Origin of the sequence: Haloarcula amylolytica, from assembly GCF_049705545.1 — an archaeon.
Lineage (GTDB): Archaea > Halobacteriota > Halobacteria > Halobacteriales > Haloarculaceae > Haloarcula > Haloarcula amylolytica_B.
In genome coordinates this window covers 1,930,688-2,817,393 of the sequence record NZ_JBNAMU010000001.1, presented here as the reverse complement: position 1 = coordinate 2,817,393, position 886,706 = coordinate 1,930,688, and the positions used below count along the sequence as shown (strand labels likewise).

Below are 886,706 nucleotides of genomic sequence, written 5' to 3'. Positions count from 1 at the left end.
GCGCGGCTGCGATGACGACGACGGCGATCATCCCGAACGAGACCGCCTGTCCGCTCCCGTCCGTCACGGGAGCTTCCTCAGACAGCCCTTCCTCCGAGTGGATCGTCGCCTCGGCGAAGTAGAGCCGCTCGACGAGGCGGGCGAAGTACGCGAGCGTCAGCAGGGTACTCGCGAGCAACACGGCCACGACGGGCCAGTTCCCGGCGTTGACCGCGCCGAGGACGATGTACCACTTACCGACGAAACCGACCGCCGGCGGAACCCCGACCATCGCCAGCGAGAGCACGGCGAAGCAAAACGCCGAGAGCGGGACCCGGCTCCCCATCCCGGCGTAGCCGTTCACGGTCGTCGCACCCGTCTTGCGCTCGATGACCCCCGTCGCGGCGAACAGCCCGCCTTTCATCACTGCGTGGCCGAGCAGGTGGACGGTCGCGCCGACGACGGCCAGCGGGGTCGCGATGGCGAATCCGGCGACGACGAGGCCGAACTGCGACACCGAGGAGTAGGCAAGCATCCGCTGGACGCTGTCCTGCGAGACGGCGAGTGCGCTCCCCGCGATGATGCTCACGCAGGCCAGGCCGACCAGTGCCCAGCGAGCGACGGGCACGGCCGTCAGGAACTCGACGGTGAACACCGAAAACAGCAGGCGAGCGAGCGCGTACGCCGAAACCGTCGAGACGAGCGCCGAGATGAACGCGCTCACGGTGTCCGGGGCGTTCGCGTAAGCGTCGGGCTGCCAGGTGTGCAGGGGGAACAGGGCGACCTTCACCGTCAGCCCGCCGACCATCAGCCCGAACGCGGTCAGGACGAGCGTCGAGTCGTAGGCCGCCATCTCCCCGAGCTTGGTCGCCAGGTCGGCCATGTTGAGCGTCCCCGTCGCCGCGAGCAGGTAGCCGACGCCGAGCAGGTACAGCGAGGCCCCGACGGTCCCGATGATGAGGTATTTCAGCGCCGCGACGGCGGCGCTTGCGTCCCGGCCACTCGCCACGAGGCCGTACGCCGCAAGCCCCGTGATCTCGAGGAACACGTAGAGATTGAACACGTCGCCGGTGACTGTCATACCCGTCAGGCCGGCGACTAGCAGCAGGTACAGGCCATAGAAGGCGTTCGAGTGCGGGCCGGCCTGCCGGGCGTACGCGAGCACACCCAGGGACACGACGGCCACAAGCAGAGCGACGGCCCCGGAGAGCCCATCAACGACGAGTTCGATGCCGTACGGGGCGGCGAAACCACCGACCGCGTAGGAAACGGTCCCGCTCGTACTGACGGTCCACGCCAGCAGGCCGGCCAGGCCGCCCTGGCCGATGAGCGTCAGCGTCGCGACGGGCCACCCGGCCCGGTCGCTCACGAGGCTGGCGACCAGCGGCACCGCGCCGCCGATAATCGGCAGGACCACCAGCAACACAGGGAGTTGTTCAATCATAGTAGAGCTGTTTGAGTTTATCTTCGTCCAGCGTCCCGTACTCCGTGTAGATGCGAATGATGAGCGCCAGCGCCACGGCGGTCAGACTCACCCCGACGACGATAGCGGTCAGGATGAGGACGTGCGGAAGCGGGCTGACATAGGGGCCACCGCCCTCCTCGATTATCGGCGGGTTCCCGCCGGCCCGGAACGCGAGCGTGATGAAAAACAGGAAGATGCCCGTCTGGAAAATGTTCATTCCGATGACCTTCTTCACGAGGTTCTGGGACTCGATGAGCATGTATAGGCCGATACCCAGCAGGAGCATCACCGCGAAGTAATTGTAGTGTGAGTTCAGCAGTTCCAGCATTAGCTCTCATCCTCCGGTGCGTCGACGGCGTGGCCGAACCCGGACGCGAGCAGGAAAAAGAGGCCGATGGCGACGCTAGCGACGATGCCACCGATGCCCAGTTCGACGAGTTCGATGCCGTAGGCAGTCGCGTGTGAGATGAACTGTTCGTACAGGTGATACTCGAGGAAGTTCCCGCCCAGGAGAATCGTTCCCAGGCCGATTGCCGCGAACGTGAGCACGCCGCCGGAGGCGAGGGCGGCGACGACGCGGACGTCGAGCCACTCCCGGGCCGCGTCGATGCCGTAGGCGAAGGCGAGCATCATCACGACCGACCCGGCGATGACCCCGCCCTGGAAGCCGCCCCCGGGGGAGTTCGCCCCGTGGAACATCACGAACAGGGCGAAGGTGAGGACGAACGGTGACACGACGCGGACTGTCGTCATGATGATCGTGCTCTCGACGTAGAGCCCGGTTCGCTCGTCGCTACTCATGCGAACACCTCCTGCCTGAGAACGGTCAGCGCCGCGATGCCGGCCGAGAAGACCACGACCGCCTCACCCAGCGTGTCGAACCCGCGGTAGGCTGCGAGTACGGCCGTTACCGCGTTGTGGACCTCCGTGTCCGCGTACGCGTTCTCGATGTAGTACTGCGTTACCTCGCCGCTGACGACGGGGTTTGCCGCGCCCTCCGCTCCGACGGCCGGCAGCGACGGGACCGTCGCGGTCATGACGACGACGAACGCGCCGACCAGGACAACGGTCCGGACGCTGATCGACTCGAACAGTCCGTTCTCCTGTGGCCGAACGGTGTTTGCCAGCGCCAGGATGAACAGGATCGTCATGATGCCGGCCCCGACAGCCGCTTCGGTCAGGCCCACGTCAGGGGCTTCCAACATCACCCAGATAATGGAGATGCCGAGGCTGTAGGCGGCAAACGCCATCAGCGACGCCAGCACGTCACGGAGCACTGCCGCGCCGATAGCACAGCACAGCACGAACACCAGCAACACTCCCTCGATGACCGAGAGCGTCATGACTCGCCCTCCTCATCGCCGGCAGTCCACGGCTCGATACCCTGGTCCTGTGCCGCCCGAGCGATGGCGTGGGCGGCGGTCGGGTTCGTCAAGAACATAAACAACAGCAGGAAGACAGCCTTGATCGTCGCAAGGTCTGTCTGAATCGCGAATGCGGCCGCCCCGATAGCAAGGACGGCCCCCAGCGTATCGCTTTTCGATGCCGCGTGTGTTCGAGTGTACACGTCGGGAAGCCTGACGATGCCGATCGAGGCGACGCCAGCGAAGAACGCACCGGTCAGTGCGAGCGCGACGATACCCCACTCCAGCGGCGTCATAGCACACCCCCGTGTTCGACGTTGAACTTCGAGAACGCTATCGATAGCAGGAAGTTCAGCAGGGCGTACACGAGCGCGATGTCCAGGAACAGCGGCTTATCGAGCGCGCCGGAGACGAGCGCGATAGCGATGACGGTGTTCGTCCCCATCACGTTGACCGCGATGACCCTATCGTGGTCCGTCGGTCCCGCGAACACGCGGTACAGCGCCACGATAGCGAACAGGACGAACGCGCTGGCGATTGCCAGTAGCGCCGCCTCGAACTCAATCATCGTCGGCCACCTCCGGGTCGCCGATATCGCTCTCGAGTGTGCCGTCGTCGTCCCCCTGCCCGCGCTCGCGCGGCGAGGGGATCGCTGCCGCCTCCCGGCCGTAGAAGACGAACCGGACGGCCCGTTCGAGCCCGCCGTCGAACAGATCCTCGCGCGCACTACCGGTGAGCGAGTGGATGTCGAACGCTTGCTCGGAGACGCTAACAGTGAGCGTCCCGGGCGTCAGCGTAATACTGTTTGCGAGAGTCGTCACTGGCCCGTCACCCCAGATGGCCGCCTCCAGTTCGACCATCTCCGGGTCGATCGGCAGCGACGGGTGCAAGACGACGTAGGCGATTTCGAGGTTCGCGACGGCGATCTCCTTGAGGAGGTACGGGACGTAAATCGCCATCCGGGCGAGCTGTCCCGGAACCCGTGTCAGCGACGGCTGGCGACTGAACGCGATGGGTGCAAGCAATGCAGTGACGATGGTCGCGGTTATCGCGCCGGTGAGGAAATCCAGCGGCTTGTATGAACTCAACAGCAGATAAAACAGGTATGACGCCCCGAAAATGGTGAGATACTTCGGGAGCGTCGCGGCGCGAGCGAGCGCGGTCGACCGTGCCGGCCGTTCGACGGGTGCGGTTTCGACTTCGATATCGCCCCGGACGAGTTCGACTTCGAGCGGCCGGAGCATCGGTGCCGTGCCACCCGGGTTGAACTCCGGATCGAGGACGACACGATCGATACTGTGTTCGTCGGCGTAGGCCAGTATCACGTCGGCATAATCGCCGGGACTGAACAGGTAGCGGTCGGCACCGATGACGCCCAACTCCACGTCGAGGTTCGACGGCGGGTCAGCACCCAGATCTTCGTCGAGCCAGACCTCGATGCGGTCGAGCAGGTCCTTCGCCTGGCCGAGTTCAGACTGGGCGTCCGGGTCGACGGCGCGAGTGCTTGCGACGGCGACGAGGTGCAGCGACACCTGTTGCTGCTCCTCTCTGGCCGCCGATTCGGCCTGTTCAACGGCGTAGGCGACGGTGTTCCGGACCGTCACTGAATCGGCTACTGGCACGAGCAGGCGACGGGGTGGTGGTACAGTCACAGTCTCTGTTTAGAAACTCCAAATAGGCGGTTCGTCGGGCAGTACTGTCGTTATCGGACCGGAACAACGGAACACGCAAAACTATTTCGTAATCAGATACCCGCTCAGTCACGACTGGACAGATGGTCACCGAGTTTGTCGGCGACACGAGCGCCGAGTCCCTGCTTGTCCCCGGCGTACTCCGTGGCGGAGTCTGCGCCGACGAGCAGGGCGCGCGTCTCGTCGGCACCCATCACGCTCGCGTCGTTAGCGACCACGAACGCCAGTTCGGCCCGTTCGCGGATCTCGCGGGCGCGCTCGATCAGCGTCTCGTCGTCGCCCTCGGTTTCGACCTTGAAGCCGACGATGGGGAGGTCCGGATGGTCCGACCGGACGGTGTCAATGAGCTTCGGCGTCGGTTCGAGCCTCAGGGTCAGCCCCTCCTGCCCGCTCTTGATCTTTTCGGGTGCTTGTTCAACGGTGTAGTCGGAGATGGCGGCCGCCGAGACCAGCGCGTCGGCCGAACCCGCGATCCGACGGACAGCGTCGGTCATCTCTGCGGCGGATTCGACCGGCTCGACGGTGGCGTACGGCACGTCTGGCCCGTCGTGGACCAGCGTCACGTCGGCCCCGCGGACGTAGCACGCCCGCGCGACTGCCCGTCCGGTCCGCCCCGAGGAGCGGTTCGAGAGCGTCCGCACGGGGTCGACTGATTCCGTGGTCGCGCCCGCGGTCACGACGACGTGCTCGTCGGCCAGCGGCCGGTCGCCCGCGGCCCGTGCGGTCGCCGCGACGATGGCCTCCTCGGTCGCGATCTTGGCCTTTCCCTCTTCGATTCGCGGGTCCACGAACTCGACGCCCCAGGACTCGACGCGGTCGATGGCGTCCAGCACGCCGGGGTGGTCGTACATCGGTTCGTGCATCGCCGGCGCGACGACGACCGGCACGTCGGCACCGAGGGCGGTCGTCGCACACGTCGTCACGGGCGTGTCGTCGATGGCTCCGGCAACCTTCCCGACGGTGTTTGCCGTCGCCGGCGCGAGCAGGAGCACGTCTCCCCAGCCCGACCGTCCGCAGAGGTCGACGTGTTCGACACTGCCCGTGATTTCGGTGACCACCTCGTTGTCTGTCGCGAACTCAAGTGCCCACGGGTGGATGATGCCCGTCGCGCTGTCGGTCATCACGGCCCGAACGGACGCCCCCTGTCGTCGGAGTTCGTGTGCGAGCTCCACCGTCTTGACGGCCGCGATAGACCCTGACACCCCCAGGACGACGTTGACTCCGGTCAGCATACCTGCCGGTTCGCGGTGCGGGGGTAAAAGCCCCTGTCTCTCCGGCGGGGGTTAGTCGCCGTCATTGGCAGGGTCGCTCCGCTTGCCGCTCCTGTCACTGCTTGTGTGTGGTCCCCCGTCGTGTGCGTTCAGTGCGAGGGTGAAGGCGGCTATCGCCAGCAGGACCAGTCCAAGCGCGACCACTGAACTGAACGAGAGCCCGGTCGACGTGGTCGGAACCGCGATCGGGATGAGCACGTACCTGACGAGCATCACGAGCAGGATAGCTCCGGCGAGGACGGCCGCAGTTCCGGTAACGTGGACGAACTCGCTGTCCGTCGTTTCGGCGTCCCGGCCCAACTGGTGGCCGATACTGCTGGCGTGCGCGCCGGCGTCCCAGACCAGCAGTGCCGCCGCGCTTCCGACGAGGACGAGTATCGGTGCGAGTCCGCGCTCCGCGCCGAGCAGCGTCATGACAAACAGGAGCCCGCTTCCGGCCGCGAATCCCGCCACACGCCGGGACAGGAACTCCGCACCGACTAGTTCGGTCAGCACCGTGATGAGTCCGCGAAGGGCGACGACCGAAATCAGGACGCCGAGGAGGAGCACGGTCGCCGAGCCGTAGTGACCGCCTCCAGCGTACGTAGGCGCTACTCGCCGGGTCACGCCAGCGGCTGTAAGGACCAGCGCGCCAAGCAACAGTACGATAGGGGCCACGATACTGCCGGCCTGCCGTGCCAGTGACCGTCCGGGGTCGTCCCCCAGCCACTGGAGCAGCCACTGCCGGAGTTGTTCGATGGCGAGGATACTCAGTAACGCAAGGAGTCCGGCCGCAAGGGGGAGATGGAGCGGGCCGCTAAGGGCAACCCGAAAGGCCGGGCCGAGCACCGGGAGGCTGTCGAGGAAACGGTCGAACAGCCGCTGTGCCGTCGGGACAAACGCCACGAGCAACTGCAGGCCCACGGCGGCTTTGACGTAGGGGTCGATGTCCCACCAGCTCGTCCCCAGCAAGTCCAGCCGCCCGAGCGCCCGCTCGGTCGTCGCTGTGGGTGCCGGAATCCACGACTCCAGCGTCTTCGTGGTTTTGTCCAGCAACAACAGGGCGAGGAGGACTCCGGCCTGTAGCGTCACGAAGCCCACGAGCGGATGGACCGAGAAGCCCCCGCCGACGCGAACGAGCACCCAGGGCAGCCTGACGGCAGCGGCGACGGCACAGACGATTGTGACGCAGATGCCGACCACCAGTACCACGAAACTCTCGTCGAGCATTGCCGAGAGCTCGTCCGTCTCGTCAGTCGGCGGTACCAGCCCGCTACTCGCGTCGATGACCACGAACGTCGCAGCCAGCGGGAACCCGAGCGCCACGACGAGCGACCAGTAGTCAGTCGCCAGCAGCGCGGTTCCACAGAACACGCCCGCGCCGATGACGACGGCGACGCTACCGCCGGCGATGCGGTCGTGGGTATCGCTACGGAGCGCCCAGGTCCCGGCTGCGATACAGAGCCCGCCGCCGAAGCCGGTCAGGACTAGTATCGGGTCCGCGACAGCGACGGCAAGGACGAGCGAGACGAGGACCGCGACCGTCCCGGCCAGCGCCGCGCTCGATGCCGCCGGTCGACTGTCGAGTTCTGTCATGCCCACCGCTCCGTTGCGCGAATGAGGGCTTTAGCGAGCGGCTCCGCGGGCGTCCAGTCGACGACTCTAACTGTCCCTCGAAGGTTGTCGAGGCGGGCCGTTCGGTCGATTCGTTCGACGGTGCTGCCCGGGCTATTCCCGGTCGTCACGTCCGGGCTGACGACCGTGATCGCGTGCCCGTACGCGGCGAGCCGTTTTGCCGCATCGGCCGCCCGGTCGTCGAGCAGGGGCGTACAGAACACGACCTGTGACTCGCCCGGTATCGACCGGTCGAGCGTTGCTACGGCATCGCCGCCGTCGGCGATGCCGTACCGGTCTGCCATCTCGGCCGGTGACTGTATCCGGCGGGTACGGGTGTTAGTGCCGAACAGCCACGAACCGCGGTCGTCCGGCGACCCGTCGGCCGACCCGCCCACGACCGCTTCCAGAAACCCCTCCAATCGCTGTTCCTGTGCCCGGTTGGCCGACGGCTGGAGCGTCTCGCAACTGTCGTAGACGGCGGCCCCCACGCGGTTGTCCATGTCCAGCAACGCCGAACCGACCTGCTGGGCCGAGTAGGCACAGAACTGGACAGCCGTGGGTGTGCCCGCTTCGCCCGCAACGGGATGTCGGGAATCCACGAGCATGATGACGGTGGCCGCTCGCGTCTCCTTGAACTCGACTGTCGCTAGCTCATTCGTCTTCGCGAGGCGGTTCCAGTCGACGCGGCTCATCGGGTCCGAGGACTGGTGCTCGCGGATGGCGTAGAAGGCGAGCCCGTTCCCGCCGGCGTCCGTCGGTACGCGCCCGGACTGGGAGAGTGTCTGGCCCGAAAGCGGGACGGTGTCCACACTGGCACTGCACGAGAGCGTCGTCTCGACGGTGACCTGCTCGGCGAACTCGACGGTCCCGGTCAGGTTCCGGCAGACGACCGCCACGTCGGTAAACGCGTGGTCGCCGCGTCGGGCTTCGACGGTGTAGGTGACCGAATCCGACGCTCCGGCTTCGAGGTGGGTGCCAAAGCGCGGGGAGCCGTCCACGACTTCCAGCCGCTCCGGCACACCGTCGAGGACGCGAACGTCGGGCAGGGTCGCGTCTCCGTCGTTCGTGAGCGTCAGCGTCACTGTTACCTCCGTGCCGGGGAGCGGGTCGGCCGGTTCGACGTGGCGCTCGACCGTGAGCGTCGGCTCGGGGTCACCGATGGCCGCCTGATAGGCCGCGTACACCAGCGCCACCGCCGCGACCATGAACACCGCCGGGTTCCCGGTGACGATGCCGGCCCCGCCGGCCACCAGCGCGGCCGAGACGCCGACGTTTCGCTGTGTGGTCTCGCGCGTACTCACGCACGCTCACCCCGCTGGAGCCGGCGTATCTCGGCCGCCGCAGCCTCGACTTTCCGGTCGAACCCCTCGCCGCTGGCCCAGTCCCGTAGCTGCATCTCGATTGGCGGATCGGGCGCGTCCAGGCCGCCGAGGAAGGCGGCCGTCCGGCGGCTGTCCGTCCACGAGCCAGTGCGGACGTCCCGGGCCGCCGCCTCCGTCGACATCTCTGCCGTTTCGACCAGCACCTGTCGCGCCGCCTCGCGGAGCCTGTCCCTGACTTCCGACGCATAGCTCGCTTCGAGGCCGTTGTAGGGGTCGACACGTCCGTCGATCTTCGCGAGTAGCTCGTCGATATCGTCGCCGACCATATCGCCGGATTTCGCCTGTGTCGCCTCGGGTTCCAGCAGTTCGTCGAGCAGCGCCGCCGACTCATCGTCTGCATCGGTATCATGATACGGGTCACGCGGCTGGCTCCCCTTTACCGGCGGAAGAGCGGAGTCCTGTGTCCGCACGACAGTGTACAGGCCGAAAAGACCGATAACGGCGGCGCTGACGCTTGCACCGAGCCGGAGCCGCTCAGCCGTCACGCCGCTGACGTCCGGCAGCACCGAGGGGAAGGTGACGACGAACACCGCCCCGGCAAGCGCAGCGAGTCCCAGTAGGGTGTACTGGACGAACCTGCCCCCCGGTACCGGGCGTTCGACAGTGACATCGATGGTTGCGCTGGCAGTTTCCCCCTGTTGTGATCCCGCGTCTTTCATCAGTCGTCACCCCCGCCGAACAGTTGTCTGAGGGCGTTACGGGCCGATTCGGTTCGGTCGCTGGTGGCCGCTCTCCCGCCGTATTCGACCTCCCGAAAGAGGACGGTTAGCCGGCGCACGGGCTCGGCCGGCAGCCCGCTGTCGATAGCCCGCCGAGCGTACTCCCCGGGAGTCGCCGTCTCCGGGTCTGGGACGGAGACGCGGTCAGCCAGCAGCGCCCAGGCCTCCCGAACCGACAGCGAACCGATATCCGGTCCATCATCCGTCTCAGCCGTTGATTCGTTGGCCGTTGACTGCCTGGACTCTGCGTCCGACGAACCAAACAGCGACGGGCTGTCGACGCCACTCCGAACTGAGGCGAGGAAGCCGCCGGTCCTACTGAAGCCACTGAGGGCTTTGAGCGGTGCGACCGAGAGCGACCCGAGTGCACTCGGCAGGCCGGCAACCCCCCGCAGTGACATCGCACCGACCGACCCGATTCCCGTCGTCAACCCGGTCAGGATACCGCCGGAGACGGCGCTGATCCCGGCCCCGACCCGCGAGAGAGCCGACGACCCCGAGAGCAACACAGCGGTCGTCACCTTCGGAATCCGGCCGATAGTCCGTCCAACAGCGCCGCTCGAAACCGCCGAGACGACTGTTCCAGCCAATTTGTCGAGGATAGGGTGCAGGAGAAGGCCGGCGTCTGTCGACCCGTCACGCTCCGCGTTCGATGCTGCCCGGATGACACCGACTGCGACGGCGCCGAACCTACCGATCAGCGCCAGCCCGAACAGTTTCACCAGAATGGGGGACCCACTGTCTTCGCCCCCGCTGGCCGCCGGCGTCGCTGTCGCCGTCTCCGTCGGTGTTGGCGTCGCTGTCGCCACCGACTCGTCGCTCGCCCTCGGCGTCGTCTCTGCCCCATCGCTCGTCGCTACCGGCGTCGGCCCACTGTCGACTTCGTCGGGCGCTGTTCCGTCGGGCGTGACCGACTCGCTCGCTCGACTGTCGAGGGGGCCACTCGACTCGAATTCGACGCCGAGCGCGCCGGGAAACAGCGCCGTGCCGAACAGGACAGCGACCGCACAGAGGAGGGCGAGGGCGGCACGTACCAGCTTTGTTGACACTAGGGGACCGTTTCCGGCGGCAGAGTAAATATTTTCCCTCACTACCGGACTGTCGGAGCAGAAAACCTTTCATTCGCTGTGGGTATAGCAGAACTAACCATATGCGGACACTGACCCGCCGTATCCTGTGGACCCTCCTGCTCCTCCTCGCCGTCGACATCGCCGTGGTCGCTACCGCGGCGGTGCTCCTGACGCCCTGGCTTGCGCCGGTGCGGGACGCCGTTGCGTCCTCACTTCCGTTCGGTGGGGCGTCAGCACGTATCGCCTGGTGGGTGGCCATTCTCGTCCCGGCCCTCGTGGCGTTTGTCTGGGCACAACTCCGGTACACCAGAGCCCAGACGATGGCCGAGGTCGACGCTCGCATCGTCGGCCCTGATGAGTACCCCGACCTCCACGAACGGGTGCAGCGGCTCGCGCAACTGGCCGACCTCACGCCGCCGCGAATCGCCGTCGCGGACGCCGACGTGCCGAACAGCTTCGCCATCGGGACGCTCGGCGGCGCGACGGTGGTCGTCAGCGAGGGGCTCCTGTCGACGCTCGGGAATGACGAACTCGACGCGGTGCTGGCCCACGAACTCATGCACGTCGTCAACCGCGACGCGACCGTCATGACGCTGGCCAGTTTCCTCCCGTCGCTGACCAACGGCGAGTACGATCCGCTTGATGACCACCTCCCCGGCGGGAGCGGGAGCCGCTACGCGCTCGGGCTGGTCGCTCTCGGTTTCGCCTACGTGTTCAGCGCCCGGGTGCTCGATGCCCCATTCGGAAGCCTCTCGTTCACGCTTGGGTTCCTGTTCCTTTTGGCGGTGACGGTCCTGTTCGGCGGCGTCGCGCTGGGCGTGTTCACCGCTCCCGTCGTTGTTCTGGGGCGGTCGCTGTCGCGCGCTCGGGAGTTCGCCGCCGACCGGAGCGCGGCGCAGTTGACCGGAGATCCGGCCGCGCTCGTTGAGGCGTTAAAGACACTCGACGGCGGGGGCGACGACCGTCCGGGGACCGACAAACGCCACGCGTACGCGGGCGTTCGCGGACTATGCTTTCTACCATACGGGTTCGATACGGAGGCGTCGAGCGACTCCCTGTCTATCGAAACACGGTCACACCCGCCGACGGCTGAACGGATCGAACGGCTGCAGTCAGTTGCACGCTCGCTCGAAACAGGGTCATAGTGACTGCCGTAAGCCGTTTCGACCGCCGTACGGTCGAACCCGAAAACTGTTACAGCAGTCCCTATCAGTCTGAATCCTGGTCGACACTCGGGTGCATCGTCGGCTCGCCCGGCATCGGCTCCTCGAAGTACCGCTGCATGACCTCCAGTGACTCCTGTTCGCGTTTCTTGCGCTCTTCCTCGTCGATTTCCTCACAGCCCGGCGGAACCGGTCGGTCGCGGCCGGTGAAATATCCCTCCGGCGCGGTCCAGTCGTGATAGAAGTCCACGTCGGAGTCCTCAAGCAGCGTGAGCGCGACCTGTGCGCCGTGGCCCGCGGCGACGATGGCCTGGTGGTGCTGCTCGGCCAGTCGGCCGGCCGCGTACAGCCCCTCGACATCGGTCCGCCCTTGATCGTCGGTCGAGATGAACTGCTTCGAACCGCGGTCGATGAGCGAGATTCCCAGCCCCTCCAGATACGACGGGTCCGACCAGGACGCGGCGATGAGGTACGTCGAGTCGTACGACTCGCCGTCGGCGCAGGTCACATCGAAGCCGCCGTCGATTTGTTCCACCTGCTCGGCCTCGCCGTCGATGAACCAGACGCCCGCGCGCCGTGCCTGCGCCCGCATGAGTTCGAGCAGGAGCCGTGGGTTGATTCCAGCGGGGAATCCGGGGTAGTTCTCCAGGTGCGCGTTACGGTTCAGTATCGACTCGCCGGTCGAGATGATTCGGGTCGACAGACCGGCGCGAGCGGTGTAGATCGCCGCCGAAAGACCGGCGACGCCACCGCCGACGATGATGACTTCCTCGCGTTCGGTTGGCATGGGCAGGTGTTCCTGTCGGGGGCCAACAAACGTGCCGGTTTGAGACCTATGGACGGGAAGCGGCCAGTAACGGACCCCTCAGGGCTTGCGCTGGGCGATACAGCTTCTGAGACTACCCGAAGCCTCATAACGGTACACCTACTAAAGGCGTCGTAATGACCGACACCGTCGATGAGGTCGACATGCCGTACGACGATGACGCGTCTCAGCAACAGAAAATCGAGGCGCTGCAGGAGCGGCTGGAGGTGCTCGAATCCCAGAACGAGGAGATGCGCGACAAGCTGCTGGACGCCAACGCGGAGAACAACAAGTACCAGCAGAAGCTCGAACGGCTCACACACGAGAACAAGAAGCTCAAGCAGTCACCGCTGTTCGTCGCGACCGTCCAGGAACTGTCCAGCGACGGCGTGATTATCAAACAGCACGGCAACAACCAGGAGGCCCTGACAGAGGTCACCGACGAGATGCGCGAGGACCTCGAACCCGACGACCGCGTCGCCGTCAACAACTCGCTCTCTATCGTCAAACAGCTCGACGACGAGACCGACGTTCGCGCCCGCGTGATGCAGGTCGACCAGTCGCCGGACGTCACCTTCGCCGACATCGGCGGCATCGAAGAGCAGATGGAGGAGGTCCGCGAGACCGTCGAGATGCCGCTGAAGAGCCCCGAGATGTTCGAAGACGTCGGCATCGACCCGCCGAGCGGCGTCCTGCTGCACGGTCCGCCCGGCACCGGGAAGACGATGCTGGCGAAGGCTGTCGCCAACGAGACCGATGCGACCTTCATCAAGATGGCCGGCTCCGAGCTGGTCCACAAGTTCATCGGCGAGGGCGCGAAGCTCGTCCGCGACCTGTTCGAGCTGGCCCGCCAGGAAGAGCCCGCCGTCGTCTTCATCGACGAGATCGACGCCATCGCGGCCAAGCGGACGGAGTCGAAGACCTCCGGCGACGCCGAGGTCCAGCGGACGATGATGCAACTGCTCTCGGAGATGGACGGGTTCGACGACCGCGGCGACATCCGCATCATCGCGGCGACGAACCGCTTCGACATGCTCGACCGCGCCATCCTCCGCCCCGGCCGCTTCGACCGCCTCATCGAAGTGCCCAACCCCGATGTCGAGGGCCGCGAGCAGATCTTCAAGATCCACACCCGAAGCATGAACGTCGCCGACGACGTGGAGTTCGAGGCGCTGGCCGAGGAGATAACGGACGCCTCCGGTGCTGACGTGAAGGCTATCTGTACCGAGGCCGGGATGTTCGCCATCCGCGACGACCGCACCGAGGTCACGATGGCCGACTTCCACAACGCCTGGGAGAAGATTCAGCAGGAGGAGACCGACGACGAGGACGTCTCCCGGACCTTCGCCTGATTCCGGCCACGCTTCTATCTGATTTCCCGCTGTTTTCCGAGTCAACAGCCCCTGCTTCGGCTCGCAGTCGCGCCGCCGTTCTCGCCCGTTTCAGAACACAATTACCACTCCGGTCCTGAACAGTTGCTATGGCCGTCGCAGACACACTCCAGTCGCGTGCCCGCGCTCGTCCGCGGCTCGTCACCGCTGTCGTCTCGGTCGTTGGCTACGCGCTCGTGTTCGGCGCGTTCGGCGGCGTGTTGCCGCTGCCGGAGTTCTCGCGGGATACCGTCATCCTACTGGGTGACGCAATCGCCGTCGTCAACAGCATCGCGCTGCTCGCAATCGTCGCCGGCGTCTACTTCATCAAGAACAATAAGGTACAGAAACACCGCGCGGCGATGCTGAGCGCGTTCACCCTCATCATGGCGTTTCTGGCCCTGTACATCCTCAAGGTCGGCGGCGGCTTCGAGAAGGAAATCGTCGCCGAAGGGTTCGTCTGGACGGCGTACATCGTGATGCTTGCCGTCCATATCCTGCTGTCCGCGGTGTCGGTGCCCGTCGTCGTCCACGCGGTCGTTCTCGGGCTGACCCATTCCCCGGCCGAACTCAGGGAGACGGTCCACGCCCGCGTGGGCCGCATCGCCGTCTCGGCCTGGGGGCTGAGCCTCTTTCTCGGACTCGTGACCTACGTCATGCTGAACCACATCTACGGCTGGGTCCCCCGATAAGCGACCGCTCTCTCAGCGCGTGCGGTGGCGAACGATTTTGCCGGCCGCCGTCGTAGGCCCCGGCAATGACCACGATCAAGGACAGCGTTCACGACCACATCGAGATCCAGGGCGTCGCGGCGGCGTTGCTCGACACGCCGCCGGTCCAGCGGCTCCGTCATATCTCACAGCTCGGCACGGTAACGCTCGTCTACCCCTCCGCGAACCACACCAGATTCGAGCACTCGCTGGGCGTCTACCATCTCGCGGACCGGGCGCTGTCACATCTCGGCATCGAGGGCCAGCAGGCCGAACGGGTCCGAGCCGCGGCGCTGCTCCACGACGTGGGACATTCGCCCTACAGCCACAACGTCGAGGCGCTCATCCACCGCCGGACGGGCAAGTACCACGACGACGTGGACGAACTGCTGAGCAACGGTCCGGTCGCGCGGGTCCTCTCGGAGCACGGCCTCAATCCGGATCGCGTGGCCGGCCTGGTCGCCGGGGAGGGCGAACTGGGCCAGCTTGTCTCTGGCGAACTGGACGTTGATCGGATGGATTACCTGGTCCGTGACGCTCATCACACGGGCGTTCCCTACGGGACTATCGACCACGAGCGGCTGGTCCGGGAGCTGTGTTTCGTCGACGGCGAACTCGTCCTGGACGAGGGAAACGTCCAGACGGCCGAGTCGCTCCTGCTCGCGCGGGCGCTGATGAACCCCACCGTCTACCAGCACCACGTCGCCCGCATCGCCAAATCGATGCTCAGGCGCGGGACGGAGGAACTGCTCGCCGCGACTGACACGACGGCCGAGACGCTCCGCCGGTGGGACGACAGCGACCTGCTGGTGGCGCTCCGACAGTGCGACGCGACGGAAGCGTACGCCCGGCGGCTGACCCAGCGGGACCTGTACAAGCGCGCTGTCTGGGCGGAGTGGCAGGCCGTGCCCGACGAGGTTCTGGCGGCCGACCACGACGCAGTCGGCGCGATGGAACAGGCTATCGCCGATGAAGCGAACGTCGACAGCGACGCCGTTGTGCTCGATATCCCGCCCGAACCGTCGATGACCGAGTCGAGCAGCCGCGTTCTCGTCAACGGCGAAGTCCGCCGGCTCGGCGAGCAGTCGACGCTCGTCAATGCCATCCGCGCCGCCCAGCGAGACCAGTGGCGGCTCGGCGTCTACGCGCCGGAGGACGAGAGCGAGCGGGTCGGTTCGGCGGCGATCCGCGAACTCGGACTCGACCTCGACGGGGCCAGGGTCCGGGACGTGCGGACGGGAATTCATGCGACCCTCGATGAGTTTAACTGAGAGAACGGGCGAACAGAGAGTATGATTCTCGAAGGGACGATTCTGGCGGGACGGTCGTTCGAAGCTGTCGAGGGCCGCGTCGTGGTCGAAGACGGGGAGATAGCCGCCGTCGAGGAGACCGCGGTGGACAGCGACGACATCATCGCGCCAGCGTTCGTCAACGCCCACACCCACATCGGCGATTCCATCGCCAAGGAGGCTGGAGAGGGGCTCTCGCTGGAAGAACTGGTCGCGCCACCGGACGGCCTGAAACACCGGTTGCTCCGCGATGCGAGCCGGGACGAACTGGTGGCCGCGATGGAGCGGACGCTGTCGTTCATGCAGCAGTCCGGGACGGGCGCGTTCATGGAGTTCCGGGAGGGCGGCGTGGAGGGCGTCCGCGCGATACGGGACGCGCTAACCGGCGCGAATCTCGACAGTGTTATCCTCGGACGGGAATCGACGGATGCGATGGAGCAGTCCGACGGATTCGGTGCGAGCGGGGCCAACGACAGCGAGTTTGGGACGGAGCGGCGAGCGACACGAGAGGCCGGGAAACTGTTCGGCATCCACGCGGGCGAAGTCGACAGCTCCGACATCAACCCCGCGCTCGACCTCGACCCGGACTTCCTCGTCCACATGGTTCACGCGGAGTCGCTGCATCTCGAACGGGTCACTGACAGCGAAATCCCGGTCGTGGTCTGCCCCCGGTCGAACATCGTGACCGACGTTGGCCGCCCGCCGGTCGAGGAACTGGCCGAGCGGACGACAGTCGCGCTCGGGACGGACAACGTCATGCTCAACAGCCCCTCGATGTTCCGCGAGATGGAGTTCACCGCGAAACTGTACGACCTCACGGCCCGCGAGGTACTGCGGATGGCGACCGTCAACGGGGCCGACATAGCGGGACTGGACGGCGGCGTTATCGAGACCGGACAGCCGGCACGACTACTCGTGCTCGACGGGGACTCGGACAACCTCTCCGGGGCGCGAAACCCAGTTCGCGCTGTCGTTCGCCGGGCGGGGACGGCCGACGTTCGGCGGGTCGTCCATCCCAGGGCGGAATAATTCTTATCACTGCGGGAATAGTACGCACGGCCGATGCCCTCCACCACCGACCGCGCCCTGAGCACACCGGCGAAGATACTCCTGTACGGCCTGTTAGGGCTCGTCTCGCTGATCGCCGTCCTCACCGTCGTGAGTTTCGTGTTCGAACTGCTGTGGGGCCTTATCGGGCTCCTGTTCGGTATCGTTTCCCTGGCTGCCACCATCGGCGTCCTGGCGGCTATCGGCTACGCCGTGTACTGGCTGGCTTCGAGGGTCATCGGTCAGGACGAGGAGCCGGCGTCGACCACCGACTTGTCAGAGGCGCGGGCTACCGACACGGCAGGCGTGACAAGCGCTGACGGGACAGACGCCGTCGAACGACTCTCCGAACGCTACGCCGAGGGGGAGATAACCGAAGCCGAACTGGAACGGCGGCTCGAACAGGTCCTCGACGAACCGTCTCTGGATGCCTCCGGGGCGACAGAGTTGGAACGGGATCGAGAGTTGAATTGAGCAATATACCTAACCGCCTGTCGAATGCTACCTTTTACCAAACTATATCCCTTCAGGCAGCCAATACTACAGCATGTACGACAGGATACTGGTACCGACGGATGGGTCGCCGGGGTCGCGGGACGTGCTCACACACGCTGAGACACTCGCAGCGACCCACGACAGTGAGATTCACGCGCTGTATGTCGTTGATACCGGCCGGTTCTCGACGCTCCCGCACGAACCGACGTGGGAGAGTGTCACTGACTCACTGCACCGCGAGGGCGAGATGGCCCTGGACATGGTGGAGCGTCTCGTTGCCGACGATGTGACTGTCACGCGAGCCACGGCCGAGGGAAGCCCGAGCCGGGAGATCGTCGACTACGCGGGCCAGCACGACTGCGACCTCGTCGTGATGGGGACCCACGGACGCGGCGGCATCGACCGCCTGCTGCTGGGGAGCGTCGCCGAACGGGTCGTCCGGTCAGCCAACGTCCCAGTCGTCACCGTTCCGGTGGAGACGACGATGCAAGATGTTTCGGAGGACGAACAGCCTGCCGGCGTTCCACAGTGACGTGTCCCTGTCGTTGCGCTCACTCCGTAACCGGGCGGAGATGCTCGCAATCCCCCGCTGAAACGATTTCTGTACCGGATTCTGTCTCGATGACGAGCGCCCCCGGAAACTGGATGTCTACGGCTTCGCCCTCGACGGGGCCTCCCGGCGTCTCGACCCGGACCTGTTGTCCCAGCGTCGTCGCGTACTCCCGCCACGCCTCGACGACGTGCTCCGTGTCCTGTCGCAGCGCGTCGAACTCCTCCAGCAGTCGCTGAGTGAACAGCCGTCGGTCGACCGGCTCGCCGCGTTCGGCTGAGAGGCTCGTCGGGTTCGCTTCGTCTGGCAAGTCCGCGGGGTCGACGTTCGCGTTGACGCCGATGCCCACGACGACCCAGGAGACGCGGTCGGCCTCGCCTTCCATCTCGGTGAGGATGCCGACCAGTTTGCGCTCCTCGTCGCCGTGGCGGACGAGCACGTCGTTGGGCCACTTGATGCTGGCATCGACGCCGGCTTCGCGGGCCGCCCGCGTTACCGCGACGGCTGCCGCGAGCGTGAACACCGGCGCGTGGGCCATCGGCACGTCGGGCCGGAACAGCACCGAGAGCCAGGCCCCGCCGCTCGGCGAGTGCCAATCGCGGTCGAGCCGTCCCCGGCCACCGGTCTGTTCGTCGGCCAGCACTACGATGTCCGACGCCCCCTCCGCGGCCAGATCTCGGGCGCGCGCGTTCGTGCTGGGGATGCTGTCGTGGTACTCGACGGAAAACGAGGCGTCCAGCCCGTACTCGACCGCGCTCGCCCCGAACTCCGGCACCGATTCGAGGACGTAGCCCGCGTCGTCGCTACGGATCTCGAACCCCTCGTCACGCAGGGCTTCGACGTGCTTCCAGACCGCGGAGCGGGAGATGTCCAGTTCGTCGGCGAGCGTCGGCCCTGAGACGGGGCCGTCCGCCAGCGCATCGAGTACCCGATGACGTGTTTCGTTCATAGGTGGGGCTTCGACCGGCCGAAATAAAAGGCGTCTGCAGAGCGCGACGGTCAGTCCACCGGCTCACCCGATCACAAAGAGCAAGTCGCCCATGTCGACAGATTCGCCCTCGCTGACGGCAACGTCGTTGATTGTGCCGCCCCGCTCGGCGACGATGTCGTTTTCCATCTTCATCGCTTCCAGCACACAGAGGACGTCGCCGGCCTCGACCTCGTCGCCTTCGTCGACGTTGACCTCCAGAATCGTCCCCTGCATCTCCGCGGCGACTTCCTGACCCTCGGCGGCGGTGGCGCTGCCGCCCCCGCCGTCGGAACTACTGCCGCCACCCTGTGGCCGCTGTGGCTGGCTCCCGCCGTCGGCGTCCACGTCGCCGACGTTGATGGGGGGTGCGCCGCGCTCTTCGAGGTCGACCTGGAAGCGCTTGCCGTTGACCTCCACGGTAAACTCGCGCTCGACGACCTCCTCGTCCTCGTCGCCGTCGGAGTCGGTGACAGTGCCCCATTTCTCCTGTGCTTCCTCGACGCGCGTGCGGTCGAGTTGCTCGTCGAGGTACTTCGTGGTGTGGGTGCCGGTGACGAACTTCTCGTCGGTGAGCATCAGACGGTGGAACGGAATAACGGTCGGAATGCCTTCGATGTCGAAGTCCTTGAGCGCCCGTTTTCCGCGCTCGATACACTCCGCGCGGTCCTCGCCGTAAGTGATGAGTTTCGCGATCATCGAGTCGTAGTCGGTGACGAGGTCGTCGCCCTGCCGGAGCGCGTCGTCGAGGCGGACGCCGATACCGCCAGGCGGGTCGTAGGTATCGAGGCTGCCGCCGGTGGCGGGCGCGAAGTCGTCGGCGGCGTTCTCGGCGTTGATGCGGAACTCCATCGCGTGGCCCTCGATCTCCACGTCGTCCTGGTCGAAGGTGATCTCCTCGTCCATCGCCACCCGCAGTTGCCACTTGACGATATCGATGTCGGTGATCTCCTCGGTGACGCAGTGCTCGACCTGAATACGGGTGTTGACTTCGAGGAAATAGAAGTTCGCGTCTTCCCCGAGCAGTTCACCCTGTTCGCGGTCGGTGTCCTCCTCGACGAGGAACTCGACGGTCCCGGCGTTGTAGTAGTCCGATTCGCGGACGCCGCGGCGGGCGGCGTTGCCGATCTTCTCGCGGAGGGCGTCGTTCAGGGCCGGCGAGGGTCCCTCTTCAATGACCTTCTGGTGGCGGCGCTGGAGCGAACAGTCGCGTTCGCCCAGATGTCGGACGTTGCCGTGATGGTCGGCGATGATCTGGACCTCGATGTGGCGGGGGTTCTCCAGATAACGTTCGAGATACACCGAATCGTTCGAGAAGTACGCCTCACCCTCCCGCTTTGCGCTTTCGAGTTGCTCCTCGGCTTCCTCGGGATCGTGGACGATCTTCATCCCGCGGCCGCCACCGCCGCCCTCGGCCTTGATGGCAATCGGGAAGCCGTTCTCCTCGCCGAACTCGACGACTTCCTCGGGGTCATCGACCGGATCGGTCGTCCCCGGAACGATGGGCACGTCGGCCGATTGCATGATCTTGCGGGCTTTCGTCTTCTCGCCCAGCGCTTCCATCGACTCGCTTTCGGGACCGACCCAGGTGACGCCGTCCGTCTCCTGGACGCGCTCCGCGAAGTCGGCGTTCTCCGCGAGGAAGCCGTACCCCGGGTGGATGGCGTCGGCGTCGGCCTGCTTGGCCGCGTCGATAATCGCTTCCTGGTCGAGATAGGAGTCGGCGGCACGGGCCGGGCCGACGTTGTACGCCTCGTCGGCGTACCGGACGTGGCCGGCGTGCTTGTCGGCGTCAGAGTAGACGGCCACTGTGCCGATGCCCAACTCCTCACATGCGCGCATCACGCGCACCGCTATCTCCCCGCGATTAGCGACGAGCACCTTATCGAACATACGCCCTCATACTGAGAGTCGGCCCATAAAACTATGCGCAGATAGCGGCCAATCTTACACATATAATCATGTTAGTATGGAACATACCCGCAAATCCAGCCAGGGCGTCGCCAATCAACTGATACGGATTGTTGTAGATTATTTCCGGATAGCTCCGATACCGGAGTCGGAGCAGACCGGTACATCGCTCCAACAATCCGTATGACAGAAGAGCTGTCCGCGGTCAGAACCGTTCGGTGCGGCCGGCGGCGCTCCAGGGGTCGGTTGGCGCGTCCGAGCGGACCCGAACGGACCGCTTCTGCGTGGCCTCGACGCGCCCGGAGAACGACCACTGTTTGCCGTCCCAGGAGTCCCCGTCGTCTGCCGCCGCGGCCGCCGCGGCTGCTGCCGCCGCGCGCTGTCGGTCGGTGAGGTGCGCGCCGACAGCGACGGCAATGGCGGCCGCCTCGTCCGTCGAGGCGTCGTCGAGCTGCGCAGCGATCTCCGCGACCAGTTCGGCGTCGACAGCCGAGTCAGTGTCAGCCGCCATCGTTACAGTGGGATGTTGCCGTGCTTGCGGTCGGGCTGGTCCTTGCGTTTCCCCCGGAGCAGGTCCAGATCGTCGATGAGCCGCGGGCGAGTCTCCTGGGGTTCGATGACGTCGTCGACGAACCCGCGCTTGGCTGCGGTGTAGGGGTTCGCGAAGGCGTCGCGGTACTCGTCGATGAGTTGCTGGCGGCGGGCTTCCACGTCGTCGGCGTCCTCCAGTTCGTCGTCGTAGAGGACGTTGACCGCGCCCTGTGGCCCCATCACGGCGATCTCGGCGGTCGGCCAGGCGTAGTTCATGTCCGCGCCGATGTGCTTCGACGCCATCACGTCGTAGGCCCCGCCGTACGCCTTCCGCGTGATGACGGTCACCAGCGGCATGGTGGCCTCGGAGTAGGCATACAGGAGCTTTGCGCCGTGGTTGATGATGGCGTTGGTCTCCTGGTCCTTGCCGGGCATGAACCCGGGCACGTCGACGAACGTCAGAATCGGGATGTTGAACGCGTCACAGAACCGGACGAAGCGCGCGCCCTTCCGCGAGGCGTTGATGTCCAGCGTCCCGGCGTTGACCCGCGGCTGGTTGCCGACGACACCGACGCTGTGGCCGTCCATGCGGGCGAACCCGATGACGATGTTGCGCGCGAAGTCCTCCGCGACCTCGAAAAAGGAGTCCTCGTCGACGATGCGCCCGACGACGTCCGTCATGTCGTAGGGTTTCTGTGGCGCGTCGGGAACAGCCGTCTTCAGCGCCTCGTCCCGGCGCTCGGGGTCGTCCCAGGGCTCGACCCGTGGCGGGTCCTCGACGTTGTTCTGGGGGAGATACGAGAGGAGGTAGCGGATGTCGTCCATCGCCTCTTTCTCGTCAGCGGCCGTGAAGTGGGCCACCCCGGACTCTGAGGCGTGGGTCTTCGCCCCGCCGAGTTCGTCGAAGCCGACCTCCTCGCCGGTCACCGTCTCGATGACGTCCGGTCCGGTGATGAACATGTGGCTGGTCTCCTCGACCATGTAGACGAAGTCCGTAATGGACGGGGAGTACACCGCGCCGCCGGCACACGGCCCCATGATGGCCGAAATCTGCGGGACGACACCGCTGGCTTGCTGATTGCGGTGGAAGATGTCGGCGTAGCCTGCCAGCGAGTCGATACCCTCCTGTATCCGCGCGCCGGCGGAGTCGTTCAGGCCGATGATGGGCGCACCCGTCTCGATGGCCTTGTCCATCACCTTACAGACCTTCTGTGCGAACGCCTCGCCCAGCGACCCCCCGAAGACGGTGAAGTCGTGGGCGAAGACGTAGACACGCCGGCCGTCGACCTGGCCGTAGCCGACGACGACGCCGTCGCCGGGTACCTTCTTGTCGGCCATGTCGAAGTTCGTCGAACGGTGTTCACGGAGCGAGTCGATCTCGACGAAAGTGTTGTCGTCGAGGAAGTAGTCGATGCGCTCACGAGCGGTGAGTTTCCCGCGGTCGTGTTGCGCCTCGATCCGTTCCTCGCCACCGCCCCGCTCGGCCTCGGCTTTTCGTTGTCGAAGGTCCTCGACACGGTCATCGTGGCTCACGCGATATCACTTCTCCCGGACCGGAGCATATCCGACTCCTTGCGGGCATCCGAGAAAAGCGTTATCAAACATAACCATTATTTCTCGTATTCGATAACCGAAACCGGCGGAGTTTTGAGCGACGGCCTGTTGAGTCCGCGCGTGAAGAACGTCACGGCCCGCCAGCACAACCCCTTCGGCTTCGACGCACCGTGCGAGCCGTTCGTGCCGGGGTACGGCGACGCCAACGCCCATTTCCACGTCATCGGCGACCATCCGGGCGTCCACGGTGGCGCGTCGTCCGGCATCCCGTTTACCGACAATGTTGCGGGCGAACGCCTCCAGCGGGCGCTCGTCGAGGCCGGACTCCTGGCCGAAGCCGGCACTCCGCCGACTGTCGAGAAGACGTACCTGTCGTATCTGTACATGTGCGGCGGCGACCCGCCGACAGACGCCGACTACGACGACCTGGAACCGCTGTTCGACACGGAACTCCGGGCCATCACCGCACACGTGCTCCTGCCCGTCGGCGAACGCGCCACGCGACACGTGTTCGCGAACGCGACATCGGAGCCGACCGACTCCATAGACATGGACACGCTGCACGCGAAAGAGGTGCTGGGCAGCGGCTGGCTCGTCTACCCGATCAAAGAGCCCGCGGCGTGGACCGACGACGAGGAGGATGCCCTCGTCGACGCGCTGACTGCGCTGCTGGAGACGGACTACCGCCGCGAGGCGGACCTCGGACGGTTCATGCCGGGCGAGGACCCGTACCTGGTCCGGTAGCCGCGCCTCGACTGATCTTTACAGTGGTAGCGGCTCCGGTGACTCGAAACAACAGCGTTACAGCGACCACTCGTCAGAGAGCGGGTCCGCGGACGCCCAGTAGGTGTCGAACGTCTCGATGGCCCACTCTCTGACGGCTGGCGCAGTCGTATCTATCGACGCCTGCAGGACGCCGCTGTCGTCCCGCAGCAGGAGATGGACCACGTCGTCGGCGATCATCACGGCCAGCGGCACGCCGTCGTTCCGGACCCGGACCGACGCAGCCGGTTCGGCGAGCAGCGACTCGAGCCGGTCCCGGAGCCGGTCGTCCGCCGTCAGCGCGTCTATCGCCCCGGGGGAGAACACGCCCGAGAACTGCTGCTGGCCGGCGCTGACCCGCTCTTGGACGACCCGAATCGTCTGGTCGTTAAACGCATGGGAGAAAGTCCGGACCTCCTCGGCGTCCCGAAGGAGGTCGAGCAACCGCTGGACCGGCGCGTTCGGGCGCGTCTGGCTCGGGACGGTTATCGTGGCGTCGGCCAGGTGTTGCAGGTCGAAGTCCATCGCATCGGTGGGGAGATACTGGACGATATCGCGCAGCTTCCGCTCGGTTTCGAGGCTGTCGAGCAGGTCGGTGAACCCGTCGGCGACGATGCGTCCCGTCGCCGTGGCGACGTACTCGCCGCCCGTTCGGCGAATCCACGACCGTTCCTCGAAGTCAGCGATAATACGCCCGAGCGTCGCCTGCGACGCGCCGGTTTCGGCCGCGAGGTCCCCGCGCGAGTGAGGTTCCGCCGCCAGAAGCCGTAACACCTCGACCCGGTTCGACGAGAGCGCGAGGAACTCGATCTCTTCGAGCGCCGATTCCATACCGCCGCGTTAGGGGTCCCGTGCTAAAGCGCTTTCGCAGTGTGAAATAATTTCACGCCGTGAATATCCGCCACGGGTGTTCGGTCGTTTCGCGTTATGTAAGATTTTCTAAACGGCCCTATAAGCCTCGATCCCGTACTGTAGAGTACGATGACTCAGGTTTCTCCACGCGCTCTCTCTGTCGGCTGTGCAGTCATTTCAGAAATCAAATACGAGGTGGGAAAATGATCTCGCGCCGCACCCTTGCCCTCGCTGCGGTCGCCAGCGTCCTGCTCGGCGGGACCTTCGTCGGTGCGAAGGCCGGACTGTCGTATCTCCCGCCGCTTCTGTTCGTCGCCCTGCGGTTCGACATCGCTGCCGTCGTGCTCCTCGGTTACGTTGTCCTGACGCGGTCCCGGGACGAACTGCTCCCGCGAACCCGTGGCGACGTGCTGGCGATCCTCTCGACGGGCCTGTTCGCGCTCGGCCTCGCGAACGCGCTGATATTCGTGGGCCAGCAGTCCGCCACCAGCGCGGTCGCCGCCATCGTATTCAGTCTCAACCCGATACTGACGCCGGTGTTCGCCGCCATCCTGCTCTCCGACGAACGGCTCTCGGCCCGCGGCGGCCTCGGCATGGTCATCGGCCTGCTCGGCGTCGGCCTCGTCGTCAGCCCCGATCCGGCGATGCTCCTGAGCGGCGGCATCGGCAAGCTGGTTCTGTTCGCTGGTGCGACCAGCGCCGCGCTGGGCAGCGTCCTCATCCGGTGGTCCGGCGGCGGCCTCTCGAGTACCGTCCGGACTGCGTGGGCACTCCCCGTCGCCGCCGCGTTCTCTCACGCGTTGAGCGTCGGCATGGGCGAATCGGCGGCCACGGCGGTCTGGTCTCCGACCGCGATAGCGGCCCTGCTGTACGTCGGTATCTTCGCCGGGGCAATCGCCTACATCGCATACTTCGGTCTGCTCGATGTCACCGGTGCGATCCAGGCCAACCTTATCTTCTACGTGGTCCCCGTCGTGTCGACGCTCGGCGGGTGGGCCTTGCTCGGTGAGAGCATCACCTCGACCGCAGTGGCGGGCTTTCTGACCATCTTCACGGGATTCGCGGTGCTTGGCAGCGAGTCGGTCGATATCCGCGAACTGCTCTCGGACAGCCCGGACGAAGCCGACGTTGCGGCGGAGAGTTTCGGATTCGCAGACGAACCGCGTGGGTTCGAATCCGACTGAGACGGGCTGCTACGGTGTCTTAGACTTGTTGCCGCTCTCAGTTTGAGATGGTCAGCACAGGGAGCCCAGATGTTATCAGGTTGGGACTTGAAATATCAAGTACACAAATGACAAACAGACTGAACGAAGCGATAAAACAGATTCGAATTGTCAAGGAAGAAGTAGACGACCCCGAGGTGGCTGGGGAGTTGGAGCGGGCACTGGAAGCGCTTGAAAACGCGGTAGAGTCACTCGAAAACGACAAATAATTCACATTATCAGGCGATTCTGACTGGATAGGCCATGTTCAACTCGCATACCTACCGTGCAGTCTATTCAGACGATTTTGACTGAATGCAACACTTATGAAGCGTCGTATGACACCCTGACGGACTGCTGTACCTGTTTCCCGCGACGACTGCCCGTCACCAGGTGGTCACTCAAAAATGACGGACAGCCAGTCCGTAGCTGTGGGAGAGGCGGTCTGTACGGTTCTATATCGGCGGGACGATTGCGGGATCCTCAGCGAGGAACAGCGTTTCCAGGCCGAGCGCCAGCGTCAGGATGACACCGAGGATGACCACTGTCCGGACCATCCAGAGCCAGATCGGACCGAAGGCCCGGAGCCCGCCCGTTCCCTGTCGGAGTTCGTCGACCGCCTCCGCCGAGAGGACCCAGCCGACGAACACCAGGATCAGCAGCACCGACAGCGGCAGGAACAGTTTGTACGCGAGCGTGTCGAACCAACCGAACCACCCCAGGTCCCAGGCCGACGGGAGGCCGAGAACGAACAGGGCAACCCCGACCGCTGCTGACAGCGACACCCGCGAGTATGACGTGTTGTCGACGCCGTAGGAGACCACGACCTCGAGCAGGCTGATGGCGGAGGAAACCGCGGCGATGAGGACGACGCCGAAGAACACCACGCCGAGGAGCCGCCCCGCCGGGAGCTGGGGGAACGCCGACGCCATGGCGACGAAGATCGCCGACGGACCGCTGGTGTCGGGACTGACGCCGATGGCGAAGAGAATCGGGAACACGACGAGCCCCGCCAGTACGCCGATGAGCGTGTTCGTCACGACGATGATGCCGCCGTCGGTCGGGAGACTCTCGTCGTCACCGATGTACGAGGAGTAGGTGATCATGGCCGCCATCCCCAGCGAGAGGGTGAAAAACGCCTGTCCAACTGCGAACGGAATCAGGTCGCCGGCGTTCGCCGCCAGCGTCGAGAAGTCCGGCGAGAGGAAGTAGCTGTAGCCAGCCCCGGCACCGTCGAGGGTGGTGACCCAGGCCGCCATCCCGAGCATGAGAATCACGATGCTGGGGACCATCACTTTCGTCGCCTTCTCGATACCGTCCTCGATACCTAACGCGACGATGCCGAGACAGACAAGCAGGAAGAGCGCCTGCCCGGCGACGGCTTCTGGACCGGTCGAGATAGCTCCGAAGTACTCCGCGGGGCTGCCGAAGTACGCGCCCGTCGCACTGCCGAGGATGTACCGCATGACCCACCCCCCGACGACGTTGTAATAGGAGAGAATCCAGAAGCCCGTCACGACACCGAGGGCACCAACCACCCGCCACTGCCTGTGCCCGAGGTCTGTGAACGCGTCGACGGCGTTGCGGTTCGTCCGCCGGCCGATGATGAACTCCGCCAGCATTGCCGGGAAGCCGATGAGCAACACGGCGGCGAGATAGAACACGAGGAACACTGCGCCGCCGTTTGTCGCAGTCTTGAACGGGAACTGCCAGATGTTTCCGAGCCCGACTGCGCTACCGATAGCTGCGAGAATGAACCCGAGCCGTGAGGCCCACGTTTCTCTGTCACTCATTGTGACGCCGCGTATTCTTCTGCCGAATAAAACTGCCCTGATTCCCGCCCGCGGTACCAGTCGGTGGTACCAGGGCAAAACCCCTCTCCAGAAGCCGAACAGTATCAGCCGAGAGAATTGCACTGATACCTTTTTGTCGACCGTTCTCCGACGGAGCGTACAGGTGACTATGAAACGTCTTCTCGGCTGCGGGACGCTCACGCTGACTGGTGGGGGCCTGGGACTGGTGTCCGGCCGGCAACTGCTTGGCGTCACGGGTCGCGTCGAGACGGCTATTGCGGTGTTTGGCCTGCTCATCGGCCTCGGTTTTCTCGCTGGGAGTGGCGTCCTCCTTCGCAGTGAGCTCCGGACGAAACACGTGCTCAGAGTCGCCGGCTGGAACCTCCTCGGGGTCGTCGCAACGTCGGCGGTGCTGGTCCTGATACTGCTTTATCAGCGGTCGAGCGGGGGGACGCTCCTCGCGCCGCTGTTCAGCGGGACGATCATCGTCGGCGTCAGCGCCACCGCACACGTCCTCATCGGCGTGAACGACGTCCGGCGGATACGGGCACGGAACCTCGCGCGCCAGCGGGAGAAGACCACCGTGATGAACCGCCTCATTCGCCACGATCTGAAGCACAGCGCGCAGGTGTTGCTCGGACTCGGGGACGTGCTCGCCGGTACTCCGGACCCTGACGTGGACGACATCGGCGACCGCGTGCGAACAGTCGGGTCCGATCTTGCCGAGATAGACAACCAGGTCGGGACGGTGACTGACCTCATCGAAACGGAGGAGGTTGACCGCGAACCGGTGGCCGTCGGCCCTCTTGTCGAGGAGAGCGTCACGGAGCTTCGCCCCCAGTTCCCCGACGCCACAGTCAGCGTCAGCGCTGACGACAAGGCCCGTGCGCTGGCCGGTGACCCACTCAAAATCGCAGTCAGTGAACTGATAGAGAACGCGCTGGTCCACGGCGGCGACCCGGCCACCGTGGAAATCAGGGTCGCAGCCGAGCGCCGGACGGTCACAGTGTCGATTAGTGACGCCGGCCCCGGCATCCCGGCAACCGAACGCGAACTGGTCAACGGTGAGCAGGAAGTGACCCAACTCACGCACAGCAACGGCTTGGGGCTGTGGCTGTCCAAGTGGGTCGTCGAGGCCTACGGCGGCAGGCTTGAGTTCCAGGAACCCGACGGCGACGGGGCGACGGTCACGCTCCGACTCGACAGAGCGGAGTGAACCGACCACGGAGTCAGACCTCGCCGTACACCGGCACTGCCGCGCCGCTGGTCACGGTGGCGGCGTCCGAACAGAGGAACAACATCACGTCCGCGATGTCTTTCGGATCGACCCACGACTCGAAGTCGGAGTCTGGCATCATCTCGCGGTTCATCGGCGTATCGATGACGCTCGGCATGACGGCGTTGGCACACACGGTCCCGAGGTTCTCTTCCGCGATGGTCTCGGTCAGTAGTCGAACGCCGGCCTTCGACGCCCGGTAGATGCCGTCGCCTTCACCGCCTTCCAGCGACGACCGCGCGGAGACGGAGACGATTGCGCCCTCGGCCTCCCGCAGGTGTGGAAGCGCGTGTTTCGACGCCAGGAACATCGTCTTCAGGTTCACGTCGAACAGGAAATCGAACGTGTCCGCGTCCGTCTCGTGGACCGGTGTGCCGCCACGCCAAGTGCCGGCGATGTTCAGCAGGTAGTCCAGCCGCCCGTGCTCGTCGACGACCGCGTCGATGGTCTCGGCGACGTCGACCTCGTCGCTGAAGTCCGCCTGGTAGAAATCCACGCTGTCGGGGTCGGACAACAGGAAGTCCTCGGTGTTCGGTTCGATGATGTCGCTGCCACAGACGGTCGTTCCGGCCTCGAGGAAGGCGTTTGCGACCGCACTGCCCAGCGCTCCGCCGATGCCCGTGACCAGTGCTACCTCGCCGTCGAAGTTAAATTCGACTGACATGCGTATGCTAACGGCTGGCAGGAGGATAAAGGTCCATTCCCGAGAATCCGGAGTCCGAATCCGAGCACTGACGGTGACCCGCTCGTGCCGACCGGGCTACGGCGTGACGACGAGTTTGCCGAGGAAGCTGTCGTTCAGGACGTCGTCGTGAGCGGCCGGGACTTCCGTGAGGTCGTAGCGGCGGCCGACGACCGGCGTCAGTTCGTCGTCGGCCATGAGCGTCGCCAGTCGGGAAAGCACCGCGCCGAACTCGGGCGTGTTGAACATCGAGACGTGGTGGACGCTGAGGGCCTTGGCCCGGCAGCGCGGGACGTTCTCGAACGTCGCCGCGAGGTTGGTGTTCCCGATGGCGGCGATTCGCGCGCCCTGTGCGGCCACCTCGGCGTCGAACGCGAGGTAGTCGTCGAGCCGGTGGTCGAGAACCACGTCCGGTGCGCCGGCGTCGACCACCGCATCAGCGAGGTCGTCCCGGCTGTAGTCGAACACGTCGTCCGCGCCGAGGTCGGCCAGTTGGTTGTGGTATGCCGGTGACGCCGTGGTGGTCACTTGCGCCCCGTTCGCCGCAGCCAACTGGACCGCAACGTGGCCCACGCCGCCGCTCCCGCCGTGAATCAGCGCCCGTTCGGCCGGCTCCAGCGAGCAGGCGTCGACGAGCGTTTGCCAGGCGGTGACGCCGACGAGCGCGACGGCCGCGCCCGCCTCGGCGGACACCCCGTCGGGGAGTTTCGCCAGATGCGACTCCGGAACGGTGACGTACTCCGCACAGGTCCCCTGGAGCCAGTTGCCCAGCCCAGTCGCGAACGCCCGGTCGCCCTCGGCGACGGTGGCTACGCGCTCACCGGTCGCGGCGACGGTCCCGGCACAGTCGGAGCCGGGTATCCAGGGCAGTTCGCCCGGTTCGTAATCGCCGGTCCGGAAGTACGTATCGACCGGATTGACCGCCGCTGCCTCGACTTCGAGCAGGACCTCGTCCGGACCTGGTGTGGGTCGTTCGATGTCGTCGACGCGGAGCACGTCCGTCCCGCCGTACTCGTGGAATCTTACAGCACGCATTGAGGTACGCGTCAAGTGGTATCGGGAAAACCTTTCCCCACGGAAGCGAGCCAGCCTCCAAATCAGGTACAGGGCACTGCAGTAGGTGAAGCTACAGCCCCGAAAGCAACCGAGTCGGGTCGAGTGTTACATCAGCGACTGCGGGAGTGATCGCCGAGTCAATATGAATATGCAGTGTTAGCCGCTCCGGGGCTATCTATTTCCACAATTAGCTATAGCGTTTATCACACGTGAAAATTGCGTAACAACCCTTTATTAGGGTGTTTCCGTAGCACTGGATGATGGAATCAGATAGGGACTCGCCGCTCCCGAGTTTTATCGCCGGCAGTTACGCCGCCAGGCTCGGGGTGGCGCTTTCGTTCGCGATAATTGTCATTATCGCCGCTGGTGTCCTGACAAGCGTGCAGGCGTCCGCGACCCTGGAGGAAGACGTCGCGGACGACATCACGGCGCTGTCGGAGACACACGCTGCACAGTTAGACGATTGGCTGACAACATCACGGCGTGATGTCCGGTCAACGTCGCGACTCCCCGTGTTCACCGACGGAACGAACACTGAGAAACAGCAACGACTGGAGCAGTTACAGACCAACGAGGAATTACCGCCCGGTGTCGTCGCCGTTCACTACTTCGACACCGAGACCAACGAGATCCGCGCCAGTTCGAACCGGGATTTCATCGGGGTCAACGCTGCCGACCAGGGGGCACCGTTCGCCACGAACCCACCACAGTTCGACAGTCCCGACGGCACACACGTGACGAAACCGTTCTCCGTCCGGGTCGTTGATCACCCGATAATCGCCGTCGTCTCGCCCGTCCCCGGCGACGAGGACAGGGCGCTCGTGTACATGATCGACCTCCGCGAGAAGGCCGACCAGATATCGGACCAGCGCGAGGGGTCGTTTACCACCGTCGTCAGCACTGACGGCGAGTTCGTTTCACACCCGAACCACTCGATGATCGGCACGACGGCACCGATCTCGGAGATGGAGTCGGACCCGCTGGGAACGCTCGAGCCCGGGCAGAGCGCGTTCCACGAAACAGACAGTATGCTGATGGGACTGAGCCGCCTCGAATCACATGAGTGGGTCGTTATGGTCCACTCTGACCGCCAGGTCGCCTACGCCCTGAGCGATCAGATCAACTCCGACCTCATCGGCCTCATTCTGCTTGCCGTCGTCAACCTCGGGCTTATCGGGGTCACCATCGGCGGGAACACGATTGCCTCGCTTCGGCGGCTTTCGGTGAAGGCTGAAGCGATGGCCGAGGGCGATCTCGATGTCGACCTCGATACGTCGCGCGAAGACGAGTTCGGAACGCTGTACACGGCCTTCGACAACATGCGGACGAACCTCCGCACACAGATATCCGAAGCCGAAACCGCTCGGCAGGAAGCCGAGGAGGCGAAAGAGCAGGCACAAGCGGCCCGTGAGGATGTCGAATCCGAACGCAACGAGATGGAGGCGCTGACCGGCCATCTCGAACTCAAGGCACAGCAGTACAGCGACGCGCTTGACGCCGCCGCTAACGGCGACCTCACCGCACGGGTGGACACGGACAGTATGAACGAGGCGATGGCTGAGGTCGGCGAGGACATCAACACGACGCTGGATGCGCTCGAAGACACTATTGCCGACATGAAGGCGTTCGCGGCGAACGTCATCCAGTCCAGCGACCGCGTCAACTCGAACGCGGAACGGGTCGATCAGGCCAGCAAGCAGGTGTCGAAGTCCATCAACGAGATCTTCGAGGGGACGACCGAGCAAAACGAGGGGCTCGAATCGGCGGCCGCCGAGATGCAGAACCTCTCGGCGACTGCACAGCAGGTCGCCTCCTCCGCCCAGCAGGTCGCCGACACGTCCCAGTCGGCCGCCGAAGTCGGTGAGGACGGCCGCGAAGCCGCCCAGGAGGCCATCGCGGAGATGAGCGCCATCGAGGACGAGACCGGCGAGACCGTCGAAGAGATCAACGCGCTCGACGACGAACTCGACGAGATCGGCGAGATCGTCGGCGTCATCACGAGCATCGTCGAGCAGACGAACATGCTCGCGCTGAACGCCTCCATCGAGGCCGCCCACGCCGACGGGGACGGGGAAGGGTTCGCCGTCGTCGCCGACGAGATCAAGGGCCTCGCGGAGGAGACCAAAGAGGCCGCCGCCGATATCGAACAGCGAATCGAAGCGATCCAGGAGCAGGCCGGCGACACCGTCGAGACGATGGAGTCGACCAGCACCCGGATCACGGAGGGTGTCGCCACGGTCGAGGAGACCGTCGACGCGCTGGAGACCATCGTCGAGTACACGGAAGAGGTCGACACCGGCATCCAGGAGATCGACCGGGCGACCGAGGAACAGGCCCGGACCGCACAGGACGTGATGGGAACCATCGACGACTTGACGACCATCAGTCAGCAGACGGCGACGGAGGCGGATACCGTGGCCGGCGCGGCACAGGACCAGTCCGCGTCCATCGAAGAAGTGTCGGACTCCGCGACGGAGCTCCGGCAGCGTGCTGACGACCTCGAATCGCTACTGGACCGCTTCACTGTCGAAAACTCGGCCGGGACGGACACCGACAGCACGGCCGCGGTGGGGGACGACTAACAATGGCAACGATAACGACCTGGTTCACGCTGGGACTACTGGGCGAACTGCTCGGGACGGCCGTGCTGGCCTATGGCTACACGCTCGTCCCCGAAGAGACGCGGAAGCGCTACCTCCTGTTGATAGCGATTCCCGGTATCGCCATCGTCGCCTACGCCCTGATGGCGCTCGGCTTCGGAGCGATTCAGAGCCAGGGCCACGCAGTGTACGTGATTCGCTATATCGACTGGCTGTTGACGACGCCCCTCAACGTCCTGTTCCTGGCGCTCCTTGCCGGCGCGAACCGGGGGGACACGGTGAAGCTCGTCGTCCTGCAGGCGTTGACTATCGTCTTCGGGTTCGCCGGTGCGATCACTCCATCGCCAGTTAGCTACGCGCTGTTCGCGGTCGGCGCGGCGCTGTTCGGCGGCGTCATCTATCTCCTCTACGGGAACATCGCGACGGCCGCGAAGTCGACCCTGTCCGACATCGAGATCAGCCTGTACCGCACGCTCCGGAACTTCGTCGTCGTCCTCTGGTTGGTGTACCCGGTCGTGTGGCTGCTCGGCGCGCCAGGCTTGGGGCTGATGGACGTGGAGACGGCCTCGCTCGTGGTCGTCTACCTCGACGTGGTCACGAAGGTCGGCTTCGGAATCATCGCCCTGCTGGCGATGATGGACCTCGGGTCGGTCAGCGAGACTGACGAGGAGATGACAGCGGTTGCAGGGGACTAGCGAGGGGCGCGACCGTAGGGAGCGCCCCTCGAAGCCGCGAACGGCCCGGCTTTGTGTGTGAGTTACTGCACGTTTATGCGACAACAGCGGTGGCCGGTCAGGACCGGTCCTCACTGACGGTGCCAGTGGTTTCTGCTTCGTCAGTCGCGTCGGCTGTCTCAGTCTCGTCTACGGTATCGAGTGCTTCTGGAAGCTGGTCTCTGATCAGCCAGAGCGTCAGCCGGTAGACGCCGTACCCGAGCACGACGAACAGCAACAGGTCGATGAGATACAGTTCGAGGAACTCGATGAGCGAGATCTCGCTGAGAGCGAGGTCGCCGGACAGGATGAGAAACTCCAGCGTGGCGACGACGAACAGCGCGGGTGCAAAGAGGATCACCAGTCCGATGACGAGAATTGCGAGCCGTTTCTGTGAGGGGGAGACAGGCATATCTACGGTATCGGTGTCAAGACAGATAGTTCTGCGCGCCGCTCGTTACCAATCCTGTAACGACCGCCTGAGTTGTACTGTGGTTGGCAGTACCGTAGAGTGAACGGCTGTCAGCGATGCTAGCCGATAAAAAGGGACGCGCGGCCAGTCAGTGGATGCCCATCGCTTCGATCTGCTCCTGATACCGGTTCCGGATGGTGACTTCTGTCACCTGAGCCACGTCGGCGACTTCGCGCTGGGTCTTCTTCTCGTTGCACAGCAGCGAGGCGGCGTAGATGGCCGCAGCGGCGTAGCCGGTCGGTGATTTCCCCGAGAGCAAGCCCTGCTCGGCGGTGGTGTCGATGATCTCGTTGGCCTTGGACTGGACTTCCTCGGAGAGTTCCAGTTCGGAGGCAAAACGCGGGACGTACTGCTTGGGGTCGACCGGTTCCATCTTCAGTTCGAGTTCCTGGGCGACGTATCGGTACGTCCGCCCGATTTCCTTCTGTTCGACCCGGGAGACGTCCGAGACCTCCTCCAGACTTCGTGGGATACCTTCCTGTCGACAGGCCGCGTACAGGCAGGCCGTGGCGACGCCCTCGATGGAGCGACCGCGGATGAGGTCCTCGTTGAGCGCGCGTCGATAGATGACCGAGGCGACTTCCCGGACCGACCGGGGGACACCGAGCGCGCTCGCCATGCGGTCGATCTCCGACAGCGCGAACTGCAGGTTCCGTTCGCCGGCGTCTTTGGTTCGGATGCGTTCCTGCCATTTCCGAAGGCGGTGCATCTGGCTTCGCTTCTCAGAGGAGAGCGACCGACCGTAGGCGTCCTTGTCCTTCCAGTCGATCTGTGTGGTCAGCCCCTTGTCGTGCATCGTCTGGGTCGTGGGGGCTCCGACGCGTGACTTGGACTGGCGTTCAGAGTGATTGAACGCCCGCCACTCCGGCCCGCGGTCGATGTTCTCGTCCTCGATGACGAGGCCACAGTCCTCGCAGACGAGTTCACCGCCGCCGTCGCTAGATATGGACTCCGACTCACACTCGGGGCAGGTCTGCTGGCCCGTGCTCTCGGACTCCTCCTCGCGTTCCTCCTGGTCAGAATCCCGCTGGCGCGTCGGCCGTTCCATGTGTTCTTTTACGGAGAAAAGCCAATCACGTATAAATGTTTGGGCGGGACCGACAGTTTTGCCTGATTTGGACGCCGGCCGCGAATGCTAGGTGGAATAATCATGTTAAATTTAGCTAGAACTGTCTATGTTTCGAGCGAGCGATGAATGTAACCGGATTGCACACCCGGTTCTCGCTCCGCGACGATGGTGGAGCGCGGACGGATCGTAGCGGTCGACCGGCATATCGCGCTCTTTTAGTCCGGGACTCTCCCACTCTGACGTATGAGCAAGGTCAATATCGGGCTTCGGGGCTGGCGCTTCGACGAGGACGTGCTCGGACCGGACGGACGAGTCCGGCCGCTCAAGACGATGGAGCCGGAAACCCGGCAGCGGCTGCTGGTGCTCGCAGAGCGGGTCGTCGACCCTTGTGACGCCTGTTGGCTGATCCACGGCGACGAGGATATCGAACAGTGCAACGTCGCGGACGCCATCTACGGCGAGCCGATGGGCGAGGTGGTCCTCTGTTCGGACCACGAGACGGACTTCATCTACTGGTTCCGCGAGGCGGGCGGCGAGGCCTACGCCGGCGATACTGACCTGGCCTCGGCCTTCCACGAGTGGTTCCTCGATGGGAACCGCGCCCCCGAGGGGTACGTCGGCCTCGAACACGTCGACGAGGACCCAACGGCGCTTCCGGAAGCACCCGACAGGGACGAAGCGATTCCGGGGCTCGAAGAGGAAGTCGAGCAGATGGACCAGGAGGACCTCGACGCGATTGATATGGACCTCAGCGACCTGGACGTATGATCTCGGTCGCCGTCGTCGACGCGGAGACGCCGGGTAACGTCGGCACCATCGCCCGCTCGATGAAGAACTTCGGCCTGACGGAGCTGTTGCTCGTCGATCCGCCAGAGCTGGACCCCGACGGCGAGGCCTACGGCTTCGCCGGACAGGCCCGGGACGACATCCTGCCCAACGCCCGGACGGTGACGTTCGACGAGATCGTCGAGAACTATCACACCGTCGCCTGCACGGCGACGACGAACGAGGACCCGGCCAACCACGTCCGATATCCGGCGACGACGCCGGCCGACCTAGCCGACTCGCTCCGGGATGTCGAGGGCGATATCTGCGTCGTCTTCGGCCGCGAGCGGGTCGGGCTCTCGAACGACGAACTCGCACGGCTGGACGTCATCTGCTCTATCCCGGCCAGCGCGTCGTATCCGGTGTTGAACCTCGGTCAGGCGGCGACAATCGTTCTCTACGAACTCCGCGACTTGACCGTTTCAGACACCCAACACCCCGAAGAACTACACACCCTCGCCGATACGCCGGCAGTCGAGGGACTACACGAGGAGTTCGACCGGTTCCTGCGGGCTATCGGTCACCCCGAAGAGAAACAGCACAAGGCCCGGCGGCTGTTCCGCCGGGTGCTCGGGCGTGCGAGACCGACCGGCCGGGAGACGAAGACCCTTCGCGGCCTGTTCCGGCAAGCCCGACAGCGAATCGAGCGTGCCGAAGACGAGTGAGGTTCAGCCCAGTTCTTCGAAGTTCGCCTCTGCATCGAACAGCGCCCCGATGACGGCGTCGTGGGCCTTCCGAAGCCGGTAGTGTAACGTCGGCGCGGAGATGTCAAGCGTCGCCGCCAGTTCTTCCGCGGAGCTCTTTCGCGGCCAGTCGTAGTACCCGCGTGCGTAGGCAGTCTTGAGCGCGGCGGCCTGTTTCGGCGTCAGCTGGTCACGTATCCTCGTCTGGAAACCCGTGGCCGTCGAGACCGGCTGGTCGACATACTGCTTGCTCCGTAGTTCTGTCCCGGGCGCTGTCTCTCGGACCGCCTCGACGACGGCGCGGACGTTGACATCCGGCGCCATCTCCGCTGCGAACCGCAGATCACCGTCCGTTGCGATAGCGCGCGTCACGGCTCCGCCGTAGTCCGCGATCGTGTCAAGCGGCGAGGCGGATATCTCGTCGAGCGCGACTTCGAGCAGGGTTTCACGGTTCTCTGCAGCCGCCTCGACGACGGCACAGGACTCGACTGACGGCGTCTCGGTGAGTGCCTGACACACCCGTTCGGTGTCCGCATCGCTGACGCGAACGTAGTGGAGGCAGTTCCCGGAACTGGTCGGGACGCGCCGTTCGAGCGTGAACGAACAGCCGAGTGTGGCTGAGAGCCTGGCAAAGACGTCATCGGAGTCCGGCGTCAGGAACTCCAGTTCGACGGTCGTCGCCGCCAGCAGCGACTGCTGACTGTGGACGCGCTGGATAGACAGCGCGATAAGTCGCCCCAGATCGGCCAGGATACTCGACTCACGACAGCCGATCGTGGCCTCGGCCGGCGCGTACACCATCAATACGCCGTATGTGGTCTCACCGGTTGTTAGGGGGACTGCCGCGACGGCGGAGTGATCTGCAATCAGTGGGCAGTCCGTTCCGGTGTCCGAGTGCGTCGACGCGTCGGCGATATCCTCGACGACCTGTACCTCGCCGGTGTCGATAGCATCCGTGGCGAGACTGTGCTCGGCGGGTGAAATCTTCTCCGGCGTCGCCGTGTCGATCCCAGCGGCGGCGCTCAGTGTTACCGTCGTGGTGCTCCCGCGAGTCCCAGCCCACACGGCCCGGTACAGGTCCGATTCGGTGAGATGCGTACACACTGCCGATTCGATTTCCTCGCGAGTCTGCGTATCCTGTAGCGCCTTCGCGATTTCTCGGCCCAGAACGTTGAGACGTTGTGCCTGTTCGAGTTCGTCACGCTGGCGTTCGAGCTCGGCCTGTCGGTCCTTGTGAGCGGTGATGTCCCGAGCGACGAAGATGACGGTATCGAGGTCGTAGGAGCGGCTTTCGAGCGGAGCGACACGCGCTTCGAACCACCGCTCCCCACCGGGTGTCTCCAGTGTATACTCCACGGACTGGAACGACCCAGTCCGCAGGGCTGCACGAACGGCCGAGAGCAGCGAATCGGCGGTGTCGTCGGAAAGGAACTCGTGTAGCGTCTGGCCGACAAGCGTGTCCGTATCATCTACCTTCACCATCGTCTCGGGGTCGGTCAGACAGTCGAGAAACCGACCTTCCGCATCAATGATGAAACTGGGGTCTGGCAGGGCGGTATTCAACGCATTGCGCTGTTCCGTGTGGCGCTGTCGTTCGAGTTCGTACTCCACCCAGTCAGAGAGCAACCTGACGAAGGTCAGATCCCACTGTGTGAACGCTGTCGCACGCGGTTCCAGCCCGTAGAAGCAGAACGTCCCGTACACGGTCCCGTCGACGACGACGGGCGCGCCGATGTAGCTCGCAATCCCCCACTCCGGGTCAGCGAGGTCCGGCGCTTCCGCCTCGACATCGCTGAGCGCGAGCGGCTTGCGGTGTTCGACGACGTGTCCGCAGTTCGGAAGGTCCTCGATGCTGGCCGTTCTGCCGGCTTCGAGGTCGGCAGTCGCCGGTGCGGTGACCGCCTCGAACACGTACTCGTCGCCATGTACCTGGGATAGCGTCCCAAACGCTGTCCCGAGCGTCTCACGGCCGAGCTCTAACAGAGCGTCGAGTTGCTCCGTGAACGTCCGCTCTACGTCGGTGCAGATGTCGTAGGCCGCTTCGAGCGCGGTCTCCCGTTGTTTCCGCTGTGTGATATCGATGTGTGCGATCGACGCGTACGTCGCTCCATCGATAGTGAACGGGGCGACGTACAACCGGAACCACCGGTCCGTCGACGGGGTATGGCACGGGTATTCGAGTTCGAACGTGGCGCGCTCGCCGGTGAGGACGGCCTTGATTCCGTTGGCTGCCTGTTTCCCGGTCGCGTCGTCTGCCATGTCAGCGACGTCGAGATAATTCACGCCGAGCGTGTTCGGTGTCAACTCCACTCCGTTTGCCCGGCCGAACTCGCCCCATGTCTTGTTCGTCGAGAGGATCACCCCCGATTCATCTACGATAGCAAACATGAGGGGTAGTGTATCGATGGCCGGCCCGTACAGGGCTGGGACATCGTGGCCATCCACGACACTTGGAACCATACGCTCAGTGTGGCGGCAAGCCACTTAACGCTCGGCGTTTGGTTAGAACATTAATATTTAAACAGAGTCCACTGTGGAGACGATCACTACGACGAAAACAGGTTAAGAAGGTGGTAATCCGGGGATACTTAAACTATAACTTGGCAAATCAAGCAGTATGTATATGTATCCTAACCTGTTCCCGACTGGCCCGGATATATCACCCATGGCTCCGGTTCGCACCGATTTATTCTAGGGACCTAGAGAGAGTGCTTAGGAAGGTTACCACTGTAGCGACGCACAGGATACTCACACCTTACCATGGATTCCACTGCCAATCCAGTTCGCGTCGAACTGTTCGTCCGGTCCCTGTGTCCCGAAGACGCAACCCACCAACAGAACTACGTGATTGACCAGTTACAGGCTCTCGAAGACGCGGGCCATATCGAGGAGCTGTCGATACTGATCTGGGGGAGCCGGATCGAACCGCGGCTCGCGGAGCGGACTGCGGAGGGCCGAAAGCTGTTGGAGCGACTTTCCATGTTCGAGCGGTGGGAGCGCGAGTCCGACGCTTCACTGGATGCTTTCGACTGGCAGCACCCGGTGACGAACATGGTCTCCGACGAGTCGGTCAACGTCATCACGCTGCCGACGCTCGCCCTCGCCGAATACGTCGACGGTGACCTCCAGCACGTCGCCCCCTGTACGCGTGACGGGACGGCCTATCGCGTCACTGACCGTATCAGCCGCCTCGCGGATACCGCACACGCGACGGACGAACCGGAGCATGAGCGTACCGTGGTACAGTAGCGTTCGACCCACCCGGAACCCCACGCGCTCGCCGTTCTCACTCAGCACCACACTTGGTGAAAATGAACACGCAACAAACCGAAACCCCGGACTCGCTCCCACTGGACGACCGGCTGTCGCTCCTGTCTTCGCACTACCGGCGGTACCTCCTGTACGGCCTTTCGAAGTACACGACGCCGGTTTCGCTCGCCGTGCTCACGGACACGGTAACCGGACTCGAACACGGGACACCGGTCGAACAGTACCGCGACGAGCGGCTCAGGATTTACACGTCGCTCTATCACAACCACCTCCCGCGGCTGGTCGATGCCGGCGTCGTCCAGTACAATCAGTCGGAAGACACGGTCGATGTCGGGCCGAACGCGCCGGCGCTCGTACCGCTGCTGGAATCGACGATTAAACACGACCTGTCCGCGGACGGTGACGGCCTGTCACGGGACCCCGTCGATGTCGACTCCCTGCGACGCGAGCCGACCAGCTAGGCCCGCTTCTGTATCTCCGAACGCAACACGTCGCTGACCGTATCGCCGTCGGCTTTGCCACGGAGTGCGCCCATGCACTCGCCCATCAGCGCCGAGAACGCCCCCATCCCCTCCTCGGCGACCTGGTCCTCGTGGCGCTCGACGACCTCGACGACGGCGTCCCGGACCTCCGATTCGTCGACACCGCCGAGTCCCTCGCGTTCGACGGCTTCCTCGGCCGTCAGCGACGGATTCTCGGCGAGAGCCGTCAGGAGGTCCTCCATCCCCTCGCGCGGCACGTCTCCGCCGTCGACAAGCAGCATCGCCCCGCGGAGGTGCTCGTCGGTGAGATTCCCGACGGGCACGTCGTCGCGGCGGAGTTCGGTCAGCGTCGACTCCAGCGTGCCGGCGGCCAGCGTCGGGTCGACGCCCTCGCCCTCGACCAGCGCCTCGAACAGCGGCCACCGCTGGCCGTAGGCGACCTGCTCGGCGAGGCCGGAGCCGAGGTCGAACTCTCGCTCGTACCGGTCGACCTTCTCGGTGAGCAGCTCTGGCGTCTCGACCTCGGTTACGTCGGGTTCGACCGGTGGCACGTCCGTCTCGGGGTACATCCGTGCCGCGCCCGGAAGCGGGCGGAGGTACCGCGATGTGGCGTCCTCGTTCGCGTCCCGCGTTTCCTCGGGGACGCCTTCGAGCGCCGTCTCGGCCCGCTCGGCGACGGCGTCGATAGCCAGCTCGGCGGTTTCCGGGTCGTCGGCGACGATGGCGACGGCGTCCTCGGGACCCGCGCCGACGGCGTCCCGCAGCGCCTCGACCTCCGCCTCGGTGACACCGTAGGCGGGGAGCTCGTCGGTGTGGAAGATGCCGCCCGCGCCGTGGCGCTTGGCGTGGTCGGACAGCTCCGTCCCGAGCCGGCGGTTGGGCTGAATCTCGCGGCCGACCAGGCTGTCGAACCCCTCCAGCAGGAGGCCCTGTACCTCGCCGCCCGAGGAGAGCGCGCCCTCGATGACGCCCGAATCCGTGTCCTCGAACACCTCGGTCACGTCCTGTGGCTCGCCGACGGCGGCGTCGCGTCCGGCGAGTTCGTCGGCGATGTCCAGCAGTTCGACCTGCCGGCGGACCTCGTTACGGACGAGGTCGTCGATGTCGTCGAGGCTCTGGACGCCTTTCAGTTCGATCCGTGCGCCCTCGGCGATGGAGACGTTCACGTCCTGTCGGATGGTCCCGAGGCCGCGCTTGACCTTCCCGGTCGAACGGAGGAGCATCCCGATTCGCTCGGCGGCCTCGCGGGCCTGCCCGGGCGAACTGATGTCCGGCTTCGTGCCGATTTCGACCAGCGGGATGCCGAGCCGGTCGAGCGAGAACCGGACACCGTCGGCGGTCTCCTCGACGCGCTGGCAGGACTCCTCCTCCAGGAGCATGTCCTCGATGCCGACCGGGCCGGCGCTCGTCTCGATGGCCCCGTCGTTGGCGACCAGCATCGAGCGCTGGAACCCCGTGGTGTTCGACCCGTCGACGACGATTTTTCGCATGACGTTCACCTGGTCGACGACGGACATGTCCAGTAGCTGGGCGATTTCCAGCGTCGTTTCCATCGCCTCGCGGTCGACGCGGTGGGGCGGCTCGTCGTCCTCCTCGACGAGACAGGTCGTGTCGTAGGCCAGGTACTCGAACTCCCGGTCGACCATGCTCTCCTCCAGCGCCGCCTCGTCGATCTCCCCGAGTTCGCTCTTCGTCGGGTGCAGATAGCGGGTAAAGGAGCGCTCGCTCTCCTCGGGTTCGCGGATCGTCGTCGGACAGTCACAGAACAGCTTCGTCGCGGTGTCGAGTTGCTGGTGGATCTCCAGACCGGCGACGAGCCCCAGCTCCTCGTAGTCGTACTCAGTCATTGTCGAGGTGTCCGGGACCGGGGGCCAAAAAACGCACCCTTCCCGCGCTCGCCGCCGTGCTTTTGGCGCTCTCTCCCTCACTGCCAGTATGCGCTGGCTGTCGACGGTCGCGGTGGTCGTCCTTTTGTCGACAGCCGGCTGTAACGCCTTCGTCGGTGCTGACACCGCCGACCGGGGAACTGTCACGCCAGCTCCGGTCCCGACTGCGGCGGAGCCAGCCACGCCAGCCACGCCGGACCCGCCGCCCGGCGTTACCACAGAGCGCCTCGAAAACGTCGCGCTCCTGTCGGCGGCCCACCGGCAGGCGCTCAACGGCACCAGCTACACGCTGAACGAGCGGTACAACGAGTTCAACACCGGGCGAAACGACACCAGCTCCGTTCGGCGAACCGAGACCGTCGCAGTCGCATCACCGACGCGGTACCGCGACGAGATGGTCCGGATGACCACCGGCGCGAACGGGACCGTCGAGCGGTACGAACAGTCGACCTACGCCGACGGCATCAACTGGTACGAGCGCCGGGATAACGGCACCGTCGAGCGCCAGCGTGGTCGGGTCCGCTTTGGCGGGGACAAGTATGCCTACCGGACGGCGTTCTACCTGAACCGATACGCCGTGGTGAACCAGAGTTACACGACCGTCGTCCACAGAGACGGCAGTCGGCTATACCGGATCCGGGGCTCCGGCGGCGAGATCCCGACCACAGAACGGGTCGGGGAGTTCCGAATCGAACTGCTGGTCGAACCCGATGGCCTCGTCCGTCGATTCGAGGTTCAGTACCGGTCGGCGGACCGCTCTGTCGAGTACAGCTTCTGGTACGAGGACATTGACGAGACGACAGCGGAGCGGCCGGCGTGGCTCAACGAATCAACACCGGCGAACTGAGTAGGGCCAGCACGTGGGGCCGCTCGCCCAGCCGCTACAGGCGGTCCGTTTCGGTTCGAACCTCGTCGGTCCCGGACGTGCTCCCGGCCCGGTCGTCGTAGTACTTCCGGCCGATGAAATCGTCGTCGAGGTTCCCGACGAGGGAGTTGTACAGCCCTTCTGAGGACTGGTACGTGGCTTCGCTGGTCCGAGCCAGCACTTCACTCATCTCTACCGAATCGCCGTTCTGGGCGACCAGCTCAACGTCGCCGAGCTGTTGGACGATAGTGGCGTGGTCCGCGGGAAAATCACAGGCCTGGTCGAACAACTGCAACGTTTCAGAGTAACGCATCTGTGTCGTACATAGCTATTCATAATTAAAAAAGATTATGAATTAGAGCTGTCCGGTAGTCGTTTCAGCCGATCAGACTCGGTTGTCAGAACGGGACCTGACATTTCGGCCCACTTGCGCGGGGAAAACATATCATAGACTGTGACATATGTTTGCATATGACAGTCAGACCGGCAACTTCGGACGATGTGACGGCGATCAATCAGGTGGCGTCGGCGGCCTGGGAGACGGATTACCCCCTCCTCACCCAGGAAACGGTTGAGGACGGCGTCGGGGACTGGTACGCGCCCGAGCAGATCGAATCGGAACTGGTCGAGTCGCAGACGCTCTTGCTTGTCGCCGAGCGCGAGGAGCGCGTCGTCGGGTTCGCACACGCGACGTGGCACGAAACCGACCGCGCGGGGTACATTCTCCGGCTGTACGTCCATCCCGACTACCGGCGGCAGGGAATCGGCCGGTCTCTGCTAGAGCGGACCTGCGAGGAACTGTTCGAGCACGACATCGACCGGATCAACGCGATGGTTCTCTCGGCGAACGAACCGGGAGCCGAGTTCTACGAGCAGTTCGGGTTCGAGTTCGCCGACGAGAGCGAAACCGAAATCGGCGGCGAGCGCTACCCCGAGAGCCGGTACGTCCTTGTGGACGAGTCACAGGTCTAGATCACGGACTCGCTTGCAGCGAAGTCACGGTTTCGGAGGCTTTCGCCTCAAGAGAGGTGCGTAACGAGTTCCGTGACGCGCCCACCGGGGTACTCGACCTCGTCGACCTCTTGCTCGACGACGTCACCGGCGAGACCCGTCACGTTGGAGAGCGGGATAACGCGCTCCCGGCCGTCCCCTTCCGGCACGGCCCAGATGACGTTGCCCATGACCTTGGCCGTCGCACACTCGATGCTGGCGTCGTCGTCCATCGGACTGTCGAGGAACACTGTGGCGCTCATGTGCTATGATTTGTCACGATACGACATAACCGATACGGTCAGATTGGAGTGGCGGCTGATTAGCCGAGCAGAACCGAACAGAAACTACTGAGTCACGGCGGGAATCTCTGCTGTTCGCGGCTCCGTCCGTCGCCGTTCGCAATTTCGAGGGCCGCTCATTGCTCGTGGGTCTTCCACCCTGTGGTCGGTCAGTGATGTCACCCGACTGCCTGCGGGACCGCCGTCCCGCTTCGCTCGCACTAACGAAGGCCGCGCTTCGCGCGCCCCTCGCTGCTCGCGGGTCACTTCGTTCCCCGTTTGCATTTCCGAAGGCTTCGCTCAGCCTTCGCTACTCGTCGCCTAGGATACCGCGCTTCGTCATCTTCTCGGGGTCGAGCACGTCGTCGACCTCGTCCTCGTCGAGGTAGCCCTCTTCGAGGACGACCTCGCGGATGGTCTTCTCCTCGGCGAGCGCCTTCTTCGCGACCTTGCTCGCCTTGTCGTAGCCGATGGCGGGGTTGAGCGCCGTCGCCAGCGCCATGCTCTGCTCGACGCGTTCGGCGCAGTGCTCGGCGTCGGCCTCCAGTTTGGCGACGAACTTCTCGCCGAACACCGCGCTGCTGTTGGCGATGAGCTTGGCCGACTGCAGGAAGTTCGAGGCCAGCACGGGCTTGTAGAGGTTCAGGTCGATCTGGCCCTCGGCAGCGCCGGCCGAGACGGCGGCGTCGTTGCCGACGACCTGCTTGTGGACCTGATTGACCGCCTCGGCGACGACGGGGTTGATCTTCCCGGGCATGATCGAGGAGCCGGGCTGGTTCTCCGGCTGGTCGATCTCGCCGAGACCGTTGCGGGGCCCGGACGCGAGCAGTCGGAGGTCGTTGGCGATCTTGTTCAGCGAGCCGGCGACCGTCCGGAGCGCACCGTGGGCCTCGGACATCGCGTCGTGGGCGGCCTGGGCCTCGAAGTGGTTGTCCGCCTCGCGGAAGTCGAGGTTCGTCTCCTCGCTGATGTACGCCGCGGCTTTTTCGGGGAACTCGGGATGGGTGTTCAGGCCGGTCCCGACCGCGGTTCCGCCGAGCGCGAGTTCGGCGAGGCGACCGTGCGTGTCCTGCACCCGGGAGATTCCCTTCTCGACCTGCGTGCGGTAGCCGCCGAACTCCTGGCCCAGCGTCACCGGCGTCGCGTCCTGCAGATGGGTTCGACCGGTCTTGACGACGTTCTCGAACTCGTCTTCCTTCGCTTCGAGTTCGTCGCGCAGCGTCTTCAGGCCGGGAATGACGTCCTTCTCGACGGCCTCCAGCGAGGCGACGTGCATCGCCGTCGGAATCACGTCGTTGCTGGACTGGCCGAAGTTGACGTGGTCGTTGGGGTGGATCTCGCGGCTCCCGATGTCGCCGCCGTACAGCTCCGTGGCGCGGTTGGAAATGACCTCGTTGGCGTTCATGTTCGATGACGTGCCCGACCCGGTCTGGAACACGTCGACGGGGAACTGGTCGTCGTGTTCGCCGGCGATGACCTCGTCGGCGGCCTCGACGATACAGTCCGCCTTGTCCGCCGGAATCGTTTCGAGGTCGCGGTTCGCCTGCGCGGCCGCTTTCTTGACGACGCCGAGCGCTCGGATGAACCGCCGCCCGAAGGTCACGTCACTGATCGGGAAGTTCTCGACGGCGCGTTGCGTTTGTGCGCCCCAGTACGCGTCGGCTGGCACCTGCATTTCACCGAGACTGTCCTGCTCTGTCCGGTACTCGTCGGTCATACGTCCGGGGGGTGGTCCGCCCGGTCGTAAAACCCACCGGTACGAGTCGGGACACCACTCGGCACAGGACTGTGGCTGCCGTGACAGTCGCCCACTGGGCACCACGAGTCCCTGGGAACAGTAGAGACCGTGGGGCTCAGAACCCGTGACCTGGATGAACGTGTATTATCATTCGGAAATATTAAGTAGAATCTCTCTCCACTTACGATGAGTTCGACGCCACAGAGACGTTCATGACTGATGCCCCCACAGTGCTCGAGGACGGCAGTGTGTTGCTGTCGTCGTCGACTCCTGGGACCCGATGAGACACCGACGGACGTGACACATCGCGAACGCTCGCAGCCGGTGTACCTGCCGCGTTGCAACCGCTCGCCCGCTCGGCACGACGACGGGATGGCACACCCGTCACCCAGCGTTACCACGCTGCCCGCCAGCCTGTGTTGGTGCGACAGGCTCGGTCCGGAGCGCGTGATCGGCGCGCGTGTCGGCCGGCGAGTCAATGTGACTGACGACACATCCGTCGGGACGATGGACGGCGAACTCACGTCGGCGAACGACTGAACAACCATGCGCGAGATACTCAGTAGACTCCTCGCCACCGGAGGGAGGCTCCGGTCGGCGGTATCGAGAGACGAATCGGACGGAGACCAACTGGCAACAGACGGGGGGGCAACGGTGAAAACGACCCGGGGGGACTCACTCCGGAACTCACTGCCGGTCGAGTGGGAACTCATCGAATCCGCCCCGTTCTGGCTCCCGCCAGTCCTGTTTGCGGGCTTTTTCGTCTACGGCGCTATCGCCTGGAACTTCCTCCTGTCGCTGACCGAATACAGCGGCCTGGGTGGCGCACAGTACGAGACCTTCGATTTCAGCATGTACACCCGCCTGCTGAACGACGGGACGTTCTGGCAGGCGGCACAGAACACGGTGGTGTTACTGGTCGTGTTCACTGTCCTCTGCCTGGCGCTTGGCCTATTCGTGGCTATCCTTATCGACCAGCAGATACGCTTTGAGAACACGTTCCGAACGATCTACCTGCTCCCGATGAGCCTCTCGTTCGTCGTCACGGCGACGATGTGGGCGTGGGTGTACAACGCCCGCAACGGTGTGCTCAATCAGCTCCTCCGAGTGTTCAATCTCGAAGGAGCCGTCGTGGGGCTGCTCCGCCCGGCAGGGGTCAACGCCGAGGTGATACAGTGGCTTTCCTGGAACACGACCGCGCTGGCAGCGGTCATCTTCGCGCTTATCTGGCAGTTCAGCGGCTACGCGATGGTCGTCTTCCTCGCCGGCCTCCGGGCAATCCCGACCGAACACTACGAGGCCGCGCGGGTCGACGGCGCGTCGGCGGTTCGTCTGTACGCGCGGGTCATCATCCCGCAACTCCGCGCCTCCGCGGTGTCGGCGTCGGTGGTGCTGATGGTGTTCGCGCTGAAAGCGTTCGACTTCATCTACGCGCTCCGTGGCTCACAGCCGGGGGCGAACATGGACATTCTGGCGACGATGATGTATCGGGTCGCGTTCGATAGCCTCCAGTGGGCGTACGGATCGGCGGTCGCTATTGTGCTGTTTGCCCTCGCACTGTTGGTCATCGGTCCGTATCTCTACAGCGAATACCGACGGGGTGAACTATGAGTATCAGAGACGGCAGTTTCATCGAAGAGCTCCGCAGTACAGAGAACAGTCGCATCGGCCTGTATGCCCTCCTGTTGGCGGGTATCGCTTTCTACCTCTTCCCGGTGGAGACGGCCGTGATGACGATGTTCAAGACCGAGAGCGCGTTCGCCCGGACGCTTCCGTTCGCGCCACCGGGCGCTGACGGCTTCACGCTCGAAGCGCTCAGTACCGCTTGGAACACGCTCCGGCCGGGACTTCTGAACTCGCTGCTGATGGCCGTTCCGGCGACGATTATGTCGGCGCTACTGGGGAGCCTGACCGCGTACGGTCTGACGACGATTAGCTGGCGCGGCCAGGTCGGCGTGGTCGTCCTCATCATCGCGGGCATCTTCATCCCCTACCAGGCCGTGCTGGTCCCGCTGGCACAGTTCTGGTTCCAGGTGCTTCCGGGGCTGCTCAACGGCTTCGTCAACACCGTCTTTGGCTTCATCACGGGCGGCAACTGGCAGTATCCGAGCCGTAACGGGTACGTGCAGTTGCTGCAGCTGTCGATCACCCACGCCGCGTACGGGATTCCGATCTGTACGCTGCTGTTCCGGTCGTATTACCAGAGCATCTCCGACGAGATGATCGAGGCCGCTCGCCTTGACGGCGCGAGCGCGTTCAGTATCTACCGCAACATCATCCTCCCGCTGTCGCTGCCGATGTTCGCGGTGACGCTCATCTACCAGTTCACGCAGGTGTACAACGACCTGCTGTTCGCGCTGGTGCTCGTCAACGAACCGGCTTCGCAGGTGGCGACCCAGCGCCTCGCGGCGCTCACTGGCGGGGTCGTCCAGTCGTTTAACACCACGATGGCAGGTGCCATCGTCGCAGCACTTCCGACGCTGCTCGTCTACATCATGTTCGGTGAACAGTTCGCGAAAGGCGTCGCTGGAGAGTAATTACGGAGGTATTCACAATGGCACAACTCACACTGGACGAGGTAACGAAGACGTTCCAAGACGACGACGGCGAAATCATCGCAGTTGACGAGGTATCGGTCGACATCGAGGACGGCGAGTTCCTCTGTGTCGTCGGTCCATCTGGCTGTGGGAAATCGACGACGTTGCGGATGATAGCCGGGCTCGAAGACATCACGCGCGGCGAAATCCGGCTGGACGGCCAGATCATCAACGACCAGCCGCCGGCCCGTCGGAACGTGGCCATGGTGTTCCAGTCCTACGCCCTGTACCCGCACATGACCGTGCGGGAGAACATGGCGTTCGGGCTGGAGGAGTCGACGGATATGCCCGACGACGAGATCAACGAGCGCGTCGAGAAGGCGTGCAAGGACATGGGCATCTTCGACCTTATCGACCGCAAGCCCGGCGAACTCTCCGGCGGCCAGCAACAGCGCGTGGCGCTGGGCCGCGCTATCGTCCGGGACCCGGAAGTGTTCCTGATGGACGAGCCGCTGGCGAACCTGGACGCGAAGCTCAAAGCCGAGATGCGGACCGAACTCCAGGAGCTCCAGCAGGACCTCGACGTGACGACGGTGTACGTCACCCACGACCAGACGGAGGCGATGACGATGAGCGACCGCATCGCCATTCTCAACGACGGCGTCCTCCAGCAGTGCGCGACGCCCCTGGAGTGCTACCACGAGCCGAACAACCTCTTCGTCGCCGGCTTCATGGGCGAGCCGTCGATGAACTTCTTCCCGACAACCCTGGAGGGGTCGACGCTTCGCGGCGAGTGGTTCGAGTACGAACTCAGCGACGCGACGACCGCCGAAGTCGACGGGACGACCGACATCACGCTGGGCATCAGACCCGAAGACATCGAGTTCGTCCAGGGCGACGGCCCGAACGTGTTCGATTCGACGGTCCACGTCGTCGAGCCGCGCGGGAACGAGAACACGGCGCACCTGCAGTTTGACGAGTCGATGGACGACCAGTTCATCGCAACGGTCGGCGGAATGAAACAGCTCAAGTCCGGGCAGCACGTCAAAGTCCGGTTCCCCGAGAACGCGATCCACCTCTTCGACACGGCTGGCGGGCAGGCCATCCGGAACCGCACGCTTGACGAGATCGAAACGGTCGAATCGGTCGTCTGAGCGTCTGCGCTGATTTTCGCCGGGGCGGTTCTACCTGCCGTTACGAATCGAACAACGCAGCTGACCCGCTACGGAGCTGTCACGCCCAGCGGTCCAGCCCGGTCTGGACGACAGATTCGTCGATACGCTCGAACCCGCGAGCGACTTCGTCGGCGTCGACCTCCCACTGCTCGGTAACGAACGCGCGGGCGGCGTCGATGTCCGGTTCGATGCTGTCCGGAATCTCGTAGTCGTCAGTGACTGCAGGGTCGAGAAACAGGCTCCGGATGCGGTCGGCGTGGTCGATGTGTTCGCCACGGGCTTCGAGGACAGCGTAGAGGTCGCCGTGCTCGTGAAGTTCCTTGACAGCAGTCTTGGGACCGATGCCGGAGATCCCCTCGTTGAAGTCCGTCCCCATCAGGATGGCGGCGTCGACCAGTTGCTCCCAGGTAAGGTCGTGTCGCTCGAGCGTGGCCTCGAAGTCCATCAGCTCGGGGTCGCCCTTCGACGTGATCTGGCGGAGCGTCATCGGCGCACCGAACAGGAGGGCGTCGTAGTCCTCGGTCCCGACGTAGTCCACGTCCCCTCGACGGGCCATCACCGACGCCTGTCCCTCGCCTTCCGCGGGGGCGTCGACGATAGGCACATCCAGTAATTCAAGCAGGTCCCGCGTCGTGTCGACGATTGTGTCGGTCAGCCGCTGGGTCCGGGAGTCGAGCTTGGCGACGCGGGTCGTATCGCCTGCGGCACGCGCCGCCTCCAGCTCGGATTCGTATCTCTCACGCTGCTCGCGACGTTTCTCGACCTCGTCGTCTTTGAGGTCTGTGACCGCGCCGTCGAAGACGAACACCGGCGTGAGGTCGTGCTCGAAGAACTTCGGCAGCCCCTGAACGATACCGATGAGGTTCGCCACCTCCTCGCCCTCGCTGGTGGTGTACTTCGCCTCTCTGGTGAACTTCACCGTCGTCGTCAGATACCGATAGAGCCAGTTGTGGGCGTCCACGGCGACGACGCTCCCGCCGAGGTCACCGAACGACACGTCCGACAGTGCCGCAAGCGACCGTAAATCAGCGTTTCCCATTGGCAGAGTTTGGGTCGACAGCCGTTTGAATCTCCCGGAGATGGCACGGGACTCCGGCGGGATAGTCGACGTGGTCGTCCGATCAGTCTGATCGGGCTGTCCGGCCGGACGGCTGCTCGGCCCAGCCGTCGAGGACCGACGGCGGGTCGGTATCAGCCTTCGACGCGAGGAACGACTCCTCTTCGGGCGAGAGGTCGCGCTCCCGAAATAGGTCCAGACCGGCCTGATACCGTTCGGTACTCCGGTCACCCGGCCAGACGAGATCGAGTTCGGCCATCCCCGACTCCGCGCCGCTGAAACAGAACCCCGCCCGGTAGGCGGCCTGATAGGAAAACGGATTGTTGACGCCGATGGACACGCGTTCGAAGTCCCGCTCCGTCGCACGGTCCCGAACGAACCGGAGGAGGCGAGAGCCGAGCCGGTCGCCCTGCCGGTCCCGCCGAACCGTGATATATCGGACACAGAGGGTGTTCGGGTCTGTCCGGTCGGCATCGAACGCAGCCGCGGCCACGACGCCGTCGTCCCCGATGACGGCTTTTCCGGTCGAAGTCATCACGAACTTACCCGCGTACGCGAACTGCTCGTGGTCCAGCCGGAGCCGGTGGCCGTCCTCGGGCCAGCCGAGCAGCGTGAACTCCATACTCCGACACTGGGGCCGACCAGTGTAATCAGTGATGGTCCCTGCCCCATCGCCAGACGGTCGGTGACCGGGTGGCGACCCAGCCGAACGCTCGGTGTCGTCGAATCCGGGAGAGCGAAGTGTCCGGAGCCGGAACTCCCTGTATGAGCGTTTCGACGGTGGGGAACGGTCGTATCGAACTGTCCGCTCGGACGGCGCTGGTCGCCGTCGGTGACCTGCTGGCGATTGCTTTGTTCGTCGGTATTGGAGAGCTGACCCACGGTATCAATCCGATACTCAACCCGGCTCGGTTCGCCGGGACACTGACGCCGTTTTACGTCGGCTGGCTCCTCGTCGCGGGATTTGGGGGGCTCTACACCGCCGCTGCGACCGGGACGGTTCGAGCGGCTCTCGGTCGCACTATCGTGGGGTGGGTACTAGCAGTCGGAATCGCGCAGGGACTCCGATCGACAGCGATGTTCCCCGGTAATGCGGCAGTGACGTTCGCGCTCGTCTCTGTGCTCGTCGGTGGCACGCTGTTGCTGCTCTGGCGCGGGGGAGTTGCAGTCGCAAAATAGGGCGGCCTGTAGTTGGGGTGCAGCGTCGATGACGGACTACCGCAGGTCGGCGACTTCAAGCGACTTTGTCGACTGAATCCATGCCTGGTGGTTCTCCCGGTCGTAGATTACGAACTCCTCGTCGCCGATGTTCAGTTCGGCGTATCGTCGTTCTTGATCGTCGGTCGCGGCGCCCGTCGTGTTGTCCGTTGCGTTCGTGCTCATTGTCTCGTTTGGAAGTCGGGGTTACCGTTTTTCTCCGACTCAACGTATCCCGGCGTACCTAATAAGCACATGGACCCAGTTATCACCGTAGAAAATAGGATGCATTACCACTCCACGTACCCACCAATCTAATTCTCAAATTCTGAAAATTGGAGGTAGATGAGTTATATACCGATAATCAGACTGCCGATGTCGCAGTTACCAGACCGAGACTAATAGACACTGTTTAACACTGCCCATGGCATATTTAACTTACTAAATTGGTCCGCGGGCCAGCATCAACGGGACAGATCTACCCTTATATTGTCAACGACTCACAGGAATTAGACTATATTAATCTTTCCCCGCTATCCCACTCATAACTTATGAGAGTGTTATACAGCGGGTACGAAGTAAATTTGCAGGGGCCATTGAATGTATAGATCCACATTTTAGGGAAACATTCATATATGCCTCTCTCGTAGAATAATTCATACTTATGACGGGCTACTACGACATCATTCTCGGACTCATTCCGCTCGCCATGGCCGGCATCACCGCTACTCTGTTCGCTGGCGGCTTCGCACTCACCACGGCGATTCCGATGGCTTCTGTCGTGACCGTTGGCCTCATCGGCCACGCGATGTTCGTTCGTGCCCCCGTCGACCCGGTTCCGAACGAAACGCCAGCCCAGAACACCCAGTCGGACCCGCTCCAGACAGCGGACTGAGCGCCGTTCCACCCGTCACCCCTCCTCTTTCTATCGCGACGGCCAGTGGCCGTCTACCCGCGTGGCGAACCGTCGGCCACTGCCGGACAGTATAAGGGCCGGTCGGTCGAACGTCGGGGTATGCCAACGGATGCGACAGCGCTGTTCCTGCAGAGTGACGAGGTGGCTGACCTGGCCGACCCCGCCGAGTACGTCGACGCCGTTCGGGAAGGATATCGCCAGCGCGGCGAGGGTGCCCCGGCGACTCCCAGAACAACGCTGTTCTCGGACGAGCCCGCAGGGATGTTGACCGGCTATCTCGCGATTCTCCCCGACACCGGGGCGATGGGCGGGTATACCTACGCAGCCGGTTTCAGCGGGCGAGACGCCCATTTCACGCTCCCGATCTTCGACTCCGATAGCGGCGACCCGCTCGCTGTCCTTGACGGCGCGAGCATGAACCCTCACAAGACCGGCGCAGCCGGGGCAGTCGGTGTCGACGCATTGGCCCGCCGCGACGCCAGCGACCTCGCAGTCATCGGCAGCGGCGCGCAGGCCCGTGGGCAGGTCCGAGCGACCGCAACCGTCCGTGATTTCGACCGCATCGAAGTGTACTCCCCGACGGCCGACCACCGCGAGTCCTTCGCCGCGGAGATGAACGACGACCTCGACCCGACGGTGGCGGCCGTCGCCTCCCCGGCCGCAGCAATCGAGGGGGCCGATGTCGTTATCACGGCGACCGACGCGAGTGAACCGGTGTTCGACGGCGACCTGCTCGAACCGGGAACCCACGTGACAGCGATGGGCCAATACCACCCCGAAAAGAACGAACTGGACGCGACGACAATCGAACGCGCCACGTACGTTCCGGACCTGCGCGAGCGGGTGACACAGGACGCCGGATCGTTCATCAACGCCCTCGATGCGGGCGTCATCGACGAGGACCACGTCCACGCCGAGCTAGGTGATATCGTTGCCGGCAACGCGCCCGGACGGCAGTCACCCAAGGAGATCACCGTGTTCGACTCCGGCGGCACGGCCATCGAAACCGTCGCTGCGGGCCACATGCTGTACGAGCGGGCGAAGGCCGAGGGCCGCGGCGAGGAGATCGATTTCGCGCCCGCGAGCAAAGCCCTGACCGGTCGATAACAGAAACGGAGCTTAGAGATACGGCCCGAGGCCGAGAGCGTCGACCAGACTGATGCCGGCGGCGAGCGCGCCAATGATGTAGCCGGCGATAGTTCCACCGTTCAACAGCGGGAGACCAGCGTGGGCGCGCCCCTGCAGGACCATCCAGAGCAGTATCGTCAGGCCGACGTAGGACCCGAGCATCGCGGTCAGCGCCGGCAACGGGACGCCGAACACCGACAGGACGTCCGACGAGGCGAAAAAGGCGGCGCTGGCGACGAGTATCGACGGGATGATCGCGTCACCGAGGCCGATGAACAGCGCGTCGCGCTCCAGTGGATCGGCGTGAACGTTGTCACTCTCGTCCGCCTCGTCAGTACTCGTCGCTTCGTCGGGGCGCTCCGTCGGCTGGCTCCCATCTGCAACTGCCGGACCGTCGGCGTCGGCTCCGGATCCCGTGGTCGCCGGCTCTTCTGTCGTCGTATCCTCCGCCGTCGATTCGTCGCCTTCCTCGGATTCCGCCGTTGGGTCCGGCGTCGTCGCGTCGAGATACGAGTACGACAGCGTCATCGGAATCACGAGGACCACGGGGACCTTGAGGTCCATCACGCCGGAGGCCAGCGTGAGCATGTGCTCGGTCCCGTAGACGCTGATGGCGTCGTACACCGCGAGTACGGTCAGGAGGACCAGCGACGGCAAAATCCCGAAACTGATGCCGAACAGGCCGGCCGCGGCGGCCCCCATCACCGCACCGGCGGCGTCGATGACGTACCACTCGGGATAGACCAGCAGCGCCGTCCCCAGGCCCAGTGCCAACAGGACGGCGACGACGTTGAGGCCGGCGTACGTGAGCACCGGCGGCACCAGCACCTGGAACACGTACAGGGAGAGCCAGGCCGCAGAAAAGACGATGAGCCCGCGGATGAGCTGGTCAACGTCGTAGCGAAAGGCGAGCAACATGACGGCCGTCGCGACCAGAATCGCCCCGACGTACATGAGGCTGTTCGTGGGGTCAGAGGGGTCTTCGACGGCCTGGTAGCCAGCCGACTCGAAGGGCTGGACCAGCGCCAGCGCGCCGAGTTGGACGAACAGGAAGATACCAGCGATAAGGCCACAGCCGCCGAGGATTCGCCACCGTCGCTCCATGCACACACGTCCTGCAGGAACCCGTTTGAGCGTTACGAAGCAGGTGTGGACAGGTGCGGGCAGTCGGATGTGGACGGGTGCGGGTGGTCGGAGATCGTTACCGCGCGTACAGGACTTTGCCGACCAGCGCCGGGAGATGGACGTCGTCGTTCGGCGAGACAGCGAGATACGGACGCTCGACCGGACCGAACACGTCGACGACGGAGCCAACCGTCTGGAGCTCCTCGTCCACCACGGCGGTCCCCACGGACGCGTACTCGTCGTCGGGCGCACGGACGATGGCCAGTCCCTGTGCGACCCGCGAGACGGTGCCGATGCGTTTCATTCACGCAGCGCCTGCATGTAGGCCGCTACGGCCCCGAGCAGGTCGCTTTTGGTCGCGTCGTCCGCGTCCTTTACGATGACCCGCCCGCGGGCCTCGTACTCGCGCGGATACGTCTTGTCCCGTTCGATGACCGCGTCGTAACCGACCTGCTGGACGGCTTTGGCGATCTCGTCGACAGTCGGGTCTTCGACGGCCAGATCCAGTGGCACGCGACGCCCGTCGCTGCGCGAGTGGTTGGCGTCGAGCGCCACCGGCCAGATAACGTTCTCGACCATACCGGGAGTGGCCGCCCGTGGCATATATGGGTTATCGTCACCGCCGACGATGGACGAATTGAAAATCAGTTGAAATATATGAAGAATCAAACTTACATACCCCTGTAATCTATCCGTGACAAGTATGGTAAAGAAAGGGCTACTCGCTATCGCAGCCGTGGTGCTCCTGGTGATTCTGGGGACGGGGGTTCTTATCGGAGCACAGTTCGCGGGCGGGACAGCGGATACGCCGACACAGACAACCGATTCACAGAGCGACGACGGCGGCGGTAGTTCAACGGCGACGGCGACAGCGGGCAACAGTACTACGCCGACACCGACGCCGGAGGCAAATGGGACGACGACGCCGACCGAAACAGCGACCCCGCAGCAGGAGTCGATCCCGGCGCGGGAGTTCAACGAACAGAACGTCTCGAACTACGTCCGGCAGTTCCTCAACGAGGAACGCGAGGCTGCAGGCGTCCCGCCGTTCGAATCGGGGCTGCAGACGGAAGCAGACCTCAACGAGATGGCAAAGGGCCACAGCGAGCAGATGGCCATCGAAGGGAAGGCGATTCACAAGATCGACGGCGTCTCCAGCGAGGACCGATACGAAAACGCCGGCCTCTACGACCGGTGTACGTTCAAATCTGCTGAGGGAGATTACATAGAGCAACCGGACCGAAACCGGTTCGAGGCGGTTGAAAAGACGGTCGCCGGACAAACTTACGAGGAGGGCGGCGAGGAGCGATTCCACGCTACCGACAAAGAGGTCGCCAGAAAGATCGTCGATGACTGGATGGCATGGCCGGACTACCGCGAACGGCTCACGCTCCGCAACGCCAACATCGTCGGCATCGGCGTAGAGATAACCGACACCGGCAACGTGTACGTGACCGCCAACATCTGCGGCTAACGGCCAGGCGGGCTGATCGGCACAGCGACTGTTCTGCTGGCCGGGCCGTCTGTGAGCGCTGTCTTGCTGCCACCGTCCCACAACTCTATCTAGGTTCTACGCTTCATCAAATGCGAGCAGTGTCGTCGTTGCCCCGCTTCTTTCTGTGGTGAACCGCTCGTGAACCGCTGGTGGCAGTACTCACTCAGTCTACAGAGTTCCTCGACGTGTTACTACTCTCATAGGTGGCTAAAACAGTGGCTGTTCTCCTATTTCTCACAAGACACTTACACAATCGGTTTTACCAGCTATCATGAATCGACGGCAGTTCCTCTCAATCTCAGCACTTTCCATATCCCTCTCCGGTTGTGTCGAGTGGGGCTCTGATGGCGCGACGGAGAATAACTCCCCAGCACCGGACACGACAGAAACGCCGAGCAACACCGCCACTGAAACCGGACCACCGCCTTCCGAGGTATCGACACCGGAATGTTGGCCGTCGATGTGTGAAGGATCGACGCTCGTGGAAGTCCAAGTCGTAGGCGGTTTTTCGGGCGACGTTGTACTAACTGCCACCTGTCAGAATAAAGATCTTTCAGTCTCACCAGGCGAATCAGTCCGGATCAACCGCGAGGCGGACGCTGAGGTCTGTGGAATCAGTTTATATATCGACGGCAAGCACGTATTCAGTGATAGGGTTAGCAGCCACCAGAGCCTGAATCTGACAGTTGATTCGAACGGCGAAGTAACTGAAAGATGGACCGTTCAGTAACGGACTGGCAGGTCGGCTCAGCCCTCTCTTGCTTCGATTTTGTCGTGGCCCATATTCACCGTCACCGTGCCGGAAATTCGCGGTTTCCCGGATGACCGTGATCTTCCGAAACTCGGCAGCTCTCGGAGTGAAAAAGCCGCTCAATTACCGCGCTACTCGCCGCTACCCTCAGAGCCGTCACCGCCGCTCTTCTGCTCTGCCAGCCAGTCCTCGTACTCGTCCTGCGGGACGACTTCCACAGTCCCGAGCATCTGCGAGTGGCCCGAACCACAGTACTCGGCACAGTAGAGCTGATAGGTGCCGGTGTTGTCAACGCTGGTCCGGAGATTGTTGTACTGGCCGGGGAACGCGTCGGATTTCAGCCCGAGCCCCGGGACGTGGAACGCGTGGAGCCAGTCGGTCGATGTAATTCGCAAGGACACGTCCTGATTGGCTGGTATCTTCAGGTTCGTCGTGGTGGTCACTTCCGCATCGCCGTCCCAGCTTGATTCGTTGTAGTAGAACGTCCAGCCGTATCGCTGAGCTTCGACGGTAATGAGTTCGGTGTCCTGTTCTTGCAGTGCGGCCTGGTCACCGGCCTCGGCAGTGACATACGGGCTAGCCATCACCTGGTAGGAGGCGACGCCGACGAACAGGAGAATGATCGCCGTCGCGATGGTCCAGGTGACTTCGAGTCGGCGGTTCTCCTGCGTGGGAAGCGCCTCCTCCTGATTACGGAATCGCCAGACGGTGTAGATCAGAATCCCCTCGACGAGGACCGTAATCGGGATAGCGACGTACAGGAGGTTCATATTCAGCCCCCAGATGAGGCTCTCCGTCGTCGAGTCCTGAATCTGTGCGGCGGCGGCCGGCTCGACGGCGAGCGCGAGTAACGCAGCACCGAACAGCGCGACCAGACCGGCACGTTTCCGGGTCATGGATGCGGGTTAGGATTTCGGGGATAAATAACTGCTGTCTTCGCCGCAAGCACCCGATTTTCAGCAATAGGACCGCAGAATTTCTCCGGACGGAGACAGCGGAATCGCGGGGTCTAAGTGGCCAGCATCGAAGGATACAATAATGGCAGAGAGCCGGACCTTCACCGGACTGCTCGCCGCGACCGCTGTCGGCGTCTACTTGCTAGTCCTCGCCGGTGCGACGACGACACTCACGGACGCGGCGGCAGCCTGTACTACATGGCCGCTGTGTGACGGACCGGTCGACGTGACGAACACGGCCCTGCTGGTCGCCTGGGGACATCGACTCGTCGCGGCCGCCGTCGGACTCCTTGTGGTGGCTATGACCGTTGTCGGGCTCCGATCCAACTGTCGCGGCCGCGTCAAGGCAGCTATCCTTCTGGGAGCCGCGCTGTACCCGGTCCAGATAGCGCTCGGCGCCGTCGTCGCGACGAGCACGGAGGCGGCACTCCCCGGTGCCCATCTCGCTCTGGGGATGGGCATCTTCGGCTCGTTCGTGCTGGCTCTGGCGTGGCACCTCGAAGCTGAGACGGGCAGTGATGACGAGACCCCCGTGAAGAACCCGACACTCGCACCGGAGCCAGCCGACGACGGTCCGGCACAGTCGCCGACGCTCTCCACCCGCGAGCGCGTCGTCGAGACCGCCTCGGCGTACTTCCGCCTGATGAAGCCCCGGCTGATGTGGCTCCTGTGTCTGGTCGCCGCGGCCGGGATGGCACTCGCCGCCGGGCAGACACTCACCGTTCGGACGGTGCTGCTTACGCTCGGGGGCGGCGTCCTCTCTATCGGCGCGTCGGGGACGTTCAACCACGTCCTCGAACGGGACATCGACAAGCGGATGGACCGGACCTCGGACCGCCCCATCGCGACCCATCAGATTCCGGTCCGGAACGCGCTGGTCTTCGGCCTGCTGCTTTCGTTTGCGTCACTGGGGCTGTTCTGGCAGGTGAACGCGCTCGTGGCGCTGCTCGGGCTGACTGCGATTGTGTTCTACAGCGTCATCTACACGCTCGTATTGAAGCCCAACACCGTCCAGAACACCGTCATCGGCGGGGCCGCCGGCGCGCTGCCGGCGCTCATCGGCTGGGTCGCCGCCGACGGGTCGGTCGGCCTCCCGGGCGTCGTCCTCGCGGTGGTCATCTTCCTCTGGACGCCGGCGCACTTCTATAATCTCGCGCTCGCGTACAAGGACGACTACGAGGCGGGCGGCTTCCCGATGATGCCGGTCGTCCGCGGGGAGACGGAGACGCGAAAGCACATCGTCTACTACCTCGGCGCGACACTCATCGCCTCAGGCGTGCTGGGCGTGCTCACGTCGCTTGGCTGGCTGTACGCCGTCACGTCGGTGCTGCTGGGCGCAGTGTTCCTCTGGGCCGTCGTCCGACTCCACCACGAGCAGACCGAAGCGGCGGCGTTCCGGGCGTTCCACGCGTCGAACGCCTACCTCGGGGCGGTCCTCGTCGCCATCGTTATCGACGCTCTCGCACTATGAGCACCACGACAGCGACCCTCAGAGACGCAATCCCGGACACGCGCTCGCTGGTAACCTGGGCAGCCGTGTTGAACGCGGAGTTCATCCTCATTCTGGGCTACGTCGTCAACACGGCCCAACCCGCGACGGATCCGTTTCTGCTGTTGTTCCCGTTCATCTGGCTCAACGTCGCCGGTCTCGTTGTCCTGCGAGTGCGCCCGGAACTGACCAGTCGCCGGCGGACGCTCGGCAGTGCGGTCGTCGCCCTGGGCTACCTGCTCGTACTGGGATACGTCGGCGGCGTGTACGGCACAGGCGGCCAGGGGACCGGCCTCCGCCTGGTCACGCAGGCCCCGCCTGGATTCTCGCCGACGGTCGTGTTCAGCGGCGCGACCCTCAGCGTGGTGCTCATCCCGTGGAAGGTCGCCGGCTACCTGGCCCTCTCGTATCTGGTGTTCGTGACAGCTATCGACGCGAGTGGCGGCGCGGTGGGCGGCATCGTCGGCCTGTTCTCCTGTGTCTCCTGTGTCCTCCCGATTATCGCGTCGATACTGGGCGGGTTCGTCGGTGTCGGGGCGACGCTGTCCCAAGCGGCCCTCTCCCAGTCGTACGGTCTCTCGACGGTGGTGTTCCTCGTCTCCGTTGGACTGCTCTACGGCGTCCACCGCTTCGACGTGACGGTCATCGGCCGTCTCCGAACGTTAGTCGGTCGGCCATAGAGCTTTCAGGCTGACAGGCGTGAACACCGGTATGAGCACTGTCGAAATCGAATACTGTGTCCCGTGTGGGTTCCGCGAACGGGCATTACACGTTCAGCAGGCGATTCTGTCCGGACTTGAGCAGGAACTCGACAGCGTCCGACTGGTCATGGGTGACCACGGCGTGTTCAGGATTAGCGTGGACGACGAGACGATCTACGACAAAGCCGAGGCCAGCGACGAGTTCGACGTGGACGCTATCGTCCGTGCGGTCCGTTCACACGTCATGTAACGGGGCATCGCGATGCTGTCAGTGGAATCCCGTGCCGACGCTGCCATCGGTTTGAGACGGTATACCGCACAACAAACTATTTATTGTTTTGCTGTGACATCTTCCGTAAATGGCGACGAAAACCGAATTCTGTGACCACTGCGAAGACACTCAGCCAGTTGTCACGGACAAGCCGTGGCTTCCGGCCGTCTGTCTGAGATGTGGCCGCAACGTGTAGGCCGCTGACCGCACGAGAACGGAACTGCTTTCGGCGACCCGACCGGACGAGGGCGCATGGACGAGGTACTGGTCGCGTCGGATGTCGGGCGGCGGTACGGCGATACAGTCGCACTCGACGGCGTTTCGTTGACGGCGACCACCGGAGAGGTGCTCGCGCTGGTCGGTCCCAACGGGGCTGGCAAGACCACGTTGGTACGGGCGTTGACCGGAACGACAGACGCGACCGGCGAGGTTCGGCTGTTCGGCCAGTCGCCCAGAACGGTCGCCCGCGACCGAATCGGTCTGCTGCCACAGTCGTTTTCGCCCCACGAGCGGCTGACGGCGCGGGAGCTGCTGGAATACTACGCCGGCCTGTACGACGACACTCGCGATGTCGAAGCCGTCCTTGACGATGTCGGTCTGACCGACACTGCCAGCACGACATACGAGAACCTCTCGGGCGGCCAGCAGCGACGGGCCTGCGTCGCGACGGCGCTCATCAACGACCCGGACCTACTTGTGCTGGACGAACCGACCACCGGCATCGACCCGGCCGGTCGGCGTGACCTCTGGCGACTGTTGGAGGGGCTTGCCGACCGCGGCGTGACGATACTCGTCACGACCCACTACATGGAGGAGGCCCAGCGGCTCGCGGACCGCGTCGGCCTCCTCGCCGACGGGACACTCATGGCACTCGACTCGCCGGACGCACTCGTGGCCGAGCACGGCGGCGACAGCCAACTCATCGTCGACGGAACCTTCGACGAGGCCGCCGTTTCAGCCATCGACTACCCGGCGGAGACGGCACTCCGGAACGGCCGGCTGGTCGTCTACGGCATCCGCCCGGAGTCCATCGGCAACATCACCGAGCAACTGGGCCAGGCGGGCATCGAGTACGACAGCCTCACCTGGAAACAGCCTGACTTAGAGGACGTGTACCTCGAACTCACCGGAACGGCTGTCGGCCAGCGCGGTGAACCGCGCTGGACAGAGCCGGCGGCAGGTGGTGTCCAATGAGCCGACTGGGGCGACTCGCATCGGAGACGCGCGCGGCGTCGCTGGCTTTCCTCCGGCGACGGACGGCCGTCTTCTTCACGTTCTTTTTCCCGGTCATCATCGTCGTCATCTTCGGTGTGCTGGTCCAGACCCAGCCTGGCGGCGGCGGCCTGTTCACGGAACCGCCGAGCTTCTACGCGCCGGGCTATCTGGCCGTCGTCGTCCTGTTCACTCCACTCTCACGTGTCGGCAGCGAGGTGGCCAGACACCGGGACGGCAACCGCTTCGAGAAACTGGCGACGACGCCGCTGACCCGGACCGAGTGGCTACTGGCACAGACGTTTGTCAACGTCGTCATCATCGGCATCGCCGGCCTCCTCATACTCGGCATGATGGTGTGGCTGACCGGCGCGACGATCCGTCCCTCTGTGCTCCTGCTCCCCTTTGTCGGCCTCGGCGTCGCGCTGTTCTGTGCCGTCGGTGCGATGCTGGGCAGCCTTGCGGACTCACAGGACGGCGTCATCGCGGCGAGCAACGGCCTCGCGCTCCCGCTGCTCTTCCTCTCGGAGACGTTCGTCCCACAGACCCTCCTGCCCGCGTGGCTCCCGACCTGGCTCTCGCCGCTGACGTACTTCTCGCGTGGCGTCCGTGCGGCGACAACCGGAACCGGTGAAGCACTCGCCCCACTCGCCGTTCTCACAGTCTGTGCCGTCGTCGGCTTTGCCGTCGGCGCGCGGCTCCTCCCGCGGACGGACTGAGCAGAATTCTCTTACAAACGTGCGACAGACGATAACAGGTCGGACAGTTCCGCGTCGGTCGCGTTCCCCGACCGGATTGCCTCTTCGGGGTCACGGCCCATCTCCTGTATCGCCTCGATGGCGCGGTCGGGGCCGTAGTCGTAATGATACACCAGCCACGCGGCGAGCACCTGTCCGGTGCGGCCGATGCCGGCCAGGCAATGAACGACGACCCGCTCTTCTGTCTCGCAGGCGTCAACGAGGAACGGCAGAATATCGTCGTGGAGGCGGTCTTTGGGGATGAGCTGGTGGTCGGGAACCGGTACGTGGCGGACTGATGACTCTCCGAAGGCCTCCCGGTAGCGCTGGATGTTGGCTCCAGCGTCGTCGAGTTGTTGCCCGGGAAGCAGACAGCAGACCCGTTCGATGTCGTGTGCCTGCATGTGTGCGATCCAATCATCGAGAGCGTCCTGGTGCGTGGCGGCCGTATGCCAGCCCGGCGCACAGGATCCGTAGACGTACTCTTCGTTGGAGGCTGCAGGCGCGAAGCGGTGTGGATTCACGATGGGCATAGCACCCGTTGTCCTGCCTATCCTACCGACCCCCTTCATTCTACCCACCCAGTTCTCAGCTGTGATTCTCCGAACGGGAGTGGCATCTACGGGGCTGGTTTCCAGGCCCGGCCAGTTTTAGTGGCCACGTTTATACTGTCAGTTCCCCCTACGTCGAGACATGGTGACGTATCTTGCCGGCGGGACGGGAACGCCGAAGCTCCTTGCCGGTGCCGATGACGTATTTTCGCCGGCGGCGACGACAGTCGTCGCCAACACCGGCGACGATATCGAGCTGGGTGGCCACCTCGTGTGCCCGGACCTCGATACCGTCCTGTTTCTGGACGGTGATGTCCTCGACCGGGAGACGTGGTGGGGCATCGCCGACGACACCGCCGAGACACACACCGAACTGACACGGCTCGCCGACGCCGCGGGGCTGGATAGTGGTCCTCGATACCTCCCCGACGACGCACAGACAGCGGGGCGCGACATCGCCCGCTGGCGGCGCTTCTCCGGTGTCGCGGAGTTCATGCACATCGGCGACCGGGACCGCGCAGTCCACGTCACGCGGACCTCGCTGCTCGACGAGGGCCGATCACTGACCGAGGTGACGCGCACGCTCGCCGACGCGTTCGGGTTAGACCGGGCGCTGTTACCGATGAGCGACGACCCGGTCGCTTCCATCATCCACACGCCGAGCGGTCCGATGCACTTCCAGGAGTGGTGGGTGGGCCGCAACGGGGAACCGTCGGTCGAAGACGTAGAGTTCCGAGGCTCTGAGGCGGCCAGCGCGACGGACGCCGTCCTGACCGCACTCGACGATACCGTCGTCATCGGTCCGTCGAACCCCGTTACCTCGCTCGGGCCGATGCTCGCCATCGACGAGATCGAACAGGCACTGCATGAGACAACGGTCGTCGCCGTCTCGCCGTTCATCGAAGACACAGTGTTCTCTGGGCCGGCGGCGGACCTGATGGCCGGCGTCGGGCTGGAGCCCAGCACTGCCGGCGTGGCCGAGGCCTACCCCTTCGCCGACGCGTTCGTGCTTGATGACGACGATTCGACGCCGCTCGACGTGCCGGTCGTCCGAACTGACACGACCCTCGGCGACGAGGCCGACGCTGAACGGGTGAACCGTGCCGTCGAAACAGCTCTCTCGGAGGTGGCCTGATGTTCGAGCCGCGCGTCGCCCTCGCGAGTCTGAGCGGCGAGGCCGACGCGTCGTGGGCCCGCGCGGTCGAGTCCCACGTCGGGTGTGCGTTCCTCGGCGGTATCGCGCTCGACGGCCAGACACGCGACGCTGCCCAAGCGATGACGGACCGCGACCGCTCCGAGTTCCTGCCGGACGATCCGGTCGCGTTCGTTGACGACCAGTTGGCTGCGCTTGCAGATGCACCGCTGCGCCCTGCGTTCAACGTCCGGAGCTCGACACTCGGCCCCGTCGAGCGTGTCGCCGCCGTTTGTCAGCGCCACGACGCCATCATCGAGATCAACGCCCACTGCCGGCAGGACGAGATGTGCGCTGTGGGTGCCGGTGAGTCGCTGCTTCGGGAACCGGACCGCCTGGCCGAGTTCGTGGCGGCCGCAGCGTCGACGGGAGGGACGGTCTCTGTGAAGGGGCGTGCTGAACTCGACGGCGTCTCGCTCCCGGCCGTTGCCCAAACCATCGAAGATGCTGGTGGTGACATGTTCCACGTCGACGCGATGGACTCGGAGTCGGTCATCGCCGACGTGACCGACGCCACCGACCTGTTTGTGGTCGCCAACAACGGCGTTCGCGGGACGGAGACAGCACAGGAGTACCTCTCCTACGGCGCTGACGCCGTCAGCGTCGGTCGAGCTAGCGACAAGCCGGAACTCCTCGATGAGATCCGGGCGACAACAGCGGAGTGGTTCGCCTCGGAGGTGTCACCGTGAGCGAACGGTCGGTTTCACAGAACGCGCAGTTGGCGCTGTTGCTGGAGGTCTCCGGCACGCCGAAACCGGGCAACGTCGACCGCGAGCGGGAGTACGACGACCTCCGGTTCGAGCACTTCGTGGCTGGCGCTGTCGGAGCACGACCAGGACTCGACCGCGCGGCCGCGGGCGACCCCGTTGGTCCCGCGTTCGAGGCCGCCGTCGACGGGATGGCGGACCAGTCCGGCGGCAACACCCAGTTCGGGGCCCTGCTGGTGCTCACGCCGCTTGTCGCCGCAGCAGCTGACGGGCGACTGTCCTCGGCCGGTGTCGACGACGTGGTCCGCGAGACGACCGTTGAGGACGCGGCGGCGTTCTACCGGGCCTTCGAGCACGTCGACGTGGCCGTCGACGACCCGCCGGACGGACTGGAACCGCTCGACGTTCGCCGCGGGAGCGACGCCGTTCCGGATCTCCGGGCGCGCGGGCTGACGCTGTTCGACGTGATGCAGTCCAGCGCCGATGTCGACGGCGTGGCCGCGGAGTGGGTCTCCGGCTTCGAGCGCGTCTTCGAGGTTAGCGAGTGGCTACTGGACGGGTCCGGTCCGGTCGCCGACCGCGCCTCCGACGCCTTCCTCGAACTGCTCGCGGCGGAACCCGACACCTTCATCGTCACACGGCAGGACCGCGAAACCGCTGAGGAGGTCCAGCGACGGGCACAGGCTGTCCTCGACGGCGAGGAGGATGCCACGGACTTGGCCGAGGAGTTCGTCGAGCGGGACATCAACCCCGGAACGACTGCCGACATCGTCGCGGGCGCGCTGTTCGTCGCGCTGGAACGGGGGCTCGAAGTGTGACCCGGGATTCCTCAGAGGGTGGCGGACCGAATTCCAGTTGTTCCAGAACGCAGTGGCCCGTCGCGCTCGCTGGCGTCTCCGAGACTGTCGTGACCACGCTGGGACCGAACGACCGCTGGAACGTGGCTGCGCTGGGTGTCCACGCGCCCGACGGCGATGGACCGGCCACGGCGACGACGTGGGGCCGAACCCGAACCTGGCGGAACTTCCGGGAGCGTGGCGGCGGGTACGTCCAGTTCACTCGCGACCCGCTTGATTTCGCCGAGGCGGCGTTGTCGGTTTGGGAGGAGGACGAGCCGATTCTGGACAGCGCGGACGCGTGGGTCGAAGTTGAGGCGATGCGGCGCGACTCCGGTACGGAAGGCGACACCCAGTGGGTCGAGTGGGCGCTCGAACCAGTCGACAGCGGCGTCGAGCGGCGCGTCGTGCCGACGACGAACCGCGGCCACGCGGCCGTCGTCGAGGCGACCGTCGCGGCCTCGCGGCTGGACGTGCCGAGCTACGACCGCGGGACGCTGCTGGACCGGCTCGCGTACTTCGAGTCCGTTGTCGAGACGGCCGGTAGCGAGCGCGAGCGAGCGGCCTACGAGCGGGTTCGCGAACTCGTTGACGCCGAGTGGTAGCCACACTACTCGGAACTGGGGCGAACAGGCGACACGCCGCAGTCGGTGACAGGCCGTGTCGCGCTCCCGCTATTCCTGCCAAAGCGACGGTCAGCGCACGGTCGCGGGTCGCCCCGCCCCTCCTGATAAACGTTCGCGTGCGTGGTCCGTTCCGAACCCTTTTTGAGTGCGACCAAGCAAGTAGCGCGCATGGCAATCAAACCCGCCTACGTCAAGAAGACCGGGACGCTCCTCATGGAGCGATACCCCGACGCCTTCGGTGCCGACTTCGAACACAACAAGGACGTCGTCGAGGAACTGACCAACATCGAATCCAAGGGTGTCCGTAACCGCATCGCCGGCTACGTCACCCGGAAAATGAACAACCCGGTCGAAGCGTAACTCGGTTCTTTCTCTCTGTTTCCCGCGGCAACTGAGCTATTGCTCTCTTCAGCCGCTGGCCCGCTACTGCTCGGGCTGGGCGGCCCGGCTGTCGCTCTGGCGCTTCCGGTGGATGATGCCCTGCATGTTGGCGGTGCGGGCGGCGATGTCGCGGAACGACTCGCCCACGTCGCTGTCCTCGTCGAGAACGAGGGGCTCCCCGGTCGCACCCCCTTCTCTGACTTCGGGGTCGAGCGGTATCTCGCCGAGGAACGGCATCTCCGTCTCGTCGGCGAACTCGCGGCCGCCGCCGCTGCCGAAGATATCGTGCGTGCCGCCACAGTCCGGGCAGACGAACGACGACATGTTCTCGACGATGCCCAGGACGGGCGTCTCGTGACGGCCGAACATCCGGAGCCCCTTGCGCGCGTCGTCGAGGGCGACCTCCTCGGGCGTCGTGACGATGACGGCCCCGGAGACGGGGACCTGCTGGAGCATGGTCAGTTGCGTGTCGCCGGTCCCCGGCGGCAGGTCCACGACCATGTAGTCGAGTTCGCCCCAGAGCACGTCGTCCCAGAGCTGCGTGAGGACGTTGTCGACCATCGGGCCGCGGAAGATGACCGGGTCGTCCTTGCCGACGAGGAAGTCCATGCTCATCAGCTTCATCCCGTGTTTCTCGACGGGAATGATCTCCTCGTCTTCGGTCGCGCGCGGCTGTTCGTCGGCGTCGAGCATCCGCGGGACGTTCGGCCCGTACACGTCGGCGTCGAACAGGCCGACGCGGGCACCGAGCCGCGAGAGGCCGGCGGCGAGGTTCACCGCGACGGTCGACTTGCCGACGCCGCCCTTCCCCGAGGCGACCGCGATGACGTTCTTGACCTTCGGAAGCGGATCCTCAGCCTCCGGGACGCCGCGGTCGACGCTCGCCGAGAGATCTATCTCGCGATCGATGTCTCCCAGCGCTTCGCGGACCTCGTTCGCGATGCTCGTCTCCGTCGGCGAGTACGGCGCACCGAGCGCCAGATCGATGCTGACCTCGTCGTCAGTCACGTCGATGCTGTTGATCAGCCCGAGTGATACGATGTCGGCTCCGAGGTCCGGATCCTCGACCGTTCGCAGGCGCTCGCGTACGTCGTCTGTATTCATGCACAGGAGTAGGTCCCGGAGGTGCGATAAGGATTGTGACACTGCCGAACACGGCAACAACCAATCGAACTGGGCCAGCGGTGACACTTGCCACATGTACGCGAGTGCACGGAATCTAAGATCCCAGTAGGCTGGGATGGAGGCTTCTCCGGACTCAGGGTCGTCGAAACACGTAGAGGCTCTCTCCGTCCAGGTCGGCGCGCAACTCGCCGCTATCGTGGTCGAACACGAGCCGTTCCGGCGTGCCAGCGAACGAGTGGAGCGGCATGCCGGTGTCTATCGTGCCGTCGGGGGCCACTGCGATGTGGGTTCGGCCGCTGAAGTCGGCCCGGAGCGTGCCGTCGTCCGCCTCGGTAACTGCGTCGGGCCCCGCGAACCGTTCCAGATGGTCACGGACCGCTGTTCGGTCGGTCGGGTCGACGCTGCTGCCACCGTCGGTAACGCGCCGGTGCATACACCGACGTGGGCGCCCAGCGACGAATGTGTTGTGCTGGCACCTGTCAGTTGTGGTGCGGCTTGTTATTGCATGTCTCAGTAGGTATGTCTCGGAGTCACGCGGCCGGGCCCCTTCGTTGCGTTTAAATACAACCCCGGAATAGAATCGGATAGACTCGTGTAGGGGGACCGGCCCCCGAGTCCGCGTGCTGCGGGCGCGAGTGTCATAGAACGTGTGTCGTGGTAGCCAAGCCTGGCCCAAGGCGCAGGGTTGCTAACTCTGTGGCGTACAGCCTCCGGGGTTCGAATCCCCGCCACGACGCTCACCCATCAGTACCTACATATGAGTGCAGAAGACCCCAACGCGGGCGAGGACGCGGATGCCGAAGAGGAGGAGGACATCCGCTATTTCGTCCGTATCGGACAGACAGACCTCGACGGGACGAAATCCGTCGAGCGAGCACTGACAGAACTGAACGGTATCGGCCACCGGGCCGCCCGAATTATCGCCCAGAAGGCGGACGTCGACCGGCGCGCTGTCTTCGGCAAGCTCGACGACGACGTCATCGAGCGCGTCGTCGAGCGCGTCGAGAACTTCGCCGACGATGTGCCCGAATGGATGGCCAACCACCAGAAGGACTACTTCACTGGTGAGACCACCCACGAGACTGGCAACGACCTCCAGCTCACCCGCCGGCAGGACATCAACCGCATGAAGATGATCGACTCCTACCGCGGTGTCCGCCACAAGCGCGGCCAGAAGGTCCGTGGACAGCGTACCAAGTCCACCGGCCGGACGGAGGGGACCATCGGCGTCAACGTCGAGGCGATCAAGGAAGAGCAGGCCGAGGAAGCCGCCGCCGAAGAAGGTGGTGAAGAATAATGGCGCTTGGTTCAAACACGAAGTTCTACGAGACGCCGAACCATCCCTTCCAGGGCGAGCGTATCGCCGACGAGGCCAACCTCATCGGCCGCTACGGCCTGAAGAACAAAGAAGAGCTCTGGCGCGCACAGTCCGAGCTCCGTGGCTACCGCCGCGAGGCCCGGAAGCTGCTGGGCAGCGCCGGCGAGCACGAGACCGAGTCCGAGGAGTTCCTCGCTCGGCTCAAGCGCTACGGCATCCTCAACGAGCAGGACCAGCTCGACGACGTGCTGTCGCTCGACGTGACTGACGTGCTGGAACGCCGCCTGCAGACCGTCGTCTACCGCAAGGGCTACGCGAACACGCCCGAGCAGGCCCGCCAGTTCATCGTCCACGGACACATCGTGCTGGACGACGCTCGCGTCACCCGACCCGGCATGACGGTGGAGACCGCCGTCGAGAGCTCGGTCGGCTTCGACGAGCACAGCTCGCTGTCGGACGAACTCCACCCTGAGCGCGCGGAGGCCCAAGAATGAGCGAAGAAACCGAAGACATCTGGGGTATCGCCCACGTGCACGCATCGTTCAACAACACGATCATCACCATCACCGACCAGACCGGCGCGGAGACGCTCGCAAAGAGCTCCGGCGGAACGGTCGTCAAGCAGAACCGCGATGAGGCGTCGCCGTACGCGGCGATGCAGATGGCCGAGGTCGTTGCGGAGAAAGCCCTCGACCGCGGCGTCGAAGGCGTCGACGTTCGGGTCCGTGGCCCCGGCGGCAACCTCCAGACCTCGCCCGGTCCGGGTGCGCAGGCGACGATTCGCGCACTCGCCCGAGCGGGCCTGGAGATCGGTCGCATCGAGGACGTCACGCCGACCCCGCACGACGGCACTCGTGCACCCAAGAACTCCGGATTCTAACCAATGACACAGGACTACGAGGTTGAGTTCGTCGAACGCGGCGAGCGCGAGGCGCGGATCCTCGTGCGCGGTATCACGCCGGCCTTCGCCAACGGCATCCGGCGAGCGATGATCGCGGACGTGCCGACGTTCAGTATCGACACCGTCCGCGTCATCGAGAACACCAGCGTGATGTTCAACGAGCAGATCGGTCTCCGACTGGGACTGGTCCCGCTGACGACCGACCTCGACGACTTCGAGATCGGCGACGAGGTGACGCTATCGCTGTCCGTCGACGGGCCGAGCACGGCCTACTCCAGCGACCTCGTCTCCTCGGATCCGATGGTCGAGGCGGCCGACGACAACATCCCGATCATCGATCTCAAGGAGGGCCAACGTCTCGAAGTCGAGGCCGACGCCGTCCTCGACACCGGTCGGGAACACGCCAAACATCAGGGCGGCGTGGCCGTCGGCTACCGACACCTCCAGCAGGTGGAGGTCGTCGGCGACCTCGGCGAGTTCGAGGACGACGACCCGAACATCCTGCGTGGCGTCATCGAAGAGCAAGCGGCCGAACACGCCGCCGGCGACGCCACCAACGGCGAGCTCGTCGCGACAGACGAGTTCGACAACGACCTCCGGAACCGCTACCCCGGCAAAGACGTCGAGGTCTCGGACGTGCCGAACGCGTTCGTGTTCCACGTCGAGACGGACGGGTCGTTCACCACCGAGGAACTGGTCCTGCGCGCGGTCGAGACGCTGCGTGACCGCGCGACCGAACTGAAAGACGCAGTCCAACTGTAACGACACAATGCCCCGACACACCCCACCACTACCGATGACCGCCCGCTCCCCGAGCGCGAGGACCGAAAGGGGTTTTACGGGGCACGCAAAACGAACAATCGCGCGCAGGGATAGCCAAGTTTGGCCAACGGCGCAGCGTTCAGGGCGCTGTCCCGTAGGGGTCCGCAGGTTCAAATCCTGCTCCCTGCACTTTTCCCACAACGGAGGAATCATATGAGTAAGACGAACCCGAGACTCAGTAGTCTCATCGCCGACCTGAAGTCAGCCGCCCGCAGTTCGGGCGGTGCTGTCTGGGGCGACGTCGCCGAGCGCTTAGAAAAGCCACGGCGCACACACGCGGAAGTCAACCTCGGCCGTATCGAACGATACGCCCAGGAAGACGAAACCGTCGTTGTGCCCGGCAAGGTGCTTGGCTCCGGTGTCCTGCAGAAGGACGTCACCGTCGCCGCCGTCGACTTCTCCGGAACCGCCGAGACGAAGATCGACCAGGTTGGAGAGGCTGTATCACTCGAACAGGCAATCGAAAACAACCCAGAAGGCTCCCACGTCCGGGTGATCCGATGAGCGTCGCAGAGTTCGACGCGGATGTCATCGTTGACGCCCGCGACTGTATCATGGGCCGCGTCGCATCACAGGTCGCCGAACAGGCACTCGACGGCGAGACGGTCGCTGTTGTCAACGCCGAACGCGCCGTGATTACCGGCCGAGAGGAGCAGATCGTAGAGAAGTACGAGAAACGTGTCGACATCGGTAACGACAACGGGTACTTCTACCCCAAGCGACCGGACGGCATCTTCAAGCGCACCATCCGTGGCATGCTGCCCCACAAGAAGCAGCGCGGCCGCGAGGCGTTCGAGAACGTCCGTGTCTACCTCGGCAACCCGTACGACGAGGACGGCGAGGTCCTAGACGGCACGTCGCTTGACCGACTGTCGAACATCAAGTTCGTCACGCTGGGCGAGATCAGCGAAACGCTTGGAGCGAACAAGACATGGTAACGAACACGTCTGGCAAGAAGAAGACCGCCGTCGCCCGCGCGACCGTTCGCGAGGGCGAGGGCCGCGTGCGTATCGACTCGCAGCCGGTCGAACTCGTCGACCCCGAGCTGGCGCAGCTCAAGATGCTGGAACCGTTCCGCATCGCCGAGGACGACCTCCGCGGCGAGGTCGACGTCGAAGTGTCCGTCGAAGGTGGCGGCGTCATGGGGCAGGCAGACGCCGCCCGAACCGCCATCGCTCGCGGGCTCGTCGACCACACCAACGACGCCGAACTACGTGACGCGTTCATGGAGTTCGACCGCTCGCTACTGGTCAACGACGTTCGCCAGTCCGAACCCAAGAAGTGGGGCGGCCCCGGTGCGCGGGCCCGCTACCAGAAATCGTACCGCTAAGGTGATACAGGTATGATGGTACCGGTTCGGTGTTTCACGTGCGGTAACGTCGTCGGCGAGCACTGGGAAGAGTTCAAAGCACGCACCCGCGAGGCCGAGGAGCCCGAGAACCCGGAGAAGGTCCTCGACGAACTCGGCGTCGAGCGGCACTGCTGTCGCCGGATGCTCGTCTCACATAAAGACCTCGTCGACATCGTCTCACCATACCAATGAACGCACAGGAAAGCCGCTACGAGAAGGCCCGCAAACTCGGCGCACGAGCGCTGCAGTTGGCCCACGGTGCTCCCGTGCTCATCGAGACGGAACACACCCAGCCGATACTCATCGCCGCCGAGGAGTACGACGCTGGCGTCCTACCGTTCACGGTCAACAGGAGTGATTAACGATGACGCTCATCACTGACATCCGACTCCGCCGCGTCCTCGACTCCCGCGGGAACGCGACCGTCGAGGCCGACGTTCTCACTGAGAGTGGGGGCTTCGGTCGTGGCAAGGCACCGAGCGGCGCAAGCACGGGCGAGTACGAGGCCATCGAACTCCCCGCCAACGAGGCCATCGCCAACGCCCGTGAGGAGGCGCTCCCGCGACTCATCGGCGAGGTCCACGCCGGGAACCAGCGCGACGTCGACGCGGCACTCCACGCAGCCGACGGCACCGACGACTTCTCCGGCATCGGGGCCAACAGCGCGGTCGCCATCTCGATGGCGGCCGCAAAGGCCGGTGCCGACGTGCTGGGCGCACCGCTGTACCAGCACCTCGGCGGCACGTTCCGGGGCAACGAGTACCCGACGCCGCTGGGCAACATCATCGGCGGCGGCGAGCACGCCGCAGACGCGACCAACATTCAGGAGTTCCTCGCGGCCCCCGTCGGCGCGCCGAGCGTCGAAGAGGCCGTCTTCGCCAACGCCGCGGTCCACCAGGAGGTCCACGACATCCTGGCCGACCGCGACCTGCCAGCGGGCAAGGGCGACGAAGGGGCCTGGGCTCCCTCGGTCTCGGACGACGAAGCGTTCGAGATCATGGACGAGGCCGTCGAGACCGTCGCCGACGACTTCGGCTTCGCTATCTCGTTCGGCCTCGACGTCGCCGGCGCAGAACTCTACGACGCCGACGAGGACGGCTACGTCTACGATGACGGCGTCAAGTCCACCGAAGAGCAGATAGAGTACATCGCCGGGAAGGTCGAGGAGTACGACCTCGTCTACGTCGAGGACCCACTCGACGAGAACGACTACGAGGCATTCGCCGACCTGACCGCACAGGTCGGTGACCAGACGCTCGTCTGTGGCGACGATCTGTTCGTCACGAACGTCGAGCGCCTGCAGGCCGGTATCAACGCCGACGCCGGGAACTCCATCCTGATCAAGCCGAACCAGATCGGGACGCTCACCGACGCTGTCGACGCCATCGAACTGGCGACGGCAAGCGGCTACGAGTCCGTCGTCTCCCACCGCAGCGGCGAGACGGAAGACACGACGATTGCACACCTCGCTGTCGCCACTGACGCACCGTTCATCAAGACCGGCGCGGTCGGCGGCGAGCGCACAGCCAAGCTGAACGAACTAATCCGTATCGAGGACAACGCAGTATGAGCGGCAACGAAAAAGAAGGTCTCGACGCGTCCGATTCCGACTTCGACCCGTCCGACGAGGACGACGAAGCGGTCGACGCGGAGACCGAAACGGAAGCCGAACAGCCCGCCGACGACGCCGCGGAGGCGACAGAGGCCGAACCAACCGATGCCGACACGGAGGCCGACGAAGCGGCCGAGGCCGACGAGGCCGCCGGCCCACAGCTGGACGAGGACGTCATGCCCGACGAGCAGTCGGAGGCCGACCTCCTCATCCCCGTCGAGGACTACCTCGGCGCCGGTGTCCACATCGGGACCCAGCAGAAGACCCAGGACATGGAGCGGTTCATCCACCGCGTCCGGACCGACGGGCTCTACGTGCTGGACGTCTCGATGACCGACGAGCGCATCCGCACCGCCGCGGACTTCCTGGCCAACTACGAGCCGGAGCAGATCCTGGCCGCATCGTCGCGCCAGTACGGCCGGTTCCCGGCCGAGAAGTTCGCCGAAGCAATCGGGGCGCGCGTCCGCACCGGCCGGTTCATCCCCGGCACGCTGACCAACCCCGACTACGACGGCTACATCGAACCCGACATCGTGGTCGTCACCGACCCGATCGGTGACGCCCAGGCTGTCAAGGAGGCCATCACGGTCGGGATCCCGGTCATCGCGATGTGTGACTCCAACAACACCACGTCGAACGTCGACCTGGTCGTCCCGACGAACAACAAGGGGCGCAAGGCGCTGTCGGTCGTCTACTGGCTGCTGGCCAACGAGACGCTCGACCGCCGCGGTGCCGAGCCGACGTACGGACTCGACGACTTCGAGTCCGACATCTAACGTCGCTGAACTGTTTCGTTTTCTCGCTGTTGAAGTGTGAGTGGCGACGCCGGTATCGCCAACACAAGACCTACCACGAGGCCCGGAGTAGCACCGGGAAAATGGGAGAGGGAGACACCTTTGTCAACGCCGTCATCGGTGCCGTCGCGACTGCCCTACTGAGTGGGTTCGTCCCGCTCGCGCCGCTGCTCGGCGGTTGCATCGCCGGCTATCTCGAAGGTGGCGAGCGAGACGACGGGGTACGCGTCGGGCTGCTGTCCGGCGTCGTCGGGCTGGCGATCTCGCTGGTCTTCTTTGTGGTCGTGTTCGTCTTCCTGGCCGCGTTCCTGGCGTTCGTTCCCGAGGCGCTCGGTGTGTTCGGTGCGATGGGGCTGCTCGTGATCGTCCTGGGAACGATCACGGCGGCCGCGTATTTCCTCGGATTGAGCGCGCTCGGCGGCTGGCTGGGCAACTACGTCAAATACGATACGACTATCGGCGACTGACCGGCCGGCCGCGCTGTCGGTAACTACATCACTGGGGACGCCGCTACTGAGAACGCACATGCGAGAGTCGGTGACCAACGCCGGTATCGGGGCGCTCGTCACGGTTGCGCTGTCGTTCGTTCCGTTCTCGTCGGTGGCCGGCGGTGCAGTAGCCGCGGCGAACCACGGCGGCAGCTACCGGACGGGGCTCTGGCTGGGAACGCTGGCCGGCGTCTGCGCGATGGTTCCCTTGCTCGCCCTGTTCATTCCGGCGCTGTACATCGCCGGCCTCCTCGGGTTCGGGATTCCGCCCGGAGCGCCCGGATATGACCTGTTTCTGGCGCTCGTCTTCGCGTTCTTTCTGCTATACACGGTCGGTCTCAGCGCCCTCGGTGGTCTTGGCGGTGTCTGGGTTTCGGGACACACCGACTGGGACGTAGACGCCGACCGCTGGCTCTGAGCGTGCCTGAACCGTCCTGTGCCCGACATTTGGCATGCCATTCAAGCGTGTTCGACACTAACGTCAATCGATGTCAAAGACGCCGCCCGGACCGAAGGGCGAACCGCTGTTCGGCAGCAGTCGCACGTACGCCCGGGATCCGTTCCGGTTCATTTCAGCGCTGGAGCGGGCCTACGGCGATGTCGCCCGCTTCGACATGGGGCCGATGGACACGGTCATGCTGTGTGATCCGACGGCAATCGAGCGCGTACTGGTCTCGGAGGCCGACCAGTTCCGCAAACCCGACTTCCAGGGCGACGCGCTGGGGGACCTGCTCGGTGACGGGCTGTTGCTGAGCGAGGGTGAAACGTGGGAGCAGCAGCGAAAGCTCGCGAACCCCGCGTTCTCGATGGCGCGGCTGTCGGGGATGGCTGACCGCATCACCGACCACGCGGAGGACCGGATCGCCGACTGGTCCCACGGCGACGTTATCGACGCCGAGCAGTCGATGACCCGGGTCACGCTGGACGTAATTCTGGACCTGATGATGGGCGTCGAACTCTCCGAACAGCGAGTCCGGACCATCGAGGAACAACTGTTGCCGCTTGGCCAGCGGTTCGAGCCGGACCCCATCCGGTTCGCCATGCCGCAGTGGATGCCGATGCCCGACGACGCCGAGTTCAACCGCGCCGTGCGGACGCTGGACGAGGTGCTGGACGACATTATCGCGGTCCGCGAGGACTCGGTGGGGACGGCTGAGGACGGCCCGATGGATTTCCTGTCGGTGCTCCTGCGTGCACGCGACGAGGGGAACCAGTCGCCCGACCAGCTCCGCGACGAGATGATGACGATGCTGCTCGCCGGCCACGACACGACGGCGCTGACGCTGACCTACACCTGGTTCCTGCTGTCTGAACACCCCGAGGTGGAAAAGCGGGTCCACGAGGAACTGGACGACGTCATCGGCGACGACCGGCCGGGGATGGAGCACGTCCGCGAACTGGACTACCTCGAATGGGTGATTCAGGAAGCGATGCGGCTCTACCCCCCAGTGTACACCATCTTCCGGGAGCCGACCGAGGACGTGACGCTGTCGGGCTACGAGGTCGAGGCCGGGACGACACTGATGGTCCCACAGTGGGGCGTCCACCGATCCGAGCGGTTCTACGACGACCCCGAGACGTTCGACCCGGAGCGCTGGAAGCCCGAACGAGCGGGCGAGCGCCCGCGGTTCGCCTACTTCCCGTTCGGTGGTGGCCCGCGCCACTGTATCGGGAAGCATCTCGCTATGCTCGAAGCGCAACTCATCACCGCGACCACGGCCAGTCAGTACCGACTGGAGTTCCAGGGGGAGACGCCCCTGGAGTTGTTGCCGTCGCTGACCGCCCATCCTCGGCAGAAAATGTCGATGCGTGTTCAGAAACGGTAGCACGGATTCCGATGTGACCACTCCGGCGTCGCCGTCGCCCCCACGGTGCGGGCTCGACGTGACAGCGACTCGGTCATCAGCTATTTACTGCAGAACCCCGTGTAAGCGTGCAAGAACAGCGGACCTGAACGTCTCCCGATGACCGATTTCAGCCACGGTCACTGTGGGAGGTCCCCGTTCACAGCCGACTACTTGACCATCATGACACTGCTGCAGAAAACCACTGGCGGCAATCGTCCCGCGCCGTTTGCAGCTGTCCTGCGACCGGACCTGTCCCGAGACAGTTCCCAGAGCCGCATCGCACCGGTTACTCTTGATCAGTGGAGCGACATCTATCCCGGCGCAACGTCCGGACGCGAACGGGATACCGAATGACGTCTGAGACCGCTGTCAAAAGAGATGACAGGGTGCAGATCCTCTGCGTAGGCACCGATTCGGACAATACCGAGATGCTGTCGGCGGCTCTCGAACACGAGTGCGACCGTTTCACGGTCGAAACGGCGCGTACCGTCGACGAAGCCGTGGCAAGGCTGGCTGACGATATCGTAGACTGTCTCGTCTCCGACTACGACTTGCCCGAGGGGACCGGTATCGAGCTTCTGGAAACGGTCCGTGACGAGCACCCGACCCTCCCGTTTATTATCTACACCGCACAGGGGAGCGAAGCGGTCGCCAGCGAGGCGATTTCGGCCGGTGTCACGGACTACCTCAGGAAAGAGCCGGGCACCGAACAGCAGGTGGGGTTGGCGAACCGAATCATAGACGCCGTCGACCACTCCCGATCACAGCAGGCAGTCAGCGAGCGGAACCGAGCGCTCCAGAGCTATGAGCGGATGGTCAACTCCATGCAGGAGGCAGCCTGTATTTACGATGCCGAGGGCCGGTTCGAAACCGTCAACGAGGCGCTGGCGGAGTGGTACGACGCGACATGTACTGAGCTCGAAGGCCAGACCAGCCGACTCGTTCCGCGGATTCGAGCGCAAGGTGAGAGAGACCGCTACCAGGAACTGCTCGACGGAACGCGGGAGAAACTTAGCGGCGAAATCGAAACGGAATTCCCCGGCCACGGACACGCGGTGGTCGCGTACCAGCTAACGCCGCTGGTCGTCGATGGTGTTATCGACGGCATCGTCGGCGTCGCTCGGGATGTCACCGACCGGAAAGAGAGCGAACAGGAACTACTCCGGAACAAACGCGCGATAGACGAGGCTCCAGTCGGCGTCACCATCACTGATCCCGACCAGCCGGACAATCCACTGATTTACGCCAACGACCACTACCGCGACCTGACCGGCTACTCGCTCTCGGAGTTGCTCGGAAAGAACTGCCGGATGCTCCAGGGCGAGAACACCGATCCGGAGCCTGTCGCCACGATGCGGGACGCCATCGACGCGGAGGAGCGGGTGACGGTCGAACTCCGGAACTACCGGAAGGACGGGACCGAATTCTGGAACCGGGTGCGGATCGCGCCGGTTCGCGATGACGAAGGGGCAGTCGTCAACTACGTCGGGTTCCAGCAGGATATCACGGAGCGGAAGCGCCGCGAGAAACGGTTAGAGGAAACGTCGACACGGCTCGAAGCCCTCTTCGAGAACTCACCGGACATGATCGACGTGCTTGACGCCGACGGAACGATTTGCGACGTGAACCAGCGGTTCTGTGCGGAGCTGGGGTACGACGAAAGCGAGGTTCTCGGGCGGTCGATCTGGGAGTTCGACCGGAAGTTCGACGCCGAGGACGTGCAGACACAGCTTTCGGGGTTCAGTGTCAACGAGCGCCGCAAGTTCGAGGGCCTGTACGAACGCCGCGACGGGTCGACGATGCCGGTCGAAGTACATCTGCTCCGACTCAATCTCGACGGCGAGGACCGGTTCCTGGCGATCAGCCGTGATATTACGGAGCGCAAGGAGCGCGAGCAGGAACTCGAACAGCAAAACGAACAGCTCGAACAGTTCGCCAGCGTCGTCAGCCACGACCTCCGGAACCCGCTGACTGTCGCTCGCGGCCAACTCGAACTCCTGCGAGAGGAATCCGATAGCGAGCATATCGACGCCATCGACGGCGCACACCAGCGGATGGATACGCTCATCGACGACCTGCTCACGCTCGCACGCGACGGCGCGTCACCCGCTTCGCCCGTCGTGGTTGACCTCGAACAGTTTGTCCAGACGTGCTGGCAAAACGTCGATACGAAAGCCGCGACGCTCCGCACTGACATAGACCGGCCCATCCGCGCCGACGAGAGCCGCCTCAGACAACTGTTCGAGAATCTCGTCCGCAACGCGGTTGAGCACGGCGGTGACGGCGTGACCGTGACCGTCGGCGAACTGGCCGACGGCTTCTACGTCGAGGACGACGGTCCCGGCATCCCTGAACCTGCTCGTGGAGACGTGTTCGATGCCGGCTACTCGACGGCGGTCGAAGGGACCGGCTTCGGCCTGAGCATCGTGAAACAGGTCGCTGACGCCCACGGCTGGGCGGTCCGCGTCGGCAGCGGCAGCGACGGCGGCGCCCGCTTCGAGTTCACCGATGTCGACACCGTCTCTGAGTAGTATCCCGAGGGTCGTCCTGACCGTCGACTCCGAAAACGCCTAACGCCCTGGGTGCACACGGGCGGGTATGGTCACGTCGAGCGCTCCCGGGAAGGTGTACCTGTTCGGGGAGCACGCGGTCGTCTACGGTGAGCCGGCGGTGCCCTGCGCCATCGAGCGGCGAGTGCACGTGACGGCAACCGAGATCGACGAGGGGTTGCGCATCCACGCGAACGACTTGCAACTGGACGGCTTTACCGTCGAGTACTCCGGCGACGGGGAGAGCCATCCGGACGTGGATGTCGCCGAATCGCTCGTCGAGGCCGGCATGGGATACGTCAACGAGGCGGTTGCCCAGGCCCGTGACGCGGCCGACGCGCCGGAGGCGGGCTTCGAGATCTCTGTCGAGGGCGACATCCCGCTCGGGGCGGGGTTGGGGTCGTCGGCCGCGCTCGTCGTCGCGGCGATAGACGCGGCGACCAGGGAACTCGGCGTCGAACTGCCGGCGAGCGAGATCGCCGACCGCGCCTATCAGGTCGAACACGAGGTACAGGACGGGCAGGCCTCGCGCGCGGACACGTTCTGCTCGGCGATGGGCGGGGCGGTTCGCGTGGAGGGCGACGATTGCCGACGGCTGGACGGCATCGACACCCTCCCCTTCGTCATTGGCTACGACGGCGGGGCCGGTGATACCGGGGCGCTGGTCGCCGGCGTCCGGGACCTCCGTGAGGAGTACGACTTCGCCGCCGACACCGTCACAGCAATCGGTGATGTCGTCCGCGAAGGCGAGGCGGTGCTCGGTACAGGCGACTACGAGACGCTGGGGGAACTGATGGACTTCAACCACGGACTGCTCTCGGCGCTGGGCGTCTCCTCGCGGTCGCTGGACTCGATGGTGTGGGCGGCCCGCGACGCCGACGCCCACGGCGCGAAACTCACCGGGGCCGGTGGCGGCGGCTGTATCGTCGCCCTGGACGAGACGGACGACGCGCTCACGGCGTTGAAGTACACGCCGGGGTGCGAGGACGTCTTCCGGGCCGAACTGGACACCGACGGGGTCCGGCGGGAATGACGGTCGTCCTCAAACTCGGCGGGAGCGTCATCACCGAGAAAGACGAACCCGAGACGGTCGACCAGGCCGCCCTGTCGGCCGCGGTGTCGGCCATCGCTGAATCGGCGGTCGGTGAGGATATCGTCGTCGTTCACGGCGGCGGGAGCTTCGGCCACCACCACGCCGCCGACTACGGCGTCAGCACGACCGCAGGGACCCACGACGTGGACGGCGTACAGGCCATCCACGGCGCGATGTGTCGGCTCAACGCCGCCGTCGTTGATGAACTCACTGCGCAGGGAGTCCCGGCTGTCCCGGTCCACCCGTTCTCGGCGGCCGCCCGCGATGTCGATGGCACTCTCTCGCTGCCGACGGCGCAGGTCACGACGCTGCTTGCGGAAGGGTTCGTCCCGGTCCTCCACGGCGACCTCGTCGCACACGCCGGCGCGGGCGCGACGGTCCTGAGCGGCGACGAACTGGTCGTCGAACTCGCGCCCGCCGTCGACGCGGACCGCGTCGGCGTCTGCTCGACCGTCCCCGGCGTCCTCGACGAGGACGGGACTGTCATCGACCGTATCGCGGTGTTCGAGGCCGTAGAATCGGCACTGGGCGGGAGCGACGCGACGGACGTGTCGGGCGGGATGACGGGCAAGGTCCGCGCCTTGCTCGCACTCTCGGCTCCCGCCGTCGTGTTCGGCCCCGACGCGCTCCCCGCGTTTCTCGCCGGTGAGAGTCCGGGAACCACTATCGATGGTGATGACGGCGACTGACAGGACCTGTGATACCAGTCGCTACTGGTCGTCTGCCTCCGAACGCTATTCGGGCTGAAATGGGCCGAAACCGGCCGAAATCACGACATCGTTGGTCACTGTTCTCGAACAAGTAAATTAAATATCACTTCTTCACCCGTCGTAACATATTTGTCCTCTGTTATCAATTATGCGACTATGTCTGCAGTAGGTCTGACCGACGTCTATCGATACGGAACGAGGTTTCTCGGTACATTGCTTGTCGTCGCCGGCGTCGGTGGCGGCCTCATCGCTGCAGGGTACGTTCTGATACAGAACGGCTCGCTCGGCTCGCTTTCGGGGAACGCGGGCTATCGTGCGGTGCTCGGCATCGTCGTCGGCGCGCTCGGCGGACTCCTGTTGCTCTCCGGCCTGTTCGGCCTGACCCACAAACTCATCGCCGACGCGACGATGGCGGGAACGCTCGCGGCGCGGACGGCACAGCGTGAGGCGAGCGATGTGGCAGCCGCCGGTCCCCCGGCGAGTGATCAAACCGCAACTGAATCAACCGATGACAGTGCTGCGCCCGCTGCCGAACCGGCTGCGGGCTCCGACGAACAGCCGCCAGAGCCGGCCGAGCCTGAGCCAGCGGTTTCCCAGGAGACAGAGGCGGCTGACGACCCGGCGGCTGTCGAGCCGGCAACGGCCGAACCTGAGGTATCGGAACCGACCGCTGACTCCGAATCGGATGCTGACCCCTCCGGTGAACCGGGAATCCGCGCGTCCGCACAGCAACACCCCGACCCACCCGACGCGGCGGAGCCGACTGCTGCGTCCGACACTGCGCCGGCTGAGGTTGACGACGCTCCGGTGACGGCGGCTGACGATGATCCGCTAGCAGATGCTGACCCAGCGACGGATGACGGTCCGGTGGCGGAGGCAGGCTCGGCGACGGATGCTGACCCCCTGGGAGCCGACGACGCGCCGGAGACAGCATCGGCCGACGATACGTCGGCCTCGGCGACAGACGAAGACGCGATGGAGGCAGCCGCAGCGAATCAGGAGGAGCAGACGCCGACCCAACGGCCGGCCGAAAACGCTGCCGGGTCGGAACCTGAGACGGCGGACGAGACTTCGACTTCGGAGGCCTCCCCATCGGATTTCCCCGCTGACTCGGAAACGGCGGACCCGCAGTCCGAACCCAGCGAACAGTCAGACCGCGACCTGCTCGCGGAGGACCCCGTTGAGGAACCGGAGACAAGCACGGAGCCACAGGAATGGACCCCGCCGGACCCCGCGGAGTTCGACACACAGAGCGAGGAACCCGCGGCCGATGACTGGGAAGCCGACGAATCAGCGCCAGCCGACGACTGGTCGAGCGGAGCGGAAGCCGACACCGAGCCCACTGGCGTCGGCAGCCTGGATGCTGACGGGGCGGACCAGCACGACGCCGTGACCGAGGACACCCGACTACTCGACGAATCCGATGGGGCAGACACGTCCAGTGGCCCGCGGACGACGGAGGACCTGTTCGGCGGCGGCACTGATGACGAGCAATCCGACACCGGGGCCGACGAGAGCGTGCAGGGCGAGGCGGAGTCTCAGGACGCGGACACGACTGACGACGAGGACTCGACGCTCGCCGACGAAGGTATCACTGGCTTCGACGTCTCCAGTGACGACGACCCGCTCTCGGACCCCTTAGACGACGAGTAGTGACGAACCCACACCGTTTTAAGAAGCGCCGTTGTAGTCCGGAGTAACCGAGCGCACGGCCGCTCGCGGACTGCGGATCGGCGGCCGGCAGACGGCGGATGTAAGTTGCGGGACGGAAGTCCCTCCCACTGCGGTTGCACAGGCTACGGGCGTACCCGACTGGCCTGGAGCGCCGACGCGGATGAAGTCGCCTACATTGCAGATACCGTCGTTGCCGTGCCCCACCGGATGTCCGCGGCCGGCTTTCCACTCGGAGCTACAACCATGGAAGTCGAAATTGCGACAATTGGCGGTTACGAGGCTGTAGGCCGACAGATGACGGCCGTCCGTGCAGGGGACGACGTCGTCATCTTCGACATGGGCCTGAACCTCTCGAAGGTACTGATTCACGACAACGTCGAGACGGAACGGATGCACTCGCTGGACCTCATCGACATGGGTGCCATTCCGGACGACCGGGTCATGTCCGACCTGGAGGGCGACGTGAAGGCTATCGTGCCGACACACGGTCACCTCGACCACATCGGCGCGATTTCCAAGCTCGCCCACCGCTACGACGCACCGATCGTTGCGACACCGTTCACCATCGAACTCGTCAAACAGCAGATCAAGAGCGAGGAGAAGTTCGGGGTCCAGAACGACCTCGTCAAGATGGAGGCCGGCGAGACGATGTCCATCGGCGAGCGCAACGAGCTGGAGTTCGTCAACGTCACGCACTCCATCATCGACGCTATCAACCCCGTGCTTCACACGCCGGAAGGCGCAGTGGTCTACGGGCTTGACAAGCGGATGGACCACACGCCGGTCATCGGCGACCCCATTGACATGAAGCGGTTCCGCGAGATCGGCCGCGAGGGTGAGGGCGTCCTCTGTTACATCGAGGACTGTACGAACGCGGGCAAGAAAGGCCGCACGCCCTCCGAGTCCGTCGCGCGTCGCCACCTCAAAGACGTGATGGACAGCGTCGCCGACTACGACGGCGGGATCGTCGCGACGACGTTCTCAAGCCACATCGCTCGCGTCAAGAGCCTCGTTGAGTTCGCCGACGACATCGGCCGTCAGCCGGTGCTGCTCGGCCGCTCGATGGAGAAGTACTCCGGCACCGCCGAACGGCTCGACTTCGTGGACTTCCCGGAGGACCTGGGCATGTACGGCCACCGCAAGTCCGTCGACCGGACGTTCAAGCGGATCATGAACGAGGGCAAGGAGAACTTCCTCCCCATCGTCACCGGCCATCAGGGCGAGCCGCGCGCGATGCTCACCCGGATGGGCCGCGGCGAGACGCCCTACGAGCTAGACGACGGCGACAAGGTCATCTTCTCGGCCCGGGTCATCCCGGAGCCGACCAACGAGGGCCAGCGCTACCAGTCCGAGAAGCTCCTGGGCATGCAGGGTGCGCGCATCTACGACGACATCCACGTGTCGGGCCACCTCCGCGAGGAGGGCCACTACGAGATGCTCGACGCGCTCCAGCCGAAGAACGTCATCCCGGCCCACCAGAGCCTCGAAGGGTTCGCGCCGTACGTCGACCTCGCAGAAGACATGGGCTACAAAGCCGGACGGGACCTCCACATCACCCGTAACGGCAACATGATCAAGCTCACCGAGTAAATCGATGTCCGAACGCCATCAGCAGGTCGAAGACGCGATTGTCGCCCGACGGGACCGGGTCAACGACGCCCTTCCCGAGGACCTTCCGGTCCAGAAGCCGGACCACCTCTACGAGGCGTCGCGATACCTGCTGGACGCGGGCGGGAAACGGCTCCGCCCGACGGTCCTGCTGCTGGTCGCGGAGTCGTTGCTCGATGTCGACCCGCTGACGGCAGACTACCGTGATTTCCCGACACTCGACGGCGGGCAGGCGGATATGATGTCGGCCGCCCTCGCCATCGAGGTCATCCAGACGTTCACGCTCATCCACGACGACATCATGGACGACGACGCGCTCCGTCGCGGGGTGCCCGCCGTCCACAAGGAGTACGACCTCTCGACGGCGATTCTCGCCGGCGACACGTTGTACTCGAAAGCGTTCGAGTTCCTGCTCGATACGGGTGCGGCCCCCGAGCGAACCGTCGACGCGAACAAGCGACTCGCGACGACGTGTACCCGCATCTGCGAGGGCCAGTCGCTCGACATCGAGTTCGAGCAACGCGACGTCGTCACGCCCGAGGAGTACCTGGAGATGGTCGAACTCAAGACGGCCGTACTGTACGGCGCGGCCGCCTCGATTCCGGCCACGCTGCTCGGGGCCGACGAGGAAACAGTCGACGCCCTGTACAACTACGGGCTCGACGTGGGTCGCGCGTTCCAGATTCAGGACGACCTGCTGGACCTGACGACCCCGTCGGAGAAACTGGGCAAGCAGCGGGGCTCCGACCTCGTCGAGAACAAGCAGACGCTGGTGACGCTGCACGCCCGCCAGCAGGGCGTCGACGTCGGCGACCTGATCGACACGGACTCCGTCGAGGCTGTCTCGGAGGCCGAAATCGACGCCGCCGTCGAGCGCCTGCGTGAGGTGGGCTCAATCGAGTACGCCCGCCAGACCGGCCAGGACCTCATCGCAAGCGGCAAGCAGAACCTCGAAGTCCTGCCGGACAACGAGTCCCGGTATCTGCTTGAGGGCATCGCGAACTACCTCGTTGAACGCGACTACTGAGCGCACTCCGGAGGCCCGTCTTTCGCCGTCTTTTCGGCCCTGAATGGTGCTGGTCAGCAACTAAGACCTGTCAGACCATAGCCAGTCGTGTGACTCGGTACCTCCTCTACGGCGGCAAGGGCGGCGTCGGCAAGACCACGGTGGCGGCGGCGACCGGCCACCGCCTCGCAACAGCGGGCCACGAGACGTTGGTGGTCTCCACCGACCCCGCACACTCGCTGGCCGATGCCGTCGAGACTGAGGTCGGCGGCGACCCGACAGAGATTTACTCTGGGCTGTGGGGCGTCGAGATCGACCCACAGGCCGGCATCGACCGCTACCGGTCGCTGTTCGAGGCGCTGGCGTCGGAGTTCAACGACGCCGGCATTCGGATGGACGAAGACGAAATCGCCGATCTGTTCACCACCGGCGTGATGCCCGGCAGCGACGAACTGGCGGCCATCGAGGGCATGGCGACGTACATCGAGAGCGACCGCTGGGACCGCGTGGTGTTCGACACCGCGCCGACCGGCCACACGCTCCGCCTGCTCGACCTCCCGTCGGTGATGGATCGCGGCGTCGCGACGGCGATGGACCTCCGGGACCAGGTCCGTCGGAAAGTCAATACCGCCCGGACCATGATGTTCGGCCCGATGGCGAGCCGGCGCGACGACGGCCCGGACGACTTCACCGCGATGCGCGAACGGATGGAGCGGGTCGGGACGGTCCTCCGTGACCCCGAACAGACGGCGTTCCGGGTCGTCACCATCCCGGAGACGATGGCCGTCCGCGAGACGGAGCGCTTGGTCGGGAAGCTCCGGGAGTTCGAGGTGCCGGTGACGACGCTGGTCGTGAACAAGGTCATCGAGGACGCCGGCGACTGCCAGCGCTGCCAGGGCAAGCAGGCGGTGCAGGAGGAGGCGATAGCACAACTCCGGGAGTCGCTGCCCGAACTGGATATCTGGTCGGTCCCGGACCAGCCCGGCGAGGTGACTGGGCTGGAGTCGCTGGAGAAGGTAGGGACGCATCTCGGTGGGTGAGCGTACCGACGTTGAGAGGCGAGCATCCGGCGGCGAAGCCGCCGGTTCCCCGGAAGCGCCGCATTGCGGCGCTTCCGGTCTTTTTCGCCCACGTTTTTCAAGTCGAGCGGGACCGAAGGTCCCGCTGACCATGCGAACGGGCACTTCACGCCCGTGAGCAGAGAGCCGTCCCGCAGCGAGCACAGCGAGCGAGGAACGGCGACGATGAAAAAGGTGGTCCGACGGCGTTTTGACCCTCCCAGTCGCAGGTCCCGGTAATGGACGACGAGCTGCGAGACCGAATCACGGAGGCGGCGGAGACGAACGCGCTCCTCAACGCGGTCAAACACGACAGCGAGGCACAGGTCGGGGCGATCATGGGGCCGCTCATGGGCGAGAACCCGGAGTTCCGCGAGCACGGCGACGAGATCCCGGGCGTCATCGCGCCGGTTGTCGAGCGGGTCAACGGCATGGACGCCGAGGAACGCCGTGAGCGGCTGGCGGAGTTAGCGCCGGACAAACTCGAAGAGCTAGAGAGCGAGGACGAGGGGGAGGACCACCCGCTGCCGGACCTTCCCAACGCCGACGACTACGACACCGTCCGGATGCGGGTCGCGCCCAACCCCAACGGCCCGTGGCACATCGGCCACGCGCGGATGGCTGCCGTCGTGGGGACGTACAAGGAGCGCTACAACGGGGAGTTCATCTGCCGTTTCGACGACACCGACCCCGAGACCAAGCGGCCGGATCTGGACGCCTATGACGCGATTCTTGACGCTATCGACTATCTGGGCTTCGAGCCGGACGAGGTCGTCAACGCCAGCGACCGGGTCGAGACGTACTACGAGTACGCCCGCGAACTCATCGACAAAGGCGGGGCCTACACCTGCTCGTGCCCGCAGGGTGAGTTCTCCGATCTCAAGAACAGCGGCGAGGCCTGTCCCCACCGCGAGAAGGACCCCGAGACCACTCGCGAGGAGTTCGAGGCGATGGTCGACGGCGAGTACGAAAGCGGCGAGATGGTGCTGCGGGTCCGGACCGACATCACGCACAAGAACCCCGCGCTGCGGGACTTCGTCGCCTTCCGGATGGTCGACACGCCCCACCCGCGCGAGGCGGCCGAAGAGTACCGCTGCTGGCCGATGCTGGACTTCCAGAGCGGGCTGGACGACCACCTGCTTGGCGTCACGCACATCATCCGCGGCATCGACCTGCAGGATTCCGCGAAACGCCAGCAGTTCGTCTACGACTACTTCGGCTGGGAGTACCCCGAGGTCATCCACTGGGGCCACGTCCAGGTCGACGAGTACGACGTGCCGCTGTCCACGTCGAGCATCGCCGAACTCATCGCGGACGGCGAACTCGCGGGCTGGGACGACCCCCGCGCGCCGACCGTCGCCAGCCTCGAACGCCGGGGCATCCGCGGCGCGGCCGTCGTCGACGCGATGATTCAACTGGGCACGTCCACGTCTAACGTCGACCTGGCGATGTCCTCGATCTACTCGAACAACCGCGACCTCGTCGACGACGAGTCGGACCGGGCGTTCTTCGTCCGGGACAGCGACGACCACGGCGGCCTCGTCGAGCGCCAGGTCGTTGGCGGTCCGGACGCCGGCGAACCGCCCCTGCATCCGGACTTCGAGGAGCGTGGCCGCCGCGAGATTCCGGTGACCGGCGGCGTCGCCGTCGAGGGCGACGACCTGCCGGGCCACGGCGAGCGGGTCTGGCTCAAGGGATACGGCTGCGTGCGCCACACCCGCGACGCCTTCGAGTACACCGGCGACGACATCGACGCCGTCCGCGAGGAGGGCGTCGACGTGATTCACTGGGCTCCCACCGACGGGCCACGCCTCCGGCTGCGGACGATGGACGGGGACGTGTCAGGCGTTGCCGAACCCGGGCTACTCGACTACGACGCCGACGAGGTGGTTCAGTTCGAACGCATCGGGTTTGCCCGCCTCGACAAGGTTGCGGACGACCCGGACACGGAGTCCGTCGCGTACTTCACACATCCCTGAAGCCGCCGTCACGACGACTCAGCCGTCGGTTCTTCGACTTGAGTTCCAGTCTCGACGCCGCTGAACTCGAACCGGGCGCCGCCGTCTTCGCTGTCGGTAATTCTCAGTTCCCAGCCGTGGGCTTCGGCAATCGTCTCGACTATCGATAGGCCGAACCCAGTGCCGTCGTCGTCCGTACTGTAGCCCGATTCGAGGACGGCGTCGCGCTGGTCCGGCGGAATCCCCGGACCGTCGTCGGCGACGTAGAAGCCGTCCGGCGTGGCTCCGAGCGTGATGGTGACCGCCCCTGTGCCGTCGGCCGCCGGCCCCGCTTCGGGAGTGGCACCGTCTCCGCCGTGCTCCACGGCGTTTTGCACGAGATTCTGGAACAGTTCGACGAGGCGGTCGGGGTCGGCCAGTACGCGCTCCGGTGGGTCCTTAACTCGGCGCTCGGCCGCGCTCGTGGGCGCGGCGTCCCACGCCCGAGCGAACGTGTCCCGGAGCGATACCGGCTCGGGGTCGCTGATATCACGCCCCTCGCGGGCAAGCGTCAGGGTGTGGTCGATGAGCGTCTCCATCCGGTCCAGAGCGTCCGTTGCGGCCGTTATCGAATCTCGGACGTCTTCCTGGGCGTCCTGTGTGGCAAGCTCCAGGTGGCCGCTGGCGACATGTAGCGGGTTCCGGAGGTCGTGGGAGACGAGGCTGGCGAACTCGTCCAGCCGCTCGTTCTGGTGTTTGAGCTGGCGCTCCCGCCGTTTCTGGTCGGTGATGTCCGTGATGACGGAGACGCTACCGACCACAGAACCACTGAGGCCGCGAATCGGGGCGGCGGCAAGACTCACGTCGACACGGCTCCCGTCTTTTCGCTGGAGTTCCGTTTCGTGGCCCGCCAGACGCTCGCCCTCGAGTACCTGCGCGTGAAGTTCGGCGGTCCGCCGTCGGTTCTCGGCCGGGATGACGGGGACTGTTTCGCCCAGAACCTCGTCGGCATCCCAGCCGAACAGCTCCGTTGCGGCGGGGTTCCAGACCTCGACGACCCCGTCGGTATCCGTCGCAATAATCGCGAGCGGGGCAGCCTCGACGAGCGTCTCCAGGCGTTCGGTCGTCACTGCGAGTTCGGACTCGATCTCCTTTCGCTGTGAGATGTCACGGACGATACCGACTCGGCCGGACTCACCGCTGGCCAGTTCGATGTCCGCCGCGTCGACTTCACAGGGGACCTGTTCGCCGGACGCAGTCCGGATCAGGAACTCCCCCGACCCGTCGTCCATCGGTTCGGTTTCCATCTGCCCCAGTACCGTCTCGAAGCGTTCGCCGACCAGACTGTCATCGACGGTACCCACCAGTTCGGCGAACGGATCGTTGTACGTGACGAACCGGTCGTGCTCGTCAAGGACGTAAACGGGTTCGCTGACACCCTCGAAAATCGTCTTGTACTGCGCCAGCCGCTGCTCGCGTCGCTTCCGCTCTGTGACATCCCGGAGGACAACGAGCCGGCCGACGAGCCCGTCGAACCGGTCGGTAAACGGTGACACTTCTAGTTCGACGAACCGCTGCTGGCCGTCCACGGAGAGCGCGAGTTCCGACCAGTCTGACTGCCCACTGTCGTCGACCGCGACTTTGTCCCAGGTTGGGATGACGGCATCCACTGGCTGGCCAATGAGCGTTTCTTCGGGTCCAGCGAGGAGATCTTCGGCCGCCGGATTCGCGTGGCCGATACAGCCGTCGACGTCCAAGACGAGCGTCCCGTCGCCCATCTGCTCGACGATGGTCTCCTGAGCGGCTGGCACCGGGTCCAGCGTCTTGAACGTGTAGAGCCCGGTCGTCATCGCTATCCCAGAGATGCCCCAGGCGAAAATCGTGGCGTCCTCGGGGATTTGAAGGAAGTACTGCTGGGTCAGCGCAATGGTCCAGGGAGCCAGCGCCGCGATGAGGACCGCTGCGGCCTGTGTTCGGTACAGGTGTCGCGACCGGACGAACAACTGGATGAGAACGACTGTCCCAGCAAGCGCCGCTACCAGAATCGTCGCCATGTGGGCGACGAACACCGCAGTGAGGCCAGTCCCGGGAGCTACCACCAGCGACCCCACGGAGCCGCTGGGTGGGAGGTCAAACAGTGATACGCCCGGAAATACGAACATGCCCACCAGCAACAGTGGGTCAAGCGACAGTAGCCCGATGGCTCGGCGCGTCACTGACCGGTCGAAGTCGGCGTACTGTAACGCAGCGTACAGCCAGGAGATGGCAACCGTGCCCTGCGCGATGGTCGCTACTTGTCGGGCGAGTAACTGGGTCGACAGCGCCGTCACGGTGATGTCGACGGCGTAGCTGGCCGCACCAACCGATAGAGCGAGGTGAAACACCACCATCGGCGTCCCGCCAGGGTCCTCGCGCTTGCGCCACGCGAGCAGTGAAAACACCGTGGAAAGGCCTGTCAGAATCCACAGGGCCGTCACGAAGCGGCCGTACATCGTTCCAGTAACGATACTCCTATTCCCACTTTATTTTATCGATAAATATGAATTGTTAGTAAAAGAATGTTGACCCCAAGGTCCGTTCCCCATCACCCGAACTCGCTGTCTGATTCGGCTACGACCCTGCTTGCAGTGATTATTTTGACCCCGTGGCGGACTCAGCGTACTGTTTGCTACTTTGTACCAAGATCAGCAAATTTTTTTACGAACCGCAACACTAGTGTCAAGTGGATACGAGGTGATGGCCAATGGCGCTGCCAACAACCACACCGAGTTCCTGGATGCGCGGTCTTGACCTCCCGTCCCGCCTACTCGAAACCGGTAGCGACGACTACGAACTATATGAAGAGGACGACGAGTTCGTCCTCAACGTCGAGCTCCCGGGCTTTGACGTCGAGGACATCGACGTCTCCTGGGACGACGGCATGTTGAACATCGCCGCCGAACGTGAGGACGAACAGCGCGGCGAGCGTCGGACCTACCACCGACGCTTCCGATTCCCGAAGCGCGTCGACGATGAGGGAATCGCCGCGAACTACACGAACGGTATCCTCGAGGTGCGCCTGCCCGTCGAGACGGGCGCGACGGCCCGCGGCAAGCAGATCGAGGTCGAAGGCTGACCGTCGGGCCGCAGGTGTACCGCCCGATAACCGACTTTTTCGATTCGGTTAGAACGATGCAACTGACTGTCAAGCCACTCAAGAACAGAGAGCCGGGGAGTGGGATGGCAGTCATCGACCGGCAGGTACTGGAGGACAGCGAGCTCAGCAGCGGTGACTTCGTTCGCCTGCAGGAACGCAGCAGTGACCAGTCGGCTATCGCGAACGTGTGGCCCAGCGACTGTGATGGCACTGGTCGGGGCTGTGGCGTCGCTGGATGCCCGCAATGCCAGCGCCTCGCTCGACTCCGGCGTCGAGAGCGAATAGCGTCGGGCTTAAGCCCGTGACGGCCCGACCGTTGTCCGTGACAGATACCGCTCCCGAGTCGGTAACCGTCCAGCGGGATATCCCGTTCCACGAGATGGACGGCGTGACGCTGACGCTCGACCTGTACGACTCGCCAGCGGCCAGCGGCCCGAAACCGGTCGCCGTGCTCGTCCGCGGCGGCGCGTTCACGTCCGGCGACAAGGGCGAGTTCGCCCGGCACGCGCTCGACCTCGCTGCGGACGGCTTTCTGGTCATCGAGCCCCAGTACCGCCTCGCGCCGGAGTGGACGTTCCCGGCGGCGCTGGTCGACGTGAAGGCCGCTATCGAGTGGGCCAGAACGGAGGGAGAGGGCTACGGCGCGGACACCGACCGTATCGTCGGCGTCGGCCACTCAGCGGGCGCGAACCTCGTTGTCCTGGCCGCGCTGACGGCGGACGAACCCGGATTCGAACCCGAACTGTATCCCGGCGCGTCCTCTGCGCTGTCGACCGCCGTCGGCTACGCCGGCGTCTACGACTTCCACGCGCTCGACGCCGCCACCGACGTCGAGGCGGGCGAGGGCCACCGCGCGTACCTCGGCGGCGGGCCCGACGACGAACCCGCGGCCTACGACCTCGCCTCGTCGGTCGGACAGGTGAATACCGACGCCCCGCCGACGCTGTTGCTCCACGGCACTGCGGACGACGTCGTGCCGCCCGCTCAGTCCGAGCTGCTGGCCGACGCGCTCGGACCGATGACCGACGTAGTCCACGAGACGGTGCCGGCCGACCACAGTTTCCCGTTCCACGGGGCGCACTACGACGACGTGTACGAGCGGACCGTCGAGTTCATCCGGCGAGTCGGAGTCGGCGGCCCGGATACCGGTGACGCGGCCGGTGCAGGCGAGAGAACCGGCTTGCCCGGCGGCGACCTACCGGGACCGACCGACCGCACCGACGACCTCGGGCCGGGAGATATTCGGAGCCCGGACCGCCGCGACGGCCCCGGATTCTGACGGCCAGGTCGAAAAGTTAAGTAGCTCGCAAAAGTGAGATAAGATACCAATGGCCATAGACCCGGAGTTCGAGGAGAACCGCGACGTTGTCGAACAGCACGACGGGCACGACGTCTGGGGTCCGGTCGACGAGCCCGAGGAACTGGGCATCCACGGGACACACGTCGCCGTCGACTTCGACATCTGCATCGCCGACGGCGCGTGCCTGGAGGACTGTCCCGTCGACGTCTTCGAGTGGGTCGACACGCCGGACCACCCGGAGAGCGAGATCAAGGCCGACCCCGCCCACGAGGAGCAGTGCATCGACTGCATGCTCTGTGTCGACGTGTGCCCGGTCGACGCCATCGACGTGGACCCGGGCCGCGCTGGCCGTATCTGAGCTATCGGACCCCCCTGTTTCCGCGGGATTGCAGCATTTCACACCCTAAATATAAACGCCCTACAGCTGTCAGGCTGTCGTCATACAGCGTGTTACCTGGATTCTACAACCCCTGGGACAGATACGCCTACCTGTCATACAGATTTGTAAACATACATTTATTATAGATTCTTGTGTGAGATACACTCACGAGGGTCGTGATACCATGCACACAGTCGTTATGACGAAAGGCGTTCCGGACTTCCGCGAGGGACAGGTGTCGTTCGACGAGGACGGCCATCTCGAACGGGGGAAGACACCGACGGTGATGAACCCTAACGACAAGCACGCGCTTCGGGCGGCGTTCCAGACGAAAGTCCGCAACGGCGGGCACGTCTCGCTGATGAGCATGGGGCCGCCGGGGTACAAAGAGGTCCTGCAGGAGGGGATGCGAGACGTGTACGCTGACGACCTGTACCTCCTCTCGGACCGCGAGATGGGGGCCGCGGACACCTGGGCCACGGCGATGACCGTCGCCACCGGCCTGCAGAAACTAGCGGAGCAGCCCGACCTGGTGTTTGCCGGGTTCAAGACGGCCGACGGCGAGACCGGCCACACCGGGCCACAGACCTGCTGGTGCCTGGACTGGCCGATAATCACGCACGTCCTCTCGCTCGATATCGACGAGGACGCCGGCACCGTCCGGGCGAAGCGGCTGGTCGACGGCGATATCTCCGAGATCGAGACGGTCGAAGCGCCGATGCCGTGTTTCATCGTCGCCGACCCCGAGTTCGAACCGACCTATCGGAAGGCGAGCCACCGGCTGAACCACAAGGACCTCCGAGAAGAGACCCAGCAGCGGGCCGAGGAGTACGAGGACCATCTCACGGTCTGGGACCACGAAGACCTCAACCTCGACCCGGACTACATCGGTCTGGACGGCTCGCCGACCATCGTCTCCGGGGTCGACCCGATTCCGAAGGCTCCCTCCGAGCGGGAGGCGACGATGATCGAGGCCGACGAGCGCGAGGCGCTGGAGCCGGTACTGGACGAACTGACGCCGTACGCGGCAGGTGACTGACAATGCCCGAGATCGATCCAACAGAACACGAAATCGCCGAGTTAGGCCCGAAAATCAAAGACGTCGACGACGCCGACGAACTGCGGGCGATGCTGGAGCTAGAGAAAGACGGCGAGGACCGCATCCCCGTCAAGACGCTCATCGAGGACCGGATCGAGAAAGTCGAAAGCGAAGACGACGGCGAACTCGATCCGGAAACCGTCGAACTCTCCGATCTCACCGTCGCCGACGTGGCGAACATGGTTCGAGACGTCGACGACGCCGATGTCCTCCGGGATCTGCTCGAACGCGAGAAAGCGGGCCAGGACCGCAAGACTGCGAAGTCACAGATAGAGAGCCGTATCGAGTCTGTCGAAGGGACCGAGGAAGCTGAGGGTGAGGAGACGGCGGAAGTCGAGTACGTCCCACCGGAAGAGAAGTACCCGGACCTCGACCACCCGACCAACGACAAGCAGTGGGTCGAGGGCACCGTCGGCGCGGAGTACCGCGACATGTGGGTCTACTGCGAGACCCAGGCCGGCGAACTCGTCGACGTCTCGAAGGAGATGCTCGGGAAGGCACGCGAACTGATGGACGCGTACAACGAGGAGTACGACGAAAGCGAGCGCGTCGTCGCCGTCCTCATCGGAGCCGACGCCAGCGATCACGTCGAGGACGTCATCGCCTACGGCGCGGACCTCGTGGTCTACCACGAGGACCCCCGTTTAGAGCGGTTCCGCCACCAGCCGTACACCGAAATCTTCTGTGACATGGCTCGGGCCGGTGGGGAATTAGCTGCGGTGGGCCGCGAGGATGTGGAGTGGAAGGAGTACCACGAACCCCGTTACACCGTCTTCCCGGCGACGAACAACGGCCGGGACCTCTCGGCGCTCGTCCAGGGCGAACTCGACTCCGGACTCGCGTCGGACTGTTCGGGGCTGTACATCGAGAACGCGATGATATCCAACCCCGCGAAAGTAGGTACCGCCGGCGACAAGAAGGAGTTCGAGCGCGTCCTTCACATGAAGCGCCCGGACTTCTCGGGCTTCGAGTATTCGACGATCCTCTGTATCGACAAGCCCAACCGGGACTTCCATCCGCAGGGCGCCTCCGTAATTCCGGGGAGTTTCGAGATGCCCGACCCTGACTACGAGCGCGAGGGCGAGGTCGTCGACTACGAGATGGACCTCGACGACGACTGGTTCAAAGTTGAGGTCGAGGAGTACGACCGCCTCTCGGGCGGTGTCGACCTCACCGGCAACGACGTCATCGTCGCCGTGGGTCGGGGCATCGGCGACGACCCGACGCGGGGCATCGAGCAGGCGCTGGACCTCGTGGACGCCTTCGAGGACGCCGACCTGGGGCTCTCGCGGGGCGTCATCACCTCGTCGTACTCCTTCGACGGTCACGTCGAGCAGTACGTCACCGAGGAGCGCCAGATCGGCGAGTCCGGACAGGAGGTCGAACCCGACGTGTACATCGCGGCGGGCATCTCCGGCGCGATCCAGCACAAGGTGGGCTGTGACGAGTCCGATACGATAATCGCCGTCAACACCGATCCGGATGCCGACATCCGGGACTTCTCGGACTACCTCATCGAGGGCGACCTGTTCGAGGTGCTCCCGCGCTTGACCGAGGCCGTCGAAGCCGGTGAACTCGGCGCGATGATGGAGGCCAGCGATGACTGACGCCTACGAGGAGTACGAGGCGGTCGTCGTCGGTTGCGGACCGGGCGGAGCGGCCGCGGCGGCGACCCTCGCGCGGAACGGCGTGGAGACGCTGGTGCTCGAACGCGGCGTCGACGCCGGCTCGAAGAACGTCTCGGGCGGGCTCATCTACGCCGAGGAGTCGGCCCCCTACACTATCGACGGGCTGTTCCCGGACTTCCGCGAGGAAGCGACGGAGCGGCCGGTGACGGAGAACCTCATCCACAATATCGCCGGCGACAGGGTGAAATCCTTCGACATCGGCGATCTGCATCACCACGACACGGCGTGGGCCGACGCGGTGTTGCGCCGGAAGATGGACTCCTGGCTCGCCCAGCAGGTCCACGAGCGCACCCGGGAGACCGGCGGCGGCCTGCTGACCGAGGTCCACGTCACCGGCTTGCTCCGCGAACGGGGCAAAATCGTCGGTGTGACGACCGAGGAACTGGACCCGATCAAGGCCGACATCGTCGTGGCGGCTGACGGCGTCAACTCCGAACTCGCCCGCGACGCCGGGCTGATGGACTGGGAAGAGCCCGAGGAGTGGTTCCAGGGCGTGAAGGCAGTCGTCGACATGGAGCCCGAGGTCATCAACGACCGGTTCGACGTGGCTCCCGACGACGGCGCGGCCCACCTGTTCTCGGGCGACCTGTTCGACGGCGTCCGGGGCGGCGGCTTCCTCTACACCAACGAGTCCTCGCTGTCTATCGGCACCGTGTTCCACCTCGATTCCATCGCCGAGGAGCGGGCCGAGCCCCACGAACTGCTCGACAGCCTGCTCACGCATCCGCTCATGGCCCAGTGGCTCGGCGACGAGTACGACGAGCGCGAGTACAGTGCGAAACTGGTTCCGGACTCGAAGAAGGCGGCCCACCCCTCCCCGCACAAGGACCGCCTCGTGCTGGTCGGCGACGCCGCCGGTCAGATGCAGGCTCAGGGCCCCATCATCAAGGGGATGAACCACGCGGTCACCGCCGGAGCGCTGGCCGCCGAGGCGTTCGCCGACGCCCGGGCACGCGGGGACCCGTCTCAGGCCGGCGAGCTGTACGAGAAGAAACTCCACGACGAGGGGGTGATGGACAAACTCCGGCCGACCGGGTACAGGGTGTTCGGACAGCTCGGCGAACTCGGTCCCGTCGACGACCTCTCGAACGCTATCGCCGACTCTGCCGTCGGCCGGTTCGGGGTCCGGGCGGCGGCTGGGCTGCTCGAACGGGCCTACTCGTCGCCCCGCATGGTGTCGATGATCCCAGACACTAAACTGCCCTACGTGACGCTCCCGACGATTATCGCCGAGGAACTGGGCGAGCCCGTGACCGACGAGAACACCGTCTCGCCGCCCGATCTGGCCGACCGTATCGGCGACCTGACCTACGACGTGGGCGACCCGCACATCGAACTGGTCGACAAGTCCTTCGAGGCCTCGGGCGCCGCCGTCACGGCCTGTCCGGTCAGCGCCGAGGACTTCGGCGGCGGCTGTTACCGCGACGAGATGGTCAAGACCAACGGGAGCCAGGAACACCTCGTGAGCCTCGACACCCAGCCCTGCGTCGAGTGTGGCACCTGCGCCATCGTCGCCGACACCGAGTGGGAACACCCCGCTGGCGGGAAAGGCGTGGAGTTCAACGAGGGCTGACCGGGTCTGCGATGTCCCAACCGTATCACGACCGCATTCGGACGCTCTCACGTCGGGCCGAGCAGGCCCGCGAGTCGCTGGACCCCGACCCGCCGGACGAGGAGCGGGCGATGGCGATTCTCCGTGAGGGGTTCGGCCCCACCGTCGCGCTGTACTGTGAAACCCGGACCGGCGGGTCACTGGTCCGGTTCTCAGACGCGGAGTTCGAGCGACTGGAGCGGGCGATGAACGACTGGCTGGACTGCTACGGTGCCTGCTACGGCGTGGCATTAGACGGCACCTACTCGATCAGAGCGGCCGCAGAACTGCTCGTCGATACGCACAACGCCCATGACGCTGCGGCGGTCCTGACCGGCGTTCCGGAGCAGTAGCTGCCGTTTACCGGGAAGTACATGGTTTTTGATAAAAGATTAAGTACTGTCTCGTGGTAGCAGATACCATGGAGCTAACAGAGCCACTGCAGTTCGACCACGAGGACCGACGGGACATCTACGAGTACGTCGAATCACACGGGTCCGTCGAACCGAGAGCCGCCCGGTCGGCGCTGCAGATGGACCCGCGGCCGTTCGGCCATCACGTCGCGATACTCAAACGCGACGGCGTACTGGAGGAGATCGACGGGGAACTCCGCGTTGCCTACAATGACACCGTCGAAGAAGAGTTCGAGGCCGACGACATCGAGTTCACCATCCGCCAGGCGCGACAGGAGGACCTGACCGGCCTCGTCGGAGCCATCCGAGCCGCCATCGGCGGCGGCGAGTACGTCGACGCGGAGACCGTCGCCGACGTGGTGGACAGCGAGGGCGTGCTGCTCCGACACAACGAGCTGGAGTCGCGCATCTTTTTCGTCGCCTGCATCAACGACGACGTGGTCGGCTGGGTCCATCTCAAACATCCCGAAGTCGAGAAGCTCAGCCACACGGCGGAGCTGACGCTTGGCGTCCTCGAACAGTATCGAGGCCACGGCATCGGGTCCCATCTGCTCGCCCGGGGCACCGAGTGGGCGGCGTCGAACGGCTACGAGAAGCTATACAACTCTGTCCCATCGACGAACGAGGACGCGATCGAGTTCCTCAATGCCCACGGTTGGGACACTGAAGCCGTCCGCGAAGACCACTACAAGTTCGGCGACGAATACGCCGACGAGGTGATGATGGAGATCGACCTGTAACGCGCTACGTCTGCCCCAGCGCCCGAATCGTCTTTCGAGCCAGCTCCCCGTCGACCTGCTGTGGCACAGTTAGCAGAAGCCGGTCGAGGACAGCCCTGTCCGCAATCGCGTCCCGTTTCTCCCGCGCCCGTTCCGGCGTCCCGGCGATGCCGAGGTCAGCCGTCATTTCGTCGGTGACGAGCTCCGTCGCCTCCCCGCGGTCACCCGCCTGCCAGGCGTCGGCGATGCGCTCCGCCCGGTCCGGATACGTCTCCGCGACAGCCCGGCGATACCCCTCGCCGCTGCCGACGTAGTAGGCGATGTGCTGACGGAGTTCCTCGGTCGCCCGCTCGGAATCCTCGTGGACCACCGCCGGCACGTACGGTGCGACGGTAATCTCGCTCGGGTCGCGGTCGGCATCGCGTGCCGTCTCCGCGATGTAGTCGAACGCCGATTCCAGCTCGGAGAACGGAATCATGTGCGGCAGCCAGCCGTCGGCGAGTCTGGCGACGACTCGCCTGTTCGCCGGCCCGAGGGCGGCGTGGTACACCGGCACGTCACGGTCTAACGGCGGAACGCCCCTGACCGACACAACTTCGCCGTCGTAGGTCACCCGCTCGTCGCTCGTCATGAGCTGTTTGACGATGTCGATGGTTTCGTGGGCGCGACGGACCGGTCGCTCGAACTCCATGCTGTGCATGTTCTCGATGGACCGGGCTGTACTCGTTCCCAGGCCCAGCACCGCTCGCCCGTCTGAGACCCTGTCGAGGGTTGTCGCTGTCATCGCCAGCACGGCCGGCGACCGGGAGAACACGTTCAGTATCGCGCTCCCGATTTCGACCTCGTCGGTCCGGGTCGCGATGTCCGTGAGTTCGACGACGGAGCTGGCACCCCACAGTTCGTTCAGCCAGACCGAGTCGTAGCCCCAGTTTTCGGCCTCGACAGCCAGGTCGATTGTGCTGTGGTCCTCGACGCGTGGCACGACGACTCCCAGATGCATGGTGTGACCGACCGCTGGAACCCTAATAAAGAATCGTGTTGATAACTCGAAGCTGTTCTTCTCTACTCCGGCAGGCTCACTCCTGACCGATCATCCGCTCCTGTTCCTGCCAGTATTCCTCGCGGAGTTCGTACTTCTGGATTTTACCGGTCGCCGTTTCAGGGAGCGAGTCCCGGAAGTCGATGCCTGCGGGGATCTTGTAGCTCGCGACGCGTTCCCTGAGGAACTCGAGAATATCCTGTTCGGTCACGTCGCTGTCGGCCGTCGGAACGACAATCGCCATCGGCGTCTCGCCCCAGTCTTCGCTCGGAGCCGGAATGACCGCGGCTTTCAGGACATCGGGGTGATCGTACAGTTCGTCTTCCAGTTCGATAGAGGAGATGTTCTCGCCGCCGGAGATGATGATGTCCTTCCGGCGGTCCATGATCTGTATCATCCCGTCCTCGTCCCACGTCGCGAGGTCGCCGGTGTGGAAGTACCCCTCGACGCGGTCGTTGAACGCCTCCTCGGTAATCTCTGGCTTGTTGAGATAGCGGTCCATCACCTGGTTGCCCTGCACCACGATCTCGCCGATAGTCGCCCCGTCGCGTGGCACGCCGTTGCCGTCCTCGTCGACGACCCTGATGTCGGTACACAGCGCCTCGGACCCCTGCTTGACCTTGAGTTCACGGCCCCGTTCGGCGATGCGCCGCGGGGAGTTGCTGGTCGTGATAATCGGGGCCGTCTCGGTCAGGCCGTAGATGTGGATGATGCGCCAGCCGAACTCGTCTTCGACGCGTTCGATAGTCGCCGTCGCCGGCGCGCTCCCGGCTGTCGCGATCCGCACGTCGCGGTCGCCCTGTGTCACTACGTCGCCGTCGTTAGCCCGGTAGTGCTGGATGAGTTTGTTCAGCACCGTCGGCGCGCCGCACATGAACGACACGTCGTACTCGCGGACCCGGCGGAAGGTGTCCGCGGCGTCGAAGGTCCGCTGACAGACGTGGGTGCCGCCGGTCCCGGTGATGGCGTAGGTGTGGCCCCAGCCGTTGCAGTGGAACATCGGGAGCGTCCAGAGGTACGTGTCGTCGTCGCGTATCTCCATGTGCTGATTGAGCACCAGCGCGTGCCAACTCTCGGTCCGATGGGTTCTGACCACGCCCTTCGGGTCCCCCGTCGTGCCGGACGTGTAGTTGATGCTGGCGTCGTCGTCCTCGGCCATGTCCGGCCGGTCCGGTTCGGCTGTCGGCTGCCCGTCGAGGATACCGCTGTAGGCTTCCCACTCCCCGTCGATACGGTCGGGCTCGTACCCGATGAACGTCTCCGCAGGGATGTCGTCCCGTACTGGCTGGACCTTCTCTGCGAAATCGTAGTCAGCGATTACCGTTGCGGCTTCACAGTCGTTCAGAATATACTCGATTTTCGCGGGATCGAGCCGGTAGTTCAGCGGGACGAACACCGCGCCGAGTTTGTTCGTCGCGTACAGCGTCTCGATGAAGTAGTGTGTGTTCGGCGCGAGGACGGCCACGCGACTCCCCTTCGAGACGCCCCGCTCCGACAGTGCGTGTGCCAGCCGATTGACCCGCTCGTTTACCTCAGCGTACGTGTACTCGGTGCCGTCGTGGGCGACGATACCGGTCACGTCGTCGTAGATGTCCGCTGCACGGTCGATGAAGTCGGTGGTGAGCATCTCGCGTTTCATGATAACACGCCTCACTTGCCGTATTCAATCCCAATTATTATTATATTTTCTTCGTGAACGGTTGACAGCCGCCCGAATCGATACCTTCGTGTGAACTAATATGGCTCTCTGGAGAACAACGGCCTACGGCCACTCGTCCTCGTGGCCGTCCATCGGCGCGGGGACGACGCCGTCCTTCTGCGCCCAGACGCGGGCGTGGTCTGGACACACTTCGCGCTTCGCGTCCCAGGGGATGTGGAGTTCGACCGCGGCCTCGTTCTCGCAGTCGTCCTCGGCACACCGGGTCATAGAAGCGCGGCGGCGATCATGGTGACCAGTATCGATGCCGTCAGCAGGGCCTGGACGACGCCGGAGGCTAGCATCCCGGCGGTCGTCACGAGGGCAGCCTTCGCGCTCCCGCGAGCGTCCTCCTGCCGGTAGAACTCGACGACGAACACCGTGCCGGCGACCCCCAGCAGGATGCCGAGCGGACCGGTGAGGAAAAAGAGGACGAGCGCCACCACTCCGGCGAGGGCCGCCGTCCGGTTCGACGCCCCGCCGACGCGTGCGGCGACGGCCCCGCCCGCGATGTCGACAGCCCACGTCAGCAGGCCGACCAGCGTCAACAGGGCCAGCAGGACCGTCCCGGGTTCGGTCATGCCACTGGCGATCCAGTAGAGATAGACGCCGGCGAGCGAGACGAGCGCACCGGGGACCTGAGGCGTGAGGCTGCCGATGACACCGCCGACTAGCAGGGCGAACGCGAGCACGAACAGCAGCGCTTCGAGGCCGAGCAGGCTCATTGGTGTCTGTCGAGTTCCTCCTGTACCCAACGGTCGCCGTACAGACGCGTCAACCTTTCGACGATTCCGCCGAGCGTGCGCATGCACTCCCGCTCCGAGACGAACGCCAGTTCCTCGGTGACAGCCGACCAGGGACGGGCCTGCAGAACCTTTCGGACGAGGAGGCGTTCCTCCTGCGTCGAAAGCGCGGCTGGATCGGCCGGATCTGAGAGGTGTCGCCGGGTGAGTTCACGGAACGGCTTCGGGTTCGTGTCGAGAACCGACGCCCCGCCGGGGACGCCAGCAACCAGCCGCCATTCCCACTCGGAGAGGGAGGTGGACGGTTCGCTGTCAGTCGCTCGGAGCACGGCCCGAATGACGTCGGGGTCACAGTCGTCGAGTGGGTCCGACAGCACCGCAGCGATTCGGTCCTGGAACCACTCACCGTGACGCGCCGCGAGCGCCGCCCCGTCGTCGGAACAGGGGTCGAGCATCACGACGGAGTACTCGCCGCTGGTCGCGTTCCGCGAGGTGGCGAGGTGCACAGTACGATAGCCGTTGTGGGCCCAGAAACGGACGAGTTCCGGCGTCGCACCGTAGCCGACGCCGAGCCAGTCCACCCGCTCAGCGAACTCCCTCTCGATTTCCGAGAGGAGTTTGGAGCCGAGCCCGCGGGACCGGACCGCGGCGTGGGTCGCGATGCGGAGGACCCGCTGGCCGACCGGAACACCGGCGGCTTCGTCCCGGAGTTGCGTCGACAGTACGTCCGGAAGCATGTTCCCGCGGACTCGCCCGCCCTCGTACATCGTGGCTCGCGTGTCCGCCGAGAGCCCGCCTTCCTGTGCCAGCAGCGTGACCGCGACGACGTGGCCCCCGTGGGTCAGCGCCCGGACGGTGAGATTGGGCGCGTCGAGCAGTCGGGCCAGGTCCGATGGTTCCGTTCGGTAGTGTGCCAGCACGAGCAGGCCGAAGACTTCCCGGAGCAGGTGTTCGTCGGCGAGCAGGTCCGCGGCCGAGAGTCGGCGGTACTCGACGGTCTCCGGCGTCGCTTCGGCGATGAGCTGGTCGACTGGCGGGCGCGCGTCCAGCAACAGCGCCCGGAACACCCACACCTCCACGGGGTCGGCGCTACTGTACCGAATGGGCGTCGTCATCGACACGTCGGTGATCGTGTGGTCGCTTTCCGCCAGCCGGTCACGGAACCGGACGGAGAAGCCCCGGCCTGCACCCTCGTAGCCGTGGACGGTCGTGGTGAAGGCGACTGCCGGAGCATCGAGGAACTGTTCGAGTCGCCGGACCGGCAGGGCCGCGGCCTCGTCGACGATGACCACGTCGGGCTCGTCCGGAAGCGTAGCGCCCTCGGCCGGCGGCGCGTACCGCACGCAACCCGCCCCTGCAACGTCGAGCCGCTGGGGTTCCGACGCCTGGTCGCGCGTGAAATCGACGCCGAGCGTCTCCAGCAGGCGTGCCGCCCGCGTGAACACCTCGCCGGCGCTCCGGTACTGTGGCGCTGTCACCAGCACGTCCCTGCCCTCTAGGGCGAGGTTTCCGGCGGCCAACCCGGCGGCGCTGGATTTCCCCCGGCCCCGGTCGGCCTCGACTACGACCGCCGCGCCGTCGTCCCGCAGGGTCTCGAACGCCCGGACTCCGTCCCGCTGATCGCCGGTGAGACACTGGGCGTAAGTCTCGGAGCGGAACCACGAATCAGCGGGCGGAGTCGGTGCAGGAACCGGGCGGCTCGGTGGCGGGTCCGTCAGGCCGTCCTGCTCTATTGTGTCTGTGTTGGCGTCCACGATGGCGATGCCCCGGTGCGCTCGCAGCGTTTCGACGAACCGCTGGCGGAAGTGGCCGGTCACGTCCTCGACCCTGAACGGCGGGACCGCGAGGGAGGCATCGAACCCGTCCCGCTCCTCGGGCCATCGGTCCAGCGGCGGCGCGAGGAGAACGTAGAGGCCGCCGCCGTCGACCGCGCCGACGGTCCGCCCGACCGCGTCCGGCCGCAGTTCCTCGTGGGCGTCGAGTACGACGGCCGTCCGGGTCCGACCCAGGAGTTCCTCGGCGCGGGACTGTTCGTGGTGTTCGCAATCGAGAAACGGCTCCGGGCCGACGACGGTCGTCTCAGCGCTCGGGATGTCCGCCGCGTCGAGCGCTGCCCTCGCTCGCTCCCGCGTCCGGTCGGGGTCGCCCGCCAGCACGAGCAGCCGCCGCTCGTTTGCGCGGCGGGCTTCCGCTCGGAGCGACCGCGCGATGTCCATACCGGTGGTGGCGGACGCGCCAGTATGGACCTGACGGTCGCAGTGTTCCCGAGGTAGTCTTTTCACCGGACCGGACGCAGTTGTCGGCATGGGTCCCCTCCAGACCGCACTCTGTTCGGAACTCGGTATCGATCACCCAGTCGTGCAGGCACCGGTCGGGAGCGTCTCGACGCCAGCCCTGGCCGCGGCTGTCGCGGACGCGGGCGGCCTCGGGATGCTGGCGATGTCGTGGCGCGAGGCCGACGCGATCCGTGATGCGTACACGGCGGCCGCGAGCGCGACCGACGGCGTGGTCGGTGTCAACGTCGTCCTCGACGAGTCGACGGGCGTGCTCTCGCCGTCTGCGTGTCTCGATGCGTGTCTGGACGCGGGCGCGTCGGTTGTCTCCTTCTCGTTCGGCGACGCCGAACCGTACATCGACCGGGTGCACGAGACGGGCGGTACGGTAATTGTCACGGTCGCGAGCGCGGCCGAGGCTAGGGCGGCCGTCGACGCCGGGGCCGATGTCGTCGTTGCACAAGGCCGGGAAGCTGGCGGCCACGTCCAGAGCGACGTGACGACTCTGGCGTTGCTCCCGCGGGTGGTCGACACGGTTCCGGTGCCAGTCGTCGCAGCCGGCGGGCTCGGCGACGGCCGCGGCCTTGCAGCGGCGTTGACGCTTGGCGCTGACGGCGGCTGGTTCGGCACTCGGTTCGTGGCGACCGAGGAATCGGGCGCGCACGAAACATACCGGGAACGCATCGTCGACGCGCCCGAGACGGCGACGCGGTTCACCGAACTGTTCGACCGGGGCTGGCCGGACCAGCCACACCGGGTCCTCGAAACCGATGAGGTCAGGCAGCAGGCCAGTGCCGATTCGGACGAGGTGGACGACGGCAGCAACGACGAACAGATCGCACAGATGCCCGACGGCAAGCCGATCAGTCGGCTTGCTGATATGCCCCCGCTTGCGGGCATGACCGGCGACATCGAAGCCCTGCCACACTACGCCGGCCAGAGCGCCGGCCTCGCACAGGAGGTTCGGCCCGCCCACGAGGTGGTGGCCCGACTCGTCTCGGACACGGAGGCGGCGCTGGCTGATGCGGTGGCGGCCACGGAATAGACAGACCACCCGACAGCACCCGTGTGCCGGCCTGGCACGCGATTTCGGCTTCGAAAGCGCTTTTAGGGCCGGTGGCACAGATTGGGGTACAGCCTGCGCCGAGTTGATGATGCTCCCAGCCTTTTCAGGATACACACCATCACGGTGTGACGGGCCTCGCGGCCCGGACACGGCGGGGGAGCCTGAGCTCGCGCGCAGGAGGTGAACATACAAATGCCAGTATACGTAGATTTCGACGTTCCCGCGGACCTCGAAGACGACGCCCTCGAGGCGCTCGAGGTCGCCCGGGACACAGGCGCAGTAAAGAAGGGTACAAACGAAACGACCAAGTCCATCGAGCGCGGTTCCGCCGAGCTCGTCTTCGTCGCCGAAGACGTCCAGCCCGAGGAGATCGTCATGCACATTCCGGAACTCGCCGACGAGAAGGGCGTCCCCTTCATCTTCGTCGAGCAGCAGGACGACCTCGGTCACGCCGCCGGGCTCGAAGTCGGCTCGGCCGCCGCAGCCGTCACCGACGCCGGTGAGGCTGAGGCCGACGTCGAGGACATCGCCGACAAGGTCGAGGAGCTTCGGTGAGGTGACCTCGGATGAGCGCTGAGGAATCCGAAAGCAGCGGTTCCACGCCCGCCGAGGTTATCGAAGTCGTGGGCCGGACGGGGATGCACGGCGAGGCCATGCAGGTCAAGTGCCGCATCCGCGAAGGCGAGAACCAGGGGCGCATCATCACGCGCAACGTTCTCGGCCCGGTCCGCGAAGGTGACGTGCTCCAGCTCCGCGAGACGGCTCGCGAGGCCGACACCATCGGAGGGCAGTAACCATGCCCCGATCACGCGAATGTGACTACTGCGGTACGGACATCGAACCCGGTACGGGCACGATGTTCGTCCACAAGGACGGCGCGACCACGCACTTCTGTTCCTCGAAGTGCGAGAACAACGCCGACCTGGGCCGGGAGGCCCGAAACCTCGAATGGACCGACACCGCCCGCGGTGAGGTCGAGGACGAGGCCGAAGAAGTGGAAGCGGACGCTGACGAGGTAGACGCCGAAGAGGTTGCGGACGAGGCTGCCGAGGAAGCAGACGCTGAAGAAGCTGATGCCGACGCCGATGAGGCCGACGCGGATGCTGAAGACGAGGCTGACGAAGAAGCCGAGGAGGCCGAGGCCTGATGTCGGAACACGAGCGCACGTTCGTGATGGTCAAGCCCGACGGCGTCCAGCGCGGCCTCATCGGGGACATCGTCTCCCGCTTCGAGGACCGCGGCCTGAAGATGGTTGGCGGCAAGTTCATGCAGATCGACCAGGAGCTCGCCGAAGAGCACTACGGCGAGCACGAGGACAAGCCGTTCTTCGACGGGCTTGTCGACTTCATCACCTCCGGCCCCGTGTTCGCGATGGTCTGGGAAGGCCAGGACGCGACCCGGCAGGTCCGAAACATGATGGGCGAGACCGATCCCGCCGAATCGGCTCCCGGCACCATCCGTGGTGACTACGGGCTCGACCTCGGTCGGAACGTCATCCACGGCTCCGACCACGAGGACGAGGGCGCAAACGAGCGCGAAATCGAACTGTTCTTCGACGAGGACGAACTCGTCGACTGGGACCAGATCGACGCGCCCTGGCTGTACGAGTAACGCCAGATCGGCTGTCGCGTTTTTTCGAGCACAATCACCTTGAGGGCGGCGTCCGTACCGAACAGTATGAGCCTGACGCTCTACCAGCTCGACGGCTGTCCGTACTGCGAGAAGGTCGCCGACCGACTGGACGAACTCGACATCGATTACGACAGCGTCTGGGTGGAGGCGCTCCACTCGAAACGCGACGAGGTGAAGCGGGTCTCCGGCCAGCGGGGCGTCCCGGTCTTGGTCGACGAAGACCGTGGTGTCACCATGGCCGAGTCCGACCGCATTCTGGAGTTCGTCGAGACGACTTACGCGCCGGAAACGCGGCCGGCATAGAGGTAGCGGGCGGCCGCGCCGAGGCTCGCAAATATCAGCGGGAGGAAAAACATCAGGATAAGGAGCCACAGCACTGCCGGTGCGGCCTGGCCCTCCGCCCCGCTGTCGAACATGACCGTCCGGACAAACACGAAGCTCCCGGCGAATCCCGTTGCGACGTAGCCAAAGCCGATACCGGTCCCGACGAGCGCCGCTTCCTCGAGCAGGCTATTCGACCGGGCGTCACCACGGTAGCGCTCGAACAGCGCGCCGACGACGAGCAGCGAGACGATGGGAATCAGGAAATAGACGATGGGGGGGACGTTTGCCCCCTGGGCACCGTACAGGACGTTCCGCGCGGCCGAGCCGTACACTTCGGCATCTGCCGCGGTCACCAGCGTCGGCACGTGATGGGCGTTGTACAGCACAAACCCGTACTGAATGAGCTGGTCCGACAGCTCCGGCAGGTCGACCGACGACGGGCCGACGAGAAACAGCAGCGCGACGAGCAGATACTCGACCGCCAGCGTCCCGGCGGCGACGCCGGCCGCCCGGAGCCACGGAAACGTTCGGAGACTCTCGGCTAGCAGATGACTCTCCGGCTGTGGCTGCTCGGCGGTGGCGGTCGGCGGCTCGTCGACCAGCGAGTCGTTGACCGGCGTCCCGGTCCCCTCGTCGCTCGCCTCGTCGGTTCCGTGTTCAGTCACGTCTAGCCGTATCAACTTCAATGACGGAAAAAAGGGTTCCGGTGGTCGCTACTCCGACTCGAAGTCCAGCGCCGCGCCGTTGATGCAGTACCGCTTCCCGGTCGGCTCAGGCCCGTCGTCGAACACGTGACCCAGATGGCCACCACACCCGGCACAGACGACTTCTGTTCGCTGCATCCCGTGGCTGTTGTCCGCCTGTGTCTCGACGTTCCCCTCCTGGTACACGTCCCAGAAGCTCGGCCACCCAGTCTCGGAGTCGAACTTCCTGTCGCTGTCGAACAGTTCCGTCCCGCAGCCAGCACAGGTGAACACGCCCTCGTCTTTCACATCGATGAGGTCGCTGCTGAACCGGGGCTCTGTTCCGGACTCGCGGAGGATTCGGTACTCCTCGTCAGAGAGCATCTCGCGCCACTCTTCGTCGTTGTCCGGGAGGTCGCTCTCGGATTCACTCATGCTCCGGTGTAGGTGCCCCAGCGGTAAAAACGTAGAGCCAGGGGTGGGCTATTCTTCGATTACTCGAAGCCAAAAATTTAAAATATATAAATAGAAAGATAGTAGTATGGACGACCCCAAAGAGGGAATAGAGAAGCTTCGCGACCGGATCAAAGATAGCGACGAGATCACCGAGGCTGACGCTTCGGCGTTGCTGGATTTCTCCGATGAACTGTACCTCCGGAAGACCGAAACCGGCTATCACCGGCATGCGAAATTGTTGCGTCATTGTGTGCGGATTGCTGAGAACGTTGGTGGACTGCACGATGCACTGACTGACAAGGACGCGGCCAAGACGATACTCAACTGGATTCACCGGACCTACGACAACGAGGAAACCAACCGTGACTACCGAGTCGCGGTTCGGATGTTCGGACGACGAACGACCGAGGACGGCGGCGATCACCCACCGGAGTCCATCGCTTGGATTCCCTCCGGAACCTCCTCGAGTTACAACCCCAAACCGGACCCGGCCGAGATGCTTGGCTGGGGGGACCACGTCAAGCCGATGATTGATGCGACGCTCAACACCCGGGACGCGGCGATGATTGCGTTGCAGTGGGACGCCGGCCTGCGAGGCGGAGAGTTTCATGAACTCCGTGTGGGTGACCTCGCGGACCACGACTACGGGATGCAAGTCACCGTCGATGGGAAACGCGGCCAGCGGACGGTGACGCTCATTCCCTCGGTGCCTTACGTCCAGAAGTGGCTCGCTGACCATCCTGGTCGTGAGGACCCGACGGCGCCACTGTGGTCGAAGCTCACCACGAATGAGGCCATTTCTAAGCGGACGGTCTACCAGTCGTTCAACAACGCCGCCGAACGGGCCGAAATCAACATCCCTGTCACACTGACGAACTTCCGCAAGTCCTCGGCGTCGTATGCAGCCAGCGAAGGCATGTCCCAAGCCCATCTCGAGGCTCGCTACGGGTGGGTTCGGGGCTCCGATGCGGCCGCCCGCTACGTCGCTGTCTTCGGTGAGGCTGGGGATCGCGAGCTCGCGAAGATTCACGGCAAGGATGTCGAGGACGTCGACGAGGCGTCGGGGCCCGATAGCCCCGTGACCTGTCCCCGGTGTAACAAGGAAACCCCTGGTGACGAGGACTTCTGTGTCTGGTGTGACCAGGCGCTTTCTCGTGGCGCTATCGAGCGTATGGAACAGGACCTCTCTACGGTGCAGCGGGATTTCCTGCAGTTCGCCAAGGACAACCCCGACATCCTCGATGAGGCCGACCGGCGCGAAGAGCTGATTACCGAACTGGCCGACGACGGGGAGTTCCTCGAACGAGCTCAGGAGTTTGTCGACGCCCTGGAGTCTCATTAGGACAATCCTCGCTGCCGTTTGAGGTGTTCGAATTCCTGTTCTAACTGCTCGAACTCCGGGTCCGAGAGGCCACGGTCGAGGATGGTCCAGGCCATTGCCCGCCCCATTGTATCCGAGGAATGCCGGAGAATCTCGATGAGCTCCTCTTTGTTCTCGCGGGCGTACTCTTCGATGGTCTGGTCATCGGGACCGCCAGTAATCACGCTGGCTCACCTCCGACGGTTTCTAAGCGCTCGATACAGACTTCGGAGATTCGCGGTCGGCGCCGGTACTGTTCATAGCGGTTCTCGACGGTGGGGAACGCGGTCGTCCACTCGGTGTAATGTTCGAGGTCACCCACGCGGTAGCGCAAGCGCCAGTAGTTCGTAGCGGTAGTCTGGCCGCTGTGTGGCTCCGTGTGGGCGTCGGCACCTGCCATCACAGGTCACCCCCGTCAGTGACTGGCGGCGCTTCTGTCGGCGACAGGGCCCCAGAAATCGCAGCCAGGTCGACGGCATGTGTCTGGAGTGCCTGCTGGCCGGCGTCGGTCAGCGTGTACGCGTTCGTGCGGTCGTCGACGGCTGATTGCTCGACCAGGTTCCTGTCGGTGAGCTGGTCGAGGTTCTGGTATAGCCGGCTGTGATTTATTGGGTCGGTGTAGCGCTCATCGAGATACTCCTTGATGGCCAGGCCATAGGGGAGGTCGTCACCGTTGGTGATGCTCGCGATAGCCTGGAGGATATCGCGCTGAAAGCCTGTACAGTCGTGCCACGTTGTCATTGGTACCCTCCGTTGGACAGCATATCCGATGGAAGGATACTGGGGTAGGAAAGGCTGCGGCGGGCGGGTAGTCGAAAGTCGGTTCTGACGGGACTGACTTCGGTACTGGGTCGCTGCGTGGTGTTCATGGGTGGTTCAGGCAATGACTGAATGCTAGCCGAAAGTGACCGAAAGGGCCGCTGTCTGGTGGTTTTGGCCGTGACCGAAAGCGGTCGGTAGCGATGCGTCTCTTGAGGGGTGAGGTTACTCATGGGTGTGTGATGACTGGTAGGCGATCTATACTTCGTGGACTGTGGGGTGGTTTCAAGGACCCCGGTATCGAGTGCATTCATGCGGTTTGCTAGCCGACGCGACGCCCGTGCTGGTGACACGGCGTCGCATCCGGTTTTCGGTGAGTGCGACCCCCGAGGAGCGACGCGTCGGCCGTGCTCGGACAGTCATTTGCACAAGTACTTAATATTTGGCACTGTACTATGCCATAATGAAAACTACAATGCCAGAGTGCATGGACTATATCATGGTTGGAGAATCCGGTGACAATAACAGCGGAGGCAACGAATCAGAGGATATGGGTAAGGAGGAGCGAGTGAGACAAGTTCTGGGCCTATTAGTTGAAAGTGGCCTCCACCTCCCGCCAAATGTGATATTCCACAATTGTAAAGAGAGAGGTGCTACCTTCGAAAGGCGGACAGTTAACCGCTATCTCAAAGAACTTCTTCAGGAAGGATACGTGGAAAGAGTTGACGGGACCGATGGATTCTACAGGGCAACTACAAAGGGTCGTGAGTACTATTTTGGAGATGAAAAATGATACTGCCATCTGGCACAGTACTATGACAATCACTAAGTAGTTGCACCTTCTGAGTATAATCTGAGAACGCACACACCACTGGGCAGTTTCTGTTTGAATCAGAAATTGCCCACCCTGTCTCCAGCAGGGTAGGCGTGTGGGTTCTCACGACAACCCATGCAGAAATCAGAAGCCAACCCTCAAGAACGTACCGCACGCGAACTACTCACTCAGGGCCAACCGCTCTTTCTGGGCGTCGACGGCGACGATGCAGCGCACTACTGGGATAGCTATGAGTTCGCCGTGGCTATCATCACGACTGATGGACACGCAGAGAAAGTTGAACTGTCCGAGACCCCCTTCACAACCCTTTCTGAGTGGTGTGAGTACACCCGAGGGGAACGCGGCTGGGACGTCGGCCCTCACGTCGGTGGGTCACTTGTTGGCGATCTCACCCAGGCGGTGAAAGCATGAGTTGTACCGTAGAGGAACGCAAGCAAGTCCGACGAGCCGCTCGGGGAATTCGTGATTGTGTGCCGACGGTCGCCGTCGACGTAGTCGCACCGAACGCAAGCCAGTACGATGCGTGGACGCTCGATGCTGTGTTACCTGATGCAGAGGGTGTGCCGCCGGAGGTCTTGCGTGAACTCGCGTTAGCCGGGTTAACGCTGCAACCGACGCCATCGCAGGCAGAGTATCAGCATGTGACGGCAACGGTATAATTAATTGGTCCGTCCTTTTTATCGACATTCGCCTCGGATAGCAGTGGGTTTGTTTCAGATGTACTCCCAGACGTTTGTAGTGGCCTAAAAATTAATAAAAATATGATATGTACCTCTCGATTTCGATTGTTGGGATCGAAATATAGTCTGTTGGGTTTACTTATTAATTTATACCAAATCCAGAAACACTAAACATGCAACCGGAGCGAGGTTTGCAGTGATGATAGCGAGGTCCCCTTTTCGAATGGTAAGTCCTCGATAGGTGCAAAACAAGTCTTTACGTGCGTATTCTGTCGGCGTTTTTGACTCGAAGTATCTCCGCATCCAAACCCGGAGACCGACAATAGAACATATCGAAACGGCACCCGCGAAAACAACTAATCCACTTACACTCTCTGCTGTGTAGAGTTTAGTTAGGAAGATAACAAATGCCGCAATCGTAGCAATATCGAAGTATCTCATCGATTGCTCGTAATGATAACTGAATAGCGCCGTATACCTAATATTCTCAGCGCTAGCAGGTGAATCGCCGATCACATCGTATTCCGGTTGCTTCTGGAATTCTCCTTCGAATTTTCCCTCACCACCCGCTGTGGCAATTTCAACTACAATAGTAGACAGGAATGGAGTGATTTCAAGAACTAGCCCCGGACTTGGGAAACTCATTTAAATTGGACTTCAGAATGTAGTGTCGGTCCTTTCCTACTATCTTCAGCTGCTTGTTCTGTTTCAATGTTCATCGACAACTGAATGATCCCCATTGTTGAAGTGCCTCCTGACTCTCTCTTAGCCGGAACCTGAAATTGATATTCGTTTACATTTTTTCCTTTTGACGGGGCTACATGTGCTTTTTCGACATACTCGTAGGACTCTTCACTCCCCTGGCTTTCAGTCATTAGAGTTATGTTCTCGTTTAGACTCCGGATCCGCACTTCAACAGTAGATACATGGCTTCGCCAATTAATGATTCCAGTTCGTTGAGTGCCTGTCTCCCCTTTTGAAAGACAGCATACTTGCTCTGTGTCATCCATGCATGTCTTCACTTCGATCATGCCATGCTTGTCCTTATCCGACTCGTAACAAGAACTACCCTCAAGTTTCTGCATTTGCATTATTTTGACGGATTTAGCTTATTGCTAGCTTCGCAGTTTGGCGGAATGATTCACTAATCATATCATCGGTAGCGTCTAATCTACTCACTGAACTTATATCAGAATCTAGTGCAGTTGCAGTCGCATACTGAACCAAAGCTGCTCGTAGTTTTCCGTAATCAGCCTGGTTTTCAGTCATATGGATTGTGATCTCATCACCACTGTCGCCATTCCCAGACTCCCAGGTTACTGTGTATTGGCCGTTTTTAGCCTCCGTTCTAAAGAACAGACACGTATCAGAGTTGACCATATCCAGTAACTCATCACACTTTCCATGAATCCACTCATCCGATTCACGGGTTCGCATTTCACTCGGGGCATCTTCTGGAACTGCTGTATCGTTCTGCACAACCTGTTTGAATGAATCAAATGAAGGCGATGACGATCTCCAGTATATAGACAAGGAATCACCACCGATTCTCTCGAGGATCGCACGAAATTTGGCACCTATCTCTAGAGACTGTCTGGTGAAATCCTTATCAATTCCTGCTACTTTACCCTCTTCCTCACTGATTTTCTTGATCTGATCAAAGGGGCCTACTTGGGATTCGTCTTGTTCTGCAAATTGAGAAGTGGTAGACTCGTCAAATATCCGTTCGATATCAAGTGTAGATTCGTCTGTGTATTCTGAATAATTACCATAGACGTATTTAATTAGATTTGAAAGCCGCTTCTCACCATGTGCTGAGGTTATCTTATTAGCCTCTTCGAACACCTTATTAAAACCGTCCTTCTTTAGAAGGGTTTTTGCAACTTGGATTCCGTCAGGGGTAAGCGAGTAGTCGATTCTGTAATTACCAACCTCATTTCTTGTTCTACTCCTACGGATATGTCCACTATTAATCCAACTCTCAATATCGCGCTCCAACTGATATGAATATGGACCAAATTTGTAGGGAATAAACCGATATCTCTCCGGGAGATCTGACTCCTTTTGACCGAGGAAAACTAACTTTTGGAATCTTATTGAACCGCTAATTCCCTGCGTTCCCGACGTGTGTAGGTACACAATCGGCAGGGGTGAAGTCATAACCTGTACTCAGAGTCAATTCGGACCATACTAAAGTATTGCCAAAATAAAAGACCAAAGAAGATATTCACCACCTCTACACTCTTAATTTCCTCATAGATCAACCTAGCCAGTTCGTCGACGACTTCGTCAATCAGCTTGTTTGACCGTCGGCACATAATTGATCAACCCACCTCGGACCTCATCGACGGATAGTAGCGTCACTTCCGAGGTGTTGCCAGCGTACGAACCAGGAGTAGGCCTGGGCAGCAATCTCTTTCCAACCCCACAACTCCTAACGACTGAGTGAAACAATATCCTCACGGACTGAAGAAAGAGCATAGCAGCTTTTCGCCGAAATAGTCAACTCATATAACACGAAGCCAAGCGTTCTTTTGGCCTCCTGGACATCCTCGTGCATGGGAATTCAGGAGTACGTCGGTAGCGATGAGAAGGTGCTTGCACAAGCAGTCGTCCACAGTGACCCATATGCAGTAGTCTTCTCGGGAAAGGCCGGAGAGATCGCTTGCACACCGAGCCGGCTGATTTACAGCGAACGGAAGAAGACCGTCGACATTCCAGTAAACGAAGTTGGGTCGATGGAGTTCGAAGAACCGCGAATGCCGCGGGCCTATCTTTACACTGGTATCGCTGCACTCCTCTTTGCACTCTTTGGTGGCGACATCTCGCCTGGTCTGCAGTCGTTTTGCTATGTCCTCGCACCAGTCCTTCTGGGGGTCGGGTACATGTATCGGACAAGTGTGCTCAAGGTTTTCACGCCGAGTCGGACCTATGAGTTCAAATCCCGAGACGGATCGTTCCCGGAGGTCGTGTCAGCGTTCCGTGACCGGTCAGACGACAGAGTCAGCGTTGAAGCCTAAGCCCTCCAAGCAAAGGGCATGCCAGAGAATCGACCAGTTTGTGCATTTATTGAAGAGCCGATTTTAGTCGTATCGGTTCCAACATAATCCACATTGTGAATTCCGATAATATTAGATAGGCATACTGGAGACAGTAGGGATATGGCCGACGTAGATATCGAGTACCGGGATGTTGACCACGACGAGTACTTAGATGAGAGCGTAGTTACGGAACGGATGACTTATCTTGCTGATTCGGAAGGTAATGAAGTCGAGCTCACTATGGTGATGTTTAATGGAGAGGACAGGAGAGAGATCCGAACGGTGACGGTAACGGTAGTTGAGCCTGATTTTGAATTAGAGGGGGCTGACAGAAGGAGCGAGAGATTTGTCGGTGAAGCTGGGGACCGACAGTACACTGTTTCTAGACACGGCAAGGTTATGATATATTCCTCAGAAATGGGATCAGAACGCGGGCAACTGTTGGACATGGCTCAGGCGTAGGCCAAAATCGTCGGTGGCAGTAGTATGCGGTTACTATTGTAAAGCAGGCTTGCTATTTGATATCTGCCCTGGTATCCAATTTTCGATATGGGTGGTCTGGAAATATATTGAGTGGTCCGTTAACGCCTTCAAATATAGTTTGTCAACTGTCGTGATTGATTATTTAGTGTTTATTGCCTGCCAGCTCCTGGATTTAGTGTAAAAAATACTATAGTTAACTCTCTAAATCGCTATGCTAGAACGTTATGTATACTTAATGTTAAGCAGGTATACTGATGGCTATTCCGGATCCTTCTAGTGAGACAGAGGAGTTTATTCAGCATGCGACGCAAAAACTTGAGGACTGGTTAGAAGATCGAACATTGGACATTTTCCAAGTTAATGAGTATGATCCTGAAGTCGCATTACAGGTTGTAGACGACATCAGTCAATTGACTTCGATGATATCTGTCCAGATTGAAGCCCAGGGTCTGCGATATTTATCAGATGTTTATGAGGACCACCTTCCGGATCATATGGAATGGGTCCGTAATGACCGGTCCAGCGGCGAAAAATATCCTGACCTGGCTCTCGTGGATCATAATCGTCGTCGGGCAGCAGATTCCGTAGCCAATATCGTTTGGCCAGGGATTGAAATCAAGGCGTGGTGTCCATTAACAACCGAGTTCGGAAGTCGGCATAAAAAGTCACAAACAGCACTCGCAAAGAACCCATCGACACTCCTGCTCGCCTGTTGGCTTCCGGAACACGTGGCCTATGGTGCGCCCAATATCTTCGCAACATGGTCAGACGATGCACTAGCAATTGCGCGTTCACGGGACGAATACTGGATGCAGCCGCCGGAAAGCTTGGTTCGAGAACCAAATGATACCTCTGACCGAACACAGAGCAAGCAGCGTTCTGTAACGAAACGGTATCTCATCGAAAACAGTGAAGATACCGCTGCAGCAGGGGAACTTGCCACAGACTTAGGATTAACAACTAACGAATACAGCCCAACAGCGGAGTTCCGTGAAAAGGTCGATACTATGTTAAATAAATTCAATTACTCTGGGGACTCGGCGAATTGGCGGAAACTTCGCCGACTCCATCATCAGCCACTATTGGATTTCCAGGACCGAGTCGAATCTATGGAGTTTGCTGGGCGAGTTGTTGGTGATTGGCGACGCGATTTCCAGAAGGGTAATGCAACCGAATTTCAACGTCTCCTTCGCGGGAATAAACAAGAATCACTGAGCGATTATTAGAACGACTGGAGGTCTGCTTGCTGATCGTCGTTTTCTACCTTTCGCTGGATCTTCTCTAACTTATCGATCACATCTCCGATGCGTTCGGAGTCTGCCACCTCAGAATCAATTGGCTTTTCATCAACGATGCTTTCCAGCTTATCGACAGCTTTTTCGAATTCGTAAACTGATTCGGCATTCTGGAGCTTTGGTCTGGATTCAGTTGCACCACGCTTAATCTGCATCTCTACTTTTTCAAGCCGTTGGACAGCAGTTTCATAATATTCGTCAACTATCTCTGCGGTCCGACACTTTCGATCCAGTTCCATCGAAGCCGCTGCACCGGTACAAAGTCCGCCAAACGGTTCCCATACCACATCTCCCACGTCAGTTGTTGCTTTGATGATTCGCCGCATAAATTTTAGCGGCTTCTGGTTCAGGTGCGATGCCTTACCACTGTCAGTTATGCGCTCCTCTCCATTCAATTGACCCTTACTCCATACGTTCGTCACACCTGGGGGACAGTCGAACTTCGCGCGCATCTGCTCCCACTTCTCCGCGGTCACCGGTTCGCCATCAACAGTAAAGTAAGGTTTTCCGTCGGGATCACCGTGTTCATTGGCATATTCAACCATCGCTTCCATCCGCTCCGCCGGCGGGTAATACCAGAGGTTTCCTTTTGTAAGATATTTTCTCGATGCTGCATCAGCGACACCACAAGCATCGTTGGCATCCTGTCGAGTAAGACCTGTCCGGTCCCACTCGCTGATGACCCATTCTTGCATATCCATCACTTCACCAGTCTCCTGACTCGTGAATTCAGGCTTCTTCACATACTGAACGCATACTTCAGTAACTTGTGGGAACTTTCGGAGTTTTTTCGTGTTACTATTGCCAGCGATGTGCGACATTCCTTTATCCCAGATGTTGCACCCGCGGTACTCCCAGCCGTGTTTTTTTAAGAGTGGGTGTACCTCTGCCCAACCCTCCTCAGTGTTCCAGAACCAGAGCGTTGTTTCTGGAGTGGCAGACTCACTCCAGGCCTTGATATGCGGTTCATACCATTCCGGAATATTCTCCGCCTCTTCGGGTTCCCCTGGAAATGAACCCGTACCGTAAGCACCATCAGAAACGATTGTAGTAGGAGTCTCCCAGTCCCCATAGAGATCAGATACATCGGAATTATACACCCGAACCTCATCATCGCTGAAGTTCCTGATCTGCGACTGAGGTACGTCTTCTTCACCCATTCTTATACCCTACTTCTGCTGAGTCCTTATTAATGGCTCTGGATTGAATGCAGCGAGTATTTTTCGTGCTATGATTGAGGGTCTGTCTCGTCTCTTCGGAGTGATGTATCGATGTCACAATAAAAACCGGCGAATATTTTAGCATCTTATTGTTAATACTATATAAAATCAGAGTATATACTTATTTGATATAGATTGTAATTGAATATGTAGATACTTATCTGATTACTTGACACCTCAACATCTGGTAATGCAAATAAGGTTTATATACATACCCTCCGACGGATGAGTTCATGCAGGTTCAGATTCATCACGGTTCTCCTGTCCCTGAACTCATTAATAACCAGCTGGAATCTGCCGATCCAAGGCCCAATGAGGATCACTCTCGACTATGCATCGTTGGTGGAGCACTGAGTCGCGAGCGATTAAAAAAACGACTCGCCCGAGATGGCCATCCGCCGACGAACGTAGCCCAATTCACAACAGTTGATGATATTTCCGAGGCCGTTCTTGAAGGAGGTCTTGACCCAACGCCGGTACTCCTGCCAGAGAGCTTCACGCAGCGGTTAATCCAAGAAACACTTCGTCGTGCCCGAGATGGGGAATTTTCATCTCCTGTCCGGCAACTTGCACAGGGCTTACCAAGCGATGAGGACAACGTCGTTGAGACGCTCTATCAGGAACTCAATGAGTACTACCGTTGCACGGATGCCTGTAACGATCACAGAGATCTCAGCGACCTTGCAGCAGACTTAGAGAATACATATGCCTGCGAGAGTGGCCAGCGCCGACTCGAACAATTCGCTGAACTAACTGACGTGTTAGAGACTCTTGCAGCAGAATTGACAGAGGAAGCAATTGATACGAATACAACAGGAGACTCAATTGTTCCATACATTTCTCGGAGCCACTTCGTCAGTGCTGCCCGTGAACATATTCAGCATCAATTTCACGAAGTGTTTGGCGAGGTTTCGTGGGTTGGCATCACGACAATAAGCGTATTCGACAACCCGACACTGCGACTACTACTGGAGATCGGTCGCCATCACGACGATGTAGATCTACATTTCTTTCTGGGGGCTGGAAGTTATGAGCGCCAGCGTAAGCGTCTAACCAATATCTCAACTGTCGACGTACAGGAGGCTGATGATGAACGCAATTTCAGTTCGTCATCCGCAAAATTCCTTTCGGATGCACTGGATGGTGAACACGAGTCTGAGGTCCCTCCCAATTTAGAACTTGTCGAAGCGCCAGAGCGTCGTCGCGAAGTGGAGTTTCTCGCACAAGACGTTCGAGGGAAGCTCAATGAAGGGTATGAACCCCGCGATATTGTTGTTGTAGCCCGCAATATCGAGGCCTATGCAACTCCGATCCAGGATATCTTCGAGTCCAACGGCCTCCCGTATCATCTGGAGACAAAGGCTGCGCTAGCCCATGCACCAAGCTATCGATTCCTTGTTGCTACCTTCGATTTGATTCAGGCAGCGGTTGACAACGAAGAAATCGGGTATGATACACTAGTTGACCCTCTTCGGCTAGGCTTCTGTCATCCTAAGGAGCAGCCGCGGTACTGGCCACTTCAAGATCGGGTTTTTCTCTATCTTGAACAGCGGCTACATGATGCTGAAGAGCGAGATGGAAAACGAACATTTGGCGAGTGGCAACGCACAGTGGCTGATCTTACCGGATGGGATGAGCCACGTGAACGGATGGAAGCGTTCCTTGACTGGATTTCTGATCAACAGGGGTCCCCACCACAGACAGGAGAACAACTCCGGGATATTGTCCGGCGACTCGTGAGCGACTACATCTATCAAATGGTTCCGAATCGCCGGTCACGACCGGACGGGCCAGGGATTGATGCAACCCGTTCACGTTTGACAGATCAACACACGACTGCGGTGGCACAGAATGTGTACAATAGTGCAGCCCAGGTCGGACAGCATTATGAATATCTGCAAGAAGTCTTTGACGACGACGCTGACTGGACAGCTTCGTGGGAAGAAGCCAGCCAGGCATTATTTGATGTTCTGGGCGGTGGGACCATTCGTCAGCAACAGAAAGACGGGAATGCGATCCGGATCGTTGACGCTGGTGATACATTCTTCATGGACGCAGAACACGTCCACCTTCTTGGACTGTCACGCGGTGATTTCCCTGTTGAGCGAGAAGAGGCAACATTCCTCCACGAGAACCTGCGAGAGCGCGTAGCATCTGAAAGCGAAGAGGGGACTCTTCCATACTTCCGGCTAGCTGCTCAGGAGACTCAGTACAAGGTTGATATCGACTACTACGAATTAGCTCTCCAGGTGAGTTCTGAGAGTATCACTGTCAGCCACCAATTTCGAGACACAGAGGCTAATGAAGTGCCTTGGTCGGCATTTTTGGATCTCATCGAGACAGACCCAAGTGAAGACTATGTAACTCGGGTTCGCGCAGACCAATGGCTCCCAGAGCCGGGGACGACAGGTATGGCGGATACCTGGGATGAATTAGGTTCCCAAATCAGTGAACGCGACCGCCAGCGATTGATCCAACATCATGCCAATCGTGCTTGGCCGGGACGAACTGCTCCAGAGATCACAGCGGACAACTTAGAAAGGTTGTCTACATTGACTAATCAGGAAACGTATACACAACAGGTTCGGCCACGGTACGAGCGCTACGTCCAACCTCCAACACAAATAACTGTTTCAGCCGACGAGGCAGCCTTCGATGGATTTTCGTTGCAAGATATTGTCGGTTCCCCGATCAGCGTCCACGAACTTGATCTCTTCAGTCAGTGCCAGTTGAAATTCTACTATTACCAGTTCCTCTTTAATTTCAATGGGACAGATGTTCGCCGACAAGAGATTCCATTCTACATGGGCTCACGACAAAACTACCGGTTTGGTCAACTACCACAGATTATCCAGCATCATTACGCTGGTGAGCAAAGCCGAGAGGCATGGCAATCGATTATCAATCAAAAGTTGCGAGATCGGCGCTCGCTAACAGATCGATTTGATAGCCGGGATGAAGTCCGTGAATGGGTCCAGGAGGAATTCAACTCTTATATCGACCTCCAGATTGGTCCGCAGCTCGCTGATGAGTATACCCTTGTCGAACAGGAGGAAGAGAGTGATGAGACACACCAGCGGCAATGGACGTGGCAGCAGGAGCGGCGCGTCGATGTCGGGAATGAAACGAGGGTCTGGCTCCCTGGACATCGACAAGATATTCTTCCACATGATGACGACTACGTACTGCCAATATACCATGTCCGGCACAGTTCATATGCACAGAAGGCGAGCAAGACGTGCTGGAATGGATCGCGATACCGGGACGAGGGATGTAGTTCACTATGCGAATCCTGTGATGACGTAGACGATTGTAGTTACAATACACGATTTATGCTTGACCACCGAATTCACACACTCCCACATGCAGAAGACAACTACGCAGGGTATTTGTTCCACGACCAGTACGAAAGTGGTTCACACGCCCGTCATGGGCTAATTAAACAGAACCATGCTGCAGCGATTCGTGCTGGCATTAACAACGGTCCAGAAGCGAATCTTGGGCCCGGTAACCAAATTCCGACCGCTGGTTGGTACAGTCGTGAAGGGCAGTGGAATGAGGATCTAAATACTCATCTCGAAAATATTCAGCCAACTGATGGAGAGGTAGAATTTAGCGTCGGCGAAGGGTTCGTTAACAGAGGTGGGTGCGAGTCTTGTGCGTATCGCTCTATGTGTGGCGTCCCGGATGGAGGTGAGTTCTAATGTCTTATCTAACGAATCCAGATGATGCACCGTCAGTGTTCGATGATGATCCGCAAAGTGAAGTCTTCAATGAATACTTTGACGGGAGTGGACGTGTCGTCGTAGGGGCTGGTGCGGGGACCGGAAAGACGACGACTCTAATCGATATCGTTGCTGAAACAGTATTACAGAAGCTTGATACCGAGGCTGGGAATCCCATGGACGACCTGCTGGTGACGACATTCACAAAGGATGCAGCAGGCGAACTGAAGACCGAGCTTAAACAACGACTTCGTCTACACGAATCCGAAACCGGTCAAGAGCTCGACCCTGACATCTGGCGGTGGATAGAGACTGACAGCTACATCGAAACGATTGACTCATTCACCCACCGTCTTCTCGGCGAAGTGGCCGTTGATGCTGGTATTTCTCCGGATCTGGATATCCGTGATGGGCTCGAGGATGAGGATCTCATTGACGAGATTATGGAGGAGCTCCGTGAGAATCCAGAACATGCAGAGCGGTTAAATCGGCTTGAAGATGCCTATCCAAATGAAGACTGGCGTGATTTCCCACCACGCGATGTCCGTACGATGCTGGCTGATGCACATTCAAAAAGCCGCGAGTTCTGCTGGACGCCCGAAGAGATGGGCGAGCAGATACTTGCGACTCATCGTGAGTCACATGCGAATCTCGAGCCAGAGTTCTCAGCAGAAGATATCCGCGATATCACTGAGCACATCACAGGCCAGTATGCTATCATTCCGGGCGATCTGCCAGAACATGCATCACGGGTTTATGAACACAATGAAGGGTTGCTGGAGGATTTCAAAACCCTCCTCGTTGCCTTTGACGAACTCTATGATGCGAAAACCCTGGATTCAGGCGAGCTGTCACATACAGACATCACGTATTTGGTCTGGCGATATCTCAACCAAAACCCAGACAGTGAATGGGCGCAGGGTCTGAGTGAACGGTTTGATCATGTGTTTATCGACGAATTCCAGGACACCAGCTTTGCCCAATGTCGGATTCTCTCCCATTGCTTCCCGGACGCTGACCCGACTGCACCGGAAAGTCCTAACGCTCTCTTCATCGGGGATGTGAAACAATCGATCTACCAGTGGAGATCAGCAGACCCACAAATCTTCTCTGAAATCATTCAAGACGCGCAAGCCGGGCAGGCTGACGAGTATCTGGAAGTTGAAGGGATGGAGTATCGACCTCTGACAACCAACTTCCGGAGCCATCCTGATCTCGTAGAGTCCGCCAACCACATTTTTGATGCTGTCTTCGATGATGAAGCCCGAGGCGATATCGGGCCATTCCCCATTCCGTTCGAAGCAGCAACTGCAGAACGTGCATCAATTGAGCCCGAATGGGCTGAAATGACGGATGTCAACGGTGAGGAAGCCCTATCACGCCTCCATGTCCTGGACTTGGGTAGCCCACAGAACAAAGATGATTGGTGGGATATAGAAGCCCAGCAGATCGCAAGGACTGTGAGTGCAATCACCGGGAGTGATCGGGTTCCCGTACTGGATGGAGAGGCAACTGAATCACTCGATGATCCACAATACCGCCAACCGGAACCCGGAGATATCACTCTACTATTTAATCGACGCCACGTGATGCCTCTGTACGTCCAAGCACTCCGTCAATATGGTGTCGATTGCGCTGTCGATGTCTCTGCTGGCCTCTTCGATGAACCAGAAGTACGATTGCTGGTTGATGTGCTTGACTGGTTCGCAAATCCGCATCAAAAGGATTCACTCATCCGGATTCTACGCTCTCCAGTGACGGCACTTGAAGACCGAACGATACGTTATTTGGTAAGTGAGAATCTCTACCTCTCAACCGCTCTGCAGGATTGGCCGGAAGACTTGCCGGAAGCCGATCGAGACCGATTAGAAGGTTTGCTTGCGCTCCGAAACGATCTCCGTTGGGATCGGGAAAAGAACAAGGCAGAGCTCGTTAGTGAGCTGATTCAACACACGGCATTCGACTCGATTGTATTAGCCGATCCCGATGGCAAACAGAAATTTGCTAATCTCTGGCTCATTACAGAGATTGCTGCCGAGTGGGAAGATGAGGAGCTGATGACGTACCGCGAATTTGTCATCAGGCTCAAACGCCTTCGAGACCGGGCCCAACGCGGTGATGAGGAATATCCAGTGGCAAAAGTATCGGACGAAAACTCCGACACAACTGTTCGGCTGACTACTGTACATCAATCTAAGGGTATGGAGTATCCAATCGTTATTCTTCCCGATCTCCAGTATTCGCCGGTTGGTGGCCTCTTCCCGTGGGATAATCGGATGCTGTTAAGTCGGGACGGTGTCGGGCTTCGGCCTGATATCGGGAATGAGGTCCCAGTTGACTTCGATCAAGGTGGCTCTGATTACTGGTTGACCGATGACTACAATCCATTCGTCTTTGCGGCTGATGGGCTTGGTACTACGTGGCTTCGTGGGAATCGAGGCGACGATGGAACAATGCAAGACAACCACCCACTCGCCGATAATATCGCTGCCAATATTGCGGAGTTTTGGAGGACACTTTATGTAGCGTATACTCGGGCCTCAGACCATCTGATTTTCGGACTTACTGATACCGAACCGTGGCCAGACGAGTATATGTCATGGACTCCCCTCCTACGAGAACGCCTCCAGCCGGATGGGTTAGACGGGTGGCGTGAAGGCGTGTTTCGTCATCAGCTTGACTACGCCGAGGCCAACGGGTCGCCCGAGGTATGTATTGGTATCGACGACCTCGAGACGGGAACGCCAATCGAGGATGAACCGATTGGGATGGATGTCGTTAATGAAGCAATCAATGAGGATCGGCAACATGAGATTGATCCGGTTGCGCCAGACTTCTTCCCAGAAGTTGTCCGACCAAGCTCAATTCAAGAACTGCTTGCCTGTCCACTTCGCTTCCAATATAGTGAACTCGAGGAAATAAGTGGTATTCGTGCTGAAATCCCGCCTGGAAGCACACCACCTGGAGACCTGCAGCGTAGTCAGTGGGGAGACCTTGTCCACCTCTTTTTAGAGCGATACCACGAGGATCCCGCAGATGCTGAGGAGCTTGCGGAGACTTATTCATCTCCAATCCAAACGGAGTTACTTGAGCAGGTACAGGCGAACTTCGAGAATTCTGACCTTGCATCACACTTAGACACCAATGCTAACGAAGTGCTGCCAGAGCATGAAGTTCTTACCTATGCACCAGACCTGAATACGTACGTTCGAGGCCAGATCGACCTCCTCTATGAGGATAGCGATGGCTGGCATATTGTCGACTATAAGACAGGTCGGGTAGCAGAAGGGGAAGAATATTCTGAACAGATGTACCGCCGGCAACTAGCTGCATATCGATGGCTTGTGGATAAAGCATACGACATTGAGATCGCTTCGACTGAGCTGTTCTACATCCACCCGGATATAGAGCGTCACCCAGTGGAAATCACCGCTGATGAGTTTGAAGAGGCGTTGATGGCGGCACGCGAAACATTAGAAGTTATATCTGGACAAGGATTACAAGCGGAGCCGGATCCTGATCCTGACCAGACCGATTCACCCGATGTAAAGACCCGATGCGGCTCATGTCCGTATCGAGGTCTCTGCCCTGAGTGGGCAGATTAGAACGGCACTGTCGATCTACTGTTCAACTTCCGTCTCTAGATTCGTGTTGAACTGAAAGAACGTATATACCGCAAACAGTGACTTCTAAATTTTCAAAAAGCGTTCGCTAAGGTTGTTGCCACTTGTTGTAATAAAAACTATAATAGTTGGTTGTGAATCAATCATCCACCCACTGATAAAACTAACCTGTAATGTTCAGAACTGTTAGCAAAACTCGGATGGATTAATTAACCAGATTCAGTTATAGCTTGTATTTCTGATTCTATTGTGTCCACTATTTGTTGGGCCTGCTCAACAGAGGAACACCCTGTACATACTACTTTTCCAGTTGAAAATACCATAACAACACCATCTTCGAACGTTCGAATCAACCCACCGAACTGTTCTGGTTCGTACTCAACCTTCTCAAAACCAAGTGAGACTGCAATCAATTCAAGGGAAGGGATTGAACCTAATTCTGCGGTTGCAACTATGTTTTTGATGCTCACCTCTGGAGTATCGTCAAATCCAATCATATCCTCCATCGCTGTATTAATGGTATGAACGACTTGTTCAAACGACTCGACAGAATCATGTCCTACAGTAGAACATGTACCATTCTGATAGAACGCTACGTATACACCATCCCACCAACTGTGGATAAGATGGAGTTCTGAGGGATCGTAGTTTATTTTTTGTACTTCATCCCGGTTCTCTAATCCTTTGGCGACAGCTCCGAGGTCAAAGCGTTGCCCGTATTCTATTGTCCCCACGATATTCGTTATGTCGATGTCAGTCATTCACTGACCCAAATGAACGCGTTTCTGACTTCTCGACTACTGATGTGGCCTTCTCTAGCTAGCTCCTTCAGCCGGTGATATGCTAAGTCATAGGAGCAACCAACTTCATCAGCCACATTCTGTGTGCTTGCCACCTTAATAGATTCGACAGCAGAGAGGAAATCCTCATCGGGATACGTCTCGGTATACCGACCAACGTCATCACGGTCGTCACCAGCCATTCAGTTGCGATATTTACCGTCTCACTAATAAACACACCACTCTACCAGCCATTCAATGGATAATTGAATGGCCTTCTTTAATTGCATGTTATCTTCGATACGCTACAGACTGAGCCAGGATTAGCCACTCTAAGATAGGGTGTTTATTTCTGACCTCGATTGGCTGAAGTCTGTCGATACTTAACGTCGTTTATTAACAAACGTATTATAAACACGAATCTGACAAGACGGACGGTTTCAACTACGGAATAGACTATACAATTAGAGTACCTCAAAAATCACCTATCTTCATTTGTGTGTCGTCTCCCGAGTTCTTTAGAAAGCTAATCCACTCCTCAACTCTGATTCCTGCGAGTTCCTTATTCCACATCCTTTCTTTATATTCATCCATAATTCCAGAACGGGCGAGACGACCGTAATTATCACTATCTTCGGCAGGTATATCCTGTATTTTGTCCGACTTTGGATCAGGGTAAGGTTCGGCATTATTAGGTCGATTGATTGTTGTATCTAATGATGTACTCCGGAGCACTTGCCAGTAGTAATCAACATATCTTGAGGCTCGTTTAGCCGAGGTCACATATGGTTCGTACAGCTCTGGTTCGCCAGACAGAACGTTATCGAGTGCCCATGGGAACAGCACAGCGAGATCTTGTGGGGCACAGGCATCAGGAGTGATCTTAAATCTGAAAGATGGTTCTTTCTCTTTGGAAATCAGATACCAGCCCTTTAATTCGATTCCCATTATCGGTTCAGCAATACCTGCTTCTTTGTGTCGAACGAATAAGACATCAGGAAACGTCTGAGCTTGGCGGATGAACGAACAGTCCGCATACTCATCATCCGGATCCCAGACTGACCGCATCTCATTTAATGTTTCAACAACGTTGTCCTCGATAGTCGCGGCGAGAACGCTGTTCAGGGAGAATAGGTCCTCAGCATCTAATCCTTCAATATTGATATCAGAATCATACCGGGATGGAAGAGCGAAGATGGCTGACTTAATGCGGTCGTAGAGTTCTTTGTGTTCCCAATCCTCTGACGGTTCGACCTCTTGGGGTTCTTCCATGGCACTAGCCTATGTATCGAAGATAAAGTGCTGCGGTTACAGGACAAATTGAATGGTACAGATATAAACGAGAATACTACAGTAAAAAATCGGGAACGTTCTTCCTTTCCTATGCAACCACAACCACACACTAACCCAACCGCGTAGTCCCAAAGATCATGTACTGACCTCCAAAAGACTACCCAGAGATGCCACCAGACCGGCTCCGGAGTATCGTCCCGATGTTCGGCGGCGCAACAAGCTACGTCAAAACACTCAATGCAATTCTCGAGTACGTCGCTGACCAACAGCCCACACCCGATGAACTCATCGGCTGGCACCGGGGCCACTTCGAGCGAGTCTCAAGCCGGGACTCAATACAGCGCCGCATCGACTATCTCGAAGATGTCGGCTTTATCGAACAAGACGGCCAACACTGGCGACTCGGTCCCGAGGGAACCACCTACGTCGCGGAGCAAACGACCGAAACGCTCCTGGAAATCATGTGTCGCCGAAATGTCGGCCTCCGGAGCCTCTTGTACTCGCTCGTGCCCGCTCCGATGACAATCGAAGAAATCGGGCACCAGCAACTCAAGACACATGGAAACCTGGGCTGGGACCCAGCTAACACGGACATGGCTAAACAGCGGGCGAACTGGCTCCGGAGTCTCGGACTCGTCCACAAGGACGGACAACAGTACGCACTCACGGATGAAGGCCACCAGTTCGTCGAGACCACCGTCGAGCAGTGGGCTGGGTCTAACCAACAGGCCGACGCGCCGACCACAGATACTCCGACGGCGACGACATACGAAACGACGGTCCAAGCCCGGGCAGTTGATCCGGAGTTCCGGGAGACTGTCCTCGTCCAATATGACGAAACTTGTCCGATATCCGGTGTTGACCACCGCGGGCTGTTGGATGTTGCTCACGTCCTGCCCTGGAGCGACTACCCTCAGCACAGGGCTGATCCTACCAACGTCCTCCCACTCAGCAAGATTCACCACGCAGCCTTCGACCGCGAACTATTCACCATCGACCACAACTACCAGCTACACGTCAATCCCGACTTCGAAACCAACAGCGACCTGCTGAAACAGACAATCATCGACCGGGCTGGTGAGTCTGTCTCTCAACTGGATGGCAACGTTGAGCCGACGTATCTACAGCAGTATAATGATTCAATTGGCTGGGTAACGGCCTAAGCGGAGACGCCACATATAGATATAGACGGCCTTGTAGAGACCCTCTGAGCGTAGCTTTCAGGCAGTTTCTCCTACAACCCATAGCCTCTGTACAAACAGTACGACAAATAAAATGTACAAGAGTGTACATCACTTTCACCGGGCTGGGCGAGTGTTTTTACGCCCTCTCCCTCTATCAAATATTGAGGACAACGCGAGAGGTCCTCTATAGCCGAAACACAGGTAGTAGACGACTATCGCCGAGAGAGACATCACTGTCGCTCGTGAGAGTAGAGCCAGCAAGCGTCATCACTCATACACGGTGACCAATACAAAATAAAACACCCACGGCTACCGAGGTGCCCTGGCCACAGGAGGCAGACAACTCATCGTTGTCGCCTCGTTGCTTGTGGGCAGGAAAATCGGTACCAGCAACAGACACATCTATGAGCAACCACGAATCCACGACTGGCCGTCCGTCTGGAACAGACCCATCAGCAGCCCCACTCGTTTCGTCTGCACAACTGTCAATTGAAGATTATCCCTCCGTTCACATCAACGAGGAGCGCTTCTACACCCTCCAAGAATGGGCACGCTGCATCTCGGAGACGACTACCGGGACAGCAAAGGACCACCTGACTGGGCTCCTCGGCGAAGATGCGCTGGCACAGCAGCTCGGTATTACCGATGATTTGACGACAGAAGTGTATCCAGACGGTGGTGATGGAGGCGTTGACCTACAGTACCATGGTATGACCATTGATGTGAAGACCGTCGGACGACACAACACCGATCCAGCACTCACCGTCGGCGCAAACCGCCAGCTCACCGCCGATTACTACGTGTTAGCCAGCCGGGTCGGACAGTCTGATGTCAGACTAATCGGGTACGCACCACGAGAATTCATAACCGAAGCACCAACGCTAACGCATGAAGGTCGGTCCTATCACCGTGTCACTCAGGAGTGTCTATTTCCCATCCCCGAATTCTAACTACAATTTTTCGTACCACCCATTACTGAGAGTTCAAACGGTCAAGCATAGATATCAAGCAGGCGTCTGTGTTCTTGAGTCAAAGACGACACATCCCAGATGCTACCAGCACCGAAAAAACTAGATATGAGGCACTATATGGTCTGTATATGTCGAGCCAGCTATCCAGGGACATCGTCGACGAGCCAGTGCCAGTTGACGTGCCAGACGAACGCACGTATGAGACCGAAGCCAATGCAGACGTAGATCGGGCACTGGTTGACGCTATCGAGGCCGCTGAACAGGCCGATAATTCGTATTTAGCTGGCCTGCTTGCGAACGAACTCGGGAGTCACTACTACGACACTCGGTGACCGACGCGGCTTGAATAGCTTCCCCTCTTCGCCTGGCGATTTCTTGCTAGATTTTTATGTCTCATGGGGAGAAACTATTGAGACATGTCGGATGATGCCCGAGAGTTAGTTAAAGAATTATTGTTAGACCACCGCGGCGCTGACAATCCGATTTCCTCCCGTGAAATCAGCGAGCACCTCGAAGCACAGGAGGTCGGGTCGTTCCCGAAAACTCGGATGCTGGTCCGGGACATCATGCTGGAAGAGCAAATTCCGATTGCATCGAGTAATAACGGGTACTACGTTATCGAAACTGAGGAAGAACTGCAGGACTACATCGACCAACTTGAAAGCCGAATCCTTGGCATCTCCGAACGGAAATTCGAGGTCCGCCGGGCCGCAAATGAATGGGACGGTGAAATCGAGACCGACGACGATCTCGATTTACTGTAACTATTCGACGGAGTCTGGCGCACTCTCGCTGGATGAACGATTCCCACGCTGGGACCACTCTCATATTCGAACTCTCTCGAGGTCGTACTGACACAGTACGCTACCCACTATAGTATCACATTCGAATACTTGCCACTAACTTACAAGTCACCAGCAGGGCACGCACAACGTATGGCAGCCACCGGCAGCGTCTCCCTCGACCAAGGGACAGACACACTCCACATTGAGTCCCTCGAAATTACTGATGACGAGCTCATTGACTTCCTCGCAGACCATGACGTCGACGAACGCCCGAACGTACTGTCTGAGGCGCTCTCGATTGGGGTGAAAACGATGCAACTGATGGACACCTCCCAAGACGTCGAGTACGTTGAACGACGCCTCGGAGAGTTAGAAGATGAACTCACAGACGAGGTTGAAACGTTCCAGCAGGAACTCAATAACAAGATCGGCGATGACGGGGAACTCCAGGAGACGCTTGATACCCATATCGGAGAGAACGGAACTCTGCAAGACCGTATCGAAGCTGCATTCGATGAGGATGGCCCATTCGTTGACCGCCTGAATGAGGAGCTCGGCGAAAACGGCGAGCGAATCCAATCTGCACTCAACTTAGATAAAGAAGACAGCCCACTCTACCGGCTTGAACAACGACTAACAGATGAGATTGAAGATATCCGAGAGAAGGTGATCGAAGAGGAGACAGCGGACGATATCCGCAGCCGAACGTATCTGAAAGGTGGCGACTTTGAGGACTCAATCCAAGAGATTCTTGGAGAAGTGGTCCGCCAGACGCCAAACAACGTTGAGTTCACGGGAGACACAACAGGCGAGATGGGTCGAGAGGTCGGCGATTTTGTTATCAATTTAGCTGATACCGACCAGGACATCGTTGTTGAGGCCAAAACAGAGAGCTACTCAACACAGAATATCAAGGAGGAAATGCAGGAAGCGATCCAAAACCGGAATGCAGCGTACGGTATCTTTGTCACGGACTCGCTTGAGAACCTACCACGCACCAAAACCGGGTGGTTCCATGAATTCACCGACCAGAACACCGTTGTCGTTGCGATGAGTGAAACAGACGACCAGGATATCGAACCTGGGTACCTCCGCATCGCGTTTGGCTGGGCCCGAATGCGAGCGGTCCAGGCATATGCTGATGTTGGTGCTGAATTCGATCCAGAAGAACTCCAATCCGAACTCACGGAAATTGAAGAAGACATTGGCCGCTTCAAATCAGTCCGAGGCCAGTGCGATGAAATTCGCAAGTCACGCGAAAGCATCGAAGAGACGCTCGATGATATTCAACAGGACATCACGAACCGGCTGGCATCCATTGAAGCTGAATTGATAAAAGCTGAGAAGGAGTGATTGCGCCCGAAACGTAGACATAGATGGTCTCATTGAACCCTCAATTAGTGAAAGGGTTCGACACCAGCGATAGATAATTCGTGTGCAACAATCACGTTCTAAAGAAGTAATTATATGCCTGTTTCACGAACCCTGGGCACAGATGCCGGATCGAATTTACACGGCTACGGCTCGAGAATTGATGACGCCAGATCCGGAAGGCAAACCGATTGATGCATCGGCAGCGGACGTACATGAGTGGATGCAACGCAAGGACTACAACGCAGCGCCGTTGTACGATAAGCAAGGGAAATCGGTTGGATACGTTCGGAAAGATCGTATAGAAGACATCGATAGGCCAATCAGGCGTTATCGCAACAGCTTCGAGTTAGATGTTATACTCTCAACTGGGGCGTCCTTCGATGCGGTCCTGGATGCACTCTGTCAGAACTATTTTTATTTTCTTGGTGGCGCAGATGAACTCGCCGGTATCGTGACAAGGGCAGATCTAAATAAAACACCGGTATATATTCATTTTTATGAGCGCCTCACTCGGTTTGAAGAAAAGCTCAGAGATTATCTTACTAATAGCCTGGATGACTGGACCCAGTTCCTTGATGGCGGACCCGTCGGGCAGATGGAAGCACGGCGAGAGCGCCAATCAGGATTGACTTTGGATTTAATCAACTATGCTAACTTCTCGGACTTAATCACTGTAGTCTACGAAAGTGAAGTATGGAAGGACTTGGAATACGAATCATCTTCTGAAGCGGAGTCAAAACTTGGCAGTGTTATCGATTTGCGTAATGATGTGGCTCATCGTAAGCTGATCTTGTACCGAGACGAGATTGACAAAGAATCAGAAGCACGGGATGTGCTTGACCTCCATACGACGTATCAAGAGCTACTCCAGAGGACTCAAAAACTCAACTGGGCTTCTGGGTCGGTGCAGGAGGACAAGAAGAAATCAGAAACACGGATATTCCGACAGGATTCTGACGCAGTGACGGAGCTGCAGAATATGTATGCAGAAACCTGTCAGGTGTGTGGTGATACCTCAACGACCGAGCTTTGTCACATTCTCCCGATACAGGAAGGGGGGACCACGACAATTGAGAACATGTTAGTTCTGTGTCCGAACCACCATATGGAGTTTGATCGCGGTGAACTTCATATTGATCCTGATACGTTAGAAATCACGGCAGCTCACGAAGACGCATTAGTTGGTACCAAATTGACTGTTTTGGGAAATCACCGACCGAGTGCAGAAAAACTCCAGCAACGATACCGGGAAGAAATATAAAAGGTGAATTGTAAATCGATAGAGACTGAATATTTCTTAGAGTAATTAATTTAATGCATTCTTTCCAGTTCTGTTTTCAGTGAACAATCTGCTGAGCCATTCTTTTATTTTCCGACAGATTAGAGGATTATATTCGTCCAATGGGACTCTGGGTTGCATTAACTCAAGCACAACACCAAAGACACCAGAGAAAAACTGTCATGGCAGGACAGACCGCCGCCCTCTAACAGGTACACAATACTATGGTACGACACTCGGATACCTGGGTTTTCAATATTCACCCTGACAACTGGAACGACTGCGTTAGTGGCCCATCAAATGGAGACGTCCACGGCGAAGCCCACGTCGGGAACCCCTGGCAGGGAGTACGAGCCGACCCCGCCGGTGGGCCTGATCTCCAACCAGGCGATCTCGTCATCGCTCGAGTAACCAGTGCCAACGGTGCAAACCCCGACTTCGGTGTTAAAGGGATCTGGGAGTTCCGAGACGCAGCCCGCGTTACCTCACAGGACGATGTCCCATGGGAAGACGAGGACTATTCGTGGGTCCTGTATTGTGACCCAATCCACCGAGAGTTCGGCAGAATATTTAACGAAGATTTCGGCTCTGAACCATCCTTCTCGAGTAACACACTCCAAGGGGCTGTGAAAAGCCTGGAGCCAGAGGACAAAGTCGAGTATCTTGAAACCATCTTAGACAGGGTTTCACTCAATGAAGACGCCGAAACACGACTACGTGAGGGCATCGACGCCACAGAGCTACAGGATACATTCGAGAGTTTCCGCAGCAGCGACCCGAACGTCTGGATCGAGAAAACCTATCTCGAGGGACGTGACTACAAGCAGTCTGGCGATTACGCGCTTGGCAAGGCGATTTACTCCCCATCACAAAGCCGAGGTGGCCAGGATATTTTCAAAACGATGCGAGAAGCAGAGGTGGGAGATGTCGTTCTCCATTTGCTCCAAGAAGACGGCGAAATCGTGGGAGCCTCTCGTATCGAAAGCGAGCTCGACGATGAGTTTGACGGGTTAGATGCGTTTGGCTGGTCGGACGAACAACAAGAGGAGGGTGGCTATCTGCGATGGCTCAACGAGTACACTGAGTTCGAGACTCCGCTTGACATCTACGACGCCGTCTTCGAGAATGACCAGTATACGGCAGCACTACGAGAGATCCGAGAGTCACATACACACCTGCCTTACGATACGAACCTCGAACTCGCACAAGGAACCTATCTTGCTCGCTGTCCCGACTCCTTAGCAAGCATCCTGGCCGCGGAACACAGCCCACTCAAAACGTATTTAGAGAATGCAGGGCTCAGTCTCCCAGACCCGCCAGAGGGTGGAGACTCATCCGGTGAGGACGTAACTGATTTCGATGGGATAGACGAAGCGACCGAAGTCGTACTCGAACGGTTACGTGATAGCCACCACACGAACATTCTTGCCGACCATATCGACAACACGCAAATCCGCACGTGGTCAGATGCCCTCCGTGGCTTCCAGCCCGATGGATACATTGACCCAGATGGACTCACGGACTTAGAAGACCTGTTAGCCCTACTCGAACGAGTCGAACAACCTCTCCGAGAGATCGCTGCCGATCTCAACATCGGGGCACTGGATTCGGCCGACCCGCACGAAGTCGTTTTCCTGGCGTTGCTCCGTGACCTGCAAGAACAGGCGGATCTCCCATATGGCTTGAATGCAAATCAGACGAAACTCAATGTCTTGCAAAACGGGGCCTACGTCACATTCGACAATCTCGACCATCCGTTGGTCAAGCAAATCCGTGCAGCGGGTACAGACGCGTATGCCCTTACTTCGCCGCCAGCGAACTGGTTGACAGTTCTTCGACACCGTGCATTCGGCCTTCGAGAATCCGCCAAAGACACCTGGGAAGAAATCGAGCCTGGCGATATACTCTTCTTCCATGCTGCTGGTGAATCGAACCACTCCGAATTAGATAGCCAGGCTGGTTTCGTGTTTGGAGCAGCCATCGCTGGGCGGACGGCACAAAAAGACGATGCCTGGTGGTATGACGAAATTGAGGCCGACGCTGACTTCCCATACTTACTCACCTTTGACCAGCTCTTCGTGACTCCCGGCGCCGCGACAATCGGAGACCCGCCTCAAGTCATCGAAGCGACGGATGCAGAGACACTTGAACCAGCACTCGACGCATTGGGACAGGATGCGATTCCGATTAGCGAAATCAATGACCTGTGCCAATCGCTTGTAGGGACACAATTCCCAGTTCATGCAGCTATTGACCCAATTGAGGACAACACGCCATACGGCCGAGCAGCGGGCATTGCGGACCGATTAGCCAACACTGTCAACGAGATCTCACCGGTCGCAATCCATCGTGACTTCACCGGTACGATCCCTGCATCAGTGCTGGATGACCTCCACTTCCCAGCTGATGCTGGTATTGCCTCGGCGGATGACCTCGCTGGGCAAATCACAGCAGCCCTACGTGCCGGCGATCACATTATCTTCACTGGTCCGCCAGGCACCGGAAAGACAGAGGTTGCACAGGCTGTCACCGACTATCTTGAGCGTGCGTATCCGTATCTCTACAGTGGGTCCCAACTCACGACGGCAACAGCCGACTGGTCGACGTTCGATACCGTCGGTGGGTACATGCCTGACCCCGACGTTGCGGGTGACCAGTTGAATTTCCATCCAGGAGTCTTACTCAACCGGCTCAAGAACCCGAAATCAGGCACCCAGACAAACGAGCCCACGATTATTGATGAAATCAACCGGGCGAATATCGACAAGGCGTTTGGACAACTGTTTACGACCTTGTCCGGCCAACGCGTCACGCTTCCGTACCGAATTAACGGCGACAACGATGCCGAAATCGAGGTAGTGCCTGCTGACCAAGCGGCTGACAGCGGGACGTTCCAATCGAATGAGTTCGTTGTTCCAGAGACCTGGCGAATTCTGGGGACGATGAACACCTTCGACAAGACCTCCCTCTATGAGATCAGCTACGCGTTCATGCGCCGGTTCACGTTCATTAGAATCGGGGTCCCGGATATTCCGACGGATGGGACCGACCAGGAAGCGTTCCTGCAAGACTATGCTCGAGCCTGGGGGATGGACCCTTCCCAGGAGATGTGTCATCAGGTGGCCGCAATCTGGCGAGCAACGAATACGGCTATCTCAGAGCGGTCAGTCGGCCCGGCAATCGTACAAGATATCTTAGCTTACGTTACAGCCCATGACGACACATCGGCGTCCCAGCTAACTGATGCGGTCATTAGTTACATTTTCCCGCAGCTGGAAGGCGTTCCTGGTCGCAAGGAGATCGTCAAAAACATCGGGCACGTCGATATCATCGACACAGACAAACTTGAGCGGGCCGCTGCGGACATGCTCGCAGTACAGGACATCGACTGGGATACGAACGACTGACGATGCGTGAATCCGCCCTCGTTGATGCTGTTGCCGATGACCTCTTTACCTACGTTCTGAATGGCGATTTCCCCGCTGATGACATCGCCCCGCTCATCAAGCCAGCGTCGTATCCGGACCAGTACGACGATTTCGACCGACTCGTCGACCTCCATTTCATCCTTGATGAGGCTGTTCAAGAGTTCGTTACTGACCTTGAGCAAGACCTTCGAGGTGTTAAAACAGGGACTGAGCGGGAATCAACTATCCAGAGAGGAGGTATCAACGGTCGCATTGATTGGGGGGCAACATATCAAGAACGCGCGACCACGAGTCCGGGCAATTCCGGACTCTATGTCACCGAGCTCCAATCTGAAGCGTACGATATCTCTGAAAACATCGTTCTCAAGGAAATAATCTCCAGAATATACAGCGCCCTCAAAAACGTCACTCGATATCTCACTGACTCCAGAACATGGGTTGAAAACACCTGGGCAGCTGGAAGCGAACTCCGAGACTCGTTCCAAACCACTGCCGAACAGAACATCCACCTCCGGCGTATCCCCGACCCGAAGCCAACTGAACCAACCGACCGAATGCTAACCCGTGCAGCGAGCTCTCGGACAGAATTGTACCGGGACGCTGCCACCCTTGTTCAGCAACGCCAGCAGTACGATGCGGGAGATCCCGATGCAATCGGGGCCTTACTGCAGGATACACTCATCACACCCAGTGGTCGCCAGACGCTATTCGAACTGTTTGCACTGTTCCGGATTATCGATGCGCTTCGCAATCTGAACGAGCAGGAGATTGGCCGACCAACGTACCATACACTCGAATCCGGTCGCGAGGTCGCAGCCACGTTCGACGGCGCACGAGCCCTGGAAGTCTATTATGACCAAACACCAGACGATATCTCATTTCATCCCTATACAGAGTCCAAGGGGCCACAGTCTCGCTCGGACATGGCACACAAGCAAGCCCGAGAGGTGGCTGATGTATTCTTGACCGAGACGGCAGTCCAACAGCACACCAAACGGCCTGACGTCATCGTTCGTGCCGGGACTTCGGACACCCCATACACTGATTACCTGATTGTCGAAGTCAAAGACTCTACCAAACAAGACCGGATTCGGAGCGGAATCACCGAATTGGCCGAATATCTCCAATTCCTTCGAACGGAATCAGGCTACGAATTCCCAGAAGGGGACTTCGGTAGTGGGCTCAATGGACTGCTTGTCGTACAGGACTTAGACACAACCGATAAAATCACGCCGGCCTCTCTGGCCCAACAGGCTGGCGCTGACATTCCTATCCGAATCGTCCAGGCAAGGCACCTGCAAACAGTCCTTCCCAGCCTGTTGCGGCGAATCTTCTGTTTACAATACTCGTAGCGGCCTATGCTACCGACGGTTCGAAGTTCGTTACCAGATGCTCTCGGGTCTCGTTTGCGGCCCCACTCGTCCCGTTGTTGATGAAATTCTTCTCGTCACGCCCCAAGACATGAAAATCATCCATTCCATCGGGCAGCTCCTGATACGAACACAACCACTGAGCCTCCAACCCGCCTAACACATCGACGAACTCCGCGTGGTCGATATCGCTGGCTGGATAGTACCCTTCGGCCCCAACGTATGGCGGATCAAAGTAGAACACCGTCTCCGCAGCATCGTATTTCTCCACCAGGTCCCGCCAGTGGAGGTTCTCGACCACAACATCATCGAACCGCTCGGCGAACTCACGCAGCCGGTCAATCTTGTTCGCAAAGCTCATTGCTCGACTGGAGACCTTGCTTGTCGCAAAGCCGTTGAACGAGTCATACCCACCGCCCCACTGCGTGTACCGAAGATAGAAGAACTGGCCGGCCCGCTTGATGTCATCCTTCGGCCGGTACCCTCTATAGTAGGCCCGCGCCCAATCGGAATGCACAGCCCGTGAATACGGCACGGCCGACAACCACTCGACGAGGTCGTCGGGCTGTTCCCGTAACACTTCGAAGAAGTGCACAAGGTCCTCATCGAGGTCGTTGTACACCTCCACGGTACTCGATTCTGGATCCTTATTGGCTAACACACCAGCAGCCCCACCGAACACCTCCACGAAACATCGATGGTCGGGGACCTGCTCCAGAATCCAACTCGCCAATTTGCTCTTTCCACCCGGGAACGGAAAGACGGCGTCGGCCATCGTTAGGCGACCTCCCCCACGCCGTTGATAGCGAGCACACCAGCATTCTCGAGGAGCTCTTGCACCCAGTCGGGCACCATTTCTCCGTCACCGGGTGTCGAAAGCACGTCTGCGACACCGACGTCGTCGACGCCAAACTCCCATCGGCCATCGTCGACGATCTCGATGCGACTGGCATACTCCGGGTCCGTCCGGAACACACGAACCTGGACCTCAGAAGCGGCGAACGTCTGTGTAGCGACACGGTCTGGCGCTTTGGCATGCGACATACACCCGGACAACTAGATCCGCTAGTAAAGTGCTGGTGCGTGTGGCTACCCGAAAGCCGATTCTCAACCGCTAATTCTTGCCTGACGGTCTTTCTGTGGCGTTTATCGGGTTCTCAGCCGCTGACCGAAAGGTGGTCGAAAGTAACCGAAAGCACTGCAGTTTGGTGGTTTTCTGTGTGCCTGAATATGGATGACAGCCCGGCCCCCCTCTCAAAACCTCCTCCCAATCATACCCACCCGTCGGGAAGTTCCTCTCTGTGGGTCTGTATGAGTCTGAGTAGGGACTGTATCTTAGCAAATTGGGGCCCTCTACGCACTTCGTATGTCCCCTCGTCCCAAGATATATAGCCTGCTTCCGCAAGTTTTGGCAGGTGTACATGAAAACACGCCTGCCGTAATGCTGTTTTCTTCTGGTCAGTACATTCGATGTCAGCAGGAACTTGAATTGTATCCTCTGGCTCTTGGGAATATAGCTCAATTAAGATCCGTCGACGGGGCCTGGCCGCAAGGCACTGAAACATGGTCTTCCAGAGATCGTGTCCGTCCATTTTTCAGTCCTGCCCCAACGCTGTCGCGACTATCGCACCAACAATCAGGAGTGCAATGGCCCATGCTGTAAGCCACGAAAATCCAGAAGTCGATGCAAAACTAGATTGAATGGAACTTGCTGCGGAGGCCAGCGGGACTGCAATGATCAACAGTACAATGCCTCCCAGGATCTGCTGTGGGGATACCTGGCCGCGTCGGTAGGTTTCCGCGCGTGTCTCTCTTTCAGACGTTCCAGTACCGGCATTTGAGTCGGCCGAAGTGACTTTACCTGACATCAACGGTTGATATGTGAGGTGCCAAGGGTAAAAATAGAAAAGACCGTTTAAGCGGCCTCTACTCCCCGTTCACGGCGATGAATGACCCCCTTCATATTCGTGAACCCCAGGCTCAACATTTTTCTTTGATGGTTGTCTACTCTGAATCAATGCCGAAGGTGCCCGACGACTTCTGTGATGAGTTTGATGCCAAGGGCGAGACGTTCTTTGAAATCGCCGAGGTCCTTTACACTAACCACGACCGGCAGTATACACAGGATGAACTTGCCGAAATGATGGGTCGTTCGAACAAAACTATCAGTAAACACACCGGGGAGATGGTCACTAAGGAATGGCTCAACCGCAACGATGGCCAGACCACATATGCCTGGAACACTGCTGCACACGACCCCGCCGCCACAGAAAACATCACTGCTGCCAGAAGTTTCTACAGTGATCTTTGGACACTTCTCAAAGAGCATACCGACACAGCACCGGGAACTTTCGCAGTTCTGGGATCAGTCCTGTTCATAACTGCAATCGTAGTGTTTGCGTTTTTTATCGGCTTCTCACTCAGTATCACACAGCAGTCGGCTATTCCAACAGTTTTCTATCTCGCGGTTGCGCTCGGGTCCTTCATTACTGGGATTGTCGTTACCCTTCTGTCGCCGTTCCAGGCTATCGTGAATCGGCTTCTCTGGCCCCGATTGCCTGATAGAGTGTTTCAAAATAAAAAGTAGCATTCTTTATCCAATTTTCATTCGATGATAGGTCTGTAGAAAGCTATACACGGAACCTTCACCAACGGGCCAGATACGATGGTACTCCCCGACCCTGAGACGCTCCAAGACGCAGCCCGCCATGCTGAAGACGTGGCTAATCACGGCGTAGATACGAGCCATGCCAAGGCGCTTGCGAAGATGCGGAATGCACTAATCCGTCTGGAGAGCGTTGCTAAAGAAGCGCGTAAGCAGGTGATTGAGCCTGCGTTAGATGATGAGATAGACGTTGGAGACAGCGTGGCCGGTATGCAAAGGCTGGAGCGCGAGCGGACCACCGTGACGGACAACGCGGCCGCCCTTGAGATGCTCGAGAAGGCCGGCACGGATCCAGCGGAGGTAGTGACGATCCACTCCCGACAATTCATCGACGCCGTCGATGGAACCGGGGTCGATCCCTCGGAGGTCATTGACCGCGAGGATGAAACATTTTACCGCCGGGTTGAGTGAGCGAGTAGACCGAGGTAGCCCGGAGTTCCATGAGTATCGCGAGAGAGTACGAAAGAGTACTCCCCTCATAGTTCTCAGCAAGGATTTCAACAAGACAAAATTAGCAGAGCGATTCATCAAGCCAGTCTGGTAGACTGTCTGTAATATCAACGACCATAGAAGCAGAAACAACTCGGCTCCAAACCTAAATTACACCGCGATGTACCGCGTCCCTCGCGTACTCCCATCTCGGTCGATGAGTTCGTACCGACACAGACTCCGAAGATATCGCCGCCGTGTCGATTTAGACTTCGGTGATTGGGCTTGTGCCTCGTAGCGGGCATGCAGTGTCCCACTGTCAATCGAGCCGGCCTCCTCGATAATCCGAAGCAAAAGCCGCTGATGTGTCCCCAGCGAACGTACCCGTCGCTCTCGGATATCGGCCGCTGCATCTTCGACAACAGCATCAACCACTGCTGTCGTCAGTTCCTGCATCTCACGCTCCTCGACATGCATGGCGGCCTGCCGAAGGATGGCAATCCCTTCACGAGCGTTGCCTGCGGCGATATCCGCGATCTGTTCGATGACGCCATCAGCTACGCGCGCACTCACAAGACCGTGCACGACGCGACTGTCGAGAATATCGACCAGTTCGGAGTGACTGTATTTGTGCAGCCGAACCGTTGCCGCACTCTGCATCCGGGATTTCGCTTGTGAGCTGAGTGCGGTGAACCACTCGTCCTCATCAATCGTGATGCAGATAAGCGAGACATTGGGGACCTCCCACAGCGCGATCAGTGTCTCCTCATCAAGGAGAGCCACCTCATCTAATACGAGAAAGAGCCGGTCATCACTGTTGCGCAACCGCTGGATAGCTCGCGACCGGGCCGCTCCTTCTGGTCGGAGGTCTGCCCCCAGCCCCACGTCGCGCACCAACTCGTGTAACACAGCGGCTGGTGTGTTGTCAGCCATACAGTTGACGTAGCCCCATCGGATATCCAGCCGTTCCCGTTCGAGTTGGGCCAACGTGTATTTCGCAATGGTCGTCTTCCCGGCACCACTGGGGCCGAACAAACAGACATCCTCCGAGAGCTCGACCGTCGACGGAGCCAGTACGGACGAGAGATGGTCTATCTGGCCGCCACGGTGGTGGAGATCTTGAGGGACGTACTCGTGTCTGAGTGCTCTGGCATCTGTAATCATGGATGACGGTGTTCTGGTGGTGAGACCAATGGTGTCGTCGCCGCGTCACGGGCGTCGACGAGGTCGTCGTAATGATACGCCTCGGTGCAGGTCTGGCAGTATACTGACGGCCCCTTCTGGTCGCGTAGGTCTCCATGGCCGTTCGGACAGCGCATTCGCCAGCCATCAATAATGCGCTGTTGAATGGCCTCATACTCACTCGTCAGTGGGCGATCTTCATTCGATGCCATGGGTCACCTGTTCGTGAGCGGCGATTGAGTGACAGCGCGGACAGGACACGATGCCAGCCACTGAATCGGTAAAGGAAATCCCACAGGCACGACAGCGGTATCGGATCTGCGTGCCGTCTTGATAGGCCCTACTCATCATCAGCCTCCGCGATTTGCTGGCAGTAGTCTGCCGCTGCATCGGCGGCTGTCTCACCATGGCCTTCGACAGCGACACCGTCTTGGGTGGCGAGCCAGTCACCACCCTCTCGCTGTTCAAGAATAATTGTCGTCCAGTGTTCGCGATGGGTATGCAGCTTGGTCTGTTCGTGCCCCGTCGTCTCGTCGTATGCCAATCCCATATCTGGCTAGTAAATGGTATGTATAAAGGGAGTTAGCCATGGGTGCGGAGTGAAAGTGAAAGTAAAAGTAGCTAAAGTAAGTCAAATAAAGTTCTCTTGTAGTAATAATACTATCATCAAAGTACTTATGATGAATAATTAAGCAACTTATGAGAACATGGATCGACGGCAATATCTTACCGCGACAAGTGGGGCCATCACAACATTCTGTCTGGCTGGGTGTTCCTCTTCAGATGATGGAGTTGATGAAGACAAAGCAGCCCAGCACATGCAAACCGCAGGCGAGGAATTAAAACAAGCAAATACAGCTCTGTCTCAAGAAGGCGACAAGTTCCAGAAAGCAGACATCGAAGGCACCGGTGTCGATGTGCAGACGACCACTGTCGTACCTCATCTGGATGCTGCTGAAGAAGAACTCGATACAGCGGAAACCACAGCAAGCGAAGCCCAACAAACTGAAATTGACGCTGCAAAGGACTGGATTTCGCTTGCTCGTAGCATGATTGAATTCCTTAATATCTTTGCAGAAGGGTATACTGAGGTCACTACCAGTTACACATACTTTGAGTCCGAGCGATATGAGAAGGCTGCAGAAACACTAAAAAAAGCGGGGAACTCTCTGGAAAGTGCCGATGAATCACTGACTGTCGTTCGTGAGCGAAACAGCCGCCTCAGCACTACAGCTGGTGATGTTATTGACCAGGTCAATCTGACTACCTTGGAAGCAGATATTGACACCCTGGCAGAACAACTGGATGCGCTTATTGAATTAGCAGATGGGTATCGTAAAATGTCACTGGGTATGGTAGATTACGAAGCAGCATCCGCTGCTATTGACAATGAGCAATACACCAAGGCCGAATCTGACTTCCAGAAGGCGCAGGAACATTTCACGACCTCAGAATCTGTGTTCACCAATCTTGAGGGATCTGCACCCAATACGGTGAAAAGTTCGGTAATTGAACTGACTTGCTACGCTGGCGCGCTTAAAGAAGCGTCCGCGCACTTCGCCACAGCGGCAGAGGCCTTAGCAGATGGTGATCGGGAGACTGCAAACGAAGAAGCTGAGATGGGGCAAAACGCTCTGGACCAATGTGATTTCAATTGAAAGACGGTATTGGAAATAATTGAAGAAACTTAGGATCTAGTTGTTCAGGTCTGTTCTGAAACCAGAAGTCCTGCAGCACCTATCTGACAGGTAGATACCCCACAGAAACGATTTAGTTGACTCTCGAGCCCGTTACACCAGTAGGTGCTAGTAATCGTAACTAACTGGAGAATAAGGTACATTCAAGTCGGTTCGTAGTTATGCTTGCGTCGTATGAGTAAGGGCGCCAGTACAGATGAACTCCGTACTCGGATGCAGGGTATTGATCCGTATGAATTCGAAGATTTTGTTGGCGAACTTTGGGAAGAAGAGGGCTGGGATACGACGGTGTCACAGGGTTCGAACGATATGGGAGTCGATGTTATTGCGGAAAAGCAGGGGACTATCGGCCAGAAACTCGCGATTCAGGCAAAACGATACAGCGAGGGCAATAAAGTTGGTCGCCCGAAAGTCCAGCAGTACCATTCGTTGAAAGAGCAGGATACGAATGCTGACGCTGCCGTCGTCGTCACGACATCATCTTTTACTGACCAAGCTCAACTCTGGGCCCACGACCACAACGTAAAACTCGTTGATGGGGATGATCTGGTCGATATGGTTCGAAAGCATGGTCGTGAGGACCTCATCGAAGATTACGCCCCTTCAATAGAGGAGATCGAGAGTGAGTCGGGTGATGGTTCCAGTTCGACTACATCGACCAGTTCCTCTACATCACAGACATCGGCTACCTCGTCCTCGAACCGAGACGGTGGCTGGTTCAAAGCAGTCTCGTTGGGGGTCGGACTTCAGATCGCTGGGGCGCTTCTGATGTGGCGGCCAGCTCTTATTCCGATGATTGGCTCTGATGCCGGTCTGTGGATACTCATTGCAGGCTGGTTCTTTGCTCCTGCTGCGGTCTTTCTAGATGCCTGGCATCAGCACAAAATTGGTGCAGAATATCAGCCCAATCGTCTGACATGGCCGACGATGGCGTTCATGATCCCTGTCATTGTTCCAGGGTGGTATTTTGTTCGACGGGTTTAGCTTCATAATCGATAAATACGCAATACGACTTTCCGAAGGTCTTTGTCAGTGCACAAGTCAGCAAGATTTGAGTTGCAGGTTTAGTGAGGGCTCACTTTCCGGCTTAGTAGAGCCAGCAACTCGACATCTGAAGTCTTCACCGGCTACAATACGCAGAAAACCCAGTAGGAAAAAATGACATCCTGGTATAGTCTCGAAACCCGCCATCCTGACATCGGCGCATACCGCTCTACCTGTGCGAGAACAGGAACTGAGCACATGCCTGTGCGTAACGTTTTTATTATAATACGTCGGCCGGGTGTGCATGCTGGCTACCTATTGCCGGGTGAGTACGGAACGACAGTCGTTATCACGCCAGGTTAAACGCACTATTGAGTATGCCACCAATCGACTCGGCGCTAATTTGGATGGTGCTGTCACCCCGACAGAGATTTCTCAGCATGCGAAAGCCGGTTCGCTGGATGTACCGGCTGAGTTTGGAAATGTTCGTATCTACTTAGACAAGTCCACCGGGACTAATACGGACCGACAAGGGTTTCGGGAGATGATGAGTGATGCACGTGACGGCGACCTTGATGCTGTAATCGTTAACAGTGTCTCTCGGCTTGCACGGTCTATTCGCGATCTTGAGGATGTGGCCGATGAACTGGTCGAGGAACGTAGTACCAGCCTTCATATTATTGACGAGGGATTCGCTCTAAAACCCGATGAAGAAGATCCGTACCAGCGTGCTATGTTCCAACTGTTGGGTGTATTTGCAGAACTTGAAGCTGAGATGACCCGTAAGCGTATACAAGAAGGTATCCGTACCCGGATGGAGAACGAAGACTACCATCATGGCCCTGCACCACTCGGATTCAATAAGAACGACGGACATCTTATCGAAGCAGCGAACTTTGATCGCGTTCGGACTACTCTCGAACTTGTCCAAAATGATGAGCTGAGCAAGCGAAAAGCGGCGCGAGAGTTGGACACGTCACGTCGGACAATTAATCGAGCTCTTGACCGGGCCGATCTCTATCGGTTAGAGCGATAAGGCTGAGGAAAAACAAGAACTTGTGGCATACTGAGGCACGAGATACGAGTCCCTCTTTGACCTGTTACTAACGAGTCTCATCTGTGATTACAGTCCGGAGAAACGCAGTCAAAACTGTTGTTAATCGAAAGTGAGGTCAATCTCGATTTCAATCTCGTCGTACAGGAGGACGGGACGCTTTCGTTGCCCTTCCTGTTTGATTCCTACGATACCATATTCTTCTAGCATATTCATGTCTCTATATACTGACTTACTGTCACGTCCGGTTAGCTCAACCAGTTCGTTCTTACTTTCTGGTTGTTCAGACCCAATTGTGTTGAGCAATTGGTATCGTGCTTCACTGAACAACCGCAATACTTTTTCGGGGCTTTCGAACCATAAGGAATCACCGCCCTGATCCTCAGCGAAAGCCTCTGCTGTTTCTTCACTGAACTCTGTCGGCGACCCGACACGGATTTCCAGAGTCCGTTCAGACTTTTCGTTTGGAGTTGATAGTGGCAAGGTTTCTCTTTTCATTTGTGCTACTGCCGTGGCTACACTTGGACCACGGCAGTCATTGCGTACCCGTTCTCGATACCACGACTGACTTTTTGTCGACAGAGCGCGGTTCATCTTTCTTCCCTCAATTCGTTTACTTCCTCGCGAAGTCTGTCGATAAAGGCTTGAATCTGTCTCAATGTTGGTTCGCGCTCTCCGTCTCCGATAAGGGAATCTTCGAGACGGACATCTCCCTCTGCGGTTTCGTAAACCCCGTAGTACGAATAGCGTCCGGGGTTTGAGGCTTGCTTGTTGTTGCACAGTTTCTCTATCCTTAGTTCGGCATCATCATCGTAATGATATCGTCGGTAATCGATGCACTCTTTCGTGGTTTTCGAATCGTTGAGGTTACGTTGTTCGGACATGGTAAAGGTGGCCCTCCGGAGGACACACCTTTATCCGTGCTACTATTTTTCCAGCATTTTATTTTTGTATTAAGTAGCAAGGCTTGAAACCCTCCTAGTGCGCCCTTCCGAAAAGGGTGAAACAGTCGGTTGTGCGGTGCTCCGCGCCTCATCACCCACTATAGTCACATCATTCGGCCGGTGGCCTCCAACGGGGTCCTGCTGCGACAGATCGGTCGGAGAGGGACAACGCTCGCCTCCGCTACTAAACTGCATCTCGTGTTCCGCCCTCGTTTCCGACGTGCTCTCGACTATCCCATGGCCCGCACGGCACGACGAACCGTCGTCCTGATGGAAATTGGCGGCCGTGGCGATCTCGGTCGTATCTGCGCCGGGGACGCCGATGCGACCGAGGATCGAGGTCATGATGTCGTGCTCGGCGAGCGCGGTGGCCCCGACCGAAGCCGACTCGTCAACAACGGACTTCCCGACGTAGACCGTACCGTCCTGCCCGCGGTCCAATATCTCGTTGTACTGGGCAGAGCCGACCGTTTGGCCAATAGCCACACTGGCAATAGCCTGGGTCTCAGCTTCGATCTCCTCGAACGCGAGGATGACCGTCTTGACGAGGGCACTTGCAACGAGACCCTCGACACCGTTCGTGACGAACGAGACCCTTCCACGCGTGTCGTTCAGCGCGGGGCCGAAGTCTCGGTATTCCTGATCCAAGGCCTTGAGCACGGCCTCGAGGTGATCGATATGGGTGCGGTCATATCCGACGCCGATGTCCGTTTCCGGGGTGTCGAGACCGAAATCGAGGACAGTCGTGCTCGGGTCCTCGAGCGACTGGGTCACGTCGTTGTCAACGGCCTGGTTTCCGATGATGACGACGTTGACGAATTCCGGCGTCGAAGAGAGGGGAATGGACTGAGTCTCCAAACGGTCGTTCTCGCACTCGACCGGATCGCCTTCGTCTCGAATTGCGGCCTCGTCGAGCGTCCCGAAGGTGTTCTCCGGGATGGTGTTAGTGCTTCTGCTCTTGGATTCCATTTTGCTTTTTGACATGGTTGCGATAGTAACTGAGTCGTCCCGGTCCGTGAGTGGCGGAATCTGAGACGCCTGATCAAGAAACGGTTCATCAGACGGTTCTGAATCCACCACGTACTTGATACAATAGTGGATATGCCGGGGGTAATCCACTATGGATCGAAACTGTACTATCTCGTCAGGGTTCACGACAGTTTTGACCTCTGGGGGCGCTGTGGACTTCGGCACAATCGACGAGTAGACTTCAGTGGCAGTAGCTCGACGTAATAAAGCGCGCCGTCCAAGCGCCGGCGTTTCGATCGATTGCTCCATTGCTTCACTCCATTCTGTCGACGTAGTCGCGGTTGAGTAACGACTTCGCCAACATGACAAGCTATAATCGTTAAATGTATAAAGGTTTGGCATAGAATGCCAGTGGCATTTGGAGCCAGTCTAAAATAAAAATAGTGTCTGAGTGTCCAACTATAGAAGAAAATACTAACAAACAAACACCTCATTTGCTAATAATGACTCGAATTTAGAATTATAATGAGTATCAATCTGGAAGGAGTTCCTGTCTATCAACCTGATCCAAATATTCATCCAATGACATACCTCCACTTATTGGTGCAACGAGTTCCACAATTTTTTGTGACTCTGAATCAGCAATTGGCGAGGAATAACGCAATAAGAGTCTTAGTTGTAGATCCTGACCGTTATTATCGTCAAATAATTCAGTAGCTTTTGGGAATGCGGCGATATGGGTGAGATTATCGACATTCATTCCTGCAGATGAAAAGAAACGGACGTTCGTTTCCCCTGAATTGATATAGCTGTCATTAGTCGTCCTCCACCCGGACTCCTCGATTTTCGTACGCTTCATACGGTGACTCGTTTTTTTAAGAGATGTTTGTGAATGATTATTGGCTTTGGGTATAATAATAAGCTGGAGATCAGTTGCTGCTGCTTTTCCAACGTTTGAGATCTCAAACTCATACGAATCAGTAAACTCTTCATTTGGAAAACGGCGAAAACGGTCAACTTGGAGATTCGGCTTGTGTTCCATTGTTTGTAGTGTTTCCTGGTTTTCTGTCTGTCGGCGGTAGAGCACAACCAGAGCAAGGGACAGTACAAGTGAACCACCGGCCCCAACAAGTTGAGAGAATTCAGAAAGCAAGAATGGAGGCTTAGTAGTCACAATATTAGTTTCTCCAAGTATTTCTGACGTGAAAATTATGAATATCACTATGAATAATCCGTACACGAGAACTGTTATAAAATAATCACGCGCCTGTTCCCAGCGTTCAGTGCCCTTGCGCATATGGCCACATTCGTCTGTAAATTAGTTGAAACTATCCCCTGCAATATAAGTGGAGAAATTAGCTACCGATTCTTAGTGTATACACTTATTAGAATCTTTAGATTCGCTAGAATAGCTGAACACGCAAATCCCGTCCGGTGCTTTCGAAATAACTCGGCCTGAATCAGTGCCACCAATCACCGCTATTGAAACACATCCTCAGTTAACAACTGCTGAGCGGCCACGCGTTGGATCCCTTCACACTCGGCCAACTCTGGAAGATCACCATCACACATTCGAACGACGTAGACACGCTCATCGAGCCGGTCAATCGCAAGATTCGTACTGTCATCTGGGTCACCATCGGCGTCAAGCAGTCCATCTCGTTCGAGGTCTCCCTTTGGAATCGTTACAACACCTGACCCATCGTGATTCTGGAGTTTTTGCATCGTCACACACCGCGCCCACGGCGTGTATATTAAACGTTACTCACAGTCGCATGCTGGTGACCCACCGTTTGCCTCAGCCGGAGGTATATATTGAAAGCCATGGATGCGGGGTCAACCCGCGGCATGACCGCGGGTCATACCCCTACCCATGCCCGACGAACGGGCCGGCGGCGATGAACCGTCGGATAGCGCGGCTACGTCCGCGCATCGACCGTGGCGTATCGACTACAGGAATCTCGACAAGCGACGACGCGAGCGACATCGACGCGAGGCGGCCGGTGCCAGCCGTGATTTAGATACGTCGCTGCTTGCCGGAGGTGGCGCGTGACGGCTTGGGAGTGTACTGACTGCGACGCTCAGGCAGCAACGGCTACTGCTGAGGCAACAGAGTTGGTCGAACTTGCTCGTGTGTGGCACGAGGAAACAACGGGCCATGAAACCACGGCTAGCGTCCGGAACCGCAAACTGAAACATAACAACTGATGCAACGAATACTGACGCTGTTTCTGACGGTCCTCATGGTCGGATCGATGGTGGCGAGCCCGGCGATGGCCGCCCCGTCGGATGACCTGGACTTCTCAGACGATAAGACTCCTGACCCCTACATCGAGTGGGATACGGTCACGGTAGCAACACACGACGCTGCGAACATGAGCGGCCCCACGTCGTACTATAACGACAACGGGGAACCGGATTCGCTGAATGCCTCACTAAACTCGTCTCTCGACGAGCAAGTGGGCGTCCGTTATGACAAGATTGACGCGACAGCCTACGGCGTGTTCCCACGCGCGGACTCGCAAACGAGCCCGCGTGGTGTATCAGCCGTCGACGACTCTGCCGACTGGACCAAGGATGTCAGTGGCTCGGCCGGTACAGCATCTATCACGGACGCTGACGGATCAACCGCTGGCAGTGTTCCAGCCGTTCGGTTCTCGACGAGCTCGCAAACTTCGGGCGATATCTCGACGTTCACCTACAGCAACTTCACTAGTCTGGACGATGCTGAGAAGCGCGTTCCGCTGGTTGGCATGAACGTCGATAGCCTCGAAAGTGGCGCTGAGGTACAGGTCCGCTTCGAGGAAAGCGACGGCGACTACGTCGTTGCGAACGCCTCGCAGTCGGCTGACGCGACGGCCGACACGACGATTACCACCGGGGCCAACAACGGCCTCATCTGGCAGGAGAAAGTCGAGAACATGCCCGTGCAAGGGACTGGAGACGGGCAGATGGCGTCTGTTGACTCGATTACAGTCGCGATTGTTGACGCCAACGCACAGGTCACTGTCTTCGGGCTGGACACCGCTCGGAAATCGCCTGTTGATCTCGGTGAGACGATGGAAGACACCGATGGCGACGGTGAGCTCGAAGAAACGACGATCCAGGAGACAACCTCCGGCGGTGTCATCGGCTTGACTGAGATGTCGTCACTGCCGTCGATGTTCGACTCGGCGACTATCTACGACCTCGAGGTCTACGGTGTCCAGCATCGGATGTCTGACCTCACTGCCGAGGAGGATTACTCCGTCGAGTTCTCCGATGCGGAGAACTACGCCTACCCGCGCATGCTGGAGTACAACGCGCGGCTGACTCCTCCGAGCGCGATTGACTTGACGTACTCTGGTGGCGAGCTGGAAACCCATCAAGGGCTCATCAGCGACCGATACAAGACAGTTGAGATGGCCGAAGGCGTCTCGGATACGGCCTTCGAGAACATCACCAGCTGGACCGCTGTCTCTGACCAGTACACCAGCGCTAATACGACACACACGCTGGACAACACGATTCAGGTTGGGCAGAGCTACGCCATCCACGCTGTCATCGTCCTGCAGAATGACGATGAGAGCGATATGAAAGCCAAGTCCATCGGGGCTGGTGGTGGCGGTGGCTTCTGGTCTGGCGGCTCGGCTGTCGGGTCATTCGTGAACGGCATCATCGCATCGATTGCCGGCATCGCAGCCACACTAGGAATCATCTCTCGGAAAGGGAGCTAACGGGTGAGCCACGATGTGTGTCTCACTCATCGCCTACACACTGCGACGGTTAGGAGGGCAAGATGAGCGCTGATGACGACATCGATGCCGTCGAAGTAGAGGACTCGCTGTCCTACGTCGACGAGGCTCAGAGCTACGGCTCGAACTTCAGCGAGCGCGTCATGCTCATCCTCAGCGGTGCTGTGGCCTTCATATTCGGAGCAATCACAGCTCCGATTGAGGCACTGGTCAATCTCGTCGTTGGACTCATCGGAGCATTCACCGATGGTGGAGTGGCGTGGATTGGTGCCTTTACGACCGAGCCCGCGCAGTACGTCTCTGAATCGTTTGATGCTGGTGCTGCTGGATTCACGAACACGGCCTTTGCAGAGCTGGGCCCGTTCCTGCCGTGGCTTGGCGTTATCGTCTCGATTGGGGTCGTGTTCATCGTGACCTGGTATCTGGACCGGCGTGACTCCGACGTGGTTGGTCTCGGAGTCGATCTCCCGGTCATCGGCAACGAAGACGACGGAGATGTCTCAGACGAGATAGACTGATGACGCGACGAAACCACCACAAACACGGCTGCTGGCTTCGTGCTGTGGCCCGTCAGCGGCTGTGCTCTCGTCATTCCTTCTCTGGGGGTAACACAGATGAGTGATGACGAGACCAGCACGCTCGAGGCGGGTGCTCAGTACGTTGATGCCAGTGGTGGGATGCCATCCATCAAGTGGGACAACCTGTTGAGTCTCATCGCCAGTTCGCTCATCTTGTTTGTCACCAGTCTCTGGATGGCAGTCGTCGAAAGCGGCCTCAACCTACAGCTGTGGGTAATTCGGCACGGTGGCGGCGCGGTTATCGACTGGTATCGAAGCTTGATGACAGACTCTGCCGGGATCGTCGATGACAGCTGGACCGCGGCTGGCAACTCTATCGAGCCGTTCGGGTTTCTCGCGCCGTGGATAGCGGTTACCGTCGTCGTCTCACTGGTGACGCTCATCGTCATCGGTCGGGAGGTGGTCCTGTGAGCGAAGCACGACCTTGGACTGCTGCCGGTATCATCACGCTGATAGCCAGCTGGCTAATCACGAATCTGGTGTTGCAGCCGTTTGGGTTCGTTATCGCCTACACAGAGTGGGCATACGAGACGGCTTTGAACGGCCTGCAGACTTCATTCACAACGGCGCTCGGCGGCACAGGAAATACCATCTACAACAGTCTCGATGGCGCCCGCCAGTCAATGTTCGATGCGTTCTCGAATATCGCGATGGCTGGCGGATTAGCGAGCCCGATTGTGGTGACAATCCTGTTCGTCACTGTCGGCACTGTCCTTGGGATTGTGACAGTTGCTGTCATCAGGTACGTCGCGGACTACATCCCAGGGGGAAGCTACATCCAATGAGAGACATCGCTGCTGGACTCACTGCAGTTTTCGGCGGAGTCTGGACGCTGTTCGCTGGGATGACCGACTTCGGTTGGCTCCTGGCACACACGGACCTCTGGTATCCAGTGGTTACGACGGTATCGCGGTTTCTTGGGCCGAAACTCGCCCCCGGACTGCCCTGGGAGCTGATTACATTAGCTGCTGGGTTGGTCTTCGTAGTCGCACTACTCACCAGAACCTACAGAAACAGGGATTAGACACTCATGAAACCGAGATTCGACGATAGAGCAAGAACCGAACACGAACGACAGGAGGTGACGGGATGCCCGCTGCAATGCTGATGCAGTACTGGGGCTACGTGCTGGCGGCAATCGTACTGATTGCGGTTGCCTACTGGGTCTACGACGAACGGGACCCAGAGGAGCGCGCAGCCGACACGACGAAGAAAGTCGGCAATCGGGCGGCTCGAGCGACGGGTGGCCTCGTCGGCGTCATCGTCGCTATCCTGCTGGGACTGGCGACGACGATCATGCAAACCGGGATGGAACTCGGCGAGCTCGCGATGCCGCTGCTGGACTTCGTGGGTGCGAACCCAGAGGTCAGCTCGGGAATCGTCGTGGCCGTCCTCGGCTGGATGGGTATCAGCGGCTCGGTCCCGATCTCTGGCGTCCAGTTCTTCGCGATTGCGATTACCCTCATCGGGGCCGCGGTCGCGATTGCAGCGTACACAGACGACAGCACTGAGGTCTGACATCCATGTTTAGAATAGGTCGTATCGTGCTGGTCCTGTTGGCCGTCGCCAGCGTCGTTGCCGTCCCCCCGGCGGCGGCAGACAACACTGATCAGGTCGACTCACGACAGGCAGTCTTAGACACGATTGCAGAGACCGAGCCTGCTAACGCACACCCGGACACGGTTCGGGATATCGCTGGTTGGCTCGAAGCAAACGGCGAAGCGGAGTTGTCACAGGCTGAGTATCTGCGGGTCCGTGGCTGGCTCCAGGAGGCCGTCGACGCACAGTCACTCGGCGTCGACGTGCCAGATAGATCGACCGCGGGAGAAGCGGGCTCGAGCACGACCTCGTCGGACCTCTCGAAGGCGGAGGTCATGCAGACTGTCAAGAACACGCAGCCGGCTGAGGCATCTCCAGCAGAGATTCAGGCGATCGGCCGCTGGCTTTCTTCGGAGGGCTCGGACCAGCTGACGATCAACGAGTATCGCGCGGCGCGGACGTGGGTCCGGCAGGGCATCGGAGCAACGAACGCGGAACTGAACGCGACAATACCATCGGTCGATGAGTTCCGTGATACGGTGACTCAAGAGGCTCCGGAGAAGGACGCCTCCAATCTCACGTACCAGCAGTTGAACCCACGCGGGGACCGGCCCAGCGCGAATGCTCCTGAGGGAGTCAGGGCGGCTGATGCCTACAGCGAGTACGGCCTGCAGACACTCCCGACGGAGCTGTGGGCGCTGCCTTTTGAGGGCGACCAGTCGCCGCTGTGGTCGTTCATGAGCTCCGGTGCGACGGTGAAGCGTAACAAAATCAAGTTCGCGACGAACCGACCGCGAACGACCGAGGATGTCTCCATTGAGGATAAGAACTACACGCTTAAAATCGCGTACTGGCAGCCCAAAACTCGCGTTGTCGAAGAGGGGAACCAGACACGCGAGGTCACGTACGCAACGAACATCTCGACGGTGACTCGGACCTATCGGATGTCCGATGGCCGGGATGAACAGATAGTCCCCCTGCGGCCGCACTACGATGAGAACTACGAGACGACGATTTGCGTCCAGGAGGCCGACGACGAGAAGAGCTGTCTGGCGGATGCAGATGCGAACCGCTGGCGGTTCACCCACGCCTCAAACAATGCCTACGAGGTCCTCCCTGCCACGAGCCAAGGTCGACGGACGGTCTACGCGTTCGGTCTCGTCGGCATCACAGTGCTGGTGACCCTGGTGACGCTCTTTGGCGTCCGGAAGCTCATCGACAAAGCACTCGCGAGTCCGAATATCTCGCTATTGGTATGGGTCATCCTTGGGATGGCGGGCCTCATTGGCCTCGTGCTGATGTGGGACTCTCTCGTCGAGATGTTCGTCTTGCGGCCGTTCCTCATCGCTGTCCCGGTGGGGATATTCCTCGGGATCGTGGTCGCTGAGTGGTTCGGTGACTCGACGTATCTCGCTGCAGCGATTCGTTTCAGCCTGGACGAGGTTCAGGACCCAGGCAAGCAGGTTGACAACGACGAGGTCGAGACCGGAGGCGTCGCTGCTGACGGCGGGGACGAGCTCGAGGACACCGACGCGGTTCCTGGCGGAGCAGAAGACGACAGCGCACAGGGTGTGCTCAAGATGGACATCATCCCGACGCGTATGGTCAGACACGATGAGGGCCGTGCGACGGTCAGCAACGGCGCACGGGCATTCCTTGCACGGGCCCGCGGTGCACGCTCTGATGTGGAATACGACGGCAATCCGCTGACTCGCGTCGAAGTTGACGGCGGGCCCTACGAGGAGGCGTACCTGTTAGACCCCGAGTCCGACCAGCCAATCGAACATCAGCCGGAAGGCCACAGCCTCAACATCCCCGCCCCGATTTCCCGGGAGACAGTGGAGAAAGAGGACGGCGAGACGGTGACTCGCTGGGAAACGAACATCAAGCCCTACGTCATCGGTATCGGGGCTCTCGCAGCTGGTTGGGTTGGCGGCGCGCTGCTGTTCACGAGCGGGCTGCTGGGGCTGGCTGCCAGCGGATTCCTCGTGTTCGCGCTCGGTGTCGCAAAGCCTGACAAAGGGTACATGAAACTGGACCTTGCGCCGTTGCACTACCACACGGCGGTCGGGACGATGCTCCAGCACGCGGCGAAACTGGGTGACGCGAAGTCCTGGCAGACGATGTACGAGGAAATCAAGGCAGAGAAGGGCCGAAACCGGGCTGAGGAAAAGAGCCTCGAGGACCGCGGCGCCCGCTCACAGGCGACTGCCGTCACCGAGGAGTACGTCGGCCCCGAACCGGAGTACCAGCCAGATGACCATGCCGAGAACGCCCGTCAGGAGGTGCCAGCTGACGATGATTGATATTGGCTGGTTGTTTGGAACGTCGGCTGCATTCGTCGACGCTGGCTTCGAGGTGACGGTCAACCACCTGTCCGGGGCAGCCGAAGCCGCTCCGCTCATGCTGTCACTGGTCGCACTCGGAGCCGTCGAAGTCGTCGGGAGGCAGCAGATATGACGGCTACGGACACGCGGCCGGCTGCGGACGCTCCCGAAGACGACCGGCCAGCACTCCGAGCGCTGACGACTCAACAGCGCGACCTCCTGGATGAGCTCCTCGATGACGATCTCGACACGCGGGCGGACATCCTGCGGTGGATGCAGGAACTGTCTGTGCACACGCTGGGACAGCTGGGGGACGGCTGGTTCCGGCATCAGGTGACCGACCCGACTGTCGTCTCGGCGTTCATCGGCCGGCCGTGGGGCCCGCTGCGAAACGAGGGCGTCGACAAGGATTGGCTCCTCGAGTTTCGGCGGGATATCGCGGCCAAGGACATCGTTGGGGCGCTACACGCGTCCGCACGAGAGTTCCGCTGGTCAGCATCGGAGTTTCACGACTACGATGACGACGATGTCGACCTCTCGAATGTCGACCCGGAGGACCAGCACCCTGGGATGCGGCCAAGCCTCGGGACGCTGGCGAATCGGCAGCGAAAGGCGCTGAATGTCCTGTTGGATGGCTTTGAGGACCCAGACCATTTCATCCAGTGGGGACAGAACGCTATCCGGGCCACCTACGCCGAGATCGGGCAGGATGTCATCCGAGCGGCGTACTTCGACGTGCAGATGCGTGAGTGGCTGTGCGGGCCCGCCCACGGCGTCGCACAGTTTCATCGCGAGACGTGGGCTGCGAAGTATCTCTTTCCTGGCTTCAATCGGTCGGCGTCGAAGGTCGCGTCACGTTCGATGGAACAGCCCGAAGAGAGCGAGCAAAGCGGACATATCCCTCACTAAATATGAGTTCTAAACACAACGACGAATCTGAGTACGTGGAAAGCCCCAAAGACAACGGCGGGACTGCCCCTCCCGGAAACGATTGGGGCGAGCGGACGATGCAGAGCTGTCGCAACTATAAGCCACCAGAGCGGTGGGAAACGGATGCCTACGAGATGCGTCGCTGTTTCGGCGTCCCAGAGCTCGATGAAGAGAATGATTATAAGGAGAACCCGCGGGCGCGGATGACGTGGCCGAACCTCCTCATCCACGAACGGAACCCGACCCGGTCGACGAACGACCCGGGCGGAGAGGCTGCAGTGTTCCGCGGAGATCGTGGTTCGGGCAAGTCGACGTTGCTGCGAGAGGCGAATATCCGCATCCTGTCTGAGAACACGGAGATTGTCGACGGCCGCGTGCAGGGCGAGTTCTCTGTCTGGCGTGGGACTCCGGAGCGCTCGGAGTGGTTAGACCTTCGGAAGTGGACCACGCTCTACCTGCCGAAACACGCTTCAATAGACGCTATCTGGATGGATGAGGATGAGGACATCAGCAGCGGCGAGCCGATTTCTGAGGTCGATGACCTCGAGGATATCGTCCGCGACGTGGTCTACTACGAGAGCGTGCTGGACCTGCTGGAAAAGCTCTCGAAAGGTCCTGCAGGGACGTTCAACGTCGTTTATCCAGACCCCTCGTTTCAGGGATGTACCGAACTCTCTCGCGAGACCTCTCGCGGACAGTTCGACGAGCTGCCGTACGTCCCGGCCTGGGAAGCTCGCAATCAAGACGGTGTCCAGCCAACGCCGACCTCGCACTGGTGGTTTATGTTCCTCGTCGCAGCGGTCGACTACTCGGCCTACTACAAGTTCATGACTTTCACATTCGACGAGGGTGGGGACCTGATGCCCCAGCGGGCCCGACAGGACCAGCATCGTCTATACGACAAGGTCGAACTAGCCCGCAGCTGCATCGCTGACTCGCGGCGTGAGGGACTGACGATTCTGATGGGGATTCACCGCAAAGAGAACGTGAAAGCGGCCATCCTCAAAGAGTTCAAGCGCTGGGTCTGGATGCCTCAGGGGACTTCGAACCCGGTCAAGCACCGGGCAAGCACGCATCCACCGGGCTGGTCGTCTGTGTCGATGCCGTTCGACATGATGGGTCATCGCGAAGACCCAAGCGATGCACCAATCGCGTTGTGCTTCACTGAATCTCAAGACACCGAATTCCGCTGGTCTGATGTCTCGACGGGCGAGTACTCTGGAAAAAAGCTCGTCATCCGTCTCGGCGAGCCCGAGGAGAAGCCAACGCCCGACGGCGTCGACGAACCAGAACCCGAACTCGAGTATGACGACTCCGTGTTCGGCGAGTGGGAAAACCAGACTGCCCACCGGCTGTACGTCAAAGACCCCGGTGACGGCTACATCAACCTCAAGGCCGGGGAGATCGGGGAGGAGCTGACCTCCCCAGTGGCGGACTTGAAGTTCGTCGACGGGCTCGTCGACGGAGATCGTCACCGGGAGGTCCGGATGCGAAATGCCGATGGCGAGGAACTGGTTGTCGCTCGGATTCCATCTGATTCGCTTCCAGACACCTCAGGAAGCGGACAGGAGGGGGTGGGGGCGTGAGCCGAGATATCGGCGAACTGGTTAGAAACATGATACCAGTCGCACGCGCGTGTGGCCCGGTACCGGCACCTACACCCCCCGCGATTGGAGGGGGGCCCGGCCGGCGGGCCCTGTCCCTGCTGCTAACAGTTCTAATTGTGACAAGTGCTGTTGCGATGCCGGTGCTTGCTCAGACGAACGACGTGAGCTGGAGCGGTGAAGTTCAATTGAATGGCAACCCTGCAGCCGACGGCACGCAGTACCAGTACGACATAAACGACCTGGACGCGGCCGACAACTACTTTATCAACGTGACTGGGTCCACGAACACCCATACCGAGACGCAAACGTTCGGGAGCGTTGCGTCAGGTGATACCGTTGATTTCGGCATTGCTGGCACCCAGCCGGCCACGAACGCGGAAGTGACGTTCACTGGCCGCGTGCAAACAAGTTCATCAAGCGATTCGGGTAGTGTTTCCGCCGGAGGGAGTGATTCACTATCCGTCGGCGGGAATATCGAACCGACCGGCCCCGGGCCGAACAACGAACCAGAGCTTTCGATTACCGGCTACGGTAAGATGGGCGATTCGCTGTCTATCACTGACGATGCGGGGACAAAAGATTCGTCTAACACCATCGGAGTAGAGTTTTACCCACAAACGGACGCTGGCGGGGTTAGAGGGCGGATAGCGAGCAATACCCAGAATCCAGAAACTGCGTACTTGTATGATTCAGGGGGCAACACCTTAGCAAGCAAAGATGTATCGGGTAAATCTCCTGGTGACACTGTGACTCTCAAAGGCTCACTATCAGCCAATAGCAAATACGCGCTTGTGGTTACCTCGTCAACTTCCGATATTGACACGCTAAAAACAGGCTCTCCATACCCGTCAAATTCTGAAATAGAGGTTACAGGCGGGTACTGGGGTTCTGGTAGCGGCGGATTCGGGCAAAGTTCTGTGTGGAGTTATGACCGACTGACCCTCTTAAAAACGCCCAGTGGTGTTACTGCTGATGCTGACGACGGAACTTCCGTCTCTTTCGGGGATTTTGGAGAGGGGGAGACTAAAATAAAGGAAATTGATATATCTGAGTCGGCGTCGTCTATCACGATAAACTCAGATTTGGGGAGTTTCGATTACACGCTCGACTACACCGAGCGGACCGCGAGTGAGGCCCCCAGTATCGACACCGACGACGACGGGTCCGCCGAGGCGTCGACCACCGAGGTTCTAAATGACGGCCAAACTCACACCGAGACCGTTCCGGACCTAGCTGTCGGGTCGACTGGAACGGTGAGTACGACCGCCGGTGCCGTTGACGTGTCTGTGACAGCCACGGAACGGACGCAGACCGTCGACCCGGCGGTGACGGTCAATGGCAACACGGAATCACACTCTGGAACGCTTGCAGACGGCTCAACAACGGCACTCACAACAGATACGGCGTGGCTTCAGTCGGGCACAAACACGGTAGATATTGCTGTCGGCGATGGGTCGCTGTCAGCTGACGCACCAACACCACAGGTCGGCCTGGACTACAGCCACGATGCAGCCGACCGCATCACGACGAACTACACTGCAGAACAGTGGTCTGAACGCTACAACGTCAGCCATCAATATTCCAGCGACCGGTCGGATGCACAGCTCCGGATACCATTCTCGAAAGGGGTGTACGATGTTACCAACGTCGAAATGCGAGTCAACGGCGGCACCTGGACAGCTGTCTCCAGCAGCGACTACACGCTCGAGCCGCGGAATCTGACAGTTAAGATCGGCTCGGTCACTGCTGGCGATGCGATTGAGATCCGCACGACGGCACGGAAGGTCAAAGTCGCAAACGGCGATATCACTGTCTCAGAACCCAGTGAACCCGGACAAACGCTGGACAGTCACATCCAGATCAACTCCTGGTCTGATTCGGCATACATCGAGGTGCCAGAACACAAGAACTGGCAACAGGTCCACTATACGTACAACGAGAGCTGGAACGCAGAGTCCTACGCTATCGTCGATGACACGGGCTACCAGCGCGTACATATGCCGAACGCGGTCGGTGGCGACCAAGCGCGCGTGTCGACGATTCCGCTCGAGGTGCTGCCGTCGAACGGTGATGTCCAGCTTGAAGTCGTCGACGCGTCGACGACAGAGCCACAGGTCCGTGTGTCCGCTGGTGAGAAAATCGATGACCCAGTCGACTACACGCTCATCGACGCGAAGGATGACACTGACTACATTCTGTGGTCGGTAACTCACGAGACGGTCAAAGACTCGGGGACCGCGAACTCGCCGCTGACGCTGTCTGATGACGACTCTGATGAGGTGCTTGAGTTCCGCATCGACGACAGTGGCGGCGACGGTGGCGGTGGCGGCGGTGGCGGGTTCTGGGCTGACTCACAGCAAACCGTCCAGCAGGTCCAGCCAGCCCTCTCGCCGATGGCGATCTCCGGAATCTTCATCGGGCTGTTGATCCTCGCGGTCGGCTACACGGAATGGCGGAAACGCCGGTTCTCTCAGCCGGTGTATCGACGACCGATTGTGTGGGTAGCAATTGGCGTTGGAGGTTTCCTCAGCATCTTGCTCCTCAACCCAATGGCTATCACGGAGCCAATCCAGACGGCACTGTCGACGACCCTCCCGCTGGCAGGGGTTCTCGGCGTGATCGGCGTGGCGGCGTGGCTCTACATGCGACAGAAGCGAAAGTCTACGGAAGCGTCGACGCCGGACACGGTTGTCGAGATTGCGGGACAGGTCTCGTCGAATGACTCCTCGAACGAATCGTCGGATGACGGCGGAGGTGGGTGGCTGTGAGCCTTACCGGGACTGTCCTCAAAGAGGTCATCAACCTCGTTGGCATCCAGGGCGTCTCGGTTGCGGCTATCGTCGCACTGCTGGCAATCGCAGGCTTCGCAAGTAAACTGGGGACGCTATTCAAACCAGCGAGTAAGGCGGTGAACGCAGGGTCGACGGCGTCGAATGGCCTCGCCCACATCAAGTACGTCGCCATTGCGCTGGCGATGCTGTCGCTGCTGGGCATCACGTCGATTAACCCCGAGGCCGCCCGGCACTACTACGAACTGGTCGCTGGATTCGACTGGTCTCCTCTCGTCGATCTACTCAGGGAGGCAATCTGATGCGGACCGACAGAGCGACTGAGGTCCTGTTTGAGGTTGCCCATGAGGACATCATCGACTTAGCGCAGGCGTATCCAGACCAGCGTGTCCTGGAGATAGACTGGCAGGCGATATCGGATGTCGATGCGGGTCTGGCGGATGACCTACTGTCTCGTCCCGAGCAATCGCTGCCCGACTTCGAGGAGGCGCTGCGGCAGTATGATATCCAAGCGACTGACGTCGACGGCCCCGTGCTCGCCCGCGCCACCGTCCGCCTGGAGAACCTCCCGGACGAGCACACGCACCCGGTCGCGGGCTACTCACCATCCAGCTACATCAACCGTCTCATGGCCTTGGACGGGCAGATTACCAAGCGCACAGAAGTCCAGCCCGCGATTGCCGAGGCGGCCTACAAGTGCGTCTACTGTGGGGCGCTTATCCGGGTTCCACAACCGCCGTTTGGGGGCCGGGAACGACCCGATGAGTGCAGTGCTGAGAAGTGTCCGTCCCACAACCCACAGATGCGGCCCGGATTCTCGCTCGAGACCGGTCGCAGCGAGTGGACGGACTACCAGAAAGTTCGCCTGCAGAAACCGCCAGAGGACGCACACGGCGAGTCTGAGACAATCGATTTTCACGTCAACGGTGACCTCGCTGGCGATGAGGCGATTACCGGCGGCTCGCGGGTGACCCTCGTCGGCCGATTCGTTCCCGTCGACGAGTACGGGACGGTCAACTTCGACCAGACGCTGGTCGCAAACAACGTCATCCCGGAGGGAGATGTCTACGGCGATGTCGAGATCGGCCGCTACCTAGAAGACATCAAAGCCATCGCGAGCGACAACCCGCGGGAGCGACTCCAGAAGGCGTTTGCTCCGGGCGTCGCTGGCTACCCACAGGAGAAGCGAGCGCTGCTACTGCAGATGTTCGGCGGCTGGTCGAAAACGGCACCAGACGGCAATTACCACCGCGGCGACTCTCACATCTACCTCATCGGTGACCCGGGCGTGGGCAAGTCCGTCCTCCTGCGCGCGGTGTACGAGGTCGCGCCACGGGCAGCCCTGACCGATGGCACGGGCTCGTCGGGCGCGGGACTCACCGCAGCGCTGAACAAGGATGATTTCGGCGACGGACAGTGGACGATTGAGGCAGGGACGCTGGTCCGGGCATCGGGAGGTATCGCCGCTATCGACGAACTCGACAAAGGCGACAACTCCGAGCTGCAGGCGATGCACACTGCCCTCGAAGCGCAGAAGGTCCATGTCAGCAAGGCCGGCAAGAACGCGACGCTGCCGGCCAAGACGGCTGTCCTCGCGGCCGGGAACCCGACGGGCGGCCACTTCGATCCAACCAAAGAGTTCGCCGCGCAGGTCGACCTCGAGAGCCCGCTGCTGTCCCGCTTCGACCTGATATTCACTGTTCGCGAGCGCTATAAGGAGGACAAAATCCAGAACGTCGCGAACATCATGGTTGAAGGCCGCGACGCCGCGGCGCGACTCCAGCACGATGAGGACCTCCCCGAGGAGCTCGCGTCGCTCGTCGAACCGAAGTTAGACCCGGACCTGTTCCAGTCCTACATCGCACACGCTCGCCAAGAGTACGAGCCGGTCGCGACAGAGGCGGTGAAACAGCGGATGAAGGACTGGTACACGGAACTGAAAACCACGCTCCCGGACCGCTATACGTCGGCAATGGAGGACGACGGTCGCGACTACGATGGCCCGCCGCTCCCGGTGACTGCTCGAAAACTCGACGCCTGCTACCGGCTGGCTGAGGCATCGGCTCGGATGCGGCTGTCTGATACAGTCGAGATGACTGATATCGAGTTCGTCACGCCGCTTATCGAGCGCTCGTTAGCTGATATCGGCATCGCTCCCCAGAGCAATGCAGCGCTGGGGAGTGTTGACGATCTTGACGCTGGTGAGGTGGGTCTATGAGCTCGGACCAGGACGAACGTGAGATAGCCGGGCCTGTTCGACAGCTACGGGCTGGCCAGCGAAACGCTGTCTCGTTGGCTCATGCCATCAACGAGGTCGATACGTCTGATGATATCGAGGCTGATGGGCTCCTCGAGGTTGCTGGATCTGTTGTCTGGACAGTCTTGGACCTCTTGAAGCGGTTTGGACGGTTGGTGCTCGGTGCTTGGCCGCTGGTTCTGGTGGGCCTCTTGTCGGTTCGGCTATGGTTTGTCTTTGGAATTCGCTACTTTGAGGCCCCAGCTGTCTCCTGGACATCAGCACTGGCGATGTATGGCCTTGCAACAATTCTGTATCTGGTCCACCAGATGTTGTCCCAGTACTGGTCGGTGTACAATAGCCTACGGGTGACTAACCGCTTCTAAGCCACTGAAACCACTGAAGAACTAGCCTACCACAAAATCTGTTTAGTTGTCGTCCGACCGCTCTCGCTCCATACGCGCAGAACGGATGCCGAAGAACGAAAAGAACCGACGCATCCTGTCCGACCCGTTTTTGATCCGCGTCGGATACTCGCCCTCAGTTTCAGACATGTGTCTCAACAAATGTGGCCCTAGCTAATTACTCTTATCCCAACACCGGCTAATACCAATGCGACAAGTAACACTGTCTGCTGGGCCGGTGACGGGCCGTAAGACTGCGAAATTACGGCTGTTGCTGTTCCATATGAGAGTAATAACACGCCGAGCAACAACAGTAGCTGAGCATACTCTAAATACTCAGAGTTCACTTCGATTTCGGGCTCAATCTCAGTGCTGGCTTTATCCAACTGTCCAATCGCACCGTTGATCCATCGGTCTCGCGTTGTGCGGCCAGCCGCCCGGAGGTCACCTTCCCGAACCTCAACTGGATATTCCGTTACGGTATATATCCCGACACTCACGAATGCAGATGCAAAGACGCCCAGTGCTCCTACTCCACCGATTACTACAGCTAACAGTGATAAACCGCTAAGAGCGTCTGACCCCGCTGATGTAAGGCCTGCCGCAATAAATCCAAGAATCAGTACCGATGTCCGAGCTGTCCGCATTGCTTTGTCATCGATAGATTCCAGTTTCGATATCTGCCGATCATAAACGCGTCTAGCGGACTCAAGAGCAGGGTCACGTCCGTCGTCCGAATCATCATCGGACATTGAGTTGCACTCCAGCTGACGTTAACATAATACCATCGGTGTTTTTGTAGTAATAAATATGTTAATGGGATACAACTTTCTCTCCGGTATTATGTAAACGCTATTTCAACCCTTGTAACCGTAGATTCCGACGACACCCTCCCAGTGACAGGCGCGTGTGAGAGCACGCCTGCACAGCCTCTCTTGAAAAGTGATATATTCATGAACTCAACCCCTTCATTTCGGCTGGTTCAACTGGAGTCTGCGGTGTGGGGCGGGGGTGTATTTTTGCGCACCCGTAGGGTGCGTGCCCTTAGGCACACCTCCTAAGGGGTGCCTCCCGCTGACCGGGCATGGCGACGACCCTGAATCCCGCTCAAACCGTCCTGTAAATCACCCAACTACTCCACTCGAAACAGGGGTTACGTAGCTGGGACGTATCTGACTTATAAAAGAAGGCAGCGCTGGACAGTGATGCCTCTCACCTATCGGGCGCTACGGCGGGGTCGCAGTGAAGCGAATTGCGCCCTCAAGTCGCGTTTCGGCATCAACCCAGGCCCCATCGAGTAGCGTCGGATCCCGCCCATCTTTGCGCCAGGCCTGGTACATCTCCGCGATCACAGCATCGGGATGCGGGTTGTCGAACCCACGCAGTTCGGACAACACCGTATCGATACGAATCCGGGGCTGCCCATCATCGTCGGGCCACTCGATCTCTGCCCCGTACTTCTTGCACCACCGGTCGAAGGCACTCGAGGCCGACTGCCGAACGTCCATGTCGACGAGCTGGGCCGTTCGGTCAGCAGCACTCTCGATAGCATGCTCGACGGACTCGACAATCCCACGCACTTCTGACCGCAACTTCTCGCTGACAAACTGTACATGGCCGTTGTCGGACTCAATAACCCCACCAAGCCGCTGGAGGGCCCGATAGATCGTCGACAAACTCGTCTCGGTATCCGCGGCAAGGTCGTGCACATCTCGCCCGCCATCAGTAGCCAGTGACTCAACGATAGCCTCATCGGCGGGCGTCATATCACGCAGACACGTCACCAACAGATGCTCCTGCTTGGCTTCTAACCGCGGCGTCGGGTCTTCATGCAGCGCAACAGGATCATCCGTCGAACTCGCCGCGAAGTGCTCGTCAGTGACGTAGGTCGTCCCGCCAGCCTCGGTCGGAATATCCGCCCAGGACAACACCGACAACAGCCGCTCATCGAGTTCTCGAACAATCGATTGCCGAGCTGCCCAATCAACGGCGCCGGTATCGTGGAGCTTCTGGACGAACTTCGTCCCGACCTTCGGATGATACAGCGGCTCCTCCGGGCCGAAGCTCTCGGGATTTTTCGGCAGGTAGCTCTTGAGTTGCCCGCCCAGGCTGTGGTGTGACACAAGCGTCCGCGCACTCTCTGAGCCATGCCGAATCGTGTGATGGTGCCCTTTCGCCGCCTCGTTGTCGAACCGGTAACGGCCAGCTGTCCCGGCCTGGTCGGTCAACAGCATCGAGAGTCTATCGAGCACACCACCGGTCCCGATGAGCTTCTCGTTCATCGACCGGGTAATCCGAACGTAGCGCTCGAGTGCGGTCACGCGCCCATCGAACGGCCCAGCAAAGTACCCGTGATACACCCCGAGTCCGGCCGCATCAGCTAACTCGAACACGGCCCGCGCCAGCAGTGTCGGCACTTCATCGAGTTCGAGGTTCGAGGACTGGCAGTGAACCGCCAGCCCCTCGTCGGGCTCGGTGTGGTCAAACGCTGTCGTCGTCGGCTCACCGTCGGAGTTTCGCATGTTCGGATACCGCGGTGAAATGTTGTAATCGCACTTGCGCTGGCCACGCCCGGAGACGTTGATATCGAGTTCGTACAGCCGGTCGCTGTCGACGTCATCACTCGGACGCGGCGTAAACCCGGATTTCGAGTAGGTGAACCGAATCGTAACCGGCTCACCCTCAATCTCGGTCTCGAGCTCCTGGTATCCGTCGAACTCGTTGATGAGCAGGTTCGACAGCGTCCAGTACGGCTGCAGCCCATCGTAGTCAGTTAGTTCGCTCCCACCACTCTCGGTAGGCCCGTAGTACAACCAACACTCGGCTTCGTGGGTCACGGGGGTGACCTGGCTCACTGCTGGTCACCCCTCTCAGAAGCGAACTCCCCGAGTGTCGCCGTGGCCGTCGTTGAACTGGTCTGGTCGGTATCGACGCCCTCGTAGGCATGTGTCGCGACCAGCCGCTGAGCCTCTTGGTGGTCACGCGCTCGTAACTCGGCGGGCGTGATGCCATCCTCGTCTGAACAGCATGTACAGGGACGTCGTGGACCTGCGGGTAGCCGCTCGGGCCGTTCGCCGTGGCGTTCCAGCCACGCCTCGCGTGCATCCAACTGTCGGGTGACCGTCTCACGGGGCTCGTGGTCATCGCGGGCGGCTAAGCGCCGTTCGACGGCACGCCAGGCCCGCACCCGCTCGAGTGAGTCCATCCCATCGATGAGGCTGGCGACCATCGCCCGGCGGTCGGGGTGGGATTGCAGGTCCCAGTCAAGCCATCGGGCGGGGTCCTCGCCGAGTCGGTCGGCGATGGTCCCGCAGTGCAACCGCTCGCGACGGTCGCTGGACTGATGCGTCGACGGCATCAGTCATCACCAGCCTCCTCGATGTGCTCTTGCTCGCTGTCCTGTCTCGGGCCGCCTTCGGAAATGCCACCGTCACATCGGCAATCAGGGTCAACGTCCACGGCGAGCTCGACAGCGGCCTCGCCCTGGCGTTTGATTCGGACGCGGTTGGGCGCAAGCTCAGGGTTGTTCGGGTCCGAGAAGGTTGCCGGCTCACCGAAATGCGACTGGTCGATAAGTGGGTAATACGCAGCCAGTGACTGACTCCCGAAGTGCTGTATCGTTGACCGCGGTGTCCGGAACACGACCTGTCCGCTGAACGCCCGAAGGGCTGGCGGGATGAACAGCCCCTCCTCGCCGAGATGGGTGTCTTGGCAGCCGCCATCGGTGCGAGCCCGCCTCCTGCGGTTCGCGACAGCTCGAACGCGGTTGGCCTGTTGGGGCTGGCACGCACAGAACAGTCGCCAGATTAGATTCCACTGCTGAGTGCAGCGGCGACATAGCTCGTAGCGTGACCCATCCGCGAGTCGGGTTGGTGTGGTGTCGTCGGTGGTGCCACAGGACACACACCTGCGTTCCTGGGGCGCCATCTACGCCACCTCCTCGTCGACGTCCCAATCGAACTCGTAGTCGGGCTCGAAGGATGGGTCGGCCAGTTTCGCGGCAATGGTATCCTCGGGAATGCCGGTACAGCCAGCCCGCTGGTCGTTGCTGGTGTCGTGGGAGACACTGAGATGGAGGCGTGTGCCCCGCCCGCGTGATTGCAGACAGTGCGTGATGTCATCGAGATCCGCGAGCCCGGTCGGGAAACACTGTGTACAGAGGTCCGAGTCATCGATGCCCTCAACGGCGATAGTGACGACACGCCAGTCACAGGTACAGGAACACGGTGTCTCCAGTGACAGGGGTGGCGTCACTCCTGTTCACCCCCGTCGGTCGTGATGACTTCCCCATCGGCGTTACTGCGGACGACATACTGTGTTTCGACGCCGGCGGCATCACGCTGCCGGGTCGCTGGGTTCGTACACTCGGGGCAGGCATGGAGCTGGCCGTCGTTGCCGGCCCGCACGCGATAGTACCGCGCTGAGACGTGCGCGCCGCAGTTGTCACACTGCGGGCTCACACCTGAACACCTCCAGAACGGCCGGCGAAAACAGGTGGCTTCAGCTGGGGGTTTTTATAATCCGGCTTTGAATCTAAGAACCTAAGCCAGGGGTGGGATTTGAACCCACGAACTCTCGATTACAAGTCGAGTGCTTGGACCACCCAAGCTCCCCTGGCGCGGTTACATGCCTGGGTTGTGTGGGGACCGTTTAGAGAGTATCGTTTTCCGTCGACTTTTCGAGCTCGATCCGGTGTGGTGTGTAGCCGTGCGCTCGGTAGAACTGTCTGGCGGATTCGTTGTCCGCCATCGCTTCCAGCGCGAGGATATCCGCACCTGCCTGGCGGAGTAGTTCCTCCGCCGAATCGAGCAGTTCGCCTCCGATTTCCTGGTTCCTGTAGGCGGGTTCGACGAAGATATTCTCGATGATGCCTCGTGTCTCGTCTTGTTCGTAGCGGCCGCTGTCAATAGTTACCATGACGAATCCGACGATATGCCGGTCTATCGTGGCGATACGGACGTTCTCGGCGACGACACGCTGCACGACGGTCTCTCGGACCGCAGTCCGGTTCCGGTCCCCGAACAAGTGTGACCCGTGGGCACGCTGGCTCTCTGCCAGTCGGACCCACAGGTCGACGATGGTGTCCACGTCATCCATCGAGGCGGTGACGATTTCCACGGTGTCACTCCGTGTCGTACGGTCAAAACAGTTCGGCTACTCGGCTGTACCCGTCCACCGCGGGGAGGGAGACCGGCTGGAGTGGCTCAGACGTCCCGACAGTCCGCACAGAGGAGCTGCCCGTTGAACGAGGCCAGGTCCCGTGTAAACGTGCTACAGGCGGAGCAGATGCCCTGATTATCGAACGAATCCTCGGCGGCGGACTGCATTCCGTCGGTGGTGGCTTCCTGGCCGGTCGTCGCAACCTGTGGGGTCTGTTCGACGACGTCTGTCGACTCGCTCTCTAGCCGCGCAGTCGAGAGGATGTCGTGCTCGGTCAGCGTCCCGAGCGGCTCACCGTCGTCCGTGATCAAAAGGAACTCGGCGGACCGCGTCGCCATCCGGTCCCGGGCCGCCGGGAGTCCGGCGTCGGGGTCGATTGTCGGAATGGATTCACGCATCACGTCGCCGACGGTGGCAGTCTCCGGGTCGCCGCCGTCGACGATGTAGGCCAGTACGTCTCTGTCCGTCGCGACGCCGACCGGTTCGTTCCCCCGCAACACGAGAATCGGCTGCTGGTCCTCGCGGATCAGCAACTCCGTCGTCTCGAGGAGGTCGTCAGACTCGCTCGCGCCGACGTACTCTCGGTTCATAACCTCCCGCACAGTGACCTCGCCGTTCATGTGTGACATTACCACACGACCGGTCTAAAAGATACCTCCACTACGTTTATATCGCCTGGTTCACAACTTACTCAGTTGTCTCGGTCTCGATGGTGACTGCCTCGCCGGTCGCTCGACAGGTCTCTAACGCGTGCTTGGCGTCCATCCCGGCCGTAGCTGCCGTCCGCCCGCGTCCGACACCGACTTTTAGCTCTACGTCGACCGCATCGCGGACGTGACTGATGGCGTCGTGGTAGTCCGCCTCGTCGAGGTCCGGACAGACCGCGATGACGTTGTCGCCGCCGACGAAGAAGGATAGCGAGTCGTGGGCTTCACGCATGTACTTCATGAGCGCCGCGTACCCCTGTTCGATCTGGATGAACGTGTCGAACTCGTTGAGCTGGTCGGTGTACTTCTCGGTGGCGTCGTCGACGTCGAAATGCGCGAGCTGTACGTCCCTGGGCTTCCGGAACTCCTCATCGATTGTCTGCCCGCGTAGCACTTCTCGACGGCCCTTGTCCTGTGCACTACCGGCTTCCTGTAGCTGCTCCGTCGCCGTTCCAAGCGCCGAGACGGGCGTCGTTCCCGTCGCGACCGAGAGGCTCATCGTCACCGGATAGCGGTTACCGACGGATTCCTGGATGAGCGCGTGTGCGGCCTCGTCCAGCCCGTTCGTGACGGCGATCATGTTGTCGAACCGCGAGAAGAAGATGTAGCCGTCGCGGTTCCCGAACAGTTGGGCGAGATCGGCGTACAACCGGGACTGGAGCGTCTGGAGGTCGACTTCACGGCGGGGTTCAGGTGTCACAGTCCACGGCCCGTAGTTGTCAATCTGTATATGAGTGATCTGGGTGTTGGTCACTGTCCATCGACCGTTTGGAAGCGACGGGTATTGCTCTGTCGAAATTTACCGGCAGAGTGGACTGAGGCCCGGTCCGAACCGGTGTCGGATTCCGGACATCCGGGCCGATTCACCGGCGGTCAGTCGGCACCGCGTCGGGGCGCTGTATCTCGACGGTCCCGACCATCGAATCGTATGTTACGATATCTGTTGCCGTCAGTTTCGGGAGGTGTTCGGTGAACAGCTCCTCGGTGAGTTCGTCCCTGTCAGTGTCGGGAACCGCTGCTGGCTCGATGTCACGCTTGGCTGCCAGAACCGCCGCCGCGAGGTCTGCCACGACCACTGGCTCCCCGCGGTCTGCCAGTATCGAGAGCGCGCGGCGGCGAGTGTCGTCCGACAACAGGTCATCAACAACCTCCTCGGGGAGTCCCTGCCCGGTGCGGTCGCCGCTTGGAGATGATGTCGCCATACGCGAGGCTACACCGGCCTCCCACAAGTATGTGTCGTGCCCGCACACCACACAGTCAGGCCTGTTCGAGTCTGTACGGCCACCAGTCCGCCTCGCGCAGCGCGCGTCCGAGGGACTTGTGGAAGTCCGGGAAGTCTTCGAACTCTTCCTGATCGACGTATTCGAAGATGTCTGCCACGCTGACAACCGTCTCGTAGTCGATCCGAACCGGGTGGTCCCCGTACTGTTCGACGTACTCCTCGGCAGTCAACGGGAAGTCCTCGTCCTCGTCGACTTTCTTCGCCAGCACAGCGTGGCCGTACTTGCGCCGGCCCTCGCTTCCTTCCTCACCGTCCGGATCGTGTGGCCAATCCATACGCGGTTCTCTGGACACTGGCACAAAAAGGGTTTCTCTCCCCGCCTACAGTTCGAAGCCGCTGTCGTTCCGGCTGCCACCCCGACGAAGGAGGGCGATGACAACGCCGAACAGCAGCAACGCACCGAGGAGACCGCCGATGACCAGTATCGTACTGATGCCCATGATTGTGGCCGGGAGCGGTCCGAGTCCGACGCCGTCACCGTCGCCCGCGGGTTCGGTCTGGACCGCTGGCTCCGTTCCCGTCGGATCCGTCCCCGGCTCGGCTCCGCCGTCCTCGTCAGTCTGGAGCTGGCCCTCGGTTATCTGAACCTCGCCCGCGTCGACATCGTTGAAGCCGATCTGGAACTGCCCCGGCGTCGTCATGACCGTCGACAGCGTCACTGTCTGCTCAGTCTCCGCCGGGACAGTCACCGATGTCTGGTTGACGACCTCGCCGTCGACCAGCATCTGTGCGTCGTAGGTACCCGGAGCACTGCCGGCGTTTTCCACAGTCCCCCTGACGCTGACCCGATGGCCGTCCGTCGCCTGTTCGCTGACGACTGACGTTCGTGTGACGGTGAATGACGGCTCGATTCGCCCGATGGCGTAGGCCGACGCACCTTCGGTATCCGCCTCGTAGACGACGCGGTCGGGCTGCTCCGCAACGACAGCCGTTTCGGCGGCTCTCCAGGACCCGTTCACGCGATGATACACCCGGACATCCGACGCGGCGATCCCGGCTGACTGGAGTGTGGAACGGTTCAGCGCGAACTCCATCGACGCCGGTTCGACGCCGTCCGACGACCCAACAGTCACCACACCGAACACCGATGCGTCGTCGCCGGACGGAACCGGGATGTCTGCCGCGCTGGGATCAGTGTACTCGGTCACGTCCTGCGTGAACGCCTGCTGTGACGCGTTGACCGTCCAGGACTGGACGGCGAAAGAGCGGTTCGTCGGCCCAGACACGTTCATCTCGTAGGGTTCGTCCGTCGGGACTGTCCCACCGTGTATCCTGAGCTGTCGCGTGGTCGAGTCCATACGTGTCGTCTCGACAATCGCTGGCTTGACTGTGACCCGTCCGGCCGATGTCCCCGGGCTCTTGACTTTTATACTGTACGTGCCCGGGGTGTCGAACTCCAGCGCCCGCGTCCGCTCGACCGACGAGTCGGCGTCGACGACCACCCGTTCGGTCGCTCTGGTCGTTCCATTTACTCTGTACTCGATAGTCATCGCGCCGCCCGAGTCGCCGGTGTTGTGGACCGTTGCGGTGACGTTTACCGATTCACCGGCCAGTATCGTGTTCGCGTCTTTCGACGCGCCGGATACGAACAGACTCGGTTCAGCAACAGCGGGGCCTGCTGCCGTGGCTGCGAGGAGGAGGGCAACGACACAGACGAGTAGCAGGCCCGGAAGATGCTGTCTTGGGGACCTATCTTCACGTACCATTACACGGATATAACCCGGACCATCGACATAAAACCGCCCGGTTGCTTCGATTCGGTAAACGGCCCCTACGAATCGGAAGGCGGTGAATTCTGTAATACCTTCCCCTGTGGCTCCTTGGACTGCACAGACTGTTGCTGTGGGAGCGATTTGAACCAGAGCAAGACGGTCCTGCTCGCCCGCACACAGCTTCGCCGTTCACGTTCGCCGTTCTCCTTTCGCTCAAACCGCGTTTTCGCTACGCGGGCTGTGACTCGTCGGTTTCTAATCGCCAGTACGTACCGATGGCTCCTCGCGTATTCGCTCGGAGCAATACGGTGGGACTGGGATTTGAACCCAGGAATCCGTGAGGATACCTGCTTTCAAGGCAGGCGCAATAGGCCGCTCTGCCATCCCACCGCAGTCGGGCATACTGCGTGGCCCTTCTAAGACCTGTCGGTCTCTCGGACCACAGTCGGCTCGCCGTCGTCGTCAATGACACGCACGCCGAGGTCATCGAGGAACGCTGTCGTCCGTTTCGGTATGGCCCGACCGGCCCGGTTCCGGGCGCGTAGGAGTGGAACTACGGTCTTGAGATCCGCCTGCGTTTCGAGGACCGGCGTCGACGGGAGAAAGTCCACGTCGAGGCCGGCATCCGCGGCACGCTCGCCGATAGTTTCGACGCTCGGGGTGGCGTAGCTGTCCTCGAAATCTATCGGTTCGCCGAAGCCAGCGTAGTAGACGCGCCCGCCCTCTGCTGGGCCGAGAACGACGCCGCTGGACCGGAGCTTCATCGCTGCGCTGTCGATGAGCTGGCGGTTCAACAGTGCCGCCGTCGGTTCGACGGCGGCGACGGTTGCGACGTCCTCCCGGTTAAGCAGATGCGTAACGGTGTTCCCGACCCGGCCAGCAAACGTCGACCCGACCTGCACCTCGAACCGGGCGTTGTCCGGGGAGTCGAGGGCCTCCGTCACTGGCTCCCGAACCGCGGTCTCGGGGTCTACGCCGTCGGGGACCTGCTCCGAGGGACGGTAGTTCACCAACAACTCGGCACCGCTGATCTCCACCGCACGACAGACGTCGAGTAGCATGGCTTCGTACAGCTTGGCCGCCTCGGCGTCGTCCAAGAGGTCGCCCGCCAGGTCCTGTAACACGAACCCTTCGACTGGTGGATCAGCCAGCACAGTTACCGTAGTCATACTGTTTTCTCGGCCCGACGGTGATTAGTTGCTTGCGTTCCGGCGCAGTTACCGAACAATTATAAGATGTGAGCAGTATTTGATAACTAAGAGAAAATTATATGGAGCAAGCCCAGACCTACAGATGTGACGGATGTGGGTCGGAGTATCGGGTGCTCGGGGAGTCGCAACCGAAAGTCGTGTGCCGCGACTGCGGCCGCGAAGCAACGTTGTCCGGGACTGCGGCGGCACAGCGGGCGTATCACATCGGCTACACGCGGTATCGTGAAGCGCGACGCCAGCTATCAGACGCGCTGGCGACCGTCGAGGACGAGGAGATGGCGCTCGCCCGCAGCGGGTTCGACAGCGCCGCGTCGGATTTCGAGGACAGCGTCGAGGAGTTCACGACGGCTGTGCGCGAAGCGGACGACGACACCCTGACCGAACTGTCGGAACGAGCACGGAAGAAAGCGACCTGCCTCTGGCAGGCCGCTGAATGGCTCAGCGGAATGACCTACGCCAGCGAGCAGGGGGAGACAGCCCAGGCGACCACGTACCGTCAGGACGCCGAGAACCGGTTACAGGCAGCGACAGAGTACGGGACGGTGTCGAGCCCGGAGGAACTGTTGCGGGCCACTGAAGTCGAAGTCCAGTCTGACACCTGACTACCGCCCGCGTCGGCCCTTCGTCTGGCGGTAGTCCTGTCCGAGCGTCTCGCTGAAGTGCTCCAGAAACGCGGTCCGCTCGTCGTCGGTCTGCTCACCGGGCGGAAGCATCGGGAGGATTTCGAACCCGCGGCCGCGGATCGTCGTCGCGTGGCGGTCCTCGATGTCGAGTTCGTCCTCGCTCATCGTCGTGTACTCGAAGGCTAACTCTTCGAGAGGACGCTGGCCGACCGGCAGCAGGATTTCGGGGTTGATCATCCGTATCTCGCTGTTGAGATACGGTTCACAGTTGACGCCCTCTTCGTCGGTCGCCGCTCTGTCGGGATGGCGACAGCGGGTCACGTACGTCAGGAAAGTGTTCTGTAGTTCCGGCCGCTCCGCGTCCGGGTCCGAGCACATGTCCACCGCAGCGAGGATGTCGAGCAGTTCGCGCTCACGGTCGCCGGTGAAGGGGATGCCAGACTCGTCCGCACCGGCCGCGGGCGCGTCGCCGAGAACGATAAACTCGGCGCCCACGTCGCCGTAGCCGTGGACGACGTTCTCGCGCGTCTCACACAGCGCGGGGCAGTTCTGGCACTCCTCGTCCATCCCGAACGGGTTCGACTTGGACTCCTGTTGTGCGTCCATTTTAGTCGTCGTCGATAGTTTTCGCGTGGGTGTCCGCGTCCTCGGGGTCGTTCTGTGGACTGGACGGGTGGTAGTCTGTGTCGTACTCGCCCGGCCGGTCGTCGAGCCGGTCGGGGTTGATGCGGCCGCCGAGCAGCATGAAGTCGAGGACCGTACAGGCCAGCATGGCCTCGACGACCGGGACCGCCCGCGGCGGCAGGACCGGGTCGTGGCGACCGGTGACGGTGATTTCCTTGCCTTCGCCCGTCTCCCAGTCGACCGTCTTCTGGGTCTTGGGAATCGACACCGGCGCGTGCCACGACACCTCGCCGTAGATTGGCTGGCCGGTCGTGATGCCCCCCTGGATGCCGCCGTGGTCGTTGCCGACCGGCGTCGGGTGGCCGTCCTCGTCGAACTCCCAGTTCTCGGTGTACTCGCTGCCGCGGGTCGTCCGGGCCTCGCGGCCGATGCCGTACTCGAAGTCGTTGACCGCCGGGATGGAGTACATCGCCTGGCCGAGCCGGGACGGGAAGCTATCGAACCGTGGCGCGCCGAGGCCGGACGGGACGCCGCGACATTCGAAATAAATCGCGCCGCCGATGGAGTCGCCCTCCTTCTGGTGCTGGTCGGCCACGTCGCGCATCTCCTCGACGGCTTCGGGATCGGCACAGCGGACCTCGTTTTCCTCGCTGTGTTCGAGCATGTCCTCGAAGGTCACCGGACCGGCCTCGACATCGCCGATCTGGCAGACGTGAGCCTTGATCTCGACGTCGTAGTCGGACTGTTCGAGGACCTGCTTGGCGACGCCGCCGGCGGCGACCCAATTGACTGTTTCGCGAGCGGAGGAGCGGCCGCCGCCGCCCCAGTTCCGGGTCCCGAACTTCGCGGAGTATGTGTAGTCCCCGTGGGACGGCCGCGGAGCCGTGATGAAGGGCTCGTACTTGCCAGAGCGGGCGTCCTTGTTCTGGATGACCATCCCGATGGGCGTGCCCGTCGTGTAGCCGTCCTGAATCCCGGAGTTAATCGTCACCTTATCCGGTTCGCCCCGGGAGGTGGTGATCATCGACTGGCCGGGCTTGCGCCGGTCGAGGTCTTTCTGTATCTCTTCCTCTGAGAGTTCGACGCCCGCCGGAACGCCGGAGACGGTACAGCCCATCGCCTCACCGTGGGACTCGCCGTAGGTCGTCATGCGGAACAGACGACCGAACTCGTTGCCGTTCATTACAGTGGTGTCGGGGTTGGGGGCATTTGAACCTTGTAGATGCGCCCGTCAGTCGTCGAGCCACCTGACGCGGTCGAGGAGCTGGACCGTCTCCGCTGCCCTGACCTGTTTCTTGAGGACTGCATCGAACACCTCGGTCGTGCTGTCGTCTTCCCAGGGCTCCCAGGTGTACCGTACCAGCATCGTATCCGGATACTTCGTATGGACCTCACGGGCAAATCTGCTCACTGTCGAGACAGTGCGCCGGCTTCCGACTATCACGCAATCGAACTCGTGGTCGTCCAGCAATGCCATCGCCCGGTCGGTGTTCGGTGTCGTTACTAGTTCGACTGCCTCGCGTTCGTCGGCGATATCGGCCTGCAGATCAAGCAACAACTGATCGTCATCGACGTAGAGGACTGCCGTGGTGTCCGCGGTAGACTCCGCAGAGACGCTTGTTCGATTCACAACGTACGTTGTAAATATTCTTCACTGCGTATAAGCGCACTTATCTATCAAGTACATAATACTCTTTCATTGCAAAACACGGAACGCTGGCGACCCCTGAGCCTTATCGCTGGACGGCAACGCCGAGCGAATCGAGCACGTCGAAGAAGTTCGGGAAGGACACGTCGACGTGTTCCGCGCCGGTCACAGTCGTCTCGCCGTCAGCGACGAGGCCGGCGACGGCCAGCGACATGATGATGCGGTGGTCCGCGCGGCCTTCGACGGTCGTGCCGACGAGGTCGCTGTCCGCGCCGTAGACGAACAGTTCGTCCTGGTGCTCCTCGACCTCAGCGCCCATCTTCGTGAGCTCCTCGGCCATCGCGCTCACGCGGTCGGTCTCCTTGTATCGGACGTGTTCGGCGTCGGTAATCCGTGTGACGCCGTCGGCTGCGGCCCCCAGCGTCGCGATGGTCGGCAGGAGGTCCGGTGTGTCTTCGACACCGACCTCGATGCCGGTCAGATCTGACTGTGAGACGGTGATTTCGCCGTTTTCCTCGTCCCAGTCGAGGTCGGCCCCCATCCGGCCGAGGATGTCGACGATGGCTGCGTCGCCCTGTGCGCTGGGGAACGCCGAGGTGACGCGCAGTCCGTCCTCGGCGGCGAGCGCACCGGCCGCGAGCAGATAGCTCATCGACGAGAAGTCTCCGGGGACGTTGTAGTCGCCGCCCGCTGGCGTGTAGGACTGGCCGCCGTCGACGGTGAACCCGGCATCAGTCTTCTCGGCGTCGACGCCGAACGCCTCCAGTACCTCTAGCGTGATATCGACGTACGGCGACGATTTCAGCTCGGTCGTCAGGTCGATGTCGACGCCGTCCGGCGAGACGGCCCCGGCCATCAGCAGCGCGGTGATGTACTGCGAGGACACGTCGCCGGGGATTTCGACTGCACCGCCGTCGACGCCGCCGCCAACCACGAGTGGGGCCTGTCCGTTCCGGCGAGTCGACTCGGCGTCGCCGTCCAGCTGTTCGATGGCATCGAGCAGCGGCCCCTGGGGGCGCGACCGGAGGGACTCGTCGCCGGTCAGCACCGCGAGGTCGTCCTGCAGCGCGGCCGTGGCGGTGACCAGTCGCATCGTCGTCCCGCTGTTGGCACAGTCGATCACGTCGTCCGGCGTCTCCGGCCGGCCGTCGAAGCCCGTCACTTCGACCGTCGACTCGTCTTCAGCCAGTGAGACGCTGCCGCCGTAGGCCTCGACTGCTCGCATCGTGGCCTTCGTGTCCGCACTCACGAGCGGGTCGCGGACGACCGCGCCGTCAGCGTAGCCCGCAGCCAGCACCGCCCTGTGCGTGTAGCTCTTCGACGGCGGTGCTTGCGCCGTCCCCTCGACCGTCGATTCGGTAATCGTGATGTCCATGCCCGGTCGGTAGCGGGCGTTCGACAAGAGGCTACCGCTCTCTCACCCTACCGATGGTGGGAGCAACGACCTTGTGGCTGGCAGCGGTACCACCGCTATGGTCCCAGGGATGGACGGCGCGACCGCTGTCGTCACGGGCGCGAGCAGAGGCATCGGCGAACAGATAGCCCACGCAGTAGCGGACGCGGGCGCACATACGGTCATCTGTGCCCGCGACGCTGAATCGCTCGATGCGGTCGCAACCGACATCCGAAACGCAGGCGGCTCCATGACCGCGATCCGGGCGGACGTGCGCGACGAGTTTGACGTGGAACGGCTGGTCGAAACTGCCACGCGGGAAGGTGACGGCGCGATACAGTACGTCGTCGCCAACGCCGGCGTCTATCACGGCACCGCCGGCGAGACGCCGCTTACAGAGGAGTCCTACGCCGCCTTCGACGACCACCTCCGGACGAACGCCCGCGGCGTGTTCTCGACGATCCGCGAAGCCGTTCCGCATCTCGGTCCGGACGCCCGCATCGTCGTCCCGACGGGCGTCGTCGCCCGCGAGGGGATGCCCGGCTACGGCTCCTACGCGGTTTCGAAGGCCGCCGCGGAGGCTGTTGCCCGCGGGTTCGCCGCCGATCTCGATATCCCGGTCGGCGCAGTCGATCCCGGACAGGTCGCAACGGATCTCTCCGGCGACGGCGGTCGCGACCCAGCGTCCGTCGCCGAAATGGTGCTATGGGCGCTCCGGAGCGCCGATGCATCGGCGCTGGACGGTGGTGTCCTCGACTGGGGCGACTATCGGTCGGCGACCCGGTGACCGCCACCGATGGGTTTATTAGCAACAGGCCGGTGATTGTAGATAATGTCTATTAACTCAAACTCAGTTTTTAATAACTTCGGGCGGATATCCGCTGCCGGCCTCGCGAGTGTTGTCGGCCTGGTGGTCCTGTCCGGCGTCGCGGTCACCGGCGGAGCGAGAAAGGTCCTGATTATCTCCTGGGTCGCGTTCGTGGCAATGGCACTGGGCGCGTGGCTGGGTGCGCGGGCCGACGAGACGAATCCCTACCGACTGGTCTGGGGCTACGGGCTCGCGAGCGGGGCGATGGTCACGTCGGCGGCCATGTTCCTCGTCCCGCAGGCGATGGGACTGGGCGGCCAGGCCGGCGCAGCGCGTATCGGCGGTGTCGGAATCGCCGCCGGGCTGGTCACCGGCTACGGCACTCACACTATCGGCCACCGGCTAACTCACGTCGAGACTTCCTTCGACATGACGACGCTTGCCATCGCCGCCCACGCGCTCTCGGCCGGACTGGTCATCGGGCTGGTCTACGCCTCGATGCCGGAACTGGGTATCCTGCTCGGCCTCGCTATCGTCTCGCACAAAGGACCGGCCGGCTACGCCGCCGCCCGGCGGCTCGGACGCAGCGGCAAGTCCGCCACCGCGCTGTTGCTCCCCGCGGCCGGCGTCGGCCTGACGGCGATCCCGTCCGCGCTCCTCCCAATTCCGGAGTCCGCTCTTCTCAACGCAGTTATCTTCGGATTCGCCGCCGGCATCTTCCTCCACGTCGCGATGGACTTCCTGCCGAACTGCGAGGCCGGCAGCGAGATCGACGAGGTCTGTGAACTTCACGACCACTCCCACGACCTGCTCGACGAACTCCGAACGCACGCCGTCGCGTCGACGGTGATCGGCGCTGCTGTCATCGTGCTGGCCTGGGTCGCTATCTGACGCTCGTAGTCACCGGACAGGCACAGTCACGGACACGCTCGTCCCGTCAGAATCGGTCTGGATGTCGATATCGCCACCGACGTAGCTGATGAGCCAGTACGCGAACCACAGCCCCAGTCCGGAGCCGTGTTCGAGCGGCTTTTCCTCCGCCGCTTCGATGACCCGCCGCTCCTGGTCCGGGACGCCCGGTCCGTTGTCCGAAATCGTCACTGTCGCTGTCGTGTCGTGGCGCTCCATCCGGATCGTGACTCGCGGTGCTGATGCGTCGGAGTGCTTGATGCCGTTCTCGATGAGTTCCTGCAATGCCGGGACGACTTTCGCGTCTATCGCGGACGACGAGACGGAGTCGCTTTCGACGACGAACTCGGCGTCGGGGTACGCTGCGGCCAGACCGTCCGTGATGTCACTGAGGACCGCTTCAAGATCGCGCTCGACATCGTCGGTAAGCGAGTCCGCGAGCAGTTCCTGCACGTGGTGCGCTTTCTCGCTGATGTCGAGCAGGGACTGCACGTTCGCTTTGATCGTCTCGAGGTGGTCGAGAGCGGCGTCGTCATCGACTAACTCTGACAGAATATCCGCACGTCCGCTGATCGTCGTTCCGTTGTTCCGGAGGTTGTGACGGAGAATCCGGTGAAAGACGGTGAGCTGTTGCTCGCGCAGTCGGCGACCGGTGATTTCGTCCTGCATCCCGACGAACCCCTGTATCGTCCCGTCCGCGTCCTGAATCGGGGCGATGGTCTGGTTGATAATGAACCGCTCGCCGGACTTGCGCTCGTTTACGATCTCGCTCGTCCAGACCTCGCCGCGACAGATCGTGTCCCAGAGCCGTTCGTAGAACTGTTCGCTCTGTTCACCGGACTTGAGTATCCGCGGTGTTCGACCGATCGCCTCTTCGGCGCTGAATCCGGTGAGTTCCTCGAACGCTGGATTAACGTATTCGATGACACCGTAGGTGTTCGTTATCAGAATCGCGTGGCCAGCATGCTCCACGGCGTTTCTGAATCGCCGGAGCTCGCTGTTTTGTTCCCTGAGGTCCTCGACGAGGTCCTCGGTGTGGCTGCGCCGGGCGAGGAGGTTCGCGATAGTTCGAAAGAGCGCCTGCGTGTCCAGCGGCGCTGTCATGATGTCGTCGACGACGAGTGGCTGTTCGGCCGCGTCGATATCGGGCAGGTCAATCCTGACTGACGTCCCCTCGCGACGGACCAGAATCACGGGGCAGAACACCGGGTCTGCCCGGTGTTTGTACTCCTCTATCGATTCTCTGTATCTCGGAAACGACGGCTCGTCGACAATGTGGAGATCGACTTCCCGGAACTCGTCGTCCGTGATCGGTGTGTGGTGTTCGGCTACGATTGAGGCGAGTGCCTCCCGGTTGCCATCGCCGGCCAGCAGTAATTGGATGTCAGCCATCGTGGTTAGCGAGTGAACGAGCGTCCGCTGCTGTCTCCATGTTGTTCAGGGACGCCCTCGAACACGCCGTGCATCCCTGAGACGGGGTCACCGACCTGTAGGCCGTCGGCGGTTATTTCGAACCGGCGGGGGACCGCCTCGAACCCGCCGACGCGCTTTTTCAGCGCGCCGACGACCCGCTGGAGTTCGCCCCCGACCTCGATGTAGTTCTCGAAGACGATGTTGTCGGCGAGGTAACTGACGTTCTCGCTCGTGGGTTCGTGCAGCCCCGTCACGTCCCTACGCTGGTCGATCAGGATCACAGCGGTGTTCCCGCGCGTGAGATGCTGTGTCAGGGCGTGGAGCCGCCGACGCAGTTCCACGTCGTCCTGTCCGTGCTTGATCGCGTTCTTGTAGCCCGCGATGCCGTCGATAACCACGAGTTCGGCCCCGCGCTCCGCGGCCTGTGTCTTCACGCGGTTCGCGAACTCCTCGGGCGACAGCGCCAGCGACTCGATCTCCTCGACGAGAAGTGTCCCCTCGTCACGCAACTGCGAAAGCGGCATCCCGAACGTCTCACAGCGGTGTGTGAACGTGTCGATGGATTCGTCGAACAGGTAGGCGAGCGCCGGGGACCCGTCTGCCGCTGCGGAGGCCAGGAACTCCGTCGCCGTCGTCGACTTGCCGACGCCGGAGGGGCCACTGAGAATCGTCACCGTCCCGCGTTCGAGTCCGCCATCGAGGAGCGAGTCCAGTTCCGGCACGCCGGCGGAGAACTGCGTGGGGTCGAACGACCGCGTCCGTCGTTCCGGTTCGAGTGCCGGATACACTTCGACGCCGGACTCGCGAATCTCCATCCCGTGTGAGCCGTCCTGTTGGCCGATCCCGCGATGCTTGCGCAGTCGAATGCGCCGGCCAGCCTTCTCGTCGCCGTAACTGAGTGAAACGATGCCATCGCTGAGCGATCTGAGCTGGCTGTCCATCTGGTTGCTCGGCGTCTTGGTCGCCAGCACGGTCGTCTCCCTGTCCTGCAGGAAGCGCGCGAAGGAGATGATACGCTTGCGAAACTGGTACTCGGTCGGTTCGAGATACTGGAAGTGTGTGATCGGGTCGATGAGGACGCGGTCCGGGTCGACCCGCTCGATGGCCTCGCGGATATCCGAAATCAGGTGGCCGTCCTCGACGTCTCGCGGCTTGACCACGTCGTACGACTCGGCTTCCATGAAGAACTCCGAGTCCGGTCCGACATCGAGAAACGTCGCGTCGGCGATATCGATGCCGAGTTCGGCAGTGTTCGCCAGCAGGTCGGCGGCCGATTCTTCGGCATGAATGAAAAGCACGTCGTCGCCTGCTTCCAGCCCCGCTTCGAGAAACTGCGTGCCAAGCAGTGTTTTGCCGGTTCCGGGCGGCCCGATGACGAGATAGAGCCGCCCTTCTACAAGTCCGCCTCTGAGAAGCGAATCAAGGCCTGAGATACCGCTGGAAAGCCGCGTGAACTGCCGCGAAGGAGAGGACATAGATGACATACTAGATGGTGGTTAATAAGTATCTCGCGAGGAGTCAGCGCGTGATAACGGGAGACAATCCGCGAAATTTCGGTTACTGCCTCCCGCTCTTTTGACCGCTGTCACCTGTTCTCTGCCTTGTCAAGCAGTTGCCCTGCCAGAATCAGAACGAATAGTTACGATCTACCTTTTTATTGTCTGGTGTGCTCCCTGTGGTCGCACACCGCTCGATAAAAAACGTGGGCGAAAAAGCGACCACTCGCGCCGCTCGTGGTCGTCTTACTCCTCGTCGAGCAACTGCTCGGCCAGAATCGGGACAAAGGTACCGATGTCGGTGACCATCCCGACTGCCTGTGCGGAGCCGCGGTCGAGGAGTTGGGTCACCGTCGCGGGGTTGATGTCGACGCAGACGACCCGCGTTGTCGAGGGGAGGCAGTTCCCGACGGCGACCGAGTGCAGCAGGGTCGAGAGCATCAACACCATGTCGGCCTCGTGGGCCTGCTCCCGGATGGCGTTCTGGGCCTCGACGGCATCAGTGATGGTGTCCGGGAGCGGGCCGTCGTCGCGAATCGAGCCAGCGAGAACGAACGGCCGGTCGTTTTCGATGCACTCGTACATCACGCCGGAGCCGATGGTACCGGACTCGACGGCGTCCTCGATGCCGCCCTCTCGGATGACCTCGCTGATGGCATAGATGTGATGTTTGTGGCCGTGGCGGGGATGGTCAAGGCTCTCTGTGTCCATGCCTAGCGAGGTCCCGTAGATGTCGCGCTCGATGTCGTGGACGGCAAAGCCGTTGCCGGCCGAGAGCATGTCGACGTACCCCTCTCGGACGAGGCGAGCGAGGTCCTCGCGGGCACCGGAGTGGATGAGCGCCGGCCCACAGACCGCCATCACCTTGCCGCCCTCTTTTTTCGTTTCCTTGATCGCGTTCGCGATTTTGCGGATGGTCGACTCTGACGGCCGCTCGGAGGAGACGCCGCCCTGCATGAAGCCGAACGCGCCGCCGGAATCACGGGGTCGCTCCGGGGGCTGGACCTTGATGCCGGTTTCGTCGGTGACGACCATGTCACCCTCCTCGATGGCGTTCAGGACCTTGGTGTAAGCCCGCGGGTAGTCTCCCGGTTCCTCGTCGTCACCGCTCGACTGTTCCGAGGCGCGGTGCGCCTCGCTGTCTTCGACGACCACAGCACAGTCCATCTCCATGTCCTCGACCTCGATCCACTCGCCGTCGTGGCGGATGAAGGTCGGGTGGTTCGTCGTCGAGTAGAAGCCGTGCGGGACGACCTGGTCGTCGGGCGCGGGGACGAGCGTGGCGTCTTTCGGGTCCGAGGGGTTGACGCCGTGCTGGTGGAGTTCGTGGACAATCGACTGCAGTTGGTCTTCGTCTTCAGCCTCGACGAGCATCCGGGCGTAGGACTCCTCGTCTTTGTGGCGGCCGATATCGAACTCCTGGACGGAGAAGGAGCCGCCCAGGTCCATGATGATGCCGAAACAGGACTGCATCATCCCGGAGTCGATAATGTGGCCCTCTAGCTCGACTTCGCGAGAGACGGTCATGGCGGAGACATGGAGGCAGGTGTGTAAGACGGTTTTGGGTCCGCGTCACCCGGCGACCCGGCTACTGCCCGTCGACGTGTCGCTGTACGGCCCACGACACCCCCTCGCTGGTCTCACACAGGCGCTCGAAGAACCGCCGCAGGCCGTCGGATTCCGTGGTCGGCAGGACGTGCAATCGCACCGTCCCGTCGCGGACGGCGACGCGGAACACGTCAGTCGTCTCCTCGTCGCGGACCAGCCACAGCGGCATCGGCAGGTCGTGGAAATCCCCGTATCGGTACGGCCCATCGGCGAGGATGTCGACGACAGTGTCAGCGAGTTCCGGCGTCGCCCGCTCCCGATCCGGGGTGAGCCGGAACTCCGTTCCGCCCTCGTATTCGACCCCGCTCCCGTGCGGGAAGCGCCGCTGTGGGTGTGCGGGGATGCTGAACGAGGGGTCCGTGGTCATCTACGAAGTGGTTGGGCGTGATACAAGTTAAATTCGCGGGCAGCGACCCAGGTGGTGTCCAGGGCCGTTAGCCGCCCAGAAAGAGGTCCACGACGACATCGGCATCAGGCCCGCGATAAAATTCCGTGTAGCCACAGTTCGCGCAGGTGACGGCTGTGAATCGCCGGTTCTGTAGGTCAAAGAACTTCGTGAGTCCAACGCCGGTCGTTGCGATTTCGTCAACTTCGGCCGTTGCGTGGCCGCATTTCGGACAGCCGGCTTCGTCCATATCCAACGTATCGTCCGCGCCGACCTGTTTTAGCCCGTCTTCGGGTGGACGTGCATCGTCCAGCGACGACTGACAGGAGCGACAGTACGACCAAGAGCTGGCAGCCTTTGACCCGCAGGATGCACAGTAGACGAAATCGTGCTCACTCGCCTCGTCCTCCGAGGGACCGTTTGGGGGCATACGCATGTGTTTTTGTAGACATGCCAAATGAGTTACTCACGGCTAGGTGGCGGGACGCTACTGTTGGGTTTATCCGCCAGCGGCTCCTGTACTCGGTTATGTGCGGCCGCTACAGTCTGTTCGCGCCCCGCGAGGAGATCGAGATGCGGTTCGACGCCGAGTTTTCGTTCGCGTTCGAGTCGCGATACAACGCCGCCCCGAGCCAGGACCTGCCGGTCATCACCAGCGAGTCGCCCAGCACCATCCAGCGGATGGAGTGGGGACTGATTCCGTCCTGGGCCGACAACCGAACGGACCACGGGCACATCAACGCCCGCGCCGAGACGCTGGCCGAGAAGCGGTCGTTCGCCGAGGCCTACGAGTCCCGGCGCTGTCTGGTCCCCGCCGATGGGTTCTACGAGTGGGTCGAAACGAGCGGCGGCAAGCAACCGTATCGCGTGGCGCTGCCGGACGACGAACTGTTCGCGATGGCGGGGCTGTACGAGCGGTGGGAGCCGCCACAGCGCCAGTCCGGGCTGGGGGAGTTCGGCGCGAGCGGGGGCGATACAGGCGGCGAAAACGATATCGTCGAGTCGTTCACGATTGTGACGACCGATCCGAACGACGCCGTCGCGGACCTCCATCACCGGATGGCCGTCATCCTCGACCCGTCGGAGGAGTCGACGTGGCTGCGCGGCAGCGCCGATGACGTGTCCGCGCTGCTTGACCCGTACGACGGGCCGATGCGGACCTATCCGGTTTCGTCGGCGGTCAACAGCCCTGCCAACGACTCGCCGGAACTTATCGAACCGGTCGGATAGCGTCAGTTTGGGGAGTGGCGTTACTCGCTGGGGGCGTGCTGTCGTTTGAACTGGTGCAGCATCTTCCAGAGCGTATCTTCGTCGACCTGGTTTTCGGCGGCGGATAGCTGGCGGTACAGACCCTCAGAGACGGTAATCTCGGGCATCACTGGAGACATTGTATCGGGTCGACATAAGCTTCTGGAGACTCGAAACCGAGTGAATGTATTCGACCCGCAGTATTCTGGGTGTGCAGTTAGGGCGGCCAATCGCCTTCCACCGATGTATGCAGTCGTACGCCCAGCGAGACGACGGCACTGTCGCATCCAGCGTGACTGAGCTCATCGGCGACACACCGCTGGTCTGTCTCGACAGCTTTGCGGACAATCTGCTCGGCAAGGTCGAAGCGGCGAACCCCTACTCGGTCAAGGACCGCATCGCGCTGTACATGGTCGAGGCGGCCGCCGAATCCGGGGACCTCCCCGCCGACGGGACGGTCGTCGAAGCCACCAGCGGCAACACCGGCATCGGGCTGGCCGCCGTCTGCGCCGCGAGAGAGTACGACTGCGTGCTGACAATGCCCGAATCGATGAGCGAGGAGCGCCGGCAGTTACTGTCGGGGCTCGGCGCGGACCTCGAACTCACGCCGGCCGATGGCGGGATGAGCGGCGCAATCGAGCGCGCGAACGAACTCGCGGACGCGCCGGGCACTGTCCGCGCCCGGCAGTTCGAGAACGAGGCGAACCCGCGAGCCCACCGCGAGACGACCGGCCCGGAGATCTGGGCCGATACTGACGGCAACGTAGACGCCGTCGTTGCCGGCGTCGGGACCGGTGGCACGATCACCGGGATCTCGGAATATATCGAAGAGGAGGTCGGCGCGGACCTCACTTCGGTCGCCGTCGAGCCTGAACAGTCCAAACTGCTCTCGGCGGATGACCCGGACAGCCACGACATCCAGGGCATCGGTCCCGGATTCGTTCCAGATATCCTCCGGCGTGACCTTGTCGACGAGGTGCGGACCGCGAGCAAGGTGGAATCCGTCGAGGCGACCCACCGACTCGCCAGCGAGGAAGGACTCATGGTCGGCATCTCTTCGGGTGCGGCGCTGCACGCGGCCGCGGAGTACGCCACCGAGAATCCCGACGAGACGGTGGTCGTCGTTCTGCCGGACACCGGCGAACGATACCTTTCAACGGGTCTCTGGGACTAAGCGAGAAACGTAGCTCCGCCGCGGGGAAAACAACCGTTATGCGACCCGGCCGAACGCCAGCGTGCCGCTGATGCTCTCGATGTAGGCTTCGACGACCTGTCCTTCTCGCGCTCCGGAGACGAAGATGGTGTACTTCCCTTTCTCGGCGACGCCGTCGCCCTCGCGGCCCGTGCCGGTGATCTTGACCTCGTAGGTCTCGCCCTCTTCGAGCGTGGGTCGGTCCTGCTGGGTGTTCGAACTCGCGCCCTTGGCGACCGGGCGGAACGCACCACAGGCCTGACAGCGCAGCATGTCGACGCCGTCCTCGTTCTTGAGGACGGTGTCGGGCAGGCCACACTCGGAACAGGTGACGTACTCGGCGACGTACGCGTCGATGGCGGCCTCGAAATCAGCGGTGTCGAACGACCCGTTGTAGCGGGCTTCGCCGCCGTCGAACTGGCCGTTAGTCCCGAACTCGCGCTGGATGGCTCGGTGGAGATGCTGGGCGTCCCGCGAGACGGCGTCAGCGATTGCCTCTAAGTTCGTCAGGCGTGTGAACGCGCCGTCAGTCTGTCCTTCGGGATCCGGAATCGAGAGCCGTTCACCGGCTTCCCGGGGCTGGTCTGGTAGTACGTCGTACGCACGCTGGAGGGCGGACTCGTAGTTCATACATTTTAGACGGTGCTGGCACGTAAATGGATTCCGTCACATCTGTGATTAAATACCGGCCAATGATATTAATACTGAGAGTGGATAACTGGTTGACATGGATCAGCACGAACAGCCTGCGGAGACAGCGGGACTGTCATCCGAGCGACTCGACACTCTAATACGGGCGCTGGCAGCCGAGCCCCGGCGGATGATATACACCTACCTCGCCGAACACGACTCAGCCTCAATTGAGGAACTCACCGACGTGGTCGTGGGATGGTCACGAGCGCGTGGGCGGGACACCGCCACCTGCAACTGGGACGATACCCGCACTGCGCTCCACCATCGCCACCTCCCCGTTCTTGATGACGCTGACGTTATCACCTACGACCTAGATCAGCAGACCGCGACGCTGGCATCGCTGTCGCCGTCCACGGCCGAGGTGCTATCGTCGATAACCGATCTAGATACTGCCGAGACAGACCACGAGGACTGACTGTGGGTCGATGACAGTCCGTACGCTCCTTCGGCGGTTCGAGGGCTCGGACGTCGCGATAACTGTATATGGCCCGCCCGCAACGAAGACCGTGGTCGAGCGACTGACTGCCCAGCGGATCGACGCCACCTGGCGGAAACTCCCGACCGGACACCAGAACGCGTTTGTCGTCATCCATCGGGACGGCGTGTTCGCCGAGACAGTCCCGCTCACAGCGGTGGAGACCTTCCTATGTAAGCCGGAGATAGGTTCCGACGACAGCGGAACCCCTGACAGTGACCCGGGTCGGCAGCTTCTCCGCTCGGCGCTCGCGAACACGCTCTTCTCGTCGCTCACGCCGGCACAGTTGCTCGCAACGTCTCACGAGTTCGAGGACAGGGCCTACCGCGTCGGGGAAGGAACCCTTCGAGTGAGCTTCCAGTCGCTGTCGATTTTCCGCTCTCAGCGCGGCCGATACGAGACGCTTGCCAGCGACACGGACCTCGACATCCACGTTTACGGACAGGCCGACTGGGAGCCGCCGACGATTCCCGGAATCTCGTTCCATCCGCTCACAGACACCGCCCTCGAACAGGTGTGGCTGCTGGCGTTCGACGCCGCCGGTGACGACCAGAACAAGTGTGCGCTCGTCGCCGAAGAAACCGAGGACGGACCGTTTCGGGGCGTCTGGACGTACAACCCACGGCTGGTCGATGAGATCATGACGGCGGTTGTGGCTGTCGACGAGTAGCGGCCGAACCCGCGCCGCCTCGGAAACACACAACGGATGCTATTCCGGACACGACAGCGGGATCCGGAGTCCGAGGCCATCACGCTCGATAGCCGTTCCGAAGGGCCGAGAGCGCTCCCGAAGCGTCTCTCGGAGCCACTTCGCCACCGCTTCGTCGGCGCGTCCGACCTGTACGTACGCGTTCTCGACCGGTGTGAGTTCGAGCGCGGCCAGCCGCCCGTCCTCGATTCGGAGTTCGAACAGGAAGCTCCGGTCGTTGCGGTAGCCGTCCTTGACCGCGTAGTCGTCGACGAAATTACCGGTGTCGTACAAGATGGGGCGACCACGGTACACCTCGATGCCCTGGATGACGTGGGCGCTGTGGCCGTGGACCACGTCGGCCCCGTTGTCCACCAGCCAGCGGGCGAACGCCTGCTGTGTCTCGCCCGGTTCGGTCACCCAGTTCGGCCCCCAGTGGGCGGTGACGACGAGCAGGTCGGGGTCGGCGTCGCGGGCCGCCGCCAGCGCGCCCCCGACGCGGCGGCGAGTCAGCGGGTGGTTCGGGTCCAGCGGCGTGTAGGCCGTGCCGGGGCTGTCGCCGTCGGCGGCGTAGCTGGGTGACTGGTCAGTGACGGCGACGACGGCGATCGAGAGTCCGTCGATTTCGACGAACGCCGGCTCGAACGCTGTCTCTCTATCGACGCCAGCTCCGACTGAGGCGATTCCACCGTCGGCGAGGTGGGCCGGCGTATCCGTGAGTGCCGCCGGTCCGAAATCGAACAGGTGGTTGTTCGCCAGTCCGGCACAGGAGACGCCAGCGCGGTCCAGCGCGGCCACGGCCCAACGGGGAGTCGCTCGGAAGTGGAATGTCCGGCCAGGCCGTGGTTCGCCGCGGTCTGAGAGGCAGCATTCGAGGTTCGCCACCAGGCCATCGAGCGACTGGAGTCGGTTGCGCATCGACCCCCAAACAGCGGTGGCTCCGTCGGGGTCATCGCGCCAGCGCTCGTCGACGCTCCGGCCCAACATCACATCACCGACGAACCCGATGCGCAGCGACGCGTCCGTTGGGACAGACGGCGGACACGACACGTCCGCGTCGTCGTCGGCACCTAGACACCCCGAAACGGCGGTGAGGCTCCCGAGTGCGGGGCCGCCGCTGGCGAGGACGGTTCGGCGGGTCGGTGCCACAGTGCATAAACCATCGACGGGGACCGTCTTGAATTTCGGTGGCATAAAAACCCTCCCAGAGTGTGTCGTATCGAGACACACTCCGGACGGTTACTTTTAGTTATCAACCCTCTATCCAGGTATGTCAAGCGACACCACACGGGACTACGACGGGGAAGAAGAGTGTACGACCACGGAGTCTTTCGCCGACCACGGCCTCGACGACGGCAGCGTCCTCATCAGCCGGACGTACAACCGGATCGCGGCAGACGGCGAACCCATGTTCGAACCGACCCCGGAGTTTTTCGACACGCTGGAGACGGCGTTCATCTGGGCCTACATCGGCACGATTGACGAACCTGGCGTCCCGCCCCATGTCGAAGCAGCTATCGAAGACGCTCGGGAGTTCACGCGCCAGGAGTTCGAAGACGACCCTGACGTGGACCTTCGAACGGACGTGATTCCGACGTTCTACCAGCAGGTCGCCGGCTTCCACTGCGCCTATCGAGATTAAAAGAGCAACCGCAGGCGGACTGTGGGGTGGACCGCTCTATTCGAGGTGGTGATAGTCGAGTTCGTAGCCGACGTCGACCGCCTCGCTGACTTCGTCGCTCGGTTCGGCGACGCCGCGAGTCGTCAGTTCGAGCCCGGTATCGCCGCGGTCTACGAGGATATTCCGCCGCCACTCGGGGTCCACGCTGGGCGCGTCGGTGCGGTAGTGCGCGCCGCGGGACTCGTCGCGCTTGTGTGCGCTCAGCAGCAGGGCCTCGGCGACCGTGAGGCTGAAGAACAGATCGACGGCGAGTTCGAACGACAGGCTGGTCCGGTCGCCGTCAATACCGATGTCCCCAGTCCGTTCACGAAGGGCATTGAGCGCGGCGAGGCCGTCCGACAGTGATTCGCCGTTACGGAGAATACCGGCGTGCTCCCACAGCAGGTCGCCGAGGTCCGCGAGTAGCCCTTCGGGCGTCTCGTCTCCGTCCGACGCCGCCAGTTCCTGCAGCGACCGGAACTCGCGCTCGGCGATGGCACGCTGGCCAGCCGGCAGGGCGTCGTCACGGTCGTCGCCTGTCACCTGCGCCGCGACGTGGTCGCCGACGAGCGCGCCGATGGCGACCGTCTCCGCCAACGAGTTCCCGCCGAGCCGATTCGCGCCGTGGACGCCTGCGACCGTCTCGCCGACAGCGTAGAGCCCACTGACGCCGGTTTCCCCGGTATCGAAGTCGATGTCGACGCCGCCCATCGAGTAGTGGGCGGTCGGCGCGACTTCCATCGGTTCCTCCGTGATGTCGACGCCGAGGTCCATGAACCGCTCGTACATCCGCGGCAGCCGCGATTTGATGTAGTCGTCGTCGCGGTGGGAAATGTCCAGATAGACGCCGCCGTTCTCGGTCCCACGGCCCTCGCGGAGTTCCTGTGCGATGGCACGGGCCACCACGTCGCGCGCGTCGAGTTCCATCTGGTCCGGCGAGTACTCCTCCATGAACCGCTCGCCATCGGCGTTGAGCAGCCGACCGCCCTCGCCGCGGACCGCCTCGGTGACGAGGCGGCCGTCCCAGTCCTCGCCGTAGCGGTCGCCGACCATCCCCGTCGGGTGGAACTGGACGAACTCCATGTCCATCAGCGACGCGCCGGCTTCGAGCGCCAGCGCCGGGCCGTCGCCGTTGTTCTCCTCGTCGCGCGAGGAGTGGCGGTTATACAGCGCGGAGGAGCCACCCGCCGCCAGGACGACGTGGTCCGACTCGAAGAGAATGAACTCGCCGCTCTCCATGTCATAGCCGGCCGCCCCGTAGACGCGGTCGCCGTCCGAGAGCAGCCGCGTGATCATCACGTTGTCGCGGTAGGGAATTTCGAGCGACTGGGCCCTGTCGACGAGCGTATCGAGCATCGCCTCGCCCGTGCGGTCGCCGACGAAGCAGGTCCGGCGGAACGACTGCGCGCCGAAGTACCGCTGATTGATCTTGCCGTCCTCAGTGCGGTCGAACGCCATCCCCCAATCGTCGAGTTCCCGGATGCGGTCGGGCATATGTTTGGCCGTCAGCTCGACCGCTTCCGGGTCGTTGATGAAGTGGCCTTCGTCCAGCGTATCGGCGGCGTGAATCGTCCAGTCGTCCTCGGGGTCGAGCGACCCCAGCGAGGCGTTGATGCCGCCGGCGGCCCACGTCGTGTGTGCGTCGCCGTGATCCCGCTTGCCGATGACCAGCGGCTCGACACCGTTCTCGGCGAGTCCGATAGCGACCCGCGCCCCGGCAGCGCCAGCGCCGACGACCAGCACTGGTACCGACACCGTCTCGTAGTCGACCGCCGGGCCTACGTCGGTCGCCCGACCGTCGGCAGCCTGCTCGCCGTCAGCGGATGGCTTCTGTGGTGTCATCATCTAATGTAGGGGCTGTGGACTTATCAGGGCTTCGCGCGCACGCGCACGCGACCACCGCCAGCGTTCAGCCACGATCACACATTCACGACTGCTGGCAGCACAAGGCGAATCAGTCCTCGCCTGCTGTCACCGACCCGGCACTACCGGACTGTCCGGGTGTGCTTTCGGCGTCGGTTCGGTCGGCATAGACGATCTGCCAGCCGGTGACCCCCATGAACAGAAGCACGAGCGGTGAGAGAAAGCCGAAGAAGTAGTACGGTGCGTACTCCAGTGTCGGGACGCCGAGCGTTCCGGCCATGAACAGCCCGCCGCTGCTCCACGGGATGAGCGCGCTCGTCGTCGTTCCCGACGCTTCGATGGCCCGGGAGAGGTTCTGACTCTTGAGTCCCTGTTCGTTGTAGAGATTCCCGAGCGTCATCCCCGGCACAACGATACTCACGTACTGTTCCGCCGCGAGGATGTTCATCGAGACAGCGGACACAGCGGTCACGCCCGTCAGGCTCGCGACGTTGTGGCAGAGTCGCCCGAGATGGTAGGAGAGCACCGCGAGCACGCCAGCACGTTCGAGCAATCCGCCCAGCGCGAGCGCGGCAATCGCAATCGTCACGATCCACGCGCCGCCGGTCAGCCCCCCGCTCTCTAAGAGTCCGTTCACGAGCTCCATGCCTGTCTCCGGGGCTGTCCCGGACTGTGCTGCCGACCAGGCAGCACCGAATCCGGTTCCCTGCACGAGCATCGAAGTCGCGACGCCCGCGAAGACGCCCGTACCGAGCGTGGGCAGTGCAGGGATGCCACGCAGCGCAAGTCCAAAGGTCACAACGACCGGCAGAAACACGAGCGGCGAGACGACGTACGTGCTCTCGATTGCTGTCTGGATGGACGCAACACGGTCCGCAGGAATAGCTCCAGCGGCCCGCAGACCGAGCCCGGCGTACAGGAGGACTGCAATCGCGAACGCGGCGAGCGTGCCGGCCCGCATCGCGTTGATATGGTCGTACAGGTCCGTGTCTGTCACTGCGGCGGCCAGGTTCGTCGTATCCGAGAGCGGGGACTGCTTGTCTCCCGTGTAGGCCCCGCTGAGGATGGCACCGGCGGTCATCGGTTCCGAAATACCTAGTCCCGAACCGATACCGATGAGCGCCACCCCGAGCGTCCCGGCCGTCGTCCAGGACGAGCCGACGGCGAAAGAGATTATCGCGGAGAGGATGGCCGCCACCGGGAGAAACACTGTCGGCGTGAATAGCTCTAAACCGAAGTACATCAGGCTGGGAATCGTGCCCGCCTGAATCCACGACGCGATGAGCGCATAGACGGTGAACATAATGAGAATTACCCGCATGCCCATGAGCAGGCTGCTGGCAATGCCGTCGTACAGTTCCGCCCACGACAGCCCGAGGTGATACCGTGCGAACAGGCCGGTGAAGGCAATCCCCCAGAACAGGGGGAACTGTGGGTCCAGATCGAAAGCGATGAGACCCACGCTGAGGAACGCGATCATCCCCGCGATTGGCACGAGGGCGGCACCCAGCGACGGCCGCTCAGCCGGATCGATATCGTCGAACAGCCGGGGTTCGAACTCGACCATTACCGCACCCCGTCGCGCCCAGCCGGCCGGACTCCGACACGGCTTTGGTTTGAAACTGGGTATTCCTGCCAGCCCCGTCGACACGCTCCGATACGCCTCTGCCGACCACCTGCGACGGCCCCGCGTGTCATATTTACATCGGCGATAACCACAGGTGGGTTAAAACTGGCTCCATTCCGGCGTGGGCGTGGGGATTGGTAGCTTACGGCCGTCTGTCGACAATGTGTGCGTCCGCCGGGTCGAAGCCGACCGTCACGGTGCCAGTCGGCGGGTCTTCGGCTCGTAACAGGAGTTCTCGGCCCTCCCAGTCGAGATGAACGCGCGTTGTTTCCCCGAGGAACTCCGCGCTCGTGACCGTCGCCGTCAGCGCGTTTCGGTCGGCATCGACAGTAAGCCGCTCCGGCCGCACACAGAACGTGAGCCGGTCTCCGGACGAGACAGCGGACTTCGGGCCGCTGTCGCCGTTCAGGGCCACTGAGACCGTCGTACTGTCGACCGTCACGTCTGCGATGGATTGTCCGCTCTCAGCACCGGAGCCGCCGGAGTCAGCAAGCGACCGTACCGCCGTCACCTCGCCGCTGAGAACGTTGTTGTCACCGACGAAGGTGGCGACGAACGCTGTCGCCGGCTCGCGGTAGATGGTCCGCGGCGGCGCGACCTGTTCCGGCGTCCCGTCGCGCATGACCGCCACGCGGTCCGACACTGCCAGCGCTTCTTCCTGATCGTGGGTGACGTAAATCGTCGTAATGCCCAGTTCCTGCTGAATCTCGCGGACCTGCACACGCAACCGTTCCCGGAGCTTCGCATCGAGGGCGCTCATCGGCTCGTCGAGCAGGAGTACGTCGGGGCCGGGGGCCAGCGCGCGGGCCATCGCCACCCGCTGTTGCTGGCCGCCGGAAAGCGTGTCTGGGTCCCGGTCCTGCATACCGTCGAGGTCCACCAGTTCCAGCAGTTTGCGAACCCGTTCCTCGTCGCTGCCGCCGCCCGGCGGGTCGGTGAACGAGAGGCCGTAGGCGACGTTCTCCCCGACGGTCATGTGCGGGAACAGCGCGTAGTTCTGGAAGACGACGCCCACGTCGCGGTCCTCCGGCGGGACGCCGGTGACGGACTCGCCGCCGAACCGGACTTCGCCCTGCGTGGATTTCTCGAAGCCGGCGACGAGCCGGAGCGTCGTCGTCTTCCCGCAGCCGGAGGGACCGACCAGCGTGAAGAACTCGCCTTCCTGAACGGAGAGCGACAGGTCCTCGACGGCGGTCGTCTCGCCGTAGCGTCTGGTGACGCCGTCGAGTTCGACGGCTGGCGGAGCGGCAGGGTCCGCGTCGGCTCCGGCCGGTGGCGACCGCTCAGAACCCAACGTCGTCACCCCCCAGCCGGTCGATGAGCAGGAAGCTCGCGCTGGTGACCACGAGCAGGACGACGCCCATCGCTGTCGCGGGACCGAGCCGGCGGCCGATGAACCGCTCGATGGCGATGGGCATCGTGAACTGGTTCGTTCCCGAGGCGAGGACAATCGTCGCCGAGAACTCCCCGATAGAGATGGCGAACGCGAAGGCGGCCCCGGCGACGACGGCCGGCCACACGAGCGGAAGTTCGATGTCGAGAAGCGCTCTGGCTCGCGGCGCGCCGAGTGCGCGGGCAGATTCGACGAGCCTGTGGTCGATACCTTCGAGGCCGGGCGCGACCGTCCGAACCACGAACGGGTAGCCCGCGACAGCGTGGGCGGCGATGATGGCGAAGCCGCCGCCGACGGCGATGCGGGAGCCACCCACCTCGACACCGAAGACGAGGCCCCGGAGCAGGCCGAGGCCGACGACGATGCCCGATACGGCGAGCGGGGCCATCGCGACGGCGTCGACGACCTTCCGGCCTCGGTAGTCCCGAGTCGTGAGGACGGCCACGACGACGCCCATCGGCAGCGCGACGGCGAGCGAGGCGACGCCGAACAGCAGCGAGTTCCGGACAGCATCCCACGGCTGGACCTGGAACGACGCGCCGGTCGTCTGGCGGTCGATGAGGAACTGATAGTTCGCCAGCGTCAGTCCCTCCGGCCCGCTGAGGCTGGCGAGAATCATGCTCGCTATCGGCGCGACGAACACCGCCAGCGCGACGACGGCGTAGACGGCGAGCCCCATCCGTGGGAGCAGTTCACGGACCGAGAACGACGGCGGTGTCAGCGGCCGCCGTGGGAGCGGTCGAATCCCCCGCGACCGGACGGTGTGTTTGGCCTCGTACCGGAGATACGCGTACAGCAGCCCCAGCGAGATACCGAGTTCAATCAGCGCGAGGGCGGCCGCCTCGGCGTACTCCAGGTCGCGGATGAGCCGGTAGACGAACACCTCGACGGTCGCCAACTGGAAGCCGCCCAGCGCGAGGACGATGGGGAACGTGCTGAAGGTGAACACGAACGTCAGTGCCGCGCCCATCAGCACCGACGGGTACAGTTGCGGGGCGACCACGTCCCGGAACGCCCGGAAGGGGCTCGCGCCGAGGCTCCGCGCCGTCTCGACCGCGCTGGCGTCGACGGACTCCCAGGCGGCGGTGGTCACCCGTGCCACGAGCGGGGCGTTGTAGAACGCGTGAGCGACGATGACCGCCTCCAGCGTGAACAGGAGATTGACCTGTCCCAGACCGAGCGCGCCGAGCACGGCGTTGAGCGTCCCGTTCCGGCCGAACGTGGCGACGAAACCGACGCCGACCATTATTGACGGGAGAACGAACGGGAGAATCGTCAGCGACCGGAGCGTCCGCCGTCCCGGGAACTCGAACCGGGCCAGCAGATACGCCGCCGGCAGGCCGAGAGCGACGCTGGCGACGGTCGAGAGAGCCGCCTGATACGTCGTGAAGCCGATGACGCCCAGCCGCCGGTCCGGCGACAGTGCGTCCTCGATGACGCTCGCTATGGGTTCGCCGGCGAGCAACCGCGCCGGCTCTCCGAGGTAGAACGGGTCCCGCAGTATCGAGACGAACACCCGGCCCGTCAAGCGGCCGTCGACGAGGACGCTGTCGATGAACACCGTCGCCACCGGGTAGTAGAAGATGCCAAGCAAGAGGGCGATAGTTGCGACCGCGAGCCCGACGATTGCCCGACGCTCGATAGTGTTGCGGACGGTCCGGCCCCGCTCGCGGGACGGACTGTTCGCTGTCCCTGTCGACCCCCCGCCGCCACCATCGGCACCGCCGTCTGAATCTCGGGCCACAGTCGGTCGTCGTTAGTTCGAGGCGAACTGCCGTTCCCAGTCGGAGATCCAGCCCGAGACGGAGCCCTTCAGTTCGTCATAGCCAAAGGTGACCGGCTCCGGGGGCTCCTGAGCCAGTTCGGCGTAGTCCTCTGGAAGTTCGGCGGATTCGGTTGCCGGGAACTGGACGTTCCGGACGGCGATTTCGCCCTGAATCTCCGGGCGCAGCAGGAAGCTCATGAACTCCCGGGCGAGGTCGGGGGTATCCGCTCCGTCGAAGACCGCCATCCCCTCGGGATTGGCGTAGCCCTGGTCGTTCAGGAAGCGAATCTGGTGTTCCTCCAGGTTGGCGTCGTTCTGGTCCGCGAACACCTGATCGGTTGAGTAGGAGACCACCATCGGGGCTTCGCCGCCCGACCAGGCGCTGTAAGCGTCACTCCACGAACCGAGTACCCGAACGTCGTTCTCTTGCAGGTCGCTCCAGTAGTCCAGATAGCCGTCCGGGCCGAACTGCTTGACCGTGTGCAGCAGGAACGCCCGGCCGGTAGCCGAACTGGCGGGGTTCTGCGTGATGAGGTCGCCGGCGTGTTCCTCGGCCAGCAGGCCGTCGAAGGTCTCCGGCGCTGTGGTCTCCGTGCCGTCGAACACCAGACTGATGTAGCCGGTGTCGTAGGGGATCGCCCGGCCGTCGGGGTCGAACTGCAGGCCCGGTTTGATGTCGTCCTGGCCGGCCACGTCACCGACCTCGGCGAACAGCCCGTCGTCGAGGGTCTCGTCGACTCGGACGAGGTGGTCCGTGTTCAGCCCGAGGTACATATCCGCCTCGATGTCGACGCCGGCGTTCCGGCGCTCGATGTAGTGGTTGACCTCGTTGCTCGGCGTCTGCCAGACGAGGCGGGCGTCGAACTCCTCTTCGAAGCGCTGTTTCACCCACGCGCCCGGACTCGTCGATGGTGAGTCGACGAACGCGCTGTAGGTCCCGACGACGAGCGTCTCGTCGGCACCGCCGGTATCGCCGGTACTCGTCCCCGAGGCGGTTGACTCGTCCGTGCTCGACGCCTCGGTGCTCGCCCCGTCGCTGTCGCCCAGCCCGGCACAGCCGGCAAACGAGACGGATACCGTCGCGCCGGCCGCTGTCAGGAAGGAACGTCTATCCATTACTCCGTGGTCACACCCAGTGGTACTTAACCCCGGTGTTCCTGAATCCTACCGCATCAGCGCCTCAAAGCACCGCAACAACCGTTATTACCCCGCGGTACTGCAGGATGGTGACGGAGTTGTAGACAACGACTGCGAGCGTCACCACGGCGAACAGGGCGAGGAATACCGTCGCGTTGCGCTCGGAGAGCAGTCGCCACCCGGCGACCAGCCACAGCATCGCCCCGAACTTCACCAGCCAGAGGCCCGCCAGTCCGAACTCCGCAAGCATCGCGCTGACGACGACGTTCCCTTCCTGCAGGCCGACCGTGATCCCGGTCATCGTCAGGAGGATGTCCCCGACTGTTGCGACGAGGATGACGGTCCAGAGCACCGCATGGGTGGGCGACAGCTGGTGCCCTCGCCAGCGTGTCATCTCACTCTCGTCTGCCTCTGCGCTCGCTTTACCGGGCATCATCGACATGTTGGACGGCAACGGCATGAACACTCGGGCCAGCCGCGTCGGCGAAGGGACTGTTTTATTTTTGCCGTCGTGGAATCTCCCTATAATGAATCTCGTCGGCAAGTGCCCGCCGAGCCCGGCCGAGCTCGACGCCGCGGCCGACCGGGGCTTCGACAGCGTGGAACTCCATCTCCGACCGCCGGACCTCGACGACGTAGCGGCTACAGCGGCGCGAGTCGAACAGTCACCCGTCTCCGCGGCGTCGGTTCACACGCTTCACGCCCGCCCGGACGACCCGGAGCCGTTCCATCAGAGCGAGGCGCTTGCCGAGCGACTCGACGCCTATCTGGTGGTCCACAGCCAGTACGCCCAGCACACGCACACCGCCCTGCTGGACAGCTACGACTTCGCCGCCCCCTGCGGGTACGAGAACAATCCCGGCGCGAGCCAGTTCTCGCTGGCGAATCTGGTGCTCGACCGCGGCCACGACCTGGTGCTCGATACGGCCCACCTGTTCATGTCCGAGCCAGCGTATCTGGATTCGCTGACAACCCTCCTGAGGGACTACGGCGACCAGATTCGGGTCGTTCACTTCACCGACGGCACAGTACTGGCGGACGGGCTGGCGTTCGGCGATGGCGACATCCCGCTCGAACGGACTGCCGACGTTCTCGATACCCACTTCGACGGGGCCGTCGTCCTCGAAGTGATGCCCGACGACCAGGCCGACGCCCGTCGGCGCGTGCTGGAGTGGCTCGACTGAAATCAAAAGGCAGTGTTTAGTGAGTGAATAGAAGTTACGAACAGCCAGAAAGCCCCGGCTGGCTGAACTCGGGGGCCTCGCTGCGCGCTTCACTCACTACGTTCGTTGCAGTGCTTGCGTCGTCCGCCGTCGTTCAGCCAGCCGCCCCTTTCAATCCCACCCGAGCCGGTTGGGAAAGCTATGCTGGGTGGGACTGAAAGGGGTCGCGTTCTCAGCGAACCCCGGCGAAGTAAGCACCCACTGGAGCGCAACGAGCCGCGGGAGCTGAGAACGCGAGGGCTTTCTGGCTCTCTGCAGTCGTCACTGCTAAACTAAACACCACCGACCGAAACTGACACAGCTTTTTGCTCGTTCGCTTCGAGCGTGGTGGTACGACATGTCACATGACGTTCTCAATCGGGCACCCGACGACCGGATTCAGGCGCTCGATTCAGACGGTGAAATCGTCGACCCGGACCTCATCCCGGACCTGTCCGACGAGGCGCTGGTGTCGATGTACCGCGATATGCGCTTTGCGCGGCAGTTCGACGAGCGGATGATAAGTCTCCAGCGCCAGGGTCGGCTCGGGACCTACTCGTCGCTGGCAGGCCAGGAGGGGGCGCAGGTCGGGTCGACGTACGCGCTGGCCGACGAGGACACCATCTTCTATCAGTACCGGGAACACGGCGCGCTCGTCGCCCGCGGGCTCCCCTGGGAGTACGTCCTCTACTGGATGGGCCACGAAGCGGGCAACGCCGCTATCGGCGACGTGAACGTGTTCCCGCTGAACATCTCTATCGGCGCGCACCTCCCCCACGCCGTCGGGTGGTCGTGGGCGGCAAAGCGAAAGGGCGACGACCGGGCGGGCGTCGTCCACTTCGGCGACGGGGCCACCAGCGAGGGGGACTTCCACGAGGCGATGAACTTCGCCGGCGTGTTCGAGACGCCGACGGTGTTCTTCTGTAACAACAACCAGTGGGCCATCTCCGTGCCCCGGGAGCGCCAGACCGCCAGCCAGACGCTGGCGCAGAAGGCCGACGCGTACGGCTTCGACGGCGTCCAGGTCGACGGGATGGACCCGCTGGCGACCTACACCGTCACCGAGGCCGCACGGGAGCGGGCCGTGGGAGCCGACGGCGGGGAGCAGGAGCCCATCTTCGTCGAAGCCGTCCAGTACCGCTTCGGTGCGCACACGACCGCCGACGACCCGGACGTGTACCGGGACGAGGCGGAGGTCGAGCAGTGGCGCGAACGCGACCCGCTGGACCGCATGGAAGCGTTTCTCCGGAACTGTGATCTGCTGGACGACGAGAAGATCGACGTGATGGACGCCACCATCAGCGAGCGCCTCGGTGAGATCATCGACAACGCGGAGGCCCACGCCGCCGACCCGACGGACCTCTTCGCCGACGTGTATGCCGAGTCAACGCAGAACATCGACGAGCAGCGCGAGTACTTCGAGGCACTCCGAGAGCGCCACGGCGACGACGCCTTGCTGGAGTCCGAGTAGCCGACCGAGCCTGTTATTGTCGTCCCGCCGCTTCCGTCCACTGTGACAGAGTGGACACCGGTGGACCCCGCCGACGCAACGGCCGTTGCACAGCAGCGTGACGAACTGGTCGCAGCGGTCCGTGACCACGCCGGACAGGTCGCCTACCAGCTCGCCCGGCTGGAGGGGGGCGACTACGGGCAGGCGGACATCGAGACCGACCGCGGCGAGTGGACCGTCAAGTACGAGGGCGGCGACCTGGAGTACCTCCGGTTCTCGCCGTCGCGCGGTTCGGACACGTACGTCATCTCGACCAAACAGCCGCCGGAGCCGGAGCCACTGGCCGTCGCGCTCGCCGACTACGACGCCTTCGTCGAGGGGTTCAACGACTACGTCGCGTCGCTCGACGGCGTTCTCGACGACGTGTCGACGGAGTTCCCGGAAATCGCGACGACCGACGGCGTCGTTGCCGAGCGCGACCGCGTCCTCGGCCGCATCCGCGAGATCTGTGACCGGATCGCGCGGGAACTCCAGCGCTACGAGGGTGGCGACTACGGGACCTTCACCGAACGAATCGGTGGGACGCGGTGGGAACTGAAATGGGACACTGACGGGGCGTCGTATCTCCGGGTCGGCGGGAGCAACGGGCTCTATCTGCTCTCGCAGTACGAACCACCCTCGGCAGCCGACATCCGCGAGTACGCCCCGCAGTTCGCGGATTTCGTCGACGCGTACAACGACCACGTCGACGAACTGGAATCGGACCTCGGAACCGTCGAGATCTGAGTCGGAGCAGTCTGTCCTGCTCTCGGTAGCGTTCCGCTCGGTGAGCGTGTAGTGTGTCAATTCGGCCAGCGCTGTCATTTTCGCATAATCGCTTTACTGAAGTCGAATTACCGTAGAATACCACCGAACAATATGTCGGCAGGGTTTTCAGGGGGCCTCACCCAAGCCGGAGGTATGAGTTCGACCGAAACCGTCGACAGTTCGGCTGTTAGCAAAGGCACAATCAGTGATTACGTGGAAGCGATGGGGCCGTCCTGGATCGCTGGCGCAATCGCCGCCGGTCCGGCGACGATTGCCAGCCTCGTCACCGCGGGCGGTGCGTTCGGCTACAGCCTCCTGTGGGTCGTCGTCCTCTCCGCGGGGGCGGGGGCGCTGGCCCAGTACCTCGCGATGCGGCTGGGACTGCTGACCGAACGGGGCATCGTCGCCGTCGTCGAGGAGCACCTCGGCGACGCGTGGGCGTGGCTGCTGGTCGGCGACGCGGTGCTTGCGGCCGGCGTCGCACAGCTCGTCATCATGAAGACCGTCGCCACGGTCTCGGCGACGGTGACCGGTATCGACGCGCGCATCTGGGGCGTCGCCTGGGCGCTCATCCTCGCGGCGGGATTGGCGGGCGGCGGCTACCGGTTCCTCGAACTCGCCGCGAAAGTTCTCGTGCTGCTGGTCGTCGTCGCGTTCGTCGCCAGCCTGTTCGTCGTGCCAATAGACGCCGGCGCGGCGGCGACCGGACTGGTCCCGTCCGTCCCGTCCGGGAGCGCGCTGGTCGCGGCTGGCATCCTCGGCGGCGCGGTCCACATCACGCTCATCACGATGCACTCCTACACGATGCGGGCCCGGGGCTGGACCCGCGAGGACTACGACCTCGCGACGGTCGACGTCGGGGCGTCGATGCTGGTGGCGTTTGGCATCTACAGCCTCGCTATCTTCCTGGTGACGGCGAGCGTGCTCACTTCCGGCGACCTCACGACGGTCGGCGCCGCGGAGGCGCTGGGCCCGCTGGTCGGCGACAGCGCCCGCTGGCTGTTCCTGCTCGGCCTCTGGGGCGCGGCCGTGTCGACGCTCGGCGGAAACACCATCGTCCCGCCGTTCCTGCTCGCCGACAAGCTCGGCTGGGGCACTACTATCGAGGACAGCCGCTACCGCGGGCTGCTCGTCGCCGTCGCGCTGCTCTCCGCGCCCGGTGCGTTCATCGGCGGGAACGTGCTCGGCCAGCTCGTCCTCGTGCTCGCGCTCGGCACCGTCGGCACCCCGTTCGTCATCGCTCTCGTCCTCTACCTCCTGAACTCCGACGCGGTTCCGGAGTCGAACTCGACGCTGGCCAACGTCGGCGGGCTGGCGCTCGTCGCTGTCTCGGGCGGGCTCGCCGGGAACTTCGTCGTCGAACAGCTCGGCGGCGGCATCGGGCCGCTCTCCGGGTTCGTGTTGGCGTTCGCCGTCGTCCTCGGCCTCGCTATGGCCGGCCTCGGCGGGAAGTTCCTCCGGGAGGAACTCCTCGCGTGAGTGGCCTCCAGTTCCCCCTCTCGGGGTCGACGCTCGTTACGGGTCCCTCCAACGCCGGCAAGACGCGGACGACCGCTGCCGCCATAGAGGCCTGGCTCGACCGCGAGGGCACCGAGGGCGTCGTCGTGCTCGACTTCGCGCCCGAACTCGAACAGGATGGGACTATCTTGGGCGGTCGCCTTGACCGATTCATCACCGTGCCGGAGGCGGTCTGGGTCGGCCGGATCGACGCCAGTGCGCCGCGCGCTGAAAGCGAGACAGACGATCAGGCGGTCGCGCTTGCCCGGGAAAACGCCCGCCGTGCCGAGCGACAGATTGACGCGCTCCCGGAGAATCCCCGGGCGGTGTTCGTCAACGACGCGACGATTCCGTTCCAGCATGACCCCGCTGCGGTTAGCCTGCTCACTGGATACTGCGACCGGGCGGACGTGGCTGTCCTCAACGCCTTCGACAGCGACGAACTGGGCGTCGATAATCCGGTGTCCCGGGCCGAACGGGACGCGCTCGATAGACTCCGGCGCTGGGCCGACCGGATCGTCGATCTGTCGTAGCGTCCCGTCGAACGGTGACCGGACGCGTCAGCGGCTGGCTACGACCCGCCGCGTTTCCGGAACCAGACGCGCTCGCCGACCGGATCTTCGTCGTCGCCGATGTCCAGCCGACTGACGAACAGGTCGCGAATGGCCATGGTAACGACGAGTTCAGTCGGCTCGCCGGACTCGTTCTCAACAGTGACGGTACAGTGGCCGTCCTTCTCCGCTATCTCAGCGATTGTGCCGACTGTCCATCGGTCGCGGTGGTGTGACGGCTCCTGTGCGTGAATGCGGTCGTGATTCATAGATACTGCTGTGCTCTCGTCTTACCGGTTCCACTCGTAGAACCACCATGCGCCGCCGAGCACCATCAGGCCGACCCCGAGCGTCGAGGTCGCGGGCTCAGGGATGATGAATAGCACGAGCCCGATGAGTACCATCCCGACCGGTTCGAGTTCGTCGAGATACTGGATGATGTCCATACGCGGTGGTTCACCCGCCTGCCGTATAGAGGTTCGTCCGGCTATCGGGGAGTGAGAATGAACCGGGAACAGCAACTGGCTCAGCGGAAGCGGAACGTTTCGAGGTTCTCCGGCGCGAAGGTCCGGATGTTCTGGTCGTGGTACAGCGACGAGGAGAGGTCCTGTGTCGCGGATTCGTCGCCGTGCACACAGAGGACTTTCTCGGGCCGGGGGTTCATCGTCTTCACGAAGTTTTCCAGCCCCTGTCGGTCGGCGTGCCCGGAGAAGCCGTCGACCGTCTCGACGGTCATCTCCAGTGGGACTTTCTCGCTGCGTCCGCTGCCGCCAACGGGTACCTCGTCTATGCCGCGCTGGATGCGATTGCCGAGCGTTCCCTGCGCCTGATAGCCGACGAAGGTGAGCGTCGAATCCGGGTCGGGGCCGAGTTGTTCGAGCCAGGACATGACCGGCCCGCCGGTGAGCATCCCGGAGGTCGAGAGGATGATACAGGAATCGCCGTCGGCGATCTCCTGTCGCTCCTCGTCGCCGCCGTCGATGGGGTTGAACTGGTCGGCCAGGAACGGGTTCTGGTCTTCGTCGAAGATACGGTCCTGCAGACCGTCGCGGAGATACTCGGGGTAGGTCGTGTGAACGGCCGTCGCCTCCCAGATCATCCCGTCGAGGTGGACCGGCATCTCGGGGATGTCGCCGTTCCGCATCGCCTCTTCGAGAACGAGCATGAGCTCCTGTGACCGCCCGACGGCGAAGGTCGGAATGAGGATCTTCCCGTCGCGGTCGTAGGCGTTCTGAACGATCTGCTTGAGTTTTCGCTCCGAGTCTTCCTGGTCGGTCTGGTAGTCGTTGCGGCCGCCGTAGGTTGACTCCAGCACGAGCGTCTCCACCCGCGGGAAGTCGTTGACCGCGCCGTCGAACAGGCGCGTGTCGTCGTAGTGGATGTCGCCGGAGAAGGCGACGTTGTACAGGCCGTCGCCGACGTGGAAGTGACACACCGACGAGCCGAGGATGTGGCCGGCGTTGTGCAGCGTCAGCTTGATATCCGGCGCGATGTCGGTCACGTCGCCGTACTCCAGTGGGATGGTGTGTTTGATCGCCTCGCGGACCATCTCGGAGTCGTACGGCGGGGTCCGGCCGTCGTCCGCCGCAGTGTCAAGATAATCGAGCGTCAGCAGGCCCATCAGGTCCCGAGTCGGCTCGGTACAGTAGATGGGGCCGTCGTAACCGTACTCGAACAGCAGCGGGACCAGCGCGGAGTGGTCCAGATGTGCGTGGGTCAGGACGACGGCGTCGATACCGTTGGTCCCGGCCCCGAACGCCTCCGGAATGTCCAGATACGGCGTTTCGCCGTTCGAGCCGGGCTTGTTGCCACAGTCGATGAGGATTCGGGTGTCCGGCGTCGAGAGGATGAATGCGGCGCGGCCGACCTCTCGGCAGCAGCCCAGCGTCGTGATGCGGACGTACTCGTCGTCGGACATCGGCTCGCGGTGGATCTGCCGGCCGACGCGTTCGAGGATGTCCCGGCGGTCCTCGCGTTCCTGTTTGAGGAAGTTCCGGACGTTCTCGACTGTCGAGGATTCGATGGGGGGCGTTCGAACGACTTCGGGCGTCCACCCGACCTCTTGCGTGATGTCACGAAGGGTCGAGCCGCGCCGTCCGATGACGACGCCGGGCTTCTGGGCCTGGACGACGACTTCGCCGGTGTCAGTGTGGAAGTTCAGGTCCATGACGCCGGCTTCCTCGGGGATGATCTCTCGAATCGCCTCTTCGGCCTCGGCTGGCGGGGCCAGCACGTCCGGGTCCGGGCGGACCGTGATACGTTTGCGGAGTTTCGACGCGAGCCGGCGAACGAGATCGCTGTTCGCGGCGAACTCCTTCGGGTCCCGCGTGTATATGACGAGTTCCGGTCCCTCGTACGTGACATCCGAGACGGAAATACGGCGCGGGACTTCGTCGTCGATCGTTGCCTTCACGTCTTCGAGTTGCTTGTCTACAGTGCTCATAGCTCAAAACGGGGTGTCATCCCGGTAGCGGGGCCGTCCACGGCTGGTGCGGGCCGACCTGGTGCCGCGGGATGTACGCTCTCTAATAAAGTCATCAGTTATCGGTGAGTTGCCTCCGGACGTGGAGAGATGTCCGGAAAACCGTCCTCTATTTCTCAGTATTCCCCTCGTGTTATAAAAGCCTTCGCAATACGGAGGTCAGGGGCCGGACCGCAGTCACGTGCTGTGTGCCCACAAGCGGTAAACGCACTCCGTGTGAGACACCGCCATGCGACTGACGCCGGACACAGTCCGCGAAGAGTACGAATGGGTACTGGACCGTCGTGGCGACGTCGTCCCGCTGGTAAACGAAACGCGAGCCCATCTCGGGTCCCAGTTCGACGTTGACGTCGAGGCGCTCACAGACGACGCCTATACGGCCGCCATCGACGAGGTGTTCGCCGACGGCGACCGTGCGGTCAACGTCGCCGCGCTGGTCCGTCTGCTCCGAGAGTTGGACGTTACAGGCGATTACCCGGGTTTCATCGTCGACGAACTCCTCGGCCGCGAGTTGGCAGCCATGATCGCCGGTGAGCAACCGCTTCGGCTGCTCGCGGAGGCCACCTTCCACGTCGCGGACGTTCGGACCCACGGGGACGATACGGAGTCGGCCGGCGCTGACGACCTCGACGCCGCGCTCGCGGCCGGGGTCCAGACGCGGGCTCCAGGCTGGCCGTGGCAACAGACGGAGAGTCCGTTCGCCGTGGAGTGAGCCGTGGTCCTCTCGCAACCGAACGACTGTCCGAGGCGGTCAACCCCCGGAAAACGAGAACGAGGGCGTTGTCAGGAATGCCGTCTCGTACCCCTCGTGGCGGGACACCTGTGGCGGGGCAACGACTTCGACACCGACAGACGGCTCTTGGGCTGTTGTCTCGACGATTGCGCCGTAATGATACCCGAGTTCGGGATGGACCCCAGCGGTCAGCGCGTCATCGAACACCTGCTCGCTGTCGGCCTCAACGCTCCCGTCGAGGGACATCATCGGGAGGGGAACGCGGTTGTACGGCGTCCGAGCCGAGACGGCCAGATACGACTCACCGTCGGCAAGGAACGCAGCGTCCCGGAGCCACGTGACGGCATACACGCCGTCACTTCCCTTGTCCGTCCCGAGAACTGTCCCGGGCAGAGACGACACTTCGGGGACCTGCGAGGTCGGCATCATGTCCATGTTCATCAGGTCGACCGCCGCGCGTTCGCCCTGTGAGTCCGGGAACTCCTCGAAGGAGAGCTGGTCGCGGGTGCTCTGTGCGAAATCAAATTCGACCGTGGCCTCGCCGGCCTCGCCGAACCGCCCGTCGAAGGCCCCCAGTCGGCGTTCGCCCATTCCGTTGACGCGGACCGAGAGCTGGTAGACGCCGTCCCCGTCGAGGGCGTAGTTGTCGCCGTAGTGAAAGCCCATGTTCTGGGATATCATCGGCCACGGGGACTTGTCGGCGACCGTCTCGCCGTCGCGCTCGATGGTGATCGAGAGGCCGGCAGAAACCGGGAGCACCATCTCGGTCTCGGGGTCCCAGATGGTCGCCATCAGGTGGATGCTGTCCTCGCTCCGGATATCGACCTTCTCGGCTGTCGTCCCGGTTACCGTCCAGAAGCGGTGGGGAAAAGAGTAGCTCAGCCCGATCATATAGTCGCCCGCCTGCGCCATCCCGGCCATCCCCATCTCCTCGGCGTGGGTGGGGCGGTACGTGGCGTCGGGGCGGTTCTCGACCAGCGGGGGTGCGCGCGTCGACTGGGAACTCAGAGAGCCACACCCCGCCAGGACCGTCGTGCCGGCGAGGCCGGCACTGGCGAGGAACTGTCGGCGATTCATGGACCGCCTTTGGAACCTCATCTGAAAGACCGTTCTGGTACGATAGCCGAATGTCGCGGCGAGACCTAAACGGCACAAGAGACTTGCCATCGGCCGGTGCAGTTCCGGCCGTGCCCTCCACAATTGCCCGCATTGCGGTCCTCTGTTTCGTCGTCCTAACCGCAGGCTGTTTCGGTGCGCCGTCGCCGGGGTCACCGGCCCCGGAAGAAGCAGCGACGACCGCTCCGCCCCCAACGGGGACCGTCGAGTTCCGAGACGGTCCGAAGGACCCGCCCGACCGGCCCGCGACACTGAACGAGTCCTCAGTCCGTGAGTTCGTGTTCGAGTACCAGTACCGGAGTGTCTACAACGGTCTGTGGCAGGGCGAACACACCGAGATGACCCTCGGCTGCCGCGTCGACAACGTTACCGAGCGGTCGTGGGGGTACGATGCCGTCGTCACGTGCACGGGGTCTTCGACGACTGACCCGCCGGCCGGCTCAACGGCGACGGAAGGCCCGATATTCGACTACTTCACCCAGTCGTACCGCTACAGCGTCAGCGCTGACGCCCTCGCTCGTGAGTCAGTCGAGAACCGCGACTCGGTGTCCTGACATCCGGATCGACTCAGGCTGGGTCGGCCGGCGGGAGCGCCCGTAGCGAGCGCGGCGGGAGCAGGTAGTTCCCGCGTCGTCTGACCGTCATGTACTGGAGGATGCCGTTGTTCACCCGCTGACCAACGGCGGAGTCCTCGGCCACGTCGGTCCCGTTCATCGCCTGTTTCGTCTCGACGAAGTCGGCGATAGACCGCTGTAGCGAGAGGAAGTGGACGCTCGCCTCGCCGCCGTCGGTCGAGTCGAAATCGCGGCGGAGGAGCAACGGCGAGTCGTCGTCCCTGGCGCGTGAGAGCTTCTGCGAGTGGCCGACGACACCCTCTCGGCGGCCGCTGTCGACCACGTCCTCGGGACACTCGTCGATACCGCTGTCTGTGCCGAGGTTCTCGCCGACTCCCTCGACCTTGTCTTCGGCGGCGTGGGCCGGACAGAACATCTTCGAGACGCGCTGGTCCCGGGAGTCCTGTTCGTACCACTGCTGGAGTTGCAGCCGGATTTTCGAGAGGTGCTGGGTCGCGCCGCCGGCGAACGGCCCCGAGTCGACCGTCACGCGGTCCTCGGACGCCTGATTGCCCTCGAACCCGGATTTGAACCCCATGAACAGCGGGGCCTCCTCGGGGACCGGCTCGGAATCCGGAATCCCGTCCGCATCCTGGTGCTCGGCGGGGAGGCCGGCCCCGACGAATCCCGTCCGGCGCTCCGCCTCGCGCAGGACGCCCTCGAAAGTTGTAGTCATCTCGTGGTCGTTCGCGGCCTCTCGATTGCCTTTCAGCGCTTCTTCGGCCTCGATAACGACCCGCTCGTCGTCGCTGGCGAGGTGCAGCAGGGCGTCGGGCGTGTCGAGCTCGGGGTCCTCGAAGGGAGCGAGCGCCGCCGGGTCGGGCAGCTCGACACCGGCCGGGTCCGACTCGAAGCGGTCGAAGTAGGCCGGGCTGTACCCGAGCGTGAACAGCAGCCCCTCGTTGCTCCACTCGTAGGCCTGTTCGAGGTCTCGAAGCGCCGTCTCGACCTGCTCGCGGTCGGCATCGGTCGGCGTCCCGTCGGCGGTGTAATCCAGCAGCAGAAGGACGTGATGGCGCGACAGGCGGTGGTTCCCCGCGTCGTCAGTCGCCAGCACCTCGTTCCAGGCGTGCTGGCGCTCCGGCAGCGACGAGGGGTCGTCGGTCCCCTCGGGCACCGTCCCCGACCCGCGGTCGAGACAGGCGGCCAGCGCCGCGGTGCCGCCGATGGCGACGGCGCTCTTGGCGAACTCGCGTCGGGAGATCCCGCGTTCAGTCATCACCCGCCCTAGGGACTGCCCGTGCAATTGGGTTGTGGTACGGGACTCGAAAGCGGTGGCTCCGCCGTACGGTCGTCGTGCTACCCGCTCTCGAAAAGCTGATCGAGTAAGCGGGTGAACCGGTCCGATAGTCGGTCCGGGACTGTGGGATCGACCGCCGCGAGCAGTTCGACCGTCAGGTCAGGCCGACAGAGCGCCAGCGTCACCCGTCCCTTGTCTCGGCGTTTTTCGACGATATCGTATTTGACCAGGCCATCGAGGTGGTGTTCGAGCGTGCTCCGGGCGATATCGAGGTGGTCGGTCACCTCGCTGGGGCGGGCCGCCCCGCGCCCTATGAGCGTAACGAGGATATCTCTCGCCGTCTCTCGCCGGAGGAAGGCGATGGCGTGGCGCTCCCAGGGGCCGAACGACGCCGTGTAGTAGTGCGTACGTCCGTTGACCGACTCGCTGGTAATGCGGTCAAGTCGGGCCAGGTGGTACTGCACCTGTCCCGTTGCGAGGTCCAGCGCCCGGGTTAGTTCCCGAAAGTGAACGCCCGGATGGGACTCGATGTGCCGGTAGATGCGGGCTCTGGTGTCGCTCATAGTCCCTCCTCGTCGAGGCGTTTCTCGATCGTCCGGGCGTAGTACACTGCGCCGAGGACGAGGACGACAAAGAGGGTATCGAGCGCGTGTTCGAGGAAATGGTGTGTCGGTGCTGATACCAGTGAGAACCCGGACAGCAGCGCGATGAGTGGCCGGGCGAACAGCGCAGTGAGTGCCAGAGCAATCAACAGATACGGACGCGTCCTGCGCTGTCGGTAGGCGGTTACGGCGAGTCCACACAGGACTGCCACGGCCACGGCAGAGAGGACGACGACGGCGGCGATGTCCCAAGTCTCGCCGCCGAAATAACCACCCACACTGGGTAGTTTCATCACAGTCTCGGTTCGAAGCCAATACCCCTCAGTCGTTCGGTTTTGCGCGACTTTTTTATCGGACCGCTGAGACGTGGCGGTATGGACTGCATCGGCTTCATCTGCGAGCCAGAGCATCCGGTGTTCGGTGCCGTCGCAGAACGGCTCTCCGCTCGGGGGTTCGACGTCCAGTTCCTCCGCCCCGGAAACCCGGTGTCAGAAGCCGATATCGACGACCTGGCCGCGCTCGTCAACACAACGCTCCGGCCGGAATCGTTCAGCGCCCTTCGCTACGCCGACAGAGTCGGGGTCGAAACGTGGAACGGGTTCCTGCCGACGACGGCGCTGTCCTGCCGACTCGTCGCCCTTCACGGGCTGGAACAGGTCGGCTGTCAGGTACCGACCATCTGGTTCGAAAAGCCCGACTGCGACTACATCGCTCGGACCCGCTACTCCTGGGACGGTGTGCCGGCCGACAGCGACGAGGGCGATTTCTACCAGGCCTGTGTTCGGGAGGAGCCGGTCGAGTACAAGTACTTCGCCGTCAACGACGGCCGCGAAACCCATCTACGAGCGATTCAGGTCCGGTCGGAAGTCACCGGACTGGACCACGTCATCAGCGAGGAAACCGTCCAGGTGACGCTTGCGGCCCGCGTCCGGGAGTTGCTGGACCGCTTCGGTGCGCGGGCACTCTGCGTCGAGTTCGTCGAGAGCGAATCGGAGTTCTACGCGCAGGCTGTCGACCCCGCACCGGGATTCACCGGGACGGGGATGGAACGCCGCGTTGCCGACTCCATCGCCTCGCTGACGACCATCGGTGCCTGAGTGTCGGCGTCGCCGAGTGCGTTCGACGACGCTTGCTCTGTTACCAAGGCGCAAGATTATACAGGGTCACCGACGTGGTAGCGACCGGAGCCTTACATGAGCACGTTCGTCCATCTCATCGCGGACTACGGCCCGGCCGACCCGGCCTTTTCAGAGGTCGTCCACCGACTCACCGCCGCAGACCCGACCATCTCCGTTCAGTCGACCGAAGTCCAGCCGTTCTCGACGGTCGCTACCGGGTTCTGGATCGCACAGCTCGGCGTCCACAACCCCCCGTTCGACGACCTGCTGATTTACTCGAACACCGCGCCACGGACCACGGAGTCAACGCCTGAGCGGGCGGACACAGGCGGCCCCCTGTGCTATCTCGAACTGGACAACGGCGTCCCCGTCGTCGCCGTCGACGCGGGCCACAACCTCTCGTTTATCGCCGACCGTGCGACGGTCTTCCGCGAAATCGAGCTCCCGGCGGACACCGGCCAGTTCCGCTCGCGGGACGTGTTCCCGCGTCGGGTCGCCGAGATCGCGAACGGGAACCGCTCGTCGCTCGGTGCGGAGCGGTCCCTCGACGACGTGCCGGCCCCGCCCGACTCCGTGGTCTGTCACGTCGACGGGTACGGGAACGTCAAGACCTCTATCCGGAACTCTGAGTTCGAACCGGGGAGTGACACAGTCGCTGTCGAACTCAACGGTGAGTCCCGTGAGGTCGTTGTCAGGGCTGCTGTATCGGACGTTCCGGAGGGGTCCCTCGCTATCGTCCCGGGGTCGGCAGGTGGCGGCGATCCGTATCAGGAGCTGTTCCTTCGCGGCGGGTCCGCGGCGGCGGCCTTCGGTAATCCGGAGCCCGGCGACGAACTCAGCATTCGAGCGATGCGGGCCTGAGACCGACCGATGGGCCCGGTGCCGTGGAACACGACGCAGAACTTGTCCGATCGGCGCGCCAGTCCCACCACCCTTCGGGGAGTTTATTAGCGCCGTGGGCCACGACACACCTAATGAGTGGCGAGCAGGAACTCGGCATCACCGAGAGCAAGGAGCATTCACCCGGCGAGTGGTACGCCGAGGTCGTCCAGAAGGCCGGCCTCGCGGACTACGCCCCCATGGGCGGGTTCATCGTCACGCGCCCACGTGGCTACGCCATCTGGGAGCGAATCCAGAACAACCTCGACGGCTGGTTCAAGGACACCGGCGTCCAGAACGCCTACTTCCCGCTGTTCATCCCCGAGAGCTATCTGGAGAAGGAGAAAGACGTCGTCGAGGGGTTCGACCCCGAGGTCGCGTGGGTGACCCACGGCGGCCACGAGGAACTCGAAGAGCGCCTCGCCGTCCGGCCCACCAGCGAGTCCATCATCGCGCCGTTCATGGCCCAGTGGACCCGCTCGCACCGGGACCTCCCGATGCGGCTGAACCAGTGGTGTTCGGTCGTCCGGTGGGAGGCCACCGAGACGAAGCCGTTTTTCCGCACCAAGGAGTTCCTCTGGCAGGAGGGCCACACTGCCCACGCAGACGAGGACGGCGCGTGGGAGGAGACGATGACACGTCTCGACCAGTACGCCCGCCTCTACGAGGAGGTCATGGCGATGCCGCCGCTGAAGGGACGGAAGCCGCCCCACGACAAGTTCCCCGGAGCACACACCACGACGACTATCGAGACGCTGATGCCGGACGGCAAGACTGTGCAGGCCGCCACCTCCCACTACCTCGGGACCTCGTTCGGTGAGGCGTTCGACATCACCTATGCCGACGCCGACGAGGAGGAGAACACGGCCCACACGACCTCCTGGGGGCTGTCCTGGCGCGCGATGGGCGCGCTCATCATGACTCACTCCGACGACCAGGGGCTCGTGCTCCCGCCCGCGCTCGCGCCGGATCAGGTCGTGGTCGTCCCCATCTGGCAGGAAGAGAACAAGGACGAGGTCATCGACTACGCTGCTGACCTCGCCGCCGAACTGGACGAGGCCGGTGTCCGCGTCGAACTCGATGACCGCGAACACCGCAATCCCGGCTTCAAGTACAACGAACACGAACTCCACGGCGTTCCCCTCCGGGTCGAAATCGGTCCCCACGAGGTCGAGGACGGCGAGGCGACGCTCGTCCACCGCCCCGACGGCGAGAACGCCACGGTCGACCGCGAGGGCATCGCCGAGACGGTCGAGGAGCACCTCGACACCGTCCACGCCAAACTGTACGCCAGCGCCGAGGAGACGCTGGAGGGCGAAATCCGCGAGGCCGAGTCCCGCGAGGAGATCCTGGGCACCATCGGTCAGCACGGCGGCTACGTGAAGTGTGGCTGGTGTGGCGACGAGGACTGCGAGGAACCGATCAAGGACGCTATCGCGGCCGAGATCGTGATGGTCCCGCTTGACCGCGACGAAGAGCCGATTCACGACGACTGCGCTATCTGTGGCGAGGACGCCGAGGAGACGGCGTACTTCGCGAAGAGCTACTGAGGTCCGCTCCCGGCAATCGGTCCGGAACCGCATCGGCTTCTGTTTGACTTTTTTGTACGACGCTCTTAATGTACGTTCGCCAGACAAGCGACTGGGATAGATGACTACCGACCGAAGGAAGGATGGGGTCGGGGAGCGTGTGACATTTTTCTCCGTGCCCCCGATGAGCACTGCTGTCCCTATGTATATAAATCGCCGTCAGACTACAGTCATACAAACGCCAAACGGCGAACAGATACCGTCGTGGGTACCGTAGTTGTGCCGGACATTCTGGTCATCAGTGCGGGGTCAGCAGTCCTGTCGGCACCGACCAGTTAGAGTTCGCCCCCGGGGAACGGAAGTGAGTCTGACGAGGCGGCGTACATACACCGGCCGAGGAAATATATTAAGACCTTATATATTTCTCTGTCACTGGAATCGATAGATATCCGGAACCAACACGGTTATGTCACGCCCTATGTTATCGACTGGCATGGACGACGTGTTTGTCGGACGAATTATGTCATCGCCTGTAACCACTGTTGCCGCCGACGCGAACGCGAAAGCGGTCGCCAAACGAATGATCGACGAGAACATCAGTTCCGTCGTTGTCGTCGACGCCGACGGGGAGTTGTCGGGGATTCTCACCTCGACTGATTTCGTCGAAATCGCCGCAAAGGGTGGCGATACGACCGGCCTAGACGTTTCCGAATTCATGACGACGGACCTGGTTACAGTGACGGCAAACGACCCCGTCGAGACGGCCGCAACCCTGATGCTGGACCACGGTGTCCACCACCTCCCTGTCGTCGACGAGACGGAAGGTGTGGTCGGAATGTTAACGACTACTGACATGACTGCCTACGTTTCGGGTATCGAGCAGTCGGCTGCGCCGATGCTCGGCTGAACACCATGTGAACCGCCAGCCTGCGGACATCCGCTTATAAACCATGATACAAATCGAACAATCGTTATAAATATATATGCCTTAATGTGGGGTTAAACAACACTAATACCATTAGGATTACCCTCTTATAGTGGCATACCTAGGCGTGAAACACATGGTTGAGCGACAGACAGGTCTCTCTGCAGGCGAAGCCGGGCTTGCAGATCCCACGGACGAGCGGTCGAACTGTGGTGTCGGGGTCGTCATGGACCTCGACGGCCAGAGCGACCACTGGGTTGTATCGGACGGACTCGAACTCCTCGACAATCTCGAACATCGAGGGACGACAGGTGCCGAGCAGGACACGGGCGACGGGGCGGGCATCATGCTCCAGATTCCACACGAGTTTTTCGCCGACGAAGTCGACGCCGACCTGCCGCCCGCCGGCGAGTACGCCGTCGGCACGCTCTTTCTCCCGAAGGACGACGACGAGGTCGCGGAGAGCCTGAAAGATCTCGTCGAGGCGGAACTCGCCGCGGAGGGCCTCGATGTCCTCGACTGGCGCGACGTTCCCACAGACAACAGCGACCTGGGCGCGACGGCGCTGGAATCGGAGCCCGCCATCGTTCAGTTTTTCGTCACCTCCGCGACGGGCAAGACCGGCGACGCCTTCGAGAACCAGCTGTACGTCGGCCGTCGGTCGCTCGAAAACACCGTCGAGGAAGAGAAACCGCCGGGTCACGAGCGCTTCTACGTCGTCTCTCTCGCAACCGATGTGGTGGTGTACAAGGGCCTGCTCAAGGCCGAACAGCTCGAAGACTACTACCCTGACCTCGAAGACGAGCGGATGCAGTCGACGTTCGCGATGGTCCACGCCCGCTTCTCGACGAACACGCTGGGCGCGTGGCACCTCGCTCATCCGTACCGCCGTATCATCCACAACGGCGAGTTCAACACCATCCAGGGCAACATCAACTGGATGCGCGCTCGGGAGACTGACATCCAGAGCGACGAGTTCGAGGGCGACTTGGAGAAGATCAAACCGATCATCGACGACCCCGAGCAGTCAGACACTGCGAGCGTCGACAACGCGCTCGAACTCCTGCTCCAGGGCGGTCGCGACCTCCCCCACGCGCTGCGGATGCTCATTCCAGAAGCCTGGCGCGGCGAGATGAACGACGTGACCGGCGACCGGCGTGACTTCTACGACTACCACGCCTCGCTGGTCGAACCCTGGGACGGCCCGGCGCTCGTCGCAGCCACCGACGGCGACCGCATCGGTGCCGTGCTGGACCGGAACGGCCTCCGCCCGTGCCGTTACGACGTGCTGGAGGACAACACGCTCGTGATGTCCTCGGAAGCCGGCGCGCTGGAACACGACGCCAGCGAGATTCAAGAGCGCGGCCGGCTCCAGCCCGGCCAGTGTTTCCTCGCTGACCCCGAAGAAGGGCGTGTCATCCCTGACGCCGAAGTGTTTGACGACATCACCGACGACAAGTACGGCGAGTGGGTCGCCGAGGAACAGGTCGATCTCGGCGACGTCGCCGACCGCGAGGACAACGCGCCCCGCGACCCCACTGACGCGCTCCGGAGCCATCAGGCCATGTACGGCTACACGTACGACGAGGTCGACCACCTCATCGAGCCGATGGCCGAGAAAGGCAAGGACCCCGTCGGCTCCATGGGCGACGACACGCCGCTGTCGGTACTCTCGCAGTTCAACCGCCCGCTTTTCACCTACTTCAAGCAGCTGTTCGCCCAGGTGACGAACCCCCCGCTCGACTACATTCGCGAGGAGCTCGTCACCTCGCTGGAATCGCGGCTGGGCTTCCAGCGGAACATGCTCGACGAGAGCCAGGACCACGCCCGCCAGCTCGTCCTCGACTCGCCGATCCTCACCGACGAGGAGACGGCGTCGATCAAGGACCTGGACGCGAACGACATGTCAACGAAGGTCCTCGACATCACCTACGAGAAGGGCGGCGACCTCCGCCAGGCTGTCGAGGACGTGCGAGCCGAGGCCGACGCCGCTGCCAAGGAACACGATATCATCGTGCTCTCTGACCGGACAGCGAGCGAGGACCGCGTGCCGATCCCGAGCCTCCTCGCGGTTGGTGGCGTCCACCACCACCTCGTCCGCAACGGCCTCCGCAACCACGTCGGGCTCGTCATCGAGTCCGGCGACCCGCGTGCGGTCCATCACTTCGCGACGCTCATCGGCTACGGGGCCGGCGCGGTCAACCCCTACCTGGCTTACCAGACCATCGAGGACCTGGTCGCCGGACCGGACGGCGCGGACCTGGCCGACGCTATCGACGCCTACATCACCGCCGTCGAGGACGGCCTCCTGAAGACGATGGCCAAGATGGGTATCTCCACGGTCGAATCCTACCAGGGAGCCCAGATCTTCGAGGCCGTCGGCCTCTCCTCGGACTTCGTCGCCGAGTACTTCGAGGGGACGACTTCCCGGACTGAGGGAATCGGCATCGAGGAGATCGAGGACGACCTCACGCAGCGCCACGACATCGCCTGGAGCGAGGAGGAGCCGGAGATGCCCCGCCAGGGCGAGTACGAGTTCCGTTCGAACGGCATCCACCACCAGTGGAACCCCAACACGGTCGGCAAGATCCAGCAGGCTGTCCGGATGGGCGACTACGACACGTACAAGGAGTTCGCCGAACTGATCAACGACCAGAACGAGGAGCTCCAGACGCTGCGCGGCCTGCTGGAGTTCGACTCCGACCGCGAGTCCATCCCCATCGAGGACGTCGAGCCGGTCGAGGACATCGTCGAACGGTTCGAGACCGCGGCGATGTCGCTCGGGTCGCTGTCGCCCGAGATGCACGAGAACAACGCCATCGCGATGAACCGGCTCGGGGCCAACGCCAACACCGGCGAGGGCGGCGAGCCGCCGGAGCGGTTCGACACCGAGAAGGAGTGTCTGACCAAGCAGGTCGCGTCCGGCCGCTTCGGCGTCACTTCCGATTATCTCGCGTCGGCGGACGAGCTACAGATCAAGATGGCGCAGGGCTCGAAACCCGGCGAGGGCGGCCACCTGCCCGGCAAGAAGGTCAACGAGATGATCGCCCACGTCCGGTACGCGACGCCGGGCGTCGGCCTCATCTCGCCGCCGCCGCTGCACGACATCTACTCCATCGAGGACCTCAAGCAGCTCATCCACGACCTCAAGGCCTCGAACCCCGAGGCCGACATCAACGTCAAGCTGGTCTCCGAGGACGGCATCGGGACTATCGCGGCCGGCGTCGCCAAGGCCAACGCCGACGTGGTCCACATCTCGGGCCACGACGGCGGGACCGGCGCGTCGCCGAAGACCTCCATCAAGAACGCCGGCCTCCCCTGGGAGCTCGGTGTTTCGGAGGCCAATCAGATGCTCCGAGCGACCGGCCTGCGGTCGCGCATCAAAGTCACCACCGACGGCGGCATGAAGACCGGCCGCGACGTGGCCGTCGCCGCCCTGCTCGGTGCTGAAGGGTACACCTTCGGGACCGCGTCGCTGGTCACCTCCGGCTGTGTGATGGCCCGGCAGTGCCACGAGAACACCTGCCCGGTCGGCATCGCCACGCAGAACGAGAACCTCCGCGAGCGGTTCCCCGGCGAGCCACAGCACGTTATCAACTACATGACGTTCGTGGCCCAGGAGCTGCGCGAGATCATGGCCGAACTCGGCTTCGAGACCGTCGAGGAGATGGTCGGCCGACCGGGCGTGCTGGCACAGCGCGACGACGTGTCCCAGCCGAAGGCCCAGAAGCTCGACCTCTCGGGGGTCATCGCGGAGCCGGCCGACAACGACGGCCGCTACAAGCAGCGCGAGCAGACCCACGAGGTGGACGAACAGCTCGACTGGGACCTCATCGACGCCGCCGAGGACGCTATTTACCAAGGTGACCCGGTCGCTATCGACACCGAGATCAACAACGTCGACCGCGCGGTCGGGGCGACGCTCTCGAACCGCATCTCCCGCGAGCACGGCGGCGACGGCCTCGCGGACGACACCATCCGGGTCGACTTCGACGGCACGGCCGGCCAGTCCTTCGGCGCGTTCCTCGCACAGGGCGTGACGATGGAGCTGACCGGGACGGCCAACGACTACGTCGGCAAGGGCCTCTCCGGCGGGAAGCTTATCCTGAACACGCCGGACCAGGCCCCGTTCGACCCGACGGAGAACATCGTCATCGGCAACGTCGCGCTGTACGGCGCGACCCAGGGCGAGGCTTACGTCAACGGCATGGCCGGCGAGCGCTTCGCCGTCCGCAACTCCGGGGTCAAAGGCGTCGTCGAGGGCGTCGGCGACCACGGCTGTGAGTACATGACCGGCGGCGCAATCGTCGTGCTGGGCGAGACCGGCAAGAACTTCGCGGCCGGGATGTCCGGCGGCGTCGCCTACGTCTACGACGCTGACGGCACCTTCCACGAGAAGGCAAACACCGGCATGGTATCGCTGTCCGATACCCTCGAAGGGAAGGACCGCCAGATGATCACCCGACTCGTCGAGAACCACGCCGCCTACACCGACTCCGACCGCGCGGCGGACCTGCTCGAAAACTGGGACGCCGAGCTGGAGAACTTCACGAAGGTGATGCCCGACGCCTACGCCGAGGTCATCGCCGACCGCGAGCGCGACGACGTGCGCAACGAGCCGCCGGCCAAGGCCGCTCCGAGCGCCGAAGCCACTGAAGCGGATTTCGCCGCCTCCACTGACGACTGAGACTTCGCTATCGGAGACGGCTAGCTGATTTCGACGTGCCGTTTTTTGATGCCGCCGGACCAGGCATAGCTATGGACAGCGTCCTCGTCATCGGCGGCGGCAGGTTCATCGGCCGACACACGGTCACCGAGTTCCGCGACGCGGGCTACGATGTGACGATGCTCACCCGCGGGCAGCGCCCGAACCCGTTCGCGGACACCGATGTCGCCCACATCGAAGGCGACCGGCGCGAGCGGGAGACACTCGCAACCGCTCGCGCCCAAGTCGATCCCGACGTGGTCGTCGACTGTGTGGCGTACTTTCCGGAAGATGTCAGGGTAGCGACTGACGTGTTTGCCGATGTCGACGCGTACGTGTACGTTTCTAGCGGCGCGGCCTACGGCGTCGAACGGACACCCAAGCGGGAGGGCGAGACGCCGCTTGCAGGCTGTACTGCCGAACAGGCCACAACCGACAGCGCGGAGACCTACGGGCCACGGAAGGCCGAAGGCGACCGCGAGGTGTTCGCCGCCGCAGCGGACGGCGTCCGGGCGATGAGCGTCCGGCCGACCGTCGTGTACGGCCCCCACGACTACACCGAGCGGTTCGCCTACTGGGTGGACCGGGTGGCTGAGTACGACCGAGTCGTCGTTCCCAGCGACGGCCTCAGCCTCTGGCAGATGGCTTACGTCGAGGACGTGGCGAGTGCGCTCCGACTCGTCGCGGAGCGGGGGACGGCCGGCGAGGCCTACAACGTCGGCGACGAGCACGCGCCGACGCTCCGGGAGTGGATCGGTCTGCTCGCCAGGGTCCACGAGACGGACGTCGAGACAATCGGCGTCGGCGAACGTGAACTCGCGGCGGCGGGGCTGGACCCTGACGATTTCCCCATCTACCGCGACTCGCCGCATCTGTTGTCGACGGCGAAGCTCCGTGACCTGGGCTGGTCGTCGACCCCCCACGAGACAGCGCTGGCCGTCACCGTTGCCGAACATCGGGAGAACGACCGAACCGGCCGGGAGTTCGGACCTGACCGGGACACGGAAGCGACGCTCATCGACCGCCTGACCGGGTGATCACTACGCCCGACGGAGCGTCGTGTGCTTGACCTCGTAGTCCTCCAAGAACGCGCCGTATCCGCCGACGGTGATGCGGCCTTGTCCGGTGTCGACGACCAGCGAGTTCTCGAACCCGAAATCGCTGTTGTGTGGTTCGACGAGGTTCTGTCGAACATCGATCACCTCGCCGGATATCACTTCGAAGTCGTCGTCGGAGCCTGTCGGCCGCGCATACAGGTCGGCGACGACGGACTCACCGGCCCGGAGCGCGAGTGTCGTCGTGAACACGACGGGGCGGAACATGTCGTACCGGGCCGGAAGCGATGGGGTCCGCGAAACCAGGACCTCCTCGCCTATCGGCCAGTAATTGCCCAGGTAGGAACCGACTAACACCGCCGCCACCGCCTCCTGCGTGAACGTGATCGCGTTCGTCTCGTCGTGGTCCCAGCTGAGCATCGTCGACGGAGAGACGAACCCGCGCTGCTGGTCGGTCGCAAGCAACGAGGGCGCGCCGTCGAGGCCGAGACGGACGGCGTTGGCGATGCCCTCCAGTTCCAGTTCCGTCGTTGCCGCGTCGTAGCTCGACAGCGTCAGGAGCACGAGGATACCCCGCTCGCGGGCACGGCGGAGCGTGTCGCGGATCTCCGGGAGCCGACGGGCCGGGACCTGGAGCACGACCTCGCATTCGGCGGCTTCGATGTGCTGTTTCAGGCGCTTGATGATGGTCGGTCTGGATTTGACCACCTCGAAGGAGTTGTCGTCGGCCGAGTTGTTCTCGTACCGGGTCTGCACCGCCGTCTCCAGCGTGTCGAGTTCGCGTCTCAGCGTTCCGAAGGCCTTCGACGGGGGCGTGGCACGAATGACTGTCGGCGTCCGGTGGTCGTCGACGGTGACGAAGCCGTTCGCGGCCAGCGACTCACAGATGTCGTACACGTAGCTCTTGGAGACCCCTGCCGTCTCAGCCACTGTTCGAGCCGTCGCCGGTCCCTTTTCGACGACGGCGAGGTACGTTTCGGCCTCTGTCTCGGAGAGGCCGTACTGCTGGAGTCGGTCCCGAACGGTCGCGTTGGGTTGGCGTGTGGAGTCAGGCATGATGAGCGGGTCAGAGCGTGCTGGGTGGCCTCGAATCACGGAGCCGCTGTGCCAGGTAGTATCATCGAAAGTATATAATAATTAGTAAGGGTAGGAGCGGGCCGAAGTGTGTCGGTACGGGGTAGTGGCCCCCGGAACAGAGCTGTCCCCGAAACAGGCGGTGTTAGACCGCGACGACCTTCTCAGGACCGCTGTCGGACCTCATCCAGGAGGTCGACGACGTCTTCCATCGTCGGGTCGCGGTTGCTGCTGTTCCCGTTCCCATTGCCATTGCCGCTGTTTCCGTTGCCGTTATTCCCGTTCCCACTGTTTCCATTGCCCCGTCCGGGGTTGCCGCCAGATCCATCGGGGAGCCCCGGAACGGGGTCCGGATCGGTGATGCTCGCCGTGTTCTGGACGGTCAGCGTGGTCGTCGGGCCGTCTTGGCCGACAGTGAGTTCGTACTCGCCAGATTCGACGACTTTCGGCCCGAGGCCGAGCACGTCACCGGGGACGACTTCCAGCGCCGTCAGGTCGGCCGTCACGTCTACTGTGGTCGACTCGCCGGAGTCCAGTGAGACGCGTTCGTAGCCGAGCAGGCGGCGCATCGGCTGGAGCACCGACCCGTAGGACTGGGTGTTGAACACCTCGACGATGTGTTCGCCGGGCATCTCGCCGGTGTTCGTCACCTCGACGCTGACGGTCACCTCAGATTGATTGGCCGGGTTGCCGACGGTCGGCTGTGTGACCGCGACGCTCCCGTACTCGAAGTCGGTGTACGAGAGGCCGTGACCGTACTCGTATATCGCGGTATTGTCCGTCCCACCCGTCGATGTCGGCTCGTAGCGGTTGTACTGCACGGGCGTGGTACCGACGTTCTCGGGCCAGCTGAACGGGAGTTTCCCGGATGGATTGTACTCGCCGACCAGCGTCTCGGCGATGGCGACTCCGCCGTCGCTGCCGGGCTGACCGGCAAACAGGAGCGCATCGAGCTGGCTGAACGTCTCCGGAGACCCTCGGGGCGCGCCGGCGAGCATGACGCCGATGATCGGCGTCGAATCGTCGGCGGACTCGACGACGGTATCCAGCAGCGCCTGTTGGGACTCGTCGAGCACCAGTTCGTCCCGGTCGCCGAAGCCTTCGTTGTGGGTTCCTTCGCCGATAACGACGACGACGGCGTCGGATTCGGGGGCCGCCGACTCGACCTGTGACCGCTGCTCGTCGGTGAAGTCGAAGTTGCCGTTCTCGTCGCTTTGCTGGTTCTCGCCATCGCCCTCGCCGGCCCACCAGGTGGTGTTCTCGTACGATGTGGGCACGTGCGTGAGACTGCCGACGCGCTCGCTCAGTTCGTCTTCGAGGAGGGTCTGGCGCGGGTACGGACCGCCGGCGCTGGCCCCCTGCCAGCCGAGCGTCCAGCCGCCGTGTTGCATCAGTGCGCGGGTGTTGTTGCTGTCGCCGTCGACGCCGGGCCCAGTCAGTAGGACGCTCTCGTCGCCGGATAACGGGAGTGTGCCCTCGGCGTTTTTCAAGAGGACAAGTGACTCCTTGGCCATCGTCTCGGCGGTCTCCTGTGCGCCGCCGAGCACGTTCCCGATACGGGATTCGTCGACCGTCGGCTGCTCGAACAGGCCGAGATCGCTCTTCAGTTCGAGGATCCGTCGGACCGCTTCGTCGATGCGTTCCATCGGAATCGCGCCGTCCTCGACGAGACCGACCACGGTGTCGATGAACTGGACCGGTCCCGGCGCGTCGCCGCCGTTGCCGATCATGTACATATCGACGCCGGCGTTGATCGCCATCTCGGTCGCCGTTTCGAAGTCGGGCGCGTAGTCGTGGTTCGTGAGCATCCGATTCAGGTCGTCCCAGTCGGAGACGACCATCCCCTCGTAGCCGTAGGTGTCCCGGAGCAGTGTCGTCAACAGCCAGTGGGAGGCGTGGGCCGGAACCCCGTTTATCGAGCCGCTGTTGACCATCACCGTGCCGGGCTCTGATTCCAGTGCCTCCCGGTACGGCGGGAGGATGTTCGTCCGGAGGTCACGTAGCGATGTCGAGGCCGGTGCGCGGTCGTTGCCGTTGTTCGGGACGGAGTAGGCCGCGAAGTGTTTGACACACGCCGTCAGCCGGTCGTCGTCCTCTAGCGCCCGTGCTCGTACCCGTGAGACATCCGCTTCGAGTTTCGGGTCCTCGCTGATGCCCTCGAAGAAGCGGCCCCAGCGGGGGTCCCGCTGGAGATCCGTCGTGGGTGCGAACGTCCAGTGTGCGCCCATCGACGCCGTCGAGTCGCTCGTGTGGCGCTCGGCCTCTGCGATCAGACTCAAGTCTCGCGTCGCACCCATGTTCAGCCGCTGGGGGAACACCGTCGCACCCTCCAGCAGGCCGTTTCCGTGTGTCGCGTCGACGCCGTAGAGGAACGGGATGTCGTGATCGGCGTTCTTCAGGTTGTACTCCTGTAGGGCGTTGATACCCTGGACTACGGCGTTGGCGTCGAAGCTCGGCGGCTCGGCCCCACCCGAGAGGATCGACCCGACGCCGAGTTCGCTGAAGTACTCGCCGACCGTGTCGACCCCGAAGCTGTCGGGGACGTTCGATTCCTCCGGCTCCGCCTCGAAGGAGCTGATCGCGACCTGTGTCATCTGGGCCGCTTTCTGCTCCAGTGTGAGGTCGCCGATGAGCGAATCGACGTCCGGTTGCGCCGCGGCGGTCCCAACACCTGCGCCGGTCGCGGCCGCTGCCGTGGCCACACCGGTCGCTTTCAGGAACGTCCGCCGAGACGCTCGCATGCCGTCGTCAGTCGTGTCATTTGTCATGACAGGCGCACCCAAACAGTGATGTTAATAATTGTTTTTGGAAAACTGGTGTATGATAGTTGTCAAAAGATTTGCTGCCGGGGCGCTTTTGACGCCCTGACTGATACCGCGCACCTAAACTGTTTTCACGCGTGCCCGGAGACAGGCAACCATGTTCGAGAAACGCACCTGGATCCGCCTGCCCCGGAACGTCGTGGTCGGGCACGGCGTCCTCGGCAGGACAATCGAGGCCGTCAGCGAACTCCACCTGACCGGCCGGCCGCTCATCGTCTCCAGTCCGACGCCACACGACGTCGCGGGGAAGCGGGTCGTCGCACAGTTCGAGGACGAGGGGTACGACCCCTCCGAGATCGTCATCGAGGAGGCCAGTTTCGACGCCGTGCAGCAGGTCATCGACCACGCGTCGGAGATCGATGCGGGCTTCCTGCTGGGCGTCGGCGGCGGGAAAGCCATCGACATCACGAAGATGGCGGCCGACGACCTGGGCCTGGGATTCGTCTCGGTGCCGACGGCCGCGAGCCACGACGGCATCGTCTCCGGCCGGGGCTCTGTCCCCGAGGGCGATACGCGCCACAGCGTCGCCGCCGAACCGCCGCTGGCTGTCATCGCTGACACCGAGGTACTAGCGGAGGCTCCCTGGCGGCTGACCACGGCCGGCTGTGCCGACATCATCTCGAACTACACCGCGGTTCGGGACTGGCAGCTCGCTCATCGGCTCAAGAACGTCCCCTACTCCGAGTACGCCGGCGCGCTCTCCCAGATGACCGCCGAGATGCTCGTCGAGAGCGCCGACTCGATAAAGCAGGGCCTGGAGGAGTCCTCGTGGATCGTTGTGAAAGCGCTCGTTTCCTCCGGCGTCGCGATGTCTATCGCCGGTTCCTCGCGCCCGGCAAGCGGCGCGGAACACCTGTTTTCCCACCAGCTGGATCGGCTCGTCCCCAACGGCGCGCTCCACGGCCACCAGGTCGGTGTCGGCTCGATAATGACCGAGTACCTCCACAGCGGCCAGAAAGGCAAGTGGAAGGACGCCAGAGACGCGCTGTCGGCCATCGGCGCGCCGACGACGGCGGATGACCTCGGCATCGACGACGAGACGGTGATCGAAGCGCTGACGACGGCCCATCAGATCCGCGACCGCTACACGGTGCTCGGCGACGGCATGAGTGAAGAAGCGGCCATAGAAGCGGCGACGGTCACCGGCGTCATCTAAACCAGTTCCGCGACTGCGACCTCACCCGGGTCGTCCCATCGAATCGATACATCGGGATCGTCGGCTGTCTCGGCATCACCGTCTTCGAGTGCGGCGCTGTTGATTTCGGCATCGAAAACGATGCTGAGCCGGTACACCGTCTCGTCGTCCGGGTCCGTCTCGTTTCGCACCCCGCAGATAGTGGCCCGCACCGCGTCCCGTATCGTACACGCGACGCCGGCCGTCTCCGAGACGACCCGCTCGACCGCCGTCGCCGGCCGCTCGGCCCCCTGTGTCTGGCCCTGCGGGATCTCCCAGGACCCGTCGGCGTCGCTGAGCAACACGTCGCCCGACTCGTTGTGGACGAACGCGTGGACGTCCACCTGTCCCTCCCGTGAGCGCTCGACGGCACGCTGGTACGCCTCCGCGCCCACCGAAAAGGTGGTCTGGTCCACCGGCGTCGAGCCGAACTCCTGTTCGAGACGGGCGAGGCGCTCCTGCACCCGCGCTCGCGAGCGCTCGGCTATCTCCATACGAAACGCTGCTTCGGCACCATTATAAAGCCGCCTGAACGTTTTCGCCGCTTGAAACACCCCTATAAAAACTCTGTAACGTCGCAGTCTCCGGATTCCCGTCGAGAACGCTCAGACGTGCTCGTCGAGGAACTCGACGACAGCGGTGTAGGCCTCGATGCGGTTCTCCCGCTTGCTGATGCCGTGGCCCTCGTCGTCGAAGACGAGCTTCTCCACCGGAACCCCCTGCTCTGCGGCCTGTTCGGCGATCTGTTCGGCCTCGCCGACCGGGACCCGGGGGTCGTTGGCGCCGTGGAGGACGAACAGCGGCGCGTCGATGCGGTCGACGTTGTTGATCGGGGAGATCGATTCGAGGAACTCGCGGTCCGTATCGAGGGAGCCGTACTCGGCCTCGCGGAGTTCGCGCCGCCAGTCGCCGGTGTTTTCGAGGAACGTGACGAAGTTGGCGATGCCGACCACGTCGACGCCGGCCGCCCAGAGGTCGGGGTACTCCGTCAGCGCCGCCAGCACCATGAAGCCGCCGTAGGACCCGCCCATCGCCACGACTCGGCCGGGGTCGACGGCCGGGTGGTCGTGGAGCCAGTCGACGCCGGCCCGCAGGTCCTTCACCGAGTCCAGCCGCTTTTCCACGTCGTCGAGGTGCGTGTAGGCCTTCCCGTAGCCGGTCGATCCGCGGACGTTGGGCTCGAAGACGGCGTAGCCCCGCGAGAGGAAGTACTGGGTCAGGCCCGAGAACGACGGCCGGCGCTGGCTCTCCGGGCCGCCGTGGATGTCGACGATGACGGGCGTATCGCTGTCGGCAGCAGCCGTCCCGGCGGCGTCCGCCGGCAGCGAGAACAGCGCCGGGATCTCCCGCCCGTCGAAGGAGTCGAACCGGACGACCTCGGGTTCGATGAACGTCTCGCGCGGGATGCCGGCCGTCGAGGCGGCCGTCCACTGTTCGCTCTCGCCGGTTTCGGCCTCGACGACGAACACGTTGGTGTTGACTGTCCGTCCGGTGACGCTAACGGCGAATCGTTCGGCGTCAGGCCCCCAGGAGACGCCGCCAGCCAACCCACCTGGGAGGTCCGGCGTCGGGAACGTCTCGATGGTCGTCGGCCCCGTCAGTTCGCCGACGGTGAGTTCGTTGTAGCCGTCGACGTTGCGCGAGTACGCTAACCGGCCGCTGTCCTTGTCCAGCGCGACGCCGTCGATGTTCCACTGGTCGTCCGAGCGCACGATGTCGAGGTCGCCGTCGACCGAGAGGCGGGCCAGCTCGAGCGTGTCACTCTCGGCGTCGGTGACGAGATACACCGCATCGCCATCCGGTCCCCACGATGCGCTCGTGTACCTGACCTTCCCCTCGTGTGGCGTGAGATGGCTGAGGTCCTCGCTATCGATGTCCAGCACGTAGATGTCCTGGTCGAAACTGGAGTGGGCTTCGCTGACTAGCAGTCGCTCACCGTCGGGCGAAAAGCCGCCGACGGAGAACCAGCCGTCGCCCTTCCAGATTAGTTCCGCATCGTCGCCGGTCGCGTCGCGGTCCTGCACGTAGATGTCGAAGACGGCTTCGTCGCGGCGGTTCGACGCGAACGCGAATCGTTCGCCGTCGGGCGACCAGCCGCCCCAGCGGTGTTTCGCGTCGGGCATCCCGGTGAGTTCGTGGACGCGTCCGTCCGCGTCGAGCCGGTATAGCTGCGCCCGCTCGTTCCCGCCCTCGTCCATGCCGAAGACGAGTTCCTGGCGCTCGGGCGAGTAGTCGACGAAGCTCACGGTGTCGTCGTAAAAGGTCTGTTGCTCGGGCCAGCCCCGCGGTTCCGCCAGCGACCAGAGCTGTGCGACGCCGGTCGTATTCATCAGGAAGGCGAGCGTCCCGTCCGGCGCGAACGAACTGCCGTAGGCGCTGCGGACGTTCAGATAGCGAGAGAGGTCGTACGCGGTCACAACGGGAGGGAGGGTAGCGACCGGCAAAACCCTTTGCGGCGGCCGTGGTCTGATTCAGCGGAACGCGGCGGCTGTTATCCAGAGAGTCGCTTGAGTGGTTCCTCACCCTGCCAGCGGGCGTACGCGTACGAGGCGACGAGGAGGATGCCACCCAGTACGAGGAACGAGAGAGTCCGGGCGAGCGTATCGAGCCCCTGCGTGTCGTAGAGGAACACCTTGGTCGTCACCAGACCGAGGACGACGACGCCCTGAAGACGGCGACTGCGGGCGTCAAACGCGAGGCCGACCCCCACGAACGCGAGCCCCAGGACCGCCCACGCAACCGACAGCCCGGCCCCCGAAAGCTCCAGTCCCAGAAGCACCACCGCGAGCCCGGTCGCCGTCCAAGCGTACGGCGCAGCCACCGAGAGTTCGCGGTCAGTGCTTGGCACCGTCGTCGATGCGCTGCCGAACCTCCGACCGAGCGCGTAGAAGACCGCGATTCCCAGCAGGTATGCGGCTGGTCGCCCCATCGCGGTCGCCAGCGGGTCCGCGAGCGAGAACGCCGGTAATTCGGTCGCGTCCACGGCGAGCAGTTTGGCGACGGTCCCGACAGCGACGAGGTGCCCGCCGAGCCGAACCGCTCTCGCGTCGCGGCGGGACCCGACCGCCAGCGCTCCACAGAGCAGGACGAAAAGCCCGGCAGTCGCAAAGAACGGGTCGGCTGCGAGGACGACGCTGACGGCGAGTAGCACGACGGCAAGCACCCCAGCCGCGCTGTTCTGCTGTCCTAACCGCGCCTCGGTGACGGCGTAGACGCCGCCGAGGGCGAGTCCGACTGCGCCGACAGCCACCCCGTCCGGCGCTGTCGGGAGAAGGCGACGAACGACGCCTTCCAGCAACAACACGGCGAACACGGCGTTGAGCCCGGTCGTCGCCTCCACCAGCCGGCGGTGCCATCGGTCCGTTCGGTCGCTCGCACGGAGCACGTACACACCAGCGGTGTAGACGGCGAACGTCGCGACGAGAACAGCGGTGGCGACTGCCTCTGGCGGCTCCAGCCGCTCCAGCCACGCGAGGTGGAGCACGTAGGCCGGGAGGACGCTGCCGAGGACGAGCCGACTCCACGGCCGGACGGCGGCGATGGTCACCAGCCCGGCCGTGAGAAGAACGACGTAGGCCGGCGAGACGACGAAGGAACCAGAATCAAGCCCGACGTAGGAAGTGACATAACCCAGCAGGAACGCCTCGCCGGCGACGGCCGGCGCGTGGTCCCGCACCGAGACAACCGCTGTGGCGGCCACGAGAGCTGTCAGGACCAGCAGAACCACCCACAGCGGCGCTCCGATGGCGGCTCGATACGAGTCGAAACCGTAGGCCGCGTAGACGCTGAAATACGCGATGGCGAGGCCGGTCCCCGCGACGAGCCGACCCCATCGGTCGTAGCCCTGCCGCTCGGCGGCGTACCGACCGCCCGCGAGCAGTATGAGCCCGCCCGCTGTGCCGGTGAGCACACGCCCGAGCGGGCCGAGGTAGCCCGCTTCGATGGCCAGACGAATGAAGAAGACAACGCCGACCACCAGCGCGAGCCCGCCGACCCCGCCGAGCCACTTCATCCCGATGTCGCGCTCCCAGTTCCGCTGGCCGGGCGGCGCTTCGCTGTCGGCTGTTTCGCCAGTCTCTGGTACTGTCCCCGAATCGGGTGTGGAGTCCGCCCTGGGTGCCGCCGTGTCCGGTTCGACTGCTGGACTTGCAGTTTCGTCTTCGACCGACGGAGGCGGGTCGGTGTCGAGCGCCGATTCCAGGGCGGTGATGCGTGCGTGGAGGGCATCGACCTCCGCGCGGAGGTCCCGTACCTCCGCTTCGAGGTCGCCATCATCGCTCATACACTGACACGTTGCGGAGTCGCTGTAATAAACATCCAGCCGAACGACAGCTTTCTCGATTGGTCTCCAACGGCCGATTCGCCGTCCACTGCCTTCAGACGTGAACGGGTGGATTTTTGAGCGGCCACGTCGTCGCCCCTGTATGCGTGTCGCGGTCGTCGCCATGGAGACGAGTCAGTACCGGGACACAGCGGGCCGGACCCGGCTGGAGCGGGTGGCTACCGAACTCGCCGATGCCGGCCACGACGTGACCGTGTTCTGTTCGCAGTGGTGGACGGGGTTCGACAATCAGCGCGAACGGGACGGCGTCACGTACCGCGCCGTCACCGTCTCGCCGACCGTCCCCTCCTTCTGTGTTCGCCTGCCGGTCATGCTCGCGCGGTTCCGCCCGGATGTCGTCCATGTCCACCCGACGCCGTCGTCGGTCGCACTCGCGGCCAAGACCGGCGCAACACTGTCGCGCGCGCCGCTTCTCACGGAATGGTTCGGGGACGAGGACGTGCCCGAGAGCCGGCGTGCGGCTCTCGCGCTCCGCGCATCCGATTGCCTCATCACACCATCCGAACTCGTCCGCACGCGGGTCCGCGAGCGGGGGGCGACGGCGGACCAGACCGCGATTCTCCCACAGAGCATCGACATGGATCTTGTCCGGGAAGTCGACCCCGACGAGGAGATCGACGTGGTGTACGCCCATCGGCTGGACGGCAGCGCGAACGTCGAGTCGCTACTGCTCGGACTGGCGGAGCTCAGACAGAAGGGCTGGTCGGCGACGATCATCGGCGACGGGCCGGAGCGAGCGTACTACGAACAGGAGGCGGCCGACCTCCGCATCGACGACCGCGTGACCTTCGTCGGCGCGTGTGACATCGAAGAGCGCGTCTCGATTTACAAGGGCGCGCATGTGTTCGTCCAGACGGCGTTCCGGGAATGCTTTGCCACGGATCTCCTCTGGGCGATGGCCTGTGGCTGTATCGGCATCGTGGAGTACCAGGCCGAGTCGTCGGCCCACGAACTCATCGAGCAGCGCGACCGCGCGTTCCGGGTGACGAACCCGCAGGAGATCGCCGATAAAATCGCCGAATCGGCCGCCTTCGAACGCCGGACTGTCGACGAGTCCTGCGCCGAGTTCGACCACGCGCAGGTCCGTGCGGCGTATGAGGACCTGTACGAGTCGCGTATCGAGAACACCGGTCTTTTCTAATCGGAACGCCGCTCAGACGCGCTGACGACGCGGAAAACCGCCACCAGTCAGTACGGGATGACGCGGAATCCTTCGGGGAGCACCAGCCCGAACACGAGGAACAGCACGGCCGCGATACCCGCCGCGATGAGGGCGTAGGGCGCTTGACTCCGGACGTGGACCATGTGGTCGCTCCCGCTCGTCGACGACGCGAGGACGGTCGTGTCGCTGATAGGCGAGGTGTGGTCGCCGAAGATGCCACCGCTGAACACCGCACCGAGGACGAGCGGGAGGTTCGCGCCCGTCGAGAACGCGAGCGGGATAGCGATGGGGAACATGATGCCGTAGGTCGACCACGACGACCCATCGGAGAAGCTGACGAACGAGGTCACGAGGAAGACACCGACCGGGATAATAAACGCCGGCACGCCGCCGAAAACGTTCGTCACGAACGACGAGATGCCCAGTATCGTCACCGCGTTCTGGATGGAACTGGCGAACATCAGGATGACGGCCGCCAGGAGGATGCCCTTGAAGCCGACCATCATCGCATCGGTGGCGTCGTCGTTGGACGGGATATCGCCCTTCCAGCGGTACAGCAGGAAGGCGACGATCAGCGCCGAGAAGGACGCGAGACCCAACTGGACGCCACCGATGTTGAAGGCCCACGGGCCGCTCGGCGGCGCGATGAGCTGCCAACTACCGAGCTGGAGTAGGGTGCTCCCCATCCCCTCCTTCCCTTCGACAAAGATGACAGGACTGGCCCGCCAGAACATCGCGCCGAGGCCGACGACGATCATCGTGAGGATGGGCCAGGCGAAGTTCCGCCAGTCCGGCGTGGCGGTTTCGGACACCTCGTACTCGTCCATTTCCGCTGAAATCATCGGGTCGGCGTCGTCGCCGACGACTTTCCCCTCATCTCTCGCTCGGGACTCCTCCGTCCCCATCCCGTAGATGTTTGGCACGACTTGCCACGCGACGAGTCCCGCGAGGCCGAGCGCGATCCAGGAATAGAAGCCGGTAAACAGCGTGTTGAAAAACAGCGGCCAGACGGCGCCGGTCGCCGCGGTGACCTGGTCACCGCCGGTGTTGACGAAGTTGGTCATGCCCGACGGCAGCGTCCCCTGTTGCTGTGCCTCGACGAGGCCGCCCCCGATGAAGCCGACCATCGCCGCCCCCCACGTCGAGTAGAACGCGAGCCGGGAGGCCGGCGACCCCGCTGAGTCGACGTAATAGGCCAGCTTGGCCCGCGAGACGTCGAACTTGTCGGTCAGCGGCCGCATCATCGAACCGACCACGAGGCAGTTGAAGTAGTCGTCGATGTGGATGGCGATACCGGCCAGGAAAGCGGCCTTCTCGGCGTCTACGGCGGAGTCGGCCCGGGCCACCAGCGCATCCAGCACGCCCTGGATCGCACCGGCTCGGATCATCAGTCCGATCAGCCCGCCGATTGCGAAAATGGCGAGCAGGACGTTCTTCACGTACCACTCCCCGAACAGCGGGGCCGTGGCGATGATCTCCGGAACGAGTTTCAGCCCGAAGATCCCTCCGAGTACGATACCACCGACGCCGACCGTCCAAGGACTCCCGTCTTCTGCCTGTGGCTGGACGGTCGCCACCTCACCGCCAGCGGTGATCAGGTCGGACGGGACCCCGACAGCCTGGGGGTGTAATGCGCCGACCAGCACGCCTGTCATGACGATGCCCACGAACAGCCCGATCAGGGCGTCACGGGTGTACCAGGCGAGACCGATGGCGACGAGCGCAGGTACGATAGACCACGGTCCAGCCGCGATTCCCTCAACCATGCCGGCAGGTCCGGGTGGCGCTATATTAATGTACGTATTCGGACCGGCGGCAGGGATTGCCCAGACGAAACCCGTTTGAGCGTCGACCCCCTCCATTCGGTAGTGACAGCCGAGGAGCCAGCCGACCGAGACGACGACTCGGACCCCGCCACGGAACTCGAACTCGACGCCGTCTACGACGCCATCGACGCCGTCGGCCGCCCACATCTGACGGCGACGGAGTTCTCCCGGAAGACGGACCTGACGCCCGACCAGGCGCGGGCGGCGCTGGAGCGCCTCGCCGACGACGGCGACATCGAGCGCCAGGACGTGTCCGAGGTCGAGTCCGTGTGGTATCCGACCGACATCGCCGAGGTGACCGACCGCGAGCGGGTCGTCCTCTTTCCCGACCGCCGCGAGGTCGTCGTCGAACACCCAGAACAGTTCACGCGGGCACAGCTCTCGCAGTTTGCACGCCTGCAGGACACCAACCGTTCGGGCGGCTACGTGTACGAACTCCGCGAGGAGGACATCTGGGCCGCGCCACACGAGTCCTTAGACGCCCTCCTGACGACGATGCGAGACGTGCTGGGCGAGCGCTCGCCCCACCTCGAAGAGTGGGTGACGAGCCAGTGGGAGCGCGCCCGGAAGTTCCGCCTGAAGACCCACGAGGACGGCTACGTCGTACTCGAAGCCGAGAGCGACGACCTGATGGGCAACGTCGCCCGGCCGAAACTCGACGACGACCACCTCCGGGCTCCGATTTCTGACTCGGAGTCGTGGGTCAACGAGGACGCCACGGCCGAAATCAAACGCACGCTGTACGAGGCGGGCTATCCGGTCCGGGACGACCGCGACCTGGAGACCGGCGACGCCATCGAGATGGACCTCCGCCTGCGCCTTCGGGACTACCAGCAGGACTGGGTCGAGCGGTTCACCGAGCAGGGGTCGGGCGTGTTCGTCGGCCCGCCCGGGTCGGGCAAGACCGTCGCGGCGATGGGCGCGATGGCCGCCGTCGGCGGCGAGACGCTGATTCTCGTCCCCTCCCGCGAACTCGCGACCCAGTGGCACGACGAACTGGTCCGGCACACCTCGCTGACCGACGACGACATCGGCGAGTACCACGGCGGCGAAAAGAACATCAAACCTGTGACCATCGCTACCTACCGCACCGCCGGGATGGACCGCCACCGGAAGCTGTTCGACCAGCGCAAGTGGGGTCTCATCGTCTTCGACGAGGTCCACCACGTGCCGTCGCCCATCCACCGCCGGAGCGCGGACCTCCAGACCAAACACCGGCTGGGCCTGACCGCCACGCCGACGCGGGAGAGCGACGACGAGGAGGAGATATTCACGCTCATCGGCCCGCCCATCGGGACAGATTGGGGCAAACTGTTCGACGAGGGCTACGTCGCCGAACCGGAGGTCGAGATCCGGCTGGTGCCGTGGGGTAACGAGACCGAGCAGTCCGAGTACAGTTCCACGTCGGGCCACGACCGCCGACAGGCCGCCGCCAGCAACACCGGAAAGATTGACGAGATACACTACGCGCTGGCCGAGAACCCCGCCGCGAAGGCGCTTGTGTTCATCGAGTACCTCGACCAGGGCGAGGCCATCAGCGAGGCCATCGACGCGCCGTTCATCAGCGGCGAGACGCCACACGCCCGCCGGGAGAAACTGTTCGACGAGTTCCGCCGGGGCGAACTGAACACGCTGGTCGTCTCCCGCGTCGGTGACGAGGGCATCGACCTCCCCGACGCCGAACTCGCCATCGTCGCTTCTGGACTGGGCGGGTCCCGTCGGCAGGGCGCACAGCGGGCCGGGCGGACGATGCGCCCCGCCGGCGACGCCCGGATGGTCATTCTCGCGACGCGAGGGACCACAGAGGAAGACTTCGTCCGCCGCCAGATGCGCCACCTCGCTTCGAAGGGTATCCGCGTGACCGAGACGGAGGCCGAGGCCGTCGAGCCGCCCGAAGCCGAAGAGTAAGCCAGGGGCGCTGGCTGTGAGTCGCGCTTATTCTGTGTCGGTGTCGAGTCGGCGCGCCGTCTCGGCCACGTCCTGAATCTTCTCCGTCTGCTCTTCGTTCGTCGCCGCGAGGTCGTCGAGCTGTGCCGACATGTCGTCGATGCCGCTCGACAGTTCGTCGATCATGCTGGCGACCTCTTCGGTCGACGCCGCCTGGTCGTCGGTCGCGGCCGACACCTCCTGGATGCCCTGTGACGCCTCGTTGACCGCCGAGACAATCTCTTCGAGTCGGTCGGCCGCTGCCTCTACCTGATCGATTCCCTCCGTTACTTGCTCGGTTACGGTTTCGAGGCTCTCGACGGCGTCGACGGTCTCGTCCTGAATCTCGGTGACGGTGTCCTCGATCCGGTTCGCGTGTTCCTGTGAATCGCCGGCGAGCGTCTTGATTTCGTCGGCGACGACGGCGAACCCGTCGCCGGCCTCACCGGCGCGTGCGGCCTCGATGGACGCGTTCAGCGCGAGCATATTGGTCTGGTCCGCGATATCGTTTATTACCTCGACAATGTCGTCGATCTCGTCTGCCTGCTCCTGGAGGCCGGCGATGTCCGCTGAAACCGTGTCCACGGCGTCATCGACATCGTTCATTACGGTCGCGGCCTGCTGGGCGGCTTCGTTCCCGCGTTCAGCCTTCCGCTCGGCTGACGTGCTGGTGCTCGCGACTTCCTCGGCGGTCGAGGCGATTTCCTCGATGGTCGCACTCATATCCGCGACCTCGCCCGCCACTTCGTCCATCGACTCGGACTGGCTCTCGGCAGCGGCGTTGATCTGCTGGTTCGTCTGGGCGACCTCCTCGGCTGAGGCGCTCAGTTCGTCGATGGGCTGCTGGAGTCCGCTCTCGACCTCCTCCATCAGCGTCTGCTGGTCATCGATTGCCGATTCCAGGCGCTGGCTGTACGAGTCGATGTAGGTGTCCATCGCCACCTGTTGATCGAGGTTGAGGAGCTTGAACACGGAGAGCGCCCGCGCCTGCATCTCTTCGAGTGCCTCGTCCCGGGCGGCGTCGCCCGACTGCAGGTCCTCGACGATTGTCCGCAGGAAGTGTTCGAAGTAGATGCTGTAGGCTCCGAGGTAGATCTTCGGACCGAGGTCGAGCATGTCGTGAATCTTCCCGATACGGGCCCTGTTCTCGAAGTACTGCTTGTCGTAGCTCCCGGCGACGAGGTCGCGGAGGTACTGTGTCTGGGTGTTTTTGAGCTGGTCGACTGACTTGGTGGACCGCCCGAAGATTTCGGCGCTCTCGTCGAACGACTGGAGGTGATCGTAGAAATCGTCGACGACAGATTCGGCCCTGGCGTTTGTCTCGTCCGCCATCGCAGTGAGATTGTCGACGTCCGACTCGTCGAATCCGGTGAACTCCTTCCGCCAGCGTATCTCCCTGGCGTCCAGTCCGATACGGTCGGTAAGTGTCGTGCCGTCAACGCCAGCCCTGTCAGATTCAGTGACCTGTTTCCGAGAGTCCGTACTCTCGCTCTGAAATGCCATGACGAGATTCAAACCACACTGGGGTTATATGTTCGCCCCCAATTCTCACCCTTGAGAAGGATAAGTAGACAACACAAAAATTTGGGGTTGGCGGTCACGTCCGTCGATTTATCGGTTGGCTGTTTGGCTGTCCGGATCAGTCCTCGAACGTCTGTGGATCACGGGTCGCCTCGGCGACGCGAACGGCAGCAACGTTCTCCGGGACGTCGTGGACGCGAACGATGTCGGCTCCTCGCTCGGCCGCCAGCGTCGTCCCGGCGATGGTTGCCTCCAGACAGTCGCCCGCTTCCTGTCCGACCAGCCCGAACAGGGACTTGTGGGAGTGCCCGACCAGGATTGGACAGCCGAGTGCCTCGAACTCCGGGAGGCGGTCGAGCAGTTCGAAGTCCTCCGTGGGTGATTTCCCGAAGCCGATGCCTGGGTCGACGATGATCTGGTCGCGGTCCAGTCCGGCCTTTTCTGCGAGCAGAACGCGCTCTGTCAGCTGGTCGATGCAGTCCTGCACCACGTCGTCGTAGTGGATGTCGCTGTCGGGGTCGACCGGCGTCTCGATGGAGTGCATCACGACCACCGGCACGTCGTACTCGGCGGCAACGAGTCGCATCTCGGGGTCTTCGAGGCCGGACACGTCGTTCAGGATGTCCGCGCCGGCATCGAGTGCTGCCCGCGCGACAGGAGCCTTCCGCGTGTCGACGGAGATGGCGACATCCAGCTCCGAAAGCGCCTCGATGACCGGCACCACGCGGTCGATCTCTTCCTCGGCCGGGACCGGTTCTGCACCGGGGCGGGTCGACTCCCCGCCGATATCTAGGATGTCCGCACCGGCCTCGACCATCCGCTCGGCGCGGGCGACGGCGTCCTCGACGGCGTTGTACTCGCCGCCGTCGTGGAAGGAATCCGGGGTGATATTGCAGATACCCATGACGGCCGTGCCGTCGTCCCAGGGATATGTTGTCGACGCGTCAGGTTCGGGCTGTTGGATGGACAGCGCCGCCCGCAGTTCGTCGGCGAACGACGCGAGCCCGTAGGGCTGGCCGTCCAGTTTCTCCGCGAGGCGCTTGTACTGGGCCATCGTCGCCATCATGACCACGTCGAGGGATTCCTCGTCCTGGTCGCTCAGGCCAGAGACGGCGCACTCCCCGCCCAGGGACAGCAGTTCCTCCTTGAGGTACTGGGCCTGTCGCGGCTGGACGCGGGTACGCAGGACGCGGTGGACACCCTTGCCTCGCATCCGCCAGGCTCCGGTGTCGGTGACGTGGGCACTCTCGATAGTCTCGCGGGCCTCGGCCAGCGAGTCGACCTGTTTGGGGACCAGCGATCGCGACCAGCGCGTGCGGGCCTCCCGGACGGCGTACAGCGACCCCGTCACGAGGACCGCATCTCCGGGTTCTGCGGCGTCGAGCGCGATCCCGAGCGCCCCAGCCACGTCGTGGCGCGTCTCGACCCTGGCGTCGGTCGCGTTCTCAACCGCGGTCGCGACAACCTGGTGGGACTCCGCCCGGTCGACGTCGGGCTGGCAGGCGACGACGTGGTCCGGGTCCGGCAGCGCCGCGGCGATGCGCTCGTGGTCCTTGTCGACCATCGCGCCGACGACGACGTGGAGGTCGTCGTAGTCGAACGAGGCCAGCGTCTCCGCGGTGCGCTCGATGCTTCCTGGGTTGTGTGCCCCATCGAGGACGACCAGCGGCGACTCGTTCATCACCTCGAACCGACCGGACCAGTGGGCGTTGCGCAGGCCGCGTTCGAGGGCCGTCTGTGAGACGTCCGCGACCTGCCGGCACAGCGTGGCCGCGATCCCGGCGTTCTGTGCCTGGTGTGCGCCAAGCAGCGGGAGGTAGGTATCGACGCTCCAGTCGGGACCGTCGACCGAGACCGACCCCTCAAGGCCCTCACGACCGCCGTAGTTCACCGTTACGTCGGCCTCGTTCCCGGACGCCCCCTGAGCTGTCTCGACGGCGTTCCCGACAGTCACCACATCGTCGGCGACCTCGCGGACGGCCGCGAGCGCATCTCCAGTCGTCCCGGTCACCAGCGGATTGCCGTCCGGGGCGACGTGGGCCTTGTCGTGGGCGATTTCCTCGACGGTGTCGCCCAGGATGTGGGTGTGTTCGAGCGTCACGGACGTGACGGCGCTTGCGACCGGGTCGACGACGCTCGTGGCGTCGTACCGGCCGCCGATACCGACTTCCAGAACCGCGACGTCGACGTCCTGGCGGTCGAACTCCCACAGCGCCATCGCGGTCATCGTCTCGAAGAAGGTGGGCGAATCGTTGGCCGCGCCCTGCTCGGTCACGTACGCCCGGACCGATTCGACGAACTCGACGAGGGCGGCTTCGGAGAGCTTCCGGCCGTTGATACGGATTCGCTCGCGCACGTCGTCGAGATGCGGCGAGGTGTACAGTCCGACATCGAGGCCTGCTTCCCGCAGCGTTCGTTCGACCATCCGCGCTGTGGACCCCTTCCCGTTGGACCCCGCAATCTGGACGCAGCGAAGCCCCTCCTGTGGGTCATCGAGCGACGATAACAGGTCCTGCGTGGCATCAGTACCGGGTCGCGAGGCGAACCGGCGCAACTCGAAGAGGAAGTTCGCGGCCTCGTGGAACTCCATGGTCGGGCTATCGGAGCCGCTCGCTTTAGCCTGTCGGACTGTTGCGCGTGTCCGGCGCGAAGACGCCCCGAACAGCCCGCTCACCCAACTGGCCCTCTACTGGCCCGCCGGCGACAATTACGGCTGGTCGGTGCGGTCACGCGTGGCCCACCGACCGAGCGCGCTCGAAAGAACCAGGAACGCGGCACCCACCAGCGGTGCCGGGTCGATCTTCGCCTCCGGTCGTTCGTCCGTGTCCGCCTCATCGTGCTCTTGCTCCAGAGTCTCCGCCGTGGTCTCTGACTTCGCAACGCCAGCCGGCTCGGTATCTCCCACGGTGTCCTGCCGTCGGTACCCAGGCTCAGTCTGTGGCATCTCCGAGGCTAGCGCCGTTTCCTGCGCCTCCGGAGTCAGCGTTTCGTCGGCATCTTCCGCCGGTGCTGTCGGCTCGAAGTCAGTGTCGGTTGGCGATGTCGGTTCAATACCCGGTTCGGCTGGCGGCGGCGTCTCGCCCGGACTTCCTGTAGCCCATTCAGACGCGCCCTCGTCGGTGCTCCCGGCATCGGTTCCGTCAGCGTTGCGGCGTCGGTACCACCAGAGTCCGGCCGTCGCCGCGCCGAGTGCGATGAGGGACAGCCCCGTGCCGAGCAGTCCCCACTGTCGCCACAGCGACTTGAGGCGGTCCGTTAGACCCGGCCCGGAACCGTCGGCTCCGTCCGGGCCCGCTGGTTCCGGTGATGGGACAGCAGTGGCGTCGTCGGCAACGGCGACGCCGGGGATGGCGTCGAGCGCCGAGGCGACGGCGTCCCGCTCCACCTCGACTTCGAGAAACGTGGGTACCTCCATATTCGACCTGTCGTCGGGCGACCATGTAAAACCCGCTCAGTGTTATTCCCGGGCCGGTTCGTACTCGGCGTCGGAAGCAGTGTGCCGCGACGGGCCGGTCTCCATGTCGACGGCGTTCAGCAGTTCGGAACCCGGGTCCTCGGCCTCGCCGAGAAGCGCCTGCAGTTCCCGCTCGTACTCGGCCTCGGAGAGCTCTCCCTCGACGTACCGGCGCGTCAACGCCTCGTGTCGCTCTTCGACTGTCGGCTCCGGCGGTGCGAACACGTCCGAGAGGCCGAGCGACGCGAGCGGCGGGACGACTGATTCGAGGCGTGCAAGCCCACCAGCGACGCGCTGGCTCTTCGGCACCGACGCCCGCCGGGCCAGCGCACGGACCAGCGCGACCGAGAAGACGATGTCGACGCCAACGACCAACAGCGTCCCGAGCAGGAACGCGCCGAAGGTCTGGACGACCGCGCCGCCGCCGAGAAGCGCCCCGACCGTCGCGACGACACCGACGATTCCCAGCCCGACAGCCCCCAGCGTCGTCAGCACGACGGCAGCAAACAGAAGCAGCAGGCGGTTATCTTTCACCCAGTTCACACCAACGATAGCCGGAGGGCGTTGAAATGGTTTGTGTCAGGGCTCTTCTTCTCGCGACTCCGGATCGCTTCGGGGAATCTCGTCGGTCGCCGGCACGTACGAGCGGCCGGAGGCGGACCACCCGCCCCAGATCCACTCCCGGATTGTGAGCTGGCGCTTGGAGCCTTCCTCCCGCGCTGTTTCGAGCCGTCGTTCGGTCGTATGGAAGTAGTTGACCACGGTCACGAGCACGACGCCGCCGACGGAGTTACCGACGAGCACCGGCAGGACGAACTGCCAGAGGCCGACAGACAGCGCCAGCTCGCCGATGAACACCAGGTAGAACATCTCCGTCGCGGAGACGACGACGTGATAGAGGTTCCCAAAGGGGATCGCCAGGAAGGCGATGTAAATCAACACGAGCCGGGAGATGCTGTCCCGCAGCGAGTAGTCGACCCAGACGACGCCGGCGACGATGAGGCCGGCGAACACCGCCTTCGAGAACAGCGTTAGCTGGGAGGTCTCGATGGCTTTCTGGGCGAAGCCGGCGGCGGCCCCCGCCGCGTCGGCCGAGAGGACGTTGGTCGTCGCGAGTGCGAGCGCACCGAGCATCCCGCCGAAGACGTTCGACACCAGCACGACGGTCCAGATACGGAGCAGCGACGGGAGGCTCGCCAGCCGTTCGAGGACGAGCGCCACCGGCGGGAGCGTGTTCTCGGTGTAGAGCTGATAATCCCCGAGAATGATGAAGACGAACCCGAGCGGGTACAGCAGCGCGCTCAGTATCGGGTCGCCGCCGGTTTTCGCGTACAGCGACGCGTACAGCATGAACGTCACCGTGATAGCGAACCCGCCCGCGATGCCGGCGAAGAACAGTTCGCGGGTTCCGACCGTCACCTCCTCGTCGGCCGCGACGATGATACGCTGGAAAATCTCGTCGGCGGAGAACCGGTCCCGGATGACGCTGCCACCCGCCGGTGCGCCGCTCCGAGACACGTCCACGGCGTCGCGGACAGCCTCCTCCCTGTCGTTGTCGTTTGCCATCGGGAGCGGGTTCAGAAGCCTCCGAAAAACCTCTTTCGTTGCAGACAGTCAGCCCGGAGAAGCCTCGGAAAAAGCCCGCTGTCAGTCGTGGCGGAACCACCGATAGACTCGTGCCACTCGTCTATCGAGGTTCAGACACTCTTTCGCTATCGCTCAATCGTGTCTAAACGACCGCTGGCCGGTGAACACCATCGCCATGTCGTGTTCGTCCGCGGCCTCGATGACGCTCTCGTCGTTCTTCGAACCGCCAGGCTGGATGACGGCCTCGATGCCGGCGTCGGCGGCCGCCTCGATGCCGTCCGGGAACGGGAAGAAGGCGTCCGAGGCCATCACGGCCCCCTCCGCGTCCTTCCCCTCGGCGTGTTCGTCGGCCTTCATCGCGGCCAGTCGGACGGCGTCGACCCGGGACACCTGTCCCATCCCGATGCCGACCGTTTCCGTCCCGTCGGCGAAGAGGATACCGTTGGACTTGACGTGTTTGAGCGTGTGCCAGGCGAACAGCATCGACTCGATCTGCTCGTCGGTCGGCTCGCGCTCGGTGACGATTTCAAGGTCGTCGGCCGAGAGGTGCTGGGTGTCCCGTTCCTGGACCAGTCGGCCCCCGACGAGGGGCTTCTCGGTGAGATTGTCGGTGACTTCGAAGTTCTCGTTTACGTCCAGCACCCGGAGATTATCTTTCTCGAAGAGCACGTCCAGGGCAGCGTCGGTGTAGCCGGGCGCGACGACGACTTCCTTGAACGAGTCGATAATCTGCTCGGCGGTGGCGGCGTCGCACTCGCGGTTCAGCGCGACGATGCCGCCGAAGGCGCTCATCGGGTCCGTCGACAGCGCCTTCTCGTAGGCGTCGGCCACGGAGTCGGCGGTCGCACAGCCGGCCGGATTTGTGTGTTTGATGACCGCGGCGGCGGGCTCTTCGAACTCCTTGATGAGGTTCAGCGCGCCGTCGGCGTCGTTGTAGTTGTTGTACGACAGCGCCTTCGCGCCCTCGTTGAGCTGGTCGGCGTGGACGACGCTGGCCTCGGAGACAGTCGTGTCGGTGTATAGCGCGGCGCTCTGGTGGGGGTTCTCCCCGTAGCGCAGGCCGGTGGCGAGGTCGTCAGAGACGATGCGGCGGGCGGGGAAGTCGCCGCCGTCGTCGCCGTTCACCGAGACCGTGCCCTCGTCCCAGTCGACGGTGACGCGGTCCTCCGCGAACCACTCGATGACGCGCGGGTAGGCGGTGAACTCACCCTCGTAGAGCACGCGCTCTTTGAGGCTGTCCTCGTCGTCACCTTCGAAGACGGGGATGGGTTCCTGCGTGACGATTGGGCCGCCGTCGACGCTCTCGTCGACGACGTGGACGGTACAACCGGTGACCTTCACACCGGCGTCGAGGACCTGCTCGTGGGCGTTCGCCCCGGCGAAGTTCGGTAGCAGGCTCGGGTGGATGTTCAACGCGGTCGGTGTCTCGTCCAGGAACGTCTCGCTGAGGACGCGCATGTAGCCGTCCAGCGTGACGAGGTCGAAATCGTACTCCGAGAGGGCGTCGAGGACCCGCTCCTCGTGGGACTGGCGCGACTCGTTCTCGTCGCGCTCGACGACTTCGGTCGGGATCCCGCGCTCGGCGGCTGCTTCGAGTACCGGCGCGTCAGCATCGTTGGTCAGGACGACGGCGAAGGATGCCCCGCCCGGGGCGCGGTCCGCGATGTTCATGAGGTTTCGGCCGCGGTTGCTGGCCATACCGGCGAGTTTCATGTGGAACCGACGGACCGGCCCGTGCAAAGTTGTTGCGAAACCCCCGGCTGGCCTGTTGCGTGCGACCGGGACACACTGTGCGTCCGCGGTGCGGTGCGCATTTGTAGCCCGCCGCCAACTCGCCCGTATGGCGAAGCTACGGTGTCAGCGTGCGGGCGCGGTCGCCGCCGTCGGTGGTGTCGTCTGGATCGGCTGGGCCGTGGCGCTGTCCACGACCGGTCAGAATACCACGAACACGCCCATCCTGGCCGGAATCGTCGTCTCAGCACTCGGTATCGTAGCCGGCCACTACGCCATCGAGGAGTTCTACGGTGCGCGGATGAAACGGCCCGGGACAATCGGTGCGTGGGTCGGCGTAGTCGGCGGCCTCGTCTTCGCGGCCGGACAACTAATTCGCCTCCTCAACGGTGGCGGCGAGGCGGTCATCGGAATCGGTGTACTCGTGCTGGTCAGCGGGTCGATACTGGTCGCGGCCGGCCTCGTCAGGACTCGCATCCAGCCACCCTGGCTGGGCGTGTTGCTGGGATTCGGGACCGTCGCGTTCCTCGGGTTCGAACTCCAGCCAGCGACGGCAACCGTCTACGGCCTCGCGTGGGCCACGCTCGGCCAGGACCTCTACCGCTTCGATCCGCCGGACGGCCGCTTCGGCGACGCCGAGGGCGACTACGGTTGGCTAAACTGAGCGATTGCTCCGCCGGCTCGTTTCTTGCCCATCTCTCCCAGTCGTCGCGGCCAGACGCAGAGCCATCTATCATATGTAGCCTCGTTTATCACTATCGGAACCCAGTAGTTATTTAATAATCAATCTGATATATCATGCAATATTAAAATTTCCCTCTATACTGGGGATACTGAGGGTTTCAGGCCACCACCGTAATATAAACGAGAAATCATAATTTTCATTAGTGAGATATTCTATGTTTCTCCTGTAATGCAAGCAGTACTACTGGAGGAGTTTCAAGAACCGCTGACAGTACAGGACGTCGAACGCCCCGAGCCAGAGCCGGACGGTGCCGTCGCCGAGGTCATCGGCTGCGGTATCTGTCGGTCCGACTGGCACTGCTGGCAGGGGGACTGGGACTGGTTCGGCTACCGGCCTGACCCGCCACACGTCCTCGGCCACGAGCCGACAGGCCGAATCGTCTCTGTCGGCGAGGATGTCGAAAACATCGAGGAAGGACAGGAGGTCGCCATCCCGTTCAACTTCGCCTGTGGGAGCTGTGATCTGTGTCGGAACGGGCGCGAAAACATCTGTGAGAACCACATCGGCCTCGGGTTCATGAATCAGGCCCCCGGCGCGTTCGCCGAGGAGGTCCACATTCCCAACGCCGACCTCAACGCCGTTCCGCTCCCGGACGGTATCGACGCCGAGTCGGCCGCCGGGATGGGCTGTCGGTTCATGACCTCGTTCCACGCGATGGCCCACCGCGCACCGGTCAGTGCCGGCGACGACGTGGTCATCCACGGCTGCGGTGGCATCGGGCTCTCGGCGGTTCACATCGCGAACGCCCTCGGCGGCAACGTCATCGGAGTCGACCTGATGGACGAGAAACTGGAGCGCGCGGAAGACCTCGGCGCTGTCGCCACCGTCAACGCACAGGAGGTCGACGACCCCGCAAAGGAGGTCAGAGACATCACCGACGGCGGGGCCGACGTGTCCGCAGACGCCCTCGGTATCGCGACGACCTGTCAGAACGCGGTGAACTCGCTCCGCAAAGGCGGCACGCACGTCCAGATCGGGCTGACCACCAGCGAGGAGGAGGGGATGGTGTCGCTCCCGACCGACGAGTTCGTCGCCAAAGAAATCGATTTCAAGGGGTCACTCGGCCTCCAGCCGTCGCGGTACAGCGAAATGCTGGACATGGTCGAATCGAGCAAACTCGACCCGACCGCGCTGGTCGAGGAAACGGTCGATATCCACCAGGTGCCCGACGAACTGGCCGCGATGAGCGACTACAACACGGTCGGTATCCCGGTCTGCAACGAGTTCAGCAACTAACGACGCACCCCTTTTTTACCCGAACCCCTGCTCTCCGCCCTTCCTGTCGCCACACCACGCGTCGCAACCCCACCGCGTCGCGGTTGCGGGAGAACGACACGCTTTTTCGCGCCTCCCGCGCACACTCGGGTATGACCGAGAGAGGGCCACTGGCCGCCGTTTCGCCGCTCGACGGCCGATACGCCCGCTACACCGAACCGCTCGTCCCGTACGCCAGCGAGCGGGCGCTGATGCGCGCCCGCGTGGAAGTCGAAGTCGAGTATCTCATCGCGCTTGCCGACCTGGATGCGACGCCGCTGTCAATCGACGACGGCCAGCGCGCGACGCTCCGGGCGCTGTACGAGGAGTTCGACGACGAGGACGCGACCGTCGTCAAACAGCTCGAAACCGAGGGCTACGGCGAGTACGCGGCGACCAACCACGACGTGAAGGCCATCGAGTACTTCATCCGGCTGGGTATGCCCGACGACCTCGACGCCGCCAACTGGATTCACTTCGGCCTGACCAGCGAGGACGTGAACAACCTCGCCCAGCGGCTGCTCGTCAAGCCCGCCGCCGAGGAGGTGCTGGTACCCGAACTCCGCGAGATTCGGGATACGCTGGTGGAGATGGCTCACACCTACGCTGACGTGCCGATGCTCGCGCGCACCCACGGCCAGCCCGCGACGCCGACGACGTTCGGCAAGGAGATGGCCGTCTACGCGTCCCGACTCGGCCAGGCCATCGGCCGCGTGGAGCGTGCCGCAGACGACCTCTCCGGAAAGCTCGCCGGTGCGTCGGGAACCTACGCGGCCCACGTCGCCGCCTACCCCGACGTGGACTGGCCAACGTTCGCCGAATCCTTCGTCGGCGACCTCGGCCTGGAGCACGAACCGCTGACGACGCAGGTCAACCCCTGTGACGACCTCGCGGTCCTGTTCGACGCGCTCCGGGGTGCGAACAACATCCTGCTGGACCTCGACCTCGACGTGTGGCTGTACGTCTCGGACCGCTATCTCGGCCAGGAAGCCGTCGAGGGTGAGACGGGGTCCTCGACGATGCCCCACAAGGTCAACCCCATCGACTTCGAGAACAGCGAGGGGAACCTCTCGAAGGCGAACTCCGATCTCGTGTTCCTCGGCGACTACGTGACGAACTCCCGTCTCCAGCGGGACCTCTCGGACTCGACGGTCAAGCGCAACATCGGGGCCGCTTTCGCCCACTGTCTCATCGGCTACAGCAAGTGCCAGAACGGGCTGGCGAAGGTCGTCCCCAACGAGCAGGTGATGCGCGACGACCTCGCCGCGACGCCCGAAATCATCGGCGAGGCCGTCCAGACGATCCTCCGCCGCGAGGGGTACGCCGACGCCTACGAGCAGGTGAAGAAGGCCACCCGGGGCCGCGAAGTCTCCATCGAGGACTTCCACGACATGTTCGCCGACCTCGACGTGAGCGACGAGGTACGGGCCGAACTGGAAGCTCTGACGCCGACCGATTACACGGGCATCGCGGAGCAGCAGGCCGACGGCATCTGAGGGTCGCTACCCCGACGACGCTGTTTCGGGGTCGGCACGCGCCGCCGCGGCGAACGCAACTATGAGGGGCGTGGCCGCCTTCGTCGGTGGTAGATGGTCCTCGGCACTGACACGCGAGTCCTGACGCTCGCGTTCGCCCGGATGGCGGACGCGCTGGGCAACTCGTTTCTCATCATCGTCCTCCCCCTGTACATCGCCAGCGGGCAGGTGTCGCTGGCCGGTATCGCCGGCCAACAGGTGCTCGGCTTCACGCTCCAGACGGAGACGCTCATCGGCCTGGTGTTGTCCCTGTTCGGCCTCCTCAATAGCTTCGGCCAGCCGTTCACCGGGCGGCTCTCGGACCGGACCGGGCGGCGGCGGATATTCGTCCTCACCGGACTGGTGCTGTTCGCTATCGGGAGTGCGGCCTACCCGTTCCTCTCATCGTACTGGACAGTCCTCGCCGCGCGGGCGTTCCAGGGCCTCGGGGCGGCGTTCACGATCCCGGCGACGGTCGCACTGGTCAACGATTACGCCGCCAGCGACGCCGAGCGGGGCGGGAACTTCGGCGTGTTCAACACCTTCCGGCTCATCGGCTTCGGCTTCGGGCCGATAATCGCCGGCGTCGTCATCACCGGCGGACTCGCCGCGAACGAGGTGGTGACCTACCGGTTCGCTGGCACCGCGATATCCGGCTTCACCGCCGCCTTCGCTATCGCCGTGCTGGGCGCTGTCGTGAGCTTCGTCCTCGTGTGGGCGCTCATCAAGGACCCACCGGTCGATGCCGAGGCGAGCAAGGACCTCTCGATAGCGATTCTGGACCGGGAGGGGGAGGGGCTGGATCCGGTGTTCGTGCTCGGCGTCGGCACGTTCATGATGGCGACCACTATCGCGCTGTTTGCCACGCTCGAAGGACCGATTCGGATGCGGCTGGACGAATCGACGCTGTTCTTCAGCGTCCAGTTCGCCGCCGTCGTCATCGCGAACGTCGTCTTTCAGGTCCCCATCGGGCGAGCGAGCGACCGGTTCGGCCGGCGGCCGTTCATCGTCGCCGGGTTCGTCATCCTCGTCCCGTCGGTGTTCGCACAGGGTGTCGTGACAGGCCCGTGGCTCATGCTTCTAGCGCGGTTCGTCCAGGGCATCGCCGTCGCGCTCGTGTTCGCCCCGTCGCTCGCACTCGCCGGTGACCTCGCCGGCGCGCGCGGGTCCGGGACGACGCTGTCTGTCCTGACAATGGCGTTCGGCCTCGGCGTCGCTATCGGGCCGTTGGCGTCGGGACTGCTGTACAACTTTGGGTCGTTCAGTACGCCCTTCACTGCCGGTGCCGCGCTCGCGTTTGTCGGTCTCGTTCTGACGTATACACAGGTCGAGGAGACGCTGGGCCTCGGGCAGGAGCCGGATCAACCGGTACCGCAGGACTGAACGGAACGTGCGGCAGCCGCTCGTCGGGCGGCCAGCCAGGGACACTACCAATCGGAATGGTTAGGATGCGCGATTCCATATAGTGTCATATGTTCACAGACCGCTCGGACGCGGCGCAACAGCTCGTGGCGGCGCTGCGCCGGCGGGATGCCGTCGGCGACGTCGTCGTCGCGCTCGCACCGAACGGCGTTCCCGTCGGCAACGTGGTCGCCGACGAGACCGGGCTCCCGATGGATGTCATCGTCATACAACGTATACGGGCCCCGAACCACCCGGAGTTGACTATCGGGGCCGTCGCGCCGGGCGGATTTTCGTGGATCAATAGCCCGATGATGCGGTTTCTGGACGTGAACTGGGAGTACGTTCAGGAGGCGAAGACGCACGCGAGCGACACCGTTGAGGCGCGAGCGGTCGACTACGGCGAGACGTGGGGGCCGCTCGACGTGGCCGACAAGCGGGTCCTGCTGGTCGACGACGGGATTCCGACGGGCGCGGCGATGCGCGTCGCCACCCAGCGCCTGCGGAAAGCCGGTGCCGACGAGGTCATCGCCGCCGCCCCCGTCGCGCCGCCGGACGTGCTCGACGAGGTACAGCGGTGGGCCGACGACGTCGTCGTCCCGCTGAAACCGGCGGCGTTCCAGGCCACCGCGGATTATTACGAGGAGTTCGAGACCGTGACGGACGAGGAGGCGACGACGGCGCTCTCTGATCTCGTCCAGCGACGGTCGGCGTAGGTCGTGACTTTCCGACTCAGACCAGCCGTTCGACCGTCTCCCGCACGGCTCGCGCGGCCGTCCGAACCTCCGAGAGACGGACGTACTCGCGTTTCGAGTGGGCGACAGCACCCATCTCGTCGCTCAGGTCGCCGGGACCGAACACCACGGTCGGCCCGTTGCTCGCGAAATACGAAGCTTCCGTCGCGGCCCCGAACTGCCGGACCCCGCCGCCGCTTGCTTCCTGCAACGTGCGGACCAGCTCTGCGTCGGTGTCGGTCGCGAACGCCTCTGGGAACGGCGTATCCGGGCGGATGAGGGCCACGGTGAGACCCATCGACTCCGGGAGCCACTGTTCGAGGTGGGCCTGCAGGTCGGCACAGAAGGACTTGCTGGTCTCCGGCGGGACGCTCCGCCGGTCGAACGTGATAGTGCATTCGGCCGGGACCTGATTGGTCGCCTCGCCGCCCTCTACCATCGACGGGGTGAGGATGGGGTAGCCGAGCGTCTCGTGTTCGCCGGGGCCTTTCTTGTCGTCATACGACTCCATCGCCTGCAGTACCGGCGCGGCGGCCCGGATCGCGTTGTGGCCACTGCCGGGGTCGGCGGCGTGGGCGCTCTCGCCGTGGATTGTGACAGTCCCCTCGAACTGACCGCGGGCGGCCGTACAGACGTCCAGGCCGGTCGGCTCGCCGACGATGTAGCCGTCGGCGTCGATGGTGTCCGCGAGGTGTGCGCCGCCGGTCTGTGTCGTCTCCTCGTCGGTAGAGATCGCCAGCGTGACCCGGCCGTCGTCGGGCGACACGGTGAGGAACGCATCGAGGAGGGCCGCAAGCGGGCCTTTCGCGTCACAGGCCCCGCGGCCACAGACGATGTCGCCGTCCCCATCGCCGCCGGTTCCATCGACAGTCTCGTCCAGCCCCGGCGGATCCGTCCGCCGCTCGTAGGGCAGATGCGGCGGCACGGTGTCTATGTGCGTGTTGAGCAGGATATGGGTCCCGTCGGTATCGCCACGGGACACGACGACGTTACCGAGGTCGTCTATCTCCGGGTACTCGCCGGCGTCTTCGAGCGTGTCGACCAGCAGCGAGCGCATGTCGTCGACGCGCTCGTGTGACGGCGTCTCGACGGCCTGCCGGTGGAACGAGGGGATGTCGAACGCCATTACTGTTCCATGCGGGTCACGTCTGCCAGCGTCTCGCGCTCGCGGACGACCCGCGTCTCGCCGCCCTCGAAGGCGATCTCCGCCGGCCGGGGCTGTGAGTGGAACTGGTTGGCCAGTTCGTAGCCGTACGCGCCGGCGTTGCCGATGGCGAGCAGGTCGGTCCGCTCGGGTCGGGCGACGGGGCGGTCGGTACAGAACACGTCGGCGCTCGTACAGCAGGGGCCACCGACCGACACGGGCTCAGCCGCCCGCTCCGGTGCAGTGACGTTCCGAATCGGGTGGTACGAGCCGAACATCGCCGGTCGGATGAGCGTCGCCAGCGAGGCGTCGACGCCGACGACAGTCGCTGCGGGCGTTTCCTTGATCGTGTTGACCTCAGTCAGAATCAGTTCGGCGTCGGCGACGACGTAGCGACCGGGTTCGAGTTTGACCTGCGCGTCGAGGTCACCGACGGCGTCGCGGACCTTCTCGCCGACGATCTCCATGTCTAACGGTTCGACAGTCTCTCGGTACGGCACGCCGAAGCCGCCGCCGAAATCGACAAAGTCCAGCTCTGCGCCGTCGGCGATGACCGCTCGGCCCATGTCGGCGACCTTGGCGATGGCTCGGCAGTGGTCGTCTAAGTCGTCGTGGAGAACGCCGCTGCCGGCGTGGGCGTGCAGGCCGACGAGATCGAAGCGCTCGCGCACGTCGGCCGCGACTTCGGGCACCTCATCGTAGGGGATGCCGAACTTGGCGTCTTTCCCCGTTGCCACTTTCTCGTGGTGGCCCGTTCCGATGCCGGGATTGATCCGAATGGCGACTCGGCCGTCGTAGCCTCGTTCTTCGAGGCGGTCGAAGGTGTCCCGCGCACCCGCTGTAATCGTCAGGCCGGGGTTCTCGGCGGCCAGTTCGACGGCGTAATCGAGGTCGTGATCAGGCGGGTTGACGGCCGTGTACTGGAGCGTGTCCGGGTCCGCGCCGGCGTCGATGGCTCGCTGGAGTTCTCCCCAGGCCGCACACTCGATGTCGGCTCCCGTCTCCAGTAGCTTCGAGAGGACAGCCTGCCCGGTGTGGGCCTTCGCGGCGTACATCACATGGGCGTCGGGGAACGCCGCGGCGAACCGCTCGTAGTTCTCGGCGACGCGGTCGAGGTCGACGACGTACAGCGGCGTGCCGTGTTCGGCAGCCACCGCCTCCAGGCGCTCGTGGTCCCAGTCCGCGAGGCGGCGGACCGGCGGCGAGTCGTGGCTCATTGGGGAAACCACAGCGTCGGCGGCTAACAAGGGTTCCGCTTCGATACTCACGGTCTGATCACCGTATTCTCAGACCGCCTGTCGGTCACGTCGGACGAAACCCCATACGGGTTTGACGGATCCGAAACGGCCGCTCAGTCCTGTCTATTGCTGTATCAGTACATGTTTATTACACTTCCAACAGTGGAGGGCGTATGGTCACCACAGCCTCACAGGGTGGGCCGCGGTTCGTCGCTTTGCTGGTAGCGTTTGCCGTCGTCCTCTCACTCGGGACCGGCGTCGCCGCTGCGCAGTCGTACCAGGGCGCGGCCGGGACGATTGTCGTTGGCCCTGACGAGACGTACGACAGCATCGAAGGGGTTGCTGGGACGGTAATCGTCCGTGGAACGGTAACCGGTGATATCGCCGCAGTCGCTGGGACAGTCCACGTCACCGAAACCGGTCACATCGGCGGTGATATCGAGGCTGCGGCGGGGACCGTCCGCATCGATGGAACTGTCATCGGTGACGTGAGCGTCGGCGGCGGCACGGTCGAAATCGGCGAAACGGCACAGATCGGCGGGGACCTCGACGTGGGTGCCGGTTACGCAGCTGTCCACGGAACCGTCGACGGTTCTGTCACTGCCGGCGCGGAGGAACTCGTTCTCGGACCGACAGCGTCAGTCGGCGGTGATTTCCGGTACGATGCCGCGTCGTTCACTCGCGACCCCGGAGCTTCCGTCAGCGGAAGCGTCGTCCAAGACGACAGCATTGGTGCCGATACCGGCCCGAACGCCGACCAGTTCACGCTTCCCTCGTGGGTCGGCGTCGTCTACGGCCTGTTCGCGAACTTCCTGCTCGGCGCGCTCCTCCTTGCGGTCTTTCCATCGTTCTCGTCACGCGTCGCCGACCGTATCGCCAAAAGTCCGGCGACAGCCGGCGGTGTCGGCATCCTGACGCTCATCGCGGTACCGTTTGTCCTCGTTATCCTCTTGATTACGATCGTGGGCATTCCGTTGTCGCTCGTCGGTGCTGTCGCGTTCGGGGTTACACTCTGGGTCGCCACCGTGTATGGCCAGTTCGCCGTCGGAGTGTGGGCGCTCTCGCTTGCCGACCGTGACAACCGCTGGCTCGCGCTGGCTGTTGGCCTCATCGGGTTCGCAATCCTCGGTGCGGTCCCGGTTGTCGGATGGGTGTTCGAACTGCTTGCGCTGCTACTTGGCCTCGGCGCGCTGGCGCTTACCCTCAGGGAGTCCTACCAGCGCCGTGGGAACTCCGCAGAGGGGCGACAAACGACACTTGACGAGTCCGGCGGTGACACCACCGCGGTCTGAAAACCGGGCGACACGCCACCGTCGGCTACCCCTCAGTCATAACCAGGTCCGGGACTTGATAGCCCTTGACCGCGGCGTACACTGTCCCAAGTAACAGTCCGTACACCAGATGCGCGACGCCGACCGAGACGATAACGAGGAAGCTCCCGAACATCCCCGGTAGCGGCACCAGTGGCTCCGGGAACGACTGGACGCCGAGGGTATTCATCGAGACCGGCAACAGGAACCCCGTCGAAACCAGGCCGATAGCGGCCGCGTACACGACCCCAGCGGCCACCGTCTCCGCCGTTGAGGTCGTTTGTTCTCGCAGAATCGGCCGAGAGATGACAACCGCGAACAGCAGCCCGGCAAAGACGCTGTTCACCAGGTGGACGACCCACCCGCCGACGACCGTGGGCCACCCGTACAGCGCCCCGATAAAGGGCATGAGGTTCGCGCCCGCATGAAAGACGACTCCCATACCGATACCGGCACCCAGCCCGCTCACTGCTCCGGCGGCCCATCTGAACTGCATCAGGTTCGCAACGCGAGAGCTAGCGTGTTGCTGGCCCATACGAATATACTTGTGCCATGGTACCAAATAACAGCCGATAGTGTAGCGTCGGTAACGTGGCCTTACAGGGTCGCTAGCGTCAATTACCCGTGAGAATCAGGTTTTAGCTCTCCTCGTGCTTCGCGGGTTCCCGTGGTCGCTTCCTCGCTGCTCGCGGGTCACTCCGTTCCCCGCTCGCTTTCGAGGCGCGTAGCGCCTCGCTACTCCACGGCCCCCGCTGGTCGCCGCTCCGTCGAGGAAGCTCCCTACGGTCGATTCCTCGCTACTCCCGAAGCGCGTCTTCCCGCTCCGTCGCTTCCAGCGTCTCCTCCTCGACATCGGTCGCCACCACAGCGGGCTTGTACGCCCCGCCGGGAATCAGGTCGTTCTCGCCGACCGAGGAGTCGACGAAGCGCTGGAACGCGCGCCGTTCCGGCGGCAGTTCGCCGTACAGTGCCTCGTCCTCGACGAGGTCGTAGACGGGGATACGCGGTGTCAGGAGCGTGTTCTCACCCACAATCGAGCCCTCGCCGACGACGAAGCCGCTGGTGACGCGACAGCCGGCGCCCAGCGACACCTCGTCCTCGATGATGACTGGCGCGTTCTCGACTGGTTCGAGGACGCCGCCGATGAGCGTGTTCGCGCCGAGCTTGACGTTCTCGCCGATCTGGGCGCAGGAGCCGACGGTGTCACAGGAGTCCACCAGTGTTCCGTCGCCGACGTACGCCCCGATGTTGACGAAGGAGGGCGACATCATGATGCAGTCCTCGCCGAGGTACGCGCCGCGGCGGATCGTCGTGCCGTCCGGCGTGTTACGGGTCCCGCGGTCGCCGAGATCTGCGGTCTCCCGCAGCGGGAGCACGTCGTGGTAGTCGACGCCGCCGTACTCGCGGGCGACGGTCTCGCGCAGGCCGAAGTTCAGCAGAATACCCTGCTTGACCCAGGCGTTTGCCTCCCACTCGCCGCCGGATTTCTCTGCGGCCCGGACTTCGCCGGCCTCCAGCGCGGCGAGGAACTCCTCGAGTACGGCGAGATGGTCATCGGATGCTTCGGCGGCCGTCAGCCCGTCCTGTTTCCGCTCCCAGAGGGCTTCGACATCTGCTTGCAAACTCATGACCAACCATCTCTCATGGACGCTATTACTTATCGTGGTTTTCGACCGCAGTCCTCGCCCGGCACATCTCTGTCTCTGGGCCGTGCTGGCAGCCGGCAATTTTCGGCACGCTAAACTCGCCGACGGGGGGTGTCAACTGACTCAGAAAAAAGTTTATTATGATTATTGTAAATTTACAACCCGGATGACTGACGGCGATTGGCACGACCGTTCGGTGAATCGACGAGACTTCCTCAGTGGCATCTCAGGGCTGGTAGCGGCAGCAGCCTACTCCATGGAGGTTCCCGAGGAAGTCGCTGCGCAGGTGACCTCCGGCGACAACTCCGACGTTCAGAGCGTGGCGTCTCCGGATGGCGCAATCGAGGTGACCGTCGACGTGTCCACGGGCGTCCCACAGTACGACGTGGCGTTCGGCGGGACGACGTACATCGACCCGTCTCCCATCGGGTTCGAGTTCGCGAACCAGGCGGCGTTTGGCACGGCCGTCAGCGGGTCCGGACCGGACATCACCGTCACGGGCAGCGAGAGCGGCACCAAGACGGAGACGTGGGAGCCCGAATGGGGTGACTTCGAAACGGTATCAGAGGACTACAACTTCCTCCGGCTGGGGCTGGAGGAAACGGCGAGTCCCGGCCGCTCGGCGAACATCGAGGTGCGGGTGTTCAACGACGGGCTTGGCTTCCGGGTCGCATTCGACAGCGACTTCGGCGATTTCACCATTAGCTCCGAGACGACAGAGTTCAACTTCAGCGGCGACTACACGGCCTGGTGGATCGAGAACGAGTACGTGAATCCGCGCTTCGAACAGGAGTACACCGAGAGTTCGCTGAGTGCCATCCCGGCCGGTGACAAGGTCATCGAGACGGACGACGGCACCAGTCCCAACAACAACGTCAAGCGGGCCGGCGCACACACGCCGGTGACGATGCAGGCCGGCGACGGCACGTATCTCAGCGTGCACGAGTCGAACCTCGAGGACTACGCGACGATGGCGCTTGCCGCACAGTCCGACAGCGGGAGCAAAGAGATGGCCGTCGACCTGGCCCCGCTGCCGGACGGCAACAAGGTGTCGGCGTCGGCCCCACACGTCACGCCGTGGCGAACCGTCCAACTCGGGACCTCGCCGAGCGACCTCGTCGAATCACAGCTGGTTCCGCTGCTCGCTGACCCACTGGACGGGAGCGTGTTCCCGACGAACTCCGATGGCACTGTCGATACAAGTTGGCTGGAGAACGGCCGCAAGTACACCGGCATCTGGTGGACGATGATTGCCGGAAGCGCCAACTGGGAGTACAAGAGCGACAGCGAAATCGAGAACAACGGCAACAACCCCGCAGAGTACATCCACGGGGCCCGGACCGAGCGGATGAAACGCTACATGGCCTTCTCCAGTGAACACGGCATAGACAGCGTGCTCGCGGAGGGCTGGAATAAGGGGTGGAGCAGCTACGGGGCCAACAAGGACGGAACCGACCTGGAGATGGGCGTGACCGAGTCCTACCCGGACTTCGACGTGCCCGAGGTCACCAGCTACGGGGCCAGCCTCTCGAACCCCGTCGAGATGACGATGCACGACGAGACGTCGGGGAACCTCGTCAACTACGAGGACGAAATCCAGAACGACGGCATCTTCAGTGGCTACGAGAACGAGGGGATTCGCTCAATCAAGAACGGGTACGTCAACGACCCCGGGCTGTACGGTGATTCGAGCGACTCAACGACGGTGAGCCACAACCAGCACTGCCAGCGTTCTGTCAACCACCACCGACTCGTTATCCAGGAAGCCGCTTCGAACCGGCAGATGCTGGAGATTCACGAGGGTATCAAACCGACCGGGGAAATCAGAACGTACCCCAACGTCGCCGCTCGCGAGGTCGTCAAGGCCCAAGAGTACGACGGGTTCGGTTCGCTGGGGTCGAACGTCGGCCGCGACCACCACGTTCTCCTGCCGTTCACGCGGATGCTCGCCGGGCCGACGAGCTACCAGCCCGGCATCTTCGACATCACGTTCAACGACAGTGAGGGCGACCAGATTCAGACCACGCGCGCCAAACAGCTAGCGATGTACCCGAACTATTTGGGCGGTATCCAGATGGCTGCCGACCGGATGGAAGCTTACGTCGACGAGTCCTTCGAGGTCGGGGAGTTCGTCCAGGCACCGTCGGGCACCCTCAACGGCATGATTACGGCCGACAGATGGCGCAACGCCTTCGGCGCGCACTACGTCCCGGTCGACCCGAACCGGGAGCCCGACGGCGCGACGGTCCGGTTCACGGTAAAAAACGTCCCCAGCGCCGGGACCTACGACCTCCATCTGCGCTACGCGGCCGATCAGGAAGACAACTCGACAGCGGTTCAGGACAACGGCAGTCCCGAGGCGACGCTCGTCGTTAACGGCACAGAACAGACGCTCGCGCCGTCGTTCACGAGCTACTGGGACGCCTGGGATATCCACACAGTGTCTGTTGACCTCGACGCGGGCACGAACCGTATCGGCATCAAGCTCGGGTCGAACGATGTCGGCGGTTTCAACCTCAACACCGTTGGGGTCACCGACCAGGGCGCTGGCGCACCGTTCCCAGCCGCCTACAGCAACTTCAGCGACAGCGTCGCAGCGGCCGAAAACTACGACACCGAGCCGGAGTTCGACTACATCGAGAACGTCCCCGTGAGCTGGGACGAAACGGTCGCCGTCGACGGCCAGATTGGCGATTACATCGTGACGGCGAAACGGAGCGGCGACGAGTGGTACCTCGGGGCGATGACCGACGGCACCGCCCGCGACCTGACTGTCTCACTCGATTTCCTGCCGAGTCAGTCCGACGGCTGGACGGTCACCGAGTACGCCGACGCCGCCGAGGCCGACGTGGACAACAACCCGACCGCAGTCGTTATCAGCGACTACAACGTCTCGGCTGGCGACAGCGTCAGCATCTCCATGGGCGCGGGCGGCGGGACCGCCATGCGCATCCTCCCGTCCGACGGCAGCGACGGAAACGACATCGTCTCCGGTGAGGCGTATGTCCTCCGGAACCGCAACAGCGGCAAGGCGCTGGATGTCGAGTTCGCCTCGACCAGTGACGGCGCGAACGTCCATCAGTACGAGTACAGCGGTGGCGACAATCAGCAGTGGGTCGTCACCGACCTCGGAAACGGCTACTACAAACTGGAAGCGGTCCACAGCGGCAAGGCGCTGGATGTCGATTCCGCCTCGACCAGCGACGGCGCGAACGTCCAGCAGTACGCCTATGCCGGCGGTGAGAACCAGCAGTGGGCTATCGAGGAGAACGCCGACGGAAGCTACCGACTGCTGGCCCGCCACAGCGGCAAAGCGCTGGATGTTGAAGCCGCCTCGACCAGCGACGGCGCGAACGTCCAGCAGTACAGCTACGTCGGCGGCGACAACCAGAAGTGGACCTTCGAGCAACTGTAGGCCACGCAGCGTCACCCTACCGGCAATAATCTTCGCTGCTTGCAGTTTCGTTTCGGTGCGATAGCCCGGAAGACGTGCGGCGAAACCGGGTCGCGGGTGAATTCGTCCGCTTCAGCCAGTATCTTGCCTCTCAGGTCTGTCAACTGCGTGTTGCCTCAGTCTGACCCGTGTCCCGGAATGTAACCACACTCGGGGCATATGCTGATTTGGGGTGCCGCGGCTTCGAAGGAGGCCGCACAGTGGGGACAATCGGACGCGGGGAGTTGGACAGATTGCTTTGTTGCCATACAAATTCGTTGCGCAGAGAGACGTATAAGGCTGATTCTAATATTGGCCGAAGTATACAAGGACGTATAATCAGGTATGTATCTCTCGCGGTTCTACGCGTCGACCACGTCGCCGAACTCGTACCATCCGCTGTCGCGGCCGACGACCCACGTCGCGGCGTCGAGTGCGCCGGCGGCGAACACGCCGCGGTCTTCGGCCCGGTGTGAGAGCGAGAGGACTTCGTCGTTGCCGGCCAGGACGAGTTCGTGCTCGCCACGGATGTCGCCGGCCCGACGGGCGAACACGCCGATTTCGTCGTCGTCGCGTGGGGCATGCCCTTCCCGGCCGTACACCGGCTCGACGTCCCGTTCTTCCTGAATCACGTCGAGGATGCTGTTGGCCGTCCCCGACGGGGCGTCGACTTTGCGGTTGTGGTGGGTCTCCATGAGTTCGAGGTCGTAGTCGTCGAGCGTGGCGACCGCCTCGCTGACGAGTCGCTGGAGGACCTGAATCCCCTGCGAGAAGTTGGTCGCTTTCAGCAGCGGGATCTCCTCGCCGGCGTCCTGCAGGCGAGCCAGTCCGTCCTCGTCGAAGCCGGTGGTCCCGACGACCATCGGGACGCCCGCGTCGACGCAGGCCTCGGCGACGGTCAGCGCGCCCTCGGGGACGGCGAAGTCGACCACGACGTCTACGTCGTACTCCCGGAGTTTTTCGGCGGCATCGGCTGGGTGGGCGACCGGGATGCCATCGACCGTCTCCGCATCGCTGGTTGCGAAGCCGACCACGACCTCGCTATCGGTGGCGGCCTCGATGACGGCGCCACCCATCTGCCCGGTGATGCCGTTGACCGCCACTCGCGTCATCGCTCGGCCTCCGCGTACTCGTCTTCGAGGTCTTCGGTTTCGAGCGTGGCCAGCACGTCACGCAAGTGGTCGAGGTGCTCGTCGGACAATCGGGTCAGCGGCGAGCGGAGGTGTGCCGGGCCGTAGCCCCTGATCCGCATGGCCTCCTTGACCGGGATTGGGTTGGTCTCGACGAACATCGCGCGGAACAGCGGGCCGAGTTCGTGGTGGATCTGGCAGGCGCGCTCGAAGTCGCCCGACAGTCCCGCACCGACCATCGCGCAGGTGCGCTCCGGTTCGATGTTGGCTGCAACGGAGATACACCCGGTCCCGCCGACCGACAGCATCGGCAGCGTCATGCCGTCATCGCCGGACAGCACCGCGAAGTCCTCGTCCCGGGTGCGTTCGATGATCTCGGAAATCTGTCCCATGTCGCCGCTGGCAGCCTTGTAGGCCCGGATGTTCGGATGCTCGGCGAGTTCGACCGCGGTATCCGGTTCGATGTTCTGTCCCGTCCGCGACGGGACGTTGTACACGATCTGTGGCAGGTCGATGGCGTCGGCCAAGGTCGTGTAGTGGTCGATGAACCCCTGCTGTTCGGGCTTGTTGTAGTACGGCGAGATGAGCAACAGGGCGTCAGCGCCGGCCTCGGCGGAGCGCCGGGATAGCTCCAGCGCTTCCTTGGTGTTGTTCGACCCTGAGCCGGCGATAACTGGCACGTCGTCGACGGCATCGATGACCGCCTCGACGACCTCGATGTGTTCATCGTGTGAGAGCGTCGCCGATTCGCCGGTCGAGCCGACGGGGACGAGCCCGTCGACGCCGGCGGCTTCGAGCCGCTGGGCGTCTTCTCGGAGGGTTTCGAAGTCGATACTGCCGTCCTGGTGGAACGGCGTGCACATCGCTGGGAACACGCCGCGGAAGTCGATAGCTGTCATTGCTGAGTGTGTGGTGTCGCTGTGGGTTAGGTTGTCCGGTCTGCCGATACCCGAAAAGGCGGCCCGGGACGGGGTCGCTACGCCCGCAACGAGCCATCAGAAAGACTGTTTGCGCTTTGGTTTCGAGACGACGCGCTGGCTAGCGGTCAGCGGTCCCGGCGAAGTGGCGGCGCGTCGTCGCATATCTATTGGATCAACCGTGAGGGACTTAGCGCTTGCGCTCTCGTCCAACAGCGCGTCCGGCGGAAACGTCGCTTCAGCGACTGATCGAACGTGTGAGCGTAAAGACGAACAGCGCGATGGTGAATCCGCCGATGAACGCTTCGACGGCAATAACGAAGCTCAGTAGCGTCCCAGCCGCCTCGGGGAGCCCAAGGATTATCGAAACGAAACTGACGATACTGAAGATGATGAACCCGAGCGGCTTCGTGTAGGTGATCGGGGCATCGAACGCGCCGTACACTCCCGCAAACAGCATGATGACGGTGAGTGAGAAAAACACGGGTCGAAGTGGCCGTTCGCCGTACCCACAGGAAACCTTGAGGCTGACGTTGGAAATCCACTTGCCGGCGCTTCTGAGCGCTGTCACCGGGCTCGAGGTCTCGACCATCCGCCGCCAGTGGCCGCGACGGACGTAGTCCATCTCTCTGGTAAAAAACTCCGCAGCGGCCCGGTTGTCTCCTATCTCGTTGGCTCCGTTTTTCGCACGGAGATAGAGATTCTCCAGTTGTTCAGGGGACCAGTCGCTCTCGTCGTCGTGTAGTTGCCAGTCGTTGGCCGCGAGTTCCCGCTTGTAGGAACTGAAATCGAACCCTTCGAAGGTCGTGGCGTCGAAGCAGAATATACTAAATTCGGCGTTGTCGACGAGTTCGACCTCACCAACGGCTGCTTCAGTCATATCGTACGTTACCGATTCGGCGTCACCACCGACCACGCCGCTGATAACCGACTTACCGGTGCAGTCGACGACGATGTCGGACCCGTCTGTGGACAACCCACCTGTCCGGAGGTCTCGACCGAGGTCGCTACCGGTAAACGTGATATCTCCGGTCAGTGTGGTATCGGTAAGCCGGAATTCGCGTTCACAGGTCACGCTGTTCATCGACAGTGCAACACCGCCGAGTGTCTCGGCCGTGGAGCGCGGATTGCCACTCGAGGAGTCGAGTTTCACTGCCGGCGCGTCTATCGTCGCTTCGATGAACTGTGCGTTGCTGGTGAAGGTCGAACTGTCGAAGACAGCCCCGGACTCGAACGTCGCCCGGTAAAAGTTGGCCACGTCGTCGAACCGGGTGTTGAGAAAGTCAGCCGCGTCGGTAAACAGCGTATCGACACCGTAGATGCCCCGCCGGAAGCGGGCTACTCTCGCGTAGACGGGGCCGCGAAATTCCGCTCCGCCCAGGTCGAGCCATGACTGAAAATCCGCCATTCGAAACGAGACCCGCCCGGCGAGCGTCGCGCCACCGAAGTCGACACGTCGGGTGAGCACCGAGTCCTCCAAGTCCAGCGTCCCGTGTAGGTGGCTCCCCTGAAGCAGGAGCGGCATCTTAACTGTCGCGTGTCTGAGCGACACGCTCCCGGTGATAGTCGACTCTCGCAAATCCAGTGGCTGGTTCGATGGCCCGTCCAGCACGGCGTAATCGAGGTCCAGTCCACCCAGGCTTGCTCCGATGAGGCGCAACGGTCCAGACCCTTCGTTGATTGCCTGGAGCAACTGGTCACACACTGCTGTCCCATCAACGTGGTCCGGGTTCGCATGGAAAAGACATGGCTCACCGTCCGACAGCGCCTCCCGCGGACAGACCCACCTGTCCCCGTCGATATCATCGAACCGCTCGCCGGAGACGTCGTGGCTGTACCCACACGTAGCCGTCATGGCACACTCACGTCGCTCTGTAATCCGACCATGATAAAAAACACCCGGTGCCATTCACCCATACCACGGTCTGACAGTGGCCTCGCTGCGGCCAGACTGGCTGCCGGTCCGACACGCTCCGGCCGCTCTCCAAACCCCGAAAACCTATCCCAGTCCGGGAGAAAAATCCGGGTATGACTGTCTCACACCCGGGACAACGCGTGGCCGTACTGGCCGACGCGCAAAACCTCTATCACACTGCCCGGAGTCTCTACTCGCGGAACATCGATTACGACGCACTACTGGAAGAAGCCGTCGCTGACCGCGAGTTGACCCGCGCTATCGCATACGTCATCCGAGCGGATTCGCCCGAAGAAGAGACCTTTTTCGAAGCGCTGGTCGACATCGGCTTCGAGACACGAATCAAGGACATCAAAACGTTCCAGGACGGGTCGAAGAAGGCCGACTGGGATGTCGGGATGAGTCTCGATGCCGTCTCGCTGGCGAATCACGTCGATACGGTGGTGCTCTGTACCGGCGACGGGGACTTCGCTCGCGTCTGTCGGTATCTCCGCCACGAGGGCTGTCGCGTCGAAGCGATGGGCTTCGAGGAATCATCCTCGGAGGACCTCAAAGCGGCCGTTGACGGGTTTATCGATATGAGCGACGATTCCGACCGGTTCCTGCTGTAACGGGACCAGTGTTCGGGCGGTCGCTCCACCCCCGTGCCCACCTGCCGGTCTAACCATGGTATCCGGAGCGGCTCTCTGTAGTTCGACGGAATCACACCTAATCGTGTTTTGGTTGCCGTCGAAACAAAAGACTCTCTCGGCGGTTAGACCGGACGACCGTCCTCTGACGTTCCAACGAGGAGGGCTCCGGCGGCCAGCCCCAGCGCTGCCAGCGCTCCGGCAGCGGCCGGGATACCGATGTCGATTGCCCCTGTACCGAGAATGAGTACGGTGCTGATTGCCAGCAGAGCCGCGCCCAGAATCACTTTCCGCGTGTCTGTAGCCATATCACCCCTCACTTGGAAGTCATCCGGTATAAATTTCCCCAAAACCGACGGAGGAAAGTATGGGACAAGGCATCAATGCTCACGTTCTCTCCTGAGATACACCGCCTCTCTAGCCCGGCAGCCCGGTACTTCGGAGCCCACCTGCATCACTGAAGCAGCACATACATCCCCTCGTAGTGCCCTCCACCAGTTGGGTCACAGACGGCGCGTTGTAGCGTGCTGAGGATTGTCGGTACACCCTCGCGGCTGGCCGTCACGGGACAGACGCGAGACGGAGACCCACCGCAGTTCCAGGCATCGTGGTCGGATCTCTGACCGCGGATTGGATACAGAGGCACACGCCCCGCGTGCTCGGGCCGGGGCAACTGACGGAGCGAACCAACGGCATTCCGGTTCGGGGCTCCGTCACCCATAGCGCCGGACCGTTGATTCGGAACGGACCGGGGGAGTGGCATTCGACATCGCCACACGATTTCGGTCGGCCGTGGTTCGGGCAGCCACGGTCGGGCACACTTCTCATTTCATAATGCGCCGGACGGTGACACGGACAGAACCGAAAGGCGGTTTATCGCCCGGCATCGAACACGGGCAATGAGTGACGACGAGTTCCGTGGGCTCCGGCGCGCGGCCGACTATCAGTTCGGCGGCGGTGGCGGGACGGCGCTGTTCGCCGGCGCTGACGCCCTCGACGTAACACACACGAGCTCTGGCCGCCCGCGCCAGATCCACACTGCGGACGGCCGCGTCGCCACGTACGGTGACGACGGGCGCTTTCGGCTCGGGCTCGCTGGCGGAAGCCGACTCCTCGATGCCTTCGACGCGCCGCGACACCGCGTGGTCGTCGGCGACGAGAGCGAGCCGTTCATCCGCGAGGGCCGCAACGCCTTTGCGAAGTTCGTCCAGTCGGCCGACAGCACCCTCCGTCCGGGCGACGAAGCGCTCGTCGTCCACGAGGACGGTTATCTGCTGGCCGTCGGCCGCGCGGAACTGCCCGGTAGCGGCATGGACGACTTCGAGACGGGGATGGCCGTGAAGGTCCGGCAGGGCGCAGAGGACTGACAGAAAGCATTTGCTGCTCCCTTCGAGACGAGCGATATGCGCCGCCGAACGCTCCTCGCCGCGCTCGCGCTCTCCCCGATCACTGGCTGTGCCGCGCCCAGCGGATCTGCCAAGACATCAAGTGAGACGCCAGCAACATCACCGACGATCACAGCGGAATCGTCGCCAACACCGACGGTGACGCCGCCCCCAGACGACTCGATTCTGTTCGTCGTCCACAACCCTACAGAGAGCGACCTGCCCGTCTCCGTCACCCTCACGCACGACGGGACAGCGCTGGTTGATGAGACGGTGGCGCTGGCGGCTGACGAAGCCGTGGAGTATGACCCCGGGATCCACTCATCCGGTGAGTACACGCTAACCGTCGCCGTCGATGGCGGGCCAACGAAGACTCGCGAGCTCACTATCGAGGAATTCGACGTTGGGGCGGGGTCGAACCACTACGTAGAGATATACGCGGACGAGATCCAGATCTTCGCGGAGGAATAGTCACAACACGAGCCCGGACTGCAGCAGCCACACGAGAACCGTCACCGTCACCGCGCTGGCGACGGTCGTCAGGAACACCGTCGCGCTGACGAGTTCGCCCGGGGAGCGGTCCCCGGTCCCGTGGCTGAACGCGCCGACGAGAATGAGCGTCGTCACGCCGGTCGGCGTCGCCAACAGCAGTACGACCACACGCGCGACCGTCTGGTTCTGGAATCCGACGGCAAGCACCGCGGCGAACGCAAGCACCGGAGCCAGCAGGAGTTTCAACGCGCTGGCGATGCCGACTGACCGGAAATCGCTGTTCCCGTCGACGTTCGATAGCTGGATGCCGAGAATGAGCAACATCACCGGAATCGAGGCGTTGCCGAGCAGTTCGAGTGTCTGCATCACCGTCGAGTCTGTGGGCGGCACCGCACCGATCCATCGGAGAGCAAGTGCGACGATAACGGCATAGATGAGCGGCACACCGAACACGCGGCGCATGTCTGCGAGCGGGCTGCCGCTGCTGCCCCGGGCGGCAATGTAGATGCCGACGGTGTAGAGCATCACGCCCTGCAGTGCGGTCACGAGGACGGCCGTACTACGCCCGATCGCGCCGAAAGCGAAATCCGCCAGCGGAATGCCGTAGTTCCCGGTGTTAGGAAAGATAGCGACGAGGACGAACGCACCGAGCAGCGGTTCCGAGTGCCCCGTGAGGCGGCCGACGCCCTCCGCGATGAGAAGCATCGCCGCGGTGAACAGCACGACAGCGAGGACGACACTCAGAATCGTGTCGCCGGCCAGTGCCGATGTGGTCAGGCTATGAAGTACGAGCGCGGGCGCGAGGACGTACACCGTGATGGTGTTGAGCGCGTCGGGGTCGGTGCCTTTCACCCGGCCGAGGGCGAAGCCGGCCGCAGCGACGACGACGACCGGGAGGATGGCCGTGGCGAAGATGGACAGCAGTGACACGGCGGGGATGGACGGCCGAGCCTTAGAACCGTTACGAAGCCGTGGGAGCGTGCCGGTTTCGACCGGTCGACCGACCGGTACCGCGACGAACTCCGGCCCGAGCCCGGGTCGCTACGCTTTTCTGCCCTGCCCCGCCAGTCCTACGTATGTTTGGCGGAGGCGGCGGGATGAACCCGCGCAAGATGAAACAGATGATGGAACAGATGGGCATCGATATGGAGGATATCGATGCGCAGGAAGTAATTATCCGCACCCCGGACGAGGAACTCGTCTTCGACGACGCGGAGGTCCAGCTCATGGAAGCCCAGGGCCAGAAAACGTACCAGGTCGTCGGGGAGCCCGAGAGCCGCGAACTCGGCTCCGGTGAGGGCTCGGCTGCGGCGGCTGAGGGCGATTCGGACGAGAGCGACAGCAGCTCCGGCGTCGACGAGGACGACGTCGAACTCGTCGCCATGCGTGCCGGCGTCGACGAAGACACTGCGCGAGAGGCGCTCGAAGCCAACGACGGCGACCTCGCGGACGCGGTCGACGAACTGGAGTAACGTGGCGTACCTCTTCGTCCACGAAGACCGCGAGTACCTGCTGGACCCCGGCGAGCGCTTCGAGTCCGACCTCGGCATTCTGGAGGTCCCCGAGGACGTGGAACCGGGCGATGTCGTCGAGACGCATCTGGGCACCGGCTTCACCGTCCGTCGGTTGCGCGGCCCGGACCTGTTCACCCACCTCGAACGCACCGGCGCGCCGATGATGCCCCGCGACGTGGGGCTGGTCGTCGGCAAGACCGGCGTCGCCGCGGCGGACCGCGTTCTCGATGCCGGCACCGGGACCGGAATCCTCAGCGCGTACATGGGCCGCATCGGCGCTGACGTGGTGACCTACGAGCAGGACCCCGAGTTCGCCGAGGTAGCGCGACAGAACATGGAGATCGCCGGCGTCGCGGACACTGTCGAGGTCCGAACCGGCGATATCACCGACGATCTCGACGACCTCTCGGGGTTTGACGTGCTGACCCTCGACACCGAGGACGCCCCCACTGTGGTCGAGCGAACGCCCACGCTGCTTGACCGCGGCGGATCGCTGGCGGTGTACTCCCCGTTCGTGGAGAACACGCGCGAAGTCGTCGCAACGGCCACCGAGGTCGGACTCGACGGCGTCGAAACGCTTGACACCATCCAGCGGGAGATGGACTTCGACGACCGCGGCTCCCGTCCCTCGACCGGCGGCGTCGGGCATACCGGATACTTGACGTTCGCGCGGCGACCCTGACGGCTTCTGTCGGTCTGCTAAACCCCTCTTGTTGGGGTCGACTTTAAACATGTAGTAGCACGTACACTGTACCGTATGAGCGAATCAGAGACGCCGATGGAGACGACAACCTGGCCTGACCTTGCGATCGGTCTCTACGACCGCCTGACAGGTCGAAACGCCGAAATAACGTATGATTTTGAGGACATGGAAGTCGATGTCCCGAGCAAGGCCGGTGAGGACGCCGACCACGCTCGCTGGCGAGTCGACGGGACGCTGACCATCACGACACGCGATAACGACTGACAGTGGTCGCCACGGCGAAGACGGTCGGTGATCTGTTCGACCTGATCGAGCGAAAGCCGGACCTCCTCGTCGACGCCGATCTGACCGTCGAGCGGGACGGGGTCGCGTTCACCGTCCGCGGGTACGACGACCTCGTCGCCGTCGACCTGCCGTCTTTCGGGGCGGCGCTCGATCTCTGGCGGGACGGATCCGTCGAGGGAACGGACGCCGCCGCGACGCTGGTTGCTGCCGGGCTGACGGCTGAAATCCGCGTTCGCGGGGCACCCGTCGCCCGCCTCGGCGCGGACGCCGTTCCGAGTCCGCTCGCGAAACGACTCGGTCTCGGGCCGATCCAACTGTTCCTCGACGGCGCGCTCCTGGCGCTTATGCCACGGCGCGGATGAGGTCCAGCAGTTCGGACCGGTAGTCCGATGGCGTTCGCCGGAGCACTTCCGGCGGATTCTCAATCTCAAGCAGCGACGACAGCGACTGGTCCGGATACGCACCGGCGGCGATGCGGAACCCGTCGCTGTGCCACACGCCGACCCAGCCGGTAATCGACAGCGTCGCGTCGACTGCGTCGAGATCGAGTTCGGCGCTGTAGGTCCGGAGCCGCGCCCGGTCGCCGCTGTCCACGCGGACTCGTTCTCTTCGTCCGCGTTCGATGGACTCGAACCCTCTGTCGGCCAGTTCGTCGGCGAAGGCCGACTGGGCCTCCGAGCGGACAGTCGGGAGAATCACCGCCGGTCCGATGCCCGGCGCGAGCGGCGGGGTAAACGACAGCGCGGTCGCGAAAAAGAACCGCCACTGGTGGTCGAGCCCGACCGCATTCCGGACGGCCTCGCGTGTCTCGGCGGCGTCGTACACCTTCGTTGCCCCCTCGACGCGGGCCGTCGGCAACTCGAAGACGGTTTCGACGCTCTCGTCGACGAGCTCCCAGCCGCCGTCGCGCAACTGGGCGGTGGGCACGTCAGGGAACGCGGGGTCAGTGGGCACGGGCTGGCCTCAGTGGTCGTCCTCTCGCCACTTGTGTTCGCACTCGGTACAGGTGAAAAAGCGCGTCTCGGACTCGTCGGCCGCGCGGATCTGCTTCATCTCGTAGAAGGCCCGCTCGTTGCCACACTCGGGACAGCGGGCACCCGTTGTCGGCCCCATGTCCTCGGCATCGACCTCGGAGGTGTCGACGACTTCCGACTCCTCCTGTCCCTGCGTGGTGACGGCCATCTCCTGTTCGGTCTCGGCGTTTCGAGCCTTCTCGTAGCCGCAACTGCCACAGACCCAGCGCTCGTCGTCCGTTTTCATCATCGAACCGCATTCGTCGCAAAACTCCATTGTAGTACCACCGTTTGCCTGCCGACCGTGTTAAATACCCGGTTTCGCTCAGGCCGTTCTGTCGGTCCCCGTCGCTTCGCAGGGTGGAACATCCGGCAAAATCGGGTCGTCGACCGTCTCAGTCGTTGCGAACCCACGCCGAGCAGGGGTCCATGTCGTCCATGACCTCGCCGTGGAACGAACAGTACGGTTCGATATCACCCTCCTGCATCACGTACTCGAAGTGCCGACAGTTCCCGCAGTAGGTGTCCGGTTCGCCCTGATGGACCGCCGTCTCGGTAATCGCGTCGTGCCTTGTCGTCGCCGTGCCGCCGTCGGTCGACGTGGACGCTTCCGGGCCGGCCTCAGCTATCTTCGGGTCGAGCGCGTTCTCGGAGGGGCCGGTTCGGCTCGTCCCACGCGGCGCGCTGTTTCGCTGCCCGGTGTTCGAGCCAGTGGTCGCCCGACGGTCCAGCTGTCGCTCTGTCGCTCTGTCGCTGTCCGACTGTCGCTGGGACCGCGTGCTGCGGTCAGACCGTGTATCAGCTGTCGGCTGCCGACTGCGGCCGTTGGCTGTGCGCGTATTGCCCGAGCGCTGCCCGGTTCCGCCGTCGCTGACAGCGCCCTCGTCACCCGCTCCCGGTCGGTTTGTCTGCGTCTCGACTGTGCCGTCCGGGTCCTGTCCGAAAAACCCGATGCCGCCCAGTCCCGGCAGCGACCGGGCTTCCTCGACGAGGCGAATCGTCCCTTCCTCGGTAACTTCCATGCGTGCCGTCCCACCGGGGTCGTTTCGCGTCTTGAACGTCGCAAGCGATGCAAACAGGCACCAGAACGTCGTCACGATACCGGCGAAGTAGACACAGCCTGTCAGCAGCGCCAACAGCGGGTCGCTGCTGGTCCAGTTGTAGGGGTACAGCGATTGGAACAGCGCGACGCCGACCGTTGCGACGCCCGTGCCACCAAGGGCAGTCAGCCGGATTCGACGACTTGCCGGCAATACCGCGAACACGCCGAGGATGACAGAGGGCAGCCCGAGCCCGGCGATGATGCCAGCGATTCGCCTGGCTGCGTAGGCGTCCAGCCCGTATCTGTTGCCGACGCCGGTCGTTGCGAGCGCGATTGCCCCGACGAGTCCGGCAACACCAACGAGAAACAGGGCCGTCCCGACGAGTTGCTGGCGACGCGATGCGACGCGCCCAACCTCCCCTTCGTACACGTCGGTGAGACTAGTCATGGAGTATACTACTGCTACATCCGATAAAACTACCCGTCAGACAGATGCATGACGCGGGCACGCGCGTACGCAGTCCGGCAGACACGCGAGCCGTTCCGAAAGCACTAATCGGACCCACGGGCACAGTTCGGGTATGAGCGACGACGAAAGCGAGGACGCGGAGGAGCCGGCTGTCGAACTCGGCGACGGACCCGACGTTGCCGGTGCGCCACTCGCCCGCGTCTCGGCGCGGCTCACCTGGGGCATCGAACACAGCACTATCGTCGCCCGCGAAGGGGACACGACGATTCGGACGCCGGACGGCCCGCAGGAACTCGCAACGGTGCTGGAGGAGGTCGACGTGCCGTACTTCGCCGACCGCCAGGAGTTCGAGAGCGCGGTGCGAGACGTCATCGGGACCGGTCCCATCCCGACCGAGTGAGGCGGAGAGCAGACGTCTGAGGTACTAACACGACCCGTCCCAGTTACGTCTGTGTGATCTGTGCGACGTGTGCTAGCACTTTTGACAGCCAAGGTCCGACATCGCGTTGAACCACAGGGTTTGATACCGTCTGTTACGGAGACAGGGTGTGTTCCGTAGTGGTGGGCTGTCCTGGAAAGAGCGGACCGCGTTCGCCATCTGGGGGCTCGGTGTCATCATCGTCCTCCGGTTCCTGTACGACGTACTCGGGGTCGAAGGGCGGGAATTAGCTATCGTGGCTGTTGTCCTGTTCTTTGGCTCGTTTTACGGTGTGTTCATGCCAGTCTGGCGGCGGTTCTCGGCGGAGTGAATTTCAAGAGGAAAAGCCCGTGTAGACACAGCGGCGTCAACGGTCCGAGGAAGTACAGTCCGCTATCGTGGCGTCACAGCACGACTGCTTGCTACCCGTTACCGCATGTTTTCGAGCGCACACACCGTATCGGAGATGATCCATTCCGTCTCACAGTCGGCGTGCTCGATACTGAGCGCGTTGAAGGTCTCTCGTCCGTCGTCGACCGTTATTTCGAACGCCCGGCTACGAAGCGACTCCGGATGGGGACTCGGTGGGGACACACATCACCTTCATAGAGTGGGACCGATAAACGAGTCGATTCGCCGTGACAGGCCTATTACACGCCGATTGACCGCCGTCTGGCGATTGGTTACGACTCGCCTGATTCGCTCACCTCGGCTTTGCCGCGGCGCTTGCCGAACAGGTACGCGGCCACGATGAGTGCGAGGGGAACGACGAGGAACAGCCCCATCATGACGAGGATGACGAGCAGTTCAACCGCTCCGGGCATCCCGGGGAACAGGAGGAGGGCCATACGCCTCGTACATTCGCCCGTCGCAAAAATCCAACTACCTGGGGTCGATATCAAACGGTAGATCCTCAGAGCGGGAATCGCTTTCTGATACCGACATCCCTGCGTTAGACGTGTGGCTTCGGCAGCAGATCCTCGAACGCCTGTGCGTCCAGCCACTCACAGAGCCTGACGAGCTGTTCGGTCGCGGCCTCGAACATCTCCGCGCCCTTCTCGGCCGTGGCGTCGGTCTGGTCGCCCAGGACGCCGTTATCGGTGTTGTCGGCAGCGTCATAGAAGGTCCGCGAGCCGTACTTCTCCGTCTCCGCCGCCTCGACGCTCGGAATCCCGCCGTCCCGTGCGTCCTCGAGGCGGTCGTCGTGAACCAGTTCGGACCGGAGGTGTTGGATCATGGCCGTCTCCTTCGGGCCGCCGTGTGGCCCGTTCTGCTCGAACAGGTCGTCCACGAGGTCCGGGATGCTCTCGTTCCACATCCACTCGATGGCGTACAGTACTTCGTCGTCCCGGAGCCGGCGGCCGACCTCCCGGAGGTGCTCGACGTTCCCGCCGTGAGCGTTCACGTAGATGACCCGGTCGATGCCGTGGTACGCCAGGTTCCGGGTAAACGACTCGACGTAGTCCCGAAACACCGGCGCGTCGACCCACATCGTGCCGTGGAACTGTCTGTGATGGGGGCTTACGCCGACGTTGATCGTCGGGGTACAGAGGTAGCCGGTCCTGTCGGCGGCTTCTCGGGCGAAGGCCTCTCCGATGAGGTGATCCGTCGCCAGCGGGAGATGCGGTCCGTGTTGCTCGGTCGAGCCGAGCGGGACGAGCGCCAGCGACTCCGTCTCGAAATACTCGCTGAGATCCGGCCAGCTCTCGTCGGCAAGGTACATACCACGTGCTGGTGACGGATGCGTCTTCAATCTGTGCTTCGGCAGGGTAGTGGTGTCTAGTTTAATAATAGCGAAGTAGAGAGCCAGAAAGCCCCCGCGTTCTCAGCTCCCGCGACTTGCTGCGCGCGCTCCGCGTGCTTGCTTCGCTGGGGTTCGCTGAGAACGCGGCCCCTTCCAGTCCCACCCAAGATGGCTTACCCAACCGGCTACGGGTGGGACTTTCCGGCTATTCTGGACATCTGTTCCCTAACTAAACACTACTGTCAAGGCCCCCGCGGTGGGATTCAGGCAGTACGAAGGACTCAGTCGAACAGCTCGTGGACGCGAGCCTCGTACGGCGCAAGCGTCACCGTTTCCGGATCCGGGTCGTCGTGGTCGTAATTGCACTCTAGCAGCGTCGCATCAGCGTACTCGACTGGGAGGTCGAAGGTCTCCGTCGCGTCGTCGAAGTGCAGGACGACGAGAACCCGCTCGGTCCCCGAGTCCGTCGACAACGACCGCGTGAAGGCGAAGACGGTCTCGTGGTCGGGGAGCAGGTCGGTGTAGTCCCCGTACACGAGCACGTCTCTGTCGGAGCGTAACTGGATGAGCCGCTGGTAGTAGCTGTAGACGGAATCCGCGTCGGCCTGCTGGTCGGCCGCCTTGATCTCCCTGTAGTTCGAATTGACCTGAATCCAGGGGTCACCGTCGGTGAAGCCGGCGCTTTCCGAGTCGTCCCACTGCATCGGCGTTCGGGCGTTGTCGCGGGTCCGGTAGCCGACAATGTCTTTCACGTCATCGTAGTCCTCGACACCCTCCCAGTCAAGTAGCTCCCGCGCGTGGTTGATGGCGTCCACGTCGCGGAGGTCGTCCATCGTGTCCCAGTCGGCGTTAGTCATCCCGAGTTCCTGACCCTGGTAGATGTAGGGCGTGCCACGGATCGTGAGGATGACCGTCCCGAGCAGTTTCGCGGATTCCCGGCGGTAGTTTTCGGGGTCGCCGTAGCGGGAAACGCTCCGTGGCTGATCGTGGTTCTCCCAGTACAGCGTGTTCCAGCCGTCCGCCGCCAGCCCGTCCTGCCAGCGGTCGATGATACGCTTCAGTTCCGGCAGGCTCCAGTCCCCGACCGACCACCGCTCGCCGTCGTCGTAATCGAGTTTCGTGTGCTGGAAGTGAAACGCCATGTCCAGCGGGCCGTCCGCGCCGGCGTACTCGCGAGCCGACTCGACGGTGAGCTGTGGCATCTCACCGACGGTCATCACGTCGTAGTTCGACAGCACCGCCTCGTCCATCGCGTCGAGATACGACAGCATCTCCGGGCCGTTGATGAAATGTTCGGACCCGACCCACTCGCTGTCCGGGTCGCCGTCGGGGAGCCCCTCGACTTTCGACAGAAGGTTGATGACGTCCATCCGGAAGCCGTCGATGCCCTTCTCCAGCCACCACTCGATGGTGTCGAAGATGTCCTGTCGAACGGCGTCGTTGCGCCAGTTCAGGTCCGGCTGCGAGCTGTCGTACAGGTGGAGGAAGTACTCGCCGCGCTCCTCGTCGTACTCCCAGGCGGAGCCCCCGAAGAAGGATTCCCAGTTGTTCGGTGGCGTGGGCTCGCCGTCCCCGTCTGTCCCGCCTCCACGCCAGATGTAGTAGTCGTCGTACTCCGGGTCGCGCTGGCGGGACTTCCGGAACCACTCGTGTTGGTCCGAGGTGTGATTGACGACGAGATCCATGACGAGCCGCATGTCCCGGTCGTGGACCTCCTCAAGTAGCGCTTCCCAGTCGGCCATCGTCCCGAACTCGTCGTAGATGGCCTGATAATCGCTGATGTCGTAGCCGTTGTCCTTCTGGGGGGAGTCGTACACCGGATTGAGCCAGATGATGTCGACGCCGAGGTCGGCGACGTAGTCCAGGCGCTCGATGATGCCCCGCAAGTCGCCGACGCCATCGCCGTCGCTGTCGTTGAAACTCCGGGGATAGATCTGGTAGACGACTGCTTCTTTCCACCACGTGCGGTCCAGTTCGCTGTCGGATAGCATTTGAGATGTCGTCATTGTACTTGTGAGAGTTCGTAGAGACGCGCTTCGTACGGCTGCAGGTCCAGGTCGGCGACGTCGTGGCCGCCGGATTCGGTCGCTGCGTCCAGTTCATTCCCGAACAGTAGCACCGCCTCGGCCTCGACTGGTACCGAGACGTGCGTGGCCGTCGGCGAGACGTTCAGCACGACGAGCACGTCGTCGACGTCGGCCACCGGGTCCTCAAGCGTTCGCCGGTAGGCGTACACCGTCTCGTGGTCGGGCAACAGCAGTTCGTACTCGCCGTAGACGAGTACGTCCAGGTCGCTCCGCAGGTCGATGAGGTCGCGGTAGTACGACAGGATGCCGTCCTCGGCCGCTTCGGCCGCAGCGACGTTGATGTCCTCGTAGTTCGGGTTGACCTTTATCCAGGGATCGCCGTCGGTGAAGCCGGCGTTTTCCGAGGCGTCCCACTGCATCGGCGTCCGGGCGTTGTCCCGCGAGCGGAACTCGACGACGTCGCGGGCTTCGTCGTACTCGTCGATGTCGCCCGATTCCAGCGCGAGTCTGACGCGGTTCGACGCGTCCGCGTCGCGAAGCTCCTCGGCGGACTCCCACGGGCAGTTCGTCATCCCGATCTCGTCGCCCTGGAACAGGAACGGCGTCCCCTGATGCGTGAGCAGGAACGTCGCCAGCAGTGTCGCCGACTCCTCGCGGTACTCTCCGTCGTCGCCGAAGCGAGAGACGATCCGGGGCTGGTCGTGGTTGCCCAGATAGACGGTGTTCCAGCCGTCGAGGTCGGTCTGCCACTCGGCCATCACCGACTTCAGGTCGGGCAGCGACCAGTCCTCGATAGCCCACCACCCCTCCTGCTTGTCGAGTTGCATGTGCTCGAAGTGAAACACCATGTCCAGCGGCCCGTCGGCGCTGACGTAGTCGCCGGCGGTGTCGACGTCGATGTTGACGCACTCGCCGACCGTCATCGAGTCGTACTCGTCGAACGTCTCCGCGGCCATCTCGTCGAGGAACTCCTGTGTCCGGGGGCCGTCGGCGAAGTGCTCGACGCCGACCCACCCCTCGTCCGGGTCGCCGTCGGGGAGTCCCTCCGGCTTGGAGAGCAGGTTGATGACGTCCATCCGGAAGCCGTCGATGCCCTTCTGTAGCCACCAGTCGATCATCTCGTAGATGTCCGAGCGGACGTCGGGGTTCTCCCAGTTCAGGTCCGGCTGGCGTTCGTGAAACAGATGGAGGTACTGCGCCCCGACGTGTTCGTCGTAGGTCCAGGCCGACCCGCCGAACCCGCTGGTCCAGTTGTTCGGGGGCGTGGGCTCGCCGTCCTCGTCGGTGTCCCCTTCACGCCAGATGTAGTAGTCGCGGTACCCGTCCTCGTCCCGGCGCGAACGCTCGAACCACTCGTGGTCGTCAGAGGTGTGGTTGACCACCAGGTCCATGACGAGTTTCATGTCCCGGGCGTGAATCTCGTCCAGTAGTTCCTCCCAGTCCTCGAGCGTGCCGTACTCGTCGTGGATGGCGCGGTAGTCGCTGATGTCGTAGCCGTTGTCGACCTGTGGCGACTGGTACACCGGGTTGAGCCAGATGACGTCGACGCTGAGGTCGGCGACGTAGTCCAGGCGCTCGATGATGCCCTGTAAGTCGCCGACGCCGTCGCCGTTGCTGTCGTTAAAGCTCTGTGGATAAATCTGGTAGACGACCGCTTCCTTCCACCAGGCGCGCGCTGCGGTCATACACAGGGGTAGCCTGACCCGTTCCTTAAATCCACGGGTTCATACAACACCCGTTGTTAATTTCTCGGTGGAGCCGAATGGGAGGGAGTCCCAGTACCGCTACAGTTCCAGCACCGAGTGTCGTGGGAGTTCGAGATCGTAGCCGACTGCCGAGACCGTCTCGGTCGGCCAGTCGCCGGTCGCAGACAGCAGTTCGATGTCGTCGTCCGAGACGAGATAGGTGTCCTCGCTTTTCGCGCCGTCGATAGTCGGGTTCCAGGCGTACCCCTGTGGTAACGCGACCTCGGACTCGTGGCCGGGCGTGGCGATCCACTCGCGGCCGGCGAAGCCCGCAGCGCCGCCCTGGTGATGGTTCTGCCACTCGCCTTCCCAGCCGACCTCGGCGTAAGCGTCTTGAATGGCGGCGAACACGTCGCCCGCCGTGCCGCCTTCCCGACCGACCGCCTGTGTCGCGGCCAGCGCAGAGGTTTCGACTCGGGTGGCCTTGCGGGTTCGCTCCGCGAGCCACTCCGGCGGGTCGAACGCGACAGCGCGGGTGGTGCTGACGTGCAGGCCGTTCCGCTGGGCGGTCACCGAGATGAGCGCGTAATCGCCGAGCTCCGTGTCGGTCGACGTGTAGTGCCGGTAGGACTGCGCCCGCTCCGCGCTGCCGACGAGCACGACGGGCGTGGCGATGCCGCGGCCTTCGAGTTCTTGCCGAAGCACCGCGGTCACGTCAAGTTCGGTGTGTGAGGGTTCGACTTTCCGCGCGACGGTTTCTACTGCGTCCGCGGTGTCTCGCCCGAGTTCACGGTACTGCTCGACCTGGGAATCGGTCAGTGGCTGCCGGAGGCGTGTGGCGTCGACCGACTCGAATCCGGGGACATCGAAATCCGCCGCTGCCGGTGCCGGACTCGCTTCTGAAACGGCTTCAGCCAGCGCCTGTGCGTGCCAGTCGAACGTCTCGACGGCGACACCGCTGTCGAGTTCCTCGTCGCGAAGCCGCGGCGCTTCGATGTTGTCGGTGACGACCCGTACTTCGTTCCCGTCGTAGCCCGCGGCGGCGACGCCGATATCGCCTTCCCGGTCGACGACGTTGTCGCCGCCCCCGGTGAGCCACGCGAAGGCGTTCGGTCGGGCGAACCATACGGCTTCCAGCCCCGCTGTCTGGAGGTACTGGTCGAGACGGTCTGTGAGCGTCATACCATGGCATGACTCCCGTCCGTAGTAAAATCCAAGGAGAGCATCCCAATGGAATCGCCGTGACAGTGTCACAAAACGAGACATCCGTGGGGTTGTCGGTCGCTGCTGTCGCGTCCGTCTCCCGCCCCGTCTCACTCCGCGATGCCGCTGTCAGGGTCCCGCGACTGGAGCATCGAGTACATGACCGCCTGGAAGTCCTCGCTGTCGACGGACTCCACGATGTGCGTGTTCGGTTCCCCGTCGGTCACGCCGTTGACGTCGACGCTGGTGTACCCGCGGGTGAGCCCCTCGCGGTCGTCTACCGCGACGTGATACGTCGACACCTCATCGCGGAGTTCCGGATACGCCAGCAGCGCGGCGGTGACGCTGTCCGGGAGTGCCGTCCATCCGGGGTCGTCGGGGCCCTCGCCGTTGAACGCCCGGGCCTGTTCTGTTACCGACTCGAAGAACGACGCAAGTTCAGTGTCGAACGTCGATACCGCCTCGAACTCGGGGGTGCCGAACACTGCGTCCCGAAGGCACACGCCCCAGTCGACGAGCGTCACCTCGAATGCGTCGAACACACGCTTGGCTGCGTCCGGGTCGACCCACAGATTGAACTCTGCGGCCGGAGTGATGTTCCCCTCGCAGTTGACGTTCCCGCCCATCACCCACACTTCATCGACGAGGTCTGGCAGGTCTGGCTCGCGGGCGTACGCCAGCGCCAGATTGGTCAGCGGGCCGATACAGAGCAGCGTGATTTCGCCCGGGGCCGCCCGACAGCGGTCGACGATCTCGTCGGGGCCAAACCCCGCCGCCGATTCGATATCCGTCTCGGGAAACAGATCCCCGCCGAGGCCGTCCTCGCCGTGGATGTACGTCGCGTGCTCGAACTCCTTGAGGAGCGGCTGTCTCGCGCCTTCGTAGACGGGTACGTCGAGGGCATCGGCGAGTTCGAGCGTGTACTTCGCGTTCTCGACTTCCCGGTCGAAGGGGACGTTGCCGGCGACGATGGTGAGTGCTCCGACGGTCACCCGGTCAGTGAGACAGGAAAGCAAAATCGCCTGTGTGTCATCGCCCGCGGTGTCCGTATCGATGATGATGCGTCGCATACCTCCTGGTCGGAGGGGGCATACAAATGCTGCCGGGCCACAACCGTGTGCCACACCGATCTGTGCTCCACTCAAAGCGATAGGTGACCGGCCGGGCGAGGTTGTCAGCGACGCCGGGGTTACACCATTTCGAGGCGGTGTCCGCTGTCGTCACCGAGCGATTCGTACACGATGCGTGCGGCAGCGATGTCCTGAATCGCGAGGCCGGTCGAGTCGAAGACGGTAATCCCGGACAGGTCCTCGCGGCCCGGCGCGTTCCCGACGACGATCTCGCCGAGTTCGGCGTCGATATCCGACTCGTCGATATCGCCCTCGCTCCAGGGGACGTTTATCTCGCCGGAGTGGGTCGTCTGCTCGAAGTCGTCGATGACGAGGGTCGCCTCGCGAATGACTTCCGTGTGGAGTTCCTGCTTCCCTTCGGCGTCGGCACCCATGGCGTTGACGTGGGTGTGTTCTCCGAGGTCGTCGAGGGTGACGATGGGGTCTTCGACCGGCGTAACGGTCGAGAGAACATCACAGTGGGCCGCCTCGGGGATCGTCCCGGCTCGCACGTCGAACTCGTCGCCGAAGGCGTCGATGAACCGCTGGACGCGGTCGTCGTCGAGATCGCTGACGACGACGGACTCTATCGGTCGGACCTGCGAGATGGCCTCCAGTTGCGTATAGGACTGGACGCCGGCGCCGATGATGCCGAGCGAGGACGCGTCCTCGACGGCGAGGTGGTCCGTCGCCACGGCGGCGGCCGCACCGGTTCGCTTCATCGTCAGCGTCGTGGCGTCCATCACGGCCAGCGGGAAGCCGCTCTCGGAGTCTGTGTACACGAGCGTGCCCATCACGGTCGGGAGGTCGAACTCGTCGGGGTTGTCGGGGTGAACGTTCACCCACTTGATGCCTGACGCCTCCCAGTCATCCGTTTCGAGGTAGGCCGGCATCGACCGGAAGTCACCGTTGTGCTGTGGCAGGTCGATGTAGGACTTCGGCGGCATCTGTGCCGTCCCGTTTTCGTATGCGGCGAAGGCGGCTTCGATGGCCGGAACGAGATCCGCCATCTCGACGGCCGCCTCGATGTCCGTGCTTGGGACGATAGTCGTCAGGTTGTGCTGCCGTGCTGTCGAATATAGTGAGTTACTCATAGTGCTGCGAATCCGTGATATCGGTTACTCTGATCGCGCTATACGTGCTCAGTATCTCTTTTCGGCTCCCGGTGACAATCCTAGAACGACCCCCGGGAAAGCGTCTTGAGGTGGGTGACACGGCCGCGGTGCTCGGCGTCGTCGAACGATTCGACCTTCGCGAGAACGCGACAGCCGACGATGTCTGTCTCGCCGTTCTCGAAGTGGAGGCGGGTCTCGCCGACCAGTGCGACCAGCTCGCCGGATTCCTCGTCGACCTCCGTGACGTACACCTCTATCTCTTCGCCCGCCTCGAACGTCGGTGTGGTCGTCCTGAAGGACATACCAGTGAGGAATTTGCTGAATATACTCATAGACGGGTCACATCCTTGGATTTGCGGTCAGTAGTGTACTCAAGCCCAAAGCCGGTCAGCGCGGCGAGGAGGAACACGCCGAAGAGGAACCAGCCGTGGAAGACGTACGGCCACACCTGCACGGGGTTGACGACCATCGCACTGGTGAACCACTCGTACTGGTTCGGGAGGCCTTGCAGCGTCGCAAAGCCGATGAGAACGCCGCCGCCCCACGGGAAGATGTAGCCCAGCGCTGAGGTGTTCGCGTCGAGGATGTTCGCCCGACGGTAGCTGTTGATGTTGTACCGCTGGCCGATGCGGGCGATGTACGGCGCAATCGCGATTTCTGCCGCCGTGTTGATCGTGATCATCGAGTTGACGAGGGCCGTACCGACTACCATCGTCGTTTCGGCCCTTCGGACGCCCGTTGCGACGTGTTCTAGGAGCCACTCCTGTATCGCTTCGAAGCCGCCGCCACGGATCATGATCTCAGATCCGGCGACGATGAGCAAGACGAGCACGATCAGCGGGAAGAACCCGGCCGCACCGTTGTAGATCGATCCGGTGACGCCAGCGTTTTGCGGTGCGACAACTTCTGCAATAGGGAGCGATCCGGCCCAGCTTGCGGCCGCCGACGTTTCCGGGACTTTGAACAGCAACACGGCACTCAGCGGTGCGAGACCGAAGACGATATTGAAGGCAACTGCGACGACGAGCCCCCACGAGATCGCCTCGATGATATGTCGGCCCATGACTGCCGTCACAATGACGACGAGCATGGAAATGAGATGCACCAGTCCCGCTGGCTCGCTGTTCTGGACGAACAGGTCCTGTGCCTGCTGGGAGATGTCCAGCCCGGCCATCGCGTTCCCGGCGAAAACGTACGCCACAAGCGCCAGCACTGCAGCGATGATGGCGTACTTGAACCGCGAGGCGACGACGCCGCCGATGTCGGCGTCCTGTGTCACCGCACTCACGATTGTCGTGTCACTGACCGGTGCAAGGTTATCGCCGAAGACAGCCCCGGAGAGAATCGACCCGAACAGCAGTACCGGATTCGCACCGAGCAGGATACCGGCTGGGAAGAACAGCGCCGAGAAGGCGACTGCCGCGCCGTAACCGGTGCCGATACCGGTCGTGAAAAGCGCAGCGAGGATGAAGGTGGCGGCGGGGAACAGGGCGCCCCCGACATCGGCCGCGTTCGCTGCCCAGACGAGGCCGCCGACGAAGCCACCTGCCTGCAGGGTATTCGAGAACATCCCTGCCCAGAGCCACGCGACGACTGCCGTCGCGGCGACCCGCTTCGTCATCCCGTCGAAGATGGTGTTCGCGTAGTTCTTCCAGTCCCCTTTGGCGAAGAACATCCCGACAATGAGCGCCACGAGCATTCCCGCGACGAGCCCCGTCGTATCGCCGATACCGAACAGGCCACTCTGAACAATCGCCCAGAGGATGAACAGCCCTATCGGAAGGACGCTCATCCACCGTCCGCCGTAGAACTCGATTGCTTCGACATCCGGGCCGGAGATCTCCTCAATCTCTGACCCATCGCTGCTATCCGTATCTGACATGCATTCTGTGCCTCGTCAGATACGAACGCAAAAGATTATGATAATACCTCTCTCTCCGGTAACAAATTACACGAGCCGTCTCTGGTGAAGTATCAGCGTGCCCTGCCCCGCTACCGATATATAAAAGTCCTCTTCTCACGGACGATAGAGAGCGTACAAACCCCGCGTACAGGTCGAATCGCGCAAACACGACATAGTTTCTACTTTCCATGATTGGAATATTTTCAGCAGTAATTTCACTTGCAGAAACTATCACGGTATTACATACACTCTATCCGCTCTGTTCCACCATGACCGGACCTTTTTATACTGTTATCCAGTGTGCAGTGGTATGGACAGCCCCGGCGGTCGTCGTCTCCAAACGACCGAAACCTCCCTCGCGATCATCGATGCGATAAACGAGCTGGGGGAGGCCCGAATGAGTGAGCTTGCAGACCGGCTGGACCTATCGACGAGTACCGTTCACGTTCACCTCAAGACACTCATCGATCAGGAGTACCTGGTCAAACGAGGCGAGCAGTACCGGCTCGGTCTGAAGCTGTTCCACCTCGGTGAGGGGGCCAGGACCCGAAACGAATGGTACGAGGTCGCCCGGCGCAAGACACACGAACTCGCCGATAGCTGTGGCGAGGAGGTCACGTTCGCCGTCGAAGAGAACGGGCGCGCGATAACGCTGTTCAACGTCGTCGCCAACGTCCCGTCGAAAGGGTTCCAGGTGGGTCGATACTACTACCTGCACAACTCGGCAGTCGGCAAGGCGATCCTCGCCGCGCTGCCGGAGACCCGGGTCAACGAGATTCTCGACCGGTGGGGACTGCCCGCCGAGACGGAGTATACCGTCACCGACCGCGAAACCCTCATGGAAGACATCGAACGCACGAGCGAGCGCGGCTACTCGGTGAACGACCAGGAAGCGGTTGAGGGGCTTCGCTCGGTCGGCGTGCCGGTCACCGCCCCACACGGCGGTGTCCTCGGCGCACTGGACATCTCCGGCCCGCTGTATCGGTTGCCGCCGAACGAGGAACTCGCCTCGATGCTGCAAGACGTCGTCGAGGAACTGGAAGCAGAAATCGGGGTCCCGTAAGCGTCCGGCCGGACAGAACTGCCGCTCGCGGCGGTAAATACTCCGAGAGGTTACTCCGCGGACTCCGTCGCCTCCCCGATGTCGGGGCCGTCCGCGGAACCGTCGCCGTCTGTCGCCGTCCCGTCTGTGTCCCCGTCGTCGGCCGCCTCACTTTCGGCGGGGTCGTCGGCCGCTGGGCCGCTGTCGCCGGATTCGTCCCGTTCGTTGGCTGGCTCCGTAGTGTCAGTGTCAGCTTCGAGCGATTCGGCCATCTCCGCCATCGCCGCAGCGGACTCGTCCGGTCGGTCCAGCACCGACTCCGTGTGCATCCGCATCTCCTCGCTGGTCCGGATCGTCCCGTCGACCGTCGCGTTCTCGTGGAGTTCGACGGTCGTCCCCGAGATGTCGCCCCAGACCTTCGCTCCCGGGCCGACGCGGACGGTGCCGCTGCGAGTCGTTACGTCCCCTTTGATCTCCGTGCCCCGGCCGACCACGATATCGCCTTTCGCCCGGAGGCTCCCGAAGACGACCGTGTCGCGGCCGACTTCGAGGGACTTCGCGCGGATGTTGCCGTGGAGCCGGCAGTCGTCGCCGACCGTCGCCGGCGTCGAGACGCGCCAGGCGTCGTCCGAGACGCTCGCACCGCGTGGAATCAGCACCGGGTCGTGCTCGTCGCCGCCGTCGTCTAACATTTCGTTGATTACTTCCTCGGCCGCATCTTCCTCGCCGATTCGGAGGAGTTGCGAGAGGTAGACGAACAGGAAGACAATGGTCGGCATCGGGTTCCGGATGACGATCCAACCGTTTGCCTCGAAGCCGTTCTCGATGTCCACGTCGTCGCCGATATCCAGGTCGCCCGCGACCCGGAGCTCGCCGCCGATGTGTACCCGTTCGCCGATGTAGGCGTCCTCACCGACGAGGACGTTGTCCGCGACGTCACACCACATGTCCAGCCGACAGTCACCTTCGGCTTCGATGTGGCCGCCAAAGCGGACCCGCTCGTCAGCGATAACCGTCCGCCCGCGAACGCCGAACTCCACGGTCGACTGGCCGCCGACGATGACGTCACCGTCGGTCACCAGGTCGTGTTCCTCGACAGTAGTCCCGTCGGGAATGTCGAGTTCGGACAGCGGGTCGGAGCCGAGAGGCACGGTTTCTATAGCGGTTTCGTTCATATTAAACCCTCATGACGTGCATGACGGGCGTCTGACGCTGGTCGGACGGGGCCGGCCTGATCCTCGGTTTCGCACGTGGTGGCGTGCAGTCAGTGAGTGTCTGTGCGTAACCCGATGCAGCCAGAACGTGACAGTTGAACGGCCATAACGAACTACTTCGCTGATACAGTGGCTCCGGTATGTTACTCGAACGCCGTCACCTCTCGCTTGCACTCGTGTTGCTACTGACAGCATCCGCCGGCTGTACCGGCCTGCTCGGCTCTGAAACGGGCGGCACGGACGCCGAAGTACCGACGACGGCGGCCGACGCCAACGGCCCTGCACCCGGGTCGGCCGGGTTCGACGCGGCAGCCATCGAACGTGGACACTTCGAGACGCTGTCTGACTCGTCGTTCACCACCTCGCTGTCGTTCCAGCTCTCGACGGTCCGCAACGGCGAGAACCGGTCGGTGTTTATCAACCGGACCGTTGCTATCGACCGCGACAGCGACCGGTCGCTGGCGACGGGCGAACTGGTCCAGGCCAGCGGCGACACGCTGGCGACGACGACCTACACGGCTGACGGGACCACCGCCGAGCGTCGAGTCCTCACCCGCGGTGACGACACGAGGACGGACTACCGCTCGGCATCACCGCCGTACGATGGCCAGGTCCAGCCCGTCAACGAGAGCAGCGTCATCGACCGCTCGCTGCTGCAGTCGCTTGGGTCGGATATCAACTGGACCTACGCCGGTACCGAGACGGTCGACGGTGACAGCGTCTCGCGGTTCGAGGCGACCGGAAGCGACGTCACCGGCTTCGCAGCTGACGACGCTGTCTCGACGAACGTCTCAGCCAACGGGACGGCAGACTCGGCCAGTGCAACTGTCCTCGTTGACGAGGACGGCGTCGTCCGGTCGTTCCAGTACCGCGTGACGACCGAGCGGGACGGCCAACCGGTGACGGTGGCGCTGTCGCTCTCCGTCTCGCAGGTCGACGACACCACCGTCGCAGAGCCGGACTGGCTGTCGAACGCGTAGAGCCGGCAAAAACTACAGCGACTCTCGGGCGCTGAACTGTCTGGCGACCCACTGCGAACTGTCGAGCGTCTCGACGCTGTGCTGGAGACGCGACAGCCGGTCACTGGTTTCAGCTTCGTCCAGTTCCAACGCCCGCTCGATGGCATCTGCAATCGCCTCGATATCGTGCGGATTGACCGTCAGCGCACCGTCGAGATGTGTCGCTGCGCCGGCCAGTTCGCTCAACACGAGCACGCCGTCGGCACAGGCGACCGGGTACTCGTGGGCGACGAGGTTCATCCCGTCGCGGTGTGGCGTCACCACCGCGACCTCGGCAGCCCGGTACAGCCCGGCGAGCGTCTCGTTGTCGAGTTTGGCCTCGGTGTAGACGATCGGCTGCCAGTCGTCGGTCCCGAAGCGGTCGTTGACGCGCTCGACGGCATCGACCACGTCCGCACGGTACCGGCGATAGGCGGCGATACCTTCCCGTGTTCGGCTCGCTTTCTGGACGTACGTGAACTCGCCTTGCAAGTCCGGCCGCCGGTCCCAGAGGTGTGCCAGCGCCTCGATCCGTTCGGGGATGCCCTTCGAGTAGTCGAGCCGTTCGACGCCGAGCGCGAGGCGAACGGACGTGTCCGAGCGGCTGCCGCCAAGCACGGTCTCACGGATACTGGCCACGTCAGCGGCACGCGCTCGGTCCCGAACCCCACCGACATCGATACCCAGCGGGTTCGCGACGACCCGTGTCCTGTCGCCGCCGCGGGTGACTGTCCCGCTATCCGTGTCGACGGTCGCCGCGGGGAGCGCGCTGTCGACGCAGTGCAGGAACTGCTCTGCGTACCCTGCCGTATGAAAGCCGATGACGTCGCAGGCCAGCAATCCATCGAGGAGCGCGTCGCTGTGGGGACAGTGCCGGAACACCGACGGCGCGGGCCAGGGGATATGCCAGAACTGCAACAGCGTCGCATCCGGTCGCCGCTCTCGGACCAGTCTGGGTGCCAGCGCCAGGTGATAGTCCTGGAACCAGACCGGCTGGCCCGCGTCGGCGACCGTATCGACGGCCTCGGCGAACTGCTCGTTAACCGCGCGGTACTGGTCCCAGTAGGCGGGCTCGGCCCACATTCGGCCCGTGTCCTCGTGACAGAGGGGCCAGAGCACCTGGTTGGCATAGCCGTAGTAGTAGCCCTGTACCGCCGCTTCGGAGAGGGGGACGCGTTTCAGGTCGTACCTGGGGTCAGACGGCGGCACTTCGACGATGCCCTCATCGGCGACAGCCATATCCGCGTCGCCGCTACCCCAGGCGACCCAGGTGCCGCCCCGTGACTGCATCACCGGGTCGAGTGCGCTCGTCAGCCCACCCGCCGCGGACTGGACCCGTATCTCGCCGTCGTCGTCCCGCTCGTGGCTATACGGCTCACGGTTCGAGACGACCACCAGCGAATCCGGAACTGCACCGTCCTGCGCGCTTACTGACAGTTCCGGAGCCATTTGCCTTCGGTAAGTGCCGCCCCGCCTTGAGACTGTCGTGGACTACTGACTCGTGTGTCCAGCGTAACAAGTCATCGGGCTTGTGACGCCTGTCCTCCATGTCTGACGGTAAGAGAAAACTTATACCGGAGGCCTCGAAAGAAACGGGTGAAAGCCGGAAGGGCACCCGGGTAGGGGTACACGGACGTGCCATTTCGGCTCAACTCGGTTTATCTGGACACAAATCAGACAGCGACAGCTACACTACGTGGTGGGGGTGTGGGAGCCGCCTGACCGGCGTGGGTGAACAAGACAAAAGCGCGTCCACGGCGTGGGTTCAGACAACAAATGGAGTTTCACACCTGGGAACCGGTGTACGAGGACATCCTCGAGGACTTCGGCTATCCCCGTGACGGTGACGAACGTGCCTGCGACCGATTCGCCGAACTGCTCGGCGACGACAGGACATACGACCCGTCGGGACTCGGACTCGACGGCGCAACGGTCGCCGTCGCCGGGGCCGGCCCGTCCCTCGAGGCTGAGGCTGACCGAGCGGCAGATGCTGACGTGGTCCTGGCGGCGTCGACGGCCGCCGACCGCCTCCAGGCGGAAGGCGTCGCCATCGACTGCATGGTCACGGACCTGGACAAGAACGCCGACACCGGTCGGGAGCTGACCGCCGACGGGACGCCGGTCGTCGCCCACGCCCACGGCGACAACATCCCGACACTCGAGACCTACGTTCCGACCTACGACAGCGAGTTCGTCGTGCCGACGACACAGGCGGCCCCCGTCCCGCCGGTCCGCAACTACGGCGGCTTCACCGACGGCGACCGCGCCGCGTTCCTCGCGGATCACTTCGGTGCTGCCTCGCTGGTGTTCCCCGGCTGGGACTTCGACGACCCGTCCGTGACTGCCGAAAAGCGACAGAAACTCCGCTGGGCCGAACGCCTGCTGCGCTGGCTGGAACAGCGCCGCGGCGAGCGCTTCGACGTGCTCGACGGGCGACGCGACGACATCGAGCCGGTAGATACCGACTGAAAACGAATCCCCGATTCAGGGCGCTAATACGTCGATAGTCGCGTCGATAGTGTCCCGGTCGGCGGCCCGGGGGAACGAGATGTTGATTGCGTCCACCCCGCTGATATCCTCGAACCGTGCCAAACGGTCGCGACACTCCTCGGGCGTGCCGGCAACGGCAATGCTGTCCAGTAGCTCGTCGCCGACGGCGTCAGCGGCAGCCGCTTTGTTGCCCGATCCCCACTGCTCGGCGATCTCGTGGGCGGTGTCCTCGTACCCCTGACGGGCCAGCGCGTCGCGGTAGAACGTCCCCATGCCGCCGATGTAGAACGCCACGTGCTGGCGGGCCAGTTCGCGGGCCTGTTCCCGGTCGTCCATCGCACAGCAGGTCAGCGACAGCGTCACCCGCTGGTCGGCCCGGTCGCGGTCGCCGAGGTCTGCCCCGTGCTCAAAGTCTTCCAGCCGGTCCCGCAAGCCGTCCGCAGTCAGCATCAGCGCGTGCCAGCCGTCTGCGAAGCGGCCAGCGAGTTCGACTGATTTCGGGCCGAGGCCGCCGGCGTCCACAGGCGGCGCGGGTTCGGGCGGCTCACATCGAAGTCGGAACCCCGACAGCGAAAAGATGTCCCCGTCGTACTCGACCGTGTCTCCGGCGAGCACCAGTTTCATGATATCGACCGCCTCCCGCGTGTACTTGAGCGGATTCTCGAAGTCCCGGCCGTGCCAGCCCTCGATGACGATAGGGCCGGAGGGTCCGACACCGGCACGGAAGCGGCCGTCCGAAACCTCCTGCAGCGTCGCTGCGGTCTGGCCCAGCAGCGCTGGCGACCGCGAATACACGTTCAGAATCGAGGAACCGAGGCCGACCGACGAGGTACGCTCGGCGATGCTCGTCAGCGTCGTCACCGCGTCCCGCCCCCACGTCTCCGGGAGCCAGACCCGGTCGTAGCCGCGGTCCTCGGCCTGCTGGCTCATTCCGACCAGCGTGTCGACTGAGGGCTGTGCAGCGACCGGGAGATACACGTCCCGCGCTGTCATCTGTCACCCTCCACCCGTCGAGCGGCGACCGGGCGAACGACTCTCAGAGGCTGAAACGTATGTACCTGGGACATGGCTTGCCGTGGGGCCGCACGGGAGATAAAGCCACGTGCGAGGGGCAGTGCCGCCCGTTGTCTGCGGTTTATTCGTCGCTCGTGGTCGATCATCCTGTCATCCGAGCACCTGATTCGGCGACCGGCTATATGAGGCACCCGGTTCTACGAGTGCCTATGCCGTTCGACCCGGACCGAGTGACGACGATTACATTCGATTCGTACAGCACTATCGTCGATGTCGAAGCGGCGCAAAAGGCCCTCGCCGACCGGGTGGACGACCCCCGGCCGGTGTCCCGGCTCTGGCGCTCCCGCTCGCTGGCGTACACGTTCCTCGCCAACCAGATCGACGCCTACAAGCCGTTCTACGAGATGAACCGCGACGCGCTCCAGTACGCGCTGGACGCCCACGGCGTCGACATCTCGACGGAGGAGCGCGACGAGATTCTCGCGGTCTACCACGAACTCGACGTGTTCGACGACGTTCGCGACGGCATGAACAAGCTCTACGACGCCGGCTACGACCTCTATGTCGTCTCGAACGGCAACCCCGAGATGCTCGAATCAATGGTCGACTTCGCGGGCATCGGCGGCCTGCTCGAAGACACCGTCAGCGCCGACGAGATCCAGACGTTCAAACCGGCGGCCGAACTGTACCGTCATGCGGCGGAGCGAACGGAGACCGAAATCGAGGAAATCGCCCACGTCACCGCGGGCTATTTCGACGTGTACGGCGCGATGCACGCCGGGATGCAGGGTGTCTGGGTCAACCGCGACGGCGGGCCGTGGGACGCCTTCGCCGGCGAGCCGGACCTCACTATCGGGTCGTTCCACGACCTCCACGACGAGCTAACGTAAGCGGGGTGGTCGGTGCGGAAGCGACCTACACGCGCCGGGACAGCGAGGTCCGCAGTTCGCCGGCGAGTTCCCGATGACCGTCCTCGGCGAGGCTGTCGGTGACGACCTTCAGCGCAGCAGCGGAGCCGCCGACGTAGAGCCCGCCGCTGTCTTTCTCGACCACCACCACGTCGGTCACCTCGGCGACGGCCCGGAGGCTTGCTCGCGCGTCGTCGGTCAGGTCGCCGAGCAGGAACGTGAGCGTCGCGCCGTCGTCGGTGCCGCCGGCGACCGTCTCGCCGAGAGCCTGATGGCGGGCCACCTCCCGCAGTGTCACGTCGGTCAGTTCCGCCACGGTGGGGCCGGACTCAGTTTCAGCGCGGGTCGTCCGCTCGTCGCCGAGCGCGTCGGCCACCTTGACCACGTCGTGGGTCTCGCGTGTGTCGTGGGTGCGGATGATGTGAGCCCCGCGTTCGACCTCCATCGTCGCGGCAGCCAACGACACGGCGAGCTGGTTCTCCGTTTCGGGCTGGTCGGCCAGGTCGCCCAGGAAGTCCTCGCGGTTGGTCGCGGTAAGCATCGGCCGGTCGAAAGCGCGGAACTCACGGAGGCGGCGGAACATCTCCCAGTTGTCCTCGAACTCCTTGCCGTCGTACCAGCCGCCGAAGGCCGGGTCGATGATGGTCCGGTCCGTGAACCCGTCCCGCTGGAGCGCTTCGAAGATGTCGTCGATGGTTTTCAGCGCGCCGGGACTGGCCAGGTCCGGCGGGCTGGCCATCTTGACGACCGGCATGTCGTGGTCTTCGACGACGCCTTTCATGTCCGGGTCGGCGAAGCCACACACGTCGTTGATGAGGTCGAAGCCGTGGCCGATGGCTTCCTCGGCGACCTTGGCGTACCGAGTTTCGAGCGACAGCGGCACGTCGGCGTCGAGCTCGTCGACCAGCGGCGCGACTTCTTCGAGGCGGTCTTTCTCCATCTCGACCGGCTTGGACTCGTATTTGGGGTTGGCCGACTGCAGGCCGACGTCGATGATGTCCGCGCCGGCGGGGACGAGGTTCTCCTCGATGGCGTCGGCGGCCTCCTCTGGGTCCAGATACACGCTCGGCTTGTACCCGGAGTTCGAACTCATGTTCAGCACGCTCATGACGCGAGTCGGGTGGCCATCGCCAACCGGGAGACCGTCAATTTCGACCGTTCGCATACCGCTTCCTGAGGACTGTGGACACAAAGACCCCGCGACATCGGCGGGAGGGCGACGCTATAATACCTATCAGTGATGTGGAAACACCGAGCTTTATATACATCGTTGCATGAATTGTACGGGATGGGTGGGGAGGCAATGATCGCGTTCGATCTCGACTCGTTCGAGGCCGTAACACGGGAGTTGATGTCTGCGGAGTCCGAGCGGGAGATCTGCGAGATCGCAATGTCGGAAATTTCGTCCGTGTTCAATGTCCCACTCGGTGCGCTGTGGCTGTATGACAGCGACGCGTCGGAACTGCAGTTGGCCGCGTCGACGGAGCGGGCGGACGAGGTGTTCGACTGGCCGGTTACCTACCGTCCCGGCAACAGCCTCTCCTGGGAGGCGTTCGAGCAGGACGAGGTTCGGACGTATTCCGAACTCAGCGACGAGCAGAGCCAGTACAACGAGAACTCGCCTGTCAGCAGCGAGATCATCCTGCCGCTGGACGAGTACGGCGTCATCAACATCGGGTCGCTCGCCCCCGTTACGTTTGACGACGAGACGGTTCGACTCGCCCGGATGTACGCGACTCACGTCCAGGCGGCACTGCAGAAAGCCGAGCGCGAGCACGACCTCCGCGTCCAGCGCGACCGGATGGAACAGTTCATCGGCGTCGTCTCACACGACCTCAGAAATCCGCTGCACGTTGTCGAGGGGCGGCTCGAACTCGTCCGCGAGACCGGTGACCTGTCCCATCTCGAAGACGCGGAGGAGGGGGTCGCTCGCATGGAAGCGCTGATCGACGACCTGCTGACACTCGCCAGAGAGGGGTACGCGGTCGAAGATCGAACCGCTGTTTCGCTTGACACCCTCGCCGAACGAACCTGGGCGATGGCCAGGACGGGTGACGCGACGCTGACAATCGAGGGTTCGACTCCGGTGTTCGGTGACGAGAACCGCCTCAAACAGGTGTTCGAGAACCTCTTCCGGAACGCAGCGGACCATGCGGGCGACGACGTAACTGTCTGGATTGGTCCGGTTGTCGACGACGAAACAGCCGAGACAGACGGCGAGCGAAGCGCGGGTCGAGTGACCGGCTTTTACGTCGCCGACGACGGGCCGGGCATCCCAGCCGAGGCGCAGGACGAGATTCTCTCAGTCGACGGGTTCTCCGGCGGTGACACCGGCCTCGGCCTGGCGATTGTGGCTCAGATCATCGACGCCCACGGCTGGGACATCTCGGTGACCGAGAGCAGGGCCGGCGGCGCACGCTTCGAAGTGACCGACGGGACGAAACCGGTCTCACCGTTTCATTCCTGGTAGCGCGGATACGGCGGCCGACAGGGCCCCGAAACAGGTCCCCGTCGTGTCATCGATTGGATTGACAGCTTTATTTGCTCGCCCGCTATATGGTAGGCCAGTGCAGACTCCGGAACAGGACATCGAAGCCGTGCTGAAGGAGTCGGGCCCGGACTACGAGGGGTTCCGGTTCGAAACACCGGGCGGGGGCCACCAGAGCGATGTCTACATGGTAACACTACGCCACAACGGCGAGGCGTACGAGGTGGTTGTGAAATTCAAGCCCCCGGGCGATGTCCCCTTCGCAGTCGAGCCCTGCCTTCACGATTTTGTCGCCACCCGGACCGATGTCCCCGTTCCACGCATCCTCGTCTACGAGGACGATCCAGACGCCGACGTGCCGCCGTATTTCGTCACCGAGCGCGTCCACGGCGAGAACCTGGCCGAGGAGTTCGCCGAGCTTTCGACCGAGGACCGCCGGCGGGTGCTGGCCCAGTCCGGTCGGATCCTCGGCGACATGCACTCAGAGATCGGGTTCGAGGCGTTCGGCCGGCTCACGCTCCACGACGACCGGATCATCGTGAGTGACTGGATGGGCAACTGGCGGGAGTACTTCGAGAGCCTCACAAGATCCCACCTCTCTCACCTCGACGGGACGCCCTTCGAGGACATGACTGACCGGGCGCGGGACTGTATCGAACCGGCCCTGGAGATGGTGCCCGAGGACGGCGTCCCCCGGCTGGTACACGACGATTTCAGGCCGGCGAACCTGCTGTTCGAGCAGACGGCGGACGCGCCGATTACGGCCGTCCTCGACTGGCAGGACGTGCTCGCGGCGCTGCCGGAGTACAACCTCGCACAGACGGAGTTTCTCTTCATCGACTCGTCGTTTCAGGACCCGGAACTGTGCGAATCGCTCCGGACGGTGTTCCACGAGGGGTACCAGGAGGTGCGCCCGATGGAGTTCGACGAGGGGTACGAGCAGCGACGCCCCCTGTACCAGATCTCGACGCTACTGTGGCGGATGGCCGGCTTCGAGGCCGTCTTCGCCGACGAGTCCGGCCTCGCCGCCGCTCGTGCTGAGGCACAGTATCGTCAGCAGTTCGAGCGGCTTGTGGAAGAAATACGGGCGGATTAGGCCGTTTCAGGCGATTGGCCGCTATCGACCAACTCCCACACTGATTCCCAGTCGAGTGACGTCTGTGCGCCGGGTGACTGCGCTGCGAGCGCGCCACAGGCGTTGGCGACTGCGAGCGCCCGTTCCGGATTGGTCTCCTCTGCACTGGCGAGAAGATACCCAGCGGCGAACGCATCGCCCGCGCCTGCGGTGTCCACAGACTCTATGGGATACCCAGCGTTCGTGACTGTCCGGTCGTCGATATAGGCCGTCGCGCCGCAGTCCCCATGTTTGACTACAACTGTCGGTACTGTCTCGAACAGCCCGCTGTCGCTGGCGTGGTCGGCCTCCCGGTCGTTGCAAAACAGGATATCCGCGTGTGAGAGCACCGCCGAGTAATCCCGGTACGGGAGCCGGCGGCCGGGGTCGAAGCTCACTGGGATGTCCGCGGTCGCGGCGTCGCGGGCGAGCGTCGCAGCCGTCGCGGGGTCCTGACCGGTCAGGTGGAGGTGGTCCGCCTCGGCCAGGGTCTCGGCCGGGAGGTCCGACGGTCCGAACGCCTCGTTGGCCCCGTCGTTTCCAAGCACCGCGACGTCGCCGTTCTCGTCCACGATGAGATACTTCACCGCCGTCGGCTCGTCCGACTCGACCAGTAGCGTCTCGACGCCGGTCGCCGTCAGTTCGCGCCGAGCCTTGGTGCCGTGGTCGTCCCGGCCGACGCTACCCAGGACGAGCGGGTCCGCATCAAGCCCTGCGAGCGCGACGGCCACGTTCGACGCGCTTCCACCACTGGACTGTGACCGGTCGGTGATACGCCCTTCCCCGTCGGGCTTCGGGAAGTGGTCGACGTGGAGCGTCACGTCCCAGTTGACGTGGCCGGCACAGATGACGCGCATGTCAACCGCTGGGAGGGGCGCTGTGATAGCAGTTTCCCACTGGTACGAGCGGTTGTCTCTCCTCCCACTCTCGGTAGGGGACATAGCGACAACAGCCCGTACGAAAGATATGCAGCATATTTAACATTGACCGGGACGGACCGGCGCACATGGTAACGGTCCCCGGTAGCATCCTCCCGTTGAGCGGTCGGACTAACGTACAACTACTGCGGACAGGGGTGACTGCGTGATGCGACACGGCGCGGCTGTGCTCGCCTGTCTGGTCGTCGTCGGCTCGCTCCCGCTGTCAGTCGCCGGCGCGAGCGTCAACGCATCGATCTCGAACGTCGAGGTGTCGCCGTCGTCCGCGGCCCCGGGCGAGACCATCACGTTCGATACGACTGTCCGAAACCTCCAGAGCAGCGACGCACCGCTCGAAATCAACGACATCGCGATCCGGAAGTCGGGCGGGAGAGGTGTCACAGAGTACGAACGCGTCTCGGATCTGGGTTCGATTTCGCCGGGCAGTACGCTGGAAGTGCCCCTGACTGCCTCCTTTGACTCGTCGGGGAGCAAGGACCTCCGCGTCATCGTGTACGGCCGTGACCGCGGGACGGGCGAGAACGTCGAACTCAGATACCCGGTGAAGCTGAACGTTCAGGAGCGTCACCCGCAGGTGGATATCGCGGCCAACGACTCCGTCGCCGGCGTTGAGTCGACCGGCGAAGTCACCGTCGCAAACGGACTCGACTCCCGGATAACGAACGTCGAGGTCGTCGTCCAGGGCGACGGCGTCGAGATGACCCAGAGCCGCACGGTGGAGTCGAGCATCGCCCAGAACGGGTCGATGACTGCCCCGTTCCGGTTCCGACCTGAATCCGCCGGCGACCACCCACTGACCGCGACGATCAGCTACACGGTCGGCGGGGATACCATCCGTAACACGACCCGGACGAAAGTCATCGAGTCGGACCCGCTCCGGAACAGCGTGGAACTCGACACGACCGCGGTCGGCAGCGGCACTGACCGTGCGCTACGAGTCGCGGTCTCTAACGGGGCCAACGCTCCGCTCTCGGATGTCATGGTCAGTGCAACGTCGGAGAACGCGTCGTTCCAGCGTGTGCTGCTCAAGAACATCTCGGCCAGTACGACCCGCCAGGTACGACTGAACGCCACTATGGACGAACCACGGGCGGATGTCACCGTCACAGCCAGCTACGAACTCGGGACCGAAACGGAGCGGATTACTTCCGAAACGACGCTCCGATCCGTCCCGGGAACGATAGACCTCACCGGTCTGGACGTGATCCGACAGGGGGGACGACTCCAGATTACCGGGAGTGCGAGTAACGTCGGGTCGACGGACGCGGACAGCGTCCTCGTCAGTGTCGTCAATACCGAGAGCGTCACTCCGGCGACGCCGAACCGCGACTACTTCGTCGGCACGGTCCCGGCCAGTGACTTCGTCTCCTTCGACGTGTACGCCCGGACGGAGGGCAACGTCACGTCGGTGCCACTGGAGGTGACCTACCTCGTCGACGACACGCGGAAGCGGCAGACGTTCGACGTAGATACCAACCAGATGAGCGGTGCGGCACAGCAGCCGAATCAGGACGGCGACAGCGAGGGCGGTGACCAGAACAGCATGCTGCCGGTGTTCATCGCCGGCGGGCTGGCACTGCTGGTCGTCGTCGGTGTCCTCGTGCGCCGCTACCGCCGCGGTGACGACGATATCGAGGTATGACGGTCATCGACGCACAGGGACTGGTCAAGCGGTACCGAACCGGGGGCCAGACCCTGTACGCACTGGCGGGCATCGACTTCGCGCTCGAATCCGGCGAGTTCGTCTCGATTATGGGTCCCAGCGGCAGTGGCAAGACGACCCTGCTGAACATCCTCGGGCTGTTGGATACACCGACGGAGGGGACCGTCCTGCTGGAGGGGCAGGACGTGACCGGACTCGGCGACCGCAAGCGGACATCGCTCCGCAAGCGGACCATCGGCTTCGTGTTCCAGCACTTCTATCTCCTGCCGACGCTGACTGCCGTCGAGAACGTCGAGGTGCCCCTGCTGTTGGACAGCGACCCGGAAGTCACAAAGCGGGCCAGAACGCTCCTGGAGCGGCTTGGCCTCGGTGACCGACTGGACCACAAGCCCGACGAACTCTCCGGCGGCCAGAAGCAACGGGTCGCCATCGCGCGCTCGCTCATCAACAGTCCGAAGGTCGTTCTCGCCGACGAACCGACGGGTAACCTCGACAGCGAAACCGGACGGCAGATACTCGACGAGTTCCGCCGCATCGCTGACGAGGACGACGTGGCAATCGTCGCGGTCACCCACGACGACCTGGTCAACGAATACGTCGACCGGACCGTCCATCTGGTCGACGGCACTATCGGGAGGGAACGGAAGAATGGCGGGTAGGTTCTTCCCGGCCGCGCTGATGGCGCGGCGCAACCTCACGCGGACGAAGATGCGGTCGCTGCTGGCGTCGCTGGGCATCGTTATCGGCGTCGTTGCAATCGCTTCGCTGGGAATGTTCGGCGTCGCACTCCAGTACTCGTTCACCCAGAACCTCGGCGACGTCGGGAACCAGCTCACGGTGTACCCGAACTCCGGCGAAAACATCACTGAGCTCACCGAACGCGATATCCGTGCCATCCGCAGAGAAGCAAGCCCGACAGCGACCGTCTCACCGGTAAAGACGCGCGTGGAGCCGGTGTCGTACAACCGTGAGGACGCGGTCCGGGAAACGATATACGGCATTGATAATCCGGGGGAGCTATATACGGCAAAGGAGGGCCGGGTCTCGCCGTTCCGGACCGGCGCGCTCGTCGGGTCCGATGTCGCGGAGGAACACGACTTGCATCCGGGGAGTCAGATTACGGTCAACGGGACCAACGTCCGTATCCGAGCCGTGCTCGAAGAGGGGGACCCGTTCTCCTCGACGAACCCCGACAATCGAGTCATCATGCCGGCCGCTTCGTTCAGCCAGCGTGGCTACTCCGAAGTGTACATTACCGAGTCCACTGGGACACGGGCCAACGAGACGGCCATGGGGATACGCGACTCGCTCAACGAACGCGAACAGCGGGTCTTCGTTCAGGAACTGGGCTCTATCGTCGACACTATCGAACAGCAGTTCCAGATCATCAATACCGTTCTCGCCGGGATTGCGTCGATTTCGCTACTCGTCGCCGGCATCTCGATTCTCAACGTCATGCTGATGTCGACCGTCGAACGCCGGGAGGAAATCGGCGTCCTCAGAGCGGTCGGCTACCAGAAGCGGGACGTCCTCAAAGTGATGTTGATGGAAGCGACGCTGCTCGGGTTCCTCGGTGGCATCGCTGGTGTCATTCTGAGTGTCGGTGCCGGGTTGGCGATAAACCACTACGCCGTCGGCGATGCGATGGCGGTCTTCAGGCTGCCAAACGCCTGGTACGTCGGCGCGGCGTTCACCTTTGGGGTGCTGACGAGCATCGTCAGCGGCCTGTATCCGGCCTGGAAAGCGGCGAGCGAGGAGCCGGTCGACGCGCTGCGCGGTTAAATCGTCGCGTCGACACCCGGTTCCAGCAGTGGGTCGGTCCGGTCGACCGACAGGGAGTCGAACTGCGCGAGCCAGTGCTCGTCGCCGCGCTCGAAGGCCTCCAGCGCATCACCGACGGTGTAGGTCCGTTCTTCATCCGAGCACGGGAACACGCCCTCTAAGTCGTCGCTGTCGTAGATCGCCAGCGAAACGACCGGGAACACGACAACGTCGTCGACGCGGTCCATCCCGACGTAGCTCCGATTCCGCCGCTCGAAGGCCGGTTCGAGCGAGTGGCCGTTCTCGCTCGCCCAATCTTTGAACTCCTCGTAGGTCTGGATGGCTTCCGACCGCTTGTCTTCCGCCATCGTCCTGATCCGCTGCCACTCACCGGCGACCATCGACTCGCTGAACACGCCGTTGGCCTCCAGTCGCTTGACCCGATTGAGCACCTGCTGTTGTGCGTCGAACGTACCGTAGGTATCTCCGCGAAGATACAGTTCCGCCCGAAGGTGTGTGTCCCCTGTCATAGCTTTCTCATCGCTAGCTTCTCCAGAGACCCTCAAAACTCTTTCCCAGAAATATGTGGTAACATATAACATGAAACCGTTTGTGGGAATCGCTGGTATAAGACCCTCTATATTCATAATATGGGGTATTCGGCTGAATATAGAACCCCTTATATTGTTGGTGTGATAACAGTTAATTTCCTTCCGAGTCGATGCTAGTTTCGATAGTTGTCGAACAAATCTACGATAGGTTCTCTTCAGTTTAGACGGCAAATTCGCAAAATTATAAGAATCCATATATTTGTCTGTCCGGGGCCTTGGTGCTCAAGCACCGCTGTGACGAACTGTTCGCGATGTGGTTGGCCAGCGGTTCCACAGGTCTTGCTCGGTCCCGCTCCCGGTATGGTCGCTACATGTGTCTGCTACATTTGCCGGTTCAGGGACCGCCGCGCCCGAGAACATTCGATAGCTGCCGAAATAATGGCCGACCCGCGTCGAAAATACGGGAGCCTCGTCCGCGTTACGTTCGGGCTTTGTGGTTCCAATACGCTGCGTTTGCTGTTCCATCGATCAGCGCTGTTCGTGCTACTTCCCGTTCCTCGAACCGTACTGCTCGCGGTTTCACCGGTCGCTATTCGAGACTGTTTACAAAATAAAGTGTCTCGCGGCTCACTTCGTTCGCCGCTCGGCTATCCGAGATTCTCGCTCCGCTCGAATCTCGCTGCTCGCGGTTTTCGCTCCCGGTGGTCGCTCCAACCGCGCTAATCGTCTGCGTGCGCTTCCGCACCGCTCGCGACAACATCAATCTCGCCGGCATCCAGCTCTTCTTCGATTTCGCGGGCCGCCTGCACCATGTTCTCCATCTTGCCGTAGGCGACTTCGCGAGGCAGGAGCTTCACGCCACAGTCCGGCGAAACGGTGAGTCGCTCCGGGGGCACGACTTCCAGACCCTTCTTGATGTTCTCCTTGATTTCCTCGACGGACTCGACTTCCGCGGTGTGGGCGTCCAGCACACCCATGGCGAAGTCTTTCGTGAACTCGTGCTCTTTGAAAACGTCGAGCTGGTCGTAGTCGCCGTTGGCGAGTTCCAGGTCGTACTCGTGGACCGGGTAGTCCAGAATCTCGGGGTAGATACGCGAGTAGTCGCCGTAACAGACGTGTAGCCCGAGGCGCACGTCGTCGGGGATCTCGTCGACGATGCGTTCCAGACACTCGCCGACGATAGCGTGGTCGTCCGGCGTCGTGGCCAGCGCGGGCTCGTCGATCTGGATGTAGCGCGCGCCGGCTTCGACCAGCGCCTCGATCTCCTCGTTGACGAGGTCGGCCAGCTCGTAGGCCAGTTGCTCCTCGCTGTCGTAGACCTCGTTGAACGACCAGTTCGCCAGGGTGTACGGCCCCGTGATCGGGACCTTGACCGGCCGCTCGGCGACCTCGTCGGTGAATTCGAACTCCTCGACGAGCCACTGCTCGCCGTATTCGACCTCGTCGGCGACGCTGGGCTTGTCGAAGTAGTTGTGGCCCCACACCTTCACGCGGCCGTTGAACTCGTAGCCGTCGATGCGGTGGGCGAAGTACTCCACCATCTCGTTGCGGCGCATCTCGCCGTCACAGATGACGTCGAGACCCGCGCGTTCGTGCTCGTGGGTGATGAGCCGCGAGGCGTCGTCTTTCGATTCTTCCCACTCGTCTTCGCCGAAGTCGGCGTCCTCGTCCTCGAACAGCTCGCGTGCACGGTCGTGCCACTTGGGCTTGGGGTAGGAGCCGACGACGGTCGTCAGCAGGAAGTGGTCGTTCGGGTGATCCGCCGGTTTGAACTGGTCTCGTGGTCCTGTCATCGTTTTATGCCTCCGCCGCCTCCAGGTCGGCAGCGTTTGCGAGCGCTTTGAGCTTGTCTTCGAACTTGTTCACCGGGAGATAGAACGTTTCCGTGTTCGCCGTCGCGTAGACGGTGTCGTAGGCGGTGTTGGTCTGCTGTTCGAACCAGTCGATGCGGTCCCGGATCGTCTCGGGGGCCTCGACCAGCGTGTTCTGGCCGTCGACGACGCCCAGCGCCACGTCGTCCTTGGTGCCGTACTCCTGCACGTTGTAGACCGTCTGGTCGTGGTTCGCCACGAGGTCGAAGCCGATGGCATCCACGTCGGCGTCCATCAGGTGCGCGTAGGCTTTCTCCTCGATTGCGCCCCAGTAGGTATGAGCGACGACCTCGGCGTCGGCGGCCGAGGCGACTGCGTCGATTGCCTCGGCAGCGCGTTCGTCCTCACCGTCGGCGGGGGCGTTCTCGACCAGCGACGGTTCGAGCAGGAACAGCGTCTCAACGTCGGGGAACGCGTTCACTTCCTCGACGAGGAAGTCGGCGACAGCGTCGAGGAACTCGGCGTCGTCGCCGTAGTACTCGTCTGTCGCCAGGTCGGCGAGCGAGTACGGGCCGGGGAGGACGGCCTGGAGTCCGTCGTTGACGTGCTCGGCTGCGGCACCGAGGTCTGCGGCGACATCGCCGCCGTCAGCACTGAGGTCGCCCTGCACGACCGGCTCTCGGTAGAAGTTGTTGTTGTCGTAGTAGCGGACGATGCCTTTCGTCTCCACGCTGTCGTGGACCGCGAGCGGGTGCGCGAGCATGTCGTCCCAGCGGAGTTGGCCCTCGACCACGCGGTCGAGTCCGGCGTCCTGCTGGATGGAGATGACTTCCTCGCGTGCCTTGTCGTAGGCCGTGACGACCTCGCCGGACTCGTCGCCCGAGATGAGGTCGGTCTTCTGATGGCCTTTCAGATCTGCCAGTTCGTCCTTGGCCCAGTCCGGAAGCGGAAAGAGCCCAGGGGTCGTGGCGATTACCTGTGTCATTGCCGTGGAGTAGGAAATGACGGGCTTTAATATTTCCTATTCGATAAAATGCCCAGCAGTAATCAATCGCGATAGAACCGCAGGACGACGAGCGCTTCGTATGGGTGTTTCTCACTCGCAAGCTGCTCGCTCGCCAGACCGTGTTCGCTCGCGTACGCTCGCACCGCCGCCGGGTCCGTGAGACTGCTGACGAGCATGAGCGCTTCGCCGCCCAGGGCCAGCACGCGCTCGACGGTTTCGAGGAACGGGTCGACGAGGCGACGGCCGTCGTCGCCGCCCGACAGCGCGTGTTCCATCCAGTCGTCCCACTCCTGTTCGGGCGGCGTCGGCAGGTAGGGCGGGTTGAACGCCACGAGGTCGAAGGTGTCCGCTCGGAACGGCTCGACGAGGTCCCCGCGGACGACCGGGACGCCGTTGTCGGCGGCCTCCCGGCAGGCCAGCGGGCTCACGTCGACACCAATCGCCCGGGCCCCGGCGTCGGCGAGTGTCGCGGCGACGTAGCCGGAGCCCGTCCCCACATCGAGGACAGTGTCGCCCGCGTCGACTCGCTCACGGGCCGTTCGAGCCAGGAGGTCCGAGTCCTCCGCCGGCTGGTACACCGACTCTACGCCCCGCTGATCGGCTAGCGACGGGCGTTCGGTGCCGCTCTCCTCGGCTGTCTCTCCCGCTCCTCCGGCGTCGGACTCCTCACCCATCTCAGGCCTCCGGCTGGCCGACCTCGTAGGCGAGCGTCGCCAGCGTAGCGAAGTCGGCCGGCGTTAGCTTCCCGGCGCGGGCGCTCATGAGGTCCTCGTCGGCGGCCTCGACTACCGCGTCGGGGTCGCCCAGCCCGGAGATGTGGGCCGTGTTTCGGACGGCGTTGCGCATCGTCTTCCGGCGCTGGGTGAACACCGCCTTCAGGAAGTCCATAAAGAAGTCGTCGCTGGGGACGGTGTAGTCCGGGGTGCGCGGCGTCGTCCGGACGAGTGCGCTCGTGACGCGCGGCTGCGGGTCGAACGCTTCCGGCGGCACCGTCTCGATGACCTCCACGTCGGCGTAGTGGCCCGCTGTGACCGAAAGCCGCCCGTAGTCGTCCGTCGCGGGGTCGGCGGCCATCCGCTCGGCGAACTCCTGCTGGAACATCAGGATGAGGGGGCGTTGCTCCGGCAGCAACCGAAAGGCGATCTCCGACGACGCGCCGTACGGGAGATTCGAGATGCTGGCGGTGAAATCCGGCAGGTCGATGTCGAGCGCATCGCCCTCGACGACGGTGAGGCGCTCCGCCGCGACCTCGTCGGCGAACTCCTCGCGGAGATGGGCCGCGAACTCCGGATCGCGTTCGATTGCGGTCACCTTCTCGGCCGTCGCGAGCAGGCGGTCGGTCAGTGCGCCCGGACCCGCGCCGATTTCAAGCACGTGCGAGAGGTCAACGCCCGCGTCCGTCGCGTACTCCGGGATGCGGTCCAGTACCCGGTCGTCGACGAGGAAGTGCTGGTCCTTGCGGGTGTCGGCCCGTTTGCCGGCCCGCCGGACCAGCGCGTCGGGGTCCCGACTCCCTGTCTCGGTCGTAGTCATTAGCGGGCCGTAGCGGGTCGCGGTAGAAAAGGGTCGCCTTATACTGGTGGCTGTAAGTTCAGCCGATTGCCGCCGATAGTGTTACGATGACTGTTCCTCGCGCCGGACGAACAGCCGGTACTTCAGGTCGTCGTCCTGTAGCTCTTCGAGTATCCGCTCGACCAGCGTCTCTTTGGGGCTGTGGAGGCCGCTGACACGCTCTTCGAGGTCTTCGAAGCTCTCGAAGGGTTTCCGCTTTCGCTCGTCGAGAATCGTGTTCCGGAGCTTCTTCCCGATGCCCGGCAGGAGGTTCAGCTGATGGAGCCGCAGCGTGATCGGCTGGGCGTCGTTGTAGAAGTCGACGAACCGCTGTTCGTTCGCTTCGACGATCTCCTCGACGGCGTAGTCGAGCTCGGAGCGAGCGCCGCTTGGGATGTCTTCGAACTCGACTTCCGTCACGCGGCCGAACTCCGTCAGATCCACGCGGTCGCCGAACGCGATGTCAACGTCCTTGTCATCGAGCTGGAGCTCGTAGATATAGAACTCCTCGACATCGAGGGCGTACGCAAGCGGCTCCTTCTGGTGTTGTGGCCGGTCGTCTCCGGGCCGTCCGTGCGGGAGGACATCGAGGACAGCCGCCATCATAGTGTCGCCGCCGCTCTCCGATTCAGTCATGTCAGGCAGTACGAGCAGAGCACACTTAATGCCGGTGGATGCCCCGAACCGCGACACGGAGCGCCATCGCTATCTTCACTCTCGGTCCAGCGGCAGCGGACAGTGAATATCGCTCGCGCGGCTGGTCGCCACGAAATCAGAGATAGAGCGGTAAACAACCGAACTGACGATTGTCCTCGTTATGCGTACTGCTTGACGATGTTGAGAATCTCGTCGAGTTCGTCGCCGTCGAGCGTGTACCGCTCCTGGGCGAACACGGCGCGGAGCTCGTCGCGGTCCAGCGGCCGCAGGTTCGCGATCTTGTAGGCTGTCGGCGTATCGACCTTTTCGAGCTGTTCGAGGTCTTCGACCAGCTGCAGCGACTCCTCGGGGTCGAGGACGGCAAAGCGGTTGACGTGCTCGATAGCCCGCTTGAGCTCGTAGCGCATCTCGCGGTCCTCCTCGGCCGCCCGCTCCATCTCGAGGTCTTCGAGTATCTCCTTGGTCTCCGCGACCGTCAGGAACTCCTCACTGACTTTTTCTTTGAATATCGTCATTCTTGCCGGCGCAGGTGCGCAGCGGTGACGATGATGGTCTTCGCCTTGCCACCGTCGACGATGTCGACCTTGTACGCGTCACCCTGCTTCCCTTCGACGGTTCCGGTCTGGCCGTCGAACCGCGGGTGGAAGCGCCCGTTGGGCACGGACGGGTCGATCTTGAGGTGGACTTTCTCGCCGTCGTCGAACTCTTCGACGGCGCGCTGTGGCGGCGAGGTGCCACGGTCGCGGGGCTTGTTCTTGAGCTTGTCTCGTGTTCCTTCGAGGGGTCCGTTTGAACTAGGCATTCTTGCTCCTCGCTAATCCGGTCGCCCTAATAAAACGTGCGTTCCGCGGCCGTCGCTGGTCACGCTCTTGCAGTCGCTACGGACCCGAGTGGAAAACTACAGCGGCGAGTCGACTACAGGCGACCGGTGCTCTCGACGGAGACCGACTCGACGTCATCGACGTTCGCAAAGGCCTCTTCGACGGCTTCCGTCCCGCCGGTGTCGTCAGGGACGATGACTGTCGGCGTCAGCGCGACGAGGCCGAACGCGACGTCCTCGCGCTCGAACCCGTTGATCTTCGTTCCTTCCGGAAGCACGCCCTCGAGACGCTCCTGCAGGTCGTCGAGGTCGACTTCGGGGCTCTCCGGCATGACCTTGATCTTGGCTGCTACTTTCCCCATTGTTATGGTCCCATGAAGCCGCAGTCCGGGCACTTGTAGAGGTTGCTCTGCTTCCGGCAGGTGGCACAGCGGTAGATCTGCTGGCCACAGTCCGGGCACTTGAACGCGGCGGCGTTCGTGCCGGCGATGTTGATGCCACACGAGACGCACTTGCGCGCCTGTTTCTGTTGGCTCTCGCTCATACCACTCCGTATCCGACCGCGGCTTTTAACGATTGCCAAACGCGACCGCCACCGCGAGTGACTGCCATGGCCCTAGTTCCCGGGCAGGATGTCCCCGAGCGCAGCGCCGATTGCCATCGGGACGAACGCCACGGCACAGATGCAGGCCGACTCGTAGACGACTGCGGGGTCGGCCGACCACTCGACCAGTCCCCAGCCGGTGAGCAGCGCGACGGAGACGACGAGCGCCGTCCCGGTGACGCCGACGAGCCGCCGCGGGATAAGTCCGAAAATCGGGTTCGCCACCCGCACGTCCTGGAAGTCGGCGACGTACAGAATCGAGACGACTAGGCCGATTGCGATGGCGATAGTCGCGACGAGGTATAGCGGGTGCTGAGCGATGTGCAGTCCGGCGTCGACTGTCCCGCCCTCGACGGCCATGGGAATCCCGAACAGCAGCGAGCCGAGCAGCGCCTCCGCGAGGTCGGACCGGCCGAAGCCCCAGACGACCCGGCCGAAGGTCGCTGGCTCGTGGTCCTGGGAATCCGCGGCCGCGCGCATCGCGTCACGGACCTGCCGTCGCTCGTCTTCGGAGTCGACGAGCTGTTCCAGCTCCTGGAGTTCGTCGAACAGGTTCGCGAACTCGTCGTCCTCTGTGTCCAGTTCGGCCGGTGGGTTCTCGTGTTTGCTCATCTGAACTCGGGCTCGCTATCTCGCGTTGGGACGTCCGGGTCCGGATCGGCACCGGCCGTCGGGGTACCCTCCTCCCAGACGTAGAACCCCTCGCCGGTGACAGCGCCGAGTTGCCCGTTTTCGACTTTCCGACGGAGCAACGCTGGCGGCTCGAATCGCTCGTCCAGCCGCTCGGCGAGGTCTTCTAGTGCCGTAAGCACCGTTTCAAGCCCGTGCCTGTCGGCACGGACGAGCGGCCCGTCGCGATCCGGATCCCCTCGCTCGAACGTGCGGTCGATATCCCGAATCCCGGCGACGCCGTCCTCAACCATCCGAACCGCTTCGGCAATGGTAGCGAGCTCGAGGCGTAGGGCGGCAAACCCCGGCGTGTCGCGGACGACCACCGGCGACGCGTCCAGGCTCTCGGCGAAGTCAGTGACTCGGTCCCGGGTCTCCGCCGTCGTCTGTTCGGCGATGACCACCTCGACAATAGCGCCGTCCGGCGGGTCAACGAGGTTGAGGCCGACGGCCCGGTCCGGGCTCCGCAGGCCGGTCGCGACTGCAGTCACCGACAGCGACGTATCGCTGACGGCGATGAGCGTCTCGGCCTCAACCATCGTCTCCGTTTCGGCGACCACTTCCCGGTGGCCGTCCGTATCGCCATCGGTTGCGTCGATGACGACATCGCTGTCGCTGACGGCACTTTCGAGTCCGGTGGTTCCGTCGATACCGGCCGAAACATCCCCGTTGAGTGCGTGCCGGATCTCGTCGACGCGGTCCATCACGTCCGTCGCATCCGTCCCCCGTAGACGTACCTCGTGGCCCGCACGGACACATCGCTGTGCGATATCCTGCCCCCGCCGTCCGGTTCCAAGTACGGCCACAATCATGACTGAACCACTGTACGCCCCGGGTTAAGCCTTTACGCCGTGGTCTGTCGTGGCCCTATCTTCGGTCCGCACTGCGGCTGGGCGGACGGATCGACAGTGGCAACGCCAGTACGTTTTTTTCAACACCGGTTGTATCGCCGGCCATGGACATCGGCGTACTGACAGTTCCCCTGGGCGGACAGTCACTTGACGAGGCGCTGGCGTATCTCAGCGACCTGGGTGTCGATGCGGTCGAGTTGGGGTGTGGCGGCTTCCCCGGCGGCGACCACCTCGACCGGCAGGCGTACCTCGACAACGAGGAGAAGCAGGCCGAACTCGGGGCGCTCCTGGACGAGCACGACCTCCGGGTGAGTGCGCTGGCGACCCACAACAATCCGCTCCATCCCGACGACGAGCGTGCCGCTGAGGCGGATATGGAACTCCGGGAAGCGATCCGGCTGGCCGACCAGCTCGACGTGAACACCGTCACGGGCTTTTCCGGACTGCCTGCCGGTGGCCCCGACGATGAAGTGCCGAACTGGATCACCGCGCCGTGGCCGACCGAACACGCCGACGCCCACGAGTACCAGTGGCGCGTCGCCGACGAGTACTGGTCGGACCTCGCGGCTCACGCGGGCGCACACGACGTGGATGTCGCCATCGAGATGCATCCCAACATGCTGGTGTACGAGCCCCGCGGCCTGCTGGAATTGCGCCGGCGGACGAACGACCGAATCGGCGCGAACTTCGACCCGTCGCATCTGTACTGGCAGGGCATCGATGTGACCGAGGCCATCCGCCTGCTCGGCGAGCACGACGCCATCCACCACTTCCACGCCAAGGACACGAAGGTGTACGAGTCAAACGCCCGCGAGAAGGGCGTGCTGGACACTGCACCGTATACTGACGAACCGGACCGGTCGTGGCTGTTTCGCTCTATCGGCTACGGCCACGACGAGTCCCACTGGAAAGACGTGGTGTCGACGCTGCGGATGGTCGGCTACGACGGCGCGCTCTCCATCGAGCACGAGGACTCACTCACCAGCGCCCGCGAGGGACTGGAGAAGGCCGTCGACGTGCTCGACCGCGCCGTCTTCGAGACCCAGCCCGGCGACGCCTACTGGGCTGAGTGACCGATACGAGCGATAGCGGGACTTTTTGCGGCACTTATGCTTATATAGTGTCTGTGAGATATTCCGATTGGATTACCGTATCCAGTGACACTACATGGACATCGAACTCACACACAAGCCCTCGTACACGCACGTCCGCGTTATTCTCGACAGCGGCGAATCGATACTCGCGGAACCCGGCGCGATGGTCAGCCACTCGCCGACCATCGAAATTGAGACGACGACCAGCCGGGACGGCCTCCTCAGCTCCGCGAAGTCGATGCTCGGCGGTGAGTCGCTGCTCGCAAACGAGTTCACCGCGCAGGGCGGTTCGGGCACCCTGACCCTCGCGCCGCCCACGCCCGGTGACGTCCACCACCACGAACTCACCGGCGAGACGCTGTACGCCGTCGATGGGGCGTTCCTCGCGTCCGACCCCGACATCGATATCGACTCCGAGTTCGGCGGTATCAAATCGATGCTGGCCGGCGCGAGCATCACGCCGCTGGCGCTAAAGGGGACCGGAAACGTCCTCATCGAGGCCTTCGGTGGGCTGGAGACCGTGGAACTCGACGCCGGCGAGTCCTACACAATCGACAACGATCACGTCGTCGCCTGGGAGGAGTCAGTCAACTTCGACGCCCACCGCGTCGGCGGGCTGAAGTCGACGTTACTCAGCGGGGAGGGGCTCGTGATGGACTTCACCGGTCCCGGAACAGTCTGGTATCAGACGCGCGGTCTCGACTCGTTCACTTCGGCTATCGCTGACGCGCTGCCCGGGACGGGTGATAACGACGGTGACGCGTCCGGTCTGGACGACTTCATCTGACTGTCGGAAGTCCGCTGGAGAACAGCCGCGTTCAGGAGAGTGCTTGCGTGATATCCGTCGACGACACCATGCCGACGTAGTCCTGATGCTCGTCGATGACCGGGAGATGCTTGATGTCGTAGGTCGTCATCATCGCGGCGGCCTCGCCCAGTTCGAGCGAGGTCGTCACCCGCTCGACCGGCGACGTCATCACGTCGCCCACGGTCGCCGTCGAGAGGTCCTTCCCGGCCGCGACGGCGTCGACGATATCGGTGGTCGTGATGATGCCCGCCTGCGCCCCCGGGACGAAGATGCCGTTGATGTTCTGGGCTTGCATCTGGGTCGCGGCCGCTTTGACGGTCTCGTCTGCGGAAATCGTCTCTAACGGCGTCGACATGATGTCCTCGATGCGGACAGTCGTTTCAGTGGCCATGCAGGGTCAACGCGCGCATCGGGTTTTGTCTTTTCCCTCGCGGCGGCCCGCCGTCCTGCCGTCACCCTGAGCGTTATTTCGGCTCCGGGTGAACAGCCGTGCATGACACTGGATATCGGTATGCTGGGCTATCGGTTCACGGCCACCTTTTTCCCGCTCGGGTGGCCTGCGGCCACCACTCGCGGCAAAAACGCGGTCTTGCTGAGCGGAGCGAAGCAAGGCTCGAAAGACGAGCGCAGCGCGTCTTTCGGTGGCGAAAAAGGCCGCTCACTCACTGCGTTCGTTCGCGGTAGTGGGGTGACAGCATGACCCTCGACATCGGCATGCTCGGCTATCGGTTCATGGGCAAGGCCCACGCGAACGCCCTGGACCGCCTGCCCATGTTCTTCCCCGAAGCGCCCGCCGTCAACAAGGACGTGCTCGTCGGCCGCGACGAGGACGCGCTGGCCGACGCGGCCGACCAGTTCGGCTTCGACCGGACCGCGACCGACTGGCAGGACGTCGTCGACGAGGTGGACGTGTTCTACAACCTCGGTCCGAACCACGTCCACGCCGAACCGTCCATCGCAGCGCTGGAGGCCGGGACGCCGACGTTCTGTGAGAAACCGCTCGCGCCCACGCTCGATATGGCCGAAGAAATGGCAGCGGCCGCCGCCGACGCCGACGTGCCCGCGGGCGCGGCGTTCAACTACCGCTTCGTCCCGGCCATCCAGTACGCCAAGGGGCTCATCGCCGACGGCGAACTCGGCGAGATTCACCACTTCCGCGGGCAGTACCTCCAGGACTGGCTGGTCGACCCCGACGCGCCGTGGTCCTGGCGCAACGACGCGGAGATGGCCGGAAGCGGGGCGCTCGGTGACCTCGGCTCCCACACGGTCGATCTAGCCCGGTTCCTGCTCGGCGACGCCGCCGGCGAAATAACGGACGTGAGCGGTCACCTCCGGACGTTCACGGAAGAACGCCCCGTAGAGGGAAGCGACGAGACGCGCCCGGTGACCGTCGACGACGCCTACAGCGCCCAGATCGCGTTCGAGAACGGCGCGATGGGAACGCTGGAGGCGTCCCGCGTCGCCAACGGCCACAAGAACGCCCACACCGTCGAAATCGAGGGGTCGAAGGGCGCGATAAAGTTCGATTTGGAGCGGCTGAACGAACTGCAGGTGCTCACCGAGGGCGACCGCGGCTTCCAGCAGGTGCTCGTCACCGATGCGGACGACCCCTACGTCGACCACTGGTGGCCCCCGGGCCACGTCATCGGCTGGGAGCACACGTTCGTCCACGAGAACTACGAGTTCCTCACTGCCGTCGCCGAGGGTGGCGAACAGGAGCCGTCCTTCGCCGACGGGCTCGCCGCACAGCGGGTCCTCGACGCTGTCGAGCAAAGCGACGAGCGCGGCGAGTGGGTCAGTCTATAGGCCGCGAACCGAAACCCCCTTTCGGCGGCCACTGGTAGGGCCTGGCATGCTCTCTATCGCGCTGGCCGGCAAACCGAACGCCGGCAAGTCTACCTTCTACAAGGCGGCGACGATGGCCGACGTGGACGTGGGGAACTACCCGTTCACGACCATCGACGCCAACCGCGGGGTCAGCCACGTCCGAACGGAGTGCCCCTGTCTCGACCGTGAGGAACGCTGTGGCGACGATAACTGCCGGGACGGCAAGCGCTACGTCCCGGTGGAACTCATCGACGTGGCCGGCCTCGTCCCCGGCGCACACGAGGGCCGCGGCCTCGGCAACCAGTTCCTCGACGAGCTGTCGACCGCCGACGTGATTCTCAACGTCGTCGACGCCTCCGGCGGGACCGACTCCGAGGGCGAACCGGTCGAGGTCGGCGAGCACGACCCCGTCGAGGACGTTCACTTCGTCGAGGAGGAGATGGACCTGTGGCTCGCCAGCATCGTCGAGCGAAACTGGGAGTCCATCGAGCGCCAGTCCCGCTCGCCGGATTTCAAACTCGACGAGTCACTCGTGGATATGCTGGCCGGTGTCGGTGCCTCCGAGCTCGACGTGGCGCGGACGCTGCGGGATCTTGAGTACCCCGAGGACCCTATCGCCTGGACCGACGAACACCGCGAGGCGCTGGCGACGGAGATCCGCCAGCGGACGAAGCCGCTCGTCGTCGTCGCGAACAAGGCCGACATCGCCCCCGAGGGGAACATCGAGGCCCTGCAGGCGGCCGCCGACGTGGTCGTGCCCGCGACGGCCGACGGCGAACTCGCACTGCGCAACGCCGCGCAGGCCGGGGTCATCGACTACGACCCGGGCGACCCGGACTTCGACATCGTCGGCGACGTGAGCGACCAGCAACGGGAGGGGCTGAACCGCATCCGCGGCGTGATGGAAGAGTGGGGCGGGACCGGTGTCCAGGGCGCTCTTGACACCGCCGTCTACGATCTGCTGGACCACTTCACGGCCTATCCCGTCCAGAACGAGACGCACTGGACCGACGGCCAGGGGAACGTTCTCCCTGATGCGTTTCTGCTCCGACGGGGCGCGACGCCGAAAGACCTCGCCTACGCCGTCCACTCCGACATCGGCGACGGTTACATCCACGCCGTCGACGCCCGCGAGAACCGGCGCATCAGCGACGAAACGGAACTCGAAGAGGGGGCGGTCATCAAAATCGTCAGCGACGCGAACTGAGCGCTTGGCTCACGACCACTCTCTCACTCTTACTCCGGCAGCAAGTCCTGTAACGTCGCCCGAATGTCTTCGCTCCCGGGGCTCTGTGGCACCTGCCCGAGCACGTCGCGTCCGAGTCGTTCCGTCGCCGCACCGACTGAAAGCCTGTCCAGCAGATTTCCGTACTTCAGCGCCAGCCGCGGCGACACGTCGAACAGGAGGTCCCGTTTCCCGATGAGCGAGTGGGTTATCGACAGGATCTCGACAGCGTGGTCGACGTATTGCTCCCTGGCGTCGTCGCCGTAGTCAGCCAACGCGGCCAGCAGGAACTGTTCCAGTTCGGCCTCGCGGTCGTGGAGCGCCGGCGGGTCCGGGAGCATCGTCGTCCCGTCGGGCTGTTCCGGGAGCATACTCCGGCGAGGCGCATACGATAGGACCGCACCGGTGGTGGGCGTGGTTGCAGCGGGGAGTGGCGCAGCCAGTCGCTTCGAGGGGTTCGTATCGGTGAAGACGACGTGGAGGTTCGCCGGCTCGCCGCGCACCGGCTCGTCCCAGCCGTCAGGGATGTGCTCGTACCCTCGCCGGAGCGCCTCCCGCAGCGTCCGCGGAATCCGCCCGCTTTCGCCCTGGAGTTCCAGGTGGAGCACGACGGGACCGTCACCGCTCTTGTCGATGAGAGACCACAGGGCCGGCAGCGCGTCCGCAGCGCCAGCCGAGAGCTCGTAGCAGGCGGCGTCTTGCTCTGCGGCTAGCAGTCGTGCAAGTGTGCCGCCGCGCCAGCCGGTCAGGTCGGCCACGTAGAACCACGGGAGGGTGTGTATCGGGCCGACTGCGGCGTCGCCGGCCGCTGTGTCGATAGTCGGTGGGACTGTCTCCAGATAGCTATCAATAGTCGCTAGTTCGGGCGCGAAATACTCGGTCGTCGCTGGGGGGAGGTCGGTCGTCCGGCGACGGTGGTCGTCGAGTGAGGCCATAGGCGGTGTATGTCCGAGTGCCGGAAAACGGTGACGAGAAGGGAAACCCGTTTTTTACCCCGCCCCGAACCAGGTGTATGAACGTACGGACGATAGCCGACCTTGGGCCCGACGAGCGGGCCGCTTTCTTCGACCGCGACGCCGGCGTCGACGCCGTTAGAGACGACGTGCGCGATATTGTCTCGCAGGTCCACGAGGAGGGCGACGTGGCGCTGCGGCGCTTCGCCGAGGAGTTCGACGACGTGTCGGTGGGAAACATCGACATCACGGACGCCGCCGAGCGAGCCTACGAGGAAATCGACGACGACGTGCGCGAGGCCATCGAAGACGCCGCGGCGAACATCCGCGCGTTCCACGAGCGGCAGGTCCCCGAGGACTGGCGCGACGACTTCGAGGGGCGCGAACTCGGTCGGCGGTTCCGGCCGCTCGACAGCGCCGGCGTGTACGCGCCCGGTGGCACGGCGGCTTACCCCTCCAGCGCGCTGATGGGTGTCATCCCGGCGAAGGTCGCCGGCGTCGAACACGTCGCCGTCGCCACCCCGCCGGCCGAGGAGGTCAACCCCGTAACGCTGGCGGCCATCCACGTCGCTGGCGCTGACGCCGTCTACCAGGTCGGCGGCGCACAGGCCATCGCGGCGCTGGCCTACGGGACCGAGACGGTCAGCGCGACGGACATCGTCGTCGGCCCCGGCAACCGCTGGGTCACAGCGGCGAAGGCCGAGGTCCGTGGCGACGTTGCCATCGACTTCCTCGCCGGCCCCTCAGAAATCATGGTCGTCGCCGACGGCGACGCGGACGCGGAACTGGTCGCGGCCGACCTCGTCGCACAGGCCGAACACGATGAGAACGCCTCCGTTGTCGCCGTCACCGACGACGAAGGCCTCGCCGACCAGGTCGCCACCGCCGTCGACGAACAGGCTGACGGTCGCGAGCGCGAAGCCGTCATCCGCGGTGCGCTCGACAACGACGCCTCCGGCGTGTTGCTCGCTCGCTCGATGAGCGAAGCCGTTCTCTTCGCTGAGGAGTACGCCGCCGAACACCTCTCGATTCAGGCCGACGACGACGAGGCGTTGCTGGAGCGAATTCCCTCCGCTGGGTCCGTGTTCCTCGGCCCGTACAGCCCAGTCGCCGCCGGCGATTACGCCACCGGGACGAACCACGTCCTCCCGACCGGCGGCAACGCGCGGGTCACCGGCGGCCTCTCCGTGGACACGTTCGTCCGGTCGACGACTGTCCAGCGTCTCTCGGAGGACTCGCTGGGCGATATTTCGGACACGATCACGACTCTCGCCGAAGCCGAAGGGCTGGAAGCCCACGCCGAGAGCGTCCGCAAACGGTTCGAGGAGTAAACCGGTTCCTGGACTTTCTCGCAGGTCAACTCAGGACGTATCTCTCCGAGCGGTCCCATCGGCGTCACTGTTAACACGTTCGGGCGTCCACGTAAGTGTATGAGCAGCACAGCGGACGACGGCGATCCGAACCTCGGAGGCGAGGACGTAGCCGTCACCGAGCAGGCAGCGGGAGAGGCACTGGACCTCCTCGAAAGCGAGGGAATGGACGTCGAAGAATCCGGGCTTCGCCTGTACGTCCAGCAGGGCGGCTGTGCCGGACTCTCGTACGGGATGCGATTCGAACATGCACCCGAAGAAGACGACGAGGTGTTCGAGCGCAACGGGCTCCGCGTGTTCGTCGACGACGCCAGTATCGACTACATCGAGGGGTCGGTCCTCGACTATGAGGGTGGCCTGCAGGGGGCTGGGTTCCACGTCCAGAACCCGAACGTGGTCAGCGAATGCGGCTGTGGCGAGTCCTTCCGGACGTAGCTACTCTTCGAGTTCGAACGCCACGACGACTTCGGCCTGGTACTCGCGGCCTTCGACGCTGGCGATTTCGACGCCGAGTTCCTCCACCTCGACCCATTTGAGGTTGTCCAGTGTCGCCTCCGCACGCTCGATGGCGTCGTCAGCGGCTTTGTCGAAGCTTTCCGAACTGGTCCCGATGAGTGTGATCTTCTTGAATACCATGGATGGATGCACCGTGTTGTGTCGGGCAGCTTCCGCCGTCAATTGCGGATGCCCTGTGTGAACCGTCTATTCGAAAACTGATATAATTTGGCGAGGAATACAGAGCTAGATGGCGTATCACTTGCCGGGAGAGGTTTAATTTCGACATGACTTCGATTCCCGAAATACCCACCCATCTTTTATTTTCCGCAGAAATATCTGACCCGTCATAGCTATTGCAAACCCTAGTGTGGGTTCCCCCGAGACGTCTGTGCCGGTTGAGCAGCCGAAAAAAGATCGACTTTGGGACTCTGTATCTCGGTAGGGTAGCCGCCTGGGTGCAGTCAACACTGCCCAGGTTCCGAAATCAGACATTAAATTGACCATTCTCCGCGACGACCCCCGGTTCTCGCGTCGTAACAGTTGCCGTACAAGCTGACGAGGAGCCGATTACCCGAACTCTCATCGATTGTGGCCGGAGCCCAGAGGGATCAGCTACCTCGGTAATACTTGCTGTGGCCTGTCACTGTTTGAGCGTCTCGCCTACCCTACTACCGGGGTAATAGTTGGCTACGTCAGTAACCCAAACGAACTGTTATGTAAAACTGTGAAGAATTATCGCATTATTAGCCAGTGTGACACTTCAATCGAATGGAATGCACACACAGACCAGTAAACTCACAGCAGTCTCGATGGTACTGCTGTTGTTAGTATCGTCAACAATTGCACTGGGGTTAGCTGGCGGTGCATCCCTGCAAGAGGCTGGGAACGCGGGGAATGCCGGGGCCGCGACGGTCACGTTCTCCGACCAGACGACTGCGGGCACGACTGTCACCGTCGACTCGGTGAACGTCTCTGACGGAGGCTTTGTCGCGATTCACGACAGCAGCCTGTTCGAGGGTAACGTCGCGGGGAGCGTAATCGGAGTGAGTGAGTACCTCGAACCAGGCGAGCACGACAACGTGGAAGTTACGCTGTTCGACGTCCCAGGTGCGGAGTTCGACCGCAGCGAACTGTCGGAAAACGATACGCTGATCGCGATGCCACACCGCGATACGAACGCCAACGAGACGTACGACTTCGTGGCCACTGACGGCGCGGCTGACGGCCCCTACGTGTCGGATGGGTCAGCAGTCACCGATACGGCCAACGTCACTGTCGAACAAGAGGAAGTAGAAGGCGAGTCCTACACCGTCTCGAACCTTTCGGCACCGTTGAGTGCTGAACAGGGCGACACGGTGATCATCAACGCGACGGTGACGAACCCGAACACCGAGACAGACACACAGGAAGTGGTGTTCCGGTTCGACGGTAACGCGGTAGTTCGCGACCAGGTCGAACTCGAGGGTGGGAACTCCACAACTGTCTCCTACAGCCTCAACACGTCGTCTGTTGAAACTGGAACGTACTTCCACGGCGTGTACACCCAGTCAGACGGAGCACCGGCACAGATCCAGGTCGTCGACGAAGTCCAGTCCTTCGAGGTGACGGACCTCGAGGCTCCTGATACTGTCACCGCCGGAAGCGAGTTCACGGTGAACGCGACTGTAACCAATCCCAATGCGTTCGCCAGCGAACAGCCCGTCGAGTTCCGGTTCCAGGGCACTCTCATCGAGGCACGGGACGTCTCCCTCACCGCCGGAGAGACTTCGACGGTCGAGTTCCAGGTCGACGCGACAGGCATCAGTCCGGGAACGTACATCCACAGCGCCTTCACCCGCGACTTCGGGCAGTCAGCGCTCATCACGGTAGAGGCAGCTGGTGAGGAGCCGCCGACCGAAGAACCGACCGAGACTGAGGAACCAACCGAGACGGAAGAACCGACTGAGACTGAGGAACCAACCGAGACGGAAGAACCGACTGAGACTGAGGAACCAACCGAGACGGAAGAACCGACTGAGACTGAGGAACCAACCGAGACGGAAGAACCGACTGAGACTGAGGAACCAACCGAGACAGAGGAACCAACGGAGTCAGAAGCGTAGACCCGTACCGGGGGCCCGATTCGAGAGCCCGCCAGGCAAGGGAACCGCCGGCAGCCCCGGACAGCCCCTCAGCGCAGCGAGGCGCGCCTCCGTTCACGACGTAGCGGACCGCTCCAACCCAGGGAGCTGTCGATTCTCGTCGGTGCGGTGTTCGGGACTGCAGGTGACACGTCTGAAACGCGGACAGGTCACTGAGACTGACGGTCGAGCAACGTCTCGACGTGACTGACAACGCCGGTGAGGTATGCTGTCCCCCAGATTGCCACGAGAATGGCACCGATCGCGTCGAACACGAGATCGAGCATCGTGTCGCCGAGCCCGAACTGTGTCAGAATCGTGTCGTTCCCGGTGGCCGAGGCGACAAGCGTGATCGAGAACTCGATGACCTCCCAGAACACGCCGAAGGCCATCACGAACAAGAGGAGGAACACGAACATGAACCGCGGGGGAATCGAAATCTCGGATGTGTGCTCGTCGAGCGCGCGAACCGTCGTGTACCCGACGGCGGCGACGACCGACGACGAGAGGGCGTGGGTGAGGTGGTCCCACCACCAGATGGTCACGTAGAAGTTTGCCTCGGCCCCGGGAAGGCCGACGGTGCCGAGTGCGTGGAAGAACGCTGCCGCCGTAATCCACAGCGTCAGCGCGGGGTCGAGTGCGATGCCGTAGTCCCGTTCCAGCAGCGCCGGGAGTTGCGTGACGAGGATGGCGACGGTCGAATTGACGATGATGCCGACGTTGCCCCGCTCGATCCCGACCCCGAGAAGCCCGATAAGTGCAAGTGACAGGGCTCGCGAGAGCAGTTGTTGCGTCGCCGTGCTGATCCGGAGGCGGTCACGGACCCTCATACGTCTGGCCGGACCTCCTCGGGGACGCGGTTGGTCCCGGCCTGCTGTCGGACGTAGTACGCGAAAACCACGCCAGCGCCGATACCGGCGATGGTCGATGCGACGAACTCCCACATCACCGCTTCCTCGATGACGTGCTCGGACACCGTCGGATCGAGGATGAAGGTGGTTCCGAGAAACTGGTCGGCCACCCAGCGGACGACCGCCCAGACGCCGGCGGTGGCCATCGTGGTGATGGCGACGAAGACGACGGCGAACCGTGGCGTCATCCGGACGGGCGTAAAGAGCTGGAGTTCGACGGCGATGATGAGCGCGATGGCGGCAACCGAGAGGTAGGTCGCGAGATTGCCGGTCATCGAAAGCGTCGCAAACAGACGGCCGACGACGGGCGATGCCGCAAGCAAAAGGATTTCCCAGGGGAGCATGGCGTACCGGTTGCGCAGAAGAACTGGTGGAAACAGCGCTAGTGCTGCGACGGCGGCCGCAAAGCCGGCCCACAGCAGGTCGGCCTGGACAGCACTTGTCCCCGAAACAGCGGCGAGCATCGCGACGATACACCACGCCGCGAGGGCGTTGACGCGTCTGTCCCGGAGTAACCGCGCTACGTCTCGGCTCATATTGCCTGGTGAGTCGCGACTGGAAAAACCTTATCGACCGATACCGGTGCCGTGGGCTGTTCAGATAGCGCCATACGCCATGGCATACGCGAGCGCGGCGATTGTCACTGCCGCCAGCCCCGTCACGACCGTCTCCAGCCAGTCGACGCCGTCACTGAACGGCCGGGTCGGCGCTCCGACGACGCCCAGTGCGAGGACGCTGAACACGAAGTGCGCCGACCGTTCGAGCGTCGGTGCGGGCAAGAACAGGACGGCCGCCCCGTAGCCGATTCCCAGCGCTGCCCGGGGACGGACGAGTTCGGTCAGCGTGTATCCGCGGAGGTGGACGTACGTCCACACGGCGAGCCAGACCGTCGCGAGCTCGATAGCGAACGCCGCCAGGAGGTGCGTCGTCGGATCGGGGTGGAGTATCACCCGCTCGGCGACGAGCGTCACGTCGAAGGGATAGAAAAACGGGGGCGGGCCGCCGGTGAAGAGGTCACCGAACGGGTGGGTAAGTAGCCCCAGTAGCGCCAGCCCGGTCACCGCCCGGGGGCTGAGCTCGCGGGACTGTGCGACTGTGGCGACGGCAAGCACGGCTAGGACGAACACGAGCATCACGAGCCCCGCGATGGGACCGCTGAGTACGCCCGTGAGAACTGTCAGTGCGACGCCGATGGACAGCGATCCGATCCGGGCAGCCCGCGAGTTGGTAGCCCAGAGGCCGGCCGCGGCGGCGAGTGCCGCCCCTAGCAGGAGCGAGTGCGTCGGTCCGCGGTGGACGACGTTCGCGGTCTCCCAGAAGCCGTCCGCGGTCAGATTTTCGGCGGCCCCGACGAGCAGCCCGAAGGGGGCGTAGACGATATCGACGTCGGGAACCGCGGCGAACAGGCCGGCGATGACGGCCAACTGGACCGCCCGCTCGCGGGAGAGCCCCAGCCACCGCGCGGCGAGGGCTCCGAGGGCGAACGCAAATAGTGCGTGCCCGACGAACATACGCTGGCTACGGTGGCGATAGGCTTAAACACCACGTGTGAAGGGATATCGTGCGTCTCGACCCGTTCAGGATCCGGAATCGACTTTCGTCCAGCGTTCTTCGATGGCCGCGTTAGCCCTGACGACAGTATCGCCGTCGACCCGGAACCGCGTCTTCCGGAGTTCGATGGCAGCCACCTCGCCGGTGGTGTCGCCGGCTTTGATCGTGTCGCCGGGGTTGAAGTCGGGGTCGCGGAGGAGGTAGACGCCGGCGACAGCGTCTTTGATCATCTCCGAGAGCGCGTAGGAGACGCCGAGCGCGAGGAATCCGGTCGCCGTGCCCAGCGACGCGGCGATGGCGGTCAGGCCGACGATAGAGAGGAAGGATAGCGCCACGCCGAACCACAGGAACACGAGCACGATGACCCCGAGAAACTGTCGATAGACGGGTGACTCGCCGGGCAGCGACCGTTTCAGAACGGCCCGTACGACGACCATGATGGCTTTGACACCCACCGCCGCGACCGCGAGAAAGACGAACCCGGTTATGAGGCGCGGGAGCGCGTCGACGACGTTCGTGACTAGCTGTTCGAGCGCTCGATTGATGACACCGACTTGCACGCCGGATGGTGGACGGAGAGCCCCCTAAGTGTTGGCGTCAGCCGACGTGGCTGTGTCGCCGGGGTGACGGACCACCTCGTAGTCCCCGTCTTCGGTGATCCCGATGACGGCCCAGTCGTACGATACGTCTTGCCGATTGAGTCGGCGGCTGAGGTGCGTTGCCTCGCCCGTACGTGTGACGAAACAGCGCAAGTCGCCGCCCTCGGGGATCGGGTCCTGCGAGTCGAGCACTGAGACAGTGACGACGCGCCAGTTGCGTTCCGCTCGCAGTTCGGTGCCAGTGCGCGACACGGTGTATCCGAGATCATCGAATATCGACCGGGCCTGCTCGTCGAGTGATGTGGTAACGGCCCCCATCTGAGAGCCAGTACCACTGGCTATCTGATAAACGTTCCCACTAGCCACGAAGCTGACAGTTCGCCCGGGGGAAACGACTATGGAATGAGCGGCGGCGTCGGTGGAAACGGAGATAACAGGTCCTCTCGGTGGCCGATTCGACCCAGCGACAAGGCAGGGCGACAGGACAGTTCGACCGCCCGGACCCGACTGTTACTCGTGAGCGGCGTCCCACTCCTCGGCCTTTCGGAGGTTCGAACAGTCGTTACAGCGGATGCGTCCCATCGAGTCCATGGCGTTGTTGAACGTCTCGCAGTTGCTACAGAAGTAGCCCCAGCGCCGCTCGCGGTCGGCGTCGCGGTAGACGACGTGAAACGTGCCTTTCGTGCCGATGTCGCCGTCGCTCCTGTCGACGTACAGCGTCTCGCCGTCGGGACCTTCGAGTGCGTCCATACGTACGCATGACGGGCCAGCGGCTAAATCACTGCGGAAACCATTAGTGGCTGGTCCCCCTGCACTGTGGGTGTGAGTCCCCGGATCATCCACTACTCCGACGTGGAGAAAGCGTACGATACACCCGAACGAATCGGGCGGTTTGCGGGGACAGTGGCCGCCGCCGACGGCCCGGACGCGCTGGTGGTCGGTACCGGGGACAACACCGGGCCGGGGGTGCTGTCGCTGGTCACCGATGGCGAGCAGTCGCTGGACCTCTTCACCGCGCTGACACCCGCGTTCGAGACCCCCGGCAACCACGACTTCGACCACGGGCTCGACGCGACGCGGGACATCATCGCCAGGTCCCCACAGGCGTGGCTGACTGCGAACGCCGAAGAGGACGGCGAGCGGTTCGCCCGACGATTGACCCGGCCGTGGGCGAGTCGGACCGTCGACGGGCAACAGCTCGGCTTCGTCGGCGTGACCGACCCCGACACGGCCTCGGCCAATCCACAGGCGACGACGCTGACGTTCACGGACCCTATCGAAGCCGTCGCCGAGGCAGCCACAGCGCTTCGAGAGAATGGGGCCGACGTCATTGTCGTGCTTTCCCATCTAGGGCGTACTGACGAGAAACTGGCCCGCACCTGCGACGTGGACGTCATTCTCGGCGGGCACGTCCACGAGCGCCGCATCGACTGCGTCGCCGGTACGCTGCTCACCAGACCGGGCGCAAACGGCAAGACCGTCGTCGAGGTCGACCTCGGCGGGCCGGAACCGACTGCGCAGTTCCGCGAGACTGCCGACGGTCCCGTCGACGACCGCGTCGCGGAGGCTATCGAGGACAGACTCTCTGCGGCGGGACTCGACGAGATTATCGGGCACGTTACGGAACCGCTGGACCGGAGCCGGGCGACGACCTACGGCGGCGAGTGCCGGCTCGGCAACCTCGTTGCGGACGCGTACCGGTGGGCGACGGGTGCGGACGTGGGCCTCCAGAACAGCGGTGGCCTCCGGAACGACACGGTCCCGCTGGACGGGGCGCTGACGGTCGCGGATATGGTTTCTGTCGTCCCTTTCGAGGAACCCCTGACCGTCGCCGAACTGACGGGCGAGGAGCTTCGGACGCTGTGCCGACAGGGCAGCGGGCGACAGGTCGAGTTCGGAGAACCGGACTGGTGGCACGCCCACCTCAGCGGCGTCGAACTGGTCTGGAACGTCGACACGCAGACCATCGAACGACTGCGGGTCGACGGGCGACCAGTCCGTGACACCGAGACGTACACGCTCGCGACGAGCAACTACCTCTACTACACCGAGCGGGAGTTTCCGGTTCTGACCGAGTCTCACCGGGTCAGCGTCGCCGACGTACAGTACGAGGCGTTGGCCGACTACGTCCGCGAAACGGATATCGCCCCGGCCGTCGACGGGCGACTCATCCGTCGCTAGCGATTTAAACCTCGACACGGTACGTTCCGCCGATGCCACAGGTCGTCGTTCCGGTCAGATACCCACTCTCTGAGAACTCCCGAGCCACGCTTGCGGAGGCCATTCAGATCGCCGACGAGGAAGACGCGGACCTCACCGTCCTACACGTGAATCTGTACCAGAACAGTCACCGGGTCGACCGAACAGAACTCAAGCGCGCCGTCGAGCAGTCGTTCGGTCACGTCCCACGGACGCGGTACGTCGTCCGGTCGGGGATGCTCGTCGAAGAAACGATCCTTGACGAGGTCGCCGCACAGGACGCCGATATCGTCGTCATCGGGAGCAAACAGGTGAGCCGCTGGCGACAGATGATCCGGCGGCTGGTCGACGACCCCGATGTCGAACAGTTTCTCCGCGAGGAACTCGACTGCGAAATCGTCACGGTCCAGCCGGATGCCCAGTCCAACCGTCACTCGTCGGCGAGGTCGTCGGGGTCCTGACGTGGCGGGACGGGCGAGTCACCGGTGGCCGTGTGGGGCCGATCAACGCCGTCCAGTCCGCCCAGCCCGTTGTTGAGTGAGACGTTCATTTCCCCGCTGGTGTCGTCGAAGTACAGGTGTGAGTGCGGGTAGGCGATTTCGACGTTAGCGTCCTCAAGCCGCCGCCAGACGTTCGTCTGGACCTTCGAGCGGGCAGCGAGCAGTTTGTACGGTTCAGTCACCCAGTACCGGAGTGTCAGCAACACGCCGTGGTCGGCGAAGTTGTTGATATACACCGTCGGCGAGGCGGGATACCGGGCCGCGCCGACGCGGATGTCCGGCCCGCCGGCGATGACGTTGTCGACTTCTCGGGCCGCCGCTTCGATGAGGCTCCGCGCGACGGCGATGTCACTCTCGTAGGTGACTAACACGTCGAGCGAAAGCCGTGTCCGTGAGTCCTCCGCCGAGTAGTTGACAACGTCCCGCTGGCGAATCTCCCCGTTGGGAATGACGAGAAACGTATTGTCGAGCGTGAAAACCTTCGTGTGTCTGAGCGTGATGTCCTCGACGAACCCTTGCTGACCAGTGTCGACGAGTTCGATCATGTCACCGATCTCGTAGGGCTGGTCGGCCAGCAGGAACATGCCGGAGATGAGGCTCCCGAGGATCGGTGCCAGCACGACACCAACCACGGCCGAGAAGATAGCGACGGACAGACCGATGTCCGTCAGTCGCAAGCCGTAGATGTTCAGAATCGTCAACAACGCGAAGATATACACACTGGCGCGGATGCCGCGCAGCGCCGTTCGAGTGAGACTTGGCCGCCGGAACTGCTGAGCGACACGTCGACCGAGAAGGCGGACGAGAAGCCTGGAAACGACGATTGCCAGTCCGATGACAATCAGGGATTCCCCGATGTTCACTACCCACATCGGGATATCGAAGGGCAACAGCCCGCCGATGTCGGTTGCCACTTCCGTCGCGGTTTCGGTCGGTGTCGGAGTGGGTGTCTGCAACGGCCAGACAGGGCCAAAACGCATGACAGGGATTCGACCCCGCCACGAGATAAGGATTCCCCTCCCGAACTACTTAGCCCTCCCATCCCGTCTGCAATGGTATGTCTTCCGACGATATTTCGGTAGTCCTCTCAGACGACCGGCCACCGGTCGATACGCTGGCGGTCGGTGTCTCGGAGTACGGCCTTGCCGGCCTCACTGCGGTCGATTATCTAGCCGACCGGGATTCGATGCGCCAGGTCGGCCATCTGCGGACGCCAGGGCCGCCGTTCATTACCCCCTTCGAGAACGGAACCCCGAGACATCACACGCGGCTGTATGTCGACGAAGCAGCGTCGTTTGCCGTCTTAGTCGGCGAGCGGTTCGTGCCGCCGGCCCAGGCCGGGTCGCTCGCCGAGGCAATCGCAACCGCCGGGGAAAAACTGGACGTTTCGAACATTACGATGCTCACCGGCGTCCCCATTGCGCACGGCCCGGACGACCACGCCCCGTTCTACATCGCAACGCCAGCGTATCAGGACGCGTATCTCGACGACACCGATATCAGAGCGATGGGAAACGGGTTCCTCGACGGGCTGAGTGCGGAGCTCGTCGCGCGAGGGATCGACGACGAGTGTCCGACCGGCGTGTTCACGACGCCGACGCATCCGCAAGCGCCTGACGCCGCGGCCGCGATCAGACTGCTCACCGCACTGAAAGAGACCCACGCGATCCGGATCGATACCGGCCCACTGGAGGCCTTCGCTGCGAATATCGAAGCCCACTATCAGGCCCTCGCAGAACGGATCGACGCCGCCGATTCCGACCCATCCTTAGATGACCGGATGTATATGTAATTGCCAAAATTCGGAACGTCCGTCCACATTTTAGGGAAATAAAACTTTACTAATTCCACATTGTGGGTGAACAATCAAACATTCTGCCGACAGGTTTTTCAGCGTACAGCGCGTTCTTTTCCTTGATGACCTCCACCGAAATCTACACGGCCAGCGCGGTCGATTCAGACCCCCCACCACAGACGCGGTCCAAGACATCGCTGTTCTGCCCCGACTGCGGTCACGAGAGCGCAGTGACGGGCGACTGGACAGCCGAAGCAACCGAGAACGGTTTGCAGCTCCGGTGTCCGGAGTGTGACACCGTCGTTCAACAGCGGTAGTAACCGCCACCGGCGCAGCCATTTTTTTCTCTGTCATACGGACCGTCGTAGCTGTTTACCGAGAGTGTCAGTTCCCAGAGACTATTTTCAACAAATACACTATCGGCTGGCGGGTGATCTATCAGAGATTTTGCTGTTACCCGACTAGTGCGGTTTCGACTCCTAACTCAGAAAAAGTCGGAGATGAATATCTCAAAAATAGCGAAGAATATCGGAAGAAGAACAGACGTGGTAAGGCGGATGATTATATTTATCGATAGTGGATACAGTTGAACATCTCTAAAGTCCCGAAACTCTTGGCGCGTCCGTTGGATTTCGAGCTGGAGCTGCTGTTGACGAGATGGGTCGGAGTTTGACTCGTTATCATCAAGACTGGACAGGCGGTCTTCCAGTTTCCGGATGCGATCTTGATACGTGCCAAGCTCCCGCTCGCGGACCTCCTGTGCCTTTTTATTTATCCGATAGGTTGGGTAAATAAACGAGCCAGCGAGAACGACAGTGTATAGTCCAATTCCGAGGTACACTAATAATTCAGCTCCGGTATAAGTTGCAATCTGCAGTCCCAGTGGAATCCCCAACGAGCCGGTTGAGAGGAGAACCGTCGTTTTGATAGCAAATTCGCCAGTCGTGCTTAGTCCTCCCAGATTGTCTGGGTGTAGTGGTTCAATCACCAGTTCAACCCGGTCACTGAACTCGTGAATTGTAGCCATCATGACGATACCGGCATGCCCCCCAAATCCGGTGAATAATGCAAAATAAATAAAAAATATCAAGTACGCAACTTGCTCATGCACCGCCGTAATTCCTTCAGCTACAAAATAATCGTTTCCGACAAAGAATACCGATACAATGACCACGGCGAACGGGAGAGTTGTTACCCACCAGTACCGAGAAATGATTCTGTCGTACTTGTCTGCGATCTCCTGAATAAGGGGTTCTTGATTGGGTGCCACTACTTCATCGACTGCTTGAAAAAACGAGGGAAAGACGCGCCTATCGTAATACCACACAATAAACGGCCCAAATGTCACCGGCAGCACAGCCAAAAATTGTACCGCAAGGAAGGCTCGGGATGCCTCCGCCAAATCAATGGCTACCAGTGATGAGATGACGGGGATCCATCCCATGGTCAGCAGTGATGCCACTACCGGATTTTCAACGTGCCGGCGCCCATACTCGACGACACGACTGAACCACACCATTGTGGCATTGTATTCCATAATCTGATGATTGCCTGCTTGAATTATTTCACTTGTGTTATATCGTTGAGGTCCTTATTTTAGCCTGCCAGAACTTGTGACGCTTACCTCCCCACGCGTACCAACTAACTAATCCAGCCGAGAGTGGCTGAAAGAAGTGCAGCAGTCTGCTGTATAGATTCTCTGTATTGACCGTTTCGAATTGGGTGTGCCAATACGTCTATGCCACCATCGTTTGCCCGTAACCGTCCTACTGAGCGGTGATGCCGGAAAGGGAGTACTGCGGTCCGCCTCAGTACTCGTGGACCCCGTCGTCAGTGACGACCGTATCAAGCAGGTGCGTCGGTGTGGCGTCGTAGGCCGGGTTTGCGACCTGGAAGCCTTCTGCGGGTTCCCGAAGCACCTCCGACGGCGACCGGTTCTCGTTTTCGAAGGCGAAGGCCCCGTCGACGTACTTCGCGGCGGCCCCGACGACCGTCACCGGCACGTCGTTGTCCGCTGCCGCCGTCGCAATCGGATACGTGCCGATGCGGTTGTACAGCGTGTCGTCGACGATACAGTCCATCCCGACGAGCACGCGGTCGACCTGTGACATGAAGTGGCCGGCGGCGCTGTCGACGATGAGTGTCACGTCGATCTCGTCCCGTTCGGAGAGGTGGCGCGTCATCTTTCGACCGAGGAAGCGTGGTCGGGACTCCGTAACGTACACCTCGAAGCTATGGCCGGCTTCTATGGCGTCGTCGATGGCTGCAAGTACCGTCGAGGAGAAGTCATGCGTCAACAGCACGTCGTCGTCAGCGATCTCCGACACGGCGCGCGCAGCGGCGCGGTCTTTCGATGACTCTACCGAGTCGATAACGTCGTCGATAGCCTCGTCAGTCAGTTCCTTGGCGGTCGCCACGTCGTCGGGCTCCGCATCCGAGACGGTGTTCACGATCCGGTGCTGGGTCGTATGGAGGGAGGCGTGCGAGGGGTTTGCTCGCCGGAGGGCGCTGCTGTTACGGTCGAGTGAGCGGAGGTAGTCCTCGACCGTCGGGTACTCCCTGTCAGTCAGATCCCGGAGCGCCTGGGCGGCTTTGACTGCGACCACGGAGGAACTGTGGGTCTGCATCTCCGAGATCTCCTCGACAGTCTCGTCTATCATACGGGTGGCTGTGAGTTGAACCGATATGTGTCTTCCCCTCGCCGTCGAACAGCATTTAACGCCGTCTCACATTAGGGGTGATAGACGCCTATGGGACGGCTCAGCACTGACACGGTCGGGATGACAGAGGGCATCGGCGTCGCCGTACTCGTCGGGCTGACGCTACTCGTGACGGCGATTGTCGGGCTGAACGTCCTCGTCATCGAGGACGACGACGGCGGCGGCCCGCAGGCGAATTTCAGCTACGACTACGTCGAGGACAACGAACTGCTCATCGTGACACACGAACGCGGCGACGAGTTCGAGGCCGGGAACGTCGAATTCGAAGGGCCGAGCAAGACGGTTACCTGGGCCCAGGTGGCTAGCCGGGAGCCCGACGCGACCATTGGCCCTGGAGATATTGCACAGTTGAGCAGCGGCAACGCCTACGCGCGACGGGTGAGCGCACGGGACACGATCACGATATACCACAACGCGAGCGGGAACCGGACCCAGCTGGACCAGTGGAACGGCGCGAACTAACCGGCGGGTAGTTCTGTGGACGGACTCAGTCAGCCGAAGCGACGGTCTCCCTGTCGCTCTGTGCCGGCCGACCGAACCAGTCATCGAACGAGAGCGGCCCGGCACCCATCGTGAACACCGCCGAGGCCATTCCGAACAGCGTGATGTGCGCGAGCACCGGGTCGTCCGGCAGGCCGAACAGCGTCGTGGTGAACAGGACAAAGGAGACGGCCGCCGCCCCGCGGGTCATGAAGCCGGCGATCAACACTAGGCCGACCAGCATCTCGGTCAGGCCGGCACCGAGCACCCACATGCCGGGGTCGACGGGTACGACGGCGGTGAGGTCGTACTTTTCCACGACTAGCAGCGCCTGGCCGGGTTCGGCGAGTTTCTGGATCAGCCCCAGATAGATGAACGTCACACCCATGCCGACGCGGACGATGACGGGGACGTACTCGCGGTACGGGTCTGTTGCCGAGTCCAGAAACCGCTTGAGATGATGCACCGGGTCGACACGGCCGTAGTACGTCCCGTCAGTGCTGGCGACCTGCTGGAGCATGTGGTCGGCGCTCGGGCGACCACCGCCCAGAATCAACAGTGCCAGGAACGCGGGGACGTACTCCATAGCGAGAACGACGCCTGGGTCGACGGACAGCGCCCACCCGTAGGTCACCAGCCCAATCGTCGTGACGATACGGGTCGCGAGCCCGAACAGGAGTGTGAACCCCAGCCCGATGAACAGCACCCGAACGAACGGGCTCGTGGTCGGGTCAAACGTCACCGTCGGGGCGAACAGATACCCCTGGAAGCCCGCCCCGACAAGTGGGAGCCCAACGCTGAGTCGGAGCATCCACGGAACGAGGTCCGCGTAGCCGACGAGTACGTCCCGGAGGATGACGATATCCGCAATCGTCGGCCGGACCCAGAGGTACGCCGCGAGGCCACCAGTCACTGCGAGGCCCGAGACAGCGAAGATAGCCGCGTTCATCGGGTCAGAGAGGACGGACAGCGCGAAACTGAGCGCGTCGAGCGCGTCTCCCGGTCCCTCCGTCACGTAGTCGACGTGTGCCGCCGCGGGCCGCGGAAGGACCACGAGAGCGAGCGCGATAGTGCTAGCAATACTCTGTGTACGCGTGTCCATACTTGAGAATTCGTGGGCTAGCTACCTAATCCTTGGTCCGTTCTACGTCTCTGGACGGTTCGGTAGCCCCGCCAGCGGCCCATCTCTGTAGGCGGTGGAATTATATCCACGCCTCCACTACTTATACGGCAGTGAGCGTCAATATCGAGACACAGATCGTCGAACGCGGGGACGACGAACACGTCGACGCGGCGTGGCGGCTCAAGGAGGACATCCGCGAGTCCGACGGGGTCCTTCGACAGCGGCGGGGGTTCTTTCGTGACGCCTACCGCCGGTCGACCACCTATCTCTACATCGACCGGTCGACGGACCGCCTCATCGGCTTCGCCGCGGTTCGACGCGACGGCTACATTCTCTTTCTCGCAGTCGACGACGAGTACAGGGGCCACGGCTTCGGCAAGCGACTCGTCGCCCGCGTCGCCGAGGACTACGGCAGCGTGACCTGTCACGCCCGGGCGACGAATCGGGAGGCAATCGGCTTCTACAAACACATCGGCTTCGAGATACGGCGGCGCATCGACAACTACTACGAGGACGGCGGCGACGCCTACTACCTCAAACTCGGCGAGGACTCGATTACGGACAAACTGTCGAAGTTCCTGCGTAGCTAAGCGAACGCTTTTCAAGGGACCTCCCCAACGAGGTAGCCGATGGAAGAGCGGACCCGCGCGTACCTCCGTGGCCGGTTCGGCGACCACTACCGACAGGCGTCCGTAACGCCGCCGCCGGCCGCAAACGAACGGGAATGGGGATTCATCCCGTGGACCGAAGGCCCAGGCGAGACGATGGTCCGCCATCGCTCGCTGCTGGACCTCGGCGAGATCGAGGACTTCCTCGGCCGCCGGAAGCCCCGTCACGTCTACTTCTCCGCGGGCCGCTACGACGAACCGAGCGCCTCCACGATGTCGGACAAGGGCTGGCGCTCCTCCGACCTCGTGTTCGACCTCGACGCCGATCACCTGCCCTCCGTGGTGTTAGGCGAGGACAGCTACGCCGAGATGCTCGCCAAGTGCAAGGACGCACTGCTTCGACTGCTCGACTTTCTGGAGGGCGATTTCGGCTTCGAGGACCTGACGGTCGTCTTCTCCGGGGGACGGGGCTACCACGTCCACGTCCGCGACGAGCGCATCCGCCACCTCGAGCGGGACGCGCGCCGGGAGATCGTCGACTACGTCCGCGGCATCGGCCTGGAGTTCGACGAACTCGTCGACGAGGAGGCCGTCGCTGGCACGGCCGGCCGGTCCAGTCCGGCACAGAAACGGACGCTCTCGACGGAAGGCGGCTGGAGCGCCCGCGCGCACCGCCACATGCTCGCCGTCGTCGACGAACTGCTCGCGATGGAGGAAGCGGACGCCCTCGACCGGTTGCAGGAGTACGACGGCATCGGCGAGGGGAAGGCGACGGCGGCGCTGAACGCGGCCCGGTCGAACTACGAACAACTGGAGGCCGGCAACATCGACGTACACCCCGCGTTCTACCAACTGGCGAAGATCCTCCTGCACGAGGTCGTCGCGGCGGACAACGCGCCGATTGACGAGCCGGTGACGACGGACACGAACCGGCTCATCCGCCTGCCCGGCTCGCTGCACGGCGGCAGCGGGCTGGAGGTCCAGCGCATCGACCGCGGGGATATCGACGCGTTCGACCCGCTGGTCGACCCTGTGCCGGAGACGTTCCGGGGCCACGACATCACCGTCGAGGTGACCGACGGCGGCCTCGTCGAACTGGATGGCGATAGCTTTACACTGGAGGCGGGTAATCAGACTGTACCAGAGCACGTGGGCGTGTTTCTCATGGCCCGCGGGCGTGCCGAGAAGGGGAAGGAATGAACGTAGACGAGCTCCAGTCCGTCCAATCGCGTGAACGCCAGACAGATCAGCTCCAGCAGCTGCGCGAGACGTTCTACGAGGACGCCGGACAGTTCATCCAACAGCTCCGGACGGAGCGCGACCGCGCGGCCGAACGCGCCGAAGACCCGTTCGACTCGCCCGAAGTCAACCGCCTGACCGACGATATCAAGACCGCCGAACAGACCGTCGAAGCCATCTACGAGCGCCGCGTCGGCAAGATCGTCAAGATGGCGTCGCTGGCCGCGGCGGACATGCCGACCGAGGACGACGGCCTCACCCGGGAGGAGCGGGACCTGTTCGAGACGATGGTCGAGGCTATCGAGTCCAATCGGGGCCATGTCCTCGACGTGATTGCGGGGGAAGCCCCGACCGGCGCGGTCGGCGACGAGCCGAAATCGGACGAGCGACGGGCCCCCGACCCGGAACCACGCCAGACGGCGAACGACGCGGCAGCCGGTGAGCCCGAGTCGCCATCGACGCCGGACTCGGGCGTCGACGCGGCTGACATGATGGGCAGCGGCGGGGACCACTCACCGCCAGCGGCGGAATCCGAGGCACCGACGCCGCCGCCCGAGGTGGACACGGACAGCAATCCCACTGCCGCCGGACAGTCCAACCCGGCGGACGTGCCGGCCGAGGACGACGTTCCGGTCCCACCGGCCGAACCCGGCGCTGAGTCCGACCCCGAACCGGGAACGGACCCGACACAGGCCGACGGCGGCCGGCAGTCACCAGGCGGTTCTGATACGTCCGGGGCCGCCGACGTGGACCGACGAACGGTGCGCATTACGGACGACGTGGGCGAGATATTCGGCGTCGACCAGCGCGAGTACGACCTCTCGACGGACGACGTGGTGACGCTGCCGGCCGACAACGCCGACCCGCTGGTCGAACAGGACGCCGCCGAGCCATTAGAATAAGCCGACATGGGGGGCCCGAACGGGCCGCTGTGCGGAGTCCCGTTCGGCGCTCTGTTCTGCGGCAGCGATGGACTATTTATATAGGGTCGTTCAGTTGATACGTATGAACACGCACGTTCGCATCGTCGTCGCGCTGCTCCTCGGCGTCCTCGCGTTTGCCGTCACGACCGTCTCGGTGACCGCCGGCTTCGAACCGCAGATAGAGTTCTCACTGCTTATCGGCCTTCCCGTGGGCGTGTCAGCCGGGCTAACCGGACTGTTCGCCGGATACGTTCTGCTGTGGTACCGCGACCAAGCGGCGGGCGCGGTCTCCGAGCGTGCGGTCCGCCTTCGACTGGCCGCGCTGGCGACCATCGCGGATTTCGTCGTCGTCACCGCTGCGGGCGTTGCGCTCTACGCGTTTGCCGATGGGAGTCTCGGTATCAGCCTGCTTATCGCAGGGCTCCCGGTAACGCTACCGCTCGCTGCCGCTGTCGGCTACGCTCTGGCCGGTGGCAACCGTGGCGAACAGGGCGGGTTCCAGACGCAGTAATCAGGATCGGGGCAGCAGATTCGGCCGACGGCGCTCGTTATGGCTCCGGCCTGCTTCCGAGCGCGAGTTCGACTGTCTCCTGTGCCCCGTCACGCTCGACCAGCACGTCGACCGTCTCGCCCGGGCTGGTCTCCAGTGCGAGGAAGCTGCCAAGCGCCTGCCGCGTCGGCGTCGGCGTGTCGTTCATCCGTCTGACCACGTCACCGCCGGTGGGAATCTCCGTCCCAGAAATCGTCGTGTCCCCGTCACTTCCCTGGAGCACGCCCTCTGATGGGCCGCCGTCGACGATACGGTCGATGTACACCCCCGACGCGGGCTCCAGGTCGTTCGCCTCGGCGAGACGCGGCGAGACGCTCTGGAGTCCAACACCCATGTACGGGTGGTCGTAGTCGCCAGTCTGGATGAGTGACGGCACGACGCGCTGGGTGAGCGGGGCCGAGATGGCGAAGGCGACGTTGTCGCCGCCCCCGGAGTTGATGACGCCGACCACGTCGCCGTCCAGCGTGACCAGCGGGCCGCCGCTGTTACCCGGGTTGACCGGCGCGTCGGTCTGCACTGCGTCGGCGATGGAGAAGTTGTTCGCGCTCTGGAGATTGCGGTCGACGCCGCTGACGATGCCAGCGGACACCGACCCGGACAGCCCGAAGGGGTTCCCGATGGCGACGACTTCGGTCCCGACCGTCGTCTCGGTCTCGACAAACGACAGGGGTGTCACGTCCGGCGTCGCGCCAATCTGGAGGACCGCCAGGTCGCTGTACACGTCTGCGCCGACGACAGTAGCCGAGCGCCAGCCAGTGTCCGCGAAGCGGACGTAATACTCGTCCCCGCCCGCGACGACGTGTTCGTTCGTGACGATGTGTTCGTCGTCGATGAGGAAGCCGCTCCCCTGCCCACCACGGGTGTCGTCGGAGTACACTCTGATCGAGACGACGGCATCGGCTACCTCCCGATACACGTCGGTGTAGACGCTTTCGGACTGCGCGACCGCGTCGGCCGACGCCGACTGATCTGCGGTGTTACCGTTCGAATCACTGCTGGTCCCGGGGCTCTGACAGCCAGCCGTGGCCGCGACGGCTGTCCCGAGGGCACCTAACATCGCCCGGCGCGTGAGAGACTGTTTCATACTGGGGCGTAGGCCTGGGTTGCGAAAAAGGCACGGTCGAGTCCCTCGCCGTGACCGGTTGCTCAATAGTCGTGTACAGCGCCTTTCAGTTCCCCCGAGAACGGGCACAAACTACAATGGTCCCGATAGCATACGGGGGGTCATGGCAGAGGACTCATCGGGAACGAAAACGCCGACACCGGGGTTCGTGTTGCCCGGTCTGCGATGTGGTGTCGAGATGGCACTCGTCGGGACAATCGTGCTGCTCATCGGCCTCCCGACCGAGGAGCCGTTACGGCTGGGAATCGTCTTTCTGGCGGCGCTACTGGCGATGACTGTGGTACTGTTCTGGGCGGTCGGCCGGCATATGCGTCGTTGGATTCGCTATGCGCAGGGCAAGCCGACCCGGACTACGCCGTTTGACTGAGGATGGCGACCGTCCCGGCCAACAGCACGGTCGATGCCGACTGATTTAATAACTTATTGGCCTTATTTTATTAACTAATCCCAGCTCAGGGCCGGATATTAGCAGTTGAATTAATAAGACAGGGCAGCCTAGCGCCGGTAATGACGGAGTCCGACGGTGGTACATGTGACGCCGCGAATGCCGACGGTCCCCCGGCAGTATCGGACTCGCATGATGGGGTCCATGTCGCACAGTTATCCGTCCCCGAAATGGACTGTCCCTCCTGTGCGGGAAAGGTAGAGGCCAGTGTCCGCGAACTGGCGGGCATCGAGGCCATCGACCCGCAGGTAGCGACGGGTCGACTCACCGTCGAATACGACGAGGCCGAGACGGACGTGGACGCGATAGCGGCGCGCGTCGAAGCGGCGGGCTACACCGTCGTGGACGACGGCGGCGAGACGCTACGGTTCAGCGTCCCTGAGATGGACTGTGCCTCCTGTGCCGGCAAGGTCGAGAGCGCGCTCGGGGCGGTCGACGGTATCAGAGCTATCGAGGCGCGCCCGACTACGGGGACGGCCGTCGTCACGTACGACCGGGACGCGACGACGGAGGGGGACCTCGTAGCGGCTATCGAGAGCGCCGGCTACGAGGTCACGGAGACGACTGCCGAGGGCGAGACGGCGACCGGGGGTACCGACGAGAGCGGCTCGCTCTGGACCAGTCCGCGGGCACTGAAGACCTGGGTCAGCGGCGTGTTCGTCGCCGTCGGCCTCCTCTTCGAGTTCCTGCTGGCCGGCGCGAACACGCAGGTCGGGAGCGTCTTCGGGTCGCCACTGCACGTCGCCGACGCCCTGTTCCTCGTCGCCGTGGCGACGGGCGGCCAGGAGATACTGCGCAACGGCTACTACTCCCTGAAAAACCGAAACCTGGACATCGACCTGCTGATGTCCATCGCCATCCTCGGCGCGCTCACTGCGAGTCTGGCGTTCGGCAGGGCGCTGTACTTCGAGGCCGCGACGCTTGCGTTCCTGTTCAGCGTCGCGGAACTGCTGGAACGGTACTCGATGGATCGCGCCCGAAACTCGCTTGCGGAACTGATGGACCTCTCGCCCGACGAGGCGACGGTCCTGCGGGACGGCGAGGAGGTGACGGTCCCCGTCGACGAGGTGCGGGTCGGCGACACTGTGGTCATCAGGCCAGGCGAGAAGATTCCGATGGACGGCGAGGTCATCGACGGAACCAGCGCGGTCAATCAGGCTCCGATCACCGGCGAGAGCGTCCCGGTCGACAAGACCGAGGGCGACGAGGTGTACGCCGGGACTATCAACGAGGAGGGGTATCTGGAAGTACAGGTCACGGCGGCGGCCAGCGACAACACTCTCTCGCGCATCGTCCAGATGGTCGAGGACGCCCAGTCGAACAAGACCGAGCGCGAGCAGTTCGTCGAGCGCTTCTCGGCGTACTACACGCCGGTCGTCGTCGCCTTCGCCGTCCTCGTGACGCTGACCAGCCCCGCCGTGTTCGGGGTGGCGTGGTCGACCGCCGTCGTGTACGGCCTGACGCTGCTGGTGCTGGCCTGTCCCTGCGCGTTCGTCATCTCGACGCCCGTTTCGGTAGTTTCGGGCATTACCAGCGCCGCGAAGAACGGCGTACTCATCAAGGGCGGCAACCACCTCGAAGCGATGGGCGCGGTCGACGTGGTCGCCTTCGACAAGACGGGCACGCTGACGAAAGGCGAACTGACCGTCACCGACGTGATCCCGCTGAACGGGAACACCGAGGATGAAGTCCTGCAGTGCGCCCGTGGGCTCGAACAGCGGAGCGAACACCCCATCGGCGAAGCCATCGTCGCCGAGGCGGGCACTGCCGGTGTCGGAAGCACCGAAATCGACGACTTCGAGAGCATCACCGGCAAGGGCGTCCGGGCGGACCTCGACGGGACGCCCCACTACGCCGGCAAGCCGGGGCTGTTCGACGACCTCGATTTCGACCTCTCGCACGTCCACGCGACCACCGATGGCGGCGTCGTCACGAAAACGGCCCAGCAACTCTGTGAGCGCAACAACTGCCTGGACCTGCTGGCGGACACGGTACCGGAACTCCAGGCCGAAGGCAAGACGGTTGTCATCGTGGGCACGGACGACGAGATAGAGGGTATCATCGCCGTCGCCGACGAGGTGCGCCCGGAAGCGAAAGCCGCTGTCTCCCGGCTCCGCGACCTGGGTGTCGAGCGGACTGTGATGCTCACCGGCGACAACGAACGCACCGCGGGGGCTATCGCCCGGGAAGTCGGCGTCGACGACTACCGGGCCGAGCTCCTGCCCGACGAGAAGGTCGCCGCTATCGAGGACCTCGTGGCCGAATACGACGGGGTGGCCATGGTCGGCGACGGTATCAACGACGCGCCGGCGCTGGCGAGCGCGACCGTGGGCGTCGCAATGGGGGCCGCCGGAACGGACACAGCCCTCGAAACGGCAGACATCGCCCTCATGAGCGACGACCTCTCCAAGCTCCCGTACCTGTACGAACTGGCCAACGACGCCAACGGCGTCATCCGGCAGAACATCTGGGCCAGCCTGGCGGTCAAGGCCGGCCTCGCCCTCGCCGTGCCGTTCGGCTACGTCCCTATCTGGGTCGCCGTGCTCGCAGGCGACGCGGGTATGACGACGGCCGTGACCGGCAACGCGATGCGGCTCTCGCGGATCCGGCCGGAGAGCGGCGACGAAGTGTAGACGGGAAGGGCCGTGCGTCCCGGTCGGTGTACTATTAAGTGGACGCCGGGAGTAGCGTGCATCCGATATGGAACTCACATGGTACGGCCATTCGACGTGGCACGTGACAGTCGACGACACCGAGTTGCTCATCGACCCGTTCTTCGATAACCCCAAGACCGACACGGACCCCGAGGAACTGGACCCGGACTACGTGTTGTTGACCCACGGCCACGCCGACCACATCGGCGACGTGGACCGCTACGAGGGCTGTGGGCTCGTGGCGACGCCGGAAATCGTCGAGTACTGCGAGGACAACTTCGGCGATTTCGACGCCGTCGGCGGCATGGGGATGAACCTCGGCGGCACCGTCGAAATCGGCGACGCCTTCGTCACGATGCACCGGGCCGACCACACGAACGGCATGGACACCAGCTACGGCACGAGCGGCGGGATGCCCGGCGGGTTCATCATCTCGGACACGAAGCCGACACAGGTCAGCGACGCGGAGTCGACAACGTTCTACCACGCCGGCGACACCGGCCTCATGACGGAGATGCGCGACGTCATCGGGCCGTTCCTCGAACCGGACGCCGCGGCGGTGCCGGTCGGCGACCACTTCACCATGGGGCCGATGCAGGCCGCCGTCGCCGTCGACTGGCTGGACGTCGACCACGCGTTCCCGATGCACTACGACACGTTCCCGCCCATCGAAATCGACACGCAGGACTTCGTGAACGAGGTCAAAGGCACCGGTAGCGACGCCGAGGTCCACGTCCTCGACGGCGACGAGACGTTCGAACTTTAGTCCGGTCGTTCCACGTCGGTCACGGTGAACCGCGCGCCGCCCGCCTCGCTGTCATCCACCGACAGCGACCAGCCGTGTTCCTTCGCGATCCGGCTGGCGATATAGAGCCCGAACCCGCTGTTCTGTTTCTCCGAGGCATACCCCGCCTCGAACACTCGATCCGGTGGCGAGACGTCGACGCCCGGACCGTCGTCTGCGACGAAGAACCCGGACGACGTAGCGCCGACGCGAATCGCAACGTCGGAGCCGCCGTGCTCGATGGCGTTCGATAGCAGGATCTCCAGGAACAGCCGCATCGATTCCGCGTCCGCCAGCAGTCGCCTGTCCGACGTGACTTCGAGCGACGACGTTTCGAGCGACAACGAACTCCACACGTCCCAGACGACCGTCGAGAGCCGCAGTTGTTCGGGCGTGAACTCAGGCGAGTTGTTCGAAGCCAGCGAGACGACCTTGTCGACGATGGCGGCGAGCTGGTCGATAGAGCTCTCGACGGCCTCCATGTGCTCGTCGTCGACGTCGATTTGCGAGAGGTGGCCGGTCGACACTTGGAGTTCGTTGCGGAGTTCGTGTGCGGCAAGCAGCGCCACCTTCCGGAGGCGTTCGTTCTGCTGCCTGAGGAGGCGCTCGCGTTCCCGCTGGTCGGTGATGTCCTGGGTGATACCGATCAGACCGGCCAGTTCACCGGTCTCGTCGTGCCAGGGGACCTTCGACGTCCGGAGGTGTTTCTCCATCGACGGGGAGAACTCGTGGACGTCCAGTACGTCGGTCCCGTCGTTGATGACCTGCAGGTCGTCGCCGCGGGCGGCCTCCAGATACGCCGTCCCGGCGGGTAATCCGTCTTCGTCTCGCCGGCCGAGCAGCTCCGGGGGTGCGTACGACGAATCGTTAAGCAGCACGTAATGCCTGTCAGTGTCCTTCACGAACAGGTGTTCGGAGTTCCGTTCGAACATCGTGGCGAGAATCGTCTCGGGGCGTGAAACCGGACGGGCAGCCATGGTCTCGCCCCTGTCGAGTGCCTCACCGACTGCGGCAGCCAGTGCCGGCGACCCGAGATCGTCGTCGGCGACCGCCTGGATGTGGTCTCCGCGGTCCGCTTCACTCCCGTACATAATCACGGGGAGGTTCGGGTAGAGGCCGGTGGCCGCCTCCGCCAGATGGCCGCCCGCCATGGCACCACACGTCACCGGGACGACGAGGCAGTCAGTCGCAGTACGTAGCAGTGTCGTATCGACGCGTTCGGGTTCGGTCGTGCGGACCGTTGCGTCGATTGCCGCCTGTTCGAGCGCCGCCTGTAACCGCTCTCCGGCAGCAGTCTCGGCAGCGACGAGGAGGACAGTCGGCGGGGACATCAACACCACCACGGTTTGAACCGGGGTTGTAAATAGGTTTAGCAGTCATGAAAATAAGGGAACAGGAAGCGACCATGGGCCGAGCCCACTGGCATCGATACCGGAGGCCGCTATCTACAGTGACAGCCCGTTTCCTGACTCGTCCTGATACGCGGGCTTTCAGGGCGCTATCGGGTTATGGCCTAGCTTGGATACGTGGATTCCGGCCAGCGAGTGGTGCGGTGGCCCCTCCTGGCAGAGTTCGTCGGGGGCAGCGGTTCCACTCCTGATTTCTAATTGAAATGATCCACAACATCCGAGTATCCGGACGACGTACTGTCAGGTGTGTCCGAAACGTACGTCTGCGCCCGGTGCCAGGACGCCGTCGAGCGAAACTTCGAGGTCCGGTCGATCATCAGGACCTGTGGCGAGTGCGGCGAGAACGGTCGGTTCCTCCACAGGTCGCTAGTCGAGTCGCTCTCTGAAATCGCCGCGGAGAACCGACCGGACGGCTGGGAGCAGATGACACTGGACGAGCAATTCGAAGCGGCACTCAAAGAAGGGCTCATCACGGTCACACGGAAGTGAGTTCGTACCGTCGCGCTGACGGCTTCGTTCAGCTCTGACGGCGACCTGATTTTGGCGGCGTGGTTCGTCAGTTGACCCGATAGCCTACGTCACTGTAGTTGGCTCCTCAGTCCCACTTCGCGCCGGGGTTCGTCACCGCACCGTTAGCGGCGGAGCCGAAGTCGCTGTGGTACTTCGCCAGCACGCCGCTGTCGTACGTCGGTTCTGGGTCGTAGTCTTCGAGGCGCTGCTCCATCTCGGCCTCGGTGAGATCGACTGACAGTTCGTGGTTGTCGATGTCGATAGTGACGGTGTCGCCGTCCTCCAGGGCGGCGATCGGGCCGCCGACGAATGCCTCGGGCGCGACGTGACCGATGGAGAAGCCGCGGGTCGCACCGGAGAACCGGCCGTCGGTGAAAAGCGCCACGTCCTCAGCGTGGCCCTGGCCGGCGACGGCCGAGGTGACGCCCAGCATCTCGCGCATGCCGGGACCGCCCTGCGGTCCCTCGTTGCGGATGCAGATCACGTCGCCGGACTCGACGTGACCCTCCTGCACGTACTCCATGGCCCCTTCCTCCTGCTCGAACACGCGGACCGGCCCCTCGTGGTGGAGGTGGTCCTCGCCGGTGATCTTGATGACCGCGCCGTCGGGCGCGAGGTTGCCCGAGAGGATGCGGATCGCGCCGCGCTCGTGGATCGGGTCCTCGACCGTGTGGAGGTAGTCCACGCCGAGGTCCTCGATTGCAGGCGGGTCGATACGTTCGAGTTCTTCCTCGATTGTGTTGCCAGTGACGGTGAGTTCGTCACCGTGGAGCAGGCCGGCGTCGTTCAGCGCCTTCAGCACGACCGGGACGCCGCCGACCTCGTGGAGGTCGTTCATGACCTTCTCGCCGCCGGGCTGGAGGTCGGCGATCTTGGGCGTCCGGGCGCTGATCTCGTTGAACGTCTCGATGTCGAGATCGATGCCGGCCTCCGCGGCGAGCGCGAGCAGGTGGAGGACGGCGTTGGTCGAGCCGCCGACCGCGACCTGCAGGGCGATGGCGTTCTCGAAGGACTCGCGGGTGAGGAAATCCGAGGGACTGCGGCGTTCCTGAACCACCTCGACGGCGAGTTCGCCGGCCCGGCGGGCCTCCTCGTAGCGGGACTCGTGTTCGGCCGGCGGGGAGGCCGACCCCAGCGGCGCGAAGCCGAGCGCCTCGGAGATAGACGCCATCGTGTTGGCGGTGAACATCCCGCCACAGGAGCCCGCGCCGGGGCAGGCGTGCCGTTCCATCTCGTCGAGTTCGCCCTCGCTCATTTCCCCGTCGGCGACCGCGCCCACGCCCTCGAAGACGTTCTGGATGGTGACCTCGCGGCCGTCGTGCTCGCCGGGCATGATGGACCCGCCATAGAGGAAGACGCTGGGCAGGTCCGTCCGGATGGCGGCCATCATCATCCCGGGCATGTTCTTGTCACAGCCGCCGATGGTGACGATGCCGTCCATGCGCTCGCCGAAGGTGACGAGTTCGACGGAATCGGCGATGATTTCGCGGGAGATGAGTGACGCCTTCATCCCCTCGGTTCCCATCGAGATGGCGTCGGAGATGGTGATCGTGCCGAACTCGATGGGCATCCCCTCCGTGTCGTCGATACCGTCGTAGGCAGCATCGGCCACGTCGTCCAGATGGACGTTACACGGGGTGATGTCGGCGGCCGGGTTCGCGATGCCGATCATCGGCGAGGACAGGTCCTCGTCGTCGTACCCCATCGCGCGGAACATCGCGCGGTGGGGTGCCTTCTCGTATCCCTCCGTCACCTCGGTACTCCGGAGATCCGGGTCCTTCTCCGGACGCTCTTGCCGTTCCTGCTTGCTCATATTTGAGCGACGCCGTGGGCAACCTTAAATAACTTGTACTCGCGGTAACGTCTCACACAGAAGCGCGGCGAAACCGACCGGTGACAGTAGCTTCTTTTCCGTCGGGGACTTCCGCCGCCGTATGCCGACGGTCACGACCGCCGCGCGACTCCACTTCGGGTTTCAGAACCTCTCGCTCGCCCACGAGCGCCTCTACGGCGGCGTCGGGCTCGCCCTCGACGAGCCGCGGCTGACCGTCGAGGCGACACGGGCCGAGACGGTCCAGTGTGACGACGCGGCGACCGAACCGTACGTCCGGCGCGTCGTCGATGCGCTCGACGTACCTGGCGCGGCCGTCTCTGTCGAGGAGCGGTTCCCGCGACACGTCGGCCTCGGGAGCGGCACCCAGCTCTCGCTGGCGACGCTCATCGCCGTCGTTCGGGCCTACGACCGGACCGCTGACGCCCGGACCTACGCGCCGCAGCTGGGCCGGGGCGGCCGGAGCGGCATCGGCGTCGCGGCGTTCGAATCGGGCGGATTCGTCGTCGACGGCGGCCATCCGACCGAGCGGTTCACCGCCGAGCCGCCGGCCGAGGGCGACTGGGACGTGCCGCCGGTGCTGGCTCATCACGACGTCCCCTCGCACTGGCGCTTCGTCGTCGTCGTGCCGGACACCGACCCCGGCCAGAGCGGGAGCGCGGAAGACCAGAGTATGCGGCAGGCCGTCGAGCGCGCCGACCCCGGCATCGCCGACGAGATCTCGACGCTGTTGACCCGACGGCTGCTCCCCGCGATTGCGACAAGGGACCACAGCGACTTCGGGCAGGCCGCGGCGCGGCTGGGCCGGCTCAACGGCGCGTGGTACGCCGACGAACAGGGCGGCGTCTACCGCCCGCCCGCCGGCTCGCTCGTCGAGTCACTGTCGAGCGCCCCGGTCATCTCCGGGGCCGGCCAGAGCTCCTGGGGACCGACCGTCTGGGGCCTGACGACGGCGGAGCACGTACCGGCGGCCCGCGAGGCCGGCGTGCTGGCGCTCGATGAGGCCGGCGTCGAGGGAACGGTTCACGTCGTCGCGCCCCGGAACACTGGTGCCTCGCTGACTGAGTAGGCGCGCCGGAACTGCGGAACGAACCGCCGGAACTAACGACGACTCTTGCAGCCGCCAGTGCGGTTATCAGTCTCGGCGGCGAACCCTCGCCGATGACTGCATTGTTCTCACCGCTGGAGCTCCGCGAGACGACCGTCCCGAACCGCGTCATGGTGTCCCCCATGTGCCAGTACTCCTGTGAGGCCCGCGACGGCCTCGCCACCGACTGGCACCGCACTCACCTCGGCTCCCGCGCCGTCGGCGGCGCGGGGCTGGTCATGACAGAAGCGACCGCCGTCGAAGCCCGCGGCCGTATCTCCCCGGAGGACCTGGGAATCTGGAGCGAGGAGCACGCGGCGGCGCTGGAACCCATTACCGACTTCGTCAGCGAACAGGGCAGCGTGCCAGGCATCCAACTGGCCCACGCCGGCAGGAAAGCCGCCACGTCGCGCCCGTGGGATGGCCACGACCCGCTCCAGCCCGACGAGGGCGGCTGGGAGGTCGTCGGCCCGAGCGACGACCCGTGGCCCTACGAGGACGGCGAGGCCCCGCCGACGACGGCGCTGGATCAGGACGGCATTGAGTCCGTCATCGACTCGTTCCGCGCGGCCGCCGAGCGCGCGCTCGACGCCGGTTTCGAGGTCGCCGAGGTCCACGCCGCCCACGGCTACCTCCTGCACGAGTTCCTCTCGCCGGTGACGAACCACCGCGAGGACGACTACGGCGGCGACTTCGAGGGACGCACGCGGCTGACCCGCGAGGTCACCGCCGCCGTCCGCGAGGTCTGGCCCGACGACAAGCCGGTGTTCGTCCGGGTCTCGGCGACGGACTGGCTCCCCGACCGCGACTCGTGGACCGTCGACGACTCCGTACGGCTGGCCGACCAGCTCTCCGAGGTCGGTGCGGACCTCATCGACGTGAGCGGCGGCGGCATCCACCCCGAGTCCCGACCGGAGTACGCCGGCCCGAACTACCAGCTCCGGTACGCCGAGCGGATTCGCGAGGAAACCGAGTCGGACATCGCCGTCGGCGCTGTCGGCGGCATCACGACGCCCGAACAGGCCGAAGCCGTCGTCGCCAACGACCGGGCCGACATGGCTATCGTCGGCCGCGAACACCTCCGGGACCCGTACTTCACGCTGACTGCGGCGAAGGAACTTGACGCGACTGACGAGATCGAGGGGCCGCCGCAGTACCGCCGCGCCTGGGGCTTCTGAACCCGCTCAGACCTTATCGAGGTCGAGGTCGACGGCGTACCAGTCGAGGGCGAGCAGGACGGCCGCGCCGACGGCGCCGGCGGCGACGAACGCGATGAGGACATCGGTCGAAAAGCCGACCTCTCCCCGGACCTCCACCACTGGGGCGCGTAGTGCGCCGACGACGAGCGCGACGAGGAAGGCGAGCGTCGCGCGGCGATTGTAATCGAGGGCGCGACGGACGACGCGGGCTATGGTGAACAGACCGACCAGCCCGCCGAGGATGAACGTCACGACCGGCACGGCCGTGGTGGTCACGTCCTCGACCGTGCCGCCGGTGGCAAGCGCGATGAGCGCGTCGACGAACTCGCTGAGGGCCGTCGACATGCGGGTGTACTGCCCGAGAATGATGAGTAACAGCGACCCAGAGATGCCGGGCAGAATCATCGCGCTGACGCCGATCATGCCGGCGAAGAAGACGAGTGCGAGGCCGCCGCCATCTGCAGCGGCTGTCGACACACCGGACACGTAGAACGCGAGCAGGAAGCCGACGACGCCGGCCCCGATCTGGAACGTCGAATCGACCGTGAGACTGCGCAGTAACACTACTGCCGATGCAGCGATGAGTCCGAAAAAGAACCCGAAGAGCAGCGCCGGCGTCTCCTGGCTAGCGATGTGGACGATTCGCGTCACGATGACGACGGCGGTCCCGACGCCGGCGACCAGCGCGAGGAGGAACCAGATGTCGAGTTCGAGGAGTTCGGCAAACGCGCCACGTATATCGATACCGCCGTCCACGGGGGCGAGTGCGCGAAAAAACCGAATTATCCGGCCCGGCGTAACGGCGGTAATCGCGGCGATGAGTCGCTCGTAGACCCCGGCGATAAGCGCGATTGTCCCTCCGGAAACGCCGGGGACGCCGTCCGCACTGCCCATACAGAGGCCGATGAGAAACGTTCGAATCCACGCACGAAGCGGTGGCACCGAGCCCCGAATCGTTGGTAGGTCCCGGTCGGGAGGGGTAGTCATCACTGCACGCTTCCAGCATCACGCTCAAATCCCTTGTGGAGTCGCGTCGTATTGTGCTGCTGTCACAACTACAAAACTGCAACTGGATAAGCAGCCTGCGAACGCGCTAGCTCCGATGCGATAGCGTGAGCACGCCGTTCCTGAGTGTCTGGACCGCGCCGGCGGCCGGCAGGTCGATGTCGAACTCCGTCTGGAGGTGCGGAGCGTCCACGGCAACGATGGCCTCCGTTCCGATGACGTCGACTGTCACGTGGTCGTCGCTGACGTGGAGCGAGTCCAGGTCGACGGCGACCGTCCAGCCGTCGTCGTGGTCGGTGTGCGAGACGTGTAGCGGCGACCGTTCAGTTTGTGCGTCCATTCGTCAACCATGGGTACGTGTTACATACATAAAGGTCCCCGTTCGGCGCGTGCCAAAGAAATATGCCAGACAATACGGCAATACGTCCTTACGCGGCCGGGCCGAGATACCCCCATGCCTGCAGGCGATCCCCGTCACCGCTTATCCAGCGCTCGCCGATGTCGTCGCGGTAGTAGAGGTTCGGGATCACGATGTCGTCGATGCGCTTGTAGGCCTGCTCCCGGGCACGCTGCATCGTCTCGCCTTTGCCCGTGACGACCAGCGGCATCCCGCTCTCGCCAGCCACACGCCACTGGCCGTCGATCCGCTTTGCATCCTCGATGTGGATACCCTCGCGGCTGTCGGATTCGAAGACGACCGCGGCGTTGCGGGAGTTCTCGTCGTAGGTTTCCTCGTCGTCGAACGGGAACGGCGGGAGGACGACCCGAACCGCAATCTGATACCCGCGGTGGACCTCCAGGTCGGGGTCGCGCCCGTTTGCCAGGTCGAGGAAGAACTGCCCCGTCTCTGATTCGAAGGACTCCTCCTGGAGCGTTATCGTCGGATACCCGAACCGCGGCGTGAACTCCAGCGGATAGATGCCGGTCTCGTTGACGATGCAGTTGATGTCGATGCTGCCGACGTACCCCTCGTCGGCGAGCCAGCCTTCCACCTTGCCAAGCGTCTCCGCGAACAGTTCGTTCCGGCCCGCCCAGAACATCGAGGTCCCCATCTCGCCGGTCGAGGGACCGATGTTGCCCGGGAACAGCTTCTTGTGCTCGAAGTTGAAGTTGATCGGTTCGGCGAACGACTCGCCGTTGAAGAAGCCACAGACCGCGATTTCGACGCCCTCGACCTTCCGCTGGAGTTGGAAGCCCTTCAACCGGTGGCCCCACGCCTTCTTGTACGCCTTCAGCACGTCCACAACGTCACTCCCGTCGTCCTCGTTGCCGACGTACAGAAGTCGCTTGACGTTCTGGACCTCTCCGAGTGGTTTGATGACGTACGGCGCAGGGTTCTCCCGGACGTGCTGGATGCCGGCGTCGAAGTCTTCGAAGACGTGGTGCTCGATAGTGTTGACACCGTTGGCTTCGAGAACCTCCATCGCATAGCCGCGGTCCTCTTCGAGCGTGTCCGTGTTGGGCGTCCCGCCGACGACAGCGTGGCCCTCGGCTCGAAGGTCCCGTGAAATCTCACCAGTGCCGATATCGCTGCCGACCCAGATGTCGTCGAAGATGACGACATCGGCCCAGTCGAGGTCCCCACGCCAGTCGTCGGTTTTCGGCACGAACCCGTCGGCGATCTCCCGATCGCTGTCGGCTTCGATGTAGTACCGAACGTCGTGCCCCTCCCGGCTGACCTGCCAGGCGATGTCGCCGATGAGTGCCGCGTCCAACGAACAGAAGAGGAAGTTTGCCATGGCACGTCTGCGAGCGGGTGTGGGGTAAACGTTGCCTGTCCTGTCGACCGCAGGGCATTGCTATCGCGATGACAGCGAACCGGTCAGTCACCCCTGTCTGCTCGACACCCACTGGTATGTTTAAACAAACTCGCTCCCGTAAGCCGAATCGTTTTAGTCCCCTTCTGTAAATTTCCACGTATGACCCGCGACGAACTCGCATCCGCGAGTGAACTGCTCGAATCGGCGGCCGAAGACACAGACAGCGACGAGGCGAGCGAACGCCTGGCCGAACTCGCCGACCAGCTCGGCACCCTCGCGTCTGACGAACACGGCCCGGACCACGGCCGACTCGCGCGCATCCAGTCGGCGCTCAACGACCTCAGTAGCGGTGACGCCGAAGACGTGACTGGTGCCATCGAAGACGCCGACGACCAGATCAACGAGTACCGGTCCGACCTCGAAGGGGTCTGATACGGGTCCACGCGAACCGTGGTGTGAGTGGCTTTCTGCTACAAAAAGACGGCTCTCGCGAGCGACGGGTTCCTACGATTCGGTCGCCGTTTCCTCGTCGACCGGCTTGATTCGGTGTGTCGCGTCGTTGTGATCCTCCGGGGCACGCAATCGATAGATGACCGCACGCGGCTCCGTACCATCGACGTAGGGACTCTTGCCCTCGTGTGTGATACTCTCTGTTTCTCCTGGGTCCAGTTCCCCATCAAACCGGTCGACGGGGGTGTAGGCGATGCGTGGACCGGTTCGGTTGAGTGCGATGACGTATCGGCCGGAGACGTCGCCCGTGTTCGTAACGGTAATCTCGAGCGTCGGTCTGGCGGGCTCAGCGACCCGCTCCGGCCCGTCGAGTGTGATATCGAACGATGGAAGCGGGGCTTCGAGTCTGGTCCGAACTGTCTCCGGAGGCGTCCACTTTCCATCGGGCCAGGACAGTCGGGCGTCGCTGGGTGATCCGGTTTCCGGGAGGCCGAAAACCAGTGGCCCACCGGTTTCGGTGAACTGTCGGCCCCACTCGCCGTCGCGATACAGGCCGTTTCTGAACGTCTCGGGGCTGTGCGTCGAACCATCGAATCGGAACGAGAACGCGTCGCGATCAACTCTCGATCCCTCGACAGTCGCCGTGAGCACGAGGTACTGGCCATCAGCCGGTTTAACGCTGATGGAATCAACGGCGGGAAGTACAACACCGGGGACCACAACGGCGTCCGTAACCGTCACAGCGGGCGGCGGTCCGGTGTCGACCTCGCTGACGGCTGGCGACGGGACCGGCGTCACTGTCTGGGTCTCGTCTGTCTCACTCTGACACCCCGCGCCGGCGACGGCCAGCCCACAGAGCGCCAGTACTCGACGGCGGTACATGGCGCTAATTTCCGCTGCCCCGGATAAATGCTTTCAGAAGAGTCGTATTCTGTTTTGAGCGACCGTTCTCCGACGGGTTCTACTAGACCAGTCTCCGCGCGCTCGGAACCCGTACGCGGTATTGCTCTGTCAGTCGCTCTGCGATTAAATAACATCTTAGTTAATGTTTGTGGGTAACCAAAAGCTTTTGACAATTCCGATAATTTAAGTCAAATGTATATCAAGTTGGGGGGTTGGGTGGTGGTTCCCTCCCTACGTGGTGATCTCAATGAGCAAATCAACGAAGGGCCGAACGGCTCCCAAATCGATGCGTCACAAGCAAATACTCGACGTAGCGGCTGAGAATCCCGAGGCGTCCGTCGCAGAACTCGCGGCCGAAGTACCGAGCGCGACAGCGGAGCTTGTCGAGCGGGTGCTCGAGGAACACGGTGACCCTGCCGAGGACGACGGGACGGACGAATCCGACGAGTCACCGAGCGACTCATCGACAGCGTCACAGTCGTATCCGACCCCCGAAGACCTCTCGTCGGCAGAATATGAGACGATCCAGGCGATTCAGCAGCATCCCACCGCGTCTCAGCGGGACCTCGCGGAGAAACTCGGCGTGACTGCTTCGACAGTGAGCAACCGCGTCAACGGGATCGACGGGTTCGACTGGTCGAACCGCGAAACGTTCGCCAACGCCGTGTTCAGCGACGAAGAGCCCGGTTCGTCGACGGCGTCGGATGAAACCGACACGCAAGCATCCGACAGCGAACCCCCGGAGTCAGCAGGGATGCCCGACGACGCCGACGGTCGAGTGTCAGGTCCCGACACCGCGTCCGACGACGGCGACCACTCGCTGTCGGAGTCCGCGACAGCGGCCGGCGAAGTGAATACCACGCTGACTACGTTCCAGTCGACTGTCGAGGAGCTCTCCGCACAACTGGCCGAACTCGAGGGTCAGGTCGAAACCGTCACCGACGGCGGCGGCTCGCCACAGCCGTTTCAGGACCCTGAACTCGTCCACAAGGTCGTCCACGCGTGTATGGACTCCGACAAGATATCCGAGGAGGAAGAGCTCCGGATTCTGGATTCGCTGCTCTAGTTGTACTCACGCCACCGGTGGCCACACTCTTGGCACTTGAAAAACCGCGTCGGCGGTTCGTCGGCTGACCCGGTCTGTTTGATGGTGTACCACGCTTTCCCGTGTCCGCACTCCTCACAGGTCACGTCGTCGGCCGTCGGCTTGCCCTCGAAGTTCGAGCCCTCTTCGGTCTCTATCAGTTCGTCGCCGCTCTGTTCGTCCGTGCTGACGAACTCGGCCGCGCGGTCCTCGTCTTTCGCGACCCGCGCACCACAGGACTGACAGACCATCTCGTCACCATCGGCGTGCATCATCGAGCCACAGTCGTCGCAAAACTGCATACACCCCGTTCGGACACCGAGGCAAAAAGCCGTTACTGCTCGTCCTCGATCTCGTGTTGCTCGGCGACGACCGGACAGTCAAGCAGCCGGACTGTCTCCATGTCGAGGAACTCCATGATTTCGGTTCCCTCGTTCGTGCAGTGTGCGTTCGGCGGTGCGGAGAAGTGTTCACACTGCTCGCAGTAGCGGTGCTTCGAAACCTCCGCGTAGCGGCTCTCGGGCGTGGCCTCGCTATCGTCGTCCGCAGCGATCTCTGCCCACACTTTGTCGGCGTCGATGTGGCCGACATCGACCCGCTCGAACGCGCTCTCGCCGCTCCCGAAGGGGTCCTCGCCGCGCTCGTCCATTCCCGAGAAGGGGTCGTCCGGGTCGGGTGAGGACCCGGAAGGGGGACTGTCCGACTCGGTCGCCGAATCCGAACGGAACTCTTCCGTGTCGACGGCCGAGAGCAGGTCGTCATCACCGGATGCACTGGGCCCCGACTCGGACGCATCGTCGGCCGGTTCGTCGCTCGATTCACTGCCCGGCCAACTGTCGACGGGTGGCTGGCGTGCGTCTGCCGAGCCGTCCGCGTCGTCAGGCCCCGAACCGAGGCGCTCGAACGGGTCGCCCTCGCGGTCGTCATCCGGGTCGAGCTCTTCGAAGGGGTCTCGCTCGTCGTCACTCATTGGTCTCTCCCGGTTCAAGCTGTGCTGCGGCCACTAGCCGCGCCTTCGAGCGGATAATGCCGCCCTCGGGCCGCACGTCCGACACTGTCGTGTTGCAGTGTGGACACTGGGGGTCGGTCAGTAGCCCGATTTCGACCTGCTCGTCGCAGTTCGAGCACCGTGCCGTCGAGATATTCTCCTGTGCCGCGGCGCGTTTCAGCCGGTCGACCGCTTTCTGATTCTGGTCCCGGCCGCCCTGGTCGTCGCGGAGGTCGCTGACGACCCAGGCGACGCGGGTGAGTTTGTCTTCGACATCGTCGAGTCGGTCGTCGATGTCCGAAACTTGATCGCCGATGTCTGCAACTCGCTCGTCCTCTGTTTCGAGCGAATCGGCCACGTCATCCCGAAGCGCGGCGAGTTCCGCCTTCATCTCCTCGATCTCCTGTGAGAGTGCATCGATACGGTCGAACTCCTCGTGGCTGTGGTCGGCTGGCGCTTTCGCGTCGGCCTCCCGTTTGACCTGCACGACGCGCTCGCGGACGTCTTCGATCTTCGTCTGAAAGTCCGCTTCGAGCGCGTCGAACCGCTCTGCGAGTTGGCGTTCCACCGTGTCGACGATATCCGGGATATGGGCACTCACAGCGCTCTCGGTCGCTGCTTCGACTGAGCCGTTCAGCTTCTCGTCCACGGTTGCGGCGACGACGGCATCCAGTTCGTCCGCCGATGGCTGGAGGATATCGTCCATCCCCTCGTCCGAATCAGCCGCTGTCATGTACGCGGCCAGCAGTTGCTCCATGACGGCTTCGCGAGGAACGCCGAGTGTCTCGGCCTGCTCGGTCAGCCACTCGTCTAGATCCGCAGATAGCTCGACGTGCACTCCCCCGTCATCGGTCGACTCGGAGGACATTACGACACCCTTGACGAACAAGACTGATAAGGGTTTGTCGCCGATTTCAGATACCGAGAGCGGGAGCGAACCGTCAGCACGCGGCTCGTTGTCTTTTTTCGACAGTTACGGGCATTTCTGCTGCCGACTATCGCTACCGAATCTTGCGCACGTCGCTGATATCGAAGCCGGCCTCGCCCAGTTCCGTCTCGAACTGGACGATGTCCTCGTCCTCGATCTGTGAGAGGACGCCGCGGAACTGCTGGACGACGAGCGTCCGAGCCCGGGTGGAGCCGCCGGACTCCCACGCGAACTCCATCGTGCCGTGGGAGGCGTCGACGAGCTGGCCGTGCCGGACGGACGACAGCGTCTCTGGATTGATATGTAACAGGAGGAGGCCGCCCCAGTGATGGGCCGCCTTCTGGAGTCCCTGGACGAGCGAACTGATATCCGACCAGCCGACTTCCTCGCCCATCGCGCTGACGAGGTCCGACAGCGAGTCGATGACGACGAGATTGTTCGCCGCAACCTCGTTCAGGACCATGCCGAGCGTGCCGAGCAGGTCCTCCCGCTCGTGACGCGCCCGGAGATCGGTGATCGACGCGGTTTCGTCGGCGTACCAGTCCCGTGGCACCGGACTGATGTGGAAGTACCGCTCCGAGAGGTCGTGGAACTCGACCGCCCGGCTCCCCTTGTCGACCACGTCGTCGTCCATCGCCAGCCGCATCTCGCTGACCAGTTGTGACTCGCTTGCGGTAAAAGAGATGTAATGAACTTCGTCCGGGGCGACAGCGTCGGCCGAGAGGTCGCCGTAGTAGAGGTCGTGCAGCTCCCCATCTACCTGCCCGAGCCCGTTGATGAGTGCGCTCGTATGCATGAACTCACGGGAGCCAGCGCCGGCCTCGCCGGAGAGCAAAACGACGCTCCCGGCGGGCGCTCCACCGTTGATGATGGAGTCGAGCTGGCGGATCCCGAACGGGATTCGTTTCATACGTCCACCTACCTACGCGGTCGCTTAAACGCTTGGCCTGTCTCGGCGGTTGTGGTTGGCGGAGCGACAGCGAGCATACAGGGCGTCACCGACAGACAGCACGACCGAGCCGGGTTTCCGAGAGGTCGAAGTCGAAGCGGTCCGTCCAGAGAAGGCCGGCCCCCAGCAGGGCAGCCAGGCCGACCGGCACCCAGTTCGCGTAAAAGAGGTTGATACCGCCCCACAGCAGGACGAAGCTCACCAGGTCATCGAGCATGAACGGGCAGTCCCGGAGCCGCTGTCGGAGCCCCGCGCGGTCGAATCCGAGGTCGAACAGCAGGATGGCGACCGATCCAGAGAGGAGCCAGCCGGCGTAGTTCTGCCACGGAACGCCGTAGAACTGGGGCATCTCGTAGGTCCAGAAACCGATTGCCACGGCGCCAGGATCGAGCACGAGGTCGACGAGCATCACCGTCGCCAGCGTCGCCAGCAGCCGAACCGCGGTCGACGCCGCTCTGTTGCCGAGCAACAGCAGGACGAGCAAGTAGGCGTTCAGGACCAGCGGGAAAAAGAAGACCGGGAGCCCGAACGGCACCTCGCCCAGCAGCATCGGGCCGAGGTCGACGCCGTAGGTGAACTCGCCGTAGGGCCAGCCGGTCCGGACACCGACGAGTTCGATGCCGTAGGAGTAGAGCGTCAGCGCGACCAGCGCCAGCCCGGCACGGCGGTCCACGAGCGGAAAGACGCCGGCCACGAGGGGCAGTCGCATCACGAACGTCCCGAACAGGACGAAGTAGGGGTTGAACGCGAGCGGGTCGGGCAACAGTCCCTCGGCGCTGGCAAGCAGGGTGACAGCGCCGACGAGCGGGAAAACGACGGCGATGGTAAAGCGGTTCTCGGTGACGAACCGGTCGAACTGTTCGGTCGCGTCGGCCTTCGTCTTCGGGAGCGTCCAGCCCGCTATGGTCCGGTCTTGGCCGCTACCCATACAGCATCACCCACAGCGCGATGAGCGTGAACACCATGCCGACGACGGTGTTGATGGCGGGGTACCACCAGTAGGCTTCGTCGATGTCGACGCCGATGCCGAGAATCCCGAACACGAGGCCGGGGTAGACGAGCAGTATCAGGCCGAACACCCAGTGGGTGTAGGTGAACACGAACGCGGCCGTGAGCCAGCACATCACGCAGTAGTAGTAGGTGTTTGACTCGCCCAAGAACGTCGCCGTCGTCCGGATGCCTGCCTCGCGGTCGGGTTCGATGTCCGGAATCGCCGAGAAGGTGTGCATCCCCATCGCCCAGAGCCACGCGCCGGCCACGGCCGTCGCCGGCGGGGCCGCCCCTTCGATGGCGGCGTAGCCGATGATGCCCGGCAGGATGTACAGGCCGTTCGAGATGGAATCAAGGAACGGCGTCGTCTTGAACCGCAGCGGCGGGGCCGAGTACTCGACAGAGAGCGCAACCCAGGCGAGCAGGGCCACGACCCCGAGCATCGGAAGCCCGAGGACGAACAGTAACGCGAGCGCGCCGCTGGCGACGACGATGGCTGTGACGGCGCTGTCCCCGCGGTAGCTGACCTCCCGTCCCTCGTCCTTCTTGGGATTGTGTTCGTCGATGTCGGCGTCGAAGATGTCGTTGACCCCGTAGAGAAACACGTTCGCGGGGATAGTGAAGTACAGAAACAGGGCGACAGCCAGCGGCGAGAACAGTTCTCCCGGCCCGTCGGCCGCGTAGCTGACGCCGACGATGACCGGGCCGCCCAGATAGAGCCAGAACCGGGGCCGGGAGAGCCGAAGCAGGTAGCCCACCAGCGTCTCCTCCGGGGGAATGACGGCGTCGATGCGGTCGGTCGGGAGTTCGGGCATTACTCAGGCGATGTCCTCGATGAGCGCCTTCGCGGTGTGTTCGCCGCTGATGAGGCACATCGGCACGCCGATGCCGGGCGTGGTGAACGACCCCGTGAAGTAGAGGCCGTCGACCGCCGACGAGCGGTTGTTGGGCCGCAACAGGGCCGTCTGGCGGAGCGTGTGGGCCAGACCGAGGGCCGTTCCCTCCGTGGCGTTGTACCGCTCGCCGAAGTCGGAGACGGCGAACTGTTTCTCGTAGACGATGCGGTCGCGCAGGTCGACGCCGGTGTTGTCGGCGATGTCGGCCAGAATCTTCTCGCGGTACTCCTGACGGATCTCGTCGCCGTCGTGCAGCCCCGGCGCGATGGGGACCAGGACGAACAGGTTCGAGTGGCCGTCGGGGGCGACGCTGTCGTCGGTCTTCGAGGGCACACAGAGGTAGTACGCCGGGTCGTCGGGCCACGCCGGGTCCTCGAAGATGTCGTCGAAGTGGGGGTCCCAGTCCGTCGGCAGGACGAGCGTGTGATGCTCCAGCGGCTCCACGTCGCCCTCGACGCCCATGTACATGAGGAAGGCAGACGGCGCGTAGGTCTTGTCGTCCCAGTAGTCGTCGTCGTACTGGCGCTCGTGCTCGGGCAGGAGTTCCCGCTCGGCGTGGGCGTAGTCGGCGTTGACGACCACCTCGTCGGGGTGGGTCGTTTCGCCGTGGATCGTCTCGACGAGGAAGCCCTGCTTCCGGCGCGCGATCTCGTCGACCTCGGCGTCAGTTTCATAGGTGACGCCGAGTTCCTCGCCGAGCTCGACGAGGCCGTCGACCACCGCGCCGACGCCGCCGTCGGGGTAGTAGACGCCGAGGTTGAAATCGACGTGGCTCATCATGTTGTACAGCGCGGGCGTCGTCCGGGGCGAGCCGCCGAGAAACACCAGCGTGTACTGCATGATCTGCTGGAGCTTCGGGTGCTCGAAGTAGTCCTCGACGTGGCTCTGCATCGAGCCGATGAGCTGGAGCCCGACCGGAGCGGCGGTCATCACGTCGAGGTCGACCCAGTCGCGAAGCTTCGAGCGGTCCTCGTAGACGAACTTGTTCATCGCCGTCTCGTAGTGGCGCTCGCTGGTCGACAGGTACTCCTCGAACGCCTCGCCCGCGCCGGGCTCGTACTCTTCGAACTTCCGGGCCATCTCGTCGTTGTTACCGGTCACGTCGATCCGGTCGCCGTCCTTGAAGAAGATGCGGTAGTGCGGGTCCAGTCGCTGGAGGTCGTAGTAGTCGCGCGGCTCCTTGCCGAAGTACGCGAAGAAGCGCTCGAACACGTCGGGCATCAGGTACCACGACGGACCCATGTCGAACCGGAACCCCTCGGCCTCCAGCCGGGAGGCGCGGCCGCCGACTTGCTCGTTTTTTTCCAGCAGCGAAACGTCGGCCCCTGCGTCCGCCAGATAGCACGCAGCGGAGAGGCCGCCGATGCCGCCGCCGACGACAGCCACGTCTTCACCGGACAAGTCACTCATTACCAGTACAGAGGGGCTGGAGCGTCAATAAATGGGCGGCCAAACTGCATCGGTATGGCATTTGTCGTCACGTGTCGGGACTCCCGTCGCTACCGCAGTCCTTCGTGATTGTGTCACTCTTCGAGCGCACTGGCCGACTGAATTTGGGTCACAGAGCGGCCCAGTGGGAGACGTATATGGGGATGGGGGCCAGACTGGCACGTATGGAACCCGAACTCTCGGCACTGGACGCGTATCTCGACGACGCCGGCGTCGACGGCTACCTCCTCGACGCGGATTCCGAGACGTCCGACCAGTATTACCTCTCCGGCTTCGACGCCCCGGACCCGTTCATCACGCTGTACGACGGCGACACGCACCTCCTCTTCCCGCGGAGTCTGGAGTTCGGCCGAGCCAAGCGCGAGTCGCGAGCCGAGACAGTCGAGCGGTACGTCGACTTCGACCACCAGGGGAAGGTCGAGGAGTACGGTCCCGACGAAGCGGTGTCGCACGTCCTCGCGGATTTCCTCGCGGCTTACGACGTGGAAAGCGTGGCCGTACCGCCGCGGTTCCCGCTTCGGACTGCGGACGGCCTGCGTGCACGCGGCGTCGACGTGGCGGCCGACACTGACGGCATCGTCACGGAGATCCGGGCGACGAAAACCGAGGCCGAGGTCGATCACATCCGGACGGCACAGCGGGCCAACGAGGCGGCGATGGCGGCGGCCGAATCACTGCTCGAAGCGTCGGCGATTGCTGACGATGACACGCTCGAACTGGATGGCGAGACGCTGACGAGCGAGCGCGTGAAGGAGGAGATCGAGGTGACGCTGCTCCGACACGGCTGCTCGCTCGATGAGACAATCGTCGCCTGTGGTGCGGACGCCGCAGACCCCCACGACCGCGGGAGCGGCCCGCTCGTCGCTCACGAGCCGATCATCATCGACATCTTCCCGCAGAACAAGGCGACGAAGTACCACGCCGACATGACGCGGACGTTCCTCAAAGGCGAGCCCAGCGACACGGTACGCGAGTGGCACGACCTCACCGAGCGGGCGATGGAAGCCGCGTTCGACGCGCTGGAACCCGGCGCGACCGGTGCGGACGTACACGACGCCGTCTGTGACGTGTACGAGGACGCCGGCGAACCGACGCTACGCGATGACAACCGCACGGAGACGGGGTTCATCCACAGCACGGGCCACGGCGTCGGGCTGGACGTTCACGAACTCCCGCGGCTATCGCCAGACGGCGGCGAACTCGAACCGGGGCACATCGTCACTATCGAACCCGGCCTCTACGACCCCGACGTCGGCGGCGTCAGGATCGAGGACATCGCCGTCGTCACTGCCGACGGCTACGAAAACCTGACCGAATACGAGATCCAGTTAGTCGTCTGAGCCGGCTTTTCAGAGCCGTTCCATCTGGCCGCTACAGGACGGACAAGCCGCCTTGGCGTCTTCGGTCCGGGTCCCGCACAGCGTACACTCGTACCGCATTCCAGTTGAGTCGCCGCTATCCGTGTCGAACAGTCCCGCCAGCCTGGGTAGCAGTTTCATTCTGGCCACCGTTTCAACATATGATACCTTTTGTCTAAATGCTTGTTACCACACCTCAGTATTTTCCGCGACTCCATCATGAACATTTATTATGTATGGGTCGAAAGGTGGTGGTACCCAATGCTTGTATCCGACGTATGCGCTTCGCTCCGACCCCACACTGCACCGCCTACGAACCACAGACGCCGGCCGACACGACCCCCAGGATGACAACACGAATCACGACCCCCCGAAACGACGACTCGTACCCGACAACCACGCTGCCCTTCGACGACGCGGACGGCCAGTCCCGGTCCCGCCGCGCGCCGAAGATGTTCTCGCCGACCAATCACGCCACGATGGGCCAGTTCGACACTGAGGCCACGGACCCGCGCTGAACTGGGACACAACGCATATCCCGACGGCACGCCTCCACTTCGATATGTCCGATTACACCACAGTATCGATTCCGAAGGACCTCGCTGAGCGCGTCGAAGAGACGATTGAAGGGACGAGTTTCTCCAGTACCTCCGACCTCGTTCGGTTCCTGCTCCGGAGTATCGTCGTCGAACACCAGCGGGAAGGAGAACTGACCGAAGCGCAGTTCCAGGATATCACTGACCAGTTGCGGGACCTGGGCTATCTGGAGTAGCTGGGTCGCTACTGCGGATACTTCTCTGGCGGCTCGACGTCGAGAACCGTGACCTCCTTGGCCTGTCCGGCTCTGTCGAAGGCTCCGAAGGCGTCGATATCCCATGGCGGGATGCCGACGAAGATGACCTCGTGGAGATCGTCGGTCTTGCTGACACCCATGTACCCGTCGGGGTGGGAGACGAACCGGCCCTGTGTTTGGCCGGCCGGCGTCCCCAGATCGACCCCGAACACTGCCTGTACAGAGGCCCCGGCTGAAGGGAGATAGAAGTCAGTGAAAACCGGCGTCTCGTCCGGCAAGTCAGCATCCGGGAGTTCCCCGGCCGGCGTGACGGCCAGCGAAATCGTCACGTCGTCAGGTTCGGCCTCGCTGGCGAGCCGTAACAGCGTCTCGACCAGTCCGCGTGTGACGTAGACCACGCCACTCCTTCGCACGGACCGGGTAAAACGGCGTCGTTTGCGTCGGTTTAGCCGAGCACGAGCGACTTGAGGTTCTTCGCGTACAGGCCCGGCGTCCGTCCGCGCGACCCGCGGAGCGCGTACGCGATGGCCTCGGTCGCGTCTTCCATCACGCCCTCCCCGTGTCCGACAAGCACCCGCTCGGGGTCCAGTCGGGAGAGCTTCTTCGGCGGGAACAGGCGCAACATCGGGTGGACGCCGAGTCGCTCGTCGCCGGCGAGGAAGTAGTCGGCCGTCCCGACCGCTTCAGGGACGACCAGCGTGTCGTCCTCGTCGCCGTACAGCGCGGCCTCCTGCCAGAACGAGTTCTCGATGATCTTGTGGACGCCGTAGTCCGTCCCTGGCAGTTGTCGGTGGATGCGTTCGACCGGCGCGTCGATGTCGTCTTCGACGCCGGACATCCACTCGGGAACGTACACTGGCACCTCGTGGCGGTTGGCGACGGCGGCGCTGTCGCGTTTGTGCCGGTCCAGCAGGATGACGACGCCAGCCACCTCGCCGAACTCGGCGAACAGGTCGTCGATGCCGTCGACGTCTATCGGGTCGACGACGAACACGCCGGCATCCGTCCCGAGGACGTGACTCGCCCGGACCATCATCTCGTCGGGGTACGCGATGTAGCTTACCCCGCGCTCCCAGCGGTTCGTCTCCAGCCACTCAGTCGCGTCGCCCTGACCTTTGATCGGCATACGCCCTCGTACGGGCCTGACGCGAATAAATGGTCGCGAACGGGAAACACGCCTCCGGAGGTTGTTCCGCCGGCGAGGACGGCGTCCACAGCGGCTTTGTCGGTGGCGGTCGAAACGCCGATCATGCTCTCATCGCCCGCCTGGCTCACGCTAGAGGTGAAGTATCCGGACCGTGCGACGGCGTTCTACGAGGCCTTTCTGGAACTCGACGTGCGCTCGGAGACGCCAGAGGAGGCCGTGCTCGCGGCCGGCGACACCGAGATCAGGCTCCGCGCGCCGGGCACTGTTCCCCGCGGCGGGCTGCACACTCACTACGCGCTGACGATTCCCGAACGGGAGTACGACGACTGGTACGACCGGCTGGGCGAGCGCTTCGACCTGGTCGAACACACCTTCGGGGACGCACGCTCGCTGTACTTCTACGATCCGCAGGGCAACTGCGTCGAACTCGGCGAGCGAGCGGTCGACGGCGACGGCGTCACCGGGCTGTTCGAACTCGTCCTCGAAGTCGAGGACCTGTCCTCGGCCGTGGAGTTCTACACCACGCTGGGGTTCGAGATCGTCGACGACGGCCGCGAGGACGGCCGGGTCAGGCTGTCGACCGGCGAGTTCGACCTGGAACTGTGGTCGCCGCGGCTCGGCATCGCGGACGCCCGGGGCGGCGTCCACGTCGACTTCGGCGTCGTCGCCGCCGACCCGAAATCGACGGCCAGGGAGGTCGCCGACGACGCGCTCGCAGTCACCTCCGTCGACGAGGGCGTCCGAATCAGGGACCGGGACGGGCACTACCTGACGCTGGTGTCCGAGTAGCGGCTGCCGGCGACAGTGTCGGCGGCGGGTGTCGAGAGCGGCTGCGGGCATCCGTGTGGGCGGCGAGCGGTGCGAGCGGGCGCGGATATAATGACCTCCCCTGTGCTAGTAGCCGTATAGACCCCTCATAGGCAGGTTCTTTTCCTGTGGACGGCCACTTTCCACCTGAGGATGTCCCCGACTGACTCCCGGACCGAGCGCAGTGTCCCGCCGAAAGCGACGCTGTTCTGTCCGGACTGCGGACACCGGAGCAGGTACGACGGTGACTGGATGGTGGTCGAGCGCCGCGGCGGGACGCACTACCGCTGCCCTGACTGCCACGCCCAGATCACGACCCGTCCGAGCCACACTGACAGGGGGCCGCCCCGGTTTCTGGACACCTACTGGCAAGCGTGGGATCACGGCATTCGCGTGTGGCACGGACTGCTGCAGCGATTTCTCTCTCCGTGAGCGGTCGTGCCAGCTACTACCCAGTACCTGAGACGCCAAACCCCACTGTGCTCGGGACGCTCGCCCTAGAAACGTGTCGTCCACCACAGGACCGCACGGAGAACAGGGCCTATCAGGCCACTCACTCCAGCCGCTCAGAGTCGATGCTGACACCCGGCGGGGTCACGATCAGGAACCCGCGGAAGTGCATCAGTTCGCCGCCGGCCTCCCGGACCGGTCGGGCGAACCCGGCGGCGAGTTCGTTCAGGTCGCCCTCGACGTTGAGAACTAGCACCGACCCGCTCTCGATAGTGTTGATCCACTGCTCGGGCGGCTCCGACCCGTCGAGGACGCCCAGCACGACGCGGTTGCTGCCGGCCCCGTCCCGGTCCTCGTCCATCTGGTCCTCCACGGCCTGCAGGTCCAGGCCCTCGAAATCGCTCATAGCCAAATGCATGCGCGGACGGAGCAAAAATCCTCCCCACCTGTCTGACGTGCGGCAGCCGCGTTAGCCGTGATGCCCGAACACCGACCGTGTGCCCCGTCAACGTGCCATCCGCATCATGAACAACTATAAATAGTGGAAGCGACCAGATACAGGTGCTTATGTCCAACAACGAGGGCACGTCGGGATCTCCGGCGGATCGAGTTCTTCCAGGGCACACTGGATTCCACGTCTGAGATAACAGACGCACGGATTTTCGACACCACGCTGCGCGATGGTGAGCAGTCACCACGCACGTCGTTCAACTACGAGGACAAACGCGAGATAGCCGCGCTGCTCGACGAGATGGGCACCCACGTCATCGAGGCCGGGTTCCCCGTCAACTCCGACGCGGAGTTCGAGGCAGTGCGCGACATCGCCGAGTCCACGCGAGTGACGACCTGCGGACTGGCGCGTGTGGTCGAGAAAGACATCGAGGCGGCCTTGGATTCGGGTGTGGACATGGTCCACACCTTCGTCTCGACGTCGGACGTACAGTTGCAGGATTCCATGCACGCGACCCGCCAGGAGGCGCTCGACACCGCCGTCGATTGTGTCGAGATGATCAAGGACGCGGGCGTCGAGTGCATGTTCTCGCCGATGGATGCGACCCGGACCGACGAGGACTTCCTCGTCGAAGTCATCGAGGCCACGTCCGCGGCGGGGGCGGACTGGATCAACATTCCGGACACGTGTGGGGTCGCCACGCCGCGGCGGTTCTACGACCTCATCGAGATCGTCGACGACTGCACCGACGCCTACATCGACGTGCACACGCACGACGACTTCGGGCTGGCGTCGGCCAACGCCATCTCCGGCTTCGAGGCCGGAGCCAGCCAGGCGCAGGTGTCGGTCAACGGGATCGGCGAACGCGCCGGCAACGCGGCCTACGAAGAGGTCGTGATGGCGCTGGAGTCGCTGTACGATGTCGACACCGGAATCGACACCACCCGCATCACGGAGCTGTCGCGGATCGTCGAGGAGAAATCCGACATCGGGGTGCCGGCGAACAAGCCCGTCGTCGGGCGCAACGCCTTCTCCCACGAGAGCGGCATCCACGCCGCCGGCGTCATCGAGAACTCCGATACGTTCGAGCCGGGCGTCATGACCCCGGAGATGGTCGGGGCCACGCGCGAACTCGTGCTCGGCAAGCACACTGGGGCCCACTCGGTTCGGGAGCGTCTCGTCGACGCAGGGTACGACCCGACCGAAGCGGAGGTCCGAGAAGTGACCCGCCGCGTCAAGGAGTACGGCGCGGAGGAACAGGTCACCATGTCGGTGCTTGAACGGTTCGCCGAGGAGATCGGCGTGACCGAGGAGAGCGAGGAGGTCCGGGCGTAGGCCGATGACCTCGCCTCCGGCCGTCACTAAGAGTGAGCAGCCACCGGTGAGCCCCCGGTTTCGAGATGCGATCCGCCAACGACTGTCACAGAACGTTTATTATTCGGGACGAACTGCTTCCGGACGTGATGACCGCGGCTGCTGGGCGTCAGGTTCGACCGTCCGCCAGCGCCGCGACCGCTATTCTCGGCGTGCGTATTGTAGGGGCACTATAGCCCCTCTCTTCACATTTTCACACCCGGTCGAATCGATTCGCCACAACACCACAGAGTCACCAGTCATGCACGCAGCACACAAATCACCGCGGTATCGACCCCGAACGCGAACAGACGGAGGGATGACACGATGAGCGAACGCGCATCCGTCCCCAAGGAAGAGGAAGAAACGGAGTCAGAAACAGAACAGGAGCCGGTCACGACGGGCGCGCAATCGGTCATCCGCGCCCTGGAAAACGCCGGGACCGACTACGTCTTCGGCGTTCAGGGCGGCGCGATCATGCCCGTCTACGACGCGCTGTACGACTCCGACATCAACCACGTCACGATGGCCCACGAGCAGGGGGCCTCACACGCCGCCGACGCGTACGGCATCGTCACCGGCGACCCCGGCGTCTGTTTCGCCACGTCCGGGCCCGGCGCGACGAACCTCGTGACCGGCATCGCCGACGCCAACATGGACTCGGACCCGGTCATCGCCTTGACCGGCCAGGTCCCGACAGAGTTCGTCGGCAACGACGCCTTCCAGGAGACCGACACCGTCGGCATCACTCAGCCGATCACGAAGGAGAGCTACTTCGCCGCCGACTCCGACACCGTCGGCGACAATGTCAGCGAAGCGTTCGCGCTCGCCGACGCCGGCCGGCAGGGACCGACGCTGGTCGACCTGCCGAAGGACGTGACCCAAGGCGAGACCGAGGTCGAACCCGGCAAGCCGGAGACGCCGGACACCTACGACGTGCCGGAGGAGGCCGACGACGAGAACGTCCAGGAGGCCGCCGAGGCGCTGGCCGAGGCCGACCGCCCGGTCATCCTCTCGGGCGGCGGCGTCATCAAGGCGAACGCGTCGAGCGCGCTCCGGGAGTTCGCCAAGGAGTACGAGATCCCGGTCATCACGACGATGCCCGGCATCGGTTCCTTCCCCGAGGATCACGAACTCTCGCTCGAATGGGCCGGGATGCACGGCACCGGCTACGCCAACATGGCGATTACTAACACCGACTGCATGCTGGCTATCGGGACGCGCTTCGACGACCGCTTGACCGGCGGCGTCGACTCCTTCGCCCCCGACGCGGAGGTCATCCACGTCGACATCGACCCCGCCGAAATCAGCAAGAACGTCTACGCCGACTACCCGCTCATCGGCGACGCCCGGGAAGTGCTTCGCCAGCTGTTCGACGCGATGCCGCGCGCACCGGACGCCGACGAGTGGCGCGACCAGTGCCAGGAGTGGAAGTCGGAGTACCCGATGGACTACGACACGCCCGACGACGAGCCGCTGAAGCCGCAGTACGTCGTCGAGCAGTTCTCGGAGATGACGCCGGACGATACCATCGTCTGTACCGGCGTCGGGCAACACCAGATGTGGGCCTCCCAGTTCTGGGAGTACACCGAGCCCCGCACCTGGGTGTCCTCCCACGGGCTGGGCACGATGGGCTACGGCGTGCCCGCCGCCATCGGCGCGAAACTCGCCGCGCCGGATCAAGAGGTCGTCTGCTTCGACGGCGACGGCTCGTTCCTGATGACCGTCCAGGGGCTCTCCGTTGCCGTTCGGGAGCAACTGGACATCACCTACGTCGTCCTCAACAACGAGGCGGTCGGGATGGTCCGCCAGTGGCAGGACGGCTTCTACGAGGGCCGCCGGATGGCCTCCGAGTACCCGTGGATCCCGCAGTTCGACAAGCTCGCCGAGGCCTTCGGCGCGCGCGGGTTCACGCTCGAATCCTACGAGAACGTCGAGGAAACGATACAGGAAGCACGCGACTACGACGGCCCGAGCGTCATCGACGCCCACATCGACCCCGGGGAGAACGTCTTCCCGATGGTCCCCAGCGGCGGTGACAACGGCCTGTTCGCGCTCAACGAAGACCAGCTGGACATGATCTAACAATGACTGGAGGAATGCCAGGCCCCGCGCCGGACGAACGGATGCGCCCGAAGGGCCGACGCAACACGCAGGGAATCCGCGTCGATCCCGAGGCCGAAGTGACCCACGAACCGCGCCAGGCGGTGCTGTCCGCGCTGGTCAAGCACCGACCGGGCGTGCTGTCGGAGGTGTCGGCGCTGTTCAGCCGACGGCAGTTCAACATCGAAAGCCTCACCGTCGGGCCGACAGTCGACGAGGACACAGCCCGGATGACGATCCTCATCGAGGAGCCGGAACCGGGGATCGACCAGGCGAAAAAGCAACTTCGGAAGCTCGTGCCCGTCATCTCGGTCAGGGAACTCGAAGGCGAAGCCGTCCGTCGGGAGCTCGCGCTGGTGAAAGTCAGCGGCGAGAAACCCGACGACGTCAACGCCATCGCCGACATGTACGGCGGGCAGGCCGTCGACGCGTCGACCGATTCGGTCACCGTCGAAATCACGGGCAGCAAGCAGAAGATCGACGCCGCCGTCGAGGCGTTCAAGCAGTTCGACGTGCAGGAGATCGTGCGAACCGGGGCCGCCGCACTGGAACGCGGCCCGAAAACATTAGAGAAAGATGTCTGACGAATTCACCACAACAGTCTACTACGACGAAGACGCTGACGTATCGACACTCGACGACGAGACCGTAGCCGTGCTGGGCTACGGGTCACAGGGCCACGCCCACGCGCTGAACCTTCACGAGTCCGGCGTCGACGTAGTTGTCGGCCTCCGCGAAGACTCTTCGTCGTGGGCCGATGCCGAGGACGCGGGCCTCCGCGTCGAGACGCCCGACGTGGCCGCTGGCGAGGCGGACCGCGTCGTGATGCTCGTTCCTGACACGATCCAGCCGGCCGTCTACGAGGCCATCGAGGACGAACTGGACGCCGGCGACACGCTCCAGTTCGCCCACGGCTTCAACATCCACTACGGCCAGATCGAACCGCCGGAAGACGTCGACGTGACGATGGTCGCGCCCAAATCGCCGGGCCACCTCGTGCGCCGGACCTACGAGCGCGGCGAGGGGACGCCCGGTCTCATCGCTGTCTACCGGGACGCGACCGGCAACGCAAAGCAGGAGTCCCTGGCCTACGCGAAGGGCATCGGCTGTACCCGAGCCGGCGTCATCGAGACCAGCTTCCAGGAAGAGGTCGAAACAGACCTCTTCGGCGAGCAGGCCGTCCTCTGTGGCGGCGTCACCGAGATGGTCAAGGTCGGCTTCGAGACGCTGGTCGACGCCGGCTACGCGCCAGAGATGGCCTACTTCGAGTGCCTGAACGAACTCAAGCTCATCGTCGACCTGATGTACGAGGGCGGCCACATGGGGATGTGGAACTCCGTCTCCGACACCGCCGAGTACGGCGGCCTGACCCGCGGTGAGGAGGTTATCGACCGCGAGGGTATGGAGAAGATCCTCGAAGAGGTCCAGAACGGCGAGTTCGCTCGCGAGTGGATCAACGAGAACCAGGCCAACCGGCCCGCCTACAAGCAGTACCGCGACGCCGAACAGAACCACCAGATCGAGGAAGTCGGCGGCCGCCTGCGCGAACTGTTCGCGTGGGGCGAGGACGCCGACGCCCAGAAGGAAGAAGCCCCTGCAGATGACTGACGACACACCAGCAACAGACACGAGCGAATCGACGGACTCGCGCGAGACGATGCGCAGCGTCCAGCACACCCACCCGAAGACGAGTTCGACCTTCGGCGCGGTGTTCCGCCGCGGCCCGGTCGTGGCCGCCGACGGCGGCGAGCGCGACGGGGAGGACGCTGACGAGACGATGGAAGACATCGACCACGAAGCGCCCGGCGAGGGCGTCACTCGCGCATACGAGCGCGGGACGGAAGGACGGGACGAGACAGTATGAGTTCAGGAACGCTGTACGACAAAGTGTGGGACCGGCATAAAGTCACGACCCTGCCGAACGGTCAGGACCAGCTGTTCGTCGGACTGCACCTCATCCACGAGGTCACCAGCCCGCAGGCTTTCGGCATGCTCAAAGAGCGCGGCCTCGACGTCGCGCGCCCGGACCTCACCCACGCGACGGTCGACCACATCGTGCCGACTGCGAACCAGGACCGGCCTTACAGTGACGACGCGGCCGAGACGATGATGGCCGAACTCGAAGAGAACGTCCGTGACGCTGGCATCCAGTTCTCGGACCCGACGACGGGTGACCAGGGTATCGTCCACGTCATTGGCCCGGAGCAGGGCATCACCCAGCCCGGCAAGACCATCGTCTGTGGCGACAGCCACACCTCCACCCACGGCGCGTTCGGCGCGCTCGCGTTCGGTATCGGGACCAGCCAGATTCGGGACGTGCTGGCGACCCAGACCATCGCGATGGAGAAACAGAAGGTCCGCAAGATCGAGGTCACCGGCGAACTCGACGAGGGTGTCGAAGCGAAAGACATCATCCTCGAAATCATCCGCCGCCTGGGCACCGAGGGCGGTGTCGGCTACGTGTACGAGTACGCCGGCGAGACCATCGAGAACCTCGACATGGAAGGCCGAATGTCCATCTGTAACATGTCAATCGAGGGCGGCGCTCGCGCGGGCTACGTCAACCCCGACGAGACCACCTACGAGTGGCTGGAGGACACGGACTACTTCCAGGAACACCCCGAGAAGTTCGAGGAGATGAAGCCCTACTGGGAGTCCATCCGCTCGGACGAGGACGCCGAATACGACGACGTCGTCGAGATCGACGCCGGCGAACTGGACCCCGTCGTCACCTGGGGGACCACGCCCGGCCAGGGTATCGGTATCGACGATCCGATCCCGGAACCCGAGTCGCTGGCCGACGACAAGGTCGACACCGCCCGTCGTGCCCAGGAGCACATGCGCGTCGAGCCCGGCGAGACGATGGAGGGCTACGATATCGACGTGGCCTTCCTGGGCTCGTGTACCAACGCTCGACTGCCTGACCTGCGCCGTGCGGCCCGTATCGTCAAGGGCCGCGAAGTTGCCGATGACGTGCGAGCGTTCGTCGTCCCCGGCAGCCAGCGGGTTCAGGAGGCCGCCAGAAAAGAAGGCCTGAAGGACATCTTCGAGGAAGCCGGCTTCGAGTGGCGCAACGCCGGCTGTTCGATGTGTCTGGGCATGAACGAGGACCAGCTGGAGGGCGACGAGGCCTGTGCCTCCTCCTCCAACCGGAACTTCGTCGGTCGACAGGGCAGCAAGGACGGTCGAACCGTGCTGATGAACCCACGGATGGTGGCCGCTGCGGCCATCACCGGCGAGGTCTCTGACGTGCGCGACCTGGAGGAGGTGGCTCTGGCATGAGCGACCCCACCGAGGACATCCCGTCGGTCGATTACGTCGAGGGGTCTGGCATCCCGATTCGCGGGAACGACATCGACACGGACCAGATCATCCCGGCGCGGTTCATGAAGGTCGTCACCTTCGACGGTCTGGGCGAGTTCGCCTTCTTCGACCTGCGGTTCGACGACGAGGACAACGAGAAGGACCACCCGTTCAACGAGGAGCGATTCCAGGACGCCAACGTCATGGTGGTCAACAACAACTTCGGCTGTGGCTCTTCCCGCGAGCACGCGCCACAGGCGCTCATGCGCTGGGGTATCGACGCCATCATCGGCGAGTCCTTCGCCGAAATCTTCGCCGGGAACTGCCTGGCCCTCGGCATCCCGACGGTCACCGCCGACCACGAGACGATCAACGCGCTCCAGCAGTGGGTCGACGACAACCCCGACGGCAAGATCGAAGTCGACGTGCGGGCGGAGACGGTCACCTACGGCGACAACGAGATCAACGTCAGCGTCGACCGCGCCCAGCGCGAAGCTCTCGTCGAGGGCAACTGGGACACGACGGCGCTGATGAAGGCCAACCGGAACGCTATCGAGGAGACGGCCTCGCAGTTGCCGTACCTCGATCAGACGCGGTCGGAGCTCGAAGCGGACGATTAACGACACGGCCTCTCGTGGCGGTGGCGTGAGCGTCCGGTTCGCAGAGGGGGACGATTGACGCGAGGTCGCCCCGCGACCTCGGTTCGCGCGAACGGATTTTCTGTCTCGGAGATGGCAAGAACAATAGCTTCGTGCGGCGGTTTTTCGATATGGACCAGATCCGCGAGATACACATCGCGCCGCTGGGGCACGAGCGCGACCGGATCGCCGAGCCGATTCACCAGCACAACGCCGACGACGTGTACCTTCTCACAGCGACGGCGGAGCCGTCGCGGCTGACACCGTACCAGCAGGCGCTCGTCGAAGACCTCGACGCCAACGGCGTCACCGTCGAACTGCACCGAACGGAGTTGCACGACCTCTATGACGTACTGGCAGTCGTGACGACACTGACCGCCGACCATCCTGAGGACATCGTGCGCGTCAACGTCTCCAGCGGGCCGAAAGTGGCGGCCATCGGGAGCGCCATCGCGTGCATGGCGACCGAGGCGACAGCTTACTACGTCCACCCCGAGGAACACGTCCCGTCGGTTTCTTCCGAACCGCTCACTCGCGGGATGGAGCGCGCGGAGGTCCTGCCGTCGTACCCCATCGAAGCGATCTCCCGCGACCAGGTTGCAGTACTGGACTATCTCAAGCGAACCAACACGGACACCTACACCGCCAAGAAGTCGGACCTCATCGCGTTCGCTGAGGACACCGGACTCTCGTTTATCGCCGACGCAAATCCGGCCAACGAGAAGGCGAAGTTCGCGCTGTTGAACGCCAACATCGTCGACCCGCTTGCCGAAGACGGCTACATCAGTGTCAGCGATGTCGGCCGGACGAAACAGGTGGAGATGACCGAGACCGGCGAGAACGTCCTCCACGCGTTCCGACACAGGCTCTGAGATATCCGCAGTATCTGTCACTCGGACTGTCGTAACACTGAATGAACTGAAACCAACTCTTTTGTCGTTTCAAGCTCTAGCGGTATACGCTTTGGTAACGCCCACCACATGAACCACTTGTCAATAGATGATATCACGGTGCTCCACGTCGATGACGACCCCCACTTTGCCGAGATTGCCTCGGAGTTCTTGGAGCGAGAAGATACCGCGTTCTCGGTGGTGACCGCGACATGCGTCGATAATGCGTTGACAGTGCTTCGCGATGACCCGATAGACTGCATCGTCAGCGACTATGATATGCCTGACAGGGACGGACTGGATTTCCTGAAACTGGTCAGGGACGACTACCCGGACCTGCCGTTTATTCTGTTCACCGGCAAGGGGTCAGAGGAGATCGCGAGTCGGGCCATCTCGACCGGCGTCACCGACTATCTCCAGAAGGAGGCCGGGACGGAGCAGTACACCGTTCTGGCGAACCGAATCAAGAACGCGGTCCGGACCAACCGGGCTGAAAACGCGGTCCAGCGGACGGAGGACAGGTACCACAATCTCGTCGACACTGCACCGATTCCGATCCTCCTCTTCGACCGTAACTGGGAAGCTCTGTATGCTAACGAGGCCGCCGTAACGTTCCTTGATGCCGACTCCTTCGCCGAAATATCCGGGAAGAAGGCGAGTGAATTTCTCCACCCTGACGAACTGGATACGGCCAGAGAACGGTTTCAGCGTCTGATGTGCGAGGACATCTCTGTTCCGGAAGAGGAGTACCGCGTGGTGACCGTCGAGGGCAGAGTGAAGACAGCGACGATTGCCACCGCACCCGGCTACTACCGCGGCGAAAAGGTTGCTCAGGCGATGCTGTACCGATAGCCCGGGGACGTGTGTATAGCATCTATGAACCGCTTCAAATCGCTAGTCCTGTCGCTGTGATAACTACTGTATCAATAGTATGCACAGTATCAACTGTATAGATAGTATTGAGATAGAACCTACATAGTCGCCATCGCTACAATCGGTTGCGCACGGGTCGCCAGCGATCACCCCCAATTCGCTTCGGCCCTCCACAGGTTCACGTCGTCCGCTGGTTACCCGTGCCACTCCCCTGAACGTGTTCGGTTTCCGCCTCCGAACGCTGTTTTCCGAGTTTTCGATCCGCGGGAACGAGCCGCTCACTCACATCCGGAGCGCCGCCAGCCTGACGAATACATGCGCGCCCGGGACGCCGGAACCGAACCACTTTCACCAGCCGCCTCCGTCTCATCCCCCATGACACACGAGATAGCCGTCATCCCTGGCGATGGCATCGGACAGGAGGTCACACCCGCCGCGGTCGAGGTACTGGAGGCAATCGACGCCGTCGACTTCGACTTCGTCGAGGGTGAGGCCGGCGACGCGGTGAAGGCGGAAACCGGCGAGGCGCTGCCCAAAGAGACGCGGAAGCTTGCAGCCGACGCCGACGCGACCCTGTTCGGCGCGGCCGGCGAAACGGCGGCCGACGTCATTCTGCCCCTCCGGCAGGTCGTCGGCTCCTTCGCCAACGTCCGCCCGGCCCGCTCGTATCCTGGACTCGACGCCGTCCAGCCCGACACTGACATCGTGTTCATCCGGGAGAACACCGAGGGCGTCTACAAGGGCATCGAGAGCGAGATAGCCGACGGCGTCACGACCTGTACGCGGGTCATCACCGAAGACGCCTCCGAGAAGATCGCCGAGTACGGGTTCAGCTACGCGAAGCGAAACGGCTACGACGACGTGACGATCGCCCACAAGGCCAACGTCATGCGAACCACTGACGGGCTGTTCCTCGATGCGGCGTCGGCTGTCGGTGAGGACCGGGACGCCTCCTACGACACGGCGCTGATGGACGCGCTCGCGATGCATCTGGTCATGAACCCGCAGGACTACGGCGTCGTCATCTGTCCGAACCTCGCCGGCGACATGCTGTCGGACCTCGCCGCGGGCCTCGTCGGTGGCCTCGGCCTGCTGCCCTCGGCCAACATCGGCGAGGAGAACGCGCTGTTCGAGCCGGTCCACGGTTCAGCGCCGGACATCGCCGGCGAGGGCGTCGCCAACCCCTCGGCGATGATTCTCTCCGCCGCGATGTTGCTCGACCACCTCGGGTATGACGACCAGGGCGATGCAGTCCGGTCGGCTGTCGAGTCCGTGCTCGACTCGGGTCCCCGAACGCCGGACCTGGGCGGCGACGCATCCACTGAGGACGTGACCGCCGCGGTCATCGACGAGCTGTAGACGCTTTTCTCCCGTTCTATCTGGTCAGAAACAAGCATATCCCAATAGAAAGTGGTAAAACCGAAGCGAAACAATCACGAACGAGAGAATGCTCCCGGCCGAGCGAAAGCGCACAATCGTCCAGTTGGTGACAGAGCGAGACGGCTGTTCAGTGTCGGAACTGGCCGCGGAACTGGAGTTTTCGAAGGCGACGATCCGCCGTGATCTCCGGGATCTGGAGTCGGAAGGCCGGATCGAGCGGTCCCACGGCGGCGCGGTGCCGGCGTCCTCCGTCGGGACCGAACGCCCGTACGGCCAGCGCGAGGTCGAACACTACGCCGAGAAGCAGGCGATTGCGGAGCGGGCCGCACAGGAAGTCCGGGAGGGACAGGTGGTCTGCTTCGACGCGGGCTCGACCACGATGGAGGTTGCGCGTGCGATCCCGGACACCGACTACGTCGCGGCGACGAACATGCCGGACCTGGCCACTGAACTGGCCGAACGGGATGTCGACGCCAAACTCACCGGTGGCAGCCTCCGGTCACGGACCCGTGCACTCGTCGGCCCGACTGCCGAGCGGGCCGTCGAACGGATGAACTTCGACCTGCTGTTTCTGGGAACGAACGCGCTCGACAGCGCCGCCGGACTGTCGACGCCAAACGAGGACGAGGCGGCCGTCAAGGAACTGATGGTCGAACGCGCCCGCAGGGTCGTGCTGGTCGCCGACGCGTCGAAGTTCGGCGACCGGAGCTTCGTCAGTTTCGCCGACCTGGACCAGGTCGATTTGCTCGTCACCGACGCCAGCCCGTCGGGGGCGCTCGCCACGGCTCTCGCGGACGCCGACGTGGCCGTCGAGGAGGTCAGCACATGATTGTCACCGTCACCTACAACCCCGCAGTCGACCAGACAGTCCAGTTCGAGGAACAGATGGCCCCCGACCGGGTCATGCGGGCCGACAGCGCGCAGTTCGACGCGGGCGGGAAGGGCATCAACGCCGCGCAACTGCTCACCGCCATGGACAGACCGTGCGTCGCCACGGGACTGCTGGGCGGATTCACCGGCTCGTTCATCCGGGAGACGCTACAGGGGGACGGCGTCGAGACGGCCTTCGTCGGCGTGGACGGGACGACCCGCCTCAACACCACCGCTATCGCCGCTTCGGAGGAGTACAAACTGAACCAGGCCGGACCGACCGTCGACGAGTCGGTCGTCGACTCGCTGCTCGAACGGGTGCGCGCCCAGGCCCCCGACCGCGTGCTCGTCGGTGGGAGCCTGCCGCCGGGGCTGTCCCCCGACGCCATCGACCGCATCGCGGCCGGCGGCGACTGGGAGACCATCGTCGACACCGGCGGCGATGTCCTCCGGGAACTCGACGCCCAGTACGGCCTCTGTAAGCCGAACCGCGCCGAACTCGGCGACGCGACCAGGGCCGACGTCTCCACGGTCGAGGGGTGTGCGGACGCGGCGGAGAAGTTCCGGGAGCGGGGCTTCGACCGCGTGCTGGCCTCTCTCGGCGCGGACGGCGCGGTCCTCGTCGGCGAGGCGGGCCGGCTCTACGCCGAGGCGTTGGACATCGACGTCGTCGACACCGTCGGCGCCGGCGACGCGCTCCTCTCGGGGGTCCTGAGCGCCTGGGAGGCCGGCGCTGACGACGAGACGGCGCTCCGGACCGGCGTCGCCGTCTCCGCGCAGGTCGTCCAGCGGGCCGGCACGGCCGTCCCCGACCTGGACGACATCGACTCGCTCCGGGACGGCGTGACGGTGCGGCGGCTGTAGCGACTAGGGACTAGTTCTCGCGGGAGTGGAAAATCAGCGACGACTCGGGCCATTCAGAACTTTTCGAGGTAGGCGTCGACGAACGCGCGCACGTCGGCCAGCGACGGCTGGTCCGCGGTCCGGACGAAGTAGCCGGCGACGGCGTTGCCGACGACGACGGCGGCGGCGGGCGGGAGGCCGGCGATGCGGGCGAGACCGAGCCCGGCGTTGAAGTGGTCGCCGGAGCTGGTCGTCAGTTCCGGGTCCGAGACGGCGGGGACAGCCACGCTGTCGGTGCCGTCCGCGGTGACGACGACCGACCGCTCGACGCCGTGGCCGACGAACCAGGTCGGTTCCAGCGCCTCGAACACCGCCTCGGCGTCGTCAGCGAACGAGCGCTCGGCCTCGTCGGCGTAGGCGTCCGCGAGGACTCCCGTTTCGGCGCGGTTCGAGGTGACCACCACGTCTGTTACCCCGTCTAGTCGGCCGATGGCCTCCCGACCAGCGCGCAGGCGGTCGGCGTCGAGCTTTCGCACGTCGCCGGGGTCGACCAGCACCGTCTCTGGCGGGTTGTCGATGTCGCCCCACAGGTCACGGAGCCCGTCGAAGACCGTCGGCAGGTCCGGCGTCTCGGACCAGTAGCCAGTCCCTAACAGGCTCGCACCGTCGAGCGCCTCCGCAAGTCGGTCGTGCCCGAAGGCTGCGTCGAGTTCGGCCCAGTCCAGCGACATCGTGTCGCCGATTTCCGTGAGCATGAGCTTCCCGTCGTCGAACTCGACGGCGTCGGTGACTCCGGGCTCGCCCAGCGAGTGGAGTTCGTAGTCGCCGAACTCCGATTCGAAGGCGTCGTGGACCGGGTCGCCGTACATCCCGACCATCACCGGATCGAACGACCAGCCGCCGAAGGCCCGCGCGAGGTGGCTGGTGTGGCCGCCGGTCCGGCTCCCCTGCTGGAGCCACTCGAAGGAGAGCGAGCTGTCGGCGGCCACGGAGCGGTCGATGCGGTCGCCGAACCCCTCCAGCGTGGCGAGGCGCTCGTGGCTGTCGGGGTCGATGCGGTCCGCGACGACCTCCCGGACGCGGTCGAGGTAGCCGTCGAAGCCGAAGACGACCCGGCCGCCGTCGATAGCGTCGGGAAGCGCGTCGCTGGGTGGCAACGCCTCGTCCGCCGCGGCGACGGCTCGGCGCGTCTCCTCGTCCATGGCCTACAGGACGTCGTCCGTTGTCGCGCCCTCGAAGACGACGCCTTCGAGCTTGTCGAGGATGTCGTAGGGGTCATCGCGCTGCCAGACGTTGCGGCCGACGGCGAGGCCGGCGACGCCGACGTCCATGCAGTCCTCGACGAGTTCGAGGAAGTCGCGGTCGGAAGTCTTCGACCCGCCGGAGAGCAGGACGCGGTTGTCGGCCGCCGAGCGGACGGCGTGGGCCATCGCCTCCTTGTCCCGGGGGTACTTGACCTTCGTGAAGTCCGCACCCAGTTCGAGACCGATGCGGGCCGCGTAGGCGATGGTCGAGGGACTGCGGTGCTCCTTGATGGCCTGTCCGCGCGGGTACGACCACATCGCAATCGGGAGGTCGTGGTCGCGGGCGTTCTCCTGCACCGGGCGGAAGTCCTCGAACATGTCGGTCTCGCGGTTGACGCCCGGATAGATGGTGTAGCCGACGGCGTCGGCACCGAGTTCGGCGGCGTACTCGACCGACCAGTTCTGGGGCGAGTACGGGTCGCCCATCCAGAGGTCCGAGCCGCCGTTGAGCTTCGCCAGCAGGTTCACGTCGTCCTCGTAGCTCGGGTAGTACGTCTCGGCGAGTCCCTTGCCGACGGCCAGCGCCGTCACGGCGTCGTGGGTCGCCATCTCGAACACTTCGCGGGGGTCGAGGCGCTCCTCGACGCCGCTGAACTGCTTGGGACCGTGTTCCAGCCCGTGGTCGTGGGCCAGCACGAGCGTCTTGTCGTTCCGTACGAGCGGTGAGTCACCCAGTGGTCGCATGTGTCGTGTTTCTACCGAGAACGACCATTAACCGTTTTCGGTTCTGATTTGTTACTACTGTTCGCGTTCGTTTTTGAGCGAGGGCGGGAATTAAGTGTGTTCCAGTGAAAGGTTCGGGTATGCCATCCGTGGAACTGGACGCCGAAACAGTAGAGCGACTCGACGACCTCCGCGTCGAGGACGAATCGTACGACGACATCGTGACGGAACTCATCAACATCTACGAGGCCGAGGAGCTGACACTGTTCCACAGCGGCGACGAGTACTAACCCTGAGCCTGCTCACAGACGGACTTCCAGCGCCCGTTTGATTCCAGTTTCTCCTGGAGTTGTTCCGCATACGCCTGAGCGAGGCGTGCCGCTTCTTCCTCCTGTTGTTTGCTACCGCCACCGGATCCACCGAGTCCAAGCGCGTCCTTGACTCCCGAGAGGAGGCCGCCCCCGGAGCCACCGCTGTCCCCGCCCGGTCCGCCCATCGGACTCTGGTTAGCGACCCGTTCCATCTCCGGCATGACGCTGGAGAGCTTCGACGTATCGGCGACGATCCGAGCGGCGTCGGGGTCGCCCGGGTTCTCGATTTCGAACTCGACGGCAGTCATCACCAGCCCCCACTGCTGGCTGGAGAACGACGACGCTTTGACCTGTTCGTTGAACCGTTGGTCGACCGCCATCCGTTCGCCGGCGATGCGGTCGGTCCAGTCTGAGTTACTCATAGACTGGTGTTTGCGGGCCGGCGGTATGAGCGTTTCCCGCTTCGAGCGTGGTCCCTTCCGTGAGAAGGTGACACTGACCCGACTCTCGGGTTCCCAGTCGACGACACCGTGAACCATCCTCGGATTCAGAGCGGTTCCAATACGTTAAGTCGGTTCCCAGTCAACTCCTGTTCCAATGAGTACAGAGTTTGGAACCGGGCAAGCTACGGGGGATGCCGGTGATGCCGTGGCGATGGACGCCACACGCGAGGCGATGGCCGCCATTTCGGCCGATGAGCCGGATTTCTGCCAGGTTTTCTGCTCGCCTGCGTACGACTACGAGGCAGTGCTGTGGGGCGCTCGGAGCGTTATCGGCTCGGAGGCGGAAATCGTGGGCTGTTCGTCCTCCGGTGAGTTCACCGAAGCCGGTGCTGGAGACGGCACCGTCACGGTCGGCGTCGTCTCGTCGGACTCATTACAGTTCTTTTCCAGTATCTCGACGAAGTTGAGCGCCGATCCCGAACGCTGTCTGTTCGAGGCCGTCCACGACCTCCCCTCAGACACAGACCCCGCCGTCGACGGGTATCCACACCGGACAGTCATCAACCTCCACGACGGCATGGCCGGAATCGGCAACAAAGTCACGAAGCTAACCGAGCAGTATCTCGACGGCGAGGACACGACCGTTGTCGGTGGCTCCGCGGGTGACGACCTCCAGTTACAGCAGACCCACGTCTTCCGGAACGGCCGCGTCGAGACGGACGCCGTCGTGCTCGTGCTCATCGCCTCCGAGGAGCCGCTCCCGGTGACGGTCAACCACGGCCACGAGCCGATCTCCGAGGCGATGACAGTGACTCGCGCCGACGGCAGCACTGTGTACGAACTCGACGGCAGACCGGCCTTCGAGGCCTGGCGGGACGCGATACGGGAGGACGCCATGGAGACCTACGGCATCGACGTGGACGAACTGGAAGCGGGGTCGGACGACCTCGTAATGTTGCTCGGCCGCTACGAACTCGGTATCGAATCGGAACCCGAAACAGAGTCTGGCGGCCTCACCTCCCGTATCAAGAGCTTCATTGAGCGCAAACTCATCTCGACGAAAGGATACAACATCCGGTGGCCGGGCCAGACCACCGACACGCAGGGGCCGCTGGATTTCGCCGTCACCGTCTCCGAGGGGACGGAACTGCGGGTGACCCACAGCAACAAGCCCGATCAGGTGTCCGCGGTCCGAACTGCTGCCGAGAACGCCACAAGTGAACTCGACGGCGGCGCTGCCGGTGGGTTCGTCTACGACTGTGCCTGCCGCGCGATGATTCTCGGCGACGACTTCGACGAGGCGGTCGACGCGATTCAGGACACAGTTGACGCGCCCTTCGCCGGCTTCGAGACCTACGGCGAGGTCTGTTCCGCCGACGATGACTACACCGGCTACCACAACACGGCGTCGGTCATTCTGCTGTTCCCGGAGTGACCGCTATTAGCCCGTGGGCCGCGAAAAGCGAGTGAGACTGCCGCGCTACTGCGTCTAGACGCCGGACTCGATGGTGATCTCGGCGTGAAGTTCGTCTTGCAGCGCCGAATGGACGTGACAGATGTCCTCGGCGAGTTCCACGATGTCCTGCTCCTCGTCGGCAAGTGATTCCTCGACCTCGACGTGGAAATCGATGTACTCCAGGTCGTCGTCCTCATCGAGCCCTGCGGCGACCTCGACGTCGACGGTGCCGATGTCCTCGTGCCCGTACTTGTCTGCGGCGACGCGCAGCGCCGGGATGTAACATGAGGCGTAGTCGGCGGCCAGCACTTCGTTCGGCGACGGTCCGTTCTCGCTCAGCGCGTCGACGATGAGCTCCCATTCGCCGTTGATGATGCTCTCTACTGTGTATCCTTCCTCGCAAGTGCTTTCGACTTCGATATCTGCCATAGCAGTGTTGTGGTCACAGCCCTCCCTCTAAACGTTTCCTGCGTGGCACTTCAGCTCATGAATGCCGAACACGGGTATCAGCGTGACGCAGAGATACCGCGGACAGAACGGCTGGCTGGCCACTGCCGAAAGATAATACACCTCCAGTCCCTACGAGCGAGCAATGGAACACCTCGCCCCGTCGAACGTGCCGGTGTACGCCACGCGGGAACACCAGCGCGAGATCTGGGAGCGCTGTCTGGACCGGGGGCACCCAGTCCTCGCTGTTCGGGACGCGACCCGGGGATTCATCGTCCGGTACGATCTTCAACACTTGTCCTATGAGCTCTCGGACGCCACCGTTCAGTCGCTTCGGGACCGGGTCCGGTCCCGCCGACCGTACCCGACGACGACGGACCCGATTTCCGAGACTGAGGGCGTCGGCGGCGAGGCCGGTCCGGTGTCCGGCGAACTCCACGCGGGCACCGAACGGGCTGCCAGAGAACTGGCCTCGCACATCTCGGAGTTCGTGCTGGACCGGTCGAACTGGCGATAGTACCGAAACAACGCGGATGGGGATTTTTCCCACAGCCGTGCCTTGAGTTCGTATGGCAGTCGCCCGACACGAAACCGGTCCGTTCGCGGCCGTGAGTGCCCTCGCTTCGCAGGTCCATCCGGTGTTTATGCTGCCGCCGCTCGCGACCTCGCTGTTCGGTGGGTTGCTCTCCGGCGGGTTCTGGCCGCCGGTGGCCGCGCTCCACGCGGGTGCGATGTTTTTCGCCGTCTACACGGCTCACGTCAAGGACGGTTACGTCGATTTCCACGTCCGCGGCGAGGACGACGACCACCCGCTCACTGGTTCGGGCTGTCGCATGGCGCTGATCGGTGCCGGGGTCGGCTTCGCGATCTGTACGGCGGCCATCTGGCTACTGGTCGGTCCCGGCGCGGCGCTGCTGACGATTCCGACCTGGGTCATCGGCTACACCCACGCGCCGCAACTGGATATGAATCCCGTCGGCGCGACGATGGGCTATCCGACGGGTATCGCGCTGGCGCTACTGGGCGGCTACTACGCCCAGGTGACGACGCTGACGCCCCGCGCGGTCGGTCTCGCGGCCGTGTTCCTCCTGTTGCTGACCGGCATCAAGATCATCGACGACGAGCAGGACTACGACTACGACCGGTCGATACAGAAACGGACTGTCGCCGTCGTACTGGGCCACCAACGTGCCCGGCGGCTTGCGCTCGGCCTGTTCGGCGCGGGCCTTCTCGGAATCGTCGGGCTATCGGTGGCCTTGCCCGGCATCCCGCCGAGCGCCGCGGCGGCTGCGCTCGTCTTCGGGACGGTTGCGGCCATCGCTCAGCGAGGCGACCCCGAAACCGCGACGATGCTGCTGATTCGCGGATCGTATCTCCTGTTAGCCGTCCTCGTTACCGCCGTCTGGTTCCGACCGCTAGCGTGAGGCTGTGGTGTTCTGCCAGTCGCTTGTTCGCTGGCTGTCCGATATTGCTCCCGCTCGAACCACCCCTTGTCGGTCAGCCTGAAATGTGTGTGAGGACGTGGGTCGCTGAGACGACCAGCGAGATCGTCACCATCGAGACAGCCATGACACCGGCGATGACCGGAGAGAGGTCCCCAGTGAGGACACCGACTGCGAGCAGTACAGCGGCAATGATAGTACAGACCAGCAGTGCCAGATGGACGAACAGCCACGGTCCGACACGGCGGAGTGAATCGAGCAGCGTCTCGACTCCCGACGACTGTGTCGGCCGGACTCGCTGGCCGGGCTTGTAGTACTCCGCGGCAGTCCCGTAGCCCGTGCGTCCCCCGCGGGTCTGGGTGGGCCGCCGTGTCGCTTCCGCTGTCGCCTCGCCCGCGGTACCTGTGTCAGCCCGTTGGTCGACGTACTGCTGTGCGATGTCACTGACACCGCCTGTGGCTGTCCCTCCGTCCGCGCCGACGTATCTGTTGACGTATGCGGCGTGGCCGAGCCGGTCATATCGCTCTCGCTCGGCCTCGTCTGTGAGCACGTCTTTCGCCCGCGTGAGTCGCTTGAACCGTTCTCCCGCGGCGGGGTCGTCACTCACGTCCGGGTGATGCGCTTTCGTCTGTTCCCGGTAGGCGCGGACTATCGTCTCTTCGGTGGCATCTGGGTCCACCCCCAGAATACCGTAGAACGTCGCTTCCATACACACCCCTGTGTATTTATCCAGTCGAACTAGGTGTATAATAAAGTATTCACTCCCTCACGCCGCGATATCGCTCGGCTGTCACCGAGTCGCCGGACTGAAACTTCGTGGTCGCCACCGTCTCTGTATGGACGAAGACACCGAAGACTGGGAGACACAGTTGCAAGCGAATCGGGACGAGAAAGACCGGTTCTTCGCGGAGCACCGCCAATCCCCGATTCCGCCGGAAGACCGCGACGACTTCGACGGACTCAGCTACTTCGACCCGGACCCCGAGTACCGGGTCGAAGCGACTGTTACTGTCCACGAGTCGCCGGAGTCGGTCGACCTGGAGACGAGCGACGACCGAACGGTGCGCTACCTCCACGTCGCGACGCTGTCGTTCGACCTCGACGGCGAGTCCCGCGAACTGCACGCGTTCCGGCAGGCTGCGGACGAGTCCCGGACGCTCTTTGTTCCGTTCCGGGACAAGACCACCGGCCAGCAGAGCTACGACGGCGGTCGATACATGGAACTGGAACCCGACCGCGACCTGGCCGACGGCGACGAGATCACGCTGGATTTCAACCTCGCGTACTCGCCGTTCTGTGCCTACAGCGACACCTTCTCCTGTCCGCTCCCGCCGGAGTCGAACTGGCTCGATACCGCAGTGACCGCCGGGGAACGGATCGACTGAGATGCAGTCGTCGGCAGTCACGGTACCAAACGAATTGTTTACACATCGCCACGACCAAAGCGGTGTATGGCTACGGCGACCCGCGACCGTCCGGTCCTGCAGGCCTTCCAGTACGGGTTCACGCTTTTCTCGGCGCTTCTGTTGGGTGTGATAGGGCTCGGGTTTGGCTCGATACTGCTGCTCATCGTTGCTGGTGCCCTGTCTTTCGGTGCAGGAATCCAGATAACGACAGTACAGACGCTCGTGCTGGGGCTGATAACGGTCCAGGGAATCGGCTGCCCGCTCATCGCATTCACGTACATCAAACTCAGGCCGGTAATCAGAGCGAAACTCCGTGACCTGTTCTCCTATACGCCAGACACCGGTGCGTTCACTATCGGCATTTCTGTGCCGAGCCTCCGGGAAGTCGGTATCGTCGTGCTGGGGTACGCCAGCGCAATGGGTGGGCTCGTGGTAGTGGCCGTCATCATCACGATGCTCGTCTCGATGTTCGGGATCGAACCGGCGGCGAACCAGGCGGCGGAGATCGGGATGGAGAACCCCGAGGTCCTCCTCCTGCTGATCCCCGCCTCGTTCCTCCTCATCGGTCCGGGCGAGGAACTGCTGTTCCGCGGTGTCGTTCAGGGCCGCATCCGGGACTACTTCGGTCCGATCGCGGGCGTCGCCATCGCGAGCGTCATCTTCGCCGGCATCCACTACCCCGCCCTTAGCGGGGGGTCGGTCACCGGAAAGCTCGTCTCGGTGAGCGCCCTCCTCATCCCGGCCCTCATCCTCGGTGCAACCTACGAGTACACGGACAACATCGTCGTCCCGTCACTCATCCACGGCGCGTACAACGCGACGCTGTTTACCGGCCTGTACGTCAGCGTGAAATACAGCAGCGAGCTTTCGTCCGCTGCGGGCGCTCTCAGTATCGGCGGGTTCTGAACGCTGCGGATAAAACCGTAACATCCGTCGAGAGTGGCAGAGTCCGGTTCGAGAAGGATACAAGCCGCATCTCAAGTCGTCAGTAGATCAGCCTGCTGAATAGAGAGACTCTGTACCCGAATCGCTTTATCCGAATGTACTATTTGACGGTCGTCACGGTGAAGAGAGAAGCATCCGACAGGACGGCTCGGACGCGGCCGTGCCAGACTTCTGCGAACCGCTCGCGGTCTTTCTCGCTGGCCGTCCCGTCGATGAGCTGCTGGAGATTACCCAGAGCTGGCCCGCCATCCGGAACGTCGCCGACGTGGTAGGTCACCTCGGCGGTTTCGTCAGTGTCGTCCCGGCGGAACCGGAACGCCGGGTCAGCACTGTCGGGGTCGAACGCATCGAACGTCAGCATGTTCTGTCGATTACCGTAACCGCCGGCGAGGCCACCAAAGCCGTCTTCCTGCGATGCAACCCTGTGAGCACTGTCGAACCCAAAAATACGAGACGTACGTGCTGTTGACAGTCCTTAGACGGGCGTTCGTCCGAGCACATCAAGACGGAGAGCCCGCATGACCCACGAAGATAGACCAAGACGTATGATGGTAAATTGAGAGGGCAGGGCGTGCTGTATTCGCGCGCTGCATCCAGCACGGACATCCAACCTGACAGATATCGACGCTCCCGGCACCCCCCATGCCAGGCTCGCCACCATCGACTGCTTCCCGATACATACGGCGAGAAAGCGGCTTACTGCTGGATAACCCATCTCAATGAGAACATGGGTTTGCTGTGGGCGATATTATTTTGGGATGGTTCTAATAGCATATTCAAATGTGCGCTTGGAACACTATCTGGCCAGTATCTACTAGTAGGCTCGGTGAAAGTGAAATCGGCACATAGTGAGGTGGCTCTATTGGACATCCACAGCAAATGAGACGAGCGGACTACAGAGGTTGTTTTAAGCAAGCAGTCGCTATTCTGTTTACATCCTTGGTTCTGAAACACCCGTTCGGTAGGTGTCGGTAGCGAACACTTGATGACTATCGTGAAGGAGAGCAGTAGACTGATTTAACCGCCTTGCACGCCGTCCAAACTGAGAGATTGACCAGCGGTATCGGGCACAAGCTTACTCGGCACGACCCGCGTGAGAATCACCATGCCCGACAGTTCGACGATTGTTTGGGTTACGACGACCGCTGGAGCGAGCGAGTAGCCCGATGGCAGCGCGAGTGCCAGGGGAAGGACCACAAGCGAATTCCGTGTCACCGATGTGAACACCAGCGAGCGGCTTTCTCCAACGTCCATTCCGAGGATTCCAGCCGCGAGCCGTCCAAGGAGCGGCATGATGATCAGAAATGCCACGTATATCGGGACGACAGACGCGACCTGCCCGATTGAATCCTGTACCCGAGGGAGCTGCGAGGCGATGATAACGAACAGCGTTACGCCCATCATCGGCACCGGGAGCCACCCCATCGCATCTTGCCACATTTCGCCGCGGGTAGAACGCTCTGCGAAGTATTCCGTCGCCCACGCGAGTGAGAGGGGGATTGCAATGATCACGACGAACGCCTCGATGAATGGGCCGGCCCCGATGAATTCGGCGACCTGCTGACCCATGAACAGCCAGAGATACAGCGGTAGCAATACGAGTTGAATCAGCATTAGCGCGGGTGTCGCGGCGGTAATCTGTTCGGAGTCGCCCCCACCGAGTTCTGTGAATGTGATAACGTAGTCTATACACGGCGTCAACAACACCATGAACGCTCCGACGAGGAGCGCTGGTTCCTGCGGCAGGAACCGCGTGAGACCGAACACGACAACCGGGACGACGACGAAGTTCATCCCGAGAGCCGCCCCCATGAACCGCCCGTTCCGGAACGCTCTGCGTATGCGAACGAACGGGATCTCTAAGAACGTTACATACAATAAGACTGCAAGAACAGGGTTGATCAGCGGTTCCAAGACCGAACTCGCACCTGGGACGCCGAGCCCGAGACCGATAGCGAACAAGACGGCGACGGCGTACAACGCAACCTGATTGTGCTGAATCCACCGTTTCGAGAGCCCACGCATAGCTGTACTACTGCACCCCGGCGTCTAAATTAGGAGAAACAAGCAGTCGTAGAGGTATCCAACCTCGCGTGGCGGTGAGCAGATACATTTCTGATTATAGTTTATATGAGAGGTCTGCGTCTGAAAAGCAAGCGGATTTTTGTTATCGAAACCAATCTGCGGCACTTACCTAATACGTCTGTGGTTGCGTTGAACATTCAGCTGTTGGTCTATACTGCGTACTTTGTCTGCCTGAAAATGACTCCGTGCGAGATACGCACTCTATATTCAGCAGGGTCATCGAAAGCTGGAACATGTCAGTACTCCCGGCAGATCCCACTCAACGCTCGTCACCATCGACTGTTCCCGAAACTCGGTAGGAAGCGCGGCTACTACGAAAGGGCCGACCTCAACGGTAGCTATTGTCTGAAATACATACTATTCATATACATTTCTAATCTTAGCACTGCGTCCACGATTCGTGTGGCAATCGTGGGGAACGAAATCCGTACTGTCATTCATACGTCACACGAGTAGACTGCGACTGATTTTCCCCCTCCCAGAGCAAGGTGTAGCTGATCGTCACCTCTTCGTTCTCACCACTCATATCTTCGGGCGGGATTTGGGAACTTCTGCCCGTAACTCGCCATGACTCGGTTTCTCCCGGTGGAATCCGCTGTGTCACGAGTGTGACTGTGCGATCGGTTGTCCACCCATCACGATCAATAGCCCCCCAGAATTGCCCGGGTTCAGCTCCTTCATTTCGGGCGGATATCTCAAATTCGGGGCGCGCCGTGGAGGAGATGGTCTCCGGGACAGTCCATGCTTCGAGGCTGAAATCTGGGAGTGGGTTAGCAAGTCGATCTTGAACCGACTCGTCCGGTTTCCACTTCCCACCCGGCCAGGAGAGGGCCGCCTCACTCGCGTCGCCCCGTTCTGGCAACTCAAACACGAGCCACCCATCACGATCATCGTCGCTTCTATATCGCTCATCACCGACCGAATCAGGAAACTCTCCGACCGAATCTTCGCCTCGATGAAGTGGTGGATAATCCCACTCTGTCTTCGGTGAATATGCCTCACCATCGAAGCGGAAAATGATGTCTTCTACTGCTGGTCTGAGACCCGAAGTTACTGAAACGTTCAAAAAGAGATATTGAGAGCCAGGGTTTGAACTTAGCTCATAGGCGTCTTCGAAGAGTTCTACGACACCCGATTGAAGCCCACTAAACTCAATATCCAGATCATATTCTGGTGAAGTAGTCGGAACAGCGGTCGTCTGTTGTTGATCGTTTACGGCGGTGCAACCTGCTACCCCGGTGAGACAAAGTCCAGATAGCGCAAGAAATCGGCGACGATCCATAGCACAGAGTCTCAATAGAGCGATAAGTGCTTAGTGGTCTCTTTCTACTTCACTCTCATCATCCCCCTCTCCGGCTACCCTGTTTTGGCTCTGTATTGACCGATCCGAACAGCGGATATTTCGAGATGTCTCAGTGCAAGATATGCGCGCTGTATTCAGCAGCGTTCGATCAAACTACCGGAATGCTGTCAAGAATCGCCTGCTGAATATAGAGCGTGTATTCAATACGGCCAGTGAGCCTCCGCCGAACACTGTCAGCGATAGTCTGTGGATATGTGACGTTCCATGCGGCACTGTGGACATATTCAACACGAGCCATCGGTGAACGGCCCACCTATGACAACGAGTAGGGCAGCTAGCTATCTCTACCGAAATGAAAGAACGCAGTCGAGACGGCGAGGCAACTGAACAGAACCTTGGCCAGCAGCGTCCCTATCGTGAACGTATATCCGAGAGACGTCCCTACGACGTACACGACTGGGCCGACGACGATTGCTGCGAGGAATCCGGCGAGCAGCGAGAGCAAGACCGTGTTCAGGTTGCGGAGGGCGAACGGCATCGTGGGTTCAACCATACGCGCCGTGTAATCAAAACCGTATAAAATAATTGTCGATCCACCAGAACAAATCCGCTCGCTGTATCGAGGCTCCGTCCTCGGATCGTTCGGGGCGGGATCTCACGGCTGTCTCTCCGGTCCGTGCCTGACCGACTCGCGCGCTGTATTCAGCAGCGTTCGATCAAACTACCGGAATGCTGTCAAGAGTCGCCTGCTGAATATAGAGCGTCAATGCAGCACGAGACTCGTGTGTATTTTGGGTTTCGTTGCGTACTTAGTTCCTAGATGAGCGGGCAACGCCAAATGAAGAATTTATTTGCTAGTTCACAGGAACGCATCCGTATGAGCACAGAGGCAGAGTCCGAGGACGAGGGCGCAATTGATCCAACATATCTCGCTGTCGGGATGGCTGTCGGGCCAGCATTCGGGGTGGCTCTGGGTTTTGCGCTGGACTCGCTCGCATTGGGGGTGTCTATCGGGCTGGGTCTCGGGATAGCGATAGGACTGGCACTCGGTGCGAGTACAAAGTGCGAAACATGATACGTTCTGCCTACACTGAGCACTGCGACTGAACTCATTCACGGTTGAGCAGATACTGCATACGCACGCTATATCTCGCACGTCCGATTCAACGTCTCTAGAGGCTGTCAGAATCAGCGTGCAAGACTCAGAGTGTACATTCATCACCCTTTTCGATGGTTATCGGAAAATTACAGAGAGTTGGAAGAAAGTTTGGACTAACTCTGGGGAAATCTCGAAAAATCGTCTTATTACCCCTCTGTGTGGTGAATTCTGGAGGCCGAGAACGCCTTCAAACCACAATGACCGAACGCAAAAAACCGACACGACGACAAGTTCTTCGAACAGGAGCAGCCATCGGCGTTGCAGGTCTTGGGCTGTCTATAGCCGGATCAACGGCGGCGAACCCGGGGAAGGGAGATGAAAACGGTGGGGGGAAAGAGTTTGGACGCGTCTACGCGAACGACGACCTCTGGCGGACTAACGTTGTGAAAGTCCTGGACGATCGTCCCGATCCCGAAGACAAAATCTACTTCTTGCATGATGGGAGCGGGCCAATTGTGGCTAACGACGATGCGAGTGAAGACCAACTCTCACCGTTCGTCTCCGAGTCAGCACCCGGTGACCGAGACTGGAACGGTGGTCAATGGACACACTTTTCGGCAGAAGTGACCGATATTGAAGCGTTCAACCACGACGCACCGCTGCGGAACGACGGCGATATCTTAGATAAAGACTACATTGATGTCAGTCTCGGTCGCCCTGGCTTCGGCCCACCCAACTACTTCATCTGCCCGCTGAACGGTCGGGCATAGCGACACTCCGCGTAGTAGCTATCTCTGACTACGCGCCCTCTATGCAGCACCGACGTTTTGAATTACTCATGATCTTTCAGTACTAGTGTGACCGATATAGAGGGTGTAGTCAGAATACCATTCTTTTTCATTTCTTCCTATTTGTCGAGTAAAACACTTAGAATGAGCACGTATCGGCGTCTAGACATCAATTAGTTTCACCGAGTTTTTAATCCGTCGTTAAAATATGTCAACTGTGTTCGGCCCTCCATCCGGCCGTGCGTTAGTGCGCCGATATTACCTCTACAGAGCCACATTGTCGGTGGGGTTCATCACACCCATTTTCACCTTGTTTCTCCTACGATCCTTGACATTCACTCAGGTAGGGGCACTATCGGCTCTGTACTCCGTACTGTCGGTCGTCGGAGAGGTGCCAACAGGCTACATCGGTGACAGGCTGGGGCGACGCGCGAGTCTCCTCCTCAGTGTGCTGTTCACTGTCGGGTCGCTGGCGGGCTTCATTCTCGCCGAGGGATTCCTTTGGTACATGTTTCTCTATGCACTGTGGGCATTGGCGCTAACGTTCCGTTCAGGGAGCATGGACGCGTGGTTGTATGACACCCTTGAGGAACGCCTCGAAACCGATCAATTCAGTCATGTTCGGGGTCGAGGAGATGCAGTGCAGAGCTGGATCGCAGCAGCATCGATGGTCACGGGCGGCTTGCTATACGGACTAGAACCTACGTACCCCTTTATCGCCGCAGTCCTGTTCAATAGTCTAGGCTTCCTTACTCTGCTCTCACTGCCGAAGAACCGCCAGTACGCTGAACGCGATGACACTGGACCCGACCGGCTTGGCCCGTTAGAAGCGCTTCTTGTCGTCCGTGACAAGCTGGCTCGGCCACCGCTACGGTCACTGGTACTATACCTCGGGTTGTTTTATGCCGTCCTTGGTGTCGCTCATACCTATGTCCAACCGATGTCGATCGAGACAATAGGCCCCTACGCCACTGGGCTTGGCGTCTCGATTCCCGTAGGTGGGGCGACTGCGGCGGCGCGCTCGGGCGAAGTGGGCGCTGGCTTGGCGCTCGGTCTTGGCGTGATGTACGCCGCCCTCACCGTAGTAGCGTCGTCGGGCGGCTACTATGCTGGTACAATTGAGGACCGCATCGGCGTTCGTAAGGCCCTATTGATTGTGCCGATCGTAATGGCCGTCGCATTTCTGATGCCGCTGTGGGTTGCACTGTTGGCGCTCCCGACGTTCGCGGCAATGCGAACCGCGAAACCACTGGTACAGCCTATTGCCAACGGGTATATTAACGACCACGTCGAGGAGGTCGGGCGGGCAACGCTGCTCTCTGTGGTGTCGATGTTCTACATGATGCTCCGGGCACCACTTGCGCTCGGTGCCGGGATGATGGCCGACTCGACCACAGCGACCATGGCAATCGCGGCGCTTGGCGGCCTGTTTCTTGCAGCCGGCGGAACGATATGGCTGTTCGGCGAGGTAGCACCCGAGACGGAGACTACCGTGAGGGAAGGATCAAGCTCTCCAACTTCATGAGCCAGGGAGGAGTCAGTCTAAAGCCGTTTACTGTGAATCTAAAAGATGGATTGCGACATATACTCAAGCCTACCCACGGATGGATTAAAAAATATAGTTCGAAAAAGTGGCAGCATATATGAATTGTTTCCGGAATCTTCCACACAATCTTGTGCAGCCATGTCTTATTTATTATTTTGGTCAAATAATGTCGGAATTCGAGAAATCTTTTGAACTTGGAGGCGGTACCCATGTCATGGTTGAATCAACGGGGACCAACGAAATGGATCGGCTGCCGGTGTGGTCTGCCCAGGAGGAGTGGTGCGCAGTTACAACCGGAATGAATGTCATCGGGTACAAGTGGCATCCTGTTATCATTGACCGGCTTTTGAAACATGAGACGCTTCGGTTCAATGAACTCTCCCGGGAAATCGGCGGTGCTATCACAAACAAAGTTCTCTCCTCGAGCCTTGAAGATCTCGAAGAAAAGGACCTGATCGAACGAAGCGTTGTGAACGAGAAGCCCGTCGAAGTCGAGTATTCACTCACACCACGCGGAGAGTCGCTCGAGCCCGTCATCGAGTCACTGGAAACGTGGGCGCAGAAAAATTTCCAGCCAGCAGCGTCCCAGACGGAATCAATTGTCGACCACGACTAAGATCGGCATTGATCGCTCGAGTACACGGTCAGTTATAAATCCATCTTCAATCGCCCATCTGGTGCACTTCCAAACTCACTCGTACTTTCCCGAAACTGGTGCTCTTGCACGGAGATGTCTATACCCACGGGGTTTCGGGATTGACGACTCGATAAGAGGAGTTACCTCTGAGGACAGCAGTGACAGCCTCTGCGACTCCTTTGGAAAGGTCCTCTTGGCTCTCTTCTGAGTACCAAGCTGCATGCGGTGTGACGATGACATCGTCACGGTAGAGTAATGGATTGTCGACGGCCGGTGGCTCCAATTCCAAGACATCGAGTCCTACCCGGGCAATTTGACCAGTTTCAAGCGCCTCTCTGAGAGCAGCCTCATCAATGACAGAACCACGAGAGGTGTTGATAAGAATACATTCCTCGGAGAGACGTTTGAATTCGGCAGTCGAAAACATGTGTCGCGTCTTCTCGTAGAGCGGAACATGGATCGAGAGATATTCGACCCGCTCAATCAACTCATCGAACGAGACTTTTTTGACGTCATAATCACGCATTGTCGCCGCATCGACGTAGGGATCGGTCGCGATCACGTCGACGCCGAAGGACTGAAGTTTAGTGGCAAGTCGACGTGCGATACCACCGAATCCGGCGAGTCCGAGTGTTCCATCTGAAAGCCGATTGAGTGGTTGACCTGTCCTCCAGTCCCACGTTCCAGTCTTCACTGCGCGATCGTACTGGGGGACGTTTCGGACACACGCCAAGAGCAATGCAAGAGCGTGATTCGAGACTTCATCAAGCGAGTAGTCCGGAACGTTCACAACGGTGACATCGTGGTCTATCGCCGCCTCTACGTCGATATTGTCAACGCCGATACCGGCTCGTCCGACGACTCGGAGTGTCTTGCTTCCCTCTATGACGCGTTTCGTGACGGGTGTGGCAGCGTCAACAACGATGCCATGTGCTCCACGGACGGCCTGTGCAACGGCTTCTTCTGTCTTCTCATCGAGTGTTTCGACGGTAGCTCCGCCTGCTTCTAGAATATCGACTTGATCGGTCCTGTTGACGGTCTTATTATCACAGAGAACAATTGTATATTCCATGAGTCTGAGCAGAGAAACGCGTTACAGTTCCATCTGAGTTGGTCTGAGGAGGATCTCGTTGACGTCAACATGTGCCGGCTGGCTGACTGCGTATCTGATCGACCGGGCAACGTCATCTGGATCAAGCGTCTCCATCCACTCCGGCGGAAGTCCCTCTGAGAGTTCAGTCTCGACAAACCCAGGCTCGATATCCGTCACGCGGATATACTCCGTCTCCTCGCCAGTGAACTCCTCTCGGAGTGCGTCAGAGAAGCCATTGACAGCATACTTTGAAGCGCTATAGCCGCTGGCGCCAGGGAATGACTTCCGTCCAGCGAGTGACGAAATATTGACTATGTGACCGGATTCTTGCCGCTGCATGATCGGCAGAACTGCTTGGGTGACCTCCATCAATCCGATGACATTCACGTCGACCATCCGCTGAAATTCGTTCATGTTGGCCTCCTGAACCTGATCGAGTACCATCATCCCAGCACTGTTAATGAGGATGTCCAGACGACCGAAGCTATCTTCTATCTTATCAACCGTCTCTTGTACATCATTCCTGTCGGTAACATCGGTGGGAACAACGAGTGCATCGCCACCCTCGGAGTCGATTCGGTCCGCGAGTTTTTTGAGTTCGTCTTCTCGCCTGGCGGCCAGTGCGACGCGCACTCCCGCATGAGCAAGTCTCTCGGCCGTTGATTTCCCAATGCCAGATGAAGCACCGGTAATGAGCGCAACCTTCTGTTCCATATTCTCGGCTTCTGAATCAGTGAGTGCAGTCATTGTGCTTGTTCCAGTATACTCTATGTCGGGAGGGGTGGTAAATTGAAAAGATTCCAATAAGAAATCAGGTTTCTTCAAAGAAACTGCCTTGTTAGCTCTCTCACAACACAGTGTTTCAATCAGTTTCCGTGAAAGAACACCAGCGAGTCAGTCTGATAGCCAATCAGAATTGCTGAATATGCGCCTTGTATCTTGCACGGTCATCGAAAGCTGACAGATGTCAGTAATCCCGGCAGACCTCATTCCTGGATCGTTATCATCGGCATTTTCCGATACTCGGCAAGGGAGAGTGGCTACTACGGGTGAATCCTATTCAACGGTAGTCTCTGACTGAAGTGATTTATGTTATTCTTAGACTATTCTAATAGCATACTCGAAATGTACGCCCGGAACACTAACGTCCGGCATCATCCTCGGCGGTGTGCCATGTTAGCCGGCAAACCCTCGTGCCGGGCGGGTCGTCGAAGGACGACCACATGCGCGAGCGGCGTCAGCCGCGAGCGCGGGTGATTACGACGTAATCACCGAACGCCCAGACGGTGCAACCGTCTGGCGGGTCGCCGGTGATGGCGACCGAATGCGGTGTGAACCGCGGTCATGTCGCGTGCCCGGGTTCTCCGGGTCGTCATCGTCCCGGTGACGGGTCTCAGCCGGGGATTGAAGGCACGCATCCGTAGTTCGCCGGTGGCACACCTAAGGCTGACGCTCAGACTGCGTAGTCGTCCTCTCGCAGTTGGACGTACTTGCCGTTGCGATAGGAGAACTTCCCCCACTTGTAAGAGAACACCATCTTGAGGCCGTTGAGCCCGCCACGGAGCGCTGCGTCGGCCTTGATTCCGCGGGCGTCCATCAGGTCGTTGGCGGTGGTGAAGGCCCGGTCCCAGTCGCTGGGCCGCCAGTCTCGAACCATGTCGGCGAAGGTGACGTTCCGGAGGATCTCGTCGCCGATGGCGTCGTGCCAGGCGTCGTTGTACCGTTCGAGGCGGTCGTTCGCGGCGAGGCGACCGGCTATCTTTCCGGTGCGAACGGCGACGTGGTCGCCGCCCTCGTGGAACGCCGAGGTGGTCCCCATTGCCCCGCCGGCCACGGCGATGCCGGCACCCACCGGGGACTCTATCGGTCGGGTCGAGGAGATGGGGTACGTCTCCGTCCCTTTCGATTTCCCGCGGTCCTCGACGAGCGGGAAGTCGTCGAGGTCGTACGCCTGGAACTCCCGTTCGAGCAGTCGCTCGATATACTTCCGGCCCTGCGGGATGCTCTCGTCGCTCTCTCTGAGCAGGTCCCACTCGCTGCGGTCGTAGGCGTCGATGTCCAACCCGATGGGCATCGTTAGACCGATGCGGGCGACGGGGGCGTCGTTCGGGAAAATCCACGGATACGCCGTGTGGCCGGGCATGATGCCCCACCAGAACTCGATGAACTCCGGCGTGAACAGTTCCTCGGGCATCCGGCGGTGCTCCTGATAGGCGATGTGGTTCGCCTTGTTCGAGGGCATGATGTCGGCCATCGTCTGTCCGGCCGGGAGGAACTGATCGAGCGTGCCGCCGGTGATCGTCCGCTGTGGGCCGTCGGCGAGAATCACGTACTCGGCGGCGATGTCCTCGCCGTTGGCCAGTCGGACGGTGTGTCGCGGCGAACTCCCCAGGTCGGTCTCGACGCCGGTGACGCTGACGCCGACGCGGTAGTCTGCGCCCGCTTCCGTCGCCCGCTCGCGGAGCCAGTCGTCGAACCGCGCCCGGTGGAACGTGATGCCGAAGCCATCGGAACTGGAACTGATACCGGTCTCCGTGAGCGTCATCTCCGTCGAGGGGCCGTAGAACTTCGCCCCGTCGAGTTCACTCAGCACCACGTCCTCGGGGAACTCAGACCGGGGAATGCCCATGATGTCGAACCAGTAATCAAGCAGCCCGGCGGCGTCCGTCGAGTCCGGTCCCGTCCCCTCGCGGTCGGCCCTGGGGACCCCCTTTTCGAGGAGGACGGCGTCGGCCCCGTGGTCGGCTGCAGCCTCGGCCGCCGACGACCCGGCCGGGCCACCACCCACAATGGCGACGTCTACGTGTTCCATACCCGCTACGGTGTCCCGCGCCCGCTAAAACCTATTGTCTTGCATCGAATCCGCGGTCTGACGCCCCTCTGTGTCTGAACTGGAACGCACTGCGCGCTACGGTTCGGACGCTGCGTCGGCGAGTGACACGTCGTGTTGTTCCAGCCGTTCGACGGCCCGCTGGTACGCGTCGCTCTCCGCGAGTGCTGTCGCCCGGACAGTGTTGTCGACTGTCTCCAGTCGGTCGGCAAGTCCCAGGAGTTCCCGGCGTTTCGTCTCGTACTCGCGGCGGGAGTGAACTGTCGAGAGGACCGACAACAGTGTGTCCCGGTCGGCGGGCTTTCTGAGATACGAATCGACGGGAATATCCAGAATATCCACGTCCGGCTTGACACTGCTGATCATTACGACCGAAGGGCTAACCGACCGCTGTCGGAGTTTTGAGGCGATCGTTTCGCCGCTCAGCTTCGGCATCTGCCGATCCAGCAGTACCGCATCGATTGAGTCGTCGATTCGCTGTAACCCCCTACGGCCGTCACCGGCCTCTATAATGTCGTACTCTTCCGGAAGCCAAAGTTTGTAGAGCTGTCTGTAGTCCTTGTCGTCGTCAATTACCGCAACGCTAGTCGGTCTCCCCATACCTTCGAAATTCTACGCCGGTCATCCTACAAATATGCTAAGATATCGGCGTACTATTACTGCAAATTTTACTAATTCAGGATGGTAGTTCTCCTGGTCTCTAAATGTAGTGAAAACAATACTATTTCTGGCGCGCGATCAATGGACTGCCGGCACCGTTTTGAGCCCCCCGCGTGGAACAGACGGTATGGCTCCGCACGCCACAGGAGGGGTTCAATGGCCGACATAGTCGTGATGCGATACGACGTGCACGGCATGCCAGTCGACCAGTACGTGACAGCGCTCCGGGAGCGACTGCCGGAGTGGGACATCGCCGTCGCGGAGACGCCCGAGGCCGAGCGGGAGATGATTGCGGACGCGACAGTTCTGACCGGCAACGACGTCTCGCCGGAACTGGTCGATACTGCCGACTCGCTGAAGCTGTTTGCAGGGACATACGCTGGATACGACCACCTCCCGCTCTCGGAGTTGGCGGACCGCGACATCGCGCTCACGACGGCCTCCGGCGTCCACGGTCCGAACGTCGCTGAGAACGTCGTCGGGTCGTGGCTTGCCTTCGCTAGGGGCTTTTTCACCGCCCGCCGCCACCAGCGCGACCACGTCTGGCAGTCGTTCCACACCGACGATTTCGCCGGTAGCCGCGTCTGCGTCGTCGGGCTGGGAGAAATCGGCGAGGCCATCGTCGACCGCGTGCAGGGGTTCGGCGTGGAGACCGTCGGTGTCCGCTACTCGCCGGAAAAGGGCGGCCCGACCGACGAGGTGTACGGCTTCGGCGAGATTCACGAGGCGGTCACCGACACGGAGTATATCGGTCTCGCCTGCCCGCTCACAGACGAGACGCGCCACCTCATCGACGAGGAGGTGTTCCAGACCATGCATCCCGAAACAGTGCTCACCAACGTCGCCCGCGGCCCGGTCGTCGACACCGATGCGCTGGTCAGTGCGCTCCAGCGCAACCACATCGACGGCGCGGCGCTGGACGTGACCGACCCCGAACCGCTGCCCGGCGACCACCCGCTGTGGGACTTCGAGAACGTCCTCATCACGCCCCACAACGCCGGCCACACGCCGAGCTACTACGAGCGGCTGGCCGATATCGTCGCCGAGAACGTCCAGCGGGCAGAGCGAACCGGCGAGTGGGACGGGCTCAGGAACCAGATCGAACTGTAGTCACTGCCGGCTGGCGAGATATCCGGCGCGGGCTTCGTACACCAGATACGAGACAACGGTCACACCGAACACGCCGCCGAGTAGGTGCGCGACTGTAACGCTCCCGAGGCTAGTGCTCCCGACGGTACCCTGCAGCAGTTCGACTACGGCCACTACCGCCGCGAGCCCAATGTACCGCCAGCGGGCCGCGACCGGAAGCGTCTCGCTATCACCTGCCAGCGCGAGATACAGGTGTGTGCCAGCCAGAACGGCGAAGTACGTAGCTGCGACGAGCACGACCGAGGCGACAGGGCCGAGCGGAACCGCCCGGAACAGGAGCGCCCAGACGAGGACAACAGCGCTCACCACCCCGATCTGAAGCTTCGTATCACGTGGGACCATACGCCAGAAGTCGCGTCTGGTCGTGAAAAAATATCGGACTGACTAGCAGTTCTCGTGCGACTCGGAAGAACGGCACTCGGCGACCGTGACCGTTACAGATAGCCGCGCTTCTTGAGCAGTTCGCCGTTCAGCACGCTCGCGCCTGCGGCACCGCGCATCGTGTTGTGTGCGAGGCAGTTGAACTGGACGCCGTCGGTCGTCTCGCGGAACCCGCCGACTGCGACGCCCATGCCGTCCTCGACGTTGCGGTCCAGGCGTGGCTGTGGGCGGTCGGGTTCCTCGAACACCGTGATGAGTTTCTCCGGCGAGGACGGCAGGTCGATGCCGGTAACCGACTCCATCGCGGCCTCGGCGTCGGCCGTGGAGACGTCCTCTGCCGTGTCGGCCCAGACGTTCTCGAGGTGGCCGTCGAGCGTCGGGATGCGGTTACAGGAGGCGGCCACGTCCATCTCGTTGAGGTGGACCTCCGCGCCGTCGAACGAACCCAGAAGCTTGCGCGATTCGCTCTCCATCTTCTGCTCTTCGCCGCCGATGTGCGGGATGGCGTTGTCGATGATCTCCATCGACGTGACGCCGGAGTAGCCCGCGCCGGAGACGGCCTGCAGCGTCGAGACGCGCACGTCGGTCAGGTCGAACTCGCGGTCGAGGGCGGCCAGCGGCGGCACCATCGTGATCGTCGAGCAGTTCGGGTTCTTCAGGAGCGCGCCGTCCCAGCCGCGCTCGTCGCGCTGGACCTCGAGGAGGTCGACGTGGTCGGCGTTGACCTCGGGGATGATGAGCGGCACGTCCTCGTCCATCCGGCCGTTCGAGGAGTTCGAGGAGACAGTGTAGCCGGCCTCGCAGAACTCCGGCTCGACTTCCGCGCCGACGCTCGACGGGAGCGAGGAGAAGATGAGATCGACGTCGTCGGGCACCGAATCCGGGTCGGTGGCGCGGACTTCTAACCCGGCCACGTCATCGGGAATCGGGGAATTGACGCGCCACTTGGCGGCGTCTTTGTATGTCTCGCCAACGCTCGCGTCGCTGGCTGTCAGTGCTGCGATCTCGAACTCGGGGTGGGGGTCAAGCAGTTGGATCAGTCGCTGCCCGACTGCGCCAGTCGCACCGAGTACACCTACGCGTACAGTCATCGGTTGACACACGGCTGTGGGTGGTCAAAACAGTTTGGATACGGAGCGATACCGCTGCCTTCGTAGGATTACTCACCCTCGGTATCTTCGAACACCCACTCGATAACGCGGGCCTCAACGAGGTCCCGCTCCTCGACGTAGGGGTCGTCGCGGTTCGCCAGCGTCTCCTCGGCCTCGGCGCGCATTTCGGCTTCGATTTCCGTGTGGTCCGGCTCGTCCCGGATGTCGTTCAACAGCGCCTCGAAATCTTCACGGAGGTCGAAGGAGGCGCGGGCTACGTTGCACCGGGACAGCGGGCTCATCCCTGTCTCCAGCACGAGATCACGCACTGTCTCCCAGTCAGAGTCACAGAAGTAGATGGACACCTCGCCGACGATGTCCTGCCAGGCGATGGGGTCGGCGTGCTTGAGCAGCGGGACCGCCCGCGGTGGGAGGTCAAGACGGGTCGCAGTGTCCGGGTTCCCACACAGACAGCAGGCCTTCTCGGTTTTCCCCGTGTACATGCGCGGGTATTGGACTGACTGTATTTGGACCCATCGACGCTATGCTGCCCCGACAGGGGTAATATCTACCCCTGGCCGTCTGTTACAATCATAAAATAGTACAGCCCACCTCGACAGCCCGTCACACCGGACAGGAACGTTTTAATCGCCGGACCGGCCACACTGCGGTATGGATATCGCCGAACGACTCGATCTGGTGACGCGACACACCACAGAGGTCGTCACCGAGGATGAACTGCGGACGCTGTTCGAGGAGAGCGACCCGTCGGCGTACATCGGCTACGCGCCGACCGGCGAGATGCACATCGGCCATTTCACGACGATGCGAAAGCTCGCGGACTTCCTGCGGGCCGGCGTCGACGTGACGGTCCTCATCGCTGACCTGCACGCCCACCTCGACGACAACAAGTCGCCGTTCGACCTACTTGACGCCCGCTCCGCCTACTACGAGACGGCCATCGAGGGCATGATTGAAGCAGCCGGCGCGGACCCCGACGACGTATCCTTCGTCCGCGGGACCGACTTCCAGCTCGACGAGGAGTACACGCTGGAGATGTACCGGATGGCCGCCGAGACGACCATCTCGCGAACGCAGCGCGCCGCCAGCGAAGTGGTCCGCGAGTCCGAGAGCCCGAACCTCGGCGGGCTCATCTACCCGCTGATGCAGACGCTGGACGTGAAGGCGCTGGACGCCGACATCGCCTACGGCGGCGTCGACCAGCGCGGCATCTACATGCTCTCCCGCGAAATCCTCCCGAACCACGGCGGCGAGTCGCCGATTTGCCTGTTTGCCCCGCTGTTGTCGGGCCTTTCCGGCGGCAAGATGAGCGCCTCCGACGAAACGTCGAAGGTCAACCTCACAGACAGCCCCGACGAGGTCGACGAGAAGATCAACCAGGCGTACTGCCCGGCCGGCGAGGTCGAGGAGAACGGCGTGCTGGAATACCTCAATCACCTCGTCTTCCCGATCTTGGACGTCCGCGGCGAGTCCTTCGTCGTCGAGCGCCCTGAGGAGTACGGCGGCGACCTCACCTACGAGAGCTACGATGAGGTCGAGGCGGACTTCGTCAGCGGCGAACTCCACCCCGCCGACCTGAAGCCGTCCGCCGCCAGCGCGATCTCAGAGGTCATCGACCCAGTTCGGGAGCGACTTGCCGACGAGGAAGACCTACTCGCCGAGGCCTACCCCGAAAAGTACGGCGCGGAGTGACGCGGTCGCCCGATGCCACCCTCCGATTCGAGCGCCGACAACGATGAGCCGGCGCGCTCGCGGGCCGCCGTCCGCCGGACCTACGAGGACATCGGCGACCACTTCTCGAAGACCCGCGAATACGCCTGGCCGGAGGTCGAGTCGTTCGTCGACGAGTGCGGCAGTGTCGAGACGGCGCTCGATGTCGGCTGCGGCAACGGCCGCCACGCGGAACTGCTCGCCGGGGTCGCTGACCGCGTCGTCGGGCTCGACGCCAGCCGCGCACTTCTGCAAGCCGCGACCGACCGCGTCGGCGACAGCGTTGCGCTGCTGCAGGGCGATGCGACCCGGCTCCCGCTCGCTGCGGGGTCCGTTGACCTTGCAGTGTACGTTGCGACGCTGCATCACCTGCCGTCACAGTCCGCCCGTCGCGCCAGTCTGGACGAACTGGCCCGCGTGCTCGCGCCGGGCGCTCGGGCGCTCGTCAGCGCGTGGAGCACGGCTCACGACCGCTTCGACGCCGACCCCGACGCGGACGAGGGGTTCGACACGACGGTCGACTGGACGCTGCCCGGTGGGGAGACGGTCCCGCGGTTCTATCACATCTACGCGTCGGCCGAATTCGAGCGCGATGTCGCCGACAGCGCCCTCCGGCTAGTGTCGATGGAACTCTCAAGCGGCAACTGTTACGGGGTCGTCGAGCCAGAAGGGAAACGCACTTAATTGCCTTCCATCTATGGACGTGTACGTTCGCACTCGGGCGAAACACAGTCCATCTGGTCTGTGTCTGCACGAGTGAGCGGCGGTGGTGAGCAAATCCGCCTGATTTGCGAACGACGCCGCGAAGAAGCGAAGCAATGAGCGGCGGTGGTCTAGTGGTAGGACCTGAGCCTTCCAAGCTCATGGCCCGGGTTCAAATCCCGGTCGCCGCATTTTGCTGTGAGCACAAGCGCGAACAGCAAATGCTGTACAGAGGGATTTGAACTACGGAAATCCGAGCGACAGCGAGGATTTGCAGTCGAGTTCAAATCCCGGTCGCCGCATTCTACGTCAATAAAAACGACCAGCCGAGTCGTTATCGGGCGTTTTGAAGCCGCCGTGCTCTCTCAGCCGGCGTAGTAGCCAACTGACGCCGTCATTCCGATTCGACGGCAGCCTCCGCAAACTCCTCCCAGTCGTCGCCCATCCATTCCTGCAGGCGGTCGGTGACGCCGGCGAAGTCTCCCCCATCCTCGAAGGACTCGACGACGACCCAGCCGTCACCGTCGCGGTCGTAGCCGAGGCTGTAGCCACGATCCCCGTTGATGATGACGACGAACGCGGCCACCACGTCGAGGTCGGGGAAGAACCCGACCGGCGCGAACCCGTAGTCGTCGTGCTGGGCCTCGAGGGCCGAAATCTCGCCCGTCGAGAGCGGTCTGTCCGGCAGCGAGTCCGTCAGTTCTGTCATTACGTCGCAGTCGTTGGGAGAAGACTGAAAACGTTTCGAGCGGGGCGTGATCAGGAGACCCGAAAAGTGTGAATAAGATATAACTTCGGCCAACATTGAAGTGTTGCCATGTCTTTTGTTAACATGGAGCTTCCTACGCTCCCGGCGGGAACGACCGTCGTACCATCCGGGATTGGCATCGGCGGACGACAACTCGCCGGTGGAGACTGGCCACTCCACCGGCCACGCATCGTTTCGAAACCAACGGCGTACGGAGCATCTGACACCCCCACCCCCACCACTTTCCCTGCTCCCGTTTTTCCGAGGTGGTTTCCACACACCAGCCGTGACCCGGCAGTCCCGGTGGTGTTTTCTGCCAGTACGCGTAGCGTCGGGTATGGACGCCGCGCGGCTCCCTGGCACCAGCGGACCCGAGCAGATAGTCGCGCACGTGGACATGGACTGTTTTTACGCCGCCTGCGAACAGCGGCGGGAGCCTGCACTCAGGGGCGAGCCGCTTGTCGTGGGGATGGGCTACGAGAACGGCGCGACCCACGGGGCCGTCGCGACCGCGAGCTACGAGGCGCGGGCATACGGCGTCGAATCAGCGATGGCGATTTCCGAGGCACTGGAGCGGCTCCCACGCAAAGTCGAGGCCGTCGATGACCCGGACCTTGATGTCGAGGACGCCGGGTTCTATCGTCCGGTTGATATGGACTTCTATGAGTCCGTGGCTGCGGATGTCCGGGACATCCTCCATGCAGAAGCGGACGTCGTCCGGGAGGTGAGCATCGACGAGGCGTATCTGGATGTGACCGAACAGGTCTCCTGGGAGACCGTCGAGTCGTGGGCACAAGACCTGAAAGACACCATCGAATCGGAGGTGGGCGTGGCGGCGAGCGTCGGCGTCGCGCCGACGATGAGCGCCGCGAAGGTGGCCAGCGACCGCGACAAGCCGGACGGGCTGGTCGTCGTCGAACCGGGGGCCGTCCGGGAGTTCTTTTCCGACCTCCCCGTCGAGGACGTCCACGGTGTCGGCCCAGTGACCGCCAGGGAACTCGCCTCGCTCGATATCCAGACCGCGGGCGACCTGGCGGCCGCCGACCCGGAACTGCTGGCCGAACGGTTCGGCGAGCGCGGCCGCGAGATACGCCGCTACGCCCGCGGCGAGGACGAGCGGTCGGTGACGCCGAAAGGCGACCCCAAGAGCCTCTCTCGGGAGTCCGCCTTCACCGACGCGACGGCCGATATGGAGGCCAAGTGTCGGCAGGTTCGTACCCTCGCCGACGCTGTCGCCGACCGCGCCCAGCGGAAGGGTGCGCGCTATCAGACCATCGGAATCAAGGTTGTGACGCCGCCGTTCGACGTGAACACGCGCGCCCGGTCGCTCCCCGGCCCGGTCGAAGAGCCCGAACTGGTCAGACGCGTCGCGCTGGACCTGCTCGGCGAGTTCGACGACGACCCGGTTCGGAAGGTCGGGGTCCGCGTCTCGAACCTTGATTTCTCGGCCGGCGAACAAGCTAATCTAGACGGGTTCGGCGGTGACTCCGGAACCGCGGAGACGACTGATAGCTCCCGCGCCAGCAACGGCGCGGAGCGGGTCGAGAATGAGAGCGACGAGGGACAGGCCGGACTCGGGACATTCGCCGAGAACGACGGGGGCGACGAAACTGCCGGAGAGTCGGTGAACGAAGGGCCGGACGGCGGCGATAATCACATCTCGCTCCCGCCCGGCCAGACCACGCTCGCAGATTTCTAAGGGTTCTCAGGCGACACCGTGTTCCAGATTCTCCAGAAGCTTCCCGACGAACAGGCCGGCCCGCGGCGAGATGGTGTCATCAGCCGGGACTGCTGTCGGATGCGCGGCCAGCGTGTCGACGAACCGCTGGCTGTGGGTCATCGCGTGCAGCATGTCGACCACGTCGACTACCAGCCCCTCGTCGCTGGTGTCCATCCCGGCGTAGCGCTCCTTCTCCGCCTCGGAGTAGGTGATCGTCCAGGCCGGGCCGCCGGCGGCCGCGACGATGTCGTCGAGCGGTGCGACTTCCAGCGGGCCGTCGTCACTCCCGACGTACACGGTTCCGTCCTCGACGAACGTCTCGTATCTGTCCATGGACAGCCCCCACCGAACAGCTGTGATAAGGTGTGCCACCACAATAGCCGTTGCCCCTATCGAGACGCCTTCCGAACCTGTTCCGCAGTTGATGGGCGTCTGACGGAGAGTTATGGGGCGTGAGCGTCTCCTTCCGGACAGAAACGCATGGCAGAGACCGAACAGATAACCGTCGCGACAACGAGCGCGGGGCCGGGTGGGACCGGGGAACCGGGCGAGACTGTCAATCTCCCGGTGGTGGAGCTGCTGACCGGGCGGGGGTTCATCACCGGCAAGAGCGGGTCCGGGAAGTCGAACACGGCGAGCGTCGTCGCCGAAAAACTGCTGGACAACGGCTTCGGCCTGCTCATCGTCGACATCGACGGCGAGTACTACGGGCTAAAAGAAGAATACGAGATCCTCCACGTCGGCGGCGACGAGGAGTGCGACATCCAGGTCACCGAAGACCACGCCGGCAAGATCGCCTCGCTAGCGCTCGAACAGAACGTCCCAATCATTCTGGACATCTCCTCGTTCCTCGACGAGGAGGAGGCTGAAACGCTGCTGACCGAAGTCGCCAAGCAACTGTTCGCCAAGGCGAAAAAGCAGAAACAGCCGTTCCTGATGCTCGTCGAGGAGTGCCACGAGTGGATGCCCGAGAAGGGGTCGATGGGCGAGGTCGGGAAGATGCTCATCAAGATCGGGAAGCGCGGCCGGAAACACGGACTGGGCATCGTCGGCATCAGCCAGCGCCCGGCCGACGTGAAGAAGGACTACATCACCCAGTGCGACTGGCTCGTCTGGCATCGCCTGACCTGGAACAACGACACGAAGGTGGTCGGGCGCATCCTCGACAACAAGTACGCCGACGCCGTCGAAGACCTGGACGACGGCGAGGCGTTCATGATGAACGACTGGGCCGAGCAGGTCCGCCGGGTGCAGTTCCACCGCAAGCAGACCTTCGACGCCGGCGCGACGCCCGGTCTCGACGACTTCGAGCGCCCGGAACTCAAGTCCGTCAGCGACGACCTCGTCTCCGAACTGGAGACCATCAGCGAGGAACAGCAGGCGACGGAGAACCGCATCAAGGAACTCCGCGAGGAACTGGACAAGAAAAACTCCCGCATCGCCGAACTGGAAGCGGAACTGCAGGACGCCCGGGACCTCTCGCGGATGGCCGAGCAGTTCACCGAGGCGATGCTGAACCAGGCTGAAGACTACAATCCCGGACGGACGGCACAAGAGGAGATGCGCCGCCAGCGCGAGCGGTTCGCCGACTCGTCGGACTCAGACGGTGAGGCAGACGCCGACGGCCACCGTGACGAGCAGTCCGCGGAGTCGGACGAGGCCGCCGATGCCACGTCCGGCGGCGGGTTCGGTGACGCGTTCAGCGCCTTCGCCGAGGACGGGGCTGCGATGAACGGCGGCAGCGCGGGCGACGGAGCAGCGACGAATGGCAGCAGCGTGGACGATGACCCAGCGACGAATGGAAGCAGTGCGGACGCCGAACCGGCGTCGAACGGCCACGCCACGAACGCCGACGTAGCGGCGAACGGGGCCGTCACAAACGACAGTGCGGCGGCCGTGCCAGTCAACGGCCAGGCTGACACAGACACTGCTGACGCTGATGACGAAGATCTGAGAGCGACTATCGCTGAGGCCGTCGAAGCCGAGCAGTCGAGCGGGGCAACTGGCTCCGCTACCGACGAGTCCACATCCGACTTCGACGGTCCCGCCGTCTACGGCGACTTGCGAGCCGACATCGAGGAGTTGGACCGCAAGACTCGGCGGATGCTCGCGTACTACCGCGAGCAGGGTCCCGGAACGCCGCTGAACGCCCACTTCTCGGCGGGCGGCTCCGGCGACCGGACGGCGGCCTACGCGCGAAACAGGGAACTCCGGCTCCGCGAACTGGTCGAACACGTCGGCCGCGGGAAGTACGATTCCCGGATTGCGGCGCTGGTTCGAGAAGAGAGCGACCGCCGACTCGACGAAGATGAGGTAGAATCGGTTGTCTCCCGACTCGAATCGGCATTTCTGGACGGAAACGGCGACTGAAAAGTCAGTACCGCGATAACGGCTGTTTTACAGCAACGGTTCGACGAGGTCCTCGAGCGCCGCCCGCGGGTCGTCGGCCTTCGCGACGCCGCTTGCCAGCAGGACGCCGGTCGCGCCGAGGTCGCTCGCGGAGACGAGGTCTTCGCCGGTCGAGATCCCCGCACCACAGAGCACGTCCACGTCGCCGTTGACGCGGGCGGCGGCGTCGACCGCGCCGGTCACGATGTCCGGGTCGGCCTTGCTGACGGGCGTGCCGGTGCCGATGAGTTCCGGCGGCTCGACGGCGACGCCGTCGGGGTCGAGCGCGGCGGCCGCGCCGATCTGTGCGGGGTTGTTCGCACAGACGATGGTTTCGAGGTCCGCGCGGTCGGCGGCGTCGAGCGCGCCGTCGATATCCGCGAGCTTGAGCCGGTTCTCGGAATGGTTCAGGAGCGTCCCGACGGCACCGGCGTCCGCGGCGGCCTCGGCGAGGGTACTACCGGTGTGGCTGCCGTGCTCGACGGCGCTGACGTGCTGGGCCCACGTCTCGACACCGGTCTCCGCAACAGCGCCGATCTGTGCGGCCTGTGGCGCGACTGCGACGCGAACGCCGGAGTCGTCGCTGACGTCTGCAGCGGCGGTCGCTACTTCGACTGGGTCACACGGGTACGCCTTCAGATTGACAAGGACGAACATACGAAACGCACCGGCTGCTGTCGGGAAATAGGTTGCGAAGCCGCCGTTTGGCAGCGCTCGCTACCGCGCCTTCGTTCCATCTTGGTCTCCCGCTCGGGGGTGACAATTATTACGGTTCAGCCGAGACAAGAAACGAGACAAGCCGTGACAGCAGGGGATGACGACACACCGACCGTTCTGATAGTCGAGGACGAACAACACCTGGCCGATCTGTACACCGACTATCTGTCCGGCCAGTATCACGTGCAGACGGCCTACAGCGGCGAAGAGGGGTTAGAACTGCTGTCCCCCGATATCGACGTGGTGTTACTCGACCGCCGGATGCCGGTCGTCTCCGGCAACGAAGTGCTCGCACAGATCGAGGAGCGAGGGCTTCGTTGCCGCGTCGCGATGGTCACCGCTGTCGACCCCGATTTCGATATCATCGAGATGCGCGTCGACGACTACCTCGTCAAGCCCGTCACCCGCGACGACCTCCAGGAGGTCGTCGACCGGCTGTACAAGATCCGGGAGTACAACGAGCGTCTTCAGAGGCTCACGTCGAAAAAGCTCAAACGCAACGTCCTCCGCGTCGAGAAGACCCAACGAGAACTGGAAGACAGCACTCGGTATCAGGAGCTCCAGGACGAGATCGCGGCTATCTCGTCGAACGTCGAGTCGCTCGCGGACGAACTCGACGTCGAGAAAGACGACCTCCAGTTGTAACCTAGTCCTTCCGCTTCACGACGTCGCCGAGCGTGTACTCGCCGTCGCTGCTGCCGCCGGACCACTCCGTCTCGTCGGCGCTGCCGCCGGCGCTCAGGGAGATTTCGAGCGCGCTTTCGAGTTTCTTCTGGACGTCGTCGCTGGGCAGGGAGTTCCCCTGTTCGAGCTTCCGAATCAGGCTCGCCTTCTCGTTGAGTTGCTTGGCGAGTTCCTCCTGGCTGAGGCCCTGGGATTCCCGACCTTTGCGGATTCGGTCGTGGTAATCCTGTGCGATCTCGTCCATCTCGTCGAACATGTCTCGACGGCGGCCACCAGACCCGCCACCACCCGAGGAACTCGACGAGGAGGACGAACTCGACGACGATGACGAGGAGGACGACGTCGAGTACTTCGTCGACGTAGAGGACGTCTCCTCCGTCTTGACCTCCGTGCCGAAGTCGGTACACTCGTCGCAGACGTCGAGTTCGGCTCCCTCGATTTTGACGCGGTTCGGAGACGAAACCTCCGTCCCGCACATCTCGCACTGAACCATACCGACGGCTTGGACGGGGCGCGGTATAAATGGTGCGCTGGCTACTCCAGCGCCCCCATCGCGTGATAAAACCGCTGAGCGGCGGTGACGTGGCCGACGACGGCGAACACGACCAGCAGCCACCCCACCAGCGTCAGGCCGGCCAGTGCGGTCGGGACGAACGCCGCGACGCCCGTTACGACACCGACGAGCGCGAGCCGGTCGGCGCGGCCGAGCAGGCCGCCGTACACGCGGTCGAGGCCGACCGCCTGCGCCTGGGTCCCGAGATAGGAGGTCATCAGGACACCGGTGACTGCGGCGATGCCCAGTTCCCACTGGCTCACGCCGGCAGCGAGGCCGACGATAATGCCGATGTCGGCGTAGCGGTCGAGAACGTGGTCCAGCAGGTCGCCACCCGATGACGCGACGTTCAGCTCCCGCGCGAGCGCGCCGTCCACGAGGTCGAGCCAGCCGTTCAGGAAGACGAGGACGGCTCCGCCGAGATACAGCAGGGGTTCACGCGCCGCGACGGCGTACACCCCGCCCGCTCCGAGGGCCAGCAGGAACGCAATGACGCTGACGCCGTTCGGGGAGAGCCCAGCGACCTTGGCGGCGCTGACGAACGGGCCGAGCGCGCGGTCGGCCAGCGGGCGGAACTTATCGAGCGTCATAGCCAGTCGATGTAGGAGACGGTCCCCGCACTCGGCTCGCGCTCGCCGTCCACGACGGCCCGGATTTCACTCGCCACCTCGTCGGGGTCCCGGTCCGTCGTCTCGATTTCGTACACCGATTCCATGCCGTGCTCCTCGACGGCTTCCCCAAGGATGACATCGAGCGCTTCCGACTCCGCGTTCTCGTAGGCCTTCGAATCGTCGTCGCCGCGCTCCCGAAGCCGCTCGACGATTGTCTCGGGGTGGGCTCGCAGCACGATCACGCGGTCGGCGTCGAAGTGCTGGGCGAGGTGGGATTCGAACAGCACGTTGTCGCGGCCGTCGAGCCACTCGGACAGGCTGTCGAGGTCAGCGACGAGGCTCCCGCGGTCCTCGTCGATACCTGTCGAGAACCCCTCGTCTTTGATGACGTCGTTGAGATGGAGCACGTCGAGGCCAGTGTCGAGGCGCTCCGTCGCCGTGGTCTTGCCCGTGCCCGGCGTCCCGGTGACAGCGACTCTCACGCCTCGACCACCTCGATGACTTCGTTCAGTACCGAGACGGCGCGTTCCGTGTCTTCGCGTGTCCCGCAGGTGATGCGGATACACTCGGGCAGCCCGAACGAGGAGCAATCGCGGATGATGACGCCCCGCTCCTGGGCGGCATCCGCGACGGCCGACGCGTCGCCGACCTCCGCGAGAATGAAGTTCCCAGCGCTGTCCCAGGTCGGCGCGTCGAGTTCCTCGGAGAGGTACTCCCGGGCCCACGCGGCGGTGTCGACGGACCGCTCGACGTGTTCGTCGTCGTCCAACGCCGCCAGCCCGGCGCGGCAGGCGAGTTCGCTGGCCGAAAAGGGTGTGTTGATGCGGGCGTAGGCGTCGGCCCAGTCGTCCGGGACCACCGCGTAGCCGAGTCGAACACCCGCGAGCCCGTAGGCCTTCGAGAACGTTCGCAGGAGCGCAACGTCGTCGCGGTCGTCCAGTAATGGCCGCTTGCTCGGTTTCTCGGTGAACTCCCCGTAGGCTTCGTCGACGACGACGAGGGTCTGCTCGTCGGTCTCCTCGGCAATCGTTCTGACGGCGTCGGTCGTGAACTCCGCGCCCGTGGGGTTGTGCGGGCTGGTGAGGTAGACGATTCGCTCGCCGTCGTAATCCTTCAGGACGGTGTCGGCGGTCTGGGCGAAGTCGTCGGCCTTCGAGAGCGTGTACTCGTTGACCTCGCCGTGGTGATAGCGTGCGCTCATCGCGTAGTACGCGAAGCCCGGTGACGGGACGAGCACGTCTTGGCCGGGTTCGAGCATCGCCCGGGCGAGGCAGTCGAGCGCGCCGTCGCCGCCGTTGCTCAGCCACACCTGTTCGGGCGTTACGTCCCACATGTCCGCCAGTTCGTCGACGAGGTCGGCGTGGGAGGCCTTCGGATAGGAGTGCATTCGCTCGGCCGCCCCGCGAATCGCCTCGACAGCTTTCGGGCTCGGCCCGTACATGTTCTCGTTCGACGCCAGCTTCACCATGTCGTCCGGGTCGAGGCCGAGTTCCCGGGCGACCTCCTCGATACCGCGACCTGCCCGATAGACAGTGTGAGCGGAGAGGTCCCGTGGTTCCATGGCTGTGCAAAACGGACGGGGCGGCTTAAGCGTGCTCACATCGGGCGTGGCCGCGGCTCCTCAGTCAGCCCCGCACAGAAATCCGCTGGCGGCCTCCCGTGTGAAACCCGCCGATGACGGGTAAGACACGGAATAGCACGCTCCCCACCGAACCCCTGTCAGTCAGTGGTAATGAGCGTTACGGTGACCCACTGTTTAGTTCAGGAGTCCGTCCCCACCGAAAACGGTAACATACCATAGGTCCTGATAGCGTCCAATGCCGCTTCTCATCGATATCCGGAAACTCACGCTCATTACGCGGCTCATCCAGGACGGGGCCGAGCAGGTCGCCGACTCGCTGGCAACACTGGCCGGCGTTGATGCCGCCGTCGAGATCAAGAGCCTCTCGTTCGTCCAGCCGGAGGACATCGCCACCGAAATGGGCGGCGGGACTATCTACAGCGCCCGCGTTCGCCTGACAGAGCCGCCCTACGGCGTCTTCCTGATGACGTTCGAGACCGAGACGGCCGCCGAAATCGCGGAGCTGATGACCGGTTCCAGCGTCGATGACGGGTTCACACAGCTCCACGAGTCCGCGCTCCAGGAGATGTGCAACATCCTCACCTCGGGCTTCATCGACGGCATCGCGAACACGCTGAACGCGACCATCAATATGGGGACGCCGACGGTCGTACAGGACGACGCGGCCGATATCGCCGACAAGGCCCTCTCGCACGTCCGCCGGGACTCGCTGACTATCGTGCTCGACTCGCTCGTCGACATCAAGGAGAGCGACGTGGCGTTCTCGCTCCGCATCTTCCTCATCCCCGATCCCGGCTCGTTCGTCCATCTCATCGACCAACTGGACTACGACACGGACCGCGAGACGCACATCTCGGCTGATACAGACGCGGTCAAAGAACTCGATATGTCCGGTGACGCGGACGCGCTCGATGCCTTCGATTCCCCGGAGTAACCACACCGAACCCACGACGTTGAAGAGGGTCGCGTCCAACCGCCGCATATGAGTGTCGTAAACGCGGCTGTCTTCGGGATTCACCTGATATTCGCCGCGCTGTGGGCTGGAACCGTGTTGTTCATGACCTACGCCGTGCTCCCGACGGCGCTGAACGGCGACTCCTCGCCGGGACCGCTGTTGGCGATTACCGGGAAGCTCCAGACGGTGTCACGGGCGAGCGCGCTGCTCCTGTTTCTGACGGGCGGGCATCTGGCTGCGACCCGCTACACCGCCGAGTCGCTGACGGGAACCGGTCGCGGCCACCTCGTCATCACGATGATCGTCCTGTGGTTCATCCTGGCAGGCCTCGTCGAAGTCGGGGCATCGAAACTCAGCGACGGCTTCGACCAGCAGAAGGTGCGCGAACCGGCCCGGAACGCACGCCCGTTCCTGCTTGGGGCATCCGTCGTCGCAATCCTGCTTCTTCTCGACGCCGGCGCGATTCTCGGCCTGTACTGAGCGCCGATCCGGCGGTTTTGTGTGCCGCTTCCCGACTCCCTGTATCAGCAGATACAAGCTTCCGTCCGGCATACCGAAACCCAATGTGGCCGTGGGGACATCTCGCCGTCGCCTACCTCGTCTACGTCGTCTACACTCGCCGTGACCCGACCCGTCGCCAGACAGCAGCACCACTGACCGCGCTGGCGGTGGGGTCGCAGTTCCCGGACCTGATCGACAAACCGCTCGCCTGGACGTTCGGCATCCTGCCGTCGGGGCGGTCGCTTGCCCATTCGTTGTTCACCCTCTTCATCCTCGCCGTGGTCCTGCACCAACTCGCCGTCCGATATCGCAGAACGGACCTCTCGGAGGCCTTCACAATCGGAGCGTTCGCACACACCCTGACCGACATGAGCCCGACGGCGGTGGCAGGGCTGCTCGGCGGCGACCTGACACAATTCCGGTGGCTCCGCTTTCTCGTCTGGCCGCTCCAGCCACCGCCGCCGTACGCCAACGACACCTCCTTCGTCGAGCAGTTCGCCTCGATCTCCGTCGAGCCGTACGTCCTGTTCCAGTTCGGGCTGTTCGGTCTGGCTGTCGCCGTGTGGATCGCCCACGGTGCGCCCGGGCTCCGGTCGGTCACTCGCCGGAGTAAGGCAGTGGTCGCGGCGTTTTCCGATTAGAGCCGCTCGGAGACGTGGTCCGCGCACTTCAGCGCGAGCGCGGCGATGGTCAACGTCGGGTTCATCGACCCGGCGCTGACGAACACCGACGAGGACGCGATTGAGAGGTTCGTCACGTCGTGGGCCCGTAGCTGCGGATCGACCACGCTCTCCGCGGGGTCGGTCCCCATCCGCGTCGTCCCCATGTGGTGGTACGCCGGCCCGGTGTCCGCCGGACCGACCGTCCAGGAGATGTCGACGCCCAGCTCCGATAGCACGGCGTGTTGAATCTCGTTCGCGCGACCGACCGACCGTTCCAGTCGCTCGCCCCACGACCACTGGATGTCCGGTACCGGGTTTCCGTGGTCGTCCGTCGTCGACGTGTCCAGCGTCACCCGGTTTTCCTTTCGCGGCGGCTGGCCGACCAGTCCGCCCATCGCGATGCTGTTGCCGTAACTCTCGCGGAGGCTCGACAGCAGTGTATCACCCCACTCCTCGCCGGAGAGCGCGAGTTCGACCGGCGACGGACCGGCGTAGTTCAGAAACTCCAGTTTCAGCGGCGACAGCGCTTCGTCGGTGGCCGCAACGACCGTCTCTCCGTCCGCGACGCGCTCGACTGCCTGCCCGGGGTCGTCGTAGAACTGGTGGCACTCGCTCGTGAGAAAGCCGACGTGATTCTGGCGCGTTTCCCGGTCGAGGGTGCCGCCAGCGCCGGCAAACAGGTGGTCCATGAAGTAGTGGCCGACCAGTCCTGAACTGTTCGCCAGCCCGTCCGGATGCTCGTCGTTCGCTGACAGGAGAAGGAGTCGCGGCGTCTCGACGCCACCCGCCGCGATGACGAACTCGCGGGCCGTCTGGCGGTGTTCGGTCCCGTCCGGCGTCGCGTAGACGGCCGCCTCGACTCTTCCGTCAGAACCGGTTTCGAGGCGCTGGACCGGCGCGCGGTCGATGACTCTGGTTCCCTCGGCTTCGGCGTCCTCGATGTGGACGCTGGCGTCGTACTTTGCGCCGGAAGGACAGACCGGCTGGCAGGTTCCGTACCCGACACACGGCCCCCGGCCGTCGTACGGTTCGGAGTTCCGGGCGTTGGGCACGGAGTGCATCGTGATGCCCAACCGCTCGCAAGCCTCGGCGAACAGCGAGTCGCTGTACGACGGGGGGAAGCCGGGCAGCGGATACGCACCGTCTCGCGGTGGTGCGAAGGGGTTGTCTGCGTCGCCGGCGACCCCCATCGCCCGCTCGGCGTCGGCGTAGTACGGCCGCAGGTCGTCGTAGCTGATCGGCCACGCCGGGTCGTCGGTGTCGTGGCTCCCGTCGAAATCCGAGGGGTGCAACCGCATCACCATCCCCTGCCAGTGCAGCGTCGACCCGCCGACGCCTTTCACCCGGGAGACGTTCAGCGGGTAGTACCGCTCGCCGCTCGCACTGAACGCGTCGCGGTCACCGCCCATCTCCCAGACCGAGCCGTGGTCTCCGGGCCGGATCGCTTGCTCCATCTGCTGCTCTCGGTTCGATCTGTCGAACCGCGGCCCAGCTTCTAACACGACCACCTTCTGTCCATCGCTGGCGAGTTGGCTCGCGACGAGTGCCCCTGCCGGCCCGGCCCCAACGACACAGACATCCGCCCGCTCGGACGGCTCCCGGTCCATTTCAGCAGGAGTTAGGCAAGCCTAAACTTATACGTTGGCATCTCAGGTGCTGTGTCTGGCGGCGAAGGTTTGGTTCGTTTGTTGGCTCGCTGTTGCGCGTCGAAAGCGGGCGTGGCGGGACTGAGCGAAACCGGAGGTTTCGCGAGGGTCGCCACGGCCGTGAGTGTGTTTCGAGCGGATGCGAGAAACCACGAACGGCCGTGGCGGGATTCGAACCACGGTCGGACGTGCTCGCTTCGCTGCGCGCGACCTCCCTGATTAGAATCCCGCCATGCCGGTTCGCTCTCTTCGGTCGCTGCACGGGCGTGGCGGGATTCGAACCCTCAAACCTTTTACAGCGGGCTTGTGGCGGCTGACGCCGCCATTCCGGCTGCAAAAGCTTTACCAAAAAAAGGAAAATCAACCCCTGGATTCACGCCTGGGACACTGCCCTGTAGTCTGTCATGTGACTGTCAGGAAAAGCAAAATGCAACCACAAAAAGCGATTCAACTATACTTAGAGAATAGGAACGATGCGGCGCAATCAACAATTCAGTCGTATGAATACCGGTTACAGCATTTCACACGTTGGTGGTCTGAGGAAAAATCTGGTGTCCTGTCGTCATTAGACGAACTGCGCCCCCATCATCTGGAAGAATACCGTAGTTGGCGACGGCGTGATGGCGACCTCTCTCGGGCAAGCGAAAAAACTCAGATGGATTCCCTCAGGGTCTGGTTGCGGTACTGTGAACGAATGGATTGGGTGATAGATGACTTGTCTGAAGCTGTTATCAGCCCTGCTCTGAGTAAGTCAGACAAATCAAGGGATGAAAAGGTGAGTCAAGAAGTCGCAGAAGACGTATTGGACTATCTCAAACGATTCGAGTACGCCAGCCGCCGTCATGTCTGTATCCTTCTGATGTGGCATACAGCAGCCCGCACAGGGACTGTGAGAGCCATCGACTTGACTGACTACCATCCACGAGACGAATACATAGATACGCAACATAGACCATCTGAAGGCACTCCGTTGAAGAAGCAAGAAGATGGAGAACGCTACATTTCCATATCTGGAGAAGTGTGTAACGTCATTGATGATTACATTCGGGAAAATCGGATTGAAATTACAGATGAATTCGATAGAGAACCACTGTTGACCACTGAATCAGGCAGAATCAGCCGCTCAACAATCCGACGTTACGCCTACCAATCTACACGTCAGTGCGTATACGACTGTGGCTCTTGTCCAGAGAACAAAGAACCGGAAGAGTGTCAAGCTGCACAAAACCACGGCTCAGAATCGAACTGTCCGACGGCACGGTCGCCACACAGTTGGCGTCGTGGGTCAATCACCCATATGCTGTTACGTGATGTTCCCTCTGAAATCGTATCAGACCGAGCTAACGTTTCTCAGGATGTGCTTGACGAACATTACGATAGACGCTCTAAGTACGATAAAATGGAAACACGTCGAGGTTTTCTAGACAATATTTAACGCCACTCACACTGCTGTTCATGTCGTTCTAAATCAAATCGATTCTCCCCGTTGTAGACTTTCAGACCACAATATTCGCACCGTACCCAATTTTCCTCATCACACTGTTCATACCCCTTAATTTCCAATCGAGTATCTGACATATATTAAGATAATCGACACTATCCCATTGGTTTGTTCCCAAAGTGAACGTATGAAATAAGGTGGTCAATTGAAGTCTTCCAGACCGTCTCTGGAGACATGGGACAGACGAAAATCAACTACAAGGTAGACGCTTTCATTGTCACACTCACGCCTGCTAACGAGTCCTCAGTACGCAAATGGGAAGACTGGGATTGCGAATGCGAAGTCTTTGCTAAACGGTCCAAACATCCCCGATATAACGGTTCAGAAGAGAAATGTCGGCACATCAGAGAAGCTGAGATGTACCACATTTACAACGACCGTGTTTCCACAATAAATAATTGAAATTAATTTTGTCTTGCCTGCTGTTGCACATTATCATACCAGTCGCACATACGCTCATGACCTTGTTTAACCTGGCTTGGAATTGAGTCTGAATTTATACTGTGTTCAGACAACAATTTTTGGCGCACTTGCGCACATGCTCTAAGATATTCGAGGTTATCATCGTATACGCCAGACATTTCATCCTCAAACTCATCCCAATCCATCTTCTCAAACCCACAGCGTCGATAATTTCTAGTAGATAATTCCTTTTTTGGGTCAACTTGTGCTGCAATATCATCAACAACCTGTTGTAAGTCTAATTTGTATGCATCGCCAACATTTACGCCATCCGCATAATTGCGTGCGGATTGAACACTACATTCGTAAACTTCCTCAGCGATATCTATAATTTCTGAATGTGTGTAAACATCATCTTCAGCCTCTAAAGCTGACTCTAAGGCAGGTATTCTATATTCTGGCGTTTGTGTGATGTCATCAGCAACTGAACGAAGTTTGGCCAGGTCAAATCCAGGCTGTTCCCAGATTTCTAATTCGCCTGAAACTAAGTTGTGTAGGTCCTGCACATCGTATTTTGCTGATTCACCATCAATCACAGATTGAACAAAATTTGAAGGATTATCAACATCACGTCCATCGATTAGTGCGACTAAATCTTGGATGTCAGACAGTCGTTCATGTCGTGACGACCAAGGTGATGCATACACGTAGGCGACCGCATCAGCAATGTGATACCCTGCTTCATATGATGGTAGTTCACTCACGAGGTCTGGAGGAAATTGTAGCTTGGTGGTTGCTGAATAATCGTCAAGATAGTCACACGCTTTATTTAATCGTGTTTTAGCTTCAGATATGTGGTCAGACACCATTTCATCCAACATATCAATTAAATTTGCATTTATTGATGTAGTCACATTAGATTCGATATTTGTAAAGGAATCTGAATGGTCATTGTCCGCCATCATTAAGCACTCGTAGGCGATTACTCCTTTACTCATCTGGCGGATTTCACCTGATTGCAGGGCTGAGATTGCCCATCCTGGTACTGTAGGTTGCTTCTCCGTAGGCTCGGTATCTACGATATTAGCCGCCGATTCGATTAATTCAATATTCTTAGACATATTCACATTGATATATCATATCCCCACCCCTATATATCTAATCATACTCAGACATCTAATTTGACCTTAAACACACCCCCAAATTATAGCAAGTAGAGTATACTCAGACACTCGTAAATTCCAAAATCGGGGGTAAAAATGGACGAGAATAAAATTTTATTTTTTAGGGTCAGACCAGAAAAAGGAGTGTGTGGGTAGTCCTGTTCGGGATGGAATACAACGAAAATAGACTTGATTAAATTATATATCTACTATTATAAAAAGCTATTGGTTACCCAAGATATACACTAATTAGGACTCAACCCTACTCCAGAATTTTATTTTTTGGCGATTTCCTCAGAAAGGAGTATGTAGGTATGGTTAGTAAGAATGCTAATATGCCGAAAATCAGGGTTTCAGTGGGTGACGATTCTTGAAGATACGATGAGTCCGACGAAGACAAGATTTGGTCAAAATCCAAATTAAACAGATTGGGCTAATTAGCGGTCAATATATTGTATAAAATATACCTCTAAATGTTAGTTTCATATTATTAGTATTAGTGTGTTGCTGGTAACATAGTGATTTCGAAGGTACGGCTACAACGAAGACCGGTAATAGAGCGGCTCTACCCAGCTAACAGCTTTCAGGGATGGTGGCCCCTGCACACTCCTTTTTGAGGAAATCGCTAAAAAATAAAATTTTGATTTGAACGGAATCGTCTAAGGTTTGGTCACACTGTCGCTCTTTTCCCGAACCCAATCGTAGCAATCCCCACAAGCTGGTACTGGTTCTTCTGCATCAGGATGTTCTAAAAACTCCGCTGAATCGATTGAGATGACTTTGCAGCAAGTCCACATCGTATCACCATCGGTACGGTCTACAGCACATCGTACCGTCTCTGTGCGGTTTATTTTGTCTTCGTTATTCAACCACAGCTCTAGGCAGTCCGAACAGAGATTCAGTGAACTTTCAGCTAAAGGGTCTCTGTCGTGAGGAACTATCCGGGATTCTGCATCCGTACATTCGATTGAACACATTGAATTTCCATCGAGTAGGATGTGTTCATCATCAGTGTAGGCAAGAGATACAAGGACATTCATAATCACCACATTTAGTGGATTTCATCAAAAACCTCGCAGAAGAATACGGAAGTAGTGGTATGAAATCTACTCAAACTCAGCTAGTGTATCCCGAAGATATCGTCGCATATGTTCTGAATCAGTCTCAGGAATCGCAACGACTCTTGGATAGTATGTTTGGGCTTGCGGAGAATCACGTTCTAACACTTCTAATTCTTCCTCTGCAACCCGAAGCACTCGCCGAACTGTTTCATCATGAACGCCTGCATCATCGGCTATCGCTTTGACTGTTACAGCCTCACCAGATGTGAGGGAATCAATCACGGCAATCCAAACTGAATCTCTAGCTGTTATTGTATTCATAATAATCACTTGAAAAATGAAGGAATTGCTTCGTCAGTTATTCTTCACATCGCTGCTTGAAGTCGTCCAGAGCGGCTTCAAATTCATCGTATACTTCAAGATTTTCAGTCAAATCGTAACGGTTCGCACCTTCAACGGTTCCATCTGCTACAGCATAGTTACCATCTCGCAGTTCAATTGCTACACCACCGTCATCAATCTCAACTGCTAGTGTCCAACCATCATCTCGGTAGTGTGTTTCAAGTTCGGCTCCGAAATCGACATTATCTCTTGCAATCTGTTCTTTATCTTCGCTTTGGTTTTGTGCAATCATTGTTGCAACTAATCATTTGGACTACACCTTTATATACTTTCCCCCAAAGTGAAACAGAATAATTGAACTCCAAAAATAGTGGAATTATATAGTTGACTACTCTCGTAATCCAGCCTCGTCCATGATGTCAATCGCCACGCTGTCTGGGACTTTTCCTAAGTAATTGTGAGAGAAAGTCTGAACATCATCCCAGCCTCCCCACGACATGACTACCTCTCTAGCTCTTGCACCCGAGATTGACCAATACGTATGCGTACACCATGTCCTTCTCAAATCGTGTGCTGTTACTGATTCCCAATATTCTTCACCATCAGAGAGGTCTTTAGCAGCATTTGTTACCCATCTCTGAACTGTTCTCTTAGATGCATCAACAAGTGAATCAGATTTTTTCATCGAACGAACGTTCTTGAGCATATTGGCTTTCTGCACAGTTGAATTTGAGACTGGGCACTCTCGGTAGTTTGTTTTGGATTCCCAGACGTGCAACATCCATCCTTCTTCTTCGACGTTCATTTTTCGAAAATCACTCATCGAGACACGAGGAACTTCATCTGCACGAAGACCGTCAAGCATCAATTCAATCGCAAGCTGTTTCTCTGGATGTTCGTCGTAGTAGCTCAACAACTGTTGTTGTTCTGAATCAGATAACCAAACTCTGTATCCGGATTTATTATCATATGGTTCTACTTGCATATTATACTCTATATACTGTGTCGTGCTTTAAGACTAAATATGTTTTCATGACATAGAACTGTGAATTATAGCTTCGAAGGTAGGGTTTGAGCGAAAATCAGAGCGATTAGACTGCTCTGTGAGATTCAATCGTCAGAGAATACCTCATTCTACGACACAGATTCCTCTCTGAACATTCTGCCTTTCACCCTCTTCTAGTCGTGACTGTGCCTATCTTCCAGAATTATTTGTGCAGTAACATATTCCATAATTTCGTCATAAAATTCACTCAACGTAAACATCCTGAACCAATCGTAGAAGTCATTCATCTCCTCTTGATACTCTTCAGCTAGCTCTGTAATCAGAATATCTTCATCCAGCGATTTAAGAAATTCACGTACATCTGAGTCCCATCCATTCCATTCCAACATCTCGTCTCTTTTTAAAAATAGATATAATTCATCTTTCTCATCTTCATTCATCGTGGGTGAAATATTAGCGGATAGTGGCGGAGTCCAGTTCTTTTGCGTATAGTGTCGTATTTGCTTTATCAAATTAACCTTAGTCTCAAGGTCACGTGAACCAATCTCTTCAAAATATTCTGGTTTAAGATTGGGTTTCTCGTCTTCGTATCGGTCCAGAAACGTGTAGCTATGGGAAATTAGTGTATGTACTGAAGCTGCATAGTTGTGTAAAAGTCTCATATATTCTCTGAAAAATTTCTGCATTTCATCACCTGATTTTTTCATCCAGTATAAAGCGTCATGGGACATGAATTCATCTCGTTTCTTCGTCAGTAGAGCAAAGTTCGTGTTTACCATATTCAGAGTACTATAGAGCGCTCGAATATCGTTGAATACCTCTAATCCTTTAGAATCAAAACTATCCTCAACAAGTTCCTCACGAGTTCTCTCATCGGCATCGAGCACATCCTGAAAATTTCTTTTATCAAGCTCCTCAGGGCTGAAGAAGTCAGTCAAATCATAATCAGTCATTGGTTGATTAAGAGATTCTAGTATTCATTCATGTTAAATTTAGCCGATATCACAATTCCTAGTTTGACATTTTAGCCGTACCTGAAGTGCCTGCTTTACCGTGGGCGGCTAACCTTGCGACGGGTTGTATCTCGACTAGTTTTGAGCTGATGCTGTATATAATCACAAGAGCGTTCAAGTAGCTAACTTCAGCCACTCCGGCACACAGGATAGAAACTATACTGAGAGTGTCGCTCCCCCATTCAACCAGCGAACTTACTGGTTCAATTTGCTGCCAAATTTGATGGTCAATTTCAAGAGTCCGACTATCTAGGTTTAAGTCCATATCTTACCTAATCATTCACGATTTTTAATACTTTGGCGAGTTTCTTTATAAGTATCTCACTCATGCAAATACACGCATACACATATATCCGCAATCATTAAGTTACACTCTACTGAATAGGTGAACATGGCACTGAAAGACCCTGATGAGTATCCTGATACATTAGAATATAGCACAGATGTGATTACGGATAGTTCAACTCTATCTGAGCGAGAAGTGCAGGTACTTCAAATGAGGTATGAAGGACATTCCGACGCTGAGATAGCTGATGAGCTTGGTGTAGAGGAGGGGACTGTCTCATCATATGCAAGTCGGGCTGTCAAGAAAGCAGATAAAGCTAAGAACACTCTTATGTGTGTTATTGAAGCTGGTACTTGGAGTCCAATGGATGATATAAAATACAGGATGGATAATGTGGACGAGTATCAGGAGGACTAAGACGAACATCAGGGGCTAATTAATTGCTGGTGGGGAAGTTGGAATGAAATAACCCCAACTCAGCACTCAAAATCAACGATTTGAACTACTAATCATAGGTATCATCAGTTACAAACTCACATCGGTCGATGCGATAACCCCATTCATCAACTCCGTTTGACCAGATGTAATCTTCTATCTGATGGGTATGTTCAGACCCACGAATTCCAGCATAGTGTTTTTCAATCATGTTCTCGCAATACTCTTCAGCAGCACTGTGAGAGTTGAACACCTTTTCAAGTGACCGGACACCGTGGTTTGTGACAAGATTGGTCACTACGTAAACAGAAATCATATTTCACCACCCTCAAGGAATCTGCCCATATCTGAATTGATTGGAATAAGCGTTCGAGCGTATCGTTTGTTGCACTTCGGACATTCAAATGTATCACCAGAATGCGTCAGAAGGAGACTATCGCAATCAAAACACTGTTCTTTCGATACTGTAGCCATACATATATGAATAATGATACAAACCCTAAATATCTACCGCCAGTTGGATTTCATTCATCTGTTTTAGTTCTTGTCAGGAACTGTATCGAGTGTATCTTAAATTCCTGACCACAACCGGTGCAAGTTCCGTGTTTTAGAGAATTCGGTGAATACGGAATCTCAATTTCTGCGCCACAATCAGGACAGGTTTTGATGTCGCCGATTTGCACCGCTTCTTCCAGTGACTCTTTCTCGTTCACACTTAGAAGAGAACCCTGAATATAATTAACTCTGGCCACCAAATTAGCGCAAATAATATCCCGACAAGATATGGAAAAATCACCAATCCGTATAATAATGTGATGATAGATACGCTGAGAAGCCCATCAACGTGCGATACGACGACAAAGTATGTATCTGGATAGATGGTCCACAGTTCGATTATTAGATTAATTGGTGTTGATATATCTACTGATTGACCCGGTATCAGCTTGTATACGGCAGATGCAGCCATTGTTCCTATTATTCCCCAGGTAGTAAATTTCACTGTGAAGAAACCGAATATCAAAAACATCACACACATCAGCGCATACAAGTACAGGAATTCTACCCATGCCGACCACTCTACTAATACCATGTTATATCCGACACGATTTACCCGATAATAGCTAGTATCTTTTTCTGAGTCTTGTCGAGTAAATTTTTACCCCATTACTACGTAATGGGGTAAGGGTATATTTTGGAAAAAATTGTGCAGTCGGAAACACGGTCGCCGTCTTGCGATTATCTGTGTAGAAAGGTCAAAAACAGATGTTAGGATGTGTCATTCAAGACAGATTGTACCCGAGAGCGGCTTATACTGGCAAAATCAGCGATTTCCTCCTGGGTGTAATCTAACTTGGAATTCACGAGATTCAAGTGTATGTGTAACGTTCAGTCATTGACTGGATAATCGAAATCAACCGAACCGTCTTTATATACCGTAATTTCAACCTCAGATGAATCTAAGAATAAGTCTACGTGGAAATCTGATTGGTTGAACGGCAGTCTATCAGCGTCACAAGCAGACGTAAGGATATGGCTGATGTCCTGTTCGATATAAACCGGCACCCGTTCAGTCGCAATTATTGGCCAATCTACGACATCATCCCTAATGTGTTCAAGCAACTCATCTGAATCCCATTCAGTAAGCTCTGACCCACACTGATTACAGTAGTTGCCAGACCGTGCTACATCACATTCTTCACAATAATCTTCTGTTCTATTGAACATATATATCAATTATCCTATAAGTATAAATATGTATCGCATGGATTATCTGTATTTAGCAGGTGAAACCTGATGTTAGGTGGTGTCATTAAGAACTGATTGGACACGAGAGCGGCTTACACTGGCAAAATCAGCGATTTCCTCTTGCGTGTATTCAAGTTCAGAACACTGTCTGATTAGGTCATCTCGTTCCTCTTTTAGTGACTGAAGTTCATCGATTCGGTCTGCTTTTTCCTTCAAGTCCCGGACGATTCCTTTATCCTCCCATAAGGATTGAAAATCTCTTGGATTCTCCATTAATTCCGTTATGCGGTCCAGACCTTCCCATTTCCATGAGATGAACGGGTCATCAGATTCGTATTCATATCGTTCGTCAGTGCTGTAGCCCGATATCTCAAACATCTTACCTTCTAATTCGCCGTTTTTCTCATCTTCATAAAACACTGCCTTGTCCTGAGTCGGTTTATCCACAAAAACCACGGATTCAAGTTTTCTAACGTCTGTTCCGATGTCCATAGCTCTGTGACTCACGATAATGGGTAGAATTCTAAATTTCCGCATACGGCGGAGAAATGGCACGAACTGAGCCATCTGAGCGGCGTTCCCTGCAGCTTTCGAATCAAAGAAGGAACTAGCCTCGTCAAATATGAAGACAACTTCTCCCGGATGCTCCAAACGGTATTCGAGAAGGTCTTCCGGACTTCCGACAAACTCCAAGTCATCGTTCGCTTCGACCGCCGACAAGCTGTTTGTGACTACCCGTACAGCAATTCCATCACGGTCGCAGAGCCGTTTCTTGTACTTGCCTATCGTGTATGCCAGATAGCTCTTTCCACCACCCTGACCGCCCGTAAATACCAAAATTCGGAATTCATCTCCGTGGATGATGTTTTCCAATGAGAGGGCTTCCTGAAACGGTACGTCTGAGTTTTCCTCGTTGAACCCAAGAGCGAATTCAATAACTTCGTATCTGCCGTTTCTAACGGCTTGGCGTAGATTCTGAGAGATATCTTGCCGAGCAATTCTTCGCCACTTCTCTGTATTTTCGGGATTGACAGCAGGCTTACCGGTTTTGTAGTGTTGTCGAGAACCCGGTTCATACGATTGTTCAAACGAAATCAAGTATTCGACTGTATCTTCATCCAATAATCCAACATCCGCCAGAGCGTTAATATCGGCGTTTAGAGCCTGCTCTCGGAGTTCTTTCACATTATATCCGTCGTACTCAGTTCGATTCTGATTCATTGGTTATCACCCCATTCGTCTGGAATTTCACCGACTTCTTCTTTGACCTCTTCTTCCATCATCTCCTCTGAGTCAGCTTCATCTGGAGTCTCTATCGAGTCAACCAACATTTCGACCGATTTCGTAACCTCTGAAGTTACGATATCTGGGTGTTTGATAGCTTCTTTTTCCAATTCGTGTTTTGTCATATCGTTCCAGTATCTGTTTTCAATAGACTGGGCGATACCAGGTAATTTGGCGTATAGCTGCTGCCCAATCATCGCCCACTGACGGAGCTGTCCACGATTTTGCTCCATCGCCTGAACGTGCGTCTCAAGTTCTACATCGTTCATCTCGCCACGCCACGTGCCTTTCGCAATCCTGTCTGATGGGTCATAATCTCGTACGAAATAGACCGTGACACCTAATACAGATTCTTTGTATACTTGTCCCACATCAACCGATACCTTAGCCATGCGTACAGGATGCATAATCCAGCCGTCGATAATCGAATCGTGAGTTGAATTGAGTTTCACTAAAATCTCAAAATCCGTCGAATCAAGGCTTAACATCGGGAGAACGATAAACCAGCCACCCAATCCAAGAGACGCTAATACCGATAGGACTGCGACAAGCTCTGTTGTTCCCCATACAATTTTAAAATTTAACCATCCGAGTAAGAAGGAAATTGAGATTCCACACAGAGCTAGTATTATAATGGCACCTGCAAGAATCCCAAGCTTGGATGTCCAAATCTGGATAAACATATCCCAGACATCTCGTTCCTCGTAGTCGTTAATTCGATTCACGTCGTGCGGTGTAGTAGATTTATCAGACATAATATATCACACATTTTCGATTAGATACTGGAACAAGTTTTCTTCCAACGTTCGATTCCTGATGTAGATGAATGCGTACGTGAGTAATGCCAGAATCGCCAGTGTAAGGGTTGCAGCAACCACAGCGACCCAAACGTAATCCCACACGGGTTGTCCAAATAACTCCGTATCATCGTCGCTAAGTAGCATTATTGCAAGTTCGTATTCGCCTTGAGAGTTAGTTAGTGAATTTAATGTTACCTGCTGATTGCCGTTAGATAGTGTGCCAGTCATCACTGATGCTTCGAACCAAATTTGGGTGGTTTGCCCACCTGAAACATCGCTATTGACTACATCCGGTTTACAAGACCCTTGGACATTATCACAATCACCATTATCTACAATTGCAATTTTGCCGTCATACTGGCTGTAAATGGTGATTTTACCAGTTCCGTTGTCATAGAATTCGGGCTGTTCAGTAATCCACTGACCGGGGCGAATCTGCCGGTATTTGTTGATTTCTTCTGTACTCTGATTACCTGAACTGGCGGTCTCCGTGGTCGGCGTGGTCGAACTTTGTTCACCGAACCATTCGGGTTTGTCTCCACCAGCTACCCACGTCTTCCAAGCGTTAATCTTCTGAGATTCTGATTCAATGGAAGAGTTGGTCAAATCATACGCATAGACGGCTGATATTTGGTTTTTTGATAGCTCAGACGGACGTTGATTTATCCAAGTTAGTACGTCCTGAGCGTCAGTATTTTGTTTCAAGCATGAACTATACGATTCGGCATTAGGATTGCAGTCAGCTAGTGTTTTGCCCGTCTCTGTCGGTTCTGGTGTCTCAGTAGTCTGAGCCGCTGCACCAGGAATCGATAGAGAAAGCAAAATTAGGACTGCTGCAATTGGTAGTACTATTCTTCTCATACATGAATAAATTAAAAATACTACACTAAAGGAATTTTGGCGTTTGGAATTTCAGTACGGCTTGATAGCCGATATTAGCCACCCTACGAGGAAGATGAATCCGAACGCAATTCCAATTCCAATTAACATCCCTTGCGAATTAAATGAATTGAGTGGATTGCCTACGTCAACGACGACTCCACCAGACCGTTGTTGCTCTTCGAGGTCTTCCATCCGCTCAAGCAAGTCTTTGATATTCTTGTTCAAATCTTGTGTATCCGTAGTTCTGAACTGAGTGTTCTGAGATGTAGTCTGGTTTATTTTCTCACCTGTTTCTGTGTTCTTAATCCAATTGACAGTGTATGTGCCGTTGAAAGTGACTTCACCGGCTGAATTGCCGTCTTGGTAAACGAAATGCGCAGTTCCGTTAGACTGTGAAGCGTTGTACGTAGTCGTCTTCACAGTCCCATTCTGAAAAGTTCCATTTGTCCAAAAGATAGTTCCATTAGCCGTTTTTGGCTCAGACAGATTTCCATCTGGAAGACGCTGCTGCCACGTAATACTGTATGCCTTAGAATAGTCTCCAGCATACCCCTGAGAACCAGTGATTGCTGCTACAGGCGCATAATGTCCTGTTGAATCGTAATTTGAAGACATCGAGTAAATCATGTGGATAGGTCCGCCGTCCTGCGGTTGACATTCGCCGACATCACAATTTTCCCATACTGAATCGACTATCTTGTCCGCATTATCCAACGCTTGCTTGCGGTTTTCGTTGATTTTGTGGTAGGATTCATTGTATTCCCGACCGTCCATGATAGTAATTGTCTTACCTTCTGGATTTTTCATCTGCAAGAAGTAATGGGTATTAGATACATCTCCAGGGTAAGCCGATGTATTAGCATCCACTAATTCGCCGTTATAGGCAGTGTATGACTTAATTTTCGTATTTCCATACTGTCCAGTACCGTAGATATAATACGCATCTGTGACGGTCATGTTCGACCCGTTAAACAACGTTACATTTCTTGAATCAAACATGAATTTCCGCTGATATTCATTTTTAACCAGAAATACGTCAAATAGTCCAAGATTGCCAGTTTCCGATACAGTCTGATTCATCGTTTTAAGACGCTGAGCGTGCCGATTTTGGTTGATATACAATGATTTCTCTTGCATTGCGTAAAAGTCGTTAATTGATTCGTATGCTTCCTTTTGTGCTTCAGCTCTTTTACCGTCTGAATTTCGCACTTCAACAATCGAATTCCACGCTTCTGAATACGCTAAAGCGACCGTCTGATTGCTGTGTGACCGGATTTCAGAAGTGTGTTGGTCAGATGCATCTTCCATATACGTACCATCGACAAAGATGTCGTAATGGACCTGTTCTGCTGTACGTCCTTCAGTCGGAACAGGGTCGTACAGAACTGTTTCTTTGCCGTCTACAGTTGACGAATTCGTGTCGCCGTAGTGCGGTTGACAGTCGGGGTTGAGCATCTGAAATGTCCCTACTTCACTGCATTTTCGTTCTTCAGACACATCTGCTGCCGCAGCTTGACCGACAAACAGTGGTGCAGTTACCCCTTGTGTGAGAAGGAGTAGAATCAATACTATCGGATAAATTCGTGTGCGTAACATCAAATAAAAAATAAATTTGGAACGCTAAAGGGTTTTCGTCGGTTCGAGTTGGAATTTATTCGGCTACTTTAGCAATCCCAAGAATCGCAATCAGAGCGGCAATTATCGACGCTGCGACACCAAGTACGACAATTGGTGATTGACCATCTCCGGAGTCACCAATGATTACTGCACCACCTGATTCATCGGATTCCGTAGCAGTCTCTGTCGAATCTGAATCAGATTCTAAGACCTGCACTGTGCGACTTTGTACATCCGATGTTGCACCGTGTTCGTCTACCGCACGGAACACGTAATCAGTTTCGCCGATTGTGGACTTATTGATGGTTAGCGTGCCGTTATCCATCGTTTGCCAATCTAAAGACCCATCATCTATCGCATATTCATACGTCAGATTATCACCGTCGTAATCAAACGAATTACTTACATCAATTGTGTGGCTTTCATTTGTTTCAATCTGATGAACATCGTTAGTGTCGTTAAACACTAATACAGGGTCCTGAGTTGCGATATTAGCTTCAATTGATTCTACGACCACGGTATCATTTGTTCCATCTATATCGTCAGGTGCATCGATGTCTATCGAGAAATCAGACACAGTACCGTTGATTGGCACGGTCGTTGTTCCTGATTCCAATATTACCTCGGAAGTACCCGAACTACCGTTATTGTCATCAACAACGACGACAACTTCGTTTACAGTATGGTTTGAAATATTAACGGTAAACGAAGTTACAGCCTCTGATGTCGTAATATTATCCGTTTGATACATGCTACCTTCTGGGATTTCGATTGTTCCATTATTGACCGAAGAATTGTCTGCGCTAATCGATTCTAATTCATCTTGAGAATCCCAAAGAGACTGATTTAGACTATGCGCAGCCGCACCACCTGAGATTACTGAACCGACTACAAATATTGCTAAGAGAGCCTGTACAACTGATTTTCGTGAATTTAGAATTTTGTCTATCATATTATCGAATCACCGTCAGGAAGTATGTTGCAGCAAATGGTATCATTGCGATTAGACCGATTACAGGATTACCCAGTACAAAGTCTGAGACTGGTGTAATCAGGTAAATCAGGATTTGAAGAACTGAGAATAATCCCAGTCCAACCTTGTCCATTGTGTCATACCGTTTCCGACTTCTGTTGAAAACCAGACCCAGTGTGAACGTCAGCCAGACGCCTACAACCGCAATAGGCAGTCCGGACATAGCATCCACACCAGTGCCAAATGATACATTGCCGATATTTGATACAAACTGTACTACTTGCAACGAAATGGCCAAGAATAGCAAGAAGAGTCCGTGATTATAGGATTTAATCTTGCGTAGGCTTGACGCATTTAGGTTTCCATTAACCATACAGTAATATAATTGAAACTATACCCTAAATGATTTATGGCAATTGGATATATAATTTTAATAGTCTAATCCAATGTGGTTCCGAATATCGATGATGGATTGTTTGACTGCATCTGAATATTCGTAAAGATGTTCTATGTCGTCATCAAGGTCTGATACGGTGGATTCCAGAGTCTGTATCGAGTCGGATATTACATCTAAACGATTCGTGTTGGAATTCACCTGTTCACGTAATTCACGCACTTCAGAACGCAAGTCATCAATCTCTTCATCCGATAAACCTTGGTCGATTTTTCGCAAGATTCCTCGTTCAATCGCCGACCGAGACCGTCCGGTCAGAGTAGCTACTTTTGGCGGTTGACGGTTACCTTTTCCTTCGTTAGCGTAGGATACATCAATCAAATCTAACTCTGATAGCTTCTTGAACCGATGATTTACTTCCGACCGTGATAATCCAGTTCGTTGGCGAATATCCGTTGTAGTCGCCTCTTCGTATTTGTGAACTACATTGATGAACCGCCTATCTTTTCTATCCAATTGGTTTTCTAATTCGATTTGGTCCATACATGAAACAATGGAATAAAAGTGCAAAGGTGTACTGAATCATGGTATAATACGTGTGCGTGTGCATATGCAAATATGATGGTCTGACACGCTTCAACTACAACTTACGACTCCACTCATTGGAGCATGGGGTACAACTGTATCGTAGACCTCTGAAACCAGGCTGCAATAGACCATAGAATTAGTTTGTCCCAAGAACCAGGGAATACATCATCACGAAAAAGAAATTGCTCAGAACCTATCTGAGCGCCCAGAATCAACTATTTATTATATGATGTAATCTTCTCCGATTTTCTGGTTGATGACATGACGAACATTCATCCCACACGACATACAATCATGAATTTCCTCCCATTTTGTAGCCTCCGGTCCTGAACCATCAATATCAACTACTTCCTGCACTTCTGACAACGATTCTGAATCACAATTTGGACATTTCATAGCCCATCACCCAAGATTTCGGAAGCACCAACTGATTCTTTTTCAGTTCGATTTTCCGGCGGGTCCGGAAATTCCTTAACAAGGTACACATCATCATCATCATCATCATTCTCCAGATTTCTGTACGCAAATGTCCTGAATGCGTACTTTAGAATTCTGCGACCTCGCTCTGAATCTGGGATATCTGATGCCGATACAAATCCTCTATTGCTAGCTTCCTCGTAGGTTTCATGTTCCAAGTTGAACATATTAGTAATTAATATTTTTGTATTTAAATATTTAGTGGTATATCGAATCAGAAAGCATCAAGGAAATCAGCTAAAGTATCCATATCCCGGAGATACTTTCTATCAATTTTCTGTTTGTCATTTTTAGACACATATGGTAAGAAATCTTCCCCATATGCGAATACTTCATGCTTAGATACCCAACCAACGACAGATGCACTGTACCCTCCGTTTTCCACATCTGAGAGTTCCACCATTACGTATACGTCTGCATGCTCTGATTCATCTCGCACGAGTAAATCAGGATTGTCGAAATTCCAGAGCTTACGGGATTTAACGTCTACTTTGACGCCCTGTGCTATTTCGATATCGTAAATATACGACTCAGATTCATCCACATGACGAGGTTCTAATCCCAATTCCTTTAACCGCTCTAATCCTGCTATTTCGGCGATGTACCCCAGAAATTGGTCTTGTAAATGGTCGTCATCAGTACGACCTAAATCCCTATCATTTTGGAAATTAAGTGATTTCGTGTGTCTGATAGCCTCTGCGTACTGTTCTCCGGAAAATTCAATCTGCGACTTACATCCAATACTCATATTACATTTAAAATATATAGGATATCCAACAAAGGTGTTACCCCAGTCCGACTGGGGTAGATTATTTAGGGTAGTGTGATAATGAATAAAATGGGCGACGGGGAAAACCCACATCCAATACTCATCGCATCTTCGAGTGTGCCTATCCCGTCGTCTGTTTTCGTTACTCTTGCGCCCGTTCTACCGCATGGTCTGGGATTTCAATCCAATCAGATTCATCGTCACATGATGAATCTCGGAAAGCCAAATCATGACTTGCAATTTCCAAGTCATCAATAATGGACTCAAGTAGAAGCTTCTCGTCCGGGTAGGCATACATATCATCTTCCCGTATCTCCTTCAATTTCTGGTCAATTTCTTCGATTATCTGCTCAATCCATTCTGTCTTTTTTCGGTCGTCTTCAACCATTGCAATATCGGCTGACGAAATTTCTTCACTTAATCCTATGTATTTTAATAGAACATTCATATGAATGACACGCTTCGAATCACACGTCAGTCGCATACGGCGTGGACTGGTGTCCCGATATTGATTCGAATCATCGCCCCCAATGCTCCAAATAACCCCCAAAATCCGGCTACGTAGTGCGATTCTTAATCCGTTGTTGAGGAAACGGGCGTGGCGGGATTCGAACCCGCGTTCTAGGGGTTAGGAACCCCTCGCCCTGGTCCACTAGGCCACACGCCCTACCGAGTGGTTGATTGACCGGCGAAAAATCCTTTCGTTATCACTACAGATCGCTGAAAACGGAGAAGTGTCGAGGTTACGTCTCGGTTTCCGTCGCCGTCTCGGTCGACTCGGCCGAGTCCACGGTGGAGGCGTCGGTGCCCTCTGCAGCGCCGCCCTCACGCATCTCTTCGAGTTCCTGCTCGACTTCTTCGCGCCCCTTCTGGAACTCGCCCATGGCTTCGCCAGTCGACCGCGCTAGTTTTGGAATCTTGTTCGCACCGAACAGCAGGACGGCGATGAGGAGGATGACCATCATCTCCGTCGTCCCGGGCATCCCCGGGAACAGTACTCCGGATGTCCCTAACATTGTATCCGAAGGTTACGTGGTTGCTATTATAACCTTTTTGCTCAGGTCGGCCTGCCAGGCGATTCATTGCTATCTGAATTCCCTCTGTGGCGCTGCTCTGATGTAGGCCGAAGACAGAGCATGAGTCACAAGCGGAGTCGCAACCGCTCAGGATGTGGAAACGGCCTCGCCGGGAACCGACGGCGAGGCCCGGCATGGGGGTGGGGGAGTGGGCGTAATGGGTGTGGATCGGGGGGCAATACGAGACACCATCTCCCCGGCCGTGTGGTGTCTCTGGCTGGGTACGGCACGTCGACAGATAGACCGCTACATGTCCACGGACCAGGCTGATAGCTGGGATTGTCCAGGTGACACGACTTCCGTGGCCATGGTCTGCATGCGTGGTCTGTCCGGATGCGGGTTCGCACCCGCAGTAACGGCTATGTGATACTGTCAATTCATTATACGTTTGTTAAATCACTACTCACCGGGTGCAGCGCCGGATAGATGGCCGCATCTGCCCGGGGATATAACTACTGTCGGGCGCTCAGGGATACCAGATGCCGGCCGACAGCCACACGATGGAAGTCAGGAGCGGGGAAGAGGTAACGATCCGACCGATCAAACCCGTCGGAGAGGACGTAGTTCGGGTCGATATCGAGGCTGACGGGGTGTGGCGACTCGATATCACGCGCGAGGGCGAGATCGCGGACGTCGTCACGACCCGGGACGCCGACGGGACACTTGCCGACCGCGAGCTGCCAGAGTGGATCGACGAAGTCACGGCGAAGTTCGCGCAGTTCTGACTCTGGACCGGACTCGGCCACGTCGGAAAGGGTTTTACCTGCCAGGACCCAGGTCGCCAGTATGGTAGCAACCGGAGACACTGCACCCGATTTCACGGCACCGATTGCAAACGGCGACATCGATGAGATAACGCTGTCCGAGGCGCTCGGCGACGGGCCTATTGTTCTCGCATTCTTCCCCGGGGCGTTCACCAGCGTTTGCAGCCACGAGATGAACACGTTCCAGGATCGACTCGACGAACTCACCGAGGCGGGGGCGACGCTGTACGGCGTCAGCATCGACACACCGTTCTCACAGAACGCGTTCCGGGACGAACTGGGACTCGAGTTCGATCTCATCAGTGACTCCGGGCGGGAGATCGTCGACGCCTACGACATTTCGATGGACTTCGAAGCACTCGGCGTTCCGAACGTCGCCAAGCGAGCCGTCTTCGTTATCGACGAGGACCAGGACATCACGTACGCCTGGGTCAGCGACGACCCCGGCGTCGAACCGGACTACGACGAAGTGATCGACGCCGCCACCTGACCGCGCCGGTGGGGGATTTTTCGCGGTGGGTCGTCTGGGTTATGACATGAGCGTTGACAGCGACGATACTAGCGGCCGTATTTACGATCCCGACGCGGACCATGCGTTCCCCGACGGGCGACTGAACGCCGTTCTCGACACCGTCACGACTGACGAGGAGATTCAGGCGTATCTTGAAGCCCAGAACATCAACCCCGTCGCGCGCAAGCGGTACAACGACCACGGCGCGAAACATATCGACATCGTCCGGAATCGAGCGCTGTGCCTGTATGACCTCCTCAAACAGGGCGGCGTCGAGTTCAACGGTGCGGCCGACCACGGCCTCGATGAGGCCGACGAGGCTGTCATCATCGCACTTGCGACGACGCTGCACGACATCGGCCACGTCGTCCACCGCGATTCACACCCCTATTATTCGATCCCGCTGGCAGCCGATCTCCTCGATGACCTGCTCGATGAATTCTACGACGTTCGACAGGCGGTTCAGGTAAAAGGCGAAGTGTTACACGCGATTCTCTGTCATCACACCGAGGAAAACCCGCTGACGCTGGAAGCAGGCGTCGTTCGCGTCGCCGACGCGCTGGACATGGAGCGCGGTCGTTCGCGGATTCCGTACAAGCGCGGCGGTCGCGGTATCGACACTGTCTCCAGCCAGGCTATCGAGACGGTGACGCTGAGCTCGGGCGACGACTATCCCGTACTCGTCGAAATCGCGATGAATAACGCGGCCGGCGTCTATCAGGTGGACAACCTGCTGAAAGCCAAGCTCAAGGACTCCGGCCTAGAGGAACACGTCCGCATCGTTGCGCTCAACACCCGGGAAGACGGCAACCAGATCGTCGAGCGGATCGAACTCTAAACCGGTCCGACACAACGGTTTTGTACCGTGCTTCCCTAGCTGTGCTTATGAGTCTCACACCCATGGATGAGCCACGGGGTGCCCGGGGTAGGACGGCCGACGGCGACGTGCCGCCGCCCTCGCTTCTGGAACGGGCCAGGCACCGGGTGCGCTCAGCCATTGAGACCATTTCGATTGGGGAGAAATGCCTCCAGTGGCTCGATACGCGTGGTCGCGACAAGCCACAGTCGAAGATCCACACCGACGGGTTCGCCGACGACGTCGTTGCGCCGCCGGAGTGCCCGTCGATCAGCGACCTCCCGACGCGGTCACGACCGTTTACGTATCCGACACGGAATCACACGGAGAGCAACACTGTCGATCTCATCGCTATCGAGTCCGGCGACCGACTGACGGTGACACATCCCGACAACTCTGAGGCGAAGATTTCGTCTGACGTGTGGGAATCTGTCGAGCAGTAGGCGCCTCTGCTGACGTGTTCTTTTGTCGCTGAACGAACAGTCTACGATCTGTCTGCCTGACAGCGTTTGGAAAAGAGAAAACAGCAGAATAGCTGGCCGATACCGCGGTCAGAGGTCGTACTGTGCGATGTTGCCGGAGCCACAGGCCGGGCAGGTCGTGCCGCCCGTTTCGATGGTGGTTCCACAGCGTCGACACTCCAGATGTGACCGCTGTCGAGTCCCCACGACCCGGCGTAATCGCTCGATCATATTGCCCGACAGGGGGCCAGGGCTCATATAATCGGGTAATTCACAGTGAAAGTGAAAACCGCAGGACGAGGATCTGATACCGAGGGGCCCGTCAGCCGAGCGTCAGACGCTACTGTCCCATCGTCCGGCCTATACATTCGCCCCAGTTACACGCGGGTCTGCTCACGTCGGTCCCGCTTGCCGGACGCGTACAGCAGCGCCAGGAACAGCCCGACTGCGAACAGCCAGACCACCACCAGCCAGAGCACTACCGATTGGACCCCACTCCCGAGCATGAAATGTAAGCGTCACTGACCGTATTTAATTAGTGGCACCGTATCGAGACTGGATACGGTGTAAAACAGCGGATTATGCCTCGAATAGCTGCTGGGAACTGTGTAAATCAGCTCCTAAACCCCTTCACTGGAACCGTACGCGCGGGAACTACGTTCTTGTCGGCCAGCCGGTCCCAGATACACCCCTGTCCGGGAGTGACGCCCAGGTGTTTTTGTTCGCGCCGACGTAGCCACGCCCGATGACGGGAACAGCCGCAGCCGAGCCCACTGTGACGACGTTCACGTCGACTGTCGACCGTATCGATACAACCGATGTCGTGCTAACGGAGACGTACTTTTACCCCGAAGGCGGCGGCCAGCCGGCCGACCGGGGGACACTTGGCGGCGTTGAGGTCGTCGACGTCCAGCACCGAAACGGCGATATCGTCCACGAACTGGCCGATCCGCCGGCGTTTGACTCCGGCGAGACGGTCGAAGGCCAGATCGACACGGCGTTTCGGACGTACTGCATGCGCGCCCACACGGCCAGCCACGTCCTCTACGGCGCTGGTCGCCGGCTGCTGTCGGATCTCGGCTACGGCGGCTTCGATATTAGCGCGACAGTACCGGACGACGACGAAGCCGCTGCCTTCGGACCGGCTATCAGCGGGAAGGTTCGGGTGGACTTCGAAACGACGACCGAAATCGACGACGAAACGCTCACCGAACTCGAACGGCTGACTAACCGCGCCGTCTGGGAGTCCTACGACGTGACCTGGGAAGAAATCCCGCGTGAGGAGGCACTGGACCGCGACGACATCGCGTTCAACACGAAGACCGAAGAGGGAATCGAGGGCGAGACGGTCCGGGTCGTCACTATCGAAGACTGGGACGTGGCAGCCTGTGGCGGGACACACGTCGGGAACACGCGAGAGATCGGGCCGGTGACAGTGCTCGGACGGTCCAACCCTGGCGAGGGACTGACCCGCGTCGAGTTCGCCGTCGGTCCGCGAGCCATCCGCCAGCGCGCGACCGAGCACGAGCGGGCGATGGCTGCGGCCAAGTCACTGGATACGAACGTTGCGGAACTCCCGGCCGCTGTCGATGCCCTCCAGTCAGAATGCGACGACCTCCGGGAGACGGTGGCGACCCTCCGAGAACGCCTCGTCGATTCCCGTCTCGCTGATCTGCGCGACGATGCTATCGAAGTGGACGGGCGGCGGTGGCTCATCGGCACCGTCACCGGACTCGACGCGAACGGACTGGCCGACCGGGCGGAGTCCGCCGTCGACGACGATATCGACGTGGCCGCGCTGGTGGACGCCGATGGCCAGTATCTGGGCGTCGCGACGACCGGCGGCATCGACGCCGGCGAGGTCGTCGACCGCGTGACGACGGAGTTCGGTGGCGGCGGCGGCGGGCGACCGACAGTCGCACAGGGCGGCGGTCTCGATGCTGACGGTGACGATATCGTCGCGTTCCTCCGAGACGTGTCAGCGGCGGCAGACCGGGGCGACTGATCTCAGTCACCCCGATTCGGCGTCCCGTTGAACCGCGCGACCTCGTTTCGTAGCGCGTCCCGTTTCAGCAGTCCGAACCCGACGAGGATACAGGCGAATCCGACACCTGTGTAGACCGTCGGCGTCTCACCGAGGAACAGCAGTCCAGTGGCGGCGGCGACGACTGGGGCGGCGTAGGAGACAAGGTTGATCTCGATGGGTCCCAGCCGCTCCAGCAAGTCGAAGTAGATGAGAAAGCCGAGGGCGCTGGCGACGACGACCAGGTACAGCAGGGCGAGGACGGCCTCGGCGGTCCACCGGACGTCGGCAATCGACTCGGCGGCACCGAGGCTGACGCCGTGCATGAGCACCGCACCGAGCAGCATCGACCACGCCTCCATCGTCTCGATTTCCAGGTCGTCGTCGAACCGGCGAGTCAGCACGCTCCCGAGGGCGAACGACGTGGCCGCGAGGAATACCAGAAACAGCGACACGGTTCGCGGGTCGAGGAGGTTCTCCGGGTCGGGGTTGCTGAGGACGCCGACGCCGACGAACCCGATGAATAAGCCGACGATGCCCAGTGCCGTGAGCCGTTCGTCCGGGAGGAACGCACGCGCGAACCCGGTCGTGAGAATCGGCGAGAGGCTGACGACGATAGCGGCGGCGGCGCTGGTGGTTCCCTGCTCGCCGACGAACAGGAAGATGTGGTAGGCGGCGATCATGAGCGAGCCGCCGATACCCACGACGGCCCAGTCGGTCCGACCCCGTGGAACCCACTGGTCTGTGGCGTACACCGCGTAGCCGAGCATCAACAGCCCGGCGAGGTCGTACCGGAACGCCGCAAACAGGATCGGCGGGAAGTACTCCAGCCCGGCTTTGATCGCGGTGAAGGCGCTGCCCCAGGCGACGGCGAGCGCGACGAAGAGGATGGCGTTGCGGAACCGCATCGTCCGCTCAGTCGGCCGCCTCGCCGTCGTCGCCCGGCTCGTAGGTCTCCGCGATGGCGTCGAGGGCTTCGTGGTGTTCCGTCGTGTGCGGCGCGGTCAGCGGTGAGACGCTGACCTTCCCGTCGACGACGGCACGGCGGTCGGTCCCCTCGGGATCGGGGATGTCGCCCTCTGCCATGTGCTCCCAGATTCGGTCGTGGAGGGTCACGGCGTCGCCCTCCCTGACGGCGTCCATCTCGTAGACGTGGGACGGTCGGGTGACCGTCATCTCCGCGTCGCCCCACTCGGCGACGGGGGCGTTGACGTTCAGGTAGTCGCACTGCTCGAACACGCCGGCGTCGACGGCGTGGTCGGCGAGGTAGGTCGTCGCCTTGGCGGCCTCGCCGTAGCTGTCGCCGTTGGCCTCGATGTCGGCGAAGGCGGCGTCCTCGCGGACCGGGATGTACATCGAAACGGCCATCGCCGGCACGTCGAAGAACGTCGCCTCGACGGCGGCGCTGACGGTCCCCGAGCGCCCGAGAACGTACGCGCCGAGGTTCGCCCCGCGGTTACAGCCCGCGACCACGAGGTCGGTGTCGGTGACGAGCGCTTCGAGCCCGGCCACGACGCAGTCCGAGGGCGTTCCCTCGACGGCGTAGCCGAGCTCGTGCTCGTGGACGGTCACTTCGTGTGAGATAGCTCGGCCGACCGCGCTCTGGTCCTCCGCCGGGGCGACCGCGGTCACGTCGCCGACCGTCGAGAGCCCGTCGTACAGCGCCCGGAGGCCGGCGCTCTCGATGCCGTCGTCGTTGGTCAGCAGAATCGTCGGCTCGTCCATACGCTCCGTCAGGCCGTCCCCGAGAAAAGCCCACCGCTAGCGGGCCCGGTCGACGACCGTCTCGCCGTCGACGACGACGTTGTACGCCTCCTCGTCGTCGTTCCAGAGCACTAGCGCGTTCTCGAATGAGAGCAGGTCGCCGTAGTCGGCTTTCCGGAGGTCCTCGTTCAGTATCGACGCCTCCGTGAGGACGGCGAAGTGGTCGACCTTCTGGCTGCCGTCGCCCAGCAGATACAGCGGGTTCGCCCCCTCCCGTTCGGCGAGGTCGTGGCTGAGTTTCACACCCAGGAAGTTCACCCGGTCGGTGACGTAGTTCTCGGCGTCGGCCATCGGCGCGTGGATGCCCCGGTCCGGCGTCACGTCGTGCTTTCGCTTCCCGTCGGTTCGCAGGACGCTGTAGGCGAACTGCACGTCCGTGTTGACGAACTCGCCCGTCCCGCCCGCGGGGTCGTCGAGCCGCCGCTGCATCGTCGGCACCTCGATATCGGGCTTGCGGTCGAACGACCACGATTCGCTGTCGGGAGACTGGTGGGGCCAGAGGCGCACCGTCGGCCCGTACACCGTCGCCGGGCCGCCGTCGGCCACCTCGCGCTCGACCTGCCGGAGCTGTATCGCCGTGTTCCGGTCGGCGGGGGCCAGCGCCAGTAGCGTTCCGTCGTCGGAAAGCGCCTCGACGTACCGGTAGAGGGTCGCCGCCGCGTCGTCGAGTTCGCTGAGGACGTTGCCGAAGATGATGAGGTCGTATCCCTCATCGGTGCTGCCGTCGCTACCGCTGTCCCCGTCTCCGGTCCCGCCACCGCTGTCGTCGCCGGGAATCGGCGACGACGGATCGAACTCCTCGGCGAGCGCCCGGTGAATCTCCCATCGGACGTTCTGGCCGCTGTCTTCCAGTAGGCTCTCCAGCACGTCCGCGGCGGCGCTCGGTTCGACCGCGTGGTAGTCGAGCAGCGCGTCGTCCGGAAGCAGGTCGCGCAGGGCGAGCGCCGGGCCGCCGACACCGGCCCCGACATCCAGAACTCGGAGCTGTGACGGGAGCAGACCGTCTGCGACGAGGTCCGCGAGGACGTACTTCGCCACGGCGTAGTAGTCAGGGAGGTGGTAGACGGCGTAGCCAAGCGCCGTCAGTTCGTCGTACTCGACGGCCTGGCCCTGGAGATACCGCTCCTTGATGTCACGGATGCGCTCACGGAGTTCGTCACCGCTGTCGCCGCTGTGCCACTCCAGTCCGCCCCACTCTGTCAACAGGTCGATGACCTGCTGTTCGTAGCGGTCGGGGAACCGCTCGACGCCGTCGAAATCTACCGAAAGACGACCCTCAGGTGCCGGAGCGAAGGTTCCGTCGTCCTGTTCGACGATGCCCAGATCGAACGCCTCCTCCCGGAGCACCTGCTTGACGACGGCGGGGTGGGGCTGGCCCTCGACGTACTCGTGTAGCTCCTCGGGGTCCAGCGGTCGGACGTTGCGGAGGTACTGGGCGTTTTCGCGTATCTGCTGGCGTGTTTCCTGGTTCATGAAAGTTGCTCGTAGAGCCGTTCGAAGGTGTCCGCGTCGGCGTCGGCAATCTGCCGGGCGGCGTCGGCGACCGCGTCCGCGCCGTCGAAGGTGTCCTGGATGTCGGCGTACACCCGCGGATCGCCGCCGGTGACCTGCTCGACGAGGTCGAACAGGCCGGCCGAAATCGGCGTCTGAAACCGGTCGGGCACGTCGGCGGCGGCCATCGCGAACGCGAGCACCGCCGCGTGGGCGCTGGCCTGGACTGTTTCCATGGCTTCGTCGTGTTCCGCCGCCGTCGTCTCGAAGCAGTTGTTCCCGGCCTCGTCGAGTGCGTCGACGACGGCAGCAGCGTCGGGTCCCGATACGTCGGCGACGACGGCGACGTTGCCGGGCGCGTTCTCGGGGGCAAACAGCGGGTGGAGGCTCAGTCGCTGGCCGTCAGGCATCGCGTCCCGCATCGCTGCGACGGGGTCTGCCATACTCCCAGTCACATCGACGATTGCACCCGTAGCCAGCGGCGCGAACTCGTGAATGGCCGTCTCGGCGACGGGCATCGGCACCGCGATACAGACGACATCGAAAGTCTCGGTCGCGTCGCTGGCGACAGCGCGCCCGCCGACCGCGTCGGCAGCGGTTTCGGCGGCCGACTGGTCGACATCGGTGAAGGCGACGGACGCGTCGGCGTGGGTCCGGACTGTGCGCGCGAACCACTGGCCCATCGCGCCGGCGCCAACGACGAGGACGTTCATCGGCCCAGCGTAGCCCGCCCCGTCTCAAAAGCCGTTCGGTCACACTCCTGACCGCCGCGACACCGCAGGTGACGATACTCGGGTAGACAGCCGTCGAACAGCCCGCTGTGGTCCGGTTTCCCCCTCCTAAACGCTTATCTGTCGGCCCTGAGAGAACGGTGACATGAAGCGCGTTCGATTCCGTGATACCGCGGGGAATGTCCGGGGGGGCCGCTGGACCGTCGAGGACGGCGAGCCCGTCGTCACCGCCGCCGCCGGACCGTACGGTCGCATCGCGTTCGGCGACGAGTCCTACGACCCCGACGAGGTGGACATTCTCCCGCCCTGCGAGCCGACGAAAGTCGTCTGTATCGGGCGCAACTACGCCGACCACGCCGAAGAGATGGACTCGGACCTCCCGGACAGGCCGATGCTGTTCCTCAAGGCTCCGAACGCCGTCGCGTCCCACGGCAAGCACCTCACGATGCCCTCGGGGAAAGAGCGCATCGACTACGAGGCCGAACTCGGCGTCGTCATCGGCGAGCAGTGCCGGAACGTCAGTGAATCGGGCGCGATGGACGTCGTCGCGGGGTACACCTGCGTCAACGACATCTCCAACCGCGACGACCAGCGGCGGGAACAGAACTGGGTCCGCGGGAAGGCCTTCGACAACGCCTGTCCGATTGGCCCGCTCGTGGCTACGCCGGAGCACGTTCCCGAGGACGCCAGCATCGAACTCCGATTGAACGGCGAGACGAAGCAGTCCTCCTCCCGCGAGCACCTCATCTTCTCGGTGCCCGAACTGATCGCGGAGATAACCTCGTACATGACCTTAGAGCCCGGCGATGTCATCGCCACGGGGACGCCTGAAGGGGTCGGCCCGATGGAGGACGGCGACGAGGTCGAAGTGGAAATCGAAGGAATCGGCACGCTCAAACACAGCGTCAAGATTCCCTAGGCGGGCCAACAGGCCAGTTCCGAAGCTATTCAACGACGATTGCGCCTCTCATCCCTATCGATTCATGCGGTTTACAGGAGTATAGATAGGTCCCAGTTTCCTCGAACGTGTACTCGTGGACGCTGTCGCTCTCGGTGACGAGTTCCGTGTCAAGCGGGCCGTCACCTTTAGAAACGATGTTGTGTGGACCACCGTCGCCGGTCCACTCCCAGACGACGGTCGTTCCAGTCGAAACCTTCAGGGCGGGCGGGCCGAACGCGAACTGACCACCGTTGCCCTTGACTCCGACCGTGACAGTTGTCGTATCGGTGTCGGTGCGGTCGGTAATGGTGCCGCCGAAGTTACTCGCCGGTGCGAGCCACTCGTCGACAGTTGCATTGCCTGAAGTCGGCGGCTCTTTCACGATAACCGTACCTTTCATGCCATCGTCGCGATGGGGTTCGGAGACGTAGCGGTACTCGCCGGTCTCCTCGAAGAAGTAGTGATACCCCGTTCCGGACTGGGCGTTCGTCCGGCCGCTGTCGAACGTGCCGTCGAGGGCGACCACGTTCTGTTGGCCGCCGTGCCCGGTCCAGTCCCACCGAACGAGGGTCATCGGCGGGACTTCGATGACCGGCGGATCGAAGGCCAGTCCGCCATCCTTCTCTTGGCCGACCATGACCGTCGGCCGGGATTCGGGTCCGAAGCGGCGGGCCTCGCCGTCGTAACCGTTGGCGTCGTCGAGCCAGTCGTCGAGGGATTCGGGCGTTGACGCCGTCGTGGCTGTCTCTGTGGGCGTTGACGATGCAGCTTCGGTCCCGTTGTCGGCTGGGTTTGAACTGCTTGAGGAGACGCAGCCGGCGGTAACGGCGAGTGTTGTCAGTCCTGTGCTCGCGAGGAACTGTCTGCGGGTGGAGGGCGGTCGCATGGCATGCTAACCGTTGGTATTACGGGATAGAAAAGGGAGTGTCCCCTTTCCAGATTCTGGAAACAAACGGTTGCCCTTTATCTGATGGTGTTTTATAATCTATATATTGCGCGAGAGCTGATACCCAGGTATCGCAGGACATCGGGGTAATAGCGCCCCACAGGTTTCACGTCGCTGCCCCGTCATATGGAAACCGAACCGCCCGCAGAACTACCTCCGACTGCCCCCTGAGAGGGTCCCTCCGTGGCACACAACGACGCGAGCGAGACGCAGGCGCTGTTCGACGCCCTCGCCGACCCTGACTGTCGCGACATACTCAGGGTTCTCGACGAGCCGCTGCCAGCCAAAGAGGTCGCCTCGGCCTGTGACCTGCCCCAGACAAGCACGTACCGGAAGCTTGAACAACTGAGCGAGGCCGAGCTGGTCGCCGAGGAGACGGAAGTGCGTGCTGACGGGCATCACGCGACGGCGTACGTCCGGGATTGCGGGGGCGTGTTCGTCGGGGTCGACGGTGACGGATCCTTCGATGTCGACGTCCTGCCGGCCGAGGAACGACCGAGCGACCGGCTCGCACTCCTGTGGTCACGCGTCAGCGAGGAACTATGAACGGAGACATCCCACTCATCGTCATCGGATTCAAGACTGTGACAGTGTTGCTCGGTGGGCTCATCACCTACTTCGCAACCCGCGCGGCGCTGAAAACACGGGCGACAGGGCTCACGTTTCTCGCTATCGGATTCGCGACTATCACCGTTGGATCGCTCATCGCCGGCGTCGGAGACCAGCTGTTCGGCTTACCCACCGATGTCGCACTGATCTTCGAGAACGCGCTGACTGCGGTCGGCTTCGCGGTCATCGCGTACTCGCTGTACGTCACCAGCCGCTCTGCGCTGGTGACACGATAAAAACTGATCGCCGACTGTCGCGTTATTCGACGACGACTGCGCCTTTCATGCCCAGCGAGACGTGAGGCACACAGTTGTAGAGGTAGGTCCCGGCTTCTTCGAACGTGTACTCGTAGGTGGTCCCTTCCTCTGCGACAGCCGAACCCGAGTCGAGCGGGCCGTCGCCTTCCGATTTGACGTTGTGGCCGCCGCCTTCACCGGTCCACTCCCAGACGACCGTCGTCCCGGTCGAGACCTTTATCGCGGGCGGATCGAACGCGAACGCGCCGCCGTTACCCTCGGCTCCGACTGCAACGGATACCTCGTCCTGCTCGCTCATGACGACCATGCTGCCATCGAAGTTCGACGAATCGCCGACGTAGTCCGCCACCTCACTCGGCGCTTCGACGGTTTCCATCCCACCACTGCTCTCGGTGTCCATCTCCTCGGCTTCAGTGGTTTCCATCTCCTCTGCTTCGGTGGCTTCCGTTTCGCCGCTGCCACCGTCGCCGCCACTACCGCCATCGCCGCCGGACCCGCCGCAGCCAGCAATGAGTCCAGCGCCTGATACGGCCGCCGTCGTGCGGATGAACGTCCGCCTGTCGAGGTCGTCTGTCATGCGGCTAGAATTATGACTGTGTACTTATAAGGAAGTCGTTTCTGTCGCTTGACCGGGAACAATAATTGAGGATTGTCCCACCCCACAGCGTCTCGATACCGACACAGTTCGGACGGGGATTGATGCGGATACGGACCCTCGATACAGCCAATGGGAGTGTCCGTCCACAGATGACCGTTTGGCTTCGCGGCGACCACCTCCTCCGCCGGTCCGGCCCTGTCGCCAACCGGCCGGACGAACCGGTGCTCCTGATCGAGGCAGAGTCGTTCGCACGCAAACTGCCGTACCACCCACACAAGCTGATTCTGCTGTTCAGTGCAATGCGGCATTTCCGTGACGAGCTCCGGAACGTCGATCGGACGGTCCAGTACCGCCAGACAGAGACTTTCGAGGACGGACTGGCGGCACACTTCGAGGCCCATCCGGACGACACGCTCGTAACCAACCGACCACAGACCGAGTCCGCACAGGCGCGTCTCGAAACGCTAGTAGCCGACGCCGACGGAACGATTGAATTCGTCCCCGACGAACGCTTCCTCTGCCCACCTTCGCAGTTCGACGAGTGGGCGGGGGACGGGCGCTATCGACACGAGGATTTCTACCGGTTCATGCGCCGGGAGACGGGGTACCTACTGTCCGACGGGGACCCCGTTGGCGGCGAGTGGAACTACGACGATCAGAACCGGGAGACGCCACCGGACGAGTGGACGCCGCCGGAGCCCCCGACATTCGAACCGGACGCAGTCACCGAGGACGTTATCGAGTGGGTCGAGGAAACGTTCGAGGGGAGCTACGACGAGCGACCGTACGGCGGCGACTGGGCCGACCCCGAGCCGTTTCGCTGGCCGGTCACTCGCCGGCAGGCTGTCCGAGCCCTGGACCACTTCGTTACGAACCGACTAACGGAGTTCGGGCCGTACCAGGACGCGATGCTGGAGGAAGAGTGGGCGATGAGCCACAGCCTGCTCTCCACGTCGCTCAATCTGGGACTCCTCGGTCCCGATGAAGTTATCGAGCGCGCTATCGCCGCCTACCAGGACGGCGACGCACCGCTGCCCAGCGTCGAAGGGTTCGTCCGACAGGTGCTTGGCTGGCGCGAGTTCCTCCGGCACGTCTACCGCCGGGAGATGCCGGATTTAGCCGAGGCGAACCAGCTCGGCGCGAGCGAGGCCCTGCCGGACTTCTACTGGGACGGCGACACCGACATGGCGTGTCTCTCCGACGTGGTCGACGGCGTCCGAAAGCGGGGCTACTCACACCACATCGAGCGGCTGATGATTCTCGCGAACTTCGGTCTCATTTACGGCGTCGAGCCGGCGCAACTGAACCGCTGGTTCCACGCCGGCTACGTCGACGCCTTCCACTGGGTGACGACGCCGAATGTCGTCGAGATGGGGCTATACGGCGCGGGTGTGTTCGCCACCAAGCCGTACGCGTCGTCGGCGAACTACGTGGACAAGATGAGCGACTACTGCTCTGGCTGTCCGTACTACAAGACGAAAACGACCGGTGACGGTGCGTGCCCGTTCAACGCGCTGTACTGGGACTTCTTGGACCGAAACGAAGATACACTCCGGTCCAACCATCGAATGGGGCTGATGTACAGCCACGTCGACAACAAAAGCGACGAGGAACTCGCGGAGATACGCGAGCGGGCCGCAGAGATTCGGGAGATGGCGGCCGCTGGCGACCTCTGAGCGCGACCGTGCCCCGCGAGCGCCGCTCGGCTACTCCTCTCCCTCTGCCGCGTCGGCCGCCTGCCGTTGTTGCATCTCGTGGCGAGTAAACTGCGGCGACGACAGCGCCGGCCCGCGGCGTCGGCGGAACGACCACGCGAGAATCCCGAGCACCGCCGCGCTCCCGCCCAGCGCGAGCCCAGCGGGCTGGAGTCCGCTCACGGTGTAGAGGTAGGCACTCACCGGCACCCCGGCGCTGGCGACGATCCCGAGCAGGAGCCGCTTGGCGAGAACCCGACTCAGTCCGTCGGAGTCTTCGAGTACAGTCTTGACAAGCAGTTCTTCGCGCTCGACCCTGTCGAGTGCGTCCTCTAGCTTCGGGGCTGTCCGCACCGCTGACCGGGTCGAGTCCGTCACTGTCTCTTGGATTTCCGTCTTGATCCGCTCCCGGACATCGTCCCCAGCGCCCTGCTCCATGACGTACTCGGAAATAATTTCGATGAAGTCGAACTCGGGGTCGAGCGTCCGACAGACGCCTTCGAGGACCGTCGTTACCCGGACCACCAGCGCCAGGTCCTGTGGCAGGCGCATCGGGAACTCGTACAGTTGCGTCTCGAACTGGCCAACCAGCTGTTCGATGCGGTACTCGCTGATGTCCTCGCCGCGGAACTGCTCGATCACGATATCGAAAGCCTCCCGCATCACCTCGCGGTCGGCCATCGGGTCCAGCGCCCCCATCTCGACGAAGGCGTCCATCACCCGGTCCACGTCGTCGGTCGCCAGGCCGACGTAGAAATCCAGTAGCTGGTCCTGCGTCCGGGGCCCGAGGTAGCCGGTCATCCCGAAATCGTAGAAGACGATCGTCCCGTCGGGCTGGACCGCCAGATTACCGGGATGGGGGTCGGCGTGGAAGAGGCCATCTTCGACGATCATCTGAATGTACACCTCCTCGAGCCGGCGGACAAGCGCCGGGCGGTCGATGCCGAGTTCGTCCAATCGCTCCACGTCGTCAATTTTCACGCCGTCGATGTACGTCATCGTCAGCACGCGGTCCGTCGAGTGGCTTTCGACGACGTCCGGGATGGCGATGTCGTCGTCATCTGTGAAGTTGTCGCCGATCTCCCGGAGCATCCGCGCCTCGTGGCCGTAGTCCATCTCCCGGCGAACCGTCGTCGCGAACTCCTCGGTGAGGTTTTCCAGCGTGAACGCCTGGCCCGGATCAGCACCGTAGGTGAGCACCGGCAACAGCGTCGACAGCACGCGCAGGTCGGATTCGACGCGCGTTCTGATGTTTGGTCGGAGAACCTTCACCGCGACCCGCTGGCCGTCGAGCCGCGCTTCGTACACCTGCCCAAGCGAGGCCCCGGAGATGGCTGTCGTGTCGAACTCTTCGAACAGCGCGTCGATGTCGTCGCCCAGTTCCCGTTCGATGACAGGCTCGATGGTGGCCCACGCGTCCGGTGGAACGTTGTCCTGTAGCTCCGAGAGCACGTCCACGTACGCCCGCGGCAGGGCGTCGGGCCGGGTCGACAGCATCTGCCCGAGTTTGATAAACGCCGGACCGAGGTCGACGAAAGTATCCTTCAAGTAGCGAGCGCGCCGCGTCCGCGTCTCGGGGGCTACTGTCCGGGACCGACCGAACAGGAGGAACCGATTGCGGTCTCGACTCCACTGCCAGAGCAGCGGGACGAACTGCCAGACGATGACGAGCGCCCGCCAGAGCGCCCGGAGCCGGACGCCGACACCGCCCGGCTGTGACACTGTCTGTCCCGTCGGCTCGTCGGCGACACGCTCCTCGGCAGTCACTGTCCCCAAATGAGGCCCGGCGACAGATGAGTCTGCTGGAGACGGTCCCCGCTCAGCGACGGAGGAAGCCGAACAGGCGGTACTCCGAATCCGGCGTGTACCGGCGGAACGCGAGGCTGTTTGCGAGCACCGACACGGACGAGGCGGCCATCGCGGCAGCGGCCAGCACTGGCTGAAGGAGTCCCAGCGAGGCCAGCGGAATCATGACGGTGTTGTACCCGAGCGCCCAGAACAGGTTCTGCTTGATCTTCCGGAGCGTGGCCTCGGAGATCCGGATGGCCTTCACCACGTCGGCGGGGTCGTCCCGGAGCAGGGTCACGTCCCCGGCCTCGATTGCCACGTCGGTCCCCGAGCCGATGGCACAGCCGACGCTCGCGGCGGCCAGCGCGGGCGCGTCGTTGACTCCGTCGCCGACCATCATCGCCTGGTCGCCGTCGCTCTGGAGGTCATCGACGGCGTCGGCCTTGTCCTCCGGCAGCACGTCGGCCATCACGTTGTCGGGGTCGATTCCGACCTCCTCGGCGACGGCGCGGGCGGTCCGACCGTTATCGCCGGTGATGAGCCAGACGCCGAGGCCGCGATCTCGCAAACCGCTTACGGCGGCCTTCGCGGACTCTTTGACCGTGTCGGCGTCGGCGACGATACCGAGGAGCCGGTAGTCCGGGTCGTCGGTCTCGGTGTCGTCACCGCCGGCGTCCTCGGCCAGCGCGACCAGCATCGCCGTCTTGCCCTCGCGTTCGAGGGCGTCCATCCGGTCCTCTGCCGGAGCGGTGTCGACGCCGGCCTCGGACAGCAGTTTTCGGTTGCCGACGAGGACGCGACCGTGGCGCGTCGTCGCTTTCACGCCCTGGCCGGGGATGTTCTCGAACGCGTCGGGGTCCTCGACCTCGATGCCCCGGTCGCGCGCGCCCTCGACGATAGCCTCGGCCAGCGGGTGCTCGCTGGCGTGTTCGGCGCTGGCTGCGACTTCGAGGACGAACTCCTCGGTCAGCTCGCGCCCGGGCTTGAGCGTCCCGCCGTCGGTAGCGGGACCGACGACCTCTACATCTGTGAGTTCCATCTCGCCTTTCGTCAGCGTCCCCGTCTTGTCGAAGACGACGGTGTCGACCTCGTGGACGCGTTCGAGCACGTCCCCGCCCTTGAACAGGACGCCGTTGCGTGCGCCGATTGCCGTCCCGACCATCGTCGCCGCGGGCGTCGCCAGCCCCAGCGCGCAGGGACAGGCGATCAGGACGGCGGAGGCGAACACGACGACCGCGAACTCGCTCACGCCGACGCCGGCCGGGCCACCCGCGGCCAGTCCCCACAGCGGGAGCGCGTCGACGAAGGCCGCCAGCGTCTCCGGCGCGACCGCCCACAGCACCGCCCAGAGGACGGCGTTGCCGATGACCGCCGGGACGAAGTACGCCGAGATGCGGTCGGCGACGTTCTGGATGTCGGGCTGGCGGGACTGGGCCTGCCGGACCCGCTCGGCGATCTGCTGGATGGCGGTCTCCGAGCCGACCTTCGTCGCCTCGACTTCGAGGACGCCGTTCTGGTTCACCGTCGAGCCGATGACCTCGTCACCCTCGCCTTTCTCGACCGGGACGGACTCGCCGGTCACCATCGACTCGTCGACGGCCGAGTCGCCGTCTACCACGACGCCGTCTGTCGGAATCTTCTCCCCGGGGCGGACTTTCAGCCGGTCGCCGACCCCCACCTCGTCGATGGGAATCTCTTCCTCGCTGCCGTCCTCGCGGACGACCGTCGCCGTGTCGGCCTCCATCTCAAGGAGTTGCTGGATGGCGGCCCCGGCCTGGCTCTTCGAGCGGGCTTCGAGGTAGTTCCCGAGCGTGATGAACACGAGAATCAGCGCGGCCGTGTCGAAGTACAGCCCCGTGCTCGCGATGAGACCCGCCAGCGCGGCAACTGAGTAGACGTACGCCGTCGAGGAACCCAGGGCGATGAGCACGTCCATGTTCGCCCGGCGGTTGTTGACCAGCGCTTTGTAGGAGTTCTCGTAGAACGGCTTGCCGAGCAGCAGCTGGACCGGCGTCGCCAGCGCGAAGGCGACCCAGCCCTGTGGGACCCCCAGAATCGTCTCGCCGACGAGACCGAGCGAGAACAGGTGGTCCGCCATGAACAGCAGGAGTGGGGCCGAGAATATCGCTCCGAACAGCGTGAGACGGAGCTGTCTGCGCGTCTCCTCGTTGCGCGCGGCGGCCCTGCGGTCAGCGCCGGACTGCTCACCGCCGGAGCCGTCACCGCCGTTCTCACTCTCGCCGTCCTCTCTGATAGGCGTGTAGCCGGCTGACTCGATAGCATCGTAGAGGTCCGCACGCGACACGTCGGCCGGGTTGTAGGTGATCTGGGCCTCGTCGGTGGCGTAGTTCACGTCGGCCTCGATGACGCCCGCAGTCGCTTCCAGCGCCTCTTCGTTGGTGTCCGCGCAGTTCGCACACGACATGTCGGTGATGCCGACGGTCACCGTCTCTGTCGCCATGCCGTAGCCGGCTTCCTGGACAGCAGCGACGATGTCAGCGAGCGATACCACGTCAGGGTCGTACTCGACGCTCCCCTCGTCGGTGGCGTAGTTCGCGTCGACGGACGCGACCCCGTCCAACTCGCCCACCGACTCCTCAATCGTGCCCGCGCAGTTGGCACAGCTCATTCCCGTCAGTTCGAGACGGGTGGTCCGATTACTCATCTTGTCTTCCTATACGCCCCCCATGTTCATGCGGTTTGTCCCTTTGATCCGAAGGTCAGATTTGGACGTTAGATTTAGAAGTAAACTCATATATGACCTCACATACTATTCTAAAGTCTATGCTGGCGTTCAGACCCCCTCTCTCAGCGACTCGTACTGGTCGACGAACCGTTCCGCACAGGAGCCACAGCAGAAGTAGTACCGCTCGCCGTCGAGCGTGCGCTGTTCGCCTTCCTCGTCGACAGAGTTGCCACACTCCGCGCAGTCAGGTGCGAACTCCGCCGCACCCAGCCCGACGGTCCACTCGCTGTCCGCGATCATCCGAACCTCGTAGCGGTCCACGTCCCCGAGGTCGATGTGTTCGGAGAGAAGTTCGCTCGCGTCGGACTGGGGGACGGTCGCCGCCAGAACTACCCGGCCGCCGGCGGTCTGATAGACACGCTCGACGGTATCTGCGTCGCTGACCGCTGCAGCGATGTCGGCGGCCCGACCCGGCTTCGCGTCTACTTCGATCAGGACCGGCACGCCGGCTTGCAGCAGTGAGCGGTCGACATCGAGAGTAAACCCCTGTATCAGTCCCATTTCAACGAGTCGGTCGACGCGGTCCGAAACTGCAGGGGCCGAGAGGTCCACTCGCTCGGCGATGTCGCTGTAGGGCCGTCTGGCGTCTTCGAGCAGGAGTCGGAGGATCTCGTGATCGGTGTCGTCGAGTCCGGGCATATCGGACCAACTTCCAGCGCCGATTTATGCGTTGTGTCCGCCCCCGTCTGTGGTTCACCGGAAGCATGGGGTCCGAGAACCGCGCTGGATTAGATCAGTCTAATCTATTAATTAGATACTAACTATTAAATACTTCTGCGATAGCAATCCACATATAATGACTATCGAATCTTGTAGCGAGCAGTCGCGTGGACTCACCCGCAGGCAAGCCCTCTGTGCCGGAGCGGGAGTGTTTGCATCCGGACTTGCCGGCTGTCTTACCGGCGGTGGGGCCGAAGCGTCCACAAGCGAAGGCGACGCAAGCGGCGCGGACGGACCGGTCGTGGTGGCGTCTTTCTTCAGTTTCTACGACTTCGCTCGCGAGGTCGCACGCGGGACGCCGATAACGGTCAGGAACCTCATCCCGACCGGACTGCACGGCCACGGCTGGGAACCGGACGCGAGCATCACGCGGGATATCATCGACGCGGACGCGTTCATCCACGTCGGCCCGGACTTCCAGCCGTGGGCGGACCGGGCGATTCAGACGCTCGAAGACGACGACGTGGATACCGAACTCATCAACGTCCGCGAGGGTATCGAACTCGAATCGCTCGCGGCGAGCCTCGACCGCGACGAGGAGGGGGTCGGACAGAACAGAGCCAGCGACCCCCATTTCTGGCTCGACCCGCAGCGCGCGAAACAGTCGGTCGACAACATCTCCGAGGGGCTGGTCGGGCTCGCGCCGGATTTCGAAGGCACGCTCCGGGACAATGCCGAGACGTACAAGTCAGCGGTTCTCGACCGCATCGACGCTGACTACGCCGAGATTTTCGACCGGGCTGACCGGAACGTGGTCCAGCTCGCGGCGCACAACGCCTTCCAGTACATCGGGGCGCGCTACGGCGTCAGGATGCGCCCGCTCGTGGTCAATCTCGCGGCCAGCGGTGACGTGAAGCCGTCGGACATCACCGAGGCGAAGGCGGTCATCGAAGACAACGACATCCGGTACATCGGGGCCGGCGTCTTCGAAACCCGGAAGCCGGCGAGACAACTGATCGCCGAGACATCGGTCGAGGCTTACTACCCGGTGACGCCGTACGCCGGCGTCCGTGAGGAGTGGGTGGCAAACGACTGGGGCTACGAGGAGATCGCCTATCAGATAAATATGCCGACGTTCGAGGTCGTCCTGGGCAACAAGGCGCCCGAAGACGCGGGTCCCGACGGCTGGAACGAGACCTGGCGGAACTTCGAGTGATTATGTCGATGCGTTCCCACCACCGAGACAATACTGACGAAGCGACGACCGATTCGGACGGGAACGGGTCACCCGTCGTCGAACTCGCGGACGTGTCGTTCGGGTACACCTCCACACCCGTCGTCGAAGATATCAGCGTCAGTATCGACGCCGGGGAGTACGTCGCCGTGGTCGGCCCGAACGGCTCCGGCAAATCGACGCTCATGCAGTTGCTGCTCGGCCTGCTGGAACCGGACACAGGCACTGCGGAGCTGTTCGGCGTCGACGCGACGGCGTTCGACGACGGGGCCAGAGTCGGCTACGTCGCGCAACGCTCCGGCGCGAGCCAGGAGATGCCGATAACGGTCCGCGAAGTGGTGAAGATGGGCCGGTTCCCACACGTCGGGTTCGGCCGGCTCTCCGCAGTCGATTGGCGAATCGTCGACAGGGCCATCGACACGGTCGGGATGACGGCGTTCGCCGACAGGCGAATTACCCAGCTCTCCGGCGGGCAGCGCCAGCGGGCGTTCATCGCCCGAGCGCTGGCGGGCGAGGCCGACCTGCTCGTCCTGGACGAGCCGACCGTCGGCGTGGACACCGAATCGGTCGACGCCTTCTACGGACTGCTCGACTCGCTCCACGCCGAGGGGATCACCGTCCTCCTCATCGAACACGACCTGCAGGCCGTCACCAAACACGCGGAGCGGGTCATCTGTCTGAACCGGGAGATCTACTTCGACGGCCCGTCGACGGAATTCACTGACAGCGCGGCGCTGGCCAGAGCGTTCGGGACGGGTGCACAGTCGCTGACCGGAGGCGGCGGATGACGCTCGCATTTGCTTCTGGTGGCGTCTACGAGGTGTTCCTTCCGGTCCTCGAAGCCTGGTACTGGCTGCTGACACAGCTCTACCATCTGACCGGGCTGGAGCTCATCAGCCCCGAGTACACCTTCATGTACCGGGCGATACTCGTCGGGCTGTGCGTCGGCGTTATCGCGCCGCTCATCGGGACCTTCCTCGTCCACCGCCAGCTAGCACTCATCGGGGATGCGCTCGCCCACACGGCCTTCGCCGGCGTCGCCGTCGGGCTGTTTCTCAACAGCGTCTTCGAGCTGGGCGTCTCGCCGTATCTCACCGCCGTCGTCGTGGCCGTTATCGCGGCGCTGCTCATCGAACTCATCTCCGAGGCGACCGACGCCTACAACGACGTGTCGATGGCGATTGTCCTCTCGACCGGGTTCGCGCTGGGAACGGTCCTCATCAGCCTCAACGCCGGCGGACTGGCCGTGGGTATCAATCAGTACCTGTTTGGCAACCTCTCGACGGTGTCCGCCGAGAACGCGGTCATCATGCTCGGGCTGTTCACCGTCATCGTCGCAACGGTCGCGCTCACCCGAAACCAGTTGCTGTACGTCACGTTCGACGAGACTGCCGCTGCCGTCTCCGGGCTCCCGGTGGCCTGGTACAACCGGATCATGGTGATGCTGACGGCGCTCGTCGTCGTCGGCGCGATGCAGATAATGGGCGTCATCCTCGTCGCGGCCATGCTGGTCGTCCCGGTCGCCGGCGCGACGCAGGTGTCCCGGAGCTTCTCGGAGTCGCTCCTGGTCTCGATTGTGTTGGCCGAACTGGCCGTCGTGATCGGCATCGGTGTCTCATATTACGCCGGTGCGACAGCCGGCGGCGTCATCGTGCTCGTCGCGGTGGGGATCTACGTCCTCTCGGTGGTTGCCGGGAAAGCCCGCCAGACGGGCGCTCCGGACGAGACGCGGGAACTCGACAGCATCAGTCAGGACTGAACTACGACCTCGACGGGGGCTGATGGTCGCAATTGAGGGCCACGGTTGGTGACTAAGCGCTAGCTTGCGAGCGAGTCATCGGAACGCGTCACAGTCGCTACTTCCGCTCTGCCAGTGGACTACGTCGTCGCCGGTGTACTCGACAATGACATCGTAGCAGTTGTCGTCGTCGAACGTCGTCGCCTCCGAGAGGTCGGTCCCGGCGATGGCCGTCGCTATCGTTATGCTGCCCCGTCTGTCCGGAAGCGCATCGTCCAGTTCCACGGTTGCGCCGTCTTCGTCAGCCGCGACGGTATGTGTCTCGTCGTACACCGTTTCGCGGCCGACCGTGACCGTGAACTCGAACTCACGTGTCGCCGACCCGGTATTCGTCAGCCGTACGCCGGCGAGCCGAGCGCTCGCGGTACTGAGCGCGGAACAGCCCGAGAGTGCGAAGAGTGTGCCTGCTGTGAGGACGGTGCGTCTGGAGGGCATCATCCAGAACTGTTCGGCCGTTCTCGAAAAGTCTTCTGTCGCTCACACAGCAGCCGGCAGCACACCGTCTCAGACCCCCATCTGCGCCGCGATGCCCGATATCATCGTTTCCCACAGCGAGAACCCCATCGTCACGCTCAGGGCGAAGTCCGCGGCGAAAAACAGGAACAGCCCCGCGCCGACGAAGTGGGCCATTCGCAGATTGAAGCGATGGGCGAAGCGGTGGAAAAACAGCGCGTTGGCGAGGCTCACCGGAATGATGGCGAGCATCTCACCGGCCCAGATGGCACTGGGATGGGCGCTGTACTGGGCGGCGAGTGTGATCGTGATGAGCTGGGTCTTGTCGCCGAACTCGCCGAAGGCCATCATCGCGAAGATGGGCAGGAAGCCGCCGAGCTTGTTCGGCACACGCCAGTCGACGATAGGGACGCGAACGTCTAGCTGGCCGCCGTCAGTGGTGAAGCCGGACGCGGGTTCCTGTTGCTCCGCGTCGGCTGCCGGGGCGCTGCGAAGCAGTAGTATCGCGAACAGCAGGAACATCCCGGCGGTGAGGCTTTCGAGGACGATTCCGGGCAGTACCGACGTGATCGCGGAACCGAACCAGATCTCCAGTGCCGTCCAGCCGGCGAAGGCCGTGCCGGCGGCGCTGACGACGAGAAACGGGTTGAACCGCGTCGACAGGCCGGCGATGATGAACTGGACCTTCTCGCCGGGAAGGACCGCCAACTGTGCACCGGCTGCTATCGCTACCACTGTCAGCCACGTCGCGTCGCTCACACCTGGCTCACTCCGTCTTCGCTCTGCGTGTCCGGTGCGCGGACCTGAATCGCGTCGGCGATGTGGTCCGGTAACGACACTGACGCCCCGCTCTCTAGCTGGACTGTCACCATCCCGATAGGGGCGACCTCCTCGACGGTCAGCACGGTTCCCGGTGTGATGCCGGCGTCGGAGAGATACGTGAGTTCGTCGGGGTCACGGTCCCGGACCCGTGCGACTTCGAGTCGCCCCCCTTCCCCGTGCTCCGACAGCGCCGTCGCGGACTCGTCGTCGATGGGGTCCAGCGAGTCGCTGGGAATCGGGTCCCCGTGGGGATCGAATTCCGGTTCGTCGAGGACGGCCGCGACCCGGCGCTCGAACTCCTCGCTGATGTGGTGTTCGAGCACCTCCGCTTCCTCGTGAACCTCGGCCCAGTCGTAGCCCAACTGCTCGGTGAGAAAGGTCTCAAGCAGGCGGTGGTGGCGGATGATCTCCAGGGCGACCGTCTCGCCTTCCGGCGTCGTCCGCACGCCCTTGTACTTCTCGCGTTCGATCAGGCCGCGGTCGGCCAGTTTCTCGACCATACTGGTGACCGTCGGTGCCGTAACGTCCAGCATCTCGGCGATAGTAGACGGGGAAATCGGCGGGTCGCCGTCCCGCTCCAGACGATAGATCGCCTTCAGATAATCCTCCATCTTGGCACTCAACATACACCAAATTAGCCGGATCTAACGCAAAAGATTGGCGGTTCCAACAACTTTGCATGTGCCGGTCAGATCCGGCGACCGTTATCACTCGTCAGCAGCGTACGTTTCTCGCCGGTGCCGGGTGAGGAGCCACAGAAACAGATAGCCGATAGCACCCAGAACGAACAGCGTCGCGGGAATGAGAAATGGTCCGAACGTCCGAACGAGCGTCTCGATCCCCGACAAACCGACCATACCCCGGCTAGGGACGTTGCCCTGATAAAGCTCAAGGGTCGGGCAAGCACAGCTACCGACCCACTCATTCGGGAGTATCGCGGCCTGTGGTGCGAAATCAGCGACGCGGCCGTGAATTCAGCTTGACCCGCTCAGATAAGGTCCTGATCTTCCAGCGAGGCCATGACATCGTCGACGAACGCATCAACGTTGTCGTACGGGAACTCCCCGTCGAGTTTCGTGTTCAGTTCCATCGCCGTCATCGAGAAGTCGCCGGATTCGAACTTCGTCGACGGGCCGCTCGGGAGCGCCGGAACGAGATCCATTGGGCTGGAGATCGGGTAGTCTGCTTCCTCAAACGCCTCGACAAACTGTGAGCGGAGGTCTTCTTTATCAACCATGGCCGGACGTTGTGCGAGAATTATCATAAAAGGTTCGACATCGGTACACTTTCCCATTGTTTGGAGTTTATTCTGGGGCCGCGTCGTTGTTGGACCCTCGCGTCGTCGGGTCAGTGTGGGGTCGTATGAGAACGCCGCGTCTGTCCGACCGGCGCGACGGTCCCGGGTTGCTTACCGTACCCGGTTCTCGTCATCCGTGTCGCGCCGGGCCACCCGTTCGGCCGTCTCGCGGTCAGTCTCGACGCGCTGATCGCGTTCGCTTCGGACCAGCGCGTACAGGGCCAGCGGTGCGGCCACCGCGAGCAGTAGGACCACGACGAACAGCCCGGTTACGGCGGGCATCGTCAGCCGAGGAAGATATCCGCCAGGTCACTGCCCGCGGACCCAGTGTCTCGGTACAGTTCCGAGTAGCCACAGTTCGTACACGTGACGACCTGGAACTGGTTCGTCTGGATGTCGAACATCTTCGAGAAGCCGCCGCCGGTGGTCGAGATGCTACCCACGTCGGTACCGGTGTGACCGCATTTCGGACAGCCGCGGTCGTCGTCTTGCGGTGGAGTGTTGGAGGGCATTGCAGCCGACGTTTTGTCCCCCTACGTAACAAATCTACTGCTACCCTGTCGACAGTTACGACGAACGTAGCAAAACGAGGCGGGAGAACTCAGTGGTGCACTATGCCAGAACCCACCCGCCTCAACGGAGAGAAACGCCCGCGTTATTTGTTTGTTATGAATCCCTCAATCCTACATGGCACAGCCGACGAGGGCGCTCAATCGTCGGCCGGGATCGGGTCACCGTGGGACACTTCGTCCCCGAGCAGGTCCATGAACTGCGCGAGCCACTCGGGATGGTCGGGCCATGCCTGGCCGGTGACGAGGTTGCCGTCGGTGACCACCTCGTCGACCCACGAACAGCCGGCGGCCTCGCACTCGGCGCGACAGGCCGGGTACGACGTCATCTCGTAGCCGTCAAGTACGTCGGCGGCGGCAAGGATCTGCGGACCGTGACACAGCGCCGCCACGGGTTTGTCCTCCTCGAAGAAGTGCCGTACCGCGTCAAGGACCTCGTCGTACGTCCGGAGATACTCGGGGGCGCGACCGCCGGGCACGCACAGCGCGTCGTAGTCGCTGGGGGTCACGTCGGCCATCGTCGCGTTCAGAACGAAGTCGTGGCCGCGGGACTCCATGTAGGTCTGGTCACCGCGGAAGTCGTGTATCGCTGTCTTGATCGTCTCTTCGGCCTCCTTGTCGGGACACACTGCATCGACCTCGTGGCCGACCATCTGCAGCGCCTGGAACGGCACCATTATCTCGTAGTCTTCGCCGAAATCGCCGACGATCATGAGTATGTCTTTGCCCATTGGAAACACCGGTGAACGCTACGGTCGCTGTCGAAATAAAGCCGCAGGTGAATTACCAGTTTCGTGTCACGCGTCGAGGGCCGCCAGCACCTGTTCGATGTCTGCAAGCGAATCGATGACGTAGTCGGGCGTCACGGCGCTCCGTTCCAGCGACCGCTCGTTGGACACGCCGGTCCTGACGAGCACGGTCGTCATTCCGTTCCGCTCGCCCATCGCGATGTCCGTCTCTAGTCGGTCACCGACGATGATACAATCCGCTGGAGCACAGCCCAACCGCTCCAGCGCCGCCTGGACGGCTATTTCGGAGGGCTTGCCGAGTATCCGGTCTGGGTCCCGCTCGATGACGCCGGCGACGGCGTTGATTATCGCCCCGGAACCGGGGACCGGGTCGCCGTCCTCGCCGGGGAACGTCCGGTCCGGGTCGGTCCCGAGGAAGACGGTCTCGTCGTCGACGGCCCGGAGCGCGTCGACCATGTCGTTGTAGTGGAAGCCGTCCGTCCACGAGGCCAGTAACACGTCGGTCTCAGCGGGGTCCTCGACCAGGCGTGCGTTCGTCCCTTCGACCAGGCCGCGGAGTTGGTCGCTCCCGATGACGAACACGTTGTCCCCCGCGTGGGACCCGTTGAGGTACTCGCGGGTGACGACGCCGGAGGAACAGGCCTCACCTTCGCGGGCGTCAACGCCCATCCCCCGCAAGCGCTCGACGTACTCGCTCCCGTCGTGGATTGGATTGTTCGAGAAGAAGCAGATTCCCAGGCCGCGCTCCCTGAACACGTCGATTGCCGACGCCGCGCCCGGCAACAGCGTGTCTCCATGGTACACCGTTCCGTCCAGGTCGACGATGACCCCCTCGACTGTCATTACCACCACTCGGGACCCGGCGGTGAAAAATCCGTCTCAGTCGTGCAGTTCGACGTCTGTCACTTCGAAGCGTGCCCCGCCGCTGTCGCTTTCAATCAGTGACACCTCCCAGCCGTGGGCCTCGGCGACCTGTTCGACGATAGCCAGGCCGAATCCGGTTCCGCCTTCCGTCGAGGAATACCCCATCTCGAACACGTCGTCGGCATCGCCGTCGACGCCCGCGCCGTTGTCAGCGATGTAGAAGCCGTCGCGTGACTCCAGCAGCCCGACCTCGATTTCGACCTCGCCGTCGTTGTGCTCGATGGCGTTCCGGAACAGATTCGCCAACAGGTCCTGGACGCGCCCGCTGTCGGCCGCGAGTTCCGCGCTCGATTCGACCGACATGGATGACTGCTCCGCCTCGATCCAGGTCCACGCGGTCGATGCCAGCGTCGATAGCTCCGTTGCCTGTGGGTCACTGACAGTTCGGCCTTGTCGGGCCAGCGCGAGCACGTCCTCGATGATACAGCCCATCCGGTCCAGTGACCGGTCGATTTTGGCGACCAGTTCGGCCTCTTCGCTATCGGCGGGTTCCGAAAGCAGGTCGACCGCGCCCTGAGCGACGTTCAGCGGGTTCCGGAGGTCGTGGCTGACGACGCTGGCGAACTCCTCTAGCCGCTCGTTCTGGCGCTCCAGTTCGCGCTGGCGTTCGACGCGTTCAGTGATGTCGCGTGAGACCAACTGGAAGGTATCGGCTTTGCGGTGACTGTCGACGGGGATATACTGGTTGTGGTAATGTCGTCCACCGACGGCGTCCTCAGACCGCGTCGCAGCACCGTTTTCGACCGCGCTTTTGCCGGCTTCGAGGCGCTGGCTAGCCGCCTCGCTGTCCATCACCTCGCCCAGTTCCCGACCGACGAGCGCGTCGGGGTCGTCATCTAGTCTGTCTGCCATCGAGGGATTCACCGAAAGGATGGTCCCGTCAGTCGTCAGGTGGACGATCCCGTCCGGCGAGTCCGCCACGAGCGACTCGAACTTCTTGCGGGTGCGCTCCTGGGAAACGACGTTCTTGATCCGGTTCGCCAGCCGGCCGTACTGTTTGTCTTCGACGACTTCGAGCTTCAGGAGGTAGTCGGCGACACCCGCCGCAATAGCCGCGCTGGCCGTCTCTTCATCCCCTCTCCCAGTTAGCAGAATGAACGGAATAGACGGGTTTGTCTCCCTGATCTCCTCTAGGAGTTCTAACCCATCCATCTCGGGCATCTCGTAGTCGCTGACGACACAGTCGAACCCTCCCCCGTCGAGGCGATCTAGGGCTTCCGTGGCACCGTTTGCAGCAACCGACTCGATGCCGTGTTGCTGCGTGAGCGTATCAGCGGTCATCTCCGCGAAAAAATCGCTGTCGTCGACGACAAGCGTCCGTATGTTATTTCCAGGTGTCATATGGGCGGCGGGTTCCTTGTGCCCCCAACGGTCTGTCCGTACTTATATTTCAAGGGAGCCAGGTCGACCGCTGGACCGCGCTATCGCGGCACCGGCGGGGCAATCGATACTCGAAGGCCGGGGCTGTGATGGACTAGTGGGTCTGACTCACAATCCGATATGTCAACCAATGGGAGTACTGACCCGGTCACAGCGGCGTCGACGCGGTCGAGCCGCCACGGATCGTGACCGACGCTGCCGACGAGGTGCGTCCCGAAGCGCCCGGTCGTGAAGTATCGCTGCCGGTCGACGAGGAACGAGGCCAGCGAGTCCGGCGGAATCGCCACTGGGTCACCACTGGCTGTGTACCGGCACTCGAACAGTCGCCGCTTCCCTTCGTCAAGGACCCGACGACGGTCGGCCGTTGAGAGCGTCCGCGGGGTAGCGTCGCCGACTGTGATGCGAAACAGCTCCGAAACCGCTGTCGCCGTCCGTCTGTCATCACCGAACAGCGCCAGCACGCAGACCCCGCGTTGGCCGGTCGGCCCGCGGACGTAGGTTCGAACTGTGAGCAACTCCGAGGGGCCGGCGATCTCGATACCGAACGTCTCGACGCGGTCAACGGTCGCCGCGACGGTCGACACCCAGGCGTCGCCGTCGGCCGTCTCGACGGTGAGCCAGTCGGGGACGGCCGCTTGCACCGCTGCTTCGGAGACCGGCCAGTGACAGAAGCACACGTCGTCGAGCGTGACTTGCAGCGGACGGAGGGCGACCACACCCTTACTGGGGCCGACACGCTAATCAGTGTACTGGGCGACCCCGTCGAGCCGGTGGAGTCGCCCCGCTGTCACTGGAATCTCGGCGCAGTAGTGGACGAGCGGGTCGCCGTCGGGGCTGTCGAACCCGGACGCGGCGAACAGCCCGTTCGTCCGGATATCCGCTCGTCCTGCCTGGAGCGGCCACGGCTCGTGGTCGATGTCGGCGTAATACACCGTGCCGTCGTCGCTCGCGGCGTAGAAGCGGTAGCGCTCCACCAGGAACGACTCCACAGAGCCCGGTTCGGGTGTCGACGGTGCCTCGGTCGGTTCGTAGGTGGCGTGGAAGTCCGCCGGGGGTGCGCGCGAGCTGGTCCGGCTACTCCGGAACTCGACGCTCTCGCCGTCGGTCCGGACCCGCATCGATGCCTGGTAGTAGGACAACTGGAACAGCCGCCGGGCCAGCGTGACGCTGAGGCGGTCGTCGGCGTCGAGGTTGTAGAAGTACACCCCCGGTGTCCCGTCGGCGATCACGTAGGTCCGGAGGTTCAGTTCGCCGAAGGACCGCCCGATCGGACTGCCTCGCGGCCTGATGTCCGCCATCTGGAACGGGACCACGCTGAGCCACGCCTGCCCGTCGTACGTGTCGACATCAAGCCCGTCCGGCAGCGTCGACTGGACGATGTCGGGCTCGACCGGCCAGTGCATGAACCCCACGTCCCGCCACGTCATCGTCAGCAGGTCCATGTCCGGTAGTAGGGGCCAGACAGGTTTCTGCCTGTCGTGGGGCGCGGTGACAGACGACAATGATCGCGTCCGGCCGCATCGGCACTAAAACTTTGACCACTCCGCTCCCAGCATCGCGCATGAAGTTCGAGGTAATCCAGGGCGACATCGCTGCACAGTCGGCGGACGCACTGGTCAACGCGGCGAACACGAGCCTGCAGATGGGCTCCGGCGTCGCGGGGGCGCTCAAGCGCGCGGCCGGGTCGGGGCTGAATGACGAGGCCGTCGCGAAGGGACCGGTCGACCCCGGCGGTGTCGCCACGACCGACGCCTACGACCTCGACGCCGAGTATGTCATCCACGCCGCTGCGATGCCACCGGGTGGTCAATCAACCGCCGAGAGCATCCGCACCGCAACCCGGAACGCACTGGTGGAAGCGGACGCGCTGGACTGTAAGTCGCTGGTCCTTCCAGCCATCGGCTGTGGTATCGCGGGGTTCGACTTCGAGGAGGGTATCCGAATTATCTGCACTGTCATCGACGAATACCAGCCCGAATACCTGACAGACGTGCGACTCATCGCCTACTCCGACGATGACTTCGAAGGGATGCAACGAGTCGCGGCTGACGTTCGCGACTAACTGTCCGTTACAGCAGGTGTACCCGTCCGGCACGCCACTCCCAGGCGACTTCAAGTGCGATCCAGCAGACGAGCCATATCGCGGCGAAACTAAACACCAGCCACGTCGAACCGAGATACGACATGGTATCGGCGACGGACTGTAGCCACGGATAGACCTGCATACCGACGACGAGCGTCGCGACGAGACCCAGTATCCCGGTCACGTAGTGTTCGACCGCGTTACCTATCGAGCAGACGCAGGCGTCACTGCCCGTCGTCTCCTCGAATGTCTCGCTGCTCGGCCCCCGAGCATTGGTCATTGTTACCTTTCCTCAACCTAGCGCTTCATCACACAGCAGGTTAACCGTTTCGGCGGCTCACTCGTGGCCAGACACCCGAACTGGCTCGTACGGCGCTTCCAGCCACTCCACGTCGCTCGCCGAGAGGTCGATTTCGAGCGCCGCGACCGCTTCTTCGAGGTGTTCGAGGCTACTCGTCCCGATAATCGGTGCGTCGACCCACTCCTTGTCGAGCACCCAGGCCAGCGCGATCTGTGCCATCGAGGCGTCGTACTCGTCGGCCAGTTCCTGCACGCGCTCGTTGACCTCGCGGCCGTTCCCCTCGTAGTAGGGGTGTTCGCGAGCGTAGTCGTCCGTCTCGCCCCGGACCGTCTCCTCGACCTGCTCGTGCGGTCGGGTGAGATAGCCCCGGGCCAGCGGGCTCCACGGCATCACGCCGACGTTCTCTTTCTCACACAGCGGGAGCATCTCGCGTTCCTCCTCCCGATACAGCAGGTTGTAGTGGTTCTGCATCGTCTCGAACCGCTCCAGCCCCTCGCGCTCGCTCGTCCGGAGCGCGTCAGCGAACTGGTGGGTCCACATCGACGACGCACCGACGTAGCGCGCCTGGCCCCGCCGGACCGCGTCGTCGAGCGCCCGGAGCGTCTGCTCGATGGGCGTGTCGTAGTCCCAGCGGTGGATCTGGTAGAGGTCGACGGTGTCCATCCCGAGCCGGGAAAGCGAGTTCGACAGTTCCTGCTCGATGGCCTTTCGCGAGAGCCCGCCGGAGTTGGGGTCGTCCTCGTCCATCTGGAAGTACCCCTTCGTCGCCACGACCTGGCTGTCGCGGTCGTAGTCGTCGAGGACGGTCCCGAGGACGCGCTCGGACTCACCCATCGAGTACATGTTGGCCGAATCGAAGAAGTTGATGCCGAGGTCGATGGCCCGCTCGATGACCTCGCGGCTCTCCTCTTCATCGAGTACCCAGTCGCGCCACTCCGAGGTTCCGAAGCTCATACAGCCCAGACAGAGCCGGCTGACCTCCATGCCAGTCGACCCGAGTGTCGTGTACTCCATGCTCGGATTCGCGGGCGCGCTGGCGAAAAAGGTTCGCCGTCGACTACAGCGACTCCGCCGCGACCCGCCCGATGTACAGCCTGGCGACAGCGTAGCCGGCGACCGCTAGCAGAACTGCCCCGCCGACGTGGCCGTAGGTCAGCAGCGTCGGGCTGTCGACGGCCAGCTTCGCCACCGTGGTCGCCGGGTGCTCCGGGAGGACAACGGCCCCGCCGAACAGCACGAGTGTGAGCACGGAGAACAGCAACTGCGCCGGGCGACGGTTCTGGAGCGTGATGCCCAGCACGACCCCGAGCGTCACGACGACGACAGTAACGGCTGTGATGAACAGCAGAATCGCCGCCGGGTTCGAGACGGCAATGCCGTTCGTCGACAGCAATGCGAGCCACAACAGCGCCTGCGCGGGGGCCAGCAACACCATCCCCAGCGCCTTCCCGTCGATGATGTCGAGCAGCGACACCGGGGCCACTCGGAGCAGTTCCATCGTGCCGCGTTCGAGTTCTTCAGTGACGGTGTCAACGGCCACCGAGCCGCTGATGAACGGCGGGAGGAACAGCAACAGCGGAATCAGGATGGTGTAGGTGAACCCGAAGTACTGGCTCGCGCTGACAGTATCGGGGAGCGGCACGGGCGGCCGGTCGAGATACGGCGTCCGCTCCAGTCGCTCCTGGCGCTCCAGCGCGCTCAGGACCCGGCGCACCTCGACGACGATGAGCGTCGACCGGATGCTTCCTTCCGGCACGATAGCGGTGACCGCTATCCGCTCCCCCGGCCCGCGTGCCGACGGCACGTAGTCGCCGCGCAGTATCGCGTCCACCCGTCGCTGGTCGAACGCCCGCTGTGCGGCGGCCTCGTTCTCGAAGGCGGTGACGCTGGTCCCGTCCTGTTCAGCAGCCGCGGCCTCCAGTTCCTCGCGGGCGTCGCCGGTGACAGCCATCTCGACCTCGCCGGCCGCGACCGAGCCGGGGTCGTACAGCGACGTGAGGCCGACGACGAGAAAGGAGGAGAACCCGGCGACGAACAGCTGGATGAGCAGCGCCAGCACGATGGTCTTCTCGCGGGACAGCGAGCGGATGTCCCGCCGGGCCACGACGACCCGCGGGTCACGCCAGAGAGGGCGGTCCTCAGACAAGGGTGCTCACCACCGCGAAGTTGTAGGCGAAGTGGATGACGATAGCCAGCCCCAGCCCCCCGAGATAGGCTCGGCGACCGCGGCTCGCACCCACCGACGAGATGGCCGCAGTCACCGTGTGCAGCGCCAGCGGGAGCAGGAACAGTAGCCCCGCGACCCACAGCGGCAGGCCAGCGGGCAACGTTGCGCCCTGCAGAGCGGCTTCGCCGATTGGCAGGCTCTCCAGGTCGGATAGCCTGGCGATGAGCAGGCCTTTCTCCCCGATGAAGAAGCCGAGCCCGGAGAGCGCGCCGACGCCAAGTGCCGACCGGAGCGTCCGCTCGTAGCGGGCGTGTTCGTAGCCGGCGTAGACGTGCAGGCTCTTGGCCAGTTCCTCGACGATGACGATAACGCCGAGCACTAGTACGATGCCCAGCGACTGGTTCGTCCCGAAGACGTTCAGCGACACCGAATCGAGGACGAACAGGAACGCGACAGCCGCCAGTTCGGCGACGATGACCAGCGGCAACAGGATGACGCTCATCTTCAGCGCGCTCCTGCGAGTCTTGATGCGCCCAGCCAGCGCGTCGAGCACCTTCAGCGGGATCGGCCGCTGGGTGAACATGTCCTCTTCCCTGTAGAGGCCGGCTCCCAGGCCGAACAGCACAAGCCCGGTCAGCAGCGGCGGCGTCACCGAGAACACGAACGACGAGAGCCCGACCGACTGGCCGGTCAGATCGAGCACGACCAGCGTCAGCGGCGAGATGAGCGCAATCGGCGTCACGTCGGTGAAGATGGCCGGGACGAACGCGTAGGAGGTCAGCGTCACGGTTATCGTCACCGTAACGAAGGTGAGTTCCTTGAACGAGCGGGCGAACATCGCCCCGCAGAACGTCGCCGAAAGGAAGAGGACGACGAGCGGGACTACGGCCAGCACCGCGACGTAACTCCCCGCCGGCGCGATGTTCCCGAACCGCAGCGCTGCGGTGATGAGCGTCGCCACGCCGACGGCACCCAGGAAGTACGGGAGCGTCTTCCCGCCGATGATGTCCCCGCGGGAGGCGGGCGTCACCAGCAGGAGTTCGCCACGGCGGTTCAGCCGTTCCGAGAGCATCGACGAGCCGTATGCCTGGATGACGAAGTTCATCGGCACGATGTAGAGGAAGGCGAGCACGAGCGACTCGAAGGGGAACGGCGGCGAGATGTCCGACGGGGTGCCACCTTGCACATCGCCGGTCAACCGCGCCCCGATAGCGCCGAGGTTCGCGCCGCTGCCGCCGGCGGTTCCATCACCGTCGCCGCTTGCTGCCGAGCCGTCGCCGCTACCCCCGGCGGTTCCCTCGCTGCCGCCATCGCTTGTACTGTCGCCGCTGCCACCGGTGCTCGACCCGCCGCCGTCCGAGGAGCTGGAGCCGCCGTCCGAGGAGCCAGACCCGTCACTGTCGTCCTCGTTCCGGGGGTCAAGCTGGCTGCTCCCCGACTGTTGCTCGTAGACGAGCGTTACAGAGACGGGGAACGCAGCGGTCTGGTTGTCGTCCTGAGCGAGTGTCCGGTCGTTGTACCGCGCCGTGCTGTCGCGGAGTTCGGTCAGTGCGGCCCGCTCTTTGGCCGTCCGTGGAACGCTCTGGAGCTGGGTCCCCCGATACAGGAGTTCCTGCTGGCGTCGTTCGACGGCGGCGGGGTCCGGTTCACGGATGTCGAAGGTCGGGTCGTCGGCCGCGACGCCGTAGTACGGGCTGGACTCGTCAACACCAATCCGGTAGATGCCGTCGTCCATGCCCGCACCAGCGCCGCCGCTGACGGCTATCGCGGCGACCGCGCCCATCGCGACGAGCGACAGCGCCATCACGACGATTGTCCGCTTGTCGACGCCGCCGGCGTTTTTCGTCACCTCCCACTTCGCGACGCGCAGGAGTTTGTCGAGTTGCATCTACTCCGCGTCCTCCTCGACGTACCGCGTGCCGCGGGTCCCGGCCTCGGCGACGTTGAGGAACACCTCCTCCAGGCTGGACTCCTCCGTCCGTATGTCGACCACGTCACCGCCGTTTGCCTCCGCCCGCTCGCGCGTCTCCTCAACGGCGTCCATGCTCTCGACGACCCGCTTGTACGAGCCGTTTTCCTGCGCCGCGTCGGGGACGTCGACGGTCGTGTACACGTGATACCGGGTGTGGCCGTACTCGGCCTGGAGTTCTTCGAGGTCGCCGCGGGCGACGATTTCGCCCTCGTTCATGATGACGACCCGGTCGCAGATAGATTCGACGTGAAAGAGGTTGTGTGCCGAGAAGACGATGGTCTTGCCTTCTTTCGCCAACTGCTCCGTGAACTCGATGACGTAGTTTGTCGTCAGCGGGTCCAGCCCCGACGCCGGCTCGTCGTAGATGAGCACGTCGGGATCGTTGATGAGCGAGCGTGCGATGGCGACCTTCCGTTTCATCCCCTTGGACATGTCGCCGAGCTTCCGGTCGCGGTGTTCGAGTTCGAGTTCGTCCAGCGTGTCGTGCATCCGCTCCTCGGCCACGTCCGGGTCCACGTCGTAGAGATCGGCGAAGAATTTCAGATAGGAGAGCGGCGTCATCTCCTCGTACAGCGGCGATTCCTCGGGCAGAAAGCCCAGTTGCTGGCGCATCTCCGCGGTCTCGGTGTCGAGCCCCGCTATCTCGGCGGAGCCGCTCGTCGGCTCCAGCAGGCCCGCGAGCATCTTCAGCGTCGTCGTCTTGCCGGCCCCGTTCGGCCCGATGATACCGAACACCTCGCCGCGGTCGACCGAAAACGAACTGCCCTGTACAGCGACGAAACCGCCGTACTCCTTCCGAATATCCCGGGCGTCAATCATCTGCCGGTTCGTTGTGAGTGAACTAACCTATACCTTGGCTCCGGCCTATTGCTTCTGATAATGGCACTCGAACTCGGCGGCAGCAGCGTTTCGGTCGAGCAAACACCGGACGGGCGGCGGCTGATCGTCCGGCACGATGTCGCTGCGTCGGTCGACACCGTGTGGGATATCCTGACCGACACCGACTGCTGGTCCGACTGGGGACCGTCGGTCACGGCCGTCGAGACAGAGAGTCGGTACATCAATGACGGGACGGCCGGCCGCGTTCGCGCTGCCGGCGTGGTGTGGCTCCCGTTTGAAGTGACGGCGTGTACGCCGTACCGCTGGACGTGGAACGTCGCACGGCTCCCCGCGACGGGTCACTTCGCCGAGGAACGGACCACCGGCTCCGTCGTCGGGTTCGAGATCCCGCCGCTGGCGACCGGCTACGCGCCGGTGTGTGCCCGAGCGTGTCGGCGCATCGCCGCTATCGCACAACGACGCGAAGCGTAGGCAGCCGCCGCACCGAGCAGTCAGGACTGTACTGGCGTCTCCGGTCGCGTATAGCCGTCCTCGTCGGGGCTACCTGATATCGTAGCGCCCGTAACCTCGAAGCGTGTCCCGCCTCCGTCGCTTTCGGTCACGTCGATTTCCCAGCCGTGGGCTTCGACGATGCGCTGGACGATTGCCAGCCCCAGCCCACCTTCGCCGTCTGTGGTGGTGTACCCTTCGTCGAGCACCGCATCACGCTTGGCGGGCGGGATTCCGGAGCCGTTATCGGCGACGTAAAACCCCTCAGTCAGCTCGCCGACACGAATTGTCAGGTCAGCGTCGACGCGTTCGACGGTGGCGCCGGACTGCGACTGACTGCCTGTGGAACCATGTTCCACACTGTTCCGAAACAGGTTCTCGAACAGGTGACGGAGCCGATCCGGGTCGGCGTCGATGACGACTGTCGCCTCGTTTTCCAACGTCGCGTCTGCCGTCGGTACGGCTTCCCAGCAGCTATCGACCAGTTCTGTGAGATCGACGGCTTCCGTATCGCTGATGACGTGCCCGCTCCGAGCCAGCGTCAGCGTCCGGTCGATGAGCGTTTCCATTCGATCCATCGCCCCCGCAGCCGTCTCCAGGTGCTCCGAGTCGCGGTCCATCCGTGCGAGTTCGAGACGACCGGAAGCGACGTTCAGCGGGTTCCGGAGGTCGTGTGCGACCACGGCCGCGAACTCGTCGAGGCGTTCGTTGCGCTGCTCGACGGCCTCCCGCTGGAGCCGCTGTCGCTCGGCTTCGACGGCCCGCGAGATCGCACGGGCCTCGAAGATACCCATCATTAGGCCACCAAAGCCGCCGACAATAGCCGCGAACAGCGCCCAGCCGATGTCCTCACTCAGCGCACCCGTCGGCCACGTCAGGATCATCACGACATTCAACAGCAGGAAACAGACGAGTCCCCCGGTGAACCAGACGCCGATACGACGATAGTGGTCGGGGTCGATCTCCGAGTTGTCGAGCCAGAATCCGCCGACGATGATCGCCGCTGCAAACGGCACGATTGCCAGCATGCTGACCACGAAATCGGCCGTAAAAAGGGCTGGAAGTCCCGAAGGAGAGAAATAAAAATAGTTGCCGACGCCTGCGAGGAGGAGTAACCACCCGATTCCCTGAATAACGGCCGGCAGGCGATCTGAGCGACGATCTGGGTCTGTCACTTCCGCATCGATTTGTTAGACGTGTATTTACATCTGCTGGCCAACCGAACAGGCATCCGACGTGTTTTCCGACGTTACAGTCCGCGTTACTGCCGGCCCAGTCTGTTCTTGCTGCCAGCTACTGTTTGGCTACGCGTGCGTCCGATACTTTGTGGATGTCGTCGTCGATGCCGCTTCCGTCGCAGTCGTCATTCGGACATCGATAGTGCCAGCCGTCCTCCGTGGCCGCCCGCTCCGTGAACCGGTCACCGCATTCATCACAGTAGAGCTGTCCAGCCGAACACGTGTCGCGGTGGAGTTCGAGTTCGAGTTCTGTGCCGAAGGTCCGCTTGCAGTTCCGACAAATATGAGGCATATTTGAGAATACAGATTCATCCCTTATAGCGATACCGGAACGTTCACGGCCGCTTCTTTCCGTTGTCGGAAGGTACGGGCCGTCCGCCGTCCGTCGGTTTTCGACGGGTTAGACCTCTCATATCTTGGACAGTAATTGCTGACAGAACTGCCCACCCATGTACATATCTCGGCATCAGACTGTTCGGAACCCGATACTGGTAGTCGCTGTGTCATGGCGTACCACGTCTAGCTCGTGTGAAAAAACCGCTAGGCTGCCGTCACGTCGATTCGCGTGCCGCCGGACTCGCTCTCTCCGACCGACACTGTCCAGCCGTGGGCTCTCGCCGCGGTGTCGACCAGGAACAGTCCGTATCCCTCCCCGTCCCGCGTTGTCCCGAAGCCCTGATCGAACACCTCATCGCGGTCCGCTTCGGGAATCCCGGGGCCGTCGTCGGCCACGTAGAACCCTGAATCGGTGTCGCCGATAGTGACGGTCACCGGCTTCTCGCTGTGTGTGACCGCATTGTCGAACAGTTCGCGGAGAAGCAACTGTAGCCGGTCGTGTTCGGCGTCGATAGACGCGTCCGTCGACAGTTCTAGCGTCGCGTCCTCGTAGCTCCCTGCGGCCCAGACCTCCCTCGCTACGTCAGCCAGCGAGAGCGAATCAGTTTCAGAGACGGGACACGCGATGCTCCCGATGCGGGAGAGGTCGGTAAGCAGCGTCTCGACTCGGCGGACAGACCGAAGCAATGCGTCTTCGTGGGGCTCACCGATATCCAGTAGATCTAACCGACCCATAACGACGTTCAGCGGGTTCTTCGCGTCGTGGGAGACGCCGCTCGAAATGTCGTCCCACTGTATGGCACCGACCCGCCAGTCGGTCGGCCACCGGGTCGCGTACGCTTCGAGTTTCGCGGCCAGCAGGGATGCGGGCGTTTCTGCGGTCACATAATCGGTGATGCCGGTCCGGAGCGCCTCGGTGACCCGGTCCGGTTCGGGATCGGTCGCGACGAGTACTATCGGAATCTCGGCCCCTGTCGCCCGTAATTCCTCGAATACCGCAACCCCGTCGTAGTCGCCGTCGTCACTGATGACGACACCCCTGACATCCCCGTCACTCAGCCGGTCCTGTACGACGCTCGTGTCTCGGACCGCTTCGGCCGTTGCGCCGTCCGTTGTCAGCGCTTCGGAGAGTGCCTCAGCTCGGTCAGTCGCTTCGGTACCGGCCACGAGATAGACGGTCCCACGAGCAGGCGTCATCCCCTGGCATTACGAAAACAGGTGATAAGAAACCGACGGTGCCCTACAGCAGGTCTTCGACGTGGTCGGCGACTTCCTCCGGCGTGTCACCGACTGGCACTCCGTTGTCCTCTAGGGCGGTAATCTTCGACTGCGCGGTCCCGGTACCGGAGCCGGAGACGATAGCGCCGGCGTGCCCCATCCGCTTTCCGGGCGGCGCGGTCCGGCCGGCGATGAAGCCGGCGACCGGCGTGTCCATGTGCTCGCCGATGTAACGGGCGGCCTCTTCCTCGTCTTCGCCGCCGATTTCGCCACACATGACGACAGCGTGGGTGTCGGAGTCGGCCTCGAACTGCTCGAGCGCGCCGATGAAGTCCGTCCCGATGATCGGGTCGCCGCCGATACCGATGGCCGTCGACTGGCCGATACCGCGGTTGGTGAGGTTGTCGACGACCTGGTAGGTCAGCGTCCCCGAGCGGGAGACCAGCCCGACGTTCCCCTCGGAGAAGATGTTCCCCGGGAGGATGCCGAGTTTGGCGACGCCGGGCGTGATGACGCCGGGGCAGTTCGGACCGACGAGGTGCGTGTCGGTCTCCTGCAGTTTGCGGTAGACCCGGGCCATGTCCTGGGTCGGGATACCCTCGGTGATGGCGACGACGAGGTCGATACCGTCTGCATCGAGTGCCTCGAAGCAGGCGTCGCCGGCGAAGGCCGGCGGCACGAACACGACGGCGGCGTTCGCGTCGGCTTCGCGAGCCGCGCCCTGTACGGTGTCGAACACCGGCACGCCGGCGACTTCCTGCCCGCCGCGGCCGGGCACTGCGCCGGCGACGACGTTCGTCCCGTACTCCAGCATCTGTTCGGTGTGGAACTTCCCTTCACCGCCGGTGATTCCCTGTACAACGACGCGCGTGTCTTCGTCGACTAGAACACTCATGCTTCCACCTCCTTTGCGTACTCGACCGCACGCTGAACTGCGTCCTCCAGCGTGTGCTCAACCGTCACCAGGTCCTCGTTCAGAATCTCCATCCCCTCCTCGGCGTTCGTGCCGGCGAGTCGGACGGTGACCGGCTTCGGGATCTCGTCGAACTGCTCCAGCGCCTGGTTGATACCGTTGGCGACCTCGTCGCCGCGGGTGATGCCGCCGAAGATGTTGAACACGACCGAGTCGACGTTCTCGTCGGAGAACACCATGTCGAGCGCGTTGGCGATGCGGTCGGCCTTCGCGCCGCCGCCCACGTCGAGGAAGTTGGCGGGTTCGCCGCCGTAGTAGTCCACGAGGTCCAGCGTCGTCATCACGAGGCCCGCGCCGTTGCCGATGATGCCGACGTTGCCGTCCAGTCGGACGTAGTCGAAGCCGTACTCGTCGGCCTTCTGTTCGAGTTCGTCGCCCTCCGCCGCTTCCTCGCCCATCTCCGCGATTTCGGGCTGGCGGAACAGCGCGTCGCCGTCGATGTTCATGACGGCGTCGGCCGCGATGACCTCGTCGTCGCTCGTAATCATCAGCGGGTTGATTTCCGTGTCAGCGCCGTCACGGTCGTCCCAGAGCTGGTACAGCGTCGTGAGGACGCTCGCCACGTCGTTTGCGACCTCGCGGTCGACACCGGCCTCGTAGACGACCTTCCGAGCCTGGAACGGGTGCATGCCGAAGGCGGGGTCGATGTGCTCCCGAGCGATGGCGTCGGGGTCCTCTTCGGCGACCTCCTCGATGTTGACGCCACCTTTGGTGGACACCATTGCGACGGGGCGGCCCTCGCCGCGGTCCATCGTCACGCCGACGTACAGCTCGTTGACGAAGTCGACGGCTTCCTCCACGAGCACCTTCGAGACGTGGTAGCCCTTGAGGTCCATCCCGATGATGTCCTCGGCGGCCTCGCGAGCCTCTTCCTTGGACTCGACGAGCTTGATGCCGCCGGCCTTGCCGCGGCCGCCAACGTGTACCTGTGCTTTGATGGCGACCGGATATCCGATTTCCTCGGCCGCGTCGACGGCTTCATCTACTGTCTCGGCCAGCTGCGAGGCGGGCGTCGGGATGCCCGCGTCAGCGAAGACTTGCTTCGCCTGGTATTCGTGCAAGCGCATGTCATGCAGAGAGGCGAGCGGTGGCGATTTAAATCCGTCTTTCTCTTCCTGCGACCACGCGGAATCCGTCCCAGTTTACTGTGGGTCGGGATAGCGGTTCAAGAGCGCACACTGTGGCGCGATACGGCTGGCTCCGGAGCGACTCGGGATACAAGGGAGCGTCCGCAGTCGTCTCCCACACCGAATCCAATCCGATAGACCCACACCGTCGCACTGCGAAGCGAGCGTATGGCCGACGACAGGCACGGGACCGACGATGTCGACGATGGGACGCTCGATGCTGTGGCAGAGGCGATTCGCACCGCCGAAACTGGCGTCGCACTCACCGGCGCGGGCGTCTCGACGGCGTCGGGCATCCCCTCCTTTCGCGGCGACGACGGTATCTGGGAGCGCCACGACCCGGCGGACTTCCACCGCCGTCGGCTCGACGCCGACCCGGCGGGTTTCTGGGCGGACCGACTCTCACTTCGGGAGGCCATCTACGGCGATGTAGACCCCGAACCCAACGCCGCCCACGCGGCGCTGGCGAGGCTCGAATCTTCGGGGCATCTCGACGCTGTGCTCACGCAGAACATCGACGGGCTGCACGACGACGCCGGCACGGACCGGGTCATCGAACTGCACGGGACCCACCGGCGCGTGGTCTGTGACGACTGCGGCCACCGTCGGGACGCCGAGGCGGTGTTCGAGCAGGTCGCTGCAGACGGCGACCCGCCGCCGCGCTGTGATTGCGGCGGCGTCTACCGCCCGGACGTCGTGCTGTTCGGCGAGGCCATGCCCGACGTGGCGATGAACGAAGGCCAGCGCCTCGCCCGGGACAGCGACGTGTTCCTGGCTGTAGGGTCGTCCCTGTCGGTACAGCCCGCATCACTGCTTCCGAAAATCGCGGCGGAGGCGGGTAGCACGCTGATCGTGATAAACTACGAGGAAACGCCGCGTGACGCGAGTGCGGCACACGTGCTTCGTGCCGATGTCACGCAGGTTCTCCCGGCGATTGTCGAGCGGTTGTAGCAGCGGACGCCGCTATAACTCGACGCCGCCGGGGATCAGGCTCTGTCCGCGCAGGAGGCTCCCGTCGTGGTCATAGACGAGCAGCGTCCGCATCTCGTAGGTCCGTGACTCGCCTTCGTCGTCGGTGAGACGGACTGTAAACTGTGGGTCTTCTTGAGCGTCCGCAGTGGAGACGAGCGCATCGATCTCCGCTGTGGGCGCTGTCGCTTCGAAGATGTACTCACCGGTGAGGCGGTTCGTCAGTGAGAGCACGCCGTCGCTCTCCGGCTGACGGCGGAAGGTCACGTCGATCTCTTCGCCATCGAGTGTGCCGTCGTCTACTTTGGTGAGGCGCTCGCGGAGCTCTCCTGTCGGCCCATCGTATACAATCGCGATCGTCGGGTCGTCGTTGTCGGTGGCCGAAGCCTGGATGTCGACGGTGAAGTAATCACGCCTCATTCCGGTGTTTACCGGTACGTGGCCCGGCCAAATGAACGTAACGGCGTACCGACTGTCGGTATCGGTAGCTTTTACCGGACCGGCCCACCCTCTGACAGTAGCATGGCCTGGGTGAAGTCAGAGTACGCCGGCGAGTTCGCGGTGCTTGCGACGTGGCTCGTGGGGCTGGCCCCGTGGTCGGTCTCGCTGTTCGAGATTGAAGGGCTGACTGTCATCGGGCTCCGCTTTCTCCCCTTTCGGTTCCAGTTCATCTTCGGCGCGGCGCTACCCGGTGAACGGCCATTTCTCTGGGCCTGGCAGGTCGCCGCGTTTCAGGAGTCGGACCCGCTTGCGCTCGCCGGAACACTCGGGTTCGCAGCCCTGGCCGTATTCCTGCCCCCGCTCGGACTCAGCCTCTACTACTACGCCGCTGAGGACCGCGTCGAAGCGACCCTACCCGTCGACCCCGTCCGGCTGTTCGGCGGGCTGCTTGGACTTGTGGGCGTCCTCACGCTCGCGGCCAGCGGGCTGTTCATCACGTCGTTTCCCGGCGTCACCGTTCCCGTCGGCGCGCTCGTCGCGCTCGTGTTCGCCTATCTCCTGTTGACCGTCGACCGAGCGTGACGGACAGCGCCGTCTCGTTCGTTCGACCGCCGGCGATTATACTCCTGATAATTTGGCGAGCGAATTTAAGTAGGTGGATACGATAGCAGAGGTATATTCCGCGGAGCACCGTTGGCTCCCAACTGAACCATCGATGTCGAACCCAGAAACCCCCGAACCCGGTGACTTCGTTTCGGACCCGCTCGGCCACATCCAGTCGTGGCTCTCGCGGACTGCAACGGTGTTGAGCGGGTCGGCGGTTCCGACGGCGAACTACGACCCCAGCCGCCACGGGACGCTGGTCGAGTTCGACGGCCTGGACGGCTACAACGAGGTCGAACGCTACTGGCTGAACGCCCCCTTCGCCTTCGCCTCTATCAACCACGACCCGGACCGCGACGAGCACCTGTATCAGGTCGTCGAGCCGTCGCTGACCGACATCGAGCGAGAACTGCTCGACCGTCTGTTCGAGGATATCCGCATCCCGCTCATCTACCGCGACGACGTCGACACCGACCCGGAGCGCGTCCTCGCCGAGGAACTCGAAGCCAGGCTGGAAGAGTACGGCGTCGTCATCGAGCCCGAGACGTTCTATCGCCTGTTTTACTACCTGCATCGCTCCTTCCAGGGCTACGGCCACATCGACCCCCTGATGCACGACCCGGACATCGAGGACATCTCCTGTGACGGGGCGAACCTCCCCATCTTCGTCTACCACGACGGCTACACGGACATCGAGACGAGCATCGTCTACGACGCCGACGAACTGAACGACTTCGTCATCCAACTGGCCCAGCGCTCGGGTCGGCACGTCTCCGTCTCGGACCCAGTCGTCTCCACGACGCTCCCGGACGGCTCCCGTATCGAACTGGCGCTCGGCGAGGAGGTGACTCCCCGCGGTTCGGCGTTCACTATCCGGAAATACGCCGACGAACCGTTCACGCCCATCGAACTGCTGGAGTACGGCACGTTCTCCGTCGAGATGCTCGCCTACCTCTGGCTGGCCATCGAGTCCAACAAGTCGCTCATCTTCGCGGGCGGGACGGCGGCCGGCAAGACCACGTCGATGAACGCCCTGGCGATGTTCCTCCCGCCACGGTCGAAGGTGCTCTCAATCGAGGACACCCGGGAACTGTCGCTGTATCACGACAACTGGCTCTCCTCGGTCACCCGCGAGCGACTGGACGACTCGGACATCACGATGTACGACCTGCTGCGGTCCGCGCTGCGCCACCGCCCCGAGTACATCATCGTCGGCGAGGTGCGCGGCGAGGAAGCCATCACGCTGTTCCAGGCGATGAACACCGGCCACACGACGTTTTCGACGATGCACGCGGACTCGGTCCAGACCGTCATCAACCGGCTGGAGAACGAGCCGATCAACGTCCCGCGGCCGATGGTCCAGAGCCTCGACATCCTCTGTGTGCAGGTGCTGGCCCGCTCGGGCGACGAGCGCGTCCGCCGTGCGAAGACGCTCGCCGAGATCGAGGGCATCGACCAGCGGACCGGCGAACTGGACTACTCGACGACGTACAACTGGCAGGCCACGGAGGACCGCTTCTCCGAGAACAACAGCGAGCTACTGGACGAAATCCGCGAGGAGCGCGGCTGGACGCAGTCGGAGCTGCTGACCGAACTCCGTAACCGCCAGCGGTTCCTCCGCTATCTCCAGTCCGAGGGCGTCACCGACTACCGACGGTTCACGGCGATGGTCAACAAGTACTACGCGGACAAAGAACAGGTCATAGCGAACATCGACGACGACGCGATAGCCTGACATGGCGCTGAACCCGCTCGGTCTGGCTCCGCTCGCCGTCGTCGTCGGGATTCTCGGGCTTATCGGCTACAGCACCGTCAACGAGCGCTTCGACCGCAACGTCACGCGGCTGTCCCGACGGCTCTTCGGCCGGTATGTGGGCGAATCACCCAAGCGCGAACGACAACTCGAAGCCGCATACGTCGACGAGACGTACCGCGGTTACGCCGCCAGAACGCTGGTGTACGCTTGTGTGGCGGCCGTCGCGGGAGCGATCACTGGGGCATACGCCATCGGCGGCCTGCTGCTGGTGCTGCCGGCGCTGGTGAACCTTGCACAGGGGCTTCCCTCGACGATGGTGAACGCGTTCGGCCTGCGAACGTTCGAACTCGTGTTGACGCCGACCCAGACGCTCTACATCCTCATCGGCGGCGGCGTGCTCTCGGGCGCGGCGACGGCCGGGCTCACGTACTTCTACCGCTGGGAACGGCTCAAAAATCGGGCGGACGTGCGGAGCCGGAACATCGACGAGGGGATGGCCCGCACCATCGCCTTCATGTACGCCCTTTCCCGTGGTGGGATGTCCTTCCCGGACGTGCTGCGCGTCCTGGCCCGGAATCAGGAAATCTACGGTGATACAGCGAAGGAAGTCGGCGTTGCCGTCAGGGAGATGGACCTGTTCGGCCGGGACATGATATCGGCGCTCGAACACGTCTCCAGACGGACGCCCAGCGAACAGTTCAAGACGTTCACCGAGAACCTCTCCAGCGTCCTCCAGAGCGGCCAGTCGCTGGCCCCGTTCCTCCGCGAGCAGTACGAGCGCCACCAGGAACAGGCCGCCGAGCGCCAGGAGAACCTGCTCGAACGGCTGGCCACGGTCGCCGAGGCGTACGTCACCGTGTTCGTCGCCGCCGTGCTGTTCCTGATGACGATTCTGCTGGTGTTCGGCCTGACGACGACGGACACGCTCTGGCTGTTGCAGTTGATGGCGTATCTCGTCATTCCGCTGGCCAACGTCGGGTTCATGGTGTATCTCGATATCAAGCTCCAGTCGCTGGGTATCGGCAGCGCCGGAACGACGGATATCCTGGAGCGATACGAGACGGCGACGCTGGGGAAACCCAGCCTGGGGACCGGTCGTCTCGGCCTGACTGACGGCGGCGTCGTCCCGGCCGACGAGGCGAACTGGCTCAGACTCCGGTTCTACGACCGTGTCAAGTCGGTGCGGGAACTGCTCAGCTCCCCGATTCAGTCGCTGGTCTGGAACCCGGTGTACGTCCTCTACATCGCCGTGCCAATCGCCGTGGTGCTGCTGCTCGTCCGTGCCCCGACGGCGTTCCAGGCGTCGACAGTTAACGTCCGTATCTTCGACGACCTCGTCATCCAGTCGGTCCTGCTGATTCTGGGGCCGTTCGCGCTGGTGCGGTACGTCTACACCCGGCGGCTCTCCCGCATCGAGGATGCGACGCCGGACCTGCTCGAACGGCTGGCGAGCCTGAACGAGGCGGGGATGACCGTCGTGGAGAGCCTCCGACGGGTCCGTGGCAGTGACATCGGCGTGCTCACCCAGGAGATGCACCGCATCTGGGCCGACATCAGGATGGGCGCGAACGTCGACGACGCGTTCGTCCGGTTCGGCCGCCGCGTCCAGACGACGGCGATAACGCGCATCGTGACCCTGCTGACCCACGCGATGCACGCCTCGGGCCAGCTCGGGCCGGTGTTCCGCATCGCGGCCACCCAGTCACGGGCGGACCTCCGACTGAAACGGCGGCGACGCCAGCAGATGCTCACCTACCTCGTCGTCATCTACGTCGCCTTCCTGGTGTTTCTGGTCATCATCGTCGCCGTGCAGGAGGTGCTCGTTCCGAGCCTCCCGTCGAGCGTGCCGACGCCGGCCGGCGAGTCCAACCGCCTCGGCGTCAGCGTCGACCAGTTCGCCCGCTTCGGCCGCGTCGACAAGGCCGCGTACACACTCGTATTCTTCCACACCGCGCTGATTCAGGCCGTCCTCACCGGCTTCATCGGCGGCCAACTCGGCGAGGGCACGCTCAAAGACGGCGCGAAACACGCCGCGATTCTGCTGGGCGTGGCTTACGTCGCGTTCATCCTCCTCTCCTCGCCGGTCGCATCGATGACGGTCACCAGCCCCGCCGTTTCCGGCGACCAGATAACGGTCGAATCGGCGTCGCTGTCGGAGGGTGGATTCATCGTCGTCCGCCAGTTCGAGGAGGACGGCAGAGTGCTCGGGACCTCCGAGTACCTCCCTGCCGGAAGCCACAGTGACGTGCAGATCACCCTCGACAGACCGCCGTCGACTGGCCAGTCGCTCGTGCTCGTCGCCCATCAGGACACCAACGGGAACCAGCAACTCGACTACCCATTCGGCGACAATTCGGGGGCACCGGACCGGCCATACGCGTCCTCGACGGCTGGGGAGAACGTCACGGTTGAGTATACGGTCGAGTGACGCTGGATTTACGGTGCCGAATCGGGTAGGGTGCGCTGATGGAGTTCGCCGCCTTCGCCGACCGGGCCGAAGCAATCGAAGCCGAGAGTGCCGATACCGCGATAACCGAGGCGGTAACCGACCTGTTCACTGACGCAGGGTCGGACCTCCCGACGCTCGCTCGCTTCGTTCAGGGCCGGGTGTTTCCGGCCTACGAGTCCCGCACGCTCGACATCGGCCCGCGGCTCTGCTACGAGGCGATTGCCCGGGCGGCCGGCCAGAACGTCGGCGCTGACGACGTAGAGCAGCGCCTCGCTGACATGGGCGAAATAGGGGCTGTTGCGGCCAGCTATGACCTCGGCGGCCAGCAGGGACTCGCCGCATTCGGAGCAGGCGGGAGCGGGAGCGACGCACTGACCGTCACAGAACTCGACGCCGAGCTACGGAACCTGGCGGCCGTCGACGGCAGCGGGAGCCAGGGGACGAAAGTGGACATCCTCTTCGGCCTGTTCTCGCGGTGTTCGCCGCCCGAAGCCAACTACCTCGCCAGACTCGTCCTCTCGGAGATGCGCATCGGCGTCGGCGAGGGGACTGTTCGGGACGCCGTCGCAGCAGCTTTCGATGTGCCGGTCGACGCTGTCGAACGGGCCGTGCAGGTGTCCAACGACTACGGCATGGTCGCTGAAGTGGCCCGCGACGAGGGCGAGTCGGGACTGGAGACCATCACGCTCGAAATCGGTCGCCCCGTTCAGGCGATGCTGGCCCAGGCGGGCACGGTCGCCGGTGCGCTGGAGGACTGGGACCGCGCCGCGGTCGAGTGGAAGTACGACGGCGCTCGCGTGCAGGTCCACTTCGACGGCGAGAACGCCCGGCTGTTCTCTCGAAACATGGAGGAAGTCACGGACCCGCTTCCGGAGGTCGTCGACACCGTCGAGTCGACGCTGGACGCGCCGGCAATCCTCGACGGTGAGGTGGTCGCAGTCGATGCTGACGGCGACCCGCTCCCGTTTCAGGAGGTGCTGCGGCGCTTCCGCCGGAAACACGACGTTGCCGCGGCCCGCGAGGACGTGGCCGTCCGCCTGCACGCCTTCGACTGCCTGCACGCCGACGGCGAAGACCTGCTCGACGCTTCGCTGGAGACGCGCCACGACCGCCTCGAATCGCTGTTCCCGGCCGGGAGCGACGTCGTCTCGGAGATGTGGCTGTCCGACGACGCCGAGGAAATCGAGGAGCTGGAGGCGGCGGCCCTCGCCGCCGGACAGGAGGGAATCATGCTGAAAGACCCGACCGCAGCCTACTCGCCCGGAAAGCGGGGCAAGCACTGGCGCAAGCGCAAGCCCGACGTAGAGACGCTGGATTGCGTCGTCACCGGCGCGGAGTGGGGCGAGGGCCGCCGGGCGAATGTCTTGGGCTCGTTCGAACTCTCCGTGCGGACCGTCGACGACTACGCTACCGTCGGCAACGTGGCGACGGGCATCACCGACGAGGAGCTCGCCGACCTGACGGAGCGCTTCGAGCCCCACATCCGGCGCGAGGACGGCCGCGACGTGACCCTTGACCCGGCGATTGTCTTCGAGGTCGGCTACGAGGAGATCCAGGCCTCCCAGTCCTACGACTCGGGCTATGCGCTCCGGTTCCCCCGGTTTCTCTCGGTTCGTGAGGACAAGACCCCGGACGACGCCGACCCGTTGGAGCGCGTCGAGCGATTGGCGGCGTCACAGTAACCGCACTGTGCTACTTGGAAGCGGACCGACACGCGTAATTGTCGGCTCCGAGAACGCCCGTACATGACAGTCAGACACGACGGCATCACCGCGGAGTGGCTCGGCTACGCGACGCTCCGACTGGAAGGCGATGACACCGTGCTCTACTTCGATCCCGGCCGATACGGCGTCCTCACCGGCGAGTGGGAGCCGGACACGCCCGGCATCGGCCATCCGCCGACGCAGGACTACGCCCCGAAAGATGGGGACATCGTCTGCGTGACCCACATCCACCACTACGACCCCGACGGCATCCGCCGGGTCGCACGCGAGGACGCCACCGTCGTCGCCTGCGAGGGCATCAACGTCCACGCCACCGACCGCGACCTCGACCGCATAGCCGACCTCGACTACGAGGTCCGCAAAGTGTCGATGGAAGCCGACGTGCTGGTCGACGACGTCCCCATCTGGACCATGCCGGCGTACAACCACGAAGACGGCCGGAACGTGAAGGACGACGGCACGCCAATTCACCCGAAGGGCATCGGCTGTGGCTTCCTCGTCGCCATCGACGACACCCGCGTGTTCTGGCCCGGCGACACCGACGTGCTGGAGGGCCACGCCGAACTCGACGTGTCGCTGTTCGTCCCCTCTATCGCCCAGAACTTCACGATGAACCGCCACGAAGCCGCCGAGCTGGCCGAGGAGATGGACCCCGACCTCGTGCTGCCGATGCACTACAACACGTTCACGTCGCTGGAAGCCGACTCCGGTGCGTTCGCGGAGGACGTCGCGAAACGCGGCGTCCCGGTCGTACTCGACGAGACATAACGGCGATACAGCCCGAAACGATGCTCACCGGGGAGTCGCTTCCCCGCTCTATATAGCACACAGGCCAGGCGCATCACGACTGGAACCATACTGTCATCGACAGAAAACACTTACCAGTCGGCAGACATTCGACTGTCAATGCCTTTTTCCCGTCGGCGATATCTTCGTGGCTTCGCTCTCGCTCTTGGACTGGCATCTGCCGGCTGTCTCAGCGCGAACGAAACGACGGAGTCGACACCAACGGAAGCCGGGGCGGTGACGAAGTCGACGACTGCGACCGGGACGCAGAGAGAGCAAACAGAACCGTTCGTCGCCTGGAAGCAGACGCTCGAATCCGGAGTCACAGCCCCGCCACGTAGCACGGCCGAGAGTCTCTACGTGGGGACGGCGTCGGGAACCGTCAAGTCACTCGCAACTGACGACGGGAGTCAGCAGTGGTCGTACGACGCGGATGACGGCATCCGCTCGCAGCCCATCGCTGTCGGGAACAGCGTATTCGTCGTAAGCGGGAAAGAGGGGCTGTACGAGGACCACATCCTCCTCTCGCTTGACGCCGAAAGCGGTGCGAAGCAGTGGACGTTCTCGCCTGGAGAGTGGTGGCTCGAAATGCTCGCCGCGACCGAGGAAATAGTCTACGTCGGGACGAACACCGACGCCCGGTCGGAGCAGGGACAAACGCTCTACGCGCTCGCCGTTTCCGACGGGTCGGTACAATGGTCCAGGGAAGTCGGTGACCAGTACGAGGGAGTCGTGCGCAACGGGACGATATACGTGGCATCGTACGGTCGGCTCTACGCGTACGACGCCGAAACCGGGGACCAACGGTGGACCTATGACGTTTCGGACTACCACGCACAGACGATGGTCGCCACCGATGAGGCTGTCTGTTACGCCGCCGATGTGGACGAGACTCACGGCACGCTAACGGCGGTGGATTCCGACACGGGAGCGCCTAGCTGGCGCTACGACGAAGGAACGGTAACGTCGACGACGCTTCACGATGGGACGCTCTACGTCGGTGGCTCGCGCGTCGCTGCGCTCGACCCTGCGAGTGGTGACCAACAGTGGCAGGCAGACCAGTCGGGCTACGTCCAACAGGCTCCAGTTCTGGACGGCGTTCTCTACGCAGGTGGTGACGCTGTACGCAGTTACGACAGTACCACCGGCGACCCCGGCTGGACGTGGGAGCCGGACGCGAACGTCGAGGGCGTCGTCCCTGCCGCAACCGTTTCGGACACGCTGTATGCGGACTCCTGGTCGAATGCCGAGCCACGAAACCGGTTCAAGTTCGCGCTCGATACGACAGCCGGGACGAAACAGTGGCGATTCGACGCCGAGAGCGGTCTGACTGACCTGTCCGCCGACGAGACGCGAGCGTACGTCGCTGCGGAAAACGGGACTGTGTACGGACTGGCATAACCGAGACGGAGTGGCCCTGCGATGGTTACAGGATACCCATTTCGTCCAGCCGTTCGGGCAGATACGTGTCCGTCACGAAGTCAAGCCCCCGAGAGGCGAGCGCCTGCTGTTCGGCCTTCTTGTTGATGTCCAGCTGGAGTTCGATCTGTTCCTCCCAGAACTCCGTCTGGAAGCGCGGGTCCTCCAGTTCGCTCTCCAGGGCGTTCACGTCTGAATCCGACAGCGGGTCCGTCGGCAGTTCGTACTCGACGATGTCCTCCGGGCGGATGCCGATGAACTGGGCTTCGGGGGTCGCCAGGTACTCCGAGAGGTGGGCCGATTTGATGGAGCCGTAGGAGACCGACCCGAAGATGCGGTACGACCACGGGTCACCGTCAGTGAACACCGTGACCGGGAGGTCGAGTTCGTCGTGGAGGCGCTTGATCAGTCGGCGGGTCGCCCGCGCGGGCTGGCCGCCGAGGTGGACGACCAGCGCGTCGTACTCGTCGTCGAAGCCGTTCTCGACGAGTCGGTCGCGCATCCCGCCGGTCTCCACGCAGAGGACGAACTTCGCGTCGTTGTCGAGGAACTCGATGGTGTCGGGGTTGTTCGGGATCTGGTAGCCGCCCTGGCCCACGTCGTCCTGACAGTGGATCTCGCGGTCGCCGCGGTTGGTCTGCTCGCGGAGGAGCAGCGGCCCCATCACCTTCGCACCGGACTCCTCCGGGCGCATGTGGAAGTCCTCGCGTTTGACATCGGAGACAATTTCGAGGTCCTCGATGAGGTTGTTCGACTCGTCCTGCGTGTTGAACTGGGCCTCGTCGAGGTCCCAGGATTCCGAGAGGTAGTACAGTTCACGCAGGGTCGAGGAGCGGTCTTCCTCCAGTTGCTGGGAGAGGAAGTCGATGGTATAGACGGCCTTCAGAATCTTCTCGGCCCCGGATATCGTTTTTGCTGACCGCGTGGAGTTCCGGTCGCCGTACACCCAGACCTGCTCGTCCTCGTCGAAGACGATGTTCGACTTGGTCCGGGTCGGGATGGTCATCGTCGGCACCTCGCCGTCGGCGAACTGGTCGTAGAAGTCCGCCGCGAGGTCGATGAGTTGCTCGCGCGCTTCCTCGGTGTCGGGTGTGGTGTCTGAGTCGGTGCTCATATCAGGCGTTCACCGTGAGTTTCTCTTCTTCGATGCCGTCGACCGAGACGGTGAACTCGGCCTCGTCAGTCACGCTGTATTCGAGGACGGCGGTTTCGCCGGCCCCGACGGTCGGGGACCACTTGACGAACCACTCGCCGTCCATCTCGACGACTGTCGCGCCGTTCGTGTCCTGCGGTTCGGCAGTGACGATGTCGGTCAGTTCCACGTCCGCGTTCGTGTCGTCGTTGTTCTCGATACGGACCCGGACTGTGTCGTCCTCGATTTCGCGCTCGACGAGGACGTTGTTCATGATGCGGGCCAGCGAATCGTCGATGTGGAGCTCGTCGTTGTCAGTGACTTCGGTGAGCTTCTCGGCCATCTCCGGGAGGATGGTCGCCAGCTTGTCCTGTTTCTCGCGGCGCTGTTGCATCGAGCGGCGCTTGTTCAGGTAGCTCTTGAGCTCGCGGGCAGCCTCCCGGATGGCGAGTTCGATCTCGTCTTCCATCTCGGGGACGTTCGCGATGGCGTCCTTGGACTCGCTCGTGAAGGGGACGTTCGTCGAGGCGACGTGGACCATGATGACGGCCGGCCCCTTCGGGATGCCGGAGCCGCCCGGCTGGTCGAGGTTGTAGTTGCGCCAGCGGATCGATTTCACGACGTCTGTGGTCGCACAGGCCCCGCGCTGGTACACCAGCGGCACGCGGTTGGCGAATCGCATCACGTCAACGGCGCCCTCGCTTTCGAGTTCGCCGCCGTAGGCGATGCCGGCCTCGACGATGAACGGGTCGCCGCCGTGGACCGACGCGTCACGGGTCGAAGCGGCGTAGAAGTCCGCGTCGAACTCCTTGCGAAGTCCCTCCTCGACGAGTTCCGCGCTGATGGGTGAGAGGCAGTCCGTCGGCGGCGCGATGATGTCCGTCTCGCGCATCGCCGACAGCAGTTGGCTCGCTGTGTCGCGGTCGTCGGCGATGTCGGCGACCTTCGGCGGCTCTTCGGGGACGCCCTCGGCGGCCGTCCAGAGCGCTTCGAGGACGTTTTCGCGGGCCGTCTCGCCGTAGGTAGCGTCGTCCTGTTCCTCGGTCATGTCGGCCGCGCGGTCGATGTAGCCCCGGAGTTCGTCGCGGGTCAGCCGGTGGCGGCCGTCGTCGGCGAACTTGTCGGCCAGTCGGCTCGCCAGCCCCTCGATGGCGGCGTCGTCCTTGCGTTTCGTCGTCACGTCGTCGACGAGCGCGTAGAGGTCGCCGGTCAGGTCCGCGGTGACGGCTCCCCAGGCGGCGTCGACGGCGTTCTCCCGAACAGTGGAGCCGAACGTCGTGTCGCCGTCGGCTTCGGCGTCCTCGGCTGCATCGTCGACGATGGCTTCGACCTCGTGGTACGCGACCCGGTCGCGGTCGTGGATGGCGTCGGAGACGGCGGCCGCGAACGTCGCCGTCGTCTCGGCTCCTTTGTTCGCCACGGCGTCCTCGACGGCGCTCTCGATGTCGGCGTCCTCCGTGACCTGTGGCGGCTGCCAGGCCATGCCGCGGCCGTAGTGACGGTCGTTGAAGTTCGCGATGACGCTGTCGGCGGTCTTCCCGCCGACGCGGGTGAACTCCTCCTGCATGAAGCCCGACACGGAGTAGGAGTCCGTGGCTTCCAGCATCTTCAGGAGCGTCCCCAGTTCGACGCCGTGCGGGTGCGGGCGTATCTCCTCGGTCTCGTCGGGGAGTTCGGCGCGCTCGGCGCGTTCGAACTTCAGCGATTCGTCCAGCCCCGGCTCGTCGAACTCGATACGGGCATGGGGGTTGACGACGGCCGTGTCCTGAATGTAGTCCCGCAGTGTCGAGCGGGCCCGCATATTGGCCTCCATCTCCAGTTCGATGCGCGTCCCGTGGGGTCGCTCCCAGGTCGTCGTCTCGTCGACGCTGATCTCGGGTTCGTTGGTGTCCGTGTCGACGATGAGTTCGAAGTACTGGGCCTCGTCTTGGCCCTTCGGCCGGGACGTGATTTTCGCCGGCTTGCCGGAGGTAAGCTGCGAGTAGAGGACCGCCGCAGAGATACCGATACCCTGCTGGCCGCGGTTCTGCTCCCTGGCGTGGAAGCGAGAGCCATACAGGAGCTTTCCGAAGATTTTCGGTGCCTGTTCCTTCGTGATACCGGGGCCGTTGTCCTCGACGACCAGCTTGTAGTAGTCGCCGGACTCCTGGATCTCGACGTAGATATCGGGGAGAATACCGGCCTCTTCGCAGGCGTCGAGCGCGTTGTCGACGGCCTCTTTGACGGCCGTGACGAGCGCTCGGGCCTCCGAGTCGAAGCCCAGCATGTGCTTGTTCTTCTCGAAGAACTCGGCGATGGAGATGGCCCGCTGGGATTCGGCCAACTCCTCGGCGATCCCTTCGCCCTCGCCGAGTCGCGACTGATACGAGGTCATTGTCGTGCGGTACGTACCCGCGTCGGGGTTAAAAGGTAATCGCCACCGGAGTGAAAGTGAACGCTGTCCCCGAAATCGGGGTCCCGCGCGCGTGCGGGAGCTTTATACGTCCCCCTCTATTAGGACGGGTAAGTTCCTATGTCAGGAGAGTCTGATGAGTACGGCGCAAAGTCGATCCAGACCCTCGAAGGGCTGGAAGCCGTCCAGAAACGACCTGCGATGTATATCGGGTCGACGGACGCTCGCGGCCTCCACCATCTCGTCTACGAGGTGGTCGACAACGCGATCGACGAGGCGCTCGCCGGCTACTGTGACAACATCGACGTAACGATTCACGACGACGGCTCCGTCTCTGTCAGCGACGACGGGCGGGGAATCCCCGTCGATACCCACGAGGAACACGGCCGTCCGGCCGTCGAAGTCGTGATGACGATTCTCCACGCCGGTGGGAAGTTCGACAACAAGTCCTACCAGGTCTCCGGGGGTCTCCACGGAGTCGGGGTGAGCGTCGTCAACGCCCTCTCGAAGTGGCTCGAAGTCGAGGTCAGGCGCGACGGCGCGCTCTGGAAGCAGCGCTTCGACCACGGCAAACCGGAGTACGACCTCAAGAAGGTCCGCGACCTCAAACCCGACGAGGAGACGGGCACAACGGTCCGGTTCTGGCCCGACGACGAGATCTTCGAGACCGGCGAGTTCAAGTTCTCGACGCTGTCGTCCCGACTGCGGGAACTCGCCTTCCTCAACTCCGGCGTCGCCATCTCCATCATCGACGAGCGCGACGGCGAAACGGAGACGTTCGCCTACGACGGCGGCATCCGCGAGTTCGTCGAGTATCTGAACGAGACAAAGGACCCGCTCCACCGCGACATCATCTACTTCGAAGACGAAGAGGAGATCGCGGAGGGACCGGTCCAGGTCGAAATCGCCATGCAGGGGACCGACGACCTGCAGGGTTCGATCCACGCCTTCGCCAACAACATCAACACACGCGAGGGCGGGACACACCTCACAGGATTCAAAACGTCGCTCACACGGGTCGTCAACGACTACGCGACCGACAATAATCTGCTGAAAGACCTGGACGATACACTCAAAGGCGACGACATCCGCGAAGGACTGACGGCCGTCATTTCTGTCAAACATCCCGACCCGCAGTTCGAGGGCCAGACCAAGACGAAACTCGGCAACAGCGAGGTCCGCGGCATCGTCGAATCGGCGATGCACGACGGGCTTGCGACCTTCTTCGAGGAGAACCCCGACACCGCCGAGGCCATCGTCGGCAAGGCCGTCGAGGCCGCGAAGGCCCGGAAGGCCGCACAGAAGGCCGAGGAGCTCACCCGGCGGAAGTCGGCGCTGGACTCGACGGCGCTGCCCGGAAAGCTCGCGGACTGCCAGACCCGGGACCCCGAGGAAGCTGAACTGTTCATCGCGGAGGGTGACTCCGCGGGCGGCAGCGCCAAACAGGGCCGGAACCCGGAGTTCCAGGCCATCCTTCCGATCAAGGGGAAGATTCTGAACGTCGAGAAACACCGGCTGGACCGGATTCTCGAGAACAACGAGATCCGGAATCTGATCACCGCGCTGGGAACCGGTATCGGCGACGAGTTCGATATCGACGACCTGCGCTACGAGAAGATCATCCTGATGACCGACGCGGACGTCGACGGGGCACACATCCGGACGCTCTTGTTGACACTGTTCTACCGGCATATGAAGCCGCTGCTGGAAGCAGGCTACGTGTACGCCTCCCAGCCGCCCCTGTACCGGATTCGCTACCGCGGGAACACCTACGACGCGATGACGGACGCGGAGCGCGACAAAATCATCGAGGAGAAGTGTGACGGAAATCCCACCCAGGTCCAGCGGTTCAAGGGCCTCGGTGAAATGAACCCCGAACAGCTCTGGGAAACGACGATGAATCCCGACAACCGGATTCTCAAGCAGATCACCATCGAGGACGCCGCGGCCGCGGACAAGATGTTCAACGTCCTGATGGGCGACGCCGTCGAACCGCGCAAGGAATTCATCAAGGAGAACTCGCCTGAAGCGGAGTGGGTCGACATATGAGCTCCGACGCTAACGACGCGAACGCCCCGGCAGAGCAGATCAAGCACGTCCGAATCGAGGACGAGATGGAGCAGTCCTACATCGACTACGCGATGTCGGTCATCGCGGGTCGGGCGCTCCCTGACGTTCGAGACGGTCTCAAACCCGTCCATCGGCGCATCCTCTATGCGATGCACGAGATGGGCGTCTCCTCGAACTCCGCCCATCGGAAGTCCTCCTCGATTGTCGGGGACACGATGGGTGACTACCACCCACACGGCGACTCGGCCATCTACGACACGCTCGTCCGGATGGCACAAGACTTCTCGATGCGGTATCCGCTGATCGACGGGCAGGGGAACTTCGGTTCGATGGACGGCGACCCGGCGGCAGCCATGCGCTACACGGAGGCTCGGATGGCCCCCATCGCCGAGGAACTGCTCGAAGACATCGAGAAGGACACCGTCGATTTCTCCAGCAACTACGACGACCGCCTGCAAGAACCCGACGTGCTGCCGTCGAAGGTCCCGAACCTCCTGTTGAACGGGTCTTCGGGCATCGCCGTCGGCATGTCGACCAACATCCCGCCGCACAACCTCGGCGAACTGGTCGACGCGACGGTCCACCTCCTTGAAAACCCCGACTGCACGGTCGAGGACCTGATGGAGCACATCAAGGGACCGGACTTCCCGACCGGCGGCAACATCGTCGGCCGCGACGCCATCTACTCGGCGTACGCGACCGGTCGCGGCCGCCTGCGGGTCCGCGCCGAGTACGAGGTCGACCCGGAGGAGGGTCGAATCGTCATCAGCGAACTCCCCTATCAGGAGAACAAGGCCCGCGTCGTCGAGCGCATCGCCGACGACGTGAACGAGGGAAAAATCGAGGGCATCTCCGACCTGCGGGACGAGTCCGACCGCAACGGCGTCCGCATCGTCATCGAACTCAAGCGCGGGGCGAACGTCGACGTGGTCGAGAACCGCCTGCTCGACCACCATCTGGAGTCCACCTTCGGCGTCATCAACCTCTCGCTGGTCGACGGCCAGCCCGAGGTCCTCTCGCTGAAGGAGACCCTCCAGCATTACATCGACCATCGCCGCGAGGTCGTCCGCCGCCGCTCCGAATACGACCTCGCCGAGGCCGAGGACCGCGCCCACATCCTCGAAGGCCGACTGAAGGCACTGGAAAACGTCGAGGACGTGGTCGAACTCATCCGCAACAGCGAGGACCGCGACGCCGCACGGTCCGGCCTGCAGGAGTCCTTCGAGTTCTCCGAGGAGCAGGCCGCCCACATCGTCCGGATGCAGCTCGGCTCGCTTACCTCGATGGAAGCGGCCGAGATCGAGGACGAGTACGAGGACGTACAGGACACTATCGACTACCTCGAATCCGTCCTCAACAGCCGTGCGAAACTCGACAGCGTCATCGCCGACGAGCTTCAGGAAGTCAAAGACGAGTACGACGACGACCGCCGGACGAGCATCATCGAGGACGAGGGCCAGGTCACCCACGAGGACCTCATCCCCGAGGAGGACTGCGTCGTCGTCATCACCGAGGACGACTACATCAAGCGGATGCCGGTCGGGAACTTCGATCCCCAGAACCGCGGCGGCAAGGGGATCATCGGGGCCGACCCCAAGGAGAACGACCGCGTCTCGAAGGTGTTCCGGGCCAACAGCCACGACTACCTGCTCTGTTTCACCAACCAGGGGCAGGTCTACCGGCTCAAGACCTACGAGATCCCGGAGATGTCCCGCACCGCTCGGGGCAAGTCCGCCATCAACCTCATCGACCTCGACGACGGCGAGGAACTCACCGCCGTCGTCTCGACGGACGAGTTCGGCGACGACGAGTGCATCACGATGGTGACCCGGAACGGCTACGTCAAGCGGACCTGCTGTTCGGAGTTCGAGAACATCCTCTCGACGGGGATCATCGCCGCCAAGCTCGAAGACGGCGACGAACTCATCGACGTCGACGTCACCGACGGCACCGGCGACCTCGTCATCGCCACGGAGGCGGGGATGACCATCCGCTTCAGCGAGAGCGAAGTCAGCGAGATGGGCCGCTCCGCACGCGGCGTCAACGGCATCAAACTGCAGGGCGACGACAAGGTCGCGGCGATGGTCGCCACTGACGACGACGACCCGCGGTCGCTGTTGACCGTGACCGAGCACGGCTTCGGGAAGCGGACCAAACTCGACGAGTACCGCACGCAGTCCCGCTACGGCAAGGGCCTCATCGACATCAAGACCGACGACCGCAACGGTCGCGTGTCGACCGCCAAGGCCGTCACCGACGACGACCACCTGGTCATCATGTCCGAAAAAGGCCAGATCATGCGTATCCGCGCCGGCGACGTGTCGCAGGTCGGTCGGAACACGAAGGGTGTGACCATCATGGGCCTGGAAGACGACGACCGCGTCGCGAGCGTGACGGTCGTGCCAGCGGAAACCGACAAGTAACCGCGAGCGAAGCGAGCGGCCTTTTTCGCCCACGTTTTTGCCGCGAGTGGTGGCCGCAGGCCACCCGAGCGGGAAAAAGGTGGTGGGGCAGACATACCCGTGTCGGCGTCGTACTCCGCCTATGGACCTGCCGCGGCATCTCTCACAGCACGACCGGGCGGCACAGTTGCCGCTAGTCACCGAGGACGCGCAGGTGACGCTCGTCGAACCGATGGACCGCAACCGCAACAACGAGGTGCTGTCCGCGGTCCGGAAGCAGATTGCACCTGTCGGGGAGCGGTCGTGGTTAGCGGCCGCTCGGAACGGATCGACAGTTCAGTGGCCTGCGTTATTCGACCGCTTGCGCGATGCCGGGGCGTCGAAACGGCGGCTCGCACGGATCAAGACGCTGGCCGAGCGCTTCGACCGCCCCTATCCGTCGTTGCTGCGTCTCCGCGTCAAGCCCGACGTGGACCTCGATTTCACACCCGGACAGTACGTCACGCTCAGGCTCCGGAACACGCCGCGAGCGTACTCGCTGGCGAACTCCCCGAGCGAGGACGAACTGGAGTTTTGCATCCGGCTGGTTCCCGGCGGAAAACTCACCAGCGGCCTGTTCGAACGCGTCCGCATCGGCGAGGACGTCGTCGTTCGCGGGCCGAACGGTCACATGGTACTTGACCCACCATCGAGTCGGGACATGGTGTTTCTGGCCACCGGGACCGGTGTCGCGCCGTTCAAGAGTATGATCGATTACACGCTTGAGCAAGGCCGGGACGTGGTCGACGGCGAGACACGCGACATCTGGCTGTTCCTGGGCTGTGGTTGGGAGGATGACCTGCCCCACCGGGCGCACTTCCGGCGACTCGACGCCGAATACGACCACTTCCATTTCGTTCCGACGCTCACGCGCGAACCGCTCCTGACCGACTGGGACGGCGCGACCGACTACGTCCAGTCGGTGTTCGTCAACTACGTCGCAAGCGACGCGCTGGAGGGTGCGGACCTGCCCGAGCGGTTCGACGCCGTTCGGGAGCAGCGCCCGCAGTCCGGGATCGACGCCCGCATCGACCCGTCGAACGTCGAACTGTACGCGTGTGGCATCAGTGCGATGGTGTCGACGCTGGTCCGGGCCGCGCGAAGCGTCGGGATTCCCGAATCCGAGATGCAGTACGAAGGGTTCGGATAGCTACAGCACGCGCTTGCCGAAGGCGCTGGCGACGAGTTCACAGCCCAGTTCGGCGGTACGGTTGTGTTCGTCGAGGATCGGGTTCACCTCGACCATCTCCATCGAGCGCAGTCGGTCGTGGTGTTCGGCGACGTACTCCATCGCGATGTGGGCCTCGCGGTAGGAGACGCCGCCTCGAACCGCCGTCCCGACGCCGGGGGCTTCCGTCGGGTCGAGCCAGTCCAGGTCGAGCGAGACGTGAATGCCATCCGTTCCGTCGGTCGCGATCTCGAGCGCCTCGTCGACGACTTCCGGCGCGCTCCGGGCATCGATATCTGACATCGTGTACGCCGTGATATCGCTCTCCGCTATCAGGCGGCGTTCCCCGTCGTCCACGTCCCGCAGGCCGACGAGAACGACGTTTTCCTCGCTCACTTCCGGCGTGTGGGCCCACTCGTGGTCGGCGAACGGGCCTAACCCGAGGACGGCCGCCAGCGACATCCCGTGGATGTTCCCACTAGGTGTCGTCTCCGGCGTGTTGAAATCGCCGTGGGCGTCGAACCAGATGACGCCCAGTTCTTCGTCGTCCTGGGCTGCGCCGGCGATGGTCCCGATGCCGATAGAGTGGTCGCCACCCAAGACGAGCGGAAAACGCCCTTCGCGCAGAGTCGCATCGACTGCCGTCGTCACGTCCTCACAGACTTCCTTCGTCTCCCTGAAGTACTTCGCGCGACCGCTCTCCAGGCCGCCGGCGTCGGGGTCGCGCTCCTCCGGCCGCGGCACGGCGATGTCGCCGCCGTCGACGCAGTCGATACCGATACTCGTCAACTGGTCAGCGAGGCCGCCGTACCGTATCGCCGACGGTCCCATGTCGACCCCACGCCGGTCGGCACCGAGGTCCATCGGGACGCCGAGAACGCGAACCTGTCGTTGCATACCGTCGCCTCCACGGGCGACGGATAAAGACCCAGCGCTGGGTCAGCGACAGCCAGTGGTTCCCTACGTATAGGGCGCACAGACCAGTTCGATTCCTTCCTCGAAACTGATCTCTGGTTCCCAGCCCGTCACTTCGTGCATCCGCGAGAAGTCGGCACAGGTGTCGTGGACGTACACGTCCTCGGGAATCGGGTTCTCGACGTACTCCGGCTCGATTTCCGTTCCGAGTTCGTCGTTCAGCATCTCGACGACGGTGTTGAAGTCGTAGGCTTCGCCGGTGCCGAGGTTGTACACGCCGTTCAGTTCGTGTTCGGCGGCCAGGACGAGACCGCGGACGATGTCGTCGACGTGGGTGAAATCGCGGGTCTGCTCGCCGTCGCCGTACAGCTTCGGCGGGTCGCCGCTGGCCAGGTCGTCGGCGAACTGGGCGATTACGTTCGCGTACTCGCCCTTGTGTTCCTCCGCGCCGCCGTAGCCCTGATACACCGAGAAGAAGCGCATCCCGGCCAGCGTGAGGTCGTAGTGGTTCTGGAAGTACTCGGCGTACGTCTCCCGGGCCATCTTCGAGGCCTCGTAGCCGGTGTTGACCGTCACGTCCATGTCTTCCGGCGAGGGTTCGGTCCGGCTGCCGTAGATGGAGGACGTCGAGGCGTAGACGATGGTGTCACAGCCGTCGTCCCGGGCCTGCTCGACCGTGTTGACGAACCCCTCGACGTTCACGCGAGCGCCGTGCGTTGGGTTGTCCTCGTGCATCGCATAGGAGGAGAGCGCTGCGAGGTGGAACACCACGTCTACGTCGGTCGGCAGGTCGTCTTCGAGGACGCTCTGCTCGACGTACTCTACGTCTTCTGATACGTTCTCCGGCGTGCCGAGGTATCCGTCGTCAAGGGCGATGACATCGTTGTTCTCGGCCAGTTTGTTCGCGAGGTTCGCCCCGATGAACCCTCCACCACCGGTCACCAGAACGCGTTGACTTTCCATATCTGTGTCAGGTCAACGGCGGAATAAAGTAGTATCGTTTTCGGCGATTCTGCGGCAGTTCCAGACGGTTTACCGTCGCATTTAAGGACGGCTATACCGAACAACAGATTATGTCATCTATCGAACTGACACCCAGTCAAAAGAACATTCTACAGGAACTGGTAAATCTCTATCGAGAAAGTGAAAGCGCCGTCAAGGGCGAAGACATCGCCGAGAAGGTCGACCGCAACCCCGGGACGATTCGTAACCAGATGCAGAGCCTCAAAGCCCTGCAGTTGGTCGAGGGTGTCCCTGGCCCCAAAGGTGGGTACAAGCCCACCGCCAACGCCTACGACGCGCTCCAGATTCAGGACATGGAACAGGCCGCGGAGGTCCCCCTGCGCCACAACGGCGAGCTTGTCGAACACTCGAACGTCGAGGAGATCGACCTCACCAGCGTCCACCATCCCGAGGAGTGCCGCGCGGAGATTCAGCTCCAGGGAACGATGTCCGAATTCCACGAAGGTGACTCGGTGACAGTCGGACCGACGCCGCTGTCGAAGCTTCAGATCATCGGTACCCTCGAAGGCAAGGACGACACCAACAACAAACTCATCCTCGCTATCGACGATATGCGGGCACCGGCGGGCGAGCCGGAACACTAGTACGTGTCACTGGTATTTTAAATTGTTTTCCTGCGGTCACCGAGGCCGCATCATACCGTACGTACGACGAGTAACGGTGGAGAACGTTTCCCCCGCTGAGAGGGATTTCAAAGGGTTTGTATCAGTCGGTTCCGGACTCAACTGTATGACAGAGAACGTGGTCGTCCTCGGGTCGGGGTATGCGGGTGCGGGGGCAATCAAGAGCCTTGAGGACGAACTAGACGGCGAAGCAGATATTACCTGGATTTCTGAGACGGACTACCACCTGGTCTTGCACGAGTCCCACCGGTGTATTCGGGACCCGAGCGTGCAGGAGAACATCGCGATTCCGGTCCACGAGATCAAGCAGCCTTCGACTGCGTTCGTTCAGGACGAGGTCGTCGGTATCGACACCGACGCCCAGGAAGTGGACCTCGCCGACTCCGACACTGTCGAGTACGACTACCTGCTCGTGGGACTGGGCTCGCAGACGGCCTTCTTCGGGATCGAGGGGCTCGAAGAGCACGCCCTGACTCTCAAGAGCCTCGACGACGCGCTCGAAATCCACGACAACATTCAGCAAGCGGCCCGCGAAGCCTCCACCAACGACCCCGCGCAGGTCGTCATCGGCGGCGCTGGCCTCTCGGGTATCCAGACCGCCGGCGAAGTCGCCGAGTTCCGCGACGAACACAACGCGCCCATCGACATCCATCTCGTCGAAGGACTGGATAACGTTCTGCCCAACAGCGACCCCGAGCTCCAGGGTGCCCTGCGCAAGCGCCTGGAAGCCGCCGACGTGAACATCAAATGCGGTGAGTTCATCGGCGAGGTCGACGAGGAAACCGTCTACATCGGCGACGAGGACGAACTGGACTACGACGTGTTAGTCTGGACCGGCGGCATCACCGGCCGCGATTGTATGCAAGATGTCGACCTCGACAAAGACGAGCGCAACCATCGGGTGCACGCTGAGGGGAACTTCCAGACCGACGACGAGCACGTCTTCGCCATCGGTGATTCAGCACTGATCGACCAGCCCGGTGACCAGCCCGCACCGCCGACGGCCCAGGCCGCTTGGCAAGCCGCCGAAGTCGCCGGGGAGAACCTCGCTCGCGCCGTTCGCGGCCAGCCGCTGAAGACCTGGACCCACAAGGACAAGGGGACGGTTGTTTCGGTCGGCGAGAAAGCCGTCGCCCACGACGTGGTGAACGTCCCTATCGAGACGTTTGGCGGCACGCCCGCGAAACTGCTGAAGAAAGCGATCGCCGTCCGCTGGATCAACGACGTCGCCGGTGTCGGTCGGGCCGCCAAGGCCTGGCCCGACATGTGAGACCACCTTTTTCAGCGTCGGGTTCGCGCTGATAGCGCGAACCACTCCTTGAAAAACGTGGGCGAAAAAGGCCGGACTCGCCGCCTCGCGGCGAGTCCGGGGAAACCGCGCTTCGCTCCGCTCGCGCGGTATGCTGTTTCTGCCGTACTGCACCGCTACTACACAGCATTTGCCGCTGCCGCACTGTTTCTGCAATAGCATCCAATCCCGATTAGCAGCGATTGGAAATCGGACTAGCGGTCAATAGACAGACCGGCGTGCCAGCCGTCGGCATCGGCTTCCTCGACAGCCGCGTCCATTTCTGCGAGGTACGAGACTGCGAGGCTGGCGCACTTGGCCGCCTTGCGCTCACCTTCGGTGCGGAACTCGCCCGTGACGCGATTGGCGTACACCGTGCAGACAGCGCCGGCCCGCAGGCCGTACAGGTTCGCGAGCGTGAGAATCGTCGCGGCCTCCATCTCGAAGTTGAGGACGCCGGCCTCTTGCAGCGCCGCGATACGCTCGTCGCTGCCGCTGGCCTCGAACCCCTCGAACCCGGCGCGAGACTGGCCGGCGTAGAAACTGTCCGTCGAGCAGGTGACGCCGAGGTGGTAGTCGTAGCCCAGTTCCTCGGCGGCGGCGACGAGCGCCGAGACGACCCGGTGGTCGGCACTGGCTGGATAGTCCTCGCGGACGTACTCCTTGCTAGTCCCCTCCTGTCGCACCGCGCCAGTGGTGATGACGAGGTCGCCGATGCTGGCTTCCTCCTGAATAGCTCCGCAGGAGCCGACCCGGATGAACGAATCAGCGCCGACGCGGGCCAGTTCCTCCAGCGCGATTGCAGCCGACGGGCCGCCGATACCGGTCGAGGTCACGGAGATGGGCGTGCCGTCGTGGGTGCCTGTTGCCGTGCGGTACTCGCGGTGCTCGGCGACGATGTCGTGGTCGTCCCAGTAGTCGACAACCTTCTCGACGCGCTCAGGATTGCCCGGCAGCAGGACGCTGTCGGCCACGTCGTCCGCACTCACTTCCAGATGGTACTGTACGTCGTCGTTCGGGTCCTCGCTGTCGCCTGTCATTTGTCGAGATGGTCGCTGGTGATTGTCGTCGGCAGGAGTTCTCCGAGTTCGTACACCGTCGGCTCGTCGCCGTCGGTGATGATCTCGAACGACTCGTCGCAGAACTCGCTGAACGTCTGGCGGCACATGCCACAGGGGGTGACGCCGTCGCGCTTGCCCGAGGTGACGGCGACGCGCTCGAACGACCGGTGGCCGTCGCTGACAGCCGCGCCGATAGCCACTTCTTCGGCGTGCAAGCTGTTGCTGTAGTTGGCGTTCTCGATGTTACAGCCGGTGTAGACGCTGCCGTCGCTCGTTTCCAGCGCCGCACCGACGGTGTACTCCGAGTACGGAGCGTACGACTCGTCGATTGCATCTCTCGCCGCGTCAAGGAGGTCTTCCATGCACTGGGCGTCGAACGGCCGTGTAGAAATTCTGTCGGTCTCAGGCGTCGGCGGCGCTGACGACGTCGACGGCGTCGCGGACCGCCTGTGTGGTTTCCGAGACCAGCGCGTCGATGTCGTCGCTCTCGGCGTAGACGCGGACGTACGGCTCGGTGCCGCTCGGGCGAACGAGGGTCCACGACCCGTCGTCGAAGGAGAGTCGGACGCCGTACTCCGTGGAGACGTCGGCCTCGGGGAACGTCTCGGGGAGGCTAGATTCGAGTCGGGCCATCGTCTCGGCCTTGGCGTCGTCGGGGCACTCGACGCTGACCTTCTCGTAGGGCCGCTCGGAGATGACGGCCCGCCTGTCGGCGACGCTCTCCTCGGCGAACAGGCGCGTCAGCACGGCCGCGCTGGCGACGCCGTCGATCCAGCCGCCGAAGGCGGTGTGAATGTGCTTCCAGGGTTCGGCGGCGAAGACGACTTCGGTTTCGTCGGTTGCGTCCGCACGAACGTCGGCGATGCCGACGTGGAGCGAACCGAGGTGGATGCGCTCGACGCGGCCGCCGGCGGCCTCGACACGCTCGTCGATACGCCCGGAGGCGTTGGGCGTCGTCACGACCACCGGGTCCGAAACGTCAGCGGCACGCGTATAGTGCTCGGCGAGCATCGCGAGTATCGTGTCCTCGTGGATGACATCGCCGTCGGCGTCGACGACGACGATACGGTCGGCGTCACCGTCGTGACCGAACCCGAAGTCGGCGTCCGTGTCGGCGACGAACCGCCGGAAGTCGGCCAGCGTCTCCGGCGTCGGCTTGCTCTCTCGGCCGGGGAAGGTCCCGTCGACGTTCGCCTCCGTCGCCAGCACGTGGGCACCCAGTTCGCGGATGACCTGTGGCGTCGCCACACTGGCCATCCCGTTCCCGCAGTCGACCGCCACCGTCAGCTCCGACGGATCGCTCCCGAGCGACGCGGCGTAGTCGGCGACAGCGCCCCGGTACTCGTCGAGGTAGTCGACCGATTCCGTATCGCCCCAGTCACGCCAGGCCGTTGGCGTGGAGCCGTCTTCGATGCGCCCTTCGATGCGCGTCTCGTCGTCGTCGCCGTACTCAGTGCCGTCGGCGAACACCTTGATGCCGTTGTCTGTCGGCGGGTTGTGGCTCGCGGTGATCATCACGCCGTGGCGGCCCTGTGAGGCGTAGGCTAGCGTCGGCGTCGGAACGCGGCCGACTCTGACGACTCGTGCACCGGCGCTTTGCAGCCCAGCGGCCATCGCATCAGCGAGGGCCGGCGAGGTCACGCGACCGTCGTACCCCAGCACGAACGTCTCGCCGTCCCGGCCGGTGGCCTGCCCGACTCGCAACGCGAGGTCCGGCGTCACCTTCGATACGACATCACCGCGGATTCCCGCGGTCCCGAACAGTTCCATACCGGCGATGCGGAAGCCGACCGTATAATTCTCTCGTTCGGACCTTACTTCTTCCCGATGAGGAATGTGTCGCCCTTGCCGTCGCGGACGACCCGTTCAGTCACGGCAAAGCCGTGTCCCTCCAGCCGGCTCCGGATGCCAGCCACGGAGTGACCGCTGGCCTGGAGCCGGTCTCCGTGGACTTCACAGTAGACCAGGCGACACGAGGGCTGGTCGAGTGTAGCTGAGAGACCGTCGAGAACAGCGCCCTCCGTCCCTTCGACGTCGATTTTGATGGCGGTCGGTGCCGGCAGTTGGTTGTCGGCGATGAACTCGTCGCCGTGTCGCTTGCTAATTGTGATTGTCCCGTGCTCTTTGGCTGTCGTCACCAGCGAGTGCCCGGCTGAACCGACTTTATCGAGCGTAATGGCGAGTTCGGCTTCACCGTCTTCGTCGATCAGCGCGTGTTCGAACAGCGAGATGTCGGCGCGGTTGTGCTGCATGTTCTGTCGCAACCGCTCGGCGTTGTCGGGATGTGGTTCGAACGCGGTGACCGGGGTATCGGTCACCTGCGAGGCCAGACAGGCGTACAGCCCGACGTTGGCTCCGATATCGTAGAACACGTCGTCAGCTCGGAGTTCGCCGAGCAGGTCGGCGAGTATCGGGCGTTCGTCTATCTTCCACAGGTCGGTAAACTCGTTGTGCGTCGGTATCAAAAACTCGGCGCTTACATCGTTGACTGTCACCGTGTACGTACCTCCGGCGAGGCGATAAGAGAGCGACCGATAGCTGCCGTAGGCGTAATCAAGCGGCTTCCGGAGTCCGAAACGAGACGCAATCTGAACAACTGTATCGGAAGATATCATTGAAAAATATAATTCAGGCATGACATGTATGCTTGTCGAATCAAGGTCGCTTGATTCGAGATATGCACACGCTCTTTTCAGACGGCGGTATCTCGGGCCACAGTTGCCCGTACCGGGGGTTCGAGCGCGCTCTGGGAAGCCAGTCTCAGCGTAAAAAACGGGTCCGAGACCCGGGAAACAGCCCGCGTGACGCCTATCGCTACAGCAGTTCGTCGAAGTCGTAGCCGTTGATGTCGACGCCGTCAGCGGTGACATCAGCGAGGTAGATTCCGTTGCCGGAGCCGGTGTCACGCTCGGCGGCGGCGTTGATCGAGGCGGCAGCGACTTCCTTGGCCTCTTCGTTGGTCATGTCTTCCTCGTAGCGGTCTTCGAGGGTCCCGTACGCGACGGTGAGCCCGGACCCGGTGACGGTGTAGTCGTCTTTCATGACGCCGCCGGCCGGATCGATAGAGTAGACGTGATGGCCGTCGTCGTCGACGCCGCCGAGGATGGGGTTGATCGCGAAGAAGGGGCCGCCGCGGGCGAAGTTGCCGGCCAGCGTCGAGAGGGCCTTCATGCTGATGTCTTCGCCGCGTCGCGCTTCATAGAGGTTGACCTCGGCGCGGAGCGTCCGGATGAACGACTGTGCGCCGCCGACGCTGCCGACGAGTGTCAGCGCCGCAGTGGGGTGAATCTGCTCGACCTTCTGGACGTTCTTGTTCGAGACGAAGCGACCGCCAAGCGACGCGCGCATGTCCGTCGCGATGACGACGCCCTCGGACGTGCTGATGCCGATGGTGGTCGTCCCGGTCTTGTTCACCTTCTCCGAATCCTGTGCGGACTGTTCGGGGAGCTCGCCGACTTCGGGCGCGTACGGGTCGCTCTGGAACTCGTCAGCAGCCTGGGGTCCAGAAAGCTCCGGCCCCGGAGTCATATCTCGCATTACTGTGCGGTACTAGTCGGGCGCTGATAAAACCTCTTTTCCTGGTGAGCCTGACCGCCACCACTGCGGTCAGGTATCAGTCGGCTGCCCCGTCTTACGCGCTCGCCTGGTCGTAGGCCTCGTTGAGTCCCGACACGGCCCGGTCCATCGGCAGTCGGAATCCGAACCGCTCCGTGAGCATCGCCACCGGCAGCAGCATGATGCCCAGCAGCAGGGTGAGTTGATACAGTGCGAACAGCGTTGCGGTGTACAGTCGAGCTACCATCTTCCTCGGTCGTTCCAGAGTGAGTCTGGTATATAAGTCTTGTTGCCGAATTTCAGTTAGTTATCATCGATTGTGAAGAAAATATGGGCCGCAGTCTTGCGGTTTGCTCAGAGCCCTGAGATAGCCGACCGACATGGGAACGAACCCCCAAACTGACATAATGGGGGCGTGAGTCAGATGGCTGGTTTGCATAAGTTATAGAGATAGTAACGGTGACGTGCGCACCAGGGGCGAATCAAAACTATCGAATAGTCGGGCCCCGAGAGGTACAGTATGAACTACCTCGTGGCGATGGAAGCAGCCTGGCTGGTTCGTGACGTAGACGACATCGACGACGCTATCGGTGTAGCAGTGAGCGAAGCGGGGAAGCGGCTCAACGAGGCCGAGATGGACTACGTGGAGGTCGAGGTCGGCGCGACCGGCTGTCCGGCCTGTGGCGAACCGTTCGACTCGGCGTTCATCGCGGCTGACACAGCGCTGGTCGGACTGGTGCTCGAGATGGACGTGTTCAACGCCGAATCCCCCGAGCACGCCCAGCGGATCGCAAAGAGCGAGATCGGCGGCGCACTCCGGGACGTCCCGCTGAAAGTCATCGAGGTGTTCGAGACCGAAGCCGACGAAGACGAGGCCGAAGCCGAAGCGTAGCCCGTTCTCCATCTGATTCGCCCACTCCGCTAGCCGTTGGCTTTTTATATTACCGCAGGTAATCAGCGAGCATGGACTTACCGACGCCGCAGGACCTGCGGGAGCGCCGCAACGAACTCGGGCTGACCCAGAGCGAACTCGCGGAGCGGGCCGACGTCTCCCAACCGCTCATCGCCCGTATCGAGGGGGGCGACGTTGACCCGCGGCTGTCGACACTCCGCCGGATCGTGACCGCCCTCGAAGAAGCCGAGGGCGGCATAATCAAGGCCCGCGACCTGATGAACTCCCCAGTCGTCGGCGTCGCGCCCGACGATTCCGTCCACCAGGCCAAGGAGCTGATGGACGAGAAGGGGTACTCCCAGGTCCCCGTCATCCGGGACGGGGCACCGCAGGGGCTCATCGGCAACTCCGACATCCGCCAGCGCCCCGAAGAGAACGTCGGCGAACTTCCCGTCGCCGAGGTGATGAACGAATCCATCGCCACCGTCGAACCCGACGCTCCCATCGACGAAGTCGACGCGTACCTGAACCACAATGCCGCTGTGATGGTCGTCGAAGGGGGGGAAACTATTGGTGTCATAACCGAAGCGGACATCGCGCGTACGGTCAGCTAACTCCGATTCTCAGAAACGCAAACAGCGATAGTGAGCCCGTACTCCCCGTAGGAGTGGCTTAATACCGAAAACAGTGTCAGGGGTATATGTCTATTCTCACCAATGAGAGACGTAGCGACATGCCCAATCCCAGCGACCCACTGTATGCCGAACTCGAAAAGGCCCTCGAGAACGCTGAAAGCGAAGCGGCCAGATACCACATCCGGCAGGCACTCCAGATACGGATTGCGGAGGAGACCGCCGGCAAAGACATCCTGTCCGCCTGATCGGTCTCTGTCAGATCTTCAAACTGCTTACTCGGTCAGTTCGAGATCGCGAACCGCGACCGCCTCGCCTCCGTCGGCCACAGTACCAATCACGCGGGCGTCCTCGCTATCGGCGACGATCTCGTCGGCGTCAGCTTCGGGCACCGCAGCGACGAACCCGGTGCCCATGTTGAACGTCCGGTGCATCTCTTCGTTAGTTACGTCACCCTCCTCCTGAACGAACTCGAAGACGGGCTGGGCCTCGAAGGGGTCCGTGATCTCGTACCGGTGACTCCCCATCCGCGTGAGGTTCGTCCAGCCGCCGCCAGTGACGTGGGCGGCCGCGTGCGTCTCGTTGGCTCGGAGCGGCTCCAGCACCTCGCTGTAGATCCGCGTCGGCGTCAGCAGCTCTTCGGCGATGGTTCTGTCGGGGTTCGGCGGGAACGGGTCGGTGTACTCGTGGTCACGCGTGACCGCCTCGCGTGCGAGCGTGAGGCCGTTGGAGTGGATCCCGGAGGACGGCCAGCCGACGATGGCGTCGCCGGGTTCGGCCTCGCCGGGGAAGACGGCTTCTTTCGGTGCCAGCCCTGCGCAGGTGCCGGCGATGTCAAGCCCCTTGATCACGTCCGGCATCACGGCGGTTTCGCCGCCCACGAGCGCGACGCCGGCCCGCTCGGCCCCCGTCCGGAGCCCTGCGCCGATGTCTTCGCTCGTTTCCTCGTCGGGCGTTTCCACTGCGAGATAGTCGACGAACGCCACCGGCTCGACGCCAGTCGCGATGAGGTCGTTGGCGTTCATCGCGATGCAGTCGATGCCGATGGTCGAGTAGTCGTCGACGGCCTCGGCGACGAGGAGCTTGGTGCCGACGCCGTCCGTTGCGAGTGCGAGGTACTGGTCGCCGATATCGACCAGGCCCGCGTAGTCACCCTCGAACTCGCCGGCCGCACCGATGAGCGCCTTCGTCGCCGCCTCGCTGGCGTCGATGTCCACGCCGGTTTCCGCGTAGGTCAGTCCCTCCGCATCTTCGTCGTCTGTGTCCTCGGTCTCGGGTTCACCGTCGGTCATACCCGAGAGCGTGCGTGGCGCGGGCAAAAGAGCGTCGTTCCGGCGGAGCGTTGCGTCCGCTCAGAGAACGAACAGCGCGCCGACCCCGAGCAGAACCGACGGAACCGCCACGGCGAGAAACACCGGTGTGCTCCATTCCCGGACCGTTCGGCCGTCGAGCGGACCGAACGGCAGCATGTTGAAGCCGGCGAGCAGGAGATTGATCTGCAGGCCCATCCGCGCGACCTCCCAGAGGAAGCCGCCCGTACTCGACAGGAGCGCCGCGACGAACGGAACGAGGAACACGACGGCGAGCGCGAGGTTCGTCACCGGTCCGGCGACGGCAATGAGGCCGTGTTGCTTCGCTGTAAGGCGGCCGCGGTGGACGACCGCGCCCGGCGCGGCGAACAGGAAGCCGACGAGACCGCCCAGAACTGCGAACCCGAGCATCCGGTAATCGGCCTTGAACGCGGCGATCTGACCGAAGCGGACGGCGACGACCTTGTGGGCCAGTTCGTGCAGCAGGAAGCCGACGCCGACGGTCAGCAGGCTGACGGCGAACGTGCTGGCGATTTCGGCCGTCGACAGCCCGCCGAACTGGCCGAAGACGATGCGGCGGAACTCCCGTTCGAGGAAGAACGTGAACGCCAGCCCGAGCGCGAGCCAGGCGACGAGGAGGTCCCGGAGCTCGCGCTGGCTGAAGCTGAGACCGCCGACGGTCCGGTCCGCGGTGGGTCGCTGCCGTCGACCCGCCATCAGAGGACCCCCACGAGTATCTGCGTCCCTTCGCGGACACCCTGCCAGAGCAGGCGCGAGACGCCCTGCATTCCACCGATGTCCGACGAGATGTACGGGATCAACACTGGGAAGACAACGTAGGAGGCGATTGCGCTCCCGACGTTCGTCAGCGCGACGACGAGGATAAGCCGGAACAGCGGCACGCTACGCATCCGGCCGACGAGATCCATTACCGGCGACTCCTGGTCGTTGAGTATCTCGTTGAGTGTCGCGATATCGCTGATGTTGACGGAGATGTACCGCAGTTCGACGTAGCCCGCGAACCAGCCGGCGGCAAGCAGCGGAAACAGGCTCGTCAGCCAGCCGAACGCGCCGGCGGCGGCCGCACTCGACCAGTGTGCGCCGGCCACCTTCGCCAGTCCGCCGGCTAGCACGGCGTTGACGGCGACCAGCGCGACGAACAGCTGCAGCAGGACGGCCTGGCTCGCGCCACCGAGAATGAGCAGGCCGAAGAAGACGAGAAAGACGACCCCGAAGCCGTAGCCGACGAGTTTGTACAGCGAGACGCGACGCCCGCCCTCGGTTCCGGTGAGCGACTCCATCGGCGGGAGCGTCTCTGGGTTGTCGAGATAGTTCTCGATGCCCTCCCGGTGGCCGGCTCCCACAACGGCGAGGACGTGATAGCCGGCTTCGCGGAGCGCGATAAGTCGGTGGGCGATGAACGCGTCGCGTTCGTCGATGAGCGCCTCCGCGCCGCCGGGGGAGAACTGACGGAACTCCTCCATCATCGCGCTGACCACGTCGGTGTCTGTCAGTTTCTCCATGTCGAACTCCTCGACGTCGGCCTCACCGCGGAACCGGACCAACAGGGCGGCGATCGGAATCCCGATGCCGGCCGCGACGACACAGATGAGCAACAGCGTGTCGAGCATTCCCTCGGCCGTCCCGCCAAGACCGCCCGGCAAAACCGAAAGGGCACCGCTCGGGACGATGAACGGGCCACCGAAGGCCCCGGCGACGACCGCAAACAGCCCGCCGAAGACAGCACCGATAGTCAGCCCGACAGTCAACGGCGGCCCCATCTCGGCTGCGAGGCTGCCGACGAGCTTGAGTTTCTCGACGGCCGTCAGCCGCGCCCAGAACCGCTGGACGGTCGTCTGAATGTCCCGGTCGACGAGTGCGACGCCGAGGCCGAGACGTTCGGCGGTGTCGATTCCCGCTTTCATGTCCGCACCCGGCTCGATGTCGAATCGGTCGCCCAGCCGGGTCTGGATGTACGACAGCATCCAGTACGCGAGGAACTGAAAGACAGTGTTCCCACGCAGGAGGTCGCTCGCATCGAGATCGTCGGGGGTTTCGCCCTTGATCTGGCGATACCGGCCCTCGTCGAGTTCGACGGCGACGATATCGGGCTCGGATTCTTCGATCGCTGATTCCACTTCCTCGACGCTGTGCTCGGAAACGTGGGCGGTTCCGACGACATCGACGCGTCCCGCTCCTGACGGGTCCGGGAACTCGTCTGTCGCCGACTCCGCGTGTTCGGTCATCACCCGCGTTACACATTCGCTTCCTTTACCCTTGTCGGGTCCGGCTGACTGCCGAGAAACGGCAACCGGAATCATGTTCGCGGCATTGTATGTTCTCGTCAGGTGGCGTAGCTATTGCCAGCTCTCATGTTAATACAGCCACAGATTCTGTGGTAACTACGGGACGGTGGCGGGATTTCTTGAAAACCCGGATATCCCACCGATTCAAAAGACTGATATGTATGGGGTCAAACTGTATCGGATATACGATGTATGACCTGACTGGATTCCAGCGGGACCTGCTGTACGTCATCGCAGGCCTTGACGAGCCCCACGGGTTAGCGATCAAGGAAGAGCTCGAAAACTACTACGAGAGCGAAGTCAACCACGGCCGACTGTATCCGAACCTTGACACGCTCGTCGAAAAGGCGCTCATCGAGAAGGGCGAACGCGACCGCCGAACGAACTTCTACACGCTGACCAAGCGCGGCCAGCGCGAACTCGACGCCCGGAAGGAGTGGGAAGCGCAGTACGTTTCCGCATAGCCGCGTTTTCGAAGCCCGTTCGACAGACTCAACCCGGGTGCTGGCCAACCTCGCGCCATGCCAACGGTACTAGAAACCTATATCGAGAACCGCTGGATGGTCCAGCCCAACCACTCGAACCACCTGGGTGCGACCCACGGGGGAAACGTGCTGAAATGGATGGACGAACTCGGGGCGATGTCGGCGATGCGCTTTGCCGGCGAAACCTGCGTCACCGCCCGGATGGACCAGGTGAACTTCAAGCGGCCGATACCCGTCGGCGACACCGCACTCATCGAGGCGTTCGTCTACGACACCGGCGAAACGAGCGTCAAGGTCCGACTCCGAGTCGCCCGGGAAAACCCCAGAACCGGCGACGCTGAGTCGACGACAGAGTCGTACTCGGTGTACGTCGCGGTCGACGAGGACAGGAATCCGGTTCCCGTCCCTGACGTGACTACGGAAACCGACCGCGGTGAACGACTGCGACAGCGCGCCCTCGACGGGGAAGCGAACCGCTGATACTGTCGGCTGGAATCACGCGGAGAATACGGCTACCTTGGAGTGGTGGATATCTCCACCGAGGTACAGCCAACAGTATGACCTTTATTCCGCTCCGCCGCCAACCACGACTATGACACTGGATGTCGAGACGCCGGAGCGACCGGAGCTTTCCACCGGCGTCGCCGCCGACGAGTACGACGACGCAGACGTGCAGGGCGACGAATACCGGCGTGACGAGCTCGCCGAGGCCCTCGACGACGGCGCGTGGGAAGATGCCTTCGAGGAATGGGCCGCCGACGCCTCACTCGATGCCGATCAGTGGGCAATCGTCACCGATCTGGCACTCATCGAGGAGTTCGATTTCTTCTGGGACTCCTTCGCGGGCCGTGTGGGCTACCACGCTCCGGGCTTGCCCGAGGACTGGCGCGAGCGGGAGATACATCCCGACATCGACTCCTGGGGCACCGTCTCAGGCATCAACGCCGGACTGACCGAGTTCGGGCAGGTCGTCTGTGAGGTGCTGGCCGACGAGTACATCGACTGGGAAGCGGAGGAGGTCGGTGCGGACGACCTCCCGGACTTTTGAGCTTCGTACACGTCGCCGGCTGCGAATCGCTTCGGACAGCCCAGTCAGGGACCGGCAGCCTGATAACGACCCACGCGCTTGCACCAGATATGGCTGAAATCGTCACCCCACGCAAACGGGAGTGCGAGCGGTGTGGGCGGGTCGACGAGTGGGACCCGGAACGACACAGTTGGCGTATCGTCACCGACGACGGCACCAAGCAGTCCGGCGACCCACACTGTCTCCACGAGTGGGACATCAACGGCACGTTCAATCCGCTGGCCGAGTGAGCGTTCGATTCTTCGGCTGTCACCTCTCTCGCGAGCAGGTACACCACTAGAACGAGGTCCGTCGACGCAGTCCCGTAAGAAATCTCAGTTGGATCAAACGGCTGGTCGGACAGAGACCAGCCGCCGTTACTCCGCTATGCTCCTGCTTCAGCCGCGTCCTCGCTCATCGGGGCGCGCGATTCACCGCTGGTCCCGTCGCCCTGCTGAACCGATATCGGCTCCAGTTCGACGGTCGCGGCGGAGTCGTCCTCACCGATGACCTGTCCTTCGGTGACCTCTGTCGTCCCGGTGAACCCGGTCCGTTCCCCGTTGTTGGTCCCGACCGCGGTGAACTGGTACTGGGTCTCAGCACGGACGCTCACGTTCGTGTACCCTTCGTCGGTGCCCCAGTCCTCGTACCCGGTGGTCGAGTAGGGAACGGTCATCTCGAAGTTCCCGTTCTGGTCGGTCTGGGCCTGCTGGCGGTAGACGAACGTCTTGTTCGTCGCCGGGTTGCGCATCTGCACGGCGGCCCGGACTGTCGTGTTCGCCGGTCCGGTGCCTTCGACCGTTGCTCCGGGCACGCGCTCGAATATCTTCGTCCAGGCGGAGTGCTGGTACTGTGGACTGTTCGGGAACGCTTCGGTCTCACTAGAGCCGACGAGGCGGTAGTGCTCCATTGCCGGGACCCGCTCGCTGGGAGCATCGCCGTAGCCACCGAGTTGCGAGGTCGCGTCCTGTTCAACGTACTGACGGGCCTGTTCGAGGCTCTGGAACTGGCGGATGACCTGTCCCTGCTGTTGGCCCTCCGGTTCCTGCTCGTTGGTCGGCGCACCGCGGTACTGCGCTCCCTGGCGTGTCTGCTTGTTCTCCCAGTCGATGACAATCGGTTGCGGTTCTGCGGCGCTGCCGTGGAACCGGTACAGCCGAGTGACCATGGTCTCGTAATAGGCCTGCCGCTGGAACGTTACCTGCTGGACACCGCCGCTCTGAGACTGAATGTACAGCCGACTGTAGTAATCACTGGTCTGGGCCCCGTCAACGAAGGCCGGTGGGGCGAAGAACTTGCCACCGAGGTTTCCGTTGGTCTCGGCCATCTTCCAGTCGACGGCGATATAGCGCGTCTTTGCGTCGTCCTCGTCCGTCCTCTCGAGGATATTGTTCGCCTGCGTTTCGTTCTGTGCGATCAGGAACGGCGCGGCCGTGTCCGTTCCCTGCTGGAAGGGGTTCGCGTTCGGAACGCGCTCGGCCCTGGTCGTAATCCAGTGCCCGTAGTCCCACCACGACAGGACGCCGTACTGGCCCTCCTGGTAGTCGAAGTCGTCCTGCTTCTGATAGGTGCCGTAGTAATCGAGCGTCGCTTCACCGCCGGAGCCGTACGCCCCTTCCGCGGGCGTGTTCGCCTCCATCCACTGTAGGCTTTCGTCCCAACTCTGAATACTCTGGCCGGGACCGGTCGAGCCAGCCTCGACCGGCGTCGTACCGAAGGCGAACAGCGGGACGACGATGACAAGAAGTACTGTGAGAATCGTCAAGACCTGATAGTACTCGATGCCGTCGTCGGCGCTGAAATCGAACCAGACGACGAACCGACCGACGAGCATCCCCGACAGCACTGCAATCGGCGCGACGAGATAGTACGCGAACCGCTGCTGGGTGAACGTCGCGGATAGAATGAACAGTGCCCAGACGACGACGAGTAGTTCTTCCGCCGGAGCGTCGTCCGAGAGGAACTGCTTTCCGAGCAAAAAGAGGCCACCTATCGCCGCAACGATGACAGCGAACCCGTGTGCCTCAAACAGGACGCCGGCATCCTGCAGCGGCGCGGCCTCGCCGACGGTTCCGGCCGTTTCGCTGATCGAGAACCCGACGACTCTCATCACGTTCCGCGTCAGGAAATTCCACAGGTTCGGAGTCAGCACTGCCATCAGAACTGCCCCGAGGGCGAGTATTCCAAACACGGTCGCAGGGTACACGTACCGGCCGTACTCGCGCTGCTCGATAAACCGGGCCAGCCACGCCATGAACACGCAGCCAAAGCCAACGGCCAACGCCAGCCCCGGCTGTAGCAGCGACTGAGAGGTAGCTGTGATTTCAAGGACGGTGATTCGAGACGCACTCAGCACGGCGGCAGTCGTCATCGTGATTGCGCCCGCGATGGCCGTGTGTTCCGGGCTAGTGTCGTGAACGTACTCTAGGCACAATCGGAACAGGAAGAAGACACCGAGTATCCCGAGCAGGAGCACACCTGGCGGCCAGACCCAGAGATACAGCGCAATCGCCACGCCGGCCAGCACGGACCAACTGATAGTGTCCCGCAGTGCATCGATATCTCGCTCGAGGAACTGCTCGTAGATCGGCTTGTCCCGCGCGGCGACGCTGACAGCCACCATGACACCAAGGACGCCGAGTACCTGGAAGAGCGCTTCAGCGACGTGGTGGTCGGAGAAACCGACGAGGCTCCGCCGTAGGAGCCACCCCGTCGAGAATGCCATCACGGTAACCGCAGTTACGCCGCCGATGCGGCCGCCGAGCCGCTGTCCGATGAAGTACGTCGGAATCGCAACGAGCGTCCCGAACACGGCTGGTGCGAACAGGACCGTCATCGCGATCGTCTGGTCGCTCGGGGAACCGAGACCGACGATCAGGGCAACTGTCGCGATAATCTGGTCGAACAGCGTCCCGAACTGCCCGTTACTGGTTCCGTAAGGGAAGGCTGTCCAGGGGTCAAACGGCATTGTCGAGGGCCAGTTTTCAACGACGTACTTCGTCGAACGGTAGTGATACCAGGCGTCGTTCCCACTGAAGAGCACCTCGCCGTCAACAATGAAGTTCTGCCAACTCCGGACGCGATTCCACAGCATGAACCCGAGCAGTACCAGGAGGACCGGAACGTGGTACCAGCGCTCGGCCCACTCCAGGGCGGACTCGAGTTCGGGGTTGTCGTCAAGATAGCCCCGTGATTGACTCATTGCACGGAAAAACTGCCAAGGCGCGCATAAGCCTTTTGACCTCTGTGCGAGCGCAGGATGGAAACGCCTAACAGCACCGGTGGCACACCACCGACCATGCGAGTCTCGGTCGTGCTCTGTACGCACACGATGGAGCGATACGACGACTGCCGAGCGGCGGCCGAGAGCGTCTTAGCACAGACCTACGACGACGTGGAACTCGTACTGGTCTCGGATGGTAACCGGGACGTGTACGAACAGTACGAATCCGACTTCGGCGGCCGGGACGATGTCCTGACGCACTGCAACGACGAGAACGTCGGCCTGCTGGAGAGCCGGAACAATGGCGCTGCAGTCGCTACAGGCGACGTGGTCGCGTTCATCGACGACGACGCTATCGCCGATGAAGAGTGGGTGGCGGCGTTAGTCGACGCCTACGAACGACACGACGCGCTCGCGGTCGGCGGTCGAATGACGCCGGCGTGGGTCGCCGGCAAACCCAGCTTTCTGCCCGCGGAGTTCTACTGGCTCATCGGCGTCACCCACCGCGGGTTCGGACCGAACGGCGACCCCGACGAACCCGGCGTGGTTCGTAACACCTTCGGATCGAACATCTCTTTCGACAGGGACGTGTTTCTCGAACTAGGCGGCTTCGACGACGATATCGGCGGCCGCCAGGGTGAAAAGAACCTCCAGGGCGGCGAGACAGAACTCTGTGCGCGCCTGCGAACTGAATACGACGAAGGGGTATACTACACCCCGGACGCGCTTGTTGCCCACAAGATATTCGATTACCGAACCGACCCCGGCTGGCTGTTAGACCGCGCGTTCTGGCAGGGATACTCGAAGCGCGGGATGGAGGTGTTCGTTCCCGAGTCGACTGGCGAGGAGTCCGACTTCCTCGGCGACCTCCTGTTTCGGTTCGTCCCGTCACGCCTCCGTGGACTTGTCGACTCTCCGTCTGTCGGGGCAGTTCTGCAACTCCTCTTTTTGTTTCTACTTACCGGTAGCGTCGGCGTCGGATACCTCTACGGAATGTACGTCTGGAGATAATATGAGCGTTCTACAGCCTGAACTCTACTCAACGTATCCAAGGTCCTGAAGTCGCTCCTGAACCTCCTCTGCCTGTTCGTTCTTTTCGACATGGATATCAGCACCTGATTCCGTCATCGATACACGTCCATCGGTGCTAGTAACGGTGTAATCGTCGGTTGCGAGTCGGAGCGAAGCCGTGTTGTGCCATGGCGCAATTGTCAGCGTATACGACCTGGACTCTGAACGAATATCGATACCGTTCCACTCCTCGGGCGGATCGGTCCCCGCCTGATTGGCTAGCATCGGTCCAATATCAAGGAGGCTACACCGATCTCCCGTGAGCGAAACGTCATTGCTTACAATGGGAACGGTGACCAGCTTATCGGCTGTTCTCCTGCGCTGTGGTTGATGATAGTAGTACCCCTCTTCCCCGAATTCGTCACCATGATCTGAGGTGAAAATGAAGGTCGGATCTCCATCGAGACCCATCAAAAGATCTTCAACGACGGTGTCGACTCTTGAGAGGGCGTCTTCATACGCTGATGTAATCTCTTGGTGTTCGGAATCCTTGAGCGAGGATGGTGAAAACAAGGCTTTCCTATCGAGTGACCTCGAAATCGCGTTCTCACCACGGCCATATGGCCGATGGCTACCCATTAAATGCACCCACATGAACCGTGGTCCCGACGCTTCGTTGAACTGCTCAACCGCCTGCTCGACAACTGCTTTATCAGTCGGAAGATCGGACATTTTCGCATGTGGCGGAAAGAACCGATGGTAGACTTTTCGTAGAATGTCAAACTGCCCGAGAATCTCCCGTCGGTTGCTTCCGCGATTGCCCGCGTCAACGAAATTCTCGTACTTATCGAAACCTTGGTTGAAATTGAACACTTCGTCAAGTTGTGGGCTCGGAGCTAGCCCGATTGTCGTGTACCCGGCGTTCGACATAACCTCTGGTATCGTTGGTCCGGTCACAGCCGATTTCATTGTTGCCTGATACTGACTAGATAGGAGGCCTGCTAAACTTGGTCTAGTGTAATGTCCGACTGTCGTTCCGGATTGTGTCTGATATCCCGAGAGAAACTCCATCTCTTCGATGTAGTCATATCGGACCGAATCAGCCGTAATCAGCACGATATCGTTCATTTACCTGGGATTGACAGTCGGGCATTATATCCCTTCTTGAATCGGGTTCGGAAAGTTCAGGAGCGAAGGGTATGAACGGCATATACGACGCCGCCGATAATATTGTTTATTACTCGGAGAATGAGCTGCATTACGACCCCGAAAGTCAACGCGACACCGTCTCCGACTCCCACTGAAGTGAAAAGATAGAGATACGCGCTCTCACGCACCCCAAAGCCCTGGATTGATATCGGCAAAAAGAGGAAGAGTTCCACTAGTGGAATAAATACAAAAAAGTACACGAGTGGTATCTCAATCCCTAGCCCCAGGGCGACGACGTAGTTGCTGGCAATCAGTAAGACCCGGAACACGACCGAAAGCAAGAGCGCAATGACCACTGCTCGTTTGGCTTGGCGATACTCGTACACCGCAGTGTACAATCTTTCAGCCCGATTCCCGATGTCGAACGCTTGTAACTCAAAAACCGTGGTTTCCAGGATCGGGCGTAGTAAGTCAGTAAATAACAATACTGGTGTCGTAACTATCCCGACCGCGCAGCCGATAAGTGCCAGATTTGCGACCCGGACCGGAACTAGCTCGTAGCCAAATGCGACCGCAACCAGAACGATGCACAAGATTGAGTAGAGGCCAGCAATCCGCTCAATCACGACAGAAGAAACTGATGCGGAGCCATCGTTTGTATCCGCATAGAGGTAGTACATCCGTGCAGTATCTCCGCCAATAATCGATGGCAAAAACGCATTGAAGAACTGCCCGATATAGTAGTAAATCCAAGCGGTACGGAGGGTGAGCGTTATACCCTTTACAGCGAGGAGAACTCGCCACTTCCAGGCGCTGAGGCCGACACCAAGGACGCTAAGTCCAACAGCGATAACCAGCGTGACTGGCTCAAGCGTTTGGAGATGTTTGATCAGTGTGTCGAATCCGACCCTACTAATCACGTACCAGAGTAGTATTACACTGATAGAAACGCGAAGCGAGGCCGAGAGGATACTACGGATGTCTGTGTCTCTTCTTGACATAGTAATACAGGAGTGTCAGCTATAGGTCACTTGTTGTCCGCGCCACCGCCGATAACTACTTCAACACGATAGGGGTCTCTCTCGATGTAGTGTAACTTTGTGATCATTTCCGCCAGGAAACCAAACATAATCAAGATAAGCCCGAATAGAACGAGTGCAACCGTTAGTACAAGACGGGGGAGATTCGGAAGTAGCGGAACGCCCAGTACGTACTTCGAGAACACTGCATGAATCCCGATTAGCATCCCTATCCCAAACGAAATCAACCCAAACCCACCAAGGAAGTGAACCGGTCGGGTTGAGTACCGGTTCCAGAATACCTGAAACAGGAGGTCAACAAAGCCCCTTATAAGTCGTTTCGTGCCGTATTTTGAACTCCCTTCTGTCCGGGGGCGATGGTTAACTGGGACTTCTGTAATTCTGTAGCCCCGGTTGTACAATTTCGCCGGAATGTACCGGTGACCCTCTCCATACAACTCTATTTCATCAAGAGCGTCTGACCGATATGCTTTCAGAGTACAGCCGAAATCGTGGATGTCTGGCCCGGTCCAGCGTGCCATCCGTGTCTGTATCGCGGATGGTATCGTTTTTGTTAGCGGATCGTTTCGGTCTCGCCGCCAGCCGCTGACGCAATCATAGCTATCGGATTCGCTGTCCCCACTTATCAACATATTGAGGAGATCTGGAATGTCTTGTGGGTCGTTCTGTCGATCAGCATCGAGAGTCACGATAAACTCGCCGGTTGCTTGTTTGATTCCTGCATTCAAGGCTGCACTTTGTCCAAAGTTGCGGGACAGTAATAATCCGAGAACGTTCTCGTTGTGTTCTGCCAAGTCACGGATAACGCCCCTGGTACCATCGGTACTACCATCATCCACGATAACGATGTTATATGGAGAAAACGTCGGTTCGGTCTGAAATACTGACTGGATCTCTTTGATTAACGGCTCGATATTATCCACTTCATTGTACGCTGGCAGTACAACGGAGGTCCGAACCTTGTCACGGTCTTCGCCAGTGAATTCACTTGCGTTATCCCGTACGTCCTCTGTCGTCGCCATTATCTAATGCCGTGACTGTGATTCTTCAAGCAGGTTTATTAACAGTTGTCATTCCCAGTACTGCCCACGCCAGGAATCAGATATAAATCGTCGTATGTATGGTTGTTGTCAATTGCACCCTGGGGCATGAAGGATGCCCGGAATACACAGTAATATCAGTATGAGACTGATTTAGGCTAACCACGTGCAGAGGGCGCTCTCCCGAAATCGCACAGACTATTACAGTCAGTGGTCAATCACGAGGAAATGCCCTCTAGCCTGTGGAACAGAATACGCAAGTCGGCCCGACGCGAACCGTTTGTGCCGCTCGTTGCGCTTGCTGCGTTCCTGCTGATGTTCTTCGGCACCTGGCGACTACGGCCACATCTGACCTTCCCGGATGAAACCGGTGCTATCGAACTCGCTCTCAGGATTGGATACGAGCAGAATCCCTTCATAGACAACTTCCGGAAGGGTGGGAACTTCCACCTCTACTTGCTTGCGCTCTCTTTTGTCCCGGTAACGCTGTACTGGCTCGTGACCGGACAGTTCGGCGATATTATGTCGGGCGCGGCTAGTGTCGGGAGCTCGCCGAGTTGGGGCGTGTCCCCGGATCTCCTCACAGCGTTCTACGACGTGCTGTTCGCCGGTCGGCTGGTATCTGTCCTGTTCGGTGTCGGCACTGTCGTGGTCCTCTACTACCTCGGCCGGGAACTACTGGACCGGCGCGCCGGAATCCTCGCATCGGTGTTTCTCACGACTTCTGTTGGGTACGTCCTCACCGCTCATTATGCAACTGAGGACGTTCCGATGACGTTCTTCCTCATGCTCGGCTTCCTGCTGACGGTTCGTGCGTTTCATTCAAGAGACACCAGAACGCTGTTGGCCGCGGCGCTGGTCGCTGGCCTGGCAGCGTCGACGAAGGCGACCGCCGGACTCCTTGTCCTGCCCATCGCCATCGTCATTATTGAGCGCCACTGGGGCGAGTCGGGAACCGTTTTTGAGTTCGTCCAGGCAGTCTGGCTGTACCCGACGCTAACGATACTTGGATACGTCACTACAACGCCATCGATATTCGTCCATCCGGGTTCATGGGCCGACGAGATATCCCGATACGTCTACCGAAGTACGAGCGATTCCGTTGCGTACAATTGGTCAGACCCTGGGTGGCTCATCCAGCTCGCACACATCGCCGAAGGGCAGGGGATCGTGCTATTCCTGTTCTCCATACTGTCCGTACTGCTCGTTGTCGCGTTCCTTCTGCGAGGGACGCTTGACAGCGCAGTTTGGCTGTTGCTCGTCTACGCCATCCCGTACTTCATCGTCATCATCCAGGGAAACATGACACAGTTTCCTCGGGTGATGCCGCTCTTCCCGATTCTCGCAGTCCTCGCTGGCGTCGCCGGGTCCGAGCTAACCCGTTCCACTCGTCCGGTCCGAGTGGCCGGCATCGGACTTCTCACGCTCGCCGTAGTCTTTTCGGGCATACACACTGTCGCTGGTGTCGCTGATATCAGCCAGTCACGGCAGGAGGCGACCGAGTGGACACATGCGAATCTAAATAGCTCTGATACTGTTGACGTGTATTCCCAGCGGGTGTACCTCCCAGAATTTCCCGAGGAGACAACTGTAAACCGGTATGAAATCCACTCCACTCTCCCCCGAGAAAACTGGCAGCCCGGCCTCGAACGGATGGACTGTAACGCGCCTGAGTACGTCGTGCTCTCTAGTTACCACTACTTCCGCTTCTTTAAGGATCCGTCCGTGTACCCGGGTGTGACTGAACGCATGTCTGCGCTGTTCACCGAGGAGGACTACGAAATTGTCCGGACGTTCGGCCCACCAATTGATACTGAACTCAGCGCCGAACGGAAGTTCAAAGACAGCGCCGGGTTGTCGTCGTTCCCTGAAGACGGGAACCCGACTATCGTTGTGCTGAAGCGGATAGACGATGAACCGACCTGTTGATGACAACTGTATGCCGAAACCACTCTCCACTCACAGACGCGATATGGGAACCAGCGGTTCAACCGTGATGACGAACGGGGTCAGAATCTGTGACTGACGAATCACTCCCGAGCGTCTGCGTCGTGACCCATCCCCTCGCCGCCGCCGGCGAGAACGCCACACGAAGCCTGCTGGATATCCTGTCGGCTGTGACATCGGTCGCGCTCGTGACGGCTGATCTGCCCGCTGACTCCGAGATCCGCGACCGTCACGAACTCGTCGAACTCACGCAGAAAGGCGCGGGTGAGTCCGTCGTCATCGCCGCGTTCCGATTCCTGCTGAACCAGCTCCGGATGTGCCGTGTCATCGCCGACCGCGACGAAGACGTCGTTCTGTTTTTCGGTGCGACATCGTACCTGCTGCCCATTGTCGCGGCTCGATTGCTCGGCAAAACGGTTCTCATTGAACCCCGCGGCGACGTGCCGCTGACGCTCCGTCTGAACTGGGAACAGCGGTTGCCCGACGAGATAGCCGCAGGGCTCGCTGGCGCAGTCCGCGCGCTCGAACGAGCCGGCTTCGCCGCGGCCCACGGCGTTATCACCTACACGCCGGAGATGGCCCGCCAACTGGATCTGCATCCGGAATCCCCGACTGTGTATCCGACGGGGGCGCGCTACGTTCGGACAGACGAGTTTCGCGTCCAGCGGCCCTACGCCGACCGCGATCGCGTGGTCGGGTTCCTCGGGCGACTCGACGAGGAGAAGAGCGTCCGTGAACTCGCTGCTGTCGCCGCTGAACTGCCCGACGACGTGGCCTTCCGGTTCATCGGCGACGGGGATCTCCGGGAGTGGCTGGAAGCCGAACTCGCGGCGGAAATCGAACGGGGCGCGGTTGCGCTCACTGGCTGGGTGGACCACGACGACGTTCCGGCCCAACTGAACGACCTCGCCCTGCTCGTGCTGCCGTCACAGCCGACGGAAGGGCTTCCAACGACAATTCTGGAAGCGCTGGCCTGTGGAACACCAGTACTGGCCTCGCCGGTTTCGGGCGTTCCCGACGTGGTCCGTGAGGGTGAAACCGGATTCCTCCTTGACTCGCGGGAACCAGCGGCTCTCCGGGAAACGATACTCGGTATTTTGGAACGAAATGACTTGGACACCATCAGTGCGAATGGACGCGACCTGATTGAGCACGAGTACAGCTTCGAGGCGGCCTGTGGGCGGTACAAGTCGATACTCGCGGCGTGTACTCGGTAGGCACTACACCATCTGTAACACGCGCTCTCTGATTTCGCGGTCCGTCGCCATCCCGAGGCCGTACGCCACCACGCCGAGTGCGACTAAACCACCAAGCTTCAAAAGCGTTGATGGCGGTAAGATGGTCGCCGCCGCGTACACCACTGCGCCCATCGCTAATGCTGTGACCGTCTGCCTTCCGAGCGCCCGCCAGTTTGCGGTCACAGTGATGAACCGCCGGAGATACACTATCTGAATGACGAGTGCGATGCTGACTGTCGTTATCGTTGCCGCCGCTGCCCCGAACGATCCGAGTTCCGGAACCAGTAACAGATTGAGCCCAACGTTCGCAACGAGGGTCAGCGCTGCCGTCCGGAATACGAGATTCGGGTGACCGATCCCCGTGAGCGTCCGCTGGATCAGGATTCTCGGGGCCTGCAACAACTTCTCCGCCATCAGGAGGATGAGGATCAACCCGCCCGTGTCGAAGTCATAGACGAGTTGCATGAATGGATCGGCGAGTATCGCTACACCGACTACGGCGGGGATGACAAGCAGGAGACCATATGTGAAGCCTTCGCTTAGAGCTGTTTCAATGCGACCGTATTCGTCGCGGGACGCCCACTCGCTGATCGATGGAAACACCGCCTGACTCAGGGCCTGACTAGCCATTACTGCGACTACGCTGACCTTCCAAGAGGCCTCGTATACAGCAACAGCGGTCTTTGACGCGAAGTACGCCAACACGAGCGTATCTGCCCAGTTGTACGCTAGCGAACTCACACTATTGAACGATGTATACTTCGAGAAACCCCAGAGATCTCTGACGGTTTCCCAAGTTGGGATCGATAGCGAAGTTGACAGCGCGAAGTAAAATATGACAAATTTCACCACAACTCCAATCAAAACACCATATAGCAGAGCAAATATCTCTAATCCGGCTATGATTAGTCCAATACTTGTTACTATACGAATGACTTCACCAAAGAGTTCGATGAGAGAGCTAAGCGCCACTCGCCCTTCACCACGAACGGCCGCTCCAGTGAGCCATCTTCCGGTACTGGATATAATAAATACGATCAGTAAGGGCACGACCGCCACACCGATATATTCGTCTATATGGCTTTCAAATACGAATAATCCGAGAGACATGGCTGCAATCGGAACGAGTGTTATGAGGTAGCCTGCAGTCAGGTACGACCCACGCTGTTGAGTAGCCGATTCGCTAATGCGTTTCTCTATCCCCGTATCGACACCAAGCCGTGCCCCGGTCATCAGCACACTCGTGACAGCATCGAAGGTAAAAAATATTCCAAGAACCGTTCCACCGAGAGTTTGAGCAAAATACGCGGTTCCAACAAAACCAATTAGACTCAGTATGATATTACTGGCGTATATAATAACACTTGATCGGTCGATATCCATCGATATCTGTGGATTTCTCCCATGTGGTTATTATTCTGTTCTTGTTAAACCCATTAAAAAGTTCTAATATTAGGAGATATACATGATTTTCTTGACTTGACCTCCGTGGCACAAAAGTAACGAGAGTACAATTTCAAAACATTAATTTCACCATCAAATTAATAATGCATAGATGGCTTTCTCCGATTGGTTTTTTGACACCGTGGATCGGCTACGATCAGATCCCTCACCGAAGAATGTAGAAATAGCCCTCAGAAAGCTATGGGCCGGTTTGCTTGGAAGATTTGTCCCAGACCAGCAGGAAGAGCAGGTTATATGGAATGAAGACTGGGATATACTGGTTATTTTAGACGGGTGTAGGGCTGATGCTATGCAAGAAATCACACAGATGGATGCTTATGAACCCCTATTCTCTGGTAAGAAACTCGAAACACGCTGGTCGGTCGGTGGGACCAGTTCTGAATGGATAAAAAAAACATTTAATGAGAACTATTCGGATGAAATTGAAAACACAGCATACGTTACAGGAAATCCATACACGGATCAGATACAATACGATGAATTTCCAGAGTTTGCTCATTTCGGAATTAGCCCAACAGAGCATGATATTCGGACTGTTTTGCCTCGAAAATTAACTGATTACGCCATTGATACTTGGAGGAACCGAGATGAGCTGGGCGTTGATCGAATGATTATCCACTATATGCAACCACATGCACCGTTCCGGTCACGGCCAGAATGGTTTCGTGAATTCAAAGGGACAAAGAAGTTTGGTAGCAAGGTATGGTGGCGCCTCTGTGATGGAACCGTTTCGGAGGACGACTTTTGGTCTGCATATCTCGATAACTTGGAATGGATAATGGAAGAAATTAGTATCCTTTCTGTCTCTCTTGAGGGTACTATAGCCCTGACTGCTGATCATGGTAATGCAAAAGGAGAATCAGGAGTGTATGGTCACCCAAAAGGAGTCCCGGTTTCTGCTGTACGCGAGGTACCGTGGATTAACTTGGAAGGGATAGATACTAAAAAATATGTTCCAGAATATGACGTCTCCGATATCGATGGACATAATGGAATGCCTGCTCGTGAATCGCAGCTCGAAGCCTTAGGTTATAAATGACGTATTTAAAATTATGTATGACTAGGTGGGATTAATCTTGCCTACAGAGAGACGACAAAAATAACTATTAATTCCTCCATTACCCATCATCAGCTATGCCGCGAGTTCTTATTGGACCGACTAAACCAGATGTACACAATGAGGAATACGGTAAGAGCTACAATATCTTGAATAACCTGTACGACGATTACTTTACCGTCGACACATACACGAGAACGGTTTCCGACCGCCTTGACCCCGAAAACGTCACTGTACACTCGCTCAGAGGGGCAAACAGGCTCACATTCTATAGTAAGCTATATTATACGGTTTTTAGGGAACTACAGAAGGGAAATGTCGATATATACCATCATATGAATCTGAGCTACAGATGGTTCAATCCGATCCTTATCTTAGGGCTTCATGATGATATCCCTGTCGTTGTTGGTCCCTGTCAAACAGGCCATGCAATTATGGCAGAGGAGTTCAATCGAATGCTCTCTTTGTCCATCGGAAAAGATCTTTCGAGGTCACTTACCGATCCCCTGCACACGGCTGTCGATGCTACTCGGGATGTAGTTCTTGACCCACCCAGAATGAATCTATTCAAGCGGACGCTCAACGCCGCAGATCGAATTGTCGTTGTTGATAAAGAAGCGCATGAAATGTATGCTAACCTGGTCGACGAATCGAAACTCCGGACGATTCCGCTTGGCGTCGATCCGAACGTTTTCGAGTACAGTGAACCAGACAACTCACAAGAAATTGTAGCCATCGGCAGGCTTCGGGAGCGCAAGGGTTACGATGTTCTTCTTGAGGCACTCGACCAGATTCAGCAGGAATATCCTGAGGTTCATGTTAACGTTTTCGGTGACGGGCCATTAGAAGACGAGTTGCGTGAGCAGGCTAAAAGGCTCAATATAGAGAATAACGTGACATTCCACGGCTACGTCGACCAGTCTATCGTCCGAGAACACTTATCTCGAGCACGTGCCTTCGTCCACCCTTCTCGGTCAGAGGGCTTTTCAATGGTCCGTCTGGAAGCCATGTCGACCGGCTGTCCAGTAGTCGTTACCAATGTTTCTGGAGCGAACGAAATGGTCCGAGAAGGGAAGGAGGGATTTGTTGTCCCGATAGAATCACCGGACGCAATCGCAGACGCCGTCACCACATTGCTCTCCGATTACGAACTCACGAAACAGATATCCAGGCAGGCGCGAGACCGCGTCGAGGAGAAGTACGACTGGCGGAAGATCGCGGACGAGTACCTCGACCTGTACCGTTCGTTGTCTGGCTAAGGTCGTACCGCCGTCTATCGCGTGCATCGAAAGGTCTTAACCCATCGACTGAGACGTTCGGGGTAGATATGGTCCTCGTAGTGCTGGGTATCGATGCACTCGACCCGGAACTAGTAGATTCGGCGGCACATCCGAACTTGACGCTCGCTGACCACCGCGCTATCGAGACGATCAGGAGCGTAGAGGGCGGACCCAGCACGCACGAACTCTGGCCGACGATCATTACCGGGCTCACGCCGCCGGAGCACGGTATCACGCTTGATGACGGCGTCGCCTGGGAGAACCCCGTCCTCCGGTTCGGAAGCGCCGCCGCGGACTACCTCCTCCCGTCCGGGCTGCAGACGCGTCTCGGCGCGTGGCTACTGAACAACACTGAACAGGACGCGTTCCGGATTCCGGCGACCTACTACGAGGAAAACGACCTGACGACGGTTTTCGACGGACGGCAGGCGGCCCCCATCGGCATCCCCAACTACGTGATCGACCCGGACACGGAGGACCGCGAACACAGCCTCCGGCGGAACCTCGGTGACCTCTTCGAGCGCGACCTCGAAGCGAAAGGTGGGCACTCGTCGGCGGACCCGGCGCTGTTCTACGAGCAGTGCCTCGAAATGTCGATGGTTCGCCTCGCCCGCGCACGACGGGCGCTCAGAGGTGGACGACACGAACTGGTGTTTGCATACACGAGCGGGCTCGACCTCATCGGCCACGTCGCGTACGAACAGCCCTCGCTCCAGGACCGCGCCTACGAGGAGCTCGACGAGTTCGTGGGCGAGGTCCGGGACGACCTCGGCGACGACGACGAGCTACTGCTCGTCAGTGACCACGGCCTGCAGGACGGCGTTCACACCGACGAGGCGATGGTCGCGGGGACGGACGCCGCCATGGTCGAGTCGATTGAGAGCGTCGTCGACGTCCGGGCTGCTATCGAAGCCGAACTCGACGAGAACGATCACACGTCCACGCCGCAGGTGACGGCGTCGGACGACGGCGGCCGGTCAGGGGAGGACGTCAAAGAGCACCTCGAAGACCTCGGGTACATGTAGCCATATCGGCCGATCCAAACGTCCTGCTGGTTATCCTCGACAGCGTCCGTGCACAGAACCTCGGCGCCTACGGCCACAGTTAGCCCAACGCAGCGACACTCTCGTACTCCCAGACCAGGTCGAAGTAGCGCTTCATCCCAGCGACGAACGACCCGTTGTCCGTAATCGCGGCTTGGCGCATGTGGTTGGGAACGTCCGGCTCCTCGACCAGTAGAATCGCCTCGCCGCTGTCGTAGTCCATGCTCGGGTCGACGAGCGTCCCGCGCCAGGGTAGTTTCTCCGTGCTGAACCGAACGTCTACCTCAGAGTACTCCGCCCTCAGCCGGTCGACGATGTCAGCCTGGACAGCGGCCTTCTCCGCCGGGAGCTCGTCGGGGTGCAGGAAGAGAACGCTAACTTCGACCTCGCGGTCGAGCGTCTCGGCCAGTGCGCGCTCGACGCTGTCGAGGTACGCGAAACTGTTGGTAATAACCCGAAGCGTCTCGTCGGCGTCGTCGTACAGCCGGCGGGTCTCGCGTTCGCTCGGTTCGCCCACGTCGACGACGTGGAACAGTTCGGCCGTCGGCGAGATGTCCTCGCTGGCGCGTTCGAACCGAGGTTCGTACTCGGCGAGAAAGGCGTCGCGGTGGGACTCGATGTCGGCGGCGAACGATTCGTACGATTGCCTGCGGTTCTCGACGGCCCGGTCGAGGATTTCGCGGGGGGATTTCGGCTGGTACTCCTTGGGACGGCCGGGGATCACCTTGATGAAGCCGCGGTCGGACAGCGACTCCAGCACGCCGTAGACGCGGGCCTTCGGGATACCGCTCGCTTCCGCGAGGTTCGGGGCCGTCGTTCGTCCGAGCGAGACCAACTGTTCCAGCGCCGTCGCCTCGTATTCGGTCAGCCCAACCAGGTCGAACACGTCCGCAGGGTCGCTCATACACGCCCATGTGCGGCAGGGAATGTAAAACGCGTCGGCCGCCGCCCAAATCTATTAGTGGGTGGCGGCGAGTAGTTACTCGAAGAGTGAGTAACATGACTGCGACATCCCAGACCGAGGAAGACGATCACCTGGCGGACATCGAAGACGGCTGTGGCTGTGCGGAGGTCTGGGAACACATGAGCGAGCAGCGCGACGACTGAGACGGACTGGTGTCCGTCATTTCCGGCTGTCGCCGCTTTCGAGGCGGCGGCTACCGGAAACAGTCACAAAACCCGTGCGCGGCCAGACCCGCATTTATTTGCCTCCGCGTGGCTGACGTTTTGTCGATGGCCGACCGAGACGACGTCTGTATACTGTTGCCGACATTCAACGAGGCCGAGACTATCGAATCGGTCGTGTCCGGGTTCCGCGAGCAGGGGTTCGACAACGTCCTCGTTATCGACGGCGGGTCGACCGACGGGACACAGGACATCGCCGAATCGGCCGGCGCGCGGGTCGTCGAACAGTCCGGCTCGGGGAAGGGACAGGCTGTCAGGGAGGCAGTGACGCGCCACATCGAGCAGCCGTACGTCCTGATGGCCGACGGCGACGCGACCTATCGGCCCGATGAGGCGGACAGGCTACTCGAACCACTGTTGTCGGGCCAGGCCGCGCACGTCATCGGAAACCGCTTTGCGGACATGCAGCCCGGCGCGATGACGAAACTCAACCAGATCGGCAACCGTATCATCAACAGTGCCTTCGCAACGATTCACGGACGGGACCTCACCGACATCCTCTCCGGCTACCGGGCGTTCACGCGGCAGTCCTTCCAGCGGAGTTCACTGACGGCGTCGGGCTTCGGTATCGAGACGGAGATGGCCGTCGAGTGTGTCAAACACAACGTCTCGACGGCTGTGGTACCGATCACCTACCAGCCCCGGCCCGACGAATCCGACACGAACCTCCGGCCGTTCCGTGACGGCGCGACCATTATCCTGACGCTGTACCAGATGGCAAAGACAAACAATCCGCTGTTTTACTTCGGAAGCGTCGGCCTCGGGAGCACTGTGGTCGGGTTCGCGCTCGGAGCGTACGTGGCCTACGACTGGGTTGTCAACAGTATCTCACACGAGGTGATTGCAGTTATCGGCTCGTTCGCCATCCTGCTGGGAATTCAGCTCCTCATGTTCGGCGTCCTGTCGGATATGCTCGTGGCGGTGAACCGCGAACAGACGCGCCGCTTGGAAGACATTGCCGTCCAACTCACACACGAGAGCCGAAATCGGCCGGCAGACGTGTTCGACGACCAGCGGGTCGGCGACGCGGAACGCGCCGAGGAGAGCGATATGGACCACGTCACGGACGGCGACGTGGAGACGGAACCGGCGGTCTCTCCGCACCAGCCTGACGAATAGCTCAGAACGGAACCAGCGCGCGCAGCTGGGAGAGAATACTGTTTCTGGTGGCTTCCCGTTTCCGTTCGAATATCGGATGGAGGTCGTTGAGTAGCTCTTGCTCGTTGTCGAACTCAGTGGCGTTCGTCTCGTCGAGCGCCTCGGCGACGGTCATCGAGTGTCCAGACGCGTCGAACGGGACCGCGATGTGCCCGGCGGCGTCTCGGACCTCCGCCGCTGTCGCGGGGTATTCGATGTCCACGTCCGACAGGCGGGCGTCGAGTGCCGCGATACCGAACTCGATGACGTCTGGCTCGTCGCTGTTATCGGCTGGTGGCCGTACTCCCATTGGTAGAGCGATGGGGCCGGGGGATAGAAAAGTCTGCGTTGTCGGGTCAGCTCTCGCAGCCGGCTAACCACTCCTCGGCCCATTCCTCGATCTCGTCGAAGACCGGACAGAGGGATTCCCCCTTGGGCGTGAGCTGGTAGTACGTCGCGACGGGCGCGTCTTCTTCGAGCCGCCGGTCGACAAAGCCCATCTCCTGAAGGTCGTCGAGGACCCGCGAGAGGGTGCGAGAACTGGCGTCGGTGGCGCGTTTGAGTTCGTTGAATCGCTGTTCGCCGTTCTGGAGTTCGTGGAGGACGACCAGCCGCCAGCGCGACCCGATCTGTTCCAGCGACTCGATGACGGCACACGGCCCGCTTTCTTCTGCCTCGTCCGTGGCAGTGAATACTTCAGATGACATCGGTGCTACCTGGTATCCTCTTTGTCCGGGAACGTACATATAGGTTCGGATACGAACCAAGTAACGTAATGAAACTACCAATCGCGGTTCGACAGTCTCACGGTGAAACCACCCCTGCGCCGGAGGTGAGCGCCTGATGGCGTTCGAGTCCGCTGGGGCGGGCGAACTGTTCCTGCTGGGACGAATCCTGTTCGGTGGCGTCCTCGCCTTCATGGGCCTGAACCACTTCCAGAACGCCGGGCAGATGACGCCCTACGCGGAGGCGAAGGGGCTTCCGGCACCCGCGGCGTCAGTCTACGGAAGCGGCGGACTGCTCCTCGTCAGCGGCGTCCTCGTCATCCTCGGTGCGTACCCCGTCATCGCGGCCGGGGCGCTGGCGACGTTCCTCGTCGCTTCCGCCGTCATGATGCACAATTTCTGGGCGGTCCCCGACGACCAGGTCCAGGACGAGATGACGCAGTTCCTCAAGAACATCGCCCTCGCCGGCGGCGCGCTGTCGCTGCTTGCGGTGGCCGGCACGTCGTGGCCGTACAGCGTCGGCATGTCCCTGTTTTGAGGTGACGCGTTCACTGGCCCGGGTTGCCTGATTCCGACCCGCCCCTCGTTCGTCACTGTTGGAGAGTGACACCTGCCGCCATCCATAAGCCGTCCCGTACCTGAACTGTGCGTGAATGATGCAGTCGCTGCCGACGCCGGCCATGCCCGCGTGGCTCCCATGGCAGGAAGCGGTCGTCCTCACCGTGGTGTTTGCTGTCCTCGTTGCCGTCCGCCGCTTCTCGGATGCGCGACTTGGAGACGGGATGCGGGCGCGACTCCTCCTCGGTGTCCCATGGGGGACGCTGCTGACGATGGCCGGCGTCCTGACGGTGTACCTGTTTCTGCAGGGCGCGTGGTGGCACCCGCGGAACCCGCTTGTGACACCGTTCCGGACATGGTCGTACTTCTACCCGTTCGGGATGCTCACCGGGGCGTTCACCCACGGCAGTCAGGGGCACATCACGGGGAACCTCATGGGCACGCTGGTATACGGGACGGTCGCGGAGTACGTCTGGGGACACTACCCCCGAAACCGCGGCGTCCAGACCTTCACGTCGCTACGGACGAACCCGTTTGCCCGGATCCTGGCCGTCCCCGTCGCCATGTTCGTCGTGGGTTTGTTCTCTGCGGTGTTCGCCATCGGGCCGATTGTGGGCTTTTCGGGCGTGGTGTTTGCTATCGCCGGGTTCGCGCTCGTGACGCGGCCGACGCTGTTTCTCGGTGCGTTTCTCGGGAACCGCGTGCTCGACCTCCTGTATTCGGCGCTTCGCTACCCCGTTTCGACGGCCTCGGGTCAGACTCGCTTTGTGACGCCGTGGTGGTCCAACATCGCCATCCAGGGGCACGCTATCGGTATCCTGGCTGGCGTCATCGTGGCCCTCGCGCTACTGTGGAATCGGAACAAACGCCCCGACACGCTCCGGGTGTTCTTTGCGACGCTCGTGTTCGCCGTCGCACAGGGACTTTGGGCGGTGTACATACCGCTCGGCGGCGGCCGGTTTCGGTTGTTCCGCTGGGCCGGGACGGCGCTGGTGTTCGTTCTGGCGCTCGTCGTCGCAGCAGCGACCGTCAGTTCCGACCGGACGTTTCGCCCCTCGCTTGACCGCCGGCCGGCGTCACTCGCAGTGGTGATCCTGCTCGTCGTCCTCGGCGCACTGAGCCTCGCTGCCGTCCCGACGAACGTCGTCGACCTGGAGGAGGACCAGCTCCCCGAAGACGGTATCGAGGTCAGAGACTACGTGGTGACCTACGACGAGAACGTGCCGAACGCGTATTTCGAGAGCATCTGGGTCCCAACGCAGCGAGAGGGGGCGAGCGTCAACGCCAGCGGCGTCATCGTCGCCAGCGCAGAGCGCGAGGTCTGGATCGCTGCCGTCCAGCCGGGCCGGCTCGCAGTCAACGGTGAGGAACGGGTCACGGTCGGCGGGCCGACCTGGCGCGAGTCGGTGTACGCGAACCGGACGGACTGGTCGGTGCTCGGTAACGCCAGCGTCTATCGGGTCCAACTCAGGCGCGAGGGCGGCCAGCCCCGGACGGCCTACACCTCGGAGCCGTCGACGGCGGACGTGATACTGGACGGACGGAACGTGACAGTGGCGGCCCGGCAGAACGGGTTCGACGTGGTCGTGACGCGAGGCAACGAAACGGTCGGGCAGGCACCGCTTCCGGCCAATATGACGCGGACGCGGATCGGCGGGCTGACCTTCGAGCGGAACCGCTCGCGGCTGTACGCACGGACAGATGGCACTCGGGTCAAGATTGCGGAGCGTCGCCAGCAAGCGGCGCGAAGCTAGGTCCAGTCGATGCGATACACTTCCGCGGTAATCGCCTGCCGGTCCGACTCGTGGAAATCGAACTGTCGCGGCAGGTCGAACTCCGTCTCGAAGGCGTGGGTCACCTCGCCGCCGTTGTCCTCGGCGAAGGATTCGACAAATGATTGGCTCCCCTCGTTGTGAATCGAGTACGAGACGCCCGCGACGACTGCGGCGGTTTCGAGGAACCGGCGGTCGGCGTGTTCGTTGTCCGACTGCGCGCCGAACGGCGGGTTCATGACGACGGTTGTCTCGTCGATAGGGGGACACAACGGGGCTGCCGTGGCATCGGCTCGAACCCACGACACCGGCGTCGTCGACCCGACTTTCCGCTCGTTCCGCCGTGCAGTCGACAGCGGCGCAGGATCGATATCCAGCCCGACGACCCGCGCCGGTGACCGGAGCGCTGCACCCAGCGCCAACATCCCGGTGCCACAGCCGAGGTCGACGACCGTCTGTCCCTGGATATCGTTCTGGAGGTCCGCGGTATGGACCAGATGCGCCGCCAGGTCCGGCGGTGTCCGGTACTGTTCGAGACTAGCCCGCGGGTTGTCGAACCCGGCGACAACGGCGAGTTGCTGGGCGAGCGCACTCTTTGTCGGCATTACGCGAGATACGCCCGATTCATTCAAAAACGTTTGGAAATGCTCAGTGGTTATTATTTCGGGAGTTCGACGACGAACTCGCTGCCGCCGAGGTCACTATCCTCGACCCAGATATCGCCGCCGTAGCTCTCAACCATCACCGACACGAAGTAGAGTCCGAATCCGGTCCCCGTCGACTCGGTTCCACGCTCCCCCTTCTCGAAGATAGCGTCGCGCTCTGCCGGCGGTATCCCGGGCCCGTCGTCCGCGATGTGAAGGCGGACCACCGAGCCGACACGTTCCGTCGTCACCTCGATTGTGGAGCCCGGACCGCCGTGCTCAACGGCGTTCGTCAAGATGTTTCCGACAACATCGTCGAGGAGGTCGTCGGCCACAACCTCGACCCCCTCGTGGATGTCCGTTTTGAGCGTGCAGTCCTCGTCCATCGAGGCTGCCTTGTTTACCGCCCCTTCGATGACCGGGGCCAGTTCAATTGTCTCTGCCTCGGTCAATCCGTCGTCCGACATCGTGTTCAGGACGCTCCGGACCTTCTGTGTGAGGTCGACGATATCCCGACTCCAGTCCAGAATCGTTTCGGCGTAAGTCGCCTGTGTCCCGCCGAGTGCGTCTGCAAGCGTTTCTGCACGCGCTTCGATGACTGTCATCCCGTTGAGGATGTCGTGTCTGAGAATGCTGTTGAAAAACTCCATCTGCTCTTCGCGGCGCTTGAGATCCGTGATATCCGTACCCTCCACGATTATTTTCCGAACAGTACCGTCGGCCGCTACCGGTCTGGCCACGACAGCGGTCGAGATCCGCTGGCCATCTGCGCCGATATGCTCGGCCTCGAATCTGACCATCTCACCCTCCGTCGCCCGCTCGACAGCGTCCTGACAGCGGCTTGCTACCGCCTCATCGTGGTTCCACCAGGGTGTGTCCCAGAACGGTTCGCCGAAGATGGCTTCATCATCGGCGTTGATGAACCCGAGCGCCGTTTCGTTCGCCCTGATGAGGTTTCCGTCAGCGTCGAGGATACCGATGAACGTCTCCGGTGAGTTGAACGTCGCTTCCAACAGCCGCTGGCTCTGTTCGCGTGTATCGACGGCTAGCTCGCGCTCGATCTCCGCCTCGACCCACTGGGTGAGATGCTCGAACAGCGTCTGCTGCCAGTCCGAGAACTCCGCGATCGCCTCGCTGTCGTTGACGAAACACAGCGTCCCGTATTCCGACCCGTCCGCCCGCAGCGTCGCGCCGACGTACGCCTGTAGCCCGAACCGCTCGTAGGCGGGGTCAGTAGCCATTGACTCGCTCGCGTTAGTGACGATGTGAATCCCGGCTTTGTCGAGGGTGTGTCTGCAGTACGTCTCCGAAAGCGGTGTCTTGGCGCCCGGGGTAATCGTCGAAGACAGACCGCTGCTGGCGACGATTTCGTGTTCGTCGCCAGAGACGACTGCGATATGCCCGTTTGGAAACCCCAGGTGCTCTCGACCGACGGCCAGAACTGGCTCGACGCGTTCCCGAAACGAGGTTCCGCTGGCCGCCATCGCCGCAGTGAGGTCCTGCATAGCCGCAAGATAGCGATCCTGCTCTGTCGAATCGCTAGTCTCGGCACCGTCCAGCGGATCATCCATACCAGGGGACTCGATCCCCCCGGAATTGAACATTCGGTCCTGGTTCTCACGAGTTGAAATGCATTCGAGCGATGACGGTGTGACAATCGGCCACGCCTAGAGCGTCGCGTGCGGGAGTTCAACACAAAAAGCAGCGCCGCCGAGGTCGCTGTCTTCGACCCAGACGTCGCCGCCGTAGCTCCGGACCATCGTGTCCACGAAGTAGAGCCCGAAGCCAGTGCCCCCGGATTCGGAGCCTTTCTCGCCACGCTGGAAGATGCGCCGGGCCTCGCTGTTCGAAATCCCGTCCCCGTCGTCCGCTAAACAGACGGTCACGACGCCTTCCTTGACTGTCGTCGTCACGTCGATGGTCACGTCTGGTCCGGCGTGTTCGACCGCGTTCAGAAAGAGGTTCCCGAACACGTCATCGAGCAACTCGTCAGCGACGACAGTGACCGCTTGTGGCTCGATAGTAACGATACAGTCGTCGCTGACCGATCGGGCGCGCTCCGCCGCATCGTCGAGGACAGCCTGTAGCTCCCGGTGCTCGTGGTCCCGTCCGCCCTCCTCGGTGACCGTCTCAAGCACCGACCGGACCTTCTCGGTGAGTTCGATGAGGTCGTCGCTCCACTGGACGATGGTCGACGCGTACTCGCGTTCCTCGCTGTCGAGCGTGTCTTCGAGGAGTTCCCCCCGCGCCCGAATGACGTTCATCCCGTTGAGGATGTCGTGTTGCAGGATGCTGTTGAAGAAGTCCATCTGGTCGGTCTGGCGCTGAATGGCACGCTGCTGGCGGCTCCTGACGACTGCGTACCGGAGCGCTCTCACGAGTCGGTCGCCGTCCAAGTCCTCTTTCGGCAGGTAGTCCTGTGCGCCCCGGTTGATCGCTTCGATAGCCACCTCCCGGTCCTGCATCCCGGTGAGGACGATGATCGGCACTCCCTCCACGATCTCGGTTGCCCGGTCAAGGGTCGCAAGCCCTGTTGACTCGGGGAGTCCGAGGTCCAGCAGTACCACGTCGTAGGCCGCCTCCGAATGCTCGGCGACCGGCGCAAGCGATTCGACGTGGGAGATCGTCACGTCGTCGACGAAGTGCGCCACAGCCGGCGAGTTCAGGTGATGCTCGACGAGGCGGGCGTCGCCCGGGTTGTCCTCGACGAGGAGTACATCGAGATGTACCGTCTCAGCCATCGTTATTTCGGCGGCCGCTTGACGACCGTGAGGAAGAAATCTTCAACGCTGCTCACGATGTCGACGAAGCCGTCGAAGTCGACCGGTTTCGTCAGGTAGGCGTTCGCGTGGAGGTCGTACGATTCGATGATGTCCTCTTCCGCCTCGGAACTGGTCAGAACGACGACCGGAATCCGCCGGAGCGACTCGTCGCCCTTCATCGCTTCGAGGACTTCCTGCCCCCCTTTGCGGGGCATGTTGAGGTCGAGCAACAGCAGGTCCGGCCGCGGTGCGTCGCCGTACTCCGCTTCCTGCCGGAGGAAATCCAGCGCCTCGACGCCGTCGTTGACGACGTGAAGGTTGTTCAGCACCTTCCCCTTCTCCAGGGCTTTCTCGGTCAGTCTGACATCGCCGGGGTTGTCCTCCGCCAGCAGGATCTCGACCGGCCGACCCTCGGAGGACTCAGTCATCGCCGCTCACCTCCGTCACTGCGGGCAGCGTAAATTTGAATGTCGCGCCGTCGTCGGACGGTTCGACCCAGATGCGTCCGTCGTGGCGCAGGACGATCCGCTGGCAGACGGCCAGCCCGATACCGGTGCCCTCCGTGTCGTGGGCGCCGGCGCGGTGGAAGATGTTGAACACCTCCTCGCGGTCCGCCGCCGGAATCCCTGGCCCGTTGTCCGAGACGGTGAAGGTCACCATGTCGTCGTCTTCTTCCGCACTGACCTCGATACGGGGTTCGATGTCCGCCTCCGTCGCGTACTCGATGGCGTTTTCCAGTAGATTCTGGAACACCTGGCCGACCTGATTCGGATCGGCGTCGACGCGGGGGAGTGATCCCGCTGTGATGGTTGCGTCTACCTCTTCTATCCGCATCCGCAAGGCGTCCAGCGTGCGGTCGAGAACCGCTTCTGGGTCCGTCTCCTCGAAGTCACCTGCGTTCGTCTCGACGCGGGAGTACCGGAGCAGGGCGTCGACCATCTCCTGCATCCGGCGGGCACCGTCGACGGCGAAGGCCATGTACTCGGCGGCCTCTTCGTCGAGGTCGTCGCCGTATTCGCTGTCCAACAGGTCGACGTAGCTCGACACCATCCGGAGCGGTTCCTGCAGGTCGTGGGACGCGATGTAGGCGAACTGCTGGAGCGCCTCGTTGGAGCGCTCTAGCTCCGCCTGTTTTGATTTGAGCCGCGTCTCGCGTTCGATTCGCTCCAGCCCGGCAGCCGCTGTACTCGCGAGAATCTCCAGCAGGAACCGCTCGTCGCCGTCGAACGACGCCACGGTCTCGGACCCGATACACAGCATCCCCTGGTCATCGAGCGGGAGACATAGGAGCGTCCGCATCGGCATCGACGGCGCTGACGGGTTCGACAGTTCCTGGTAGTCCTCGATAACGGTCGGCTCGCTGGTGTGGAAAATACGGTTCTCGTCGCTGTCTGGACCCATCGGCGGGAGATCCGCCGCCGTTTCCACTCCGGCGAAGTCGGTCGCCTTTGCCGTCGCGCCGATTGGATAGAGCGTGTCGTCGCCGCTGTCGTATGACCAGATCGCGGCGAGCGGCTGGTCGACGATACGCTGGGCAATCTGTGCGACTTTGTCCGCAGCCGCAGTCTCTGTGCGGCTGTACAGCAGTTCATTTGTCGCGCCGCTGAGCGCCTCGACGCGCTCCTCACGGCGCTTGAGGCCGGTGATATCTCTGGCCACACTGACGACCTGTTTGAGCCGCCCGCTGTCGTCGAACACCGGTCGATACCACGTCTCGAAGACGAGGTCGTCGATTTCCTGTGTCACGCGGACTTCCTCCCCATCGAGGGCCTCCTCGACGGCGGTGATGATGTCCGGATACTCGCTGTACGTCTCGAACACCGATGTCCCTTCGAGGTCGCCGGGCTCCAACCCCAGGCCTTCCAGCCCTTTCCCAGCTGAATACGTGAACACGCCGTCCGGGTCTAGCGTAAACACCACGACAGGGAGATTCCCCATCAGGGTGTCGAGCTGTTCGCTCTGCTCTGCGTGTTTTCGTTCCCGCTCGCGGATGCTGGTCACATCGTGAATGAACGCCACAACACGGGTCTCGTCGCCGAGAGCGGCTCGCTTGAGCGTTACCTCGACCAGTTGGTCCGTGCCGTCGGGTCCCTCTGTTGCCCACTCGACCTGCGCCGAACCTGACGTGGCTGCCTCGGCTATCAGGTCGTTTGCGTCCGCTGTGGAGAACCCCGGCGGGCTGAACTCGCCCACGTGCATTCCGACGATGTCGTCCGGAGCGCACCCCAGGAGCGCGCCCGCGGCCTGGTTGGCCCGGACGACAGTTCCGGTGTCGGCGTCATGGACCATAATCGGGTCCGGACTCGCCTCAAAAACATCCTGGTAGATAGCAGCGCCCTCTGTAGAAGCCATACCCCGTATCGATGCCCGGGCTACAAGACAGTACGTCTCCCGTTCTCAGATGTGAGAACTGTGGTTACCAGGTGCCGTGGAAGGTGTCAAACTCCAGGGAGTCGAGCGGTTTCTCGCCGATGGCGATCTCGTACTCGCCGGGCGTGAGCATCGGCTTCTTGAACTGCGGGCCGTCGTCGGTGGTGATCCGGGGACAACCGGTGTTGACGTAGGCGTCCATCCCGAAGTTCGTCAGCCGGTCCGGCGTGACTTCGTCCATGGTTATGAGGTAGGCGTTCTCGTTGTTGTCGACGATCTCCTGGGCCTTGTCCCAGCGGCCCTGGCCGATCTTGGTACAGAAGATGACGCCCCAGGACTCGGCGTCCATCGCGCGGTGGACCGCCCCGTAGCGCTGCTTCATGAACTTCTCCGTGTCGGCGACGGTGACGACGTTGTTGACGGGATCGGCGATAACGACGTGTTTTTCGGGGTGTTCCATCGCCAGCCCGAGGGGGTGGAACTTCCCGCCGCCGACGTACAGCATCTGGTCGGCGTCCACGTCGGCGCTGGCGTAGTTACAGCCCAGCACCTGTCCCTCGTGGGTGAGCCGTTCGTCGCCCCGGCGCGTGTGAACGGTGTAGCCCCGCTCTTCCAGCCACTCACGCATCTCGTCGAACTTGTTCATGTGCTGGGCCGTCGTCACCAGCCCCACGTCGGGGTCCTCTTCGGGGTCCGCGAGCTGTTCCTCGCGGGCCTGCTCCATGATGGGGAAGACGTCGACGTTCGAGAACAGCGGTACGTAGATGATCTTGTCCGATTCTTTCATCGGCGAGTGGCCGAAGTGGACGAACACGTCCGTCCGGCGCATCATGTAGGTATCCAGGTCGCAGGCCCCGTAACAGGGCTGGCCCGAGAGCAGCACCGTCACGTCGTCGGGGAGGTTCTCCCGGAGGTCGTCGGCCACGGCCGGGCCGCGGCGTTTCAGCCCCTCGGGGAACTGCAGCCCCACCTTCTCGGCGTCCCGTTCCTCGACGGCCTCGATGATTCGGTCGAGTTCGTAGTCCCACTCGCGGTCGTGTTTGAGCGACAGTCCGGTGTTCCGGAGGTCGCCGTCAGTCCGCTCTTGACTCATTGCAACCCTGTATCCGTTCGAGCGGCATAACCCCCGTGTTTCGGTGAGCGACAGTTACGCCATAATTTCGGAGAGCCGTCGTTCGACCCGCTCGACGTTCTCCTCTAAGTCTCGGGCCATCTGGTGTTGGGTCTCGTTAGCGTCAGCCAGTTCGTCGATAGACTCGGAAACCTCGGCGGCACGCCGGGCGATTTCGTCGATCATGCTGGCGATTTCTTCGGCGCTTGCGGCTTGGTCGTCCGTCGCCTCCGCGACCTCTCCGATGCCCTGTTCCGTCTCCGAGGTCGCGTCGAGGATGGCCTGTTGATTGTCAAGCAACGTCTCCAGGTCCGAGAGGGCCTGTTGGATCGCATCCGTCGTCTCCTCGACGTTTTCGGCGGTGTCGTCGGCCATTTCGCGGACCTCACCGACGATGCGCTCGACCTCGTCGGCGTGCTGCTTGGACTCGTCGGCCAGTTCCTTGATCTCGTCGGCGACGACCGCGAATCCGTCGCTGTCGCTGTTGCTTCGCGCAGCTTCGATGTTGGCGTTCAACGCCAGCATGTTCGTCTGGTCCGCGATGTCGTTGATGACCTCGACGAACTCGTCGATCTCCTCGATGTGGCCGCGGAGTTCCGTCGAGTCCGCCGCGACCTGTTCGGCGGACTCAGTCGCGTCCTCGACGCGTTCGATGGTTTCCTCGGCTGTCTCGACGGACTCCTCGGCGAGTTCCCTGGCCTCGCCGCTCTGGCTGCTCACTTCCTCGGCGCTGGAGGCGATTTCCTCGACTGTGGCGCTGAACCCGGAGACCTCGGACTGGACCTCATCGAGGTTGTCGGACTGCTCGCCGGCCATGTCTTTGATCTCGTCGGACTGCTCGGTAACGGCCGCGGCGGAGTCGCTGATTTCGCCGACCGCCGACTCGACATCTGTCGCCATCTGCGACTGGAGGTTCTGGAGCGCTTCGCGCTGTTCGACGATATCGCTGAAATCGATCAGTAACTCCAGCGCACCGATAGCGTCGCCGCCGGGGCCCATGAGCGGAATGGCCACCGCTCTCGCGTGCGCCATCGTTCCGTCAGGGCGCTCGGCCGAGCGGAGTTCGGTCTCACGGATCGGCTCCTCAGTCCTGATGACCTCCTGGGCGAGCGTCTCGTCTTCGCCCTCCGTGCCGAACACGTCGTAGGCGTTCATCCCGACCGCCTCGCTCGCCGGGAGTCCGAGCATGCCTTCGACCGCGTCGTTCCAGTGTGTGATATCGCCCTCTGCGTCGACCACGAACGCCGCTTCCGGTAAATCTTCGACAAGCGACTCAAACGCGTGGAGCCAGAACTCCCCGCTTTCCTCTACCGATTCCGGCAGTAATTCGTTCGCTGTAGCTCGTTTAGCCATTATCATAAATCAACCCGGATCAGGCCATATCCTTTGCGATCAATTACAACAACTGATAACGGGCGGGCCGTCCCGGCTAGAGTTTCGTTGCTACCACCGGAACGGCGGTTCCGATCGCCACGACGACGGTGATGAACACGGTCCACTGGAGTAGTACCGAGCGGCTGTCGGTCGTTCCGCTCCAGGCAGTCGTCGTCCGCTGGATCCCGAACGCCAGCGTAACCGCCAGCACGACGAACGACAGCGGGATGCCAAGAAGCAGTGGGACGGGGCCGACGCTGGTGTGGACCACTCTCAGTTCGCGGAACGGAACGAACAGGAGCAGGAAGACGACTCCGTAGCTGACGCCGAAGACCATCGACAGGAGGAGGTACCGGGGTCGGAAGGCGACGCGCCACGGCGGTGTCTGGTCGTCGGGCACGCCCCCGGACGCGAGGAGAAGGAACCGGCGTACGTCCGGCAGGACGTACAGGAGCGGAATCGAGAGTACCGACCCGACGACACCCATTATCACCGCGATGCCGAACAGGATACCAAGCGACAGCACCGCCAGTATGAGGATATAGAGAAATATCGCGAGGATGGCAGCGATTCCCTCGAACAGTTGCATGGACCGTCGACTCGGCGAGGGAACTTGAAGCTCCGGACCTGTCGGGTGCCGCTCTCACCGATCCAGTCCCGTCCGGAGCATACCCGGTTTCGGCAGGCCTATACCGCCCGAGTCCATATCGCACGGTGATGAGCATCGAGACCGATACCGCCGCTGATATCGACGGTGACCACGTCGAGGCGCTCGCTACAGAGTTCGGCGAAGCGATCGCCGAGCTGCCGGTGTACCAGCGATTCAAGGAGACGAAAGACGCCGTCGAAAACCACGACGAGGCCCAGGAGGCCATCCAGGAGTTCGAGCAGATCCGCGAGGAGTTCATGCTTGCCCGCCAGACCGGCAACGCCTCCCAGGAGGACCTTCGGAAGGTCCAACAGAAGCAGGAGGAACTCCACGACATCCCGGTGATGAGTGACTATCTGGAGGCCCAGAACGAACTCGAACTGCGCCTGCAGGAACTCAACGAGATCGTCTCCGAGGAACTGGCCGTCGACTTCGGCCAGAAAGCCGGCGGTTGCTGCGAGGACTGAAGACCGGTATTTGTCACGGTCGCGTTTTCACTGACTCCGAATCAGCAGATCAGGAGCACCGATGGCGCTGACAGTCGTGGTCCGTTAGCGGCATGGCTCTACCGACTCTGCTATCACCCTTCCACTTCGGTTTTCACCACCACGGCTGGTCGTTCGGTCAGTCTGAGCACTTTGTCCGTGATACTGCCGAGGAGACTCCGGTACTCCGCCGGCCGCCGCTTCGTCCCGAGCACGAGCAAATCGACGTCCGCCTCGTCGGCGGTTTCGATGATGGATTCGGCCGGCCGTCCGTGTTTCAGGGTCGTCGTCACGTCGACGCCGGACGCCTCCGCGTCGGCCTGTATCCGGGCCAGCGTCTCCTGTCCGGTCTCTTCGAGGCCGTGCTCTGGCCCCTCCGATTCGTCTACGTATTCGTCGCCGCTGTAGGCCGTGTACACGTCTTCGTCGACGACATACAGCGCGTGGAGGGCCGCACCGTGTTCCGCTGCGAGGGCAATCGCGTGGGACTCGGCGTTAGTCGATGCCTCTGTTCCATCTGAGGCGAGGAGGATGTGATCGTACATACAGGTGGTATTTCTCTCAGTTGGGAAATAAACCGAGGGCCTCGTTCTCAGACAACGGGAGACGACCTGGCGTCTTCGAAACATCTTAGCGACCGGGCGTGGCATCTCCCGGCATGACAGTCGAATCTGATTGGGAAGACTGGCTCCCGCGTGCGGTGGAGTCGGCGACGCCTGACGGGCTGGCGATCTGGTATCTGGGCTGTAACGGCTTCATCGTGAAATCGAGCGGCGGGGCGACCGTCTTCATCGACCCGTATCTCGGTACGGGTGACCCCCCACGGACCGTGCGGATGGTCCCGGTGCCGTTCAACCCCGAGGACATCACCGAGTGCGACGCGGTTCTGGGCACCCACGAACACACTGACCACGTCCACGGACCGTCACAGGCCCCGATTCTCGCTGGCACGGGCGCGGACTATTACACGACCGACAGCGGTCACGACGTCATCCGCGAGGAGGCGTGGCTGGAGAACTACAGCGTCACCGACGACCAACTGCACGAAGTCACGGAGGGTGACACGCTCGAAATCGGCGATTTGACCGTCCACGTCGAACCGGCCAACGATCCCGACGCCGAGCATCCGGTGTCGTACGTGTTCGAACACGAATCCGGCACGTTCTTCCACGGCGGCGACGCCCGCCCCGGCGAGTTCGAAACCGTCGGCGAGCGCTACGATATCGACGTCGGCGTCCTCGCGTTCGGGACCGTCGGGATGATCGACGACAAGGAGACCGGCGAGCCCACGCGAACGCAGTGGTACAACGACGAGAACATGATCATCGAAGCCGCGAACGAACTCCAACTGGACACCCTCGTCCCGTCCCACTGGGACATGTGGAAGGGGATGACGACTGAGCCGACCGTCCTGCACAACCACGCCAACAGCTTCGCGTATCCGTCGACGCTCTCAATCGTTGAAATCGGCGATCGCTACGACCTCGACTGAGAACGGCCGGGACAGCGCCACGCGTACGATCTGTTCATCCTTCACGGCTCACGCCCTGTTCCTGTTACTGAGCCTATTTCTCCCGGATTATATTAACCAATAGCAAATAGAAAAAAGTCGTAAATGTTGGTCAGGTACGTACCTTTAATACTATTGCTGAGACCATACAGACCATGAGCAATTCGCAAGCCTACGACGAAATCACTGTCGCCTCGGACGGCGTGACAGTGACCAAACGGTTCGAGGCGGACGAGTTCCCTGTGCCCGCGATTGCGTTCAATCTCACTTCGCGTCGGTCCGTCCCGGTGACAGTCAGACTGGTCGACACCGTCCCGGAAGACGTGGCAGTCGAGGACCTCGGCTTCCACCCCGAGTACGGCAGCGAGTACTGGGACATCAACGAGGACCGGATCGCCTTCGAGAAGGAACTAGAGCCCGAAGCCGACTACACAACCGTCTACGGTATCCGTGCGACGGGAACCGACGACGTCGAGAAGTTCCTGACGGAACCCGAGATCGAGAACGTGGACCCGCCCCTGGACGAGGACGAGGAAGACCTCGTCGGGGGCGGCGACGACGCCGTTCGGAACGTCATCGCCGGTGACGCCGACAGCGTTCCCGGTCTCGAAGACGATGACGACGAGGACATTGAGACGCTGGACCTTTCGGACCCGAACAACCCGGATGCAGGTGTCGAAGCCCCGGAAGAGAGCAACGCCGCCCCGGCGGACTCCGAGGTACAATCCGGCGCTGTGGTCGCGACGATGGCACAGGAGATCCGCGAGCAGAACGTCTCCCCCGAGGACGTGAAACTCCTCAAACGCGCGCTCGACGCTGTCTCCGAGGACGGTAACGACACCGGTGGCGTCAACGACGCTCGGATTCAGCGCATCCAGAGCGATATCGCGGACCTCCGTGCATACACCGACGCCCTCGAGGAGTTCCTCGAGGAGAACGGTACCGGAGCGGACATGATTCAGGAGTTCAGCGAGCGTCTCGATTCCTTCGAAGAGTCCCTGAGCGGGTTCGAAGACGAGGTCCAGTCGGCGACGGAGACAGCCACCGCCGCCTCCGACCAGGTCGACGAACTTTCCGAGGAAGTCGAGGGTGTCGAAGGACAGCTTGACGACCTCGAAGACGACATCGAGGCCGTCCGCGAGGAGATCGGCGAAGGCGAACTCGCTGACCGGCTCGAGGAAACCGAATCGGAGATCGAAGAGCTCCAGGAGTGGCGCGAACAGCTGTCGTCGGTTATCGGCGGCGGCGACTAACCGAACTCGTTTTACCGGTCCCCCGTCTGTGCCTGCATAATGACGACGACGAGAGTGGCCGTTCCGCGCAAGGGCCGGCCTCTCGAGGCAGTGCTGGAGCGACTCGCCGGGCGCACGGGAACCACCGACCTGGCCGACGAGATCATCTCGACGCTTCGCTACGAGAAGGCCGTCACCAAGGGCACACAGGACGCGGTCGCCGACGTGTACCATCGCATCAGCGACTACTCCTCACTCGAAGAGCCCTCCAGGCCGGAATACACGCTGCTGCGGGACGACCGCGACGGGATGCCCCGGCGGATCGTCTTCGACAGCGTCACCGTCCCGACCGAACACGGCGACGTGCAACTGGTCGGTCGCGAGGAGCCGTTCCGGGCACTCCGGACCCACGAGTTCGCGCTCGGGTTCGACAGCGCCGACCTCGTTCTCGAAGAGGTCGTCCAGTTACGTGACGAGCCGCTGACCGCTATCCACGAGATCAACGACCGTATCGACCCGCTGGATACTGACGTGCGGGTCGTGACCGGGCTGGGAGATACGGTATACCACACGCTGCTCGCGACGCCGGAAGTCCTGGATTCACAGGACGGCCCCCTCGACCGGGCCTTCGTCACCAATTACGAGGGCGAACTCTGCATCTCACCGCGGTACGAGCGACTCGTCGAAGCCGTTCTCGGAACTAGCGCGCTCGATGGCGTCTCCTTTACGTATCCCACGGAGGGGGGCGAAGAGGAAGAAGACATCGCGGCGACCGGCCTCGGCGTCTACCTCACCGTCACGGGGTCGACTGCGCGCGAACACGGCCTCGAACTCGGCGAGCAGTTGTTCCCCAGCGAGACCGTGCTTCTGGAAAACGCCCACGAGCGCACCGAGACGACGAAACAGGTCGCCTCCCTGTTCGAGGAGCCCGAAGAAACGGCGCTGCAGTCGGTCTAAAACCGTTTTCAGAGACGCCGCCGTTGGATGAGTTTGGCAGCGACGCCGACGGGCACGACGACCCACGCCGCGAGCGCCGCGGCGACCATCGGCACGGTCAGCCCGGCCTGTGCCAGCACGCTGCCGAAGCCGCCGGCGACCACGTCCACCTGCGAGAGCGCGAGCACGCGGAAGCAGTCCACGGGGTTGAGCAGTATCGCCGCGGCGATCGCGCCGGAGCCGAGGTCGAACCCTGCGACTGCCCCCAGTGCGACCAGGTCGTGCAACAGCGCGACCCACAGCCAGATGGCCAGCGCCGCACCGAGCGCGTGGGTTTTCGTCCGTGCGACTGTCGAGACCAGCACCGCCACGCCGAGCATCGCACAGGCTGTCAGGACCGCTGCGAGGGCGACGGCGGCGTACTGCCCGACGCTGCCGAGACCGATGTAGCGGACGGTCAACAGCGCGCCGGGAACGAAGCCCAGCAACATCGCGCCGGACAGCACCGCCGCCCGGCCGATGGCAGTCCCGACGACGACACGGCCTTTCGTCACCGGGAGCGCGAGCATGAGTTCGAGCGACCCGCGCTCGTCCGCCCCGACGATGGCGTCGTAGCCGACCGCCAGTGCGGTCAGCGGCACGAGGTAAACGCCGAGTTCGGCGATAGTCGCGATCACCGCATCGAAGCGACCCGGGCCGACCGAACTCGCGCCGAACTGGACAACCGCGGTGGTGAAGAGACCGAACAGCAGCGCCACGCCGAGCGCCCACCGGCTCCGCACGGCCAGCCGGTACTCTCGACGAGCGATGGTGAGCAGACTGCTGTCGGCAAGCCGGGCGAGCGCCGATTCGTCGGCAGCGTCCGTGGCCGTACTTCCCTCGGTTCCGCCGTCGTGCAACCGGGTAGCCGGAGCGTCGACCGAAACGACGCCGCCGTCCGGGGTCGGATCTGTCGAGGAGTCGCCCTCGCTCATGCCGGCTCACCTCCCGAGTCCTCGGTCGCCGCCTCCGCAGCCGCCGCTGTGCTGTCGGAGCCGGGATCATCGCCGTCGTCCGCCCCGACGGCCTCGTGGAACGCGGCTTCGAGGCCGGGTTCGCGGACCTCGAAGCGGTCGATGTCGTACCCCTCACCGACGGCGGTCAGCAGGTCGTAGGCGTCGGTCGGCGTAGTCCGTGCTGTCACCTCCGCGCCGGAGCGGCTGACGCTGGACACTGCCTCGTGGTCCCCGAGGTCGGTCGCCGCGTCGCTCGCAGCCGCCTCGGACGCGAGGGACAGCGACACCGTCACCTCGTCGGCGGCAGCGCGGCGAAGCTCTTCGACCGGTCCCGCAGTCGCCACCTGTCCGTCGGCGACGATGACTGCCTCCGAGCAGAGCCGCTGAATCTCTCCGAGCGCGTGCGAGGAGAAGACGATAGTCACGTCGGTCTCGGCCGCCAGGGATTCCACGACCTCGTGGAACGCCCGGATGCCGTCGGGGTCGAGCCCCGCGGTCGGTTCGTCGAGTATCAGCACGGCCGGCTCGCCGACGAGTGCCGTGCCGAGTCCGAGCCGCCTGTTCATCCCGTTTGAGTAGCCGCCGACGCGTCGGTCCGCGGCGTCCGCGAGTCCGACGGTGTGCAGGATGCGCTCGACGTGGTGTGCCCGGTCTTCCCGGGGCACCGACCGCATCCGGGCGTGGAACCGGAGTACCTCGCGGCCGGTCAGGCTCGGCGGGAAGCCGGCATGCTCGGGGAGATAGCGCACTCGCTCGCGGACGGCGGTCCCGTCGGTCGGGTCCGCGCCGGCGACGGAGACGCTGCCGTCGTCCGGTCGGTTCAGCCCGACCAGCAGTTTGAACAGCGTCGTTTTGCCGGCCCCGTTCGTGCCGAACACGCCGAGGGTGGCCCCCTGTTCGACAGACAGACTCAGTCCGTCAAGCGCCTGCACATCGCCGTACGCTTTCGATACACCGTCGACTTCAATCACGTTCATAGTAGCTCCTCCAGTTCTCGTGGGGTGGTTCGGTGAGCGGGCGGGCATCGACGACGCCGGGCGACTGGACGACCGGAACGGACGACTCGGCCAGCCGAACGGCGTCGAAGGCCGGGCTGCTGGCGAACACTCGCGCGGCGGGCTTTTCGGCAGTCACCTGCTGGACGGTCCCGGCCGGCTGGTAGCGGGTGTCGCCGACGCCGTCGTCGTCAACGTCCGTCGGGTTCGCCCGGGACCAGTAGTTCCCGACGCTCTCGTTCCAGTGGACCTGGTCGCTCATCACCGCGAGCACCGGCCTGTTGTTGCGGATGAAACTGTTCTCTGTCACGGTGCCGTCGGTGCTGCCGGCGGCGATGTGGACGCCGACGTCGTTGCCGACGACGAGGTTGCCGACGATGCGGTTGCTGACGGAGTTGTAGACGAACAGCCCGTTCTCGTTGTCGACGAGGTGGTTACCGCGGATATCCGTGTCGTCGATGCTCTTGACCAGAATGCCGTGGCCGGACTGCCCGCTGTTGTTCACCGCGACGTTGTCCTCGATGTCGAGGTGTTTCGACACCATCAGCGCGTACCCGACGTCGTTGTCGAAAGCGGTGTTGTTCCGCAGGTGTGAGTCGTCCGAGTACATGTAGTGGACCCCGTACCGGAGGTCCCACATCGTGTTCTCGCTGGCGTTGACGTCTTTCGCCCAGTTGAAGTAGAGTCCGTCCCGGACGGTGGTGATGTCGTTGTTCCGGATGACGCTGTCTTCGGTCTTCCAGATCTGGACGCCGTTGCCCCGCTTGGTCAACTGCGTTATCTCTTCGCGGCCGACGATGGTGTTGTTGCGGACCTCGGCGTCGTCGACGCCGTCGAGCCAGATGCCGAAGGTCATGTCGGTCACGCGGCTGTTACGGACAGTGACATCGCTGGCGTTGACGAATACCGCGGCGTCGTTCGTCGCGGTGCTGTAGCCGCTGTTGCGGACCCAGAGGTCCGCCACGGTAACGCCCTGGGCTTCGATGGCGAGGACGTCGCCCTCGCCGTCGCCGTGCAGCAGCGCCGACCCGGGACCGCTCCCGGCCAGCGTGACGTTCGGCGTCGTCACGACGAGAGTTTCATCGAAGCGACCGTCAAGCGTGACGGTATCGCCGGGGTCCGCCGCGTCGACTGCCGCCTGCGCGCTGCCGTACGTCTCGCCGTCGATCGTTGCGGTGCCGTCGGCCGACGGGGCGGTGAACGACTCGGTGTCGGGCACGTCGGGGTCAAAGGCGAGGTCGTCGCTGCCGGTCGGGCCGGCGCTGGCCATCCCGACAGCCACGACCGACAGCACGAGCAGGACTGCGGTACCGATGGCGAACGCACGCTCGAAATCGTGGGACAGTGGGCTCATGAGTGGGTTTCGGGTTGGTCAGGTTCGGCTGCGGTGGTCGTCGGGCGGTGCGGGGCGTCCTCATCGTCGTCGGTGTCGCCGTCACGGCCGAGGCGGTCCCGTACAGCGTCGGGGAGATCCCGAAGTCCGTCGCGTAGTCGGGTCGGGAGTTCGTCGAACGTGGCTGACTCGTCACGGTAGTAGTACGCGACTGCGAGCAGCCCAGCAGCCGTGGCGGCCATGTACGCGCCGAGGCCGAACCGGGAAACGCTGGTGATGTTGGCGACCTGATACTGGCCCCACAGCGGCGGCGTGAAGCCGTCGACGCCCATCACCGGCGCACCGGGATCGAGCGTGTGGCCGGCCTGCCAGAGCCGGTACTGGATATCGGCCAGCATCACGGTGAACACCAGCACGGTGCCGCCGAACTGGTATTTCAGGCCGCGCTTGAGCTTCTCGGTAGTCGGTGCGACGGCGACGAACACCGACAGCAGTGACACGCCGATGAACGCAACGGGCCCGAGCGCCCACTCGGGCACGTCGATGGCGTTCTCCTCAACGGGGAAGTTGGGCTCGACTAACACCGGGTCGGGGAAGTAGAACCCGACGTAGTGGTTCAGCCGCGCCATCTCGATGAAATCCCCAGTCAGGTGGGGGTAGGCGTACAGGGAGACGTGAAGCGTCGTGCTCGGATACTGGACCGCGTCGACGCTGATGTGCCACATCGGGAACGCGAGCGCCGCGACGAACAGCAGCGCCGCTACCACGGGGAGGCCCCGTCGAATCTCGCGGAAGTCGTCGAAAGTGGGTCGTTGCATGGCTGGACACCTCCGAGATGGGCTGTAGCGCTACCCCTCCGCCGGTTCGACGATCATCCGGCTGCGCATCTCCAGGTGCAGGGCGCTACAGAAGTACGTGCAGTAGATCCAGTACACCCCGGGGTCGTCAGCCGTGAACGTGACCTCACGGGTGTCCTGTGGGGCCACGGCGTAGTTGATGTCGTGCTCGGGGATGGCGACGCCGTGGATGATGTCCTGCACGCCCTCGATGTTGGTCGTGGAGAGTTTCACCTCGTCGCCCTCCTGGACCGTGAAGTCCGGCAGGCCGAACTCCGAGCGCTTGGTCGTCATTTTGACGTGGACGCTGTTCTCGCCCGTGCGCTCGACGCCGGAGTCCTCCTCGGTGATGTAGGTCTCCTCGTAGTCGTCCTTGTCGTACACCTTCTTGGCGTCGATCTTGTCCTTGTGGGCGAACACGCAGTCGTGTGGCTCGGGGTAGGCCGGGTGGTCCGCGACCAGTTCCATCTCCTCCTCGCCCTGGCCGATGTGGATGAGCTGGTCGTTGTCGGGCATGATCGGGCCGACCGGGAGGAACCGGTCCTTGGAGAGCTTGTTGAGGCTGACGAGCCACTCCCCGTCTGGGTCGGTCGTCATCGCCTCAAGGGCCTGGATGTGCCCGGGGTTGTAGTGGACGTCCTGCTTCTCGATGATGGGGTCCTCGGACCCCTCTTCGGCCTCGACGGCCGCCTCGATGTCCCACTTGACGGCCTGTGAGTCGATGAACAGCGACGTGTAGGCGTGTCCGTTGCCGTCGAAGGTAGTGTGCAGCGGGCCGAGTCCGACGCGTGGTCGCCCGGCGACGACATCCTCGGGGTCGGAGGAATCGGCCAGCGCGTTCAGGTCGATCATCGTCACCGTCGGCGAGAGCTTCCCCGCGACGAAGGCGTAGTCGCCGTTCGGGCCGACCTCGACACAGTGGGGGCTTTTCGGCGTCGGAATGTACTTCACGATGGGACGGTCGCCCTGGTTGAGCGAACTGCCCTGCGTGCCGTCGACGACGGGAATGCCGTTGACCTCCTCGTAGTTGCCGTTCTCGACGGCCTGCTCGATGGCCGGAATGTCGAACGCCTTGACGTTGTCCCGGTCGTCTTTCGTCATGCCCTGGATGTCGGTGGCCTCCTCGCTGTTGTACGCCGAGGAGATGGCCCACCGACCCTCTTTGCCGGTGTCGACGATGTCGAGATTACCGTCGACCTTGACCTGCCACTGAGTCTCCATCGACTCGGGGTCGACGGCGACGAACAGCGACGTGTAGTTGTCCGGGTTCTTCACGTCGGTCCCGTCGTTCGGGAGCGGCGCGCGGAACTCGCCGTTGCCAAGCACGTACTTCGTGTCCGGCGAGAGGACACAACAGCCGTGGATGGCCTGCATGTTCGGGACGTCCGTGATGGCGTCCGTTTCGAAGTACGTGAGATTCACGCGGGCGATGCGGCCGTTGGCCTTGTCGTTGACGTACAGGTACTCGCCGTCGTAGTCGCCATCCGTCTCCGAGAGGTTCGGGTGGTGGTTGTCACCCCAGCTGTAGCCACCGCCTTCTTCGAGCAGTTCCTGGGTCCCATCGGTGAAGCCATAGCCCGACGCACAGTCGGTGTTGAACACCGGGATGCGGGTGAGCTCCCGCATCGACGGGATGCCGATGACCCGCAGTTCGCCTGAGTGGCCGCCGGACCAGAAGCCGTAGTACTCGTCGTGTTCGCCGGGTTCGACGGTGTGGCTCGCGCCGCTGCCCGATGGCGTCGACTGGCTGCCGGCGCTGCCATCGCCGCCGGTCAGCGCCGAACAGCCGGCCACCGACCCCATCGCACCGGCAGCGACGCCGGCCTTCATGAAGTCGCGGCGACCGAGCGAGAGGCCGGGCAGTCCCAGCGAGAGGCCGTCGTCTTCAGCCGCTTCGTCCGGGGACTCGACTTCCGCCAGGACCGAGTCGAGGGTTTCTTCGTACTCTTCAAGGACTTCGTTCGGATCGCGTGGGGTTTCGTTCTTGCTCATATCAGACCACCTTGATTGTGCCGACCATCCCGTTCATCTCGTGGGGGATGCAGTAGTACTCGTACGTCCCCGTCGTCTCCAGCGTGACCTCGTAGCTCTCGCCTTTCGGGATGTTGCCCTCCTGTCCGTTGCTGTAGCCGTCTTTCGCGGCTTGCTGGGAGTCGAACCCGCCGGACGCGAAGTAGTCCGCGCCGTCGGGAATCTTGCCCTCGTAGGCTGTCACCGTGTGGCCGATGCTGCCGACGTTCTCGAATGTGACCGTCGTGCCCGCCTCGACCTGGATTTTCTTCGGCTCGTATGCCAGCCCGTCCGTCATTTCGACGGTGCTTGTCTCGGTCCACTCGGACCCGCTCCCGCCGTCACTGGACTCGGTGTCGCCGCCGTCTGACCCGTCACCGCCACTGCTGGAGTCGCCATCACCACTACTATCGGACTCGCCGCTCGACGAACAGCCAGCCAGCGCGACTCCAGCCGCGAGGCCCAGACCGCGCACGAATGTTCTACGCGTTTCCATGGTAGCTCACGGATGCAACTCGAAGACCAACCTGTATATATAGGGAACCGTACTCCCATTTCGCAGGAAGCCGGGCGAACATGTTCGCCGTTAAATAGTGTACCGAGAATTCATACCGGTATTCCGTCGGAATCCACCGACTGTCGAGCTGCCTGACCAGGTGAGTCGGAAGTGTCCGGTTCAGGCCTCGAAGAGGGGTGGCTCACATCGGCTTGCTCCGGGATGCGACAACGTCTACCCCGGGGCTATAGTAGCACACAGGGTCATCGTCGGGACGGGCGAACCCGTCGGCTCGCAGCAACGTATCGGTCTCGACGGTCGCCGACGCCGGGTATAGCGTCCAGGTGTCGTGGCTCACGTCGGTGTACCGGAGCGACCCGTCCGGGGCCTCGGTGTAGAAACGGTAGCGTTCGACCAGGAATTCGGCCAGCGAATCCGCGGTGGCGATGAACGGGTCGTCCGTCGGCCAGTACGTCGCCTCGTACACGCCGGGACGTGCCCCGGGATGCCGCCGTCGGCTGTCGAACTGTACGCGCCCGTCGCGAAACCGCAGGGAGATACGGGCGTAGTAGTACGGGAGGTGGTGAAACAGGCGCGCGCCGACGACGCTTGCCAGCCCCTGTGCGTCGAGGCTGAAGAAGTAGACGCTGGGGACGCCGTCGCGGGTGACGTACGTCCGGACGTTGATCTCCGGAAGCCGAACGCCGAGCGACCGGGGGAATCCCTTCGGCCGGACGGCGACGTTGGTGAACGGAACGACCGAGAGCCACGCCGACCCGTCGTAGCGGTCGGCGTCGAGCGACGCCGGGAGATGGGCGTCCATCAGTTCGGGGTCGACCGGCCAGTTCTCGAACAGCAACTGCCGCCAGCCCATCTCCAGGGGGAGGACCATACGATGGGTTTCGCGCCGTAGCGAAAAGAGTCTCCTGTTGGAAGCGTCGGACAGACACACGCCCGCGTGCAGGAACTAGTGCCGCTTCCAGTAGCTCAGGTGTCCACGGACTCCTGTAACCTCGCGAGACTGGTCAACACCGGATACGTCCAGAGCTGTTCTTCGTACATGTACGTGCAGAACTCGTGTGTCTCGAACCGATGAACGCTGGAATGTAGTTGGTCTTGGCGGTCTTCCAGGAGCGTTGTGACGTCGTTCTGGAACGTCTCGCGATACCACTCGGGCACGACTGTGCTATCGAGCGTATCGATGATTTCTTCGAGGCGCCCTCGGTACTCCTGCATCGACTCCTGCTCGATTCTGACAGCGCGGTCCAGCGAGGCTCGTTCGTCGATTGCTTGCTCTGCCGCGGCCACCAGCGAGCGTTTGAGCGGCGGCGAAAAGCTGACGTTTGTCTCAGGATGGAACAGCGCCGCGTAGTCCGGACCGAACTCGATGGCCACGTTCTCGACCAGCGATTCGTCGTACACTGACTCGTAGTGGTCGACAGCGAGGACCGTATCAGCGTAGGCGTCCCGCAACGCTTCGACGGGATCGGAGACGGATTGTCGGCTTCGCGCGCCGACGGGGGAGGAGGGCTGTCCGGCGGGATCGACGGCACGTAGGCGCTGAAGAAAGTCTTCGAGACCACTTTGCTCGGCCGCAAGCTCCGTATGCTCCACGTCAAGCACGGTGAGAGCCGTCTCTACCGGCTCGAGAATGTGGTCTCGCCATGTATGCAGGAACCACTGCGTGCCGTCCTGCGCAGGCGTCGTTGACATGCTAGTGTATCGTCCGGTAACAACAATAAGTGTTTTAGTTACCGGACAACACCGCTGTGTTCTGGAGGGCTATTTATATACCCTGCCGTTCCAGGTACTTCTACTCCCGCAACTCGTCGGGCGGTTTCACCTCGACCGATAGTCTCAGCACCGGTAAACGGACATTGATACCACCATCTATATCGATGTCTGAAAAACTGACCTAAATACGAAATATTTAGAGCTGCTTTCGGAAGTTACATTCGATTATACGTAATTATCGAGATTTACACGTATATAATCCAGCTAATACTTCCACTTTGGTATTTGTGTGACTAAATTGCCCATATTTGTGGCTACATTTTCCGAGGAGAGGTTTTTCGAGGGCTGACACACAGAGTACATGATCGTTGTCGGTCGGTTGGCAATTCTGCGGACGGCTACCCGGGACAACCCAGGACCGCTGGTCGTCGCCCTCCGCCGGTCGGGAGACGATCTGGTTGTTCCGGCCGTTCATAGCCCACATCCGGGTTTTTTAAATAACGACGGCAACTCTACTTGGACAATGACCGACGACGCCGACACACAAAACACGGGCCGCCGGATACAGTCCGTGGAGAACGCCTGTGAGATTATCGAGGTCGTCCAGCAGTCAAACAGTGTGACGTTGCAGGAACTGAGCCAGCGAATCGAGCTTTCACAAGGAACGCTTCACACGTATCTGGCAACGCTGACCGACTGCGGATTTCTCACGAAGGACGACGACACGTACCAGCTCGGCTTCCGGTTCGTCACCATGGGTGAACACGTTCGCAACGAGACCGAGCTCTACACCGCCGGACAGGAGGAAGTGGACAAACTGGCGGACAAGTCCGGCGAGTACGTCCACCTGGTCGTCGAAAACGACGGCCGCGAGGTCGCCATCTACGAGCGGCGAGGCGAACACGCCGTCGGGATGGACTATCACCTCCAGTTGCGGGAGGCCCCACAGCACCTCCACGACAGCGCTTCGGGGAAGGCGATCCTCGCGTGTCTCCCGGCCGAGCGCGTCGACGAAATAATCGACCGGGAGGGCCTCTCAAGCCAGACACAGCACACGATCACCGACCGAGCGGCACTTCGCGAAGAGCTAGAAACCATCCAGGACCGGGGGTACGCGACGAACGACGAGGAAGAGATCCGGGGCCTCCGGGCGGTCGGAGCGCCGATTCTGGACAACGATGGGAGCGTCGTCGGCGCGGTCAGTGTGACGGCACCGACCAGCCGCCTGAAGGGTGACCGCTTCGACACCGAAATCCCCGAGATGGTGATGGAGGCCGCGAATCTGATCGAAGTCAATCTCGAAATGACCTCGTTTGATCGCGGCACGTGACAGGGGCGCGACAGACCCGCCGCCATGTATCGGCGGCGACCACTAAACAACGACTGCGCACAGCCAGCTTGTCGACAGCTTCGACATTTGGATAGCTCAAATCGCGGCTGCGCTACTGTGACGTTCATCCGGAGCGAGCGGTCCGCTGAGCGAGCAACAATAACAGTCGTACCATCGTTAGCAGAGGAGCTACGATAGCCCGCCGGCCCCGATAGCCGCCCGTGCAGACAGTCTACAACGGGTCACTGCGTGGCTGTCGGGTGTAGCCGCAGATCTGTCCCCGTATAGGGCCCCGCTGCTGTGTTACCGCGGCCTCATTTGAGACAGTCGAAACACCGACTGGTGGCTTTCGTTGGCCAGACCACAGTACAGTGTTCTTACGTCACGTTCTGAACCAACAGACTCGCTTTCACCTGTACAGTATGCCTCATACCGCATTGATAGTATCAAATCAGAATTTGTGGATTATCCGGCGCACGGACCGTCATCCACACACCTCGGACCTAATAAGACGGTTCCATGGGATTAATGGCTAGTTTGTTATGTTCAAACCATCCGCCCCACAGACACTCCCAAATATTTATTAACAATACCGGTATCTGTGCGGATACACTGTCTCACTCCAGCCGTCGGATGCTGACAGTCACTACGGAAGCCGCGTGCCGAACCACTCTGCGTACCGGCCCAGTGCGATCCCATCCCGACGCGAATGGGCGTACGCAACGGCACCGACAGCCGAATCCATCAGCAAATCATGAGCACACACAAGGAGCCGACAGAGCAAGCGCCGGACGAGGACGAATCGCCAATCGAGACTGCCCGCTACCAACTCGAGCGGGCGGCCGAACACCTCGATCTCTCCGAGGGGCTGCTTGAACAGCTTCGCCATCCATCGAAAACCGTCGAGGTGTCTGTGCCGATCCGCCGAACCGACGGGAGCGTCGAGGTGTTCAACGGCTATCGCGTCCAGCACTTCGAGGTCAGAGGGCCGTACAAGGGCGGCATGCGATACCACCCCAGCGTCTCCGCCGAGGAGTGTACGGCACTGGCGATGTTGATGACGTGGAAGTGTGCGGTGATGGACCTTCCCTTCGGCGGCGCAAAGGGCGGGATCGTCGTCGATCCGTCGACGCTCAACGCACAGGAGATCGAGCAACTGACCCGTCGGTTCGCCGAAGAGCTACGCGAGGTCGTCGGGCCGACGAAGGACATCCCCGCACCCGATATGGGGACCGACGAACAGACTGTCGCCTGGTTCATGGACGCGTATTCGATGCAAGAGGGCGAGACGGTCCCCGGCATCGTAACCGGGAAACCGACGGCCGTCGGCGGGACACACGGTCGTGAGGAAGCACCCGGCCGGAGCGTCGCTATCGTCGCCCGGGAAGCGCTCGACTACTACGGCGGGAGCATTGCGGGAGCCACTGTGGCCGTGCAGGGCTTTGGCGCTGTGGGCGCGAACGCTGCACGCCTCCTCGACGCCTGGGGCGGCTCCGTCGTCGCTGTCAGCGATGTCGACGGCGGCATTTACGACGAGTCCGGTCTCGATGTTGCATCGATTCCCACTGACAGCGACGAGCACGGCCAGCTAGAGGATGTTGACGCACCACGTCAGCTATCCAACGCCGAACTGCTGGAACTCGATGTCGATATCCTCATCCCTGCAGCGGTCGGCAACGTCCTGACCCGGGACAATGCGGCGGACGTGCAGGCGAGCATCATTGTCGAAGGGGCGAACGGCCCGACAACGACGGCAGCCGATACGGTGTTCGAAGAGCGCGACATCCCAGTCATCCCGGACATCCTCGCCAACGCCGGTGGCGTCACCGCGAGCTATTTCGAATGGCTTCAGCACATCAACCGACGGAGTTGGTCCCGCGAGGAAGTCAACGACGAACTCGAAACCGAGATGCTTGACGCCTGGGACGCGCTTCGAGCCGAGGTGGAGGACCGCGGTGTCACGTGGCGAACGGCCGCATACATCGTCGCGCTCTCGCGAATCGGTGACGCTATGAACGCCCGCGGGCTATGGCCGTAGCAACGGATGTCGCTGCAATCCACCCACTCGCGAGACCACAGATCCGCGTCACCCGTCGCGGTACTCGGTGTCCCGTTCGACCTCGGCGCTGACCGGTTCGGCGTCGACATGGGACCGTCGGCGATTCGCTACGGCGGCCTCAGTGCCGCGCTCGATACGGCCGGCGTCGACTACACCGACGTTGGTGACCTATCACTGCCGACGCTACGGACCCAGTCGGCGCCACCCGACGCCGGTGCGAAGTACCTCGACGCCATCGCCGAAATGACCGAGACGCTCGCCGGTCGGGTGGCGACCGAAATCGCCGACGGGAGTGTCCCGCTCGTGCTGGGAGGTGACCACTCTATCGCGATGGGCACCATGCGCGGCGCGGCCCGGGCGGCCGAAATCGGCGTCGTCTGGTTCGACGCCCACGGCGACTACAACACCCCGACCAGTTCGCCCAGCGGCAACGTCCATGGCATGCCGCTCGCGGCCGCCCACGGCTACGGTGACTTCGCCGAGATACCGTGGGCCACCGCCCCGAACGTCGCCGCGGAGAACACCGTCATCGTCGGGGCGCGCAGCCTCGACGCCGACGAGCGAGCGGTTCTCCGGGAGAGCGAGATAACCGTCTTTACCATGGCCGACATCGACAAGCGGGGTATCGGCCCCGTAACCGAGGAGGCACTCGACATCGCGACCGACGGCGTCGACGACATCCACGTCAGCCTCGATTTGGACTGGCTCGACCCGGACGACGCGCCGGGGGTCGGGACACCGGTCCCGGGCGGTGTCACGTACCGGGAGGCACACACTGCGATGGAACGGGTCGCCGACCGCGACGCCGCCGAATCCGTGCTGCGCTCGCTCGATGTCGTCGAGGTCAACCCCATCCTCGACCAGCGTAACGAGACGGGCGAACGGGCGGCCGAACTCGCCGCGAGCGCGTTCGGCAAGCGGATTCTGTAATCCGGCTTGGAACTGCGGCAAGCGAACCGGGGTATGACCGTCGCTCGGCCTCGGAACACAGTGATTTATTACTGGTGATTGCAAACATGCTAGCATGGACCGCGATACTGCAGAGCCGCGTGTCGACACCTTGCCCGGCCCACAGAGCAGCGAGTGGGTCGAGTATCACCACGAGACCGCCGCGCCGAGCACGTACGTGTACGATTTCGTCTGGGACATCACTGCGGACGCAATCGGTCCGTTCTGTACCGACGCGGACGGTAACGTCCTGCTCGATTTTACCAGCCACGTCGCCGCGTCGCCGCTCGGATACAACAACCCGAAAATCCTCGACCGGGCCGACGAGTTCGACATGGTCGACCCGCTGAAAATCGCCGGCCAGGACTTCTACGTTAGCACCGGCGGCTCGCCCGACGAAACGTCGTTGCCCGGTCCCGCCCACCTGATGGACAAACTGACCGAGATCACAAGTCAATACGGCTTCGACACCGTCTTCCTCTCGAACTCCGGCGCAGAGGCCGTCGAGAACGCGATGAAGATCTGCTACGACAACTGCGAGACGCCGAAGTACGGCATTACCTTTGACGGCGCGTTCCACGGCCGAACTCTGGGGGCGCTCTCGCTGAACCGTTCGAAGTCCGTCTACCGCCGGAAGTTCCCCGAACTCAGTGGGATTCACGACATCGAGTACTCCGAGGCCGGCGTCGCGCGCCTCCGGGAGAAGCTTGATGCAGATACCGGCCACATCCCGCCCGAGGAAGTCGCATTCCTGATCCTGGAGCCGATACAGGGCGAAGGCGGCTATCACGTCCCGAGCCCCGAGTTCCTCTCGGCCGTCGACGATCTCTGCAGGGAGCACGACATCCCGATCATCGCCGACGAAATCCAATCGGGGGTCGGTCGAACGGGCGAGATGTGGGCCGTCGACCACTACGACATCGAGCCGGACGTCATCACGAGCGCGAAAGCGCTCCGGGTCGGCGCGACCGTCTCCCGGTCGGACATTTTCCCGTCCGAAACGTCGCGGCTCTCCTCGACGTGGGGCGCCGGCGACATCCTGGGCTCGATGCGTGGTGCCCTGACACTCGCCGCTATCGAGGACCACGATCTGCTGGACAACGCCGCCGAGAAGGGGACGTACTTCATTGATCGACTTCGCGATATCTCGGCCGACCGTCCGTTGGTCGAGGACGTGCGCGGCCTCGGCCTGATGACTGCCCTGGAGTTCGATACGGCTGACCGCCGCGACGCCGTGATGGAAACCGCGCTTCAGCACGGCCTTCTCACGCTCGGCTGTGGCCAGAAATCTCTCCGACTCCTCCCGCCGCTCGACGTCACCGAGCGCGAACTGGAACTCTGTCTCGACATCCTCGATACGGTGTTTACCGAGGTTGCAGGCGCTGTCGCGTCGGCCTGACCGTCGCGACTTCTGCGGTAACCGAAATGTTAAAATATGACTGATTCGACTGTGGGACTATGCCACGAGTGGCAAACGTAGACAGACGGAGGTATCTACAGGCAATCGGTGGTACTGTCGCGACGCTGTCAGTCGCCGGCTGTCAGTCGGACAGCGGCGACTCACAGACGCTCACTGCGGGGACAGCGCCGGGCTTTCCGCCGTTTGAGATGAAACAGGACGGCGAACTCGTCGGCTTCGACGTCGAGTTGCTTGAAGCCGTCATCGCGGCGTCGGAGTACGAACTGAGCGGGTGGGAGGAACTGGAGTTCAAATCCCTCATCCCGGCGCTGAACAACGGCAACGTCGACGTCGTCGCGGCGGGCATGACGATCAACGACGACCGCGACGAAGCGATCGACTTCTCCGACCCGTACTACAGTTCGAACCAGGCCATCGTCGTCCGCGAGAGCGGGTCGTTCTCGCCGTCATCTCTAGACGACCTCTCCGGGGCGACAGTCGGGGCACAGAAGGGAACGACCGGTGAATCAGTCATCAAGGACCAACTCATCGAAGCGGGAACGATTCCCGAGTCTAACTACAACGCGTACGGCAACTACGTGCTCGCCGTCGAGGACCTGCTGAACGAAAACGTCGACGTCATCATCATCGATGTCCCCGTCGCGAACTCCTTCGTGGCGGACCGCCCCATCGAGTCCGCGTTCGTCCACGAGACCGGCGAGCAGTTCGGCTTCGGGATTCAGTCCGGCAACGACGAACTCGCGGGTGCACTCAACAGCGGGCTGACCGCAGTTGAGGACGACGGGACGTACCGGGACCTGACCGAGAAGTGGTTCGGACAGAAGTGAGGCCATGGCAGCAATCCTACTTCAGACCGCCGACTGGCTGTTCGTCGTCGACAACCTGGGGCTTTTGCTCGGCGGTGCTGCCGTCACCATCGCACTCACCGCAGCCAGCATTCTCCTGGGATTCGCCGTCGGATTCCCGGCCGGTGCGGTAGAGGTGTACGGCTCGGACAGGGCCCGGCGGCTGGTCGAACAGGTCGGGGTTGCCCTCCGTGGCACGCCGTTACTGGTCATCATCATGATCCTGTACTTCGGCCTGTCAATCTCCAGTAGCGCGTTCGTCACGGCGGTCATCGCGCTTGGTCTCCGGAGCGCCGCCTACCAGTCCCAGATCTTCCGCGGCGCGCTCCAGAGCGTCGACGACGGGCAACTGGAAGCAGCACGCGCCGTCGCAATGTCCCGGTTCGAAGCGATTCGACATGTCGTCGTCCCGCAGGCGCTCCGCCGGAGCGTCCCGGGGTTCCAGAACGAGTTTACCATCGTACTCAAGGACACGAGCATCGCCATCGTCATCGGCATCGGCGAACTGCTGACGACGGGGCAGAACCTCTACGAGGGCGGGCAGTCGACCGCGGCGCTCGAGATATTCCTCGTCGTCAGCCTCGTCTACTTCGTGCTGACGTTCGCGACGAATCGGTCGCTCGACAGACTCAGTAACTATTACGCGGTACCGGAGGGAACGACATGACACAGCCACTACTCTCAATCGACGACCTGCACAAATCCTACGGGAGCGAAGAGGTACTGGAAGGCGTTGGCCTCGAGATGGACCAGGGCGACGTGACGGTCCTCATCGGCCCCAGCGGTTCGGGCAAGTCCACGCTGCTCCGGTGTGTGAACCGACTGACGGAGATCAACAGCGGCCGGATCGCCCTCGATGGGCAGGACGTGACCGGAGCCGACACCGACGTCAACGAACTCCGCAAGCAAGTCGGCATGGTGTTTCAGGACTTCAACCTCTTTGCGCATCTGACGGCGCTCGAGAACGTCACGCTCGGCCCGAAAAAAGTGCTGGGCATGGACGGTGCCGACGCTGAGGAAGCCGGACGGACCCATCTCGAACAGGTGGGACTGCTGGAGCAGGCGGACTCCTACCCCGCTGAACTCTCCGGCGGACAGAAACAGCGCGTCGGTATCGCGCGCGCACTCGCGATGGATCCAGAACTGTTGCTGTTCGACGAGCCGACCAGCGCGCTCGACCCCGAACTCGTCGGCGAAGTGGTCGAGGTGATGCGCGACCTCGCCGCCGAGGGCATCACGATGCTCGTCGTCAGCCACGAGATGGATTTCGCCCGGTCGGCCGCGTCGGACATCGTGTTCCTCGACGACGGTGAAATCGTCGAACACGGCCCGCCGGAGCAACTGTTCCAGAACCCGACAGCGGACCGAACCGAACAGTTCCTGAGCAGACTGCACGCACACGAGGAGACGGCATGAGCACGGCCGAATCGACAACGTCGCCGAATCCGGGGCTCCGTGACCGCGTCGGGACGGTCTTCACTGTCCGCCCGCTCACCGTGGGCCTGGCACTGTTCTGGGTCTGGGTTCTCGCCCGCTGGACCACTGATTTCGTTCTCGCGGGGGTATTCGGGCTCGACCGCGGCACGCCGTTTGTCCCGGCAGCCCCGTTTCTGACAACAGCGGATAGCGTCGCCTCGTTCGCCGCGCCACTCGGTGCCGCCGGAGCGCCGCTGCTGTGGCTCGCTGACACACTCCAGTTTGCTGGTGACGCAACAGCGTACCTGCCGGCACTGGCCCACGGCGTCTGGACGACGGTGCTACTGACGGTTTTCAGCGTCTGTCTCGGGTTCACGCTGGCGCTCCCGCTCAGTGTCGTCCGTGTGTACGGAGGGCGGTGGGCCCGGTGGTTCGCGCTGTCGTACACGGAACTCATCCGCGGGACGCCATTGCTCGCCCAGTTGTTCGTCCTCTACTTTGCGACCTCACTCACGCAGGTTCTCAGAGGCGTCCCGGGGGTCGGCGTCGGATTCATTCCCGCGCAGGCGTTCTGGGTCGCTGTCATCAGTTTCACGCTGAACAGCGCCGCCTACCAGTCCGAATACCTGCGTGCGTCGCTGGAATCAGTCGACGGTGGGCAGTTGACTGCCGCACGCGCGATCGGGCTCTCGAAGCTCGAAGGGATACGGTACGTCGTCGTTCCACAGGGCCTCCGGCTCGCGCTTCCCAGCTGGACGAACGAACTCGTGTACCTCATCAAGTACTCCTCGCTGGCGAGCTTCATCACTGTGCAGGAACTGTACGGCAGGACAAGCACCATCGCTAACGAAACGTACCAGTATACGGAACTCTTTGTGCTGGTGGCGATACTGTACCTGGCCCTGGTCGTATCGGCATCAGCACTGATGGACCGTGTCGAATCGCACACTGCAACCGCCGGTGTCGGACACACCAGACAATGACCGCTCTGTCACGGTCACCGACCAACCATTTCAGCACATTCCATGAGTCACACTGATAGCGCCGGAGCACGGCTAACACTCGATCTGTGGCATCCGAACTGTTGGGCTATCGAAGCAACCGACCGCACCGATGGCGGTATCCTGGCACACACGGTGCAACAGACCGGCCAGTCGCCGACAGCATCGGTCAACGGGGTGTTTACAGCGTATGGAGCAACGACGTCGGCTGTCGAGGACTGCCTTGACGCAATCCATGCGTCGCCCCACGCCGGGGAGATACAGGAGCTTCAGGCACGTGTCGGACACAAGCGTGATGCGCCGGGGACTGTCGTCAGACAGTTCCTATTAGAGTACGATCCGGACGAGTTGGTCTGCCCGACGCTACTCGAACACGGGTTCGTCCACAGCGCTCCCGTCCGTATCGAAGACGGTCGCGAGCGGTGGCAGGTGAGCTTCACCGGAGAGCGGCCCGAAATCCGGTCCGCACTCGATTCTGTCGAAGCTGCCGCCGATGCCGACGTGTCGGTCGAATCCATCGTCACGCCGGACAGCGACTCCGAACGCTCCGTGCGTGAACTGCGAACCGACTCGCTGACGCCGGCCCAGCGGCGTGCCTTCGAAGCGGCACGCGAGGCAGGCTACTACCAGTGGCCGCGCGGGATTTCGGTTCGCGAACTCGCCTCACAGATGGACATCTCGAAGACGACGCTCCTCGAGCATCTCCGAACGGCTGAATCGAAACTCCTGGACCCTGAGTAACCCTAACAGGACAACAAAACTCGTTCCGAGAATCAACCAAATTCTGTATAGCAGTATATGATTTATCAGTCCGATAGCAGCCGTCTCGGATACTGGCAGATATTGAAGAAATGACGGTGAAATTACAGTAGCGAGTAGATTTCGGCCTCGTACACATCCCTGACCCGGGTCCCCCATTCGTGGGTGTAGGTATCGATGACATCCTGTGCCACGTCGCCTCTGAGGTATTTGACGACGCCACGGTCACCGGTTCGGTCCCGGAGGTGTGTCGTGAAGAAGTGCCTGAAGTAGTGTGGCGTAACGTTCTCTTCGGCTCCGCCACCGTCGGTGTACCAACCGAACTCGCGGGCGTGGGACTCGACGATGTGATGCACCATGTTCGGAGTGAGACGTTCACCCCAACTGTCGCTTGTCGAGACGAACAGCGGCTCCGCTGGGGACTGCGTGTCCGGACGGGTCGCAAGCCAGCGCCGCAGTACGGATGCCAGCTCCGCGTCGACCGGGATCGTCGTCTCCCGTTTTCGCTTGTTGGACGCTGTCCGTTCTTCCCCGTTACTGGCCTCGCCACGAGCCGGGGCTGCCGCGACGAACAACGAGTCCGGACGCCCGTCAAGCCCCGCTCGGACCGGAATTTCCGGTCTGGGGCCGGGGCTTTCGAGGTTGAGGTCCCGGATATCGAGGTTACACAGTTCGCCGGCCCGAATACCCGTCTTCAGTAACGTCACTACGATAGCCCGCTCTAGCGGATGCGAGATGCTGTCGACGAACGTACGCATCGACTGGAGGTCTATTTCCCGGCGGGTAGGGTCGGTGTTGATGGACTCGTCCATCTCCTCCATAACCAGCGTCATCGGGTTCGATTCGAAGACCCCTACCTGTGTCATGTACGCGAAAAACCGATGCAGATAGGAGGCATACGTCGCGACTGTGCTCTCCTCGACGTGGCCACGGAGACTGTGGACATATGCCATGCAGTCCCGGTGGGAGGCCTCCCGGACGGGAAGGGACTGGTGGCCGTCCGTCAGATAGGACTCGAAGTCCCGGAGGACGCGCTCGTAGGATGCACGGGTCCGGTCGCTCTTTCCGTGGTACGTGATGTCATCGAGGAAATACCCGACCGGGTCTGACTCGGCGTCCGGCGTGGCTGTATCCGTGCTCATTCGTCTCGAACGTACCCCCCGTGTCGCCCGCTGTACTGCACTTCGTTGTTGGACTGCAGTTCCTGTAGCGTGTCTTCGAGGCGCTCTTCGATATCGTCGGTCAGTTCCGCAAGCAGGTCCTCCCACTCGTAGTAGTCCCCGTCAGCCAGGATCTCCCGCACCCGGTCTTTCAGCCCGTCACCCCTGGGGGTAGCGTCCGGAGAACGGGGTTCCTCGCTATCGGCCCCAGCGTCGTCCGATTCAGTTGTCTCGGACGCTGCCGGCTCGAAGCCGCTTCGGCCTGCCTGTACCATCGTCCGGACGAACTCGCTCTGACTCATATCCAGTTCCTCGGCGTGGGCCTGCCACTGCTCTTTCTGGTAGGCCGGAATATACGTCCGAACCGTCGTTCGCTCACTGTCACTGGACACATTTCACCCTGGAACGCCGGGAACTTCAATGTAGTCCCATACTCAGAGATAAACACACTTATTTGGGTATATGGTCCCCTATACGGCGTCATTTTGCCCCATTAGTGACAACTAAGGCTCACTTCCGTAGAGAAATAAGCACACACTCACAAATAACTAATTCGGCCCGGTATGCTTCCTCGGGCTGATTCAGTCATCCACCTGTATCGGAGATATGCGGTGGTGGACATGTGGTCAGTCGGCGTGGACTCGTGATCCTTGTTCAGTGGGACTCACCTACTGGAATCTGGTACGGGACGGTAGCCGTTGCGCGCCGAGTGTCAAACCGTGAGCGGACGTCCCGGTCTGTTACTGGGGCTGTCTCTATTCTGGCGGCCGGCTAAACCGTGCCAACTGCGCGTCCAGGCACGCTCCTGGACTCGATATCTCCTGCCCAGCAGCCGGCTTACGTACTGAAATTCGAGAGCTGTGACAGCCATCACTCCCTACCCTGGTGAACAAGATACCCCACGGTTCACCGTGTCTCCGTGGTCGTTCTACGTTCCCGCCCTCGTGGAGCATCCACGCGAGTAGAGCGTACAAAATCCGAGACCACACTCACATGGCTCGTCGTTCCGGACTAGGGTCTCTCTCTGTGTCCCTCAAGCACGACGAGGGGAGCTATGGGTCTGGCCGCCCGGGTTGCCCAGAGCGGTTGAAGTAGGATATCAGACGAAGCTCTGACGATGGCCATCACCGTCGGTGAGTGGGATTGACGAGGTTTCCGAAATACCCAGCCCGGGCGAATTGCACCACGCTGGCCGGAAGATTCGAAATGGCTACACAGTGGCGGTGTATCGCCTGTCGCTGTCGTAGCGGACGAGTTGCGCAGGATACGGGCTAATCCCCGCCTGCGACCAGTCTGCTACCTGCTGGTCCTATGTCGGCTCTCTCGCATTAGGACGAGAAAATCAAGAGCATACTGTACGGTATCGACCCGCAGGACACAGCGGTGAGCCGAAATCCTACTGTATTAGCGTGCCCATGTCGAAGTAGAGGCATGCGCTTCCGACGATGCACATCTCGGGCGGGTGGGTCCGATGGCTAACGACGGACTCGTCCTCCTGTTTATGATTGCGATTGTACTGGTGGTCATGATTGTCGGCCTCGTCGGTGGTTTCTATCTGGTCAAGTACCTCGCCGAATACACGTTCAACTCGTAGCCAGGCTTCTGCAGAGTGCCGGTCATCTGACGCAGCAGGTAGAACAACGCTTCCTCACTTCGATATTTAATTACCAAAGGTAATCACTCGGCCGATGGCGAATGATTCGCTCGGACCGTATAAATTGTATAATGCTATACCAAAGAGAGGGAGTTAGAAGATGAAACTATATCGGGATTCGTCTCCGTGCAGTCGGGGTGTGGTTGGGACTAGCTACGAGAAACGCTATCACCGTTAAAACGGAACGATGCCTGCCATTCCTTGAGGAAATATTCGCTCATTCACGTTTGACGCCTATAGTAACAATTGGAACGATTTACTCACCGATCGTACTGCAATCGTGCGACCGGGTGTGCACTGAGTTTCAATGGCTCCTATAGCTACACACCACTAATCGGAGGGAGAACGAACTGCGCAGAACCCGGTCGCTACCCGAAAGAGTACGACTCGCGAGAAATCGACGCTATCACGCCGCATTTGACGACCTTCACGTATCGGTCAACCGCCGGTATCTAATTCCTGAATCTTAACATTGTTACCCGGATAGAAGTGTGTATGGCAAAAGACACGCCGGCATACGATTTCAAAGAGAGGGACGTCTACATCCTCCGAGAGCTTGCCAAAAACTCCAGCATTTCCTCCCGTGACCTCGCTGAAATCCTCGAAGACGAGTACGGCATCGATGTCTCGTATGTCACTGTCAACGAGTCCATCCGGAACATGCGTGAAGCAGGTGTGTTCCGAGAAGCAATCGTTCCAAACGAGGAGTATTTCATATTCGAACTGTTCGAATTCAAGTTCAACCCCGAGTACTTCGCGGACACGTGGCGCGAAACGATGGAGAAAATCCGCGACGACGAACACACGCTTATGTACTTCCTGTCGGACGGCGAGTACCAGTGGAAGTCTATCATGCTCTTTCCGACACGCGAACACGGCGAGCGTTGGCTCCACGAGTTCTACAAGAACCACGGCAAAACGGTGCTGAACGTCCGCACAAGTGTGATGACGAACGTCCTCGAGTTCGGTGCCAGTCCCGACCTCTTCGATTACCTCGACGGCGAGGATGACTACCAGTTCTAGCCCGCCACTCGGCGCTTGCGTCGCCGCGTTACTCCTCGATAGGCAGCGACCCGTATTCCGCCTCGAAGCGTTCGGCGAGTCGCTTCTTGTTGTACTTCCCGGTGGTCGTCTTGGGCACCTGGTCGATGAACTCGAAGCGGTCCGGTAGCCACCACTTCGGGAACTCCGCGAGCAGGTAGTCGTTGAGGTCCTCGGCGGTTACGTCGTCGGCTGCGACGACGTACGCGACTGGGCGTTCTTGCCACTTGTCGTGGGGAACGCCGATGACGGAGGCTTCCTCGACCCCGTCGTGACCGACGAGGGCGTTCTCCAGTTCGATGCTTGAAATCCACTCGCCGCCGCTCTTGATGGCGTCGTCGAGGCGGTCGACCACGTCGAGATTGCCGTACTCGTCGACGGTGGCGATGTCGCCACTCCGGAACCACCCGTCCTGCGTGAACGACGTTCGCGTCGCGTCCGGGCGCTGGTAGTACTCGCCGGCGAGCCACGGGGCCCGTGCCTGCACTTCGCCGGGCGTCTCGCCGTCGTGGGGGACCGGCTCCCCGCTCTCGTCACGGAGCCGAATCTGGACGCCCGGCGCCGGGATGCCCGCTTTCATCCGGAGGCGGTCCCGTTCCGCTTCGGGCAGTTCCTGCATCTCCGTCGTCATCAGTGTGTTCGCGAGGTGAGGCGAGGCCTCTGTCATCCCGTAGCCCTGACCGATGGGTGCGTCGTAGACCTCGTCGAACTTCCGGATGAGCGATGCCGGCGGGGAACTCCCGCCGATGAGTACGTCTTGAAGCGAGTCCAGCGCGTCCGGACCGAGGTCGTCGTCGTCCTCGATGACGCGGTCGACCTCCATCCAGACGGTCGGAACCGCAGCCGCGACGGTGACGGCCTCCTCGGTTATCAGGGGGAGGAGTTCGTCCGGGTCGGTCCGCTGGCCCGGGAGCACGATTTTCGCGCCGGTAAACGTTGTCGTGTACGGGAGCCCCCAGCCGTTGACGTGGAACATCGGCACCACCGGCATCACGGTGTCGGTCTCGCTGACCCCGAATACGTCGACGTGGCTGTGCATCAGCGTGTGCAGGAACTGGCCCCGGTGGGTGTACTGGACGCCCTTTGGCAGTCCGGTGGTGCCGGACGTGTAACAGAGCGCACTCTCGGTGTCCTCGTCGATGGCGGGCCAGTCGTAGTCGGTGTCGTAGCCGTCGATGAACGACTCGTAGTCGGTGACCGGCTCCAGCGACGTGTCCGGGACGTCGGTTCGGTCGCCGAGAACCACGTACTGCTCGACGGTGTCGAGGTCGTCCGCGACGGGTTCGAGGACGTCGACGAACTGCGGGTCAACGAACATCAGCCGGTCCTGGGCCTCCTCGATTATCTCGACGAGGTGGTGTTCCGGCAGCCGGTGGTTCACCATGTGGATGCTGCGCGCGCTGCAGGAGGGGCCGAAGTAGAGCTCGAAGTGTCGGTAGTGGTTGACCGCCATCACGCCCGAGCGGTCGCCGTCCGCCATCCCGTAGTCGTCCAGCGCGTGCGCGAGCTTGCTGATGCGTTCGTGGGCGTCGCCGTACGTGTAGCGGTGCGTGCTGCCGTCCGGGAGCGCGGTGACTATCTCCTTGTGGTCAAAGAGGTCGCGGGCCCGTTCTAAGAGCTTCGTTATCGTGAGGTCGTAGGCCATTGTCATGCTGTATCATCTCGTGGCGTGAATCGATAAAACACCCTGTCCTGGTTAGTCGGACCGTCGATGTCCACGACCTGCAGCGTCACGGGGTCGCCGATGGCGAGGTCGCCGTAGTCGGTGCCGTCGATGCGGGCCGACAGCTGGATGTCGACGCCGTTCAGGTCGACGACGCCCGTGACGAACGGCGTGTCCATCCCGACCGGGCCGCCCCCTCTCACGGCGGCGAACGCGAACAGCGTGCCGTCGTGGGGAAGCGAGACGTATTCGAGGTCGTCGCTCGTACACTCCGGACAGACGATCCGTGGCGGGAAGTGGCGCTCGCCGCAGTCCTGACACGCCGTCGTGGACAGCGACCCGTCGTTGAGGCGGTCGTAGAACTCGTGAATCCGCGTGTGGTCGGCGTCCTGCAGGTCATAGAAGTCCAGTAGGCGCGGCATCTCGATGGTCTCCGGCACCGAGACAGTCGTCCGAGGCGGTACGTCGTCGGTGTGGTCGGTGTCGTCGGTCATTGTGGGTCCCTCGCGAGCGTCATCACGCTGTGTACGCTACCGCTGCCGCTGAGATTGTGGATGAGGCCGGTCTCCGGGCTGTCCGGCACCTGTCGGGCGGACTCGACCTCGCCGGTGAACTGCTTGTACACTTCAAGCGCCTGCGAGACGCCGGTCGCACCCAGCGGGTGCCCACAGCCCAGGAGTCCGCCGCGGGGGTTGACGGCGATGTCGCCGTCGAGTTCGCTGCGCCCGTCCTCGATGAACTGGCCGCCTTCGCCTTTCTCGACCCAGCCGAGGTCCTCGTACTCGATGATCTCGCTGATGGAGAAGCAGTCGTGGATCTCCGCGACGTCTAGCTCCTCGACTGGGTCGTCGATTCCGGCCTGGTCGTAGGCTTCCTCCGCGGCGACGGTGGCCTGGGGCCACGCGGACATCGACGGCAGGTTGTTGATAGAGTTGCTCGCCATGCAGGACTGGCCGCTGCCCGTGACGTACGCCACGGTGTCCGTGAGTTCGCGGGCCTTCGACTCGCTGACGAGCAGCAGGCCGGCGGCGCCGTCCGTGATACCGCTACAGTCCAGCAGGCACAGCGGCGGTGCGACCGGGTAGGAGTCCAGCACGTCGTCGACGCCAACCTCGCGCTGGAACTGCGCGTAGGGGTTGTTCGCGGCGTGGCGCTTGTTCTTGACGCTCACCTTCGCGAGCTGTTCGCGGGTGGTGCCGTGCTCGTGCATGTGGCGCTGGGCGAACATCGAGAAAAAGGACGGCGCGTTCAGGCCGTTGACGCCGTCGAACTCGCGGTCGAGCACGTTCGTCATGCCCGCCTGGGTCTCCTCCATATAGTCGTCGCCGAGGTTCATCTTCTCGATGCCAAGCACGAGCGCCACGTCCAACTGGCCGCTGGCGATGGCGAGCCACGCGTACCGGAGCGCCGCCTGCCCGCTCGCACACGCCAGTTCGGTGCGTGATATCATCTTCGTGACGTCGATGCCGAGCAACTCCGCGACCAGTGGGGCGACGTGGCTCTGGAAGGCGAATCGCTCGGGCTGTACCGCGCCGACGAACAGTCCTTCGACGTCGTCCGGCCCGAGGCCGTCCACGTCGTCGAAGGCGGCCTTTCCGGCCTCCTGTGCGAGGTCTTTCCACGTCGCTTCGCGTTTCCCCCAGTCGGCGTGACCCCCCCCGACGATTGCAGCGTTCCGGGTCATCACTCGAACTCCGGTTCACGGTCGTCTCTAAACGCCGTCACGCCCTCGACCATGTCGTCCGTCGTCGTCAGCAAGCCAAAGCCCTGACTCTCGATGTCCAACCCTGTCTCGAGACTGGCGTCCTGTCCGTCGTCGATGACGCGCTTTGCGACCTTCAGCGCCGTCTTCGGGCCGTTCGCGAGGTCGTCGACGAACTCCTCTACGACCCCGTCGAACTCGGACTCAGGGACGGCGCGATTGAGGAGGCCCCAGTCGGCGGCGCGCTCGGCGGCAATCTGCTCGCCGCGGAAGACGAGTTCCTTCGCGCGTCCTTCACCGACGATGCGGGTGAGCCGCTGGGTACCGCCGCCGCCCGGGATGAGCCCGAGATTGATTTCCGGCGCGCCCAGCGAGGAACTCTCCGTCGCGAGCCGGAGGTCACAGGCCAGCGCGATTTCGAAGCCGGCACCCAGACAGAAGCCGTCGATACGCGCGAGCGTCGGGCGCTCGAACTCGTCGATGGCCTGAATCGTCTCGTCGACGTTCATCAGCTCGGTCGGTTCGGACGTCATGAAGCCGGTGATGTCCGCGCCGGAGCTGAACGCCTGCCCGGCACCTGAGAACACCACGCAGGACACCTCGTCGGTGTCGGCGTTGTCGAGGGCCGCCTTCACCTCGCCGAACATCGTCTCGGAGAACGCGTTCAGCCGCTCCGGGCGGTCGAACTCGATTTCGAGGACGCCGTGGTCGTCCAGCGACTTGTTGATGTACTGGTAGGGGCCATCACCGCGGTAATTGTGGAACCCCTCACCCGCGTCGACGCCGGTCTTCCCCTTCTCGACGAGTTCGACGAGGGAGTCGTCTGGCGCGAACCGTTGAGCTCCTGTCTCCTCGTGGAGCGTCCGGAGTTTGTCGAGGACGCTGTCGAGGCCGAGCTGGTCGCCGAGCCGGCAGACGCCCTCCGGGAAGCGCGCGCCCAATCTGCTTCCGAGGTCGATGTCGTCCGGCGTTGCGACATCGTTGCCGACCAGTCGTGCGGCCTCGTTGACCATTCGGGCCTCTACGCGGAGCGTGTCGAAGTCCTCGCCATCGCCCGGTTCGTAGTTGGGACCAGCGGCCTCCCAGTCGTAGAACCCTTGGCCGGTCTTCTTCCCGAGGTCGTCGGCCTCGACCTTCTCGGCGATGGCCGGTGGGGAGTCGAGGTCGGTGTCCTCGCGGAAGTGGTACGCGATGTCGATACCGGTGTAATCTGCGAGTTCGAACGGCCCCATCGGGTAGCCGCGCTGGTAGACCATCGCGGCGTCGGCTCGCTGAATCGTGGTCCCATCGTCCCCGAGCATCCACGCCGCCTCCTCGATGAACGGCAGCATGACGTTGTTCACGATGAACCCGTGGACGTCCCGCTTGACGTCGATAGCGCGCTTGTCGAGGTCAGCAACGAACTCGTGGATGGCTTCGAGGGTCGCCTCGCTGGTCCGTTCGCCGTGGACGACCTCGACGAGGTCCATCTTCACCGGCGGGTTGAAGAAGTGCGCGCCGACGACCTGTTCGGGGCGGTCGGTTGCTGCTCCGATTTCGGTGATGCTCAGGCCGGACGTGTTCGACGCCAGGATGGCGCGGTCGGGCGCGTAGTCGTCGACTTCGGCAAACGTCTCGCGTTTCAGACTGAGGTTTTCGGGAATCGCCTCGATGACGAGGTCCGCATCGGAAACGGCGGCTTCGAGCTCCGTCTCGCCGGAGATGCGGGCGCGTACGTCGTCGGCTGACTCGTCGAGCTTGCCTTTCTCTTCGAGCTTGCCGAGGCTCCACTCCACCTGTTCGAGGCCGTCATCGACGAGGTCGTCTTCGATGTCTCGAAGCACCACGTCGTAGCTCGCAATGGCGGCGAGTTCAGCGATACCGTGTCCCATGCTTCCCGCACCGAGCACGGCCAGATTCTCTATCTCGTTCTCTCCCATCGTAAGAACACAACGTAAGCAGTATATTTAAATTATTGGTTACATTGTTTTGTATATATCGCTAATTACTTAACTAAAAACGCCATTTTGACAGCCGCGTCACCGAACACGACGCCGACACGGCTGCGGGCCAATCCAAACGAATTCGTCCGTGACACAGCGCCTCAGTCAATCAGGATAGTAGGCCCGTCGGACTCGCTATCCTGTACCCGCGGACGGCACCACGATCCGGGTGGCCGGTACAGCAACTCCCGGCTCTCACTCTATGGGGTGTTGTAGCTCGGTGGCCTGTTCGGTCCGCGGGTAGACGAGGCGCTGCTCGCCGTCCCACCACTGTGCGCTCGCGGCCGAGAGTTGGCCCTCGATAGGCATCCCGTACTCATCGAAGCCGAAGTCACCGATGACAGTGCTGAATTCCGTCTCATCGAGTGACGCCCGCACGCTCTCGGGGTCGGGGTTCTCGGCGCTAACCAGCGCCTGCTCGGTGGTCTGTGCGAGATTGTAGCCGACGCCGACCATCACCCGCGGCGTCTCGCCGTCATTCCGGTCAGCGTACGTGTTCAGAAACGCTTCGTTGCCGTTGCCGGTCATCCCAGATGCCCAGCCCGGGCACATTGTGACGTAGTTACCCTGTTCGCCAAGCGCCGACCACCACGCCTGTGGGTCCGCGGCACGCACGAACTCGATGAAATCAGGCATGTAGCCGGAGTTGTTCAGTTGGTTCATGGCGGTGATACCGTCCGGCGGCTGCGGGCACGCAACGAGCGCTTCGACCCCGGCGTTCTCGGTCTGTGAGATGAGCGTCGAGAAGTCCTCGTTGCCGGGTTTGTACGTCTCTCGCATCCCGATGTCGTAGCCCGCGTCCGAGAGGGTCGAGTCCCAAGCGTTTGCCATCTCGGCACCCCAGCCGGAGTTCTCCTCCCAGATACCGACCGTCTGTGGACGCTCGTTCTCCGAGATGAGTTCTAGTATCCCTGTGGTCGCACGGGTGACATCGCGCGTTTTCGGGAACGGCGTGTACGTCCACTCTTTGTCCCCGGAGACGAGCGGTTCTTGATAGCAGGTGGCGACCGCAAGGAACGGTATTCCCTCGTTTTCCGCGTATGCTGACCCCGACATGACGAGTGGACTGGAGAAACTCCCCCAAATCATGTTCACCTCGTTGTTGCTGGTGAGTTGTTGGAGTTGCTGGCGGAGCGTCTGAGCGTCGCTTTCGTCGTCCCTAACGAGGAGTTCGACCTCCCGGTCAACGTTGTCGCGCTCGTTGAGCATCTCCACGCCGAGCTCGTAGCCGGTGAGCATTTCGTTGCCGACCGGGGCCAGCCGCCCGGTTTCCGGAACAGCGGCCGCGATAGTGAACGTGTCCGACCCGCTGTCACTGCTGAAGACGGTGCAGCCAGCGAGGCTACTGAGACCAGTCGCGCCTGTTGCACCAGCAATCTTCAGGAACGACCGTCGACCGCGTTTACTGTCAGGTGTACCCATGCACCACACCTACACGCACATATTGTTAAGCTTTACTATCAGTATTGAATTAGATGTGAGTTAATATTCTGAATTTGGCGTTCGTTGTTTATTCACTGTTGAAGGAGAAGCGGCTGACGAGAGTCCGCGACGAAACGACGAACTGGGCGCACTTACGACGCCACGGGAGCGTCGGATGCTGGTCTTGCTTAACATCGTAATCTGTGTGCGGACAGATCCGCATACAGCATCACATAGATGCAAGGAGGCATCTGACAAAGATTAAACGCGAACGTGCTGAATCGGGGATGAGATATCGAATGGGTTGAAAAGGCCAGTCCCGACTACTGCAGGGTGTTGCGCGCGGCTCGATACCGTACCGGGCGACAGCCACAGTCTGGGACTCGGGCCCTCGCATGGTACTGGAACCGTCTACTCGGGCCGGCGTCGGATAACTATGTTACTCTCCGTCGTCTGACCCCGTTACTCGTCGTCGCTTCCGGTCACAGTCCCCAGAATCGTCGTCTCGGCGTCGAAATACGATGGGGCGTCGGTGTCGATTTCGAACTCCAGAACCGTCTCAAGGCCACCGGACCCCTCAGCAAGTTGTTCGGCGAGATCCGTGTACCCCTCAGCCAGCGTTCGGTACGCGTCAATCTCGGCTTGTTTGGCCTGCGCTCGCTCCTGCTTGGCCTCGATATCCGCGACGGTCACTTCCGCATCCGTGTCGGGCTGGTCGGGACGCTCAGTCAACGCAGCGCGGGCGTCGGCAGTGTCCTGTTCGACCTCTTCGAGCAAATCGGAGAGTTCCGTACTGAGCCGCTCCAGGTGGCCCGCGAGAATCCCGGCCTGGGTTCGGCAGTACTCAGCGAGTTCCGCCTGGGAGATATCGCCCGCGTCGTCGCTCATTGCAACTGGTAGGGCTTCGGCGCGAAAATCGGTTTCGGTGACCCAGCGGGACGGCTACTCCTCTTCTTCCTCGCCCAGGCTCTGGGACGGACCACCCGAGAAGACGAACTCGTGTTCGGCCTCGGTTTCGAAGCGGTTCAGGATGTCACCGAGTGGCTTCGCGTAGCGTTTGAGCTGTTCGGCACGCGAAGACACCTCGTTGAGCTCCGCTGCCTGCTCTTCGGCCGCTCCAGCCACGGTCTGGGTTTCGGCCATCATCTGATCGCTCGTTTCTGCGGCCGACTGGAGCGTGGTGGCCACCGTCCGGAACCGCTCGAGCGAGTCGCCCAGGTCGACGTCCGGATTGTTCGCTTCCAGTTCTTCGAGAGTGTCGACGAGTGTGTCGAGTTCCTCTGAGATGGACGCGAGGCGGTCCTTCTGGTCGTAGGCGTCGTCGGAGATCTTCTGTGTCGATTCGGCGACCTGCTCGGACGCATCCCGGACGGACTCCGCACTGGAGAGGACGACGGAACCGGATTCCGCGACTTCGTCAGCGAAGCTGTTGAGTTGGCCGATGGTCTTCTCGAGTTCGTCGACCATGCCGTTGAACTCGCTGGCAATGCGGTCCATCGACTCGTTCTCGCCGTCGGTCGCCATCCGCTCGGTGAGATTCCCAGCGGCCGTCTCCTCCATCACGTCGGAGAACTCTTCGGCCTTCTTCTGGAGGTACTTATTGACTTCGAGGGCTTCGGCCCGGGAGACCTCTGCCTCCTTCTGGGCGCGTTCGGCCTCGTTGATCTGCTCTTTGAGCGCGTCGCGCATGTCAGCGAACCCGCTGTACAGGCGACCGATGTTGTCGATGCGGCTGGTGGAGATATCGACGTCGAGGTTCCCTTGCCGCATCTGGTCAGTTTTCCGGGTCAGTCGGTCGATCGATGTCGCCGTGTTGTACCCGAGTATCGCACCGACGCCCGCGATGAGCAACACCATCAATGCTGTGCCGATGAGTCCGTACTGCTGGACGTTCTGGACGAACCCGAACACAGCGGAGTTGGGCGCGTGCACGAGAACGACCCAGTCAGTCCCCTGAATCGGCGCATAGCCGACAGTGTAGCGCTCACTAAGCACGTCGGTCTCCGGCATGCTATCGTCGACACCGGACTGCTGTTCCGACGAACGGAGGTCGTTCGCCGCGTCGATTGGTTCGGTGGCACGGGTGTCCGCACTGTATGGCTGCAGCATGCTCTCGCCGACGCCGCGGCTCCCGTCTTTCGGCTCGTCGATCATGACGACCGCCGAACTGTTGACGACCTGCGTGAATCCGCCTTCGGCCCTGTTGCTCCCTTGGAACGAGTTCGCAATCTCGTCGAGCGAGTACTCGATGAGGATATACCGGTTCTGTGAGGCATCGACTGGACTGCCGAAGCCGACGACCGGGCCGGAGTTCGTCTGGTACACGTCGGAGACGACAACGTCGCTTGCGGTTTCAAAGTTCGCCTCGGTGAGCCACGCCCTGTTCGTCGAATCGAGCGGAGAGTTGGTCAACACTTCCGAGTTAGACGTGCTCGCGACGACTTCCGACTGGCCGACACCACGCTCGACAAGATGGATATCGGAGGCGTCTGCGGACAAGGAGGCTTTTCGATTGTTGAGTTCTATCGCGATATCGTCGGTATCGCTACTGGCCCAGACGTCGTCGGAAGAGACGAACTGTGTCGATAACCTGTTCCGGTCGACCCACTGTGACAGGATGTTTGCCTCCTGTGCCGCGGCGTTTTCGTAATCACTCAACACCTGTTGTTCAGTGTAGTCCCTGACTTGCTCTGTCGCGGCAAGGCCGACAAGCCCGACCGAAAGCGCCATGATAAACAGGACGATACCGAACTTCAGTGCGAAGTTCCGTCGGATGAAATCTGGGACAACCGTGGCCAGAATCCCGCCGGACGCGTTCGAGTCGATATCTGTACTGTCTGTTGTCTGTGTGTCGTCTATGCTCATCGTTAGCTCTCTCCAAGCGAGCAGTTGGCCGCTGGACCGCTGTCGCACGCGTACTGTACGTCTGCTGGCTCCCCGGTGAGGCCGTAATAGGTACCGTAGGAGTGCTGTACCTCCGGCTTCCCTCTGACAACCGGTACTCGTCGCATCGCCTGGTGGTCACAGGACCGGAGCGTCTGTGGTCCGAGACCGGCGTCGTACTCGTGTCCCTCGAGTTCTCCGATAACCTCTCTCGGGTCGAACGTTCCCGCACGCTCGACGGCACTGGCGTACTGAAGGGTCTGCGTATATGCGATATGGGCTGGACCCGACGGAGGGACCGATTTGGAAGACCCTGTCGTACTGCTGTACTCCTCCCGGAACGCCTCCCGGAAGGCATCGGAGAGCGGTGAGTTGATCGCCGGACTCCAGGCGACGGTTCCGATAACGCCGTCAATCGCATCACCCGCTGTCTGGGCGATTTCGAGTGAAGCCAGGGGAAGGACGATACCTGCCTCCGGGAACTCCTCCCGGAACGCTCTGAGGGCGTTCACTGCATCGAGACCACGGAGACCGAGCACAATGACGTCGAAGTCGACCGACTCGATATCCGCTGCGTACTGGGAGTAGTCGCTCGTTCCGGCCTGTGCATTGTATTCCCAGACGGGCGACCAGCCCAGTTCCCCGAGAGCGATGTCCATATCCTCCCGAAGGGTTTCGCCCCAGTCGCTCTTTTCAAAGAACTTCGCGTAGTTGACGTCCTCTCCGTACTCCTCACGGAGAACCGGAGCCAGCGCCTCAGCCGTCATATGGCTGTTGAACATCTCGCGAAACGAGTACCGGTTACAGTCCGCACCCGTAAGCGAGTTCGCGTGGGACATCGTGGCCATGTAGACGACCTGGTTCTGGGCAGCGACCTCCTGATTGGCCACTCCAGAATTGCTGGACGTGCCGCCGGCGAGCATGATGACCTCCTCGCTGTCGACGAGACGCTGTGCGTTACTTCGGGCAGTGTCTGAACTGCCCCCGGTGTCTTCGACAGCGAATTCGACATCCTTGTCGAGCAGTCCGTCACCGTCCAAGGGCGACTCGTAATCCTCGCTCGTTACCCACCCGCCACCGTTATTAATGTGTTTGACTGCGAGTTCGAACCCTCGCAGTTCCTGTTGACCGGCCGGCGAGTACGTACCGGAGGAGGCGACGTTAAAGCCGAACGTCACCGAATCCCCGGACACCGGATAGTTTCCGATCGGAGCGGGAGTCGGTGTCCCCCCACTGTCAGTTACACCCTCGCTGCCACCACAACCCGCAAGCCCGACCAACCCGGACGCGCCGATTGAGCGTAGTAAGTTCCGCCTAAAGACGGATTTTTTACCACCGTTTCTCCCTGGATCCATACTGGCAATTGTAATTACTATCGCACATAAACTTTTGGAGAGGACTAAAGCTGCCAATAATCCATGGCCTAGCCTACGAAGATACTTCCTGCATCTCAGTAGGAAGCTATTAACAGGTCCGTCAGGCGACTGGTTCTCCGGGATTTATACATACCCAGCGTGGAACGTCGGATATGACGGATTTAGTTACGTTCGGTGAGACGATGTTGCGGCTATCGCCGCCCGACGACGAGCGACTGGAAACGGCGGACCAGTACGCCGTCCGGGCAGCTGGCGCGGAGTCAAACGTCGCCGTCGCCGCCCAGCGGCTCGGACTCGACGCGGTGTGGGCCTCGAAACTCCCGGATTCACCGGTCGGTCGCCGGGTCACCGGGGAGCTCAAACACCACGGCGTGTCGGTCGACGTCGCCTGGGACGAATCGGACAGCGCCCGACAGGGAACCTACTACCTCGAACAGGGCAGTCCTCCGCGAGGCAACGAGGTGATATACGACCGCCAGAACGCCAGTGTCACGACCGCCACACCGGCGGAGCTTCCCACGGATACCATCGCAGACGCTGCGGGATTCCACACTTCGGGTATCACACCGGCGCTCTCTGAGACACTCGAATCGACCACTGCTGACCTCCTCTCGCTCGCACAGGACGCGGACACGACCACGAGCCTCGACCTGAACTACCGCTCGAAGCTCTGGACACCGGCGGAAGCCCGCTCGGTTCTGACCGAATTGTTCCCGTCCGTCGATGTGCTCGTGGTCGCCGAGCGCGATGCGAACGTCGTGCTGGACCGGACCGGTGACGCAGAAACGATTGCTCGGGATCTCGCCGCAGAGTACGGGTTCGAAGCGACAGTGATCACCCGCGGCAGCGACGGCGCGCTCGCGCTTGCTGACGGGACCGTAACAGAGCAACCGACTTTCGAGTCGACCGACGCGCATCCGGTCGGGACCGGCGACTCCTTTGTCGGCGGCTTCCTCTCGCAGTACCTCTCCGGTGGCACCGTCGCAGACGGACTCGCCTGGGGTGCCGCGACGGCCGCACTCAAGCGGACGATTCCGGGTGATATCGCCGTCGTTTCGCCCGATGAAATCCGCTCGATTCTCAGCGGCGACACGGAAGCGATTTCACGATAGTTACGGCGTCCAGCAAGCTTCTTATCCCCTCGCTGGGAACGGCAGAGTATGATTAACTATGAACGCTGTAAATTGCGGATCACCGGACACGGAGGCTATGATGCGTAGCGCCAAGATCGTCTGCACCCTCGGTCCGGCATCGGACTCGGTCGACGATATCGCGTCGCTCGCCAAGGCAGGAATGTCTGTTGCCAGACTGAACGCGAGCCACGGCTCGCCGGAACACCGTCGAGAGATGATCGACCGCATCCGGACGGTAGACGAGGCAGTCGAGGAGCCGGTCGCGGCGATGCTCGACATGCCGGGGCCGGAGGTCCGGACCGCGGAGATCGACACGCCGATCCAACTCACGGAAGGGTCCACGATTCGGTACGTCGTCGGTGACGACGCGACTCCGGAAGAGGTCGGCCTCTCGCAGTCGATTGCGTCGGTCGAACCGGGCGACCGGGTGTTGCTCGACGACGGCCGCATCGAGACGACCGTCGAGCGCGTCGAGGGCGAAACAGTGTTCGCGACCGTCGAGAACGGCGGCGAACTGGCCGCCCGCAAGGGCGTCAACGTCCCCGGCGTCGAACTCGGCCTGCCGACGATTACGGAAAACGACGAGCAGGAACTCGACGTGGCCGCCGAGAAGGAACCCGACTTCGTGGCCGCATCGTTCGTCCGTGACGGCGAGGACATCTACGAGATCAACCAGGCACTGGAGGAGCGCGGCGTCGACATCCCGGTCATCGCCAAGATCGAACGGGCCGGGGCCGTCGAGAACCTCGATTCGATCATCGACGAGGCGTACGGTGTGATGGTCGCCCGCGGCGACCTCGGCGTCGAGTGCCCACTGGAGGACGTGCCGATCATCCAGAAGCGCATCATCCGCCGGTGTCACGAGGCCGGCGTCCCGGTCATCACGGCGACGGAGATGCTAGACTCGATGGTCCACTCCCGACGCCCGACCCGCGCGGAAGCCTCTGACGTGGCAAACGCCGTCCTGGACGGCACTGACGCGGTGATGCTCTCCGGCGAGACCGCGATCGGTGACCACCCGGCCCGTGTCGTCGAGACGATGGACCGAATTATCCGCGATGTGGAATCCAGCGAGGAGTACGCCGAGTCCCGCGAACAGCGCGTGCCAAACGCCGGCGATACCCGGACGGACGCACTCGCGCGCTCCGGGCGGTTCCTCGCCCGCGACATCGGGGCGTCGGCGATTGTCGCCGCGTCCGAATCCGGCTACACCGCTCTGAAATCGGCGAAGTACCGGCCGTCGATTCCCATCGTCGCGTCGACGCCGAGCGAGCGCGTCCGCCGGAAGCTCGCGCTCTCGTGGGGTATCACGCCGGTCACGACCGAATACACCACCGAAGGGGCCGATGCGATCATCCAGACCGCGGTCCAGTCGGCTCTCGACACCGAGGCCGCCGAAAGCGGCGACACGGTCGTCGTGCTCTCCGGGATGATGACCGAACTGGACGGGATGAACACGGCGAACATGCTCAAAGTCCACGTCGCGGCCGAAACAGTCGCCAGCGGTCGGTCCATCGTCGACGGGCTGGTGACCGGCCCGGTTCACCGGATTTCCACGGCCCCGCCCCGCGAATCACCGGGCGATCTCTCGAACGTCCCCGACGGGGCGATACTGGCGGTACCGGAAGGGTTCGACGGCGAGTTCGTCGGCGACACGAGCCGCATCGGGGGCATCATCGACGCTCACGAGGGCGTCACGAGCTACGCGGCCATCGTCGCCCGCGAGCTTTCGATCCCGATGATCTCGAACGCGGACCTGCCTGACGCTGTCTCCGACGGATCGACCGTCACACTGGATTCGGAGCGCGGTGTCGTCTACGAGGAGGCTGTCGGGCGGGAAGACATCTCCGGCGCGGAGCGAGACTACTGATCGCAGTAGAATCTGTGTAGTTAAGTATCGGTGGGGCAACCCTTCGACCAGCATGGGCGCTTACGCAGGGGTCGACCTCGGAGCGACACATATTCGCGCTGTTATCGGTGACGAGACGGGTTCGATAGTCGCGTCACACAAAACTGAGACACCGCGTGGACCGGCAGGTATCGCGGTCACGGAGGCGGTCCTCGACGCGATCCGGCAGGCCTGTGACGCTGCCGACATCGCACCGACAGACGTGGTTGCCGCCGGTATCGGTTCCTTCGGTCCGATGGATCTGGCAGAAGGCGTCGTCGAGAACCCCGCGAACCTCCCCGACACCATCGACCGGATTCCGCTGACCGGCCCGGTCGAAAATCTCATCGGCAGCGAGCGGGTGTCGCTTCACAACGACGCTAACGCCGGCGTCATCGGCGAGCGGTTCTACTCGGACCGGAGCCCCGATGACATGGTGTATCTCACAATCTCCTCCGGGGTCGGCGCGGGGGTCGCCGTCGACGGGAACATCCTGTCGGGCTGGGACGGCAACGCCGGGGAGGTCGGCCACCTGACCATCGACCCGCACGGGTTCATGACCTGTGGCTGTGGGCACGACGGCCACTGGGAGGCGTACTGCTCGGGCGAGAACATCCCGCGGTACGCCACACAACTGCATCGAGAAGACCCCGTCGAGACGGCACTTCCCATCGAGACTGAGGAGTTTTCGGCGGCGGATATCTTCGAATACGCTGGGGAAGACGAGTTCGCGTCCCACGTCCTCGACCAGATCTGTCACTGGAACGCGATCGGCGTCGCAAACATCGTTCACGCGTACGCGCCCCTCGTCGTCTACGTCGGCGGGGCCGTTGCGCTCAACAACCCCGAGCAGGTGTTAGACCCGATCCGGGACCGACTCGACGACATGGTGATGTCGAACATTCCGGATATCCAGTTGACGCAGTTCGGCGACGACGTCGTGGTTCGCGGCGCACTGGCGTCGGCGCTGACCGGTGGTACGGGCGATCCGTCACAGCGCGTTTGAAAAGCGTCGAACTGCCCGCGAACCCTTGGACTACTGTTGCAGGTCGTACAGCCGCCGGAAGGCCGTCGGCGGGAACCGCGGTTCGACACGGCTCGGCGGGCGGCCCTGGCCGTTGGTGGTCGTCGCCTCGACCCGGTCGACGACGCCGGACTCTGCCATTTCGTAGAGGAACCGTTTGACGGTCCCGGCCGAGAGATCGACTGATTGGGCGGACGCAATCGCCTTCGTCGTCGCCGTTACCGAGGAGCGTTCGCTCTCTTCCAGGTCGATGAGTTCCCTGAGGACGGTCTGTCGGTTCTTTGGCAGAGAGAGGACGATGCCCAACGAGATACAGGGCACGGGCACTTCGGCGATAGCCGCGTCGACGTTGGCCTGCGTGATGCGGTCCTGGCCCCGTTCCTCGGCCAGCTCTGCCGCGATAAACAGCGCGGCGAGGGCGTCGTGGGCGTTTCCGTCCGCCCAGTCGGCGATCTGTCTCGCCAGACTGTGGTCGAGTCCTTGCTGGGCCAGCCCGTTCGAGGTCCTGGTCATCAACACGTCGACGAGCATCTGCCGCTGGTAGCGGTCGATGCTGATCGATTCGGCGGTGTACCGCGTCAGTTCGGTCGTCGACGGGTCGTCACGACCGATAGCGATCCAGCTGACGTTGCTCGGCAGGCCGGCAAACAGGTCAACGAGGGCCGGAGCTTGGATGCTCTCCGGTTCGCCGATGTGGTCGACTGCGATGACGATGCCCGTGCGCTGCTCTCGAACCAGTTCGTGGAGGCGAGACCTGAGCGTCTCCGTCCCGATCCCGTGTTCCGGCACCGATTCGTCCACGAGCGAGTCCAGAACAGCGTGGTAAAACGCGAACTCGCTTGCGGTCTCTCGGGCGTTCACGTAGACGAACGACGGAGAGGTCGGCGGCTGTGCACGGGTCGTCGTGTGGATGATCGCCTGTTGTTCTGTCGGGAGCTGTTCTAAATTGGCGAAAAGCGCCGTGATAACTGCGGACTTCCCTGAACCGTGGGGGCCGTACACGTACGCGTTCGGCGGTAGCTGGCCATCGAACACCGGATCGAGGTGGTCGAGGAGCCGTTCGAGGACCGGACCGCGGTCGGCCGGCTCCTCTATGTGGACGACCGGTGAGATGGCCTCGTAATCCTGAATGAGCCGTGGCTCACCGTTCCGGCGTTGTCGACGTTTGATTCTCGCTTCAATGTCCATCGTTCGGGAATATATGTGTATTAGCGTTTGGAATCGGAGATATAGAGTTACCGTTTTAGAATGGGCCTCACACCGGGAGCGGGACCCAGGAGGAGCTGCCGAAGACGCCTGCGATTGCCAGAATCGCGATAGTCAGCGTCGCGACGACGATAGCGGCCGCAGGCGGGTCGAAGTGGGTGTCCGAGTGCGCGTAGAAGACGCGCTGGATGACCTCGCCGGCGAGGGCGCCGTAGGCACCGAACACACCAGCGACGATGATGGCGATGACAGCGGCCATCGTCCCGGTTTCGGGCGTCCCGCCGAAGACGGCCAGCGCGGCCGTACTCGCGGGCAGGGTCATGTGGTGGGTGACCGGGATCTTCTCGACGCCGAGGTTCAGGAACGTCAGGCTCGCGGCGGAGATGCCGAATCCGAGGAACGGGCTGCCGGTCTGGATGGCGATCCACCCGCCGAGCAGGCCGGCGACGAGGCCGATCATCGCAACGTTGGCCCACTTGTACTGGTGGGGGAGCCACGGCTCGACGGCCAGGCGGTACGATTCGGCGGTTCCACCGTCAGTTGCCGCCTCGGCGCTGCCGCCGTCCGTGGCCATGCGTTTCTCGCCGCTCTCGAACGGCGACATGTCGAGGATGTTCCGACTGCCAGCGCCGATGAGCGGGTAGCCGAACACGATGCGGTGGGCGACGGCCGACAGGACGACACCCATCGCGATCGGGTCCCACGGGAGCGCGAGCCCCCCGGACACCTGACGGACGACCATCCCGAAGATACCGAACAGGCCACCGACGGCCAGGATGTCCGGGCGGGTGCCCAGCGCGTAGGCGATGTCCTTCGCGGGGTGGTAGTCGCCGTCGTCCGGCTCGTACATCCCGTCACTCTTGGCGGCGTACGCGGCCGCCGCGGCACCGCCAGCGAAGGAGATGTGCGGACCGAAGACGGGACCGAACGCAATCGCACCGGTCACGCCGGTCGCGATGCCGTTAGCACCGAGCTCACCGAGCTCTCCCACGAGGCTGCCACGGAGAATCGCCACGGCCTGACCGGCGATGACCATGAACCCGGTGAAACAGAACGCCGGGAGCGCACCGACTGCTGCGCCGAACGCACCGCCCGCGAAGGCGGCGATTATCAGCAACAGCAGGTCCGGGACGTTCATCCCGAAGACTGGAATCTGAAGGAGCAAACTCTCTATCATGGGTTATTCCTCCTGTGCCCAGTCGCGGGAACGGTCGACGGCGTCGTCCCAGCGGGAGTACATCTTGTCTGCCTTCTCGGCGTCCATCTCCGGTGAGAACTCCTCGTCGACCTGCCAGTTGTCGCGGAGCTCGTCGACGGTGTCCCAGTACCCGACGGCGAGACCGGCCGCATAGGCCGACCCCAGCGCGGTGGTCTCGTCGACCTGTGGTCGAGCGATGTCGGTCTGGATGATGTCCGACTGGAGCTGACAGAGGAAGTTGTTCTTGACTGCACCACCGTCGACTCGCAGCGTCGTCATCTCGACACCGGAGTCTTCCTCCATCGCCTCCGCGAGGTCGCGGGTCTGGTACGCGATGGATTCCAGGGTCGCACGCACGATATGCTCTTTTCGCGTTCCGCGAGTCATCCCGACAATCGTCCCGCGAGCGCGGCCGTCCCAGTGCGGAGCGCCGAGACCCGTGAAGGCCGGCACCATGTAGACACCGTCCGTGGAGTCCACGGAGCGGGCTAGCTCCGCCGTCTGTGCGGCGTTGTTGATGAGGTCGACGTCTTCGAGCCATTCGATAGCTGCGCCGGCGATGAAGATGGAGCCTTCAAGCGCGTACTGGACGGGCTCACCGGACATCTGGAACCCGACGGTCGTCAGCAGGCCGTTATCGGAGGCGACTGCTTCCGAACCGGTGTTCATCAGGTAGAACGCGCCGGTACCGTAGGTGTTCTTTGCATCGCCCTTATCGAAGCAGGTCTGGCCGAACAGTGCGGCCTGCTGGTCACCCAGCGCGCCCGCAACGGGGACTTCCTCTTCGAGGAAACCGTCCGCGTCGGTGTGACCGTACAGGCTCTCGTCGGAGGACGGGCGGACCTCCGGAACCATGGATTCGGGGACGCCGAACTCTTCGAGGAGTTCCTCGTCCCACTCCATGTCGTGGATGTTGTACAGCATCGTCCGCGATGCGTTCGAGACATCCGTGATGTGGTTGCCGGTGAGTTTGTAGATGAGCCACGCGTCGATGGTCCCCATCAGGAGTTCGCCGTCTTCGGCCCGGTCGCGGACGTCAGCACCGCGGGAACTCTGCATCTTGAGCGGCTCGGCGTTGTCGAGAATCCACTCGGTCTTGGTCGCCGAGAAGTACGCGTCACACTCCAGCCCGGTCTTGCCGCGGATCCACTCGACTTTGTCCTCTTCCTGGATCTCCTCGACGCGGTCGGTGGTTCGGCGGTCCTGCCAGACCAGCGCGTTGTGGACCGGTTTACCGGTCTCCTTGTCCCAGACAATCGTCGTCTCACGCTGATTCGTGATGCCCAGCGCTTCCAGCTGTTCGGCACCGACGCCTGCGTCGGCGAGCCCCTGCGTGACGACTTCCTGCGTGTTTTCCCAGATTTCGACGGGGTCGTGTTCGACCCAGCCGGGCTCCGGATAGATCTGTTCGTGTTTCTCGTAAGCGTTCGCAACGACCTGGCCGCTGTGGTCGAATACCATGAAGCGGGTGCCGGTCGTTCCCTGGTCGATCGCGCCAACGTATGTGTCTGCCATTGTTGTGTTCTCCGTGGTGGGGTAGCTTGTTTATGAAAGCTACCACCTTGCCAGTAAACAACATAGTGAACCATTATAAAGATTACTAATGGTGATGTTTAGCTAGTAAAGAAGGGGCGGAACGGCGTTACCGGCTAGAATCGTACCGTTCGAGCTGTTTTCCGACCTGTGCGTCGAGTCGTTCGAGCGTTGACGGGACCGAGTCGGATCCGTCCATACTGTCGACGGCGTCTTCGATGATCGTTCGCACCGTATCGAACGGACCGATCTGCGCGCCCCGCGTCGCTGTGGTGTCGCGTGTCTCCATGAGCTGGTCGAATGCCGTTCTGTAGTGCGGGTTCTGTTCGAACCAGTTCGCCGACCGGAGCTGTGGAATCGCATCGGCGTGAACTGGGAAGTACCCGGTTTCCTGATGCCACCGGCGCTGTTGGGCCGGTTCGGTGAGCCAGGTGAGAAATTCGCCGACAGCGTCGTGAACGGCGTCAGAGACTGCATCGCCGACCCAGAGCGACGCGCCGCCGACGAGCACGCCAGTCCGGTCGTCGAGCACGGGGAACCGGCCGGTGCCGACATCGAAGTCAGCGCCGCTTTCGATGGTGTTGAGTGACGACGTTGAGCCGATTAGCATCGCGGCGTTCCCTTCGGCAAAGTGGGTCCGAGCCGCGCCTCTGGCTTCGATGCCGGGATCGTGGTACAGGCCGTCCGCTTCGAGACTCTGCCACCACTCGAACAGGTCGTGGGCGAACGCCCCGTCGAGATAGCTCTCTGTCGGCGACCCGGACCGCCCGTTGTTCTGGTCTACGAGGAGCTGGTCAGCCTCGGCAAACCACTGCTCAACGAACCACGAGTAGTTCGCAAACGTGATACCGGTATCCACGCCACTCCCGTCGACGAGCTTTTCAGCCGCGCTCCGAACGTCAGCGAGGGTTTCCGGTGGCGAATCGGGGTCGATCCCCGCCTGTCTGAACGCGTCGCGGTTGTAGGCCATCACCGGGTTCGACGCGTTGAACGGCAGCGAGTGGAGCGTCCCGTCGAAGCGGTAGTAGTTCGTCACCGGGTTGAGCAGCGAGTCGATGTGGGCTGTCGGGAGGAGTTCCTCGACGGGCCTAAAGTACCCACTGTCGCGCGCACGCGTGGTCCCGATCTCGAATATCTGTGCGATAGCGGGCGGGTCGTCGTTTTCGGCGGCGCTCAGCGTTGCATCGAGGGTCCCGCGGTAGCTCCCTTTCGACCGCAGTGCGAGACTGATGCCGTCGGTCTGTGATTCGAACTCCCGGACGAGTTCTTCCAGCAGTAGCGCCTTCTCGCCGCCCATCGCGTGCCAGAACTCGACGACGGTTCCATCCCTGTCAGCCGCCGCACCGGTCGCGAGTTCGAAGGCATCGAGTGACGCCTCCAGCGATTCGGCCCGCTCGGTGAGCGTCGAGACCCGCGTCGAGACCTCCGCGAGTTCCGTCGTCTGGTCCGCTGCGGCGTCGGCGGCGACAGCCGCCTCCTCTGCCGTCCGGGCGCTTATTCCCTCGACATCGTCGACCATCGAAACGACTTCCTGTGTGGAGTCGGCCTGCGTATCCGTCGCCCCATCGATTTCCTGCACGCTCGTATCGACTTCCTCGACCATCGAGACGACGGAATCCAGTTCATCGAGCGCGCTAGCGACCGACGAGCGGGTGTCCTCGACACTCTCTCGGGTGTCGTACATCTCCGCAACCGTCGCGTCGGCCTGTTCGTGAACCTCCTCAATGGTGGCTGCAATCTCGTCAGTCGCTTCCTTCGTCTCGGTTGCGAGCGATTTGACCTCCTCGGCGACGACGGCGAACCCGTCACCGGATTCGCCCGCTCGGGCCGCTTCGATGTTGGCGTTGAGCGCCAGCATGTTCGTCTGGTCCGCGACATCCGTGATGAAACCCACAATCTCCTCGATATCCGCCAGCAGGTCGTTCAGTTGCTCGACCTTGTCGACGGTCGCTTCGGCGTTGGCGGTCAGCCGGTCGAGCGTCGTCATCGCCGAGGACGCCGATTCCAGTGCGGATTTGCCACGGGCACTCGCTTCGCTGGACGTGTCCGCGACCTCGTTTGCGGCGCTCGCTATCTCCTCGATCGTCGCCGAGAGGTTCCGCATCTCGTCGGAGATCGACTGTATCTGATCCCGTTGCTCGTCCGATCCGGTCGATATCTCCCCGACAGCGCCGCTCACGTCCCGGCTGGCGGACTTGACCGAACCGAGACGGGTATCTACCTGTTCCGTCGCGGCGGTCACCTGTTCGCTGAACGACGCCATCCGGTCGACGGTGTCGGTCCACTCCCGAAGCAGTTCGTCGTAGGCGTCGTACAGCGGTTCAGCCGCCTCAGCCGGCGGTTGCCCCGGTTTCGAAGTGAGGTCGCCACCGGCGTTTGCCCTGGCGACAGTGGTGAGACGGTCCACAGCGGTTTCGAGCGCGCGACGCTCCGCCCGCTCCTGTTCGAGTTCCGCCGCCAGTTGCTCACACTGAGCTTTCAGTTCCGCTCGTTCGGGCTCGTCCTCCGCCCAACCGGCAGCGGGGCCTTCCTGGCGGTCTGCTCCCGACGGTGTTTCACTTTCCGGCTCGTTTCTGTCCCGCCCCTCTGTGACGCCACCGTCAGTGTGTCCCCTGTCGGACTGATCGTCTTCCGAATCAAGTGGGTTCCATTTACTCATTGTCGCTCCCGTTGACCGAACGGCCAACACGTTCTCTGGAAGAATCAACTATCAAAATATATAATAGTTACTGTTAGACCGGCAGCAGGAATAATTATTGTTTGTGGACGGAATTCATGTCACAACAGAGTTCCGCGAACCGTATTCATTAGATATGGGAACTTATACCCCGAAAAGAATCAACTTTGTAAAACCCATAATCCGACTGTTCAATGAGCGATAATATGTCCCTCGTTCACAATTGTCAGCAGGAGTTGCCGGTATTCCTCATGATTACATAGAAAATTTACTACCCAAGCACCATCAACGGTAAAGTGAAGTGTATGCGCTCCAAACCCACGGAAAGATAGATGGGACCGACACCACACATCGCCGTCATCGGTGGCGGCTCGACTGGGGCGGGCATCGCGCGGGACCTCGCGATGCGCGGGCTCGACGTGACCCTCGTAGAACAGGGGAATCTGACCCACGGGACCACCGGTCGGATGCACGGACTGCTCCACAGCGGGGGGCGATACGCCGTTTCGGACCAGGCCAGTGCGACCGAGTGTATCGAGGAGAACCGCGTCCTCCGAGACATCGCCAGCCACTGCGTCGAAATGACCGGTGGCCTGTTCGTCAAGCGACCGGAGGACTCCGAGGAGTACTTCCAGCAGAAGCTCAGCGGCTGTGAGGAGTGCGGTATCCCCGCCGAAGTCGTCTCGGGCGAGGAGGCCCGCGCGATGGAGCCACACCTGGCGAAAGACATCGACAAGGCGATCAGCGTTCCCGACGGGGCCATCGACCCGTTCCGGCTCGTGGTCGCCAACGCCGCGAGCGCACAGGAACACGGCGCACGCATCGAGACACACTCCAAAGTGACGGACCTCCTCGTCGAGAGCGGCGAGGTCGTCGGTATCGAGGTCGAACACGACTCCGGCCCCGGGAAGCGCGTCCACGGCACGGAGGGCGGGACCGAGCAGATCCGGGCGGATTACGTCGTGAACGCGACGGGGGCCTGGGCCGGCCGCATCGGCGATATGGCCGGCCTTGACATCGAGGTCCGCCCCTCCAAGGGCGTCATGACCATCATGAACATCCGTCAGGTCGACACCGTCATCAACCGCTGTCGGCCAAAAGGCGACGCGGACATCGTCGTGCCCCACGAGACGACCGCGATCTTGGGCACGACCGACGAGGAAGTCGAGGACCCCGAGGACTACCCCGAGGAGCAGTGGGAAGTCGACATGATGATCGACACGCTCTCGGAGCTGATTCCGATGCTCGAAGACGCCCGGACCATCCGCTCGTTCTGGGGCGTTCGCCCGCTGTACGAACCGCCGGACGTCGGCAGCGACGACCCGACGGACATCACGCGGGACTTCTTCCTGCTGGACCACGACGAGCGCGACGACCTGCCCGGCATGACCAGCATCGTCGGCGGGAAGTTCACCACCTACCGGATGATGGGCGAACAGATCGCCGACCACGTCTGCGGGAAGTTCGGCATCGACGCCGACTGCCGGACCGCCGACGTGCCACTCCCCGGCAGTGAGGATTTCTCCGTGCTCCGGGACTACATGGACGAGTTCGGGCTTCGCTCGCCGATCGGTCGCCGGAGTGTCGAACGGCTCGGCTCCCGGGCCGACGAGGTGCTCAAGACCGACGGGCCGAACCCGACAGTCTGTGAGTGCGAGGGCGTCACCCGGGCCGAGATTCACGACGCCATCGAGGGGTCCGGCTCGGACCTCAACGCCGTCCGTATCCGCACTCGCGCGTCGATGGGGAACTGTCAGGGCGGCTTCTGCTGTCACCGGATGGCGAGCGAACTCCACTCGGAGTACGACGAGCCGGTCGTCCGTGAGGCCTGGGACGAACTGCTCCAGGAACGCTGGAAGGGCCAGCGACACGCCCTCTGGGGCGAACAGCTCTCCCAGGCGGCACTGAACTACGCACTGCATGCCACCACGCAGAACCGGGATCAGGACCCGGCGGACGGCGAGCCGGTCGATTTCTCGGCGTTCGATTCGGGCCGCGGGCAAACGGGCGGCAGCGTCGACAGCGCGGACGTCGCCGCCGACGGAGGGACGGATGGCTATTGAGTCGGAGGTGCTCGTCATCGGCGGCGGCCTCGGAGGACTGACCGGCGCGCTGGCGGCCGCCCGCGAGGGTGCCGACGTGCGATTGGTCTCTTACAAGCAGAGCACGCTCCGGCAGGCGTCTGGTCTGGTGGACGTGCTCGGCTACACACCGGACGGAGACGGGCCGCTAACCGACCCGTACGAGGCGATTCCGTCTTTGCCGGAGGACCATCCGTACCGGAAAGTCGGCGTCGGGACGGTCCGGGACGCACTGTCGCTGTTTGACGACGCTGTCCCGACTTACGAGGGCGAACACACGGACACGAACGCGCTGCTCCCGACCCACGGCGGGAGTATCAAACCGACCGCCCGCTACCCGGCCGGGGCCAGCGCCGGCCTCGCCAGCGACACTCGGGACACGCTGCTGGTCGGCATCGAGGAGATGGTCGATTTCGACGCCCCGCACGTCGCTGCCCATCTCGACGCGACGGGCGTCCCGTTCGATGTCCGCGGCGAGACGATCCGGTTCCCGGGCGACCTGCGCGCGGACGCGAAGGTCACGCGGTACGCCAAACTGCTCGATACCAACAGCGAGGTGGCGGTTCGCGGACGCATGGTCCCAGCCCGCGAGGCGCTTGCTCAGCGCGTGAACCCGCTGCTCGAAGACGAACAACGGGTCGGCTTCCCGGCGATTCTCGGCGACGACAACCCCGGCGCGATCCGTGACGCGCTACGCGACCACCTCGGCGTCGACGTGTTCGAGGTCCCGATGGGGCCGCCGTCGCTGCCCGGCCTCCGCCTCGAAGACGCGTTGTTCTCGGCACTGGACGAGGCCGGAGCCAGCATCGAGACCGGAAATCCGGTTGTCGACTTCGATGGAGAGGACCGCATCGAGAAGGTGTTCATCGAGAAGAACGGCGCGAAGATACCCAACAGCGCCGACCAGTACGTCCTCGCGACCGGCGGCTTCGTCGGCAAGGGCGTCGAGTCCGACCGTGATGGGGTGTACGAACCCATCTTCGACTGTCACGTCCCCCACGCCGAGGACCGCTACGACTGGTTCGAGGGCGAACTGTTCGGCGACCACGAGTTCGCCCGCTACGGCGTGGCGACCGACGACGACCTGCGCCCCCTTGACGCGAGCGAGCACAGCGAGTTCGAGAACCTGCGCGCCGCCGGCTCCGTGCTTGGCGGCTACGACTTCGCCGCCGAGAAGTCCGGCAGCGGCGTCTCGATTGCGACAGGCTACGCGGCGGGCCAGCGCGCCGCACAGGAGGCACGATGAGTGACGCTGAAACCCCACCAGACTTTGACCCGGTTGCACCGAACACAGGCGAGGAGTTCGAACCAGTAGATGTCTTCCCCGACAGCGACGACTTCGACCTCCGTCCCGGCGCGGACTCCTGTTACAAATGCTCGACCTGCGACACGAACTGTCCCGTCGCGGAGGTCGACGACGACTTCCCCGGCCCGAAGTTCCAGGGCCCCGAGCAGTGGCGGCTCAAGCAGTCCGACGACGACCACGACATCGACGACTCGGTGATGGACTGCTCGAACTGCATGCGCTGTGACAACGCCTGCCCGTCGGGCGTCCCGCTCAGCCAGATGCACAACACCGCCCGCGGGGAGTACGTCAGCGAGCAGATGGACAAGCTCTCCGTCGAGTACATCCGCAACCGCATCCTCGCGAACTACCGCACCTCCGCGTTCTTCGCGAGCAAGGTTCCACGCCTGGCAAACTTCGCCATGAACTTTGGGCCAGCCCGCTGGGTGATGGAGAAGACGCTGGGCGTCACCAGCGAGCGCGACTTCCCCGCCTTCGCGAAACAGACCTTCCGCGATTGGTGGGCCGACCGCGGCGGTCAGGTCCAATCACGGGAGAACGCGAGAGCCGCCCGCAAGCGCCGCGGCCTCCCCGAGGACGCCGACAAGAAAGTGGCGTACTTCCACGGCTGCTACTCCAACTACAACACGCCGGAGGTCGGCAAGGCGATGGTCCGGGTGTACGAGGAGTTCGGCTACGAGGTCGTCGCGCCCGAGCAGAAGTGTTCGGGGACGCCAATGTTCGCCAACGGCATGCTCGACGACGCCCGCCGCCACGCCGAGACGAACGTCTCGTCGATGTCCGAACTCGTCGACGAAGGATACCACGCAATCGCCTCGTGTACCTCCTGTTCGATGGCGCTCCGGCAGGAGTACCCCGAACTGTTCGACATCGATGGCATCGACAAAGTGGCGGAGAACACGTTCGAAGCCGTCGAGTACCTCCGCATCCACGAGGACCTCAAAGGCGAAGTGCAGGCGGCGGACGTGGACGGCGACCTCGCTGAAGAGTTCGCCTACCACGCCCCGTGTCACTCACGGAATCAGGGGCTGGACCGCCAGGCCGTCGAACTGTTCCGCGACCTGGACGGCGTCGAAGTCGAGGACGTGGGCGACTCCTGTTCCGGCATCTCGGGGACCTACGGCTGGAAGGAAGAGAAGTACGAGAAGTCCATGGAGATCGGCGAGGAGATGTTCGAGCACATGGACCACGCCGAAGGCGAAACCGGCATGACCGAGTGTCCGACCTGCGCGATGCAGATGGAACACGGCAGCGGCTACGAGATCCGGCATCCGCTCGAACTGCTCGAAGCCGCGCTGGTGGAGTAACTGAAAAAACTCGTTTTCTGCGGTCTTAGTCCTCGCCGCGAACGAACGTGACCGGACACGGCGCGTTCAGCATGACTTCCTGTGCTGTGGAGCCGAAGACGGCCTTCCCGGTCGGCGAGCGCTTGCGGCCGCCGACGACGACGAGGTCCGACTGCGTGGACTCAGCCAGGTCGACGATTTGCTCGCCGTGGTTGCCCACAGCACCGCGGACTTCCGTCGTCAGGCCAGCATCGTTGAACCGCGAGACGAGTTCCCGGACGGTTGTGTGGCGGTCGGCAACCTCGTTCGGGTCGGCCTCGCCGGTCGATTCGAATTCGAGTCTGTCGACGACGCCGTCGTACTGGTCGTCAGTGAAGACGTGTGCAACGACGACCGTCGCGCCGGCCGGGCTCGCGATATCGAGAACAGCGTTCGCGAGTTCGTCGATTCGGTCGGCATCGTTTGGGCCAACTGCAAGAAGAACAGTTTCGAGTGCCATATCGGCTACTCCAAGGGAAGACGCCTAAATCCTTCGATAGGTACTACCTTTGTTGTAACTTGTTCTCACAACGCCTCAGCCGGTGTTTTTCATCCCGGCCGCGATACCTTGGACGGTCAGCCGCAGGGTCCGGCGCTCGGTTTCGGTTCGGTGGGACTGTTTGAGCAGGCGGACCTGCAACAGGTTCAGCGGATCGACGTACGGGTTCCGGCGCTCTAGGTTCTCCTGCAGCCACTCGCGCGAGAGCAGGCCGTCCTGTCCGGTGATTTCGAGGACCTTCTCGACGGTTTCCTCGTACTCCTCGACGATGCGCGGGAAGATGCGCTCGCGGAGTTCGGGGTCGGCGAGGTCGGCGTACTCCTCGGCGATTTCGAGGTCGGTGCGGGCCAGCGCCAGCGACGCGTTGTCGAGTTTCGTCCGGAAGAAGGGCCAGTTCTCGTACATCTCCTGTAAGGTCTCCATGTCGCCGCCGTTTTCGAGGTAGGCGTCCAGTCCGGTCGAGATGGAGTACCAGCCGGGGATGATACAGCGGGCCTGCGTCCAGGAGAACACCCACGGGATGGCTCGGAGGTCCTCGACGCTACGGTCCTCGCTCCGGGAGGCCGGTCGCGAACCCATGTTGAGGTTCTCGATGACGGTGATCGGCGTCGCCTGGTCGAAGAAATCGACGAAGCCGTCGGTCTCGAGCAGGTCCTGATACTCGGTGCGGGCGGCGTCGGCCGCCGTCTCCATCGCCTCCTCCCACTCGTCGGGAATCTCCTCGACCGGCTCCTCGATGGCGTTCTTGCGCGCCCGGATCTGGGCGTTGAGCATCTGTTCGAGGTTTCGCTCGGCGATGTCGTGGTTGGCGTACTTCTCGGCGATGGCCTCGCCCTGCTCGGTGAACTTGATCTGGCCGGTCACCGTCTCGTTCGGCAGGGCCAGCATGGCGTCGTTCATCGGGCCGCCGCCGCGGGAGATAGAGCCGCCGCGGCCGTGGAACAGGCGCATCTCCACGTCGTAGTCGTCGGTGATGTCCGCCAGTCGCTTCTGGTTGTTGTACAGCGACCAGTTGGCGGCGAGGAAGCCGTTCTCCTTGTTCGAGTCGGAATAGCCCAGCATGATCTCCTGGATGTTGTCCCGGGCCTCAAGAGCCTGGGAGTAGGCTTCGTTCTCGAACAGGGTGCCCATGATGCGGCGGGCGCCGGAGAGCGCGTACTCCGATTCCAGCAGCGGTACCACGTCGAACCCGCAGTAACCGGGCAGGTCGACGATGTCGACCTGGTCGGCGAGAAACAGGACCTCAAGGGCGTGGCTTGGCTCCTCACACCAGGAGATGGCGTAGGTGTCGATGGCGTCGATGCCGAACTCGTTTTGCCAGTCGGCGGCCGCGAGGAAGCGCTCGAGGACACGGGTGGCGTCCTCCGAGAGACCCTCGGTGTCTTCCATGTCGATGACAGGGTTGTCCTGGAGGATGGCCTCGGTCAGGAACTCGACGCGCTCGTCTTCGTCCATCGCCGCGTAGTCGATGCCCTGCCGGTCGACGGCCTCGGCGATGGCGTCGGTGTGCATCTTCCGGTGGTCGCGAAGGTCGAGGCTGGCGAGGTTGAAGCCGAACGTCTCGACCTTGCGGATCAGCGGGTCGACGTGGGCCTCGGCGATTACCTCGGCGTCGTTCTCTCGGAGACTGTCGGCGATGACACGGAGGTCGGTCAGTAGTTCCTCCTCGTTCTCGTAGCCGCCCTGGCGGACGTCGCTGACCCGGATGACGGATTCACGCATCAGCCGGAGCTTCTGGCGGTAGGGTTCGTCCGGATACCGCTCCTCGGCCTCCGTGGCGATGCCGGGCAGCCTGGACTTGTGACGGTCCAGTCGTTCGTTGAACACCGCATCGGTCGCGATGTTGGAGGCGTCCTGGCTCAGCACGCCGGAAAGCTCCTTGAGTTTGTTGCGGTACAGCGGGAGCACCGTCTCGCGCTGGCGCTCCAGCGTCTCCTCAGTCACCTCGGTGGTGACGAACGGGTTGCCGTCGCGGTCGGAGCCGGCCCACGAGCGGAACTCGTAGAGGGTGTCGATATCGATGTCCTCGTCGTACACGTCTTCGATGGTGTGTTCGAGTTCGTCGTACACCTCGTCGATGACGTCGAACAGGACGTTTTCGAGGTACCACTGGACGTTCAACGCCTCGTCGGTGACCTCCGGCCGGCGGTCCCGGACCTGCGGGGTCTGCCAGAGGCTCGTCACTTCGGCATCGAGGTTGCGCTCGATGTGCTTCTGTTCGCGGTCGGTGAGCCGCCGTTCGTCGAGTCGTTCGATGTCACGGGCGACCGACCGGAGCTTCGCCTTCACCGTCTTCCGGCGGGCTTCGGTGGGGTGGGCCGTGAACGTCGGCTGGATGAGAACGTCTTCGAGTACCTGCTCGAACTCCTCCGGGTCCGCACCGCGTTCGGCCAGGTCCCGGACGGCTTCCTCGACGCTGTCGGCCAGAACGCCTTCCTGGCTGCCCTCTCGGATTTCGCGGACCCGTTCGCGCTCCTCGGCGAGATTGATAAGTTCGAAATACGTCGTAAACGCGCGTGCGACAATATCCTGTGTCTCCGGGTTCAGTCGGTTCAGCGCCCGGTGGACCTCGTCCCGCGTCTCGGCGTCACCGCGCCGGTAGTCGATACACGAGTTCCGGATCGTTTCCACCGTTTCGAATGCCTCGGTCGAGGTCTGTGCCTCCAGCACTTCGCCCAGGAGCGCACCCAACTCCCGTACGTCCTGGTTTATCTCTCTGGCGTGCAAAGTCATACCACTTCATCCAAAACCGAGCCCTAAAACACTATTGAAACGGTGTATCAGGGATAGACGTTCGTGAAGAACCCGATTGCAGAAGATAGCTATCATTAATCGTGGGGTTCTTTACCGTATCACACGAAAGTCACAGGATACAGTGGACTGCCAATGATAGATATCGCCCTGGACATGGAGCAGTACGACTGCCCCTTCATCGACACGACGGCAGACCACGATGTCGCCTTTGCAGCGGTACACTGGGACTTCGACCAGCGTGCGCGGGAGCTTGAGACGCGGATGGTCGTCGAAGCCGAGGACGCGGGGGTACTCGATGCGGGGCTGGACCGGTTGCAGGCCCACGAGAACATGAACGACTGTGCGCTGTTGCGCCGCGAGGACAACGCCGCCCACATCCGGACGACCATCGAAGAAACGGCGGCGATGCAGACTATCAGGGACAACGGCGGCTACATCACCGGCCCGTTCCACATCGAGGCCGGAAGCGAGACCTGGCACGTCGGCTTCGACCGCGGCCGGGACGCCGACACGACGCTCTCGGAGCTTGACCGCGACAACGAGTACGACGTGGTCGAACGCACGTCGACGACGCTCCCACAGCTCCAAGACCTCGTGCAGAACGCCGGCGCGGCGATGACGCTCGTGGACGGCTGTCGGGACCTCTCGGACACCGAACGCGAGACGCTGGAGACCGCCGTCTCCGAGGGCTACTTCGAGTCGCCCCGGGACGCGACGCTGGGGTCGCTGGCCGAGGACTTCGGCGTGTCCAAACCCGCCGTCTCGAAGAACCTCCGGCGCGGTGAGCGGAAGATGATCGAGCGCGTCGTCGACGCACTGGACGAGATCGACGACTGATTCTGGCGTGGCTGTCGGCTGACTGTCTCGGAGGTGACACCATCGTCCCGTCAGCCGGCGCGGGAACAAGAGGGCCTATTCTTCAGGCCGCCATCGGCCACCGATACCCTCACGCGGGTAGTCCTGATACGTACCGTCGAGAAACGTCGTGACACGCCCGTCTTCTTCGCTGAGCGTGATGACCCACAGTACTTCCTCGCGTATCGACGTTTCGAGCGCGCTCATGTGTTTGGCACCCATCCAATCAGCGTATTCGAGTTTGTCGAACGTCCGGATGTACTCCCGGGGCGGGCTGCGAACCCGAACCATCTGCTCTTGAATCGTTCCGTCCCCGGTCACGACGACAGCGCCATCCTGGCTGGACGCCACGTCTCGGGCAACCTCGGTGAACGTGTCGGGCGATTCAGTGACGACCTGGCATCGTTCGACCGGCCACCTGTTGTCCCCCATCGGATCGGTGTACTCCCCGAAATTGATCTCGGAAACGATCAGCAAGTACAGACTCGGGCCACTCACGTACTGCTGATTCCACTGGTCGAACTCCATACTCAACGTTTCGGCAGTGTACCTGATCTGGTCCATCAACTCCTGGCTGGTCGCATACCTGCTCAAAACGCGTTCAAGTTCTTCCATGCTGGGACATATCCCGATATGGTGTCGGACTAATTAACTACTGTCTCGGCACGTGCCGTCTCGGCGTATCCCGGACGATACTGGATCTCGCCACAGTCGAGCCAGGTCCTCCCGGGCGGTAGCACTCACGGTAGTCGATAGGCGTAGCTGTCTCACCAGCTACTTCGGCGAATAACGACCGAAACCTATCGTTCACGCTCAGTTCTGTGATCGTTCCGTGGACAACAGTTGCTGCGCTCTGTCCCACCGCGTTAACATGTTAACTCGCCACACTATGTGGCCAGCGAGTCTACGATTATTTGTTATGCAGAATACGGCTACACGGAGGCGCGTTCTCGGCGCGCTCGGTGCCGGTGTTGTCGGGCTCAGCGGCTGTGTCAGTGACGACTCATCCATGACTGAACAGGACGATTCGGACGGCGGCACGACGGACAGTGGCACGAACGGCGAATCGGGCGGCGGTGACTCGACGCAGACAGTCAGCATCGGCGTACTTCAGCCCCGCGCCGGCGACCTGAAGTACTACGGCGACCAGTCGCTGTGGGGGTTCCTCTCCGGGCTGGCGTACAAAGGGGAGACGGAGCCGCCGAAAGACGCCGGAAGCGGCGAGGTAACCATTACCGCCGGCGACACGGAGTACCGCCTGCTAATACGGGACACGGAGTTCTCGGCGGACACGGCCCAGACGGCGGCGACGAACCTCGTCGAGAACGAGAGCGTGGACATGCTCGCGGGCTGTACGTCCTCGGCGGCGGCCAGCCGCGTCGTCACGACGGTCGTCAATCAGGCGCAGGTTCCCATCATGCTCGGACCGGCCGCGTCGGCCGGCATCACGTCCAACTCCGAGACCTGTAGCGACCTCGTCTACCGGGCGAGCGAGAACACCGCGATGGACGCCCGTTCGGGCGGGAAGTACGTCGCCAGAGAGACGGACGTTTCGAGCGTCTACCTGTTCGGCGCGGACTACAGTTTCGGCCGCGCAGTCGTCAACAATTACCGGGACGTGCTGGAAGCCGAGGGCGTCGACATCGTCGGCGAGCGCTTCGTCGAACAGGGGTACGCCGAGTGGGACGGCCTGCTTGACAACGCCGAGGAGGCCGGGGCCGAAGGCGTCGTCGGCGGGTTCACCGTCGCGACGCTCCCGGCAATGTTCAACGCCTTCCTCTCGGGCGACTACTCCTATCGGGTGTTCGGCGGGTTCGCCACCAGAATCACCAACAGCGTCGTCGGCGGGACGATGCAGAGCGTGCTCGGCGAGCCCCTGACGGAAGAGAAGATCAGAAACTCACAGCTCGGCCCGTTCACGACTCGCTACCACTGGAACCAGTACGACAACCCGATCAACGACGCGTTCGTCGAGAGCTACACCAACGCCTACGGCGTCGTCCCGGACCTCTTCACGGCCGGGACGTTCACGGGCGCGTCAGCGATCCACCAGGCCGTCCAGGAGAGCGGGTCGACCGAGGGCGCGGACATCGCCGACGCCCTGAAGGGGATGACCGTCACCGACACGCCGAAAGGCGAGAACGGCTACACCTTCCAGGAGTACAACAACCAGGCACAGTCGGCGATGACCGTCGCGAACCCGATTCCGACGACCGACGAGTGGGCCGACAACTGGGGCGCCGCCATCATGCCCGGCGAACCGCTAGCCCGAATCAGTGCCGACGAGACGACTATCCCACAGGATAGCGACCAGATGGACTGTTCACTGTAGGGATGCTCAGAACACAGGGACTGACAAAGGAGTTCGGCGGGCTCACCGCCGTCGACAGCGTCGACTTCGAACTCGACGCGGAACTGTGCTCGCTCATCGGCCCGAACGGGGCCGGCAAGACGACGTTTTTCAATCTACTGACCGGGAGCCTCACGCCCACCGAGGGGACGGTCGAACTCCGGCGGAACGGAACCTGGGAGGACATCACCGCCGCCTCGCCACACGAGACGGCCAGCAAGGGCATCCACCGGTCCTACCAGGTGACGAACGTCTTCCCCAACAGCACCGTGCTGGAGAACGTCCGGGTCGCCGAACAGGCCCACAGCGACGACGCCACGACGTTCTGGCGCAACGTCGACCACTACGACGAGTTCACCGAGCGCGCCCACGAGATTCTGGACCGGGTGGGGCTCTCCCACCGGGCCGGGGACCTCGCGAGCACGCTGAGCCACGGCGCAAAGCGCAAGCTCGAAGTCGCCATCGCGTTGGCCGGCGACCCCGCGGTGCTCCTGCTTGACGAGCCAAACGCCGGCGTCTCCTCGGAGAGCGTCGACGAGATCCGGAACCTCATTGAAGCAGTGGCGGAGGACTACCCCGTCCTGCTGGTCGAGCACAACATGGACATCGTGATGGGGGTCTCCGACCGCGTCGTCGTCCTCCATCAGGGGGCTGTCATCGCCGACGGCCCACCGGCGGACGTGCGGGCCAACCCCGACGTGCAGTCGGCGTATCTCGGCGGCTACGAACCGGGCAGTCTGGACGACGACACGACAGCAGCTGGGTCGGAACGCGATTCCGGGGAGGGGACCGCATGAGCTTGCTCGAACTCGCCGGCGTCCACACCTACTACGGCGACAGCCACATCCTCGAAGGCGTCGACCTCTCCGTCGAGGAGGGGGAGGTGGTCGCGCTGGCCGGCCGAAACGGCGTCGGCAAGACGACGACGCTCCGAACGATTCTGCAGCTGACGCCGCCCCGCGAGGGGTCGATCACGTTCCGGGACGAGTCGCTGGTCGGCCTGGAGACACACGAGGTCGCCGAGCGCGGGTTGGGCTGGATTCCGGAGGACCGTCGGATGTTCAGCCAACTCAGTGTCGAGGAGAACCTTCGGGCGGCGATACCGGACCCGGACGACGTGAGCGACGGCCTCCGACTGGCCTTCGACTCGTTCCCCATCCTCGAAGAGCGGCGGGGCCAGGACGCCGGCACGCTGTCGGGCGGGCAACAGCAGATGCTCGCCATCGCTCGCGGGCTGGTCGGCGACAACGACCTGCTGTTGGTCGACGAGCCGAGTGAAGGGCTGGCCCCGCAAATCGTCGCCGACGTGGCCGAGGCGCTGTCGAAGGCAAGCGAGGACGTGACGATGCTGCTGGTCGAGCAGAACCTCCCGCTGGCGCTCGATCTGGCCGACCGGTTCTACATCCTCGACAAGGGCCGCGTCGTCGACGACGGCGAGACGGCGGCGGTGACGGCCGACGACGAACGATTCAGGAGGTATCTCTCGGCATGATCGTCGAAGCGCTCGCGGAGTTTCTGACGCTCGGCGAACTCGGCGGCGTCGTCGTCAACGGGCTCGCCAAGTCGGCGCTGTACGTGATGATTGCAAGCGGCCTCACGCTCATTTTCGGCCTCATGGGCGTGTTGAACTTCGCCCACGGGTCGCTGACGATGGTCGGGGCCTACCTTGGGGGCCTCTTGATGGTGGTGACGGTCACCGGCGGGACAGCGCCGCTGACCCGCCTCGGTCTGTTCTTCGTCGCCATCGTCGTCGTCTTCGCGCTGCTGACGGTGCTTGGCGGGGCCATCGAGACGACCATCATCCGGCCGCTGTACGACCGGCCGCCGATATACCAGATCTTGCTGACGTTCGGCCTGACGCTCGTCATCGAGGAGGTCGTCCGCATCGTGCTGGGTATCTACGATCTCCAGCCGCTGTCGGACTGGCAGGCCGCGCTGGCGACCAAGCCCCAGTTCCTCCGGGAGCCGGTCGCGCTCGGCCCCGTCAGCGCCGGGTGGCTGTCGCTGTTCCAGATACTCCTGGGCACTATTACCGTCGTCGGCATCTGGGCGTTTCTCACGAAGACCCGCTACGGCCTGTACATCCGGGCCGGCAGCGAGGACACCGAGATGGCGTCGGCGCTCGGCATCGACGTTCGACAGGTGTTCACCGTCGTGTTCGCGCTGGGTATCGGCCTGGCCGGTGCGGCCGGCACGCTGTTGATGTGGGACCCGACGTGGGGCGCGAGCGTCCCGCTGGCGGCCGAGACGCTGCTGCCGGCGTTCATCGTCGTCATCGTCGGCGGCCTCGGGACGTTCCGCGGCACCGTGGTGGCCGCCCTCGTGGTGGGGATGGCCGATGCGGTGACGACCTGGTGGTTCCAGAACGTCATCGAGTTCACCGGTCTGCCGGAACTCGTCCTGTTTCTGGTCCTCGTGGTGACGCTCATCGTCCGCCCGCAAGGGCTGTTCGGCGTCGAGGAGGTGGGGGGCCATTAGCGCCGAAACCGAGGCCGACGCCGAGGCGGCGTCCGAGCCACCGGCGACGACCGTCGAGACGGAATGGCCACGGGAGTACCTGCGGGACCACACCGCCCACATCGTCATCATCGCCCTGCTGGCGCTGTACCCGCCGGTGTACCACACGCTGTTGAACTCGGCGGTGAGCGCGGAGACGCAGATGCTCCTGCCGACGGTAGAGACGATGGTCGGCGTGCTGTACTTCGGCCTCTTTGCCATCTCGTTTGACTTCATCAGCGGCTACACCGGCTACCTCTCCTTCGGCCACGCGGTGTTCTACGGCACCGGCGCGTACACGGTCATCCTCATCGCCAACGGGAAGGTCCCGCTGCTCGGCCCCGGGACGCCGTTCATGCTGTCGCTCGTTGTCGGCGGGCTCATCGCCATCGCGCTGGCGATACTGGTCGGGCTCGTGTCGTTCCGGCTGTCGGGCGTCTACTTCGCGATGATCACGCTCGGCTTCGCGCAGGTGTTCTACGTGTTCGTCCGCGGCTGGGACTACGTGGCGACCAACCCACGGGACGGACCGGCGGTCGGGCCGAGCCACGCCGAGGGGTTCCAGATCGGGGTTCCCGGTATCGACCAGCTATCGCTGTCTATCGGCGTTCTCACTGGCGACGAGGTGGCCCTGCTCGGGTCGACGCTGTCCGGGACGGAAGTGTCCTACTACATGATCGGGCTGGTCGTCCTCGCGTGCTACTTCGCCATGCAGCGCGTCATCCACTCCCCGTTCGGAAGAGTGATGGTCGCCATCCGGGAAAACGAGGAGCGCGCCGTCGCAATCGGCTACAACACGTATCTGTACAAGCTTGGGGCCTTCGCCATCAGCGGCTTCTTCGCCGCCGTCGCCGGCGGACTGTTCGCCGGCTTCAAGCGCTCGGCCAGCCCGGAGAACTCCTTTTACTTCCTGGTGACCGGCGACGCCCTGCTTGCGAGCATTATCGGCGGCTTCGGCACGCTCGCCGGGTCGCTGTACGGCCATCTGTTCGACGAAACAGTGAGAGAGTTCCTCTCGAAGGCCGGACAGGGTGGCGGCCTGTTGCCCTATCTCCGCGCGCTGCTGGGCCAGGAAACGCTGGACGCGACGCTGGTCGGAGACACGACCATCGGCGGCCTCATCGACCTGCTGTTGAACGGCCACGCGAGCCTCTACGTCGGGCTCGTGTTCGTGCTGTTCGTGCTCTACGTCCCCGACGGACTGCTCGGGACGCTGCGAGCGCGCATCGGTGGAACGTTCGCCGAGGCGCTGCCGGAGAAGCTCTGGGGTGATTCGGAATGATCAACACAGTGCAGCCGACCGTCGAACCGTCTGAGCAACCGAAAACGGAGCCGGTAACGCAATGAGCCAGAAACCGGACCACTTGAAGGATATCCAACCAGAAACGGTCAGTATGCAATACGCGACCCACGACGGCGTCTCGCTCGCCTACGAGCGCGAGGGGCCGCAAGACGCCGAGACTGTGGTCTTCGTCGAAGGCATCGGCTATGGCCGCTGGATGTGGCTGTGGCAACAGGAAGCCCTGGTCGATGAGTACCAGACTATCGTGTGGGACAACCGCGGCACCGGGGACTCCGACGAACCCGACGGCCCGTACACGATGAGCCAGATGGCGGGGGATCTGGAAGCCGTACTCGACGACGCCGGCGTCGAGCAGGCCCACGTCGTCGGGGCCAGTATGGGCGGGATGATCGCCCAGCAGTACGCCCTGGAGTACGACCGGGCCGGATCGCTGACGCTCATGTGTACCTCGCCGGGCGGGCCGGAAGCCGAGCCGGTCCCCGAGGAGACCCAGCGGCGGATGTTCGATGTTCCCGACGATCTCGATGAGCGCGAACTCCGGCGGTACAAGATGCAGCCGGCGCTCTCGAACCAGTTCATGGACGCCCACGAGGACCTCATCGAGCGCATCATCGACTGGCGCATCGACAGCGACGCCAGCGACCGGGCACTGGAATGGCAAGGCGCGGCGGTCCAGGCGTTCGACGCGTCGGACCGCCTCCACGAACTCACGGAGCCGTGCCTGGTCATCCACGGGACCGTTGACAAGGTCGTCCCCTACGAGAACGGGGAACTGCTGGCTCGGGGCTTACCCAACGCCGACTTCATCACCGTCCACGGCGGCCCGCACCTGCTGTTCATCGAGGAGTACGAGCGCGTCAACACACAGATTCGGGAGTTCATCGACGATGTCTGAAACCGGCCCCGGTACCCCACAGGAGTGGGTCGGTGCCTGGAGCGAGCGCCGGGCCGCGCTCACGCCGGACCGCGAGGGGCTGGTGGACGCGACAACCGGCAAGCGGTTCACCTACGCCGAACTCGACCGGCGAGCGAACCGGACCGCTCGCCTGCTCCGGCAGTACGGGGTCGGCGATGAATCGAGTATCGCCGTCGTCTCGCGGAACCGCCCCGCCGTCGTCGACCTGTTCTTCGCCACCGGCAAGACCGGGAGCCGACTCGCCCCGCTGTCCCATCGGCTCGCGCCCCCTGAACTCGCCGAACTCCTCGACCGCGTGGACCCCGAAATCCTCGCCGTCGAGTCCCCCTTCGCAGAGACTGTCTCGACCGCCCTGGAGACAGCCAACGCGACGGCCCCCGAAATCATCCAGCTCGAAACCACCGACGGCGCGTCCTCGGATTCCACGCTCGACAGCACGCCCTACGCTTCGGCCCTCCCCGAGGACGACGCACCCGTCGAGACGGCGACCCCGGCCCCCGGCGACACGCACCTCCTCCTCCACACCGGTGGGTCGACGGGGACGCCGAAAGAGACGAAAATCACCCACCGCGGTATCGTCTGGAACTCACTGAACACGATCACGGCCTGGGGTCTGCGGGCCGACGACGTGACGCCGATGGTGTTCCCGATGTTCCACACCGGCGGCTGGAACGTCCTCACGGTCCCGCTGTGGCACATGGGCGGGACGGTCGTCATCGCCCGCGAGTTCGATCCCGGCGACGTGCTGGAGACCATCGACGCCGAGGGCGGGACGGTCCTCGTCGCCGTCCCCGCAGTGTTACGGATGATGACCCAGCACGACCGCTGGGCGGAGACGGACCTCTCGACGCTGCGCTTTGCCAAGTCCGGCGGCGGCCCCTGCCGCAAGAGCGTGATGGAGACGTGGTGGGACCGCGATGTCGACCTCTCACAGGGCTATGGCCTCACCGAGTGCGGCCCGAACAACTTCGCGATGCCCGAGGGCTGGCCCCGCGAGAAGGCCGATTCCGTCGGCAAGCCGGTGCTGCACGTCGACGCCAGAGTCGTCGAACCCGAATCCGAGGACGACGGCGACGGCCCCGCCGGTCTGCGGGAGACGGTCGATCCCGATACTGTCGGCGAACTCCAGTTGCGCTCGCCCCACGCCGCGACGGGCTACCTCGACAACCCCGAGGCCACCGCTGAGACGTTCGGCGACGGCTGGGTGTCGACCGGCGACCTCGCCCGCGTCGACGCGGACGGCTACTACTACATCGAGGGGCGCACCAAGCACATGTTCGTCAGCGGCGGCGAGAACGTCTACCCCGCGGAGGTCGAGGACGCCATCGCCGACCACCCCTCGGTCGGCGAAGTCGTGGTGATTCCGGTCCCAGATGACACGTGGGGACAGGTCGGGAAGGCCGTCATCGAACCCGCGTCCGGTGTCACGAAAGACGAGAATGGCGACCGGCCGTTGAATCTCGACGACCTACGGGCCTTCCTCGACGACCGCCTGGCCCGGTACAAACACCCCCGCGAAATCGCGTTTGTCGAGGCGATGCCGACCAGCGGCCCGGACAAGATCGACCGGGGTGCGATATCGGATCGGTTCGGGGCGTAATCGGTCAATCCAGGCGTATCTTCAAGAGGGCGGGCGCAGTCCTATTCACACAATACTATTGACATGAATGGGCCAGCAGATTCGATACACGTCTTACAGGTAGACGACGCCCCGGTACTCGACGGGACTGCCGAGGTCCCGGACGGGCAGGAGTCGGACCCGCTCACAGTAACCACGACCGACCGGGCCGATAGTGCGCTCGAACGCCTCGAAGCGGACGCTATCGACGGCATTGTCACCGCGGACGACCTCCCCGACCGGTCCGGCTGTGCGTTCGTCGACGCGGTTCGCGAGCGGGACAGCGATATTCCGATTCTGCTGCTGACCGATTCAGCATCCGTCGCCAGCGACGCAGTCTCGAACGGTGCCACCGATGTTTTCAGAAAAGACACATACGCCGGACACAGCGATCTCCTCGTGAACCGGATTCGGCTGCTCGTCGAGCACTACCAGTCGACCCAAACCGCTGTCCGGACCAGACAGCAGCTCACGGAACTGGCGGAGCAGTCCGACGAACTGCTGTGGGTGTTCTCCGGGGACTGGTCCGAGATACAGTTCGTTAACTCGGCGTACGAAACGCTTTACGGGCGTTCTGCCGAGTCGTTGCAAGCCAACCCCGCGGAGTTCATGACGGCGATCCACCCGGACGATCAGGACAGTGTCATCCAGGCGATGCAGCGCGCCTCGGCGGGTGAATCCGTCGATCTCGAATTTCGCATCACCCGTTCCGACGGCGAACAGCGCTGGATGCGGGCCAAGGCGAAACCGGTCGTCGAGGACGGGACAGTCACCAGAATCGTCGGTGCCTCACGCGATATCACCGAGCGGAAGCGCCGCGAATCGCGACTCGACGCCCGCCGGTCTGACGCATCCGCATCGATGGCAGATGCAATACCGGACATTTTCTACGTGCTCGACGAAGACGGCGACCTCGCCCGCTGGAACGACGCGATGCCGGCCGTCACCGGATATACAGACACTGAACTGGCGTCGATGGCGCTGGCTGAGCTTTTCGTTTCATCGGACCGCGAAACCGTTCGAGAACGCACCGAAGCAGCTTTCGAGACTGGCGAAGCATATTTCAAAGCCGACCTGCTGACCGCCGACGGATCGACGCTCCCGTACGAGTTCACGGGCGGCCGGATTGAAGCGGCTGATGGCTCGACTCGCGGCGTGGCCGGTATCGGGCGGGACATCTCTGACCGCGACGGCCGCCAACAGGCCCTTGAACGCCAGAACGAGCGGCTCGAAGAGTTCGCGAGTGTCGTCAGTCACGACCTCCGAAACCCGCTTGACGTCGCTCGTGGCCAGCTCGAACTCGCGCGAGCGGCGCACGACAGCGAGCATCTCGACGGGGTCAAGCGAGCCCACGACCGCATCGGCCAACTCATTGAAGATCTCCTGACGCTGGCCCGGAACGGCGAGGAAGCGCTCGACATCGAACCGGTGCCGCTGCAGACCGTCGTCGAACAGTGCTGGCAAACGGTCGAGACCGGCGATGCGACGCTGGAGCTACAGACCTCGGCCGTGGTCCGGGCGGACCCGAGCCGGCTCCGGCAACTGTTTGAGAACCTCATCCGCAACAGCGTGGAACATGGTTGCACGAGCGGTCGGATGGAGTCCGGCGACAGCGTAGAACACGGCTCGACTCCGAGCTCCGAGAAACAGGAGAACGCCGGGGAACAGCGTGCGATGCCCTCGCTGTCACACTCCCAGGGCGGGGCCGCCGACCTGACGCTAACCGTCGGCGAACTGGATGACGGCTTCTATATTGCGGACGATGGCGTCGGAATTCCGGTCGACGAGCGTGAGGACGTGTTCGAGGGCGGCTACTCGCTGGCTTCGGGCCCCGGGTTCGGCCTCCGAATCGTCGATGAGATCGCCGACACCCACGGCTGGTCGGTAGCGGTTACAGAAAGTGACGCCGGCGGGGCTCGCTTCGAGATCACCGGCGTCGCATTCGATGCGGCGTAACTGCGTCGCCGTGATACCGGGTGACCACCACGTCACCCGGTGCCGCCCCAGCCAACACCAAAGAGTAGACGAACCTTACGCTTCGTCGAAGACGGTGTCGCCCTCGACGACGTGCTCTTCGACAGCGTCGAGGTCGAGCGTGAGCCCGAGTCCGGGCTCTTCCGGAATCTCGATGTACCCGTCCTCGATGACGGTCTCCTCGACTAAGTCCTCCCACCAGCCGAGTTCGTAGGAGTGGTACTCGACGGCCAGGGAGTTCGGGACAGACGCCCCGACGTGGGCGCTCGCCATCGTCGCAATCGGCGAGGAAACGTTGTGCATTGCGACCGGGATGTAGTACTGGTTCGCCACGTCGGCGACCTTGCGCGTCTCGCGCATCCCACCGACCTTCGGCATGTCCGGCGCGATCATGTCGACAGCCTGGTTCTCGATGAGCCGTCGCTCCTCGGTGACGCGGTAGCGGTTCTCACCGACGGTGATGGGCGTGGTCGTGGACTTGGTGACTTCCTCCTGCACTTCGAGGTTCTCCGGCGGGACGGGGTCCTCCAGCCACCAGACGTCGTATTCCTCGATGGCGTCGGCGAGGCGCTTGCCGGAACTGCCCGAGAACGTCCAGTGACAGTCGAAGGCCACGTCGGCCTCGTCTTTGACTTCCTCGGTGACCTTCTCGACGATCTCGGCCTTGTGGCGGATTTCGCCCGGACGGAGGTGGCGGTTCGCGCGGTCCTTCTCCAGGCCGCTCGGCACGTCGAGGTCGAACTTCAGGGCGTCGTAGCCCAGTTCGTCGACGACGCGGCGCGCTTCCTCGGCACAGGCGTCGGCGTCGGCCTCTTCCTCGGTGTGGCAGTCACAGTACACGCGCATCTCGTCGCGGTACTTGCCACCCAGAAGCTGGTACGCGGGCACTTCGAGAATCTTGCCCGCGAGGTCGTGCAGCGCGACCTCGATGCCGGCGATGGCCGTGACGGTCACACCCTCGACGCTGCCCTCGCCGCTCATCTTCTGTATGAGGTGCTCGTAGAGGCGGTCGATGTCCAGCGGATTCTCGCCGACGACGAACGGCTTCATCCGCTCGATGAGTTCCGGGACGCCCGCGCCCCAGTAGGCCTCGCCCGTGCCGACGATGCCCGCGTCGGTGTAGATTCGGACGAGCGTCCACGGGAAGTTTCCGTCGACCATCGTCGTCTGAATGTCGGTGATCTCCACGTCGCGGCCGCCACCGCGCTTGGCGGTGACCCCCATCGTCTCCGCGGAGAGCTCCCGCATCGTGTACTCTGCGTTCGGGTCGTGCAGGTCAGCGTAGTCTACGTCGTTTGCCTTTCCCATACCCCCGCTTGCTATCGGCGTCACAAAAGTGTAGAGGGAATGGTCTCTCATGATCGACCGTGTTTGATACCGGCAGCTTGCGCCCAGGACGTCTCCTGAGCCGCTACATCCCGCCCGTGTCCTGGGCGACAATCAGGTCGAAGGGCGTGTCGGCCGGCTCGTCGTCCGGCGAGAGATAGCCCGCAGCGAAGGCCGTGTACACCTGGTCCCCTTCGAGGCTCACGTCGAAGTCGGCCACCACGTCGCCGTCGTTGCTCTCCGTGTCGCCCCGGATCTGAACCGTGTAGTCGCTGGCCGGCACTTCGACGGAACCCGATTCCGTGTAGGCCACGCCGTCGAACAGCGCGTCACCGGTCGACTCGACCGTCACGTCGACGGCCGGCGCGTCGGGCGAGACGTGCACCGCGCGGAGTCGCGCGGTGTCAGCGCCCGGTGCTGCGTTGTCGTCTGCCAGCACGAGCGGCTCGAAAGCTTCGTCCGCTTCGTCACCGATTTCACCGGCGGCTGCGACGGTGTACGCCTGCCCGCTCTCGACGGACACATCGCCCTCGAACACCGACGTGTCCGGGTCGCCGGCGGCAGTGATTTCGACCGTTCGAGCGCCAGCGGGGACGTCCAGATAGTCACTGACTGCGCCGAAGGGCACGTCTTCCAGGGCGGCCGAGCCGTCGACGTACACGTCGACGTTCGGTGCGTTGGGTGACATGTGCGCCACCCGGACGCTCGCCGGCTCGGATTCCGTTTCGGTTTCCGTACTGTCGCCGCCCGTGTCCTGCGTGACGAGCAGGTCGAAGGGGGTGTCTGCCGGTTCGTCGTCCGGTGTGAGGTAGCCCGCCGCGAACGCAGTGTACACTTCCCCGCCGGTCAGACTCACGTCGAACTCCGCCGCGACGTCGCCGTCGTTGCCCTCCGTGTCGCCGCGGACCTGCAACGTGTAGTCTCCGGCGGGCACTTCGACGTAGCCGGAGCCGCCGTACTCGACGCCGTCGTACAGCGCGTCCCCGTTCGACGCGAGTGTCACGTCAACGGCCGGCGCGTCGGGCGAGGCGTGGACCAGGCGGACGCGTGCGGTGTCGCCGCCGGGGTCGCTGTTGTCGTCTTCCAGCACGAGCGGTTCGAACGCCTGGTCGGCGTCGTCCCCGATCTCGCCGATAGCGGCGATGGTGTACTCAGTGTCTGCTTCCACCGGGACGGGTCCCGAAAACACCGACGTGTCCGGGTCGCCAGCGGCGGTGATCTCGACCGACCGCTCGCCCGCGGGCACGTCGAGATACTGGCTCACCGCGCCGAAGGCCACGTCTTCGAGGACTGCATCGCCCTCGACGTAGACATCCACGTTCGGCGCGTTCGGCGACATGTGTGCCACCCGGACCGCCGCCGTTCCCGGGTCGGTCGATTCTTCGGTCTGGGTTTCAGTCTCCGTCTCCATCGGCGTGTCCATCCCGCTGTCCGTCTCGGTGTCGGGCTCTTCGGCACCGCCGCCCCCGTCGCCGCTACAGCCGGCGAGGCCGACTGTCAGGCCGGTTCCGAGACCGAACAAAATCCGTCGTCGCGTCGTGTCTGATGACATCCATCAATTGCTGCGATTGTCAGCCAAATAATACATTTCGTGAGTCTCTCTCAATTCTCTCTCAATTCCGCCTAGAGAGTTTGAAACCGTCGTTATTTCGCGTTCGCCGAAACTGTTTTACCTACCATTCGCAGAACTGTAAGTATGGAAGATAGGTCTGTCACGCCGGATTCGGGGGTGAGTCACGGTCCCGAGCGTGAGCGACGGGCGTTGCGACCCGCGGCCGCCGGTTGCCCCCCTCTCAGTCGCTGACCTCCCCGCGCAGACAGTATGTCGGTGGATTCTTGCCGGCCCGACCGGAAGTGCGACCAGAATGGAGACGGTCCTCTGGCAAACGCTCGCAGGCACCCGCGGAGGACCCAACCGTGCCCGCGTGCTTCGCGCGCTGGCCGACCAGCCGCGAAACGCAAACCAGCTCGCCGATGATCTCGACCTGGCGTACAACACAGTCCGGTACCATCTCGATATCCTCGAAGAGAACGGGGTCATCACCAGCAGCGACGCCGATTACGGCGTTATCTATCTTCCCAGTGAACGAGCGAGGACCCACTGGGACACGGTCGAACAAATCCTCACACAGGTGGACGACTGACATGCCCACGACACAATACCGCCAACGATCGACGGGAGCAAACCAACCACAGGAGCCAACACCATGAGCCTCGTGTTGAACGGAGCCCGCATCGCCGCCGCAGTCAACATCCTGCTGCTGGGTGTCCTTATCACCATCTGGGTACGGACGTACCGCGAAATTCGCGCCCCATTGACGCTGGGCTCTATCGTGTTCGCGTCGTTCCTGCTTGCGGAAAACGCCGTAGCCCTGTACTTCTACTTCACCGCCCCGGCGATGCCTGCGATAGCCGTGCAAGTGATGATGGTCCTCCAGATGCTCGAAACGATTGGTATCGGCGTGCTGACGTACTTCACCTGGAAGTGACTTCGTCGTCGACCTCCTATGCTGCGCACCGGACCTCCTCGTCCGTGGCTCCGTCTGCGACGAGTCGGCTCGCAGGAACGAACGCACAGAGTGGGTACGGCCACTGTTGACGACGCCGAATTTCTATCAGAAGCCGTAGCTTCTTGGCAGACTTATTATGATTACCGAGGGTAGTTACAGCACGATTAAATGCCAGCCGGATACATGGAGGAATCTGGACGCTCGCACACCTAAGCATACAGGTGTCGGCATCTGGTAAAAGTTTTGATGGGACCGCCGAGATTCGAACTCAGGTCCGACGCACCCCATGCGCCGAGGATACCGCTACCCCACGGTCCCGCACTCTGTGAGAGGGGGGTGTTTTAATTAAGGGCTTCGCTTTGGTGACGAGAGTGCCAGCCCGTGACGGGGTTGACGGTGCTGGCGCGTCCTCATCACTCGGCGACCTCTATACCGGGGCTTTCGATGGAGACGTCAGCGAGCGACCAGCCCTCGCTCGCGGATCGTGCGTCGACACCGATAGCATTCTGTTCTGCGGTCACGGAGATAGTCGAATCAGAGACAGTCCACGACGCGTTGGTCTTGACCGCGTGGATTCCCTGTTGGCGGCTTTCAATGGTCGTATTCTGGATGGACCACGCGCCAGTCGTTCGAGCGGCGAACACACCGACATCGCGGGTATTGAGTGTAGCGTCAGTGACCGTCCACGCGCCGCCCGAGAAGGCGGTCACCAGGCCGGTGTCGCTCCGGCGGACCGTCAGGTCGGTCACCGTCCAGTCGCCGTCGCTGTCGATAGCTTTGACGCCGGTATCGCTACGACGGACCTCCGTGTTCTGGACCGTCCAGTCGCCAGTTGTCCCGGAGGCATCGACGCCGTCCGCGCCGGACCGGTCGACGACGACCGCTGCGACCGTCCAGTCGCCGGAAGACCTGCGGACATCGATACCGTCGCCGCCGACATCGACGAAGCGGGTGTCACGGATCGTCCAGTCGCCGCCGGTCGCGCGGGCGAACACGCCACTGTAGGTCGTGCTGGCGACGGCGGCGTCGTCGATGGTCCAGTTCCCAGTCGTGTTCGGTGCGTAGACGCCGACATCGGCAGCGATAACGGTCGTATTAGTGACCGTCCAGTCGCCGCTAGTTCCGTTGGCCACGAGACCGAAGCGGTAGTTCCGCACAGTGAATCCGGTGACGGTCGGTTCGGCGGTGCCGGCCACCGTTACGCCGGTTCCGTTGGTGAACCGCGAACCATCCAGTATCGCCCGGTCAGGTGCGATAAGGGTAATACTCTCGTTGACTCTGACTTCTTCGTAGTAGGTGCCCGGCCGGACTTCGACGGTGTCACCGCTATCTGCGGCGTCCACGGCGGCCTGTATCGACCGGTAGTCGGCACTCCCGTCTTTGTCGACGGTTAGTGTCTCCTGTGCCGTCTGTGTTCCTGCCACGCTCGCCGGTACCACGGCGAGGGTCAGCACTACCGACAGCAAGAGGGCAATTGATCGTGTACGCGTGTCGTCCATACTAGGAACAGTGGGTACGAACGGACGTAAACTGTATTGTTATTTCACCCGGTGGTGCCCACAGCGGCCCGCGAAAGCGTTATCGGCCGGACCGGCGAACTCCGGGTTGTGCTGGAGTTGACGTACGAGTCGGGGACCATCCGCGTGACGGGGGACCCGCCGTCGGACCTGCCCGGCGTCGAGTACGATGGGCGCACGCAGACGGCCCGAGCGCCGGCCTACCGGTACGCCGAACTCGTGGACACGATGGAGGACCGCGGGATAGCCTACGAGGACGCCGTCTACTCCCTGTCGTCGCTGTCGCTCTCGACAGCGTACGACCTCAGGGCCTACCAGCAGGCGGCGCTGGACGCCTGGCGTGAAGCCGAGGACAGGGGTTGTCTGGAACTCCCGACGGGGAGCGGCAAAACCGTCATCGGCATCGCGGCGATGGTCGCGCTGGGGACGCCGACGCTGGTCGTGGTCCCGACTATCGACCTGCTGGAGCAGTGGCAGCGTGAGCTACAGCGGGAGTTCGACCAGCCGGTCGGCCGCATGGGCGGGGGCGAACAGCGCGTCGAGGACATCACGGTGTCGACGTACGACTCGGCGTACCTGCGGGCCGACGAACTCGGGGATCGGTTCGGGCTCGTCGTCTTCGACGAGGTCCATCACCTCGGCGGGGAGGGGTATCGGGACATCGCTCGGCTGCTCGCCGCGCCGGCACGGCTCGGGCTGACGGCGACGTTCGAGCGCCCGGACGGAGCCCACGAGGTTATCGAGGACCTCGTCGGGCCGCTCGTCCAGCGAGTCGCCGTCGACGACTTGGCCGGCGAGCATCTTGCGGATTATGACATCAAGCGAATCGAGGTTTCGCTCACGCCGGACGAACGGGACCGCTACGAGGAGTACCAGGGGACGTTCACTGACTACCTCAAACAGTCCAACATCCAGCTCCGCTCCGGGAGCGACTACCAGGAACTCGTGAAACGGTCCGGCAACGACCCGGCGGCCCGCGAAGCCCTGCTGGCGAAACAGCGCGCCCGCGAGGTGATGATGAACGCCCAGCGGAAGGTCGACCGGCTGGCGACGATTCTGGACCGCCACCGTGAGGACCGCATCATCGTCTTCACCGCCCACACTGACCTCGTGTACCGCCTCTCCGAGCGATTCCTTGTTCCAGCGATAACACACGAGACCGGTGCGAGCGAGCGTCGGGAGATCTTAGAGCGGTTCCGCGACGGGACATACTCCCGGGTCGTGACCGCGAACGTCCTCGACGAGGGGGTTGATGTGCCCGACGCGAACGTCGCCGTCGTCCTCTCGGGGAGCGGATCAGAGCGGGAGTTTACCCAGCGGCTCGGACGAATCCTCCGGCCGAAAGCCGACGGCGGGCGGGCGCTGCTGTACGAGCTCGTTACTGAGGAGACCGCGGAAGAGCGGGTCGCCAGACGACGCAGATAGCGGGCGGCGCAGCCTCGAAGCCACGTTCGAGGAGAGGCACCCGTCGGGATGACACCGGACGACCACCGACGGCTGAATGGGTCGCCGTGACACCCCGCGTTTTTGTCGCTCCGTGGCGGACACACGCGTGTGCTGACGAAAGACCTCCTGCGGGTGTCCCGGGCCGGCGGCGGCTACCACCTGCAGTTCGCCGACGCCGACGCGGAGCGGCTGGCGGCCCGCGTGCTCGGAATCTATCAGGGTCACGTCGGCGAATCCCGCGGGACGCTGGAGGCGGCACTCACAGACGTAGAGCGAGAGGCCGACGATTTCAAACTCGTCCGCGGGCTGGCGAAACTCGTCGAGCGGGAGGCGACCTTCGGGACGCAAGCCACTGTCGACCCTGTCCGCGCCCGTCGTCGGGTGTTCGAAGCCGCTGCGGACATCGGCGTCGTGACCGAGGCCGAGCGCCAGCAGGCACTCTCCGAGGCGGCCGACCACTTCGGCACGGATGCTGAGACGCTGGCCGACGCACTGTACGCCGACCGCGACTCACGACAGATTCTCACCGATGTCGACTCGCGCTGGGGGCCGGCCGAACTGCGGACCCAGTACAACCTCTCGCTGGCGCAAACGGCGCTGTTCGACGCGACCGAGGTTCGGGTCCGCTCGTCAGACCCGAACACGCTCGTCTCGGCGGTCAAACGCCTCCGGCTGATGTACGAGATCCGGCGGACAGAAAGCGGTCGGGAGGTCGTGGTCACGGGCCCGGACGCGCTGTTCTCGAACACGCGCCGGTACGGCACCCGCTTCGCTCGCCTCCTTCGGACGGTCGCGGTCGCGAGCGAGTGGGAGTTGACGGCGACCATCGACGACCGGGGTACCGAGCGGGAACTCACCCTTTCAGATGCGGATGTCTCCGTTCCCGGAGTCGAGCCCGTAACTGAGATCAGCTACGACAGCGGCGTCGAAGCCGACTTCGCCGGTCGATTCGCCGCGCTGGACCTCGACTGGGACCTGATCCGGGAACCGGAGCCTCTAGCGGCAGGGGAACACGTCGTCATCCCGGATTTCGCCTTCGAGTGGCGACCCGGCGCTGATACCGGGGTGTGGGATACGGGGCGTCGGGCCGGCTCCGACGGGACCGACGGTGACCTGCCCTTCCGCGTTTTCTTCGAAATTATGGGTTTCTGGACGCCGGAGTACGTCGAGAAGAAACTCACCCGCCTCGACGCCTTGGAGGATGTCGAGATGCTGGTCGCCGTCGACGAGTCTCTCGGCGTTGGGGAAGACATCGAAGCGACGGAGACCCGAGCGATCCCGTACTCCGGGACGGTCAGCGTGAAAGACGTGCGGGACGCGCTGCGGCCCTACGAGGAGCGACTGGTGCGCGAGAGCGCCGCGGACATCCCCGACGAACTGCGTCCGGACGCCGCAGTCATTTCGCTCGCCGACCTCGCAGCCGAGTACGGCGTCAGCGAGGACGCGCTGGAAGACGTGGCCTATCCTGACCACGAGCGCGTCGGGCGCACACTCGTTTCGCCTGCCGTGTTAGACGACCTGGCCGAGCAGATCGAGCCCGGAATGGCCTACGAGACGGCGAGCGACAGACTGGCCGACTACGGTATCGAGGACGACAGCGCCGCCCTCGCACGCCTTGGCTACCGCGTCGCCTGGGCAGGGCTAGGTGAGGGGACAATCCAGCTGCGGGAGTGAGTGGCCTGCGGAACACAGCGGGGGTCCGGCTCCCACATAGAGTAGGTCCTCAGCGCGATGAACGGGAGCGACCGCCGTTCAGGTCAGCTCGTTTCGTGACTCCTCAGACTGCTGTCGCTGCCACCGTGGCGCTTCGAGGAGGAGTCGGAACGGCCAGGTGACGTAGTACAGCGGATGCAACGGCCCGGGGAGCGGACAAAATTGGTACTCCGAGTAGGTCGGGTGAAGTGACGAATGCAACAGTATGAACGGCACCAGCGCAGTCGCCGAATCGCTGGCAGCCAGGTAAAACCGGGCGGCTTCGAGCCGTGTGGGCGCCTGTGGCGTCCCAGTGGCCAGCGACTCGACGACGTCCTTGGCTAATTCGGTGACGCGGTCGTCCGTACGAAGGCGATCCAGTATCGGCGCTGGGAGAGCGTACCCGAAGACATCACGGGCGAGCGCGGCCCCGAGCAGTAGGTTCCGCTCGACGCCGGCTTCCCGCGCCCGAGCGAGGACGTGTGGCCAGTCAGCTTCCGTCGACTCCAGCGCCGCCACGAAATCACAGAGCCACTTCAGGAGATACCAGCGGTGCTTGGTTCCGTGGAACGCCAGCACGAGTAGCCGGTCCGGCTGCGCAAGCGCCGGAAGCGGTTGGCCGCCGACCGCTACTGTGTCGCGGCGGTCCCAGAGTTCAGCGAACGGTGGGGAGAACGGCCGCTCGGCGTCGCCCACGCGCCAGCGGAGTTCCACGTCGAACTCCGGACCTCGCATCTCGTACTCGTGAACGATAGCTTTCGTCACAGGACCGCCCAACAGCGCGGCGTCGTCCAATCGCGGCGTGCCCCCGCGCCACTCGTATCCCCGTTCTTCCAGAATATCCGCGGCAACGGTGATATCTTCCGAATGGACGAGCAGGTCCAGATCGTTGTACTCGCGCACCGTTGCGTCGTCGTAGGTGGCGGCCGAAAGCACCGGTCCCTTGAACGGTATCGCACGGACACCGCGCGTCTCAAAACGCTCGATTATCTCCTGTAGCTCGGTCGTGAACGCGAGATTTCGCATCCGCTTTCCCTGTACTGTGCTGCTAAGTCGTGTCAACACGGACTCTGGCACGGTGAACTCATCACCACTCTCGTGTGCCATCGGTTCCAGCCCCTGATAGAGGAGTTGCACGACGCCGTGATAGCGGGCGAGTTCAACAACGCGGTCCCAGTCAGGCGCGGCATCCAGCGCGGGAGGCTCAGGGGAAGCGTCCGTGACGATTGCGGTACGAGCGCAGTCGACTACCAACTGGAATTCGGGCTCAGCCTCCGTTAGCATGGCTCACTCTCGAGATCAGACTGAATCCGGTCTACGACCTCCGGGAGCATACCGAGATCGCGCGGACGGCGGAGCCGTTTTATATCGGTCATGTCGACAACCTTCCCACAGGCGCTGAAATTGGACACAGCCCGGCCGTCGGCTTCCAGCGCGCCCAGCGTGTACGTGTTATCCACGAGCGCCATGACCTGTTCATCTGGCCTGACCGCTTCCATCTCGATGTTTTTCCCGTCTTCGAGCAGGTAGATGCGTTCTAGCGGCACCGGGGTCGCGGGCTGGTCATGTGTGAGTCCGTAGAAGTGCCGTTTACGTCCGTCATGGGTCCGTTCCGGTGGTTCGACCGGAGGGTCGAACGCTTCGACCGCTGCCGGGTCAAGCTTTATCGAGGGATATCCGCTCCGGACGACTGGTCCCGCATCACTCAGTGCTATCGCCGCCACGTCGTCACTCAGAACGCGATGCTTGTTGACCAGGCAGGCCATAGCGGTCGTCGTTTTCCCGACTCCTGACTCCCCGACGAACGCCACTGCACGCCCGTCGACGCTGACAGTGCTCGCGTGCAGCACGAAGTACCCCCGCTGGTCCAGCAGGTGATTCAATGACGGGCCGATCAGTACGTGCCGGAGGACTTCGCTGGGCACGTCCGGGGCCGGGTCTACAGCGATGGACTTCCCGTCCAGGATTCTGACCGTTGCGGCGTCATACAGAAGGTAGTACTCGCGCTCGGTTATCGCGTGAAAGGTCGATTCGGGGTCCGCGGACAGCGGACGGGGGATCCGCTCCTCAGTGATAGTGATATCAGCCTGCTCACCTGGCGCCGGTTCAGCGGGCGGGAGCTCCGGCACGTCGAAAGCCGAGCGGACCGTCAGCCCGAAGGCTTCGTACGTGGCTGCGTTTGACGTTGCCATCCTGCTAGTTTCCTCCCTGTGTCGACGCCCGTTGATTCCGTCCGTCCTGATACACACCCCATCTACGACACCCCTGGTCCATACCAGGCCGCTTGACTGTGATGGTGGATAAGAATGATCTCTCTACTCCCAACGCATAGCCACGAGAACCGTCGCGATATGTCTACTGAACGGGTGAGCCAAAAGTCGAGTGCAACTGAAAAGAAGAATCAGCTATGTATGTGGACCGTCAGTGGACGCTAGTTCCACTTCCCGTATCCGTCGTCGTAGTCGCCCCAGTTCGTCTTTTCTTCGACAGTACCGTACGTTTCGACCGACGGCGTTTCGTATTCCTTCATGGGTTACCCCATCCTCGGCTACAGGAATTAGTGTATTTGTTATAATATCTATTCTAATTAAATTCACAACAGAATAGAATGGTTACTATCTGTTAGCCACGTACTTCCCGTTCCGTGAGTGCCCGGAAACGACCGAAATCGTCGACATCCCCGAGAAGGACGTCACCGTTCGACTCGATCCAGGCGTGGGCTTCGAAAGTATCGGACCGCGTATCAACACCGAAGCGGAGACGATGCGGCTGGTCGTTGGCCACCAGCAGTGTGCTGCCTGTGAGCGCCCGGTCAAGACAATCGTAGGTGCCCGGGAGATACGTCGCCGCTGTCAAAACCGCCCAGCGGACTGATGCCGGCGATCCCGACCGACGAGAACACGGCAGGAACTGAGAGATAGTGCCGAAATATCGCTCTGCAGTCTCCAGCCCAGCGAATGTAAGCAGCGTTTTGCTCGCCGCGACCAGTACCGCAGCTTCACAGAGCAACAGTTTCCGCGCCCGTGGCAACGCTTTGAACTCACGGAGTTGGGCTCGCATCGACCTTGATGAGTTGCTCCGCGGCAAGCGTTTCCAGGAAGCGATCCACGTCGTTTGCCGCTCGGTCCCTGTCGACATCGTACTCCTCGACCAGTGCCGAGACGATTTCCGTTGGCACCGTCGGTTCCTGAATCCGGTCCCAGATGTCCGGGCCGGCCCCAGACAGGCCCTGGTACCGCCCCGTTTCGTTGTTCAGCAGCACTATCTCGCCGTCGATTGTCGTGGTGACACAGTTGTCAGTTGCTACGACGGTCGACCCGGAATCTATCGCTACCATGTGGATATCGGCGATACGCACACCATTTGTTATGGCTTCTTTTCGTCACCGTCGCAACCCTGGCTACCGGGAGACGCGCCCTTCGCTCCCGCATTGCCCGACCGTAGTGAGTCGGTAACTATGTGGCATAGAACCCGCATCCGGAACAATGGCTGATACCCCCTCCGTCGGTGAAAAATACGCATCGCTGCGGCGCGTGGCGCTGTATCGTCCAGCGCTGACGGGGAGTATCGTCGCCGCCAGCCTCTTCGTGATGTTACTGGAGGGCGTTGGCCTTTCGTTCCTGTTTCCGATACTCGACGCCGCACAGGCGGGGCAGGGCCTCCCGCTACAGGCGGACGGCGTTACCGGTCAGTTCCTTTCCGCGTATGCCGCCGCTGGACTGCCGCTCACGCTCGAATCCATGTTGGTCGGCCTCGCGTGCGTGATGGTTGTCCGGTACACGGCATCGTTTGCGGTGAAATGGCTCGCAGCGAAGCTTACACAGACGTACGAACGCGATCTCAAGAACAGGGCCTACGAACTGGCGATGGGCGCGTCGGTTGCCTACTACGACGACAAGGGGTCCGACGACATCATGAACACGATTCTGACACAGACTCGGTATGCCGGCCGTGTCATCGGTCGGATTATCCAGTTCTTCCAACAGGGAATCCTCTGTCTGGTGTACATCGGAATCGCACTGGCTATCGCACCGATGCTGGCAGTCGGTGCGGCTGTCACTCTCGGCGGCGTCACGGCGCTCATCAGATACGGTATCGAGCCCGGGTACGCCGTTGGCGACCGTTTGGCGACGGCAAACGAACGGCTGCAGGAGACAACACAGGCGGGGACGCAGGGTATCCGTGACGTGAAGCTGTTCGGCATGCGCGACGGACTGCTTGCCGAGTTCCGGGCCACGCTCGACCGATACACTTCGACGAGCATCGCTGTTCGCCGGAACGAGGTCGCAATCGGTAGCCTCTATCGGCTCTCGGTCTCGCTGCTCCTGTTTGGGCTCGTCTACGTCGCAATCAGTTTCCGGTCGCTGTCAATCGCGGAGCTCGGCGTGTTCCTGTTTGCGATGCTCCGACTCGCGCCCCGACTGAGTTCGCTCAGTTCCACCGTCTACGCCATCGAGGGAGAGCTACCACATCTGGTTCGAACGCACCAGTTCATCGACCGCCTCGAATCCCAACAGGAGCCAACTGACGGGCAGTCAGTCCCGGACCGCATCGAGGAAGTCGCGTTCGAGAACGTCTCGTTCGCCTACGAGGACGAGCCAGTGCTTGCGGACTTCTCGATGGCTGTCGAGCGAGGCGAGTTCGTCGGCATCGTCGGTGAGTCCGGTGGTGGCAAATCGACAGTCGTCTCGCTGCTCACTCGGCTCTATGCGCCGGATAGCGGTGACGTTCTGGCGAACGGGACGCCGATTTCGACCTATGCCCTCGACGAATGGCGTGACGCTGTTGCGATGGTCCGACAGGACCCGCATATCTTCAACGACTCCTTGCGGTACAACCTCACCGTCGGCAGGGAATTCTCCGACGAGACGCTGTACGAGGTCGCCGAGAAGGCCCTCGTCCTCGAATTTCTCGATGACCTCCCGCAGGGGCTCGACACGGTGCTGGGCGACGACGGCGTGAAACTGTCCGGCGGGCAACGCCAGCGCGTCGCACTGGCCCGCGCGCTGCTGACGGACGCAGAGATACTCGTACTCGATGAAGCCACCAGCGACCTCGACTCGAACCTGGAACGGCAAATCCATCGAACCGTCGAGACGCTCGACGGGGACCAGACCGTGATCGCAATCGCCCATCGGCTCTCGACCGTCTCTAACGCCGACCGAATCTACACCGTCGAGGACGGGCAGGTCACAGAACGGGGCAGCCACGCCGAACTGCTGGACGACGACGGGACGTACGCAGAGTTGTACGCGATGCAGGGAACGGCGGCCGCGAAGTCTTCCAGCGGTTGAGCCGCTCTCACCTGTCCGGTTGTACCGACCGGTTCAGACCTCTCGCCGGCGACCCTTCGGCACCTGGGACCTGAGTTCGCCGTACACGTACAGGCCGACGCCGACCGGTTCGGCCTCGCCGGCGAGGTCGTGTGTGACGACGAGATACCCCCAGTCGCCATCCCAGTCGAGTTCCTGGTCCTCGCCGGCCACAAACGCTCGGGCAGCGTCTTCATCGAGGTGGATGACGTTCTGGCTGGCGTGCTTGCCGAATCGCTGGACGGCCTCCAGCGTCGGCTTCCAGTGTTCCTGGCGCGTCCGCAGGAACGTCATTCCAAGGCCCTCGATGTCGACCGGTGACGGGGGGGTGCCCTGATACAGCCACAGTTTGCCAGCGCCGCGTTCCCAGAACGTGTATCCCTCGAAAGTCTCCGGCGGGACGCCGAACCGCTCGGTCCAGAAGTCGAGCACTTCCTCGCGGGTCGCCCGCTCGGGGTCTTCTCGCTCTTCGTCTGTCTCTGGGAGCCGCGTGAACTCCGTGCTCTGGTCGCTCATTCCGCGGGTACCTCCAGTTTCGCACAGAAGAACCCGCCCGTGTCGTTGTGATGCGGGTAGATGCGCTTGGCGTCGGCGACGCTGGGGTCGAATGTCTCGTCCTGCCACCCGGTGATGCCGGGGGCGTGGTCGAGCGGGAGGTCGTAGTCCACAATTTCGCAGGCCGTCTCGCCGAGAACGTAGTCCAGTACAGCCTCGTTTTCCTCCGGGGCGAACGTGCAGGTGGAGTAAACGACGGTTCCGCCGGGTTCGGTCACTTCGACGGCTCGCTTGAGGATTCCTTTCTGGACGCCGGAGATGCCTTCGACGTGCGAGAGCGTCCAATCTTCCAGCGTATCGGGGTTCTTGCGAATGGTCCCTTCACAGGAACAGGGGACGTCGACGAGTGCCCGGTCGTATCCCTCGCCGCCGAAGGGCTTGAGCGAGTGGTTGCGCCCGTCCTCGTGGGTGACAGCGACCGTGGTCGCGCCCAGCCGCTCAGTGTTGGTCCGTAGCGCCGAAATCCGTCCGAGGTTGTTGTCGGTTGCGACGACCTCGCCGGTATCCTCCATTAGCGCGGCGAGCTGAGTCGTTTTGCTCCCCGGTGCCGCACAGGCGTCCCAGACCCGTTCGCCGGGCTGGGGGTCCAGTACGGTCGCGGGAATTACGGACACCTCCTCCTGGCCGTGAATCCAGCCGTGGAAGTACGGCCAGTTCGCGCCGGGGGAGTCCTCGGGCAGGACGAACAGGCCGTCGTGCCAGTCAACGGGTTCGTAGGCGATGTCCGCTTCCGCAAGCGCCGTCCGGACCCGCTCGACGGTGGCCTTGATCGTGTTGACCCTGACGGCCGACGGCAGCGGGCGTTCACACGCGTCGATGAACGCCTCGAAGTCGTCGATGATGGGTCGGTAGCGGTCGAGTGGTTCCATTGTCCGGCGTTCGCTGGCGGTCGGTTTGTGGGTTTCGAACGGCACCGGCCCATGGCTTTCAAGCCGCCGGCGGCCGATACCTGAGGTATGGCACACATACAGGTCCACCGCGACGACATCTCCCTCGACTCGCCGACACTGGTCGAGGGACTACCGGGTGTCGGACTCGTCGGCAAGATAGCCGCTGACCATCTCGTCGATGTCTACGATATGGAGTACTACGCGTCGGCCCACTGCGAAGGGTTGCCAGAAATCGCCGTGTACGGGACGGACGATCCGGACGTTCGCCCGCCGGTCCGACTGTACGCGGATGAGGGCCGTGACCTGCTCGTCCTCCAGAGCGATGCACCGATCTCCCCGTCCGGCGCGAAGGAGTTCGCCGGCTGTATGGTCAGCTGGTTCGAGGCCAACGACGCGACGCCGATCTACCTCAGCGGCCGTCCTGCCGAGAAAGACGGCGTTCCGAACGTGTACGGTGTCTCGACCGGTGACGGGGCGGCGATGCTGGAGGAAGCGGACGTGGACCCGCCCTCGGAGAACGGCGCGATCACCGGGCCGACCGGCGCGCTGGTCCACGAATCACAGCGGGTCGGGCTAACGAGCATCGGGCTCATCGTCGAAGCCGACCAGCAGTTCCCCGATCCGGAAGCGGCGCGGGCGCTCCTGCAGACGGCGATCAGCCCGCTGGCCGACTTCGAGGTCGACACCGAAGCGCTGGTCGAGCAGGCCGAAGAGATCGGCCGAGCCAAGGCACAGCTCGCACAGCAGCTCCAGGAGAACCAGGAGGAGAGCACGAGCGCACGGCCGCTCGGGATGTATCAGTAATGGCGGGCGCAGACGACATCGTTCGCGGGTTACTGGTCGTGGGTGTCGCCATCCTCGCAGCGATAGCGGCGTGGTACCTGTTCGTTGCGGTCCCGGACGACCTGGCGGAACTGCTTGGCGTCCTGTTACTGCTGGCCGTCGTCATCGGTGCGGTGCGTATCGGCAGCAACGTCGCCGGGTCGGTGCTGCCCGCACACAACGTCGCGGAGGTCGCCGTCGAAGGGCCGATCACCCGCGACGGCGGTGGCGGGATCACCAGTCCGCCGGTCGGCGCGTCGGCCGACGACATCGTCGAACAGATCGAGAGCGCCGACGAGGACCGCGGCTCGGCGGCGCTCCTGTTGAAGCTGAACACGCCGGGCGGCGAAATCGTCCCCAGCGAGGACATCCGCATCGCTGCCGAGCAGTTCGACGGCCCGACCATCGCCTACGCGACGGATGTTTGTGCCAGCGGCGGCTACGACATCGCCGCCGGCTGTGACGAGCTGTGGGCGCGCGAGGGCTCTATCGTCGGCTCCATCGGCGTCGTCGGCTCGCGGGTCAACGCCAAGGAGCTGGCCGACCGCCTGGGGCTCTCCTACGAGCAGTTCACCGCCGGTGAGTACAAGGACGCCGGCGTCCCGCTGAAGGAAATGACCGAGGACGAGCGCGAGTACCTGCAGGGCATCGTCGACGACTACTACGACCAGTTCATCGATACCGTTGCCGAGGGGCGCGAGATGGACGCCGAGACGCTCAAAGCCACCGAAGCGCGCATTTTCCTCGGTGACGAGGCCGAAGAACGTGGGCTCGTCGACCGGCTCGGCACGCGAGACGACGTCGAGGCGAGTCTGGAGCAACGGCTTGGCGAGGATGTGACGATCAAGGAGTACGAACCCGAGCGCGGATTGACGGGCAAGCTCCGCGGAGGTGCACAACAGGTCGCGTTCGCGCTGGGCGCGGGTATCGCCAGCGTCGCCGACGGCGATATCGAGGGCCTCTCCTTCCGGCGATAGCTCGGGAGGTTTTTTATTCGGGGACCGCCTTCGCCGTAGTGTGACTACGCTGGTGGTGTGTATCGACAGGGACAGTCCGGCCGCAGCGGCGTGTCCCGTCGTCGGCCGCGACGCCGTCGAGTCACTCATCACGCAGACGGGGGTCGTAGACCCGGAAGACAGCCGGGTCAACTGCCTCCTCGAAGGGCTCGCAGTCGCGGATGAACTCGAAGCCGAGGGGTCCTCGCCGGTCCTCGCCGTCGTCGGCGGCGGGAGCGACAGTGTCGGCTCGGACCGGGAAATCGCTAGCCAGATCGACGGTCTGGTCGCCGAGCACGAGCCCGATTCCGCGGTCGTCGTCGTCGACAGCGCTGACGACGAGCGGCTGGTCCCCATCATCGAGAGCCGCGTTCAGGTCGACGCCGTCGACCGCGTCGTCGTCCGCCAGGCCCGCGACATCGAATCGACGTACTACCTGCTCAAGCAGTTCCTGGCCGACGAGGAACTCCGCAAGACGGTGCTGGTCCCCGTCGGGATCATCATGCTCGCGTTCCCGCTGTTGCTCGTCGTCACCAGCCCGACCATCGCCGTCGGCGCTATCGCGGCCGCCATCGGCGTGTTTCTCATCTACAAGGGGCTGGGTATCGACACGTACCTCTCGCGACTCCCCGGCCAGACCCGGGAAGCCCTGTACTCGGGACAGGTGTCGCTCGTGACCTACGTCGTCGCCGCCGGCCTCTCGCTCGTCGGCATCTTTGCCGGCGTGCTGGGCGTTTCGGCGGTCGGCGATATCAGTCCCTTCTTGCTGGCGAACCGCTTTGCCTTCGCGTCTGTGCCGTGGCTGACCGGCGCGGCGCTGGCCGCCTCGCTCGGTCGCCTGCTGGACGAACTCATCCAGCAAGAGGGGGTCCGGAGCGCGTACGTGAACCTCCCGTTCGGTGCGGTCGCGGTCGGGCTCGTCGTTCGCGGCTTTTCTGCGTACTTCCTCGAACGCGGTGGCGTGTTCGAGCCGTTTCAGGTGCCGGAGACAAACCTCGGCATCGTTCAGATTCAGGGGTTCATGCTGGAGGCCGGGACCCGCCTTGCACTGTTCATCCTCGCAGGTATCCTCATCAGCCTCGTTGGCGTCCGGGTGGCGACCTACGTCAGCCACACCGATATCGAGGACGAACTAGTGGAATAGACAGCGATTTACGCCGCCGACGGCTACTGACGGCTATGACAGACGGTGCGTGGGTTTCGCTGTTCTCCGGCGGCAAAGACTCCTCGTGGGCGCTGTACCGGGCACTGGAACGGGGCCACCCCGTCGAACGCCTGGTGACGGTCCACCCGGAGGGCGACTCCTACATGTACCACGTTCCGGCGACCCGACTGGCCCGCCTGGCCGCCGAGAGCATCGGCATCCCACTCGTCGAAGTGGAGCCGGATGACTTCGAGGCCGACGACGTACCCGACTCCGGCGATCAGGGCGACGCCGAACTCGAACCGCTGGAGGCCGCGCTGCGCGAGCTCGACGCCGAACTGGACGGCGGCATCACCGGTGTCACTGCCGGCGCGGTCGAGAGCGAGTACCAGACCACCCGCATCGAATCGATGGCCGACCGCCTCGAAGCCAACGTATTCGCGCCGCTGTGGCAAGAGAACCCACGCGACCTCGCCGACGCGATGCTCGACACCGGCTTCGAGATACGGATCATTCGCGTGGCCGCCTACGGCCTTGACGAGTCCTGGCTGGGACGAACACTCGATGCCGACGCGCTCGACGAACTGGAGGCGCTCAACGAGGAGTACGGCGTCCATATTCTCGGGGAAGGCGGCGAGTTCGAGACACTCGTCACCGACGGGCCGCACATGGACCGCCGGATCGAACTTGAGTACGAGACGGAGTGGGACGGCAGCCGCGGAACGCTGCAGATCGAAGACGCGTGGCTGGCGTAGTCGGAAGCAGCGAACGACTGGCCCGGTCAGTCGTCGTTCGTCAACTGCGTGTGCGCACCGATGAGTGCGCCGGCCAGGTCCAGACTCTCGACCTGCGTATCCCGGTCGATAATCGACTGGCGGATGTCCGAATCGAGGATGGTCGTATCCGGGAACACGATGGCCCGGTCGAGACTGGAGTTGACGACCTCGGCCCCCGAGAGGACGTGTACGTTCTCGCCGAGCGTGGTGTTCTCGATGGTGGCGTCCTCTGCAACGACGTTTTCGCCGTCGAGTTCCCACGCGACGGCCTCCAGATAGCTTTCGGGCGTTCCGATGTCGTACCAGGCGTCGTCGAACGTGAACGCCCGGACGGGACCGTCATCAACGAGCCACTGGATGAACCAGCCGGGTTCGTCGGGGTTGTTTCCGTCTTCGAGGTACTCGTCGAAGCGAATCGCATCGGCCGGGAACGCGTAGCAGGCGATCGAGACGAGCGTGCTGTTGGGGTCGTCGGGCTTCTCCTGGAAGTCCGTGACCTCCTCGCCGTCGAGTTCGATGAGGCCGTAGGAACTCGCCTTCTCCCGCGATCCGACATCGTAGGCGGCGAGCGTGGGGTCGTCGTACTGTTCGAAGTAATCGATGAACTCCGCGATATCGAAGCTGATGAGGTTGTCGCCGGCGATGACCAGCAGATCCTCGTCGCCGAGCCCTTCCCGGTCGACCAGCTGGGCGAGCGCGCCGACGACCCCGAACTTCTCGTCTTCCTCGGCGGTTTCCTCGACGGTCAGGGACGGCTTCTCGAAACTGCTCGCGGCGATGTGGTCCCGGAAGTCGTCAGCAAAGCGCTGGTTCGTACTGACGAACACGTCAGTGATGCGACTGTCCTCCTCTAATTCGCCGAGAATCCGATCGATAACAGCCGTGTCACCGACGGGGAGCAGCATCTTGGGCCGGTGCTTGGTGACAGGCCAGAGCCGGGTGGCGTACCCGCCTGCGAGGACAATCGCTTTCATGTCCGGAAGCAGACAACCAGAATACAAGTTCTTTTTCATCGACGGGACCGCGGCACTTATCGGTGCCCCGGAGTACAACCGCGTATGACTGACGACGCTGACGGCCCGGAGACAGGGGATGCGAACCTCACGGAGAAAATCAACCAGACGAACGTCGACAAGCGTATTTCGAGCCTGGAAGCGGCCTACGACGAGGTCCCGGTCACCGAGGAGACATTCGAACTGTCGCCCGACGAATACGCTGACGTGTTCGCTGCGACACGCGGGACCGGCTACTCCGGGAACAGCGTCGTGTTCGTCACCCGTGACGGCACCGACTTTCCGGAACTGAGTGACCAGATACCCGACCAGGCGGCCGGCGACACCCGCGACCGTGTCCTGCTGGTGCTGGGCCGCGGCGCTGACATGTGGGCGCTGCCGGGCGGCGGTAAAGGCGACGAATACGAATCGGTGCAGGGTACTGCGGTCCGCCGCGTCAACGAACAGACCGGCATCCGGTGTACGGTCACCGGCGTCGCGGAGGTCGTTCACTCCAAGTACTATCCGGACACCGACGCACAGGGGTCAGTACACACGCTGGACATCTATCTTCGGGCGGAGTACAAGAAGGGAGCCCTCGATGTGGACGAGTCGGAACTCGTTGGAGCGGCGTGGTTTGCGGAGCCCCCGGAGCGACTGACTCCCGGTGCTGAAGAGCGGTTTACGGCCTTCCTCGACGACGAGTGAATCCGGGACCGGAACGAGAAGCCGATCAGTGTTCGACTAACTCCACGAGCACGCCGCCGGTCGTCCTCGGATGGAGAAACGCCACATCGTGTCCCCATGCGCCCGGCCGCGGCTTCTCGTCTATGAGGTCGATGCCGCAGTCACTGACCGTCTCTAGCGCGGCAGCGATGTCGTCTGTCTCCAGGGCGACGTGATGGATACCCGGGCCGTTGCTGTCGAGGTATCTGGGGATCGCGCCATCGGCGTCGGGCAGCGGTTCTAACAGTTCGAAGTAACCGTTGTCCATCTCCAGGAACGTTACCCGGAGGCCGTCAAACGTCTCCTCGTGGACGACCGGTGTCCCGAAGGCGTCGGCGAACAGTTCTGCGAGTGGGGCGGCGTCGTCCGTTGCGATGCCGGCGTGGTCGAATCGCATGGACGGTCGTACACCGGGGTGGCTTATAATTCTGGGAGCATGGACGGTTGGAAAATAGGGGAAGCCCCGCGTCTCGACCGATCCTTACATCGACGAGCCGGGCTGGTACTCTCCGAACACGTCCCGGAGCACGTTACACACTTCGCCGGTCGTGGCGTACACCTTCACGGCGTCGATGATATAGGGCATGACGTTCTCGTCGCCCTCGGCGGCCTGTCGGAGCGCATCGAGTTTCGCCTCGACGGCCTCCTCGTCGCGTTCCTCCCGGACGGTGGCCACGTTGTCTTGCTGGGCCTGTTCGACGGCCTCGTCGACCTCTTCGATGTCCTGTTCGCCCTCCTCCTCGACCTGGTACTCGTTGACGCCGACAATGATCCGTTCGCCTTCCTCCTGTTCGCGCTGGCGCTCGAAGGCCACGTCCTGAATCTGGCGCTGGACCCACTGCTCCTCGATGGAGCGGCGCATCCCGCCGCGTTCGTCGACCTCCTCGATGAGTTCGCGGGCCTCGGCTTCGAGTTCGTCGGTCAGCGACTCGACGTAGTAGCTCCCGGCCAGCGGGTCGATTGTGTCGGCCGCGCCGGACTCGTGAGCGAGAATCTGCTGAGTGCGTAGCGCGGTCCTGACAGACTGCTCGGTCGGCAGGCCGATGGCCTCGTCCTTGCCGTTGGTGTGGAGGCTCTGTGTCCCACCCAGGACCGCTGCGAGTGCCTGGTAGGACACGCGGACGACGTTGTTCTCGATTTGCTGGGCGGTCAGCGTCGACCCGGCGGTCTGGGTGTGGAACTTCAGTTGCTTGGACTTGGGGTTCTGGGCGTCGAAGCGCTCGTCCATGATTTTCGCCCAGAGGCGGCGGGCCGCACGGAACTTCGCCACCTCCTCGAAGATGTTGTTGTAGGAGGCAAAGAAAAAGGAGAGCTGCGGGGCGAACTCGTCGACATCGAGGCCGGCCTCGATGGCTGCCTCGACGTACTCGATGCCGTCGCCGAGCGTGAAGGCGATCTCCTGGGCGGCCGTCGAGCCGGCCTCGCGGATGTGATACCCCGAGATGGAGATGGTGTTGAACTTCGGCGTCTCGGCTGCGCAGAACTCGAAGATGTCGGTGATGAGCCGCATCGACGGCTCCGGCGGGTAGATGAACGTGTTCCGAGCGATGTACTCTTTGAGCACGTCGTTCTGGATGGTCCCGCGGAGTTCCTCGCGGTCGACGCCCTGCTTGTCGCCGACGGCGATGTACATCGCCAGCAGCACCGACGCTGGGGCGTTGATGGTCATGCTGGTCGACACCTCGTCGAGCGGGATGCCGTCGAACACGGTCTCCATGTCGTCCAGCGAGTCGATGGCGACGCCGGTTTTGCCGACTTCGCCGGCAGCCATCGCGTGGTCGGAGTCGTAGCCCATCTGCGTCGGGAGGTCGAACGCCATCGACAGCCCGGTCTGGCCCTGGTCGAGCAGGTAGTTGAACCGTTCGTTGGTCTCCGTCGCAGTTCCCATCCCGGCGTACTGGCGCATCGTCCAGAGTCGGCCTCGATAGCCGGTCGGATACACGCCGCGGGTGTAGGGCTCCTGGCCGGGGAAGCCCAGATCCTCTTCGTAGTCGAGATCGGAGATGTCTTCGGGGGTGTACAGACGGTCTACTTCGTGTCCCTCGGTGTCCGTGGTGAACGTCTCCTTGCGTTCGCCAAAGCGGTCGACGGTGGGCTGGACGTCGTCTTCCTCCCACTGAGCCTTCGACTCCCGTATCTCTTCCAGCTCGTCGGGGTCAAACATGGGCGGACTGTCGGACGGCGGAGGCTTAAGGGTTCTTAAATCCTTCACGGTTTGTAATACGCGTCCCGCGGCGATACGGCGGCGTGACGTTCCGAGGTGGGTTTATATCGTCGGCATTTAGCGAGGACTATGCCAATCGAACCGGGTGACGGCGTCACCATCGAGTACGTCGGGCGCTTCGAGGACGGCGGCGTGTTCGACACGTCACGTCCCGAAGTCGCCAGGGAGCACGGACTCATCGAGGCACAGGGCGTCGAGGCGAGCGAGTACGCACCGCTTTCCTTCACCGTCGGTGCGGGCGAGATCATCGAAGGGCTCGACGAGGATCTCGTCGGAATGGCCGCTGGTGAGGAGGCCACTGTCACGGTGCCTCCGGCGAAAGCCTACGGGGAGTTCCAGGCCGACCGCGTTCGCGAGTACGACCCGGAGACGTTCGAGGGCATGGTCGGGAAGGAACCGGAGGTCGGGCTCCACGTCGAGGCCGAAAACGGCCTCCACGGGGACGTGACTGCGGTCCGAGACGACGCCGTTGAAGTCGATTTCAACCACGAGCTGTCGGGTAAGACGCTCGTGTTCGACATCGAAGTCATCGATGTCAGATAACCAGTTCGTTGTCGGCAGGTAATCAGTCGCCTGTGTCGTACTTGTAGGTCGCTTCGTCGGGGTCAATACCGAAGTCCTCTGGACCCTCCTCCGGCTCGGGCTCCTCGGACTCGCCGGCACTGGCCTTCTTGAACCGTTTGCGGAGGTGCCCCGGTACTTCGAAGCGGTCGAGGGCAACCCGGAGCGGTACCGCGTCCGGCTGGATGTTCTCCTGTTTGGTCTCGAGCCGGTCCCGGAGCCGGTCGGGGAGTTGCGCCGGTTCGATGCGCTCGAAGCCGAACTGCGCGAGATACTCCGAAGCGTTCGTCAGCGAGTAGACTGTGTCGAACCCCTCGTCGCCCGCGTACTCGACCAGCCGCTCGATGACGTGTGCGCCGACCCCCTGGTTGCGCCACTCCGGCAGCACGCCGATACTGGTCAGTTCACAGACGGACTCCTCGTCGCCCTTGTGGATACGGATACGGCCGAAGCCCGCCTTTTCGTGGCTCTCCTCGTCGATAGCGACGACGTAGTCCCGGGATCTGAAAGCCTTCTCGTCCAGTCCCATCTCCTCGATACGGTCCAGCAACCAGACTTCCTCTCGGTTTTTCGCATCCCGGACGTACATGCCTGAAAATTAACTGCCGCAGTCAAAAGGGTTTGCGGCGTAACTGTCGTGGTTGGGTTACGTGGCGGAGAGGCAATCACTAAGACAGTCCAACATGATTGATTACCCATGATCTCGCTCGAGATGGACATGGTCCAGTACGACTGTCCGTATATCGACACAACACGGGACTACGAGGTGTCGTTTCTGGCCAAGCAGTGGGATTTCCACCCTGTCGAGCGGGAGCTGGAGACGCGGATCATGGTCAACGGCGCGGACCGGGAGGAGCTAGACCGCGGGCTGAACGCGCTCGAAGCACACGACCACATGGAGTCCTATCAGCTCCTCCGCCGGAAAGGCGACCTGGCGCTCATCCGCTCACGAATCGACGAGACGAACGCGATGAGCGTCATCCGCGACCACAGCGGCTACATCACCGGGCCGTTCCGGATCCGGGACGGCTCGGAGATATGGCACGTCGGCTTCGATACCGAGCGGGTCGCGGAGGGGACGCTGTCGGAACTGGAACGGGACAACGACTACACGATCCAGTCCCGGGAATCGGTCGACCTGGAGGATTACTACGACCTGCTGCAGAACATCGACTCGGCGAAGCGCTTGGTCGACGGTTGTCGGGAACTCTCAGAGGTGGAGCGGGACACGCTGGAGAAAGCCGTCGAAGGCGGCTACTTCGACACGCCCCGGGACGCGACGCTTTCGTCGCTCGCCGAGGAGTTCGACGTATCGAAGATGGCCATCTCGAAAAATCTCCGACGGAGCCAGCGGAAGATTCTTGATCGGGTCACGACGGCGATGAACGACGTCACCGAGTGAGCGAAGGGGCGTCGTTGCGTCTCCCGGGGCTACTCCGCCCCGCTGCCCTGCATCAGTTTCTGGATGTCTTCGTCGGCCGCCAGCTCCTCCGGGTCGCCGCTGGCGACGATATCCCCGCGCTCGATGACGTATAGCCGGTCGACCACGTCGGGGACGTGCGTGACGTTCGACTCGGCGATGAGCACCGCGATATCGCGGTCGTTGATCTCCCGGATGTAGCGTTTGAGGCTCTCGACGACGACCGGAGCTAACCCCTCCAGCGGTTCGTCGAGGATGAGCAGGTCGGGCTGAAGCGCCAGCGCCCGACCGATGGCGACCATCTTCGCCTGGCCGCCGCTGAGGTTCTGGACCTTCGCGTCCCGGCGGCCATCGAGTTCGGTCAGCACATCGTAAACACTCTCGATGACCGCGTCCTCGTCGTTGATGCCGCGGGCCGGCCCGCTGGTCCAGATGGGGAGCCGGAAGTTCTCGTCGACGGTCATCCCGGTGAACAGCTTCCGGTCTTCGGGCTGGTAGCCGATGCCCCGCTTGGGAATCAGCTCCGAGCGGATACCGGTCAGTTCCTCGCCGCGGAACTTGACTGAACCGCTCCAGACCGGTGTCAGGCCCATGATGCCCCGGAAGGTACTCGTCTTGCCGGCCCCGTTGCGGCCGACGAGGCCGACCGCCTCGCCGGCGTTCACGTCGAGGTCCACGTCCTCGGTCACCTGGAACCCCTCGACGGCGGCGTTGAGGCCGCGAACGGACAGCAGGGCGTCGTTACTCATCGTCACCCACCCCCAGGAGGAGCCGTCGGAGTTCGTCGTCCGTTTCGAGCATCGTCGGCGGACCGACCCCGTGGACAGTCCCCTGATGGAGGGCGACGACGCGGTCGGCGTACTCCGTAACGATGTCCATGTCGTGCTCGATGGTGACCGTCGTGACGCCCTCGGCTCGGCCGACCTCGACGATGGTCTCGATGACGTACTCCTTCTCGCGGGTCGAGACGCCGGAAGTCGGCTCGTCGAGTAGGAGGTAGTCCGGGTCGAGGCCGAAGGACATCGCCACGTCGAGCAGTTTCCGGTCGCCGTGGGGCAGTTCCTCGGCGACGGTGTCGGCGGCGTCTTCGAGCCGGAACTTCTCCAGCAGTTCCTCGACCTGTGCCTCGACCTCCTCGTGACCGTCGGCCATAGAGAACAGGCTCCAGGTCTTGCCCTGTTCGGTCAGCACCACCGTTCGGAGGTTCTCACGGACCGTCATCTCCTCGAACACCTTGACGACCTGGAAGCTCCGGGCGATGCCGGCGTCGACGCGCCCGTTTGCCGACATGCCGGTGATGTCGTCGCCGTCGAGGACGATGGAGCCCTCGTCCGGCGAGAGAAAGCCGGTCAGCAGGTTGATGAACGTCGTCTTCCCGGCCCCGTTCGGGCCGACGATGAAGACGAGTTCGCCGTCCTCTTTCCCGAACTCGAGCGTGATGTCGTCAGTCGCGACCAGTTCACCGAATGACTTCCGCAGATTGCGTGCTTCGAGCATATCAGTCGACTCCGAACAGGATTATCCGCAGGCTGGTCAGCGCCTCTGTCACCTTCCGCTCTAGCGATTGCACGGCGGTCCGGCCCCACGTCGACAGGACGGACGGCTCCCGGCGCAGTTCATTGAGCCGCGTGTTGACGATACCGCCGGACCGGAGCGAGCCGACGATACCCCTTGGGAAGCCGTACACCAGTATCAGGAGTACTGCGCCCGTCAGGAACTCGTAATACTGGGTCACGTCCTGACCAACGTCCTGCAGGAAGACGAGGACGACACCGCCGATGAGCGGCCCGACGAGCGTCCGGAACCCGCCCAGTATCGCCATGAACAGGATGTCGCCTGACCGGAGGAAAAACAGCGTCCCCTCCGGGCGAACGTACTGGCGGACGACGGCGAACAGCCCGCCCGCGACGCCGCCGTAGATGCCAGAGATGACGAACGCGGCCCAGACGTACCGCCGGACCGGCAGGCCGATGAACCGCGCCCGGGTCCGCTCCTGCCCGATGGCATCGAGGGCGTTGCGGAACGGCGACTGTGTGATGCGGTACATCACGAATAGCCCGATGAGGATGACGACCACCGTCAGGTAGTACGTCAGCACCTGGTACACGTCCGGGCTGAACGCGGTTCCGAACAGTAGCGGCTGGTTCGCCGGCCCCGGCCGAATCGGGAGCCCGTCGCTCCCGCCGAGCGCGCTCTGACCGAGCGCGATGGCGTACAGGAGTTGGCCGAAGGCCAGCGTCAGGAGGGCGAAGTACAGCCCGGTGTGTCGCAGGGACAGCACTCCGATGATGGCTGCCATCACCGTCGCGGCCGCGATGGCCCCGAGCAACAGCAGGCCGACGCTCTGGACGCCGGCGTAGCGCGCGAGGACTGCGGTCGCGTACGCGCCGGTGCCGAAGAAGGCCGCGTGGCCGAACGACGTGAGCTTCGTGTGACGAAGCAGGAGGTTCAGTCCGACCGCCGCGAAGCCGAACAGCAGGCCCTGGTGGATGACGCTGAGCTGGAGGCTGTCGGAGACGGTCGTGAGGTCCGGCACGATGAACAGAACGACGACCCCGAGGACGAGGAAGGCCGCTTCCCGACGGGTCACTTCGACCCCGAGGAAACGATACGCCGGCGTCCCGTCGCGGTCGACGCGCTCCGGCATCACGCTGTCTCACCCCACGTCCCGAACAGCCCTTCGGGCTTGACTAGCAGGATTAGCGCCATGATCGCGAACGGGGCGGCGATCTCACCCGGCGGATACAGCGTGATCATCCAGCTCCGGATGACGCCGACCAGGAGCGCGCCGACGAACGCCCCGCGGAGGCTTCCCAGGCCGCCGATGACGATGACGACGAAGGAAAGCACCAGCGGATTGGTGCCCATTTCGAGCGTTGCCGACGTGGGCGGGACCGCCATTGCACCGGCGAAACCGGCGAGGAAGGCTCCGAGCGCGAACACCAGCGTGAACACGCGGTCGGTGCTGACGCCGATGGCGGTGGCCATCTCGCGGTCGATGGCCGTCGCGCGGATGATGCGGCCGGTCTTTGTGCGCTCGAAGAACCAGAACAGGCCCACGACGACGACCGAGCCGACGAGGATGACGAACACGTTGTAGGTCGGGTAGTTCAGCCCGACGAGTTCGCTCGTCGGAATCGTGTTGATGGCGCTGTACACGGCGTCGGTCCTGATCGAACTGTCCCCCCAGATGAACTTCTTCACGTCGAGAAGGATGAGCAGGAGGGCGAAGGTCAGCACCAGCTGGTACACCTGGTCGCGGTCGTAAATCTGTCGCAGGAACACCGCTTCGAAGATTGTCCCGACTGGGAGGAGGATGGCCGCCGTTATCAGGACGGCCGTGAGGACCGCGAGTACGAACACGGCGGTCCCGACGACGCCGCCGCCCGGCGGGCCGATAACGCCGATGATGAACCCGAACACGCCGATGGCAGTGTACGCGCCCAGCGAGAACAGCTCCCCGTGGGCGAGGTTCAGCACGTCCAGGATGCCGAGGATGACGGTCAGTCCCGAGGCGATCATGAACAGGATGAACCCGAACTGGATGCCGTTGAGCGTCTGGACGAGCGCGGCTGTGGGTGTTACGGCCATGGCTCGGTATCAGGCGCTCCAGCTGTCCAGCCAGTCGCTGCCGGTGATGCCCGGTGGCGGCGCGGTCTCGGTCGCCGCGTAGGTGTTCACGTCGTCGAGCCTGGCCGCGCCGAGGTCGTCGTCGTACACCATCTGGCCGGCGAAGGAGTTCGACGCGCCCTGGTGGTCCTCGGCCATGTTGTGGTAGCCGGCCGGTGTGAAGAAGCCGTGGCCCTCCAGAACCTGCGCGATTTGCTCCTGGCTCGGGTAGGTGCCCAGCAGGTCGATGGCCTTCTCGACGGCCGTCGCCCACGCGGTGACCGCGCCGTAGCCGCTCATGTAGTGAGCCGTCGGGACCGTCACGCCCTCTTGCTGTGTCGCGGCGTCGAACAGCTCCCGGCCGGGCTGCCAGTTGCCCAGGGCCGGCTTCCCCCAGTAGTAGTTGCGCGACCCGGAGTAGATATCCGTCCCGGCCAGCGCGTCGCCCGGTACGTCGCCGGCCGCGCTGTACAGCGTCGTGCCGAACACCGTCGTGTTCTCGAACATGTCGTTGGCGTTCGCCTGTCGCACGAATGTTGTCACGTCGCCGCCCCACAGGCTGGAGAAGGTCACGTCCGGCTCCTCGTTGTTGATCGAGGTGATGTGGTTCGACATGTCGCTGGCTCCGAGTTCCGGGAACCCCTCGTAGACGATTTCGGCGTCCGTGAGTTTCTGGATTGCCTGCGTGAACACCCGCATCTCGTCCTCGCCGAAGGAGTAGCCGGGGTTGACCCCGGCGACGGTCGAGATGTTGTCCGCACCGATGCGCTCGACGGCCTCCCGGGCCATCGTCACCACCTCCATGATGTCGTAGTTCTGGAAGCGGAAGGAGTAGGTCGGGTCGGGGACGGTCTCCTCGTAAAGCGTCGTCACCGTCCCATCGGTGCTGACGTTGATGATCTCGTTTTTCTCGACTTCGGGGGCAATCTGGCTATGCGTGCCACTGGAAATCGGGCCGAACGTGACCTCTTTCCCCTCCTCGATGAACTGGTTGTAGCTGTCGAGCGGGTTCGACCCCTCGTTGACGACGTCCAGTTCGATCTCGCGTTGCCCGCCGACACCGCCCGCTTCGTTGATGCGCTGGACTGCGAGTTCGGCCCCGCGCTGGGCCTGGATGCCGAGTACGCCCGGTGCGCCACGCGTGAACGTCAACAGCCCGGCCTGTATCGGTTCGTCGGAAATCTCGTCACCGGACTGCCCGCCCTGATCCGCTGTTTCACCGTCACTCAGCAGTGTCGAGCAGCCAGCGAGCGCTGCGGCGACGGCCGAGCCGCCGACCGCGGAGAGCAGTTGTCGCCTGCCGATGCCACCATTGTCGTGGTCCGAAGTAGCCGTTGAATCCATAGGTATCACCCCGTTCCGTCGTTCCGGACGTGGCGTCCGGCGTCTCTGACCAGCGGCGTGTGCCGCGTTCACAGGGGTGGCTGTAGCTACCGTCCAACCCAGGGAATAACGGGAGGTTTACACGTAAACCACGGTGGCTCGCGAGGCGGCGTATCGGCGTTCTCGCGCCGCACTGCCGGAGTGCCACAGCAGCCAGTCGGGTATACATGTCAACCCGCCCCTATTCGGGCATGTCTAGAGAACGTGTGACTGAATGGCATCCAGCACCTCTCACGAACGGCTCGAAGTCGAGTCCATCGACGAGTCCTCGATACTGTTCGTCAACGACGACCACTACACGAGCGACACTGTCTGTCTGGTGACCGGCGGCGGGTCGGGTATCGGCCGGGCGACGGCGCTGGCGATGGCCGCCAACGGGGTGACCGCCGTCGCCACCGATATCGACGAGGACGGCCTCGCTGAAGTCGCGGCGACCGCGGCGGACCTCGACCTCGATGGGACCGTCGAGACCGTGGCCGGCGACCTCGCGAGCGACGCGGATATCGAAACCATCGTCGAGACGGCCGCCTCCCACGGCACCGTGCGGTATCTCGCGAACATCGCCGGCCTCCAGCACATCGACGCCATCGAAGACTTCCCGATGGAGAAGTACGACCAGATGCACGACGTAATGCTTCGCGCCCCGCTCGCGCTTTCGAAGCGCGTCATCCCTCACATCCGCGGGACCGACGACGGCGTGGGTGCCATCGGGAACATGGCGTCGGTCCACGGCCACTACGTCACCTCGGATAAGGTGGCCTACAACGTCTCGAAGTTCGGCCTGCGGGGGCTGACGCAGTCTATCGCCGCCGAGGGCGGCGACGGACTCCGTGGGTTCTCCATCAGCACGGGCTACGTCAAAACGCCGCTGGTCGTCGGCCAGATTCCCGACACCGCCGAGCAGCGGGGCATCAGCGTCGACGAGGTCATCGACGACGTGATGCTGGGCCAGGCCCGGGTCAAGGAGATGATGGACCCCATCGACGTGGCGAACCTCTTCGTGTTCGGCTTCTCCGGCCACGCCGACCATCTCAACGGCGGGGACCTGCTGTTCGACGGCGGCATGACAAAGACCTACGAGTGAGAATCCAGCGTATGAATATGAACCACAGCGGTCGGCGATTCCCGCGCTGTCGGGGCGAGTCCTCGAGACTCCTGACCAGGCGTCCCGGCCGCCGAGCCACGGCAAATGTTTGTACCTTGCCATCAAACACTACAAATTACTGACGCTATGAGCGACCAAACCCACGAGGACTCCATCGTCCACGAACCGAGCCATGCGTTCGTCGAATCGACGAACGTCTGGGAGTTCATGCAGGAATACGACATCGACAACTACGACGAACTCATCGAGCGAACGACCACGGACCTGCCGGACGAACCCGACTCGGGCGTCGACTGGTTCTGGGACGTGCTCCCCGAGTACCTCGACATCGAGTTCTTCGAGGCGTACGACGAGGTCCGAGACAGTAGTGACGGGCCGCAGTTCACCGACTGGTACGCCGGTGGGACCATCAACGCCGCCCACAACGTGCTGGACCGCCACGCGGCGCGGGACAGCCCCACTCGAAACACGGTCGCGCTCATCTGGGAGGGCGAACCCGGCGACGTGCGGGAGGTCACGTACCACGAACTGAATCGGCAGGCAAGCAAGGTGGCGAACTACCTGGAATCCGTCGGCGTCGGCACCGGCGACACTGTCGGCTTGTACATGCCGATGGTCCCCGAGGTGGCGTCGATACTGTACGGCTGTCTCAAGGTCGGTGCAATCGCCGTACCGATCTTCTCCGGGTTCGGCGTCGACGCGACGGCGACGCGCATCGCCGACGCGGAGTGTTCCGTGCTGTTCACCGGCGACGGCTTCTACCGCCGGGGCTCCGGCGTTCACCTCAAAGCCACCGCCGACGAGGCCATCGAACAGGCCGGCGAGGAACTGGGCACGACGCCGGTCGAACACACCGTGGTCTACGACCGCCTCGGTGTCGCCGACGACCCCGACGAGACGATTCGCTGGACCCGCCGCGACGAGTGGTGGGAGGACGCGATAGAGACCGCCGACGACGAGTACGCGGCGAAGGAACTCCCGAGCAACCAGGAGTCGATGCTGCTGTACTCCTCCGGGACGACCGGGAAACCGAAGGGCATCGTCCACACGCACGCCGGCGCGCTCATGCAGGCGGCCAAGGAGATCTACTTCGGCTTCGACCACAAGCCGAGCGACCGCTTCTTCTGGGTGAGCGACATCGGCTGGATGATGGGCCCCTGGACGCTGCTCGGGAACCACGCCTTCGGCGGGACCGTCTTCATGTACGAGGGCGCGCCGGACCACCCCGAACCGGACCGCTTCTGGGAGATGATCGACCGCCACGACATCACCACCTTCGGCGTCTCGCCGACCGCAATACGGGCACTCCGAAAGAAAGGGGACGAGTGGCTGGAGGGCCACGACCTCTCCAGCCTCCGGTTGCTGGGCTCGACCGGCGAACCCTGGGACGCCGAGAGCTGGCTCTGGTTCTACGAGCACGTCGGCAACGAGGACTGCCCAATCATCAACATCTCCGGCGGGACCGAGATCATGGGCTGTTTCCTCATGCCGATGCCGATTCAGTCGCTCAAGCCCTGCACGCTCGGCGGTCCGGGACTGGGGATGGACATCGACATCGTTGATTCCGATGGCGAATCAATCGCCGACACCCACGAGCGCGGCTATTTGGTCGCCAGGGACTCTTGCCCGTCGATGACCCGGTCGCTCTGGTCGGGCGACGAGCGCTACCTGAACGAGTACTGGTCGACCTGGGACGACGTGTGGGACCACGGCGACTGGGCCCAGAAAGACGAGGACGGCCTCTGGTTCCTCCACGGCCGAGCGGACGACGTGCTCAACGTCGCCGGGCGGAAGGTCGGGCCGGCGGAGGTCGAGGGCGCGGCGATGGAACACGAGGCCGTCAATCAGGCCGCCGCCGTCGGAGCGCCGGACGACACCACCGGCACTGCCGTCGTCCTCTACACCGTGCTGGAGCCCGGCTACGAACCCGACGACGACCTCCGAGACGACATCCGCACCGCCGTCGGAGAGGAACTCGGAAAGCCCTTCCGGCCCCGCGAGGTGCTGTTCGTCGATGAGTTCCCCAAGACACAGAGCGGGAAAATCATCCGCCGGGCAATCGCCGGCGTCTACCGCGGCGAGGACCTGGGCGACATGTCCAGCATCGAGAACCCCGCGGCGCTGGACGAGGTCCGCGAGGCGTCGTAGTCAGCCCCCGACGGCGCCCTCGGCCGGCTTCTCCAGCCGTAACAGTCCGGGCAGTGCGAGCACCGCGAGGACGACCTCTGTCCCGCCGGCCACGAGGAACGCGACTGGGTAGCCGAAGGCCCCTGCAACGGTGCCGCCGACGATGATACCGGCAAGGAAGCCGACGCTGCCGAAGATGTTGAACCCGGCCATAGCGGTCCCGCGCTCCGTCTCGCCGGCGAGGTCCGAGACGAGCGCCATCGTCGCCGGGGCCATCAGCGCGCCGATGATACCGGTCAGCACCATCCCTGCACCGGCGATAGTGACCGTCGGAGCCTGCCCGACGCCGATAACTGTGAGCCCGTACAGCACAGACCCGACGACGATGGGAGCGGTTCGGCCGATGCGGTCAGAGAGCACGCCAAAGGGGTACTGCAGGAGGGCGAACGGCCCGAAAAACAGTGCCAGCATGACGCCGGTTTCGCCGGGCCCCAGTTCGAACGTCTCCCTGAAATAGAGGGTCCCGACGAGCGCGAAAAAGCCCGCGGTGAGCCGGTCGATAAACCCGAAGGCGTACGGCACGCCGAGCGTCGGCCGCTGTTTGAGCCCGGACACGGTCGCAGCCAGGCCCGACCGCCCGTCCGACGGTGCGCGGTCGGTCACGAGCAGGGCGGCCACTGCGACGACGAGCGACAGCGCGCTCGCCACGTACAGCGGGAGCGTCGTCTGGATTTCGTACAGTTGGCCGCCGAGTGGCGCGCCGAGCGCCGTTCCGCTGCCGATAGCGATGCCTGCCGCTCCCATGTTCTTGCCGTGGCCGCCGCCGAGGTCCATCAGCATCGTCATCGCCAGCGAGAACGCCGCGATGGTGGCCCCGCCCTGGAGCGCTCGCAGGACTAGCACGCCCGCAAACGGGAGCGAGACAGCGCCGGGGAGCCACGCGATGAGGGCGTACAGCACTCCGCCTGCGCCCGCTCCACCGACGATGAACGGCGTGCGCCGTCCGGTGGCGTCGCTGAGCACCCCCCACACGCCAGCGAAAACGACGAAAGCCCCGAACTCAGCGGCGAGGAACCACATGCTCGCATTCAGGTCCGTGGTCGCACCCAGCCTCCGGACGAGTCTGTCGACACCCGGATACAGCAGGACCTGCGCGAGCAAGACAGCGAAGATAACGCCGGCGAGAACCCCCCGATCTGTGCGGTCCGTCACAGACGACGATACAGCGAGCCGAGAAAAATAGATGTCGGACCCGAACACGAGACCCTAATCGTAGGATCCCACAACTATCGACCACAGAACGTCGCAGCCGCTAACTCGGGCCAAACCGCCTTACTCAGCGCTATGCGGCGGAACGAAACCGCAGTTCGAACAGCCGTTGTGCTTCGTCGTCTGGTAACTCAGTTCCGCCCCGCAGTTTGGACAGTTATACTGGTCTGAACTCATTCACCTACTCGTATTGTTCGACAGTACCTAAACCTTTCCTCGACAATCGTCTATAATATTTTTTCAGTCGGATTTCAGGCAGTAGCGTGGCTTAGACTGGCGTTGGCCTGTCGACGGGCCAGCTAATTGCGCCGTTCAGGAAGGGTGAACAAGGCCCTGGAACGGGTACAGGTCGATGCGTGTAGCCGTTGTCGTGCATGCAACGGCAGACGTGTATGCTCTGGAAGTTCGACCGCACAGGACCCGGGATAGCTGTCGTCGCAGTTTACATCGACTCCTGTCGAAGTGTTACAGTGATAACACTCGACGCTGATCCAGGGTTCTGAGTTTCGGATCAGCAGCTACCCACAATCGGTAGTTTCGTTCGATATGCGGATTCAGATGTAGTGTTTCCCATCTATCCGCTGAGATGCACATCATTACCGAGACAACAAAAGAAACGACGAGACGGAAACAGCGTGGTTCCGCGTCCGTTTACATGTAGCCGAGGTCGCGCAGGCGCTCCATCAGGTCTTCTTTGTCCTGGGCGCGGCCGGCGCGCTCGGTCGTGTTCTCCATGTCCTGTAGCCAGGCGGGCTCCTCGGCGGACTTGTCGGTGCTGACCTCGCTCCCGAGCGAGCGGAACCCGGCGAAGTACTTCGGCGAGACCGGCACGTCTTCCTTCTCGATGCCCTCGGGCAGGTCGTCCTGGCCCTGCGGGACGTAGCCCTCGTCCGGGTAGCCTTCGACCGTGTCCGGGACGACGAAGTTCCAGAAGGCCTCCCACACGTCGGCTTCCGCGAACTGGAGAATCGACTGGATGCGGTCGTGCGGCGGGTAGATGTCCGGGTCGTGACGCGGCGAGAAGAACGTCTCGTCGGCGCGGGACTCCTGTTCGTCCCAGCGAATGCCCGACAGAATGCCGTCGACGTCGTGCTCCTCGATAGTGTCGTTGAGCGCCACCGTTTTCAGGAGGTGGTTGCCGACGTAGGTGTCGAGCAGGAACGGGAACGTGTCCTCCTCGTATTCGAGGATGTTCCGAATGTGGTGCTGGTTGTGCTCCGAGAGTTCGTCGACGGGGATGTCGTCACCCGGTTCGAGACCGTTCTCGTCGACGTAGTTGCCCACGTCCTCGTTGCGCGCCCAGATGACGTCGAGGTCCCACTCGTCGGCCCAGTGCTCGACGAAGTCGATGAGTTCGTCGAAGTGCTGGTAGTGGTCGATGAAGACGACCGGGGGTACTTCGAGGTCGAAGCGCTCGGCGACTTCCTTGACGAAGTACAGCGTCAGCGTCGAGTCCTTGCCGCCGGTCCACATCACGACAGGGTTCTTGTACTGTTCGAGGCCGGTCTTCGTGACCTCGATAGCCTTCTCGATCTTGTGGTTGACAGTCGGGTACTCCTCAGGGGATTCACCCTCTCCGTCAGTGTAATCAACGTCCAGATAGTCCGGGAACTCTGCTGATTCGGACATAGTGTAATGAGATATAATTACGAACGGCAAGTACTTTTTGGATGTTCGACAGGTGTGTGAGGCGGTGGCAAATGGGACGCTGTTCGTGCGTTGCCCGGTCACTCGGGTTTTTTGTCGCCGGCGCGGAAGGCGTGGTATGGACGACCGCCCAGGCCTTCCAGCCCGTCTCTTTCACCGCTGGCTGTTGCGCTATGTCCCCGTGGCCGCGCTGATACTGTTTGTCAGTGTCCTGGTCGGATACGGGCTCGGCAGCCAGGTACCTGCCGAATGGCTCCAGAACCCGGGAACGACGGGCGAAAACCCGTTTATGCCGGCCGAGCTGACGACCCTCTCGCTGACGGTTAACAACCTCGGCGCGTTGCTCGTGATGGCACTCGGCGCTATCTCGCTCGGCGCGATGACGGTGCTGTCACTGGTCTTGAACGGCCTCCTCATCGGCGTCGTCGTCGGTATCGCACTCAAACAGGTCTCCCCTGTCGTTGTCGCTGCGCTCATCGTCCCCCACGGCCTTATCGAGATCCCCGCGTTGCTCATCGTCGCCGCCGTCGGGCTCCGGTTCGGGTGGCGCACGATCCAGTACATCCGCGGTCGCACGAACGAACTGGTCACCGGACAGGATATTCGGGAAGCCGGGTGGCTGCTTGCGACGGCCGCCGTGCTCATCGTGATCGCGGCCTACATCGAAGCAAACCTCACACTCGAAATCGCGTCACGGTTTACCGACGCTGATCTCTCAGGTATCACGACGGCGTAGCGGCTCGGAGCAGCCGCTAATCGATATTGAGCTACGGCTTGAGAACCTCGGATCAGTGACCGGACGCTACGTAAACCGCGTTACGAGATGAACTCGTTGTCGCGCCAGTTGACGCCCTCTTCTTCCTCGCCGTCGCGGGGCTCCTCTGCAACGTTGATCGCAGCGGGTCGCTCTTCCCCGTCGACGATGCGGACAGCTTCGAGTTCCTCGTCGACCGCCGCAATCGCGGTCAGTGTCCCCTTCTCGGCGACTTTCGCGATGTCACACAGGACCTCGAACATCGCGTACTGGAGTGCGGTGTTCTGGAGCACGGTCTCGCGGTCGCCCTTGAAACAGGCGTACTCGACGAGTTCGGACTCGATCTCTTCCTCTTCCTCTTCGAGCGCGCCCCACTGGGGGCCGCCGCCGGAGCTTCCGGTACTTGCGGCCCCGGGCGGGCCCATCTCGTCGGGGTCCTCCTCGTACACCCGGTTCTCCGTGACGCTGGCCTTGAGCTGGGCCGTCGGGGTGTACTTGCTCATGGAGTCGTCCTTGGCGACGGCGCTGACGATAAGGGTATTATTTCGACGGGTGATGTCGATGTCAGCGATTTCGGGGGGAAGGTCCGGATCCTCGAAGAAATCGTAGGCGTCTTCCAGTGGCAGTTCAAGTGTCGAGTGGAGTCTGTATACGCGGCTGGTCATGGTTGGGGAAGCGTGTATCAGTCGTCGAAGGCCGTCCGCTGACGCTGTAGTCACTACTCTGTAGGGGCCACTTGCTTATATGACCTGTCCTTCATTCGCGGTTTCGCCGCTCTATATCAGGCCGTCTCTGAGCCGTATGTTAAAGGTATTTAGAGAGCCTCTAGCAGGAAATATGTTAGCGGTATTCAGTGCCTACTAGTCGTCCGCAGGTGTGGGGTCTCCGCCCTCCGGGCTGACGTCCCCTTCGATACTGGGTGGGTATTTCCCGCGGTCGAGTTTCAGGTCCGACTGCGGCCGCGCCATGCAAGTCAGTGCGTAGTTCTCGCGTTCCCGGTCGGTCAGTCCGCGGGCGGCAGGCTGCGTGACCGACCCCTCAATGATTTCCGCCGAACAGGCCAGGCACATCCCCACGCGGCAGGAGTACTCCTGGGCGATACCCTCCTCGATACACCGCGAGAGAATCGTCTCCTTTTCGGAGACGGTGATCTCCTCGCCCGTCCCCACAAACGTCACCGTGTACTCGGTCATGCTCGGCCCTTTGACACCCCCCAGCAAAACTCTTTATCACCGCTGTCCCTGAAAGGGACGGACTGCTGTAAGTCATTGCTGCATCGCGCACTCATAGTCGGCCGTTCGTCGCGGGAAACAGTTCCAGCAGTCCGTAAAACCGATAGTCGGAATAATTTTCTCTCTCCGGGCAGGACGGGAGTGCATGACCACACACCAGGACGGCAACGCCGGCGGAGCGTCGGCAACTGCACGGACCGTTTCCGTGGACGTTGTCGTCGTCGGGGCCGGGACATCCGGCTGTTACGCCGCCGCGACCGTCGCGGACGCGGGCTACGACGTCGTCGTCGTGGAGCGCAAAGACGAGACCGAGGCCGGCCACATCGCCTGCGGGGACGCGCTGAAGGGGGCCAGTGACTTCCCCGAGGCCATTCCGAAGTCCCAGCTCGAACCGGCGTTTACGAACACGGACGTCGACCACGGCCGGTTCGAGATTCCACAGGAGGACACCGTCCTCGAAATCCCCGTTCCGGGTGAACTCGCTGTCATCGACCGCTGGGAGTACGGTCGCTGTCTCATCGAGGGCGCGTCCGACAGCGGCGTGGAGTTCCACTACGACACCGTCGTTCAGGACGTGTTGCAGGACGACAGCGGTCGCGTGACCGGCGTGAAAGCCATGCGGAAGGGCGACCCTGTCACCTACGAGGGCGATATCGTCATCGACGGAGCCGGCGCGCTGTCGATCCTCCAGGACAAGACCGACCTCGAAGACGCGACCTTCGACACGAACGTCCAGTACTCGCAGTTCTGCTCGGCGTACCGGGAGATTATCGAGGTCGACGAACCGGTCGAGTGGGACGACGCGCTCGTCTTCAAGCCGACCGAGCGCTCCGCCGGCTACCTCTGGTACTTCCCGCGCACGGACACGGAGATCAACGCCGGCCTCGGCTTCCAGATGAACGAGGAGCCGATGGAACTGGTGGATGACCTCAAGCGCGACCTCCAGGGCCGAAGCGAGTTCGAGGGCGCGGAGGTACAGGACAAACTCGGCGCTGCGCTACCGACGCGTCGGCCGTACGACTCCGCCGTCGCGCCCGGGTTCATGGCCGTCGGCGACGCCGCCGGACACGTCAATCCGACTACCGGCGGCGGTATCGCCGGTGCGGCCTACGCCGGGACCTACGCCGCCGAACAGGCTATCGAGGCTATCGAATCCGGCCGAACGGACGACGAATCCGCGCTCTGGGAGTACAACGAGCGCGTGATGGACCACTTCGGCGCCCGGTACGCGGCGCTTGACGTGTACAACATCTTCACCACCGCCTACGACGTGGATGACTTGATGGCGCTACTGGCCGCGCTACCCGGCGAGAAGCTCGCCGAGGCGCTGTACGGTGGCTCGACCAGCATCGGACTCGGACTCAAACTCAAGATGGCGGTCAAGAGTATCGGCCACTGGGGGACCATCCGGGACCTCTACCAGACGAAGAAAGCCGCCGACCGGCTGCTGGAGCACTACGAGTCCTACCCCAGCGACCGCAGCGGCTTCGAGGCTTGGCAGCGCGAGCGCGACTCCATTATGGACGATATCTACGACGTCACTGGCGCAGAGCCCAAGTACTGATTCGGCGGTTCGTTGCGTTTTCCGGCTGATTCTGACATTCCGGTATGGGTTCGCCAGCGGCTGATACAGCGTCTTGGTTCGAACTGGATAGTAATCGGTTAAAATACGAACTATACATTTGAACAACAAGTTTTATTATATAACAACATGATATCCAATTGAAGTCACTCAGGGATCGGTCGACCGGGGGGTCACCGAGACGGAGACAGCGTGTCGACCGTCGCCCGAGTGGGGGTCAATCATGCTAGCACGCAGATTTCAATCCGACGACAGTGCAGTCTCACCAGTTGTGGGCGTCATTCTAATGGTTGCAATAACAGTGCTGTTGGCGGCGACAGCAGCGACGTTTTTCCTCGATTTCGGTTCGGGTAGCCTGGGCCAAAACACGCCACAGGCGGCGTTTACGTTCGACTACGACGCCGGGAGTCCCGACAGCCTGACAATCGAACACCGGAGCGGCGACTCCATTCGGGCCGGGAGTCTGTACATCACCGTGAGCGGGGCGTCAACCGCCAACGGACAGCACGATTTCACGAGTATCAGCGGCGCACCGGCAGCGGGATCGAAAATCACGGCTGGGTCACGGGTAGAGTTTTCGAGGCCCTCACTCGACCTCTCTGAGGCGGCAGTCACGCTGAACTGGAAATCACCGGACAGCGACAAATCTATCCAACTTGCCAGCTGGGAAGCGCCGTAGCGGACTCACTCGCTCAATTGTCGGACTGTCTCGCTGACGACGTCGATACCGATGGCCAGTGAGTCCTCGTCGACATCGAACGTGGGGGTGTGGTGGCCGCCGGGATGGTCGGTGCCGATTCCGACGAACGTCGCCGTGCCGCCGTGGTCCTGCACGCGGTCCATCAGATAGGTCGCATCCTCGCTCCCGCCGAGATCGTCGGTCCGGAGGCGGCTGGTGACGCCGGGAACTGATTCTGCCGCGTCGTACACGACGCTCGCAAGCGCGTCGTCACTCACTGCGCTCGGCGCTTCCGCTGTCGTCTCGATGGCGACTTCGCAGTCGTGCATCTCTGCCGCGGACGACATGACGGTGTCCGCCCGATCGCTCATGTACTCCTTGAGGTGAGTCGTCTCGCCGCGGACCTCCCCTTCAAGCGTCGCTTCTTCGGGGACGATATTCGTCGCTGTGCCGCCCGCAACGACCCCGGCGTTGACCCGCGTCGCCCCGTCGCCGTGCCGACGAATCGCGTGGAGGTTCTGTACGGCCGTGGCGAGCGCCTGGACAGCGTCCCGTCCCTGTGCCGGGTGGCCCCCGGCGTGGGCTGTCTCACCGGTGAACGTCGCTTTGAACTGCCGAACGGCGAGGAAGCCGCCGACCCCGGCGACGATTTCACCGGTCGGATGATCGAGACCGATGTGTATCGCCAGCAAGTGATCCACGTCATCGAGGTGGCCGCTTTCAGCGACGGCCTTCCCGCCGCCGATGACCTCTTCGGCCGGTTGGATGACGAGTTTGAACGTTCCGCGGAAATCGCTCTCTTTCACTGCCTCCAGCACGCCGAGACCAATCGTCGCGTGGGCGTCGTGCCCGCAGGCGTGCATGTACCCCGCATTCGCTGAGCGAAATCCCTCTGATGCCGGGGCGTGTGCCGCGCTATCTGACTCCGTTATCGGAAGTGCGTCGATGTCGACCCGGAGCGCGACGGTCGGTCCTTCACCCTGTTCGAGCACAGCGAGGGCACCAGTGAATCCCCCATCGACGGCCTCCAGCACGTCCTCGCGGGCACCGGCGTCTCGGGCCTTCCGTTGCCAGTCTTCGAGTTCGTCGTCGTCGGGGACCGCCATCCGCGCGTCGCCGTCCACGACAGCCTGACCGATATGCAACTGGTCGACCCCGATCCGTTCGAGTTCGTCGACGATGCGGCTGGTGGTGTAGAACTCCCGCCACGCAGGTTCGGGGTAGCTGTGTAGCTCACGTCGGAGGGATCGGAGCCGCTCCTGTTGGGCCTCGTTCATGCCGGCAAAACGACCCACAGTTACTTATAAGAAACCGCAGAAGCGGACGACAGCCGGTCCGTGGTTACGATCCGCTGCCGACCTGCGTCCGCTGTTCGACGCCGGCCTCGACGTGGATGGCGTTCGGGAAAGTCCGCTGAGTGACTGTGCGGGCGAACTCCTCGTACCCGACAATCTCTATCGTTCGGGTGTAGACGGTGTGGGTCCAGGACTCGAAGCGGCCGCCGCTCGGCCCCAGCGACTTCGATTGTGGAATCCGCAGCTCCTGTGGTTGCTTCGGGTGCGGGCCTTTCAGTTCGACCCCCTTCTGCTCGGCGCTCTGTTTGATTTCTGTGACAACGTCGTCGAGCCGGTGTCGGTCCCCGCTCGTGAAGGTCAGCGTCGTGACGAAGGGCATCTGTAGACGAACACTCAGCCGCGAGTGACAAAAGGCCATCTGTTTCCGCTGTGTCTCCGATATTCTCTTAAGTAGCGGTGTCATAAAATCCGATAATGATAGAGGCCACGAGCGCGGGAGCCATCCTCTTTCGCGATACGCGTGGCCGGCGGGAGTACCTCCTGCTCAAGAGCCGACCCGGCGATTGGGAGTTCCCCAAGGGCGGCGTCGAGGGCGAGGAAGAGCTCCAGCAGACCGCCATACGCGAAGTGAAAGAGGAGGCCGGCATCGGTGATTTCCGGCTTTTAGACGGGTTCCGCGAAGACTACGACTACGTGTTCGAGGCGAACGGCAACACCATCCACAAGACGGTCCACCTGTTCGTCGCGAAGTCGTTTGAAGCGTCAGCCGAACTGTCCACAGAACACCGCGACCTGCAGTGGCGCGACTACGAACAGGCCATCAACACGGTCACGCAGGACGGCCCCCGCGAGATACTCGAACAGGCACACGAGTTCCTCGACGAACGAACGGACGACGAGGAATAACGGAAGCCGAGGGAACTCGTTTGTCAGACCGCGACGCCGGCGAGTAGCAGCGCTGCTACCGTCGCGTTGCCCATGCCGACCACGAAGCTTCCGACGACAGCGGCAAAGATGATGAACAGCACCGGAATCCCCAGCAGTGCGAGCGCGATAATGATTTTCGCGCCTGTTTCCCCGCCGAGTTCGACCGCGACGATGCCGAGAATTCCGACAAGGATGACCGCCCACGCCTCCCAGGCCCCCTGTTCCCGGGCGGTGCCGTTGGACGTTTTGATGTAGAAGTAAGCGGGAACGGCGAGTCCGATTGGGAACGTCAACACCGCGACGATGCCTGCCGCGATCCACTGTAGCGTCGTGTACTGGTCAAATATCCCATTACTCCCGGCCCCAGCGCTCATACCGCACCCCCGTCGGCTTCGCTGGGCGCCCTATTCTCTGTCGGTCGGTACGCTGTAGCGGTACCAGCGCTTTCTGGTGTGCTGTCTTCGGACCTATGACGTATCATGTGTAACCGACGATTTGTTTCTGAAGGGATTACATAAATAATTGGGTTGTGTTACCGAACGAAAACGGTCGCTGGAGGACCCCATCGCGGACGGAGGCTCCGGTGTCGTAACAAAGGGTTTTGGTCCGAACCCGACAACGACTGTTCGTGCCCGTCGACTCCGAGTTCGCCTTCGAACTGTCCGTCTGCCAGTGGGCCGAGCGAGCGTGGTCGCCGTCCGACGACGCGGCGGTGCTAGTCGCCAGACAGTTCGGGACGAAACACCGCCGCTGGGACACGATTGTACTGGAGTGTGACCCCGACGGACTCCGCGAGCGAGCGCAATTCGGCGGAGACGCGTTCGACTCGGACCTCCTGCACGTTCTACAGAACGCGCCGGCCGACTGGACGTACTACCGCGACGCGCTGCCTGACCCGGGCTATCCGTGGCGGTACGTCCGGGAGTCGATTCACGAGGCGGCCGACCGGGACGCCATCGAGACCCGAAAGCGGGGCAACCGCATCGAAATCCGTCGGGTGCGCCCCTATCCCGACTGGCTCCGGCGGATCATCGCCATCGAGAACAAGCCCGATCTGACGGCCAGCGCCGCCAGGAACCTCGTCCCGCAACTGGAGCGGGACATCGCACTGTCGCTGGCCGACGAGGTGTGGGTCGCGACGGCGACGACCGACGAGCGCGTGGAACCGGTCCTGCTGGCGGACCTGCCCGCGGCCGCCGGCGTGCTGACTGTCGACCCCGAGTCCGGCACGGCCGAGGCGGTCTGGCAACCGCGGTCGCTGTCAGTGACCGACCCCGGAACGCGCATTCTGGACCGACCGGACGACGACACCAGCGCGGCGCGGTTCGAGTACGCGAGTCCTCATTGGAAGCAAGAGCGGCGGCTCGCCATCGCCGAACGGGCGTACGCTCGCGGCTGGCGCGCGTACGCGGACACGATGCGCCCCGACTGCAGGCACTTCGAACTAGATGCCGACGAGACTGGCGTGTATCCTCACTGCGCCGCGAAAGACTGTCTGCCGACAGCGGCGGAGTGTCGGGGCCAGTGCCCGTTCTACGAGCCGGAGCCGCCAGTGTGGCGGTCGATGGAGTGGCCGCTTGAGGGCGGGCCGGGCAAGGCAATACAGCGGGTGTTAGCGCGGCGACGACGCCGCCAGCGGCCGGGGCTGCCGGAGTAACGGACCGATACCGCGACCCGGACTTATTCTTCGGATAGCTCGATGTCGAGTTCGTCCCGGGGAACGGCCAGTCTAAACGTCGGCACCGTCTTCTCGACCGTCTCCACGATACCCTTGTCTGCGAGGCTGCGAAGCGCGGAGCGAACGTCGTCGGTGTCACGATCCTCGCCGACCTCGCGAAGGGCGTGTAACACGGCAACGACGCTCTGGCTTTCCTCGTCTGGTCCGGCAATCACGTCGACGATAGCCTGCTGGAGCGGGGTGACCGTCACCGTCTGTATCCGTTCGGAGTCCTCACCGTCGATGAGCGTCGTCGCCTCCGGCGTCGCACAGATGAGGCTGTTGTCGTTGCGGTAGTAGTACTCCTTGAGTTCGGATTCGAGGTACTGGTGGACCTCGCTCCCGCTGTCCATGTCCCAGCGTTCCTGTAGCTCGCCGTTTTTCGTCGGCTGGAGTTCGACGATGTCGGCAAGCCGTTCGCGGGCCTCCTCCGAGAGGGTCATCGCCCGACGGTACGATGACCACGTATTTCGGTGTTCTGAATCCCGCTCACTCGTGTCTGAGCGCGTCGATGGGATCGACCCGCGCCGCTCGCCACGCCGGGTAGAGGCCGGCGACGACGCCGACCAGCACGCCCACGCCGACTGCAAGCGCCATCCACAGCGGCGCGAGCGAGAACGCGACCTCGGCGTACCGGGTCGCACCGTAGCCGACGACCAGGCCGAGCGGGACGCCGAGAAGCGAGCCGATAGTCCCGAGCAGTGCGGCCTCGACGAGGAACACCTGCATCACGTCGCGGTTGCGCGCCCCGACGGCTTTCATGATGCCGATTTCGCGGGTCCGTTCGGTGACGCTGACGAGCATCACGTTGGCGATGCCGATAGCGCCGACGACCAGTGCGATGACGGCGATGCCGGTGACGAAGCGCGTGATGCGCTCGATGACGTCACTGATCTCCTCGACGAAGTCGTTGCCCGAGCGAGCGACCAGTTCCGTGTCGTCGGCCGACAGCGACCGAGCGTCCGCGTCGCCGGAGATGTACGCCTGAATCGCCGACTGCGTCTCCGGAATCGCCCGCGGGTCGACAACGAGCGTCACCTGCGGGTACGCGCGCTGCCGCACGCCCGCCGACGGGCTCTCGACGACCGAGTCGTAGAACGGGTCAATGGGGACGTACACCCGCGGCTGGCGGGCGAACTCTCTGACCGGGACTTCGCCGCGGGTCCCGTTGACGACGCCGACGACGGTGACGTTCCGTTCGCTGCCGTCGGGCATCGTCATCGTGAGCCGCTCGCCGGTCGTGAGGTTCTGGGAGAACGATCCGGCCATGCGCTCGTTGACGACGACGGCTTCCTCGTCGGCCTCGAAGGAACGCCCCTCGACGAGGACGCCGTCGGTGATGCTGGCCGGCCGTGTCGCCGTGACCTGCTGTCTGGCGAGCGTCCGATTCCCGTGCTGTATCGATTGTGTCTGGACGATCCCGCGCGGGAGCACCGCCTGTACACCCTGGATTCCCTCTAACTGTTGAACGTCGTACTCCGTAAACACCGGCTGGAGCGTCCGGTCGAAGTCGTCGTCGCCCGACGGCGTCCCGAACACGTAGATGTTGCCCGCGTTCGACGTCTCGATGTCGCCGACGATTTCGGCCTCGACGCTGGCCCCGAACGTGGCGAAGGTGATGACCGAGGCAATGCCGATGACGACGCCGACGACTGTCAGCGCCGACCGGAGCTTGTGGGCCCTGATGGACCGGAGCGTGATGCGCACGCTCTCGCCAGTGTCCATCAGTGCTCGCCCCCGGAGACGTCTTCGACGGACTGGATGTGACCGTCTTCGACGTGGACGATGCGCTCCGCCCGCTCGGCGACGTGGCGCTCGTGGGTCACCAGCAGGAACGTGTTGCCCGCCGCGTGGAGGTCGTCGAACAGGTCGAGTATCTGTGCGCCGGTGTCCGTGTCGACGTTGCCGGTAGGCTCGTCGGCGAGAATCAACGCCGGGTCGGTCGAGAGTGCGCGGGCGATGGCGACACGCTGGCGCTGGCCGCCGCTGAGTTCTGCGGGGACGTGGTCAGTGCGGTCGGCGAGTCCCACGTCGGCGAGCAACGACTTCGCCCGCTCGCGGCGACGGGTGCGGTCCCAGCCGTCGAAGACGAGCGGCAAGGCGACGTTCTCCACCGCGGACAGTCGCGGCATGAGGTTGAACGTCTGGAAGACAAAGCCCACCTCGGTGCCGCGGATGTCAGCCCGTTCGGCTTCGCTAGCCGCCGAAACGTTCTGTCCATTGACGACGACCCGCCCCGACGACGGCGTGTCCAGCCCGCCGATGAGGTTCAGGAGCGTGCTCTTGCCGGAACCGCTCGGCCCCATCACCGCCGTGTACGACCCCGCCGACAGGTCCAGACTCACGTCGTCCAGCGCCGTCACCGTCCCGCCGAGGTCGTACTGCTTGCTGACGCCGTCGACGCGGACAGTCGTGTTCGCTGACTCGCTCACAGCCCGGCGTACGGACTGGACAGCAATGAGGGGTTCGCCGGGTGCAGATTCCGCCGGATACAGTCCGTTTTCTGACAAGAGGAACCCACTTACCACTCCAGTCCTAAGGCCGGGCAATGACAGCCGATACCGGACGGAGACTGGCTATCGTCGCGGTGTTCGTCACCATTGGACTACTGGCTGCTGGGGCGGTCGCCGGCGTGTCCGGCCTCAGCGAGATGGGGCAGCCGTCCGGCGACGACGTGCTCGACCGAACCGAGCAGCGGTACGATGCAGCCGAGACGATTACCGGGACGGCGACGGTGACCGTCGCGAACGATTCGGCGTCGAAGACAGCCGCGGTCGAGTACGCTGCCGCTGAGCCGAACAAGACGTGGGCCGCCGTCACGAGCGAGAACCGGTCCTACGAGATGGGGACGAACGGAACCGTCGTCTGGGCGGTCGGCGAGAACCAGTCCTACGGCCGCGAACTGCCCGGGGAAGCCGCGGCGATGAACGACACTACGGACCCGGTTCCTGAGGAGAACGTCACCGCGACGCTCCGGGGGACCGCCGAAGTCGACGGCGAATCGACGTACGTTCTCGATCTCGAACCGACCAACGAGAGCATCGACGCGCCGAACACGACGCTGTGGGTCGACACCGAGGACTACCGCGTCCACAAGCTGACCACCGACGACGGGACGAACCGAACGGAACTCACCGTCGAGGAGACGAACTTCAACGTCAGCATTGACGACAGCCAGTTCGCTCCACCGGCTGACCGGGTCGCCGTCACGACCGTCGAGAGGTACGACTCCTACGACGCGGCCCAGTCCGCGACGGACCTGGACCTGCCGAAGTACGAGAACGGGACGTTCGAAGAGGCACGGTACATCAGCCGGCCCGAGAGTACGGCTGTGGCCCAGCAGTACGACGCTGACGGGGAGAACGTGACAGTTCTGGCCGCTACCGGCGCGTCGAGCTACCTGGACGATACGGAGAACGGGACGGCAGTGCAGGTGAACGGGCAGAACGCGACCGCAATCGAGCGTGAGGATCGGGCCGTCGTCTACTGGACCGACGGCGATGTCACGACCGGGGTAGTCGTCGAGGGGACGACCGAGGAGGCCGTCGCCGCGGCTGAAGAACTGTAGCGACGCCCGCTGACTTTCTACGTTCTACAGGCCGTCCAACGTCGCCTGAACTGACGCCCAGTGGCTCCCTTTCCAGAAGTGCTGCCCGCAGTCGGTACAGCGCCAGACCGTCTCGTCGTTTGCATTCGGTGCGTACTCCGGCGTCGGTTCCACCGGATCGACCTGTTCGACCGGCCCGTTGCAGACGCCACAGTGAGCCGGCTCCGAAGCGAGTGAGAGGTTGAAGCCGGCATCGGCGAGTTCCCGCAACTGGTCCTCGACCGCCCGCTCGCTGAGGAGCACACTCTCGGATGCGCGGGCGGCGAGGTCCTGGTCCCGAGTAATCACCAGCCGGTCCTCGCGGTCCGCCAGGGCGAGGAGGTCGTCATCGGCCTCGGCGTTCCGGTCCAGCGCGTACGCCGTGTCGTAGCCACACATCCGCAGATAGGTGGCGAGCTTGCCGAGCATCGCATCGAGCACGAGCCGGTCGCTTGGGGAATTCTCAGGCATCGAGGAACCCGCGGAGGCCCTCGGCGTCGAGGGTGTTCAGCACGTCGTCCGTCTCGGCCCACCCCCGCCGCGCCGTGTGGACGCCGTAGCGCAGGAGTTCGAGGTCGCCCGGGCTGTGCGCATCCGTGTTGATGGCGATTGTCGCCCCGGCTTCGAGGGCCTGCTTGACCGCGCCGCCGCCGAGGTCCAACCGGGCGGGGTTAGCGTTTATTTCCAGCGCCGTGTCGTTGTCGGCGGCGGCTGCTGCGAGACGTTCGATATCAACGTCCAGCCCCTCACGACGGTTCAGATAGCGCCCCGTCGGATGCCCGATGACGTTCACGTCGGGGTGTTCAGCGGCCGCGACGAGGCGGTCCGTGCCGTCCCCGTCCAGCGCGGCGTGTGGCGAGGCGACGACCACGTCCAGGTCCGCCAGCAAGTCGTCGGCGACCGAGACGCTGCCGTCCGCGGCGATGTTGGCCTCGACGCCGGTGAACACGGCGATGTCGGCGTCCGCCGCGACCGACTCGACCTCTGCTATCTGCTCGCGGAGTTTCTCGTCCGGGACGCCGACGCCGCCGACCATCCCCGGCCCCGTCGCGTGGTCCGTGACGGCGAGGTAGTCGTGACCGAACGCGGCGGCCCCTTCGACCATCTCCGCAATCGTGTTGCTGCCGTCCGACCAGTTCGTGTGGGTGTGGATATCGCCGCGGACCTCGCCCTCGGCGAGGAGGTCCGGGAGCGACCCGTTGGCGGCGGCTTCGACTTCGCCGCGGTTCTCGCGGAGTTCCGGCGGCACCCACTCCATGCCCAGCGCGTCGTACACTGCGTCCTCAGTTTCGCTGGCCACTAGTTCACCGGCCCGCTGGTCGTCATCCTCAACGCCCTCGACATCGAAGACCCCGTACTCGTTGACCTTCAGATCCCGCTCGATAGCGCGGTTGCGGACCGCCACGTTGTGGTCCTTGCTGCCGGTGAAATACTGCAGCGCCGCGCCGAACTCCGATGGGTCGACGATCCGCAAGTCGACCCGAACGTCGTCCGCGTAAGCGCTCGCTTTCGTCTCGCCGGACTCGATGACGCGGTCGAGTCCCTCCCAGTCGGCGAACCGCTCGACGACGGCCTCGGGATCGGTGCTCCCGACGAGCACGTCCACGTCGCCGATGGTCGGTCGCCAGCGACGAATCGATCCACCGAGCGCGCACTCGGCCACGGCGTCGCCGGCGGCCATATAACTCCGGATCCTGTCGCCGTACGGCCGCGCCTCGCCGAGCAGCGACCGCTCGTGGGCCTCGCGGGCGAAGTCGATATTGTCGAGGATGTTCTGCTCCGTTTTCGCCCCGAAGCCCGAGACTTCCTGTATCTCGCCGGCTTCGGCAGCCGACTCCAGTTCGTCGAGAGTGGTGATGCCAAGCGCCTCGTACAGCGAGCCAACGGATTTCGGGCCGATGCCCTCGACCGCGGTAAGAGCGTCCATCTCGACGGGGAGTTCCTCGCGGAGTTCGGCCAGTTCCTCGATTTCGCCCGTCTCGAAGTATTCAACGACTTTCGCGGAAATAGCGTCACCGACGCCGTCTATCTCGCCGACGCTGTCCTCGCCCTCGGCGGCCAGCCCCTCGATCGCACCGGGGAAGTCCCTGATGTTCTCGGCCGCCCGGCGGTAGGCTCGGGGCTTGTACTCCACGCCGTTCGCATCCAGCAGGTCGGCGAACTCTTCGAGCAGTGTCGCGATTTCGTCGTTTCGGCTCATATTAGTAGCTCCGCCCGGCACGACCCGTGCCGGAGTCTGCGTCCTCGTGACCCAGTGCTTTCTGGAGGAACTTCATCCAGCGTTTCCTGTCGGCCGTCTCCTGCGCCTGCGCTTCCTGTTCGATGTTGGCCGCACCGAGCTGTTCGAGGGCGTTGAGCGCCCGGTCGATGCCGATGATGGCCGTGGCAAGCTCTTCGCCGCGCTCGTAGCTCACTTCGTTGTCCTCGATACGTTGCTTGCGCTGGAGGCGCTCGCGCCGCAGGTTCTTCTTGGCCTGCTCGACGCGCTCGCGCTCGCCCCGCGGAATCGTCTCCCGACGCTTGATCTCGAAGACGAACGACTGGAGTTCGATCTCCTCGCCCTGGACGGTAATCTCGTCAGGGATGTCCGCACCGACGGTCGCGCTGTCGCGTTCGATGCGCTCCAGCAGCTGTTTGCGCTCGAACTCTTTCACTACGGTAGTGTTAGACCGGGTCGCCCTTACCCGCTTCGCCCATAGATACAACCGAGTCTGCACGGAACTGACCGTTTTGCCCACCACGCGTCCCTGTCCCCTCCCGGCAGTTCAAATATTGCCCAGCGGGCCGCCCTGGTTGAGACGGAATGCTGTCGGCGATATCTTTTTGATTGTCTCTACCGTTCTCATTGTACGAGAGTAATACTGTCCCCCTCGTTTATTATATGACTCTAACGTTCGAACCGCTTGACGACCGTCCTGGGCTTGCGGTCATTGATCAGATCGAGCGCCAGCGCTACCGGATACACACGCCGACTCCCATCGCGCTCAGGGAGGCAGCGACCGACGTGTTCCAGTACCCGGTCGGGGACGCTGTCCGGATACGGACGCGCGCTATCGAACTTCCGACGGTCGTCATGGTGTACGTCCGGGACGATGCCGGGGCGATAGCCGCCGAGGTTGCCCAGTTCGAGTCGGAGACGCTGCCGGCGGATGATTACGTTCTGGACCCGCTAACGCAGATCAAAACGTACATGCGGGTCGAGGACACCGCGATGGAGGTCACCGTCGACTCGGACCGGACCCGGATCGAGTTCGACGCTCCGACGGACGTGCTCATCGGCGCTCGGTCCCAGCACGACCGGCCCGCAGCCACAGTTACGACGACCGAGAACCCGAGAGACGTGATGGCCGCAGTCGAGACCTTCGGATCGGCGCTCAAAGCCTACGACCCCGAGCGCTCCTATCCGACGCTCCGCGGCCACCCACCGGCGCTTGAAATCGGTGACAGCCTCGATATCCCGGCGGATATCGACAGGCCGGACACCGGTGTCACACTCGAACTACCGCCCGACCTCGCCTCAGTCTTCGTCGCTGCACCGCTTTCGTACTATCTCGGTGCCTCGCTCGTCCCCGCATCCACGCCGCGGCTCACGACCGACACGGGATTCACGTACTCGCTCGACACCGCACGCGGCTTCGAGTCGGAGGTCGGCCGCACACTCAAACGCCTGTTCTTCCTCGATTGCGTCACGCGCACCGAGGGGTTCCACCAGATCGACTTACACGAGCGAGCGGCCATCGAACCGTACGTCGACCTCGATTTCGAATCGTTGTACCGGCAACCGCTGGCGGAGCAGGTCGCCGCCTATCTGCAGGTCCCGTACGACGTTATCGAAGACCACATCCCGGAGTGGCGGTTGACGACGCACATCGACCCGGTGCCGGCGAACGCGGAACAGCTCCCGTACGTCGTCGACGACCTCGCTATCGTCCGGACCCACCAGCAGCAACGGCTGAACCAGGCGAGCGTTCCGGCGGAGGCCGAAGCCGAGTTCACCCGGGACGACGTCATCACTCGCGCCGCGAGTTCCGACGCTGCTACCGCCCCATCCGAGACGGATTACGTCGAACCACAGGCCGAGGACTCGCTCGAACAGGCCTGGATCGGGGACAGCATCCCCATCGGGGCGAGCAAGCTGACCAAAGCGGCGTTCGAACACCGACTCGACCGCGACACGAACGCCGAGGACATCACGATTCGCGTCGTCCAGAACGACGCCCGGATGGACGAGGAGCGGGAACTCGTCGACGAGGTGTACGGCACGCGCGACGACTTGCCGTTCGACGTCACGGTCCACGACGACCTGACGACGGCGGAGCTCAGGACCGTTCTCACGACCGACGCGGAGTTCTTCCACTACATCGGCCACACCGAACATGACGGCTTCGTCTGCAGCGACGGGAAGCTCGACGTGACGACGGTCGAATCGGTCGGCATCGACACGTTCCTGCTGAACGCCTGCAACTCCTACAATCAGGGGTTAGCGCTCGTCGAAAACGGCGCAATCGGCGGTATCGTCACGCTCAACGAAGTTCTGAACGACGGTGCGGTTCGCATCGGTGAGTCGGTCGCCCGGCTGTTGAACTGCGGCTTCCCCCTTCGAGCGGCGCTGACCATTGCACGTGGCGAAAGTATCCTCGGTGGGCAGTATATTGTCGTTGGTGATGGTGGTGTTACTGTTACGCAAGCGGAGAGTGGAGCGCCGAATATGCTCGAAATTAGCCGTAGAGAAGGAAAATATAATGTTGATATTATTACTTACTCGACTGATAATAAGGGATTAGGAAGCATTTTTATTCCATTCTTAGATGATGTTGAAGAACATTTCTTAGCTTCCGGGAGAATAAACACATTCCAAATGGACGAATCAGATGTTGATGCGTTTTTAAATATGCAATATGTGCCGGTAAAAATATCAGATGAATTATACTGGAGTAAGTCTGTAGATTTAAAGACGGATCTTGAGTTATAATATACAAACAAATAGTATTCTAATCGGTTAGAACCAAACCTACGAGTAATCGCGGTGGTTATTACAGGTTCTTAGGGGCCAAAATAGGTATTACCGTTTCCGGCTGCTGCAGTCCCTGCCTGTGACAGTAGCATCAGGAGGGTGAACAGTGCGCCGGCCATTTTTGGGTGCTCTGCGAGGTATTCGCGCATGGTAGTATCGGACATGATACGAATTGGATGTTGGGAGGGAGATAATTAAATTTATTTGAAGAGTACCTACATATTATATATTGTATTAAGCATAGAATTAAAAGATAAATCCCGTAATCTATACACACAGCGCACTGATCGCACATTTTGGGGTCAGAATTCCACGCACTGGTCACGCGTCCGCACGGAGGATTCAACGATACCCCCCATCAGTAGCGTTTAGTAGACTGGTACGTAACTAATGACCAGGATTGGGTATTGATGTCTGAAAAGAAACCGCTTGACGACTATCCGGGACATACACTTCCCGCCAGCGCCCTCCAAGGCTCGGACGTAGGGAGTCCGACGGTGCGTGCAGCGAGCGCTGCCAGTGTGACTGGGCGGACGATGGGTTTCGGTTTCTGTACTATCGACAGCGTCGGGGGGAAAAATGAACTCTGAGGAGTGGCGGCTCGGCGAAAAGACAGTGGCACTCTCCAGTGGGGCCATCAGCGGTAGCCGCCGTGCCGCGACGCGGCACACGCCGCTTCTCCGGACCGAATCGGCAGGTACCCCTGACGAGATGCGGACAGAGGTGCCGATTCCGCTGGCGAAAGTCGAGCAATCCCAGCAGTGTACCGTGTTGCACGTTGACGACGACCCACAGGTGGGTGAACTGGTTGAGGTGTATCTCGAACGCATCAACGACGACTTCAACGTCGTAACGAAGACGAGCGCCGTCGCCGCGCTCGATTTCCTCCGGACGGAGCAGGTCGACTGCATCGTCAGCGACTACGACATGCCAAACACCGATGGGCTGGAGTTTCTGGAACTCGTCCGCGAGCAGTACCAGGACATCCCGTTCATTCTGTTCACCGGCAAGGGCAGCGAGGAGATCGCGAGCGAGGCAATCGCATCCGGCGTCACGGACTACATGCAGAAGGGTGGCAGGTCAGATACGTACGACGTCCTCGCCAACCGAATCGAGAACGCCGTCGAGCAACACCGCACCGAGCAGCGGTTCTGGAACGCCCTCTCGTGGTATCAACGGCTCGTCGAACAGGAGCTCGCGGGCGTCTGTATCATTCAGGACGGGACGTTTGTCTACGTGAACCAGAAGCTGGCCGACATTTTCGGCTATGACCAGAGTGAACTCATCGACGAATCACCGACTATCCTCACACCAGAGGGCGATGAAAACCGGTTCCCCGACTCACTCCGAACGGCAGATTCAGACGAGCTTGACACGTTCCATTCGGAATTTGAGGGGCTACAGACCGACGGTGAAACGCGCACCATCGAGGTGTCCGGCGGGTCGATCGAGTACGATGGCGAACCGGCGTGGATCGGCGTGCTCCGGGACGCACAAAGCAACCCCGACATTGGCGAGTAAGCCGCTGCGTTGCTAATGTGTGCCGCTTTCTGGCACAAATGTCTCTGACATCCCCGTATCCTGATCGCTGGTCCGTGGCTGGCCCACTGTACTACTGTTGGCTGTAACCATTGCAAGATATTCGCCATCTCGGGGTGGCGAAATCCTTCACAGACTGACAGCCGACAGTATAAGCACAATCCCTTTCCACCGCCCACTCCTACCGTAGTACAATGTCGGAGTGCGATGCCTGTGGAAAGCAGGAGAACATGCCGTACCAGTGTGGGCACTGTGGCGGGACCTACTGTTCGGAACACAGACTGCCCGAGGCCCACGATTGCCCCGGACTGGATAACTGGAGCGATCCGGGCGGCGTGTTCGACAGCGGGTTCGACGAGAGTGTAAACACTGGCCAGACCTCCGGGGGCGGCGGCGTCGCTGACCGGCTCGGTATCGACACCGGGCCCGGCGGGCCGCTGGCGTACTTCCGGGGGAACGTCACGTATCTGTTCCTGGCGATCATGGGTATCGTGTTCATCCTCGAACACGTCGTCATCCTTTCCCTCGGTCGCGAAGCCTTCCAGACGCTGTTCGTCCTCCATCCGAACAATCCAGAGTACGTCTGGACCTGGGTCACGTCGGTGTTCTCACACGCTCCCTTCGGGTTCTACCACATCTTCGGGAACGGGATTATCATCTACTTCTTCGGCCGACTCGTCGAGCAGCAGATCGGGTCGAAGAAGTTCGCGATCTTCTTCCTCGTGTCCGGCGCGCTGGCTGGCCTCGGACAGATCGCAATTCAGACCGTGCAGGGAACGTCCGCCGGCGTCCTCGGAGCCAGCGGCGCAGCGCTTGCTATCATGGCGTTCCTGACCGTCCTGAAACCTGATCTCCGCGTGTACCTGTACTTCTTGATCCCGGTCCCGATCTGGGCGATCACCGGCTTCTACTTCCTGTTGAGCATCTTCGGGTCGCTCAATCCAATGGGGGCCGGTCTGCTCGGCGGGAACGTCGCTCACCTCGCCCACCTTATCGGCCTCATCATCGGGCTCTGGTACGGTCAGAAAATCAAGGGGCAGACCCGGATGCCCGGCCAGATACAGTTCGGCGGTGGCGGCGGCCCAGGCGGCCCCGGTGGACCTGGGGGACCCGGCGGTCCGGGCCGGCGTCGTCCGTGACGATGCAGCCGGTTCGCCCCGAGTTCGTCCCCGACCCGTCTCTCTCGCAGGCGGAGATGGAGGCGCTGCAACGCGACATCGCCGAGGTTGCGCGATTCGAAGACGACCTGGACTGTTCGCCCGAGACAATCGCGCGCGTCGGAGACGCCCCAGACGGCGACCAGACGACGCTGGATGCTGACGACGATACAACGGACGCGCCGCTCGTCGCTGGCGTCGACCAGGCGTTCGTCGACGACAAAGCCGTCTCGGCTATCGTCGTGTTACGGAACGGCAAGGTCATCGAGCGGGTCAGCGCCGTCGAGCGCACCGAGATTCCGTACATTCCCGGCCTGCTATCGTTCCGCGAAGGCGGTGCAATCCTGGGCGCGTTTGCGGAGCTGGAGGCCGACCCTGACGTGATCCTTGTCGACGGTAGTGGCCGCATCCACTTCCGGGAAGCCGGGCTGGCGACACACATCGGCGTCACGCTGGACGTGCCGGCCGTCGGCGTCGCCAAGAGCCTTCTCTGTGGTACGCCGGAGCAGTCGCTCGACGAAACGTACCCGGAAGGGACTCGGATTCCAATTGCAGCCGATGACAGCGTCGATACCTGCCCGAACGGGACTATCATCGGTCACGCAGTCCAGACACGCCAGTACGACTCGCCGAACCGGTATATCAATCCGCTCATCGTCAGCCCCGGTCATCGCGTCAGCGCAAGCACGGCGGCGGATATCGTCGAAGCCACCGCCGACGGCTACAAGCTTCCCGAGCCGACCCGGCTGGCCGACAGCTACGCCGACGAGGCGAAGGCGGCCGTCAATAATCCGTCCGGATAACCGACAGTATAACTTCCCGGGGCGTGTTCTCACGGCCAACACATGGCGAAGACGGTGCTGATTACGGGTGCGTCCTCGGGTATCGGGCGGGCGAGTGCCGAGGCGTTCCTGGCCGACGACTGGACTGTCTGGGCGACCGCCCGCGAGGAATCGGACATCGAAGACCTCGGCGAAGACGGCTGTGAAACCGCCGAACTCGACGTGACGAACCCACGCGAATGCGAGCGGGTCGTCGAGGCGCTCATCGACGCCGAGGGACGGCTCGACTGCCTGGTGAACAACGCGGGATACCCGCAGTTCGGCGCAGTCGAGGACGTGTCGACGGCGGCGCTGCACGAGCAGTTCGACGTGAACCTCTACGGCCCGCACCGACTCATCCGCGAAGCGCTCCCGCACATGCGTGCCCGGGAGAACGGGACTATTATCAACGTCTCCAGCGTCGCGGGCCGCATCGCGTTCCCGAACCAGGGCGGCTACGCCGCTTCGAAGTTCGCCCTGGAGGGGCTCAGCGACGCGCTCAGGATGGAGGTCGAGGAGTTCGGCATCGACGTGGTCCTCGTCGAACCCGGACCGGTCGAGACCAACTTCGACGACCGCGCCGACGAAGAAATCGACGATCTCGACAAGTCCGGCGCGTACGGCTGGCTGTATCAGGCCCACGAGGATTCGAACCTCGTCGGCATTCAGGACGCGCTGTCGGTCACGCCCGGGACGGTCGCGCTGACTATCCGCGACGCCGCCAGCGCCAGCGATCCCGAACCGCGGTACCCCGTCGGCCAGGGCGCACAACTGCTTCTCATGCTCGATTACCTGCCAGCGCGGTGGCGCGACGCGGCGTTCGGCGTCATCCGGAAGCTGACGAGCTAAGCAACGACTGCCGCGATTTCAGTCCAGACAGGCCGCAACGACTGACAGGAGCCGCTCGCCGCGAACTTCCTCGGCGAACAGCGGGACGCGACGCACGTCGTGGCCGCGGAACATGTCCTGTGACCGAGCCAGTGCGTCCTGCTGGACCTGCCAGCGCCGCGCGCAGAACTCACAGTCGGCGTGGTTCGGGCCGGCGATGTCCACGTCTTCGCCGAGCACCTCGCTCGGGTCCTGCATCACGCGGTTGACGACAACGGTGCTGACCGGAATGTTGAACTCGTCGAGTTGGGCAAGCAAGCGCTCGGACTCGACGACAGAGAGTTCCTCGGGCACCATCACGATGCGGAAGTCCGTCTTCCGTGGGTCCTGCAGGATCGACCGCAGATGCTCGATCCGGTCCGACAGCTCCTGCAGGTCCTCGATACCGGCCTCGGCATCCACGTCCTGGTCGTCGCCGAACATGCCGGTGAGGTTGTCCATCATCCCCGAGAAGCGCTCGCGGAGCTGTAGAATCTTCCCGACCATGGAGTCCATGGTCTCGGGGAGTTCCAGCAGGCGGAGGGTGTGGCCGGTCGGGGCAGTGTCGATGACCACGCGGTCGAAGCGGTCGTCGTCGACGTAATCCAGCAGGAGGCGGAGGGCCGCGGCCTCGTCAGCCCCGGGCATCGACCCGCCGAGCAGTCCCTCTTCGCCGCCGATGGGGTCCTCGGCCTGGCCTGTGCCTGCTGCGCTACCCGCGCCCCCGCCGAACATCCCGTTGCCGCCGAGCAGTTCGCCCACGCCGCCCAGTGCGTCCTCCTCGACACCGAGGGGCCCCTCACCGACGGCGGCCTCCGGGTCGATTTCCGCGGCGTACAGCGGGATGTCCTCGCGGATTCGCGTCGGCGTCGCCGGGATGTCCGCCTCCAGCGTGTCCGACAGGGAGTGGGCGGGGTCCGTAGAGACAACGAGCGTTGCCGTGTCGTCGCGTGCGGAGGCTAGCGCCGTGGCCGCGGCACACGTCGTCTTGCCGACGCCACCTTTCCCGCCGTAGAGGACGTACTCCGCCGCGTCGATTCCCGCGGGTGCGTCGATGTCGTCGACCGCCTCGACGTCGAGTTCGCTCATGCCAGAAGCTACGCTCGTCCGGCCTTGAGTACTTCCCGAAAAGGAGTTGTCCTACTGCCTCGAGGAACGCGCTTCACGGACATCCGCGCCGTCCCGGAGTTTGTCCTCACAGTTCGGACAGACCCGGGGGCCATGGCCTTCGACGGCTTCTGGTGTAAAAACCCGTACGTACTGCTCGGTTACGAACTCACCGCAGTTCTGACACTCGGGCATCTATAGGTACACTCGTTCCACGATGTATATGCCTTCCGCTGCCAACGATATCTTCCGGTTAACCAACAGGCGGCGCTACTGGTGGTCGGCCCAGAACGAATCCAGTTGGCTCGCGAGGAAATCGGGCGTCATCCGGGTGAACTCCTCGCGCTCGCCGACAGGCAGGTACGGATACACCGAATGGCGTGCGTCCGGCGTGTACCGACGGCCGACCAGCGCCCGTACCCCGACTTCGTCGACGCCGCGAATGACGCGGCCGATGGCCTGGCGCGCGCGCCGCACAGCCGGAACTGTCAGGGCGTACTCGAAGGCGTTGTCCTCGCCGAAGGCGTCGCCGTAGGCCCGCTGGACGCCCCGGACGCGGGGTGACCCAATGTTCACCAGCGGGATGCCGACGACCGCACAGGTGGACAGCTTCCCGCCGTCGTAATCGACCCCCTCGGTCAGCGTCCCGCGCGTTGACGTGACCATGACCTTCCCGTCGCCGCTGAAGAACTCGCGTTTCAGCCGTTCGGTCTCCTCGTTGCTGGACGACTCATCCACGAGGACTGGTTTCTCGACGGCCTCCTGCAGGTACGCCCCGGCCCAGCGGGCTTCCCGGTAGTTCGGCATCGCCACCATCACGTTGCCCGGCGAGCGGGCCAGCGCGCGCAGCGCCTGTGCGTACTCGTCGCGTGTCGGGTTCCAGCTGTCGCCCAGCGGCCGCATCGTCTGGGGGTCGCCGCGGTTGCGCGCGGTAAACGGCGTCGCGTCGACGAGGTACGACGCCCGGTTTTCGGACGGGAACGGCAGGTCGTACGTCGTCGTGCGGACCGGCCGTCCGTCGCCCGATTGTTCGTCCGGGTCCATCGACCCCGTCTCGGCCATCGAATCCAGCCCGGAAACGCGGGTGAACACGTCCAGCGGTTCCAGGGTCGCGCTCATCAGGATACCGCCCCCGAGGTCGTCGAAGACGTTCCGCAGGGCCGTCGCGGGCATGCAGTTGTAACACAGCAGCCCCGGCGTGTAGACGGCCTGGTAATCGGAATCGAGACTCTGCCCGTGGTTCGGCGAGTGCTCCAGTTCGATCTCCCGGAGGAACGTCGCGTGGTCGCGCTCCCACCACTGGCCGGCCAGCACGCCGACGGCGGCACACACCGGCTGGCGGGTCAGGCCGAGCTGGTCGATAGCGTCCTCGACGGCGGCCCCGACCTGCGACAGCGACCGCCAGAGCGAGCCGTCGTACCCCTTCCGCTCGGCCCACTCGGTCAGTTCGTCCCGCTCGACCGTGTCGGGATCCCGCAGCGGAATCTCCCTATCGTGTTCCGGGAGGACTGACGGGTCCGCGCGCCAGCCCTCGTGTTCGGCGTCGAGAAACGCCTCGACGCGGTCGTCGAGCCACCGCACGAGGTCATCGTAGAACTTCCGGGCCTGGTCGACCGCGTCCAGTGGGACCTCGCGGGCCGACAGCACCTCGCGGACCTGCGCCTTGTGGTCCGCGCTCTGCTGGGCGCGCTGGATGAGCGTCGTGCAGTCGTTGCGCGCCTGGACGAGCGTCTGGCGGCCCAGACGGTCCGACAGGAGGTCCCGCACGCGCTCTTCGAGTCGGTGGGCCTCGTCGACGATGACGAGCGTCTGGTCGTCGAGCACGTCCGACAGCAGCGGTCGAGAGCCCGGGTCGAACAGGTGGTTGTAGTTCCCGACGATCACGTCGGCCTCAGAAAGCATGACGCTCATCACCCGGTGCGGGCAGGTCCCGCGCTCCGTCGCCGCCGGGAGGTAATCGTCCATCGTCACGACGTGCCGCTCCCCGGCCGAGAAGTCCACGGGCGACCCCTTGTTGCGCGCGTACCAGTCGGCCTCGAACGGACAGTACAGCGGCGGGTCCGACCCCTCTGCCATCGACTCCGGGGCGGTGGGCTGGCTCCGCCGGTACGGCGAGTTCGCACCCGCTGTCGAGAGCGTGTCGTCGCCAAGCGTCGCCTGGTCGGCGGCGTCGGGACGCGCGGCCGCGGCGAGGTCTTGCCCCTTTCGGGGGTCCCACCACTGGTCGTCGTCGGCTTCACCGGCGATTGCGGCGTCCCCGACGGCCGCCCCGTCCGAGCGCCCGTCGTCCTCGACTAACCGCGCCGTCGCCTCCCTGAGGTCCTCACAGCGGTCGTGTGTGCTCACGTCGTCCGGGAACTGTCCCTCACGGCCGTACGGGCAGAGGTCGCGCTTGCCGACCAGCGAGATGCCGTCGAAGGGCTCCTCGATGCCGGCGTTGAGCGTCCGCAAATCATCGACGAACTGCTGGAGCTGCTGTTTGACCGGCGTGACGACGACCATCCGCTCGTACAGGTCCGTATCGCGGACGAGGGTCGCGCCGGCGGTGAGCGCGGCCATCGTCTTGCCGGTCCCGCAGGGGCCCTCCATCGCGAGAAAGCCGCGGGCTTTACCCGCCTCGATGGCTCGTTCGACGGCGTCGGCCTGATTCTCGTAGGGCTCGTCGAAGCCGAAGTACGTGCGCCAGGACTCCGTACCCGTCGAGGCGGGGTCTGCCATTGGGCCGGCTTTGGTCGTCTTGGTATTTGAACCGCGGGGTTCTACCCCGTGGCAGTCGCTTCAGCCAGAGACGAACGGAAAAACGGGAAGTGACTGACCGCCGCCCAGTCACTGGCACCGCGTGGTTAGTCCAGCAGGCCGAGGTCGCTCAGCCGCTCGACGATGGTGTCGACGGCTTCCTCCGCGTCTTCTTTTCGCTTCCCGCCGGTGACGACCAGCTTCCCCGAACCGAACAGCAGCGCGACCACGTCGGGTTCGTCGAGTCGATAGACGAGGCCGGGGAACTGCTCGGGTTCGTACTCGATGTTCTCGAGCCCGAGGCCGATAGCGATGGCGTTGAGGTTGAGCGAACTCCCGAGGTCCGCGGAACTGACGATGTTCTGGACGACGATCTCCGGATCGTCGTCGACCTGGATGTTCAGGTCGCGGAGCTTGTCGAAGACGATGCGCAGACTCTGGTGGACATCGTCTGTCGATTTCGCACCCGTGCAGACGATCTTGCCCGACCGGAAGATGAGCGCGGCGGATTTGGGGTCCTGTGTCCGATAGACGAGGCCCGGGAACTGCTCGGGGTCGTAGTCGGCCCCCTCCAGGTCCATCGCGACGCTCTCAAGGTCGAGTTCTTGTCCGATACCGGTCGAAGCAACGACATTTTCGATGTCAATGCTCTCTTTTGGGTCGACCATGTAGTGTTTTAAATACCGGATTTAAATCATATAAACGTTTGTGATGCTGTGATTACTAGTCGTTCTTCGACCTCTACCGTGTCCGACAGATTCCATTCAAGTAGGGGTACGTCGGTCGAGCGACCCGCTATGGCTGTTTGTTCCGGACCTACAGGGACTGCCAGCCCGGTGGTCACTGGGCCGCTGAAAACGCACCTATACCGCTATGCGGTCCGGCCGTCGTTGTCGACGACGCTCGCAAACGCGACGTTCTCCTGTACGGTTTCGATCTCGACGGTCGGCGAGTCGCCCGGTTCGCCGTCGGGGACGATGACGACGTACCCCCGCTCGACCTTGGCGATGCCGTCGCCCTGGTCGCCGAGCGATTCGATAGTCACGTTTCGGATTTCGCCCTCGTCGACCGGCGGTTGCGGGACGCCGGTATCGGCCCGTACCGGGTCGGTGTTCTGTTCGGGCTCCTGCGGTTGTGCCGTCGACGAGCCGGCATCAACCTGTGAGAGCAGGCCTACGCGGTAGGTCTCGCCCGGCGAAATCGCGCCGTGGGACACTTCGCTTTTCGGAATTTCGACAACATATCGGTCCCCATCTGTTTCGATTCGCGCACTGAACAATGTACTGAGTGCATCTGGAACTTCGACCATAGCCTATTCTACGGCTCATGATAGATAATGGTCCTGCCCTGTTGTGGTGAAAATTGCCGGGAATTGGCGTCAGTCGTCGCTTTCGACGCGATTGGTCTCCGTACCGACACCAGCCTCATCGAGCAGTTCCGCTCTGTGCTCGTCCAGCAGCGGTGCACGACCGCCTGGCGAGGGCATGGTTTCGGTCATCTTTATCGGACTGCCGGCGATGGTCATCCGCTCGTCGGCTCCGGGTTGATCGACGTCGGCGAGCATCTCCCGGTCGTGGATGTGCGGGTCGTCGAAGATGTCGGCGGTGTTCTGGACCGGTGCGGCCGGCACACGCCCTTCGAGTAGATCGAGAATCGTCTCGGCGTCGACAGACGCCGTCCAGTCGGCGATTTCGCGGCGCAGGGACTCGCGGTTCGCGATCCGGCTGCCGGCGTCGGGGTAGTCCGCGGCGAGGTCCGGGCGGTCCATTGCGTCACACAGCGCCTCCCAGTGACCGTCGGAGAACGCTGCGATGACGACGTGGCCGTCGGCAGCCTCGAAGGAGTCGTACGGAAACAGCGTCGGGTGGGAGTTCCCCTGCCGGGTCGGCGACTCGCCGTCACAGGAGTACTGGTACACCGTCCGCTCGCACAGCGACACCATCGAGTCGTACATCGCCGTGTCGACGTACTGGCCTTCACCCGTGCGTTCGCGGTGATGCACGGCCGCGAGGATACCCACGGCGTTCAGCGCGGCGGTGAAGAGGTCGCCGACGCCGGGGCCGACCTTCGTCGGCGGCCCGTCGGGCTGGCCGGTGATCTCCATGACGCCGCCCAGCGCCTGCGCGATGAGGTCGAACGAGGGCTGACCCTGCCGGTGGGTTTCGCCCGTTCGCGGGTCGCCAAAGCCTCGGATCGAGGAGTAGATGAGCTCCGGATTGTGCTCTCGTAGCGTCTCGTAGCCGCAGTCGAACTTCTCCATCGTGCCGGCCTTGAAGTTCTCGACCACCACGTCCGCACGCTCGACGAGCGAGAGGAACGCCTCGCGGTCTTCCTCGGACCCCAGGTCGAGCTCGAGCGAGCGCTTCCCGCGGTTGACGCTCTGGAAGTAGCCGCCGTAGGCTTCCTCGTCGCCGTCGGCCACGAACGGCGGGTTCGACCTGATGAGGTCGCCGCCGGGGCGCTCGACCTTTACCACGTCCGCGCCCATGTCCGCGAGCAACATCGTACAGTACGGTCCGGCGAGGACCTGTGTCAGGTCGAGCACACGCAAGTCGTCAAGCGCACCCATGGGAAAACCACGATGGGGCGGCGGTATAAACCTTCCTGAACGACCATTATAAATTCCTTAAGGCCATATTATCATGAAAGACCATTAGGTTTATCAGTACCCGCCGACGACGGGGTAGTACATGCCCCGGACCGTTATCCTCGGCGTGATTGGCTCCGACGCGCACGTCGTCGGCATCACGATTCTAGAGCAGGCGCTCTCGGCCGCTGGCTTCGAGGTAATCAACCTCGGTGTCCAGACTTCACAGGACGAGTTCGTCTCCGCCGCGAAATCTCACGACGCCGAGGCAGTACTGGTATCCTCGCTGTACGGGCACGCCCGCCAGGACTGCGAGGGGCTTCACGACGAGCTTGACGACGCCGGGCTCGACGTGCTCACCTACGTCGGCGGGAACCTCGCCGTCGGACAGTCCGACTTCGAGGAGACGCAGGCGACCTTCCGGCAGATGGGCTTCGACCGGGTCTTCGACGCGGAGACCGACCCGGAGGAGGCTATCGAGATGCTCCGCGAAGACCTGCAACTGACGACAACAGAGGCGGAGCAGATCAGGGTTGACGGGTGACTATGCCAACTGACGAGCGACTCAGCGACGACCAGCTACAGCGCATCGCAAACGACCTCAGGGACAACTGGCACACGGGCCGGGAAGTCGACTTCGAGGAGGCTATCGCCTTCCACGAGTCGCTGCCGGCCTCAAAGCAGTTCGCCACAGTGCTGGAGTCGGCTGACCAGCCCCTCCTCCAGCCGCGGGCGGGCGTTCCCTGTCTCGAAGAGCAGATCGACCTGCTGCGGTATCTGCAGGACGAGGGCGGGGCGGACCTCCTGCCGACGACTATCGACTCGTACACGCGCGACAACGAGTACGAGAAGGCTGAGGAGGGGCTCGCCGCCTCCCGCGGCAGCGACGAGAACGAACTGAACGGCTTCCCGGCGGTCAATCACGGCGTCGAGGACTGCCGGCGGCTCATACGGGCGCTGGACGCGCCGGTTGAAGTTCGCCACGGCACGCCGGACGCCCGACTGCTGGCAATGGTCACGCTCGCCGGCGGCTTCCAGAGTTTCGAGGGCGGGCCGATTTCCTACAACATTCCGTACACCAAACGGCACGACCTCGCGACGACCATCGAACACTGGCAGTTCGTCGACCGGCTCTGCGGGGCCTACACCGAGCGCGGCGTAACGATCAACCGCGAGCCCTTCGGCCCGCTGACCGGCACCCTCGTCCCGCCGAGCATCGCCATCGCGGTGATGCTCGTTGAGGGCGAACTCGCGGCGACACAGGGCGTCCGGTCGCTCACACTGGGCTACGGACAGGTCGGAAACCTCGTGCAGGACGTGGCGGCGCTGCGCGCGCTGCGGAAGCTCGGCAACGAGTACCTCCGCGACGAGGTGACCGTCACGACCGTCTTCCACGAGTGGATGGGCGGCTTCCCGCCCGACGAAGCGCGGGCTAACGGCGTCATCAGCCTCGGCGGCGCGACGGCGGCCGTCGCCCAGCCGGACAAAGTCATCACGAAGTCCGCCCAGGAGTTCCAGGGCGTGCCGACGAAGGAGGCCAACGCCGCCGGACTGCGAACGACGAGACAGCTTATCGATATGATGATCGAACAGGACATCGACCTCGGGGGTATCGAAGAGGAACAGGCGCTCATCGAACGGGAGACGCGCCACCTGATGGACGCTATCTACGAGGCCGGCGACGGCGACGTGGCACAGGGGGTCATCAACGCCTTCGACAGCGGCGCGCTGGACGTGCCGTTCGCGCCGAGCGACGCCGCCAAGGGTGCGGTGCTCCCGGCCAGAGACGACGACGGCCGGGTCCGCATCTTCGAGTTCGCGGACCTCGCGCTCCCGGACGAGATCAAGGAGATCCACGCCGCGCGGCTCGGCGAGCGGGCCGAGACCGAGGGGCGCGACCAGTCGTTCCGGATGGTCGCCGACGACGTGGACGCCATCAGCGACGGGAAGCTGATCGGGCGTCCGACCGGCGACAACAGCCCCGCGGGAGGTGCCAGCGATGCGGATTGAAGACGTTCGAACGGTTCCGGGCCTCTCCGGGTTCTTCTTCGACGACCAGCAGGCCATCAAGGACGGGGCGACCCAGAGCGGGTTCGCCTACGACGGCCAGCCGGTCACGGAGGGATTCGACCGCATCCGCGAGGCCGGCGAGGCGCTCATCGTGGAAATCGAACTCGCCGACGGCTCCATCGCGACCGGCGACTGCGCCGCGGTCCAGTACTCCGGGGCCGGCGGCCGCGACCCGCTGTTCCGGGCTGAGAAGTACCGGCCGGTCGTCGAGGGCCCCGTTGCCGATACGCTCCGCGGGCAGGACGCGACACAGTTCGGGGCCAACGCGACGATGCTGGAGGAGATGGAGGCCGAACGGTCGGGCGGCGACCAGCTCCACACCGCGGTCCGCTACGGCGTTTCGCAGGCGCTGTTGAACGCCGCCGCGCAAGCGCGGGGAGTGACGCCGACGGACGTGCTCGCAGACACCTACGACACCGAGCCGGCGACCTCGCCGGTCCCGGTGTTCGGGCAATCGGGCGACGAGCGCCGCATCAACGCCGAAAAGATGCTCATCAAGGGCGTCCCGGTCCTTCCCCACGGCCTGTTCAACAGCGTCGAGAAGGTCGGCGAGAACGGCGAGGGGCTGCGCGACTACCTCGCGTGGCTCTCGGACCGGGCGACCGCGCTCGGGCCGGAGCCGTACTCGCCGCGCTTCCACGTCGACGTGTACGGCATCCTCGGGAAGGTGTTCGGGCCGCCGTACGACCGGACCGAGGTGACCGACTACTTCGAGACCCTACGGGAGGCCGCCGCGCCGTATCCCCTTCAGGTGGAGGGGCCGATGGACGCCGGCGGCCGGGCGGAACAGATATCCCGGATGGCCGAACTCCGCGACGGCCTCGCGGATGCCGGCGTCGGCGTGGACATCGTCGCCGACGAGTGGTGCAACACCTTCGAGGACGTCCAGGCGTTCGTCGACGCGGAAGCCGCCGACCTGGTTCAGATCAAGACGCCGGACCTCGGGGGCATCCAGCGCTCGGCCGAAGCGGTGCTGTACTGCGACGGGACGGACACCCGCGCCTACGTCGGCGGCACCTGTAACGAGACAGTGACCTCCGCGCGGGCCTGTGCCCACGTGGCGCTGGCGACCGACGCCGCACAGGTGCTTGCGAAACCGGGTATGGGCTTCGACGAGGGGTACATGGTCGTCACGAACGAGATGCGGCGGGCGCTTGCACGGCGAGACGCCGCCCGGGAGGTGCCGGCCGATGACTGACTGGTCCGACCCGGACGCCCTGGACCTCTCGGACGGCGAGACGTTCGATTCGCTGCTCGACCGGGCCGACACCCGGGAGAAGGGCCACTTCTTCGAGTTCTTCGCGGAGGGCGACGAACTCGCTCACGACCCCGGTCTCCGACTCACCCATCACGGCAGCGAGCAGTGGATGGGCCAGACGCTCAACCACGACCCGGCATACTGGCGGGCCGACACCGCCCGTGAACGCGGCTTCGATGAGCGTCCGGTCCACCCCGATTACCTGCTGGCCTGCGTGATGGGCATCACCGTCGAGGACCTCTCGGAGAAAGGCGGGTACTTCCTCGGGCGCGACGACGTGGAGTTCCACCAGCCGGCGACGGCGGGGACGCCGCTGTCGGTGACTTCGACCGTCGTCGACACCCGCACCTCTTCCTCCCGGCCGAAGTACGGTATCGTCACGTGGGAGACGGAGGGTCGGAACCGCGAGACCGGCGAGACGCTGGTGTCCTACCGGCGAACGAACATGATTCCGCGCCGGGAGCCAGCGGCTACGGATGGCGGCGCAGTCGGGGAACAGGATGAGGATGGGCCTATGCTGCCCGACACCCTCGTTTCCCCGGACGGTGAGTACTTCGAGGATTTCCAAGCGGCACTCGAACGCGCCGACGCGGAGAACGCCGCCGTCGCATACCGCCACGAACGCGGGCGGACGATGGACGACCAGCTCGTCGCCGGCCTCCCGTTGGCAACGCTCAACACCGCTCGCCAGCACCACAACCGCGACGAGATGGCCGACTCGCCGTCGGGCGACATCGTCGCCTACGGCGACGTGACCCGCTCGATTGCGCTGGCCCACGCCCGCTCCGACGAGGCGACCTACCGCGAACAGCGGTTCGCCGACGAGCGGTTCCACGACTTCGTCACGCTGGGCGACACCGTCTACGGCTTCACCCGCGTCCTCGACTGCGACCCAGACGCCGGGCCGGAACGAGCCGGCGCGGTCACGTTCGAACACGTTGCGTTCAACCAGGAGCAGACCCCGGTCTACTCTGGCCGGCGAACCGCACTAATCCAGCGAGATACATGACACGACTCTGTCGCACATTCCAGACCGCACCGGCCGCGATACCGAACGACAACAGCGCGAAGTTCCTCGTCTCGGGACTCACCAGCGAGGGGTTCCAGACCCCCGACTGGCTCGTCCCTGACATCGAGGACGGCACCGCGCCGTCGATGAAAGACGAGGCCGTCGACAACATCGTCGAGCACATCCCGGACCACGCCGACGACTTCGCCGGGGACATCCTCCCCCGTGTCGAATGGGCTTACGACGACGCCGACGCCCGCGAGCGCGGCATCGAGCAGGTGACCCGTCTGGCCGAGGAGGTCGGCGAGGAACTGGACGGCTTCGTCTTCCCAAAGGTCGGCCGCCTCGAGGACGTGCGTGACGCAGCAGGCGTCATCGCCGACGCGGAACGCGACGCCGGGCTTGCCGAGGGGACGCTGGAGATGGCGATCATTCTGGAGACCGCTCCCGGTCGCTCGGACCTCCGCGAAATCTGTCGGTACGCGGCTGACTCGCGTCTCTCCGCGCTCGTGTTCGGCCCGGTCGACTATACTGCGGAACTCGGCGGCCGCGCGCTCAACGGCGAACGGCCCCGCTGGGACGGCCTGCTCGAAGCCCTCTCGAACGAGACGAGCGCCGCTGACATCGTCGCCATCGGCGGCCCCTTCGACCAGTTGTTCCACGAGCGCGCCGGCGTTACCTACTACAACGCCGAGGGGTACGGCGACCAGGTGGAGTACGAGGCGACCATCGGTATCGACGGCTCGTGGTCGCTCCACCCAAAGCAGACCGAACAGGCCAACCGCATCCACATGCCGACGGTGGAGGAACTGGAGCGAGACCTCCACAAGATCGAGTCGTTCAACGAGGCCAAGCGCGAGGGGACCGGCGCAGTCGTCGTCGACGGCCAGATGGTCGACGAGGCGACCTACAAGAACTTCGCCAACACCGTCAAAACCGTCCGGGCTATCGACGAAACCCATCCCGCACAGACCGAGGAGTACTACGACGACGACCTGCTGGCGCGGGCGAGAGACGTTGAACTGATCTTCGGCTAAGCCGGCAGTCGCTTTTTATTCGAAGTAGTTCGCCAGCCGTTCGGCTGCCTCGTCGACCCGTGGCGTCACGAGCGCGAACCGGACCCAGTCGCTTCGAGACTCACCGAACGCCTCGCCGGGCATCCCGGCGACGCCGGCCTCGTCGATAAGTTCGTACACGTTCTCGAAGGACCCGGGGAAATCGGGGAACCGGGCCATCACGTAGAAGCCGCCGTCGGGACGGTTGTACTCGGCACCGGCCTCGGCTAGCGCGGCGCAGAAGTCGTCGACACGCTCTTCCAGTCGCCGACGACAGGCGGCGTAGTAGTCGGGACTCGTGGTCTTCAGCGCCCGCAGGACGGCGTACTGTGCCGGTCTGCTCCCGGTGACGTTCGTGAGCATGTGCTGGGTTCGAGCGCGTTCAAGGAGCGTCCCAGTAGGGCCGTCCTCCGGCGGGAAAATCGCGTAGCCGACCCGGAAGCCGGTGATCGCCATCGTTTTCGAGAGGGAGTTGGTGGCGACGACGTGGTCGGAGTCGGCGTGCAGCGCCGAACTGAACCGACCTGCGTAGTCGAAGTGATCGTACACCTCATCACTGAGCAGCAGGGCGTCGTACTCCTCGGCGATAGCTGCGAACTCGGCCATCGCGTCGCTGTCGTATACCGCGCCCGTGGGGTTGTTCGGCGAATTGACGACGATGACGGCCGTCTCGTCGCTCGCGGCTGCTCGAACGTCCGTGGGGGCCAACCGGTTGCGCTCGTCGACCGGGACGAAGGAGATGTCCGCGCCGATGAAGTTCGCCCGGCCGGCGTAGTAGGGGTAGACCGGGTCCGTCAGGAGAATCTCGTTGCCGTCGAAGTGGTGGAGTCCGCCGGTCATCGCGAGGTGGTTCGCTTCACCGGCGCCGTTCGTGATGATCACCCGGTTCCGGTCCACGCCCCGGCGGGCGGCGATTTCATCGCGGAGGGGCGTCAGTCCAACGCTGGGCGGATACTGGTAGTCGTCGGCCGGAGCTTCGGCGTAGTCTCTGAGTCCGTCCCGAAGCCCTTCGGGCGGGTCCCAGTCGGGATTGCCCGACACCATGTCCACCACGTCCCGGTCGGCCCGGGCCGCGTACTGCATGACCCGGAAGAACTGGGGTTCCGTGTAGTCCATACAGGGCCTCCGGCTGCCGGCCCCGTCTGCTTTTCTGTCTACTGGCGGATGTACAGCGTCAGCCCGCCGAGGACCAGCAACAGCCCCCCCCACAGGAGGTCCGATCCCGGCAGGACCCAGAGGAATAGCGTCACGAGACCAGAGGTAACGAGTGACCAGCCAAGCGTCGTCTGATAGCTCATACACGCAGTTGTGTCTCCGAACTGAAAGTATCCCGGCCCGCCCTGAACGCTTATTCGCCCGTCACGACAACTACCGGTAATGACAGACGATACTGCGGACCCAGTCGAGAAGCGCGTCGGCAAGCGCCTTCGGGAAGCTGATGCCACGGTCGCTACCGCGGAGTCCTGTACCGGCGGCCTTGTCGGGTCGAAAATAACGGATATACCCGGTTCGAGCGACTACTTCGACCGCTCGCTGGTCACCTACTCCTACGAGGCCAAGCGAGAACTGCTCGCCGTCTCGCGGGAATCGTTAGACGCCCACGGCGCGGTCTCTGAGCCGGTTGCTGTCGAAATGGCTCGGGGCGTTCGTGATACCGCCAGGACAGACTGGGGCGTCGCCACGACTGGCGTCGCCGGGCCGAGCGGCGGCTCGTCGGAGACGCCTGTCGGGACGGTGTACATCGCTGTGGCAGAGGCCGCCCCGTGGGGGACCAACGAGTCCGGCGTGACAGTGTCCCGCTACGAGTTCGACGGCACCCGTCGCGAGATCAAAGCGGCCATCGCGACACAGGCGCTCCGAGACCTGGAAACCGCCTTACAGGAGTAGTAAGCTCTTTCAGTTGGGACACAGACGGTCCGGTAGATGAACAAACGTGGGCACGTCCTGAACGCTGTCCTCCTGAGTATCGGACTGGGATACGTCCTTGACCCATCAGGCGACGTGACGACATTCGCGACAATCACGGAAGTGTTTCTCCCCGTCGTCTTGGGCGCACTGTTCCCCGATGTCGACACCGCCTTCGGCAAGCACCGGAAGACCCTACACAATCTCCCTGTCCTCGTGATCTTCCTGGCCCATCCGCTGTATCACGGCGGCAATCTCCAGTGGGTGTGGCTCGGCGTCCTCACGCATTACGTGCTGGACTATTTCGGCTCTCGCCGTGGCATCGCGCTGTTTTACCCCATCTCAGACAAAGAGTACGGCTCACCGACGGGTGTGACGACCTCCAGTGAATACGCCGAGATTGTCACCGTCGCGATTACCATCCTAGAACTGGCCGCGGTCGGCCTGCTGGTGCATGTGCTCCCACAGTACCTGCCGCCGTCGGTCAGGACCTTCGTCGTCGAGAACAGCGCGTTTCTGGTTTAGTACACTTTCACATCGTCGAACCGACCGCTGTACGCGACGTGGTCCGGATGAGTCGGCTCGGTCCCCTGCAGCATCAGCCGGTCGAACTTTCCCCAGGTGTTTTCGAGCCCCAGATGCGCCCACTCGACTGCCCGGCGGATGTCGTGTGAGAGACCGTCGCGATGGAACAGCGACCGCTCCACGTCGTTTTTCAGCGCCGCACTGAGCGCCGCCACGTCGTCGAACGCCTCGGCAAAGGTCACGTACGCCTCGCCGACGGTACCACGGACGTGGGCATACGACGAGACGAACGGCTCGTGGCCGGTCTCCGACGTGAACGACTGCGCGCGGTCTCGGTGGTGGGACAACTGCTTGGGGTTGTACACTTCCAGCGCGTCGATAACGTCGTCGTACGCTTCGATGTCGTCCAGTCCAAGACTCACATTCAGAAACCCAGGATGGGGGACGAGCACAGCCGCGTCCTGGCGGTCGAGCTCCCGCATTGCGCCGTCGAAGGTAATGAAATCCGGAATCGGCTCTTCGAGTCCGATTGCTAGCACGTGCCGGCGCTGCTGCCAGGTACCCGTAAATACCTCTCTGGCCGGGAACACAGTCAACTCTTCGTCGGAGAAGGCGTCAGCTTGCCGCCGTATCTCCGGCAGCCGCGTGAAATGCGGTGCGTACACCAGCGCGTCGAGACCACGTGCCTTCGCACGCTCGACGACCCCTTCGTCGAGCACTTTCACGTGGAGATCAACGGCGTACCCCTCGGGTTGCACGGTCAACGCTAACCCCGTACTGCCATTAGGGGTTTCCGTTTCGGCAGTCTGAGAGACAGACCGCTGACAGGTGTCAGCCAACGTTTTTAACCCCGCGTCGCCTGCCACTGAGCAAATGCCACGCTGGGAGTGCGACATCGAAGGGGACGAGAGACAGTTCGACCGCGTCGAGGAGCTCATCATCCATCAGTCGGTCGAACACGACCGCATCGAATGCAAGGTCTGTGGTGCCGTCGTCCCCGACGGTTACTTCGCTATCAAGCACGCGTTCGACGAACACTCCCGCGCCGAGTACGTCCGCGCCTACGACGCCTCCGCCGCCGAAGTCCGCCGCCGCGAACAGATCAAGGAGTCCGTGGAGGCCGCCGCCAACATGAGCGAGGTCATCGACCGGTTGGAAGGCGGCGAAGCGTAGCGACTGCGGGTTTTTGAGAAGTAGGCTGACCAGTCTCGCGTCGACTGCTATTTGATCGAGGAACTACCGTTCCCGCTCTCTCACGGGTCGCTTCGCTCCCCGTTCGAGTTGAACGAGGAGCGCTTCGCTCAGCGCTCTTCGGAGTCGAGAACGCGAATCTGGTCGCCACGCACGGTAACCGGAATCGGGACCGTTGCCTCCTACTGCTCCACCTTTTTTGCGTCGGATGCGCTCACTGCGTTCGCGCACCACTCCTTGAAAAACGTGGGCGAAAAAGCGGGCCCTCACGCCGTTCGGGCCCGTGAACCGGCGGCGTCGCCGCCGGATTCCTTTTATCGCTCTTCTGAATCAAGAACCCGAATCTGGTCACCGCGCACGGTAACCGGAATCGGAACCGTCGCCTCGTACAGCTCCACAGTGACCTGGTCCTTGCCCTCGTCGATGCGCTGGACCTGCGCCTTCTCGCCCTTGAACGGGCCGGCGATGAGTTCGACGATGTCGCCCTCCGCGATGCCTTCCACGTCCGGTTTCGGCGAGAGGAAGTGCTCGACTTCCGCCATCGAGGACTCCCCCTGCACGACGCCGTTAGCGTGGGGGATCTCGTCGAGGATGCGGTCGAACACCGCGGCGTCGTCGGCTTCCACCATCACGTAGCTGGTGAGCGAATCCGGCGCGAGCGCGGCGTGAATCTCGTCTTCCTCGCGGGAGATGATCATGTCCGCGACGGTGCGTTCCTGGCTGGCCGTGGTTTTGACTGCGTAGATCCCCATCGGTTTACACCGGCTTGCTGCCAGGGATGAAGGTCATCACGGCGAAGATGATGAACCCGAGCAGTCCGACCAGCGCGATGCCCGCGCCGGCGATTTTCGCGATCTGGGAGAACTCCTCCCACGACGGCGTACTCGCCAGTTTGAGTACGCGGATGTAGGAGGTGAGATCGTATGGAACGTCCATAGCGGGTCGTACCCACTGGTGGCTTTTCTATATTGTGGTGCGCGGCGACGAGTCCGGTCCCCTCACGGAGAGGTTTGCACACTGTATCGAAACGGTGTGATCTGCCCGGCAAACCGTCGGAACGGACGCGCCGCTTCGTCTCCGGTGTAACACCGCTGGTAAGCAACGACTCTGTTCGAGAATTAGGTCGGCTCGAGTTCGACCGCAGGCAACCCGAGTCGTCAGTCGACGTAGTCGATGTCTTCGCCGAGTTGCTGGGCGGCCTTCTCCTGTTCGGCCTCGCTCTGGCCGTAGATCTGCGGGCTCTCGACGCCGGTGACGACGATCATCGTCTCCATCTTGCCCTCGAACTCGTTGTTGACGGACGCGCCCCAGATGATGCGGGCGTCGGGGTCGATGCGGTCGTAGATCTCCTCGACGACGCCCTCGGCTTCCTCGATGCTCATGTCGGGGCCGCCGACGACGTTGACGAGCGCGGAGTTCGCACCGTCGAACTCCACGTCAAGTAGCGGCGAGCGGAGCGCCGAGCGGATGGAGTCCTGGGCTTTGTTCTCGGAGTCGGATTCGCCGAGGCCGATCATCGCGACGCCGCCGTTCTCCATGATGGTCCGAACGTCGGCGAAGTCCACGTTGACGAGGCCGGGCTTGGTGATCAGTTCGGTCATGCCCTTGACCGAGCGCATCAGCACGCGGTCGCAGATCTTGAAGGCGTCCTGCAGCGGCATGCTGGGGGCGTAGTCCAGCAGACGGTCGTTCGGCACGACGATGACCGTATCCGAAACCGAACGGAGCCGTTCGAGGCCGGCGTCGGCGTTTGCACGGCGGCGCTCACCCTCAGCGGTGAACGGGATCGTCACGATAGAGATGGTGAGTGCGCCGGCTTCCTGTGCGGCCTGTGCGACGACCGGGGCCGCGCCGGTCCCGGTTCCGCCGCCCAGACCCGCGGTGACGAACACCATGTCCGAGCCGTCGATGGACTGCTGGATGTCCTCGATGTCCTCCTGGGCAGCCTCCTCACCGATTTTCGGGACCGAGCCGGCCCCGCGGCCGCCGGTGCGCTTGCGGCCGATGAGAATCTTGGTGTCGGCAGACACTTCGTCAGCAAGGTGTTGCGCGTCGGTGTTTGCGGCGACGAGTTTGGCCCCGTGGATGCCCTCCTCCATCATCCGGGTGACCGTGTTCCCGCCGGCGCCGCCACAGCCGACGACCGTGATCTTCGTTTCCAGGTCCTTGACGACGCTTGCCAGTTCCTCGTCGGACATCGTCCCGGACGTGGACATGTCCTGAGACGGCGTCGATGTCGTTTCGTCGACAGTTCCGCCAGCCGCGTCCTCCCCGTCTTGTTCTGCCTCGTCGATAGCGTCGTCAATTATCGAATCCATAATTTAAAGCGTCCTTGCAGACGAATAGTTATTAGTTTTCCCCCTGTGTCTGACGCTCGTCTGACGTGTTGAGTCCCAGTTTCGACGGCTGACACGCCAGTGTTCACAGCGTATATCGACGTATACGCTCGCGCTGGAACCGCTCCGGGTCGATCTCTTCCCCGTCGATCTCGACTGACTCGCCCGAGGCGAGTTTCCCGAACTTCGGTCCTTCCGGGATGCCAGCAGTTCGCGCGAGGTCCGGGTCGAACGCCGTCTCGCGGGCGAGGAGTTCGTCCGCGTTTCGCTCGACGCTGTCGAAGCGGCGTTCGAGAATTTCGACGAGTGGGTCGATGATCGCTTCTAAGCCTGTCGTCGCCGGACAGACAATCGGCCCGGTGAGGACAGTTCCGTTTTGTTCGGTCGCGTACGCGATGGACTGGCGTTCGATAGTCTCACGCAGTGCCTCGCTATCGACGCCGCGCACGTCGGATATCAATTCATCCGGAAGGTCGAGCACCGTCCACTCGCCGTCGTACCCGGGTGCAAGCTCCCCAAACCTGAGACCGTCGTCGACCGACCTGACAGCGTCTTCCAGCGCCTCGACGAGGCCCAGGTCGACACCGGTCGTCTCCTGAACGAACGTCTCGCTGACGACGCGGTGGCCCAGCGACTCGATGGCCGCCTGGAGGTCCGGCCGGTCGCCCTCCATGAGGGCGTAGTCAGCCGCGCTGGCTCGGAAAGCGCGTTCGAGAACGGCGTCGTGCTCCTCGTCGCTGTCGGCCCACTCTTCCAGGGCGTCTAACGACCAGTTGGCGGCGATGTGACCCACTGCCCAGTCCGTCTCGCGGACGACCCGCTCGAATCGCGGAGCGTAGTGGCCGCCGCCGACGCCGAGGAGGTGGCGGCGCGTCCCGTTCTCCCGCGGCTTGTCGGCTGGTTCGTCGGCGAGGTCCAGTATGGCTCTGGCGGCGGCCTCGGCGGCGTCAGGGTCCTCCCACTGTGGCTCTCCGCTGCCGACCTCGACGAACATCGATGGCACACCGACCTCCGTCGGGCCGTGGTGGGTACACTCCATGCCGACCTCGTATTCCGGCGGGGCGTGGCGCTGGAGCGCCGAAACTACGGCCTTGTGTGCGCCGGGACAGGCGCGCGCGAACTGGCCGTCTTCGCCGCCGAACTCCGCGACGCCGAAGTTCCCGGTGTGGTGAGCCGTCAGGAGTTCGTCGGTCTCGCCGGCGTGTTTCGACGCGAACACCAGCAGGTCCGGTTCGTCGAAGGCCTCGGCGGCGGCTTCGATATCCAGATGTAACGCCTCGAACTCGCGGAGCTCCACGCTGTCAGTTCGGTACACCGTACCGCCGCCCTCGGCATCAGATCGCGTCTCGTCGACGCTTGTTTCCCAGTCCCGCAGGGAGCGCAGGTGCTCGCCGATGTGGGTCGATGCCGCGTCAGCGTGCGAGACAACGATTCCAAGCATCAGTCAGCGTTCTCCGGGTGGGTCGGTTCACGACCCATTGCGGTCCGGACGGCGTCACCGGCCAGCCCGAACAGGTGTTTCAGCGCCTCGTGGCGTCGGACGAACAGTCCAGCCCCAAGGGCGATGTACAATCCCGTGTACGCCAGCAGGAGATCGTGACTCGATATCGGCAGGGCGACGAGGTCCCTGATGATGGCGAACTCCAGAATTACCTGCGAGATGAACAGCGCGAACAGCCCGACCGCTTCGCGGATACTGATCTCGAAGTTGACCAGAATGGCGAGCGCGAAGAAGGACTGGGCCGCCGTAATCCAGATCTCCGCGCCCTGTCTGGCGTCGAACGGCAGGACGCCGTACCCGCCGAGCGCGATGGAGTACACCACTGCGATGGTCCCGATGAGCAGGGTCCACTGATTGAGCTTCGAGGAGATGAGGGCGTTGAACCCGGCGGTCGACCGGGCCTTGTTGACCAGCACGGCGACGACGATGAGTTCGGGCGATTCGCTGGCCAGCGGGGCGACCCACTGGATCATGAAGAACTCGGGGATACCGTTCGCGACGCCGATCTCTTCGAGGCCGTGCGCGAACGGCTCGACGGCCGTGAAAATAATCGCGCCGGAATAACCAAACAGCACCAGCACGACCAGCGGCCGCCACGGCAGCGACCACTCCTGGAAGTACTTCGGGACGCCGACGGTGTGCTCGCTGTGTTCGATGTCGGACTTGAGGACGAGGCCGATGTACGCGACGTAGAGGCCGACCAGGAACAGCGTATCGAAGATACCGATACCGCCGCCGAAGGGAACGAGAAACGCCCACAGCGTCGCCAGGAAGAGGAAGGAGATTTCAGTTGCGATGTCGGTGTCCAACTGGACGGCGTCTTTCAGGAACCCGTCGCGTTTCTGTACTGCGGGGTCCTGCGTTTTCGCGGCGCGCCAGACGGTGAACACGGCGATACCGGCCCAGCCGATGCCGATGAGGATGCGGTTCGCGCCGGTCATGTTCGCAATCGCCAGGTTGGCGTCGTGGCAGGCGCGAGCTAGCCCTCCTGCCGCGGACTCGATTTCCGCCGCCGTGAACTGGCTACAGGCTTCCGTCGTCGCGCCACCCGCCCCGGCGTTCCAGGCGTACAGGGCGTCGACGGCGTACTCGGGGGCGACTGCGAGAACAGCGAGCACGGCGATAGCGAACGCTCTCGGTACGTCTTTCTCGGCCGTTTCAGCACCCCACGCCAGGAGGAACGACGCTCCGAGGACGGCGATCCCGCTGACGGCGACGGTGGTCACGTTTCCCACCGCGGTACTGGAAAGAAACAGATAAATCCAGCCGACAGTCAGGGCGAGCGCGACTGCGACCTGCATCAGTGGATGGCGAAAACGACTCACTATAAGAGACGTGGCTGGGTCCGGCTGAAAAGCTTGCGAAACCGTCGACCGGGCGCCCGCGCGAGAGCGTGGCGTTCATACGACCGGGGCGCGCTGGCGTTGATATGGACGTTTACGGACTCATCGGAAACCCGGTCGGGCACTCGCTGTCGCCGCCGATGCACGAGGCGGGCTACGAGGCACTGGGGCTCGACGCGCGTTATGTCACGTTCGAACCGGCGGCTGCCGCCGGTGCCGAAGCCATCGAAGCGGCAGAGACGCTCGGGGTTGACGGCCTCAACGTTACCATCCCGTTCAAGCAGGACGTGCTCGACGCCGTCGATCCCACGCCGCTCGCCGAGCGCATCGGCGCGGTCAACACCGTCGATTTCGCGGGTGGGACGCCGACGGGCTACAACACCGACGCTGTCGGCGCAGTCCGAGCGCTGGAACACCACGACGTGTCGCTGGCCGGCACGGCGGTCGTCGTCGGTGCCGGCGGCGCGGGGCGAGCGGTCGCGTTCGGCCTCGCCGACGAGGGGCTGTCAGTCCGGATCGCGAACCGCACCGAATCGAAAGCCGTCGGGCTCGCTGATGAGGTCCCGGACGCGACCGGCCACGGGCTCGACTCACTCCCTGATCTGCTTGCGGACGCTGCTATCCTCGTCAACTGCACCAGCGTGGGTATGGAAGAAGACGAAACGCCAGTCCCCGCTGACGCGCTACACAGCGATCTCGCGGTGCTCGATGCGGTGTACACGCCGGTCGAGACCCGTCTGCTACAGGACGCGGCGGCCGCGGGCGCGACGACGGTCGACGGCGCGTGGATGCTCCTGTATCAGGGGGTTGAAGCGTTTGAACGCTGGACCGGCGAAGAGGCGCCCATAGACCGGATGAACAGGCAATTGCGCGAGCACCTGTAGCGAAACTGCCACCAGCAAGAGATTTGTGTTGTGGATAAATACGTTCACGTATGGGTCTGCTTCAGAAATTGAAATCCGCTCTCGGGCTTGATGGGACTGGGTCATCCACGTCGGGAACCAATCGCGACGTGGACGTGACCGTCGAGCGAGAGCCCTCTACTGAAGACGAAGACGCTGTCAAGGGGACGAACACCGCGACGACTACTGAGGCCCACACGTCCGACACCGCGGACGGGGCCGGTACCGAATCGGGGGATGGGAGTGATACATCCACTCAGGCGGACGACCTGGAGACTGCGGCGTCGCCGACTACGACTGACGACGAATCGGCATCTGCGACCGATGATTCTACCACGGAGGCCGAACCAGAAACAGCGGTCGACGACGAGGACAGCGATTCGGATGTCTCGACTGCTGCGGAATCGGCCGAGACCGACGAGGAGCCGGCCGAATCCGACGAGGAACCGGCCGAAACCGATGACGAAGGGAGCACCGCCCCCGTTACGGATATCAAGGGCATCGGTCCCGCCTACGCCGACCGGCTCGCCGATATCGGTATCGAGACCGTGGGCGAACTGGCCGCCGCGGATGCGGCCGACATCGCCGCGGACACCGACCTTTCCGAGAGCCGCGTTTCGGGCTGGATCGAGCGGGCCCAGGACCACTGACCCCCGTCTTTTCGAGTGCCGGACGGCGGTGCCGCGGACTCGCCGAACCGCAAGGGAATTAGTCGCCGCAGTGCTTTCGTTCTGTAATGCCATCGGTCGAGACCGACCGGACCGCGTTCACGGACCTCGTAGCCGGCGCGCCCCCGGGGGCCCGCGTCCCCGTCGAGGTCACGGTGACCGTCGAGGACCCGTTTCTCGCGTACCGCCGGGCGCGCGACGAGACTGGCGGCGTGTATCTGGCGACCACCGGCGGCCAGTCGGGCTGGGGCTATTTCGGGACGGCCCCGGCGGACTTCCGCGAGGTCGATCCGAGAGAGGGCGGAACTCTCGCCGCGCTGACCGAGTTCCTCGACGGAGAGCAACTGGTCCGGGGTGACTGTGACGTGCCGTATCCTTGCGGAGCCGTCGGGTGGCTCTCCTACGACGTGGCGCGGGAACTGGAGTCACTGCCCGATAGCGCCGACGCCGACCGCGCGCTCCCGAACCTGCAGGTGGCCCGCTACGACCGCTTCGCCGCCTGGAAAGAACCCCGCGGTGAGTCGGTGACGCTGCGCGTGACGGCCTGTCCACGGGTCGGCGACTTCGAGACGCCCGAACTGGCCTACGAGTTCGGCAAGCAACACGCCCTGGACCTGGCCCGGGCGGCGGTGCAGGGCGACCCCGACGTCGACGAACCGCGGATCGAGACCGACGAAGCGACCTTCGAGAGCGACTGCACGCGCGAAGACTTCGCCGAGCGGGTCCGAACAGTGAAGCAGTACATCCGCGACGGCGACACGTTCCAGGCGAACGTCTCGCAGCGCCTCCACGCACCTGCGGCGGTCCATCCGGTCGAGGCCTTCGACGCGCTTCGAACGGTGAATCCAGCGCCGTACTCCGCTCTGCTCGAGTTCCCCGGTGTCGACCTCGTCAGTGCCAGCCCGGAACTCCTCCTGCACCGCGAGGGCGACCGGATCGAGACCGAACCCATCGCCGGCACCCGCCCGCGGGGCGAGACGCCCGAGTCCGACGACCGACTGGAGGCGGACCTGCTCGACGACGAGAAGGAGCGGGCCGAACACGCGATGCTCGTCGATCTGGAGCGCAACGACCTCGGGAAAGTCAGCGAGTTCGGCAGCGTCGAGGTGTCTGATTACCGGCGCGTCGACCGCTACTCCGAGGTGATGCACCTCGTCTCGGTCGTCGAGGGACGGCTCCGCGACGGCGCGACCCTGGAAGACGCCATCGCCGCGGTGTTCCCCGGCGGGACCATCACCGGCGCGCCCAAACCCCGGACGATGGAGATCATCGACGAGGTGGAGGCGACCCGGCGGGGACCCTACACCGGCTCTATCGGCCTGTTCGGCTTCGACGGCCGCGCGACGCTGAACATCGTCATCAGGACCCTCGTCCGGTACGCCGAGGAGTACCACCTCCGTGTCGGCGCGGGCATCGTTCACGATTCGGACCCGGACAGCGAGTACCAGGAGACGCTGGACAAGGGCCGCGCGCTGGTCAACGCCGTCGACGAGGCGCTCGGGAAGCGTGTCGACCTGGCGATGGAGGAGCAGCAATGAGCGGCCGTCGTGGCAGCGGGGGCAGCGGCGATATCGGCAACAACGCCGGGGATGGCCCGGCGACAGACTCGCTGGCTCCGACCGTGCTCGTCGTCGACAACTACGACTCCTTCGCGTACAACCTCGTCCAGTACGTCGGTGAGGTGGTGCTCCGGCTCGGCGGGACCGAGGACGACGTGATCGTCCGGCGCAACGACGCCATCGACGTTGAGGGCGTCGAAAAGATGGACCCCGACGGAATCGTCGTCTCGCCGGGGCCGGGGACGCCCGAGGACGCCGGCGTCTCGATGCCGATCTTCGAGGAGCTGGACTACCCGACGCTGGGCGTCTGTCTCGGTCATCAGGCGCTGTGTGCGGCCAACGGCGCGCCCGTCGGTCACGCCGAGGCAGTCGTCCACGGCAAATCATCGTCGGTTACCCACGACGGCACCGGCGTGTTCGAGGACCTGCCGGACCCCGTCGAGGTGGGTCGGTACCACTCGCTCGCGGTCGACCGCGAGGACCTCCCCGACGTGCTGACCGAGACGGCGTACACCGTCAGCGACGACGGCTCCAAGAACGCCGCTGCGACGGCAGGATCGCCCGAACCTGCCACCACCGAGGGCACGGACGAGTCCCGGGTCGTCATGGGCGTCCGCCACAGCGACCGCCCGCACATCGGCGTCCAGTTCCATCCCGAAAGCATTCTGACCGACCACGGCAAGACCATGATCGAGAACTTCTGTCTCCTATGCAATACCACGTAGACGGGGCGCTCGTCCCCGAAGACGAGGCGACGGTGTCAGTGCGCGACCGCGGGTTCATGTACGGCGACGCGGCGTTCGAAACGCTCCGGGCCTACGGCGGCGAGCCGTTCCGGTGGGACGCCCACCGCGAGCGCCTCCAGCGGACGGCCGAGACGCTGGGGTTTGCCGACGCCGTGCCCGATGACCTCCGGGAGCGCGTCGACGAGACGCTCGCGGCCAACGATCTCGACGAGGCGTACGTCCGGCTGTCGGTCACGCGGGGCGTCCAGCCCGGGAAGCTCACCCCCGGAGCCGACGTCGACCCGACGGTCGTCGTCATCTGCAAGGGGCTCCCGAGGGGCGGGCTGGACGGCGAGCGCGTCTGGGACGAGCCAGCGTCGGTCCAGACGGTCCGGACCCGGCGGATTCCGGGCGAGGCCGTCCCGGCGGACGCGAAGACCCACAACTACCTCAACGGGATTCTCGGCCGCCTCGAACTCCGAAAGGCCGCCGCGGGCGGCGAGCCCGCCGACGAGTGTCTCATCCGGGACATGGACGGCAATCTGGCCGAGGGAGCGACGAGCAACCTCTTTTTCGTCACGGACAACGGCCTCCGGACGCCGAGTACGGACCTCGACCTACTGCCGGGAGTCACCCGCGACGCGGTGATGGACATCGCTCGCGGCGAGGAGTTCCCCGTCGAGACCGGCCACTACTCGCTCGATGCCCTGCGTGACGCCGACGAGGCGTTTCTCACTAACTCGACCTGGGAGATCCGCCCCATTGCGACCGTCGATGGCATCTCCGTTGGCACCGGACCGATGACAAAACTCCTTCAGCGACTGTTCGACGAGCGAATCGAGGAGCGGCACTACTGATCGGACACCCCCCGATTCGAACGAGGCCACGCTGAAAACGCCGGTTTGAAACGCCTGATTCCCGTACAACTGCGTAGCATGGATGAGGACAGCCGTATTGTCGCGCTGGATGAAGTGCCTGACGACGGCACCTTTCTGTTCACTGTTCGCGACGGCTTCGACACGAAGGAAGCGATTATCGTCGAGTTGTCCGACGCCGTCGTCGCGTTCGAGAACTACTGTCCCCACTGGACGGACGTCCGGCTCGACAAGGGCAGTGGGGCGACAGTTCGTAACGGGGAACTAGTGTGTGAGAAACACGGGGCGACGTTCGAATCAGATTCGGGGCTGTGCAACTACGGCCCCTGCGAGGGAGCGGTTCTGGAGGAAGTCTCGATCACCACCGAGGACGGCGTCGTCTATCTTACCGACGAGCGTTACGAGTTTGAAAACCAGGGGCCTTCGGGCGACCACGACCGCTCCTCGCGCGGTCGCATCGGCTTCTCAGGGAACTAGGCGGACGGGACCCGCTATCGCCCGGCCTCAGCTTATTCGGTACGCCGGCTCCGAGACGGCCTCGCATTTACACTCCGGACACCGGCTCGGTCGGTTTGTCAGGTCGTCGAAGTCCGTGAAGCCACACTCCTCACACTCCGGTGGGGCAACGAGAAGCTCTTCGTCGGTCGAGTCCAGGGACTTCGCGATGTGTTCTACGTGTGTGAGCGCGTCGCTCGTCTGTATTTCGAACGTGTTCGCGATTGTCCCGGCGGCCATCGCCTCGTCGCGTAGTTGGTCAGCGATGCGCTGGCGCGTCGTCCGACTTGCCTCGCGCATGGGAGGAGTTCGCATCCGACTGTTATAGGCTTTGTTCTACTCTCACGACGCCGGAGTGGTGCTCTCCCATTCTGTTTCTGTCTCAGCCACGATAATTTATCACCGTCGGCGGTAAATAGCGACACCCGATGTTCGACAGTATCCTCGTTCCGACCGACGGAAGCCCCGGCTCCGAGCGCGCGTTCGAGGTCGCCGCGACGCTTGCCAGCACTCACGACGCAGCCATCCACGTCCTCTCGGTCGTAGACGAGCACGGTCCCACGGACGACTGGGACTACGACGACGACTCTCCGGCAGAAGCCTTCATCGAGTCGCAGGCCGACCACGTCGACACCGCTGGCCTGTCCGTCACCCCCGCCGTCCGCGAGGGGGTCGTCCACGACGAGGTTCTCGACTACGCCGACGAGACCGATATCGACCTCATCGTCATGGGGACTCACGGCCGCACTGGCGTCCGGCGGTTCCTGCTCGGCAGCGTCACGGAAAAGGTCGTCCGCCTCGCCGATGTGCCTGTCCTCTCTGTCAAAGCCGACGCCGAGCCGGGGACCGTCTCGTTCGACGACATTCTGCTACCGACCGACGGCAGTAGCGGCGCGGAGGCAGCCATCGAGCCGACGGGCGCGCTCGCCAGCGAGACCGACGCGACAGTCCATCTCGTCTCGGTCGTGGACACGCGGTCACTGGGCATCGATGTCGGGTCCACCGTTATCGTCGACGAACTGGAGTCAGTCGCGACGGATGCCGTTGAGAATGCGGCCGACCGGCTTTCCGGGATGGGCGTCGAGGCCGTCGAGACAGCCGTCTCTCACGGCATTCCCTATCGAGCTATCCTCGACGCCATCGAAGACGCCGATGCCGACCTCGTCGTCATCGGAACCCACGGTCGCACCGGCATCGACCGCTACCTCCTCGGCAGCGTTGCGGAGAAACTCGTCCGTACCTCGCCGGTTCCGGTGATGACCGTCCGGGCGGCGGACGCTGGCGACGAGCGCTAACACAACCATCAACAGTCTGTTACCGGAGTCACGACCTGTCGGCGAGACGCCGCTCCAACGGCGGTCGGCCGCCCTACCCGAAGTTCTCGACCTTCGCGTCGTCGGTGCTGACACCGGCGGTTTCGAGCGCTTCCGTGGCGGCATCGAGGAAGTCCGCGAAGCCGTAGATGAACACCTGGCCGCCGTCCTCGACGGCCTCGGCCACTGGCTCGACGAGCGATTCGTCGCTGTCGATGACTGAAATAAGCGCTCCAGCATCCCGAAGCGCGTCCAGTCGGTCCTCGTGGACCGGCGCATCGTCCTGATACACGACAGCAGCCTCGTTGCCGTCGTCCAGCGCACGCTCGGCGATACCGACCGCCGGGCCGACACCAGGACCGCCGGCGAGGACGACAACGCGGCTCTCGCCCTCGTAGTAATCCGAACCGAACGGCCCAGCGATACGGACGCCGTCACCCGCTTCGAGCGCGCCGAGTTGGGGGGCCAACTCGCCGTCGGGGTCGATGCCGACGGTGATCTCGAACGCCTCTTCCACCGTCGGCGAGGAGATGGTGTAGAACCGCGAGATGTCCTCCCCGTCAACGGTCAGTGTCAGTTTGACGAACTGACCTGGCTGTGCGTCGAATGCGTCCGGTGTCTCGAAATCAATCGCCACGGTGTCTGGTCCGACGTCTCGGACGCCCACCACGTCGAGCACGCGTTCGTCCATACTCGGGAGTTGCCGTGACCGGCCAAGGGGGTTACGGTCGCCACACGTTCTGGCATGCTGAAAGGACAGCCGGCGGGGTCCGGGATACAGGAAACATCGGTCGTTTGCATACGAATTCTACCGGTATTCACTCGGAAACGAGTTGCCCGCACGCGGGCGGTTACGGAAGGCTTTTCCTACCACGCTGGCTACCCGTGCGATATAATGCCAGAGGACCTGAACTGGGCCATCGGCGGTGAAGCCGGCGATGGAATCGACTCCACCGGCAAGATTTTCGCGCAGGCACTCTCCCGGGCTGGTCGACACGTCTTCACCTCAAAGGACTTCGCCTCCCGCATCCGCGGCGGGTACACTGCCTACAAGGTACGGACGTCAGTCGACCGGGTCGAGAGTGTCGTTGACCGCCTGGACATCCTGATCGCACTCACCGAGCGCACGATCCACGAGAACGAGGACGAGCTCCACGAGGACTCCGTCATCATCTACGACGGCGAGCGCTCGACGATGCAGGACGTTGAAGTTCCCGGCGACGCGACGGCGCTCGAAGTACCGCTGAAACGGCTCGCCGAGGACGCTGGTGGGGCCATCATGCTCAACGTCGTCGCGCTGGGCGCGGCGTGTGAGGTCACCGGCTTCCCCATCGAGAACCTCGACGAGAGCCTCGAAAAGCGCTTCGGCGACAAGGGCGAGGCCATCGTCGAGAACAACAAGGAAGCCGCCCGGAAGGGCCAGCACTACGTCCAGGAGGAGTACGGCGAGTTCGACTACGACATGGAGACGACCGACGAAGACTACGTCCTGCTGAACGGTGACGAAGCCATCGGCATGGGCGCTATCGCTGCCGGCTGTCGCTTCTACGCCGGCTACCCCATCACCCCCGCGACGGACGTGATGGAGTACATGACCGGCCGCGTCGACCAGTTCGGCGGCAAGGTCGTCCAGGCCGAGGACGAACTGTCCGCTATCAACATGGCGCTTGGCGCGGCCCGCGCCGGTGCCCGAGCCATGACCGCCACGTCCGGCCCGGGCATCGACCTGATGACCGAGACGTTCGGGCTTGTCGCCACCAGCGAGACGCCGCTGGTCATCTGTGACGTGATGCGCTCCGGTCCCTCGACCGGAATGCCGACCAAACAGGAGCAGGGCGACCTCAACATGACGCTGTACGGCGGCCACGGCGAGATTCCGCGGTTCGTCGTCGCACCGACCACCGTCTCGGAGTGTTTCTGGAAGACTGTCGAGGCGTTCAACCTCGCCGAGAAGTACCAGACGCCCGTGTTCCTCGTCTCGGACCTCGCGATGGCCGTCACCGAACAGACGTTCTCCCCCGAGACCTTCGACATGGACGAGGTCGAGGTCGAGCGCGGGAAGGTCGTCGACGAGGACGATGTCGACGCGTGGCTGGACGAGAAGGGCCGCTTCCAGGCCCACTTCGCCGCCGCCGACGGCGTCTCGCCGCGTGCGTTCCCCGGGACGGCCGACGGCGCGCACATGACGACCGGCCTCGAACACGACGAACTCGGTCGCCGGACCGAGGACACCGAGGTCCGTATCGAGCAGGTCGACAAGCGTCAGCGGAAAGTCGAGACCGCCCGCGAAGAGGAGGACTTCGACTACCGCGAGTTCGGCGACCCCGACGCCGACACGCTCGTCATCTCCTGGGGTTCCAACGAGGGAGCGCTGCGCGAGGGGCTGACGCTGCTGGAGGAGGACGGCTACGACGTGCGGTTCCTCTCGGTACCGTACATCTTCCCGCGACCGGACCTCTCAGCGGAGATAGAGGCCGCCGATGACGTCATCGTCGTCGAATGTAACGCCACGGGACAGTTCGCGGACGTCATCGAACACGACGTCCTCGAACGGGTCCAGCGCATCAACAAGTACAACGGCGTGCGGTTCAAGGCAGACGAACTGGCGACAGAGATCAAGCAAACGCTTGACACACCCGCGGAGGCAACACAATGAGTTCCGACGTTCGCTTCACAGACTTCAAATCCGACAAGCAACCGACCTGGTGTCCCGGCTGCGGTGACTTCGGGACGATGAACGGCATGATGAAGGCGCTGGCGGAGACGGGCAACGACCCGGACAACACCTTCATCGTCGCCGGTATCGGCTGTTCCGGCAAGATCGGGACGTACATGCACAGCTACGCGCTCCACGGCGTCCACGGCCGCGCCCTGCCGGTGGGCATCGGCGTGAAGATGGCCAACCCGGACCTCGAAGTGATGGTCTCGGGCGGCGACGGCGACGGGTACTCCATCGGTGCCGGCCACTTCATCCACGCTGTCCGCCGGAACGTCGACATGAGCTACGTCGTGATGGACAACCGCATCTACGGGCTGACGAAGGGGCAGGCCTCGCCGACCTCGCGCGAGGACTTCGAGACCTCCACGTCGCCCGACGGCCCGAACCAGCCGCCGGTCAACCCGAAGGCGCTGGCGCTGGCCTCCGGTGCCACGTTCATCGCGCAGTCGTTCTCCTCGAACGCACAGCGCCACGCCGAGATCGTCAAGCAGGCCGTCGAACACGACGGCTTCGGCTTCGTCAACGTCTACTCGCCGTGTGTGACGTTCAACGACGTGGACACCTACGACTACTTCCGCGACGCCATCGTCGACCTCGACGAGACCGACCACGACCCGTCCGACCGCGACCAGGCCAAGGACAAGATCCTCGAAAGCGAGAAGGAGTACATGGGCGTCCTCTACCAGGACGAGGACTCCGTCCCCTTCGAGGAACGCGAAGGCGTCGAAGGCTCGATGGCCGAGATCCCCGACGGCGCGCCCGAGGGCGCGATGGACCTCGTCCGCGAGTTCTACTAGACCACCTTTTTTCGTCAGGTTCGTACGCCGCGACGCGGCGTGCGTACCACTTCTCGAAAAACGTGGTCTTGCTGAGCGAAGCGAAGCAAGGCTCGGGAGAGCTCTGCTCTCCCGGTGGCGAAAAACGCGACTTCGCGGCGACGCCGCGAAGTCGTGAAACGGCGGCCTGCGGCCGCCGTATGCTTGCGGTTGCGTCTTGACCGCTGACAGCGACGTTTTCTCAGTATTAGATCCCGGGGCCGAGTTGAGTCGAGTGCACCGCTACCGAATGGTTTCATTTATGACATCTGAGCGAACAGTGTACGGGGATGGGCGGAACACTCGACTACGACGAAGCGGAAGCCCGGCAAGAGGAAGCGATATATAGAACGCCGGCAGCGGTGGCGCGCCGGGAGCGAGTCCGGGACCTGTTCGCGCCCGAGCCGGGCGACGAGGTTCTCTCTATCGGCTGTGGGCCGGGCTTTGAGCCGGCGGAGATCGGCTGGGCGGTCGGCAATGCGGGACATGTTCACGGTATCGACCGGAGCAAGGCGATGCTCGAACTCTCCCGAGCGCGCTGTGCCCCGCTACCGCAGGTGACCCTATCACAGGGAAACGCCGATGCCCTCCCAGTGGCCGACGAATCGGCTGACGCGGCCGTTGCGGTGCAGGTGTTCGAGTACCTCGAAACAGTTGCTTCGGCTGTTTCGGAACTGGCCCGAGTTCTGCGGCCCGGCGGGACAGCCGTCGTCTGTGACGCCGACTTTTCCTCGCTGGTGTGGCGCAGCCCCAGCCCCGAGCGAATGGCGCGCGTTCTCGATGCCTTCGACGATCACTGCCCGCACCCACGGCTGGGCTCCCACCTCGCCCCGCATCTCCGCGGGGCCGGACTGACGATTGACCGGGTCGAACCGAACGCCATCGTCAACACCAGCCTCGACGACACTTTCGCGGCCCACCTCATGGCGTTTATCGAAAACTACGCGGCCGACCACGAAGCTATCGGGCCAACAGCGGCACAGGCCTGGGCCGATGACCTCCGAGAACAGGCGGCCCGCGGGGAGACCTTTTTCAGTTTCACGCAGTACTGCTACCTCGTCCACAAGCCCGCGTAGCGGTCTCAGTGTCCCGATCACAGACTGTGCTGTGGCCTTGATTCCCACACACAATAGAATCGGGTTCGGACCCATATGCAGGTATCCCCAATGAAAGGTATGCACGTCTTCTGGCACCAGCGGGACCTCCGGATACCGGACAACCGGGGATTGACTGCCGCCGCTGCGGACGACGAAGTGCTGCCGGTGTACGTTATCGACACAGACCTGCTGGCAAGCGTCGGGAAGCGCCAGCGGGCGTTCCTGCTGGCCGGTGTGCGAGCGCTGAAACAGGCCTATCGGGACCACGGTGGGGACTTGCTAGTCAGGAAGGGGGCCGCTGTCGATGTGCTTTCGGACGTCATCGAAGAGTACAACGCTGACCGCGTGTACTACAACGAGCATTACCGTCCCGCGCGACGCAACCGCCAACGCCGCGTCGACGACGCGCTCTCGACGAAATCGCTGACCGACCTCGTGCTGGTCGACCCGGCCGGACTTGACCGCGAGTACGAGAACCACAGCCGCTTCTACGACGACTGGCAGGCCCACCACAAGCTACCGCCGGTCGGGAGTCCGGACTCAGACTCGCTCGTCGATGTGTCGGACCCGACGACCGCCCCGATCATCGATACGAACATCGACCTGCCGACGCCCGGATACGAGGGCGCGCGAGAGCGGTACGAAAGCTTTCTCGCCGACGGTGCCGAGACCTACAACGACACCCGCGACGACATGCGGGCCGCCGTCGAGCGGCCGACCAGCGCCGTCTCGCGCATGTCGCCGTATCTCGCCGCGGGGATGATCGGCATCCGCGAGATGTGGCGCGGCGCGTCCGAACGACACACCGAGGCTACCGGTGACGCGCAGCGGAATATCCAGAAGTACCGCTACGAACTCTCCTGGCGCGAACAGAGCTACCATCTGCTGTACTACAATCCGACGCTGCTATCGGAGAACTACAAGACGTTCCCGAAGCCCATCGAGTGGGAGAACGACGCGGACGACTTCGAGGCCTGGAAGCGCGGCGAGACGGGGTATCCGCTGGTCGACGCGGGGATGCGCCAGCTCGAACGGGAGGGGTACATCCACAACCGCCCGCGCCAGAACGTCGCTTCCTTCCTCACGAAGCACCTCCTCGTCGACTGGCGCGAGGGGGCGCGACACTTCCGGAAGCGGTTGGTCGACCACGACCCCGCCAACAACGCCGCTAGCTGGCAGTGGACGGCCTCGACCGGGACGGACTCGGTGGACGTGCGCATCTTCGACCCGGTCGCACAGATGAGCAAGTACGACAGCGGGGCCGACTACGTCACCGAGTACGTGCCGGAACTGCGCGGCGTTCCGGCGGCGAAAATCGTCGACTGGCCGACGCTCTCGGACAGCGAACGCGAGGACTTAGCCCCCGAGTACCCACATCCGATCGTCGACCGGAACGCCGCCTACGAGCGCGCACAGCGCGTGTTCGAGACGGCGCTGGGGAAGCGCTGACTCGCCTACGTCCTGTACTGCACTGCGAGGGAGACCGCCACCGCGACGGCTCCGGTGACGCCGGCGAGCCAGACGTCCGTGCTCAGGTACAGCCCCGGCGTCGGCGGGTGGGACCGCGTCAGCGGCCACAGCACCTCGTAAGACTGTCCGGAGGCTTTCAGCAGGAGGGCGTCGGCGAACAGGTGGCTGGCGGCCCCGAGCGACAACAGGCCGAACACGCGCCGCCGGTCCCGGCGGTCCGCGACGACCGTGCCCACGAGGACGGCGACGAACGCGCCGCCGAGCGTGTGGACGCCAAGCCAGTCGAACGGGACCCCCAGCGCCGCCTCGACGGTCGCGGAGTCTACGAGGAGCTTGATTTTCGCCATGTCCGGGATGAACGCGCCGGCCATCCCCACGGTGACGTACTCGCCGGTGAGCCAGTCGAACCGGAGTGAGAGGAGGGTACAGAGGGTGAAGGCGATGAAAGCGTGTGACAGCAGGTCCGGCATCAGGCACGCACCTCCCGTACCCTGTCGAAGAGTGCCTGTCTCGGCGTGAGTGGCTCGTCACGCCGGCACAGTGCGCCTGTCTGCAAATCCAGCCGCCAGCCACAGATCAGCCGCCCGAGTGTCCACAGGCCGGCGAGCGCGGACACGAGGTACATCGCGGTGTAGTTCATCGCCGGCACGCTCACGCTGTTCTCCGCGGTGATGGTCCCGTCCGGACCGAACGTGCCATACACCTGCAGCGATTGGCCCTCGGCGACGGCTGTGTCGACATTCCGGACCGTGACTGTGAGCGTCCCGCTGTGGCGCTCGCCGTCGGCAGTGTAGTCGTACCCGAGGTCTATTTCGACGGGCTGGGTCCCAACGACTGTGCCGGTCACCTGGACGTAGTCGCCGACGTGGTTGTCGGGGTCCTGAGCCAGCGCATTCCCGTCGGCGTAGTCACCCACTGCGGGGTCGGGCGCGGGCGCTCCGAGGCCGACCATGAGCGCGAACAGCACAGCCAGCAATCCACAGATAGCAGCGACCCTGCCCACCCACGAGTGAAGCATTCAAACCTCGGTGCGGGCGGCGGGATATAAACTCTGGCGCTTGTGTCGGATCGCTGTCGATCGTGGCCCTACTCTGGCTTGCCAGGCAGCACGTCCGGGTCGCCCGAGCGATAGATGTACTCGACAGCGACGCCGGTCAGTGGCGAATCGGCGGCCGTCGCGTACGTCTTCGCCAGATCGAGGTACTGTTCGGTCACGTCGACGACGCGCCGATAGGCGGCTTCGTCGTCTGGCGCGAGCAGGTATTCAGCGGTGACGGGTGTCAGTTGCCCCTCCGCGCGGTCGTCGCCGTAGTCGTCCACGTCGTCGAGCCACACCTGCGCGCCGATGATGGCGAGGACGATGGCCTTCGCGAACTCGTCGTCGATGTCGAGGCCGGCCAGTCGATAGAGGTCGAGCATGCCGTCGTAGAGGACACCGACGCGCGCGTACTGGGTCTTGCTGTAGGGGAGTTCCTTCTCTGTCTCGGTGAGTGTCGCCGGCTCCTCCTCGTACTCGGCGAACTTGTACTCCCCGCGGATATCGGTCAGAGCATCGGCGTCACCATCCTCGGCCGCGGTCATCAGCTCCCGGAAGTAGCCGTCGCGGTCCTGATGGGCCTCGCTGTAGTCGACGGCCCACTGGTAGGCGTTCTCGACAACAGGCGGCATATCCTCCAACAGGCCGTCGAGGTGGGACTGTAGCGCGGACTGGGCGACCTCGGCGACGCGGCGCCGGTCGGCTTCACTCGCGTCAAAGTCAACCTCGAAATCTTCGAACTCGTCGTCGTTGATGGCGTCGCGCATGTCGCCGTCGATGAGCGCCTCGATGGAGAGGCGAGTCATCTGCTCGGCGCGGACGACCATCTCGCGGGGCGCGAGGTCCTGGGCCGGCCCCTGTTCCAGCGCCGTCTCGTCGACAGTCGGAACGCCGTCGGCGATAGCGTCGATGACGGGATCACCGGGCGCCTGCTGACGGGCGTTGCGGTAGACGTAGCCGAGCGTCAGCTGTGCTGGCAGGATGAGTTTCGTGTCGTAGGAGAACTCGACCGGACGGCCGAACTCGTCTTCGAGGGCGTCCTCGATGCGGTCGGTCACGTCGTCGACCATCGATTCGGTGCGGTCGTCGATCTCGGATTTCAGCGAGAGGCTGGCGGCGTCGAACACACCGGTGTCCGCGTAGTAGCCCAGCACCGCCCGTAGCGCCGTGGGAAGTCGCCGCCTGTCCGCGAGCACGCCCGCGCTTGTCTTGAGAACCATTGTATATCGCCCCGGGTGTTCCCGTGGTGGTAGTGGGGCCGTCTTTACCCTTTCGAGAGCGCCGTCGGTGTATTCGGAAAGACTGATTACCGACAGGGAATACCCACAACCATGCGCGAGCGCTTTGACGTGGTGATAGCCGGAGCCGGGCCTGCAGGGGCGCAGTGTGCCCGTGATCTAGCGGAGCGTAACTACGAGGTGCTCGTTCTCGAAACCGAGTCCGAAGACGGGTTCCCGCGTCAGAGCAACAAGTCCACCGCCGGGACGTTCATGTCGGCGATGACGAGCTTTGCCATCCCCGATGACGTGGTGATGAACTACACGGACAACGTCGTGCTTGAGTCCCCCAACGACCACTACGTCCGCAACCAGACCGGGGCCGTACTGGAGTTCGCGGAGTTCAAACAGTGGCTCGTCTCGGAGGGCCGGGAGCGGGGCGCGACCTACCGCTTTGACGCCCGCGTCTCGGCCCCCATCATGGAGAACGGTGAGATCGTCGGCGTCCGCTACGACGGCGACGAGGAAGTGTACGCCGACATCGTCATCGACGCCACCGGCCCTGCCGCACCGCTGGCGAAGAAACTCGACGTGTGTGACCTCCAGCGCGACCACCAGGCTATCGGCGTCGAGTACGAGTTCGAGGGCGTCGAGGTCGACCACGATGACTACGCCGACCTCCGGGACGCGATGATGCTCCGCCTGGACCACGACCTCGCCCCGGGTGGCTACTCCTGGATCTTCCATACCGGCGACGACACGGCGAAGGTCGGCCTCTGTTACATCCAGAACGAGTCACACGACAAGTACGCGAAAGACGGGATGGGCATCGACGACTACCTGGAGTACTGGCTCGATTCGGACCCGAGATTCGACGACGCCGAGCGAATCGAGGGGACGCAAGCCCACCGCGGATCGGCCCACATCCAGCCACCCGATTCGATGAGCACGGACAACTTCATGGCTATCGGCGACACCGTCCCGACCATCGACCCGCTGTGGGGCGAGGGAATCCACAAAGGGATGAAGTCGGCCCGCGCGGCCGCCGCGACGGCGGATTCGGCGCTTACGCCGGCGGAGCCCGATACCTCGGCGAAGAACCTCTCTGTCTACGACCAACTCTGGCACAGCGAGGTGGCTCCGAAACACAACGCCCGCCTGATGATGACGGAACTGCTGTATCTCGCCCCCAACGAACGGTACGATCAGCTGATGAATGACCTCCGGAGCACCGGACAGGACACCCTCAGGCAGATTAACGGCGGCGACCGGCGGGCGATTGCGAAGCTAACCCACCTCTCCGACATGCCGATTCTCGTCGAATACGCGCGCCGTCGCCTCGATATTTGAGGGCGACCGCGCGAAGTGCGGCAGGTTTTTTTCTACCGGCCCGGACGTTCTGATGATGGGACTCCCCGTTGGTGTGGTCGGTGACGACGCCCTGGCAGACGTGCTTCGAGACGCCGGCGTGGCCGTTGAGCGGGGTGGTGACGGCGCAGTTCCGAAGACCGACCGGGTCGTCGCCGTCGGCGAGGACGCCGTCGCTGCCGTGGCTCGGGCCGACGGTGACCCGCTCGTGTTGCCGGTCGCGGCTGGACGGGGGGTCCGGTCCGTAGCAAGAGACGACGCTGTCGCCGCTGTGTCGGCGCTTTCGGACGCCCGCGTTGAGACGCATCCCGTCCTCCGTGTGACGATGCCTGACGGCTCGGTCGAACAGGCGTTCTGGGACGTGACCCTCGTCACCGCCGACGCCGCCCGCATCTCCGAGTTCACTATCGCGTCGACGGCCGACCGCATCGGCCAGTTCCGGGCCGACGGCGTCGTTATCGCGACAACCGCCGGTTCACCGGGCTACGCCCACCGCGTCGGCGGCCCGATTCTGGCGCCATCGGACCAGGCAGTGGTGGCACCGATCGCGCCGTTTGCGACCGACCCGGATCACTGGGTGTTGCCGGTCGCCGGACTCAGTGCCTCGATTGAGCGCGACGAGGCGACTGTCGAGTTGCTGGTCGATAACCGCGTATCGCGGACCGTCAGTTATCAGGAAAGCATCACAATCTCGCTCGGGTCCCCCGTTCGGACTGCCGTGGTCGACGAGAGTCAGTCCAGATTCGAGTGAGATTGGAAAGACACTAATGGACGGTGGACAGAGCTTTGCATATGCAGCCATCCGTAACGCTCTTTGGGCCACTGGATACCATTCTGGGGAGTCCTGCGCTCGGTGGCGCGCTCCTCATCGAGTACATCATCTTCGGAGTGGTGGTTGCCAACTTCCTGACCCGGCAGCTCGCCCACAGAAGCCACGTCAAACAGTACGAAAACGACGGTGCGGACGCGATCAGCCGCCACCCGGCACACACGTTCACCAACATCGCACTGGTCGTGCTGTCGTTTTTCTACATGACGCTCCACCACCACGGTGGGATGGTCCTGTCCGTGCTCGTGCTCGGCGCAGTCATCACCGACTTCTTCGAGTTCGAGTCACGAAAAGTCGAAGCTCGCCGTGACATTCCACTGGAACGGCCGAAGGGAGCCATCGTCGCCGCTCTCGTGATGTTCATGTATGCGGGCTACCAGAGCCTGTTCTGGGTCATCAAGGGACCCTGGAGCGCCATCGTCTGAACACGGTCTCAGTTTTTCCGACTCACTTCTCCGCTGGCGGCGTGCGACGGTAGCGCCGCGTGTATGGTCGGCAAATCACACGAGCTATTACAGCTATTGTCTAATTCTACCTCAGAAAAGACTACGTATGCGTAGTATAATCTAACAATATCAAGCGATCAGTCTAGAACTGGCCGAAATAGTTTAATACTCCAAAGGCGTTCGTGTCGTTGTAGACGAAGATGTCACACAGGTCCCTCACAACGGCACTGACACTGTATCGCGGGGAAACGCTCACGCTCGAAGAGGCGGCTACGTACAGCGGGGTGTCACCAACAAAATTCGCCGCGGCGCTTCGCTCACGCGGGATCCAGGTGCGTGACGAAGACGGTGCGCCAGTCGACCATACTGCGAACTGAGAGCGGCGTCTATCTCGCCTTCAGAGAACAGCTACTACGTACTGTTACGCCGACCGTTCGTTGAGGTACGTCTGGAGTTCACTGATCAGTGGGAGCACGACCCAGAAGGTCAGCGCGCCCAGTACCGCGAACCAGAAGAACGCGTCGCCCATGAACAGGGCGATCTGGTCGAACGTGGTCGGTTCCTCGATAGTAAGTTCGCCGGTGAGCTGTGCCCCCTCGAAACTCGGCGTGTTGTACCAGCCCTTGATGGTCATCCAACCCAGTCCGCCGACCATGAGGCACGCGAACCCCTTCATGAACTCGTCAGCCATTATCCGAACGTTAGGTAGCGTCGTCTTTAGACTTTCCCATTTCCTCGGTACGGAAGCGCGTGGAGAACGCGTAGACGACTGTGCCAGCGAGGATGCACGCGATTCCGGCGATCCCGACCGGAACGTCGATCTCCGAGGCGGGCGCTGACGCCCGCTGTGTCGCCACGTCGACGAGGATGAATCCGGCGACGACGCTGACGACCGCAAACAGCGTTGAAAACACCGTCACGGCCTTGTACACGCGCAGCGGGACCACAACGTCCCGCCGCTCCGAACCGTCTTCAGTCCCCGCTGACTGGTCCCCTGTCATCGTCATTACTAGGGACGGGAGCCACTTTACTGCGGCGAGACGAGGTCACAACGCTTGCGATGGTACCGAGCAAGAGGAGAAACGACGGAGAAACCTACCGATCGGGTTACTTCGGCGGCCGCAGCCGGTAGTACCGACGGTTGAGGTCGAACATGTAGCCCTCGCGCATCGTCTTGAGCACGGCGTAGGTGATGGTCGCGCTGACGATAGGGACGAGGAACGTCAGGTCGAACAGCAGGTGGGAGTCCATCGGGACGAGGTTCTTGATGGACAGTGCGGCGATGGTCAGGCTGAAGATGACGCCGGACATCCCGACGGCAGCCCAGAACGGCTGCTCGACGGGACGGCGGGCGGACCCCTTGTTCAGGAAGGGGACGATCGCGACGAAGCCGACGACCACGACGTTTGCCAGCACACCGTAGGTTCGGTCGGCCATGAGCTTCGAGCCGCCGAGGATGCTCAGGTTGGGGTTGAGCGGGCCGAGCTTGAGCAGTCCGAACGACCAGTAGAGATACCAGTCCGGCAGGATAATCGCCGGCGTCACACTGGAGTTCGCCGGGTTCGGCATCTCCGGGGGCAGCGTTGCCGAGACGAACAGGATCATGCCCACGAAGAAGGACGTCAGCGCGATGTTGCGCATCATCTCGTGGGGCCAGGCCGGGAACGCGAGCACGTCACGCTCGACGTAGTCCGACTGCTGGCGAAGGTCCTGGTCCTCGCGGCGCGCCCGCTCGAAGTACTCGTAGGTCAGCCGGGAGAGCCCCTGGGTCCGCTCCTTGCGTTCGGACCACGCGGGAGTCTCGTCGTCCGGCGAGACGATACCGGTGCCGGAACCGTCCGTGCGAACGTCGTCTGTGTCGTTGTCGCTCATAGTATTAGTGTGGTTCAGCGATCCCCTGCATCCAGACGATGCCGATGTGGACCGCGATGATAGCAGTCGTGATGAACGGCAGGAAGAACACGTGCAGGATGTACATGCGCTGTAGCGTAGCCTGCGAGAGCGTGAACCCGCCGAACATCAGCTGTGCGACCCACTCACCGATAAGCGGGATGGAGAGGGACATCTCGACGCCGATCTGGCCGGCCCAGAACGAGAGCTGGCTCCACGGCAGCAGGTAGCCGGTGTACCCGAACACCAGCGTCAGCGAAATCAGGACGATGCCGATGAGCCAGTTCAGTTCGCGCGGCTCCTTGTAGGCCCCGGTGAAGTACACGCGGAGCATGTGAAGGAACACGGCGGCGACCATAATCTGCGCGGCCCAGCGGTGGACCGAACGCAGGAAGTAACCGAGGTTGAGCTGGCCCATGATGAGCATCACCGAGTCATACGCGACCGTCGGCGACCCGTCGGCAGCCGCGGCGGCCGGTGCGTAGTAGAAGCCCAGCAGCGCGCCGGATATCGCGGCGACGATGTACGCGACTGTCGAGAACGACCCGAGTGCGTACAGTGGATACCAGTACCAGAACTTGTTGTCGAGGTTGTACTGTTCCGTGTGGCTCTTCGGCATCTGCATGTTGACCTTGTAGTAGAGATCTTCGAGGATCTCCAGGTAGTCAACGACGCGCAGGCGCTTGTCGAGCCAGATGAGCACGGTCAGGTACACCGATTCTATCGGCGTCAGCTCGCGCGATTCCATCCAGCCTTTGTGGTCGTGTTCGTCTTTGCGTTCGAGACTCATTGGTTACTCCGTTTTTGGTGGGCGTGGCAGCGCCACGAACGTCGATTGCACGGGACTGAACGGGTCGTACACGGACTGGTGGCACTGACAGTAGATGTCGTTGGCTGCGGCGAAGTTAGCGCTTCCCTCCTGTGTCTTGAACCCGGGCACACAGCAGAAGTGTGTGCATTTGTTCAGCCAGGCGATGAAGCCCTGATCGGTGGCCTCGGAGACGAACGACTGAACGCTTCCCGGAAGGTCCGCGTACTCGTCTTCGCCGTTGGCCATCTTCTCGACTTCGACCGATCTGATTATCTGCACCGGAGCGCCGTTCTTACCCTCGCTGTTGGTCCGCCAGACGACGCTCGCAGGCTTCCCGACACCGGGGTCACCGATGCCGTTGCCCCATTCCTTATAGTCTTCGAACATGTCGACCGTGAGTGGTTTGCCGGACTCGTACTCCCCTTGCCAGGAGAAGGTCCCAGTGTCGTTGAGGAACGTGCTGTTCCGGTCGGATTGGGGGTAGATAGCTGCGGTGCTCTGGATACCACAGTACTGGAACCACTGCGAGGAGTAGTCGATGCCACTCCCGCCGAAGTCCGGTGCAACGGCCGCACCGGCGTTCTCGTCGTACTCTGGCCAAAGCCCACTGATCTCGCCACCGTCGATTTCGATCGGGATGATCGGCATTCCCCGCGGGGCCGGTCCGGCGGTATTTTCGACAGCGACGAACGGGGTCGTCCCGCCACCTTCGCCGGCAGCGTCTGTCGTCGCGTCGACGGCTGCAGCGCCACCGACGCCGACGCCGGAGAGTGCCGCACTCCCGACGACGCCCTTTACGAAGCGACGACGGCCTGTTTCAGCCGGGTATTTGTCTTCATCAAGTGGCATATTATTTCTTGTAGTATGGATACACAGCGCGTTTGAATGTCTCTGCGAGTTCGTCGCCGTCCGCCACCGTCGTACCGTCGACGTCTTCCTGACGGATGTAGAGGTCCTCCCACTTCCGGCGGCGCTTCTTGACGATCATCACGTCGGGGAGGAACTCCTTGCGGTACAGCAGCATGATGAACGACAGGTCGATGAAGATCGCCGTCAGCACGCCACCGAGGAACATGTTGGCCTCGATGAGCCGTACCGTCAGCGTCGTCCCGATGCCGGACGCCCACCCGGCAATCATGCCGTAGGTGAACAGGCCGACGAGGCCGACCTGAATAACCGTCAGGAGGACGATGCCGACAGCCGCTGCTGTGCTCTCTCGTGGCGGTTCGTACCGGTGGATATCACCGTAGGTGGAGCCTTCGGATGCCATCAGTTGTTCCCTCCGCTAGTGTGGGGCGACTCGCCGTACTTCAGCTGGAAGAAGGTGAATATCAGCGGGATGATGACTGCGAGTCCAGCGCCGAACCCGACAAAGTGGGGCTGGATCGGGACGCCGGCGTAGTGTGGGTCGACTTCCACCGGACCGCCGCCGCCGATCGTCTGTGTCGGGTACTCCTCGCCGACGACGACAGCTCCCTTCATGTTGAGTCCCTCGTGGGGGACACAGATGTACGGGTAGATGCCGTCCTCCTCGAACGTGTGCTCGTAGTTGACGCCGGCACTGGACGTTGTACTGCCGGAGTCCAGCGGCCCGTCGCCGTCGGAGACGACGTTGTGGCCGCCGCCGTTGCCCGTCCACTCGAATTGGACGGTCGCGCCGTTGTCAACGTGGACGGCTGGCGGACCGAACCCGTACGCGCCGCCGTTGGCCTGCACGCCGACTTCGACAGTTACTGTGTCCTGCCCGGTCGCGTCGACGGTCGTCCCGTCGAAGTTCCCGACCGAATCCAGGAAACCGCCGTAGTCCGGGACGGTTTCGCCACCTCCGCCACCTTCCTCCTGTGCGGCGGCTGCGCCGGTGGCACTGAGGGTCGCCGCAGCACCGGCGGCCCCCCCTGCTGTCCGGACGAACTCCCGTCTGTTCATATACACTCTGGAATCAGGACTGAGTTTGTATAAACCCACCGAATACCACCCGCAGGAACCGTCATTACCCGGCTTCGTCAGTCTCGCCTGCCCCGTCTTCAGACCCCGTATTCTGCGGGTCGAGCTCCGGAACGAACTCCGGTCGTTCGCCGTCCTCAAGTCCGATGGCCCGCAGTCTGTCTCGGTACTCCTCGGCGCGGAACGTGTCCGAGAGCCTCGCGTTTGCGACGGTGAAAAAGAGGACGAGCGAGACGCCGATGAAGGCGACGCCGGCCACGACCAGCAGTGCAATGCTGGTCCCCCTGTTGCCGATGACGCCAGCGGTCGCAAGCACTGCGCCTCCCAGTAGGGCAATCCCGGCCAGGAACTGCGTCCCGGCAATCGCCTGTAGCATCCAGTTGCCGAGTTCGCCACCACCCTCGGGAACCGCTTCCGGTTCGGGAAGGGGCCTGTCGGGGACGTTCTCAGGCACGTCGTAGGAATCCATCGAACACAGCGCGACCGTTGGCTTCACGTCACGCATGACGGTCCCTTCCCCTTCGAGGCTCCCATCGGGATAGACGACCGCATAGCCTTCGTCGGAGTACGCGAGCACCCGCGGCGGGTCCCGGTGGCGCTCGATGCGGGCGAACACGTCGCGGTTTGCGACGCGGTTCCGGAGGTCCCGGGTGACCCTGTCGAGGAGTTCGTCGCCGGTGATCCAGGAGTCCTCATCGAAGGCAACGTCCCACTCCTCGGCGGTCATCTCGGCCATGTCCGCCGGGCCGAAGTCGTCGAAGTCGTACTTCTCTTCGACCTGCTTCCGGAGCGCCTCCGTGTCGAGTTCGTCGCCTGACTCGCCGTCTTCGGCCGTCTCACCGCCGTCGCCCTCGGCCCCGGGTTCGCCGGGCTCGGTTTCGGCAGTTACCGCGTCCGCAGGGGTGTTCCCGCGCTCGTCCTCCGTGGGAGACGTCGAGTCCGGGTCGGCCATTGCCCGGGTGTACGGACCGCGACGGCTTACAAGTTCTGACCTTCTGCATCCGGCAGTCTTTAGCGAGCACTGTCCCTAGGTCGGGCCATGGTGTCGGACGGCCTCGTGGCCACAGTCGTGTTACTGTCGGTGAGTCTCAGCCTCCCCTGTTTCCTGTACGGCGCGTACTACATCATCGAGACGGAGCCGGTCACCTGGGACGTGCTCGTCCATCATCTGAAGTTCGTCACGACGGGGCTGGTGCTGACCACCGTCCCGATGGTGTTCTGGATGATCCCACGCCTCCCGGACCAACTCGGTGGCCTCTCCGCTGTCCACGCGATGCTCGGCCTCCAGGCCTACGCGCTGCTCGCCTTCGGCGGGACGGGTATCGTCCGCATCTTCCGCGCGAAGCGGGAGCACGACCTCTACAACGAGTACGACGAAGACCTGTTACTGGACGAAATCGGCGACGAGACGTTCAGTCACTGGCGCTCGCGCCTCCGCATCGGCGTGTTCGGATACGTCATCTTCTGGCTGCTGGCGTATCTGGTCGGCGTCACTCGATACGCCCTCCGCTACGTGGCGTGAGTAGCATCGACAGCGGGTTTGATTCTCGGTTACTGCGAACAGACTAGATGTTTCATTAGTATTGCAGGTCCATCGCTAGCCGTGGTTCCAATGTACGAACACATCCTCTTTCCAACGGACGGTAGTGACGGAGCAGAAGCCGCGCTAGCGCATGCACGCAACCTCGCCGAAACACACGACGGGACGTTACACATCATGACCGTCCTCGATACGTCGTCACCCCATATCGGCATGACCGCCGCAGGTACGGAGGGGGCCACGACCGGCATGGTTGCGGAGGAGCACGACCCGTCGGAGCCGGGCATGGTCGGCGAGGAACACGATATCGATGCAACGCTTCAGGAGCGGTCACAGGCCATCGTCGACGCGGCGGCAGACGAAGTCGACGCAGTCGACACCGTCACCGCCGTTGAACGCGGCCCACCGCACAGCGCGATCCTCGACTACGCCGATGAGAACGATATCGACCTCATCGTCATGGGGACTCACGGCCGAACCGGCGTCGAGCGGTATCTCCTCGGCAGCGTCGCCGAAAAGGTCGTCAGAACGTCCGATGTGCCTGTTCTCACGGTGCGCCTCGGAGAGGCCGACAGCTGAAGCCCTCGCCCGAGGTTACCACGCCTCGCCGCTGGCGAGGTCGACTTCACTGTCGCCCTTCTCGGAGGGACAGATATCCGCGAGCACGCACGCCTCGCAGTCCGCGGAGCGCGCGCCACACACCGCTCGCCCGTGGTCGATGAGGAGATGTGTGAACTGTTGCCACTCGTCGCTGGGCACCACGTCGAGCAGGTCCTGCTCGATGGCCTCCGGCCGTTCTTCCTCGGTAAGCCCCAGCCGCCGCGAAAGCCGCTGGACGTGCGTGTCGACCACGATGCCTTCGACGATGTCGTGGCCGTGCTGGAGGACGACGTTCGCCGTCTTGCGGCCGACGCCCGGGAGGTCGGTCAGCGCCGACATCGTGTCAGGAACCTCGCCGTCGTGTTCCTCGGTCAGAATCTCACCGATCCCCTGGAGGTAGCCGCCCTTGTTGTTGTGGAAGGTGATGCCGTAGATGTCTTCGGCGAGTTGCTCCTCGGTGGCCTCGGCGTAGTCCTCGGCGCTCTGGTACTTTTCGAACAGGTCCGCCGTGACCTCGTTGACCCGCTCGTCGGTGCACTGCGCGGAGAGGACGACGGCGACCAGTAACTCGAGACGGTTGCTGTAGTTCAGCGAGATCGCCGAATTGGGGTATTCCTCGTGAAGTCGGTCGACGACCTCCGTTGCCTGTTCCTCGCGTGAATCCAGCGGCGTTCCCATACCTCTGGGCAGTGCTGGGGTCCCTTTGGCGTGTCGTTCTGCGCCGAGCACCTAGCCGACGGGCTATCCAAACATGCTACCAGCACTCATACCACGGCAACGGTCTTGTGTCAACCATGTGTCCGTTCCGGCATGCCCGGCCCAGTGTTCCTCCGCGGCGAAACAGTGACGCTGCGGACGATAGAGGACGAAGACGTACCGTTCCTGCAGGAGACAGTCAACGACCCTGCCGTGCGACACGGCCTCTCAGCGTCTCAGCCGATGACGGAGCAGGCCGAACGGGAGTGGCTCGAATCCGAGACCGGCCTCGATTCGGAGAACGCCCATCTGCTGGTCTGTGTCGACGGCGACCCGGTCGGAACGGTCGGCCTGATGGCCGTCTCGACCCAGCCGGGGACCGCCGAAATCGGCTACTTCCTCTCACCGGACGCCTGGGGCAACGGCTACGCGACCGATGCCGTGCGAACGCTCGCCGAGTACGGCTTTCAGGAGCGGCGGCTCCATCGAATGTACGCAAAAGTACTCGCTGGCAACGACGGGTCCCGGCGAGTGCTCGAAAAGGCGGGCTTCGAGCGGGAGGGGACCCTGCGGGACCACTGGTTCCGTGACGGCCGCCACGAAGACGTGTACATGTACGGGTTGCTGGCCGGTGAACTGGACCACGGCGAGTAGCTACAACTCGGCGAGGCCACGTAGAACCGTGTCGAGATCGGGCGCGCTCCCGCCCGAGTCGTCGAACGCTGTCGCCGCCCGAACGCGACACCGCTGGTCGACGAGGAATGCCGCTCGCTGCACGCTCCCGTCCTGTTTTCGGACGCCGAACTGGGTGGCGACGCCGTGGGTGTCGGCCAGCAGTGGGTAGGGGAGCGATAACGCCGCCGCGAGCGACCGGCAATCGTCGATACCTGCGGCGAGAACGCCAAAGACGGCCACGGCGTCCGACACGCTCGCCCAGTCTGTCTCGGCTAGCTCGCTGAGAAGGGCCCGCGAATCTGGGTCGTCGCCTGGAACGAACGCCACGACCGCCGGCGCGCGGTTCGTCGCAGCGGACAGCCGATAGGCACCGGCACCGCTGTTTGCGGTTCCCTGCAGGTCGAAGTCCGGAGCGGGGTCGCCAGGGTCGAGCATACCGAGCGAACGGGGAAGCGGCGCAAAAGTCCCCCGGTCATATAAGCGACTGCTGCCTGTGCAGAGAGGGTGATATCGTGGGATTGGAGCCAGCCCTGCTGTCGTTGTTTGGGAGTCCTGCGCGGTGTTCACTCCCCCCGAATCGCGGACGTTTCAGTCGCAAAGAAGCTTTATAAGCCGTCCGACCAACCACCGTCGTATGGGAATGGAGAATCTGCCACAGGAGATTACAGCCCTCGTGGGTCGCGAGGTGTATTCGAAAAACGGCGTGTTCGTCGGCGAAGTCGAGGATCTTCGGCTGGAACTCGACCGCAAGGAAGTGACAGGGCTGGCACTCCACCAGCTCAACACGGAGCTGTTCGACGAAGAGGTAAACGCGGCACGGGGTGTCATCATCCCGTACCGGTGGGTCCAGGCTGTCGGGGATGTCGTCATCGTCAGCGACATCGTGGAACGGCTCCGCCAGCCCGAGGCCGGCGACGAGGAAGAGGAAGTCCCAGCCTAGTTTCCGTTCGAACTCTCGCTACTGGAACTGTCGACGCCCATCGCTTCGAACAGTTTCCGCTTGACCGCTTCTTCAGTGAGTTCCAATAGGGTATCTCTGTTGTCGTCGCTCGTATCCAAGCCGGTGAAGATGCCGAGCGGTATCTCGACGCTGGCGTCGGTGGAGTGGCCCGCGGTCTCGCCCATCCCGCCGAACGCGTCCGACAGTACCTTGCCGATGTTCATCCGGATGTCCTTCGAACGCGCGGCGAGGTAGATGGTGTCATCAGCGATGGCGAACACCGCTGTAGTCGTAATCCCTTCGAGATTGAGGAGGTGCTGGGCCGCCTGCGCCAGCGCGTCGCGATCCCGGATGAAGCCGGCGTTGGAGACGAGGTGGCTCCCCTGGACCTCGCGGTTCCGGATCGCTTCGGCGAGCACGTCAAGCGTTTCCGGACTCATCGACGGCGATTCGACCTGTTCGAGCGTGTCGTGGTCGGCGAACGGGTACAGGTACGCCGCGGCGGTCAGGTCCGCCGGCGTCGTGTCCCGCTTGAAGTCCAGCGTCTCAGCGCGGATGCCGTACAGCAGCGCCGTGGCGACGCTCTGGTCGAGATTGAGGTCCAGTTCCTGGATGTATTTCGTCAGAATCGTCGACGTAGCCGAGATGTTGGGCCGGATGTCGGAGAAGGTGGCGTCGTGTTCCAGTTCGTGTTCGTGCTCGTAGTGGTCAACGACGATATCGACCGAATCGATAGCCGGTTCGCCGCCCTTGGCAACGTCCACCAGCGCGAACGTGTCGTACTCGTCGAGGTCGACATCCTCGTTCGAGGTCAGTTCGATACCGAGGAGATTGACGAACGCGCGGTTCTCCTGGTGGCCGATCTCGCCCTCGTAGATGATGTCGGCCTCCACGTCGCGGCTCGCGGCGATGGCCCGCAGCGCGGCGGCCGAGGCGATGGAGTCCGGGTCAGGCGACCGGTGGATGAGTATCGCCATGCGTTCCTCGGTCCCGTCGATGACGTCCCCGAGCTGGGAGGCCTTGTACTCCAGTTCACCGGTCTCCAGTGCTCGAAGTGCCGAATCGGCGATAACTGCGGAGGGGTTGATGACCACGTCCGCACCGAGCTCGGTGAGTTCGTCGGCCGACACGGGGTCGTCGGCGCGGGCGACGATGAACTGCTCGCCACCGGCCTCACGGATGTTTCGGACCGCCTCGGCGTTGGCGGCGACGTCCGAGGACATGATGAGCACCACGTCCCGGTCGGCGACAGTCTCTACGGTGCCCGTCTCGGAGATGTCCGCATGCTGTGCGTTGAGATCCTGGTCACGGAGCGCCTCGACTCGCCCCTCGTCCGCGTCGAGGATGAGCACGTCTTTCCCCTCCTCGACGAGTTCTTCCGCCACGGCGTGGCCAACACTCCCACACCCGAGGATGGCGTAGGTCGACATAGAGGCCATCGTGATGCCGCTGGCTGTACTCATTAGTATCTGTATCGCTTGGCGTCAAGCCTCTTTAATGCCAGCTATTTCTCCAACAACTGGGAACGGTCGCCTGCGAAGGTGGCTTGAGAGGCCGCCACCCGTCGTCTAGCGCGGACATGGTCGCTCACCCGGCCGACTCTCGTGGGCAGTCCGGCGCGCTAGCTGGCTGGTGTGTGCAAGCAACGTGAGACCGACCGACACGAGGCGTCCGAATGAAAACCTATTTTACCGGGCCGTCCAGAGCAATGAGTGCACTGGGCCGGTAGCTCAGTCTGGCAGAGCGACGGCCTCTTAAGCCGTCGGTCGAGGGTTCAAATCCCTTCCGGCCCGTATTCTTGCGCCGCGAACGAAACCGTGAGCGGCGCGAATTCGATAGGAATGGGTTTGAATGACGGCACGAGTGAGTGTCAACGAGCGAAGTGCAGGTAGTTCAAATCCCTTCCGGCCCGCTTTTGCGACGAACTATCTGTGAGGAGCAGAACCGCTATGGAGTGGATTTGAACCAGGGGGCGTGCACAGCGAGGCGACAGCTACGGGAACCATGTTGACAGGCTCACCGGCGGTTCGGGACCTTCGGCTCAGCCACTCACGTCGTACAGGTCGTCAGTGTCGGTGGCGAGCACCGCGTTGACGACGACGCCGACCATCAGAACAATCGCGGCCACGTAGGTGCTTGTGAGGATGAGGATAAGCCCGCTGAGGACGCCGTAGATCGCGTACTGACCGGCGTTGGTGACGTAGAACTGTACCACCGCGTGGATGACGGTCCAGCCCATAGCGGTCGTTATCGCGCCGGGGAGGGCATCGGTGAGCGAACCGGCGACGCGCGACGGGACCAGATACAGGGGAAGCAGCGTCACGGTCAGAACGACGAACAAGACGGCGAATCCGGCGACCACGCTCAGCAGGTCGGTCGCGAAGAGAGCCAGGAACACACTCTGAACGATAATCACGAGAACCGTGGCCGAGAGCGTCACGAGGACGACCACCGCATCGTACATCTGCCTCGTCAGGGGCTGTTCCGTCACCGCCTCGATGCGCTCGACGACGGTCAGGAAGCCGACACCGACGTTGGCACCGCTCCAGGCCAGGACGACCACGGAGAGGACCGTCGCCGCTGTGCGGCCCGAAGCCGTCGTCAGTCCCTCGTACACCAGTTGCTGCGTGTCGGGGGTGAGGAACTGCGCCTCCGAGGCCGAGACCACGCCCGCGAGTTGCCGACCGAAGACGATGAACACGAGCAACAGCACCGGCATGAGCGATATGAACGCGTAGTACGCCAGCGACGTCGCGATGTACCTGATGTCGCTCTCGTACGCGATACTGGCGACTGTCTTCGCGGTTGCTACCCACTCGGCTCGTCGCGCCATATCTGGACAAGGATGGAAGCAGGGAAACATGTTTGTGCCGAGATAACTGACGACCGGAGCGCGTTCCTGATTGCCCGTGAAGGTCCCACCGAGTCAAAATCGCGCCAGGAGGTGGCGTCGAGACGGAATCGGCGACCCCGGATTGTACTGTCGGCTGTAACTATTTCGAGATATTCGCCACCCCGGAGTGGCGAAATTCGTCACAGACGTACAGCCGAGAGTATTAGCCCTTGATGTTGCACACCGGATACGTCCGGGCCACCGTGTCGCCGATGCCCAGTGCCTCGGAAACCCGAACCACCTCGTCGACGTCCTTGTAGACCCCGGGGGCCTCCTCGGCGACGGTCGCCCCGCTCTGGGCCTTGACGTACACCTGCTGGCTCCGGAGCGCGTCCTGAACGTCGCCGCCCCAGAACTCGTCTTTCGCCTGCGTGCGACTCATCACGCGACCAGCGCCGTGGGCTGTCGAGCCGAACGACAGGTCCATCGAGCGGTCACCGCCCCGGAGAACGTAACTACCGGCACCCATGCTGCCCGGGATGATGACCGGTTGGCCGGCGTCCCGGTACGCCGCTGGCACCTCAGGGTGACCGGCCGGGAAGGCGCGCGTCGCGCCTTTGCGATGGACGTACAGCTCCCGGTTCTCGCCGTCGACGGTGTGGGATTCCTTCTTGGCGATATTGTGGGCCACGTCGTACAGCAGGTTCATGCCGAGTTCCTCCCACGGTCGGTCGAACACGTCTGCGAACACCTGCCGAGTGCGGTGCATGACGAGTTGACGGTTCACCCACGCGAAGTTTATCGCCGCACACATCGCGCCGTAGTACTCCTCGGCGAGCGGTGACCCGGCTGGGGCTGCGGCCAGCTCTCTGTCGGGCAGGCGCTGTAGGAGAGGCTGGTGTCGCTGCTCGATGCGGCGGAGGTAGTCGTTGCAGGTCTGATGGCCCAGCCCCCGGGAGCCGCAGTGAATCAGGACGACCACCTGGTCAGATTCGAGGCCGAACGCCTCGGCCACATCCTGGCGGTAGATGTCGGTGACGCGCTGGACTTCGAGGAAGTGATTGCCGCTGCCCAGGCTCCCGACCTGGCTCTTCCCGCGGTCCTTGGCGTCAGCCGTAATCGCCTCCGGGTCCGCGTCCGGCCTGCGGCCCTCGTCCTCGCAGTGACGCAAGTCGTCCTGGACGCCGTAGCCGTTCTCGACGGCCCACTCGACGCCGCGGTCGAGTATTTCATCGATAGTTCCCCTGTCGGTCTCGACGACGCCGCCACCGCCCAGGCCCGACGGAATAGCCTCGAACAGCCGATCTACCAGTTCTTCCTCTCGGCCGCGCAGATCATCGTACGTGAGGTTCGTCCGCACCATCCGGACGCCGCAGTTGATGTCGTACCCGACCGCGCCCGGTGAGATACAGCCGTCTTCGGCATCCGTCGCGCCGACGCCGCCGACGGGGAACCCGTAGCCCTGGTGCCCGTCCGGCATACAGATGGCCGGCTCGACAATCCCGGGGAGGTGCGTCGTGTTCTGCAGTTGCTGGAGCGTCTTGTCCTCGGCGATCTCTTCGAGCAGGGCTTCGCTGGCTAACACCCGGCCGACGACTCGCATCTCCCCCTCGCGTGGCAACTCCCAGACGTTCTCGCTGACCTGTTCCAGGGTGATGCCGTTTGTCTGGAACGTTGACATACGTCTAGGTGGACCGCACAGGGGAGTAATCCTTTCCCCGAGCCAAGCGGCCGGTCGACAGTGCCGGTGGCGTCACCCCGAACCGAACGGCGGTCAGACTCGAAGACGACGTACACCCGCCAGCCACCGTCCGCCTCCTCGACTGCCATCTCCGAGTACGTGACAGCCTTGATTTCCCGGGCGCTCACTCGCGCCAGTGGAACGCCCCGTGCCGTGGCGTCGACGGTCCACTCCCCGTCCCGTTCTGCGACGGTCGCCTGATTGTCGACCGGGAGTTGGTTTCGCAGGTCCCGCTCGAGGAGCAGTTCGTCCAGATACTCGAGCAGCGCCGCCTCGACGTGCTCCGCGGTGGTCGAGAGCGAGAAGCGCTCGCCCGCGTCGGGGATGTCGTCACACTGCGCTGCGGCCATCCCGTCGGCAGCAGCGGCAAACGCGTCACCGAGCGTGTCGCCGGTGGCTTCGACGGCCACGTCCGCAGTGTGGGCCTGTAGCTCGTAGCTCATATCGGGTTCTCTCGTCTGCGGCCGACTTTGCTGTTCGGTCCGGGGACTGTCCGTCGCTCCCGTTTGTGGACGGGTCAGCCGTCCAGTCGCTTTCGCATCTCGACGTGTGGGATGCCGGCTTCCTCGAACACGTCGCTGACCGTCTCATAGCCGAGTTGTTGATAAAAGGCCTCGACGTGGGTCTGTGCGTGGAGTTTGAGCGCCGTCGCACCGTCGTCGCCAGCGGCGTCCTCGACGGCTCGCATCAGTGCCGAGCCGACACCAGTGCCCCGGTAAGGCTCGCGGACCGCGACCCGCTCGACCTTTCCCACTGCAGGCTCGGGGAACCGGAGTCTGGCGGTCCCAACTGGATACTCGCCGTCACGGGCCAGAAACTGGACGGCGTCCGAATCGTTCCCGTCGAGTTCCTCGTCCTCGGAGACGCCCTGTTCCTCGACGAACACCGCGGTTCGGACGGCCGTTGCCGCGTCTTCGAACTGGTCCCAGGTCCCAACCTCGACAGCGTAGTCGCTCATGCCCGCGGCTTCGGGCGGGTCCCCTGTATGTGCTGTTACTGGGAACCGCCGAAACCATCAACACAGATGCGGGTGTAGCGAGCATGCATGACCTACGATTACGCTCGCGACCACGAGCACGAACTGTCGGCGGAGTATCTGTACGCCTCTGACGCGGAGGTTCTGGGTATCTACGACTCCGATGACTCTCTACAGGTCGACGTGGCGGTCATCTGCCCCGAATGCAGCGAGACACTTCGTCTGGAAGCGACCGTCGATAAAGTCACGTCGTCCGGGACGGAGCTCCCGCTGGACGAAGACTACTACGACTGACCGGCGTATCCGCAATAATTTTTTCCGCGGCGCGAGTACAGGCGTCCGCTATGTCCGACTTCGACACATTCGAATGCTCGAACTGTGGTGAGTCGTTCAAAGCGTATCCCGACGCGAACGCGGCACAGAAGGAAGCGTGTAGTCCGGCCTGCGAAACCGCGGTGTAATCGGCTGCGGCTTTCTGCGTTCCCCCTCCGGTCGTCAGCGTTAGCTGTCGGGGCTGTAGTTGGGCGCTTCGTCCGTAATCATCACGTCGTGCGGGTGGCTCTCCTGCTGTCCGGCCGCGGAGACCCGCACGAACTCGGCGCGCTGCTTGAACTCTGGGATAGTCTCAGCCCCGACGTAGCCCATTCCGGACTGCATCCCACCGACGAGCTGGTGGAGTTCGGAGGCCAGCGAGCCCTTGTACGGTGTCGCGGCTTCGACGCCTTCGGGGACGAATTCCTCACCCTCCTCGTCGTCCTTGAGGTAGCGCTCGCCGCCGCCCTCGTTCATCGCGCCGACGCTGCCCATCCCGCGGTACTGCTTGTACTTCTTGCCGTTCATCGTGATGACGCGGCCCGGGGCCTCGTCGGTCCCGGCGAAGTAGGAGCCGAGCATCACCGCGTCCGCACCCGCGGCGATGGCCTTGATGGCGTCGCCGGAGTAGCGGATGCCACCGTCGGCGATGACCGGCACGTCGTGCTGGCTCGCCACGTCGGCGACCTGCGCGACGGCGGTGATCTGGGGCATTCCCGCACCGGTGACCACGCGGGTCGTACAGATGGAGCCGGGACCGATACCGACCTTGACGCCGTCGGCGAAGTCGACGACAGCCTCGGCGGCTTCCCGGGTGCCGATGTTACCGACGACCACGTCGGCGTCTACTTCGGCCTTGATCTCGCGGGCGCTCTCGATGACGTTCGCGTTGTGGGCGTGCGCACAGTCGATGAACAGGATGTCAGCGCCGGCCTCGTCCGCGACCTGCGCGCGGTCCATCTCGAAGGGGCCGACGGCGGCACCACAGCGGAGCGAGCCGTCGTCTGCGCGGGCGGCCTGGTCGTACTCGCGACGCTGGAGAATCCCCTGCATCGTGACCAGTCCGACGAGCCGGTTCTCGTCGTCGACGATTGGGACGCGCTCGATCTTGTGGTCGTACATCAGTTCCAGCGCCTCACGGGGCGTCACGTCTTCGGGGGCGGTGACGACTTCGTCGGTCATCGCGTCCGTGACGGCGTCGTCCTCGCCGACCTCCAGATACGGCCGGATGTCCGTCCCGGAGATGATCCCCAGCACTTCGCCGTTGTCGTCGTCGACGACCGGCGCGCCGGAGACGCCCTCGTGTTCCATCATCTCGTCGACCTCGCGGACGGTCTGGTTCGGGCTTGCCGTCACAACGTCGCGGATGATGAGCTCGTCGGCGCGTTTGACCCGCTCGATCTCAGTCGCCATCTGATCGGCGTTCATGTTCCGGTGGAGGACGCCGATACCGCCCTGTCGCGCCATCGCGATCGCCATGTCGCTCTCGGTGACGGTGTCCATCGCCGCGGAGACGACGGGAACGGTCAGCTCGACCGACTTCGAGACCCGCGTCGTCGTGTCTGCCTCGTCCGGTTCGACGCGGGACTCCTTGGGTCTGAGGAGCACGTCGTCGAACGTCAGCGCCTCCGGTACTCGGAGCTTCTCTGAGAAAGGCTCGGAATCGTTCGCCATGTAAATCGTCCACGACGACCCGGCAAAAACGTTGCGAGACTCGACGCTACATGGGGTTCGATGCCACACTCGTCGCTGGTTGCCCCTCCAGAAATCTTCCCCTGGGACCTCACTTGTCAGGTATTTCCCTCGAGGGTGAGACATTCGTCCACAAACGGCGCTCGATTCCGGAGAAACGGTGGCGCGTGTGCCCAGTTCTCACGCAACGGTTATGTGGGAATGAAGGATAATTAAAAACATGCGACTCACCGAACCCGCACGGAACGGTACTGCCCGTCAGACGACGCCTATAGCGTCGGGCAACACAACGTTCATGCGGTTCGGTAAACAGTTCTGGCAGTTCTGTCATGCTCGTCAGGACCGAGCGAGAATCCCCCGACGGGAGTTGGGTCACGCTCGACCGTAACACGACATGAGTATCTCCAGACACCCGATTGCGCTCGACATCGAGCAGCAGGTCGGCCGCGGCGGCCGGCTCTTGGCGACCGTCATGGGCCTCCCGTTAGTCGACGGTATCTTCCCGGTGCTCGTCCTCGCGGGGGCGCTGTCGACCTGGACCGGCGTCCTCGAAGTGGGCCTGCTCGTCTTCGGCGGGTCGGCTACCGTCGCTGTCGTGCTGGCCGAACTCGAAGGCGGTCCCCGTCAGCAGGCGCGCTCGGTGCTCATTATCGGGGCCGTCCTGTTACCGGTCGCCCTCATCGAAGCGGCGCTCGCGCCGACCATCGCGGGTATCGTCGAACTGGCGACCCTCGAGCGGTTCGCCGGCCTCGTCATCCTCGCCATCGCCGCACAGACCGCAAGCGCCCGGATCGGCGAGTATCTGCCGCGTCCAGCCGTCATCGTCGTGCTCGGCCTGCTGGCGAGCCTCGATCCCGCCGGCGCAGAGCTGGTCACCGCTATCGAGCCCGGCGTCCTGCTCCGCGCGGCCGCCACCACCGGCGTCGGCATCGGCTTCGCTCTCGCCGTCGCGCTGGCGAGTCCGTGGCTCCGCAACGCCGTCGACATCGACCGCTTCCGCTTCGGCAGCGCCGTCGCGCTCGGCGTCCTCGCCCTCTCTGTCCTCGGTGTGATGCCAACTGACGCGCCGGTGGCGCTGGCCGTGCTCGCCGTCACGGCGCTGTTGTCGTTCGACCCGGAGAACGCCCGCACGCGCCACACGGAATACCGACCCGACGCCGTGGATCTCACCGCCGCCTTCGCCGACGGCGGCGCGTCCCAGGGCGTCGCCGCCGACGAACAGACCGATGACGGGGCCGCGGTCGAGTACGAGCCCGATCAAGAACGCGCCCCGTGGCTGTGACGAGGGAGAACTTTTAGGCCCATCAGGCCCGGCTGTCCGGTATGAGCGACAATCGCGTTGTGCAGGGCCGGATGCAGACCCCCGAGAGCCTGGCCGAACTCATCGAAGGCGAGAGTGTCATGGACGCAGAGCCCATCGAAGACGCAGACGACGACTGCCCCGAATGCGGGGAAAACGTCATCTCCGTGGGGTACATGCCCTCTGCGCTGGAGTTTGTTACTGGGTATAAGTGCCAGGAGTGCGACTGGTCGGACACCGACCGCGACTGATCGCCGTCTGCCAATCGAAATCCCTTTAATGCGAGTCGGCTTACGCCGGAGTGCGGGGTCGTGGCCTAGTCCGGGAAGGCGGCTGACTCCAGAGGCCACGCGCCTGGGACGACACTTCGAGGGCTGATATACTGAGCGGCCGGCTGATCACCGGTTCGCGACGATGACCCTCTGGAGTTCCGAGGCGCAGGACGGAGATATCAGCCGATCGGGGGTTCAAATCCCTCCGACCCCATACTGTTACTCGTTCAGAGCTATTTGCTCGTTGGTTTCATCGACGTACCGCGTGTAAAGCTGTTCAAAATCCGTTCTCGTAGCGTACCTTTCGCCCATCCGAAGCTTTCTACGGACCAAATCGAGTGCAGTCGGTATCGAGTTGGCAAGTCAACACTGCCCAAGTCCAATGAGTTTACTTCATGGCGGCTATCTGCCCACGCATGAGCCAGGTCTTGCACGATTTACTTGCCGGAAACGCCGATCACGCGGCGGAGTTCCGGGACCGGTTCGACAGCGTCCAGAACTCGCAAACGCCCGATGCTGTCACAGTCTGTTGCTCCGATTCGCGGGTCCTCCAGGACCACATGTGGGGCAACAGCGAACCGGGGCACCTCTTCACGTGTAGCAACATCGGAAACCGAGTCATCCAGCGGACCGCGTCCGGCGAGGCGGTGTCCGGTGACGTGTTGTATCCTATCGAACACACGATGACCGAAACTGCTGTGGTCGTCGGCCACACCGGCTGCGGGGCGGTGACAGCGACCTACGATGACCTGACGGACGGTCTCGACGAACCGGCGGGTATCGATCACTGTCTCGGTGTTCTCAAGCCCCATCTCGAGCCTGCACTGGAGCACCTCCCCGATGATATCGAGCGGGCAGCGGCCATCAACCGACTCGTCGAGTACAACGTCGACAGGCAAGTCGAGTTCCTCCGCAGCAGTGACGACGTTCCCGATGCTGTCGACGTGTTCGGCGTCGTCTACGATTTTCAGGACGTGTACGGCGGCCGACGGGGTGAAGTCCACGTCATCAACGTTGACGGAGAAACCGGTGTCGACGAGCTTCGAGCGGCACATCCCGATATCGACTCACGGATCAACCGTCTCTGGGAGTACTAGCCCCGCTACCGATACTCGCGCTGTTCGATCTGTTCAGTTCTATAGCTCACGTAACACGGACGTGTGTCCATCTCCGGTGTCCGATTACCCCGCTTGTACCACTGTGATCGGGATCGACGACCCGACATCGCGAACTCCCAGAGGCCGCATGTGAGTAGAGCCGATCCCGATTCGTCTCTACCCGCTCGTGAGAAGGGGTCACAGTAGATTCCAAGTCCGGCATATAAGTCAATAGGACCCTTCTAGAGTCATTCGGCGACTGTATTGAGAACCAGTCTCCTGATCCGCGTCGTTCTTGCTGAGTTACTCCGAGTTATGAAACGGTCGCTTCAGTTACTGAAAAGTAGCTCACTACCTGTAGTCAAACAGTACTGTTACCAAACAATGGGAAGGAGATTAACTGATTAAGTAGGGGCCGACGAACCCGTAATTATGAGCGACCTGAGTACCCGTCGTGTTGATGGAAAAGCACTTGGAAAAGCAATGGGGTCGCTCTGGGCCGGAGCCGTTGTTGTGCTCGGACTGACTGCACGTCAGGGATGGGGTGATGAGTGGCGCGATCTCCTCTCCGATGTGTATCTGGGCTACGACTCGACTACGCGAGGATTGGTAGTCGGTGGTGTCTGGGCGTTCGCAGATGGGTTTGTCGGCGCATATCTTCTCGCCAGTTTATACAACCTGTTCAGGAACTCCGAAGACTAGGCCAAACGACTGACCACGATCTCGTATGACCTCGCTTCGCTCCCTACTACGGCGAAATCGTTCAGAAAAGCTCGGTCTCGTAGAGGTGATCGCGATGGGCGTCGGGGGCATGGTCTCAGGCGGGATCTACGCCGTGCTGGGTGTTGCGATGAGACAAGCGGGCAATGCCGTCCCGCTTTCGTATCTCATTGCGGGCGTCATCACGCTCCTCACTGCGTACTCGTATCTCAGACTCACGTTGCACTATGAGGAACACGGTGGAGCGTTCACGTTCGTCGAACACGCAACGGACAACGTGCATATCGCAGGCCTCGTTGGCTGGGTTCTCGTTGTCGGGTACATCGGCGTGATGGCGATGTACGCGTTCGCCTTCGGTGCGTACACGCTCACTGCTGCACGGGCTATCGTCGGGATCGAGCTACCACAGTTCCTTCGTCCGATCATATCGGTTCTCATGGTCGGGGCCTTCGTCGGGCTGAATCTCTCCGGCGTTCACGAGACCGGTCTGTTCGAGGACATCGCCGTCTACATTAAAATCATCATCCTGTTTTCGCTTGCCACCCTCGGGATAGTCTTCTACGGGGGAGATCCCACCTCGATTGACTTTTTCAATAGAGGACATCTCAGCCCCATCACGGGCTTTGCGATTATTTTTGTCTCGTACGAAGGCTTTCAGCTGCTGGTCTACGACTACGACGACATCGAAAACGTCGAGCAAACACTACCGATCGGGATGTACATTTCAATCGCAATTGCCATCCTGATTTATGTCTCGGTGTCGTTCATGGCCACGCTCCAGCTATCCCCCGAACAACTCATCGCCCACGAGGAGACGGCACTCGCAGCCGCTGTCTCGAACATTCCACTTTTGGGCGCTGTCGGGTTCACGCTCGTGATTCTCTCGGCGATGAAAAGCACATCTTCAGGGATCAATGCAACGCTTTTTGGCACCTCCCGGCTCGTCCACGAGATCGCAACAGAAGGCGCTATTCCCCGGTTGTTCTCCTTCCGGAACCGCAAGGGAATTCCCGTCTATGCGCTGTTGCTGATGGGCGGGCTGACTGCGGCTTTCACCGCACTCGGGACGCTCAAGCAGATCACCGAATTCGGCTCGGTTGCCTTCCTGATCGCTGATGCCGTGGCTAACTTCGTTAACCTCCAACTTGCTGACGAAACGGGATCGAACCGCCTCTTTCCCGCACTCGGCCTCGTCGGTACCGTGGCCGCGATACCGATTGTCCTCTATCATCTCTATAGAACTGACATCGAAATACTGCTCTGGATCGTCGGTATCTTCGGCTCTCTCTTTCTGCTCGAGTTCTTTTATATAGAGCGCCATCCGTTTGATCCCGAGGGCCACAACGAAAGGTGATAATTCGTATATCACCTCATTCCGGTTGAAGGGAGTTCTTAGCACGGCATATTCCCCTATCCGGCAAGCCTATTCTGGAATATACCGCCGCCGTTAGACCTCTTGTCTACCGAGTACGCTCTGCCGAACTTATCGCCCGTACTTGGCACGCTGTTTCTGACAAGGGAGAAGGATAGAAGAACTCTCAGCGCTACGTCACTCATCTGTCTTTAGCGAACGACTGTACTCTCCACTTCCGATGCTTTCTACTTCGGCCACGTTTGATGAGGAACTGTAGATAGAGCGTCTGAAACTCCCTGGAGTCCGACTATCTGCTTTCTCTTTGTTCGACCTTGTTCAGTTCGATCAGGAGCCGGAAGATCGCTTTCACGAGATTCGCGTCAACGTCGAACTGCTCGGCGTTGTCGCCGGCCCGATCCATGACGGCCTGCTCCTGCTGTTCGTCGGTCGTCGGGAGTCCCTTCTCGTCTTTGACCTGTGCGATGGTGTCGGCCACGTAGGTTCGCTGTGCGATCTTCTCGACGATTTCGCGGTCGATCGTCCGGATCTCGTCGCGCAGTTCGTCCAGCGACATGTCCTCTGGGTTCGGATTCGTGCTCATACTGTGTGTGTTCCCTCGGTTTGTGTCGTCGTCAGCCAGGTCTCTCCGGGTCGCTCGTCCCAGGCGTCCTGTACGGCTTCGAGTGCGGCCCGCTCGCCAACGGCGGTAAACGACGGCCCCGTCCCGGACAGCGAGACGCCCTCGACGTGCTGGAGTGCGTCGAGTACCGGGTCCGTCTCGAAATCCAGTGCGGCCGAGAACGCGAGGCCGTTGACCGTCATAGCTCGCTGATAGTCGCCGTCAAGCGCGAGGTCCTCGACGAGGCGGGCCATCGGCGCAATCTGGCGGCATCGCTCGACATCCGCGTCAGCACTAAAAGACTGTTCCGGCGGCGTCCAGACGAGCACGTCCCAGTCGATTTCGTCACGGCCTAGGAGCGCGTCGTCCTCGTTGTCGGTGACGGTGACGCCGCCGAGCATCGACGCCGACGCGTCGTCGAAGGCCCCGGTGACGGTGACGCCCACGTCGCGGGCCGCCATCACGCCGAGGCGGGCCATGTCCTCGCGGCTCATTCGCTCGGTCGCGTCGAGCGCGTCGAGCGTCGCCATGACGGTCGCGTTCGCGGCCGCGCTGGAGCTTTTGAGACCCGACGCCATTGGGACTTCGCTCTCGGTACAGACGGTGCCGCCGGAGACCGCCGGGACACCGACGTTCTGCGGGCCGCCGTGGGCGTCGATGACGTACTCGACACACCGTTCGATGAGCCGCGTGTCGGCGTCCGGAGCGCCGGCGACTTCGCCGGTGACGCCGTCGGTTTCAGTCGAGAGCGTGACGGTCGCTGTCGTGTACTCGTCGATAGCAAACGCCGCACCCCGGCCGGTCGCGAGCGCGTTGAGGACCGTCCCTGCTGCGGGCGCTGCTGCCTTCCCTTCCATCGACGTGTACTCCCTCGCGGACCTATTTACTAACTGCGATACCCCTGTGGGTCGCATCGGCCGCGGCAGCCGCAGCGACCGTGTTTCAATTCGATACAGGGGCGTCCGGCGGCAGTACCCGGCTCAGGCCGGGAACAGGAGGTACGGAACGATGAACAGAAGTAGGAACATGAACAGGAGGATGAGGCCGTACCCGGCGAGCGTCCCGGCGGCCGTCAGCCAGGCCGGATGGTCGAACTGCTCGGTGAGGTGTGTCATACCGAGAGACTCAACCGGTGGCAGTATAGTGGTTTGGGAGCGGAACGGGCACGACGGGTCGAACTGCCACGGTGTCCCGCTTGTGACCGAGAACGGTAGTCTTTCAACCATCGGTTCAGTACACCGGCAAAAATGTATATTGTCATCGTCGGCGCCGGTGATATCGGATCGCCGCTGCTCGAGATTGCGACGGCAGGCGGCAACGAGGTCGTTGCCATCGAAAGGGACGAGGAGCGAGCGGAACGTGCGTCGAGACAGTACGACTGTCTCGTTATCAATGACGATGCGACGTCGAAAGACACGCTAGAGGACGCCGGTGCGGACCGTGCCGACGCGCTCATATCGACGACTGACCAGGACGCGACGAACATCATGGTCTGCCTGCTGGCACAGGAACTGGAAGTCCCGGACATCGTCTCAGTCGTCCACAACCCCGAGCACATGAACGTGTTCCGCCAGATCGGCGTCAACACGATGCAGAACCCTCAGCGGCTCATCGCCGAATACCTCTATCGGGCCGTCAAACGGCCGTCTATCGTCGACTTCATGCGAATCGGCGAACAGGCTGAAGTGTTCGAGATAACCGTCATGCCCGGTGCGCCGATTGCGGGCAAGACGTTGCAGGAGGCCAATACGGAAGGCCTCATCGGCGGCCAGACGCTTATCGTGGCCATCGAACGCAACGGCGATGGCGACCCCATAACACCCCGCGGGGATACGCGTATCGAGCCGAACGACCTCCTCACGGTCTACTCGGGAAGCGGTGCGACGCCGGAGGTAACCGACATATTCGGTCACTCTGAGGACCACAGCTGATATGTCGCGACGGAACGACGGGCTGTTCCCGATGGACCTGCGGACCATCGCCCGTGATATCGGCTCGCTCCTGCTGATGGAGGCCGGGCTGATGACGATCACGGCCGTCATTGCGCTTGGCTTTCAGGAGTTCCACGCGGCTCTCGGCTTCTTTACCGCGGCCGGGATAACCGCCGCCGTCGGCGGCCTCGCGAACCGTGGGTTCACCGACGCGCCGGCTCCACAGATGAAACACGGCATGGTCATCGCCGCCGGCGGGTGGCTGCTGGTCGCAACGTTCGGCTCGCTGCCGTTCCTGTTGACCGCCTGGTTCACGCCCCCCGCCGTCATGGATACGTTCGTTCCAGTCGGGACGGACACGAGTACGTGGGAGCCGATCAGGGTCGGCGGGACGACGACACTGTCCAGTCTGGCGTACTTCCGGAACCCGCTCCACGCCTTCTTCGAGAGCATGAGCGGGTGGACTGGGAGCGGCCTGACGATGGCGATTCACGAGCCCTCGCTCCCTCGCGCAGTCCAGTGGTGGCGGTCGTTCATCCAGTACGTCGGCGGCGTCGGCGTCATCGTCCTGACCGTCTCCATCCTATCGCGGCCCGGCAGCGGCAGTTATGCACTCTACCAGAGCGAGGCCCGTGAGGAGAAGATCCATCCGAGCGTCGTCTCGACCGTCCGAACGGTCTGGAAACTCGTCGTCGGCTACACGGTGCTCTCGTTTGCGCTCCTGTTCGGTGCCATCCTCGCCAGCGACAGCGAGTACGCCGAGTCGCTGCCGCTGTGGGAGGTCGCCTGGCAGGCGCTCAACCACGCCATGACCGGCCTCACGACCGGCGGGTTCTCGGTCACGGACAATTCGATTGCGACGTACAACTCACCGCTCGTCGAGACGGTCCTGTTGCCGATAATGATTCTCGGAGCAATCGCGTTCCCGGTCCACTACGTCGTCCTGCACGACAGGCAGGTTCGCGAACTGATGTCGGACCTGCAGACCCGCTGGCTGTTCATCCTGCTTGCGCTCGGCGTCGTCGGCCTCTCAGCACAGAACGCGTGGTCCGTGCCCGCGACGACCGGGGCGTTTGCCGCCCAGTCGTTCCTGCCGTTTTCGGTGCCGATGCTCGACGCCGCACAGCTCGATGCGATCCGGGACTCGACGTTCCAGTGGGTCAGCGCCCTCAGCTGTACCGGGTTTCAGTCGGCGCCGATCGGTCGCTGGCTCGCCGGCGGCAAGGTGCTCGTCGTCGGTGCGATGGTGCTCGGCGGCGCTGCCGGGTCCACGGTCGGTGGCATCAAACTCATCCGCGGCTACACCATCGCTCGCGGCATCATCTGGCAGTTCTCGCGGGTGTTCCTCCCGAAGAACGCGGTGGTTACGGCCCGCATCGGCGACCGGACGCTCGACCGCGGTTCGATGGAACGGGAGTTCAGCGAAGCGGCCATTGTCACGCTGCTGTGGCTCATCATTCTCGTGACCAGCAGCCTCGTCCTCACCAACGTCGCGGGACCGGAGTTCGGCTACGCCGATGCCCTGTTCGAGGTCGCCAGCGCGCAGGGGAACGTCGGCCTTTCATCGGGCATCACCGGCCCGTCGATGTCCCCGCTCGCAGAGGGGATGTTCGTGCTGAACATGTGGGTCGGCCGGCTGGAGATCATCCCGATCCTCGTGTTCATCCGCGCCGGACTGTACGGCCTGGACCCGTAACCGACGGACACCTCCCGCCCTCACTCTTCGTCAGGATACACTTCGCCGAGGAACATCCAGCGTACCTTCGTTCCGCCCTCGGGTCGAGACTCCTCTTTGACGTGGTAGAGATACGGGCCGTGCGGACAGTCGTCACAGCCCTCGATACAGGTAGTCCGCTTTACCACCTCAGTGTAGCCGTCGCGTTCGGTTGCCCGGATGATGTCTTCGTTGGGCCCCGGCTCTATCGGCGACGCCGTCTCGTCGTGGAACTGCAGCAGTTCCTGCGCGTAGATGATCGTATTGCGGAGTTCGTCAGGCGTCAACTGTGGCAGGTCAGTCGCCAGTTGGTCTGGAACCCCCTCCGGCGGTGTCGGTTCGTTTGCAGGACTGGTCATGTCGACATCTCCGTCGGGTAGGTACATAACTGAACTGGCAGCTAGAACTAGCGACGGAACGAGTCTCCCGCACTCACTCGTTCCAGAACGCACCGGTGAATATCACGAACACCGGGATGATCTCCAGTCGACCGATCCACATCAGGAAGATCATCAGCAGTTTGCTGGTGTCCGGGAAGTCCAGGTAGCTCCCGAACGGCCCCAGGAACCCGAACCCGGGGCCGATGTTCCCGATCGTCGCCAGGCTCGCACTGACCGCCTCGAAGACCGTCAGTTCGAGCCCGACGCGGCCCGCATCGAGGAGGAGAAGTACTGCCGCAATTCCGAATGTGAGCAGGTACAGCAGCGTGAATCCGTATATCGCGTTGATGACATCTTCTTCGATAACCTGCCCGCCGAGCCGAACCGGTTTGACGGCGCTGGGGTGGGCTGTCGTGAACAGTTGGCGTCGGATACCCTTCAGGACGACGAGCCACCGGACGATCTTGACACCGCCACCGGTCGACCCTGCGGAGCCACCGATGAACATCGCGAACAACAGGACTCCCTTTGCGGTGTCGCCCCAGTTGGCGAAGTTACTCGTCGCATATCCGGTCGAGTTCAGCAGCGAGGCGACCTGGAACGTCGCCTGCCGGAGCGAGTTCTCCAGCGCCCCCTGGGTGACACCGCCGAGTTCTAGCGGCGGAGCGGACCCGGTGAATAGCAGCCCCCAGAGGACGACGGCCACGCCGGCGTTCGCACCGAGGTACGCCTGGAGTTCGCGGTCCTGGAGGAAGGCGGCGTAGTCGTCCTGTAACAGGAGGTAAAACAGCGCGAAGTTCATTCCGGCGATGAGCATGAACGGAATGACGACCCACTGCACGGCCGGCGAGAACGCGGCGATGCTGGCGGCCTGCGGGGAGAACCCGCCGGTCGGCAGCGTCGTGAACCCGTGCGCGACGGCGTTGTAAGCGTTCATGTTCGGTGCGTAGCCGGTGTAATGGAGGCCGAGCAGAATGAGGACGTACAGAACAGTAAAGCCCAGATAGAACAGCCAGAGCAGTCGCGCGGTCTCGGCTATCTTCGGCGTCAGCTTCTGGAGTTCGGGGCCGGGCGCTTCCGATTCGATCAGCTGCGCACCGTTGACCGCCGCTTCCGGAAGAATAGCGACCATCAGGACGATAATACCCATCCCGCCGAGCCACTGGGTGAGCTGTCGCCACATCAGCAGTGCGTGAGAGTGGCGGGCAAATGATATCTCCTCGGTGACAGTCGCCCCGGTCGTCGTGAAGCCGGACATCGACTCGAACAACGCGTTCACGGGCTGGCGGAGTGCCGATTCAGTCCCGTAGCCGGCGATAACGTAGGGGATCGCACCGATGACGGCGACGGCTCCCCACGAGAGGCCGACGAACAGCAGCGCTTCCCGTGGCCCGAGTTCGTGAGTGCTACTGAGTCGTTCTAGTGCCACTCCGATGGTGACCGTAATCGCGATAGATATCAGGAAAGCGACAATGTCCTCGCCGTAGAGCAGACCGATTCCCAGCGGGACCAACATCGTCACCGCGAGATACTTGATTACAGTGCCGGTAAAAGCGACACTCTGTCGCCAGTCGACGCGAACCGACATCACTGATCACCGACCATTGGAGGACCGTCACACCTCTGATTTGAAAAATCCCCACGTTCCGACCGTGCTGTTTCTGCGGGAGTGACGCAGAGTGCGACTGACGGACGGTGGCGGAGTATACGGCGTGTATTTAAAATCGGGACGCCGGTCAGGAAGAATATAGTTACAGATTCAACTCTGCGTCGGGTAGGTACCTTCTTACTAATCTACGTGTTCATGCGATGTATGGGCAGTACCCCTCACGAGACAGATAAGAACATCCTTGGACACGCTCTTCTGCCGGTCGCCAACGAGGCGGACGCCCTTGCGACGGCGACGGCACTTGAACCATACCAGCCGGAGCACGTGACAGCGCTGCATGTCGTCGAAAAGGGTGGCGGCGTTCCGGATAAGACGCCGGTCGAACAATCAGAGGAGTTGGCTGCCGAGTCCTACGCGGCCGTCAGGACGGTGTTCCCCGACGCCGACGACCACACTGCGTACGCTCGGAACGTCGTCGAGGCTATCTTCGATGCCGCAGACGAAGTCGGGGCGAGCGCTATCGCGTATCGGTCTCGTGGTGGCGGCCGTCTCATGCAGTTTCTCTCCGGTGATCTCTCGCTGAAGCTTGTGACAAACGCAGAGATTCCGGTAATTGCACTTCCGCAGACCGAAGCGAACGAGTGAGCGACAAAGATCGGATGACGGATATCCGGTCGGTGTCGCAGGTACTGAAAGCCGACGAGGAAACTACTGACCGATACCCCTCAGTTTAGGAACTGAAGGACGGGCCCGCAGTGGCACCCACAGCGTTCCCACAGGCCGCCCCTGAAAGGGGGGGGAACAGTGCGTGTCTCAGGCGTGGCCCTGTTCTTTCGCCCCTTCGCGGATCTTTTTCGACCGCTTGCGGACGCGTGACGCGTACCGTTCGATCTTCTCCGGTTTCTCGCCGTAGAACGACGCGGCCCAGTGGACGTCGACGCCGTCCTGCGTGAGGAAGTAGGCGACGAGCGTGTCGCGGCCGGCCTGGATGACCGTCGGCGGAACGCCACGTTCGCCGGTCCCGGCCTCTTGGAAGCCGTTTACATCGAAGTACACGTCGGCGTACAGCGTCGCCATGTCGGGATCATCGAACTCGACCCCCTGGTGATCGGGGGCTTCGAAGCGATACCGGACCCCGCCATCGGCAGTGGTCCGTTCGGTGATTCGCACACCGAGGATATACTCGCGATACGTCTCTAAATCAGTCACTGTGTTCGAGTTGTCGGTCTGAGCCATCTGTTTGCTGGGATACAAAAATGTGGATGTCGTGTGTGTTCGGGTGGTGCTGAGTCGGCGGCCCCGTCTCGTTAGGTGCTGGTGCTGTTGCCGTTGCCGGAGGCCTCAGTGCTGTTTCCGTTCTCGCTGGTACTGTTGCCAGGAGCACCAGTGCTGTTACCGGGGCTATCAGTACGGTTACCGGGCGCGTCAGTATTGTTTCCGGGAGCGTCAGTGCCGTTACCGGGGGTTTCAGTACTATTGTCGGGGGTGCCGGTGCTGTTCCCCGGGGTTTCGGTGTTGTCAGGTGCTTCGGTGCTGTTACCGGGCGTCTCAGTCCCCTCGTCTCCGTCCTCGGTCTCCTCCTCGTCCTCTTCGGATTCCGGTGGTTCGTAGACGTAGAGGCCGTCGTTGGGGTAGGATCGGGCAGGACCACCGAAGCCGTCCTCGCAACAGAGCACGCGGCCGTCGTCCATCACGTAGACGTTGTCGACGTTCCGGAGCGCGTCGTCGGCGTCTTCCGGTTCGTCGGTGAAGTCCGGACCGACGATGACCGGTTCGAGCGTCGAGATGTTGTAGTCATCTTCGAGCTCACCGCGGTAGACGATACCGCCATCGACGCGGTCCATCTGGATGTCGCCGGTGTCGTTCGCGAGGTCATCGTTGAACTCGGAGATGCCGAAATACACCGGGTCGCCCGGGCCAGCGCCGTCCTTGCTGTCGACGCCCTCGGCCTTGTTGAACTCGATGGACGCGCCGATTTCCTTGGCCGCCGCACGGGTTTCGAGGAACGGAACGCGGCGGAGTTCCTCGTCAACGCTGTCGGGGCCTTCGGAGTAGTACTGGTCGGCCCACTCGACGATTTCCTCGTTCGTGATGTAGTTCTGGTTCCCGTTCTCGACGACGGCCCGGTCGGCCTCTTCGAGGGCCGCTTCGAGGTCCTCTTCCCAATCCGTTTCCGCGTGGGTTTCGAGGTAGTCGGCCTGCGTGACGTCGTCGTACTCGGCGATCCACTCTTCGATCTCCGCGTTGCTCGCGTGACCCAGCGGGATCCACTCGATGCCGAGCGGGTACTGCGCCGGGGATTTCCGCGTCCCGACCATGGAGGCGTTGGCCTGTGCGTTCGTGATCTTCGGCGCATACAGCGTGCCCGCCACGTCCATCGGGTCCTCGTAGCTGGGAATCGGCTCGTCGGCGACGAACTTGTAGATGCCCTTGCTGTCGCCGTCGGAACAGCCGTAGACGGTCCGTTCGTCGGCCTGGATGTTCGGCGCTTCCCACGAAGCCCGCCCCATCACGTAGTATTTGATCGGCTGTGGCGGGTCGGCCGTCGGCTCGCGGAAGTCAATGTGGTAGCCGTAGCGGTACGGGTTCGGGTACACGTCGGTGATCGGCTCGGTGGTGTTGAGGTAGTCCGTCTGATCCGACTGCTCGGCACCGAGATAGTACGCGAGGAACTCTACGCCGTCGAGCGCCCAGTAGCCTTGGATGCCCCAGGACTCGTCGCCGTAGTAGTCATCGACGGCGCTCTGGATGCCGGTCGGGTTCGGCCGGTTCCAGAACTGACCGCCGCCGATACGGCCCTTTCCGGTACCGGCGTCGACGATGTCGCCGACCTGGTTGGTCAGCGAGACGCGCGGGTGGGCGTAGTTCTCCTCGGAGGAGATCATCGTCCCCCACGGACTGAGGTCGCCGTAGCAGTTGATCCGTGTGCCGCCGAGTTCACGGAGCGGCTCCGTGTTCGCCAGATTGGTCGCGTTTTCGAGGTCGGCTTCCCACTCGCCGCCTTGCGTCTGGCTCAGTGGGATTCGGCTGACGTTGCCAGGGCTGTTCTCCCAGTTGGTGAACAGGTAGCCTTCGGTCCCGTCCTCGTTCGTCGGGACGAACTGGTTGCAGTCGGGGTTCGTCGCTGCGGCCCCGTACTGTGTCCCTTCGAAATTATCCAGCGTGATGTCGGTGCCGTCCGGCGTCTGTGTGACGCCCAGCCGCTCCTCGCCGTCGTTGATCTCGTCCCGGCCGTGGGCGAAGATCGTGTAGTCGCCGTTGCCCGACCGGACCCGGCGCTGTTCCGCCTCGGTCTGTGGCGTCGACAGCTCGTCGAAGTCGTCGTTGTCGCCGTTGAGTTCGAACTGGAACCCACTGAAATACCCGATTCCGGCGGTACCGAACGGGTCCGGGTTCGCCGCCTCGGGATGCTGGAGGCTGTAGAGCAGTGACCCGTCCTGGAAGACGAACGGCCCTGTAACCTCGGCCCCGAACGCCGTCGTAGAGAACCGCTTGAGTTCTCCGTTGACGCTCGGTGCGCCGGCTGTATCGGATTCTTCGACCTCGTCACCACTTGCCACGCCGATGACGCTAGCCCCAAGCGCAGCAGCCACCGATTTCGAAAGCACCTGTCGTCGAGTAAAGTCGACCATGCAGGTGTTCAGGAGGAGGGTATTTTAAAACCAGTTTATAATACACTCGTATATGTCTGTTGTCCTCAAAGATTAATACCAATAGCAGGGAAGCGGACAGGTGGTGAACAGATAACTACCGAGACATATTTTCACAGGATACATACCAACTGCTCATAGACTGTGCAGGACTACGGGCCAGAAGATTCACTCCCGCAAGAACAAGCGTGTGAGCGTTACATCCCCATGTCGGCGGCCGGTTCGGGGACCGGAAGCGCGTTCGGGGATACGCCCAGCAGTTCCGCCGCGTGGTCGAGCGCCATGTCAAAGCCGTAGTATCGCTCCAGTTCGTCGCCGTCAGCGGTCGGCCGGACCTTCAGCATCGCGTACCCCTCGATGTTCTGAGCGACCGCGGCGCTCCCGCTGTCGCTCTCGAAGGTCAGCAGCCGTTCCTCCTCGGTCTCTCGATAGGTGGCCGTGATACCGTCCGCTGACGCCTCGACGGGGAGTTCGGAGTCGGTCATCGGCGGCTCTAGGGAGCGGGGGTATGCGAACCTGGCGGTCCGCTCGGAACCGCAAACGCGAAACCGGGCGGCTGTGACCGGACACCTATGGCGAAGTGGCTCCAGAGCGGCCGCCGACGCGACATGTGCGTCCTGCTGGCCGCCGCTGAGGACGGCGAACTCTCCGGCCAGCGGCTGAAGACGCGGCTCGAACGCCGCTACGACACGCGAATCGAACCGAAGAGCTTCTACGGCGCGCTCGACGCGCTGGAATCGGCCGGGTTCGTCGTCCACCGCGAGGACGGCATCGCTGACAAGTACTCACTGACCGACGCCGGTGAGCGTCGGCTCCGGGACCAATTCGAGTGGATGCGCGAAGCGCTTGGTGAGGACGGTTGACGGCGCTGCTTGCCAGCCTCTGCTGGATTTCGTTGCGCCGCCGTTGATGGGGTACCCTTTTTGTGAGTGCTGCCACAGCACACAGCTATGTCCCTGTCTCGGTCACTCCTCCTGGCAGGCCTGGACGCCCTCCCGTTCGCGGTGCTCGCCAGCGTCGCGACGTACGTGTTCGCACGCACGGCCATCCACCCGTCAGAAATTGTCGGCATGCTCGCCGGGACTGTCGGCGTGGCGGTGCTGCTCGCGCTGGGAACTATCAGCGCGAACCGCTACCGTGCGGACGGAAAATCGTTCTACTTCACGCGTGCGGTCGTCGTCGAAGGGCTCCTCTCCCTCCCCTAATCGAGAAGCTCACTGGCAATCGTATTACGGAGGACCTCGCTGGTCCCTTCGTATATCTCGTTGAGTTTGGCGTCGCGGTAGAACCGCTCGGCCGGGAAGTCCTTCGTGTAGCCGTACCCGCCGTGGACCTGGATGCCCTCGTTCGCCACTTCGCGGGACACCTCTGAGGCGTACAGTTTGGCCTGAGCAGCCTCTTTGACGAACGACTCGCCGGCCATCTTCTTATCGGCCGCCTGGTGCATCAGCAGGCGGGCGGCCTGGGTCTTCGTGTCCATGTCGGCGAGCTTGTGCTGGATGGCCTGGAAGTCGCTGATGGGTTGGTCGAACTGCTCGCGGTCCTGGGCGTATCGCAGCGCCTCGTCCAGTGCGGCCTGGGCGATGCCGACACCGCGGGCCGCGATAGTGATCCGTCCGCCGTTGAGCGTCTTGAGCGCGTGGACGAACCCGCGGCCTTCCTCGCCAAGCATGCGGTCGGCGGGGATACGCATGTCGTCGAAGCGGAGTTCGGCGGTCGGACAGCCCTTGTCGCCGAGTTTGTGCTCAGTACCCTCGACGATGAAGCCGTCGTCCTCCTCGGGGCGGACGACGAACGACGAGATGCCCTTGTTGCCGGCCTCGGGGTCGGTCTTTGCGAACAGGACGACGGTGTCGGCCACGGAGCCGTTGGAAATCCAGAGCTTGCCGCCGTTGACCAGGTAGGCGTCCCCGCCGTCGACCGGGTCGGCGGTCGTGTCCATCGCCGGCACGTCACTGCCCGCGCCCGCTTCGGAGAGGGCGAACGCGCCGATATCCTCGCCCTCGGCCAGCGGCGTGAGGTAGGTCTCTTTTTGCGCTTCGTCGCCGAACTCGTAGATCATGTTGCAGGCCAGCGAGATGTGGGCGGCGACGATTGTGCCGAGCCCGCCGCTCCCTCGCGAAATCTCTTCGAGGGCCATCGCATAGCTGTGGTAGTCCAGTTCGGCCCCGCCGTACTCCTCCGGAATCGGCATGCCCATCAGGCCCAGATCAGCCATCTCCTCGACGAGGTCCCACGGGAATTCGTCGGTTTCGTCGATTTCCGCCGCCCGCGGCTTGACCTCTTCGTCGACGAACTCCGCGACCATTTCCTGTATCTGGCGTTGTTCCTGTGTTGGGCTGAAGTCCATGCCAGATTTTAACGCGGGTTGGGTCTTTACTGTTCGCCAACGCCCGGCCCGTTGCTGGGTATCGTACTCGGCCCGCTACCGTCGCCGTTCGTCATCGGCGGGTCAGTCGTAATCGTAGAAGCCACGACCGGATTTTTTGCCGAGATCACCGGCCGCGACTTTCCGTTTGAGCAGGTATGCAGGCTTGTAACGGTCACCCAGCTCTTCGTAGAGTGTTTCAGAGGCGTCGAGCACCACATCGAGGCCGATGTGGTCGGCCAGTTCGAGCGGTCCCATCGGGACGTTCGTCCCGAGCGTCAGCCCGCGGTCGATGTCCGCTTTGTCGGCGACGCCCTCGTCGTACGCCCGGATGCCCTCGTTGATCCAGGGCATCAGCACGCGGTTCACGACGAAGCCGGGCTTATCGTCGGCCTCCCAGGTCTCCTTGCCGATGTCGTGAGCGAACTCCCGGCCGAGCGTCATCGTCTCGTCGCTGGTCCTCTCGCCGACGACGAGTTCGACGCCTTTCATCACCGGCACGGGGTTCATGAAGTGCAGTCCGAGGACCTGTTCGGGCCGTTCGGTGACGCTAGCGATGGTCGTAATCGAGAGCGTGCTCGTGTTGCTGGCTAACACCGCGTTCGACCCGCAGACGGCGTCGAGTTCCTCGAACACCGACTGCTTGATTTCCATGTCCTCCGTCACGGCCTCGACGACGAGGTCGGCAGCCGCGAGGTCGTCCAGCTCGGTGGTTCCGGTGATACGGGCCGTTGCCGCTTCGGCCTCCTGTGCTGTCACTGTCTCGCGCGCGACGAGGGTCTCGAAGCTCGCTTGGATGTCCTCGAACCCGGCGGCTACCAACTCCTCCGACACGTCGCGCATGACGACGTCGTAGCCGGCCGTCGCTGCGACCTGGGCGATGCCGTTGCCCATCGTCCCGGCCCCGACGACGCCAACGGTGTCGACTGCTTCAAGATGCATAATCGCATCTTCGCCCGGCCGTCGTGTAAGTCTGCCGACGGAAGTAGTCCAGCACGACAAGCGGAATTCCGCCGGGTTAGTCGCTCACACACTTAGCGGCAAACGATGCCCGTCCGCTGAATATTCACTCGAAATGTAGTAAATGTCAGCAAAAAGATACTTATGGTGTGCCAGAGAACGAACTGATGATGAGAGACCCTGCGGGCAGCAGGCTCGGAGAAAAACTCGACTGGTCACCGGATGGCCAGTCCCTGCCCCTAATCTGACAAATGAGTAAGTCACTCGACACCTCGACCACCGAAGCCGAGCAGACAGTCACGGAAGTCATCGACACCGTCGTCGCGACGACACCGGACGTGCGCCGTGCCATCGCCGACCACCGTGGCCAGAGCAACTCCGTCAACCCCACCGGTGACGATCAGCTCGCGGCTGACCTGCGCGCCGACGAACTGTTCGAGCAGCGGCTGCTGGGCATCGACGGGGTCGCCACCTACGCCAGCGAAGAACGCGCGGACGTGAAAACGACAGACGGTCGCCTCCACGTCGCGATGGACCCCCTCGACGGGTCGAGTAACCTCGAACCCAACAGCGGGATGGGGACGATTTTCGGCGTTTACAGCGAGCAGCCGCCGACTGTCGGCACCAATCTGCTCGCCGCCGGCTTCGTCATCTACGGCCCGATAACCTCGATGGTCGTTGCTCGGAACGGCAGCGTCCGCGAGTACATCCTCGAAGACGGCGACAAGCGGGTCGTCGACGACGACGTGACCGTCCCCGAGGACCCGACAGTGTTCGGCTTCGGCGGCGGCGTCGACTCCTGGACGGACGAGTTCCAGTCCTACGCCGAAGCGGTCCGCCACGAGTTGAAACTCCGCTACGGCGGGGCGATGGTCGCCGACATCAATCAGGTGCTCACATACGGCGGTATCTTCTCGTACCCCGCACTGGAGTCACGCCCCGAAGGAAAGCTCCGGGTCCAGTTCGAGGGACAACCGATGGCCTACATCCTCGAATCGGCCGGCGGTCGGTCCTCCGACGGCGACCAGTCGCTGCTGGAGATCGAACCCGACGAGCTGCACGAACGGACGCCGCTATATCTCGGGAACGACGACCTGATAGACCGGCTCGAAGCGACTGTCGACTGACGACTCGGATTCTGCAGTTCAGTAGCCGAGATAGATCGCCAGCGCTTTGAGAACGCTGTAAAGCCCGATACCGACGCCCAGTAGCCCGCCAAGTACGGTTCCGACGATCCCGTCGGGCCACAGCGAGAGCGGGTTCGGAACCCCGACCGAGGGCAGCGCTGGAATCGGTAAGCCGCCGCCGGCGGCCGTCACGTTCCCGACGCGTTGCCCGTCGACGGTCAGGTCCCCGGCGGTGTTTTCCGGAACCGCCCGGGCAAACTCCGTCGTTCGCGTCTCGCCGGCAGGGACCGTGACCGTCCGCGTTGTCAGTATCGAGGCGTTGAGCGCGACGATCACGTTGTGGTCCCCGCTCGCGGTTCCCCGGTTTTCAAGTTCGACGGTGATGACGGTCCGGTCGCCCGGGCGGAGCATCGATGGAACAGCCGTGGCGTTCGTGACTACGATATCCGGTTCCCCGGTAGTTTCCGTCTTCGTTTCGGTCGTCTCGGGTTCGGCCGTCGACGTTTCCGATTCGGTCGTCGCCGCCGTACCTGCGTCTTCCGCCGTCGTCCGTTCGACTCCGACAACGAACGTCGAGAGGCCCGGTGACTCAGCCCGGTAGACGATGTGTGACTCGCTCCGGCCGGCGATTTCAGTCGCTAACGGCGTCCACCCGTCGGCGTCCCGGAACAGCGTCACGGCACCGGGTTCCGCATCGACTGCCGCCAGCGTATCACGGTCCACGGTAAAGGTAAACGTCGCGTCCTCGGCCGGAACGGAGCCGTGGTCGATGTCGAACCGGCTGACGCCGGTGTGACCGGTCGCAGTCGCGAACGACTGCGTAGGCTGTCGGGCTCGAATAGTGAGTGCGACGGACTCGTTGCGCGGGAACGTCACAGCAAGCCGCTCCAGCGTCCCGTTCTGGCCGCTGAGGAGTGCACCCTCCGGAGGCTGAATCCGCTGTGACTGTCCCGTTCCGTTCACCGATACGTTCGCCACAGTCGCGTTCACCTGCCGCACGGTCACGTTCCCGCCGGTCCTGGTACCCGTCACAGAGACGACCCTGGTCACTGTCTTCGTGTTACCGAGCGGATCAGCGGCCGTCACTGCGACTTCGTGACTGCCGGGCGAGGCGAAAGCCACGGTGATGTTCTCGCCGGTCAGGATGGTGTCGCTCCCTACCTGCCACCGGACCCAGTCGACGCCCTGGTCGTCCGTCGTCCCCGCCGCGGAGAAGGTCACCGACTCGCCGACCGTTGCGTTCTCCGGGCCGGCGACGCTGACGTTCGGCGCGGATCCGTCGTAGAGGAACGTCCGCTGTCGGCCAAAGGAGTTCTCGTTTCCGTTCTCATCGGTCACCGACATCAGAAGCAGTGAGTACTCACCCTCCTCCGGAAACGTGTACTCCCGGGTGTAGGTGGCCGAATTATCAGTGCGTTCGGAAAACTCCGAGATATTCAGTTCGTCGAGCGACGGACCGCCGACCGACACCCGCAACTGGCTCAGTGGTTCATGTGTCTCGACAGTGACCTCGGCGGTCGAACTGTTGACCCGAGTGACGTTGAAATCCCGGTACTTGGGCACGACGGCGTCCATCCCGGTGACAGTGACCGAATCGTGTGGGAGTTCGTTACCCGCTTCGTCGGTGATACTGGCGGCGTCACGCAGGCTGACGGTGACGTTGTCTGTGTCCACCTTTTTTTCTAGCAGCAGGGAAACGCGCACCCCGCTTCTGTTCGCTCCGGAGGCGTTTATCGATGCGACCGAGACGTTCCCGACACGGCCCGCAGTCAGCGCGAAATCGTTGGCCTGGATCGTACTCGCGTCCAACGACCCGGCGTCGTCGTACAAGGTCACTTCGATAGTCGTGGCGTTACCCCGCGTCGCGTTGCCCCACTCCGGCGGTTCGGTGTCTTCGGCCGCGGCCGTGCCCGCTGCCACTGCGGTGAGTAGCGGGATCAAGAGGAGCAATGCGAGAAGCGGGAGCCACCGGCGCTGACTCCCAAACGACGAAGATGCCTCCGGGGAGTGGCCGGTGTTGCTCATGGTGCATGAGTAGTCCGGCACCCGATATCAATGGTGCGCCACCATTATGAGAGGTGATAATCGAAAGCGGGGCAACTACTGTGACCCCCGGGACCGTTGGGTGTGGTATGAAGGTCCATATCGCGGCCGAGGCCACTCGCGACGAGGCATCGGCTATCGCGGCCGCTGTCGCCGAACACACGGGTCGAACCGTCGAAGTGTACGTCGGCGACGAGGAAACCCCGACGCTGGTCCGCGAGGTGACCGACGGGGACGAAACTGCCGACACAGCCGCAGACGGCGATTCGGCAGACGCTGCACCGACGGAGCGCGAGAAACGCCTCCGCGAAGAGATCCGCGATGTCGAGCGCGGTGGGCCACAAAAGTACCGGGACCGCCTCGCCGAACAGGGGAAACTGTTCGTCCGTGACCGACTCGACCTCTGGTTCGGTGACGACGGCCTGGACTTCGAAGACGGGCGGTTCGCGAACTTCGACTCGTGGCACCCCAGCAGTCCGGACGTCTCCGAGGACGAGGACGACCGGCTGCCGGCCGACGGGCTCATCACCGGCGCGGGGACCTTCGAAGGCCGACAGGTACACGTCGCCGCCAACGACTTCACCGTCAAGGCGGGGTCCATCGCCCGCCACGGCGTCGAGAAGTTCCTCCGACTGCAGGAACGCGCGCTGAAAAGCGGCCAGCCGTTGTTGTATCTAGTCGACTCCTCGGGCGGCCGCATCGACCAGCAGCGGGGCTTCTTCGCCAACCGCGAGGGCATCGGGAAGTTCTACTACAACCACTCGCTGCTGTCGGGCGCAGTCCCGCAGATCTGCGTACTATATGGCCCGTGTATCGCTGGCGCAGCCTACACGCCCGTGTTCGCCGACTTCACCGTCATGGTCCGTGGCATGAGCGCGCTTGCAATTGCCTCGCCGCGAATGGTCGAGATGGTCACCGGGGAGGACATAGACCTCGAAACGCTCGGTGGTCCGGACCTGCACGCCCGCCACTCCGGCAGCGCGGACCTGGTCGCCGACGACGAGGAGCACGCCCGCGAACTCGTCGCCCAACTCATTACGTACCTGCCCGACAACGCCGACGAGAAACCGCCACAGACGGACGGAGCCGCTCCGTCGGTCGACCCCGCGGGCCTCGACTCGGTTATTCCCGCCGAGCCGAACAAGAGCTACGACATGCACCGAGTCATCGAACGCGTTGTCGACGCCGATTCCTTCTTCGAACTACAGTCACAGTACGGAACCGAGGTGCTGACGGGGTTCGCCAGGGTCGACGGCCGGCCTGTCGGCATCGTCGCCAACCAACCGAGCCAGCGGGCCGGCGCGATATTCCCGGATTCGGCCCGCAAGGCTGCCGGCTTCGTCTGGACCTGTGACGCCTACAACATCCCGCTCCTGTACCTCTGTGACACGCCGGGATTCATGGCTGGCTCCTCCGTCGAAAAAGAGGGCATCCTCGAAGCCGGCAAGCGAATGATTTACGCCACCTCGCAGGCCACCGTTCCGAAGCAGTGCGTCGTCGTCCGGAAGGCCTACGGTGCGGGCATTTACGCCATGTCAGGCCCCGCCTACGACCCCGAAGCGACCCTCGCGCTCCCTGGCAGCGAAATCGCGATTATGGGTCCTGAAGCCGCGATAAACGCAGTGTACGCGAACAAACTGGACGCGATAGACGATCCGGAGGAACGCGCCCGGCGGGAACAGGAACTCCGCGAGGAGTACCGCGAGGATATCGACGTCCACCGGATGGCGAGCGAAGTCGTTATCGACGAAATCGTTCCGCCGAGCGACCTGCGCGACGAGATCGCTGCCCGATTTGATCTGTACGAGGACATCGAGAAGGATCGACCGGAGAAAAAACACGGCACGATTCTCTGACGCCAACCGCAACCAGTCCGAATACCACGCTTTTCGGGCAGTAAACAGTCCCTAATCTCTCTATTTCACCAGTAAGAGGTGTGTATTTAATACGTTGCGTGAAAACAGGATTACAGACCACGTGGGGGCGTGGTCGCGGAGGGTGACGTGTTCACAACGGACCGAACGGTCTCGATAGGGACCATCGACGGGTGGTGTAGCGCCCTGCTCGACGAACTCGCGGCCGTCGAGCGTGAACTATGGCTAGTGGTTGCCGTGACGCTCGTCATCGACGTGTGGCTGACACACGTCGGTCTCCAGCACGGCCTGCACGAGGGAAACCCCGTGATGCGAGTCGCGATAGAGACGTTCGGAATCGCTGTCCTCGCGCTGACGAAGGTCGGGGTGCTGGGGCTGGCTGGACTGACACGCCGGGCGCTGAGTGAGCAACGCGGCGTCGTCGTGCCGCTCGGACTGGCGCTCCCGTGGGTGGCGGCCGTAGTGATCAACGGGATCCTCTTGATTAGCCTGTAACCGACTCGGGGTTGCTCCGTTTCCGGTTTCAGTCGTCCGCTCGCTGGACCAGCGCCGTCCGCTCGAACGTACAGACGAGCGTGTCGTCCTGGTTGTATGCGTCGACCTGCATCGTGACGATACCCCGGTCTTCGTCGCTGGTCAGTCGCTTGTGCAGGACCGTCGTTTCCGCGCGTATCGTGTCGCCGTGGACGACCGGTGCCGGGTGCTCCACATCGTCATAAGAGAGATTGGCGACAATCGTTCCGTCGGTGGTGTCGGGTATCGTCAGTCCGACTGCGAGCGACATCGTATACAACCCGTTGACGACGCGCTCGCCGAACTGCGTCTCGGCGGCGAACTCGGCATCGAGATGGAGCGGCTGCTGGTTCATCGTCAGGTCGCAGAACCGCTGGTTGTCGCTCTCGCTGACGGTCCGGCGCTTCTCGTGGACGATGGTTTCGCCCTCGGTGAACTCCTCGTAGTGTTTCCCGGGCATAGCTGAGACCAGACACGGCCGGTTCTTAGCCGTGGGGGCTTCCTGGATTCGCAGTGCCAGTACCAGAGGAGCCCTGCGGTCGCTGTCGGGTCGCCTATCACTTACTACGGGTGCGAACGTAGAACCGATATGGCCCGCCGAAGTGTCCTGTTCTCTCCGGGCGATGACGGAAAGAAACTGCGGAAAGCCGCCGCTATCAAAGCCGACGTGATCGTGTACGACCTCGAAGACGCCGTCGTTCCGGACGCCAAGCCGGCGGCGCGCGAGACGGTCCGCGAAGCGTTGGTCGACGTGATGCCGGCCGCCCCTGAAGTGTGTGTCCGGGTCAATCCCGTCGGGTCGGGAGCCGAAGATGACCTCGCAGTCGTTCTCGATGGCCCGGCCCCGGACAGCGTGATGCTCCCGAAAACGCGTGACGCGTCGGACGTTCGGAAACTGGCATCGCTGTTGGAAACCCACGGCGTCGACTGTCCGGTGCTGGCGCTGGTGGAGTCAGCGGCTGGCGTCCTGCACGCCGAAGCAATCGCGGCGGCCGCCCCGACCGACGCGCTCGTGTTCGGGGCCGAGGACCTGGTCGGCGACATCGGCGCGACGCGGACGGCCAGCGGGCGGGAAGTGAGCCACGCGCGCCAGCACGTCGTGCTCGCAGCCCGGGCGGCCGGCGTGTCGCCCATCGACACGCACTACCCGGATTTCAACGACCTCGACGGACTCCGAACAGACGCCCAGGCAGCCATCGAGCTGGGCTATGACGGAAAACTCGCTATCCATCCCGCTCAAGTCCCGGTCATCAACGAGACGTTCACGCCCGACGAGGACCGGATCGAGTGGGCCGAGCGGATACTCGATGCCCGGGACGCCGCCGATGGCGGAGTGTTCGTCGTCGACGGGGAGATGATCGACGAACCACAGGTCAACCAAGCGAGACGAGTCCTCGAGCGCGCCGGCATCGACCGCGACTGAGCAGTTAGTTCCGTTGTAGGTATCTCTCGGTCCGGGGAATCCCATGGACGGCGGTACCCTTTTCCCCACAGTACCAGTCAATACCCGTATGTCGTCCGAGGTCAACCCATTTGAAAGTCTACAGGAGCAGATCGACGACGCGGCGGACTATCTCGAATATTCGACGGACGTGCTCGACCGGCTGAAACACCCCGAGCGGGTGCTGGAGACGAACCTCTCCGTGGAGATGGACGACGGCACCGTCGAAGTGTTTCGGGCCTATCGGTCGCAGTTCAACGGCGACCGAGGGCCGTACAAGGGCGGGATTCGCTATCACCCGCAGGTCACACGCGACGAGGTCAAGGCGCTGTCAGGCTGGATGGTGTACAAATGCGCCGCCGTCAACATCCCTTACGGCGGCGGGAAAGGTGGAATCGAGATCGACCCGCGCCAGTACTCGGCCAGCGAGATCGAGCGGATAACGCGGTCGTTCGCAAAGGAACTTCGCCCGATCATCGGCGAGGACCGGGACATCCCCGCGCCCGATGTCAACACCGGCCAGCGGGAGATGAACTGGATCAAAGACACCTACGAGACGCTGGAGAACACGACAGAACCCGGCGTCATCACCGGAAAAGCTCCGGAGTCGGGCGGCAGTGCGGGCCGCGTCGAAGCGACCGGTCGCTCCGTGATGCTCACCGCACGCGAGGCGTTCGACTATCTCGGCAAGGACATAGAGGGCGCAACCGTGGCCGTGCAGGGGTACGGGAACGCCGGTTCCGTCGCGGCGAAACTCATCGAGGACCTGGGCGCGAACATCGTCGCAGTGTCCGACTCTTCCGGTGCCGTCTACAACCCCGACGGGCTCGACGCACGCGACGCGAAGGCGTTCAAAAGCGAGACCGGGTCACTAACCGACTACGAGGGAGCGACCGAGGAGCTGACGAACGAGGAACTGTTGACGATGGACGTAGACCTGCTCGTTCCGGCGGCGCTCGAAAACGCCATCGACGGCGATCTCGCAGGCGACGTGCAGGCCGACATCGTCGTGGAGGCGGCGAACGGCCCGCTGACGCCGAACGCGGACGACGTTCTCACGGACCGCGACGTGGCCGTGTTCCCCGATATCCTCGCCAACGCCGGCGGCGTCACAGTGTCGTACTTCGAGTGGGTCCAGAACCGCCAGCGGTTCTACTGGTCCGAAGAGCGCGTGAACGAGGAACTGGAGACAATCATCACGAACGCGTTCGACGACCTCGTCGAGACGTACGAGGAGACCGGCGCGCCGAACTTCCGGACGGCGATGTACGTCGTGGCCATCCAGCGCGTCGTCGCCGCCGCCGAGGAAGGCGGCATCTGGCCCTGACCACGTCCCGGACTCGGTCGTGGCTATCGCGGGTGTTTTGCCAGCGCTTCCCCTACTGCGTGTATGAACGTTTACGAGCGGCAGGTTCGTGTCGAAGCCCCGCTATCAGAAGTCTGGAAATTCCACGCGACAGGCGACGGGCTGGTCGCACTGACTCCCGACTGGATGAACATCCGCATCGAGGAGGAGCGGGGACCGGATGGCGAGCGGAATCCTGAGGAACTGACCGCCGGCTCCGTCGTCGTCTCCTCGATCAAGCCGTTCGGCGTGCCGCCGCGCCAGCGCTGGGTCTCGAATATCGTTGCGCGGGAGGAGGGCGAGGACGAAGCGATGTTCCGCGACGTGATGGAGGAGGGGCCGTTCCCCCACTGGGAGCATACGCACACGTTCCGGGCCCTGAGCGACAGGGAGACGCTCGTCCACGACCACGTCGAGTTCGAACTGCCCGGCGGACCGCTGGGCCAGGCGCTCGGTCCCTTCGGCTGTCTCGGGATGGAGCCGATGTTTCGGTATCGCCATCAACAGACGAAGGAACTGCTCGAAGGCTAGCGTATCCGGGTCCGCGGACGGCACGGTCCCGACTATGGTCTCCGGTGTTTCTTTATCCCCGTGTCGGATACTGCCAGAGGATGAGTAGACGCGCCGTCGCGGTAACTGATGAAGTCATGGTGTCTCCGCGCCACAACGGAGCGAAACGGACGTGACGGAGCCGCGAGTCGACCCGCGAATCGCGCTGGCCGTCGCCGTGCTCGCGGTCAGCACGAGCGCGATTCTCGTCCGCTGGAGCGCGGCCGCGGCGTCGGTAGCGGCGTTCTACCGCGTCCTGCTGACGACCGCGCTGCTGGCCCCGCTGGCGCTGGGCCGGCATCGGTCGGCGTTCGGGCGGCTCTCCCGGCGGGACGTACTGGCGGCTGCGGCGACTGGCGTCGCGCTCGCAGTTCACTTCGCCGCGTGGTTCGAGAGCCTGGCGTGGACGAGCGTCGCGGCGTCGGTCACGCTGGTCCAGTGCCAGCCGCTGTTCGTCGCTGTCGGCGCGTGGGCGCTGCTTGACGAGCGCGTCACGCGGGGCACGACGGCGGGCATCCTGATCGCCATCGGCGGCATTATCGTGATGTCAGTCGGTGAACTTCTCGGCGGCGGAACCATCGGCCCGCGTCCGCTGTACGGCAACGCGCTGGCCCTCGTCGGCGGCGTCATGGCCGCCGGCTACGTGCTTGCCGGGCGCTCGCTCCGCCAGCGGTTCCCCCTCATCCCCTACGTGACCGTTGTCTACGGCGTCGCCGCGATATGCCTCCTCGTTTTCGTCGTCGCGTCGGGTCACCCCGTCACCGGCTATCCGCCTCGGGAGTGGGCGCTGTTTTTCGCGATGGCTGTCGGCCCCGGTGTGTTCGGCCATACCGTCCTCAACTGGGCGCTGGCGCACGTCGAATCCAGCATGGTCAGCGTCTCGCTACTTGGCGAACCGGTCGGGAGCGCGCTGCTGGCGCTGCTGTTGCTCGCGGAGATACCCGGTCCTGCGACCGTCGCCGGCGGGGCCGTCGTGCTCGTCGGTATCGGCGTTGTCGCAAGAAGCCGGGCGGTTGGAGCAGCGCCAGCGGACTGAAACTGAGTCGGGCCGTCCTATGCGCGTTTTTCTACGGCTCCGCGGATTTCTGCGGCGGCGAAGTCGTGGTCCGGGCGGATGTTGACGAAATCGAGGAACTCCTCCGCGGCCAGCAACTCGGACGTATCGTAGTGGACTGCGGCGGCGGAGACAGCGGCCGGCGCACCGATGAGCGGCTCCAGCGCGCCCAGCGCACAGGCCAGATCGTAGGCGCGGGCGTCACTGATCGCCGCCTCGCGGACACTTGTGGCGTCGATGAAGTACAGGTCGTCGTGGGCCACGAGCACGTTCTCACAGCGGAAGTCGCCGTGAGCCAGCCCCTCCTCGTGCATCCGATGGAGGAAGTCAAACACCGTCGGACTGTGTCGCTCGACGGTTTCCGTCGGGAGGCCATCCAGCGGTTCGAAGTCGGGGATATACTCCAGCACGAGTACCCCCATCCCGTCGTACTCGAAGGCCTCGATGGGCTCGGGGGCATTGACGCCGATCTCCCGCATCCGCCGAGTCGCCGCCAGTTCGTGTTCCGCCATCTCGTAGGGCGTCCCGAAATGCTCGAAAAAGCCCTCGGTCCCCGACGAGAACGCGCCGATGTTTCGGCCGGCGGTCAGCAGCGTGTGGACCAGCGAGTTCTGCCCCGTGATGACTTTCACGAACCACTGGTCGTTGACGACCAGCGGCGTCGAGAGCCAGTTCTCCGCCTCCAGAAACGCCACGCGAGCAGCGGGCTCGTCGTACCGCTCTATCACCGCCCGCACCACGCCTTCGAGTTGCTCCCAGGGGACCGTCCCGCGGAGGAGTCGTCGAAACGCCATTCCCCCTAGGGAACGCCGCGGACGGCCAAATGGCTTGTGTCTGCCCCGTGGTATTTAGTGGCACGGGGCCTACGTCCGGTATGGAGTTCGACGTTCCCGGCGAACACCGGATGATCCGAGATTCGGTCCGCGAGTTCTGCGAGAACGAGATCAAGCCGATAGCCCAGGAGATCGAGGACGAGCACCGGTTTCCGGCGGAAATATTCGAGGAACTGGGCGAGCTTGATGTCATGGGTGTGCCGATCAGCGAGGAGTGGGGTGGTCTGGGCGGCGATACGTTGATGTACGCGCTCGTCGCCGAGGAACTCGGGCGCGTTTCCGGGAGCATCGGGCTCTCGTACGTGGCCCATACCTCGCTCGGAAGCAAGCCTATAGAGTTGTTTGGCACAGATGCACAGAAAGAGCGCTGGCTCACACCGCTCGCCTCCGGCGAGCATCTCGGCGGCTGGGCGCTGACTGAACCGGGCAGCGGGAGCGACGCCAGCGACATGGACACGACGGCCGAGCGCGACGGCGACGAGTACGTCATCAACGGCACCAAGCAGTTCATCACGAACGCCTCCGTCGCCGGGTCGGTGCTAGTCAAAGCCGTCACCGATCCCGAGTCCGGCTACGACGGCATCTCGACGTTCATCGTCGGTCCCGATGACGACGGCTGGGAGGTGACGACCGAATGGGATAAAATGGGGCTGAACGCCTCACCGACCTGCGAACTCCAGTTCGACGACTGTCGGATTCCCGCGGACCGCCTGCTCGGCGAGGAGGGCGACGGCTGGGAGCAGACGCTGAAAACGCTCAACGGCGGGCGTATCTCCATCGCCGCGCTCTCGACGGGGTTGGCACAGGGCGCGTTCGAGGCGGCGAAGTCCTACGCCACCGAACGCGAGCAGTTCGACCGCCCCATCTCGAAGTTCGACGCCGTTCGGGACAAGATCGTCGAGATGGACCGCAAGATCGAACGCGCCAGGCTACTGACCCACAAGGCCGCGACGATGTACGACCAGGGAGAGGACGTGACGCGCATGTCATCGCTGGCGAAGCTCGACGCCAGCGAGATCTGCCGGGAGGTCGCCGAAGACGCCGTCCAGGTGCTGGGCGGCTACGGCTATACGACGGATTTCGCCCCCCAGCGGTTCTACCGGGACGCGAAGCTCATGGAAATCGGCGAGGGAACGAGCGAGATACAGCGAATGGTGCTCGGCCGGGAGCTGGGTCTGTGATACTCCGAGCGACGCTTACACGTCTGCGGGGCCTTCCGGGACAATCGTAACAGGCACGTTGGCGGCGTCGATGACAGCGACTGCGGCGTCGCCTTCCCGGAGTCTGCCGGCCAGCCCCTTCGGCTCGTGGCCCATGACGATGTGACGAACGTCCACGTCGGCCGCGAGTTCGAGCAGTTCGTTGCCGATCCGCGTGCCCGAACGCATTGCTGACCGACCGACGTGTTCGATAGCGACCGTCGCCACGATGGTGGCGTCGCGGAACCGCTCGCGCATCTCGTCGCGGAGTTGCATGGCCGTGCCGTCGGCGGTGTCTTCGTCGACGAGATGGACGACGTACAGTTCCTCGTCGAGTCCGTCAGCGAGTCGAACCGCCGTATCGATGACCGCCGAGGAGACCGAATCGTTGGCGATAGCCACGAGAATGGTCATACAGGACACAAGGCCTTCGCGTGCAAATCACTTTCTGCCGAACTAACAGGTCCGCTCACTCAGTCGCCTTCAGGTTGTGGACCGCGTCGACCCACTCGACGACCTCTGCTGTCGGCCGGAGGGCCGAGAGGATGGCCTCGGCGTCTTTGTACGCCATCGGCGCTTCGTCCCGGACGCCCTTGATCACTGATTCGGAGTAAACGCCGTCCATCGCGGCGGCGAACTCGTCCATGTCGACCTCGCTGTGGGCCTGTCGGCGACTCATCACGCGACCCGCGCCGTGCGGCGCTGTCTGGTGGTACTCGTCGTTGCCCCTCCCGCGTGCGATAATCGACCCGTCGGCCATGTTGAACGGGACCAGCAGCCGCTGTCCCTCGCGGGCCGGGGTCGCCCCCTTTCGGATAGTCAGGTCCCTGAAATCGATATAGTTGTGAATCGACTGAAAGCGCTCGACGGGGTCGATTCCAAGGGCGTCACAGACGGCATCGCTCATCAGTTCGCGGTTCCAGCGGGCGTACTGCTGGGCGAACAGCATGTCGACGAGGTAGCCGTGGGCCTCGCGGCCTTCGAGCCAGTCCAGGTCCGTGTTGCGGTCCTCGTCGTCGCTGCTGTGGATGGCGTCCTGGACCTGTCCCAGCGCGTCGAAGGCCGCCTCGATTTCCTTGCCGTTCAGTTCGCGGCGGAGGCGGTCCTTCCGGATGTAGGACTCGCCCATGCCGCCGGTGACCCAGGCGTAGAGGTCCCGCGATTCGACCGTGTCGGGGTCGAACTTCAGGTACTCGACGTACTCGTCGGGAATCTCCTCGCGGATCTCGCCGATGGTCCGGCGGTCCGTCGCCGTCGACTGCCAGTACTCGGCGACGGACTTGCCCAGGTAGCGCGACCCGCTGTGGATGACCAGCCAGTAGTCGCCCGACTCTCGTGCCCGGCCGAACTCCACGAAGTGGTTCCCGCCGCCCAGCGTCCCCGCGCTCTTGATTATGTACCCCATTCCCTGGCGCTGATCTGCCAGCACGCGGTCACAGAGCGACTCGAAGTACTCCTCGTCGTAACCGTCGAAATCGAACTCGACGGGGTCGATGTGCTCGCCGAACCGCTCGGCGTAGGCCGCGTCGAACTGCTCGAAGACGCGGTTGGCCCGCTCGAAGGGGAACTCCTCGACGAAGTGGACTGCGTCGTCGTAGTCGTGGACGGTCCGGCCCATCGGGACCGCCTCACGCACGCGGCGCTCGCGCTCTTCGTCTTCCAGCGGGAGCTCCGGCCCGAGGTTCGTCGCGGCCATCCCACAGCCGACGTCGACGCCGACGATGTTCGGGACGACCCGGTCGCCCAGCGGCATCGTGAAGCCGATGGGTGCGCCGGCCCCCCAGTGCGTGTCCGGCATGATCCGAACCGGCTCGGTGAACGCAGGATGGTCGATAAGCGTCTCGATCTGCTCCCGGCACCCGGCCTCGACGAGCGACTCGTCGTCGACCATCACCCGCGCTGTGGTGTGTTCGCCCGTCAGTTCCAGTACCATTGATATCGTAGCGTAGTCGCATGGAGGGTTTGAACCTCACGGTGACCCGTGAGTGGGTGCCGCTCCTGTCCAAAATAAATAAAAACCCACTGCCGAACGGGTGACGACACGCTAAATCGCTGATATTTCCCTTCTCAGGCACTGAGATGTGTTTTCACTCGGTGGGAACACTCGTTCCCTTATATGCTATTGCGACTCGGAACTTCATATGTGAGGTGACACAGATGTCCTATCAAGCGGCGAACCCCCTGGCAGACGAGTTCGAGTTCGAGCTCGGCGGGGCGTGGACCGCGTACTGGCTGGCGTTCCTGCGTGTCGTAACCGGCTGGTGGTTCTTCCACGCAGGCGTAACGAAGCTCATCGAGGACGGGCTGGCCTACACCTACGGTCCGACGTACCTCAAGCAGATGACTGGCACGGCACTCGGTCCGATCCCCGTGCTGATGGGCGAACACCTGGGCTGGCTCATTCAGGCCATGGTCCCGCTGGGCGAGACGCTCATCGGGCTCGGGCTGATGGTCGGCGCGCTAGTCAGGCTCGCCTCCGTCTTCGGGGTCTTCTTCATGGCCCTATTCTGGATCGGCAACGCGGGCTTCGGCCACGGGCTGGTCAACGGCGACTTCATGGGCCTGCTGCTGTTCATGACGATGATCGTGCTGGCCACCGGTCGCTACTACGGCCTGGACGCGATCATCGAGAAGACCAAACTGGTCAAACGACACCCGAAACTCAGGTACCTGCTCGGCTAAGGAGGTGACCACCAATGCAACAACACACCACCGTCATCGACAAAGCGGCGATGGCACTCAGCGGCGGACTGATGCTGCTGGGCGTCGTCGTCCTCGGCATCGTGGAGATACTGGCGGGTAAGCCGTACGGTGCGGCTCCGCTGACGAACGACGCGGGCGAGATCATCGCGACCCCGATGGTTGACCCGACGCTCCGGACCGGGCTGGTCCTGGCCGGCCTCCTGGTCCTGGCCCTGTACGGGGTCTACAGGCTCGTCGCCCCGATGAAGGGTGAGACGGCCGCGGCACAGCAGGAAATAACGGCGGACTGAACCGCGTGCTGTCGGTTCTCGTTTCTACGCTTCTGACTCCGATCTGTCGCGATTGCACAGAGAAGTACTGATGGGTGCTGCCCCCATCCCACTGAGTCCCCACTTACAACATATTTGTTGAGACATTATTAATCAGCCGGGGCGTTTTCTAATTCTGATAGTACCCACCACAACGCTCATTTCTGTGGTGGTACTGATATCCATATGCCTTCGCTGGTGGTTCACTACGCCTTTGTGGGCTTGCTCGCTGCGACGCTACTGGGTGCTGCATTCGACAAGCGGTCGCTCCTCCTGTCGATACTTGTCGTCACGTTTCCCGATGTGGACGCGTTCATCGGCCTCTACTGGCAGGCCGGCCACCGGGCCGCGACAACGAACCTCGTCATCCCGGCGGTACTGGCGCTCCTCATTGGGGCCGATCTGTACGTGCGCGAGGAATCATACATCAAGGGGCGCTGGGGGGCGTACGGTGTTCGGGTCAGTTGGTTCTGTGTCGTGGTGTATGCGGTGGGCCACGTCGTCCTTGACCTGATCACGGGCGGTGCGAACCTCTTCTGGCCGCTGTACGACCAGTTCTATCAGCTCAGCGGCCATCTGGAGCTGTCGAGCCAGCGCGGCATCGTCCAGACGTTTGTCGAGCTCCCCGAGCCGCCCGCTCAGACGTCCGGCGGCACTGGTACGGGCGGCGCAAGCGGCGGCTCGACCACGCAGTCGATGGGCAACTCCAGCGAGGTGCAGATGAGCACCGGCATCGACCCGAAGCCGGGACAACCGGAACCCGAGGCCGTCGACCGCGTGTTCCCCATCGCCCGGAGCGGCTGGGAACTGGTCGTCCTGGTCGTCGGAACGCTCGCCACCGCCGCTCGCCTCCGCATCGGCCACGACCTCCCGGAGGAGTAACGGGCGGCCGGTCGGCACTGCGTAGCGTTCGCTTTCGAGTCCTTCATATACGCCGTGGCCAACCGGGGAACCATGGGCTTCGAGGTACGCCGACGACTCAGTGTCGCCGACACGGTGACGTTGTTCAACGCCGTCGTCGGGTTCGTCGCCGGAGCCATCGCCTTTACCGACCAACATCTGGCCGCTCGGCTCATCCTGCTGGCGGTCATCGCCGACGCTATCGACGGGATCGTCGCCCGGAACGGCGACAGTTCAGCGGTCGGCCCGCTGCTCGACTCGGTGACCGACGTCGTCTCCTTCGGTGCGACGCCGAGCCTCTTTCTCTACGTGCTGTTGACGGACGCCTACGGCGGTATCGAGTCCGCTCACCCGGCCGTGTTCGTCGGCCTCGCGTTGCTTGCCTCCGCGTACGTCGTGTGCTCCATCGTCCGGACCGCCTTCTACTCGACGTACTTCGATTCTCCCGACGAGCGGCCGGGCATGCCGAACACCCTCGGGAGTATCATCATCGCGACGGCGTATCTGAGCGGCATCACGAACCCGCTCGTCCTGAGTGTCGGCGCGCTCGGTCTCTCGCTGGCGATGATCGCACCCTTCGACTATCCGAAACCCGGTCCCAAACACGCGGTGCCGATGGGCGTCGTGCAGGCGGTCGCTGTCGTCGCACCAGCGGCGTTCTTCCGGGCCGGACCGCGGGCGATGCTCGCCATTGCGCTGCTGTTTTTCGCGCTCGGACCGTGGGTCTACCCCGGAGAATAGCTCTCTACCGCCCGCGCTCGCTCAGACCGTGTCCTCGATGAACTCCTGTAAAATGCCATTGAACGTCTCGGCCTGTTCGACCATCGCAAGATGGGCAGCGTCGGGGACAAACGACACCTCTCCGTCGGGGATCTCGTGGGCCAGTGTCTCGTGATACGCGCGCGGAGTCAGTTTGTCGTGTTCGCCGCAGACAGCCAGCACGGGCACTTCGATCTCGCCGAGTCGGTCCCGCACGTCGAACCCGTGACAGGTCACGAAGTCGCGGCGGGTCACTGCCTGCCCGACTGCCTCCATCTGCTCGCGTGAGCGGGACACGGCCTCGTGGTCGGTGTCGTGGAACAGGCGGTCCCGCTCGTGGAGGAACTCGACGGCGCGGTCCCAGTCGTCTGCGAGCCATTCCTGCAGCCCTTCGAACACCGGGAGTTCGGGGCCGGTCCCCAGCAACACCAGGGCTTCGGGCGTCCAGTCCCGCTCCAGGGCGACCCACTGGGCGACGGCCCCGCCAAGCGAGTTCCCGATCAGCACGTCCGCGTCTGTCTCCCGCCCCACAGCGACCACGTCGTCCGCGTAGGCGTCGAGCGTCGGGGTCCCGGCCTCGGTGTCGATATCGTCGGAGTCTCCGTGACCTGACAAGTCCAGCGCGACGGCGGGGTGGGTCGGCCCGGACGGGGCGTACTGGCGGCCCCACACGCGGTGTGTCGCCCCGCTCCCGTGAATATACAGCGCTGTCGGCCCCGATGCCGCAGGCTGCGTCTGTCTGTACGTTGTGACTCGCCCGTTGTGACTGACCCACTCCATGCGACACCGTTCGGAAGCGGTGTGGATAAAAGGTTGGCGCGCCCAGGAGAGATGTGAACCGCATTCAAGCAACTCCCCGTATTTTCCTGCCGTACAGCGTATTTCAGCGATAGCTTTATATACCTATCACGCTTACTTTGAGTTAGCATGACTTCAGAACAGCAGTTGTTCGACGAGACGCCCCTCCGCCGATTCGAGTACGACGACAGCGTCGTGCTCGCGGCGGACGTGGGACCCGCTGCCGATGCGAGTGTCGATGTGGTCGACGGGACCGTCATCGTCGTCGCGGACGGCCACCAGCACGAACAGGAGATCCCTGCCGGTGACGCACGAGCGTTTATCAATCACGGGGTTCTCACTATCGAACTGTCAGAGATCGAGGGAGATAACTGATGAAACTTACTGTTAAACCGCTCAAACAGAAAGACGCCGGCCGTGGCCTCGCGGCTATCGACCGAGCCGCGATGGACGAACTCGAACTCGAGAACGGCGACTACATCGTTCTCGAAGGGAAACAGGACACCCGGGCGGTCGCCCGAGTCTGGCCCGGTTACCCCGAGGACGAGGGGAAGGGCATCGTCCGTATCGACGGGCAACTCCGCCAGGAGGCCAACGTCGGTATCGACGACCACGTAAATATCGAGAAAGCCGACGTGAACCCCGCGACCTCGGTCACCGTCGCGCTGCCCCAGAACCTTCGGGTCCGGGGCAACGTCGGTCCGATGATCCGCAACAACCTCAGCGGCCAGGCCGTCACGCAGGGCCAGACGGTTCCGGTGAGCTTCGGCCTCGGACCGCTCTCCTCGATGTCCGGCCAGAAGATCCCGCTGAAGATCGCAGAGACCGAGCCCTCCGGCACGGTCGTCGTGACCGACTCCACGGACATCCAGGTCAGCGAGATGCCCGCTGAGCAGGTCCACAGCGGCGAGGGCGCACCTGAAGCGAGCGACACGCCCGACGTGACCTACGAGGACATCGGCGGCCTCGACCGCGAACTCGAACAGGTCCGCGAGATGATCGAGCTGCCGATGCGCCACCCCGAACTGTTCCAACAGCTCGGCATCGAGCCGCCAAAGGGCGTCCTCCTGCACGGCCCGCCCGGCACGGGCAAGACGCTGATGGCCAAGGCCGTCGCCAACGAGATCGACGCGTACTTCACCACTATCTCCGGGCCGGAGATCATGTCGAAGTACTACGGCGAGAGCGAGGAGCAACTCCGTGAGGTCTTCGAAGAGGCCGAGGAGAACGCCCCCGCTATCGTCTTCATCGACGAGATCGACTCCATCGCCCCGAAGCGCGGCGAGACCCAGGGCGACGTGGAGCGCCGCGTCGTCGCCCAGCTGCTCAGCCTGATGGACGGGCTTGAGGAGCGCGGGCAGGTCATCGTCATCGGCGCGACGAACCGCGTCGACGCTATCGACCCGGCCCTGCGCCGGGGCGGCCGCTTCGACCGCGAGATCGAGATCGGCGTCCCGGACAAGGAGGGCCGCAAGGAGATCCTGCAGGTCCACACCCGCGGGATGCCCCTCGCCGAGGAGATCAACATCGAGAACTACGCCGAGAACACCCACGGCTTCGTCGGCGCGGACCTCGCGACCCTCACGAAAGAGAGCGCGATGAACGCCCTCCGGCGCATCCGCCCCGAGCTCGACCTCGAATCCGACGAGATCGACGCCGAGGTGCTTGAACGCCTGGAAATCAGCGATACGGACTTCCGCGAGGCGATGAAGGGCATCGAGCCCTCCGCGCTCCGGGAGGTCTTCGTCGAAGTCCCGGACGTCACCTGGGACTCCGTCGGTGGGCTCGAAGACACCAAGGAACGGCTCCGGGAGACTATCCAGTGGCCCCTCGAGTACGAAGACGTGTTCGAGTCGATGGACCTCGAAGCCGCGAAGGGCGTGCTGATGTACGGCCCGCCCGGCACGGGGAAGACGCTGCTGGCCAAGGCCGTCGCCAACGAGGCCCAGTCCAACTTCATCTCCGTGAAGGGGCCGGAACTCCTGAACAAGTTCGTGGGTGAGTCCGAGAAGGGCGTCCGCGAAGTGTTCAGCAAGGCCCGCGAGAACGCCCCGACTGTGGTGTTCTTCGACGAGATCGACTCCATCGCCGGCGAACGTGGCGGCGGCACGACCGACTCCGGCGTCGGCGAACGCGTCGTCTCCCAGCTCCTGACGGAACTGGACGGCATCGAGGACATGGAGAACGTCGTGGTCGTCGCGACCACGAACCGGCCGGACCTCATCGACGACGCGCTCCTGCGTCCCGGCCGACTCGACAGGCACGTCCACGTGCCCGTCCCGGACGAGGAAGCCCGGCGCGCCATCTTCCAGGTCCACACCCGCGACAAGCCGCTGGCCGACGGCGTCGACATCGACGAACTGGCCCGTCGCACGGACGGCTACGTCGGCGCGGACATCGAAGCGGTCGCCCGCGAGGCGTCGATGGCTGCGACCCGGGAGTTCATCAACAGCGTGGACCCCGAGGACATCGGCGACAGCGTCAGTAACGTCCGCGTGACGATGGACCACTTCGAGCACGCGCTCGAGGAAGTCGGCCCCAGCGTCACCGAGGAGACCCGCGAGCGCTACGACGAAATCGAGCAGCGCTTCGACCGGGCCGAACCCGGCGTCACCGACGAGAGCACGGCCAGCCGAACCTTCCAGTAGCGAGGGTCGGCACACCGACGCTGATTTTCGCGTCTTACGGGCGCTTTTCTCGCTGCGTTATCCGTCGTCAGCCCTGTCCAGGGTAATTTCGCGACACTCGTAGGCTTCCTTCGTCGCACCAGTCCCACCGACAGTGACCGGTCCGGCATCGGTTTCAATAGTGAGTGACCGTTCGGCCGGGTTCTTGCTCGATGCGGGATAGACGATGCTCTGCCGGACGTTTATCACCGGCCCCGATACCGTCGTCTCCGTCCGGTCCGTAGTCGAGACCACCCGAGCGCGTGCAGTGATCGGTGTCCCTGCACGCAACGCCAGCGCCGCCATGAGCACCGCGAACTGGAACGCGGAGAACGTCCGCGGGAACTCACACACGCTAGCGACGTAGCGTTCCGTCCCCATCAGCCAGTGGGTGCCGAGGAACATCGTGAACTCGTCGTGGGCGAGGTTCTCGTTGTCGAACTCTGTCGCCTGATACGCTGCCACCGAGTCAGTCAGCATCCGGGAATGCCCAGTGAGCCCGCGCTGGATGTCGGCAGTCACGAGCAGCGGGGTGATGCCGCTCTCGATTGTCCTGACCGCCGTTGCGATGTCCTCGTACGCGGGCGTCGGCGCTGACGCGTCGCCATGGATCAGTAGCAACACCAGCGTGTCCCGCTCGATAGCGGCGCTGAGTTGCGGGGCGAACACGGGGAGAGAAGATTTCGGCACCGCAATCGTGAGACTCTCGTCGGCACTGTCAATAAGTGATTGTATCGCACCGATGACTGCCGACTGGGTCCGATGGATCTCCAGCCCCGGTTGTGCCATCATCAAAGGATGCGGTGCCACGTGTATAAATCGTCCCCTGAATTGGGCAATAGCGTCGCTGAGAGGGCGTAAATGTCAACAGTAGAGAGGTAAGTGGTGTAACTTCTTTATGCGTGTATCTCTTCTGAAGCGTGATGAAGCCACAGCCCACCGTCCTGTTTGTCCGTAGTCCGAGCCAGGACAGGGCCGCGATCTCGGTGCTCCGGGACAGCGGTGTCACCGTCCACGAGTTCGAAGGCGTTCGTGACCTGGAGTGTGCGCTCGGTGACTACGACACGGACTGTATCGTCACGAACTGCGAAGTGGAGAAGCCGGACGGGACGCAGTACCTCGGTGGGTTGACCGTTATCGAGCGACTGCGACGAAGCCATCCCGAACTCCCGGTCGTCCTCTTTGCGGAGGTGACAAACGGTGACATCGCCCGCGAAGCTTACAGCCGCGACGTGTTCGGCTACGTTCCGAACACAGTGGGCGACGCCCACCAGCGGCTCCTTGCGCAGGTCGACGCCGCCGTTGCCTCCAGCCCAGCCCGTCAGCGGGCGAACAAGCGAAAACAGCTCAACGAAGCCGTCCGGCTGGTCAATCAGGCGCTCGTCCGCTCGCAGTCGCGGATGGACATCGAACGCGATGTCACGGCGGTTCTGGCGGGCACGACCAGATACAGCGAGGCCTGCACGGCGACCTGTCAGCACGATAGGCCGGTCGTTCGAGCGCTGGGCTCACAGCGCGACCGCGTCTCTATCACCGCGCCGGAGCCGTTGCGCCGCGCCGAGTCGGAGGACCGGCTCGTCGTTGCGGACATCGATCCAGCAGCGTTCGCGGACGACACGGGCGCACTGGAAGCAGACTGTGTCCGCGTCCTCGCCGTTCCACTGGTGTACGATGGGACTTCGTACGGTGTCCTCGCAGTGTACGCCGACCGCGTCGATATCTTTGACACGGAAGAACAGGACACGTTTCGGGAGGTCGGGCACAACATCGCGCTGGCTATCGACGCGAGCCAGACGAAAGACGCGCTCCAGCAGCGGACGACGGAACTGGAACGACAGAAAGAGCGGTTACGAGAGCTCGCACAGATCATCTCACACGAACTCCGGAACCCGCTCCAAGCGGCGATGGGACGAGTCGAACTGCTAGCCGCCGAACACGCCGCCGAGGAGTTCGACGCGATCCAGCGCAGCCACACCCGCATGTCGTTTCTCATCGACGACCTCATGGAAATCGCCCGTCAGGGCGGCCGACAGTACACTGTCGAGCCGGTCACGCTCTCCGACGTGATGGCGGACGCCTGGACGACAGTGGACACCGATGAAGCGACCATCGAAATCGACTGTACCGAGACGATACTGGCCGATAGCAGCCGGCTGTGTCAGCTCGCAGAGAACTTCTTCCGGCTCGCCACAGAGCAGGGCGACACCGGGAAGATAACGATCACAGACACGGCCGAGGGGTTCGCCCTCGAACACGACGGCCCCCCGTTGGAGGAGGGAAGCGAGGGACCGTTTGAACTCTATTACGCCTCCACCGACGAAGGTGTGGGGCTCCACCTCGCCGTGATTCGGGAAATCGCACGCGGCCACGGGTGGGAAACCGACCTCTCCGATGAATCGACGGGATGGGTCCGTCTGAACGTAACCGGCGTCGAACGACCGTCAGCGAAAGCCACGTAGCGACCGCGGCTCGCCGTACGCGACTCGAAACCGTATTTTGCGTCCAGTCCGGAGTTGGGTGTATGGATCTCCAGGCTCGGTATCGCGTGCCAGCACTCACTGGCCTGTTGACGGTCGTGTCGCTCGCGCTCGTGTTCGGGGCCGTTCTCGGGGCGATTCCCCAGTCGGCGCTCCCCGCTGCTCCCGCGAGCGTTCTCGGGGCGATCCCACACGCCAACGCCGTGGTCAGCGCCCTCGCCATCGGGACCATCGTCGGCGGTATCCGGGCGATTCGCCGCGGAAACGTCGCCCGACACCGGAAACTGATGCTCTCCTCGTTCGGCCTGTTTGCCCTGTTTCTCGTGCTGTACCTCTACCGGATAACGCTTGTCGGGCCGACGGACTTCGCCGGCCCGTCGGTCGTCGAGACGTACTTCTATCTCCCCTTCCTCGCGATCCACATCCTGCTTGCCATCATCGCCATCCCGGCGGTGTACTACGTCCTGCTGCTGGCTTACACCTACCCCGTCTCGGAGTTGCCGTCGACGAACCACCCGCGTGCCGGAAAGCTGGCTGCGAGCCTGTGGCTGATCTCCTTCTCGATGGGTATCGCCGTCTACGCGATGCTGTACCTGGTGTGGTAGTCGCGGCGAAAAGATAACTGCCGGCTGCTCAGTCGTCGGCCGGGCTCGACTGCGTGCCGATATCCGGGCGGGCAACGTCGCGGTCCGTCGCCTCGCCGTCGATATCGTAGGGGTACTCGCCGGTGACACAGCCGAGACAGAGGTCAGTCCGGCTCTTGTCCAGCGTCTCCGCGATGGCGTCGATAGAGAGATACGACAGCGAGTCGGCCTCGATTTCGTCGCGGATCTCGTCGACGGACTGGTTCCCGGCGATGAGTTCATCGCGGGAGGCCATGTCGATGCCCATGTAGCACGGAGCGACGATTGGCGGCGCGCCGATGCGGACGTGAACCTCCTCGGCCCCGGCGTCTTTCAGCAACTGAATCAGTTGCGTCGAGGTGGTCCCGCGGACGATAGAGTCGTCGATGATGGTGACGCTCTTCCCTTCGATGGTCGACTTGATGGGGTTGAGCTTCAGCCGGACGGCCCGTTCGCGTTCGTCCTGGGTCGGCATGATGAACGTGCGGCCGACGTACCGGTTTTTCATCAGTCCCTCGGCGAACTCGATGTCCGAGCCGTCGTCCTGTGCGGCCTCGGCGTATCCGGAGGCAAAGGCGCGCCCGGAGTCGGGCACCGGCAGCACCACGTCCGATTCGACGCCGGACTCCTCCCAGAGTTTGCGGCCCAGTTCGCGCCGGACCTCGTAGACGAGGTTCTCGTCGATGGTCGAGTCCGGTCGCGCGAAGTAGACGTGTTCGAAGAAGCAGTGGGCCGTGTTCTCGGGTTCGACGAGCTGATAGGTGTCGAAGCCGGTCCCGTCGGCGTGCAGGACGACGAGTTCGCCGGGTTTGACGTCCCGGATCAGTTCGCCGTCGAGCGTGTCGATGGCTGCCGATTCAGAGGCGAGGACGTAGCCGTCCTCGAGTTCGCCGATGCACAGCGGTCGGTTCCCCTGCGGGTCGCGCACGCCGAGCACCGTCTCGTCGTGCATAATCGTCAGCGAGTACGACCCGTGGATGCGGTTCATCGTCCGCTTGACAGCCCGAACCAGGTCCTCCTCTAAGAGATTACGCGCGAGGTCGTGGGCGATGACTTCGGTGTCGCCGTCGGACGTGAAGGCGTGGCCGAGGTCGGCCAGTTCGTCGCCGATCTCGTCGGCGTTGACGAGATTCCCGTTGTGGGACAGACCCAGCGACCCCGACTTGAACGAGACGGAGAACGGCTGGGCACAGCAAGCGTTGACGCTTCCGGCGGTCGGGTATCGGACGTGGCCGATGCCGTTCGAGCCGTTTAGCGCTTCCAGGTCGCCGGGGTCGAAGGCGTCACCGACGAGGCCCATTTCGACGTGGCTGTACTGCTGGAACCCGTCGTGGGTGACGATGCCGGCCGATTCCTGGCCGCGGTGCTGGAGCGCGTACAAGGAGTAGTAGAGCGGTCGGGCGGCGTCACGGTCCTCCAAAGAGATGCCAACAACGCCGCACTTCTCGTGCATTTGTTTTGAGTGTGTTATTCGCCCGCTTTCGACTGCCACTCGTAGTCACGTCGCTTGGCCGACTTGCCGAAACCGCACGACGAGCAGACCTTCTTTTTCGTATGATACGACTTTTCACCACACCGTCGACACTTCGTATGTGTCGTGGTGTTCTTCTTGCCCTGACTCGGAGTTCCTGCGCCAGTCATGGAGTAATCGAGACCACGTTATCGCCGCGTATAATCGTTGTGTCTTCATCCTCGACGACGAGGTTCATGTGTTGGTCGTAGCCGGTGAGTTCCCCTTCGAAGATTTCGCCACCCTTCAGCTGTACGGTGACTGTCTCACCGAGGGACGCTTCGAGTACATCCAGCGGTCGTCCACTCATGTACGGTTTGGATAGTGACGGCCGCTTAAACGTACCGTTTGTATGGTGGCACGCGCGAGGCCGTTCCGCTGCCTTACACGTCGACGCTAAAGGGCGCTCGGTCGGCCGCTCGGACGGCGAAGCCGGCGAGCAGGTCCGCGAGCGCGTCGAGGTCGTCGGGGTCGATGACCTCGACCGGCGTGTGCATGTAGCGGTTCGGCAACCCGACGTTGACCGACGGAATCCCACCCCGGGAAGTGTAGAAGGCGTCCGCGTCGGTTCCGGTCCTGCTGCCCGTCGCCTGCAACTGGATGTCGATGTCCTCGGCGTCGCTCGTTTCACGGAGCGCGTCGACGGCGACCGGGTGGTTCGCGCTCCCGCGGGCGACGACCGGTCCCCCGCCGAGTTCGACCCCCGTAGCGGCCTTGCCAGGCGAGTTCGGCGAATCCGTCGCGTGGGTCACGTCAGCGGCGATGGCGACATCCGGCGCGAGGTCGAACCCGACCATCTTCGCCCCCTGTACGCCGACCTCCTCCTGCACCGTGGAGACGGCGTACACTGTCGCATCCGCTCCAGTCTCTGCCGCGCGTCGAAGCCCCTCTGCGGCCGCCCAGATACCGATGCGGTTGTCCATCGCCCGTGCCGCGAGGCGGCCGTTCTCCAGTTCGCTCAGCGTCTGAACGAACGTCACCGGGTCACCGCGGTCGACGAGCGACTCTACCTCGTCGCCGTCCTCTGCACCAACATCGACGTGCTGTTCGGAAATGTCGGGCACGGAGTCGTCATCCGGGTCCCGGAGGTGAATCGCAGTCTGTCCCACGACGCCCGAAACGGGGCCGTCGGCCGTGTGAATGGTGACGTGTTGGCCGCGTGAGACGGTCTTGTCCGAGCCGCCGATGCGGCCCAGTTTGACGAAGCCGTCGTCGGTGAGGTCGCGGACGATGAAGCCGATTTCGTCGCCGTGGCCTGCGAGCGCGACGGTCGTCTCTCCGCCCTCGACTTTCGCGACGGCGTTTCCGTAGTCGTCCGTTCGGACCTCGTCGGCGAACTCGCTGACGTAGTCGAGCCACACCCGCTGGCTGTCGGCCTCGTACCCCGACGGGCCGGGCGTCGTCAGCAGCGATTCCAGGAACTCGCGTCGTCGTGTGTCCATACGTAGGATAATGGCCCCTCGGTGATGAAAACAGCGGACGGCACGTGGTCCGGGACCGTCCCAGCGTGGCTCTGGTACCGCCACGGCTAAGAGTCGCGGCGTCGAACTGTCAGTATGGCCGAATTCACTCTCCTCGAAGTACATCTCGACGGCGCGGAGTTCACTGCCAACGCCCCGTTCAGTTCCACCGACGATGACGACGAGTCGGAGCGCAAATCACGGTGGTCGCGATCCCGTACGGACGAGCCAAGCGACGAAATTGACACCGAAGCCGGCGGTGGCCGTCGCGTCGGTCGCCTCGCGCTCGCCGTACTCGGTGTCGTTGCGGTTGTGGCGGTCCTCCTGCGCCTGTATCTCGGCGGGTCCGAAGGCGCTGACGACAGCGACGAAGCCCTGTAGCGGACCGCATCTAGTTCCACAGCGGACCACGAACCGAACGCCGGGGGTCGTTTTTACAGGGAGAAGGCCTATTTTCTCCCGCCACATTTCAGACGTATGGGACTATACCACAGCGTTCAGGCTGTCGCCGGCGCGACCGGCGACGGCCCCATCGACTGGAGTGCCGTCGCCGACGCCGCGAAGGCCGCCACAGATACGGGCGACCTCTCTGTCGAGACGCCCGAACGCGACGGCTATGCGACCGACGTCCGGGACGCCAGAAACCGCGTCCGGGAAGTGGGCCAACTCGCCTTTGATCTGCCCGAAACCGTCGAAATCCAGAACCGCCATCACTGGATCGACGCCAACGTCGCCACGTTCAGCCGGGTGATGGAACCGATCGAACAGCAGGCCGAGTACATCCCCGGCATCGCCCGCGTGGTCAACACCGGGTCGATGGCCGTCGCACTCTCGTTTCTGGGGAACAACGTCCTGGGCCAGTACGACCCCGTTTTGCTCGCGGACAACGACGCCCACGCGCTGTACTTCGTACGCCCCAACATCCACCGGGTCGCCGACCAGTTGAACGTCGAGCGGGAGCGCTTCCGCCGCTGGATCGCGTTCCACGAGGTCACACACGCGGCGGAGTTCGGCGCGGCCCCGTGGCTGTCCGACCACCTCGAAACGGCGATGGAGGACGCCATCGACAACCTCACCGACGGCAACATCGACCGCGCGACGCTCGGCGAACTCGACACGACGATGACTGCCGTTGAGGGGTACGCGGAACTGCTGATGGACCGGGCCTTCGACGACGAGTACGACGACCTGCGCCGGAAAGTCGACGAGCGCCGACAGGGGCGTGGCCCCATCGCGTCGCTCATGCGCCGGCTGCTCGGCCTCGGAATGAAACGCCAGCAGTACGAGCGCGGGAAGGCGTTCTTCGACACGGTCGCCGACGCCCGCGGCGTCGCTGCGGCCGGGCGCGTCTGGGACTCCCCGGATACCCTGCCCACCGAAGACGAGATAGAGACGCCGACGCTGTGGATCGACCGCGTGGACCCCTGAACCGCGACCGCTGAAGCGGCTATATTACGCTGTGTGACCGCACGGAACGCTTATTTGTTCGGCTCTTCGACGGGCGCTTCGATTTTCGCGACGTCGAGGAGGATCTCGCTGTTCGATTCGTCGACGGCTACAATCGTCCCGGCGACGACGAGCTTCGAAATCGGCGTGGGCCCGAGAATGACGGCCTGGCCCTCGCTGAAGTCCTGCACCGAGCTCTGGAGGTGGAACCGGGCGCGGCATTTCTCCGGGTCGTGGACGTTCGTGAAGTTGATTTCCTCGACGGTGACGCCGACCCGCTCGTAATCGTGAGCGACGACGACGCTCTCGGCCTCGTCTATCTGCTGGCGGTCGATTGCGTCGAAGGCCTCGGATGTCGGCTTGTACCCACCCGTCGGCCCGGGAATGCCTTCGACAAGCCCCAGCGACGTGAGACTCTGCATCTGGTTCCGTACCGTGCCGGGGTTCCGGTCGATCTCATCCGCGATTGTCTCACCGGTGACCGCCTCACCGGTCTGTTGATACTTGTTTACCAGCGTCGTAAGCATCGTTCGCTGGCTGTTGTTCAGATCGATGCTAACCATACCGGTGTGTATCGGGAGCGGCTACTTATCCCATTGGGTTCACTCATTCACCGCCAGTCGCTCCCACAGACGCGGCTATTCCATGTATCCAAGTTGCTTGAGCCGGTCCTCGACGGCGTCCTCGTCGTCGCTTCCGAGGGCGTCATCGATACTGAGTGGCGCACGTTCGCCGACGGCGGGGTCTTCGGTGAACACCGGGAGAACCTCGCCGCGCATGTCAGTCGGGACAGCACAACCGTGGGCAGCCAGAACGGTCGGCGCGATGTCGAGAATGCTGATTCTGTCGAGTTTGCCCTGTGGCTCGAAATCCGGCCCGCTGGCGGCGAAGATGCCGTAGGGTGTGTTCTCGGCCGCCCAGCGGTCGGGGTCGCTCTGGACGGTCCCGCCACCGATGCCGTCGTTGACGTGGACGCCCGGTCGCTGATCGACGACGACCTCCGGGCCGGCGTCGACGTAGGGGCCGTTGTACACGTCCTCGCCCCTGTACACGTCGGTGAACAGCGGCCCGTGTTCGTCCTCGACCTCGCGCAGGTCGGCCATGAGCGACTCACGGACCGATTCCACGTCGAACCGGGGGTTGATGTACACCGGCCCCTGCCCGCTGGCGACGACCTTCGTCTGCTCCAGGTCGATGGCTTCCAGTTTGCGGTCCCGCTTTACGCCGTCACGCTGCGGAACGAGTTGCTGGATCGATTCCGGGACGACGCGGGCGAGCGTGTCCACGAGTCCGGCGCGCTTTGCGACCGCAAGCAGGTTCTCGCGGTCGAGCCCGACTCGGGTGAGGAGGGCGTCGACGCTCGTATCCCGGACCTGGTAGCCGTTCTCGGCCAGCCACTCGTTGATGTAGAACTCCGTCTGCGTGGCGTCACAGCCGTGGTCCGACATCAACACCAGGTTCAGGTCCTCGCGGTCGTCGAGTCGGCCGACCCACTCATCAACGGTTTTCCATGCGCGCAGGCTCGGCTCGTCGTCCCAGAAGAAGTGATGGAGGACGTTGAGATAGAACAGCGTCACGTGGACGAAATCGAGGTCCCGCTCGTCCATGAGGTGCGTCGCGACCTCGAAGCGCTTCTCCAAGAGGTCGAGGATGGCTTCGACCTCCGCGCCGCGCTCGTCGTTCGAGGACAGCAGCGGGTCCGGGTGGACTCGGTAGTCGAACCGCTCCTCCAGCTCCGCGGCCAGTTCCGGCGGCGAGGTGTAGCCGGAGCTGATCGACCGGTACTCCCCCTCGACGGCGTCCGGACCGCCAGCGACGACGAGTTCGTCGATGTCCCGCGGGGGGTACATCGTCGGCATGTTGACGACGCCAGCGGACTGTCCCTCGTCGTTGAGGTAGTCCCACAGCTCGGCGGTGTCGTAGTCGCCGCCGTTCATCACGGTGATCTCGCCCGCGGCGAGGTCGACGTTCTCGAACCAGAAGACGCCGAACCCGCCGGGGTCCTTGCCCGAGGAGTAACATTTCCAGTTCGGGAACGTCACCGGCGGCAGACAGCTCCGCGTCCCCGCCCAGGTGCCGGTGTCCCGCAGCGCGGCTAGGTTCGGGAGCTCGCCGGCCTCGATCCACGGGTCGAGCAGTTCCCAGCTCGCTCCGTCGAGCCCGACGACGAGGGTCTTCGTCATGTTGAGACGGAGACAGGCAAGTCACTAGTCCCTTTCGCACCCCGCCCGAGGGAGGTCCCGGCGTGCGGTGGCGAGCGCTCACGGGTCGAAACGGACAACGCGTCACTTTTGAGCGCGCCGCCGGAACAGCCGGTATGAGCAACCGGTCGGACATCGCGCCGGACACCGTCTCGGTCGAGTTGACCGAGGACGGCGTCGTCGTGGAGTACCTCGACGGCCGCCAGGCGTTCTATCACGGCGTCCCAACGGCGGTCGAAGAGAGCGTCCAGACAGCCCCGGGCAAGGACACGCACGTCCTGATCACCGACGAGACGGAGACCTCGGGTATCCTCGTGTACGTCAACGACCTCCGGACACACGACGATATCCTCGAAGAGACGGGCGTCGGACGGGTCATCCTCGACGACGGGGAGGAAGACGAACTGTTCCCGGGTGTTACGGTCCGGGACAATCAGATGCGGACGAAAGTGGAAGTGGACTACGACGTAACGAACGGCCGCGTGTTCGTCTTCGAGGAAGACGAACTCGGCGAGCGGAGCTTCGAGATCGTCGAAGCGTGATACCGGTGGTGAGGTGACGCGCGACTGTGGAGTCGAGGACCGCTACTGGATGTAGGACGGGTCCTCGTCGTCACAGTTCTCCTCGTGCTGGCGCGCGTCGCTCTGGTCGTCGAACATCAGGCCACAAGTCTCGCACTTGTACCACGTTATGTCGTCTCGCTCGGTTTGGACAACCATACCTGAAATTCCGATGGCCGCCCGTATATTATTTTCCCGCAACACAACGGGAACCCTCAAGGGAGTCGGATTGCAAGAAAGCGGCATGAGCGGGTCCACTGACGCCGGTGTCGAACTCACCGTCGAGGGTGCGAACAAGCGCGACGCCGGGCGCGGTATCGCACGACTGCCGGAGTCCGCACGGACCGAACTAGGGGTGTTGAGCGGGTCGCCCATCATCATCGAGGGCGACGACAGGACCGTCGTGAAGGTCTGGCCGGCGGACGACAACGGTTCTTTCGTCCGCATCGATTCAGACACCCGAGCGAACGCCGGCGTCAACATCGGTGACACGGTTACAGTGACGAGCGGGTCGGTTTCCGAGGCCACTGAGATCGCCGTCCAGCCGGTCGAACCGATGCCGGGCAGCGAGGACTACGAGAGCCTGGTCGGGAAGCGTCTGGTCGACCAGATAATCCAGGCCGACGAGCGGACCCACATCGAAGGGCTGGGGACCTTCCTCGTCCGCAAGACCTCACCCTCGGGACCGGTCCGAGTCACCGGCACGACGGCAGTGACTGTGCTGCCGGGTCTCGACGGCGGCAGCGATGCGAGCCAGTCGGCGTCCGATGAGGCAACAACGGCGAACACACCGACCGCCGAGACGGAGTCCGGGGTGAGCTACGAAGATATCGGCGGTCTCGACGAGGAACTGGACCGCATCCGCGAGATGATAGAGATGCCCCTCTCGGAGCCAGAGGAGTTCCGCCGCCTGGGTATCGACCCGCCCAGCGGCGTCCTCCTGCACGGCCCGCCCGGCACGGGGAAGACGCTCATCGCGCGAGCGGTGGCGAACGAGGTCGACGCCTACTTCGACACCATCTCCGGCCCCGAAATCGTCTCGAAGTACAAGGGCGAAAGCGAGGAGCGCCTCCGGGAGGCCTTCGAAAAAGCCGAAGCGAACGCGCCCGCCATCCTCTTCGTCGACGAGATCGACTCCATCGCCGGCTCCCGCGACGAGGACGCTGATATGGAGAACCGAGTCGTCGCCCAGTTGCTCACACTGATGGACGGGCTCGAAGACCGGGGCCGGGTCGTCGTCATCGGGGCGACGAACCGCGTCGACGCCATCGACCCGGCGCTGCGCCGCGGCGGCCGCTTCGACCGCGAGATAGAGATCGGCGTCCCCGGTGAGCACGGCCGCCGCGAGATCATGGACGTCCACACGCGGGACATGCCGCTGCACGAGGACGTGGACCTCGACCGCATCGCCGCACAGACTCACGGCTTCGTCGGGGCGGACCTCGCGTCGCTGACCACCGAGGCCGCGATGGCCGCGCTCCGGGCCGACCGCGACGATGGCGACGTCCACCAGGACGACTTCGAGACGGCGCTCGCCACCGTCGATCCCAGTGCGATGCGGGAGTACGTCGCCGAGTCCCCGACGGCGACCTTCGACGACGTGGGCGGGCTGTCCGAGGTCAAGCAGACGCTGACGGAGGCCATCGAATGGCCGCTGTCCTACAGTGAACTGTTCACTGCAACGAACACCGACCCACCCAGTGGCATCCTGCTGTACGGCCCGCCGGGGACCGGGAAAACCCTGCTCGCTCGGGCCGTCGCCGGCGAGAGCGACGTGAACTTCATCCACGTCGCCGGCCCCGAAATCATGGACCGCTACGTCGGCGAGAGCGAGGAAGCCGTGCGGGAACTATTCGAACGCGCCCGCCAGACCGCGCCGAGCATCATCTTCCTCGACGAGATAGACGCTATCGCCAGCCACCGCGGCCAGGGCAACGAAGTCACCGAACGCGTCGTCTCGCAACTGCTCGCCGAACTGGACGGCATCACGGAAAACCCCAATCTGGTCGTGCTGGCCGCGACCAACCGCCGGGACATGATCGACGACGCGCTACTGCGACCGGGCCGCCTCGAACAGCACGTCGAGGTCCCCAACCCCGACCGTGAAGCCCGCGAGGAGATTCTCGCCGTCCACACCGCCGGGAAGCCGCTCGCAGCGGGCACTGCTATCGAAGACCTCGCCGAAGAGACCGACGGCTTCTCGGGTGCAGAACTGGAGGCCGTCGTCCGCGAAGCGTCGATGCTGGCCATCCGGGAGGTGGCGTCCGCTTACGGGCCGGAAGAGGCCACCGAGAACGCCGACGAAGTGGAGATCACGCCCGAACACTTCCGTGAAGCGCTGGAGCGGGAACGGACGCGGTAGCTCGCAGTGCTCGCTGAGTACCTTCTGAGCGAACGTTTTAGATCGGCAGTATCGGAAAGGCGAGGAGAGGCGAAAGGATCGACTCCGGGAGAGGAGTGAAAAGGCTGTCCGGACAGCCTTGGCGGACGAGCGACGCCGAGTGGCCGAGCAGCGAGACGGGCGTTAGCGCCGGCATCGACGTGAAAAGCGCCTTGCCGGCAGCTACTCGTAGCGAGTGCACACGCAAAAAAGGCCCGGTGTTCGGTTCCGGCTACGCGTCCTTGTCGGGCGACTCCGTGTCCGATTCCGCAGTGGGTTCCTGCTGTGGGGCATCGCCTCCGCCTCCACCGTCGCCACCTTCTGTGGCTGATTCCGACGCGCCACGTCGGCCCAGCAGCGGGAGCGACCGACCGCGAAGGAGCCGCCGGCCGCCGACGACTGGGACGGCGAGGACGACGATCCACGGCGCGAGACTCGCAGCGGTCACGAGCAGGCCGCGGGTGAACACGTACACGTCGGTCACCGACGAGAGGAACGCGGAGACCAGCGACCGCTCGTGGTACGGCACCTGCTGGGCCGACGGTTCCGGCGCTGGCTCGTGAATCTCGACGCGCAGCGTCGAGTAGGCGACTCGCTGTTCGAGCGAGCGCTTCTGTGCTTCGAGGCGTTCGATGTCACTCTGAACCGACGACAGTTCCTCCTCGATGCGGAGCAGTTCCTCCGTGCTGTTAGCTCGCTCGTAGAAGGTCCGCAGTCGGTCGCGGCGCTCCCGGAGGTTGGTCAGGCGCGCTTCGAGGTCGACCAGTTTGTCGGTCACGTCCTTTGTCGTGGTTTCCTCGGAGCGCACCGTCCCCTGCTCGCTCACCATCGACTGCGTCGGTTCGTACTCTTCGCTGGGGACTCGGACGACGATGTAGCCGGTGTACCACGTCTCACCGTCGTTGCGGTGGAGTTCGCGGTTGGAGTCGCTCACGTACCCGCCGGACGCGCGAGCGCGGGCGGCGATTGCGTTGGCTGTCGTCGAGTAGTTCTCCACTTCGACCACCATCCGGCCGTTGCGGATGATGGCCCGGTCGGCCGCCGCGTCGCCGGCCTGAATATTCCCGCTATCCGCGGCGTTCGCCCCGGAGTCCGCTTCGACGGGTTGGCTCGATCCGTCGCCGCCGTCGGCCATCTGTGCGCCGTCACCGCCGCCCTGTGCCTCGCCCGCATCGCCGCTCCCGCCCAAACCGGCACAACCGGCGAAAAGGAGGAGGGCAACGACAGCGAGGACTCTGACTCGCGAAGCCATACGGGACGTACTCGTCCTGAGAGCGGCATAACGACGGCGAACGCTCAAAAACCGCTTTTTGTAAAACAGCGACTGCAGTTACGACCAGTCCGTCCGGCGGTCAGCAAGCGCCGGGAACTCCTCGCGGACCTGGTCGACGCGAGCAGGGTCGAGGGTGGCAGTCACCAGCGCCGGGTCGTCGTCGGCGCTGGCGAGCGTCGTTCCCCACGGGTCATACACCGTCGACCGCCCCAGCAGTTCCGCGTCCTCGAACTGTCCGACACCGTTCGCTGCGGCGACGTACAGCTGGTTTTCGACAGCCCGCGCGCGCCCGAACAGCTTCCAGTGCTCGACGCGGGGATACGGCCACGCGCTCGGGACGAGCGTTAGCGTCACGCCCTCGTCGACGAGATGGCGGTACAGCTCCGGGAACCGGAGGTCGTAACAGGTGGTAACGCCGACAGTGAACCCCTCGAAGTCGATAGTCGGAATCGTCTCACCCGGCTCTAGCAATCGGGATTCCGCGGAGTCATAACCGAACAAGTGGTGCTTGCGATACACCGCCCGCCGTTCCCCGTCGCGGTCGAAGAACACCGCGGTGTTCGCCAGCCCCTCATCTGTGGGCACGTCGAACCCGCCGTCGGCGCTCGTCGCCAGGTCCTCGACGACGCTTCCGGCCAGTACTGCCACGTCGTGGTCCGCGGCGACGTTGCGGATCTGGCTGAGCGTTTCGCCGTCCAGCCCCTCTGCGTCCCGAGTGTAGCGGTCGAACGCAAAGTAGCCGACGTTGAACAGTTCTGGAAGCACGACGAGGTCCGCGCCGTCCGCGGCCGCGTCTCTGATGGCGGTCGTGGCACGGCCAACGTTCTCGGCCACCGAGTCGGACGACACGTCTATCTGGGCAAGCGTGAGCCTCATACTTCGACTTCGAGGTCGTCCCGCAGTGCCTGTTCGAGGTTCTGCATCTCGTCGTCGAGGTTCCGCTTGAAGAACCGCTCGACGCCCGGGAGCTTGCCGTCGACGATGAACCGGTTCGTCAGTTTCGTGCCGCCGTCGGCCGTCTCTTCGAGTTCGTGTTCGCCCTGGACTGTCATCACTTTCGAGCGACCGATGAAACGGGCGTACTCCGGGCGACGCTGTTCGACGTCCTCGGTTTTCACCGTCATCGTCTGACTGACCACCGGAATCGGGAGCTCGATGGACCAGTTCGCGTGTGTGTCATCGATGACCTTCCAGTCTGTGACGACGCTAATCGGCCGGGCCCGTTTATCCGGGTCGGTGATGAATTCCCAGACACGCTCCGGTGTGGCCGGCACAGTCATCGTTCGTTCGACCCGGACAGTCATGGAAGGTACTGAGGACTACTGGCCGATGAATCCACCGATTGTCACAGTGCGTAAAACCCGGCAGCGGCTATCCTGTCGTCGTGACGCGCCACGTCGTCGACCGTGCCCGTCCCCACTTCTCGATCTCGACTTCGTCGGCCTCCTCAGCTAAGCGTGGCAGCCGCGCTCCCACTTGCTTCGACGAGAGGCCGAGCTGCTCAGCGATGTTCTTCGCGCGGAAGTAGCTCTCCCCACGCGAGACGCTGTCCCGGAGATATTCGAGAATGCGTCGGTCTTCCTCGCTGTAATCGGCCATACTAGAGAATAGGTCTCAGCGTTTTTAACGGTTCCCTTCACAGTCTCTCCGCTGATACCAGGGGTCAGGCGTCGTAGGCGTGAATCGCCACGATAGCCACGGCCGCGGCCAGCATCGCGAGTCCGAACGCGCCGCCGGACGTCACGAGCAGATTTCCGGTCTCAAGCTCCTGTGCGTGCAGAATCGCGTAGTTGTAGCTGTTGGTTGCTGTGACCACGGCCGCGCCGACCGAGACGAGCCCGAACAGCAGGGCCAGGCCCGTCCCCATGTCGCTTTTAGACGCCTTGGAACTCATGTACGACGCTTTCGGTGTTGCCCACTTAGTTCATTCGGGCTGGAGCCACAGGACATATACCTCCCCGTCGAAGATGGACGTGCAACTATGGGTCGGTTGAAAACCGTTGGTTTGCTGGTCGTCGCGGTCGCCGCTGTCGTAGGGGGCAGCGTCGCGCTCGGCGTTCTTGGCACACCCAGCGTCGCGTCCGTGGACAACCACTTCGCGGGCGTCTCGAACCAGACGACCACTGTGGCGACGAATCTGACCGTGACCAATCCCAACCCCGTCGGCGTCCAGCTGGGCGGCGTCGGGGTTAACTACACCGTCTCGATGAACAGCGTGGAGATGGCACAGGGCGATAGGCAGGGAGTCGGTATCGGGACCGGCAACTCGACGCTCGCGTTCAGCACCGAGATGCAAAACGACCGTATCCCGCCGTGGTGGGTCACCCACATCGACAACGGCGAGACGACGACGGTGGGCATCGACGCCACCGTCACGTCCTCGACGCTCGGCGGTCGGTCGGTGTCGGTCAATCAGGAGCGGACCATCGAGACGGACCTCCTCAGCCAGTTCAACTCCACCGAGACGCGCCCCGTCGAGGCCGATCAGCCGTTCGTCTCGGACCCGGTGCTGTACATCAACGAGACCCGCGGCGCGTGGGACCAGGAGAACCTCACCCAGTCCGAGACGCCGCTGAACCTCGCGTTCGACGTGTACAACCCAAAGCCGTACCCCTACACGATCACCAAAGTCGGCTACACCGTTCGGATGAACGACGTGACCGTCGGCGAGGGCGAGACGGATCGCGGCTACGTCCTCAGCCCCGGCCAGGAGACGACACTCGAAGCGAACACCGCTATCCAGAACGGGAACCTCGACCGCTGGTGGGTGACGCACCTCCAGCGCAACCAGCGGACGGACCTCTACATCGACTTCTACCTCGTGCTTGAGGGCGGCGGGGAGCAGTTCCGGGTCGATCTGGACTCCATCGACTACCAGCAGGAGATCGAGACGGACATCTTCGGCAACAAGGCGCAGTACCCGACCGGCGACGGAACGAGCGCTGAGCCCGACGACGGGTCGGCCGACGAGTCACCGGACGGCGACGAGGAAACTGAAACCCCGACGCCGACACCGACGGAGACCGAGACGGATGACGGGCTACTGGGTGGCGGCGAGTCTGAGACGGAAACCGCAACGCCAACCGAGACGGAGACAGAATCGGAAACCGCGACCCCGACGGAGACAGCGACTGAGACCGAAACCGACGACGGCGGTCTGCTCGGGTAGCCGGCACTCCCGGTCTGTTGTCCCTCAGTTCTCGATGCGGAGCGTCCCCGAGTCATCGACCGTTACCGTGTAGCCACAGTAGCGGAACAGCATCGGCGACTCCTCGGGAGAGGTGTCTGGCACCGCGTCTAGTCGTTCACCGTCGACGACTAGACTGAGGCTCCCGAGTTGGGTGGGGTGACAGTCCTCGAGCGTCGCGACGGCCTCTCTGACTGCGACGTGAACGGCAGTCGATTGGTCGACGGTGCGCTTCATACGAGGACTCCGACTCGAAGCCCAAAGAGACACGCGTTTTTCACAACTCCCTGTCGTTGTAGTGAACCTGATATTGCGGGCGGCGACGAATTGTCAAAACCGGGCTGTCGCTATGACCCGAAACTGGGAGTCGGCGGTGGCCGGTGCTCACTCGATGGTCGTGTGCTCGGACTCCTCGTTGAGCGCGAGGTTCGTCGCGATCTCGGCGCTCCGGACCGCGAACTCGGCGGTCTGCTGGAGGCTGACGAGCACTTCGCGCACTTCCAGCAGCGCCTCGTTGTCCATCTCCGGCAGGTCATCGAGGATCTCGTGTTCCTTGTCGCCGATGTCCTTGTACAGCTCTCGGACCTGAATCGCGGTGTCGTAGTTGCGGTCGACAGCTGCCTGGACCGCAAGTTCGGTGATGTCGTTGACCTGGTCGGTGAACTCGCGGATGCGGCGCATCGTGGAGCTGTCGACGTTGAGCGAGTGGTCCTCGGTCTCTAGGGCGATCTCGGCGATGTCCTCGGCGTTGTCCGCCGTCAGTTCGAGGTTCTTCGCAATCGAGCGGTAGCCGATAAGCGGGAAACCGTCGTTGAGGCCGATAGCCCGCGCGAGGTTGGGGTTCTGGTAGGCCGTGAAGATGAGCCGTAGCAGCAGGACGAATATCTTGTTGGCCTGTCGCTCGCGGTTGAGCGCCCGCTGAGCGAGGTCGGGGTTGCCGTGGGCGAGGGATTTCACCGCCTCGTTGCGCATCGTCGAGCCGGTGGATTCCAGCCGTTCGAGGAGGTTGTTGAGCGTGAAGTCCTCCGGGTCGACGGAGCAGCGAATCGCGATTCTGTCCGGCGTCTCCTCGATGACGCCGAGGCCCATTAGCTGGGTTTCGGCGTTGTAGACAGCGTTGATGTGAGAGGATTCCAGCGTCTCGCCCTCCGGGGCTTCGACGTGGATGACGCGCCGGCCGAGCACGTACTGGGCGACGATAGCCCGCTCGACGGAATCGGCGTCGAGGTTCTCCGCGTGGATGATAGCCTCCGACTCCTCAGTCTGGACGGACTCGGGCATAACTGTCAGCGTGCCTTTGCCGCCCATCCGCAGCGACACCTCGTCGCCCTTTTCGACATCGTGCGCACTGGCCCACTCCGCCGGCAGCGTCATCGCGAGCGTCGACGGTCCCAATCGCTGGACTTTCCGGGTTTCCATATGTCCTTTGTCGGGCGTGAGATACCTTAATCTTGACTATACATGATAAAATACCGCAGGCGATATATCATGGCTTGCTTCTCTCGGCTGTGGAGGTTTCCTGCTGATTATTTTCGGTTATTTCCGGATAGTGTCGACCCGGAGTCGACACATACCGGTAAATCGCTACAGTAATCCGTATCAGACGACTTCGACGAGTCTACGCTCGTGACGACCGACGCGGACCCGCATCCAGCCGCGCAGTTCCTCGTCTAGTTCCGGGTCGCCGGTGTCGACACGGAGCGTTCCGATACCGTCCAGTTTCCGGCGGGAGGCGACGACTTCCAGGTCACACTGCCTGATGACCGCCGGCGATAGCTGCTGATTTCCCCTGCCGAACACAAACCCCTGGCCGCCGATGGGCGAAACGATAATGACGTTTCGGTCCCCGAGAGCGTCGAGGATGTCCGACTCGGCGGCGTCACGGGCGAGCACTTCACCGTCACGCCACACGTCCACGCCGAGCGTCGTCCCGTCGAACCCGAGCTGTTCCTTGATAGCGCCGACAGTGCTCCCTGGCCCGAGGACGTACGTGACGCCCTCCTCGACGGCGTCGGCGACGCTCTCGGCGAGTGACTCGACGCTGCCGCCGCCCAACTGTTTGGCCGACTGGCGCTGGTCGGCGACGGGGACCGTGGCGACGGCCCGGAGTTCCGTGACGACCTCCCCGCCTCTGAAGGCGTCCTCGTCGATGTCGTTGACCTCCGCGCGCTCCGTCTCGGAGAACCGAGCCACGATGCGTCCGGCCGCACGCGGTGACACGCCGAACACGGAGGAGTACACCTTGACGCCGGCCGGGACGCCAAGGATCGGAATGTCCGCGTCCAGGTCGTCAAGCGTCGTTGCTACGTCGACGGCCGTGCCGTCGCCCCCGACGAACAGGATCGCGTCCACGTCCGCCTCGACGAACGCCCGGACCGCATGTCGGGTGTCCTCGCTCGTCGTCTCGTCAGCGCTCGCTGGAGCGCCGACGGCCGTCGGATCGAACCCTGCCTCACGAGCGATACCCTCCCCCATCGGATCGCCGTACGTGAGCAGTTCCACGTCCGTCTCCACCTCGGCGAGTGATTCCAGCGCAGTCCGTGCCCGGTCCGGTGCGCGTTGCTCCGCGCCGCGGCGGCGCGCCTCCGCGACTTTCCCGTCAGTGCCCTTGAGGCCGACGCGGCCGCCCATGCCGGCGATGGGGTTGACCACGACACCGATTCGTCGCATTCGTCGTCACTACGCGACCCCGCGGCAAAAGAGGCCCGGGAGCGTGCCTTTCAAGCCACCCCACGCAGAACGCACTCCTATGTCAGTTGTACTCCAGAGCGGCGTGCAGACAGGGATCATCAACGCGTCCGGTGCGGTCATCACGCTCGGCGGCCTGCTCCTGACGTTTCTGTGGCTGAACCACCTCTACCGGTAGTCACTCCGCCGTCGGTGACTCGACGCGCTCGCTGAACCACGCGGCCGCCTCATCAACTAACTCCTCCTCCGTCCCCTCGAACCGGACGGTCACGTGGTCGCCCGGATAACTGCCGACCTTGACCGGGAACTGCTCCTGTACCTCCGCCAGCCGGTCCAGCAGCGCGCTCTCGGGCTCGGCGGCGTCGACAGTGCGAACGTGCCGCTGCTCGCCGGTGAACTCTCCCGCGACCTCCTCGAACATCCGCTTCATCTCGGCCGGCACGCCCGGCAGGACGTAGCAGCTCTCGACGACACAGCCGGGCGCGACGCCCTCGTGATTGGGCAGTACCCGCGACCCTTCCGGTACCTCTCCCGTCCCGTCGGTCAGATCGTCGCGCGTGTAGCCGCCGTGTTCCTCCAACCACGCGATGGCGTCCTCGCTCTCGACGACGTCCCGCCCGAACGCCGCGGCGACGGCTTCGATGGTTTTGTCGTCGTGTGTCGGTCCCAGGCCGCCGGTGACGATGACGGCGTCGAACTCCGCGTGGTACTCGTTGACCACGCGGGCGATGTCCGATATCTCGTCGGGGACGACCGTCGTCCGGCCGACAGTGACGCCGCGCTCTGCGAGCTGTCGCCCCAGCCACGCGGCGTTCGTGTTGACCGTCTCGCCACTGAGCAGTTCGTCTCCGACGGTGACTACCGCGACGCGCATACCGGCCGGTTGGACTGGGAGACACAAATACTGTCGGTCACAGACAGCGGTCACTGTGTATTCGTTGAATCGCAGAGAAATGCTCCGTCAGGGATTTGAACCCTAGTCATCACCGTGAGAGGGTGATATGATTGGCCGGACTACACCAACGGAGCGTACACAAGTTCGTAGCGAGGAGATACGTATAATCATTGCGTTTCGGCCCCGCCCTGTGTTGGTTTCTCACTCGTCGTCGAACGGTGACCCTGCGGCATCGGGCTCCTGACCGGCGAGGCTGATGATGTTCTCGCGGCCGACTCTGAGCTTCGAGATGTCGCCGTCGTCTTCCATATCTGAGAGGAGCATGCTCACCTTCGATTTCGACCAGTCGGTGCTGTCGACGATGTCGACCTGCTTCATTCGGCCGCCGTTTTCCTCCAGCAGTTTGCGGACGCGGTCGCTGTCGGTGAGCAGTTCCTCGTCGGGGACCGCCGGTTCGTCGGGCGTATCGGTGTCCGCTGTTGCATCGCCCGACGGAGCCGACGACGGCTGCTCCGTGTCCGCAGCGGCTGACGGTGTCGAAGCGGGCGGTTCGTCGTCGTCGGTTCCCAGCACCTGTCCCAGCGCGCCGGACCGCCACGCGGCCGCACCGCCGGCGACGAGGGCGATAAAGATGACGACAGCCGGGAGCATCCACGATGGCCCGCCACTGGACCCGTCAGGGGCGTCGGCAGCCGCCGTGGTACCGCGCTCCGTCTCGGTATTCTGCCCGGTCTCGCGCGGTTCCAGTTCCACGTAGGGCCGGCGGTCGTTGAACGACTGCTCGCCGTTCCACGTGACGCTGTCGCTGTTTTCGAGCGAGTCGGGAGCGCTCTGTGAGTCCGGTTCCGGTTGGACGTCAGCGAACGCCATTCCGGGGCCGCGCTCGAAGACGAACGACTGACTCGACCCGATGTAAAACCCGCCGTCGAACACGTCACTTACCACGACCGAATCGCCCTCGACGGCGGCGAAATTACGCCAGTGGAACGACATACTCACCGTTCCAGTGTTCTGTAGCGGGTCGACCGTCGCCGAGCGGTCGTAGTCAGTCGCACTCATGTTCCGGCCGGTCACGTTCGTCCCGTACTGTGTCAGCAGCGTCGACTGCTCGACGAAATTCTGGTACAGCGGCTGCTCCGACCGCTCGAACTCTGCGGCGAAATCCTCGAACTGCTGTTGCTCCGTGTCGTTTTCGAGCGGGGTCCTGTGGATGATCGCCCACCTCGCTGACCCGTTCTGGTACAGCGTGACCTGGAACGTCGTCCGGTCGAACCTGTCGGGCGTCTGGACACCGACGCTCTCGTCGGTCGGCTGTGACACCGCCGGTGGCGCGGCACCGCTTCCCAGCAGGAGAACCAGCACCAAACTGGCGACGACCAGGCGTACCATCTGTCGTATATCATCGATGGACCGCATAAAAGCGCTGTGAATAGCACCGTTCTACGTCGGTATCCGGCCGATGTCCGGTGGTTTCTCGGCAGCCCCACGTTTCATACGGGTGACTTGTAAATCAGCCAGTGTGAGTCGTTCGTTCCCCGTCCGGTCCCACACTGACGGCCCCACTGTGACCAGAGTGGCCGACCGCGCCCGTCCATCCGACAGTGCCAATGATTTGCCAATCGACAGTTGACCATGGGCGGGGCGATTCCTGTTCCTGCACCGGTATTTTGGCGTCTACACCGCTGTTTCGCAAGAATTTCCGGAGGGTTATTTAGACAGGAGGGTCCAACGAACGGTAACCTATGGGAATTGCTGAGTTCGCAAGGGACGGTCGCGTGGTGTTGGGTGACCGACCTGGAGCAGCGGTGGTGGCCGCGGTAAGCGGCTTCCTCTTGCTGGACCTGGTCGCGAAGCTCGCTGGGACAACTGTGTTCTTTCTCGGGACCAGGCTACTGGGTGGGTCCCTCACCGTGGGCTCGTTGCTCTCGATGGTGGTGGACGGATTGCTCGTCGGACTGGCCGTGGGACTCGCCGGAATCGGCCTGTCGATGACGTACAGCATCCTCGACTTCGCCAATTTCGCACACGGAGACACGGTGACTGCCGGGGCGTTCCTGGGGTGGGTCGCCGCGTACATCACCGCCGGCCTCGGAACCGGGGCCCCGATTTCAGAACTGTTCATGCTTAATTCGGGTCGGCAGTTGAGCACCGTTTCGACGTTCCTTCCGGTCCTTCTCGGCCTCGTCGTCGCCGGCGTCGGGTCAATCGGTGTCGTGTTGCTCGTGGACCGGCTCACCTACCGGCCCATGCGCGAAGCGGACAACATCTCCTTGCTGATCGCCTCTATCGGCGTCGCGCTCGCGATGCGATACCTCATCGCGTTCGTCTTCGGTACGCAGACGAGCGGGGTCGCCAGCGGCGGCCTCCGGGTGACGGTTCTCTCGACGGTTTCGGTCACCGACAACGAAATTACGCTGCTGGTGGTGTCGCTCCTGTTGATGCTCGGCGTCCACCTCCTGCTACAGCGGACCAAGCTCGGCAAGGCGATGCGGGCGATGGCCGACAACGAGGACCTCGCACGCGTGACTGGGATTCCGACCGAGCGCGTCATTCGACTGACCTGGATTCTCGGCGGCAGTCTGGCAGGCATCGGCGGCTACTTGCTCGTGCTGGAGAGCGGGACGATATCGTTCAACTTCGGCTGGATACTGCTCCTGCTCATTTTCGCTGCGGTCATCGTCGGCGGCATCGGCTCGATATACGGGGCGATGGCCGGCGGTGTCCTCATCGGGCTGGTCGATAGCCTGGCCCTGATCTGGCTCCCGTCCGGACTGTCGCGGGCCTCTGCGTTCCTGGTGCTCATCGTCGTCTTGCTGTTGCGCCCGTCCGGTATCTTCGGGGGGGTGTCGACAGCGTGAGCGCCGTTGACTCCGTTCGGGACCGGCTTGACGCGCTCCCGGACGTGGGACTGGTCGTCGGCTTCATCGCCAGCATCTGGGCTGTCATGCTCGTGCTGGCAATCGCTGTCGGCGGGGCGAACTGGGCGAACCTCGCCGTCGGCTTCATCGGCAGCGTGACCGTGCTCATCGGCGGCTACGCTATCCTCGCGCTGGCACTGAACCTCCAGTGGGGGTACACCGGCCTGTTCAATATCGGCATAGCGGGATTCATGGCCGTCGGCGCGTACACCACGGCGGTTCTCACCGCGCCGACTGACCCGGCCGCCGGCGCGGTCCCGGGGCTCGGCCTCCCGCTGTGGGTCGGCCTCATCGGCGGCATGGCGATGGCCGCTATCATCGGCGGTCTCGCGGCGCTGCCGGCGCTCCGACTGAAGGCCGACTACCTCGCTATCGTGACGGTCGCGTTCTCGGAGATCATTCGACTCGTCGTCAACTGGGACGGTCTCGCCGAGTTCTCGCTGTTCGGGGCGCCGGTCGGCACCGGCGGCGCGACCGGCATCTCGTTCAAGTCCGCCAATGACGTTGCGGCGGGGCTCGTCAACGGCGTCGGGCAGCCCCTCGTGAATGCCGCGGACGGCATCGGCGTCTCCGGGCCGAACCTGGCGAACCTCACGTACGGGGTTATCCTCCTGCTGGTCGTAGCGGCGAGCTACTGGGTGCTCGCCCGCATCACGAACTCGCCGTTCGGCCGCGTGCTGAAAGCGATCCGCGAGGACGAGACCGTGACCCAATCCCTCGGCAAAGACACCCGCCGGTTCAAGATCAAGACGTTCATGATCGGCTGCGCGCTGATGGGGCTGGCCGGGGTTCTGTTCCGCGGACAGGCGGGCTACATCAGCCCACAGCAGTTCAGACCGACGATCACGTTCTACGTGTTCGCGGCCCTCATCATCGGCGGCTCCGGGTCAAACACCGGCAGTATCATCGGAGCGGCGACGTTCTCGGGACTGCTGTTCTACCTGCCGGCTCGACTTGGGGAGAACGTCTCGCTTGGCGGCACCCGCGCACCCGGTAACATTATCGACGCGGTCGCCGGACTCGCGTCGCTGGACCCGCTCCCCCTCCTCGCATACATCATTAGCAACGTCAGCACACTCCGGTTCGTCCTCATCGGCGTCGTGCTGATATACATCATCCAGAACCAGCCCGAGGGGCTGTTGGGCCATCGGAACGAACCCGCAACGAGCGTGAGCTTGGACAGACCGCAGTCCGGGTCCGGAGGTGAGGCCGATGAGTGAACCCGACGCCGCAAAGCGACAGGAGACGGCCGTCACGAGCGACGCCATCGACTCTCCCCTACTCGAGATCGACGGCCTCCGCAAGGAGTTCGGCGGCGTCGTCGCGGTCGACGGGGCGACGTTCTCCGTAGCAGAGGGGTCGCTCACCGGCCTCATCGGTCCGAACGGGGCCGGCAAGTCGACGACATTCAACTGCATCACAGGTATCCACGAGCCGACCGGTGGTCGAGTCACCTTCGACGGCCAGGATATTACCGGGCTCGCGCCGTACACGCTCGCAAACCGCGGGCTGGTCCGGACGTTCCAGATCGCCCGTGAACTGTCCGATATGACCGTTCTGGAGAACGTGATGCTCGCGCCGGGCGGACAGGTCGGGGAGTCGGTCGTCCGGTCGGTGACGCCAGGGCTTCGCGGCGACGTCATTAGAGACGAGGCGGATGTCCGCGACCGCGCGTGGGAGACGCTGGAGTTCTTCGAGATCGACCATCTCGCCCACGAGAACGCTGGCAACCTCTCGGGCGGTCAGCGGAAACTGCTGGAGATGGCGCGAGTCCTGATGACCGACCCCGAGATGATTCTGCTAGACGAACCGCTGGCCGGCGTCAACCCGACGCTGGAAGAGAAGTTGCTGGAGCGGATCCACGAACTCCGCCGGGAGCAGGGGCTGACCTTCCTGCTGGTCGAACACGACATGGACGTCATCATGAACAACTGCGAACACATCATCGTCATGCACCAGGGGAGCGTCCTCGCCGAAGGGGACGCCGAGACTATCACGTCGGACGAGCGGGTACTCGAGGCGTATCTGGGAGGTGACGTATGAGCCAGCACGCGACGGAGTCCGAGACCGTCACCCTCCCCGACCCGAGCGAACGCCTCCTCGCGATTCGGAACCTCGATGCCGGTTACGGCGACTTGCAGGTCCTCAGCGACGTCCACATGGACGTTGCCGACGGCGAGTACGTCGTCATCGTCGGCCCGAACGGGGCCGGCAAGTCGACGGTGATGAAGTCCGTCTTCGGCCTGACGACGTACATGGGCGGGGACGTCATCTTCGACGGCACCGACATCAGCCGGCGCAACCCCGACGAGATCATTTACGAGGGAATCAGCTACGTCCCCCAGACTGGCAACGTATTCGGTTCGCTGAGCGTGCGCGAAAACCTCGAAATGGGCGCGTACATCCTCGACGAGGTTCCGGAGGACCGCATCGAAGACGTGTACGAACGGTTCCCCATTCTCCGGGAGCGGTCCGACCAGTCGGCCGGGACGCTGTCGGGCGGCCAACAGCAGATGCTCGCCATGGGGCGGGCGCTGATGCTCGACCCCGACCTGCTGTTGCTCGACGAGCCCTCCGCCGGACTCGCTCCGGACCTCGTCGACGACATGTTCGACCGTATCGACCGCATCAACGACGACGGCACGGCTATTCTGATGGTCGAGCAAAACGCCAAGGAGGCGCTCCGGCGGTGTGACCGCGGCTACGTGCTCGTGCAGGGCCAGAACCGCTACGAGGACGAGGGCACGGTCTTGCTCAACGACGAGCAGGTCCGCCAGGACTTCCTCGGCGGGTAACTGGAAAAAGAATCGACGCCGGCAGCCCCGCTACTGGTTCATCGCACTGTTGATTTCAGACGTGTAGGAGGACTGCTGTTGCTCGAAGCCGACCTGATTAACGATGGTCCCGCCTTCCGCCTCGAACGCGCCGGCGAACGCTTCCTGCAGCGCCTGGCCGTAGCTGTTGTTCACATACAGCGTCGATGCGGTTTCGGCACCGAGTTCCTCCACACCGACCTGCGCCAGGACCTGACCCTGTAGCGCGTCACTCGGCGGGGTGCGGAAGATGTAGTCGTTGTCTTCGAGGTTGGTAATCGTCGGCGACGTGGAAGACGGTGAACAGCCGACGACGCCGTTATCGATGAGCACGTTGCGTGCGACCTGTATCGTCGTTTCGGAGCCGGCAGCACCAGTTATCGAGGGATACCCCGCGCTGACGAGGGAGTTGGCCGCGTCGATGCCCGCCTGTGCCTGAGTCTGTGTGTCACCGACCTGGTAATCGAACTCGAAGTCGACTTCGCCTTCGAGTTGCAGGGCTGGGAGTATCGCCCCGTCGCGGATGGGCCTGCCGAGCGGACCGAGGTCGCCGGTTTCGGGCATCAGCACACCGAACTGGATCGTTCGACCGGCGTCGCTTCCGGAGCCGCTCGGTTCCGGCTGCGGGATATCGTCGCCGGCGCTGAAGTCGACGGTGCTGAGCGTATCGACGCCGCCGCCATCCTGGAAGCCGAAAACCTGGTACTGCGCGGACGCCATGTCTCCGTTTTCGTCGAAGTTGACCGCGCTCGAAGCACCCTCGTACTGGATGTTCTCGCCCGCCGCAGCCGCTTCGACGGCCGCTGGCAAGTCGGAGGGGCCGTACGTGTCGCCGCCCGGGTTGGCGACGACGCGCATGTGGTCTCGGACGGCCTGCCCGTCGTTCTCCCCGGCCATCACGTTTGCGAGGATCTGGACCGCCGTCGCGTCGTAGGCCTGCGACGTGAACACGCCGGCCTCGTCGTAATCGAATTCGGAGGTGAACTGCTCCGTGAACGTATCGACGCCGGGACCGGCCGCCGACGGGGCCGTGCCGCGGACGTTTGACATGTCGTCGCCGACGTTACTCGGCAGTTCGCCGTCCTGCAGTCCGTCGGTGACGAGGATGTCGGCGGCGTCGTCGCCGTAGTCGGCGTAGAAGTCCTTGAACAGTTGCACCCCGCTCTGGGGATAGCCGACGACCATCAGCACGTCCGGCGATTCCGCACCGCCGTCGCCACCGGACTCGGTTCCGGTTCCGGTCATCCCACCGTCGCCGCCATCTCCTCCGTCGCCGCCATCGCCGCCGTCACCGCCGGTCTGCTCAGTTGAACAGCCTGCCAGCCCACCGAGCAGACCGACAGTACTTACCGCCCCAGTGCGCTTCAGGAACATCCGTCGACTGGTATCGCGACTCATAACAGTTATCACTGATTCGCTTCTTATAAAACTATATCCTCCCGTAACGCTGTTGTCCCGTAGTCTGACACGGTCACAGCGTTACTTTTTGTCGGTGTTCGTAGATATTAACGGCGGAATAGATACTATCGGCCCAGACGTATAGTAACAATTGAAACGATTTACACACCGACTGCACTGCAGTCGTGCGGTCGGGTGTGCATTGATTTTCAATGGCTACTATATCTCGGACTCTCGGCACAGCCGCGAAAAAAACGTCGAGTGTTGTCCCTTACTCGAAGTGACTGACCGACTTCTCGTACTCTTCGGCGGCCTTGTCCCAGTCGACAACCTCGAAGAAGGCGTCGATGAAGTCACCGCGGGCGGGACCGTAGTCGTAGTAGTAGGAGTGCTCCCAGACGTCGAGCGCGAGGATTGGATGGGAGCCCCAGAGCGCGCCCTGGTCATGCTTGTCGACCGGCACGTTGCGAAGTTGCTTGGCAACGGGGTCGTACACGAGCAGCGCCCAGCCGCCGGCGGCTGATGCGGCGGCTTCGAACTCGCCCTTCCAGCCTTCGTAGGAACCGAAGTCCTCCTCGATGCGGTCGCGGAGGTCGCCCTCCGGCTCACCGCCGCCGTTGGGGTCCATGTTCTCCCAGAACAGCGTGTGGAGATAGTGGCCACAGCCGTTGTGGGTGACGTTGCCCATCGCGGCGGCGCTCGAACCGAAGTCACCGGCGTCGCGGTTCTCGGCGAGCGTCTCCTCGGCCGATTCGAGGCCGTTTACGTACCCCTGATGGTGAGTGTCGTGGTGCCAGGTGAGCACCTGCTCGGAGATGTGTGGCTCCAGCGCGTCGTAGTCGTACGGGAGTGGTGGCAGTTCGGGATTGGAATGTTCGGGCATATGAAAACGCCTCCATCAATACCTGTCGCGCGGCTGCCTGTTAAACGTTTAGGAGCCATTCGTTATCACCCTGCACGGACAGGGGGACGGAGCCGTTACCACCCGCTGGTATGACGCCACGTAGCGGCACCGTATCTGGTGTAAGTGTCTGGGAGAGTCCAGCGCAGCAGAACGATGCCGCCCTACTCGTCACCCCTGGCCCGCTCGAACATCGCCAGGGCCTGCTCGCGGCGCTCGCTGTGGTCGACCACGGGGTCCGGATACTCCGGCGCGGCGTTGCGCCGTTGCGTGAGCGAGCACTCGTTCCAGTCGTGGATAACTTCGGGCGCAGCGTCCCGTAACTCCGGGACGTATTCTTTGATGTACTCGGCGTTAGGGTCGTAGTCTGCGCCCTGCGTCATCGGATTGAAAATACGGAAGTACGGCTGTGCATCGGTCCCCGTCGAGGCCGCCCACTGCCAGCCGCCGTTGTCGTTGGCCGTGTCGTGGTCGACCAGTTTCTCCCGGAACCAGTCGTAGCCGTAGCGCCAGTCGATGAGCAGGTCCTTGGTGAGAAAGGAGGCGACGATCATCCGGACGCGGTTGTGCATGTAGGCCTCTTCACGGAGCTGTCGCATTCCGGCGTCGACGATGGGATAGCCAGTCTCCCCGTCTTTCCAGGCCTGTAACAGTTCTTCGTCGTTTTCCCACTCGATTGGGTTCTCGTAGGACTTGTAGTTCGAACTGACGACGTGGGGGTGGGCAAACAGCACCTGCGCGTAGAACTCCCGCCAGGCCAATTGGGACTGGAACTCCCGGACGGACTCGCGGCGGTCGCCACCGGTCCCCTCTTTGGCCTCCTGCGTACGGTCGTACACCTCCCGGATTCCGATTGTCCCGAACTTCAGATGGGCCGAGAGCCGCGAGGTGCACTCGTCGGCCGGGAAGTCCCGGCGCTCCTCGTACTCGTAGACGTTCTCTACGAGGAAGTCATCAAGCAGGGTCCGCGCTTCGTCGGTCCCCGCCGCAGGCACGTCCGCTTCTGGTTCCTCGAAGCCGAGGTCCGCCAGCGTCGGGAGCGCGTCGCCGTCGACGTCGGCCAGTTCGTCGGCTGACGGCGGCTCGTAGGGGGCCGCCTTCTCGCGGTCGTGCCACTTCCGACCGAAGTAGGTGAAGACGCTGTAGGGGTCGCCGTCGTTCGTCGTAATCTCGCCCGGTTCGTGCAACACGGCGTTCTGGACGGCCTCGCGCGCCACGTCCGCGTCGTCCAGCGCCTGCCGGACGGCGGCGTCGCGCTCCCGGGCGAGCCCGGAGTAGTCTTTCCCCCAGGTGACTTTCTCCGCGCCGTACTCGGTCGCCAGTTCCGGCAGGACGGCCGTCGGGTCGCCCTCGGCAACGACGAGGTCACTGCCGCGGTCGCGGTACCACTCCCGCAAACTGTCGAGGGCGTCCAGCATGAACGCGACGCGCGGCGGGCCAGCGTGGTCGAGGACGGCCCTGTCGAAGACGAACACCGGGACGACGGGGTCGGACGGAGTCGCCGCGGCGAGGCCGGCGTTGTCCGCTGCCCGGAGGTCACGGCGATGCCAGTGCAGGCGCATACACAATACATGCACCAGCCCGGGCAAAAGGTACTGCCCAACGATGTTGGTCTGACAGGCGGTGACGGACACCACTGTTATCTTTCCGCCGGGTGAGAGCACACGCATGGACGACCCGACCGTGACGGTGTCGATGGAGGGAGACGTGGCCACAGTGACGCTAAACCGACCGGCGGCGCGGAACGCCCTGTCGAAGGAGACCGCCGACGCACTCATCGACCGGTTCGAGTCGGTGGCCGACAGCGACGCCCGGTGTGTCGTGCTGGAGGGTGCCGGCCCCGCCTTCTGTGCCGGCGGCGACATCGACGCGATGCTAGAGGGGATTGACAACGACCAGCCGCCGGCGGAACGGGTCGAACTGGTGGTCTCGGCACTCCACGAGGCCATCCGGACCGTCCACAGTTGTCCGCTCCCGGTCGTCGCGAAGATCGACGGCCCCGCCTTCGGCGCTGGGGCCGGGCTCGCGCTGGCCTGTGACCTGCAGGTCGCGAGCACCGACGGGCAGATCGGCTTCGGCTTCCGCCGGGTCGGGCTGGCGAGCGACTCCGGCGTCTCCTACTTCCTCCCACGAATCGTCGGCCCGAACAAGGCCAAGGAACTCCTGTTTACCGGCGACCTCCTTGATGCCGAGACCGCCCACGAACTCGGGCTGTTCACGCGAGTGTTCGACGCAGAGACCTTCGAGTCGGAGGTATCGGCACTCGTCGACGACATCGCCTCGGGGCCGACGGTTGCGCTCGGTCACGCAAAACGGCTGGTCAACCGAAGCCTGGACAGTTCGCTGGAGCAGGCGCTCGAAAACGAAGCCGCCGCGCAGGGTGTCGCCTTCACGACCGACGACCACGAGGAGGGTGCAACCGCGTTCGTCGAGAAGCGCGACCCGGAGTTCAAGGGTCAGTAACGTGAGTACGGCAACCCACAGCAGCACTGATTCAGACTGTCCGGAACGCGGTCGTTCACAGCGTCTCGACGTTCCGGACCGACCCGACGCTGTTCACCGAACTCAACGGAGAGCGGTCGTTGCCACCGGGAAAGAATAGCCGCAATAAAGACGAGAGAGACGGCGCTCGATAGCGTCGTGTCTACAGTTTCCGCTCGGCGTCCTCGGCCAGTTCCTTCATCCGCTTGCTGACCCGGCCGGCGTCCGAGAACTCGTCTTCACTCATCGCCGTCGCAAGCGAGTTGCCGAGCACGAACACGGCGTGTTTGTGCTCGCTTTTCGATTTGTGGACGTCCGACGGGCGCACGTCGAGTTCCTGGTAGGCGTCAAACAGGTCCGGATCGACCGAGTCCATGTCGTCGCGGAAGTACTCCATGATCGTCACCATCTGCTCGTGTAGTTCGAGAAGCTCGTCCTTGTGCATGGCTACGACTATGTGGTGGCTCGTGCATAAGAATTGCTTGAGAAGGGATACCAGACTCTCACGCCTGTATTTTCAGAAGACGTACTCGTCGTCGTGACCCATCATGCCGTCTTCTTCGAACCCTGGCTCCTCGTCTTCGTCCTGTGGTCCGGAGGTTTTGTACGCCTTGAGCCCGGTCGACAGGAGGTCCTCGATGGCTTCCTCGCGGTTGAGGAACTCGCCTTTTTCGACGAGCTGCGCGATCTGCATCTCCAGGTGTTCCGGGATATTGATCTCTACCTTAGGCATCGCAACATAGGGGGCTTCGACTATGCCCTATTTAAACCTGACGGGGGTGTGTTCGTAGATTACAGAATTACAATTGTAGAACGGAGAGAGGAACTTCGTGAACCCATAGATTAATTTCTTCAAAGAAGAATAGCCGTTTCCGCCTTGCATCCCTGGCCAGAACGGCATAAAACCGGCCAATTCCCAACGACGGTCCGCCCGAACCGCGGCGTCCAGAATCGAGAGTATAGTTAGGCTCAAAGGTGCGCAATCCTAAGGCATGGCTGATGGAACCACTGCGTGGTGACGAGACGACGGTTGGTGAGACAACGGTCGTCGCACGCGGGTGTCGCCTCGACGATGCACCGGTTCGGGCGGTACTCGAAACGGACGCTCGCCCCCGGTTCTTCTGGGCGGCCGGTACAGAGTCAATCGCGGCCCGCGGGAGCGCGGCGACTGTGACTGCCGACGGGCAGTCGCGGTTCGAGGACCTGCGGACAGCACTCGAGGCACTGTTCGAGGGCTGTACGGTCCCCGACAGCCTCCCGAGCGTTGCGCGGCCGCGAGCGTTCGGTGGGTTCGCCTTCCACAACGGGACCCACGAGGGGGACGACTCCCCCTGGAACGGGTTTCCCAGTGCGGCGTTTTTCCTCCCCGAGATACAGGTAACCACGAGAGACGACGACGCCTGGCTCACGACGGTCGCGACGGGGCCCGAGGCCGAGACGGAGGCGGAGACGCGGCTTGACGAGTGGCGTGACCGGTTGGTCGCAGACTCCGAGAGCGAGCCAGGAATCCCACCGGGGATCTCACACCGGGAGCGCACGCCGACACAGGACGGCTGGCGCGAGCAGGTAGCGGCCGCCATCTCCAGCGTCGACCGCGGCGACCTCCAGAAGGTCGTGCTCGCCCAGAGCCTCAGCGCCACGCTGGACGCGGAGCTGTCGGTCCCGGACGTGATGGCCCGGCTGTCCCGCACCTACCCGGACTGCTACCGGTTCATGCTATCGCCGGACGCCGGCGGCACCTTCTTCGGGGCCACGCCGGAGCGGCTGGTGTCGGTCCGCGGACGGACGGTCCGAACGGAGGCGCTAGCCGGCTCGACGGGTCGGGGCGACACACCCGCCGAGGACGAGTGGCTCGCCGCTGAACTCCTCGACAGCGAGAAGGACCGCCACGAGCACAAGCTCGTCGCGGACGCGATACGGGACCAGCTAGAACCGTTTGCCTCGACGGTCCGCATCGGCGACCGGACCATCCGCCGGCTCGCCACGGTCCAGCACCTCCGCACGTCGATCACGGCCGAACTCGACGACGACGAGCACGTCCTCTCGCTGGTCGAGGCGCTGCACCCGACGCCGGCCGTGGGCGGGCTGCCGCCGGACGCGGCGCTGCGGACCATCCGCGAGACGGAGGCGTTCGACCGCGGCTGGTACGCCGCGCCGATAGGCTGGGTCGACGCCGCCGGCAACGGGACCTTCGCCGTCGGCATCCGCTCGGCCGTCGCCACGGAACGCGAGGCGACCCTCTTCGCGGGCGCGGGCATCGTCGCGGACAGCGACCCCGACCGCGAGTGGGACGAGGTCCAGCTCAAGTACCGGCCGATACTCGACGAGCTAGAATGACCGCCCCGAACGTCAACACGCTGTGGGCGGAGACGCTCGTGGCCGAACTCGTCGCCGGCGGCGTCGACGCGGTGTGTCTCTCGCCCGGCAGTCGCTCGACGCCGCTGACGGTCGCGTTCGCCGAACACCCGGACATCGAGGTATTCTCGCACCTCGACGAGCGGTCGGCGGCCTTCTTCGCGCTGGGACGGGCCCGCCGGACCGGCGAGCCGACGCCGCTGGTCTGCACATCGGGGACCGCCGCGGCGAACTACCACCCGGCGGTCATCGAAGCGAACCAGTCGGGCGTTCCGCTACTCTTGCTGACGGCGGACCGACCGCCGGAACTCATCGACAGCGGAGCGAACCAGACCGTCGATCAGGAGAAGCTGTACGGCGACGCCGTGCGCTGGTACCGGGATATGCCCGAGCCCGAGGCCGAGCCGCGGAAGGTGCGAATGCTTCGGACCACGGCGGCCCGCGCGCTCGCAGAGAGCACCGGCGCCGACCCGGGGCCGGTCCACCTGAACTGTCGGTTCCGGAAGCCGCTGGAACCGACGCTGGTGCCGGATGACGACCCGGCGGGCGTTCCCGCTGGCTGGGCGGGCGGCGACGATGCGGCCGAGGTTGGCCGCGACGGCCCGTTCGTCACGACGAGCCAGGGCGTCGCTGCGCCGGACGAGCGGACGGTGCGCCGCGTGCAAGACGCGCTCCGGGCCGCAGAGCGGGGACTCATCGTCGCTGGGCCGGCCGACCAGGGACTCAGTGCAGAATCGCTTGAACGGCTGGTGTCGGCGACCGGCTTCCCTGTCCTCGCAGACCCGCTGTCGGACCTGCGGTTCGGCCCGCACGTCGACCGCCTCGACGTGCCGGTCTGTGGCGGCTACGACGGCTATCTCGGCAGCGGCAGCGTCGACGAGTGGGGCGATCCAGATGTCGTCGTCCGCTTCGGTTCGTCGCCGACTTCGAAGCCGCTGCGTCACTACCTCCGGGACGCCGACTGCCAGCAGTTCCTCGTCGACCCGGCCGGCGGCTGGTCGGAGGCCGAGTTCACGGCGACGGACCTGCTCGTTGCCGACCCCGACGCCACCGCGGATGCGCTCTCGGACGGGACACTGGGCGGTGGTGAGTCAGCATGGCGCGAACGGTTCGCCAAGGCGGAACAAATCCACTGGGATGCCGTCGACGACTTCGTCGCGGAAACTTACTGGGAAGGCGGCGTCCTCTCAGACGTGGCGGTGCTGGCCCCGGACCCGGCCACGCTGTTCGTCTCGAACAGCATGCCGATACGGGACATGGATCGCTTCGGCCGGCCACATGACGCCGACCTGACCGTACTGGGCAACCGGGGGGCAAGCGGTATCGACGGCATCACCTCGACGGCACTGGGGGCCGGCAGCGCGACGGCGGACCCGCTCGTGCTCGTCACCGGCGACCTGGCGTACTACCACGACATGAACGGCCTGCTCGCGCTCGGTCGCTGTGAGGTAGACGCGACGGTCGTCCTCATCAACAACGACGGCGGCGGCATCTTCCACATGCTCCCAATTGAGGACCACCCCACCTTCGAGGACCAGTTCCGCACGCCACACGGACTCGATTTCGAGCCGACAGAGGCGCTCTATTCACTGGAGTTCGAGCGGGTGGCCGACCGCCGGCAGTTCCGCGAGCGGTTCGCCGAGTCAGTCCGGGCCGATGGGACACAAGTCATCGAGGTCCAGTTCGACGCGGGCGACAGCCACGCGGTCAGAGACCGGCTTGCCGAACAGGTCGCCGAAACCCTCGCTGGCGACTGATTTTCAGAGCCGCAACACGGACGCCGTCAACAGCGACAGTCCGAACGGGAGCCACGTCCCAGACAGCGCGAGCGCCCCGATGAGCGAGAACGCGCTGATGTTCAGCGTGACCAGCAGCACCGTCGTCGTCAGGCTCCAGCTCCCGAATACCATGATCGCGATAGTGGGCTCGGACTGGAGATAGCCGATCATGAAGAGGGTGCAGACCCCGATTGTCAGATTGACCCACAGCGGGAACGCCGGGAGCAGCGCGCTGAACAGCATCACCGGATAGAGGGCGAACGTGATAGCAAACAGCGTCAGCCCCCGGCCGGTCGGCATTTCCAGGAGCGACCCGCGGGACGGGGTGTCGGTCTGGCGGACAGAGTACGCGGACGACGAACTCCAGGTGGCGCCGCTGCCGGAGTTGTCGCTGAAGCCGCTGGTCGCGGTAGCGCCGGAGTGCCAGGTCGAGTCTGCCTCCGACGCGGTCGCCGTCTCGCTGGCCGGGTCGGCTGACCGGTCGTCGTTCGAAGCGGTAGCAGCGGTCGAACGTCTGTCCCCGGTGACGCGGTCCCTGGCAGCCCGTTCGCGTCGTGCCCGTTCCCGGGCGTTCGTCCGAGCTGTACTCCGGTCAGCGCTCGCTTCGGTCCGGTCGCCAGCCGACGCAGAACCGTCATAGCCCGCGTGCCGTGCCGCTTCGGCAGCGTCACCGCCGTCATCCTCGGCTGCATCACTCTCACCCGCAACGTAGGCGTCGTGGCCCAGCCGGTCGTACCGCGCCCGCTCGTCCTCGTCGGTGAGCACGTCGCGGGCTTCGATGAGCCGCTGTGTCGCCTCGCCGGCGTCGGCCGCGTCGCTCACGTCGGGATGGGTTTCCTTTAGCCGCTCTCGGTAGGCCGCTTCGATAGCTGCCGTCGACGCGTCGGTTGAAACGCCCAGTACCTCGTAGAACGTCTCTGTCATGCCGGGCGTAACACCTGTAAGCGCGCGACCGACGTTCGCTGCCAGCTACCGCGCTCGATCACTTGTTCTCGACGCCCCCTTCTGTCTCTGTGCCACGTTCGTACGACTCCGACGGCCGCTGATAGTCCCCGGCAGATCCAGTGGACTCCTGCTCCTGGGCGCGCATCGACACGAGCTGTTCCAGCGCCGTCGCGATTCGTTCGAGCGTGAAGATGAACCGCACGAGCAGGTACAGTAGCCAGGGGGCAACGGCCACGATCAGCCCGAGCAGAATCTGCTGGACGATGATGAGACTGTACACGACAACGAGGATGGAGAGGCCCGCGAGTATCCCCATCGCCGCTTTTCTATTCAGTTTGGAGGGCATCGCTAGTCGATTCACGTACGCGACACCAAAGCGTTTCCTCTGCTGTGGTAGCGCGTACGAGGAATCTTTTTGCGAGGGCCGTCCCGAGCCACGGTATGGTCTCTGAGCTATTCGACCCGGAGCGGTGGACGGTCATCGACCGGTTCGACTTCGCCGACATCACCTATCACCGCTCGACCGACACGGGCGCGGTCCGCATCGCCTTCGACCGGCCGGAGAAGCGCAACGCCTTTCGGCCGGAGACGGTCGACGAACTCGCGACGGCACTGGACCACGCCAAGCGCCAGACTGACGTGGGCTGTGTCATCATCACCGGCAACGGACCCTCGGAGAAGGACGGCGGCTGGGCCTTCTGTTCCGGCGGGGATCAGAGCATCCGGGGCGAGAGCGGGTACGAGTACAGCGAGTCGCAACGCGACTCGGACACAGCGAGCGGGGAGCAAAGCGACCCGCGAGAGACGAGCGACGGCGTGGCAGACGACGCGCCAGAGAACGTCGGCCGCCTCCACATTCTCGAAGTCCAGCGTCAGATCCGCCACATCCCAAAGCCCGTCGTCGCCGTCGTCCCGGGGTGGGCCGTCGGCGGCGGCCACTCGCTGCACGTCGTCTGTGACCTCACGCTCGCCAGCGAGGAGCACGCGAAGTTCCTCCAGACGGACCCCGACGTGGGGAGCTTCGACGGCGGCTTCGGCTCGGCGTATCTCGCGCGACAGGTGGGACAAAAGAAGGCCCGGGAGGTGTTCTTCCTCGGCAAGACCTACGATGCCGACGAAGCCGCCGACATGGGGATGGTCAACGACGTGGTGCCTCACGAAGATCTGGAAGACACCGCTATCGAATGGGCCGAGCGGATGAACGAGAAGTCACCGACGGCGATGCGGATGCTGAAATACGCGTTCAATCTCGACTCCGACGGGATGGTCGGCCAGCAGGTGTTCGCCGGCGAGGCGACGCGGCTGGCGTACATGACCGACGAGGCCCAGGAAGGACGGGACGCGTTCAACGAAGGGCGCAAGCCGGATTTCGACGACGTGCCGTGGCACTACTAACGGGCGCGGGCAGTTGCGGGACGATACCGCCAGCGACGGTCAGTCCTCGTAGGCGAGGGTCATGACCCACTGCGAGAAGGTGTCGTCGTGGGGGTCGACTTCTTCGTCGCCGATGAACGGCGAGAGCTGGTCGCCGGCCATCAGAAGCGAGAAGTCGAGGTCGCGGGCCGCGGGCGTCAGGTAGTACGTGTTGTGCCCCTCGTACACCGTCTCCTCCCGCTGGATGAGGCCCTTCTCGAACAGGGACTCGACGATCCGACTCCCCTTCCGCGAGGAGACGTCGAGTTCCTTCCAGAAGTCGCTCTGGTGGATGCCGCCGGACTCCCGAATCAGTTCGAGCCCGGCCCGCTCGCCGTCAGAAAGGTCCGCCTCCGACGCTGCTGAACTCATGTATTGTGTACACCGTGAGTCGGCCGCTTAAATCTGACCTTCGACCGGGCGGTAGGGGGTCCGGCACGGCGGCCCGTCCGCGTAGCGATATTCCCTGTCGGCACCCAGCGTGATGAGCGACGACGACCGCGTGCCGAAGCCGTCGCCGTGGACGCAGACGCCGTACTCGTGGTCGCTGATGGCGTCGCCCGCGCGGTCGATCCACCCGTCGGCGGATTCACCGGGCTCCGGAACGAGTGCCTCGTGCAGCCGCGTCGCGTTGTTCGCCTGTTCTTCGCCGGCGTCGGGCCGAGTGGCCGGAATCCGGTAGTCGCCGTCCGCGCCGACGTTGACGACGACGTGGACGCCGGGCTGGAAGTTCCGGACCGCGAGCTGGCCGTCCCATTCCAGCAGGACAGCGGCGTTCTCGTCGGCCAGCAAGAGATTGAACCCCGCGTACTCGGCCGCTCTGGTGGCCTGTTCGACGGCGCGCGCTGCGGACTCCGCGTTCTCGTGACTCAGCGCGTCCCGGACAAGCAGGCCGCGCGAGCGGTCGCCAGCCAGGTCAGCGTCGACCCAGCGGTTCGTCACCGCCGCCAGCAGGCCGTGCTCGTTGTAGCCGATCCACGTCCCGTCGGCCTCCTCGTCGGCCGGCGCGACGACGCGACTCCCCCAGTGGCGCTGTTGTGGCGGTTGCGATGGCCTGTCAAGTCGCTCGTCGCGGTTCGCCGCGACCGCGACCGGCGTACCGTCGAAGACCTGCCACGCGAGGACGATTGTACACACGGGACTGCATAAACTGCGGACGTAGAAAACCGCTTGGCCACCGGCACCGAACTACTGGGTTGATTCGTTCGGCTCGCCAGCAGCCGTGAGCCGCGACCGAACAGCGGACCGGTCGACAGTCCCCGAAGCCGTCCGCGGGAGCGCGTCGGCGACCCGAACCGTCTTCGGGACTTCGTACGGCGCGAGTCGCTCGACGCAGTGGTCGCGAACCGCCGCGGGCGATATCTCCCCGACGACCAGCGCGGTGACGCGCTGGCCCCATTCTTCGTCGGAGAGCCCCACTACGGCCGCATCCTCGACCGCGGGGTGATCGCGAATCGCCGCGGCGACCGTGCTCGCGTCGACGTTCTCCCCGCCGGTCACGATCTGGTCGTCGACGCGGCCCTCGACCCAGAGACGGCCGTCCGCGTCCCGGTAACCGATGTCGCCGGTCCGGAAGCCGTGGTCGCCGAACGCGCCGCCGTCGCCGTTCAGGTAGCCCGGTGTCACCGTGGGACCGTCGACGACGACCTCCCCGCGCTCACCGGGGTCGCAAGGCTCCCCATCAGCGACGACTGTTACGTCGGAGAACACGAGCGGCTGGCCGACGGTGCCGGACCGCTCGAATGCTGTTTCGGGCCGTGCTGTCGCTATCTGGGACGCCGTCTCGGTCATCCCGTAGGTCGGACAGACAGGAACGCCCCGCTCCCGACATCGCTCGATGAGGCTCTCGCTGGCCGGGCCGCCCCCGAGCAGGACGAACCGGAGCGAAGACGGCGGTTCCCAGCCCGCGTCCAGCAGGCGCGACAGCATCGTCGGCACCAGCGAGACGCCCGTCACCGACTGGTCGGCGATGACCTGCTGTGTCGCTTCGGCGTCGAAGGACCGCTGGACAACGACAGCGGTGCCGTACAGCGCGCTCCGGACGAAGGGAGCCAGCCCGCCCATGTGGTAGGTCGGCAGGCAGACCAGCCAGCGGTCGGTCGGCAGGACGCCGAGGCGGTAGGAGGACGCGACGGCGCTGGCGACGAGGTTGCCGACTGTCAGCCGAACGCCCTTCGGCTCGCTGGTGGTCCCCGAAGTAAAGATGACGAGTTGGGTGTCGCTGCGGCTCAGTTCTGCTGAGCGTACGGCAGTGCTCCCTTCCACCGTTGCGGTCTCGGTGACGGTGGCCACGGACAGATCCTCGTCGACCGACACCACGGGATAGCCTTCGATGTCGGCTGCCAGCGAAGCAGCGCTGCCCCCAGAGACCAGCAGATCAGCGTCGACCGCCGAGAGTTGCGTTCGGAGTGTCTCCGCGTCGAGTTCCACATTCAGCGGCGCGAGCGTCGCGCCCAGTCGCATCGTCGCGAACAGGAGCGTCCCGACCGCCGGCTGGGTCGGCAGGAGCGTCGCAACGGTGGCGTCCTGGGCGTCGATCCGTCGGTCGAGTCCGGCAGCCACCGCATCGACAGCGGCGTCGAGTTCCCGGTAGGTGACCGCGTTCCCGGAGTCAGCCGCGACCATCGCCGTCCGGTCAGGCGTGGTGTCGGCGCGGTGAGCAACGAGGTCCCTCGTCGGCCAGTCGACGGGGTCACGCATCAGTCCCCACCTCCGACGGGTCCAGGCCGAGGCCGGTCGCCTGAGGGACCGACATTGTCCCGTCGGTTACTGTCGTCGGGTCCGGCGCGAGGTCGGACGCCAGTCGGTCGCCAGTCGCCAGGCCACAGGCCCCGACGTCGGGAATCGCGGCGGCGACGTGCAGCGCCGCGAGGCGGGCGACGACGGCGTCGACGGTCGTCGTGACGACCGGCTCGACGCCCTGCTCGCGGGCCCGGAGCGCCAGCGTGTGGGCGTTTCCAGGGCCGCCGAGTACCATCGGCTTCAGTATCAACACGTCGGCCGCGTCGGCGTCGAGCACGCTGTCGACCCGGCGCTCGACGAGAGACTCATCGAGCGCGACGCCGATATCTGTCCCTCGAAGTGCAGCATGGCCCGCCAGGTCGTCGGCTGGGAGCGGCTGTTCGATGTAGGCCACGTCCAGCGGCGCGAAGCGGTCGAAGGCGTTCTCGGCTTGATCGCGTGACCACGCTCCGTTGGCGTCGGCGCGAAGCGTCACGTCGTCGCCCACGCGCTCACGGACGGCCCGAACGCGCGCGACATCTTCATCAACGGTGCGCTTTCCCACTTTGAGCTTACAGCAGTCGTAGCCGGCCTCGACCGCCTGCTCGACGGCGTCGGCTGTCTCGGCCGGCGACCCGTCGCCGACCGTCGCGTTGACCGGAACGCGGTCGCACCGCCTCCCGGAATCGAACCACTGGTACAGTGGCACGCCGTCGGCCCTCGCATCGGCGTCCAATAGGGCGGTCGCGAAGCCGTGCCTGGCGGCGGGGACGGACGCGGCGTCCAGCGACAGGAGGACGTCGGTGTGACCGCCGTCGACTGCGACAGCGGCCGCATCGGCCAGCCCGCTCCGGCAGTCGTCGACCGACTCCGTCCAGCCCGGGAGCGGCGTGGCTTCGCCGACGCCGGTCTCGCCGCGGTGGTCGTAGCGGACGACGAATCCCGAGCGCTCGCTGATGGTCTCGCGGGCGGTGGCGAGCGGACTCGACAGCGGGAGCGAGAACGGGTCGACGTTCATAGTAGCTGTGGGACGGCGAGTCCCAGCGCGAACAGGACGGAGTGGGCGAACAGCGTCTGCCCGACCCGTTCGAGCGTCGGATTCAGTGCGTCGCCGTCGGTCTGTGTGAGGACTGTTTTCGAGACCGTCGCCGCCAGTGGCAGCGTAAGCAGCGGGGCCAGTGCCGGCAGCCCGTACTGGCTATCGAGGGCGAACACGACTGGGACAACGTAGGCCATCCCCACCATCAGGAGAAACTCGACGCGGCTCCACCCGTAGCCCAGATAGACGGCCAGCGTCTTCTTGCCCGCGGCGCGGTCCGTCTCCCGGTCGCGGATGTTGTTGACGACGAGAATCGCCGTCGACAGCCCGGCTGCCGGGAGACTCGCCGTGATAGCGGCGGCAGTGACCGACCCCGCCGGAAGCGTCATCGGGAACGTCCCGACGCCGCTTGCGCTCGCAACGGCCTGCACGTAATACGTGCCAGTGACCGCGATGACGCCGAAGTAGACGAACACGAACAGGTCACCCAGCCCGCGGTAGCCGTAGGGGAGCGGGCCGCCGGTGTAGAGTATTCCGGCGGCGATGCCAGAGAGGCCAACGACAACGATAGGGAGGCCGCCGACGGCGACGAGGTAGACGCCGATGACGACGGCGAGCCCGTAGGTCGCTATCATTGCTCGTTTGACTTCGTCGGCGTCGATGAGACCGCCAGCGGTCACGCGGGTGAACCCCTCGCGCTCGTCGGTGTCGGCCCCCTTCACCGCGTCGTAGTAGTCGTTCGCGAAGTTCGTTCCGACCTGGATGAGCAACGCGCCAACCAGCGCTGCGACCGCCGGCAATGGAGCGAAGACGCCGGCGTGGACTGCCAACCCCATCCCGACGATGACCGGCGCGGCCCCGGCAGGCAGCGTCTGTGGCCGCGCGGCCATCACCCACGCCTGCCGCTTCGAGACGTCCGCCATCGCTGTACTCATTGCTGAGAAGTGGGGACGCTATCCCCAAAGCGACTGTGGTTCGACGGACACCCAAAATATGACCCGTCCGCGTGACAGCAATATCAGGGGAGTATCACAACCACTATATCATAATTAACCATACGGTAGCCTGAGATGCATAAGCCACTGCTGACCACGGATTTTCTCGACCGTGCGCGGGAGTACTACGGGGACAAAGAGGCTATCGTCGCCACAACCGGTGAGCGGTTCACGTACGACGAGTTCGGCGAGCGAGCCGACGGGTTCTCGGCGGCGATGGCTGCCCGTGGCATCGAGAAGGGGGACCGGGTGGCCGTGCTGGACCCGAACACGCACTACCAGCTCGAAGCGGCCTACGGAACCATGCAACTGGGTGCGGTCCACACGCCGCTGAACTACCGGCTCGTTCCGGACGACTTCGAATATATCCTCTCGGACGCCGAGGTCGACGCCGTCTACGCGGACTACGAGTACGCGGATAAAATCGAGCCGATCCGCGACGAGGTTCCCACCGAGATCTTCGTGACCAACGACACGGAGGCCGTCGACGGCGACTGGGAATCCTTCGACGAGATAATCGAGGAGGCTGGGACCGACTACGAGCGCCCCGAGATGGACGAGGACGACCTCATCACCATCAACTACACGTCGGGAACCACCGGCGACCCGAAGGGCGTCTGCCGGACCCACCGGACGGAGACGCTCCATGCCTACATCGTCGCGCTCCACCAGGAGATCTCGGACGACGACGTGTACCTCTGGACGCTGCCGATGTTCCACGTCAACGGCTGGGGCCACATCTTCTCCGTCACCGGCATGGGCGCGAAACACGTCTGTACCCGCGGCGTTGACGCCGAAGGCATCTTCAACGCTGTCAGGACAGAAGACGTGTCGTATCTCTGTGGCGCGCCGACGGTCTTGAACATCCTGGCGGACCGCTACGAGGACCACAACGGGGATATCGAGACGACCGGTGCCAACGACGTGCGCATCGCGACCGCCGGCAGCGCGCCGCCGGAGGCCGTCATCCGAACCGTCGAGGACGACTTCGGCTGGTACCTGAAACACGTCTACGGCGCGACCGAAACCGGCCCGCTCGTCACGACCTCGGACGCTCGCCGCTTCTTCGAAGACGGCAGCGACGCCCGCTTCAGCGTCAAGAAGCGCCAGGGCATCGGCTACCTCGGGACGGATGTCCGGGTCGTCGACGAGGACGGCAACGACGTGCCACACGACGACGAGACGCTGGGGGAAGTCGTCGTCCGCGGCAATCAGGTGATGGATCGCTACTGGAACAAGCCCGAACAGACGGAGGAGGCCTTCTCCGACCGCGTCGAAGGGTACTACCACATGGGCGACCTGGCGACAGTCGACGAAGACGGCATGATCGCCATCCGCGACCGCAAGAAGGACATCATCATCTCCGGCGGCGAGAACATCTCCAGCATCGAACTGGAGGACACCCTCTACGAACACGACGCCGTCAGCGATGTCGCAGTTATCCCCGCGCCGAGCGACGAGTGGGGTGAGACGCCGAAGGCCTTCGTCGTCCCGAACTCCGGTGACCCCGACAACCCGGGCGTGACAGCCGAGGACCTCCGGAACTTCACCCGAGAAGAACTGGCGACTTACAAAGTCGTCCGCCGCGTGGAGTTCGTCGAGCAACTGCCGACGACAGCGACCGGGAAAGTCCAGAAGTACGAACTCCGCGAACAGGAGTGGGAAGACGAGGACGAGATGGTCGGCCAGGGATAGCGGCGCACAGCACCTTTCGCCATAGATATCAATTAGATATAATTTATCTCGAAGCGCACGATAGAAGACATTGCGAGCCAACGACGACGGGAGATCAGTCCTTGTCTCCAGAGACTATCTATTAAGTCACCGTACTGTAATGTATAGCTAACGGGCAGAGTTATGGCTGATATTGCTGAGACGATGTGTATTCTCCACGTCGACGACGAGCCGGGGTTCGCCGACATGACAGCGTCGTTTCTCGAACGCGAAGACGACCGGTTAGACGTGCAGGCCGCGACGAGCGCCGCGGCGGGACTCGAAATCCTGGCCGACACCGACGTCGACTGTGTCGTCTCCGACTACGACATGCCCGACCGGAACGGGATCCAGTTCCTCGAAACCGTCCGCGAGGAGTACGGTTCGCTCCCCTTCATTCTCTACACCGGCAAAGGCTCGGAGGAGATCGCCAGCGACGCGATCTCGGCCGGCGTCACCGACTATCTACAGAAAGGGAGCGGCACGGATCAGTACGCGGTGCTCGCGAACAGAATCACGAACGCTGTGGAGTCACAGCGCGTCAAACGCGAGCGCAACCGCCAACTCGATGCCATTGAGACTGCACAGGAGGGGATCAGCATCCTCGACGCAGACGGGCAGTTCATCTTCGTCAACGAAGCCTACGCGGACCTCTACGGCTACGAACCGGAGGAGATGCGGGGGCGACACTGGGAGCTGCTGTACCGGGACGAGGACATCCCGCGTATCTACGACGACATCCTCCCGACTGTCGAGGCAAGCGGCTACTGGACCGGGACGACGACGGGGCTCCGTGCCGACGGGAGTACGTTCACCGAAGACCACGTACTCGCGCGGACCGACCGCGGTGAGTTGGTCTGCACTGTCCGGGATATCTCCGACCAGCGAGACGGCGAACAGGAGCTCTCCCGGATCAAACGTGCCATGGACGAGGCCCCGGTCGGAATCACGATCACCGGCCCCAAACAGGAGGACACCCCGATCAGCTACGCGAACAGGCAGTTTCTGGAACTGACCGGCTACACGGAGTCTGAGGTCCGCGGCCGGAACTGCCGGTTCCTCCAGGGCGAGGAGACCGAGGCAGAGCCGGTCGACGCGATGCGGGCGGCCATCGACGCGGACGAACCCGTATCGGTCGAACTCCGGAACTACCGGAAAGACGGAACCATGTTCTGGAGTCAGGTGTCTATCGCACCCGTGCGTGACGATGACGGAACAGTCGTCAACTACGTCGGATTCCAGCAGGACATTACTGAGCGGAAGGAGCACGAACACCGCCTCAAAGCTCTCAGTGAGTCGGTGCAGGACCTGCTTCGAGCGGACACACACGAGGAAGTCGCCGAGATCGGCGTCGAGACGGCGCGCACCGTGCTCGGGCTCGAAGCGAACACGATCCACCTCTACAACGAGGACGAACGAACCCTCGAACCGGTGGCCGCATCCGACGCGATATACGACCTGCTAGACGATTTGCCGACCTTCACGCCCGGAGACAGCATCGCGTGGCGCGTCTACGAGTCCGGCGACGCACTCGCCGTCGATGACGTCCATGCCGACCCGGACATCTACAACCCGGACACGCCGATCAAAAGCGAGCTATTTCTCCCGCTTGGGGAGCACGGAGTCCTGCTGGCCGGTTCGGAGACGGCCGCGGCGTTCAACCAGCGGGACGTCGTCCTCGGGGAGATCCTGGCCGGACACGTCACCAGCGCGCTCAAGCAGGTCGAAGGGACCGAACAGTTGCGCGACCACCAGCGGGAACTCGAACAACACAACGACCGGCTCGAAGCGTTTACCAGCGTCGTCTCCCACGACTTGCGGAATCCGCTGAACGTCGCTCAGGGACGACTGGAACTGGCACGCGAGGAGGACGAGAGTGAGCATCTGGCCGCTGTCGAGCGGGCACACGAGCGGATGGACACGCTGATAACGGACCTGCTCACGCTGGCACAGGACGGTGAGACAGTGACCGACCGCGAACCGGTCGCGCTCGCCCCGCTCGTGGACAGTTGCTGGACGAACGTCGAGACGGCCGATGCCACACTGGTCATCGATATCGACCGGACTGTCCTGGCGAACGAGAGCCGTCTGAAGCAGTTATTCGAGAACCTCAGTCGGAACGCGGTCGAGCACGCCGGAGCGGCGGTGACCGTGACGGTCGGGGCGTTAGACGACGGATTCTACGTCGCGGACGACGGCCCTGGCGTCCCCGAAGACGACCGGGACACGGTGTTCGAAGTCGGCTACTCGACGAGCACGGAAGGGACTGGGTTCGGGCTGAGTATCGCCAGGCAGGTCGCGGAGGCGCACGGCTGGGAGATCAGCGTTCGCGACAGTGCCGACGGCGGCGCACGGTTCGAGATTACCGGCGTCTCGTTTTGCGATGCGTAGCGACTGGTGAGGTGTCGTTTTATCGTCTTGTTAGCACCCGCTCAAATACGGCCGTCGCATCGCAACTGTTCGGTGGCGAGCGGACGCTATCCGTCTGGCTGAGACGTCTCTGGCCCCTTCGTCCGCAAAAACGTCAGCAAGCCGAGGTCCGTTAGTCTTCGAGCGCGTCGGCGATGCGGTCGAGCGAGCGTCGCATGTCGTGGACTTCGTCCCGGAGCTTTCGCATCTCACGGGTGAGCTCTTCGTTGTCGCTGCCGCCCGATTCCTCGTGCTGCCCTGGCGGGCCGCCGCCCATGCCGCCGGGGCCGCCCGGACCGGGACCGCCGGGGCCGCCGCCCATCATGCCGCCCATCATCTGCGCGAAGGGGTTGCCCCCGCCCATGCCGCCGGGGCCGCCGCCACCGCCCATCATCTCTTCCATGCGCTCTTCGCGGCTCATCTCTTCGCCGTCACCTTCGCCTTCTTCGCGCTCCTCGGCGCGCTGCTGTCGGATCTCCTCGACCCGCTCGCGGAAGGACTTCTCCTCGCCGCCTTCCTCGGTCGCATCCGCCGATTCGTCAGCGTTTTCAGGTTCATCGTCTGCCATACGCCCGGTTTTGGTTGGGCCGCTGAAAAGGGTTGTCGTCCGGAGACAAGCCGCGTAAACGGTCTGTCAGCGGGGGATGCTGGTCCGGAGAATCGCGCCGTCTTCGGGTGACTGGTTCGCGAAGTTGCAGATGAACAACGACTCGCGCTGGTCGCCGGGTCCGAAGAGCACGTCAGAGGGGAACACCAGTCCGTCGTCTCCGGTCGCCACCGTGTCTGTGGCTCCGTCTGCGGTCACCCGGACGACGCGGTTCTGGCTGTTGGCCGCGACGTAGATGTCGCCGTCCCGGCTGGCAATCCCATCGGCACCGAATATCGCACCACCTTCGAAGAACATCGACGGCTCGCCGGCGGCCCCGTCCGACTCAACCGGAACGCGGAGCAGGCGGCCAGTTTCTTCGGGGGCTCGCGTCACCGCGACGTAGATATCGCCGTCGGCGTCGCGGGTGATTCCGTTCGCGCCGAAACTCTCCGTGTCGAGCCGGCCGTCGTCCAGCCAGGTCGACCGCTCGCCGTCGGTCGTGACCGCGTAGACCACGCCGTTCCGGGATTCCGTCACCAGCAGGCGCTCCCGGTCGGCGTCGTAGTGGATATCGTTCGGGAACCCGCTAATCCCGACGAGCTGTGACGCTTCGCCGTCGGCTGGAACCTCCCAGACGCCCGCTTGGTCGTCTTGCGTGGCAACAGCGACGTACACCGTCCCGTCGGGTGTAGTCTCGACGCCAATCGCGCCGGGCAACGTCGCTATTTGCTCCGTGTCTTCCAGCGTCAATCCGGTCGCTCCGGTCTCTGTTGCGGGGACGCGCCGAACCTCGCCGGCCGTGATACCGAAGTACAGGCCGCCGTCGGGACCGAACGCCATGTTCTCGGGCACGCGGTCGCCGCCGACCGCGACGAGCGTCTCGACGGTCGCTTGGTCCGGCGTTGCTGTCTCGGTGTCGGTCGCCGTCGGTTCGTCGGTTCTCGTTGCGGGTCCGGCACCGCCGTCGTCTGTGGGCGTTGGCGTCGAGTCGGTTTCAGCCGAGTCGTCGCCACCGGTACAGCCGGCCAGACTCACGCCGGCGATGGCGCTACAACTCACCAGGAATCGTCGCCGCGTCGCACGTCGTCGGGTCATGGGGATACCTCTCGACGTATGGCTGACACGCCCCTGAAATCTCGGATTACTGAAACGCCGACTGTGGGTACCTGATATAGCCGGCGACAGTCCGTATCAGGCGAGCCGTCGGACCAGCACCGAGAGGCCGAGCCCGCAGGCGAGCACCACGGCGAGGTTGAACGCCGCGTTGAACAGCGGCCGATACCGGTCGGTGACGAACGTATCAATCGCCGACGACGCGGAGAAGTAGAACTGCAGCGTCGCGATGAGCGCCACGAGCGTGAGGATAGCGAACACGGCCCACTGGGCGTAGACAGCTATCGTCGGGCCCGAATCGTCGTCTGGCTCATCGACAGTGCCGCCGGTTTCCCCGTCGATGTCCTGTGCCGCTGTGTCGGTGTTGGAGGTATCACTCATTGGTCTGTCTCCGTGCGGTGAGGAGGGCGCTTGCGAGGACCGCAATCAGGCCGACCAGCGCCGTGAAGCCGGGACCTTCCCCGGCCGTGGTCTGCTGTGGCTCGTCCATCTCCTGGCCCTCCGGACGGTCCTGCTCGAAGTCACTGGACTGGAAGCCGACTTCCTGTCTGGTTTCGTTCTCCTGGAGGCGCTCCGTCGGATGGAGGTTCGCCGGGGAACTCTCCGTCCCGACGATGACGCTGTCGGAGAGCAGCATGCCGTCGAGCCAGTAGTTGTAGCCGTCGGGCACCGTCAGTTGGGTTCTGACGATCTCCGTCCGGCCGGGGCGAATCTGGCCGACCCGCACGGTCGACTCGTCGGCGATGACGTTCGAGTCAGCCTGCCGCGCTCGGAGCCGGAGCGAGAGATCATCAGACGGAGTGTTGCCGGCGTTCGTAACGTACACTGAGACGTTCAGCGTCGTCCGGTTGTCCGAGACGCTGTCGATCCGGTAGGTGATGGAATCGAGCGGGACGCCGGCGTTCTCGAACCGCTGGAAGGTCACGCTACTCCGGGCGTATGCCGGTGTGAGGGCATCGACGTTCTGGACCGACTGCTGGCCGGTCTCGATTCGGCTCCCGTCTTCGTAGACGATGGTATCGATCCGATAGCCGCCCGCTCGCTCGACCGTGATGTTCGACCGCACCGATACCTCTCGTTCCCCTTCGATTGTTCCGACCGACTGCCGCGTCGTCGTCGCGACGAGGCCGGTGTCCGCGTCGATGGCCCGCGTCTCGACGGTGACGTTCTCGGCGGGACCGCCGCGGTGAGAGAGCCGGGCGCCGATGGAGAGCGTCACCGTCTGGCCGTCGACGGCGGCCGGCTCGATGGTCGTCTCGCGGAGGTCGAGATAGCTCTCGCGAACGTCGTCCGGGGGTTCGGAGAGCGCGCCGGGGACCGCTGTTGCACCGATGAACATGGCCAGGACGACCACGACCACGCCACCGGTCAGGAGGGTTTCACGTCGCACACGAGCATGGCCAACAGCCGCCACTAAATGTCTTCTGCACGGTCAAGTTCGGATTACAGCGACGCTGGTCTCCCGTGTTACCCGAACGCGCCGAGACTCGACTGGAGGTCGCGGTCGGTTCCGCCGTCTGTGAGGTCGTAGCCGACGAGCTGTCGGAGGTCGACGGCGTAGACGCTGCCGTTGTTCTCAAGCACGGCGACTCGTCCTTTCGTCCCCCGGACGGTCCCCGTCGCCAGGGTTTCGGCCATCGGACGGTCTGAAAGGGATAGGCCGTACTCGAAGTCGTACGTCGTCAGCGGGTCGTAGCGCTCACACAGCGACGCCCACCAGTCCGTGTCGACGGACTGATCGAGGCCCGATATTTTCGTGGGCACTCTGACCCGGTCCCCCAACTTGACGGCGATGTCCGCCTCGACCTGCCGGGCGATGCGGCCGTCAGCGACGGTCCGGAGGTGGGCGGCCCTGTCGGCCCCCTGCTCGCGGAGCCGCGTCTCCAGTCGCCAGGAGCGGGTGACGCCGACCTTGATGACAGCCGGCGCGAACGCCGCCAGATACACCGCGTGTTCCTCGTCACAGGTGTCGAGGGGCTTGTTGCAGTCCCCGGTACAGCGCGCACACGGCCAGATGTCGGTGTGCTCCGGACAGTACGGCGCGGGGTCGTTGTCACAGCGGAAGTGCCGGTCGCCGTCGACCGCGCCAGCACAGTGGCGCTCGCTGAGCGTGTAGGAGAGTTCCGTGTCCGGGTCCAGTCGCTCAGTAGTAACGCTCCCGTCCTCGGCTAACAGGAGCGCGGCGTGTTCATCGACCCGCGCGCGGTAACCCACGACCTGCACGGCTAGCGGTTCGGCGCGGAGCCGCAAATGACTGCCGGGACGACGTTTTTGTGCTTGCCTGTCAAATATACGCACATGGCAGACCTACAGCTCCGGAGTCCGGCCTTCGACGACGGCGACCGAATCCCCGAGGAACACGGCTACTCGGCAGCGAACACGAACCCCCCGCTGGAGGTGGAGAACGTCCCGTCGGCCGCGTCGTCGCTTCTCCTCATCGTCGACGACCCGGACGCCGAAGAGCCAGCCGGGAAGGTGTGGGACCACTGGCTCATCTGGAACATCCCGCCGGACATCGGCCGGATCCCGGAGGGGTGGGAGCCAGACGAGGCCACAGAGGGACAGAACGACTTCGGCGAGGTCGGCTGGGGCGGTCCGAGCCCACCGGACCGGGAGCACACGTACAGGTTCCTCCTGTACGCGCTGGATACGACCCTCGATCTCTCCCCGGCAGCAGACAAGGACGACGTGTACGACGCGGCCAGCGGCCACGTCGTCGAAAAAGCGCAACTGAACGGCACCTACCCGGCCTGACGCCGCGCTCAGAGTTCTTCGAGCAGCTCGCGGGTCGACTGCCGCACCGCGTCGTCGCTCGACTGTTCGGGCTCCCAGCCCAGCGCCGAGAGTTTGTCGACGGAGAGACGCATCCGCGGCACGTCGCCGGTCCAGCCGCGGTCGCCGCCGGTGTACTCGTACTCGGGATCGATGTCCATCTCGTCGGCGACGATGCTGGCGATACGGTCGACTGACGTGGTCGTCCGCGTGCCGAGATTGAACACGTTGTGGTCCTTGTCGGCGTGTTCGACGGCGAACAGCATCGCGTCGATGCACTCGGAGATGTGCATATAGGACTTCTCCTGGCGGCCGTCGCCGAGAATCGTCAGGGTCGACGGGTCCTCGGTGAGCTTCTCGATGAAATCTGGGATAACCGCCCCGCGGAGGCGGGGGCCGACAATATTCGCAAACCGGAACACCCAGGACTGGATGTCGTGGCTGTGGGTGTACGTCGAGACGAGCGACTCCTCGGCGAGCTTCGTCGCGCCGTAGACGCTGATGGGCTCAAGCGGCGCGTAGTCCTCCGGAGTCGGTCGCGGCGCTTCTCCGTATACAGTAGATGACGACGTAAACACGAGGTTCTCGACGCCGGCCTCTTGCATCCGTTCGAGGATGTTGTACGTGATGTCGCTGTTGTCCTCGAACTGCCGGCGGGGCGTGTCCGTGTCGACCAGTTTCGACGCCGCTAGATGGACGACGAGGTCAACATCGCTGGTGATGGCCTCGGCGACGACGTCGGGATCGGTGAGGTCACCATCGAGGTAGGTCGCGCCCTCGTGGACCCACTCGGACTGCCCGTTCGCTTCGTTATCGACGACGACTACGTCGTTGTCCGGAACGAGGCGCTCGACCAGATGCGACCCGATAAAGCCCGCCCCGCCGGTGACGACTATTCGCTTCTCTGATACGTCCATAGTTGCGATGCTTCCTATGCGAGAAAAAACGTTGTGGTCGCGGCCGATTCCAGGGGAATCCGTACCCCAGTAACGGATGACAACGTCGTTTTATAGCTTCCCCTGTGAGAGTCGGTTATGACTCGATTCACTCGCCGCGGGCTGCTGGCGGCCACCGTCGGCACTGTCGGCGCGATGGCCGGCTGTTCCGGCGGTAGCTCGGAGTCGGAATCGACCGGGGCAACGGAGACGCCGACGCCCCTCCCGGGCCAACCGCTCTCGACGCCGGTGGCGGGCGACCCCGAGGCCGACGTGACCGTTGCGGTGTACGAAGACTACGCCTGTCCGCACTGTGCGACCTACTCTGAATCCGTCTACCCACAGGTCCGCGACGACTACCTCGCTGATGGGACCGTGCGATACGAGTTTCACGACTTCCCGATTCCGGTCGACGAGACGGTCTCGTGGCAGGCCGCAAGTGCCGCGCGCGCCGTTCAGGACAACGTTGGCGCGGCGGCCTTCTTCACCTACTCCGAGCGCCTGTTCGCGAACCAGAATCAACTGGGGCCGGACACCTACGCCGAACTGACGGAGGGACTGGATGTCGACGGCGAGACGGTGCGAGCGGCCGCGACGGGGGAACTGTACCGTCCGACAGTGTCTGACGACCGCGAGGCCGGTATCGACCGCGGCGTCCAGGGGACGCCGACCGTATTCGTCAACGACGAGCCCGTCGAGTGGAGCGAAATCGCCTACGAGCCGGTCCGGTCCGCTATCGAAGCAGCACGGAGCGACGGATGAAGGGCTCGCCGCGGGTGACGGTGCTCCGACTGGGCCACCGGCCCGGCCGGGACGAGCGGATGACGACCCACGTCGGGCTGACCGCACGCGCGCTGGGGGCCGACAAGGTCGTGCTGGCCAATGCCGCCCGCAACCAGGCTGATACCGTCATCGACATCACCGACCGCTTCGGCGGCCCCTTCGACGTGGCCTCAACAGAGGAGCCAAAGCGCCTTATCCGTGATTTCGAAGGGCGCGTCGTCCACCTGACGATGTACGGCGAACCGGTCCAGGATATCGAGGACGATGTCCGCGAAGCCCACACTGAAGAACCGCTGCTGGTCGTCGTCGGCGCGGAGAAAGTCCCTTTCGAGGTGTACGAACACGCCGACTGGAACGTCGGCGTCACCAACCAGCCACACTCCGAGGTCGCCTCCCTGGCCGTCTTCCTCGACCGCCTGTTCGAGGGTCGGGAACTGGACCGTGAGTGGGAGAACCCCGACAGGGTCGTCGTTCCGCAGGAAACCGGCAAGCGGGTCGTCGATCCCGACGAAGAGTGATACCCACGCAGTTGTGCCGCGGGCCTTTTATCGCTCGGCGCTAACTCTCGCTCAGATGTCGCGTCACAACGTGTTGCTCGTCGTCGCTGACAGTCTCCGCGCCCGGAGCACCTCCGTACTGGGCTATCGCCGGGGGACGACGCCCTTCCTCGACGCCTTCGCCGAGGAGGCGACGGTGTACACGCAGGCTCGGAGCCCGAGCAACTGGACGGTCCCCAGCCACGTCAGCATGTTCACGGGCCACGAGGCCCACGAACACGGCGTCGACCACACCGCTAGACTCGACGCCGGCCACACGATCTTCGAGGAACTGGCCGATGCGGGATATGACACGGGATTGTTCTCCGACAATCCGTTCCTGACCGACCACGAATCGGGGCTTGACGAGGTGTTCCAGACGGCCATCGGCTCGCCCGAGCAGTACGACTCGGCTTACGAGACGAACGGCTCGCTGGGTGACTGGCCCAACGGCTTCTGGTACGCCGACCGGACGCTGGATTGGATCGACAGCCGGGAGAGCGAGTGGGCCGCCTGCATCAACCTGATGGACACCCACCGGCCGTACGAACCGCTCGCCGAATACGACGAGTGGAGCGACGAACGCTCCCGTGAACTCCAGGAGTCGATGGGGTTCAAGTGGCACTGGGAGTTCCTCTCGGGGAACCTGTCGCTTGGCTTTGCCAGCATTCTCGAACAAATATACGACGGCGCGGTTCGGCAGGCCGACGCCATCTTCGAGACCCTGATCCGCGGGCTGGACGAACGGGGTGTCCTCGACGATACGCTGGTCGTCTTCGCCGGCGACCACGGCGAGGGTTTCGGCGAACCGACGGCGATCTCCGAGGAACCCCCGGCCGTCAGCCACCGCATCGGAACCCACGACGCCATGTACCACGTCCCGCTTGTCGTCCGTGCCCCCGGCCAGCGGCACGGCCACCGCGTCACCGACCTGGCGACGCTCAGCCGGTTCCCCGACGCCGTCCGGGCGATAGCGCTCGATGAAGGCACCGCAGATGGGCCGGCGTTTGCCTCGCCGAGTGGGACCGTCGTCGCGTCCCAGGCTCCCATCGGTCCGGCGATGCGCGAGGAGGCCGAACGGGTCTGTGGCGACGCCGCCCCGTTCGCGAAGCACGCCCGGATCGTCTACCACGACAGGCCCGGCGATGTAGTCCGAAAACGGGCGGCATGGGGCGACAGTGCCCACGAATCCATCATCAGGGGCTGTGGCGGCACGGCCGAGGACAGCGATATCGACGCCGCCATCGTCCGGGACCACTTCGACAGCGACCGGTACGCAGACGTGGATATCGCGACACCGCTCGAGGGCTACACCGAGTTCGAGGACGCGTCCGACACGCAGTTTGCCGGGAACCTTGACGACCGGCTGGAGGCACTGGGGTACAAATGACGGCAATACCCGACACCGAACTGGTCCTCGTGGTCGCCGCAGACGAGAACAACGTCATCGGCCTGGACGGCGGCGTCCCCTGGCACTATCCCAAAGACGTGCGACAGTACAAGGACCGCATCGCGGGCCATCCGGTCATCCTCGGCCGACGGACGTTCGATTCGATGGACCCGCTCACGGACTGCTACACGGTCGTTCTGACGAGCGACGATAGCCGGAGCGCCGACTCGGAGACAGTCGAGTACGCCACGACGCCGCAGATAGCCGTAGAGGCCGCCGCTCGCGCCGGTTCGACTGAGGCGTTCGGCGGCGACGCCACCGGAGCGAGCGACTCGCCACCGATCACCTACGTCATCGGCGGCGAAGCGGTGTACGATCTGTTTCTCCCGTTCGCAAGCCGGGTTTTCCTCAGCCGCATCCACGAGCGCAATGAAGGGGACCGCTACTTCCCGGACCTTGGCGAGGAGTGGACGGAGTTGTCCCGGGAGGCCCACGAAGGGTTCGACGTCATCGAGTACGAGCAGGCATCGCCACGGCCGCTCGACGACCTCTGACCGCCCGTCTGCTGGAAAGTCGACCGGAGTTGTCACTGGCTGGAAAATCACAGCCATTAAAGTAATTCAAATGACTAGTATGTCGTAACAACTCGCGATGCTAGACAAAATCAAAGAATCCGTATCGGATGTCCTCTCGGGTGGGAAGGGGCGGCCGAACGACGGGACACAGGCCAGCACGGTGGCCGGGAAACGAGCACAGGCCAACTCTACCAGCGGTAGTGGTGACGACGCGGACGCCGACGAACCGGAGTCGAATCTCTACGAGTGCCCGTCTTGTGAGTCCGTCTTCGTCGCTATCGACAAAGAGACCTGTTCCTCCTGTCGGACTCCGGTCGAGCGAATCGAATAGCGGGGCTTGCAACGTTGAAACTACGGCTCCCGGGGTGATGGTGGTACCCGAGAAAGGGATTGCTCTCTGGTGCGGCGTCGGTCCTCGGTAGGCACAGCGAATGCGCAACAGTATCACCACTGCCTGGTAGGGCACCGTTCGAGAGAGGACGACCCGATGGTTTTAACCACATGACTCCCGGATGTGCGGGTAATGGCTTTTGAGGAACTCTTGGAGGACCCCGTCATACAGAAGTACCTCCACGAGCTGGTCGGACCGAAAGGGATGCCGGTCGCCGCCGCGCCGCCGGACGGCGAAGTGACCGACGAGGAACTGGCCGAGGAGCTCGGGCTCGAACTGAACGACGTGCGCAGAGCGCTGTTTATCCTCTACGAGAACGATCTCGCGACCTATCGTCGGCTCCGCGACGAGGACTCCGGGTGGCTCACGTACCTCTGGACGTTCCAGTACGAGAAGATCCCCGAACAACTGCAAGAGGAGATGCACCGCCTGCTCGACGGCCTCGAAGAGCGCCGCGAGTACGAGCGGGAAAACGAGTTCTACCTCTGTGAACACTGCGGCATCCGCTTCGAGTTCGGTGAGGCGATGGAGTTCGGCTTCGAGTGTCCCGAATGTGGCAATCAGGTCGAGACGATGGAGAACACCCGTCTCGTCACCGCGATGGAGAACCGCATCGAGGAGCTCAGAGACGAACTGAACGCTGACGTGGACGTGGAAGCCTGATGGTCGTCCTCGGTACAAAAGTGTACGTGGCCGGCGACGCCCGGGACCGTACGCTCGACGGACTGCGCTCGATGGTCGGCAACGAACTCGGCGACCTCGACGTGGAATACGATATCGGCCTCCGGGACGACGAGTTCCCGTCGGTGACCGTCGACGGCCCCGACGAGACCGTCGCAAAGAACCTCCTCCGCGAGGAATTCGGCGAGATGGTCGCCGACCACGAGGACGGTGAGACGTACGTCGGGACACTCGATAGCTGGGACGAGGACGGGTTCGTCCTCGACGTCGGCTTCGGGCAAACGGTCCGGATTCCGGCCGATCAGCTCGGGCTCGGACAGGGGTCGCCCAGCCAGATCCGGAAACGGTTCGGGCTGGTCCAGCACCTCCCCCTCCGGTTCGTCGCCGGCGACCCTGCAAGCCTTGCAGAGGTCGAGCAGGACCGCCTCTACGAGTGGACCCGTGGCAACGGTCGCATCAACGCGAACAGCGTCACCCGCTCGGAGGCGCGCGCGACGGTCAACCGAGCCGGCCACGCACAGGACATCGTCACGGTCGAACGTATCGGCCTGTTAGAACAGAGCATCATCTGCAACCCGGACACCGACCCGCCGGGGCTGCTCGCCGACATCGGGCAGTACATGCCGTCGGAGCTGCTGGCAATCGTGCCCTGACTTTCGAGCTATGAAACGCCGCCACCTCCTGTTGGTCGCCGTTCTCGCACTGGTCGCCCTCTCGGGCTGTACCGGCTTCTTCGGCTCCGAAGAGGTCGACCCCGAGCGGCTGAACGAGAACGCGAGCTACGACTGGAACACCTCCGCCGACGGGACAATCGTCATCGAGGAGTCGAAGTACACCGCCGTCTACGCCGTCGAGAACGAATCGACGTTCGACGTCTACACCGTCGACGGCCTCGGCCGCGAGCGGAGCGTCCCAATCAGCGCGCTCCGGTTCAGATACGAGAACGGGACGGTCGTCAGCGCCGCCGAGTCCTCGCTGAGCGCCTCTGAGAGCCGCCAGCGAACCACCATTTCCTTCCCCGGCAACGTCTCCGGGCAAGTCGGGTACTCGGTCGGGCGGACCGGCAAGCGCTTCGCCTCCCCGACGCTCGTCGAGGACGGCTCGTACACGGTCGTGCTCCCGCCCAACACCGGGGCCGGCATCCCGTTCCTCTCGCGTATCAGCCCCGGCGGCTACGAGTCCGAGACCGTCGACGGCCAGCAGGTCATCCGGTGGGACGAGGTGAGCTCCGACCAGATCGTCGTCCGCTACTACCTCGACCGTGACCTCTGGCTGTTCGGCGGCCTGTCGGTCATCGCGGTCGCAATCGGGATCGTCGGGACGCTGTACTACTACCGGCAGTTACAGGCAGTGATTCGACGCCGCAAGGAGGCGGGTATCGACCTCGAAGAGGAGGACGATGACGACGACCCGCGGGACCGCGGCCCGCCGCCGGGGATGCGCTGAGGCCGGTTCGCACGGTCAGTAGATCGACAGCGCTTTCGAGACGCTAACCGGGTCACTTTTTCGCATCGGGCGTGCACACACGGCTATGAGCAACGGGTGGTTCGCCGGGCTGGACCCGGACGACGACGCGGCCGCTGTCGAACAGATAGAGGCCGGGCGAGCCGACACGCCGGAGGACTGGCCACAGCAGGCCGTCGAGGCGGGGTTCGCCGACGACGAGGCGGCCTACTACGACCGCCTCCACGAGGTGACGATGGCAGCCACCAGCGCGGCGGTCGCCAAACAGGAAGGCGCTGACGACCAGCAGCTCGTCCACGCGGTGCGGGCGATGGCCGACTGCGAGCGGACGGCCAACGAACTTGCCGAGCGGGTCGCGGAATGGGGCGGGGGCCGGCACGGTGACAGCGGGAGCGGCGTCGAGTACGCCCGCTCGCTGGTCGAGCGGGACGACGAGGACGAAGGGGACCGCGCGCTCCGGGCGCTCGCCGAGCAGACGGCCAACTTGGCCGACGAAGCGGACTCGCTCAGGGCGTACATCGAGCGGACCGCGCCCGCCGTCGCGCCGAACCTCTCGATGCTGGCCGGGCCGGTGCTTGCGGCCCGCCTGGTTTCACTCGCCGGGGGGCTCGAAACACTGGCGAAGAAACCGAGCGGGACGGTGCAAGTGCTGGGTGCCGAAGACGCGCTGTTCGCCCACCTCAAGGGGAACGCGCCGTCGCCGAAACACGGCGTCATTTTCACCCACGAGTACGTGCGCGGAACCCGCCGGGAGGACCGCGGCTCGGCCGCGCGAGCGCTCGCCGGGAAACTCTCGATTGCCGCTCGCGTCGACCACTACAGCGGGGACCGCCGGCCGGAACTCCAGGCGGAACTCGACGAGCGCATCGAGCGGATTCAGGCGCGCGCTGAAGCGGGGACGGAGGAACAGGAATGACGCTCCCAACTGGCGTCGAGCGCCACGACTTCGACGGTGAGACGAGCCTCGCCACACGAGGCCAGCCGGTGTACGGCGAGCGGGCCGACGGAGACTGGCGGCGGTGGGACCCCCACCGCTCGAAGCTCGGAGCGATGCTTGAACACGGGATGGACACCGGCCTCGGCGGCGGTGAGACCGTCCTGTACCTCGGCGCAGCGGCCGGGACGACCGTGAGCCACGTGGCGGACTTCGGCGGCCCGACCTACGCTGTTGAATTTGCGCCCCGGCCCGTGCGGGAACTGCTGGACGCCGCGGAGAGCCGGCCGAATCTCTTCCCGCTGCTGAAGGACGCACGCAAGCCCGAGAACTACGCCCACGTCGTCGAACCGGTCGATGTCGTCGTGCAGGACGTGGCGACCAGAGGGCAGGCCCGCGTGGCGACGCTCAACAAGCGGTTCCTGACTGACGACGGGCGGCTGCTTGCGGCGATCAAAGCCAGAAGCGAGGACGTGACTGCCGACCCCGACGCCGTGTTCGACAGCGTACGCGAAGAACTCAGCGCTGCGTACGAACTGCTCGAGACGGCGCGGCTGGACCCGTATCACGAGGACCACCTTGGTATCGTGGCCCGCCCCCGAGAGGACTGACTGGTAGCTGCTCTCGGACGGACCCGGACCGCAACAACGGTCCGGAACGGAACCCAGTCGTGCGGGCCGAGCGGGCGGGGACGGAAGGCTTTAGCGGATCGATTCCGATGTGCTGATTAATGGACGCGACGGGTTCTGCCGAGCATTTTACCCGGATGGGGACGCTCGGCATCGAAGAGGAGTTCTACGTCGTCGACGAGTTCGGTCGCCCAACGTCTGGCACGGACGAACTCGTCTACGAGACGGAGCCGCCTGCGGTTCTCGACGGCCGGCTCGACCACGAACTGTTCAAGTGCGTTATCGAGACGCAGACGCCGCGTATCGACGACCCAGCGGACGCCGGTGAGCACCTTCGGTCGGTCCGGAACGCGCTGGTCGACCACGCCGAAGCGAACGGGTTCGGCATCGCCGCCGCTGGCCTGCATCCGCTGGCGAAGTGGCGCGAACTCGAACACGCCGAGAAGCCCCGCTACAAGTCACAGTTGGACCGTATTCAGTACCCACAGCATCGCAACACGACCGCAGGCCTGCACGTCCACGTCGGCGTGGACGACGCCGACAAGGCCGTCTGGGTGGCGAACGAACTCCGCTGGCATCTCCCGCTGATGCTCGCGCTGTCGGCGAACTCGCCGTACTGGAACGGCTTCGACACCGGGCTGCAGTCCGCCCGCGGGAAGATATTCGAGGCCCTGCCGAACACCGGGATGCCGACGGCTTTCGACGACTACGACGCCTTCGAGACCTACGAACAGCGGATGCTCGAAACGGGGAGCATCGACGACCGCGGCGAACTCTGGTTCGATGTTCGGCCCCACTCCGGCCACGGCACTGTCGAGGTACGCGCTCCGGACGGGCAAGCCGACCCAGACCGGGTACTGGCCTTCGTCGAGTACGTCCGCGAACTCGTCGTCGACCTCGCCGAGCGTTACGAGGACGGGGAGTCCGGCCGGCGACTCCGCCGGGAGTTCCTCGACGAGAACAAGTGGCGCGCGATTCGTCACGGCCAGTCTGCGGAGCTACTGTCACGTGACCTCTCGACGACGCGCTCGGTCGAGGAACTGGTCGAGATGGAGAGTGACCGCCTGGATATCGACGGGCTATGGGAGCTGTACGACCGCGAAAGCGGCGCCGAGCGACAGCGCCGGCTTCGCGCGGAGGAGGGCGTCGTGGCGCTCGCTGACTCGCTGCGACTGCCCTGATCTGGGCTGTCGTCTGGGGTCGGAACGGACTCGTTAACGCTGCGCAGCGACAGAGAACCGGGGCCAAGGGTTTTTATCCAGGTGTGGCTTTTGTCCTCACAGAGACAACGCATGTCTGCAGACGACAACGACCACGACGACCCCGAGGACACAGGCGATGTCCGTGAACGAATCGAGCAGGAGGCAGACCGTGCGGTCGAGCAGTTCGACGAAGGAATCGTCGACCTGCTGGCGTGGGTGCTCGACACGGAGACGCGGGCGCGGATCTACGTCCACCTGCGACAGCATCCCGAGAGCACTAGCGAGGAGATAGCTGAGGGGACCGGTCTGTATCCAAGTACCGTCCGCGAGGCCCTGGCCGCGCTCACCGAGGAGGAAGTGGTCACCCGCCAGAAGCGTGAGAGCGACGGCGCGGGCAACAACCCCTACGAGTACAGCACCATCCCGCCGAGTGACCTCGTCAACACCATCGTCGGTGACATCCAGTCGGAGCTGAACACGGTGTTCAACCTCGACGACCACATCGGCGGGGAGACGACACTGGAGCCCGACGACGAGCCCGTGACGATTTCGGTCGAGGACGCGAACGACGACGCAACCGATACCGATGCAGGCGGGGAAGCAGGCGACGATGCGAGCGATTCCGAGGGCGGAGACGACGACGTCGGCGTGTAGCCGAAACCGGTTCCCGCGAGCCGTTTCGCGAGTCGATATTACTAAACCTACCCGTACCGTTGCCCGGGATATGAATGTCGCGCTGGGGGGAACGTTCGACCCGATTCACGACGGACACCGCGCGCTGTTCGAACGCGCATTCGAACTCGGGGACGTAACAGTTGGCCTCACCAGCGACGACCTCGCGCCGAAGACGCGCCACGACCAGCGCCACGTTCGGCCGTTCAGCGAACGGAAATCCCGACTCGCAGACGAGCTCGCGACGCTCGCCGCCGACCGAGACCGCGAGTGGCAGGTCCGGGAACTCACCGAGCCGACCGGTATCGCCACGGAGTCGCAGTTCGACGTACTCGTCGTCTCCCCGGAGACGGAAACCGGCGGCCGCCGCATCAACGAAATCCGCGAGGAGCGGGGCCACGACCCGCTCGAAATCGAAGTCGTCCCGCACGTCTACGCCGATGACGGCGACATCATCTCTTCGACCCGGATCGTCAAGGGCGAAATCGACGAACACGGGAACCTCACGCCGGATCGCACCGGCCGCGAAAATATCTCGTAACTACCAGCCCGGCGCTTCCAGCCCGGCCGTCTCCAGCAAGTCCTTCCAGCGCTGTTGAATCGTCAACCGGGAGACGTCTGTGGCCTCCGCGACGGCCGACTGGGACCGCTCCTCACCGGCGACCAGCGCAGCGACGTATACGCTGGCCGCCAGCGTCGCCTGTTTCGACCGATCCTCATTCGGTACTGTCGAAAGGAACAGATCGACCGCGTGAGACCGCGCCTCCGTTCCGAGATCGAGCCTGTCCGATGCCGCCTCGATGTCGGATAGCCACTCGTCGTGCTCGACGCGGTCACTGGCGCGGTACATACAGAGTCCTTGTTCTCCATCCTACCTAAACCTTCGTCGCCCGCAAGCGAAGGGTTCTTGATGCCAACGCGGATACCGACTGGTGCGCGCGGGTTGCCGAGCCAGGCCAAAGGCGTAGCGCTTAGGACGCTATCCCGTAGGGGTCCGCCGGTTCGAATCCGGTCCCGCGCATTCTTGCTGCGAGCAAACCGCGAGCAGCAGAATCGCCAGCGGATTCCGAACCCTGGAAGCCGAGTGAAGCGAGTCTTCTTTCGGTTCGAATCCGGCCCCGCACACCTCTCTACCCGAACAATTACGCGGGCGATAGACGCCGCCGTCTCCGCCGAACTGATTCCCACGGGGCAAGAATCGCAATCACTGCTTATGCGGAGTGGTCGCGTCGTCTCACATGAGGCACTGACGATGTCAGTTTACGACCCACTCCGTGACTCGTCTGCTCGCCCCGCAGGATCGACTCGCTTCGACTATGCGGTTGACGATGCGGACAATCCGACGGAGCTCACCGTCTTCAGCGACCAAGACGACGAGCTCCCGACCCACTGGATTTCGGTCGACATCGGGCACGCCGTCGCGCTCGACGAGATGCGGTGAGCGAGGAGTGGGCTCGCTCAGGTCGCGTCCGTCGGTCGATTTTTGACAAAGTACCCGACAGAGAACGCTCTGGAAGCGTTGTGTCCGAAGTAAGTTTGCGTGGGTGCAGTCCCAAGGGAATGCACCTGCACTCTGAGAGTGCGTGGGACCGGATTCGAACCGGAGCAAGAAATGCTCGCTCACAGCAGTTCGCTGTGCGTTCCTTGCAGGGTTCGAATACGCTCCGTTCGATTTGCAGAGCGCTCACGATGTGTTCGCGCTCAGAGAAATGCGTGGGACCGGATTCGAACCGGCGGACCCCTACGGGACAGCGCCCTCAACGCTGCGCCGTTGGCCTGGCTTGGCTACCCACGCGCGCTCTTGCTGAGTGCATTCAATCGTTCCCGGTGGGTCAATAAAAGCGCTTTCGTTTGGACCCGCCCCGGGAGGGTGTGTCACTCGCTCGAACCGGACGTTTGAAATATCACGAAACCGCTACGGGGGGCATGGCCAAATACTCGACCGGCAGTGGTGGCGACAGCGCCGGCGGGAGCTGTGAGCTCTGCGGTAGCGACGGCGGCGACCTCCAGACCGCTAACGTCGCTGGTGCGACCCTCCAGGTGTGTGACAGCTGTGCGCGTGACCACGGGGAAAACGAGCGAACGACAGGCAGTGACAGCTCGCGCGACGAACAGAACCGGAAACGCAAGGCCGCACAGAACGCGGCGAGGATGCAGGACGCACAACAGACCGACACCTCCCACTGGGAGGAGGGCGCTGACTACGACGACGACCAGCTCCCGTACCTGGTCAGCAAGTACGGCGAGCGAGTGACCGAGGCGCGCCAGGACGAGGGCCTCCAGACGGGCGAACTGGCCGAGGAACTCGACCTGGACGAAGCGGACATCCTCGCTGTCGAGCAGGGGCGCGCGACGCAGGCGAACGTCGGCGGCTCGACGATCAAGGCGCTCGAACAGTACCTCGACATCGACCTCGTCGAGTCCAACTGACCCCGAATATTTTGCCGGCTCCGGTGTAACGGTCGGTATGGACCTCTCCGCCGAGCAGCGCGCTATCCGCGACACCGTCCGGGAGTTCGCCGTCGAGGACATCCGTCCGAAAGCCGCCGATGCCGACCGCGAGCAGTCCTTCCCCGAGAAGTGTTGGGACGGCCTCGCGGACATCGACATCACCGGGCTGACGACGCCGGCCGAATACGGCGGCTTCGACGCCGAGAAACCGACGTACGCGCTGGTCAACGAGGAACTCGCGTACGGCTCCCTCGCCGTCGCGACGGCGCTGTCGGTCCACTGCCTCGCGACCTCGTGTATCGCGCAGTTCGGCTCGGCAGCGGTCCGGAACGACTGGCTCCCGGAGATGGTCGACGGCCGCCCGGTCGGCGCGTTCGCGCTTTCGGAGCCACAGGCCGGGTCGAACCCGCGGGAGATGTCGACCACCGCTCGACGCGACGGCGACGAGTACGTCATCGACGGCGAGAAACAGTGGATTACGAACGGGGAACGGGCCGGCGTCGTCATCGTCTTCGCGAAGACCGACCCCGACGACCCGGACTCGATAACGCAGTTCCTCGTTCCGAAGGACACCGACGGTCTCACCGTGGGCGAGAAAGAGGACAAGCTCGGGCTCCGCGCGAGCGACACGACCGCGCTCCAGTTCGACGGCGTCCGGGTCCCCGAGCGCTACCGGCTGACAGCGGAGGGCGAAGGGCTGGCCGCGGCGCTGTCGATTCTCACCACTGGCCGGGTCGCTATCGCCGCCCAGGCTGTCGGACTCGCACAGTCAGCCCTCGACGAGGCCCTGGACTACGCCCAGGAGCGCGAGCAGTTCGACCAGCCGATCAGCGAGTTCCAGACGATTCGGCACAAACTCGCGGACATGGCGACGAACGTGCAGGCGGCGCGGCTACTGACGTGGGACGCTGCACAGCAACTGGAACGCGGGGGCCGGGCGAGAGCGGCGGCGAGCATGGCGAAGTACTTCGCGAGCGAGACGGCGGTCGACGTGGCCAACGAGGCGATCCAGATTCACGGCGGGTACGGGTACACGACGGATTACCCAGTCGAGCGCTTCTACCGCGATGCGAAGGTGACGACCATCTACGAGGGGACCAGCGAGATTCAGCAGAACATCATCGCGCGGGACTTGCTGGAGTGATAGTGATTGCTGTAAGTCATTCCGGTATCGACCGAACGACGGTGTTCGGTCGAATCGGTAAGCAGTTACAGCAGTCACTATGAGACGGGGCGAAGCGGTTTTGCGGGCGTCGACCGTATCAGTGAGTGTGACACACGACGCCGTCATCTACGACCTCGACGGGACGCTCGTCAGGCTGGCTGTCGACTGGGATACAGTGACCAGCGACGTTGCGACGGTCCTGCGTGACCGAAACGTCGACCCCAAAAACCGCGACCTATGGGAGATGTTGACGCTGTCGTCGGATACCGGCCACCGTGACGCCGTCGAAGCGGCGATCACCGACCACGAGCGGACCGGCGCACACGACTCGGATCGGCTGCCACTCGCCGACGGCCTCCCACACAGCGTCCCCGTCGGCGTCTGTTCGCTCAACGCCGAGGAGGCGTGTCATCTGGCGCTGGAGGTCCACAACCTCGACACCTATGTCGGCTCGGTCGTCGGCCGTGACACCGTCGGATCATCGAAGCCGGACCCGGAGGGGCTACTGACGATTGCTGAAGAGATCGGCGTCGACCCCGAAGCGACGGTCTTCGTCGGCGATTCAAAGAGCGACGCGACAGCCGCCCAGCGGGCTGGGATGGCGTTCGAGTGGGCGAGCGACTTCGATCAGGCCCGGTATCGCGCGTAGAGGTAGACGCAGACGGCCGTCAGGAACCAGACGAGCGCACCGACGCGGACCGCGAACATCGCCCGCGCGGTCCAAGACTGGAGCGTGACCGCGGTCGACGCGAGCACGACGAGCGGCGAACCGACGAGGATCGTCGTTACGAACGTGACCTGCATCACCCACCCGAAGTCCACGCCGTCCGGGTTCGTCTTCTCGACTGTTGGCACGTCCAATGGTACAACTAGGTTCGGCAAGCACCTTGCGATTTCTCGGGCGCATTGCGCAACCCGAACAGGTAAGGGGCCGGCGCGCCCCCGCTCGGGTATGCCAACGGTCCGGGATCTGCAGGCGATGGCTGGTGAGGAGCCGATCACGATGCTGACAGCGTACGACGCCGTTACCGCGAGCATCGTCGACGACACCGGTGTCGATGTCATTCTCGTCGGCGACAGTATGGGGAACGCCGTCCTCGGCCACGACGACACGCTCCCGGTCACACTCGACGAAGTGGCCTCCCGGGTCGGAGCGGTCGCGCGCGGCGCAGACGACGCCCTGGTCGTCGCCGACATGCCGTTTCTCTCCTTCGGCGCGGACGAGAGCGAAAGCATCCAGAACTGCGGACGGATGCTGAAAGAGGAGGGCGCAAACGCGGTCAAACTCGAATCCGGGCCACACACGGTCGAGCTGACTGAGCGGCTGACGGACCTCGGCATCCCGACGATGGCCCATCTCGGACTCACACCCCAGAGCGTGAACCAGACCGGCTACACGAGACAGGCGACTGGTCGCGAGGAGGCCGAAGAAATCCTCGACCTCGCGCGTGAACACGAAGCCGCCGGCGCGTTCGCGCTGGTGCTCGAACACATCCCGGCCAACCTCGCCGCTCAGGTCACCGAGGCCGTCGACATCCCGACAATCGGTATCGGGGCCGGCGGCGACTGCGACGGGCAAGTGCTCGTGTTCACTGACGTGGTCGGCCTCTCCGAGTCCAGCCCGCCCTTCGCCGAGCAGTTCGGCGATGTCCGTGGCGAAGTCGCTGACGCTGTCGACGAGTACATCGACGCCGTCGAATCCGGCGAGTTCCCGGGCGAGTCCCACAGCCACACCGAAGACGAACTCGACGACCTGTACTGAGGCGTCTCGAAAAATACTCGTTCGGCCGTGCTAACCGGCTGCAGCCGTCTGGTTCTCGACCCAGGCGTCGTACGCGGACTGGTTCTTGACGACGACAGTGGCGTTCATTTTGCTGTGACCGGCCCCGCACATCTCGGCGCAGTACAGCCGGTACTTGCCCGGTTCGGTCGCGTGCGTTCGAGCCGTCATCGTCCGGCCGGGGAAGATGTCCTGCTTGACGCCCAGTTGCGGGATGTAGATGGCGTGAATCACATCTGTGGTCCGCAGCCTGAACGTGACGTTCTCGTCGGCTGGGATGACGAGCCGTTCCTCCGTCGTGACGTTCGCCTCGGCGTAGGAGAACTCCCACCCCCACTGGTAGGCGAGCACATCTATCTCTGTATCGTCCCCGAAGGCGTCGCCCCCGTCAGCGGGCGTCTCGGCCGCTGCAGGCGTGATATAGGGGTTGGCCATCACCACGAACGCCGACACGCCGACGAAGACGAGTATCGCGCCCGTCGCGGCTGTCCAGGTCACCTCTAGCGCCGGGTCGTCGACCGTCGGCTGCGGGTCGTCGTTGCTCCGGAACCGGTAGATAGCGTACACGAGCGTGAGTTCGACGAACAGCGTCAGCGGTAGCGCCACGTAGAGGAGTTGTGCGTTGAGTTCATCGATAGCCGCCCTGTTGACCGACTGCGCCGCGGCCGGGGCAGCAAGTAGCGAGAGCCCGACCACGACAAGGCCCGTCCGAAGCAAGCGTCGTCGAAGACGCATTGTCACACTGTACCAATCGCCATGTCAAATAACTTGCCCAAGACTGCGACAGCCGACCGGTGACCGCTACTGGACCCGGGTTCCAGCGTAGTTTTATGAATGTGGGCGTGTCAGATGTTGGCAACGTGTAGCATGACCAAACGAGCAATCGTTCTGGTACGGCCAGTTACACACAGATGCTGAACAGGGCTATCGTCGAGGGGACTGCCCTGGCCGTGCTGGCGCTGTCGGTGCTTCTTCTGTGGCTCCGGGAGCGCCGGAAGGCGCGACCGGAGAGCGACGGCGGATACACGACGCGAGAAGAGATCGAATTTGAAATCGGTCGGATTCAATCTGAAGTGTACCGTTGGCTAACGACGACGAACCACCGGGACATCGGCCTGCTCTACATCTTCTTCGGCACCGCCGCCGGCCTGTGGGGCGGCGTCGACGCGATGATGCTCCGGACGGAACTGCTGACGCCGCCGGCGGACATCTGGACGCCGGAGACGTACAACGCGCTGTTTACCACCCACGGCCTGACGATGTTGATATTCTTCGTCCTGCCCGTGTTCTTCGGCATCGGGAACTACGTCCTGCCGCTCCTCATCGGAGCCGACGACATGGCGTTCCCGCGGGTCAACGCTATCGGGTTCTGGCTCCTGCCGCCGGCACTCATTATGGTCCGGATGGGACTCATGATCCAGGTCCTCGGACAGGTTCTGAATCTGGTGCTCCCGGCGGACACCATCCGGTTTTTCCTCACGATGCGCGAAGTGAGCATCGGCTGGACGCTGTACGCACCACTGTCCGTGCAACAGCCCAATCCGCAGATAGACCTGCTGTTGCTCGGGTTGCACTTGAGCGGCATCGCTACGACGGTCGGCGCTATCAACTTCATCACCACAATCGTCTACGAACGTGGCGAGGGCGTCACCTGGGCGAACCTCGACATCTTCTCGTGGAACATGCTCGTCACGAGCGGGATCGCGCTGTTCGCGTTCCCGCTGCTGGGGAGCGCGCTCGTGATGCTCCTGCTCGACCGGAACCTCGCGACGACGTTCTTCGCGACGGAAGGCGGTGGTGCCATCCTCTGGCAACACCTGTTCTGGTTCTGGGGTCACCCGGAGGTGTACATCCTCTTCCTCCCGGCGACGGGGCTGATGAGCCTTATCTTGCCGAAGTTCGTCGGCCGGAAACTCTTCGGCTACCAGTTCATCGTCTACTCGACGCTGGGTCTGGGCGTCCTCTCCTTCGGCGTCTGGGCGCATCACATGTTCACGACGAGCGCGGACCCGCGGGTCAAGCTGTCGTTCATGGCTGTGTCCATCGCCATCGCTGTCCCCAGCGCGATCAAGATATTCAACTGGATCACGACGATGTGGGAGGGGAACATCCGCCTGACCGCGCCGTTTATTCTCTGTGCCGGCGGTATTGGAACGTTCATCATCGGCGGCGTGACGGGCGTGTTCCTCGCCGTCATCCCGGTCGATATTCTCTACCACGGCACTTATTACGTCGTCGGCCACTTCCACCTCATCGTTGTCGGCATCATCCCGTTCCTGATGATCGCCGCGAGCTACTACTGGTATCCGCTCATCACCGGCCGGTGGTACGACACGCGGATGGCGAGATTCCAGGCGCTGCTGATCGTCTTTGGCTCGTTTATGACCTTCATGACGTTGCTGGTCATCGGTGGACTGGGGCTCCCACGGCGGCAGGCCATATATCCGCCGGAGTATCAGTTCGCCCAGCAGATCGCGACCGTGGGCGGCTACATCATCGGCCTGAGCGCCCTGCTATGGCTGTACAATATGCTCGTCTCCTACTGGCGGGGGACGCCTGTGTCGACGACGGACCCGTGGGGCCTGAAGGCGACGAGACAGTTCACCCGCGAGTGGCAGTGGTTCGAACAGCACATGATGGACAAATACGACATGGAGCCGACCGAGCCCGAGACGACGCGCCGCTCCTACGCCCCTGAAGCCGAGCCGACCGGACTGGCCGGCGGCGTCGGCACCGTCGCCGAAACCGTCTCCCGGAACGCCTGGATGGCCGCAGCCGGTGGGTTTGTCGGGACGGTCCTGATGAGCGGTGGACTCATCACGGCGATACTCATCGGCGTCCTCGATCCGGTTTCATTCGGTGAGATCGCCGAACTGGTCGGTCTGCCCGCGAGCCCGGTCATCGGGGCCGCTCTCTTCCTCGTCGGCGGGACCGTCACTTGGCCGCTCCTGTTCCTGGCCTTCTCCGACTACCTCCCCGGTCGGCTGCTGTTCGAGACCGGGCTGGTGTTCGCGACGCTGATATCCAGCGGGTTCGCCATCGCGTTCTACACCGGGCAGAGCGGGCTCGCGTTCGTCGGGTACCTCACTTTCGTGCTCGTCTCCCACTGGGCGTACGGGGTCGGGCTGACCGTGACCTTCCAGTACCTCAAATCGGACGAGGCGCTTCGGACCCGGACAGACGGGGGCGGCTGACAGATGAGCAACGGTGCTGACTCGTTCGTCTTCCAGTATCTCGCGCCCTTCGTCGGCGTCCTGCTCATCGCGGTCGGCATCGCCGGAGCCGTGCCGGGCGGCTACGCGCTCATCGAGCCGGATCTGGAGAACTGCGGGAACCCGACCATCGGCGTCGAATCGCCCGAAGAAACGGCGGAGCGGTTCGGCGGAGACGAACCGGGACCGCGCCTCCCGCAGTTGGCCTTCGAAGCCCTCTCGGCGGCCGAGCAGGAAGCGTTTCAGGAGGCGGTCGACGACCCGGTCGGCGAGACGCAGGTCGTTGGTGACGTGCCCAACGCCGACGCCTTCCGCCGCGGAGCCATCGTTACCTACGAGGGAGAAAAATACTACGTGACCATCGTCGCCGAGAACACCTGCTTCGCGGCCGCGCCGCTACAGTTCCCGCTAGGGGTGTTCGCCATCGCGCTCGGATTCCTCGGCGTCCTGGCTCCGCCACTGTACCGGCGGCTGGTGCGGTTGGAACAGCGGGCCGGCCGGTCGAATTAGTGGTTTCGTGCGCTCAGCGTGGGGTCAGAGGGCAGCGCCGACGTACAGCACGACGACGAGGAACACCCACACGAGGTCGACGAAGTGCCAGTACAGCGACGTGGTCCGGATGGCGGTGTCCCGTTCGGGCGTGTAATGGCCCCGGAGCGCACGAGCGAAGGCGATAGCGAGCAGGAGCACGCCGAGGGCGACGTGGAGGCCGTGGAGGCCGGTCAGGCCGTAGAACGCGCTTCCGAACGCGCCGGAGCCGATGCTGAATCCCTCGACGGCAACGAACTCGTAGTACTCGTACACCTGCCCGGCGAGGAAGACGACGCCGAGCGCGAGCGTCACCCCGAGCAGGCCGAGGAACCGCTGTCGGTTCCCGCGTTCCAGCGCCTCGTGGCCGTAGTGGAGCGTTACGCTGCTTGCCAGCAGCAGCGCCGTGTTGATGACCACCAGCGAGCCAAGCAACGGCGGGAGGTGGGCCGGCGGCCACGACCCGGTCCGGATGAAGGCGTAGTAGACGAAGCCCGCCGAGAACGTCGCCACGTCTGAGACGAGAAACAGAATCATCGTCGTGGCGTACAGGTCGGAATCGCTGTCCCCGCGGTTCCGGACGTAATCGGCGATGAACGCCTCGTTGGCCCATCCGGCGAGTCCGGTCAGCAAGCCAACCGCACCAGCGCCGCCGAGTACAACCGGGACCACAGACGGGACCAGGTCAAGCCCGACGAACACCAATCCGACGCCCAGATACAGGGACGCGGCACCGATTGCAGCTAGCAGCGGCCATCGACTCCGGTGTTCGTGGCCGTCTTCGGCGGCGTGTTCGGTTCCCGTCTCCGTCGAACCAGCCATGTGAACCCGTAGCATCGGGGTTGGTAAAACGGTACCCCCGCGACTGACACGTCCATCGCCGGACTCACCCGAATCTTTATTATACCGTCAACCGACAGCGAGAGTGTGGTTTACGAGACGGGCAACCAAACGGTAGACGACGCTGTCGCACGCGTGCTGGACGGCGAACGCCTCGACCGACGGGACGGACTGGCTCTCATCGCACAGCCGGTCGACGACCTGGCAGCCGGGGCCGACTACGTGCGCACGCAACTGGGTGACGACACCGTCGACGCGTGTTCGATCGTAAACGCCAAAGCCGGGAACTGCGCGGAGGACTGTGGCTTCTGCGCCCAGTCGGTCCACTTCGACACCGGCATCGACAACTACGGCTTTCTCGGCCCCGAGAAGATACTGGAGGCCGCAAAGCGCGCCGAACGTGACGGCGCACAGCGGTTCGGTATCGTCGTCGCCGAGAAGGGCGTCTCGAAGGAGAACCGCCCCGAGGAATGGGAAGAGGTCCTCGAAGCCATCCGCCTCGTCCGGGACGAGACGGACGTGGAGGTCGACGCGAGCCTCGGCATCCTCACCGAGGAGGAGGCCGCGATTCTGGCCGACGAGGGACTGAATCACTACAATCACAACATCGAGACCTCGCCCCGATATTTCCCGGAGGTCGTCCAGACCCACACCTTCGAGAAGCGGGTCGAGACGCTCCGGGTCGCCAAGGACGCCGGTATGGACCTCTGTGCCGGTGTCATCCTGGGGATGGGCGAGTCCCCGACCGATAGAGTCGACGCGGCGATGGCCCTGCAGGACATCGGCATCTCCTCGCTCCCGGTCAACATCCTGAATCCAGTCGCTGGGACCCCCATGGCCGAACAGGGGCTGCCCGATATCACGACCGAGGAGGTCGTCAAGACCATCGCGGTGTACCGCCTGCTCCACCCCGAGTCCCGGGTGCGCCTCACCGGCGGACGCGAGGTCAATCTCGACACAGATGGACAAGTGGCCGCGCTGGAGGCCGGTGCTGACGGCATCCTCACTGGTGATTATCTCACTACCGAGGGACAGACGGCGGCCGACGACCTCGAAATCATGGAAGAGGCCGGACTGGAACCCAACACGGAGGCCAACGAGTTCGACCCTGAGGCGGTCAAAGAACGCGCGGCTGACGAGACAGAAACCGAGACGGCGGCAGGGACAGCACAGACGAAATCAGAACTCAAATCCGACGACTGACAATGGACGACATACGCTTTGCAGTGCTCGGAACCGGTGGTATCGGACGGCGGACGCTCGAAGTCTCACAGCACAAGGACGGCCTCACCGCGGTCGCGGCCTGTGACCGCAACGGCGTGGCTATCGACCACGACGGCCTCGACGTGGACGAACTGCTGGAGGCGACGGAAGGCAATATTGCGAGCGGGCCGGCGGAACACGCATCCGACTCGACCCCCGCGACACCCACGGACGACTACGCCTCGGACGGCGGTGCAGCCGCAGTCGAGGGTGGCGGCGTCAAACAACATGGCGATCAGTCCGGTATCGTCGCCAGCAAACAGGGCGAACCCACTGAGACTCCTATCGACGACATCATCGCCGAGAGCGACGCTATCGACGCCGTGCTGCTGGCGCTGCCGAACCTCGAACACGACTTCATCCCGCGCGTGGCCGAGCGCTTCGCCGAGGCCGACTACGAGGGCGTCATGATCGACGTGCTCAAGCGTTCCCGCGTCATCGGGATGCTCGATGACCGCGAGGACCTGCTGAAAGCGTCCGGCATCACGTTCGTCTGCGGGGCCGGCGCGACCCCCGGCTTCCTCACCGGCGCGGCGGCGCTCGCCGCACAGTCCTTCGTCGAGGTCGAGGAAGTCGAGATCTGGTGGGGCGTCGGCCTCAAGTCCGGCTACGAGGACAACCGCGGGACGGTCCGGGAGGACATCGCCCATCTCGACGGGTACGACATCGAACGGGCTCGGGAGATGAGCGAGGACGAGATCGAGGCACTCATCGACGACCACGACGGCGTCCTGGAGTTCCACGACATGGAACACGCCGACGACGTGCTGCTGGAGCGTGCGGGCATCTGTGACGCCGAGGACGTCCACGTCGGCGGCGTCCTCGACGTGCGCTCGGACCAGAAACCGACTACGACGACAGTCAGCGTGACGGGCACGACCTTCGACGGGGAGACGGGAACGAACACCTTCGAGCTGGACGACGCGACGAGCATGGAGGCCAACGTCAACGGACCGGCGCTGGGCTACCTGAAAGCCGGCGTCCGGAACAACCGCGCCGGGCACTACGGCGTGTTCGGCCCCGCCGACCTGATGCCCGGCTTCTGAGACCGCCTGATTCTGCTTTTCATGACTCACGGCTTCGATTTGAACGACCGACTCGAACAGCGCGACGCACAGAACCTCCGCCGGCATCTGGAAGTCGCCGAATCCGTCTCGGAGCGGACCCGTTTTGCCGACGACCCGAAAGGAGAACCACCGACGTTCGGCGATGAAGCAGTCGTCTTCGCCTCGAACAACTATCTCGGGCTGGCCGACGACAGCCGGGTCCAGCGAGCGGCCGAACTGGGCGCACGGACTGTCGGGACCGGTGCAGGGGCCTCACGGCTAGTCACTGGTGACACGCAGGTCCACCGCGGGCTAGAGCGGGACCTCGCGGCCTGCAAGGGAACCGAGCGAGGCCTGGTGTTCTCGTCGGGCTACGCGGCCAACATCGGAACCATCGACGCGCTGGCCCCCGAGGTGGTCTTTTCGGATGAGCTGAACCACGCCTCGATTATCGACGGCTGTCGCGTCGGGGCGAGCGAGACGGTGGTGTACGACCACTGTGACCCAGACGACCTGCGGGCGAAGATGGACACGCGAGCGGCCGACACAGCGGAGGACGAACAGTGGCTCGTGGTCACCGACTCCGTGTTCTCGATGGATGGCGACGTCGCGCCGCTGTCGGCCATCTGCAACGCCGCCGACGAGTTCGGCGCGTGGGTGATGGTCGACGAGGCCCACGCGACGGGGCTGTTCGGCGACGGCGGCGGCGTCGTCCAGCGCGAGGGACTGAGCGACCGCGTCGACGTGCAATTGGGTACGCTCTCGAAGGCGCTGGCGAGCCAGGGCGGCTACATCGCCGGCGACGAGGCGCTTATCGAGTATCTGCTGAACGCCGCGCGGTCGTTCGTCTTCTCAACGGGGCTTTCGCCGCCCAACGCCGCGGCGGCCCGCGAAGCGCTGCGGATCGCCCGAGAGACCGACCGCACGTCGGAACTCTGGGACACCGTGGCGACACTCCGGGACGGCCTGGAGACGATGGGCTACGAGGTGCTTGGTGAAACGCATATCCTCCCGGTCATCGTCGGTGATCGCGGGGACGCCCTCGAACTGGCCGAGCGACTCCGCGAACACGGCGTTGTCGCCCCGGCTATCAGGCCACCGACGGTACCGGAGGGAACGTCACGCATCCGGGTCGCGCCGATGGCGACGCACACCGCCGACGACATCGCACAGTGTCTCGACGCCTTCCGAATCGCTGGCACGGAGGTGGGCGTACTGTGAGCGAGACGATGGCGGATTCGGGGCCTGAGAGCGGGACCGGCCACATCGCCGAGGACGGCGTGTTCGTCGTCGGCACCGACACCGGCGTCGGCAAGACGGTCGTGACCGCCGGGCTGACGGGCCGACTGCGGGAGCGCGGAACGGACGCGGTGGCCGTCAAGCCCTGCCAGACCGGGTATCCGCCCGATGACGACGCGGCGTTCGTCCAGTCCGTCTGTGGCACGGCCGACGCCGCGGTCTGTCTCCAGCGGTTGTCGCCGCCGCTTGCTCCGGAGGTGGCCGCGAAGGAATCAGACGACGTGACGCTTTCCTACGAGTCCATCCAGGACGGCGTCACCGATATCGTGGCGACGAGCGAGACGACCGTCGTCGAAGGTATCGGCGGTCTGCGCGTCCCGCTTGCGGACGGTCGAGAGGTCATCGACCTCGTCGCAGACGTAGGGCTTCCGGCCCTGGTCGTCGCCCGCTCGGGCCTCGGGACGCTCAACCACACGGCGTTGACGGTCCAGGCGCTCCGCCGGCGTGGCGTGCCAGTCGTCGGCGTCGTTCTCAACGAGTACGAGGGCGCGACAACCGCCGAGCGGACGAATCCGGCGGTCATCGAACGGATGACCGGGTGCTCCGTCTGGCCTGTCCCGCCGCTGGATAGTGAGTCATCCAACAGCGTGATTGACGGGGTCAGCACAAATCTCCCACAGTCGGTTTTACAGCCGGCTATCGAGCGGTAACTGTCGATACGTGGCTGCGCGAAGGGGATAGAACGGGGGCAAACCCCCGTCATGTGACACTACGGAGCCAGCAAGGCTCCATTTGATATTTGACTACCAATCACTAAAATAGTAAGGCACGTTTCATTTGGAGATTCCGCCGTAGCGCGGGGCCGTGTTCCGTTAGGAACGGACTAACGCCCAGCCGAAATGACGGTCCTATATGTCTATTGACAGGAGGGACTCGATATCGATACCGTCGTCGAGTAGCGTCCGCATACGGTCGACTGTTGCCTCGTTGCGCGTCTGACCGGTGCGGAGTACCTCCTCGACTCTGTCTATCGTGGTCCGCGTGTCCGACTGAACTGACAGCACTGGAATGTTTTTCTCGGCTGCCTGCCCAATAACCGCACTGGCGGGCTGGAATCCACCTGTGAGGAGTAACGCCTTGATGCCGGATGCTTCGAGGGCTGCGGTCTGGACCTCCGAGCGGTCACCGCCGGTGACGACGACGGCATCACGCGTCCGCCGGAAGCGTTCGAGTGCGCTGCTCCCGCTCATCGCGCCGACGCTGAACCGCTCGACGTGTACGTCGGTGTTGGCATCACCGGTGAGGATATCCGCGCCGAGGTTCCGTGCGAGGTCGGCGACGGTGACACCGGCGAGCGAGCGGTCGCGCGGCAAGATCCCGTGGACCGGAACGCCCTCGCTTTCGAGGAACGGAACTACGTCGTCGGCGAGTTCGTCCACTGTCGCGTCGGTGATACCATTGAACAGGACGCCGTCGAGTCGATCACCGATCGCCCGGGCCGCGGACAGAATTTCGTCCGTATCACTGGGCGTATCGTAGCCGGTGACTAACAGTACGCGGGCGTCGAGCAGCTCCGCGATATCGATGTCTGTGAGGTCGACGATACTGCCGGTCGCCAGGTCGCTGCTCCCTTCGACGAGGAGCAGGTCGGTCCCGTCCGAACACGTCTCGATGCTCTCCTGCAGTCGCTCCCGGAGGTCGTCGGGGTCCTCACGCCCGCGGATGGCCTCCTGGATGAACGTCGGGGAGTAGACGATGGGCTCCATCTCGTGGAGATCGGTCTCCAGGTCGAGCAGTTCGCGGGCGAGCATCGGGTCCTCGTCCCGCGTTTTGCCGACGGCGCTCCGGAGCCGCGTCCCCTTGGGTTTCATGTAGCCGACGTCGTAGCCCGCGTCGTGGGCGCGCGTCGCAAGCGCGAGCGTGATTGCCGTCTTGCCGATACCTTCCTCCGTTGACGTGACGAGTAGCGTGTTCGTGTCGGTCATAGTTGCTCCTGGTCGAGGGTTAGCCGCAGGTCGACCGCCTGTACCCCGTCGGGGGTCGCGACGAGGGGGTTGATGTCCAGTTCGACGATAGCGGGGAAGTCAGTGACGAGTTGCGAGAGCCGCTGGATGGTTTCGACGAGCGTGGCTTCGTCGACGGGGTCGCGGCCCCTGGCACCGCGCAACAGCGGCGCGGAGTCGATGTCGTCGAGCATCCCCTTCGCCTCGTTCTCGCTGACGGGGGCGACACTGACAGTGTTGTCTTCGAGCACCTCGACAAAAATACCGCCGAGGCCGAACAACAGCAGCGGCCCGAACTGCGGGTCGCGGTTCATGCCGAGAATCGTCTCGACGCCGCTGTCGAGGTCGATCATCTCCTGAACCTGAACGCCGAGAATCGTCGCGTCCGACTGGTAGTTACGTGCCCTGACGACGAGGTCCTCGTAGGTGTCGCGGACGTCTTCGACGGGGACGCCGACCTCGACGCCGCCGATGTCGGACTTGTGCAGGATGTCCGGGCTGACGATTTTCATCACCACGTCGTCGCCGATCTCCTCGGCGATAGCCTCTGCTTCGACGGGCGAGGAGACGACCTCGCCCTGTGGTGTCGGGATCCCGTACGCGTCGAGCAGTTCCATCGCTTCCACGCCGAGTCGGTTCGACCCGCGTCGGGCACCGGACTCGAGTATCTCGCGGGCTCGCTCGCGGTCCACGTCGAAGGTCGTCGGCTCCTCGTACTCGGTCGCCTTGATTTCCCGGTAGCGTCTGAGGGCGTCCAGACTCCCGACGGCACGGGCCGGGTCGAAGTAGTTCGGCACGCCCGCTTCGCTGAGGACGTTTGCACCAGCGTCGACGGACTTGCCGCCCATCAGCGTCGCCGCGACGGGTTTCTCGAACCGCTCCTGCTGTTCGACGATGCGTTCCGAGAGTTCCTCGAAGGAGAGCACCGCCGTCGGACAGGCAACGACGACGGCCATCGAGACTCCGTCGTCCGCCAGTACGGTCTCAAGTGCCGTCTCGAAGCGGTCCGCCGGCGCGTCCCCGATGATGTCGACTGGGTTGTAGATGTTGGCTTCCTCGGGCATCTCCTCGCGGAGACGGGAGAACGTCTCGTCGCCGAACTGCGCGAGTTGCAGGTCGGAGTCGCCGACGGCGTCGGTCGTCATCACGCCGGGACCGCCGGCGTTCGTGACGATCGCGATTTCGTCCCCGTCCGGGAGCGGCTGGCCGGCGAGAATCTGCGCGTAGTCGAACAGTTCCTGGACGGACTCGACGCGGAGCGTCCCGGCCTTGTCGAGGCCCGCCTCGTAGGCCCGCTCCGACCCGGCCATCGCACCGGTGTGGGAGGCCGCCGCGCTCGCGCCCGCGTCCGTGCGGCCGGACTTGACGAGGACAATCGGCGTCTCCTGTGTGACCTCTCGGGCCGTCTGAACGAACGAGGACCCGTCGTTGATGTCCTCAAGATAGCCAAGAATCACGTCGGTATCGGGGTCGTCGCCCCACTCGGCGACGAAATCGCTCTCGTCCAGCACCGCCTTGTTCCCGAGAGAGACGATGTCCTTGAAGCCGACATCGCGCTCGGCGGCCCAGTCCAGCACGGCGGTGATGAACGCGCCCGACTGGCTCATAAAGGAGATATCCCCGTCGCTGGCCATCTCGTTGCCGAAGGTGGCGTTGAGCCCGACGGGCGTCGATATCACGCCGAGGCTGTTCGGGCCGACCAGATTCAGGTCGTATTCGCGGGCTGCCTCGCGGAGTCGCCGCTCGCGTTCGGCCCCGTCGCTGCCGGTCTCACCGAACCCGGCAGTGATGACCACGACGTTCTCGATCCCCGCTTCCCCGGCGTTCTCGATGACGTCGACGGCTACCGTCGGCGGCACGACGACGACGGCCACGTCGACCGACGCGGGGTCTTCCAGGTCGACGAGGTTGTCGTGACACGGTAATCCAAGCACTGTCTCTTTGTTCGGGTTTACGGCCAGGACCTCCCCTGTAAACGAATCGAGCAGGTTCGTGGTGACCGCGTGACCGACGGACCCCTCCGAATCGGTCGCCCCGACCACTGCGACACGTTCCGGCGCAAACAACGTCGATAATCGTCCCATGCCTCTACTCGGAGGTTACAGTGGCGTCGGAATATAGCTGTGGGGAACTCCCAGCGGGCGGGAATATAGACGATTCATTACCGCAGTTTCGGTGTGACGACGTTTTTGTTCGTCACTGTCGTATGCTTCGGCGATGACCGAGACAGAACCCCTGTCGCCGTTCGACGACGAAGTGATCCGCGCGGTTGCGGGGACAAACGGCGTCGACGAGGAACAGTTACGGTCCACACTCGCCGACCACCAGCGGACGATGCGTGAGAATCCGGGCGTCGAGGACCTCGTCTACGAGTGGCGAAAGCGGTTCGATGACGCGGTGCTGCATCGCAAGCCCGAGACGTTTTTTATGGCTGTCAGAGAAACCGTCTGGGAGGAGTACGGAGCGCACCTCGGTATCGACGACTACCTGCTCGCCGCTGTCGTCGCAGTCCATCAGGAGCAGGTCCTCCGCGAAACAGCCGTTGACAGCAGTGCTATCGACGAGGACGCCGTCGCACTCGTCGTTTCCCGCCCGTCGCAGTAGAGCTGTCCCTTTTATATCAGGTGCAGAGTGCTGATTTGAGGAGTGGTTGTCATCAACGGAAATATTTCCGTTCAGGTAATCAGGCATTCTATCTTAGGACATAATTTTTGGGTTCCCAAAAACATATTTTCACAAAACAATCTTTAAGTGGCTTCCGACTGTACGATAAGATGACTATGGCAACGCAAGAGCACGTCCGACGCGAGTTCGGCGAGGTCGAAGAGAACGAACTCCGCCTCGACAAGGAGAAGTCCGAGCAGGTAATCAACGCCTTGAACCAGGATCTGGCGGACACGTACACACTGTACCATCAGGTCAAGAAGCACCACTGGAACGTCGAGGGCGCGGAGTTCCGCGACCTCCACCTGTTCCTGGGCGACGCCGCCGGACACGCCGAAGAGGCGGCCGACGAACTGGCCGAGCGCGCACAGGCCCTGGGCGGCACACCCATCGCCGGCGGCAAGGCACAGGAAGAGCACGCGTCGGTGGAGCCGGAAGGACAGGACGTGTACGACATCCGGACGTCGCTCGAAAACGACCTCGAGATGTACGGCGACGTCATCGAGTCGCTCCGTGACCACATCGAACTCGCGGAGAACCTCGGCGACCACGCCACGGCCCAGATCCTCCGTGAGATCATCGTGCAGACCGAGGAAGACGCCCACCACATCGAGCACTACCTCGAAGACGACACGCTCGTGCTGGACTAACACGGCACAACGCTTTCTTTCTCAGTTTCTTCTGCCGGATAGCGTCGCTACCTAGCTCGGGTTGTGTAGCGCGGCGTGAACCGTTCCGGTAGCAAGTAGTTCGAGAATCGGAGGAGAGAGAAACGCGACACGGGGGCGGACGAGCGGACTACCGTTGGAGGTCGACGGTTACGTCAGTCGAAATCCAGCCGTCTCGGTTCCCGTCTTCGGTAAACACGGTTCTGTCAGCACCGCTGTCCAGTGCTGCAACGTCCGGGCGGTCCTCGGAGGCCTCGACATCGTCCGTCTGTGATGGCATTACCTGAGTTAGGTACCCCTAAAGCTAAAAGGATTTTGGTTAGCCTAATCATCTGCGGACGCCAGCCTCGATTCCGACAGCAGAGACGACTCACAAAAGCGTCGGAACGGCGCGGCCTTTAGTACCCGAGGCGACAAGAAAGAGGTATGAGCGCAGACGATGACCTCACCGCCCTGGTTACGGACCTCGTCACGACGTTACAGGAGCTAGAGACGGAGGTCGAGCCTACCACCGACAGCGGCCTGCCGCGCCCGCCGACGCCGGGTGAACTCCTCCGGTTCACCAGCGACGTGACCATCCCCGCGGTCATTCTCGTCTTGAAGAGCAATATCGAGGCGCTGAAGCTTCTCCGGCGAGCCCTCCGGATGGCAGAGGGGCGGCCGACATCGACCGGGTCCGCCTCGGATGAAGTGCGACAGCGTGCGAGTGACCTGAGTCGAGCTACGCTCTCCCGCCTCGACGGTGCGTTGACGGACCTCCAACGTGCTGTCGAAGGCACTCCGGAAGACGAGGAGGCCCGCGAGCTCATTCAGGAAGCCCAACAATTACGAAGCCAAATCCAGGATAGGTTGGCTGATGAAACAGGAGCAAGCGGGGATGCCGAACCCGACCGGGGTACTGACGTTCCTGTGGACGTAGATGCCGAACTACGGTCGATAAAGGACGATATCGATGGTCCAGATAGGGACGACACCGGTACCGAAAACGGGGACGGAAGCGACGAGGAGTAAAGAGCTCCAGCGCGGTGTGAAAGTTATGTTATATCAAACATAATGATTTATTATTGCACAGGACTAGGTATGAACACCGATGTCCAGCTCTACCGCTCCGGGCGGTCGCCGGGCGACCCTGTTCGTCCGGTCTGACCTCCCAAAACCGTCACAGAAACGCTGTACCGCTATCGAACGTGAGCTACAGGAGCTGGTGTGCCGCGGCGTACTCGATGACATCGAAACAGTGGAATGGGAGAAGCGCGTTCCGCTGCAGGGCCCCGGTAACGGAAACGAACGGGACCTGTACAACGAGTTCGCGGACTGGGCCCGCGGGGCCGGTGTCTGCCTCGCGCCGTTTTTCGATACCCGGCTCTGCTACAGTTCAACGACGGGCGAGAAGCGCCGGGAACTCGTCATGCCGGCCGTTTGCCTCGCAGTTTACGAAGACGGCGACCTCGTGCAGGTTGCCCCTTTCGCTGACGCGGGCCGCACGGAATCCGTCGAGGAGTGTATCGAGGAACTCGCCGAAACGGGGACCCTCCCGGAGAACTATTCGACAACGGTCTCGACCGTCTAGCGCACTCGCGCTCTGTCCGCCGCTTCTGTGGCCCTGACAGCACTATTGCCGCGATACAAACCATAAAGTTCTGTTCCACAGATATGTCGTATTGATATGACATATCAGGTGACACGTCGTGACGTGCTCGGGACCGGTGCGTCTGTCCTCGGCAGCCTCGCAATCGGCTCAGCGACCGCCAGCGGCGCGCTCCAGACCGACGGGACCACTGTCACGTTTCTCCACGACACGCACGTCCACGGGCGGTTCACCAACGCCTCCGCGGAGAAGTTGAGCGTCTCCCGGTACTTCGGGTTGATGAACGACATCACCGAGGACGCGGACACCACGCTCCGGGTCGGCAACGGCGACGACCTGGCGTCGTCGGTCCTGTCCGCGGTGTTCGACGGGCGACACGTCGTGTCGACGTTCAACGCTGGCGGGCTGGACTTCGATACGTACGGCAACCACGATTTCGACATGGGACCCGAGGTTCTCCGGGAGCGCGTGTCCGACAGCCTGTTTACGTGGGTCAGTGCGAACGTCCGAGAGAACGGGGCCGTTTTCGCCGCCGACCAGGGCGCACAGCAGTACGTTCTCACGGACGTGGGTGACGTGACCCTGGGAATCACCGGCCTGATTACGCCGGAGGCTCCCGAAATCACCTCTATCGGAGAGAACACCGAAGTCCTGGAGCCGGCGTCGGCGCTGCAGGGTGTGACAGAACAGATGCAGGCCGACGGGGCTGACGCGACCATCGTGCTCTCCCATCTCGCGAGTGAAAATGCTCGAACCGTCGCTGAGGACGTGGACGGCGTCGACGCCATCATCGGGGACCACGCTGCGACGGTGCTGGAAGAGCCGGAAGTCATCAACGACACGGTCCTCTCGTTCGTCGGCGACGAGTACGAGTACATCGGGGAGTTGGCGCTCGGTATCGGCGACGACGGCGTCACGGACCACGAGTTCGCACTGCACGATGTCGGCGCGTCTTCCGCCGGAACAGACCCGTTTGTCAGTCTCGTCCAGGACCACTACGAGACACAGTTGGAACGGCAACTGGACGTCGTCATCGGGGAGACCACCGAACCGCTCGACACCAGACAGTCAGTCGTCCGGGCACAGGAGTCGAACATGGGGAACTTCGTCGCCGATACGATCCGCGCCGATGTCGAGGCCGATACCGCGCTGATGAACGGCGGCGGTATCCGGACGGACAGGCTGTACTTCGAGGACGCGAGCGAGGACAACCCGGCGGAGATCACGCGGCGCGTCGTCGTCGACATCCTCCCGTTCCCGAACAACGTGGTCGAACTGGAAATCACGGGCGAGACGCTGCTCGCGGCGCTGGAAAACGGCGTCAGCCGCGTCGAGGAGGGAGCCGGGCGGTTCCCGCAGGTGAGCGGGATCACCTACACCTACGACCCAACCGCCGAGAGCGGCGACCGGATTACCGAAGCGACTGCCGGTGGCGACCCAATCGATTCAGAAGCGACGTACACGCTCGCAACGAACGACTTCGTCTCCGGCGGCGGCGACGGCTACAGCATGCTCAGCGACGCCACCGTCCTCGTCTCCTCGAACGAGGGTGCGCTCCTCTCCGACCTCGTCATCGACACTATCGAAGAACAGGGGACGATCTCGCCAACGACAGAGGGTCGTATTATCCGACAGGGGGAGGAGAGCTGATCAGATCGGGTCCCAGCGGTAGCCGTCCCAGTCCTGGCTCTCGGGCACTTTGATACCCGCGTCGGGGTCGCGGAGTTCCTCGACGTAGACGGGTTCGACCGTGTCACCTGTTTCGACCTCGTCCGTGGTCACCTGCCCGAGCGCGCGGACGAACTCGTCGCTCGCATCGGAGACGTCCGTTATATCGAACTCCACGATAGCCAGCGTGTTGGGCTCGCGGACGCCCGGCGGCGTCGCCGTCGAATGGGTCCAGGTGACGACTTCGCCGGTCCGGTCCGCGAGGTCGAGCGTCTCTTCCTGTGGTTCGCCACACTCCGGACACAGCGGATGGGTGGGGTACGAGACGTGACCGTTCGAGCACAGCCCTGCTTCCAGCGTCATTCTGCGGCCTCCATGATGGTGGTGATGACACAGTTTCCGAACCCGCCGACGTTACACGCCAGTGCGGTATCGGCCTCGACCTGTCGCGGCCCGGCCTCGCCGACGAGCTGTTCGTAGATTTCGACGCCCTGCGCGACACCGCTTGCCCCCAGCGGATGGCCCTTCGACTTGAGGCCACCGGAGGTGTTGATCGGTAATTCGCCGTCCTTGGCAGTGGCCCCGTCCATCGCCAACTCCCAGGCCGTCCCCTGTTCGGCGACGCCGATACCTTCTAGCTGGAGGAACTCCAGAATGGTGAACATATCGTGCAGTTCGGCCACGTCGAGGTCCTCGGGACTCAGGCCGGCCATCTCGTAGGCCTCCTTGCTCGACTCGACGACCCCGCCCATAACTGTCGGGTCGTCGCGTTCGTGGACGACGTGGGTGTCGGTGGCCCCGCCGATGCCGGAGACGAGGGCGTACTCGTCGGTGATCTCTTTGGCCCGCTCCTCTGTGGTGAACATGAGCGCGGCGCTGCCGTCCGTGATCGGACAGAAGTCATACAGCCGAAGCGGATCCGCGATGATGGGCGACTCCAGCGCTTTCTCCATCGTGATCTCCTTCTGGAACTGCGCCTTGGGGTTGTCAACGCCGTTCCGGTGGTTCTTGACCGCGACTCGGGCGAGTGACTCCCGGGGGGCGTCGAACCGCTCCAGATAGTGCCGGGCGGTCATCCCGGCAAAGGACGGGAGCGTCACGCCGTGCTTGTACTCGTCGGGGTGGGTGATCGAGGCGATGATGTCGGTCGCCTGGCCCGTCGTCTTGTGGGTCATTTTCTCGCCGCCAACTAACAGCGTCATATCACTGGCTCCGCTGGCAACGGACTGCCAGGCCTCGTAGATGCCGGCCCCGCCCGAGGAAGAGGTCTGGTCGACCCGTTCGCTGTAGGCCGGAAGCACCCCCAGGTCGTGGGCCAGCAGATTCATGATTCCCGTCTGCCCTTCGAACTCGCCGCTGGCCATGTTCGAGACGTACAGGTGCTCTACGTCGTCGGGCGCAACGCCGGCGTCCGTGAGACACTCCTCGCCCGCCTGCGAGAGTAACTCGCGGATCCAGGCGTCGCGTTGCCCGAATTTCGTCATCGACGCGCCGATTACTGCGACTCCCATACCTGTGCCGTCACAGGGGTATCGTGTATTTATTACGGTCTGACCTATAGAACGAGTGGAATGTTCAGGCAGTCGTCGTGACGACCGACAGCCCTTCGGCGGGTCGGTCACCAGCCAGTGAGACGAGCAGCCGCCAGCCGTCCGCAGTCCGCTCCGCTTCGGCCACCTGTGGCGTGATACTCGTCCGTCGCAGCAGTTCGACGGCGATGGGCAACACCGGACAGCGATAGTCCGACAGCGTCGGGCGGTAGTTCCCTAGCGTGATATATTTGGGACAGCGACCGGGGCCGACGGCTGCGGGTTCGATTGTTGTCTCGTCGACCAGCCCTGCCGTTTCGAGGTCGGCGACGGCGTCGCGGACCGGTTCAGGCCCGCTTGGCTTTCTCGGCAACTGTCCGGCGGCTTCCCGGAGGGTATCCGCCTGCGTTTCCGGGTCGAGGTTGTCCGCGAGGGCCGTGGCCATGCTTTCGAGCATCGCCAGACAGAGGCGCTCGCGGTTCTCGGTCTCCTCGGCCGCTTCGAGGTAGCTGTCGATGACTGCCTGCTCGACGGAGCGGTGACGGCCCGACAACACCTCGAACAGCGATCCGGCGACCGTGTGACAGTACTCCGGGAGCGACGACGGCGCAGCCCTGACGGCGTCGGTCCCCCACGGCGCTTCACAGACGATGAGGCCGTGGACGGTGACGCGGGGGTCATATCGTCGGAGAGCACTTCGGTAGGCGGTCGCTACGCTGGCCGCTTCGGCGGCCGTCTCGCGGTCCGGGAACTGCATGCCCGACACCGGGAACGGCGGCGTGCCCGTCCGGGCACTCACGATGCGGTACGGCCCGACAGCGACACTGAGTGCCGAGAGTCTGTCACGGATGTCTGCGAGTGTTCGTCCAACCATTGTTACAGTGTCTGAGGCGGAGTCGGTTCGGAACCCGATGCACTGCTGACGGTGCATCCAGCCGATATCCATGCATCGACAACGCCGATTGCTGCTTGCTCGGTTCCAGCCACGGCGACACAGCCACAGAGCCGCCCGACCGGGGCCACGTGACCCCGTTCTCGCAGCCCGCTCGGGTTCTCGTTGGTGGGTCGGGTTGCTCCGTCCATGGTTTCTTACAGATCTCCGGCGACGATATCGGCGACGCGCTGGCGGTCGAATAGGTCTCGCTCCACGTCGTACACCTGTGACGCCGCCCGTTCCGTGAGGACCAGGTTCGTTATCGGCCCTTGGTACAGCGAGCCGCCGCGATACACGTTTCCGTTCTGTACCGCCGTCAGTTCGCTTCCAGTCGGGTCCGCTTCCAAGGAGCGAACGACTGTGTCTTCGAACTCCGCTCTCGTTTTATCCTCCTGTCCCCGCATGAGCAGGTACTCCGGATCGATATCCAGCAGGGTCTCGAAATCGACCTCGCTTCGGTCGGAGTGGAAGTCCCTGACATCAGTTTTTGCGAAGGCGTCGCGCACGCCCAGGTCACGCCACTGCTTGAAACTGGTCCCGTCCTCCATGAGGTATGGCGAGAAGCTGGTGGGCTCGTCGCTGCCGGCCCACATGATAGCTACTTCCGGCCGCTCGGACTCCGAGTCCGGCACGATGTCCTCAAGGCTCGTCTGGAACTCCTCGTTGAGGGCCTGAAACGCGTCAAACCGGTCGGTCCGCTGGAACGCTTGGGACAGTTTCTCGAAGGCTTCATACAGCGTGTAGTAGGTGTAGTCGTGCCACTCGTAGCCGGTCGAGAAGATGCTGTTCCCGAAGAACGGTGCGATCCGGGTCTCGATTTCGTCGATATCGGACTGGTCCCAGGACCCGCGGCTCAGCAGGAAGTTCGGGTCCATGACGTGGATGTCGGCGTCCATTTCGTAGAACTGTTCCTTGCCGACGCCGCTGTCGCCCCACAGCTCCCGGATCGAACTCCCGTCGACGCTGACGCCCGGGATCTCGTCGTAGTACCGGGTATGATACCGCGACGGCAGCCAGACTCCTTCCGGTGCATCGAGGCCAAGGGCAATCCCCATATCGGCCCAACTCCCGTTGTTCGCGACCCAAACCTCAGGTACTGACTCGAAAGTGACCTCGCCGACTGGCTCCATCGAGACGGAGTAGCTCGAATCCGTCGACGTCGTGGCCGTCGTGCCGGATTCCGTCGTATCATTAGTTCCTCCGCTACCACCGTTGTCAGCCTCGGACTGACCCGAACAGCCGGCAACGGCTCCTGCCAGCCCGACGCCGGTCGCAACGATATACTCTCGTCGGTCCATACCGTTTTAGGCTTGCCTAATACAGTTAAATCTTCCCATATTTAGGTGGGCCAAAAACGACATGAAACGACAAACGGCACCACAGCCCCCGACATTGAGAATCCACACAAAGTATATCCGTGTGTGCTAACCACACACGAAATATGCAGGAGGCCTGGCTCCAACTCCAATGTCCGGCATGTTCAGTTGCCTGGGAAGAGCAAGTGACCGACCTCCCGGCCCCAGAGTCACAGTTCGTCTGTGACGACTGCGGGACCGAACGGTCACTGTCGGAGTTCATGCGGACCACCCGCGACCTCGAAGTACTGCAGGAGTTTACCGAATCTTAGTACCGCGCTCGCGCCGCCGCCTTCCACTCGTCGCCCCGTTCGACGTTGTTCGGGGGGCGGCGTTTCCCAACACTCGCCAGCCGTCCGGCCAGCGTCCACTCGTCGACGTACTCGACCGTGGGACGCCGTGCTGTCGCTTCAGCGGCCCGCTGGCGGTCGGTCACGTGGGCACTGACAGCGGCGGTGATAGCTGCCGCCTCAGCCCGTGACGCGTCGACCGGTATCGACAGCGACAGGTTCTCGGCTTCTGCGCTGTCAGCGGTGGGCTCTGTCTCCACGTTCGGCTGTGATGCGTCGCGCGTCGCCATCTTACAGTGGGATGTTGCCGTGGTCTTTTGGCGGGGTGTCCTCGCGCTTGCGCTGCAGGAGGTCGAGGTCCTGGATGAGGCGCTTGCGCGTCGCTTTCGGTTCGATGACGTCGTCGAGGTAGCCTCGTTTCGCCGGCCCGTACGGATTGGCGAACTCGTCGCGGAACTCGTCCATCAGCTCCTGGCGCTTGGCGTCCGGGTCGTCGGCGTCCGCGATCTCGTTCCGATAGAGGATGTTGACCGCGCCCCGCGGACCGAGCACCGCCATCTCCGAACCGGGCCAGGCGTAGTTCACGTCGCTGCCGAGGAACTTCGAGGACATGACGATGTACGCCCCGCCGTAGGCTTTCCGCACGACCACCGACAGCAGCGGCACTGTCGCCTCGGCATAGGCGTAGATTAGCTTTGCGCCCCGCCGGATGATACCGTTGTGCTCTTGGTCCGTGCCAGGCATGAACCCGGGCACGTCGACGAGCGTGAGGATGGGGATATTGAACGAATCGCAAAAGCGGACGAATCGGGCCGCTTTCTCCGCCGCGTCGATGTCCAACGTCCCCGCGCTCACGCGTGGCTGGTTGGCGACAACGCCGACTGACTGGCCGTCCATCCGGGAGAACCCGATGACGACGTTGCGCGCCCAGTTGCCGTGGACCTCGAAGAAGGAGTCCTCGTCGACGATGGCGTCGATGACCTTCGTCATGTCGTAGGGCTTGCGCGGGGCCGACGGGACGATGTCGGTCACACCGGGGATTTCCCTGTCGGGGTCGTCCCACGGCTTGACCCGCGGCGGGTCCTCCATGTTGTTCGCCGGCAGGTACGACAGGAGACGGCGGATGTTTTCCAGGGCTTCCTCCTCTGAAGGGTACGAGAAATGGGCGACGCCGGATTTGGTAGAGTGGGAGCCCGCACCGCCGAGTTCCTCCTTGGACACCTGTTCCCCGGTCACCGTCTCGATGACGTCCGGGCCGGTGATGAACATGTGGCTGGTGTCCTGCACCATGAAGGTGAAGTCAGTCAGCGCCGGACTGTAGGTCGCGCCGCCGGCACACGGCCCCATAATCGCGGATATCTGCGGGATGAGGCCGCTGGCCTTCGTGTTGCGCTCGAATATCTTGGCGAAGCCGACCAGCGAGTCGACGCCCTCCTGGATGCGTGCGCCGCCGGAGTCGTTGAGTCCGATGACCGGGACGCCGTTTTCGATGGCCCGGTCCATCACCTTGCAGATCTTGTCGGCGACAACCTCGCCGACCGAGCCGCCGAGTACGGTGAAGTCGTGGGCGAACAGAAAGACCTTCCGCCCGTCGACCTCGCCGTAGCCGGTGACGACCGCGTCGCCGGCGAAGCGCTTCTCCTCCATGCCGAAGTTCGTCGACCGGTGCTCGACGAACGGATCGACCTCGTTGAACGTGCCGTCGTCGACGAGGAAGTCGATACGCTCGCGGGCGGTCATCTTGCCCTTCTCGTGTTGGGCTTCGATACGGGCCTCACCGCCGCCGAGCTCGGCCTCGGCTCGTTTCTGTCGCAACTCCTCGACCGCGTCGTCGGGCGCGGTCTCGTCTTCTGGTTCTTCCTGTTGACTCATGTTACCACTCCATCCCGCCGTTGACACCAAGTACCTGTCCTGTCATGTAACTCGATTCCTCGCTGGCGACGAACCTGACGATGCCGGCGATGTCCTCGACGCGTGCGAACCGGTCGAGTGGAATCTCGCGCAGAATCTTCTCCTGAACGCGTTCGGGCACCTCCTCTAGCATGTCGGTCTTGACAAAGCCCGGTGCGACGCAGTTCGCGGTCGATCCCGTGTGTGCCAGTTCGAGCGCGAGCGTCCGCGTAAACCCGAACAGTCCGGATTTCGTCGTCGCGTAGTTAGCCTGTCCGATGTTGCCCTGCTGGCCGACGACGCTAGAGATATTTATCAGTCGGCCGTGGTCCGCGTCGCAAATGTCCTCATAGAAGGCCTTCGTCCCGTTGAACACGCCGCCCAGATTGACATCGATAACCGTCTCCCAGTCTTCGCGAGTCATGTTCTCGAACTTCTTGTCGATGGTGATCCCGGCGTTGTTGACGAGTACGTCTGTGGGACCGAACTCGTCGGCCACTTTCTCACGCATCGCCCGGACCTCATCGAGTTTCGCCACGTCGGCCTGCGCCGCGATAGCAGTGCCGCCGCTCTCGCGGATGTCCTCGACGACGGCACGGGCTTCCGCCTCCGAGGAACGGTAGTTAACGACGACGTTGGCCCCGTGAGCACCGAGGTCTTTGGCGATTCCGCGGCCGATACCGCGCGAGGACCCGGTGACGACACAGGTTTGATTGTCCAGGTTCATTTGTGGTTGAGGGTTGCCCTGTTGCTTCGTACGCTCATCACCTAATCTGGCAAAGCACAGCCAAATAATGGTTCTCCTAATACAACATTAAACGGAAGATTTGAAATATAATGATGTTTCGGTTTCAGTATTTATGACGGATAGAAAACAGACTCACGAGGGCAACAAATCGAGAACGCCAAATCTTTTAGGATGGCCTAAAGAGGTATGGCCAGTACATGACAGCCGACATCTGCGTGATGGTGCCGACGATCCGAAACCACGAATGCATGCGTTCGTACTTCGAGAACGCCCGGGAACACGGGTTCGACCTTGACCGGTTGTTTGTCGTGCTCATCACCGAGGACTTCTGTGACACCGACGCGATGGAACAGATGCTCGACGAGGAAGGCGTCGACGGGGCCGTCTACGACGGGACCGCCCGCGAGGCGTGGTTCGAGACCCACGGCGCGAGCGAGTATTCACACCTTATCCCCGAAGCGAGCCACGCCCAGACGTCGTTTGGCCTTCTCTACATGTGGGCCAACGACTACGAGTACGGCGTGTTCATCGACGACGACACGCTGCCACACGAGGGCGCGGACTTCTTCGGCACCCACATGTCGAACCTGGCCTTCGAGGGCGAGATCGAGACGGTCAGCTCCGACGAGCAGTGGGTCAATGTTCTCTACAAGAACGAGGACGAACACGGCCTCTACCCGCGCGGCTACCCCTACGCCGCGATGGACGAGACGGTCGAGACCGAGGGGACCCGCGTCGACGACGTGGTCGCCTCCCAAGGCCTCTGGACGAACGTCCCGGACCTCGACGCCGTTCGCATCCTGATGGACGGCGACCTCCAGGGACAGGCCCAGACCCGTACTAGCGGGGCGGACTTCGGCGAGGACTTCGTCGCCGCCGAGGGCCAGTACCTCACCGTCTGCTCGATGAATCTCGCCTTCCGGCGGGAAGTCATCCCGGCATTTTACCAGCTCCCGATGGATGACAACGAGTGGGACGTCGGTCGCTTCGACGACATCTGGTCGGGCGTGTTCCTCAAGCGGGCCTGTGACGTGCTGGGCAAGCAGATCTACAACGGCGACCCGCTGTGTGAACACAACAAGGCACCCCGTTCGACGTTCTCGGACCTCACAAACGAGGTCCACGGGCTCGAACTCAACGAGCACGTCTGGGAGATCGTCGACGAGGCCGGCGCGGAGGCCGACTCCTACGCCGCGGTGTTCGAGGACATCGCGACGGCGATGGTCGACGGCGATTTCAGCGACTGGGAAAACGGTGCCTTCCTTAACTACTGCGGGGAGTTCATGCTCGACTGGCTGGCATGCCTCGACGAACTGGAAGCCGCCGCGACGGAACAGGTCCCCGCAACTGCCGACGACTAGAAAGGCCTAAGTTGTTTAGGCAACCCTAAATCAAACAATGAGTGATTCTAACGACACGGCAGGACGTAACGTGACGCAGTCTCGACGCCGCTTCCTTGCTCTCGGCGGCACGACTGCCGCGACAGCAATCGCCGGCTGTTCCGGCATTCTCAGTGGTGGCGATGGCGGCGACGGGGGAAGCGACGGTGGAACTGATACCGGAGTCGGGCAGATTTCCCTTTCGGACTTCCGTGGTTCCGGCCCACTGGTGGAACAGCGGGACGCCCCCGGCGGGACCTCCATCGAGGAGCTGCCGGACCTCAGCGGCGAACTGACGCTGTATCTCGGAGGTGGCGAGGGTGGACTGTATCTCGACCTCATCAACCTGCTCGAACAGTTGTATCCGGACTTCACGGCGAACCACCGGCTCGAAGCCTCCAGCGACCTCGCGAACACGATTATCGAGGAAAACGAAGCGGGCGCGAGCCCCGCCGACGTGTTCATGTCCATCGACGCCGGTTCGCTCGGTGCCGTGGCCAACGCCGGTGCGACCGCGAGTCTCCCCGAAGAGGCCCTTTCGACGGTCCCCGAAGCCTACCAGGACAGCGAGGGCCGCTGGGTTGGCATCGCCGGTCGCGCCCGGGCGATCCCGTACAACACGAACCAGATCTCCGAATCCGACATCCCGTCGACGGTCCAGGAGTTCCCCGAGACGGCTGCGCTGGAAAACAGCATGGGCTGGGCACCGAGCTACGGCGCGTTCCAGTCCTTTGTCACCGCGATGCGGCTCATCCGCGGCGACGACGAGACGATGTCGTGGCTCCAGGCGATGCAGGACCACGGTATCACCACCTACGACGACGAGTTCCGCGTCTCCAACGCCTGCGCCGACGGAGAGCTCACCGCCGGCTTCGCCAACCACTACTACACGCTTCGGGTCCAGTCCGCCCGCGAAAGTTCGCCGATCGGCCTCGCGTTCACCGAAGGTGACGCCGGCGCACTCGTCAACGTCTCGGGCCTCGAAATCATCAACGGAACCGACAACGCGGACCTGGCGTCGAACTTCGTCCGGCACGTCCTCTCGGCGGAGGCCCAGGAGTTCTTCGCCACTCGGACGTTCGCGTACCCCATGATTCCGGGCGTCGCACCGGTCGGCGATCTGCCACGTATCGACGACCTGAACCCGCCGGACATCGACCTGACCGAACTGGCCGACGTGGCCGGAACCGTGGACTTACTTCGGGACGCCGGCGTCCTCTAATATGGGCACAAAAGACCGGTACGAGCGGCTTCGGGAACAGGCGACGACGTCGGAACGAGACTCGTCGCCGCACACGCTGCTCGCAGTGGTCTCGCTGGCAATCTCGCTGCTGTTACTGGCGCCGCTGGTGTGGGTGTTTCTCCGAGCGGGCGAAATCGAGTTCGCGCGTGCGGTCGAACTGTTGACCAGCGACACGACCGTCTCGGTGACGCTGAACACGCTGGCGCTGGTGACTGGTGTCACTTTCGCATCGATTCTCATCGGCGTCCCGCTGGCGATTCTCACTGCCCAGACCGACCTGCCGTTCAAGCGGTTCTGGACGATCACGTCCGCGTTGCCGCTGGTCGTTCCGAGCTACATCGGGGCCTTCGCGTTTGTTTCGGCGTTCGGCCCCCGCGGCGTCCTCGCGGACCTGCTCTCGCCGCTCGGTATCGAGCAAATCCCGACGATATACGGTCTACACGGCGCGATACTCGTATTGACGCTGTTTACGTACCCCTACGTGTTTTTGACTACGCGCGCGTCCCTGCTGTCGTTCGACGGGACCGTCGTCGAGGCTGCCCGAACGCTGAATCACACTCGCTGGGAGGCGTTCCGCCGCGTCACGCTGCCACAGATCGCACCGGGCATCGCCGCGGGTGCGCTGCTGGTGGCACTGTACGCGCTTTCTGACTTCGGGACGCCGGCGATTATGCAGTACGACGTGTTCACGCGGATGATCTACAACGAGTTCGGCGCCCGCAGGCTGGACTACGCCTCCGTGCTCTCGATGCTCTTGCTCGTGATGGCGCTCGGCATCCTCGCCGTCGAATCCCGTCTCAGCGCGGGCCGGGACGGTGCCTACGTCAGCAGCGGCTCGCGCCGACCCGGCCTGATCAGGCTCGGGTACTGGAAGGGGCCAGCACTGCTGTTTTGCGGTGCCATCGCGTCGCTCTGTCTGGTGCTTCCGATCGGCATCCTGCTCCAGTGGCTCCTCCGTTCCGGCACGGGATACAGCGGCGGCGGCTTCGCGTTCGAGGCGTCCTACGCCTGGAATTCGGTCGGTCTGGCGGCCGCCGCGGCCGCTATTTGTGTCGTGGCAGCGCTCCCGATCGCCTATCTCGCCGCGCGGGGCAGTTCGGGCGTTTCGTCGCTGCCCGAGCGGGCCACGTACGTTGGGTACGCGGTCCCCGGTGTCGTGCTCGGGCTCGCGCTGGTGTATCTTGGGCTCCGGTACGTCCCCTTCCTGTATCAGAGCGTCATCCTGCTGGTGTTCGCCTACGTGATTCGGTTCCTCCCGCAAGCCGTCGGGACGACCGAGTCCTCGATTCTCCAGGTCGACCCGCAGTATATCGAGGCGGCGCGGTCGCTGGGCTACCATCCGCTCTCGGCGTTCCGGAGAGTCGTCTTGCCGCTCGTCGCGCCGGGTATCGCCGCCGGGGCCGCGCTGGTGTTCCTGACGACCATGAAGGAATTGCCGGCAACGCTGATGTTACGCCCGACGGGCTTCGAAACCTTCGTCACGTACATCTGGCTCGTCCAGGGTGCCGGCTACTACGGACAGGCGGCGGTCCCGGCCCTCGTGCTCGTTGGCCTTTCCGGACTCTCTATGCTGGTCATTCTTCGACGGGAGGACACAAGCTAATGTCTCGACAAACACGCACACAGCAAACGTCTGACTTCGACGACGTGGACGCAGCGGTAGCGAACCCGAACCGGACCGTCCTGGAACTCGACGACGTATCCAAGGACTACGGGCAGGAAGTCGCCGTCGAGAACCTCTCGCTCGACGTGAAAGACGGCGAACTGCTGACGCTGCTTGGCCCCTCGGGCTGCGGGAAGACGACGACGCTCCGGATGATTGCCGGGCTCGAACGCCCCTCCGACGGGCAAATCTCTATCGCCGACGAAGTCATCGCCGACGGGTCCTCGTTCCGGAAGCCAGAGGAACGCAACGTCGGTATCGTCTTTCAGGACTACGCCCTGTTCCCGCATCTCACCGTCGCCGAGAACATCGCGTTCGGCCTGACTGAGATGGAAGAAGACGCCGTCGCGGAGCGGGTCGACGAACTGCTCGAACTGGTCGACCTGTCGGCCCATCACGACAAGATGCCGAGTCAGCTCTCCGGCGGCCAGCAGCAACGCGTCGCGCTCGCCCGCTCGCTGGCCCCGGAGCCGGACGTGCTTTTGCTCGACGAGCCGTTCTCGAACCTGGACGTGCGATTGCGCGTCGAGATGCGCGAGGAGGTCCGCAAAATCCTCAAGCGGGCCGGCGTCACCGCCATCTCCGTGACCCACGACCAGGAGGAGGCGCTGTCGATAAGCGACCGCGTCGCCATCATGAACGACGGAACCATCGCCCAGATCGGTGACCCCGCCGAGGTATTCGAGAACCCCGAGAGCCGCTTCGTGGCGAGTTTCCTCGGACAGGCGAGTTTCCTCTCGGCCCGGGTCACCAGCGATGTCATCGAGACCGGACTCGGCTCGTTCGACGTGGAGTCGCTGAACGGGCCGGTCGAGGCGTACAACGGCGCGATGGTTGACGTGCTCGTCCGTCCCGACGACCTGCAGGCGATGCCGACCAACGAGTCCAAGGCCGACGGGTACGTCGTCCACCGCCAGTACAACGGCCCCTCATTCGTCTACCGGGTCGAACTCCACAGCGGCGACGTCGTCCACTGCATGCACAACCACGTCGAGACGTTCGAACCGGGCCAGCCCGTCGAGGTTGACCTGGTCGCTGACCACGACCTGGCCTGGTATCCAACGGAATGAAGCGACTGCGCCGGCCGGGGGTACAGGCGGGGCTGGTGGCGCTACTGGGCGGGCTCGTCGTTTTCGCGCTCGCCCACGTCGTCTTTCCGCACCACACCACCAACCACGACGAGGGCGTCTACCTCCAGCAGGCCGCGATGTTGCTGGAGGGGCAACTGTTCGTCTACCCGCCGGTCGAGGAGTCGTTCCGGCCGTGGTTTTTCGTATCTGACGGCGGGCGGCTGTACCCGAAGTACGCGCCGGTTCCGGCGGCGATGTTCGCCGTCGGGAAGCTCCTTGGCGGGTACCGCGTCGCGCTCGGCCTGATTGGGACCGCCGTCCTGGCGCTGACGTACCACACCGTCCGCGAGGCCTTCGATGCTCGAACGGGCGTGGTGGCGACCCTCCTCATGTTCGGGTCGCCGCTGTTCCTCGTCGAGGCCTCGGTGTTCCTCTCGTACGTTCCGACGACGCTCTGGAACCTCGGTTTCGCCGCGGCGTATCTCCACGCCGACCGGACGGGGAGCCGAAAGACAGCGGCGTGTGCCGGGCTCTCAATCGGTCTCGCGTTTTTCGCGCGGCCGTTCACGGCCGTGCTGTTTGCGACGCCCTTCGTCGCGCATGCGCTGTGGTCGCTCCGGACGCGCGACCCGGCGCGGTTCACGCGCCTGTCGCTGACTGCCGTCGGCGGTCTCACCGGCGTCGCCGCGACGCTTGCGTACAACCGCGTCGTTACCGGCTCCGCGCTGCTGTTCCCCTACGAGGTGTTCGCCCCGCAGGACGGCCTGGGCTTCGGCCACCGCGAGATTCTGGGGTATTCCCGCCAGTTCACGCCGGCGATGTCGCTGGACGCGAACGCCGAACTCCTCTGGAAACTCGTCACGCAGTGGGTCGTCGCCGGGCCGCTGGGGACGGTGGCCGCGGCCGTTGGACTCGGGGCCGTTGCGCGGCGGGGGATAGACGGTCGCCAGACGGCACTGGCCGGCGTCCTCCTGACGGTCCCGCTCGGCAACGGCTACTTCTGGGGCACCGTGAACATGCTCGGCGACCTCTCGGACCCGACTGACGGCCTGGTCGCCTTCCTAGGGCCGTTCTACCACGTCGACATGCTCGTCCCGCTGACGGCCTTCGGTGCCGTCGGCGTCGTCGCCGTCGCCCGGTGGGCGCGCCGGCTGGTCAGCGAACAGGTCAGCGCCGACCAGGTCCGTCCGGTCCTGCTTGCGGTGGCGCTCTGCGGCGCGGTGCTGGGCGGCGGTGCGGCCGTCGCGACGGCGGCCGAGCCGGTCTCGGACAACTACGCGGTGACCCAGCAGCTAGAGCAGGCCTACGAACCATTCGAGCAGCGTGACCTCGACAATAGCCTCGTCTTGCTCCCGACGCCGTACGGCGACTGGCTCAACCACCCGTTCCAGTCGGTGCGCAACGACCCCGGCTTCGACGGCGACACCGTCTACGCGATGCAACACCGCCAGTTCGAGGTGATCGACGCCTACCCCGACCGGACCTACTACCGCTACGTGTTCCGCGGCGAGTGGGTCCCGTACCTGGGACTGCCCGTCGAACCGCGGCTCCAGCCGGTGTCTGTCGCCGAGGGCGAGACAGTCAGAACCGACGTGTCGGCGTCGGTCCCGGAGCAGGCTGCGCTGGTCTCGATCCGGCTCACGAGCGAGGGTGAGAACGACTACGCGACCGTCACCGGGGCCGACAGGCTGGATTTGCAGCTTTCGACTGACCGGGACCGGACGCGGCTCACCGGCGACGGGATCGACGACCAGGTCAGCGTACCGACGCCGGAAAGCGGGACGGTGACGCTGATTATGTTCGTCGACTACGGCACCGGTGCAGGGTTCGAATACCGGGCGGAGCTACCGGTCGACCAGACGGACGAGGGCGTCCGGACGCTGACGCCGCGGCTCGAAGTCTGCAAGGACCAGCGCCGCTGTGGCGGCGAAGCGGCGTACGTCCCGGGCACGCATCGCGACGGAATCAGTATGAACGCGACTATCACAGCCGAGAATACGTGAGAAACACCGATGACTGACTACGAACTTACCAGACGCGACGCGCTGAAAGCACTCGGGGCAGCGGGCGTCACCGTCGCCGGCGGCGCGGCTGCGCTCACCTGGGAGAGTTCCGAAGATCCCGACACTGCCGAGTCAGCCGAGGTCGACGCTGATACGTCCGAATCGGAGTTCGGTGACCACGAGCGCGAGACGTACCGCGCCGTCGCCGCTATCGTCTATCCGAGCGAGGTGACCGGCGTCGGAGCATTCGTCGATAGCTACCTCGCCGGACGCACAGAGGCCGACCCCGAGCGGGCGACGGAAATGGCGGCTGCCGTTGCGGATCTGGATGGCTACACCCGAGAGTGGGAGGATACCACCTTCGCTGCGTTAGATGTTGCGACACAAGAAGAAACGCTCCACGGAATGGGCGTCCATACTTCCGATCCGGACCCACACGGCGACCCGCGGCATCGCGTGCGCTACTACCTCGTAAATGACCTCCTGTTCGCGCTGTACAGTTCGCCGACCGGCGGCGAACTCGTCGGCATCGAGAATCCCCAGGGCCACCCCGGGGGAACGAGTAGCTATCAGCAGCCACCGAACGAACGGTAAAACAGATCCCCGCTCCGATTGCTCGGGCGGCGTTATCGGAACCGCTCTTCGAGCGCGACCCGGACGATGGATTTGGCGATAGCGGCGCCACCCGAGAACGGATCGAGTTTCGTCTCGCCTTTCCGCTCGTCGTACTCGATAGGACGCTCGCGGACGTCGTAGCCGCGCATCAGTGGCCGCATGAGCAGTTCGGCCGAGAGCCCGGTGTTCTCGGTCCAGACGATCTTCTGGAGGACCTCGCGGCGGTAGGCCCGCATTCCCGTAGTCGTGTCGTGGACGCGCTTGCCCATGAGCGCGCTCGCCAGTAGTGCGAACAGCTCGTTGCCCAGTTTGTTCATCGCCGGCATCTGTTCGGCCCCGTAGTACAGCCGGTCGCCGCTGACGACGTCGGCTCCGTCGTTGATTTCTTCGAGGAAGTCGGGCAGCCGCTCCATCGGATACGTGTCGTCGCAGTCCGTCGTGACGACGACCGGCCGGTCCGGCGTCAGCACGGCCTCGCGGACTGCCACGCCGTACCCCTGCGGTTCCTGCTCGATGACTGTGGCGCCGTGGTCGCGAGCGATCTCCGGTGTTCGGTCGCTGGAGCCGTCGACGCAGACGACTTCGGCGCGCCCGTCGGTCACCGTATCGATATCGTCGAGAACGGTCCCGATCGCTTCTTCTTCGTTGTACGTCCCCATGACGACCGCGAGGTCGTCGAACGTGTAGCCGGCCGGTTCTTCGGTCCGTGAACCCTGAATAGCCATTGCTCATCCGTCAGTCCCGATGGTTCTTGAATGTTTAGGTTTGCCAAAATCAGCGGTCGGCGAGATACGTTTCTATCGGGGTCGCATCCGCCCAGATCCGCGCAAAGAGGTCATTTGCCCACGAAATAGCGCTGTCCGTTTCGGAGACGATCTTCGCCGACGGCCAGGCACCGTCTAGCTCCGGGAGCGTCAAGATCATCCAGTCATCGGAGACGGCGAGTGCGTACGGAACCGGTGTGACACGAACGGCAGTCTCCGCGTACCGGCCCGCATCGACTGAGACAGACTCGGAGTTGAGCATGTCGTCTATTACAGCACAACTCAACACCAGTCTCGAATCTGCGCTGTCTGGCATCGCTGCCTCGTACTCGGGGTGGTAGACCGGCGAGACGACATCGCAGTTCGGGACGCTCTCGACGCGGGTGACGACTTCGCGGACAGGTCGGTTGATGTCGGTCTGTGTGCTCCGGATGACCGTGTACTCGTCAAGTTCCGGGAGGCGACACCGGAACGGTTGCGGGAGAACTGACGTATCGTGGCGCTCCCAGTACTGGGGATCGACAGCGAAGAGGTCCTCAAGGCTTCGCTGGCGGTGAATCGTATCCGCGACGAGGCGGCCGGTCCCGGTGAGTCGCCAGCCGTCGTCCGTCGAGGTGACCAGGCCGCGGCCTTCGAGGTTCGAGAGCGCGTCGTAGATTGCCGACTCGCTCGCGTCGACCGCCGACAGCAGTTCGTTGGTGGGCTTGTCTCCGGGACACAGCGAGCCGATGATGTCTGTCCGGACAGATGACGTTCGGACGAACTGAATGACCGATTTTACGCCCATACTGTCCCCATATGTTGTAGCTCATATTTCGCGCACATATCAGTTTCCATTTGTAATGGAATTTTCTTCGTGAACGGAACTATTCCCTCCCGAACTGGATATTATTGCAGGCAATGTGTCCATCTTTTTTATCGCTCACGATGGATACACTGTTGCTGTCCACATACGACCACGTCCCCGCTGACTGCGACGGAGCACGTTGGTCTTGTGGAGTTGCCACGTTCGGGTCCCGGCGATATCGAGCCTCTGACATAATTCGCCAGCCCGAAGGGTCATGCAATCACCGTGGGTTGCCCGCCCACGGTGCTCATTGTCTCTACAGGTAACTCGTCCAGACGCGTCCAATTCCAACAGACTGCTGTCCGTCGTTCCCGATATCGGCTACCTGCAGTCGGGCAGCCGGCGTGACAAACAGGCACCGCAGTCCGGATCAGTTCTCCGGTGGTGCGTCCGTCCCGATGCGGATCTCGTACGCCTCGATATCCTCGAACGCGGCGACTTGCCCGCCGACCTCGACCGGCCCCTCGGCCGTCTCGACGACCAGTGTCGCGACCTCGCGGTTCGAACTGAACGACGCCTGGTCCACTTTGCCCTCGACGACCCGGTGGTCGCCCGTTTCAACGTCCCGCCCCTCGATAGTCGCATAGAACTCTCCGTCCAACGTCATCAAGTCGGAGATGCACCGTCGGATCGTCCCATACCGGCGTGGGAACGGCAGGCCCTCCCCGTCGCTGGCAATCGTTTCGGCCGTCGTCCACAGCACCGTGTTGAGGAACCCGGACACCAGAAACCCGAGTTCCGACCGATTGAATATGACGCCGTATCTGTCTGTGTCGCCGCGGACGCTCTCGCGGGTGGCGTACATCGAGTAGTTCCCGTCGGCGACGGCGACGACCGGCGTCGTGATACCGCGACGGGCTTTCACCGTGGTCGCGATGGATTCGTAATCGAACCGCGCCGGGTCGGGGGCGTCCACGCCCGGCGAGATGAGAATCTCGATAGCGATGCCGGACTGCTTCCGGTTTGCGAGCCTGTCCTCGAACCGCTCTAGCAGGGCCGGAGTCAGCGACAGCGTCAGTTCGTACTCGGCCGTCTCGATGATGTCTTCGAGGTACCGGAGTATCGTCGGCCGGGATTTGACGAGCGAGACGGCTTCCGGCTCCCGTGCGGGCGCTGTGTAGCGCGAAGACAGGTCGTCAACGAGATCATCAAGCGAGTCCTGAATCCCCTCGAACGCCTCCCGGGGGTCGATAGCCAGGACTTTCATGGGGCGGGACTCTTTGAGTTCAACGAGCCCGACGTCGCTGAGGCTCCGTACCGTATCGTAGACCCGGGGCTGTGGGATATCTGTGTTCTCCGATATCTCCGACGCTGTCAGCTCACCGTGCTGGAGCACGGCCAGGTAGGCTGAGATCTCGTACTCGCCGAGATTGAACCGCGCAATTACCTGCTCGAGCGATGCTTCCAAGTCGTCACTAGACATAGTGGGGCGTTTGCGAGTCGAGTACTAAGAACTTCGGCACTCTATTCATGAGATAGTTTCAGGTCCTTTGACACGCTATTCATGTGGCTATATCACAAGGTCGTCTCTCCTCTCACAGCGGACGGCTATCCGCAGAGCGTTTCGGTTGTCCAAGCTGTCAAAAAAAGCGCGAAAGACGGAAGCGGTCGTCGCGTTACTGGTAGGCGCTGGACATCTGTGAGACGACGTTCGACGGCTCGTTGCCGGAGTTCAGCGACGAGATAGCGGATCCGAGCGATGACTTGACTGCCGGCGGTGCAGCCAGGCCGTGTGCGACGGACGGCGGCTGGGCATCGCTGTTCTGGAAGTCCTCTATCTGGTCTTTGGAGAAGTCGTTGAACGGGTCGGTGCTCACGTCGGTCCGTGGCGGAATCGACCCCTTCTTGGGGTTGAAGATCTCCTGTGCCTCTGCAGTGCCGACAAACTGGCACCACAGCGTCGTCGCTTCCGGCGACGGGTTGTTGACCGGATACGGGAACGAGTCCATGTTGAGCGCGTAGTACCCCTCAGTACCCGGGAATGGGACGTGGTCCCACTCCTCGCCGTACGTGAGGTCGTTCGTGATGTACGTCCCGGCCGCCCAGTCGCCCTGGTGGAGGAACGCCGCTTCGCCGTTGATGACCTGGTTGTTGGCCTCCGTCCAGGAGATCGAACCGGCGTCGCTCGGGATGTAGTCGAGGTAGGACTGTGTGGTCTCGACTGCCGACTCCAGCGCGTCGCTGTTGGCGTCGACCTCACCGTCGACGAAGATGGCGCTGTACGTCTCGGCATCCGTTTCGCCGAGAAGGACAGTCGCGAACATCTGGAAGCTGGACCACGGCGAACCGGTCTGGTGTGCCATTCCGGTGTAGCCGGCCTCTTCGACCGTCGCCAGTGCGTCGACGAGGTCAGACGGCGTTTCGAGGGAGGTCGGGTCGACCCCGGCGTCCTCGACGACCTCGACGTTGTAGAAGAGGTTGTTGATCCGGTGGATGTTGAGCGGGACCGTCACGTAGTTCCCGGCGGGCTGGGCCGCGTCCTTGACACCCTGGAGGTACGCGTCCTCCATGCTGTTCTCGGACCACACGGAGTCGCCGATATCCTTCAGCAGGTCCGCGTCGGTGAACGGGAGCAGATTCTTTCCGGGCCAGGCCTGCCACGTGCTCGGGTGGTTACCGTTCTGCACCCGTGTCCGGATGTTCGCCTGCAGGTTCTCACCCGCACCGCCGGCGATGAGGTTCTCGTCGAACGGAATGTCCGGGTTTTGCTCCTTGAAGGCGTCCATTACGGACTGAATCGCTTCCAGTCCGTCGCCTTCACCCCACCAGTGGGCGACCTCCAGCGTGTTATACTGCGAACCACTGTCAGTACTGCCGTCACTACCGTCACCGCTGCTGCCGTCACTGCCGTCGCCGCTGCTGCCGTCGCCACTGCTGCCGTCACCGCCGTCGCCGCCGTCACTCCCACCGCAGCCAGCCAGCGAGGCCGCACCTGCTGCGCCAGCAATCCGAAGAGCGTTACGCCGCGTCAACCGTCTATTTGAATTGTCATCAGTCATGGTTGCACCAATACCTCATAATTCCTTATTGAAGATTCCTACTTAATACTTCTGTATAGCGAAAATCAGCATTTGACATTTGGCCTGATCCGGTTAAATCGACTCTATCTTCCATTATATGGGGTTTCAACGCCTGAATAAATTAATATCATGTGAGTAAATACCTCACCAATTCATATATGTTTTCTTATATATGGGGCGTAAAGCACTGCCTAGAGCGGGTCCATTCGGGGTGTATTGTCGACAAAAAGCTCGGGCGCGATTCGGCCCGAGGACTTACAGCGAATCGAACTCGACGACTGCCTTTATCTGGTCGTCCCCATCCTCGAAGGCTTCCTCCACGTGTTCTGGGTCGGTAACCGTCGTGACCAGGTCATCGAGTAGCCACTCCGGTAGGTCCTGTAAGGTCTCGACAGCGTCTTCGAAGTGCGAGACGTGTGAGTTGACCGTGCCGATGAGACACTTGTTGTGCAGGACGATCTCGTTGTGTAGCGAGCCACCGTCGACTTCAAACTCCCACGGCTCCGGGATGCCGAGCAACACGCCGACCCCGTTCTGGTCGAGCGCCCTGACCGTCTGGAACGCGTGCGGGGCGAACCCGGTCGCCTCGTAGATGTAGTCCATCGCCTCGTACTGCTCCGGGAGTTCGTCCACCGACGTTTCGCGGGAGTCGACGTACGTACTGCCGATTTCATCGATGATGTCGACCGTCGGGTCCGGTCTGTCCCGCCGACCCACACAGTACGTCCGGTCGTACTCTTGGTCGAGCATCCACACCGTCAGCAGCCCGAGCGAGCCGTTACCCAGCACGCAGGCGGATTCCGGTCGCCAGTCGAACGGTTCCCGCGTCGCGTACGCGTGCTCGTTAGCCTTCTCGGTGATCGAGAGCGGTTCGACGAGGAAGCCGTACTCCGCGACCGGCTCGGGGACGGGAACGAGGAAATCTGCCGGCGAGGTGAAGTACTCGGCCATGAAGCCGTGATCGCCGACGATGCCGCGTTCCGTGTACTCGCCGTCCGGAGCCATATCAGGCTCACCTCGGCGGAAGTACTCGTTCGTCTCACCGTTCGGTTTCCGTCGGACGGTCGGCGCGACGACCTGCCCCGCCTCGAGCCCCGTGCCATTGGGCTCTTCGACGACCCCGACCGCCTCGTGTCCGAGAACCATGTGGTCCGCCCCGTCGGGGAACCCGCCGTGGGACCCGCTCAGGACTTCGTGGTCTGTGCCGTCAACACCAACGCGGAGCGTCCGGACGAGTGCCTCGCCCGGGCCGGGCGACGGTCGCTCCCGCTCCAGGAGCTGAGGGCCGTCGTCGCCCCGCGTAACACCAATCACTTTCATGCCAGGCAGAGAGTGAGAACACTGGGGATTAAGTCTTTCTTCAGGTCTCCGTCTCGCCAACGCTAACGGCCCCGCCAGTCTCGCTGGACCGGTAGATCGCGTCCATCACGCGCTGGACCCGAAGCGCCTGTTCGACGGTGTTCGTCGACGGCGGTGCCCCGTCTCGGACAGCCGAAACGAACCGCGCCTGCTCCTTTCGTTGCGGGTCAGACCGCCCTGTCTCGATGTCGGTCGTCCGGTGGTGCATCCGACCGGTGTCAGCCGTCTCGAACAACGTCAGGGACTGGTCTTCGAGGTCGAGTTTCGCGCCCGCCCCGGTCCCGCGGACGTAGTACTCCTGGCTGTCCGGTCGGTTCGTCGCCCACGCGACCTCCAGGGAGACCGTCGTGCCGTCCCCACAGCGAATGAAGGCACTCGCGGAATCGTCGACGCTGAACTCGGCTGCGCCCTGGTCCTCGCCCCACATCTGGACGTAGGCGTACTCCTCGTCGACGCCGAACTGGGCGCGCGTGTCGCCTGATACCTCGACGACTTCCGGGTGGTCGGCGACGTGCAACGCCAGGTCGATAGCGTGTGCCCCGATGTCGATGAGCGAGCCGCCGCCCGCGACATCACTGCGCGTGAACCACGACCCCCGGCCAGGGACGCCGCGTCGCCTGATATAGTTCGCTTCAATATGTGAGACCGCTCCTATATCGCCAGCGTCGCGGTAGCCAACGAGCGTCTGGACCGGATCGGCGAACCGCTTGTGGAAGCCGATCATGCAGAACCCGTCGGCCGCTTCGGCGGCCGCAGCGATCCGCTCGGCGCTTTCGAGCGTGTGAGCCAGCGGCTTCTCGACGAGCACGTCCAGGCCTGCCTCGAGCGCCGCCACGACGTACTGTTCGTGGTATCTGTTCGGCGTCGTCACCAGCACGGCATCGACCGTCTCGAACATCGCTGACGCCTCCTCGTAGACCGGTGCGTCGTACGCCTCGGCGAACCGGCGGCGCGCATCGGCATCGACGTCGACGCCGGCCGCTATCGAGACCGGCTGGTCGAGCTGTCGGAGATTGGTACAGTGAATGTCCGCAATGTTCCCCAGTCCGATGATGCCTATCCGAACGGTCTCAGTCATTTGTCTCGAAAACTGCACCCGAAGTCGGGTTAATACAACTGCTTTTCACGCTCTTCGCGCTCCTCTTCCTGTTCCTGCTTGGCCTTCTCGCGGCGTCGGCCGCGCCGATACTGGATCAGGCCCGGGATGATCTTGTTTTTCAGGTCGAGGATGAACGACACGATACCGTACGACCAGAAGAAAAACAGCACGAGCATCCCGCTCCAGTACAGCATCGCGAGGTGGCTGCTCATGTCAGTCGTCCGATTCCACTTCGCTTCCGGAGGCGGTCCCCTCTGCCTCGTACGGGATGAGGTCGTGGACAATCGCCTCGCCGGTGGCCGAATCGAACAGGTGGACGTTCCGCCGGTCGATGACGACGCTGATCGACTCCTCCTCTTCGAGGTCCGAGTCCGGGTCGATGCTCATCAGCAACTGGTCGTTCGTCGCCATCTCCTGGTCCATCGACGTTTCGCCGTCGCCCAGCAACAAGTAGGCGAATATCTCGTCGCCCATCGGTTCGAGGATGTCGGCCTTGGCCTGTATCATCCCCGACGGGTCGGGGACCTCGTCCCGGAGCTCACCGGGGTAGATGTCTTCCGGTCGGACGCCGAGTGTCACTTTGTCGCCGGCGCTGATGCCCTCGACGGACGCGGGGTTGAACTCAAGGTCGAAGTTCGGTGTCTCCAGAGCGTTCTCTGTGACGGTTCCCTCGATGAAGTTCATCGACGGCGAGCCGATGAACCCGGCAACGAAGAGGTTGTCCGGCTCGTTGTAACAGGTCAGCGGCGGGTCGATCTGCTGGAGCTGACCCGAATCGAGGACGGCGATCCGGTCGGACAGCGTCATCGCCTCCTCCTGGTCGTGGGTCACGTAGATGATAGTCGTGTCCAGCTCCTTGTGCAGGCGCTGGAGCTCCGTCCGCATGTGGACCTTCAGTTTCGCGTCAAGGTTCGCCAGCGGCTCGTCCATGAGGAACACGTCGGGCTCGCGCACGATGGCGCGGGCGATTGCGACGCGCTGGCGCTGGCCGCCGGACATCTCCTCAGGCATCCGGCTGAGCATCCCATCTAGCTGGACGATGTCGGAGGCCCGTTCGACCCGGCGGTCGATTTCGTCCTGCGGGTAGTCCCGCAGCCGCAGCCCGAAGGAGATGTTGTCGTACACGTCCATATGCGGGAACAGCGCGATGTTCTGGAACACCATCGCGATGCCGCGGTCTTTCGGCGGGAGGTTCGTCACCTCGCGGTCACCGATGTATATCTCGCCCTCTGTGGGGATGGTGAGACCGGCGATAGTCTCCATTGTCGTCGACTTCCCACAGCCGGAGGGGCCGACGAAGCAGATGAACTCGCCGTGGTCGATATCGAGGTTCATGTCGTCGACCGCGGTGACTATGTCACCCTGGTCGTCGTAGCGTTTCGTCACGTGTTCGAGTCGTACTCGTGCCATTGTGTTACTCCTTGAGTGCGCCTGAGGTCAGTCCGCTGACGATGCGTTCCTGCGCGACGACCACGAGGATGACGACGGGGAGGACCCCGACGATGCTCGCGGCCGCCATGAGGTTGAACTGCGTCGTGTACTGGGTCTGGTAGCTGAGAATCCCACCGACGATGGGCGACCAGTTCGTCGCTTCCGGTGAGGTCGCCATAATCGAGCTGAAGAAGTACTCGTTGTAGACAGCGATAAACGTCAGCACGGCCGCGGTCGCCACACCCGGCGCAGACAGCGGCATGATGACACGGAACAGCGCGCCCAGCCGCGTCGTCCCTTCGACCCGTGCGGCGTCCTCCAGCCCGTCGGGAATCTGGCCGTAGAAGGTCGTCAAGATGAAGATCGACAGCGGCATGAACAGCGCGCTGAACGGCAGCACCATCGATCCAGGGGTGTTCAGCATCCGCGGTGGGGTAAACAGCGGGATGGATGTGAACGGTACCGTAATCGGGGCGTTGCCGGCGAACGCCTGGAACAGCGGGATGACGAACGCGGCCGGCGGGAAGTAGCTAATCGCCAGAATCCCGAGCATCAACAGTGCGCGGCCCGGGAAGCGAAGGCGGCCGAACACGTAGCCTGCGAGGCTCGCCACGAACAGGACGATGACCGTCGTCGTCACCGCCAGCGCGAAGCTGTTCAACATGTACAGGTGGAACGGTACCTGCTCGAAGACGCCGACGAAGGCGCCGGGATTGAAGCCCTTCGGCACCGGCAGCGGGAACGTCCCGCTGACGCCAAAGAGGTTTATTGTCGGGAGGAAGCTACCCGAGAGCAGGTTCCCTTCCGGAGTCACCGCCAGTACCATGAGCCAGTAGAACGGGAACAGCGTCGTCACCAGGAAAAACACCATCGCCGCATAGAACAGGGCCCGGTACACCTTGTCCGGGTCCTGGATTGCGCTCTGTGTCCACCGCTGTAGCGGTCCGTCGCTCGACTGGTCCTGATCTTCAGTTGTCGTAGCCATATCAGATCGCGTCCTCCCCTTGCCAGACGATGAGTCCCATCACGACGATGCCGATAATCGCGGCTGTCACGAACGCGATGGCCGCCGATGTCCCCTCGCGGGTAGTGAACGTCGCGACGACCATACACGACAGCGACGGCACGACGGTACAGCTCGACACCGTGTCAATGATGCCGTACACTCGCATCGCCTGCACCGACCGGAACAGCACGGCGATGCCGATGGTCGGCAGAATGAGCGGGAACGTGATGAGCTTGAACTGCTGCCACTTCGTTGCGCCGGCGACCTTTGCCACGTCGTAGAGGCCCCGGTCGATGCTCTGGAGCCCCGCCAGGATGAGCAGGGCCATGAACGCCGAAGTCTTCCAGATATCGGCGACGATGACGATGAACGTCGCACTCGCCGTGTCATTGAGCGTGTTCGTCGGCGCTAACAGTCCGAGGTCGGCAAGCGGCGGCGTCAGGAACCCGACGTTCGAGTTGAACATCAGGAAGAAGATCATCCCCTGGATGACGATGGGGACGGCCCACGGGATAATGATGGCCGCACGAATCCACCGCCGGCCGTAGAAGTCCTGGTCGAGGATGAGCGCCTGTCCGAGGCCGATGAGCGTCTCGAAAAACACGCTCACGACCGCGAAGATTATCGTGACGACTAGTGCGCTGTTTAGCAGTGCACCGGTGCTGAACCCCCCGGGAAGGAACGTCGTTCCTCCCGGCAGGTACCGGTTCTTCTCGCCGGTGAACAGCCCGACGTAGTTCCCGACACCGACGAAGTTAGTGCTCGAAAAGTCCGCCGAAAGCGCGAACAGCGACAGTTCGAACGTCCGTAGCAGTGGGTACAGCGCGACGATACCGAGCAACACGAACACCGGAATCAACAGCAGATACGCGTACCACGTGTCGCTGAGGTTTTCCATCCACCGCATCACGCCGACGAGTGCCCCCGAGCGTCTGGATTCACGGCCGGTTTCTGTACTCATTCGGTTACCTCCGTCCGTCGTTTGAATGTGTCATGGTAAATAATCACAGGGGTAGTTTTTGTAAAGCTATCCTGTGGCTTCAGGTTTGCTCGGTCGCTTCCAGTGAGTCCTCCAGCGTCGCCATCGCGTCGGCCGAGGAGGCTTCCTGCCCGACTGCACGGTTTGCCTGCTGTGCGATTTTGCTGGACTGATCGCTCCAGACAGCCGTCACCGGGCGCGGCATCGTGTTGTTACCAGCGACCTGCAGCGTGTCCATGTACCGGCCAACGACGGGCACGTTCTGGGCCTCGCTGGAGTTGAAGAGCTCAGGCCGCGGCGGCAGCCATCCCTGGACGGACAGCAGCGTGAGCTGGAAGTCCGGCTGCATCGCTGCGCGGATGACCTGCGTCACGGCATCCATCTGCTCGCTGTTGGGGTTGACGGTCATGTGCCAGCCACCGAGGGCAGCCGTCGTCCCGCCGGTCCCGGGCTGTGCGGCTTCGCTTTCGGGCACGGCGTACGGAATCGGCATTGCGCCGAGGTTCTCGCCGAGCGCTGGGTCCTCGGTTTCCTCCGGGTTTCGGCCCGTGAGTGCGAGCGAGTACGGCCAGTTTCGGTGGAAGACGGCGTTGCCGTTGGCGAAGGGTGCGCGCGCGTCCTCCTCCTTCCAGCCGAGGATTTCGGTCGGGGTGAAGCCGCCGCCGTAACCCTCGAACTGGCCGCCGAAGTCCTCGTCGTGGACGAACTTCCGCATCATGTTCAGGGAGTTGATGACCTCGGGGTTGTTGACCGTGATCGGCCGCTCGCCGATCGGCCCGAAGAGGTTGTCGCGGCCGCCGAAGTACGCGCCGCCCCACGAGGACATGACCTCGTTGAACGTACAGCAGGAGGTTCCCTCGTAGATATCCCACTGGGTCGTGAACCCGAAGTCGACGTCAGCGTTGTCGTAGGTGTCAGCGGCGATGTTCGACCACTCCTCCCACGTCATCGGTTCGGTCGCCCAGTTGTTCTCTTCGGGGCTGTAACCGGCTTCCTCGACGAGGTCTTTGCGGTACTGCATCGTCGGGAAGTCCGGGAACACCGGGACGCCGAACAGGTCGCCAGTGCCCGGGTTCCGCGCCGTGTCGGTGAACGCCGAGAAGTAGTTGTCCGACACGTCAGAGAGGAGCTCCTCGGGCAGCGTTTCGGAGAGGTTCTGGAGCTGCCCCCGCTGGATGAAGATGTTCGTCCAGCCGTTGTCCATCAGGAACATATCCGGGTTCGTCTCGCCGGCCGAGAGCAGACGGTTGTAGTTGGACCGCGCCGCTCCGGTGTCCTGGTCACGCGGGACGAACTGGATTTCGATGTCGTCCGACAGGCCGTTGTCGTGCAGGGCTTGCTTGATTGCGTCGCCGTTGTTCTGGACGGCCACCGGGTCGAAACCGAACTGGACCGTCGTCGTCTCGCCGCCGCTACCGTCGCCAGTCGAACCACCGTCACCGCCACCGCCACCGCCGTCGCCGCCGTCGCCGCCGTCGCCGCCGCCGCCGACGAAGTCCGCACAGCCCGCCAGTCCACTGACGACACCTGCTGCTCCGGCGGCACGGACAAACCGTCGCCGGGAAACGCCTGTCGAGCTCCGCTCGCCGCTTGTGCCATTGTCCGACATGTCTATTCTGAGCTATCCCGGACACACCTTAAAGGTTGTCCATAATTAACCACAGGTGTTGTTAATTGTCGGCCGCACCCCGGAAATAATGATATCTTATTGACTATTTGGAACTGTACAAAACGTTCAGTATATATACGCACGGATAAGTCAAATGGCTGTTTGCCACACAGGGGCGCTCAAACGCGCAAACTGAGGGAGAGTTTCTTCTGCCTGAAAAGCGGTGGCTGCGTCACTCGTACTGTACGTTCGTGATCGTGATCTCGGTGGCTTCGATTTCTTCGATGACGGCCCCCCAGCCGCCGATTTCGTACGTCCCGTCGTCGGTGACCAGCGTCGCACTGATTCGGCCGGCCAGTTGTGCCAGTGGGACCGGGTCCTTTCGACCGATGCTACTCCCAGTGTAGTCGATGTCGGTAACGCGCCCTGTCACCTCAACCGACTCCTTCGTTTCCGTGTCGTACCCCTCAATGACGGCCTCGATAGTCGCTTCCTCGTTCAACAGCGGTTCGATATCCCGGACCGCGTGGCGGAGGTCGACGTACGTCGTCGGTGTTTCCGGCGTCCGTTCGGTGTACAGTGTGTCCCAGATTTCCCACAGACATGTGAGGAAGAACCAGTGGAAGATGTAGGTGTGGGTGCGGTCCTTGACGAGTACGCCGTACTCGTTGACGGAGTCGTGATGGGGCGCAAAGCACGTCCAGGTCCGGTCGACCAGAACGAAAAACGGGGCCGGGATCTCCCGGTTCCGAGCCTCCGTACAGGTCCCTTCAATATCCGAAAGCGGCGGGACTTCCTCGCCGGGGCTCGTGCAGATGCTGAGTTTGATGTTCACGCCACGCTCGTGGGCGGCAATGAGTTCCTCACGAACCGCGTAGAACTGCTCCGGATCGACACCCACCTGAATCTGGTTTTCGGCCGTTTCGATGAGCTCCCGGGCCCGGCTAACGACCGTTTCGAATCGCTTGACGATGCTGACCTCGTGGTCGGATATCTCGGGCTGGTTCCAGCGTTCCTCGATCGTCTCTGCCGCGTCGAGGTACTTGCTCGACCGGGACCGCAGATCTTCAAGTACCACATCGGGGTTGCGGGCGCGGGCGGTCAGACTGTCCTGCTGGAACGTCTCGATGTATCCTTTCGTCTCCAGGTCCCGGAGCACGTCGTAGATCCTCGGGTCCGGAACGTCACAGGAGTCAGCGATGTCAGTCGCCGATGCGGTCCCCAGCCCCAGCAACGCCACGTAGGCCTCCGCCTGATACGGTGAGAGACCGGCATCTTCGAGGACATCGGTTAGTTCGCTGTCGTCCATGTGTGTACAGGGAAACTGAGTACGCAGTTAACGTGCATGGTTATCTATCGAGGTCCACGTCAGTCCTTGCCCTCGACCGGCCACTGTGGCTGTTTCGGGGCCTCGATTCGGGCGCACTCTTCAGCAGTCAGGTCAATGTCGAGCGCCTCGACGTTTTCCTCCAGGTGCTCCATCGTCCGCGGGCCGATGATCGGCGCGTCGACGACGTCCTGGTGGCAGAGCCACGCCAGGCTGACCTGTGCCGGTGTCGCGCCCTTCGCGTCGGCAATCGCTCGCACCTCGTCAAGGACCGCCCAGTTCTCGTCGCTGAACCGGTTTGCAGTGTACTCGTCTGTACTTGCCCGCCCTTCGGATAGGTCGTCGTCGCGCTCGTATTTCCCGGCCAGGAAGCCGCCGGCCAGGGGAGACCACGGAATGACACCGACTCCTTCCATCTCGCACACCGGCAAGAGGTTCGCCTCCTCGTGGCGGTCGACGGCGTTGTACTCCGGTTGCATCGAGACGAACCGCTCGTACCCCTCGACGTCCGCCGTGTACAGCGCTTTCTGGAACTTCCAGTTGGCCATCGTGCTCGCGCCGATATAGCGGACCAGGCCCTCGTCGACGAGATACGTCAGCGCGTCCAGCGTCTCCTCGATAGGCGTGTCGTCGTCCCACCGGTGGATCTGATAGAGGTCGAGATAGTCGACGCCGAGGCGATCCAGCGTGGCGTGACACTGATCGATGATGTGCTTCTTCGAGAGTCCGCTGCCGTTCGGGCCGTCGTGCATGTCGAAGTACACCTTCGAGGCAAGCACCAGTTCACCGCGGCGGGCGGAGTCGATAGCGCTGCCCAGAATCCGCTCGCTCTCGCCGTTCGAGTACGCGTTGGCCGTATCGAAGAAGTTGATACCCAGATCGAGCGCCCGTTCGAGTATCCGGCGGCTCTCGGCCTCGTCGTTTAGCATCCAGGGCTCCGCGCTCCCGAAGTTCATCGTTCCGAGACAGAGTTGAGACACGTCGAGCCCTGTCGACCCAAGCTTGGTGTACGTTACCGGCGACTCGCTCATGCCACCATGTACCACAGCTGTTGTTAAAGAATTTTGGGACTGCCGAACATTGTCCCGATGTGAGCCGCTTATCCGCACGCGAAGCCGACCCAATGGAAGTGCTTGAAACCCTCAGCGACGAGTCCTACACCGGAGAGAACAGATGCTGGCCGTGTACGGTCCTGAACCTGGGTCTCGTCGGAATCCTGGTCCTACTCATGCGCGCACGCGAGCGCTCACGGGCGAGTCTGCTGGTCGCCGTTGTCGGCGTCGCAGTGGTCTATCTTCGGGGGTATCTGGTTCCGTACACGCCCGAGTTCGCCCCGCGGCTGGTGGCGGTGTCACCGGTCCCGGACGAATGGTTCCACGAAGGACCGCCCCACGGTAAGCCATCACACGGAGACGCGACTCGCGGGGAAAGCGAATCGCTGGCCGAAGACGTAGAAATGGACGGTGAAACCGTCCTCCGGGAGCTATCGGCGGCCGGCGTCATCGAAGTCGACGGGGAGCGGCTATTCCTCGCTTCGACCATCGATACGGCGTGGTACGAACGGATGGACGAACTGGCCGACCGCTCACTCGATACCCTTTCAGCGACACTGCAGGAGTCGCTGGAGCAGGTCGACCACGCGGAACCGTACGCCGAGGACGACACGGAGTGGGTCGTACTCGGTTCTGACCACAAGCAACTCCTGCCCCGTCCGGTCGTCGTCGCCGAACTCGCAGCGTACGAGGTCCTCGGCGAGACTATCGACGACGAGCGACTCAGCGTCGCCGGTGCGGAGGCCTTCCGGATGTTTCTCGACAGTTGCCCAGTCTGTGGTTCCGAACTGGTCGAGTCGTCGTCGGTGTCGTGCTGTGGTGGCCATCTGGGTCCGCGACAGGACCCCGACGAGACGCTCGTCTGCCCGACCTGCGAGCAGCGGCTCTACACTTTTGAGTGAGTCAATTGAGGAGTTTGCGCACAGCGTCCGGGTCGCTTGCAGCCGAGATACGTTTGTTCGACGGGAGATAGGGTTTCACTGCAGAGAGAGAATTATACGACAGTTCACAGGAGGGTGATGTCAACTAATCACTCGCGAATGGCCTGGTAGACCGGTGTGCGTACTGACCAGATATTGGTCCCCACCGTTTATTCCTTTGCCGCGCGCTGATGGCTGCATGTACGACCGTATCCTCGTCCCCATCGACGGGAGCGACCACAGCGATCTAGCTGCCGAACACGCGATGGATCTCGCCGAGCAGTTCGGCGCGAGAGTCCACGTGCTGTTCGTCGTCGAACAGGCAGGGCCGAGCGGCCACTGGGACTTTGCGGTCGAGAAACAGGAGGCATCCGGTGAGGAGGCGCTGGACACGGTGGCCGCACTGGGCGACGAGCGCGGCGTCCACGTCGAGCGCCACTTCCGCCGTGGGACGCCCAGTGAGGAGATCGTCGACGCCGCCACCGACTACGAAGTCGACCTCATCGTGATGGGGACGCAGGGCCGGACCGGGTTCTCACGCATTGCCACCGCCGGGAGCACGACAGAGCGTGTGGTCAGACTGACGGATATCCCGACACTCGTGGTCGGCGGTGCGGGAGACGGAGACGCGTGATGACGGCGTCCTCCGGGGCGTCGTCGAAAGTCACACTATTCCGGTCCTTGGGTTCTTTCTGGACCGCTGGAAGTGCATCCGTCGCTCAGTAACTGTGCGAATGTAGTGTAACGAGTCATGACACTTCGACCCTCGGAAGGGTTATCCCTTCCTCAGCCCTCCATCTGGTTGTAATGGCAAACGGAAAAGTTGATTTCTTCAACGACACAGGCGGCTACGGTTTCATTTCGACTGACGACGGCGACCTCGACGACGACGAAGACGTGTTCTTCCACATGGAGGATGTCGGCGGCGAAGACCTCACGGAAGGTACTGAGGTCGAGTTCGACATCGAGTCCTCGCCCAAGGGACCTCGCGCAGCGAACGTCGTCCGGCAGTAATACCGAGGCACAGCTGTCGCTCACAGCGACAGACGAGGCCCTCGATTTTTCAGACAGTTACACGACCGAGCTGGCGCTCATTGTACTGAGCAGTTCGTATCGGGTGTGCCAACAGCTCTAAACAACCCTCACAGTAGGAGACGATGGATGGGGAACGGCGGGAGAGTCCCGCCTGACCGCTGGTGCGTGCGGTCCCGTGAACAACCATGCTGCGAGACAGACAGACGGTTGGCGTCGGCCGGGTTGGGGTGATGGGAGACGCTGGTGACCCGACGGGGTCGCCACCTGTCCCCCGGATAGCAGGGGGAGTGTACCCAGCCACTAGATTAGTACAACGGATGTTGTAAATATATTCTGGTGGGTGAAGAACACTGCCTATTAAATCCTCGCACACGGAGATTGTGATATGAAGAATATCGACGACCTCGTCGACAGCGCGTCCGACCTCGCACAGCGTGGCCTCTCTAAGGGCGAAATCGCCGACGAACTCAACGTCTCCCGCGAGACGGCGAGCTGGCTTGTCGAACGCAGCGGTACCGGCACGGAACCGGACACGAGCGATGACGGCGGTCCCCACGACATCCACGTCGACTGGTCCGCCGTCGGGCGGGACAGCAACCGACTGTACCACGCAGGGGCGGCGATGGCAGACCTGCTCTCGAAGAAAGGCGATGACGTGGACCTCACCATCGGCATCGAGAAGGCCGGCGCACCGCTTGCGACGACCGTTGCGAGGGAACTGGAAACCGACCTCGGGACGTACGCCCCGACGAAACACCAGTGGGACGACGACGAGAGCGAGACCACCGACGGTTCGTTCTCCCGGAACTTCGCACAGATTCGGGACCGCGACTGCTACGTCGTCGACGATACTATCACGAGCGGCAAGACGATGGGTGAAACCATCGATGCGATCCACGAACAGGGCGGTAACCCCGTGGCCTGCGTCGTGCTGGCTGACAAGCGCGGCGTCGGCGACATCCGCGGCGTCCCGGTGTACTCCCTGCTGCAGGTCATCCGAGTCGGCAGCGACGGCGACTCGTAACGACCCTGACGGACAGTCCCCAGCCCGTATTTCTTCGAGCGGCCATCGAATCTCCTGAATCGGTGTGGCCGCGCGAGAGACTATCCTTTTATTCGTGCCGTGCGTAATTCGTGCTATGACTGTGCTGTCATTCGACGAACAGGGCGTCGATGTCGTCTACGAGGGGACGGAGTTCCGCCTCGAAAAGGCCCTTATCGAAGACGCCATCCAGAAATCGTATCCGAACGTGACCGACCACGAAGTGCTACAGATGGTCGAGCCGGAACCCGCGTTGTCGGGAGAACCCCAGCGTATCGCCGAAATCGTGAACTGATGGAGATACGGTTCCTTCAAGGGCGATAAATCCGTCGTAGGAACGTATTTTGATAAAGAACCAATACACCGTTTCTGGGCGTTTATGGCCCCGAATATGCGCTAATTAAGCATCCGAGCAGTAGGCATTTAAGCCGTCAGCGCACACTGGGAGATAATGTCAGACCCACGTATCGCCGGGGCCGGCGTAACACATTTCGGGGAGCACCCCGAGCGAACCGGCCGCGACCTGTTCGCCGAGGCCGGGCTGGAAGCGCTGGACAACGCCGGAATCGATCCGGACGACGCTGAGGCACTCTATTACGGCAATTTCATGGGAGAGCTCGCGGAACACCAGGGCCACCAGGGCCCGCTGATGGCCGAGGCCATTGGACTGGACGTTCCGGCGACCCGCGTCGAAGCAGCCTGTGCATCAGCCGGGACGGCCGTTCGTGAAGCCGTCAAGACGTTGCGGAACGACGAAGCGGAAGTCGTCCTCGTCGGCGGGGCGGAGCGGATGACTAACATCGGGACGGCAGCCGCGACGGACGCCCTCGCCATCGCCGCCGACGACCTCTACGAGGTCCGCGCCGGGATGACCTTCCCCGGGGCGTACGCGCTGATGGCCCGGTCGTACTTCGACCAGTACGGCGGTTCCCACGAGGATCTCGCACATATCGCCGTCAAGAACCACGAACACGCGCTGGTCAACGAGCACGCCCAGATTCAGAAGGAAATCACGGTCGAGGACGCGATGGAGGCCCCGACGATTGCCGATCCGCTGGGCCTCTATGACTCCTGTCCGATTACCGACGGGGCCGCGGCCGCCGTCCTGACGACGGAGTCCTACGCCGAGGAGCACGACTTAGACGCCCCAGTCGCCATCACTGGCAGCGGTCAGGGCGGCGACAATCTCGCACTGCAGGACCGCCCGCATCTGGCGCAGACGCCCGCCGCCGACAAGGCCGCCGAAGAGGCCTACGGGGACGCCGGGGTCGGCCCCGACGATGTCGATTTCGCCGAGGTCCACGACTGTTTCACTATCGCGGAAGTGCTCGCAATCGAATCGCTGGGCTTCTACGAGCCCGGCGAGGGCATCGCCGCGGCGCGCAACGGCGAGACGACCCGCGACGGCGACCTCCCGATAAATCTCTCGGGCGGGCTGAAAGCCAAAGGTCACCCGGTCGGCGCGACCGGCGTCGCCCAACTGGCGACCGTTGCCTGGCTCCTCGACGGGTCGCACCCGCGGGCCGACGCCGTTCCGGACAGCACCGTCGGCGTCGCGCACAACGCGGGCGGCACAGTCGCGTCTACGACCGTCCACGTCATGGAGGTGCAAGAATGACCGAATCCGCACAAGACGGCGAGTACGACGAGTGGCTCGACACCATCGAATCGGACGAGGGCTACTACCTCGAATGTTCGAACGGCCACGGCTGGCTCCCACCTCGGCGGGTGTGCCCGCGCTGTCACGACCGGGCCCTCTCGCAGGTCGACCTGCCGGAGTCCGGCGAAATTGCGAGCCACACGACGATCACGGTCCCGACGCCGCAGTTCGAGGACGACGCGCCCTACGTCACCGCTATTGCCGACTTCGGACCGGTTTCGGTCACGGGACTCGTCCGTGACGTGGACCCGGACGACGTTGCCATCGGCGACGTGGTCGGTATCGACGTCGGCGAGCGCGTGACGACCGGCGACAGAGCCGTCGTGTTCCGGCCGCGCTAGAACTCAGTTCTCGACCGTTACCGACGTCACTCTGTCGCGGACCACGTCGATGAACTCACCGGGGTGTTCGACGTGGGGCAGGAGCAGCGAGTCGCCGAACACGACGAGCATCGCGTCGGCCTGCTCGGCCAGGTCGCGGCCCTCCGACAGCGGTGTGATATCGGCGTCCTCGCCCCACACCAGCGTCACGGGCACGTCGAGGCTGGCCAGTGTTTCGCCGAGGTCGTCTTCCGGGTCGAGGAAGCCGGAGACGAACGACGCCGGCGCGAAGCGCGCACCGGGCTGGTGGCCGCTCTGCCACTCGTAGTCGACCACTGCGTCGGTGAGGTTGTCCATGTCGTAGTAGCCGTGGTCGGCGTGGAAGTGGCGGATGGAGGGCTTCGAGACGGTGAGGTTGTAGATGGCCTCGCCGACGACGGGGGAGCGGAGCAGCGAGCGGAGCCAGACGGTGCGATCCCCCATCGAACTGTCCGTCGGGCAGATGAGGACGAGTTCCTTGACGTCGACTTCCTGTGCCGCGCTGGCGGCGTAGGCCCCGGTCAGTGACGACGCGACGACGGTCGCATCGGTGGTGTTGTCCTCGATGAAATCGCGCACGAAGGCCGTGTACAGCGACGCCGAGTACAGCAGCGGCGGCCGATCCGTGTGCCCGAAGCCCGGCAGGTCCGGCGCGATGATGTGGTAGTCCTCGGCCAGTGTGTCGAACACCGTGTGGAACTCGTGGCTGCTTGCGGCGGCGTTGATGCCGTGGAACAACACGAGGTCCGGGTCCGACGGGTCGCCGGCTTCAGTGTACGCGATATCGAACCCGCGCCAACGGTACGTCCCCTGTTCCCCGTCGAGCATCGGTTCGAACGCACCGGCCCGCGACTGCAGCACACGGTTGGCAGCGGCTGTCGCGCCGACCGCACCAACGACTGTACCGAGCGCCTTGCGGAGTTTCATACTGACGTCTTGGGGCCCGGAGTATGTTATACATGCTGGACGAGCGTCAGATAGCTGTCGCTATCGGCCCGGATATAGTCGGTCGGGTGGCGGACCAGCACTCATACGGATTGTTGTAGATTATTTCCGGATGGTGCTGACCCCGGGGTCGACACATACCGGTAAATCGCTACAATAATCCGTATCAGTCGCGACGCTCGTCGAGACACTCACGGAGCGGCGCAAGGACCTCGTCGACGACGGTGTACGGGTCGGTGTGGCGCTCGATGACGGCGTCGACGTAGTGCTCGATGCCGCCGCGGCGGTCGAGTTCGTCGACCAGTAGTTCGTTTGCGTCCTCCCGAAGGAGGGTCCGAATCTCGGCGGCGAAGCGCTCCCGCGCCTGGCCCTCTCGGCGGCCGGTTCGGTCCAGGTACTCCCCGTGGTTGGCCAGCGCATCTAGGAAATCGTCGACGCCCTCGCCCCGATTGGCGACTGTCTCCACGATGGGGGGGTTCCACGTTTCCGACTCGTCGTCCTCTTCATCGGAGTCGTCGGACGCGTCGCCGTGGTCACCGGCGAGTTCGGTCGCGCCGTGATGGCCGGAGTCCGGCCGTCCGCTCCGCCCCTGCAGCATCTCCCGGAGCTGCTGGACGGTCCGGTCGGCCCCGTCGAGGTCGGCCTTGTTGACCACGAACACGTCGCCGATTTCGAGGATACCCGCCTTGAGCATCTGGACGTCGTCGCCGCTGCCCGGCGGCACGAGCACGGCGACGGTGTCGGCGGTGCGGACGATGTCGACCTCGTTCTGGCCAGCGCCGACCGTCTCGACGATGATCTTGTCCTTGCCGAAGGCGTCCAGCGCGGTCACGGCGTCGGTCGTCGCCGTCGACAGCCCGCCCAGCGAGCCGCGAGCGGACATCGACCGGAAGAACATGTCCATGTCGCCCGCGTTCGAAGCCATCCGTATCCGGTCGCCAAGCACTGCGCCACCGGAGAACGGCGAGGACGGGTCGATAGCGATGACACCGACGGTCTGGCCCTGCTCGCGGTACGTCGCTGCGACCTTGTCGACCAGCGTGGACTTGCCCGCGCCGGGACTGCCAGTGACGCCGATAACGTCGGCTGTCCCGGTGTGCTGGTGGAGGTCGGAGATTATCTCGCGATACCCCGGCGAGCGGTTCTCTATCTTTGTGATGACTCTGGCGAGGGCGCTGTGTTTGCCCGCGAGCAGGTCAGCGACGAGGTCGCTCATCGCTCGGGCGCGTTCTCGTGGATGTAGTCGATCATCTCCTCCATCGACGCGCCCGGGCCGAATATCTCGTCGACGCCCAGGTCGCGCAGTTCGTCCTGGTCGTCGTCCGGGACGATGCCGCCGACGAGGATGAGTCGGTCGTCGAACGCGTCGTACTCCTTCAGCCCGTCGAGAATCTTCGGGACGAGCGTGTTGTGTGCCCCCGAGAGGATGGAGATGCCGACGACGTCCACGTCCTCCTGCACGGCAGCCTGCACGACTTCGTCGGGCGCTCGATGAAGCCCCGAGTAAATCACTTCGAAGCCGGCGTCACGGAGCGCCCGCGCGATGACGTGTGCGCCCCGGTCGTGACCGTCGAGTCCAACTTTCGCCACCAGACACCTGATGGTCCGTTCCGTCTGCTCCTGCTCGACACTCATGGCAGTACGTACCGCGCGGTGTGTTTTCATTCTTGCCCTATTCATCATGACCTATGTCGATTACGAGCCCCTCAGAGAACGCGGAGTGTGACCTGTTCCCATCGTCTCGCCTGTGAGAACAGCGAGGCTATCTCGGCTGTTCGGTCTCTCATCGGCTGTGCCTCACAAATCGGTTTGACCTGCCCTGAGCGGTCGAAGGCGAGCTCACAGACCAGAATGGAACTATTCCAGAGAACGACAATTCTAAGTTCGCTGCTAGCGGCGTTTCCACCAGTGCGAACAGTCGCCGTCATCCCCGCGTACAACGAGTCGTCCACCATCGGGTCGGTGATCGACGGAACGAGCCGATACGTCGACGAGGTGGTCGTCGTCGACGACGGCTCGTCGGACGACACCGCAGCCATCGCCCGCGAGCACGGCGCACACGTCGTCACGCACGTGTTCAACACCGGCGTCGGTGGGGCCGTCAGGACGGGCTACCAGTACGCGATCCGCCACGACTACGACTTCGTCGTGCAGGTCGACGCCGACGGTCAGCACGACCCGGAGAAGATCCCGACCCTGCTGGACCACGCAGAGGACGCGGACATGGTCATCGGCAGCCGCTACCTGAACGAGAGCATCGACGACTACCCGTTCATCAGGCGGCTGGGAATCACCTTCTTCACGACCGTCGTGCGGAAGCTCGGCGGTATCGACATCACCGACGTGACCAGCGGCTTCCGCGTCTACCGCGTGTCTGCGCTACAAGACATCCTCCACCGCTCGGACAACCACTGGGCGGTCGAACAGACGCTTGACGCGGCCCAGCGCGGCCAGCGGATCGAAGAAGTATCGATAGAGATGCCGATCCGGGACGAGGGCGAGTCGCAGTTCAGCCTCGACACGCTCGTGCTCTACCCGCTACGGATGACTGATACGGTGTTTCGCGTCCTCCTCTTTCGCTAACCATGGTCTTTGGATTCGACTACTCACTGGTCAACCTCCTGTCGCTGGTCGTCGGGCTGGCCTTCCTCGCGAACGGCTACATCATCGTCAGAAGCGAACGCGAATCACTGGAACTGTTCGTGATGTCGCTGCTGCTCGGCGCGGGGCTCATCGTTGTCGCGGTCGTCCCCAACGTGTTCGAGGTCGTGGCGCGGCTGCTGGGCCTGGAATGGAAAGCCCGGGCCATCCTCGTCATCTCGAACCTGACGCTGTTCGTGGCGGTGACGTACCTCCTCAATCGCATCGGGCACATGTACGACCGGCTGTCGCGGCTGAACGAGGAGCTGAGCCTCCTCCGGAGCGAACTGGAGGAACACCAGTTACAGACCGAGGACAAGCAGGATGAGTAACCGCGCAGTGCTGTCGATAGATTTCGAGCTGTTCGCCCAGACGCCGGCGTACCGGAGCGCGTCGGGGACGACCGACCGCGACGGCGTCGGCCTCGATGGCGGCCGGTTTTTCAGGGAGATACTCGCGGAGTACGACGCGACTTCGACCGCGTTCGTGGTGTCATCAGTCGCGGACTCCCATCCCGACGACGTGCGGGCGCTCGCTGACGCGGGCCTGGAAATCGCCTCGCACACGCACACCCACCAGTTGCTCTCGGAACTCGACGGCGACGGGCGACGGGGGGAGCTGTCCCAGTCGAAGGACGTGCTGGAGCGAGTCACCAACGAGCAGGTCTCCGGGTTCCGCGCGCCCGCCTTCGACATCACCGACGACCACTTCGACCTGCTTTCCGATACCGGCTACACGTACGACTCGAGCGTGGTCTCCAGCCGGTCGATTCCGGGGTGGTACGGCGGCGAATACGATATCCACGAGCCGGTTCCAGCGACGGCGGTCCGCCCGGACGCGCCGGACACCATTACGGAGTTCCCGGCGAGCGTCATGCCCGGCCTGCAGTTGCCTTTGACCGGAACCTGGCTCCGGTTTTTCGGCCCGCGGTACACGGTCCTGGGTATGAAGCTGCTGGCCCGGCAGGGCATCACGCCGATGCTGTACGTCCATCCGTGGGAACTGGTGGACCTGCCGGCCGTCGAGGGGGTGCCGACGCGGGTGTACGTCAGGACCGGCGGCTGGATGCGACGAGCCGTCGAGCGAATCTTGCAGCAGGACTTCGAGTTCACGACCGCGCGGGCTGTGCTGAAGGATGGTGAAACGGCCGCGACACGGCTACACAGGGGCGAGACGCCGTGACGAGCCGGGCTCGTGATCTGGGGATCACGGTCGCCCAGTACGGTCTCGCTGTCGCGGCGCTGGCGTGGCTGCTCACGCAGTTCGACATCGCGAGCGCGGTCGACCTGCTGGCCGGCGTTGAAATCGAGACGGTGCTCGCGGTCGTGGCTGTAAGCGTCCTCGGCATCTGTGGACGGATCTACTCGTGGCACGCGGTCATCACGCCGCTCGCGCCGGTCCGGTTCCGGACGGCTGCCGGGACGACGCTCATCGTGAACTTCGTCAATCAGTTGCTCCCGTCGCGACTCTCCGGACGGCTGGCCGCGCCGTTCGTCCTCCGGAGCCAGACCGGAATGGCCTACAGCGATGCCGCCGCAGCGTCAGCGCTTCACACCGGTATCTTCGCGCTATACTACGGCGTGGCGGCGACTGCAGGGCTCGTTCTGGCGATCCCACTGCTCCGGCTCGAACTTATTCTGCTGCTAGCGCTCGCGACGAGCCTGTACTTCGCGGCCGGCCTCGCCATCCTGTTTGGAGGCCTCAATCTCTCGTATCTGGACCGGCTCATCGGCTGGCTGTCCGGGGTCGTGGTCCGGATTCCACGCGTCGGCGGAAGGCTCGCGTCGCGGCTCGACGGCCTGCTGGAGTTTACCGACAGTTCGACCACGACGTTTCGGTCGCTCGCGAGCGAGCCGGCAGTGTGGCTCCGCTACGCGGTCGGCTGGGCCGTCGACCTCGTGCTCGCACCCGGTGTCCGCGTCGGCCTGCTGCTGGGGAGTTTCGGCGTCGCGTTCGAACCGCTGATCGCGCTCCCGCTGTATCTCCTGGTCGCGTACACCGTGACGCTCCTGCCGCTGACGCCCGGCGGCATCGGCATCACCGAGGCGACGGCGACGGCGGTGTTCGTCGCGCTGGGCATCCCGGCGGAGGTCATCATCCCCATCATCTTCGTCGACCGGTTCCTCGGCATCTACCTGCCGTCGCTCGCAGGCTGGTACCCCTCCGTTCGACTCGACGTGGCGTCGCTGACGACAGAGTAACCGCGGGACGGCGGCAATCAGAACGGCGGATGCCGGCTCGGGTCGCACTCGCCGTCACGTTCCAGAATGAGGGTGTACTGGTTCGCCGCGAGTTCCTGCTCGTCGGCGAACTGGTCCGTGTGCGGGACGACGCCGAGTCGGAGCAGGTCGGTAAAGGAGCCGGGGGTCGGTCGCTGTGGTACGAAGTTCGGCGGCCGCGCCCCGAACTCGGCGGCTATCCTGTAGTTGTACTCCTCGTTCAGGAGGGTCCGGAGGTAGGTCGCCTGTGCGTCGCCGTTCCGGTAGTAGGTGTCCTCCTTGAGATACAGCAGGTCCCGATACCCGATTTGGATGTATCGCGGGCACGCCATCGCCTCTTCTGCCTCCGAATCCTGTCCGGCGACGTGGCGGGCGGTCAGCGAGTGCGGGACGGCAGTGTCCTGGACGTGGACGCGATACGTCTCAACCACGTCGCCCTCGTCGCTGTTGTCTTCGAGCCACGCCGTCGCCTCGTCCCGGGGCATCGACGCGAACTGGGCCGTCCCGACGCCGGCGTAGACCGCCGTCGTCACCAGCAGAACGGCCAACACCGGGCGAGCGAGACTGGTCGAGCGCTCGCGGAGCTGCACCAGTCGTCCCCCGACGAGCAAGGCGATGAGCGGGAAGGTCGGTAGGAGGTGGTGTACGCGGAAGTCGTGCCACTGGGAGAACATCGCTATGTAGGCCGTCAGGCCCGTCAGGACGAGAACGGTGCCGTGGAAAGCGGAACCGCGGTCGCGCAACGTGGCGACGGTCGCCACGACGCTTGCTGCGGCCGCGGCAAACAGCGGCAGTCCCAGCGCGCTGAAGTAGCCCCGGAGGAACCACCACCACATCGGGGCGTCGGGGCCCGTCGGGTGGCTCATCCGCGAGGTCGAGCCGCCGAACACCCGCTCGACGAACGGTTCGGCCCCCGCCACGAGCGCGGTCGGGAACCCGAGTACGATCATGACGAACCCGAGCAGTGCGCCACTCAACAGGAGCTTCGGCCGGTACAGCGTCTCCGTCAGCGGCGCGTCGGCGGCGTGGGCACGCAGCAGGAAGGCGACACCGATAAGCAGGACGACCGGCGCGGCCGTCAGTTTGAACGCAATCGCGACGCCGCCGGCGGCGCTCGCTGCCAGAAACAGCGTTCCGTCGTCGGTCTGGACGTACCTGACTAGCAGGTACAGCGCGAGGAGGACGAACACCAGCGCCGGCATATCTTCGCCGGCTTCCTTCGAGATGGTGAGGAAGCCGAAAGTCAGCGAGAGCACGACAGCCGACAGCCGGCCGGCGTTGCGTCCCTCGATTGCGACGCCGAGACGGTACGTGAGGTAGACGGCACAGATTGCGGCGACGACGTTGGTTAGCCGGATAGAGACCAGACTCCAGGTCCAGATCCATTCGGGCGTGGCTGCCCAGGCCTCGTAGTGGCCGAACTCCCAGCCGGGGAAGGCAATCGCGGTGAACGCGCCCAGGTCGCCGGTGATAGCGGCGACGAGCACGACGGGGAGGATGGCCAGCGCATAGAGGTACAGCGTCGCGCCGAAGGGGGCCCGCCCCCACTCGACGCCGGCCTTGAGTCCCTCGAAACTCGGTTCTTCCAAGATCGACCCGTAGACGACCATCGCGTCGAGCAAGCGGCTGTACTCGTCACGGGTCGCGAAGTTCGGAATGCGGTGCCAGAACCAGAACCCGACCATAACAGTCGACAGCAGAAGCACGTAGCGGAGATAGGGGTCGTCCCGGAGGTCCGACCGTACCTGTTCGACAGCACGTCGGGACAGTGACCGCCAGCTACTCATCGTGTCACTGCTCCGGGGTGTGCCGTAAAAAGGCTGCCCTTCTCAGAAGTAGTCGGCATCGAACTCCCGGCGGAGGATGTAGTGGTTCGCGTATCCGCGGACGTACTTCGCGAACAGCGAGAGATATCCCTCGTCGGCCTCGCGGCGGGCCGACGTAGCGACGCAGGAGTCGGCGTCGTAGACGATTCGCCCGTGGTCTTTCATCCGCAGGGAGAGTTCGGTGTCCTCCATGAACGGGATGTCCTCGTCGAAGCCGCCCGCAGCCTCGAAGGCGTCGGCCCGGAAGCTACAGTTGAAGCCCGGTTGCTGGACGAAGCCCAGCGGCCAGGACACCCGATACCAGTAGTCCGACAGCAGTTTGAACAGCACGCGGTGTTTGAGGCTGTCTTCAAGCGGACGCGCGGGGCCGCCGACCCCCACCACCTCGGCGTCGGTGTAGTGCCTGAGATGCAGGCGGACCCAGTCGGCGGGGACGACCGTATCGGCGTCGGTGAACAGCAGAATCGGCGCTGTCGCGGCCGCCGCCCCGCGGTTTCTGGCGATTCCCGCCCCACCCTCGTCGCACCGAACGACAGTGTCGACAAAGGACGTGTCACGGGCCACCTGCTCTGTGCCGTCGTCGCCGCCGACCACGACGACTAGTTCGACGGGCTGTGACTCGAAGGGAGCCAGACAACGGGCCAGCGACTCCGCCTCGTTGTAGGCCGGGACGATAACTGCGGCGTCCATCTGAGAGGCAGGTACATCGTACAGACAGAAATAGCAAGCGATGCGGCGGTTCCGGAAGAGGCTATCTGGCGGGACGACCCCGGAAGGGAAAACACGCGGTCACGACCGCCGGGCGAGGGCACTCCCCGCAAGGACGGCGACGAGTGCGATGCCGGCGAGTGTCCCGAACAGCGCCGTCGCGTTCGCAAAGGCCAGAATCGACCCCGCGAGACCACCGCCGAGCGCGCCGACGCCGAACACGCCCAGATACGTGAAGCCGTACGACAGGCCCCGTGTTCCGGCGGGCGTGTACTCCGCGACTGCGGCCTGATACATCGGCTGGACGATGAAGAGGGTGACCCCTAGCAGCGCACCAAGCACCGCTAACGGACCGAAGCCCATGGCTGACACCGGAACGAACAGCACCGCAAGGACGGCAAGCATCAGGAACGAGCCGGCGATGCCGTACTCGACGGGGATTCGGTCGCTTAGTTTCCCGCCGGCGTACTGACCGAAAACGCCGATGAGCAACAGTCCGGCGTAGAAGTAGTCCTGTGGCTTGAGCGTCTGGCCCGTCCCGGCCTCGATACCCAGCGCGGAGAGCACGCTGGGAGGCAATAGCGTCTCTATCGGGATGGGCTCGAAGCCCGGCAGGTCCCGCAGCAGTTCCGGGAGGAAGGTGAGGACGCCGCGGTAGTACAGCCCCGAGCACATGACGACGGCGAACACAAGCAGGAAGCTCCCTGTCAGCAAGTGCTTGCTCTCCGTGAGAAATTCCCCGAGCGAGTCGATACCGCTGCTGGCTTTCGACCCGCCGTCAGTCGCGGCCGTCACCGCCGCCGTCTCGTCGAAACTCGCCCGCGAGGCGTAGACGGCGGCGAGCAACGCGGGGATGCCCAGGACGAGCGCGACCGTCCGCCACTCGGCGACGAGCAGGAGAACCGCGGCGACAAGTGGGCCGAGTCCGATACCGAGGTTGCCGGCGACGCCGTGGTAGGCCAGCCCGGTCCCGCGCTGTTCGACGCCTTTGCTGATGAGCGAGAGCCCGGCCGGGTGGTAGACGCTGGCCGAGAGTCCCCAGAGGACGAGCGCCAGCGCGATGACGACCATACTCGGGGCCAGTCCCAGCAGGATGTACGAGCCACCCATGCCGAGCAGACAGCCCGTGATGAGGCGACGGGAGCCGATACGGTCGACGACAATACCGCCCGGGAGCGCACCGGCCCCGAACAGGCCGTAGCCCAGCGTTACGATGACGCCGACGGTCGCCGTCGTCACGTCGAACTGGGCGACACCGAGGTTGATGAGGTCGAACTCGGTGAGCCAGATGACGACGAAGATCGGGACCGCCATCTCGTAGGTGTGGACCAGTCCGTGTGCGAGCATGACCAGCGCGGTGATCGCTCGGTCGTTCGCGTTCACATTCTGGTTCGTGTTGGCCGCCGGCAAGTGTGTGACGGTTCCGTGCATCCACGCGTGCGCCTTTTTACCCACTCCCAAAACCAGGGGTGGGTTTTTATGTCCGAACGGTATAGGCGGCAAGTGTGAGCAAGATCAAGGTGTCACTTCCGGACCAGGTCGACTCGGACATCCAGCGACTCGTCGAACAGGGCGAGTTCCTCAACCGTGACCAGGCCGTGGAAGACCTCCTGAAACGAGGGATTTCGGCCTACAACACCACGACGGAAGAGACCGAGACGCTCGACGAAGAGATCTTCGACCAGACGGCCTCCGAACAGCAGGACCCGGCAATGCAGGACGATTTCCTCTAATCGCGGTTCCGCGAGAGTCTGCCGTCGTCCTCGGACGCCCGCTGTCCGGAGCCGTCGTTTTCCTGCCGGCGCTGTCTCGTTCGCGCGCCGGGTTTCGGACCCCTGTCGAACGACTCGTACGGTGTTTCTGCGACGCTCTCCGGGATGATATACCACGCGAGGACGCCGCCGACAGCGGTTCCACCGACAACGATACCGAGCATCGTCAGCAGTCCGGCACCGCCGTACAACGTCACCAGCCCCATCGAGACGCCGACGAGGAGCGCGAAGCCGGCTTGCATGTATCTGAGGAAGCGTTTCCGGTCGGCGTCCGTCATCGAGGGGCCAACCATCAGCGACCCCCGTTACAGGCGGCGCGTGTCCGTGCGGCCATCAGTAGAAGCCCCGCTCTACGTCTTCCTCGATGACGTCCTCGAACTCCGCGTCGAGTAGTTCCTCCGCCTCCTCGAACGTCTCGGTGAGTTCGGTCATTTGGTCGGGCCGGTCGTGGTGGTCGAACTCCATCGGGCCGTAGGCGGGGGAGTCCATCGCGTCCATCATGTCCTCCAGCAACGCCTGCGGCGACGTGGGTGCGTCCGCATGGGTTTCGAGCACCGTTTCGAGGTTCTTGGCCTTCTCCTTGGCGTCGTCCTTGTCCTCCGGCCCCTGCTGGACGCCGAAGATACCGGACCCGTCATTCGGGAACAGTGGGTCGATGTCCTCGTCGATTCGGCGGGCCACCTGTGACCCGACGCCCTGTACCTCGAAGGGGTTCTTCGCGTAGGTCTTGAGCTGGTAGACGCCGGCGTCGGGGTGACCGAAGTAGATGTCCTCGCCGATTCCGTTCGCGCGGTCGCCCCCGACGGCACGCCAGTCCCCCGGATTGGCATTGCTCTCCATCACGTCTTCGAGAATGTCCTGCCAGTCACGAACGCGCATTGTCAGTTTCCCGTTCGGCCTGGGTCAGAATGAACCCATCGGTCCCGGTTGCCACAGTTGCCGAGCGGTCGCCACCGAGAACGATGGCAACCAGCGGCGTGGCAGCCAGGGACAACCCCGTAGGCGAACGGCTTTACTCTCCGGAACAGCCAGACGTGGTATGGAAAGTGAACGCAATGTCCTCGGCGGGGAGCTAGCCCCCTGTTCGATGGACCCAGTGACGGGGTTCATGCGCGACGGCTACTGCTACCCGCTCCAGCGCGACCCGGGTCGGCACGAAATCTGTGCCGTGATGACGGCGGAGTTTCTGGAGTACAGCAAGGCCCAGGGCAACGACCTCGTGACGCCGCGGCCGGAACTGAACTTTCCCGGGCTGGACCCCGGTAACCACTGGTGCGTCTGCGTCCCGCGCTGGATAGAGGCCCACGAGGCCGGGCGTGCACCGCCGGTGAACCTCGAAGCGACGAGCGAGGACGTGCTCGAAGACGTTGCGCTGGAGACGCTGAAAGAGTACGCTGCCGATGGTAACTCCGATGCAGACGCGACCACCGAATGACCCGCGGCGCGAACGACTTTTGAGGGTCCGCCCCCTCGCTTGGGCCGTGCAACAGGGGAGGGCCAGCCAGTGAGCGCGGACCGCGTTCGCGGCGTCGTCGTCGACATCGAGGAGCCGAAGACGGTGAACACCCAGTACGGGGAGAGCGACCTCTGTGAGGTGACCATCCGGCCTGAACGCGGAGCCGGCGAACCGACGACGGTGACGCTCTGGGGGAAGTGGACAGAGAACGCCGCGGTCATCGAGACAGGGATGGAGATCGCCGTCTACAACCCCGACGAGCGGGAGTACCAGGGCGAGCAGCAGTACTCCGTCGGCGGCGACGCCACGCTCGTCGTCCAGCCGGATTTCCTCGTCGATGTGACCGACATCCGGGCGTGGGTGCAGTGCCCGCGGATGTACTACCTCCGGAAACTCGACGGCGCGGAGCACGCCTACCCGCTGGTGAAAGGGACCGTTGTCCACGAGGTGTTCGGCGATCTGCTTCGGGGACGGGACCTCGACACCGCTATCGAAGAACAGGTCGACGCCGCCGGCCTCGACATCGGACTGCTCGGCCGGGAGGCCGACGAAGTGGCCGGGGACGTGCGTGACCACGCGTCGGCCATCCAGGGGTGGCTCCAGCAGGGGACGCTTACAGAAACCGATGAATGGCGCTCCGAGATGACCCTCATCTCCGAGCGGTTCGGGATGAAAGGGCGGGCCGACGCCGTCCGGCGGGGGATGCCCGTCGAACTCAAGACCGGCAAGAACACCAAGCGGGAGCCGCGGTTTCAGGACAAGATTCAGGCGACAGCGTACGCGCTGATGCTGGGCGAACGCGCTGCCGGCGCGGGCAGCGCCGTCGACGCCGCGCCGGACACAGGCACGCTTCTCTACACGAAAAACGCCGCCGTCGACCGCAACGAGGAGAGCGGCGACCTCTCGCCGGCCAAGGAGTTCTCCATCGGGAGCGGCCTGCTGAACTACGTCGTCCGGACCCGCAACGCGATTGCGGCGATGGAGTACGACTCGGGCGTGCCGACGGGCTACGAGGCCAACGCCAAGTGCGAGTACTGCTTCGAGCAGGACACCTGTATGGCCGTCTCCGGCCGCCTCGATCAGGAATCCAAGGCCGGCACGGTCGGCCGAGCGGTCCCGGAGGAGGAACTGGAGTACTTCGAGGAGTTCTACACGGCAGTCGAGGCCGAGCGCCGGGCCGTCCACCGGGAGTATGCCAAGCTCTGGGAGCAAACGCCGGAAGAGCGGGCCGAGAACGACCGGGCGCTCATCGACCTGGAACCGACCGGTCGCCGGGAACTCGACGGCGGCCGCTGGGAACTCCGGGCAACCGGGACCGGGGCCGTCTCGAAGATTCGTGAAGGCAATCTCGTGCTCGCCAGCGACGGCGACCCGGTGACCGGCAACGCCGAACTGGCCCGCGTGGAACGTCTCGGCGAAGAAATCGTCGTCACGGCCGACGAGCCACTGGACCTCCGCCGGCTGGACGTGTACCCCTCCGAACTGACGACCGACCGGCTCCAGAACGCGCTCCACGACGCCGTGCTCCTCCAGTCGCCCGAGCAGAAGGACGTGCTGTTCGGGCGGCGCGAGCCTGAGTTCAACGCTGTCGAGGAGACGTTCATCGACAACAACGACGCGCAGAACGAGGCCGTCCAGCTAGCAGTCGGCGCGGAGGACTTCGCGCTCGTCCACGGCCCGCCTGGCACGGGCAAAACGTACACGCTGGCGCGGATGGTTCGGGCCCTCGTTGCTCGCGGTGACCGAGTGCTGCTCTCGGCGTTCACCAACCGCGCCGTCGACAATCTGCTGGAAGCACTGGAGGACCAGGGCTACACCGATATCGTCCGCGTGGGGACGGAGAGCGGCGTCCGCGATGACATGCAGAAGTACCGCCTGGAGACCAGCGGCGACCCCGGTGAGTGCGCGAGTCGGCTCCAGGGCGCGCAGGTCGTCGCGGCGACGACGGCCACCTGCGGCGGGAGCACGCTCCAGACCCAGGAGTTCGACGTTGCGGTCGTCGACGAGGCCGGCCAACTGACCGAGCCGGGGACGCTCGCGGCGACGACGCTCGCCGACCGATTCGTGCTCGTCGGCGACCACCAGCAGCTCCCGCCAGTGGTCCAGTCCGAGGACGAGACGCTGTCGACTTCGCTGTTCGAGCGGCTCATCGACGCCCACCCGGACGCGGGCGTGATGCTGGACCGACAGTACCGGATGGCCCAGCATATTCAGGCCTTCGCTTCGCGGGAGTTTTACGACGGGCAGTTGCGGCCGGCGACCGGCGAGGTGGCCGCCCAGCGGCTCGACGACCTCGACGGTGTTTCGACGGCGAGCTTGCCCGAAGGACTCCGGGATCGCGTGGCGTTCGTCGACCCCGACGGAAGCCAGGTCGGCAACACCAACCCGGCTGAGGCCGACCGCATCGCCGAAATCGTCGCGTCGTACCGATCCGCAGGAGTTCCGGCCAACGATATCGGTGTCATCGCTCCGTACCGCGCCCAAGTCGCGGAGATTTCCAAGCGCCTGCCGGACGTGACCGTCGACACGGTCGACCGGTTCCAGGGGTCGAGCAAGGAGGTTATCGTCATCTCCTTCGTCGCCACTGGGACGCTCGACAGTCCCATCTTCGAGGATTACCGGCGTATCAACGTCGCACTCACGCGAGCGAAGAAGGCGCTCGTCCTCGTCGGCGACGGCGACGCGCTGTCGACTGACGAGGTGTACGGTCGGATGGTCGAGTGGGCGCGGGGCTGACTACGCGTCCGCGTCGCTGGCCCTGTCGCCCGTACGCAGCCCTGCGACGTGTGCGGTGAGCCGCTCCCGCAGCGTGTCTCTGAGTTCTGTTGCGGTGCCTTCGTCGATGTCGTACACCCGAGCGACGCCGCCGAGCAGACTGGAGGAACTCGCCGTGTCAGCCCCTACGGTCGCCAGGTCGCGGCGTCGCTGGAACGGCGACCGCGTGACGAATACCGTCTGAAGTCGGTAGTACGGGACGATTCGCGTTGTCCGCCGCCAGAACCCGCTCCGGGTCGCCAGCACGGACTCGTCCAGGTCGAACCCGCGGTGTCGCCAGCGGAGGTGGGCCGCCGGCGCAACTGTGAGAAAGAGGAGGGCGGCGACCCACCAGTAGCCCGTCGCAAGCACCAGCGAGTCGACGGCGTAGGCGACTGCGGTGAGTCCGGCCGCCGCTAGCGAAAAGCGCGCGAGATAGCGCCGACGGGCGCGCTTCGGCGGACGGTCGAAGTCGAGGTCGCCGAACGGCTCGATGTCACGGGCCAGTTCGTATACCTCCTCGCGGGGTGCGAGAGGGACGGCGACGCCCTGACTGGACTGCTGGTTCCCGCCGCTGTAGCCGGCCGTCTCGACGGCCAGCGTCGCGTAGCCGAACTGCCGCATCAGGACGTTCTCGCGGATGGTGACCGTCTGGACCTTCTCCAGCGGGATGTTGCCGCTGTAGCGGCGCAACAGCCCCCGCTCGTACCTGAGGTCGCCGTCGGCCTGCGTGAGCTGGAAGCCGTAGTATTCGACGACTGTCAGCGCCACGCTGACGACCAGTGCGAGCAGGAAGAACTGGACGACGGAGAGTACGGCAAAGACGGCGAGCCGCGTGGTTTCCGGTGAGCTGGCCAGCCATCGAACCACCGGCCCGCTCAGCGATGCGCCGGCAAGGGTTGCATTGAACCGCAGGACCGCCCAGACGACGTCCATCCCCAGCGGGAGCGACGCCAGCGTCAGGACCGGCGCGGCCGGCCGAACGGAAACGAGCGCGTACGTCAGGAGTTCGCGCTGGTCGAACGCGAACAGCAGCGACCCGTCCGGCTGGTCGCGTTCCTCCGTGACCGAAGCCGAAACCGGTTCTCCGAGGTCATTCGCCGTCTGTGCGTCGCCGGTGTGTGTCGATGTGGGACCGGTCACGCCGGGAAGGTCGGCATGGGCCGAGCGGCCGGCTGTCGCAGTCTCAGACACCGCGTCGGAGGTGGCTGCCGCCGTCTCGGCTGCCTCGTCCCGGTCGTGGGTCCGCACGTAGTTCCGCAGGCGTTTGACTTCGGCCTCGTCGACCGCGTCCAGCGTGGCCTCCGTCGCGCTGCCACCGGCCGTCTCGAATCGGACGATAGCGAGCCCGAGCAAGCGGTTGAGGATGTTCTGCTCCACGTCGAGGTTCTGGACGCGACCCAGCGGAATCTGGCGGGACTGTCTGGCGAAGACGCCGGACTCGACAGTGAGCGTGTCGCCATCGAGCTCGTACTGAAAGCGGAGATAGCGCGCCAGCGCGTAGCCGCTGAAAACGACCGCGCCAAGGACCGCGAGCGCTGGCACCGCGAACCACGGGAGCGCGAACATCCCGCTCCCGAGCGAGCCGCCGAAGAAGCCGAAGAAGCCACCCTGCAGGGTCGCTCTGGCGATCCGCACGACGGCGCTCCGCGGGTGGAGCCGGTTCATACCGCGTCCGTGGCCTCGCTCTCGTTCGCGAGGTCACGGAGCTGCTCGCGCAGTTCGGTAGCTCGTTCGGGCCGCAGTCCGGGAATCGTGATGTCCGCGCCGCGGGTCCCGGCAGTGTAGACGACGACGCTCGCCAGCCCGATGGCGCGCTCTACCGGGCCGCGCGTGGTGTCGACGTGCTGGACACGGACGTAGGGGACCGACGTGTCGGTCCGGGTCACGACACCGCGGAGGAGAAAGAGTGCGTCGTCCTGCAGGTCAAAACGCCAGATCCGGTGGGCGGCGATGGCGTGGACAACACCCAGAACCACGAGCACGACCCAGCCGCCGACGACTACCGTCTGTGGCAGTGAGACCGCGAACCGGTCGACGAGATACGCGATGACGCCGAGCACCGACGCCTGGATGACTGTCGACAGAATCCACAGCAATCTCACCCGCGGGTGGAGCGACTCCATGTCATATTTGAGGGGCTGGTCGCGGATTAACGGTTTGGCTCAGGGGCGAAATTGGAAGAGTTTCGACCGTGACACTGGGTGGAGTGAGGCCGGAATCGCCCGAAACTTCGAAAAATCTCCTTGTATAGCCCCGACGCCGGACAAAGCGTATGTCACGAAGCCGACGGACGTTTCTGACGACGCTCGCTGCTGCAGGTGTAACCCTTCCGCTCGCCGGCTGTGCCGGGAGCGACGACGGCGGCGAAAACACCGATGCGATGACCGAATCGATGACAGCGGAGGACGCGATGACCGAGGGCGACGGCGAGTCGATGGGGGAGGAAACCGACGCGATGGACGAGGAGATGACCGAGTCGATGGACGCCGATATGAGTCCGACCGACCCCAGCGAGGCGCCGCGGGCCAGCATTGACCGGTTCAGCGACAGCGCCGGAATGTTACACCGGCGCAGCCAGAACGACGCGCTGCCCGGCCCGGACGAGCCCATCGATTTCGACGCGCAGTTCCGCACGCAGGGGTACGGACCAGACGGGGACGTCATTGAGTACTACGACTTTGACGTGCAGTCGACCCAGCCAGCGCCCATCTACGCCCTCTTCTACGAGAACGGCGACCCCGTCGAGGACCAGCTAAACGTGGTCGACGTGGTCCCTGGCGACGAGGGGTACAACGACTTCTGGCAGGTCCATAACGTGACCGTGCCCGACGAGTACGAGGCAAACACGGTGACCAGCGTCCAGGGGATTCAGGACGCCGGCTTCGACATCTCGCCGACGGACACGATCAAAAACTGCCCGATCGTCCCCGACGGGTCAACGGCGTCGATGCGTCACAGCGCGGATGAAAGTCCCGCGTCGCTCGTTGAGGGCTGGTACGAGGGCGAAGTCGTCTCGTACTTCCTGTTCGAGGAAGCCAGCCTCTCGCTGAATGACGGCTCCGTTCCGCTGTCCCCGATTTACGTGAGCTTCAATACAAACCCTGGCGAGGATGGTGGTGGCCCCGCTTCCGGATTCATGTCCGAGGAAGGCAACGACCAGACACACAACGTCACGGCAACGGTGCCCGGCGACGACGCCTACTCGCCGCTGTGGTCGGTGAACGTCTACGACAACGCCGACTTCGATAGCGTTTCGGACCTCGAATCCGCCCAGAACGCTAACATCCTGGCCGCCGGCGCGGCGATGGTGAACTGCCCGGTCGTCTCCGAGCAGTAGGCGGACACGCACGGCACAGCAGAACCCGCCGCCACAACCGCAAATGTCCCGGCGAGGCATCGCTCCGAACACTGGTCTGTCGCGATACCGCTCCGTCCCAGTCGATGGTCGCCCAGTGACGACCGCAACAGCCCTACACGCGCTCGTTGACCTGCTCGGCGACCCGCTCGCCGGGCCGCCGGAGGTGGCCGCTCTCGACTTCGTAGACGTATCCGGTCACGGTTACGTCATCGGGAATCAGCTCGTGGTTTTCGAGGTACTCGACCTGTGCCGCACAGGCCGCGTCGATGTCGTCGGTCATCCGGACCCACTCCGCGATGGACGCATCACCGATGGTTAGCTCCGGCAGTGCGGGGTCCAGATCGACATCGTCGAGGTCGCCGTCGACCGCGGCCTCGAACCCCTCGACGACGTCCTCGTCGGACGCGCTCATCATCCCACAGTCGGTGTGGTTGACGACGATTATTTCGGTCGTGTCGAAGTACTGTGTCGTCAGCGCGGCCGAGCGAATGACGTCGTCTGTCACTTTGCCGCCGGCGTTCCGGAATATCTGTGCGTCGCCGAGTGAGAGACCGAGCGCGTCTTCGACGGGGATGCGCTCGTCCATGCAGGCGACGACGAGCAGTTGCTTGTCGGTCGGGATTCCCTTGCGCCGTCGCCGCGCCCAGTCGTCCCTCGCGTCGACGCCGTCGTCGACCGATTCGTGGACGTGGCCAGCCGCCGGTTCTTCGTGTTCATTCGCGTTGTCGTCACTCCCATGTGTGTGATGTGGCATTGCAGAACACGCCTTTGGGTCCCGTGGCCTTTACTGTTCGCTCAAGGGCAATACAGCGGATCAAAAGCGGGCAGTTCGAACACCCCCGGTCCGGCTCAATCGTCGGTGGCAACGGCGCTGTCTTCGGCGTCTCCATCCTCAATCTCGCTCAGGACTCGCTGGTGGAAATCCTGTAAGACGGCCGACTCGTCCTCGGCGAGCACCACGTCGCTGGCCATCAGCGTCGCGAGGCCAAAAGCGCGCGGTGACGGCGAATCGACGCGGGTCCGGACCACGTCAACGTCGCCGTCCTGAATCGCACGCAGGACAGTCTCGATACCGTCGACGTTGAGCTTGTCCTCCAGAATCTCGCGGTAGGTCTCCTCGACGACGGCGAAGTCCCCGAGGTCCTCGGCGAACCCCAGCAGCATCTCCGAGGAGACCTGCTGTTCGCTCGCGGACTTCTCGTAGCCCTTGTAGCGTTTGAGTATCATCAGCGACCGCGTGGCGTTGATGCGGAAATACCGCTGGAGCAGGTCCGTCCCGTCGAGGCTGGCCCGCAGGTCCTCGCGGGCCGTCTCCGGGTCCAGATCGTCGACGATTCGGGCGATGTCGACTTTGCGGTTCAGCGGCATCGAGAGCGTGAAGCCGTTGTCGGCGACGGCAACCTGGACGTTCGCGCTGGCTGCCTGGGCGATGTGGTATGCCAGCAGCCGCGAGAAACCGTCGTTGAACCGTCGGCCGTAGTTCGAGTGGACGTGGTAGTGCCGCTCGTACTCGTCGTGGTCCAGCGTCTCCTCGATGACGAGGCGGTCGGTCGTGGCGACGCTGTCCGGGCCGGCGTAGGCCACCTGCTCGCGGAACATCCGCGCGATGGCCCGCACGCTGTTCTCGTCGATAGGGAACTCCCGGAGCCAGTTGCGGACTTCCGACATGCCGCCGTCTGCCAGCCGGTCCAGCAACTGGCCCTGAAAGTCCAGTATCTCGCGGC

At 63.0% G+C, this 886,706-nt stretch carries 916 protein-coding genes, 12 tRNA genes and 2 pseudogenes (2 of these 930 running past the window's edge); 449 read left to right on the top strand and 481 right to left on the bottom strand.

The window, feature by feature from the left end:
* The 12 genes from ACOZ4H_RS14740 to ACOZ4H_RS14685 all read right to left on the bottom strand — a co-directional run.
* Positions 1 to 1,423, bottom strand: partial view of a monovalent cation/H+ antiporter subunit D family protein gene (locus ACOZ4H_RS14740; protein WP_424329989.1) — the 5' portion only. Its footprint begins 80 nt before the window's first position; only the first 1,423 of its 1,503 coding nucleotides appear in the window; its start codon is at positions 1,421 to 1,423; the stop codon falls past the left edge of the window.
* Positions 1,416 to 1,772 (bottom strand): cation:proton antiporter subunit C, encoded by a 357-nt coding sequence (locus tag ACOZ4H_RS14735; protein WP_424329988.1) that lies wholly within the window; start codon positions 1,770 to 1,772, stop codon positions 1,416 to 1,418. The genes ACOZ4H_RS14740 and ACOZ4H_RS14735 overlap by 8 nt, the downstream gene beginning before the upstream one ends.
* Positions 1,772 to 2,245 carry a Na(+)/H(+) antiporter subunit B gene (locus tag ACOZ4H_RS14730; protein ID WP_424329987.1) on the bottom strand — a complete coding sequence of 158 codons (474 nt, stop codon included), beginning with the start codon at positions 2,243 to 2,245 and terminating at the stop codon, positions 1,772 to 1,774. Before ACOZ4H_RS14730 ends, ACOZ4H_RS14735 begins: the two co-directional genes overlap by 1 nt.
* The gene (locus ACOZ4H_RS14725; RefSeq protein ID WP_424329986.1) at positions 2,242 to 2,787 is read right to left on the bottom strand and encodes a DUF4040 domain-containing protein; all 546 of its coding nucleotides are present in this window, start codon (positions 2,785 to 2,787) and stop codon (positions 2,242 to 2,244) included. Before ACOZ4H_RS14725 ends, ACOZ4H_RS14730 begins: the two co-directional genes overlap by 4 nt.
* Positions 2,784 to 3,104, bottom strand: coding sequence for a monovalent cation/H(+) antiporter subunit G (gene mnhG / locus ACOZ4H_RS14720; RefSeq protein ID WP_424329985.1), 321 nt, complete (start codon positions 3,102 to 3,104; stop codon positions 2,784 to 2,786). The genes ACOZ4H_RS14725 and mnhG overlap by 4 nt, the downstream gene beginning before the upstream one ends.
* A complete protein-coding gene (locus ACOZ4H_RS14715) occupies positions 3,101 to 3,376 on the bottom strand; it encodes a cation:proton antiporter (protein WP_424329984.1) in 276 nt (91 codons plus the stop codon). The genes mnhG and ACOZ4H_RS14715 overlap by 4 nt, the downstream gene beginning before the upstream one ends.
* A complete protein-coding gene (locus tag ACOZ4H_RS14710; RefSeq protein WP_424330374.1) occupies positions 3,369 to 4,412 on the bottom strand; it encodes a monovalent cation/H+ antiporter subunit E in 1,044 nt (347 codons plus the stop codon). The genes ACOZ4H_RS14715 and ACOZ4H_RS14710 overlap by 8 nt, the downstream gene beginning before the upstream one ends.
* A 152-nt stretch (positions 4,413 to 4,564) precedes the next feature.
* The gene (gene coaBC, locus ACOZ4H_RS14705; RefSeq protein ID WP_424329983.1) at positions 4,565 to 5,731 is read right to left on the bottom strand and encodes a bifunctional phosphopantothenoylcysteine decarboxylase/phosphopantothenate--cysteine ligase CoaBC; all 1,167 of its coding nucleotides are present in this window, start codon (positions 5,729 to 5,731) and stop codon (positions 4,565 to 4,567) included.
* A 51-nt stretch (positions 5,732 to 5,782) separates the two neighbouring features.
* The gene (locus tag ACOZ4H_RS14700) at positions 5,783 to 7,345 is read right to left on the bottom strand and encodes a DUF7519 family protein (RefSeq protein WP_424329982.1); all 1,563 of its coding nucleotides are present in this window, start codon (positions 7,343 to 7,345) and stop codon (positions 5,783 to 5,785) included.
* Positions 7,342 to 8,667: a DUF58 domain-containing protein gene (locus ACOZ4H_RS14695; RefSeq protein WP_424329981.1), complete on the bottom strand. Its 1,326-nt coding sequence runs from the start codon at positions 8,665 to 8,667 to the stop codon at positions 7,342 to 7,344. Before ACOZ4H_RS14695 ends, ACOZ4H_RS14700 begins: the two co-directional genes overlap by 4 nt.
* Positions 8,664 to 9,407 (bottom strand): DUF7269 family protein, encoded by a 744-nt coding sequence (locus ACOZ4H_RS14690; protein ID WP_424329980.1) that lies wholly within the window; start codon positions 9,405 to 9,407, stop codon positions 8,664 to 8,666. Before ACOZ4H_RS14690 ends, ACOZ4H_RS14695 begins: the two co-directional genes overlap by 4 nt.
* Positions 9,407 to 10,516: a DUF4129 domain-containing protein gene (locus ACOZ4H_RS14685; RefSeq protein WP_424329979.1), complete on the bottom strand. Its 1,110-nt coding sequence runs from the start codon at positions 10,514 to 10,516 to the stop codon at positions 9,407 to 9,409. Before ACOZ4H_RS14685 ends, ACOZ4H_RS14690 begins: the two co-directional genes overlap by 1 nt.
* Before the next feature lie 101 nt (positions 10,517 to 10,617).
* Here ACOZ4H_RS14685 and ACOZ4H_RS14680 point away from each other — a divergent pair, with 101 nt between their 5' ends.
* The gene (locus tag ACOZ4H_RS14680; RefSeq protein WP_424329978.1) at positions 10,618 to 11,682 is read left to right on the top strand and encodes a M48 family metalloprotease; all 1,065 of its coding nucleotides are present in this window, start codon (positions 10,618 to 10,620) and stop codon (positions 11,680 to 11,682) included.
* A 64-nt stretch (positions 11,683 to 11,746) separates the two neighbouring features.
* On the opposite strand, the gene ACOZ4H_RS14675 is transcribed toward ACOZ4H_RS14680, so the two are convergent.
* Entirely contained in the window at positions 11,747 to 12,487 is a 741-nt protein-coding gene (locus tag ACOZ4H_RS14675) for an FAD-dependent oxidoreductase (protein WP_424329977.1), read from the bottom strand.
* Between the two features lie 155 nt (positions 12,488 to 12,642).
* On the opposite strand from ACOZ4H_RS14675, the gene pan1 reads away from it, so the two are divergent.
* The 6 genes from pan1 (at position 12,643) to ACOZ4H_RS14645 (ending at position 17,948) form a co-directional block, all read left to right on the top strand.
* The gene (gene pan1 / locus ACOZ4H_RS14670) at positions 12,643 to 13,857 is read left to right on the top strand and encodes a proteasome-activating nucleotidase Pan1 (RefSeq protein ID WP_424329976.1); all 1,215 of its coding nucleotides are present in this window, start codon (positions 12,643 to 12,645) and stop codon (positions 13,855 to 13,857) included.
* Positions 13,858 to 13,985: 128 nt separating this feature from the next.
* The gene (locus ACOZ4H_RS14665; RefSeq protein ID WP_424329975.1) at positions 13,986 to 14,567 is read left to right on the top strand and encodes a DUF420 domain-containing protein; all 582 of its coding nucleotides are present in this window, start codon (positions 13,986 to 13,988) and stop codon (positions 14,565 to 14,567) included.
* 65 nt (positions 14,568 to 14,632) lie between these two features.
* Positions 14,633 to 15,856, top strand: a complete 1,224-nt coding sequence (locus ACOZ4H_RS14660) for an HD domain-containing protein (protein ID WP_424329974.1) — start codon at positions 14,633 to 14,635, stop codon at positions 15,854 to 15,856.
* Between the two features lie 21 nt (positions 15,857 to 15,877).
* Complete coding sequence (locus tag ACOZ4H_RS14655) at positions 15,878 to 16,903, top strand: amidohydrolase family protein (RefSeq protein ID WP_424329973.1); 1,026 nt, start codon at positions 15,878 to 15,880, stop codon at positions 16,901 to 16,903.
* A gap of 33 nt (positions 16,904 to 16,936) precedes the next feature.
* A complete protein-coding gene (locus tag ACOZ4H_RS14650; RefSeq protein ID WP_424329972.1) occupies positions 16,937 to 17,395 on the top strand; it encodes an SHOCT domain-containing protein in 459 nt (152 codons plus the stop codon).
* A 73-nt stretch (positions 17,396 to 17,468) separates the two neighbouring features.
* Positions 17,469 to 17,948, top strand: coding sequence for a universal stress protein (locus ACOZ4H_RS14645; RefSeq protein WP_424329971.1), 480 nt, complete (start codon positions 17,469 to 17,471; stop codon positions 17,946 to 17,948).
* Positions 17,949 to 17,967: 19 nt separating this feature from the next.
* Here ACOZ4H_RS14645 and ACOZ4H_RS14640 read toward each other — a convergent pair whose 3' ends face one another.
* The 4 genes from ACOZ4H_RS14640 to ACOZ4H_RS14625 form a co-directional block, all read right to left on the bottom strand.
* Positions 17,968 to 18,915, bottom strand: a complete 948-nt coding sequence (locus tag ACOZ4H_RS14640) for a biotin--[acetyl-CoA-carboxylase] ligase (RefSeq protein WP_424329970.1) — start codon at positions 18,913 to 18,915, stop codon at positions 17,968 to 17,970.
* 63 nt (positions 18,916 to 18,978) lie between these two features.
* Positions 18,979 to 20,826: an acetyl-CoA carboxylase biotin carboxylase subunit gene (locus ACOZ4H_RS14635; RefSeq protein ID WP_424329969.1), complete on the bottom strand. Its 1,848-nt coding sequence runs from the start codon at positions 20,824 to 20,826 to the stop codon at positions 18,979 to 18,981.
* Between the two features lie 223 nt (positions 20,827 to 21,049).
* Positions 21,050 to 21,355, bottom strand: a complete 306-nt coding sequence (locus ACOZ4H_RS14630) for a hypothetical protein (protein ID WP_064288302.1) — start codon at positions 21,353 to 21,355, stop codon at positions 21,050 to 21,052.
* Between the two features lie 2 nt (positions 21,356 to 21,357).
* On the bottom strand, positions 21,358 to 22,908 hold the full coding sequence (locus ACOZ4H_RS14625) for an acyl-CoA carboxylase subunit beta (RefSeq protein ID WP_424329968.1): 1,551 nt from the start codon (positions 22,906 to 22,908) through the stop codon (positions 21,358 to 21,360).
* A gap of 141 nt (positions 22,909 to 23,049) precedes the next feature.
* On the opposite strand from ACOZ4H_RS14625, the gene ACOZ4H_RS14620 reads away from it, so the two are divergent.
* Positions 23,050 to 23,673 carry a uracil-DNA glycosylase family protein gene (locus tag ACOZ4H_RS14620; protein WP_424329967.1) on the top strand — a complete coding sequence of 208 codons (624 nt, stop codon included), beginning with the start codon at positions 23,050 to 23,052 and terminating at the stop codon, positions 23,671 to 23,673.
* A gap of 57 nt (positions 23,674 to 23,730) precedes the next feature.
* Here the strand turns inward: ACOZ4H_RS14620 and ACOZ4H_RS14615 are convergent, their stop codons facing one another.
* Entirely contained in the window at positions 23,731 to 24,522 is a 792-nt protein-coding gene (locus ACOZ4H_RS14615; RefSeq protein ID WP_424329966.1) for a helix-turn-helix transcriptional regulator, read from the bottom strand.
* Between the two features lie 224 nt (positions 24,523 to 24,746).
* On the opposite strand from ACOZ4H_RS14615, the gene ACOZ4H_RS14610 reads away from it, so the two are divergent.
* Positions 24,747 to 25,727: a DMT family transporter gene (locus tag ACOZ4H_RS14610; protein WP_424329965.1), complete on the top strand. Its 981-nt coding sequence runs from the start codon at positions 24,747 to 24,749 to the stop codon at positions 25,725 to 25,727.
* 47 nt (positions 25,728 to 25,774) lie between these two features.
* Complete coding sequence (locus ACOZ4H_RS14605) at positions 25,775 to 25,975, top strand: hypothetical protein (RefSeq protein ID WP_424329964.1); 201 nt, start codon at positions 25,775 to 25,777, stop codon at positions 25,973 to 25,975.
* A gap of 225 nt (positions 25,976 to 26,200) precedes the next feature.
* Here the strand turns inward: ACOZ4H_RS14605 and ACOZ4H_RS14600 are convergent, their stop codons facing one another.
* Complete coding sequence (locus ACOZ4H_RS14600) at positions 26,201 to 27,538, bottom strand: sodium-dependent transporter (RefSeq protein ID WP_424329963.1); 1,338 nt, start codon at positions 27,536 to 27,538, stop codon at positions 26,201 to 26,203.
* A gap of 169 nt (positions 27,539 to 27,707) precedes the next feature.
* Between ACOZ4H_RS14600 and ACOZ4H_RS14595 the strand changes: the two genes are divergently transcribed.
* Complete coding sequence (locus ACOZ4H_RS14595; protein WP_424329962.1) at positions 27,708 to 28,754, top strand: sensor histidine kinase; 1,047 nt, start codon at positions 27,708 to 27,710, stop codon at positions 28,752 to 28,754.
* 13 nt (positions 28,755 to 28,767) lie between these two features.
* Here the strand turns inward: ACOZ4H_RS14595 and ACOZ4H_RS14590 are convergent, their stop codons facing one another.
* Both ACOZ4H_RS14590 and ACOZ4H_RS14585 read right to left on the bottom strand, forming a co-directional pair.
* The gene (locus ACOZ4H_RS14590) at positions 28,768 to 29,478 is read right to left on the bottom strand and encodes an SDR family oxidoreductase (protein ID WP_424329961.1); all 711 of its coding nucleotides are present in this window, start codon (positions 29,476 to 29,478) and stop codon (positions 28,768 to 28,770) included.
* A gap of 96 nt (positions 29,479 to 29,574) precedes the next feature.
* Entirely contained in the window at positions 29,575 to 30,531 is a 957-nt protein-coding gene (locus tag ACOZ4H_RS14585) for an NADPH:quinone reductase (protein ID WP_424329960.1), read from the bottom strand.
* A 401-nt stretch (positions 30,532 to 30,932) separates the two neighbouring features.
* Here ACOZ4H_RS14585 and ACOZ4H_RS14580 point away from each other — a divergent pair, with 401 nt between their 5' ends.
* On the top strand, positions 30,933 to 33,134 hold the full coding sequence (locus ACOZ4H_RS14580) for a methyl-accepting chemotaxis protein (protein WP_424330373.1): 2,202 nt from the start codon (positions 30,933 to 30,935) through the stop codon (positions 33,132 to 33,134).
* Positions 33,135 to 33,136: 2 nt separating this feature from the next.
* Positions 33,137 to 33,847, top strand: coding sequence for a sensory rhodopsin II (gene sop2 / locus ACOZ4H_RS14575; protein ID WP_424329959.1), 711 nt, complete (start codon positions 33,137 to 33,139; stop codon positions 33,845 to 33,847).
* A gap of 97 nt (positions 33,848 to 33,944) precedes the next feature.
* On the opposite strand, the gene ACOZ4H_RS14570 is transcribed toward sop2, so the two are convergent.
* Both ACOZ4H_RS14570 and ACOZ4H_RS14565 read right to left on the bottom strand, forming a co-directional pair.
* Positions 33,945 to 34,277, bottom strand: a complete 333-nt coding sequence (locus tag ACOZ4H_RS14570; RefSeq protein ID WP_424329958.1) for a hypothetical protein — start codon at positions 34,275 to 34,277, stop codon at positions 33,945 to 33,947.
* Positions 34,278 to 34,425: 148 nt separating this feature from the next.
* Positions 34,426 to 35,385 (bottom strand): transcription initiation factor IIB, encoded by a 960-nt coding sequence (locus tag ACOZ4H_RS14565; protein WP_008310442.1) that lies wholly within the window; start codon positions 35,383 to 35,385, stop codon positions 34,426 to 34,428.
* 264 nt (positions 35,386 to 35,649) lie between these two features.
* Here ACOZ4H_RS14565 and ACOZ4H_RS14560 point away from each other — a divergent pair, with 264 nt between their 5' ends.
* On the top strand, positions 35,650 to 36,174 hold the full coding sequence (locus ACOZ4H_RS14560; RefSeq protein WP_424329957.1) for a hypothetical protein: 525 nt from the start codon (positions 35,650 to 35,652) through the stop codon (positions 36,172 to 36,174).
* A complete protein-coding gene (locus ACOZ4H_RS14555; RefSeq protein ID WP_424329956.1) occupies positions 36,171 to 36,896 on the top strand; it encodes an RNA methyltransferase in 726 nt (241 codons plus the stop codon). Before ACOZ4H_RS14560 ends, ACOZ4H_RS14555 begins: the two co-directional genes overlap by 4 nt.
* Before the next feature lie 3 nt (positions 36,897 to 36,899).
* Here the strand turns inward: ACOZ4H_RS14555 and ACOZ4H_RS14550 are convergent, their stop codons facing one another.
* Positions 36,900 to 39,374 (bottom strand): bacterio-opsin activator domain-containing protein, encoded by a 2,475-nt coding sequence (locus ACOZ4H_RS14550; protein WP_424329955.1) that lies wholly within the window; start codon positions 39,372 to 39,374, stop codon positions 36,900 to 36,902.
* 300 nt (positions 39,375 to 39,674) lie between these two features.
* On the opposite strand from ACOZ4H_RS14550, the gene ACOZ4H_RS14545 reads away from it, so the two are divergent.
* A complete protein-coding gene (locus ACOZ4H_RS14545; RefSeq protein WP_424329954.1) occupies positions 39,675 to 40,163 on the top strand; it encodes an HTH domain-containing protein in 489 nt (162 codons plus the stop codon).
* A gap of 62 nt (positions 40,164 to 40,225) precedes the next feature.
* Complete coding sequence (locus ACOZ4H_RS14540) at positions 40,226 to 40,645, top strand: DUF7344 domain-containing protein (protein ID WP_424329953.1); 420 nt, start codon at positions 40,226 to 40,228, stop codon at positions 40,643 to 40,645.
* Here the strand turns inward: ACOZ4H_RS14540 and gatE are convergent.
* Positions 40,642 to 42,513, bottom strand: a complete 1,872-nt coding sequence (gene gatE, locus ACOZ4H_RS14535; protein WP_424329952.1) for a Glu-tRNA(Gln) amidotransferase subunit GatE — start codon at positions 42,511 to 42,513, stop codon at positions 40,642 to 40,644. The genes ACOZ4H_RS14540 and gatE overlap by 4 nt on opposite strands.
* Before the next feature lie 88 nt (positions 42,514 to 42,601).
* On the opposite strand from gatE, the gene ACOZ4H_RS14530 reads away from it, so the two are divergent.
* Positions 42,602 to 43,399 (top strand): DUF7537 family lipoprotein, encoded by a 798-nt coding sequence (locus ACOZ4H_RS14530; RefSeq protein ID WP_424329951.1) that lies wholly within the window; start codon positions 42,602 to 42,604, stop codon positions 43,397 to 43,399.
* Between the two features lie 34 nt (positions 43,400 to 43,433).
* Here the strand turns inward: ACOZ4H_RS14530 and ACOZ4H_RS14525 are convergent, their stop codons facing one another.
* Positions 43,434 to 43,730, bottom strand: coding sequence for a hypothetical protein (locus ACOZ4H_RS14525; protein WP_004593594.1), 297 nt, complete (start codon positions 43,728 to 43,730; stop codon positions 43,434 to 43,436).
* Positions 43,731 to 43,888: 158 nt separating this feature from the next.
* Here ACOZ4H_RS14525 and ACOZ4H_RS14520 point away from each other — a divergent pair, with 158 nt between their 5' ends.
* Positions 43,889 to 44,389, top strand: coding sequence for an N-acetyltransferase family protein (locus ACOZ4H_RS14520; RefSeq protein WP_424329950.1), 501 nt, complete (start codon positions 43,889 to 43,891; stop codon positions 44,387 to 44,389).
* Between the two features lie 47 nt (positions 44,390 to 44,436).
* Here the strand turns inward: ACOZ4H_RS14520 and ACOZ4H_RS14515 are convergent, their stop codons facing one another.
* Positions 44,437 to 44,670, bottom strand: a complete 234-nt coding sequence (locus ACOZ4H_RS14515) for a hypothetical protein (RefSeq protein ID WP_424329949.1) — start codon at positions 44,668 to 44,670, stop codon at positions 44,437 to 44,439.
* A 328-nt stretch (positions 44,671 to 44,998) separates the two neighbouring features.
* The gene (locus tag ACOZ4H_RS14510) at positions 44,999 to 46,405 is read right to left on the bottom strand and encodes a class II fumarate hydratase (protein ID WP_424329948.1); all 1,407 of its coding nucleotides are present in this window, start codon (positions 46,403 to 46,405) and stop codon (positions 44,999 to 45,001) included.
* Positions 46,406 to 46,723: 318 nt separating this feature from the next.
* Between ACOZ4H_RS14510 and ACOZ4H_RS14505 the strand changes: the two genes are divergently transcribed.
* Genes ACOZ4H_RS14505 through ACOZ4H_RS14490 form a run of 4 tightly spaced genes read left to right on the top strand, consistent with a single transcriptional unit; the run spans position 46,724 to position 50,117 of the window.
* Positions 46,724 to 46,966, top strand: a complete 243-nt coding sequence (locus ACOZ4H_RS14505; protein ID WP_424329947.1) for a hypothetical protein — start codon at positions 46,724 to 46,726, stop codon at positions 46,964 to 46,966.
* Between the two features lie 6 nt (positions 46,967 to 46,972).
* Positions 46,973 to 48,037 (top strand): carbohydrate ABC transporter permease, encoded by a 1,065-nt coding sequence (locus tag ACOZ4H_RS14500; RefSeq protein ID WP_424329946.1) that lies wholly within the window; start codon positions 46,973 to 46,975, stop codon positions 48,035 to 48,037.
* Positions 48,034 to 48,963, top strand: a complete 930-nt coding sequence (locus tag ACOZ4H_RS14495) for a carbohydrate ABC transporter permease (RefSeq protein WP_424329945.1) — start codon at positions 48,034 to 48,036, stop codon at positions 48,961 to 48,963. Before ACOZ4H_RS14500 ends, ACOZ4H_RS14495 begins: the two co-directional genes overlap by 4 nt.
* A gap of 17 nt (positions 48,964 to 48,980) precedes the next feature.
* Complete coding sequence (locus ACOZ4H_RS14490; protein ID WP_424329944.1) at positions 48,981 to 50,117, top strand: ABC transporter ATP-binding protein; 1,137 nt, start codon at positions 48,981 to 48,983, stop codon at positions 50,115 to 50,117.
* Between the two features lie 79 nt (positions 50,118 to 50,196).
* Here ACOZ4H_RS14490 and fen read toward each other — a convergent pair whose 3' ends face one another.
* Positions 50,197 to 51,177, bottom strand: a complete 981-nt coding sequence (gene fen, locus ACOZ4H_RS14485; protein WP_424329943.1) for a flap endonuclease-1 — start codon at positions 51,175 to 51,177, stop codon at positions 50,197 to 50,199.
* A gap of 82 nt (positions 51,178 to 51,259) precedes the next feature.
* On the bottom strand, positions 51,260 to 51,817 hold the full coding sequence (locus ACOZ4H_RS14480; RefSeq protein WP_424329942.1) for a GNAT family N-acetyltransferase: 558 nt from the start codon (positions 51,815 to 51,817) through the stop codon (positions 51,260 to 51,262).
* Positions 51,818 to 51,960: 143 nt separating this feature from the next.
* Between ACOZ4H_RS14480 and ACOZ4H_RS14475 the strand changes: the two genes are divergently transcribed.
* On the top strand, positions 51,961 to 52,374 hold the full coding sequence (locus ACOZ4H_RS14475; RefSeq protein WP_424329941.1) for a DUF3054 domain-containing protein: 414 nt from the start codon (positions 51,961 to 51,963) through the stop codon (positions 52,372 to 52,374).
* A 36-nt stretch (positions 52,375 to 52,410) separates the two neighbouring features.
* On the opposite strand, the gene ACOZ4H_RS14470 is transcribed toward ACOZ4H_RS14475, so the two are convergent.
* Positions 52,411 to 52,578: a DUF7331 family protein gene (locus tag ACOZ4H_RS14470; protein ID WP_424329940.1), complete on the bottom strand. Its 168-nt coding sequence runs from the start codon at positions 52,576 to 52,578 to the stop codon at positions 52,411 to 52,413.
* 478 nt (positions 52,579 to 53,056) lie between these two features.
* Here ACOZ4H_RS14470 and ACOZ4H_RS14465 point away from each other — a divergent pair, with 478 nt between their 5' ends.
* Together ACOZ4H_RS14465 and ACOZ4H_RS14460 are read left to right on the top strand one after the other, a co-directional pair.
* Positions 53,057 to 53,287 (top strand): hypothetical protein, encoded by a 231-nt coding sequence (locus ACOZ4H_RS14465; RefSeq protein ID WP_424329939.1) that lies wholly within the window; start codon positions 53,057 to 53,059, stop codon positions 53,285 to 53,287.
* Positions 53,288 to 53,407: 120 nt separating this feature from the next.
* Entirely contained in the window at positions 53,408 to 54,415 is a 1,008-nt protein-coding gene (locus ACOZ4H_RS14460; protein ID WP_424329938.1) for an ornithine cyclodeaminase family protein, read from the top strand.
* Positions 54,416 to 54,427: 12 nt separating this feature from the next.
* Here the strand turns inward: ACOZ4H_RS14460 and ACOZ4H_RS14455 are convergent, their stop codons facing one another.
* The 3 genes from ACOZ4H_RS14455 to srp19 all read right to left on the bottom strand — a co-directional run bounded on the left by ACOZ4H_RS14455 (position 54,428) and on the right by srp19 (position 56,140).
* Entirely contained in the window at positions 54,428 to 55,540 is a 1,113-nt protein-coding gene (locus tag ACOZ4H_RS14455) for a presenilin family intramembrane aspartyl protease PSH (RefSeq protein ID WP_424329937.1), read from the bottom strand.
* A gap of 97 nt (positions 55,541 to 55,637) precedes the next feature.
* Complete coding sequence (locus ACOZ4H_RS14450) at positions 55,638 to 55,865, bottom strand: H/ACA ribonucleoprotein complex subunit GAR1 (protein WP_424329936.1); 228 nt, start codon at positions 55,863 to 55,865, stop codon at positions 55,638 to 55,640.
* Positions 55,862 to 56,140, bottom strand: a complete 279-nt coding sequence (gene srp19, locus ACOZ4H_RS14445; protein ID WP_424329935.1) for a signal recognition particle subunit SRP19 — start codon at positions 56,138 to 56,140, stop codon at positions 55,862 to 55,864. Before srp19 ends, ACOZ4H_RS14450 begins: the two co-directional genes overlap by 4 nt.
* 124 nt (positions 56,141 to 56,264) lie before the next feature.
* On the opposite strand from srp19, the gene ACOZ4H_RS14440 reads away from it, so the two are divergent.
* Positions 56,265 to 57,035 carry a CAP domain-containing protein gene (locus tag ACOZ4H_RS14440; protein WP_424329934.1) on the top strand — a complete coding sequence of 257 codons (771 nt, stop codon included), beginning with the start codon at positions 56,265 to 56,267 and terminating at the stop codon, positions 57,033 to 57,035.
* 292 nt (positions 57,036 to 57,327) lie between these two features.
* Positions 57,328 to 57,786 (top strand): hypothetical protein, encoded by a 459-nt coding sequence (locus ACOZ4H_RS14435; protein ID WP_424329933.1) that lies wholly within the window; start codon positions 57,328 to 57,330, stop codon positions 57,784 to 57,786.
* Between the two features lie 152 nt (positions 57,787 to 57,938).
* Here the strand turns inward: ACOZ4H_RS14435 and coxB (ACOZ4H_RS14430) are convergent, their stop codons facing one another.
* A complete protein-coding gene (gene coxB, locus ACOZ4H_RS14430; protein WP_424329932.1) occupies positions 57,939 to 58,703 on the bottom strand; it encodes a cytochrome c oxidase subunit II in 765 nt (254 codons plus the stop codon).
* 142 nt (positions 58,704 to 58,845) lie between these two features.
* Between coxB (ACOZ4H_RS14430) and ACOZ4H_RS14425 the strand changes: the two genes are divergently transcribed.
* The 5 genes from ACOZ4H_RS14425 to ACOZ4H_RS14405 all read left to right on the top strand — a co-directional run bounded on the left by ACOZ4H_RS14425 (position 58,846) and on the right by ACOZ4H_RS14405 (position 63,155).
* Positions 58,846 to 60,234, top strand: a complete 1,389-nt coding sequence (locus tag ACOZ4H_RS14425; protein ID WP_424329931.1) for a heme o synthase — start codon at positions 58,846 to 58,848, stop codon at positions 60,232 to 60,234.
* Complete coding sequence (locus tag ACOZ4H_RS14420; RefSeq protein ID WP_424329930.1) at positions 60,231 to 60,932, top strand: DUF7546 family protein; 702 nt, start codon at positions 60,231 to 60,233, stop codon at positions 60,930 to 60,932. The genes ACOZ4H_RS14425 and ACOZ4H_RS14420 overlap by 4 nt, the downstream gene beginning before the upstream one ends.
* 31 nt (positions 60,933 to 60,963) lie before the next feature.
* Positions 60,964 to 61,203: a SelT/SelW/SelH family protein gene (locus ACOZ4H_RS14415; RefSeq protein WP_014039746.1), complete on the top strand. Its 240-nt coding sequence runs from the start codon at positions 60,964 to 60,966 to the stop codon at positions 61,201 to 61,203.
* 273 nt (positions 61,204 to 61,476) lie between these two features.
* On the top strand, positions 61,477 to 62,418 hold the full coding sequence (locus tag ACOZ4H_RS14410) for an ABC transporter ATP-binding protein (RefSeq protein ID WP_424329929.1): 942 nt from the start codon (positions 61,477 to 61,479) through the stop codon (positions 62,416 to 62,418).
* The gene (locus tag ACOZ4H_RS14405; RefSeq protein WP_424329928.1) at positions 62,415 to 63,155 is read left to right on the top strand and encodes an ABC transporter permease; all 741 of its coding nucleotides are present in this window, start codon (positions 62,415 to 62,417) and stop codon (positions 63,153 to 63,155) included. The genes ACOZ4H_RS14410 and ACOZ4H_RS14405 overlap by 4 nt, the downstream gene beginning before the upstream one ends.
* An 11-nt stretch (positions 63,156 to 63,166) precedes the next feature.
* Here the strand turns inward: ACOZ4H_RS14405 and ACOZ4H_RS14400 are convergent, their stop codons facing one another.
* Positions 63,167 to 63,706, bottom strand: a complete 540-nt coding sequence (locus tag ACOZ4H_RS14400) for a protein-tyrosine phosphatase family protein (RefSeq protein ID WP_424329927.1) — start codon at positions 63,704 to 63,706, stop codon at positions 63,167 to 63,169.
* Positions 63,707 to 63,866: 160 nt separating this feature from the next.
* Here ACOZ4H_RS14400 and cofD point away from each other — a divergent pair, with 160 nt between their 5' ends.
* From cofD to ACOZ4H_RS14375, 5 genes are all read left to right on the top strand, one after another.
* On the top strand, positions 63,867 to 64,859 hold the full coding sequence (gene cofD, locus ACOZ4H_RS14395) for a 2-phospho-L-lactate transferase (RefSeq protein ID WP_424329926.1): 993 nt from the start codon (positions 63,867 to 63,869) through the stop codon (positions 64,857 to 64,859).
* A complete protein-coding gene (locus ACOZ4H_RS14390) occupies positions 64,859 to 65,605 on the top strand; it encodes a tRNA-dihydrouridine synthase (protein ID WP_424329925.1) in 747 nt (248 codons plus the stop codon). Before cofD ends, ACOZ4H_RS14390 begins: the two co-directional genes overlap by 1 nt.
* On the top strand, positions 65,578 to 66,441 hold the full coding sequence (locus ACOZ4H_RS14385; RefSeq protein WP_424329924.1) for a triphosphoribosyl-dephospho-CoA synthase: 864 nt from the start codon (positions 65,578 to 65,580) through the stop codon (positions 66,439 to 66,441). Before ACOZ4H_RS14390 ends, ACOZ4H_RS14385 begins: the two co-directional genes overlap by 28 nt.
* Positions 66,438 to 67,064 carry a DUF447 domain-containing protein gene (locus ACOZ4H_RS14380; protein ID WP_424329923.1) on the top strand — a complete coding sequence of 209 codons (627 nt, stop codon included), beginning with the start codon at positions 66,438 to 66,440 and terminating at the stop codon, positions 67,062 to 67,064. The genes ACOZ4H_RS14385 and ACOZ4H_RS14380 overlap by 4 nt, the downstream gene beginning before the upstream one ends.
* Positions 67,065 to 67,253: 189 nt before the next feature.
* Positions 67,254 to 67,445, top strand: a complete 192-nt coding sequence (locus tag ACOZ4H_RS14375; protein ID WP_004516807.1) for a 30S ribosomal protein S17e — start codon at positions 67,254 to 67,256, stop codon at positions 67,443 to 67,445.
* A 63-nt stretch (positions 67,446 to 67,508) separates the two neighbouring features.
* Here the strand turns inward: ACOZ4H_RS14375 and ACOZ4H_RS14370 are convergent, their stop codons facing one another.
* Together ACOZ4H_RS14370 and ACOZ4H_RS14365 are read right to left on the bottom strand one after the other, a co-directional pair.
* A complete protein-coding gene (locus ACOZ4H_RS14370) occupies positions 67,509 to 68,570 on the bottom strand; it encodes an Mrp/NBP35 family ATP-binding protein (protein ID WP_424329922.1) in 1,062 nt (353 codons plus the stop codon).
* A 154-nt stretch (positions 68,571 to 68,724) separates the two neighbouring features.
* Entirely contained in the window at positions 68,725 to 69,024 is a 300-nt protein-coding gene (locus tag ACOZ4H_RS14365; protein ID WP_424329921.1) for a hypothetical protein, read from the bottom strand.
* A gap of 218 nt (positions 69,025 to 69,242) precedes the next feature.
* Between ACOZ4H_RS14365 and ACOZ4H_RS14360 the strand changes: the two genes are divergently transcribed.
* From ACOZ4H_RS14360 to ACOZ4H_RS14245, 24 genes are all read left to right on the top strand, one after another.
* Positions 69,243 to 69,327 (top strand) — tRNA-Ser (locus ACOZ4H_RS14360).
* Between the two features lie 21 nt (positions 69,328 to 69,348).
* Positions 69,349 to 69,888, top strand: a complete 540-nt coding sequence (locus ACOZ4H_RS14355; RefSeq protein ID WP_424329920.1) for a 30S ribosomal protein S13 — start codon at positions 69,349 to 69,351, stop codon at positions 69,886 to 69,888.
* Positions 69,888 to 70,403, top strand: a complete 516-nt coding sequence (locus ACOZ4H_RS14350) for a 30S ribosomal protein S4 (RefSeq protein WP_004593562.1) — start codon at positions 69,888 to 69,890, stop codon at positions 70,401 to 70,403. The genes ACOZ4H_RS14355 and ACOZ4H_RS14350 overlap by 1 nt, the downstream gene beginning before the upstream one ends.
* Positions 70,400 to 70,789: a 30S ribosomal protein S11 gene (locus tag ACOZ4H_RS14345; protein ID WP_004516802.1), complete on the top strand. Its 390-nt coding sequence runs from the start codon at positions 70,400 to 70,402 to the stop codon at positions 70,787 to 70,789. Before ACOZ4H_RS14350 ends, ACOZ4H_RS14345 begins: the two co-directional genes overlap by 4 nt.
* Positions 70,790 to 70,792: 3 nt before the next feature.
* Entirely contained in the window at positions 70,793 to 71,572 is a 780-nt protein-coding gene (locus ACOZ4H_RS14340) for a DNA-directed RNA polymerase subunit D (RefSeq protein ID WP_424329919.1), read from the top strand.
* Between the two features lie 104 nt (positions 71,573 to 71,676).
* Positions 71,677 to 71,761, top strand: a tRNA-Leu gene (locus ACOZ4H_RS14335).
* A gap of 24 nt (positions 71,762 to 71,785) precedes the next feature.
* On the top strand, positions 71,786 to 72,136 hold the full coding sequence (locus ACOZ4H_RS14330) for a 50S ribosomal protein L18e (protein ID WP_004516800.1): 351 nt from the start codon (positions 71,786 to 71,788) through the stop codon (positions 72,134 to 72,136).
* Positions 72,133 to 72,570: a 50S ribosomal protein L13 gene (locus tag ACOZ4H_RS14325; RefSeq protein ID WP_424329918.1), complete on the top strand. Its 438-nt coding sequence runs from the start codon at positions 72,133 to 72,135 to the stop codon at positions 72,568 to 72,570. Before ACOZ4H_RS14330 ends, ACOZ4H_RS14325 begins: the two co-directional genes overlap by 4 nt.
* The gene (locus ACOZ4H_RS14320; protein WP_004516798.1) at positions 72,564 to 72,962 is read left to right on the top strand and encodes a 30S ribosomal protein S9; all 399 of its coding nucleotides are present in this window, start codon (positions 72,564 to 72,566) and stop codon (positions 72,960 to 72,962) included. The genes ACOZ4H_RS14325 and ACOZ4H_RS14320 overlap by 7 nt, the downstream gene beginning before the upstream one ends.
* 12 nt (positions 72,963 to 72,974) lie before the next feature.
* On the top strand, positions 72,975 to 73,175 hold the full coding sequence (locus ACOZ4H_RS14315) for a DNA-directed RNA polymerase subunit N (protein ID WP_023843157.1): 201 nt from the start codon (positions 72,975 to 72,977) through the stop codon (positions 73,173 to 73,175).
* Positions 73,172 to 73,345, top strand: coding sequence for a DNA-directed RNA polymerase subunit K (locus ACOZ4H_RS14310; protein ID WP_004516796.1), 174 nt, complete (start codon positions 73,172 to 73,174; stop codon positions 73,343 to 73,345). Before ACOZ4H_RS14315 ends, ACOZ4H_RS14310 begins: the two co-directional genes overlap by 4 nt.
* Positions 73,346 to 73,347: 2 nt before the next feature.
* On the top strand, positions 73,348 to 74,553 hold the full coding sequence (gene eno, locus ACOZ4H_RS14305; RefSeq protein ID WP_424329917.1) for a phosphopyruvate hydratase: 1,206 nt from the start codon (positions 73,348 to 73,350) through the stop codon (positions 74,551 to 74,553).
* Positions 74,550 to 75,371: a 30S ribosomal protein S2 gene (gene rpsB, locus ACOZ4H_RS14300; protein ID WP_424329916.1), complete on the top strand. Its 822-nt coding sequence runs from the start codon at positions 74,550 to 74,552 to the stop codon at positions 75,369 to 75,371. Before eno ends, rpsB begins: the two co-directional genes overlap by 4 nt.
* Before the next feature lie 101 nt (positions 75,372 to 75,472).
* A complete protein-coding gene (locus ACOZ4H_RS14295) occupies positions 75,473 to 75,856 on the top strand; it encodes a DUF5518 domain-containing protein (RefSeq protein WP_424329915.1) in 384 nt (127 codons plus the stop codon).
* A 58-nt stretch (positions 75,857 to 75,914) separates the two neighbouring features.
* Entirely contained in the window at positions 75,915 to 76,295 is a 381-nt protein-coding gene (locus ACOZ4H_RS14290; RefSeq protein ID WP_424329914.1) for a DUF5518 domain-containing protein, read from the top strand.
* Positions 76,296 to 76,365: 70 nt separating this feature from the next.
* Positions 76,366 to 77,703 (top strand): cytochrome P450, encoded by a 1,338-nt coding sequence (locus tag ACOZ4H_RS14285; RefSeq protein WP_424329913.1) that lies wholly within the window; start codon positions 76,366 to 76,368, stop codon positions 77,701 to 77,703.
* Positions 77,704 to 78,074: 371 nt separating this feature from the next.
* Positions 78,075 to 80,255: a PAS domain S-box protein gene (locus ACOZ4H_RS14280; protein WP_424329912.1), complete on the top strand. Its 2,181-nt coding sequence runs from the start codon at positions 78,075 to 78,077 to the stop codon at positions 80,253 to 80,255.
* 67 nt (positions 80,256 to 80,322) lie between these two features.
* Positions 80,323 to 81,306 (top strand): mevalonate kinase, encoded by a 984-nt coding sequence (gene mvk / locus ACOZ4H_RS14275; protein ID WP_424329911.1) that lies wholly within the window; start codon positions 80,323 to 80,325, stop codon positions 81,304 to 81,306.
* A complete protein-coding gene (locus ACOZ4H_RS14270; RefSeq protein ID WP_424329910.1) occupies positions 81,303 to 82,055 on the top strand; it encodes an isopentenyl phosphate kinase in 753 nt (250 codons plus the stop codon). Before mvk ends, ACOZ4H_RS14270 begins: the two co-directional genes overlap by 4 nt.
* Before the next feature lie 177 nt (positions 82,056 to 82,232).
* Complete coding sequence (locus ACOZ4H_RS14265; protein WP_424329909.1) at positions 82,233 to 83,729, top strand: hypothetical protein; 1,497 nt, start codon at positions 82,233 to 82,235, stop codon at positions 83,727 to 83,729.
* Positions 83,730 to 83,993: 264 nt separating this feature from the next.
* Positions 83,994 to 85,340, top strand: coding sequence for an RNase J family beta-CASP ribonuclease (locus tag ACOZ4H_RS14260; protein WP_424329908.1), 1,347 nt, complete (start codon positions 83,994 to 83,996; stop codon positions 85,338 to 85,340).
* Positions 85,341 to 85,344: 4 nt separating this feature from the next.
* Positions 85,345 to 86,385, top strand: a complete 1,041-nt coding sequence (gene idsA3, locus ACOZ4H_RS14255) for a geranylfarnesyl diphosphate synthase (protein ID WP_424329907.1) — start codon at positions 85,345 to 85,347, stop codon at positions 86,383 to 86,385.
* 89 nt (positions 86,386 to 86,474) lie between these two features.
* Complete coding sequence (locus tag ACOZ4H_RS14250) at positions 86,475 to 87,404, top strand: ArsA family ATPase (RefSeq protein WP_424329906.1); 930 nt, start codon at positions 86,475 to 86,477, stop codon at positions 87,402 to 87,404.
* 257 nt (positions 87,405 to 87,661) lie between these two features.
* Entirely contained in the window at positions 87,662 to 89,401 is a 1,740-nt protein-coding gene (locus ACOZ4H_RS14245; RefSeq protein ID WP_424329905.1) for a glutamate--tRNA ligase, read from the top strand.
* An 8-nt stretch (positions 89,402 to 89,409) separates the two neighbouring features.
* On the opposite strand, the gene ACOZ4H_RS14240 is transcribed toward ACOZ4H_RS14245, so the two are convergent.
* Complete coding sequence (locus tag ACOZ4H_RS14240) at positions 89,410 to 91,851, bottom strand: PAS domain S-box protein (protein ID WP_424329904.1); 2,442 nt, start codon at positions 91,849 to 91,851, stop codon at positions 89,410 to 89,412.
* 251 nt (positions 91,852 to 92,102) lie between these two features.
* Here ACOZ4H_RS14240 and ACOZ4H_RS14235 point away from each other — a divergent pair, with 251 nt between their 5' ends.
* From ACOZ4H_RS14235 to ACOZ4H_RS14195, 9 genes are all read left to right on the top strand, one after another.
* Positions 92,103 to 92,474 (top strand): Hsp20/alpha crystallin family protein, encoded by a 372-nt coding sequence (locus ACOZ4H_RS14235; RefSeq protein ID WP_424329903.1) that lies wholly within the window; start codon positions 92,103 to 92,105, stop codon positions 92,472 to 92,474.
* Positions 92,475 to 92,530: 56 nt separating this feature from the next.
* Positions 92,531 to 92,800, top strand: coding sequence for a hypothetical protein (locus ACOZ4H_RS14230; protein WP_424329902.1), 270 nt, complete (start codon positions 92,531 to 92,533; stop codon positions 92,798 to 92,800).
* A gap of 17 nt (positions 92,801 to 92,817) precedes the next feature.
* Positions 92,818 to 93,774 (top strand): alpha/beta hydrolase fold domain-containing protein, encoded by a 957-nt coding sequence (locus ACOZ4H_RS14225; protein WP_424329901.1) that lies wholly within the window; start codon positions 92,818 to 92,820, stop codon positions 93,772 to 93,774.
* Positions 93,775 to 93,823: 49 nt separating this feature from the next.
* Positions 93,824 to 94,153, top strand: coding sequence for a 4Fe-4S dicluster domain-containing protein (locus ACOZ4H_RS14220; protein ID WP_004593526.1), 330 nt, complete (start codon positions 93,824 to 93,826; stop codon positions 94,151 to 94,153).
* A gap of 205 nt (positions 94,154 to 94,358) precedes the next feature.
* On the top strand, positions 94,359 to 95,213 hold the full coding sequence (locus ACOZ4H_RS14215) for an electron transfer flavoprotein subunit beta/FixA family protein (RefSeq protein ID WP_424329900.1): 855 nt from the start codon (positions 94,359 to 94,361) through the stop codon (positions 95,211 to 95,213).
* Positions 95,214 to 95,215: 2 nt separating this feature from the next.
* Positions 95,216 to 96,880, top strand: a complete 1,665-nt coding sequence (locus ACOZ4H_RS14210; RefSeq protein ID WP_424329899.1) for an electron transfer flavoprotein subunit alpha/FixB family protein — start codon at positions 95,216 to 95,218, stop codon at positions 96,878 to 96,880.
* Positions 96,873 to 98,534, top strand: a complete 1,662-nt coding sequence (locus ACOZ4H_RS14205; protein ID WP_424329898.1) for an FAD-dependent monooxygenase — start codon at positions 96,873 to 96,875, stop codon at positions 98,532 to 98,534. Before ACOZ4H_RS14210 ends, ACOZ4H_RS14205 begins: the two co-directional genes overlap by 8 nt.
* An 11-nt stretch (positions 98,535 to 98,545) precedes the next feature.
* Complete coding sequence (locus ACOZ4H_RS14200) at positions 98,546 to 98,905, top strand: hypothetical protein (RefSeq protein WP_424329897.1); 360 nt, start codon at positions 98,546 to 98,548, stop codon at positions 98,903 to 98,905.
* Positions 98,906 to 98,973: 68 nt separating this feature from the next.
* Positions 98,974 to 99,705, top strand: a complete 732-nt coding sequence (locus ACOZ4H_RS14195) for an N-acetyltransferase family protein (RefSeq protein WP_424329896.1) — start codon at positions 98,974 to 98,976, stop codon at positions 99,703 to 99,705.
* 4 nt (positions 99,706 to 99,709) lie between these two features.
* Here the strand turns inward: ACOZ4H_RS14195 and ACOZ4H_RS14190 are convergent, their stop codons facing one another.
* From ACOZ4H_RS14190 to tmcA, 5 genes are all read right to left on the bottom strand, one after another.
* Positions 99,710 to 100,684, bottom strand: coding sequence for an LLM class flavin-dependent oxidoreductase (locus ACOZ4H_RS14190; protein WP_424329895.1), 975 nt, complete (start codon positions 100,682 to 100,684; stop codon positions 99,710 to 99,712).
* 76 nt (positions 100,685 to 100,760) lie between these two features.
* Positions 100,761 to 102,362: a class I adenylate-forming enzyme family protein gene (locus ACOZ4H_RS14185; RefSeq protein ID WP_424329894.1), complete on the bottom strand. Its 1,602-nt coding sequence runs from the start codon at positions 102,360 to 102,362 to the stop codon at positions 100,761 to 100,763.
* Positions 102,363 to 102,485: 123 nt separating this feature from the next.
* On the bottom strand, positions 102,486 to 102,650 hold the full coding sequence (locus tag ACOZ4H_RS14180; RefSeq protein WP_424329893.1) for a hypothetical protein: 165 nt from the start codon (positions 102,648 to 102,650) through the stop codon (positions 102,486 to 102,488).
* Complete coding sequence (locus ACOZ4H_RS14175) at positions 102,647 to 103,144, bottom strand: DUF456 domain-containing protein (protein WP_424329892.1); 498 nt, start codon at positions 103,142 to 103,144, stop codon at positions 102,647 to 102,649. The genes ACOZ4H_RS14180 and ACOZ4H_RS14175 overlap by 4 nt, the downstream gene beginning before the upstream one ends.
* Positions 103,141 to 105,468: a tRNA(Met) cytidine acetyltransferase TmcA gene (gene tmcA, locus ACOZ4H_RS14170; RefSeq protein WP_424329891.1), complete on the bottom strand. Its 2,328-nt coding sequence runs from the start codon at positions 105,466 to 105,468 to the stop codon at positions 103,141 to 103,143. The genes ACOZ4H_RS14175 and tmcA overlap by 4 nt, the downstream gene beginning before the upstream one ends.
* Between tmcA and ACOZ4H_RS14165 the strand changes: the two genes are divergently transcribed.
* From ACOZ4H_RS14165 to ACOZ4H_RS14140, 6 genes are all read left to right on the top strand, one after another.
* Positions 105,467 to 106,480 carry an NAD(P)H-dependent flavin oxidoreductase gene (locus tag ACOZ4H_RS14165; protein ID WP_424329890.1) on the top strand — a complete coding sequence of 338 codons (1,014 nt, stop codon included), beginning with the start codon at positions 105,467 to 105,469 and terminating at the stop codon, positions 106,478 to 106,480. The genes tmcA and ACOZ4H_RS14165 overlap by 2 nt on opposite strands.
* A 213-nt stretch (positions 106,481 to 106,693) precedes the next feature.
* Complete coding sequence (rpl7ae, locus tag ACOZ4H_RS14160) at positions 106,694 to 107,056, top strand: 50S ribosomal protein L7Ae (protein ID WP_424329889.1); 363 nt, start codon at positions 106,694 to 106,696, stop codon at positions 107,054 to 107,056.
* 11 nt (positions 107,057 to 107,067) lie between these two features.
* A complete protein-coding gene (locus ACOZ4H_RS14155; protein ID WP_004516764.1) occupies positions 107,068 to 107,295 on the top strand; it encodes a 30S ribosomal protein S28e in 228 nt (75 codons plus the stop codon).
* A gap of 2 nt (positions 107,296 to 107,297) precedes the next feature.
* Entirely contained in the window at positions 107,298 to 107,648 is a 351-nt protein-coding gene (locus ACOZ4H_RS14150) for a 50S ribosomal protein L24e (RefSeq protein WP_424329888.1), read from the top strand.
* Complete coding sequence (gene ndk / locus ACOZ4H_RS14145; RefSeq protein WP_053966071.1) at positions 107,648 to 108,112, top strand: nucleoside-diphosphate kinase; 465 nt, start codon at positions 107,648 to 107,650, stop codon at positions 108,110 to 108,112. Before ACOZ4H_RS14150 ends, ndk begins: the two co-directional genes overlap by 1 nt.
* 66 nt (positions 108,113 to 108,178) lie before the next feature.
* On the top strand, positions 108,179 to 108,436 hold the full coding sequence (locus ACOZ4H_RS14140) for a glutaredoxin family protein (protein WP_424329887.1): 258 nt from the start codon (positions 108,179 to 108,181) through the stop codon (positions 108,434 to 108,436).
* Here ACOZ4H_RS14140 and ACOZ4H_RS14135 read toward each other — a convergent pair.
* A complete protein-coding gene (locus tag ACOZ4H_RS14135) occupies positions 108,409 to 109,122 on the bottom strand; it encodes a hypothetical protein (protein WP_424329886.1) in 714 nt (237 codons plus the stop codon). The two genes, ACOZ4H_RS14140 and ACOZ4H_RS14135, sit on opposite strands and share 28 nt — an antisense overlap.
* A gap of 48 nt (positions 109,123 to 109,170) precedes the next feature.
* The gene (gene msrB, locus ACOZ4H_RS14130; protein ID WP_424329885.1) at positions 109,171 to 109,575 is read right to left on the bottom strand and encodes a peptide-methionine (R)-S-oxide reductase MsrB; all 405 of its coding nucleotides are present in this window, start codon (positions 109,573 to 109,575) and stop codon (positions 109,171 to 109,173) included.
* Positions 109,576 to 109,681: 106 nt separating this feature from the next.
* Here msrB and ACOZ4H_RS14125 point away from each other — a divergent pair, with 106 nt between their 5' ends.
* Positions 109,682 to 110,938: a tyrosine-type recombinase/integrase gene (locus tag ACOZ4H_RS14125; RefSeq protein ID WP_424329884.1), complete on the top strand. Its 1,257-nt coding sequence runs from the start codon at positions 109,682 to 109,684 to the stop codon at positions 110,936 to 110,938.
* On the opposite strand, the gene ACOZ4H_RS14120 is transcribed toward ACOZ4H_RS14125, so the two are convergent.
* The 3 genes from ACOZ4H_RS14120 to ACOZ4H_RS14110 are packed head-to-tail and all read right to left on the bottom strand — an operon-like array spanning position 110,935 to position 111,697.
* Positions 110,935 to 111,141 carry a hypothetical protein gene (locus tag ACOZ4H_RS14120; protein ID WP_424329883.1) on the bottom strand — a complete coding sequence of 69 codons (207 nt, stop codon included), beginning with the start codon at positions 111,139 to 111,141 and terminating at the stop codon, positions 110,935 to 110,937. The genes ACOZ4H_RS14125 and ACOZ4H_RS14120 overlap by 4 nt on opposite strands.
* Complete coding sequence (locus tag ACOZ4H_RS14115) at positions 111,138 to 111,356, bottom strand: hypothetical protein (protein WP_424329882.1); 219 nt, start codon at positions 111,354 to 111,356, stop codon at positions 111,138 to 111,140. Before ACOZ4H_RS14115 ends, ACOZ4H_RS14120 begins: the two co-directional genes overlap by 4 nt.
* Positions 111,356 to 111,697, bottom strand: a complete 342-nt coding sequence (locus ACOZ4H_RS14110; protein ID WP_424329881.1) for a PadR family transcriptional regulator — start codon at positions 111,695 to 111,697, stop codon at positions 111,356 to 111,358. The genes ACOZ4H_RS14115 and ACOZ4H_RS14110 overlap by 1 nt, the downstream gene beginning before the upstream one ends.
* Before the next feature lie 481 nt (positions 111,698 to 112,178).
* Here ACOZ4H_RS14110 and ACOZ4H_RS14105 point away from each other — a divergent pair, with 481 nt between their 5' ends.
* From ACOZ4H_RS14105 to ACOZ4H_RS14095, 3 genes are all read left to right on the top strand, one after another.
* Positions 112,179 to 112,508: a hypothetical protein gene (locus ACOZ4H_RS14105; RefSeq protein WP_424329880.1), complete on the top strand. Its 330-nt coding sequence runs from the start codon at positions 112,179 to 112,181 to the stop codon at positions 112,506 to 112,508.
* A gap of 156 nt (positions 112,509 to 112,664) precedes the next feature.
* Positions 112,665 to 112,961, top strand: coding sequence for a hypothetical protein (locus tag ACOZ4H_RS14100; protein ID WP_424329879.1), 297 nt, complete (start codon positions 112,665 to 112,667; stop codon positions 112,959 to 112,961).
* A complete protein-coding gene (locus ACOZ4H_RS14095) occupies positions 112,958 to 113,209 on the top strand; it encodes a hypothetical protein (protein WP_424329878.1) in 252 nt (83 codons plus the stop codon). The genes ACOZ4H_RS14100 and ACOZ4H_RS14095 overlap by 4 nt, the downstream gene beginning before the upstream one ends.
* A gap of 168 nt (positions 113,210 to 113,377) precedes the next feature.
* Here ACOZ4H_RS14095 and ACOZ4H_RS14090 read toward each other — a convergent pair whose 3' ends face one another.
* The 3 genes from ACOZ4H_RS14090 to ACOZ4H_RS14080 form a co-directional block, all read right to left on the bottom strand.
* Entirely contained in the window at positions 113,378 to 113,875 is a 498-nt protein-coding gene (locus tag ACOZ4H_RS14090) for a hypothetical protein (RefSeq protein ID WP_424329877.1), read from the bottom strand.
* A complete protein-coding gene (locus ACOZ4H_RS14085) occupies positions 113,872 to 114,105 on the bottom strand; it encodes a hypothetical protein (RefSeq protein WP_424329876.1) in 234 nt (77 codons plus the stop codon). The genes ACOZ4H_RS14090 and ACOZ4H_RS14085 overlap by 4 nt, the downstream gene beginning before the upstream one ends.
* A gap of 229 nt (positions 114,106 to 114,334) precedes the next feature.
* Entirely contained in the window at positions 114,335 to 115,390 is a 1,056-nt protein-coding gene (locus ACOZ4H_RS14080) for a hypothetical protein (RefSeq protein WP_424329875.1), read from the bottom strand.
* 398 nt (positions 115,391 to 115,788) lie between these two features.
* On the opposite strand from ACOZ4H_RS14080, the gene ACOZ4H_RS14075 reads away from it, so the two are divergent.
* The 3 genes from ACOZ4H_RS14075 (at position 115,789) to ACOZ4H_RS14065 (ending at position 117,980) form a co-directional block, all read left to right on the top strand.
* Entirely contained in the window at positions 115,789 to 116,250 is a 462-nt protein-coding gene (locus ACOZ4H_RS14075) for a hypothetical protein (RefSeq protein WP_424329874.1), read from the top strand.
* Between the two features lie 141 nt (positions 116,251 to 116,391).
* Entirely contained in the window at positions 116,392 to 116,733 is a 342-nt protein-coding gene (locus ACOZ4H_RS14070) for a hypothetical protein (protein ID WP_424329873.1), read from the top strand.
* Between the two features lie 275 nt (positions 116,734 to 117,008).
* Positions 117,009 to 117,980: a hypothetical protein gene (locus tag ACOZ4H_RS14065; protein ID WP_424329872.1), complete on the top strand. Its 972-nt coding sequence runs from the start codon at positions 117,009 to 117,011 to the stop codon at positions 117,978 to 117,980.
* Here ACOZ4H_RS14065 and ACOZ4H_RS14060 read toward each other — a convergent pair.
* Positions 117,977 to 119,209, bottom strand: coding sequence for a DNA methyltransferase (locus tag ACOZ4H_RS14060; protein ID WP_424329871.1), 1,233 nt, complete (start codon positions 119,207 to 119,209; stop codon positions 117,977 to 117,979). The two genes, ACOZ4H_RS14065 and ACOZ4H_RS14060, sit on opposite strands and share 4 nt — an antisense overlap.
* A gap of 293 nt (positions 119,210 to 119,502) precedes the next feature.
* On the opposite strand from ACOZ4H_RS14060, the gene ACOZ4H_RS14055 reads away from it, so the two are divergent.
* Complete coding sequence (locus tag ACOZ4H_RS14055; protein ID WP_424329870.1) at positions 119,503 to 122,973, top strand: hypothetical protein; 3,471 nt, start codon at positions 119,503 to 119,505, stop codon at positions 122,971 to 122,973.
* The gene (locus ACOZ4H_RS14050) at positions 122,973 to 126,599 is read left to right on the top strand and encodes a UvrD-helicase domain-containing protein (protein ID WP_424329869.1); all 3,627 of its coding nucleotides are present in this window, start codon (positions 122,973 to 122,975) and stop codon (positions 126,597 to 126,599) included. The genes ACOZ4H_RS14055 and ACOZ4H_RS14050 overlap by 1 nt, the downstream gene beginning before the upstream one ends.
* A gap of 227 nt (positions 126,600 to 126,826) precedes the next feature.
* Here the strand turns inward: ACOZ4H_RS14050 and ACOZ4H_RS14045 are convergent, their stop codons facing one another.
* The 3 genes from ACOZ4H_RS14045 to ACOZ4H_RS14035 form a co-directional block, all read right to left on the bottom strand.
* Positions 126,827 to 127,378 carry a transcription factor gene (locus ACOZ4H_RS14045; protein WP_424329868.1) on the bottom strand — a complete coding sequence of 184 codons (552 nt, stop codon included), beginning with the start codon at positions 127,376 to 127,378 and terminating at the stop codon, positions 126,827 to 126,829.
* Positions 127,375 to 127,599 (bottom strand): transcriptional regulator, encoded by a 225-nt coding sequence (locus tag ACOZ4H_RS14040; protein WP_424329867.1) that lies wholly within the window; start codon positions 127,597 to 127,599, stop codon positions 127,375 to 127,377. The genes ACOZ4H_RS14045 and ACOZ4H_RS14040 overlap by 4 nt, the downstream gene beginning before the upstream one ends.
* Positions 127,600 to 127,870: 271 nt before the next feature.
* Entirely contained in the window at positions 127,871 to 128,668 is a 798-nt protein-coding gene (locus ACOZ4H_RS14035) for a hypothetical protein (protein ID WP_424329866.1), read from the bottom strand.
* Positions 128,669 to 128,856: 188 nt separating this feature from the next.
* Between ACOZ4H_RS14035 and ACOZ4H_RS14030 the strand changes: the two genes are divergently transcribed.
* The 8 genes from ACOZ4H_RS14030 (at position 128,857) to ACOZ4H_RS13995 (ending at position 139,062) form a co-directional block, all read left to right on the top strand.
* Complete coding sequence (locus ACOZ4H_RS14030; protein WP_424329865.1) at positions 128,857 to 129,852, top strand: HNH endonuclease; 996 nt, start codon at positions 128,857 to 128,859, stop codon at positions 129,850 to 129,852.
* Between the two features lie 425 nt (positions 129,853 to 130,277).
* Positions 130,278 to 130,823 (top strand): hypothetical protein, encoded by a 546-nt coding sequence (locus ACOZ4H_RS14025; RefSeq protein WP_424329864.1) that lies wholly within the window; start codon positions 130,278 to 130,280, stop codon positions 130,821 to 130,823.
* A gap of 149 nt (positions 130,824 to 130,972) precedes the next feature.
* Entirely contained in the window at positions 130,973 to 131,176 is a 204-nt protein-coding gene (locus ACOZ4H_RS14020) for a hypothetical protein (protein WP_424329863.1), read from the top strand.
* Between the two features lie 84 nt (positions 131,177 to 131,260).
* On the top strand, positions 131,261 to 131,608 hold the full coding sequence (locus tag ACOZ4H_RS14015) for a hypothetical protein (protein ID WP_424329862.1): 348 nt from the start codon (positions 131,261 to 131,263) through the stop codon (positions 131,606 to 131,608).
* Between the two features lie 171 nt (positions 131,609 to 131,779).
* Entirely contained in the window at positions 131,780 to 132,982 is a 1,203-nt protein-coding gene (locus tag ACOZ4H_RS14010; RefSeq protein ID WP_424329861.1) for a hypothetical protein, read from the top strand.
* A gap of 181 nt (positions 132,983 to 133,163) precedes the next feature.
* On the top strand, positions 133,164 to 134,264 hold the full coding sequence (locus ACOZ4H_RS14005) for an HNH endonuclease (protein ID WP_424329860.1): 1,101 nt from the start codon (positions 133,164 to 133,166) through the stop codon (positions 134,262 to 134,264).
* A 644-nt stretch (positions 134,265 to 134,908) separates the two neighbouring features.
* Complete coding sequence (locus ACOZ4H_RS14000) at positions 134,909 to 137,689, top strand: AAA family ATPase (protein ID WP_424329859.1); 2,781 nt, start codon at positions 134,909 to 134,911, stop codon at positions 137,687 to 137,689.
* Between the two features lie 2 nt (positions 137,690 to 137,691).
* Positions 137,692 to 139,062: a hypothetical protein gene (locus ACOZ4H_RS13995; protein ID WP_424329858.1), complete on the top strand. Its 1,371-nt coding sequence runs from the start codon at positions 137,692 to 137,694 to the stop codon at positions 139,060 to 139,062.
* Positions 139,063 to 139,066: 4 nt separating this feature from the next.
* Here ACOZ4H_RS13995 and ACOZ4H_RS13990 read toward each other — a convergent pair whose 3' ends face one another.
* Entirely contained in the window at positions 139,067 to 139,855 is a 789-nt protein-coding gene (locus ACOZ4H_RS13990; RefSeq protein ID WP_424329857.1) for a DNA adenine methylase, read from the bottom strand.
* A 2-nt stretch (positions 139,856 to 139,857) separates the two neighbouring features.
* Entirely contained in the window at positions 139,858 to 140,124 is a 267-nt protein-coding gene (locus tag ACOZ4H_RS13985; protein WP_424329856.1) for a hypothetical protein, read from the bottom strand.
* Between the two features lie 973 nt (positions 140,125 to 141,097).
* Between ACOZ4H_RS13985 and ACOZ4H_RS13980 the strand changes: the two genes are divergently transcribed.
* Together ACOZ4H_RS13980 and ACOZ4H_RS13975 are read left to right on the top strand one after the other, a co-directional pair.
* Positions 141,098 to 141,667, top strand: coding sequence for a hypothetical protein (locus ACOZ4H_RS13980; protein WP_424329855.1), 570 nt, complete (start codon positions 141,098 to 141,100; stop codon positions 141,665 to 141,667).
* Between the two features lie 78 nt (positions 141,668 to 141,745).
* Positions 141,746 to 142,156: a hypothetical protein gene (locus ACOZ4H_RS13975; RefSeq protein WP_424329854.1), complete on the top strand. Its 411-nt coding sequence runs from the start codon at positions 141,746 to 141,748 to the stop codon at positions 142,154 to 142,156.
* A gap of 189 nt (positions 142,157 to 142,345) precedes the next feature.
* Here ACOZ4H_RS13975 and ACOZ4H_RS13970 read toward each other — a convergent pair whose 3' ends face one another.
* Together ACOZ4H_RS13970 and ACOZ4H_RS13965 are read right to left on the bottom strand one after the other, a co-directional pair.
* Positions 142,346 to 143,338, bottom strand: coding sequence for a Cdc6/Cdc18 family protein (locus ACOZ4H_RS13970; RefSeq protein ID WP_424329853.1), 993 nt, complete (start codon positions 143,336 to 143,338; stop codon positions 142,346 to 142,348).
* A gap of 358 nt (positions 143,339 to 143,696) precedes the next feature.
* The gene (locus ACOZ4H_RS13965) at positions 143,697 to 143,906 is read right to left on the bottom strand and encodes a hypothetical protein (protein WP_424329852.1); all 210 of its coding nucleotides are present in this window, start codon (positions 143,904 to 143,906) and stop codon (positions 143,697 to 143,699) included.
* Between the two features lie 157 nt (positions 143,907 to 144,063).
* On the opposite strand from ACOZ4H_RS13965, the gene ACOZ4H_RS13960 reads away from it, so the two are divergent.
* The 3 genes from ACOZ4H_RS13960 to ACOZ4H_RS13950 all read left to right on the top strand — a co-directional run bounded on the left by ACOZ4H_RS13960 (position 144,064) and on the right by ACOZ4H_RS13950 (position 147,073).
* The gene (locus tag ACOZ4H_RS13960; protein ID WP_424329851.1) at positions 144,064 to 145,014 is read left to right on the top strand and encodes a hypothetical protein; all 951 of its coding nucleotides are present in this window, start codon (positions 144,064 to 144,066) and stop codon (positions 145,012 to 145,014) included.
* Between the two features lie 213 nt (positions 145,015 to 145,227).
* Positions 145,228 to 146,037 (top strand): restriction endonuclease, encoded by an 810-nt coding sequence (locus ACOZ4H_RS13955; RefSeq protein ID WP_424329850.1) that lies wholly within the window; start codon positions 145,228 to 145,230, stop codon positions 146,035 to 146,037.
* A gap of 304 nt (positions 146,038 to 146,341) precedes the next feature.
* Positions 146,342 to 147,073 (top strand): recombinase family protein, encoded by a 732-nt coding sequence (locus ACOZ4H_RS13950; RefSeq protein WP_424329849.1) that lies wholly within the window; start codon positions 146,342 to 146,344, stop codon positions 147,071 to 147,073.
* Positions 147,074 to 147,193: 120 nt separating this feature from the next.
* Here ACOZ4H_RS13950 and ACOZ4H_RS13945 read toward each other — a convergent pair whose 3' ends face one another.
* The 4 genes from ACOZ4H_RS13945 to ACOZ4H_RS13930 form a co-directional block, all read right to left on the bottom strand.
* Positions 147,194 to 147,589 (bottom strand): hypothetical protein, encoded by a 396-nt coding sequence (locus ACOZ4H_RS13945; RefSeq protein ID WP_424329848.1) that lies wholly within the window; start codon positions 147,587 to 147,589, stop codon positions 147,194 to 147,196.
* A 92-nt stretch (positions 147,590 to 147,681) separates the two neighbouring features.
* Positions 147,682 to 147,975, bottom strand: coding sequence for a hypothetical protein (locus tag ACOZ4H_RS13940; RefSeq protein WP_424329847.1), 294 nt, complete (start codon positions 147,973 to 147,975; stop codon positions 147,682 to 147,684).
* Between the two features lie 69 nt (positions 147,976 to 148,044).
* Positions 148,045 to 149,313 (bottom strand): hypothetical protein, encoded by a 1,269-nt coding sequence (locus ACOZ4H_RS13935; protein ID WP_424329846.1) that lies wholly within the window; start codon positions 149,311 to 149,313, stop codon positions 148,045 to 148,047.
* Between the two features lie 223 nt (positions 149,314 to 149,536).
* Positions 149,537 to 150,301: a hypothetical protein gene (locus ACOZ4H_RS13930; protein WP_424329845.1), complete on the bottom strand. Its 765-nt coding sequence runs from the start codon at positions 150,299 to 150,301 to the stop codon at positions 149,537 to 149,539.
* 227 nt (positions 150,302 to 150,528) lie between these two features.
* Here ACOZ4H_RS13930 and ACOZ4H_RS13925 point away from each other — a divergent pair, with 227 nt between their 5' ends.
* The 15 genes from ACOZ4H_RS13925 to ACOZ4H_RS13855 all read left to right on the top strand — a co-directional run bounded on the left by ACOZ4H_RS13925 (position 150,529) and on the right by ACOZ4H_RS13855 (position 165,130).
* Positions 150,529 to 150,702 carry a hypothetical protein gene (locus ACOZ4H_RS13925; RefSeq protein WP_424329844.1) on the top strand — a complete coding sequence of 58 codons (174 nt, stop codon included), beginning with the start codon at positions 150,529 to 150,531 and terminating at the stop codon, positions 150,700 to 150,702.
* A gap of 175 nt (positions 150,703 to 150,877) precedes the next feature.
* On the top strand, positions 150,878 to 151,057 hold the full coding sequence (locus tag ACOZ4H_RS13920) for a hypothetical protein (RefSeq protein WP_424329843.1): 180 nt from the start codon (positions 150,878 to 150,880) through the stop codon (positions 151,055 to 151,057).
* Positions 151,058 to 151,211: 154 nt separating this feature from the next.
* Positions 151,212 to 152,720: a hypothetical protein gene (locus tag ACOZ4H_RS13915; protein WP_424329842.1), complete on the top strand. Its 1,509-nt coding sequence runs from the start codon at positions 151,212 to 151,214 to the stop codon at positions 152,718 to 152,720.
* Between the two features lie 62 nt (positions 152,721 to 152,782).
* Entirely contained in the window at positions 152,783 to 153,256 is a 474-nt protein-coding gene (locus ACOZ4H_RS13910) for a hypothetical protein (RefSeq protein WP_424329841.1), read from the top strand.
* Positions 153,257 to 153,352: 96 nt separating this feature from the next.
* A complete protein-coding gene (locus ACOZ4H_RS13905; protein ID WP_424329840.1) occupies positions 153,353 to 153,727 on the top strand; it encodes a hypothetical protein in 375 nt (124 codons plus the stop codon).
* Positions 153,724 to 154,101, top strand: a complete 378-nt coding sequence (locus tag ACOZ4H_RS13900) for a hypothetical protein (protein ID WP_424329839.1) — start codon at positions 153,724 to 153,726, stop codon at positions 154,099 to 154,101. The genes ACOZ4H_RS13905 and ACOZ4H_RS13900 overlap by 4 nt, the downstream gene beginning before the upstream one ends.
* A 304-nt stretch (positions 154,102 to 154,405) precedes the next feature.
* Positions 154,406 to 154,834 carry a hypothetical protein gene (locus ACOZ4H_RS13895; RefSeq protein WP_424329838.1) on the top strand — a complete coding sequence of 143 codons (429 nt, stop codon included), beginning with the start codon at positions 154,406 to 154,408 and terminating at the stop codon, positions 154,832 to 154,834.
* A 5-nt stretch (positions 154,835 to 154,839) separates the two neighbouring features.
* A complete protein-coding gene (locus ACOZ4H_RS13890; RefSeq protein ID WP_424329837.1) occupies positions 154,840 to 157,161 on the top strand; it encodes a hypothetical protein in 2,322 nt (773 codons plus the stop codon).
* The gene (locus tag ACOZ4H_RS13885) at positions 157,154 to 157,315 is read left to right on the top strand and encodes a hypothetical protein (protein ID WP_424329836.1); all 162 of its coding nucleotides are present in this window, start codon (positions 157,154 to 157,156) and stop codon (positions 157,313 to 157,315) included. Before ACOZ4H_RS13890 ends, ACOZ4H_RS13885 begins: the two co-directional genes overlap by 8 nt.
* Positions 157,312 to 158,091: a hypothetical protein gene (locus tag ACOZ4H_RS13880; RefSeq protein ID WP_424329835.1), complete on the top strand. Its 780-nt coding sequence runs from the start codon at positions 157,312 to 157,314 to the stop codon at positions 158,089 to 158,091. Before ACOZ4H_RS13885 ends, ACOZ4H_RS13880 begins: the two co-directional genes overlap by 4 nt.
* Positions 158,092 to 158,093: 2 nt before the next feature.
* The gene (locus ACOZ4H_RS13875; protein ID WP_424329834.1) at positions 158,094 to 159,698 is read left to right on the top strand and encodes a hypothetical protein; all 1,605 of its coding nucleotides are present in this window, start codon (positions 158,094 to 158,096) and stop codon (positions 159,696 to 159,698) included.
* A 1,103-nt stretch (positions 159,699 to 160,801) separates the two neighbouring features.
* Complete coding sequence (locus tag ACOZ4H_RS13870) at positions 160,802 to 162,487, top strand: sulfite exporter TauE/SafE family protein (protein WP_424329833.1); 1,686 nt, start codon at positions 160,802 to 160,804, stop codon at positions 162,485 to 162,487.
* Positions 162,484 to 162,810 carry a hypothetical protein gene (locus tag ACOZ4H_RS13865; protein ID WP_424329832.1) on the top strand — a complete coding sequence of 109 codons (327 nt, stop codon included), beginning with the start codon at positions 162,484 to 162,486 and terminating at the stop codon, positions 162,808 to 162,810. Before ACOZ4H_RS13870 ends, ACOZ4H_RS13865 begins: the two co-directional genes overlap by 4 nt.
* Complete coding sequence (locus ACOZ4H_RS13860; protein WP_424329831.1) at positions 162,810 to 164,726, top strand: ATP-binding protein; 1,917 nt, start codon at positions 162,810 to 162,812, stop codon at positions 164,724 to 164,726. Before ACOZ4H_RS13865 ends, ACOZ4H_RS13860 begins: the two co-directional genes overlap by 1 nt.
* The gene (locus ACOZ4H_RS13855) at positions 164,723 to 165,130 is read left to right on the top strand and encodes a hypothetical protein (RefSeq protein WP_424329830.1); all 408 of its coding nucleotides are present in this window, start codon (positions 164,723 to 164,725) and stop codon (positions 165,128 to 165,130) included. Before ACOZ4H_RS13860 ends, ACOZ4H_RS13855 begins: the two co-directional genes overlap by 4 nt.
* Positions 165,131 to 165,172: 42 nt before the next feature.
* On the opposite strand, the gene ACOZ4H_RS13850 is transcribed toward ACOZ4H_RS13855, so the two are convergent.
* From ACOZ4H_RS13850 to ACOZ4H_RS13775, 16 genes are all read right to left on the bottom strand, one after another.
* The gene (locus tag ACOZ4H_RS13850) at positions 165,173 to 165,298 is read right to left on the bottom strand and encodes a hypothetical protein (RefSeq protein WP_424329829.1); all 126 of its coding nucleotides are present in this window, start codon (positions 165,296 to 165,298) and stop codon (positions 165,173 to 165,175) included.
* 20 nt (positions 165,299 to 165,318) lie between these two features.
* Complete coding sequence (locus tag ACOZ4H_RS13845) at positions 165,319 to 165,900, bottom strand: hypothetical protein (protein WP_424329828.1); 582 nt, start codon at positions 165,898 to 165,900, stop codon at positions 165,319 to 165,321.
* A 474-nt stretch (positions 165,901 to 166,374) separates the two neighbouring features.
* Positions 166,375 to 168,003: a DNA-binding protein gene (locus ACOZ4H_RS13840; protein ID WP_424329827.1), complete on the bottom strand. Its 1,629-nt coding sequence runs from the start codon at positions 168,001 to 168,003 to the stop codon at positions 166,375 to 166,377.
* Positions 168,000 to 168,506 (bottom strand): hypothetical protein, encoded by a 507-nt coding sequence (locus ACOZ4H_RS13835; RefSeq protein WP_424329826.1) that lies wholly within the window; start codon positions 168,504 to 168,506, stop codon positions 168,000 to 168,002. The genes ACOZ4H_RS13840 and ACOZ4H_RS13835 overlap by 4 nt, the downstream gene beginning before the upstream one ends.
* Positions 168,506 to 169,075, bottom strand: a complete 570-nt coding sequence (locus ACOZ4H_RS13830) for a hypothetical protein (RefSeq protein WP_424329825.1) — start codon at positions 169,073 to 169,075, stop codon at positions 168,506 to 168,508. The genes ACOZ4H_RS13835 and ACOZ4H_RS13830 overlap by 1 nt, the downstream gene beginning before the upstream one ends.
* Positions 169,076 to 169,402 (bottom strand): hypothetical protein, encoded by a 327-nt coding sequence (locus ACOZ4H_RS13825; RefSeq protein WP_424329824.1) that lies wholly within the window; start codon positions 169,400 to 169,402, stop codon positions 169,076 to 169,078. It lies immediately after the preceding gene.
* Positions 169,399 to 169,608: a DUF7563 family protein gene (locus ACOZ4H_RS13820; protein WP_424329823.1), complete on the bottom strand. Its 210-nt coding sequence runs from the start codon at positions 169,606 to 169,608 to the stop codon at positions 169,399 to 169,401. Before ACOZ4H_RS13820 ends, ACOZ4H_RS13825 begins: the two co-directional genes overlap by 4 nt.
* Positions 169,609 to 169,692: 84 nt before the next feature.
* Positions 169,693 to 169,766: transfer RNA gene (locus tag ACOZ4H_RS13815), tRNA-Thr, on the bottom strand.
* 32 nt (positions 169,767 to 169,798) lie between these two features.
* Entirely contained in the window at positions 169,799 to 170,266 is a 468-nt protein-coding gene (locus tag ACOZ4H_RS13810; protein ID WP_424329822.1) for a GNAT family N-acetyltransferase, read from the bottom strand.
* Between the two features lie 86 nt (positions 170,267 to 170,352).
* Positions 170,353 to 170,928 (bottom strand): CBS domain-containing protein, encoded by a 576-nt coding sequence (locus ACOZ4H_RS13805; RefSeq protein ID WP_424329821.1) that lies wholly within the window; start codon positions 170,926 to 170,928, stop codon positions 170,353 to 170,355.
* A 67-nt stretch (positions 170,929 to 170,995) separates the two neighbouring features.
* Complete coding sequence (locus ACOZ4H_RS13800) at positions 170,996 to 171,769, bottom strand: GTP cyclohydrolase III (protein WP_424329820.1); 774 nt, start codon at positions 171,767 to 171,769, stop codon at positions 170,996 to 170,998.
* A 109-nt stretch (positions 171,770 to 171,878) separates the two neighbouring features.
* Positions 171,879 to 172,217: a DUF7344 domain-containing protein gene (locus ACOZ4H_RS13795; RefSeq protein WP_424329819.1), complete on the bottom strand. Its 339-nt coding sequence runs from the start codon at positions 172,215 to 172,217 to the stop codon at positions 171,879 to 171,881.
* 55 nt (positions 172,218 to 172,272) lie between these two features.
* Positions 172,273 to 172,572, bottom strand: a complete 300-nt coding sequence (locus ACOZ4H_RS13790; RefSeq protein WP_004593490.1) for a DUF5785 family protein — start codon at positions 172,570 to 172,572, stop codon at positions 172,273 to 172,275.
* 45 nt (positions 172,573 to 172,617) lie between these two features.
* Positions 172,618 to 174,003, bottom strand: a complete 1,386-nt coding sequence (locus ACOZ4H_RS13785; protein WP_424329818.1) for a PGF-pre-PGF domain-containing protein — start codon at positions 174,001 to 174,003, stop codon at positions 172,618 to 172,620.
* A gap of 312 nt (positions 174,004 to 174,315) precedes the next feature.
* Positions 174,316 to 174,399, bottom strand: a tRNA-Ser gene (locus ACOZ4H_RS13780).
* 26 nt (positions 174,400 to 174,425) lie between these two features.
* On the bottom strand, positions 174,426 to 175,178 hold the full coding sequence (locus ACOZ4H_RS13775; RefSeq protein WP_424329817.1) for a hypothetical protein: 753 nt from the start codon (positions 175,176 to 175,178) through the stop codon (positions 174,426 to 174,428).
* A 101-nt stretch (positions 175,179 to 175,279) separates the two neighbouring features.
* Between ACOZ4H_RS13775 and ACOZ4H_RS13770 the strand changes: the two genes are divergently transcribed.
* Entirely contained in the window at positions 175,280 to 175,822 is a 543-nt protein-coding gene (locus ACOZ4H_RS13770; protein WP_424329816.1) for a hypothetical protein, read from the top strand.
* Here the strand turns inward: ACOZ4H_RS13770 and ACOZ4H_RS13765 are convergent, their stop codons facing one another.
* The 4 genes from ACOZ4H_RS13765 to aroA all read right to left on the bottom strand — a co-directional run bounded on the left by ACOZ4H_RS13765 (position 175,823) and on the right by aroA (position 179,490).
* Complete coding sequence (locus ACOZ4H_RS13765) at positions 175,823 to 176,449, bottom strand: uracil-DNA glycosylase (protein WP_424329815.1); 627 nt, start codon at positions 176,447 to 176,449, stop codon at positions 175,823 to 175,825.
* A 1-nt stretch (position 176,450) separates the two neighbouring features.
* Positions 176,451 to 177,650 carry a chorismate synthase gene (gene aroC, locus ACOZ4H_RS13760; RefSeq protein ID WP_424329814.1) on the bottom strand — a complete coding sequence of 400 codons (1,200 nt, stop codon included), beginning with the start codon at positions 177,648 to 177,650 and terminating at the stop codon, positions 176,451 to 176,453.
* A 48-nt stretch (positions 177,651 to 177,698) separates the two neighbouring features.
* Positions 177,699 to 178,097, bottom strand: coding sequence for a hypothetical protein (locus tag ACOZ4H_RS13755; protein ID WP_424329813.1), 399 nt, complete (start codon positions 178,095 to 178,097; stop codon positions 177,699 to 177,701).
* Between the two features lie 103 nt (positions 178,098 to 178,200).
* Entirely contained in the window at positions 178,201 to 179,490 is a 1,290-nt protein-coding gene (gene aroA / locus ACOZ4H_RS13750) for a 3-phosphoshikimate 1-carboxyvinyltransferase (RefSeq protein WP_424329812.1), read from the bottom strand.
* Between the two features lie 97 nt (positions 179,491 to 179,587).
* Between aroA and ACOZ4H_RS13745 the strand changes: the two genes are divergently transcribed.
* Positions 179,588 to 180,295 (top strand): SDR family NAD(P)-dependent oxidoreductase, encoded by a 708-nt coding sequence (locus ACOZ4H_RS13745; RefSeq protein WP_424329811.1) that lies wholly within the window; start codon positions 179,588 to 179,590, stop codon positions 180,293 to 180,295.
* Between the two features lie 45 nt (positions 180,296 to 180,340).
* Positions 180,341 to 181,207: a ZIP family metal transporter gene (locus tag ACOZ4H_RS13740; RefSeq protein ID WP_424329810.1), complete on the top strand. Its 867-nt coding sequence runs from the start codon at positions 180,341 to 180,343 to the stop codon at positions 181,205 to 181,207.
* Between the two features lie 9 nt (positions 181,208 to 181,216).
* On the opposite strand, the gene ACOZ4H_RS13735 is transcribed toward ACOZ4H_RS13740, so the two are convergent.
* The 5 genes from ACOZ4H_RS13735 to ACOZ4H_RS13715 all read right to left on the bottom strand — a co-directional run bounded on the left by ACOZ4H_RS13735 (position 181,217) and on the right by ACOZ4H_RS13715 (position 186,557).
* Entirely contained in the window at positions 181,217 to 182,617 is a 1,401-nt protein-coding gene (locus tag ACOZ4H_RS13735) for a PAS domain S-box protein (protein WP_424329809.1), read from the bottom strand.
* A 5-nt stretch (positions 182,618 to 182,622) separates the two neighbouring features.
* On the bottom strand, positions 182,623 to 184,113 hold the full coding sequence (locus tag ACOZ4H_RS13730) for an ATPase domain-containing protein (RefSeq protein ID WP_424329808.1): 1,491 nt from the start codon (positions 184,111 to 184,113) through the stop codon (positions 182,623 to 182,625).
* A 267-nt stretch (positions 184,114 to 184,380) separates the two neighbouring features.
* Positions 184,381 to 185,661, bottom strand: coding sequence for a TIGR00300 family protein (locus tag ACOZ4H_RS13725; RefSeq protein ID WP_424329807.1), 1,281 nt, complete (start codon positions 185,659 to 185,661; stop codon positions 184,381 to 184,383).
* A gap of 61 nt (positions 185,662 to 185,722) precedes the next feature.
* Positions 185,723 to 186,109 (bottom strand): hypothetical protein, encoded by a 387-nt coding sequence (locus ACOZ4H_RS13720; RefSeq protein WP_424329806.1) that lies wholly within the window; start codon positions 186,107 to 186,109, stop codon positions 185,723 to 185,725.
* A 67-nt stretch (positions 186,110 to 186,176) separates the two neighbouring features.
* Positions 186,177 to 186,557, bottom strand: coding sequence for a zinc ribbon domain-containing protein (locus ACOZ4H_RS13715; RefSeq protein ID WP_424329805.1), 381 nt, complete (start codon positions 186,555 to 186,557; stop codon positions 186,177 to 186,179).
* A gap of 98 nt (positions 186,558 to 186,655) precedes the next feature.
* On the opposite strand from ACOZ4H_RS13715, the gene ACOZ4H_RS13710 reads away from it, so the two are divergent.
* A complete protein-coding gene (locus ACOZ4H_RS13710) occupies positions 186,656 to 187,357 on the top strand; it encodes an SOS response-associated peptidase (RefSeq protein WP_424329804.1) in 702 nt (233 codons plus the stop codon).
* A gap of 20 nt (positions 187,358 to 187,377) precedes the next feature.
* On the opposite strand, the gene ACOZ4H_RS13705 is transcribed toward ACOZ4H_RS13710, so the two are convergent.
* Positions 187,378 to 187,503, bottom strand: coding sequence for a hypothetical protein (locus ACOZ4H_RS13705; protein ID WP_424329803.1), 126 nt, complete (start codon positions 187,501 to 187,503; stop codon positions 187,378 to 187,380).
* Positions 187,504 to 187,622: 119 nt separating this feature from the next.
* On the opposite strand from ACOZ4H_RS13705, the gene cysK reads away from it, so the two are divergent.
* A complete protein-coding gene (gene cysK / locus ACOZ4H_RS13700) occupies positions 187,623 to 188,549 on the top strand; it encodes a cysteine synthase A (protein ID WP_424329802.1) in 927 nt (308 codons plus the stop codon).
* A gap of 36 nt (positions 188,550 to 188,585) precedes the next feature.
* Here the strand turns inward: cysK and ACOZ4H_RS13695 are convergent, their stop codons facing one another.
* Positions 188,586 to 189,197 (bottom strand): translation initiation factor IF-2 subunit beta, encoded by a 612-nt coding sequence (locus ACOZ4H_RS13695; RefSeq protein WP_008310273.1) that lies wholly within the window; start codon positions 189,195 to 189,197, stop codon positions 188,586 to 188,588.
* Positions 189,198 to 189,294: 97 nt separating this feature from the next.
* Here ACOZ4H_RS13695 and ACOZ4H_RS13690 point away from each other — a divergent pair, with 97 nt between their 5' ends.
* Positions 189,295 to 189,675, top strand: a complete 381-nt coding sequence (locus ACOZ4H_RS13690) for a DUF7344 domain-containing protein (RefSeq protein ID WP_424329801.1) — start codon at positions 189,295 to 189,297, stop codon at positions 189,673 to 189,675.
* A 10-nt stretch (positions 189,676 to 189,685) separates the two neighbouring features.
* The gene (locus ACOZ4H_RS13685; RefSeq protein WP_424329800.1) at positions 189,686 to 190,405 is read left to right on the top strand and encodes a DICT sensory domain-containing protein; all 720 of its coding nucleotides are present in this window, start codon (positions 189,686 to 189,688) and stop codon (positions 190,403 to 190,405) included.
* A 39-nt stretch (positions 190,406 to 190,444) separates the two neighbouring features.
* On the opposite strand, the gene ACOZ4H_RS13680 is transcribed toward ACOZ4H_RS13685, so the two are convergent.
* Complete coding sequence (locus ACOZ4H_RS13680) at positions 190,445 to 191,572, bottom strand: CapA family protein (protein WP_424330372.1); 1,128 nt, start codon at positions 191,570 to 191,572, stop codon at positions 190,445 to 190,447.
* 121 nt (positions 191,573 to 191,693) lie between these two features.
* Between ACOZ4H_RS13680 and ACOZ4H_RS13675 the strand changes: the two genes are divergently transcribed.
* A complete protein-coding gene (locus ACOZ4H_RS13675) occupies positions 191,694 to 192,065 on the top strand; it encodes a hypothetical protein (protein ID WP_424329799.1) in 372 nt (123 codons plus the stop codon).
* A gap of 36 nt (positions 192,066 to 192,101) precedes the next feature.
* Here ACOZ4H_RS13675 and ACOZ4H_RS13670 read toward each other — a convergent pair whose 3' ends face one another.
* From ACOZ4H_RS13670 to ACOZ4H_RS13645, 6 genes are all read right to left on the bottom strand, one after another.
* Positions 192,102 to 193,925 carry an L-aspartate oxidase gene (locus ACOZ4H_RS13670; protein WP_424329798.1) on the bottom strand — a complete coding sequence of 608 codons (1,824 nt, stop codon included), beginning with the start codon at positions 193,923 to 193,925 and terminating at the stop codon, positions 192,102 to 192,104.
* Positions 193,926 to 194,037: 112 nt separating this feature from the next.
* On the bottom strand, positions 194,038 to 195,513 hold the full coding sequence (nhaC, locus tag ACOZ4H_RS13665; RefSeq protein WP_424329797.1) for a Na+/H+ antiporter NhaC: 1,476 nt from the start codon (positions 195,511 to 195,513) through the stop codon (positions 194,038 to 194,040).
* A gap of 202 nt (positions 195,514 to 195,715) precedes the next feature.
* Positions 195,716 to 196,876 carry an ABC transporter ATP-binding protein gene (locus ACOZ4H_RS13660; RefSeq protein ID WP_424329796.1) on the bottom strand — a complete coding sequence of 387 codons (1,161 nt, stop codon included), beginning with the start codon at positions 196,874 to 196,876 and terminating at the stop codon, positions 195,716 to 195,718.
* The gene (locus ACOZ4H_RS13655) at positions 196,857 to 198,710 is read right to left on the bottom strand and encodes an ABC transporter permease (protein ID WP_424329795.1); all 1,854 of its coding nucleotides are present in this window, start codon (positions 198,708 to 198,710) and stop codon (positions 196,857 to 196,859) included. The genes ACOZ4H_RS13660 and ACOZ4H_RS13655 overlap by 20 nt, the downstream gene beginning before the upstream one ends.
* A gap of 12 nt (positions 198,711 to 198,722) precedes the next feature.
* Entirely contained in the window at positions 198,723 to 199,847 is a 1,125-nt protein-coding gene (locus ACOZ4H_RS13650; protein WP_424329794.1) for a thiamine ABC transporter substrate-binding protein, read from the bottom strand.
* Between the two features lie 64 nt (positions 199,848 to 199,911).
* Entirely contained in the window at positions 199,912 to 200,301 is a 390-nt protein-coding gene (locus ACOZ4H_RS13645; RefSeq protein ID WP_424330371.1) for a DUF5658 family protein, read from the bottom strand.
* A gap of 94 nt (positions 200,302 to 200,395) precedes the next feature.
* Here ACOZ4H_RS13645 and ACOZ4H_RS13640 point away from each other — a divergent pair, with 94 nt between their 5' ends.
* The 5 genes from ACOZ4H_RS13640 (at position 200,396) to ACOZ4H_RS13620 (ending at position 205,357) form a co-directional block, all read left to right on the top strand.
* Positions 200,396 to 201,052: a sugar phosphate isomerase/epimerase family protein gene (locus ACOZ4H_RS13640; RefSeq protein WP_424329793.1), complete on the top strand. Its 657-nt coding sequence runs from the start codon at positions 200,396 to 200,398 to the stop codon at positions 201,050 to 201,052.
* A gap of 376 nt (positions 201,053 to 201,428) precedes the next feature.
* Entirely contained in the window at positions 201,429 to 202,541 is a 1,113-nt protein-coding gene (gene pdhA / locus ACOZ4H_RS13635; RefSeq protein WP_424329792.1) for a pyruvate dehydrogenase (acetyl-transferring) E1 component subunit alpha, read from the top strand.
* 60 nt (positions 202,542 to 202,601) lie between these two features.
* The gene (locus ACOZ4H_RS13630; protein ID WP_424330370.1) at positions 202,602 to 203,306 is read left to right on the top strand and encodes a hypothetical protein; all 705 of its coding nucleotides are present in this window, start codon (positions 202,602 to 202,604) and stop codon (positions 203,304 to 203,306) included.
* Positions 203,307 to 203,480: 174 nt separating this feature from the next.
* Positions 203,481 to 204,806, top strand: coding sequence for a divalent metal cation transporter (locus ACOZ4H_RS13625; RefSeq protein WP_424329791.1), 1,326 nt, complete (start codon positions 203,481 to 203,483; stop codon positions 204,804 to 204,806).
* Positions 204,803 to 205,357: a hypothetical protein gene (locus ACOZ4H_RS13620; protein ID WP_424329790.1), complete on the top strand. Its 555-nt coding sequence runs from the start codon at positions 204,803 to 204,805 to the stop codon at positions 205,355 to 205,357. Before ACOZ4H_RS13625 ends, ACOZ4H_RS13620 begins: the two co-directional genes overlap by 4 nt.
* Positions 205,358 to 205,395: 38 nt before the next feature.
* On the opposite strand, the gene ACOZ4H_RS13615 is transcribed toward ACOZ4H_RS13620, so the two are convergent.
* The 3 genes from ACOZ4H_RS13615 to ACOZ4H_RS13605 form a co-directional block, all read right to left on the bottom strand.
* Positions 205,396 to 205,644 carry a hypothetical protein gene (locus ACOZ4H_RS13615; RefSeq protein WP_424329789.1) on the bottom strand — a complete coding sequence of 83 codons (249 nt, stop codon included), beginning with the start codon at positions 205,642 to 205,644 and terminating at the stop codon, positions 205,396 to 205,398.
* A 21-nt stretch (positions 205,645 to 205,665) separates the two neighbouring features.
* Entirely contained in the window at positions 205,666 to 205,821 is a 156-nt protein-coding gene (locus ACOZ4H_RS13610) for a hypothetical protein (protein ID WP_424329788.1), read from the bottom strand.
* Between the two features lie 80 nt (positions 205,822 to 205,901).
* Entirely contained in the window at positions 205,902 to 207,818 is a 1,917-nt protein-coding gene (locus tag ACOZ4H_RS13605) for a beta-CASP ribonuclease aCPSF1 (protein WP_424329787.1), read from the bottom strand.
* 268 nt (positions 207,819 to 208,086) lie between these two features.
* On the opposite strand from ACOZ4H_RS13605, the gene ACOZ4H_RS13600 reads away from it, so the two are divergent.
* A complete protein-coding gene (locus ACOZ4H_RS13600; protein WP_424329786.1) occupies positions 208,087 to 208,569 on the top strand; it encodes a hypothetical protein in 483 nt (160 codons plus the stop codon).
* Positions 208,570 to 208,608: 39 nt separating this feature from the next.
* Here the strand turns inward: ACOZ4H_RS13600 and ACOZ4H_RS13595 are convergent, their stop codons facing one another.
* Complete coding sequence (locus ACOZ4H_RS13595) at positions 208,609 to 209,667, bottom strand: DUF7350 domain-containing protein (RefSeq protein ID WP_424329785.1); 1,059 nt, start codon at positions 209,665 to 209,667, stop codon at positions 208,609 to 208,611.
* A 110-nt stretch (positions 209,668 to 209,777) separates the two neighbouring features.
* Between ACOZ4H_RS13595 and ACOZ4H_RS13590 the strand changes: the two genes are divergently transcribed.
* Entirely contained in the window at positions 209,778 to 210,260 is a 483-nt protein-coding gene (locus ACOZ4H_RS13590; RefSeq protein WP_424329784.1) for a hypothetical protein, read from the top strand.
* A 13-nt stretch (positions 210,261 to 210,273) separates the two neighbouring features.
* Here ACOZ4H_RS13590 and ACOZ4H_RS13585 read toward each other — a convergent pair whose 3' ends face one another.
* From ACOZ4H_RS13585 to ACOZ4H_RS13575, 3 genes are all read right to left on the bottom strand, one after another.
* A complete protein-coding gene (locus tag ACOZ4H_RS13585) occupies positions 210,274 to 211,539 on the bottom strand; it encodes a DUF7405 family protein (RefSeq protein ID WP_424329783.1) in 1,266 nt (421 codons plus the stop codon).
* Positions 211,540 to 211,619: 80 nt separating this feature from the next.
* Entirely contained in the window at positions 211,620 to 212,123 is a 504-nt protein-coding gene (locus ACOZ4H_RS13580; RefSeq protein ID WP_424329782.1) for a winged helix-turn-helix transcriptional regulator, read from the bottom strand.
* A complete protein-coding gene (locus ACOZ4H_RS13575; RefSeq protein WP_424329781.1) occupies positions 212,120 to 212,455 on the bottom strand; it encodes a DUF7471 family protein in 336 nt (111 codons plus the stop codon). Before ACOZ4H_RS13575 ends, ACOZ4H_RS13580 begins: the two co-directional genes overlap by 4 nt.
* Before the next feature lie 81 nt (positions 212,456 to 212,536).
* Here ACOZ4H_RS13575 and ACOZ4H_RS13570 point away from each other — a divergent pair, with 81 nt between their 5' ends.
* The 6 genes from ACOZ4H_RS13570 to ACOZ4H_RS13545 all read left to right on the top strand — a co-directional run bounded on the left by ACOZ4H_RS13570 (position 212,537) and on the right by ACOZ4H_RS13545 (position 222,355).
* On the top strand, positions 212,537 to 213,259 hold the full coding sequence (locus ACOZ4H_RS13570) for a hypothetical protein (protein WP_424329780.1): 723 nt from the start codon (positions 212,537 to 212,539) through the stop codon (positions 213,257 to 213,259).
* 96 nt (positions 213,260 to 213,355) lie between these two features.
* Complete coding sequence (locus ACOZ4H_RS13565; RefSeq protein ID WP_424329779.1) at positions 213,356 to 214,141, top strand: SAM hydrolase/SAM-dependent halogenase family protein; 786 nt, start codon at positions 213,356 to 213,358, stop codon at positions 214,139 to 214,141.
* A 113-nt stretch (positions 214,142 to 214,254) separates the two neighbouring features.
* The gene (gene proS, locus ACOZ4H_RS13560; protein ID WP_424329778.1) at positions 214,255 to 215,709 is read left to right on the top strand and encodes a proline--tRNA ligase; all 1,455 of its coding nucleotides are present in this window, start codon (positions 214,255 to 214,257) and stop codon (positions 215,707 to 215,709) included.
* Between the two features lie 472 nt (positions 215,710 to 216,181).
* Positions 216,182 to 216,595: a CBS domain-containing protein gene (locus tag ACOZ4H_RS13555; RefSeq protein WP_424329777.1), complete on the top strand. Its 414-nt coding sequence runs from the start codon at positions 216,182 to 216,184 to the stop codon at positions 216,593 to 216,595.
* 154 nt (positions 216,596 to 216,749) lie between these two features.
* Positions 216,750 to 221,300 carry a glutamate synthase large subunit gene (gene gltB / locus ACOZ4H_RS13550; RefSeq protein ID WP_424329776.1) on the top strand — a complete coding sequence of 1,517 codons (4,551 nt, stop codon included), beginning with the start codon at positions 216,750 to 216,752 and terminating at the stop codon, positions 221,298 to 221,300.
* A gap of 71 nt (positions 221,301 to 221,371) precedes the next feature.
* Positions 221,372 to 222,355: an NAD-dependent epimerase/dehydratase family protein gene (locus tag ACOZ4H_RS13545; RefSeq protein ID WP_424329775.1), complete on the top strand. Its 984-nt coding sequence runs from the start codon at positions 221,372 to 221,374 to the stop codon at positions 222,353 to 222,355.
* 3 nt (positions 222,356 to 222,358) lie between these two features.
* Here ACOZ4H_RS13545 and ACOZ4H_RS13540 read toward each other — a convergent pair whose 3' ends face one another.
* Complete coding sequence (locus ACOZ4H_RS13540; protein WP_424329774.1) at positions 222,359 to 223,429, bottom strand: TrmB family transcriptional regulator; 1,071 nt, start codon at positions 223,427 to 223,429, stop codon at positions 222,359 to 222,361.
* A gap of 182 nt (positions 223,430 to 223,611) precedes the next feature.
* Positions 223,612 to 226,215 (bottom strand): glycoside hydrolase family 3 N-terminal domain-containing protein, encoded by a 2,604-nt coding sequence (locus ACOZ4H_RS13535; protein WP_424329773.1) that lies wholly within the window; start codon positions 226,213 to 226,215, stop codon positions 223,612 to 223,614.
* 151 nt (positions 226,216 to 226,366) lie between these two features.
* Here ACOZ4H_RS13535 and ACOZ4H_RS13530 point away from each other — a divergent pair, with 151 nt between their 5' ends.
* Positions 226,367 to 227,425 carry an NAD(P)-dependent glycerol-1-phosphate dehydrogenase gene (locus ACOZ4H_RS13530; protein ID WP_424329772.1) on the top strand — a complete coding sequence of 353 codons (1,059 nt, stop codon included), beginning with the start codon at positions 226,367 to 226,369 and terminating at the stop codon, positions 227,423 to 227,425.
* Here ACOZ4H_RS13530 and ACOZ4H_RS13525 read toward each other — a convergent pair.
* From ACOZ4H_RS13525 to ACOZ4H_RS13515, 3 genes are all read right to left on the bottom strand, one after another.
* Complete coding sequence (locus ACOZ4H_RS13525; RefSeq protein WP_424329771.1) at positions 227,422 to 227,937, bottom strand: NUDIX domain-containing protein; 516 nt, start codon at positions 227,935 to 227,937, stop codon at positions 227,422 to 227,424. The two genes, ACOZ4H_RS13530 and ACOZ4H_RS13525, sit on opposite strands and share 4 nt — an antisense overlap.
* A gap of 111 nt (positions 227,938 to 228,048) precedes the next feature.
* Positions 228,049 to 229,860 (bottom strand): S9 family peptidase, encoded by a 1,812-nt coding sequence (locus ACOZ4H_RS13520; protein WP_424329770.1) that lies wholly within the window; start codon positions 229,858 to 229,860, stop codon positions 228,049 to 228,051.
* 74 nt (positions 229,861 to 229,934) lie between these two features.
* A complete protein-coding gene (locus ACOZ4H_RS13515) occupies positions 229,935 to 231,725 on the bottom strand; it encodes a DUF2339 domain-containing protein (RefSeq protein ID WP_424329769.1) in 1,791 nt (596 codons plus the stop codon).
* 142 nt (positions 231,726 to 231,867) lie between these two features.
* Here ACOZ4H_RS13515 and ACOZ4H_RS13510 point away from each other — a divergent pair, with 142 nt between their 5' ends.
* A complete protein-coding gene (locus ACOZ4H_RS13510) occupies positions 231,868 to 232,926 on the top strand; it encodes a glycosyltransferase (RefSeq protein ID WP_424329768.1) in 1,059 nt (352 codons plus the stop codon).
* 47 nt (positions 232,927 to 232,973) lie between these two features.
* Here the strand turns inward: ACOZ4H_RS13510 and ACOZ4H_RS13505 are convergent, their stop codons facing one another.
* Positions 232,974 to 234,713 (bottom strand): Na+/H+ antiporter NhaC family protein, encoded by a 1,740-nt coding sequence (locus ACOZ4H_RS13505; RefSeq protein WP_424329767.1) that lies wholly within the window; start codon positions 234,711 to 234,713, stop codon positions 232,974 to 232,976.
* A gap of 102 nt (positions 234,714 to 234,815) precedes the next feature.
* On the opposite strand from ACOZ4H_RS13505, the gene ACOZ4H_RS13500 reads away from it, so the two are divergent.
* Positions 234,816 to 236,681 carry a DEAD/DEAH box helicase gene (locus ACOZ4H_RS13500; protein ID WP_424329766.1) on the top strand — a complete coding sequence of 622 codons (1,866 nt, stop codon included), beginning with the start codon at positions 234,816 to 234,818 and terminating at the stop codon, positions 236,679 to 236,681.
* Positions 236,682 to 236,708: 27 nt separating this feature from the next.
* On the opposite strand, the gene ACOZ4H_RS13495 is transcribed toward ACOZ4H_RS13500, so the two are convergent.
* The 6 genes from ACOZ4H_RS13495 to purH all read right to left on the bottom strand — a co-directional run bounded on the left by ACOZ4H_RS13495 (position 236,709) and on the right by purH (position 244,974).
* On the bottom strand, positions 236,709 to 238,202 hold the full coding sequence (locus ACOZ4H_RS13495; RefSeq protein WP_424329765.1) for a globin-coupled sensor protein: 1,494 nt from the start codon (positions 238,200 to 238,202) through the stop codon (positions 236,709 to 236,711).
* Positions 238,203 to 238,338: 136 nt separating this feature from the next.
* Positions 238,339 to 240,810, bottom strand: coding sequence for a dihydropteroate synthase (folP, locus tag ACOZ4H_RS13490; RefSeq protein ID WP_424329764.1), 2,472 nt, complete (start codon positions 240,808 to 240,810; stop codon positions 238,339 to 238,341).
* A gap of 117 nt (positions 240,811 to 240,927) precedes the next feature.
* Positions 240,928 to 241,635 (bottom strand): hypothetical protein, encoded by a 708-nt coding sequence (locus ACOZ4H_RS13485; protein WP_424329763.1) that lies wholly within the window; start codon positions 241,633 to 241,635, stop codon positions 240,928 to 240,930.
* Positions 241,636 to 241,677: 42 nt separating this feature from the next.
* Positions 241,678 to 242,217 carry a hypothetical protein gene (locus ACOZ4H_RS13480; protein ID WP_424329762.1) on the bottom strand — a complete coding sequence of 180 codons (540 nt, stop codon included), beginning with the start codon at positions 242,215 to 242,217 and terminating at the stop codon, positions 241,678 to 241,680.
* Positions 242,218 to 242,253: 36 nt separating this feature from the next.
* Complete coding sequence (locus ACOZ4H_RS13475) at positions 242,254 to 243,240, bottom strand: formate/nitrite transporter family protein (RefSeq protein ID WP_424329761.1); 987 nt, start codon at positions 243,238 to 243,240, stop codon at positions 242,254 to 242,256.
* Positions 243,241 to 243,393: 153 nt separating this feature from the next.
* The gene (purH, locus tag ACOZ4H_RS13470; protein ID WP_424329760.1) at positions 243,394 to 244,974 is read right to left on the bottom strand and encodes a bifunctional phosphoribosylaminoimidazolecarboxamide formyltransferase/IMP cyclohydrolase; all 1,581 of its coding nucleotides are present in this window, start codon (positions 244,972 to 244,974) and stop codon (positions 243,394 to 243,396) included.
* Positions 244,975 to 245,101: 127 nt separating this feature from the next.
* Here purH and ACOZ4H_RS13465 point away from each other — a divergent pair, with 127 nt between their 5' ends.
* From ACOZ4H_RS13465 to ACOZ4H_RS13445, 5 genes are all read left to right on the top strand, one after another.
* Positions 245,102 to 245,656, top strand: coding sequence for a hypothetical protein (locus ACOZ4H_RS13465; RefSeq protein WP_424329759.1), 555 nt, complete (start codon positions 245,102 to 245,104; stop codon positions 245,654 to 245,656).
* A gap of 249 nt (positions 245,657 to 245,905) precedes the next feature.
* Positions 245,906 to 246,973: a zinc-dependent alcohol dehydrogenase family protein gene (locus ACOZ4H_RS13460; protein ID WP_424329758.1), complete on the top strand. Its 1,068-nt coding sequence runs from the start codon at positions 245,906 to 245,908 to the stop codon at positions 246,971 to 246,973.
* Positions 246,974 to 247,104: 131 nt separating this feature from the next.
* Positions 247,105 to 248,487, top strand: coding sequence for an adenylosuccinate lyase (gene purB / locus ACOZ4H_RS13455; protein ID WP_424329757.1), 1,383 nt, complete (start codon positions 247,105 to 247,107; stop codon positions 248,485 to 248,487).
* Positions 248,488 to 248,580: 93 nt separating this feature from the next.
* On the top strand, positions 248,581 to 249,888 hold the full coding sequence (locus tag ACOZ4H_RS13450) for an MFS transporter (protein ID WP_424329756.1): 1,308 nt from the start codon (positions 248,581 to 248,583) through the stop codon (positions 249,886 to 249,888).
* Positions 249,889 to 249,977: 89 nt separating this feature from the next.
* Positions 249,978 to 250,622 carry a phosphoribosyltransferase gene (locus ACOZ4H_RS13445; protein WP_424329755.1) on the top strand — a complete coding sequence of 215 codons (645 nt, stop codon included), beginning with the start codon at positions 249,978 to 249,980 and terminating at the stop codon, positions 250,620 to 250,622.
* Positions 250,623 to 250,638: 16 nt separating this feature from the next.
* Here the strand turns inward: ACOZ4H_RS13445 and ACOZ4H_RS13440 are convergent, their stop codons facing one another.
* Together ACOZ4H_RS13440 and lysA are read right to left on the bottom strand one after the other, a co-directional pair.
* Complete coding sequence (locus ACOZ4H_RS13440; protein ID WP_424329754.1) at positions 250,639 to 251,766, bottom strand: M20 family metallopeptidase; 1,128 nt, start codon at positions 251,764 to 251,766, stop codon at positions 250,639 to 250,641.
* A complete protein-coding gene (lysA, locus tag ACOZ4H_RS13435; protein WP_424329753.1) occupies positions 251,766 to 253,001 on the bottom strand; it encodes a diaminopimelate decarboxylase in 1,236 nt (411 codons plus the stop codon). Before lysA ends, ACOZ4H_RS13440 begins: the two co-directional genes overlap by 1 nt.
* 194 nt (positions 253,002 to 253,195) lie before the next feature.
* Between lysA and ACOZ4H_RS13430 the strand changes: the two genes are divergently transcribed.
* Positions 253,196 to 254,314 carry a polymer-forming cytoskeletal protein gene (locus ACOZ4H_RS13430; protein ID WP_424329752.1) on the top strand — a complete coding sequence of 373 codons (1,119 nt, stop codon included), beginning with the start codon at positions 253,196 to 253,198 and terminating at the stop codon, positions 254,312 to 254,314.
* Positions 254,315 to 254,339: 25 nt separating this feature from the next.
* Here ACOZ4H_RS13430 and ACOZ4H_RS13425 read toward each other — a convergent pair whose 3' ends face one another.
* Together ACOZ4H_RS13425 and ACOZ4H_RS13420 are read right to left on the bottom strand one after the other, a co-directional pair.
* Positions 254,340 to 254,867 (bottom strand): hypothetical protein, encoded by a 528-nt coding sequence (locus ACOZ4H_RS13425; protein ID WP_424329751.1) that lies wholly within the window; start codon positions 254,865 to 254,867, stop codon positions 254,340 to 254,342.
* A gap of 262 nt (positions 254,868 to 255,129) precedes the next feature.
* The gene (locus ACOZ4H_RS13420; protein WP_424329750.1) at positions 255,130 to 255,960 is read right to left on the bottom strand and encodes a 2,3,4,5-tetrahydropyridine-2,6-dicarboxylate N-succinyltransferase; all 831 of its coding nucleotides are present in this window, start codon (positions 255,958 to 255,960) and stop codon (positions 255,130 to 255,132) included.
* A gap of 184 nt (positions 255,961 to 256,144) precedes the next feature.
* On the opposite strand from ACOZ4H_RS13420, the gene ACOZ4H_RS13415 reads away from it, so the two are divergent.
* On the top strand, positions 256,145 to 259,393 hold the full coding sequence (locus ACOZ4H_RS13415; protein ID WP_424329749.1) for a glycoside hydrolase family 97 catalytic domain-containing protein: 3,249 nt from the start codon (positions 256,145 to 256,147) through the stop codon (positions 259,391 to 259,393).
* A gap of 380 nt (positions 259,394 to 259,773) precedes the next feature.
* Here ACOZ4H_RS13415 and dapB read toward each other — a convergent pair whose 3' ends face one another.
* The 3 genes from dapB to ACOZ4H_RS13400 all read right to left on the bottom strand — a co-directional run bounded on the left by dapB (position 259,774) and on the right by ACOZ4H_RS13400 (position 263,313).
* Complete coding sequence (gene dapB, locus ACOZ4H_RS13410) at positions 259,774 to 260,523, bottom strand: 4-hydroxy-tetrahydrodipicolinate reductase (RefSeq protein ID WP_424329748.1); 750 nt, start codon at positions 260,521 to 260,523, stop codon at positions 259,774 to 259,776.
* Positions 260,520 to 261,440 carry a 4-hydroxy-tetrahydrodipicolinate synthase gene (gene dapA, locus ACOZ4H_RS13405; protein ID WP_424329747.1) on the bottom strand — a complete coding sequence of 307 codons (921 nt, stop codon included), beginning with the start codon at positions 261,438 to 261,440 and terminating at the stop codon, positions 260,520 to 260,522. Before dapA ends, dapB begins: the two co-directional genes overlap by 4 nt.
* A gap of 256 nt (positions 261,441 to 261,696) precedes the next feature.
* Positions 261,697 to 263,313 (bottom strand): pentapeptide repeat-containing protein, encoded by a 1,617-nt coding sequence (locus ACOZ4H_RS13400; protein WP_424329746.1) that lies wholly within the window; start codon positions 263,311 to 263,313, stop codon positions 261,697 to 261,699.
* Between the two features lie 173 nt (positions 263,314 to 263,486).
* On the opposite strand from ACOZ4H_RS13400, the gene ACOZ4H_RS13395 reads away from it, so the two are divergent.
* Entirely contained in the window at positions 263,487 to 263,984 is a 498-nt protein-coding gene (locus ACOZ4H_RS13395; RefSeq protein WP_424329745.1) for an NYN domain-containing protein, read from the top strand.
* Between the two features lie 143 nt (positions 263,985 to 264,127).
* Here the strand turns inward: ACOZ4H_RS13395 and ACOZ4H_RS13390 are convergent, their stop codons facing one another.
* On the bottom strand, positions 264,128 to 264,310 hold the full coding sequence (locus ACOZ4H_RS13390; RefSeq protein ID WP_008310160.1) for a hypothetical protein: 183 nt from the start codon (positions 264,308 to 264,310) through the stop codon (positions 264,128 to 264,130).
* A gap of 591 nt (positions 264,311 to 264,901) precedes the next feature.
* Here ACOZ4H_RS13390 and ACOZ4H_RS13385 point away from each other — a divergent pair.
* Together ACOZ4H_RS13385 and ACOZ4H_RS13380 are read left to right on the top strand one after the other, a co-directional pair.
* Positions 264,902 to 265,369, top strand: a complete 468-nt coding sequence (locus ACOZ4H_RS13385) for a PUA domain-containing protein (protein ID WP_424329744.1) — start codon at positions 264,902 to 264,904, stop codon at positions 265,367 to 265,369.
* Between the two features lie 36 nt (positions 265,370 to 265,405).
* Positions 265,406 to 265,858 (top strand): hypothetical protein, encoded by a 453-nt coding sequence (locus tag ACOZ4H_RS13380; protein ID WP_424329743.1) that lies wholly within the window; start codon positions 265,406 to 265,408, stop codon positions 265,856 to 265,858.
* On the opposite strand, the gene ACOZ4H_RS13375 is transcribed toward ACOZ4H_RS13380, so the two are convergent.
* The gene (locus ACOZ4H_RS13375) at positions 265,859 to 266,809 is read right to left on the bottom strand and encodes an AEC family transporter (protein WP_424329742.1); all 951 of its coding nucleotides are present in this window, start codon (positions 266,807 to 266,809) and stop codon (positions 265,859 to 265,861) included. It abuts the gene before it with no gap.
* A gap of 146 nt (positions 266,810 to 266,955) precedes the next feature.
* Here ACOZ4H_RS13375 and ACOZ4H_RS13370 point away from each other — a divergent pair, with 146 nt between their 5' ends.
* From ACOZ4H_RS13370 to ACOZ4H_RS13355, 4 genes are all read left to right on the top strand, one after another.
* Positions 266,956 to 267,351, top strand: coding sequence for a nascent polypeptide-associated complex protein (locus ACOZ4H_RS13370; protein ID WP_424329741.1), 396 nt, complete (start codon positions 266,956 to 266,958; stop codon positions 267,349 to 267,351).
* A 1-nt stretch (position 267,352) separates the two neighbouring features.
* Positions 267,353 to 268,075 (top strand): methyltransferase domain-containing protein, encoded by a 723-nt coding sequence (locus ACOZ4H_RS13365; RefSeq protein WP_004962944.1) that lies wholly within the window; start codon positions 267,353 to 267,355, stop codon positions 268,073 to 268,075.
* Between the two features lie 75 nt (positions 268,076 to 268,150).
* A complete protein-coding gene (locus ACOZ4H_RS13360; RefSeq protein WP_424329740.1) occupies positions 268,151 to 268,360 on the top strand; it encodes a hypothetical protein in 210 nt (69 codons plus the stop codon).
* Positions 268,361 to 268,362: 2 nt separating this feature from the next.
* Complete coding sequence (locus ACOZ4H_RS13355) at positions 268,363 to 268,743, top strand: hypothetical protein (RefSeq protein ID WP_424329739.1); 381 nt, start codon at positions 268,363 to 268,365, stop codon at positions 268,741 to 268,743.
* On the opposite strand, the gene ACOZ4H_RS13350 is transcribed toward ACOZ4H_RS13355, so the two are convergent.
* The 3 genes from ACOZ4H_RS13350 to ACOZ4H_RS13340 form a co-directional block, all read right to left on the bottom strand.
* Complete coding sequence (locus tag ACOZ4H_RS13350; RefSeq protein WP_424329738.1) at positions 268,724 to 269,335, bottom strand: hypothetical protein; 612 nt, start codon at positions 269,333 to 269,335, stop codon at positions 268,724 to 268,726. The genes ACOZ4H_RS13355 and ACOZ4H_RS13350 overlap by 20 nt on opposite strands.
* A gap of 9 nt (positions 269,336 to 269,344) precedes the next feature.
* Positions 269,345 to 269,671 (bottom strand): transcription factor S, encoded by a 327-nt coding sequence (locus tag ACOZ4H_RS13345; protein ID WP_005535365.1) that lies wholly within the window; start codon positions 269,669 to 269,671, stop codon positions 269,345 to 269,347.
* A 118-nt stretch (positions 269,672 to 269,789) separates the two neighbouring features.
* The gene (locus ACOZ4H_RS13340; protein WP_424329737.1) at positions 269,790 to 270,884 is read right to left on the bottom strand and encodes a DUF7139 domain-containing protein; all 1,095 of its coding nucleotides are present in this window, start codon (positions 270,882 to 270,884) and stop codon (positions 269,790 to 269,792) included.
* A gap of 133 nt (positions 270,885 to 271,017) precedes the next feature.
* On the opposite strand from ACOZ4H_RS13340, the gene ACOZ4H_RS13335 reads away from it, so the two are divergent.
* Together ACOZ4H_RS13335 and ACOZ4H_RS13330 are read left to right on the top strand one after the other, a co-directional pair.
* Positions 271,018 to 271,305 carry a DUF5789 family protein gene (locus ACOZ4H_RS13335; protein ID WP_424329736.1) on the top strand — a complete coding sequence of 96 codons (288 nt, stop codon included), beginning with the start codon at positions 271,018 to 271,020 and terminating at the stop codon, positions 271,303 to 271,305.
* A gap of 148 nt (positions 271,306 to 271,453) precedes the next feature.
* Positions 271,454 to 271,654: a hypothetical protein gene (locus ACOZ4H_RS13330; protein ID WP_424329735.1), complete on the top strand. Its 201-nt coding sequence runs from the start codon at positions 271,454 to 271,456 to the stop codon at positions 271,652 to 271,654.
* A 98-nt stretch (positions 271,655 to 271,752) separates the two neighbouring features.
* Here ACOZ4H_RS13330 and ACOZ4H_RS13325 read toward each other — a convergent pair whose 3' ends face one another.
* The 10 genes from ACOZ4H_RS13325 to ACOZ4H_RS13280 form a co-directional block, all read right to left on the bottom strand.
* A complete protein-coding gene (locus tag ACOZ4H_RS13325; RefSeq protein WP_004962921.1) occupies positions 271,753 to 271,917 on the bottom strand; it encodes a hypothetical protein in 165 nt (54 codons plus the stop codon).
* 89 nt (positions 271,918 to 272,006) lie between these two features.
* A complete protein-coding gene (locus ACOZ4H_RS13320; protein ID WP_424329734.1) occupies positions 272,007 to 272,171 on the bottom strand; it encodes a hypothetical protein in 165 nt (54 codons plus the stop codon).
* Between the two features lie 104 nt (positions 272,172 to 272,275).
* Positions 272,276 to 273,046, bottom strand: a complete 771-nt coding sequence (locus ACOZ4H_RS13315) for a creatininase family protein (RefSeq protein ID WP_424329733.1) — start codon at positions 273,044 to 273,046, stop codon at positions 272,276 to 272,278.
* 302 nt (positions 273,047 to 273,348) lie between these two features.
* Positions 273,349 to 275,058, bottom strand: a complete 1,710-nt coding sequence (locus ACOZ4H_RS13310) for a glycoside hydrolase family 13 protein (RefSeq protein WP_424329732.1) — start codon at positions 275,056 to 275,058, stop codon at positions 273,349 to 273,351.
* Positions 275,059 to 275,069: 11 nt separating this feature from the next.
* Entirely contained in the window at positions 275,070 to 276,779 is a 1,710-nt protein-coding gene (locus tag ACOZ4H_RS13305) for an alpha-glucosidase (protein ID WP_424329731.1), read from the bottom strand.
* A gap of 99 nt (positions 276,780 to 276,878) precedes the next feature.
* On the bottom strand, positions 276,879 to 277,961 hold the full coding sequence (locus ACOZ4H_RS13300; RefSeq protein WP_424329730.1) for a M24 family metallopeptidase: 1,083 nt from the start codon (positions 277,959 to 277,961) through the stop codon (positions 276,879 to 276,881).
* Positions 277,962 to 278,092: 131 nt separating this feature from the next.
* A complete protein-coding gene (locus ACOZ4H_RS13295) occupies positions 278,093 to 279,052 on the bottom strand; it encodes a nucleoside hydrolase (protein WP_424329729.1) in 960 nt (319 codons plus the stop codon).
* Between the two features lie 119 nt (positions 279,053 to 279,171).
* Positions 279,172 to 280,185 (bottom strand): ornithine cyclodeaminase family protein, encoded by a 1,014-nt coding sequence (locus ACOZ4H_RS13290; protein WP_424329728.1) that lies wholly within the window; start codon positions 280,183 to 280,185, stop codon positions 279,172 to 279,174.
* 80 nt (positions 280,186 to 280,265) lie between these two features.
* Positions 280,266 to 280,538, bottom strand: a complete 273-nt coding sequence (locus ACOZ4H_RS13285; protein WP_424329727.1) for a DUF7513 family protein — start codon at positions 280,536 to 280,538, stop codon at positions 280,266 to 280,268.
* The gene (locus ACOZ4H_RS13280) at positions 280,535 to 282,088 is read right to left on the bottom strand and encodes a Na+/H+ antiporter NhaC family protein (RefSeq protein ID WP_424329726.1); all 1,554 of its coding nucleotides are present in this window, start codon (positions 282,086 to 282,088) and stop codon (positions 280,535 to 280,537) included. Before ACOZ4H_RS13280 ends, ACOZ4H_RS13285 begins: the two co-directional genes overlap by 4 nt.
* 331 nt (positions 282,089 to 282,419) lie before the next feature.
* Here ACOZ4H_RS13280 and ACOZ4H_RS13275 point away from each other — a divergent pair, with 331 nt between their 5' ends.
* Entirely contained in the window at positions 282,420 to 283,172 is a 753-nt protein-coding gene (locus ACOZ4H_RS13275) for an IclR family transcriptional regulator (protein ID WP_424329725.1), read from the top strand.
* Positions 283,173 to 283,222: 50 nt separating this feature from the next.
* Here the strand turns inward: ACOZ4H_RS13275 and ACOZ4H_RS13270 are convergent, their stop codons facing one another.
* Positions 283,223 to 284,326, bottom strand: coding sequence for a polymer-forming cytoskeletal protein (locus ACOZ4H_RS13270; RefSeq protein WP_424329724.1), 1,104 nt, complete (start codon positions 284,324 to 284,326; stop codon positions 283,223 to 283,225).
* Positions 284,327 to 284,505: 179 nt separating this feature from the next.
* On the opposite strand from ACOZ4H_RS13270, the gene ACOZ4H_RS13265 reads away from it, so the two are divergent.
* Positions 284,506 to 285,345 (top strand): DUF7537 family lipoprotein, encoded by an 840-nt coding sequence (locus tag ACOZ4H_RS13265; protein WP_424329723.1) that lies wholly within the window; start codon positions 284,506 to 284,508, stop codon positions 285,343 to 285,345.
* A gap of 12 nt (positions 285,346 to 285,357) precedes the next feature.
* Here ACOZ4H_RS13265 and ACOZ4H_RS13260 read toward each other — a convergent pair whose 3' ends face one another.
* Complete coding sequence (locus ACOZ4H_RS13260; RefSeq protein WP_424329722.1) at positions 285,358 to 286,812, bottom strand: alpha,alpha-trehalose-phosphate synthase (UDP-forming); 1,455 nt, start codon at positions 286,810 to 286,812, stop codon at positions 285,358 to 285,360.
* A 327-nt stretch (positions 286,813 to 287,139) separates the two neighbouring features.
* Between ACOZ4H_RS13260 and ACOZ4H_RS13255 the strand changes: the two genes are divergently transcribed.
* Complete coding sequence (locus ACOZ4H_RS13255) at positions 287,140 to 287,832, top strand: 6-hydroxymethylpterin diphosphokinase MptE-like protein (RefSeq protein WP_424329721.1); 693 nt, start codon at positions 287,140 to 287,142, stop codon at positions 287,830 to 287,832.
* 15 nt (positions 287,833 to 287,847) lie between these two features.
* Here the strand turns inward: ACOZ4H_RS13255 and ACOZ4H_RS13250 are convergent, their stop codons facing one another.
* The gene (locus ACOZ4H_RS13250) at positions 287,848 to 288,846 is read right to left on the bottom strand and encodes a TIGR04024 family LLM class F420-dependent oxidoreductase (RefSeq protein WP_424329720.1); all 999 of its coding nucleotides are present in this window, start codon (positions 288,844 to 288,846) and stop codon (positions 287,848 to 287,850) included.
* A gap of 230 nt (positions 288,847 to 289,076) precedes the next feature.
* Here ACOZ4H_RS13250 and ACOZ4H_RS13245 point away from each other — a divergent pair, with 230 nt between their 5' ends.
* Complete coding sequence (locus ACOZ4H_RS13245; RefSeq protein ID WP_424329719.1) at positions 289,077 to 289,757, top strand: haloacid dehalogenase type II; 681 nt, start codon at positions 289,077 to 289,079, stop codon at positions 289,755 to 289,757.
* Positions 289,758 to 289,782: 25 nt separating this feature from the next.
* On the opposite strand, the gene ACOZ4H_RS13240 is transcribed toward ACOZ4H_RS13245, so the two are convergent.
* Positions 289,783 to 290,940: a dihydropteroate synthase gene (locus tag ACOZ4H_RS13240; protein WP_424329718.1), complete on the bottom strand. Its 1,158-nt coding sequence runs from the start codon at positions 290,938 to 290,940 to the stop codon at positions 289,783 to 289,785.
* A gap of 123 nt (positions 290,941 to 291,063) precedes the next feature.
* Between ACOZ4H_RS13240 and ACOZ4H_RS13235 the strand changes: the two genes are divergently transcribed.
* Together ACOZ4H_RS13235 and ACOZ4H_RS13230 are read left to right on the top strand one after the other, a co-directional pair.
* On the top strand, positions 291,064 to 292,245 hold the full coding sequence (locus tag ACOZ4H_RS13235) for an ATP-binding protein (protein WP_424329717.1): 1,182 nt from the start codon (positions 291,064 to 291,066) through the stop codon (positions 292,243 to 292,245).
* Positions 292,246 to 292,342: 97 nt separating this feature from the next.
* Complete coding sequence (locus ACOZ4H_RS13230) at positions 292,343 to 293,359, top strand: phosphotransferase family protein (protein ID WP_424329716.1); 1,017 nt, start codon at positions 292,343 to 292,345, stop codon at positions 293,357 to 293,359.
* Here ACOZ4H_RS13230 and ACOZ4H_RS13225 read toward each other — a convergent pair.
* Complete coding sequence (locus tag ACOZ4H_RS13225) at positions 293,356 to 294,234, bottom strand: carbohydrate kinase family protein (RefSeq protein WP_424329715.1); 879 nt, start codon at positions 294,232 to 294,234, stop codon at positions 293,356 to 293,358. The two genes, ACOZ4H_RS13230 and ACOZ4H_RS13225, sit on opposite strands and share 4 nt — an antisense overlap.
* Positions 294,235 to 294,463: 229 nt before the next feature.
* On the opposite strand from ACOZ4H_RS13225, the gene ACOZ4H_RS13220 reads away from it, so the two are divergent.
* Genes ACOZ4H_RS13220 through ACOZ4H_RS13210 form a run of 3 tightly spaced genes read left to right on the top strand, consistent with a single transcriptional unit; the run spans position 294,464 to position 297,760 of the window.
* Complete coding sequence (locus ACOZ4H_RS13220) at positions 294,464 to 295,957, top strand: hypothetical protein (protein ID WP_424329714.1); 1,494 nt, start codon at positions 294,464 to 294,466, stop codon at positions 295,955 to 295,957.
* Entirely contained in the window at positions 295,954 to 296,637 is a 684-nt protein-coding gene (locus tag ACOZ4H_RS13215) for an ABC transporter ATP-binding protein (RefSeq protein WP_424329713.1), read from the top strand. The genes ACOZ4H_RS13220 and ACOZ4H_RS13215 overlap by 4 nt, the downstream gene beginning before the upstream one ends.
* A complete protein-coding gene (locus ACOZ4H_RS13210; protein WP_424329712.1) occupies positions 296,627 to 297,760 on the top strand; it encodes an ABC transporter permease in 1,134 nt (377 codons plus the stop codon). The genes ACOZ4H_RS13215 and ACOZ4H_RS13210 overlap by 11 nt, the downstream gene beginning before the upstream one ends.
* On the opposite strand, the gene ACOZ4H_RS13205 is transcribed toward ACOZ4H_RS13210, so the two are convergent.
* From ACOZ4H_RS13205 to ACOZ4H_RS13150, 12 genes are all read right to left on the bottom strand, one after another.
* Positions 297,757 to 298,269: an HTH domain-containing protein gene (locus ACOZ4H_RS13205; protein ID WP_424329711.1), complete on the bottom strand. Its 513-nt coding sequence runs from the start codon at positions 298,267 to 298,269 to the stop codon at positions 297,757 to 297,759. The two genes, ACOZ4H_RS13210 and ACOZ4H_RS13205, sit on opposite strands and share 4 nt — an antisense overlap.
* Before the next feature lie 740 nt (positions 298,270 to 299,009).
* Positions 299,010 to 300,083: a methionine synthase gene (locus ACOZ4H_RS13200; protein WP_424329710.1), complete on the bottom strand. Its 1,074-nt coding sequence runs from the start codon at positions 300,081 to 300,083 to the stop codon at positions 299,010 to 299,012.
* 4 nt (positions 300,084 to 300,087) lie between these two features.
* The gene (locus ACOZ4H_RS13195; RefSeq protein WP_424329709.1) at positions 300,088 to 301,086 is read right to left on the bottom strand and encodes a 5-methyltetrahydropteroyltriglutamate--homocysteine methyltransferase; all 999 of its coding nucleotides are present in this window, start codon (positions 301,084 to 301,086) and stop codon (positions 300,088 to 300,090) included.
* A 62-nt stretch (positions 301,087 to 301,148) separates the two neighbouring features.
* Positions 301,149 to 301,781 carry a HemK2/MTQ2 family protein methyltransferase gene (locus tag ACOZ4H_RS13190; RefSeq protein WP_424329708.1) on the bottom strand — a complete coding sequence of 211 codons (633 nt, stop codon included), beginning with the start codon at positions 301,779 to 301,781 and terminating at the stop codon, positions 301,149 to 301,151.
* Position 301,782: 1 nt separating this feature from the next.
* On the bottom strand, positions 301,783 to 302,640 hold the full coding sequence (locus ACOZ4H_RS13185) for a 16S ribosomal RNA methyltransferase A (protein ID WP_424329707.1): 858 nt from the start codon (positions 302,638 to 302,640) through the stop codon (positions 301,783 to 301,785).
* A gap of 81 nt (positions 302,641 to 302,721) precedes the next feature.
* On the bottom strand, positions 302,722 to 303,294 hold the full coding sequence (locus ACOZ4H_RS13180; RefSeq protein ID WP_424329706.1) for a DUF655 domain-containing protein: 573 nt from the start codon (positions 303,292 to 303,294) through the stop codon (positions 302,722 to 302,724).
* A 179-nt stretch (positions 303,295 to 303,473) separates the two neighbouring features.
* Entirely contained in the window at positions 303,474 to 303,830 is a 357-nt protein-coding gene (locus ACOZ4H_RS13175) for an RNA polymerase Rpb4 family protein (protein ID WP_424329705.1), read from the bottom strand.
* On the bottom strand, positions 303,827 to 304,117 hold the full coding sequence (locus ACOZ4H_RS13170) for a 50S ribosomal protein L21e (RefSeq protein ID WP_004593356.1): 291 nt from the start codon (positions 304,115 to 304,117) through the stop codon (positions 303,827 to 303,829). The genes ACOZ4H_RS13175 and ACOZ4H_RS13170 overlap by 4 nt, the downstream gene beginning before the upstream one ends.
* A gap of 113 nt (positions 304,118 to 304,230) precedes the next feature.
* Complete coding sequence (locus ACOZ4H_RS13165; RefSeq protein ID WP_004593354.1) at positions 304,231 to 304,497, bottom strand: elongation factor 1-beta; 267 nt, start codon at positions 304,495 to 304,497, stop codon at positions 304,231 to 304,233.
* Between the two features lie 2 nt (positions 304,498 to 304,499).
* Positions 304,500 to 304,679, bottom strand: coding sequence for an HVO_2753 family zinc finger protein (locus ACOZ4H_RS13160; protein ID WP_004516620.1), 180 nt, complete (start codon positions 304,677 to 304,679; stop codon positions 304,500 to 304,502).
* Positions 304,680 to 304,751: 72 nt separating this feature from the next.
* Complete coding sequence (locus tag ACOZ4H_RS13155) at positions 304,752 to 305,351, bottom strand: DUF2391 domain-containing protein (protein ID WP_424329704.1); 600 nt, start codon at positions 305,349 to 305,351, stop codon at positions 304,752 to 304,754.
* Positions 305,348 to 306,220, bottom strand: coding sequence for a 3-hydroxyacyl-CoA dehydrogenase family protein (locus tag ACOZ4H_RS13150; protein ID WP_424329703.1), 873 nt, complete (start codon positions 306,218 to 306,220; stop codon positions 305,348 to 305,350). The genes ACOZ4H_RS13155 and ACOZ4H_RS13150 overlap by 4 nt, the downstream gene beginning before the upstream one ends.
* A 143-nt stretch (positions 306,221 to 306,363) precedes the next feature.
* Here ACOZ4H_RS13150 and ACOZ4H_RS13145 point away from each other — a divergent pair, with 143 nt between their 5' ends.
* Positions 306,364 to 307,332, top strand: coding sequence for a sugar phosphate isomerase/epimerase family protein (locus ACOZ4H_RS13145; RefSeq protein ID WP_424329702.1), 969 nt, complete (start codon positions 306,364 to 306,366; stop codon positions 307,330 to 307,332).
* A gap of 94 nt (positions 307,333 to 307,426) precedes the next feature.
* Positions 307,427 to 308,140, top strand: a complete 714-nt coding sequence (locus ACOZ4H_RS13140) for a TIGR00266 family protein (protein ID WP_424329701.1) — start codon at positions 307,427 to 307,429, stop codon at positions 308,138 to 308,140.
* Between the two features lie 31 nt (positions 308,141 to 308,171).
* On the opposite strand, the gene ACOZ4H_RS13135 is transcribed toward ACOZ4H_RS13140, so the two are convergent.
* Positions 308,172 to 308,552, bottom strand: coding sequence for a CBS domain-containing protein (locus ACOZ4H_RS13135; RefSeq protein ID WP_004516615.1), 381 nt, complete (start codon positions 308,550 to 308,552; stop codon positions 308,172 to 308,174).
* Between the two features lie 102 nt (positions 308,553 to 308,654).
* Here ACOZ4H_RS13135 and ACOZ4H_RS13130 point away from each other — a divergent pair, with 102 nt between their 5' ends.
* From ACOZ4H_RS13130 to ACOZ4H_RS13120, 3 genes are read left to right on the top strand one after another with little or no spacing between them, the layout of a single operon-like run.
* Complete coding sequence (locus tag ACOZ4H_RS13130; RefSeq protein WP_424329700.1) at positions 308,655 to 308,861, top strand: hypothetical protein; 207 nt, start codon at positions 308,655 to 308,657, stop codon at positions 308,859 to 308,861.
* Positions 308,858 to 309,967 (top strand): Gfo/Idh/MocA family protein, encoded by a 1,110-nt coding sequence (locus tag ACOZ4H_RS13125; protein ID WP_424329699.1) that lies wholly within the window; start codon positions 308,858 to 308,860, stop codon positions 309,965 to 309,967. Before ACOZ4H_RS13130 ends, ACOZ4H_RS13125 begins: the two co-directional genes overlap by 4 nt.
* A gap of 46 nt (positions 309,968 to 310,013) precedes the next feature.
* Entirely contained in the window at positions 310,014 to 311,195 is a 1,182-nt protein-coding gene (locus tag ACOZ4H_RS13120) for a redox-regulated ATPase YchF (protein ID WP_424329698.1), read from the top strand.
* 29 nt (positions 311,196 to 311,224) lie between these two features.
* Here the strand turns inward: ACOZ4H_RS13120 and ACOZ4H_RS13115 are convergent, their stop codons facing one another.
* Positions 311,225 to 312,148 (bottom strand): hypothetical protein, encoded by a 924-nt coding sequence (locus ACOZ4H_RS13115; RefSeq protein WP_424329697.1) that lies wholly within the window; start codon positions 312,146 to 312,148, stop codon positions 311,225 to 311,227.
* A 77-nt stretch (positions 312,149 to 312,225) separates the two neighbouring features.
* On the opposite strand from ACOZ4H_RS13115, the gene hisD reads away from it, so the two are divergent.
* Together hisD and ACOZ4H_RS13105 are read left to right on the top strand one after the other, a co-directional pair.
* Entirely contained in the window at positions 312,226 to 313,497 is a 1,272-nt protein-coding gene (gene hisD, locus ACOZ4H_RS13110) for a histidinol dehydrogenase (RefSeq protein ID WP_424329696.1), read from the top strand.
* Positions 313,498 to 313,596: 99 nt separating this feature from the next.
* Complete coding sequence (locus tag ACOZ4H_RS13105) at positions 313,597 to 313,971, top strand: HesB/IscA family protein (protein ID WP_004516609.1); 375 nt, start codon at positions 313,597 to 313,599, stop codon at positions 313,969 to 313,971.
* On the opposite strand, the gene ACOZ4H_RS13100 is transcribed toward ACOZ4H_RS13105, so the two are convergent.
* Complete coding sequence (locus tag ACOZ4H_RS13100) at positions 313,972 to 314,172, bottom strand: dodecin (protein WP_004516608.1); 201 nt, start codon at positions 314,170 to 314,172, stop codon at positions 313,972 to 313,974.
* A 635-nt stretch (positions 314,173 to 314,807) separates the two neighbouring features.
* On the opposite strand from ACOZ4H_RS13100, the gene ACOZ4H_RS13095 reads away from it, so the two are divergent.
* A complete protein-coding gene (locus tag ACOZ4H_RS13095; protein ID WP_424329695.1) occupies positions 314,808 to 316,136 on the top strand; it encodes a DUF7282 domain-containing protein in 1,329 nt (442 codons plus the stop codon).
* A 188-nt stretch (positions 316,137 to 316,324) separates the two neighbouring features.
* On the opposite strand, the gene ACOZ4H_RS13090 is transcribed toward ACOZ4H_RS13095, so the two are convergent.
* From ACOZ4H_RS13090 to ACOZ4H_RS13065, 6 genes are all read right to left on the bottom strand, one after another.
* Positions 316,325 to 316,984 carry a hypothetical protein gene (locus tag ACOZ4H_RS13090; protein WP_424329694.1) on the bottom strand — a complete coding sequence of 220 codons (660 nt, stop codon included), beginning with the start codon at positions 316,982 to 316,984 and terminating at the stop codon, positions 316,325 to 316,327.
* Entirely contained in the window at positions 316,981 to 317,601 is a 621-nt protein-coding gene (locus tag ACOZ4H_RS13085) for a hypothetical protein (RefSeq protein ID WP_424329693.1), read from the bottom strand. The genes ACOZ4H_RS13090 and ACOZ4H_RS13085 overlap by 4 nt, the downstream gene beginning before the upstream one ends.
* 60 nt (positions 317,602 to 317,661) lie before the next feature.
* A complete protein-coding gene (locus ACOZ4H_RS13080; RefSeq protein ID WP_424329692.1) occupies positions 317,662 to 318,576 on the bottom strand; it encodes a metal-dependent hydrolase in 915 nt (304 codons plus the stop codon).
* Positions 318,577 to 318,642: 66 nt separating this feature from the next.
* Entirely contained in the window at positions 318,643 to 319,176 is a 534-nt protein-coding gene (locus ACOZ4H_RS13075) for a mechanosensitive ion channel domain-containing protein (protein WP_424329691.1), read from the bottom strand.
* Between the two features lie 24 nt (positions 319,177 to 319,200).
* A complete protein-coding gene (locus ACOZ4H_RS13070) occupies positions 319,201 to 319,533 on the bottom strand; it encodes a DUF7116 family protein (RefSeq protein WP_424329690.1) in 333 nt (110 codons plus the stop codon).
* Positions 319,534 to 319,725: 192 nt separating this feature from the next.
* Entirely contained in the window at positions 319,726 to 319,965 is a 240-nt protein-coding gene (locus ACOZ4H_RS13065) for a DUF5816 domain-containing protein (RefSeq protein ID WP_424329689.1), read from the bottom strand.
* 72 nt (positions 319,966 to 320,037) lie between these two features.
* On the opposite strand from ACOZ4H_RS13065, the gene ACOZ4H_RS13060 reads away from it, so the two are divergent.
* Both ACOZ4H_RS13060 and ACOZ4H_RS13055 read left to right on the top strand, forming a co-directional pair.
* Positions 320,038 to 321,396 carry a bifunctional metallophosphatase/5'-nucleotidase gene (locus ACOZ4H_RS13060; protein ID WP_424329688.1) on the top strand — a complete coding sequence of 453 codons (1,359 nt, stop codon included), beginning with the start codon at positions 320,038 to 320,040 and terminating at the stop codon, positions 321,394 to 321,396.
* 32 nt (positions 321,397 to 321,428) lie between these two features.
* A complete protein-coding gene (locus ACOZ4H_RS13055) occupies positions 321,429 to 321,875 on the top strand; it encodes a universal stress protein (RefSeq protein WP_424329687.1) in 447 nt (148 codons plus the stop codon).
* Here ACOZ4H_RS13055 and ACOZ4H_RS13050 read toward each other — a convergent pair.
* Entirely contained in the window at positions 321,845 to 322,894 is a 1,050-nt protein-coding gene (locus ACOZ4H_RS13050) for a mechanosensitive ion channel family protein (protein WP_424329686.1), read from the bottom strand. The two genes, ACOZ4H_RS13055 and ACOZ4H_RS13050, sit on opposite strands and share 31 nt — an antisense overlap.
* A 77-nt stretch (positions 322,895 to 322,971) precedes the next feature.
* Here ACOZ4H_RS13050 and ACOZ4H_RS13045 point away from each other — a divergent pair, with 77 nt between their 5' ends.
* Both ACOZ4H_RS13045 and ACOZ4H_RS13040 read left to right on the top strand, forming a co-directional pair.
* Positions 322,972 to 323,706, top strand: coding sequence for a proteasome assembly chaperone family protein (locus ACOZ4H_RS13045; RefSeq protein WP_424329685.1), 735 nt, complete (start codon positions 322,972 to 322,974; stop codon positions 323,704 to 323,706).
* A gap of 125 nt (positions 323,707 to 323,831) precedes the next feature.
* Positions 323,832 to 324,026: a hypothetical protein gene (locus tag ACOZ4H_RS13040; protein ID WP_424329684.1), complete on the top strand. Its 195-nt coding sequence runs from the start codon at positions 323,832 to 323,834 to the stop codon at positions 324,024 to 324,026.
* Between the two features lie 167 nt (positions 324,027 to 324,193).
* On the opposite strand, the gene ACOZ4H_RS13035 is transcribed toward ACOZ4H_RS13040, so the two are convergent.
* Both ACOZ4H_RS13035 and ACOZ4H_RS13030 read right to left on the bottom strand, forming a co-directional pair.
* A complete protein-coding gene (locus ACOZ4H_RS13035; RefSeq protein WP_424329683.1) occupies positions 324,194 to 325,246 on the bottom strand; it encodes an ABC transporter C-terminal domain-containing protein in 1,053 nt (350 codons plus the stop codon).
* Between the two features lie 271 nt (positions 325,247 to 325,517).
* Entirely contained in the window at positions 325,518 to 326,369 is an 852-nt protein-coding gene (locus tag ACOZ4H_RS13030; RefSeq protein ID WP_424329682.1) for a translation initiation factor eIF-2B, read from the bottom strand.
* 90 nt (positions 326,370 to 326,459) lie between these two features.
* Between ACOZ4H_RS13030 and ACOZ4H_RS13025 the strand changes: the two genes are divergently transcribed.
* Complete coding sequence (locus tag ACOZ4H_RS13025) at positions 326,460 to 326,891, top strand: type IV pilin (RefSeq protein WP_424329681.1); 432 nt, start codon at positions 326,460 to 326,462, stop codon at positions 326,889 to 326,891.
* Positions 326,892 to 326,916: 25 nt separating this feature from the next.
* On the opposite strand, the gene ACOZ4H_RS13020 is transcribed toward ACOZ4H_RS13025, so the two are convergent.
* The gene (locus ACOZ4H_RS13020; RefSeq protein ID WP_424329680.1) at positions 326,917 to 328,011 is read right to left on the bottom strand and encodes a DoxX family protein; all 1,095 of its coding nucleotides are present in this window, start codon (positions 328,009 to 328,011) and stop codon (positions 326,917 to 326,919) included.
* A gap of 131 nt (positions 328,012 to 328,142) precedes the next feature.
* Here ACOZ4H_RS13020 and ACOZ4H_RS13015 point away from each other — a divergent pair, with 131 nt between their 5' ends.
* From ACOZ4H_RS13015 to ACOZ4H_RS13000, 4 genes are all read left to right on the top strand, one after another.
* Positions 328,143 to 328,622, top strand: coding sequence for a GNAT family N-acetyltransferase (locus ACOZ4H_RS13015; protein ID WP_424329679.1), 480 nt, complete (start codon positions 328,143 to 328,145; stop codon positions 328,620 to 328,622).
* Between the two features lie 39 nt (positions 328,623 to 328,661).
* Entirely contained in the window at positions 328,662 to 329,840 is a 1,179-nt protein-coding gene (gene priS, locus ACOZ4H_RS13010) for a DNA primase small subunit PriS (RefSeq protein WP_424329678.1), read from the top strand.
* Positions 329,837 to 330,781, top strand: coding sequence for a hypothetical protein (locus ACOZ4H_RS13005; RefSeq protein ID WP_424329677.1), 945 nt, complete (start codon positions 329,837 to 329,839; stop codon positions 330,779 to 330,781). The genes priS and ACOZ4H_RS13005 overlap by 4 nt, the downstream gene beginning before the upstream one ends.
* 103 nt (positions 330,782 to 330,884) lie before the next feature.
* Positions 330,885 to 331,313: a hypothetical protein gene (locus ACOZ4H_RS13000; RefSeq protein WP_424329676.1), complete on the top strand. Its 429-nt coding sequence runs from the start codon at positions 330,885 to 330,887 to the stop codon at positions 331,311 to 331,313.
* Positions 331,314 to 331,350: 37 nt separating this feature from the next.
* On the opposite strand, the gene ACOZ4H_RS12995 is transcribed toward ACOZ4H_RS13000, so the two are convergent.
* Positions 331,351 to 332,436 carry a S1C family serine protease gene (locus tag ACOZ4H_RS12995; protein ID WP_424329675.1) on the bottom strand — a complete coding sequence of 362 codons (1,086 nt, stop codon included), beginning with the start codon at positions 332,434 to 332,436 and terminating at the stop codon, positions 331,351 to 331,353.
* Between the two features lie 142 nt (positions 332,437 to 332,578).
* Between ACOZ4H_RS12995 and ACOZ4H_RS12990 the strand changes: the two genes are divergently transcribed.
* The 3 genes from ACOZ4H_RS12990 to ACOZ4H_RS12980 all read left to right on the top strand — a co-directional run bounded on the left by ACOZ4H_RS12990 (position 332,579) and on the right by ACOZ4H_RS12980 (position 336,340).
* A complete protein-coding gene (locus ACOZ4H_RS12990; protein WP_424329674.1) occupies positions 332,579 to 332,842 on the top strand; it encodes a hypothetical protein in 264 nt (87 codons plus the stop codon).
* Positions 332,843 to 332,982: 140 nt separating this feature from the next.
* Positions 332,983 to 335,553, top strand: coding sequence for a heavy metal translocating P-type ATPase (locus tag ACOZ4H_RS12985; RefSeq protein WP_424329673.1), 2,571 nt, complete (start codon positions 332,983 to 332,985; stop codon positions 335,551 to 335,553).
* Between the two features lie 67 nt (positions 335,554 to 335,620).
* Positions 335,621 to 336,340, top strand: coding sequence for a metal-dependent hydrolase (locus ACOZ4H_RS12980; RefSeq protein ID WP_424329672.1), 720 nt, complete (start codon positions 335,621 to 335,623; stop codon positions 336,338 to 336,340).
* On the opposite strand, the gene ACOZ4H_RS12975 is transcribed toward ACOZ4H_RS12980, so the two are convergent.
* Positions 336,337 to 337,689, bottom strand: coding sequence for an ATP-binding protein (locus ACOZ4H_RS12975; RefSeq protein WP_424329671.1), 1,353 nt, complete (start codon positions 337,687 to 337,689; stop codon positions 336,337 to 336,339). The two genes, ACOZ4H_RS12980 and ACOZ4H_RS12975, sit on opposite strands and share 4 nt — an antisense overlap.
* A 324-nt stretch (positions 337,690 to 338,013) precedes the next feature.
* Between ACOZ4H_RS12975 and ACOZ4H_RS12970 the strand changes: the two genes are divergently transcribed.
* Positions 338,014 to 338,256 (top strand): hypothetical protein, encoded by a 243-nt coding sequence (locus ACOZ4H_RS12970; protein WP_424329670.1) that lies wholly within the window; start codon positions 338,014 to 338,016, stop codon positions 338,254 to 338,256.
* Between the two features lie 106 nt (positions 338,257 to 338,362).
* Here ACOZ4H_RS12970 and ilvD read toward each other — a convergent pair whose 3' ends face one another.
* Entirely contained in the window at positions 338,363 to 340,090 is a 1,728-nt protein-coding gene (ilvD, locus tag ACOZ4H_RS12965; protein WP_424329669.1) for a dihydroxy-acid dehydratase, read from the bottom strand.
* A gap of 121 nt (positions 340,091 to 340,211) precedes the next feature.
* Between ilvD and ACOZ4H_RS12960 the strand changes: the two genes are divergently transcribed.
* Both ACOZ4H_RS12960 and ACOZ4H_RS12955 read left to right on the top strand, forming a co-directional pair.
* A complete protein-coding gene (locus tag ACOZ4H_RS12960; protein ID WP_424329668.1) occupies positions 340,212 to 341,177 on the top strand; it encodes a beta-ribofuranosylaminobenzene 5'-phosphate synthase family protein in 966 nt (321 codons plus the stop codon).
* Positions 341,178 to 341,269: 92 nt separating this feature from the next.
* The gene (locus ACOZ4H_RS12955) at positions 341,270 to 342,373 is read left to right on the top strand and encodes an NADH:flavin oxidoreductase/NADH oxidase (RefSeq protein ID WP_424329667.1); all 1,104 of its coding nucleotides are present in this window, start codon (positions 341,270 to 341,272) and stop codon (positions 342,371 to 342,373) included.
* A gap of 6 nt (positions 342,374 to 342,379) precedes the next feature.
* On the opposite strand, the gene ACOZ4H_RS12950 is transcribed toward ACOZ4H_RS12955, so the two are convergent.
* The 3 genes from ACOZ4H_RS12950 to ACOZ4H_RS12940 all read right to left on the bottom strand — a co-directional run bounded on the left by ACOZ4H_RS12950 (position 342,380) and on the right by ACOZ4H_RS12940 (position 345,138).
* Positions 342,380 to 343,381, bottom strand: a complete 1,002-nt coding sequence (locus tag ACOZ4H_RS12950) for a DUF368 domain-containing protein (RefSeq protein WP_424329666.1) — start codon at positions 343,379 to 343,381, stop codon at positions 342,380 to 342,382.
* Between the two features lie 106 nt (positions 343,382 to 343,487).
* The gene (locus tag ACOZ4H_RS12945; RefSeq protein ID WP_424329665.1) at positions 343,488 to 343,739 is read right to left on the bottom strand and encodes a DUF7127 family protein; all 252 of its coding nucleotides are present in this window, start codon (positions 343,737 to 343,739) and stop codon (positions 343,488 to 343,490) included.
* Positions 343,740 to 343,827: 88 nt separating this feature from the next.
* Positions 343,828 to 345,138, bottom strand: a complete 1,311-nt coding sequence (locus ACOZ4H_RS12940) for a phosphoribosylamine--glycine ligase (protein ID WP_424329664.1) — start codon at positions 345,136 to 345,138, stop codon at positions 343,828 to 343,830.
* Between the two features lie 180 nt (positions 345,139 to 345,318).
* Here ACOZ4H_RS12940 and ACOZ4H_RS12935 point away from each other — a divergent pair, with 180 nt between their 5' ends.
* On the top strand, positions 345,319 to 345,591 hold the full coding sequence (locus ACOZ4H_RS12935; RefSeq protein WP_424329663.1) for a DUF7553 family protein: 273 nt from the start codon (positions 345,319 to 345,321) through the stop codon (positions 345,589 to 345,591).
* Positions 345,592 to 345,663: 72 nt separating this feature from the next.
* Here ACOZ4H_RS12935 and ACOZ4H_RS12930 read toward each other — a convergent pair whose 3' ends face one another.
* Entirely contained in the window at positions 345,664 to 346,491 is an 828-nt protein-coding gene (locus ACOZ4H_RS12930; RefSeq protein WP_424329662.1) for a hypothetical protein, read from the bottom strand.
* 307 nt (positions 346,492 to 346,798) lie between these two features.
* Between ACOZ4H_RS12930 and ACOZ4H_RS12925 the strand changes: the two genes are divergently transcribed.
* Complete coding sequence (locus ACOZ4H_RS12925; RefSeq protein WP_424330369.1) at positions 346,799 to 347,578, top strand: winged helix-turn-helix transcriptional regulator; 780 nt, start codon at positions 346,799 to 346,801, stop codon at positions 347,576 to 347,578.
* Here ACOZ4H_RS12925 and ACOZ4H_RS12920 read toward each other — a convergent pair.
* The 7 genes from ACOZ4H_RS12920 to crtD form a co-directional block, all read right to left on the bottom strand.
* The gene (locus ACOZ4H_RS12920) at positions 347,575 to 347,898 is read right to left on the bottom strand and encodes a transcription factor S (protein ID WP_151146672.1); all 324 of its coding nucleotides are present in this window, start codon (positions 347,896 to 347,898) and stop codon (positions 347,575 to 347,577) included. The two genes, ACOZ4H_RS12925 and ACOZ4H_RS12920, sit on opposite strands and share 4 nt — an antisense overlap.
* Positions 347,899 to 347,930: 32 nt before the next feature.
* Positions 347,931 to 348,566, bottom strand: a complete 636-nt coding sequence (locus ACOZ4H_RS12915; RefSeq protein WP_424329661.1) for a hypothetical protein — start codon at positions 348,564 to 348,566, stop codon at positions 347,931 to 347,933.
* On the bottom strand, positions 348,559 to 349,452 hold the full coding sequence (locus ACOZ4H_RS12910) for a hypothetical protein (protein WP_424329660.1): 894 nt from the start codon (positions 349,450 to 349,452) through the stop codon (positions 348,559 to 348,561). Before ACOZ4H_RS12910 ends, ACOZ4H_RS12915 begins: the two co-directional genes overlap by 8 nt.
* A 133-nt stretch (positions 349,453 to 349,585) precedes the next feature.
* Positions 349,586 to 350,422, bottom strand: a complete 837-nt coding sequence (locus ACOZ4H_RS12905) for an RAD55 family ATPase (RefSeq protein ID WP_424329659.1) — start codon at positions 350,420 to 350,422, stop codon at positions 349,586 to 349,588.
* 85 nt (positions 350,423 to 350,507) lie between these two features.
* Positions 350,508 to 351,389, bottom strand: a complete 882-nt coding sequence (gene cruF / locus ACOZ4H_RS12900) for a bisanhydrobacterioruberin hydratase (RefSeq protein ID WP_424329658.1) — start codon at positions 351,387 to 351,389, stop codon at positions 350,508 to 350,510.
* Positions 351,382 to 352,266 (bottom strand): prenyltransferase, encoded by an 885-nt coding sequence (locus tag ACOZ4H_RS12895; RefSeq protein ID WP_424329657.1) that lies wholly within the window; start codon positions 352,264 to 352,266, stop codon positions 351,382 to 351,384. Before ACOZ4H_RS12895 ends, cruF begins: the two co-directional genes overlap by 8 nt.
* 3 nt (positions 352,267 to 352,269) lie before the next feature.
* Positions 352,270 to 353,757, bottom strand: a complete 1,488-nt coding sequence (gene crtD, locus ACOZ4H_RS12890) for a carotenoid 3,4-desaturase (protein ID WP_424329656.1) — start codon at positions 353,755 to 353,757, stop codon at positions 352,270 to 352,272.
* Between the two features lie 203 nt (positions 353,758 to 353,960).
* Between crtD and ACOZ4H_RS12885 the strand changes: the two genes are divergently transcribed.
* Positions 353,961 to 355,136, top strand: coding sequence for a M24 family metallopeptidase (locus ACOZ4H_RS12885; RefSeq protein ID WP_424329655.1), 1,176 nt, complete (start codon positions 353,961 to 353,963; stop codon positions 355,134 to 355,136).
* A 9-nt stretch (positions 355,137 to 355,145) separates the two neighbouring features.
* Here ACOZ4H_RS12885 and ACOZ4H_RS12880 read toward each other — a convergent pair whose 3' ends face one another.
* The gene (locus tag ACOZ4H_RS12880) at positions 355,146 to 355,295 is read right to left on the bottom strand and encodes a DUF7129 domain-containing putative zinc-binding protein (RefSeq protein WP_424329654.1); all 150 of its coding nucleotides are present in this window, start codon (positions 355,293 to 355,295) and stop codon (positions 355,146 to 355,148) included.
* 137 nt (positions 355,296 to 355,432) lie between these two features.
* On the opposite strand from ACOZ4H_RS12880, the gene ACOZ4H_RS12875 reads away from it, so the two are divergent.
* Positions 355,433 to 355,672, top strand: coding sequence for a hypothetical protein (locus tag ACOZ4H_RS12875; RefSeq protein WP_424329653.1), 240 nt, complete (start codon positions 355,433 to 355,435; stop codon positions 355,670 to 355,672).
* 44 nt (positions 355,673 to 355,716) lie between these two features.
* On the top strand, positions 355,717 to 355,926 hold the full coding sequence (locus tag ACOZ4H_RS12870) for a ribbon-helix-helix domain-containing protein (RefSeq protein ID WP_004515598.1): 210 nt from the start codon (positions 355,717 to 355,719) through the stop codon (positions 355,924 to 355,926).
* A gap of 8 nt (positions 355,927 to 355,934) precedes the next feature.
* On the opposite strand, the gene ACOZ4H_RS12865 is transcribed toward ACOZ4H_RS12870, so the two are convergent.
* Positions 355,935 to 356,345 (bottom strand): hypothetical protein, encoded by a 411-nt coding sequence (locus tag ACOZ4H_RS12865; protein ID WP_424329652.1) that lies wholly within the window; start codon positions 356,343 to 356,345, stop codon positions 355,935 to 355,937.
* Between the two features lie 47 nt (positions 356,346 to 356,392).
* Positions 356,393 to 357,073: a hypothetical protein gene (locus ACOZ4H_RS12860; RefSeq protein ID WP_424329651.1), complete on the bottom strand. Its 681-nt coding sequence runs from the start codon at positions 357,071 to 357,073 to the stop codon at positions 356,393 to 356,395.
* A 123-nt stretch (positions 357,074 to 357,196) separates the two neighbouring features.
* Between ACOZ4H_RS12860 and ACOZ4H_RS12855 the strand changes: the two genes are divergently transcribed.
* Positions 357,197 to 357,883, top strand: coding sequence for a VOC family protein (locus ACOZ4H_RS12855; RefSeq protein ID WP_424329650.1), 687 nt, complete (start codon positions 357,197 to 357,199; stop codon positions 357,881 to 357,883).
* A 171-nt stretch (positions 357,884 to 358,054) separates the two neighbouring features.
* Positions 358,055 to 358,333 carry a hypothetical protein gene (locus tag ACOZ4H_RS12850; protein WP_424329649.1) on the top strand — a complete coding sequence of 93 codons (279 nt, stop codon included), beginning with the start codon at positions 358,055 to 358,057 and terminating at the stop codon, positions 358,331 to 358,333.
* A gap of 121 nt (positions 358,334 to 358,454) precedes the next feature.
* Here the strand turns inward: ACOZ4H_RS12850 and ACOZ4H_RS12845 are convergent, their stop codons facing one another.
* Positions 358,455 to 358,757, bottom strand: a complete 303-nt coding sequence (locus ACOZ4H_RS12845; protein WP_424329648.1) for a DUF5779 family protein — start codon at positions 358,755 to 358,757, stop codon at positions 358,455 to 358,457.
* Positions 358,758 to 358,892: 135 nt separating this feature from the next.
* On the opposite strand from ACOZ4H_RS12845, the gene ACOZ4H_RS12840 reads away from it, so the two are divergent.
* From ACOZ4H_RS12840 to pfkB, 12 genes are all read left to right on the top strand, one after another.
* Positions 358,893 to 360,137: a LeuA family protein gene (locus ACOZ4H_RS12840; RefSeq protein ID WP_137682344.1), complete on the top strand. Its 1,245-nt coding sequence runs from the start codon at positions 358,893 to 358,895 to the stop codon at positions 360,135 to 360,137.
* A 345-nt stretch (positions 360,138 to 360,482) separates the two neighbouring features.
* A complete protein-coding gene (ilvB, locus tag ACOZ4H_RS12835) occupies positions 360,483 to 362,240 on the top strand; it encodes a biosynthetic-type acetolactate synthase large subunit (protein ID WP_424329647.1) in 1,758 nt (585 codons plus the stop codon).
* A gap of 14 nt (positions 362,241 to 362,254) precedes the next feature.
* Positions 362,255 to 362,842 carry an acetolactate synthase small subunit gene (gene ilvN / locus ACOZ4H_RS12830; RefSeq protein WP_424329646.1) on the top strand — a complete coding sequence of 196 codons (588 nt, stop codon included), beginning with the start codon at positions 362,255 to 362,257 and terminating at the stop codon, positions 362,840 to 362,842.
* Positions 362,835 to 363,866 carry a ketol-acid reductoisomerase gene (ilvC, locus tag ACOZ4H_RS12825; RefSeq protein ID WP_424329645.1) on the top strand — a complete coding sequence of 344 codons (1,032 nt, stop codon included), beginning with the start codon at positions 362,835 to 362,837 and terminating at the stop codon, positions 363,864 to 363,866. Before ilvN ends, ilvC begins: the two co-directional genes overlap by 8 nt.
* Positions 363,859 to 364,122 (top strand): hypothetical protein, encoded by a 264-nt coding sequence (locus ACOZ4H_RS12820; RefSeq protein WP_424329644.1) that lies wholly within the window; start codon positions 363,859 to 363,861, stop codon positions 364,120 to 364,122. Before ilvC ends, ACOZ4H_RS12820 begins: the two co-directional genes overlap by 8 nt.
* On the top strand, positions 364,119 to 365,540 hold the full coding sequence (gene leuC, locus ACOZ4H_RS12815) for a 3-isopropylmalate dehydratase large subunit (RefSeq protein ID WP_424329643.1): 1,422 nt from the start codon (positions 364,119 to 364,121) through the stop codon (positions 365,538 to 365,540). The genes ACOZ4H_RS12820 and leuC overlap by 4 nt, the downstream gene beginning before the upstream one ends.
* Complete coding sequence (leuD, locus tag ACOZ4H_RS12810; RefSeq protein ID WP_424329642.1) at positions 365,537 to 366,181, top strand: 3-isopropylmalate dehydratase small subunit; 645 nt, start codon at positions 365,537 to 365,539, stop codon at positions 366,179 to 366,181. Before leuC ends, leuD begins: the two co-directional genes overlap by 4 nt.
* A gap of 149 nt (positions 366,182 to 366,330) precedes the next feature.
* Entirely contained in the window at positions 366,331 to 367,071 is a 741-nt protein-coding gene (locus ACOZ4H_RS12805) for a DUF6293 family protein (RefSeq protein ID WP_424329641.1), read from the top strand.
* A gap of 108 nt (positions 367,072 to 367,179) precedes the next feature.
* Complete coding sequence (locus ACOZ4H_RS12800) at positions 367,180 to 367,941, top strand: response regulator (protein ID WP_424329640.1); 762 nt, start codon at positions 367,180 to 367,182, stop codon at positions 367,939 to 367,941.
* Positions 367,942 to 368,337: 396 nt separating this feature from the next.
* Entirely contained in the window at positions 368,338 to 369,321 is a 984-nt protein-coding gene (locus tag ACOZ4H_RS12795) for an isocitrate/isopropylmalate dehydrogenase family protein (protein WP_424329639.1), read from the top strand.
* An 88-nt stretch (positions 369,322 to 369,409) separates the two neighbouring features.
* Complete coding sequence (glpR, locus tag ACOZ4H_RS12790) at positions 369,410 to 370,171, top strand: HTH-type transcriptional regulator GlpR (RefSeq protein WP_424329638.1); 762 nt, start codon at positions 369,410 to 369,412, stop codon at positions 370,169 to 370,171.
* Positions 370,168 to 371,076 carry a 1-phosphofructokinase gene (pfkB, locus tag ACOZ4H_RS12785; protein WP_424329637.1) on the top strand — a complete coding sequence of 303 codons (909 nt, stop codon included), beginning with the start codon at positions 370,168 to 370,170 and terminating at the stop codon, positions 371,074 to 371,076. The genes glpR and pfkB overlap by 4 nt, the downstream gene beginning before the upstream one ends.
* Positions 371,077 to 371,129: 53 nt before the next feature.
* Here pfkB and ACOZ4H_RS12780 read toward each other — a convergent pair whose 3' ends face one another.
* Positions 371,130 to 372,257 (bottom strand): hypothetical protein, encoded by a 1,128-nt coding sequence (locus tag ACOZ4H_RS12780; RefSeq protein WP_424329636.1) that lies wholly within the window; start codon positions 372,255 to 372,257, stop codon positions 371,130 to 371,132.
* A 3-nt stretch (positions 372,258 to 372,260) separates the two neighbouring features.
* Complete coding sequence (locus tag ACOZ4H_RS12775; protein ID WP_424329635.1) at positions 372,261 to 373,043, bottom strand: class I fructose-bisphosphate aldolase; 783 nt, start codon at positions 373,041 to 373,043, stop codon at positions 372,261 to 372,263.
* A gap of 119 nt (positions 373,044 to 373,162) precedes the next feature.
* Here ACOZ4H_RS12775 and ACOZ4H_RS12770 point away from each other — a divergent pair, with 119 nt between their 5' ends.
* Positions 373,163 to 373,312, top strand: a complete 150-nt coding sequence (locus ACOZ4H_RS12770; protein ID WP_424329634.1) for a DUF7557 family protein — start codon at positions 373,163 to 373,165, stop codon at positions 373,310 to 373,312.
* Here ACOZ4H_RS12770 and ACOZ4H_RS12765 read toward each other — a convergent pair.
* The gene (locus ACOZ4H_RS12765) at positions 373,309 to 373,755 is read right to left on the bottom strand and encodes a DUF5799 family protein (protein WP_424329633.1); all 447 of its coding nucleotides are present in this window, start codon (positions 373,753 to 373,755) and stop codon (positions 373,309 to 373,311) included. The genes ACOZ4H_RS12770 and ACOZ4H_RS12765 overlap by 4 nt on opposite strands.
* Before the next feature lie 175 nt (positions 373,756 to 373,930).
* On the opposite strand from ACOZ4H_RS12765, the gene ACOZ4H_RS12760 reads away from it, so the two are divergent.
* Positions 373,931 to 375,211, top strand: a complete 1,281-nt coding sequence (locus ACOZ4H_RS12760; protein ID WP_424329632.1) for an FIST signal transduction protein — start codon at positions 373,931 to 373,933, stop codon at positions 375,209 to 375,211.
* 54 nt (positions 375,212 to 375,265) lie between these two features.
* Here the strand turns inward: ACOZ4H_RS12760 and ACOZ4H_RS12755 are convergent, their stop codons facing one another.
* Positions 375,266 to 375,661: an OsmC family protein gene (locus tag ACOZ4H_RS12755; protein WP_424329631.1), complete on the bottom strand. Its 396-nt coding sequence runs from the start codon at positions 375,659 to 375,661 to the stop codon at positions 375,266 to 375,268.
* Positions 375,662 to 375,824: 163 nt separating this feature from the next.
* Between ACOZ4H_RS12755 and ACOZ4H_RS12750 the strand changes: the two genes are divergently transcribed.
* Both ACOZ4H_RS12750 and ACOZ4H_RS12745 read left to right on the top strand, forming a co-directional pair.
* The gene (locus tag ACOZ4H_RS12750; protein ID WP_424329630.1) at positions 375,825 to 376,196 is read left to right on the top strand and encodes a hypothetical protein; all 372 of its coding nucleotides are present in this window, start codon (positions 375,825 to 375,827) and stop codon (positions 376,194 to 376,196) included.
* Positions 376,197 to 376,248: 52 nt separating this feature from the next.
* Positions 376,249 to 377,103 (top strand): UbiA family prenyltransferase, encoded by an 855-nt coding sequence (locus ACOZ4H_RS12745; protein ID WP_424329629.1) that lies wholly within the window; start codon positions 376,249 to 376,251, stop codon positions 377,101 to 377,103.
* 73 nt (positions 377,104 to 377,176) lie between these two features.
* Here the strand turns inward: ACOZ4H_RS12745 and ACOZ4H_RS12740 are convergent, their stop codons facing one another.
* On the bottom strand, positions 377,177 to 377,830 hold the full coding sequence (locus tag ACOZ4H_RS12740; protein ID WP_424329628.1) for a DnaJ domain-containing protein: 654 nt from the start codon (positions 377,828 to 377,830) through the stop codon (positions 377,177 to 377,179).
* 127 nt (positions 377,831 to 377,957) lie between these two features.
* On the opposite strand from ACOZ4H_RS12740, the gene ACOZ4H_RS12735 reads away from it, so the two are divergent.
* Together ACOZ4H_RS12735 and ACOZ4H_RS12730 are read left to right on the top strand one after the other, a co-directional pair.
* Positions 377,958 to 378,506, top strand: coding sequence for a DUF1684 domain-containing protein (locus tag ACOZ4H_RS12735; protein ID WP_424329627.1), 549 nt, complete (start codon positions 377,958 to 377,960; stop codon positions 378,504 to 378,506).
* 66 nt (positions 378,507 to 378,572) lie between these two features.
* Positions 378,573 to 379,433, top strand: a complete 861-nt coding sequence (locus tag ACOZ4H_RS12730) for a lysostaphin resistance A-like protein (RefSeq protein ID WP_424329626.1) — start codon at positions 378,573 to 378,575, stop codon at positions 379,431 to 379,433.
* A gap of 139 nt (positions 379,434 to 379,572) precedes the next feature.
* On the opposite strand, the gene ACOZ4H_RS12725 is transcribed toward ACOZ4H_RS12730, so the two are convergent.
* Entirely contained in the window at positions 379,573 to 379,833 is a 261-nt protein-coding gene (locus ACOZ4H_RS12725; protein ID WP_424329625.1) for a hypothetical protein, read from the bottom strand.
* Positions 379,834 to 379,886: 53 nt separating this feature from the next.
* Here ACOZ4H_RS12725 and ACOZ4H_RS12720 point away from each other — a divergent pair.
* Positions 379,887 to 379,994 (top strand): annotated as a pseudogene (locus tag ACOZ4H_RS12720) (ArsR family transcriptional regulator); the annotation flags it as partial.
* A gap of 495 nt (positions 379,995 to 380,489) precedes the next feature.
* Here the strand turns inward: ACOZ4H_RS12720 and ACOZ4H_RS12715 are convergent.
* The 3 genes from ACOZ4H_RS12715 to ACOZ4H_RS12705 all read right to left on the bottom strand — a co-directional run bounded on the left by ACOZ4H_RS12715 (position 380,490) and on the right by ACOZ4H_RS12705 (position 383,413).
* The gene (locus ACOZ4H_RS12715) at positions 380,490 to 381,497 is read right to left on the bottom strand and encodes an arsenic resistance protein (RefSeq protein ID WP_424329624.1); all 1,008 of its coding nucleotides are present in this window, start codon (positions 381,495 to 381,497) and stop codon (positions 380,490 to 380,492) included.
* 493 nt (positions 381,498 to 381,990) lie between these two features.
* Positions 381,991 to 382,839: a hypothetical protein gene (locus tag ACOZ4H_RS12710; RefSeq protein ID WP_424329623.1), complete on the bottom strand. Its 849-nt coding sequence runs from the start codon at positions 382,837 to 382,839 to the stop codon at positions 381,991 to 381,993.
* Between the two features lie 355 nt (positions 382,840 to 383,194).
* Positions 383,195 to 383,413, bottom strand: coding sequence for a hypothetical protein (locus ACOZ4H_RS12705; protein WP_424329622.1), 219 nt, complete (start codon positions 383,411 to 383,413; stop codon positions 383,195 to 383,197).
* Positions 383,414 to 383,737: 324 nt separating this feature from the next.
* Between ACOZ4H_RS12705 and ACOZ4H_RS12700 the strand changes: the two genes are divergently transcribed.
* From ACOZ4H_RS12700 to ACOZ4H_RS12685, 4 genes are all read left to right on the top strand, one after another.
* On the top strand, positions 383,738 to 383,935 hold the full coding sequence (locus ACOZ4H_RS12700) for a hypothetical protein (protein ID WP_424329621.1): 198 nt from the start codon (positions 383,738 to 383,740) through the stop codon (positions 383,933 to 383,935).
* 281 nt (positions 383,936 to 384,216) lie between these two features.
* Positions 384,217 to 384,729, top strand: a complete 513-nt coding sequence (locus ACOZ4H_RS12695; protein ID WP_424329620.1) for a hypothetical protein — start codon at positions 384,217 to 384,219, stop codon at positions 384,727 to 384,729.
* A 226-nt stretch (positions 384,730 to 384,955) separates the two neighbouring features.
* Positions 384,956 to 386,272 (top strand): MFS transporter, encoded by a 1,317-nt coding sequence (locus ACOZ4H_RS12690; RefSeq protein WP_424329619.1) that lies wholly within the window; start codon positions 384,956 to 384,958, stop codon positions 386,270 to 386,272.
* 235 nt (positions 386,273 to 386,507) lie between these two features.
* Entirely contained in the window at positions 386,508 to 386,909 is a 402-nt protein-coding gene (locus ACOZ4H_RS12685; RefSeq protein ID WP_424329618.1) for a winged helix-turn-helix transcriptional regulator, read from the top strand.
* A 118-nt stretch (positions 386,910 to 387,027) separates the two neighbouring features.
* Here the strand turns inward: ACOZ4H_RS12685 and ACOZ4H_RS12680 are convergent, their stop codons facing one another.
* The 4 genes from ACOZ4H_RS12680 to ACOZ4H_RS12665 all read right to left on the bottom strand — a co-directional run bounded on the left by ACOZ4H_RS12680 (position 387,028) and on the right by ACOZ4H_RS12665 (position 391,453).
* A complete protein-coding gene (locus ACOZ4H_RS12680) occupies positions 387,028 to 388,002 on the bottom strand; it encodes a C-terminal binding protein (RefSeq protein ID WP_424329617.1) in 975 nt (324 codons plus the stop codon).
* A gap of 21 nt (positions 388,003 to 388,023) precedes the next feature.
* A complete protein-coding gene (locus ACOZ4H_RS12675; RefSeq protein WP_424329616.1) occupies positions 388,024 to 388,770 on the bottom strand; it encodes an SDR family oxidoreductase in 747 nt (248 codons plus the stop codon).
* Between the two features lie 706 nt (positions 388,771 to 389,476).
* Positions 389,477 to 390,835 carry an NAD(P)/FAD-dependent oxidoreductase gene (locus tag ACOZ4H_RS12670; protein ID WP_424329615.1) on the bottom strand — a complete coding sequence of 453 codons (1,359 nt, stop codon included), beginning with the start codon at positions 390,833 to 390,835 and terminating at the stop codon, positions 389,477 to 389,479.
* Positions 390,836 to 390,931: 96 nt separating this feature from the next.
* Positions 390,932 to 391,453: a response regulator transcription factor gene (locus tag ACOZ4H_RS12665; RefSeq protein WP_424329614.1), complete on the bottom strand. Its 522-nt coding sequence runs from the start codon at positions 391,451 to 391,453 to the stop codon at positions 390,932 to 390,934.
* A gap of 216 nt (positions 391,454 to 391,669) precedes the next feature.
* Here ACOZ4H_RS12665 and ACOZ4H_RS12660 point away from each other — a divergent pair, with 216 nt between their 5' ends.
* Positions 391,670 to 392,623, top strand: coding sequence for a D-2-hydroxyacid dehydrogenase (locus ACOZ4H_RS12660; RefSeq protein ID WP_424329613.1), 954 nt, complete (start codon positions 391,670 to 391,672; stop codon positions 392,621 to 392,623).
* On the opposite strand, the gene ACOZ4H_RS12655 is transcribed toward ACOZ4H_RS12660, so the two are convergent.
* From ACOZ4H_RS12655 to ACOZ4H_RS12645, 3 genes are all read right to left on the bottom strand, one after another.
* The gene (locus tag ACOZ4H_RS12655) at positions 392,624 to 393,004 is read right to left on the bottom strand and encodes a hypothetical protein (protein ID WP_191449687.1); all 381 of its coding nucleotides are present in this window, start codon (positions 393,002 to 393,004) and stop codon (positions 392,624 to 392,626) included.
* 92 nt (positions 393,005 to 393,096) lie between these two features.
* Entirely contained in the window at positions 393,097 to 394,134 is a 1,038-nt protein-coding gene (asd, locus tag ACOZ4H_RS12650; protein WP_424329612.1) for an aspartate-semialdehyde dehydrogenase, read from the bottom strand.
* Between the two features lie 68 nt (positions 394,135 to 394,202).
* Positions 394,203 to 394,637, bottom strand: coding sequence for a hypothetical protein (locus ACOZ4H_RS12645; RefSeq protein ID WP_424329611.1), 435 nt, complete (start codon positions 394,635 to 394,637; stop codon positions 394,203 to 394,205).
* Positions 394,638 to 394,806: 169 nt separating this feature from the next.
* On the opposite strand from ACOZ4H_RS12645, the gene ACOZ4H_RS12640 reads away from it, so the two are divergent.
* From ACOZ4H_RS12640 to ACOZ4H_RS12630, 3 genes are all read left to right on the top strand, one after another.
* The gene (locus tag ACOZ4H_RS12640) at positions 394,807 to 395,847 is read left to right on the top strand and encodes a tyrosine--tRNA ligase (RefSeq protein ID WP_424329610.1); all 1,041 of its coding nucleotides are present in this window, start codon (positions 394,807 to 394,809) and stop codon (positions 395,845 to 395,847) included.
* A gap of 12 nt (positions 395,848 to 395,859) precedes the next feature.
* Positions 395,860 to 396,549 (top strand): class I SAM-dependent methyltransferase, encoded by a 690-nt coding sequence (locus tag ACOZ4H_RS12635; protein ID WP_424329609.1) that lies wholly within the window; start codon positions 395,860 to 395,862, stop codon positions 396,547 to 396,549.
* Between the two features lie 138 nt (positions 396,550 to 396,687).
* Positions 396,688 to 396,758, top strand: a tRNA-Gly gene (locus ACOZ4H_RS12630).
* 203 nt (positions 396,759 to 396,961) lie between these two features.
* On the opposite strand, the gene ACOZ4H_RS12625 is transcribed toward ACOZ4H_RS12630, so the two are convergent.
* Entirely contained in the window at positions 396,962 to 397,276 is a 315-nt protein-coding gene (locus ACOZ4H_RS12625; RefSeq protein WP_424329608.1) for a hypothetical protein, read from the bottom strand.
* 376 nt (positions 397,277 to 397,652) lie between these two features.
* On the opposite strand from ACOZ4H_RS12625, the gene dinB reads away from it, so the two are divergent.
* Positions 397,653 to 399,014: a DNA polymerase IV gene (gene dinB, locus ACOZ4H_RS12620; RefSeq protein ID WP_424329607.1), complete on the top strand. Its 1,362-nt coding sequence runs from the start codon at positions 397,653 to 397,655 to the stop codon at positions 399,012 to 399,014.
* A gap of 6 nt (positions 399,015 to 399,020) precedes the next feature.
* Here dinB and ACOZ4H_RS12615 read toward each other — a convergent pair whose 3' ends face one another.
* On the bottom strand, positions 399,021 to 399,368 hold the full coding sequence (locus ACOZ4H_RS12615) for a hypothetical protein (protein WP_424329606.1): 348 nt from the start codon (positions 399,366 to 399,368) through the stop codon (positions 399,021 to 399,023).
* A gap of 147 nt (positions 399,369 to 399,515) precedes the next feature.
* Between ACOZ4H_RS12615 and ACOZ4H_RS12610 the strand changes: the two genes are divergently transcribed.
* A complete protein-coding gene (locus ACOZ4H_RS12610; RefSeq protein WP_424329605.1) occupies positions 399,516 to 401,405 on the top strand; it encodes a helicase HerA domain-containing protein in 1,890 nt (629 codons plus the stop codon).
* Between the two features lie 27 nt (positions 401,406 to 401,432).
* Here the strand turns inward: ACOZ4H_RS12610 and tpiA are convergent, their stop codons facing one another.
* Positions 401,433 to 402,080, bottom strand: coding sequence for a triose-phosphate isomerase (gene tpiA / locus ACOZ4H_RS12605; protein ID WP_004515640.1), 648 nt, complete (start codon positions 402,078 to 402,080; stop codon positions 401,433 to 401,435).
* A 99-nt stretch (positions 402,081 to 402,179) separates the two neighbouring features.
* On the opposite strand from tpiA, the gene ACOZ4H_RS12600 reads away from it, so the two are divergent.
* Positions 402,180 to 402,785, top strand: a complete 606-nt coding sequence (locus tag ACOZ4H_RS12600; protein ID WP_424329604.1) for a response regulator — start codon at positions 402,180 to 402,182, stop codon at positions 402,783 to 402,785.
* Position 402,786: 1 nt separating this feature from the next.
* On the opposite strand, the gene ACOZ4H_RS12595 is transcribed toward ACOZ4H_RS12600, so the two are convergent.
* The 4 genes from ACOZ4H_RS12595 to hisC are packed head-to-tail and all read right to left on the bottom strand — an operon-like array spanning position 402,787 to position 405,549.
* On the bottom strand, positions 402,787 to 403,317 hold the full coding sequence (locus tag ACOZ4H_RS12595; protein ID WP_023843198.1) for a multiprotein bridging factor aMBF1: 531 nt from the start codon (positions 403,315 to 403,317) through the stop codon (positions 402,787 to 402,789).
* Positions 403,318 to 403,358: 41 nt separating this feature from the next.
* Positions 403,359 to 403,967 carry a CDP-alcohol phosphatidyltransferase family protein gene (locus ACOZ4H_RS12590; RefSeq protein ID WP_424329603.1) on the bottom strand — a complete coding sequence of 203 codons (609 nt, stop codon included), beginning with the start codon at positions 403,965 to 403,967 and terminating at the stop codon, positions 403,359 to 403,361.
* Entirely contained in the window at positions 403,964 to 404,470 is a 507-nt protein-coding gene (locus ACOZ4H_RS12585) for an adenylate kinase family protein (protein ID WP_424329602.1), read from the bottom strand. The genes ACOZ4H_RS12590 and ACOZ4H_RS12585 overlap by 4 nt, the downstream gene beginning before the upstream one ends.
* Positions 404,467 to 405,549 (bottom strand): histidinol-phosphate transaminase, encoded by a 1,083-nt coding sequence (gene hisC / locus ACOZ4H_RS12580; protein ID WP_424329601.1) that lies wholly within the window; start codon positions 405,547 to 405,549, stop codon positions 404,467 to 404,469. The genes ACOZ4H_RS12585 and hisC overlap by 4 nt, the downstream gene beginning before the upstream one ends.
* Before the next feature lie 256 nt (positions 405,550 to 405,805).
* Here hisC and ACOZ4H_RS12575 point away from each other — a divergent pair, with 256 nt between their 5' ends.
* The 3 genes from ACOZ4H_RS12575 (at position 405,806) to ACOZ4H_RS12565 (ending at position 407,667) form a co-directional block, all read left to right on the top strand.
* On the top strand, positions 405,806 to 406,504 hold the full coding sequence (locus ACOZ4H_RS12575) for a chemotaxis protein CheC (protein ID WP_424329600.1): 699 nt from the start codon (positions 405,806 to 405,808) through the stop codon (positions 406,502 to 406,504).
* 48 nt (positions 406,505 to 406,552) lie between these two features.
* A complete protein-coding gene (locus ACOZ4H_RS12570; RefSeq protein WP_424329599.1) occupies positions 406,553 to 407,005 on the top strand; it encodes a transporter in 453 nt (150 codons plus the stop codon).
* 83 nt (positions 407,006 to 407,088) lie between these two features.
* Positions 407,089 to 407,667 carry a metal-dependent hydrolase gene (locus ACOZ4H_RS12565; RefSeq protein ID WP_424329598.1) on the top strand — a complete coding sequence of 193 codons (579 nt, stop codon included), beginning with the start codon at positions 407,089 to 407,091 and terminating at the stop codon, positions 407,665 to 407,667.
* Here the strand turns inward: ACOZ4H_RS12565 and ACOZ4H_RS12560 are convergent.
* On the bottom strand, positions 407,664 to 409,295 hold the full coding sequence (locus tag ACOZ4H_RS12560) for a GMC family oxidoreductase (protein WP_424329597.1): 1,632 nt from the start codon (positions 409,293 to 409,295) through the stop codon (positions 407,664 to 407,666). The two genes, ACOZ4H_RS12565 and ACOZ4H_RS12560, sit on opposite strands and share 4 nt — an antisense overlap.
* Positions 409,296 to 409,761: 466 nt before the next feature.
* On the opposite strand from ACOZ4H_RS12560, the gene ACOZ4H_RS12555 reads away from it, so the two are divergent.
* Positions 409,762 to 410,769 carry a tyrosine-type recombinase/integrase gene (locus ACOZ4H_RS12555; RefSeq protein WP_424329596.1) on the top strand — a complete coding sequence of 336 codons (1,008 nt, stop codon included), beginning with the start codon at positions 409,762 to 409,764 and terminating at the stop codon, positions 410,767 to 410,769.
* Positions 410,770 to 411,239: 470 nt separating this feature from the next.
* On the opposite strand, the gene ACOZ4H_RS12550 is transcribed toward ACOZ4H_RS12555, so the two are convergent.
* The 5 genes from ACOZ4H_RS12550 to ACOZ4H_RS12530 form a co-directional block, all read right to left on the bottom strand.
* Entirely contained in the window at positions 411,240 to 412,358 is a 1,119-nt protein-coding gene (locus tag ACOZ4H_RS12550) for a hypothetical protein (protein WP_424329595.1), read from the bottom strand.
* A gap of 1,148 nt (positions 412,359 to 413,506) precedes the next feature.
* Positions 413,507 to 413,782, bottom strand: a complete 276-nt coding sequence (locus tag ACOZ4H_RS12545; protein ID WP_424329594.1) for a hypothetical protein — start codon at positions 413,780 to 413,782, stop codon at positions 413,507 to 413,509.
* A 37-nt stretch (positions 413,783 to 413,819) separates the two neighbouring features.
* The gene (locus ACOZ4H_RS12540) at positions 413,820 to 414,095 is read right to left on the bottom strand and encodes a hypothetical protein (RefSeq protein ID WP_424329593.1); all 276 of its coding nucleotides are present in this window, start codon (positions 414,093 to 414,095) and stop codon (positions 413,820 to 413,822) included.
* Positions 414,096 to 414,191: 96 nt separating this feature from the next.
* The gene (locus tag ACOZ4H_RS12535; RefSeq protein ID WP_424329592.1) at positions 414,192 to 414,788 is read right to left on the bottom strand and encodes a tyrosine-type recombinase/integrase; all 597 of its coding nucleotides are present in this window, start codon (positions 414,786 to 414,788) and stop codon (positions 414,192 to 414,194) included.
* A gap of 194 nt (positions 414,789 to 414,982) precedes the next feature.
* A complete protein-coding gene (locus ACOZ4H_RS12530; RefSeq protein ID WP_424329591.1) occupies positions 414,983 to 415,762 on the bottom strand; it encodes a hypothetical protein in 780 nt (259 codons plus the stop codon).
* 451 nt (positions 415,763 to 416,213) lie between these two features.
* On the opposite strand from ACOZ4H_RS12530, the gene ACOZ4H_RS12525 reads away from it, so the two are divergent.
* On the top strand, positions 416,214 to 416,525 hold the full coding sequence (locus tag ACOZ4H_RS12525) for a helix-turn-helix domain-containing protein (RefSeq protein ID WP_424329590.1): 312 nt from the start codon (positions 416,214 to 416,216) through the stop codon (positions 416,523 to 416,525).
* A 542-nt stretch (positions 416,526 to 417,067) separates the two neighbouring features.
* Here the strand turns inward: ACOZ4H_RS12525 and ACOZ4H_RS12520 are convergent.
* From ACOZ4H_RS12520 to ACOZ4H_RS12450, 15 genes are all read right to left on the bottom strand, one after another.
* Entirely contained in the window at positions 417,068 to 417,256 is a 189-nt protein-coding gene (locus tag ACOZ4H_RS12520; protein WP_424329589.1) for a hypothetical protein, read from the bottom strand.
* Positions 417,257 to 417,258: 2 nt separating this feature from the next.
* Positions 417,259 to 417,633 carry a hypothetical protein gene (locus tag ACOZ4H_RS12515; RefSeq protein ID WP_424329588.1) on the bottom strand — a complete coding sequence of 125 codons (375 nt, stop codon included), beginning with the start codon at positions 417,631 to 417,633 and terminating at the stop codon, positions 417,259 to 417,261.
* 296 nt (positions 417,634 to 417,929) lie between these two features.
* Entirely contained in the window at positions 417,930 to 418,268 is a 339-nt protein-coding gene (locus ACOZ4H_RS12510) for a hypothetical protein (protein WP_424329587.1), read from the bottom strand.
* 72 nt (positions 418,269 to 418,340) lie between these two features.
* A complete protein-coding gene (locus ACOZ4H_RS12505; protein ID WP_424329586.1) occupies positions 418,341 to 419,474 on the bottom strand; it encodes a hypothetical protein in 1,134 nt (377 codons plus the stop codon).
* A gap of 32 nt (positions 419,475 to 419,506) precedes the next feature.
* On the bottom strand, positions 419,507 to 420,328 hold the full coding sequence (locus ACOZ4H_RS12500; protein ID WP_424329585.1) for a hypothetical protein: 822 nt from the start codon (positions 420,326 to 420,328) through the stop codon (positions 419,507 to 419,509).
* Between the two features lie 6 nt (positions 420,329 to 420,334).
* On the bottom strand, positions 420,335 to 421,234 hold the full coding sequence (locus ACOZ4H_RS12495) for a hypothetical protein (RefSeq protein ID WP_424329584.1): 900 nt from the start codon (positions 421,232 to 421,234) through the stop codon (positions 420,335 to 420,337).
* 51 nt (positions 421,235 to 421,285) lie between these two features.
* Positions 421,286 to 422,851, bottom strand: coding sequence for a hypothetical protein (locus ACOZ4H_RS12490; protein ID WP_424329583.1), 1,566 nt, complete (start codon positions 422,849 to 422,851; stop codon positions 421,286 to 421,288).
* Between the two features lie 55 nt (positions 422,852 to 422,906).
* Positions 422,907 to 423,824 (bottom strand): hypothetical protein, encoded by a 918-nt coding sequence (locus tag ACOZ4H_RS12485; RefSeq protein WP_424329582.1) that lies wholly within the window; start codon positions 423,822 to 423,824, stop codon positions 422,907 to 422,909.
* A 1-nt stretch (position 423,825) separates the two neighbouring features.
* On the bottom strand, positions 423,826 to 424,218 hold the full coding sequence (locus ACOZ4H_RS12480; RefSeq protein WP_424329581.1) for a hypothetical protein: 393 nt from the start codon (positions 424,216 to 424,218) through the stop codon (positions 423,826 to 423,828).
* A gap of 57 nt (positions 424,219 to 424,275) precedes the next feature.
* Positions 424,276 to 424,782, bottom strand: coding sequence for a winged helix-turn-helix transcriptional regulator (locus ACOZ4H_RS12475; protein ID WP_424329580.1), 507 nt, complete (start codon positions 424,780 to 424,782; stop codon positions 424,276 to 424,278).
* A 437-nt stretch (positions 424,783 to 425,219) separates the two neighbouring features.
* Positions 425,220 to 425,471 (bottom strand): hypothetical protein, encoded by a 252-nt coding sequence (locus ACOZ4H_RS12470; protein ID WP_424329579.1) that lies wholly within the window; start codon positions 425,469 to 425,471, stop codon positions 425,220 to 425,222.
* 47 nt (positions 425,472 to 425,518) lie between these two features.
* A complete protein-coding gene (locus ACOZ4H_RS12465; RefSeq protein ID WP_424329578.1) occupies positions 425,519 to 426,052 on the bottom strand; it encodes a hypothetical protein in 534 nt (177 codons plus the stop codon).
* 163 nt (positions 426,053 to 426,215) lie between these two features.
* Positions 426,216 to 426,461 carry a hypothetical protein gene (locus tag ACOZ4H_RS12460; RefSeq protein ID WP_424329577.1) on the bottom strand — a complete coding sequence of 82 codons (246 nt, stop codon included), beginning with the start codon at positions 426,459 to 426,461 and terminating at the stop codon, positions 426,216 to 426,218.
* A 205-nt stretch (positions 426,462 to 426,666) separates the two neighbouring features.
* Positions 426,667 to 426,740, bottom strand: a tRNA-Arg gene (locus ACOZ4H_RS12455).
* 76 nt (positions 426,741 to 426,816) lie between these two features.
* Positions 426,817 to 427,056, bottom strand: coding sequence for a twin-arginine translocase TatA/TatE family subunit (locus tag ACOZ4H_RS12450; RefSeq protein ID WP_424330368.1), 240 nt, complete (start codon positions 427,054 to 427,056; stop codon positions 426,817 to 426,819).
* Between the two features lie 572 nt (positions 427,057 to 427,628).
* On the opposite strand from ACOZ4H_RS12450, the gene ACOZ4H_RS12445 reads away from it, so the two are divergent.
* The 4 genes from ACOZ4H_RS12445 to ACOZ4H_RS12430 all read left to right on the top strand — a co-directional run bounded on the left by ACOZ4H_RS12445 (position 427,629) and on the right by ACOZ4H_RS12430 (position 429,723).
* Positions 427,629 to 427,874: a hypothetical protein gene (locus ACOZ4H_RS12445; RefSeq protein ID WP_004515651.1), complete on the top strand. Its 246-nt coding sequence runs from the start codon at positions 427,629 to 427,631 to the stop codon at positions 427,872 to 427,874.
* 61 nt (positions 427,875 to 427,935) lie between these two features.
* Positions 427,936 to 428,403: a peroxiredoxin gene (locus ACOZ4H_RS12440; RefSeq protein ID WP_424329576.1), complete on the top strand. Its 468-nt coding sequence runs from the start codon at positions 427,936 to 427,938 to the stop codon at positions 428,401 to 428,403.
* A gap of 46 nt (positions 428,404 to 428,449) precedes the next feature.
* Positions 428,450 to 429,262: an HD domain-containing protein gene (locus ACOZ4H_RS12435; RefSeq protein ID WP_424329575.1), complete on the top strand. Its 813-nt coding sequence runs from the start codon at positions 428,450 to 428,452 to the stop codon at positions 429,260 to 429,262.
* 62 nt (positions 429,263 to 429,324) lie between these two features.
* On the top strand, positions 429,325 to 429,723 hold the full coding sequence (locus ACOZ4H_RS12430) for a hypothetical protein (protein ID WP_424330367.1): 399 nt from the start codon (positions 429,325 to 429,327) through the stop codon (positions 429,721 to 429,723).
* Between the two features lie 108 nt (positions 429,724 to 429,831).
* Here the strand turns inward: ACOZ4H_RS12430 and ACOZ4H_RS12425 are convergent, their stop codons facing one another.
* On the bottom strand, positions 429,832 to 429,999 hold the full coding sequence (locus ACOZ4H_RS12425; protein ID WP_424329574.1) for a hypothetical protein: 168 nt from the start codon (positions 429,997 to 429,999) through the stop codon (positions 429,832 to 429,834).
* 119 nt (positions 430,000 to 430,118) lie between these two features.
* Positions 430,119 to 430,247 carry a hypothetical protein gene (locus tag ACOZ4H_RS12420; protein WP_424329573.1) on the bottom strand — a complete coding sequence of 43 codons (129 nt, stop codon included), beginning with the start codon at positions 430,245 to 430,247 and terminating at the stop codon, positions 430,119 to 430,121.
* Between the two features lie 239 nt (positions 430,248 to 430,486).
* Between ACOZ4H_RS12420 and ACOZ4H_RS12415 the strand changes: the two genes are divergently transcribed.
* A complete protein-coding gene (locus tag ACOZ4H_RS12415; RefSeq protein WP_424329572.1) occupies positions 430,487 to 431,746 on the top strand; it encodes an alanyl-tRNA editing protein in 1,260 nt (419 codons plus the stop codon).
* A 2-nt stretch (positions 431,747 to 431,748) separates the two neighbouring features.
* Here the strand turns inward: ACOZ4H_RS12415 and ACOZ4H_RS12410 are convergent, their stop codons facing one another.
* The 4 genes from ACOZ4H_RS12410 to ACOZ4H_RS12395 are packed head-to-tail and all read right to left on the bottom strand — an operon-like array spanning position 431,749 to position 435,732.
* The gene (locus tag ACOZ4H_RS12410; protein WP_424329571.1) at positions 431,749 to 432,672 is read right to left on the bottom strand and encodes a DMT family transporter; all 924 of its coding nucleotides are present in this window, start codon (positions 432,670 to 432,672) and stop codon (positions 431,749 to 431,751) included.
* Between the two features lie 7 nt (positions 432,673 to 432,679).
* Positions 432,680 to 433,489 carry a 5'/3'-nucleotidase SurE gene (surE, locus tag ACOZ4H_RS12405; protein ID WP_424329570.1) on the bottom strand — a complete coding sequence of 270 codons (810 nt, stop codon included), beginning with the start codon at positions 433,487 to 433,489 and terminating at the stop codon, positions 432,680 to 432,682.
* 36 nt (positions 433,490 to 433,525) lie between these two features.
* A complete protein-coding gene (locus ACOZ4H_RS12400; protein ID WP_424329569.1) occupies positions 433,526 to 435,001 on the bottom strand; it encodes a small ribosomal subunit Rsm22 family protein in 1,476 nt (491 codons plus the stop codon).
* A complete protein-coding gene (locus ACOZ4H_RS12395) occupies positions 434,998 to 435,732 on the bottom strand; it encodes a prephenate dehydrogenase/arogenate dehydrogenase family protein (RefSeq protein ID WP_424329568.1) in 735 nt (244 codons plus the stop codon). Before ACOZ4H_RS12395 ends, ACOZ4H_RS12400 begins: the two co-directional genes overlap by 4 nt.
* 163 nt (positions 435,733 to 435,895) lie before the next feature.
* Here ACOZ4H_RS12395 and ACOZ4H_RS12390 point away from each other — a divergent pair, with 163 nt between their 5' ends.
* Positions 435,896 to 436,669 carry a fumarylacetoacetate hydrolase family protein gene (locus ACOZ4H_RS12390; protein WP_424329567.1) on the top strand — a complete coding sequence of 258 codons (774 nt, stop codon included), beginning with the start codon at positions 435,896 to 435,898 and terminating at the stop codon, positions 436,667 to 436,669.
* 25 nt (positions 436,670 to 436,694) lie between these two features.
* Here the strand turns inward: ACOZ4H_RS12390 and ACOZ4H_RS12385 are convergent, their stop codons facing one another.
* Positions 436,695 to 437,576 (bottom strand): halocyanin domain-containing protein, encoded by an 882-nt coding sequence (locus ACOZ4H_RS12385; RefSeq protein WP_424329566.1) that lies wholly within the window; start codon positions 437,574 to 437,576, stop codon positions 436,695 to 436,697.
* A gap of 243 nt (positions 437,577 to 437,819) precedes the next feature.
* On the opposite strand from ACOZ4H_RS12385, the gene ACOZ4H_RS12380 reads away from it, so the two are divergent.
* Positions 437,820 to 438,182: a winged helix-turn-helix domain-containing protein gene (locus tag ACOZ4H_RS12380; protein ID WP_424329565.1), complete on the top strand. Its 363-nt coding sequence runs from the start codon at positions 437,820 to 437,822 to the stop codon at positions 438,180 to 438,182.
* On the top strand, positions 438,179 to 438,481 hold the full coding sequence (locus ACOZ4H_RS12375; RefSeq protein ID WP_424329564.1) for a DUF7521 family protein: 303 nt from the start codon (positions 438,179 to 438,181) through the stop codon (positions 438,479 to 438,481). The genes ACOZ4H_RS12380 and ACOZ4H_RS12375 overlap by 4 nt, the downstream gene beginning before the upstream one ends.
* 22 nt (positions 438,482 to 438,503) lie before the next feature.
* Here the strand turns inward: ACOZ4H_RS12375 and ACOZ4H_RS12370 are convergent, their stop codons facing one another.
* Entirely contained in the window at positions 438,504 to 439,079 is a 576-nt protein-coding gene (locus ACOZ4H_RS12370) for a halocyanin domain-containing protein (protein ID WP_424329563.1), read from the bottom strand.
* Positions 439,080 to 439,249: 170 nt separating this feature from the next.
* Between ACOZ4H_RS12370 and ACOZ4H_RS12365 the strand changes: the two genes are divergently transcribed.
* Complete coding sequence (locus ACOZ4H_RS12365) at positions 439,250 to 440,776, top strand: cryptochrome/photolyase family protein (protein ID WP_424329562.1); 1,527 nt, start codon at positions 439,250 to 439,252, stop codon at positions 440,774 to 440,776.
* Positions 440,777 to 440,806: 30 nt separating this feature from the next.
* On the opposite strand, the gene ACOZ4H_RS12360 is transcribed toward ACOZ4H_RS12365, so the two are convergent.
* From ACOZ4H_RS12360 to ACOZ4H_RS12350, 3 genes are all read right to left on the bottom strand, one after another.
* Entirely contained in the window at positions 440,807 to 442,561 is a 1,755-nt protein-coding gene (locus ACOZ4H_RS12360) for an ABC1 kinase family protein (protein ID WP_424329561.1), read from the bottom strand.
* Positions 442,562 to 442,613: 52 nt separating this feature from the next.
* A complete protein-coding gene (locus ACOZ4H_RS12355; RefSeq protein ID WP_424329560.1) occupies positions 442,614 to 445,247 on the bottom strand; it encodes a heavy metal translocating P-type ATPase in 2,634 nt (877 codons plus the stop codon).
* 129 nt (positions 445,248 to 445,376) lie between these two features.
* Entirely contained in the window at positions 445,377 to 445,967 is a 591-nt protein-coding gene (locus ACOZ4H_RS12350; RefSeq protein ID WP_424329559.1) for a winged helix-turn-helix transcriptional regulator, read from the bottom strand.
* A 157-nt stretch (positions 445,968 to 446,124) separates the two neighbouring features.
* Between ACOZ4H_RS12350 and ACOZ4H_RS12345 the strand changes: the two genes are divergently transcribed.
* The 3 genes from ACOZ4H_RS12345 to ACOZ4H_RS12335 are packed head-to-tail and all read left to right on the top strand — an operon-like array spanning position 446,125 to position 448,981.
* Positions 446,125 to 447,204: a metal ABC transporter substrate-binding protein gene (locus ACOZ4H_RS12345; protein WP_424329558.1), complete on the top strand. Its 1,080-nt coding sequence runs from the start codon at positions 446,125 to 446,127 to the stop codon at positions 447,202 to 447,204.
* 8 nt (positions 447,205 to 447,212) lie between these two features.
* Positions 447,213 to 448,010 carry a metal ABC transporter ATP-binding protein gene (locus tag ACOZ4H_RS12340; RefSeq protein ID WP_424329557.1) on the top strand — a complete coding sequence of 266 codons (798 nt, stop codon included), beginning with the start codon at positions 447,213 to 447,215 and terminating at the stop codon, positions 448,008 to 448,010.
* Positions 448,007 to 448,981: a metal ABC transporter permease gene (locus ACOZ4H_RS12335; RefSeq protein ID WP_424329556.1), complete on the top strand. Its 975-nt coding sequence runs from the start codon at positions 448,007 to 448,009 to the stop codon at positions 448,979 to 448,981. Before ACOZ4H_RS12340 ends, ACOZ4H_RS12335 begins: the two co-directional genes overlap by 4 nt.
* Positions 448,982 to 449,056: 75 nt before the next feature.
* Here ACOZ4H_RS12335 and ACOZ4H_RS12330 read toward each other — a convergent pair whose 3' ends face one another.
* The 12 genes from ACOZ4H_RS12330 to ACOZ4H_RS12275 form a co-directional block, all read right to left on the bottom strand.
* Positions 449,057 to 449,455 carry a hypothetical protein gene (locus ACOZ4H_RS12330; RefSeq protein ID WP_424329555.1) on the bottom strand — a complete coding sequence of 133 codons (399 nt, stop codon included), beginning with the start codon at positions 449,453 to 449,455 and terminating at the stop codon, positions 449,057 to 449,059.
* 69 nt (positions 449,456 to 449,524) lie between these two features.
* Positions 449,525 to 450,232: a TMEM165/GDT1 family protein gene (locus ACOZ4H_RS12325; RefSeq protein ID WP_424329554.1), complete on the bottom strand. Its 708-nt coding sequence runs from the start codon at positions 450,230 to 450,232 to the stop codon at positions 449,525 to 449,527.
* Complete coding sequence (locus tag ACOZ4H_RS12320) at positions 450,229 to 450,921, bottom strand: metal-dependent transcriptional regulator (protein ID WP_424329553.1); 693 nt, start codon at positions 450,919 to 450,921, stop codon at positions 450,229 to 450,231. The genes ACOZ4H_RS12325 and ACOZ4H_RS12320 overlap by 4 nt, the downstream gene beginning before the upstream one ends.
* Positions 450,922 to 451,002: 81 nt before the next feature.
* Positions 451,003 to 451,152, bottom strand: a complete 150-nt coding sequence (locus tag ACOZ4H_RS12315; protein WP_200830810.1) for a hypothetical protein — start codon at positions 451,150 to 451,152, stop codon at positions 451,003 to 451,005.
* Between the two features lie 131 nt (positions 451,153 to 451,283).
* Complete coding sequence (locus ACOZ4H_RS12310; protein ID WP_424329552.1) at positions 451,284 to 451,532, bottom strand: MTH865 family protein; 249 nt, start codon at positions 451,530 to 451,532, stop codon at positions 451,284 to 451,286.
* Positions 451,533 to 451,703: 171 nt separating this feature from the next.
* Complete coding sequence (locus tag ACOZ4H_RS12305) at positions 451,704 to 451,874, bottom strand: hypothetical protein (protein ID WP_424329551.1); 171 nt, start codon at positions 451,872 to 451,874, stop codon at positions 451,704 to 451,706.
* A gap of 2 nt (positions 451,875 to 451,876) precedes the next feature.
* Positions 451,877 to 452,104, bottom strand: coding sequence for a zinc ribbon domain-containing protein (locus ACOZ4H_RS12300; RefSeq protein WP_424329550.1), 228 nt, complete (start codon positions 452,102 to 452,104; stop codon positions 451,877 to 451,879).
* A gap of 197 nt (positions 452,105 to 452,301) precedes the next feature.
* Positions 452,302 to 452,892 carry a DJ-1/PfpI family protein gene (locus ACOZ4H_RS12295; RefSeq protein ID WP_424329549.1) on the bottom strand — a complete coding sequence of 197 codons (591 nt, stop codon included), beginning with the start codon at positions 452,890 to 452,892 and terminating at the stop codon, positions 452,302 to 452,304.
* A 66-nt stretch (positions 452,893 to 452,958) separates the two neighbouring features.
* Positions 452,959 to 453,753, bottom strand: a complete 795-nt coding sequence (locus tag ACOZ4H_RS12290; protein ID WP_424329548.1) for an HAD-IIA family hydrolase — start codon at positions 453,751 to 453,753, stop codon at positions 452,959 to 452,961.
* 36 nt (positions 453,754 to 453,789) lie between these two features.
* A complete protein-coding gene (locus ACOZ4H_RS12285) occupies positions 453,790 to 455,175 on the bottom strand; it encodes a response regulator (protein ID WP_424329547.1) in 1,386 nt (461 codons plus the stop codon).
* Positions 455,176 to 455,255: 80 nt separating this feature from the next.
* Entirely contained in the window at positions 455,256 to 455,930 is a 675-nt protein-coding gene (locus ACOZ4H_RS12280; RefSeq protein WP_424329546.1) for a DUF2071 domain-containing protein, read from the bottom strand.
* 21 nt (positions 455,931 to 455,951) lie between these two features.
* Positions 455,952 to 456,656, bottom strand: coding sequence for a YqjF family protein (locus tag ACOZ4H_RS12275; protein WP_424329545.1), 705 nt, complete (start codon positions 456,654 to 456,656; stop codon positions 455,952 to 455,954).
* 119 nt (positions 456,657 to 456,775) lie between these two features.
* Between ACOZ4H_RS12275 and ACOZ4H_RS12270 the strand changes: the two genes are divergently transcribed.
* Positions 456,776 to 457,276: a macro domain-containing protein gene (locus ACOZ4H_RS12270; RefSeq protein ID WP_420182597.1), complete on the top strand. Its 501-nt coding sequence runs from the start codon at positions 456,776 to 456,778 to the stop codon at positions 457,274 to 457,276.
* Between the two features lie 7 nt (positions 457,277 to 457,283).
* Here the strand turns inward: ACOZ4H_RS12270 and ACOZ4H_RS12265 are convergent, their stop codons facing one another.
* Genes ACOZ4H_RS12265 through ACOZ4H_RS12245 form a run of 5 tightly spaced genes read right to left on the bottom strand, consistent with a single transcriptional unit; the run spans position 457,284 to position 462,556 of the window.
* Positions 457,284 to 457,577, bottom strand: a complete 294-nt coding sequence (locus tag ACOZ4H_RS12265; protein ID WP_146417373.1) for a hypothetical protein — start codon at positions 457,575 to 457,577, stop codon at positions 457,284 to 457,286.
* Positions 457,578 to 457,634: 57 nt separating this feature from the next.
* On the bottom strand, positions 457,635 to 458,612 hold the full coding sequence (locus ACOZ4H_RS12260; protein WP_424329544.1) for an aldo/keto reductase: 978 nt from the start codon (positions 458,610 to 458,612) through the stop codon (positions 457,635 to 457,637).
* A 43-nt stretch (positions 458,613 to 458,655) separates the two neighbouring features.
* Positions 458,656 to 459,744 carry an ABC transporter permease gene (locus ACOZ4H_RS12255; protein WP_424329543.1) on the bottom strand — a complete coding sequence of 363 codons (1,089 nt, stop codon included), beginning with the start codon at positions 459,742 to 459,744 and terminating at the stop codon, positions 458,656 to 458,658.
* A complete protein-coding gene (locus ACOZ4H_RS12250; RefSeq protein WP_424329542.1) occupies positions 459,737 to 461,653 on the bottom strand; it encodes a PrsW family intramembrane metalloprotease in 1,917 nt (638 codons plus the stop codon). The genes ACOZ4H_RS12255 and ACOZ4H_RS12250 overlap by 8 nt, the downstream gene beginning before the upstream one ends.
* The gene (locus ACOZ4H_RS12245; protein ID WP_424329541.1) at positions 461,654 to 462,556 is read right to left on the bottom strand and encodes an ATP-binding cassette domain-containing protein; all 903 of its coding nucleotides are present in this window, start codon (positions 462,554 to 462,556) and stop codon (positions 461,654 to 461,656) included.
* Between the two features lie 60 nt (positions 462,557 to 462,616).
* Between ACOZ4H_RS12245 and ACOZ4H_RS12240 the strand changes: the two genes are divergently transcribed.
* Complete coding sequence (locus ACOZ4H_RS12240; RefSeq protein WP_424329540.1) at positions 462,617 to 463,048, top strand: SRPBCC family protein; 432 nt, start codon at positions 462,617 to 462,619, stop codon at positions 463,046 to 463,048.
* 20 nt (positions 463,049 to 463,068) lie between these two features.
* Here the strand turns inward: ACOZ4H_RS12240 and ACOZ4H_RS12235 are convergent, their stop codons facing one another.
* From ACOZ4H_RS12235 to sucC, 5 genes are all read right to left on the bottom strand, one after another.
* On the bottom strand, positions 463,069 to 464,094 hold the full coding sequence (locus ACOZ4H_RS12235) for a sensor histidine kinase (protein ID WP_424329539.1): 1,026 nt from the start codon (positions 464,092 to 464,094) through the stop codon (positions 463,069 to 463,071).
* 265 nt (positions 464,095 to 464,359) lie between these two features.
* The gene (locus ACOZ4H_RS12230; RefSeq protein ID WP_424329538.1) at positions 464,360 to 464,596 is read right to left on the bottom strand and encodes a transcriptional regulator; all 237 of its coding nucleotides are present in this window, start codon (positions 464,594 to 464,596) and stop codon (positions 464,360 to 464,362) included.
* 248 nt (positions 464,597 to 464,844) lie between these two features.
* Entirely contained in the window at positions 464,845 to 465,837 is a 993-nt protein-coding gene (locus tag ACOZ4H_RS12225) for an ATP-binding protein (RefSeq protein ID WP_424329537.1), read from the bottom strand.
* 43 nt (positions 465,838 to 465,880) lie between these two features.
* Positions 465,881 to 466,753 (bottom strand): succinate--CoA ligase subunit alpha, encoded by an 873-nt coding sequence (gene sucD / locus ACOZ4H_RS12220; protein ID WP_424329536.1) that lies wholly within the window; start codon positions 466,751 to 466,753, stop codon positions 465,881 to 465,883.
* A complete protein-coding gene (sucC, locus tag ACOZ4H_RS12215) occupies positions 466,750 to 467,898 on the bottom strand; it encodes an ADP-forming succinate--CoA ligase subunit beta (RefSeq protein WP_151146552.1) in 1,149 nt (382 codons plus the stop codon). Before sucC ends, sucD begins: the two co-directional genes overlap by 4 nt.
* 228 nt (positions 467,899 to 468,126) lie before the next feature.
* On the opposite strand from sucC, the gene ACOZ4H_RS12210 reads away from it, so the two are divergent.
* Entirely contained in the window at positions 468,127 to 468,909 is a 783-nt protein-coding gene (locus ACOZ4H_RS12210) for an NAD-dependent protein deacylase (RefSeq protein WP_424329535.1), read from the top strand.
* A gap of 12 nt (positions 468,910 to 468,921) precedes the next feature.
* On the opposite strand, the gene ACOZ4H_RS12205 is transcribed toward ACOZ4H_RS12210, so the two are convergent.
* On the bottom strand, positions 468,922 to 469,347 hold the full coding sequence (locus ACOZ4H_RS12205) for a DUF5793 family protein (protein ID WP_424329534.1): 426 nt from the start codon (positions 469,345 to 469,347) through the stop codon (positions 468,922 to 468,924).
* A 102-nt stretch (positions 469,348 to 469,449) separates the two neighbouring features.
* Here ACOZ4H_RS12205 and ACOZ4H_RS12200 point away from each other — a divergent pair, with 102 nt between their 5' ends.
* The 6 genes from ACOZ4H_RS12200 (at position 469,450) to ACOZ4H_RS12175 (ending at position 478,087) form a co-directional block, all read left to right on the top strand.
* On the top strand, positions 469,450 to 469,950 hold the full coding sequence (locus tag ACOZ4H_RS12200; protein ID WP_424329533.1) for a TIGR04206 family protein: 501 nt from the start codon (positions 469,450 to 469,452) through the stop codon (positions 469,948 to 469,950).
* 133 nt (positions 469,951 to 470,083) lie between these two features.
* Positions 470,084 to 471,706 carry a type II/IV secretion system ATPase subunit gene (locus tag ACOZ4H_RS12195; protein WP_424329532.1) on the top strand — a complete coding sequence of 541 codons (1,623 nt, stop codon included), beginning with the start codon at positions 470,084 to 470,086 and terminating at the stop codon, positions 471,704 to 471,706.
* 1 nt (position 471,707) lies between these two features.
* Entirely contained in the window at positions 471,708 to 474,155 is a 2,448-nt protein-coding gene (locus ACOZ4H_RS12190; RefSeq protein ID WP_424329531.1) for a type II secretion system F family protein, read from the top strand.
* A 38-nt stretch (positions 474,156 to 474,193) separates the two neighbouring features.
* Positions 474,194 to 475,858: an ATP-dependent DNA ligase LigA gene (gene ligA / locus ACOZ4H_RS12185; RefSeq protein ID WP_424329530.1), complete on the top strand. Its 1,665-nt coding sequence runs from the start codon at positions 474,194 to 474,196 to the stop codon at positions 475,856 to 475,858.
* Between the two features lie 63 nt (positions 475,859 to 475,921).
* Positions 475,922 to 476,668 carry an MBL fold metallo-hydrolase gene (locus tag ACOZ4H_RS12180; protein ID WP_424329529.1) on the top strand — a complete coding sequence of 249 codons (747 nt, stop codon included), beginning with the start codon at positions 475,922 to 475,924 and terminating at the stop codon, positions 476,666 to 476,668.
* A gap of 138 nt (positions 476,669 to 476,806) precedes the next feature.
* Positions 476,807 to 478,087 carry a PQQ-binding-like beta-propeller repeat protein gene (locus ACOZ4H_RS12175; protein ID WP_424329528.1) on the top strand — a complete coding sequence of 427 codons (1,281 nt, stop codon included), beginning with the start codon at positions 476,807 to 476,809 and terminating at the stop codon, positions 478,085 to 478,087.
* Between the two features lie 25 nt (positions 478,088 to 478,112).
* On the opposite strand, the gene ACOZ4H_RS12170 is transcribed toward ACOZ4H_RS12175, so the two are convergent.
* Together ACOZ4H_RS12170 and ACOZ4H_RS12165 are read right to left on the bottom strand one after the other, a co-directional pair.
* Positions 478,113 to 479,219: a DNA topoisomerase IV subunit A gene (locus tag ACOZ4H_RS12170; protein ID WP_424329527.1), complete on the bottom strand. Its 1,107-nt coding sequence runs from the start codon at positions 479,217 to 479,219 to the stop codon at positions 478,113 to 478,115.
* Position 479,220: 1 nt separating this feature from the next.
* Positions 479,221 to 481,611, bottom strand: coding sequence for a DNA topoisomerase VI subunit B (locus tag ACOZ4H_RS12165; RefSeq protein ID WP_424329526.1), 2,391 nt, complete (start codon positions 481,609 to 481,611; stop codon positions 479,221 to 479,223).
* Between the two features lie 138 nt (positions 481,612 to 481,749).
* Here ACOZ4H_RS12165 and gyrB point away from each other — a divergent pair, with 138 nt between their 5' ends.
* The 3 genes from gyrB to ACOZ4H_RS12150 all read left to right on the top strand — a co-directional run bounded on the left by gyrB (position 481,750) and on the right by ACOZ4H_RS12150 (position 487,290).
* Positions 481,750 to 483,678 carry a DNA topoisomerase (ATP-hydrolyzing) subunit B gene (gyrB, locus tag ACOZ4H_RS12160; protein ID WP_424329525.1) on the top strand — a complete coding sequence of 643 codons (1,929 nt, stop codon included), beginning with the start codon at positions 481,750 to 481,752 and terminating at the stop codon, positions 483,676 to 483,678.
* Positions 483,675 to 486,122: a DNA gyrase subunit A gene (gene gyrA / locus ACOZ4H_RS12155; RefSeq protein ID WP_424329524.1), complete on the top strand. Its 2,448-nt coding sequence runs from the start codon at positions 483,675 to 483,677 to the stop codon at positions 486,120 to 486,122. Before gyrB ends, gyrA begins: the two co-directional genes overlap by 4 nt.
* A 121-nt stretch (positions 486,123 to 486,243) precedes the next feature.
* Complete coding sequence (locus ACOZ4H_RS12150; protein WP_424329523.1) at positions 486,244 to 487,290, top strand: FAD-binding oxidoreductase; 1,047 nt, start codon at positions 486,244 to 486,246, stop codon at positions 487,288 to 487,290.
* Here the strand turns inward: ACOZ4H_RS12150 and rocF (ACOZ4H_RS12145) are convergent, their stop codons facing one another.
* Both rocF (ACOZ4H_RS12145) and ACOZ4H_RS12140 read right to left on the bottom strand, forming a co-directional pair.
* Positions 487,291 to 488,205, bottom strand: a complete 915-nt coding sequence (gene rocF, locus ACOZ4H_RS12145) for an arginase (RefSeq protein ID WP_424329522.1) — start codon at positions 488,203 to 488,205, stop codon at positions 487,291 to 487,293. It lies immediately after the preceding gene.
* 63 nt (positions 488,206 to 488,268) lie between these two features.
* On the bottom strand, positions 488,269 to 489,186 hold the full coding sequence (locus tag ACOZ4H_RS12140) for an NAD-dependent epimerase/dehydratase family protein (RefSeq protein WP_424329521.1): 918 nt from the start codon (positions 489,184 to 489,186) through the stop codon (positions 488,269 to 488,271).
* A gap of 110 nt (positions 489,187 to 489,296) precedes the next feature.
* On the opposite strand from ACOZ4H_RS12140, the gene ACOZ4H_RS12135 reads away from it, so the two are divergent.
* Complete coding sequence (locus ACOZ4H_RS12135; protein WP_424329520.1) at positions 489,297 to 489,830, top strand: Rrf2 family transcriptional regulator; 534 nt, start codon at positions 489,297 to 489,299, stop codon at positions 489,828 to 489,830.
* Positions 489,831 to 489,975: 145 nt separating this feature from the next.
* A complete protein-coding gene (locus tag ACOZ4H_RS12130) occupies positions 489,976 to 491,139 on the top strand; it encodes an NAD(P)/FAD-dependent oxidoreductase (RefSeq protein ID WP_424329519.1) in 1,164 nt (387 codons plus the stop codon).
* Between the two features lie 233 nt (positions 491,140 to 491,372).
* Here the strand turns inward: ACOZ4H_RS12130 and ACOZ4H_RS12125 are convergent, their stop codons facing one another.
* The 6 genes from ACOZ4H_RS12125 to ACOZ4H_RS12100 all read right to left on the bottom strand — a co-directional run bounded on the left by ACOZ4H_RS12125 (position 491,373) and on the right by ACOZ4H_RS12100 (position 496,020).
* Positions 491,373 to 492,197 carry a nucleoside phosphorylase gene (locus tag ACOZ4H_RS12125; RefSeq protein WP_424329518.1) on the bottom strand — a complete coding sequence of 275 codons (825 nt, stop codon included), beginning with the start codon at positions 492,195 to 492,197 and terminating at the stop codon, positions 491,373 to 491,375.
* The gene (cdd, locus tag ACOZ4H_RS12120; protein ID WP_424329517.1) at positions 492,194 to 492,580 is read right to left on the bottom strand and encodes a cytidine deaminase; all 387 of its coding nucleotides are present in this window, start codon (positions 492,578 to 492,580) and stop codon (positions 492,194 to 492,196) included. Before cdd ends, ACOZ4H_RS12125 begins: the two co-directional genes overlap by 4 nt.
* Before the next feature lie 40 nt (positions 492,581 to 492,620).
* The gene (locus ACOZ4H_RS12115) at positions 492,621 to 493,988 is read right to left on the bottom strand and encodes a phosphopentomutase/phosphoglucosamine mutase (RefSeq protein ID WP_424329516.1); all 1,368 of its coding nucleotides are present in this window, start codon (positions 493,986 to 493,988) and stop codon (positions 492,621 to 492,623) included.
* Positions 493,989 to 494,032: 44 nt separating this feature from the next.
* Positions 494,033 to 494,713, bottom strand: coding sequence for an FkbM family methyltransferase (locus ACOZ4H_RS12110; RefSeq protein ID WP_424329515.1), 681 nt, complete (start codon positions 494,711 to 494,713; stop codon positions 494,033 to 494,035).
* Between the two features lie 319 nt (positions 494,714 to 495,032).
* Complete coding sequence (psmB, locus tag ACOZ4H_RS12105; protein WP_424330366.1) at positions 495,033 to 495,746, bottom strand: archaeal proteasome endopeptidase complex subunit beta; 714 nt, start codon at positions 495,744 to 495,746, stop codon at positions 495,033 to 495,035.
* A 103-nt stretch (positions 495,747 to 495,849) separates the two neighbouring features.
* A complete protein-coding gene (locus tag ACOZ4H_RS12100) occupies positions 495,850 to 496,020 on the bottom strand; it encodes a hypothetical protein (protein WP_424329514.1) in 171 nt (56 codons plus the stop codon).
* Between the two features lie 273 nt (positions 496,021 to 496,293).
* Here ACOZ4H_RS12100 and ACOZ4H_RS12095 point away from each other — a divergent pair, with 273 nt between their 5' ends.
* From ACOZ4H_RS12095 to ACOZ4H_RS12085, 3 genes are all read left to right on the top strand, one after another.
* Positions 496,294 to 496,665 carry a DUF555 domain-containing protein gene (locus tag ACOZ4H_RS12095; protein ID WP_137682236.1) on the top strand — a complete coding sequence of 124 codons (372 nt, stop codon included), beginning with the start codon at positions 496,294 to 496,296 and terminating at the stop codon, positions 496,663 to 496,665.
* Positions 496,666 to 496,736: 71 nt separating this feature from the next.
* Entirely contained in the window at positions 496,737 to 497,279 is a 543-nt protein-coding gene (locus ACOZ4H_RS12090) for a CBS domain-containing protein (RefSeq protein WP_008309731.1), read from the top strand.
* 86 nt (positions 497,280 to 497,365) lie between these two features.
* Positions 497,366 to 497,545 (top strand): hypothetical protein, encoded by a 180-nt coding sequence (locus tag ACOZ4H_RS12085; RefSeq protein ID WP_008309729.1) that lies wholly within the window; start codon positions 497,366 to 497,368, stop codon positions 497,543 to 497,545.
* 27 nt (positions 497,546 to 497,572) lie between these two features.
* On the opposite strand, the gene purM is transcribed toward ACOZ4H_RS12085, so the two are convergent.
* From purM to ACOZ4H_RS12070, 3 genes are read right to left on the bottom strand one after another with little or no spacing between them, the layout of a single operon-like run.
* On the bottom strand, positions 497,573 to 498,589 hold the full coding sequence (purM, locus tag ACOZ4H_RS12080; RefSeq protein WP_424329513.1) for a phosphoribosylformylglycinamidine cyclo-ligase: 1,017 nt from the start codon (positions 498,587 to 498,589) through the stop codon (positions 497,573 to 497,575).
* Between the two features lie 60 nt (positions 498,590 to 498,649).
* Complete coding sequence (locus tag ACOZ4H_RS12075; protein ID WP_424329512.1) at positions 498,650 to 499,324, bottom strand: site-2 protease family protein; 675 nt, start codon at positions 499,322 to 499,324, stop codon at positions 498,650 to 498,652.
* Positions 499,324 to 500,853, bottom strand: coding sequence for a TraB/GumN family protein (locus tag ACOZ4H_RS12070; protein ID WP_424329511.1), 1,530 nt, complete (start codon positions 500,851 to 500,853; stop codon positions 499,324 to 499,326). Before ACOZ4H_RS12070 ends, ACOZ4H_RS12075 begins: the two co-directional genes overlap by 1 nt.
* Before the next feature lie 248 nt (positions 500,854 to 501,101).
* Between ACOZ4H_RS12070 and ACOZ4H_RS12065 the strand changes: the two genes are divergently transcribed.
* The 4 genes from ACOZ4H_RS12065 (at position 501,102) to ACOZ4H_RS12050 (ending at position 502,715) form a co-directional block, all read left to right on the top strand.
* Entirely contained in the window at positions 501,102 to 501,377 is a 276-nt protein-coding gene (locus ACOZ4H_RS12065) for a PadR family transcriptional regulator (protein ID WP_004515723.1), read from the top strand.
* Between the two features lie 57 nt (positions 501,378 to 501,434).
* Positions 501,435 to 501,878, top strand: a complete 444-nt coding sequence (locus tag ACOZ4H_RS12060) for an acyl-CoA thioesterase (RefSeq protein ID WP_424329510.1) — start codon at positions 501,435 to 501,437, stop codon at positions 501,876 to 501,878.
* Between the two features lie 112 nt (positions 501,879 to 501,990).
* Positions 501,991 to 502,446: a hypothetical protein gene (locus ACOZ4H_RS12055; RefSeq protein WP_424329509.1), complete on the top strand. Its 456-nt coding sequence runs from the start codon at positions 501,991 to 501,993 to the stop codon at positions 502,444 to 502,446.
* Between the two features lie 89 nt (positions 502,447 to 502,535).
* Positions 502,536 to 502,715: an HEWD family protein gene (locus ACOZ4H_RS12050; protein ID WP_424329508.1), complete on the top strand. Its 180-nt coding sequence runs from the start codon at positions 502,536 to 502,538 to the stop codon at positions 502,713 to 502,715.
* A 134-nt stretch (positions 502,716 to 502,849) separates the two neighbouring features.
* Here ACOZ4H_RS12050 and ACOZ4H_RS12045 read toward each other — a convergent pair whose 3' ends face one another.
* Positions 502,850 to 505,666 carry an oligosaccharyl transferase, archaeosortase A system-associated gene (locus ACOZ4H_RS12045; protein ID WP_424329507.1) on the bottom strand — a complete coding sequence of 939 codons (2,817 nt, stop codon included), beginning with the start codon at positions 505,664 to 505,666 and terminating at the stop codon, positions 502,850 to 502,852.
* A 96-nt stretch (positions 505,667 to 505,762) separates the two neighbouring features.
* On the opposite strand from ACOZ4H_RS12045, the gene aglG reads away from it, so the two are divergent.
* The gene (aglG, locus tag ACOZ4H_RS12040) at positions 505,763 to 506,698 is read left to right on the top strand and encodes a glucosyl-dolichyl phosphate glucuronosyltransferase (RefSeq protein ID WP_424329506.1); all 936 of its coding nucleotides are present in this window, start codon (positions 505,763 to 505,765) and stop codon (positions 506,696 to 506,698) included.
* Positions 506,699 to 506,722: 24 nt separating this feature from the next.
* Here the strand turns inward: aglG and ACOZ4H_RS12035 are convergent, their stop codons facing one another.
* The 3 genes from ACOZ4H_RS12035 to ACOZ4H_RS12025 are packed head-to-tail and all read right to left on the bottom strand — an operon-like array spanning position 506,723 to position 509,909.
* Complete coding sequence (locus tag ACOZ4H_RS12035; RefSeq protein WP_424329505.1) at positions 506,723 to 507,826, bottom strand: sulfatase-like hydrolase/transferase; 1,104 nt, start codon at positions 507,824 to 507,826, stop codon at positions 506,723 to 506,725.
* A gap of 56 nt (positions 507,827 to 507,882) precedes the next feature.
* Complete coding sequence (locus ACOZ4H_RS12030) at positions 507,883 to 508,848, bottom strand: lysylphosphatidylglycerol synthase transmembrane domain-containing protein (RefSeq protein ID WP_424329504.1); 966 nt, start codon at positions 508,846 to 508,848, stop codon at positions 507,883 to 507,885.
* Positions 508,849 to 508,874: 26 nt separating this feature from the next.
* On the bottom strand, positions 508,875 to 509,909 hold the full coding sequence (locus ACOZ4H_RS12025; protein WP_424329503.1) for a glycosyltransferase family 2 protein: 1,035 nt from the start codon (positions 509,907 to 509,909) through the stop codon (positions 508,875 to 508,877).
* 246 nt (positions 509,910 to 510,155) lie between these two features.
* Here ACOZ4H_RS12025 and ACOZ4H_RS12020 point away from each other — a divergent pair, with 246 nt between their 5' ends.
* Positions 510,156 to 511,856, top strand: a complete 1,701-nt coding sequence (locus tag ACOZ4H_RS12020) for a glycosyltransferase family 39 protein (RefSeq protein ID WP_424329502.1) — start codon at positions 510,156 to 510,158, stop codon at positions 511,854 to 511,856.
* Between the two features lie 89 nt (positions 511,857 to 511,945).
* Positions 511,946 to 513,091 (top strand): glycosyltransferase family 4 protein, encoded by a 1,146-nt coding sequence (locus ACOZ4H_RS12015; protein ID WP_424329501.1) that lies wholly within the window; start codon positions 511,946 to 511,948, stop codon positions 513,089 to 513,091.
* 3 nt (positions 513,092 to 513,094) lie between these two features.
* Here the strand turns inward: ACOZ4H_RS12015 and ACOZ4H_RS12010 are convergent, their stop codons facing one another.
* Positions 513,095 to 514,495 carry a flippase gene (locus tag ACOZ4H_RS12010; protein WP_424329500.1) on the bottom strand — a complete coding sequence of 467 codons (1,401 nt, stop codon included), beginning with the start codon at positions 514,493 to 514,495 and terminating at the stop codon, positions 513,095 to 513,097.
* Between the two features lie 172 nt (positions 514,496 to 514,667).
* On the opposite strand from ACOZ4H_RS12010, the gene ACOZ4H_RS12005 reads away from it, so the two are divergent.
* The 3 genes from ACOZ4H_RS12005 to ACOZ4H_RS11995 all read left to right on the top strand — a co-directional run bounded on the left by ACOZ4H_RS12005 (position 514,668) and on the right by ACOZ4H_RS11995 (position 517,938).
* Positions 514,668 to 515,615 carry a hypothetical protein gene (locus ACOZ4H_RS12005; RefSeq protein ID WP_424329499.1) on the top strand — a complete coding sequence of 316 codons (948 nt, stop codon included), beginning with the start codon at positions 514,668 to 514,670 and terminating at the stop codon, positions 515,613 to 515,615.
* 95 nt (positions 515,616 to 515,710) lie between these two features.
* A complete protein-coding gene (locus tag ACOZ4H_RS12000; protein ID WP_424329498.1) occupies positions 515,711 to 516,892 on the top strand; it encodes a glycosyltransferase family 4 protein in 1,182 nt (393 codons plus the stop codon).
* A 68-nt stretch (positions 516,893 to 516,960) separates the two neighbouring features.
* Entirely contained in the window at positions 516,961 to 517,938 is a 978-nt protein-coding gene (locus ACOZ4H_RS11995) for an alkaline phosphatase family protein (protein ID WP_424329497.1), read from the top strand.
* 79 nt (positions 517,939 to 518,017) lie between these two features.
* Here the strand turns inward: ACOZ4H_RS11995 and ACOZ4H_RS11990 are convergent, their stop codons facing one another.
* The gene (locus ACOZ4H_RS11990) at positions 518,018 to 518,860 is read right to left on the bottom strand and encodes a TrmB family transcriptional regulator (protein WP_424329496.1); all 843 of its coding nucleotides are present in this window, start codon (positions 518,858 to 518,860) and stop codon (positions 518,018 to 518,020) included.
* 329 nt (positions 518,861 to 519,189) lie between these two features.
* Between ACOZ4H_RS11990 and aglJ the strand changes: the two genes are divergently transcribed.
* The gene (gene aglJ / locus ACOZ4H_RS11985; RefSeq protein WP_424329495.1) at positions 519,190 to 520,260 is read left to right on the top strand and encodes an S-layer glycoprotein N-glycosyltransferase AglJ; all 1,071 of its coding nucleotides are present in this window, start codon (positions 519,190 to 519,192) and stop codon (positions 520,258 to 520,260) included.
* 1 nt (position 520,261) lies between these two features.
* On the opposite strand, the gene ACOZ4H_RS11980 is transcribed toward aglJ, so the two are convergent.
* Together ACOZ4H_RS11980 and ACOZ4H_RS11975 are read right to left on the bottom strand one after the other, a co-directional pair.
* Positions 520,262 to 520,588, bottom strand: coding sequence for a hypothetical protein (locus ACOZ4H_RS11980; protein WP_424329494.1), 327 nt, complete (start codon positions 520,586 to 520,588; stop codon positions 520,262 to 520,264).
* Positions 520,589 to 520,634: 46 nt separating this feature from the next.
* Positions 520,635 to 520,985, bottom strand: a complete 351-nt coding sequence (locus ACOZ4H_RS11975; RefSeq protein ID WP_424329493.1) for a winged helix-turn-helix transcriptional regulator — start codon at positions 520,983 to 520,985, stop codon at positions 520,635 to 520,637.
* 136 nt (positions 520,986 to 521,121) lie between these two features.
* Here ACOZ4H_RS11975 and ACOZ4H_RS11970 point away from each other — a divergent pair, with 136 nt between their 5' ends.
* Together ACOZ4H_RS11970 and ACOZ4H_RS11965 are read left to right on the top strand one after the other, a co-directional pair.
* Positions 521,122 to 521,541 (top strand): DoxX family protein, encoded by a 420-nt coding sequence (locus tag ACOZ4H_RS11970; RefSeq protein ID WP_424329492.1) that lies wholly within the window; start codon positions 521,122 to 521,124, stop codon positions 521,539 to 521,541.
* Between the two features lie 115 nt (positions 521,542 to 521,656).
* Positions 521,657 to 523,315, top strand: a complete 1,659-nt coding sequence (locus ACOZ4H_RS11965) for a rhomboid family intramembrane serine protease (protein ID WP_424329491.1) — start codon at positions 521,657 to 521,659, stop codon at positions 523,313 to 523,315.
* Here the strand turns inward: ACOZ4H_RS11965 and ACOZ4H_RS11960 are convergent.
* The 8 genes from ACOZ4H_RS11960 to ACOZ4H_RS11925 form a co-directional block, all read right to left on the bottom strand.
* Entirely contained in the window at positions 523,312 to 523,938 is a 627-nt protein-coding gene (locus ACOZ4H_RS11960; RefSeq protein WP_424329490.1) for an METTL5 family protein, read from the bottom strand. The genes ACOZ4H_RS11965 and ACOZ4H_RS11960 overlap by 4 nt on opposite strands.
* A gap of 53 nt (positions 523,939 to 523,991) precedes the next feature.
* Complete coding sequence (locus tag ACOZ4H_RS11955; protein WP_424329489.1) at positions 523,992 to 525,548, bottom strand: ATP-binding protein; 1,557 nt, start codon at positions 525,546 to 525,548, stop codon at positions 523,992 to 523,994.
* A gap of 96 nt (positions 525,549 to 525,644) precedes the next feature.
* Positions 525,645 to 526,718: an ATP-binding protein gene (locus ACOZ4H_RS11950; RefSeq protein WP_424329488.1), complete on the bottom strand. Its 1,074-nt coding sequence runs from the start codon at positions 526,716 to 526,718 to the stop codon at positions 525,645 to 525,647.
* A 2-nt stretch (positions 526,719 to 526,720) separates the two neighbouring features.
* Positions 526,721 to 527,167, bottom strand: a complete 447-nt coding sequence (locus ACOZ4H_RS11945; RefSeq protein WP_424329487.1) for a response regulator — start codon at positions 527,165 to 527,167, stop codon at positions 526,721 to 526,723.
* The gene (locus tag ACOZ4H_RS11940) at positions 527,160 to 529,091 is read right to left on the bottom strand and encodes a PAS domain-containing sensor histidine kinase (protein ID WP_424329486.1); all 1,932 of its coding nucleotides are present in this window, start codon (positions 529,089 to 529,091) and stop codon (positions 527,160 to 527,162) included. The genes ACOZ4H_RS11945 and ACOZ4H_RS11940 overlap by 8 nt, the downstream gene beginning before the upstream one ends.
* A gap of 64 nt (positions 529,092 to 529,155) precedes the next feature.
* Positions 529,156 to 530,202 carry a diphthamide biosynthesis enzyme Dph2 gene (dph2, locus tag ACOZ4H_RS11935; protein WP_424329485.1) on the bottom strand — a complete coding sequence of 349 codons (1,047 nt, stop codon included), beginning with the start codon at positions 530,200 to 530,202 and terminating at the stop codon, positions 529,156 to 529,158.
* Between the two features lie 54 nt (positions 530,203 to 530,256).
* Positions 530,257 to 531,573, bottom strand: coding sequence for a methyl-accepting chemotaxis protein (locus ACOZ4H_RS11930; RefSeq protein WP_424329484.1), 1,317 nt, complete (start codon positions 531,571 to 531,573; stop codon positions 530,257 to 530,259).
* Between the two features lie 76 nt (positions 531,574 to 531,649).
* The gene (locus ACOZ4H_RS11925; protein ID WP_424329483.1) at positions 531,650 to 532,183 is read right to left on the bottom strand and encodes a hypothetical protein; all 534 of its coding nucleotides are present in this window, start codon (positions 532,181 to 532,183) and stop codon (positions 531,650 to 531,652) included.
* A 128-nt stretch (positions 532,184 to 532,311) separates the two neighbouring features.
* Here ACOZ4H_RS11925 and ACOZ4H_RS11920 point away from each other — a divergent pair, with 128 nt between their 5' ends.
* The gene (locus ACOZ4H_RS11920) at positions 532,312 to 532,710 is read left to right on the top strand and encodes a YlbF family regulator (protein WP_424329482.1); all 399 of its coding nucleotides are present in this window, start codon (positions 532,312 to 532,314) and stop codon (positions 532,708 to 532,710) included.
* A 113-nt stretch (positions 532,711 to 532,823) separates the two neighbouring features.
* Here ACOZ4H_RS11920 and ACOZ4H_RS11915 read toward each other — a convergent pair whose 3' ends face one another.
* On the bottom strand, positions 532,824 to 533,273 hold the full coding sequence (locus ACOZ4H_RS11915) for a universal stress protein (RefSeq protein ID WP_424329481.1): 450 nt from the start codon (positions 533,271 to 533,273) through the stop codon (positions 532,824 to 532,826).
* Between the two features lie 113 nt (positions 533,274 to 533,386).
* Here ACOZ4H_RS11915 and ACOZ4H_RS11910 point away from each other — a divergent pair, with 113 nt between their 5' ends.
* From ACOZ4H_RS11910 to ACOZ4H_RS11900, 3 genes are all read left to right on the top strand, one after another.
* Positions 533,387 to 534,220, top strand: coding sequence for an MBL fold metallo-hydrolase (locus ACOZ4H_RS11910; RefSeq protein WP_424329480.1), 834 nt, complete (start codon positions 533,387 to 533,389; stop codon positions 534,218 to 534,220).
* 173 nt (positions 534,221 to 534,393) lie between these two features.
* Positions 534,394 to 535,491 (top strand): hypothetical protein, encoded by a 1,098-nt coding sequence (locus ACOZ4H_RS11905; RefSeq protein ID WP_424329479.1) that lies wholly within the window; start codon positions 534,394 to 534,396, stop codon positions 535,489 to 535,491.
* A gap of 39 nt (positions 535,492 to 535,530) precedes the next feature.
* Entirely contained in the window at positions 535,531 to 536,427 is an 897-nt protein-coding gene (locus ACOZ4H_RS11900) for a hypothetical protein (protein WP_424329478.1), read from the top strand.
* 8 nt (positions 536,428 to 536,435) lie between these two features.
* Here the strand turns inward: ACOZ4H_RS11900 and ACOZ4H_RS11895 are convergent, their stop codons facing one another.
* The 8 genes from ACOZ4H_RS11895 to ACOZ4H_RS11860 all read right to left on the bottom strand — a co-directional run bounded on the left by ACOZ4H_RS11895 (position 536,436) and on the right by ACOZ4H_RS11860 (position 544,784).
* On the bottom strand, positions 536,436 to 537,380 hold the full coding sequence (locus ACOZ4H_RS11895; RefSeq protein WP_424329477.1) for an ABC transporter permease: 945 nt from the start codon (positions 537,378 to 537,380) through the stop codon (positions 536,436 to 536,438).
* A complete protein-coding gene (locus ACOZ4H_RS11890; RefSeq protein ID WP_424329476.1) occupies positions 537,377 to 538,378 on the bottom strand; it encodes an ATP-binding cassette domain-containing protein in 1,002 nt (333 codons plus the stop codon). The genes ACOZ4H_RS11895 and ACOZ4H_RS11890 overlap by 4 nt, the downstream gene beginning before the upstream one ends.
* Positions 538,365 to 539,750, bottom strand: coding sequence for a right-handed parallel beta-helix repeat-containing protein (locus ACOZ4H_RS11885; RefSeq protein ID WP_424329475.1), 1,386 nt, complete (start codon positions 539,748 to 539,750; stop codon positions 538,365 to 538,367). The genes ACOZ4H_RS11890 and ACOZ4H_RS11885 overlap by 14 nt, the downstream gene beginning before the upstream one ends.
* Positions 539,747 to 540,547: a hypothetical protein gene (locus ACOZ4H_RS11880; RefSeq protein WP_424329474.1), complete on the bottom strand. Its 801-nt coding sequence runs from the start codon at positions 540,545 to 540,547 to the stop codon at positions 539,747 to 539,749. The genes ACOZ4H_RS11885 and ACOZ4H_RS11880 overlap by 4 nt, the downstream gene beginning before the upstream one ends.
* A 30-nt stretch (positions 540,548 to 540,577) precedes the next feature.
* Complete coding sequence (nosZ, locus tag ACOZ4H_RS11875; protein WP_424329473.1) at positions 540,578 to 542,557, bottom strand: TAT-dependent nitrous-oxide reductase; 1,980 nt, start codon at positions 542,555 to 542,557, stop codon at positions 540,578 to 540,580.
* A 1-nt stretch (position 542,558) separates the two neighbouring features.
* Positions 542,559 to 543,071 carry a plastocyanin/azurin family copper-binding protein gene (locus ACOZ4H_RS11870; protein WP_424329472.1) on the bottom strand — a complete coding sequence of 171 codons (513 nt, stop codon included), beginning with the start codon at positions 543,069 to 543,071 and terminating at the stop codon, positions 542,559 to 542,561.
* 202 nt (positions 543,072 to 543,273) lie between these two features.
* The gene (locus ACOZ4H_RS11865; RefSeq protein WP_424329471.1) at positions 543,274 to 543,963 is read right to left on the bottom strand and encodes a YqjF family protein; all 690 of its coding nucleotides are present in this window, start codon (positions 543,961 to 543,963) and stop codon (positions 543,274 to 543,276) included.
* Positions 543,964 to 544,058: 95 nt separating this feature from the next.
* On the bottom strand, positions 544,059 to 544,784 hold the full coding sequence (locus ACOZ4H_RS11860; RefSeq protein ID WP_424329470.1) for a DUF7260 family protein: 726 nt from the start codon (positions 544,782 to 544,784) through the stop codon (positions 544,059 to 544,061).
* Positions 544,785 to 545,328: 544 nt separating this feature from the next.
* On the opposite strand from ACOZ4H_RS11860, the gene ACOZ4H_RS11855 reads away from it, so the two are divergent.
* From ACOZ4H_RS11855 to ACOZ4H_RS11815, 9 genes are all read left to right on the top strand, one after another.
* Positions 545,329 to 546,135: an IclR family transcriptional regulator gene (locus tag ACOZ4H_RS11855; protein ID WP_424329469.1), complete on the top strand. Its 807-nt coding sequence runs from the start codon at positions 545,329 to 545,331 to the stop codon at positions 546,133 to 546,135.
* 754 nt (positions 546,136 to 546,889) lie between these two features.
* Positions 546,890 to 548,173 carry a glutamate dehydrogenase GdhB gene (gene gdhB, locus ACOZ4H_RS11850; protein ID WP_424329468.1) on the top strand — a complete coding sequence of 428 codons (1,284 nt, stop codon included), beginning with the start codon at positions 546,890 to 546,892 and terminating at the stop codon, positions 548,171 to 548,173.
* 6 nt (positions 548,174 to 548,179) lie between these two features.
* On the top strand, positions 548,180 to 549,124 hold the full coding sequence (gene rocF / locus ACOZ4H_RS11845; protein WP_424329467.1) for an arginase: 945 nt from the start codon (positions 548,180 to 548,182) through the stop codon (positions 549,122 to 549,124).
* A 94-nt stretch (positions 549,125 to 549,218) separates the two neighbouring features.
* Positions 549,219 to 550,541, top strand: a complete 1,323-nt coding sequence (locus tag ACOZ4H_RS11840) for an aspartate aminotransferase family protein (RefSeq protein WP_424329466.1) — start codon at positions 549,219 to 549,221, stop codon at positions 550,539 to 550,541.
* 59 nt (positions 550,542 to 550,600) lie between these two features.
* Entirely contained in the window at positions 550,601 to 551,389 is a 789-nt protein-coding gene (locus tag ACOZ4H_RS11835; protein WP_424329465.1) for a basic amino acid ABC transporter substrate-binding protein, read from the top strand.
* 4 nt (positions 551,390 to 551,393) lie between these two features.
* On the top strand, positions 551,394 to 552,074 hold the full coding sequence (locus tag ACOZ4H_RS11830) for an amino acid ABC transporter permease (protein ID WP_424329464.1): 681 nt from the start codon (positions 551,394 to 551,396) through the stop codon (positions 552,072 to 552,074).
* Positions 552,071 to 552,823 carry an amino acid ABC transporter ATP-binding protein gene (locus ACOZ4H_RS11825; protein ID WP_424329463.1) on the top strand — a complete coding sequence of 251 codons (753 nt, stop codon included), beginning with the start codon at positions 552,071 to 552,073 and terminating at the stop codon, positions 552,821 to 552,823. Before ACOZ4H_RS11830 ends, ACOZ4H_RS11825 begins: the two co-directional genes overlap by 4 nt.
* A complete protein-coding gene (locus tag ACOZ4H_RS11820) occupies positions 552,820 to 553,806 on the top strand; it encodes an amino acid ABC transporter permease (protein WP_424329462.1) in 987 nt (328 codons plus the stop codon). Before ACOZ4H_RS11825 ends, ACOZ4H_RS11820 begins: the two co-directional genes overlap by 4 nt.
* 42 nt (positions 553,807 to 553,848) lie before the next feature.
* Positions 553,849 to 554,565: a helix-turn-helix domain-containing protein gene (locus ACOZ4H_RS11815; RefSeq protein ID WP_424329461.1), complete on the top strand. Its 717-nt coding sequence runs from the start codon at positions 553,849 to 553,851 to the stop codon at positions 554,563 to 554,565.
* A 122-nt stretch (positions 554,566 to 554,687) separates the two neighbouring features.
* Here the strand turns inward: ACOZ4H_RS11815 and ACOZ4H_RS11810 are convergent, their stop codons facing one another.
* Both ACOZ4H_RS11810 and ACOZ4H_RS11805 read right to left on the bottom strand, forming a co-directional pair.
* Positions 554,688 to 555,725 carry a tyrosine-type recombinase/integrase gene (locus tag ACOZ4H_RS11810; RefSeq protein WP_424329460.1) on the bottom strand — a complete coding sequence of 346 codons (1,038 nt, stop codon included), beginning with the start codon at positions 555,723 to 555,725 and terminating at the stop codon, positions 554,688 to 554,690.
* Positions 555,722 to 556,135: a DUF5805 domain-containing protein gene (locus ACOZ4H_RS11805; RefSeq protein WP_424329459.1), complete on the bottom strand. Its 414-nt coding sequence runs from the start codon at positions 556,133 to 556,135 to the stop codon at positions 555,722 to 555,724. The genes ACOZ4H_RS11810 and ACOZ4H_RS11805 overlap by 4 nt, the downstream gene beginning before the upstream one ends.
* A 1,079-nt stretch (positions 556,136 to 557,214) precedes the next feature.
* Between ACOZ4H_RS11805 and ACOZ4H_RS11800 the strand changes: the two genes are divergently transcribed.
* Entirely contained in the window at positions 557,215 to 557,337 is a 123-nt protein-coding gene (locus ACOZ4H_RS11800) for a hypothetical protein (protein ID WP_424329458.1), read from the top strand.
* 555 nt (positions 557,338 to 557,892) lie between these two features.
* A complete protein-coding gene (locus ACOZ4H_RS11795) occupies positions 557,893 to 558,420 on the top strand; it encodes a winged helix-turn-helix domain-containing protein (RefSeq protein WP_424329457.1) in 528 nt (175 codons plus the stop codon).
* 28 nt (positions 558,421 to 558,448) lie between these two features.
* Here the strand turns inward: ACOZ4H_RS11795 and ACOZ4H_RS11790 are convergent, their stop codons facing one another.
* From ACOZ4H_RS11790 to ACOZ4H_RS11755, 8 genes are all read right to left on the bottom strand, one after another.
* Entirely contained in the window at positions 558,449 to 560,083 is a 1,635-nt protein-coding gene (locus tag ACOZ4H_RS11790) for a long-chain fatty acid--CoA ligase (protein WP_424330365.1), read from the bottom strand.
* A 2-nt stretch (positions 560,084 to 560,085) separates the two neighbouring features.
* Positions 560,086 to 560,595 carry a Zn-ribbon domain-containing OB-fold protein gene (locus ACOZ4H_RS11785; protein ID WP_424329456.1) on the bottom strand — a complete coding sequence of 170 codons (510 nt, stop codon included), beginning with the start codon at positions 560,593 to 560,595 and terminating at the stop codon, positions 560,086 to 560,088.
* On the bottom strand, positions 560,592 to 561,785 hold the full coding sequence (locus ACOZ4H_RS11780) for a thiolase C-terminal domain-containing protein (RefSeq protein WP_424329455.1): 1,194 nt from the start codon (positions 561,783 to 561,785) through the stop codon (positions 560,592 to 560,594). The genes ACOZ4H_RS11785 and ACOZ4H_RS11780 overlap by 4 nt, the downstream gene beginning before the upstream one ends.
* Positions 561,785 to 563,722 (bottom strand): 3-hydroxyacyl-CoA dehydrogenase/enoyl-CoA hydratase family protein, encoded by a 1,938-nt coding sequence (locus ACOZ4H_RS11775; protein ID WP_424329454.1) that lies wholly within the window; start codon positions 563,720 to 563,722, stop codon positions 561,785 to 561,787. Before ACOZ4H_RS11775 ends, ACOZ4H_RS11780 begins: the two co-directional genes overlap by 1 nt.
* Positions 563,723 to 563,980: 258 nt before the next feature.
* Positions 563,981 to 565,207, bottom strand: coding sequence for an ABC transporter substrate-binding protein (locus ACOZ4H_RS11770; RefSeq protein WP_424329453.1), 1,227 nt, complete (start codon positions 565,205 to 565,207; stop codon positions 563,981 to 563,983).
* A gap of 462 nt (positions 565,208 to 565,669) precedes the next feature.
* Complete coding sequence (locus tag ACOZ4H_RS11765) at positions 565,670 to 566,095, bottom strand: hypothetical protein (protein WP_424329452.1); 426 nt, start codon at positions 566,093 to 566,095, stop codon at positions 565,670 to 565,672.
* Between the two features lie 54 nt (positions 566,096 to 566,149).
* A complete protein-coding gene (locus ACOZ4H_RS11760) occupies positions 566,150 to 568,072 on the bottom strand; it encodes a HAMP domain-containing protein (protein ID WP_424329451.1) in 1,923 nt (640 codons plus the stop codon).
* Between the two features lie 2 nt (positions 568,073 to 568,074).
* Positions 568,075 to 569,283 carry an ABC transporter substrate-binding protein gene (locus tag ACOZ4H_RS11755; protein WP_424329450.1) on the bottom strand — a complete coding sequence of 403 codons (1,209 nt, stop codon included), beginning with the start codon at positions 569,281 to 569,283 and terminating at the stop codon, positions 568,075 to 568,077.
* A gap of 335 nt (positions 569,284 to 569,618) precedes the next feature.
* Here ACOZ4H_RS11755 and kdgK1 point away from each other — a divergent pair, with 335 nt between their 5' ends.
* The 3 genes from kdgK1 to ACOZ4H_RS11740 all read left to right on the top strand — a co-directional run bounded on the left by kdgK1 (position 569,619) and on the right by ACOZ4H_RS11740 (position 573,493).
* Positions 569,619 to 570,578 (top strand): bifunctional 2-dehydro-3-deoxygluconokinase/2-dehydro-3-deoxygalactonokinase, encoded by a 960-nt coding sequence (gene kdgK1, locus ACOZ4H_RS11750; protein ID WP_424329449.1) that lies wholly within the window; start codon positions 569,619 to 569,621, stop codon positions 570,576 to 570,578.
* A gap of 100 nt (positions 570,579 to 570,678) precedes the next feature.
* On the top strand, positions 570,679 to 572,469 hold the full coding sequence (gene pyk, locus ACOZ4H_RS11745; protein WP_424330364.1) for a pyruvate kinase: 1,791 nt from the start codon (positions 570,679 to 570,681) through the stop codon (positions 572,467 to 572,469).
* A gap of 52 nt (positions 572,470 to 572,521) precedes the next feature.
* Positions 572,522 to 573,493 (top strand): ROK family protein, encoded by a 972-nt coding sequence (locus ACOZ4H_RS11740; RefSeq protein WP_424329448.1) that lies wholly within the window; start codon positions 572,522 to 572,524, stop codon positions 573,491 to 573,493.
* A 30-nt stretch (positions 573,494 to 573,523) separates the two neighbouring features.
* Here the strand turns inward: ACOZ4H_RS11740 and ACOZ4H_RS11735 are convergent, their stop codons facing one another.
* The 4 genes from ACOZ4H_RS11735 to ACOZ4H_RS11720 all read right to left on the bottom strand — a co-directional run bounded on the left by ACOZ4H_RS11735 (position 573,524) and on the right by ACOZ4H_RS11720 (position 580,107).
* Entirely contained in the window at positions 573,524 to 574,699 is a 1,176-nt protein-coding gene (locus ACOZ4H_RS11735) for a Cdc6/Cdc18 family protein (RefSeq protein ID WP_424329447.1), read from the bottom strand.
* A gap of 67 nt (positions 574,700 to 574,766) precedes the next feature.
* The gene (locus ACOZ4H_RS11730; RefSeq protein WP_424329446.1) at positions 574,767 to 575,894 is read right to left on the bottom strand and encodes a hypothetical protein; all 1,128 of its coding nucleotides are present in this window, start codon (positions 575,892 to 575,894) and stop codon (positions 574,767 to 574,769) included.
* Positions 575,895 to 575,897: 3 nt separating this feature from the next.
* A complete protein-coding gene (gene glpK, locus ACOZ4H_RS11725; protein ID WP_424329445.1) occupies positions 575,898 to 577,430 on the bottom strand; it encodes a glycerol kinase GlpK in 1,533 nt (510 codons plus the stop codon).
* 127 nt (positions 577,431 to 577,557) lie between these two features.
* Entirely contained in the window at positions 577,558 to 580,107 is a 2,550-nt protein-coding gene (locus ACOZ4H_RS11720) for an extracellular solute-binding protein (RefSeq protein ID WP_424329444.1), read from the bottom strand.
* A 350-nt stretch (positions 580,108 to 580,457) separates the two neighbouring features.
* On the opposite strand from ACOZ4H_RS11720, the gene glpA reads away from it, so the two are divergent.
* The 3 genes from glpA to ACOZ4H_RS11705 are packed head-to-tail and all read left to right on the top strand — an operon-like array spanning position 580,458 to position 584,819.
* Positions 580,458 to 582,188, top strand: coding sequence for an anaerobic glycerol-3-phosphate dehydrogenase subunit GlpA (gene glpA, locus ACOZ4H_RS11715; RefSeq protein WP_424329443.1), 1,731 nt, complete (start codon positions 580,458 to 580,460; stop codon positions 582,186 to 582,188).
* On the top strand, positions 582,178 to 583,452 hold the full coding sequence (gene glpB / locus ACOZ4H_RS11710; RefSeq protein ID WP_424329442.1) for a glycerol-3-phosphate dehydrogenase subunit GlpB: 1,275 nt from the start codon (positions 582,178 to 582,180) through the stop codon (positions 583,450 to 583,452). Before glpA ends, glpB begins: the two co-directional genes overlap by 11 nt.
* Positions 583,449 to 584,819 carry an anaerobic glycerol-3-phosphate dehydrogenase subunit C gene (locus ACOZ4H_RS11705; RefSeq protein WP_424329441.1) on the top strand — a complete coding sequence of 457 codons (1,371 nt, stop codon included), beginning with the start codon at positions 583,449 to 583,451 and terminating at the stop codon, positions 584,817 to 584,819. The genes glpB and ACOZ4H_RS11705 overlap by 4 nt, the downstream gene beginning before the upstream one ends.
* Before the next feature lie 25 nt (positions 584,820 to 584,844).
* Here ACOZ4H_RS11705 and ACOZ4H_RS11700 read toward each other — a convergent pair whose 3' ends face one another.
* Together ACOZ4H_RS11700 and ppc are read right to left on the bottom strand one after the other, a co-directional pair.
* A complete protein-coding gene (locus ACOZ4H_RS11700; protein ID WP_424329440.1) occupies positions 584,845 to 585,297 on the bottom strand; it encodes a universal stress protein in 453 nt (150 codons plus the stop codon).
* A gap of 75 nt (positions 585,298 to 585,372) precedes the next feature.
* On the bottom strand, positions 585,373 to 588,069 hold the full coding sequence (ppc, locus tag ACOZ4H_RS11695) for a phosphoenolpyruvate carboxylase (protein WP_424329439.1): 2,697 nt from the start codon (positions 588,067 to 588,069) through the stop codon (positions 585,373 to 585,375).
* 153 nt (positions 588,070 to 588,222) lie between these two features.
* Here ppc and ACOZ4H_RS11690 point away from each other — a divergent pair, with 153 nt between their 5' ends.
* On the top strand, positions 588,223 to 588,927 hold the full coding sequence (locus ACOZ4H_RS11690; RefSeq protein ID WP_424329438.1) for a helix-turn-helix domain-containing protein: 705 nt from the start codon (positions 588,223 to 588,225) through the stop codon (positions 588,925 to 588,927).
* 75 nt (positions 588,928 to 589,002) lie between these two features.
* Here ACOZ4H_RS11690 and ACOZ4H_RS11685 read toward each other — a convergent pair whose 3' ends face one another.
* Positions 589,003 to 589,560, bottom strand: coding sequence for a diadenylate cyclase (locus tag ACOZ4H_RS11685; protein WP_424329437.1), 558 nt, complete (start codon positions 589,558 to 589,560; stop codon positions 589,003 to 589,005).
* Positions 589,561 to 589,864: 304 nt separating this feature from the next.
* On the opposite strand from ACOZ4H_RS11685, the gene ACOZ4H_RS11680 reads away from it, so the two are divergent.
* The 8 genes from ACOZ4H_RS11680 to ACOZ4H_RS11645 all read left to right on the top strand — a co-directional run bounded on the left by ACOZ4H_RS11680 (position 589,865) and on the right by ACOZ4H_RS11645 (position 599,584).
* Positions 589,865 to 591,277, top strand: coding sequence for an ABC transporter substrate-binding protein (locus ACOZ4H_RS11680; RefSeq protein WP_424329436.1), 1,413 nt, complete (start codon positions 589,865 to 589,867; stop codon positions 591,275 to 591,277).
* 2 nt (positions 591,278 to 591,279) lie between these two features.
* Positions 591,280 to 592,092: an ABC transporter ATP-binding protein gene (locus ACOZ4H_RS11675; RefSeq protein WP_424329435.1), complete on the top strand. Its 813-nt coding sequence runs from the start codon at positions 591,280 to 591,282 to the stop codon at positions 592,090 to 592,092.
* Entirely contained in the window at positions 592,089 to 592,787 is a 699-nt protein-coding gene (locus ACOZ4H_RS11670) for an ABC transporter ATP-binding protein (protein ID WP_424329434.1), read from the top strand. Before ACOZ4H_RS11675 ends, ACOZ4H_RS11670 begins: the two co-directional genes overlap by 4 nt.
* Positions 592,784 to 593,773, top strand: coding sequence for a branched-chain amino acid ABC transporter permease (locus ACOZ4H_RS11665; protein ID WP_424329433.1), 990 nt, complete (start codon positions 592,784 to 592,786; stop codon positions 593,771 to 593,773). The genes ACOZ4H_RS11670 and ACOZ4H_RS11665 overlap by 4 nt, the downstream gene beginning before the upstream one ends.
* A gap of 136 nt (positions 593,774 to 593,909) precedes the next feature.
* A complete protein-coding gene (locus ACOZ4H_RS11660) occupies positions 593,910 to 595,073 on the top strand; it encodes a branched-chain amino acid ABC transporter permease (protein ID WP_424329432.1) in 1,164 nt (387 codons plus the stop codon).
* Positions 595,074 to 595,134: 61 nt separating this feature from the next.
* A complete protein-coding gene (locus ACOZ4H_RS11655; RefSeq protein WP_424329431.1) occupies positions 595,135 to 595,989 on the top strand; it encodes an alpha/beta fold hydrolase in 855 nt (284 codons plus the stop codon).
* Entirely contained in the window at positions 595,982 to 597,610 is a 1,629-nt protein-coding gene (locus ACOZ4H_RS11650; protein ID WP_424329430.1) for an AMP-binding protein, read from the top strand. Before ACOZ4H_RS11655 ends, ACOZ4H_RS11650 begins: the two co-directional genes overlap by 8 nt.
* Before the next feature lie 63 nt (positions 597,611 to 597,673).
* Complete coding sequence (locus tag ACOZ4H_RS11645) at positions 597,674 to 599,584, top strand: PAS domain S-box protein (RefSeq protein WP_424329429.1); 1,911 nt, start codon at positions 597,674 to 597,676, stop codon at positions 599,582 to 599,584.
* 75 nt (positions 599,585 to 599,659) lie between these two features.
* Here the strand turns inward: ACOZ4H_RS11645 and ACOZ4H_RS11640 are convergent, their stop codons facing one another.
* Both ACOZ4H_RS11640 and ACOZ4H_RS11635 read right to left on the bottom strand, forming a co-directional pair.
* The gene (locus tag ACOZ4H_RS11640) at positions 599,660 to 600,910 is read right to left on the bottom strand and encodes a mandelate racemase/muconate lactonizing enzyme family protein (RefSeq protein ID WP_424329428.1); all 1,251 of its coding nucleotides are present in this window, start codon (positions 600,908 to 600,910) and stop codon (positions 599,660 to 599,662) included.
* A gap of 103 nt (positions 600,911 to 601,013) precedes the next feature.
* The gene (locus tag ACOZ4H_RS11635; RefSeq protein ID WP_424329427.1) at positions 601,014 to 602,480 is read right to left on the bottom strand and encodes a DUF4397 domain-containing protein; all 1,467 of its coding nucleotides are present in this window, start codon (positions 602,478 to 602,480) and stop codon (positions 601,014 to 601,016) included.
* Positions 602,481 to 602,793: 313 nt separating this feature from the next.
* Here ACOZ4H_RS11635 and ACOZ4H_RS11630 point away from each other — a divergent pair, with 313 nt between their 5' ends.
* Entirely contained in the window at positions 602,794 to 603,072 is a 279-nt protein-coding gene (locus tag ACOZ4H_RS11630; RefSeq protein ID WP_424329426.1) for an ArsR/SmtB family transcription factor, read from the top strand.
* A gap of 63 nt (positions 603,073 to 603,135) precedes the next feature.
* The gene (locus ACOZ4H_RS11625; protein WP_424329425.1) at positions 603,136 to 603,417 is read left to right on the top strand and encodes a hypothetical protein; all 282 of its coding nucleotides are present in this window, start codon (positions 603,136 to 603,138) and stop codon (positions 603,415 to 603,417) included.
* Between the two features lie 268 nt (positions 603,418 to 603,685).
* Here the strand turns inward: ACOZ4H_RS11625 and ACOZ4H_RS11620 are convergent.
* Positions 603,686 to 603,756, bottom strand: a tRNA-Pro gene (locus tag ACOZ4H_RS11620).
* Positions 603,757 to 603,851: 95 nt separating this feature from the next.
* Positions 603,852 to 604,937 (bottom strand): right-handed parallel beta-helix repeat-containing protein, encoded by a 1,086-nt coding sequence (locus ACOZ4H_RS11615; protein WP_424329424.1) that lies wholly within the window; start codon positions 604,935 to 604,937, stop codon positions 603,852 to 603,854.
* A 108-nt stretch (positions 604,938 to 605,045) separates the two neighbouring features.
* Between ACOZ4H_RS11615 and ACOZ4H_RS11610 the strand changes: the two genes are divergently transcribed.
* Together ACOZ4H_RS11610 and ACOZ4H_RS11605 are read left to right on the top strand one after the other, a co-directional pair.
* A complete protein-coding gene (locus ACOZ4H_RS11610) occupies positions 605,046 to 606,380 on the top strand; it encodes a DEAD/DEAH box helicase family protein (RefSeq protein WP_424330363.1) in 1,335 nt (444 codons plus the stop codon).
* 129 nt (positions 606,381 to 606,509) lie between these two features.
* Complete coding sequence (locus ACOZ4H_RS11605) at positions 606,510 to 608,075, top strand: DUF790 family protein (RefSeq protein ID WP_424329423.1); 1,566 nt, start codon at positions 606,510 to 606,512, stop codon at positions 608,073 to 608,075.
* A 78-nt stretch (positions 608,076 to 608,153) separates the two neighbouring features.
* Here ACOZ4H_RS11605 and ACOZ4H_RS11600 read toward each other — a convergent pair whose 3' ends face one another.
* The 4 genes from ACOZ4H_RS11600 to ACOZ4H_RS11585 all read right to left on the bottom strand — a co-directional run bounded on the left by ACOZ4H_RS11600 (position 608,154) and on the right by ACOZ4H_RS11585 (position 611,430).
* Entirely contained in the window at positions 608,154 to 609,377 is a 1,224-nt protein-coding gene (locus ACOZ4H_RS11600) for a nucleotidyltransferase domain-containing protein (protein ID WP_424329422.1), read from the bottom strand.
* Positions 609,371 to 610,285: a hypothetical protein gene (locus ACOZ4H_RS11595; RefSeq protein ID WP_424329421.1), complete on the bottom strand. Its 915-nt coding sequence runs from the start codon at positions 610,283 to 610,285 to the stop codon at positions 609,371 to 609,373. The genes ACOZ4H_RS11600 and ACOZ4H_RS11595 overlap by 7 nt, the downstream gene beginning before the upstream one ends.
* Positions 610,286 to 610,715: 430 nt before the next feature.
* A complete protein-coding gene (locus tag ACOZ4H_RS11590; RefSeq protein ID WP_424329420.1) occupies positions 610,716 to 611,153 on the bottom strand; it encodes a lasso peptide biosynthesis B2 protein in 438 nt (145 codons plus the stop codon).
* The gene (locus tag ACOZ4H_RS11585; protein WP_424329419.1) at positions 611,134 to 611,430 is read right to left on the bottom strand and encodes a PqqD family peptide modification chaperone; all 297 of its coding nucleotides are present in this window, start codon (positions 611,428 to 611,430) and stop codon (positions 611,134 to 611,136) included. Before ACOZ4H_RS11585 ends, ACOZ4H_RS11590 begins: the two co-directional genes overlap by 20 nt.
* 148 nt (positions 611,431 to 611,578) lie before the next feature.
* Between ACOZ4H_RS11585 and ACOZ4H_RS11580 the strand changes: the two genes are divergently transcribed.
* Entirely contained in the window at positions 611,579 to 613,387 is a 1,809-nt protein-coding gene (locus tag ACOZ4H_RS11580; protein ID WP_424329418.1) for an ABC transporter ATP-binding protein, read from the top strand.
* A gap of 33 nt (positions 613,388 to 613,420) precedes the next feature.
* On the opposite strand, the gene ACOZ4H_RS11575 is transcribed toward ACOZ4H_RS11580, so the two are convergent.
* Both ACOZ4H_RS11575 and ACOZ4H_RS11570 read right to left on the bottom strand, forming a co-directional pair.
* Positions 613,421 to 613,921 carry a DUF7122 family protein gene (locus ACOZ4H_RS11575; RefSeq protein WP_424329417.1) on the bottom strand — a complete coding sequence of 167 codons (501 nt, stop codon included), beginning with the start codon at positions 613,919 to 613,921 and terminating at the stop codon, positions 613,421 to 613,423.
* Entirely contained in the window at positions 613,918 to 614,829 is a 912-nt protein-coding gene (locus ACOZ4H_RS11570; protein WP_424329416.1) for an RsmB/NOP family class I SAM-dependent RNA methyltransferase, read from the bottom strand. The genes ACOZ4H_RS11575 and ACOZ4H_RS11570 overlap by 4 nt, the downstream gene beginning before the upstream one ends.
* Before the next feature lie 87 nt (positions 614,830 to 614,916).
* Between ACOZ4H_RS11570 and ACOZ4H_RS11565 the strand changes: the two genes are divergently transcribed.
* From ACOZ4H_RS11565 to ACOZ4H_RS11550, 4 genes are read left to right on the top strand one after another with little or no spacing between them, the layout of a single operon-like run.
* Positions 614,917 to 615,654, top strand: coding sequence for a proteasome assembly chaperone family protein (locus ACOZ4H_RS11565; RefSeq protein ID WP_424329415.1), 738 nt, complete (start codon positions 614,917 to 614,919; stop codon positions 615,652 to 615,654).
* Positions 615,654 to 616,649, top strand: coding sequence for a signal peptide peptidase SppA (gene sppA / locus ACOZ4H_RS11560; RefSeq protein ID WP_424329414.1), 996 nt, complete (start codon positions 615,654 to 615,656; stop codon positions 616,647 to 616,649). The genes ACOZ4H_RS11565 and sppA overlap by 1 nt, the downstream gene beginning before the upstream one ends.
* 40 nt (positions 616,650 to 616,689) lie before the next feature.
* Positions 616,690 to 617,811 (top strand): DUF373 family protein, encoded by a 1,122-nt coding sequence (locus ACOZ4H_RS11555; protein ID WP_424329413.1) that lies wholly within the window; start codon positions 616,690 to 616,692, stop codon positions 617,809 to 617,811.
* Between the two features lie 35 nt (positions 617,812 to 617,846).
* Positions 617,847 to 618,566, top strand: a complete 720-nt coding sequence (locus tag ACOZ4H_RS11550) for a diphthine--ammonia ligase (RefSeq protein ID WP_424329412.1) — start codon at positions 617,847 to 617,849, stop codon at positions 618,564 to 618,566.
* Between the two features lie 26 nt (positions 618,567 to 618,592).
* On the opposite strand, the gene ACOZ4H_RS11545 is transcribed toward ACOZ4H_RS11550, so the two are convergent.
* Positions 618,593 to 619,561, bottom strand: a complete 969-nt coding sequence (locus ACOZ4H_RS11545) for a sugar phosphate nucleotidyltransferase (RefSeq protein WP_424329411.1) — start codon at positions 619,559 to 619,561, stop codon at positions 618,593 to 618,595.
* Between the two features lie 84 nt (positions 619,562 to 619,645).
* On the opposite strand from ACOZ4H_RS11545, the gene ACOZ4H_RS11540 reads away from it, so the two are divergent.
* Complete coding sequence (locus ACOZ4H_RS11540) at positions 619,646 to 620,287, top strand: NUDIX hydrolase (protein WP_424329410.1); 642 nt, start codon at positions 619,646 to 619,648, stop codon at positions 620,285 to 620,287.
* A gap of 25 nt (positions 620,288 to 620,312) precedes the next feature.
* Here ACOZ4H_RS11540 and mce read toward each other — a convergent pair whose 3' ends face one another.
* Positions 620,313 to 620,702, bottom strand: a complete 390-nt coding sequence (gene mce / locus ACOZ4H_RS11535) for a methylmalonyl-CoA epimerase (protein ID WP_424329409.1) — start codon at positions 620,700 to 620,702, stop codon at positions 620,313 to 620,315.
* Positions 620,703 to 620,786: 84 nt separating this feature from the next.
* Positions 620,787 to 622,469, bottom strand: coding sequence for an acyl-CoA mutase large subunit family protein (locus tag ACOZ4H_RS11530; RefSeq protein WP_424329408.1), 1,683 nt, complete (start codon positions 622,467 to 622,469; stop codon positions 620,787 to 620,789).
* Positions 622,470 to 622,598: 129 nt separating this feature from the next.
* Between ACOZ4H_RS11530 and ACOZ4H_RS11525 the strand changes: the two genes are divergently transcribed.
* Positions 622,599 to 623,072 carry an FKBP-type peptidyl-prolyl cis-trans isomerase gene (locus ACOZ4H_RS11525; RefSeq protein ID WP_424329407.1) on the top strand — a complete coding sequence of 158 codons (474 nt, stop codon included), beginning with the start codon at positions 622,599 to 622,601 and terminating at the stop codon, positions 623,070 to 623,072.
* A gap of 22 nt (positions 623,073 to 623,094) precedes the next feature.
* Here the strand turns inward: ACOZ4H_RS11525 and ACOZ4H_RS11520 are convergent, their stop codons facing one another.
* The gene (locus ACOZ4H_RS11520) at positions 623,095 to 623,679 is read right to left on the bottom strand and encodes a GNAT family N-acetyltransferase (RefSeq protein WP_424329406.1); all 585 of its coding nucleotides are present in this window, start codon (positions 623,677 to 623,679) and stop codon (positions 623,095 to 623,097) included.
* A 108-nt stretch (positions 623,680 to 623,787) separates the two neighbouring features.
* On the opposite strand from ACOZ4H_RS11520, the gene ACOZ4H_RS11515 reads away from it, so the two are divergent.
* On the top strand, positions 623,788 to 624,492 hold the full coding sequence (locus tag ACOZ4H_RS11515; protein WP_424329405.1) for a helix-turn-helix domain-containing protein: 705 nt from the start codon (positions 623,788 to 623,790) through the stop codon (positions 624,490 to 624,492).
* Between the two features lie 29 nt (positions 624,493 to 624,521).
* Here ACOZ4H_RS11515 and ACOZ4H_RS11510 read toward each other — a convergent pair whose 3' ends face one another.
* Genes ACOZ4H_RS11510 through ACOZ4H_RS11490 form a run of 5 tightly spaced genes read right to left on the bottom strand, consistent with a single transcriptional unit; the run spans position 624,522 to position 629,463 of the window.
* The gene (locus ACOZ4H_RS11510; protein ID WP_424329404.1) at positions 624,522 to 625,259 is read right to left on the bottom strand and encodes an ABC transporter ATP-binding protein; all 738 of its coding nucleotides are present in this window, start codon (positions 625,257 to 625,259) and stop codon (positions 624,522 to 624,524) included.
* Positions 625,252 to 626,007 (bottom strand): ABC transporter ATP-binding protein, encoded by a 756-nt coding sequence (locus tag ACOZ4H_RS11505; RefSeq protein ID WP_424329403.1) that lies wholly within the window; start codon positions 626,005 to 626,007, stop codon positions 625,252 to 625,254. The genes ACOZ4H_RS11510 and ACOZ4H_RS11505 overlap by 8 nt, the downstream gene beginning before the upstream one ends.
* Position 626,008: 1 nt before the next feature.
* Entirely contained in the window at positions 626,009 to 627,157 is a 1,149-nt protein-coding gene (locus ACOZ4H_RS11500) for a branched-chain amino acid ABC transporter permease (RefSeq protein WP_424329402.1), read from the bottom strand.
* The gene (locus tag ACOZ4H_RS11495; protein ID WP_424329401.1) at positions 627,157 to 628,101 is read right to left on the bottom strand and encodes a branched-chain amino acid ABC transporter permease; all 945 of its coding nucleotides are present in this window, start codon (positions 628,099 to 628,101) and stop codon (positions 627,157 to 627,159) included. The genes ACOZ4H_RS11500 and ACOZ4H_RS11495 overlap by 1 nt, the downstream gene beginning before the upstream one ends.
* A 9-nt stretch (positions 628,102 to 628,110) precedes the next feature.
* Positions 628,111 to 629,463: an ABC transporter substrate-binding protein gene (locus ACOZ4H_RS11490; RefSeq protein WP_424329400.1), complete on the bottom strand. Its 1,353-nt coding sequence runs from the start codon at positions 629,461 to 629,463 to the stop codon at positions 628,111 to 628,113.
* 253 nt (positions 629,464 to 629,716) lie between these two features.
* Between ACOZ4H_RS11490 and ACOZ4H_RS11485 the strand changes: the two genes are divergently transcribed.
* Entirely contained in the window at positions 629,717 to 630,586 is an 870-nt protein-coding gene (locus ACOZ4H_RS11485; protein WP_424329399.1) for an SDR family oxidoreductase, read from the top strand.
* 147 nt (positions 630,587 to 630,733) lie between these two features.
* The gene (locus ACOZ4H_RS11480) at positions 630,734 to 632,755 is read left to right on the top strand and encodes an AMP-binding protein (RefSeq protein ID WP_424329398.1); all 2,022 of its coding nucleotides are present in this window, start codon (positions 630,734 to 630,736) and stop codon (positions 632,753 to 632,755) included.
* On the opposite strand, the gene ACOZ4H_RS11475 is transcribed toward ACOZ4H_RS11480, so the two are convergent.
* Both ACOZ4H_RS11475 and ACOZ4H_RS11470 read right to left on the bottom strand, forming a co-directional pair.
* On the bottom strand, positions 632,756 to 633,946 hold the full coding sequence (locus ACOZ4H_RS11475) for an MFS transporter (protein ID WP_424329397.1): 1,191 nt from the start codon (positions 633,944 to 633,946) through the stop codon (positions 632,756 to 632,758).
* Between the two features lie 708 nt (positions 633,947 to 634,654).
* On the bottom strand, positions 634,655 to 635,632 hold the full coding sequence (locus tag ACOZ4H_RS11470) for a phosphoadenosine phosphosulfate reductase family protein (RefSeq protein WP_424329396.1): 978 nt from the start codon (positions 635,630 to 635,632) through the stop codon (positions 634,655 to 634,657).
* Positions 635,633 to 635,768: 136 nt separating this feature from the next.
* On the opposite strand from ACOZ4H_RS11470, the gene ACOZ4H_RS11465 reads away from it, so the two are divergent.
* Positions 635,769 to 636,386 (top strand): stage II sporulation protein M, encoded by a 618-nt coding sequence (locus ACOZ4H_RS11465; RefSeq protein WP_424329395.1) that lies wholly within the window; start codon positions 635,769 to 635,771, stop codon positions 636,384 to 636,386.
* A gap of 80 nt (positions 636,387 to 636,466) precedes the next feature.
* Here ACOZ4H_RS11465 and ACOZ4H_RS11460 read toward each other — a convergent pair whose 3' ends face one another.
* On the bottom strand, positions 636,467 to 637,069 hold the full coding sequence (locus ACOZ4H_RS11460) for a DUF7110 family protein (protein WP_004516874.1): 603 nt from the start codon (positions 637,067 to 637,069) through the stop codon (positions 636,467 to 636,469).
* Between the two features lie 195 nt (positions 637,070 to 637,264).
* On the bottom strand, positions 637,265 to 637,597 hold the full coding sequence (locus tag ACOZ4H_RS11455) for a 2Fe-2S iron-sulfur cluster-binding protein (protein WP_424329394.1): 333 nt from the start codon (positions 637,595 to 637,597) through the stop codon (positions 637,265 to 637,267).
* 184 nt (positions 637,598 to 637,781) lie between these two features.
* On the opposite strand from ACOZ4H_RS11455, the gene ACOZ4H_RS11450 reads away from it, so the two are divergent.
* On the top strand, positions 637,782 to 639,200 hold the full coding sequence (locus ACOZ4H_RS11450) for a geranylgeranyl reductase family protein (RefSeq protein ID WP_424329393.1): 1,419 nt from the start codon (positions 637,782 to 637,784) through the stop codon (positions 639,198 to 639,200).
* Positions 639,201 to 639,441: 241 nt separating this feature from the next.
* Positions 639,442 to 639,897 (top strand): type IV pilin, encoded by a 456-nt coding sequence (locus tag ACOZ4H_RS11445; RefSeq protein WP_424329392.1) that lies wholly within the window; start codon positions 639,442 to 639,444, stop codon positions 639,895 to 639,897.
* Between the two features lie 5 nt (positions 639,898 to 639,902).
* Here the strand turns inward: ACOZ4H_RS11445 and ACOZ4H_RS11440 are convergent, their stop codons facing one another.
* Both ACOZ4H_RS11440 and ACOZ4H_RS11435 read right to left on the bottom strand, forming a co-directional pair.
* Complete coding sequence (locus ACOZ4H_RS11440; RefSeq protein ID WP_424329391.1) at positions 639,903 to 641,174, bottom strand: amidohydrolase; 1,272 nt, start codon at positions 641,172 to 641,174, stop codon at positions 639,903 to 639,905.
* Between the two features lie 64 nt (positions 641,175 to 641,238).
* Entirely contained in the window at positions 641,239 to 641,571 is a 333-nt protein-coding gene (locus tag ACOZ4H_RS11435; protein WP_424329390.1) for a 30S ribosomal protein S10, read from the bottom strand.
* A gap of 95 nt (positions 641,572 to 641,666) precedes the next feature.
* Here ACOZ4H_RS11435 and ACOZ4H_RS11430 point away from each other — a divergent pair, with 95 nt between their 5' ends.
* Positions 641,667 to 642,098: a bis(5'-nucleosyl)-tetraphosphatase gene (locus ACOZ4H_RS11430; RefSeq protein WP_424329389.1), complete on the top strand. Its 432-nt coding sequence runs from the start codon at positions 641,667 to 641,669 to the stop codon at positions 642,096 to 642,098.
* Positions 642,099 to 642,121: 23 nt separating this feature from the next.
* Here the strand turns inward: ACOZ4H_RS11430 and ACOZ4H_RS11425 are convergent, their stop codons facing one another.
* Complete coding sequence (locus ACOZ4H_RS11425; RefSeq protein WP_424329388.1) at positions 642,122 to 642,493, bottom strand: hypothetical protein; 372 nt, start codon at positions 642,491 to 642,493, stop codon at positions 642,122 to 642,124.
* Positions 642,494 to 642,747: 254 nt separating this feature from the next.
* Here ACOZ4H_RS11425 and ACOZ4H_RS11420 point away from each other — a divergent pair, with 254 nt between their 5' ends.
* A complete protein-coding gene (locus tag ACOZ4H_RS11420) occupies positions 642,748 to 643,776 on the top strand; it encodes a DUF5787 family protein (RefSeq protein ID WP_424329387.1) in 1,029 nt (342 codons plus the stop codon).
* Positions 643,777 to 643,799: 23 nt separating this feature from the next.
* On the opposite strand, the gene ACOZ4H_RS11415 is transcribed toward ACOZ4H_RS11420, so the two are convergent.
* The 3 genes from ACOZ4H_RS11415 to ACOZ4H_RS11405 are packed head-to-tail and all read right to left on the bottom strand — an operon-like array spanning position 643,800 to position 646,268.
* Positions 643,800 to 644,279 (bottom strand): DUF5797 family protein, encoded by a 480-nt coding sequence (locus ACOZ4H_RS11415; protein ID WP_004516865.1) that lies wholly within the window; start codon positions 644,277 to 644,279, stop codon positions 643,800 to 643,802.
* 46 nt (positions 644,280 to 644,325) lie between these two features.
* On the bottom strand, positions 644,326 to 645,561 hold the full coding sequence (locus ACOZ4H_RS11410; RefSeq protein ID WP_424329386.1) for an ABC transporter permease: 1,236 nt from the start codon (positions 645,559 to 645,561) through the stop codon (positions 644,326 to 644,328).
* Positions 645,561 to 646,268, bottom strand: a complete 708-nt coding sequence (locus ACOZ4H_RS11405) for an ABC transporter ATP-binding protein (RefSeq protein ID WP_424329385.1) — start codon at positions 646,266 to 646,268, stop codon at positions 645,561 to 645,563. The genes ACOZ4H_RS11410 and ACOZ4H_RS11405 overlap by 1 nt, the downstream gene beginning before the upstream one ends.
* 116 nt (positions 646,269 to 646,384) lie before the next feature.
* Between ACOZ4H_RS11405 and ACOZ4H_RS11400 the strand changes: the two genes are divergently transcribed.
* Entirely contained in the window at positions 646,385 to 647,404 is a 1,020-nt protein-coding gene (locus tag ACOZ4H_RS11400; protein WP_424329384.1) for a LolA family protein, read from the top strand.
* 24 nt (positions 647,405 to 647,428) lie between these two features.
* Here the strand turns inward: ACOZ4H_RS11400 and ACOZ4H_RS11395 are convergent, their stop codons facing one another.
* The 3 genes from ACOZ4H_RS11395 to ACOZ4H_RS11385 are packed head-to-tail and all read right to left on the bottom strand — an operon-like array spanning position 647,429 to position 650,076.
* Positions 647,429 to 647,893 (bottom strand): Mut7-C RNAse domain-containing protein, encoded by a 465-nt coding sequence (locus tag ACOZ4H_RS11395; protein ID WP_424329383.1) that lies wholly within the window; start codon positions 647,891 to 647,893, stop codon positions 647,429 to 647,431.
* Positions 647,886 to 649,622: a DNA polymerase/3'-5' exonuclease PolX gene (gene polX, locus ACOZ4H_RS11390; RefSeq protein ID WP_424329382.1), complete on the bottom strand. Its 1,737-nt coding sequence runs from the start codon at positions 649,620 to 649,622 to the stop codon at positions 647,886 to 647,888. The genes ACOZ4H_RS11395 and polX overlap by 8 nt, the downstream gene beginning before the upstream one ends.
* A gap of 1 nt (position 649,623) precedes the next feature.
* A complete protein-coding gene (locus ACOZ4H_RS11385) occupies positions 649,624 to 650,076 on the bottom strand; it encodes a DUF5788 family protein (protein ID WP_424329381.1) in 453 nt (150 codons plus the stop codon).
* A gap of 227 nt (positions 650,077 to 650,303) precedes the next feature.
* Between ACOZ4H_RS11385 and ACOZ4H_RS11380 the strand changes: the two genes are divergently transcribed.
* Entirely contained in the window at positions 650,304 to 652,394 is a 2,091-nt protein-coding gene (locus ACOZ4H_RS11380) for a hypothetical protein (RefSeq protein ID WP_424329380.1), read from the top strand.
* A gap of 71 nt (positions 652,395 to 652,465) precedes the next feature.
* Here the strand turns inward: ACOZ4H_RS11380 and ACOZ4H_RS11375 are convergent, their stop codons facing one another.
* Positions 652,466 to 652,600: a DUF7503 family protein gene (locus ACOZ4H_RS11375; protein WP_424329379.1), complete on the bottom strand. Its 135-nt coding sequence runs from the start codon at positions 652,598 to 652,600 to the stop codon at positions 652,466 to 652,468.
* 415 nt (positions 652,601 to 653,015) lie between these two features.
* Here ACOZ4H_RS11375 and ACOZ4H_RS11370 point away from each other — a divergent pair, with 415 nt between their 5' ends.
* The 4 genes from ACOZ4H_RS11370 to ACOZ4H_RS11355 all read left to right on the top strand — a co-directional run bounded on the left by ACOZ4H_RS11370 (position 653,016) and on the right by ACOZ4H_RS11355 (position 656,802).
* Entirely contained in the window at positions 653,016 to 653,957 is a 942-nt protein-coding gene (locus ACOZ4H_RS11370; protein WP_424329378.1) for a response regulator, read from the top strand.
* Positions 653,958 to 654,169: 212 nt separating this feature from the next.
* Positions 654,170 to 655,114, top strand: coding sequence for a rhomboid family intramembrane serine protease (locus ACOZ4H_RS11365; RefSeq protein ID WP_424329377.1), 945 nt, complete (start codon positions 654,170 to 654,172; stop codon positions 655,112 to 655,114).
* 2 nt (positions 655,115 to 655,116) lie between these two features.
* Entirely contained in the window at positions 655,117 to 655,935 is an 819-nt protein-coding gene (locus ACOZ4H_RS11360) for an endonuclease V (RefSeq protein ID WP_424329376.1), read from the top strand.
* Between the two features lie 42 nt (positions 655,936 to 655,977).
* Complete coding sequence (locus ACOZ4H_RS11355; RefSeq protein WP_424329375.1) at positions 655,978 to 656,802, top strand: SDR family oxidoreductase; 825 nt, start codon at positions 655,978 to 655,980, stop codon at positions 656,800 to 656,802.
* A gap of 18 nt (positions 656,803 to 656,820) precedes the next feature.
* On the opposite strand, the gene ACOZ4H_RS11350 is transcribed toward ACOZ4H_RS11355, so the two are convergent.
* From ACOZ4H_RS11350 to mct, 6 genes are all read right to left on the bottom strand, one after another.
* A complete protein-coding gene (locus ACOZ4H_RS11350) occupies positions 656,821 to 657,909 on the bottom strand; it encodes an ArsA family ATPase (RefSeq protein ID WP_424329374.1) in 1,089 nt (362 codons plus the stop codon).
* A gap of 51 nt (positions 657,910 to 657,960) precedes the next feature.
* The gene (locus ACOZ4H_RS11345) at positions 657,961 to 658,122 is read right to left on the bottom strand and encodes a DUF7563 family protein (RefSeq protein ID WP_004516852.1); all 162 of its coding nucleotides are present in this window, start codon (positions 658,120 to 658,122) and stop codon (positions 657,961 to 657,963) included.
* 75 nt (positions 658,123 to 658,197) lie between these two features.
* On the bottom strand, positions 658,198 to 660,645 hold the full coding sequence (locus ACOZ4H_RS11340; RefSeq protein ID WP_424329373.1) for an ATP-dependent DNA helicase: 2,448 nt from the start codon (positions 660,643 to 660,645) through the stop codon (positions 658,198 to 658,200).
* A gap of 125 nt (positions 660,646 to 660,770) precedes the next feature.
* Positions 660,771 to 661,331, bottom strand: coding sequence for a TATA-box-binding protein (locus ACOZ4H_RS11335; protein WP_004516850.1), 561 nt, complete (start codon positions 661,329 to 661,331; stop codon positions 660,771 to 660,773).
* 203 nt (positions 661,332 to 661,534) lie between these two features.
* Positions 661,535 to 661,972 carry a TRAM domain-containing protein gene (locus ACOZ4H_RS11330; RefSeq protein WP_424329372.1) on the bottom strand — a complete coding sequence of 146 codons (438 nt, stop codon included), beginning with the start codon at positions 661,970 to 661,972 and terminating at the stop codon, positions 661,535 to 661,537.
* 69 nt (positions 661,973 to 662,041) lie between these two features.
* Positions 662,042 to 663,232, bottom strand: coding sequence for a succinyl-CoA:mesaconate CoA-transferase (gene mct, locus ACOZ4H_RS11325; protein ID WP_424329371.1), 1,191 nt, complete (start codon positions 663,230 to 663,232; stop codon positions 662,042 to 662,044).
* Between the two features lie 121 nt (positions 663,233 to 663,353).
* Here mct and glmS point away from each other — a divergent pair, with 121 nt between their 5' ends.
* Genes glmS through citE form a run of 5 tightly spaced genes read left to right on the top strand, consistent with a single transcriptional unit; the run spans position 663,354 to position 668,624 of the window.
* A complete protein-coding gene (gene glmS / locus ACOZ4H_RS11320; RefSeq protein ID WP_004516847.1) occupies positions 663,354 to 663,794 on the top strand; it encodes a methylaspartate mutase subunit S in 441 nt (146 codons plus the stop codon).
* A gap of 2 nt (positions 663,795 to 663,796) precedes the next feature.
* Positions 663,797 to 665,260: a methylaspartate mutase subunit E gene (locus tag ACOZ4H_RS11315; protein WP_424329370.1), complete on the top strand. Its 1,464-nt coding sequence runs from the start codon at positions 663,797 to 663,799 to the stop codon at positions 665,258 to 665,260.
* Positions 665,250 to 666,518: a methylaspartate ammonia-lyase gene (locus ACOZ4H_RS11310; protein ID WP_424329369.1), complete on the top strand. Its 1,269-nt coding sequence runs from the start codon at positions 665,250 to 665,252 to the stop codon at positions 666,516 to 666,518. The genes ACOZ4H_RS11315 and ACOZ4H_RS11310 overlap by 11 nt, the downstream gene beginning before the upstream one ends.
* Positions 666,511 to 667,587, top strand: a complete 1,077-nt coding sequence (gene mch, locus ACOZ4H_RS11305) for a 2-methylfumaryl-CoA hydratase (RefSeq protein ID WP_424329368.1) — start codon at positions 666,511 to 666,513, stop codon at positions 667,585 to 667,587. The genes ACOZ4H_RS11310 and mch overlap by 8 nt, the downstream gene beginning before the upstream one ends.
* Positions 667,584 to 668,624, top strand: a complete 1,041-nt coding sequence (gene citE, locus ACOZ4H_RS11300) for an L-malyl-CoA/beta-methylmalyl-CoA lyase (protein ID WP_424329367.1) — start codon at positions 667,584 to 667,586, stop codon at positions 668,622 to 668,624. Before mch ends, citE begins: the two co-directional genes overlap by 4 nt.
* Positions 668,625 to 668,639: 15 nt before the next feature.
* Here citE and ACOZ4H_RS11295 read toward each other — a convergent pair whose 3' ends face one another.
* The gene (locus ACOZ4H_RS11295; protein WP_424329366.1) at positions 668,640 to 669,758 is read right to left on the bottom strand and encodes a pyridoxal phosphate-dependent aminotransferase; all 1,119 of its coding nucleotides are present in this window, start codon (positions 669,756 to 669,758) and stop codon (positions 668,640 to 668,642) included.
* Positions 669,759 to 669,796: 38 nt separating this feature from the next.
* The gene (locus tag ACOZ4H_RS11290) at positions 669,797 to 669,940 is read right to left on the bottom strand and encodes a hypothetical protein (RefSeq protein ID WP_424329365.1); all 144 of its coding nucleotides are present in this window, start codon (positions 669,938 to 669,940) and stop codon (positions 669,797 to 669,799) included.
* Between the two features lie 79 nt (positions 669,941 to 670,019).
* Between ACOZ4H_RS11290 and ACOZ4H_RS11285 the strand changes: the two genes are divergently transcribed.
* Both ACOZ4H_RS11285 and ACOZ4H_RS11280 read left to right on the top strand, forming a co-directional pair.
* Entirely contained in the window at positions 670,020 to 670,529 is a 510-nt protein-coding gene (locus ACOZ4H_RS11285; RefSeq protein ID WP_424329364.1) for a CinA family protein, read from the top strand.
* A gap of 36 nt (positions 670,530 to 670,565) precedes the next feature.
* Entirely contained in the window at positions 670,566 to 671,072 is a 507-nt protein-coding gene (locus ACOZ4H_RS11280; RefSeq protein ID WP_424329363.1) for a metal-dependent hydrolase, read from the top strand.
* Here ACOZ4H_RS11280 and ACOZ4H_RS11275 read toward each other — a convergent pair.
* The gene (locus ACOZ4H_RS11275) at positions 671,069 to 671,830 is read right to left on the bottom strand and encodes a PHP-associated domain-containing protein (protein WP_424329362.1); all 762 of its coding nucleotides are present in this window, start codon (positions 671,828 to 671,830) and stop codon (positions 671,069 to 671,071) included. The two genes, ACOZ4H_RS11280 and ACOZ4H_RS11275, sit on opposite strands and share 4 nt — an antisense overlap.
* Positions 671,831 to 671,945: 115 nt before the next feature.
* On the opposite strand from ACOZ4H_RS11275, the gene ACOZ4H_RS11270 reads away from it, so the two are divergent.
* The gene (locus ACOZ4H_RS11270) at positions 671,946 to 672,245 is read left to right on the top strand and encodes a DUF7565 family protein (RefSeq protein WP_004961826.1); all 300 of its coding nucleotides are present in this window, start codon (positions 671,946 to 671,948) and stop codon (positions 672,243 to 672,245) included.
* 332 nt (positions 672,246 to 672,577) lie between these two features.
* Here the strand turns inward: ACOZ4H_RS11270 and ACOZ4H_RS11265 are convergent, their stop codons facing one another.
* From ACOZ4H_RS11265 to ACOZ4H_RS11245, 5 genes are all read right to left on the bottom strand, one after another.
* Entirely contained in the window at positions 672,578 to 673,015 is a 438-nt protein-coding gene (locus ACOZ4H_RS11265; RefSeq protein ID WP_053968046.1) for a transcription elongation factor Spt5, read from the bottom strand.
* Positions 673,016 to 673,019: 4 nt separating this feature from the next.
* Positions 673,020 to 673,199, bottom strand: coding sequence for a protein translocase SEC61 complex subunit gamma (locus tag ACOZ4H_RS11260; protein ID WP_004592944.1), 180 nt, complete (start codon positions 673,197 to 673,199; stop codon positions 673,020 to 673,022).
* Positions 673,200 to 673,420: 221 nt separating this feature from the next.
* Positions 673,421 to 674,581: a cell division protein FtsZ gene (ftsZ, locus tag ACOZ4H_RS11255; protein WP_424329361.1), complete on the bottom strand. Its 1,161-nt coding sequence runs from the start codon at positions 674,579 to 674,581 to the stop codon at positions 673,421 to 673,423.
* A gap of 103 nt (positions 674,582 to 674,684) precedes the next feature.
* Complete coding sequence (locus ACOZ4H_RS11250) at positions 674,685 to 676,040, bottom strand: D-aminoacyl-tRNA deacylase (protein ID WP_424329360.1); 1,356 nt, start codon at positions 676,038 to 676,040, stop codon at positions 674,685 to 674,687.
* Positions 676,040 to 677,401, bottom strand: coding sequence for a sodium:calcium antiporter (locus tag ACOZ4H_RS11245; protein ID WP_424329359.1), 1,362 nt, complete (start codon positions 677,399 to 677,401; stop codon positions 676,040 to 676,042). The genes ACOZ4H_RS11250 and ACOZ4H_RS11245 overlap by 1 nt, the downstream gene beginning before the upstream one ends.
* 128 nt (positions 677,402 to 677,529) lie before the next feature.
* On the opposite strand from ACOZ4H_RS11245, the gene ACOZ4H_RS11240 reads away from it, so the two are divergent.
* From ACOZ4H_RS11240 to ACOZ4H_RS11215, 6 genes are all read left to right on the top strand, one after another.
* The gene (locus ACOZ4H_RS11240; protein WP_424329358.1) at positions 677,530 to 678,327 is read left to right on the top strand and encodes a shikimate dehydrogenase; all 798 of its coding nucleotides are present in this window, start codon (positions 677,530 to 677,532) and stop codon (positions 678,325 to 678,327) included.
* 50 nt (positions 678,328 to 678,377) lie between these two features.
* Complete coding sequence (locus ACOZ4H_RS11235) at positions 678,378 to 678,995, top strand: helix-hairpin-helix domain-containing protein (protein ID WP_424329357.1); 618 nt, start codon at positions 678,378 to 678,380, stop codon at positions 678,993 to 678,995.
* An 86-nt stretch (positions 678,996 to 679,081) separates the two neighbouring features.
* Positions 679,082 to 680,551: an aminodeoxychorismate synthase, component I gene (gene pabB / locus ACOZ4H_RS11230; RefSeq protein ID WP_424329356.1), complete on the top strand. Its 1,470-nt coding sequence runs from the start codon at positions 679,082 to 679,084 to the stop codon at positions 680,549 to 680,551.
* Positions 680,548 to 681,297 carry an anthranilate synthase component II gene (locus ACOZ4H_RS11225; RefSeq protein WP_424329355.1) on the top strand — a complete coding sequence of 250 codons (750 nt, stop codon included), beginning with the start codon at positions 680,548 to 680,550 and terminating at the stop codon, positions 681,295 to 681,297. Before pabB ends, ACOZ4H_RS11225 begins: the two co-directional genes overlap by 4 nt.
* Positions 681,282 to 682,154, top strand: coding sequence for an aminotransferase class IV (locus tag ACOZ4H_RS11220; RefSeq protein WP_424329354.1), 873 nt, complete (start codon positions 681,282 to 681,284; stop codon positions 682,152 to 682,154). The genes ACOZ4H_RS11225 and ACOZ4H_RS11220 overlap by 16 nt, the downstream gene beginning before the upstream one ends.
* Before the next feature lie 78 nt (positions 682,155 to 682,232).
* A complete protein-coding gene (locus ACOZ4H_RS11215; RefSeq protein WP_424329353.1) occupies positions 682,233 to 682,649 on the top strand; it encodes a Rieske (2Fe-2S) protein in 417 nt (138 codons plus the stop codon).
* A 27-nt stretch (positions 682,650 to 682,676) separates the two neighbouring features.
* Here ACOZ4H_RS11215 and ACOZ4H_RS11210 read toward each other — a convergent pair whose 3' ends face one another.
* Entirely contained in the window at positions 682,677 to 682,967 is a 291-nt protein-coding gene (locus ACOZ4H_RS11210; RefSeq protein WP_424329352.1) for a transcriptional regulator, read from the bottom strand.
* A 128-nt stretch (positions 682,968 to 683,095) separates the two neighbouring features.
* On the opposite strand from ACOZ4H_RS11210, the gene ACOZ4H_RS11205 reads away from it, so the two are divergent.
* Complete coding sequence (locus ACOZ4H_RS11205; protein ID WP_424329351.1) at positions 683,096 to 683,962, top strand: universal stress protein; 867 nt, start codon at positions 683,096 to 683,098, stop codon at positions 683,960 to 683,962.
* Positions 683,963 to 684,035: 73 nt separating this feature from the next.
* On the opposite strand, the gene ACOZ4H_RS11200 is transcribed toward ACOZ4H_RS11205, so the two are convergent.
* Complete coding sequence (locus ACOZ4H_RS11200; protein WP_424329350.1) at positions 684,036 to 684,671, bottom strand: FAD-dependent oxidoreductase; 636 nt, start codon at positions 684,669 to 684,671, stop codon at positions 684,036 to 684,038.
* A 204-nt stretch (positions 684,672 to 684,875) separates the two neighbouring features.
* On the opposite strand from ACOZ4H_RS11200, the gene ACOZ4H_RS11195 reads away from it, so the two are divergent.
* The 4 genes from ACOZ4H_RS11195 to ACOZ4H_RS11180 all read left to right on the top strand — a co-directional run bounded on the left by ACOZ4H_RS11195 (position 684,876) and on the right by ACOZ4H_RS11180 (position 690,060).
* On the top strand, positions 684,876 to 686,636 hold the full coding sequence (locus tag ACOZ4H_RS11195) for a 2-oxoacid:acceptor oxidoreductase subunit alpha (RefSeq protein WP_424329349.1): 1,761 nt from the start codon (positions 684,876 to 684,878) through the stop codon (positions 686,634 to 686,636).
* Positions 686,633 to 687,496 (top strand): 2-oxoacid:ferredoxin oxidoreductase subunit beta, encoded by an 864-nt coding sequence (locus ACOZ4H_RS11190; RefSeq protein WP_014040224.1) that lies wholly within the window; start codon positions 686,633 to 686,635, stop codon positions 687,494 to 687,496. The genes ACOZ4H_RS11195 and ACOZ4H_RS11190 overlap by 4 nt, the downstream gene beginning before the upstream one ends.
* Positions 687,497 to 687,804: 308 nt before the next feature.
* Positions 687,805 to 688,590 carry a methyltransferase domain-containing protein gene (locus ACOZ4H_RS11185; protein ID WP_424329348.1) on the top strand — a complete coding sequence of 262 codons (786 nt, stop codon included), beginning with the start codon at positions 687,805 to 687,807 and terminating at the stop codon, positions 688,588 to 688,590.
* 99 nt (positions 688,591 to 688,689) lie between these two features.
* Positions 688,690 to 690,060 (top strand): cryptochrome/photolyase family protein, encoded by a 1,371-nt coding sequence (locus ACOZ4H_RS11180; RefSeq protein WP_424330362.1) that lies wholly within the window; start codon positions 688,690 to 688,692, stop codon positions 690,058 to 690,060.
* Between the two features lie 5 nt (positions 690,061 to 690,065).
* On the opposite strand, the gene ACOZ4H_RS11175 is transcribed toward ACOZ4H_RS11180, so the two are convergent.
* From ACOZ4H_RS11175 to ACOZ4H_RS11165, 3 genes are all read right to left on the bottom strand, one after another.
* On the bottom strand, positions 690,066 to 690,551 hold the full coding sequence (locus ACOZ4H_RS11175) for a metal-dependent hydrolase (RefSeq protein WP_424329347.1): 486 nt from the start codon (positions 690,549 to 690,551) through the stop codon (positions 690,066 to 690,068).
* Positions 690,551 to 691,099, bottom strand: coding sequence for a hypothetical protein (locus ACOZ4H_RS11170; protein WP_424329346.1), 549 nt, complete (start codon positions 691,097 to 691,099; stop codon positions 690,551 to 690,553). The genes ACOZ4H_RS11175 and ACOZ4H_RS11170 overlap by 1 nt, the downstream gene beginning before the upstream one ends.
* Positions 691,100 to 691,167: 68 nt before the next feature.
* On the bottom strand, positions 691,168 to 692,337 hold the full coding sequence (locus ACOZ4H_RS11165; protein WP_424329345.1) for a hypothetical protein: 1,170 nt from the start codon (positions 692,335 to 692,337) through the stop codon (positions 691,168 to 691,170).
* 111 nt (positions 692,338 to 692,448) lie between these two features.
* Here ACOZ4H_RS11165 and ACOZ4H_RS11160 point away from each other — a divergent pair, with 111 nt between their 5' ends.
* From ACOZ4H_RS11160 to ACOZ4H_RS11145, 4 genes are all read left to right on the top strand, one after another.
* The gene (locus tag ACOZ4H_RS11160) at positions 692,449 to 693,684 is read left to right on the top strand and encodes a digeranylgeranylglycerophospholipid reductase (RefSeq protein WP_424329344.1); all 1,236 of its coding nucleotides are present in this window, start codon (positions 692,449 to 692,451) and stop codon (positions 693,682 to 693,684) included.
* Between the two features lie 55 nt (positions 693,685 to 693,739).
* Positions 693,740 to 694,453, top strand: a complete 714-nt coding sequence (locus ACOZ4H_RS11155) for an ATP-NAD kinase (protein ID WP_424329343.1) — start codon at positions 693,740 to 693,742, stop codon at positions 694,451 to 694,453.
* A gap of 41 nt (positions 694,454 to 694,494) precedes the next feature.
* On the top strand, positions 694,495 to 694,956 hold the full coding sequence (locus ACOZ4H_RS11150) for a DUF7313 family protein (RefSeq protein WP_424329342.1): 462 nt from the start codon (positions 694,495 to 694,497) through the stop codon (positions 694,954 to 694,956).
* 221 nt (positions 694,957 to 695,177) lie between these two features.
* Positions 695,178 to 695,354: a DUF7317 family protein gene (locus ACOZ4H_RS11145; RefSeq protein ID WP_129755103.1), complete on the top strand. Its 177-nt coding sequence runs from the start codon at positions 695,178 to 695,180 to the stop codon at positions 695,352 to 695,354.
* Between the two features lie 44 nt (positions 695,355 to 695,398).
* Here ACOZ4H_RS11145 and ACOZ4H_RS11140 read toward each other — a convergent pair whose 3' ends face one another.
* The 8 genes from ACOZ4H_RS11140 to ACOZ4H_RS11105 all read right to left on the bottom strand — a co-directional run bounded on the left by ACOZ4H_RS11140 (position 695,399) and on the right by ACOZ4H_RS11105 (position 700,574).
* Positions 695,399 to 695,668 carry a DUF7314 family protein gene (locus ACOZ4H_RS11140; RefSeq protein ID WP_151099315.1) on the bottom strand — a complete coding sequence of 90 codons (270 nt, stop codon included), beginning with the start codon at positions 695,666 to 695,668 and terminating at the stop codon, positions 695,399 to 695,401.
* A gap of 10 nt (positions 695,669 to 695,678) precedes the next feature.
* Positions 695,679 to 695,978 (bottom strand): DUF7315 family membrane protein, encoded by a 300-nt coding sequence (locus ACOZ4H_RS11135; RefSeq protein ID WP_004592916.1) that lies wholly within the window; start codon positions 695,976 to 695,978, stop codon positions 695,679 to 695,681.
* Positions 695,979 to 696,084: 106 nt separating this feature from the next.
* Complete coding sequence (locus ACOZ4H_RS11130) at positions 696,085 to 696,849, bottom strand: cytochrome bc complex cytochrome b subunit (RefSeq protein ID WP_424329341.1); 765 nt, start codon at positions 696,847 to 696,849, stop codon at positions 696,085 to 696,087.
* 4 nt (positions 696,850 to 696,853) lie between these two features.
* Positions 696,854 to 697,657, bottom strand: coding sequence for a cytochrome b (locus tag ACOZ4H_RS11125; RefSeq protein WP_004961742.1), 804 nt, complete (start codon positions 697,655 to 697,657; stop codon positions 696,854 to 696,856).
* Between the two features lie 3 nt (positions 697,658 to 697,660).
* Positions 697,661 to 698,527, bottom strand: a complete 867-nt coding sequence (locus ACOZ4H_RS11120) for a ubiquinol-cytochrome c reductase iron-sulfur subunit (protein ID WP_424329340.1) — start codon at positions 698,525 to 698,527, stop codon at positions 697,661 to 697,663.
* A gap of 1 nt (position 698,528) precedes the next feature.
* Positions 698,529 to 698,948, bottom strand: coding sequence for a DUF7318 family protein (locus ACOZ4H_RS11115; RefSeq protein WP_424329339.1), 420 nt, complete (start codon positions 698,946 to 698,948; stop codon positions 698,529 to 698,531).
* Entirely contained in the window at positions 698,948 to 699,604 is a 657-nt protein-coding gene (locus tag ACOZ4H_RS11110; RefSeq protein ID WP_424329338.1) for a halocyanin domain-containing protein, read from the bottom strand. The genes ACOZ4H_RS11115 and ACOZ4H_RS11110 overlap by 1 nt, the downstream gene beginning before the upstream one ends.
* A gap of 64 nt (positions 699,605 to 699,668) precedes the next feature.
* Positions 699,669 to 700,574, bottom strand: a complete 906-nt coding sequence (locus ACOZ4H_RS11105; protein ID WP_424329337.1) for a DUF7319 domain-containing protein — start codon at positions 700,572 to 700,574, stop codon at positions 699,669 to 699,671.
* A gap of 87 nt (positions 700,575 to 700,661) precedes the next feature.
* On the opposite strand from ACOZ4H_RS11105, the gene ACOZ4H_RS11100 reads away from it, so the two are divergent.
* Complete coding sequence (locus ACOZ4H_RS11100; protein WP_424329336.1) at positions 700,662 to 701,144, top strand: DUF7321 family protein; 483 nt, start codon at positions 700,662 to 700,664, stop codon at positions 701,142 to 701,144.
* Positions 701,145 to 701,234: 90 nt separating this feature from the next.
* Positions 701,235 to 701,741: a universal stress protein gene (locus tag ACOZ4H_RS11095; protein WP_424329335.1), complete on the top strand. Its 507-nt coding sequence runs from the start codon at positions 701,235 to 701,237 to the stop codon at positions 701,739 to 701,741.
* Between the two features lie 15 nt (positions 701,742 to 701,756).
* Here ACOZ4H_RS11095 and nth read toward each other — a convergent pair whose 3' ends face one another.
* A complete protein-coding gene (nth, locus tag ACOZ4H_RS11090) occupies positions 701,757 to 702,440 on the bottom strand; it encodes an endonuclease III (protein ID WP_424329334.1) in 684 nt (227 codons plus the stop codon).
* Positions 702,441 to 702,572: 132 nt separating this feature from the next.
* Here nth and ACOZ4H_RS11085 point away from each other — a divergent pair, with 132 nt between their 5' ends.
* Positions 702,573 to 703,112 carry a GNAT family N-acetyltransferase gene (locus tag ACOZ4H_RS11085; protein WP_424329333.1) on the top strand — a complete coding sequence of 180 codons (540 nt, stop codon included), beginning with the start codon at positions 702,573 to 702,575 and terminating at the stop codon, positions 703,110 to 703,112.
* Here the strand turns inward: ACOZ4H_RS11085 and ACOZ4H_RS11080 are convergent, their stop codons facing one another.
* Entirely contained in the window at positions 703,113 to 703,568 is a 456-nt protein-coding gene (locus ACOZ4H_RS11080) for a redoxin domain-containing protein (protein WP_424329332.1), read from the bottom strand. It lies immediately after the preceding gene.
* A gap of 205 nt (positions 703,569 to 703,773) precedes the next feature.
* Here ACOZ4H_RS11080 and ACOZ4H_RS11075 point away from each other — a divergent pair, with 205 nt between their 5' ends.
* On the top strand, positions 703,774 to 704,073 hold the full coding sequence (locus tag ACOZ4H_RS11075) for a PRC-barrel domain-containing protein (protein WP_053968356.1): 300 nt from the start codon (positions 703,774 to 703,776) through the stop codon (positions 704,071 to 704,073).
* On the opposite strand, the gene ACOZ4H_RS11070 is transcribed toward ACOZ4H_RS11075, so the two are convergent.
* A complete protein-coding gene (locus ACOZ4H_RS11070) occupies positions 704,070 to 705,536 on the bottom strand; it encodes a DHH family phosphoesterase (protein ID WP_424329331.1) in 1,467 nt (488 codons plus the stop codon). The genes ACOZ4H_RS11075 and ACOZ4H_RS11070 overlap by 4 nt on opposite strands.
* Positions 705,537 to 705,792: 256 nt before the next feature.
* On the opposite strand from ACOZ4H_RS11070, the gene ACOZ4H_RS11065 reads away from it, so the two are divergent.
* Positions 705,793 to 705,866, top strand: a tRNA-Lys gene (locus ACOZ4H_RS11065).
* 248 nt (positions 705,867 to 706,114) lie between these two features.
* Here the strand turns inward: ACOZ4H_RS11065 and ACOZ4H_RS11060 are convergent.
* The 4 genes and pseudogenes from ACOZ4H_RS11060 to ACOZ4H_RS11045 form a co-directional block, all read right to left on the bottom strand.
* Positions 706,115 to 706,906, bottom strand: a complete 792-nt coding sequence (locus ACOZ4H_RS11060; RefSeq protein WP_424329330.1) for a YihY/virulence factor BrkB family protein — start codon at positions 706,904 to 706,906, stop codon at positions 706,115 to 706,117.
* Between the two features lie 223 nt (positions 706,907 to 707,129).
* The gene (locus ACOZ4H_RS11055) at positions 707,130 to 708,587 is read right to left on the bottom strand and encodes an RtcB family protein (RefSeq protein WP_424329329.1); all 1,458 of its coding nucleotides are present in this window, start codon (positions 708,585 to 708,587) and stop codon (positions 707,130 to 707,132) included.
* Positions 708,588 to 708,685: 98 nt separating this feature from the next.
* Positions 708,686 to 709,090 (bottom strand): annotated as a pseudogene (locus ACOZ4H_RS11050) (archease); the annotation flags it as partial.
* A 74-nt stretch (positions 709,091 to 709,164) separates the two neighbouring features.
* Entirely contained in the window at positions 709,165 to 709,605 is a 441-nt protein-coding gene (locus tag ACOZ4H_RS11045; RefSeq protein WP_424329328.1) for a GNAT family N-acetyltransferase, read from the bottom strand.
* An 87-nt stretch (positions 709,606 to 709,692) separates the two neighbouring features.
* On the opposite strand from ACOZ4H_RS11045, the gene ACOZ4H_RS11040 reads away from it, so the two are divergent.
* Positions 709,693 to 709,917, top strand: a complete 225-nt coding sequence (locus tag ACOZ4H_RS11040; protein WP_058997647.1) for a hypothetical protein — start codon at positions 709,693 to 709,695, stop codon at positions 709,915 to 709,917.
* A gap of 207 nt (positions 709,918 to 710,124) precedes the next feature.
* Here ACOZ4H_RS11040 and guaB read toward each other — a convergent pair whose 3' ends face one another.
* Entirely contained in the window at positions 710,125 to 711,609 is a 1,485-nt protein-coding gene (gene guaB, locus ACOZ4H_RS11035; RefSeq protein ID WP_424329327.1) for an IMP dehydrogenase, read from the bottom strand.
* A 412-nt stretch (positions 711,610 to 712,021) separates the two neighbouring features.
* Here guaB and ACOZ4H_RS11030 point away from each other — a divergent pair, with 412 nt between their 5' ends.
* The 6 genes from ACOZ4H_RS11030 to ACOZ4H_RS11005 all read left to right on the top strand — a co-directional run bounded on the left by ACOZ4H_RS11030 (position 712,022) and on the right by ACOZ4H_RS11005 (position 716,370).
* Entirely contained in the window at positions 712,022 to 712,909 is an 888-nt protein-coding gene (locus ACOZ4H_RS11030; protein ID WP_424329326.1) for a DUF5794 domain-containing protein, read from the top strand.
* Positions 712,910 to 712,950: 41 nt separating this feature from the next.
* On the top strand, positions 712,951 to 713,178 hold the full coding sequence (locus ACOZ4H_RS11025; protein WP_424329325.1) for a DUF5795 family protein: 228 nt from the start codon (positions 712,951 to 712,953) through the stop codon (positions 713,176 to 713,178).
* Positions 713,179 to 713,232: 54 nt separating this feature from the next.
* Positions 713,233 to 713,413 (top strand) — tRNA-Trp (locus ACOZ4H_RS11020).
* A 202-nt stretch (positions 713,414 to 713,615) separates the two neighbouring features.
* Positions 713,616 to 714,296 (top strand): carbonic anhydrase, encoded by a 681-nt coding sequence (locus tag ACOZ4H_RS11015; RefSeq protein WP_424329324.1) that lies wholly within the window; start codon positions 713,616 to 713,618, stop codon positions 714,294 to 714,296.
* Between the two features lie 432 nt (positions 714,297 to 714,728).
* Positions 714,729 to 714,998, top strand: coding sequence for a bacteriophage holin (locus ACOZ4H_RS11010; RefSeq protein WP_424329323.1), 270 nt, complete (start codon positions 714,729 to 714,731; stop codon positions 714,996 to 714,998).
* Positions 714,999 to 715,023: 25 nt separating this feature from the next.
* A complete protein-coding gene (locus tag ACOZ4H_RS11005; RefSeq protein WP_424329322.1) occupies positions 715,024 to 716,370 on the top strand; it encodes an APC family permease in 1,347 nt (448 codons plus the stop codon).
* 307 nt (positions 716,371 to 716,677) lie between these two features.
* Here the strand turns inward: ACOZ4H_RS11005 and ACOZ4H_RS11000 are convergent, their stop codons facing one another.
* The 3 genes from ACOZ4H_RS11000 to ACOZ4H_RS10990 all read right to left on the bottom strand — a co-directional run bounded on the left by ACOZ4H_RS11000 (position 716,678) and on the right by ACOZ4H_RS10990 (position 718,104).
* On the bottom strand, positions 716,678 to 716,971 hold the full coding sequence (locus tag ACOZ4H_RS11000; RefSeq protein WP_137682055.1) for a chorismate mutase: 294 nt from the start codon (positions 716,969 to 716,971) through the stop codon (positions 716,678 to 716,680).
* Complete coding sequence (locus ACOZ4H_RS10995) at positions 716,968 to 717,846, bottom strand: shikimate kinase (protein WP_424329321.1); 879 nt, start codon at positions 717,844 to 717,846, stop codon at positions 716,968 to 716,970. Before ACOZ4H_RS10995 ends, ACOZ4H_RS11000 begins: the two co-directional genes overlap by 4 nt.
* 123 nt (positions 717,847 to 717,969) lie before the next feature.
* Positions 717,970 to 718,104, bottom strand: coding sequence for a hypothetical protein (locus tag ACOZ4H_RS10990; protein ID WP_424329320.1), 135 nt, complete (start codon positions 718,102 to 718,104; stop codon positions 717,970 to 717,972).
* 132 nt (positions 718,105 to 718,236) lie between these two features.
* On the opposite strand from ACOZ4H_RS10990, the gene ACOZ4H_RS10985 reads away from it, so the two are divergent.
* A complete protein-coding gene (locus ACOZ4H_RS10985; protein ID WP_424329319.1) occupies positions 718,237 to 718,920 on the top strand; it encodes a potassium channel family protein in 684 nt (227 codons plus the stop codon).
* A 1-nt stretch (position 718,921) separates the two neighbouring features.
* Positions 718,922 to 720,616 (top strand): potassium transporter TrkG, encoded by a 1,695-nt coding sequence (locus ACOZ4H_RS10980; RefSeq protein ID WP_424329318.1) that lies wholly within the window; start codon positions 718,922 to 718,924, stop codon positions 720,614 to 720,616.
* Positions 720,617 to 720,636: 20 nt separating this feature from the next.
* On the opposite strand, the gene ACOZ4H_RS10975 is transcribed toward ACOZ4H_RS10980, so the two are convergent.
* Positions 720,637 to 720,993 carry a hypothetical protein gene (locus ACOZ4H_RS10975; RefSeq protein ID WP_424329317.1) on the bottom strand — a complete coding sequence of 119 codons (357 nt, stop codon included), beginning with the start codon at positions 720,991 to 720,993 and terminating at the stop codon, positions 720,637 to 720,639.
* Positions 720,994 to 721,066: 73 nt separating this feature from the next.
* On the bottom strand, positions 721,067 to 722,602 hold the full coding sequence (locus ACOZ4H_RS10970) for a TrkH family potassium uptake protein (protein WP_424329316.1): 1,536 nt from the start codon (positions 722,600 to 722,602) through the stop codon (positions 721,067 to 721,069).
* Between the two features lie 216 nt (positions 722,603 to 722,818).
* Here ACOZ4H_RS10970 and ACOZ4H_RS10965 point away from each other — a divergent pair, with 216 nt between their 5' ends.
* The gene (locus ACOZ4H_RS10965; protein ID WP_424329315.1) at positions 722,819 to 723,268 is read left to right on the top strand and encodes a universal stress protein; all 450 of its coding nucleotides are present in this window, start codon (positions 722,819 to 722,821) and stop codon (positions 723,266 to 723,268) included.
* A 168-nt stretch (positions 723,269 to 723,436) separates the two neighbouring features.
* On the opposite strand, the gene ACOZ4H_RS10960 is transcribed toward ACOZ4H_RS10965, so the two are convergent.
* The 3 genes from ACOZ4H_RS10960 to ACOZ4H_RS10950 form a co-directional block, all read right to left on the bottom strand.
* On the bottom strand, positions 723,437 to 723,859 hold the full coding sequence (locus tag ACOZ4H_RS10960; protein ID WP_424329314.1) for a hypothetical protein: 423 nt from the start codon (positions 723,857 to 723,859) through the stop codon (positions 723,437 to 723,439).
* 71 nt (positions 723,860 to 723,930) lie between these two features.
* Positions 723,931 to 726,255: an alkaline phosphatase PhoX gene (locus tag ACOZ4H_RS10955; protein WP_424329313.1), complete on the bottom strand. Its 2,325-nt coding sequence runs from the start codon at positions 726,253 to 726,255 to the stop codon at positions 723,931 to 723,933.
* Positions 726,256 to 726,470: 215 nt separating this feature from the next.
* The gene (locus ACOZ4H_RS10950; protein WP_424329312.1) at positions 726,471 to 726,758 is read right to left on the bottom strand and encodes a DUF7111 family protein; all 288 of its coding nucleotides are present in this window, start codon (positions 726,756 to 726,758) and stop codon (positions 726,471 to 726,473) included.
* An 87-nt stretch (positions 726,759 to 726,845) separates the two neighbouring features.
* On the opposite strand from ACOZ4H_RS10950, the gene ACOZ4H_RS10945 reads away from it, so the two are divergent.
* Positions 726,846 to 727,136 carry a PadR family transcriptional regulator gene (locus ACOZ4H_RS10945; RefSeq protein WP_129755115.1) on the top strand — a complete coding sequence of 97 codons (291 nt, stop codon included), beginning with the start codon at positions 726,846 to 726,848 and terminating at the stop codon, positions 727,134 to 727,136.
* 87 nt (positions 727,137 to 727,223) lie between these two features.
* On the top strand, positions 727,224 to 727,478 hold the full coding sequence (locus ACOZ4H_RS10940) for a hypothetical protein (RefSeq protein WP_424329311.1): 255 nt from the start codon (positions 727,224 to 727,226) through the stop codon (positions 727,476 to 727,478).
* Here the strand turns inward: ACOZ4H_RS10940 and ACOZ4H_RS10935 are convergent.
* Together ACOZ4H_RS10935 and ACOZ4H_RS10930 are read right to left on the bottom strand one after the other, a co-directional pair.
* Complete coding sequence (locus tag ACOZ4H_RS10935) at positions 727,475 to 728,623, bottom strand: acyl-CoA dehydrogenase (RefSeq protein WP_424329310.1); 1,149 nt, start codon at positions 728,621 to 728,623, stop codon at positions 727,475 to 727,477. The two genes, ACOZ4H_RS10940 and ACOZ4H_RS10935, sit on opposite strands and share 4 nt — an antisense overlap.
* 102 nt (positions 728,624 to 728,725) lie before the next feature.
* Positions 728,726 to 729,583 carry a 3-hydroxyacyl-CoA dehydrogenase family protein gene (locus ACOZ4H_RS10930; RefSeq protein ID WP_424329309.1) on the bottom strand — a complete coding sequence of 286 codons (858 nt, stop codon included), beginning with the start codon at positions 729,581 to 729,583 and terminating at the stop codon, positions 728,726 to 728,728.
* 269 nt (positions 729,584 to 729,852) lie between these two features.
* On the opposite strand from ACOZ4H_RS10930, the gene ACOZ4H_RS10925 reads away from it, so the two are divergent.
* Positions 729,853 to 730,728, top strand: coding sequence for a class 1 fructose-bisphosphatase (locus ACOZ4H_RS10925; RefSeq protein ID WP_424329308.1), 876 nt, complete (start codon positions 729,853 to 729,855; stop codon positions 730,726 to 730,728).
* A gap of 18 nt (positions 730,729 to 730,746) precedes the next feature.
* Here ACOZ4H_RS10925 and ACOZ4H_RS10920 read toward each other — a convergent pair whose 3' ends face one another.
* A complete protein-coding gene (locus ACOZ4H_RS10920; RefSeq protein WP_424329307.1) occupies positions 730,747 to 732,753 on the bottom strand; it encodes a PKD domain-containing protein in 2,007 nt (668 codons plus the stop codon).
* A 107-nt stretch (positions 732,754 to 732,860) separates the two neighbouring features.
* On the opposite strand from ACOZ4H_RS10920, the gene ACOZ4H_RS10915 reads away from it, so the two are divergent.
* Both ACOZ4H_RS10915 and ACOZ4H_RS10910 read left to right on the top strand, forming a co-directional pair.
* Positions 732,861 to 734,627, top strand: a complete 1,767-nt coding sequence (locus ACOZ4H_RS10915) for an acyl-CoA carboxylase subunit beta (RefSeq protein ID WP_424329306.1) — start codon at positions 732,861 to 732,863, stop codon at positions 734,625 to 734,627.
* Positions 734,628 to 734,756: 129 nt separating this feature from the next.
* A complete protein-coding gene (locus ACOZ4H_RS10910) occupies positions 734,757 to 735,140 on the top strand; it encodes a DUF5658 family protein (protein WP_424329305.1) in 384 nt (127 codons plus the stop codon).
* A gap of 28 nt (positions 735,141 to 735,168) precedes the next feature.
* Here the strand turns inward: ACOZ4H_RS10910 and ACOZ4H_RS10905 are convergent, their stop codons facing one another.
* A complete protein-coding gene (locus tag ACOZ4H_RS10905) occupies positions 735,169 to 735,618 on the bottom strand; it encodes a MaoC family dehydratase (protein ID WP_424329304.1) in 450 nt (149 codons plus the stop codon).
* A gap of 129 nt (positions 735,619 to 735,747) precedes the next feature.
* Here ACOZ4H_RS10905 and ACOZ4H_RS10900 point away from each other — a divergent pair, with 129 nt between their 5' ends.
* The 4 genes from ACOZ4H_RS10900 to ACOZ4H_RS10885 all read left to right on the top strand — a co-directional run bounded on the left by ACOZ4H_RS10900 (position 735,748) and on the right by ACOZ4H_RS10885 (position 739,529).
* Positions 735,748 to 736,581, top strand: coding sequence for an HpcH/HpaI aldolase/citrate lyase family protein (locus ACOZ4H_RS10900; protein ID WP_424329303.1), 834 nt, complete (start codon positions 735,748 to 735,750; stop codon positions 736,579 to 736,581).
* Positions 736,582 to 736,669: 88 nt separating this feature from the next.
* On the top strand, positions 736,670 to 737,926 hold the full coding sequence (locus ACOZ4H_RS10895; protein ID WP_424329302.1) for a Glu/Leu/Phe/Val family dehydrogenase: 1,257 nt from the start codon (positions 736,670 to 736,672) through the stop codon (positions 737,924 to 737,926).
* A 63-nt stretch (positions 737,927 to 737,989) separates the two neighbouring features.
* Entirely contained in the window at positions 737,990 to 738,475 is a 486-nt protein-coding gene (locus ACOZ4H_RS10890; RefSeq protein WP_424329301.1) for an SRPBCC family protein, read from the top strand.
* Between the two features lie 151 nt (positions 738,476 to 738,626).
* Positions 738,627 to 739,529, top strand: coding sequence for a DMT family transporter (locus tag ACOZ4H_RS10885; protein WP_424329300.1), 903 nt, complete (start codon positions 738,627 to 738,629; stop codon positions 739,527 to 739,529).
* 17 nt (positions 739,530 to 739,546) lie between these two features.
* Here the strand turns inward: ACOZ4H_RS10885 and ACOZ4H_RS10880 are convergent, their stop codons facing one another.
* The gene (locus ACOZ4H_RS10880) at positions 739,547 to 740,341 is read right to left on the bottom strand and encodes an RIO1 family regulatory kinase/ATPase (RefSeq protein ID WP_424329299.1); all 795 of its coding nucleotides are present in this window, start codon (positions 740,339 to 740,341) and stop codon (positions 739,547 to 739,549) included.
* Positions 740,342 to 740,421: 80 nt separating this feature from the next.
* Between ACOZ4H_RS10880 and ACOZ4H_RS10875 the strand changes: the two genes are divergently transcribed.
* Positions 740,422 to 741,561, top strand: coding sequence for an acyl-CoA dehydrogenase family protein (locus ACOZ4H_RS10875; RefSeq protein ID WP_424329298.1), 1,140 nt, complete (start codon positions 740,422 to 740,424; stop codon positions 741,559 to 741,561).
* A 15-nt stretch (positions 741,562 to 741,576) separates the two neighbouring features.
* Here ACOZ4H_RS10875 and ACOZ4H_RS10870 read toward each other — a convergent pair whose 3' ends face one another.
* The gene (locus tag ACOZ4H_RS10870) at positions 741,577 to 741,993 is read right to left on the bottom strand and encodes a universal stress protein (protein WP_424329297.1); all 417 of its coding nucleotides are present in this window, start codon (positions 741,991 to 741,993) and stop codon (positions 741,577 to 741,579) included.
* A gap of 55 nt (positions 741,994 to 742,048) precedes the next feature.
* Positions 742,049 to 743,512 (bottom strand): RtcB family protein, encoded by a 1,464-nt coding sequence (locus tag ACOZ4H_RS10865; RefSeq protein ID WP_424329296.1) that lies wholly within the window; start codon positions 743,510 to 743,512, stop codon positions 742,049 to 742,051.
* Between the two features lie 224 nt (positions 743,513 to 743,736).
* Between ACOZ4H_RS10865 and ACOZ4H_RS10860 the strand changes: the two genes are divergently transcribed.
* From ACOZ4H_RS10860 to ACOZ4H_RS10845, 4 genes are all read left to right on the top strand, one after another.
* The gene (locus ACOZ4H_RS10860; protein WP_424329295.1) at positions 743,737 to 744,261 is read left to right on the top strand and encodes a DoxX family membrane protein; all 525 of its coding nucleotides are present in this window, start codon (positions 743,737 to 743,739) and stop codon (positions 744,259 to 744,261) included.
* Positions 744,262 to 744,275: 14 nt separating this feature from the next.
* Positions 744,276 to 744,572 carry a hypothetical protein gene (locus ACOZ4H_RS10855; RefSeq protein ID WP_424329294.1) on the top strand — a complete coding sequence of 99 codons (297 nt, stop codon included), beginning with the start codon at positions 744,276 to 744,278 and terminating at the stop codon, positions 744,570 to 744,572.
* Positions 744,573 to 744,776: 204 nt separating this feature from the next.
* Entirely contained in the window at positions 744,777 to 745,472 is a 696-nt protein-coding gene (locus tag ACOZ4H_RS10850; protein WP_424329293.1) for a metal-dependent hydrolase, read from the top strand.
* Positions 745,473 to 745,544: 72 nt separating this feature from the next.
* Positions 745,545 to 746,231: a protein sorting system archaetidylserine synthase gene (locus ACOZ4H_RS10845; protein ID WP_424329292.1), complete on the top strand. Its 687-nt coding sequence runs from the start codon at positions 745,545 to 745,547 to the stop codon at positions 746,229 to 746,231.
* Between the two features lie 21 nt (positions 746,232 to 746,252).
* On the opposite strand, the gene ACOZ4H_RS10840 is transcribed toward ACOZ4H_RS10845, so the two are convergent.
* Entirely contained in the window at positions 746,253 to 747,029 is a 777-nt protein-coding gene (locus ACOZ4H_RS10840) for an alpha/beta fold hydrolase (RefSeq protein ID WP_424329291.1), read from the bottom strand.
* Positions 747,030 to 747,176: 147 nt separating this feature from the next.
* On the opposite strand from ACOZ4H_RS10840, the gene ACOZ4H_RS10835 reads away from it, so the two are divergent.
* The gene (locus ACOZ4H_RS10835) at positions 747,177 to 747,422 is read left to right on the top strand and encodes a DUF7127 family protein (RefSeq protein WP_424329290.1); all 246 of its coding nucleotides are present in this window, start codon (positions 747,177 to 747,179) and stop codon (positions 747,420 to 747,422) included.
* Positions 747,422 to 749,695, top strand: a complete 2,274-nt coding sequence (locus ACOZ4H_RS10830) for a CDC48 family AAA ATPase (RefSeq protein WP_424329289.1) — start codon at positions 747,422 to 747,424, stop codon at positions 749,693 to 749,695. Before ACOZ4H_RS10835 ends, ACOZ4H_RS10830 begins: the two co-directional genes overlap by 1 nt.
* 57 nt (positions 749,696 to 749,752) lie before the next feature.
* Here the strand turns inward: ACOZ4H_RS10830 and ACOZ4H_RS10825 are convergent, their stop codons facing one another.
* On the bottom strand, positions 749,753 to 750,505 hold the full coding sequence (locus tag ACOZ4H_RS10825) for a TrmB family transcriptional regulator sugar-binding domain-containing protein (protein WP_424329288.1): 753 nt from the start codon (positions 750,503 to 750,505) through the stop codon (positions 749,753 to 749,755).
* Between the two features lie 131 nt (positions 750,506 to 750,636).
* On the opposite strand from ACOZ4H_RS10825, the gene ACOZ4H_RS10820 reads away from it, so the two are divergent.
* Both ACOZ4H_RS10820 and ACOZ4H_RS10815 read left to right on the top strand, forming a co-directional pair.
* Entirely contained in the window at positions 750,637 to 752,172 is a 1,536-nt protein-coding gene (locus ACOZ4H_RS10820) for a histidine kinase dimerization/phospho-acceptor domain-containing protein (protein WP_424329287.1), read from the top strand.
* A 62-nt stretch (positions 752,173 to 752,234) separates the two neighbouring features.
* The gene (locus tag ACOZ4H_RS10815; RefSeq protein WP_424329286.1) at positions 752,235 to 752,795 is read left to right on the top strand and encodes a DUF420 domain-containing protein; all 561 of its coding nucleotides are present in this window, start codon (positions 752,235 to 752,237) and stop codon (positions 752,793 to 752,795) included.
* 28 nt (positions 752,796 to 752,823) lie between these two features.
* Here ACOZ4H_RS10815 and purF read toward each other — a convergent pair whose 3' ends face one another.
* The 4 genes from purF to ACOZ4H_RS10795 all read right to left on the bottom strand — a co-directional run bounded on the left by purF (position 752,824) and on the right by ACOZ4H_RS10795 (position 755,765).
* The gene (purF, locus tag ACOZ4H_RS10810; protein ID WP_424329285.1) at positions 752,824 to 754,266 is read right to left on the bottom strand and encodes an amidophosphoribosyltransferase; all 1,443 of its coding nucleotides are present in this window, start codon (positions 754,264 to 754,266) and stop codon (positions 752,824 to 752,826) included.
* Positions 754,267 to 754,280: 14 nt separating this feature from the next.
* On the bottom strand, positions 754,281 to 754,454 hold the full coding sequence (locus tag ACOZ4H_RS10805; protein WP_004517916.1) for a 50S ribosomal protein L37e: 174 nt from the start codon (positions 754,452 to 754,454) through the stop codon (positions 754,281 to 754,283).
* Complete coding sequence (locus ACOZ4H_RS10800; protein WP_004592851.1) at positions 754,451 to 754,633, bottom strand: LSM domain-containing protein; 183 nt, start codon at positions 754,631 to 754,633, stop codon at positions 754,451 to 754,453. The genes ACOZ4H_RS10805 and ACOZ4H_RS10800 overlap by 4 nt, the downstream gene beginning before the upstream one ends.
* Before the next feature lie 73 nt (positions 754,634 to 754,706).
* Positions 754,707 to 755,765, bottom strand: a complete 1,059-nt coding sequence (locus ACOZ4H_RS10795) for a M20/M25/M40 family metallo-hydrolase (RefSeq protein ID WP_424329284.1) — start codon at positions 755,763 to 755,765, stop codon at positions 754,707 to 754,709.
* Positions 755,766 to 755,879: 114 nt separating this feature from the next.
* Here ACOZ4H_RS10795 and ACOZ4H_RS10790 point away from each other — a divergent pair, with 114 nt between their 5' ends.
* A complete protein-coding gene (locus ACOZ4H_RS10790; protein WP_424329283.1) occupies positions 755,880 to 756,164 on the top strand; it encodes a hypothetical protein in 285 nt (94 codons plus the stop codon).
* A 96-nt stretch (positions 756,165 to 756,260) separates the two neighbouring features.
* Positions 756,261 to 757,211, top strand: coding sequence for a zinc-dependent metalloprotease (locus ACOZ4H_RS10785; protein WP_424329282.1), 951 nt, complete (start codon positions 756,261 to 756,263; stop codon positions 757,209 to 757,211).
* Positions 757,212 to 757,261: 50 nt separating this feature from the next.
* On the opposite strand, the gene ACOZ4H_RS10780 is transcribed toward ACOZ4H_RS10785, so the two are convergent.
* Together ACOZ4H_RS10780 and ACOZ4H_RS10775 are read right to left on the bottom strand one after the other, a co-directional pair.
* Positions 757,262 to 757,792 carry an HTH domain-containing protein gene (locus ACOZ4H_RS10780; protein WP_424329281.1) on the bottom strand — a complete coding sequence of 177 codons (531 nt, stop codon included), beginning with the start codon at positions 757,790 to 757,792 and terminating at the stop codon, positions 757,262 to 757,264.
* A gap of 75 nt (positions 757,793 to 757,867) precedes the next feature.
* The gene (locus tag ACOZ4H_RS10775; RefSeq protein ID WP_424329280.1) at positions 757,868 to 759,412 is read right to left on the bottom strand and encodes an alkaline phosphatase family protein; all 1,545 of its coding nucleotides are present in this window, start codon (positions 759,410 to 759,412) and stop codon (positions 757,868 to 757,870) included.
* Between the two features lie 134 nt (positions 759,413 to 759,546).
* Here ACOZ4H_RS10775 and ACOZ4H_RS10770 point away from each other — a divergent pair, with 134 nt between their 5' ends.
* On the top strand, positions 759,547 to 759,972 hold the full coding sequence (locus tag ACOZ4H_RS10770; RefSeq protein WP_424329279.1) for a DUF5796 family protein: 426 nt from the start codon (positions 759,547 to 759,549) through the stop codon (positions 759,970 to 759,972).
* Positions 759,973 to 760,014: 42 nt separating this feature from the next.
* On the opposite strand, the gene ACOZ4H_RS10765 is transcribed toward ACOZ4H_RS10770, so the two are convergent.
* Positions 760,015 to 760,149 carry a DUF7128 family protein gene (locus tag ACOZ4H_RS10765; protein ID WP_268812783.1) on the bottom strand — a complete coding sequence of 45 codons (135 nt, stop codon included), beginning with the start codon at positions 760,147 to 760,149 and terminating at the stop codon, positions 760,015 to 760,017.
* Between the two features lie 85 nt (positions 760,150 to 760,234).
* Here ACOZ4H_RS10765 and ACOZ4H_RS10760 point away from each other — a divergent pair, with 85 nt between their 5' ends.
* Positions 760,235 to 762,352: a CDC48 family AAA ATPase gene (locus tag ACOZ4H_RS10760; RefSeq protein ID WP_424329278.1), complete on the top strand. Its 2,118-nt coding sequence runs from the start codon at positions 760,235 to 760,237 to the stop codon at positions 762,350 to 762,352.
* 250 nt (positions 762,353 to 762,602) lie between these two features.
* Here ACOZ4H_RS10760 and ACOZ4H_RS10755 read toward each other — a convergent pair whose 3' ends face one another.
* The 5 genes from ACOZ4H_RS10755 to ACOZ4H_RS10735 all read right to left on the bottom strand — a co-directional run bounded on the left by ACOZ4H_RS10755 (position 762,603) and on the right by ACOZ4H_RS10735 (position 765,537).
* Positions 762,603 to 763,622: a DUF4349 domain-containing protein gene (locus ACOZ4H_RS10755; protein ID WP_424329277.1), complete on the bottom strand. Its 1,020-nt coding sequence runs from the start codon at positions 763,620 to 763,622 to the stop codon at positions 762,603 to 762,605.
* 78 nt (positions 763,623 to 763,700) lie between these two features.
* Entirely contained in the window at positions 763,701 to 764,519 is an 819-nt protein-coding gene (locus ACOZ4H_RS10750) for a carbon-nitrogen family hydrolase (protein WP_424329276.1), read from the bottom strand.
* Entirely contained in the window at positions 764,516 to 764,947 is a 432-nt protein-coding gene (locus ACOZ4H_RS10745) for an SRPBCC family protein (protein ID WP_424329275.1), read from the bottom strand. The genes ACOZ4H_RS10750 and ACOZ4H_RS10745 overlap by 4 nt, the downstream gene beginning before the upstream one ends.
* A 67-nt stretch (positions 764,948 to 765,014) precedes the next feature.
* Positions 765,015 to 765,242: a DUF7123 family protein gene (locus ACOZ4H_RS10740; protein ID WP_424329274.1), complete on the bottom strand. Its 228-nt coding sequence runs from the start codon at positions 765,240 to 765,242 to the stop codon at positions 765,015 to 765,017.
* A 64-nt stretch (positions 765,243 to 765,306) separates the two neighbouring features.
* Entirely contained in the window at positions 765,307 to 765,537 is a 231-nt protein-coding gene (locus ACOZ4H_RS10735; RefSeq protein WP_011223248.1) for a DUF7525 family protein, read from the bottom strand.
* Positions 765,538 to 765,624: 87 nt separating this feature from the next.
* On the opposite strand from ACOZ4H_RS10735, the gene ACOZ4H_RS10730 reads away from it, so the two are divergent.
* Positions 765,625 to 766,812, top strand: coding sequence for an LEA type 2 family protein (locus ACOZ4H_RS10730; protein ID WP_424329273.1), 1,188 nt, complete (start codon positions 765,625 to 765,627; stop codon positions 766,810 to 766,812).
* 24 nt (positions 766,813 to 766,836) lie between these two features.
* Here ACOZ4H_RS10730 and ACOZ4H_RS10725 read toward each other — a convergent pair whose 3' ends face one another.
* From ACOZ4H_RS10725 to ACOZ4H_RS10700, 6 genes are all read right to left on the bottom strand, one after another.
* The gene (locus ACOZ4H_RS10725) at positions 766,837 to 767,067 is read right to left on the bottom strand and encodes a HalOD1 output domain-containing protein (RefSeq protein ID WP_424329272.1); all 231 of its coding nucleotides are present in this window, start codon (positions 767,065 to 767,067) and stop codon (positions 766,837 to 766,839) included.
* Between the two features lie 147 nt (positions 767,068 to 767,214).
* On the bottom strand, positions 767,215 to 768,249 hold the full coding sequence (locus ACOZ4H_RS10720) for a PhoU domain-containing protein (protein ID WP_424329271.1): 1,035 nt from the start codon (positions 768,247 to 768,249) through the stop codon (positions 767,215 to 767,217).
* 180 nt (positions 768,250 to 768,429) lie between these two features.
* Positions 768,430 to 769,500 (bottom strand): ATP-NAD kinase family protein, encoded by a 1,071-nt coding sequence (locus ACOZ4H_RS10715; protein ID WP_424329270.1) that lies wholly within the window; start codon positions 769,498 to 769,500, stop codon positions 768,430 to 768,432.
* A gap of 196 nt (positions 769,501 to 769,696) precedes the next feature.
* Complete coding sequence (locus ACOZ4H_RS10710) at positions 769,697 to 770,392, bottom strand: competence/damage-inducible protein A (RefSeq protein WP_424329269.1); 696 nt, start codon at positions 770,390 to 770,392, stop codon at positions 769,697 to 769,699.
* Positions 770,393 to 770,472: 80 nt separating this feature from the next.
* Positions 770,473 to 770,547: transfer RNA gene (locus ACOZ4H_RS10705), tRNA-Glu, on the bottom strand.
* A gap of 67 nt (positions 770,548 to 770,614) precedes the next feature.
* Positions 770,615 to 771,829 carry a helix-turn-helix transcriptional regulator gene (locus tag ACOZ4H_RS10700; protein ID WP_424329268.1) on the bottom strand — a complete coding sequence of 405 codons (1,215 nt, stop codon included), beginning with the start codon at positions 771,827 to 771,829 and terminating at the stop codon, positions 770,615 to 770,617.
* A gap of 326 nt (positions 771,830 to 772,155) precedes the next feature.
* Between ACOZ4H_RS10700 and ACOZ4H_RS10695 the strand changes: the two genes are divergently transcribed.
* From ACOZ4H_RS10695 to ACOZ4H_RS10680, 4 genes are read left to right on the top strand one after another with little or no spacing between them, the layout of a single operon-like run.
* Complete coding sequence (locus ACOZ4H_RS10695; protein WP_424329267.1) at positions 772,156 to 773,271, top strand: branched-chain amino acid ABC transporter permease; 1,116 nt, start codon at positions 772,156 to 772,158, stop codon at positions 773,269 to 773,271.
* Positions 773,268 to 774,551, top strand: a complete 1,284-nt coding sequence (locus tag ACOZ4H_RS10690) for a branched-chain amino acid ABC transporter permease (RefSeq protein ID WP_424329266.1) — start codon at positions 773,268 to 773,270, stop codon at positions 774,549 to 774,551. Before ACOZ4H_RS10695 ends, ACOZ4H_RS10690 begins: the two co-directional genes overlap by 4 nt.
* Positions 774,544 to 775,374 (top strand): ABC transporter ATP-binding protein, encoded by an 831-nt coding sequence (locus ACOZ4H_RS10685; protein WP_424329265.1) that lies wholly within the window; start codon positions 774,544 to 774,546, stop codon positions 775,372 to 775,374. The genes ACOZ4H_RS10690 and ACOZ4H_RS10685 overlap by 8 nt, the downstream gene beginning before the upstream one ends.
* A complete protein-coding gene (locus ACOZ4H_RS10680; protein ID WP_424329264.1) occupies positions 775,371 to 776,126 on the top strand; it encodes an ABC transporter ATP-binding protein in 756 nt (251 codons plus the stop codon). Before ACOZ4H_RS10685 ends, ACOZ4H_RS10680 begins: the two co-directional genes overlap by 4 nt.
* Before the next feature lie 30 nt (positions 776,127 to 776,156).
* On the opposite strand, the gene ACOZ4H_RS10675 is transcribed toward ACOZ4H_RS10680, so the two are convergent.
* From ACOZ4H_RS10675 to ACOZ4H_RS10665, 3 genes are all read right to left on the bottom strand, one after another.
* On the bottom strand, positions 776,157 to 777,542 hold the full coding sequence (locus ACOZ4H_RS10675; RefSeq protein ID WP_424329263.1) for an ABC transporter substrate-binding protein: 1,386 nt from the start codon (positions 777,540 to 777,542) through the stop codon (positions 776,157 to 776,159).
* Between the two features lie 271 nt (positions 777,543 to 777,813).
* The gene (gene sod, locus ACOZ4H_RS10670; RefSeq protein ID WP_424329262.1) at positions 777,814 to 778,425 is read right to left on the bottom strand and encodes a superoxide dismutase; all 612 of its coding nucleotides are present in this window, start codon (positions 778,423 to 778,425) and stop codon (positions 777,814 to 777,816) included.
* 182 nt (positions 778,426 to 778,607) lie between these two features.
* Positions 778,608 to 780,005, bottom strand: a complete 1,398-nt coding sequence (locus tag ACOZ4H_RS10665) for a cryptochrome/photolyase family protein (RefSeq protein ID WP_424329261.1) — start codon at positions 780,003 to 780,005, stop codon at positions 778,608 to 778,610.
* 106 nt (positions 780,006 to 780,111) lie between these two features.
* On the opposite strand from ACOZ4H_RS10665, the gene ACOZ4H_RS10660 reads away from it, so the two are divergent.
* The gene (locus ACOZ4H_RS10660; protein WP_424329260.1) at positions 780,112 to 780,906 is read left to right on the top strand and encodes an enoyl-CoA hydratase/isomerase family protein; all 795 of its coding nucleotides are present in this window, start codon (positions 780,112 to 780,114) and stop codon (positions 780,904 to 780,906) included.
* Positions 780,907 to 781,087: 181 nt separating this feature from the next.
* On the opposite strand, the gene ACOZ4H_RS10655 is transcribed toward ACOZ4H_RS10660, so the two are convergent.
* Positions 781,088 to 781,369: a UPF0058 family protein gene (locus tag ACOZ4H_RS10655; RefSeq protein WP_004517945.1), complete on the bottom strand. Its 282-nt coding sequence runs from the start codon at positions 781,367 to 781,369 to the stop codon at positions 781,088 to 781,090.
* Positions 781,370 to 781,441: 72 nt separating this feature from the next.
* Complete coding sequence (locus ACOZ4H_RS10650; RefSeq protein ID WP_004517946.1) at positions 781,442 to 781,657, bottom strand: ribbon-helix-helix domain-containing protein; 216 nt, start codon at positions 781,655 to 781,657, stop codon at positions 781,442 to 781,444.
* A 266-nt stretch (positions 781,658 to 781,923) separates the two neighbouring features.
* Between ACOZ4H_RS10650 and ACOZ4H_RS10645 the strand changes: the two genes are divergently transcribed.
* Together ACOZ4H_RS10645 and menD are read left to right on the top strand one after the other, a co-directional pair.
* Positions 781,924 to 783,261, top strand: coding sequence for an isochorismate synthase (locus ACOZ4H_RS10645; RefSeq protein WP_424329259.1), 1,338 nt, complete (start codon positions 781,924 to 781,926; stop codon positions 783,259 to 783,261).
* On the top strand, positions 783,258 to 785,036 hold the full coding sequence (gene menD, locus ACOZ4H_RS10640; protein WP_424329258.1) for a 2-succinyl-5-enolpyruvyl-6-hydroxy-3-cyclohexene-1-carboxylic-acid synthase: 1,779 nt from the start codon (positions 783,258 to 783,260) through the stop codon (positions 785,034 to 785,036). Before ACOZ4H_RS10645 ends, menD begins: the two co-directional genes overlap by 4 nt.
* A gap of 3 nt (positions 785,037 to 785,039) precedes the next feature.
* On the opposite strand, the gene ACOZ4H_RS10635 is transcribed toward menD, so the two are convergent.
* Both ACOZ4H_RS10635 and ACOZ4H_RS10630 read right to left on the bottom strand, forming a co-directional pair.
* Positions 785,040 to 785,981 (bottom strand): J domain-containing protein, encoded by a 942-nt coding sequence (locus ACOZ4H_RS10635; protein ID WP_424329257.1) that lies wholly within the window; start codon positions 785,979 to 785,981, stop codon positions 785,040 to 785,042.
* Between the two features lie 58 nt (positions 785,982 to 786,039).
* Entirely contained in the window at positions 786,040 to 786,348 is a 309-nt protein-coding gene (locus ACOZ4H_RS10630) for a hypothetical protein (protein ID WP_424329256.1), read from the bottom strand.
* Positions 786,349 to 786,443: 95 nt separating this feature from the next.
* Between ACOZ4H_RS10630 and ACOZ4H_RS10625 the strand changes: the two genes are divergently transcribed.
* The gene (locus ACOZ4H_RS10625) at positions 786,444 to 787,397 is read left to right on the top strand and encodes a 1,4-dihydroxy-2-naphthoyl-CoA synthase (protein ID WP_424329255.1); all 954 of its coding nucleotides are present in this window, start codon (positions 786,444 to 786,446) and stop codon (positions 787,395 to 787,397) included.
* A gap of 39 nt (positions 787,398 to 787,436) precedes the next feature.
* Here ACOZ4H_RS10625 and ACOZ4H_RS10620 read toward each other — a convergent pair whose 3' ends face one another.
* Genes ACOZ4H_RS10620 through ACOZ4H_RS10600 form a run of 5 tightly spaced genes read right to left on the bottom strand, consistent with a single transcriptional unit; the run spans position 787,437 to position 792,110 of the window.
* On the bottom strand, positions 787,437 to 787,787 hold the full coding sequence (locus tag ACOZ4H_RS10620; RefSeq protein ID WP_310896128.1) for a helix-turn-helix transcriptional regulator: 351 nt from the start codon (positions 787,785 to 787,787) through the stop codon (positions 787,437 to 787,439).
* Positions 787,788 to 787,814: 27 nt separating this feature from the next.
* On the bottom strand, positions 787,815 to 788,552 hold the full coding sequence (locus tag ACOZ4H_RS10615) for an NRDE family protein (RefSeq protein WP_424329254.1): 738 nt from the start codon (positions 788,550 to 788,552) through the stop codon (positions 787,815 to 787,817).
* A gap of 51 nt (positions 788,553 to 788,603) precedes the next feature.
* Positions 788,604 to 790,115: an AMP-binding protein gene (locus tag ACOZ4H_RS10610; protein ID WP_424329253.1), complete on the bottom strand. Its 1,512-nt coding sequence runs from the start codon at positions 790,113 to 790,115 to the stop codon at positions 788,604 to 788,606.
* Positions 790,108 to 791,154, bottom strand: coding sequence for a mandelate racemase/muconate lactonizing enzyme family protein (locus tag ACOZ4H_RS10605; protein ID WP_424329252.1), 1,047 nt, complete (start codon positions 791,152 to 791,154; stop codon positions 790,108 to 790,110). Before ACOZ4H_RS10605 ends, ACOZ4H_RS10610 begins: the two co-directional genes overlap by 8 nt.
* Positions 791,151 to 792,110 carry a 1,4-dihydroxy-2-naphthoate polyprenyltransferase gene (locus tag ACOZ4H_RS10600; protein WP_424329251.1) on the bottom strand — a complete coding sequence of 320 codons (960 nt, stop codon included), beginning with the start codon at positions 792,108 to 792,110 and terminating at the stop codon, positions 791,151 to 791,153. Before ACOZ4H_RS10600 ends, ACOZ4H_RS10605 begins: the two co-directional genes overlap by 4 nt.
* Before the next feature lie 135 nt (positions 792,111 to 792,245).
* On the opposite strand from ACOZ4H_RS10600, the gene ACOZ4H_RS10595 reads away from it, so the two are divergent.
* Both ACOZ4H_RS10595 and ACOZ4H_RS10590 read left to right on the top strand, forming a co-directional pair.
* Positions 792,246 to 793,865: a long-chain-fatty-acid--CoA ligase gene (locus tag ACOZ4H_RS10595; RefSeq protein ID WP_424329250.1), complete on the top strand. Its 1,620-nt coding sequence runs from the start codon at positions 792,246 to 792,248 to the stop codon at positions 793,863 to 793,865.
* 162 nt (positions 793,866 to 794,027) lie between these two features.
* Entirely contained in the window at positions 794,028 to 796,274 is a 2,247-nt protein-coding gene (locus ACOZ4H_RS10590; protein ID WP_424329249.1) for a PAS domain S-box protein, read from the top strand.
* A 151-nt stretch (positions 796,275 to 796,425) separates the two neighbouring features.
* Here the strand turns inward: ACOZ4H_RS10590 and ACOZ4H_RS10585 are convergent, their stop codons facing one another.
* From ACOZ4H_RS10585 to ACOZ4H_RS10565, 5 genes are all read right to left on the bottom strand, one after another.
* Positions 796,426 to 796,860: a hypothetical protein gene (locus ACOZ4H_RS10585; protein ID WP_424329248.1), complete on the bottom strand. Its 435-nt coding sequence runs from the start codon at positions 796,858 to 796,860 to the stop codon at positions 796,426 to 796,428.
* 66 nt (positions 796,861 to 796,926) lie between these two features.
* A complete protein-coding gene (locus ACOZ4H_RS10580; protein ID WP_424329247.1) occupies positions 796,927 to 797,976 on the bottom strand; it encodes an SMP-30/gluconolactonase/LRE family protein in 1,050 nt (349 codons plus the stop codon).
* Between the two features lie 96 nt (positions 797,977 to 798,072).
* Positions 798,073 to 798,375: a hypothetical protein gene (locus tag ACOZ4H_RS10575; RefSeq protein WP_424329246.1), complete on the bottom strand. Its 303-nt coding sequence runs from the start codon at positions 798,373 to 798,375 to the stop codon at positions 798,073 to 798,075.
* The gene (locus ACOZ4H_RS10570; protein WP_424329245.1) at positions 798,368 to 799,384 is read right to left on the bottom strand and encodes a DUF7490 domain-containing protein; all 1,017 of its coding nucleotides are present in this window, start codon (positions 799,382 to 799,384) and stop codon (positions 798,368 to 798,370) included. Before ACOZ4H_RS10570 ends, ACOZ4H_RS10575 begins: the two co-directional genes overlap by 8 nt.
* A 77-nt stretch (positions 799,385 to 799,461) precedes the next feature.
* On the bottom strand, positions 799,462 to 800,244 hold the full coding sequence (locus ACOZ4H_RS10565; protein ID WP_424329244.1) for a DUF2797 domain-containing protein: 783 nt from the start codon (positions 800,242 to 800,244) through the stop codon (positions 799,462 to 799,464).
* Positions 800,245 to 800,292: 48 nt separating this feature from the next.
* On the opposite strand from ACOZ4H_RS10565, the gene ACOZ4H_RS10560 reads away from it, so the two are divergent.
* Positions 800,293 to 800,748, top strand: a complete 456-nt coding sequence (locus ACOZ4H_RS10560) for a YbhB/YbcL family Raf kinase inhibitor-like protein (protein ID WP_424329243.1) — start codon at positions 800,293 to 800,295, stop codon at positions 800,746 to 800,748.
* Between the two features lie 8 nt (positions 800,749 to 800,756).
* On the opposite strand, the gene ACOZ4H_RS10555 is transcribed toward ACOZ4H_RS10560, so the two are convergent.
* On the bottom strand, positions 800,757 to 801,683 hold the full coding sequence (locus ACOZ4H_RS10555; RefSeq protein WP_424329242.1) for an NAD-dependent epimerase/dehydratase family protein: 927 nt from the start codon (positions 801,681 to 801,683) through the stop codon (positions 800,757 to 800,759).
* A 117-nt stretch (positions 801,684 to 801,800) separates the two neighbouring features.
* Here ACOZ4H_RS10555 and ACOZ4H_RS10550 point away from each other — a divergent pair, with 117 nt between their 5' ends.
* From ACOZ4H_RS10550 to ACOZ4H_RS10490, 13 genes are all read left to right on the top strand, one after another.
* Positions 801,801 to 802,463: a DsbA family protein gene (locus ACOZ4H_RS10550; RefSeq protein ID WP_424329241.1), complete on the top strand. Its 663-nt coding sequence runs from the start codon at positions 801,801 to 801,803 to the stop codon at positions 802,461 to 802,463.
* Positions 802,460 to 803,002 (top strand): tRNA (cytidine(56)-2'-O)-methyltransferase, encoded by a 543-nt coding sequence (locus ACOZ4H_RS10545; protein WP_424329240.1) that lies wholly within the window; start codon positions 802,460 to 802,462, stop codon positions 803,000 to 803,002. Before ACOZ4H_RS10550 ends, ACOZ4H_RS10545 begins: the two co-directional genes overlap by 4 nt.
* A gap of 55 nt (positions 803,003 to 803,057) precedes the next feature.
* Complete coding sequence (locus tag ACOZ4H_RS10540) at positions 803,058 to 804,410, top strand: sulfatase (protein WP_424329239.1); 1,353 nt, start codon at positions 803,058 to 803,060, stop codon at positions 804,408 to 804,410.
* Positions 804,407 to 804,964 carry a dihydrofolate reductase gene (locus ACOZ4H_RS10535; protein ID WP_424329238.1) on the top strand — a complete coding sequence of 186 codons (558 nt, stop codon included), beginning with the start codon at positions 804,407 to 804,409 and terminating at the stop codon, positions 804,962 to 804,964. Before ACOZ4H_RS10540 ends, ACOZ4H_RS10535 begins: the two co-directional genes overlap by 4 nt.
* Before the next feature lie 97 nt (positions 804,965 to 805,061).
* Positions 805,062 to 805,316: a hypothetical protein gene (locus tag ACOZ4H_RS10530; RefSeq protein ID WP_424329237.1), complete on the top strand. Its 255-nt coding sequence runs from the start codon at positions 805,062 to 805,064 to the stop codon at positions 805,314 to 805,316.
* Between the two features lie 192 nt (positions 805,317 to 805,508).
* Entirely contained in the window at positions 805,509 to 806,039 is a 531-nt protein-coding gene (gene tfe / locus ACOZ4H_RS10525) for a transcription factor E (protein WP_004592762.1), read from the top strand.
* Positions 806,039 to 806,710 (top strand): DUF2110 family protein, encoded by a 672-nt coding sequence (locus ACOZ4H_RS10520; protein ID WP_424329236.1) that lies wholly within the window; start codon positions 806,039 to 806,041, stop codon positions 806,708 to 806,710. The genes tfe and ACOZ4H_RS10520 overlap by 1 nt, the downstream gene beginning before the upstream one ends.
* A 10-nt stretch (positions 806,711 to 806,720) precedes the next feature.
* The gene (locus ACOZ4H_RS10515) at positions 806,721 to 807,503 is read left to right on the top strand and encodes a DUF5803 family protein (RefSeq protein WP_424329235.1); all 783 of its coding nucleotides are present in this window, start codon (positions 806,721 to 806,723) and stop codon (positions 807,501 to 807,503) included.
* Positions 807,504 to 807,588: 85 nt separating this feature from the next.
* Positions 807,589 to 808,437, top strand: coding sequence for an NOP5/NOP56 family protein (locus ACOZ4H_RS10510; RefSeq protein WP_424329234.1), 849 nt, complete (start codon positions 807,589 to 807,591; stop codon positions 808,435 to 808,437).
* Positions 808,434 to 809,066 carry a fibrillarin-like rRNA/tRNA 2'-O-methyltransferase gene (locus tag ACOZ4H_RS10505; RefSeq protein WP_424329233.1) on the top strand — a complete coding sequence of 211 codons (633 nt, stop codon included), beginning with the start codon at positions 808,434 to 808,436 and terminating at the stop codon, positions 809,064 to 809,066. The genes ACOZ4H_RS10510 and ACOZ4H_RS10505 overlap by 4 nt, the downstream gene beginning before the upstream one ends.
* Before the next feature lie 119 nt (positions 809,067 to 809,185).
* Positions 809,186 to 810,265: a glutamate--cysteine ligase gene (locus tag ACOZ4H_RS10500; protein WP_424329232.1), complete on the top strand. Its 1,080-nt coding sequence runs from the start codon at positions 809,186 to 809,188 to the stop codon at positions 810,263 to 810,265.
* A gap of 111 nt (positions 810,266 to 810,376) precedes the next feature.
* Complete coding sequence (locus ACOZ4H_RS10495) at positions 810,377 to 810,940, top strand: helix-turn-helix domain-containing protein (RefSeq protein WP_424329231.1); 564 nt, start codon at positions 810,377 to 810,379, stop codon at positions 810,938 to 810,940.
* Between the two features lie 70 nt (positions 810,941 to 811,010).
* Complete coding sequence (locus ACOZ4H_RS10490) at positions 811,011 to 811,499, top strand: phosphopantetheine adenylyltransferase (protein WP_424329230.1); 489 nt, start codon at positions 811,011 to 811,013, stop codon at positions 811,497 to 811,499.
* Here ACOZ4H_RS10490 and ACOZ4H_RS10485 read toward each other — a convergent pair whose 3' ends face one another.
* Positions 811,500 to 811,808, bottom strand: a complete 309-nt coding sequence (locus tag ACOZ4H_RS10485; RefSeq protein WP_424329229.1) for a transcription initiation factor IIB family protein — start codon at positions 811,806 to 811,808, stop codon at positions 811,500 to 811,502.
* Between the two features lie 86 nt (positions 811,809 to 811,894).
* Here ACOZ4H_RS10485 and ACOZ4H_RS10480 point away from each other — a divergent pair.
* Both ACOZ4H_RS10480 and ACOZ4H_RS10475 read left to right on the top strand, forming a co-directional pair.
* Positions 811,895 to 811,979 (top strand) — tRNA-Leu (locus ACOZ4H_RS10480).
* Positions 811,980 to 812,171: 192 nt separating this feature from the next.
* Entirely contained in the window at positions 812,172 to 812,399 is a 228-nt protein-coding gene (locus ACOZ4H_RS10475; RefSeq protein ID WP_424329228.1) for a DUF7511 domain-containing protein, read from the top strand.
* Positions 812,400 to 812,668: 269 nt separating this feature from the next.
* On the opposite strand, the gene ACOZ4H_RS10470 is transcribed toward ACOZ4H_RS10475, so the two are convergent.
* Positions 812,669 to 812,753: transfer RNA gene (locus ACOZ4H_RS10470), tRNA-Leu, on the bottom strand.
* Between the two features lie 131 nt (positions 812,754 to 812,884).
* Here ACOZ4H_RS10470 and ACOZ4H_RS10465 point away from each other — a divergent pair.
* The 3 genes from ACOZ4H_RS10465 (at position 812,885) to ACOZ4H_RS10455 (ending at position 815,223) form a co-directional block, all read left to right on the top strand.
* On the top strand, positions 812,885 to 813,388 hold the full coding sequence (locus tag ACOZ4H_RS10465) for a helix-turn-helix domain-containing protein (RefSeq protein WP_424329227.1): 504 nt from the start codon (positions 812,885 to 812,887) through the stop codon (positions 813,386 to 813,388).
* Positions 813,389 to 813,425: 37 nt separating this feature from the next.
* Complete coding sequence (locus tag ACOZ4H_RS10460) at positions 813,426 to 814,553, top strand: acyl-CoA dehydrogenase family protein (protein ID WP_424329226.1); 1,128 nt, start codon at positions 813,426 to 813,428, stop codon at positions 814,551 to 814,553.
* Positions 814,554 to 814,680: 127 nt separating this feature from the next.
* Positions 814,681 to 815,223, top strand: a complete 543-nt coding sequence (locus ACOZ4H_RS10455; RefSeq protein ID WP_424329225.1) for an HAD family hydrolase — start codon at positions 814,681 to 814,683, stop codon at positions 815,221 to 815,223.
* Here the strand turns inward: ACOZ4H_RS10455 and ACOZ4H_RS10450 are convergent.
* Positions 815,202 to 815,429, bottom strand: a complete 228-nt coding sequence (locus tag ACOZ4H_RS10450) for a DUF5822 domain-containing protein (RefSeq protein WP_424329224.1) — start codon at positions 815,427 to 815,429, stop codon at positions 815,202 to 815,204. The genes ACOZ4H_RS10455 and ACOZ4H_RS10450 overlap by 22 nt on opposite strands.
* A 97-nt stretch (positions 815,430 to 815,526) precedes the next feature.
* Here ACOZ4H_RS10450 and panB point away from each other — a divergent pair, with 97 nt between their 5' ends.
* Positions 815,527 to 816,336 carry a 3-methyl-2-oxobutanoate hydroxymethyltransferase gene (gene panB / locus ACOZ4H_RS10445; protein ID WP_424329223.1) on the top strand — a complete coding sequence of 270 codons (810 nt, stop codon included), beginning with the start codon at positions 815,527 to 815,529 and terminating at the stop codon, positions 816,334 to 816,336.
* Between the two features lie 30 nt (positions 816,337 to 816,366).
* On the opposite strand, the gene coxB (ACOZ4H_RS10440) is transcribed toward panB, so the two are convergent.
* Positions 816,367 to 817,089: a cytochrome c oxidase subunit II gene (gene coxB / locus ACOZ4H_RS10440; RefSeq protein WP_424329222.1), complete on the bottom strand. Its 723-nt coding sequence runs from the start codon at positions 817,087 to 817,089 to the stop codon at positions 816,367 to 816,369.
* 176 nt (positions 817,090 to 817,265) lie between these two features.
* Between coxB (ACOZ4H_RS10440) and ACOZ4H_RS10435 the strand changes: the two genes are divergently transcribed.
* Both ACOZ4H_RS10435 and ACOZ4H_RS10430 read left to right on the top strand, forming a co-directional pair.
* Complete coding sequence (locus tag ACOZ4H_RS10435; RefSeq protein ID WP_424329221.1) at positions 817,266 to 819,548, top strand: DUF6789 family protein; 2,283 nt, start codon at positions 817,266 to 817,268, stop codon at positions 819,546 to 819,548.
* 3 nt (positions 819,549 to 819,551) lie between these two features.
* Positions 819,552 to 820,076, top strand: a complete 525-nt coding sequence (locus tag ACOZ4H_RS10430) for a hypothetical protein (protein ID WP_424329220.1) — start codon at positions 819,552 to 819,554, stop codon at positions 820,074 to 820,076.
* Positions 820,077 to 820,100: 24 nt separating this feature from the next.
* Here ACOZ4H_RS10430 and ACOZ4H_RS10425 read toward each other — a convergent pair whose 3' ends face one another.
* The gene (locus ACOZ4H_RS10425; RefSeq protein ID WP_424329219.1) at positions 820,101 to 820,916 is read right to left on the bottom strand and encodes a cytochrome c oxidase subunit 3; all 816 of its coding nucleotides are present in this window, start codon (positions 820,914 to 820,916) and stop codon (positions 820,101 to 820,103) included.
* Between the two features lie 105 nt (positions 820,917 to 821,021).
* Here ACOZ4H_RS10425 and bioB point away from each other — a divergent pair, with 105 nt between their 5' ends.
* Genes bioB through bioD form a run of 4 tightly spaced genes read left to right on the top strand, consistent with a single transcriptional unit; the run spans position 821,022 to position 825,192 of the window.
* A complete protein-coding gene (gene bioB / locus ACOZ4H_RS10420; protein WP_424329218.1) occupies positions 821,022 to 822,137 on the top strand; it encodes a biotin synthase BioB in 1,116 nt (371 codons plus the stop codon).
* Positions 822,138 to 822,139: 2 nt separating this feature from the next.
* Positions 822,140 to 823,243 carry a transcriptional regulator gene (locus ACOZ4H_RS10415; RefSeq protein WP_424329217.1) on the top strand — a complete coding sequence of 368 codons (1,104 nt, stop codon included), beginning with the start codon at positions 822,140 to 822,142 and terminating at the stop codon, positions 823,241 to 823,243.
* 21 nt (positions 823,244 to 823,264) lie between these two features.
* Positions 823,265 to 824,464 carry an aminotransferase class I/II-fold pyridoxal phosphate-dependent enzyme gene (locus ACOZ4H_RS10410; RefSeq protein WP_424329216.1) on the top strand — a complete coding sequence of 400 codons (1,200 nt, stop codon included), beginning with the start codon at positions 823,265 to 823,267 and terminating at the stop codon, positions 824,462 to 824,464.
* Positions 824,461 to 825,192: a dethiobiotin synthase gene (gene bioD / locus ACOZ4H_RS10405; RefSeq protein ID WP_424329215.1), complete on the top strand. Its 732-nt coding sequence runs from the start codon at positions 824,461 to 824,463 to the stop codon at positions 825,190 to 825,192. Before ACOZ4H_RS10410 ends, bioD begins: the two co-directional genes overlap by 4 nt.
* Before the next feature lie 198 nt (positions 825,193 to 825,390).
* Here bioD and ACOZ4H_RS10400 read toward each other — a convergent pair whose 3' ends face one another.
* Both ACOZ4H_RS10400 and acs read right to left on the bottom strand, forming a co-directional pair.
* Positions 825,391 to 826,467, bottom strand: a complete 1,077-nt coding sequence (locus ACOZ4H_RS10400) for a phosphotransacetylase family protein (RefSeq protein ID WP_424329214.1) — start codon at positions 826,465 to 826,467, stop codon at positions 825,391 to 825,393.
* The gene (acs, locus tag ACOZ4H_RS10395; protein ID WP_424329213.1) at positions 826,464 to 828,569 is read right to left on the bottom strand and encodes an acetate--CoA ligase alpha subunit; all 2,106 of its coding nucleotides are present in this window, start codon (positions 828,567 to 828,569) and stop codon (positions 826,464 to 826,466) included. Before acs ends, ACOZ4H_RS10400 begins: the two co-directional genes overlap by 4 nt.
* A 133-nt stretch (positions 828,570 to 828,702) precedes the next feature.
* Between acs and ACOZ4H_RS10390 the strand changes: the two genes are divergently transcribed.
* On the top strand, positions 828,703 to 829,089 hold the full coding sequence (locus tag ACOZ4H_RS10390) for a hypothetical protein (protein ID WP_424329212.1): 387 nt from the start codon (positions 828,703 to 828,705) through the stop codon (positions 829,087 to 829,089).
* A gap of 176 nt (positions 829,090 to 829,265) precedes the next feature.
* Positions 829,266 to 829,799: a DNA starvation/stationary phase protection protein DpsA gene (gene dpsA / locus ACOZ4H_RS10385; protein ID WP_424329211.1), complete on the top strand. Its 534-nt coding sequence runs from the start codon at positions 829,266 to 829,268 to the stop codon at positions 829,797 to 829,799.
* 148 nt (positions 829,800 to 829,947) lie between these two features.
* On the opposite strand, the gene ACOZ4H_RS10380 is transcribed toward dpsA, so the two are convergent.
* On the bottom strand, positions 829,948 to 830,097 hold the full coding sequence (locus ACOZ4H_RS10380; RefSeq protein ID WP_424329210.1) for a hypothetical protein: 150 nt from the start codon (positions 830,095 to 830,097) through the stop codon (positions 829,948 to 829,950).
* 146 nt (positions 830,098 to 830,243) lie between these two features.
* Between ACOZ4H_RS10380 and ACOZ4H_RS10375 the strand changes: the two genes are divergently transcribed.
* The 3 genes from ACOZ4H_RS10375 (at position 830,244) to ACOZ4H_RS10365 (ending at position 833,055) form a co-directional block, all read left to right on the top strand.
* Positions 830,244 to 830,828, top strand: a complete 585-nt coding sequence (locus ACOZ4H_RS10375) for a DUF7547 family protein (RefSeq protein WP_424329209.1) — start codon at positions 830,244 to 830,246, stop codon at positions 830,826 to 830,828.
* Positions 830,829 to 830,907: 79 nt separating this feature from the next.
* Complete coding sequence (locus tag ACOZ4H_RS10370; protein WP_424329208.1) at positions 830,908 to 831,387, top strand: HTH domain-containing protein; 480 nt, start codon at positions 830,908 to 830,910, stop codon at positions 831,385 to 831,387.
* 96 nt (positions 831,388 to 831,483) lie between these two features.
* Positions 831,484 to 833,055, top strand: coding sequence for a bifunctional metallophosphatase/5'-nucleotidase (locus ACOZ4H_RS10365; RefSeq protein WP_424329207.1), 1,572 nt, complete (start codon positions 831,484 to 831,486; stop codon positions 833,053 to 833,055).
* On the opposite strand, the gene ACOZ4H_RS10360 is transcribed toward ACOZ4H_RS10365, so the two are convergent.
* From ACOZ4H_RS10360 to ACOZ4H_RS10345, 4 genes are all read right to left on the bottom strand, one after another.
* The gene (locus ACOZ4H_RS10360; RefSeq protein ID WP_424329206.1) at positions 833,056 to 833,436 is read right to left on the bottom strand and encodes a Zn-ribbon domain-containing OB-fold protein; all 381 of its coding nucleotides are present in this window, start codon (positions 833,434 to 833,436) and stop codon (positions 833,056 to 833,058) included.
* Complete coding sequence (locus ACOZ4H_RS10355) at positions 833,433 to 834,584, bottom strand: thiolase C-terminal domain-containing protein (RefSeq protein WP_424329205.1); 1,152 nt, start codon at positions 834,582 to 834,584, stop codon at positions 833,433 to 833,435. Before ACOZ4H_RS10355 ends, ACOZ4H_RS10360 begins: the two co-directional genes overlap by 4 nt.
* Positions 834,585 to 834,648: 64 nt before the next feature.
* On the bottom strand, positions 834,649 to 835,476 hold the full coding sequence (locus ACOZ4H_RS10350; RefSeq protein ID WP_424329204.1) for a DUF7551 domain-containing protein: 828 nt from the start codon (positions 835,474 to 835,476) through the stop codon (positions 834,649 to 834,651).
* A gap of 215 nt (positions 835,477 to 835,691) precedes the next feature.
* Positions 835,692 to 836,834, bottom strand: coding sequence for an ABC transporter substrate-binding protein (locus ACOZ4H_RS10345; protein WP_424329203.1), 1,143 nt, complete (start codon positions 836,832 to 836,834; stop codon positions 835,692 to 835,694).
* A gap of 143 nt (positions 836,835 to 836,977) precedes the next feature.
* On the opposite strand from ACOZ4H_RS10345, the gene ACOZ4H_RS10340 reads away from it, so the two are divergent.
* Positions 836,978 to 837,163, top strand: coding sequence for a hypothetical protein (locus ACOZ4H_RS10340; RefSeq protein WP_424329202.1), 186 nt, complete (start codon positions 836,978 to 836,980; stop codon positions 837,161 to 837,163).
* Here ACOZ4H_RS10340 and ACOZ4H_RS10335 read toward each other — a convergent pair.
* Genes ACOZ4H_RS10335 through ACOZ4H_RS10325 form a run of 3 tightly spaced genes read right to left on the bottom strand, consistent with a single transcriptional unit; the run spans position 837,160 to position 839,798 of the window.
* Positions 837,160 to 837,471 carry a hypothetical protein gene (locus ACOZ4H_RS10335; protein WP_424329201.1) on the bottom strand — a complete coding sequence of 104 codons (312 nt, stop codon included), beginning with the start codon at positions 837,469 to 837,471 and terminating at the stop codon, positions 837,160 to 837,162. The two genes, ACOZ4H_RS10340 and ACOZ4H_RS10335, sit on opposite strands and share 4 nt — an antisense overlap.
* 1 nt (position 837,472) lies before the next feature.
* A complete protein-coding gene (locus ACOZ4H_RS10330) occupies positions 837,473 to 839,053 on the bottom strand; it encodes an acyl-CoA carboxylase subunit beta (protein ID WP_424329200.1) in 1,581 nt (526 codons plus the stop codon).
* Between the two features lies 1 nt (position 839,054).
* Complete coding sequence (locus ACOZ4H_RS10325) at positions 839,055 to 839,798, bottom strand: beta-ketoacyl-ACP reductase (RefSeq protein WP_424329199.1); 744 nt, start codon at positions 839,796 to 839,798, stop codon at positions 839,055 to 839,057.
* Between the two features lie 218 nt (positions 839,799 to 840,016).
* Between ACOZ4H_RS10325 and ACOZ4H_RS10320 the strand changes: the two genes are divergently transcribed.
* Genes ACOZ4H_RS10320 through ACOZ4H_RS10295 form a run of 6 tightly spaced genes read left to right on the top strand, consistent with a single transcriptional unit; the run spans position 840,017 to position 847,771 of the window.
* Positions 840,017 to 841,180, top strand: a complete 1,164-nt coding sequence (locus tag ACOZ4H_RS10320; RefSeq protein ID WP_424329198.1) for an alpha-1 4-glucan-protein synthase — start codon at positions 840,017 to 840,019, stop codon at positions 841,178 to 841,180.
* Between the two features lie 37 nt (positions 841,181 to 841,217).
* Entirely contained in the window at positions 841,218 to 842,420 is a 1,203-nt protein-coding gene (locus tag ACOZ4H_RS10315) for an extracellular solute-binding protein (protein ID WP_424329197.1), read from the top strand.
* Position 842,421: 1 nt separating this feature from the next.
* Positions 842,422 to 844,044, top strand: a complete 1,623-nt coding sequence (locus ACOZ4H_RS10310; RefSeq protein WP_424329196.1) for an ABC transporter permease — start codon at positions 842,422 to 842,424, stop codon at positions 844,042 to 844,044.
* The gene (locus ACOZ4H_RS10305; protein WP_424329195.1) at positions 844,044 to 845,174 is read left to right on the top strand and encodes an ABC transporter ATP-binding protein; all 1,131 of its coding nucleotides are present in this window, start codon (positions 844,044 to 844,046) and stop codon (positions 845,172 to 845,174) included. Before ACOZ4H_RS10310 ends, ACOZ4H_RS10305 begins: the two co-directional genes overlap by 1 nt.
* Positions 845,171 to 847,177: a hypothetical protein gene (locus ACOZ4H_RS10300; RefSeq protein ID WP_424329194.1), complete on the top strand. Its 2,007-nt coding sequence runs from the start codon at positions 845,171 to 845,173 to the stop codon at positions 847,175 to 847,177. The genes ACOZ4H_RS10305 and ACOZ4H_RS10300 overlap by 4 nt, the downstream gene beginning before the upstream one ends.
* 9 nt (positions 847,178 to 847,186) lie before the next feature.
* Complete coding sequence (locus ACOZ4H_RS10295) at positions 847,187 to 847,771, top strand: gluconate 2-dehydrogenase subunit 3 family protein (RefSeq protein ID WP_424329193.1); 585 nt, start codon at positions 847,187 to 847,189, stop codon at positions 847,769 to 847,771.
* Between the two features lie 32 nt (positions 847,772 to 847,803).
* Here ACOZ4H_RS10295 and ACOZ4H_RS10290 read toward each other — a convergent pair whose 3' ends face one another.
* From ACOZ4H_RS10290 to ACOZ4H_RS10230, 13 genes are all read right to left on the bottom strand, one after another.
* Complete coding sequence (locus ACOZ4H_RS10290) at positions 847,804 to 848,517, bottom strand: dolichyl-phosphate hexose transferase (RefSeq protein ID WP_424329192.1); 714 nt, start codon at positions 848,515 to 848,517, stop codon at positions 847,804 to 847,806.
* 49 nt (positions 848,518 to 848,566) lie between these two features.
* Positions 848,567 to 849,343, bottom strand: a complete 777-nt coding sequence (locus ACOZ4H_RS10285; protein WP_424329191.1) for a helix-turn-helix transcriptional regulator — start codon at positions 849,341 to 849,343, stop codon at positions 848,567 to 848,569.
* 430 nt (positions 849,344 to 849,773) lie between these two features.
* The gene (gene trmB / locus ACOZ4H_RS10280; protein WP_424329190.1) at positions 849,774 to 850,826 is read right to left on the bottom strand and encodes an HTH-type sugar sensing transcriptional regulator TrmB; all 1,053 of its coding nucleotides are present in this window, start codon (positions 850,824 to 850,826) and stop codon (positions 849,774 to 849,776) included.
* Positions 850,827 to 851,019: 193 nt separating this feature from the next.
* Complete coding sequence (locus tag ACOZ4H_RS10275; protein WP_424329189.1) at positions 851,020 to 852,402, bottom strand: ABC transporter substrate-binding protein; 1,383 nt, start codon at positions 852,400 to 852,402, stop codon at positions 851,020 to 851,022.
* Positions 852,403 to 852,678: 276 nt separating this feature from the next.
* Complete coding sequence (locus ACOZ4H_RS10270; RefSeq protein ID WP_424329188.1) at positions 852,679 to 853,743, bottom strand: glucose 1-dehydrogenase; 1,065 nt, start codon at positions 853,741 to 853,743, stop codon at positions 852,679 to 852,681.
* Between the two features lie 40 nt (positions 853,744 to 853,783).
* Positions 853,784 to 854,860 (bottom strand): Gfo/Idh/MocA family protein, encoded by a 1,077-nt coding sequence (locus ACOZ4H_RS10265; RefSeq protein ID WP_424329187.1) that lies wholly within the window; start codon positions 854,858 to 854,860, stop codon positions 853,784 to 853,786.
* A gap of 29 nt (positions 854,861 to 854,889) precedes the next feature.
* Complete coding sequence (locus ACOZ4H_RS10260; protein ID WP_424329186.1) at positions 854,890 to 855,093, bottom strand: hypothetical protein; 204 nt, start codon at positions 855,091 to 855,093, stop codon at positions 854,890 to 854,892.
* 1 nt (position 855,094) lies between these two features.
* Positions 855,095 to 856,291, bottom strand: a complete 1,197-nt coding sequence (locus ACOZ4H_RS10255) for an ABC transporter ATP-binding protein (protein WP_424329185.1) — start codon at positions 856,289 to 856,291, stop codon at positions 855,095 to 855,097.
* Between the two features lie 4 nt (positions 856,292 to 856,295).
* Positions 856,296 to 857,297, bottom strand: a complete 1,002-nt coding sequence (locus ACOZ4H_RS10250) for a carbohydrate ABC transporter permease (protein ID WP_424329184.1) — start codon at positions 857,295 to 857,297, stop codon at positions 856,296 to 856,298.
* A 1-nt stretch (position 857,298) separates the two neighbouring features.
* Positions 857,299 to 858,279: a carbohydrate ABC transporter permease gene (locus tag ACOZ4H_RS10245; RefSeq protein WP_424329183.1), complete on the bottom strand. Its 981-nt coding sequence runs from the start codon at positions 858,277 to 858,279 to the stop codon at positions 857,299 to 857,301.
* A gap of 79 nt (positions 858,280 to 858,358) precedes the next feature.
* Positions 858,359 to 859,906, bottom strand: coding sequence for a substrate-binding domain-containing protein (locus tag ACOZ4H_RS10240; RefSeq protein WP_424329182.1), 1,548 nt, complete (start codon positions 859,904 to 859,906; stop codon positions 858,359 to 858,361).
* A gap of 232 nt (positions 859,907 to 860,138) precedes the next feature.
* Positions 860,139 to 861,215: a TrmB family transcriptional regulator gene (locus ACOZ4H_RS10235; protein WP_424329181.1), complete on the bottom strand. Its 1,077-nt coding sequence runs from the start codon at positions 861,213 to 861,215 to the stop codon at positions 860,139 to 860,141.
* A gap of 59 nt (positions 861,216 to 861,274) precedes the next feature.
* Positions 861,275 to 862,264, bottom strand: coding sequence for an aldo/keto reductase (locus ACOZ4H_RS10230; protein ID WP_424329180.1), 990 nt, complete (start codon positions 862,262 to 862,264; stop codon positions 861,275 to 861,277).
* Positions 862,265 to 862,323: 59 nt separating this feature from the next.
* Here ACOZ4H_RS10230 and ACOZ4H_RS10225 point away from each other — a divergent pair, with 59 nt between their 5' ends.
* The 7 genes from ACOZ4H_RS10225 (at position 862,324) to ACOZ4H_RS10195 (ending at position 867,283) form a co-directional block, all read left to right on the top strand.
* Entirely contained in the window at positions 862,324 to 863,187 is an 864-nt protein-coding gene (locus ACOZ4H_RS10225) for a hypothetical protein (RefSeq protein WP_424329179.1), read from the top strand.
* Between the two features lie 217 nt (positions 863,188 to 863,404).
* On the top strand, positions 863,405 to 863,839 hold the full coding sequence (locus tag ACOZ4H_RS10220; protein ID WP_424329178.1) for a universal stress protein: 435 nt from the start codon (positions 863,405 to 863,407) through the stop codon (positions 863,837 to 863,839).
* 173 nt (positions 863,840 to 864,012) lie between these two features.
* Positions 864,013 to 864,219, top strand: a complete 207-nt coding sequence (locus ACOZ4H_RS10215; RefSeq protein ID WP_008418277.1) for a cold-shock protein — start codon at positions 864,013 to 864,015, stop codon at positions 864,217 to 864,219.
* A gap of 406 nt (positions 864,220 to 864,625) precedes the next feature.
* Complete coding sequence (gene gfcR / locus ACOZ4H_RS10210; protein WP_424329177.1) at positions 864,626 to 865,264, top strand: transcriptional regulator GfcR; 639 nt, start codon at positions 864,626 to 864,628, stop codon at positions 865,262 to 865,264.
* Positions 865,265 to 865,379: 115 nt separating this feature from the next.
* The gene (locus tag ACOZ4H_RS10205) at positions 865,380 to 865,577 is read left to right on the top strand and encodes a DUF5800 family protein (protein WP_004518030.1); all 198 of its coding nucleotides are present in this window, start codon (positions 865,380 to 865,382) and stop codon (positions 865,575 to 865,577) included.
* A gap of 156 nt (positions 865,578 to 865,733) precedes the next feature.
* On the top strand, positions 865,734 to 866,900 hold the full coding sequence (locus tag ACOZ4H_RS10200) for a thiolase domain-containing protein (RefSeq protein WP_424329176.1): 1,167 nt from the start codon (positions 865,734 to 865,736) through the stop codon (positions 866,898 to 866,900).
* Positions 866,897 to 867,283: a Zn-ribbon domain-containing OB-fold protein gene (locus ACOZ4H_RS10195; RefSeq protein WP_424329175.1), complete on the top strand. Its 387-nt coding sequence runs from the start codon at positions 866,897 to 866,899 to the stop codon at positions 867,281 to 867,283. The genes ACOZ4H_RS10200 and ACOZ4H_RS10195 overlap by 4 nt, the downstream gene beginning before the upstream one ends.
* 3 nt (positions 867,284 to 867,286) lie before the next feature.
* On the opposite strand, the gene ACOZ4H_RS10190 is transcribed toward ACOZ4H_RS10195, so the two are convergent.
* The 3 genes from ACOZ4H_RS10190 to ACOZ4H_RS10180 all read right to left on the bottom strand — a co-directional run bounded on the left by ACOZ4H_RS10190 (position 867,287) and on the right by ACOZ4H_RS10180 (position 869,881).
* Positions 867,287 to 868,228: an alpha/beta fold hydrolase gene (locus tag ACOZ4H_RS10190; RefSeq protein ID WP_424329174.1), complete on the bottom strand. Its 942-nt coding sequence runs from the start codon at positions 868,226 to 868,228 to the stop codon at positions 867,287 to 867,289.
* A gap of 184 nt (positions 868,229 to 868,412) precedes the next feature.
* Complete coding sequence (gene meaB, locus ACOZ4H_RS10185; RefSeq protein ID WP_424329173.1) at positions 868,413 to 869,462, bottom strand: methylmalonyl Co-A mutase-associated GTPase MeaB; 1,050 nt, start codon at positions 869,460 to 869,462, stop codon at positions 868,413 to 868,415.
* Positions 869,459 to 869,881: a cobalamin B12-binding domain-containing protein gene (locus tag ACOZ4H_RS10180; protein WP_424329172.1), complete on the bottom strand. Its 423-nt coding sequence runs from the start codon at positions 869,879 to 869,881 to the stop codon at positions 869,459 to 869,461. Before ACOZ4H_RS10180 ends, meaB begins: the two co-directional genes overlap by 4 nt.
* Positions 869,882 to 870,154: 273 nt before the next feature.
* Here ACOZ4H_RS10180 and ACOZ4H_RS10175 point away from each other — a divergent pair, with 273 nt between their 5' ends.
* The 4 genes from ACOZ4H_RS10175 to ACOZ4H_RS10160 are packed head-to-tail and all read left to right on the top strand — an operon-like array spanning position 870,155 to position 873,087.
* Positions 870,155 to 870,829 (top strand): glycosyltransferase family 2 protein, encoded by a 675-nt coding sequence (locus ACOZ4H_RS10175; protein WP_424329171.1) that lies wholly within the window; start codon positions 870,155 to 870,157, stop codon positions 870,827 to 870,829.
* A gap of 2 nt (positions 870,830 to 870,831) precedes the next feature.
* A complete protein-coding gene (locus ACOZ4H_RS10170) occupies positions 870,832 to 871,218 on the top strand; it encodes a DUF2304 domain-containing protein (RefSeq protein WP_424329170.1) in 387 nt (128 codons plus the stop codon).
* Positions 871,211 to 872,068 (top strand): polysaccharide deacetylase family protein, encoded by an 858-nt coding sequence (locus ACOZ4H_RS10165; protein WP_424329169.1) that lies wholly within the window; start codon positions 871,211 to 871,213, stop codon positions 872,066 to 872,068. Before ACOZ4H_RS10170 ends, ACOZ4H_RS10165 begins: the two co-directional genes overlap by 8 nt.
* Positions 872,065 to 873,087, top strand: a complete 1,023-nt coding sequence (locus ACOZ4H_RS10160) for a lysylphosphatidylglycerol synthase transmembrane domain-containing protein (RefSeq protein ID WP_424329168.1) — start codon at positions 872,065 to 872,067, stop codon at positions 873,085 to 873,087. The genes ACOZ4H_RS10165 and ACOZ4H_RS10160 overlap by 4 nt, the downstream gene beginning before the upstream one ends.
* A gap of 17 nt (positions 873,088 to 873,104) precedes the next feature.
* Here the strand turns inward: ACOZ4H_RS10160 and ACOZ4H_RS10155 are convergent, their stop codons facing one another.
* The 3 genes from ACOZ4H_RS10155 to ACOZ4H_RS10145 form a co-directional block, all read right to left on the bottom strand.
* Complete coding sequence (locus ACOZ4H_RS10155; RefSeq protein WP_424329167.1) at positions 873,105 to 874,892, bottom strand: ArnT family glycosyltransferase; 1,788 nt, start codon at positions 874,890 to 874,892, stop codon at positions 873,105 to 873,107.
* A gap of 42 nt (positions 874,893 to 874,934) precedes the next feature.
* Complete coding sequence (locus ACOZ4H_RS10150; RefSeq protein ID WP_424329166.1) at positions 874,935 to 875,621, bottom strand: glycosyltransferase; 687 nt, start codon at positions 875,619 to 875,621, stop codon at positions 874,935 to 874,937.
* Between the two features lie 99 nt (positions 875,622 to 875,720).
* Positions 875,721 to 877,070: an MFS transporter gene (locus tag ACOZ4H_RS10145; RefSeq protein ID WP_424329165.1), complete on the bottom strand. Its 1,350-nt coding sequence runs from the start codon at positions 877,068 to 877,070 to the stop codon at positions 875,721 to 875,723.
* Between the two features lie 74 nt (positions 877,071 to 877,144).
* On the opposite strand from ACOZ4H_RS10145, the gene ACOZ4H_RS10140 reads away from it, so the two are divergent.
* Entirely contained in the window at positions 877,145 to 877,372 is a 228-nt protein-coding gene (locus tag ACOZ4H_RS10140) for a ribbon-helix-helix domain-containing protein (protein WP_004518043.1), read from the top strand.
* Here the strand turns inward: ACOZ4H_RS10140 and ACOZ4H_RS10135 are convergent.
* A complete protein-coding gene (locus tag ACOZ4H_RS10135; RefSeq protein WP_424329164.1) occupies positions 877,369 to 877,704 on the bottom strand; it encodes a hypothetical protein in 336 nt (111 codons plus the stop codon). The genes ACOZ4H_RS10140 and ACOZ4H_RS10135 overlap by 4 nt on opposite strands.
* 40 nt (positions 877,705 to 877,744) lie before the next feature.
* Positions 877,745 to 878,290, bottom strand: coding sequence for a hypothetical protein (locus ACOZ4H_RS10130; protein WP_424329163.1), 546 nt, complete (start codon positions 878,288 to 878,290; stop codon positions 877,745 to 877,747).
* 160 nt (positions 878,291 to 878,450) lie between these two features.
* Between ACOZ4H_RS10130 and ACOZ4H_RS10125 the strand changes: the two genes are divergently transcribed.
* Together ACOZ4H_RS10125 and ACOZ4H_RS10120 are read left to right on the top strand one after the other, a co-directional pair.
* Positions 878,451 to 878,846, top strand: coding sequence for a DUF2237 family protein (locus tag ACOZ4H_RS10125; protein WP_424329162.1), 396 nt, complete (start codon positions 878,451 to 878,453; stop codon positions 878,844 to 878,846).
* A 69-nt stretch (positions 878,847 to 878,915) separates the two neighbouring features.
* Complete coding sequence (locus ACOZ4H_RS10120; protein WP_424329161.1) at positions 878,916 to 881,603, top strand: AAA domain-containing protein; 2,688 nt, start codon at positions 878,916 to 878,918, stop codon at positions 881,601 to 881,603.
* Here ACOZ4H_RS10120 and ACOZ4H_RS10115 read toward each other — a convergent pair whose 3' ends face one another.
* Both ACOZ4H_RS10115 and ACOZ4H_RS10110 read right to left on the bottom strand, forming a co-directional pair.
* A complete protein-coding gene (locus ACOZ4H_RS10115) occupies positions 881,604 to 883,289 on the bottom strand; it encodes a PH domain-containing protein (protein ID WP_424329160.1) in 1,686 nt (561 codons plus the stop codon).
* Positions 883,286 to 883,747, bottom strand: a complete 462-nt coding sequence (locus tag ACOZ4H_RS10110; RefSeq protein ID WP_424329159.1) for a PH domain-containing protein — start codon at positions 883,745 to 883,747, stop codon at positions 883,286 to 883,288. The genes ACOZ4H_RS10115 and ACOZ4H_RS10110 overlap by 4 nt, the downstream gene beginning before the upstream one ends.
* A 149-nt stretch (positions 883,748 to 883,896) precedes the next feature.
* On the opposite strand from ACOZ4H_RS10110, the gene ACOZ4H_RS10105 reads away from it, so the two are divergent.
* Positions 883,897 to 884,961: a hypothetical protein gene (locus ACOZ4H_RS10105; RefSeq protein ID WP_424329158.1), complete on the top strand. Its 1,065-nt coding sequence runs from the start codon at positions 883,897 to 883,899 to the stop codon at positions 884,959 to 884,961.
* A gap of 133 nt (positions 884,962 to 885,094) precedes the next feature.
* Here the strand turns inward: ACOZ4H_RS10105 and ACOZ4H_RS10100 are convergent, their stop codons facing one another.
* Both ACOZ4H_RS10100 and ACOZ4H_RS10095 read right to left on the bottom strand, forming a co-directional pair.
* On the bottom strand, positions 885,095 to 885,736 hold the full coding sequence (locus tag ACOZ4H_RS10100; RefSeq protein ID WP_424329157.1) for a beta-class carbonic anhydrase: 642 nt from the start codon (positions 885,734 to 885,736) through the stop codon (positions 885,095 to 885,097).
* Between the two features lie 95 nt (positions 885,737 to 885,831).
* A protein-coding gene (locus ACOZ4H_RS10095; RefSeq protein WP_424329156.1) for an ATP-dependent helicase crosses the window boundary here: on the bottom strand, positions 885,832 to 886,706 show its 3' end. The gene runs 1,876 nt beyond the window's last position; only the last 875 of its 2,751 coding nucleotides appear in the window; its start codon lies beyond the right edge, outside the window; it ends in the stop codon at positions 885,832 to 885,834.

Bases quoted from the DNA above. Each gene is read 5' to 3' on its own strand.
- glpA (WP_424329443.1), top strand. From the start codon at position 580,458: ATGGGACCGACACCACACATCGCCGTCATCGGTGGCGGCTCGACTGGG.
- ACOZ4H_RS12330 (WP_424329555.1), bottom strand. From the start codon at position 449,455: ATGCCCTCCAGACGCACCGTCCTCACAGCAGGCACACTCTTCGCACTC.
- menD (WP_424329258.1), top strand. From the start codon at position 783,258: ATGACCGCCCCGAACGTCAACACGCTGTGGGCGGAGACGCTCGTGGCC.
- ACOZ4H_RS14125 (WP_424329884.1), top strand. From the start codon at position 109,682: ATGGACGACCCCAAAGAGGGAATAGAGAAGCTTCGCGACCGGATCAAA.
- ACOZ4H_RS14180 (WP_424329893.1), bottom strand. From the start codon at position 102,650: ATGACCCGGTGTGCCGAGGACGACTGCGAGAACGAGGCCGCGGTCGAA.
- ACOZ4H_RS10555 (WP_424329242.1), bottom strand. From the start codon at position 801,683: ATGGACGTATCAGAGAAGCGAATAGTCGTCACCGGCGGGGCGGGCTTT.
- ACOZ4H_RS10925 (WP_424329308.1), top strand. From the start codon at position 729,853: ATGAGTAAGTCACTCGACACCTCGACCACCGAAGCCGAGCAGACAGTC.
- ACOZ4H_RS12450 (WP_424330368.1), bottom strand. From the start codon at position 427,056: ATGCCCGGGACGACGGAGATGATGGTCATCCTCCTCATCGCCGTCCTG.
- ACOZ4H_RS13850 (WP_424329829.1), bottom strand. From the start codon at position 165,298: ATGTCTGAAACTGAGGGCGAGTATCCGACGCGGATCAAAAACGGGTCG.
- ACOZ4H_RS13385 (WP_424329744.1), top strand. From the start codon at position 264,902: ATGAGTGACGACGAGTTCCGTGGGCTCCGGCGCGCGGCCGACTATCAG.
- ACOZ4H_RS13105 (WP_004516609.1), top strand. From the start codon at position 313,597: ATGAGCAGCACAGCGGACGACGGCGATCCGAACCTCGGAGGCGAGGAC.
- ACOZ4H_RS11445 (WP_424329392.1), top strand. From the start codon at position 639,442: ATGCTAGCACGCAGATTTCAATCCGACGACAGTGCAGTCTCACCAGTT.
- ACOZ4H_RS12260 (WP_424329544.1), bottom strand. From the start codon at position 458,612: ATGGAGTACACGACACTCGGGTCGACTGGCATGGAGGTCAGCCGGCTC.
- ACOZ4H_RS10410 (WP_424329216.1), top strand. From the start codon at position 823,265: ATGACTCACGGCTTCGATTTGAACGACCGACTCGAACAGCGCGACGCA.
- ACOZ4H_RS12375 (WP_424329564.1), top strand. From the start codon at position 438,179: ATGAACGGAGACATCCCACTCATCGTCATCGGATTCAAGACTGTGACA.
- ACOZ4H_RS10635 (WP_424329257.1), bottom strand. From the start codon at position 785,981: ATGACAGAGACGTTCTACGAGGTACTGGGCGTTTCAACCGACGCGTCG.
- ACOZ4H_RS13495 (WP_424329765.1), bottom strand. From the start codon at position 238,202: ATGGCATTTCAGAGCGAGAGTACGGACTCTCGGAAACAGGTCACTGAA.
- ACOZ4H_RS11740 (WP_424329448.1), top strand. From the start codon at position 572,522: ATGGGCGCTTACGCAGGGGTCGACCTCGGAGCGACACATATTCGCGCT.
- ACOZ4H_RS10275 (WP_424329189.1), bottom strand. From the start codon at position 852,402: ATGACTGATGACAATTCAAATAGACGGTTGACGCGGCGTAACGCTCTT.
- ACOZ4H_RS10965 (WP_424329315.1), top strand. From the start codon at position 722,819: ATGCGATGTATGGGCAGTACCCCTCACGAGACAGATAAGAACATCCTT.
- ACOZ4H_RS14590 (WP_424329961.1), bottom strand. From the start codon at position 29,478: ATGTCAGTCGAATTTAACTTCGACGGCGAGGTAGCACTGGTCACGGGC.
- ACOZ4H_RS10845 (WP_424329292.1), top strand. From the start codon at position 745,545: ATGGGCTTCGAGGTACGCCGACGACTCAGTGTCGCCGACACGGTGACG.
- ACOZ4H_RS11770 (WP_424329453.1), bottom strand. From the start codon at position 565,207: ATGGGTACACCTGACAGTAAACGCGGTCGACGGTCGTTCCTGAAGATT.
- ACOZ4H_RS10240 (WP_424329182.1), bottom strand. From the start codon at position 859,906: ATGTCGGACAATGGCACAAGCGGCGAGCGGAGCTCGACAGGCGTTTCC.
- ACOZ4H_RS13525 (WP_424329771.1), bottom strand. From the start codon at position 227,937: ATGGAGATAGCCGAGCGCTCGCGAGCGCGGGTGCAGGAGCGCCTCGCC.
- ACOZ4H_RS10760 (WP_424329278.1), top strand. From the start codon at position 760,235: ATGAGCGGGTCCACTGACGCCGGTGTCGAACTCACCGTCGAGGGTGCG.
- ACOZ4H_RS11295 (WP_424329366.1), bottom strand. From the start codon at position 669,758: ATGGACTACACGGAACCCCAGTTCTTCCGGGTCATGCAGTACGCGGCC.
- ACOZ4H_RS11830 (WP_424329464.1), top strand. From the start codon at position 551,394: ATGGCAGCAATCCTACTTCAGACCGCCGACTGGCTGTTCGTCGTCGAC.
- ACOZ4H_RS11125 (WP_004961742.1), bottom strand. From the start codon at position 697,657: ATGAGTCTCGAACGCAAAGACGAACACGACCACAAAGGCTGGATGGAA.
- aroA (WP_424329812.1), bottom strand. From the start codon at position 179,490: ATGGACATCACGATTACCGAATCGACGGTCGAGGGGACGGCGCAAGCA.
- ACOZ4H_RS11235 (WP_424329357.1), top strand. From the start codon at position 678,378: ATGGGTCTGCTTCAGAAATTGAAATCCGCTCTCGGGCTTGATGGGACT.
- ACOZ4H_RS11245 (WP_424329359.1), bottom strand. From the start codon at position 677,401: ATGCAGGTCGCAGTCGCGCTCGCCCTGACTGTCGGCTGGATTTATCTG.
- ACOZ4H_RS12550 (WP_424329595.1), bottom strand. From the start codon at position 412,358: ATGTCTAAGAATATTGAATTAATCGAATCGGCGGCTAATATCGTAGAT.
- ACOZ4H_RS14040 (WP_424329867.1), bottom strand. From the start codon at position 127,599: ATGGCTGGTGACGACCGTGATGACGTTGGTCGGTATACCGAGACGTAT.
- ACOZ4H_RS12070 (WP_424329511.1), bottom strand. From the start codon at position 500,853: ATGACCGAACACGCGGAGTCGGCGACAGACGAGTTCCCGGACCCGTCA.
- ACOZ4H_RS14570 (WP_424329958.1), bottom strand. From the start codon at position 34,277: ATGCCTGTCTCCCCCTCACAGAAACGGCTCGCAATTCTCGTCATCGGA.
- ACOZ4H_RS10460 (WP_424329226.1), top strand. From the start codon at position 813,426: ATGGACCTCTCCGCCGAGCAGCGCGCTATCCGCGACACCGTCCGGGAG.
- ACOZ4H_RS13740 (WP_424329810.1), top strand. From the start codon at position 180,341: ATGTCTATTAACTCAAACTCAGTTTTTAATAACTTCGGGCGGATATCC.
- ACOZ4H_RS11775 (WP_424329454.1), bottom strand. From the start codon at position 563,722: ATGGGAGAGAACGAGATAGAGAATCTGGCCGTGCTCGGTGCGGGAAGC.
- ACOZ4H_RS10125 (WP_424329162.1), top strand. From the start codon at position 878,451: ATGGAAAGTGAACGCAATGTCCTCGGCGGGGAGCTAGCCCCCTGTTCG.
- tpiA (WP_004515640.1), bottom strand. From the start codon at position 402,080: ATGTTCGTCCTTGTCAATCTGAAGGCGTACCCGTGTGACCCAGTCGAA.
- ACOZ4H_RS11200 (WP_424329350.1), bottom strand. From the start codon at position 684,671: ATGGACGAACGCGTGCTCGACGTGGTGGGCGTCCGAGACGTCGGACCA.
- ACOZ4H_RS12850 (WP_424329649.1), top strand. From the start codon at position 358,055: ATGTCCCCGACTGACTCCCGGACCGAGCGCAGTGTCCCGCCGAAAGCG.
- ACOZ4H_RS14190 (WP_424329895.1), bottom strand. From the start codon at position 100,684: ATGCATCTGGGAGTCGTCGTGCCACGCGTCGAGGACCACAGCACAATC.
- ACOZ4H_RS14345 (WP_004516802.1), top strand. From the start codon at position 70,400: ATGAGCGAAGAAACCGAAGACATCTGGGGTATCGCCCACGTGCACGCA.
- ACOZ4H_RS12730 (WP_424329626.1), top strand. From the start codon at position 378,573: ATGGCTACGGCGACCCGCGACCGTCCGGTCCTGCAGGCCTTCCAGTAC.
- ACOZ4H_RS10605 (WP_424329252.1), bottom strand. From the start codon at position 791,154: ATGAACGTCGACCCGTTCTCGCTCCCGCTGTCGAGTCCGCTCGCCACC.
- ACOZ4H_RS12670 (WP_424329615.1), bottom strand. From the start codon at position 390,835: ATGGAACACGTAGACGTCGCCATTGTGGGTGGTGGCCCGGCCGGGTCG.
- folP (WP_424329764.1), bottom strand. From the start codon at position 240,810: ATGGAGTTCCACGAGGCCGCGAACTTCCTCTTCGAGTTGCGCCGGTTC.
- ACOZ4H_RS13100 (WP_004516608.1), bottom strand. From the start codon at position 314,172: ATGGTATTCAAGAAGATCACACTCATCGGGACCAGTTCGGAAAGCTTC.
- ACOZ4H_RS10135 (WP_424329164.1), bottom strand. From the start codon at position 877,704: ATGGTTGGCCCCTCGATGACGGACGCCGACCGGAAACGCTTCCTCAGA.
- ACOZ4H_RS12445 (WP_004515651.1), top strand. From the start codon at position 427,629: ATGCCGGCCGACAGCCACACGATGGAAGTCAGGAGCGGGGAAGAGGTA.
- ACOZ4H_RS13315 (WP_424329733.1), bottom strand. From the start codon at position 273,046: ATGTACCTTGCCGACGAGAGCTGGCCGGATCTCAGCGAGTATTTCGAG.
- ACOZ4H_RS10655 (WP_004517945.1), bottom strand. From the start codon at position 781,369: ATGCACAAGGACGAGCTTCTCGAACTACACGAGCAGATGGTGACGATC.
- ACOZ4H_RS14510 (WP_424329948.1), bottom strand. From the start codon at position 46,405: ATGACCGACGAGTACCGGACAGAGCAGGACAGTCTCGGTGAAATGCAG.
- ACOZ4H_RS14150 (WP_424329888.1), top strand. From the start codon at position 107,298: ATGCCCCGATCACGCGAATGTGACTACTGCGGTACGGACATCGAACCC.
- ACOZ4H_RS10195 (WP_424329175.1), top strand. From the start codon at position 866,897: ATGACCGAATCCGCACAAGACGGCGAGTACGACGAGTGGCTCGACACC.
- ACOZ4H_RS12680 (WP_424329617.1), bottom strand. From the start codon at position 388,002: ATGGAATATACAATTGTTCTCTGTGATAATAAGACCGTCAACAGGACC.
- ACOZ4H_RS13390 (WP_008310160.1), bottom strand. From the start codon at position 264,310: ATGGCTACAGACACGCGGAAAGTGATTCTGGGCGCGGCTCTGCTGGCA.
- ACOZ4H_RS12575 (WP_424329600.1), top strand. From the start codon at position 405,806: ATGCCGCTTCTCATCGATATCCGGAAACTCACGCTCATTACGCGGCTC.
- psmB (WP_424330366.1), bottom strand. From the start codon at position 495,746: ATGACTCCGGGGCCGGAGCTTTCTGGACCCCAGGCTGCTGACGAGTTC.
- ACOZ4H_RS10270 (WP_424329188.1), bottom strand. From the start codon at position 853,743: ATGAAAGTGATTGGTGTTACGCGGGGCGACGACGGCCCTCAGCTCCTG.
- ACOZ4H_RS11700 (WP_424329440.1), bottom strand. From the start codon at position 585,297: ATGGCACTCGAAACTGTTCTTCTTGCAGTTGGCCCAAACGATGCCGAC.
- ACOZ4H_RS11810 (WP_424329460.1), bottom strand. From the start codon at position 555,725: ATGAGCACGGATACAGCCACGCCGGACGCCGAGTCAGACCCGGTCGGG.
- ACOZ4H_RS12095 (WP_137682236.1), top strand. From the start codon at position 496,294: ATGAACTACCTCGTGGCGATGGAAGCAGCCTGGCTGGTTCGTGACGTA.
- ACOZ4H_RS12265 (WP_146417373.1), bottom strand. From the start codon at position 457,577: ATGACCAATGCTCGGGGGCCGAGCAGCGAGACATTCGAGGAGACGACG.
- ACOZ4H_RS12245 (WP_424329541.1), bottom strand. From the start codon at position 462,556: ATGATTGACGCCCGGGATATTCGGAAGGAGTACGGCGGTTTCGTCGCT.
- ACOZ4H_RS12140 (WP_424329521.1), bottom strand. From the start codon at position 489,186: ATGGAAAGTCAACGCGTTCTGGTGACCGGTGGTGGAGGGTTCATCGGG.
- ACOZ4H_RS11965 (WP_424329491.1), top strand. From the start codon at position 521,657: ATGATGCAGTCGCTGCCGACGCCGGCCATGCCCGCGTGGCTCCCATGG.
- ACOZ4H_RS11370 (WP_424329378.1), top strand. From the start codon at position 653,016: ATGAACTCTGAGGAGTGGCGGCTCGGCGAAAAGACAGTGGCACTCTCC.
- ACOZ4H_RS14100 (WP_424329879.1), top strand. From the start codon at position 112,665: ATGCAGAAATCAGAAGCCAACCCTCAAGAACGTACCGCACGCGAACTA.
- ACOZ4H_RS10915 (WP_424329306.1), top strand. From the start codon at position 732,861: ATGAAGGTCCATATCGCGGCCGAGGCCACTCGCGACGAGGCATCGGCT.
- ACOZ4H_RS13570 (WP_424329780.1), top strand. From the start codon at position 212,537: ATGGACTGCATCGGCTTCATCTGCGAGCCAGAGCATCCGGTGTTCGGT.
- ACOZ4H_RS13465 (WP_424329759.1), top strand. From the start codon at position 245,102: ATGGCGAAGCTACGGTGTCAGCGTGCGGGCGCGGTCGCCGCCGTCGGT.
- ACOZ4H_RS11140 (WP_151099315.1), bottom strand. From the start codon at position 695,668: ATGGCTGACGAGTTCATGAAGGGGTTCGCGTGCCTCATGGTCGGCGGA.
- ACOZ4H_RS13130 (WP_424329700.1), top strand. From the start codon at position 308,655: ATGACACTGGATATCGGTATGCTGGGCTATCGGTTCACGGCCACCTTT.
- ACOZ4H_RS13505 (WP_424329767.1), bottom strand. From the start codon at position 234,713: ATGGTTGAGGGAATCGCGGCTGGACCGTGGTCTATCGTACCTGCGCTC.
- sucD (WP_424329536.1), bottom strand. From the start codon at position 466,753: ATGAGTGTTCTAGTCGACGAAGACACGCGCGTCGTTGTACAGGGAATC.
- ACOZ4H_RS13085 (WP_424329693.1), bottom strand. From the start codon at position 317,601: ATGAGCCGAGACGTAGCGCGGTTACTCCGGGACAGACGCGTCAACGCC.
- ACOZ4H_RS13160 (WP_004516620.1), bottom strand. From the start codon at position 304,679: ATGAGCGAGAGCCAACAGAAACAGGCGCGCAAGTGCGTCTCGTGTGGC.
- purM (WP_424329513.1), bottom strand. From the start codon at position 498,589: ATGACCGACGGTGAACCCGAGACCGAGGACACAGACGACGAAGATGCG.
- aroC (WP_424329814.1), bottom strand. From the start codon at position 177,650: ATGAACGGCAACGAGTTCGGTCGTCTGTTCCGCATGACGACCTACGGC.
- ACOZ4H_RS11630 (WP_424329426.1), top strand. From the start codon at position 602,794: ATGGAGACGGTCCTCTGGCAAACGCTCGCAGGCACCCGCGGAGGACCC.
- ACOZ4H_RS12545 (WP_424329594.1), bottom strand. From the start codon at position 413,782: ATGAATACAATAACAGCTAGAGATTCAGTTTGGATTGCCGTGATTGAT.
- pan1 (WP_424329976.1), top strand. From the start codon at position 12,643: ATGACCGACACCGTCGATGAGGTCGACATGCCGTACGACGATGACGCG.
- ACOZ4H_RS12035 (WP_424329505.1), bottom strand. From the start codon at position 507,826: ATGAACGATATCGTGCTGATTACGGCTGATTCGGTCCGATATGACTAC.
- ACOZ4H_RS13265 (WP_424329723.1), top strand. From the start codon at position 284,506: ATGTTACTCGAACGCCGTCACCTCTCGCTTGCACTCGTGTTGCTACTG.
- ACOZ4H_RS13645 (WP_424330371.1), bottom strand. From the start codon at position 200,301: ATGCCCGGTAAAGCGAGCGCAGAGGCAGACGAGAGTGAGATGACACGC.
- ACOZ4H_RS13205 (WP_424329711.1), bottom strand. From the start codon at position 298,269: ATGACAGGGGACACACACCTTCGGGCGGAACTGTATCTTCGCGGAGAT.
- ACOZ4H_RS13255 (WP_424329721.1), top strand. From the start codon at position 287,140: ATGGAGTTTCACACCTGGGAACCGGTGTACGAGGACATCCTCGAGGAC.
- ACOZ4H_RS12020 (WP_424329502.1), top strand. From the start codon at position 510,156: ATGCCCTCTAGCCTGTGGAACAGAATACGCAAGTCGGCCCGACGCGAA.
- ACOZ4H_RS13640 (WP_424329793.1), top strand. From the start codon at position 200,396: ATGAATCTCGTCGGCAAGTGCCCGCCGAGCCCGGCCGAGCTCGACGCC.
- ACOZ4H_RS12425 (WP_424329574.1), bottom strand. From the start codon at position 429,999: ATGAGCCCTGGCCCCCTGTCGGGCAATATGATCGAGCGATTACGCCGG.
- glpR (WP_424329638.1), top strand. From the start codon at position 369,410: ATGCTCCCGGCCGAGCGAAAGCGCACAATCGTCCAGTTGGTGACAGAG.
- ACOZ4H_RS14310 (WP_004516796.1), top strand. From the start codon at position 73,172: ATGAACGCACAGGAAAGCCGCTACGAGAAGGCCCGCAAACTCGGCGCA.
- ACOZ4H_RS13275 (WP_424329725.1), top strand. From the start codon at position 282,420: ATGGACAGCCCCGGCGGTCGTCGTCTCCAAACGACCGAAACCTCCCTC.
- gatE (WP_424329952.1), bottom strand. From the start codon at position 42,513: ATGACTGAGTACGACTACGAGGAGCTGGGGCTCGTCGCCGGTCTGGAG.
- ACOZ4H_RS12430 (WP_424330367.1), top strand. From the start codon at position 429,325: ATGGATGAGCCACGGGGTGCCCGGGGTAGGACGGCCGACGGCGACGTG.
- ACOZ4H_RS13050 (WP_424329686.1), bottom strand. From the start codon at position 322,894: ATGCGTTTTGGCCCTGTCTGGCCGTTGCAGACACCCACTCCGACACCG.
- ACOZ4H_RS14460 (WP_424329938.1), top strand. From the start codon at position 53,408: ATGCCAACGGATGCGACAGCGCTGTTCCTGCAGAGTGACGAGGTGGCT.
- ACOZ4H_RS14035 (WP_424329866.1), bottom strand. From the start codon at position 128,668: ATGGAAGAACCCCAAGAGGTCGAACCGTCAGAGGATTGGGAACACAAA.
- ACOZ4H_RS13670 (WP_424329798.1), bottom strand. From the start codon at position 193,925: ATGACACCACAGAAGCCATCCGCTGACGGCGAGCAGGCTGCCGACGGT.
- ACOZ4H_RS11165 (WP_424329345.1), bottom strand. From the start codon at position 692,337: ATGGTTCTCAAGACAAGCGCGGGCGTGCTCGCGGACAGGCGGCGACTT.
- ACOZ4H_RS13210 (WP_424329712.1), top strand. From the start codon at position 296,627: ATGGCGGGTAGGTTCTTCCCGGCCGCGCTGATGGCGCGGCGCAACCTC.
- ACOZ4H_RS12775 (WP_424329635.1), bottom strand. From the start codon at position 373,043: ATGCGACCACTGGGTGACTCACCGCTCGTACGGAACGACAAGACGCTC.
- ACOZ4H_RS10790 (WP_424329283.1), top strand. From the start codon at position 755,880: ATGGCCGAATTCACTCTCCTCGAAGTACATCTCGACGGCGCGGAGTTC.
- ilvN (WP_424329646.1), top strand. From the start codon at position 362,255: ATGCCAGGCCCCGCGCCGGACGAACGGATGCGCCCGAAGGGCCGACGC.
- ACOZ4H_RS11825 (WP_424329463.1), top strand. From the start codon at position 552,071: ATGACACAGCCACTACTCTCAATCGACGACCTGCACAAATCCTACGGG.
- ACOZ4H_RS10465 (WP_424329227.1), top strand. From the start codon at position 812,885: ATGGCCAAATACTCGACCGGCAGTGGTGGCGACAGCGCCGGCGGGAGC.
- ACOZ4H_RS12515 (WP_424329588.1), bottom strand. From the start codon at position 417,633: ATGGTATTAGTAGAGTGGTCGGCATGGGTAGAATTCCTGTACTTGTAT.
- ACOZ4H_RS13790 (WP_004593490.1), bottom strand. From the start codon at position 172,572: ATGGATTGGCCACACGATCCGGACGGTGAGGAAGGAAGCGAGGGCCGG.
- ACOZ4H_RS13965 (WP_424329852.1), bottom strand. From the start codon at position 143,906: ATGGGATTGGCATACGACGAGACGACGGGGCACGAACAGACCAAGCTG.
- ACOZ4H_RS13730 (WP_424329808.1), bottom strand. From the start codon at position 184,113: ATGTCCTCTCCTTCGCGGCAGTTCACGCGGCTTTCCAGCGGTATCTCA.
- ACOZ4H_RS14290 (WP_424329914.1), top strand. From the start codon at position 75,915: ATGCGAGAGTCGGTGACCAACGCCGGTATCGGGGCGCTCGTCACGGTT.
- ACOZ4H_RS13035 (WP_424329683.1), bottom strand. From the start codon at position 325,246: ATGGAATACAATGCCACAATGGTGTGGTTCAGTCGTGTCGTCGAGTAT.
- ACOZ4H_RS11025 (WP_424329325.1), top strand. From the start codon at position 712,951: ATGAGCGACAATCGCGTTGTGCAGGGCCGGATGCAGACCCCCGAGAGC.
- ACOZ4H_RS11130 (WP_424329341.1), bottom strand. From the start codon at position 696,849: ATGAGCGACAACGACACAGACGACGTTCGCACGGACGGTTCCGGCACC.
- ACOZ4H_RS12530 (WP_424329591.1), bottom strand. From the start codon at position 415,762: ATGACTGATTATGATTTGACTGACTTCTTCAGCCCTGAGGAGCTTGAT.
- ACOZ4H_RS11645 (WP_424329429.1), top strand. From the start codon at position 597,674: ATGAATGGGCCAGCAGATTCGATACACGTCTTACAGGTAGACGACGCC.
- ACOZ4H_RS11045 (WP_424329328.1), bottom strand. From the start codon at position 709,605: ATGAGCGACTACGCTGTCGAGGTTGGGACCTGGGACCAGTTCGAAGAC.
- cdd (WP_424329517.1), bottom strand. From the start codon at position 492,580: ATGGAAGACCTCCTTGACGCGGCGAGAGATGCAATCGACGAGTCGTAC.
- ACOZ4H_RS14280 (WP_424329912.1), top strand. From the start codon at position 78,075: ATGACGTCTGAGACCGCTGTCAAAAGAGATGACAGGGTGCAGATCCTC.
- ACOZ4H_RS11920 (WP_424329482.1), top strand. From the start codon at position 532,312: ATGAGCATCGAGACCGATACCGCCGCTGATATCGACGGTGACCACGTC.
- ACOZ4H_RS13380 (WP_424329743.1), top strand. From the start codon at position 265,406: ATGCGCCGCCGAACGCTCCTCGCCGCGCTCGCGCTCTCCCCGATCACT.
- ACOZ4H_RS12230 (WP_424329538.1), bottom strand. From the start codon at position 464,596: ATGCCTCATATTTGTCGGAACTGCAAGCGGACCTTCGGCACAGAACTC.
- ACOZ4H_RS12465 (WP_424329578.1), bottom strand. From the start codon at position 426,052: ATGAGTATTGGATGTAAGTCGCAGATTGAATTTTCCGGAGAACAGTAC.
- rpsB (WP_424329916.1), top strand. From the start codon at position 74,550: ATGAGCGGCAACGAAAAAGAAGGTCTCGACGCGTCCGATTCCGACTTC.
- ACOZ4H_RS10620 (WP_310896128.1), bottom strand. From the start codon at position 787,787: ATGAGTTCAGCAGCGTCGGAGGCGGACCTTTCTGACGGCGAGCGGGCC.
- ACOZ4H_RS12590 (WP_424329603.1), bottom strand. From the start codon at position 403,967: ATGACGCTCGATAAGTTCCGCCCGCTGGCCGACCGCGCGCTCGGCCCG.
- ACOZ4H_RS11650 (WP_424329430.1), top strand. From the start codon at position 595,982: ATGTCTGAAACCGGCCCCGGTACCCCACAGGAGTGGGTCGGTGCCTGG.
- ACOZ4H_RS13270 (WP_424329724.1), bottom strand. From the start codon at position 284,326: ATGAACGAAACCGCTATAGAAACCGTGCCTCTCGGCTCCGACCCGCTG.
- ACOZ4H_RS13540 (WP_424329774.1), bottom strand. From the start codon at position 223,429: ATGCCTGACTCCACACGCCAACCCAACGCGACCGTTCGGGACCGACTC.
- ACOZ4H_RS13745 (WP_424329811.1), top strand. From the start codon at position 179,588: ATGGTCCCAGGGATGGACGGCGCGACCGCTGTCGTCACGGGCGCGAGC.
- ACOZ4H_RS12895 (WP_424329657.1), bottom strand. From the start codon at position 352,266: ATGCCCGAACTCCCGACCGACCGCATCGACGCCGTCATTCCCCCGGAG.
- ACOZ4H_RS14185 (WP_424329894.1), bottom strand. From the start codon at position 102,362: ATGAAACGCGAGATGCTCACCACCGACTTCATCGACCGTGCAGCGGAC.
- ACOZ4H_RS12470 (WP_424329579.1), bottom strand. From the start codon at position 425,471: ATGTTCAACTTGGAACATGAAACCTACGAGGAAGCTAGCAATAGAGGA.
- ACOZ4H_RS10825 (WP_424329288.1), bottom strand. From the start codon at position 750,505: ATGATGGCACAACCGGGGCTGGAGATCCATCGGACCCAGTCGGCAGTC.
- cysK (WP_424329802.1), top strand. From the start codon at position 187,623: ATGCAGTCGTACGCCCAGCGAGACGACGGCACTGTCGCATCCAGCGTG.
- ACOZ4H_RS13055 (WP_424329687.1), top strand. From the start codon at position 321,429: ATGCCACAGGTCGTCGTTCCGGTCAGATACCCACTCTCTGAGAACTCC.
- ACOZ4H_RS13070 (WP_424329690.1), bottom strand. From the start codon at position 319,533: ATGGGGGCCGTTACCACATCACTCGACGAGCAGGCCCGGTCGATATTC.
- ACOZ4H_RS12690 (WP_424329619.1), top strand. From the start codon at position 384,956: ATGTCAACTGTGTTCGGCCCTCCATCCGGCCGTGCGTTAGTGCGCCGA.
- ACOZ4H_RS11990 (WP_424329496.1), bottom strand. From the start codon at position 518,860: ATGAGCGACCCTGCGGACGTGTTCGACCTGGTTGGGCTGACCGAATAC.
- ACOZ4H_RS12190 (WP_424329531.1), top strand. From the start codon at position 471,708: ATGGCGCTGAACCCGCTCGGTCTGGCTCCGCTCGCCGTCGTCGTCGGG.
- ACOZ4H_RS13335 (WP_424329736.1), top strand. From the start codon at position 271,018: ATGAGCGACGACGAAAGCGAGGACGCGGAGGAGCCGGCTGTCGAACTC.
- ACOZ4H_RS10475 (WP_424329228.1), top strand. From the start codon at position 812,172: ATGCGGAGTGGTCGCGTCGTCTCACATGAGGCACTGACGATGTCAGTT.
- ACOZ4H_RS14525 (WP_004593594.1), bottom strand. From the start codon at position 43,730: ATGCGTTACTCTGAAACGTTGCAGTTGTTCGACCAGGCCTGTGATTTT.
- ACOZ4H_RS13095 (WP_424329695.1), top strand. From the start codon at position 314,808: ATGCACACACAGACCAGTAAACTCACAGCAGTCTCGATGGTACTGCTG.
- ACOZ4H_RS12725 (WP_424329625.1), bottom strand. From the start codon at position 379,833: ATGCTGACGTTCGATGCGTTCGACCCCGACAGTGCTGACCCGGCGTTC.
- ACOZ4H_RS14565 (WP_008310442.1), bottom strand. From the start codon at position 35,385: ATGGAACGGCCGACGCGCCAGCGGGATTCTGACCAGGAGGAACGCGAG.
- ACOZ4H_RS12200 (WP_424329533.1), top strand. From the start codon at position 469,450: ATGGCCTGGGTGAAGTCAGAGTACGCCGGCGAGTTCGCGGTGCTTGCG.
- ACOZ4H_RS10735 (WP_011223248.1), bottom strand. From the start codon at position 765,537: ATGAGTTCCAAGGCGTCTAAAAGCGACATGGGGACGGGCCTGGCCCTG.
- ACOZ4H_RS11505 (WP_424329403.1), bottom strand. From the start codon at position 626,007: ATGCTCGAAGCACGCAATCTGCGGAAGTCATTCGGTGAACTGGTCGCG.
- ACOZ4H_RS10495 (WP_424329231.1), top strand. From the start codon at position 810,377: ATGTCTGCAGACGACAACGACCACGACGACCCCGAGGACACAGGCGAT.
- ACOZ4H_RS11960 (WP_424329490.1), bottom strand. From the start codon at position 523,938: ATGCCGACAAAGAGTGCGCTCGCCCAGCAACTCGCCGTTGTCGCCGGG.
- ACOZ4H_RS13920 (WP_424329843.1), top strand. From the start codon at position 150,878: ATGCCCGACGAACGGGCCGGCGGCGATGAACCGTCGGATAGCGCGGCT.
- ACOZ4H_RS12170 (WP_424329527.1), bottom strand. From the start codon at position 479,219: ATGAGCACCGACTCAGACACCACACCCGACACCGAGGAAGCGCGCGAG.
- ACOZ4H_RS11955 (WP_424329489.1), bottom strand. From the start codon at position 525,548: ATGGATGATCCGCTGGACGGTGCCGAGACTAGCGATTCGACAGAGCAG.
- ACOZ4H_RS13690 (WP_424329801.1), top strand. From the start codon at position 189,295: ATGGATCAGCACGAACAGCCTGCGGAGACAGCGGGACTGTCATCCGAG.
- ACOZ4H_RS13795 (WP_424329819.1), bottom strand. From the start codon at position 172,217: ATGGCGACATCATCTCCAAGCGGCGACCGCACCGGGCAGGGACTCCCC.
- ACOZ4H_RS12365 (WP_424329562.1), top strand. From the start codon at position 439,250: ATGACCGTTTGGCTTCGCGGCGACCACCTCCTCCGCCGGTCCGGCCCT.
- ACOZ4H_RS13285 (WP_424329727.1), bottom strand. From the start codon at position 280,538: ATGAGTATATTCAGCAAATTCCTCACTGGTATGTCCTTCAGGACGACC.
- ACOZ4H_RS11360 (WP_424329376.1), top strand. From the start codon at position 655,117: ATGCAGCCGGTTCGCCCCGAGTTCGTCCCCGACCCGTCTCTCTCGCAG.
- ACOZ4H_RS11905 (WP_424329479.1), top strand. From the start codon at position 534,394: ATGAGCAATTCGCAAGCCTACGACGAAATCACTGTCGCCTCGGACGGC.
- surE (WP_424329570.1), bottom strand. From the start codon at position 433,489: ATGGACGAGCCGACGATTCTGCTGACCAACGACGACGGCATCGAGAGC.
- ACOZ4H_RS12460 (WP_424329577.1), bottom strand. From the start codon at position 426,461: ATGGTTGAAGACGACCGAAAAAAGACAGAATGGATTGAGCAGATAATC.
- ACOZ4H_RS14645 (WP_424329971.1), top strand. From the start codon at position 17,469: ATGTACGACAGGATACTGGTACCGACGGATGGGTCGCCGGGGTCGCGG.
- ACOZ4H_RS12870 (WP_004515598.1), top strand. From the start codon at position 355,717: ATGTCCGATTACACCACAGTATCGATTCCGAAGGACCTCGCTGAGCGC.
- ACOZ4H_RS14010 (WP_424329861.1), top strand. From the start codon at position 131,780: ATGGCAGCCACCGGCAGCGTCTCCCTCGACCAAGGGACAGACACACTC.
- ACOZ4H_RS12475 (WP_424329580.1), bottom strand. From the start codon at position 424,782: ATGGACCAAATCGAATTAGAAAACCAATTGGATAGAAAAGATAGGCGG.
- ACOZ4H_RS13235 (WP_424329717.1), top strand. From the start codon at position 291,064: ATGGGTGGGGAGGCAATGATCGCGTTCGATCTCGACTCGTTCGAGGCC.
- ACOZ4H_RS11355 (WP_424329375.1), top strand. From the start codon at position 655,978: ATGGCGAAGACGGTGCTGATTACGGGTGCGTCCTCGGGTATCGGGCGG.
- ACOZ4H_RS11070 (WP_424329331.1), bottom strand. From the start codon at position 705,536: ATGAGTACAGCCAGCGGCATCACGATGGCCTCTATGTCGACCTACGCC.
- ACOZ4H_RS10840 (WP_424329291.1), bottom strand. From the start codon at position 747,029: ATGGAGTGGGTCAGTCACAACGGGCGAGTCACAACGTACAGACAGACG.
- ACOZ4H_RS10575 (WP_424329246.1), bottom strand. From the start codon at position 798,375: ATGAGTGATACCTCCAACACCGACACAGCGGCACAGGACATCGACGGG.
- ACOZ4H_RS11685 (WP_424329437.1), bottom strand. From the start codon at position 589,560: ATGGAAGAACTTGAACGCGTTTTGAGCAGGTATGCGACCAGCCAGGAG.
- ACOZ4H_RS11280 (WP_424329363.1), top strand. From the start codon at position 670,566: ATGAACAAACGTGGGCACGTCCTGAACGCTGTCCTCCTGAGTATCGGA.
- ACOZ4H_RS13605 (WP_424329787.1), bottom strand. From the start codon at position 207,818: ATGAGCACTGTAGACAAGCAACTCGAAGACGTGAAGGCAACGATCGAC.
- ACOZ4H_RS12930 (WP_424329662.1), bottom strand. From the start codon at position 346,491: ATGTACCGCCGTCGAGTACTGGCGCTCTGTGGGCTGGCCGTCGCCGGC.
- ACOZ4H_RS10780 (WP_424329281.1), bottom strand. From the start codon at position 757,792: ATGGTTAGCATCGATCTGAACAACAGCCAGCGAACGATGCTTACGACG.
- ACOZ4H_RS14410 (WP_424329929.1), top strand. From the start codon at position 61,477: ATGGACGAGGTACTGGTCGCGTCGGATGTCGGGCGGCGGTACGGCGAT.
- idsA3 (WP_424329907.1), top strand. From the start codon at position 85,345: ATGTCCGAACGCCATCAGCAGGTCGAAGACGCGATTGTCGCCCGACGG.
- ACOZ4H_RS14020 (WP_424329863.1), top strand. From the start codon at position 130,973: ATGTCGAGCCAGCTATCCAGGGACATCGTCGACGAGCCAGTGCCAGTT.
- ACOZ4H_RS10550 (WP_424329241.1), top strand. From the start codon at position 801,801: ATGACTCGATTCACTCGCCGCGGGCTGCTGGCGGCCACCGTCGGCACT.
- ACOZ4H_RS10145 (WP_424329165.1), bottom strand. From the start codon at position 877,070: ATGCACGGAACCGTCACACACTTGCCGGCGGCCAACACGAACCAGAAT.
- ACOZ4H_RS13940 (WP_424329847.1), bottom strand. From the start codon at position 147,975: ATGTCCGAACAACGTAACCTCAACGATTCGAAAACCACGAAAGAGTGC.
- ACOZ4H_RS13675 (WP_424329799.1), top strand. From the start codon at position 191,694: ATGTCAAGCGACACCACACGGGACTACGACGGGGAAGAAGAGTGTACG.
- ACOZ4H_RS13575 (WP_424329781.1), bottom strand. From the start codon at position 212,455: ATGAAACTACCCAGTGTGGGTGGTTATTTCGGCGGCGAGACTTGGGAC.
- ACOZ4H_RS12710 (WP_424329623.1), bottom strand. From the start codon at position 382,839: ATGGATCGTCGCCGATTTCTTGCGCTATCTGGACTTTGTCTCACCGGG.
- ACOZ4H_RS10290 (WP_424329192.1), bottom strand. From the start codon at position 848,517: ATGGCTATTCAGGGTTCACGGACCGAAGAACCGGCCGGCTACACGTTC.
- ACOZ4H_RS11225 (WP_424329355.1), top strand. From the start codon at position 680,548: ATGAGCGGCCGTCGTGGCAGCGGGGGCAGCGGCGATATCGGCAACAAC.
- ACOZ4H_RS10400 (WP_424329214.1), bottom strand. From the start codon at position 826,467: ATGACCGACACGAACACGCTACTCGTCACGTCAACGGAGGAAGGTATC.
- ACOZ4H_RS12955 (WP_424329667.1), top strand. From the start codon at position 341,270: ATGACTGCATTGTTCTCACCGCTGGAGCTCCGCGAGACGACCGTCCCG.
- ACOZ4H_RS11980 (WP_424329494.1), bottom strand. From the start codon at position 520,588: ATGGGAGTACGGCCACCAGCCGATAACAGCGACGAGCCAGACGTCATC.
- ACOZ4H_RS10830 (WP_424329289.1), top strand. From the start codon at position 747,422: ATGAAACTTACTGTTAAACCGCTCAAACAGAAAGACGCCGGCCGTGGC.
- ACOZ4H_RS14215 (WP_424329900.1), top strand. From the start codon at position 94,359: ATGCACACAGTCGTTATGACGAAAGGCGTTCCGGACTTCCGCGAGGGA.
- ACOZ4H_RS14425 (WP_424329931.1), top strand. From the start codon at position 58,846: ATGGCAGAGAGCCGGACCTTCACCGGACTGCTCGCCGCGACCGCTGTC.
- ACOZ4H_RS10295 (WP_424329193.1), top strand. From the start codon at position 847,187: ATGACTGACTACGAACTTACCAGACGCGACGCGCTGAAAGCACTCGGG.
- ACOZ4H_RS13190 (WP_424329708.1), bottom strand. From the start codon at position 301,781: ATGGGTGAGGAGTCCGACGCCGGAGGAGCGGGAGAGACAGCCGAGGAG.
- pfkB (WP_424329637.1), top strand. From the start codon at position 370,168: ATGATTGTCACCGTCACCTACAACCCCGCAGTCGACCAGACAGTCCAG.
- ACOZ4H_RS11765 (WP_424329452.1), bottom strand. From the start codon at position 566,095: ATGAGCGACGACGCGGGCGATATCTCCCAGGCGGAACTCGCTGAGTAC.
- ACOZ4H_RS11785 (WP_424329456.1), bottom strand. From the start codon at position 560,595: ATGACCGACGACACCGACCACACCGACGACGTACCGCCTCGGACGACT.
- ACOZ4H_RS12880 (WP_424329654.1), bottom strand. From the start codon at position 355,295: ATGAAACTGCTACCCAGGCTGGCGGGACTGTTCGACACGGATAGCGGC.
- ACOZ4H_RS14240 (WP_424329904.1), bottom strand. From the start codon at position 91,851: ATGTACGGCCGCTTCGTGACGGCCCTGTGGATTCTGACAGGCCTTTCC.
- ACOZ4H_RS13860 (WP_424329831.1), top strand. From the start codon at position 162,810: ATGCGGACCGACAGAGCGACTGAGGTCCTGTTTGAGGTTGCCCATGAG.
- ACOZ4H_RS13695 (WP_008310273.1), bottom strand. From the start codon at position 189,197: ATGAACTACGAGTCCGCCCTCCAGCGTGCGTACGACGTACTACCAGAC.
- ACOZ4H_RS11400 (WP_424329384.1), top strand. From the start codon at position 646,385: ATGACAGCCGATACCGGACGGAGACTGGCTATCGTCGCGGTGTTCGTC.
- ACOZ4H_RS11485 (WP_424329399.1), top strand. From the start codon at position 629,717: ATGGCATCCAGCACCTCTCACGAACGGCTCGAAGTCGAGTCCATCGAC.
- ACOZ4H_RS10745 (WP_424329275.1), bottom strand. From the start codon at position 764,947: ATGACTGTCCGGGTCGAACGAACGATGACTGTGCCGGCCACACCGGAG.
- gdhB (WP_424329468.1), top strand. From the start codon at position 546,890: ATGAGCACACACAAGGAGCCGACAGAGCAAGCGCCGGACGAGGACGAA.
- ACOZ4H_RS11205 (WP_424329351.1), top strand. From the start codon at position 683,096: ATGTTCGACAGTATCCTCGTTCCGACCGACGGAAGCCCCGGCTCCGAG.
- ACOZ4H_RS12490 (WP_424329583.1), bottom strand. From the start codon at position 422,851: ATGTTACGCACACGAATTTATCCGATAGTATTGATTCTACTCCTTCTC.
- purH (WP_424329760.1), bottom strand. From the start codon at position 244,974: ATGAAACTCGCCGGTATGGCCAGCAACCGCGGCCGAAACCTCATGAAC.
- ACOZ4H_RS11285 (WP_424329364.1), top strand. From the start codon at position 670,020: ATGACAGACGATACTGCGGACCCAGTCGAGAAGCGCGTCGGCAAGCGC.
- ACOZ4H_RS10430 (WP_424329220.1), top strand. From the start codon at position 819,552: ATGAGCAACGGTGCTGACTCGTTCGTCTTCCAGTATCTCGCGCCCTTC.
- ACOZ4H_RS12990 (WP_424329674.1), top strand. From the start codon at position 332,579: ATGGCAGAGGACTCATCGGGAACGAAAACGCCGACACCGGGGTTCGTG.
- ACOZ4H_RS11820 (WP_424329462.1), top strand. From the start codon at position 552,820: ATGAGCACGGCCGAATCGACAACGTCGCCGAATCCGGGGCTCCGTGAC.
- ACOZ4H_RS11585 (WP_424329419.1), bottom strand. From the start codon at position 611,430: ATGGTAGCGATAGATTCCGGGTCGACCGTCGTAGCAACTGACAACTGT.
- ACOZ4H_RS14285 (WP_424329913.1), top strand. From the start codon at position 76,366: ATGTCAAAGACGCCGCCCGGACCGAAGGGCGAACCGCTGTTCGGCAGC.
- ACOZ4H_RS10345 (WP_424329203.1), bottom strand. From the start codon at position 836,834: ATGGACCGACGAGAGTATATCGTTGCGACCGGCGTCGGGCTGGCAGGA.
- ACOZ4H_RS11220 (WP_424329354.1), top strand. From the start codon at position 681,282: ATGCAATACCACGTAGACGGGGCGCTCGTCCCCGAAGACGAGGCGACG.
- ACOZ4H_RS10645 (WP_424329259.1), top strand. From the start codon at position 781,924: ATGGAACCACTGCGTGGTGACGAGACGACGGTTGGTGAGACAACGGTC.
- ACOZ4H_RS11720 (WP_424329444.1), bottom strand. From the start codon at position 580,107: ATGAGTAAATGGAACCCACTTGATTCGGAAGACGATCAGTCCGACAGG.
- ACOZ4H_RS11550 (WP_424329412.1), top strand. From the start codon at position 617,847: ATGACAGACGGTGCGTGGGTTTCGCTGTTCTCCGGCGGCAAAGACTCC.
- ACOZ4H_RS14210 (WP_424329899.1), top strand. From the start codon at position 95,216: ATGCCCGAGATCGATCCAACAGAACACGAAATCGCCGAGTTAGGCCCG.
- ACOZ4H_RS12050 (WP_424329508.1), top strand. From the start codon at position 502,536: ATGGCTGAAATCGTCACCCCACGCAAACGGGAGTGCGAGCGGTGTGGG.
- ACOZ4H_RS14390 (WP_424329925.1), top strand. From the start codon at position 64,859: ATGTTCGAGCCGCGCGTCGCCCTCGCGAGTCTGAGCGGCGAGGCCGAC.
- ACOZ4H_RS11120 (WP_424329340.1), bottom strand. From the start codon at position 698,527: ATGCCACTTGATGAAGACAAATACCCGGCTGAAACAGGCCGTCGTCGC.
- ACOZ4H_RS10660 (WP_424329260.1), top strand. From the start codon at position 780,112: ATGGACGACCCGACCGTGACGGTGTCGATGGAGGGAGACGTGGCCACA.
- ACOZ4H_RS11600 (WP_424329422.1), bottom strand. From the start codon at position 609,377: ATGCTAACGGAGGCTGAGCCCGAATTCCAGTTGGTAGTCGACTGCGCT.
- ACOZ4H_RS11110 (WP_424329338.1), bottom strand. From the start codon at position 699,604: ATGAACAGACGGGAGTTCGTCCGGACAGCAGGGGGGGCCGCCGGTGCT.
- ACOZ4H_RS12165 (WP_424329526.1), bottom strand. From the start codon at position 481,611: ATGACCTCGTATCAGTCGCGACTCGGCGAGGGCGAAGGGATCGCCGAG.
- ACOZ4H_RS12940 (WP_424329664.1), bottom strand. From the start codon at position 345,138: ATGGCAAACTTCCTCTTCTGTTCGTTGGACGCGGCACTCATCGGCGAC.
- ACOZ4H_RS13045 (WP_424329685.1), top strand. From the start codon at position 322,972: ATGTCTTCCGACGATATTTCGGTAGTCCTCTCAGACGACCGGCCACCG.
- gyrB (WP_424329525.1), top strand. From the start codon at position 481,750: ATGTCAGGAGAGTCTGATGAGTACGGCGCAAAGTCGATCCAGACCCTC.
- acs (WP_424329213.1), bottom strand. From the start codon at position 828,569: ATGGGACGATTATCGACGTTGTTTGCGCCGGAACGTGTCGCAGTGGTC.
- priS (WP_424329678.1), top strand. From the start codon at position 328,662: ATGGAAGAGCGGACCCGCGCGTACCTCCGTGGCCGGTTCGGCGACCAC.
- ACOZ4H_RS13785 (WP_424329818.1), bottom strand. From the start codon at position 174,003: ATGGTACGTGAAGATAGGTCCCCAAGACAGCATCTTCCGGGCCTGCTA.
- ACOZ4H_RS13400 (WP_424329746.1), bottom strand. From the start codon at position 263,313: ATGACGGCTACGTGTGGGTACAGCCACGACGTCTCCGGCGAGCGGTTC.
- ACOZ4H_RS13345 (WP_005535365.1), bottom strand. From the start codon at position 269,671: ATGGAGTTTTGCGACGAATGCGGTTCGATGATGAAAACGGACGACGAG.
- dapB (WP_424329748.1), bottom strand. From the start codon at position 260,523: ATGACGCGAGTGGCGGTCAACGGCATCACCGGGCAGATGGGTGGCGCC.
- ACOZ4H_RS10680 (WP_424329264.1), top strand. From the start codon at position 775,371: ATGAGCCAGCACGCGACGGAGTCCGAGACCGTCACCCTCCCCGACCCG.
- ACOZ4H_RS14545 (WP_424329954.1), top strand. From the start codon at position 39,675: ATGGATTCCACTGCCAATCCAGTTCGCGTCGAACTGTTCGTCCGGTCC.
- leuC (WP_424329643.1), top strand. From the start codon at position 364,119: ATGAGTTCAGGAACGCTGTACGACAAAGTGTGGGACCGGCATAAAGTC.
- ACOZ4H_RS10665 (WP_424329261.1), bottom strand. From the start codon at position 780,005: ATGCGCCTGCACTGGCATCGCCGTGACCTCCGGGCAGCGGACAACGCC.
- glpK (WP_424329445.1), bottom strand. From the start codon at position 577,430: ATGGCAGACACATACGTTGGCGCGATCGACCAGGGAACGACCGGCACC.
- ACOZ4H_RS14555 (WP_424329956.1), top strand. From the start codon at position 36,171: ATGATCTCGGTCGCCGTCGTCGACGCGGAGACGCCGGGTAACGTCGGC.
- srp19 (WP_424329935.1), bottom strand. From the start codon at position 56,140: ATGGTCGAGAACGTTATCTGGCCGGTGGCGCTCGACGCCAACCACTCG.
- ACOZ4H_RS10255 (WP_424329185.1), bottom strand. From the start codon at position 856,291: ATGGCACGAGTACGACTCGAACACGTGACGAAACGCTACGACGACCAG.
- proS (WP_424329778.1), top strand. From the start codon at position 214,255: ATGAGTGGCGAGCAGGAACTCGGCATCACCGAGAGCAAGGAGCATTCA.
- ACOZ4H_RS10820 (WP_424329287.1), top strand. From the start codon at position 750,637: ATGAAGCCACAGCCCACCGTCCTGTTTGTCCGTAGTCCGAGCCAGGAC.
- pabB (WP_424329356.1), top strand. From the start codon at position 679,082: ATGCCATCGGTCGAGACCGACCGGACCGCGTTCACGGACCTCGTAGCC.
- ACOZ4H_RS11860 (WP_424329470.1), bottom strand. From the start codon at position 544,784: ATGTCAACGACGCCTGCGCAGGACGGCACGCAGTGGTTCCTGCATACA.
- ACOZ4H_RS12935 (WP_424329663.1), top strand. From the start codon at position 345,319: ATGACCCGCGACGAACTCGCATCCGCGAGTGAACTGCTCGAATCGGCG.
- ACOZ4H_RS14500 (WP_424329946.1), top strand. From the start codon at position 46,973: ATGCGCGAGATACTCAGTAGACTCCTCGCCACCGGAGGGAGGCTCCGG.
- lysA (WP_424329753.1), bottom strand. From the start codon at position 253,001: ATGAGCCACGACTCGCCGCCGGTCCGCCGCCTCGCGGACTGGGACCAC.
- ACOZ4H_RS12235 (WP_424329539.1), bottom strand. From the start codon at position 464,094: ATGCTGGCAATCGTGCCGTTTGCAGCGGCGATCATCGTCGGCGGATTC.
- ACOZ4H_RS10545 (WP_424329240.1), top strand. From the start codon at position 802,460: ATGAAGGGCTCGCCGCGGGTGACGGTGCTCCGACTGGGCCACCGGCCC.
- ACOZ4H_RS12275 (WP_424329545.1), bottom strand. From the start codon at position 456,656: ATGGACCTGCTGACGATGACGTGGCGGGACGTGGGGTTCATGCACTGG.
- ACOZ4H_RS13195 (WP_424329709.1), bottom strand. From the start codon at position 301,086: ATGACACAGGTAATCGCCACGACCCCTGGGCTCTTTCCGCTTCCGGAC.
- ACOZ4H_RS13080 (WP_424329692.1), bottom strand. From the start codon at position 318,576: ATGTTCGTCGGGCACGCACTATTTGCGTTCGCCCTCGGAGCCCTCGCC.
- ACOZ4H_RS11910 (WP_424329480.1), top strand. From the start codon at position 533,387: ATGACAGTCGAATCTGATTGGGAAGACTGGCTCCCGCGTGCGGTGGAG.
- ACOZ4H_RS12400 (WP_424329569.1), bottom strand. From the start codon at position 435,001: ATGAACCAGGAAACACGCCAGCAGATACGCGAAAACGCCCAGTACCTC.
- ACOZ4H_RS14015 (WP_424329862.1), top strand. From the start codon at position 131,261: ATGTCGGATGATGCCCGAGAGTTAGTTAAAGAATTATTGTTAGACCAC.
- ACOZ4H_RS12485 (WP_424329582.1), bottom strand. From the start codon at position 423,824: ATGATAGACAAAATTCTAAATTCACGAAAATCAGTTGTACAGGCTCTC.
- ACOZ4H_RS13300 (WP_424329730.1), bottom strand. From the start codon at position 277,961: ATGACGCTCACAGACCGTCTCGACCAGTACCTCCAGACAGCGGGGCTG.
- ACOZ4H_RS10300 (WP_424329194.1), top strand. From the start codon at position 845,171: ATGAAGCGACTGCGCCGGCCGGGGGTACAGGCGGGGCTGGTGGCGCTA.
- ACOZ4H_RS10900 (WP_424329303.1), top strand. From the start codon at position 735,748: ATGGCCCGCCGAAGTGTCCTGTTCTCTCCGGGCGATGACGGAAAGAAA.
- ACOZ4H_RS14715 (WP_424329984.1), bottom strand. From the start codon at position 3,376: ATGATTGAGTTCGAGGCGGCGCTACTGGCAATCGCCAGCGCGTTCGTC.
- ACOZ4H_RS12655 (WP_191449687.1), bottom strand. From the start codon at position 393,004: ATGGTCCCACGTGATACGAAGCTTCAGATCGGGGTGGTGAGCGCTGTT.
- ACOZ4H_RS11190 (WP_014040224.1), top strand. From the start codon at position 686,633: ATGAGTTCCGACGTTCGCTTCACAGACTTCAAATCCGACAAGCAACCG.
- ACOZ4H_RS11365 (WP_424329377.1), top strand. From the start codon at position 654,170: ATGTCGGAGTGCGATGCCTGTGGAAAGCAGGAGAACATGCCGTACCAG.
- gfcR (WP_424329177.1), top strand. From the start codon at position 864,626: ATGAAGAATATCGACGACCTCGTCGACAGCGCGTCCGACCTCGCACAG.
- ACOZ4H_RS12115 (WP_424329516.1), bottom strand. From the start codon at position 493,988: ATGGAACTGTTCGGGACCGCGGGAATCCGCGGTGATGTCGTATCGAAG.
- ACOZ4H_RS14365 (WP_424329921.1), bottom strand. From the start codon at position 69,024: ATGCACCGGCGCGTTACCGACGGTGGCAGCAGCGTCGACCCGACCGAC.
- ACOZ4H_RS10425 (WP_424329219.1), bottom strand. From the start codon at position 820,916: ATGGCTGGTTCGACGGAGACGGGAACCGAACACGCCGCCGAAGACGGC.
- ACOZ4H_RS11970 (WP_424329492.1), top strand. From the start codon at position 521,122: ATGGCGTTCGAGTCCGCTGGGGCGGGCGAACTGTTCCTGCTGGGACGA.
- ACOZ4H_RS11950 (WP_424329488.1), bottom strand. From the start codon at position 526,718: ATGGCTGAGACGGTACATCTCGATGTACTCCTCGTCGAGGACAACCCG.
- ACOZ4H_RS10165 (WP_424329169.1), top strand. From the start codon at position 871,211: ATGAGTAACCGCGCAGTGCTGTCGATAGATTTCGAGCTGTTCGCCCAG.
- ACOZ4H_RS10650 (WP_004517946.1), bottom strand. From the start codon at position 781,657: ATGCCTAAGGTAGAGATCAATATCCCGGAACACCTGGAGATGCAGATC.
- ACOZ4H_RS10795 (WP_424329284.1), bottom strand. From the start codon at position 755,765: ATGGACACACGACGACGCGAGTTCCTGGAATCGCTGCTGACGACGCCC.
- ACOZ4H_RS13485 (WP_424329763.1), bottom strand. From the start codon at position 241,635: ATGGAGGTACCCACGTTTCTCGAAGTCGAGGTGGAGCGGGACGCCGTC.
- trmB (WP_424329190.1), bottom strand. From the start codon at position 850,826: ATGTCTAGTGACGACTTGGAAGCATCGCTCGAGCAGGTAATTGCGCGG.
- ACOZ4H_RS10115 (WP_424329160.1), bottom strand. From the start codon at position 883,289: ATGAACCGGCTCCACCCGCGGAGCGCCGTCGTGCGGATCGCCAGAGCG.
- ACOZ4H_RS14615 (WP_424329966.1), bottom strand. From the start codon at position 24,522: ATGGAATCGGCGCTCGAAGAGATCGAGTTCCTCGCGCTCTCGTCGAAC.
- ACOZ4H_RS12805 (WP_424329641.1), top strand. From the start codon at position 366,331: ATGGACCAGATCCGCGAGATACACATCGCGCCGCTGGGGCACGAGCGC.
- ACOZ4H_RS12480 (WP_424329581.1), bottom strand. From the start codon at position 424,218: ATGGTTAATGGAAACCTAAATGCGTCAAGCCTACGCAAGATTAAATCC.
- ACOZ4H_RS13565 (WP_424329779.1), top strand. From the start codon at position 213,356: ATGAGCACGTTCGTCCATCTCATCGCGGACTACGGCCCGGCCGACCCG.
- ACOZ4H_RS12675 (WP_424329616.1), bottom strand. From the start codon at position 388,770: ATGACTGCACTCACTGATTCAGAAGCCGAGAATATGGAACAGAAGGTT.
- ACOZ4H_RS13725 (WP_424329807.1), bottom strand. From the start codon at position 185,661: ATGACCGTCTCTCGCGAAGTCGAGCTAGAGGGCCACATTATCGACTCC.
- mce (WP_424329409.1), bottom strand. From the start codon at position 620,702: ATGCGATTCGACCACGCCGGCATCGCAACGGACGACGCCGCCCCACTC.
- ACOZ4H_RS13625 (WP_424329791.1), top strand. From the start codon at position 203,481: ATGAGTTCGACCGAAACCGTCGACAGTTCGGCTGTTAGCAAAGGCACA.
- ACOZ4H_RS13580 (WP_424329782.1), bottom strand. From the start codon at position 212,123: ATGAGCGACACCAGAGCCCGCATCTACCGGCACATCGAGTCCCATCCG.
- ACOZ4H_RS11855 (WP_424329469.1), top strand. From the start codon at position 545,329: ATGACCGACGACGCCGACACACAAAACACGGGCCGCCGGATACAGTCC.
- ACOZ4H_RS10265 (WP_424329187.1), bottom strand. From the start codon at position 854,860: ATGACTGAGACCGTTCGGATAGGCATCATCGGACTGGGGAACATTGCG.
- ACOZ4H_RS14470 (WP_424329940.1), bottom strand. From the start codon at position 52,578: ATGAGCACGAACGCAACGGACAACACGACGGGCGCCGCGACCGACGAT.
- ACOZ4H_RS13890 (WP_424329837.1), top strand. From the start codon at position 154,840: ATGTTTAGAATAGGTCGTATCGTGCTGGTCCTGTTGGCCGTCGCCAGC.
- ACOZ4H_RS14635 (WP_424329969.1), bottom strand. From the start codon at position 20,826: ATGTTCGATAAGGTGCTCGTCGCTAATCGCGGGGAGATAGCGGTGCGC.
- ACOZ4H_RS10530 (WP_424329237.1), top strand. From the start codon at position 805,062: ATGCTAGACAAAATCAAAGAATCCGTATCGGATGTCCTCTCGGGTGGG.
- ACOZ4H_RS14350 (WP_004593562.1), top strand. From the start codon at position 69,888: ATGGCGCTTGGTTCAAACACGAAGTTCTACGAGACGCCGAACCATCCC.
- ACOZ4H_RS10630 (WP_424329256.1), bottom strand. From the start codon at position 786,348: ATGCCCTCCAAACTGAATAGAAAAGCGGCGATGGGGATACTCGCGGGC.
- ACOZ4H_RS10180 (WP_424329172.1), bottom strand. From the start codon at position 869,881: ATGAGTGTCGAGCAGGAGCAGACGGAACGGACCATCAGGTGTCTGGTG.
- ACOZ4H_RS11265 (WP_053968046.1), bottom strand. From the start codon at position 673,015: ATGGGGATCTACGCAGTCAAAACCACGGCCAGCCAGGAACGCACCGTC.
- ACOZ4H_RS13585 (WP_424329783.1), bottom strand. From the start codon at position 211,539: ATGACTGAACGCGGGATCTCCCGACGCGAGTTCGCCAAGAGCGCCGTC.
- nhaC (WP_424329797.1), bottom strand. From the start codon at position 195,513: ATGGTCGAGTTCGAACCCCGGCTGTTCGACGATATCGATCCGGCTGAG.
- ACOZ4H_RS12525 (WP_424329590.1), top strand. From the start codon at position 416,214: ATGGCACTGAAAGACCCTGATGAGTATCCTGATACATTAGAATATAGC.
- leuD (WP_424329642.1), top strand. From the start codon at position 365,537: ATGAGCGACCCCACCGAGGACATCCCGTCGGTCGATTACGTCGAGGGG.
- purF (WP_424329285.1), bottom strand. From the start codon at position 754,266: ATGCACGAGAAGTGCGGCGTTGTTGGCATCTCTTTGGAGGACCGTGAC.
- ACOZ4H_RS10750 (WP_424329276.1), bottom strand. From the start codon at position 764,519: ATGAGGCTCACGCTTGCCCAGATAGACGTGTCGTCCGACTCGGTGGCC.
- ACOZ4H_RS12495 (WP_424329584.1), bottom strand. From the start codon at position 421,234: ATGAGAAGAATAGTACTACCAATTGCAGCAGTCCTAATTTTGCTTTCT.
- ACOZ4H_RS10955 (WP_424329313.1), bottom strand. From the start codon at position 726,255: ATGGTCGACTTTACTCGACGACAGGTGCTTTCGAAATCGGTGGCTGCT.
- ACOZ4H_RS10580 (WP_424329247.1), bottom strand. From the start codon at position 797,976: ATGACCCGACGACGTGCGACGCGGCGACGATTCCTGGTGAGTTGTAGC.
- ACOZ4H_RS11590 (WP_424329420.1), bottom strand. From the start codon at position 611,153: ATGCGAGCCCAACTCCGTGAGTTCAAAGCGTTGCCACGGGCGCGGAAA.
- ACOZ4H_RS10675 (WP_424329263.1), bottom strand. From the start codon at position 777,542: ATGAGTCGCGATACCAGTCGACGGATGTTCCTGAAGCGCACTGGGGCG.
- ACOZ4H_RS12385 (WP_424329566.1), bottom strand. From the start codon at position 437,576: ATGCGACCGCCCTCCACCCGCAGACAGTTCCTCGCGAGCACAGGACTG.
- ACOZ4H_RS11495 (WP_424329401.1), bottom strand. From the start codon at position 628,101: ATGGCCGTAACACCCACAGCCGCGCTCGTCCAGACGCTCAACGGCATC.
- ACOZ4H_RS11465 (WP_424329395.1), top strand. From the start codon at position 635,769: ATGGACGACCGCCCAGGCCTTCCAGCCCGTCTCTTTCACCGCTGGCTG.
- ACOZ4H_RS13260 (WP_424329722.1), bottom strand. From the start codon at position 286,812: ATGGCTCCGGAACTGTCAGTAAGCGCGCAGGACGGTGCAGTTCCGGAT.
- ACOZ4H_RS14295 (WP_424329915.1), top strand. From the start codon at position 75,473: ATGGGAGAGGGAGACACCTTTGTCAACGCCGTCATCGGTGCCGTCGCG.
- ACOZ4H_RS10850 (WP_424329293.1), top strand. From the start codon at position 744,777: ATGCCTTCGCTGGTGGTTCACTACGCCTTTGTGGGCTTGCTCGCTGCG.
- ACOZ4H_RS13040 (WP_424329684.1), top strand. From the start codon at position 323,832: ATGACCTCCACCGAAATCTACACGGCCAGCGCGGTCGATTCAGACCCC.
- ACOZ4H_RS10310 (WP_424329196.1), top strand. From the start codon at position 842,422: ATGGGCACAAAAGACCGGTACGAGCGGCTTCGGGAACAGGCGACGACG.
- ACOZ4H_RS10375 (WP_424329209.1), top strand. From the start codon at position 830,244: ATGAGCGCAGACGATGACCTCACCGCCCTGGTTACGGACCTCGTCACG.
- ACOZ4H_RS10720 (WP_424329271.1), bottom strand. From the start codon at position 768,249: ATGGAAACCCGGAAAGTCCAGCGATTGGGACCGTCGACGCTCGCGATG.
- ACOZ4H_RS12370 (WP_424329563.1), bottom strand. From the start codon at position 439,079: ATGACAGACGACCTCGACAGGCGGACGTTCATCCGCACGACGGCGGCC.
- ACOZ4H_RS10775 (WP_424329280.1), bottom strand. From the start codon at position 759,412: ATGACGAAGACCCTCGTCGTCGGGCTCGACGGAGCGAGCTGGGAACTG.
- ACOZ4H_RS14090 (WP_424329877.1), bottom strand. From the start codon at position 113,875: ATGAGTTTCCCAAGTCCGGGGCTAGTTCTTGAAATCACTCCATTCCTG.
- mvk (WP_424329911.1), top strand. From the start codon at position 80,323: ATGGTCACGTCGAGCGCTCCCGGGAAGGTGTACCTGTTCGGGGAGCAC.
- ACOZ4H_RS14455 (WP_424329937.1), bottom strand. From the start codon at position 55,540: ATGGAGCGACGGTGGCGAATCCTCGGCGGCTGTGGCCTTATCGCTGGT.
- ACOZ4H_RS12320 (WP_424329553.1), bottom strand. From the start codon at position 450,921: ATGTTGAGTGCCAAGATGGAGGATTATCTGAAGGCGATCTATCGTCTG.
- ACOZ4H_RS12125 (WP_424329518.1), bottom strand. From the start codon at position 492,197: ATGACAGGCGACAGCGAGGACCCGAACGACGACGTACAGTACCATCTG.
- ACOZ4H_RS12975 (WP_424329671.1), bottom strand. From the start codon at position 337,689: ATGTCCCCGCCGACTGTCCTCCTCGTCGCTGCCGAGACTGCTGCCGGA.
- ACOZ4H_RS14610 (WP_424329965.1), top strand. From the start codon at position 24,747: ATGATCTCGCGCCGCACCCTTGCCCTCGCTGCGGTCGCCAGCGTCCTG.
- ACOZ4H_RS13880 (WP_424329835.1), top strand. From the start codon at position 157,312: ATGACGGCTACGGACACGCGGCCGGCTGCGGACGCTCCCGAAGACGAC.
- sucC (WP_151146552.1), bottom strand. From the start codon at position 467,898: ATGCGCTTGCACGAATACCAGGCGAAGCAAGTCTTCGCTGACGCGGGC.
- ACOZ4H_RS10260 (WP_424329186.1), bottom strand. From the start codon at position 855,093: ATGAGCAGCCACCTCGCGATGCTGTACTGGAGCGGGATGCTCGTGCTG.
- ACOZ4H_RS14060 (WP_424329871.1), bottom strand. From the start codon at position 119,209: ATGGGTGAAGAAGACGTACCTCAGTCGCAGATCAGGAACTTCAGCGAT.
- ACOZ4H_RS13685 (WP_424329800.1), top strand. From the start codon at position 189,686: ATGACAGTCCGTACGCTCCTTCGGCGGTTCGAGGGCTCGGACGTCGCG.
- ACOZ4H_RS14655 (WP_424329973.1), top strand. From the start codon at position 15,878: ATGATTCTCGAAGGGACGATTCTGGCGGGACGGTCGTTCGAAGCTGTC.
- ACOZ4H_RS13980 (WP_424329855.1), top strand. From the start codon at position 141,098: ATGCCGAAGGTGCCCGACGACTTCTGTGATGAGTTTGATGCCAAGGGC.
- ACOZ4H_RS11185 (WP_424329348.1), top strand. From the start codon at position 687,805: ATGGGCGGAACACTCGACTACGACGAAGCGGAAGCCCGGCAAGAGGAA.
- ACOZ4H_RS13770 (WP_424329816.1), top strand. From the start codon at position 175,280: ATGGAGCAAGCCCAGACCTACAGATGTGACGGATGTGGGTCGGAGTAT.
- ACOZ4H_RS10305 (WP_424329195.1), top strand. From the start codon at position 844,044: ATGTCTCGACAAACACGCACACAGCAAACGTCTGACTTCGACGACGTG.
- ACOZ4H_RS13430 (WP_424329752.1), top strand. From the start codon at position 253,196: ATGGTCACCACAGCCTCACAGGGTGGGCCGCGGTTCGTCGCTTTGCTG.
- ACOZ4H_RS14110 (WP_424329881.1), bottom strand. From the start codon at position 111,697: ATGACAACGTGGCACGACTGTACAGGCTTTCAGCGCGATATCCTCCAG.
- ACOZ4H_RS14140 (WP_424329887.1), top strand. From the start codon at position 108,179: ATGAGCCTGACGCTCTACCAGCTCGACGGCTGTCCGTACTGCGAGAAG.
- ACOZ4H_RS10390 (WP_424329212.1), top strand. From the start codon at position 828,703: ATGACCGAGACAGAACCCCTGTCGCCGTTCGACGACGAAGTGATCCGC.
- ACOZ4H_RS11310 (WP_424329369.1), top strand. From the start codon at position 665,250: ATGCGGATTGAAGACGTTCGAACGGTTCCGGGCCTCTCCGGGTTCTTC.
- ACOZ4H_RS13115 (WP_424329697.1), bottom strand. From the start codon at position 312,148: ATGGCCTCACTCGACGACCACCGTCGCCGGACGACCGACCTCCCCCCA.
- ACOZ4H_RS12500 (WP_424329585.1), bottom strand. From the start codon at position 420,328: ATGTCTGATAAATCTACTACACCGCACGACGTGAATCGAATTAACGAC.
- ACOZ4H_RS14435 (WP_424329933.1), top strand. From the start codon at position 57,328: ATGAATCGACGGCAGTTCCTCTCAATCTCAGCACTTTCCATATCCCTC.
- ACOZ4H_RS11735 (WP_424329447.1), bottom strand. From the start codon at position 574,699: ATGGACATTGAAGCGAGAATCAAACGTCGACAACGCCGGAACGGTGAG.
- ACOZ4H_RS10970 (WP_424329316.1), bottom strand. From the start codon at position 722,602: ATGTCGGTTCGCGTCGACTGGCGACAGAGTGTCGCTTTTACCGGCACT.
- ACOZ4H_RS14025 (WP_424329864.1), top strand. From the start codon at position 130,278: ATGAGCAACCACGAATCCACGACTGGCCGTCCGTCTGGAACAGACCCA.
- ACOZ4H_RS10710 (WP_424329269.1), bottom strand. From the start codon at position 770,392: ATGCGCGTCGCGGTAGTCACCGTCGGAGACGAACTGCTCAGTGGCGAG.
- ACOZ4H_RS11115 (WP_424329339.1), bottom strand. From the start codon at position 698,948: ATGGCATCCGAAGGCTCCACCTACGGTGATATCCACCGGTACGAACCG.
- ACOZ4H_RS13220 (WP_424329714.1), top strand. From the start codon at position 294,464: ATGCGACACGGCGCGGCTGTGCTCGCCTGTCTGGTCGTCGTCGGCTCG.
- ACOZ4H_RS10980 (WP_424329318.1), top strand. From the start codon at position 718,922: ATGTCGCGACGGAACGACGGGCTGTTCCCGATGGACCTGCGGACCATC.
- ilvB (WP_424329647.1), top strand. From the start codon at position 360,483: ATGAGCGAACGCGCATCCGTCCCCAAGGAAGAGGAAGAAACGGAGTCA.
- ACOZ4H_RS10490 (WP_424329230.1), top strand. From the start codon at position 811,011: ATGAATGTCGCGCTGGGGGGAACGTTCGACCCGATTCACGACGGACAC.
- ACOZ4H_RS14230 (WP_424329902.1), top strand. From the start codon at position 92,531: ATGCAACTGACTGTCAAGCCACTCAAGAACAGAGAGCCGGGGAGTGGG.
- ACOZ4H_RS11315 (WP_424329370.1), top strand. From the start codon at position 663,797: ATGCCAACTGACGAGCGACTCAGCGACGACCAGCTACAGCGCATCGCA.
- ACOZ4H_RS14325 (WP_424329918.1), top strand. From the start codon at position 72,133: ATGAGCGTCGCAGAGTTCGACGCGGATGTCATCGTTGACGCCCGCGAC.
- ACOZ4H_RS13990 (WP_424329857.1), bottom strand. From the start codon at position 139,855: ATGGCCGACGCCGTCTTTCCGTTCCCGGGTGGAAAGAGCAAATTGGCG.
- ACOZ4H_RS13090 (WP_424329694.1), bottom strand. From the start codon at position 316,984: ATGAGGGTCCGTGACCGCCTCCGGATCAGCACGGCGACGCAACAACTG.
- ACOZ4H_RS11780 (WP_424329455.1), bottom strand. From the start codon at position 561,785: ATGACCCGGAACGCTGCAATCGTCGGGGGGGGTCACGCCGACTGGGGG.
- ACOZ4H_RS13910 (WP_424329841.1), top strand. From the start codon at position 152,783: ATGAGCGCTGATGACGACATCGATGCCGTCGAAGTAGAGGACTCGCTG.
- ACOZ4H_RS13145 (WP_424329702.1), top strand. From the start codon at position 306,364: ATGGACATCGGCGTACTGACAGTTCCCCTGGGCGGACAGTCACTTGAC.
- ACOZ4H_RS11135 (WP_004592916.1), bottom strand. From the start codon at position 695,978: ATGACAGGGGACCAGTCAGCGGGGACTGAAGACGGTTCGGAGCGGCGG.
- eno (WP_424329917.1), top strand. From the start codon at position 73,348: ATGACGCTCATCACTGACATCCGACTCCGCCGCGTCCTCGACTCCCGC.
- ACOZ4H_RS10815 (WP_424329286.1), top strand. From the start codon at position 752,235: ATGGATCTCCAGGCTCGGTATCGCGTGCCAGCACTCACTGGCCTGTTG.
- ACOZ4H_RS13370 (WP_424329741.1), top strand. From the start codon at position 266,956: ATGTTTGGCGGAGGCGGCGGGATGAACCCGCGCAAGATGAAACAGATG.
- ACOZ4H_RS10315 (WP_424329197.1), top strand. From the start codon at position 841,218: ATGAGTGATTCTAACGACACGGCAGGACGTAACGTGACGCAGTCTCGA.
- ACOZ4H_RS10540 (WP_424329239.1), top strand. From the start codon at position 803,058: ATGTCGCGTCACAACGTGTTGCTCGTCGTCGCTGACAGTCTCCGCGCC.
- ACOZ4H_RS10595 (WP_424329250.1), top strand. From the start codon at position 792,246: ATGCATAAGCCACTGCTGACCACGGATTTTCTCGACCGTGCGCGGGAG.
- ACOZ4H_RS13395 (WP_424329745.1), top strand. From the start codon at position 263,487: ATGACTGTCTCACACCCGGGACAACGCGTGGCCGTACTGGCCGACGCG.
- glpB (WP_424329442.1), top strand. From the start codon at position 582,178: ATGGCTATTGAGTCGGAGGTGCTCGTCATCGGCGGCGGCCTCGGAGGA.
- ACOZ4H_RS13805 (WP_424329821.1), bottom strand. From the start codon at position 170,928: ATGAACGGCGAGGTCACTGTGCGGGAGGTTATGAACCGAGAGTACGTC.
- ACOZ4H_RS12660 (WP_424329613.1), top strand. From the start codon at position 391,670: ATGGCCGACATAGTCGTGATGCGATACGACGTGCACGGCATGCCAGTC.
- ACOZ4H_RS10515 (WP_424329235.1), top strand. From the start codon at position 806,721: ATGAAACGCCGCCACCTCCTGTTGGTCGCCGTTCTCGCACTGGTCGCC.
- ndk (WP_053966071.1), top strand. From the start codon at position 107,648: ATGTCGGAACACGAGCGCACGTTCGTGATGGTCAAGCCCGACGGCGTC.
- ACOZ4H_RS14105 (WP_424329880.1), top strand. From the start codon at position 112,179: ATGAAAACTACAATGCCAGAGTGCATGGACTATATCATGGTTGGAGAA.
- ACOZ4H_RS13895 (WP_424329838.1), top strand. From the start codon at position 154,406: ATGCCCGCTGCAATGCTGATGCAGTACTGGGGCTACGTGCTGGCGGCA.
- ACOZ4H_RS13320 (WP_424329734.1), bottom strand. From the start codon at position 272,171: ATGGCCCTCCTCCTGTTCCCCGGGATGCCCGGAGCGGTTGAACTGCTC.
- ACOZ4H_RS10200 (WP_424329176.1), top strand. From the start codon at position 865,734: ATGTCAGACCCACGTATCGCCGGGGCCGGCGTAACACATTTCGGGGAG.
- ACOZ4H_RS11170 (WP_424329346.1), bottom strand. From the start codon at position 691,099: ATGCTTCACTCGTGGGTGGGCAGGGTCGCTGCTATCTGTGGATTGCTG.
- ACOZ4H_RS11075 (WP_053968356.1), top strand. From the start codon at position 703,774: ATGGAGAATCTGCCACAGGAGATTACAGCCCTCGTGGGTCGCGAGGTG.
- ACOZ4H_RS11730 (WP_424329446.1), bottom strand. From the start codon at position 575,894: ATGATAGAGAGTTTGCTCCTTCAGATTCCAGTCTTCGGGATGAACGTC.
- ACOZ4H_RS14600 (WP_424329963.1), bottom strand. From the start codon at position 27,538: ATGAGTGACAGAGAAACGTGGGCCTCACGGCTCGGGTTCATTCTCGCA.
- nth (WP_424329334.1), bottom strand. From the start codon at position 702,440: ATGGGAACGCCGCTGGATTCACGCGAGGAACAGGCAACGGAGGTCGTC.
- ACOZ4H_RS14155 (WP_004516764.1), top strand. From the start codon at position 107,068: ATGAGCGCTGAGGAATCCGAAAGCAGCGGTTCCACGCCCGCCGAGGTT.
- ACOZ4H_RS10250 (WP_424329184.1), bottom strand. From the start codon at position 857,297: ATGGCTACGACAACTGAAGATCAGGACCAGTCGAGCGACGGACCGCTA.
- ACOZ4H_RS11900 (WP_424329478.1), top strand. From the start codon at position 535,531: ATGACGACGACGAGAGTGGCCGTTCCGCGCAAGGGCCGGCCTCTCGAG.
- ACOZ4H_RS14530 (WP_424329951.1), top strand. From the start codon at position 42,602: ATGCGCTGGCTGTCGACGGTCGCGGTGGTCGTCCTTTTGTCGACAGCC.
- ACOZ4H_RS11055 (WP_424329329.1), bottom strand. From the start codon at position 708,587: ATGTCAACGTTCCAGACAAACGGCATCACCCTGGAACAGGTCAGCGAG.
- fen (WP_424329943.1), bottom strand. From the start codon at position 51,177: ATGGGAAACGCTGATTTACGGTCGCTTGCGGCACTGTCGGACGTGTCG.
- ACOZ4H_RS14080 (WP_424329875.1), bottom strand. From the start codon at position 115,390: ATGACTTCACCCCTGCCGATTGTGTACCTACACACGTCGGGAACGCAG.
- panB (WP_424329223.1), top strand. From the start codon at position 815,527: ATGCCAACGGTCCGGGATCTGCAGGCGATGGCTGGTGAGGAGCCGATC.
- ACOZ4H_RS11945 (WP_424329487.1), bottom strand. From the start codon at position 527,167: ATGACTGAGTCCTCCGAGGGTCGGCCGGTCGAGATCCTGCTGGCGGAG.
- ACOZ4H_RS10150 (WP_424329166.1), bottom strand. From the start codon at position 875,621: ATGGACGCCGCAGTTATCGTCCCGGCCTACAACGAGGCGGAGTCGCTG.
- ACOZ4H_RS13935 (WP_424329846.1), bottom strand. From the start codon at position 149,313: ATGGAGCAATCGATCGAAACGCCGGCGCTTGGACGGCGCGCTTTATTA.
- ACOZ4H_RS12535 (WP_424329592.1), bottom strand. From the start codon at position 414,788: ATGCAAGTAGAACCATATGATAATAAATCCGGATACAGAGTTTGGTTA.
- ilvC (WP_424329645.1), top strand. From the start codon at position 362,835: ATGTCTGACGAATTCACCACAACAGTCTACTACGACGAAGACGCTGAC.
- ACOZ4H_RS12345 (WP_424329558.1), top strand. From the start codon at position 446,125: ATGACTATCGAATCTTGTAGCGAGCAGTCGCGTGGACTCACCCGCAGG.
- ACOZ4H_RS10785 (WP_424329282.1), top strand. From the start codon at position 756,261: ATGGGACTATACCACAGCGTTCAGGCTGTCGCCGGCGCGACCGGCGAC.
- ACOZ4H_RS13960 (WP_424329851.1), top strand. From the start codon at position 144,064: ATGGATCGACGGCAATATCTTACCGCGACAAGTGGGGCCATCACAACA.
- ACOZ4H_RS11455 (WP_424329394.1), bottom strand. From the start codon at position 637,597: ATGACCGAGTACACGGTGACGTTTGTGGGGACGGGCGAGGAGATCACC.
- ACOZ4H_RS13915 (WP_424329842.1), top strand. From the start codon at position 151,212: ATGCAACGAATACTGACGCTGTTTCTGACGGTCCTCATGGTCGGATCG.
- ACOZ4H_RS12780 (WP_424329636.1), bottom strand. From the start codon at position 372,257: ATGGACGAGGAGACGCGCCGAGCCGTCGCCGCGGCGGACGAGGCGTTG.
- ACOZ4H_RS11870 (WP_424329472.1), bottom strand. From the start codon at position 543,071: ATGGAAACGCGTAGAACATTCGTGCGCGGTCTGGGCCTCGCGGCTGGA.
- ACOZ4H_RS14660 (WP_424329974.1), top strand. From the start codon at position 14,633: ATGACCACGATCAAGGACAGCGTTCACGACCACATCGAGATCCAGGGC.
- ACOZ4H_RS11380 (WP_424329380.1), top strand. From the start codon at position 650,304: ATGACTCTAACGTTCGAACCGCTTGACGACCGTCCTGGGCTTGCGGTC.
- ACOZ4H_RS13705 (WP_424329803.1), bottom strand. From the start codon at position 187,503: ATGCCCGAGATTACCGTCTCTGAGGGTCTGTACCGCCAGCTATCCGCC.
- ACOZ4H_RS10805 (WP_004517916.1), bottom strand. From the start codon at position 754,454: ATGACTGGCGCAGGAACTCCGAGTCAGGGCAAGAAGAACACCACGACA.
- ACOZ4H_RS11425 (WP_424329388.1), bottom strand. From the start codon at position 642,493: ATGAGCGCTGGGGCCGGGAGTAATGGGATATTTGACCAGTACACGACG.
- ACOZ4H_RS10355 (WP_424329205.1), bottom strand. From the start codon at position 834,584: ATGGGAGTCGCAGTAATCGGCGCGTCGATGACGAAATTCGGGCAACGC.
- ACOZ4H_RS12760 (WP_424329632.1), top strand. From the start codon at position 373,931: ATGAGTACAGAGTTTGGAACCGGGCAAGCTACGGGGGATGCCGGTGAT.
- ACOZ4H_RS13600 (WP_424329786.1), top strand. From the start codon at position 208,087: ATGCGACTGACGCCGGACACAGTCCGCGAAGAGTACGAATGGGTACTG.
- dpsA (WP_424329211.1), top strand. From the start codon at position 829,266: ATGGCAACGCAAGAGCACGTCCGACGCGAGTTCGGCGAGGTCGAAGAG.
- ACOZ4H_RS10685 (WP_424329265.1), top strand. From the start codon at position 774,544: ATGAGTGAACCCGACGCCGCAAAGCGACAGGAGACGGCCGTCACGAGC.
- ACOZ4H_RS12395 (WP_424329568.1), bottom strand. From the start codon at position 435,732: ATGAACGTCCTCGTCGTTGGCGCCGGCGCGATGGGCCAGTGGTTCGCG.
- ACOZ4H_RS12315 (WP_200830810.1), bottom strand. From the start codon at position 451,152: ATGGTCGGTTTGTCGGGGATCGAGACGCTCGTTCGGACGTTCGGACCA.
- ACOZ4H_RS11490 (WP_424329400.1), bottom strand. From the start codon at position 629,463: ATGGATTCAACGGCTACTTCGGACCACGACAATGGTGGCATCGGCAGG.
- ACOZ4H_RS11640 (WP_424329428.1), bottom strand. From the start codon at position 600,910: ATGGGAAAGGCAAACGACGTAGACTACGCTGACCTGCACGACCCGAAC.
- gltB (WP_424329776.1), top strand. From the start codon at position 216,750: ATGGTTGAGCGACAGACAGGTCTCTCTGCAGGCGAAGCCGGGCTTGCA.
- ACOZ4H_RS14375 (WP_004516807.1), top strand. From the start codon at position 67,254: ATGGCAATCAAACCCGCCTACGTCAAGAAGACCGGGACGCTCCTCATG.
- ACOZ4H_RS14540 (WP_424329953.1), top strand. From the start codon at position 40,226: ATGAACACGCAACAAACCGAAACCCCGGACTCGCTCCCACTGGACGAC.
- ACOZ4H_RS10435 (WP_424329221.1), top strand. From the start codon at position 817,266: ATGCTGAACAGGGCTATCGTCGAGGGGACTGCCCTGGCCGTGCTGGCG.
- ACOZ4H_RS10725 (WP_424329272.1), bottom strand. From the start codon at position 767,067: ATGAAGCGCACCGTCGACCAATCGACTGCCGTTCACGTCGCAGTCAGA.
- ACOZ4H_RS11085 (WP_424329333.1), top strand. From the start codon at position 702,573: ATGCCCGGCCCAGTGTTCCTCCGCGGCGAAACAGTGACGCTGCGGACG.
- ACOZ4H_RS11030 (WP_424329326.1), top strand. From the start codon at position 712,022: ATGAGTATCTCCAGACACCCGATTGCGCTCGACATCGAGCAGCAGGTC.
- ACOZ4H_RS14165 (WP_424329890.1), top strand. From the start codon at position 105,467: ATGGGTCCCCTCCAGACCGCACTCTGTTCGGAACTCGGTATCGATCAC.
- ACOZ4H_RS11000 (WP_137682055.1), bottom strand. From the start codon at position 716,971: ATGAGCACGAATCCGAACCCAGAGGACATGTCGCTGGACGAACTGCGC.
- ACOZ4H_RS12195 (WP_424329532.1), top strand. From the start codon at position 470,084: ATGTCGAACCCAGAAACCCCCGAACCCGGTGACTTCGTTTCGGACCCG.
- ACOZ4H_RS14270 (WP_424329910.1), top strand. From the start codon at position 81,303: ATGACGGTCGTCCTCAAACTCGGCGGGAGCGTCATCACCGAGAAAGAC.
- ACOZ4H_RS11095 (WP_424329335.1), top strand. From the start codon at position 701,235: ATGTACGAACACATCCTCTTTCCAACGGACGGTAGTGACGGAGCAGAA.
- ACOZ4H_RS13650 (WP_424329794.1), bottom strand. From the start codon at position 199,847: ATGGATAGACGTTCCTTCCTGACAGCGGCCGGCGCGACGGTATCCGTC.
- ACOZ4H_RS10155 (WP_424329167.1), bottom strand. From the start codon at position 874,892: ATGAGTAGCTGGCGGTCACTGTCCCGACGTGCTGTCGAACAGGTACGG.
- ACOZ4H_RS14640 (WP_424329970.1), bottom strand. From the start codon at position 18,915: ATGAACGAAACACGTCATCGGGTACTCGATGCGCTGGCGGACGGCCCC.
- ACOZ4H_RS14700 (WP_424329982.1), bottom strand. From the start codon at position 7,345: ATGACAGAACTCGACAGTCGACCGGCGGCATCGAGCGCGGCGCTGGCC.
- ACOZ4H_RS14480 (WP_424329942.1), bottom strand. From the start codon at position 51,817: ATGGAGTTCACGCTGCTCGGCTGGCCCGAGGACGGCCACCGGCTCCGG.
- ACOZ4H_RS10800 (WP_004592851.1), bottom strand. From the start codon at position 754,633: ATGAGTGGACGACCGCTGGATGTACTCGAAGCGTCCCTCGGTGAGACA.
- ACOZ4H_RS12595 (WP_023843198.1), bottom strand. From the start codon at position 403,317: ATGGTTCAGTGCGAGATGTGCGGGACGGAGGTTTCGTCTCCGAACCGC.
- ACOZ4H_RS14330 (WP_004516800.1), top strand. From the start codon at position 71,786: ATGAGTAAGACGAACCCGAGACTCAGTAGTCTCATCGCCGACCTGAAG.
- ACOZ4H_RS11060 (WP_424329330.1), bottom strand. From the start codon at position 706,906: ATGGCGCGACGAGCCGAGTGGGTAGCAACCGCGAAGACAGTCGCCAGT.
- aglG (WP_424329506.1), top strand. From the start codon at position 505,763: ATGCGAGTCTCGGTCGTGCTCTGTACGCACACGATGGAGCGATACGAC.
- ACOZ4H_RS10505 (WP_424329233.1), top strand. From the start codon at position 808,434: ATGACGCTCCCAACTGGCGTCGAGCGCCACGACTTCGACGGTGAGACG.
- ACOZ4H_RS12665 (WP_424329614.1), bottom strand. From the start codon at position 391,453: ATGGGGAGACCGACTAGCGTTGCGGTAATTGACGACGACAAGGACTAC.
- ACOZ4H_RS14405 (WP_424329928.1), top strand. From the start codon at position 62,415: ATGAGCCGACTGGGGCGACTCGCATCGGAGACGCGCGCGGCGTCGCTG.
- ACOZ4H_RS10935 (WP_424329310.1), bottom strand. From the start codon at position 728,623: ATGGACTTCAGCCCAACACAGGAACAACGCCAGATACAGGAAATGGTC.
- ACOZ4H_RS13475 (WP_424329761.1), bottom strand. From the start codon at position 243,240: ATGGCAAACGACAACGACAGGGAGGAGGCTGTCCGCGACGCCGTGGAC.
- ACOZ4H_RS10330 (WP_424329200.1), bottom strand. From the start codon at position 839,053: ATGAGTCAACAGGAAGAACCAGAAGACGAGACCGCGCCCGACGACGCG.
- ACOZ4H_RS14315 (WP_023843157.1), top strand. From the start codon at position 72,975: ATGATGGTACCGGTTCGGTGTTTCACGTGCGGTAACGTCGTCGGCGAG.
- ACOZ4H_RS11575 (WP_424329417.1), bottom strand. From the start codon at position 613,921: ATGAGCGACCAGAGCACGGAGTTCACGCGGCTCCCAGAGACAGACGAA.
- ACOZ4H_RS10995 (WP_424329321.1), bottom strand. From the start codon at position 717,846: ATGGAAGGGAAGGCAGCAGCGCCCGCAGCAGGGACGGTCCTCAACGCG.
- ACOZ4H_RS13720 (WP_424329806.1), bottom strand. From the start codon at position 186,109: ATGACCACGGACCCCTCGTTCAGCATCCCCGCACACCCACAGCGGCGC.
- ACOZ4H_RS14680 (WP_424329978.1), top strand. From the start codon at position 10,618: ATGCGGACACTGACCCGCCGTATCCTGTGGACCCTCCTGCTCCTCCTC.
- aglJ (WP_424329495.1), top strand. From the start codon at position 519,190: ATGGCCGACCGAGACGACGTCTGTATACTGTTGCCGACATTCAACGAG.
- ACOZ4H_RS12510 (WP_424329587.1), bottom strand. From the start codon at position 418,268: ATGTTCAATAGAACAGAAGATTATTGTGAAGAATGTGATGTAGCACGG.
- ACOZ4H_RS10715 (WP_424329270.1), bottom strand. From the start codon at position 769,500: ATGCGACGAATCGGTGTCGTGGTCAACCCCATCGCCGGCATGGGCGGC.
- sppA (WP_424329414.1), top strand. From the start codon at position 615,654: ATGGCGGGCGCAGACGACATCGTTCGCGGGTTACTGGTCGTGGGTGTC.
- ACOZ4H_RS13985 (WP_424329856.1), bottom strand. From the start codon at position 140,124: ATGTCGCATGCCAAAGCGCCAGACCGTGTCGCTACACAGACGTTCGCC.
- ACOZ4H_RS12610 (WP_424329605.1), top strand. From the start codon at position 399,516: ATGGCAGAGACCGAACAGATAACCGTCGCGACAACGAGCGCGGGGCCG.
- ACOZ4H_RS11175 (WP_424329347.1), bottom strand. From the start codon at position 690,551: ATGCCGGACCTGCTGTCACACGCTTTCATCGCCTTCACCCTCTGTACC.
- ACOZ4H_RS10360 (WP_424329206.1), bottom strand. From the start codon at position 833,436: ATGACGCTGGAAGCAGGGCTGTGCTCGAACGGTCACGTCTCGTACCCC.
- polX (WP_424329382.1), bottom strand. From the start codon at position 649,622: ATGAGCCGAAACGACGAAATCGCGACACTGCTCGAAGAGTTCGCCGAC.
- ACOZ4H_RS12705 (WP_424329622.1), bottom strand. From the start codon at position 383,413: ATGGTTGAACCCACGATGCCGTTCGCCCTCCGCAACCTGAACACGGTC.
- ACOZ4H_RS11040 (WP_058997647.1), top strand. From the start codon at position 709,693: ATGACCTACGATTACGCTCGCGACCACGAGCACGAACTGTCGGCGGAG.
- ACOZ4H_RS12795 (WP_424329639.1), top strand. From the start codon at position 368,338: ATGACACACGAGATAGCCGTCATCCCTGGCGATGGCATCGGACAGGAG.
- ACOZ4H_RS10100 (WP_424329157.1), bottom strand. From the start codon at position 885,736: ATGCCACATCACACACATGGGAGTGACGACAACGCGAATGAACACGAA.
- mch (WP_424329368.1), top strand. From the start codon at position 666,511: ATGACTGACTGGTCCGACCCGGACGCCCTGGACCTCTCGGACGGCGAG.
- tmcA (WP_424329891.1), bottom strand. From the start codon at position 105,468: ATGCCGACAACTGCGTCCGGTCCGGTGAAAAGACTACCTCGGGAACAC.
- ACOZ4H_RS10380 (WP_424329210.1), bottom strand. From the start codon at position 830,097: ATGCCATCACAGACGGACGATGTCGAGGCCTCCGAGGACCGCCCGGAC.
- ACOZ4H_RS14070 (WP_424329873.1), top strand. From the start codon at position 116,392: ATGGCCGACGTAGATATCGAGTACCGGGATGTTGACCACGACGAGTAC.
- ACOZ4H_RS12735 (WP_424329627.1), top strand. From the start codon at position 377,958: ATGGACGAAGACACCGAAGACTGGGAGACACAGTTGCAAGCGAATCGG.
- ACOZ4H_RS13065 (WP_424329689.1), bottom strand. From the start codon at position 319,965: ATGGACGCACTCGAAGGTCCCGACGGCGAGACGCTGTACGTCGACAGG.
- coaBC (WP_424329983.1), bottom strand. From the start codon at position 5,731: ATGCTGACCGGAGTCAACGTCGTCCTGGGGGTGTCAGGGTCTATCGCG.
- ACOZ4H_RS11565 (WP_424329415.1), top strand. From the start codon at position 614,917: ATGGCACACATACAGGTCCACCGCGACGACATCTCCCTCGACTCGCCG.
- ACOZ4H_RS12415 (WP_424329572.1), top strand. From the start codon at position 430,487: ATGACGGGAACAGCCGCAGCCGAGCCCACTGTGACGACGTTCACGTCG.
- ACOZ4H_RS10510 (WP_424329234.1), top strand. From the start codon at position 807,589: ATGAGCAACGGGTGGTTCGCCGGGCTGGACCCGGACGACGACGCGGCC.
- ACOZ4H_RS12180 (WP_424329529.1), top strand. From the start codon at position 475,922: ATGACAGTCAGACACGACGGCATCACCGCGGAGTGGCTCGGCTACGCG.
- asd (WP_424329612.1), bottom strand. From the start codon at position 394,134: ATGACTGTACGCGTAGGTGTACTCGGTGCGACTGGCGCAGTCGGGCAG.
- ACOZ4H_RS10770 (WP_424329279.1), top strand. From the start codon at position 759,547: ATGAGCAACCGGTCGGACATCGCGCCGGACACCGTCTCGGTCGAGTTG.
- ACOZ4H_RS10625 (WP_424329255.1), top strand. From the start codon at position 786,444: ATGGTCTCTGAGCTATTCGACCCGGAGCGGTGGACGGTCATCGACCGG.
- ACOZ4H_RS14490 (WP_424329944.1), top strand. From the start codon at position 48,981: ATGGCACAACTCACACTGGACGAGGTAACGAAGACGTTCCAAGACGAC.
- ACOZ4H_RS13185 (WP_424329707.1), bottom strand. From the start codon at position 302,640: ATGACTACGACCGAGACAGGGAGTCGGGACCCCGACGCGCTGGTCCGG.
- ACOZ4H_RS12065 (WP_004515723.1), top strand. From the start codon at position 501,102: ATGTATGACCTGACTGGATTCCAGCGGGACCTGCTGTACGTCATCGCA.
- ACOZ4H_RS14175 (WP_424329892.1), bottom strand. From the start codon at position 103,144: ATGAGCCTGCTCGGCCTCGAAGCGCTGCTGTTCGTGCTCGCGTTCGCC.
- ACOZ4H_RS12390 (WP_424329567.1), top strand. From the start codon at position 435,896: ATGAAGCGCGTTCGATTCCGTGATACCGCGGGGAATGTCCGGGGGGGC.
- ACOZ4H_RS10950 (WP_424329312.1), bottom strand. From the start codon at position 726,758: ATGACCGACTCCGAACTCCCCGTCGAGGCGTCAGCGGACGGTATCACG.
- ACOZ4H_RS11840 (WP_424329466.1), top strand. From the start codon at position 549,219: ATGGACCGCGATACTGCAGAGCCGCGTGTCGACACCTTGCCCGGCCCA.
- ACOZ4H_RS13415 (WP_424329749.1), top strand. From the start codon at position 256,145: ATGACTGACGGCGATTGGCACGACCGTTCGGTGAATCGACGAGACTTC.
- ACOZ4H_RS11345 (WP_004516852.1), bottom strand. From the start codon at position 658,122: ATGCCCGAGTGTCAGAACTGCGGTGAGTTCGTAACCGAGCAGTACGTA.
- ACOZ4H_RS10920 (WP_424329307.1), bottom strand. From the start codon at position 732,753: ATGAGCAACACCGGCCACTCCCCGGAGGCATCTTCGTCGTTTGGGAGT.
- ACOZ4H_RS13970 (WP_424329853.1), bottom strand. From the start codon at position 143,338: ATGATTACAGATGCCAGAGCACTCAGACACGAGTACGTCCCTCAAGAT.
- ACOZ4H_RS11690 (WP_424329438.1), top strand. From the start codon at position 588,223: ATGATAGATATCGCCCTGGACATGGAGCAGTACGACTGCCCCTTCATC.
- ACOZ4H_RS13945 (WP_424329848.1), bottom strand. From the start codon at position 147,589: ATGAAAAGAGAAACCTTGCCACTATCAACTCCAAACGAAAAGTCTGAA.
- ACOZ4H_RS11350 (WP_424329374.1), bottom strand. From the start codon at position 657,909: ATGAGCGAACTCGACGTCGAGGCGGTCGACGACATCGACGCACCCGCG.
- ACOZ4H_RS14450 (WP_424329936.1), bottom strand. From the start codon at position 55,865: ATGAAACGCATCGGCACCGTCTCGCGGGTCGCACAGGGACTGGCCATC.
- ACOZ4H_RS14495 (WP_424329945.1), top strand. From the start codon at position 48,034: ATGAGTATCAGAGACGGCAGTTTCATCGAAGAGCTCCGCAGTACAGAG.
- ACOZ4H_RS12915 (WP_424329661.1), bottom strand. From the start codon at position 348,566: ATGAGTGACGACGAGCGAGACCCCTTCGAAGAGCTCGACCCGGATGAC.
- ACOZ4H_RS14195 (WP_424329896.1), top strand. From the start codon at position 98,974: ATGGAGCTAACAGAGCCACTGCAGTTCGACCACGAGGACCGACGGGAC.
- ACOZ4H_RS11615 (WP_424329424.1), bottom strand. From the start codon at position 604,937: ATGGACGACACGCGTACACGATCAATTGCCCTCTTGCTGTCGGTAGTG.
- coxB (WP_424329932.1), bottom strand. From the start codon at position 58,703: ATGACCCGGAAACGTGCCGGTCTGGTCGCGCTGTTCGGTGCTGCGTTA.
- ACOZ4H_RS11880 (WP_424329474.1), bottom strand. From the start codon at position 540,547: ATGCAACGACCCACTTTCGACGACTTCCGCGAGATTCGACGGGGCCTC.
- ACOZ4H_RS12225 (WP_424329537.1), bottom strand. From the start codon at position 465,837: ATGACGCCTGCTCGTGGGACCGTCTATCTCGTGGCCGGTACCGAAGCG.
- ACOZ4H_RS13250 (WP_424329720.1), bottom strand. From the start codon at position 288,846: ATGACAGCGCGGGACGTGTATCTCCCGGTCGCTGCACAGCCCTCAGTC.
- ACOZ4H_RS12755 (WP_424329631.1), bottom strand. From the start codon at position 375,661: ATGGCAGATATCGAAGTCGAAAGCACTTGCGAGGAAGGATACACAGTA.
- ACOZ4H_RS13360 (WP_424329740.1), top strand. From the start codon at position 268,151: ATGAGCGAATCAGAGACGCCGATGGAGACGACAACCTGGCCTGACCTT.
- ACOZ4H_RS14475 (WP_424329941.1), top strand. From the start codon at position 51,961: ATGAGCGTTTCGACGGTGGGGAACGGTCGTATCGAACTGTCCGCTCGG.
- ACOZ4H_RS14415 (WP_014039746.1), top strand. From the start codon at position 60,964: ATGAGCACTGTCGAAATCGAATACTGTGTCCCGTGTGGGTTCCGCGAA.
- ACOZ4H_RS11150 (WP_424329342.1), top strand. From the start codon at position 694,495: ATGCAGCCATCCGTAACGCTCTTTGGGCCACTGGATACCATTCTGGGG.
- ACOZ4H_RS11340 (WP_424329373.1), bottom strand. From the start codon at position 660,645: ATGGCAGACCCCGCCTCGACGGGTACGGAGTCCTGGCGCACGTACTTC.
- ACOZ4H_RS13215 (WP_424329713.1), top strand. From the start codon at position 295,954: ATGACGGTCATCGACGCACAGGGACTGGTCAAGCGGTACCGAACCGGG.
- ACOZ4H_RS11460 (WP_004516874.1), bottom strand. From the start codon at position 637,069: ATGACCAGCCGCGTATACAGACTCCACTCGACACTTGAACTGCCACTG.
- ACOZ4H_RS12555 (WP_424329596.1), top strand. From the start codon at position 409,762: ATGCAACCACAAAAAGCGATTCAACTATACTTAGAGAATAGGAACGAT.
- sod (WP_424329262.1), bottom strand. From the start codon at position 778,425: ATGCCCGAACATTCCAATCCCGAACTGCCACCACTCCCGTACGACTAC.
- ACOZ4H_RS13140 (WP_424329701.1), top strand. From the start codon at position 307,427: ATGGACATCGAACTCACACACAAGCCCTCGTACACGCACGTCCGCGTT.
- ACOZ4H_RS12715 (WP_424329624.1), bottom strand. From the start codon at position 381,497: ATGCGTGGGCTCTCGAAACGGTGGATTCAGCACAATCAGGTTGCGTTG.
- ACOZ4H_RS11080 (WP_424329332.1), bottom strand. From the start codon at position 703,568: ATGCTCGACCCTGGCGACCCCGCTCCGGACTTCGACCTGCAGGGAACC.
- ACOZ4H_RS11625 (WP_424329425.1), top strand. From the start codon at position 603,136: ATGAGCCTCGTGTTGAACGGAGCCCGCATCGCCGCCGCAGTCAACATC.
- ACOZ4H_RS13420 (WP_424329750.1), bottom strand. From the start codon at position 255,960: ATGAGTTTGCAAGCAGATGTCGAAGCCCTCTGGGAGCGGAAACAGGAC.
- ACOZ4H_RS11570 (WP_424329416.1), bottom strand. From the start codon at position 614,829: ATGGAACCACTCGACCGCTACCGACCCATCATCGACGACTTCGAGGCG.
- ACOZ4H_RS14005 (WP_424329860.1), top strand. From the start codon at position 133,164: ATGACGCCAGATCCGGAAGGCAAACCGATTGATGCATCGGCAGCGGAC.
- ACOZ4H_RS11520 (WP_424329406.1), bottom strand. From the start codon at position 623,679: ATGTACGTCCGGGATGCGAAAAACCGAGAGGAAGTCTGGTTGCTGGAC.
- ACOZ4H_RS13310 (WP_424329732.1), bottom strand. From the start codon at position 275,058: ATGCTATCCGACAGCGAACTGGACCGCACGTGGTGGAAAGAAGCAGTC.
- ACOZ4H_RS12920 (WP_151146672.1), bottom strand. From the start codon at position 347,898: ATGCAGTTTTGCGACGACTGTGGCTCGATGATGCACGCCGATGGTGAC.
- ACOZ4H_RS11270 (WP_004961826.1), top strand. From the start codon at position 671,946: ATGCCACGCTGGGAGTGCGACATCGAAGGGGACGAGAGACAGTTCGAC.
- ACOZ4H_RS11885 (WP_424329475.1), bottom strand. From the start codon at position 539,750: ATGAGCCCACTGTCCCACGATTTCGAGCGTGCGTTCGCCATCGGTACC.
- ACOZ4H_RS11665 (WP_424329433.1), top strand. From the start codon at position 592,784: ATGATCGTCGAAGCGCTCGCGGAGTTTCTGACGCTCGGCGAACTCGGC.
- ACOZ4H_RS12135 (WP_424329520.1), top strand. From the start codon at position 489,297: ATGTCATCTATCGAACTGACACCCAGTCAAAAGAACATTCTACAGGAA.
- ACOZ4H_RS12855 (WP_424329650.1), top strand. From the start codon at position 357,197: ATGCTCTCATCGCCCGCCTGGCTCACGCTAGAGGTGAAGTATCCGGAC.
- ACOZ4H_RS10700 (WP_424329268.1), bottom strand. From the start codon at position 771,829: ATGCGGTCCATCGATGATATACGACAGATGGTACGCCTGGTCGTCGCC.
- ACOZ4H_RS13290 (WP_424329728.1), bottom strand. From the start codon at position 280,185: ATGAGTAACTCACTATATTCGACAGCACGGCAGCACAACCTGACGACT.
- ACOZ4H_RS11815 (WP_424329461.1), top strand. From the start codon at position 553,849: ATGAGTCACACTGATAGCGCCGGAGCACGGCTAACACTCGATCTGTGG.
- ACOZ4H_RS10500 (WP_424329232.1), top strand. From the start codon at position 809,186: ATGGACGCGACGGGTTCTGCCGAGCATTTTACCCGGATGGGGACGCTC.
- ACOZ4H_RS13440 (WP_424329754.1), bottom strand. From the start codon at position 251,766: ATGGCGTTCGACATCCCCTCGTTCCACCGGCAGGCCGTCGAGACGCCG.
- ACOZ4H_RS11540 (WP_424329410.1), top strand. From the start codon at position 619,646: ATGACTGACGACGCTGACGGCCCGGAGACAGGGGATGCGAACCTCACG.
- crtD (WP_424329656.1), bottom strand. From the start codon at position 353,757: ATGAGTGACTTGTCCGGTGAAGACGTGGCTGTCGTCGGCGGCGGCATC.
- ACOZ4H_RS10975 (WP_424329317.1), bottom strand. From the start codon at position 720,993: ATGACCAGTCCTGCAAACGAACCGACACCGCCGGAGGGGGTTCCAGAC.
- ACOZ4H_RS10560 (WP_424329243.1), top strand. From the start codon at position 800,293: ATGGCAGACCTACAGCTCCGGAGTCCGGCCTTCGACGACGGCGACCGA.
- dinB (WP_424329607.1), top strand. From the start codon at position 397,653: ATGGACGCCGCGCGGCTCCCTGGCACCAGCGGACCCGAGCAGATAGTC.
- ACOZ4H_RS14095 (WP_424329878.1), top strand. From the start codon at position 112,958: ATGAGTTGTACCGTAGAGGAACGCAAGCAAGTCCGACGAGCCGCTCGG.
- ACOZ4H_RS12635 (WP_424329609.1), top strand. From the start codon at position 395,860: ATGCCACCCTCCGATTCGAGCGCCGACAACGATGAGCCGGCGCGCTCG.
- ACOZ4H_RS10880 (WP_424329299.1), bottom strand. From the start codon at position 740,341: ATGGCGTTTCGACGACTCCTCCGCGGGACGGTCCCCTGGGAGCAACTC.
- msrB (WP_424329885.1), bottom strand. From the start codon at position 109,575: ATGAGTGAATCCGAGAGCGACCTCCCGGACAACGACGAAGAGTGGCGC.
- ACOZ4H_RS13545 (WP_424329775.1), top strand. From the start codon at position 221,372: ATGGACAGCGTCCTCGTCATCGGCGGCGGCAGGTTCATCGGCCGACAC.
- ACOZ4H_RS11480 (WP_424329398.1), top strand. From the start codon at position 630,734: ATGAGCGACCAAACCCACGAGGACTCCATCGTCCACGAACCGAGCCAT.
- ACOZ4H_RS12075 (WP_424329512.1), bottom strand. From the start codon at position 499,324: ATGGCGGGTCGACGGCAGCGACCCACCGCGGACCGGACCGTCGGCGGT.
- ACOZ4H_RS14370 (WP_424329922.1), bottom strand. From the start codon at position 68,570: ATGAATACAGACGACGTACGCGAGCGCCTGCGAACGGTCGAGGATCCG.
- ACOZ4H_RS13885 (WP_424329836.1), top strand. From the start codon at position 157,154: ATGATTGATATTGGCTGGTTGTTTGGAACGTCGGCTGCATTCGTCGAC.
- ACOZ4H_RS12005 (WP_424329499.1), top strand. From the start codon at position 514,668: ATGGCTTTCTCCGATTGGTTTTTTGACACCGTGGATCGGCTACGATCA.
- ACOZ4H_RS10585 (WP_424329248.1), bottom strand. From the start codon at position 796,860: ATGGCAGACGATGAACCTGAAAACGCTGACGAATCGGCGGATGCGACC.
- ACOZ4H_RS10990 (WP_424329320.1), bottom strand. From the start codon at position 718,104: ATGACACACCTCACCGAGCAGTTCGACCATCCGGCCTGGCTGACGGCC.
- ACOZ4H_RS13830 (WP_424329825.1), bottom strand. From the start codon at position 169,075: ATGGCGCCCCAGGAACGCAGGTGTGTGTCCTGTGGCACCACCGACGAC.
- ACOZ4H_RS11440 (WP_424329391.1), bottom strand. From the start codon at position 641,174: ATGAACGAGGCCCAACAGGAGCGGCTCCGATCCCTCCGACGTGAGCTA.
- ACOZ4H_RS12565 (WP_424329598.1), top strand. From the start codon at position 407,089: ATGTGGCCGTGGGGACATCTCGCCGTCGCCTACCTCGTCTACGTCGTC.
- ACOZ4H_RS12625 (WP_424329608.1), bottom strand. From the start codon at position 397,276: ATGACAGAACTGACGGACTCGCTGCCGGACAGACCGCTCTCGACGGGC.
- glmS (WP_004516847.1), top strand. From the start codon at position 663,354: ATGCCCCGGACCGTTATCCTCGGCGTGATTGGCTCCGACGCGCACGTC.
- ACOZ4H_RS10415 (WP_424329217.1), top strand. From the start codon at position 822,140: ATGGACGACATACGCTTTGCAGTGCTCGGAACCGGTGGTATCGGACGG.
- ACOZ4H_RS12875 (WP_424329653.1), top strand. From the start codon at position 355,433: ATGCGCTTCGCTCCGACCCCACACTGCACCGCCTACGAACCACAGACG.
- ACOZ4H_RS12745 (WP_424329629.1), top strand. From the start codon at position 376,249: ATGGCAGTCGCCCGACACGAAACCGGTCCGTTCGCGGCCGTGAGTGCC.
- ACOZ4H_RS12440 (WP_424329576.1), top strand. From the start codon at position 427,936: ATGGTAGCAACCGGAGACACTGCACCCGATTTCACGGCACCGATTGCA.
- ACOZ4H_RS14690 (WP_424329980.1), bottom strand. From the start codon at position 9,407: ATGAAAGACGCGGGATCACAACAGGGGGAAACTGCCAGCGCAACCATC.
- ACOZ4H_RS11655 (WP_424329431.1), top strand. From the start codon at position 595,135: ATGAGCCAGAAACCGGACCACTTGAAGGATATCCAACCAGAAACGGTC.
- ACOZ4H_RS10340 (WP_424329202.1), top strand. From the start codon at position 836,978: ATGCAGGAGGCCTGGCTCCAACTCCAATGTCCGGCATGTTCAGTTGCC.
- ACOZ4H_RS14220 (WP_004593526.1), top strand. From the start codon at position 93,824: ATGGCCATAGACCCGGAGTTCGAGGAGAACCGCGACGTTGTCGAACAG.
- ACOZ4H_RS12205 (WP_424329534.1), bottom strand. From the start codon at position 469,347: ATGAGGCGTGATTACTTCACCGTCGACATCCAGGCTTCGGCCACCGAC.
- ACOZ4H_RS14055 (WP_424329870.1), top strand. From the start codon at position 119,503: ATGCAGGTTCAGATTCATCACGGTTCTCCTGTCCCTGAACTCATTAAT.
- ACOZ4H_RS10755 (WP_424329277.1), bottom strand. From the start codon at position 763,622: ATGGCTTCGCGAGTCAGAGTCCTCGCTGTCGTTGCCCTCCTCCTTTTC.
- gyrA (WP_424329524.1), top strand. From the start codon at position 483,675: ATGAGCTCCGACGCTAACGACGCGAACGCCCCGGCAGAGCAGATCAAG.
- ACOZ4H_RS12995 (WP_424329675.1), bottom strand. From the start codon at position 332,436: ATGAAACAGTCTCTCACGCGCCGGGCGATGTTAGGTGCCCTCGGGACA.
- ACOZ4H_RS13240 (WP_424329718.1), bottom strand. From the start codon at position 290,940: ATGCGAACGGTCGAAATTGACGGTCTCCCGGTTGGCGATGGCCACCCG.
- ACOZ4H_RS12240 (WP_424329540.1), top strand. From the start codon at position 462,617: ATGGCACTCGAACTCGGCGGCAGCAGCGTTTCGGTCGAGCAAACACCG.
- ACOZ4H_RS12885 (WP_424329655.1), top strand. From the start codon at position 353,961: ATGGAACCCGAACTCTCGGCACTGGACGCGTATCTCGACGACGCCGGC.
- ACOZ4H_RS10535 (WP_424329238.1), top strand. From the start codon at position 804,407: ATGACGGCAATACCCGACACCGAACTGGTCCTCGTGGTCGCCGCAGAC.
- ACOZ4H_RS11915 (WP_424329481.1), bottom strand. From the start codon at position 533,273: ATGTACGATCACATCCTCCTCGCCTCAGATGGAACAGAGGCATCGACT.
- ACOZ4H_RS11930 (WP_424329484.1), bottom strand. From the start codon at position 531,573: ATGGCTAAACGAGCTACAGCGAACGAATTACTGCCGGAATCGGTAGAG.
- ACOZ4H_RS10960 (WP_424329314.1), bottom strand. From the start codon at position 723,859: ATGGCTCAGACCGACAACTCGAACACAGTGACTGATTTAGAGACGTAT.
- ACOZ4H_RS14085 (WP_424329876.1), bottom strand. From the start codon at position 114,105: ATGACTGAAAGCCAGGGGAGTGAAGAGTCCTACGAGTATGTCGAAAAA.
- ACOZ4H_RS11470 (WP_424329396.1), bottom strand. From the start codon at position 635,632: ATGTCCGAATCAGCAGAGTTCCCGGACTATCTGGACGTTGATTACACT.
- ACOZ4H_RS11195 (WP_424329349.1), top strand. From the start codon at position 684,876: ATGCCAGAGGACCTGAACTGGGCCATCGGCGGTGAAGCCGGCGATGGA.
- nosZ (WP_424329473.1), bottom strand. From the start codon at position 542,557: ATGAGCAAGAACGAAACCCCACGCGATCCGAACGAAGTCCTTGAAGAG.
- ACOZ4H_RS14595 (WP_424329962.1), top strand. From the start codon at position 27,708: ATGAAACGTCTTCTCGGCTGCGGGACGCTCACGCTGACTGGTGGGGGC.
- ACOZ4H_RS13295 (WP_424329729.1), bottom strand. From the start codon at position 279,052: ATGCGACGCATCATCATCGATACGGACACCGCGGGCGATGACACACAG.
- ACOZ4H_RS14355 (WP_424329920.1), top strand. From the start codon at position 69,349: ATGAGTGCAGAAGACCCCAACGCGGGCGAGGACGCGGATGCCGAAGAG.
- ACOZ4H_RS13245 (WP_424329719.1), top strand. From the start codon at position 289,077: ATGCCGTTCGACCCGGACCGAGTGACGACGATTACATTCGATTCGTAC.
- ACOZ4H_RS13735 (WP_424329809.1), bottom strand. From the start codon at position 182,617: ATGGCTGACATCCAATTACTGCTGGCCGGCGATGGCAACCGGGAGGCA.
- ACOZ4H_RS11545 (WP_424329411.1), bottom strand. From the start codon at position 619,561: ATGAAAGCGATTGTCCTCGCAGGCGGGTACGCCACCCGGCTCTGGCCT.
- ACOZ4H_RS10485 (WP_424329229.1), bottom strand. From the start codon at position 811,808: ATGTACCGCGCCAGTGACCGCGTCGAGCACGACGAGTGGCTATCCGAC.
- ACOZ4H_RS14205 (WP_424329898.1), top strand. From the start codon at position 96,873: ATGACTGACGCCTACGAGGAGTACGAGGCGGTCGTCGTCGGTTGCGGA.
- ACOZ4H_RS10855 (WP_424329294.1), top strand. From the start codon at position 744,276: ATGCAACAACACACCACCGTCATCGACAAAGCGGCGATGGCACTCAGC.
- ACOZ4H_RS10905 (WP_424329304.1), bottom strand. From the start codon at position 735,618: ATGCCCGGGAAACACTACGAGGAGTTCACCGAGGGCGAAACCATCGTC.
- ACOZ4H_RS12700 (WP_424329621.1), top strand. From the start codon at position 383,738: ATGAGCACAGAGGCAGAGTCCGAGGACGAGGGCGCAATTGATCCAACA.
- ACOZ4H_RS11680 (WP_424329436.1), top strand. From the start codon at position 589,865: ATGCAGAATACGGCTACACGGAGGCGCGTTCTCGGCGCGCTCGGTGCC.
- ACOZ4H_RS12010 (WP_424329500.1), bottom strand. From the start codon at position 514,495: ATGGATATCGACCGATCAAGTGTTATTATATACGCCAGTAATATCATA.
- ACOZ4H_RS12295 (WP_424329549.1), bottom strand. From the start codon at position 452,892: ATGGGCAAAGACATACTCATGATCGTCGGCGATTTCGGCGAAGACTAC.
- ACOZ4H_RS14515 (WP_424329949.1), bottom strand. From the start codon at position 44,670: ATGAGCGCCACAGTGTTCCTCGACAGTCCGATGGACGACGACGCCAGC.
- ACOZ4H_RS10730 (WP_424329273.1), top strand. From the start codon at position 765,625: ATGGGTCGGTTGAAAACCGTTGGTTTGCTGGTCGTCGCGGTCGCCGCT.
- ACOZ4H_RS13155 (WP_424329704.1), bottom strand. From the start codon at position 305,351: ATGAGCAAACACGAGAACCCACCGGCCGAACTGGACACAGAGGACGAC.
- ACOZ4H_RS12750 (WP_424329630.1), top strand. From the start codon at position 375,825: ATGGAACACCTCGCCCCGTCGAACGTGCCGGTGTACGCCACGCGGGAA.
- ACOZ4H_RS11375 (WP_424329379.1), bottom strand. From the start codon at position 652,600: ATGTCCGATACTACCATGCGCGAATACCTCGCAGAGCACCCAAAAATG.
- ACOZ4H_RS12820 (WP_424329644.1), top strand. From the start codon at position 363,859: ATGACTGACGACACACCAGCAACAGACACGAGCGAATCGACGGACTCG.
- ACOZ4H_RS12560 (WP_424329597.1), bottom strand. From the start codon at position 409,295: ATGGACCGGGAGCCGTCCGAGCGGGCGGATGTCTGTGTCGTTGGGGCC.
- ACOZ4H_RS13835 (WP_424329826.1), bottom strand. From the start codon at position 168,506: ATGCCGTCGACGCATCAGTCCAGCGACCGTCGCGAGCGGTTGCACTGC.
- ACOZ4H_RS13510 (WP_424329768.1), top strand. From the start codon at position 231,868: ATGCGTGTCGCGGTCGTCGCCATGGAGACGAGTCAGTACCGGGACACA.
- ACOZ4H_RS12420 (WP_424329573.1), bottom strand. From the start codon at position 430,247: ATGCTCGGGAGTGGGGTCCAATCGGTAGTGCTCTGGCTGGTGGTGGTC.
- ACOZ4H_RS13610 (WP_424329788.1), bottom strand. From the start codon at position 205,821: ATGGACATCATCCAGTATCTCGACGAACTCGAACCGGTCGGGATGGTA.
- ACOZ4H_RS13450 (WP_424329756.1), top strand. From the start codon at position 248,581: ATGGTCCTCGGCACTGACACGCGAGTCCTGACGCTCGCGTTCGCCCGG.
- rpl7ae (WP_424329889.1), top strand. From the start codon at position 106,694: ATGCCAGTATACGTAGATTTCGACGTTCCCGCGGACCTCGAAGACGAC.
- ACOZ4H_RS13020 (WP_424329680.1), bottom strand. From the start codon at position 328,011: ATGGACACGCGTACACAGAGTATTGCTAGCACTATCGCGCTCGCTCTC.
- ACOZ4H_RS12175 (WP_424329528.1), top strand. From the start codon at position 476,807: ATGCCTTTTTCCCGTCGGCGATATCTTCGTGGCTTCGCTCTCGCTCTT.
- ACOZ4H_RS12615 (WP_424329606.1), bottom strand. From the start codon at position 399,368: ATGGACAGATACGAGACGTTCGTCGAGGACGGAACCGTGTACGTCGGG.
- ACOZ4H_RS13765 (WP_424329815.1), bottom strand. From the start codon at position 176,449: ATGGACGCACAACAGGAGTCCAAGTCGAACCCGTTCGGGATGGACGAG.
- ACOZ4H_RS13995 (WP_424329858.1), top strand. From the start codon at position 137,692: ATGCGTGAATCCGCCCTCGTTGATGCTGTTGCCGATGACCTCTTTACC.
- ACOZ4H_RS11395 (WP_424329383.1), bottom strand. From the start codon at position 647,893: ATGCCTGAGAATTCCCCAAGCGACCGGCTCGTGCTCGATGCGATGCTC.
- ACOZ4H_RS10860 (WP_424329295.1), top strand. From the start codon at position 743,737: ATGTCCTATCAAGCGGCGAACCCCCTGGCAGACGAGTTCGAGTTCGAG.
- ACOZ4H_RS11145 (WP_129755103.1), top strand. From the start codon at position 695,178: ATGTCACACAGGTCCCTCACAACGGCACTGACACTGTATCGCGGGGAA.
- ACOZ4H_RS13555 (WP_424329777.1), top strand. From the start codon at position 216,182: ATGGACGACGTGTTTGTCGGACGAATTATGTCATCGCCTGTAACCACT.
- ACOZ4H_RS11240 (WP_424329358.1), top strand. From the start codon at position 677,530: ATGGACGTTTACGGACTCATCGGAAACCCGGTCGGGCACTCGCTGTCG.
- ACOZ4H_RS14440 (WP_424329934.1), top strand. From the start codon at position 56,265: ATGGTAAAGAAAGGGCTACTCGCTATCGCAGCCGTGGTGCTCCTGGTG.
- ACOZ4H_RS10325 (WP_424329199.1), bottom strand. From the start codon at position 839,798: ATGAACCTGGACAATCAAACCTGTGTCGTCACCGGGTCCTCGCGCGGT.
- ACOZ4H_RS14115 (WP_424329882.1), bottom strand. From the start codon at position 111,356: ATGGCAGGTGCCGACGCCCACACGGAGCCACACAGCGGCCAGACTACC.
- ACOZ4H_RS10520 (WP_424329236.1), top strand. From the start codon at position 806,039: ATGGTCGTCCTCGGTACAAAAGTGTACGTGGCCGGCGACGCCCGGGAC.
- kdgK1 (WP_424329449.1), top strand. From the start codon at position 569,619: ATGACGGATTTAGTTACGTTCGGTGAGACGATGTTGCGGCTATCGCCG.
- ACOZ4H_RS10600 (WP_424329251.1), bottom strand. From the start codon at position 792,110: ATGAGTACAGCGATGGCGGACGTCTCGAAGCGGCAGGCGTGGGTGATG.
- ACOZ4H_RS12960 (WP_424329668.1), top strand. From the start codon at position 340,212: ATGCCGACGGTCACGACCGCCGCGCGACTCCACTTCGGGTTTCAGAAC.
- ACOZ4H_RS12290 (WP_424329548.1), bottom strand. From the start codon at position 453,753: ATGACAGTCGAGGGGGTCATCGTCGACCTGGACGGAACGGTGTACCAT.
- ilvD (WP_424329669.1), bottom strand. From the start codon at position 340,090: ATGAGCAAGCAGGAACGGCAAGAGCGTCCGGAGAAGGACCCGGATCTC.
- ACOZ4H_RS11580 (WP_424329418.1), top strand. From the start codon at position 611,579: ATGGCTGATACCCCCTCCGTCGGTGAAAAATACGCATCGCTGCGGCGC.
- ACOZ4H_RS14265 (WP_424329909.1), top strand. From the start codon at position 82,233: ATGTCTGCAGTAGGTCTGACCGACGTCTATCGATACGGAACGAGGTTT.
- ACOZ4H_RS14075 (WP_424329874.1), top strand. From the start codon at position 115,789: ATGGGAATTCAGGAGTACGTCGGTAGCGATGAGAAGGTGCTTGCACAA.
- ACOZ4H_RS13305 (WP_424329731.1), bottom strand. From the start codon at position 276,779: ATGACCGCAGCGCGCGCCTGGTGGAAGGAAGCGGTCGTCTACCAGATT.
- ACOZ4H_RS14200 (WP_424329897.1), top strand. From the start codon at position 98,546: ATGTCCCAACCGTATCACGACCGCATTCGGACGCTCTCACGTCGGGCC.
- ACOZ4H_RS10370 (WP_424329208.1), top strand. From the start codon at position 830,908: ATGTCCAGCTCTACCGCTCCGGGCGGTCGCCGGGCGACCCTGTTCGTC.
- guaB (WP_424329327.1), bottom strand. From the start codon at position 711,609: ATGGCGAACGATTCCGAGCCTTTCTCAGAGAAGCTCCGAGTACCGGAG.
- ACOZ4H_RS13715 (WP_424329805.1), bottom strand. From the start codon at position 186,557: ATGCCCCCAAACGGTCCCTCGGAGGACGAGGCGAGTGAGCACGATTTC.
- dph2 (WP_424329485.1), bottom strand. From the start codon at position 530,202: ATGAGTCAAGAGCGGACTGACGGCGACCTCCGGAACACCGGACTGTCG.
- ACOZ4H_RS12305 (WP_424329551.1), bottom strand. From the start codon at position 451,874: ATGCCCGCCGTAACCGGGCTGTTCGTCGTGGTCCTACTGCTCGCGGTG.
- ACOZ4H_RS10945 (WP_129755115.1), top strand. From the start codon at position 726,846: ATGGCGAAGTGGCTCCAGAGCGGCCGCCGACGCGACATGTGCGTCCTG.
- pdhA (WP_424329792.1), top strand. From the start codon at position 201,429: ATGTCACATGACGTTCTCAATCGGGCACCCGACGACCGGATTCAGGCG.
- hisD (WP_424329696.1), top strand. From the start codon at position 312,226: ATGAACGTACGGACGATAGCCGACCTTGGGCCCGACGAGCGGGCCGCT.
- ACOZ4H_RS14550 (WP_424329955.1), bottom strand. From the start codon at position 39,374: ATGGTTCCAAGTGTCGTGGATGGCCACGATGTCCCAGCCCTGTACGGG.
- ACOZ4H_RS13120 (WP_424329698.1), top strand. From the start codon at position 310,014: ATGCTCTCTATCGCGCTGGCCGGCAAACCGAACGCCGGCAAGTCTACC.
- ACOZ4H_RS10890 (WP_424329301.1), top strand. From the start codon at position 737,990: ATGAACGTTTACGAGCGGCAGGTTCGTGTCGAAGCCCCGCTATCAGAA.
- ACOZ4H_RS11250 (WP_424329360.1), bottom strand. From the start codon at position 676,040: ATGCTTGGAATCGTTGTCTCGCACGCTGACGCGGCATCGACCCACATC.
- coxB (WP_424329222.1), bottom strand. From the start codon at position 817,089: ATGCGTCTTCGACGACGCTTGCTTCGGACGGGCCTTGTCGTGGTCGGG.
- ACOZ4H_RS12435 (WP_424329575.1), top strand. From the start codon at position 428,450: ATGAGCGTTGACAGCGACGATACTAGCGGCCGTATTTACGATCCCGAC.
- ACOZ4H_RS14665 (WP_424329975.1), top strand. From the start codon at position 13,986: ATGGCCGTCGCAGACACACTCCAGTCGCGTGCCCGCGCTCGTCCGCGG.
- ACOZ4H_RS11670 (WP_424329434.1), top strand. From the start codon at position 592,089: ATGAGCTTGCTCGAACTCGCCGGCGTCCACACCTACTACGGCGACAGC.
- ACOZ4H_RS13975 (WP_424329854.1), top strand. From the start codon at position 141,746: ATGGTACTCCCCGACCCTGAGACGCTCCAAGACGCAGCCCGCCATGCT.
- ACOZ4H_RS13445 (WP_424329755.1), top strand. From the start codon at position 249,978: ATGTTCACAGACCGCTCGGACGCGGCGCAACAGCTCGTGGCGGCGCTG.
- ACOZ4H_RS11510 (WP_424329404.1), bottom strand. From the start codon at position 625,259: ATGAGTAACGACGCCCTGCTGTCCGTTCGCGGCCTCAACGCCGCCGTC.
- ACOZ4H_RS11005 (WP_424329322.1), top strand. From the start codon at position 715,024: ATGACCTCGCTTCGCTCCCTACTACGGCGAAATCGTTCAGAAAAGCTC.
- ACOZ4H_RS12270 (WP_420182597.1), top strand. From the start codon at position 456,776: ATGAAGTTCGAGGTAATCCAGGGCGACATCGCTGCACAGTCGGCGGAC.
- ACOZ4H_RS12410 (WP_424329571.1), bottom strand. From the start codon at position 432,672: ATGCGGTTCCGCAACGCCATCCTCTTCGTCGCGCTCGCCGTCGCCTGG.
- ACOZ4H_RS11330 (WP_424329372.1), bottom strand. From the start codon at position 661,972: ATGGTCGAAGTTCCAGATGCACTCAGTACATTGTTCAGTGCGCGAATC.
- ACOZ4H_RS14030 (WP_424329865.1), top strand. From the start codon at position 128,857: ATGCCACCAGACCGGCTCCGGAGTATCGTCCCGATGTTCGGCGGCGCA.
- ACOZ4H_RS14245 (WP_424329905.1), top strand. From the start codon at position 87,662: ATGGACGACGAGCTGCGAGACCGAATCACGGAGGCGGCGGAGACGAAC.
- ACOZ4H_RS11155 (WP_424329343.1), top strand. From the start codon at position 693,740: ATGGGACTCCCCGTTGGTGTGGTCGGTGACGACGCCCTGGCAGACGTG.
- ACOZ4H_RS13950 (WP_424329849.1), top strand. From the start codon at position 146,342: ATGCTGGCTACCTATTGCCGGGTGAGTACGGAACGACAGTCGTTATCA.
- ACOZ4H_RS11675 (WP_424329435.1), top strand. From the start codon at position 591,280: ATGCTCAGAACACAGGGACTGACAAAGGAGTTCGGCGGGCTCACCGCC.
- ACOZ4H_RS13855 (WP_424329830.1), top strand. From the start codon at position 164,723: ATGAGCTCGGACCAGGACGAACGTGAGATAGCCGGGCCTGTTCGACAG.
- ACOZ4H_RS11635 (WP_424329427.1), bottom strand. From the start codon at position 602,480: ATGTCATCAGACACGACGCGACGACGGATTTTGTTCGGTCTCGGAACC.
- ACOZ4H_RS10170 (WP_424329170.1), top strand. From the start codon at position 870,832: ATGGTCTTTGGATTCGACTACTCACTGGTCAACCTCCTGTCGCTGGTC.
- ACOZ4H_RS12695 (WP_424329620.1), top strand. From the start codon at position 384,217: ATGACCGAACGCAAAAAACCGACACGACGACAAGTTCTTCGAACAGGA.
- ACOZ4H_RS12100 (WP_424329514.1), bottom strand. From the start codon at position 496,020: ATGGTAGCTCGACTGTACACCGCAACGCTGTTCGCACTGTATCAACTC.
- ACOZ4H_RS11215 (WP_424329353.1), top strand. From the start codon at position 682,233: ATGGATGAGGACAGCCGTATTGTCGCGCTGGATGAAGTGCCTGACGAC.
- ACOZ4H_RS10110 (WP_424329159.1), bottom strand. From the start codon at position 883,747: ATGGAGTCGCTCCACCCGCGGGTGAGATTGCTGTGGATTCTGTCGACA.
- ACOZ4H_RS12350 (WP_424329559.1), bottom strand. From the start codon at position 445,967: ATGCCCGGACTCGACGACACCGATCACGAGATCCTCCGACTCCTGCTC.
- ACOZ4H_RS11015 (WP_424329324.1), top strand. From the start codon at position 713,616: ATGAGCCAGGTCTTGCACGATTTACTTGCCGGAAACGCCGATCACGCG.
- ACOZ4H_RS11525 (WP_424329407.1), top strand. From the start codon at position 622,599: ATGCCAATCGAACCGGGTGACGGCGTCACCATCGAGTACGTCGGGCGC.
- ACOZ4H_RS11995 (WP_424329497.1), top strand. From the start codon at position 516,961: ATGGTCCTCGTAGTGCTGGGTATCGATGCACTCGACCCGGAACTAGTA.
- ACOZ4H_RS11410 (WP_424329386.1), bottom strand. From the start codon at position 645,561: ATGGACACTGGCGAGAGCGTGCGCATCACGCTCCGGTCCATCAGGGCC.
- ACOZ4H_RS10930 (WP_424329309.1), bottom strand. From the start codon at position 729,583: ATGCATCTTGAAGCAGTCGACACCGTTGGCGTCGTCGGGGCCGGGACG.
- ACOZ4H_RS10285 (WP_424329191.1), bottom strand. From the start codon at position 849,343: ATGGGCGTAAAATCGGTCATTCAGTTCGTCCGAACGTCATCTGTCCGG.
- ACOZ4H_RS14050 (WP_424329869.1), top strand. From the start codon at position 122,973: ATGTCTTATCTAACGAATCCAGATGATGCACCGTCAGTGTTCGATGAT.
- ftsZ (WP_424329361.1), bottom strand. From the start codon at position 674,581: ATGGATTCGATAATTGACGACGCTATCGACGAGGCAGAACAAGACGGG.
- ACOZ4H_RS12335 (WP_424329556.1), top strand. From the start codon at position 448,007: ATGACGCTCGCATTTGCTTCTGGTGGCGTCTACGAGGTGTTCCTTCCG.
- ACOZ4H_RS12945 (WP_424329665.1), bottom strand. From the start codon at position 343,739: ATGGACGCACAAACTGAACGGTCGCCGCTACACGTCTCGCACACCGAC.
- ACOZ4H_RS11795 (WP_424329457.1), top strand. From the start codon at position 557,893: ATGGCAAAAGACACGCCGGCATACGATTTCAAAGAGAGGGACGTCTAC.
- ACOZ4H_RS10590 (WP_424329249.1), top strand. From the start codon at position 794,028: ATGGCTGATATTGCTGAGACGATGTGTATTCTCCACGTCGACGACGAG.
- ACOZ4H_RS13030 (WP_424329682.1), bottom strand. From the start codon at position 326,369: ATGATAGACGAGACTGTCGAGGAGATCTCGGAGATGCAGACCCACAGT.
- ACOZ4H_RS13615 (WP_424329789.1), bottom strand. From the start codon at position 205,644: ATGAATCACGACCGCATTCACGCACAGGAGCCGTCACACCACCGCGAC.
- ACOZ4H_RS14730 (WP_424329987.1), bottom strand. From the start codon at position 2,245: ATGAGTAGCGACGAGCGAACCGGGCTCTACGTCGAGAGCACGATCATC.
- ACOZ4H_RS11925 (WP_424329483.1), bottom strand. From the start codon at position 532,183: ATGCAACTGTTCGAGGGAATCGCTGCCATCCTCGCGATATTTCTCTAT.
- ACOZ4H_RS14340 (WP_424329919.1), top strand. From the start codon at position 70,793: ATGACACAGGACTACGAGGTTGAGTTCGTCGAACGCGGCGAGCGCGAG.
- ACOZ4H_RS14630 (WP_064288302.1), bottom strand. From the start codon at position 21,355: ATGGCGGCTGACACTGACTCGGCTGTCGACGCCGAACTGGTCGCGGAG.
- ACOZ4H_RS13710 (WP_424329804.1), top strand. From the start codon at position 186,656: ATGTGCGGCCGCTACAGTCTGTTCGCGCCCCGCGAGGAGATCGAGATG.
- ligA (WP_424329530.1), top strand. From the start codon at position 474,194: ATGGAGTTCGCCGCCTTCGCCGACCGGGCCGAAGCAATCGAAGCCGAG.
- citE (WP_424329367.1), top strand. From the start codon at position 667,584: ATGACACGACTCTGTCGCACATTCCAGACCGCACCGGCCGCGATACCG.
- ACOZ4H_RS14400 (WP_424329927.1), bottom strand. From the start codon at position 63,706: ATGCCCATCGTGAATCCACACCGCTTCGCGCCTGCAGCCTCCAACGAA.
- ACOZ4H_RS12055 (WP_424329509.1), top strand. From the start codon at position 501,991: ATGACACTGGATGTCGAGACGCCGGAGCGACCGGAGCTTTCCACCGGC.
- ACOZ4H_RS12540 (WP_424329593.1), bottom strand. From the start codon at position 414,095: ATGATTGCACAAAACCAAAGCGAAGATAAAGAACAGATTGCAAGAGAT.
- ACOZ4H_RS11800 (WP_424329458.1), top strand. From the start codon at position 557,215: ATGGCTAACGACGGACTCGTCCTCCTGTTTATGATTGCGATTGTACTG.
- ACOZ4H_RS10365 (WP_424329207.1), top strand. From the start codon at position 831,484: ATGACATATCAGGTGACACGTCGTGACGTGCTCGGGACCGGTGCGTCT.
- ACOZ4H_RS11595 (WP_424329421.1), bottom strand. From the start codon at position 610,285: ATGGCAACGTCAAACGCAGCCACGTACGAAGCCTTCGGGCTGACGGTC.
- ACOZ4H_RS14520 (WP_424329950.1), top strand. From the start codon at position 43,889: ATGACAGTCAGACCGGCAACTTCGGACGATGTGACGGCGATCAATCAG.
- ACOZ4H_RS12950 (WP_424329666.1), bottom strand. From the start codon at position 343,381: ATGACTACCCCTCCCGACCGGGACCTACCAACGATTCGGGGCTCGGTG.
- ACOZ4H_RS12060 (WP_424329510.1), top strand. From the start codon at position 501,435: ATGCCAACGGTACTAGAAACCTATATCGAGAACCGCTGGATGGTCCAG.
- ACOZ4H_RS11450 (WP_424329393.1), top strand. From the start codon at position 637,782: ATGACCACACACCAGGACGGCAACGCCGGCGGAGCGTCGGCAACTGCA.
- ACOZ4H_RS10320 (WP_424329198.1), top strand. From the start codon at position 840,017: ATGACAGCCGACATCTGCGTGATGGTGCCGACGATCCGAAACCACGAA.
- ACOZ4H_RS13005 (WP_424329677.1), top strand. From the start codon at position 329,837: ATGAACGTAGACGAGCTCCAGTCCGTCCAATCGCGTGAACGCCAGACA.
- ACOZ4H_RS12685 (WP_424329618.1), top strand. From the start codon at position 386,508: ATGGTTGAATCAACGGGGACCAACGAAATGGATCGGCTGCCGGTGTGG.
- ACOZ4H_RS12980 (WP_424329672.1), top strand. From the start codon at position 335,621: ATGGAACTCACATGGTACGGCCATTCGACGTGGCACGTGACAGTCGAC.
- ACOZ4H_RS13930 (WP_424329845.1), bottom strand. From the start codon at position 150,301: ATGCGCAAGGGCACTGAACGCTGGGAACAGGCGCGTGATTATTTTATA.
- ACOZ4H_RS13955 (WP_424329850.1), top strand. From the start codon at position 145,228: ATGAGTAAGGGCGCCAGTACAGATGAACTCCGTACTCGGATGCAGGGT.
- ACOZ4H_RS11940 (WP_424329486.1), bottom strand. From the start codon at position 529,091: ATGGCTTCTACAGAGGGCGCTGCTATCTACCAGGATGTTTTTGAGGCG.
- ACOZ4H_RS11865 (WP_424329471.1), bottom strand. From the start codon at position 543,963: ATGGTCCTCCCCCTGGAGATGGGCTGGCGGCAGTTGCTGTTCGAGAAC.
- ACOZ4H_RS11895 (WP_424329477.1), bottom strand. From the start codon at position 537,380: ATGAGCGAGGGCGACTCCTCGACAGATCCGACCCCGGACGGCGGCGTC.
- ACOZ4H_RS11415 (WP_004516865.1), bottom strand. From the start codon at position 644,279: ATGACCCTCTCGGAGGAGGCCCGCGAACGGCTTGCCGACATCGTCGAA.
- mct (WP_424329371.1), bottom strand. From the start codon at position 663,232: ATGGGTGCGCTTGACGACTTGCGTGTGCTCGACCTGACACAGGTCCTC.
- ACOZ4H_RS10865 (WP_424329296.1), bottom strand. From the start codon at position 743,512: ATGGTACTGGAACTGACGGGCGAACACACCACAGCGCGGGTGATGGTC.
- ACOZ4H_RS11160 (WP_424329344.1), top strand. From the start codon at position 692,449: ATGCGCGAGCGCTTTGACGTGGTGATAGCCGGAGCCGGGCCTGCAGGG.
- rocF (WP_424329522.1), bottom strand. From the start codon at position 488,205: ATGCAACGACAGGTTCGCGTTCTCGGCGTCCCGATGGACCTCGGTGCC.
- ACOZ4H_RS12640 (WP_424329610.1), top strand. From the start codon at position 394,807: ATGGATATCGCCGAACGACTCGATCTGGTGACGCGACACACCACAGAG.
- ACOZ4H_RS12740 (WP_424329628.1), bottom strand. From the start codon at position 377,830: ATGGAAGCGACGTTCTACGGTATTCTGGGGGTGGACCCAGATGCCACC.
- hisC (WP_424329601.1), bottom strand. From the start codon at position 405,549: ATGGAACCACGGGACCTCTCCGCTCACACTGTCTATCGGGCAGGTCGC.
- ACOZ4H_RS11290 (WP_424329365.1), bottom strand. From the start codon at position 669,940: ATGAGCTATCAGACGACGCTTGGCTGGTCACTCGTTACCTCTGGTCTC.
- ACOZ4H_RS12355 (WP_424329560.1), bottom strand. From the start codon at position 445,247: ATGAGTAATCGGACCACCCGTCTCGAACTGACGGGAATGAGCTGTGCC.
- ACOZ4H_RS10105 (WP_424329158.1), top strand. From the start codon at position 883,897: ATGTCACGAAGCCGACGGACGTTTCTGACGACGCTCGCTGCTGCAGGT.
- ACOZ4H_RS12250 (WP_424329542.1), bottom strand. From the start codon at position 461,653: ATGCAACTCGACAAACTCCTGCGCGTCGCGAAGTGGGAGGTGACGAAA.
- ACOZ4H_RS11790 (WP_424330365.1), bottom strand. From the start codon at position 560,083: ATGGCCTACGACCTCACGATAACGAAGCTCTTAGAACGGGCCCGCGAC.
- ACOZ4H_RS13460 (WP_424329758.1), top strand. From the start codon at position 245,906: ATGCAAGCAGTACTACTGGAGGAGTTTCAAGAACCGCTGACAGTACAG.
- ACOZ4H_RS11210 (WP_424329352.1), bottom strand. From the start codon at position 682,967: ATGCGCGAGGCAAGTCGGACGACGCGCCAGCGCATCGCTGACCAACTA.
- ACOZ4H_RS12045 (WP_424329507.1), bottom strand. From the start codon at position 505,666: ATGAGTCAATCACGGGGCTATCTTGACGACAACCCCGAACTCGAGTCC.
- ACOZ4H_RS10985 (WP_424329319.1), top strand. From the start codon at position 718,237: ATGTATATTGTCATCGTCGGCGCCGGTGATATCGGATCGCCGCTGCTC.
- ACOZ4H_RS12860 (WP_424329651.1), bottom strand. From the start codon at position 357,073: ATGCCGATCAAAGGTCAGGGCGACGCGACTGAGTGGCTGGAGACGAAC.
- ACOZ4H_RS12030 (WP_424329504.1), bottom strand. From the start codon at position 508,848: ATGTCAAGAAGAGACACAGACATCCGTAGTATCCTCTCGGCCTCGCTT.
- ACOZ4H_RS12770 (WP_424329634.1), top strand. From the start codon at position 373,163: ATGCCATCCGTGGAACTGGACGCCGAAACAGTAGAGCGACTCGACGAC.
- ACOZ4H_RS11180 (WP_424330362.1), top strand. From the start codon at position 688,690: ATGCACGTCTTCTGGCACCAGCGGGACCTCCGGATACCGGACAACCGG.
- ACOZ4H_RS12340 (WP_424329557.1), top strand. From the start codon at position 447,213: ATGCGTTCCCACCACCGAGACAATACTGACGAAGCGACGACCGATTCG.
- ACOZ4H_RS12570 (WP_424329599.1), top strand. From the start codon at position 406,553: ATGAGTGTCGTAAACGCGGCTGTCTTCGGGATTCACCTGATATTCGCC.
- ACOZ4H_RS12090 (WP_008309731.1), top strand. From the start codon at position 496,737: ATGGACTTACCGACGCCGCAGGACCTGCGGGAGCGCCGCAACGAACTC.
- ACOZ4H_RS11100 (WP_424329336.1), top strand. From the start codon at position 700,662: ATGGTGTCGGACGGCCTCGTGGCCACAGTCGTGTTACTGTCGGTGAGT.
- ACOZ4H_RS14605 (WP_424329964.1), top strand. From the start codon at position 25,775: ATGGTCAGCACAGGGAGCCCAGATGTTATCAGGTTGGGACTTGAAATA.
- ACOZ4H_RS10335 (WP_424329201.1), bottom strand. From the start codon at position 837,471: ATGGCGACGCGCGACGCATCACAGCCGAACGTGGAGACAGAGCCCACC.
- ACOZ4H_RS14585 (WP_424329960.1), bottom strand. From the start codon at position 30,531: ATGCGTGCTGTAAGATTCCACGAGTACGGCGGGACGGACGTGCTCCGC.
- ACOZ4H_RS13280 (WP_424329726.1), bottom strand. From the start codon at position 282,088: ATGTCAGATACGGATAGCAGCGATGGGTCAGAGATTGAGGAGATCTCC.
- ACOZ4H_RS12845 (WP_424329648.1), bottom strand. From the start codon at position 358,757: ATGAGCGATTTCGAGGGCCTGGACCTGCAGGCCGTGGAGGACCAGATG.
- purB (WP_424329757.1), top strand. From the start codon at position 247,105: ATGACCGAGAGAGGGCCACTGGCCGCCGTTTCGCCGCTCGACGGCCGA.
- ACOZ4H_RS13180 (WP_424329706.1), bottom strand. From the start codon at position 303,294: ATGACTGAATCGGAGAGCGGCGGCGACACTATGATGGCGGCTGTCCTC.
- ACOZ4H_RS11500 (WP_424329402.1), bottom strand. From the start codon at position 627,157: ATGCCGGAGCGCGTCGACCGCGACGGGACGCCGGCGTATCGTTTCCTC.
- ACOZ4H_RS13175 (WP_424329705.1), bottom strand. From the start codon at position 303,830: ATGACGATATTCAAAGAAAAAGTCAGTGAGGAGTTCCTGACGGTCGCG.
- ACOZ4H_RS13125 (WP_424329699.1), top strand. From the start codon at position 308,858: ATGACCCTCGACATCGGCATGCTCGGCTATCGGTTCATGGGCAAGGCC.
- ACOZ4H_RS13000 (WP_424329676.1), top strand. From the start codon at position 330,885: ATGAACACGCACGTTCGCATCGTCGTCGCGCTGCTCCTCGGCGTCCTC.
- ACOZ4H_RS11530 (WP_424329408.1), bottom strand. From the start codon at position 622,469: ATGTTTGACCCCGACGAGCTGGAAGAGATACGGGAGTCGAAGGCTCAG.
- ACOZ4H_RS10220 (WP_424329178.1), top strand. From the start codon at position 863,405: ATGTACGACCGTATCCTCGTCCCCATCGACGGGAGCGACCACAGCGAT.
- ACOZ4H_RS12985 (WP_424329673.1), top strand. From the start codon at position 332,983: ATGACGGAGTCCGACGGTGGTACATGTGACGCCGCGAATGCCGACGGT.
- ACOZ4H_RS12310 (WP_424329552.1), bottom strand. From the start codon at position 451,532: ATGGTTGATAAAGAAGACCTCCGCTCACAGTTTGTCGAGGCGTTTGAG.
- ACOZ4H_RS11260 (WP_004592944.1), bottom strand. From the start codon at position 673,199: ATGGACGTTCCATACGATCTCACCTCCTACATCCGCGTACTCAAACTG.
- ACOZ4H_RS13845 (WP_424329828.1), bottom strand. From the start codon at position 165,900: ATGTCCGATGATGATTCGGACGACGGACGTGACCCTGCTCTTGAGTCC.
- ACOZ4H_RS14235 (WP_424329903.1), top strand. From the start codon at position 92,103: ATGGCGCTGCCAACAACCACACCGAGTTCCTGGATGCGCGGTCTTGAC.
- ACOZ4H_RS14675 (WP_424329977.1), bottom strand. From the start codon at position 12,487: ATGCCAACCGAACGCGAGGAAGTCATCATCGTCGGCGGTGGCGTCGCC.
- ACOZ4H_RS12150 (WP_424329523.1), top strand. From the start codon at position 486,244: ATGGACCTGCCGCGGCATCTCTCACAGCACGACCGGGCGGCACAGTTG.
- ACOZ4H_RS13905 (WP_424329840.1), top strand. From the start codon at position 153,353: ATGAGTGATGACGAGACCAGCACGCTCGAGGCGGGTGCTCAGTACGTT.
- ACOZ4H_RS11975 (WP_424329493.1), bottom strand. From the start codon at position 520,985: ATGTCATCTGAAGTATTCACTGCCACGGACGAGGCAGAAGAAAGCGGG.
- ACOZ4H_RS10245 (WP_424329183.1), bottom strand. From the start codon at position 858,279: ATGAGTACAGAAACCGGCCGTGAATCCAGACGCTCGGGGGCACTCGTC.
- meaB (WP_424329173.1), bottom strand. From the start codon at position 869,462: ATGAGCGACCTCGTCGCTGACCTGCTCGCGGGCAAACACAGCGCCCTC.
- ACOZ4H_RS10610 (WP_424329253.1), bottom strand. From the start codon at position 790,115: ATGCGTGACCCCGTCGACTGGCCGACGAGGGACCTCGTTGCTCACCGC.
- ACOZ4H_RS13200 (WP_424329710.1), bottom strand. From the start codon at position 300,083: ATGACAGGACCACGAGACCAGTTCAAACCGGCGGATCACCCGAACGAC.
- ACOZ4H_RS10835 (WP_424329290.1), top strand. From the start codon at position 747,177: ATGACTTCAGAACAGCAGTTGTTCGACGAGACGCCCCTCCGCCGATTC.
- ACOZ4H_RS11890 (WP_424329476.1), bottom strand. From the start codon at position 538,378: ATGAACGTGATTGAAGTCGACGGTGTATCGAAAGCGTACGGCGATGTG.
- ACOZ4H_RS10205 (WP_004518030.1), top strand. From the start codon at position 865,380: ATGACTGTGCTGTCATTCGACGAACAGGGCGTCGATGTCGTCTACGAG.
- ACOZ4H_RS14735 (WP_424329988.1), bottom strand. From the start codon at position 1,772: ATGCTGGAACTGCTGAACTCACACTACAATTACTTCGCGGTGATGCTC.
- ACOZ4H_RS14650 (WP_424329972.1), top strand. From the start codon at position 16,937: ATGCCCTCCACCACCGACCGCGCCCTGAGCACACCGGCGAAGATACTC.
- ACOZ4H_RS11430 (WP_424329389.1), top strand. From the start codon at position 641,667: ATGATAGAGGCCACGAGCGCGGGAGCCATCCTCTTTCGCGATACGCGT.
- ACOZ4H_RS12085 (WP_008309729.1), top strand. From the start codon at position 497,366: ATGTCTATTCTCACCAATGAGAGACGTAGCGACATGCCCAATCCCAGC.
- sop2 (WP_424329959.1), top strand. From the start codon at position 33,137: ATGGCAACGATAACGACCTGGTTCACGCTGGGACTACTGGGCGAACTG.
- cruF (WP_424329658.1), bottom strand. From the start codon at position 351,389: ATGGGTAGCGGCCAAGACCGGACCATAGCGGGCTGGACGCTCCCGAAG.
- ACOZ4H_RS12765 (WP_424329633.1), bottom strand. From the start codon at position 373,755: ATGAGTAACTCAGACTGGACCGACCGCATCGCCGGCGAACGGATGGCG.
- ACOZ4H_RS10740 (WP_424329274.1), bottom strand. From the start codon at position 765,242: ATGGCCGATTACAGCGAGGAAGACCGACGCATTCTCGAATATCTCCGG.
- ACOZ4H_RS12800 (WP_424329640.1), top strand. From the start codon at position 367,180: ATGAACCACTTGTCAATAGATGATATCACGGTGCTCCACGTCGATGAC.
- ACOZ4H_RS14260 (WP_424329908.1), top strand. From the start codon at position 83,994: ATGGAAGTCGAAATTGCGACAATTGGCGGTTACGAGGCTGTAGGCCGA.
- ACOZ4H_RS10895 (WP_424329302.1), top strand. From the start codon at position 736,670: ATGTCGTCCGAGGTCAACCCATTTGAAAGTCTACAGGAGCAGATCGAC.
- ACOZ4H_RS14320 (WP_004516798.1), top strand. From the start codon at position 72,564: ATGGTAACGAACACGTCTGGCAAGAAGAAGACCGCCGTCGCCCGCGCG.
- ACOZ4H_RS12905 (WP_424329659.1), bottom strand. From the start codon at position 350,422: ATGAAACGAATCCCGTTCGGGATCCGCCAGCTCGACTCCATCATCAAC.
- ACOZ4H_RS13530 (WP_424329772.1), top strand. From the start codon at position 226,367: ATGTTCGAGAAACGCACCTGGATCCGCCTGCCCCGGAACGTCGTGGTC.
- ACOZ4H_RS13535 (WP_424329773.1), bottom strand. From the start codon at position 226,215: ATGACAAATGACACGACTGACGACGGCATGCGAGCGTCTCGGCGGACG.
- ACOZ4H_RS13875 (WP_424329834.1), top strand. From the start codon at position 158,094: ATGAGTTCTAAACACAACGACGAATCTGAGTACGTGGAAAGCCCCAAA.
- ACOZ4H_RS13515 (WP_424329769.1), bottom strand. From the start codon at position 231,725: ATGAGCGATGATGGCGACCTCGAAGCGGAGGTACGGGACCTCCGCGCG.
- pyk (WP_424330364.1), top strand. From the start codon at position 570,679: ATGCGTAGCGCCAAGATCGTCTGCACCCTCGGTCCGGCATCGGACTCG.
- ACOZ4H_RS13775 (WP_424329817.1), bottom strand. From the start codon at position 175,178: ATGACTACGGTAACTGTGCTGGCTGATCCACCAGTCGAAGGGTTCGTG.
- ACOZ4H_RS12300 (WP_424329550.1), bottom strand. From the start codon at position 452,104: ATGCCCTCCAACACTCCACCGCAAGACGACGACCGCGGCTGTCCGAAA.
- ACOZ4H_RS13425 (WP_424329751.1), bottom strand. From the start codon at position 254,867: ATGGGCCAGCAACACGCTAGCTCTCGCGTTGCGAACCTGATGCAGTTC.
- ACOZ4H_RS12910 (WP_424329660.1), bottom strand. From the start codon at position 349,452: ATGTCCTCCGAGTCGACCGATGACGGGGGAGTGCACGTCGAGCTATCT.
- ACOZ4H_RS11760 (WP_424329451.1), bottom strand. From the start codon at position 568,072: ATGAGCATAGACGACACACAGACAACAGACAGTACAGATATCGACTCG.
- ACOZ4H_RS14465 (WP_424329939.1), top strand. From the start codon at position 53,057: ATGACGGGCTACTACGACATCATTCTCGGACTCATTCCGCTCGCCATG.
- ACOZ4H_RS12025 (WP_424329503.1), bottom strand. From the start codon at position 509,909: ATGGCGACGACAGAGGACGTACGGGATAACGCAAGTGAATTCACTGGC.
- ACOZ4H_RS13225 (WP_424329715.1), bottom strand. From the start codon at position 294,234: ATGCGCGTCATCTGTGCCGGCCACGTCAACTGGGACGTGACGCTCCAC.
- ACOZ4H_RS10765 (WP_268812783.1), bottom strand. From the start codon at position 760,149: ATGGTTGTCCAAACCGAGCGAGACGACATAACGTGGTACAAGTGCGAG.
- ACOZ4H_RS10130 (WP_424329163.1), bottom strand. From the start codon at position 878,290: ATGCGCGTTCGTGACTGGCAGGACATTCTCGAAGACGTGATGGAGAGC.
- ACOZ4H_RS10230 (WP_424329180.1), bottom strand. From the start codon at position 862,264: ATGAGCGAGTCGCCGGTAACGTACACCAAGCTTGGGTCGACAGGGCTC.
- ACOZ4H_RS13595 (WP_424329785.1), bottom strand. From the start codon at position 209,667: ATGAATCGCCGACAGTTCCTCGCCAGTGCCGGCCTCGCCGGCACGACG.
- tfe (WP_004592762.1), top strand. From the start codon at position 805,509: ATGGCTTTTGAGGAACTCTTGGAGGACCCCGTCATACAGAAGTACCTC.
- cofD (WP_424329926.1), top strand. From the start codon at position 63,867: ATGGTGACGTATCTTGCCGGCGGGACGGGAACGCCGAAGCTCCTTGCC.
- ACOZ4H_RS10215 (WP_008418277.1), top strand. From the start codon at position 864,013: ATGGCAAACGGAAAAGTTGATTTCTTCAACGACACAGGCGGCTACGGT.
- ACOZ4H_RS10940 (WP_424329311.1), top strand. From the start codon at position 727,224: ATGTCCCTGTCTCGGTCACTCCTCCTGGCAGGCCTGGACGCCCTCCCG.
- ACOZ4H_RS11515 (WP_424329405.1), top strand. From the start codon at position 623,788: ATGATCTCGCTCGAGATGGACATGGTCCAGTACGACTGTCCGTATATC.
- ACOZ4H_RS10870 (WP_424329297.1), bottom strand. From the start codon at position 741,993: ATGACCATTCTCGTGGCTATCGCCAACGATTCGGTCTCCTCGGCGGTC.
- ACOZ4H_RS12285 (WP_424329547.1), bottom strand. From the start codon at position 455,175: ATGACACCTGGAAATAACATACGGACGCTTGTCGTCGACGACAGCGAT.
- ACOZ4H_RS13340 (WP_424329737.1), bottom strand. From the start codon at position 270,884: ATGACTAGTCTCACCGACGTGTACGAAGGGGAGGTTGGGCGCGTCGCA.
- ACOZ4H_RS12000 (WP_424329498.1), top strand. From the start codon at position 515,711: ATGCCGCGAGTTCTTATTGGACCGACTAAACCAGATGTACACAATGAG.
- ACOZ4H_RS12925 (WP_424330369.1), top strand. From the start codon at position 346,799: ATGCGTCACAAGCAAATACTCGACGTAGCGGCTGAGAATCCCGAGGCG.
- ACOZ4H_RS11335 (WP_004516850.1), bottom strand. From the start codon at position 661,331: ATGGTCGACCCAAAAGAGAGCATTGACATCGAAAATGTCGTTGCTTCG.
- mnhG (WP_424329985.1), bottom strand. From the start codon at position 3,104: ATGACGCCGCTGGAGTGGGGTATCGTCGCGCTCGCACTGACCGGTGCG.
- ACOZ4H_RS12210 (WP_424329535.1), top strand. From the start codon at position 468,127: ATGGCCGACGACAGGCACGGGACCGACGATGTCGACGATGGGACGCTC.
- rocF (WP_424329467.1), top strand. From the start codon at position 548,180: ATGTCGCTGCAATCCACCCACTCGCGAGACCACAGATCCGCGTCACCC.
- ACOZ4H_RS13165 (WP_004593354.1), bottom strand. From the start codon at position 304,497: ATGGGGAAAGTAGCAGCCAAGATCAAGGTCATGCCGGAGAGCCCCGAA.
- ppc (WP_424329439.1), bottom strand. From the start codon at position 588,069: ATGACTTTGCACGCCAGAGAGATAAACCAGGACGTACGGGAGTTGGGT.
- ACOZ4H_RS10190 (WP_424329174.1), bottom strand. From the start codon at position 868,228: ATGAAACTCCGCAAGGCGCTCGGTACAGTCGTTGGTGCGGTCGGCGCG.
- ACOZ4H_RS10235 (WP_424329181.1), bottom strand. From the start codon at position 861,215: ATGGACGACAGCGAACTAACCGATGTCCTCGAAGATGCCGGTCTCTCA.
- ACOZ4H_RS11010 (WP_424329323.1), top strand. From the start codon at position 714,729: ATGAGCGACCTGAGTACCCGTCGTGTTGATGGAAAAGCACTTGGAAAA.
- ACOZ4H_RS13150 (WP_424329703.1), bottom strand. From the start codon at position 306,220: ATGATTGTGGCCGTACTTGGAACCGGACGGCGGGGGCAGGATATCGCA.
- ACOZ4H_RS13135 (WP_004516615.1), bottom strand. From the start codon at position 308,552: ATGGCCACTGAAACGACTGTCCGCATCGAGGACATCATGTCGACGCCG.
- ACOZ4H_RS12645 (WP_424329611.1), bottom strand. From the start codon at position 394,637: ATGTACACGGGGAAAACCGAGAAGGCCTGCTGTCTGTGTGGGAACCCG.
- ACOZ4H_RS11105 (WP_424329337.1), bottom strand. From the start codon at position 700,574: ATGGCCGACCCGGACTCGACGTCTCCCACGGAGGACGAGCGCGGGAAC.
- ACOZ4H_RS13025 (WP_424329681.1), top strand. From the start codon at position 326,460: ATGGGACGGCTCAGCACTGACACGGTCGGGATGACAGAGGGCATCGGC.
- ACOZ4H_RS10875 (WP_424329298.1), top strand. From the start codon at position 740,422: ATGGAGTTCGACGTTCCCGGCGAACACCGGATGATCCGAGATTCGGTC.
- ACOZ4H_RS14725 (WP_424329986.1), bottom strand. From the start codon at position 2,787: ATGACGCTCTCGGTCATCGAGGGAGTGTTGCTGGTGTTCGTGCTGTGC.
- ACOZ4H_RS12130 (WP_424329519.1), top strand. From the start codon at position 489,976: ATGACAGAGAACGTGGTCGTCCTCGGGTCGGGGTATGCGGGTGCGGGG.
- ACOZ4H_RS14560 (WP_424329957.1), top strand. From the start codon at position 35,650: ATGAGCAAGGTCAATATCGGGCTTCGGGGCTGGCGCTTCGACGAGGAC.
- ACOZ4H_RS14420 (WP_424329930.1), top strand. From the start codon at position 60,231: ATGAGCACCACGACAGCGACCCTCAGAGACGCAATCCCGGACACGCGC.
- ACOZ4H_RS11705 (WP_424329441.1), top strand. From the start codon at position 583,449: ATGAGTGACGCTGAAACCCCACCAGACTTTGACCCGGTTGCACCGAAC.
- ACOZ4H_RS14045 (WP_424329868.1), bottom strand. From the start codon at position 127,378: ATGACTGACATCGACATAACGAATATCGTGGGGACAATAGAATACGGG.
- ACOZ4H_RS11835 (WP_424329465.1), top strand. From the start codon at position 550,601: ATGCCACGAGTGGCAAACGTAGACAGACGGAGGTATCTACAGGCAATC.
- dapA (WP_424329747.1), bottom strand. From the start codon at position 261,440: ATGACAGCTATCGACTTCCGCGGCGTGTTCCCAGCGATGTGCACGCCG.
- ACOZ4H_RS10695 (WP_424329267.1), top strand. From the start codon at position 772,156: ATGGGAATTGCTGAGTTCGCAAGGGACGGTCGCGTGGTGTTGGGTGAC.
- ACOZ4H_RS11435 (WP_424329390.1), bottom strand. From the start codon at position 641,571: ATGCCCTTCGTCACGACGCTGACCTTCACGAGCGGGGACCGACACCGG.
- ACOZ4H_RS14065 (WP_424329872.1), top strand. From the start codon at position 117,009: ATGGCTATTCCGGATCCTTCTAGTGAGACAGAGGAGTTTATTCAGCAT.
- ACOZ4H_RS10350 (WP_424329204.1), bottom strand. From the start codon at position 835,476: ATGGTTGGACGAACACTCGCAGACATCCGTGACAGACTCTCGGCACTC.
- ACOZ4H_RS13170 (WP_004593356.1), bottom strand. From the start codon at position 304,117: ATGCCTAGTTCAAACGGACCCCTCGAAGGAACACGAGACAAGCTCAAG.